This window comes from Streptomyces aurantiacus, assembly GCF_027107535.1.
GTDB lineage: Bacteria > Actinomycetota > Actinomycetes > Streptomycetales > Streptomycetaceae > Streptomyces.
The window spans coordinates 4,337,717-5,260,462 of sequence record NZ_CP114283.1 but is presented as its reverse complement, the minus strand read 5'-3'; the positions used below and the strand labels follow the sequence as shown (position 1 = coordinate 5,260,462).

772 protein-coding genes and 104 pseudogenes (2 of these 876 only partly in view) are annotated in these 922,746 nt (G+C 69.0%); 435 read left to right on the top strand and 441 right to left on the bottom strand.

What is annotated here, in order from left to right; genetic code table 11:
* The 14 genes from O1Q96_RS25435 to O1Q96_RS44630 form a co-directional block, all read left to right on the top strand.
* Positions 1–603, top strand: partial view of an ABC transporter ATP-binding protein gene (locus O1Q96_RS25435; RefSeq protein WP_269250353.1) — the 3' portion only. The gene continues 540 nt to the left of window position 1, outside the view; only the last 603 of its 1,143 coding nucleotides appear in the window; its start codon lies off the left edge, out of view; the stop codon is at positions 601–603.
* A gap of 1 nt (position 604) precedes the next feature.
* Positions 605–1,546, top strand: a complete 942-nt coding sequence (locus tag O1Q96_RS25430) for an ABC transporter permease (RefSeq protein ID WP_269250352.1) — start codon at positions 605–607, stop codon at positions 1,544–1,546.
* Positions 1,543–2,409: an ABC transporter permease gene (locus O1Q96_RS25425; RefSeq protein ID WP_269250351.1), complete on the top strand. Its 867-nt coding sequence runs from the start codon at positions 1,543–1,545 to the stop codon at positions 2,407–2,409. The genes O1Q96_RS25430 and O1Q96_RS25425 overlap by 4 nt, the downstream gene beginning before the upstream one ends.
* Positions 2,406–3,815, top strand: a complete 1,410-nt coding sequence (locus O1Q96_RS25420; RefSeq protein WP_269250350.1) for an aminotransferase class III-fold pyridoxal phosphate-dependent enzyme — start codon at positions 2,406–2,408, stop codon at positions 3,813–3,815. Before O1Q96_RS25425 ends, O1Q96_RS25420 begins: the two co-directional genes overlap by 4 nt.
* 23 nt (positions 3,816–3,838) lie before the next feature.
* A complete protein-coding gene (locus O1Q96_RS25415) occupies positions 3,839–4,792 on the top strand; it encodes a succinylglutamate desuccinylase/aspartoacylase family protein (RefSeq protein ID WP_269250349.1) in 954 nt (317 codons plus the stop codon).
* Positions 4,789–6,243 (top strand): aldehyde dehydrogenase family protein, encoded by a 1,455-nt coding sequence (locus O1Q96_RS25410; RefSeq protein WP_269250348.1) that lies wholly within the window; start codon positions 4,789–4,791, stop codon positions 6,241–6,243. Before O1Q96_RS25415 ends, O1Q96_RS25410 begins: the two co-directional genes overlap by 4 nt.
* On the top strand, positions 6,240–7,178 hold the full coding sequence (locus O1Q96_RS25405; protein ID WP_269250347.1) for an aldo/keto reductase: 939 nt from the start codon (positions 6,240–6,242) through the stop codon (positions 7,176–7,178). Before O1Q96_RS25410 ends, O1Q96_RS25405 begins: the two co-directional genes overlap by 4 nt.
* Positions 7,179–7,233: 55 nt before the next feature.
* Positions 7,234–7,899 carry a haloacid dehalogenase type II gene (locus O1Q96_RS25400; RefSeq protein WP_269250346.1) on the top strand — a complete coding sequence of 222 codons (666 nt, stop codon included), beginning with the start codon at positions 7,234–7,236 and terminating at the stop codon, positions 7,897–7,899.
* A gap of 46 nt (positions 7,900–7,945) precedes the next feature.
* A complete protein-coding gene (locus tag O1Q96_RS25395; RefSeq protein WP_269250345.1) occupies positions 7,946–9,229 on the top strand; it encodes an NAD(P)/FAD-dependent oxidoreductase in 1,284 nt (427 codons plus the stop codon).
* Positions 9,230–9,383: 154 nt separating this feature from the next.
* A complete protein-coding gene (aspA, locus tag O1Q96_RS25390) occupies positions 9,384–10,793 on the top strand; it encodes an aspartate ammonia-lyase (RefSeq protein WP_269250344.1) in 1,410 nt (469 codons plus the stop codon).
* A 107-nt stretch (positions 10,794–10,900) separates the two neighbouring features.
* Complete coding sequence (locus O1Q96_RS25385) at positions 10,901–11,254, top strand: cupin domain-containing protein (protein WP_269250343.1); 354 nt, start codon at positions 10,901–10,903, stop codon at positions 11,252–11,254.
* Positions 11,255–11,524: 270 nt separating this feature from the next.
* Positions 11,525–11,677 (top strand): transposase, encoded by a 153-nt coding sequence (locus tag O1Q96_RS44640; RefSeq protein WP_419586944.1) that lies wholly within the window; start codon positions 11,525–11,527, stop codon positions 11,675–11,677.
* A gap of 1 nt (position 11,678) precedes the next feature.
* Positions 11,679–11,843, top strand: coding sequence for a hypothetical protein (locus O1Q96_RS44635; RefSeq protein WP_419586943.1), 165 nt, complete (start codon positions 11,679–11,681; stop codon positions 11,841–11,843).
* Complete coding sequence (locus O1Q96_RS44630; RefSeq protein ID WP_419587068.1) at positions 11,768–12,262, top strand: transposase; 495 nt, start codon at positions 11,768–11,770, stop codon at positions 12,260–12,262. Before O1Q96_RS44635 ends, O1Q96_RS44630 begins: the two co-directional genes overlap by 76 nt.
* 47 nt (positions 12,263–12,309) lie before the next feature.
* On the opposite strand, the gene O1Q96_RS25375 is transcribed toward O1Q96_RS44630, so the two are convergent.
* Both O1Q96_RS25375 and O1Q96_RS25370 read right to left on the bottom strand, forming a co-directional pair.
* Entirely contained in the window at positions 12,310–13,431 is a 1,122-nt protein-coding gene (locus tag O1Q96_RS25375) for an IS630 family transposase (RefSeq protein ID WP_269250241.1), read from the bottom strand.
* A 34-nt stretch (positions 13,432–13,465) separates the two neighbouring features.
* A complete protein-coding gene (locus tag O1Q96_RS25370) occupies positions 13,466–14,431 on the bottom strand; it encodes an NAD(P)-dependent alcohol dehydrogenase (RefSeq protein ID WP_269250342.1) in 966 nt (321 codons plus the stop codon).
* A gap of 108 nt (positions 14,432–14,539) precedes the next feature.
* Between O1Q96_RS25370 and O1Q96_RS25365 the strand changes: the two genes are divergently transcribed.
* Together O1Q96_RS25365 and O1Q96_RS25360 are read left to right on the top strand one after the other, a co-directional pair.
* Complete coding sequence (locus O1Q96_RS25365) at positions 14,540–15,220, top strand: TetR/AcrR family transcriptional regulator (RefSeq protein ID WP_269250341.1); 681 nt, start codon at positions 14,540–14,542, stop codon at positions 15,218–15,220.
* Between the two features lie 113 nt (positions 15,221–15,333).
* Positions 15,334–15,783 carry a nuclear transport factor 2 family protein gene (locus tag O1Q96_RS25360; protein ID WP_269250340.1) on the top strand — a complete coding sequence of 150 codons (450 nt, stop codon included), beginning with the start codon at positions 15,334–15,336 and terminating at the stop codon, positions 15,781–15,783.
* A 22-nt stretch (positions 15,784–15,805) separates the two neighbouring features.
* Here the strand turns inward: O1Q96_RS25360 and O1Q96_RS25355 are convergent.
* Positions 15,806–16,664 (bottom strand): annotated as a pseudogene (locus O1Q96_RS25355) (IS5 family transposase).
* 42 nt (positions 16,665–16,706) lie between these two features.
* Positions 16,707–16,934, bottom strand: a pseudogene (locus O1Q96_RS25350) (transposase); the annotation flags it as partial.
* A gap of 297 nt (positions 16,935–17,231) precedes the next feature.
* Between O1Q96_RS25350 and O1Q96_RS25345 the strand changes: the two are divergent.
* On the top strand, positions 17,232–17,468 hold the full coding sequence (locus O1Q96_RS25345) for a hypothetical protein (protein ID WP_269250339.1): 237 nt from the start codon (positions 17,232–17,234) through the stop codon (positions 17,466–17,468).
* 75 nt (positions 17,469–17,543) lie between these two features.
* Here the strand turns inward: O1Q96_RS25345 and O1Q96_RS25340 are convergent.
* Positions 17,544–18,794 (bottom strand): annotated as a pseudogene (locus tag O1Q96_RS25340) (IS701 family transposase).
* A 166-nt stretch (positions 18,795–18,960) separates the two neighbouring features.
* Between O1Q96_RS25340 and O1Q96_RS25335 the strand changes: the two are divergent.
* Positions 18,961–19,365, top strand: a complete 405-nt coding sequence (locus tag O1Q96_RS25335) for a type II toxin-antitoxin system PemK/MazF family toxin (RefSeq protein WP_269250338.1) — start codon at positions 18,961–18,963, stop codon at positions 19,363–19,365.
* Between the two features lie 107 nt (positions 19,366–19,472).
* On the opposite strand, the gene O1Q96_RS25330 is transcribed toward O1Q96_RS25335, so the two are convergent.
* Entirely contained in the window at positions 19,473–20,063 is a 591-nt protein-coding gene (locus O1Q96_RS25330; RefSeq protein ID WP_269250287.1) for a transposase, read from the bottom strand.
* Positions 20,060–20,575, bottom strand: a complete 516-nt coding sequence (locus O1Q96_RS25325; protein ID WP_419586938.1) for a winged helix-turn-helix domain-containing protein — start codon at positions 20,573–20,575, stop codon at positions 20,060–20,062. The genes O1Q96_RS25330 and O1Q96_RS25325 overlap by 4 nt, the downstream gene beginning before the upstream one ends.
* A gap of 173 nt (positions 20,576–20,748) precedes the next feature.
* Between O1Q96_RS25325 and O1Q96_RS25320 the strand changes: the two genes are divergently transcribed.
* Complete coding sequence (locus tag O1Q96_RS25320; protein WP_269250337.1) at positions 20,749–21,090, top strand: DUF5713 family protein; 342 nt, start codon at positions 20,749–20,751, stop codon at positions 21,088–21,090.
* 26 nt (positions 21,091–21,116) lie between these two features.
* Here O1Q96_RS25320 and O1Q96_RS25315 read toward each other — a convergent pair.
* Positions 21,117–21,991 (bottom strand): IS5 family transposase gene (locus O1Q96_RS25315; protein WP_419586942.1). Its coding sequence is split into 2 segments (ribosomal slippage): positions 21,117–21,599 and positions 21,602–21,991, totalling 873 coding nucleotides; the frame shifts between segments, so codons are not numbered across the junction.
* Positions 21,992–22,116: 125 nt separating this feature from the next.
* Complete coding sequence (locus O1Q96_RS25310) at positions 22,117–22,530, bottom strand: ANTAR domain-containing protein (protein ID WP_269250336.1); 414 nt, start codon at positions 22,528–22,530, stop codon at positions 22,117–22,119.
* 140 nt (positions 22,531–22,670) lie between these two features.
* On the opposite strand from O1Q96_RS25310, the gene O1Q96_RS25305 reads away from it, so the two are divergent.
* From O1Q96_RS25305 to O1Q96_RS25290, 4 genes and pseudogenes are all read left to right on the top strand, one after another.
* Entirely contained in the window at positions 22,671–23,126 is a 456-nt protein-coding gene (locus tag O1Q96_RS25305) for a hypothetical protein (protein ID WP_269250335.1), read from the top strand.
* Positions 23,127–23,218: 92 nt separating this feature from the next.
* Positions 23,219–23,751 (top strand): annotated as a pseudogene (locus tag O1Q96_RS25300) (ATP-binding protein); the annotation flags it as partial.
* Between the two features lie 428 nt (positions 23,752–24,179).
* Positions 24,180–25,019, top strand: coding sequence for a class II glutamine amidotransferase (locus tag O1Q96_RS25295; protein WP_269250334.1), 840 nt, complete (start codon positions 24,180–24,182; stop codon positions 25,017–25,019).
* Between the two features lie 136 nt (positions 25,020–25,155).
* On the top strand, positions 25,156–25,641 hold the full coding sequence (locus O1Q96_RS25290; RefSeq protein ID WP_269250333.1) for a hypothetical protein: 486 nt from the start codon (positions 25,156–25,158) through the stop codon (positions 25,639–25,641).
* Here O1Q96_RS25290 and O1Q96_RS25285 read toward each other — a convergent pair.
* Positions 25,634–26,142, bottom strand: a pseudogene (locus tag O1Q96_RS25285) (transposase); the annotation flags it as partial. The gene O1Q96_RS25290 and the pseudogene O1Q96_RS25285 overlap by 8 nt on opposite strands.
* 16 nt (positions 26,143–26,158) lie before the next feature.
* On the opposite strand from O1Q96_RS25285, the pseudogene O1Q96_RS25280 reads away from it, so the two are divergent.
* From O1Q96_RS25280 to O1Q96_RS25270, 3 genes and pseudogenes are all read left to right on the top strand, one after another.
* Positions 26,159–26,431, top strand: a pseudogene (locus tag O1Q96_RS25280) (hypothetical protein); the annotation flags it as partial.
* Between the two features lie 305 nt (positions 26,432–26,736).
* Positions 26,737–27,183 carry a hypothetical protein gene (locus O1Q96_RS25275; protein WP_269250332.1) on the top strand — a complete coding sequence of 149 codons (447 nt, stop codon included), beginning with the start codon at positions 26,737–26,739 and terminating at the stop codon, positions 27,181–27,183.
* Positions 27,184–27,314: 131 nt separating this feature from the next.
* Positions 27,315–27,881: a DUF2252 family protein gene (locus O1Q96_RS25270; RefSeq protein WP_331276064.1), complete on the top strand. Its 567-nt coding sequence runs from the start codon at positions 27,315–27,317 to the stop codon at positions 27,879–27,881.
* A 328-nt stretch (positions 27,882–28,209) separates the two neighbouring features.
* Here O1Q96_RS25270 and O1Q96_RS25265 read toward each other — a convergent pair whose 3' ends face one another.
* Both O1Q96_RS25265 and O1Q96_RS25260 read right to left on the bottom strand, forming a co-directional pair.
* Entirely contained in the window at positions 28,210–28,866 is a 657-nt protein-coding gene (locus tag O1Q96_RS25265) for a response regulator (protein ID WP_269250331.1), read from the bottom strand.
* Positions 28,863–31,268, bottom strand: coding sequence for a sensor histidine kinase (locus O1Q96_RS25260; protein ID WP_269250330.1), 2,406 nt, complete (start codon positions 31,266–31,268; stop codon positions 28,863–28,865). The genes O1Q96_RS25265 and O1Q96_RS25260 overlap by 4 nt, the downstream gene beginning before the upstream one ends.
* Positions 31,269–31,565: 297 nt before the next feature.
* Between O1Q96_RS25260 and O1Q96_RS25255 the strand changes: the two genes are divergently transcribed.
* The 4 genes and pseudogenes from O1Q96_RS25255 (at position 31,566) to O1Q96_RS25240 (ending at position 34,078) form a co-directional block, all read left to right on the top strand.
* Positions 31,566–32,018 (top strand): peptidoglycan-binding domain-containing protein, encoded by a 453-nt coding sequence (locus O1Q96_RS25255; RefSeq protein WP_269250329.1) that lies wholly within the window; start codon positions 31,566–31,568, stop codon positions 32,016–32,018.
* A 697-nt stretch (positions 32,019–32,715) separates the two neighbouring features.
* Positions 32,716–33,024 carry a hypothetical protein gene (locus tag O1Q96_RS25250; RefSeq protein WP_269250328.1) on the top strand — a complete coding sequence of 103 codons (309 nt, stop codon included), beginning with the start codon at positions 32,716–32,718 and terminating at the stop codon, positions 33,022–33,024.
* 113 nt (positions 33,025–33,137) lie between these two features.
* Positions 33,138–33,536: pseudogene (locus tag O1Q96_RS25245) on the top strand (YihY/virulence factor BrkB family protein); the annotation flags it as partial.
* On the top strand, positions 33,533–34,078 hold the full coding sequence (locus O1Q96_RS25240) for a phosphatase PAP2 family protein (protein ID WP_269250327.1): 546 nt from the start codon (positions 33,533–33,535) through the stop codon (positions 34,076–34,078). The pseudogene O1Q96_RS25245 and the gene O1Q96_RS25240, both read left to right, overlap by 4 nt.
* A gap of 276 nt (positions 34,079–34,354) precedes the next feature.
* Here the strand turns inward: O1Q96_RS25240 and O1Q96_RS25235 are convergent, their stop codons facing one another.
* Both O1Q96_RS25235 and O1Q96_RS25230 read right to left on the bottom strand, forming a co-directional pair.
* Positions 34,355–34,594, bottom strand: coding sequence for an XRE family transcriptional regulator (locus O1Q96_RS25235; RefSeq protein ID WP_269250049.1), 240 nt, complete (start codon positions 34,592–34,594; stop codon positions 34,355–34,357).
* Positions 34,595–34,913: 319 nt separating this feature from the next.
* On the bottom strand, positions 34,914–35,531 hold the full coding sequence (locus tag O1Q96_RS25230; protein ID WP_269250326.1) for a TetR/AcrR family transcriptional regulator: 618 nt from the start codon (positions 35,529–35,531) through the stop codon (positions 34,914–34,916).
* Positions 35,532–35,615: 84 nt separating this feature from the next.
* On the opposite strand from O1Q96_RS25230, the gene O1Q96_RS25225 reads away from it, so the two are divergent.
* The 7 genes from O1Q96_RS25225 to O1Q96_RS25195 all read left to right on the top strand — a co-directional run bounded on the left by O1Q96_RS25225 (position 35,616) and on the right by O1Q96_RS25195 (position 41,036).
* Positions 35,616–36,389: an SDR family oxidoreductase gene (locus O1Q96_RS25225; RefSeq protein WP_269250325.1), complete on the top strand. Its 774-nt coding sequence runs from the start codon at positions 35,616–35,618 to the stop codon at positions 36,387–36,389.
* A gap of 109 nt (positions 36,390–36,498) precedes the next feature.
* Positions 36,499–36,741 carry a helix-turn-helix domain-containing protein gene (locus O1Q96_RS25220; RefSeq protein WP_269250324.1) on the top strand — a complete coding sequence of 81 codons (243 nt, stop codon included), beginning with the start codon at positions 36,499–36,501 and terminating at the stop codon, positions 36,739–36,741.
* Positions 36,742–36,889: 148 nt separating this feature from the next.
* Positions 36,890–37,147 (top strand): hypothetical protein, encoded by a 258-nt coding sequence (locus tag O1Q96_RS25215; protein WP_269250323.1) that lies wholly within the window; start codon positions 36,890–36,892, stop codon positions 37,145–37,147.
* Between the two features lie 348 nt (positions 37,148–37,495).
* Positions 37,496–38,023 carry a peptidoglycan-binding domain-containing protein gene (locus tag O1Q96_RS25210; RefSeq protein ID WP_269250322.1) on the top strand — a complete coding sequence of 176 codons (528 nt, stop codon included), beginning with the start codon at positions 37,496–37,498 and terminating at the stop codon, positions 38,021–38,023.
* Positions 38,024–38,343: 320 nt separating this feature from the next.
* Positions 38,344–39,024 (top strand): hypothetical protein, encoded by a 681-nt coding sequence (locus tag O1Q96_RS25205; RefSeq protein WP_269250321.1) that lies wholly within the window; start codon positions 38,344–38,346, stop codon positions 39,022–39,024.
* 255 nt (positions 39,025–39,279) lie between these two features.
* Positions 39,280–39,495, top strand: a complete 216-nt coding sequence (locus O1Q96_RS25200; RefSeq protein WP_269250320.1) for a hypothetical protein — start codon at positions 39,280–39,282, stop codon at positions 39,493–39,495.
* Positions 39,496–40,790: 1,295 nt separating this feature from the next.
* Positions 40,791–41,036 (top strand): DUF5133 domain-containing protein, encoded by a 246-nt coding sequence (locus O1Q96_RS25195; protein ID WP_269250319.1) that lies wholly within the window; start codon positions 40,791–40,793, stop codon positions 41,034–41,036.
* A 475-nt stretch (positions 41,037–41,511) separates the two neighbouring features.
* Here O1Q96_RS25195 and O1Q96_RS25190 read toward each other — a convergent pair whose 3' ends face one another.
* The gene (locus tag O1Q96_RS25190) at positions 41,512–42,513 is read right to left on the bottom strand and encodes a DMT family transporter (protein WP_419587067.1); all 1,002 of its coding nucleotides are present in this window, start codon (positions 42,511–42,513) and stop codon (positions 41,512–41,514) included.
* A 132-nt stretch (positions 42,514–42,645) separates the two neighbouring features.
* Between O1Q96_RS25190 and O1Q96_RS25185 the strand changes: the two genes are divergently transcribed.
* Entirely contained in the window at positions 42,646–43,572 is a 927-nt protein-coding gene (locus O1Q96_RS25185) for a LysR family transcriptional regulator (protein ID WP_269250317.1), read from the top strand.
* A gap of 421 nt (positions 43,573–43,993) precedes the next feature.
* Here O1Q96_RS25185 and O1Q96_RS25175 read toward each other — a convergent pair whose 3' ends face one another.
* The 4 genes and pseudogenes from O1Q96_RS25175 to O1Q96_RS25160 all read right to left on the bottom strand — a co-directional run.
* Entirely contained in the window at positions 43,994–44,896 is a 903-nt protein-coding gene (locus O1Q96_RS25175; protein WP_269250316.1) for an MBL fold metallo-hydrolase, read from the bottom strand.
* Positions 44,897–45,154: 258 nt separating this feature from the next.
* Entirely contained in the window at positions 45,155–46,276 is a 1,122-nt protein-coding gene (locus O1Q96_RS25170) for an IS630 family transposase (RefSeq protein ID WP_269246408.1), read from the bottom strand.
* A gap of 104 nt (positions 46,277–46,380) precedes the next feature.
* Entirely contained in the window at positions 46,381–46,560 is a 180-nt protein-coding gene (locus O1Q96_RS25165; RefSeq protein ID WP_269253979.1) for a hypothetical protein, read from the bottom strand.
* Positions 46,561–46,693: 133 nt separating this feature from the next.
* A pseudogene (locus O1Q96_RS25160) lies at positions 46,694–47,041 on the bottom strand (MFS transporter); the annotation flags it as partial.
* Between the two features lie 225 nt (positions 47,042–47,266).
* Here O1Q96_RS25160 and O1Q96_RS25155 point away from each other — a divergent pair.
* The 5 genes and pseudogenes from O1Q96_RS25155 to O1Q96_RS25130 all read left to right on the top strand — a co-directional run.
* Positions 47,267–47,886: pseudogene (locus tag O1Q96_RS25155) on the top strand (amidase family protein); the annotation flags it as partial.
* A 165-nt stretch (positions 47,887–48,051) separates the two neighbouring features.
* Positions 48,052–48,630 carry a TetR/AcrR family transcriptional regulator gene (locus O1Q96_RS25150; protein ID WP_269250315.1) on the top strand — a complete coding sequence of 193 codons (579 nt, stop codon included), beginning with the start codon at positions 48,052–48,054 and terminating at the stop codon, positions 48,628–48,630.
* Positions 48,631–49,249: 619 nt separating this feature from the next.
* Positions 49,250–51,433 (top strand): ISKra4 family transposase, encoded by a 2,184-nt coding sequence (locus O1Q96_RS44305; RefSeq protein ID WP_331276063.1) that lies wholly within the window; start codon positions 49,250–49,252, stop codon positions 51,431–51,433.
* Between the two features lie 140 nt (positions 51,434–51,573).
* A complete protein-coding gene (locus O1Q96_RS25135; RefSeq protein ID WP_269253713.1) occupies positions 51,574–52,017 on the top strand; it encodes a DUF6313 family protein in 444 nt (147 codons plus the stop codon).
* Between the two features lie 273 nt (positions 52,018–52,290).
* Positions 52,291–52,626 carry a transposase gene (locus tag O1Q96_RS25130; RefSeq protein ID WP_419586941.1) on the top strand — a complete coding sequence of 112 codons (336 nt, stop codon included), beginning with the start codon at positions 52,291–52,293 and terminating at the stop codon, positions 52,624–52,626.
* Here the strand turns inward: O1Q96_RS25130 and O1Q96_RS25125 are convergent.
* The gene (locus tag O1Q96_RS25125) at positions 52,586–52,795 is read right to left on the bottom strand and encodes a hypothetical protein (RefSeq protein WP_269250314.1); all 210 of its coding nucleotides are present in this window, start codon (positions 52,793–52,795) and stop codon (positions 52,586–52,588) included. The genes O1Q96_RS25130 and O1Q96_RS25125 overlap by 41 nt on opposite strands.
* A 146-nt stretch (positions 52,796–52,941) precedes the next feature.
* Between O1Q96_RS25125 and O1Q96_RS25120 the strand changes: the two genes are divergently transcribed.
* Both O1Q96_RS25120 and O1Q96_RS25115 read left to right on the top strand, forming a co-directional pair.
* Complete coding sequence (locus O1Q96_RS25120; protein ID WP_269250313.1) at positions 52,942–54,192, top strand: IS256 family transposase; 1,251 nt, start codon at positions 52,942–52,944, stop codon at positions 54,190–54,192.
* On the top strand, positions 54,189–54,689 hold the full coding sequence (locus O1Q96_RS25115; RefSeq protein WP_269250312.1) for a hypothetical protein: 501 nt from the start codon (positions 54,189–54,191) through the stop codon (positions 54,687–54,689). Before O1Q96_RS25120 ends, O1Q96_RS25115 begins: the two co-directional genes overlap by 4 nt.
* 212 nt (positions 54,690–54,901) lie before the next feature.
* Here O1Q96_RS25115 and O1Q96_RS25110 read toward each other — a convergent pair.
* Positions 54,902–55,072 (bottom strand): annotated as a pseudogene (locus O1Q96_RS25110) (IS30 family transposase); the annotation flags it as partial.
* Between the two features lie 67 nt (positions 55,073–55,139).
* Here O1Q96_RS25110 and O1Q96_RS25105 point away from each other — a divergent pair.
* Positions 55,140–55,553 (top strand): aromatic-ring hydroxylase C-terminal domain-containing protein, encoded by a 414-nt coding sequence (locus tag O1Q96_RS25105; protein WP_269250311.1) that lies wholly within the window; start codon positions 55,140–55,142, stop codon positions 55,551–55,553.
* Positions 55,554–55,595: 42 nt separating this feature from the next.
* Positions 55,596–57,746: an MMPL family transporter gene (locus tag O1Q96_RS25100; protein ID WP_269250310.1), complete on the top strand. Its 2,151-nt coding sequence runs from the start codon at positions 55,596–55,598 to the stop codon at positions 57,744–57,746.
* Positions 57,747–57,952: 206 nt separating this feature from the next.
* On the opposite strand, the gene O1Q96_RS25095 is transcribed toward O1Q96_RS25100, so the two are convergent.
* Entirely contained in the window at positions 57,953–59,404 is a 1,452-nt protein-coding gene (locus O1Q96_RS25095) for a sensor histidine kinase (protein WP_269250309.1), read from the bottom strand.
* A complete protein-coding gene (locus O1Q96_RS25090; RefSeq protein WP_269250308.1) occupies positions 59,401–60,093 on the bottom strand; it encodes a response regulator transcription factor in 693 nt (230 codons plus the stop codon). Before O1Q96_RS25090 ends, O1Q96_RS25095 begins: the two co-directional genes overlap by 4 nt.
* Positions 60,094–60,301: 208 nt before the next feature.
* On the opposite strand from O1Q96_RS25090, the pseudogene O1Q96_RS25085 reads away from it, so the two are divergent.
* The 4 genes and pseudogenes from O1Q96_RS25085 (at position 60,302) to O1Q96_RS25070 (ending at position 63,179) form a co-directional block, all read left to right on the top strand.
* Positions 60,302–61,132 (top strand): annotated as a pseudogene (locus tag O1Q96_RS25085) (IS5 family transposase).
* A 315-nt stretch (positions 61,133–61,447) separates the two neighbouring features.
* Complete coding sequence (locus O1Q96_RS25080; RefSeq protein ID WP_269250307.1) at positions 61,448–61,738, top strand: hypothetical protein; 291 nt, start codon at positions 61,448–61,450, stop codon at positions 61,736–61,738.
* A gap of 239 nt (positions 61,739–61,977) precedes the next feature.
* Positions 61,978–62,694 carry an adenylate kinase gene (locus O1Q96_RS25075; protein ID WP_269250306.1) on the top strand — a complete coding sequence of 239 codons (717 nt, stop codon included), beginning with the start codon at positions 61,978–61,980 and terminating at the stop codon, positions 62,692–62,694.
* Positions 62,695–62,843: 149 nt separating this feature from the next.
* A complete protein-coding gene (locus O1Q96_RS25070; RefSeq protein WP_269250305.1) occupies positions 62,844–63,179 on the top strand; it encodes a hypothetical protein in 336 nt (111 codons plus the stop codon).
* Positions 63,180–63,291: 112 nt separating this feature from the next.
* Here O1Q96_RS25070 and O1Q96_RS25065 read toward each other — a convergent pair whose 3' ends face one another.
* Entirely contained in the window at positions 63,292–64,251 is a 960-nt protein-coding gene (locus tag O1Q96_RS25065; RefSeq protein ID WP_269250304.1) for an AraC family transcriptional regulator, read from the bottom strand.
* An 82-nt stretch (positions 64,252–64,333) separates the two neighbouring features.
* Between O1Q96_RS25065 and O1Q96_RS25060 the strand changes: the two genes are divergently transcribed.
* Complete coding sequence (locus O1Q96_RS25060) at positions 64,334–65,170, top strand: NmrA family NAD(P)-binding protein (protein WP_269250303.1); 837 nt, start codon at positions 64,334–64,336, stop codon at positions 65,168–65,170.
* Here O1Q96_RS25060 and O1Q96_RS44625 read toward each other — a convergent pair.
* From O1Q96_RS44625 to O1Q96_RS25025, 8 genes and pseudogenes are all read right to left on the bottom strand, one after another.
* Complete coding sequence (locus O1Q96_RS44625; RefSeq protein WP_419586940.1) at positions 65,147–65,518, bottom strand: DUF6192 family protein; 372 nt, start codon at positions 65,516–65,518, stop codon at positions 65,147–65,149. The genes O1Q96_RS25060 and O1Q96_RS44625 overlap by 24 nt on opposite strands.
* A gap of 107 nt (positions 65,519–65,625) precedes the next feature.
* Entirely contained in the window at positions 65,626–66,228 is a 603-nt protein-coding gene (locus O1Q96_RS25045) for an FAD-binding oxidoreductase (RefSeq protein WP_269250302.1), read from the bottom strand.
* A complete protein-coding gene (locus O1Q96_RS25040) occupies positions 66,225–67,448 on the bottom strand; it encodes an IS110 family RNA-guided transposase (RefSeq protein WP_483409982.1) in 1,224 nt (407 codons plus the stop codon). The genes O1Q96_RS25045 and O1Q96_RS25040 overlap by 4 nt, the downstream gene beginning before the upstream one ends.
* 186 nt (positions 67,449–67,634) lie before the next feature.
* Positions 67,635–67,991 carry an FAD-binding oxidoreductase gene (locus O1Q96_RS44760; RefSeq protein WP_425329917.1) on the bottom strand — a complete coding sequence of 119 codons (357 nt, stop codon included), beginning with the start codon at positions 67,989–67,991 and terminating at the stop codon, positions 67,635–67,637.
* 27 nt (positions 67,992–68,018) lie between these two features.
* Positions 68,019–68,120 (bottom strand): annotated as a pseudogene (locus O1Q96_RS44755) (FAD-binding oxidoreductase); the annotation flags it as partial.
* Positions 68,104–68,532: an FAD-binding oxidoreductase gene (locus O1Q96_RS44750; protein WP_425329916.1), complete on the bottom strand. Its 429-nt coding sequence runs from the start codon at positions 68,530–68,532 to the stop codon at positions 68,104–68,106. The gene O1Q96_RS44750 and the pseudogene O1Q96_RS44755, both read right to left, overlap by 17 nt.
* A gap of 59 nt (positions 68,533–68,591) precedes the next feature.
* Complete coding sequence (locus O1Q96_RS25030; protein WP_269250301.1) at positions 68,592–69,446, bottom strand: alpha/beta hydrolase; 855 nt, start codon at positions 69,444–69,446, stop codon at positions 68,592–68,594.
* Entirely contained in the window at positions 69,443–70,669 is a 1,227-nt protein-coding gene (locus O1Q96_RS25025; RefSeq protein WP_269250300.1) for a metal-dependent hydrolase family protein, read from the bottom strand. Before O1Q96_RS25025 ends, O1Q96_RS25030 begins: the two co-directional genes overlap by 4 nt.
* Before the next feature lie 45 nt (positions 70,670–70,714).
* Between O1Q96_RS25025 and O1Q96_RS25020 the strand changes: the two genes are divergently transcribed.
* Positions 70,715–71,317 (top strand): TetR/AcrR family transcriptional regulator, encoded by a 603-nt coding sequence (locus O1Q96_RS25020; RefSeq protein WP_269250299.1) that lies wholly within the window; start codon positions 70,715–70,717, stop codon positions 71,315–71,317.
* A gap of 194 nt (positions 71,318–71,511) precedes the next feature.
* Entirely contained in the window at positions 71,512–72,822 is a 1,311-nt protein-coding gene (locus O1Q96_RS25015; protein ID WP_269250298.1) for an NAD(P)/FAD-dependent oxidoreductase, read from the top strand.
* Between the two features lie 43 nt (positions 72,823–72,865).
* On the opposite strand, the pseudogene O1Q96_RS44300 reads toward O1Q96_RS25015, so the two are convergent.
* Positions 72,866–73,039: pseudogene (locus tag O1Q96_RS44300) on the bottom strand (SDR family NAD(P)-dependent oxidoreductase); the annotation flags it as partial.
* A 103-nt stretch (positions 73,040–73,142) separates the two neighbouring features.
* On the opposite strand from O1Q96_RS44300, the gene O1Q96_RS25005 reads away from it, so the two are divergent.
* On the top strand, positions 73,143–73,580 hold the full coding sequence (locus O1Q96_RS25005; protein ID WP_269250296.1) for a VOC family protein: 438 nt from the start codon (positions 73,143–73,145) through the stop codon (positions 73,578–73,580).
* 48 nt (positions 73,581–73,628) lie between these two features.
* On the opposite strand, the pseudogene O1Q96_RS25000 reads toward O1Q96_RS25005, so the two are convergent.
* Positions 73,629–74,688: pseudogene (locus tag O1Q96_RS25000) on the bottom strand (IS110 family RNA-guided transposase).
* A gap of 228 nt (positions 74,689–74,916) precedes the next feature.
* Positions 74,917–75,108: pseudogene (locus O1Q96_RS24995) on the bottom strand (SDR family NAD(P)-dependent oxidoreductase); the annotation flags it as partial.
* Positions 75,109–75,626: 518 nt separating this feature from the next.
* On the opposite strand from O1Q96_RS24995, the pseudogene O1Q96_RS24990 reads away from it, so the two are divergent.
* Both O1Q96_RS24990 and O1Q96_RS24985 read left to right on the top strand, forming a co-directional pair.
* Positions 75,627–76,618: pseudogene (locus tag O1Q96_RS24990) on the top strand (ISL3 family transposase); the annotation flags it as partial.
* 305 nt (positions 76,619–76,923) lie between these two features.
* Positions 76,924–77,122, top strand: a pseudogene (locus O1Q96_RS24985) (LLM class flavin-dependent oxidoreductase); the annotation flags it as partial.
* 185 nt (positions 77,123–77,307) lie between these two features.
* Here O1Q96_RS24985 and O1Q96_RS24980 read toward each other — a convergent pair.
* Genes O1Q96_RS24980 through O1Q96_RS24970 form a run of 3 tightly spaced genes read right to left on the bottom strand, consistent with a single transcriptional unit; the run spans position 77,308 to position 80,740 of the window.
* Positions 77,308–77,631: an SCO4225 family membrane protein gene (locus tag O1Q96_RS24980; RefSeq protein ID WP_269250295.1), complete on the bottom strand. Its 324-nt coding sequence runs from the start codon at positions 77,629–77,631 to the stop codon at positions 77,308–77,310.
* A 44-nt stretch (positions 77,632–77,675) separates the two neighbouring features.
* Positions 77,676–78,356: a response regulator gene (locus tag O1Q96_RS24975; protein ID WP_269250294.1), complete on the bottom strand. Its 681-nt coding sequence runs from the start codon at positions 78,354–78,356 to the stop codon at positions 77,676–77,678.
* Positions 78,353–80,740 carry a sensor histidine kinase gene (locus tag O1Q96_RS24970; protein ID WP_269250293.1) on the bottom strand — a complete coding sequence of 796 codons (2,388 nt, stop codon included), beginning with the start codon at positions 80,738–80,740 and terminating at the stop codon, positions 78,353–78,355. The genes O1Q96_RS24975 and O1Q96_RS24970 overlap by 4 nt, the downstream gene beginning before the upstream one ends.
* A 286-nt stretch (positions 80,741–81,026) precedes the next feature.
* Between O1Q96_RS24970 and O1Q96_RS24965 the strand changes: the two genes are divergently transcribed.
* Positions 81,027–81,476: a DUF5707 domain-containing protein gene (locus O1Q96_RS24965; RefSeq protein ID WP_269250292.1), complete on the top strand. Its 450-nt coding sequence runs from the start codon at positions 81,027–81,029 to the stop codon at positions 81,474–81,476.
* Between the two features lie 70 nt (positions 81,477–81,546).
* On the opposite strand, the gene O1Q96_RS44620 is transcribed toward O1Q96_RS24965, so the two are convergent.
* A complete protein-coding gene (locus O1Q96_RS44620) occupies positions 81,547–81,834 on the bottom strand; it encodes a DUF6313 family protein (RefSeq protein ID WP_419586939.1) in 288 nt (95 codons plus the stop codon).
* Between the two features lie 49 nt (positions 81,835–81,883).
* Here O1Q96_RS44620 and O1Q96_RS44615 point away from each other — a divergent pair.
* The 6 genes and pseudogenes from O1Q96_RS44615 to O1Q96_RS24940 form a co-directional block, all read left to right on the top strand.
* Positions 81,884–82,237 (top strand): annotated as a pseudogene (locus tag O1Q96_RS44615) (DUF2716 domain-containing protein); the annotation flags it as partial.
* A 368-nt stretch (positions 82,238–82,605) separates the two neighbouring features.
* Entirely contained in the window at positions 82,606–83,046 is a 441-nt protein-coding gene (locus O1Q96_RS24960; protein WP_269250291.1) for an ALF repeat-containing protein, read from the top strand.
* Positions 83,047–83,273: 227 nt separating this feature from the next.
* A complete protein-coding gene (locus O1Q96_RS24955) occupies positions 83,274–84,050 on the top strand; it encodes a hypothetical protein (protein WP_269250290.1) in 777 nt (258 codons plus the stop codon).
* A 285-nt stretch (positions 84,051–84,335) separates the two neighbouring features.
* A pseudogene (locus O1Q96_RS24950) lies at positions 84,336–85,493 on the top strand (IS1380 family transposase); the annotation flags it as partial.
* A 444-nt stretch (positions 85,494–85,937) separates the two neighbouring features.
* Positions 85,938–87,179: an IS110 family RNA-guided transposase gene (locus O1Q96_RS24945; RefSeq protein WP_419587066.1), complete on the top strand. Its 1,242-nt coding sequence runs from the start codon at positions 85,938–85,940 to the stop codon at positions 87,177–87,179.
* Between the two features lie 9 nt (positions 87,180–87,188).
* Positions 87,189–87,377 (top strand): annotated as a pseudogene (locus O1Q96_RS24940) (transposase); the annotation flags it as partial.
* Between the two features lie 130 nt (positions 87,378–87,507).
* Here O1Q96_RS24940 and O1Q96_RS24935 read toward each other — a convergent pair.
* Positions 87,508–88,245, bottom strand: coding sequence for a dienelactone hydrolase family protein (locus tag O1Q96_RS24935; RefSeq protein ID WP_269250289.1), 738 nt, complete (start codon positions 88,243–88,245; stop codon positions 87,508–87,510).
* Positions 88,246–88,290: 45 nt separating this feature from the next.
* Here O1Q96_RS24935 and O1Q96_RS24930 point away from each other — a divergent pair.
* Positions 88,291–89,118, top strand: a pseudogene (locus O1Q96_RS24930) (RNA-guided endonuclease InsQ/TnpB family protein); the annotation flags it as partial.
* A gap of 475 nt (positions 89,119–89,593) precedes the next feature.
* Here O1Q96_RS24930 and O1Q96_RS24925 read toward each other — a convergent pair.
* The 5 genes from O1Q96_RS24925 to O1Q96_RS24905 form a co-directional block, all read right to left on the bottom strand.
* Positions 89,594–90,718: a hypothetical protein gene (locus O1Q96_RS24925; RefSeq protein ID WP_269250288.1), complete on the bottom strand. Its 1,125-nt coding sequence runs from the start codon at positions 90,716–90,718 to the stop codon at positions 89,594–89,596.
* 67 nt (positions 90,719–90,785) lie between these two features.
* Positions 90,786–91,376, bottom strand: coding sequence for a transposase (locus tag O1Q96_RS24920; protein WP_269250287.1), 591 nt, complete (start codon positions 91,374–91,376; stop codon positions 90,786–90,788).
* Positions 91,373–91,888 (bottom strand): winged helix-turn-helix domain-containing protein, encoded by a 516-nt coding sequence (locus tag O1Q96_RS24915; protein WP_419586938.1) that lies wholly within the window; start codon positions 91,886–91,888, stop codon positions 91,373–91,375. Before O1Q96_RS24915 ends, O1Q96_RS24920 begins: the two co-directional genes overlap by 4 nt.
* Positions 91,889–92,577: 689 nt before the next feature.
* Positions 92,578–95,268, bottom strand: a complete 2,691-nt coding sequence (locus O1Q96_RS24910) for an NPCBM/NEW2 domain-containing protein (RefSeq protein WP_269250285.1) — start codon at positions 95,266–95,268, stop codon at positions 92,578–92,580.
* A 324-nt stretch (positions 95,269–95,592) separates the two neighbouring features.
* On the bottom strand, positions 95,593–96,276 hold the full coding sequence (locus tag O1Q96_RS24905) for a TetR/AcrR family transcriptional regulator (protein ID WP_269250284.1): 684 nt from the start codon (positions 96,274–96,276) through the stop codon (positions 95,593–95,595).
* A gap of 93 nt (positions 96,277–96,369) precedes the next feature.
* Here O1Q96_RS24905 and O1Q96_RS24900 point away from each other — a divergent pair, with 93 nt between their 5' ends.
* A complete protein-coding gene (locus O1Q96_RS24900; RefSeq protein ID WP_269250283.1) occupies positions 96,370–97,089 on the top strand; it encodes an NAD(P)-dependent oxidoreductase in 720 nt (239 codons plus the stop codon).
* A gap of 293 nt (positions 97,090–97,382) precedes the next feature.
* On the opposite strand, the gene O1Q96_RS24895 is transcribed toward O1Q96_RS24900, so the two are convergent.
* The 4 genes and pseudogenes from O1Q96_RS24895 to O1Q96_RS24880 form a co-directional block, all read right to left on the bottom strand.
* Entirely contained in the window at positions 97,383–98,558 is a 1,176-nt protein-coding gene (locus O1Q96_RS24895; protein ID WP_269250282.1) for a hypothetical protein, read from the bottom strand.
* A gap of 118 nt (positions 98,559–98,676) precedes the next feature.
* Positions 98,677–99,255, bottom strand: a pseudogene (locus O1Q96_RS24890) (transposase); the annotation flags it as partial.
* Between the two features lie 540 nt (positions 99,256–99,795).
* On the bottom strand, positions 99,796–100,623 hold the full coding sequence (locus O1Q96_RS24885; protein WP_269250281.1) for an IS5 family transposase: 828 nt from the start codon (positions 100,621–100,623) through the stop codon (positions 99,796–99,798).
* A 478-nt stretch (positions 100,624–101,101) separates the two neighbouring features.
* Positions 101,102–101,578, bottom strand: coding sequence for a MarR family winged helix-turn-helix transcriptional regulator (locus O1Q96_RS24880; protein ID WP_269250280.1), 477 nt, complete (start codon positions 101,576–101,578; stop codon positions 101,102–101,104).
* A gap of 87 nt (positions 101,579–101,665) precedes the next feature.
* Between O1Q96_RS24880 and O1Q96_RS24875 the strand changes: the two genes are divergently transcribed.
* From O1Q96_RS24875 to O1Q96_RS24860, 4 genes are all read left to right on the top strand, one after another.
* Entirely contained in the window at positions 101,666–102,556 is an 891-nt protein-coding gene (locus O1Q96_RS24875) for an alpha/beta fold hydrolase (RefSeq protein WP_269250279.1), read from the top strand.
* A 938-nt stretch (positions 102,557–103,494) separates the two neighbouring features.
* Entirely contained in the window at positions 103,495–104,826 is a 1,332-nt protein-coding gene (locus tag O1Q96_RS24870; protein WP_269250278.1) for an MFS transporter, read from the top strand.
* Between the two features lie 118 nt (positions 104,827–104,944).
* A complete protein-coding gene (locus tag O1Q96_RS24865; protein ID WP_269253978.1) occupies positions 104,945–105,868 on the top strand; it encodes a hypothetical protein in 924 nt (307 codons plus the stop codon).
* On the top strand, positions 105,750–106,079 hold the full coding sequence (locus O1Q96_RS24860) for a peptidase inhibitor family I36 protein (RefSeq protein ID WP_269253712.1): 330 nt from the start codon (positions 105,750–105,752) through the stop codon (positions 106,077–106,079). Before O1Q96_RS24865 ends, O1Q96_RS24860 begins: the two co-directional genes overlap by 119 nt.
* Positions 106,080–106,208: 129 nt before the next feature.
* On the opposite strand, the gene O1Q96_RS24855 is transcribed toward O1Q96_RS24860, so the two are convergent.
* From O1Q96_RS24855 to uppS, 7 genes and pseudogenes are all read right to left on the bottom strand, one after another.
* Positions 106,209–106,577, bottom strand: coding sequence for a hypothetical protein (locus tag O1Q96_RS24855; protein ID WP_269250277.1), 369 nt, complete (start codon positions 106,575–106,577; stop codon positions 106,209–106,211).
* Positions 106,578–106,930: 353 nt separating this feature from the next.
* Positions 106,931–107,830: an SAM-dependent methyltransferase gene (locus tag O1Q96_RS24850; protein WP_269250276.1), complete on the bottom strand. Its 900-nt coding sequence runs from the start codon at positions 107,828–107,830 to the stop codon at positions 106,931–106,933.
* A 43-nt stretch (positions 107,831–107,873) separates the two neighbouring features.
* A complete protein-coding gene (locus O1Q96_RS24845; RefSeq protein ID WP_269250275.1) occupies positions 107,874–108,905 on the bottom strand; it encodes a polyprenyl synthetase family protein in 1,032 nt (343 codons plus the stop codon).
* Between the two features lie 329 nt (positions 108,906–109,234).
* Entirely contained in the window at positions 109,235–110,104 is an 870-nt protein-coding gene (locus O1Q96_RS24840) for an ABC transporter permease (RefSeq protein WP_269250274.1), read from the bottom strand.
* Positions 110,101–110,706, bottom strand: a complete 606-nt coding sequence (locus O1Q96_RS24835; protein ID WP_269250273.1) for an ABC transporter ATP-binding protein — start codon at positions 110,704–110,706, stop codon at positions 110,101–110,103. Before O1Q96_RS24835 ends, O1Q96_RS24840 begins: the two co-directional genes overlap by 4 nt.
* A gap of 642 nt (positions 110,707–111,348) precedes the next feature.
* Positions 111,349–111,516: pseudogene (locus O1Q96_RS24830) on the bottom strand (dihydrofolate reductase family protein); the annotation flags it as partial.
* A 25-nt stretch (positions 111,517–111,541) separates the two neighbouring features.
* Positions 111,542–112,270, bottom strand: a complete 729-nt coding sequence (uppS, locus tag O1Q96_RS24825; protein WP_269250272.1) for a polyprenyl diphosphate synthase — start codon at positions 112,268–112,270, stop codon at positions 111,542–111,544.
* A 907-nt stretch (positions 112,271–113,177) separates the two neighbouring features.
* On the opposite strand from uppS, the gene O1Q96_RS44610 reads away from it, so the two are divergent.
* From O1Q96_RS44610 to O1Q96_RS24810, 3 genes are all read left to right on the top strand, one after another.
* The gene (locus O1Q96_RS44610; RefSeq protein ID WP_419587065.1) at positions 113,178–113,405 is read left to right on the top strand and encodes an ATP-binding cassette domain-containing protein; all 228 of its coding nucleotides are present in this window, start codon (positions 113,178–113,180) and stop codon (positions 113,403–113,405) included.
* The gene (locus tag O1Q96_RS24815) at positions 113,405–114,211 is read left to right on the top strand and encodes a thioesterase II family protein (protein ID WP_269250271.1); all 807 of its coding nucleotides are present in this window, start codon (positions 113,405–113,407) and stop codon (positions 114,209–114,211) included. Before O1Q96_RS44610 ends, O1Q96_RS24815 begins: the two co-directional genes overlap by 1 nt.
* Before the next feature lie 227 nt (positions 114,212–114,438).
* Positions 114,439–121,050, top strand: a complete 6,612-nt coding sequence (locus tag O1Q96_RS24810) for a type I polyketide synthase (protein WP_269250270.1) — start codon at positions 114,439–114,441, stop codon at positions 121,048–121,050.
* Between the two features lie 257 nt (positions 121,051–121,307).
* Here the strand turns inward: O1Q96_RS24810 and O1Q96_RS24805 are convergent, their stop codons facing one another.
* Complete coding sequence (locus O1Q96_RS24805) at positions 121,308–122,222, bottom strand: transposase (protein ID WP_269250269.1); 915 nt, start codon at positions 122,220–122,222, stop codon at positions 121,308–121,310.
* A gap of 79 nt (positions 122,223–122,301) precedes the next feature.
* Positions 122,302–123,110 (bottom strand): IS5 family transposase gene (locus O1Q96_RS24800; RefSeq protein WP_269250268.1). Its coding sequence is split into 2 segments (ribosomal slippage): positions 122,302–122,760 and positions 122,763–123,110, totalling 807 coding nucleotides; the frame shifts between segments, so codons are not numbered across the junction.
* Between the two features lie 106 nt (positions 123,111–123,216).
* Between O1Q96_RS24800 and O1Q96_RS44605 the strand changes: the two genes are divergently transcribed.
* A protein-coding gene (locus O1Q96_RS44605) for an IS630 family transposase (protein WP_419586901.1) occupies positions 123,217–124,301 on the top strand; the annotation gives its coding sequence in 2 pieces (ribosomal slippage) (positions 123,217–123,742 and positions 123,742–124,301; 1,086 coding nt in all).
* Positions 124,302–124,449: 148 nt separating this feature from the next.
* A complete protein-coding gene (locus O1Q96_RS24785) occupies positions 124,450–124,578 on the top strand; it encodes a hypothetical protein (protein WP_269250267.1) in 129 nt (42 codons plus the stop codon).
* Between the two features lie 114 nt (positions 124,579–124,692).
* On the opposite strand, the gene O1Q96_RS24780 is transcribed toward O1Q96_RS24785, so the two are convergent.
* Both O1Q96_RS24780 and O1Q96_RS24775 read right to left on the bottom strand, forming a co-directional pair.
* Positions 124,693–125,082: a hypothetical protein gene (locus O1Q96_RS24780; protein WP_269250266.1), complete on the bottom strand. Its 390-nt coding sequence runs from the start codon at positions 125,080–125,082 to the stop codon at positions 124,693–124,695.
* Between the two features lie 150 nt (positions 125,083–125,232).
* Positions 125,233–125,394, bottom strand: a complete 162-nt coding sequence (locus tag O1Q96_RS24775; protein WP_269250265.1) for a hypothetical protein — start codon at positions 125,392–125,394, stop codon at positions 125,233–125,235.
* 207 nt (positions 125,395–125,601) lie between these two features.
* Here O1Q96_RS24775 and O1Q96_RS44295 point away from each other — a divergent pair.
* Positions 125,602–125,805, top strand: a pseudogene (locus O1Q96_RS44295) (NF041680 family putative transposase); the annotation flags it as partial.
* A 193-nt stretch (positions 125,806–125,998) separates the two neighbouring features.
* Here the strand turns inward: O1Q96_RS44295 and O1Q96_RS24770 are convergent.
* Positions 125,999–126,772 (bottom strand): ABC transporter permease, encoded by a 774-nt coding sequence (locus O1Q96_RS24770; RefSeq protein ID WP_269250264.1) that lies wholly within the window; start codon positions 126,770–126,772, stop codon positions 125,999–126,001.
* Positions 126,773–127,181: 409 nt separating this feature from the next.
* Here O1Q96_RS24770 and O1Q96_RS24765 point away from each other — a divergent pair.
* Together O1Q96_RS24765 and O1Q96_RS24760 are read left to right on the top strand one after the other, a co-directional pair.
* A pseudogene (locus tag O1Q96_RS24765) lies at positions 127,182–127,274 on the top strand (helix-turn-helix domain-containing protein); the annotation flags it as partial.
* A 30-nt stretch (positions 127,275–127,304) separates the two neighbouring features.
* The gene (locus tag O1Q96_RS24760; RefSeq protein WP_269253711.1) at positions 127,305–128,063 is read left to right on the top strand and encodes a helix-turn-helix transcriptional regulator; all 759 of its coding nucleotides are present in this window, start codon (positions 127,305–127,307) and stop codon (positions 128,061–128,063) included.
* Positions 128,064–128,392: 329 nt separating this feature from the next.
* Here the strand turns inward: O1Q96_RS24760 and O1Q96_RS24755 are convergent, their stop codons facing one another.
* Together O1Q96_RS24755 and O1Q96_RS24750 are read right to left on the bottom strand one after the other, a co-directional pair.
* Entirely contained in the window at positions 128,393–129,037 is a 645-nt protein-coding gene (locus O1Q96_RS24755) for a hypothetical protein (protein ID WP_269250263.1), read from the bottom strand.
* A 217-nt stretch (positions 129,038–129,254) separates the two neighbouring features.
* Positions 129,255–129,434, bottom strand: coding sequence for a hypothetical protein (locus O1Q96_RS24750; RefSeq protein ID WP_269250262.1), 180 nt, complete (start codon positions 129,432–129,434; stop codon positions 129,255–129,257).
* A gap of 102 nt (positions 129,435–129,536) precedes the next feature.
* On the opposite strand from O1Q96_RS24750, the gene O1Q96_RS24745 reads away from it, so the two are divergent.
* The 3 genes from O1Q96_RS24745 to O1Q96_RS24735 all read left to right on the top strand — a co-directional run bounded on the left by O1Q96_RS24745 (position 129,537) and on the right by O1Q96_RS24735 (position 132,190).
* Complete coding sequence (locus tag O1Q96_RS24745) at positions 129,537–129,803, top strand: hypothetical protein (RefSeq protein ID WP_269250261.1); 267 nt, start codon at positions 129,537–129,539, stop codon at positions 129,801–129,803.
* A gap of 75 nt (positions 129,804–129,878) precedes the next feature.
* Positions 129,879–131,000 (top strand): IS630 family transposase, encoded by a 1,122-nt coding sequence (locus O1Q96_RS24740; protein WP_269246408.1) that lies wholly within the window; start codon positions 129,879–129,881, stop codon positions 130,998–131,000.
* A gap of 68 nt (positions 131,001–131,068) precedes the next feature.
* On the top strand, positions 131,069–132,190 hold the full coding sequence (locus O1Q96_RS24735) for an IS630 family transposase (protein WP_269250241.1): 1,122 nt from the start codon (positions 131,069–131,071) through the stop codon (positions 132,188–132,190).
* 172 nt (positions 132,191–132,362) lie between these two features.
* On the opposite strand, the gene O1Q96_RS24730 is transcribed toward O1Q96_RS24735, so the two are convergent.
* Positions 132,363–133,316 carry a Ppx/GppA phosphatase family protein gene (locus O1Q96_RS24730; RefSeq protein ID WP_269250260.1) on the bottom strand — a complete coding sequence of 318 codons (954 nt, stop codon included), beginning with the start codon at positions 133,314–133,316 and terminating at the stop codon, positions 132,363–132,365.
* Between the two features lie 394 nt (positions 133,317–133,710).
* Between O1Q96_RS24730 and O1Q96_RS24725 the strand changes: the two genes are divergently transcribed.
* The 4 genes and pseudogenes from O1Q96_RS24725 to O1Q96_RS24710 all read left to right on the top strand — a co-directional run.
* A protein-coding gene (locus O1Q96_RS24725) for an IS5 family transposase (protein ID WP_419586937.1) occupies positions 133,711–134,642 on the top strand; the annotation gives its coding sequence in 2 pieces (ribosomal slippage) (positions 133,711–134,092 and positions 134,092–134,642; 933 coding nt in all).
* Positions 134,643–134,761: 119 nt separating this feature from the next.
* Positions 134,762–135,334 (top strand): transcriptional regulator, encoded by a 573-nt coding sequence (locus O1Q96_RS24720; protein WP_269250259.1) that lies wholly within the window; start codon positions 134,762–134,764, stop codon positions 135,332–135,334.
* Positions 135,335–135,419: 85 nt separating this feature from the next.
* A complete protein-coding gene (locus O1Q96_RS24715; protein WP_269250258.1) occupies positions 135,420–136,058 on the top strand; it encodes a hypothetical protein in 639 nt (212 codons plus the stop codon).
* Positions 136,059–136,352: 294 nt separating this feature from the next.
* A pseudogene (locus O1Q96_RS24710) lies at positions 136,353–136,480 on the top strand (aldo/keto reductase); the annotation flags it as partial.
* 132 nt (positions 136,481–136,612) lie between these two features.
* Here O1Q96_RS24710 and O1Q96_RS24705 read toward each other — a convergent pair.
* From O1Q96_RS24705 to O1Q96_RS24685, 5 genes are all read right to left on the bottom strand, one after another.
* The gene (locus tag O1Q96_RS24705; RefSeq protein ID WP_269250257.1) at positions 136,613–137,617 is read right to left on the bottom strand and encodes a ThuA domain-containing protein; all 1,005 of its coding nucleotides are present in this window, start codon (positions 137,615–137,617) and stop codon (positions 136,613–136,615) included.
* A 14-nt stretch (positions 137,618–137,631) separates the two neighbouring features.
* On the bottom strand, positions 137,632–139,803 hold the full coding sequence (locus O1Q96_RS24700) for an outer membrane protein assembly factor BamB family protein (RefSeq protein WP_269250256.1): 2,172 nt from the start codon (positions 139,801–139,803) through the stop codon (positions 137,632–137,634).
* A 153-nt stretch (positions 139,804–139,956) separates the two neighbouring features.
* Positions 139,957–140,778, bottom strand: coding sequence for a citryl-CoA lyase (locus tag O1Q96_RS24695; protein ID WP_269250255.1), 822 nt, complete (start codon positions 140,776–140,778; stop codon positions 139,957–139,959).
* Complete coding sequence (locus O1Q96_RS24690) at positions 140,775–141,977, bottom strand: CaiB/BaiF CoA transferase family protein (protein WP_269250254.1); 1,203 nt, start codon at positions 141,975–141,977, stop codon at positions 140,775–140,777. Before O1Q96_RS24690 ends, O1Q96_RS24695 begins: the two co-directional genes overlap by 4 nt.
* Positions 141,978–142,059: 82 nt before the next feature.
* A complete protein-coding gene (locus O1Q96_RS24685; protein ID WP_269250253.1) occupies positions 142,060–142,842 on the bottom strand; it encodes an IclR family transcriptional regulator in 783 nt (260 codons plus the stop codon).
* Between the two features lie 129 nt (positions 142,843–142,971).
* Between O1Q96_RS24685 and O1Q96_RS24680 the strand changes: the two genes are divergently transcribed.
* The 7 genes and pseudogenes from O1Q96_RS24680 to O1Q96_RS24650 all read left to right on the top strand — a co-directional run.
* Positions 142,972–144,537 carry an aldehyde dehydrogenase family protein gene (locus tag O1Q96_RS24680; protein ID WP_269250252.1) on the top strand — a complete coding sequence of 522 codons (1,566 nt, stop codon included), beginning with the start codon at positions 142,972–142,974 and terminating at the stop codon, positions 144,535–144,537.
* The gene (locus O1Q96_RS24675; RefSeq protein WP_269250251.1) at positions 144,534–146,288 is read left to right on the top strand and encodes a thiamine pyrophosphate-binding protein; all 1,755 of its coding nucleotides are present in this window, start codon (positions 144,534–144,536) and stop codon (positions 146,286–146,288) included. The genes O1Q96_RS24680 and O1Q96_RS24675 overlap by 4 nt, the downstream gene beginning before the upstream one ends.
* A gap of 41 nt (positions 146,289–146,329) precedes the next feature.
* Complete coding sequence (locus O1Q96_RS24670) at positions 146,330–147,499, top strand: ABC transporter substrate-binding protein (RefSeq protein ID WP_269250250.1); 1,170 nt, start codon at positions 146,330–146,332, stop codon at positions 147,497–147,499.
* Between the two features lie 17 nt (positions 147,500–147,516).
* Entirely contained in the window at positions 147,517–148,386 is an 870-nt protein-coding gene (locus tag O1Q96_RS24665) for a branched-chain amino acid ABC transporter permease (RefSeq protein ID WP_269250249.1), read from the top strand.
* Positions 148,383–150,305, top strand: coding sequence for a branched-chain amino acid ABC transporter ATP-binding protein/permease (locus O1Q96_RS24660; protein WP_269250248.1), 1,923 nt, complete (start codon positions 148,383–148,385; stop codon positions 150,303–150,305). Before O1Q96_RS24665 ends, O1Q96_RS24660 begins: the two co-directional genes overlap by 4 nt.
* Positions 150,302–151,060 carry an ABC transporter ATP-binding protein gene (locus O1Q96_RS24655; protein ID WP_269250247.1) on the top strand — a complete coding sequence of 253 codons (759 nt, stop codon included), beginning with the start codon at positions 150,302–150,304 and terminating at the stop codon, positions 151,058–151,060. The genes O1Q96_RS24660 and O1Q96_RS24655 overlap by 4 nt, the downstream gene beginning before the upstream one ends.
* Before the next feature lie 24 nt (positions 151,061–151,084).
* A pseudogene (locus O1Q96_RS24650) lies at positions 151,085–151,879 on the top strand (shikimate dehydrogenase); the annotation flags it as partial.
* Here the strand turns inward: O1Q96_RS24650 and O1Q96_RS24645 are convergent.
* Entirely contained in the window at positions 151,771–153,642 is a 1,872-nt protein-coding gene (locus tag O1Q96_RS24645) for an ISAzo13 family transposase (RefSeq protein ID WP_269250246.1), read from the bottom strand. The pseudogene O1Q96_RS24650 and the gene O1Q96_RS24645 overlap by 109 nt on opposite strands.
* 387 nt (positions 153,643–154,029) lie before the next feature.
* Complete coding sequence (locus tag O1Q96_RS24640) at positions 154,030–154,872, bottom strand: helix-turn-helix transcriptional regulator (RefSeq protein ID WP_269253710.1); 843 nt, start codon at positions 154,870–154,872, stop codon at positions 154,030–154,032.
* 152 nt (positions 154,873–155,024) lie between these two features.
* On the opposite strand from O1Q96_RS24640, the gene O1Q96_RS24635 reads away from it, so the two are divergent.
* The 5 genes from O1Q96_RS24635 (at position 155,025) to O1Q96_RS24615 (ending at position 159,391) form a co-directional block, all read left to right on the top strand.
* Entirely contained in the window at positions 155,025–155,984 is a 960-nt protein-coding gene (locus tag O1Q96_RS24635; protein ID WP_269250245.1) for an NADP-dependent oxidoreductase, read from the top strand.
* Positions 155,985–156,066: 82 nt separating this feature from the next.
* Positions 156,067–156,846, top strand: a complete 780-nt coding sequence (locus tag O1Q96_RS24630) for a tyrosine-type recombinase/integrase (RefSeq protein ID WP_331276109.1) — start codon at positions 156,067–156,069, stop codon at positions 156,844–156,846.
* Positions 156,847–157,848: 1,002 nt separating this feature from the next.
* Positions 157,849–158,250: a hypothetical protein gene (locus O1Q96_RS24625; protein ID WP_269250244.1), complete on the top strand. Its 402-nt coding sequence runs from the start codon at positions 157,849–157,851 to the stop codon at positions 158,248–158,250.
* Positions 158,251–158,793 carry a sigma-70 family RNA polymerase sigma factor gene (locus tag O1Q96_RS24620; RefSeq protein ID WP_269250243.1) on the top strand — a complete coding sequence of 181 codons (543 nt, stop codon included), beginning with the start codon at positions 158,251–158,253 and terminating at the stop codon, positions 158,791–158,793. It abuts the gene before it with no gap.
* The gene (locus O1Q96_RS24615) at positions 158,780–159,391 is read left to right on the top strand and encodes a hypothetical protein (RefSeq protein ID WP_269250242.1); all 612 of its coding nucleotides are present in this window, start codon (positions 158,780–158,782) and stop codon (positions 159,389–159,391) included. The genes O1Q96_RS24620 and O1Q96_RS24615 overlap by 14 nt, the downstream gene beginning before the upstream one ends.
* On the opposite strand, the gene O1Q96_RS24610 is transcribed toward O1Q96_RS24615, so the two are convergent.
* Positions 159,388–160,509 (bottom strand): IS630 family transposase, encoded by a 1,122-nt coding sequence (locus tag O1Q96_RS24610; RefSeq protein ID WP_269250241.1) that lies wholly within the window; start codon positions 160,507–160,509, stop codon positions 159,388–159,390. The genes O1Q96_RS24615 and O1Q96_RS24610 overlap by 4 nt on opposite strands.
* Positions 160,510–160,578: 69 nt before the next feature.
* Positions 160,579–161,652, bottom strand: a pseudogene (locus tag O1Q96_RS44600) (IS630 family transposase).
* A 137-nt stretch (positions 161,653–161,789) separates the two neighbouring features.
* Here O1Q96_RS44600 and O1Q96_RS24595 point away from each other — a divergent pair.
* A pseudogene (locus O1Q96_RS24595) lies at positions 161,790–162,791 on the top strand (IS5 family transposase).
* 194 nt (positions 162,792–162,985) lie between these two features.
* Here O1Q96_RS24595 and O1Q96_RS24590 read toward each other — a convergent pair.
* Entirely contained in the window at positions 162,986–163,696 is a 711-nt protein-coding gene (locus O1Q96_RS24590; protein ID WP_095850112.1) for an SDR family oxidoreductase, read from the bottom strand.
* 117 nt (positions 163,697–163,813) lie between these two features.
* Between O1Q96_RS24590 and O1Q96_RS24585 the strand changes: the two genes are divergently transcribed.
* Positions 163,814–164,182, top strand: coding sequence for a MerR family transcriptional regulator (locus O1Q96_RS24585; RefSeq protein ID WP_269253707.1), 369 nt, complete (start codon positions 163,814–163,816; stop codon positions 164,180–164,182).
* A 70-nt stretch (positions 164,183–164,252) separates the two neighbouring features.
* On the opposite strand, the pseudogene O1Q96_RS24580 reads toward O1Q96_RS24585, so the two are convergent.
* Positions 164,253–165,095 (bottom strand): annotated as a pseudogene (locus tag O1Q96_RS24580) (IS5 family transposase).
* A gap of 907 nt (positions 165,096–166,002) precedes the next feature.
* Between O1Q96_RS24580 and O1Q96_RS24575 the strand changes: the two are divergent.
* The 3 genes and pseudogenes from O1Q96_RS24575 to istB (O1Q96_RS24565) form a co-directional block, all read left to right on the top strand.
* A pseudogene (locus tag O1Q96_RS24575) lies at positions 166,003–166,305 on the top strand (type 1 glutamine amidotransferase family protein); the annotation flags it as partial.
* A gap of 379 nt (positions 166,306–166,684) precedes the next feature.
* On the top strand, positions 166,685–168,037 hold the full coding sequence (gene istA, locus O1Q96_RS24570) for an IS21 family transposase (protein ID WP_483409981.1): 1,353 nt from the start codon (positions 166,685–166,687) through the stop codon (positions 168,035–168,037).
* Positions 168,034–168,802 (top strand): annotated as a pseudogene (istB, locus tag O1Q96_RS24565) (IS21-like element helper ATPase IstB). Before istA (O1Q96_RS24570) ends, istB (O1Q96_RS24565) begins: the two are co-directional and overlap by 4 nt.
* Positions 168,803–168,834: 32 nt before the next feature.
* Here the strand turns inward: istB (O1Q96_RS24565) and O1Q96_RS24560 are convergent.
* The 4 genes from O1Q96_RS24560 to O1Q96_RS24545 all read right to left on the bottom strand — a co-directional run bounded on the left by O1Q96_RS24560 (position 168,835) and on the right by O1Q96_RS24545 (position 172,193).
* Complete coding sequence (locus O1Q96_RS24560) at positions 168,835–169,209, bottom strand: hypothetical protein (protein ID WP_269253706.1); 375 nt, start codon at positions 169,207–169,209, stop codon at positions 168,835–168,837.
* A gap of 413 nt (positions 169,210–169,622) precedes the next feature.
* On the bottom strand, positions 169,623–170,009 hold the full coding sequence (locus O1Q96_RS24555; RefSeq protein WP_269250239.1) for an ATP dependent DNA ligase: 387 nt from the start codon (positions 170,007–170,009) through the stop codon (positions 169,623–169,625).
* Positions 170,010–170,145: 136 nt separating this feature from the next.
* The gene (locus O1Q96_RS24550; protein WP_269250238.1) at positions 170,146–171,033 is read right to left on the bottom strand and encodes a GNAT family N-acetyltransferase; all 888 of its coding nucleotides are present in this window, start codon (positions 171,031–171,033) and stop codon (positions 170,146–170,148) included.
* A 50-nt stretch (positions 171,034–171,083) separates the two neighbouring features.
* Complete coding sequence (locus O1Q96_RS24545; RefSeq protein ID WP_269250237.1) at positions 171,084–172,193, bottom strand: hypothetical protein; 1,110 nt, start codon at positions 172,191–172,193, stop codon at positions 171,084–171,086.
* Between the two features lie 853 nt (positions 172,194–173,046).
* Here O1Q96_RS24545 and O1Q96_RS24540 point away from each other — a divergent pair.
* Complete coding sequence (locus tag O1Q96_RS24540) at positions 173,047–173,835, top strand: LLM class oxidoreductase (RefSeq protein WP_269250236.1); 789 nt, start codon at positions 173,047–173,049, stop codon at positions 173,833–173,835.
* Between the two features lie 17 nt (positions 173,836–173,852).
* Here the strand turns inward: O1Q96_RS24540 and O1Q96_RS24535 are convergent, their stop codons facing one another.
* On the bottom strand, positions 173,853–174,869 hold the full coding sequence (locus tag O1Q96_RS24535; protein ID WP_269250235.1) for a DNA-directed RNA polymerase subunit alpha: 1,017 nt from the start codon (positions 174,867–174,869) through the stop codon (positions 173,853–173,855).
* 425 nt (positions 174,870–175,294) lie between these two features.
* Here O1Q96_RS24535 and O1Q96_RS24530 point away from each other — a divergent pair, with 425 nt between their 5' ends.
* The 6 genes from O1Q96_RS24530 to O1Q96_RS24505 all read left to right on the top strand — a co-directional run bounded on the left by O1Q96_RS24530 (position 175,295) and on the right by O1Q96_RS24505 (position 179,958).
* Positions 175,295–175,513, top strand: a complete 219-nt coding sequence (locus O1Q96_RS24530; protein ID WP_269250234.1) for a hypothetical protein — start codon at positions 175,295–175,297, stop codon at positions 175,511–175,513.
* 176 nt (positions 175,514–175,689) lie between these two features.
* A complete protein-coding gene (locus O1Q96_RS24525) occupies positions 175,690–177,177 on the top strand; it encodes an FG-GAP and VCBS repeat-containing protein (protein ID WP_269250233.1) in 1,488 nt (495 codons plus the stop codon).
* A gap of 317 nt (positions 177,178–177,494) precedes the next feature.
* Positions 177,495–178,349 (top strand): IS5 family transposase, encoded by an 855-nt coding sequence (locus O1Q96_RS24520; RefSeq protein ID WP_269250169.1) that lies wholly within the window; start codon positions 177,495–177,497, stop codon positions 178,347–178,349.
* On the top strand, positions 178,346–178,744 hold the full coding sequence (locus O1Q96_RS24515) for a hypothetical protein (RefSeq protein ID WP_269250168.1): 399 nt from the start codon (positions 178,346–178,348) through the stop codon (positions 178,742–178,744). Before O1Q96_RS24520 ends, O1Q96_RS24515 begins: the two co-directional genes overlap by 4 nt.
* A 184-nt stretch (positions 178,745–178,928) precedes the next feature.
* Positions 178,929–179,126: a hypothetical protein gene (locus O1Q96_RS24510; protein WP_269250232.1), complete on the top strand. Its 198-nt coding sequence runs from the start codon at positions 178,929–178,931 to the stop codon at positions 179,124–179,126.
* Between the two features lie 304 nt (positions 179,127–179,430).
* A complete protein-coding gene (locus tag O1Q96_RS24505) occupies positions 179,431–179,958 on the top strand; it encodes a hypothetical protein (RefSeq protein ID WP_269250231.1) in 528 nt (175 codons plus the stop codon).
* Positions 179,959–180,059: 101 nt separating this feature from the next.
* On the opposite strand, the gene O1Q96_RS24500 is transcribed toward O1Q96_RS24505, so the two are convergent.
* The 3 genes and pseudogenes from O1Q96_RS24500 to O1Q96_RS24490 form a co-directional block, all read right to left on the bottom strand.
* A complete protein-coding gene (locus O1Q96_RS24500; protein WP_269250230.1) occupies positions 180,060–180,581 on the bottom strand; it encodes a hypothetical protein in 522 nt (173 codons plus the stop codon).
* 1,143 nt (positions 180,582–181,724) lie between these two features.
* A complete protein-coding gene (locus O1Q96_RS24495) occupies positions 181,725–181,949 on the bottom strand; it encodes a hypothetical protein (RefSeq protein WP_269253705.1) in 225 nt (74 codons plus the stop codon).
* 112 nt (positions 181,950–182,061) lie between these two features.
* Positions 182,062–182,400: pseudogene (locus tag O1Q96_RS24490) on the bottom strand (hypothetical protein); the annotation flags it as partial.
* Positions 182,401–182,580: 180 nt separating this feature from the next.
* Here O1Q96_RS24490 and O1Q96_RS24485 point away from each other — a divergent pair.
* Positions 182,581–182,898, top strand: a complete 318-nt coding sequence (locus O1Q96_RS24485; protein WP_269250229.1) for a hypothetical protein — start codon at positions 182,581–182,583, stop codon at positions 182,896–182,898.
* 663 nt (positions 182,899–183,561) lie between these two features.
* On the opposite strand, the gene O1Q96_RS24480 is transcribed toward O1Q96_RS24485, so the two are convergent.
* The 3 genes and pseudogenes from O1Q96_RS24480 to O1Q96_RS24470 form a co-directional block, all read right to left on the bottom strand.
* A complete protein-coding gene (locus O1Q96_RS24480) occupies positions 183,562–184,131 on the bottom strand; it encodes a hypothetical protein (protein WP_269250228.1) in 570 nt (189 codons plus the stop codon).
* A gap of 1,586 nt (positions 184,132–185,717) precedes the next feature.
* Positions 185,718–188,396, bottom strand: coding sequence for a DUF6185 family protein (locus O1Q96_RS24475; protein ID WP_269250227.1), 2,679 nt, complete (start codon positions 188,394–188,396; stop codon positions 185,718–185,720).
* 182 nt (positions 188,397–188,578) lie between these two features.
* Positions 188,579–188,752, bottom strand: a pseudogene (locus O1Q96_RS24470) (transposase); the annotation flags it as partial.
* A 126-nt stretch (positions 188,753–188,878) separates the two neighbouring features.
* On the opposite strand from O1Q96_RS24470, the gene O1Q96_RS24465 reads away from it, so the two are divergent.
* Together O1Q96_RS24465 and O1Q96_RS24460 are read left to right on the top strand one after the other, a co-directional pair.
* A complete protein-coding gene (locus O1Q96_RS24465) occupies positions 188,879–189,001 on the top strand; it encodes a hypothetical protein (RefSeq protein ID WP_269250226.1) in 123 nt (40 codons plus the stop codon).
* A gap of 296 nt (positions 189,002–189,297) precedes the next feature.
* Positions 189,298–189,483, top strand: a complete 186-nt coding sequence (locus O1Q96_RS24460) for a hypothetical protein (RefSeq protein WP_269250225.1) — start codon at positions 189,298–189,300, stop codon at positions 189,481–189,483.
* 165 nt (positions 189,484–189,648) lie between these two features.
* Here the strand turns inward: O1Q96_RS24460 and O1Q96_RS24455 are convergent, their stop codons facing one another.
* Positions 189,649–190,683 carry a DUF4238 domain-containing protein gene (locus tag O1Q96_RS24455; RefSeq protein WP_269250224.1) on the bottom strand — a complete coding sequence of 345 codons (1,035 nt, stop codon included), beginning with the start codon at positions 190,681–190,683 and terminating at the stop codon, positions 189,649–189,651.
* Positions 190,684–190,694: 11 nt separating this feature from the next.
* Positions 190,695–192,068 carry a nuclease-related domain-containing protein gene (locus O1Q96_RS24450; protein WP_269250223.1) on the bottom strand — a complete coding sequence of 458 codons (1,374 nt, stop codon included), beginning with the start codon at positions 192,066–192,068 and terminating at the stop codon, positions 190,695–190,697.
* A gap of 375 nt (positions 192,069–192,443) precedes the next feature.
* On the opposite strand from O1Q96_RS24450, the gene O1Q96_RS24445 reads away from it, so the two are divergent.
* Positions 192,444–192,773 (top strand): hypothetical protein, encoded by a 330-nt coding sequence (locus O1Q96_RS24445; protein WP_269250222.1) that lies wholly within the window; start codon positions 192,444–192,446, stop codon positions 192,771–192,773.
* A 7-nt stretch (positions 192,774–192,780) separates the two neighbouring features.
* On the opposite strand, the gene O1Q96_RS24440 is transcribed toward O1Q96_RS24445, so the two are convergent.
* Complete coding sequence (locus O1Q96_RS24440) at positions 192,781–193,038, bottom strand: hypothetical protein (RefSeq protein ID WP_269250221.1); 258 nt, start codon at positions 193,036–193,038, stop codon at positions 192,781–192,783.
* A 262-nt stretch (positions 193,039–193,300) separates the two neighbouring features.
* Here O1Q96_RS24440 and O1Q96_RS24435 point away from each other — a divergent pair, with 262 nt between their 5' ends.
* Positions 193,301–195,118, top strand: coding sequence for a tetratricopeptide repeat protein (locus O1Q96_RS24435; protein WP_269250220.1), 1,818 nt, complete (start codon positions 193,301–193,303; stop codon positions 195,116–195,118).
* Positions 195,119–195,275: 157 nt separating this feature from the next.
* Here O1Q96_RS24435 and O1Q96_RS24430 read toward each other — a convergent pair whose 3' ends face one another.
* Positions 195,276–196,145 (bottom strand): IS5 family transposase, encoded by an 870-nt coding sequence (locus tag O1Q96_RS24430; protein ID WP_269249893.1) that lies wholly within the window; start codon positions 196,143–196,145, stop codon positions 195,276–195,278.
* 563 nt (positions 196,146–196,708) lie between these two features.
* On the opposite strand from O1Q96_RS24430, the gene O1Q96_RS24425 reads away from it, so the two are divergent.
* Positions 196,709–197,485: an SDR family NAD(P)-dependent oxidoreductase gene (locus tag O1Q96_RS24425; protein WP_331276061.1), complete on the top strand. Its 777-nt coding sequence runs from the start codon at positions 196,709–196,711 to the stop codon at positions 197,483–197,485.
* A gap of 308 nt (positions 197,486–197,793) precedes the next feature.
* On the opposite strand, the pseudogene O1Q96_RS24420 reads toward O1Q96_RS24425, so the two are convergent.
* From O1Q96_RS24420 to O1Q96_RS24385, 8 genes and pseudogenes are all read right to left on the bottom strand, one after another.
* Positions 197,794–198,189: pseudogene (locus O1Q96_RS24420) on the bottom strand (transposase); the annotation flags it as partial.
* 17 nt (positions 198,190–198,206) lie between these two features.
* Positions 198,207–198,617: an IS110 family transposase gene (locus O1Q96_RS24415; RefSeq protein ID WP_269250219.1), complete on the bottom strand. Its 411-nt coding sequence runs from the start codon at positions 198,615–198,617 to the stop codon at positions 198,207–198,209.
* Between the two features lie 263 nt (positions 198,618–198,880).
* Positions 198,881–199,507: pseudogene (locus tag O1Q96_RS44595) on the bottom strand (IS110 family transposase); the annotation flags it as partial.
* A gap of 51 nt (positions 199,508–199,558) precedes the next feature.
* A pseudogene (locus tag O1Q96_RS24405) lies at positions 199,559–199,899 on the bottom strand (transposase); the annotation flags it as partial.
* 119 nt (positions 199,900–200,018) lie between these two features.
* A complete protein-coding gene (locus tag O1Q96_RS24400; protein ID WP_269250218.1) occupies positions 200,019–200,447 on the bottom strand; it encodes a RacP protein in 429 nt (142 codons plus the stop codon).
* Between the two features lie 3 nt (positions 200,448–200,450).
* Positions 200,451–201,461, bottom strand: a complete 1,011-nt coding sequence (locus tag O1Q96_RS24395) for a DUF6192 family protein (protein ID WP_269250217.1) — start codon at positions 201,459–201,461, stop codon at positions 200,451–200,453.
* A gap of 540 nt (positions 201,462–202,001) precedes the next feature.
* Positions 202,002–203,465 carry an NF041680 family putative transposase gene (locus O1Q96_RS24390; protein ID WP_269250216.1) on the bottom strand — a complete coding sequence of 488 codons (1,464 nt, stop codon included), beginning with the start codon at positions 203,463–203,465 and terminating at the stop codon, positions 202,002–202,004.
* A gap of 135 nt (positions 203,466–203,600) precedes the next feature.
* Positions 203,601–203,945, bottom strand: coding sequence for a hypothetical protein (locus O1Q96_RS24385; RefSeq protein WP_269250215.1), 345 nt, complete (start codon positions 203,943–203,945; stop codon positions 203,601–203,603).
* Positions 203,946–204,150: 205 nt separating this feature from the next.
* Here O1Q96_RS24385 and O1Q96_RS24380 point away from each other — a divergent pair, with 205 nt between their 5' ends.
* Positions 204,151–204,696 (top strand): hypothetical protein, encoded by a 546-nt coding sequence (locus tag O1Q96_RS24380; protein WP_269250214.1) that lies wholly within the window; start codon positions 204,151–204,153, stop codon positions 204,694–204,696.
* Here the strand turns inward: O1Q96_RS24380 and O1Q96_RS24375 are convergent.
* The gene (locus tag O1Q96_RS24375; protein WP_269250213.1) at positions 204,644–205,438 is read right to left on the bottom strand and encodes an IS5 family transposase; all 795 of its coding nucleotides are present in this window, start codon (positions 205,436–205,438) and stop codon (positions 204,644–204,646) included. The two genes, O1Q96_RS24380 and O1Q96_RS24375, sit on opposite strands and share 53 nt — an antisense overlap.
* Positions 205,439–205,898: 460 nt before the next feature.
* Here O1Q96_RS24375 and O1Q96_RS24370 point away from each other — a divergent pair, with 460 nt between their 5' ends.
* Positions 205,899–206,558 (top strand): transposase, encoded by a 660-nt coding sequence (locus O1Q96_RS24370; RefSeq protein WP_269250212.1) that lies wholly within the window; start codon positions 205,899–205,901, stop codon positions 206,556–206,558.
* A 214-nt stretch (positions 206,559–206,772) separates the two neighbouring features.
* On the opposite strand, the gene O1Q96_RS24365 is transcribed toward O1Q96_RS24370, so the two are convergent.
* Genes O1Q96_RS24365 through O1Q96_RS24350 form a run of 4 tightly spaced genes read right to left on the bottom strand, consistent with a single transcriptional unit; the run spans position 206,773 to position 211,184 of the window.
* Positions 206,773–208,104, bottom strand: a complete 1,332-nt coding sequence (locus O1Q96_RS24365; protein WP_269250211.1) for a hypothetical protein — start codon at positions 208,102–208,104, stop codon at positions 206,773–206,775.
* A gap of 39 nt (positions 208,105–208,143) precedes the next feature.
* Complete coding sequence (locus O1Q96_RS24360; protein ID WP_269250189.1) at positions 208,144–209,055, bottom strand: IS3 family transposase; 912 nt, start codon at positions 209,053–209,055, stop codon at positions 208,144–208,146.
* Positions 209,052–209,381, bottom strand: coding sequence for a transposase (locus tag O1Q96_RS24355; protein WP_269250188.1), 330 nt, complete (start codon positions 209,379–209,381; stop codon positions 209,052–209,054). Before O1Q96_RS24355 ends, O1Q96_RS24360 begins: the two co-directional genes overlap by 4 nt.
* Before the next feature lie 21 nt (positions 209,382–209,402).
* Entirely contained in the window at positions 209,403–211,184 is a 1,782-nt protein-coding gene (locus O1Q96_RS24350) for an ATP-binding protein (RefSeq protein WP_269250210.1), read from the bottom strand.
* A gap of 40 nt (positions 211,185–211,224) precedes the next feature.
* Here O1Q96_RS24350 and O1Q96_RS24345 point away from each other — a divergent pair, with 40 nt between their 5' ends.
* Positions 211,225–212,346 carry an IS630 family transposase gene (locus O1Q96_RS24345; protein WP_269250209.1) on the top strand — a complete coding sequence of 374 codons (1,122 nt, stop codon included), beginning with the start codon at positions 211,225–211,227 and terminating at the stop codon, positions 212,344–212,346.
* 30 nt (positions 212,347–212,376) lie between these two features.
* Here the strand turns inward: O1Q96_RS24345 and O1Q96_RS24340 are convergent, their stop codons facing one another.
* Positions 212,377–213,498 (bottom strand): IS630 family transposase, encoded by a 1,122-nt coding sequence (locus O1Q96_RS24340; RefSeq protein ID WP_269246408.1) that lies wholly within the window; start codon positions 213,496–213,498, stop codon positions 212,377–212,379.
* A 355-nt stretch (positions 213,499–213,853) separates the two neighbouring features.
* On the opposite strand from O1Q96_RS24340, the gene O1Q96_RS24335 reads away from it, so the two are divergent.
* Together O1Q96_RS24335 and O1Q96_RS24330 are read left to right on the top strand one after the other, a co-directional pair.
* Entirely contained in the window at positions 213,854–214,351 is a 498-nt protein-coding gene (locus tag O1Q96_RS24335) for a hypothetical protein (RefSeq protein ID WP_269250208.1), read from the top strand.
* Positions 214,352–214,397: 46 nt separating this feature from the next.
* A complete protein-coding gene (locus O1Q96_RS24330) occupies positions 214,398–215,168 on the top strand; it encodes a dienelactone hydrolase family protein (protein WP_269250207.1) in 771 nt (256 codons plus the stop codon).
* Positions 215,169–215,493: 325 nt separating this feature from the next.
* On the opposite strand, the gene O1Q96_RS24325 is transcribed toward O1Q96_RS24330, so the two are convergent.
* A complete protein-coding gene (locus tag O1Q96_RS24325) occupies positions 215,494–215,841 on the bottom strand; it encodes a hypothetical protein (RefSeq protein WP_269250206.1) in 348 nt (115 codons plus the stop codon).
* Here O1Q96_RS24325 and O1Q96_RS24320 point away from each other — a divergent pair.
* Both O1Q96_RS24320 and O1Q96_RS24315 read left to right on the top strand, forming a co-directional pair.
* Positions 215,783–216,991 (top strand): annotated as a pseudogene (locus O1Q96_RS24320) (transposase); the annotation flags it as partial. The gene O1Q96_RS24325 and the pseudogene O1Q96_RS24320 overlap by 59 nt on opposite strands.
* A complete protein-coding gene (locus O1Q96_RS24315) occupies positions 216,988–217,677 on the top strand; it encodes a VOC family protein (RefSeq protein ID WP_269250205.1) in 690 nt (229 codons plus the stop codon). The pseudogene O1Q96_RS24320 and the gene O1Q96_RS24315, both read left to right, overlap by 4 nt.
* 170 nt (positions 217,678–217,847) lie before the next feature.
* Here O1Q96_RS24315 and O1Q96_RS24310 read toward each other — a convergent pair whose 3' ends face one another.
* From O1Q96_RS24310 to O1Q96_RS24295, 4 genes are all read right to left on the bottom strand, one after another.
* Positions 217,848–218,786 carry an NADP-dependent oxidoreductase gene (locus O1Q96_RS24310; RefSeq protein ID WP_269250204.1) on the bottom strand — a complete coding sequence of 313 codons (939 nt, stop codon included), beginning with the start codon at positions 218,784–218,786 and terminating at the stop codon, positions 217,848–217,850.
* Between the two features lie 491 nt (positions 218,787–219,277).
* The gene (locus tag O1Q96_RS24305; protein WP_269250203.1) at positions 219,278–219,652 is read right to left on the bottom strand and encodes a hypothetical protein; all 375 of its coding nucleotides are present in this window, start codon (positions 219,650–219,652) and stop codon (positions 219,278–219,280) included.
* A gap of 321 nt (positions 219,653–219,973) precedes the next feature.
* Positions 219,974–221,410 carry an IS1380 family transposase gene (locus O1Q96_RS24300; RefSeq protein WP_419587064.1) on the bottom strand — a complete coding sequence of 479 codons (1,437 nt, stop codon included), beginning with the start codon at positions 221,408–221,410 and terminating at the stop codon, positions 219,974–219,976.
* Between the two features lie 159 nt (positions 221,411–221,569).
* Positions 221,570–222,340, bottom strand: coding sequence for a transposase (locus tag O1Q96_RS24295; protein WP_269253703.1), 771 nt, complete (start codon positions 222,338–222,340; stop codon positions 221,570–221,572).
* A gap of 136 nt (positions 222,341–222,476) precedes the next feature.
* Between O1Q96_RS24295 and O1Q96_RS24290 the strand changes: the two genes are divergently transcribed.
* Positions 222,477–222,980 carry a hypothetical protein gene (locus tag O1Q96_RS24290; protein ID WP_269250201.1) on the top strand — a complete coding sequence of 168 codons (504 nt, stop codon included), beginning with the start codon at positions 222,477–222,479 and terminating at the stop codon, positions 222,978–222,980.
* A gap of 35 nt (positions 222,981–223,015) precedes the next feature.
* Here O1Q96_RS24290 and O1Q96_RS24285 read toward each other — a convergent pair.
* Positions 223,016–223,821, bottom strand: a pseudogene (locus O1Q96_RS24285) (transposase family protein).
* 210 nt (positions 223,822–224,031) lie between these two features.
* On the opposite strand from O1Q96_RS24285, the gene O1Q96_RS24280 reads away from it, so the two are divergent.
* Positions 224,032–224,451 (top strand): FKBP-type peptidyl-prolyl cis-trans isomerase, encoded by a 420-nt coding sequence (locus tag O1Q96_RS24280; protein ID WP_269250200.1) that lies wholly within the window; start codon positions 224,032–224,034, stop codon positions 224,449–224,451.
* A 115-nt stretch (positions 224,452–224,566) separates the two neighbouring features.
* On the opposite strand, the gene O1Q96_RS24275 is transcribed toward O1Q96_RS24280, so the two are convergent.
* Positions 224,567–227,752, bottom strand: a complete 3,186-nt coding sequence (locus O1Q96_RS24275; RefSeq protein WP_269253702.1) for an NACHT and WD40 repeat domain-containing protein — start codon at positions 227,750–227,752, stop codon at positions 224,567–224,569.
* Positions 227,753–228,678: 926 nt separating this feature from the next.
* Between O1Q96_RS24275 and O1Q96_RS24270 the strand changes: the two genes are divergently transcribed.
* A complete protein-coding gene (locus O1Q96_RS24270) occupies positions 228,679–229,299 on the top strand; it encodes a neutral zinc metallopeptidase (RefSeq protein ID WP_269250199.1) in 621 nt (206 codons plus the stop codon).
* A 254-nt stretch (positions 229,300–229,553) separates the two neighbouring features.
* Positions 229,554–230,771, top strand: a complete 1,218-nt coding sequence (locus O1Q96_RS24265; RefSeq protein ID WP_269253677.1) for an IS110 family RNA-guided transposase — start codon at positions 229,554–229,556, stop codon at positions 230,769–230,771.
* A 566-nt stretch (positions 230,772–231,337) separates the two neighbouring features.
* On the opposite strand, the gene O1Q96_RS24260 is transcribed toward O1Q96_RS24265, so the two are convergent.
* Positions 231,338–231,871 carry a hypothetical protein gene (locus tag O1Q96_RS24260; RefSeq protein WP_269250198.1) on the bottom strand — a complete coding sequence of 178 codons (534 nt, stop codon included), beginning with the start codon at positions 231,869–231,871 and terminating at the stop codon, positions 231,338–231,340.
* 560 nt (positions 231,872–232,431) lie between these two features.
* Here O1Q96_RS24260 and O1Q96_RS24255 point away from each other — a divergent pair.
* From O1Q96_RS24255 to O1Q96_RS24235, 4 genes and pseudogenes are all read left to right on the top strand, one after another.
* Positions 232,432–233,472, top strand: a pseudogene (locus O1Q96_RS24255) (ISAs1 family transposase); the annotation flags it as partial.
* 452 nt (positions 233,473–233,924) lie between these two features.
* Positions 233,925–234,590 (top strand): class I SAM-dependent DNA methyltransferase, encoded by a 666-nt coding sequence (locus O1Q96_RS24250; RefSeq protein WP_269250196.1) that lies wholly within the window; start codon positions 233,925–233,927, stop codon positions 234,588–234,590.
* A gap of 175 nt (positions 234,591–234,765) precedes the next feature.
* Positions 234,766–234,876 carry a ParA family protein gene (locus O1Q96_RS24240; RefSeq protein WP_269250195.1) on the top strand — a complete coding sequence of 37 codons (111 nt, stop codon included), beginning with the start codon at positions 234,766–234,768 and terminating at the stop codon, positions 234,874–234,876.
* A gap of 190 nt (positions 234,877–235,066) precedes the next feature.
* A pseudogene (locus O1Q96_RS24235) lies at positions 235,067–235,295 on the top strand (transposase); the annotation flags it as partial.
* 58 nt (positions 235,296–235,353) lie between these two features.
* Here O1Q96_RS24235 and O1Q96_RS24230 read toward each other — a convergent pair.
* A complete protein-coding gene (locus O1Q96_RS24230) occupies positions 235,354–235,518 on the bottom strand; it encodes a hypothetical protein (protein WP_269250194.1) in 165 nt (54 codons plus the stop codon).
* A gap of 353 nt (positions 235,519–235,871) precedes the next feature.
* Between O1Q96_RS24230 and O1Q96_RS24225 the strand changes: the two genes are divergently transcribed.
* Complete coding sequence (locus tag O1Q96_RS24225) at positions 235,872–239,681, top strand: HEAT repeat domain-containing protein (RefSeq protein ID WP_269250193.1); 3,810 nt, start codon at positions 235,872–235,874, stop codon at positions 239,679–239,681.
* A gap of 322 nt (positions 239,682–240,003) precedes the next feature.
* Here the strand turns inward: O1Q96_RS24225 and O1Q96_RS24220 are convergent, their stop codons facing one another.
* On the bottom strand, positions 240,004–241,365 hold the full coding sequence (locus tag O1Q96_RS24220) for a hypothetical protein (protein ID WP_269250192.1): 1,362 nt from the start codon (positions 241,363–241,365) through the stop codon (positions 240,004–240,006).
* A gap of 589 nt (positions 241,366–241,954) precedes the next feature.
* On the opposite strand from O1Q96_RS24220, the gene O1Q96_RS24215 reads away from it, so the two are divergent.
* The gene (locus tag O1Q96_RS24215) at positions 241,955–242,242 is read left to right on the top strand and encodes a hypothetical protein (RefSeq protein ID WP_269250191.1); all 288 of its coding nucleotides are present in this window, start codon (positions 241,955–241,957) and stop codon (positions 242,240–242,242) included.
* A gap of 168 nt (positions 242,243–242,410) precedes the next feature.
* Positions 242,411–243,046 (top strand): hypothetical protein, encoded by a 636-nt coding sequence (locus O1Q96_RS24210; protein ID WP_269250190.1) that lies wholly within the window; start codon positions 242,411–242,413, stop codon positions 243,044–243,046.
* Between the two features lie 202 nt (positions 243,047–243,248).
* On the opposite strand, the gene O1Q96_RS24205 is transcribed toward O1Q96_RS24210, so the two are convergent.
* The 4 genes from O1Q96_RS24205 to O1Q96_RS24190 form a co-directional block, all read right to left on the bottom strand.
* Positions 243,249–246,572 (bottom strand): RHS repeat-associated core domain-containing protein, encoded by a 3,324-nt coding sequence (locus O1Q96_RS24205; RefSeq protein ID WP_269253701.1) that lies wholly within the window; start codon positions 246,570–246,572, stop codon positions 243,249–243,251.
* 1,329 nt (positions 246,573–247,901) lie between these two features.
* Positions 247,902–248,813, bottom strand: coding sequence for an IS3 family transposase (locus O1Q96_RS24200; protein ID WP_269250189.1), 912 nt, complete (start codon positions 248,811–248,813; stop codon positions 247,902–247,904).
* Positions 248,810–249,139: a transposase gene (locus O1Q96_RS24195; RefSeq protein ID WP_269250188.1), complete on the bottom strand. Its 330-nt coding sequence runs from the start codon at positions 249,137–249,139 to the stop codon at positions 248,810–248,812. The genes O1Q96_RS24200 and O1Q96_RS24195 overlap by 4 nt, the downstream gene beginning before the upstream one ends.
* A gap of 274 nt (positions 249,140–249,413) precedes the next feature.
* A complete protein-coding gene (locus tag O1Q96_RS24190) occupies positions 249,414–250,067 on the bottom strand; it encodes a hypothetical protein (RefSeq protein ID WP_269250187.1) in 654 nt (217 codons plus the stop codon).
* A gap of 106 nt (positions 250,068–250,173) precedes the next feature.
* Between O1Q96_RS24190 and O1Q96_RS24185 the strand changes: the two are divergent.
* Together O1Q96_RS24185 and O1Q96_RS24180 are read left to right on the top strand one after the other, a co-directional pair.
* Positions 250,174–250,944: pseudogene (locus tag O1Q96_RS24185) on the top strand (transposase).
* Between the two features lie 174 nt (positions 250,945–251,118).
* Positions 251,119–251,853, top strand: a complete 735-nt coding sequence (locus O1Q96_RS24180; RefSeq protein WP_269250186.1) for an SAVMC3_10250 family protein — start codon at positions 251,119–251,121, stop codon at positions 251,851–251,853.
* 312 nt (positions 251,854–252,165) lie between these two features.
* On the opposite strand, the gene O1Q96_RS24175 is transcribed toward O1Q96_RS24180, so the two are convergent.
* Positions 252,166–252,393 (bottom strand): hypothetical protein, encoded by a 228-nt coding sequence (locus O1Q96_RS24175; RefSeq protein ID WP_269250185.1) that lies wholly within the window; start codon positions 252,391–252,393, stop codon positions 252,166–252,168.
* Between the two features lie 523 nt (positions 252,394–252,916).
* On the opposite strand from O1Q96_RS24175, the gene O1Q96_RS24170 reads away from it, so the two are divergent.
* Positions 252,917–253,087, top strand: coding sequence for a hypothetical protein (locus tag O1Q96_RS24170; protein WP_269250184.1), 171 nt, complete (start codon positions 252,917–252,919; stop codon positions 253,085–253,087).
* A 335-nt stretch (positions 253,088–253,422) separates the two neighbouring features.
* Here the strand turns inward: O1Q96_RS24170 and O1Q96_RS24165 are convergent, their stop codons facing one another.
* From O1Q96_RS24165 to O1Q96_RS24150, 4 genes are read right to left on the bottom strand one after another with little or no spacing between them, the layout of a single operon-like run.
* The gene (locus O1Q96_RS24165) at positions 253,423–257,124 is read right to left on the bottom strand and encodes an SAV_2336 N-terminal domain-related protein (RefSeq protein ID WP_269250183.1); all 3,702 of its coding nucleotides are present in this window, start codon (positions 257,122–257,124) and stop codon (positions 253,423–253,425) included.
* A gap of 2 nt (positions 257,125–257,126) precedes the next feature.
* Positions 257,127–258,116: an AAA family ATPase gene (locus tag O1Q96_RS24160; RefSeq protein WP_269250182.1), complete on the bottom strand. Its 990-nt coding sequence runs from the start codon at positions 258,114–258,116 to the stop codon at positions 257,127–257,129.
* Positions 258,113–260,371 carry a VMAP-C domain-containing protein gene (locus O1Q96_RS24155; RefSeq protein ID WP_269250181.1) on the bottom strand — a complete coding sequence of 753 codons (2,259 nt, stop codon included), beginning with the start codon at positions 260,369–260,371 and terminating at the stop codon, positions 258,113–258,115. The genes O1Q96_RS24160 and O1Q96_RS24155 overlap by 4 nt, the downstream gene beginning before the upstream one ends.
* Complete coding sequence (locus tag O1Q96_RS24150) at positions 260,355–260,807, bottom strand: CU044_2847 family protein (RefSeq protein WP_269250180.1); 453 nt, start codon at positions 260,805–260,807, stop codon at positions 260,355–260,357. Before O1Q96_RS24150 ends, O1Q96_RS24155 begins: the two co-directional genes overlap by 17 nt.
* 343 nt (positions 260,808–261,150) lie before the next feature.
* Between O1Q96_RS24150 and O1Q96_RS24145 the strand changes: the two are divergent.
* The 8 genes and pseudogenes from O1Q96_RS24145 to O1Q96_RS24115 all read left to right on the top strand — a co-directional run.
* Positions 261,151–262,700 (top strand): annotated as a pseudogene (locus tag O1Q96_RS24145) (helix-turn-helix domain-containing protein).
* Positions 262,701–262,802: 102 nt separating this feature from the next.
* Positions 262,803–263,375 (top strand): transcriptional regulator, encoded by a 573-nt coding sequence (locus O1Q96_RS24140; RefSeq protein ID WP_269250179.1) that lies wholly within the window; start codon positions 262,803–262,805, stop codon positions 263,373–263,375.
* A 486-nt stretch (positions 263,376–263,861) separates the two neighbouring features.
* Complete coding sequence (locus tag O1Q96_RS24135; protein WP_269250178.1) at positions 263,862–265,226, top strand: ATP-dependent nuclease; 1,365 nt, start codon at positions 263,862–263,864, stop codon at positions 265,224–265,226.
* A 557-nt stretch (positions 265,227–265,783) separates the two neighbouring features.
* Entirely contained in the window at positions 265,784–266,407 is a 624-nt protein-coding gene (locus tag O1Q96_RS24130; RefSeq protein ID WP_269250177.1) for an RNA polymerase sigma factor, read from the top strand.
* Complete coding sequence (locus tag O1Q96_RS24125; RefSeq protein WP_269246324.1) at positions 266,404–267,072, top strand: hypothetical protein; 669 nt, start codon at positions 266,404–266,406, stop codon at positions 267,070–267,072. The genes O1Q96_RS24130 and O1Q96_RS24125 overlap by 4 nt, the downstream gene beginning before the upstream one ends.
* 335 nt (positions 267,073–267,407) lie before the next feature.
* A pseudogene (locus O1Q96_RS44590) lies at positions 267,408–267,598 on the top strand (transcriptional regulator); the annotation flags it as partial.
* 112 nt (positions 267,599–267,710) lie between these two features.
* On the top strand, positions 267,711–268,460 hold the full coding sequence (locus tag O1Q96_RS24120; protein WP_269250176.1) for a transposase: 750 nt from the start codon (positions 267,711–267,713) through the stop codon (positions 268,458–268,460).
* A pseudogene (locus tag O1Q96_RS24115) lies at positions 268,451–268,636 on the top strand (helix-turn-helix domain-containing protein); the annotation flags it as partial. The gene O1Q96_RS24120 and the pseudogene O1Q96_RS24115, both read left to right, overlap by 10 nt.
* Positions 268,637–268,643: 7 nt before the next feature.
* Here the strand turns inward: O1Q96_RS24115 and O1Q96_RS24110 are convergent.
* A complete protein-coding gene (locus O1Q96_RS24110) occupies positions 268,644–269,132 on the bottom strand; it encodes an RICIN domain-containing protein (protein ID WP_269250175.1) in 489 nt (162 codons plus the stop codon).
* 216 nt (positions 269,133–269,348) lie between these two features.
* Here O1Q96_RS24110 and O1Q96_RS24105 point away from each other — a divergent pair.
* A pseudogene (locus tag O1Q96_RS24105) lies at positions 269,349–269,594 on the top strand (transposase family protein); the annotation flags it as partial.
* A gap of 98 nt (positions 269,595–269,692) precedes the next feature.
* Here O1Q96_RS24105 and O1Q96_RS24100 read toward each other — a convergent pair.
* Complete coding sequence (locus O1Q96_RS24100; protein WP_269250174.1) at positions 269,693–270,001, bottom strand: DUF4145 domain-containing protein; 309 nt, start codon at positions 269,999–270,001, stop codon at positions 269,693–269,695.
* On the bottom strand, positions 269,979–270,422 hold the full coding sequence (locus O1Q96_RS24095; protein WP_269250173.1) for a hypothetical protein: 444 nt from the start codon (positions 270,420–270,422) through the stop codon (positions 269,979–269,981). The genes O1Q96_RS24100 and O1Q96_RS24095 overlap by 23 nt, the downstream gene beginning before the upstream one ends.
* A gap of 17 nt (positions 270,423–270,439) precedes the next feature.
* Between O1Q96_RS24095 and O1Q96_RS24090 the strand changes: the two genes are divergently transcribed.
* Entirely contained in the window at positions 270,440–270,670 is a 231-nt protein-coding gene (locus tag O1Q96_RS24090) for a hypothetical protein (protein ID WP_269250172.1), read from the top strand.
* A gap of 47 nt (positions 270,671–270,717) precedes the next feature.
* On the top strand, positions 270,718–271,665 hold the full coding sequence (locus O1Q96_RS24085) for an AraC family transcriptional regulator (protein WP_269250171.1): 948 nt from the start codon (positions 270,718–270,720) through the stop codon (positions 271,663–271,665).
* Here O1Q96_RS24085 and O1Q96_RS24080 read toward each other — a convergent pair.
* Positions 271,635–272,009 carry a hypothetical protein gene (locus tag O1Q96_RS24080; RefSeq protein ID WP_269250170.1) on the bottom strand — a complete coding sequence of 125 codons (375 nt, stop codon included), beginning with the start codon at positions 272,007–272,009 and terminating at the stop codon, positions 271,635–271,637. The genes O1Q96_RS24085 and O1Q96_RS24080 overlap by 31 nt on opposite strands.
* A 516-nt stretch (positions 272,010–272,525) precedes the next feature.
* On the opposite strand from O1Q96_RS24080, the gene O1Q96_RS24075 reads away from it, so the two are divergent.
* Together O1Q96_RS24075 and O1Q96_RS24070 are read left to right on the top strand one after the other, a co-directional pair.
* Entirely contained in the window at positions 272,526–273,380 is an 855-nt protein-coding gene (locus tag O1Q96_RS24075; RefSeq protein WP_269250169.1) for an IS5 family transposase, read from the top strand.
* On the top strand, positions 273,377–273,775 hold the full coding sequence (locus tag O1Q96_RS24070) for a hypothetical protein (protein WP_269250168.1): 399 nt from the start codon (positions 273,377–273,379) through the stop codon (positions 273,773–273,775). Before O1Q96_RS24075 ends, O1Q96_RS24070 begins: the two co-directional genes overlap by 4 nt.
* A 32-nt stretch (positions 273,776–273,807) precedes the next feature.
* Here O1Q96_RS24070 and O1Q96_RS24065 read toward each other — a convergent pair.
* Positions 273,808–274,383: pseudogene (locus O1Q96_RS24065) on the bottom strand (transposase); the annotation flags it as partial.
* Between the two features lie 425 nt (positions 274,384–274,808).
* Here O1Q96_RS24065 and O1Q96_RS24060 point away from each other — a divergent pair.
* Entirely contained in the window at positions 274,809–275,678 is an 870-nt protein-coding gene (locus tag O1Q96_RS24060) for an IS5 family transposase (RefSeq protein WP_269249893.1), read from the top strand.
* Positions 275,679–276,212: 534 nt separating this feature from the next.
* Here the strand turns inward: O1Q96_RS24060 and O1Q96_RS24055 are convergent.
* The 5 genes from O1Q96_RS24055 to O1Q96_RS24035 all read right to left on the bottom strand — a co-directional run bounded on the left by O1Q96_RS24055 (position 276,213) and on the right by O1Q96_RS24035 (position 282,041).
* A complete protein-coding gene (locus tag O1Q96_RS24055; protein ID WP_269250167.1) occupies positions 276,213–278,426 on the bottom strand; it encodes an MMPL family transporter in 2,214 nt (737 codons plus the stop codon).
* Between the two features lie 381 nt (positions 278,427–278,807).
* Positions 278,808–278,933: a hypothetical protein gene (locus O1Q96_RS24050; RefSeq protein WP_269250166.1), complete on the bottom strand. Its 126-nt coding sequence runs from the start codon at positions 278,931–278,933 to the stop codon at positions 278,808–278,810.
* Between the two features lie 370 nt (positions 278,934–279,303).
* The gene (locus tag O1Q96_RS24045) at positions 279,304–280,209 is read right to left on the bottom strand and encodes a LysR family transcriptional regulator (RefSeq protein WP_269250165.1); all 906 of its coding nucleotides are present in this window, start codon (positions 280,207–280,209) and stop codon (positions 279,304–279,306) included.
* A gap of 79 nt (positions 280,210–280,288) precedes the next feature.
* Positions 280,289–281,224, bottom strand: a complete 936-nt coding sequence (locus O1Q96_RS24040; protein WP_269250164.1) for a dihydrodipicolinate synthase family protein — start codon at positions 281,222–281,224, stop codon at positions 280,289–280,291.
* A 31-nt stretch (positions 281,225–281,255) separates the two neighbouring features.
* A complete protein-coding gene (locus tag O1Q96_RS24035; RefSeq protein ID WP_269250163.1) occupies positions 281,256–282,041 on the bottom strand; it encodes an SDR family oxidoreductase in 786 nt (261 codons plus the stop codon).
* A gap of 238 nt (positions 282,042–282,279) precedes the next feature.
* Between O1Q96_RS24035 and O1Q96_RS24030 the strand changes: the two genes are divergently transcribed.
* The 3 genes from O1Q96_RS24030 to O1Q96_RS24020 all read left to right on the top strand — a co-directional run bounded on the left by O1Q96_RS24030 (position 282,280) and on the right by O1Q96_RS24020 (position 286,095).
* A complete protein-coding gene (locus O1Q96_RS24030; protein ID WP_269250162.1) occupies positions 282,280–283,377 on the top strand; it encodes a zinc-dependent alcohol dehydrogenase in 1,098 nt (365 codons plus the stop codon).
* Entirely contained in the window at positions 283,374–284,552 is a 1,179-nt protein-coding gene (locus O1Q96_RS24025) for a DUF3500 domain-containing protein (protein WP_269250161.1), read from the top strand. Before O1Q96_RS24030 ends, O1Q96_RS24025 begins: the two co-directional genes overlap by 4 nt.
* 229 nt (positions 284,553–284,781) lie before the next feature.
* Positions 284,782–286,095 carry an MFS transporter gene (locus tag O1Q96_RS24020; RefSeq protein WP_269250160.1) on the top strand — a complete coding sequence of 438 codons (1,314 nt, stop codon included), beginning with the start codon at positions 284,782–284,784 and terminating at the stop codon, positions 286,093–286,095.
* 593 nt (positions 286,096–286,688) lie between these two features.
* Here O1Q96_RS24020 and O1Q96_RS44585 read toward each other — a convergent pair.
* The 3 genes and pseudogenes from O1Q96_RS44585 to O1Q96_RS24005 all read right to left on the bottom strand — a co-directional run.
* A pseudogene (locus tag O1Q96_RS44585) lies at positions 286,689–287,066 on the bottom strand (LysR family transcriptional regulator substrate-binding protein); the annotation flags it as partial.
* Positions 287,067–287,190: 124 nt separating this feature from the next.
* A pseudogene (locus O1Q96_RS44580) lies at positions 287,191–287,310 on the bottom strand (LysR family transcriptional regulator); the annotation flags it as partial.
* A gap of 191 nt (positions 287,311–287,501) precedes the next feature.
* Positions 287,502–288,797 carry a YhgE/Pip domain-containing protein gene (locus O1Q96_RS24005; protein ID WP_269250159.1) on the bottom strand — a complete coding sequence of 432 codons (1,296 nt, stop codon included), beginning with the start codon at positions 288,795–288,797 and terminating at the stop codon, positions 287,502–287,504.
* 326 nt (positions 288,798–289,123) lie between these two features.
* Between O1Q96_RS24005 and O1Q96_RS24000 the strand changes: the two genes are divergently transcribed.
* Positions 289,124–289,789, top strand: coding sequence for a TetR/AcrR family transcriptional regulator (locus O1Q96_RS24000; protein ID WP_269250158.1), 666 nt, complete (start codon positions 289,124–289,126; stop codon positions 289,787–289,789).
* Positions 289,790–289,881: 92 nt separating this feature from the next.
* On the opposite strand, the pseudogene O1Q96_RS44575 reads toward O1Q96_RS24000, so the two are convergent.
* From O1Q96_RS44575 to O1Q96_RS23940, 14 genes and pseudogenes are all read right to left on the bottom strand, one after another.
* Positions 289,882–290,034, bottom strand: a pseudogene (locus O1Q96_RS44575) (hypothetical protein); the annotation flags it as partial.
* Positions 290,028–290,264 (bottom strand): annotated as a pseudogene (locus O1Q96_RS44570) (alpha/beta hydrolase fold domain-containing protein); the annotation flags it as partial. The pseudogenes O1Q96_RS44570 and O1Q96_RS44575, both read right to left, overlap by 7 nt.
* Before the next feature lie 194 nt (positions 290,265–290,458).
* On the bottom strand, positions 290,459–291,304 hold the full coding sequence (locus O1Q96_RS23995; protein ID WP_269250157.1) for an amidohydrolase family protein: 846 nt from the start codon (positions 291,302–291,304) through the stop codon (positions 290,459–290,461).
* A gap of 11 nt (positions 291,305–291,315) precedes the next feature.
* The gene (locus O1Q96_RS23990; protein WP_269250156.1) at positions 291,316–292,494 is read right to left on the bottom strand and encodes an alpha/beta hydrolase; all 1,179 of its coding nucleotides are present in this window, start codon (positions 292,492–292,494) and stop codon (positions 291,316–291,318) included.
* Positions 292,495–292,715: 221 nt separating this feature from the next.
* Positions 292,716–293,447: a zinc-binding alcohol dehydrogenase family protein gene (locus O1Q96_RS23985; protein ID WP_269250155.1), complete on the bottom strand. Its 732-nt coding sequence runs from the start codon at positions 293,445–293,447 to the stop codon at positions 292,716–292,718.
* A gap of 85 nt (positions 293,448–293,532) precedes the next feature.
* Complete coding sequence (locus O1Q96_RS23980; protein WP_269250154.1) at positions 293,533–294,201, bottom strand: TMEM175 family protein; 669 nt, start codon at positions 294,199–294,201, stop codon at positions 293,533–293,535.
* Between the two features lie 75 nt (positions 294,202–294,276).
* Positions 294,277–295,779 (bottom strand): FAD-dependent monooxygenase, encoded by a 1,503-nt coding sequence (locus O1Q96_RS23975; RefSeq protein ID WP_269250153.1) that lies wholly within the window; start codon positions 295,777–295,779, stop codon positions 294,277–294,279.
* A gap of 249 nt (positions 295,780–296,028) precedes the next feature.
* Positions 296,029–296,826 (bottom strand): TetR/AcrR family transcriptional regulator, encoded by a 798-nt coding sequence (locus O1Q96_RS23970; protein WP_269250152.1) that lies wholly within the window; start codon positions 296,824–296,826, stop codon positions 296,029–296,031.
* A gap of 139 nt (positions 296,827–296,965) precedes the next feature.
* Positions 296,966–297,559, bottom strand: a complete 594-nt coding sequence (locus O1Q96_RS23965) for a TetR/AcrR family transcriptional regulator (RefSeq protein WP_269250151.1) — start codon at positions 297,557–297,559, stop codon at positions 296,966–296,968.
* A gap of 226 nt (positions 297,560–297,785) precedes the next feature.
* A complete protein-coding gene (locus tag O1Q96_RS23960) occupies positions 297,786–299,114 on the bottom strand; it encodes an amidohydrolase family protein (protein ID WP_269250150.1) in 1,329 nt (442 codons plus the stop codon).
* A gap of 1,345 nt (positions 299,115–300,459) precedes the next feature.
* On the bottom strand, positions 300,460–301,410 hold the full coding sequence (locus O1Q96_RS23955; protein WP_269250149.1) for a TIGR03619 family F420-dependent LLM class oxidoreductase: 951 nt from the start codon (positions 301,408–301,410) through the stop codon (positions 300,460–300,462).
* Between the two features lie 366 nt (positions 301,411–301,776).
* Positions 301,777–301,851: pseudogene (locus O1Q96_RS23950) on the bottom strand (methionine adenosyltransferase domain-containing protein); the annotation flags it as partial.
* 180 nt (positions 301,852–302,031) lie between these two features.
* On the bottom strand, positions 302,032–303,096 hold the full coding sequence (locus tag O1Q96_RS23945; protein ID WP_269250148.1) for a tetratricopeptide repeat protein: 1,065 nt from the start codon (positions 303,094–303,096) through the stop codon (positions 302,032–302,034).
* Positions 303,093–304,265 (bottom strand): DUF4331 family protein, encoded by a 1,173-nt coding sequence (locus tag O1Q96_RS23940; RefSeq protein WP_269250147.1) that lies wholly within the window; start codon positions 304,263–304,265, stop codon positions 303,093–303,095. The genes O1Q96_RS23945 and O1Q96_RS23940 overlap by 4 nt, the downstream gene beginning before the upstream one ends.
* Positions 304,266–304,563: 298 nt before the next feature.
* Between O1Q96_RS23940 and O1Q96_RS23935 the strand changes: the two genes are divergently transcribed.
* Together O1Q96_RS23935 and O1Q96_RS23930 are read left to right on the top strand one after the other, a co-directional pair.
* Positions 304,564–305,172: a hypothetical protein gene (locus O1Q96_RS23935; protein ID WP_269250146.1), complete on the top strand. Its 609-nt coding sequence runs from the start codon at positions 304,564–304,566 to the stop codon at positions 305,170–305,172.
* An 11-nt stretch (positions 305,173–305,183) separates the two neighbouring features.
* Positions 305,184–306,518, top strand: coding sequence for a Dyp-type peroxidase (locus tag O1Q96_RS23930; RefSeq protein ID WP_269250145.1), 1,335 nt, complete (start codon positions 305,184–305,186; stop codon positions 306,516–306,518).
* 199 nt (positions 306,519–306,717) lie between these two features.
* On the opposite strand, the gene O1Q96_RS23925 is transcribed toward O1Q96_RS23930, so the two are convergent.
* Genes O1Q96_RS23925 through O1Q96_RS23905 form a run of 5 tightly spaced genes read right to left on the bottom strand, consistent with a single transcriptional unit; the run spans position 306,718 to position 312,804 of the window.
* Entirely contained in the window at positions 306,718–307,068 is a 351-nt protein-coding gene (locus O1Q96_RS23925; protein ID WP_269250144.1) for a DoxX family protein, read from the bottom strand.
* Positions 307,065–309,062 (bottom strand): acetoacetate--CoA ligase, encoded by a 1,998-nt coding sequence (locus O1Q96_RS23920; RefSeq protein WP_269250143.1) that lies wholly within the window; start codon positions 309,060–309,062, stop codon positions 307,065–307,067. Before O1Q96_RS23920 ends, O1Q96_RS23925 begins: the two co-directional genes overlap by 4 nt.
* On the bottom strand, positions 309,059–310,690 hold the full coding sequence (gene mhpA, locus O1Q96_RS23915; protein WP_269250142.1) for a bifunctional 3-(3-hydroxy-phenyl)propionate/3-hydroxycinnamic acid hydroxylase MhpA: 1,632 nt from the start codon (positions 310,688–310,690) through the stop codon (positions 309,059–309,061). Before mhpA ends, O1Q96_RS23920 begins: the two co-directional genes overlap by 4 nt.
* 33 nt (positions 310,691–310,723) lie before the next feature.
* Complete coding sequence (locus tag O1Q96_RS23910) at positions 310,724–311,662, bottom strand: fumarylacetoacetate hydrolase family protein (protein WP_269250141.1); 939 nt, start codon at positions 311,660–311,662, stop codon at positions 310,724–310,726.
* On the bottom strand, positions 311,659–312,804 hold the full coding sequence (locus O1Q96_RS23905) for a VOC family protein (protein ID WP_269250140.1): 1,146 nt from the start codon (positions 312,802–312,804) through the stop codon (positions 311,659–311,661). The genes O1Q96_RS23910 and O1Q96_RS23905 overlap by 4 nt, the downstream gene beginning before the upstream one ends.
* Positions 312,805–312,940: 136 nt before the next feature.
* On the opposite strand from O1Q96_RS23905, the gene O1Q96_RS23900 reads away from it, so the two are divergent.
* Complete coding sequence (locus tag O1Q96_RS23900) at positions 312,941–313,576, top strand: TetR/AcrR family transcriptional regulator (RefSeq protein WP_269250139.1); 636 nt, start codon at positions 312,941–312,943, stop codon at positions 313,574–313,576.
* Positions 313,577–313,625: 49 nt separating this feature from the next.
* On the opposite strand, the gene O1Q96_RS23895 is transcribed toward O1Q96_RS23900, so the two are convergent.
* A complete protein-coding gene (locus O1Q96_RS23895) occupies positions 313,626–315,248 on the bottom strand; it encodes an MFS transporter (RefSeq protein WP_269250138.1) in 1,623 nt (540 codons plus the stop codon).
* A gap of 120 nt (positions 315,249–315,368) precedes the next feature.
* On the opposite strand from O1Q96_RS23895, the gene O1Q96_RS23890 reads away from it, so the two are divergent.
* Together O1Q96_RS23890 and O1Q96_RS23885 are read left to right on the top strand one after the other, a co-directional pair.
* Positions 315,369–316,034, top strand: coding sequence for a TetR/AcrR family transcriptional regulator (locus O1Q96_RS23890; RefSeq protein WP_269250137.1), 666 nt, complete (start codon positions 315,369–315,371; stop codon positions 316,032–316,034).
* 20 nt (positions 316,035–316,054) lie between these two features.
* Positions 316,055–316,846, top strand: coding sequence for an LmeA family phospholipid-binding protein (locus O1Q96_RS23885; protein WP_269250136.1), 792 nt, complete (start codon positions 316,055–316,057; stop codon positions 316,844–316,846).
* A 6-nt stretch (positions 316,847–316,852) separates the two neighbouring features.
* Here O1Q96_RS23885 and O1Q96_RS23880 read toward each other — a convergent pair whose 3' ends face one another.
* The 5 genes from O1Q96_RS23880 to O1Q96_RS23860 all read right to left on the bottom strand — a co-directional run bounded on the left by O1Q96_RS23880 (position 316,853) and on the right by O1Q96_RS23860 (position 320,586).
* The gene (locus O1Q96_RS23880; RefSeq protein ID WP_269250135.1) at positions 316,853–317,500 is read right to left on the bottom strand and encodes a TetR/AcrR family transcriptional regulator; all 648 of its coding nucleotides are present in this window, start codon (positions 317,498–317,500) and stop codon (positions 316,853–316,855) included.
* A gap of 100 nt (positions 317,501–317,600) precedes the next feature.
* Positions 317,601–318,152 (bottom strand): thiamine pyrophosphate-dependent enzyme, encoded by a 552-nt coding sequence (locus O1Q96_RS23875; RefSeq protein ID WP_269250134.1) that lies wholly within the window; start codon positions 318,150–318,152, stop codon positions 317,601–317,603.
* 245 nt (positions 318,153–318,397) lie between these two features.
* Positions 318,398–318,592, bottom strand: a complete 195-nt coding sequence (locus O1Q96_RS23870; protein ID WP_269250133.1) for a hypothetical protein — start codon at positions 318,590–318,592, stop codon at positions 318,398–318,400.
* A 516-nt stretch (positions 318,593–319,108) separates the two neighbouring features.
* Positions 319,109–319,741: a hypothetical protein gene (locus O1Q96_RS23865; protein ID WP_269250132.1), complete on the bottom strand. Its 633-nt coding sequence runs from the start codon at positions 319,739–319,741 to the stop codon at positions 319,109–319,111.
* A 440-nt stretch (positions 319,742–320,181) separates the two neighbouring features.
* On the bottom strand, positions 320,182–320,586 hold the full coding sequence (locus O1Q96_RS23860) for a hypothetical protein (RefSeq protein ID WP_269250131.1): 405 nt from the start codon (positions 320,584–320,586) through the stop codon (positions 320,182–320,184).
* 65 nt (positions 320,587–320,651) lie between these two features.
* Between O1Q96_RS23860 and O1Q96_RS23855 the strand changes: the two genes are divergently transcribed.
* Positions 320,652–320,873, top strand: a complete 222-nt coding sequence (locus O1Q96_RS23855; protein ID WP_269246466.1) for a hypothetical protein — start codon at positions 320,652–320,654, stop codon at positions 320,871–320,873.
* Entirely contained in the window at positions 320,873–321,247 is a 375-nt protein-coding gene (locus tag O1Q96_RS23850; RefSeq protein WP_269246467.1) for a fic family toxin-antitoxin system, toxin component, read from the top strand. The genes O1Q96_RS23855 and O1Q96_RS23850 overlap by 1 nt, the downstream gene beginning before the upstream one ends.
* A 217-nt stretch (positions 321,248–321,464) precedes the next feature.
* Here the strand turns inward: O1Q96_RS23850 and O1Q96_RS23845 are convergent, their stop codons facing one another.
* The 3 genes from O1Q96_RS23845 to O1Q96_RS23835 form a co-directional block, all read right to left on the bottom strand.
* Positions 321,465–322,082, bottom strand: coding sequence for a hypothetical protein (locus O1Q96_RS23845; protein ID WP_269246468.1), 618 nt, complete (start codon positions 322,080–322,082; stop codon positions 321,465–321,467).
* A 1-nt stretch (position 322,083) separates the two neighbouring features.
* Positions 322,084–322,620 (bottom strand): RNA polymerase sigma factor, encoded by a 537-nt coding sequence (locus O1Q96_RS23840; protein WP_269246469.1) that lies wholly within the window; start codon positions 322,618–322,620, stop codon positions 322,084–322,086.
* A 221-nt stretch (positions 322,621–322,841) separates the two neighbouring features.
* Positions 322,842–323,312 (bottom strand): hypothetical protein, encoded by a 471-nt coding sequence (locus O1Q96_RS23835; protein ID WP_269250130.1) that lies wholly within the window; start codon positions 323,310–323,312, stop codon positions 322,842–322,844.
* Positions 323,313–323,834: 522 nt separating this feature from the next.
* Here O1Q96_RS23835 and O1Q96_RS23830 point away from each other — a divergent pair.
* The 6 genes from O1Q96_RS23830 (at position 323,835) to O1Q96_RS23805 (ending at position 332,653) form a co-directional block, all read left to right on the top strand.
* Positions 323,835–324,842: a LacI family DNA-binding transcriptional regulator gene (locus O1Q96_RS23830; RefSeq protein WP_269250129.1), complete on the top strand. Its 1,008-nt coding sequence runs from the start codon at positions 323,835–323,837 to the stop codon at positions 324,840–324,842.
* 560 nt (positions 324,843–325,402) lie between these two features.
* On the top strand, positions 325,403–326,701 hold the full coding sequence (locus O1Q96_RS23825) for an extracellular solute-binding protein (RefSeq protein WP_269250128.1): 1,299 nt from the start codon (positions 325,403–325,405) through the stop codon (positions 326,699–326,701).
* A 33-nt stretch (positions 326,702–326,734) separates the two neighbouring features.
* Positions 326,735–327,721: a carbohydrate ABC transporter permease gene (locus O1Q96_RS23820; protein WP_419586936.1), complete on the top strand. Its 987-nt coding sequence runs from the start codon at positions 326,735–326,737 to the stop codon at positions 327,719–327,721.
* A gap of 6 nt (positions 327,722–327,727) precedes the next feature.
* The gene (locus O1Q96_RS23815; RefSeq protein ID WP_269250126.1) at positions 327,728–328,615 is read left to right on the top strand and encodes a carbohydrate ABC transporter permease; all 888 of its coding nucleotides are present in this window, start codon (positions 327,728–327,730) and stop codon (positions 328,613–328,615) included.
* Positions 328,616–328,801: 186 nt separating this feature from the next.
* Complete coding sequence (locus O1Q96_RS23810; protein WP_269253699.1) at positions 328,802–331,099, top strand: glycoside hydrolase family 3 N-terminal domain-containing protein; 2,298 nt, start codon at positions 328,802–328,804, stop codon at positions 331,097–331,099.
* Between the two features lie 69 nt (positions 331,100–331,168).
* Positions 331,169–332,653: a glycoside hydrolase family 32 protein gene (locus O1Q96_RS23805; protein ID WP_269250125.1), complete on the top strand. Its 1,485-nt coding sequence runs from the start codon at positions 331,169–331,171 to the stop codon at positions 332,651–332,653.
* 535 nt (positions 332,654–333,188) lie between these two features.
* On the opposite strand, the gene O1Q96_RS23800 is transcribed toward O1Q96_RS23805, so the two are convergent.
* The 3 genes from O1Q96_RS23800 to O1Q96_RS23790 all read right to left on the bottom strand — a co-directional run bounded on the left by O1Q96_RS23800 (position 333,189) and on the right by O1Q96_RS23790 (position 335,822).
* Positions 333,189–333,671 carry a lamin tail domain-containing protein gene (locus O1Q96_RS23800; protein WP_269250124.1) on the bottom strand — a complete coding sequence of 161 codons (483 nt, stop codon included), beginning with the start codon at positions 333,669–333,671 and terminating at the stop codon, positions 333,189–333,191.
* Positions 333,672–334,497: 826 nt separating this feature from the next.
* Positions 334,498–334,872, bottom strand: a complete 375-nt coding sequence (locus tag O1Q96_RS23795) for a DUF6233 domain-containing protein (RefSeq protein ID WP_269250123.1) — start codon at positions 334,870–334,872, stop codon at positions 334,498–334,500.
* A gap of 155 nt (positions 334,873–335,027) precedes the next feature.
* On the bottom strand, positions 335,028–335,822 hold the full coding sequence (locus tag O1Q96_RS23790) for a hypothetical protein (RefSeq protein ID WP_269250122.1): 795 nt from the start codon (positions 335,820–335,822) through the stop codon (positions 335,028–335,030).
* 363 nt (positions 335,823–336,185) lie between these two features.
* Between O1Q96_RS23790 and O1Q96_RS23785 the strand changes: the two genes are divergently transcribed.
* Complete coding sequence (locus tag O1Q96_RS23785; protein WP_269250121.1) at positions 336,186–337,208, top strand: DNA polymerase Y family protein; 1,023 nt, start codon at positions 336,186–336,188, stop codon at positions 337,206–337,208.
* A 32-nt stretch (positions 337,209–337,240) separates the two neighbouring features.
* Positions 337,241–337,690: a DUF6292 family protein gene (locus O1Q96_RS23780; RefSeq protein WP_269250120.1), complete on the top strand. Its 450-nt coding sequence runs from the start codon at positions 337,241–337,243 to the stop codon at positions 337,688–337,690.
* Between the two features lie 50 nt (positions 337,691–337,740).
* On the opposite strand, the gene O1Q96_RS23775 is transcribed toward O1Q96_RS23780, so the two are convergent.
* The gene (locus O1Q96_RS23775; RefSeq protein WP_269250119.1) at positions 337,741–338,136 is read right to left on the bottom strand and encodes a COG1361 family protein; all 396 of its coding nucleotides are present in this window, start codon (positions 338,134–338,136) and stop codon (positions 337,741–337,743) included.
* A 547-nt stretch (positions 338,137–338,683) separates the two neighbouring features.
* On the opposite strand from O1Q96_RS23775, the gene O1Q96_RS23770 reads away from it, so the two are divergent.
* The gene (locus tag O1Q96_RS23770; RefSeq protein WP_269250118.1) at positions 338,684–339,466 is read left to right on the top strand and encodes a replication-relaxation family protein; all 783 of its coding nucleotides are present in this window, start codon (positions 338,684–338,686) and stop codon (positions 339,464–339,466) included.
* A 66-nt stretch (positions 339,467–339,532) separates the two neighbouring features.
* On the opposite strand, the gene O1Q96_RS23765 is transcribed toward O1Q96_RS23770, so the two are convergent.
* Positions 339,533–340,096 (bottom strand): cysteine hydrolase family protein, encoded by a 564-nt coding sequence (locus O1Q96_RS23765; protein WP_269250117.1) that lies wholly within the window; start codon positions 340,094–340,096, stop codon positions 339,533–339,535.
* Between the two features lie 914 nt (positions 340,097–341,010).
* On the opposite strand from O1Q96_RS23765, the gene O1Q96_RS23760 reads away from it, so the two are divergent.
* On the top strand, positions 341,011–341,460 hold the full coding sequence (locus O1Q96_RS23760) for a DUF6300 family protein (protein ID WP_269250116.1): 450 nt from the start codon (positions 341,011–341,013) through the stop codon (positions 341,458–341,460).
* Between the two features lie 290 nt (positions 341,461–341,750).
* On the opposite strand, the gene O1Q96_RS23755 is transcribed toward O1Q96_RS23760, so the two are convergent.
* Positions 341,751–341,900: a hypothetical protein gene (locus tag O1Q96_RS23755; RefSeq protein WP_269246489.1), complete on the bottom strand. Its 150-nt coding sequence runs from the start codon at positions 341,898–341,900 to the stop codon at positions 341,751–341,753.
* A 326-nt stretch (positions 341,901–342,226) separates the two neighbouring features.
* Complete coding sequence (locus tag O1Q96_RS23750) at positions 342,227–342,520, bottom strand: hypothetical protein (protein WP_269250115.1); 294 nt, start codon at positions 342,518–342,520, stop codon at positions 342,227–342,229.
* A gap of 1,114 nt (positions 342,521–343,634) precedes the next feature.
* Here O1Q96_RS23750 and O1Q96_RS23745 point away from each other — a divergent pair.
* Positions 343,635–343,856 (top strand): hypothetical protein, encoded by a 222-nt coding sequence (locus O1Q96_RS23745; RefSeq protein ID WP_269250114.1) that lies wholly within the window; start codon positions 343,635–343,637, stop codon positions 343,854–343,856.
* Positions 343,857–343,865: 9 nt separating this feature from the next.
* Here the strand turns inward: O1Q96_RS23745 and O1Q96_RS23740 are convergent, their stop codons facing one another.
* From O1Q96_RS23740 to O1Q96_RS23730, 3 genes are read right to left on the bottom strand one after another with little or no spacing between them, the layout of a single operon-like run.
* Positions 343,866–344,183: a WhiB family transcriptional regulator gene (locus O1Q96_RS23740; protein WP_269250113.1), complete on the bottom strand. Its 318-nt coding sequence runs from the start codon at positions 344,181–344,183 to the stop codon at positions 343,866–343,868.
* A 60-nt stretch (positions 344,184–344,243) separates the two neighbouring features.
* The gene (locus O1Q96_RS23735; protein ID WP_269250112.1) at positions 344,244–344,525 is read right to left on the bottom strand and encodes a hypothetical protein; all 282 of its coding nucleotides are present in this window, start codon (positions 344,523–344,525) and stop codon (positions 344,244–344,246) included.
* Positions 344,522–345,226, bottom strand: a complete 705-nt coding sequence (locus O1Q96_RS23730; RefSeq protein WP_269250111.1) for a GGDEF domain-containing protein — start codon at positions 345,224–345,226, stop codon at positions 344,522–344,524. The genes O1Q96_RS23735 and O1Q96_RS23730 overlap by 4 nt, the downstream gene beginning before the upstream one ends.
* 233 nt (positions 345,227–345,459) lie before the next feature.
* Between O1Q96_RS23730 and O1Q96_RS23725 the strand changes: the two genes are divergently transcribed.
* Positions 345,460–346,259, top strand: a protein-coding gene (locus O1Q96_RS23725) for an IS5 family transposase (protein ID WP_269253698.1) whose coding sequence is annotated in 2 segments (ribosomal slippage) — positions 345,460–345,808 and positions 345,808–346,259 — 801 coding nt in all. Because the reading frame shifts where the segments join, the coding sequence is not laid out codon by codon here.
* Between the two features lie 23 nt (positions 346,260–346,282).
* Here O1Q96_RS23725 and O1Q96_RS23720 read toward each other — a convergent pair.
* The 9 genes from O1Q96_RS23720 to O1Q96_RS23675 form a co-directional block, all read right to left on the bottom strand.
* Complete coding sequence (locus O1Q96_RS23720; RefSeq protein WP_269250110.1) at positions 346,283–346,924, bottom strand: hypothetical protein; 642 nt, start codon at positions 346,922–346,924, stop codon at positions 346,283–346,285.
* Positions 346,921–348,072: a C40 family peptidase gene (locus O1Q96_RS23715; RefSeq protein WP_269250109.1), complete on the bottom strand. Its 1,152-nt coding sequence runs from the start codon at positions 348,070–348,072 to the stop codon at positions 346,921–346,923. Before O1Q96_RS23715 ends, O1Q96_RS23720 begins: the two co-directional genes overlap by 4 nt.
* Positions 348,069–350,735, bottom strand: coding sequence for a hypothetical protein (locus O1Q96_RS23710; RefSeq protein WP_269250108.1), 2,667 nt, complete (start codon positions 350,733–350,735; stop codon positions 348,069–348,071). Before O1Q96_RS23710 ends, O1Q96_RS23715 begins: the two co-directional genes overlap by 4 nt.
* A complete protein-coding gene (locus tag O1Q96_RS23705) occupies positions 350,736–351,143 on the bottom strand; it encodes a hypothetical protein (protein WP_269250107.1) in 408 nt (135 codons plus the stop codon).
* The gene (locus O1Q96_RS23700) at positions 351,140–353,806 is read right to left on the bottom strand and encodes an ATP-binding protein (RefSeq protein ID WP_269250106.1); all 2,667 of its coding nucleotides are present in this window, start codon (positions 353,804–353,806) and stop codon (positions 351,140–351,142) included. Before O1Q96_RS23700 ends, O1Q96_RS23705 begins: the two co-directional genes overlap by 4 nt.
* Positions 353,803–354,357 (bottom strand): hypothetical protein, encoded by a 555-nt coding sequence (locus O1Q96_RS23695; protein WP_269250105.1) that lies wholly within the window; start codon positions 354,355–354,357, stop codon positions 353,803–353,805. The genes O1Q96_RS23700 and O1Q96_RS23695 overlap by 4 nt, the downstream gene beginning before the upstream one ends.
* Complete coding sequence (locus O1Q96_RS23690; RefSeq protein ID WP_269250104.1) at positions 354,354–354,695, bottom strand: hypothetical protein; 342 nt, start codon at positions 354,693–354,695, stop codon at positions 354,354–354,356. Before O1Q96_RS23690 ends, O1Q96_RS23695 begins: the two co-directional genes overlap by 4 nt.
* On the bottom strand, positions 354,692–355,624 hold the full coding sequence (locus tag O1Q96_RS23685; protein WP_269250103.1) for a conjugal transfer protein: 933 nt from the start codon (positions 355,622–355,624) through the stop codon (positions 354,692–354,694). The genes O1Q96_RS23690 and O1Q96_RS23685 overlap by 4 nt, the downstream gene beginning before the upstream one ends.
* Before the next feature lie 842 nt (positions 355,625–356,466).
* Positions 356,467–357,033, bottom strand: a complete 567-nt coding sequence (locus tag O1Q96_RS23675; protein ID WP_269250102.1) for a DUF4240 domain-containing protein — start codon at positions 357,031–357,033, stop codon at positions 356,467–356,469.
* A gap of 103 nt (positions 357,034–357,136) precedes the next feature.
* On the opposite strand from O1Q96_RS23675, the gene O1Q96_RS44565 reads away from it, so the two are divergent.
* Positions 357,137–357,658: a hypothetical protein gene (locus O1Q96_RS44565; RefSeq protein WP_385292849.1), complete on the top strand. Its 522-nt coding sequence runs from the start codon at positions 357,137–357,139 to the stop codon at positions 357,656–357,658.
* Between the two features lie 10 nt (positions 357,659–357,668).
* Here the strand turns inward: O1Q96_RS44565 and O1Q96_RS44560 are convergent.
* The 3 genes and pseudogenes from O1Q96_RS44560 to O1Q96_RS23665 all read right to left on the bottom strand — a co-directional run.
* Positions 357,669–357,803 (bottom strand): annotated as a pseudogene (locus O1Q96_RS44560) (IS5 family transposase); the annotation flags it as partial.
* 64 nt (positions 357,804–357,867) lie between these two features.
* Positions 357,868–358,230, bottom strand: a pseudogene (locus O1Q96_RS44555) (transposase); the annotation flags it as partial.
* A gap of 64 nt (positions 358,231–358,294) precedes the next feature.
* A complete protein-coding gene (locus O1Q96_RS23665) occupies positions 358,295–358,786 on the bottom strand; it encodes a hypothetical protein (RefSeq protein ID WP_269250100.1) in 492 nt (163 codons plus the stop codon).
* Positions 358,787–359,364: 578 nt separating this feature from the next.
* Between O1Q96_RS23665 and O1Q96_RS23660 the strand changes: the two genes are divergently transcribed.
* The 3 genes and pseudogenes from O1Q96_RS23660 to O1Q96_RS44745 form a co-directional block, all read left to right on the top strand.
* The gene (locus O1Q96_RS23660) at positions 359,365–360,810 is read left to right on the top strand and encodes a hypothetical protein (RefSeq protein WP_269250099.1); all 1,446 of its coding nucleotides are present in this window, start codon (positions 359,365–359,367) and stop codon (positions 360,808–360,810) included.
* A 158-nt stretch (positions 360,811–360,968) separates the two neighbouring features.
* Positions 360,969–362,267: a hypothetical protein gene (locus tag O1Q96_RS23655; RefSeq protein WP_269250098.1), complete on the top strand. Its 1,299-nt coding sequence runs from the start codon at positions 360,969–360,971 to the stop codon at positions 362,265–362,267.
* A 797-nt stretch (positions 362,268–363,064) separates the two neighbouring features.
* A pseudogene (locus O1Q96_RS44745) lies at positions 363,065–363,405 on the top strand (ISL3 family transposase); the annotation flags it as partial.
* A 505-nt stretch (positions 363,406–363,910) separates the two neighbouring features.
* On the opposite strand, the gene O1Q96_RS23645 reads toward O1Q96_RS44745, so the two are convergent.
* The 5 genes and pseudogenes from O1Q96_RS23645 to O1Q96_RS23625 all read right to left on the bottom strand — a co-directional run bounded on the left by O1Q96_RS23645 (position 363,911) and on the right by O1Q96_RS23625 (position 369,316).
* Positions 363,911–364,954, bottom strand: a complete 1,044-nt coding sequence (locus tag O1Q96_RS23645; protein ID WP_269250096.1) for an alpha/beta fold hydrolase — start codon at positions 364,952–364,954, stop codon at positions 363,911–363,913.
* A gap of 665 nt (positions 364,955–365,619) precedes the next feature.
* Positions 365,620–365,887, bottom strand: a pseudogene (locus O1Q96_RS23640) (transposase); the annotation flags it as partial.
* An 87-nt stretch (positions 365,888–365,974) separates the two neighbouring features.
* The gene (locus O1Q96_RS23635; protein ID WP_269250095.1) at positions 365,975–366,664 is read right to left on the bottom strand and encodes a hypothetical protein; all 690 of its coding nucleotides are present in this window, start codon (positions 366,662–366,664) and stop codon (positions 365,975–365,977) included.
* Positions 366,665–366,674: 10 nt separating this feature from the next.
* Positions 366,675–368,708 (bottom strand): glycoside hydrolase domain-containing protein, encoded by a 2,034-nt coding sequence (locus tag O1Q96_RS23630; RefSeq protein WP_269250094.1) that lies wholly within the window; start codon positions 368,706–368,708, stop codon positions 366,675–366,677.
* 173 nt (positions 368,709–368,881) lie between these two features.
* Positions 368,882–369,316 carry a hypothetical protein gene (locus O1Q96_RS23625; protein WP_269250093.1) on the bottom strand — a complete coding sequence of 145 codons (435 nt, stop codon included), beginning with the start codon at positions 369,314–369,316 and terminating at the stop codon, positions 368,882–368,884.
* Positions 369,317–369,692: 376 nt separating this feature from the next.
* On the opposite strand from O1Q96_RS23625, the gene O1Q96_RS23620 reads away from it, so the two are divergent.
* Together O1Q96_RS23620 and O1Q96_RS23615 are read left to right on the top strand one after the other, a co-directional pair.
* Positions 369,693–370,127 (top strand): hypothetical protein, encoded by a 435-nt coding sequence (locus tag O1Q96_RS23620; RefSeq protein ID WP_269250092.1) that lies wholly within the window; start codon positions 369,693–369,695, stop codon positions 370,125–370,127.
* Positions 370,128–370,408: 281 nt separating this feature from the next.
* A complete protein-coding gene (locus tag O1Q96_RS23615) occupies positions 370,409–371,002 on the top strand; it encodes a peptidase inhibitor family I36 protein (RefSeq protein WP_269250091.1) in 594 nt (197 codons plus the stop codon).
* 189 nt (positions 371,003–371,191) lie between these two features.
* Here O1Q96_RS23615 and O1Q96_RS23610 read toward each other — a convergent pair whose 3' ends face one another.
* From O1Q96_RS23610 to O1Q96_RS23600, 3 genes are all read right to left on the bottom strand, one after another.
* Positions 371,192–371,551, bottom strand: coding sequence for a hypothetical protein (locus O1Q96_RS23610; RefSeq protein WP_269250090.1), 360 nt, complete (start codon positions 371,549–371,551; stop codon positions 371,192–371,194).
* A gap of 197 nt (positions 371,552–371,748) precedes the next feature.
* Entirely contained in the window at positions 371,749–372,216 is a 468-nt protein-coding gene (locus tag O1Q96_RS23605; protein ID WP_269250089.1) for a hypothetical protein, read from the bottom strand.
* Between the two features lie 325 nt (positions 372,217–372,541).
* Entirely contained in the window at positions 372,542–372,706 is a 165-nt protein-coding gene (locus tag O1Q96_RS23600; RefSeq protein ID WP_269250088.1) for a hypothetical protein, read from the bottom strand.
* Positions 372,707–372,778: 72 nt separating this feature from the next.
* Between O1Q96_RS23600 and O1Q96_RS23595 the strand changes: the two are divergent.
* Positions 372,779–372,895 (top strand): annotated as a pseudogene (locus O1Q96_RS23595) (IS5/IS1182 family transposase); the annotation flags it as partial.
* Positions 372,896–372,982: 87 nt separating this feature from the next.
* Positions 372,983–373,579, top strand: a complete 597-nt coding sequence (locus O1Q96_RS23590) for a hypothetical protein (RefSeq protein ID WP_269246440.1) — start codon at positions 372,983–372,985, stop codon at positions 373,577–373,579.
* A gap of 11 nt (positions 373,580–373,590) precedes the next feature.
* Here O1Q96_RS23590 and O1Q96_RS23585 read toward each other — a convergent pair whose 3' ends face one another.
* The gene (locus O1Q96_RS23585) at positions 373,591–373,818 is read right to left on the bottom strand and encodes a hypothetical protein (protein WP_269250087.1); all 228 of its coding nucleotides are present in this window, start codon (positions 373,816–373,818) and stop codon (positions 373,591–373,593) included.
* A 138-nt stretch (positions 373,819–373,956) separates the two neighbouring features.
* Between O1Q96_RS23585 and O1Q96_RS23580 the strand changes: the two genes are divergently transcribed.
* The 3 genes from O1Q96_RS23580 (at position 373,957) to O1Q96_RS23570 (ending at position 376,767) form a co-directional block, all read left to right on the top strand.
* A complete protein-coding gene (locus tag O1Q96_RS23580) occupies positions 373,957–375,510 on the top strand; it encodes a site-specific integrase (protein ID WP_269250086.1) in 1,554 nt (517 codons plus the stop codon).
* A gap of 227 nt (positions 375,511–375,737) precedes the next feature.
* Complete coding sequence (locus O1Q96_RS44280) at positions 375,738–376,010, top strand: hypothetical protein (protein ID WP_331276060.1); 273 nt, start codon at positions 375,738–375,740, stop codon at positions 376,008–376,010.
* 553 nt (positions 376,011–376,563) lie between these two features.
* Positions 376,564–376,767 (top strand): cold-shock protein, encoded by a 204-nt coding sequence (locus tag O1Q96_RS23570; protein ID WP_269250085.1) that lies wholly within the window; start codon positions 376,564–376,566, stop codon positions 376,765–376,767.
* Between the two features lie 217 nt (positions 376,768–376,984).
* Here O1Q96_RS23570 and O1Q96_RS23565 read toward each other — a convergent pair whose 3' ends face one another.
* The 7 genes and pseudogenes from O1Q96_RS23565 to O1Q96_RS23535 form a co-directional block, all read right to left on the bottom strand.
* A complete protein-coding gene (locus O1Q96_RS23565; protein WP_269250084.1) occupies positions 376,985–378,544 on the bottom strand; it encodes an MFS transporter in 1,560 nt (519 codons plus the stop codon).
* 8 nt (positions 378,545–378,552) lie between these two features.
* Positions 378,553–379,341 (bottom strand): thioesterase II family protein, encoded by a 789-nt coding sequence (locus O1Q96_RS23560; protein WP_269250083.1) that lies wholly within the window; start codon positions 379,339–379,341, stop codon positions 378,553–378,555.
* Positions 379,342–379,408: 67 nt separating this feature from the next.
* Complete coding sequence (locus tag O1Q96_RS23555) at positions 379,409–386,938, bottom strand: type I polyketide synthase (RefSeq protein ID WP_269250082.1); 7,530 nt, start codon at positions 386,936–386,938, stop codon at positions 379,409–379,411.
* Positions 386,939–387,566: 628 nt separating this feature from the next.
* Entirely contained in the window at positions 387,567–388,295 is a 729-nt protein-coding gene (locus O1Q96_RS23550; protein ID WP_269253976.1) for a hypothetical protein, read from the bottom strand.
* 331 nt (positions 388,296–388,626) lie between these two features.
* A pseudogene (locus O1Q96_RS23545) lies at positions 388,627–389,232 on the bottom strand (transposase); the annotation flags it as partial.
* Between the two features lie 67 nt (positions 389,233–389,299).
* Positions 389,300–389,473: pseudogene (locus tag O1Q96_RS23540) on the bottom strand (IS5/IS1182 family transposase); the annotation flags it as partial.
* Between the two features lie 232 nt (positions 389,474–389,705).
* Positions 389,706–390,398 (bottom strand): TetR/AcrR family transcriptional regulator, encoded by a 693-nt coding sequence (locus O1Q96_RS23535; RefSeq protein ID WP_269250081.1) that lies wholly within the window; start codon positions 390,396–390,398, stop codon positions 389,706–389,708.
* Positions 390,399–390,546: 148 nt separating this feature from the next.
* Between O1Q96_RS23535 and O1Q96_RS23530 the strand changes: the two genes are divergently transcribed.
* The 3 genes from O1Q96_RS23530 to O1Q96_RS23520 are packed head-to-tail and all read left to right on the top strand — an operon-like array spanning position 390,547 to position 391,969.
* Positions 390,547–391,218 (top strand): SDR family NAD(P)-dependent oxidoreductase, encoded by a 672-nt coding sequence (locus O1Q96_RS23530; protein ID WP_269250080.1) that lies wholly within the window; start codon positions 390,547–390,549, stop codon positions 391,216–391,218.
* A 44-nt stretch (positions 391,219–391,262) separates the two neighbouring features.
* The gene (locus tag O1Q96_RS23525; RefSeq protein WP_269250079.1) at positions 391,263–391,718 is read left to right on the top strand and encodes a PNPOx family protein; all 456 of its coding nucleotides are present in this window, start codon (positions 391,263–391,265) and stop codon (positions 391,716–391,718) included.
* A gap of 14 nt (positions 391,719–391,732) precedes the next feature.
* Entirely contained in the window at positions 391,733–391,969 is a 237-nt protein-coding gene (locus O1Q96_RS23520; protein ID WP_269250078.1) for a hypothetical protein, read from the top strand.
* A gap of 57 nt (positions 391,970–392,026) precedes the next feature.
* Here the strand turns inward: O1Q96_RS23520 and O1Q96_RS23515 are convergent.
* The 3 genes and pseudogenes from O1Q96_RS23515 to O1Q96_RS23500 all read right to left on the bottom strand — a co-directional run.
* Positions 392,027–392,377: pseudogene (locus O1Q96_RS23515) on the bottom strand (transposase); the annotation flags it as partial.
* Positions 392,378–392,403: 26 nt separating this feature from the next.
* A protein-coding gene (locus O1Q96_RS23510) for an IS5 family transposase (protein ID WP_269253698.1) occupies positions 392,404–393,203 on the bottom strand; the annotation gives its coding sequence in 2 pieces (ribosomal slippage) (positions 392,404–392,855 and positions 392,855–393,203; 801 coding nt in all).
* Between the two features lie 259 nt (positions 393,204–393,462).
* Positions 393,463–393,870, bottom strand: coding sequence for a transposase (locus O1Q96_RS23500; RefSeq protein WP_269250077.1), 408 nt, complete (start codon positions 393,868–393,870; stop codon positions 393,463–393,465).
* A gap of 120 nt (positions 393,871–393,990) precedes the next feature.
* On the opposite strand from O1Q96_RS23500, the gene O1Q96_RS23495 reads away from it, so the two are divergent.
* From O1Q96_RS23495 to O1Q96_RS23485, 3 genes are all read left to right on the top strand, one after another.
* On the top strand, positions 393,991–395,682 hold the full coding sequence (locus O1Q96_RS23495) for an ISAzo13 family transposase (RefSeq protein WP_269250076.1): 1,692 nt from the start codon (positions 393,991–393,993) through the stop codon (positions 395,680–395,682).
* Between the two features lie 464 nt (positions 395,683–396,146).
* Positions 396,147–397,181: an ArsR/SmtB family transcription factor gene (locus O1Q96_RS23490; protein ID WP_269250075.1), complete on the top strand. Its 1,035-nt coding sequence runs from the start codon at positions 396,147–396,149 to the stop codon at positions 397,179–397,181.
* Positions 397,182–397,331: 150 nt separating this feature from the next.
* Positions 397,332–397,736, top strand: a complete 405-nt coding sequence (locus O1Q96_RS23485) for a hypothetical protein (RefSeq protein WP_269250074.1) — start codon at positions 397,332–397,334, stop codon at positions 397,734–397,736.
* Positions 397,737–398,614: 878 nt separating this feature from the next.
* Here the strand turns inward: O1Q96_RS23485 and O1Q96_RS23480 are convergent.
* Both O1Q96_RS23480 and O1Q96_RS23475 read right to left on the bottom strand, forming a co-directional pair.
* Positions 398,615–398,782, bottom strand: a complete 168-nt coding sequence (locus O1Q96_RS23480) for a DUF5131 family protein (RefSeq protein ID WP_269250073.1) — start codon at positions 398,780–398,782, stop codon at positions 398,615–398,617.
* Positions 398,775–399,014: a hypothetical protein gene (locus tag O1Q96_RS23475; RefSeq protein ID WP_331276059.1), complete on the bottom strand. Its 240-nt coding sequence runs from the start codon at positions 399,012–399,014 to the stop codon at positions 398,775–398,777. Before O1Q96_RS23475 ends, O1Q96_RS23480 begins: the two co-directional genes overlap by 8 nt.
* A gap of 81 nt (positions 399,015–399,095) precedes the next feature.
* On the opposite strand from O1Q96_RS23475, the gene O1Q96_RS23470 reads away from it, so the two are divergent.
* Entirely contained in the window at positions 399,096–399,323 is a 228-nt protein-coding gene (locus tag O1Q96_RS23470) for a hypothetical protein (RefSeq protein WP_269250072.1), read from the top strand.
* Between the two features lie 18 nt (positions 399,324–399,341).
* Here O1Q96_RS23470 and O1Q96_RS23465 read toward each other — a convergent pair whose 3' ends face one another.
* Both O1Q96_RS23465 and O1Q96_RS23460 read right to left on the bottom strand, forming a co-directional pair.
* The gene (locus tag O1Q96_RS23465) at positions 399,342–400,583 is read right to left on the bottom strand and encodes an IS110 family RNA-guided transposase (protein WP_269250071.1); all 1,242 of its coding nucleotides are present in this window, start codon (positions 400,581–400,583) and stop codon (positions 399,342–399,344) included.
* A gap of 572 nt (positions 400,584–401,155) precedes the next feature.
* Positions 401,156–401,314, bottom strand: coding sequence for a hypothetical protein (locus O1Q96_RS23460; RefSeq protein WP_269250070.1), 159 nt, complete (start codon positions 401,312–401,314; stop codon positions 401,156–401,158).
* Positions 401,315–402,205: 891 nt separating this feature from the next.
* Between O1Q96_RS23460 and O1Q96_RS23455 the strand changes: the two genes are divergently transcribed.
* Positions 402,206–402,676, top strand: coding sequence for a peptidoglycan-binding domain-containing protein (locus tag O1Q96_RS23455; protein WP_269250069.1), 471 nt, complete (start codon positions 402,206–402,208; stop codon positions 402,674–402,676).
* A 159-nt stretch (positions 402,677–402,835) separates the two neighbouring features.
* On the opposite strand, the gene O1Q96_RS23450 is transcribed toward O1Q96_RS23455, so the two are convergent.
* Positions 402,836–403,186, bottom strand: coding sequence for a hypothetical protein (locus tag O1Q96_RS23450; protein ID WP_269250068.1), 351 nt, complete (start codon positions 403,184–403,186; stop codon positions 402,836–402,838).
* A gap of 232 nt (positions 403,187–403,418) precedes the next feature.
* On the opposite strand from O1Q96_RS23450, the gene O1Q96_RS23445 reads away from it, so the two are divergent.
* Positions 403,419–404,174, top strand: coding sequence for a class I SAM-dependent methyltransferase (locus O1Q96_RS23445; RefSeq protein WP_269253697.1), 756 nt, complete (start codon positions 403,419–403,421; stop codon positions 404,172–404,174).
* A gap of 74 nt (positions 404,175–404,248) precedes the next feature.
* Here O1Q96_RS23445 and O1Q96_RS23440 read toward each other — a convergent pair whose 3' ends face one another.
* From O1Q96_RS23440 to O1Q96_RS23420, 5 genes are all read right to left on the bottom strand, one after another.
* Positions 404,249–404,503 (bottom strand): hypothetical protein, encoded by a 255-nt coding sequence (locus O1Q96_RS23440; RefSeq protein WP_269250067.1) that lies wholly within the window; start codon positions 404,501–404,503, stop codon positions 404,249–404,251.
* A gap of 112 nt (positions 404,504–404,615) precedes the next feature.
* Complete coding sequence (locus O1Q96_RS23435; RefSeq protein WP_419586935.1) at positions 404,616–407,999, bottom strand: S8 family peptidase; 3,384 nt, start codon at positions 407,997–407,999, stop codon at positions 404,616–404,618.
* A gap of 157 nt (positions 408,000–408,156) precedes the next feature.
* Positions 408,157–409,182 carry an ABC transporter gene (locus O1Q96_RS23430; RefSeq protein ID WP_269250065.1) on the bottom strand — a complete coding sequence of 342 codons (1,026 nt, stop codon included), beginning with the start codon at positions 409,180–409,182 and terminating at the stop codon, positions 408,157–408,159.
* The gene (locus O1Q96_RS23425) at positions 409,179–410,120 is read right to left on the bottom strand and encodes an ABC transporter ATP-binding protein (RefSeq protein WP_419587063.1); all 942 of its coding nucleotides are present in this window, start codon (positions 410,118–410,120) and stop codon (positions 409,179–409,181) included. Before O1Q96_RS23425 ends, O1Q96_RS23430 begins: the two co-directional genes overlap by 4 nt.
* The gene (locus O1Q96_RS23420) at positions 410,120–410,533 is read right to left on the bottom strand and encodes a GntR family transcriptional regulator (protein ID WP_269250063.1); all 414 of its coding nucleotides are present in this window, start codon (positions 410,531–410,533) and stop codon (positions 410,120–410,122) included. Before O1Q96_RS23420 ends, O1Q96_RS23425 begins: the two co-directional genes overlap by 1 nt.
* Before the next feature lie 242 nt (positions 410,534–410,775).
* On the opposite strand from O1Q96_RS23420, the pseudogene O1Q96_RS23415 reads away from it, so the two are divergent.
* Positions 410,776–410,922 (top strand): annotated as a pseudogene (locus O1Q96_RS23415) (IS5/IS1182 family transposase); the annotation flags it as partial.
* A 246-nt stretch (positions 410,923–411,168) separates the two neighbouring features.
* Here O1Q96_RS23415 and O1Q96_RS23405 read toward each other — a convergent pair.
* Complete coding sequence (locus O1Q96_RS23405; protein ID WP_269250062.1) at positions 411,169–411,459, bottom strand: integrase core domain-containing protein; 291 nt, start codon at positions 411,457–411,459, stop codon at positions 411,169–411,171.
* 576 nt (positions 411,460–412,035) lie between these two features.
* Between O1Q96_RS23405 and O1Q96_RS23400 the strand changes: the two genes are divergently transcribed.
* Positions 412,036–412,410: a hypothetical protein gene (locus O1Q96_RS23400; protein ID WP_269250061.1), complete on the top strand. Its 375-nt coding sequence runs from the start codon at positions 412,036–412,038 to the stop codon at positions 412,408–412,410.
* Between the two features lie 630 nt (positions 412,411–413,040).
* Positions 413,041–413,823 (top strand): YihY/virulence factor BrkB family protein, encoded by a 783-nt coding sequence (locus tag O1Q96_RS23395; protein ID WP_269250060.1) that lies wholly within the window; start codon positions 413,041–413,043, stop codon positions 413,821–413,823.
* A gap of 87 nt (positions 413,824–413,910) precedes the next feature.
* Here O1Q96_RS23395 and O1Q96_RS23390 read toward each other — a convergent pair whose 3' ends face one another.
* Positions 413,911–414,234, bottom strand: a complete 324-nt coding sequence (locus O1Q96_RS23390; protein WP_269250059.1) for a hypothetical protein — start codon at positions 414,232–414,234, stop codon at positions 413,911–413,913.
* A gap of 129 nt (positions 414,235–414,363) precedes the next feature.
* Positions 414,364–414,831: a hypothetical protein gene (locus O1Q96_RS23385; protein ID WP_269250058.1), complete on the bottom strand. Its 468-nt coding sequence runs from the start codon at positions 414,829–414,831 to the stop codon at positions 414,364–414,366.
* Positions 414,832–415,125: 294 nt separating this feature from the next.
* Between O1Q96_RS23385 and O1Q96_RS23380 the strand changes: the two genes are divergently transcribed.
* From O1Q96_RS23380 to O1Q96_RS23365, 4 genes are all read left to right on the top strand, one after another.
* Positions 415,126–415,692 carry a VanZ family protein gene (locus O1Q96_RS23380; RefSeq protein ID WP_269250057.1) on the top strand — a complete coding sequence of 189 codons (567 nt, stop codon included), beginning with the start codon at positions 415,126–415,128 and terminating at the stop codon, positions 415,690–415,692.
* A 210-nt stretch (positions 415,693–415,902) separates the two neighbouring features.
* Positions 415,903–416,697 carry a site-specific integrase gene (locus O1Q96_RS23375; RefSeq protein ID WP_269250056.1) on the top strand — a complete coding sequence of 265 codons (795 nt, stop codon included), beginning with the start codon at positions 415,903–415,905 and terminating at the stop codon, positions 416,695–416,697.
* A gap of 39 nt (positions 416,698–416,736) precedes the next feature.
* Positions 416,737–417,318, top strand: a complete 582-nt coding sequence (locus O1Q96_RS23370) for an SMI1/KNR4 family protein (RefSeq protein WP_269250055.1) — start codon at positions 416,737–416,739, stop codon at positions 417,316–417,318.
* 458 nt (positions 417,319–417,776) lie between these two features.
* Positions 417,777–417,944 (top strand): hypothetical protein, encoded by a 168-nt coding sequence (locus tag O1Q96_RS23365; RefSeq protein ID WP_269250054.1) that lies wholly within the window; start codon positions 417,777–417,779, stop codon positions 417,942–417,944.
* 79 nt (positions 417,945–418,023) lie between these two features.
* Here the strand turns inward: O1Q96_RS23365 and O1Q96_RS23360 are convergent.
* Positions 418,024–418,272: pseudogene (locus tag O1Q96_RS23360) on the bottom strand (ATP-binding protein); the annotation flags it as partial.
* A gap of 127 nt (positions 418,273–418,399) precedes the next feature.
* On the opposite strand from O1Q96_RS23360, the gene O1Q96_RS23355 reads away from it, so the two are divergent.
* A complete protein-coding gene (locus O1Q96_RS23355; RefSeq protein WP_269250053.1) occupies positions 418,400–419,050 on the top strand; it encodes a transposase in 651 nt (216 codons plus the stop codon).
* Here O1Q96_RS23355 and O1Q96_RS23350 read toward each other — a convergent pair.
* The 3 genes and pseudogenes from O1Q96_RS23350 to O1Q96_RS23340 all read right to left on the bottom strand — a co-directional run.
* Positions 419,044–419,204, bottom strand: a pseudogene (locus O1Q96_RS23350) (ATP-binding protein); the annotation flags it as partial. The gene O1Q96_RS23355 and the pseudogene O1Q96_RS23350 sit on opposite strands and share 7 nt — an antisense overlap.
* 13 nt (positions 419,205–419,217) lie before the next feature.
* Positions 419,218–419,601: a hypothetical protein gene (locus O1Q96_RS23345; protein WP_269250052.1), complete on the bottom strand. Its 384-nt coding sequence runs from the start codon at positions 419,599–419,601 to the stop codon at positions 419,218–419,220.
* Between the two features lie 489 nt (positions 419,602–420,090).
* Positions 420,091–420,378, bottom strand: a pseudogene (locus O1Q96_RS23340) (TerC family protein); the annotation flags it as partial.
* Between the two features lie 963 nt (positions 420,379–421,341).
* On the opposite strand from O1Q96_RS23340, the gene O1Q96_RS23335 reads away from it, so the two are divergent.
* Together O1Q96_RS23335 and O1Q96_RS23330 are read left to right on the top strand one after the other, a co-directional pair.
* Entirely contained in the window at positions 421,342–421,923 is a 582-nt protein-coding gene (locus O1Q96_RS23335; RefSeq protein ID WP_269250051.1) for a carbonic anhydrase, read from the top strand.
* A 14-nt stretch (positions 421,924–421,937) separates the two neighbouring features.
* Positions 421,938–423,419, top strand: a complete 1,482-nt coding sequence (locus tag O1Q96_RS23330) for a SulP family inorganic anion transporter (RefSeq protein ID WP_269250050.1) — start codon at positions 421,938–421,940, stop codon at positions 423,417–423,419.
* 431 nt (positions 423,420–423,850) lie between these two features.
* Here O1Q96_RS23330 and O1Q96_RS23325 read toward each other — a convergent pair whose 3' ends face one another.
* Complete coding sequence (locus O1Q96_RS23325; protein ID WP_269250049.1) at positions 423,851–424,090, bottom strand: XRE family transcriptional regulator; 240 nt, start codon at positions 424,088–424,090, stop codon at positions 423,851–423,853.
* A 1,001-nt stretch (positions 424,091–425,091) separates the two neighbouring features.
* Here O1Q96_RS23325 and O1Q96_RS44550 point away from each other — a divergent pair.
* The gene (locus O1Q96_RS44550; RefSeq protein WP_419587062.1) at positions 425,092–425,622 is read left to right on the top strand and encodes a hypothetical protein; all 531 of its coding nucleotides are present in this window, start codon (positions 425,092–425,094) and stop codon (positions 425,620–425,622) included.
* A gap of 127 nt (positions 425,623–425,749) precedes the next feature.
* Here the strand turns inward: O1Q96_RS44550 and O1Q96_RS23315 are convergent, their stop codons facing one another.
* The 5 genes from O1Q96_RS23315 to O1Q96_RS23295 all read right to left on the bottom strand — a co-directional run bounded on the left by O1Q96_RS23315 (position 425,750) and on the right by O1Q96_RS23295 (position 430,856).
* Positions 425,750–426,850: a PDR/VanB family oxidoreductase gene (locus O1Q96_RS23315; RefSeq protein WP_269250048.1), complete on the bottom strand. Its 1,101-nt coding sequence runs from the start codon at positions 426,848–426,850 to the stop codon at positions 425,750–425,752.
* A gap of 23 nt (positions 426,851–426,873) precedes the next feature.
* Positions 426,874–427,785, bottom strand: coding sequence for a metal-dependent hydrolase (locus tag O1Q96_RS23310; RefSeq protein ID WP_269250047.1), 912 nt, complete (start codon positions 427,783–427,785; stop codon positions 426,874–426,876).
* An 89-nt stretch (positions 427,786–427,874) separates the two neighbouring features.
* Positions 427,875–428,807, bottom strand: coding sequence for an alpha/beta fold hydrolase (locus O1Q96_RS23305; RefSeq protein ID WP_269250046.1), 933 nt, complete (start codon positions 428,805–428,807; stop codon positions 427,875–427,877).
* Positions 428,804–429,940, bottom strand: coding sequence for an MBL fold metallo-hydrolase (locus O1Q96_RS23300; RefSeq protein WP_269250045.1), 1,137 nt, complete (start codon positions 429,938–429,940; stop codon positions 428,804–428,806). Before O1Q96_RS23300 ends, O1Q96_RS23305 begins: the two co-directional genes overlap by 4 nt.
* A gap of 4 nt (positions 429,941–429,944) precedes the next feature.
* Positions 429,945–430,856: an SDR family oxidoreductase gene (locus O1Q96_RS23295; protein ID WP_269250044.1), complete on the bottom strand. Its 912-nt coding sequence runs from the start codon at positions 430,854–430,856 to the stop codon at positions 429,945–429,947.
* Between the two features lie 152 nt (positions 430,857–431,008).
* Between O1Q96_RS23295 and O1Q96_RS23290 the strand changes: the two genes are divergently transcribed.
* Entirely contained in the window at positions 431,009–431,650 is a 642-nt protein-coding gene (locus O1Q96_RS23290) for a TetR/AcrR family transcriptional regulator (RefSeq protein WP_269250043.1), read from the top strand.
* Between the two features lie 688 nt (positions 431,651–432,338).
* Here O1Q96_RS23290 and O1Q96_RS23285 read toward each other — a convergent pair.
* A complete protein-coding gene (locus O1Q96_RS23285) occupies positions 432,339–432,968 on the bottom strand; it encodes a TetR/AcrR family transcriptional regulator (protein WP_269250042.1) in 630 nt (209 codons plus the stop codon).
* A 311-nt stretch (positions 432,969–433,279) separates the two neighbouring features.
* Here O1Q96_RS23285 and O1Q96_RS23280 point away from each other — a divergent pair, with 311 nt between their 5' ends.
* From O1Q96_RS23280 to O1Q96_RS23265, 4 genes are all read left to right on the top strand, one after another.
* The gene (locus O1Q96_RS23280) at positions 433,280–435,418 is read left to right on the top strand and encodes an MMPL family transporter (RefSeq protein ID WP_269250041.1); all 2,139 of its coding nucleotides are present in this window, start codon (positions 433,280–433,282) and stop codon (positions 435,416–435,418) included.
* 496 nt (positions 435,419–435,914) lie between these two features.
* Positions 435,915–436,583 (top strand): lipoyl(octanoyl) transferase LipB, encoded by a 669-nt coding sequence (gene lipB, locus O1Q96_RS23275; protein WP_269250040.1) that lies wholly within the window; start codon positions 435,915–435,917, stop codon positions 436,581–436,583.
* Positions 436,584–437,415: 832 nt separating this feature from the next.
* Positions 437,416–438,714 carry an SNG1 family protein gene (locus tag O1Q96_RS23270; protein WP_269250039.1) on the top strand — a complete coding sequence of 433 codons (1,299 nt, stop codon included), beginning with the start codon at positions 437,416–437,418 and terminating at the stop codon, positions 438,712–438,714.
* A gap of 232 nt (positions 438,715–438,946) precedes the next feature.
* The gene (locus O1Q96_RS23265; protein ID WP_269250038.1) at positions 438,947–439,516 is read left to right on the top strand and encodes a TetR/AcrR family transcriptional regulator; all 570 of its coding nucleotides are present in this window, start codon (positions 438,947–438,949) and stop codon (positions 439,514–439,516) included.
* 498 nt (positions 439,517–440,014) lie between these two features.
* Here O1Q96_RS23265 and O1Q96_RS44275 read toward each other — a convergent pair.
* Positions 440,015–440,131: pseudogene (locus O1Q96_RS44275) on the bottom strand (TetR family transcriptional regulator); the annotation flags it as partial.
* A gap of 310 nt (positions 440,132–440,441) precedes the next feature.
* Here O1Q96_RS44275 and O1Q96_RS23255 point away from each other — a divergent pair.
* The 6 genes and pseudogenes from O1Q96_RS23255 to O1Q96_RS23230 all read left to right on the top strand — a co-directional run.
* Positions 440,442–441,257 (top strand): oxidoreductase, encoded by an 816-nt coding sequence (locus O1Q96_RS23255; RefSeq protein ID WP_269253696.1) that lies wholly within the window; start codon positions 440,442–440,444, stop codon positions 441,255–441,257.
* Between the two features lie 67 nt (positions 441,258–441,324).
* Positions 441,325–443,055, top strand: coding sequence for a CocE/NonD family hydrolase (locus O1Q96_RS23250; RefSeq protein ID WP_269250037.1), 1,731 nt, complete (start codon positions 441,325–441,327; stop codon positions 443,053–443,055).
* Positions 443,056–443,825: 770 nt separating this feature from the next.
* Positions 443,826–444,527, top strand: coding sequence for an SDR family oxidoreductase (locus O1Q96_RS23245; protein ID WP_269250036.1), 702 nt, complete (start codon positions 443,826–443,828; stop codon positions 444,525–444,527).
* 274 nt (positions 444,528–444,801) lie between these two features.
* Positions 444,802–445,032 (top strand): hypothetical protein, encoded by a 231-nt coding sequence (locus O1Q96_RS23240; protein ID WP_269250035.1) that lies wholly within the window; start codon positions 444,802–444,804, stop codon positions 445,030–445,032.
* A 206-nt stretch (positions 445,033–445,238) separates the two neighbouring features.
* Positions 445,239–446,213: an NmrA family NAD(P)-binding protein gene (locus tag O1Q96_RS23235; RefSeq protein ID WP_269250034.1), complete on the top strand. Its 975-nt coding sequence runs from the start codon at positions 445,239–445,241 to the stop codon at positions 446,211–446,213.
* Positions 446,214–446,291: 78 nt separating this feature from the next.
* Positions 446,292–446,408: pseudogene (locus O1Q96_RS23230) on the top strand (helix-turn-helix domain-containing protein); the annotation flags it as partial.
* A 7-nt stretch (positions 446,409–446,415) separates the two neighbouring features.
* Here O1Q96_RS23230 and O1Q96_RS23225 read toward each other — a convergent pair.
* From O1Q96_RS23225 to O1Q96_RS23195, 7 genes are all read right to left on the bottom strand, one after another.
* A complete protein-coding gene (locus O1Q96_RS23225) occupies positions 446,416–446,904 on the bottom strand; it encodes an RICIN domain-containing protein (RefSeq protein WP_269250033.1) in 489 nt (162 codons plus the stop codon).
* A gap of 218 nt (positions 446,905–447,122) precedes the next feature.
* A complete protein-coding gene (locus tag O1Q96_RS23220; RefSeq protein ID WP_269253975.1) occupies positions 447,123–447,263 on the bottom strand; it encodes a hypothetical protein in 141 nt (46 codons plus the stop codon).
* Position 447,264: 1 nt separating this feature from the next.
* Entirely contained in the window at positions 447,265–447,474 is a 210-nt protein-coding gene (locus O1Q96_RS23215; RefSeq protein WP_269250032.1) for a hypothetical protein, read from the bottom strand.
* 393 nt (positions 447,475–447,867) lie between these two features.
* Positions 447,868–448,284, bottom strand: coding sequence for a hypothetical protein (locus tag O1Q96_RS23210; protein WP_269250031.1), 417 nt, complete (start codon positions 448,282–448,284; stop codon positions 447,868–447,870).
* Entirely contained in the window at positions 448,281–448,901 is a 621-nt protein-coding gene (locus tag O1Q96_RS23205; RefSeq protein ID WP_269253695.1) for a hypothetical protein, read from the bottom strand. The genes O1Q96_RS23210 and O1Q96_RS23205 overlap by 4 nt, the downstream gene beginning before the upstream one ends.
* Before the next feature lie 576 nt (positions 448,902–449,477).
* Positions 449,478–449,876 (bottom strand): PIN domain-containing protein, encoded by a 399-nt coding sequence (locus O1Q96_RS23200; RefSeq protein ID WP_269250030.1) that lies wholly within the window; start codon positions 449,874–449,876, stop codon positions 449,478–449,480.
* Positions 449,876–450,151, bottom strand: a complete 276-nt coding sequence (locus O1Q96_RS23195; protein WP_269250029.1) for a hypothetical protein — start codon at positions 450,149–450,151, stop codon at positions 449,876–449,878. The genes O1Q96_RS23200 and O1Q96_RS23195 overlap by 1 nt, the downstream gene beginning before the upstream one ends.
* 156 nt (positions 450,152–450,307) lie before the next feature.
* Here O1Q96_RS23195 and O1Q96_RS23190 point away from each other — a divergent pair, with 156 nt between their 5' ends.
* Both O1Q96_RS23190 and O1Q96_RS23185 read left to right on the top strand, forming a co-directional pair.
* On the top strand, positions 450,308–450,502 hold the full coding sequence (locus O1Q96_RS23190) for a hypothetical protein (RefSeq protein WP_269250028.1): 195 nt from the start codon (positions 450,308–450,310) through the stop codon (positions 450,500–450,502).
* A gap of 388 nt (positions 450,503–450,890) precedes the next feature.
* Positions 450,891–451,391 (top strand): GNAT family N-acetyltransferase, encoded by a 501-nt coding sequence (locus O1Q96_RS23185; RefSeq protein ID WP_269250027.1) that lies wholly within the window; start codon positions 450,891–450,893, stop codon positions 451,389–451,391.
* A 51-nt stretch (positions 451,392–451,442) separates the two neighbouring features.
* Here O1Q96_RS23185 and O1Q96_RS44740 read toward each other — a convergent pair.
* A pseudogene (locus O1Q96_RS44740) lies at positions 451,443–452,263 on the bottom strand (IS30 family transposase); the annotation flags it as partial.
* Positions 452,264–452,559: 296 nt separating this feature from the next.
* Here O1Q96_RS44740 and O1Q96_RS23170 point away from each other — a divergent pair.
* The gene (locus tag O1Q96_RS23170; protein WP_269250025.1) at positions 452,560–453,714 is read left to right on the top strand and encodes an oxygenase MpaB family protein; all 1,155 of its coding nucleotides are present in this window, start codon (positions 452,560–452,562) and stop codon (positions 453,712–453,714) included.
* A 189-nt stretch (positions 453,715–453,903) separates the two neighbouring features.
* Here the strand turns inward: O1Q96_RS23170 and O1Q96_RS23165 are convergent.
* The 6 genes and pseudogenes from O1Q96_RS23165 to O1Q96_RS23140 form a co-directional block, all read right to left on the bottom strand.
* Positions 453,904–454,083, bottom strand: a pseudogene (locus O1Q96_RS23165) (IS110 family transposase); the annotation flags it as partial.
* Between the two features lie 89 nt (positions 454,084–454,172).
* Positions 454,173–455,756 carry a multicopper oxidase family protein gene (locus O1Q96_RS23160; RefSeq protein WP_269249896.1) on the bottom strand — a complete coding sequence of 528 codons (1,584 nt, stop codon included), beginning with the start codon at positions 455,754–455,756 and terminating at the stop codon, positions 454,173–454,175.
* Positions 455,753–456,181 carry a hypothetical protein gene (locus O1Q96_RS23155; RefSeq protein ID WP_269249897.1) on the bottom strand — a complete coding sequence of 143 codons (429 nt, stop codon included), beginning with the start codon at positions 456,179–456,181 and terminating at the stop codon, positions 455,753–455,755. The genes O1Q96_RS23160 and O1Q96_RS23155 overlap by 4 nt, the downstream gene beginning before the upstream one ends.
* A gap of 1,076 nt (positions 456,182–457,257) precedes the next feature.
* Positions 457,258–458,256: a class I SAM-dependent methyltransferase gene (locus tag O1Q96_RS23150; protein ID WP_269249898.1), complete on the bottom strand. Its 999-nt coding sequence runs from the start codon at positions 458,254–458,256 to the stop codon at positions 457,258–457,260.
* Between the two features lie 13 nt (positions 458,257–458,269).
* Positions 458,270–459,370 (bottom strand): type III polyketide synthase, encoded by a 1,101-nt coding sequence (locus O1Q96_RS23145; RefSeq protein WP_269249899.1) that lies wholly within the window; start codon positions 459,368–459,370, stop codon positions 458,270–458,272.
* Between the two features lie 135 nt (positions 459,371–459,505).
* Complete coding sequence (locus O1Q96_RS23140; RefSeq protein ID WP_269249900.1) at positions 459,506–459,958, bottom strand: MarR family winged helix-turn-helix transcriptional regulator; 453 nt, start codon at positions 459,956–459,958, stop codon at positions 459,506–459,508.
* Positions 459,959–460,095: 137 nt separating this feature from the next.
* Here O1Q96_RS23140 and O1Q96_RS23135 point away from each other — a divergent pair, with 137 nt between their 5' ends.
* The gene (locus O1Q96_RS23135; protein ID WP_269249901.1) at positions 460,096–461,565 is read left to right on the top strand and encodes an FAD-binding oxidoreductase; all 1,470 of its coding nucleotides are present in this window, start codon (positions 460,096–460,098) and stop codon (positions 461,563–461,565) included.
* A gap of 32 nt (positions 461,566–461,597) precedes the next feature.
* Here O1Q96_RS23135 and O1Q96_RS23130 read toward each other — a convergent pair whose 3' ends face one another.
* Positions 461,598–462,854, bottom strand: coding sequence for a cytochrome P450 family protein (locus O1Q96_RS23130; protein ID WP_269249902.1), 1,257 nt, complete (start codon positions 462,852–462,854; stop codon positions 461,598–461,600).
* A gap of 247 nt (positions 462,855–463,101) precedes the next feature.
* Here O1Q96_RS23130 and O1Q96_RS23125 point away from each other — a divergent pair, with 247 nt between their 5' ends.
* The 5 genes from O1Q96_RS23125 to O1Q96_RS23105 all read left to right on the top strand — a co-directional run bounded on the left by O1Q96_RS23125 (position 463,102) and on the right by O1Q96_RS23105 (position 470,437).
* Complete coding sequence (locus O1Q96_RS23125) at positions 463,102–466,485, top strand: Helicase associated domain protein (RefSeq protein ID WP_269250024.1); 3,384 nt, start codon at positions 463,102–463,104, stop codon at positions 466,483–466,485.
* Positions 466,486–466,713: 228 nt separating this feature from the next.
* The gene (locus O1Q96_RS23120; RefSeq protein WP_269250023.1) at positions 466,714–467,163 is read left to right on the top strand and encodes a hypothetical protein; all 450 of its coding nucleotides are present in this window, start codon (positions 466,714–466,716) and stop codon (positions 467,161–467,163) included.
* Between the two features lie 9 nt (positions 467,164–467,172).
* Complete coding sequence (locus O1Q96_RS23115) at positions 467,173–469,308, top strand: tetratricopeptide repeat protein (RefSeq protein ID WP_269250022.1); 2,136 nt, start codon at positions 467,173–467,175, stop codon at positions 469,306–469,308.
* Positions 469,309–469,624: 316 nt separating this feature from the next.
* Positions 469,625–469,774 carry a hypothetical protein gene (locus tag O1Q96_RS23110; protein ID WP_269250021.1) on the top strand — a complete coding sequence of 50 codons (150 nt, stop codon included), beginning with the start codon at positions 469,625–469,627 and terminating at the stop codon, positions 469,772–469,774.
* A 300-nt stretch (positions 469,775–470,074) separates the two neighbouring features.
* Positions 470,075–470,437 carry a cold-shock protein gene (locus O1Q96_RS23105; RefSeq protein WP_269253694.1) on the top strand — a complete coding sequence of 121 codons (363 nt, stop codon included), beginning with the start codon at positions 470,075–470,077 and terminating at the stop codon, positions 470,435–470,437.
* 100 nt (positions 470,438–470,537) lie between these two features.
* Here the strand turns inward: O1Q96_RS23105 and O1Q96_RS23100 are convergent, their stop codons facing one another.
* Positions 470,538–470,858 (bottom strand): hypothetical protein, encoded by a 321-nt coding sequence (locus O1Q96_RS23100; RefSeq protein ID WP_269250020.1) that lies wholly within the window; start codon positions 470,856–470,858, stop codon positions 470,538–470,540.
* Between the two features lie 770 nt (positions 470,859–471,628).
* Positions 471,629–472,507, bottom strand: a complete 879-nt coding sequence (locus tag O1Q96_RS23095) for a replication-relaxation family protein (protein ID WP_269250019.1) — start codon at positions 472,505–472,507, stop codon at positions 471,629–471,631.
* 95 nt (positions 472,508–472,602) lie between these two features.
* On the opposite strand from O1Q96_RS23095, the gene O1Q96_RS23090 reads away from it, so the two are divergent.
* A complete protein-coding gene (locus O1Q96_RS23090; RefSeq protein ID WP_269250018.1) occupies positions 472,603–472,815 on the top strand; it encodes a hypothetical protein in 213 nt (70 codons plus the stop codon).
* 195 nt (positions 472,816–473,010) lie between these two features.
* Here O1Q96_RS23090 and O1Q96_RS23085 read toward each other — a convergent pair whose 3' ends face one another.
* Positions 473,011–473,541 carry an RICIN domain-containing protein gene (locus tag O1Q96_RS23085; protein WP_269250017.1) on the bottom strand — a complete coding sequence of 177 codons (531 nt, stop codon included), beginning with the start codon at positions 473,539–473,541 and terminating at the stop codon, positions 473,011–473,013.
* Positions 473,542–474,436: 895 nt separating this feature from the next.
* On the opposite strand from O1Q96_RS23085, the gene O1Q96_RS23080 reads away from it, so the two are divergent.
* Together O1Q96_RS23080 and O1Q96_RS23075 are read left to right on the top strand one after the other, a co-directional pair.
* Positions 474,437–475,330, top strand: a complete 894-nt coding sequence (locus tag O1Q96_RS23080) for a replication-relaxation family protein (protein ID WP_269250016.1) — start codon at positions 474,437–474,439, stop codon at positions 475,328–475,330.
* Positions 475,331–475,556: 226 nt separating this feature from the next.
* Positions 475,557–477,632: an NACHT domain-containing protein gene (locus O1Q96_RS23075; RefSeq protein WP_269250015.1), complete on the top strand. Its 2,076-nt coding sequence runs from the start codon at positions 475,557–475,559 to the stop codon at positions 477,630–477,632.
* 273 nt (positions 477,633–477,905) lie between these two features.
* Here the strand turns inward: O1Q96_RS23075 and O1Q96_RS23070 are convergent, their stop codons facing one another.
* A complete protein-coding gene (locus tag O1Q96_RS23070) occupies positions 477,906–478,355 on the bottom strand; it encodes a DUF6292 family protein (RefSeq protein ID WP_269250014.1) in 450 nt (149 codons plus the stop codon).
* Between the two features lie 31 nt (positions 478,356–478,386).
* Positions 478,387–478,740 carry a DinB/UmuC family translesion DNA polymerase gene (locus O1Q96_RS23065; RefSeq protein ID WP_331276058.1) on the bottom strand — a complete coding sequence of 118 codons (354 nt, stop codon included), beginning with the start codon at positions 478,738–478,740 and terminating at the stop codon, positions 478,387–478,389.
* 445 nt (positions 478,741–479,185) lie between these two features.
* Here O1Q96_RS23065 and O1Q96_RS23060 point away from each other — a divergent pair, with 445 nt between their 5' ends.
* The 4 genes from O1Q96_RS23060 (at position 479,186) to O1Q96_RS23045 (ending at position 483,303) form a co-directional block, all read left to right on the top strand.
* Positions 479,186–480,790, top strand: coding sequence for a CocE/NonD family hydrolase (locus tag O1Q96_RS23060; RefSeq protein ID WP_269250013.1), 1,605 nt, complete (start codon positions 479,186–479,188; stop codon positions 480,788–480,790).
* Between the two features lie 144 nt (positions 480,791–480,934).
* Entirely contained in the window at positions 480,935–482,131 is a 1,197-nt protein-coding gene (locus tag O1Q96_RS23055; protein WP_269250012.1) for a macrolide family glycosyltransferase, read from the top strand.
* Between the two features lie 315 nt (positions 482,132–482,446).
* Positions 482,447–482,884 (top strand): acyl-CoA thioesterase, encoded by a 438-nt coding sequence (locus O1Q96_RS23050; RefSeq protein WP_269250011.1) that lies wholly within the window; start codon positions 482,447–482,449, stop codon positions 482,882–482,884.
* Between the two features lie 191 nt (positions 482,885–483,075).
* Positions 483,076–483,303: an STAS domain-containing protein gene (locus tag O1Q96_RS23045; RefSeq protein ID WP_331276057.1), complete on the top strand. Its 228-nt coding sequence runs from the start codon at positions 483,076–483,078 to the stop codon at positions 483,301–483,303.
* 264 nt (positions 483,304–483,567) lie between these two features.
* Here the strand turns inward: O1Q96_RS23045 and istB (O1Q96_RS23040) are convergent, their stop codons facing one another.
* From istB (O1Q96_RS23040) to O1Q96_RS23030, 3 genes are all read right to left on the bottom strand, one after another.
* Positions 483,568–484,341, bottom strand: a complete 774-nt coding sequence (gene istB, locus O1Q96_RS23040) for an IS21-like element helper ATPase IstB (protein WP_269246479.1) — start codon at positions 484,339–484,341, stop codon at positions 483,568–483,570.
* Positions 484,341–485,936, bottom strand: a complete 1,596-nt coding sequence (istA, locus tag O1Q96_RS23035; RefSeq protein WP_269246480.1) for an IS21 family transposase — start codon at positions 485,934–485,936, stop codon at positions 484,341–484,343. Before istA (O1Q96_RS23035) ends, istB (O1Q96_RS23040) begins: the two co-directional genes overlap by 1 nt.
* A gap of 1,969 nt (positions 485,937–487,905) precedes the next feature.
* On the bottom strand, positions 487,906–488,835 hold the full coding sequence (locus O1Q96_RS23030; RefSeq protein WP_269250010.1) for an NADP-dependent oxidoreductase: 930 nt from the start codon (positions 488,833–488,835) through the stop codon (positions 487,906–487,908).
* 90 nt (positions 488,836–488,925) lie between these two features.
* Between O1Q96_RS23030 and O1Q96_RS23025 the strand changes: the two genes are divergently transcribed.
* The 3 genes and pseudogenes from O1Q96_RS23025 to O1Q96_RS23015 all read left to right on the top strand — a co-directional run.
* On the top strand, positions 488,926–489,861 hold the full coding sequence (locus O1Q96_RS23025; protein ID WP_269250009.1) for an AraC family transcriptional regulator: 936 nt from the start codon (positions 488,926–488,928) through the stop codon (positions 489,859–489,861).
* Positions 489,862–490,277: 416 nt separating this feature from the next.
* Complete coding sequence (locus O1Q96_RS23020) at positions 490,278–490,886, top strand: hypothetical protein (protein ID WP_269250008.1); 609 nt, start codon at positions 490,278–490,280, stop codon at positions 490,884–490,886.
* 560 nt (positions 490,887–491,446) lie between these two features.
* Positions 491,447–491,710: pseudogene (locus O1Q96_RS23015) on the top strand (transposase); the annotation flags it as partial.
* A gap of 2 nt (positions 491,711–491,712) precedes the next feature.
* Here O1Q96_RS23015 and O1Q96_RS23010 read toward each other — a convergent pair.
* From O1Q96_RS23010 to O1Q96_RS22990, 5 genes and pseudogenes are all read right to left on the bottom strand, one after another.
* Positions 491,713–491,868: a hypothetical protein gene (locus tag O1Q96_RS23010; RefSeq protein WP_269250007.1), complete on the bottom strand. Its 156-nt coding sequence runs from the start codon at positions 491,866–491,868 to the stop codon at positions 491,713–491,715.
* Positions 491,869–492,847: 979 nt separating this feature from the next.
* Positions 492,848–493,468 carry a cytochrome P450 gene (locus O1Q96_RS23005; RefSeq protein WP_269253693.1) on the bottom strand — a complete coding sequence of 207 codons (621 nt, stop codon included), beginning with the start codon at positions 493,466–493,468 and terminating at the stop codon, positions 492,848–492,850.
* A pseudogene (locus O1Q96_RS23000) lies at positions 493,422–494,084 on the bottom strand (cytochrome P450); the annotation flags it as partial. The pseudogene O1Q96_RS23000 and the gene O1Q96_RS23005, both read right to left, overlap by 47 nt.
* A gap of 608 nt (positions 494,085–494,692) precedes the next feature.
* Positions 494,693–495,595: an NAD-dependent epimerase/dehydratase family protein gene (locus O1Q96_RS22995; protein WP_269250006.1), complete on the bottom strand. Its 903-nt coding sequence runs from the start codon at positions 495,593–495,595 to the stop codon at positions 494,693–494,695.
* 34 nt (positions 495,596–495,629) lie between these two features.
* Positions 495,630–496,499: an alpha/beta fold hydrolase gene (locus O1Q96_RS22990; protein WP_269250005.1), complete on the bottom strand. Its 870-nt coding sequence runs from the start codon at positions 496,497–496,499 to the stop codon at positions 495,630–495,632.
* 73 nt (positions 496,500–496,572) lie between these two features.
* Here O1Q96_RS22990 and O1Q96_RS22985 point away from each other — a divergent pair, with 73 nt between their 5' ends.
* The 6 genes from O1Q96_RS22985 (at position 496,573) to O1Q96_RS22960 (ending at position 500,054) form a co-directional block, all read left to right on the top strand.
* The gene (locus O1Q96_RS22985; protein ID WP_269250004.1) at positions 496,573–497,061 is read left to right on the top strand and encodes a MarR family winged helix-turn-helix transcriptional regulator; all 489 of its coding nucleotides are present in this window, start codon (positions 496,573–496,575) and stop codon (positions 497,059–497,061) included.
* Positions 497,062–497,200: 139 nt separating this feature from the next.
* Entirely contained in the window at positions 497,201–497,374 is a 174-nt protein-coding gene (locus O1Q96_RS22980) for a hypothetical protein (RefSeq protein WP_269250003.1), read from the top strand.
* 115 nt (positions 497,375–497,489) lie between these two features.
* Positions 497,490–498,062, top strand: coding sequence for a transcriptional regulator (locus tag O1Q96_RS22975; protein WP_269250002.1), 573 nt, complete (start codon positions 497,490–497,492; stop codon positions 498,060–498,062).
* A 92-nt stretch (positions 498,063–498,154) separates the two neighbouring features.
* On the top strand, positions 498,155–498,700 hold the full coding sequence (locus O1Q96_RS22970) for a GNAT family N-acetyltransferase (RefSeq protein ID WP_269250001.1): 546 nt from the start codon (positions 498,155–498,157) through the stop codon (positions 498,698–498,700).
* 42 nt (positions 498,701–498,742) lie between these two features.
* Positions 498,743–498,979 carry a hypothetical protein gene (locus O1Q96_RS22965; protein WP_269250000.1) on the top strand — a complete coding sequence of 79 codons (237 nt, stop codon included), beginning with the start codon at positions 498,743–498,745 and terminating at the stop codon, positions 498,977–498,979.
* A gap of 253 nt (positions 498,980–499,232) precedes the next feature.
* Complete coding sequence (locus tag O1Q96_RS22960; protein WP_269249999.1) at positions 499,233–500,054, top strand: AfsR/SARP family transcriptional regulator; 822 nt, start codon at positions 499,233–499,235, stop codon at positions 500,052–500,054.
* 66 nt (positions 500,055–500,120) lie between these two features.
* On the opposite strand, the gene cimA is transcribed toward O1Q96_RS22960, so the two are convergent.
* Positions 500,121–501,752 carry a citramalate synthase gene (gene cimA, locus O1Q96_RS22955; RefSeq protein ID WP_269249998.1) on the bottom strand — a complete coding sequence of 544 codons (1,632 nt, stop codon included), beginning with the start codon at positions 501,750–501,752 and terminating at the stop codon, positions 500,121–500,123.
* Positions 501,753–502,220: 468 nt separating this feature from the next.
* Complete coding sequence (locus O1Q96_RS22950) at positions 502,221–502,955, bottom strand: TetR/AcrR family transcriptional regulator (RefSeq protein ID WP_269249997.1); 735 nt, start codon at positions 502,953–502,955, stop codon at positions 502,221–502,223.
* Positions 502,956–503,250: 295 nt separating this feature from the next.
* Between O1Q96_RS22950 and O1Q96_RS22945 the strand changes: the two genes are divergently transcribed.
* The 3 genes from O1Q96_RS22945 to O1Q96_RS22935 all read left to right on the top strand — a co-directional run bounded on the left by O1Q96_RS22945 (position 503,251) and on the right by O1Q96_RS22935 (position 506,477).
* Positions 503,251–503,967: a 4'-phosphopantetheinyl transferase family protein gene (locus tag O1Q96_RS22945; RefSeq protein WP_269249996.1), complete on the top strand. Its 717-nt coding sequence runs from the start codon at positions 503,251–503,253 to the stop codon at positions 503,965–503,967.
* Between the two features lie 396 nt (positions 503,968–504,363).
* Positions 504,364–505,815, top strand: coding sequence for a serine hydrolase domain-containing protein (locus O1Q96_RS22940; RefSeq protein ID WP_269249995.1), 1,452 nt, complete (start codon positions 504,364–504,366; stop codon positions 505,813–505,815).
* Positions 505,816–505,925: 110 nt separating this feature from the next.
* On the top strand, positions 505,926–506,477 hold the full coding sequence (locus tag O1Q96_RS22935; RefSeq protein ID WP_269249994.1) for a GNAT family N-acetyltransferase: 552 nt from the start codon (positions 505,926–505,928) through the stop codon (positions 506,475–506,477).
* A 99-nt stretch (positions 506,478–506,576) separates the two neighbouring features.
* On the opposite strand, the gene O1Q96_RS22930 is transcribed toward O1Q96_RS22935, so the two are convergent.
* The 19 genes from O1Q96_RS22930 to O1Q96_RS22840 all read right to left on the bottom strand — a co-directional run bounded on the left by O1Q96_RS22930 (position 506,577) and on the right by O1Q96_RS22840 (position 549,542).
* A complete protein-coding gene (locus tag O1Q96_RS22930; RefSeq protein WP_269249993.1) occupies positions 506,577–507,269 on the bottom strand; it encodes an RDD family protein in 693 nt (230 codons plus the stop codon).
* Between the two features lie 164 nt (positions 507,270–507,433).
* A complete protein-coding gene (locus tag O1Q96_RS22925; RefSeq protein WP_269249992.1) occupies positions 507,434–508,978 on the bottom strand; it encodes an MFS transporter in 1,545 nt (514 codons plus the stop codon).
* Between the two features lie 147 nt (positions 508,979–509,125).
* Positions 509,126–510,313, bottom strand: coding sequence for an acetylornithine transaminase (locus tag O1Q96_RS22920; RefSeq protein ID WP_269249991.1), 1,188 nt, complete (start codon positions 510,311–510,313; stop codon positions 509,126–509,128).
* A complete protein-coding gene (gene argB / locus O1Q96_RS22915; protein ID WP_269253692.1) occupies positions 510,310–511,251 on the bottom strand; it encodes an acetylglutamate kinase in 942 nt (313 codons plus the stop codon). Before argB ends, O1Q96_RS22920 begins: the two co-directional genes overlap by 4 nt.
* A 5-nt stretch (positions 511,252–511,256) precedes the next feature.
* Entirely contained in the window at positions 511,257–512,408 is a 1,152-nt protein-coding gene (gene argJ, locus O1Q96_RS22910) for a bifunctional glutamate N-acetyltransferase/amino-acid acetyltransferase ArgJ (RefSeq protein ID WP_269249990.1), read from the bottom strand.
* An 88-nt stretch (positions 512,409–512,496) separates the two neighbouring features.
* The gene (gene argC / locus O1Q96_RS22905) at positions 512,497–513,525 is read right to left on the bottom strand and encodes an N-acetyl-gamma-glutamyl-phosphate reductase (RefSeq protein ID WP_269253691.1); all 1,029 of its coding nucleotides are present in this window, start codon (positions 513,523–513,525) and stop codon (positions 512,497–512,499) included.
* Between the two features lie 212 nt (positions 513,526–513,737).
* Positions 513,738–514,229, bottom strand: coding sequence for an ATP-binding protein (locus O1Q96_RS22900; protein WP_269249989.1), 492 nt, complete (start codon positions 514,227–514,229; stop codon positions 513,738–513,740).
* A 450-nt stretch (positions 514,230–514,679) separates the two neighbouring features.
* Complete coding sequence (locus tag O1Q96_RS22895; RefSeq protein ID WP_269249988.1) at positions 514,680–515,930, bottom strand: cytochrome P450 family protein; 1,251 nt, start codon at positions 515,928–515,930, stop codon at positions 514,680–514,682.
* A 374-nt stretch (positions 515,931–516,304) separates the two neighbouring features.
* Complete coding sequence (gene ddaH, locus O1Q96_RS22890; RefSeq protein WP_269249987.1) at positions 516,305–517,132, bottom strand: dimethylargininase; 828 nt, start codon at positions 517,130–517,132, stop codon at positions 516,305–516,307.
* 152 nt (positions 517,133–517,284) lie between these two features.
* The gene (locus O1Q96_RS22885) at positions 517,285–517,512 is read right to left on the bottom strand and encodes an MbtH family protein (protein ID WP_217454655.1); all 228 of its coding nucleotides are present in this window, start codon (positions 517,510–517,512) and stop codon (positions 517,285–517,287) included.
* Between the two features lie 39 nt (positions 517,513–517,551).
* On the bottom strand, positions 517,552–518,868 hold the full coding sequence (locus O1Q96_RS22880; protein WP_269249986.1) for a lysine N(6)-hydroxylase/L-ornithine N(5)-oxygenase family protein: 1,317 nt from the start codon (positions 518,866–518,868) through the stop codon (positions 517,552–517,554).
* A 192-nt stretch (positions 518,869–519,060) separates the two neighbouring features.
* Positions 519,061–519,738 (bottom strand): FMN-binding negative transcriptional regulator, encoded by a 678-nt coding sequence (locus tag O1Q96_RS22875; RefSeq protein WP_269249985.1) that lies wholly within the window; start codon positions 519,736–519,738, stop codon positions 519,061–519,063.
* A gap of 55 nt (positions 519,739–519,793) precedes the next feature.
* Positions 519,794–536,152 carry an amino acid adenylation domain-containing protein gene (locus tag O1Q96_RS22870; protein WP_269249984.1) on the bottom strand — a complete coding sequence of 5,453 codons (16,359 nt, stop codon included), beginning with the start codon at positions 536,150–536,152 and terminating at the stop codon, positions 519,794–519,796.
* A 16-nt stretch (positions 536,153–536,168) separates the two neighbouring features.
* Positions 536,169–541,769, bottom strand: a complete 5,601-nt coding sequence (locus tag O1Q96_RS22865) for a non-ribosomal peptide synthetase (protein ID WP_269249983.1) — start codon at positions 541,767–541,769, stop codon at positions 536,169–536,171.
* Entirely contained in the window at positions 541,766–543,196 is a 1,431-nt protein-coding gene (locus tag O1Q96_RS22860) for a serine hydroxymethyltransferase (protein WP_269249982.1), read from the bottom strand. Before O1Q96_RS22860 ends, O1Q96_RS22865 begins: the two co-directional genes overlap by 4 nt.
* A gap of 316 nt (positions 543,197–543,512) precedes the next feature.
* On the bottom strand, positions 543,513–547,370 hold the full coding sequence (locus O1Q96_RS22855) for a non-ribosomal peptide synthetase (protein WP_269249981.1): 3,858 nt from the start codon (positions 547,368–547,370) through the stop codon (positions 543,513–543,515).
* Positions 547,367–548,149: a thioesterase II family protein gene (locus O1Q96_RS22850; RefSeq protein ID WP_269249980.1), complete on the bottom strand. Its 783-nt coding sequence runs from the start codon at positions 548,147–548,149 to the stop codon at positions 547,367–547,369. Before O1Q96_RS22850 ends, O1Q96_RS22855 begins: the two co-directional genes overlap by 4 nt.
* A 3-nt stretch (positions 548,150–548,152) precedes the next feature.
* Entirely contained in the window at positions 548,153–548,329 is a 177-nt protein-coding gene (locus tag O1Q96_RS22845; protein WP_269249979.1) for a hypothetical protein, read from the bottom strand.
* A gap of 199 nt (positions 548,330–548,528) precedes the next feature.
* Positions 548,529–549,542 (bottom strand): ParB/RepB/Spo0J family partition protein, encoded by a 1,014-nt coding sequence (locus O1Q96_RS22840; protein WP_269249978.1) that lies wholly within the window; start codon positions 549,540–549,542, stop codon positions 548,529–548,531.
* Between the two features lie 951 nt (positions 549,543–550,493).
* Here O1Q96_RS22840 and O1Q96_RS22835 point away from each other — a divergent pair.
* Positions 550,494–551,141, top strand: a complete 648-nt coding sequence (locus O1Q96_RS22835; RefSeq protein ID WP_269249977.1) for a ScbR family autoregulator-binding transcription factor — start codon at positions 550,494–550,496, stop codon at positions 551,139–551,141.
* Positions 551,142–551,404: 263 nt separating this feature from the next.
* Here O1Q96_RS22835 and O1Q96_RS22830 read toward each other — a convergent pair whose 3' ends face one another.
* A complete protein-coding gene (locus tag O1Q96_RS22830) occupies positions 551,405–552,067 on the bottom strand; it encodes a ScbR family autoregulator-binding transcription factor (RefSeq protein ID WP_269249976.1) in 663 nt (220 codons plus the stop codon).
* Between the two features lie 310 nt (positions 552,068–552,377).
* Here O1Q96_RS22830 and O1Q96_RS22825 point away from each other — a divergent pair, with 310 nt between their 5' ends.
* On the top strand, positions 552,378–553,880 hold the full coding sequence (locus tag O1Q96_RS22825) for an FAD-dependent monooxygenase (RefSeq protein ID WP_269249975.1): 1,503 nt from the start codon (positions 552,378–552,380) through the stop codon (positions 553,878–553,880).
* 43 nt (positions 553,881–553,923) lie between these two features.
* On the opposite strand, the gene O1Q96_RS22820 is transcribed toward O1Q96_RS22825, so the two are convergent.
* Positions 553,924–554,598 (bottom strand): ScbR family autoregulator-binding transcription factor, encoded by a 675-nt coding sequence (locus tag O1Q96_RS22820; protein WP_269249974.1) that lies wholly within the window; start codon positions 554,596–554,598, stop codon positions 553,924–553,926.
* A 164-nt stretch (positions 554,599–554,762) separates the two neighbouring features.
* On the opposite strand from O1Q96_RS22820, the gene O1Q96_RS22815 reads away from it, so the two are divergent.
* Positions 554,763–555,623, top strand: coding sequence for an NAD(P)H-binding protein (locus O1Q96_RS22815; RefSeq protein WP_269249973.1), 861 nt, complete (start codon positions 554,763–554,765; stop codon positions 555,621–555,623).
* An 18-nt stretch (positions 555,624–555,641) separates the two neighbouring features.
* On the opposite strand, the gene O1Q96_RS22810 is transcribed toward O1Q96_RS22815, so the two are convergent.
* Together O1Q96_RS22810 and O1Q96_RS22805 are read right to left on the bottom strand one after the other, a co-directional pair.
* Positions 555,642–556,640: a ScbA/BarX family gamma-butyrolactone biosynthesis protein gene (locus O1Q96_RS22810; protein ID WP_269249972.1), complete on the bottom strand. Its 999-nt coding sequence runs from the start codon at positions 556,638–556,640 to the stop codon at positions 555,642–555,644.
* Between the two features lie 1,364 nt (positions 556,641–558,004).
* Positions 558,005–558,397 carry an ATP-binding protein gene (locus tag O1Q96_RS22805; RefSeq protein ID WP_269249971.1) on the bottom strand — a complete coding sequence of 131 codons (393 nt, stop codon included), beginning with the start codon at positions 558,395–558,397 and terminating at the stop codon, positions 558,005–558,007.
* Between the two features lie 223 nt (positions 558,398–558,620).
* On the opposite strand from O1Q96_RS22805, the gene O1Q96_RS22800 reads away from it, so the two are divergent.
* The 5 genes from O1Q96_RS22800 (at position 558,621) to O1Q96_RS22780 (ending at position 561,804) form a co-directional block, all read left to right on the top strand.
* Positions 558,621–558,986: an STAS domain-containing protein gene (locus tag O1Q96_RS22800; protein WP_269249970.1), complete on the top strand. Its 366-nt coding sequence runs from the start codon at positions 558,621–558,623 to the stop codon at positions 558,984–558,986.
* 179 nt (positions 558,987–559,165) lie between these two features.
* Positions 559,166–560,356, top strand: a complete 1,191-nt coding sequence (locus O1Q96_RS22795; protein WP_269249969.1) for a PP2C family protein-serine/threonine phosphatase — start codon at positions 559,166–559,168, stop codon at positions 560,354–560,356.
* 60 nt (positions 560,357–560,416) lie between these two features.
* Positions 560,417–560,560: a hypothetical protein gene (locus tag O1Q96_RS22790; protein ID WP_269249968.1), complete on the top strand. Its 144-nt coding sequence runs from the start codon at positions 560,417–560,419 to the stop codon at positions 560,558–560,560.
* A 292-nt stretch (positions 560,561–560,852) separates the two neighbouring features.
* A complete protein-coding gene (locus O1Q96_RS22785; RefSeq protein ID WP_269249967.1) occupies positions 560,853–561,068 on the top strand; it encodes a DUF6243 family protein in 216 nt (71 codons plus the stop codon).
* 430 nt (positions 561,069–561,498) lie between these two features.
* Entirely contained in the window at positions 561,499–561,804 is a 306-nt protein-coding gene (locus O1Q96_RS22780) for a hypothetical protein (RefSeq protein WP_269249966.1), read from the top strand.
* 344 nt (positions 561,805–562,148) lie between these two features.
* Here O1Q96_RS22780 and O1Q96_RS22775 read toward each other — a convergent pair whose 3' ends face one another.
* On the bottom strand, positions 562,149–562,472 hold the full coding sequence (locus O1Q96_RS22775; RefSeq protein WP_269249965.1) for a helix-turn-helix domain-containing protein: 324 nt from the start codon (positions 562,470–562,472) through the stop codon (positions 562,149–562,151).
* A 1,037-nt stretch (positions 562,473–563,509) separates the two neighbouring features.
* Between O1Q96_RS22775 and O1Q96_RS22770 the strand changes: the two genes are divergently transcribed.
* The 4 genes from O1Q96_RS22770 to O1Q96_RS22755 all read left to right on the top strand — a co-directional run bounded on the left by O1Q96_RS22770 (position 563,510) and on the right by O1Q96_RS22755 (position 567,262).
* Entirely contained in the window at positions 563,510–564,415 is a 906-nt protein-coding gene (locus O1Q96_RS22770; RefSeq protein ID WP_269253690.1) for an NADP-dependent oxidoreductase, read from the top strand.
* Between the two features lie 82 nt (positions 564,416–564,497).
* Positions 564,498–565,559: an alkene reductase gene (locus O1Q96_RS22765; protein ID WP_269249964.1), complete on the top strand. Its 1,062-nt coding sequence runs from the start codon at positions 564,498–564,500 to the stop codon at positions 565,557–565,559.
* Positions 565,560–565,570: 11 nt separating this feature from the next.
* Entirely contained in the window at positions 565,571–566,050 is a 480-nt protein-coding gene (locus tag O1Q96_RS22760; protein WP_269249963.1) for a MarR family winged helix-turn-helix transcriptional regulator, read from the top strand.
* A gap of 291 nt (positions 566,051–566,341) precedes the next feature.
* Positions 566,342–567,262 (top strand): SDR family oxidoreductase, encoded by a 921-nt coding sequence (locus tag O1Q96_RS22755; RefSeq protein ID WP_269249962.1) that lies wholly within the window; start codon positions 566,342–566,344, stop codon positions 567,260–567,262.
* Between the two features lie 2 nt (positions 567,263–567,264).
* Here O1Q96_RS22755 and O1Q96_RS22750 read toward each other — a convergent pair.
* The 3 genes and pseudogenes from O1Q96_RS22750 to O1Q96_RS22740 all read right to left on the bottom strand — a co-directional run.
* A pseudogene (locus tag O1Q96_RS22750) lies at positions 567,265–567,360 on the bottom strand (transcriptional regulator); the annotation flags it as partial.
* Positions 567,361–567,457: 97 nt separating this feature from the next.
* Positions 567,458–569,005, bottom strand: coding sequence for a helix-turn-helix domain-containing protein (locus tag O1Q96_RS22745; protein ID WP_269249961.1), 1,548 nt, complete (start codon positions 569,003–569,005; stop codon positions 567,458–567,460).
* Positions 569,005–569,313 carry a helix-turn-helix domain-containing protein gene (locus O1Q96_RS22740; RefSeq protein ID WP_269249960.1) on the bottom strand — a complete coding sequence of 103 codons (309 nt, stop codon included), beginning with the start codon at positions 569,311–569,313 and terminating at the stop codon, positions 569,005–569,007. Before O1Q96_RS22740 ends, O1Q96_RS22745 begins: the two co-directional genes overlap by 1 nt.
* A gap of 215 nt (positions 569,314–569,528) precedes the next feature.
* On the opposite strand from O1Q96_RS22740, the gene O1Q96_RS22735 reads away from it, so the two are divergent.
* The 15 genes from O1Q96_RS22735 to O1Q96_RS22665 all read left to right on the top strand — a co-directional run bounded on the left by O1Q96_RS22735 (position 569,529) and on the right by O1Q96_RS22665 (position 587,211).
* The gene (locus O1Q96_RS22735) at positions 569,529–570,062 is read left to right on the top strand and encodes a DUF6879 family protein (RefSeq protein WP_269249959.1); all 534 of its coding nucleotides are present in this window, start codon (positions 569,529–569,531) and stop codon (positions 570,060–570,062) included.
* A 181-nt stretch (positions 570,063–570,243) separates the two neighbouring features.
* Positions 570,244–572,124 carry an AfsR/SARP family transcriptional regulator gene (locus tag O1Q96_RS22730; protein ID WP_269249958.1) on the top strand — a complete coding sequence of 627 codons (1,881 nt, stop codon included), beginning with the start codon at positions 570,244–570,246 and terminating at the stop codon, positions 572,122–572,124.
* Between the two features lie 120 nt (positions 572,125–572,244).
* The gene (locus tag O1Q96_RS22725) at positions 572,245–573,882 is read left to right on the top strand and encodes an acyl-CoA carboxylase subunit beta (protein WP_269249957.1); all 1,638 of its coding nucleotides are present in this window, start codon (positions 572,245–572,247) and stop codon (positions 573,880–573,882) included.
* Complete coding sequence (locus O1Q96_RS22720) at positions 573,879–574,118, top strand: acyl-CoA carboxylase subunit epsilon (RefSeq protein WP_269249956.1); 240 nt, start codon at positions 573,879–573,881, stop codon at positions 574,116–574,118. The genes O1Q96_RS22725 and O1Q96_RS22720 overlap by 4 nt, the downstream gene beginning before the upstream one ends.
* Positions 574,115–575,119, top strand: coding sequence for an ACP S-malonyltransferase (fabD, locus tag O1Q96_RS22715; protein WP_269249955.1), 1,005 nt, complete (start codon positions 574,115–574,117; stop codon positions 575,117–575,119). Before O1Q96_RS22720 ends, fabD begins: the two co-directional genes overlap by 4 nt.
* Positions 575,120–575,190: 71 nt before the next feature.
* A complete protein-coding gene (locus O1Q96_RS22710) occupies positions 575,191–575,604 on the top strand; it encodes an acyl carrier protein (protein WP_269249954.1) in 414 nt (137 codons plus the stop codon).
* Between the two features lie 58 nt (positions 575,605–575,662).
* Entirely contained in the window at positions 575,663–576,085 is a 423-nt protein-coding gene (gene acpS, locus O1Q96_RS22705) for a holo-ACP synthase (RefSeq protein WP_269249953.1), read from the top strand.
* Positions 576,086–576,110: 25 nt separating this feature from the next.
* Positions 576,111–577,382 carry a beta-ketoacyl-[acyl-carrier-protein] synthase family protein gene (locus O1Q96_RS22700; RefSeq protein ID WP_269249952.1) on the top strand — a complete coding sequence of 424 codons (1,272 nt, stop codon included), beginning with the start codon at positions 576,111–576,113 and terminating at the stop codon, positions 577,380–577,382.
* A gap of 29 nt (positions 577,383–577,411) precedes the next feature.
* On the top strand, positions 577,412–578,713 hold the full coding sequence (locus O1Q96_RS22695; RefSeq protein ID WP_269249951.1) for a beta-ketoacyl-[acyl-carrier-protein] synthase family protein: 1,302 nt from the start codon (positions 577,412–577,414) through the stop codon (positions 578,711–578,713).
* A 38-nt stretch (positions 578,714–578,751) separates the two neighbouring features.
* Positions 578,752–581,118 carry a beta-ketoacyl-[acyl-carrier-protein] synthase family protein gene (locus tag O1Q96_RS22690; protein WP_269249950.1) on the top strand — a complete coding sequence of 789 codons (2,367 nt, stop codon included), beginning with the start codon at positions 578,752–578,754 and terminating at the stop codon, positions 581,116–581,118.
* Entirely contained in the window at positions 581,115–582,209 is a 1,095-nt protein-coding gene (locus O1Q96_RS22685) for a 3-oxoacyl-ACP synthase III family protein (RefSeq protein ID WP_269249949.1), read from the top strand. The genes O1Q96_RS22690 and O1Q96_RS22685 overlap by 4 nt, the downstream gene beginning before the upstream one ends.
* Before the next feature lie 99 nt (positions 582,210–582,308).
* Positions 582,309–583,304, top strand: coding sequence for an aldo/keto reductase (locus O1Q96_RS22680; RefSeq protein ID WP_269253689.1), 996 nt, complete (start codon positions 582,309–582,311; stop codon positions 583,302–583,304).
* Positions 583,305–583,359: 55 nt separating this feature from the next.
* Entirely contained in the window at positions 583,360–584,565 is a 1,206-nt protein-coding gene (locus O1Q96_RS22675; RefSeq protein ID WP_269249948.1) for an FAD-dependent monooxygenase, read from the top strand.
* Positions 584,566–584,604: 39 nt separating this feature from the next.
* Positions 584,605–585,483 (top strand): ester cyclase, encoded by an 879-nt coding sequence (locus O1Q96_RS22670; protein WP_269249947.1) that lies wholly within the window; start codon positions 584,605–584,607, stop codon positions 585,481–585,483.
* A gap of 528 nt (positions 585,484–586,011) precedes the next feature.
* On the top strand, positions 586,012–587,211 hold the full coding sequence (locus tag O1Q96_RS22665) for an acyltransferase family protein (protein ID WP_269249946.1): 1,200 nt from the start codon (positions 586,012–586,014) through the stop codon (positions 587,209–587,211).
* A 274-nt stretch (positions 587,212–587,485) separates the two neighbouring features.
* Here O1Q96_RS22665 and O1Q96_RS22660 read toward each other — a convergent pair whose 3' ends face one another.
* From O1Q96_RS22660 to O1Q96_RS22625, 8 genes are all read right to left on the bottom strand, one after another.
* Positions 587,486–588,394, bottom strand: a complete 909-nt coding sequence (locus O1Q96_RS22660) for a glycosyltransferase (RefSeq protein WP_269249945.1) — start codon at positions 588,392–588,394, stop codon at positions 587,486–587,488.
* A gap of 18 nt (positions 588,395–588,412) precedes the next feature.
* The gene (locus O1Q96_RS22655; RefSeq protein ID WP_269249944.1) at positions 588,413–589,225 is read right to left on the bottom strand and encodes an AfsR/SARP family transcriptional regulator; all 813 of its coding nucleotides are present in this window, start codon (positions 589,223–589,225) and stop codon (positions 588,413–588,415) included.
* Between the two features lie 222 nt (positions 589,226–589,447).
* Positions 589,448–590,071, bottom strand: a complete 624-nt coding sequence (locus O1Q96_RS22650; RefSeq protein WP_269249943.1) for a dTDP-4-dehydrorhamnose 3,5-epimerase family protein — start codon at positions 590,069–590,071, stop codon at positions 589,448–589,450.
* Positions 590,072–590,641: 570 nt separating this feature from the next.
* Positions 590,642–591,628: an aldo/keto reductase gene (locus O1Q96_RS22645; RefSeq protein ID WP_269249942.1), complete on the bottom strand. Its 987-nt coding sequence runs from the start codon at positions 591,626–591,628 to the stop codon at positions 590,642–590,644.
* Between the two features lie 47 nt (positions 591,629–591,675).
* Entirely contained in the window at positions 591,676–592,680 is a 1,005-nt protein-coding gene (locus tag O1Q96_RS22640) for an NAD-dependent epimerase/dehydratase family protein (RefSeq protein WP_269249941.1), read from the bottom strand.
* Complete coding sequence (locus tag O1Q96_RS22635; RefSeq protein WP_269249940.1) at positions 592,677–592,982, bottom strand: hypothetical protein; 306 nt, start codon at positions 592,980–592,982, stop codon at positions 592,677–592,679. The genes O1Q96_RS22640 and O1Q96_RS22635 overlap by 4 nt, the downstream gene beginning before the upstream one ends.
* 85 nt (positions 592,983–593,067) lie before the next feature.
* Positions 593,068–594,456: an NDP-hexose 2,3-dehydratase family protein gene (locus O1Q96_RS22630; RefSeq protein WP_269249939.1), complete on the bottom strand. Its 1,389-nt coding sequence runs from the start codon at positions 594,454–594,456 to the stop codon at positions 593,068–593,070.
* 56 nt (positions 594,457–594,512) lie between these two features.
* On the bottom strand, positions 594,513–594,983 hold the full coding sequence (locus tag O1Q96_RS22625) for a nuclear transport factor 2 family protein (RefSeq protein ID WP_269249938.1): 471 nt from the start codon (positions 594,981–594,983) through the stop codon (positions 594,513–594,515).
* Positions 594,984–595,175: 192 nt separating this feature from the next.
* Between O1Q96_RS22625 and O1Q96_RS22620 the strand changes: the two genes are divergently transcribed.
* The gene (locus O1Q96_RS22620; RefSeq protein ID WP_269249937.1) at positions 595,176–595,595 is read left to right on the top strand and encodes an ester cyclase; all 420 of its coding nucleotides are present in this window, start codon (positions 595,176–595,178) and stop codon (positions 595,593–595,595) included.
* A 145-nt stretch (positions 595,596–595,740) separates the two neighbouring features.
* On the opposite strand, the gene O1Q96_RS22615 is transcribed toward O1Q96_RS22620, so the two are convergent.
* Positions 595,741–596,910: a glycosyltransferase gene (locus tag O1Q96_RS22615; protein WP_269249936.1), complete on the bottom strand. Its 1,170-nt coding sequence runs from the start codon at positions 596,908–596,910 to the stop codon at positions 595,741–595,743.
* Between the two features lie 111 nt (positions 596,911–597,021).
* Positions 597,022–598,506: a DHA2 family efflux MFS transporter permease subunit gene (locus tag O1Q96_RS22610; RefSeq protein WP_419586934.1), complete on the bottom strand. Its 1,485-nt coding sequence runs from the start codon at positions 598,504–598,506 to the stop codon at positions 597,022–597,024.
* A 625-nt stretch (positions 598,507–599,131) separates the two neighbouring features.
* Here O1Q96_RS22610 and O1Q96_RS22605 point away from each other — a divergent pair.
* The 7 genes from O1Q96_RS22605 to O1Q96_RS22575 all read left to right on the top strand — a co-directional run bounded on the left by O1Q96_RS22605 (position 599,132) and on the right by O1Q96_RS22575 (position 606,307).
* Positions 599,132–599,269 (top strand): hypothetical protein, encoded by a 138-nt coding sequence (locus O1Q96_RS22605; RefSeq protein ID WP_269249935.1) that lies wholly within the window; start codon positions 599,132–599,134, stop codon positions 599,267–599,269.
* A 1-nt stretch (position 599,270) separates the two neighbouring features.
* Positions 599,271–600,167: a glucose-1-phosphate thymidylyltransferase RfbA gene (gene rfbA, locus O1Q96_RS22600; RefSeq protein ID WP_269249934.1), complete on the top strand. Its 897-nt coding sequence runs from the start codon at positions 599,271–599,273 to the stop codon at positions 600,165–600,167.
* 103 nt (positions 600,168–600,270) lie between these two features.
* The gene (rfbB, locus tag O1Q96_RS22595) at positions 600,271–601,281 is read left to right on the top strand and encodes a dTDP-glucose 4,6-dehydratase (RefSeq protein WP_269249933.1); all 1,011 of its coding nucleotides are present in this window, start codon (positions 600,271–600,273) and stop codon (positions 601,279–601,281) included.
* Positions 601,282–601,390: 109 nt separating this feature from the next.
* Positions 601,391–601,651 carry a hypothetical protein gene (locus O1Q96_RS22590; RefSeq protein WP_269249932.1) on the top strand — a complete coding sequence of 87 codons (261 nt, stop codon included), beginning with the start codon at positions 601,391–601,393 and terminating at the stop codon, positions 601,649–601,651.
* Positions 601,648–603,939: a TOMM precursor leader peptide-binding protein gene (locus tag O1Q96_RS22585; RefSeq protein ID WP_419586933.1), complete on the top strand. Its 2,292-nt coding sequence runs from the start codon at positions 601,648–601,650 to the stop codon at positions 603,937–603,939. The genes O1Q96_RS22590 and O1Q96_RS22585 overlap by 4 nt, the downstream gene beginning before the upstream one ends.
* Positions 603,940–604,406: 467 nt before the next feature.
* Positions 604,407–605,549 (top strand): sensor histidine kinase, encoded by a 1,143-nt coding sequence (locus tag O1Q96_RS22580; RefSeq protein ID WP_269249930.1) that lies wholly within the window; start codon positions 604,407–604,409, stop codon positions 605,547–605,549.
* A gap of 149 nt (positions 605,550–605,698) precedes the next feature.
* Positions 605,699–606,307 (top strand): response regulator transcription factor, encoded by a 609-nt coding sequence (locus tag O1Q96_RS22575; protein WP_269249929.1) that lies wholly within the window; start codon positions 605,699–605,701, stop codon positions 606,305–606,307.
* 5 nt (positions 606,308–606,312) lie between these two features.
* Here O1Q96_RS22575 and O1Q96_RS22570 read toward each other — a convergent pair whose 3' ends face one another.
* The gene (locus O1Q96_RS22570) at positions 606,313–606,945 is read right to left on the bottom strand and encodes an NADH oxidase (RefSeq protein ID WP_269249928.1); all 633 of its coding nucleotides are present in this window, start codon (positions 606,943–606,945) and stop codon (positions 606,313–606,315) included.
* A gap of 140 nt (positions 606,946–607,085) precedes the next feature.
* A complete protein-coding gene (locus O1Q96_RS22565; RefSeq protein WP_269249927.1) occupies positions 607,086–608,345 on the bottom strand; it encodes an MFS transporter in 1,260 nt (419 codons plus the stop codon).
* Positions 608,346–608,451: 106 nt separating this feature from the next.
* Here O1Q96_RS22565 and O1Q96_RS22560 point away from each other — a divergent pair, with 106 nt between their 5' ends.
* A complete protein-coding gene (locus O1Q96_RS22560; protein ID WP_269249926.1) occupies positions 608,452–608,904 on the top strand; it encodes an SAM-dependent methyltransferase in 453 nt (150 codons plus the stop codon).
* Between the two features lie 20 nt (positions 608,905–608,924).
* On the opposite strand, the gene O1Q96_RS22555 is transcribed toward O1Q96_RS22560, so the two are convergent.
* From O1Q96_RS22555 to O1Q96_RS22515, 9 genes are all read right to left on the bottom strand, one after another.
* A complete protein-coding gene (locus O1Q96_RS22555) occupies positions 608,925–610,409 on the bottom strand; it encodes an FAD-dependent monooxygenase (protein ID WP_269249925.1) in 1,485 nt (494 codons plus the stop codon).
* Positions 610,406–610,939 (bottom strand): truncated hemoglobin, encoded by a 534-nt coding sequence (locus tag O1Q96_RS22550; protein ID WP_269249924.1) that lies wholly within the window; start codon positions 610,937–610,939, stop codon positions 610,406–610,408. Before O1Q96_RS22550 ends, O1Q96_RS22555 begins: the two co-directional genes overlap by 4 nt.
* A 39-nt stretch (positions 610,940–610,978) precedes the next feature.
* Positions 610,979–612,070, bottom strand: coding sequence for a GNAT family N-acetyltransferase (locus O1Q96_RS22545; protein ID WP_269249923.1), 1,092 nt, complete (start codon positions 612,068–612,070; stop codon positions 610,979–610,981).
* 85 nt (positions 612,071–612,155) lie between these two features.
* Complete coding sequence (locus O1Q96_RS22540; RefSeq protein ID WP_269249922.1) at positions 612,156–612,482, bottom strand: hypothetical protein; 327 nt, start codon at positions 612,480–612,482, stop codon at positions 612,156–612,158.
* Between the two features lie 179 nt (positions 612,483–612,661).
* Positions 612,662–613,429, bottom strand: a complete 768-nt coding sequence (locus O1Q96_RS22535; RefSeq protein WP_269249921.1) for a helix-turn-helix domain-containing protein — start codon at positions 613,427–613,429, stop codon at positions 612,662–612,664.
* 238 nt (positions 613,430–613,667) lie between these two features.
* Positions 613,668–614,399, bottom strand: a complete 732-nt coding sequence (locus tag O1Q96_RS22530) for a PIG-L deacetylase family protein (protein WP_269249920.1) — start codon at positions 614,397–614,399, stop codon at positions 613,668–613,670.
* A gap of 586 nt (positions 614,400–614,985) precedes the next feature.
* Positions 614,986–615,246, bottom strand: coding sequence for a hypothetical protein (locus tag O1Q96_RS22525; RefSeq protein ID WP_269249919.1), 261 nt, complete (start codon positions 615,244–615,246; stop codon positions 614,986–614,988).
* A 139-nt stretch (positions 615,247–615,385) separates the two neighbouring features.
* A complete protein-coding gene (locus O1Q96_RS22520) occupies positions 615,386–616,330 on the bottom strand; it encodes an alpha/beta hydrolase (protein WP_269249918.1) in 945 nt (314 codons plus the stop codon).
* An 81-nt stretch (positions 616,331–616,411) separates the two neighbouring features.
* Entirely contained in the window at positions 616,412–616,882 is a 471-nt protein-coding gene (locus tag O1Q96_RS22515; protein ID WP_269249917.1) for a nuclear transport factor 2 family protein, read from the bottom strand.
* A 307-nt stretch (positions 616,883–617,189) separates the two neighbouring features.
* Here O1Q96_RS22515 and O1Q96_RS22510 point away from each other — a divergent pair, with 307 nt between their 5' ends.
* From O1Q96_RS22510 to pheA, 8 genes are read left to right on the top strand one after another with little or no spacing between them, the layout of a single operon-like run.
* Positions 617,190–618,794, top strand: coding sequence for an AMP-binding protein (locus tag O1Q96_RS22510; RefSeq protein ID WP_269249916.1), 1,605 nt, complete (start codon positions 617,190–617,192; stop codon positions 618,792–618,794).
* Positions 618,795–618,803: 9 nt separating this feature from the next.
* A complete protein-coding gene (locus O1Q96_RS22505; RefSeq protein WP_269249915.1) occupies positions 618,804–620,357 on the top strand; it encodes a phenylalanine aminomutase (D-beta-phenylalanine forming) in 1,554 nt (517 codons plus the stop codon).
* 8 nt (positions 620,358–620,365) lie between these two features.
* Complete coding sequence (locus tag O1Q96_RS22500; RefSeq protein ID WP_269249914.1) at positions 620,366–620,773, top strand: 3-hydroxyacyl-ACP dehydratase FabZ family protein; 408 nt, start codon at positions 620,366–620,368, stop codon at positions 620,771–620,773.
* 40 nt (positions 620,774–620,813) lie between these two features.
* Positions 620,814–621,263, top strand: coding sequence for a 3-hydroxyacyl-ACP dehydratase FabZ family protein (locus tag O1Q96_RS22495; protein WP_269249913.1), 450 nt, complete (start codon positions 620,814–620,816; stop codon positions 621,261–621,263).
* Positions 621,260–621,505 carry an acyl carrier protein gene (locus O1Q96_RS22490; protein WP_269249912.1) on the top strand — a complete coding sequence of 82 codons (246 nt, stop codon included), beginning with the start codon at positions 621,260–621,262 and terminating at the stop codon, positions 621,503–621,505. The genes O1Q96_RS22495 and O1Q96_RS22490 overlap by 4 nt, the downstream gene beginning before the upstream one ends.
* Positions 621,506–621,550: 45 nt before the next feature.
* A complete protein-coding gene (gene aroH / locus O1Q96_RS22485) occupies positions 621,551–621,991 on the top strand; it encodes a chorismate mutase (protein WP_269249911.1) in 441 nt (146 codons plus the stop codon).
* A gap of 2 nt (positions 621,992–621,993) precedes the next feature.
* Positions 621,994–623,214 carry a 3-deoxy-7-phosphoheptulonate synthase gene (locus O1Q96_RS22480; protein WP_269249910.1) on the top strand — a complete coding sequence of 407 codons (1,221 nt, stop codon included), beginning with the start codon at positions 621,994–621,996 and terminating at the stop codon, positions 623,212–623,214.
* 27 nt (positions 623,215–623,241) lie between these two features.
* A complete protein-coding gene (pheA, locus tag O1Q96_RS22475) occupies positions 623,242–624,090 on the top strand; it encodes a prephenate dehydratase (protein WP_269249909.1) in 849 nt (282 codons plus the stop codon).
* An 87-nt stretch (positions 624,091–624,177) separates the two neighbouring features.
* Here the strand turns inward: pheA and O1Q96_RS22470 are convergent, their stop codons facing one another.
* The 3 genes from O1Q96_RS22470 to O1Q96_RS22460 form a co-directional block, all read right to left on the bottom strand.
* Positions 624,178–625,305 (bottom strand): FAD-dependent monooxygenase, encoded by a 1,128-nt coding sequence (locus O1Q96_RS22470; RefSeq protein WP_269249908.1) that lies wholly within the window; start codon positions 625,303–625,305, stop codon positions 624,178–624,180.
* A gap of 201 nt (positions 625,306–625,506) precedes the next feature.
* The gene (locus O1Q96_RS22465; protein ID WP_269249907.1) at positions 625,507–626,571 is read right to left on the bottom strand and encodes a methyltransferase; all 1,065 of its coding nucleotides are present in this window, start codon (positions 626,569–626,571) and stop codon (positions 625,507–625,509) included.
* Positions 626,568–628,688: an ATP-binding protein gene (locus O1Q96_RS22460; protein WP_269249906.1), complete on the bottom strand. Its 2,121-nt coding sequence runs from the start codon at positions 628,686–628,688 to the stop codon at positions 626,568–626,570. The genes O1Q96_RS22465 and O1Q96_RS22460 overlap by 4 nt, the downstream gene beginning before the upstream one ends.
* 294 nt (positions 628,689–628,982) lie before the next feature.
* On the opposite strand from O1Q96_RS22460, the gene O1Q96_RS22455 reads away from it, so the two are divergent.
* Together O1Q96_RS22455 and O1Q96_RS22450 are read left to right on the top strand one after the other, a co-directional pair.
* Positions 628,983–629,915 carry an NADP-dependent oxidoreductase gene (locus O1Q96_RS22455; RefSeq protein ID WP_269249905.1) on the top strand — a complete coding sequence of 311 codons (933 nt, stop codon included), beginning with the start codon at positions 628,983–628,985 and terminating at the stop codon, positions 629,913–629,915.
* 50 nt (positions 629,916–629,965) lie between these two features.
* On the top strand, positions 629,966–630,646 hold the full coding sequence (locus O1Q96_RS22450) for an O-methyltransferase (RefSeq protein WP_269249904.1): 681 nt from the start codon (positions 629,966–629,968) through the stop codon (positions 630,644–630,646).
* Positions 630,647–630,755: 109 nt separating this feature from the next.
* Here O1Q96_RS22450 and O1Q96_RS22445 read toward each other — a convergent pair whose 3' ends face one another.
* Positions 630,756–632,231, bottom strand: coding sequence for a condensation domain-containing protein (locus O1Q96_RS22445; RefSeq protein ID WP_269249903.1), 1,476 nt, complete (start codon positions 632,229–632,231; stop codon positions 630,756–630,758).
* A 247-nt stretch (positions 632,232–632,478) separates the two neighbouring features.
* Between O1Q96_RS22445 and O1Q96_RS22440 the strand changes: the two genes are divergently transcribed.
* Positions 632,479–633,735, top strand: coding sequence for a cytochrome P450 family protein (locus tag O1Q96_RS22440; protein WP_269249902.1), 1,257 nt, complete (start codon positions 632,479–632,481; stop codon positions 633,733–633,735).
* A gap of 32 nt (positions 633,736–633,767) precedes the next feature.
* Here the strand turns inward: O1Q96_RS22440 and O1Q96_RS22435 are convergent, their stop codons facing one another.
* Positions 633,768–635,237 carry an FAD-binding oxidoreductase gene (locus tag O1Q96_RS22435; protein WP_269249901.1) on the bottom strand — a complete coding sequence of 490 codons (1,470 nt, stop codon included), beginning with the start codon at positions 635,235–635,237 and terminating at the stop codon, positions 633,768–633,770.
* Positions 635,238–635,374: 137 nt separating this feature from the next.
* Between O1Q96_RS22435 and O1Q96_RS22430 the strand changes: the two genes are divergently transcribed.
* The 6 genes from O1Q96_RS22430 (at position 635,375) to O1Q96_RS22405 (ending at position 641,875) form a co-directional block, all read left to right on the top strand.
* A complete protein-coding gene (locus O1Q96_RS22430) occupies positions 635,375–635,827 on the top strand; it encodes a MarR family winged helix-turn-helix transcriptional regulator (protein ID WP_269249900.1) in 453 nt (150 codons plus the stop codon).
* Positions 635,828–635,962: 135 nt separating this feature from the next.
* Entirely contained in the window at positions 635,963–637,063 is a 1,101-nt protein-coding gene (locus O1Q96_RS22425; protein WP_269249899.1) for a type III polyketide synthase, read from the top strand.
* Between the two features lie 13 nt (positions 637,064–637,076).
* A complete protein-coding gene (locus O1Q96_RS22420) occupies positions 637,077–638,075 on the top strand; it encodes a class I SAM-dependent methyltransferase (RefSeq protein WP_269249898.1) in 999 nt (332 codons plus the stop codon).
* 1,076 nt (positions 638,076–639,151) lie between these two features.
* Positions 639,152–639,580, top strand: a complete 429-nt coding sequence (locus O1Q96_RS22415; RefSeq protein WP_269249897.1) for a hypothetical protein — start codon at positions 639,152–639,154, stop codon at positions 639,578–639,580.
* Positions 639,577–641,160 (top strand): multicopper oxidase family protein, encoded by a 1,584-nt coding sequence (locus O1Q96_RS22410; RefSeq protein WP_269249896.1) that lies wholly within the window; start codon positions 639,577–639,579, stop codon positions 641,158–641,160. Before O1Q96_RS22415 ends, O1Q96_RS22410 begins: the two co-directional genes overlap by 4 nt.
* A gap of 391 nt (positions 641,161–641,551) precedes the next feature.
* Positions 641,552–641,875, top strand: coding sequence for a DUF6896 domain-containing protein (locus O1Q96_RS22405; protein ID WP_269249895.1), 324 nt, complete (start codon positions 641,552–641,554; stop codon positions 641,873–641,875).
* Between the two features lie 5 nt (positions 641,876–641,880).
* Here O1Q96_RS22405 and O1Q96_RS22400 read toward each other — a convergent pair.
* Positions 641,881–642,688: pseudogene (locus tag O1Q96_RS22400) on the bottom strand (IS5 family transposase).
* Positions 642,689–642,974: 286 nt separating this feature from the next.
* Between O1Q96_RS22400 and O1Q96_RS22395 the strand changes: the two are divergent.
* Positions 642,975–643,802, top strand: coding sequence for an IS5 family transposase (locus O1Q96_RS22395; RefSeq protein WP_269249894.1), 828 nt, complete (start codon positions 642,975–642,977; stop codon positions 643,800–643,802).
* A 282-nt stretch (positions 643,803–644,084) separates the two neighbouring features.
* Positions 644,085–644,954, top strand: coding sequence for an IS5 family transposase (locus O1Q96_RS22390; RefSeq protein ID WP_269249893.1), 870 nt, complete (start codon positions 644,085–644,087; stop codon positions 644,952–644,954).
* Between the two features lie 621 nt (positions 644,955–645,575).
* Here the strand turns inward: O1Q96_RS22390 and O1Q96_RS22385 are convergent.
* Together O1Q96_RS22385 and O1Q96_RS22380 are read right to left on the bottom strand one after the other, a co-directional pair.
* Complete coding sequence (locus tag O1Q96_RS22385) at positions 645,576–645,941, bottom strand: hypothetical protein (protein ID WP_269249892.1); 366 nt, start codon at positions 645,939–645,941, stop codon at positions 645,576–645,578.
* A complete protein-coding gene (locus tag O1Q96_RS22380) occupies positions 645,938–646,201 on the bottom strand; it encodes a hypothetical protein (protein WP_269249891.1) in 264 nt (87 codons plus the stop codon). The genes O1Q96_RS22385 and O1Q96_RS22380 overlap by 4 nt, the downstream gene beginning before the upstream one ends.
* Positions 646,202–646,376: 175 nt before the next feature.
* On the opposite strand from O1Q96_RS22380, the gene O1Q96_RS22375 reads away from it, so the two are divergent.
* Positions 646,377–646,631, top strand: a complete 255-nt coding sequence (locus O1Q96_RS22375) for a hypothetical protein (protein WP_269253974.1) — start codon at positions 646,377–646,379, stop codon at positions 646,629–646,631.
* A 166-nt stretch (positions 646,632–646,797) separates the two neighbouring features.
* Here the strand turns inward: O1Q96_RS22375 and O1Q96_RS22370 are convergent.
* From O1Q96_RS22370 to O1Q96_RS22360, 3 genes and pseudogenes are all read right to left on the bottom strand, one after another.
* Positions 646,798–647,244, bottom strand: a pseudogene (locus O1Q96_RS22370) (MarR family transcriptional regulator); the annotation flags it as partial.
* 675 nt (positions 647,245–647,919) lie between these two features.
* Positions 647,920–648,945: a Gfo/Idh/MocA family oxidoreductase gene (locus O1Q96_RS22365; RefSeq protein ID WP_269249890.1), complete on the bottom strand. Its 1,026-nt coding sequence runs from the start codon at positions 648,943–648,945 to the stop codon at positions 647,920–647,922.
* Positions 648,946–648,995: 50 nt separating this feature from the next.
* Positions 648,996–649,778: a TIM barrel protein gene (locus O1Q96_RS22360; protein ID WP_269253687.1), complete on the bottom strand. Its 783-nt coding sequence runs from the start codon at positions 649,776–649,778 to the stop codon at positions 648,996–648,998.
* 182 nt (positions 649,779–649,960) lie between these two features.
* Between O1Q96_RS22360 and O1Q96_RS22355 the strand changes: the two genes are divergently transcribed.
* Positions 649,961–650,986, top strand: coding sequence for a LacI family DNA-binding transcriptional regulator (locus tag O1Q96_RS22355; protein ID WP_269249889.1), 1,026 nt, complete (start codon positions 649,961–649,963; stop codon positions 650,984–650,986).
* 145 nt (positions 650,987–651,131) lie between these two features.
* On the opposite strand, the pseudogene O1Q96_RS22350 reads toward O1Q96_RS22355, so the two are convergent.
* A pseudogene (locus tag O1Q96_RS22350) lies at positions 651,132–652,000 on the bottom strand (IS5 family transposase).
* 464 nt (positions 652,001–652,464) lie between these two features.
* Between O1Q96_RS22350 and O1Q96_RS22345 the strand changes: the two are divergent.
* Entirely contained in the window at positions 652,465–653,334 is an 870-nt protein-coding gene (locus O1Q96_RS22345) for an IS5 family transposase (protein ID WP_269249888.1), read from the top strand.
* Positions 653,335–653,436: 102 nt separating this feature from the next.
* Here O1Q96_RS22345 and O1Q96_RS22340 read toward each other — a convergent pair whose 3' ends face one another.
* Positions 653,437–653,958, bottom strand: coding sequence for a hypothetical protein (locus tag O1Q96_RS22340; RefSeq protein WP_269249887.1), 522 nt, complete (start codon positions 653,956–653,958; stop codon positions 653,437–653,439).
* A gap of 18 nt (positions 653,959–653,976) precedes the next feature.
* Between O1Q96_RS22340 and O1Q96_RS22335 the strand changes: the two genes are divergently transcribed.
* The gene (locus O1Q96_RS22335) at positions 653,977–654,504 is read left to right on the top strand and encodes a hypothetical protein (RefSeq protein WP_269249886.1); all 528 of its coding nucleotides are present in this window, start codon (positions 653,977–653,979) and stop codon (positions 654,502–654,504) included.
* Between the two features lie 39 nt (positions 654,505–654,543).
* On the opposite strand, the gene O1Q96_RS44545 is transcribed toward O1Q96_RS22335, so the two are convergent.
* From O1Q96_RS44545 to O1Q96_RS22325, 3 genes are all read right to left on the bottom strand, one after another.
* On the bottom strand, positions 654,544–654,666 hold the full coding sequence (locus O1Q96_RS44545; protein WP_419586932.1) for a DUF7660 family protein: 123 nt from the start codon (positions 654,664–654,666) through the stop codon (positions 654,544–654,546).
* A 234-nt stretch (positions 654,667–654,900) separates the two neighbouring features.
* Positions 654,901–655,284: a hypothetical protein gene (locus tag O1Q96_RS22330; RefSeq protein ID WP_269249885.1), complete on the bottom strand. Its 384-nt coding sequence runs from the start codon at positions 655,282–655,284 to the stop codon at positions 654,901–654,903.
* Between the two features lie 273 nt (positions 655,285–655,557).
* Positions 655,558–656,400 carry a DUF6461 domain-containing protein gene (locus O1Q96_RS22325; protein WP_269249884.1) on the bottom strand — a complete coding sequence of 281 codons (843 nt, stop codon included), beginning with the start codon at positions 656,398–656,400 and terminating at the stop codon, positions 655,558–655,560.
* 345 nt (positions 656,401–656,745) lie between these two features.
* On the opposite strand from O1Q96_RS22325, the pseudogene O1Q96_RS44540 reads away from it, so the two are divergent.
* Together O1Q96_RS44540 and murJ are read left to right on the top strand one after the other, a co-directional pair.
* A pseudogene (locus tag O1Q96_RS44540) lies at positions 656,746–657,829 on the top strand (IS630 family transposase).
* Positions 657,830–658,065: 236 nt separating this feature from the next.
* Positions 658,066–659,748 carry a murein biosynthesis integral membrane protein MurJ gene (murJ, locus tag O1Q96_RS22310; RefSeq protein ID WP_269249883.1) on the top strand — a complete coding sequence of 561 codons (1,683 nt, stop codon included), beginning with the start codon at positions 658,066–658,068 and terminating at the stop codon, positions 659,746–659,748.
* Between the two features lie 230 nt (positions 659,749–659,978).
* Here the strand turns inward: murJ and O1Q96_RS22305 are convergent, their stop codons facing one another.
* The 4 genes from O1Q96_RS22305 to O1Q96_RS22290 all read right to left on the bottom strand — a co-directional run bounded on the left by O1Q96_RS22305 (position 659,979) and on the right by O1Q96_RS22290 (position 662,997).
* Complete coding sequence (locus tag O1Q96_RS22305) at positions 659,979–660,524, bottom strand: hypothetical protein (protein WP_269249882.1); 546 nt, start codon at positions 660,522–660,524, stop codon at positions 659,979–659,981.
* 270 nt (positions 660,525–660,794) lie between these two features.
* A complete protein-coding gene (locus tag O1Q96_RS22300; RefSeq protein ID WP_269249881.1) occupies positions 660,795–661,619 on the bottom strand; it encodes a hypothetical protein in 825 nt (274 codons plus the stop codon).
* On the bottom strand, positions 661,619–662,158 hold the full coding sequence (locus O1Q96_RS22295) for a SigE family RNA polymerase sigma factor (protein ID WP_269249880.1): 540 nt from the start codon (positions 662,156–662,158) through the stop codon (positions 661,619–661,621). The genes O1Q96_RS22300 and O1Q96_RS22295 overlap by 1 nt, the downstream gene beginning before the upstream one ends.
* A gap of 536 nt (positions 662,159–662,694) precedes the next feature.
* Positions 662,695–662,997 carry a hypothetical protein gene (locus O1Q96_RS22290; protein ID WP_269249879.1) on the bottom strand — a complete coding sequence of 101 codons (303 nt, stop codon included), beginning with the start codon at positions 662,995–662,997 and terminating at the stop codon, positions 662,695–662,697.
* A gap of 1,185 nt (positions 662,998–664,182) precedes the next feature.
* Here O1Q96_RS22290 and O1Q96_RS22285 point away from each other — a divergent pair.
* The gene (locus O1Q96_RS22285) at positions 664,183–664,623 is read left to right on the top strand and encodes a peptidoglycan-binding domain-containing protein (protein ID WP_269249878.1); all 441 of its coding nucleotides are present in this window, start codon (positions 664,183–664,185) and stop codon (positions 664,621–664,623) included.
* A 182-nt stretch (positions 664,624–664,805) separates the two neighbouring features.
* Positions 664,806–665,258, top strand: coding sequence for a peptidoglycan-binding domain-containing protein (locus O1Q96_RS22280; RefSeq protein ID WP_269249877.1), 453 nt, complete (start codon positions 664,806–664,808; stop codon positions 665,256–665,258).
* Between the two features lie 58 nt (positions 665,259–665,316).
* Here O1Q96_RS22280 and O1Q96_RS22275 read toward each other — a convergent pair.
* From O1Q96_RS22275 to O1Q96_RS22250, 5 genes and pseudogenes are all read right to left on the bottom strand, one after another.
* A pseudogene (locus tag O1Q96_RS22275) lies at positions 665,317–665,560 on the bottom strand (DALR anticodon-binding domain-containing protein); the annotation flags it as partial.
* 177 nt (positions 665,561–665,737) lie between these two features.
* Positions 665,738–665,968, bottom strand: coding sequence for a hypothetical protein (locus O1Q96_RS22270; RefSeq protein WP_269249876.1), 231 nt, complete (start codon positions 665,966–665,968; stop codon positions 665,738–665,740).
* Positions 665,969–666,273: 305 nt separating this feature from the next.
* The gene (locus O1Q96_RS22260) at positions 666,274–667,497 is read right to left on the bottom strand and encodes a helix-turn-helix domain-containing protein (RefSeq protein WP_269249875.1); all 1,224 of its coding nucleotides are present in this window, start codon (positions 667,495–667,497) and stop codon (positions 666,274–666,276) included.
* Between the two features lie 155 nt (positions 667,498–667,652).
* Positions 667,653–668,655 (bottom strand): annotated as a pseudogene (locus O1Q96_RS22255) (IS5 family transposase).
* Positions 668,656–668,727: 72 nt separating this feature from the next.
* Positions 668,728–669,518, bottom strand: a pseudogene (locus tag O1Q96_RS22250) (PaaX family transcriptional regulator).
* A gap of 86 nt (positions 669,519–669,604) precedes the next feature.
* On the opposite strand from O1Q96_RS22250, the gene O1Q96_RS22245 reads away from it, so the two are divergent.
* The 3 genes from O1Q96_RS22245 (at position 669,605) to O1Q96_RS22235 (ending at position 672,501) form a co-directional block, all read left to right on the top strand.
* Positions 669,605–669,910, top strand: coding sequence for a hypothetical protein (locus tag O1Q96_RS22245; protein WP_269249874.1), 306 nt, complete (start codon positions 669,605–669,607; stop codon positions 669,908–669,910).
* A 423-nt stretch (positions 669,911–670,333) separates the two neighbouring features.
* On the top strand, positions 670,334–672,004 hold the full coding sequence (locus O1Q96_RS22240) for a RecQ family ATP-dependent DNA helicase (RefSeq protein ID WP_419587061.1): 1,671 nt from the start codon (positions 670,334–670,336) through the stop codon (positions 672,002–672,004).
* Between the two features lie 296 nt (positions 672,005–672,300).
* The gene (locus O1Q96_RS22235) at positions 672,301–672,501 is read left to right on the top strand and encodes a hypothetical protein (protein ID WP_269249872.1); all 201 of its coding nucleotides are present in this window, start codon (positions 672,301–672,303) and stop codon (positions 672,499–672,501) included.
* 352 nt (positions 672,502–672,853) lie between these two features.
* Here O1Q96_RS22235 and O1Q96_RS22230 read toward each other — a convergent pair.
* Positions 672,854–673,066 (bottom strand): annotated as a pseudogene (locus tag O1Q96_RS22230) (restriction endonuclease); the annotation flags it as partial.
* A 261-nt stretch (positions 673,067–673,327) separates the two neighbouring features.
* Between O1Q96_RS22230 and O1Q96_RS44535 the strand changes: the two are divergent.
* From O1Q96_RS44535 to O1Q96_RS22220, 3 genes and pseudogenes are all read left to right on the top strand, one after another.
* The gene (locus O1Q96_RS44535; protein ID WP_419586931.1) at positions 673,328–673,627 is read left to right on the top strand and encodes a transposase; all 300 of its coding nucleotides are present in this window, start codon (positions 673,328–673,330) and stop codon (positions 673,625–673,627) included.
* 137 nt (positions 673,628–673,764) lie between these two features.
* Complete coding sequence (locus O1Q96_RS22225) at positions 673,765–674,589, top strand: DUF6236 family protein (RefSeq protein ID WP_419587060.1); 825 nt, start codon at positions 673,765–673,767, stop codon at positions 674,587–674,589.
* Positions 674,559–675,381, top strand: a pseudogene (locus O1Q96_RS22220) (transposase); the annotation flags it as partial. The gene O1Q96_RS22225 and the pseudogene O1Q96_RS22220, both read left to right, overlap by 31 nt.
* A 122-nt stretch (positions 675,382–675,503) precedes the next feature.
* Here the strand turns inward: O1Q96_RS22220 and O1Q96_RS22210 are convergent.
* Positions 675,504–676,991, bottom strand: a complete 1,488-nt coding sequence (locus O1Q96_RS22210; protein ID WP_269249869.1) for an FG-GAP and VCBS repeat-containing protein — start codon at positions 676,989–676,991, stop codon at positions 675,504–675,506.
* Positions 676,992–677,361: 370 nt separating this feature from the next.
* On the opposite strand from O1Q96_RS22210, the pseudogene O1Q96_RS44530 reads away from it, so the two are divergent.
* Positions 677,362–677,852: pseudogene (locus O1Q96_RS44530) on the top strand (transposase family protein); the annotation flags it as partial.
* An 895-nt stretch (positions 677,853–678,747) separates the two neighbouring features.
* Here O1Q96_RS44530 and O1Q96_RS22195 read toward each other — a convergent pair.
* Both O1Q96_RS22195 and O1Q96_RS22190 read right to left on the bottom strand, forming a co-directional pair.
* A complete protein-coding gene (locus O1Q96_RS22195) occupies positions 678,748–679,194 on the bottom strand; it encodes a hypothetical protein (protein ID WP_269249866.1) in 447 nt (148 codons plus the stop codon).
* 858 nt (positions 679,195–680,052) lie between these two features.
* Positions 680,053–681,078 carry a recombinase family protein gene (locus O1Q96_RS22190; RefSeq protein ID WP_269249865.1) on the bottom strand — a complete coding sequence of 342 codons (1,026 nt, stop codon included), beginning with the start codon at positions 681,076–681,078 and terminating at the stop codon, positions 680,053–680,055.
* An 82-nt stretch (positions 681,079–681,160) separates the two neighbouring features.
* On the opposite strand from O1Q96_RS22190, the gene O1Q96_RS22185 reads away from it, so the two are divergent.
* Positions 681,161–681,706: a pyridoxamine 5'-phosphate oxidase family protein gene (locus tag O1Q96_RS22185; protein ID WP_269249864.1), complete on the top strand. Its 546-nt coding sequence runs from the start codon at positions 681,161–681,163 to the stop codon at positions 681,704–681,706.
* Positions 681,707–681,796: 90 nt separating this feature from the next.
* Here the strand turns inward: O1Q96_RS22185 and O1Q96_RS22180 are convergent.
* Positions 681,797–681,919 (bottom strand): annotated as a pseudogene (locus O1Q96_RS22180) (sigma factor-like helix-turn-helix DNA-binding protein); the annotation flags it as partial.
* 430 nt (positions 681,920–682,349) lie between these two features.
* On the opposite strand from O1Q96_RS22180, the gene O1Q96_RS22175 reads away from it, so the two are divergent.
* A complete protein-coding gene (locus tag O1Q96_RS22175) occupies positions 682,350–682,823 on the top strand; it encodes a MarR family winged helix-turn-helix transcriptional regulator (protein WP_269249863.1) in 474 nt (157 codons plus the stop codon).
* Positions 682,820–683,701 (top strand): SDR family NAD(P)-dependent oxidoreductase, encoded by an 882-nt coding sequence (locus O1Q96_RS22170; RefSeq protein ID WP_269249862.1) that lies wholly within the window; start codon positions 682,820–682,822, stop codon positions 683,699–683,701. The genes O1Q96_RS22175 and O1Q96_RS22170 overlap by 4 nt, the downstream gene beginning before the upstream one ends.
* A 21-nt stretch (positions 683,702–683,722) precedes the next feature.
* Here O1Q96_RS22170 and O1Q96_RS22165 read toward each other — a convergent pair whose 3' ends face one another.
* Entirely contained in the window at positions 683,723–683,908 is a 186-nt protein-coding gene (locus O1Q96_RS22165; RefSeq protein WP_269249861.1) for a hypothetical protein, read from the bottom strand.
* Positions 683,909–683,973: 65 nt separating this feature from the next.
* Here O1Q96_RS22165 and O1Q96_RS22160 point away from each other — a divergent pair, with 65 nt between their 5' ends.
* The 3 genes from O1Q96_RS22160 to O1Q96_RS22150 all read left to right on the top strand — a co-directional run bounded on the left by O1Q96_RS22160 (position 683,974) and on the right by O1Q96_RS22150 (position 686,397).
* Entirely contained in the window at positions 683,974–684,135 is a 162-nt protein-coding gene (locus O1Q96_RS22160) for a hypothetical protein (RefSeq protein WP_269249860.1), read from the top strand.
* 98 nt (positions 684,136–684,233) lie between these two features.
* Entirely contained in the window at positions 684,234–684,569 is a 336-nt protein-coding gene (locus O1Q96_RS22155) for a transposase (protein ID WP_419586930.1), read from the top strand.
* A gap of 244 nt (positions 684,570–684,813) precedes the next feature.
* Positions 684,814–686,397 (top strand): hypothetical protein, encoded by a 1,584-nt coding sequence (locus tag O1Q96_RS22150; RefSeq protein ID WP_269249859.1) that lies wholly within the window; start codon positions 684,814–684,816, stop codon positions 686,395–686,397.
* A gap of 226 nt (positions 686,398–686,623) precedes the next feature.
* On the opposite strand, the gene O1Q96_RS22145 is transcribed toward O1Q96_RS22150, so the two are convergent.
* From O1Q96_RS22145 to O1Q96_RS44260, 5 genes are all read right to left on the bottom strand, one after another.
* Complete coding sequence (locus O1Q96_RS22145) at positions 686,624–687,061, bottom strand: SRPBCC family protein (protein ID WP_269249858.1); 438 nt, start codon at positions 687,059–687,061, stop codon at positions 686,624–686,626.
* Positions 687,062–687,065: 4 nt separating this feature from the next.
* Positions 687,066–687,413 carry an ArsR/SmtB family transcription factor gene (locus O1Q96_RS22140; protein ID WP_269249857.1) on the bottom strand — a complete coding sequence of 116 codons (348 nt, stop codon included), beginning with the start codon at positions 687,411–687,413 and terminating at the stop codon, positions 687,066–687,068.
* A 54-nt stretch (positions 687,414–687,467) separates the two neighbouring features.
* Entirely contained in the window at positions 687,468–687,746 is a 279-nt protein-coding gene (locus O1Q96_RS22135; RefSeq protein WP_269249856.1) for a hypothetical protein, read from the bottom strand.
* Between the two features lie 459 nt (positions 687,747–688,205).
* Positions 688,206–689,027: a winged helix-turn-helix domain-containing protein gene (locus O1Q96_RS22130; protein WP_269249855.1), complete on the bottom strand. Its 822-nt coding sequence runs from the start codon at positions 689,025–689,027 to the stop codon at positions 688,206–688,208.
* Positions 689,028–689,114: 87 nt separating this feature from the next.
* On the bottom strand, positions 689,115–689,711 hold the full coding sequence (locus tag O1Q96_RS44260) for a hypothetical protein (RefSeq protein ID WP_331276107.1): 597 nt from the start codon (positions 689,709–689,711) through the stop codon (positions 689,115–689,117).
* Between the two features lie 457 nt (positions 689,712–690,168).
* Here O1Q96_RS44260 and O1Q96_RS22120 point away from each other — a divergent pair, with 457 nt between their 5' ends.
* Complete coding sequence (locus tag O1Q96_RS22120; protein WP_269253686.1) at positions 690,169–690,681, top strand: hypothetical protein; 513 nt, start codon at positions 690,169–690,171, stop codon at positions 690,679–690,681.
* A 318-nt stretch (positions 690,682–690,999) separates the two neighbouring features.
* Here the strand turns inward: O1Q96_RS22120 and O1Q96_RS22115 are convergent, their stop codons facing one another.
* Both O1Q96_RS22115 and O1Q96_RS22110 read right to left on the bottom strand, forming a co-directional pair.
* Positions 691,000–691,158 (bottom strand): helix-turn-helix domain-containing protein, encoded by a 159-nt coding sequence (locus O1Q96_RS22115; protein ID WP_269249854.1) that lies wholly within the window; start codon positions 691,156–691,158, stop codon positions 691,000–691,002.
* A gap of 310 nt (positions 691,159–691,468) precedes the next feature.
* A complete protein-coding gene (locus O1Q96_RS22110; RefSeq protein ID WP_419586929.1) occupies positions 691,469–691,873 on the bottom strand; it encodes an ATP-binding protein in 405 nt (134 codons plus the stop codon).
* Between O1Q96_RS22110 and O1Q96_RS22105 the strand changes: the two are divergent.
* A pseudogene (locus O1Q96_RS22105) lies at positions 691,790–692,053 on the top strand (transposase family protein); the annotation flags it as partial. The gene O1Q96_RS22110 and the pseudogene O1Q96_RS22105 sit on opposite strands and share 84 nt — an antisense overlap.
* A gap of 24 nt (positions 692,054–692,077) precedes the next feature.
* Here the strand turns inward: O1Q96_RS22105 and O1Q96_RS22100 are convergent.
* Positions 692,078–692,464, bottom strand: coding sequence for a GntR family transcriptional regulator (locus tag O1Q96_RS22100; RefSeq protein ID WP_269249853.1), 387 nt, complete (start codon positions 692,462–692,464; stop codon positions 692,078–692,080).
* Positions 692,457–693,251 (bottom strand): hypothetical protein, encoded by a 795-nt coding sequence (locus O1Q96_RS22095; RefSeq protein ID WP_269249852.1) that lies wholly within the window; start codon positions 693,249–693,251, stop codon positions 692,457–692,459. Before O1Q96_RS22095 ends, O1Q96_RS22100 begins: the two co-directional genes overlap by 8 nt.
* A 402-nt stretch (positions 693,252–693,653) precedes the next feature.
* On the opposite strand from O1Q96_RS22095, the pseudogene O1Q96_RS22090 reads away from it, so the two are divergent.
* The 4 genes and pseudogenes from O1Q96_RS22090 to O1Q96_RS22075 all read left to right on the top strand — a co-directional run.
* Positions 693,654–693,908 (top strand): annotated as a pseudogene (locus O1Q96_RS22090) (IS630 family transposase); the annotation flags it as partial.
* Positions 693,909–694,038: 130 nt separating this feature from the next.
* Positions 694,039–694,782, top strand: a complete 744-nt coding sequence (locus O1Q96_RS22085; protein ID WP_269249851.1) for a DUF1963 domain-containing protein — start codon at positions 694,039–694,041, stop codon at positions 694,780–694,782.
* 163 nt (positions 694,783–694,945) lie between these two features.
* Positions 694,946–695,800: an IS5 family transposase gene (locus tag O1Q96_RS22080; RefSeq protein ID WP_269249850.1), complete on the top strand. Its 855-nt coding sequence runs from the start codon at positions 694,946–694,948 to the stop codon at positions 695,798–695,800.
* A complete protein-coding gene (locus O1Q96_RS22075) occupies positions 695,797–696,195 on the top strand; it encodes a hypothetical protein (RefSeq protein ID WP_269249849.1) in 399 nt (132 codons plus the stop codon). Before O1Q96_RS22080 ends, O1Q96_RS22075 begins: the two co-directional genes overlap by 4 nt.
* 285 nt (positions 696,196–696,480) lie before the next feature.
* Here the strand turns inward: O1Q96_RS22075 and O1Q96_RS22070 are convergent, their stop codons facing one another.
* Positions 696,481–696,975, bottom strand: a complete 495-nt coding sequence (locus O1Q96_RS22070; RefSeq protein ID WP_269249848.1) for an HIT family protein — start codon at positions 696,973–696,975, stop codon at positions 696,481–696,483.
* A gap of 253 nt (positions 696,976–697,228) precedes the next feature.
* Here O1Q96_RS22070 and O1Q96_RS22065 point away from each other — a divergent pair, with 253 nt between their 5' ends.
* The 5 genes and pseudogenes from O1Q96_RS22065 to O1Q96_RS22045 all read left to right on the top strand — a co-directional run bounded on the left by O1Q96_RS22065 (position 697,229) and on the right by O1Q96_RS22045 (position 701,326).
* Positions 697,229–698,134 carry a hypothetical protein gene (locus O1Q96_RS22065; protein WP_269249847.1) on the top strand — a complete coding sequence of 302 codons (906 nt, stop codon included), beginning with the start codon at positions 697,229–697,231 and terminating at the stop codon, positions 698,132–698,134.
* 393 nt (positions 698,135–698,527) lie between these two features.
* Positions 698,528–698,944, top strand: a complete 417-nt coding sequence (locus O1Q96_RS22060) for a hypothetical protein (RefSeq protein ID WP_269249846.1) — start codon at positions 698,528–698,530, stop codon at positions 698,942–698,944.
* 141 nt (positions 698,945–699,085) lie between these two features.
* Positions 699,086–699,559: pseudogene (locus O1Q96_RS22055) on the top strand (hypothetical protein).
* Positions 699,560–699,903: 344 nt separating this feature from the next.
* Positions 699,904–700,401: a Pycsar system effector family protein gene (locus O1Q96_RS44255; protein ID WP_331276106.1), complete on the top strand. Its 498-nt coding sequence runs from the start codon at positions 699,904–699,906 to the stop codon at positions 700,399–700,401.
* A 388-nt stretch (positions 700,402–700,789) separates the two neighbouring features.
* Positions 700,790–701,326, top strand: a complete 537-nt coding sequence (locus O1Q96_RS22045; protein WP_269249845.1) for a DUF4240 domain-containing protein — start codon at positions 700,790–700,792, stop codon at positions 701,324–701,326.
* Positions 701,327–701,885: 559 nt separating this feature from the next.
* On the opposite strand, the gene O1Q96_RS22040 is transcribed toward O1Q96_RS22045, so the two are convergent.
* Entirely contained in the window at positions 701,886–703,091 is a 1,206-nt protein-coding gene (locus O1Q96_RS22040) for a DUF418 domain-containing protein (protein ID WP_269249844.1), read from the bottom strand.
* Between the two features lie 123 nt (positions 703,092–703,214).
* On the opposite strand from O1Q96_RS22040, the gene istA (O1Q96_RS22035) reads away from it, so the two are divergent.
* From istA (O1Q96_RS22035) to O1Q96_RS22020, 4 genes are all read left to right on the top strand, one after another.
* The gene (istA, locus tag O1Q96_RS22035) at positions 703,215–704,495 is read left to right on the top strand and encodes an IS21 family transposase (protein ID WP_269249843.1); all 1,281 of its coding nucleotides are present in this window, start codon (positions 703,215–703,217) and stop codon (positions 704,493–704,495) included.
* Complete coding sequence (gene istB, locus O1Q96_RS22030) at positions 704,495–705,313, top strand: IS21-like element helper ATPase IstB (RefSeq protein WP_269249842.1); 819 nt, start codon at positions 704,495–704,497, stop codon at positions 705,311–705,313. The genes istA (O1Q96_RS22035) and istB (O1Q96_RS22030) overlap by 1 nt, the downstream gene beginning before the upstream one ends.
* A 256-nt stretch (positions 705,314–705,569) precedes the next feature.
* On the top strand, positions 705,570–706,238 hold the full coding sequence (locus tag O1Q96_RS22025) for a response regulator (protein ID WP_269253683.1): 669 nt from the start codon (positions 705,570–705,572) through the stop codon (positions 706,236–706,238).
* The gene (locus O1Q96_RS22020) at positions 706,235–707,353 is read left to right on the top strand and encodes a sensor histidine kinase (RefSeq protein WP_269249841.1); all 1,119 of its coding nucleotides are present in this window, start codon (positions 706,235–706,237) and stop codon (positions 707,351–707,353) included. Before O1Q96_RS22025 ends, O1Q96_RS22020 begins: the two co-directional genes overlap by 4 nt.
* Positions 707,354–708,007: 654 nt before the next feature.
* On the opposite strand, the pseudogene O1Q96_RS22010 reads toward O1Q96_RS22020, so the two are convergent.
* A pseudogene (locus O1Q96_RS22010) lies at positions 708,008–708,779 on the bottom strand (ferredoxin reductase domain-containing protein); the annotation flags it as partial.
* A 16-nt stretch (positions 708,780–708,795) separates the two neighbouring features.
* On the opposite strand from O1Q96_RS22010, the pseudogene O1Q96_RS22000 reads away from it, so the two are divergent.
* A pseudogene (locus O1Q96_RS22000) lies at positions 708,796–709,853 on the top strand (transposase).
* Between the two features lie 338 nt (positions 709,854–710,191).
* On the opposite strand, the gene O1Q96_RS21995 reads toward O1Q96_RS22000, so the two are convergent.
* From O1Q96_RS21995 to O1Q96_RS21985, 3 genes are all read right to left on the bottom strand, one after another.
* The gene (locus tag O1Q96_RS21995; RefSeq protein WP_269253682.1) at positions 710,192–710,938 is read right to left on the bottom strand and encodes an SDR family oxidoreductase; all 747 of its coding nucleotides are present in this window, start codon (positions 710,936–710,938) and stop codon (positions 710,192–710,194) included.
* 68 nt (positions 710,939–711,006) lie between these two features.
* The gene (locus tag O1Q96_RS21990) at positions 711,007–712,077 is read right to left on the bottom strand and encodes an aldo/keto reductase (RefSeq protein ID WP_269249838.1); all 1,071 of its coding nucleotides are present in this window, start codon (positions 712,075–712,077) and stop codon (positions 711,007–711,009) included.
* Positions 712,078–712,146: 69 nt separating this feature from the next.
* Complete coding sequence (locus tag O1Q96_RS21985) at positions 712,147–712,872, bottom strand: SDR family oxidoreductase (RefSeq protein ID WP_269249837.1); 726 nt, start codon at positions 712,870–712,872, stop codon at positions 712,147–712,149.
* A 136-nt stretch (positions 712,873–713,008) separates the two neighbouring features.
* Here O1Q96_RS21985 and O1Q96_RS21980 point away from each other — a divergent pair, with 136 nt between their 5' ends.
* Entirely contained in the window at positions 713,009–713,572 is a 564-nt protein-coding gene (locus O1Q96_RS21980; RefSeq protein WP_269249836.1) for a TetR/AcrR family transcriptional regulator, read from the top strand.
* Between the two features lie 207 nt (positions 713,573–713,779).
* On the opposite strand, the gene O1Q96_RS21975 is transcribed toward O1Q96_RS21980, so the two are convergent.
* Entirely contained in the window at positions 713,780–714,367 is a 588-nt protein-coding gene (locus tag O1Q96_RS21975) for a site-specific integrase (protein ID WP_269249835.1), read from the bottom strand.
* Positions 714,368–714,476: 109 nt separating this feature from the next.
* Between O1Q96_RS21975 and O1Q96_RS21970 the strand changes: the two genes are divergently transcribed.
* Positions 714,477–715,568: a hypothetical protein gene (locus O1Q96_RS21970; RefSeq protein WP_269249834.1), complete on the top strand. Its 1,092-nt coding sequence runs from the start codon at positions 714,477–714,479 to the stop codon at positions 715,566–715,568.
* A gap of 99 nt (positions 715,569–715,667) precedes the next feature.
* Here the strand turns inward: O1Q96_RS21970 and O1Q96_RS21965 are convergent, their stop codons facing one another.
* Positions 715,668–716,204: a dihydrofolate reductase family protein gene (locus O1Q96_RS21965; RefSeq protein WP_269249833.1), complete on the bottom strand. Its 537-nt coding sequence runs from the start codon at positions 716,202–716,204 to the stop codon at positions 715,668–715,670.
* Between the two features lie 46 nt (positions 716,205–716,250).
* On the opposite strand from O1Q96_RS21965, the gene O1Q96_RS21960 reads away from it, so the two are divergent.
* Positions 716,251–716,889: a hypothetical protein gene (locus tag O1Q96_RS21960; protein WP_269249832.1), complete on the top strand. Its 639-nt coding sequence runs from the start codon at positions 716,251–716,253 to the stop codon at positions 716,887–716,889.
* Positions 716,890–717,088: 199 nt separating this feature from the next.
* Here the strand turns inward: O1Q96_RS21960 and O1Q96_RS21955 are convergent, their stop codons facing one another.
* Positions 717,089–717,961, bottom strand: a complete 873-nt coding sequence (locus tag O1Q96_RS21955) for a class I SAM-dependent methyltransferase (RefSeq protein ID WP_269249831.1) — start codon at positions 717,959–717,961, stop codon at positions 717,089–717,091.
* A 128-nt stretch (positions 717,962–718,089) separates the two neighbouring features.
* The gene (locus O1Q96_RS21950) at positions 718,090–718,695 is read right to left on the bottom strand and encodes an XRE family transcriptional regulator (protein ID WP_269249830.1); all 606 of its coding nucleotides are present in this window, start codon (positions 718,693–718,695) and stop codon (positions 718,090–718,092) included.
* An 88-nt stretch (positions 718,696–718,783) separates the two neighbouring features.
* On the opposite strand from O1Q96_RS21950, the pseudogene O1Q96_RS44775 reads away from it, so the two are divergent.
* Positions 718,784–718,966, top strand: a pseudogene (locus tag O1Q96_RS44775) (FAD-binding protein); the annotation flags it as partial.
* A gap of 423 nt (positions 718,967–719,389) precedes the next feature.
* The gene (locus O1Q96_RS21940; RefSeq protein WP_269249828.1) at positions 719,390–720,982 is read left to right on the top strand and encodes an MFS transporter; all 1,593 of its coding nucleotides are present in this window, start codon (positions 719,390–719,392) and stop codon (positions 720,980–720,982) included.
* Between the two features lie 1,027 nt (positions 720,983–722,009).
* Here the strand turns inward: O1Q96_RS21940 and O1Q96_RS21935 are convergent.
* On the bottom strand, positions 722,010–722,651 hold the full coding sequence (locus O1Q96_RS21935; RefSeq protein ID WP_269249827.1) for a TetR/AcrR family transcriptional regulator: 642 nt from the start codon (positions 722,649–722,651) through the stop codon (positions 722,010–722,012).
* A 122-nt stretch (positions 722,652–722,773) separates the two neighbouring features.
* Between O1Q96_RS21935 and O1Q96_RS21930 the strand changes: the two genes are divergently transcribed.
* The 3 genes and pseudogenes from O1Q96_RS21930 to O1Q96_RS21920 form a co-directional block, all read left to right on the top strand.
* Entirely contained in the window at positions 722,774–723,178 is a 405-nt protein-coding gene (locus O1Q96_RS21930; protein ID WP_269249826.1) for a Dabb family protein, read from the top strand.
* Positions 723,179–723,206: 28 nt separating this feature from the next.
* Positions 723,207–724,109, top strand: a complete 903-nt coding sequence (locus tag O1Q96_RS21925; protein ID WP_269249825.1) for an SDR family oxidoreductase — start codon at positions 723,207–723,209, stop codon at positions 724,107–724,109.
* A 533-nt stretch (positions 724,110–724,642) separates the two neighbouring features.
* Positions 724,643–724,804 (top strand): annotated as a pseudogene (locus tag O1Q96_RS21920) (transposase); the annotation flags it as partial.
* Positions 724,805–724,915: 111 nt separating this feature from the next.
* Here the strand turns inward: O1Q96_RS21920 and O1Q96_RS21915 are convergent.
* The 3 genes from O1Q96_RS21915 to O1Q96_RS21905 form a co-directional block, all read right to left on the bottom strand.
* A complete protein-coding gene (locus O1Q96_RS21915) occupies positions 724,916–726,634 on the bottom strand; it encodes an acyl-CoA dehydrogenase family protein (RefSeq protein WP_269249824.1) in 1,719 nt (572 codons plus the stop codon).
* Positions 726,635–726,719: 85 nt separating this feature from the next.
* Positions 726,720–727,286, bottom strand: a complete 567-nt coding sequence (locus tag O1Q96_RS21910) for a PadR family transcriptional regulator (RefSeq protein ID WP_269249823.1) — start codon at positions 727,284–727,286, stop codon at positions 726,720–726,722.
* A 306-nt stretch (positions 727,287–727,592) separates the two neighbouring features.
* Positions 727,593–729,158: a long-chain-fatty-acid--CoA ligase gene (locus O1Q96_RS21905; protein WP_269249822.1), complete on the bottom strand. Its 1,566-nt coding sequence runs from the start codon at positions 729,156–729,158 to the stop codon at positions 727,593–727,595.
* A gap of 177 nt (positions 729,159–729,335) precedes the next feature.
* Here O1Q96_RS21905 and hemA point away from each other — a divergent pair, with 177 nt between their 5' ends.
* A complete protein-coding gene (gene hemA, locus O1Q96_RS21900) occupies positions 729,336–730,553 on the top strand; it encodes a 5-aminolevulinate synthase (protein ID WP_269249821.1) in 1,218 nt (405 codons plus the stop codon).
* 105 nt (positions 730,554–730,658) lie between these two features.
* Here hemA and O1Q96_RS21895 read toward each other — a convergent pair whose 3' ends face one another.
* Together O1Q96_RS21895 and O1Q96_RS21890 are read right to left on the bottom strand one after the other, a co-directional pair.
* On the bottom strand, positions 730,659–732,380 hold the full coding sequence (locus O1Q96_RS21895; RefSeq protein WP_269249820.1) for an ATP-binding cassette domain-containing protein: 1,722 nt from the start codon (positions 732,378–732,380) through the stop codon (positions 730,659–730,661).
* Between the two features lie 12 nt (positions 732,381–732,392).
* Entirely contained in the window at positions 732,393–734,120 is a 1,728-nt protein-coding gene (locus tag O1Q96_RS21890) for an ABC transporter ATP-binding protein (RefSeq protein WP_269249819.1), read from the bottom strand.
* Positions 734,121–734,530: 410 nt separating this feature from the next.
* Here O1Q96_RS21890 and O1Q96_RS21885 point away from each other — a divergent pair, with 410 nt between their 5' ends.
* Genes O1Q96_RS21885 through O1Q96_RS21855 form a run of 7 tightly spaced genes read left to right on the top strand, consistent with a single transcriptional unit; the run spans position 734,531 to position 744,629 of the window.
* A complete protein-coding gene (locus O1Q96_RS21885) occupies positions 734,531–735,553 on the top strand; it encodes an NAD-dependent epimerase/dehydratase family protein (protein WP_269249818.1) in 1,023 nt (340 codons plus the stop codon).
* 17 nt (positions 735,554–735,570) lie between these two features.
* The gene (gene asnB / locus O1Q96_RS21880) at positions 735,571–737,511 is read left to right on the top strand and encodes an asparagine synthase (glutamine-hydrolyzing) (protein WP_269249817.1); all 1,941 of its coding nucleotides are present in this window, start codon (positions 735,571–735,573) and stop codon (positions 737,509–737,511) included.
* Positions 737,501–738,712 (top strand): glycosyltransferase family protein, encoded by a 1,212-nt coding sequence (locus tag O1Q96_RS21875; RefSeq protein ID WP_269249816.1) that lies wholly within the window; start codon positions 737,501–737,503, stop codon positions 738,710–738,712. The genes asnB and O1Q96_RS21875 overlap by 11 nt, the downstream gene beginning before the upstream one ends.
* Positions 738,709–740,217 (top strand): asparagine synthetase B family protein, encoded by a 1,509-nt coding sequence (locus tag O1Q96_RS21870; RefSeq protein WP_269249815.1) that lies wholly within the window; start codon positions 738,709–738,711, stop codon positions 740,215–740,217. Before O1Q96_RS21875 ends, O1Q96_RS21870 begins: the two co-directional genes overlap by 4 nt.
* Positions 740,218–740,264: 47 nt before the next feature.
* On the top strand, positions 740,265–741,782 hold the full coding sequence (locus O1Q96_RS21865; RefSeq protein ID WP_269249814.1) for a B12-binding domain-containing radical SAM protein: 1,518 nt from the start codon (positions 740,265–740,267) through the stop codon (positions 741,780–741,782).
* The gene (locus O1Q96_RS21860) at positions 741,772–743,037 is read left to right on the top strand and encodes a glycosyltransferase family protein (RefSeq protein WP_269249813.1); all 1,266 of its coding nucleotides are present in this window, start codon (positions 741,772–741,774) and stop codon (positions 743,035–743,037) included. Before O1Q96_RS21865 ends, O1Q96_RS21860 begins: the two co-directional genes overlap by 11 nt.
* Positions 743,037–744,629: a carbamoyltransferase C-terminal domain-containing protein gene (locus O1Q96_RS21855; RefSeq protein WP_269249812.1), complete on the top strand. Its 1,593-nt coding sequence runs from the start codon at positions 743,037–743,039 to the stop codon at positions 744,627–744,629. Before O1Q96_RS21860 ends, O1Q96_RS21855 begins: the two co-directional genes overlap by 1 nt.
* A 15-nt stretch (positions 744,630–744,644) precedes the next feature.
* Here the strand turns inward: O1Q96_RS21855 and O1Q96_RS21850 are convergent, their stop codons facing one another.
* The 5 genes from O1Q96_RS21850 to O1Q96_RS21830 form a co-directional block, all read right to left on the bottom strand.
* Complete coding sequence (locus tag O1Q96_RS21850) at positions 744,645–745,463, bottom strand: Moenomycin biosynthesis protein MoeN5 (RefSeq protein ID WP_269249811.1); 819 nt, start codon at positions 745,461–745,463, stop codon at positions 744,645–744,647.
* Positions 745,460–746,275, bottom strand: a complete 816-nt coding sequence (locus O1Q96_RS21845) for a geranylgeranylglyceryl/heptaprenylglyceryl phosphate synthase (protein WP_269249810.1) — start codon at positions 746,273–746,275, stop codon at positions 745,460–745,462. The genes O1Q96_RS21850 and O1Q96_RS21845 overlap by 4 nt, the downstream gene beginning before the upstream one ends.
* A 43-nt stretch (positions 746,276–746,318) precedes the next feature.
* Positions 746,319–747,203 carry a prenyltransferase/squalene oxidase repeat-containing protein gene (locus O1Q96_RS21840; protein WP_269249809.1) on the bottom strand — a complete coding sequence of 295 codons (885 nt, stop codon included), beginning with the start codon at positions 747,201–747,203 and terminating at the stop codon, positions 746,319–746,321.
* 353 nt (positions 747,204–747,556) lie between these two features.
* On the bottom strand, positions 747,557–748,237 hold the full coding sequence (locus O1Q96_RS21835) for an ABC transporter permease (RefSeq protein WP_269249808.1): 681 nt from the start codon (positions 748,235–748,237) through the stop codon (positions 747,557–747,559).
* Positions 748,234–748,908 (bottom strand): ABC transporter ATP-binding protein, encoded by a 675-nt coding sequence (locus O1Q96_RS21830; RefSeq protein ID WP_269249807.1) that lies wholly within the window; start codon positions 748,906–748,908, stop codon positions 748,234–748,236. Before O1Q96_RS21830 ends, O1Q96_RS21835 begins: the two co-directional genes overlap by 4 nt.
* 459 nt (positions 748,909–749,367) lie before the next feature.
* Here O1Q96_RS21830 and O1Q96_RS21825 point away from each other — a divergent pair, with 459 nt between their 5' ends.
* The 3 genes from O1Q96_RS21825 to O1Q96_RS21815 all read left to right on the top strand — a co-directional run bounded on the left by O1Q96_RS21825 (position 749,368) and on the right by O1Q96_RS21815 (position 752,889).
* Positions 749,368–750,522 carry a glycosyltransferase family 2 protein gene (locus O1Q96_RS21825; protein ID WP_269249806.1) on the top strand — a complete coding sequence of 385 codons (1,155 nt, stop codon included), beginning with the start codon at positions 749,368–749,370 and terminating at the stop codon, positions 750,520–750,522.
* 84 nt (positions 750,523–750,606) lie between these two features.
* A complete protein-coding gene (locus O1Q96_RS21820; protein WP_269249805.1) occupies positions 750,607–751,425 on the top strand; it encodes a glycosyltransferase family 2 protein in 819 nt (272 codons plus the stop codon).
* Positions 751,426–751,437: 12 nt separating this feature from the next.
* Positions 751,438–752,889 carry a glycosyltransferase family 2 protein gene (locus tag O1Q96_RS21815; RefSeq protein WP_269249804.1) on the top strand — a complete coding sequence of 484 codons (1,452 nt, stop codon included), beginning with the start codon at positions 751,438–751,440 and terminating at the stop codon, positions 752,887–752,889.
* Between the two features lie 36 nt (positions 752,890–752,925).
* Here O1Q96_RS21815 and O1Q96_RS21810 read toward each other — a convergent pair.
* The 4 genes and pseudogenes from O1Q96_RS21810 to ku all read right to left on the bottom strand — a co-directional run.
* Positions 752,926–753,177 (bottom strand): annotated as a pseudogene (locus O1Q96_RS21810) (LLM class F420-dependent oxidoreductase); the annotation flags it as partial.
* A 185-nt stretch (positions 753,178–753,362) separates the two neighbouring features.
* On the bottom strand, positions 753,363–753,653 hold the full coding sequence (locus O1Q96_RS21805) for an SDR family oxidoreductase (RefSeq protein WP_269249803.1): 291 nt from the start codon (positions 753,651–753,653) through the stop codon (positions 753,363–753,365).
* An 89-nt stretch (positions 753,654–753,742) separates the two neighbouring features.
* On the bottom strand, positions 753,743–754,489 hold the full coding sequence (locus tag O1Q96_RS21800; protein ID WP_269249802.1) for an MFS transporter: 747 nt from the start codon (positions 754,487–754,489) through the stop codon (positions 753,743–753,745).
* Positions 754,490–754,539: 50 nt separating this feature from the next.
* Positions 754,540–755,007: pseudogene (gene ku, locus O1Q96_RS21795) on the bottom strand (non-homologous end joining protein Ku); the annotation flags it as partial.
* 142 nt (positions 755,008–755,149) lie between these two features.
* Here ku and O1Q96_RS21790 point away from each other — a divergent pair.
* Complete coding sequence (locus O1Q96_RS21790; RefSeq protein WP_269249801.1) at positions 755,150–755,422, top strand: hypothetical protein; 273 nt, start codon at positions 755,150–755,152, stop codon at positions 755,420–755,422.
* Positions 755,423–755,689: 267 nt separating this feature from the next.
* On the opposite strand, the gene O1Q96_RS21785 is transcribed toward O1Q96_RS21790, so the two are convergent.
* Positions 755,690–756,127 carry a site-specific integrase gene (locus O1Q96_RS21785; RefSeq protein WP_269249800.1) on the bottom strand — a complete coding sequence of 146 codons (438 nt, stop codon included), beginning with the start codon at positions 756,125–756,127 and terminating at the stop codon, positions 755,690–755,692.
* Positions 756,128–756,599: 472 nt separating this feature from the next.
* Between O1Q96_RS21785 and O1Q96_RS21780 the strand changes: the two genes are divergently transcribed.
* Entirely contained in the window at positions 756,600–756,932 is a 333-nt protein-coding gene (locus tag O1Q96_RS21780) for a hypothetical protein (protein WP_269249799.1), read from the top strand.
* A gap of 68 nt (positions 756,933–757,000) precedes the next feature.
* On the opposite strand, the gene O1Q96_RS21775 is transcribed toward O1Q96_RS21780, so the two are convergent.
* Positions 757,001–758,482 (bottom strand): aldehyde dehydrogenase family protein, encoded by a 1,482-nt coding sequence (locus tag O1Q96_RS21775; protein ID WP_269249798.1) that lies wholly within the window; start codon positions 758,480–758,482, stop codon positions 757,001–757,003.
* Positions 758,483–758,702: 220 nt separating this feature from the next.
* On the opposite strand from O1Q96_RS21775, the gene O1Q96_RS21770 reads away from it, so the two are divergent.
* Complete coding sequence (locus O1Q96_RS21770) at positions 758,703–759,494, top strand: IclR family transcriptional regulator domain-containing protein (protein WP_269249797.1); 792 nt, start codon at positions 758,703–758,705, stop codon at positions 759,492–759,494.
* A gap of 53 nt (positions 759,495–759,547) precedes the next feature.
* Here the strand turns inward: O1Q96_RS21770 and O1Q96_RS21765 are convergent, their stop codons facing one another.
* The 3 genes from O1Q96_RS21765 to O1Q96_RS21755 form a co-directional block, all read right to left on the bottom strand.
* Positions 759,548–760,459, bottom strand: coding sequence for an SDR family NAD(P)-dependent oxidoreductase (locus O1Q96_RS21765; RefSeq protein WP_269249796.1), 912 nt, complete (start codon positions 760,457–760,459; stop codon positions 759,548–759,550).
* Between the two features lie 143 nt (positions 760,460–760,602).
* Positions 760,603–761,241 carry a response regulator gene (locus tag O1Q96_RS21760; protein ID WP_269253681.1) on the bottom strand — a complete coding sequence of 213 codons (639 nt, stop codon included), beginning with the start codon at positions 761,239–761,241 and terminating at the stop codon, positions 760,603–760,605.
* A complete protein-coding gene (locus O1Q96_RS21755; protein WP_269249795.1) occupies positions 761,238–762,893 on the bottom strand; it encodes a sensor histidine kinase in 1,656 nt (551 codons plus the stop codon). The genes O1Q96_RS21760 and O1Q96_RS21755 overlap by 4 nt, the downstream gene beginning before the upstream one ends.
* A gap of 369 nt (positions 762,894–763,262) precedes the next feature.
* On the opposite strand from O1Q96_RS21755, the gene O1Q96_RS21750 reads away from it, so the two are divergent.
* The 10 genes from O1Q96_RS21750 to O1Q96_RS21700 all read left to right on the top strand — a co-directional run bounded on the left by O1Q96_RS21750 (position 763,263) and on the right by O1Q96_RS21700 (position 770,939).
* A complete protein-coding gene (locus O1Q96_RS21750; protein WP_269249794.1) occupies positions 763,263–764,903 on the top strand; it encodes an AMP-binding protein in 1,641 nt (546 codons plus the stop codon).
* Positions 764,904–765,169: 266 nt separating this feature from the next.
* Complete coding sequence (locus O1Q96_RS21740) at positions 765,170–765,334, top strand: hypothetical protein (RefSeq protein WP_269253973.1); 165 nt, start codon at positions 765,170–765,172, stop codon at positions 765,332–765,334.
* Positions 765,335–765,471: 137 nt separating this feature from the next.
* The gene (locus tag O1Q96_RS21735; RefSeq protein WP_269249793.1) at positions 765,472–765,669 is read left to right on the top strand and encodes a hypothetical protein; all 198 of its coding nucleotides are present in this window, start codon (positions 765,472–765,474) and stop codon (positions 765,667–765,669) included.
* A 141-nt stretch (positions 765,670–765,810) separates the two neighbouring features.
* A complete protein-coding gene (locus O1Q96_RS21730; RefSeq protein WP_419586928.1) occupies positions 765,811–766,848 on the top strand; it encodes a PDR/VanB family oxidoreductase in 1,038 nt (345 codons plus the stop codon).
* A gap of 60 nt (positions 766,849–766,908) precedes the next feature.
* Positions 766,909–767,955 carry an aromatic ring-hydroxylating oxygenase subunit alpha gene (locus O1Q96_RS21725; RefSeq protein WP_269249792.1) on the top strand — a complete coding sequence of 349 codons (1,047 nt, stop codon included), beginning with the start codon at positions 766,909–766,911 and terminating at the stop codon, positions 767,953–767,955.
* Positions 767,952–768,668: an alpha/beta fold hydrolase gene (locus O1Q96_RS21720; protein ID WP_269249791.1), complete on the top strand. Its 717-nt coding sequence runs from the start codon at positions 767,952–767,954 to the stop codon at positions 768,666–768,668. The genes O1Q96_RS21725 and O1Q96_RS21720 overlap by 4 nt, the downstream gene beginning before the upstream one ends.
* Before the next feature lie 4 nt (positions 768,669–768,672).
* Positions 768,673–768,969, top strand: coding sequence for a muconolactone Delta-isomerase family protein (locus O1Q96_RS21715; RefSeq protein ID WP_269249790.1), 297 nt, complete (start codon positions 768,673–768,675; stop codon positions 768,967–768,969).
* The gene (locus O1Q96_RS21710) at positions 768,966–769,709 is read left to right on the top strand and encodes an SDR family NAD(P)-dependent oxidoreductase (protein ID WP_269249789.1); all 744 of its coding nucleotides are present in this window, start codon (positions 768,966–768,968) and stop codon (positions 769,707–769,709) included. The genes O1Q96_RS21715 and O1Q96_RS21710 overlap by 4 nt, the downstream gene beginning before the upstream one ends.
* Before the next feature lie 32 nt (positions 769,710–769,741).
* Positions 769,742–770,098 (top strand): protocatechuate 4,5-dioxygenase subunit alpha, encoded by a 357-nt coding sequence (ligA, locus tag O1Q96_RS21705; RefSeq protein WP_269249788.1) that lies wholly within the window; start codon positions 769,742–769,744, stop codon positions 770,096–770,098.
* A 1-nt stretch (position 770,099) separates the two neighbouring features.
* Positions 770,100–770,939, top strand: coding sequence for a class III extradiol dioxygenase subunit beta (locus O1Q96_RS21700; RefSeq protein ID WP_269253679.1), 840 nt, complete (start codon positions 770,100–770,102; stop codon positions 770,937–770,939).
* Positions 770,940–771,098: 159 nt separating this feature from the next.
* Here the strand turns inward: O1Q96_RS21700 and O1Q96_RS21695 are convergent, their stop codons facing one another.
* Complete coding sequence (locus tag O1Q96_RS21695) at positions 771,099–771,674, bottom strand: TetR/AcrR family transcriptional regulator (RefSeq protein WP_269249787.1); 576 nt, start codon at positions 771,672–771,674, stop codon at positions 771,099–771,101.
* Between the two features lie 104 nt (positions 771,675–771,778).
* Between O1Q96_RS21695 and O1Q96_RS21690 the strand changes: the two genes are divergently transcribed.
* From O1Q96_RS21690 to O1Q96_RS21655, 8 genes are all read left to right on the top strand, one after another.
* Complete coding sequence (locus tag O1Q96_RS21690) at positions 771,779–772,744, top strand: SDR family NAD(P)-dependent oxidoreductase (RefSeq protein ID WP_269249786.1); 966 nt, start codon at positions 771,779–771,781, stop codon at positions 772,742–772,744.
* 124 nt (positions 772,745–772,868) lie between these two features.
* On the top strand, positions 772,869–773,573 hold the full coding sequence (locus O1Q96_RS21685; RefSeq protein ID WP_269249785.1) for a YceI family protein: 705 nt from the start codon (positions 772,869–772,871) through the stop codon (positions 773,571–773,573).
* 93 nt (positions 773,574–773,666) lie between these two features.
* The gene (locus O1Q96_RS21680; protein WP_269249784.1) at positions 773,667–774,653 is read left to right on the top strand and encodes a nuclear transport factor 2 family protein; all 987 of its coding nucleotides are present in this window, start codon (positions 773,667–773,669) and stop codon (positions 774,651–774,653) included.
* Positions 774,654–774,900: 247 nt separating this feature from the next.
* A complete protein-coding gene (locus O1Q96_RS21675; RefSeq protein WP_269249783.1) occupies positions 774,901–775,782 on the top strand; it encodes a dioxygenase family protein in 882 nt (293 codons plus the stop codon).
* Positions 775,779–776,297 (top strand): DoxX family protein, encoded by a 519-nt coding sequence (locus O1Q96_RS21670; protein WP_269249782.1) that lies wholly within the window; start codon positions 775,779–775,781, stop codon positions 776,295–776,297. Before O1Q96_RS21675 ends, O1Q96_RS21670 begins: the two co-directional genes overlap by 4 nt.
* A gap of 4 nt (positions 776,298–776,301) precedes the next feature.
* Entirely contained in the window at positions 776,302–777,777 is a 1,476-nt protein-coding gene (locus O1Q96_RS21665) for an amidohydrolase family protein (protein WP_269249781.1), read from the top strand.
* Between the two features lie 3 nt (positions 777,778–777,780).
* Positions 777,781–778,959, top strand: coding sequence for a CaiB/BaiF CoA transferase family protein (locus O1Q96_RS21660; RefSeq protein WP_269249780.1), 1,179 nt, complete (start codon positions 777,781–777,783; stop codon positions 778,957–778,959).
* Positions 778,952–779,767, top strand: a complete 816-nt coding sequence (locus O1Q96_RS21655) for a citryl-CoA lyase (protein ID WP_269249779.1) — start codon at positions 778,952–778,954, stop codon at positions 779,765–779,767. Before O1Q96_RS21660 ends, O1Q96_RS21655 begins: the two co-directional genes overlap by 8 nt.
* On the opposite strand, the gene O1Q96_RS44525 is transcribed toward O1Q96_RS21655, so the two are convergent.
* The 3 genes and pseudogenes from O1Q96_RS44525 to O1Q96_RS21645 form a co-directional block, all read right to left on the bottom strand.
* Positions 779,768–779,935, bottom strand: a complete 168-nt coding sequence (locus tag O1Q96_RS44525; protein ID WP_419587059.1) for a helix-turn-helix domain-containing protein — start codon at positions 779,933–779,935, stop codon at positions 779,768–779,770.
* Positions 779,936–780,156: 221 nt separating this feature from the next.
* Positions 780,157–780,612: pseudogene (locus O1Q96_RS21650) on the bottom strand (cupin domain-containing protein); the annotation flags it as partial.
* Between the two features lie 224 nt (positions 780,613–780,836).
* The gene (locus tag O1Q96_RS21645) at positions 780,837–781,625 is read right to left on the bottom strand and encodes a tetratricopeptide repeat protein (RefSeq protein ID WP_269253678.1); all 789 of its coding nucleotides are present in this window, start codon (positions 781,623–781,625) and stop codon (positions 780,837–780,839) included.
* A 177-nt stretch (positions 781,626–781,802) separates the two neighbouring features.
* On the opposite strand from O1Q96_RS21645, the gene O1Q96_RS21640 reads away from it, so the two are divergent.
* The 4 genes from O1Q96_RS21640 (at position 781,803) to O1Q96_RS44250 (ending at position 786,776) form a co-directional block, all read left to right on the top strand.
* Entirely contained in the window at positions 781,803–782,675 is an 873-nt protein-coding gene (locus O1Q96_RS21640; RefSeq protein ID WP_269249778.1) for an LLM class F420-dependent oxidoreductase, read from the top strand.
* A 994-nt stretch (positions 782,676–783,669) separates the two neighbouring features.
* Complete coding sequence (locus tag O1Q96_RS21635) at positions 783,670–784,341, top strand: lytic polysaccharide monooxygenase auxiliary activity family 9 protein (protein WP_419586927.1); 672 nt, start codon at positions 783,670–783,672, stop codon at positions 784,339–784,341.
* Between the two features lie 161 nt (positions 784,342–784,502).
* On the top strand, positions 784,503–786,068 hold the full coding sequence (locus O1Q96_RS21630; RefSeq protein ID WP_269249776.1) for a PQQ-dependent sugar dehydrogenase: 1,566 nt from the start codon (positions 784,503–784,505) through the stop codon (positions 786,066–786,068).
* Between the two features lie 492 nt (positions 786,069–786,560).
* Positions 786,561–786,776, top strand: coding sequence for a hypothetical protein (locus tag O1Q96_RS44250; protein ID WP_331276055.1), 216 nt, complete (start codon positions 786,561–786,563; stop codon positions 786,774–786,776).
* Positions 786,777–786,782: 6 nt separating this feature from the next.
* On the opposite strand, the gene O1Q96_RS21620 is transcribed toward O1Q96_RS44250, so the two are convergent.
* The 3 genes from O1Q96_RS21620 to O1Q96_RS21610 all read right to left on the bottom strand — a co-directional run bounded on the left by O1Q96_RS21620 (position 786,783) and on the right by O1Q96_RS21610 (position 790,279).
* Positions 786,783–788,258, bottom strand: a complete 1,476-nt coding sequence (locus O1Q96_RS21620; RefSeq protein ID WP_269249775.1) for a sensor histidine kinase — start codon at positions 788,256–788,258, stop codon at positions 786,783–786,785.
* Positions 788,245–788,925: a response regulator transcription factor gene (locus O1Q96_RS21615; RefSeq protein WP_269249774.1), complete on the bottom strand. Its 681-nt coding sequence runs from the start codon at positions 788,923–788,925 to the stop codon at positions 788,245–788,247. Before O1Q96_RS21615 ends, O1Q96_RS21620 begins: the two co-directional genes overlap by 14 nt.
* A gap of 136 nt (positions 788,926–789,061) precedes the next feature.
* On the bottom strand, positions 789,062–790,279 hold the full coding sequence (locus O1Q96_RS21610) for an IS110 family RNA-guided transposase (RefSeq protein ID WP_269253677.1): 1,218 nt from the start codon (positions 790,277–790,279) through the stop codon (positions 789,062–789,064).
* A 264-nt stretch (positions 790,280–790,543) separates the two neighbouring features.
* Between O1Q96_RS21610 and O1Q96_RS21605 the strand changes: the two genes are divergently transcribed.
* Positions 790,544–792,079 (top strand): glycosyltransferase family 39 protein, encoded by a 1,536-nt coding sequence (locus O1Q96_RS21605; RefSeq protein WP_269249773.1) that lies wholly within the window; start codon positions 790,544–790,546, stop codon positions 792,077–792,079.
* Positions 792,080–792,300: 221 nt separating this feature from the next.
* Here the strand turns inward: O1Q96_RS21605 and O1Q96_RS21600 are convergent.
* A pseudogene (locus O1Q96_RS21600) lies at positions 792,301–792,609 on the bottom strand (helix-turn-helix domain-containing protein); the annotation flags it as partial.
* Between the two features lie 151 nt (positions 792,610–792,760).
* Positions 792,761–793,408: an RNA 2',3'-cyclic phosphodiesterase gene (thpR, locus tag O1Q96_RS21595; RefSeq protein ID WP_269249772.1), complete on the bottom strand. Its 648-nt coding sequence runs from the start codon at positions 793,406–793,408 to the stop codon at positions 792,761–792,763.
* Positions 793,409–793,410: 2 nt separating this feature from the next.
* Here thpR and O1Q96_RS44520 point away from each other — a divergent pair, with 2 nt between their 5' ends.
* The 4 genes from O1Q96_RS44520 to O1Q96_RS21580 all read left to right on the top strand — a co-directional run bounded on the left by O1Q96_RS44520 (position 793,411) and on the right by O1Q96_RS21580 (position 796,607).
* Entirely contained in the window at positions 793,411–793,791 is a 381-nt protein-coding gene (locus O1Q96_RS44520) for a helix-turn-helix domain-containing protein (RefSeq protein WP_419586926.1), read from the top strand.
* A gap of 20 nt (positions 793,792–793,811) precedes the next feature.
* The gene (locus O1Q96_RS21590; protein ID WP_269249771.1) at positions 793,812–794,396 is read left to right on the top strand and encodes a TetR/AcrR family transcriptional regulator; all 585 of its coding nucleotides are present in this window, start codon (positions 793,812–793,814) and stop codon (positions 794,394–794,396) included.
* Positions 794,397–794,476: 80 nt separating this feature from the next.
* On the top strand, positions 794,477–795,823 hold the full coding sequence (locus O1Q96_RS21585; RefSeq protein WP_269249770.1) for an MFS transporter: 1,347 nt from the start codon (positions 794,477–794,479) through the stop codon (positions 795,821–795,823).
* 25 nt (positions 795,824–795,848) lie between these two features.
* Entirely contained in the window at positions 795,849–796,607 is a 759-nt protein-coding gene (locus O1Q96_RS21580) for an SDR family NAD(P)-dependent oxidoreductase (protein WP_269249769.1), read from the top strand.
* Between the two features lie 171 nt (positions 796,608–796,778).
* Here the strand turns inward: O1Q96_RS21580 and O1Q96_RS21575 are convergent, their stop codons facing one another.
* Complete coding sequence (locus O1Q96_RS21575; RefSeq protein WP_269249768.1) at positions 796,779–797,531, bottom strand: TetR/AcrR family transcriptional regulator C-terminal domain-containing protein; 753 nt, start codon at positions 797,529–797,531, stop codon at positions 796,779–796,781.
* Between the two features lie 131 nt (positions 797,532–797,662).
* Between O1Q96_RS21575 and O1Q96_RS21570 the strand changes: the two genes are divergently transcribed.
* From O1Q96_RS21570 to O1Q96_RS21560, 3 genes and pseudogenes are all read left to right on the top strand, one after another.
* Positions 797,663–798,622: an ABC transporter ATP-binding protein gene (locus O1Q96_RS21570; protein ID WP_269249767.1), complete on the top strand. Its 960-nt coding sequence runs from the start codon at positions 797,663–797,665 to the stop codon at positions 798,620–798,622.
* Positions 798,615–799,358: an ABC transporter permease gene (locus tag O1Q96_RS21565; protein ID WP_269249766.1), complete on the top strand. Its 744-nt coding sequence runs from the start codon at positions 798,615–798,617 to the stop codon at positions 799,356–799,358. Before O1Q96_RS21570 ends, O1Q96_RS21565 begins: the two co-directional genes overlap by 8 nt.
* 38 nt (positions 799,359–799,396) lie before the next feature.
* Positions 799,397–799,804: pseudogene (locus O1Q96_RS21560) on the top strand (transposase); the annotation flags it as partial.
* Here the strand turns inward: O1Q96_RS21560 and O1Q96_RS21555 are convergent.
* The 3 genes and pseudogenes from O1Q96_RS21555 to O1Q96_RS21550 all read right to left on the bottom strand — a co-directional run.
* Positions 799,738–799,953 (bottom strand): annotated as a pseudogene (locus O1Q96_RS21555) (hypothetical protein); the annotation flags it as partial. The pseudogenes O1Q96_RS21560 and O1Q96_RS21555 sit on opposite strands and share 67 nt — an antisense overlap.
* A gap of 48 nt (positions 799,954–800,001) precedes the next feature.
* Positions 800,002–800,145: an AbfB domain-containing protein gene (locus O1Q96_RS44515; protein WP_419587058.1), complete on the bottom strand. Its 144-nt coding sequence runs from the start codon at positions 800,143–800,145 to the stop codon at positions 800,002–800,004.
* A gap of 319 nt (positions 800,146–800,464) precedes the next feature.
* Positions 800,465–802,807: an MMPL family transporter gene (locus tag O1Q96_RS21550; protein ID WP_269249765.1), complete on the bottom strand. Its 2,343-nt coding sequence runs from the start codon at positions 802,805–802,807 to the stop codon at positions 800,465–800,467.
* A 154-nt stretch (positions 802,808–802,961) separates the two neighbouring features.
* Here O1Q96_RS21550 and O1Q96_RS21545 point away from each other — a divergent pair, with 154 nt between their 5' ends.
* From O1Q96_RS21545 to O1Q96_RS21525, 5 genes and pseudogenes are all read left to right on the top strand, one after another.
* Positions 802,962–803,609: a TetR/AcrR family transcriptional regulator gene (locus O1Q96_RS21545; protein ID WP_269249764.1), complete on the top strand. Its 648-nt coding sequence runs from the start codon at positions 802,962–802,964 to the stop codon at positions 803,607–803,609.
* 707 nt (positions 803,610–804,316) lie between these two features.
* Positions 804,317–804,964 (top strand): NADPH-dependent F420 reductase, encoded by a 648-nt coding sequence (locus tag O1Q96_RS21540; protein WP_269249763.1) that lies wholly within the window; start codon positions 804,317–804,319, stop codon positions 804,962–804,964.
* A pseudogene (locus O1Q96_RS21535) lies at positions 804,952–805,077 on the top strand (transposase); the annotation flags it as partial. The gene O1Q96_RS21540 and the pseudogene O1Q96_RS21535, both read left to right, overlap by 13 nt.
* A gap of 192 nt (positions 805,078–805,269) precedes the next feature.
* Positions 805,270–805,761, top strand: a complete 492-nt coding sequence (locus O1Q96_RS21530; RefSeq protein WP_269249762.1) for an STAS domain-containing protein — start codon at positions 805,270–805,272, stop codon at positions 805,759–805,761.
* A 197-nt stretch (positions 805,762–805,958) separates the two neighbouring features.
* Positions 805,959–806,068, top strand: a pseudogene (locus tag O1Q96_RS21525) (IS21-like element helper ATPase IstB); the annotation flags it as partial.
* Between the two features lie 119 nt (positions 806,069–806,187).
* Here O1Q96_RS21525 and O1Q96_RS21520 read toward each other — a convergent pair.
* The 5 genes from O1Q96_RS21520 to O1Q96_RS21500 all read right to left on the bottom strand — a co-directional run bounded on the left by O1Q96_RS21520 (position 806,188) and on the right by O1Q96_RS21500 (position 810,396).
* Entirely contained in the window at positions 806,188–806,853 is a 666-nt protein-coding gene (locus tag O1Q96_RS21520; protein WP_269249761.1) for a maleylpyruvate isomerase family mycothiol-dependent enzyme, read from the bottom strand.
* A 794-nt stretch (positions 806,854–807,647) separates the two neighbouring features.
* Complete coding sequence (locus O1Q96_RS21515; protein WP_269249760.1) at positions 807,648–807,791, bottom strand: hypothetical protein; 144 nt, start codon at positions 807,789–807,791, stop codon at positions 807,648–807,650.
* Entirely contained in the window at positions 807,784–809,292 is a 1,509-nt protein-coding gene (locus O1Q96_RS21510) for a S1 RNA-binding domain-containing protein (RefSeq protein ID WP_269249759.1), read from the bottom strand. The genes O1Q96_RS21515 and O1Q96_RS21510 overlap by 8 nt, the downstream gene beginning before the upstream one ends.
* A 1-nt stretch (position 809,293) precedes the next feature.
* Complete coding sequence (locus O1Q96_RS44735) at positions 809,294–809,734, bottom strand: recombinase family protein (protein ID WP_269249758.1); 441 nt, start codon at positions 809,732–809,734, stop codon at positions 809,294–809,296.
* Positions 809,731–810,396: a TetR/AcrR family transcriptional regulator gene (locus O1Q96_RS21500; protein WP_269249757.1), complete on the bottom strand. Its 666-nt coding sequence runs from the start codon at positions 810,394–810,396 to the stop codon at positions 809,731–809,733. The genes O1Q96_RS44735 and O1Q96_RS21500 overlap by 4 nt, the downstream gene beginning before the upstream one ends.
* 84 nt (positions 810,397–810,480) lie before the next feature.
* On the opposite strand from O1Q96_RS21500, the gene O1Q96_RS21495 reads away from it, so the two are divergent.
* Positions 810,481–811,218: an SDR family NAD(P)-dependent oxidoreductase gene (locus tag O1Q96_RS21495; RefSeq protein WP_269249756.1), complete on the top strand. Its 738-nt coding sequence runs from the start codon at positions 810,481–810,483 to the stop codon at positions 811,216–811,218.
* A gap of 31 nt (positions 811,219–811,249) precedes the next feature.
* Positions 811,250–811,486, top strand: a pseudogene (locus O1Q96_RS21490) (mycothiol transferase); the annotation flags it as partial.
* Between the two features lie 150 nt (positions 811,487–811,636).
* On the opposite strand, the gene O1Q96_RS21485 reads toward O1Q96_RS21490, so the two are convergent.
* Positions 811,637–812,332 (bottom strand): hypothetical protein, encoded by a 696-nt coding sequence (locus O1Q96_RS21485; protein WP_269249755.1) that lies wholly within the window; start codon positions 812,330–812,332, stop codon positions 811,637–811,639.
* Positions 812,333–812,413: 81 nt separating this feature from the next.
* Here O1Q96_RS21485 and O1Q96_RS21480 point away from each other — a divergent pair, with 81 nt between their 5' ends.
* Positions 812,414–812,941, top strand: coding sequence for a DinB family protein (locus O1Q96_RS21480; protein WP_269249754.1), 528 nt, complete (start codon positions 812,414–812,416; stop codon positions 812,939–812,941).
* 18 nt (positions 812,942–812,959) lie between these two features.
* Here the strand turns inward: O1Q96_RS21480 and O1Q96_RS21475 are convergent.
* Positions 812,960–813,258: pseudogene (locus tag O1Q96_RS21475) on the bottom strand (transposase); the annotation flags it as partial.
* A 177-nt stretch (positions 813,259–813,435) separates the two neighbouring features.
* Between O1Q96_RS21475 and O1Q96_RS21470 the strand changes: the two are divergent.
* Positions 813,436–813,945: a hypothetical protein gene (locus tag O1Q96_RS21470; protein ID WP_269249753.1), complete on the top strand. Its 510-nt coding sequence runs from the start codon at positions 813,436–813,438 to the stop codon at positions 813,943–813,945.
* Between the two features lie 391 nt (positions 813,946–814,336).
* A complete protein-coding gene (locus tag O1Q96_RS21465; protein ID WP_269249752.1) occupies positions 814,337–814,657 on the top strand; it encodes a hypothetical protein in 321 nt (106 codons plus the stop codon).
* Positions 814,658–814,720: 63 nt separating this feature from the next.
* Here O1Q96_RS21465 and O1Q96_RS21460 read toward each other — a convergent pair whose 3' ends face one another.
* Positions 814,721–815,530 carry a leucine-rich repeat domain-containing protein gene (locus O1Q96_RS21460; protein ID WP_269249751.1) on the bottom strand — a complete coding sequence of 270 codons (810 nt, stop codon included), beginning with the start codon at positions 815,528–815,530 and terminating at the stop codon, positions 814,721–814,723.
* 149 nt (positions 815,531–815,679) lie between these two features.
* Here O1Q96_RS21460 and O1Q96_RS21455 point away from each other — a divergent pair, with 149 nt between their 5' ends.
* Positions 815,680–816,138 (top strand): hypothetical protein, encoded by a 459-nt coding sequence (locus O1Q96_RS21455; protein ID WP_269249750.1) that lies wholly within the window; start codon positions 815,680–815,682, stop codon positions 816,136–816,138.
* 192 nt (positions 816,139–816,330) lie between these two features.
* Here the strand turns inward: O1Q96_RS21455 and O1Q96_RS44245 are convergent.
* Positions 816,331–816,653: pseudogene (locus O1Q96_RS44245) on the bottom strand (transposase family protein); the annotation flags it as partial.
* A gap of 26 nt (positions 816,654–816,679) precedes the next feature.
* Positions 816,680–817,546, bottom strand: coding sequence for an alpha/beta fold hydrolase (locus O1Q96_RS21450; protein ID WP_269249749.1), 867 nt, complete (start codon positions 817,544–817,546; stop codon positions 816,680–816,682).
* 106 nt (positions 817,547–817,652) lie between these two features.
* On the opposite strand from O1Q96_RS21450, the gene O1Q96_RS21445 reads away from it, so the two are divergent.
* From O1Q96_RS21445 to O1Q96_RS21430, 4 genes are all read left to right on the top strand, one after another.
* On the top strand, positions 817,653–818,132 hold the full coding sequence (locus O1Q96_RS21445) for a CGNR zinc finger domain-containing protein (protein WP_269249748.1): 480 nt from the start codon (positions 817,653–817,655) through the stop codon (positions 818,130–818,132).
* Between the two features lie 26 nt (positions 818,133–818,158).
* Positions 818,159–818,551, top strand: coding sequence for a DUF6233 domain-containing protein (locus O1Q96_RS21440; RefSeq protein ID WP_269249747.1), 393 nt, complete (start codon positions 818,159–818,161; stop codon positions 818,549–818,551).
* Between the two features lie 368 nt (positions 818,552–818,919).
* A complete protein-coding gene (locus tag O1Q96_RS21435; protein WP_269249746.1) occupies positions 818,920–819,900 on the top strand; it encodes a GNAT family N-acetyltransferase in 981 nt (326 codons plus the stop codon).
* Positions 819,901–820,211: 311 nt separating this feature from the next.
* The gene (locus O1Q96_RS21430) at positions 820,212–820,721 is read left to right on the top strand and encodes an SUKH-4 family immunity protein (protein ID WP_269249745.1); all 510 of its coding nucleotides are present in this window, start codon (positions 820,212–820,214) and stop codon (positions 820,719–820,721) included.
* A 15-nt stretch (positions 820,722–820,736) separates the two neighbouring features.
* Here the strand turns inward: O1Q96_RS21430 and O1Q96_RS21425 are convergent.
* The 10 genes and pseudogenes from O1Q96_RS21425 to eccD all read right to left on the bottom strand — a co-directional run bounded on the left by O1Q96_RS21425 (position 820,737) and on the right by eccD (position 850,197).
* Positions 820,737–821,618: pseudogene (locus O1Q96_RS21425) on the bottom strand (IS5 family transposase).
* A gap of 70 nt (positions 821,619–821,688) precedes the next feature.
* The gene (locus O1Q96_RS21420) at positions 821,689–840,909 is read right to left on the bottom strand and encodes a lonely Cys domain-containing protein (RefSeq protein ID WP_269249744.1); all 19,221 of its coding nucleotides are present in this window, start codon (positions 840,907–840,909) and stop codon (positions 821,689–821,691) included.
* Between the two features lies 1 nt (position 840,910).
* Complete coding sequence (locus tag O1Q96_RS21415) at positions 840,911–841,255, bottom strand: hypothetical protein (protein WP_269249743.1); 345 nt, start codon at positions 841,253–841,255, stop codon at positions 840,911–840,913.
* Positions 841,256–841,257: 2 nt separating this feature from the next.
* Positions 841,258–841,755 carry a YbaB/EbfC family nucleoid-associated protein gene (locus tag O1Q96_RS21410; protein WP_269249742.1) on the bottom strand — a complete coding sequence of 166 codons (498 nt, stop codon included), beginning with the start codon at positions 841,753–841,755 and terminating at the stop codon, positions 841,258–841,260.
* Between the two features lie 43 nt (positions 841,756–841,798).
* The gene (locus O1Q96_RS21405) at positions 841,799–845,371 is read right to left on the bottom strand and encodes an AAWKG family protein (protein WP_269249741.1); all 3,573 of its coding nucleotides are present in this window, start codon (positions 845,369–845,371) and stop codon (positions 841,799–841,801) included.
* Positions 845,372–845,426: 55 nt separating this feature from the next.
* Positions 845,427–845,879 (bottom strand): type VII secretion system-associated protein, encoded by a 453-nt coding sequence (locus O1Q96_RS21400; protein ID WP_269249740.1) that lies wholly within the window; start codon positions 845,877–845,879, stop codon positions 845,427–845,429.
* A gap of 205 nt (positions 845,880–846,084) precedes the next feature.
* Positions 846,085–846,405, bottom strand: a complete 321-nt coding sequence (locus O1Q96_RS21395) for a WXG100 family type VII secretion target (RefSeq protein WP_269249739.1) — start codon at positions 846,403–846,405, stop codon at positions 846,085–846,087.
* Between the two features lie 141 nt (positions 846,406–846,546).
* Positions 846,547–846,918: a hypothetical protein gene (locus tag O1Q96_RS21390; RefSeq protein WP_331276054.1), complete on the bottom strand. Its 372-nt coding sequence runs from the start codon at positions 846,916–846,918 to the stop codon at positions 846,547–846,549.
* 384 nt (positions 846,919–847,302) lie between these two features.
* Positions 847,303–848,781, bottom strand: coding sequence for a type VII secretion protein EccB (gene eccB, locus O1Q96_RS21385; RefSeq protein WP_269249737.1), 1,479 nt, complete (start codon positions 848,779–848,781; stop codon positions 847,303–847,305).
* Between the two features lie 18 nt (positions 848,782–848,799).
* Positions 848,800–850,197 carry a type VII secretion integral membrane protein EccD gene (eccD, locus tag O1Q96_RS21380; protein ID WP_269249736.1) on the bottom strand — a complete coding sequence of 466 codons (1,398 nt, stop codon included), beginning with the start codon at positions 850,195–850,197 and terminating at the stop codon, positions 848,800–848,802.
* A 348-nt stretch (positions 850,198–850,545) separates the two neighbouring features.
* Between eccD and eccCa the strand changes: the two genes are divergently transcribed.
* Positions 850,546–854,529, top strand: coding sequence for a type VII secretion protein EccCa (gene eccCa, locus O1Q96_RS21375; protein WP_269253676.1), 3,984 nt, complete (start codon positions 850,546–850,548; stop codon positions 854,527–854,529).
* A 239-nt stretch (positions 854,530–854,768) separates the two neighbouring features.
* Here eccCa and O1Q96_RS21370 read toward each other — a convergent pair whose 3' ends face one another.
* Positions 854,769–856,016, bottom strand: a complete 1,248-nt coding sequence (locus O1Q96_RS21370) for a S8 family serine peptidase (protein ID WP_269249735.1) — start codon at positions 856,014–856,016, stop codon at positions 854,769–854,771.
* A gap of 122 nt (positions 856,017–856,138) precedes the next feature.
* On the opposite strand from O1Q96_RS21370, the gene O1Q96_RS21365 reads away from it, so the two are divergent.
* Complete coding sequence (locus O1Q96_RS21365) at positions 856,139–859,474, top strand: right-handed parallel beta-helix repeat-containing protein (RefSeq protein ID WP_269249734.1); 3,336 nt, start codon at positions 856,139–856,141, stop codon at positions 859,472–859,474.
* Positions 859,475–859,567: 93 nt separating this feature from the next.
* Here O1Q96_RS21365 and O1Q96_RS21360 read toward each other — a convergent pair whose 3' ends face one another.
* The 4 genes from O1Q96_RS21360 to O1Q96_RS21345 all read right to left on the bottom strand — a co-directional run bounded on the left by O1Q96_RS21360 (position 859,568) and on the right by O1Q96_RS21345 (position 865,927).
* The gene (locus O1Q96_RS21360; protein ID WP_269249733.1) at positions 859,568–860,716 is read right to left on the bottom strand and encodes a hypothetical protein; all 1,149 of its coding nucleotides are present in this window, start codon (positions 860,714–860,716) and stop codon (positions 859,568–859,570) included.
* Between the two features lie 250 nt (positions 860,717–860,966).
* The gene (locus O1Q96_RS21355) at positions 860,967–864,074 is read right to left on the bottom strand and encodes a hypothetical protein (RefSeq protein WP_269249732.1); all 3,108 of its coding nucleotides are present in this window, start codon (positions 864,072–864,074) and stop codon (positions 860,967–860,969) included.
* Positions 864,071–864,805 (bottom strand): type VII secretion system-associated protein, encoded by a 735-nt coding sequence (locus tag O1Q96_RS21350; RefSeq protein ID WP_269249731.1) that lies wholly within the window; start codon positions 864,803–864,805, stop codon positions 864,071–864,073. Before O1Q96_RS21350 ends, O1Q96_RS21355 begins: the two co-directional genes overlap by 4 nt.
* Positions 864,806–864,883: 78 nt before the next feature.
* The gene (locus O1Q96_RS21345; RefSeq protein WP_269249730.1) at positions 864,884–865,927 is read right to left on the bottom strand and encodes a sugar-binding transcriptional regulator; all 1,044 of its coding nucleotides are present in this window, start codon (positions 865,925–865,927) and stop codon (positions 864,884–864,886) included.
* A 397-nt stretch (positions 865,928–866,324) separates the two neighbouring features.
* On the opposite strand from O1Q96_RS21345, the gene O1Q96_RS21340 reads away from it, so the two are divergent.
* The 8 genes and pseudogenes from O1Q96_RS21340 to O1Q96_RS21305 all read left to right on the top strand — a co-directional run bounded on the left by O1Q96_RS21340 (position 866,325) and on the right by O1Q96_RS21305 (position 877,495).
* On the top strand, positions 866,325–869,135 hold the full coding sequence (locus O1Q96_RS21340) for an AAA family ATPase (protein ID WP_269249729.1): 2,811 nt from the start codon (positions 866,325–866,327) through the stop codon (positions 869,133–869,135).
* Positions 869,136–869,397: 262 nt separating this feature from the next.
* Positions 869,398–870,402: pseudogene (locus O1Q96_RS21335) on the top strand (TerC family protein); the annotation flags it as partial.
* A 931-nt stretch (positions 870,403–871,333) separates the two neighbouring features.
* Positions 871,334–871,867, top strand: a complete 534-nt coding sequence (locus tag O1Q96_RS21330; RefSeq protein WP_419586925.1) for an NUDIX domain-containing protein — start codon at positions 871,334–871,336, stop codon at positions 871,865–871,867.
* Between the two features lie 271 nt (positions 871,868–872,138).
* Positions 872,139–872,945 (top strand): S1 family peptidase, encoded by an 807-nt coding sequence (locus tag O1Q96_RS21325; RefSeq protein WP_269249728.1) that lies wholly within the window; start codon positions 872,139–872,141, stop codon positions 872,943–872,945.
* 332 nt (positions 872,946–873,277) lie between these two features.
* On the top strand, positions 873,278–874,078 hold the full coding sequence (gene cseB / locus O1Q96_RS21320; RefSeq protein WP_269249727.1) for a two-component system response regulator CseB: 801 nt from the start codon (positions 873,278–873,280) through the stop codon (positions 874,076–874,078).
* Between the two features lie 4 nt (positions 874,079–874,082).
* On the top strand, positions 874,083–875,330 hold the full coding sequence (locus tag O1Q96_RS21315; RefSeq protein ID WP_419587057.1) for an ATP-binding protein: 1,248 nt from the start codon (positions 874,083–874,085) through the stop codon (positions 875,328–875,330).
* Positions 875,331–875,469: 139 nt separating this feature from the next.
* Positions 875,470–876,495, top strand: a complete 1,026-nt coding sequence (locus tag O1Q96_RS21310) for a D-alanyl-D-alanine carboxypeptidase family protein (protein WP_269249726.1) — start codon at positions 875,470–875,472, stop codon at positions 876,493–876,495.
* A 97-nt stretch (positions 876,496–876,592) separates the two neighbouring features.
* On the top strand, positions 876,593–877,495 hold the full coding sequence (locus O1Q96_RS21305; RefSeq protein ID WP_419587056.1) for an endonuclease/exonuclease/phosphatase family protein: 903 nt from the start codon (positions 876,593–876,595) through the stop codon (positions 877,493–877,495).
* Between the two features lie 263 nt (positions 877,496–877,758).
* Here the strand turns inward: O1Q96_RS21305 and O1Q96_RS21300 are convergent, their stop codons facing one another.
* From O1Q96_RS21300 to O1Q96_RS44500, 5 genes are all read right to left on the bottom strand, one after another.
* Entirely contained in the window at positions 877,759–878,496 is a 738-nt protein-coding gene (locus O1Q96_RS21300) for an NADPH-dependent F420 reductase (RefSeq protein WP_269249725.1), read from the bottom strand.
* A gap of 105 nt (positions 878,497–878,601) precedes the next feature.
* Positions 878,602–879,195: a TetR/AcrR family transcriptional regulator gene (locus O1Q96_RS21295; protein WP_269249724.1), complete on the bottom strand. Its 594-nt coding sequence runs from the start codon at positions 879,193–879,195 to the stop codon at positions 878,602–878,604.
* A gap of 247 nt (positions 879,196–879,442) precedes the next feature.
* A complete protein-coding gene (locus tag O1Q96_RS21290; protein ID WP_269249723.1) occupies positions 879,443–880,282 on the bottom strand; it encodes a helix-turn-helix transcriptional regulator in 840 nt (279 codons plus the stop codon).
* A 481-nt stretch (positions 880,283–880,763) separates the two neighbouring features.
* A complete protein-coding gene (locus O1Q96_RS21285) occupies positions 880,764–881,513 on the bottom strand; it encodes an SDR family oxidoreductase (protein ID WP_269249722.1) in 750 nt (249 codons plus the stop codon).
* Positions 881,514–881,874: 361 nt separating this feature from the next.
* Positions 881,875–882,246: a hypothetical protein gene (locus O1Q96_RS44500; protein WP_419587055.1), complete on the bottom strand. Its 372-nt coding sequence runs from the start codon at positions 882,244–882,246 to the stop codon at positions 881,875–881,877.
* Between O1Q96_RS44500 and O1Q96_RS21275 the strand changes: the two genes are divergently transcribed.
* On the top strand, positions 882,143–882,379 hold the full coding sequence (locus tag O1Q96_RS21275; protein ID WP_269249720.1) for a hypothetical protein: 237 nt from the start codon (positions 882,143–882,145) through the stop codon (positions 882,377–882,379). The genes O1Q96_RS44500 and O1Q96_RS21275 overlap by 104 nt on opposite strands.
* A gap of 197 nt (positions 882,380–882,576) precedes the next feature.
* Here O1Q96_RS21275 and O1Q96_RS21265 read toward each other — a convergent pair whose 3' ends face one another.
* The 4 genes and pseudogenes from O1Q96_RS21265 to O1Q96_RS21245 form a co-directional block, all read right to left on the bottom strand.
* A complete protein-coding gene (locus O1Q96_RS21265) occupies positions 882,577–882,963 on the bottom strand; it encodes a cupin domain-containing protein (RefSeq protein WP_269253671.1) in 387 nt (128 codons plus the stop codon).
* Between the two features lie 214 nt (positions 882,964–883,177).
* Positions 883,178–884,238 (bottom strand): annotated as a pseudogene (locus O1Q96_RS21255) (ArsO family NAD(P)H-dependent flavin-containing monooxygenase).
* Positions 884,235–885,335, bottom strand: coding sequence for an ACR3 family arsenite efflux transporter (gene arsB, locus O1Q96_RS21250; protein ID WP_269249719.1), 1,101 nt, complete (start codon positions 885,333–885,335; stop codon positions 884,235–884,237). Before arsB ends, O1Q96_RS21255 begins: the two are co-directional and overlap by 4 nt.
* Positions 885,332–885,640: an ArsR/SmtB family transcription factor gene (locus O1Q96_RS21245; protein WP_269249718.1), complete on the bottom strand. Its 309-nt coding sequence runs from the start codon at positions 885,638–885,640 to the stop codon at positions 885,332–885,334. Before O1Q96_RS21245 ends, arsB begins: the two co-directional genes overlap by 4 nt.
* Before the next feature lie 74 nt (positions 885,641–885,714).
* Between O1Q96_RS21245 and O1Q96_RS21240 the strand changes: the two genes are divergently transcribed.
* The 3 genes from O1Q96_RS21240 to trxB are packed head-to-tail and all read left to right on the top strand — an operon-like array spanning position 885,715 to position 887,431.
* Complete coding sequence (locus O1Q96_RS21240; RefSeq protein WP_269249717.1) at positions 885,715–886,008, top strand: hypothetical protein; 294 nt, start codon at positions 885,715–885,717, stop codon at positions 886,006–886,008.
* Between the two features lie 17 nt (positions 886,009–886,025).
* The gene (locus tag O1Q96_RS21235) at positions 886,026–886,445 is read left to right on the top strand and encodes an arsenate reductase ArsC (RefSeq protein ID WP_269249716.1); all 420 of its coding nucleotides are present in this window, start codon (positions 886,026–886,028) and stop codon (positions 886,443–886,445) included.
* 5 nt (positions 886,446–886,450) lie between these two features.
* Positions 886,451–887,431, top strand: a complete 981-nt coding sequence (gene trxB, locus O1Q96_RS21230) for a thioredoxin-disulfide reductase (protein ID WP_269253670.1) — start codon at positions 886,451–886,453, stop codon at positions 887,429–887,431.
* Between the two features lie 54 nt (positions 887,432–887,485).
* Here the strand turns inward: trxB and O1Q96_RS21225 are convergent, their stop codons facing one another.
* From O1Q96_RS21225 to O1Q96_RS21215, 3 genes are all read right to left on the bottom strand, one after another.
* Positions 887,486–888,724 carry a PP2C family protein-serine/threonine phosphatase gene (locus O1Q96_RS21225; RefSeq protein ID WP_269253669.1) on the bottom strand — a complete coding sequence of 413 codons (1,239 nt, stop codon included), beginning with the start codon at positions 888,722–888,724 and terminating at the stop codon, positions 887,486–887,488.
* Between the two features lie 200 nt (positions 888,725–888,924).
* Positions 888,925–889,716: a PAQR family membrane homeostasis protein TrhA gene (gene trhA, locus O1Q96_RS21220; protein WP_269249715.1), complete on the bottom strand. Its 792-nt coding sequence runs from the start codon at positions 889,714–889,716 to the stop codon at positions 888,925–888,927.
* Positions 889,717–889,752: 36 nt separating this feature from the next.
* Complete coding sequence (locus O1Q96_RS21215; RefSeq protein ID WP_269249714.1) at positions 889,753–890,085, bottom strand: MerR family transcriptional regulator; 333 nt, start codon at positions 890,083–890,085, stop codon at positions 889,753–889,755.
* A gap of 984 nt (positions 890,086–891,069) precedes the next feature.
* On the opposite strand from O1Q96_RS21215, the gene O1Q96_RS21210 reads away from it, so the two are divergent.
* Both O1Q96_RS21210 and O1Q96_RS44240 read left to right on the top strand, forming a co-directional pair.
* The gene (locus O1Q96_RS21210; RefSeq protein ID WP_269249713.1) at positions 891,070–891,543 is read left to right on the top strand and encodes an ATP-binding protein; all 474 of its coding nucleotides are present in this window, start codon (positions 891,070–891,072) and stop codon (positions 891,541–891,543) included.
* Between the two features lie 105 nt (positions 891,544–891,648).
* A pseudogene (locus tag O1Q96_RS44240) lies at positions 891,649–891,774 on the top strand (IS5 family transposase); the annotation flags it as partial.
* 26 nt (positions 891,775–891,800) lie between these two features.
* On the opposite strand, the gene O1Q96_RS21205 reads toward O1Q96_RS44240, so the two are convergent.
* Positions 891,801–893,015, bottom strand: coding sequence for an acyl-CoA dehydrogenase family protein (locus tag O1Q96_RS21205; protein ID WP_269253668.1), 1,215 nt, complete (start codon positions 893,013–893,015; stop codon positions 891,801–891,803).
* Between the two features lie 119 nt (positions 893,016–893,134).
* Here O1Q96_RS21205 and O1Q96_RS21200 point away from each other — a divergent pair, with 119 nt between their 5' ends.
* The 7 genes from O1Q96_RS21200 to O1Q96_RS21170 all read left to right on the top strand — a co-directional run bounded on the left by O1Q96_RS21200 (position 893,135) and on the right by O1Q96_RS21170 (position 900,792).
* Positions 893,135–893,971, top strand: a complete 837-nt coding sequence (locus O1Q96_RS21200) for an enoyl-CoA hydratase/isomerase family protein (RefSeq protein WP_269249712.1) — start codon at positions 893,135–893,137, stop codon at positions 893,969–893,971.
* Positions 893,972–894,065: 94 nt separating this feature from the next.
* Positions 894,066–894,698: a hypothetical protein gene (locus O1Q96_RS21195; RefSeq protein WP_269249711.1), complete on the top strand. Its 633-nt coding sequence runs from the start codon at positions 894,066–894,068 to the stop codon at positions 894,696–894,698.
* Positions 894,695–897,334 (top strand): putative PEP-binding protein, encoded by a 2,640-nt coding sequence (locus O1Q96_RS21190; protein ID WP_269249710.1) that lies wholly within the window; start codon positions 894,695–894,697, stop codon positions 897,332–897,334. Before O1Q96_RS21195 ends, O1Q96_RS21190 begins: the two co-directional genes overlap by 4 nt.
* Entirely contained in the window at positions 897,331–898,449 is a 1,119-nt protein-coding gene (locus O1Q96_RS21185; RefSeq protein WP_269249709.1) for an acyl-CoA dehydrogenase family protein, read from the top strand. Before O1Q96_RS21190 ends, O1Q96_RS21185 begins: the two co-directional genes overlap by 4 nt.
* Positions 898,450–898,469: 20 nt before the next feature.
* Positions 898,470–898,919, top strand: coding sequence for a Zn-ribbon domain-containing OB-fold protein (locus O1Q96_RS21180; protein ID WP_269249708.1), 450 nt, complete (start codon positions 898,470–898,472; stop codon positions 898,917–898,919).
* Complete coding sequence (locus O1Q96_RS21175; protein WP_269249707.1) at positions 898,916–900,070, top strand: thiolase family protein; 1,155 nt, start codon at positions 898,916–898,918, stop codon at positions 900,068–900,070. Before O1Q96_RS21180 ends, O1Q96_RS21175 begins: the two co-directional genes overlap by 4 nt.
* A gap of 17 nt (positions 900,071–900,087) precedes the next feature.
* Complete coding sequence (locus O1Q96_RS21170) at positions 900,088–900,792, top strand: SDR family NAD(P)-dependent oxidoreductase (protein ID WP_269249706.1); 705 nt, start codon at positions 900,088–900,090, stop codon at positions 900,790–900,792.
* A gap of 6 nt (positions 900,793–900,798) precedes the next feature.
* On the opposite strand, the gene O1Q96_RS21165 is transcribed toward O1Q96_RS21170, so the two are convergent.
* A complete protein-coding gene (locus tag O1Q96_RS21165; RefSeq protein WP_269249705.1) occupies positions 900,799–901,473 on the bottom strand; it encodes a TetR/AcrR family transcriptional regulator in 675 nt (224 codons plus the stop codon).
* A 140-nt stretch (positions 901,474–901,613) separates the two neighbouring features.
* On the opposite strand from O1Q96_RS21165, the gene O1Q96_RS21160 reads away from it, so the two are divergent.
* Entirely contained in the window at positions 901,614–902,219 is a 606-nt protein-coding gene (locus O1Q96_RS21160) for a TetR/AcrR family transcriptional regulator (protein ID WP_269249704.1), read from the top strand.
* 8 nt (positions 902,220–902,227) lie between these two features.
* Here the strand turns inward: O1Q96_RS21160 and O1Q96_RS21155 are convergent, their stop codons facing one another.
* From O1Q96_RS21155 to O1Q96_RS21140, 4 genes are all read right to left on the bottom strand, one after another.
* Complete coding sequence (locus O1Q96_RS21155) at positions 902,228–903,664, bottom strand: 2-oxo acid dehydrogenase subunit E2 (protein WP_269249703.1); 1,437 nt, start codon at positions 903,662–903,664, stop codon at positions 902,228–902,230.
* Positions 903,661–904,674 (bottom strand): alpha-ketoacid dehydrogenase subunit beta, encoded by a 1,014-nt coding sequence (locus O1Q96_RS21150; RefSeq protein WP_269249702.1) that lies wholly within the window; start codon positions 904,672–904,674, stop codon positions 903,661–903,663. Before O1Q96_RS21150 ends, O1Q96_RS21155 begins: the two co-directional genes overlap by 4 nt.
* Before the next feature lie 5 nt (positions 904,675–904,679).
* Positions 904,680–905,684, bottom strand: coding sequence for a thiamine pyrophosphate-dependent dehydrogenase E1 component subunit alpha (locus O1Q96_RS21145; RefSeq protein ID WP_269249701.1), 1,005 nt, complete (start codon positions 905,682–905,684; stop codon positions 904,680–904,682).
* A gap of 96 nt (positions 905,685–905,780) precedes the next feature.
* A complete protein-coding gene (locus O1Q96_RS21140; protein ID WP_269249700.1) occupies positions 905,781–906,236 on the bottom strand; it encodes a VOC family protein in 456 nt (151 codons plus the stop codon).
* Between the two features lie 155 nt (positions 906,237–906,391).
* On the opposite strand from O1Q96_RS21140, the gene O1Q96_RS21135 reads away from it, so the two are divergent.
* The 4 genes from O1Q96_RS21135 to O1Q96_RS21120 all read left to right on the top strand — a co-directional run bounded on the left by O1Q96_RS21135 (position 906,392) and on the right by O1Q96_RS21120 (position 910,695).
* Complete coding sequence (locus tag O1Q96_RS21135) at positions 906,392–907,699, top strand: aromatic ring-hydroxylating oxygenase subunit alpha (RefSeq protein WP_269249699.1); 1,308 nt, start codon at positions 906,392–906,394, stop codon at positions 907,697–907,699.
* Positions 907,696–908,520 carry an SDR family NAD(P)-dependent oxidoreductase gene (locus tag O1Q96_RS21130; RefSeq protein WP_269249698.1) on the top strand — a complete coding sequence of 275 codons (825 nt, stop codon included), beginning with the start codon at positions 907,696–907,698 and terminating at the stop codon, positions 908,518–908,520. The genes O1Q96_RS21135 and O1Q96_RS21130 overlap by 4 nt, the downstream gene beginning before the upstream one ends.
* Before the next feature lie 52 nt (positions 908,521–908,572).
* Positions 908,573–910,309 (top strand): PEP-utilizing enzyme, encoded by a 1,737-nt coding sequence (locus O1Q96_RS21125; RefSeq protein ID WP_269249697.1) that lies wholly within the window; start codon positions 908,573–908,575, stop codon positions 910,307–910,309.
* Between the two features lie 71 nt (positions 910,310–910,380).
* Complete coding sequence (locus O1Q96_RS21120; RefSeq protein WP_269249696.1) at positions 910,381–910,695, top strand: putative quinol monooxygenase; 315 nt, start codon at positions 910,381–910,383, stop codon at positions 910,693–910,695.
* A 56-nt stretch (positions 910,696–910,751) separates the two neighbouring features.
* Here O1Q96_RS21120 and O1Q96_RS21115 read toward each other — a convergent pair whose 3' ends face one another.
* The 4 genes from O1Q96_RS21115 to O1Q96_RS21100 are packed head-to-tail and all read right to left on the bottom strand — an operon-like array spanning position 910,752 to position 913,731.
* Complete coding sequence (locus tag O1Q96_RS21115) at positions 910,752–911,783, bottom strand: NADP-dependent oxidoreductase (protein ID WP_269249695.1); 1,032 nt, start codon at positions 911,781–911,783, stop codon at positions 910,752–910,754.
* A 4-nt stretch (positions 911,784–911,787) separates the two neighbouring features.
* Positions 911,788–912,003: a transposase gene (locus tag O1Q96_RS21110; protein ID WP_269249694.1), complete on the bottom strand. Its 216-nt coding sequence runs from the start codon at positions 912,001–912,003 to the stop codon at positions 911,788–911,790.
* Between the two features lie 7 nt (positions 912,004–912,010).
* Complete coding sequence (locus tag O1Q96_RS21105) at positions 912,011–912,337, bottom strand: 2Fe-2S iron-sulfur cluster binding domain-containing protein (protein ID WP_269249693.1); 327 nt, start codon at positions 912,335–912,337, stop codon at positions 912,011–912,013.
* Positions 912,322–913,731: an aromatic ring-hydroxylating oxygenase subunit alpha gene (locus O1Q96_RS21100; RefSeq protein ID WP_269249692.1), complete on the bottom strand. Its 1,410-nt coding sequence runs from the start codon at positions 913,729–913,731 to the stop codon at positions 912,322–912,324. The genes O1Q96_RS21105 and O1Q96_RS21100 overlap by 16 nt, the downstream gene beginning before the upstream one ends.
* A gap of 366 nt (positions 913,732–914,097) precedes the next feature.
* Here O1Q96_RS21100 and O1Q96_RS21095 point away from each other — a divergent pair, with 366 nt between their 5' ends.
* The 4 genes from O1Q96_RS21095 to O1Q96_RS21080 are packed head-to-tail and all read left to right on the top strand — an operon-like array spanning position 914,098 to position 918,949.
* Positions 914,098–915,240 carry a sugar ABC transporter substrate-binding protein gene (locus tag O1Q96_RS21095; protein WP_269249691.1) on the top strand — a complete coding sequence of 381 codons (1,143 nt, stop codon included), beginning with the start codon at positions 914,098–914,100 and terminating at the stop codon, positions 915,238–915,240.
* Positions 915,225–916,757: a sugar ABC transporter ATP-binding protein gene (locus O1Q96_RS21090; RefSeq protein ID WP_269249690.1), complete on the top strand. Its 1,533-nt coding sequence runs from the start codon at positions 915,225–915,227 to the stop codon at positions 916,755–916,757. Before O1Q96_RS21095 ends, O1Q96_RS21090 begins: the two co-directional genes overlap by 16 nt.
* Before the next feature lie 51 nt (positions 916,758–916,808).
* Entirely contained in the window at positions 916,809–917,909 is a 1,101-nt protein-coding gene (locus tag O1Q96_RS21085; protein ID WP_269249689.1) for an ABC transporter permease, read from the top strand.
* Positions 917,906–918,949 (top strand): NAD(P)-dependent alcohol dehydrogenase, encoded by a 1,044-nt coding sequence (locus O1Q96_RS21080; protein WP_269249688.1) that lies wholly within the window; start codon positions 917,906–917,908, stop codon positions 918,947–918,949. The genes O1Q96_RS21085 and O1Q96_RS21080 overlap by 4 nt, the downstream gene beginning before the upstream one ends.
* Positions 918,950–918,985: 36 nt before the next feature.
* On the opposite strand, the gene O1Q96_RS21075 is transcribed toward O1Q96_RS21080, so the two are convergent.
* The 3 genes from O1Q96_RS21075 to O1Q96_RS21065 form a co-directional block, all read right to left on the bottom strand.
* A complete protein-coding gene (locus O1Q96_RS21075) occupies positions 918,986–919,783 on the bottom strand; it encodes a ThuA domain-containing protein (RefSeq protein ID WP_269249687.1) in 798 nt (265 codons plus the stop codon).
* A 3-nt stretch (positions 919,784–919,786) separates the two neighbouring features.
* A complete protein-coding gene (locus O1Q96_RS21070; RefSeq protein WP_269249686.1) occupies positions 919,787–920,551 on the bottom strand; it encodes an SDR family NAD(P)-dependent oxidoreductase in 765 nt (254 codons plus the stop codon).
* Between the two features lie 82 nt (positions 920,552–920,633).
* Complete coding sequence (locus tag O1Q96_RS21065) at positions 920,634–921,872, bottom strand: acyl-CoA dehydrogenase family protein (protein WP_269249685.1); 1,239 nt, start codon at positions 921,870–921,872, stop codon at positions 920,634–920,636.
* Positions 921,873–922,078: 206 nt separating this feature from the next.
* On the opposite strand from O1Q96_RS21065, the gene O1Q96_RS21060 reads away from it, so the two are divergent.
* Positions 922,079–922,746, top strand: the start of a protein-coding gene (locus O1Q96_RS21060; protein WP_269249684.1) for an AMP-binding protein. The gene runs 871 nt beyond the window's last position; 668 of the gene's 1,539 nt are visible here — the first part of the coding sequence; the start codon lies at positions 922,079–922,081; the stop codon falls past the right edge of the window.

Below are 922,746 nucleotides of genomic sequence, written 5' to 3'. Positions count from 1 at the left end.
GACGAGCCGCTCGGCGCCCTGGACAAGAAGCTGCGCGACCAGCTGCAGACCGAGATCAAACGTATCCAGCAGGAACTCGGCCTCACCGTCATCTATGTGACGCACGATCAGGAGGAGGCGCTGGTCCTGTCCGACCGGATCGCGGTGATGCGGGACGGGCGCATCGACCAGTTCGACACCCCGCGTGAGCTCTTCGAGCGCCCGCGTACCCCGTTCGTCGCCGACTTCCTCGGCGCGGCCAACTTCCTGCCCGGCACCGTCCAGCAGCAGACGTCCGAGCGCATCGTCGTGAAGCTCGACACCGGAGGCCTGCTCAAGGCCCGCCCGCAGACGGGAGTCGAGGGAGCCAGGGTACGGGCCGCGGTGCAGCCCGGCCGGCTCCGGCTCTGTACGCCGGGCGACGGGTTCTGCATCGGGACCGTCGACACGGTCACCTATGTCGGCACCCTCGTCCGCGTCACCGTCCGCCCCGCGGGCGACGCCGACACCGGCCTCGTACGGCTGGAAATCCCGGCCGGACAGGCCCCGGTCGTCGGCGAACAGGTCAGCCTGACCGCCCACCCCGACGACGTCAGCGTGTTCGCGGTGGAAGGAGGCGGGTGACATGGCCGGATCCGTTCTCGCCCCCGCGCCCCCGGCTCCGGGCCCCGCGACCACCGCCGCCCGCACGGGACGGCTGCACCGGCTGCGCCGCGCGCTGTCCGAGCGCCGCACGCGCTTCGGGCTGCTGAACGCCGCACCCGTCGTCATCTACCTGCTGGTGCTGTTCGTCTACCCCATCTTCAGCACCCTGCTCCTCAGCCTCAAGGGGGAGGAGGGGGGATGGACGCTGCACTGGTACGCGGACGCACTCCAGGGCTCCAACCTGGACGTCCTCTTCACCACCCTGCGGATCTCCGCCGAGACCTCGCTGCTCAGCCTGGTCATCGGGTTCCTGCTGGCCGCCGCCGTCTCCCGGCTCAAGCCACTGTGGGCCGGCCTGGTGATGATCATCGTCGTCGTGCCGCACTTCATCAGCGCGCTGGTGCGCACCTACGGCTGGATCATCCTGCTCGGTGAACACGGCGTGGTGAACAACGCCCTGACGGACCTGAAGGTCCCCGGCGCTCCCTTCCAGATGCTCTACAACGAGATAGGCGTGGTCATCGGCACCACCTCGGTGATGCTGCCGTACACCGTGCTGCTGCTGTACGCGGTGATGCGCGGCATCGACCGCAGGCTGCCGGCCGCCGCGGCCAGCATGGGCGCGGGACGGCTGACGATCTTCCGCCGGGTCTACCTGCCGATGGTCGCTCCCGGCCTGGTCAACGCGGGCATCCTGAGCTTCATCCTCTGCCTCGGCTACTACCTGACCCCCGCCCTCATGGGTGGTCCGAAGCAGACCATGGTCGCCTCGCTCATCAGTGAGCAGGTGATGAAGCAGAACCAGTGGAACGGCGCTGCCGCGCTCGGCATCATCCTGCTCCTCCTCACCTTCGGAGGCCTGCTCCTGCTGCGGCTGATCAAGGCCGCGAGCGAGGCCGCGAAGAATCGAGGTATCTCATGATCGCGTTGCGCTCGACACTGGCCGGGCGGATCTTCCTGACCGTCGCCTCCACGGTGATCCTGCTGTTCCTCGCCCTGCCCATCGTCCTCATCGTCGTCACCTCCTTCGGCAAGGACGCCTTCGGCGCCTTCCCGCCGGACTCCTGGACGCTGGGCTGGTACAAGGTGCTGTTCGCCGACGGCAGCAAGTGGCCGGCCGCGCTGTCGCTGAGCGCCCTGATCGCCTCACTGACCACCGTGTTCTCGCTCCTCCTGGGCATCACGGCGGCCACGGCACTGGTCCGTAGCAACCTGCCGCTGCGCTCGGCGGTGTACGGACTGGTCCTCGCCCCGCTGGTGATCCCCCAAGTGGTCATCGCCCTCGGCCTGTTCCTGCTCTTCGAGCCGGCCGCCATGCTCGGCAGCCCGATCGCCATCGCCCTCGGCCACACCGTGCTCGCCTCACCGATCGCCGTGATGATCCTCATGGCCACACTGAAGGGCATCGACGAACGGCTGGAGGACGCGGCGGCCAGCATGGGCGCTAACCGGCTCACCGTCGCCCGGCGCATCACGCTCCCCCTGGCCATGCCCGGCATGATCGCCGCCGCGATCTTCTCCTTCATCACCAGCTTCGACGAGTTCTTCATCTCGCAGTTCCTGTCCTCGGTGGACACCACGACCCTGCCCGTCCAGGTGTTCAACGTCCTCCAGTTCGATGTCGACCCGTCCGTGACGGCCATCAGCGCGGTGCTCATCGCGATCGCCGTCCTGGCCCTCGTCCTGGTCGCCGCCGTGCGCCGACTCGGCGGTGGCGGAAAGCAGGACGGTCTGCTGCCGACGGAGCCCGGGGTGGGCCTGTCCACCGGGAGTGAGACCTCATGACCACCAGCACCAGCACCAGCACCAGCACCCGCACCCCGACCGGTGAACTGTCCGCCACCGCGGCCAGACACCTGCTGCTCAACATGACCCCCAACGGCTCGCTCGGCCCGGAAGGCGAGAACCTCCTCGTCATCCGGCGGGGCGAGGGCCCGTACATCGTCGACGCCGACGGCAGGCGCTACATCGACGGCCTGTCCGGGCTGTACTGCTGCCAGCTCGGCTACTCCTACGGCCCCGAGTTCGCCGAGGCGGCCGAGAAGCAACTGCGCGAGCTGTGCTACAGCCCGCTGTGGACCTCCTCCGCGCACCCGACGGCGATCGAACTCGCCGAGCGGCTGTCCCGGATCGCCCCCGTCGGCATCGAGCACACCTTCTTCTCCAGCGGCGGCGCCGAAGCCGTCGAGACCGCCTGGAAGATCGCCCGCCGCTACCACGCGCTGCGCGGCGAACCGGGCCGCACCAAGGCCATCGCCCGGCGCGGCGCCTACCACGGGCTGACCATCGGCACCCTCTCCCTCACCGACGACCCCGGCCTGACGGAGCCGTACGGCCCGCCGGCGATCCACACCCGGTTCGTGGCCAACACCAACCGCTTCGGTCTCGCACCGGAATACGCGGACGACGGCCTGTACACGGCCCGGCTGCTCGCCGAGCTGGAGGCCGCGATCCTGGCCGAGGGCCCGGAGACCGTCGCCATGCTCATCGCCGAGCCGGTGCAGAACCGGGGCGGCTGCATCACCCCGCCCCAGGGTTACTGGCAGGGTCTGCGGGCGCTGGCCGACCGGTACGGCTTCCTGCTCGTCGCCGATGAGGTCATCACGGCCTTCGGCCGGCTCGGGGAGTGGTTCGGCGGGGACCGCTACGGCGCCCGCCCGGACATGGTCACCGTCGCTAAGGGCATCACCGCCGGTTACGCCCCCATGGGGGCAACTCTGGTCAGCCAGGGTGTCGTCGAGGTCATCAACCGGCCCGGCGCGGTCCTCAACCACGGCTACACCTTCGCCGGGCACCCGCTGAGCGCGGCCATCGCCCTGCGCAGCCTGGAGATCATGGAGCGGGACCGGATCCTGGAGAACGTCCGTGACCTCCAAGGCCACTTGGCGGGCCGCATGTCATCCCTCGCGGACCTGCCGATCGTCGGCGACGTCCGGGGAGCCGGGTTCTTCTACGCCTGCGAACTCGTCGGCGACCACGAGGACGGCGGCTTCGGCGACGCCGCCCGCGCCGACCTGATCGTCGACCTGATCCCGCGCCGGCTGCGCGAGGCCGGCCTCCTCGCCCGCGTCTACAACCGGTCCGCGCCACTGGTCCAGATCGCACCCCCGCTGATCAGCGACCGGGCCCTTCTCGACCGTATCGCCGACATCCTCGCAGAGACCCTCGCCGAGGCGTCCGCCCGCATCTGATCCATGTTTCGGAAAGGAACGACATGTACTCCATCGGTCCGCTGACCGTCGCCCCCGGCGAGCGCGCCCAAGGCCTCATCCCGGTCGGCACCAGCAGCTACGGTGTCGAACTCGGCATCCCACTGATCGTCGTCAACGGCGCGCAGGACGGCCCGGTCCTGTGTGTGGACGCCGGCGTGCACGGCGACGAGTACGACGGCCAGGAAGCCGTCCGCCGCGTGGTCGCCGAGATCGACCCGGCCACCCTGCGCGGCACGCTCGTCGCCATCCCCTGCATGAACACCCCGGCCTTCGAGGCGGCGGCCCGCACCAGCGGCCTGGACCACCTCAACCTCAACCGCATCTTCCCCGGTGACGCGGACGGCTCGTACTCGCTGCGCCTGGCCGCCACCTTCGTCGAGCAGGTCGTCCCGGCCATCGACGCCCTGGTCGACCTGCACACCGGCGGCACGTTCGGCGAGATCGCCCCGCTGGTCATCCTTCAGGGCGGCTACGAGGAACTGGCGACGGAGATGGCCCTCGCGGCCGGCCACGAGCTGGTCTGGAAGGGCGGCAAGTGGGGCGGCACGGTGCGCCATCCCACCCTCGCGGCGGGCAAGCCCGCCATCACCATCGAGGTCGGCGGCGGCACCTACCGCGAGGAGAACGTCACCCTGCACATGCACTCCATCCGCAACATCCTCCGGCAGCTCAGCATGATCGACGGTGCGGCGGAGTTGCGGGACACCTACACCACGGTCTCCGGCACTTTCGCCCGCTCCGACGCCGGCGGCTTCTTCGTCGGCCACGCCGAGCCGGGGGACACCTGCAAGGAAGGCGACCTGATCGCCCACATCGTCGACCACTACGGCAACACGCTGGAGGAGGTCCTCGCCCCGCAGGACGGCATCGTGCTCTGGGTCCGCCGGATCCGTACCGTCCGCCCCGGCGACGAGGTCGTGATCTTCGGCGAGGTGCAGGGAGAGATCCGGCCATGAGCAGCGACGCTCAGATGCTCCTCATCGACGGCAAACAGGTACCCGCCGCCGACGGGCGCACCTTCACCGTCCTCGACCCCTCGGACGGCACAGCCATCGCGCAGGTAGCCCATGCAGGCGCGGCGGACGTCGACCAGGCGGTGGCGGCGGCCCGGGCAGCCTTCACGGCACCGGAGTGGGCCCGTATGCGCGCCGCCGACCGGGGCCGCATCCTCTACCGGATCGCGGAGGCCATCCGCTACCAGGGCGAACGGCTGGCCCGCCTGGAGAGCCACGACGTCGGCAAGCCGCTCCGCCAGGCCAAGGCCGATGTCGAGGCCGCCGCCCGGTACTTCGAGTTCTACGCGGGCGTCGCCGACAAGCTCGGCGGCACGACGATCCCTCTCGGGCCCGGCCTGATCGACTACACCGTCCGCGAGCCGATCGGTGTCTCCGGCCAGATCATCCCGTTCAACTACCCGCTGCAGAACACCGCGAGGGGCTCCGCTCCGGCGCTGGCGGCAGGGTGCACCGTGGTGCTCAAGCCGTCGCCGGAGGCACCGCTCACGCCGCTGGAGATCGGCAGGATCGCCCTGGAGTGCGGTCTGCCGCCGGGCGTTCTGAACGTCGTCCCCGGTGATGGGGAGACGGGTGCGGCTCTCGCCGGGCACCCCGGGATCGACCAGGTCACCTTCACCGGCTCGGTGCCGACGGGCATCAAGGTCGCCCAGGCCGCCGCAGCCAACGTGGTGCCCTCCGTCACCGAGCTGGGTGGCAAGTCCCCGGTCGTCGTCTTCGCCGACGCCGACTTCGACCTGGCGCTGAGCGCCGTCGCGGCCTCCGCCTTCGGCAACGCAGGCCAGACCTGCTCGGCGGGCACCCGGCTGCTGCTCCAGCGGGGTGCCGAGGAGTTCCTCGACAAGCTGGTCGCCCACGCCGCCTCCCTGCGCGTCGGCCCGGGGCTCACCGACCCGGACGTCGGCCCGCTGGTCGCCGCCCGGCAGCGTGACCGGGTGCTGGGCTACCTGGACCTGGCCCGCCAGGAGGGCGCCGTGGCGCGGGCCGGCGGCGGTGCACCGTCCGACCCGGCCCTGGCCGACGGCTACTACGTCGAGCCGACCGTGCTCACCAGCCTGACCAACGACGCCCGTTGCGCCCGCGAGGAGATCTTCGGCCCCGTCGTCACCGTCATCGAGTTCGACGACGCCGACGAGGCCCTCGACATCGCCAACGACAGCCCGTACGGCCTCGCGTCCTACGTCTGGACCCGCGACATCGACAAGGCGATGCGGCTCGCCGAGGGCATCCGGGCCGGCCAGGTCTACGTCAACGCCACCGGCGTCGGCACCGGCGTCGAGCTCCCGTTCGGCGGCTACAAGCACAGCGGTTGGGGCCGGGAGAAGGGCCTCGCGGCCCTCGACAGCTACACGCAGACCAAGAACGTCTGCATCGGATTCGGGAGGCGGTCATGAGATATCGCACGCTGGGCGAGCGCGGCCCGACCGTCTCCGTGGTCGGTGTCGGCGGCAACAACTTCGGCTCCCGTCTGGACGAGGACGGCACGAAGGCGGTCGTCCACGCGGCCCTGGACGCCGGAATCACCCTCTTCGACACCGCCGACATGTACGGCGGCTTCGGCGAGAGCGACAGCGGGCGCGGTGACGGCGAACGGCTCCTCGGTGCCGCTCTCAAGGGGCACCGCGACGAGGTCGTCCTGGCCACCAAGTTCGGCATGGAGATGGGTCAGGAGGCCGACCTCTACGGTCGGCGGGGAGCCCGTCCCTACATCCGGTACGCCGTCGAGGCCTCGCTGCGCCGCCTGGGCACCGAACGGATCGATCTGTACCAGTACCACGAGCCGGACGGCGTCACCCCGCTGGAGGAGACCGTCGCCGCGCTCCGCGAACTGGTCGACGAGGGCAAGATCGGCCACATCGGCTGTTCCAACCTGCCGGCCGAGCAGCTCACCGATGCCTTCGTGTCCACCCAGGCCCGCTACCACCTGCTCGACCGCGCTGTGGAGAAGGACCTGGTCCCCGCCTGCGTCAGCCACGGCGTCGGCCTCCTGCCGTACTACCCGCTGGCCAACGGCCTGCTCAGCGGCAAGTACCGGCGCGGTGAGCGGCCCCCGCCCGGCAGCCGGCTGTCCTGGCGGCAGGGCTGGCTCACCGACGCGGCCCTCGACAGGGCCGAGGCGCTCACCACGTACGGCGCCGAACGAGGACTCACCCTCCTCCAGGTCGCCGTGGGCGCACTGGCCGCGCTCCCCGCCGTCGGCTCCGTCATCTGCGGTGCCATGACCCCCGAACAGGTCACCGCCAATGCGGCGGCGGCCGACTGGATCCCCGACGCGGCCGACCTGGCCGCACTCGACGTGATCGTCACCCCCGGCGAACGCGTCGTCTGAAGCCCCCACCTCACCCCTGGAAAATCCGGAATCCCGCGAGACTGAGGCGAAAACCATGCGAGAGATCGTCACCTTCGACGCCTATGCGACCCTGATCAACTTCGAGCTCGGCCCCACGACCCTGAAGGTCCTCGAAGACCGGCTGGACCTGGACAACCTGGACGTCGACGAGTTCCTCGACGACTTCCGCGTCATGCGCTTCCAGGCCGTCCTGGAGACCTACCGCCCGTACCACGAGATCCTGCACTCCAGCCTGCGCAACGCCATGCGCCTGCACGGCCTGGAGTACCGCGAGTCCGACGGTGACGCCCTCGTCGAGGCCGTCCCCACTTTCGGTCCCTTCCCGGAGGTCCCGGACGCGCTGCGCGCACTGAAGACCAAGTACGAGATCGCCATCATCTCCAACACCGACGACAACATGATCGCGCGTAACGTGGAGAACATCGGCGTCGAGTTCGACCACGTCATCACCGCCCAGCAGGCCGGCGCCTACAAGCCGGACCGCCAGACCTTCGAGTACGCCTTCAAGACCATGGGCGTCGAACCGTCGCAGGTCATCCACACCGCCCAGGGCTGGGAGTACGACCACATCCCGACCCGCGACCTCGGCCTGAAGCGCCGGGTGTGGATCAACCGCTACGGCCGCCCCGGCAGCGCCGACTATCAGCCGTACGACGAGCTGCGGGACCTGTCGGGCCTGCCGAAGCTGCTCGGCTGCTGACCGACGTCGCAACGGAAACGGACCGAGAACACAGAGGACGCACGCCATGAAGCAGATCCCCTACTGGCTGGACACAGCCCCCGCCTTCCCCGACCGTTCCGGAAAGGACCTGCCCGACGAGGCGGACGTGGTGGTGATCGGCGGCGGTCTCACCGGCCTGTCCACCGCCTATCACGCCGCCCGCAAGGGCGCCCGGGTCGTCCTGGTGGAGAAGGACAAGGTGGGCTCGGGCGCCTCCGGGCGCAACGGCAGCATGTGCACCCAGGGCATCACCATCAGCCCCGCCGAGGCGCGCAAGCGCTATGGGCAGGAGCGGGCCCGTGAGTTGTACGACGCCTTCCGCGAGGCGGTCGACGTCGTCGAGGAGCTCACCCGCACCGAGAACATCGACTGCGACTTCAACCGCTCCGGGCGCCTGGGAGCGGTCTGTAAGCCCGGGCACTTCGACGGCCTGCGAGCCAAGCAGCGCGACCTGGCCGACAACTTCGGTCACGAGACGGTCGTCCTGAGCAAGAGCGAACTGCGGGCCGAGCTCGGCACGGACTACTACCACGGTGCCCTGCTCGACCCGCTCAGCGCGGGCCTGCATGTGGGCAAGTTCGTCGGCGGTCTGGCACACGCCGCCGAGGGTGCCGGCGCCGAGATCCACGAGCGCAACGCCGCCACCGGCCTCACCCGCCTGTCCGGCGGCGGCTTCCTGGTGGAGACCATGAACGGCACCATTCGTGCCAAGCAGGTCATGGCGGCGACGGACGCCTACACCGACAAGTCGATGCCGTGGTTCCGCAAGCGGCTGATCAACGTCGGCAGCTTCATCATCGTCACCGAGCCGCTGGGGGAGGCGCGCGCCAAGGAGCTCATCCCCAATGGCCGCCTGCTGGTCGCCCACAAGAACGTCGGCCACTACGTCCGCCTCACCCCGGACAACCGCCTCGCATTCGGCGGCCGCGCCCGCTTCGCTCCCTCCAACCCGGCCTCCGACGTCAAGAGCGGTGACATCCTCAAGCGGGAGATGACGGAGATCTTCCCGCAGCTGGCCGGGACGCGGATCGACTACGTCTGGGGCGGCATGGTTAGTTTCTCCTGGGACCGCGTTCCGCACGCGGGCGACGTCGACGGCCTGTACTACTCCATGGGTTACTGCGGCCACGGCGTCCAGATGGCCACGTACATGGGCCGGGCCGTGGCCGAGATGATGGACGGCAAGCCGGACGCCAACCCCCTGCGCGGCTTCGGGTTCCCGAAGGTGCCCGTCCCCTTCTACAACGGCACCCCCTGGTTCCTGCCGTTCGGCGGCGCCTACTACAAGGCCAAGGACAAGCTGCTCTGAGCCGATGGCGATACCGATGCCGACGGCGTCGAAACCGCGGGGACCTCCCCAGCACGGGTCCTGGGACGTCCCCGCGGCCTTCCGGTCTCGCGGCCTGTTGCCGCACCCACTCACGTCCACGCCTGAACCGCATCGAGAAAGGGACCGCTCCGGAATGACCGCTGTCACCCGCAGTGAACACGATCTGCTCGGCGACCGGGACGTTCCCGTGGACGCGTACTGGGGTGTTCACACGCTGCGCGCCACGGAGAACTTCCCCATCTCGGGCATGACCATCTCCGCCTACCCGCACCTGATCGACGCGCTCGCCGCGGTCAAGGAGGCCGCCGCCCTCGCCAACGAGGAGCTCGGCCTGCTGGAGCCGAGGAAGGCCGCCGCGATCGTCGAAGCCTGCCGGGAGATACGCGAGGGTAAGCTGCACGACCAGTTCGTCGTCGACGTCATCCAGGGCGGAGCCGGCACCTCGACGAACATGAACGCCAACGAGGTCGTCGCCAACAGGGCGCTGGAGCTGCTGGGCCACGAAAAGGGCCAGTACCAGTACGTGCACCCCAACGAGGACGTCAACCTCGGCCAGTCCACCAACGACGTCTACCCGACCGCCGTCAAGGTCGCGACGGTCTTCGCGGTGCACGGGCTGCTCAAGGCGATGGCCAGACTGCAGGATTCCTTCGCCGGTAAGGCCGTCGAGTTCCGCGAGGTCCTGAAGATGGGCCGTACACAGTTGCAGGACGCGGTTCCGATGACGCTCGGCCAGGAGTTCTCCGCATACGCCGTCATGATTGACGAGGACCGCCACCGTCTTGCCGAGGCAGTCGAGCTGATCCATGAGATCAACCTGGGTGCCACGGCGATCGGCACCGGGCTCAACGCGCCCGCCGGATATGCCGAGTCGGCCCGCCGCCACCTCTCCGAGATCACCGGACTGCCGCTGGTCACGGCCGCGAACCTGGTCGAGGCCACCCAGGACTGCGGCGCGTTCGTGCAGATGTCCGGCGTGCTGAAGCGGGTCGCCGTCAAGCTCTCCAAGAGCTGCAACGACCTGCGCCTGCTGTCCTCCGGGCCGCGCGCGGGCCTCGGCGAGATCAACCTGCCACCGGTGCAGGCCGGTTCGTCCATCATGCCCGGCAAGGTCAACCCGGTGATCCCCGAGGTCGTCAACCAGGTCGCCTTCGAGGTCATCGGTAACGATGTCACCATCACCATGGCCGCCGAGGCCGGACAGCTCCAGCTCAACGCCTTCGAGCCGGTCATCCTGCACTCCCTGTCGGAGTCCATCACCCACCTGCGCGCCGCCTGCCTCACCCTCGCCGAACGCTGCGTGGACGGCATCACCGCCAACACCGAGGCGCTGCGCGCGAGGGTGGAGAACTCCATCGGCCTGGTCACCGCCCTCAACCCGCACATCGGCTACACCGCGGCCACCGACATCGCCAAAGAGGCCCTCGCCAGCGGCCGGGGCGTCGCCGAACTCGTCCTGGAGAAGGGCCTGTTGCCGGCCGAGACCCTCGCCGACCTGCTGCGCCCCGAGGTCGTGGCCGGCCGGAGCAGTGCCCTGACCTGACATGCCCGGCGTACCGGCCCGGCGGGCAAACAGGCGGTTTCGTCGGGGTGGTGATCCGTGACCGGCGCCGCGGCTACCAACCTCCCAAGCTCAAGAACGGAAATGGCATGTCCCTTCTGAAGACCATCGACACCCGTCCCTCCTCCGCTCCGGACGAGTCCGCCCCGCTCCCGGAACGCCTGATCTCCGGCAACCCCGCCTTCAAGACCTGGGCCCAGGACGTCGCCCGCGGGGAGACGATCCGTACGGGCGTCTGGGAAGCGACGCCCGGCGAGACGCGCTCGATCAAGGGCGAGACCTTCGAGTTCTGCCACATCCTCTCCGGCATCGTGGAACTCACGCCGGAAGGCGGCGAACCGGCGGTCTACAAGGCAGGCGACAGCTTTGTCATGAAGCCGGGCTTCGTCGGTGTCTGGAAGACCATTGAAACCGTGCGCAAGGTCTACGTGATCGTGACGTGATGCTGATGCCGCGCGGCTCGGCCGTAGCCCGCCCGGTTCGATGCGGCGGGGCCGGAAACGGAGCGAACCTACTCAGCCACCGCGCTGGCCCCCGCCCCTGCACGGCAGTCGGCGGTGAGGCCAGGTCAGTGTGATGCCGTTCAGCTTGCCGGCTTTTGCATCGCCGCGGACGGGCACCTCGACAACTGCGTCTGTCAACGGAACCACCCGAGCATGCCCGTTGATCAAGCTGCCGCACCGTGAAACTCCAGGTCCCCGACAGAATCAAGCTTGGGGCGTGGTGATCTGACGAATGGACAGTGGGCCCGGCTTGAGCCGTTCTTGCCGCAGGGCATCAAGCCGGGCCGTCCGCCGGTGTGGACGCGACGGCTGCTGATGGACGGCATCCGGCGGCGGACCCATACCGGGTGCTCCCTGGCGTGATGTGCCCCAACGCTACGGGCCCTGGCATCGGGCCTACGACCTGTTCCGGCGCTGGCAGCGCGATGGCACCTGGGTCAGGATCGTCACTATCTGCAAAAGGAGCCGTCCGGCGGCATTGCCGTCGAGCCGGCCGACCACGGTCTCGGACGTTCCCGAGGCGGCCTGACCATCAAGATCCACCTTGCCGTCGAGCAGGGGCAGAAGCCGCTGAGCGTCGTGATCACAGCCGGTCAGCGGGGCGACTCGCCGCATTCGAGCCGGTCCTGGAAGCCATCCGGGTGCCTCGCCTTGGTCCGGGCAGGCCGCAGGCGGCCGGACCGGGTGCGGGCCGACAAGGCGTACGACTCCCGTCGCAACCGGGCCTACCTGCGCAGAAGCGGGATCAAGGCGACCATCCCGGTCCCCACCGACCGCGTCCGCAACCGCCAGAAGCTCGGTGCCCGAGGCGGTCGCCGCCGAAGTTCGACAAAACCGACTACCGCGAGCGGCATGCCGTCGAGTGCGGGATCAACCGCCTCAAGCGCCACCGGGCCCTGGCCACGAGATACGACAAGCTCGCCGTCCGCTACGAGGCCACCGTGCTGATCGCAGTCCTCAACAAGTGGTTGTGACCAGCACCTGCCCAGCAAACCCTAGTGTCCTGCGCCAGAGATCCGTCGGCAGAAGCGGGCGAGGGAGTCGAGGATCTCTTCGGCTGTCTTGGTCCAGATGAACGGCTTGGGGTCTTCGTTCCAGTCCTTGACCCAGGCCCGGATGTCGGCTTCCAGGGCCTGGATGTTCTTGTGTGCGCCGCGGCGGATCATCTGGTGGGCCAGGTAGCCGAACCACCGCTCGACCTGGTTGATCCAGGAGGAGCCGGTCGGGGTGAAGTGCAGCTCGAACCGCGGGTGTTTGGCCAGCCAGGCTTTGATCGCAGGGGTCTTGTGGGTGCCGTAGTTGTCCACGATCAGATGGACCTGCAGGTGTGCGGGCACCTCTTTGTCGATCCGGATCAGGAACTTCTTGAACTCCGCGGCCCGGTGCCGGCGGTGCAGGGCAGTGATGACCTCACCCGTGGCGACGTCGAACGCGGCGAACAAGGTGGTCAGGCCGTTGCGGACGTAGTCGTGGGTGCGCCGCTCGGGCATGCCCGGCATTATCGGCAGCACCGGCTGGGACCGGTCCAGGGCCTGGATCTGCGACTTCTCGTCCACCGAGAGCACCACCGCACCCTCAGGAGGGTTGAAGTACAGGCCCACGACGTCGTAGACCTTCTCCACGAACAGCGGGTCCGTCGACAGCTTGAAGGTGTCCGCCAGATGCGGCCTGAGCTGGAACTGCCGCCAGATCCGGCCCACGGTCGACTTCGACAGGCCGCTGTGCTGGGCCATCGATTTCCTGGACCAGTGGGTGGCGTTCTTCGGCAGCTGTTCCAGCGTGGTGACCACCACCGCCTCCACCTGATCGACGCTGATGGTGGGCGGCCGGCCCGGCCTGGGCTCGTCGACCAGCCCGTCCAGCCGCTCGGCGAGAAAGCGCCGCCGCCACTTGCGGACCGTGTCCGCGGCCACCCGAAGCTCCCGGGCGACCACGACGATCGGCGGTACTTCCGGCCCCGCACACGCCAGGACAATCCGCGCTCGCAGGGCCAGGGCCTGGGCCGATGTCGCCCGACGCGTCCACCGCTCCAGCTCCGCCCGCTCCTCCGCGGACAGCAGCAACGGCTCCAACTTGGGGCCCCGACGAGGAACTGACGCACCAGCAGTAGAAGTCACACACCAACTAACGATCAACTACTGGCGCAGGACACTAGTCGACCCTGACCACGTACTTGCCCTGCACCCCGCCAGCCTCCAGCGCCCGGTGTGCCGCCGCTGTCTCTTCCAGCGGGAAGACCGTGTCCACCGCCGACCGCAGCTTCCCCTCCGTCACCTGGCGGGCGAGGTCGTCGAAGAGCGCACGTTCGGGGTTGCCGCTGAAGAAGCGCACCCGGCCGCGTCCGTGGACGGCGCTGGCCGCGATGTAGCCCAGCGAGGCGGCGGGCCGCGTCAGGTCGAAGGCGATGGTGACCATGCGTCCGCCGGGCTTCAGCATCCGCCGTACGGTACGCAGGTCGGTGCCCGCCGTGTCGAGGACCACGTCGAACAGTCCCAGTTCCGCAGGGGACACGGTCCGGTGGTCGACGGCGTGGTGGGCACCGAGCGTACGGACGAAGTCGAGGTTGGCAGCGCGGGCCAGGGCCGTGACCTCGGCGCCGTACGCCTGTCCGAGCTGGACGGCGGCGTTGCCGACGCCGCCCGCCGCGCCCCGTACGAGCAGCCGTTCGCCGGGGCGCAGTGCGGCCTTGTCGCGGAGGGCAGTGACGGCCGTGGTGGCCACCGGCAGCGCGGCGGCGGCCACGAGGTCCAGCCCGTCCGGGACCCGGCCGAGCCGCTCGGGCCGTACCGTCACGTACTCGGCAGCGCTGCCGAATCCGGAGCTGCGGCCCAGGACACCCCACACCTGGTCGCCGACCGCTACGCCGGTCGCGCCGGTGCCGAGTGCGGCGATCTCGCCAGTGAAGTCCAGCCCGATGCGCTGCGGGAACCTCCGGCCGGTGAGGAGGCGGGCCCGACCGGAACGGGCCGCCAGTTCGCCGCCGTTCACGCTGAACGCGCGCACGCGCACGAGGACTTCGCCGGGTGCCGGTCCGGGACGTGGCACCCGGCCCACATACAGCACCTCGGGGCCGCCGAAGCGGTCGAACAGTACGGCTTTCATCGTGCGGTCGTCCATTGTTGCGTTCTCACCTTCGCCACCAGTGGCCGTGCGGGGGATCGTGGCGCTGAGCGTAGGCTGGCAACTGGACGAGATCGTCCACTTGACCGGAGGTGAGAGACAGCGGTGGGGGAATCCTCTCGGATCGCGGGGCAGGACAGTCTGCGGGCGGACGCCCAGCGCAACCGGCGGCGCATCCTCTCGGCTGCCCGCGTGGTCTTCGCCGAGCACGGCATCGACGCGCCCATGGCGACCGTGGCCCGACGGGCGGGGGTCGGCGTGGCGACGCTGTACCGGCGTTTCCCGACGCGGGACGCCCTGGTGCGGGCCGCGTTCGCGCAGCAGATGGACACCTGTGCTCGGGCGCTCACCGAGGCGCTGGCCGACCCCGATCCATGGCACGGCTTTCAGCGGCTGGTCGAGACGGTCTGCGAACTGCAACGGGAGGAACGGGGCTTCCCGGCCGCGTTCGTCGCGGCCTTTCCGGACAGCACGCGAGAACACGCGCGGGTACGGGAACAGGCCGAGCGGGACTTCATGACCCTGGTCCGCAGGGCTCAGGCGGCGGGCGCGCTGCGGGCCGACTTCCACCCCTCCGACTTTGCCGTGGCCCTGTTGTCCCACTGCGGTCTGGTCACCGCACTGCCGGGTGACCGTGCGGCGTCCCGGCGTCTGGTGGCGTACTTGCTCCAGTCGTTCCGCGCCGAGGCGGCCCACGGAGCGCTGCCGGCGCCGAGCGCACTGTCGCTGCGCAGTCTTCCGCTCGCGGCCGACGGCTCCCAGGGACAGCGGCCCTCCAGAGCCTGATACGAAGCGGCGCCTGCCGCGTGGTCGGGCGTGTTGCGGAAGTGCCGACCGCGCGGCACAACGATGTCTGATTGCCGCCAGCAAGGTCCTGCTGTGGTGCTCATGCTGGCGGCATGACGATGTCATCCACTACGGAGTCAGCAACAGTTCTCACCGCCATGTACGCGGCTGAGGCGGAGTACCTGGCGGCGGGAGGCCCTGGCGAGGCTTCGTTCGACCTGCTCGCTCCCTTCTTTGCGCCGGATGTCGAACTGCATCAAGCAGATGCTCTGCCCTATGGAGGCATTTGGCGTGAGCACAAGGGCATGACGCAGTTCTTCCTCATGATGGGAGAGGTGTGGGAGTCGTTCGACATGGTGGAGCAGGAGTTCCTTGCCACCGGTGAGACTGCAGTCGTGCTCACACAGGTCCGTGCTCGCGCTCGCGCGACCGGCCGTGAACTCAGCTTCCCGATTCTGCAAGCGATCACGGTCAAGAACGGTCGGATCACCGAGGTCCGTGCGTTCTACTGGGACACGCGGGCTATCGCCGACGCCTGCGCCGTGCCGAAACCGACAGCCTGAGGTCGACGGCAGAACCCACTGGTCACAACCACTCGTTGAGGACTGCCACCAACACGGTCGCCTCGTAACGGACGGCAAGCTTGTCGTATCTCGTGGCCAGGGCCCGGTGGCGCTTGAGGCGGTTGATCCCGCATTCGACCGCGTGGCGCTCGCGGTAGTCGGTCTTGTCGAACTTCGGCGGCCGACCACCGCGGGGGCCGAGTTTCCGGCGGTTGCGGACTCGGTCCGCCGGGACGGGAATGGTCGCCTTGATCCCGCGTCTTCGCAGGTAGGCGCGGTTGCGGTGGGAGTCGTACGACTTGTCGGCCCGCACACGGTCCGGTCGCTTACGGGCTCGACCCGGACCGATCCGTGGCACCCGGATCGCGTCCGGGACCGACTCGAACTGCGGAGAGTCGCCTCGCTGCCCGGCCGTAATCAGCACCGACAGAGGCTTCTGCCCCTGCTCGACGGCGAGGTGGATCTTGGTCGTCAGACCGCCTCGGGAGCGTCCGAGGCCGTGGTTGGCCGGCTCGACGGCAATGCCGCCGGGCGGCTCCTTTTGCAGATCCCCCTTTTCGCCGCCCCGGCCGCGTGCTGGTGGGCCCGGCAGACGGTGGAGTCTACGTTCACGTCCCAGGTGATCAGGCCCTTCGCGTCCGCCTCGGCCTGGAGCTGGGTGACGATCCTGGCCCAGGTGCCATCCCGCTGCCAGCGGCGGAACAGGTCATAGGCCCGGTCCCAGGGCCCGTAGCGTTCCGGTGCGTCGCGCCAGGGGCCCCCGTCCGGGTCCGCCACCGTATGCCGTCTATCAGCTGCCGCCGCGTCCAGACCGGCGGACGGCCCGGCTTGCTGCCCTGTGGCAACAACGGCTCAAGCCGGGCCCACTGGCCATTCGTCAGATCACCACGTCACACAGAGCATGATCATCAACGACCAAGATCGCGCTCCCACGTTCCGTCGGCCGACCACAGCCGGTGGCGCTCGTAGACGGTCTTCCACGGTCCGTACCGATCGGGCAGGTCACGCCAGCGCACACCGGTCCGCACCCGATGCAAGATCCCGTCGATCACCTGCCGATGGTTTCGCCACCGGCCACAGCGCCTGTTGCTGACCGGCAGGAACGGCCGCAGCCGTTCCCACTCGGTATCCGTCAGATCACCCCGTCCCATGTCCGGACCAACGGCCAAGACTGGTGGTAGGCACATGGCCGCCCGAAAAATCCCAGGAACCTCCCGGCAGCAGTCGCTCGAATGAGCTTCTTGCCCTGGGGATGCGAAGATCAGCGGATGGTACGCGCAGGCGAGTTCTTCCTTGCAAGGGACGATGAGTCCGCCCTGCGGGTGGGCCCCCGTAGAAGTCACGACTTCCCGGCCGTGCCGTGCGACGGCATCTACCCGGATGACGCGGTTCTGAGGTGGGAAGCTCAGCTGACGGGGGCCGAGAGCGCACTCCGAGATGTGGTGCCCATGGCCAACGACGGATTCACCGTCTTTGCTGTCCCGGAGCCACTGTGCGCGGCGCTGGCCGCTGCGGAAAGTGACCGGATCCGAGCCACAGCTCTCGTGTGGGCCGAGGCCGTCTCCGAACCGGACGATGAGATCTCGCTGGACAACGCGGTGGACCTCCTTGAACGAGTGTCAGCCCTGGCAAGCAGTCGTGTGGAGAAGCGCCTCGACCTGTACTGCTGGTACTTCGCGCCCTGATCGCTCCGCATCGACAGCATCGCGATGGTGATCGGCCGGACAGCTCCCACTACTTCCAGCCGTAGATCGTGATCTTCATGCTTGAGTGGCTTGTCGCCGGGTAGTGGCTGGTCTGGGATCGGGCTTGGTGGAGGCGTCGCCAGACGGACCAGCGAAGCCGTGGACAGGGTCAAAGGCGCGTTGGATGACGAGCGTGATGAACAGTCGTTGGATCTCGTTGCAGGTGAGCGGTATCAGCTCGTCGGGTGAGGGATGACGGTCGTGTTCGTTCGCGCGGACGACGGCGAGGATGGCGTGCGCAAGCATGGCCGGGGTGACCGAGCGGGACCAACGGGTAGCGCCGGACCTGGTGCTCGTCCAAGGCCGCCAAGCCTGTGCCGGACTGGAAGAACTCCTCGACCCGCCACCTTGATCCAGCGACGCGCACCAGGGTGGTCAGCGGCACTGCGGCCGGCGAGTAGCAGCGGGTAAGTACGCGAGTTCGCCGGTCCTGCGGTTGCGGTGCATCAGCAACTGCCGGCTCCCGGGCGGGGGGTCGGTGAGGTCGATGACGGCCCAGTCGTAGAAGCGGTTGCCCTTGGCTCCGAGCCCTGCGGACAGCTTCTGCCAGGCCCTCTTGGGCACCTTCCCGGCCAGCGTGTCGGCCGCGGAACTTCCCGGCGCCTGTGGTGACTTCGTGCGAGCAGGCCACCGCTAGGACGTAGCCGGTGCCGCGTTCCTCCAGCGTGGCGCGCAGCCTCGGGTTGCCGCCGTAGACCTCGTCTCCCGCGACCCATGCGGCCTGGTGGCCGGCGTTGAGGAATCGGGTGACCTTGTGGGCGGCCAGCTCTGGCTTGGTCGCGAACTCCGTCTTGTCGCCCAGGCCGGCGGCCCGGCAGCGGTCGGGGTCGGGGTTCGGGGTCGGAGGTCCAGGAACGCGGAGCAATAAGGTTCCCGGTCGATCGCCGCGTGCCCTCGCGGGGTCGGGTAGGCGAGGTACACGGCTACCTGGCTGTTCTCGACGCGTCCGGCGGTGCCGGTGTACTGGCGCTGGACACCGACAGTGTCGGTGCCCTTCTTCACGTTGCCGGTCTCGTCGACCACCAGCACCGCCTCGTCGTCGTGCAGATGCTCCACCACGCAGTCACCCACGTCGTCGCGGACCTGGTCGGCGTCCCACTTTGCCTGCCCGAGCAGGTGCTGCATGCCGTCCGGGGTCCTGTCCCCGGCCCACTCGGCGATGGTCCAGCAGTTCTTGCGCGGCAGGTCCGACAGCAGGCCGAGTACCAACTTCCGGGCCCGGCGCCGGGATTCGACCAGTGTGAAGCGTCCCGCCATCCGGCTCATCAGGTCCACGAACGCCTCCTGCCAGTGGGCAGGGTTTACGCTGTGACCTGCGGCCACCGCATGATCTTCAGTCTTCACACACCGATGATCAAGGGTGGCCGCACCCGTCTCCACAGCGCGTCAGGGTCGCGCAGCGTCTGCCTGCCGTCCTGTGTCTGGAGGACTTGTGCAACGTGGCGAAGTCTGGTGGGTCCAGTTCGACGAGCGGAGGTTGGTCGTACTGCTGTCGGGAGACGACACGTCCGGGATCCGGGTGATGCAGGTCGTCGCTCCGGCGGGCGTCGACATCAGCGGTCTGGGCATCGAAGTGATGGTGGGCGCCGGTGAAGGACTGCCGTTCGAAGGCGTGCTGCGGCTCGCGTTCCCGCGTCCAGGCTTCACCCCTTGCACGTGGCTGACCACTGTGTCCCGGGATGAGCTGATAGAGCGGGCGGCCGTCCTGTCCTCGGCGAAGCTCAGCGAGATTGACCATGCCCTCCGACTCGCTGAACAGGCGCACGAGCAGACCCCGGCGACGACCGCGAAGCTCAGCGAGATAAGGGACGCCCTCCGTTTCGGTGAACTCGGGTAGGGGAAGAAGGAGCCGACGCCCGTGACGGCGTGGGCGATCTCGGGCGAGATGATCCACGCTGGCCTCGGCGCCCCTCACCATCGAGATCACGATCTACGGCTGGAGTACTACTGATCTTTTCGTAAGTTCGGTGGGTGTGGTGGGCCGATGGTCAGGCCGGTATGGGCCAGGAATGACCATGGCAGTCGGGGGTTGGCGTTGATGCGGTGGATGCCTTGCTCGGTGGCGTCGGCGACATCGGCGAGGTGGTCGCCGGCGAGGTTGGCGAGTTCACGTTTCTTGAGCGAGGACCACAGCAGTTCCACCGGGTTCAGCTCGGGAGCGTAGGCGGGTAATCGTTCCAGGGTGAGCCAGTCCTGTTCGGCGACCCAGGCTCGCATCGCCCGGCTCCAGTGGGCGGACAGGCCGTCCCAGACCAGGACCACCCGCTCGCCGCGGTAGAACACCTTCATCTGCTGCAGGACCTCGATGCGTCCGGTGGTGTCGTAGCTGCCGGGCTTGAGGTGGAAGCACAGGCGAGCCCCGCGATCGGGATCGGTGGAGTGGTAGCCCAAGGCCCCGGCCATCGACGCGCGCTTCCAGTTCAGGCGGTGCCGCAGGAGCGGAGTTCGCCCTCGGGGGGCGTAGGTGCGGCGGATCTGCGGGAGCAGAGAGACGCCTGATTCGTCGAGGAAGACGATCCAGGCACGTGTGTTCACTGCCCCTTTTTGATGCGCGGCCACTCGTGCGCGATCCACCGGGCGATCTCCGCATCGTCCCGCTCGACCGCCCGCCGCTCGGGCCGTTGCAGGCTCCATCCGAGCCGACCCGTCAGCAGCCGCCACACCGATGTCCTCGACAACACCACCCCCGTTGCCCGGGTGACGACCGCGCCGACTCGCTCCAAAGTCCACAGGTCGGCCTCGAAACCATGAGCCTGGGCACCTTGCTCCAACGCGGCCCGGACCATCTCGACCTGGGCGTCGTTCAGCTTGGGTGGGCGTCCGGTAGCTGCCCGTCGCCGCAGGGCCGAAGCACCGCCTTGCTCCCACACACGCCGCCAACGCCGCACACTCTCGGCACACACCCCTACCGCCCTCGCGATCTCCGCATTCGAAACGCTGTCCTCGAACAACTCGACTGCCCGAACACGACGTGCCTCCGCCAACTGAGGCCGCGACAACGGAGGAAGGGAGGAGCCGACAACCGAAAGGGAAGGTTGATAAGCCACCCCGACAGCCTCCCACCCACACAGCCACCCCACCCACCGAACTTACGAAAAGATCAGTAGGGCCTGTTGCGAAAGTGCTGGTCACGAGCGGCCTGGCGTACGTGGGCGGCGTCGTTGTCAGTGGTGTCGTGCATGATCGGCGCGTCAGTTCTTCTATGGGATGGGGAAGCGCCATGCCGATCACAAACCAGCAGGTAGCAGGGCACGCGTTTCTGCGGCAGATGTATGCGGATTCATACTTCCCCGATCACGTCGTCGACCGGGGCAGGGCAATCCTGCTGCGGCTGTGCGAGCGGATTGAGGCTGAGCAACCGTCGGATCTAGAGGCCATGTATGCGCTTTCCCAAGCCGCAACGGAGGAATTCAACCTTCTGGAGGCGGAGTTCGACGCAGCCGGGAGTGAGATCGAGACGGTTGCGCGCGAGGTGATCGCTGAGGACTTCGGGTTTGTCGCGTCGGCATACGGGTTCACGGACGCGGATGTAGAGGAGCTGATCGCCACCCGGGACTGGTGAGCGACGATCGGAAGGCCATCTGCCGGTCAAAGCCATTCGTTGAGGGCTGCGATCAGCACGGTCGCCTCGTAGCGAACGGCGAGCTTGTCGTATCTCGTGGCGACCGCGCGGTGGCGCTTTAGGCGGTTGATGCCGCATTCCACCGCGTGGCGCTCCTTGTAATCGACCTTGTCGAACTTCGGCGGACAGCCGCCGCGAGAGCCGAGCTTCTTGCGGTTGCGGTCCTGGTCAGCCTTCTCAGGGATGGTGCAGCCGATGCCGCGTCTGCGCAGGTAGGCGCGGTTCCCGCGGGAGCCGTACGCCTTATCGGCGCGGACCTTGTCCGGCCGGGTTCGCGGCCGGCCTCGACCGATGCGGGGCACCCGGATGCCCTCCAGGACCGGCTGGAACTGCGGACTGTCGTGCCGCTGGCCAGCGGTGACAAGCAGCGACAGCGGCTTTTGCCCCTGCTCGACCGCCAGGTGCAGCTTGGTGGTCAGCCCGCCGCGCGAGCGTCCGAGGCCGTGATCGTCGGGCTCGGTGTCGACGCCGCCGGGAGGCTCCTTCTGCAGCGCCCCTTTTTACGCGCCCCGGCGGCGTGCTGGTGGGCCCGGGCGATCGTGGAGTCCACGCTGACGTCCCACGTGATCAAGCCCTTCACGTCGGCCTCGGCCTGCAACTGCTCGAAGATCCGCTTCCAGGTACCGTCGCGCTGCCCGCGCCGGAACAGGTCGTAGGCCCGGTCCCACGGCCCATACCGCTCCGGCATGTCGCGCCACGGGGCACCGGTTCTGGTCCGCCACCGTATGCCGGCTATCAACTGCCGCCGGGTCCACACCGGCGGACGGCCGGGCTTTTTACCCAGCGGCAGCAACGGCTCAAGCCGGGCCCACTGGTCGTTCGTCAGATCACCACGCTCCATGGCAGGTGATCATTCACGAGCAAGATCCACTTTCGCAACAGGCCCTAGGTGCGCAGCCACGACGGCTGGCCCACGGTCTCCGTGCCCCACGATTGTCCCTCTGTCCCGCCTGGATGCCCGTTGGTTCATTCGCGTCGTCGGGCGGCCAGTGCGGGTGCCAGATGGTGTTGCAGCTTTGCGGGGAGTGGTTCCTGACGGGCTGTCGCGGCTACCAGTGCTTCGGCCACCTGGTGCAGTTTGGTGTTGCTGTGCTGGGAGACCGTCACCAACATCTCCCAGGCGTCGTCGGGGCTGCAGGAGCAGGCCGTCATCAGGATGCCGCGTGCCATGTCGATGGTGGGACGGTTCTTCATCGCCTTTCTGAGCTGCTGGGCTTCCCTGCGCCACCGCTCCGCGTCCTTGGCGTCCTCGGCCGGGGTGGCGGGGGCGGCGTCGTCGTTGGGGCGTGAGCGGTGGAAGCCGTGGCAGGCGCTGGCGTTCGCCGCAGCGCCTGCTCCGGAGCGGCCACGCGGGGGACCGGTATGTCGGGAGGGTCGCATAGTCCACGCCTGCCCTTGCCGCCGGTCCCGCACACGCGCCGTGGACTGGCCTCAGCATGCGGTGGCGGGGAGAGGACCTGGCACTTCAGTCGTAGACCGTGAACATGATGCAAGAGGTCGTCGGCCGGTAGCCTGCCGATGTGGCTGAGCCTTGGGATGAGCAGCAGTTGGTCGCAGACGGCTTCGAGCGCGCGTACGCCGTCTTGGACTGGTACGACGGGCCGCGTCAAGGAGTCGCGGTCATCAATGGTGTCCCGCACTACTTCGAGGGCTGGGACGCCAACATGGCCGCGCGCGACGAGTACTTCGTCTGGCCCGCCAGCGAGGCGGCAGTGGCGATGGAGCGCGAGCAGAGGGCAATCTACGTCAGGTACGAGGTTTCTGAGGCAGGGATGGACGAGCATCCGGCGAACGGATGGGTCGATGCCCGCTACGACGAACTGGACGTGCTCCTCGCGCCGCACCGTCAGGTGCCGGACGATGCTCGTCGGTATGTGGGTGAGGTGCGGTTGGACGACGGAGTCCGCTACCGGCCCGACGGGGGAGACGTCTGGCTGCGGTGGCGCCCGAGCAGTGAGGCATCCGTTGATCACTAGGGTCCAACTTCCAAGCCCCCGGGAGCTGCTTCCGGCAAGCTGATGAGCACGCATCTACGTGCTGTTCCGTGCCTTCTCGTAGGTGACCATTCCTCCGCATTGCCAGGTTCCCGCGCGAGAAGTCACTGCGGGCCTTCGACTACGACGCGAATCCCCACATCGACGCCGCGACCATCAACACCCTCGCCACCTGCGAATGGGTCCGCAAGGGCCACCCGCTCTGCCTGATCGGAGACTCGGGCACGGGCAAGTCCCATCTGCTCATTGCGCTGGGTGTCGAGGCCGCGATGAAGGGATACCGGGTGAAGTACGTCCTGGCGACCGAGCTGGTCAACGAGCTGGTCGAGGCTGCCGACGAGAAGCAGCTGGCCAAGACCATCGCCCGCTACGGGCGCATCGATCTTCTATGCATTGATGAACTGGGCTGTATGGAGCTCGACCGTCGGGGCCTGAACTGCTCTTCCAGGTTCTGACGGAGCGTGAGGAAAGGAATTCTGTGGCGATTGCTTCGAACGAGTCGTTCGGCGGGTGGACGAAGACGTTCACCGATCCCAGGCTCTGCGCGGCCATGGTCGACCGCATCAGCTTCGGCGGCAACATCATCGAGACCGGCACCGCCGCCTGATTCTTTGCTAAGCGGGTCGTGGGACCAGGGTGCTGCCCGGTCCGTCCGAGGTTGCAACAGGGAACTGCGACTGAGCCCCGCGTTGTACGGCTGTGCTGGGCAGACACCCCAGTACCTGCACTGCAAGCGTGCGTGATTGCACTCTGCGCTTTCCGCGATGGCCGTCCGATCCGTGCTCGCATGGCGATGCGTGGCGAGGAAGGCGAAAATGGGATGGCCAGATAGGAGATACCCGATCAGCGGGCACGGCCCTCGCCCTCAGCGCGGGGATGGCGGCAACCCATCCCCAGCGCCGACGAAGCAGACCCGGCGGGGAGCGTTTGCGTAGCAGGTAGTGACCGGAGAGTCGATGAAAACTGCGGAAACCGCGTGCGGGACGTCAACGTATTTCCGCGTGTGGCAGGTACAGGTAGGACAGGTGGTCGCTCATGTGCCGATGGCTTGCATACTCGGGAACGCCCGTGCTGCTCGACACCATCCTCTACAAACCGGCCCACTCGCTGATCGATCAGAGCCTCCACTCGAGACTGGGTGCCGAGACGACGAACGGCGACGGTTTCGGCGTCGGGTGGTACCCGGAGGAAAGCATCGACACCCCGGCCCTACTCAGGGACATCGGCCCCGCCTGGAACAACCGCAACCTGAGGGAGATCGCGGATCATGTCCGCTCCCCGTTGTTCTTCGCCCACATACGGGCGTCGACCGGCACGGCGGTGCAGCAGACGAATTGTCACCCGTTTCGGCACGGCCGTTGGATGTGGATGCATAACGGTGCCATCACAGGTTTCCACGCCATGCGCCGCGAGCTGTCACTGCTTGTCGACCCTGAGCTGTACTCCGACATCGAAGGAACGACGGACTCGGAGGTGATGTTCTACCTGGCGCTCACCTTCGGCCTGGACCAGGATCCGCCGGGCGCCGTGGCCCGGATGGTGGGAGTGGTGGAGCGCAGCGGCCGCGAGCACGGTGTGGAGTTCCCGCTCCAGATGACGATCGCCGTGACTGACGGCGAACGCGTATGGGCCTTCCGCTACTCGAGCCAGGGCGCTTCCCGGTCATTGTTCTACAGCACTCGCGTGGACGCGCTGCGCAAGCTGCACCCCGATATGGCGTTCCTGCAGGAAGTGTCCGACGAGACCCGCCTCATTGTGTCCGAACCTCTCGGTGATCTGCCTGGTGCCTGGAACGAGGTACCCGAGAGCAGCTATGGCGTCGTACATGCAGGCGGATCCGACGAGCTGTATCCCTTCGCCCCAGAACCGGCCTGACACGTCGGCTGTCTCGCACAGTCGTGGCACTTCCAGGGGGCTGCGGACGACGACGGGGGTGCCCCGATGTCTTTGGATGTCTTTGGTCGAGGGAAACGGGGGTGCGTTGGCTGTGGGGGCCGGGAAGCATGGCAGGGTGGCTGATCTGCTGTGGGATGACGTGCGCTGCTTCTTCGACCTGGACTTGATGGGGGCGCTGCCGGACGTGCGTGTCTCGGATACCTCGGTGGAGGGCTGGCAGGCGGTCCTCGATCTTGTCGCGGAGAAGGGCTGGAAGTGCCAGTACTCCGAGGGAGAGACGGTGTTTCCGGTGCCCCGGGCGGAGGCCGTGCTGTCCCGTCCGGGGGATGCCGAGTGCGCGGACCTGCGGGTCTGGCTGTCCGCCGATGTGTTGGCGATCTTCCGCTTTCATGCCCACGATGAAATCGACTTCGACGTCGACCTGCGGGAGTTGCAGGGTCAGGAGCGACTTGATGTGTTCTGCGGCTTCCTTCGGGAGATTGGGCGGCGACTGGGCAAGCTGGTGCTGATGGATGCGGAGGGTGATTACGGCCATCCAGTGCTCGGCTTCGACGTCGAGGCCGATCGAGTCGTTCTCCTCGCGGACCCGCAGGTCAGGTGACTGAGGCCGGCTGCTGCGGTTCGTAGAAGGTTCCGTCGCGGAGCATCGCGAAAAGGACGTCGGCTCGGCGTCTGGCGAGGCGGAGCAGGGCCTGGGTGTGGTGCTTGCCCTGGCGATCTTCTTGTCGTAGTAGGCCCGGGACGCGGCGTCACCGAGCGCCGCGAAGGCCGATAGGAAGAAGGCCCGCTTGAGCTGCTTGTTCCCTTTCCGGGAAGGCTGTTCGCCGCGGATCGAGGAGCCTGAGCTCCGGGTTGCCGGGGCGAGGCCGGCGTAGGCGGCGAGGTGGCCGGCGGTCGGGAAGGAGCTGCCGTCGCCGACCTCGATCAGGATCCTGGCTGAGGTCCTGACGCCGATGCCCGGCATGGACGTCAGGACCTTCGAAAGGTGAGCCTCCAGGAGTTCCTCGATCCGCGCGGCCAGCAGCCTGCGCTGTTCAAGGACCGCCGTCAGCGAGCGGGCCAGGCTCGGCACGATCAGAGCGGCCGCCTCGGTCCCGGGAACGTAGCGGTGCCGCTGGCTTCCCTTCGTCGACTTCGGCGACGTCCTACTCCAAGAACGCCTCGATGGAATCCACTGAAAGACCGGGCCGCTGGTGGACTACGCAGGCGGCCGTCCTTTCGCCTGGGTGGACGACGAGCAGAGTGAGCTGGATCAGACGAACGTGACCGCCCACCATCAAGGGCCCGGACTCCTGCACCACGTCAACCCGCGGATCGGCCTACGGGAGAACGACTTCCACACGATCTCCGACTTCGCCAGTTCCCTGGCCACCTCACGAACCACCGGCTGAGCACCTCGCCAGCTCTTCAGGTTGCTCCGTACTCGTGAGCCGAAGGACGGAAGTCGTCACCAGGGGAGCCAGTAGATCCGGTGTACAGGACCGGTTGAAGCGGCCTGGTTGTCACAAGCAAGGCACGCGGCTTGTCACACATGCTCATTCGGCAGCCCTTCTGTCACCAGAAGCGAAGATCGACAGCCTCGGGCTTCCCGGGACGACATGCGGCGTCACTTCACCACAACCGCGTCCTGCTCCTGTGCGTCCTACTACTGAGCGTCGGCAGAAGTCGGCTACCCCGGGGGATCGGGACGCGAGGCATGCAGAAGTACGCAATTATCCAGCACATCACACGGTTCTTCTGGCCCCCGCGTGGTGCGAGACGGCAGCCGCCCACGTTCGCCCGGCAACTGGTGGGGCTCTGGCTGTTCGCGCTTGCTTTCGGGGCCGGGCTCACTGCGATCGGCTGGGACGACGAGTTCGGCATGGGACTGCTGCTCCTCTTTTATGGCGACATCATCGACGGGGTGCGGTACCGCTGGACGGCCACACTGGCTGCGGTATCAGTCCTGTTGGCTGCCAGCCGGCTCACAAGAGCCGTTCTGCCCGGCTCCCTCGACGGTGCCTGGGCGCAGAGCGTTGGCTCCGCTGTCGGTGTCACGCTCGGGTTGGCAGTGAGCGCCGCGATCACACGGCTTCCGGAACGCCGATCACATCGGCCCGCCGGGGGACACGACTCCGGGATCAGCGGTCAAGACTCTCCGTAAGGGGAGAGGGGCCGCCCACCTCGGTGACAACAAGCTCGCCTTTGTGACACCTATCGCGCTTCAGCTCAGCTCGGAGCCAAGATCTTTGCGGGACAGCCCTGAGGAGGTGGCGTCATGGCTGGCCAGGTCAGTTGGGAGCTTCCCGAGGAACGGGCGGCGCGGGGCCGAGCGACGCGGGCGGACGGTCCACGTTCGCTGGACGTGAAAACGGCTACATGGATGCCGAACGCGCCTCCGTCGTGCGGGCGACCGTACGGTCCTACCGCGAGCGGATGCGCCACTTCGCCGGTCCTGGCAACCTCGCCGTCTGGTACACCCAGGTCGACATGGAGACGCTGCAGGCACGGGCGGACCGGAATCTGGGAGCGCGGGGCCGCGAGCGTACCCGGCGGACCATGGCCAAGGCCCGCAGCCGCGACAGCCTCCAGGCAAGCGGAAAGCTCACACAGACAGCTGGCGGCCGGCGCAGGATCGTCCCCGACCCGCCCCTGATCGTGCCGTTGGGGAGCCTGCTGCCGGGCGTCGACCGCGACGATCTGGAGGAACAGCTGCGTGAGCTGATCGAGCGCTACAGCCACAGCCTGCAGTCCGACCGCCGCCATCTGCTGCGGCAGTACCGGCTCGTGGACATGGCCCGCAAAGTCGTCGGGGTCGGCAGCGTCGGCACCCGCTGCTGGATCATCCTGCCCGCCCGGTAGCGGCAGAATTGCCACGTCCCTGCGAAGAGCGGGTTCTGGTGTGCACCGAGCACCACCGGGGCTTGTATACGAGATCAGCAGAGGTTCAAAGAGGGGTTCGTACAGCTCCGGCTGCTCCATCGCGGCGAGGTTGCCGCTCCGGTCGACCTCCGACTCGTGAGCTCGTTCCAACCAGACGGCAGGCACGAGGAGTTGAGCGGTAGCCTGTGGCGCCCGACATGGCGAAGCGCAGACCCGCGAGAGGAACGGGACAAAGGGCGGTGAAACAGGGATGGAGGCGATCGGCAGGGAGCGGCGAGAGGTCAGGTTCTCCGTCCCCTTGCCCCGCTCAGAGGTCACCCACGTCGACCAGCCCGTCCTGGATGGCGCGGGCCACCAGGCTTGCCTTGGTCCGCGCGGGGCGGCCGACGTTCGCGTACTTGATCCGCACCCGGTCCAGGTACGAGTTGACCGTCCGTACGGAGATGCCGAGACGCTGTGCGACCAACTCCTTCGACTCCGACTGGAACCACTCGATGAGCACATCCTCCTCGCGCGTGGACAGCTGGGGGCGGTCGGCGCGGGTGTTCGTTCCCAGCGCGCCGGCCAGTGCGGGCGGCATGTAGGGCCGGTCATCCGCTGCCGCCAACGTCGCCTCGACCAGGTGCTGTCGGCCCTCGCTCTTGGTCAGAAAGGTCGCGGCTCCCAGGTCCAGACAGCTGAGCGCTGTCTTCTCGTCATCCCGCATCGAGTAGACGACGACCTGCCGTCCGGCGTCGACGAGTCTTCGGAGGCTGCCGAAGGCGGGACCGCCCTCGCCCAGTTGCAGGTCCAGGGTGACGACATCGGCCGTGCTGCCCGGTGGGCTCCAGGCTTCCTGTACGGAGCCGCTGGCCGCGACCACGGTGATGGGCCGCCTCGATGCGGCATACCACGCCTCTACGCCCGCGAGGATGGCGGGATGGTCGTCGACGACGACCACGCTGACCGGTGCGTTGTCACTCATGCCAGGTCAACTCCGGAGGCCGCCGGTTTTCTCCAGCCAGCCTCTACCCACACACTTCCGCCGCGCGTCGTTCGCACCACGGTCACCTCAGGGTCCGTGGCACGGCCGTGGGCTCGAGAGGCCTCTCCCGTGCCCTGGACGTCGGCGCAGCCCTCGCTGATTACGCTCACACGTACCGCGCGGGGGGTCCACACGACGGTGACCCGCGAGGTCGAGCGGGTATGGCCCAGAATCACCGCCACCGGGTCGACCAACTCCCTGCGTACCTCCACAGGCACCTCACCCGGCCGGCCTCGTACGGCCAGGCTCACCGTCACCCCCTGCTGCTCGGCCACCTCGACACATGCCCGCAACTCGTTCAGCAGCGGGTCCGAGACGGCATCGCCCTCGGCGAACAGGCGGCGCATACGGGTGGCTTCCACGCCGCACCGCAGCCTGACCTCCTGGTCGTGCGGGCTCAGCACACCGTGGCCGAGGCCCACGAGCAGCGGCACCGTCGTCGCCGTCAGGGCCCGGTAGCGCTCCTTGTGATCACGCTGCATGTCCTCGTGGATGCGTTCCCGGGTGCGCAGTTCTTCCTCCCGTGCTGCAGCGGTCCCCGCTGCCGGCGCCGTACCGTGAAGCAGGCGCGTCACCAGTAGACCGACGGAGAGTTGGAAGCCGCAGGCGGATATCGTGGAGATCCCCATGACGGCCGACTCGGCGGCGGTGGGCGCCCCCGACAACAACACAGCAGTCGCGTTGAGTCCCATATGCGCCCCAAGAAACGCCGCGTACACCCTGACCCGCAGGTCTGCCAGCAAGAACAGCGCATGCCAGCCGACCACTCCGAACGCCCAGTCCGCCGGACCTGTCGACTGCCCCGGCGGGAGCGTGAACGCGCATACCGCCGAAGCTGCCAGCACCGAGCCCAGGCTCCACCCGCGCACCCTTGGCGGGATCTGCCGGCCACGCAGCAGATAGGCGCCCCCGGCCACCGCAACGGCGGCGAGGCAGACGAAGGCGGCTGTCTGTGCCCACGCAGGGCGGTACACGTCCTGGTGGACCATGAGCCGGCGCAGCGAGATGGTGAACTGCCACACCAGGCTGATCAGCAGTACGGCCAGTTGAGCCCCGTAGAGGAGCTGCCCGCGGATGAGGCGGACGGCAGCGCTGTGCTGCGCCTGGACGCGGGGCGGGCGCGGTATGCCGCCAGTCACCTGCGCTCCGTCCCCTGCCTGTGACTCCCCGGCCCGGCCGTGCCAGCGCCACTGCACGCGGGTCCCGGTGCCCGGACGGGAGGTAACGGAAGCCGAGCCTCCGACCGTGTGCATCCTGCCGATGATGGAACCGGAGATGCCGCGGCGCCGGGCGGGGACGGACTGCGGGTCGAAGCCGCGTCCCGCGTCGGACAGTTCGACGACGACGCCGTCCTCCTCTGCCCGCGCCCTGAGTTCCGCTTCCCGCACCCCGGCATGGCGTGCCACATTGGTGACGGCCTCCCGGACCCCGTTGAATATCGCAAGCCCAGGGCCGGACGGAGTCACGAGCGGGCCCTCGATGTACGTCTTGAGCTGCACCCTGGCCGGTCCCTCACCCTCGGGCACGCAGCTGAGAAGCGCCGCGAGGTCGACGCTTCCCGTCTCGAATCCGGGCATGGCGGACAACGCCTCCAGATCCTGTCTGGCCCGCGGCGGCAGCCACGACCAGTCCCGGCCGTCGCCCTGGGAGACCATCAGCAGTGTCGCGCTCGCCGTATCGTGCAGGGTCGCCAGGTACTCGCGCTCGGTCGCCCTCCGCGCGGCCGCGACGGCTGCCTCGCGGCGCGACGCCGCCCTGGCCGCGGCCGACCGGTCGGCCGCCCTGGCCCGCGCGCGAACCATGAGGAAAGCAGCCCGCGACAGGCCCGCCTGGACGAACATGCGCACCAGGGGAACTACGTCGGGGCTGTGCCCAGGCGAGGAGAGGACGTCTCCCAGCACGCAGACGACAGTCCCCAACGCGGCCAGGCCAAACCCGGCCACAGGGCGCGTCGCCCACTCGTACTGGAAAGCGACGACGCAGATGCCGACAATCGCCTCCACCATCACATCCGCGCCCTCGCCACCGAGCACCGGCTGAAACAGCCCCGTCAGCACCACCACGGCCGCGTCCAACGTCCACAGCAGGGCCAACGGGAGCGGGCGGCGCAGCGCGTAAAGGCGCACACCGCAGGCCAGGACAGCGGGCACCAGCAGAGACATCGCCAGAGGAATCTCCGCCACATCCGCCAACACCACGCCCAGCGCACCGCAGAGGCAGACCACGCTGGACCGGAGCCACACCCCGTACCGCTCGAGGGTCAGGATCAACAGACGCTCACTGGACCTGGGGCCGTCTATCGGCTCAGCGGCCCCGTTCTCCTCGTATCCCCCATGCCGCATAGAGACAAGGGTAGTAGCGGCAGCCGAGCTCAAAGGTCACGGCTGTGAACGAGAGGCGGTCTCGTCCGCTTCCTTGCGCGTATTCCGGTGTGCGCGGCGGCCGTTCCTTGTGGGGCGAACGACCGGCACACTCAGCGACCGGGCCGGGCTACTGTGCCCGTCGTACGGGGCCGACACCGGCAGGGGCATCCCGCATCAAGCCACTGATCTCATGAGTTCACGCTGCTTCGCCGCACGCGCACTCCCGTCCTGCAGGAACTCGGGCAATCCGTCCGACAATTGGAAGGTGGAGCAGAATTGATCAAGATCCGAAGCAGGCGCGCCAAGTCGGCCACGGCCGCGGGGGCCCTCCTGGCCGGCCTCCTCGGCGGCGTTCTCGCCGGCGCGCCGTCTGCGACCGCCGCTGCGGCTGACTCCCCTTGCAGCTACGGGGCTTACCTTTACAACAAAGTCACAAACCCCACCTCGTACAAATATGTCCCCTACGCCACCGGCGATGGGTCCAAGTGCTGGCTGGACTGGGGGATGAGCAACACGGCAGTCCGCGCCCTCCAGAAGAACCTCAATTCCTGCTACGGATACAGGCTGGCAACGGATGGGGACTTCGGAGACCTCACCGAGTCGGCGCTCATCTCCGTTCAGAAGAAGGTGGGTGTCAGGGCGGACGGCGACTACGGCCCCAATACGCGGGATGCGATGGCGTGGGCGAACTACAGCATGGAAACCGGAGCACGGATCAGCTGCAACTGACGAACAGCCGATCCACCACCCGGTCCCCGGCGTGGACATTCGGAACTGTCTCGGCGTGCGCGCCGCCGGCCCGCTGGGCGTGCGCCGCGCACCGTCGAGCTCCACCATCCGCCGCCTCCTGACCCTCGTATGCCCCGGCGGGCTTGCCGGCCTGCTCGGATGCGGCCCCGCGGGCAGCCGGCATCTGGCCGTGGACGGCAAGGCCGCCCGCGGCTCACGCACGGACACAGGCCCGGCCGCCCACCTGCTCTCCGCTGTCCTGGAAGGCCAACGCACCGTCAGCCAGCTACGGGTGCAGGACAAGACCATCGGGGTCACCGGCTTAACGAGCGCTGGGAGCCGACCACCGGCTGGCTGTTCATCGCCATCGCCATCGCCATTGGCGTCGCCGCGACCATCTGATTGGTTCACGGCAGCCCCGCAAGGGGTCAGCTCCTGAGCGGCCCCGCACAGCCGGGTGTCCGGGTCCTGCGCGGCGTCCAGAGCGGGCTCGACGTTCGAGCCGCGGCGCGCACTGCCGTGCTTTCTCGCAGTCCGGCGCATGCAGAACGCCCCGGTCCTCCCCACGCCGGGTGCCGGCCCCCACCACCCGGCGATGGCGTGTGAGGGTTTCTTGGCCCAGCGGTGACGTTGACGGTGCGATACCGGGGCAGATGAACCCGGCACGGTCCATGCGGGTGTCCGGCAGGAGGAGCCAGTGGCCGGTCATGAGGTCTATGCCGCCAGCGCATTGTCGGTGGTGGCCGCGGTACTGCTCGCGCGATGGTGCATGGCGGGCCGAAGTGGCAGGCCGCGCACTGCTGCTGTATCCCGCCGCGCCTCGCCCTGGACGGCGCTGAGACAGGTTCGGCGCACGGGACCCGCCGCGGCTCAAGTCGAGCAACGCCTGCCGGCGGACGCGCCATGCGCTCAGCAGGCGGTGCAGGAGGCCGAAAACCTGGTTCACGGCTACTGGAGCCAGATCGGTCCCCTCTACCTGTCCAAGCGCGATCACCATCAGCGCTGAGCCGGTCGGGCAGCGCCAGCTGGTACGGGGGTAGGTCAGGTACTGAGAGCTTGACGGAGGGTTTCGCGGCAGTCGATGACGGCGTCGACGCCGACGATCTGCAGGAGACGCCACTGTACTGGGCGGCACCGAACGTGAAGGGCCGCAGTTTCAAGTGGGTCACCCCGGGCAGTGTCCTGGCTCTGCTGATCTGGATGATCGCCTCGGCCGGGTTTGCGTTCTACGTGGCGAACTTCGCCTTCTACGACAAGGCCTACGGCACCCTCGCGGGTGTGATCATCTTCCTGGTGTGGTGGATCAGCAACATCGCGATCCTGCTCGGTCCGGAATGCGACTTGGAGCTGGCCCGCCAGCGCGCAGCAGCGGGCGGCCTGCCTGAAGACGAAGAGCCATATGTCCCGCGTCGCGACACCCGTAAGTGGAGCGAGGGAGACCGCCATCGCCTCGAAAGAAGTAGTTACCACACACTGCCGCGTTATGTGCTGCTCAGATGGGGAACGCGCAGTTCATGACAGTGCTGGCGGATCTTCGTGAGGGTGATGAACGGTTGACGCGGTGGGTGGCGTCGTGGCCGTCGAACTGCGTACGGCGGGTGCTGCCGGCGGTGGAGGAGACGGCCGAGCACACCAAGCTGTGGTGGGGCGCCGCCGCAGTCATGTCCACCGTGGGGTGGCGGGGGCGCAGGGCTGCGGCCGCGGGTGTGGCGAGCATGGCGGTGGCGGAGTTGGTGTCCAACGGTGTCCTGAAGCAGGTGTGGAGCCGGCGGCGGCCGCCGAAGGAGTGGATCTCCCATGAGGAGGTCCATGACCGGCCCGACTCGTCGTCGTTTCCTTCGGGACACACCGCGGCGGGGGTGGCGTTCAGCGCCGCGGTGGCGGGTGTGTGGCCGTGGGCGGGCGCGGTGTGTGCGGTGCCGGCCGTCCTGGTGGCCGTCGAACGTGTGCACACCGGTGCCCACTACCCTTCCGACGTCGTCGGCGGCGCCGTCGTCGGCTTGGCCGCGGTCGCCCTGGTCCACCGCGCTCCCCGTCTGGCAGCGCGCCTGCTGCGGTGACGGGCCCGAAACCACCCAACGCTGCAGGTCCGCTAGATGGGGCAGCCGCAACTGGGTACCCGGAGGGACGTGCACTGGTCAACCAGCGCGGCCTGCACGGCAGTCCCACTGTGACGCCGAACCACCTCTATGCCCGTCAATGAGTATCCGGTTCAGCCGCTCCCTCGGCGAGCGAGCCCTCACCACCGTGACCATCAGACGAAGAAGCCACGATCCACTTGATCCCTGGACCAAGGCCCGCGCCGCCGCCTGACACGCCCGCATGCCGGGGCAGGTTCAAGGTGTCGGCGCCGCCTGGGGAGTACGGGCGGCATCAAGGACCTCAGGAAGGGGGAGGGCCAGGGCGGCGGCGAGTTCGGCCAGCTCCTCCTGCGTGGGATGGACGGGGCCGCGGGCACCGTCCTGGGCGAAGACACGAATGCGGGGGGTGCGGATACCGGTCCGCGCGGCGAGGGCCTGCGCGTTCAGGTGACGACGGCGCATCGCCTGCTGCAGCAACTCTGAAAGGTCAGCCATCTGCTTCTCCTGCCCGGGCCCGACGTTTTCATCCGCTTCGGGTCACCGACGCGGCACGGGCGGCCACCGACCAGAACCGTGCGTTGGCGGTCCACCTGCCATCCGTGGAGTCACGTCCACGACGCCGCGACATCCGCGTCGTGAGCCAGCCGATCTGCGGTCGGCGCACGAGCCCGTTTCTACGTAAGTGGTCCGTTCCGGAAGTCCTTCGGGGGTTGACGTGAGGTGAGCGGGTGGGTGCGATGGCCAGGTTCCAGGTCGGTTGGCGAATCTGAGCAGACTGGCTGGTCAGGCTGGTCGCGACCTTGGTGCGGGTTGGTCAGCTCCGCACTACAGGCCATGCGGCCAACGCCAGTTCTGAGACTTCGCTCAGCTCGGCGGCCGCAGCCCCGTCCCGAGCGCGTTGTGACATGCCCTGGATGACCGCGGCAAAGTACGAGGCCATGGCGCGGGGGTTGGCCTCCGCGGGCAGCTCGCCTGTCTGCTGCGCTGTCCGCAGGCGGGTTTCGAATACGGCCAGGTTCTCATTGCGCAGAGTGCGGAGAAATGCCGCGATTTCGGCGTCCTGCGGGGTGACGTTGGTGGCCGCGCTGATGGTCAGGCAGCCGGCCGGATGGGAAGGGTCGGGATAGATGACCGCTGCCTCACGCAGGATGCGGGCGAAGGCCCCGTAGGCCGTGGGCTCCTCCTGTAGGGCCACGCCCATGAAGGCACCGGCGGGCGAGCGCCCATAGCTGTGCACCACTTCCCTGAACAGGGTTTCCTTGTCCCCGAAGGCCGCATACAAACTGCCGGGCCTGATGCCCATTGCCGCGGTCAGCTCGCCGATGGAGGTGGCCTCGTAACCGCGCTCCCAGAACAGCCAGGTGGCCGCTGTCAGGGCCGCGGCACGGTCGAACGCGCGCGGCCGCCCTCGCTTCGCACTCGTTTCACTCACACCTCATTCTAGAGCGCTCACTCAAGAAGGCGTGCTACCTTTTTTCTTGAGTGATCGCTCAACAATGGAAGGTGGTCAACCGCCATGGGTGCACGCACACTTGAAGGCAAGGTCGCGCTGGTAACCGGCGGCAGTCGAGGCATAGGCCGGGCCATCGCAAAACGGCTCGGCCGCGACGGCGCCACTGTCGCCGTCGCCTACGCCCGCGACGAGACGGCAGCGAACGAGGTCGTCGCGCGCATCCGGAAGGACGGCGGCTCGGCGTTCGCGCTGCGGGCGGAACTGGGTCGGCACGGCGACGCGGCATCCCTGTGGGCCGCCTTCGATGCTCACGCCGGCGAGTACGTGTCGGACGGGGCCGTCGACATCATCGTCAACAACGCCGGCATCGGCCGCAGCCCGGATCTGGCCTCGCTGACCGAGGAAGGCTTCGACGAGGTCTTCGCCGTGAACGTCCGCGCGCCGTTCTTCATCGTCCAGGAGGGACTGAAGCGGCTACGCGATCAAGGGCGGATCATCAACATCTCCAGCGGTGTGGTCCGCCTTGCCATGCCGGAGATCATCGCCTACGGCGCCACCAAGGGCGCCCTGGACACCTTCACCCTCAACCTCGCCAAAGAACTGGGCAACCGGGGCATCACGGCGAACTCGGTGGCGCCTGGAATCATCGACACGGAAGCCCACGCGAGCTGGCTGCGCGGCAATCCTGAGGCCGAAGCCCACGTGGCTTCCCTGGCCGCGCTGGGCCGGGTCGGGCAACCGGAAGACGTGGCCGACATCGTGGCCTTCCTCGCCTCGGACGACGCGCGCTGGGTGACCGGCAGGGTCATCGACGCGACAGGCGGCGCCGGACTGTGAGCCTTCCACCCTCGCGCCCAAGTACGCCCCGGCGGCTTCCGCCCGAGGGGGCCGCAGGTGCGGCGGTGCGGACTGTCGTGATCCTTTCCGTCTGATCGGCCCGCCCGTCATGCCTCGTGTCTCCAACGCGCGTATCGCCCGCGAGACCGGACTGCACCTCGACACCGTGCGCCGCTGGCGCAACCAATGCGCGAGGGCTGGCCTGCCCGGGCTCAAGGACCGTGAACGCAGCGGCCGTCCGACCTCGTTCACCCCGCTGCAGGCCACCGAGGTCAAGACGCTGGCCTGCCGGCTGCCCGCCGAGACAGAGGTGCCGATCTTGCGCTGGAGCTGCCCGGAACTGGCCCGATAGGCTGTCGCCCCCGTATCGCCCCGGCCCTGTCGGCCTCCACCGTGCGCCGCTGGCTCGCCGAAGACCCGATCAAGCTTTGGCAGCACCGCTCCTGGACCTTCATCACCGACCCGCACTTCCGCACCAGGGCCGCGCTCCGAACGCGATCATGGTCTACACCCCCGTGCACGCCCCCTGGACCAACCAGGTGGAGATCTTCTTCTCCGTCGTCCAGCGCAAGGTCGTCCAACCCAACGACTTCACCGACCTGAACCAGTCCGCGACCGGCTTCGAGCATTCGAAGACCGCTACAACGCCACAGCACAGCCGTTCCAGTGGGAGTTCACCACCTTCGACCTGGACGATCTGCCGGCCAGGCTCGACCGGCACACCACCGAAGTCGAGCTCCACAAGGTCGCGGCTGTAACCCAGAGGCGGTCTCGACCGCCGCCTTACCCGTATTCCGGTATGCGCGGCGGCCGTACCTTGTGGGGCAAACGACCGGCACACTCAGCGACCGGGCCGGGCTACTGTGCCCGTCGTACGGGGCTGACACCGGCCATGGCGGTCGCGCATGACCTCACCCGCAGGGCGACCCTCGCCTGATGCGGCGTCGACTTGAGGCGGTGCACGACTGACAACGTTCCCTGCACGGACGACAAAGGCCGAAGCCCACTACGACCCTAAGGTTCCTGGGCGAGGTCAGAGAAAGGTAGCTGTTCGGCAGGCGTGGACGCGCATAGATCAGACTCGCTGTTGAAAGGAACCAATAGGCATGCGCAAGGCAGGTAAAAGCAAGGCACTTCTCGCGACGGGGACCATGATGGCGGCCCTGCTGGGAGGAGTGATCACCGCTGCTCCGGCCAACGCAGCAGCCCCGGTGTTCGCCAGCGGGTCCGCTGCGGCCGCGGCGAGCCCGTGCGGCGAGACGACGATCAGGTCGCGCACCGACAACACTTTGATCATCGTCCCCAGGATTCGGGGCGGGATCTCGACCTGCTACGTGCAGCAGGGCATGAGCGGCGACTATGTCTACGCCCTGCAGATAAACGTCCTCGTCTGCTACTCGGGGACGCCCGCCGCAACCTATATCAAGAACAGTGGCGGCGCTGACGGCGTCTACGGCACCGGCACCCGAGAGGCGTTCAAGTGGATCCAGAAAAACGTGTGGGGCCTCACTGGGAGCAACGTCGACGGCGTCTACGGCCCCTACGCCCGCGACCACATGCTCTTTGCGGTGTGGTGGCACACGAACCTCAACCCCACCACCACCACAGGCAGGTGCTCCAGATACAAGGTGTGATGGGCCTCCGCGGAGCCTACAGCACGGTTCCCCAGACCACCGTCCAGGGTGCCGATTGCCTGTCCTCGTCCACCCGCCGTTCTGGGCGGAGTGCCTGTCGAACCAGGCGGGCAGCCTCTATCAACCACTCCAAGGTGTCGGGAGCTGTCTGGTGGTCGTGTGGATTCGGTGCGGTCAGGCCTCGGGGTGCGTGGCCGCGTGACTGCACCTGACACCCGAACTGGCAGCTGGCCCTCCCGCACGGCGGGGTTATCCGTTGGGTGGCGGGTGAGACAGACCGGGCCAGCCTGGGCACGCGACTACCACTTGGAGCACGTCGGATGAGCAGCAACGTACTGACCATGTACGGCGGGCCGAGACGAGTCGACGGCCAGGGCCAGGCGAAGGTGGCGGACATGGTCAGCTTCTCCGACGGGTCGGGGCCGGCGCCGTCGGCCGTGTACGTGGAGCGCGAACTGCCGCCGGGAGGCACGTCCGCGTACCTTGCGGCCCGGGGCGGCGGGGCCCGTTCCTTCGCCCTGTGGGCCGACGATCAACGCCGGGAGCGGGTGGCCACCGTGGTGACTCTCTCGGCCGGCGGCGGCGTCGCGAGGTTTCAGGTGCTCGGCACGCACGGCGAGGTCATCGGCACGCTCATGCGCGAGAAGGCGCTCCGCGCCAGGGGTCTGCGCACCCGCTGGACCGTGCACCAGCCCGGCGGCCCCGAAGCGGTGGGCTTCAAGGGGAGGATCGTATGGTGGTGGATGTGGTGGCTCTTGCTGCCCCTGATGGTGATGGTCCTCGTGATCAGTGTCTTCGACAGCGTCCCTGGCAACGAGGGCGGCTTCGCACGCGCACCCCGGCGCATCCGGTGGCGCGCGAACGGGCAGGTCCCGCTGGAGTTCAGGTCCAAGGGCGACAAACTGCACGTACACGCACCTGGTGTGGACTGGCGGCTCGGAGCCGCGCTGATCGCCCTCCTGCGCAGCTTCAACCCCGGCGCGTGGGACTCGGTGAAGTAGTGACCTGGGAGACGACGCTCCGACGCGGTGCGTGCTGTGGCGGCGGAAGTTGGCGGTTCGGGGCCGCGCACCGTAGAACTGGGCCTCATGTCTGATCAGTGGCCAGCCCAGCGCCCGGCGCCAGGGCCCTTGCCCGGTCCGCCCGGCGGGTACGGGCCGGCGCGGTTCCAGGAGGTCAGTGCCGGGTACCGGCGTTGGGCCGGCGTCCTGCTCTGGCTCGCGATCGCCGTCGCGGGTCTCATGGTGGTCGCTTTCGTGGCCAGCATCGTCCTCCTGGTGAAGGCAGACGCGGACGTGGACAACGCCGCCTACGGTTATATTGCGATCTTCCTCTGGTTCGGGATCACCGCCGCGATCCCGGTGCTGCTGGCGCTCGGTATCCCCGCAATCGTCATGACGCGGCGTGTACGGCAGCAGGAGCGGCTGGGCCACGATGCTGTGTACCGAGGATTCAAAGTCGGCGAACAGTAGTCGAGCGGGCCACATGGCCGCCAATCCGGCGATGGTCCCCGCGGCGCCAAGCGCCGATCCCCAGGAGAAGAGCCCGCTGGAGTCGATGCGGTTGACGGGGTCGCCCGCGGCGTAGAGGTGGGGGTTCTGTTCCTGGCCGGAGGGGTCGGGCGCGGCGCGCTCCCGCGCCCACGTACTGCCCTGCACGTCCCGATCCGGGCTGTAGGCCAGCCAGCCCTGACCGTCCATCACGGCGCTGCGGCGGCGCCATTCGGCATGCCACGCCACCCACTGCTCGGCGAGGTCCTCCGGATCACCTTCGTACGGACTGCGGCCACCAGGGAAGTCCGGCTGCTGGCGGGTCTCCCGCTCCCGCCGCTCCACTTCCGCGACCTGCCCGCGACCTGCTCCACGCTCAGCCCCTCGCCCTGCCGCCGGACCGCAGCCCGGGCCACATCAGCAGCACTCCACATCACGCACTGCCCTCCTGCGCCGCCCACTCCGGACCGAGGCCGGCCAACTGCCCACGACGCTCCAGGCTCAACTTCCCGACCCTCCTGCGGGTGTTGTCCAGGAACGCCCCGAACTGATCGGCTCACCGTCCACCACTTCCAGGTCTTTGCGTGCGAGGCGTAGGTGGCTTCGCGTGCGTGGAATCGGGGGGCGGCGAGGTTGGTGTTCCACCGTTCATTCTCCGACCGCCGCACCGGCCCGACCGGCTCGCCCTCAGCCGCGGGTTCGATGCCGGGGTTCTCCGGCAGGTACTGCTGCGCGGATCAGCTTGTCCCACCCCACCCACTGCCCGGTGATCCACGCCCCCAGGTCCTCGCCCTGGACGATGACCGCGCCGGGCCCGGCAGGCAGACCGGCTCCGGCCTTCTGTTTCGTTTGCGTGCGGCGGCTGTTGGGTCGGAAACGGGAAAGTACCTTCCTGACCTGGGGCGATGTACCTTCCACGCGGCATCGCCGGAGGCGCGTCCGGCGGGAAAGCTGCGGTCACCGCTGGGCATCGGTATGTGATGACCAACGATCCCGTAGTGGCTGCTGAGCAGGGAGTGCGAGGCCGCCCAGCAGACGGCGGTCGGGGTGCACGATGCCGCTCACCTCGACCGCCGACGCAGTCGCACTGCTGTGAGAGGTGGGGCAGACGCGAAAGAACTTGAGCACGATGGCATAGACCTTTCGCTACGGGGCACTTGACGGTCTGCTTGGCGCTGTCCGGCGGTGAGCGCAGCGTTGGATGTCATGGGTACAGCCAGTTCCCCGCGGTGCGGCCAGCCGTCCTGCGGGACAGGCTCTGAGGGAGAGGTATCAGCATGATCTGCCCGGCGGAGAAGGAGCTACGCGCCGTGCTGGCCCGGTTTGCTCAGGCACGCATCGAACACGATGTGCGCCCAACCGGCCGCACCAGCCGGGCTCTCGAGGACTCCACGTACACGCTGTGCGTGACGACCGGAACCCGTACAGCCGAGCAGGCACTGCCTGCAGCAGATGCTCTGCTTGAGCAGTACAAGGCGGGCCGTGCGAGCCTTTCTCGACAAGACGAGACGCTGGCCGCGTAGGGGCAGCGCGCTGCCACAAGGCTCCATGGGCGCTGCTACGTTCGCTGGATTGCGAGTTGGTCCAGGCCGAAGCTGGCCGCGCCATATCGCGGTCACGTCGTGCTCGGCTTCGTCCACGTGGCCGAGTACGTCTGGAGCGAGCGCAGGGCGTACTTCTACCTGGCCGACGAGCAGGCGTGCTGCCGGTAGGGCTCGATCATCGGGTGGGCGTCGGGGTCACGGGTGGAGCCGAGAATGACGAGGGCGTGCTCGAGGAGGGGCGGTCATCGTGTGGAGGCACGGCGCTAGCTAGTCCGGCGACCAGGCGAAGCGGCAACCCCACCCCCGACCAGGCCCACAACCGACCAGCATCGTTCGATCATGCAGCAACCGAGTTCCTGGCGGAACCCGTGACGGTCTGTCCGGCCGGTCAGTGGTTGGCGGCGCGGTCTTGTGTCGATCGGCGGCAGGCCGACCACAGCCGGGGCACCGGAGATCATTCCGCGTTCTCCAGAACCGCGCGGCGGGAGGCCGGGGCGTCGGCGGCCATGTCCTCGGCGGCCGCGGCCGTGCCCTCCATCGTTCCCTCGGCCGGAGCGACGGCCGGGGCCGTCGCTCCGTTCCGCCGCGTCATCCCGACACCCATGAGGACCACGGCCATGCCCAGCACCATCCGGACGCTCAGGTCCTCGCCCAGGGCGGCGGCACCGAGGAGAACGGAGACCACGGGCAGCAGATAGCCGACCACCGCGGCGTTGGTGGCCCCCTCGTCGTTGATGATCCGGCAGGTGAGGTGGAACGTCGCTGCCGTGCAGAAGACACTGAGGACGACGGCCGCGATCAGGACCGTCGGGCCGGGATCGACCGACTCCAGGCCGCCGATCGGCATCGCGACGGCGGTCAGCCCGCTCGCGGCGATGAGCTGGGCGGCGGAGAGCGAGATGGTGGGGGTGCCCTTGCGTACCAGGGTGCGACCCATGTAGGTGAACGCGACGGCGTAGCTGGCGGCCGCGCCCAGGATGGCGAGAGCCCCCCAGCCGCCGGCACCGGACGACTGCCAGGGCGCGAGGATGACGATCGTGCCGACGAAGCCGAGCAGGAGGCCTGCCAGGCGAACCGGGCGCAGTCCGCGTTCCGAGCCGAGGGCGAGACCGAGAGCGATCGACCAGAGCGGGGTCGTGGCGTTCAGGACTCCTGCGAGGCCGGAGTCGACAGTCTGCTGGCCCAGGCTGAACAGCGCGAAGGGAAGCGCGTTGCAGAAGAAGGCCGCGACGACGATGTGCCGCCAGACGGTGATCCCCTGCGGCATGCGCCGGCCCGTCGCGTAGCAGGCGACGGTGAGCACGAGTGCCCCGAGGGCGCAGCGGACGAACGTGACCTGGAGCGGGGAGAGCCCGCGCAACGCCAGTTCGATCCAGAGGAAGGTCGAGCCCCACAGAAGGGCGAGAACGGCCACCCGTACGCCGCCCTGCAAACTCCGTGTACTGCTCTTCACGATGCTTTCCTCCTTCGGTCGACATGAGCCTCGGTCTGCGCCCCACGCCCTGCGCTCTCCCGGGCCTTTGACGATGCCTCAGACAAACTTTGAGGACAAGCGAATGATTCTGCACAGTTTGTTAAGCTGTACTACATGCTTGATGTGAGACGGCTTCAAGTCCTGCGTGCGGTGGTCACCAGCGGCACGGTGACCGCTGCCGCGGCCCACCTCGGCTACACGCCGTCTGCCGTCAGTCAGCAGGTGGCGGCGCTGGAGAAACAGGCCGGCACCGCGCTGCTCGAGCGGGTCGGCCGCGGGGTCCGGCCCACCGCCGCCGGTCTGCTGCTCACCGAGCACGCGGCCCTGATCAGCTCGGCGGTCGCCCAGGCGGAGACCGCCCTCGCCGACCTGCGCGCCGGACGCATCGGCAGCCTGTCGGTCCGTTACTTCGCCACGGCGGGCTCCACCCTGGTGGCCCCCGCCCTGGCCCGGCTCCGCGCGGAGCATCCCGGCGTCCGTGTCGACCTCGAACTCGCCCACCCGGATGACCCGTTCCAGGAGGTGGTACAGGGCCGGGCCGACCTGGCCGTGGTAGTCCAGGCGAAAGACCGCGTCCGCGACGGTTTTCGGCTCGTCCACCTGCTCGACGACCCGTACGACGCCGTACTGCCCCTCGGACACCCACTCGCGGACAAAGAAATTGTCGACCTGAACGAGCTGGCCGGCGAGCAGTGGGTCGGCAGCGAGCCGCCCGGACCCTGCCTGGAACCGGTGATCGACTCCTGTGCGGCGGCCGGCTTCAGCCCCGACTTCGTCATCCGGAGCGAGGACTACGCCACCGCGCAGGGCTTCGTCGCGGCCGGCCTCGGTGTCGGTCTGATGCCGAGGCTGGGACTGCGCAGCCGGCATCCGGGCGTCGTCGTACGTCCGGTCCGCAATCCCGAACCGGTCCGGGTGATCTCGGCGGTCGCGCGGGAGATCGCCCTCGACCAGCCCGCCCTGCGCGGCCTGCTGACGGCACTGCGGGACGCCGCGGCCGCCGACCGGCCCGGCGGACTCGACAGGCCCGCAGTCAACTGACCGCGGTCCGGGCGGCTCGGGCCGGCGGCAGGGGGCATGTCAGGCGGAACCGGCTGAGGGCTTCCGGGCCGTCGTCACGCGCTACGAGAAACGCGCATACATCTACCTCGGCACCGTCACCCTCACAGCCCTCATAATCTGGCTCCACACATGATCTAAGAAAAAGTCCCTGGCTATGGAGAGATCGGCGCCCTCGTGGCGGGGACCGATTTGGCCAAGGCCGACAAGGTGCTGTGGGCCCGCAATGGGAATGCCCTGTTCCGCTGCAGTGGTCCGCAGGTCTTCTGTATGTCTCATTCAGGGGACCCCCTCGCTGCCTCACGATCTTGTCCCTGGCGTGTCCGACCTTGGCGGCGCATTCGAGAGGAGTGGCCCTGGTGGTGTCCGAGGGTGCTGTGACCGAGAGGGCGTGGCAACGGCATCAGGAGGCGGGGACGGGCTCCAGCCGGTAGGCGTCTGCGTGGGCGAGGACGTGGCCGGCGGTGGGTGGTGCGAAGTGGGTGCCGAGGAGGAGGGTGTCGGTGCCGGCGAGGGAGCCGAGCAGCTCGCGGCGGGTGGTCTCGGACTGTAGCGGGTCGATGTCGACGCAGGCGCCGATGGCGGGGTGGGCGAGCTGGACGGGGTGGTGGACGCAGTCGCCGGAGATCAGTGCCGTCTTTCCCTGGCTGGTCAGTTCGACGGCGACGTGGCCGGGGGTGTGGCCGGGTGTCGGGATCATGCGCAGGCCGGGGGAGATCTCGGCCCCCGTGTGCGGGACGTCGACCGTGCTCAGCAGGCCCGCCTGTTCGACGGGGATGACGGAGTCGCGGAACATCTGTTCGCGTGCCTCCTCCATGTCGTATGTGGTCCAGAACTCCCGCTCGGCGCGGGAGGTGAGGTAGCGGGCGTTGGGGAAGGTGGGGACCCATTCGCCGTTCACCTGCCGTGTGTTCCAGCCGACGTGATCGGCGTGCAGGTGGGTGAGAATCACCAGGTCGACGGAGTCCGGGGGGAAACCGGCGGCGGTGAGGCGCTCCAGGAAGCCGGTGCGCAGGTTGTGCCAGGCCGGGTTGGCCCGCTCCTTGCCGTTGCCGATCCCGGTGTCGACGAGAACGCGCAGCCCGTTCACGAGGAACGCGAAGCTGTGGCTGTCGATGTGCAGAATCCCGTCCTGGCCGGCGAAGTGGGGGTGCAGCCAGTCCTGGGCGGTCACCACCTCAGGGGTGGCGTCGGGCAGCAGCCAGGGCCCGGTCGCGGGCGGCAGGGCGGCCTCGTCGATGCGGTGGACGGTGACGCCGCCCACGGTCCAGGAGGGGATGGGGGCGGTGGCGGGGGAGGTGTGCATTGTGTGTCGTTTCCCTTGTTCTCTTCAGCGGAAGCGGTCGGTTGTTCTCTTCCGTGGGAGCGGTCGGCTTCGGGGCGGGGCGGGCCGCTCCGCGTCGTGACGCGGTGAGTGCCGCCAGGGCGAGGAGAGCGGCGGTGATGGCGTAGGCGTGTGAGGTGGCCCCCAGCCCGTAGTGCTGGGTGGCGGCGCCCGCGGCGACAGCGGGCAGGCTCATGGAGAGGTAGCTAGTGCTCTGACCGCATTGGTTCGCCGGGTCGTTCAGGCCGCAGCGGCGAGGGGGCGTCCGCCCCAGCGGATGTTCTTCTCGCTGCGGATGCGGGCGCGTTCCTTACGTTCGGCGGTCAGGACGTCGCGGTGGCGGGCGTTGGCGTTGCGCCAGCGCAGGTAGGCGTGCAGGGCGCGGGTCTGGACGGTGTGGTTGGGGTGGTGGGAGTTGGCGATGGTGAACTGCCTCAGCGGTCCGAAGTGGGCCTCGATCGGGTTGGCCCACGAGGCGTAGGTCGGGGTGAAGCACAGTTCGACCTTGTGTTTCCTGGCCCAGCGGCGGATGTCGGTGCCCTTGTGGGCGGACAGGTTGTCCAGGATCACGTAGATGGGGGCGCCGTCGGGCCGGGCGGCGCGGATCGATTTCAGCGCGGCCAGCGTGTTCGCGGCGCCCTTCTTGCGGTGGTTGACGCCCCACAGGGTGTCGTCGCCGACCGAGTAGCAGCCGTGGAAGTAGCGGACTCCGTGGGTGCGGTGGTAGGTGGCGGGCAGCCGGTCGGGGCGTTTGCGTTCTGCCCAGCCCGAGCCCGCGGTGGGCCGGATCCCGAGCGGGCCGAATTCGTCGAAGGCGAAGACCCGGTCTGGGAATCGGTCGAGGACCTCTTCGATCCGGTCCAGCTTCGTCTCGCGGTCCGGGTCGGGGGACTCCTTCCACGTCTTGGTGCGCTGGAAGGTGACACCGCGTCGGGCGAGCAGGCCGCGTAAGGTCTCGCGGCCGATCCGGATGACCCGACCGTGGATTTTCCGCAGGTAGCCGACGAGTTTGCGCAGTGACCAGCGGGTGAAGGGCTGACCGAGCTTGGTCGGGCGGGTGGTGGCCGTCGCCACGACGAAGTCCTCGTCGTCAGGGCTGAGTCGGCGGGGACGGCCTCCCGCCCACTGAGGGTCCAGGCAGGCCAGGCCGATCTCGTTGAAGCGGTGGATCACGTCGCGGACGGTGTCCTCGTCGGCCTGGACCAGCTGGGCGATCACCGGCACCCGGTTCCCGCCGGCCGAGGCCAGCAGCATCATCGCCCGCCGGTAACGCACCGAACTGGTGCTGCCCCGACGCACGATCTGCTGCAGCTTCTGCCCCTCCTGGTCGGTCAGTCTGCGCACACGGACAGGCTCAGCCACCGCACCTCCAGCGATCGGATCGGACGTCACCGCCCATCCAACCGCCACGATCACCAACCCGGCGAACCAACGCGGTCACAGCACTAGAGGTAGCTGAGGACGTACTAGGCGGCCAGTGTCGCGGCGCGGTCCCGCTCGTCGAGCGAGGCGAGGAGCATACGCAGCGCCCCCTGGGAAACGGCGCCGAAGGCGATGCCGGCCAGCACCGCGCCGCTGTAGACGGTGACGGTGGGGGCGGGGGCGAAACGGACGAGCAGGGTGGAGGCGAGCACGCCGGTGGCCATGCCGGCGACCGGGGTGACGCTGCTGGCCAGGGCGGACCGGCCCGGGCGCCGGGGGGTTTTCCAGGTCGAGGAGTGCCGCACCCGCGGCGCTGGTGGCCGCTCCTTGCAGGACCCGGGCGATGGTCAGGGAGCCCGCGCCGTCCGCTGAGGCCAGGAGGACCATGGAGGCGGCCGCCATGAGCAGGGCGCCTGCCAGGACGGGGCGTCGCCCCACGTGGTCTGAGAGCGCTCCGGCGGTGAGCAGGGCCAGCAACAGGGCCAGGGCGTACGCGCTGAAGACCACGGTGACGGCGAGGGCGGAGAGGCCCCACCGGTCCTGGTAGAGAGGGTAGAGCGGGGTCGGAGCGCTGGATGCGGCCAGGAGGGCCGTGAGTATCGACACGTCGAGGGCGAAAGAAGCCGTACGCCTCTTCGTAGGGGCGCGGGCGGACCGATGGGCGCCGTGCGCGGGTGCGTCGGCCACCGCGGGTGCGTCGGACATGGCGCCGGGCATGGGACCCCTTCCTTAAATGCAATGAATTTGCGTTAAGGAACCGTAGAGCGTGCAGCCGGGTTAACGCAAACCGTTGGCTTTAGTGGGGACGCTTCGCCGCCACGCCCCTGATTGGGAGAAGCCACGTGCCCTCCGCTGAGCTCACGCCGCCTGAGGTCGCCCGCTGGGCCGGGACACCCCCGCCGTTGACACCGGCCGGAACGGGAGCCGGGCCTGGCGGGCGGGCGCGTCAGGGTGCCGCGCAGTTGCCGCCTCGACCATGTCGACGCGGGTGGAGACCACCGTCCGCCGGGGCGTCGCGCAGCTGGAGACGCTCGGCGCCTGTCTCATCGAGATCGACATTCCGATGCCCCGGTACATCGAGGCCACCCAGTGGGGGCTGATGGTGCCGGAGGTCACCGCCTACCACGAGGGCACGCCGCGTACAGTCCCCGAGCTGGTACCAGGCGGACGTCTGCATCCTCCTGGAGGCTGGCGAACCGATGGGTGCGGGCGACTATCTGCGTGCTCAGCGTTCCCCGACGCTCATGCAGGAGGAATGGGGCCGCATTCTGGAGAAGGTCGACGTGATCGGCGCCCAGGCGGTCCCGATGACCGCGGTGAAGGCCGGTCAGAAAAGCGTCACCTGGTCCGACGGCTCGACCGAGGCCGTCTCCGACGCCTGCGTGAGTCTGTCCTCCCCGGCCGGCATCGCCGGAGTGCCCGCTCCGTCCGTCCCGGTGGGCCACGACACGGCGGGCATGCCGATCGGTATGCAGCTGTTGGGGCGGCCCTTCGGCGAGCGGCAGCTGCTGTGGGTGGGCCACGCCTACGAGCGGACGCAGTCCGCCTGATCGCTCGCGCCGGCCGTCTGAGAGCGGTGTGCGGGCCGGACGGTTCCGGCCCGGCCCATATGCCGTTCGGCTCCGGTCGGGATCAGGACCGGATGCCCGCAGCGAGGGGGGCCTGGCGCGGCCGTACTCCTCCTAAACGCAATAACCGTGCTTTAAGGTGAAGTCATGAGTCGCAAGCCGATGGTGCGCCCCGGCGGGCGCAGCGCACGGGTTCAGGCTTCGGTGCACACCGCTGTCCGCGAGATCCTGTCGGAGCGGGGCCGCGACGCGGTGACCGTCCCGCTGGTCGCCCGGCGCGCCGGAGTCACCCCCTCGACGATCTACCGCCGCTGGGGCGACCTTCAGGAGCTGCTGTCGGACGTCGCGGTGGAGCGCCTGCGGCCCGACACCGCGCCGGAGAGCCACGGCGACCTGCTGTCCGACCTGACGGCTTGGGCCGAACAGTTCCTCGACGAGATGTCGTCCCCCTCCGGCCGCGCCTACATCCGTGACGCTCTGCTCGGCGACCCGGACGGCAGCAACGCCGGTCAGTGTTCGGCCTACGCGGCCGAACAGGTCGACGTCATGCTCGCCCGCGCGATCGGCCGCGAGGAGAACACTCCCGACGTCGAGACGGCGATGGACCGCGTGGTTGCCCCCATGATGTACCGCATCCTCTTCCGCCCGGCCGGACTCGACGCCGCGTACGCCCGTCGGCTCGTGACCGAGCTCCTCGACACGGGCGAAGAACACCCCCTCCCATGATCCAGATTCCTCGCGGCCCGCGCAGGAGGATCGCCCGCATTCACTGTTGCTCATGCCCGCGGGCTATCGCAGCTCGGGCGAGGCGAGGGCCCCGGGCGGCGATAGCCCGGTTGCGTTTCGAGCCCAGCCGGAAGGTCGGCAGCCGCCGCTCCAGCTCCTGGAGTCATCGATACGCCGTCGCGCGGCCCGGCAGCTTCACCTCGCCCTCGCCCTCGCCGTAGCGGGCAACGAGACGCGGTCTGTGCCGCGCTGGGCTTGTCGCCGGGCAAGAGCAAGGTGGAAAGGATTCCGGTCGAAGCAGAAACGGCTGGTCGAGCGGGGCTGGCTGGCGGAGCAGGGGCCGGGACTGTTCACGCCGGGCCGCATCCTGGCGACGGACGGGGATGCGCTGGTGCAGACGGAAAGCTCCGCCGTGCGCGGCCGCGCCGGTGCGGGGTCGGGCTCTCGTCCCTAGCGTCGTTGGTGCCAACCAAAACGAAAGCCGCAAAGCGATAGCCCGATGACTGGAGCGTATGCGGCTGCCGCGGTGGCTGACCCATTTGCCCGAGCCGCTTCTTTCCTCACTTGTCTCATCGATTCCCTCTCCCGTCCCGATGCACTGTTCCTGCCCCATGACCAGGTGGAGCATGATGCGGAGAACGGGGCGAGGGAACTGGCGCGTCTGCTCCTGCAGGGCCACCTGGACCTGCGTGCCCGCCAGGAAGAAGCACACCTGACGGCCCTGGAGGCCGGCGGCCGGGCCGCACTCGCCGCGGGCCGCACCCGTCTGGAGAAGCACCACCGCCGTCAACTGGCCATCGTGGTCGGGACGGCGACCATCAGCCGGTGCGCGCTGCGCGCCCCGAAGCAACCCAACTACTACCCGGCCGATGCGGTGTTGGGGCTCCCGGGTGGGCGTCACAGCCTGGGCCTGCGCCGGCTGGCGGTGCTGGAGGCCGTCCGCGACTCCGCCGACCAGGCGGTCGGACGCCACTGCGGGACACGTCCACTGGGCAAACGCCAGGCCGAACAGCTGGTGCGTGCGACCGCGGTGGACATCGCCGCCTTTTATGCCGCCCGCACCCCTCCTCCCACAGCCCACACGACGCTGCTGGTGCTCAGCGTCGACGGCAAGGGGATCGTGATGCTCCCCGGCCATCTGCGGGAGGCGACGCGCAAGGCCGCCGAGCGTGCGACCCGCACCTTCCGCACCCGTCTGTCCGCCGGGGAGAAGACGGGTCGCAAGCGGATGGCAACCCTGGCGGTGGTGCATGACGCGGACCCGGCGCCGCCCCGGCCGCATGACATCATCGCCCCGCCCGGCGGCCGCGCCACGGGCCGCATCCCGAGAAAGGGGCCAAAGGCCCGCGCGAAGTGGCTCACCGCTTCCGTCGAACACGACGCGGACCAGGTGATTGCCGCCGCGTTCGACGAGGCAGAAGCCCGTGACCCGCAGCACCAGCGATGCTGGGTGGTGCTGGTCGACGGCGCTGCCCACCAGCTGGAGCTGATCCAGAAGGAAGCCGACCGTCGGGCGGTCACGATCCATATCGTCCTTGACATCGTGCACGTCATCGAGAAGCTGTGGGCGAGCGCACGGTGTTTCCACACCGCCACCGATCCCGCCGCCGAGACCTGGATCGGCTTCAAAGCCGCCAGGATCCTGGTCGGCGATGCCTCGGGCGCCGTCCGTGACCTGCGCAGCGAAGCCGCACTCGGCCACCTCACCGACGAACAACGCGCCACGATCGACAAGACCTGCCACTACCTGGAGTACAACGCCGCCTTCGTGCACTACGACCAGGCCCTCGAAGCCGGCCGACCCACCGCCAGCGGCATCGTCGAAGGAGCCGCACGCCACCTGGTGGCCGACCGCCTCGACATCACCGGCAGCAGATGGAGCGTTCCCGGCGCCGAAGTCGTTCTCACCCTCCGTGCCCTCATCAGCAACGGCGACTTCCCGCAATATTGGATCTTCCCCACCCCGACCAGCACCACTACGAACTCAGAGCCTGACCCTCAAGGTCACTTCAGAAGAGCCGCACCCGAACAGGATTGTCCCGTGGCTGGAGGAGAACGCCCCGGACATCGGTGGGGCCAGGTGATGATCCATCCTGCCCGTCCCGGCCACCCGTTCCAGTCACCCGTTCCAGGGCGCCAGTGTTTCTGCTGGTCAGTGCCCGTTCCAGCGTTCCAGCGTCCCAACATGATCGCTTCTTGTGGCGGGCGGAACAGATCACGGAACAAGCTGTGGCCGTCCAAGCAGTCCGCTGGACGACCCACTTCCGCACCATGGAGATCTCCGATGCGTTCGCGACTTGCCGCCCGCTCCACCCGACTCGCCCTCGCCGTGGCCGCCGCGGCTGCCCTGGCTGCCACCGTAACCCCGGCCGCCACCGCCGACAGCGCAAGCACCGCCGCGCGGGCCTGCGCCACCAACGACCTGACCTTCGAGATCACCTCGAAGACGCAGGCAGGTGGCTACCTCCTCGTCACCGCCAAGGCCAAGTCCGGCATCACCTGCTACCTGGAGGGCGTCTTCCCCTCCGCGTCCTTCGGCTCCGCCGCCGACACCGAGCTGCGGCCCGCCGAGCACAGCGTCAGCGACGACGTCGTCCTCTCCGGCTCCTCCGCCGCCTACGCCGGCATCAACCCCAAGTCCACCAACAACGAGAACGGCAGGCTGTTCGAGAAGCTCCACCTCTCCGTCACAGGCGACGAGGACAACTTCGTCACCCTCGACCTCCCCCACACCGTCCAGGTCGACCGCCCCCTCGCCACCAACTGGCACGCCGACCCCGCCGACGCCGTCCCCTACAGCTGACCCCCGCGACGGACGCCTCCACGGCGCCCGTCGACAACCGCGTCGCCCGCCCCCTGCCCTGGCGGCGGGCGACAGACGGCTGACCAAGGAGCTTCCGTCCGGCGGAAGTCCACTCGCCGGGATGGAGGCTCCTCTTCGTCCTGAACGGTGCGCGTCTTGGCTGGGCAGCCGCGTACGAGGTCCTGACCGGTATCACCTCACCAGCCAAGGCCGACCCACAACGGATGACGTGGCCGTTGTCCCTGGCAGGCTGGGCCGCAATCCCCGCCCTCATCGGCGGCACCGTCGGCTACCTCATCACCGTTCAGATCCAAACGCACCAAGCCCGCGAGTTCCTCCGCTACGACCGGGCGCTCGCCCGGGGCTGGCCGATCGGCAGCGGCGTGATCGAGGCCGCGGCCAGGCATCTGGTCTCCGACCGCCTCGCGATCACCGGAAGCCGCTGGAGCGTCCCCGGAGCCGAAGCCCTCCTCCAACTCCGCGCGATCATCAGCAACGGCGACTTCACCGCCTACTGGCGCTGTCACGTGCGTCAGGAACACACACGTCTCTATCCCCGCCTCGACCAGGCGATTACCGCCTGACGGCCTGAACGATCTCACTGCAGGAGAGCCACACCCTTGTCCTTTTGTCTGCCTCGGGTCCATGCCGTACGGAGGAATCCGCGATGGCCTGCGGCCAGCTCTGCTGGTCAGTTTGCTTGTGTGCGGGTGTTGTTGAAGCGGACGCCGGCACCCCAGCCTTCCCGGGCGGTGGTCAGGCACCACTGGCACAGGGGCAGGCCGCCGCTGCCGTATTGGTGGGTGTTGCGCTGGCAGCCGGAGCAGGGTCCAACCAGGCTGCCGGAGCAGGTGAAGGTGGACGGATCCGGCTCACTGATCGGCGGCGACTACACCGGATCCCTCGTCGACTGGGCGAAGGAGAAACTCCAGCTCACCCTGCAGATCGTCAAGCGCAGCGATGACATGACCGGGTTCGTGGTGCTGCCCAGACGGTGGGTGGTGGAGCGAACTCTGGGGTGGCTGTTGCGCACGAGGCGTCTGGCCCGGGACTACGAGACGCTGCCCGCCAGCAGCGAGGCGTTCATCCCCTTCTCGGCGAGCATGCTCATGGCCCGCCGCCTGGCCCGCATCACTGCCGCCGACCAGACGATCAGGACGCCGCGTCAGGAGCGGACGACACTCGCGGCATGAACCGGCCCGACGGCGAGAGGGCCAGCCAGCCCCGCTCGACCAGCCGCTTCGCCTTCGACCGCACCCCCTCGATTGTCGCCGGCACCGGCTCGAGCCCGCGCCGGGCCGTCATCTCCTTCGCCATCAACTCCGCCCCGCCATCGGGGAGTTCGGCTTCCAGTAGCTCCACGAGCTGCCGGTAGTCCGGCGCGGAGCAATGCTCAGGACTTGTGGATCAGCACTGGGAAGGGACGCGGAGGGCGTACCTTCCCGAATGATCCTGTGATGGTCACCGAGTAGGCCCGCGTTCGCAGCGCGGGTCGGGAAGGCACGCCCGTGCTCAGCGTAGTGAACGCCGACGGCTCCACCGAGTCCGGCTCCCTGATCGACGAGATCGTCCGCGAGGGCGCGCGGCGGATGCTCGCCGCCGCACTGGAGGCCGAAGTCAACCAGTACATAGCCGAGTTGGCCGCTGAGACGGATGAGGCCGGGCGCCGCCTGGTGGTCCGCAACGGCCACCACCTGTCCCGCACCGTGACCACCGCCGCAGGCGCCGTCGAGGTCACGTCCCCGCGCGTGAACGACAAGCGGGTGGACGCGGCCACCGGCGAGCGGATGCGGTTCTCCTCGAAGATCCTGCCGCCGTGGTGCCGCAAGTCGCCCAAGGTCAGTGAGGTGCTGCCGCTGCTCTACCTGCACGGGCTGTCCTCGGGGGACTTCGTGCCCGCGCTGGAGCAGTTCCTCGGCTCGGCGGCGGGGCTGTCGCCGGCCACCGTGACCCGGCTGGCGAAGCAGTGGAGCGACGACCACGCCGCCTTCCAGCAGCGCGGCCTCACCGAGTCCGACTACGTGTACGTGTGGGCGGACGGGGTGCACCCCAAGGTCCGGCTCGGGCAGGCGCACTCCTGCGTCCTGGTGCTGATGGGTGTGCGCCTGGACGGCACCAAGGAACTGATCGCACTGGCCGAGGGGCTGCGCGAGTCCACCGAATCGTGGGCCGACCTGCTGCGCGACTGCCGCCGACGCGGCATGCGCGATCCCGAACTGGTCGTCGGCGACGGCGCGATGGGCCTGTGGAAGGCACTCACGGAAGTGTTCCCGGCTGCCCGCCACCAGCGGTGCTGGGTCCACAAGGCCCGCAATGTCACGAACGCCCTGCCGAAGTCCGCACAACCGGGCGCGACGAAGGCGATGCAGGAGATCTGCAACGCCGAGGACCGCGGCCACGCCGAGAAGGCGATCGAGGCGTTCGCGAAAACCTACGGCGCCAAGTGGCCCAAGGCCGTCGCGAAGATCACCGACGACGCCGAGGAACTGCTGGCGTTCTACGACTTCCCGGCCGAGCACTGGATCCACCTGCGGACCACGAATCCGATCGAGTCGACCTTCTCCACCGTCAAACTCCGCACCAAGGTCACTCGCGGCGCCGGCAGCCCGGCCGCGGCCCTCGCGATGGTGTTCAAGCTCGTCGAGTCCGCCCAGGCCCGCTGGCGCGCGGTCACCGGCGCCCATCTCGTCGCCCTCGTCCGCGCGGGCGCCACGTTCGAAAACGGCGTCTTGGTCGAGCGACAGGAGCAGGCCGCATGAATTACCACAACGCTCCGCAGGAGGAACCGGCCGAGCACCTCCGCTTCGCGGCCTACCTGAGCGAGCTGGAGCAGGTCTCTGACGCCGACGAGGCCGACCTGGTCAGTGAAGTCCTCACTGATCCGGACCAGACGATGGCCCAGTCCGCCGTCCTGCGGCACCTGGACCGCCGGGCCACCGACATCCATCCCGTCCCTGCCTACGAGCCATGGGCCGAGTGGATGACCCAGGTCACCGCCCGCCATCCGTTCCTGGCCCGTCGCCTGCAGGAATGGTCTCTCTTCCGCGCCATCACGCTCGGGCAGCCCTGGCGCCGCGACGCCTTGCTCGAGTCCTCCGACTGGCTCCAACTCAAAACCGCCGCCGGTCCGAACACCGAGGCCATTGAGGTCCTCGTCGAGCACGGTCGCACCAAGCGGATTCGCAACACGGCCAAAATCAACCTCACGCAATCGAGCCCGCGCTCTACCGCAAGTCAACCCATCCACAAGTCTTGACTATTGCTCGCGACTGGGTGCGGACAAGACCCGTGGGCTGTCCGTCGTGAGTGAGGAAGCCGCTCTCGGAGACGCTGAGCCGCTGCCCCAACGAGCCGGTCACCATCACCCTGGCCCGGTAACGACAACCCTGGGGGCGTGCCGGATGAAAGCCCCGGCTGGACGAGGGAGAGGCGGCTTCTAGGGATCGTCGCAACACGTGGTCGTGTTGATCAGGCCGCGAGCAGTTTAAGCAGGCGCTCGGCTGAGGTTTCCCAGCCGAGCGTTTTGCGTGGGCGTCTGTTGAGTTGGGCGGCGACGGCCTCGAGGTGCTCGCGGGTAGGGACGGACATGTTGGTGCCCTTGGGGAAGTACTGCCGGAGCAGTCCGTTGACGCTTCTATGTCAAAGGGCGAGCTGGTGTTGGGTGATGTGATGCTGCCAGGACGACGCCCGCCGGTACGTCGCCGACATGGACGTCCGGTACGACCTGGGCGACGACCACCGGCTCCTCGGCACCCTGTGCCCGGACATGAAGTTGACGCTGGAGCGGCCCGACCCGGACATCGTGACCGCGGTGACCCGGTCGGCGGAGCTGCTGCGTGAGGGTCGTGGGCTCCTGCTCGACCTCGTCGACCGCGCGGAGGTCCGCGACGCCGCGGCCGCGTGGACCGGACGGGTCAACACCGTCACTGCCCGCACGGACCGGGTGGACGTCGACGCGTTGCTCATCCGGCCCGACGGCTGTGTCGCCTGGGCCCTGGGCCTTGCTTACCGGGCAGGACCTCGACGCCACCACGCTGGTGCGTGCGCTGGGCACACGGTTCGGCCCACCGGCCTGAGCACCGTACTAACAGTCGTCTCAGGTTCGCTCGGTAGGAAGTAGGCATCCAGATAAGCGATGCAACCCGTATGTAGGAGGCTAGTGATGGCAGTCAACGCAGCGCCGTCCGGGAAAGCGCCGGCCGGTCGGTTGGCAGGCCGGTGGGTGCCATGGTTGGTGATTGGCTTGTGGCTGGTGCTGGCGGCGGGCATGGTGCCGCTGAGCGGAAAGTTGAGCTCGGTCACCACCGACAGCGCCGTGGACACCCTGCCGGCCAGTGCCGAGTCCACCAAGGTGGCGGTGCTGGACGACAGTCTCCCCGGCGGTGACAACAACACGTTCGTCTTCGTGTACCACCGCGCCGGCGGCATGACCGACGCCGACCGCGCGACGGTCGAGCGCCACTACAACACCCTTGCCAAGCGGTACCCGCCGAAAGCGACGGCGGCGGCCGGCGAGGACGACGAGGGCTCACCGACGAGCCCCTCCACCGACCGCAAGGCGATGATGTTCACCCTCGAGGTGAGCACGACCTACGGCGCACCGGAGGACATCGTCGGCCCGTTGCGAGACACCGCGAAGGACCGTCCCTCCGGCCTGGAACTCGACGTGACCGGCCCGGGCGCGATCGACGGCGACATGGATGCCGTGTTCGACGGCATCGACGTGCAGGTCCTCCTCACCACCATCGTCGTCGTCACGGTCCTGCTCATCCTCACCTACCGCAGCCCGGTGTTGTGGATCATCCCGCTGGTGGCCGTCGGCGCGGCCGCGCTGACCTCGATGGGGACCGTCTACCTGCTCGTCAAGGGCTTCGGCATCGTGGTCAACGACCAGAACTCGGCGCTGCTGACGATCCTGGTATTCGGCGTCGGCACGGACTACGCGCTGTTGCTCATCGCTCGATATCGGGAGGCGCTGCACCACCATGAAAACGTCCGGGTCGCTATGGTCCACGCGCTACGCGGCGCGGCGCCGGCCATCGTCGCGTCCGCGGCCACCGTGGTCGCCGGCCTGCTCTGTCTGCTCGTCGCGGACCTGAACAGCACCAGCGGGTTGGGCCCGATCGGTGCGGCCGGCATCCTGTGCGCGCTGGTGGCCATGCTGACGCTGTTCCCGGCGGTGCTCGTGGTGCTCGGCAGGCGGATCTTCTGGCCGGCCGTTCCGCGGTTCAGTACGGCCGTGGAGGAGAAGCCGGGGCTGTGGGGACGGCTCGGCACCGCCATCAGCCGCCGCCGGTGGGTGGCGACGCTCGGCTCGCTCGGAGTCCTCGGCGTGCTCGCCCTCGGGCTGGCGGGCAACACCGGCGCCCTGCGGGAGCAGGACCAGTTCCTGTCCGCGCCGGAGTCGGTCTCCGGCTTCACCGTTCTCCGCCAGCACTTCCCGGAGCTCGGTGGCCAGCCGATGACGATCTTCACGCGGCCGGCGCACCAGGAGCGGGTGCTCGACATCGTCAAGGACACTCGCGGTGTGGCCCTGGCCATCCCGGAGCAGACCAGCGGCGGCTGGGCCAACATCTCCGTGTTCCCGAAGGACGCGCCGGACACCGTCGCAGAGTACGACACGATCAAGCGGGTGCGCACCGCCGTGCACGCGGTGAGCGGGGCGGAGGCGATCGTCGGCGGGCCGAGTGCGGAGAACCTCGACACCGAGGTGACCACCAAGCGCGACGAGAAGCTGGTGATCCCGCTGGTGCTCGCCGTCGTCCTGATCGTCCTCGGGCTGCTGCTGCGCGCGATCCTGGCCCCGCTGGTCCTGATGGCCACCGTGATCGTCTCATTCGCCGCAGCCTTCGGCGGCAGCGTGTTCGTCTTCGACACGATCCTCGGGTTCAAGGGCATCGACTATTCGGTGCCGCTGCTGGCATTCCTGTTCCTGGTGGCGCTCGGCGTCGACTACAACATCTTCCTGGCCAGCCGGGCCCGGGAGGAGACCGTGCGTCTCGGCACCAGAGAGGGCATGCTCAAAGCCCTCTCGGCCACCGGCGGCGTCATCACCTCGGCAGGCCTGGTCCTGGCGGCCACGTTCGCGGTCCTCGCCACACTTCCGCTGGTGATGCTGATCGAGGTCGGGTTCCTGGTCGCTTTCGGCGTGCTGCTCGACGCCCTGCTGGTGCGGTCGGTCCTGGTGCCTGCCCTCACCCTGCTGATCGGCCGGCGGATCTGGTGGCCGAGCCGGCTGTCCCGTCCAACGGCGGAGCTGCCGGACGGTCAACAGCCGCTCGCCGACGACGAGGAGCCCGCGCTGCAACGGTGAGCACGGCGGCACTGACGAGATCCGGGACGGGGCCTCAAGCCCGTCCCGGATTTTTTTCATGGGCCCGACGGTCGCCGCCCTCTGGTCCTGCGCCACGCGCCGGGGCTGGAGTCGGCGCATCACGGTGTCCTGCCCCGACGGTGAGCCGCGCGAGGCCATGCCCGAGGGCCGCCGTCCCTTGTCCTGCGCCGCGCCGCCGGGGCGGGTCAGCGCACCGCGGTGTCCTCCCCGGCGGTGAGCCGCGCGATCGGGGCAGGCGGGGCCGCGGCCGGAAGGTCGACCCGAAGCAGCGCGCCACCGCGTGCGGAGCGGGCGACGGTGGCCCGGCCGCCGTGGGCGTCGACGACCCGCTGCACGATCGACAGCCCCAGACCGGATCCCGGCAACGCCCGGGCGCTGTCGGCACGGTAGAACCGGTCGAACACCCGCGGTACGTCGGCGGCGTCGATGCCCGGCCCGGCGTCGTCGACCTCGAGCACCGCCGACGCGCCCTCGGCCCGGAGCCGGACCTGGACCGGCTGGTCCGCGGGGGACCACTTGCCGGCGTTGTCGATGAGGTTGAGCACCGCCCGCTCGAGCGCAGCGGGACGCCCGCTCACCCACACAGAGGTCACGTCGAGCGCGACCTCGATGTCGGGCATGCGGGAACGCGCCCGGGTCGCGGCGGCCACCACCACGTCGGCGAGGTCGAGCACCTCGGTGCTCTCGTCGCTGACGTCACCGCGCGCCAGGTCGGTCAGTTCGGCGGCAAGGGTGCTCAATTCGGCCACCTGGGCGCCGAGATCGTTGAGCAGCCGGGTCCGGCTCTCCGCCGGCAGCGCGCTGTCCAGGGTGCCGCGCCGATCGAGCCGCATCAGCAGCTCGACGTTGAGGCGCAGGCTGGTGAGCGGGGTCTTGAGCTCGTGGGCGGCGTCCTCGGCGAGCAGCCGCTGGGCCCGCCGGGAGTCCCGGAGCGCGGCGAGCATGTCGTTGATCGACTGGATCAGCCGCCGGATCTCCCCACCGCCCTCATCCGGGATGTCGGCGTCGAGATCCCGGGTGTGCGCGACACGTACCGCGGCGGCGGTCAGCCGGTCGATCGGTGCCAGCCCGGTCCGCGCCACGGTCCGCCCGACAAGGGCGCCGCCGACCACGCAGAGCAGCCCGATCAGCAGCATGCCCAACCCGAACCGGTTGATCGGGCTGTCGTCGACGACGCGGGCCACCTGGACCGCGCCGTCGCCCGCCCGCAGCGTGTAGATGAGGTAGCCGTCGTCGTCGCTGTCGTTCGACTCCATCAGGTCGGCCGACGCGCCCTGCGCCACACGCCCGGCGTGCTCGCTGACCGGGGGCAGCGCGGGTTGGCCGGCCGGCGTCCGGATCGAGCCGTCGGGCAGGACGACCCGCACCAGCCGACCGGATCCGGGATACGGCGGTAGCTGGACCTGCGCCAGACCGGCGCGCTCCGCGTTCGTCGCCAGGACGCGGGAGTCGGCGCGTAGCTGATTCTCGGCGGAGTCCTGCAGCTCCCAGTCCAGTAGCTCGCTGGCCACCTGGAAGGCCGCGAACACGCTGACCGCGATGGCCGTCGCCGCGATCACCGTCAGCCTGGCCCGCAGGGACCGCCGGCGCCACCATCGGGTCAGCCGGCGCGGCTCCCGGCCGACGGGCCTGCTCACGGAGGAGTCTCCCGCAACGTGTATCCCAGGCCGCGCAGCGTGTAGATCAATCGCGGCTCACCCTCGGCCTCCATCTTGCGGCGCAGGTAACTCACGTATACCTGGAGGTTGTTGGCGGTGGAACTCATGCCGAAGCCCCAGATCGCCTCGAACAGCGCGTCGCGGGTCAAGACCCGGGTCGCGTTGCACACGAGGACCTGCAGGAGGGAGAACTCGGTCCGGGTCAGGCGCAGCGGCCGCTCGCCCCGCCACGCCTCGAACCTGTCGGGATCGAGCCGGACGTCGGCGAACGACAGGATCTGCGACTCCCCGTCGGTCGGCGTGCGCCGGCGCAGCAGGGCCCGTACCCGGGCCAGCAACTCCTCGGTGGCGAACGGCTTGGGCAGGTAGTCGTCGGCGCCCGCGTCCAGCCCCGCGACCCGGTCGGAGACCTGGTCACGGGCGGTCAGCATCAGCACCGGCAGATCCCGACCCGCGGCCCGCAACCGCCGGCAGGTCTCCAACCCGCCGAGGCGGGGCATCATCACGTCGAGGAGCAGCAGATCCAGCGTGTCACCGCTGGCCCCACCGACTCCGTCGAGCACGGCGAGACCGTTGGCGACGGTGCTGGTGTCGTAACCCTCGACCTGGAGCACCCGCTCCAGCGACTCACGGATGGCCACGTCATCATCCGCGATCATGATCCGCACGCCGGCCCGCCCCCTTCCAGTCGATGTTTTTGCCGCTCATTGTCCCCGATCAACCTGAGGCCAGTATTAGAGCGTCGCTGAGGACCGCGCTCTTACGGATACCTAGGGGGGAGGAATGAGAGTAGACAGGAGTTTTGTCGTCGCCTGAGCGTGTGGCGGTGCGGCATCCCGGTCGGTTGGCGGCCATGGGCATGTTGGGCTGGGCAGCGTGAGCGAGCGCAAGCCCTACAAGACCCATCTGTCCCACGAGCAGTGGTCGCTGGGCGAGCCGGTGATCGCTGCGTGGAAGGCCGCGCATCCCTCGGCCAGCGGCCATCGGGGCCGGTACGAGATGCGGGAGATCGTCAACGCGCTGCTCTAGCAGGGTCGGACCGGTTGTCAGTGGGAGCTGCTCCCGCACGACTCTCCGCCGCCCGGCGCGGTGAAGTGCTACTTCTGCACCTGGCGTGACGACGGCATCGATCAGACCATTCACGATCTGCTGCGTTGACAGGTGCGGGAAATGGCGCGTCGGAAGGCGGACCCGAGCCTGGTGGTGCTCGACGCCCAGAGGGTGCACGCGGCGGCCGGAGTGCCCGCTGAGTCGACGGGGCGTGATGCGGCAAATGAGGTACCGGGCCGCAGGCGCGGCCTGGCCGTTGACGTTTTGGGGTTGGTGATCGCGGTGGTCGAGGTGCCCGCGTCGGCGCACGAGAACGCCGTCGGGATCGCGCTGCTGGACAAGGCCGCCGCCGACACCGACGCCGTGGAGAAGGCCCTGATCGACCAGGGCTTCAGGAACGCCGTCGTCGCGCACGGGGAGAAGGTGGGCATCGGGGTGGAGGTCGTGGAGCGCAATCCCGCGCAGACCGGGTTCGTTCCCCAGGCCAAGCGGTGGGTCGTGGAACGCGCCTATGGGATCTTGATGCTGCACCGCAGGCTGGTGCGCGACTACGAGCATCTGCCCCGCAGTTCGGAGTCGCGGGTGTACTGGGCGATGACCGCGGTGATACTGCGTCGGCTGACCGGGGCGACCACACCGGTCTGGCGCACCGCATGACCGGTGCGGAGCTGACGCTCGGCGCGGCTGGAGGAGCGGGAACGCGAGATCACTGCGCAGGCCGAGACGATGCGGGAACAGGTCGCGCGGCGCTGTCACGTTGTTGGGTGGGTAGGTGTCTGATGGTGATGACGAGCCCCGGTCGCGCCGAAGCCGTCCTTCGGGCCGTGGACGAGCCAGCGCCGGTGATCCGCCGTGGCGGCCTCCTCATGCGCTCCAGGCGCCCAGCGAGCCCTCATTCGCCGGGCACCGTCAGCGCCCGCAGCTGGCAACACCAACCACCGCCAGCCCGCGCGGTGCTCCTAGGATGCCTGGATGCCGAAGCCGTTACGGATGAGTCGCCGCACGTGGGTTGCCGCGTGGGCGGTGCTATGCGCGGCCGCCATAGCCGCCACCGCCGCACTCAACGCCTCCCCGGCGCCTGACCCGCAGCCCGAGAAGCCCGTCAGCGCCGAGTGCGCCGAGTACATCGCGGACATCGAGACGCAACTGGCCAAAGCCAAGCAGGAAGGCAATGACGACGGCGTGTTGTCCTTCACGCGAACCCCGGTCGGCGCGTACGACTGCAGCGACGAAATCATGGACCACTTCAGCGCCGACCCGTGAGCCGTGTCAAAGGACTCGCCGCGATAGCGAGGCTGATCTGCGCCGGTGCCGTGACGGTCATCGCCCTGAGCGCTGGGCCGGACCGGAGGAACATCAGCCTTAACGCGGCGATGTCCCATGGTGTCGCCATCCTCACCGCCAGGGGGTGGCCTACCGGATGAACGATGATATCGATGCGCGGCGATCGTGTGTCCCAGAGGCGACTTGATGGCCACGCATGACGAAGGGACACTTCATCGATGCGCATCCTCCTGATCGGGCCGCCCGGAGCTGGCAAGGGCACGCAGGCAGTGCGCCTTGCCGCGCATCTGTCGATCCAGCACATTTCCACAGGTGACCTGTTCCGTGAGCACATCGACCAGGGCACCGAGCTCGGGCACAACGCCCACACGCACATACGCGCCGGCCTTCTGGCGCCGGACGAGGTCACCATCGGGGTGGTCAAAGAGCGCCTTGCCCGTCGGGACACCGAGGGCGGATTCCTGCTGGACGGCTTCCCCCGCAATCTTGCCCAGGCGGAGGCGCTGGACGGCATCCTGGCCGACTCGAAGTCGAGACTGGACGCCGTGCTAGACCTGGAGATTCCCGAGGCCCAGGTGGTCAGGCGGATCGCTGGACGACGGTTGTGCCGTCAGGACCGCGAACACATTTTCCATGTCGACTACAGCCCGCCTGAAGTGGCAGGAGCCTGTGACGTCTGCGGTGGTGAGCTGTACCAGCGCGATGACGACCGCGAGACAACCGTTCGTAAACGACTGGAGGTCTATCGCAGCGAGACGGCGCCGGTCGTGGACCACTACCAAGCTCAGGGCCTGGTGACCACGATCTCGGCCCTCGGCCAGGTCCAGGAAATCCTGGACCGCGCGCTGGTCGCGATCGGCCAGGCCAGGTCGATGCCTCCGGCGCGTCGAGTTGTTGACCCCTCCGCGGGGAAGGCGCGGGGCTGCCGTCCCTGACTGCCGCTGCCGAGGACTGCAAGCTCCGCCCGCCCGGGCTCCTGGATCCCGGCCTGCTGCCGCACTGGCCCTATGCCCAGGCCGTCACCGACCAGGCCCTCACCGACCAGGCCCTCACCGACCAGGGCATTCCGCCGGGCACCGTCCGCGTGGAACGCACCGGTTGTGCCTACAACGAGCTCATGTATCTGGTGCTGGCCTGGGATGCGTCCCGCCGCGTCGGCCCGGGCGGCCTCCGGCTCACCTGGCGGGAAGACACCGGCTGGTCCCACACCCTGCTCCGCACCGGGGGAGAGGCGGCGCTCCCGCTCGGTCCGCTCACCGCCCTGCACCGCGTGTACGCGACACCCGAGGCCGTCACGGACGTCGCTGACACGCTGGTGTCCCGGCGCTTCCGTAGCTACGACAGGGCATGGCACGGCGAGTGGGAACGTGCGCAGGAGGTGCGCACCGCGATCGGCGTTTTCCGGGAGCCGGTCAGCTGATCGGCGTGGCGGCCCTGTGCTGTGTCTGGCCGGTTGCCGGTGCCGGGTCGTGTCGAGGGTGGAGGGGGTTCAGCTGACTTCGCTGGACCGGGGCGGCTGGCTGGGCCGGGAGTCAGCCGGCGGCCGTGCCCGTGCGGTGGTCGCTCGGGCTGATGCCCCGTTCCTTCTTGAACGCGGTACTGAGGGCGAAAGCGTTGGAGAAGCCGACACGGGCGGCCACCGCGCCGATCGTTGTGCCGGGCTCGCGCAGCAGGTCGGCGGCCAGAGCGATCCGCTGCTGGCGCAGGTAGGTCATCGGGGGCTGGCCCAGCAGTTCGGTAAAGCGTCGGGCCAGGGCGGCCCGGGAGGCTCCCGTCCTGGCGGCCAGCGTTTCGACTGTCCACGGGTGGGCGGGGTCGGCATGCAGCAGTCGCAGCGCTGTTCCGACCACCGGGTCGCTGTGGGCGCGGTACCAGCCGGGCACCGGGGCGCCGAGGCGTGTGAACCACGCGCGCAGCGCGGTGATGAGCATCAGGTCCAGCATCCGGTCCAGCAGGACCTGCTGGCCCGGGGCTTTGCGGGTGGCGTTCTCGAGCGCCTGGGAGCTGGTGGGGCAGTCGTTCTGCCCTGCCTGGACGGCTGCGAGCGGCGGAAGCGCCGCACGCAGGCGGCCGGGTATACCACCGGCCGTGGTGTACAAGCCGTTGACCAGCACGGTGCCCTCCGGCTGGGCCGTACCCCACCCCTCCACCCCGTGCGGGACAGACACCTCCCCACCGCTTACGGACGTGCAGCGGCCTCCTGGCCCGACGACCACGTCGGGTTCGGTGGCCGGGTCGTCCGCGATCACATAGGGTGCGCCGCCGCTGAGCACCGCGACATCTCCTGCACCGAGCCGTACCGGCTCGCCTCCCTGAGGAATCACCCAGGCAGCGCCGCGCAGGAGCGCGGTCAGGGCCATCGGTGAGCCGTCCTCGAAACGCAGCGCCCATGCCCCTGAGAGGGAGGAGCGGCTGATGATCGCCCCGGTGGTCCGCACGCTGTTCAGCAGGTCCGTCAGGGGGTCTCCGCTGCCCGGAGTCAGGAGGTCCATGCTGGTCAGCGTAGACGAATGCGTATGGACGCGAGAGCGCTCGCCATGGCTGTGGCCGCGGGTGGCTGGTTGGCTCGGTGACATGAGTGACAAGACGATTCTGGTGACGGGCGGTACGGGCAAGACCGGCCGCCGAGTGCTGCGGCTACTCGAAGAGCGGGGCGTGACGGCACGGGCAGCGTCCCGTACCGGTGCGGTGCGCTTCGACTGGGCGGACCGCACCACCTGGGAACCGGCGCTACAGGGGGCGACCGGCGTGTATCTGGTCGCCCCGGACCTCGGCAGCCTCGAGGCAGCCCGGGACATCGCCGCGTTCACCCGGCAGGCCGCCGAGGCCGGAGTCCGCCGCGCCGTGCTGCTGTCCGTGCCCGGGAACGGGGGCCTGGACCAGGAACATGTCCTGGCCGCCGAGCGGGCGCTGGGCGACGCGGGCCTGGAATGGACGGTGCTGCGGCTGCGCTGGTTCTTCCAGAACTTCAGCGAGGACTTCCTGCTCGATCCCGTCCTGAGCGACGAAGTGCGCCTGCCGGCCGGGGACGGCCAAGACGCGTTCATCGACGCCCAGGACATTGCCGAGGTAGCGGTCGCCGCCCTGACCGAGGACGGACACACCGGGCAGCACTACGAACTGACCGGCCCCCGCCTGATGTCCTTCGCAGACACAGTCGAAGAGATCGCGAAGGCCACCGGCCGCACCATCCGCTACGTGCCCGTCGACCCGCAGACCTACGCGGACGAACAACGCGCACAGGGCGTGCCCGAGGAATGGATACACATGCTGACCAGCGCGTACGAACCACTGCGCTCGGGCAATCTCGCCTCATTCACCAACGACGTGGAGCGCGTGCTCGGCCGGCCGGCCCGGGACTTCTCCCACTACGCCCGTGACATCGCCTCACAGGGCACCTGGACTGTCTGACCGCTTCTGAGCCGGCGCGGACCGCGCGACCCGCTGGTGACCATCCCGCGTGAACTCTTCCACCGGCCGGACCTTGTCCTGGTCGGGGACCTTGGCTGCCACCGTCGGACACTTGAGGAAGTCGGTGGTCACCGCCGCAGCGATGTCCTCGTCCCGGGCCAAGGTGTGGATCGAGGTGATCTTCCTCTGCGGAGAGGCCGGGCCTTCGACCTGCCGCCCGACCCGCCGGTTTCTGAGGGCCCTGCGTTCCGCCGCCCTGCGGCCGCACTCTCGAGGGCGGGCGGCTGGTGCCGGATGAGTGGGGGGAACCGTTCCAGCGGGTCGTGCCCGAGGCGCCTTCGCGATCACAGGGCGGTGGTCGGCGTCGACATGGCGATCGGGAGGTGCTCGCTCTGCAACCGCAGACACGCCTTATGCGATGGCCCTGAAGCTGGAGCCCGTACTTGGCCAAGGGATCATGCAGGCCCGAAAACTTTGCCGGGATTGAGAATCCCGGCCGGGTCGAGAGCGCGCTTCACCGCGCGATGCATCTCCAGGACGGCCGGGCCGAGTTCACGGGTGAGACCGGGCCGCTTGAGCAGTCCCACACCGTGCTCACCAGTCACCGTGCCGCCCAATTCAAGGGCGTCCGCGATGATGTCGTCGAACGCCGCACGGGCCCGGACCTGAGCCGCCGCGTCACCGTGTTCCGTCACAAGCAGCGGATGCAGGTTGCCGTCGCCGACGTGTGCGATGTTGGCGATGGTGATCCGGTGCCTCTCCGCGGTCCGGTCGATGCGGGCCAGCATCTCCGCCACCGCTCCGATGGGCACACAGACGTCCTCCGTGAGGACCGGCCCCAGCCGCTCGAGCGCAGGGAAGGCCAGCCGGCGGGCCGCGAAGAGCATCTCGGCCTCTTCCTCTGTGTCCGACCGGTCCGCCCAAGTCGAGCCGGCCCCGCGGAAGCAGTCGACCAGCCGGCGGGCGCCCTCCTCGGCGGCGCGGCCATCATCGTCGAAACGGGCCAGGAGGACCACGTCCGCCTCGGCTGAAAGACATCCCAGGAGCGTAGATGTCAACTCGTAGCCAGTTCCGCGTGATGCGACCAGGCGGTTGCCTCGTCGTAGAGGGTGCCGGTTTTGAGGCACCCGTGGAGGATGCCGACGAGGCGGTTGGCGACTTGGCGCAAGGCGGCGTTGTGGCCGGCGCCGCGGGCGCGTTGTCGCTGGTAGTAGGCGTAGGCGTTGGGCGAGTAGCGCAAGGTGCCGAATGCCTGAGTGAGCAGGGCATCGATGAGCCGGTCGTTGTGGACGTAGCGCGCCAGGGCGACCTTCTTCTTGCCGGAGGCGCGGGTGATCGGGGAGGTGCCGGCGTAGTTCTTGCGGGCCTTGGCGCTGGCGTAGCGGTCGGGGTCGTCGCCGAATTCTGCGAGCACCCGGGCACCGAGGACGACTCCCATTCCGGGCTGGGACAGGAGGATCTCAGCGGCCGGGTGCCGGCCAAAATGCGCCTCGACCTGCCCTTGCAGGGTCTTGATTTGGGTATTCAGCGTGGCCAGGACCGCTATGAGCGCGGTGATGGACGCGGCGTAGGCGGCGGCTACTTCCTCGGGCTGGCCGAGGTGTTGCTCACGCAGCGCCCCCTGGATGGCCTTCGCCTTGGCGGTCACGTTCTTTCGGTGGGCGCGCTTGAGTGCGGCACTGATCTGCCCCGCCGTGAGCTTCGCAGCCTGGGCGGGAGTAGGCGCCTTGCCGAGCAGTTCCAGGGTGTCGGCGGCGTCCAGGTCCTCGAAGGCGGCCAGTGCTGCGGGGAAGTAGTCGCGCAATGCGTGCCGCAGTCGTTGAGTGTGCCGGGTGCGCTCCCAGATCAGCGTCTTGTGGGTGCGGGTGACCACCTTGACCGCTTCGGCCTGGGCGCTGTCCCCGGCAACGGGCCGCAGCTCGTGGCTGTGGGTACGGACCATGTCGGCCAGCACATGCGCATCGCCCGGATCGCTCTTGGCCCCCGACACCGCAAGCCGGTCACGGAACCGGGCGGCCTGCAGCGGGTTGACGGCCAGCACCGTATACCCGGCCGTGACCAGGGCACGTACCCACGGACCACGGTCGGTTTCGATCCCCACAACGACCTCGGCCGTATCGGCGCCCTCTCCCACCGCTTCACCCACCAACGCGTGCAGCCGGCTCATCCCGGCCACCCCTTCGGGCAACCGCGCCTTAGCCAGCCGCCGCCCGGCCGAGTCCATCAGCTCGATGTCGTGGTGGTCTTCGGCCCAGTCATCCCCGACGAACAGTCGCAATGGTCCTCCCGCACTCCGGTACCGATCAACTGCAGCAGCCTGCCGGAGAACTATCAGCGACCTAATCAAGCAGTGCTCACGCCGAGGTGCGGCAGGCACGACATCCCAGTAGCGATCAACTCTCCGGGCCGAACGGCAGGGGCACGGTCTTTCAGCAGGACTCGAAAGTCCAAGCCCAATGAGTGCTCACCCACCGTCGGCTACCACCCGGAGTCTGCCGCACGGCCGACTCCCCGAACTGATTAGGCCCATGTTCTTCCAGGCATCGACCGCGCGCAGACAGTGCCGGTCGACGAGTTCCAGCGCGGCCGGCCGCAGCCCGGCGGCAGCCGTCGCACGCATCGCGTCACCGGCCTGCCCTACGCTGTCGAAGTAGCCGACGACGGTCACGCCGACCGGAGGCAGGCGTCGCAGCCGGACCGTGATCTCGGTGACGACACCAAGAGTGCCCTCGGCACCCACCATGAGGCCCACAAGGTCGTGGCCGGCGACCCCCTTCGACGTACGGCGTCCGAGCCGGACCACCTCGCCCGTGCCGGTCACGACCTCCAAACCGAGGACATAGTCGCGTGTGACGCCGTACTTGACGCAACACACTCCGCCAGCGTTCGTCGCGACATTTCCACCAATGGTCGACCAGGGCGAACTAGCGGGGTCAGGCGGGTACCACAAGGCCGAGCGCCGCTACATGGGCGCGGAGGTCGTCGTTGACCACACCGGGCTGTACGACGGCGAGGTGCTCCAGCTCGTCGACCTCCAGCACCCGATCCATGCCGTCCAGCGCGAGGATCACGCTTCCTTCGACGGCATTGGCGCCCCCCGACAGTCTGGTACCGGCGCCGCGTGCAACCAACGGGACTCCTTGCTCCAGGCACGCACGCACCACGGCCTGGACCTCGTCGGTGCTCTTGGCGCGCACGAGGGCCACCGCTCGGCCAACAGGCGCCCACACCGTCTGGTCGTGCGAGAGACCGGCGACGATGTCCGGATCAGTCACCACCCGGCCGGCGGGCAGCCGTCGACTGAGCACTTCGGCGATACCCACGGCAGGGGGCGTCGTGCTGACGAAGTCACGCTCGGCCACCCGCACGCCTCCAGAGAAGTCGACTCACATGGGACGGAAGACGAGCCGCGGCGTCCGGCTCACTGGGCACGGCAGGTCCTGAGGTAGCTGAGGAACGATGCCTGCAGCCCGGTCACGTGCGTTTCGTGCATGAGTGCGCTGGTGACGGATCCGCCGCGTGAGGTGAGACGGTGAAGGAACGTGGCCGTGTTCTTCGTGAGGTTCTGGTAGACCGCCAGGTCTCCGAGGATCTCCTGCTCGTTGAAGGTCACGTGCAGCTTGGTGTCGGGCAGGGTGTCACCCATGGCTTCGAGCCGAGCGAAGACCTGACTGTCCGCATTGACAATGCCGGGGCTGCCCGCGCCGATGCTCTCGAAGAAGGTGCTCTTCGTGAGCCAGGCGTAGAGACTGAAGAGTCCGCCGTAGGAGTAGCCGAAGAGGCCGTGACCGCTCGGGGCTGTGCCGTAGTCGCGTTCGATCCGCGGGTGCAGGTCGTCGGTGAGGAAGTTCAGGAACATGTCCCCGCGGCTGTTGCTCAATTCAGCGAGGTAGGCGTCGGCTTGCTCGCGAGTCGTCACCCCCCTTTCGACCTCCATTTCCACCGCATCGATGAACTCCTTCGCGATGGGTTCACCGGGCGGCACGAGGTCGCGGTTGCGCAACCGCTCCCAGTGCTCTGCTTCCTCGCCCGCGTACCCCACGCTGACTTGGACGTAGGGCTGAATCGACTGCATGGGGTCCAGTTGCGTGATGATGAGCGGGGCGGTCATGCCCACGGCCCAGTTGCCATCGAGCACGTACACGGCAGGCGCCGGCGCTGCGGCAGGGTCGTAGTGCGGTGGTGTGGTGACCCAGACACCGTAGTCGTGCCCACCGCTGGAGCGCATCTCGAAGTAGTTGGTGTGGGGGAGGCAGCCCTGCCACATGGTGCTCATCTGAGGTCCTTTACGATCTGGCCGGCCTGGATGACGAGGACGGCGTTGGTGGGGTCGGAGAACAGTTTTGGGTCTTCGAGCGGATTGCCGTTCCACAGAACGAGGTCTGCCTGCGCGCCGGGAGTGATGACACCCACCTGGCCGGACAGGCCGAGGATCTCGGCGTTGGTCCGGGTCGCCGCCACGAGCGCTTCCATCGGCGTCTCGAGGGCTGCGCGCAGGCTGAGTTCCTTGCAGCGACGGTCCTGGGCCGGACCGATGAGATCGGAACCCAGCCCGATCCGTACTCCGGCGTGCTTGGCGACAGCGAGCGCATGCGTCATCTGCTCGCGTGCGCCCTTGGCCCGGTCGCGGGTCGACTCGCCGAGACCGGCTCCGGCGGTGTCGTGCAGCAGCTGCTCGACGACAGCGAACGTGGGCACGAGGGCAACCTCGCGAGCGGCCATCAGGGCCGCTGTGGATTCGTCGAGGCCAGTGCCGTGCTCGACACAGCGCACCCCGGCCTCGACCGCATTGCGTATGCCCTCGTTGTTGTGGGCGTGGACGGTCACATAGGTGTTCCGTGCCGCAGCTTCTTGAACTGCGACAGCGATCTCTTCGACGGTGAACTGGGTGTCGCTCAGTTGATCATGTCCGCTCACCACTCCGCCGGTCACGCAGAGCTTGAGGAAGGAGGCTCCGCGACGGAACGCTTCGCGGACGTTGTGCCGCAGCTCGTCCGCGTTGCCCGCCATCATCGACAGGGCGCACAGGCCCGGGATGTGGTGGCTGCTCCACAGCTCGGTGGGTTCCCATGCGGCTCCGTAGTAGCCGTGCCCGCCGATCTGGCACTGAACAGGTCCGCACGACAGGACACGCGGCCCTCTGACCTTGCCCTTCGCGATGGCGGTGACGAGACCGCCGTCGATTCCGCCGGTGTCGCGAACGGTGGTGAAGCCGGCGTCGAGTGTCGCACCGGCTGTGGCGAAGATGTCCGCCGCGATCTCGGCGGCGCTGATCTGAAACGAGAAGTGCGGCTGGATCGGGCTCGACAGGCCCAGGTGGACGTGAGCGTCGATCAGGCCGGGCGTCATCGTCAATCCCTCGGCATCGAGACGCTCGCCGTGCGCGCTGGAGGCGCCGAGTCGGGTGATACGGCCGTTCTCGATCGTGAGATCGAGGCTGCTGGGGTCGCGCCCTGATCCGTCGATGACCATCGCGCCGACCACATGAGCAGGTCCCATCGTCGATCCTCCGCCGTTGCATCCGTCTTTTCCAATGGATAAACTGTGGGAGTGATCCTGTCAACCTCCCAACGCAACGGCAGCGCGCGCGAACGACTCCTGGCACGGCTTCTCGACGCCTTTGGTGAGGCCCTTCCCCCGCCGGAGATGTCGCTCCGTGAGATCGCCGCCCGAATCGAGACCAGCCACGCCCTGTTGCGCTACCACTTCGGGTCGCTCGCGGGCGTCTTGGCCGCCATGCTCACGGCTCAGCGCTCCCGTGACAACGAGGTACTTCTGGAGGCCGCCCAGCAGGGCACTTTCGACGATTTCGTCGTGGCGATCTGGCGTACTTACACCCGGTCGGAGCAGCTGTCGCGTGTCCGCGGCTTCTTCCACGTCGTCGGACTGGCCGTGTACCGCCCCGAGGACTTCCGTGAGTTTGTGGAGTCGATCGACGACCTGACCGCGATGCTGTCCTCACTCGCGGAACGCGAAGGGCTCGACGCGAAGGAAGCGCGGGAGGTGGCCAGCGTCACCATTGCCGCGATTCGCGGCCTCCTCCTGCAGGAAGTCCTCACTCCCGGAACCCGCTCGGAGGACGCGGTCACCTTGATCCTGCGCATGAGCGAGGGCCGATCCGCTCCACCATCACGTCCGGAACGTTGAGCGGCCCTCGGCCCTCATCGCTGAGCATCGGCGCACACAAGCGACAACGGTGGGGTACGGCGACGGAAAGTGGCGACAACAGTCGCCGGAGCATGGCCTCTTACCTGTGCAATGTGCGGACAACGGGTGGCGCGGCGACCCGCCGCGCCACCACAGGAACCGTCTGGTCCGGCAAGAAGAAAGTGGGTTGAAGCATGCCTGAGAGCACAGACGTAGTCGTCGTCGGGGCGGGGGTCATCGGATCGTCCATCGCTCTCGAACTGGCGCGGAGCGGCCTGCGGGTGGTCGTGGTCGACAAGTTCGGCGGCGCAGGCAACGGGTCCACCAGCGCCACGAGCGCCGTGGTCCGCTTCACCTATTCCACGATCGCGGGCGTCAATGCTGCTTGGGAGTCCCGTCACTGCTGGGAAGCATGGCGCGACCATCTCCAAGCTCCCGCCGGTGAACCCCTCGCAGCGTTCAACCGATGCGGCGTCACCATGCTGGACGTGGACTTCGCACCCTGCGGCATGTTCACGCGCCACTTCGACAAGGTCGGTGTCCCGTACGAGAAATGGGATGCACCAGAGCTGTCCAAGCGGTTGCCCGCCGTGGACACCGGCCGGTACTTCCCACCCCGCCCCGTGGATGACGACGAGTTCTTCGCCGACGCGTCCGCTCGGCTCGGCGCTCTCCACACACCCGACGGGGGCTTCATCGACGACCCGCAACTCGCCGCGCACAACCTTGCTACGGCGGCCCAGCGGCACGGAGCCGCCTTCCGGTGGAAGACCCCCGTCACCGCGGTGACGCAGCGCGGGGGACGCGTGCGCGGGGTGCGCCTCAAGGATGGAACCGAACTGTCCGCCGGGGTGGTCGTCAACGCGGCCGGCCCATGGTCGGGACAGCTGAACCGGCTCGCCGAAGTGGGCGGCGACTTCACCGTCGGTCTGCGGCCGCTGCGCCAGGAGGTGCACCACGTAGCGGCCCCCGCCGGCTACCACGACGTCGGCGGCGACCGTCAGGCACCGGTGCTGGCCGACTTGGACCTCGGCACATATTTACGGCCCGAGGGCAGCAAGTTCCTGCTCGTCGGCGGCACGGAACCCGAGTGCGACCCGCTGGAATGGCTCGACGATCCGGACGACGGGAGCCCTCTTCCGACCGTGTCGCAGTTCAGGACGCAGGTGACGCGGGCGGCTCGCCGACTGCCCGGTCTGCGCGTTCCCAACAAGCCCCGGGGCGTGGCAGGCGTATACGACGTGACCGACGACTGGACCCCCGTATACGACCGGACCGAACTTGCCGGCTTCTACGTGGCCATCGGCACCAGCGGCAATCAGTTCAAGAACGCCCCTCTGGTGGGCCGCCTCATGACTACCCTGATCCACGGTGTCGAAGGCGGTCACGACCACGACCGGAGTGCGCTCACGCACACCTGCGAACACACCGGCCAGACCATCGACCTCGGTGCGTTCTCACGCCGACGTCGGCCGGCCGCATCCACGGGCACAGTCCTCGGCTGACGCCGGGCCGCCGGGGCCGGGCCGCCGGGGCCGGTCCGGTGTGGTCGACGACCGTGTCCCAGGCCTCGTCTGGGAACGTCGCCAGCGGCTCGTCCCACAGGGCGCCCGCGTTGTTGACGAGGATGTCGAGACGCTCCGAGTCGGCGGTGACGAGGTCGGACAGTCGCCGACACTCGTCGTGGCGGGACAGGTCGGCGGGGATGGCCCGCACCTCACCGATTCCCAATGCCGTTCGTCAAGCCGCGGCGCACGCTTGAGGTAGCGGGCAGGAGGTGTCGGAGGTGCACGGTACAGTCCGTTCATCCGACTGGGGAGGGCTCATGGCGACCAAGTGGAGCTTGACGATCGACTGCGCGTACCCGGCGAAACTGGCCGCGTTCTGGGCGCTGGCGTTGGGCTACGAGGAGAAGCCCGCGCCCGCAGGGTTCGGGAGCTGGGAGGAGTGGTTCGCGCATCATGAGGTTCCGGAGGACGAGTGGGATGACGGGGCGTACCTCTCAGATCCGGACGGCGTGGGCCCCACCTTGTCCTTCCTGAAGGTGCCGGAGCCGAAGGTGGCGAAGAACCGGCTGCATTTCGACGTGCAAGTTGGTGGCGGCCGTGAAACCCCGTGGGAGGTGCGCTGGCCGCGCGTGGTCGAGGCGGTGGAGCGGTTGACCGCTGCGGGCGCGACCGTGGTCCGCGAGGACGAGTTGCAGGGCAGGCCGGATCACGTGGTGATGGCAGACCCGGAAGGTAATGAGTTTTGCCTGGTCTGACGGGGTCGGTCAGGCCAACTGGCCGCGCGCAGCGTGTCGCGTCCCTTCCTATGCGGCAGCCCTTGCCGGCGGAGCTGGCTCGTAGCGCCGTCCGTCGCGCAGAAGGGCCCAGAGGACGTTGACGCGGCGGCGAGCGAGAGCCAGGACGGCCTGGGTATGGCGCTTGCCCTCGGCACGTTTGCGATCGTAGAAGCGCCGGGATTCCTCGCAGTGGCGGATGCTGAACAACGCCGAGGTGTAGAAGACGCGTTGGAGGCGGCGGTTGTATCGCTGCGGGCGGCGCAGGTTCCCGCTCAGTTTCCCGGAATCGCGGGGCACCGGGGCGACGCCGCCGAAGCCGGCGAGGCGGTCGGCGGTGCCGAACGCCGTCATGTCGCCGCCGGTGGCTGCCAGGAACTCGGCGCCGAGGATGACGCCCAGGCCGGGCATGCTGGTGATCACCTCGAAGGTGTGGTGGTCGCGAAACCGGGCCTCGATGGCCTTGTCGAGCTCGGCGACGTGCTGGTTGAGGCTCATCACTTCCTTCGCCAGCGTGTGTACCAACGTGGCGGCCAGCTTCTCGCCGGGCAGGCTCGTGTGCTGCCGTTCGGCGGCCTGGACAGCGGTTTCGGCGAGCCGGTCGGGGCGGACGACGTGGCGGTTGCGCAGCCAGGTCTCCAGCCGCTTGACGCCGATCCGGCGAATAGCCGCGGGGGTCTGATAGCCGGTCAGCAGGGTGAGCGGGCCGGTGTTGGTGAGGTCCAGGGCCCGCTCCAGGCCGGGGAAGATGCCAGTGAACTGGGCACGGAGGCGGTTGACGGTGCGGGTGCGGTCGGCGATCAGGTCCATGCGGCGGCCTGTGAGGATCTTGAGATCGATGACGGTGTCGTCGCCGACCCGCAGCGGATGCAGATCGCGGCGGACGCGGACCTGGTCGGCGATGACGGCGGCGTCCTTCGCGTCGGTCTTGCCCTCGCCGCGGTAGCTCTCGGAAGCGCGGCTCCGCCGTCGGCCAGGTCGATGCCCCAGGTCACCTCGTCCCCCAGGGCAGCCGGCGGCCGCTCTCGTCGATCGCGACGCAGTGATGGTGGGCTTTGCCTGCGTCGATGCCAGCCCAGATCGCGGCCATGTGGTGCCTCCGTGCGGTGGTGTTGCTGGTGTCTCCCACGGACGACCTCGCTGTCGATTCCCTACGTAGCGATCATTCGCAATTCCTAATTGGCAGCCGAGTCGTCGTGGGGCGTCGGGCGGCCAATCGATGGAAGCCACAAGTGGCAGAAGTTTGAAAGCCACACCCGACGCCCCTGGGTGGACGAACCATACGAAGGGCTCACCACGTCCCGCAGAACAACGTAGGGAATTTTGACAGCTGTTCCTGCGCCTGAGCACACGCTGCTGCATTACGTGAGCTGATGACGACGCGGGCGCCTGCCTGGAGAAGGCCACGCGCGATCATCATGCCGATGCCTCTGGTGCCACCGGTGACGAGCGCGCGCTTTCCACACAGATCGAAAAGCTCTGCATGCGTTGTGAATTGGTTGTCTACCACTTGCCGTCTTTCTCGTTGGTCGTGCGGGATGACGCGTCGACGCGTCGGGTGTTCGGTTCAGCTGTCTCGACGCTATGGCCTTGGAATGCACTCCAAGCAAGCGGATCAGGTAAGAAATCGGCAGGGTGCTCCCGCGGGGCGGCGGCCGCACCCGCCTCGGACCGTTGGCTGGTCGCCCAGATCGGGCGGGCCATGTTCACCACGCCGGTCCGAGAGTCCGTTTCTGTTCGGCGGTGTGTCGTTCCAGGCAGTGGCATCAGGCCCGGCGGGTGCGAGCGAGAGTGGCGGCCCTGCGGGAAGGCCGGAGTGGACACCACGGTCATCGCGCTCTGGCTTCGACGACCAGGTCGACATGGTCTTTCCCATGCTGAGTATCAGATGCCGAGGTCGAACACGCCCCACGCAGTGAACGGCTCGGCCTGGACGTAGATCCTGCTTCCCCGACCGACAACCCGCCGGCGGCCGGGAACAGGGCCAACGGGCAGAGTGACCACGCCGACGCCCGTCGGCTCGACGGATCGCGTCATACCGCTCTGCGTACCCTGTTGCGCATCCCGCTGCCCGCAGCGCGGACGCCTCGCGTGATCGGCGTCGACGACCTCGCTCTGCGCCGCCGCCACCGCTGTGCCACCGTGATCATCGACGCTGAGACCCACGAGCGGATCGCCGTGCTGCCCGACCGCACGGCCGACACCCTGGAAGCGTGGCTGCGCGAACATCCGGGCGTCGAGGTCGTGTGCCGTGACGGATCGGCGACCTACGCCGAGGCCATCCGCCGCGCTCTGCCCCGTGCGACGCAGGTCGGTGATCGGTGGCGTTTGTGGAAGAACCTGTGTGAAGCCGCCCTCGGCGAGGTGAAGACGCACAGCACCTGCTGGGCCACCGTCCTGGACGCACCTATTTACGACGGGCCCCGTGCCCAGACCACCCTGGAACGCCGACACCAGATCCACGACCTGCTCGACCAGGGCGTGGGCCTGCTCCAATGCGTCCGCCGTCTTCAACTGCCCCTGAACACCGTCAAACGCTACGCCCGCGCCGATCGGCCCGAGCGGATGCTCCGCGTCCCCAAATACCGCGCGAGCACCTGCGCAAACGCCGGGCCGAAGACCCCGCCGTCCCGGTCAAGCACCTCTTCGAGGAGATCAAAGACCAAGGTTTCACCGACTGCCTCGACCTCTTGCACACGTACATCAGCCAAGGCCGCGCGGACGCCGACCGCAGCCGCATCTCCCCGCGCAGGCCCGCCCGCATGCTCATCACCGTGCCCGACAACCTCAAGGCCGAACGTCAGCACCTACTGGACCGGCTCATCGTGGCCAGCCCCGAGCTGACCCAACTCGCCCTCTGTATCGCGGACTTCGCCCGGCTCCTGAAGCCTCACCCAGACAATGCCGACGCGCTCGAGCTCTGGAGGACCCAGGTCCGCACTGCCGATCTGCCGCACCTGCTTGCCTTCACCCGAGGGCTGGAGCGAGACCTCGACGCCGTGATCGCCGCGTTCACACTCCGCTCAAGGCGATCACGACTGCGGCAAACGTCAACGACGTCACCCAGACCCTCGCCCTGGTCGACGGCATCCCGCCCGTTGCAGGCCGCCCCCGGCCGTCCCCGCAGACGCCCCGAGGCCCTGCTCGGCGACAAGGGCGCACCGAACTCCACGGCGCCTTCGTATCCCTGGCCTGCAGCCTCATCTGCTGGAGACGTCTCAAAAGGCCCGAAGCGTGACGGTTCAGAAGGGCGGCGGTCGGCGTCCAGTGACTCGGTGTATCCCAGGGCCCACCGTCCGGAAAAGGACACTCGCAGATCGCCTCCAGGTCTGCTGAGGGCGCCATTCCGTTCCTCACCCCGGCGGAGGCCCCCGCCCACACCTGGAGCGACGCGGACCACGAACTGGTTGCCGGCCGCGTTGACACCCAGTTCGTCGGCTTTTCGGGAGCGCCTCGCCGACCAGCTCGAACAGCTTCAAGAGGTCACCGGCGCGGACGAGTTGATCGTCACCACCAACACATACCCGACCGTGTCGGTGAGATTTCAGAGTAACTCGAGTACGAGTGCAATTGCCTATCGCGGAGCCCATCGCCATCGTGGGAATGTCATGCCGGTTTACGGGAGGGATCGAATCTCCGCAGGACTACTGGGACTGTTGTCAGCCCCGGCCCAGCCGGCCCTCAGCCTCCGGACAGGCTTGTCGGAGTCCTATCGGTCCGGGTGACCGCCGCGGCGCAGCGCGCGGGTGCACCAGCTGATGATCGCGGCGTTGACCGCTGCCCCGACAGCGATGGCGGTGAAGAACACGACGCTGTTGGCCGGCAACATGAGGAATGCGAGGCTGGCGGGAGCGGTGGCAAGGAACGGGATGACGCCGGCCATGGACGCGTCCGTGGTTTCTCTGGCGGTCACCACCAGTGCCCATACGAGCAGGACGGCGCAGACGCCGAGGTAGACGAGGGCGGCGACGCCGACGTGGGCGAGCAGCCGGCGGGGGAGGGGTCGGCCGGAATCGGTATCGGTGCCGGTCATGGGGTTGGACTCCGTGGTTGCGTATGGACGGTCGGTCGCGGTGGTCAGAGGTGGGTGCCGGGCGGGTTCGGGCGGGCGAGGCCGAGGTCGTACGCGAGGATCGTCGCCTGTACGCGGTCGCGCAGGCCGAGCTTGCGGAGCAGGGCGTTCACGTGGGACTTCACGGTGCCTACGGTGATGCCGAGTTGCTCGGCGATCTCCGTGTTGGTGAGTCCGGCCGCGATCAGGGTGAGGACGCCCCGCTGGCTGCCGGTCAGGCTGTCCAGTTCGGGGGCGCTCCCGGCCGGGGCCGCGGCGGGTGGTCCGGACGCGTAGTGGCTGATGAGGCGGCGGGTCGCGGACGGGGCGAGTACGCTCTCGCCGGCCGCCACCTCGCGGATGCCCTGCAGTAGTTGGGAGGGGTGTACGTCCTTGAGGAGGAAGCCCGAGGCGCCGGCGCGCAGCGCGTCGAAGACGTACGCGTCGAGGTCGAAGGTGGTGAGGACGAGGACCCGGGGCGCGCTTTGGCGTCCGGTGATGATGCGGGTGGCGGCGATGCCGTCGAGCACAGGCATGCGTACGTCCATGACGACCACGTCGGGAGCCAGTCCTTCGGCGAGGCGCACCGCGACGGCGCCGTCGGCGGCCTCGCCGACGACCGTCATGTCCTCCTCGGCGTCGATCACGGCGGCGAAGCCCGCCCGTACGATGCCCTGGTCGTCGACGACCAGCACGTTGAGGCTCATTGATGTCTCTCCTCGTTGTCCGGTGCGACGGCGAGTGGCAGCCGGAGGCTGACCGTCCCCTGCGGTCCGGTGGTCAGGGTGCCGCCGAGCGTCACGACCCGCGTGGTCAGCCGCTGGCGCACGGCGGAGTCGGCGGCGCGGGGCACCCCGGTGGCCGTGAGCGTCAACATAGCGCCGTCCGAGTCGAATTCGAGCATCGCAGGCTCTTCGCCGCCGGCCGTGAGTACCGTCTCGGCGGCGTGGTAGGCGGCCAGGTCGACGGCGGTGGGCAGCCGTTCCGGTACGCGGTCGGTCAGCCGTATCTCGATGTCGCGGCCGGTGGCGCGGAGTTGGTGGGCGAGCAGGTCGAGCGCCTGGAGGGTGGGCTGCGGCCGTAGTTCGTGCCCTGTCTCGCCCTCCCGGACGGTGTCGAGCAGGGTGCGCATCGCGGCCAGGGCCTCGCGGGCGCGGCTCGCTGTCGCGTCGAGTCGGCCTGCCTCCGCCTCGGTGACCATGTCGGCGGTGCGGGCCAGAACCGTGGTTTCGAGGCCGGCGGCGATGCGGCGGCGCTCGGTCCAGGCGTCGCGGACGGCCTCCTCGGTCCAGGTGGCGAGCCGTTCGTCGTGGGCGCGGAGGTCGGCTTGCCGGCGCCGGGTGCGCAGGTGTCTGGTCAGGTGAGCCGCGGTGCCTGCCAGGGCTGCGCCGACCGTGGTTGCGGCGATGACCATCCAGAGGGGAGCAGCCGTGCCTCGGTCCAGAACCGCGATGGTGGCGGTCGCGGCGTGCACCAGCACTGTGAGCAGAACGGTCGTGACGTGGCCGTCGGCCGGTGGAGGCTGGTCGCTCCCCGGCCCATGGGGGACCACTCTCTCGGCGAAGCCGTCTTTCGATACGGCTCCGCGCCCCTTTCGTGGCGTCGCGGTTCGGGTCGGTTCCATCGCGAGGGCCGCGCACGTGGCGAACAGGCTCAGCGCGGGCGGGAGGAGGACGGGCCCGCTGTAGTTCCCCGCCTCCATCGCCACCGGCCACAACAGTGCCAGCCCCAGCAGCATCCCGTACGCCGTCCGCGGCGCCTTCCGCAGCCACAGCAGGGCCACCGCCTGGCCCGCCGCCAGCAGGGCGAAGAAGGCGCCCGCGGATACCTGCGACGCGCTCGACGTGTCCTCGGCCCTGACGGCCAGCGCGGGGAGCAGTGGCTGCAGGACCAGGCCCGCCGCCACCACTACCTGCGCCACGCGGTAGGCCCTCGGTACCGACGGCTCCACCGCCGTGGCCGTCCGGCCCGGCAGTTCCGCCCGTACCTCCCAACCGCCCTCCGCCGTCGGGCCGCTGTGCACCGTGCCGCCCGCCTCCCGTGCCCGGGAGCGCAGGAAGCCCTGCCCGCGGCCGCCGCCGAGACCCGCACCGTGCGCCACCGCACCGGCAGGCGGGGGCGTGCTCGTCACCACGACGTCGGTGCGGGTGTCGCCGTACCGGCACAACACCCTCGTATGCGCGCCGGGGGCATACCGTGCCACGTTGGTCAGCGCCTCGCGCACGATGCCGTACGCCGCCTCCGCGACGGCGCCGTCCGGCAGGGAGTCGATCTCGCAGTCCACCTGCTGGTCCAGGTGACGGAACCCGGCGACGAGGTCGAGCAGCCGTTCCTCCGGTGGCGGCACATCCCCGCGGGAGGGCGCCGGCGCTCGTACCGCGCCGAGCGCGCGGGTGACCTCGCGGCCGGTCCCGACCGCGAACTCCAGTGCCTGATCGGCCAGTTCGGGACGGCGGTCGCGCAACCCGAGGGCCGCACCCGCCGTGACCACCACAGCCGTCAGATGGTGGGCGCTGACGTCGTGCAACTCCCGTTCCATACGGCGCCGTTCAACCGCAGGCAGCCGATGGCGCTCGGACTCGGCCCGCTGCAGCCTGCGCTCGGCATTTCGCCGGGCGCGACGGGTCCGCCGTACGAGCAGGCCGGCGCCGCACACGGCGGCGTACAGCACAGCGGTCAGGACGAGGTCGAGCCCGTCGCGGTCGTCGAGCCCGTGCAGCCTGTTGCCCAGCAGGAGCTGGTGGACGGCAAGCGCCACCACGCACAGCACGGCGGTGAAGGCATCGCGTTCGCTCGCCACGGTGAACAGAGCCAGCGCGACACCCGCGGTCCCCAGCACCGCCATCGCCTCGGCGGGCAGCGGCCCGGTACCCAGCATGCAGGCGGCGGCGACCACGACGAGGGCGGCCACCGGGCGAGTTCGGCGCAGAGCGAGCGCGGCCGTCACCACTGCGGCGACCAGGGCCGCCACGAGAAGGGAGGCCGGGGTGGGGGCCGGGACGGCCCCGCGCACCAGTGACGCCCCGGGCCACACCACGGCCTGGACGCAGATCAGCAGGACCGGGAACAGCCGGTCGTCGGTTCGATTCATAGCGGATCAAGGCTATGGCCCCAGGTGAGCGGCCCGACTCCGGCTGGAGGCGGATTCCGGTCTCTTACCTGGGTTGCAGAGTCTCTACCTGTGGTTCGACGCGCCAATCGTCCCGCAGCGCGAGGACGGCGCCATGCCCCCGGCCCTAGTGTCGATCACATCGAGAACGCGGTCGGCCACCGCTGCTACGACCACTTCCAAGACCGGCTCCACCAGCGGCTCTTCCACGGTCGTCCGCGTATCCAGCCCGACATTCCAGACTCCAACGAATTCAAGGGGATCTCCCATGTCCAAGCGCATTCTCCTCTCGTCGCTCATCGGTGCCGTCGCCCTCGGCGGAGTGGCCGCCGGCGGCCTCGCCCTGGCCTCGGCACCCACGGAGCCGACCCTGGAGCACAGCTCGGCTCGCTACACGGCTCCGTCCGACGGCAGCGCGGGCTCGCTCGTCTACACCGTGGACGTGAGCGACGACTCGGGCATCCGGGGCCTCAAGGTCGTTGTCTGGCCCGCGAGTTCGAAACTCGACCCGACCGAGGCGGAGCTTCGCGCGGTGGAAAGCGCCAAGTGCCGGAGCACCTCGGACGAGACCACCCGCTGCACCTACACACTCAAGGTCACGAAGCGGGAGGCGGCCGACCTGGCCAAGGGCACCTGGTACGTCTCGGCACTGGCGACGGCCAAGGACGGGGACACGACGTCCGTTCCCCGCGCCGCCACGTTCGACGTCACACGCTGACACGCCGGTCGAACGCCCCGGGGCGGACCTCGTCGATCTGGCAGTGCGCGGTAAGGAGCCGGCGGCACGATCAGTGAGCGTCCAGCCGGGGCGGGGCGCAGTGGGCGCTGCCGTGAGGGCCGCTTCTTCGCGGGGCTGGGGTGCGGACAGGGTGGTCGGCCCGGCTTCCAGGGCGCCGGTAGCCGACGGTGCCGCCGATGAACGCGGGGATTGCGGCCCAGCCTGCCAGGGACGACGGCCACGTCATCCGTTGTGGGTCGGCCTTGGCTGGTGAGGTAATACCGGTCAGGACCTCATACGCGGCTGCCCAGCCGTGACGCGCACCGTTCAGGACGAAAAGGAGCCTCCACCCCGGCAAGTGGACTTCCGCCGGACGGAAGCTCCTTGGTCAACCCCGTGTCGCGCGTCTCCAGACGGCCGTCGAAGGCGGCCTGCGTGCTTGTGTCCGCCCCGGTGAGCAGCTCTACTCGGTCGACTGGTGGCACCAGGGCTACCGCTTCGGCCCGGCCCGTGTCGGGGGCTCCGGCGGGCCGACGTGGCCGGGCGCCGCTTGTTGGGAGGGTGATTACTACATGCTCCTCACCCGCGACCTGCGCATGGGTACCTTCTGGCACCGGTGGGAGGAGTCCTTGTGCGTCCGGTGCCGAGCTTCTTGCCGAGGTCGAGCACGACCTCACGGCCATCCTCGGCACGGTGATGCGTCGTGGGGCCGCAACACCGGCACCGTCTGGACATTCGAATCGAGCGGCGACGCTGTCTGAAGGGCTGCACGACGACACCGGGACAGTCCGGAGCCTCCATCAGACCCGGAGCGGTTCACCCCCGGTGCGCCCCGGTCCCGGCAGACAAGCCGAACCCCGTCGCGCACCACCACGCGCTCGGACCACACCACGAGCGCCCTGAGGAATCGTCTCGCCCCGGTCATGCCCCGACAGTCGCGAGCCGTGCTCAAGGCCGTCCTTCTCGAAAGCGCGCCGCGGATGAAACACCGGCCACGTCCGCGGCGACGGTGTCCTGCGACCGCAGCGGGGCAACTGCCACTGTCAGACCCAGGTGGCAGCATCACCGAAGTGAACGCCCTGAGGTGTCCTCAACTCACCTCCGTAGGAAACGAAGAGGAGCATTCCCCTTGCGACTGCATCGCGTAGCGCCCGGCATCGCCGCGGGCATCCTGGCCCCGGCCCTCCTGCTCGCCACCCCGTCCTTCGCCGCCACAGCGGCACCGACCGCGGTGACGGTGGCCGTGGTGTCCTCGTCCGCGGACGAGCCGGACGCCGACGACCTGAGGGTGGCCATAGTCCGGATCCTCGCCGACCCGGACAGCGGCCGGCGTGTGACACGAGAAGCCAACGCCCTCCTGGACGCCAATGATCCCCACGCGATGCGCGCCTGGCTGGAGACCGGTTACCGGATCGCCCAGGCCGAGGACGACCGCGTCTCCATCGCCCGCATCCTCGCCGACCCGTCCATCAGCCCGGCCCTGCGCGCGGCAGCCAACGCCGCCCTCGACGACAACACACCCGAAGCACTGCGCCACTTCCTGCAAGTCGGCAGGTACCAGGTCGCCTGACCGGCACGACGCCGCATCACAGTGCGTCGCCTGGGTGGCACCCCCTGCCGCACGCCCGGTCGCCGGAACGCCGAGAATCCGGGCGAGGCCGCCTGCACCTCTGTGTGCCGGCGGCCCCGCCCGGCAGGCCCTGTGCCGGCTCGGCGCCCTCCGCAGAGCTCTGTGGTCTCGCCGCCCGGTGCAGCATGGACAACTGACACCTCCGACAGCAGAAGGCACATTCTTCGATGACCACACAACCCCTGCGCACCGAGCGCAGCGGTCGGCAGACCGCTTCCGTCGTGACCGACCTGCCGTTCAAGCCTCAGCTCGTCAAAGCGGTGTTCAGGGACGTGACCTCGTTGCACGTCTCCCGGTCGGCCGCGTGGGCCGCCGCGTCGGTGACGCGGACCTTGCTGACGGAGATCATCGACGGCGCGAGAAGCGCGGCGGCCGAGGAGGCCAGGAAGAGGCTGATTCCCAAGGACCTCATCTCGGCGATCGACCGGAACGTCGAGGTGGAGGTGGGATCGGCGTGGTACCTGCACAGCCCGACCTTCCACGGCCTGATGGGCGAGGTGCGCAACGCCGATGGTGCGCTCGTGTCTCTTCGTGAGCGCCGCGGGGCGCGTACCCCAAGTGACGTGGCTGGCGCCCACCGATTCGAGGCCGGGGTGAGAAGGCTGCTGGGGAGCCGGGGGGTGAGGGCGGTCCCGGCGATGGTCCGCGACCTGGACGGAATCGCAAGCGTGTTCCTGACGGCCCTGGCCCGGGACGCAGCCAAGGTCGTCCGCGAGGGCGGGGTCAAGCGGTTCGGGACGGTCAGTCTGGTGGTGCCGGGCGAGCCAGCCCCGGCCCCGCTGCTCAAGGACCCCCTTCTCGCCCTGTCCACCCGCCGCGGGGATGGGCGGACTGTTGGCGGAGACGACGTCCTGGCTGCCGTCACGATGCAGCTGTTCGGCGATCTCAGACAACGCGCCATCACCGAGGCAGCCGAGATGACACGGAACACGTCGGCCAACTGATCGGGCCCGCCCCTGCGCTCTGCCCACTGCGCACGGTTCCCACGTGTGCGCGGCTTCCGGAATCTGCCGCCCTCATTCGGCTCCGGTCGGCTCGCGAGAACGGGCTCGTCGCATGGGCGCGGACGGCCGGCCGCAGGCACCCCACGGGGAAGACCTCCCTTAGCCTCGGGCTTTCACGAGGGGTGTCGTCCGGCAGGTGATCGAGAAAGCAGAAAGTGCCCCTGAGCTGCAACGGTAGGACTTGCTGAGGGTCCCGTACGTAGTAGCGGAAGAGGCACTTCCCAGGTGAAGAAGAGTAGCGGGTGCTACCCGCGTGTCCGTGTCGAGAGAGGCGGTCGCGGGGTGGTTGCCCAGGCCGACTCGGTGCTGCTGATCGAGACAGTCCGCAAGTCCGGCCTGGATACCGCGATATCGGCGGCACTGGCGCCGTGGCGCCAGCGGCGGGCCGTGCACGATCCGGGCAAGATCCTGCTGGACGTGGCCCTGGCCGTCGCACTCGGCGGCGACTGTCTGGCCGACGTCGGCTTGCTGCGGGCGGAGTCGGCTGTGTTCGGCCCGGTGGCCTCCGACCCGACGGTCTCCCGTCTCGTCGACGCGCTCGCCGCCTCCGGTCCGAAAGCTATTGCGGCAATCCAGGGCGCACGTTCCCAAGTGCGTCAGCGGGTCTGGGAGCTGGCCGGGGCGAGAAGTCCCGCCGCCGACGGCCAGGTGATCGTGGACATCGACGGGGTGCTGGTGCTCGCGCACTCCGAGAAGCAGGACGCCACTCCGACCTGGAAGAAGACCTTCGGCCTTCATCTGCGCGTCGCGTTCGTCGACCACAGCCAGGACGGTTCCGGGGAACCAGTGGCCGCCCTCCTGCGGCCCGGCAACGCGGGCTCCAACACCGCCGCCGACCAGATCGAAACTACCCAACTTGCCCTGGCTCAACTGCCCAAACGCCTGCGGCGGGGACGGCAGACACTGATCCGCACCGACTTCGCCGGCGGCACCCATGCCTTCCTCGACTGGCTCTCCCGGCGTGGGCGATGGCTGTCGTATTCCGTCGGAATGACCATCACCGACGCCATCCACCAGGCCGTACTGAAGATCCCGAAGAAGGCGTGGACGCCGGCCTACGATGCGGGCGGCACCGAGCGGCCCGGCGCCTGGGTCGCGGAGATCACCGACATGCCCGACCTGAGCACCTGGCCCACGGGCATGCGGCTGATCGTCCGTAAGGAACGCCCGCACCCCGGTGCCCAGTTGCGCTTCACCGACATCGACGGCAACCGGCTCACCTGCTTCGCGACCAGCACGAAAGGCGGCCAGCTCGCCAGCCTGGAACTGCGTCACGGCAGACGGGCCCGCTGCGAAGACCGCATCCGCGCCGCCCGCGCCACCGGCTTGCGCAACCTAATGGGGCATGAAGCGGTGCATCGCCGTCCGTTACTCGAACTGCTGAGTTCCGTACGGAGAATGCGAAGCCCGCTTCACGACGGGGTCGACGACTATGCGCAACCTGGCGTCTGACGCCTCGGGGCAGACGGTCGGGATCCACGTGGTGTGGTGGCGACGGTCGGGATCAGGGAAGCCGCATTGGTAGCCCGGAGCTGAGACTCCTGTGACAAGAGTCGGCCCCTGGTGCCGTCCGGAGCCACCGCGTTACATCCGGTCGGATGAATCGGATAGTTGTCGTTGGTGGTTTGAGCCGCTCGTGAGGATCACCTCTCGCAGTTCCTGGAGCCCCGAGCTCCCGCACAGACCGAGGGCCTTACGAGTAGCTGGGGTCATGAACGGCTAATCGGATGCCGGGCCTTCGAGCCCTTCCATTAGGGAGACGCGTGCCCCTGCGCGGCTGTGACCAGCAGCAACGCGAGACCTGACCCAGAGGACGTGAACAACAGCATGAGAGCGTTCGGTGGCATCGACTGGGCCAGCGACCATCACGACGTCGCCCTCGTCAACCAGGACGGAGCCCTACTGGCCAAAGCCCGCATCAGCGACGACCTCACGGGCCTGCAACAGCTGCTCGACCTGCTCACCGAACACGGTGACAACGAGAAGACACCGATTCCCGTGGCCATCGAGACCTCCCGCGGCCTCTTGGTGGCCTGCCTGCGCGCAACGAAGCGCCCTGTCTACGCGATCAACCCGATGGCCGCCGCCCGCTATCGCGAACGGCACGCGGTCACCCGCAAGAAGTCCGACCAACTCGACGCGATGGTCCTGGCGAACGTCCTGCGCACGGACACCGCAGCCCACCGCCCGTTGCCGGAAGACTCCGAGCTCGTCCAGGCCATCGCCGTGTTGGCCCGGGCTCAGCAGGACGCAGTCTGGGACCGAACACAGGCCGGCAACAAGCTCCGCTCCCATCTGCGTGAGTACTTCCCAGCCTTCTTGACTGCCACCCAGCCGCTGCGGGACGGACTGTGTTCGCCGATCGCTCGCACCATTTTGGCCGCAGCTCCGACCCCGGCCCGGGCGGCTGCTCTCACCCGAGCCCAGCTGCGATCTCTGATCAAGAAGGCCGGGCGCAAACGCAGCATCGAGGCCGAAACCGAGCGGCTCCATGCCTCCCTGCACGCCCCGCAGATGCACCAACTCCCGTTGGTCGAAGAGGCAATGGGACTCCAGACGGTGACCTTACTGCGCAAGCTGGAGGCTGCCTGCACCAGCGCGGACGAGCTCGCCGAAGCTGCGGTGGAGACTTTTGAGAAGCACCCCGACGCCGAGATCATTACCAGCTTTCCAGGGCTCGGCGCACTCACCGGCGCCCGGGTGCTTGCCGAAATCGGCGACGACCGATCCCGCTTCGCCGACGCCAAGGCCCTGAAGGCATACGCCGGGGCCGCACCAGTCACACGAGCGTCCGGCAAGAGCGTCGCGGTCATGGCTCGCCGGGTCAAGAACCAGCGCCTGGCCTCAGTCGGCTACGTATGGGCATTCTCCGCCCTGACCGCCTCACCCGGCGCCAAGGCCCACTATGACCGGCGACGCAACGACGGAGATCGCCACACCGCGGCCCAGCGCAACCTTTTCAACCGCATGATCGGCTGCCTCCACCACTGCCTCACCAAACGCATCCACTACGACGAAGCGACCGCCTTCCCCGCCTCAGCGGACCAACAACTCTCCGCTGCCGCTTGACAGATCAACGGCATCGGATGTCTGCCCCTGCACGACACCGCCCAGAACCGGATCTGGCTGGAGATCGTCTCGCTCGCGCTCGACCTCCTCGCCTGGATGCCGAAGCTCGCACTGACCGGCGAGGCCCGACGCCGGGAACCCCAGAAGCTGCGCCTGCGGCTGTTCTCCGCCGCCGCCCAGCTGGAGAGCGGGAGTCGTATCGTCCGGCGCTGCCATCTGACAGGTCGTCCTCTCTGCCTTGGGAACCTGCAGTTTTGAGGCATGCCAGGCAGCCTTGACTACTTTGCACAGTGGGGCAGCGATAGGAGACACAGGCTGTCTGCCTGGGTCATGTCCTCAGAGCCTCCGTCACGGGCAGGCACTCGGCGAGCAGGTCGACGACGTCGCGCCAGGCTCGCTGTGCGTGCTGTGGGTGGTAGCCGACGCCGGGGACCGTGGGGTGGTCGACCGGCGGGTGGTGGAAGGCGTGCAAGGCGCCGCCGTAGACCGCGAGGCGCCAGTCGACGCCTGCGGCCTGCATCTCGGCGGTGAACGCGTTCCGTTGCGCGGGCGGCATGATCGGGTCTTCCGACCCGACCCCGGCCCACACCGGGCAGCGGATGCGCGCCGCCTCGCCCGGCCGACCCGTGGTAGTTGCATTGACTGTCCCGATCGCGCGCAGGTTGACGCCGTCGCGCCCGAGTTCCAGCGCGATGGCGCCCCCGGTGCCGTAGCCGACGGCGGCGATCCGGTCGGGGTCGGTCCGCGGTTCGATGCGCAGCACGTCGAGCGCCGCATGGCCGATCCCCCGCATCCGGTCGGGATCAGCGAGCAGCGGCAGGCAACGGGCCAGCATCTCCTCGGGGGCGCCCAAATAGCGCCCGCCGTGAAGGTCGAAGGCCAGCGCTATATATCCCAGTTCGGCGAGAGCATCGGCCCGGCGGCGCTCGACGTCGCTGAGCCCCATGCCCTCTGGCCCGAGCAGCACTGCGGGCCGGAGGTCGACACCGGCCGGGAGCGCGAGGTGCCCGATCATCGTCAGACCGTCGGCCGGGTACTCGACCGTACGCGTAGTAATCGTCGTCATGAGACTGGACTGTAGTGATCGTCGAGCCCGATCCGGCCGGTGTTCTGCCGCTGGCAGAGCAGCGCGGGAATCCCCCTGAAATACGGCGAGGGCTCACAAGAGCCGTCGCACCGGCCGGTGGTCGGCAGGGTCAAGACCGTGTCCGTCAAGCGCGAGGGCAAGCGCTGGTACGTAGTGCTCACTGCCGGGCAGGCACAGCCCGAGCCGCTGCCCAGGACGGGCAGCGTGGCCGGCGTCGACATGGGCATAGCCACCTTCCTCGCCGATTCCAACGGCGAGTTCGTTCCCAACCCGCGTCACGGGCGCAAGGCCGCCGCGAAGCTGGAAGCCGCACAGCAAGCCCTCGCCAGGTTCCCGCGAGTCCGGCGCGACGAGCGGACCGCCAACCACCGCCGTGCCGTCCGGAACGTTGCCGACCTGCACCGCAAGGTCCGCCGTCAGCGGCTCGACCACGCACACAAGACCGCCTCGGGCCTGGTCCGCGAACACGATGTCGCGTACGAAGACCTCAAGATCCGCAACATGGTCCAGGCCCCCAAGCCGAAGCCCGACCCCGAACAGCCGGGCGCGTTCCTGCCGAACGGGGCCGCCGCGAAAGCCGGACTCAACCACTCGATCTCGGATGCCGGATGGGGGGTGTTCCTGACGATCCTGCACGCCAAGGCTGAAAGCGCCGGACGGGAAGTGATCGCCGCGGACCCCCGCAACACCTCCCGGACCTGTCCCGAATGCGGGCACGTCTCAGCGGAGAACCGGCCCACCCAGGAGAAGTTCCACTGCGTCTCGTGCGGCCACTCGGCGCACGCGGACACGGTGGGCGCCCTGAACGTTCTACGGGCCGGGCTGGTCCGTCGCGACGCCAACCCGGCATAGCGAGAAGCCCCCGCGTTCACGCGGGGGAGGAGTCACAACTGTGGAGACAGACTCTCTGGCAGCGAGGTGTCCTTCGCACGCGGGCGTTCTCCGGCCAGGACCCGGCCGAAGGGCTCCCGTCGGCCCTCGACGATGCGGTGCGCTGGACGTATGCCGCGCAGTGGGTGGGCACGATGCTCCGTTGGGACCTGGCCGGCGACGAGGCCGGACTGGCCGTCTTGGCGGGAGGTGGCTCTTGGGTTTCCGCCTGAGTCCGTGACGTACGAGTCGGCCGCATGGTGCCCAGGCGCAGACCGGCCGAAGCCACAGCTGGACGGGGGAGATCAGCTGCGGCTGTGTGCGGCGGGTCGTGGAGATTGGTCGCCTCTCGGCGAAGAGCTCCCTGCTGCTTCAGCTGGACCGACTGTCCCGAGTGTCGGAGGAGCTCTGAGGATCCTTCCTGGCGCGCTCCGGTACTTCGCTCTGGCGGGGACGATCATGGGGTGCCCTTGGTGAACAAGGTTCGTTCGAGCGCGGATCGGATGGAGCTGGAGGCGCTGTCGCTGGCCGGGGTGAGGGCGAGTGCGGCCGTCATGAGCAGGAGGACGCGAACGCCTCCGCCGGTGGCGCTGTCCACTCCGGGTAGCAGCGGGATGACCACAGCGAACGCCACGAGGACGAGGCTGGAGCCAGTACGGCGCACGAGCCGGGCGGCCCGGGACGTCGGCGGCTCGGCCGCACTGTGCTGCATGAGGGCCGCCAGGTCACCCGCTGCGAGGGCGAGGACACCCAAACGCAGTGAGGCCGTGATGGCGTCGTACTCCTGGGCAGTGCGCACCTGAACGATTGCGCGGTCGTGGCGTCGGATCAGTTCTGCCAGAGCTGCGTGGAACTGTCTCGCCTGGCGCCTTGCCGCGACTTCCGTGATTGAGGTTCTGCGTCGAATGGCTGAGGTGTCGTTGGCGGCTTCGGTTGCGACCGCAAGTCGAGCCCTGACCATCTTGATGTTTCGCGGGTTCCACCACTGGGCCCGCCCTTGGAAACACGCGGATGTGGCAGCCGTGAGTTCGACCAGTACAGCGTCGAGGGGACGGGGCCGTTGAGGTTGCCGATATCTGCGACTGAGGAGTTCTTGCACTATGCGGATCCAGCGGCCCACTTGTAGGCCCAGGATCGCACCGAACAGCCCTGCCGCAGCAGTGAGCAACTGCTGGCCCGGCGGGGCGGACAGCGCGGTCTCAATGGTCAGCCACAAGGCTGCAGCAGCGACGGCGCCAGTGGCTAGCACCATTCCCGGTACGAACCAGTAGGCAATCTGCGGGTGTGTGACGCGCCAGAGCAAGCCTCGGAGGCCGAGTCGACGGAAGAGAGAAACGATCTCACGCAGGTCGTTGCGGGCAACGAGGAGGGCGCTGAGGCAGATGGCGGCCCAGGTCGCTGTGGGAAAGAGCCACCACGGCGCGCGGACGGATCCGCCGGTGCCCGTCGCGAACACTGCGGCTACCACACCGGCAGTGGCAGTTGCAGCCGCCATGCCGACTGCTGTGACAACGGTGGCTACGTAGTTGGTCACGAACTGCAGGCTGACCGGGTAGCGGTTGCGGATCCAGGCGTGCAGCACAGCCGACTGGACCCTGCGGCGTTCTCCGTCGTCGAGATCGGGAAACGCCTGGGCATACCGGCGGGTCCTACTGATCTTTTCGTAAGTTCGGTGGGTGTGGTGGGCCGATGGTCAGGCCGGTATGGGCCAGGAATGACCATGGCAGTCGGGGGTTGGCGTTGATGCGGTGGATGCCTTGCTCGGTGGCGTCGGCGACATCGGCGAGGTGGTCGCCGGCGAGGTTGGCGAGTTCACGTTTCTTGAGCGAGGACCACAGCAGTTCCACCGGGTTCAGCTCGGGAGCGTAGGCGGGTAATCGTTCCAGGGTGAGCCAGTCCTGTTCGGCGACCCAGGCTCGCATCGCCCGGCTCCAGTGGGCGGACAGGCCGTCCCAGACCAGGACCACCCGCTCGCCGCGGTAGAACACCTTCATCTGCTGCAGGACCTCGATGCGTCCGGTGGTGTCGTAGCTGCCGGGCTTGAGGTGGAAGCACAGGCGAGCCCCGCGATCGGGATCGGTGGAGTGGTAGCCCAAGGCCCCGGCCATCGACGCGCGCTTCCAGTTCAGGCGGTGCCGCAGGAGCGGAGTTCGCCCTCGGGGGGCGTAGGTGCGGCGGATCTGCGGGAGCAGAGAGACGCCTGATTCGTCGAGGAAGACGATCCAGGCACGTGTGTTCACTGCCCCTTTTTGATGCGCGGCCACTCGTGCGCGATCCACCGGGCGATCTCCGCATCGTCCCGCTCGACCGCCCGCCGCTCGGGCCGTTGCAGGCTCCATCCGAGCCGACCCGTCAGCAGCCGCCACACCGATGTCCTCGACAACACCACCCCCGTTGCCCGGGTGACGACCGCGCCGACTCGCTCCAAAGTCCACAGGTCGGCCTCGAAACCATGAGCCTGGGCACCTTGCTCCAACGCGGCCCGGACCATCTCGACCTGGGCGTCGTTCAGCTTGGGTGGGCGTCCGGTAGCTGCCCGTCGCCGCAGGGCCGAAGCACCGCCTTGCTCCCACACACGCCGCCAACGCCGCACACTCTCGGCACACACCCCTACCGCCCTCGCGATCTCCGCATTCGAAACGCTGTCCTCGAACAACTCGACTGCCCGAACACGACGTGCCTCCGCCAACTGAGGCCGCGACAACGGAGGAAGGGAGGAGCCGACAACCGAAAGGGAAGGTTGATAAGCCACCCCGACAGCCTCCCACCCACACAGCCACCCCACCCACCGAACTTACGAAAAGATCAGTAGAAGCGACATTCCGCAACCACGTTGCCTCGCGGTGGAGGAGTTCGTCGTTGCTCATGAGTCGCATGCGGCTGAGTCTCCCCAGAGCGAGGCCGCCACAAGCTTGCTGAACGGCCTGGCACCGAACAACGCGCGCAGCCCCGAAACAAGCGAACCGTTGGTTGCTTGATGCACCGCCGGGCAGGAAAGTCGTTGGTACTGCGCTCGCTGACCGCGACCCAGTCTCGCCGACCCGGAACTTGACCAGGTCGCGGCAGCGGCCATGTCCGCATGGTCAGGCAGTGCTGCGACCCCGTGGCGATGATCGTGAACTGCGCCGTGGCCAGTGCCCGTTACGACGCAGCCTGCTGCGTACCCACGTCCTCGCGGTTCCGCCCCTCCTCGATCATTTGGACCGCATCGGTGCCTCTGCCTCGGAGAGCGTGCACCGTTCGGACTCATCGACCTCTTCAACGGCCGATCTGTCAGTCGAACTCGCCCGGCCCAGCAGTTCCACGGGACGGTCGGCCAGGAGGGCGGCCAGACCAAAGAGCCATGGCCCCGCTGCCGGCACGGCCGCCGGGCGTACGTGCCGGCCCGCCACCCGGGGCGGGCCGGCACACTGCCTTTCCTGACGTGCGCCGGGCGCCCGCCTACGCTGTCAGGCGCGCGTCCGCCCAGTCGGCGTGGTCGTGGTCGACACCGTCGCCGCCGTCCGTAACGCGCAGGGTCAGCTTCCGGACGCCGGTGACGTCCACCTCGACGGTGCGGGCCGCGTCAGCGCCGGAGAGCACGCCGGTGGTGGCCACGGAGGCGCCGTCAGCGAAGACCTCGAAGGCCACGCTGCCCCTGCCGCCGACTTCATCGTCCACGCCCACGACGGCGGTGAACGTCCGGTAGGCGCCGCCGAGTTCGACGACGACCTCTCCGTCGGCGTGCATCCCGATCCCCTTGTCGTAGGTGGTGCCCCGGATGCTCAGGAACCCGCCGTCCAGGGCGGCCTGTTCACCGTTGGACAGGTCTCGTTCGACCGGCCCCCAGCCGTTGCGTTCGGACGCGAACGGGAGGTTGCTGACGTGATCGACGTCCGGGGGCGACACGAACACCCGCACCGTGCGCTCGACCCGGAGCACACCGGCGCCCGGCCGGCCCGGTGAGCGGTACTCGGCGGACACGACCACGTCATGACCGCCCACCCGAGCGTCCTGTGGCACGCTGACGGTCCACTTGCCCGACAGGTCGCCTCCCGTGGGCAGTTCGTCGGCCCGGAGGTCGTCGCCCTTCACCTTCCAGCCTTCGGGGGCGTCCAGGGACAGCGAGACATCCGTGGCCGGCCCGGACTGCTCGAGCGCCAACCGTCCGGAGACGTCGACGGACGCGCCCGTGTCCACTTCGGCCCGGGCCGGGTCCACCGTCAGCGAGGTCAGCGGCAGACGGGTCACAGGCCGGTCGCAGGTCCGCCGTCCCTCGGTGGCCCGGCATACGAGTGCGGCGAAGCCGCCGTGTTCCGCGGTCGGCACACGCAGGGTGTCGCGGCGGGTGACGATCCGCCGCTCACGGACCAGCCCGTCGTCACCGTCCCGCACGACCTCCACCAACCAGCGTCCGCCTCCGAGGAAGTCCAGGGACACGTCCTGGGTCTCGGCCGGCCCCGCACTGACACCTCCGAGGAACCAGCGGTCGTCATGGCGACGGGCGAACGTCGCGCCTTCCCCAGGCCGGCCGGACAGCAGTCGCGACTCGTCCCACACGGCGGGGACCTGCTCCAGGAACCGTTCGAGTTCCGGGCGGTCCTGATAGGCGCGTATCGACCCGGCGAAGTGCTGGAGGCCGGACTCGAAGACCACGGACAGACCGAGCTCCGCGGCGTCGGAGATGGTGCGGTTGCCGAACTGGAAGGCCATCGGGGTGTAGTCCATCGAGCCGACGACGTTGCGGGTGAAGGGCAGGGTGGCCACCCCGGATGCGGGGACGGTGCCGTACTCGGCGCCGTAAACTGCCTCCAGCGTCATCACGTGCGGCCAGGTCCGCTGGATGCCTTTGGGCAGCGTCGCCCCGTGGAAGTTGACGAGCAGCTTCTCGCGTGCGGTGTCCCGCAGGATGTCGTCGTACCAGCGGAACCGTTCCTGTGAGTCGGAGTCCATGAAGTCGATCTTCAGTCCGGCCGCGCCCCACTTCTTCACGCGGGGCAGGAACTCGGCCCGTTCCGCCGCCGTGTCCAGGTCGGTCCAGTGCACCCACAGCAGCACGCCCACGCCCCGCTGACGGGCGTAGTCGATCAACTGGGGCATCCAGTTCGTGGTTTTCCAGCCGTCGTCGACGAGGGTGTACGGCCAGCCGTGCGCCGCGCTGTAGTCGACGAAGCGCTGCTGGGTGGCGAGGCTGCGCTGGGCGGGGGCGAAGCCGTCCAGCCAGGACCAGGCGACCTTGCCGGGCCGGATCCAGGAGGTGTCCTCGATACGGGAGGCCGGTGCGAGATCGTCGACCAGGGTGGACTCGGTGATGGTGGCGAGGTCACCGAGGACGGCGGCCCGCCAGGGCGTGGCGAGCGGCCCGGTGGAGGCGACTGCGGCGCCGTCGGCCAGCCGGACGTCGTAGCGACCGCTGCCCTTCTCGTGTACCAGGTGGCTCGCGGCGTAGCGCCCGTCGACGTCGGACTCGGTGAGCAGGGCGTACGTGTCGCCGACCTGGAAGAGGGAGGGGTAGGCGTAGGAGCCGCTGACGGCGTCGGCCGCGGTGGCGGGTTTGTAGACGCCCTCGTAGTTGGGCGTGTACGGGGAGAGCCAGGCGCGTGCGGCGTCGGGGAGCCGGAACGCGGACGCTTCGCGCTCAACGGTGACCTCGCCCTTGCCGGACAGCAGGTAGCGGTAGGCGATGCCGTCGTCGGCCACCCGGACGAGCAGGTCGAGCCGGGCCCCGCCTTCGCCGGTGAACGAGAACCGGGTCTCGGTCATCCGAGCGGTGCGGCGCAGCTGCTTGCCCGTGGTCATGGTGTAGCGCTCGGCCACCTGCCGGGTGCTGCTGGAGGTGAAGGTGAGGCCCGAGGTGAGGCCGGCGTCGTCGGTGACGATGCCTATCGGAGCGGGTTCAAGCACCGTGGTGATGCCGTTTCGGGCGGCCAGGGTCAGTGCCCCGTTGGTGGCATCGAGACGGACGACGGCACTGATGCCACCCTGTCGGCTGCCGGGCTGGTGCACGGTCCAGCTCCCTGCGTCACGGTCGGCGGCGTGCGCCGGTGCGGCGAGGGTGCCTAGGGCAAGCAGAGCGCTGAGCAGCAGGGTGAGACAGGCGGGAATCAGGGTCTGGTGCGATCCGCCTGGCGACGTGCGTGGGGATCTGAGCACGTGGATCCTCCATCCGAGATCGTTGACATCGTTGTCGCCTCAGAAGTCCGTGACATCCCTTCCCTGCCGCCACATCTTCAACCGCCCGCGCTTACACGGCGATTGACCCTCCAGTGTCCGCGCCGAAGATCCGTCGGCAGAAGCGGGCGAGGGAGTCGAGGATCTCTTCTGCTGTCTTGGCCCGGATGAGCGGCTTGGGGTCTTCGTTCCGTCTTTGACCCAGGCCTGGATGCCGGCTTCGAGGGCTTGGAAGTTCTTCGGGCCCCGAGGAACTGACGCACAGCAGTGGAAGTAACACACCGACTAACGATCAACTACTGGCGCCTAGTTGCCCGCCGTCTCGTCCGGGTGGAGGGCGTCGAGGATGAGGGTGAGGCCGAAGACGAACTCGTCGGCGTAGTCGTAGCCGGGCTTGAGTACGTGCTCGGTGGCCAGCTCGGTCAGGTGGGGATAGGCGTCGGCGGGCATCTCGCGCAGGATGGCGCCCGCAACCTCGTCCAACTCCGCCGAGCCTGTGAAGGGCAGGCTCAGCTCCTGGAGCACGAAGCCGTACAGGTAACTGTCGATCAGTGAGAGGGCGTGCGCGGTCATCGGGAGGGAGAACCCTCCGGCGCGCCACGCCCCGATGACGGCGTCGTGGTGGCGCAGGGTCGCCGGGCCGGGCTGGGAGCGGGAGTCCATCAGGCCGATGGCCCACGGGTGGCGCCGGAGGGCGGCACGGGCGGAGACCGCGCGGTGCCGCATGGCGCTTTTCCAGTCCGTGTCGCGCGGCGGCAGGTCGATCTCGCCGAACACTGCGTCCACCATGCCGTCGAGGATGTCCTCCCTGCCCGCCACATGGTGATAGAGCGACATCGCCTCGACTCCCAGCGGTTCGGCAATGGCCCGCATGGTGAGCGCGGCCGACCCCTTCTCGTCCGCCACCGCCACCGCCGTACGAATCACGCGCTCGCGACTGAGTGGTGTGCGCGCCGACGCCCTGCGTCGGCTCTTGCCTCCCTCGCTCATCCGCCCCTCCATTCCGCTCCCCTTGACCGCCTTACAGCATAAGGCTACCTTGCCTTACAACATAAGGTAGGCCGGTCGGTGAAGGGCTGCGACATGAGCACGGATCGTGCGAAGAAGGTCTGCATCGTCGGAGCTTCGGGGAAGCTCGGGCAGTACATGGTCGGGCACGCACTGGAACGCGGCTACGAGGTGGTCGGCGTGTGCCGGGAGGACAGCGTGCCGAAGCTGGCCGCGTTCGAAGGCCGGATGACCGTCGTCCCCGGCCCCACGAACGACCCGGAGGTGATCCGGCGGGCGGTCGCCGGGTGCGACGGGGTGTTGACGGTGCTGGCGCCCTGGGGGGTGCAGCAGTACGCGTCGGGCACGGCCCAGGCGGTGCTCGACCACGCACGGCCGGGCGCACGCCTGGTCTTCTCCTGCGGATGGCATATCACGCGTGACGGCAAGGACAAGTACTCCCGGATGTTCATCATGGGCGTCCGGATCGCCGCCGTGCTGGCCAAGCTCGTCCGCGCCGTCGAGATCGACGACCAAGTGGAGGCGTGCCGACGGGTGTTCGCCAGCGACACCCGGTGGACCGTTGTGCGCGGCAGCACTCTCAAGGAGGGCGAAAGCCAGGGCCTGCCCGTATGGAGCCGGCACGTGGGCGACCCGGTACTGGCCAGCAACCTGACGCGCCGGGTGGACTTCGCGCTGTTCATGGTGGAAGCGCTCACCAATGACACCCTCGTCCAGGAGGCCCCGGCAATCGTCGGCTGCCGAACCCCCAGCGCCCTCGCTCACTCCGCCGGCCACCACGACCGCGCTCAATAGCGTGCTCCAAGCGCATCGCCGTGACTCTGTTGTGATGTCGAGCGGGAAGTGGAGCTCGCGCGGCCGGTGGATCAGCCGGGAGCGCTGTGGGGGGCGAGAGCGGACCGGTGAAGCACGTCGGTTCCGATCCTCGGCTGCCCGCCGAGAATCGGCCGCGACGGTCATGGACGAACAGGCCGCCGGGACCGCGCATGCGTACGTCCGCCGTCGTGGTCGCGGCTGCTGCGCTCGCGGAAGGGCCGGGCGTCTCGCAGCGCTGCTTGGCGGGAGGAGCTTCTCCTTGCTTGTCGGGGTCATCGAAGCGGCCGCCCTTCCCGCTCGCGTTCAAGCCTCGACTGTTTCCTGGTCGCCTCCCGGGCCTTGTCCCGGAAGTAGATCGCCTCCTTGTGCGTGATCGGCGCGTCGTGGAGGTTGTGCGAGCCCCGCAGGAAGTTCTCCGTACGGTCGGCGATGGAGTACGCCAGCGCCTGCTCGACTACCGCGCTGGTCTGGCGCACCTCGCCCAGCTCGTCGCGCAGCTTGCGCAGCAACCCGTCCCGCTCGCGTTCAGCGGCCTCGATGTTCGCCAGGCGTGCCACCACGCTGCCCAGCAGCGGGTCGCGGGAGTGGAACAGCTCGACGGCGCGCCCGGTGGCAGGATCGGCATCAAGGTGCAGGTCGAGCTGCGCCAGCAGGAACGCCGACACCAGCGTGCCCTGGCTCAGCCTCTGGCTGAACTCGCGCGCGGCGCTGTCGCTCACGCCCAGCTCACGGACCGCGGCTGCTCGCGGCTGCTCCCGCAGCGCGTTCATGATGCTCTCGGGCAGCGCCTTGATGTGCGGCTGGCTCTGCACACCGGCGAGCCGGAAGCCCGACTGGGGGAGCGTGGCGGTCTCGGCTGTGCTGCCCGATCCACCCTTCGATGCCGCACTCTGCACGGCGTCCTGATGGTCGGTGAGCTGGAGCGAGCCGGGCGTTACATGCACGGATTCATCCGGTGTGGCGACGCCGCCGTGAGAAGTGACTTCCGCCGCGGCAGCGTCCTCGACGTCTGGCTGTGCCCCGGGAGCCGGAACAACTTCAGCCATAGGGCCTGCCGGCGCACCGCCCGGGAGCGCCCCGGCAGCTCCTCGCTGTCCACCGCCGTCACCACCACCACCATGCTGGTTGGATCCGCCGGTCCGCTCGGAGTCGCCGGCGTCGGGCTCGTAGTCCGGCTCCAGATCCAGGCGATCCTCTTCGGCGTCCACGTCGGGATCAGCCTGCAGACTTTCCACCTCGGGTTGAGAGTCGACGTCGCCGGCCTCATCAAGCAGCGCCTCCGGCTCGGGCGTTGCCACCTCAGGCCCAGGCTGTGCCGCCTGGGCCTGGACGCGCTTGAGCTCCTCGCTCCCGCCGCGCCGGTAGGCGTCGAGGAAGGATGTGTCCACCTCGATCACTTCGGCGGTGGGTGTGGCCGCTTCCAGCATCTCTGCGAAGTCCCGGCTCATCCGAGCTCACCGTCCTCGTCATCCAGGACGTAGTTGTCGCCGCGGGTGAGCCCGATGAGGGAGTCGAAGCCTGTGGTGACGACGCGTTCGAGGTTCACCGAGGTCTTCGCCAGCTGGCCGGGTCCCCGGCCTGCCACTGGCCCGCGATGATGAGCCGCTCCACGACTCCTCGGAGCTGGTCAGCGGTGATCGCGGTCGCGTCGTCCGCCGGGCCGAGCCGGACCGCGTCCAGGATCGCGGTCCAGGACGCGGCGCCCGGCTCCAGCACGGCCACGAAGGAGCAGGGCCAGCCCGGAATGAACTGCGACGCCGTCTTCGCGCGGCCGTAGACGTGGCAGAACAGCCGCTCCGCTGAGCATGGTGCATCCGAACGAAGCCACGGCGACACGTCGACCGCCAGGACCAGGCGCCCGCCGTCGAAGTGCGGCAGCGACAACCCGGCCAGCACTGTCCGCAGCCGGTCGACGTCGGGCCGGCCGTGGTTCAGGCCGCCGTACATCGCTCCGTGCCCACGACGATGCTCGGGCAGCAGCGTCAAGTCCACCGGGGACTTCACCGCACCGTCCGCACACAGCACCGCGTCCACCAGCTCGAACAACTCGTCGCGTCGAGCAGTCAGACACTCGTAGAACTCACCTCGGAAGGCTGACGCTTCCGCGAACGCTTCCCTCCGGACAGCAACAGGCAGCAGACTCACCCCCACGGCCTTCGTCGTGGTCGCGTGCACCTTGGTCGGAGCACATGATCAGACGAAGGCCGTTCCTGCGTCCGGTGATTGTCGGGCTTACGATCAAGTTCGACGGCCGTTCGAGGCCCACATGGGGGTGCGATGTCAGAGATCGCTCAGTGGCTCAAGGACTGGCATGCCGCACATGAACACGAGCTTCGCTCTCGTGGGATCAGCTCTGCGGTGAAGCGGCCCGTCCCAGGAACCCCGTCCCGAGGGCGGCCGAAGGCCACGGCGGTGAGCCTCAGACTGGAATCAGACGAGCGCACGGGGATGGCGTTCCTCTGGGAATCGGGTGCCACTTCACTGCTCTTCATCGACTCCGGAACCGAGAACACCTGGCAGGACAAACCGGTGCTCACCTCCGAGAACGACCTGCCACAGATCCTGGCGCCCCTCGTGAAGCTAGTCGAAGCAGCTACCGACGGTAGTTAAAGAACAAGGTAAGCGGCTGTTTGTAAAAGAGTGTTTTGTCCTGGGGGAGTGTTTGGTTCGACGTCAGGTGTCGCGTCAGTTCAGGGTGGATTCGCGGGTCAGTCGTCTGCTTATGGGGTCGATCATCGCGAGGCGGATTATGGCTTCGGAGCGGTGCGGGTGGGTCTCGTAGTCGCGGGCGAGGCGGCGGTGGTGCATGAGCCAGCCGAAGGTTGGCTCGGCGACCCAGCGCCTCGGGATCACCTTGAAACCCTTTGCGGCAGGATCTCGGCGGACGACTTCGACGTCGATGCCCGGGCGGGCGCCGTGGTCGATGGCCTTGGTGTGGTAGCCGGAGTCGGTCCAGGCCTTTGTGACCTGCGGGTTCGCGGTGGCGATCCGGGACAGCAGGTGGATGCCGCCGGCGTTGTCCGAGACGCTGGCGGCGGTGGCCCGGACGGCCAGGAGCAGGCCGAGAGTGCCGACGCCGATGTGGCGTTTGCGGCCTGCGATCTTCTTCCCTGCGTCGATGCCCTGACCGGTGGCCGGCGCGTTCGGGGAGGTCTTGACCCTCTGGGTGTCGAGCACGCAGGCGCTGGGCTCGGCGTCCCGGCCTTCGGCCTGTGGCACCAACTGGCGCAGGACGCCGTTGAGCTGGTCGAGGAGGCCGTCCTTCTGCCATGCGGCGAGGTACCCGTAGACGGTCTCCCACGGCGCGAAGTCGTGCGGCAGATAGCGCCATGGGATCCCGGTCCGGTCGGCATACGGGATGGCGTCCATGATCCGGCGCAGGTCATGCTGGGGCGGGTGCCCGATGTCCGGGCCCTTGCCCCTGCGCTCGGCTCGCCGGGCTGTCAGGGCGGGCCCGGTCAACTCCCAGCAGGCATCGGACAGATCGCTGGGATACGGGCGCTGTCGCGTCATGTTGCGTTGGTACCGTCGCGAGCAGCCTGTCCCCAGGGCGCAAACGGCGTCATGCGGGGGAGCTTTGGGATCAGACAGGAGCGAACTGCCTGAAACGGCCCGCCCGATGACACCCTTCGCCACATACACCCCATGATGCGCCAGGGCCCCAGCAGTCCCAGACCGACGCACCACTGAAGTATCACCAAACACACCCACCGGGACAAAACACTCTTTAAGCACTTGTTTGGGCCCCACCCGGCGGGGTTGTTCTGTCCCCACCCTTGATCATTTCCAGGTTACCTTGGCCCACCTCCGGCTACGGGTTGCGTGCGTCGAGACACGCCGAGTCACTGGCGGTGGTGGGCGGTGCGGTCTGGAATGTGGGAGTCTCGGCCCCGCCGATGTCTCCGGCGGCCCCGAAAGCGGCCCCGAAAGCGGCGCCGAAAGCGGCGCCGAAAGCGGCGCCGACCGGCCGACCGCGACCCTCGGCTGACCGCTAGCGCAGTTCCTGTCCCGCCGCCCAGCCCGGAGCGTCGAGGTTGATGGGCGAGTCGCCGACGAATTGGGCGAGCTGGGTTTCCAGCTCGGCGAGTTCGGCGGCGCCCAGACGCACTTCCCAGCGGGCCCGCACCTCGTCGAAGATCGCCGTGCTCTCGGTGATCAGCCCGATCCCGTGATCGGTGATCCGGATGTTCTTGCGGCGGATGTCGGCGGGGTCGGTCTCGGTGGTGACGTACCCGCGTTCGACGAGCGCGGCGATCGTCTTCGCCGCGGCCTGCTTGGTGATGGCGAGTCTGCGGGCCAAGTCCGAGGCGCTGTCGGCGCCGGCTCGGATGGCCCGGATCGCGTACTCGTGCGACGGCCGGGCACCGGGGTACCCCCGGGTCGCCAGCTCCCGGACCACTTCGTCCACCAGATTGCGATAGCTGCCCAGGAGCAGCAGGGCGAGATCGGCGCCGGATCGTGAGGACATGACCACAGTCTAGATCTTCCCTTGACGTGGACAACCAGGTTGACCAACACTGGAGTCAACCTGGTTGTCTATCTTGGGAGTCATCGCATGACCAGCTCTTTCGTGACCGCCTCGCCCGCCGTGGCGGGCGTCACGCACCACACCGCCGAGGTCAACGGCACCACGTTGCACTACGTCTCGGCGGGCGACACCGGCTCCCCGATCCTGCTGGTGCACGGGTGGCCGGAGTCCTGGTGGGCCTTCCGCGACGTCATCCCGCTGCTCGCCGCCACCCACCGGGTGTTCGCCGTCGACCTGCGCGGCTTCGGCGACTCCGGCATCGCCGACGGCGACCACGACTTGGCCACCATGGCGGAGGACCTGCACCGGCTGGTCGCCCACCTCGGCGTCGGGCCCGTGCACGTGACCTGCCAGGACATCAGCGGCGGGCCGGTCTTCGCGTTCGCGGCCACGCACCCCGGCGACGTCCTCAGCTTCACCGGCGTCGAGACCACCCTTCCGGGGTACGGCTGGGAGGTGCTGGCCGACGTGAGGAACGGCGGCTCCTGGCACGTGGGATTCCTGGCCGCCCCGGGAATTCCGGAGCTGTTCCTGGCCGGCCGCGAGCGAGTGATGCTCGACTGGGCCGTCTCGGTGATGACGATGGTGCCGGGCGGGGTCACCGAGGCCGACCGCGACGAGTTCGCCCGCACCTACGCGCGGCCGGGCGGCTGGCGCGGCACCGAGGGGCTCTACCGTTCCTCCCTGACCGGCGGCGACCGGATGCGGGAACTGGCCGAGTCGCGGCCGCTGACCGTTCCCGTGCTCGCCGTCGACGGCATCAACGCCCCCTACACCGAGCGGACAATGCGCCAGGTCGCCGGCGACGTCACCGCGGTCACGATTCCGGACGTCGGGCATTTCGTCGCGCAGGAGGCGCCCGCCGCCTTCGCCACGGCGGTCGGCGACTTCGTCGACCGCGTCGACCGGAGCCGCTGAACGGCCGAGTCCCTGCACCGCCACCCTCCGTGCCCTCTCCGGCCTGCCGCTGATGCGGCCTCGAGCCGGGGCAGCGCCGTTGCCTCCCGGATTCGTGCTGCGGAGGTGGGCAACTCCCGCGCCGACACCGCGTGTTTCAACCGCGGATACGCCGTCCGCTCGATCGACGCCACGAAACCACCACCCGACCATCAACCGGACAAAAGCCCCCGCGTGGCGACGGCTCTGACGAACATCAATGCGACAGGAAAATCCCCAGCTCAGCGCGATGCATCACTGCCCTACGGCAGGTTTCCGGCGTACTCCGGTCGGACCTGCTCTTCGGCCTGCTCTTTCTACTTCTCGCGCAGCTACGTGAGCTGATGCGGCAGATCGGCCGCACTATCGACGAGGGGCATGACCTGCGCGGTTCGGGGGACGACGAGCCCTCCGACAAGTAGCAAGACAGAAGGCCCCGCTCCTCGGCTACCGAAGGGAGGGGCCTTCTCCGTACCCAGGCGGCCCACGCCGTCTAGATCAACTGCCTAGCGTTGATTTTTCGCTGAAAGCTACGGACGGTCCGACGGCCTGGTGGGGCCAAAAGAACCTGGAACAACCGTCCCCGACCCACCCCACCCTGGGGCCAAATCACGTTGCCCGAGTGGGGCCAGAACTACCTGCTCAAAACAGTGCTGTTGGTGTCTGCCGGCCGCGGTGTGGGCTCCGGCGCCTGCGGCGCGTCTGACCTCACCGTCCGGGCCTCCCGATGAGCAAGGTGGGGATGAGGGCGGGCCGTCGACGGGGGAGCGCTGGCGAGGGGCCGCCCCGGGCAGGGCTACTGCGGGAGCGTGGGTTCCGGTTGTACTGGAGCGCGCAGAGCGTGTCGCTGGTGGTGACGAGATCTCGTTCTTGGCGGTGCCGCTGGCCGCCGTGCTGTTGCTGGAGCGGGTGCGGCCGAGATGGGGTGGCTGACGGCGGCGGAACTGCTGCCCTCGTTGCTGCTGCCGATCCCCGGCGGGGCGTGGGCAGACCGGCAGACAAACCGGCGCAGGGCGATGATCGTCGCGGACATCGGGCGGTTCGCCGCGATCGCCTCCGTAGCGCTGGCCTATGCGTGCGGCGCGCTGACGATGACTCACCTGTATGCGGCGGCGTTCGCCGTCGGGGTGCTCACCGTGCGGTTCCGGGTCTGCAATCACCACGTGTACGCATCCGTGGTCGCCGCCGACAGGTACGTGGACGGCAACGCGCTGCTCACCGGGAGCAGATCGGTGGCTGCGGTCGCCGGACCAGGCGGGGGCGGAGCGCTCGTTCAGGCACTGTCGGCGCCGATCACCCTGCTGATGGACGCCATCACCTACCTGGTGTCGGCGATGTGCCTGGGACGCATCAGGGCGCAGGAAGCGCCGCCCGCACCCCGTGGTGAGGGCGGGCTCGCGGACGGGCTGCGCTGGGTGACGGCGAACCGCACCCCGGCCCTGCTGCTGGCAGGGGTCGCCATGCTGAGCCTGTGCCAAACCCTCACGACAACGCTGTTCGTGCTGTACGGAACCACCGAGCTGGGACTCACCCCCGCGGCGATAGGAACGGTCTTCGCTGTATTCGGGGTCGGCGGCCTGGCCGGCGCCTACGCCGCGCCGCGCGTCGTGCGGCGGATCGGCATCGGCCCGGCACCGTTGGTGATCGGGGCGCTGGCCGCCGCGCACCTCGGCGCCGGCTGCGGGGTCGCGGTCCTGGACATCTCCGCCAACAGCTACCTGATCGCCGTCATCCCGCCCACCCTGCGTTCCCGCGTGATGGGCGTGGTGCAGACCGCCAACTTCGGAGTGCGCCCGACCGGCGCGGTGCTGGCCGGCACGCTGGGCACCGTGCTCGGCCTGCGGCCTACTCTGTGGATCGGTACGGCGTTTGCCGTGTTGAGCGTGCTGTGGGTCGCTGCATCCGGGCTACCGCGCATCCGGAAACTGCCCGAAAATGCCACGCAGCATAGAGAAGGGCAGGAGGAAGCGGGGGGTTTGACTCTGTGGCCGCATAGCTCTCAACGAGTTCCAGGTGTCGCCCCCGGGCGTGCGGGTGCTGGCCGGGGTGAAGCGGCTGCCGGCGCTGGCGCGGCGGCGGGTGAGGACAAGCCGCTGCTGCCGCGCGAGGTCGACGACAAGCTGGTGCCGGCCTGGATGAACACCGTCCTCCAGCAGACCCGGGACGTGCGGTCGGGCACGTACCAGTGGCACGTGGCTTTATCCGTGATGACTACGCCTTTCGTCAGTGTGGCCAGGGCGCTTGGGGTGTGACCTTCGGCCGCGGCGCTCGTTCACCGGCAGTGTGGAAGATCATCACCGTGGTAGCGCGGGGCACGCGCGTCTCAACGGCGTCGCTGGCGGAACGGTTGACTGCCAGGTCGGCTGAACCATGCGACTGATCCGCGCCGTCTGTATCGCGGCCATGGCCCTGCTGGTGACGAGCTGCGCCGATCATCCGACCGCATCCCCACATCGTGAGATCCCGGCCAGCGGACAGGCCCAGGACGACCTCATCAAGTCCGCGCAGCTTGCACTCGTCGCCCGCTGTCTTTCAGGGCAGGGGCTGGGCGTGCCGTCCCTACGGCAACGCCCGAAGTCTGCCACCGCCGAGGACAAGCAGGTCCAAGCCGCCCATTTCGGCACTGACCCCCGCGAGCTGTCCCTCACCCTACCCACTGGGTACACGGTCACCGCCAACACGGATGGCTGCCTCGCCAACGCGCAGCGCGTCCTCTACGGCAATGAGAAGCGGTGGTTCGAGGCCGAGGTGGTCGTCAATAACCTGCGGGCGGAAGCGCAGGTCCGGATGGCGACCGACCCCGATCACCGCGCCGCGATGGCCCGCTGGAAACGCTGCGCGGGACACCTGTCCGGAACGCGCCCGGACCAGCCGGATCCGGCCGTCGCCAACCGCTGCAACCGCGAGAGCGGCCTGGCGGAGGTTGAATCCCGCCTGGAGCCCACCCTGCTGGCTAAGGTGCGCACCGAGCGGCGCGAGCATCTGACCGCTTACCGACAGCTGCGCACAACCGCCCTACGGCGCGCCGCCAACCTCCACCCCGCCTCAACGGCTCCCCAGGTGCCCAGGCGGAGAACCGCCCCGACCACCGATCTGAAACCGACCGAACCGAAAGGGCACCCCCCTCATGACCCTGCAGCGCATCATCACGTCCGCCGCCGCGGCGCTCCTCGCTTTGACCGGAGCCCTGACGGTCTCCACTCCGGCCGGCGCAGCCGACTGCCCCAGCGGACACTTCTGCGCCTGGACGGAAGCCAACTACGACGGTCAGCGCGCCAACTGGCACGGCGATGACGGCTGGTGGGAGAGCTTTATTGAAAGCGAGGACTCCTCGTGGGCCAATCACGGCATTTCGGGTCCGGGTGTTAAGGACCACGTCAAGGTGTACTCCCGGTCACACCTTGGCGGCCACATGACGATCTGTCTGGCCCCGGGGCAGGAGGTTGGCTACAACGGAGCTGCGAACGACGGCGGAAGCTCCCACGAGTGGTCGATGAGCTGCTGAATCGAGTGCATGTCGGCAAGGACGACTCGTCGGCCGGGGTCCCCATGCGGGTGATCACCCCGGGCGACGGTCCCGGCCATTGAGCCCGCGCCCAAGCGTGGACTCGTAAGGCTTGACCGCGACAGGCACTCAGCGCGGGGATGGAAAGCGCGGGACGTCGGCGGGGGTGAGGTCGGGGCGTGGGCGGTGCCAGCGTTCGGCAGTGTCGCGGGCGATGTCGACGCCGACCTCCATGACCAGTTCGGGTCGGACCAGGGCGACGTCCAGCGTTTCCCGCGTGCCCCACCCTGCGCTGAATGACCAGCCCGTCCACGGGTGGCCGGAGTCTGCTGGCGTGAGCAGAGGGGCGATGGTGCGGCCGGGAGCCTGGGGGAGGGTGGTGGTGCGGCCGGTGTACTGGAAGCGTCCGGCGTTGTCGTATCTGCCGAGCAGCAGCGTGCGCGGGGCCGTCGGTGGTCCGGTGACCGCGCCGACGATGGCCTCGGTCGTCTCCCGCACCTTTTACGTCAACCAGCCTCTGACCGAGGGCCGGTACGGGTTGTCGAGCCTCTTGAAGACCACGCCTTCCAGACCGACCGCAGTCCAGGACGCCAGCCACTCGCGCACGACATCCGGGGTGGTGGTCGACGGACACAGTGCCCACGGTGGCGCCGCAGCCGACCGGGCGGTGGGGGCCGCGTCGCACCGCTCCGCGGCGTCCCGGGCTGAGACGCCCCAAGCCCCCGGCCGGGTACACGGCACGGTCGCGCCGCACCACCGGCCGGGCTGCCGCGGTGAGGGCCCGTGCACCTCGCGCGAGGTGCCGCCCCCGCGATGTATCGGGCGCTGGTGAACACGCCGTCAACAGGCTGTCATCCGTCCGCGCGCACGGCGACGTTCTCAGAAGCGGCCTCGCTGATACGGTCCGCGGTGATGACGATGTAGTTCATCTGGCCCTGGCGGTAGGCGTCCAGGAAGTGGGGTTCGACGCCGGTGGCGAGTTCGGAGGCGCTGCGCAGTTCCCAGTATGGAATCGCCTCGGTGGTGAGGTCGGTGACCTGCTTGGGGACGAGGCCGGCGTTCAACAGGGCGCGCAGGTAGGCGGAGCGGCGGTGGATGTGGCACACGTAGTGGCGGTCGATCGCATCGGCGTCGGGGTGGACGTCCGTGGCGGTGTCGTCGCGGCACCAGGTGACCAGGACGTAGCGGCCTGCGGGTTTGAGGAGGCGGGCGAACTCGCCGAATGCCTCGTCGAGGTCGACGTACATGGTCGTCTCGTTGGATACGACGTAGTCGAAGGTCTGGTCGGCGAAGGGGGTGGCGACCATGTTCGCCTCGGTGAACTGGACGCGGTCCTGGTAGCCGTGGCGTACGCCCAGCTGGCGGGAGAAGTCGAGGTGGTGACCGCAGAAGTTCACGCCGTCCATGAGGCAGCCGAACCGGCGGTGGAGGAGGAAAGAGGTCCCTCCGCGGCCTGAGCCCGCGTCCATGATCCGTGCGTCGGCTGGTACCTCGCCGAGGGCGTCCAGGATCAAGGAGACCTGATCGTTCTCCATGCGGTGCATCTCGGCCAGGATGAGTTTCTCCCTAACGTCCAGGGGGGCCTGGAGCACGGAGGGGTCGAAACCGCCCACTCCGTAGTGGTGATGGTAGAGGCCGTCCTCAGCTCCCAGCCGCAGGTTGATGGGGTCGTTGGTCTTGTCGCTCCAGTGACGGTGAAGATCGCGCTCGTAAGAGGTACGGACTGTCGGGGTGTCCAGCGCCTGTTCCACGCATGTTCCAATCGGTGGGTCCGGTGATGGCGGCGGTGCAGTGTCAGCCGCGGGTGACGATGAAGCGGAACAGGCGCCGCATGGCCTCGTCGGCGGCCGGGTGCAGAACTGCGCGGTCGAGATGGGACAGCGATTCGGCGAGGTGGCGGTTGGACAGGGCGGCTGCGCCCGATCTCCCGCCGGCTTTCTCGATAAGGGCGGCGAGCTCGTGCGGCTCGGGCCACAACTCGCGGTCTCTGACCGCATGGGCCAGCGCTTGGGCGTGCGGGCCCCCCGAGTGAAGTGCTGCGATCATAGGCAGGGTGGGTTTGCGTTCACGCAGGTCGCCCATCGGAGGCTTACCGGTCACCGCCGGGTCCGCCCAGATGTCCTCGATGTCGTTGGCGGCCTGCCAGGCAATCCCCAAATGGTGGCCCGCAAACCGGAGTTCGGTGACCGTTTCCTTGCCGGCGCCGCCCAGAGCAGCTCCGATACCCAGGGCGCATTCCAGCAGCGCACTGGTTTTCCCGGCCGCCATCGCTGTGTACTCCTCCAGCCCGATGCCCGCGACCTCCCGGCTGGCGAGGTGCAGTTCCCCGCCCTGGCCGTTGACCAGAGCCGAGGATGCGTCGCCCAGCAGGCCGAGAGTGTCCGGGCGGCCCACTGCCTGAAGGCACCGGTTGGCCGCGACCCACAAGGCGTCCCCGGCCAGCAATGCCCACGCAATGCCGTAGACCGCCCAGACCGCAGGGCGGCCCCTGCGCATCTCGTCACCGTCCATCACGTCGTCATGCATCATCGTCGAGTTGTGGACCAGCTCCATCGCGGCAGCTCCCTCCAGCACCGGGGCGCTGTTGTCGCCGTATGCGGCAGCCGACAACAGCACCAGTGCGGATCTGAGCGCCTTACCCTGAGGAGGCTTGTCCACGGCAGAGCCGTCCTGCTGCGACCAGCCGAAGTGGTAGCCGCAGATGCGTCGAAGCTCGGGGTGCATGTCGGCGACCGTCCGGTTTAGGACCGGGCGCACCAACTCCTGCGCGCAGGCCAGTAGATCCGGAACGGGCGCAGCGATGAGTTCCTGTGTGGTCACGCGCATGCCGGTTCCCCCTCGCCCGGCCACGGGATGTGCCCGGCAGGCCGCGGCAGCTCGGTGCCGGCAGGGCCTGGTCGGGCCGGAGGGGGGCAGCTGGCCGGTTGGGAACGACGTGGCGCTATGCAGACCGTCATTCGAGTCCTCTCGTTGAAACGGCAGGTGAACGGGCAGGGCGTAGACCGCGGGATCGGGCTGGCGCGTGTGCAGCGGCACAGCCGGTAGGCCACCCGCAGGGCGGGGTCCTCGCCCATCAGTTGTGCCACGCGTGTGTGGCCGTGTGGAGAGGGCCGGAGAGTGGGCTGCGGTTGCGTGCGCATCTCGGGACGTGGACCTCAAGGCGCTTCCGTGTCGGACAGCGAAGTCGATGGCGCGGCAGATCGGCGCGGCGTGGGAAGGGAGAGGCCGCCGTTTGTCGGCTCGGCCTCAGCGGGCTTTGGGTTGGCGGGCAGGGTGCTGCGGGTGCTACGGCGAAAGCCCACCAGGGCGATCAGGGCCGCTCCCGCGAACCAGGCGAGCTGGATGGCCAGATGACGCGGCACCGGGTTGGTGGAGAATCCCGCTGCCGTGCTGGCCTGCATGGAGCCGTAGGAGGGGAGGTAGCGCGTGAGCGGGTGGTTGGCCCCGGAGCTGGTGACCGGGTTCTGCAGCCCGAGGTCGACGATGCTGGTCATCACGATGGCGAACATGCCCTCGACTTCCCGGTGCAGCACCGAGCCGAAGCCGACGCCGAGGGCGCCGTAGGTGAGTCCCGCGCTGAACAGCGCGGCGGCGAGCAGCAGCGGCTGCCGGGGTGTCCAGGCCAGGCAGGTGACCGCGGTGGCGTAGGCGGCTACCGCAGCCGAGATCAGAACCAGTGCGGTGACCTTGGCCAGGACGAGGTGGGCGCGGGGATAGCCGGCCATCGCCAGCCGGCGGTCGAAGCTGTTGCCGGAGAAGGCGGCGGCGAACATCATGAAACCGGTGATCAGGGTGATGGCGTTGAGGGCGCCGCTGATCTCCGTCAGCTCGTTGCCATGGGGCGCCAGCGTCTCCCCGGTGGCGCGCAGCCGCATGGGGGCTGGGGTGTCGGGCATCGCCAGGTAGGCGAGAGTCGTCCACAGGGGGACGAACAGGGTCACGAGGACCATGGCGAACCGGTTGCGGCCGTGCTCGATCAGCGAGAAGCCGGTGGCGAGAGCGAACCGGGTCCAGTGAAACCTCACGCAGTCACCGCCCGGTCCGGACGGAGTACCCCGCCGTCCAGACGCCACAACTCGTCCAGGCGCTCGGTGTCGTACGCCAGATGGGAGACGATCAGGACAGAGCGTCCCGCATCACGCAGCCGCGCGGCGAGATCCCAGAAACGCTGGTAGGTGTCCCAGTCGAACCCCTGGTACGGCTCGTCCAGAAGAAGCACCTGGGGATCGTGCATCAGCGCCAGCGTCACGTTCAGCTTTTGCCGCGTCCCGCCGCTGAGCACCCCGGCCCGCTCATCGGCGTAACCGGCGAACCCCAGCACGTCCATGACCTGCTCGGCATACCGCAGATCTGCCAGACAATAGGCCCTCTGGAAGAACCTCAAGTGCTGCCGGACAGTCAGTGCGTCGTTGAGGATCACGTGCTGAGGGCAGTAACCGAACCGGCCACCATGACGGACCGTGCCGCGGGAGGGCCGCAACTCGCCGGAAAGGATCTTCAGCAGAGTTGATTTACCGGCGCCGTTCTCTCCGACGACCCCACACAGTGTCCCTGCCCGAAGCCACAGATCAACGCCCCGCAAAACCACACGCCGACGGTAGGAATGATGCACATCCCTGACCTCCACGCCCGCCCCCCATACAACCGGACTAACCACGACCAAGATTCCAACGATCATGGCGTGGAGAAGATACGGCCCTCATGCCAACGGGCGGCCAGTCGCTGTCGCACATGACCACTCCGGTCAACGCGCCAACGTGACGAAGGCGGGGCGTCACCACATCTGCTGCCAGTGCAGCGATGGAGCGACCCACAGACGGCACGCGGCGGTACCTGCCACGATGGCCGGGCTCGGTGCGCAGAACCAACCAACGAGAGGAAGCCCCTGGTCAGAGCGCGACGGCTCATCGGGACGCCGAGGACGACGCCACCGACCAGCAGCCCGCCGCCGATGGCCTGGTCGCCGTTGTCCGGTGCGGCCTTGAGTCCATCAACCCGTATCTGCAGACCGACAGCGGCCACCCCGACAGGGGATCTCGTGCTGGTGGAGGATTTCCGTCTATCGGGGCAGCTTCGCGGTTGCGTTCGGGGTGGGCCGCGTTTATGTACCGCATCGCGGTATGAGAGGAGACGCCGAATAGGCGCATCAAGTGAAGCGGGTCGTCGACGTGAACCCAGCTTGTGCGGGGCGTACTCCGTCGCCGAGTCCGCCACCGTCTCGCCGTCGGCCCTTTGCCAGCTCCTTTTCCACGCGGAGGTAGACGACTCCCTAGCGGAAGGTGTGGGTCTCGACGAGTTCGAGATCCACCCGGCACTCGTGCTGGGGGAAGAACGGAATGCCACCACCGGCCGGGCAGACCTTGACCCGGTACTCGTCGATCAGACCCAACGCGGCCGCCTCGGCGGCGAGATGCGCGCCGCCGATCGCGATGTTGCCTCACGAGATCATTTCGTTGAGAAGATCAGGGAGTAGTAAGTCGGTTGAAAGGCTGGTCTTGAGGCGTATGGATGACTGTCCCATATCGGCGCTGGCGGCTGTGGTAGACAGCCACGGCCTCAGCCAGGTGATTGGCCCGGAAGTCGGGCCACAGGGTTTCGGGAAAGTACATTTCGGCATAGGCCATCTGCCAAAGCAGGAAATTGGAAAGCCGGTGCTCTCCCGAGGTCCGGATGAGCAGGTCCACGTCTGGCAGATCGGGGTACTGCATGTGCCGGGCGAGGCATTCCTCGGATACCTCGGCTGCCTTGGTGTCGGCGTCCATCAGCGCACGGACCGCATGGACGAGAGCGCTGCGTCCCCCATGGTTGAAGGCCATGGTGAAGGTCATGTCGGTGTTGTCGGCCGTCAGTTGTTCGTAGTGAGTGATTTGTTCACGGACGCAGTCCGGGACGCGGGCATCGAGTGCACCCAGGTAGCGCACCCGGACTCCCATGCGGTGCCAATGCTGGCCGTTGTTGACGAGGATGCGCTGGTTGAAGCGCATCAGATAGTCGACCTCCGCCTGGGGGCGCTGCCAGTTCTCGGTGGAGAAGGCGAACAGGGTCAGCCACTGGATCCCCATATCGCGTGCGCCTCTGACCGCGGAGACGACCGCAGCTTCGCCCGCGGAGTGTCCCTCGGTCCGCTCCAGTGAGCGCTGTTCCGCCCAGCGGCCGTTGCCATCCATGATGCAGGCCACATGCACAGGCATCGGCTCCTTTCCTGTTGGGATGTCATCCCTGCCCGAACTAGGCATCTCACCGTGGTCCTGGTGAGCGCGGTCGTACGCGGCCGACGGCCGAGAAGACCGCGACTGTGGAACCGAGTCGAGAGTCATGGCGTTCTCCTGGAGTTCTGAGCGGCGCGCGAGGCGGGGGACCGCCTTCAGTGGAAGGACCGAAGACCGTGATGCCGCCTCAAAGGGATGGGCGCAGCGCTAGTTCCTGCAACGAGGGGGAGGGCCGCTGAGACACGTGGCTGCCGACACGACGAGGGACAATCCGTCAAATGCGCTAATCCGACACTCGGACTGAGCGGCGACCCGATTCCTTGGTCAACCAGCCGCCCCTGGCGTCGTCGCACGTTTCGGTGACCAGGAGGCTATGCAACAACCGGTCACTGTCATCGGGCAGGCGCCACGTCCGGGGCAGGGTGGTGCATGGCTGGACCGGCCCTGTCCGTCGAGTGGATCCCCGGCGATCAGCGGCCTGCAGGGCGACTTCGTGCCTGCCCTCGTATGGCCGGCATCGTTTGAGAGGCGGTGGGGGCGCGGGCAAGGGTCGCCGTTGCTGACCAGATGGAGCCTCGTGAGGTCAGCCCCAACTGTCGCAGCATGTAATTATTTCCGTGCTCTCTGTATCCGTTCGTCGTGTTCAGCCGCCTCGGCGTTCTGGGCACCGCCCTGAGTGTTTCCACCCGTCATGGATCAGGGCTTCGGCTGTGACACGGCAAGCACGGGCGCAGGAACGGCAGTCCGCCGCAGATTACGGCGGGGCCTGTCGAGGAAGGGGGAGAAGAATGAGGGCGAGCGGCCCTGTGTTGAGCATGCGGGACGTACGTAAGGGTTGCCGGCGTCGGCGGGTCTGCAAGGCGTGACCCTGGACCTTCCGCCGGGGCAGATGGTGGGAGTCGTAGGAGAAAACGGGGCAGGCAAGAGCACTCTGCTGCGCATCCTGATTGGTGACCTTATCCATGGATGGCGGTTCGGAGAGGGCCGTCGGCGGGCGCCAAGCCCGGCTTCTTATTCGTTGCCAAGAGCCAGCGGTATTGCCTTCTTGGGCCTTGCAGCCGGCATTTCTGGCCTCGGTCCGCTGGCACACACAACATCTGGCAGAAAGAGCACGTGATGGGAATTGCCAAGCTGCCGTCCGACGGAACCGAGCACAGCTCGGCCAGCCGCTGGTTGATTCCACTGGCCTCCCGCCCATCAGCGTCTGTGCGCGCCTACCTCTTCCCACCACCTGGAACGGGCGCATCCTTCTACCTTCCGCTGGCGGAGGAGCTGCCCACGTTCATGGAGCCGGTGGCTTTGCAGGCGCCCGGTCGCGAAGAACGCAGCGCTGAACCGCGGGTGAGGCACTATTCCAAACTGGTGGACGCCACTACCGAGGCAATGAGTGCTGCGGGCAGCTCGAAGCCCAGCGTGTTCCTCGGATACTGCGCCAGTGGGATCTGGGCTTTCGAGACCGGGCGGGCACTCGTCAATATGGGGGCTCAGGGGCCACTCCTGCTCGGTGTGTGCGCTGCTCCCGCTCCCGGCGAGGCCGCCAAATACACACGGTATATGGCACGTCCGGACAGGGCAGTCCGCGCGCTCCTTCAGGAACAAGCCCTGACACCAGACATGCGTGAACTCGCAACCCAAGCCATCTACCGGGACCTCATTACAGCGCTGTCCTACCGGTACAGCCCTGGGGCTCAAGTGACCTGTCCTGTTTCCCTCTTCTCGGGGGAAGAAGACGCCATCATCCCTCGCAACCTGGTACGCCGCTGGGACGCATACACCAGCTCGCGCGTCATCGCGGACCGGGCGTACGCCGGTGGACACGTGTTCTTGCGCGAACACTGGGGCACCGTGGCACAGCACTTTTCCTCGGACGTCAAAGCAGTCCTGGCTTCCCAACCGGAGGAGCCGTCTTCCCCCCTCACGTGATGACACCAGGAGGAGGGTCACCAAGAGTGACCAAGGCACTGATATGACTGCAGCTCCCGCACACAACCGCGACGGTGTTTGCCGTTTCGGCTTGCCCAGACTGATCGTTGGCCTGCGTGGGGGCAGCACCCGGGCGGCGTGCCCGGGCGGGCCCTGGCTCGTAACAGCCGTTGTGAAAGCTAACCCCGGTCTGCTTGTTCGTGAGCACGGAAAGGGAGTTCCTATCCATGGAGGGGCAGTACGCCGCCCCGGAACAAGCGGTTGCCGTCCTCGGCATGAGCGGACGGTTTCCGGGAGCGCCGGGAGTACCCGAACTGTGGGACCTGTTGGTGGCCGGCCGGGACGGCGTCACGGAAGCCTCTGCCGAACGGCCCTGGCTGCGCGAGCTGTACGCCGCAGAACCGGGTGTACCGGGGAAGCTGCCCACGGTACGCGGCGGATTCCTTCCCGGCCTTGATCTGTTCGACGCGGGCTTCTTCGGTATTTCCCCACGCGAGGCCCGGCGCATGGATCCCCAGCAGAGGCTGTTGCTCGAGACATCCGTCGAGGCTGCCGAAGACGCCGCGGTCCCGGTGCGGGAACTGAGCCGGGCTCGCACCGGCGTTTTCCTCGGCGCCTTCGGCAACGACTACTGGTTGCGGCAGATCGGGGACCTGGAGACCCTGGATCTGCTCGCTATGCAAGGCGGGACCCACAGTGCTCTCCATGGCCGTATCGCGTACGCCCTGAACCTACGAGGGCCGGCCATGACGATCGACACCGCGTGCTCGTCGTCGCTGGTATCTGTGCACGCCGCCTGCCAGTCCCTACGGCTGGGCGAGTGCGACTACGCCCTGGCAGGCGGCAGCCACGTCCTGCTCGCCCCGTACGGCTCGGTACCCCTGGCGCGGGCCGGAGCGATCGGCCCGGACGGCCGCTGCAAGTTCGGCGACGCGTCGGCCAACGGGTACGTCCAGTCGGAGGCGGTCGGTATGCTGCTGCTCAAGCCCCTCGCACGGGCGTTGGCCGACGGTGACCGGGTACGAGCGGTGATCCTCGGAGGGGCCCTGGGCAGCAGCGGTTTCACCGGCCAGGGGATGATCGCGCCGTCCGTGCGCAGCCAGGAGGAAACCCTGCGCCTGGCCTACGAGTTCGCCGGCGTCGACCCCCGTGACGCCCGGTTCGTCGAAGCCCACGGCACCGGCACCGTCGTGGGCGACCCTGTGGAACTGCAAGCCCTGGCTCGGGTTCTGGGCCCGCGGGACGGCGACCGTGAGCGATGCCTGGTGGGGTCCGTGAAGACGAACATCGGCCATCCCGAGGCGGCCGCCGGGGTCGTCGGCGTCATCAAGACCGTGCTGTGCCTGGAGCACCGGCTCGTGCCCGGGGACACACGACTGGCCACTGCAAACCCGGCCGTCGACTGGGAAGCCGCTCCCCTGTGCCTTCCCCGCCGGCCCACCGCGCTGGCGGACGACGAGCGCCCCCTCGTGGCAGGCGTGACGTCCATCGGAGCTTCGGGTGTGGCAGCCCACCTGGTCCTGTCGGCCGCACCCGGCCGTCGAGGGGCCGTGCCGAGGCCGCGGCCCGGTGCGGGCCCGTCCCTGTTGCCCCTTTCTGCCCGCTCGAGCCCCGCCCTGCGGGAACTGGCCGAACGCTATGTGCACTTGCTGACGTCAGACCCCGCCCCCTGCCTGGCAGACGTGTGCGCATCCGCCGCCACCGGCCGCGACCACCACGAACACCGGCTGGCGGTGTCCGCCACAACGCCCGCCTCCCTGGCTGACACACTGCGCGCCCACCTGGCGGGCCAGGAGCGGCGGGAGGTGTCGACGTCGAACGGTGCGGTGTGGTCCACGCCGCGCGTGGTGTTCGTGCTCCCCGGTCAAGGCTCACAGTGGGCGGGTATGGGGCGCCGGCTCCTGGGCCGCGAGGCCGTCTTCACCGACACGGTGGAGCGCTGCGACGCCGTCATCCGTATACACGGTGGCTGGTCGTTGTGCGACGTCCTGCGGAACGATGACGACACCTGGCTGCAGCAGACCTCCATCATCCAGCCCGCGTTGTGGGCCATGGGGGTGTCCCTGGCCGCCCTGTGGCGTTCCTGGGGCATCGAACCCGACGCCGTCCTGGGACACAGCCAGGGCGAGATCGCCGCCGCACAGGTAGCCGGTGCCCTCACGTTGGAAGAAGCCGGACGCGTGAGCTGCCTGCGTGCCGGCCTCATCGACACACTTGCCCAGCCCGGTGCCCTGTGCTGGACGGAGGTGCCGCCCAGTAAGGTCGCCGGTTTCCTGGAGGAGCTGGGTGTGGCGGCCTCGGTCGCCGTGAAGGAGAGTCCCACCTCGAGCGTGCTCGCGGGCACCCCGCAGGCAATCGACCGCATCGAGGAGGGCTGCGAGCAACAGGGAATTTCCTGCCTGCGCGTACCGGTCCACTACGCCGCGCACAGCCCCAGTGTCGACCCGGTGCGAGACCCTCTGAGGCGGCAGCTTGCCGATCTGCGTCCCCGCGAGACGAGCGTGCCTTTCCTGTCCACCGTTACCGGATCAGTGGTGCCGGGCACGACCCTGAACGGCGACTACTGGTGGCGAAACTTGCGCGACCCGGTACTGCTGGACAGCGCCGTGCGCAGCCTGCTGGCCGGTGAACGACGTACCGTGTTCCTCCAGGTTTCTCCGCACCCCGTACTCACCCCAGCCCTGGGCCGCGGTGGTGCCCTGGCGCTGGAGTCGCTGCGCCGCGACCAGGACGAGCTGGCCTCCCTCCACCGCACGCTGGGCGCCCTGTATGCCGCCGGCTGCGACCCGAACTGGCGGCAGGTCCTCGGCAAGCCCGCAGCCCCTGTGTCCCTGCCGGGCTACCCGTGGCAGCGCTTCTCGTACTGGCAACAGGCTCGTGCCTTCCCCTGGCCCCCCATTCAGTCCGCCACCACGAAGGTGTTCGCAGTGACCGACGCCCCTGCCTCTGCCCCGCCACCCCCGAAAACCTTGCACCCTGTCCTCATGAGTGAAGAGGAGGGGACTGGCGCTCGGTCGTGGAGCGGCGTGCTCGACAGGGAGCAGCACGCCTACCTGCTCGACCACCGCATCGCGGAGCGACCCGTGGTCCCTGGTGCTTTCTACCTCGAATGCGCTCTCGCGGCCGTCAGGGAGGAAGGCTTGGGCAACGAGTTGCGGGACGTCACCTTTGAGGAGTTGCTGCTGCTCGACGACCGTCAGCCATGGAACTTGCGGGTACGCGTCCAGTCCAGCGCCGAGGACGCCCGGTGCCTCAGCGTCACCAGCTGCCGCGATGAGGCCGCCGCCTGGCAGCACCACGTGACCCTCCACGTTGCCCGCGACACCTCGCTGCCCCCCTCGCCCGTCAACCTGGATCACGTGCGTGAGCGTTGCCCGGACTGGCAGGCTGGCGAGCACTTCTACCAAGAGCGCGCCATGGAGGGCAACGACTGGCGGGGGCCGTTCCGCTGCGTGGCCGAGATCCACCGTGGGGCAGGAGAAGCACTGGTTCGCCTGCGGCCGGTGGCACGCAGTGGCCATCTCATCCACCCCGGAGCGCTCGACGGCTGCTTGCAGGCAGCGCTCGCCGCGGCCGAGTCCGACGGCTCCACTGAGCACGGGTTCGTGCTGACGGCGGTGGACCGCCTGCGGCTGTACCGTGAGCCGGAGGCGGAGGAGTTGTGGGTGCACGCCTCCAGGCAGAAGCCAGACACAGCGGACGGTATTCGTGTCGATCTCGTGGTGGCGGACCGGCACGGCACGGTCATCGCCGAAATCCAGGGCGTGCGGGGAAAGCGCCTTACGCCCGTCCCGCCTCATCCGCCGGCCGCGCCCCTAGTCGACCCGATGCTTGAGGTGTGCTGGCGGCCGCTGCCGCCACCTGCACCGTCCCGCCAGGGCGGCAACTGGCTGCTGCTGTCCGGAGGTTCAGCCCTCGACCAGCCCTTGCACGCCGCGCTGATCGCTCATGGCGGCACCGTCCACACTGTCAGGCCCGGCGTTGGCTACCGGGTTCACGGCCCCGGCCGTTTCCGCGTGAACCTCGCCTCGGCCGACGACCTGGCGCGCCTGCTCAAGGACATCACCCGTGACGCGCCCCTGACCGGCGTGGTGCACCTGGGTGCTCTGGCTGGGGCCACCGGGTCGGATGCCTCTCCGCGCGAGGTGCAGTGGGTCACGACAGATCTGTGCGCCAGTCTGCTACCGGTCTCCCGCGCCCTGGCCGAGTTGCCGTCCTCGCCGCCTCCGACACTGTTTGTGATCACCCGTGGCGCCCAGGCGGCCCTGGCCGACGACTCGCTGCCCGCCCCGTGGCAGGCAGCTCTGTGGCCGTTGACGCGTGTCCTGCAGCTCGAGACACCACGCTCGCCTTCCGTCCTCATCGACCTAGACGCCCGCGCACCGGAACTTCGTGGACCCCGTGAACTGTGTGAAGAGGCCGACCAACTGGCCCTCCACCTGTACGCCGCGGGCGACGAGGACCGCATCGCCCTGCGCGGGGGGAGTGCCCACGTTCCGCGGCTGACAGCCTTGCCACAACGCCTGGCGGCGCACCCATTCGGGGTCACCCTCGCCACCACCGGTGGTATCGGAGGCATCAGACTCACCCGCGCGAAGGACAATCCCCCGCCGGGGCCGGGCCAGATCGCCATCCAGGTCACGCACACCGCGTTGAACTACCGAGACGTGCTGCTCGCCGTGGGCATGGTGGCCGGCCAGCAAGAAGCACTCACGGGGTGTGAATGCGCAGGCACTGTGGTGGCCGTGGGAGAGGGCGTCACCGAGTTCGCTGTCGGCGACGAGGTCTGTGCCCTCACGTTCGCGCCGCCGGCCTCCTACACCATCACCCTGGCCGCCTACACCGTCGCACGGCCCCACCAGCTCACACCAGCCGAGGCGGCCTCCGTTCCCGTCGCCTACGTATCGGCCTACCGCGCCCTGATCGACCTCGCACGCCTCCAGCCAGGCCAGAAGGTCCTCATCCACTCAGCGAGTGGCGGCATGGGAATGGCCGCCATGGAGATCGCCCGCTGGTGCGGCGCCAGGGTCTTCGCCACAGCAGGCACCCAGGCCAAGCGTGACCTGCTGCTGCGGATGGGCGCCGAGAAGGTCGCCGACTCCCGTTCCACAGACTTCGCCCGCCAACTGCGCGACGCGGACGGCACAGGCGTCGACATCATCCTGAACACCCTCAAGGGAGCGGACGCCCGGCAGGCCAACTTCGACCTTCTGGCCCCCTTCGGTCACTACGTGGAGGCCGCCTGCAACGAAATGCACGACGGGCAACCGTTTCCCGCCCGCCTCTTCGAACCTGGGCGCTCCTACCACGCCATGAATCTGGCTGCGCTGCACGAGCACGACCCCGGCGCCCTGGGCACCACCCTGCAGTCGGTCATCGATCTACTTTCCCGCGGCGAGCTGGCACCCCTACCCGTCAAGGTCTTCGAGGCTGAGCAGGTTGCGCAGGCCATGAGCCTGATGGCGCGGGCCGAGCACACCGGCAAGCTGGCCCTCCACTTTCCCCCGCCCGGACAGCCCCGCCCGCAGCTACGCCCCGACGCCACCTACCTCGTCGTCGGCGGGCTGAGCGGCATCGGCGGACTGTTCACCGAGTGGCTGGCCGACAACGGGGCACGGCACCTGCTCGTCACCGGCCGCACCAACCTGTCCACAGCACCCCCCACCGACCCCCGTGCGCAACGGATGGCCCGCCTCACCCAGCGACCAGACCTTGATGTGCAGTACGCGGCCGTCGACGTGGCCGACGAGCCCGCCATGACCGCACTGCTGCACGAGCGCGCCCGTCAGGGCCTGCCGAAAGTCGCCGGTGTGGCCCACAGCGCCCTCGCGCTCGAACCCACGCCGCTGCGGGACACCACCAAGGCGGACATCGAGCGGACGCTGCGCCCCAAAGTCGCGGGCGGCTGGACCCTCCACCGCCTCTTCCCAGGCGACGACCTGGACTTCTTCGTCCTGTTCTCCTCAGCCGTATCGCCTCTCAGCGGCATGCGCCTGAGCAGCCAGCTCGGCGCCTACGCCGCCGCGAACGCCTTTCTCGACGCACTCGGCGCCCACCGACGCGCGGCAGGAGCCCCCACCACGGTCGTGAACTGGGGCTACTGGTCCGAGACCGGTATGGCGCACAGGCTCAGCGAACGCGACGGCCGATCCGTGCTGCCCGCCGGCATCCTGCCCATCACCCCGGCGCAGGCGCCGGAGCTGTTCACCGCCGTGCTCGCGGCGGACAACAACCTTTGCTGCATCCCGGCCGACTGGCACACTTACGCCTCCTCCTCACCACAGGACGCCACCGATCCCCTCCTGAAGGAACTTCTCGACGCCACCAGCCAGCCGCCCCCGCCCGGCCCAGCAGACCACCCCCGTCCTGCCACCAGCACCTCCTTTCACGCCACCACCGACACGGCGAGCGCCACTGCCAACACGGTCCTGGAGTCGGCACGAACACCGAATCGGCCAAGTCTGATCCCTCCCACCCGCACTCCCATGCGCATGCCTACGGTGTCCCCGTCCCCCACCACGGACAGCACACCTGGACAGCGCGACGGGACACCACCGGAATCCGACCCCGCGTACACCGCACCCGCGCTGGAGCGCTGGCTGACAGAACAGGTCGCTCTCGTCCTGGACATGCCCGTCAACCAGGTGGACCCGACACAGCCCGTCAACCGCCTGGGCATCGATTCTCTCCTGGCCGCCGAACTCACCACCCGCCTGCGACGCGAACACAGCTGCGAGATCACAGTGCCCCACCTCCTCAAAGCCGCCAGCCTGCGCACCCTCGCAGCCGAACTCCTCACCACCACCACGCTCCCGAAGGACGAGCGCGGGAGGTGCTGAGTGGTGTCGGACCCCACGCCCGTGACTTGGCGTCCGAATGGAGTCCCTCGCGGGTTTCGTCGAGGTGGTCCAGGCCGGTGAGGACGAAGCGGTTCCGGCCTCCTTGTTGTTCGATCTGCACGGCGGGGTTGGCGGCAGGCTGCTGGCGAACTTGCGGTGGGCTCGAGCCGTCGGTCCATCTTGCCAGGATGGCGTCGGGCCTACGAGTTGGTGCGTGATAGCGGGTGAGGCGTGTTTGGCCTGGGCGTGGCTCGTTTTCAGGCGGTGATGGTGCGGTCGGAGACGAGGTTGGCGATGGCGCGGTAGGTGTCGGGCAGGCGGTCGCGTCGGTGGGTCCAGCGCAGTAGTTGCTTCCGGCGTTTGTGGTCGGCCAGGGCGTGTTCGACGGTGATGCGGTCGGAGGAGTGCCAGTGGCGGTCACGTTCCCACTGTTCGACTCTGCTGGGCGGTGCTCCCGGCCGCGGTTTTCTCGGCGGGGTGATCGCTTGCCCGCGGTGGTCGCGGCTCAGGCCGAGACAGCCGTCGTCCAAGAGGACCTCGACGTCGGGGAAATGCTGGAAGCAGACGGCGATGCCTTCGTTGCGGGCGGCCGTGGCGTCGTGCATACGCCCAGGCCGCAGGGCGTCGGTCCATAGCATGCGGCCCCGCCGGTCGGCGATGACGGTGGCCTTCATGGTGTTCTGTTTCTTCTTGCCCGAGACGAACGCGCGTCGTCCGCCGCGGCCGGCCGGTGGCCTGCGGACCTGGATCTCGGTGGCATCCAGCCGCAGCTCGATGCCCTCGGTTTGGGCGTAGGCGAACACATCCGTCAGCGTCCGAAGTCGCAGGCCGGGGCGGTCGGGGACTGCGCATCCCCGCGCGGCCAGGAGCGGTCGTGTCTCTGCGATCGCGCGGGTGATGGTGGAGCGGTCGACGCCGAACAGCAGGCCCGGCCCCGCATGCGGTAAGTCGTGCCGTATGTGGATCAGAGTGGCCACCAGCCGGTCGACGAAGACCAGCTGGTGGCGGGCGCCGGCGCCTTCGGCCCGCTTGCGGATTCCGCCTCGCGCAGCATGACGGTGGCCCTCCAGCCCGGCCTGCCACGGCGCCGCCAACTCCTCGACCAAGCGCGCGAGATGATGCTGCGAGATCCCCGTGAACAGCGGATGCGCCAGCACCGCCCGATTGATCATGATCGCCACAGTCGGATCATGCCACCGGTCAGATACGACGCCTCACCTGCTATCACGCACCAACTCGTAAGGCGTCATTTCAGTTGGTGAGTCGACGGTGGCATATCAGGGTTGCGGCGATGGCTGTGAAGGCGAGGAAGTGTTCTGGCTTGCGCTCGTAGCGGCGGTGGAGTCGTCGGCAGCCCGATAGCCAGGACACCGTCCGTTCCACGACCCAGCGATGCCGGCCCAGCCGTTGCGAGAACTCGATGCCCCTGCGGGCGATGCGGTGCTGGATGCCTCGGGAAGACAGCCAACGCCGCAGGTGCTGATAGTCGTAGCCCTTGTCTCCACGGAGTTTGCCGGGCCGTCGGCGTCGGCGGCCGCGACGTGAGCGGATGGGCGGGATGCCGCGCACCAGCGGGATGAGGGCCTGGCTGTCATGGAGGTTCGCGGCGGAGATGCCGATCGACAGCGACAGGCCGCGGCGGTCGACGATGAGGTGGATTTTCGATCCCAACTTGCCGCGGTCGGTCGGATTCGGTCCCGTCAGCTGCCCCCTTTGAGGGCGCGGACACTGACCGAGTCCACGGCGAATCGTGACCAGTCCAATCCCCCCTGAGCACCGAGTTCGTTGAGGATGACGCGGTGCAGGCGAGCCCACACACGCTGCTGAGTCCAGCGCGCGAAACGTCGGTAGACGGTGGGCCAGGCCGGCCCGAACACCGGCGGCAACTGCCGCCAGGAACAGCCCGACGTGGCCACGAACACGATCGCGGTCAGGCATTCACGGTCCCCGGCCCGCCGACGGCCCCCGCCCTGCGGACGCACCACCACCGTCTCCGGCACCACCCGCCGAAACAGCTCCCACAACTCATCCGAGACCAGATGCTCAGCAAGACTTGTCATACCAACACAACGACTCCCCTCGTCAAAGGAAACGTCGTCTACTGACCATTACGGCGTGGTGTCGTTGAGGGCTGACGGTGTGTGATCGTCGCGGTATGCCTGTTGTGTGAGATATCCGCAGGGTGGTGGGCTGACGCCTGAACGGCAGGGGTTTCGCGAGCGGATCCGGCTGGAGGCCGCGGAGCTGTTCGCTGCGGGTGCCTCCAATGCCGAGGTCGCCAAGGACTTACGGGTGAGTGTGCGCTCGGTGCAGCGCTGGCGCCGGGCCTGGCACGACGCAGGCGCCGAGGGGCTGCGCTCTGCCGGGCCGGTGTCACGGCCCAAGCTGAGCGAGGCCCTGTTCACCGTGCTCGAGCAGGAACTCGCCAAGGGGCCGGTCGCGCACGGCTGGCCGGACCAGACGTGGACGCTGACGCGCATCAAGACGCTGATCGGGCGCCGGTTCCACAAGAGCATGACGCTGTCGGCGATCGCACGGATGCTGCACCGGCACGGCTTCAGCCACCAGGTCCCGGCCCGCCGGGCGGTCGAGCGCGACGAGGAGGCCGTGGCGGGCTGGGTGAAGGAGACCTGGCCGCAGGTGGAAGGTCCGTGGCGGCGCTTGGGGCCTGGCTGTGCTTCGAAGACGAAGCCGGCTTCTCGATGACGCCGCCGACCGTCCGCACCTGGGCCAGGCGCGGGCACACACCCGTCATCCGGGTGAAGGGACGCTCCCAGCGCCGCTTCTCTCTCGCCGCTCTGGCCTGCTACAAGCAGGGCGAACGCTCACGGCTGATCTACCGTCCCAAACGGCACGTCGATCACAAGCGCGGCGGCAGACGCAGTTTCACCTGGACCGACTACCGCGACCTGCTCATCGCCGCGCACCAGCAGCTCGGTGCACCCATTGTGCTCGTGTGGGACAACCTCAACGTCCATAAGGACCGCCGACTACGGGAGTTCATCGACGCCCGCGACTGGATCACCTGCTACTTCCTGCCGGCCTACGCACCCGACCTCAACCCCGTCGAGGGCATCTGGTCCCTGCTGCGCCGCAGCAGCCAGGCCAACACCGCCTTCACCGACCCCGACCACCTCATCAGCACGCTCCGACGCGGTCTGCGCCAGATCCAGTACCGCAGCAACCTCATCAACGGATGCCTCGCCGAAACCGGCCTCACCTTGACGACACCACGGCGACAACGTCAGTAAAGGGGGTTGTCCGTGGGCCGGTAGGGGCGGGGCGCCTGAGAGACGAGCGGAGCCGCGTTACCGCGGCCTGCCCGTTGTCCTCCCGGTTGGCCTGCCTCTTGTCGTACTCGATGTCGTACCTCATGACGTACCCGTTGTGCTCCGGGGAGTGGGTCGAGTCGACAGGCTGTCGGCTGTCCGGATCACTCCGGAGACCGGGCTCCGCTACACCCGCTTCTTCCACCCCGACCCCACGGACAGCGACGACGTATCCGGCTGCAACATGGAGACGTCGTGACCGACCACCACGCTCACCTGCTCGCCGCCGTCGTCGAGCTCGGCGGTGAGCTGGAGCTCCCAGCTACCCGTAACGGGCGCTTCAGGGGCGCGGCCATCCCAGAAGACTGCGCGGTCAGCGCCGGCCGCCGCCGACGCGGCGGTCGTCGGCCAGTGCGGTAAGGGGGCCGAACTCGCGGGCAAGCTGGTTCCACGTCAGAACCTCGCCACAGCGGGCCGGGAAGTCCTTCGGGTTGAACTCGGGCATGGTCCAGGTGCCAGTGCCCCGGTCCCGCAGCCACAGGTCCCCGTCACCGTCGACCACAGTCGGCGGGACCGGTACGGGCTCGGCCTGATCGGTGGGCTCCCAGGTGACCCGGCCCGGGTGGGAAACGCGGCGCAGCTCGGTGGTGGCCAGCCGCGCGGCCAAGTCACGGGTGGACTCTTCGGCGTCCTTGACCGACGCGAGTCGGAATGCGTCGTCAAGTACGGGCAGGGCTGGATTCTTGCTGCGCTTTGAACTCATACGCTGACTACCTCCGGTGGGGGGCGTCACATCCGTTATGGCACCCCGTAGAGGAACACGGTATCCGAGGCGGGAGCCGGGCCGGCTACGACCACTGTCCAGGTGGAGGCGCTGGCACACCGGGCGGTGGGCTAGGCACTGTTTCTCGGATCATGTGCGGAGCCCTCTCATGAGGGCTGCGAGGGGCGGCCGACGGAAGTCGGCGCCCTTCTCGACCGGCGTCAGCCGGCGCCCACCCGCCTGGGCGGGTACGGGAGCGTCGGAAGCGGGCTCGGAGAAGGCGGGCAGCGAGAGCGGTCGACGGTCGGTCATGATCCCTACTAGTCTCCCAGGTCCGGCCCTGCGGGTAAGGCCAGGCCGCTATCAGCGGTGATAGTGCTCTGGCCCTGGCCAGCAGGGCCAGGCTGGTTGTTTCAGCTCACCAGAACAGAGCGGTTAAGCCACTGCTACCGCCGGTGAACCGGGACCGCCGAGGCCGGGCGGCACACTGCGCGGGTGACCACGACCCCCGCCTGAACCGGGTTCAGAAACCTCCACGCTCAGACCCCGACGCCAGCGCGTGCGCCCAAACCCTCCCGACCTGGCCCCGGCCGCCCACTCGGTTCAAGAAACAGCCGTTCGGCAACCCGTCACGACGTGGGACGGGTCCTCGCAACCGGCGAGGCGTACACCAGACCCGCCCATCACGAGAAGGGCACCAAGCCCCGCCGACTGGATAAATGACAAGCTAATGGCACCGGACCCGCGATGGCCGCGACATTTGCCCCGCCTGCTGGATGCCAGTAAGCGCCGAATAGCGCATGGCAGGCCGTCTCCTCACCCCCGACACAACTGACAGGGTGAAGCCCTGACAGCACGGCGACATCGGTGCTGACGAGGATCGGCAGGTGGCTTTAAGGGGGCGTCCGGCCCTCGCTCACACGTCCCGGCGTCGCACCACGAGCACCGCGATGGCCACCGCAGCGGTGGCCCACGCGCCGTACACGATCCACGCCTCGGTGACTGTCAGCGGATACTTGCCCAGGTCGTGCGCCCGCTCCGGGTTCGTCACCAGCCGCTCCCAGGCGCTGAGCGGCATGGCGTTGCCGACCTCCTTGACCCAGCGGAAGCGCTCGCCCTGGAAGAGCGCCGGTACCAGCAACAGCAGGGCAATGACCGTGACGACGGAGCCCGCGGCGTGCCGGACGGCCGCACCCACCGCCATACCGACCAGCGCACACAGCGGTGCGAGAAGAGCGGCTGCGGCCACGGCGCGCAGTGCGCCCGGGTCGCCCAGCGACAGGCCGCCATAATCACGCAGCAGCATCTGGGTGACGCCGAAGGAGGTGCCGGAGACGAGCGTGCCGAGTGTCAGCATGACCACCGACACCACGGTCATCTTGGCGGCGATCACCGCCTGCCGGTCGGGGACGGCGGCGAAGGTCGTACGGATCAGCCCAGTTGAGTACTCGGCGAAGATCGCGATCGCGCCAACTGTGGCAGCGATGATCATGAACAGTTGCCAGGCGGGATCGACGAACGCCGTGGTGAGCGGATCGAATAGGAACTCAGGGCGGTCCGGAATCCCCGGCCTCTCCGACGGCCGCTGTGTCTGATGCGCCAGCCGGTCCGCGTTGGACGCGGCGGAGTTCACATTGATGCCGATCACGGTCAGCGCGCCGACGCCGAGCACCCAGTAAGTGGATCGCATCGACTGCCCGCAGCCGCCGCCGTGCTGCTGCTGCCCCTGGTACTGTGTCGGCCGCTGCCCGCCCTGGTGCTGCTGCTCACTGCCTCCTTCTCGGCGACCGTGGGGGTGGACTCGGTGATGGCCGCAGGGCAGGGCGTGATGGGCAGCAGGCCGCCCGCGCAGACGCAGGCGTGGCAGATCGCGTATCTGCAGGCCGTGCTCACCGATCTCACCGTCGGATGGATCGCCGCCACCCGGTCGAGGCTGACAGCGGCCGTCGCCGCCCTGGTGGCGCTCGCAGTACAGATCGGGGGCGCCAGTTACTACCGGGATGGCTCCTCGTCGTTCCTCGCCGCCTCGGCCTTCCTGGCGCTGATGATGGTCACCGCCTGGACGGTCGGCTACTCGGTCCGCGAACGCCGAGCTCGCCGGCCGGCTCGATGTGAGCACGAGGACTGTGCGCGCCGACATCGGCAAGCTGCGGTCGCTCGGCTATCCCGTGGACGCGCGCCCCGGTGTCGCGGGCGGGTACCGGCTGGCCGCCGGCGCGGCGATGCCCCCGCTGCTGCTCGACGACGACGAGGCCGTCGCCGTCGCGGTCGGATTGGGTGCGGTCGCGACCCAGAGGCTTGGCGTCGAAGAGACATCGCTCACCGCGCTCGCGAAGCTGGAGCAAGTGCTGCCCTCGCGCCTGCGGCGGCGTGTCGAGGCGGTGCGCGAGGCGACGAGCGTCGTTCCAGGGGCTGAACCGCCGCTCGATCTCTCGGCTCTCGGCGTGGTCGCCGCCGCGATCCGCGGCCACGAACGGCTCCGGTTCGGATACACGAAGGCCGGGGGCAGCGAAGGGGCCCGCCACACCGAACCGCAACGGCTGGTGAGCTGGGGGCCGCTCTGGTACCTGCTCGCGTGGGATCTCGACCGTGACGACTGGCGGGTCTTCCGTGTCGACCGCATGGTTCCGCGCGCACCGACGGGTGCGCGTTTCCAGCCGCGCATGATTCCTGAGGACGATGCCGTCAAGTATGTCGTCGGACGCGTCAGCAGGGCGGCCTGGAAGTACCGCGCCCGGATACTCGTGCATGCTCCCGCCGCCACGGTCGCCGCGAAGATCCTCCTCCCGGTCGAGATCCAGGTGGTCGACGAGTCCACGTGCCATGTCGAGCTGGGTTCCGACGACCCAGACCGGCTCGCGCTGTGGATGACACAGCTCGACGTCGACATCGAGGTGATCGACGGAGACGAGCTCGCGGTGGCGTTCGATCGCCTCGCGGCGAGGTTCCGCCGCGCGGCGGGTGGCGCATCCACGACGTGAATCTCGGCTGGGGGTCATTCGACGATGTCGTCGAGAAGCCGCCGCGGGAGTTGTCCCGCTACGAGCGGCCCGGGTCGCCAGCCTCGCCCTGCAGAAAGCGATCAGCGCCGCTCTCACTGCCCCGCCCGCCGTACGGGACGAAGCTCCTGCCGCCACCGCTCCGGTAGCGTCCGGCAGCATGCTTCGGTGCTGCCTTTGCCAAGTACCGATATCGGAGACCGGTTTGGGGCTGCAGGCCCGCAGAGGCGACCACGGTTTGAGTGCCGTCCGCTCGGCAGTGGGGGTGTGGCCGGCACCTCGATGGTGGTGTGCGACGAACGTCTTGACGGTCAGGCAGTGTCCGGGTCTGTCTGTTCCGCCGGGGCGGCGGGCGCGGGTTCGCTGATCGTGTAGTAGACGGAACTGCCCTGCTTGGTGCGCTGGACCTGGCTTTTGGCGACGAGGTTTTCGAGGGTGGTGCGTACGACGGTGGTCTTGATGGCTCGGTCGGGATGGGCCTGGCCGAGTGTGGTGGCGATTTCCGCCGCGGAGCGGGGTTCTCCCTGATCGGCGAGGTGGCGGCGGACGAGCTCGACGAGCGTGGACCCGGTCGCCTTCCCGGCTGTCTCCTTGGGCGCGGCTGCGGGCTTCTTGGGAACTGGTTTCTTGGCTGCCTTGCCGTCCTGCGCGGCGGGGGTCTTCTTCGCCCGTGTCCGTTTGCCCGCACCGGGCTTGGTGTCGGTCTTCTGCCGCGGTACGGAGGGCGCTTCGGTTTCCTGGGGGGTGGGCTGTATGGCCGGGGCCGAGGTGCCGAGCGCCTGTTGCATGTTGGTCAGCACGGTGTGGTCGTGTTGCAAGGTGCGCAGTTGGTCCTGCAGCGCATCGATGTCCGCAGTGATGCGTTCCTGTTCCTTGGTATTGCGCTCAAGGTCGCTGGTCACCTGGGCGACGTACTGTGATGTCAATTCGGTGGTGGAGGTGTGGGTGTCCGGCATGGTGCTGGCCTTTCCTCGGGGCGCGGCCGCGGGCTGAAGGATCCTGCAGAGCAGGCGCCTGGGCGCCGAGGTGCTCCCGTAGGCGTCGGTGGAGCTATGGGTGGGCCGCGACTGCTGTGGGTCGTTGCTGTGTAGCGATAGTACGGACAGGCGGAGTCGATTGTGTCTCTCGGGTGATGCCTTGCGCTCAGTCGCAACTGTCATCCGTGGATCGCAATCAGTGCGTTTCATGCTCACCGGGCCGGGCTGCGGTGTGCTGTTGGGGGATGTGCCAGAGGATCTCGTCGGTTTCGCGGCCGTGCTGCCAGGTGGCCAGTGTGTGTGATGCGGTCAGCCGGTCGAGGAGTTCGGCAGTCTGGTGGGGTGCGTATCCGCACAGGCGGGCGAGTACCTCCATGTCGGTGCTGTCATCCCGCCCCGCTGTCCACCCTGCGTCTTGACGTACCCCACGAGCTCGAGCAGCTGGTCCTGGAGCTCCTCGACAAGAACCCGAGCGCAGGTGCTCTGCAGCGACGACCGCATCGCCCAACACCGCCGCTTCGGATGGGCCCTGTTCTACGAACACCACGTCGCCACCGGCGACGACGCCCTGGGCGCAGAACAGACGATCCTTCGCCAGTTGCGCGCTGCCGGGCACGGCCTCTTCTTCACCGCGGCGCAACTCTCCAACGGCTGGACCGAGACCTTCGACGCGGGGCAAGTGAGTGCCACCGATCTGCAAGATGCGATCCGAAACGGACACCAGGCCGTGCAGCTAGTGCTGTGACCGCGTTGGTTCGCCGGGTTGGTGATCGTGGCGGTTGGATGGGCGGTGACGTCCGATCCGATCGCTGGAGGTGCGGTGGCTGAGCCTGTCCGTGTGCGCAGACTGACCGACCAGGAGGGGCAGAAGCTGCAGCAGATCGTGCGTCGGGGCAGCACCAGTTCGGTGCGTTACCGGCGGGCGATGATGCTGCTGGCCTCGGCCGGCGGGAACCGGGTGCCGGTGATCGCCCAGCTGGTCCAGGCCGACGAGGACACCGTCCGCGACGTGATCCACCGCTTCAACGAGATCGGCCTGGCCTGCCTGGACCCTCAGTGGGCGGGAGGCCGTCCCCGCCGACTCAGCCCTGACGACGAGGACTTCGTCGTGGCGACGGCCACCACCCGCCCGACCAAGCTCGGTCAGCCCTTCACCCGCTGGTCACTGCGCAAACTCGTCGGCTACCTGCGGAAAATCCACGGTCGGGTCATCCGGATCGGCCGCGAGACCTTACGCGGCCTGCTCGCCCGACGCGGTGTCACCTTCCAGCGCACCAAGACGTGGAAGGAGTCCCCCGACCCGGACCGCGAGACGAAGCTGGACCGGATCGAAGAGGTCCTCGACCGATTCCCAGACCGGGTCTTCGCCTTCGACGAATTCGGCCCGCTCGGGATCCGGCCCACCGCGGGCTCGGGCTGGGCAGAACGCAAACGCCCCGACCGGCTGCCCGCCACCTACCACCGCACCCACGGAGTCCGCTACTTCCACGGCTGCTACTCGGTCGGCGACGACACCCTGTGGGGCGTCAACCACCGCAAGAAGGGCGCCGCGAACACGCTGGCCGCGCTGAAATCGATCCGCGCCGCCCGGCCCGACGGCGCCCCCATCTACGTGATCCTGGACAACCTGTCCGCCCACAAGGGCACCGACATCCGCCGCTGGGCCAGGAAACACAAGGTCGAACTGTGCTTCACCCCGACCTACGCCTCGTGGGCCAACCCGATCGAGGCCCACTTCGGACCGCTGAGGCAGTTCACCATCGCCAACTCCCACCACCCCAACCACACCGTCCAGACCCGCGCCCTGCACGCCTACCTGCGCTGGCGCAACGCCAACGCCCGCCACCGCGACGTCCTGACCGCCGAACGTAAGGAACGCGCCCGCATCCGCAGCGAGAAGAACATCCGCTGGGGCGGACGCCCCCTCGCCGCTGCGGCCTGAACGACCCGGCGAACCAATGCGGTCAGAGCACTAGTGTCCTGCGCCAGTAGTTGATCGTTAGTTGGTGTGTGACTTCTACTGCTGGTGCGTCAGTTCCTCGTCGGGGCCCCAAGTTGGAGCCGTTGCTGCTGTCCGCGGAGGAGCGGGCGGAGCTGGAGCGGTGGACGCGTCGGGCGACATCGGCCCAGGCCCTGGCCCTGCGAGCGCGGATTGTCCTGGCGTGTGCGGGGCCGGAAGTACCGCCGATCGTCGTGGTCGCCCGGGAGCTTCGGGTGGCCGCGGACACGGTCCGCAAGTGGCGGCGGCGCTTTCTCGCCGAGCGGCTGGACGGGCTGGTCGACGAGCCCAGGCCGGGCCGGCCGCCCACCATCAGCGTCGATCAGGTGGAGGCGGTGGTGGTCACCACGCTGGAACAGCTGCCGAAGAACGCCACCCACTGGTCCAGGAAATCGATGGCCCAGCACAGCGGCCTGTCGAAGTCGACCGTGGGCCGGATCTGGCGGCAGTTCCAGCTCAGGCCGCATCTGGCGGACACCTTCAAGCTGTCGACGGACCCGCTGTTCGTGGAGAAGGTCTACGACGTCGTGGGCCTGTACTTCAACCCTCCTGAGGGTGCGGTGGTGCTCTCGGTGGACGAGAAGTCGCAGATCCAGGCCCTGGACCGGTCCCAGCCGGTGCTGCCGATAATGCCGGGCATGCCCGAGCGGCGCACCCACGACTACGTCCGCAACGGCCTGACCACCTTGTTCGCCGCGTTCGACGTCGCCACGGGTGAGGTCATCACTGCCCTGCACCGCCGGCACCGGGCCGCGGAGTTCAAGAAGTTCCTGATCCGGATCGACAAAGAGGTGCCCGCACACCTGCAGGTCCATCTGATCGTGGACAACTACGGCACCCACAAGACCCCTGCGATCAAAGCCTGGCTGGCCAAACACCCGCGGTTCGAGCTGCACTTCACCCCGACCGGCTCCTCCTGGATCAACCAGGTCGAGCGGTGGTTCGGCTACCTGGCCCACCAGATGATCCGCCGCGGCGCACACAAGAACATCCAGGCCCTGGAAGCCGACATCCGGGCCTGGGTCAAGGACTGGAACGAAGACCCCAAGCCGTTCATCTGGACCAAGACAGCCGAAGAGATCCTCGACTCCCTCGCCCGCTTCTGCCGACGGATCTCTGGCGCAGGACACTAGCGACAGCCGTGCCAGTGACCAGTAGGCGAGGGAGGATGTGCGGCCGTCGCAGCCTCGCGTTGCGCATCGAGCGTGAGGTCAAGCAGTGGGGCGGCCGATGAGCCGGGCGGAGGTCAAGAAGAGCGCTTCAGCCGAACTTGGGAAGGCATTCGGGAGGTCAGGTCTTTTGTGCTCAGCCGACGCGGCGGGGGTGTCCGGCGGGGGTGGGAGCCACGCCGAGGTGTTCGAGCAGCAGACCTTCCCGGGTGGACCAGGGGCAGATCTCGATGCTCTTGGCCCCGCAGGCCTCCATGAGGGACTGGGCGATCAGGGCTCCGGCCAGGGACTGCTCGGCGCGGTGCCGGGAGATGCCCGGCAGGTTGGCACGGTGGGACGGTGCCGCGTCGGCCAGCAGGGAGACTGCCGTGCGCAGTTGGGGCAGCGTCAGCCGCCGTCTTGTACGCGGTGTCCTGCTCTGGGCGGCGGCAAGCCGGGCGAGTTGCTCGAAGGTCTTGGAGCAGGCCAGCACCCGCACTCCCGGCCCGGCCTGCGGGAGGCCGGGGACGGCCTCCAGGGACTCGCAGAGGTGCTGCAGGACCACTGCGCGGCGGCGTCGGGACGGCGCGGTGCCACCGGGAAGCCAGTCCCGGGTGATCCTGCGGGCACCCAGGGGCAGCGAGTGGACGATGCGAGGCTGGCCTCCGGTACCGGAGGCGATCTCCACGGTACCGCCGCCGATGTCCAGCACCAGCAACTGCCCGGCCGTCGGTCCGGCCCACTGGCGGGCGGCCACGTAGGCGAGCCGCGCCTCCTCCTCGCCGGTCAGCACGCGCAGGCGGGTGCCGGTGGTGCGGGCCACGCGTGCGATGACCTCGTCACGGTTGGGCGCGTCCCGGATGACGGAGGTCGCGAACGCGAACACTTCAGGTCCACGCAGATGCGGATCGGCAGAGATGGCCTCGGCCACAGCCCGCTCGACACTCTTCATACCGACCTCGTCCAACCGGCCCTTGCGGTCGAGGGTCTCGTGCAGTCTCAGCCGCACCTTGCGGGAGAACACCGGCTCCAGCACCGTCCCCGGACGCCGCCGCACCACCGTCAGCAGAGCACTGTGACACCCGACATCGAGCACCCCTGCCTGCCGCATCCCATCGCCTCCCCTTGGCCTTTGCGCTCGACCTGACCGGTTCCTTCTCCCATCCTCCGACACCCGCCGATGACAGCACGACGGGGATTCCGGGCCAGCACGTAAGCGTATCGTCACCACCCGTGCACCCTCCGCCCCGGCCCACAGTGCTGGAGCGGAGATAGGTGAGCTCCGAAATGAAGAGCAGGGGCGCACCGCCGTCATCGGGGCGTCAGCCGCCACGCGCACGCCTCAGGGGGCAGGCGCTGTCCCGTGACTGCGGGGACTTCCCACGACTGCTTCGCAGGATGCCCCCGCCGCGTCGACTACGCGGAAGGGCACCGCCCACGTCAGGGCTAGGCACTGTTTCTCGGATCTCCTGACGTGTGTGGGGTGTTGGGGTCAGGCTGGCTGTATGGGCCGTGGGGATCTGACGAATGCGGAGTGGGATCGGCTGGAGTCGTTCTTACCTTCTGGTGGTGCGCGTGGGGGTCGGTGGAGTGATCACCGGCGGGTCATCAACGGGGTGCTGTACCGGGTGCGGACGGGTGTGCAGTGGCGGGACCTGCCGGAGCGGTTCGGGCCGTGGGAGACGGTCTATAAACGGCATCGCCGCTGGTCGGCTGATGGAACGTGGAAGATGCTTCTGTCTCGTATCCAGGCCGCCGAGGACGCTGCGGGCCAGATCGACTGGGACGTATCGGTGGACTCGACAGCGGTGCGGGCCCATCAGCATGCCGCCGGTGCGAGGAAGGCGGCCCCGGCCTCGGTCGTTCAAAAGGGGGCAGGCCGGAGGACGAACCAGGTCGGTCCAGTACTACGGAAGTTGGCTGTCCGGCTGGAGGAGGTGGTCAGATCGGCGAATGCCTGGGGCGTTCCCGCGGAGGGTTCACCACCAAGGTGCACCTCGTCGCCGACGGACGCTGTCGGCCCATCGCCTTCGTCCTGACTCCCGGGCACTACGGTGACGGCCCCCAGTTCGAGCGCGTGCTGGAGCAGATCACCGTGCCCCGCGCCGGGGTCGGGCGGCCTCGCACCCGCCCTGACCATGTCCTGGCGGACAAGGCCTACACATCCCGGAAGATCCGCCGTTACCTGCGGCGACGCGGAATCCGGCACACCATCCCGGAACGTCTCGACCAGCAAAGACACCGGCACAATCGAGGTTCCCGAGGGGGCCGGCCCACCGGGTGCGACAGTGAGCGCTACAAGAAACGCAACACCGTCGAACGTGCCATCAACCGGCTGAAGGGCTTCCGCTCGGTCGCCACCCGCTACGACAAACGCGCCTACATCTACCTCGGCACCATCACCCTCGCAGCCCTCATGATCTGGCTCCGCACATGATCCGAGAAACAGGGCCTAGCGCCGTCTACCGGTCCCGTCGTCAAACTTCCCCGTCGGGACCGGTAGACGGCGCTCACGGCCCCGTACAGTGATCTACCACCCTGGATTCGGAAGAGACCATGCCTGAGCGGAACATCGAGTTCGGCAAGTACGGCGCCCACGGCGTCAAAGGCCACCAGGCCGTCGCCCGCCAGCTGGACGCCCTCGCTGGCTACATCGCCACCCCGGTCACCGCCCGCCGCGGCCTGCAGGCCCGCCTCAACTACCTCACCCGCAGCGCCCACGCCCTCAATGCCGCCCGCGCAGCCGGCCTCAGCGTCACCGCCCGCACCCTGCGTGCCTGGCAAGCCGGCACCCGCACCCCCTCCCGCAAGAACCTCGCAGCGATCGAGCAGGCCTACCGCACCGTGCGGCGCGAGAACGTCGCCCGTTACCTCCTCGCCCGCCTCAACCGCGACGGCCGCGGCACCCGCGTGGAGATCCACCCGCTCAACCAGTGCCAGGCGGAGCGTCCCCGCCAGCGCGCGGTGGAGTTCCGCACGATGAACGTCCGACGGTGGGAGCACATCGTCGCCGCCTGGGCAGCCGACGACGAGCAGGAGCTGGACGAAGCCTGGATTGATCAGGTCGTCGACCTCGGCTCGCAGTGGGGCCAGTACGAGTACGTCACCAACATCGGCTTCGCCGCGTAGCGTTCCCGTCTTCTTGCTCCGCCCGCGAGTGCACAGCTACCCTTTCGGCCCACATATGCGCGTTTGCATCCTCTACGGTGCACCGATGGACACTGAGATACCGCTCGTCGACGGTCAACTGCCCTCGCTTGAACTGCCGGCGGTCGACGAGGTCCTGGCCGCCGCGCTGTGCGCGCTGTGCGCGCAGGGCGAGGCGGGTGTACGGGCGCTGGGCCTGCTGCGGGACACGGCCCGGATCCTGGCCGGCACCGAGCTGGAGCGGCCGGCGGAAGTCGCGGAGTCGTGCCTGCGCGGTGCGGCAGACGCTCTGCTGAGCCTGCCGGGCGCCCCAATCACGGTGGGCCTCAAGTCGGCGGCCGCCGCGCTGCTGGACGCGGTGGACACCCTGGACGTCCCGCTGGCCACGCCACCGCCCGCGCCTGCGTCCAGGGAGCCTGTCGGCGGCGCCAGCCTGGACGACGTGGTGTCGGCCAGGCGGTCAGCAGCCGCCGACCGGGCACCGGCCCCGGTCCGGGCCACCGGCGTGGCCGGTGCCGCGTCGGCGCCTCCCGCCGGCGCGCTTGTTGCGGGACTGGCCGACGAGCCGCCCGCTGACCAGGCGGTCGCGGGGCGCGCCCGCCGACGGGGTGCAGCGGGTGCGGGAAGCGGCGGAGGTGCTGCGCGGACAGCTGCGGTTGCACATCGCGCTCGGGGTGACCGCGTGGGAGAGCCGTCTAGAAGGTAATGGGGCAGCCCCGCAAAATGCCGCTACGCCCCAGCCACGACTCGACCTGGGCTTCGGCTCCCCGGACCTCCGCGCCGCGCATCGCGAGCCCTTCCCCGATGGCGACCCCGGACAGGACGCCGCGTAGTCCGGCTCGGTGGCACCCAGTCCGCTCATCGCATACGTCGTGACCGGAAGGTCCGCCTTGCGGAGCAGCGGCAGGGGCACCGAAATGGAACTGGACCGGTTCCTGCGCGCGCGTCGTACCCGGACCAGTCCCAGCCAGGTCGGTCTCCGCGAGGTGATCGAGGCGAGCTGCCCGCGATGGAGTTGAACCTCACCGCAGACGACCTCGCCGAGATCGAGAAGGCGGTGCCGCCGGGGCGGCGCGCGGCGATCGATACCCGTCCGCGTTCATGGCCGGCCTCGGCGTCGGCAACTGAGTCCGCACACCCGTCAATACTCCGAAGAGGTCAGTAACGGACCTCGATGCCGAACCAGAGGATCAGCAAGGAAACGAGGGCGATGATCGGCACGCTGGTCCTCACGATCACTTGGCCCGCCGGTGGAGCGGTTCAGCTTGCCCTGCAGAACGGGGTCCTGCCCATGGCGGACTCGATGCCGCCGAGGATCAGGTTCTGGAACTGTTCGGCACCGGGGAAGGAGCCGTCGGTCGAGAAGGCTTCGGCGTCATGGCCGAGGGTGGTGAGCCAGGCACGTCCGCCGTCGTAGTACTGGCACCAGGCGACCGGGTGGTGCCTGCTGTGTCCGGGGTGGCCCTGGTTGCCCGTGACGCCCTCCTTGAGCGTGGACTCGTCGACGGAGGCCAGGACGCGGACCTTCGAAGGGGCCGGGACGAGGTTGTACCACTCGTCGGTGAAGTCCCAACGGGCCGGAAGATCCGAGGTGGAGGAGTCGCGGCGGTTCTGCATGACGACCGTGCCGCGCTGGTCGGGCCCGTGGTCGTAGAAGTTCGCGCCACCCAACAGGCCCTCGTACCAAGGCCAGTTGTACTCCGTGCCGAAGGCGTTGTGGATCCCGACGAAGCCTCCGCCGCCGCGGACGTACTGGCGCAGGGAAGTTTGCGCGGCATCGTCGAGAGTGTCGCGGCTGGTGGAGTAGAAGACGACCGCGTTGTACCGGAAGAGCCGTGAGGGGGAGGAGAGCTGGGTGACGTCCTCGGTCCAGTCGACGGTGAAACCGTTCTTCGTGCCCATCCTGACCAGCGCGTTCTGTACGACGTTGGTGTCGGCGAGCGTCGGGTTGAGCCCGGCGCCGAGTGTGGGGCCGAGGTTCGCGTGGCGGGGTCCCGCGGTCCGCGTGTAGAGGAGCACCCGGTAGCCGTCGGCGGCCGGGGAGAAGTTGCGCCAGTCGTGGTAGCACTTGGCGCTGGTGCCGCGGCAGACCCCGTAGTCGGGGTCGCCGAGCTCCAGGGATCCGGCTCCGGTGGGTCGGCCTTCGCCTCGCGCGGAAGCCTGGTGCTGGAGGCCGAAGAAGGCGGCCAGGGCGATGAGGAGCGTGGCACTGACCGCGGCCACGACGGACACCGTCGTACGTGCTGAACCTGCTCTGGACGTCATGACGGCCGGTCCTCTCACTGGACGACGATCTTGCCGGTGGACTGGGGGAAGACCGGGTCGTTGTAGAAGTACTCGCCGGGCTTGCCGAAGGTGTACGTGTACGACTGGCCCGGCATCAGCAGCCCGGTGTCGAACTCCGCGTCGAAGAAGGCCACCGCACCGTGTGCCTGCTGGTTGTCGGCGGGGTTGGTGAAGGTGACTGTGGTGCCGGCCGGGACTGTCAGGTGCTGGGGTGCCATGGCGTTCTGGGCGACCGTGTTCTCGGTGGCGCCGGGTGCGCCCGTGGCGGTGCTCCAGACGCGGCCGAGGGTGACTGTGTTGCGTGCCGTCGCACCGGTCACGGCAGCGGTACGGATCTGGTTGCGGCGGGACGGCGGGGTGGGCGCGGGAGCCTGCTTGACCTTGCCGCCGAGTTTGAACGCCCAGAGGTGGTCGCCCCGCGGGATGTCGGGGAAGGGGAGTCCGTTGCCTCCGGCGAACACGGCGATGTACTGCTCGCCGTCGATCTCGTACGAGACCGGGACGGTGTTGACCCCGGCGCCGCACTGCCAGGTCCACAGGGTCTTGCCGTCGGTGTCGTCCATCGCTTCGAGGACGCCGTCCGGTCGGCCCTGGAGGAGTACCCGGCCCGCGGTGGTGAGGATGCCGTTGCCGTGGGCCAGCGACCAGGGGCCCTCCTTGCGCCAGGCGACCGTGTTGGTGCGGGGATCCACCGCGACCAGCCCGCCGCCGAACAGCTCACCGAGGGGCCGGGCCGTGTTGACGCGGCCGCCGCGGGTGTTGGAGTAGGAGGAGTTGACGAGGCCGTACCCGACGTAGACGCATCCGGTCCTGGGACTGAAGGAGGGGAAGCCCCAGTCGGCTCCGCCGCCCGCGCCCGGGAAGAGGATGGTGGCCCGGTCCCAGAAGACCTCGTACAGGCCGCCGGTCGGGTAGAAGGGTACGGGCCGGGTCGTCTTGTCGAGCTCCGGAAACGGGGACACGAACGGCTCGCCGCCGGGGAAGGGCTGGGTGGGCGAGGTCTTCTGCAGGGCGTGCTGCGGGACCGGCCGCTCCTCCATGCCGTGGACGGCCTCGCCGGTGCGGCGGTCGAGGATGTAGTACCAGCAGGTCTTCGAGCCGTAGACGACGACCTTGCGCTTCCTGCCGTCGATGAGGAGGTCGGCGAGCACCGGCGCCATGACGTTGTCGGCGTCCCAGATGTCGTGGTGGACCGACTGGAAGTGCCAGCGCCGCTTGCCGGTCTTGGCGTCGATGGCGACGATCGAGTTGGCGAAGAGGTTGTCGCCGCCGCGCGAGGAGCCGTCCGTGCGGGGGTAGGGGTTGCCGAACGTCCAGTAGACCAGGCCGAGTTCGGGGTCGACGGCCGGGTGGATCCAGGGGACCGCGCCGCCGGTCTTCCAGGAGTCGCCCTCCCAGGTGTCGTGCCCGAAGTCCCCGGGTCCGGGCGGGCCCCAGAAGGTCCACACGACGTCGCCGGTCCTGGCGTCGAGCGCGTATCCGCGGCCGCGCGCCCCGGCGGTCGAGCCCTCGGTGCCGATGTAGACCAGGCCGTCCCAGTGCACGACCGCGCCTGCCAGTCCGCCGCTGTTGCCGCCGCACTGGCCGCTGTCGTTGTCGCAGCCGTCGTCGCCACCGTTGTCGTCGACGATCAGCGGCTTCTGCCAGACGATCGCCCCGGTCTTCCGGTCGAGGGCGTAGACGATGTTGGCGCCCGAGATGGTGAAGATCTTGCCTTCGGCGACGGCGACGCCGCGCATGTTCGTGGTCTCGGTGCCGAGGTTCGTCTTCCAGATCACCTCGCCGGTCCTGCCGTTGACGGCGAAGACGTTCTGCTGGGTGGTCTCGACGTACAGCACACCGTCCTGCACGACGATCGTGCACTGCTGGTACGCGCTGGTGGAGCCGCCCTCCAGGTTGATGTGCCAGGCCCCGCCGAGCCTCTTGATGTTCTGCGGGGTGATGTCCCGGAGCGTGGAGTGGTTCTGGTTGCCGTAGTTGCCGCCCGCCTTGGGCCAGTCGGCGCCGGTGGTGCCGAGGGCGGCGGACTGCGGGGGTACCGGGAGCGCGAGGCCCGGGGACGCGTTCGGGGCGTCTTTCGAGGCCGCTTCGGCTGTGGGTGCCAGGGAGGAGACGGTGGCCGCGCTGCCCGCCGCGGCTGTCAGGAGGAAGGAGCGTCTTTCCATCGTTCAGTTCCCTCGATTCGATCAAGGTCCGCTAGATGGTTCATGCAATCCACAGAATGGGTTCGCATGATGGGAGGTCACGTTAGGGACGGCTGTGCATCCATGACAAGACGCGCGACAGGGGATTTTCGACTGATGAAGGGCAACCACGCACTACGGACGCGCTGTTGGTGCCACCAGGTGGACCGGCACCATGGAGGGCGGCATGGGGCTCTTGTTGCGGCGCCCCTGCCCGGTCTCCTCCCACGCGTGCGCCAGGATGCCGACACTGCGGCTGAGCACGAAGAGGCCGCGGGCCAGCGGTGCGGCGAAGCCCAGTTCGGCGTAGATGACAGCGGTGGCGCCGTCGATGTTCATGGGCACGGGCTTCCGTCCCTCGCGCCCCCGGTTGAGATGCGCCTCCACGGCACGGGACGCCCGCAGGTGAGCACCCTCCACCAGACCGTCCGCCACAGCCCGGTCCACCAGGGCGAGCAGCGGGTCGCGGCGCGGGTCGCGGGGGTGGAATCGGTGGCCGAAGCCGGGCAGATAGCGCGACCGGTCCCGCCACTCGCCGACGACCTCCGACACGACGAGGTCGAACTCCCGGCCCTGGTCGTGCCGTTCGGTGATCTCACTCAACAGTTGCACGCACTGCTGACCTGCGCCGCCGTGCACGTCGCCGAGCATGTTCACCCCGGTGGCCACGGCGCTGTTGAGCCCCACCCCGCAGGTGGCGGCCATCCGGGCGGCGGCGATCGAGGGCGCCTGCGGTCCGTGGTCGACACCTGCCACGAGGGCCGCTTCCAGGAGCCCGGCCTGCTCGGGACGGGGAAGTTCGCCGCGGAGCATCAGCCAGATCGTCTCGACGAAGGTCGCGTGGCCGATCAGATCCTGTACCGGGTGTTCGCGCAGTTCGATGATGCCGGGTTCGACCCGGCTGACGGCGGTGGCCCACCACTGTGCGACCAGGCCGTCCTGCGGCCCGGCCGTCATGACGCCCGCGCCTCGGCGGCATGGCGGTGCGCCCGCCAGCGTGCGATCAGCCGCTCCCGCTCCTCGCCGTGCTGGTCGAGCAGCGGAGGCGGGGCTTGAGGCGACAGGGGTTCGCCGTCCACCAGTACGCCGTTGCCGCTGACCCTCAGCGTGCGGCCGGAGCCGTCCGGATAGGGCAGATCGGTGAAGAATCCGCGGTGCGCCAGTTGTTCCAGCTCCACGGCCTCGGGGACCGTCAGGACGCGGGCCGCCGGGACCCCGGCCGCGGACAGCGTCGCCTCCCACTCCAGAGCGGTCTTCCGGCGCAGTGCCGCGTTCAGCTCGGTGTTGAGCTCCGCACGGTGCCGTTTGCGTGCCTCGCGCTCGGAGAACCGCGGGTCGTCGATCAGGTGGGGCAGCCCGGCGAGACGGCAGAGTGTGACGAACTGCTCCTGCCGGTTGGCCGCGATGTTCAGTCCTCCGTCGGCGGTCTCGAAGGTCCCGGACGGGGCCGCGGTGGCGTTCTGGTCGCCCATCGGTTCCGGATCCACCCCGCTGACCAGGTAGTTGGAGACGGCCCAGCCCATCGCGGAGAGGGAGACCTCCAGCATGGAGACGTCCAGCCGGGCCCCTTCCCCGGTCCTCTCCCGCCCGACCAGGGCCGCGCTGATCGCGAGGGCCGCGCCGAGACCACCGAGCGAGTCGCACACGGGGAAGCCCACCCTGAGCGGGGCGGTGTCGGTGGTGCCGGTGATGCTCATCATCCCCGACAGGCCCTGGATGATCTGGTCGTAGGCGGGAGCGGCGCTCATCGGTCCCGACTGCCCGAAGCCGGTGATCGCACAGCTGACCAGGCGCGGATTGAGCTCGTACAACCGGTCGGCGCCGTATCCCATCCGGGTCAGTACCCCGGCGCGGAAGTTCTCCAGCAGGACGTCCGCGCCGCGCACCAGTTCCTCGAAGTCGGCCCGGTCGCCGGGGTCCTTGAGATCGAGTACGAGTGATTTCTTGCCGGCGTTCTGGGCGAGGAACGACGCGCCGATACCGGCCCGGTTCAGCTCCGGGTCAGGTCCCAGACTCCGCGCGAGATCGCCCCTGCCCGGCTGTTCGATCTTGACGACCTCGGCGCCGAGGAGCATGAGGTGGTAACTGCAGTACGGTCCTGCGAGCACATTGGTGAGATCGAGTACGCGGATTCCTGAGAGCGGTCGTTCGGGCATGCACCGGCTCCTTCTGCGGTTCCTGCGGCTTCTGTGCTTCCTGGAGTTTCCTGCGGCGGTTACGCCGGTTTCTGTGCTGTGGTCATTTGGTCGGGCTGAGCGGGTGGTCGAAGCCCTGCTCCGACATCTGCCGGGCGACTTCGGTGAGCGCGGCGGCGAACCGATCGACGGCGGACTCGGGGAAGCGGTGGCTGGGTCCGCTGAGCGAGAGCGAGGCGACGACGGCCCCGCTGCGGCCGACGACGGGTACGGCAACGGCCGTCAGACCTTCGTCGCGCTCGCCCCGGCTGACCGCGAAGCCACGCTCCGCCGCCAGGTCCGCCCACACCCGCAACTGCCTGGCATGCCCCTCGCCGTGCGGGGAGCCCACGGCGATCCGGTGCAGCAGGCTGTCGGGAGCCGTACGCAACAGAATTTTGGACGAGGCGCCCGCCCACAGCGGGAGTTCGTCGCCTACCCGCACTACATGGCGCAGCGGCTGCGGGCTCTCCTGCTGGGCCACGCAGACACGGGACAGACCGCGCAGCATGAAGAGGTTGACCGTCTCCTGCTGCTCCTCGGCCAGCTCACGCATCAACTTGCGGGTCTCGCGGGGCAGTTCCCAGCTGGTGTGCGCGAGATGCGCCCAGCGCCACAGGCCGGGACCCGCGGTGTAGCCGGCCGGGGTGTCCCAGAGCAGACCGCACTGTTCGAGGGTCTGCACCAGGCGGACCACCGTGGTCTTGGCCAGGCCGGTGGCGTCGACGATCTCCCTCAGCGTGACCGTCGGCTGATCCTCGGTCAGCAGCCCCAGGATGTCCAGAGCCCTGCGCACACTGCGCACCCCGGTCGCCTCGGCCGCCCGCTCATGGTCGGTCTCGCTCACGCGCCTTCTCCCTCCGCTTCGAAACTTCCTCGAACGGCCCTCTTGCCACCGCGAGTTGGCGCCCGTACGTTACACGCCGACCCACAGAGCAGTCCACCAGTACCACTTAGCGGTTTCCTGGGAGATCTCATGCTCGATTCCCTTCTCAAGGTCGACGTGGACACGACGGTGGCGGAAGTGCCGCCGTTTGTCGCCGGCCAATGGGGTGGCGACGGTCCCTCGGTGGATCGAACAGGCCCGTACCTGCGCCGAGTTGTCAGTCGGACGATCACCGCGAGCGGGGAGGAGATCTCCCGCGCCCTCGCCTACGCCCGTTCCTCGGCCCGCACGGTGGCCGGGCTCGCCCCCGCTCTGCGCGCGGACATCCTGGACCGAGCATCCCGCGGCGCCTCGACCCACCGCGAGGGGCTGGCCCGCCTCCTCGCCCTGGAGTTGGGCAAACCGCTCAAGGACGGGCTGGGTGAGATCGACCGGGTCGCGGACACCTTCGCGGTCTGCGCGTCGGAGGCGCGCCACATCGGCGGCGAGACCCTGCCCGTCGCAGGCTGGCAACGCGGCGTCGGCAACACCGCCTTCACCTATCGCGCACCGGCCGGGGTGGCCCTCGCCATCACTCCCTTCAACGCACCCGCGAACCTCCTCGCGCACAAACTCGGTGCCTCCTTCGCCGCGGGCAACACCACTCTCGTCAAGGCTCCGCCCCAGGCACCGGCCGCCACCGCCGCGATCGTGGCCCTGCTCCTGGAGTCGGGGATGCCCCCGCAGGCGGTGCAGTTGCTGCACGGTGGCGCCGAGGTGGGCGCGCTGCTGTGCGCGGCCGACGAGGTGGCCGTCATCAGCTTCACCGGCAGCGCGGCGACCGGCCGGGCCGTCGCCCGCGCGGCCGGGGCCAAGCGCCTGGTCCTCGAACTGGGCGGGAACGCCGCCACGATCGTCTGTGAGGACGCCGACATCGGCCAGGCCGCGAAGGAGTGCGCCCGCACCGGCTACAGCAACTCCGGCCAGAGCTGCATCTCCGTCCAGCGCGTCTACGTCCACCGATCCCGCTACGACACCTTCCTCGACGCGTTCACCGCCGCCGTCGACACCCTGAAGGTCGGCGACCCGCTCGACCCGGCCACCGACGTGGGCGCGATGGTCGACGAGGAGGCCGCCGAACGCGTGGTGCGCTGGTCGGCCGAGGCCGCCGGGTCCGGCGGCCGGGTGCTGCGCGGCGGCACCCGTAACGGCGCCACCGCCGCTCCCACCGTCGTGGCGGACCCGGCGCCGGACTCCTCGGTCGTGGTCCACGAGGTCTTCGGAGCGCTGGTCGCCGTGCTCCCGTACGACGACTTCGGCGCGGTCATCGACGCCTGCAACACCAGCCGCTACGGCTTGCAAGCGGGCCTCTTCACCCGCGACATGGGCCGCATCATCACCGCCTGGCGCGAGCTGGAGACCGGCGCACTGATCGCCGGCGGCAGTTCCAACTACCGCCTCGATCATGTCCCCTTCGGCGGGGTCAAGGAATCCGGATTCGGCCGTGAGACACCCCGCTCGATGATCGACGACTACACGGTCGTCAAGACCCTCATGCTCCGTGGCCTGTCCGTCTGGGGCGACACGACTTCCTTCGATACGACCAGCATCGAGGCAGCCGCCATGGATACGACCTCCACCGATACGACCTCCACCGACGGGGAGACCGACGCATGACCGTGACCGCCGCCGAAGCCCTGGTCGGCCAGCTGGAGTCGTACGGAGTCGAGTACGTCTTCGGCACCTGCGGCCACACCAATATCGCCCTGCTGGACGCGCTCGGCCCCAGCCCGATCGAGTTCGTGATCGCCCGCCATGAGCAGGCCGCCGCGCACGCCGCCGACGGCTACGCACGAGCCTCCGGCAAGCCTGGCATCCTGCTCACCCATGTCGGCCCCGGCATGATGAACGCCGTCACCGGAGTGGCCACCGCCGCCCTCGACTCGATCCCGCTGATCGTCATCTCCGGCGACATCCCCTCCTACTACGCCGGCCGCCACCCGCACCAGGAGGTCAACCTCCACGCGGACGCCGACCAGACCTCCATCTACCGGCCCTTCACCAAGCGCGCCTGGAACGTCCACCGCGTCCAGGACCTGGCCCGCACGACGGAACGGGCGTTCTGGACCGCGACCTCCGGGCGGCCGGGGGCCGTGCTCGTCAACGTACCCATGGACCTGTTCAACCGGCAGGTCGAGGAGTACGCCGGTGGGTACCCGTTGCCCGGCGGCGCCACGCTCCCCGCACTCGGCCGGGCGACCGCCGAGCGCATCGCACAGACGCTGCTGAACGCCGAACGCCCGCTGATCTACTTCGGCGGCGGACTGCGTGCACCGGCCGCCCGCCAAGCCCTGTTGGCGCTCGCCGAGCATCTCGACATCCCGCTCGCGCACTCCTTGATGGGTAAGGGCATCCTGCCCGACAGCCACCCGCTGCTGCTCGGCATGCCCGGCTTCTGGGGCCTGGACACCATCCACGAGTACACCAAGGGCGCCGACGTGGTCCTCGCGCTGGCCACCCGGTTCGCGGAGACCGACTCCAGCTCGTGGGACCCGGCGTACACCTGGACCTTCGGTGACAGGGACAGCCCGCCCAGCAAGCTCGTCCAGATCGACATCGACCCCGCCGAGATCGGCCGCAACTACCCCGTCGAGATCGGTGCCGTCGCGGACGTCGGCGACGCGGTACGGGCCATCGGCGCCGCCGCACGGTCCACCAGGCCCGAGCCCTTCGTGCGAGAGGGCCTGCGCGAGACCATCGCCACCGCCCGCCGGACCGTCTTCGACACCGCCCGCGAGGACGGCCGCAGCGACAACTTCCCGCTGCGGCCCCAGCGCATCCTCGCCGACCTGCGCGAGGCGCTGCCCGACGACGCCGTGCTCGTCACCGACGTCGGCTGGAACAAGAACGGCGTCGCCCAGTGCTACGAACTCCCCGAAGGCGGGCGCTTCATCACCCCCGGCGGAGCCTCGACCATGGGCTTCGGCCCGGCCGCCGCGGTCGGCGTGCAGATGGCCCAGCCGGACCGCGTGGTGGTCGCACTGATCGGCGACGGCGGGATGAGCGCCCAGCTGCCCGCCGTACCGATGGCCGTCGAACAGGGCCTGCCCGTCATCTTCGTGGTGATGAACAACCGGGCCCACGGCACCATCGCCGACCTCCAGGCCTCGTCGTTCGGCCGGTCCTACGGCTGCGAGTTCACGGACGCCGAAGGACGGCCCTACAGCCCGGACTTCGCGGCCTTCGGCCAGTCCTGCGGGGCCGACGGATACACCATTGCCGCCCCCGCCGGCCTCTCCAAGGCCCTCGCCGACGCGATCGCGCGGCGCAGGCCCGCCGTCATCGACGTACCGATGGTCAACGAACCCGTGCCGACACCGGGCCACTGGAACATCAAGGACATCTACCGCGGGTCCTTCGTCGACTGACATCCCCACGCCTTCCCGTCCGCTCACAACGAGGTGACCACATGACCCGCAGCATCACCCCGCGACCACGCACGACCACCCGAGCCGCCGTCTGCACCGCCGCCGCGATGGTCGCCGCCCTCACCGCTTGTAGCGCTCCCGGCGAATCGGCCGACGACACCAAGGCGTCGTCCGGACCCATCAAGGTAGCCGTCGTCAACGCGCAGAGCGGGCAGCTCAGTTCGCTGGGCGACTGGGAGTACAAGGGCGCCAAGCTCGCCGTCGACGAGTGGAACAAGAAGGGTGGCGTCGACGGCCGCAAGATCCAGCTGAAGCTCTTCGACGACCAGGGCGACCCGACCACCGGCACCAACCTCGCCCGCAGGCTGGTCAGTGACAAGTACGTCGCCATGATCGGCACGGCGGAGAGCGCGGTGACCATCGCCATGGGGCCGGTGCTCCAACAGGCCAAGATTCCTAACATCACCTCCGGCCAGTCCGACGGCCTGGTCGCGCTGAAGAGCCCGTACCTCTTCCTGAACGGACCGACCAGCACCACCTACGACTCGACGCTCGCCCAGCACTTGGTGAAGGACAAGGGCTACAAGAAGATCGCCATGATCACGAACAACGGTTCCTTCGGGAAGGGCGAGCACGACGCGTTCCTCAAGGCCGTGAAGGGGCTCGGGGTGGACCCGTCCACCGACCAGGTGGTCACCACCGACCAGAAGGAGTTCAGCGCGGCACTGACGAAGATCAGGTCCACGAAGCCCGAGGTCATCTTCATCGGCTCGGAGGAGGTCGAGGCCGGACTGATCGTCAAGCAGGCCCGGGACCTGGGCATCACCGCCCCCTTCGCGGGCGCGGCGCCACAGGGCACCCCCGTCTTCATCGACACCGCGGGCAAGACCGCCGCCGAAGGCACCATCGTCAGCTCGCCCTATCTCAGCAACGACGTCAGCGACGCCTCGAAGAAGTTCGCCGCCGCGTACGAGGCCGCCTACGGCAAGGAGGCGGAACTGCACGGGGCCAAGGCCTACGACGGGGCGAACATCCTGCTGACCGCGCTGAAGACCAGCAAGGGCGCGACCGGCGAGGAGCTCGCGGACGCGATCCGCGACACCCGGTACAAGGGTCTGCTCGGTGACTTCCAGTTCGACGAGACGGGAGTCGGCATCACCAAGACGACCATCGGCGTCATCCGCGACGGCAAACTCGTCGCGCAGCAGTAGGCACCGGGAGCGCTGACGTGCAAGAGACACTGCAGACACTCGTCGGAGGCCTGAGTCTCGGGGCGGTCTACGCCCTGGTCGCCATGGGGTTCTCCCTGGTCTACCGCACCATGGGCCTGGTCAACTTCGCCCACGCCGACATCGCCATGATCGGCGCCTACGCGGCCTCCACCTTCTACCTGACCTCCAAGCTGCCCTTCGCCGTGGCCATGGTCGTGGCCATCGCGGTCACCGCCGCGATCGGCCTGGTCATCGAGCGGGTGCTGCGGCCGCTGGAGAACAAGGACTTCGACCTGATGTTGATCGGCACGATCGGCTTCGGCATCGTCCTGCAGGCCGTCGCCATCCTGATCTGGGGCACCACCGGACGGGCGGTCAGCTCGCCCGTCCGGTCCGCCCCGCTCGACCTGTTCGGAGTGCGTGTGCGCACGTACGACCTGCTGGTGATGGCCGTCGCCGCCTTCGCCGTGCTCGGCCTCGCCTGGTTCCTCGCCCGCACCAAGCGTGGCGCGGCCATGCAGGCCGTCGCCATGGACCACGAGGCGGCCACCGCCGTCGGCATCAACGTCGGCCGCAGCAACGCCCTCGCCTTCTCCATCGGCGCGGGCCTCGCCGCCCTGGCCGGCGGTCTCGTCGGACCGATGCTGTACGTCGACGCGTCGCTCGGCGGCGCACTCGGTATCAAGGGCTTCGCCGCCGCGATGCTCGGCGGCTTCGGGTCCATCCCCGGAGCGGTCGTCGGCGGACTCGCGATCGGCGTCCTCGACTCCTACGCGGCCGGCCACTTCCAGGGCTACTCGGTGCTCGTGACCTTCCTGGTCTTCACCGCCGCCATCATGATCCGCCCGATGGGCGTCTTCGGGGAGAGGACGGTGAGCCGCGCGTGAAGTTCCGTACCGGAGGGCTTCCAGCCACCCGTATCGGGGTGCTCTCAGCCGCCGCGGTGGCCGCCTGGCTGCTGCCGTACGGCCTGGGCAGCTACTCCATCCATGTCGTCAACATCGCGATCATCTATGCCCTGTTGGCCATCGGCATGGGCCTGGCCATGGGCGTCTCCGGGCAGATCAACCTCGCCCAGGTCGCGTTCTTCGGCGTCGGCGCCTACACACTCGCCATCCTGACCACCGACTCCGGGTACGGGTTCTGGGCGGCGGCGGTCATCGCCGTACTCGCGACCGTGGCGACGGGCCTGTTCGTCGGTATACCCGCCCTGCGGATGCAGTCCCACTACCTGGGGATCGTCACCCTCGGCCTGGCACTCGGCTTCATCAACTGGATCACCAACGCCTCGATCACCGGCGGCGCCGACGGCATCTCCGGAATCCCACTGCCCACCCTGCCCGGCATCGACCTGTCCAGCGAATACCTCTACTACTACCTGGAGTTGGTGGTCTGCGCGGTCGGCCTCGGCTTCGGGCTCTTCGTCGTCCGTACGTCCCTGGGACGACGGCTGCGCGCGATGCGCGACGACTCCCTGGCCGCGGGCGCGATGGGCGCGGAGATCCCGCTGCTGCGGATGACCGCGTTCCTCCTCGCCAGCCTGTACGGGGGACTGGCCGGAGTGCTGTACGCGGGCCTCATCCGCTACGTCGCCCCAGAGACCTTCTCCATCGGCAACATGTTCATCCTGCTCGCCATGGTCATCATCGGCGGCCGGCGTTCCCTCGTCGGCTGTGTGGTCGGCGCGGTCGGACTGACCCTCATCCGCGAGTGGCTCTCCGACTTCTCGACGTACGCACAGCTCGGATACGGCGTGGTGGTCGTCCTCATGGTCGTCTTCGCGCCGACCGGGCTCGCCGGAATCCCCTCCCGCGTAAGGGAGTTCGCGAACCGGCGACGACGGAGTCACGCCGAGGACCGTGCCCGGCTGCGCCCCTTCCAGCCGTACGAGGCCGTCGAGACGCCCGACGCCGCCGACGAGCCTCTGCTCGAAATCCGGTCCGTCACCAAGGACTTCCGCGGACTGCGCGCCCTGGACGACGTGTCCCTCACGGTCCGGCCCGGCGAGATCCGCGGCATCGTAGGGCCCAACGGTTCCGGCAAGACCACCCTGTTCAATGTCATCAGCGGCTTCTACCGGGCCACTTCAGGGCAGGTGCGGTTCGGCGGCCGCGCCACCACCGCCGCCCGTCCGTACGCGCTCTCCCTCCTCGGCGTAGCCCGCACCTTCCAGAACCTGCGTCTGTTCGGCCAGTTGACCGTCCGGGAGAACATCCTCGTCGCGCTCGACCGCACCAGGACGTACACCATCTGGCAGTACGCGGTGTGGCAGCCCGGTGTCGTACGTCGCGAGCGGCAGCTGCGCCGCCAGGCCCAGGAACTCCTGGAGCGTTTCGGGCTCGCCGACTTCGCCGAGGTCGCGCCCGGTTCCCTCCCCTACGGCATCCAGCGGCGCATCGAGATCGCCCGTGCCATGGCCTCCCGGCCCCGGCTGCTGCTCCTCGACGAACCGGCCGCCGGACTGAACGGAGAAGAGGTGCAGCAGCTCGCCCGCATCGTGCGCTCCATCCGTGACAGCGGCACCACGGTCGTCCTCATCGAGCACAACATGGGCCTGGTCATGTCGCTGTGTGAGCGCGTCACGGTGCTCTCCAGCGGTGGGGTCATCGCGGAGGGCACGCCCGCCGAGGTGGTCGCCGCTCCCGAGGTGATCGAGGCGTATCTCGGGGACTCCGCGATGGCCGACGTTCCGCGACCGGAGCCGGCACCGTCCCAGGCTCCCGCGGGTCCGCCCCAGGCATCTGCGGCTCCGGCCCAGGACCCTGCTTCGGACCAGGCACCTGATTCGAAGGAGGCAACCCGGTGAGGACGACCCCCTTCCGGCGCCCGGCCGCCCCCACAACCAGCACCCTGGCCACGCTCGCCGTCGACGACCTGTCCGTGCACTACGGCGGGGTCCGCGCGGTCAGTTCGATCAGCTTCAGCGTGGAGCCCGGGGCGTCGGTGGGCATCATCGGCGCCAACGGCGCGGGCAAGACCTCCACCCTCAAAGCCCTGATGGGACTGGTACCGCGCGGCGGCGGACGCATCACACTGGGCGAGCGCGACCTGACCCGCGTACGGGCCCGCGACATGGTGCGGCACGGTATCGGCTACGTACCGGAGGGTCGGCACGTGTTCCCCGGCCTGACCGTGGAGAAGAACCTGCTGCTTGGCGCGTACGCCCGCCGTTGGGACGCCGACACCCGGGCCACGCTGGCCGAGGTGCACGAACTCTTCCCGGTACTGGGCGAGATGGGCCAGCGGCTGGCCGGCGCGCTCTCCGGCGGGCAGCAGCAGATGCTCTCCATCGGCCGCGCCCTGATGGCCAGGCCGCGCATCCTGCTGCTCGACGAACCGTCCATGGGGCTCTCGCCCAAGCTCGTCGGCGAGATCCTGAGCGCGCTGAAACGGCTGCGCGAGGAGGGGATGAGCCTGCTCCTCGTGGAGCAGAACGCCACACTCACCTTCGGCGCGACGAGCCACTGCCTGGTCATGGAGAACGGCAGCGTCGCCATGACCGGAACCTCCGAGGAACTCAGCCGGGACGTCCGGGTGCGCCAGATCTACCTCGGGCTGTGAACGGCTCAGGAAGGGAGCGCTGCGATGGACCAGGACACGTATCTCGTCGGCCTGATCGGCTCCGGCATAGGCACGTCGCTCAGCCCCGCACTCCACGAACGCGAGGCGGACCGGCACGGCCTGCGCTACCTCTACCGCCTGATCGACCTCGACACCCTCGGCACCGCCCCCGAGAAGGTGGGTGAACTGCTGGACGCCGCCCAGGACACGGGCTTCACCGGCCTCAACATCACCCACCCCTGCAAGCAGCTCGTCATCGATCACCTAGATGCCCTCTCCGAGCAGGCCGAGGCGGTCGGTGCGGTCAACACCGTCGTCTTCGGGGAGGGGCGGGCGACCGGCCACAACACGGATGTCACCGGGTTCGGGGCCTCGTTCGCCCGCTCACTGCCCGAGGCCGGCCTGGAGCGGGTGGTGCTGCTCGGCGCCGGAGGAGCCGGGGCGGCCGTCGCCCACGCCATGCTGGCCCGCGGCGCCGGACACCTCACGGTCGTAGACCGGCTGCCCCAACGCGCAGCCGGTCTCGCGGCCTCGCTGAATCGGCACTACAGCGCAGGGCATGCGTCCGCGGAAACGCCGGACTGTCTCCCCGCACTGCTGGGCCGTGCGGACGGTCTGCTGCACGCCACGCCCACCGGAATGGCCGCACACCCCGGCCTGCCCGTTCCGGCCGAACTGCTGCACCCCCGACTCTGGGTGGCCGACGTCGTCTACCGGCCGCTGGAAACCGCGCTGCTGCGCACCGCCCGCGAACGGGGCTGCACCGTCCTCGACGGTCTCGGCATGGTCGTCTTGCAGGCCGCGGACGCCTTTCGGCTGTTCACCGGCCGAGAGCCGGACAGCGCACGGATGCTTGCCGATGCCGACGAGCTTGCCCACGCGGCCGAAGCCGAAACGACGTGAGCCGACTCGACCGAAAGCGACTCGACCGAAGGCGACCGAAGGAGTACCGCAGCGTCCACACCCTGTGGTGGCCCGGCGAGCCCGGCAGTTGAGGGGTGGATCGCGTGATCGTGCTCGGCCAGTAGCGAGCGTGCTTCCTGGACGGCCCGTGTGAGAGTGCTTCCGGTGACGCCAAAGAGCTGGGCGAGCAGGTCGTGGGTGCCGATCTTGCGGAGGCAGAGCACGGTGGCGAGGATCCGGTCTGCGTCGGAGAGCTTGTCCTTGGCACCCGCACCTCGCCGCCGTCGGCGCTCGTGGCGGAATTGCTCGCGTTGTTCCGCGAGCGCCGGGATCAACGCATCGACCAGCGCGTCGGGTTCGGCAATGGTCATGCCGGTCAGCTCCGGGTCGCGGAGAGCTTGGGTGTCAACGCCGTCCGGGGGCGCGGCCGGGTGGGCGGTTGTGGCGGTGGTTGCTGCGGATTCCGTCTCATGGTGTGGGGCCGGGCAAGGACCAGCAGGACGGAGCGTGTAGTTCCAGGCGCCATGGAAGCGGTGCCGGCTCATTGCCAGTGCATCGATCTCGGCGTCGGTGACCTTCACACCGGTGTCGTAGGTGCCGGTGTCGAGTTCAGCTTCGATTGTCAGACCGGTGCGGGTCGTGGTCGCCGCGATGCTGTCCACGATGACTTCATGGCTGATCAGCGCTCTGCCGCGCCAGTTCATGGAGATGTGGGAGAACAGTCGGTGCCTGATCTTGTTCCACTTCGAGGTCCCGGGCGGTAGGTGACAGACAGTGATCTCCATGCCAGTTCCGGAGGCGAGAGCGGCCAGTTCACTCTTCCAGGCCCGGGTGCGGTAGCCATTGGAGCCGCCCGCGTCCGCGGTGATCAGAAGACGGGTGGCGTGCGGGTAGTCGTAACGGCCGCGGGCCTGCCACCAGCGGCGGATCGAAGCGACAGCGAATTCGGCGGTGTCGTGGTCGGTGCCGACACTGACCCAGCCGGTGTTCGCCGCAAGGTCGTAGATGCCGTATGGGATCGCCTTGCCCGGTCCCTGTCGGTCCAGGAAGTCATGCGTTTTGACCAGCACTGGTTCGCCCGTCGGCCGCCACTCGCGCCCGGCGTTCTTGTAGTCGCCGACCAGCTCCTTCTTCTTGGTGTCCACGCTGATCACCGGATCCCCGGCACCGATGTGTTCCTTGGCCCGGTCGTTGATATAGCGGAACTGGGCATCACGGTCAGGGTGCTGTGCGCCCTCGACGGTCTTTGCGTTGGCTTGCAGGCTGAAGCCCTCCTCCCGGAGCAGGTCCCCGACCGTGTCCGCGCTCACCTTGTGCCCCTGGCAAGTGAGTTCGGCGGCAAGCTTCCTCGTCGACCTGGTTGTCCAGCGCAGCGGCGATATCGGATCCCCGCGTATGTCCGGCTCGACCAGTGCGAGCAGAGCCGGCCGCAGCCCCGGGTCTACCTCGGCAGCCTTCTTGCGCCCGCCGCCAGGACGGCGAACCCGCCCCAGCGGTCCCTCGCACGCCTCCAACTCATCCGCGCCCTTGCGAACCGTGGTCTCGCTGACCTGAGCCGCCTGCGCGACCGCCCGGGCCTCGGCTCCCATCAGCAGCCGACGCTGCCGCTCGTCCAGATGCGGGAACAACACCCCAAACTTGACGGCCAGTTGGTTACGAGTCGCGTCAGGGATGCCCATACCCGGTGAACGAGCCCGGATGCGGGAAGCAACAGCTTGATTCTCTGCGAGCCCTTAGGTGGCATACTGCCCGCGGTCAGATCACGCTTCACCGTCACGCGCTCCGCCACAAGTCTGACGCCCCATCAGGTGGGCTGGTCCGATGCGACTGCCGGGCTGGCCGACGGAACGAGCGACGCGCTTCGAACAAGGACGTTGCAGACCGGCTGGAGGGACTGTCAAACGAGTGGCACTGTCTCAGATTCGGTGGTGACGGAGAGTGCCGGTTCATCGTTGGCGTGACGTGCGGAATGTCAACGAGCCTGTAGATGTGGTGTTTTCGATAAGCGGATTGAGGCGCATCGCTCCAAGCGCGGACTGACCCGCAGGATGGGTCACCGTGGCGGGTCAGGGCGTGCTCAGCAGGTCGGCGAGCCGTTGGAGCCGTTCGGCGTCGGGGCTGTCTTCGGCGGCGGTGCACACCATGAGCGCGGGGCCTGGGTTGCCCGGTATGGGGTAGGCGTCCCAGTCCAGGTTCAGTTCCCCGACCTGGGGATGGTTGAGGCGCATCTGGCCGCGGGTGGGTTCCTCCACGTCGTGGAGGGCCCACAGGGCCGCGAACTCATCGCTGCGGACGGTTAGTGCACCCACCAACTCCACCGCGCGCGGGTGGCCGGGAGCGGCGGCGACCTGGGTCCGCAGCATCCCGATCAACTCGGAGACGGTGGCCGCCCGGTTCGGGCAAGTCCGGTCGGCCTGGGGGTGCAGGAAAAGTGCCAGCAGGTTCCGCTCCTTCTGCGGCTGTCGGGCGAACTCGCCCAGCAGGGCACCGCCGAGCGGGTTCCAGGCCAGCACGTCCAGGAAACGGCCGACGACCAGAGCGGGCGAGGCCATCGTGTGCAGCAGCCTCAGCGTGGTGTCCGGCACATCCTCCGGCTCGTACGAGCGGGGCAGGCGGGCGGGCGTACGCGCGGCGGTAGCGAGGCTGTGCAGGTGCCGGGACTCCTCGGCGGAGAAGTTCAGCGCGCGCGCGAGGGCGTCCAGAACCTGCTCGGAGGGCCGGACGTCGCGTCCCTGTTCCATGCGCTGGTAGTAGTCCGAACTCACCCCCGCCAGCAGAGCCAGTTCCTCCCGCCGTAGTCCGGCGACGCGCCGTCTCGGGCCGGGCTCCAGCCCAACGTCCTGTGGCCGGAGCCGAGTTCGGCGGGTGCGCAGGAAGTCGGCGAGTTCGCGCCGGGGATCGTCACTCATGGGATGGGGGGAGTCGGTCACGACTCCAGTATGCCGCCGGCGTGGCCCGCGAGGGTGGGTCTGCCAGACCCAGGAAAAGGAGAACGACCGTGATTTCGCTTGTGGGGTCCAGCATCAGATCCACCACAGCCGGCTATGGAAGGAACAGCGACATGAAGGCCGTTCAGATCACGGGTTTCGGCAGGGCGGACGTCCTGCGGGTCAACGATGTCGAGCGCCCCGCGCCCGGTGCGGGTGAGGTGCTGGTGTCGGTCGAGGCATCCAGTGTGAACGGGCACGATGTGATCGTCCGCTCGGGAGAGTTGAAGATGGTGTCGGGACGCCGCTTCCCGATCGGCGTGGGGCTGGACTTCGCGGGTGTCGTCGCCGGGACCGGCGCCGGTGTGGAGGGCTACCGGGTCGGGGACCGTGTGTGGGGCATGGTGCATCCCCGCCGGCGGCACTCCGTCGCTGGGGCGGCCGAGTACGTCGTGGTCTCCACGGAACGGGTCGCGCACGCCCCGGCGGACCTTTCGTCGGTCGAGGCGGCAGCCCTGGTGGTCGCCGGTTCTACAGCGCTGATCGCGCTGCGCGACAGTGTGCACCTCGCGGACGGGGAACGGGTCCTGGTGCGGGGCGCGGCCGGCGGAGTCGGCACGGCCGCGGTGCAGTTGGCACACGCCATGGGCGGTCACGTCACCGCGCTGGCCCGCGATCGCCACGCCGAGCTCCTGACCGACCTCGGCGCCGACGAGGTCCTGGACTACCGCTCAACCGTCTCGGAGCAGATCGGGCCGTTCGACGTCATCGTCGACACCGTCGGCACGGAATTGCACTGCTACCGAAGCCGGTTGGGCAAGGGTGGCCGGATGGTCACCGTCGGACTGTCCCCGTCGGCGCTGGCCGCGATCGCCGCATCCAGCGTGCACGGCACCCGCCGCATCCGCACCTTCAGTGCCAACCCCGAAACCCCCCTGCTGCGCGACCTGGCCGGCCATGTCACGTCGGGTGCGCTGCGCCCGGTGATCGACAGTGTGTACCCGCTCGCGGACATCGCCGCCGCGCACCAGGCATTCGAGCGCGGCGGCGTCGTGGGCAAGCACGTGGTGACAGTGCCGCGCAGCTCCCTCTGACGGAGTCCGGTCAGCGGGGCGGTACGCAGGTCGACGCCACTCTCATGGGCGGCGGTCGTGAGCCGGGCCGCCACGTGGAGCAATCGCTGCCAGCCGGTCGGTTTCGGGCAGCGGCGATCGACGGCACCGGCCCGAACACGGATGGATCCTCACCGACGGCGGCTGGAACAAGCAGCGCACCGGCCTCTACCGGCCCAAGGTCCCCAAGCGGATCCCGCGCCGCATCCCCGACGAGAAGTACACCGAGGTCTTCGCCGGTCTCCGCTCGCACCGTGACCGCGCCCTCCTGGCCTTCTGGGTCGCCACCGGCGCCCGCGCCGAGGAACTGCTCACCGCCAAGCAGGGCGATGCAGTCGTCGGCCAGCAGACCATCGGCGTGATCCGCAAGGGCACACCCGCCTACCAGGAACTCCCCTCCACTCCCGACGCGTTCGTCTGGCTGCGGCCTTACCAGGAAGAAGCCTGGAACAAAGGCGTCCCCCGCCGCCGCGCGCAGCCGCTGTGGTGGACCCTGCGCCGCCCTTGGCGGCCATTGGAGTACGACGCGGCCCGCATGATGTTCAACCGCGCCAACAAGCTCCCGGGCGCCAACTGGACTCTTCACGACCTGCGGCACACCGCAACGTTCTTGATGCTCGACGATTCGAACATGCCGCCGGTCTACGTCCAGCACATCCTCGGCCACAAGCATCTATCCACCCTGGACATCTACAACCGGCCCACCAGGGACGACGTGATCTCGGCAGGGCTCGCACACCACGCCCGCCAGGAGCACAAGCGCAACAACCCGCCTCCGGCCCCGCCCACGCCGGCCTACAACCGCGACTCCCTCGACGTCCTCTTCGGCGGGAGCCCCGGGTGACAACTACCACCGTCCCGCTCATCACCCCGCCGGCCCTGACCGCGAGGAGCCTGGCTGGCAGCGAGATCGATGCCCAGATGCAGAGGTTTCCGCCACGCAGCCCGGGAACCGACTGGGCCACTACCCGGCTTTCCCGCGAGGAGGTTCTCCACAGGCTGGAGCGGCCGCCGTTCAAGAACGGCAAGGACTCCACCCACCAGATGCGGATGGTCGGTGCGCGCCTGCTGCTGCGATGGCTGGAGACCTTCGAGGGGAAGACCTGGCAGCAGCGCTGGAACGCCAGCCCGGGCTCCGCCACCTCGGTCGGCTGGACCGAGGCCCCCCTTGCCTGGGGGGTTGCCCACGGAAGGAAGCCACAGAAGGCAGGGCTCGGTTCTGGGCTGCTGGCTCTGGTCTGCGCTGATGTCATCCGTCCCAGCATGCTGTGGCTCGCGAGCAGCCTCTCCCCCCACCTGCGCGAGGCTATCGAAGCTGCCCGCGATCCCAGGGGATTTGCCGAACCGCGTGACGCACGCATGCCCGGACAGCCGGACCCGCGGCGCACTTCGAAGGCACTCAAGGCCGCGGCCCGCGTCCTCGGGGCGAAGGGTGGCGGCATCGACGACATCGTGGTCGGCGATGTCCTTGAACTGCTGTTGGCGGCCACGGGGACCTCCACGAGCCACACGCGACTCGCCTACGCCCTGCTTCAAAGCCGCGGCCAGTTTCCCCCCGACGCGCCCAAGACACTGCGGTACATCGAGATGCGTGCCGGACAGGTGAGCCCGGCCCAGCTCGTCGACCGGTTCGACGTGAAGTGCAAGCCGATCCGCGACCTGCTCGTCAGCTACCTGACCGATCCGGGGCTGCGATGGGTCAGTCACGGTTCGATAACGAAGGCCCGCGGAGTGTGCGCCGCGTGGGGGCCCAGGCGTGGGGGTGGTGGAACGGCGGTCGGGCTCGCCCAGCGAGTGAGGCCCTCGGACCTTCTCTCCCCTACGAATACGAACGTGAGGATGGACCATGCAGCACCGCAAGTTGGGATTCGCCGCTGTCGGCGTCGCCGCCGCGGGCCTGTGCGCCGCGTTGGCCACGACGGCGCTCGCTTCGTCCGACCACGGAACCACAGCGCAGAACGTCAAGCACTCGCAGACCGTGGTCAAGGAGGCCGCGAAACCGAAGGCGGCCTCCCACGTCAAGATCAAGGACCAGCCGTCCGCGTCCGAGCGCAACCGGCAACTCCTGAAGATCCAGAGGGAGATCAAGGTGACGACCGGCCGCCCGACCAAGGCTCAGGCCGCCGAAGCCGACAAGTTGGTCGGGCAGTTGAAGGCGCAGGGCAAGGCCACCGCCGCGCAACTGGCGTGGCTGGCGCTGACTCCCGCTGAGAAGCGCGTGGAGGCGGCACCGGTGAACACGAACTGAGTGGAGCATGACAGTGACGGTGACCGAGGACAGCAGGCCGGTGTGACGGACTTCGAGGAGTTCTACCAGTCGGCGTACGCGCGGCTGGTCGGTCAGCTGTTCTCGGTCACCGGCAGTCTCGAACAGGCCGAGGACGTCGTACAGGAAGCGTTCATCCGGGCCCTGGACCGCTGGCCCCGGATCCAGGCCTACGACGTGCCCGAGCTGTGGGTGCGCCGGGTGGCGATCAACCTCGCGGTCAGCGAGATCCGCCGGTTACGCCGGCGTGCCGCGGCTCTGCTGCGCCTGGGTGCCCAGCGCCCGCTGCCCCACCTCACGCCGCAGACCGTCGAGGTCGCCGAGATGCTGCGCCATGTTCCGGTGAACCAGCGCCCGGTGCTGTTGCTGCACGACGTACTGGATCTGCCGATCGAGCAGGTCGCCGAGCAACTGGGCCTGCCGGTGAGCACCGTGCGCGGCAGACTCGCCCGAGCCCGCGCGAACCTGGCCCGCCGTTTCGCCGCCGATCCGGAAGGAGCTCTGTCCCACCATGGCCGACCCTGAACACGGACTTCGCCGACTCGTCGAGGAGGGCACGCGGGCCGCCCGGCAGCCGCCCCTCGCGGACCTACGGCGCAGGGCCCGGCGCCGCCGCACATTCCGCGAGGTCGCGACGGTCACAGCCGTGGCCGCCGCGGTGCTTGCAGCCTTCCCCCTGGTCGCCTGGGAACGTTCCGGAACCAGCACACCCGGTCCGACGGCGCCCCACACCCCCCAGCCCACGGTGACCGGCCCCGCCAAGCCTCTGCTCGCCTCGCCGTCCGAGACCGTGCCGGGCGGCACGATCACGCTGACCGGAACGCACTGCGCCCCCGGGAAGTCGGTGACCGTCGGGATCCGCTGGGACCGCGGCGCGAAGCTGAACCTCTCCATGGAAGAACAGAAAAAGTCACCGGGGCAACCGCAACCAACCGCCACGGCCGCCGGGACATACGAGCTGTCCTCGGTCAGTGCACTCGCGACCGGGTCCTTCGAGGCCAGAGTCAAAATCCCGACCACCCCCGCGGTCAACAAGCCCACGCTGTGGGCCCGTTGCCAGACTGCAGCCCCGTCCCACCAACTCACCCAGAACGTCTCGATCGTCGTCCGCAGCGCCTACTAGTGTCCTGCGCCAGAGATCCGTCGGCAGAAGCGGGCGAGGGAGTCGAGGATCTCTTCGGCTGTCTTGGTCCAGATGAACGGCTTGGGGTCTTCGTTCCAGTCCTTGACCCAGGCCCGGATGTCGGCTTCCAGGGCCTGGATGTTCTTGTGTGCGCCGCGGCGGATCATCTGGTGGGCCAGGTAGCCGAACCACCGCTCGACCTGGTTGATCCAGGAGGAGCCGGTCGGGGTGAAGTGCAGCTCGAACCGCGGGTGTTTGGCCAGCCAGGCTTTGATCGCAGGGGTCTTGTGGGTGCCGTAGTTGTCCACGATCAGATGGACCTGCAGGTGTGCGGGCACCTCTTTGTCGATCCGGATCAGGAACTTCTTGAACTCCGCGGCCCGGTGCCGGCGGTGCAGGGCAGTGATGACCTCACCCGTGGCGACGTCGAACGCGGCGAACAAGGTGGTCAGGCCGTTGCGGACGTAGTCGTGGGTGCGCCGCTCGGGCATGCCCGGCATTATCGGCAGCACCGGCTGGGACCGGTCCAGGGCCTGGATCTGCGACTTCTCGTCCACCGAGAGCACCACCGCACCCTCAGGAGGGTTGAAGTACAGGCCCACGACGTCGTAGACCTTCTCCACGAACAGCGGGTCCGTCGACAGCTTGAAGGTGTCCGCCAGATGCGGCCTGAGCTGGAACTGCCGCCAGATCCGGCCCACGGTCGACTTCGACAGGCCGCTGTGCTGGGCCATCGATTTCCTGGACCAGTGGGTGGCGTTCTTCGGCAGCTGTTCCAGCGTGGTGACCACCACCGCCTCCACCTGATCGACGCTGATGGTGGGCGGCCGGCCCGGCCTGGGCTCGTCGACCAGCCCGTCCAGCCGCTCGGCGAGAAAGCGCCGCCGCCACTTGCGGACCGTGTCCGCGGCCACCCGAAGCTCCCGGGCGACCACGACGATCGGCGGTACTTCCGGCCCCGCACACGCCAGGACAATCCGCGCTCGCAGGGCCAGGGCCTGGGCCGATGTCGCCCGACGCGTCCACCGCTCCAGCTCCGCCCGCTCCTCCGCGGACAGCAGCAACGGCTCCAACTTGGGGCCCCGACGAGGAACTGACGCACCAGCAGTAGAAGTCACACACCAACTAACGATCAACTACTGGCGCAGGACACTAGTAGGACTCCGTTACTGAGCTCGCCGGATTGTTTACGGGCACTGAGTGAGGGTGAGTCCGGTGCCGGCGAGGCAGCCGTCGATGAGGTCGGGTCGGAGTTGGATATGACGCAGGCCCCGGCGCAGGGTGCGTTCGAGATGCTCGTCGTCGGTGAAGGCGGTGTTGGCCAGCGGGCCGCGCCGTAACAGCGACCAGATGCCCTCCACCGGATTCAAGTCCGGTGCATAGAAGGGTAGTTGCACGATGGTGAGCCAGTCATGTGCGGCCGCGTACTCACACATCCCGGCGGCCCGGTGGACGTTGAGATTGTCCCAGATCAAGACGATGGGGGCGCCGAGCTGGATGTGGGCGCGGACGACCAGGTCGCGGTAGTCACGCCAGGAGAAGCTGTCACGTCCTGTGCCCCTGTGCTTGCGGTGGCGGTGCGGCCGGTAGATCAGCCGGGATGCCTCGCCCGGCCGGTAACAGCACATGGCGGCGATCGACCAGCGGCGCCAGGACCGGCCCCGCACCCGCACCACGGGCGTATACCCACGACGGCCCCAGGTGCGGGCTCGTGGCGGCGTCATCGAGAACCCTGCCTCGTCCTCGAAGACGACAAAGGCCCCGAGCGCCGCCGCAGTCATTCCGCCTGCGGCCACACGTCCTTCTTCCACAGTTCGACCGCATGCTCGTCGCGCTCCATGGCCCTGCGCGCGGGAGACTGCCAGGACCAGCCTTGGCGGTGCAGCAGCAGCCATACCGCCGCCATCGAGCAGTCGATCCGGAGCCTGAAGGCGATCACGGCTCTGATCCGTGCCAGAGTCCACCGCTGGTCCTCCCAGCCGTGCTCGGCGGGTCCCAGAGCCAGCTCCTTCTCCAACTCGGCGAACTGGCCGTCGGACAAGCCTGGGCAACTTCGGCGGCCCTGCGGTGGCGAGAGCATCCATCCCGCCCTCCCGCCATGCACGCCGCCAGCGTTCCACCGACCGCTCGCTCACCCGCAGATCCTTCGCGATCACCGCGGTCTTATCGCCGCGTGTGAACCGTTCGCCCGCCTCGTACCGGATCCGCGCACGAAACTGTCGCCGCTCGGCGGTCAATCCGCCGCCCTGCGTGTACCGCATACCACCGGCCTACCGCAGGGATCAGCACCCGACAACAACCCGAAGAGATCAGTAACCGAACTAGGGAGCGTATTGGGTCGTGATCAATCTGCGAGTTTTGCCTGCGTGGCGGGGCCTGGACGGGTACACCTTCTTGGGTGACTCGCGTGCAACTGACTGATTCAGAGTGGGAGTTCATCGAGCCGTATCTGTCGATCGGCGAGTACGGCCCGTACCCCGAGCGGCTGAGGCAACAGTTCGAGGGCGTGATCTGGCGGTTCAAAACGGGCGGGCAGTGGCGGGAGATGCCGACGGAGTTCGGCGCCTGGTCGACCGTCCACAACCGCTTCCGGCAGTGGCGTGACGCCGGAGTCTTCGAAGCCCTGATAGAGGGCGTGATCGCACAGGCCGCGAAGCGGGCGAGGTGGACCTGTCTCTGGTCAGCATCGACTCCACCACCGCGCGGGCCCATCACGATGCGGTCGGCATGCACCTGGACGAGGACGTCCTCACCGCTCTGGAGAAGGCTACCGCCGAGGCGGAGAAGGCCAGGTCAAAGGGGCGACCGCGACGAACAAACCGGGCAGCGGACAGAAAGCAACCCTCAGCGGGAAGAGCGACGACGCATCCGGCGACGGCGCGAACTCCGGCTGAGGCCGCCCTCCTCGGACGCTCCAGGGGCGGGGCAGACCAGCAAGATCCATGTTGCCGGCGACCGGAAGTGCCGCCCGCTGGCCTTCATCCTGACCGCGGGGCAGGCCGCTGACAGTCCGCAGTTCATCCCGGTACTGAAGAAGATACGGGTCTGCAGGCCAGTCGGCCGTCCTCGCGCCCGGCCCGACGCGGTCGACGGTGACAAGGCATACTCGTCCCGCGGCAACCGCGCCCACCTGCGCAAACGCCGCATCAAGGCGGTCATCCCGGAGAAGAAGGACCAGGCCGCCAACCGGAAGAACAAGGGCAGCAAGGGCGGCAGGCCCGTCAGCCACGACGCCGACCTCTACAAAGAGCGGAACACCGTCGAGCGTCCGATCAACAAGTTGAAAGCCTGGCGAGGCATCGCCACCCGCTGCGACAAGACCCCCGACAGCTACCTCGCCGGCCTCCACCTGCGTGCCTCGATGATCTGGCTCAGAGAACTCACCCGGACCACCTGGTGATCGAACCACATACGCTCCCTAAGAAAGCCCGGCGGTAGGCGTCACTTGAGTCTTCTGGTGGTGGGTAGGTGTCCCAGCGGTAGGCGCGGCGGACGCGCGTGCGGAGCGTGACGAGTACGCATGGCCGCGCCCGGCTGATCCGTAGATCCTCGAACGTCGGCTGAAGCCTGGCTGGGCGGGCGGCTGCTGAAGGGTCAGGCGGCGGGAACCGCCTGCGGATAGAGCACGCTCGGGTCGGCGGACAGGGCCGCCTTGAGCTGGACGCAGTTGTTGTCGGCGAGGATCTCCATCTTCCCGGCCTCGATACCGTCGAGGGCGGCGCGCACGACATCGGCGGGGTCGTTCTTCTCCACGTCCCACCCGGCCATCATGTCGGTGTCGGTGCTGGCCAGGTGCAGGCCCGTCACCGCGGTTCCCTGGCCCGCGAGTTCGAGGCGGATGCCGTTGGTGAGGCTCCACGCCGCCGCCTTCGACGCGCTGTAGGCGTTGGCCCCGTCGTAGGCGAGCCAGGACATCGCCGACAGGACGTTGAGGATGGCCCCACCGCCGTTGGCGGCCAGGACGGGAGTGAACGCCCGGACCACGTTGAGGGTGCCGAAGTAGTTGGTGTCCATCTCCAGCCGGATCTTCTCGGGGTCCCCGGTGACGAGGTTCTGCTGGGTGAAGACACCGGCATTGTTGATCAAGAGGGTGACGTCCGAGGCCGCGCCCGCCGCGGCGGCGACCGAAGCCGGATCGGTGATGTCGAGCCGCAGTACCTCCACACCGGGGAGGTCGACGAGGTGGGGGGTGCGTGCGGTCGCGTAGACCTTGGTGGCACCCCGGTGCAGGAGCTGTTGGGCGAAGTGCCTGCCGATGCCGCGGTTGGCGCCGGTGACGAGGGCGACGGAACCGGTGATCTTCATGGAGAGTCTCCTGGCAGTGGTGAGGTGATTCCTGTCCGGGCTGTTCACGGGCTACGCTAGAACCTGACGTTGACGTCAGAGGCAAGGAATGTGATCCAGGTCATGGAGGGGGCGTTGATGCGCATCGGTGAGCTGGCCACAAGGGTGGGCGTGAGCGTGCGGGCACTGCGCTACTACGAAGAGCAGGACCTGCTGGCCTCGGTGCGCAGCCCCAGCGGCCAGCGGCAGTACCCGGACAGCGCGGTCGACCGCGTCCAGCTGATTCAGCAGCTGTACTCCGCAGGGCTGCCGAGCAGGGCGATCCTGGAACTGCTGCCGTGCGTCGAGACCGGTGACGTGACCCCCGCGCTGCTCGACCGGCTGTCGGCCGAGCGGGACCGCATCGATACGCAGGTCAGCACCTTGGTGAAAACCCGGGACCGGCTCGATGCCATCATCACCACAGCCTCCACAGCCAGGAGCGCGGGCCGGCCCTGCCCTCGTTGAGCAGCGCGCCTTCCCCAGGCGTGCGGCAGTGCTTGTCCGCCCGACGCAGACGGACGCTCGTCAGCAGGCGTCACTTGAGTCTCTTGGTGGTGGGCCGTCCGTCCCAGCGGTAGAGCGGGGTCGCGCGGCGGATGAGCATGCGGAGCGTGACGATTGCGGCGGACAGGTAGAGGTAGAAGTCCACAGCGCACTGGCGCTTCTCGGTGCAGCGGCGGAGCTTGCCGAAGCCGTTCATTCATGCGTGGCTCCGCTCCACGATCCACCTCTTGCCGGCCTGGATCGGTGCGGGCACGCCCTTGCGGGCGATCTCGCCGGTGAAGCCCAGTTCCTCGAGCGCGGCTCGGGTCTTGTCACTGTCGTAGCCCCGGTCCAAGGTGACGTTGACCTGCTCGGGAAACATGCCGATCTGCTTCTTCGCGGCCTCCAGGGTGGGCACGAGCAGCGGGGAGTCATGACGGTTGGCCCCGGCCGAGACGAGACCGATCGGGACGCCGCGGGCTTCGGTGGGCACTGAGCGCTTCAGGCCCTGCTTGCCCCGGTCGACCGGGGAGCGTCCGGCTCTCTCGCCGCCGCAGGGAGCCTTGGTGATGCACCCGTCGACGGACAGCTCATGGAGTTGCAGGCCGATCGTGCGGTCGTACGCCTGCACGGCCAGCCCGTGGACCTGCTCGGCCATGCCCAGCTGTGACCAGTACTTGACGCGGCGTCGGATGGTGCGGTCGGAGCACTGGCGGTCGGCGATCCGCTCGTATCCGGAGCCGTGCACCAGGGCGGCGATGACGCGCTCGAAGACAATCCGGTCCGGGATGCGCGGGTTGTGGCAGCCGAGCGGATGGGTCTCGACATGCTCGGGCAGCAGCGCTGCGAACTGGTCCCACAGGGGTTCGAGCAGGCATGATGGCAGGACAGGCACGAGCCCTCCGGTAATCACTGAGCGTCAAGAACTCCATGACTACCCAGGTTCGTGCCTGTCTTGCCTCCGGGTCGTCACACGGCCATTCGCCACACCTACCGCCGGGCTCTCTTAGGCGACAGCTTCTCCGGCACTGCTCTGGGCGTCGACCAAGACCTCGTCCGACTGGCCCAGCCTGAAAACCACCGCCGACTGGACCGCGCACGTCAAGGCTCCGGGACTGACGGTGGGGCCGTCGGCATAGCCAATCGGGGAAGAAGACAGGTAGCAGCAGCATGTGATGCACTGACGACCATCGGTGTTCGGGCGCCCCGGCACATCCACCCATCGGGGTGAGCAGTGCTCGGCTACGGACTCGATCCGCGTGGGTGGCAACGGGGCGTCGGCCCGGGCCTCATCGCTACTTCAGTGCCTGTATGCCACGGGATGGGCGGTGAGGCAGGCGCGTCCGTAGTGCAGGACCCATCCGTCGCGGGTCGTATGGCTGATGGAGTCGGCCAGTCCGATGACAGGGTCGGTGAGAGCGGCCTGGAGGTCTTCGGGGTGGGGGGCGGAGTCCCAGTGGAGGGTGCAATGGGCGCCGTCGACGGAGTTGAGTGTCGGGTGGGTGGCCCTCCATGCTGTCGTTCACCTTCGGCGGCGCGTCAGCACCGCGGCCGAAGCGCCTTTCAGGCGAATCGAGTTCAGGGAAATGGGGCGATGCCCAGGAAGCAGGGGTGGATCGTTGTTGCAGGGCTTCGGCGTTGTTGAACGGAGCTGGGTTTTGTGGCGGTCTGTCAGCTTGGTGATACCCCAAAACGTGGCAGGCACGGCACGGGCCTTCAAGATCATGGAGTTCTCTACGCCCCGTGATCCGAGTGGAAGACCGTGCCTGCCGACGCATCATCGCTGATCCCATCTGCCCTTGATGGTGCTCGCCCGGCTCGGGTTGCTGGAGGGCATGCCGGCTTGCACGGACATGAAGAGCCGAGCCTTTGTCGAAGGCTGCGGCGTCACCGTGCTGGACGCGCCGTTCCACGCCGAGGGGAACATCGCTACGGCGGGCGGTTGCCTGGCGTCCCAGTATCTCGCCACGTGGGTGATCACCCGAATGCTCGGGGAGGACGCCGCACGCGCCGTCATCGACTACGTGGCTCCGGTCGGCGAAAATCAGGAGACTGTCGAGCGGGCCATGCGTGCCGTCCACGCGGGCGTGGTTGCACTGCGCTGACGCCTCGCAGTCAGCATTTCGGGCCGCTTGCAATCACGACGACGACTTCTTGAGCGCATTGAGGGCGTGGCGTTGTCTGAGGTATGCGTGAGCCGTGGACGCGGCGAAACAAGCGGAGGGCCAGGACCTGCTGTCCCCTCTGGTTGCCCGTCAGCTTGATTTCCTCTGCATTGTTTCGGCGAAGGCCAGCTGTCGGCGTACACGTGAACGTCCCCAGCCTCGTACGGATGAAAAGGGACAGTTGCTGATGCGGTGAGACCCGGTGCTCGGCACTCTGCGGCTTGGCCGATATGGGCGACGGAGGGGGCTGGCAGTGGTCTTGGATCCGCAGCGTTGGCTGGATCTTCGGCGCTTTCGCGGTTTGCTGGAGTCCGGGGCGATGAGCCTGTCGGAGATCGCGCGGGAGGCCGGGCTGGACCGCAAGACGGTCCGCAAGTACCTGTCGGCGCCGGGGCCGGCGACACCTCCGCGGCGGTCGCCGAGCGGGCGGTCGCGGGCCAGGGTGATCGACGAGTTCGGGCCTCTGATCGACTCGATGCTCCGGGCCGAGGTCCTGATGAAGGCCGCGGTCATCCACGAGCGGCTGGCCCAGGAGTACGGCTTCACCGGGAACTATCAGCGGGTCAAGCTCTACGTCCAGACGGCCCGGCCGAGGATCGCCGAGGAACTCGGCATCACGCCCAAGGAACTGGCGGGGATGCACCGCCGGTTCGAGGTGATCCCGGGCGCCCAGGCCCAAGTGGACTGGGGCGATGAGGGCAAGATCCTCGCCCACATGGGCATCGCGAAGGTCTACTCCTTCCACATGACGCTCTCGTACTCCCGCGACCCGTTCTGCTGCTTCACCACCAGCCAGGACCTGCAGACCTTCTTCGACTGCCACCGCCGGGCGTTCGCCCACTTCGGCGGGGCGCCGATGACGATCGTCTACGACCGGACCAAGACCGTCGTCCGCCGCCACGTCGCTCCTGGTGAGGCGGTCCCGCTGCATCCGGAAGCGGTCGGCTTCGCCGGCCACTACGACTTCGACATCGACGTCCTGGCCGCCTACCGGCCGCAGGGCAAAGGCCGGGTCGAGCGACAAGTGCTGATCGTCCGCGACCACGTTCTGTCCGGCCGGTCGTTCTCCTCCGTCGACGAGATGGACGCCGCGTTCACCGCCTGGGTGCCGCAGAGGCGGGCCCAGATCCACAAGACCCACCGAGAGGTCATCGCGGAGCGGGCGGCGAGAGACCACGCGGCTCTCAAACCGCTGCCGCCGACCCCGTATCTGGTGGCCGAGCGGCAGCTGCGGCACGTCGGCAAGGACTGCCTGGTCGCCTTCGACGGCAACCTCTACTCCGTGCCGGCCCGCCGAGTCCGCGCTCGCCAGCTGGTCGAGATCCGGGCAACAAAGTCCCAAGTCATGCTGCATGTCACCCTCGCCGACGCCCACGGCAGCACGCTGCTGGCAGCCCATCCCCGGGCCATCGGACGCGGTGCACGTGTCGTCGACGAGACGCACTGGGACGGCCTGCCCACTGGCAAGGGCCGCCGGACCACCACCGGCGACGTCCCGGTCCAGCCTCGTCAAGAGCGGCCGCGGGGCGAGGAGACCGGCCCGTTGCAGGCCCTGCTGAACAGGGCCGCAGCCACCCGAATCGAGGTCGGACGCCGACCGTTGTCGGTCTATGACGAGCTAACCGGCACCCGTCCCTTCACCACCCATCGAGCGACGGAGGAATCGTCTTGAGCGAGCTCACCGGCAACCGCATCCGCACCACGGCCGGCAAACTCGGCCTGCCCCACCTCGCGGAAACCATCAACGAGTTCACCCGCCGGGCTGACGAGGCCAAGATGGGCTACCTCGACTTCCTCGACCTGGTCCTCTCCGAAGAACTGGCCGTCCGCGACGACCGCCGCTTCCGCCAGGGCCTGCGACTCCCGGCTACCGCACCACAAGACGCTCGATGAATACGACTTCTCGTTCCAGCCCGACCTCGACCCGCGCAAGGTCAAGGACCTCGCCGCCCTCTCGTTCGTCGAGGCGAAGGCGAACACCGCTCTCCTGGGTCCGCCGGGGGTGGGCAAGACACATATCGCCGTCGCTCTCGCCGTCGCGGCCTGCCGGGCCGGCTACTCGGTCTACTTCACCAGCCTCGACGACATGGTCCGCAACCTCAAAGCCGCCGAAGCCGCCGGGCGCCTGGCCAACAAGCTCGGCACCTACCTACGGCCGGGCGTCCTCGTCGTCGACGAGGTGGGCTACGAGATCCTCGAACGCGGAGAAGCGAACCTGGTCTTCCAGGTCATCTCGAAGCGGTATGAAAAGGGCTCGATCATCCTGACCTCGAACAAGACCTTCAGTGAATGGGGACAGGTGTTCGGTGATGAGGTCCTCGCCACCGCCATCCTCGACCGCCTCCTCCACCACTGCGACGTGATCTCCATCAACGGACCCAGCTACCGGCTCAAGAACCGGCTCAAGGCCATCGAACGGGACACAGACGTGGCCTGACAGGCCGCGTCGGCTCGGCGGCCGGGGCGCGATCAGTCGTCTTCGAGTCGCTGGAAGACCGTGGAAAACTCGTCGTTCTCGATCAGTCCGGCGATCACCTGGGTCATGCTGTCGATGCCGGGATCCCGGACGATCAGGCCGTCCGATACCCAGAAGTAGCGGCCGCCGAGAGCCTCGTCGGTTCCTGCCCAGGTCTGCGTCAAGCGTTCGACCTCAGCCACCGTGAAGACGGTCGCACTCCACCGGGAGCCGTCCTTGAGGTCCACGAAGACATCGACGTTGCACACCAAGTCCAAGTCCTCACCTGAGCTGGGCAGGAACGAGGCCTCGAAGACCTCCGCGCGAACCCGGTACCACGGCCCGTCCCAACCTCGGTTGACCGATCCAGGCGATGCGCTGTGACTCATCATGCGAGTGTCTCCGTCCGGCCTGACGATCTCAACCAGGTTCCTCAGCCGTGCTCCTGCCCGCGACATAGCTGGGGACGTTCATCCGTACGCGACTGGGGAGCTTAGGTCGTACGCCGACACCAGCCCTTGCAGGGCGAGTCGTTGCGTTTCGTATCGACCTTCGGTCGTGGCCTCCACGTCGAACCCGTGCGCGACCTGCGGTGGGTAGCCGATGAGTTCGAGCCCCCTCACAGCAGCATCGCTGTCGGCACGGGCAGGGCGGTGTTGGCAAGAGCACCGTGGCCGCGGACCTTGCCGGTCACTCCGCGGAAGCCGGGCTCCGCACCCTCCTCATCTGTGTGACGGGCCAGGACGACGACCTCGGCATCAAGCGCTTCGGCCGCGGCAGGGAAAGGGTAGGGCGGTGGCGCTCATCCGGGGCTGTTGAAGAGTGTGACGTCGGTGGGGGAGAGGTCGGGGCGGGCGCGGTGCCAGCGGGCGGGGTGGCGCCAGCGGCCGGAGGCATCGCGGGCGACATCGACGCCGACTTCCACGACCAGGTCGGGCCGGACCAGGGCGACGTCCAGTGGCTCTCGGCTGCCCCATCCGGCGCTGAATGACCAGCCTGTCCACGGGTGACCGGAGTCTGCCGGAGCGAGCAGAGCGGCGATGGTGCGACCGGCCGTCTGGGGGAGGGTGGTGGTGCGGCCGGTGTACTGGAGGCGTGCGGCACTGTTGTATCTGCCGAGCAGCAGCGAGCGCACAGCTGTCGGCGGGCCGGTGACAGCGCCGACGATGGCCTCGGTCGTCTCCCGCACCTACTGGCGAAGAGGCAGTATTCGATTCATGCAAGATGCACGCAGCGGTCCGCGGCAGATGGTGCGCACAGCCCGCCGTATCGCCGATGGGGGAGTTACTGGCGAGCCTTCCTAGGCCGTTGCCCGGGGGCGCCCGTCATTCGGCCTCTGGTGCGCCGTAGGAGAACCTGTGTCCGGCGAAGTCGGCGAGATGGACGTAGCCGATGCGCTGGTAGAGGGCGTTGCTCGTGGGGTTGTCCGGGTCTGTGAACAGGACGACGTCCGTCGCCCCTGCGGCCTGTGCGGCCCTGCTCGCCTCGACCGTCACAGCTCCGGCGTAGCCGCGGCCGCGGAGGTGGGCCGGGGTATAGACGGGATCCACCCGGACCATGCCGCCGACGACCGAGGTCGAGGCCGCCATCGAGACGGGGACGCCCTCCGGGGTCTCCCAGAACATGAAGTGCCTGTCGCCGAAACGCGAGTCCTCCCAGGATCCGGCGTCGATCAAGTCGATGGAACGCTGCTCCCCGACGTCGACGCAGAACTCACGGCACCAGCGCACGATTTGGGCACGGTCCTTACTACCCGTGAGGCGGCCCTCGCCCTCCGGGCGCTGCGGCGGTGGGATGAGCGTGCCGAGACGGTAGAGATGCGTCTTCCAGAAAGGTACCGACGCCGCGCCCGTCTGCTTCTGCCATGACTCGGAGAAGGCGCCAGCGGTGTCGTGCTCCGCGATGACATGAGCGGGTGAGTGCCCCAGGCCGGCCAGGTGCGCAGCGAGGGTGTCGGTCTGCTCGGCAGAGAGCGGAGTGAGGCCCAGGCGTCCGAGCGGGGTGAGATAGAAGATCGCGCGAACCTCACCCTGTGACTCTAGTCGGCCGAAAACGGCGGCTTCGTCGTCGGACTCGGCCGCCCTGTGTGTCCGCAGCTTCTCGATGTCCGTCAGCGGCGTGTTGTGCAGAGCAGCGCGCGAGCGCAGGAAGTGCCCAGCTCGGGCAAGGAAGGCGTCGACGTCCTGGGTGAGGTGCCAGTCATCCGGATGCATGCTTCATGTTCCCGGACGACCTCGACTCGGGGCCGCTCCTTCAACTCCTTTCAGCCACGTCCCATTCCTCTCATTTGGTGCGGGCGCGGGCGAGTCGCGGCCAAGTAGTCGGACCAGTTCTCGCCGGCCAAGGCTGCGAAGCGTTCCGCGGTTCTCGGCTGGATGCCGATCAAGTCGGAGAGCACGACGGGTGGCAGGTCGTCGAGCGCTTGCATCATGGCCGTGTTCCGGGCTGCGCGGGCGGGCAGGCCGTAGCGCTTGAGTTTGTCGGACAGTCCCGCAGGGTTGCGGGGACGCCCGGGGGCTCGGCCCGGCAGCAGGTACTTGGTGGCTTCGTTGCCGTGCGGGAATCCGTCTTCGAGGTGGTCGTCGATGAAACGGGCGAGCTTCGGTGGCAGGACGACGGGGTGGCGGATGATCGTCAGGTAGGTGTGATCCGCGTCGTGGTGGAGGTGGTCGGTGGTGAGTTCGACGATGCGGGTCAGAGGGAGGGCGTAGAGGCGGATGAGGGCTGCGGCGATGCGAACGTCCGACGGAAGCGTGGGGTCATTCAGGCACCGGCGTAGTTCCTCGTAGTGGTCTTCTTCGATCTGGAACTGGCCTGGGAGCTGGGAGGGCGGGTGTTCGATGGGCAGGCTGGCCCGGGTGAGGTGGCGGGCGCCAGCCCAGCGGATGAAAGGGATGGAGCGGGCTCGCAGGGTGGGCCTGGAGATTGCCCAGATGTCCAGGTCTTCCTGGGTGAGGCTCTGGAGGGTGTGTTGCTGGGTGTCCAGCCAGGTGAGGAAGTCGATGGCGGCGCGGATGATGTGCCATTCGGCGAACGGGCGGATCAGGGTCGCCTGATGTCCTGGCAGCTTGGCCAGCGTGCGGGCCGTCCAGTTGATCAGTAGGGCGAGGTTCTCATCGCGTGGCGGAAGTAGGCCTGCAGTGGTGAGCAGGCTGCGAACGTAGGTGGTGGCGTGTCCTTGGGACAGCGCGTCCAAGGCCGAGTGGTTGAGCTCGTCGGGTGCCGCTACCAGCTGGCCCAAAAGGCGCGCGGCGGGGCTTCGGCGCAGCCAGGCCAGGACGGGGTAGGGGTTGGGAGCATCGGTGAGTACCTCAGCGAGCGGCTGCAGGGACGCATCGAGGGCGGTTCCGTCGGGTGAGAGCAGGCTGGTCACTTTGGCGTGCAGTGTGCAACGTGGACAACGACGTCCCGGCAGGAGGTCAGCCGGCTCGTGGCAGGACGAGCAGCAGTCGGGCCGCTCGTCGGGGAAGGAGCACGCCTTGCAGATCCGGCCGCCGTCGGGAGTGCGGCCCACGAGAATGCGCTGTCGGCCGCAGGTCGTGCACGGTTCCGGCTGGGACAGAGCAATCCGATAGCACAGGGGCAGACGGGCCCTACCGGCCAGAACACGCCCACGCTCCGCTCCTGCCCGCACAGCGCGCACGGGTGCAACTGCTGCTTGCGGGCCTCGCGTGGGACGCACGCATCGCAGTGGAACGGTCCGTTGCCGCGGTCGATGTGGTGGCCGCGGCGGATGCGCCCGCAGACGGTGCAGAGGTTCTCCGGTCGTACATAGCAGCGGTAGCAGATGTCGGGAGTCCCGCCTGTGGCCCGCACCCTGATGGGCGCGACCTGCTCACAGATGCCGCACCGGCGCGGAGGGCTCGTATAGCAGGTCCCGCAGATGGGCCCATCGGCAGTCAGCGCGTTCGCCCTCCGTCGGCGGCCGCAGCGGCAGCATGACTGGAGTTTCTTGGGAGCGCAGGTCTGGCACAGGTAGGTGCCGTCGGGCAGGTGCCGGGTGGGGATCATCATCCGGCGGCAGGTGCCGCACCATCGAGGACGCCCAGGCTCAGCGCCAGGCCTTGCGGGACGCCGTCAAGCGCGCCGGACGCGACCCGGACGAGGTGAAGATGCTCGCCGGCTTCATGCCGACCATCGCCCCCTCCCGCCAGGCGGACCTTTAGCGGCGCCGCTTCCTGGACGAGGTCGTCGACCTGAACCAACGCGTCCGCTACCTCGGCGCTATGATCGGCCTCCCGCTCGGCCCCGGCCAACTCGACGAGCCGCTGATCGCGGACCAGCTCGCCGACGCCATGCCCAGCCCGCACGACCCGCGCGCCGCCCGCGCCCTCGAAGTGGCCCGGGAAGGCTGGACCCTGCGCGACGTGCTCGCCCACGGCGTTATCGACTACCACCCGGTGGTCGCCGGCACCACCGCCGACGTCGCCGACCACATGCAGCAGTGGTTCGAGGCAGGGGCCTGCGACGGCTTCTCCATCGCCATCGACAGCTACCACGACGGCTTCGACTCCTTCGTCGACCAGGTCGTCCCGCTCCTGCAGGAACGCGGCCTGTTCCACGACGACTACGAAGGCTCCACCCGCTCCGGGCCCCGTGGCGAGCGGCCGCGCCGCCACGGCGGCGTTCTCACCCTCGCCAAGCCCGACACTTGGCACACCCCCGACCTCACCACCTCCACCGCAACCACGCGCTACGGCATCGCCGAGGCAACCTCCTGGGACCGGATGCACCCCAGACTCACCCACCGCGGCCCCTGGCTGGAGCACGCCCACGAGGAATTACCCATCCTCCACGGCACGTTGATCCGGCTGAAGGCCGAGCACCTGCCGGGCGACCGCGACCCGATACCCGTCTGGCTGTGGTCCTCGGCAGACAGTGCCACATCTGCGGACATCGACCGCTGGTGGCAGTCGCTCCTGCGGCTGCGCGTGGGCGCGGAGCCGGCCGAGGTCGCTCAGCCGGGTGGACAGCGTGGAGGTTCTCCTGTCCCCGTACGCGAAGTCTCTCTATGACTGGCGCTGCGCAGGGCTCAGTATTGCTCGGTCTCCACGAAACCCGCGTCCGCGTCGTCGTCCGCACCGAGGGCGGCGGCGGTCGGGTTGAATCCGGGCGGGGCGTCCTTGAGGCCGAGGCCCATGCCGGCGAGCTTTTCCTTGACCTCGTCGATGGACTTCGCACCGAAGTTGCGGATGTCCATCAGGTCGGCCTCGGAGCGGGCCAGGAGCTCACCCACGGAGTGGACGCCTTCGCGCTTGAGGCAGTTGTAGGAGCGGACGGTGAGGTCGAGCTCCTCGATCGGCAGGGCGAGGTCGGCGGCGAGGGCAGAGTCCGCGGGGGACGGGCCCATGTCGATGCCCTCGGCGTCGATGTTGAGCTCGCGGGCGAGCCCGAACAGCTCGACCAGGGTCTTGCCGGCCGACGCCATGGCGTCACGGGGACGCATGGCCTGCTTGGTCTCGACGTCGACGATCAGTTTGTCGAAGTCGGTGCGCTGCTCGACACGAGTCGCCTCGACCTTGTACGTGACCTTGAGAACCGGCGAGTAGATCGAGTCGACGGGGATGCGCCCGATCTCCTGGCCGACCTGCTTGTTCTGCACGGCGGAGACGTAGCCGCGACCGCGCTCGACGGTCAGCTCCATCTCCAGCTTGCCCTTGCCGTTGAGCGTGGCGAGGACGAGGTCGGGGTTGTGGACCTCGACACCGGCCGGGGGCGCGATGTCGGCGGCGGTGACCAGGCCCGGGCCCTGCTTGCGCAGGTACATCACGACCGGCTCGTCCTGCTCGCTGCTCACGACGAGTTGCTTGATGTTGAGGATCAGGTCGGTGACGTCCTCCTTGACGCCCGGCACGGTGGTGAACTCGTGCAGGACCCCGTCGATGCGGATGGACGTGACCGCCGCACCCGGGATCGAGGACAGGAGCGTACGGCGCAGGGAGTTGCCGAGGGTGTAACCGAAGCCCGGCTCCAGCGGCTCGATGACGAACCGGGAGCGGAATTCGTCGACGACCTCTTCGGTCAGGGACGGACGCTGAGCAATAAGCACGTGGTGTTGCCTCCAGTGGTTTGGCGCCCGCTATGTGACACCGTGGACACCACGAAGGGTACGGGCGGTACGGGCGATCCGGTCTCAGCAACGGCCGACCCGTCCGTCTCCCCAACTCAGCGGGGGCTTCGGGCTTCCCTTCCGAGGACGGCCAGGCGGGCGTACGGGGCCGTTCGCGACGGCAGGGTTACTTGCCGACACGAGGGCCGGCGCTGGCGGCGTGTCGTGGGTTGCGACGCTGTGCCGTGATTGGCGGGAGCAGTGGCTTCGGCTTTCCGTCGCACTGCGCCGTTTCGACGAAACCGGAGTGCTTGATTGCCCCTGCCCCAACGGGGCGGAAAATACGCGAGCCCGCGAGGGACGCGGCACCCACGTACGAGTGCCTTCACGCCTGCGGGGATGCGCTCTTCGAGCTCACGGACGACGTGGTACTGAGTAAGGAGGGGCAGGCGAAGACGCTGGTCGAGCCTTCGCTGACGGTCGGCGCCAGCGTGGGTGCGGGCCCTGTACGCGGCACTGGACCGGGACTGGGCGGAGTCGGCGCGGGTGCACCGCGCGCCGACCGCGGACGTGAGCAGCCGGCCCCGCAGGGCAACCGGAACCCGTTCATCGACCACCCCGAGTGGGTCGAGGCGATCTGGTAGACCGACGGTGACACGCGCTGAACTCCCTGTGACAGAAAGGGAGTTCAGCGTCACACCTGTCCCCTCGGTTACGAATCCATGACATCGGGGCGTACAACTGGGGGCGCCCGGACCGAGTCGTACTCACTGAACGCGGGATTCCGCGGGCAGAACCGACCGACTCGAAAGGCTCATGTATGTCCCGAGCACACCGCCGAACTCGTACCGCGCTCACCGCACCCCTGGCAGCCGCGGTGCTGGTCGCCGGAGGATTCGGCGCCATGGCTCTCACCTCAGCCCCGGCGCTGGCGGCCACCGGGTCCGCGGACGCGCAGGACGACTTCAACGGCGACGGATACGCCGACCTGGTCGTGTCGGCCCCGGACGCCACGATCTCCAGCCAGGCCAAGGCGGGCTACGTGGCCGTCACGTACGGCTCCGCCAGTGGGGTCTCCGCCGCCGACAAGAAGCTCATCAGCCGCTCCACCAGCGGCGTTCCCGGCTCCGCCACCGCGAACCAGCGCTTCGGGACCAACTTCACCAAGGGCGACCTGGACGGCGACGGCTTCAGCGACCTGGTGATCTCGGGCGGCGTTCCCGGCTCCGTCATCCTCTGGGGCTCCGCCTCCGGACTCACCGGCGGCACGGCCATACCCGGGTACGGGCAGTCACCCACCGTCGGCGACTTCGACGGCGACGGCAAGACGGACCTCGCCCTGTTCGAGCAGGTGTCCTCCTTCGGCGACGAAGCCCCCAGCAGCGCCGCCGCCGTGTGGAAGGGCCCGATCTCGCGGACCGGCACGCCCACAGCCGTCCTGCCCGTCCTGGACAAGTCCCTGTGGTGGGGCTACGACGCCGACGACGCCTCCTGCGCCACCAACGGCGGCTGCGAGGAGGACGCCGACTCCATCAGCGGCCCCTACACCTCCACCGAGACCGGTGACGTCAACGGTGACGGCAAGGACGACATCGTCGTCTGGGAGTACAAGGGCGACGGCGTCTACGGCAACCGCCTGCTCCTCGGTGGCGGCAGCACGGGCTTCAGGAGCGGCTGGGTCCCCGGTGAGGCCGCCGGCAACAGGACGGGCACCGGCGTCGGGGACGTCAATAACGACGGCTTCGACGACGTCGTGGTCGGCAACGACTGGGGCAGCGGCACCGTCAAGGTCGCTCTCGGTTCGGCCACCGGCCTGTCCTCGGACCGCGTCCAGACCTTCAATCAGGACAGCCCCGGGTTCCCCGGAGTCGAGGAAGAGGAGGACGAGATCGGCGCGTCGGTCTCGGTCGCGGACGTCACGGGTGACGGCTACGCCGACATCGCGCTCGGCATCCCGGGCGAGGACATCGGCGACATCTACGACGCCGGCTCGATCGCCCTGGTCCCCGGCAGCGCCTCCGGCGCCACGGGCGCCGGAACGAAGACCTTCCATCAGGACACCGCCGGTATCCCCGGAGTCGCCGAGAACAGCGACGAGTTCGGTGTGAGCACCGCTCTCCTGGACCTCAACGGCGACGGCCACGCCGACCTCGCAGCCGGTTCCACGGCCGAGAACGAGCAGAACGGCGCGGTCTGGGTGCTGAACGGCACGGCGAGCGGCCTCACCGCCACGTCATCGTTTGCGTTCGGCGCCGGTGACCTCGGCGCGCCCGCCACGCGTGTGCACTTCGGCGCGTTCCTGCGCTGACCGATCGATCCACAGCACTGCGGTGGGGCGGCCTCGTGCCGCCCCACCGCCATGTCCGGCCGAGAAAGGGTCTGTCAAACGAGCGGCCCTGTCTCACATTCGGTGGTGACGGAGCGTGCCGCCTATCCGAGGAGGATGCGGTGGCGAAGAAGGGTGAAGCCTGCTCGTTCGTGCATCTGGCGCGCGATCCGCTTGGTCTTGGTGTTGACGCCCTCAGTGGACGTTAAGTCCGATCTTCCTCGGTTCGTGATCGCTCGATCGTGGTACTGATCGTCGGGCAGGCCACCTGCTGGGCATGTCCATGCTGAGATGCGGGCATGGAGCGAGAGCCGTACCTCAGCGACTTATCGGACGAGCAGTGGGCGTTGATCGAACCGATGATCACGGCCTGGAAGCAGGACCGGGTGGCCCGGTCGGCGACCGGAGATCCCGGGTCCTGCGACCTGCGGGAGGTCGTGAACGCGATCTTCTATCAGAACCGGACGGGCTGTCAGTGGCGCTATCTGCCCCACGACTTGCCGTCCTGGTCTGCGGTGTTCTACTACTTCGGCCTGTGGCGTGAGGACGGGCTCGACCAGCGGATTCAGGAGCTCCTGCGCTGCCAGGTACGGGAGAAAGCGAAGCGATTAGAGGACCCGTCCCTCGTGATCATCGACACCCAGTCCGTACGCGCGGCCGCGGGTGTCCCGAAGACCACGACGGGACTGGACGCCAACAAGAAGGTCTCGGGCCGCAAGCGGGGACTGGCCGTGGACGTTCTGGGGCTGGTCATCGGCGTCGTGGTGCTGGCCGCCTCTGCCCACGGCAACGCCGCCGGGACCGCCCTGCTCGACCAGGTCGCCGACCGCTGCGGGAACCGGCTGGAGAAGGCCCTGGTGGACCAGGGCTTCAAGGACCAAGTCATCATCCACGGGGCCCTATTGGACATCGACGTCGAGGTCGTCCGCCGCAACCCCGAAGACCAGGGCAAAGGGTTCGTCCCGCAGCCGAAAAGGTGGATCGTGGAGCAGGTCAACGGCACGCTGATGCTGCACCGCCGCCTGGCCCGCGAGTACGACCACCGCCCCGAAACCTCCACCTCGCGTGTCTACTGGGCCTCCATCGCGAACATGACCCGCCGCCTCACCACACCGAGTCCAACCTGGCGCGACACCCTCGAGCTGGCCGCGTGAACATCACCGAGCTCCTGGCCAGCCTCCAGGCCCAGCACGACGAGACCGGGGACCGGGCCCGTGAACTACGCGACCAGATCGAGCACTTGGCCACCGCCCTGACCGAGACCGAAGCGCGACTCGCGGAGCTGACCACCACCCAGAAGGTCATCGCCGAACTCGCACCGGCTGGAAACGAACCCGAACCGCCCGAGACGAACACCGCCTACCAGGCCATCGTGAACGCCTTCAACCAGCACCCCGACCAGGAGTTCCGGGCCCGTGAGCTGCACGAACTCCTCGGCATGCCCACCGACGAGGCATCGGTCAACGTCACCCGTGCTCGTCTCGGACGCCTCGTCCGCCAAGGCTTCCTCACCCAGCCCGGACGAGGCCGCTACCAGAAACGGACTTAACGTCCACTGAGTGCGCGGAGATCGCGTTGTGGAACAAGGGAGCACGGCTACCCTGCGGCTCTGGCCAGGCCAACCCCAATGAGCCCCAAACGTCGGTGGGCCTCAGCAAGACCACACGTGTCTCACGTTGGTGGTCGGCTGAGGTCTGACACTCGGTCCGATCACCGGAAAGGTGTTCGGACCGTTGAACTTCTCTCTCGGTATCAAAGTGCTGATGGTCACTATTTGTGCCCTGCTCTCCGCACTCATCGGCATCGGGGCTGGCTGGATGAGCCATACGCCCGGTGCCCGCAAGCGCGACGCCGTCCTCTTCGGGGGCGGCGCCTTCGGGGGCTCGCTGACACTGGCCGTGCTCGTGCTGGCGGCCATCGGAGTGCTGTGAACGCGTCGGAGCCCCGGAGACCACCTTGGCTCTCCGGGGCTCCGACGCGTTCACCGGCCGGGCAGCGGCAACAGACGAGTTTCCGCTGGCGATGACAGCCACCCGGGTCGGCAGGACGCTCAGCAGAAAGCCCGTGGAGACCGGCCGTTGAGCGCGGCCGACCTCGCGCCGGCAGGCGGCACTGCGCAGAGTGCCCCGCAATCGTGAGTGCGGGGCCAGCCATCGGATTCCGGTCCGCGCCCGAACGGCCGGTACCGGGCGGGACAGCAAGTGACCCATCACCTGCGGCGTCGTTGAGTGGATCATGAAAAAACTCGCGTCCGCTCTCGGCGGACTGGTCGTCCTCTCCGGTCTCCTCGGCTTCACCGCCGGGTCCCCCGCGACCGCCAAGGCCGTCGACCCCAACTGCGCCGTCGTCGACGGCTACAGCGACGGCCGGTACTCCCACGTCGGAGGCACCATGTGCATCACCGGCACGGGCTGGAAGCACGGCGAACTGGATGTCACGTGCACCGTCAAAACCATCGGCTGGCAGAACGCCCCCAAGTGCAGCGTCCTGGGCCGCTTCGCCGTGCTGAAGGACGGGAAACCGCTGCCCAAGTACGCGGCCGATCCTTTCTGCAGGCCGGGTCGCCCCTGCCAGCCAGGGAGGCTCTTTGCCGGCAGCTCCTCCACCGCGACGATCAGCCTCGCCAACACGTTCACCTTCTCCTGCGAAGGAACCGGGAACTACACCTTCCGGCTCACCAACCTGAGCTTCTCCATGGACGGCAAGAAACACCGGCAGGTTTCCATCCCCGGCCCGATCGAGGCCAGCAAGCAGATGTGCTGACCCAGGACAGCCGTTGCACGACAGCGCGGCCAGCTCGCGCCATAAAGCGGCGAGCCCCACGGTGTGCCGCACTCGCCAGCTCACGAGTGCGGCACAGTCCGTCAGCGCGGGGTGAAGGCGTCGACCGTCAGGGCACCGTCGTCGTCCACGCGGACCCGGTCGACGAGCTGAGCGAGGACCTGCTCCGGCTCAAGGCCGGTGCGGGCGGCAATCACGCGCAGCCGACGGCTCACCTCGCCAGACAGCCACACCTTCGCCTTCAGCTCATCCCGGGCGTCCTGCCGCTCCCTCTGCCACGCGGCACGACGGGCGAGAGCACCCTCCCGCTGCGCGTCGCGCTCCCGCGCCCACGCGCTGCCCTGCACGTCCCGCTCCGGGCTGTAGATCAGCCAGCCCTGACCGTCCATCAGCGCGGCCACGCGGCGCCATTCGGCATGCCGCGCCACCCACTGCTCGGCGAGGTCCTCCGGATCGCCGTCGTACGGGCCACGCTCGCTGGCGGGGGAGTCCAGATGCTGGCGGGTCTCCCGCTCCCGCCGCTCGGCTTCCGCGACCTTGACCGCGACCTGCGCCGCGCTCAGCCCTTCGCCCTTGGCGCCGGACCGTAGCCCGGGCCACATCATCGGCACTCCACATCACGCGCTCCCCCCTCCTGTGCCGCCCACTCCAGACCGAAGCCGGCTAACTGCGCACGACGCAATGACGCGGCCCACCAAGTAGCAGCTCACTGGAACTGCACAACACCCAGCTATCCCGTCCTCGATCGCCTGCAGGTTGCTCAGGAACTGTTCCGCGGTGGTGGCCAGGCGACAGCGAGCATGATGCAAAGCTGGCCGCAGTCGATCAGGATTATCCCCAAACTATTCTGATAGGCGCCTCAGCCAGTTTATTCGAACGAGCTCCGGCAAAATAGACGAGCCAAGGACCCTTTTGGGATTTTCTTGGATCTCCAACAATGTATCCTTTAAAATCATTGCTCTTCCCATAACAAAGCCAGTTTCCGGACCTACCCATGATCGTGCTTGCCGCTCCACCAACTCGAATGCACTGCATGAACACCTCAGGAGAATCCGGATCCTGCACTTCCAATCCCCACGGCAGGACCCAATCCGGAACCTTATGAACAAGAGATTCGACAGGAGTTGATAGGCCGATAAGAGTAATCCCCTTTCTCCACGGACTGTCCGGGCACCCGACAAGCCGGTCGTTGTAGCCTGCCCGCCAGCACGGATCGAAAATATTCTGCTTTCCTCCATGGCCGCTGCATCGCAAGGCAGAAGGATCGGTACTCACTACAGATCTCCAGCAGGTTCCGTTAACCAAACACTTCTCAACCTTAAATCCCTTGCTGAGCTCTCCGGTTACTTGAAAGGGTTGCAAGTAACGAATTTCAGTCTCTTTGACAATCGGCGGATCTTCACCCGAGAATACCGCAGACGCAATATGATCAGCAGCGCCAGTAGTGAACACGGTTACTGCTGCTGCTAGAGCGGTTGATAAGATAGCTGTGAGCCAGATTATTGCCTGAGACTGACGGGGTGGGTGCTGCCTCACCTGAAGCCTTGACCGGCGATTCATACGGCTAAGGATGACGTAATATCCAACCCTGGCGCAGCAGGATTGGACAATGAGGTCTCGGTCGAGTTTGTGGATTCTTTGACTCCGGAAGAGCTATTTTTGCTGTCGCCGGTCGGTGAATCTGCACAGGGCCGTGATTCTGACCTGGGGTTGTGCATTTTGGGTGAGCGGGTTTTTGGCTGGGTGTCTCACTGAACTTGCGCAGGGTTGGGAAGGCCCGGCCGTCTGACCCGCGGGGTTTCTGGCTCCGGGGTGGCTGTGCAGGTTGGTTGAGTGCTGCGCAGTTTCAGTGATCCCCGGTAGGTGGTGGGGTGGGGTGGGGTGGGGTTGGTGTCGAGCCAGGTGGTGGGGATGAGTTTTTCGCCGCCGCGCCAGTTGTTGCGGACGGAGTCCTGGTACCAGGGGTGTGGCAGGTCGGCGTGGTCGCTGACGATGATCTGGAAGCCGGGGGAGAGTTCGGTGACGACCTAGGTGGTAGCCGACGTGGTTCTTGCCACTGCCGATGCGGAGCAGTTCGGTGATGCCGTTCGGGGTGTCGGTGCTGACGGTGATCCTCTTCAGGTTCAGGCGGACCAGGCCGTCGCCGTGCTCGAGTCTCAGGAATTTGGCGTGGCTGTTTATCTTGCCGCTGATGTAGCCGAGGCTGTGGGCGAGCTTGTCGTCGATGGCTTCGCTGTCGAGCTGCTCTTCGAGTTCTTGAACACGTTGCTCCGCGATGTCGACGTCGGCTTGCAGACGCTGGAGGTGCCCACGGCCGGTTGTGGTGCTGATATGGCCCAGGTAGGAGCTGATCCGGCCGCGGGACGCCGCGCATCCTCCGGTGGCCAGATCATCCAGCAGCTGGCCCAGGCCATGCCCGCCCATTTCGTCGTCTTCGACATCCCTCAGGTCGGGGCTGCGTGTCCACTCGTTCGAGTTGAAGTGCTGCATATCCTGTTCGGCTCCTCTTGCTCGGCGCTTAGCGTCGTGCCGGTAGCGACCAGGACAGAGGCGCCCGACGGGAAGACCGCTGTCACTGCATCTGAGTGGATGGACCGGACTGCGATGGCGAGGGCACTGGACATGACAGCCGCATCGGAACTGGCGGTGCTGCGGGCTCTGGAGCGAGCGGGAAAGCGCAAAGTTCCACGCTCCGAGCGAGGCAGGTTAAACGACGTCCTGCCGTGGGAGGTCTACACCCACCGACCCCCGGTGGACCCCAGCGATCTCGACAAGGCGCTTACCAATGCCTGGGATCTCCCCGCAGCAGTGGGGTTCTCGGAAGAGCTCATCTCTGCTCTGGACGCTTACGCCCGAACTCTCCTCGCCTCCGGCCACGCGTTCAACCGAGATGATCTGCAGCGAGTTCTGGCACGCCTCTGACCGTGTGCGCCGGACGGGTCGGGCATGAGCCGCTGGGTTCGAAAGCTCCGTCGTGGTCGGCGCATCCTCCCGAATATTCGCACAGTGCCGGCTTGCACCAGCGGCTTCCCGGGACGTCCGTCCCGGGAAGCCGCTGGTGCAAGTGCTCGTCTTCACACCGGTGAGTTCCCCAGTCCAGAAGCCCGTGGGCGCGGTCGACTAAAAGCTCCCCATGATTGAGGGTGTACGGGAGCGCTGCCACCTCCGGATCGGCCTTGATGATCGCGAGAGCGGACCCGGCAGCACATCGCGGGTCACTTCGGCTTAGACACGCGCCGGCGCCATGCTCGTACAACGGCCCCGGAAGCCCCGATCACGGCGGCCGCGACAAGGTTCGCGGGCAGCTCCGCCACAAGTCCGTGGAGCGCGTTGGTCACCAGCTGGCTCACCACCAGGTACTGCGCAGCTGCGGTGTGGATGCCCGGGAGGTCAGCTGTCGAGGGCTTGGATGAGGGTGGGGTGGCAGTCGATGAGCTGGTCGTGGCCGACGATGGCCAGGACCCGCTGGACGGCTTCCCGGGCGCCGGCGATGCGCAGCCATCGCGGAGGCGATCGCCGAGGTGACCGCCCTGCTCACGCCCGGCGACGCCCGGCGCTGAGCTGGCCGCCGGTTGGGCGGGGCTGCTACTCCCGGTCCTCGGCACGCTCGCGGGCCTCGACCACATCGGGGTGGTCCTCGCCGAGGAGTTCGCCGGCCAGCCTGGCGATGTAGTCCCAGTGGTTGGCGACGGTGTTCTTCGAGGACACGGTCTTCTCCATGCGCTCGGCCTTCTGGTACTGGTCGGCGAGGTGTAGGTAGGCGTTGCCCGTCTTCCTGAGCGCCTGGACCCGCAGGCTGGGCGGCGGATCGGCCTCCGCCCTCGCGGCCTTCTCCCACAGGTCGAGGAAACGCCTGGTGGTCGCGTCCAAGTCCATCTTGCGGCCGGTGGGTGCGCGCTCTACGAGCAGGGCGATCAGCCGCTGCATCGTCTCGGAGTCCGGCAGCCGGGACTCCGACAGCACGTAGCTCATCGTGCTGGTGCTCAGGTAGCCGGACTCGGTCGTCTGCCCCGAGCTCTTGGAGATCTTGGAAAGGCTGGGGCGTCCCACCGACATGTGCAGGTCGTGAAGGCCGTAGATGAGATCCCTCAGCGGGCCGACGTCGATCTGAGGCTTCTTCAGAATGCCCGGCCGCCCCATCGCTTCACTCTCCATTCAGTGTCCAGAACTGTCCAGGACTCTACAGGGCTACTGGGCTGGCGGCCGACCCTGCGCGACCGGTGTCCGAGGGCTGGAGGTGCCCAGCCAGCACTGGCTCGGGGCCCCACGACCAGATGGAGAGTCCTTCCAGGGCACCCGCCGGGTGCCAGAGAAGGAGGTTGATCCCGTGCATGACCTGATGGTTGTCGCAGCTCATGGGCTTGTGGCCGAGCTTTCCGCGGACCTTGTCGCGGCTGCCGTGATCGGGGTCTTCGGGGCCGTTGTGCGGGCGTGGCGTCGGCGCGCGTCCAAGTCGAAGTGACCTGTGGTGTGCTGCCGGTCCCAGACCGGCAGCACACCGCATCTCTGCCAATCCGCTACCGGCACTCACGATGCCCTCGGTGGTGGCGACCTGGGGGCGTCGATCGCTTCCGGCACGGCGGTCGCGACGTTTCTTGCGCTGCCGCTTGCCTCTGGGTTCGGCCAGCCGCCAGCGGCCCCCGCTACACCGCCGGCAATCCCCACTTCGGTGACGCCCATCCGGTACGCGAACCATCGCGTTGACCCCGACTGACCTCAACAACGGCTTTCGTGACGATGAGCAGCAGCGGCGCGTCCAGAAGGTCAGCCGGACGTGTACGGGAAAGCTAGGGGGCCCGGTCCTTGAGCGCGGCCGGGCCGCGTGCCGACAGGCGACCTGTCAGCGGCGGTGTCCCGTCTCCGCAAGGGACTGCCGGCGTGGGACACCGTCTCTTCACACCGCCAGTTCTCCCACAAGCGCGGCGTCAAGCCCAAGGAATAGCCGCACCCCCAGTGTTCCCGGCAGTCCGACAGGCTGCCGAGAACACTGCTGTCCGCTGTACCAACGCCTACCAGCGCATGCCGAGCTCATCAGCCCGAGCTGGCGGGCGATCGTGCGCAGGCCGATGTCTTGGTCGAGTAGGGCGTGGACAGTCGTGTGCTGTTCCCGCGGTGGAGCGGTCGCGGCAGATCACCTCGATGCCGGGGCAGCCGTCGCCGACAGAGGGCGCCGCCGAGGGCCACGAGCGCGCCCACGGCCACCAGTGTCCTTGGTACGGGGACAGCGGGGTGTGCCAGGAAGTGATGAGGCCTTGGTGCCGGCGGTTGCCGGGGCGCAGGAGACGGACCTGGTCGGCGCTGGCGGCGTTGTCGGCCACGATGAGCAGACGTTGTCCTTGGTCGGCCCGGTCTTCCAGCACGGACCGGTACAACGCTGCCCGTTCCTCGGCCGCTGCAGGAATGTCGGCCGGGTCGATGCCGAGGGCCCGCAGGAGCGCCCCCAGAGTCTGACCTGTAGAGATCCCCAGCCGTGAAGGCTGGGGATCTCTTGCGTCGCGAGTCGCCTCAGGTGTCCTCGCGGGATAGACACGGGCGATGCCGGGGCCCGACCTGCAGAACCGCCCGCCGCTTGGGGCAGCAGCACGGGGACTTCGTCCGTACCACCGTTTGTTGCAACGTCTGGCGTGCGACTGGCCGGATGCGGCGGGTGGGGAGCTGGCCACGCACCAGTGCTCAGGTCGACGACGGAGGCCGACACGCGGTATGCGACGGCTATGCTCTCGCCGCTCGTATCCAGATCGCTAGGGAGAGTCGGGCGGCGTCTCGCTCAGGGACGGTACGGCGTCGGGCTCTGCGAAGAACTGCCAGATCGTGATGATGGCGATGATCTGGCCGATGAGATAGGCCACCTGCAGGGAGTAGTACCGCATCTGATAGATGGACAGGAGTAGCCCGAAGCGGCTCTGCCAGTAACGCCGCTCGCCCCGAAACGTGTCGAGGTCGAGCGCGATCGAGGTGACTGTGAGGACGAACAGCATTGTCGAGATTTGGAGCGCCAGGTTGGTCGCACCCTCGTTGGTGAACCAGCCGATTACCCCGTCGAGTGCGGCAGGCGCAGCGAATGCGACGGCGACAGGAATCGCTTTGCTCGCTCCTCGGCGGCCAGGTAGCACGCGCCACAGGGCGCCTAAGAGGAAGCCTGCTGCGGCGAACGTGGCCGTCCAGGAAATGAGTGTGGCTGTGAGGCCGGGCAGGCCGATCAGATCCGTGAGTGTGTTTTGCCATGCTTCGCCCCGAACCCACTCGGCCCATGTGTTGAGAGCGGCTGCCAGCGATCCTGGCAGCAGAGCGAAGCGAGTGCCGCGCACGCCGTTGCCCCACCAGTCGTCCCGTGGGCCGAGGGCCAAGGCCGCGTCCACCACGGACACGTTGGTTGGCAACCGTTCGGGAGCGGCTCCCGGGATGCTGATCAGGTCCCAGTCGTGGAGCTTCTCCAATTTACGTTCCAGGGCAGCTCGTTCGGGCGGTGCGTCGCCGAAAAGCCCTTGGTCCAGGCGGCGCAGCTCGGCATGAATTTCGCGGTACGAGCGGGCCTTGGCCAGCAGTTTGTCGCGGGCTGAGGGGCCCACGGCCGTGGCTAAGGGCTGTTGGGAGATCTCGAAAGGTTGAGCCAGCACGGACCGATGGGCGAGGAGAGCCGTCATTTCGTACAGGGCGAGCATGTACAGAGGGATCCAGAGGGAGTCGAGCAGGGCTATGCCGAGGTGATTCTGGACGTCCAGACCAATCATGAGCGGGAAGAACGCGAGGAACAGGAGGCGGTCCGCCGGATCGTCGAGCGGTGACAGGGAGACAAAGGTGCGCCATGTTCCCAAGACGGCCACCACGGCCACGCCGGTGAGCAGCCAGCCGTGGTAGCCGATGATCCAGCTATCCACGTAAGTGACCGACCACATCGCCTCCCAGAGGAAGTCCGCCCGGTGGTCCGCCCCGTATTCGGGACTCACCGGATCGGTCAGCCAAGTGGCCCGCTGCCAGTTGCGCTCCTCCGTTACCGCGAAGCACACGGCCATGAGCACTGTGACCACGAGTACCGTCGGCAGGAGCGTTCGAACGGTCAGCTTCCGATCCAGGCCAGGATGACGGCGGCTCTTCGGCAGAAGCTGTCCGTCGGTAGCCAGACGCCAGGCGACAGCCACGATGGCGAGCAGGAGCAAGGCCACGAGGCAGAAAGAGCCGGCGATTTGCAGGGCAAGTCCCATCTCCAGCGAGCCGTAGTGACTCTCCGATATGAGATAGCTCGTCGGGGGCTCAACGACCGTCCACATCAGGACCGCAGCCGCCAGTGACAGGAGTGACAGCACCACGGCCGTCCAGCGGATCTGCGACGAGGGACGGGCGAAACCGAGCAATATGACGACGCAGACCAGGGCAAGGCCATACCTGATGGCAAGCTGTTGGTCGAAGAAGAGGAATAGTCCCGCCTGTCGCACCGACTCTTCGATCACACCGTCCGATTGGGCAAGCAGGTAGATGGGGATCGTGGCCAGGGCCCACAGCCTTAAGTTGCCTAGACTGCGCCGCTGGGCGTTGGTAGGCGTGCCGACACGGCCGCGGTAGCGCCGATACGCCGTCAGGAGTAGGGCGGACGTTGCCCCGGCCCAGAGCATCGAGCCCAGGAGGTCCAGTGCCAAGGCGGGCAGTTGACCTCCCTGTGCGGCCCAGGAACGCTGCCATGACGGCCGTGTCGTGACAGTCACGGAAAGCTCTTCGGGCGTTTCCGCCACCGCGGGATCCCTCGCGAACAGAGGCAAAGCCGCGAGGGCAGGGGTGCCAGTGATCTGCAGGACGAGTCCTGTCTCCCGCACCTGTCTCATCCAGCCAGGCCGCCACACCAGGGCAGTCGCGCCGTCGCCCGTCTTCGGTTCCGGTTCCGCTCGCTGAGCTCCGGGCCTTCCTGGATCGACAGTGACCTTTTCCCACAAGGCATTGTGCAGGGCAGCGGGCACCATAAGTTTCACAGACCATTGGTCCCTAGCAACTGGCGCTATTCGCCAAACCCCCACATCGATTTCGAAGCCGTTGTCGACCCAGCCATATGCCTTATAGACGACCTTGACCCGGCCGCCCTGCGACGTCACCGACGGGTGCTCGGCCCGCCACTCCGACCAGCGTTCATCATCGACCTCGTCATCAAGCCCTTGCTGCGTACCTCTGCTGAGGCAGGACATGGCGCTGATGTATCGGCGGCTATTCTCGCTGAGAAGCAGGTCGTGTGCGAGCGGCCAGGTCTCGGGGACGTCGACTGCGAACTCGCTGACGACCTTTGTGTAGGTGCGGTCGTCGTGTTCCAACCGCACCGACGCGGTCACCTTGGCTTTGGCGAGCTCGGTGCTCTCGCATTCGTGGGCCGCCGACGGCTCCGCTGCTTGCGCAATCTCGGGCGAGACCAGCCCGAATAACAGGAAAAGCGCGGTCAATACCGTAGACGCGAATGCATGACTCCTCAATGAACCTGCCCCCTCAGGACTTCGTACAGCACATCATGACGGATTTCCCTGGCCTGCCAAGACAGGCGACCCACGACTCTCGTCCAAACTGGTATTCCGACTCCCAGGGAACCGACGCCAGACGAGATCAGGGCGTACCTGACGGGATGGAGTCCCGAGCCGAATCCCAGCTTCAGCGGCAGGAGTTGCCAGGCTATGTCGTTGTGGAGCACGTACAGAATGCCCTGTAGACACAGCCGGTCCGCCACCGGCTGCGGGCCCGGCGACTTCTCCGGCCAGGGTGGCAGCAGCGGTTCGATCAGCGCCCACAAGTCGTCGTCCACGATCCACGGCCGAGTACTCACACCATCCCGAACGGCCGAATCGTCACATCGGTCACGCCCGATCAGGGCACTCCAACAAGATCCTGTTATGAGCTCTACAAGCTCGACGCCCTCGCCCAAGTCAGCGGCATGACCCCCTCCGGCATCCGCACCGCCTACAGCAGCAGCGAGATCGACACCGTCGCCCGCGAGATCGGTCGCCAGCCCGACAGTCGCCGCGCCCGCCCTCCGGCCGCACCGGACCGCTCATGACCGAGCGCCCCAGCGCCGACGCGCCGTCGTGTACGTGTCTGCCGCCGTGGCCCACGCTGACTGCTGTCATCGAGGGCACGGTCTACCTGGCAGTGCCCGCCCGCGCCCACACCCCGGCCTCCGCGCTCTACCTAGCCCGCTGCACCGTATGCGACGCCCCCTACACCCGGCCATGGAAACGGCTGACGCCGGATACGCATGCGGCCTGACCTGTCTGCCTGCCCAGGCCGCCTTCGTGCCGGTAGGGCGTGCGCACGTATCGTAGGGCGATCACCCGAACGAAGGCGGAGCGCACCGTGTTTCAGGAGACCCCGATCTACAGCCGGCTCGTTGCCGAGCGCGGGGACATCCCCCAGCAGGTCCGCGGGGAGGCTGAGCGCGTACGCCGTGACCTGGAGCAGGTCATGCGGTCCCCTGTCGCGTCCGGGTTGTTCGCCCGCCTGAATCTCCCTGACCGCATCACCCCTCCCACCGCCCGGTGAGCACCGGCCGCAGGGATGGTCGTTGCGCAACTCGGTGACCCGTGGCGCCGGCCGGTGCCACCGGCTGGTGCGCGGACAAGGAGGTGTCTCTCGGGCTCGGATTCGGGTGCGAGGATGCGGCTGATGCTGTGCCGCCACGCGGAACCCTGCGGTGTCTCGTCCCACTCAGGCGCCTGGCGTCGAGAGCGGGGGCTGCTCACGGCTGAGCTGTTCCAAAAGGGTACGCAGCTCGCTACGGCGGATCTCGGGATGGGCCGGTTCAGGGCCAGGCGGATGCTGCGCAGGGAGCGCTGACAGCCGCGGCGCACGGACCTCCAGCGGGGCAGCGCTGAGCTGCAGGCGGGCGGGCCAGGGCATGGACGGTGGCCGGTAGACGGCTTTCTGGCACCAGGCCGAAGCCCCCGCGTTCGCCTTGGCGGCGATTTTGCGGGTGAGGCCCTGGTGCACGCGGTGGTGCGTGCGGGGTGTGGAGATCAGCAGACAGGTCGGTGACAGCGGTGCGAAGACCTCGATCGTTTCGGGCAGCAGCGGGGGAGTGAGGCCGAAGGTGCCGTCCTTGCGGCGCAGGGCCACTGCGCTGTCGGACAGCACCAGCAACGGCTCCGACGAGCGCAGCAGTACCAGGCGACGGCCCGGTGCGGCCAGCAGGTCGCGGGTGCGCTCGAAGGCGCGGATGGAGGCCCGCAGAGCCGAGCGCGGGTCACCGATCACCGAAGGGTCAGGAGCCGTCCGCAGGGCTGTCCAGAACACTTCCATCCGCTGCGCCTGCGACAGCGGACGCTCCAGCCGTTCCTCGCAGTACTCAACCGCTTCCATCGCCCACAGGGCCGGGAACAGATGCCGGCCGACCTGTTCGTCGAAGGACCTGAACGCCTGGGTGCGCACCACCTGCCAGGCCAGCGCGTCCAGCGCCAGCGCGTGCTGTGCCTGCGGCAGCGGCCACTGCCCCTGTCGCGCGGCGCGCAGGACCGGCGCACACGGGCCGTCGACGTGCTGGTCCAGGTAGGTCTCCAGCGCCACGCGCTGCTCGCCCTCGGCGAGAGGATCGGTGTTGAAGTGCCGGACCACGGCCGCGCGCCGTACGGGCGTGCGGTGCTCCGCGCCGCCGCGCCACCGTCCGAGCACATGCCCGTCCTCGGCGAAGGCCCGCAGCCAGTACTTCGGCACCAGATGGTGCTCCTTGGACGTGTTTGCCCCCACCCCGCCCCCTCCTACCGCACCGGATCGGCGGATTCACACAGCACGGCTTCGGCCGCGGCGTGGCGCCAGGGGTAACTGTCCCATCCGGCGTCGAGGACGGCGTTACGCCTGTGCGTGCGGCCTGGCAGCGCCTCGCGCAGGGCATAGGTGGAACGCTGGGCATCGTCGGCCCGCTCCAGCAGGAGCCGCCCGACGGGGGCATCGGTGATGGTGACCAGGTTTTCCAGTTCGCTGATGCTGCACACCGTCACCGGCACGGTGGTGGCCGGCAACTGCGGGCGCTGCACCGGGGCGTTGACGACGTGGAACGGCTCCATCGTCACGATCAGCCCGTGCACGGGCCGGTCGGTGGGCACCTTCGCGAACTCCTTCTGCCCGCCGGCGATCAGCGCGGCGGTGTGGTCGATCTGCTCGAAGGCGTGGCCGAGCATGCGCCGCACCTCGTCGATGCGCCGCTCGTTGGCCAGGCGCAGATGCACGGTGGGCCGCACGGACTTCACCTCCACCAACAGCACCAGCTCCTCGGTGACGACGATCCAGTCGACACTGAGCGCCCTGCCGTTGCTGCGGCTGTAGACGACCTCCGACCAGACCGTCGCATCGGGCAGCAGCTCCAGCTGCCGGCCGACATAGGCCTCGAACAGATCACCCAGATCCTCAGCGAAGGCGTTACCGAAGCGGGTAACGCCTGTGTAGTAGATGCCCAGCGGGCTCGCCTTCGCCGGGATCAACTGGCTGACCGGCGCGAGGAAACCCGGACCGTACCCCTTCACCAGAGGCGTGCCGCGCAGCGGGTTGTACTCGTAGCGGCGCAGCAGCGGATCCTTGCTCCTGCGGGCCCGCTCGTTGACCTGCCGGAAAGCAGCCGTATCGGTCACGAAATGCTTCTCGGTCACCGACACGATCGTCTCGGCCGGGACCTCCGCGCAGATCCGCTGCGCGCCGGGCGTCGTGAGCGAGTTGGGGTCGAAGCGGCCGCCGCAGCTGAGCGCTGATGCCCACAGCAACTGGGCGATGCCGACGTACTGCGACAGGCTCGCCCCCAGCAGTTCCTCCTCCCAGCCCGGACGCAGACACCGCGCCTGGCGCGTCCCCGCCGTCTGCGTGAGCATCGCCGCAGCACGCGCCAGATCCTGGAACACCGGCTCCTGGTAGGTCATCTGCTCCCCGGAAGCACGCAGCAGCCACCGGCCCAGAGCGTCCTCGTCGGTGTCGCGGAGGAAGTGGTCCTCCAGCCGCACGTACATGTCCAAGATCCGCAGCAGATCCGCATCGTCGGCATCCTTGCGGTACTCGTTGCCGCAGGCCAGCGACACCCGGGCGGCATCGGCCAGCGCCCACGGCGTGTACTTCAGCGACGGGCTCTGCAGCCACGACGACTCCAACGCGTAGGTCGCCGACGCCTGCGCGATCAGCGGCAGCAGGGCACTGGGCCGGTGGCGTCGCACCCGCGCCACATAGTCCCGGTCCCGTACCGCCCGACTCCCCGAATCCCACGTCATGCACCAAAGGATCTCTTGTCCGCCCCGGAGCTGTCTTGCCCATTACATCCCGGCCCCAAGGACCAGCACCGGAGCCCGCCGACCGCCACGACCAGCAGCCCGACGGTGCTCCGCGCCGGGGCCGGAAAACCGGTGCGTGGCCGCCCTGTTGCCGTGTGATGATCCTGCCGGCGCGCCAGTCGTGTGAGCACACCCTTGGGGGAAGCAATGAGACTGTTCTCAGCTGGGCGCCCGGTACGTCTCAGATCCGGCGCCGCGGTGGCGGTGTCGGCCGGGTTACTGGCCGCCGGCCTTGCCGCGCCCGCCTTCGCCGCCAACAAGGCGCCACAGACCGATCAGTTGTGGATCAACCCGCCGTACGAGCAGACGCTGCCGCTCGGCGCCGACGGCGGACAGCCGCAGTCCCGCACCCTGGACATCGGCATCTACCACGACAACGACAACTTCACGGTGACTGACGGCAAGCTGCCGCTGATCACCGCGCCCGGGGTGCGCCCGGTCGCCGACGAGGAGGGCGTGGGGCTGGTGAACGGGGTGGAGAAGTTCGCGGGCGCGGTGTCGTCGTCTCCATGTCCGCATCCGTGCTGAGACACTGCTAGCGCTCGGCTCGCCGCTCTGTCCGGCGAGTGGCCCTCTCCAGCCGCCTGCGATCGCGGCGTTCAGCTTTCCACTGGCGGTGCTCGATACGGTTCTTCTGCATCTTGACCGCGTCGGCGGACTTCCCCGGATGCGCTGCTCGGATCAGCTTGGCCGCCGCGCCAGCCAGGAGCACGACAGCGGCCAGGACGACGACAAACGCCACGATCCACTGCGGGGCGTCGGAGGCCAGAAGGTCGAGAACCAGGCCGCTCATAGTGCAGTACCCGGGCGCCGGGCTCCGCGGTGGGGCTTGGGGTTCAACGCAAGTCTCCTTACTGCGCCGACGGATTGCTTGCTGACCGCTGTGGCTCCAACTGGTGGAAGCGGCCTTCCCTCTATCTGGCCAGAGCTGCAACGGCGGGAGCAGAAACCAGGACGGCAGAACGGCCGTCCTGGACACATACACGGTTCGGACAGAAGGCGTTGAGATTCGCCCGGCTGTCCAGGACGATGTCCTGGACAGGAAAGGAAGACGCGTGGAGGACTCTGCCCCCGAAGACTCGTGGCTGCGCTTTCGCGAAGACCTCCAGAACCTGTGGAAGGCGGCGGGCTCCCCCTCGTCGCGCGTGCTGGCGGAGGAAATGCTTCAGTCAGGGCTCCAGCCCACGCTCTCGAGTTCGACCATTCATAGCTACCTGTCGACCCACAACAACCGCCGGGTCGGAAGCGACACTGGTTCACTCGAGCGGCTCGTCGACGCTCTGTTGCAGCGCGCTGCCGAGAGCGAGCCCACCGAGGCCGTCCCGTGGCAGGACACCGCAGCCTGGCAACGCCGGTGGGAAGCCCTGCGTGACCGCCCCTACGCCAGGGAGAAGAGCGAGCAAACGTCCTCGGCGCACGTCAGCCTCCTGGGCTGGGACGGCGTCGCCGACAACACGATCCTGGCGGACCAGGGAACAGAGACCCCATGGCTGGGGCACCGCAGACTGGCCCGACTTGCCGACATGGTCGAAGGGTGCGGCCAGGTGGGCATGCCGGAGGCCGCTTGGCAGCTCGCCAAGGAACTGGAGCACAGCGCCGACCGTCTCCTGCCAGCCGGCTCCGTCGGCGTGCTGGCCAGCCGCCACATCGCCGCCTACTGGGCAGGCGAGGCAGGCCAGCCGCCTGTGGCCCGGGCGAAGACCGAAGAAATCCTGCGCGCATGCATCGCCGTCGTGGGGCCCAGCCACGCCCTCACCCATCTGGCCGAGCTCCGGCTCGCCCACTGGACCGCACGTTGCGGCGACCGGCAAGAAGCCCTGCGGCTGTACAGGGAAATCAGCAACAGACAGGCGAACGGCCGAACCGCCCTGCTGGCCCGCCTGGCACGAGCACGCCTCGACATGGACGCGGCCGAATCGGCCACGCGAATGCGCAGTCTCCTACCCGACCTGGAACGGGAGTTCGGCGAACGGCACCCCGTCGCGCTGACCGCCCGGCACAGCGTCGTCCGCGCCGACCTCAACGCCGGACACATCGTCGAAGCGCAACGCGCGCTCCCGGAACTCCGCGACACCTTCGTCGAAGCCTTCGGCGACGAGCACGCCCTCACGCTTAGGCTCAGGACGACCGAAGCCGGCTGCGCACACACCGCTGGCCGCGACGAAGCACGCAGCATGGCGGCGACCGCCCACGACGACGCCATCCGCGTACTGGGCCCGGACCATCCCCACACCCTGCACGCGGGCAACGTGCACGCCATCACACTTGCCATTGCTGAGCCACAGACAGCCCAAGAGCTGTGGACATCACTGCTCCAAGCCGCGACACAGTCCCTGGGTGACGCCGACCCACTTGTCCTGACCCTCCACCACAACCTGGCGATCACCACGCAGCACCTCGGTGACCCGGCCATGGCGCGCTCCGTCTTCGAGCGCATCCTGCAAGAGCAGTCCGACGTGCTGGGAGCCGAGGCTCCGGACACCTTGCGGACGGGGCTGAACCTGGCCCTGGCGATACTTGAGACAGACGGCATCGAAACCAGCCTCCCGACATTCCACAGGATCCACCATGTGCAGAAGCGCGTTCTAGGGCCCGCACACCCGGAGACTGCTACCTCCCGCGCTCTCATCGCGGTGGGCGAGTATGTGGTCGACGGCAGCCTGGCCGGGCGAACCCGACTGGCTGATGAACTGCGCAACCTCGAAGAGCTTCTCGGCGCGGGGCACTCTGTCACACGCCAAGTCCAGCAGGTGTTGGACGGACCCAACGTCAAATCAGGTAGGCGCGGTGACGACTGGAACAGTGGGCAGTTGAGGCGTCAGCTTTCGGCATACAGCGGTGCCGGTGGCAGGGGCGAGGAGGAAGAGGAGTAATCGCTGTGGCGTAGTCGTCGCTAGCCGCGTATCCCATCTCACCGACCCGACAACGTCGTACGGATATAGGGCTGGGCCGTCGGCCAAGCGTCAGGACGGCACTGGAAAGCCATCGACGATGTGCGCCCTCGTTGAGAGGTCGTTTTCTTCCAGTGTTTTATCCCGGAATCAGATGTTTGGTCTGCGGTGTCGGGTCGCGCCAGGAGATGGTGTTCTCGCCGGTGAGGCGGCGGGCCATCAGGTCGGTCATGGCGAGATGGATCATGGCTTCGGAGCGGGCGGGAAGGGTTTCGTAGTCGCGGGCCAGGCGGCGGTGGAGCATGAGCCATCCGTAGGTCCGCTCGACCGCCCACCGCTTCGGGATCGGGGTGAAACCCCTGGTCCCGGGTGTGCGGGCGGTGATTTCCATGTCGATGCCGAGGGTGGCGGCGTGCTCGACGAGGTGCTGGCGGTAGCCGCCGTCGACCCACACCTTGCGGATGCCGGGATGGCCGGCGGCAACCTGGTCGAGGAGCTGAGTGCCGGCCACGGAGTCCTGGACACTGGCCGCGGTGACCAGCACCGCCAGCAGCAGGCCGAGCGTGTCGGTCACGATGCTCCGCTTCCGGCCCACGATCTTCTTGCCGGCGTCGATGCCCTGGCTGGAGGCGTGAACGCTGGAGGAGGTCTTGACGCTCTGAGCGTCGATCACACAGGCCGACGGCTCGGACTCCCGTCCTTCCTTCTGTCGCAACAGCTGCCTGAGCAGACCGTTGAGCTGGGCGAACACACCTTCCTGCTGCCACTTCGTGAAGTAGCCGTAGACCGTGTTCCAGTGCGGGAAGTCGTGCGGGAGGCAGCGCCACTGAACCCCGGTCCGGTCCACATACAAGATCGCGTCCATGATGTCGCGCAGATCATGCTCGGGCGGCCGGCCGAAGTCCAGGGCCCTGCCGCGGCGCTCGAAGCGCCAGGCGGACAACACCGGCTCGACCAACCCCCAGCGGGCATCGGACAGATCACTCGGATACGGACGTCGCGCAGACATGCTTCCGGCATACCGCTCCGGACCAAGTGCGCCCAGGCGCACATCGGTGACGGCAGAAGCACGCAGAAGAACCGGGCGTCCTGGGATGAGACAGGAACAAGCCTCATCCCGCACCGCCCGTCACCCCATCCGATTCACAGGCCCCAATCACTCCCGCTGCCCCTTCCGCACCACAGTCCCACGCCCTGGGAACCGGTTTATATATGAGCAGTACGGATGAAAACGACCTCTGAGTGCCTGTTTTCGATCCCCGGTATGCGTTGGGTTCAGCTCGGTATTCGAACAGGAGTGAGGGAGTGCGGGGTCGGTGTGGCCCACAGCGGGTCGTGGCAGGGCTGTCGGCTGCTGAAGGGCTGGGTGGCCTCGGTTGGGTAGCGACCGTCACCGTCTGAATGATCACTCCTGATGCACACGCCGCGTGGTCGTTGGCTCTGGGTGCGGCCCGACGTGGTTCGCCTCACCCCAGTGGAGCCGTTGCCTTCTGCCGTATCTACTATCGCTGGAAAGGTGATCGCGGTGTCTGCTGTCGCGACGGCCTCCTGAACATGTGAGAGAGGAACTTGATGATGGGCGAGCGGGCGGGGACTTCCCCTTCGGGTGGGTCATGGGCGTTGGTGACTGGTTCGACCAGCGGGATCGGTCGTGCTACGGCGGTCGGCTTGGCGCAGGACGGGTACTCGGTCATCGTCACAGGTCGGGATCAAGATCGAGCTGCCGAGACCCGTCGATCCGTGGAGTCTGTGGGTGGCCGTGCGATTGATCTAATAGCCGATCTTTCTGATCCCGCGTCGGTGCGCAAGCTGGTTGAACAAGTACGGGAGGCCATCGACGGTCCTCTTGATGTGCTGGTGCACAACGCCGGTGGCGGGGGCTTCGCGCCGACCGAGTCCACTCCGGAAGAGATGTTCGACGCCGCATTCAACATCCACGCCAAAGCACCGTTTATCCTGACGGGGGCCTTCGCCCCGGCCATGGCCGAACGTGGCATGGGAGCCATCATCAACGTCGGGAGCCTGAGCACCTCAATGGCCGCTGCCGGCACCGCCGCCTTCCAGGCATCGAAGGCGGCTTTGTCCATGCTGACCAAGTCGTGGACTGCGGAGTACGGTCCCAGAGGCGTCCGGATCAACTCCGTCGATCCTGGCTTCATCCTCACTCCGGTGAACGAGGGCATCCGCGACATGTACGGCACCTACCTCGCTTCGCTGCCTGCCGGGCGTGGCGGGGACGCCGAGGAAGTCGCGCACGTGATCCGGTTTTTGGTGTCGCCCAAGGCGTCGTACGTCAATGGAGCAACACTGACCGTGGACGGCGGGAAAAACGCAGTGGTCGTCATGTGAAGCACCAGCGACGATGCCGAGATGTCCCGGAGCACGTGGCCACCCTCAGTACCTGCTGCTGAGCGGTCATGACATGAAGGGTGGCGTTTCGGTGTTTGCCCAGCTCAGAATTCGGACGGAGGCGGCTTGGGCTGCTCCGGTGACGACATCAGCGGTTCCGCTGACGGCCCTTCGGTGGCGATGAGAGATTCGGCCCAGGCCCGAGGAACCGGGCGGCTTCTGGGTGGTGGTGGTGACCGCCACCGCCGTTTCGATCAGTCCCGTTGCGCTTCGCGAGAGTCCGGCTGACCGGTTCTGCGAGAGCTTCTGCGGGTGATTCGCCTGGTCATGAGTGTGATCGCGGCCCAGGTGATGAGCGATTCCGAGTGCTGGACGAGCCGTTCGTAGTCCCGTGCGTGTCTGCGGGCATGCATGATCCAGGCGTGTGAGCGCTCGACGACCCAGCGCCGGGGCAGAACGACGAACCCAGGGACGTTCTTCGGTCGGCTGACGGTCTTGATCGTCAGATCCAGGTAGGTCTTGGCCCATGTCACGAGCTGTCCGGCATAGGCGGAGTCGGCCCAGACGATGGTGATTTCGGGGTGCATCAGCCGCAGACGGAACAGGACTTCCTTGGCCGCGTTGCGGTCGGTCATGTCGGCCGGGGTGACCATGACGAACAGCGGCAGGCCCTTGGTGTCGACGACCAGGCGCCGCTTGCGGCCGAGGCTGCTATATCGCGTCAAGCCGCTTGGAGGAGATCGTCGGGGAGTATTGCGGTGATGCGGTCGGCGCGTTCGAGGAGCTTGAAGAGCTGCCGACAGACGGCGCGCTTGAGACAACGCTGCGCGTCACGCGGGCTCTTTCCCTCGGCGACTCTGCGTGCGACATACGCCTTGGTGCCGGGGTCGCAACGCGTACGTACCAACGTGATGGTGTGCAAGGCCCGGTTGAGCTGCCGGTCTCCGCTGCGGTTGAGCCGGTGGCGGTTGGTGAGCCCGGAGGAAGCGGGGATCGGAGAGACGCCGGCGAAGGAGGCAAAGGCTGCCTCGGAGCGGAACCGGCCTGGATGCGACCAGCTGACGAGCACCTGGGCCGCAGTGATGGGCCCCACGCCGCGCAGGTCCAGAAGTTCGGGGGCGAGCTGGCGCACGAGACCACGAGGATCTCCGCCTCAAGGTCTTTGGCCTCGGCCTGGAGAACTTGGACGCGCTGGGCAGTGGACCGTAGTGCCCGAGCCGTCATGCGGTGCTCGATGTCGTGGACTGGGCGGTCTCGAAGTTGAGCACAGCGGGTGATCTGGGCCGGGCGCTTGAGCCTGCGCAGCTCCGCGCGGAGATCGTCTGGTGCTGACACGATCATGGCCTTGAGCTGGTTGATCGCAGCGGTCGAGGCGAGGACTGCACCGTTGCGGGCTGCCAGAAGGACGCGCAGGGCCTCTCGCTCGCCTCGTAGGCGGGGCTGGATCAGATGCTCGGCGGTGAGAGCTTCCTTGGCCGCGCGGATGGCGTCCAGCATGTCGGTCTTGCGTCCGCCGCGGATGGCGGGCCGCTTGGGGCGGCAGACCTCGACTACGCGTTCACCAGCTTGGTCGAGGAAGGCGGCCAGGCCAGCCCCGTAGCTGCCGATACCCTCCAGAGCCCAGCACCGGCGGCCAGGGACGTTCTTGCGGGCGAAGTCCAGCAGGCGCCGGTAGCCTCGGGCGTTGGCGGGGGCATCGGTAGTTTCCAGGACGGCACCGATGGGGCTGACAGCTGCTGCGGCGAGGGTGTCTCGGTGAGTGTCGACGCCGATGACGCCGTCGACTTGTTCTGCGAGCATGGTCACGCGGTTGTTCCCTCCAAGACGAACGGCCGTGGTCGGCGTCGGCCTGGGTGGAGTCACCGCGTGGCGGAACTGTGATGAGTCACGCCGTGATACGGCGGACAAGCTGCTGATCAAGCCAACGGGTGGGCCAGGCCGACGCCCATGCCCGGCAGACATCTCGGCCGAACGGCAGCCCCTGGCGGGGCGCCAGTTGATTTTCGAGTCATGCCGGATCATGAACGTCGAGCCTGGCAGCAACCCAACCCGGGCCGCACAGGAATTCTCACAGTTGATCTTCTTGCCAGCGTCGTAGCCGCGGGAGTCCTTGCCGACGGTGTCGGCGGCCTTGATCGATTGGGAGTCGATGACGGTGGCAACCGCCCCGGGAGCCCGGCCCATCTCGCGGCGGATCCGCTTGCGGAGCTGGTCACGGATCTGGCCGACGATGCCGCAGGCGGCCCAGCGGGCCATGAACCCGTAACACGTGCGCCAGGGCGGGAAGTCCTTGGGCAGGGCCCGCCACTTGCAGCCGGTGTCCACGACATAGCGGATCGCGCCACAATCTCCCGGCGGGGATGCTTCTCGGGACGGCCGCCTGCCTTCGTTTCGCAGGCCGGTGTCGGCAACATGGACTCGATCAGGGCCCATTCGTCGTCCCAGGTGTCGGAGGGATAGCAGCGTCGCCGCGGCAACGTTTCCTCCCTCAAGGACGGGGCGGGGCCGGCCGCTTCGCGGCCGGCCCCGCCGGTCAGGCATCGGTGAAGTCGGCGATCACGTCGAGCGTGGACTCGACCGAGCTGAGCTGGGTGTTGAGGTGTTTGATCCAACGGCCCCTGGGCTGGAGGGCGGCGTGGGGGGCGACCGTCCCGGTGATGAACCGGCGGATCTCGGTGAGCTTCCCGCGGATGACCGCGACCTCGTATGCCTGGAGCTCAGCGGGGTCCGCGCAGAACTTGTATCCGTCCTTCCTGGCCCAGATCAAGGGCGGCCAGCCGCGTTCGGTGATGGTGTCCCGCAGACAGGCCAGGCCGGAGCGGGTCTGATGGGGCGAGAGTTCACTGGATCTGACCAGCTGGCTGAAGGTCAGACCGGCCGGGCGGGCCTCGAAGAGCACGAACCGGACGGTGTCGGCGTGTCGCTGGGCGGCGGGCGATCTGCGCTCGGAAGCGCGAGGCATCACCTACTCGCTTTGCAGCAGTTTGGCCAGCTCGCCGTCGACGTCGACCTTGCCGGTGTCGACCGCGGTCTCGATCCAGTCCAGCGTCGCCCTCACCCGGGCGACGTTCTCATGAACGATGGTGCGTTCGTCCTCACCGAGCTGGCGGTCGCGCAGGCCGGGGACGACGCGGCCAGCCGCCGCGACGAAGGAGTGGCAGGCGGTGACCAGGTCCAGGAACTCCACCGACCGGTCGATGTTGCGGATCGCCGGAGCGACAGGGCTGGTCTCCTCGAAGTGCTCGCGGGCCTGCCGACCCCGCTCGACCTGGGCATGGTTGACCTGGTGACGGGCGGTGTCGTCCGACATCGCCCGGAAGGCGACGTCCGGCCTGCGAAGCAGGCTGGTCGCGGCGATGGTCGCCACCGACTCGTCGCGGGTGAACTCCTCCACGACCCGGACCTTCTCCTGCTCGGGCACTTTCGCCGCGACCGTCGGCCGCTTGAGGAAGTCCGTGGTCGCCGCCGCGGCGACGTCCTCGTCACGGGCCAGGGTGTGAATCGCGGTGAGCTTCTCCTGCGAGGTGACGGGCTTGACGACCTGCCGGCCGACCCGCCGGTTGGCCTCGTCCGGTGTCCACCGGCTCTTGCCCTCGGGCGGGGTGAGGATCGTGGCCCACCGTTCCTCGTCGTCGACGATGGACGCCATAATCTTGTGAACGGTGAACGACACCCCCGACACCCGGCGGTCCTTCGGCCACCTCGACGCTGCCCACCGGGCCGTCCTCACCGTCGAGTACGACAGTCCGATGTCCTCGGCGAGGCGGAACAGGGAGTCCTTGACCGTGAACAGCTCGTCGCCTTGCTCCTGGCCGCCGGCCTCGCGCATCGGCTCGACTTCGAGTGCGTGGTCACCGATCGTGAACTGGATGCGGCTGGAAGTCTCGACCAGTTTCCGCAGCTCAGCCACAATCGCCGCATAGCGGTTCGCGCTGACGCTGCCGACCTTGTCGGCGGACTCGATCTCTTCCGGCATGGCTTCCACCACCCACCGCGGACCGGTGCACGGCCAAGCGGCCGTGGCGAGACCCGGCTCGCTTCCCGACCGAGAGTCGGACCGAAAATACGACGATCACAACGAACGACCGCAACTGACCAGGTTCTGAACGGAGTTGGGATTCGGATGCGTTCGCGATGCGGTCACTGTGACCGTTCGGCGAACGTTTCCTTCCGAGCCCTCCAGGCCCTAGTGACGCATCGCCGCGAGCAGTAGACCGCGTTCGAACGGCGGTCCACCCCCGTCACCCAAATCACTCCGCACTCGGGGCACTCGGCCCTGCCGGCACCACTCAACTCCGCGGCCACCCGCTTGCGCAACCGGCGGTCCCGGCGCCACTGCCTGGAACGACATGCTGCCGAGCAGTACACGGCAGTAGGCCGTGCGTCCGGCCGCAACCGTCCACCGCAGCCCTCACACACTCGTTCCCCGGCCTCCTCGGCATCCTTGGACACCCAGCCAGCCTAGGTCCCAAAACTACTCAAACCGGGGATCGAAAACAGGCACTGATCTTGTTTTTTATGGTTTGCGAGCTTTGAGTTGATTACGTTCGGCGATGCTTTCAGGGCGTCTGGTCGATTTGCCCACGTCGTAGCGGGTGGCCGGTCGTTGGTTCTTCGAGCCGATTGGGCGTCCTGGGCCTGGAGTTGAGGGTTTGGGCGCACGGGCCGGGCTGTGCAGGTGAGGGCGGAGGTTCCTGAACCCTCGGCGGACGCGGGCCGGGGTGAGTCGAGCGGGTTCGGCCCGTTTCTCCCAAGGACGGCGGAGATCGGCTGCGGCCTCGCGGGTGAGCCTCAGCTGGGTATGCGCTGCGATCACGAGCCACGTCCACCGGTCCGCGGCCTCGGGGCTGCGGAGCCTGGGGCGGGTCCAGCCGAGCGTCTGCTTTACGAAACGGAAAGTGTGTTCAAGGTCGAAGCGCCTCAAGAACGCTTGCCAGCGCAGGTCGACTTCTTCGCTGGTCATGCCGGTCTTGGAGGACCACAGCCAGACGGGCAGTGGGTCGCCGCCGCCGGGCAGATGGTCCACCGTCAGGCGGATCAGGGTGCCCTCGATGATGGGGAGTTCGCCGTCGTGGTCGATCCACGCGGAGCGGGTGGTGAGCCGGGGGTGGATACGGTCCCAGGCCATCGCCTGGGCGGTGCCATAGCGGTCGGTGACCTGCACGGTCTCCGCGTCGGGCTCGCCCCACGTGTCCGGTTTGGCGAAGCGGAACTCCTTGCCGTGCTTCGGCGGCCGCCCGCCCTGGGGGTAGGCCAGGGCGTACTCCAGTTGCGTAGGTGTCGGACGGCGCATGACCCGGTCCGAGCGCATCCGTCCGAGCACCTCGATGGGCAGGCCGGTAAGGAGGTAGGCCATGCGCGGGGCGTCGTAGCCGGCGTCGAACACGACCAGGATGTCCGGGTCGCCGTCCTCCCACTGGCCCTGGCCGATCAAGTCGTTCACGACGCGGCGGACCTGCCGGGCGGTGACCTCGGCGACGTCGTCGTGGGGGCCGAGACGGATGGCGTCCAGCAGTTGGCACCACGAGGTGCGGCCCGTCTCCAGCGCGGCGACGAACGAGTATGGCCAGCCGGGGATGAACTGGTCACTGGAGCGGCCCGAGCGTCCGTAGACGTGGCAGAACAGGCGGTCCGGGCTGGTCGGCGCGTCCGGACGCAGCCACGGCGAGACATCGACCGCCAGTACCAGGCGCCCGTCGGCGGCCTTCGGCTGCGGCAGCACGGCCAGTGCCTTACGCAGCCTGTCCGCATCGATGCAGCCCTGGTTGAGCGCGTCGTACAACGCGCCGTGCCCACGCCGGTGCTCGGCCAGCAACGTCAAATCGACCGGCGAGGTCACCGGGCCGTCCTCACAGAGCATCGCGTCGCAGAGCTCGAACAGCGTGTCAGCGCGCCGGGTCAGACATCCGTAGAAGTCCTCCCGAAAGTGGGAGGTGAAGTCGAATGCCTCGTCCCGGCCATCGTGGTGCAGCAGACTCATTCCCCACGGCCTTCGCTGGTCAAGTGCCTTCTTGGTCGGAGCACAGGATCAGACGGAGGCCGTGTTCACGTCCCCGGAATCCCCGTACGAGCGATCACGTTCGGGGCATCGTTCGGTCAGCCGGAGTCAATGAGATCAAGCGTTCTCTTCGGGCCCAACGTGGCGAAGGACTGTCTCGTGCTCGCCTGCGGCGACGAGCCCGTCGATGACCTTGACCATCGACGGCACACCCGCGTCGCGCACGATGAGGCCATCCCAGCACCACCAGTAGTCGCCCTCTGGTTCGCCAGCCTGCCGCTGACGGTCCATGATCCGGTGCACCTCGTCGAGAGTGAACACGGTTCCAGACCACCGATCGCCGTCATCACGGATGACCCACAGGTCCACATTGCAGACCTCGTCAAGGTCCTCTCCGGCACCGGGCACGAAGCAGATCTCGTATCCGTCACGTCTGACTCGGTAGAAGGGGCCGTCCCACATGCTCGCTCCGTAGCGCTCTGTCCCACGCCGCCTTCATCAACAAGCCTGACGGCCGACCAGTACACCACGCACCCCTTGAGGGCGCAGCAGGTTAAAAGACAAGCTCAGAAGCCGTCTCTCAATCGAACTTGATCGTGTGATTCCTGCTGGTCAGGCATGGTCTCGCTCGGGGTGAGGGAGGCATGCGGCGTCTTGTGTCGGCTGGATGGTCGAGGGGTGCGCGGTGGCGTCGGTGCTGGGAATGCTGGAGGAGCGCGAGGCGGCTGCCCGGGTGCGGGTGGAGGGCCTGCGGGAGGAAGTCGCGCGGCTGGCTGGGGTGTTGGAGGCCGCGGAGATCGAGCTGGACCGGAGGGTGATCGCGAGGGAGGAACTGGTCGAGGCCCTGATGGTCTCTGCGGCCGGGTCGACTGCCGTGACCGAGGCCGGGGCGGAGCGGGAAGCCGCGTCCTCACCCGTGCCGGGCTCGACGGTGCCGCCCTGGCGGGACGGGTTGCCACAGACGGTTCTGGCACCGGACTATCAGCGGCTCCTGGGCGTGCTGGAGGAGGGGCGGTCAGCGGGCAGGGGGCCGCTGAAGGCCAGGGAGATCGCGGTGGAACTGGGCTTGGAGACGACACCGGCGAAGGTCGAGGGAGTGCGCTCGAAGGCCAGGCGCCTGGCGGAGCGCGGGTGGCTGGTGCTGGAGTCGTCGGGGGCGTTCAGCGCCGGTCGGCGGCCGGTGGCCGTGCCAGACGCCGGCCCATCCGCGTGATCATCGACCATCGGATCATCGCTTCGCTGGTGGCAGGCAGGGTTTCGTAATCCCTCGCCAGACGGCGGGAGTTCATCAGCCAGGCGAATGTGCGCTCGGCCACCCAACGCCTGGGGAGCACCACGAATCCCTTGATGTCGTCGGTGCGCTTGACGATCTGCAAAGTGAGGGCGAGTGTCTGCCGGCACCAGTCGACCAGGTCGCCTGTGTAGCCGCCGTCGGCCCAGACAAGACAGATGTCTCGACGCAGGCGGCGCAGCCGGGTCAGCAGGCCCGCCGCAACCTCCCGGTCGCCGATGTTCGCGGCGGTGACCGCGACGACCAGCAGCAGACCGAGCGTATCGGTCACGATGTGCCGTTTGCGGCCCGGCACCTTCTTCCCGCCGTCGTAGCCGCGTGAGGCGGCCGGCACCGTTGCGGCGGCCCGCACCGACTGGGCGTCGATGATCCCCGCCGTGGGCTCGGCCTGACGGCCCTCGCGCTCACGCACCTGTCCGCGCAGCCGGTCATGGAACTCGGCGATCAGCCCGTGCTCACGCCAGCGGCGGAAGAACGCGTAGACCCGGCCCCAATCGGGGAAGTCCGCGGGCATCGCCCGCCAGGAGATCCCGCCCGCGACCAGGTAGCGGACCGCGTCCAGCAGCTGGCGGTGGCAGTAGCCCTCGGGCCGTCCGCCCCGCCCGTTCAACCAGGCCGGGACCGGCAGCAACGGCCGCACGGCCGCCCACTCCGCGTCCGTCATGTCCGACGGATACCGGCGCACCCGATCGGGATGATCGGCCGCATTCCCGTACACGTGCGCGAGGCAATCGCACGATCGGGAACCCGAGTTGAGAACTACGGGCGTGAGCGCGTACAACTGCGACAACAGGGCCTCCTGGTACTGCTCGGTTCGGTTCGCACCTCCGAGCTACCAAGGGGCCCTGCCCTCATGCACCGACCGTCAGAAGACCACCCCAGCGAGAAGCCTGTTCGACTCGCACGTTCCATGAACGGTTGAGATACGGCTTCTGAAGGTAGTGCCTGATCAAGGGGGGTGGCCGTTGATGAGGCGTGAGCATCAGAAGCGAAGATCCGGCGGGCGCGGATCGGATCTATGCAGCCCTGGTTGCGTTGGGGGCCGAGCCGGTCCTTGATCCCAGCAGGCGGCCGTCCGTGACCTGCTCAGCCAGAACATCGCACTGCGCGTTATCGCCCGGCAGTTGGGCCTGGCCCGCAACACCGTCCGCCGCCTTGCTCACTCAGCGACTGCGGATGAACTCCTCATCGGGCAGTGGACGGGCCGCACGAGCATCCTCGATCCTTACAAGCCTTACCTGCACCAACGGTGGCGCGAGGGCCCTTTCTCGGCCCGCCGCCTGTTCGAGGAGCTCTGCGAGCGCGGATACGAAGGTGGCAAGAGCGTCGTCAAGGAGTACGTGCGAAAACTCCGCGAAGCCTGCCCCCACGACGATCCGCCCCGCAGGAATCCCTCGGTGCGGGACGTGACCAGCTGGATCACCCGCCACCCCGACCGCCTCAACGACGACCAGGCCCAGCAACTCAAAGCCGTCCTGGACCACTGCCCGGAGCTGGAGCAGACCGCCCAACACACCCGGGCATTCGCCGAGTTGATGAACAACCGGCAAGGCCAACACCTCGGCCAGTGGATCGACCGCGTCCAGGCCGACAACCTGCCCGCCCTGCACAGCTTCGTCAGCGGTCTCGGCCCGGACCTCGACGCCGTCGTCGCCGGACTCAGCCTGCCCTACAGCTCCGGCGCCGTCGAAGGCCACAACAGCAAGATCAAAATGCTGAAACGCCATATGTTCGGCCGCGCCAACTTCGACCTCCTGCGCAAACGGGTCCTCCTCGCGGCATGAGGCCGTTCATGATCGCGGGTTCGGTGACCCTCCGTGGCTCCGGCACTGAAAGTGATCCAGAACCAGCGTTCGGCCGTCGTCGAGATCCGAGTACCGATTCGTGTAATTGCTTCCCACCTGGCACTGCTTCCTCTGGGCTTTCACGTCCCAGTCTCCAGGTGTCCACGGTCAAGGGGAAGCTTCAACACGAGCAGCGGGAACCAGCCCATGGCCGTCACTGGCACATGTCGAACAGCGTTTGAGCACGCGCTGCCTCATCGAAACTGGCGGACTGATCGCCCAGCGCGGCCAGTGCGCTTGCGGCAATGGTGCGGGCTGAGGCCTCGTACAGCGGCATTTCCGCAGCGCTGAACGCCGCTGCGGCCTCGAGCCCCGCACGTGCAGCGTCCGCGTTGTCCTGGGGCAATGCGACCTCGGCGTGAGCCAACAGCACGAGACCGTGCACAGCTCCAGGCTGGTCGGGCGTCACGGCACAGGCTGCCTGACGCACCCACATCTGCGCCGCTTCGATGTCTCCCTGAGCGAGTTTGGCCTGGGCCAGGGTACGAAACCACAACGGCCGTTCGGGTGCCTCAAGGAGGGGCAGTTCAGGGCCGCCTCCGCCGTCCAGCACGGTTCGCACGCACGCTGCCGGATCCCCGCACAGCAGCTGGGCCTGGCCGAGTATCCCGGTGACCACCATCCCCCGTGCCAGCGGCTCTTCCCGCCGCGAGGCGACCGCCTCCTCACAGATCTTCAGCGCAGCGGGGAAATCCCCCCGCCACATGGAGACTGCGGCGTCCACAGCCATCGCCAGCGCACGGGGTTCGCTGGTGCCTAGCAACAGGGCTGCCTCCGCGGCGTCGTCGGCATACGCGGCCGCGTCGCTGAGGTTTCCCAGTCCCAGGTGAGCGAATGCCGTCGCGGTGAGCAGGTCGGTCAGGAGGTAGTTCTGTCCTGTACGGCGCACCAGGGCCAGGCCGCGGCCGAGGTGGCCGAGAGCCGCCTTGTGACGGCGCTGAAGGATCTCTGACCAGCCGACCAGCATCAGGGCGTCGAGGTACTCCATTAGGCGCCGGTCCTCGGTGTCGTCGAGAGCGGTCACCGCAGCATCGAGGCATCTCACTCCCTCAGTTGTCTCCCCGGCTGAGATGTGCGCCAGGGCAAGCACCGCACGGACCCCTGCCACTTGCATGGGTTCACCCGCTCGCCGTGCGGACAGCAGGGCGCGCCGACCCCAGGTGACAGCCAGCGAGAAGTCGCCCTTGCGTAGCTCGGCGGCAGCGACCTGGATCTCAAGTGCCGTGGCCTCCGCCGCTGAGAGTCTGGCGTTTTGCGCCAGTTCACGTCGCAGAACGGCGGTTGCCGCCTCGAACCTGCCCAGGAGTCGCTCCATCACCGCAAGGGAGACGATCGCCTGCGTGCGTCGTGGATGCGGCGGGACAAGCGCCGACGAAGCGAGTTCGCGCAATACGTCGCGGCTGTCTCGCAGGCGTCCGGCCGTTCCCAACGCGGTCGCCTCCTTCAGCCGTAGTTCCGCTCGGCGCGCATCCTTGGCGGGAAGCAAGCGCAGGGTCTGTCAATCCCCTCGGACTGTGGAGATCTTCTAAGCGGCCAGCTCCAAGGCGGAGTTGGCTCGGTGGTCGTGTTCGTAGTCGATCGGGCTCCGGTAACCGCACACGCTGTGTAGCCGACGGGTGTTGTAGAAGCCGGTGATCCAGGTCGCGATCCTGATCCGGGCCTCGGTGCGGGTGGCGAAGGTGTGCCGGTGGACGTACTCGACCTTGAGTACGCTGTTGAACGCCTCGCTGACGGCGTTGTCGAAACATGACCCGACCCGGCCCATGGACTGCGTCACGCCCAGACGCCGGCAGGCCCGGCGGAAGCGCCGGGACACATATTCGCTGCCCCTGTCGCTGTGGAAGATGACGCCCTTGACGTCGCCGCCACGGGTGGCCGCGGCCATGTTCAAGGACGCAACGACGAGTTCAGCGTCGTGACGTGCACCCATCGCGTAGCCGAGCAGGCGGCGCGAGAACAGGTCGATGACGGTGGCCAGATACAGCTTGCTCTCACCAGTGGCGATCTCTGTCATGTCGCCGCACCACACCTGGTCTGGAGCGTCGGCGGTGAAGTCGCGGCGGACAAAGTCCGCGAACGCGGGCCGTTTGCCGGGGCGGGTCAGCCCGCCCCGTCGACGGATCTTCCGTCCGGCCAGGCCGAGTTCGGCCATGAGATGCGCGACGGTGTTCACTGAGACGCGCCAGCCGGCGCGGATCAGGAGGAGCCAGACCTTCGGAGAACCGTAGGTGCCGCCGGAGTTCTCGAAGATCTGTCGGATCGCGTCGGCCAGCTGTCCTCGCCGCACTTCACGAGCGGTGGTGGGCTTGTCGCGCCACTTGTAGAACCAGGACTCCGACACTCCCAGAACCCGGCAGGCCAGGCGGTGCGGGACGTGGTGCTCGGTCCTCTGGTTACCGATGAACGCGGCCAGGGCGGCCGGGTCCGTTTCGGTCACTTCACCCAGAGGACCATGCATCGCTTGAGGACATCACGCTCCATCTCCAGCTCGCGGATCCGCTTGTTCTTCTCCGCCGCATCCCGCCGCAGCCGCTCCAGCTCGGCCCGCTCGGCTTCGCGCAGCCGCCCGCCCGGTGCGGGCTCGGCAGGATGGTCGGACGACGCCGACCCATTGCGCCGCCACCGCGACACCCAGCTGTGCAGCGTGCCGGAATGCACACCGAGCTCCTCGGCGACCTCCGGGATCGGCCTGCCCGTCTCGATCACAATGCGTACAGCACCCTCACGAAACTCAGGCGTGTACGTCCGTTGCTTGGACCCCATGAACCTCAACTTCCCCTGCAATCACGGACTCCACGCTACGAGGGGAGGGACAGTCTCGCGTGTCCAGTGCGCGCTTATCGCCGGCGCACTGGACATCAGATCGTCGGCTGCCTGGGTGAGCAGCGCGACAGCGCGCTCGTCCCCGGCACGCGCCGAGCGCACAACGTGCGGCGCCTGGACGACTGGCGATGCTCCACGTCGTTCCAGGCCGGCTGCGGCGCGAGCGTGCGCCCCGAGCCGCCAGCCTGCTCCCATTCCCTCGTATACGGCCTTCCGCACGAGCGGATGGCGGAACTCGAATTGCCGGATGGCGCTCGCTGGGCGGATCAGATCTCGGCGGGTCAGCTCGTCCAGCGCGGCGAACATGTCGCTCTCGTCCACTTGGGCGACCACGGCTGTCATTTCCGCGTCGAAGGGATCGTCGAGGACGGCTGCCGCGCGCGCGACGATGCGAGCACCTGCCGACAGGTCCTCCAGTTCGTCCAGCAGTGCGGCACGCGCGGACAACGGCAACTGGTCGTCGGTCAGCTCCTCGTCGCCCGTGCGGTGGAGCAGTGCCTGCAGATAGAAGGGGTTGCCTGCGGTCGCCTCGTACAGTTGTCGACATCTCAGGCGGCTGACCTTTGAACCACACAGTTCTGCGGCCGCGGGCGCTGACAGCGGACCGAGCTCGACCCTGGTCAGGTGACCGACGGCGTCGGCCTTCACCAGGGCCGAGGCCAACCTTGGCGGTGCCTGCCGGGGGCGGTAACCGAGCGCAAGTGTCACCGCCCTGCGTGGCGGACGCCGCATCAAGTACTCGATGAGTTCGATGCTGCTCTCGTCCGCCCAGTGCACGTCGTCCAGAATCAACACTAGCCTGAAACCAGGGTGTACCTCCTCCAGCAGCTCTTGCACAGCTCTGTGCCGGCGGAAGCGCTCGGCAGGCAACGAAGGCTCAGTCCCGTGGTGGTCGGCCATCAATGCATACAAGGAGCCCTGCGACTCCCGTCCATCGGCTCCGTGCAGCCGTGGATAGTCGGGATCCACCGCTGGCAGAGCGCCGTCCAAGGCGTCGATGAAGAGACCGTATGGGATTTGGCTGATCTCGGCGCCACGGCCGACCAGCACGACCGCGCCGCTGTGCGCGGCAAGCTCACCGAATTCGGCGAGCAGCCTGGTCTTGCCCATGCCTGGCTCCCCCACGATTTCCACCACTCGCGGAGCCTGGGTGCTCTGGTCGTCGAGTACGGCTCGGAGAATGGATACCTCTTCAACGCGTCCCACTAGGCTTTGCGGCCGCTCCACGCGGTAGGCCGTTATCCCTGGCTGTGGTGCACGCCGCTCGGCCGGACGGGCAAGCGTGAGCCGGGCGTCGGCGGTGAGGATGTCCTGGTGGAGCTGCTGCAACGCGGCCCCGGGGTCCATACCGAGCTCCTCTGCCAACCGCTGCCGGGTCCGGTGGTACAGGTCGAGGGCATCGGCGGGCCGGCCGCTGCGGTAGAGGGCGAGAACGAGCTGGCCGGCAAGCCGTTCGTCCAGCGGATGCGCCTCTGTCAGAGCAGTAAGCTCGCTCACCACGCGCCGGTGCTGCCCCAAACTCAGCCGGATGTCAGCCATGTCCGACTGCGCGGCCAGACGTTCGGCATCCAGCAGGTCGCGCTGGGCGTTGAACCACGGGGTGTCCGCCCCTGTGAAGGCTTCCCCCCGCCACAACCCCAGCGCTGCCTCCCACAACGCCACAGCCTGCTCTTCCGCGTGTACTTGGCGCGCGCGGTCCACCAGGCTGCGAAACTGGTTCACGTCCAGCGACGCCGCTTCCACCGCTAGTGTCCTGCGCCAGTAGTTGATCGTTAGTTGGTGTGTGACTTCTACTGCTGGTGCGTCAGTTCCTCGTCGGGGCCCCAAGTTGGAGCCGTTGCTGCTGTCCGCGGAGGAGCGGGCGGAGCTGGAGCGGTGGACGCGTCGGGCGACATCGGCCCAGGCCCTGGCCCTGCGAGCGCGGATTGTCCTGGCGTGTGCGGGGCCGGAAGTACCGCCGATCGTCGTGGTCGCCCGGGAGCTTCGGGTGGCCGCGGACACGGTCCGCAAGTGGCGGCGGCGCTTTCTCGCCGAGCGGCTGGACGGGCTGGTCGACGAGCCCAGGCCGGGCCGGCCGCCCACCATCAGCGTCGATCAGGTGGAGGCGGTGGTGGTCACCACGCTGGAACAGCTGCCGAAGAACGCCACCCACTGGTCCAGGAAATCGATGGCCCAGCACAGCGGCCTGTCGAAGTCGACCGTGGGCCGGATCTGGCGGCAGTTCCAGCTCAGGCCGCATCTGGCGGACACCTTCAAGCTGTCGACGGACCCGCTGTTCGTGGAGAAGGTCTACGACGTCGTGGGCCTGTACTTCAACCCTCCTGAGGGTGCGGAGGTGCTCTCGGTGGACGAGAAGTCGCAGATCCAGGCCCTGGACCGGTCCCAGCCGGTGCTGCCGATAATGCCGGGCATGCCCGAGCGGCGCACCCACGACTACGTCCGCAACGGCCTGACCACCTTGTTCGCCGCGTTCGACGTCGCCACGGGTGAGGTCATCACTGCCCTGCACCGCCGGCACCGGGCCGCGGAGTTCAAGAAGTTCCTGATCCGGATCGACAAAGAGGTGCCCGCACACCTGCAGGTCCATCTGATCGTGGACAACTACGGCACCCACAAGACCCCTGCGATCAAAGCCTGGCTGGCCAAACACCCGCGGTTCGAGCTGCACTTCACCCCGACCGGCTCCTCCTGGATCAACCAGGTCGAGCGGTGGTTCGGCTACCTGGCCCACCAGATGATCCGCCGCGGCGCACACAAGAACATCCAGGCCCTGGAAGCCGACATCCGGGCCTGGGTCAAGGACTGGAACGAAGACCCCAAGCCGTTCATCTGGACCAAGACAGCCGAAGAGATCCTCGACTCCCTCGCCCGCTTCTGCCGACGGATCTCTGGCGCAGGACACTAGTGCTCTGACCGCATTGGTTCGCCGGGTCGTTCAGGCCGCAGCGGCGAGGGGGCGTCCGCCCCAGCGGATGTTCTTCTCGCTGCGGATGCGGGCGCGTTCCTTACGTTCGGCGGTCAGGACGTCGCGGTGGCGGGCGTTGGCGTTGCGCCAGCGCAGGTAGGCGTGCAGGGCGCGGGTCTGGACGGTGTGGTTGGGGTGGTGGGAGTTGGCGATGGTGAACTGCCTCAGCGGTCCGAAGTGGGCCTCGATCGGGTTGGCCCACGAGGCGTAGGTCGGGGTGAAGCACAGTTCGACCTTGTGTTTCCTGGCCCAGCGGCGGATGTCGGTGCCCTTGTGGGCGGACAGGTTGTCCAGGATCACGTAGATGGGGGCGCCGTCGGGCCGGGCGGCGCGGATCGATTTCAGCGCGGCCAGCGTGTTCGCGGCGCCCTTCTTGCGGTGGTTGACGCCCCACAGGGTGTCGTCGCCGACCGAGTAGCAGCCGTGGAAGTAGCGGACTCCGTGGGTGCGGTGGTAGGTGGCGGGCAGCCGGTCGGGGCGTTTGCGTTCTGCCCAGCCCGAGCCCGCGGTGGGCCGGATCCCGAGCGGGCCGAATTCGTCGAAGGCGAAGACCCGGTCTGGGAATCGGTCGAGGACCTCTTCGATCCGGTCCAGCTTCGTCTCGCGGTCCGGGTCGGGGGACTCCTTCCACGTCTTGGTGCGCTGGAAGGTGACACCGCGTCGGGCGAGCAGGCCGCGTAAGGTCTCGCGGCCGATCCGGATGACCCGACCGTGGATTTTCCGCAGGTAGCCGACGAGTTTGCGCAGTGACCAGCGGGTGAAGGGCTGACCGAGCTTGGTCGGGCGGGTGGTGGCCGTCGCCACGACGAAGTCCTCGTCGTCAGGGCTGAGTCGGCGGGGACGGCCTCCCGCCCACTGAGGGTCCAGGCAGGCCAGGCCGATCTCGTTGAAGCGGTGGATCACGTCGCGGACGGTGTCCTCGTCGGCCTGGACCAGCTGGGCGATCACCGGCACCCGGTTCCCGCCGGCCGAGGCCAGCAGCATCATCGCCCGCCGGTAACGCACCGAACTGGTGCTGCCCCGACGCACGATCTGCTGCAGCTTCTGCCCCTCCTGGTCGGTCAGTCTGCGCACACGGACAGGCTCAGCCACCGCACCTCCAGCGATCGGATCGGACGTCACCGCCCATCCAACCGCCACGATCACCAACCCGGCGAACCAACGCGGTCACAGCACTAGATGGGGGCTCTTCCCCCATGCCCCCGGCAGCAGGTGCACGGCACCCTCTTCTCAGCAGGTGGGGGGACAGGGCATGTCCGGGGGAGGGGGACATGCCCTGCTGCTGTTCTTTCTTCGATGGGGGATCCCAATGTCTTCAAGGTCTTCGATCCTGGTCACCGCCGGGCTTCTGGCTGTGGTCCTGTCCGGATGCTCGTCGCTCACGGGAAGCCCGGGAGGGGGTGCCGGCACGTCGCCGTCGACGGGTTCGGCAGCCGAGGGGCCGGACGTGCCGGCGTTCGCCCTGGATCTGGAGCGCGTGTGCACGGACGGGCTCGGCTACGCGGGGATGCCCGCCTACGACCGTACGAAGAAGACCGTGCATCCGGCGATGCTGATGAACAACCCCGGCGACAGCTGGTCACAGTTCGAGCCGCCCTCCGGCGACTTCCCCAGGGGCTGGATCCTCGGCTACACGGACAAGCCCGCCGAAGCCGAGCTGGTCGTCTGCGTCGAACGCACCAAGGCGACCCCGACCGGCAAGGTGTGCGACATGGAGACCGATGACGACAAGCCGCTGAAGATACGCACGTACAACACCTCCTACCGGCTGAGCGTGGTCGAGTCGCGGACGGGCGAAGAACTGTACGAGCACACCGGTGAGGCCAAGTCCGACGAGTGCCCGGTGTACATCTTCACCTCAGAGGGCGAGGACAAGGACAAGTACTACAACGAAGTGCGGCCCAAGGACTACCGCAAGCGCGTCCAGCCCTTCATCGCACCGTAGGCCTCACTCCGGCCACCCCCGCCCCAGACCTCCCCTGGAGGAGAGTTTGTCCGCCACGACCACCACCGCCGTCGATCTGAGCGGGCTCAGCGCCGCCCGCGGTGGCTCCCGTCGGCTCACCGGCCATCTCACCCGGCCCATCGGGCCGGGACCCTGGCCCGGTGTCGTCGTGATCCATGAGGCGCTGGGCCTCAATGACGTGATGCACCGCCAGGCAGAGCGGCTGGCGAGAGCCGGGTACCTCGTCGTCATGCCCGACCTGTTCACCGACGGAGGGGCCGTACGCTGCCTGGTGCCGACCTTCCGGGCCGCCCTGTCCGGACGCGGCCGGGCCTTCCATGACATCGAGGCTGCCCGCACCCACCTCGCCCGGGATCCCGACTGCACCGGGCGGATCGGCGTCATCGGCTTCTGCATGGGCGGTTCCTTCGCCCTCCTCGCCGTGGGCGGCGGCGACTATGCCGCCGCCGCCGTCAACTACGGCCGCCTGCCCAGGCATGTCGAACAGGCGCTCACCGGTTCCTGCCCCGTCGTCGCAAGTTACGGGGCCCGTGACCGTACGCTGAAGGGCGCGGCCTCCGGTCTGGAGGCGTCGCTCGACCGGCTCGGCGTCGTCCACGACGTCAAGGAGTATCCGGAGGCCGGGCACTCCTTCCTGAACGACGCCGAGGTCGGGCCACGCGCGCTGCGTCCGCTGATGCGTGTCGCCGGAATCAGGCCGCACCCGGAGTCCGCCGTCGACGCGTGGCGACGCATCGACGATTTCTTCGCCACGCATCTCAACGGGGACGGCATCGACGGGGCGTTGGGCACGTGAGGAGCAGGGGCCGTGCGCGTGCTCTTTGCTTTCAGGGGGCCGGGGCCGTGACACATGCGGCTCCGCCGCGTGGACGCGAGCAACCACAACCCGCCCGCGGACAACTCACGACTCCCGGTGATGGAGACGTCCCCCTGCCTGCCGCGATTCCGGTGAGTGTCCCGTCTAGGCGGCCCTGGAGATATCCCAACCCCATCCCGCGGCTGCCACTACAGTAACTGCGGCAGGAAGCGGGCTTCGGATTTGCCGTCACAGATCGAGGGAGGCCCCGTCATGACGAGACCTTCCTCATTCCTGATGGCCTTTCGTGGCCTAGTTTGAGGTGTCATCCGGCGTGGCCAGGAGGCGCGTAGGTAATGCCGGCGTCTCCGGCAGAGGTCGCGGCGAGGGCCACGACCTTCCAGATCGTGGCGGGAACTCCAGCACGAGGGCCGTCGTAGGCGTGGTTGAGGAGATCCACGGTCAATCCCACGGACTTGCCGTCCGGCCCCGTGGCCGAGAACTTGACCTCCTGCGCTGTCCACGGTGCCTCCTCGACAGAGGCGAACTGCACCAGGGCGTGGTGCGGTGTGAAGTCCTGGCCGTCCAGGGCGAGGGTGAGACTGCCCAGCTGCAGGTCGAGGCCGACGTCGATGGTCGCGCTGCTGGTCTCGGAGGCGTGCAACATCGGCATGACGCCGGTCATCAACCCGGGCTCCGAGGCACTGACCCGATCCCGGCTGGTCCACGTCGACCAGTACTACCTGCGCAGCGACACCATCGCTATGGCCAACGCTGCCCTCATTAAGGCCCAGGCCCGGGTGCCGATCGTGCAGTTCTGGGGCAAGGGACTACTGGCCTCCGTCGACGGCCTGCGCTTCGTCGTGCCCACGCGGACGATCAACGCCGCACCCTCGCCGAAGTACTTCGCGAAGAAGAAGGGCATCACCTGGCTGAACGCGATCAATGACCAGGTGATCGGTATCGGGCAGATGGTGGTGCCCGGCACGCCGCGTGACTCCCTGTTCATCCTGGACGCGCTGCTGAACCTGGACGGCGGGGTGAAGCCGGAGATGGTCGCCACCGACAACGCCTCCTACTCCGACATGGTGTTCGGCATCTTCAAGATGCTCGGCTACCGGTTCTCCCCGCGCTTCAAGGATCTGGAGGACCAGCGGTTCTGGAAGGCCCAGATGCCCGGCGCCGAGAACACGGGCGGGTACGGGCCGCTGGAGGCCATCGCCCGCAACAAGGTGAACGTGAAGAAGGTGATCACGCACCGGCCGGACATGCTGCGGGTGGCCGGCTCCCTGGTCACCAACCAGGTCAGGGCGTACAACCTGCTGCGGATGTTCGGCCGTGAGGGCCACCCGACCCCGCTGGGGCAGGCGTTCGCCGAGTACGGGCGGATCGCCAAGACCCTGCACCTGCTCGCCGTCGTCGACCCCATGAACGACACCTACCGGCGGCAGATGCACAAGCAGCTCACCGTCCAGGAGTCCCGCCACAAGCTTGCCCGCGAGATCTGCCACGGCAAGAAGGGCACCATCCACCAGGCATACCGGGACGGGATGGAGGATCAGTTGGGCTCGCTGAAACTCGTCCTGAACGCGGTCGTTCTCTGGACGACTCGCTACATCGACGCCGCGGTCGCCCAGCTCCGCGCCGAGGGCCACGAGATCCGCGACGAGGACGTGGCGCGGCTCTCCCCGCTCAAGCACAAGAATCTGAACATCCTGGGCCGCTACAGCTTCACCGCCACCCAGCCGGTCGACGGCCTGCGCCCGCTGCGCGATCCGGAAGCCGTCGATCTCGACGACGATGACGACGGCCAGGACGAGTGAGCCCGGTATGGGGGGCGGCTTCGGCAACGCAGACCGAAGCCGCGCAGGAGTTCGACACGGCCGCGTTCTCAACCCCGACCACCGACGACGATCCGGCCGCCGGCCTGGACCTGCACGGCACCGGACGGCTTGCCCTACGCCAGATCGACGCACTCGCCGCCGACATCGATGCGGACCCGGCGACCTCCGGGTTCCGCGGGTTCGTCCTGTCCTTCATCGTCACTCAGCCCAGCGAGGTCAAGGCGCTCCTGGACGATGCCACCGCGGGTGGGGCGAGGGTCGTCAAGCCGGCGAAGAAGCAGCCCTTCGGTGAGTTCACCGCCGTCTACCAGGCACCCGACGGGGCGGTGTGGAAGCTGGCCGCGGCCACCAATAAGGACACCGGGCCGGCGAGCAGGCCGCCGAAGCCGACCGAGACCGCCAGCTATGTCGGCGTCACCAAGCCCAAGGCGTCCAAGACTTTCTACGAAGCAATCGGCATGAGCGCCGACCGCGACTACAGCGACAAGTTCATCGACTTCACCATCACCGACGGCGTCTGCCGCCTCGGCCTGCTGCCCCGCAAGGCCCTTGCCAAGGACACCGGCGTCGACGAGCACGGCGACGGCTTCTCCGCGGTCCTCCTCACCCACACCACCGCCTCCCGCGAAGAGATCGACCCGCTCCTGTCTGCTGCCGCCGCCTGAGACCACCCACGCGACCGCGGTCATGCAGCCGCCCCGCCTGGCCTTTCCTGCTCAAAATGCTTGCGCAGGTAGTCGACGCCGTCGAAATCTGCCGCGCGGACAACCCCGTGATCTCCTGCACCTGCTGCGGCGTGAGGCTTTCGCCAGGGCAAACGCTGCCTGATGCGGTGCTAAGGCACGAGGACGATCTTTCCCTGTACCCGGCCGGTTTCGCTGAGCTCGTGGGCCTTCGCGCACTCGGTGAGCGGGAAAGTCTCGGAGATCGTGGGGCGTACGCCGTGGGTGTCGACGAGTTCGGCGAAGGCGGTCAGCACGGCGGGGGTCGGATCCAGGAAGAACTCCACGAACCGCATGCCGAGTTCGGCGGCGCGTGCCGTCACCTCGGTGCGGTCCACGCCGACGCCGACGACGTCGACCAGAATGCCGCCTGGCTTAAGGGTGGGCAGCGAGCGCGGGCCGTAATCGTTGCTGATGGTGTCCAGCACCGCGTCGATGCCGCGCAGGGCCGAAAAGTCTTCCACCGTATAGTCAATCAGCTCGTCGGCGCCGAGTCCGCGCAGGTAGTCGTGCTTGGCGGCTCGGGCCGTGCCGATAACGTACGCGCCCCGGGCCTTGGCGATCTGTACGCCGAGGTGGCCAACCCCGCCGGCCGCGCCGTGGATCAGCACTCGCTGGCCGGGCTGTACGTCGGAGAGGGTGACCAGGGCCTGGTAGGCGGTGAAGCCGGAGATCGGCAGGGCGGCGGCGGCGACGTGGTCGAGGGTGCGCGGCTTGGGCGCGATTCGATCCTCGGGGACCACCACGTGGTCGGCGTGGCTGCCGTGTGGCGGGACGGTCCAGCCGTAAACTTCCTCGCCCACCGCGAAGCGGGTGACGGCCTCGCCGACGGCCTCCACCGTGCCGCTGAACTCGTGGCCGAGCACGAACGGCGGCGGGCCGAAGAAGTCCACCTTGCCGATGCGGACCTTCCAGTCCGCGGGGTTCATACCGGTGGCCCGTACCCGGACCAGGACCTCGCCGGGGCCCGGCGAGGGCACGGGTATCTCGGCGAGCTCCAGCACGTCGGAGCTGCCGATGGCCTGCTGTGTGATCACCCGTGTCGTCGTCATGCAGATCATTCTGAGCCCGATGATCAGGGGAGGAAAGCGGTTTCACCCCTAGCCGAATGAGTCCCCACCGTTCGTCTGCCTCTGAGACAGCCAGGACCCCAAGTAGCCGCGGCACCGCTCAACGAGCCTGCCAACCCGAACCACCAGCCTGCCCACCAACTGTCATGAGCGGCGCAGACACAGGCACTTAGCGCTAATGGCTGTTCCGTTGGTCCCCAAGGCCGTAGTCGACGTCTCGGCTCGGCGGACGGTGGTGAGGAGATCTCAGCCACTGCTGCTGGACGGGACGTCGGGACGGCCACCGGTCCCGAGGGTACGTCGTGGGGCCGGGGCCGACGACGGCTGAGCCGCGAGCACCCCTCTGGCCCGTAGCTCGCCAACATCGGGCATCCCGATGCCGGGAAGAGAATCGAGCAGGTCGGCCTGGGCCGCGCGGATACTGTGCGCGGTCTGGGGGCCAGCACCAAGTGCGCGGCGAGAGGTCACGCTGGTCATCGTAGAGGCGATGTGATCCAGGTCAGGTACTCCTGGCGGACGTAGGGGCGGCTGCCGCCGGCGCTGTCCCACTCGTCCGCGAACGGCGGGTGCTTGCCCACGCTCGTGCCGTGGGCATCGTCGAACTCGCGCAACAGCCAGGCGTCCGACTGCGCGCCGCCCTGCAGAAGGGTGTCGACGGTCGCCGCGAGGGCGCGGCGGTCTGACAGTGCTGCCCGGCGTAGCCAGTACTCCCGGTTACCCCGCCACTCGGTGGTGTCCATCAGGTCCTCGACGGCGGCCGCCTCTTCCTCGACGGGCGGGGCCTGGCGGTAGGCGTCCAGCGGCAGGGGCGCGTCGTAGACCTCGGCGGGCAGGGGCACGTACTCCACGGCGGGCACCTCCAGATCGTTGTGTGCGGCGGCCTCCTGTCGCCGGAACTCGTCAGTGCGGGAGGATCGGCCGACCGATGTGTCGGTGCTCGACGTCCACGCCGATCCCGCCGGCCCGCAGGTACGAGGCCATCTCCTCGGCTATGGCAACCGACCTTTTCCGGACTAGCCTCGCTGTTTCGGTTGGGGTGATGAGACGTCGCTGATCGTCAACTGTCGGGGGTGGGTGAGTGTTTTCGCTGCTCGGGCATGGCGGAGTCCCAGCGCGGTGGCCGGGTTCTCCAAGGTCTTTCGGGTCGTGGACGGGCAGGGGTTTGCCGGTCATCCGGCGGGACGGGGCAGGGCGGCGAGGCGGTGGAAGGCCGTGGCGAGTTCGTGTCTCCAGGGCCAGGTCGCCGATATCCGTAGGTGTAGGCGTCGACCGCCGCGGGTGAGGCGGGCTGCAACGTGCAGCAGCCGGTAGCGGAGCTTCTTCGGCTCGGCAGCCGCGAGTTCACCGTCCAGCAGCAGGACACGCATCCATGCCAGCAGATCGAACGCTGTGAGGCTGAGTTCGAGCCAGGCGGCATTGACGTTGAAGTCGCGCGAGGGGAAGCGGCCAAAGCCGGTGGTCTTGCCGCACCGGATGTGGTCCTCGACGCGTGCATGGCCGCGGTGACGGACCTCCAGGAACTGGGCGGAGCCACCACCGGGGGAAGGGGTGTCGGTGAGGAACACCTGATGCCGCAGGCCCTCGTCCTGGTCGAACAGGGACAACTGGGCTCCGGGGTGCGGCCGTTCCCGGCGCACGATGATGCGGGTGCCGACCGGATAGCCGTCCAGGTCGACCATGCCGGTCAGCTCGGCGACCTCCGCCCCGGAACGTACTGTCCCGTCCTGGTTCAGGGCAGGATGCCAGAGACGGTCCGGCATGGCCCGGACAGCGCGTCGGACCGGCTCGGTGATGGCGTATCCGACCGAGAAGAAGGTACGGATTCCTCGTTTGCGCAGGTCGCGGACGTGAGCGAGGAAGGCTTTTGCCGATCCGGCGCCGTCGGTGCGGATGAGGATGTCGGTGCCGTGCCGGTGGGCGTCGGGGATCTGCCCGAGCGCCTGGTCGAGCACCGTGATGTGGTCGCTCGCGGTGTTGGCGCCGGCATTCCCGGGCCGCAGCCGGCCGGACAGTGCCTCGCCGGTGTTGGCGAGGAAGCACAGCAGCGGGTGGAACCCGAATCCGCCCTTGTAGGTCGGTGCGGCCTGCGCTTTCTCTGAGTGGCAGGCGATCAGCGTGGCATCGAGATCCAGGACCAGACCGGGCAGCAAGCGCCCCGCGGTGCGGACTGCGGGTATGCCCTCACCGTGTTCGGCGGCCTGCAGCCAGGCGACTTCCCGGGCCTGGGCACGAGCAGAGGACAGCGGGGCAAGGGCAGTCTCGTCGACGTCGGCGAGCAGCCGCCAGGCCGTCGGTGTCGATGCGATCGGGCCGAACACCCCTGCCTGGTCCCGTAGTACGGCCAGGTCCGCGATGGCCTCACCGCCGTCGGCGAGCATCACGGCCAGGTCGGTGGCGATCCGGCCGGGGTCATGGCCGGTCCCACGCGGCCGAAGCGGCCTGAGCGCGGCGGAGTACGCGGCGGTCAACCCGGTGGCATCGGCGAGATCCGCCAGCAGCCGTGCCCCGACATGACCGACCACCCCCGAACCATCAGCGCTGACATCGATCTTGGGACGCAACCCGATACCCTGCACGTAGAAAGTGCCCTCCGCCTGGACCGACAGAACCCCTCAGCAAGGTTCATCGTCCCAGGTCAGGAAGGCACTTTCGTATTTCCGCCGCAACAGCCGCCGTATCCAAGCGAAACAGCGAGGCTAAGGCTTGTCCCGTAAAGGATCTTCGGGCGGGTGCGGGCGAGGCCGGCCGGTGTTCGGTCCGCTTGTCTATCCGGCGATGGTGAGGTTGTGCAGGCGAGCGATGCCGCTCATCGCGTGGTGTACGCCGTCGCCCTTCAATCGGCAGTCGCGAAGGATCTTCCAGGTTTTCATCCGGGCGAAGGCGTGCTCGACGCGGGCCCGGACCTGGCGGTGGGAGGCGTTGTGCTCTTCCTTCCAGGCGGGCAGTTCGTGCTGCCCGCGTTCGCGACGGTGCGGGATGACCAGACCGGTGCCCCGGTAGCCGCCGTCGGCGACCACAGTGGTGCGGCCGACGGTGGCTTTCGCGCCGGACAGGTCCCATGCCTTGCAGTCATTACGGTTGCCGGGCACGGGCCGGCCGACCACCACGACGAGACGGGTGTCGGCGTCGATGACGACCTGGTGATTCGTGGAGTATCGGTAGTTTTTCGACTGCTCGGCCACCGTGTGGTCGCGTGTGGGGACCAGGGTTCCGTCCACGATGAGCACAGTGTTCCTGCGGAACCGCTTGCGCGGCCTGAGCGCGAGCAGGGGGCCGAGGTGTCTGATGACGCGGTCGGCCGCGGACTTCGATACCCCAAAGAGCGGGGCAAGCTGGCGCAGCGTCAAGTTCGTGCGCCAGTAAGCCGTAACCAGCAACACCCGATCCTCCAGCGGCAGCCCCCACGGCCGACCCCGCCGCACCTCATCGGCCCCCTCACGGCGCAGCGCGGTCACCAGCTTGCCGAAGCAGCGCGGGCTCAGCCCGGTGAACGGGGCTATCCAGGACGGGGCCGAGGCAGTGATCACTCCAGTCACAGCAAGATCATCGCGCCAAAGCCGGGGCCTGTTGCACCAGCCGGTCACGAACCGCCTGGCCGGGGCCCCACCCATAGCTGCACCATGCTTAAAGCACCGCCGGGCCGGTATACGAGGATCTGATGAGGAGCAGGGCGTGGGAAGTCTGCTGAGGAGCGTCTCCGGGGTCCGCTGGGGAGAACTGCGCGATGCGACGGGGGCTGCGGCTGGTGCTATTCCCCCTCTGCTGTCCCGGATCGCATATGGGGATGAGGACACGGCCCGCATCGCCATCGATGACCTGGGCGATGCCATCTGTTCGCTGGGGTTCGTCGTTGGCGAGGCGACAGCTCCCACGGTCCCGTTCCTTCTCGAACTGGCCGGGTCCCCTCACGAGGCCTGCAAGGCCGAGTTGTTAGACCTGCTGGGAAGTATCTGCCGGACCGACCAGTGGCACTCCGCCGCTGCGGCGACCCGGGACCGCACACACGACGCGAGCTACTGGCAGCAAACCGGCTGGGAGGCAGCCGCAAGGACAGCCGTGTACGCAGGCCGGTCAGTCATCGAGGGTGTCGCCTCCTCCGTACGGCCAGAGGAAGCGACACCTGCTCGGAAGTTGTTGCAAATGATGGACGACACCCCGCCGTTCCCGGAGCTATGAGCGGTCATTGCGGGACAACCCTTAGTGAGCCTCCTTCATCCTCTGTATCCGCAGATCAGGAGGGTGTGGACAGCAGCGACGATGCGTCCGATGCGGTTGGTCGAGCATCGGGCTCGGCGAAGTAGGCGCCAGGTTTTCAGCTGTGCGAAGGTGCGTTCGCCTGGGGCGCGTAGTCGGGCGTGGTCCCGGTTGTACTGCTGGTAGTGCTCGGGCAGTTCGTGGTGGTGGTAATAGGGGGTGCGGACGGTGGCGTCGGCGCCGTGGTAGGCGCGGTCCGCCAGGGCGAGGATCTGTCGCGTGTGGCAGCTTTCGATTACGCCGTGAGCACGGGCGGCGGTCAGGTCGTGAGTGCGTCCGGGCAGGGCCCGCGAGAACCACAGGGGTGTGCCGTCGGGTGCGGCAACGACCTGCACGTTCATGCCGTGCTTCTTGTGCTTCTGGGAGTAGTACGGCTCGTCCGCCGCGACCCGGTCGGTGGGGATCAGAGTGCCGTCCAGGATCACGAAGTCGTCCTCGCCACGGCCGGTCAGGGCCTCGCGCAGGCCTGGCGCCCAGGCGGCGAGGACGTCGACCGTCTCGTCCACGTACCGCCAGGCCGTCGCTTCGGAGACGCCGAACCCTGCGCTGAGCTGAGCGAGCGTCTCGTTCTTGCGCAGGTGGGCAGGGGCGAGCTGTGCCTGACGGAAGCAGCTCAACTTGCGCGAGCGAGTGCGGCGTTCACACCTTCGGGCGTAGATGAGCCATGAGACATGCTCGACCAGCTCGTGCCGGACATCGAGCGTGGAAGGATACGGAACCAACGAGGCCCCCCGGCCGTCGGCGTGTTGAGTGAGATCACCACACCAACGACGAGGGGCCTCGCCACGTCACCGCCCCTGACCAGCCTGGTTCACCCGACAGCCCAGGATGAAAGAAGCTCAGTAGGGCTTGGTCAGCCTCACTCGGGGGTGGCGTGTGGGCATTGCCGGTAGCGTGATCGTCTGCCGCATGGAGGGTCCATGTGTCCGGCCGGCCCGTGCGAGGGATTCCGGTGGCGAGCGATGGGACCGTGATGAGCGAACTGACGAAGCCCAGAATCGAGGTTCCGGAGGGTGGTGCGCCGACCGAGCTGACGATCCGGGACCTCGTGGTCGGGGATGGAGCTGAGGCACAGCCGGGGCGGGTCGTCCGGGTTCACTATGTGGGTGTCACGTTCGCGTCCGGTAGAGAGTTCGACTCTTCCTGGGAGGAGGACCGTCCATTCAAGTTCGCCGTGGGCGGTGGCAGGGCCATCAAAGGCTGGGACCGGGGTGTGAGGGGAATGAAGGTCGGCGGCCGACGCGAGATCATCGTTCCCCCGCGTCTCGGCTACGGCAGGCAGTCGCCGTCTCCCTTGATCCCGGCGGGCTCGGCACTGATCTTCGTCGTGGACCTGCTTTCGGTCGTGGGCGGGCCCACCGGAGCGAGCCCTGGCTCGACCGGCTCGGCCTGAGCCTGGCGCCTCTGAGGAACACGGGACACCCCGTCGCTGCCATGTACTTGTTGCCAGGGGACTCGCGGGCCGTCACGAGAGCTCTTGGAACGGACCGAGACCCGTTCAGGTCGGCCTAGGGTCCGACAGCCCAGAAACGTGTGGTGCCCTCGGCCGTCGCGGCGAGTGTGCTCCCGTCCTCACTGAGTGCCAGATGGTAGATGTCCGCAACGTGGCCGGTGAGGTCCGCGACCTTCGTGCCTCGGCTGGTCCCTGAAACGATGCCGGTATCCCACACATGTACCTCGTTGTCGCCACTGGCTGCCAGACGAGTACCGTCGCCGCTCAACGTGATCAGTGAAAAGTGATCCTTCAGATCGACACGGGACTGCCGCGGCCCGTCGATGGTGGGGACGCCACCCGCGTCGACGGCATTCCCGAGGTCCCACCACCTGACGACGACATCGCGGGGTGTCGATTCGGCTGCGCTCAACGCGGTCAGCCGTGTGCCGTCCTCGTTCAGCCTGAGGCGCGTGGTGAAGTCGGTGCCGTCCAGCGGCGCCATGGCCACAGGAGCGTCTTCAGCCACATCCCAGACCAGTACGCACTGTCTGCCCGCGAAGGCCACGCGCGTGCCATCACCGCTGAGGGCGATGGATTGGTCCATGCGGTAGTCACAGCAGCGATTCCGAGAGCAGTAGTCGTGCACGGGAACAGGCTTCGGATTGTCGAGTCGCTCGCCGGTGTCCGCATCCCACACGTGTAGGTCGCCTTCGCCTGAATAGAAGGCCATGATGGGGCCAGTAGCCGTCTCAGCAAGGCCCCAAGGCCGCTCTGTCGGTCGCACTTGTGGGTTGTGGCTTCGCAATCCGGCCCGGGTCCCCGTCTCGGTGTTCCATGGGGTCACTTTTCCCCCCGCTACGGTGAGCAGGGTCGAGCCGTCCGGGCTCAACACCATGTCGTCGATGTCACCGGTGATGGAAGTCGCCTGCGAGGTGTCGCTGGGCAGTGCCGTGCTCAACGTCAGGCACAGTGCCGCGATGACTCCGGCGACCGTTCCGGCCAGACGACGGCGCTGCCGGTTGCCGACGGTCGGATCGAGCGGCTGCCGGTCCTCGGCAAGTGAACGGCTTGCGAGCCTTTCCTGCAGACGGACGTGCCTGAACTGGTAGGTGCCACCGGACTGGCGCAGCAGTTGCCGTTGCCTTGCGTCGGCAAGGAATCGCATCAGATGCCAGGGAAGCCGGCGCTGCGCGCCGAGAACCAGGCGCGTCAGCAGGAACCGGGGCCAGGCCCTGGTCAGCAGGATGAGTAAGGCGAGGACAACTCCGGCTCCGCATACGGAGACCGTTACGAGCAGGCCACCACCCACGTCCTCGGATCTCAGGCCGGCGACGGTCTCGGCGATGAGCGGCTCGTTGGACCAGCCTGTGGCCAGCGCTACGATCACGAGGTCCGCCAACAGGACGATCGCCAGTAGGGGCAACGCAGAGAGGGACAGGACCGTTCCGGCACAAAGCGCCGCGGTCAGGGACGACTTGCGGTCCTGGACGAGGAAGTCCGACGGATCGGCCCGGACCGATCGCTCGGGGGGCGCGTCGAGCCAGTTGTGCGCGGCCAGCGCCAGGCCGATCGACGAAGCGAGAGACAGCAGGAACGAGAGCGCGCCGAGGTAGTTCCGCACGACGGGAGCGGTCCACCCTGACTCGATCGAGACGGCGACGGCCACTGCGGCCATCGAAGGCAGGGCAGGGATCGCGGTCAGCGCGAGTCCCGTGGCATAGCCGCGGCGCAGTCGGGCCAGAGATCCCCGTACGGCGAACGACAGCCGCCCGGGGGATCGGTCGGGCGCTGCGAACCAGATGAACATCGCCAGGACGGCGAACCCACCTCCCGTACCGGCACCGGCGCTTAGGACGTCATCGGTCGTGGTTCCGGGCATCAGGGCGGCGAGGGCGCAGACCACGAGCATGACGAGTATCCCGAGACCGATACCGATGGCGGGTCCGGCCCAGCGGGACAACAGACGGCCGCTCATCAGCCACCAGGTGATGTCGCGTTCGCGGTGCTGGTGCAGATATCTCGCCAGATACGTGAGCCAGCGCTCGGCCTGGGCGGCCTGCACCCGCCAGTCCGGATCGGCGGTGGCCAGGTCACCCGGCACCTGGCGGGGCGCGTAGGCCGCGAGGACAACCCGGTCGACGAGGTGGTCCTCCACCTCGTGTCGGCTGTTGTAGCTCAAAAGACCGGCCGGCGCCTCGGAACAGTGCTGGTAGACGGTGCGGGCCAGGGAGAGCATCAGCGGAGTGGACAATGCCATGGACACAGCGCTGTCGGGTTCCGACTCCAGTCGCTCGTAGACCTCGCTCCAGTCGGCCGTCTCCGGCCAATCGACGGCATTCAGATAAGCGTGGGCGTCCGCTGCAGGAACCGGCCGGACCTCGACCACCGGAGCGCGGCGCAGGACCGGCGCGCCGCCCGCGATCACGTCCTCGTACTCAGCCGACCGGCAGGTCACGACGACACCGCGCCCGTCGCCACAAGCAAGGTTGATGCCGCGGACCGCGCTGCGGCGCGCGGACTCGGGCATCTCGTCCAGGCCGTCCAGCACCGGCAGCAGCAGGCGTCGGTCGAGCAGACGGCGCGGGATTTCGGGACGGCTGTTGTAGTAGGCCGTGGCGAGCGACTGCACAATCCAGTCGTCCAGCGACTCGCTCACCGGATCCCAGCTCGAGACCGACAACAGAACGGGCACCGTGGCGCCGCTCTCGCGGCTTTTCAGAAGGCCGAGAACGAGCATGACGGCCAGCACTGTCTTGCCCGCTCCAGGCTCGCCGAGTACCACAAGACGTCCGCTGGGGATCTGCCGGTACCCGTCGCCCAGCCGACGGGTCGCCTCGTCGAATCCGCCGTGGAGACGGCCTGCGAGGGCCTGACTTCGCATCCTGGTGCCGCTGGAGCCCGCGATGGCGTCCGGGGTATCCACAACCGATCGCTCGGTCGCGGACCACGCCAGTGGGATCACCGACGGGTCACGCAGTCTGCGCGCCCCCACCTCGTCGTCCCACTGGCTCTGGAGCGTCTCGGCAAGAGTATCGACCAGGTCTCCCTCACGCGCCGGAGGCTGCGACTGCATGAAAGGAACAAGCGCAAGCGCAAGCCCCGCAACGGAGACGGCCAATCCGGCCACACCAGTTATCTGACCTGCGGCATCAGTACTGGAAATGCCAATCCAGGCAAACATCCCCAGAGACATCACACCCAGCAGAACGAGCAGCAGTTTACCCACGCGCTGTCGCAGCACGTGTTGAGGAAGGCGCATCACTCCGCGGATTCTGACGGTCCTGCAGGCCGACATGTGCCGTTATGAGAAAGGTACGCCACATGATCACGGGGTTTCGCCGAAACCGCCTCGCCCGAGGGAGCGAAATGCTAAGTCCCCGGCATCGCCTGAGCATGATCGCTTGCTTCCGCTGCTCCTGGCCTGGCGCCACGCACGGCATGAGCGTGCCGACGATCTTCGTGCCTGGCTGGATGCGCGGCCGCGGAGAACGGCCGGAGGCGTACGTGAGGACGTCGCCCCTGGACGGAGCAGCCGGTGCCGGAAACCACGACGCCATCACCACAGCCGCGTTGGTTCCCAATCCTTCCGCACTCGAATTGTCCCACGCCATGGTCCTACCCTGAGGATCTGGCGTGCCGGGCCAGCTCGGTGACAAGGCAATGGGTCCACTCGGCCATGGGGTTACATAGTCGTCCTCCGGCCTGATCGCGGGTGGGATCCTGTTCAAAGCGAAGGCTCCGGATGCGCACAGGCTTGCTCTCTGGTCTCCTGGGTTACGTACCTCTTGCAGGCCAGCACGGGCGCGACGACGTCATTCGCTCGGGCGATCATGAACTCCTTCACCGGAACAAGCGGCGTCCGGCACACGACCTGCTGATCGTCCGGAATGCACGACTCGCAGGGGAGTCCTCATGCTGAGATTGCACTCTCGCTCGGCCGCTCTGGCAGTACCCGCCATCGCCATGGTCGTGCTCGGAGCGTGTGGTTCTAGCGCCGCCTCCGCCTCACGTTACGACACCAGCTCTCCATTGTCTTCTGACAGTGACGGACCGCGGCTGTGTTCGATTTCGGATACCAGAGATGGGAGCTGTAATGGGCCGCAACGCATTGGTGTCGGCGCTATTGGTCCGGTAGTCACCCAGGCCAACATACCGACCTTTACCGGGCAGCCGGGCACCGTCACCATGCGGGGCTACCTGACGACGGTTCTCAATAACGTAGCAGCTTTTTGGAGCCGGGCCTACCGATCGGCTGGTATTCACGACGACGCCGGAGCCGCGGCCACTTCGAAAGTGAGCTATGTACTCATGGAGCCTGGCAAGACGGCGCCCGGATGCGGCGGTGGCACCACGAATCCGTCTACGTTGAGCTATTGCCCGGGCGACGACACGATTCGTCTCTCGATTCAGGCCATTTTGGCCGACTGGCTGGGGCAGCAGCTACCCGGCGAGGAGTCACCTCCTCCCGCGACCGGCGAGTGGAGTGCTATCTACACAGTGGCACACGAGTACGCTCACAACGTCCAAGAGGAGCTGGGCGTATGGTCCGACATGACGGTTAGGCAGGTGGAGCTTGAGGCAGACTGCCTGGCCGGCGTATACATGAAGGGTTCCCTCGACCTCACTGCTGATATCAAGCGGCAGGAATTTCTGCAGGTTGTCAAGAACGCTAGCCATTCCGGCGACTTCGATTTCAGGAATCCTCAGCACCACGGCACCCCGCAGGAGCGGGTCAACGCCGTTATTCTGGGCTTGACGACAGCCAATCCGGCCCAGTGCCAGCAGCAGTACGAGCCGGCCCACTGAGCCTAATCAGTTCGGGGAGTCGGCCGTGCGGCAGACTCCGGGTGGTAGCCGACGGTGGGTGAGCACTCATTGGGCTTGGACTTTCGAGTCCTGCTGAAAGACCGTGCCCCTGCCGTTCGGCCCGGAGAGTTGATCGCTACTGGGATGTCGTGCCTGCCGCACCTCGGCGTGAGCACTGCTTGATTAGGTCGCTGATAGTTCTCCGGCAGGCTGCTGCAGTTGATCGGTACCGGAGTGCGGGAGGACCATTGCGACTGTTCGTCGGGGATGACTGGGCCGAAGACCACCACGACATCGAGCTGATGGACTCGGCCGGGCGGCGGCTGGCTAAGGCGCGGTTGCCCGAAGGGGTGGCCGGGATGAGCCGGCTGCACGCGTTGGTGGGTGAAGCGGTGGGAGAGGGCGCCGATACGGCCGAGGTCGTTGTGGGGATCGAAACCGACCGTGGTCCGTGGGTACGTGCCCTGGTCACGGCCGGGTATACGGTGCTGGCCGTCAACCCGCTGCAGGCCGCCCGGTTCCGTGACCGGCTTGCGGTGTCGGGGGCCAAGAGCGATCCGGGCGATGCGCATGTGCTGGCCGACATGGTCCGTACCCACAGCCACGAGCTGCGGCCCGTTGCCGGGGACAGCGCCCAGGCCGAAGCGGTCAAGGTGGTCACCCGCACCCACAAGACGCTGATCTGGGAGCGCACCCGGCACACTCAACGACTGCGGCACGCATTGCGCGACTACTTCCCCGCAGCACTGGCCGCCTTCGAGGACCTGGACGCCGCCGACACCCTGGAACTGCTCGGCAAGGCGCCTACTCCCGCCCAGGCTGCGAAGCTCACGGCGGGGCAGATCAGTGCCGCACTCAAGCGCGCCCACCGAAAGAACGTGACCGCCAAGGCGAAGGCCATCCAGGGGGCGCTGCGTGAGCAACACCTCGGCCAGCCCGAGGAAGTAGCCGCCGCCTACGCCGCGTCCATCACCGCGCTCATAGCGGTCCTGGCCACGCTGAATACCCAAATCAAGACCCTGCAAGGGCAGGTCGAGGCGCATTTTGGCCGGCACCCGGCCGCTGAGATCCTCCTGTCCCAGCCCGGAATGGGAGTCGTCCTCGGTGCCCGGGTGCTCGCAGAATTCGGCGACGACCCCGACCGCTACGCCAGCGCCAAGGCCCGCAAGAACTACGCCGGCACCTCCCCGATCACCCGCGCCTCCGGCAAGAAGAAGGTCGCCCTGGCGCGCTACGTCCACAACGACCGGCTCATCGATGCCCTGCTCACTCAGGCATTCGGCACCTTGCGCTACTCGCCCAACGCCTACGCCTACTACCAGCGACAACGCGCCCGCGGCGCCGGCCACAACGCCGCCTTGCGCCAAGTCGCCAACCGCCTCGTCGGCATCCTCCACGGGTGCCTCAAAACCGGCACCCTCTACGACGAGGCAACCGCCTGGTCGCATCACGCGGAACTGGCTACGAGTTGACATCTACGCTCCTGGGATGTCTTTCAGTATGGCCGCTCCAGGGTGAGGACGGCGGCAGAGATTGACGACATTCGATCCAAGCTGCAGCGGGACCACGAACAGTCCGCCACGACTTGAGCCGCGCGATGCCACGTTCGACCGATGCCCGGGCTGGCGGCATAGCCGTTGGGCCACGGGTGACGGGCATCCCGATGTGGGATTAGGCGCACAAAGGGGCCACCGAGAGCCCGGGCCAGGCGTCGGCTGCGGCCGGGTTCGACGGCCGGAACCTGCGGGAGCAGCTCGCCGAGGCGATCACCCGATCCGTTGGCGGGCGTCGTTGATGGCGCGGTCGGCCCTAGGCCGCGTAGCGGCGTGCAGCAGAAAGAACCACTCGGTCCTCGGACGGCGAAGAAGTATCCACCGCCGACCGGAAAACAGCAGCCGCTTGGTCACCTCTTGACGGCGGGCCTGCCCGGAACTATCCCCATGACCAGGCACCCAGTCTCGCCCTGCTGACACCCACCCAATGCCACCAGCGCGCCCTCTCACAGGTGCCGACGTTGGACTTACTGACGCAGAAAATCTCACTTATCCCCGCAATTAAAGGGAGTGTAGGCGCGGAGAGCTTCATCAACCGGAACCTGATGAGGCCCATCGAATTTATCCGTGCTTAAATATGCACGATACTTACTTGAAGTTGAACCAGAGGAAGTTTGCGATATCTTTCGCATTCCCCCACCCTTCTCCCGTTCCCATTCTTTCGCATTGGCATCACGAAAAGCGAGAAAGTAGTCATCAATGAAAGCAGCCTCGATTAGAACATTCTCCCCTCCACTCGTGGCATAGATCCCTTTTGCCTTTATTTCAACTTTCGAGCATGGGGGAATTGCGTCTGCCACTCCAAGTACTGCTACTTTCAATTCCTTGTCAGCACCTCCAGGATAGCCGTTAATAATCAACCCTACTGTCACATCTTTGATTGGGTCGAATGATCGATTGACAACAACAAGTTTCTGCGTCCCTCCACTGAACACAACCCATGCATTCGTCAGGGCCGCCTGAGATCGATCCTCTTGAATATCCTGATTTTTGGACTGAGCCAGCTGATCTCGCGCCACTTCCTGCGATATATACGTCGCCCAAGCGCTGAATATGAGCCCTGTGGCCGCGGCTGCGGCTGCCGTTATCGCAGCCACTTTTTCCCAGTTCGCTATCCGCAAGGAAAGTCCAAATAGCGACCTGTTGAGTGGCCTAGGCGCTGCACTCTGGCTCGCGTCGGGAGCCCCGTTTGGCCTGGATACTTGTGGTGCGGTTGAGCCGGAAGGTGCCTGTTCACCTGAGCGAGATGTGTGTGCCATATATAGAGCTGCCCCGCGCTGGACCGGTTTTCTCTAAAGACGTTCACGATAGACTTTTGGTTTCCCATAAGAAAAGTCGAATGTTTGTGCTAAATGGGTTACTCATCCTGGCCCATGCGAGGGCCTGAAGTGCTGCCCTGACGGGTGAACCACCAGAGAACGTCGCGCCGCTGAGTTCATGCTGCCGTTGATGGTGACGCCGGTGAGGTCAGGGCTTCGGCGTAGTCGCGTGACGCCCGGTTCGTGATGTTCTGTCAGCTCGGCGATGCCCTGGAACATGACAGGCACGGCTTCCAAGATCATGGAGTTCTCTACGCCCCGTGATTCGAGTGGAAGACCGTGCCTGCCGACGCATCATCGCTGATCCCGCCTGCCCTGACCAGCTCCGCGAGTATCCCGAGGTCGTGTCCGACGAGGTCCCGCGCCTGCTGGATCGGCTGGCCGAGGTGCCCGACCCGAGAGACCCACGCGGCGTACGGCACGCTCTGGTCGCCGTGCTCGCGCTGACCGCTTGCGCGGTTCTGGCGGGGGCGACCTCTGTGCTGGCCGTCAGCGAGTGGATCGCCGACGCCCCGCCGCACATCCTTCAACGCCTGGACATACGCCTCGACCCGCTGTTCCCGAAGCGGTTCCTGCCTGCGGAAACGACGGTCCGGCGGCTACTGGCCCGCATCGACGGCGACGCGCTGGACCGGGCGGTCGGACGCTGGCTCGCCGACCGCCGCCCCAAGGCGACCGGGCTGCGCGGCCTCGCAGTGGACGGCAAGAGCCTGCGCGGCGCGGCCAAAGCGAAGGGCCGCAAGATCCACCTGCTCGCCGCACTCGAGCACACCACCGGCCTGGTCCTGGCCCAGCTGGACGTCGGCGAGAAGACGAACGAGATCACCTGCTTCAAGCCGCTGCTGGACACTGTCGCCGACCTGGCAGAAACCGTCGTCACCAGCGACGCGATGCACACCCAGCGCGAGCACGCCGACTACCTCCTCGGCCGGGGCGCCCACTACATCGTGATCGTCAAGGGCAACCAGAAGAAGCTGCGCCAGCAGCTCAAGTCCCTTCCCTGGAAGGACATCCCGCTTCAGGGACGCACCCGGGGCATCGGCCACGGCCGCTCGGAGATCCGCCGGATCAAGGCCGCCACCGTCAACAGCCTCCTCTTCCCCGGCGCCCGCCAGGCCGTCCAGATCAAGCGCCGGCGCACCGACCGCAAGACCGGCAAGACCACCGTCAAAACGGTCTACGCCGTCACCAGCCTGACCGCCGAGCAGGCCACCGCGGCCCAGCTCGCCGAACTCGTCCGCGACCACTGGAAGATCGAGACCCTGCACCACGTCCGCGACACCACCTTCGCCGAGGACGCCTCCCAGCTGCGGACCGGCAACGCGCCCCGCGCGATGGCCACCTGGCGCAACCTCGCCATCGGAGCCCTTCGCACGGCCGGAGTGAAGAACATCGCGGCCGGCCTCCGCCGCAACGCCCGCGACCCTCGCCGCCCCCTCGCTCTCCTCGGCCTCGGATGATCACGAACCGGACGTCATGCGACTACGCCGAAGCCCTGCCGGACCGCAGCCTTCAGCTCCACCGGTCCGACATATTGGTAACTCCGCCCCCGCGCATTCACATCAGCCAACCTAGAGCACTTCCGACTCACGCCCTAGACGGCACTGCGCTCGACTGAAGTCATGGAGGGGATGGTTTGTTGTCCGCGGACAACAAACCATCCCGCCCATGGTGCTGCGGGCTCTTCTCACCTGGACGCTGTCCCGTCTCGTTTGGAGGTCGTCTCGTTGGGTCTGTTGCGTAGCCTGCGGGCGTGGAAATCGAAACGAACGCCCACCGCTGGTTGGAAGACACACGGACGTCCTATGACACCGTCGCCGCGAGCTATGCGGACCAGGTGCGCAACCTCCGGGACGAAGCACCCGAGGAGCGTGCGGTCCTGGCGATGTTCGCCGACCTGGTGAGTTTCCGCGGCGGGGGGCCGGTCGTAGACGTGGGATGTGGGCCGGGGCGGATTACGGCTCACTTGCGCCAGCTGGGCGTGGACGCGTACGGGATCGACCTATCGCCCGGGATGATTGAGGTAGCCCGTGGTGACCACCCCGGTCTGCGGTTCGAACTCGGCTCTATGACGGACCTCGACCTCAGCGATGGCTCGATGGCCGGCCTGGTCGCCTGGTACTCGCTGATACACATCCCCGACACACAGATCGGCACGGTCTTCGAGAACTTCCATCGAGTGCTGCAGCCAGGCGGATCGCTGCTCCTGAGCTTTCATCTCGGGGACGCTTCGAAGGTGAAGACGGAGGGCTATGGCGGCTACCCGATGAGGGTCCACGTCCATATTTGCCAGCACAGCCAGATGATTGGCTGGCTCAACGAGGCTGGCTTCACCGTCGAAGAACGCAGGACGCTCACGTCGGCCGAGAGCACCCTCGGGGGAATCCTCCTCGCGTTCCGTCAGCCTGACGCTCAGTGAGGTCCCTCATCTGGCAAGCCGCCGGTAGCAGATGAGAGCGGCGGCGATGCCTGCGCAGGCGAGGAAGTGTTCGGCCTTGCGCTTGTAGCGCCGGGGCAGACGGCGGCATCCAGCAAGCCAGGCCACCGTCCGCTCCACGGTTCGACAATGTCGTCTGAGTCGCTGGGAGGTTTCCATGCCCTTGCGAGCGAGGCGCGGCGTCGGCAAGACGTCGGTTTCCGCTGGCGTCGCCCAGGCGCTGGCCGAGTCCGGACACCGCACGCTCCTTATCGACTTCGACCCGTAAGGGTCTGGTCCCTGTGACGGTGGGGTTGGTTTGTTGTCCGCGGACGACAAGCTCACCGTCACAGGGACCAGAGCACGCGCTTTCGGATTAGGAGCAAAGATGGCGTCCCTTCTCGTGGGGCAGCCGGTCAAGCTGGCGGAACTTCCAGCTCACGGCTCGAATCGCCCTCGCCGACGCCCTGTTGAGGCTCACTGAGACGGGAACCAGCGGCGATCGCCGGGCGCTCCGCCTGGACCTGGAGATCCCCACGGTCCGCACCGCAGCTTCTTCCCGTCCCTGCTCGAACGCCGACGCCGCATCGACCAAGCTCTCCACGCCGTCGTCAGGGAGGCGTACGTGCACCGGGTGTCCACCCACAGTGTGGATGACCTGGTCGACTGGGCGGGGACAGCGAGATCTCCAAGTCCGCGGTTTCACGTCACGGCCCTGTAGCCCGTGGCAGGACGGGGCTCGTTCACAGCAGGCTGATCGTTCGGGTCAGTGGTGCTGTAGCCACCAGTGCAGAACGGCGACGGCGGCGGTTCCGGTGGAGCTTGCCAGGCCGATGAGTGCGTGGTGGCCGAGCTGACGCCACAGGGAGCAGGGCGTTTCGGTGGCGGCGTGGGCGGGCCGGTCTTCCGGCTGGGGAGCAGGTTGTGTCATGGCAGGTCCTGTGGTTGAGGAGTGAGGTGGATGCCGGGCCCGGCTTGACCACAGGTTGCTTCCGGGTGGGTGCGGTTGTCCGAAGATGCGGGCGGAGCGGGCGAGTTGGGCTTTACGCTGCTGGCCCGAGCTGGTGAATGCGGGTGCCCGCCGCAGTCGTCCCGGGCAGGGCGGGCACAGCGGGCAGGCTGGGGGGGACTGTGGCAGTAGCGGGAGACGACAGCGCGGGGCCGAAGCGTCTGGCGTTGCTTGTCCGGCTGAGGGAGTTGCGAGAGCGGGCACAACAGGCCCGAAAGGACGCACGGCTGGCTGGAAGCCTGAATGCACTGGAGCGCGCTGTACGGTCCACCGGTGTGGCGGGCACGGAAATGTTCTCGGGCCAGCGCGTCAGTGAATGGGCGCCACCGGTCAACCGTATGGACAAGTTCGTGGTACCAGGCGACGACGATGTGCTGTTGGCCGTAGTGGCGGTGTGGTCCTCATGGGCCGGCGAACCGGCCCTGCTGCCCGACGGCCGAATGAGTGGCCGCTGGGCGAAGCCGGCGCGGGCGGCCTGGGGGCCACTCCTGGAAGCCGCACGCCAGGAGCGGAATAGCCGGCAGTCTTCGCGTGCCGAAGACGTTGCCGTCGAGGCAGCGGTGGCGGCATACGCGCAGCGGGTACGTGAAGCGTTCGGCAACCTGGACCTTGAGGTGCTGACCCCGCTGTCGGAGCAGGGCGAGCAGACACCGGTCGGACTGCGCGAGGTCTTTGTCGTACCGGGAGTTCGGGGCGACCCCCCGCCGGTGGAACTGCCGCGGGAATTGGTACGCCGCCTGGAAGAGGCCGGGGAACTGCCGCCGGACGAGGACCTGCCGGACGGGGCCGCCGAAGCCCTGCAACGTCTACGACAGTCGTATCAGGCCCAACCGGTCGAGGATGCACTGGAGCTGCTGGCACGTTCCGAGAACAGGCACGTCGTACTGCTGGGCGATCCGGGGGCGGGAAAATCCACCCTGGCCCGCTATCTCGCTCTCACCCTGACCGCTGGTCCCGTAGACACAGGCCCTCTGGCAGGGCTCTCGGGAATCGTGCCGTTGGTGGTAGAACTGCGCCGCTACGGAGCAGCCCTTGGCGGGCGGGATCCCAAATTCGAAGAGTTCCTGGCCGACATGCACGACAACTGGGGGCTGTGTGTCCCGGAACAGGTCCTCAAGCAGCTGCTCGAACAGGGCCGGGCATGGGTCATCTTCGACGGCCTGGACGAGCTGTTCGATCCTGCCATGCGTGAGGATGTCGCTCAGCGCATCGCAGGCTTCGCACGACGCTGGCCACGCGCACGGATCCTGGTGTCCTCACGTGTCGTGGGCTACCGGCGAGGCGCACTGCAGGGCGCCGGCTTCAGCCACCACATGCTCCAAGACCTGGACAATGATCGGATCAGGACCTTCGCACAGCGCTGGTACAGGTGCTCGTGCGCGGCCGATAAGGGAGAAGCCACGCGCCTGACGGCCCGGCTGACGGATGCCGTGCACGACTCACGGCCGGTACGGGAACTGGCCGGCAATCCCCTCCTGCTCACCATCCTGGCGATCATCGGGCGACGCCAAGCCCTTCCGAGAGACCGACGCGGTGTCTACGAACACGCGGTAACGGTACTGGTGTCCCACTGGGATCAGACAGCCAAGAACCTGCAGGCACCACTGACCGGCGACGTGTCAGAAGTACTGGATGCATTGGGCCCGCGCGAGCGCACCCGCATCCTTGAAGTAGTCGCCCAGGCCATGCAGGGCGGCGCGGCAGGCATCGCCGGCAACTACATCCACGGTCCCGATCTCGAAGAACTCATCGCAGGGCACTTGGCCCTCGAGCACGGCCTGCCACAGCTGACCGCCGCAGGAGCAGCCCGGGCCATGGTCGACCAGCTACGCGAGCGGAACTTTATCCTGGCGCGCTACGGCGGCCAGGTGTACGGATTTGTACACCGAACCTTCCTCGAATACCTGGCCGCAACCGACATCGCCCGCCGGTTCAAAGACGACCGGGACTGGACCCCCGACGAGTTCACCGAACAGATCGTCGCCGCCCGGGCAGGCGACTCGGCCTGGCACGAAGTCCTTCTGCTGCTCATCGGCCAACTGGGACAACGTGACGCCGCAGCAGCCATCGACCGCATCCTCGCCCGTCCGACCCAAAGTGTTCGCGAACAGGCGGACTCGGCAGTGCTCGCACTGCGTGCCCTGGCCGAAGCGGCCTCCATCGGCACCCTCCATGATCAGAGCATTGCCGCCATCAACGCCTCGATCAGCGTCCTCCGCTCCCGCATGGACCAGACTGCAACGTCATGGCTGACCGATGCGTTGCCCGCTCTGGCATCCTTCGGCCGCTATTGGCCAGGCCGGACTCACTACCTCCGTTGGTTTCACCTCATCGGACAATTCGCCCGAGTAAGCATCGAGCCCACGCAATTGGCTTGCGCGCTGCTGGAGAACGACCTTCAGCATTCACTCCGTCTTGCATACCTTGTACACCACCCAGCCGACCGCACTGTCGCACTCAAACACTTGGACAAGCGCTGGACTGATGCCCCGGAGACCCGGACAGCCGTAATGGCCGCCGCCACCCACACCGAACCCTATGTCCGCAGCACCGCACTGGAAGCACTAGCGGAGCGGTGGGCCGACCTCCCGGAGACCCGGACAGCCGTAATGGCCGCCGCCACCGACACCGAACCCGATGTCCGCCGCGCCGCATTGCGCATGCTGGGGGAGCGGTGGGCCGACCTCCCGGAGACCCGGACAGCCGTAATGGCCGCCGCCACCGACACCGACACCACTGTCCGCCGCGCCGCATTGCGCATGCTGGGGGAGCGGTGGGGCGACCTCCCGGAGACCCGGACAGCCGTAATGGCCGCCGCCACCGACACCGAACCCGATGTCCGCCGCGCCGCATTGCGCATGCTGGGGGAGCGGTGGGGCGACCTCCCGGAGACCCGGACAGCCGTAATGGCCGCCGCCACCGACACCGAACCCGATGTCCGCCGCGCCGCATTGCGCATGCTGGGGGAGCGGTGGGGCGACCTCCCGGAGACCCGGACAGCCGTAATGGCCGCCGCCACCGACACCGACACCGCTGTCCGCAGCACCGCACTGGAAGTACTAGCGGAGCGATGGGCCGACCTCCCGGAGACCCGGACAGCCGTAATGGCCGCCGCCACCGACACCGAACCCGATGTCCGCAGCACCGCATTGCACATGCTGGGGGAGCGGTGGGCCGACCTCCCGGAGACCCGGACAGCCGTAATGGCCGCCGCCACCCACACCGAACCCGATGTCCGCAGCACCGCACTGGAAGTACTAGCGGAGCGATGGGCCGACCTCCCGGAGACCCGGACAGCCGTAATGGCCGCCGCCACCGACACCGAACCCTATGTCCGCAGCACCGCACTGGAAGTACTAGCGGAGCGGTGGGCCGACCTCCCGGAGACCCGGACAGCCGTAATGGCCGCCGCCACCGACACCGAACCCGATGTCCGCCGCGCCGCATTGCGCATGCTGGGGGAGCGGTGGGCCGACCTCCCGGAGACCCGGACAGCCGTAATGGCCGCCGCCACCGACACCGACACCACTGTCCGCCGCGCCGCACTGGAAGTACTAGCGGAGCGGTGGGCCGACCTCCCGGAGACCCGGACAGCCGTAATGGCCGCCGCCACCGACACCGAACCCGATGTCCGCAGCACCGCACTGGAAGTACTAGCGGAGCGGTGGGCCGACCTCCCGGAGACCCGGACAGCCGTAATGGCCGCCGCCACCGACACCGAACCCGATGTCCGCAGCAAGGCCTTGGAGGTACTCGGGCAGCGGTGGCCAGATCGCACCGAGGCTCAGACTCTGCTCGCGGCTGCCGCCGCCAGCGTAGAGCTCGATGAGGCTGTACGCGTATTCGCTCTTGCCACCTGCACGCTGCACGTTCCTGGCTGGGAAGACGGATCTCAACTGCATCAGGCCGCGGTGACGGACCCGAGCAGTCGGGCACGAGAGCGTGTCCTTCGCATTCTCGCGTTGGAGTGGCCCAATGAAGATCGAACAATCCTCACACTACGTACCGTTGCCAGAAAGGATGAGGACGAAGGTGTAAGGAATACGGCAGCCTCCCTATTGGGGATTCTGGCTGCTGCGACGTGAATATGGCTTCCAGGGCTCCGGGTTGCGTAGGGCGGCGAGCAGCTCGCGGAGCTGGTGGGCAGCGGCCTGGTCCAGGCCGAACACCGCTCGACCGGTTCGTCGGGGAACGAGCACCCCTTGCACAGGGGGCTTCCCTCGGCCGCCTGACCGATCAGGATGCGCTGTCAGTAGAGGCAGTTACGAAAGGTTCCTCCCACGTGGAGCAGAGGGGCCTTGACCCAAGGCCCCTCTGCAAAGCACAAAGGCGCGTACCCCTGAGAGTTCGCAAGGGGTACGCGCCTTCCTGGGCTGGTCGTGCGGGGCGTGTGCTCAGGTACGTGGTTCAGTTGGAGGCCGGCGGGAGGGCACGCTCGAGGAAGTCGAGCAGTGTCTGGCGGGGGAGCTTGCTGTCCAGTCCGAGGGCGGTGCGGATGGACTGGGCGCTCACGTCGCGTGGGGTGTCCATGCGGCGTTCAGCGTCGCCGATGATCTCGCCGATGAGGTGGTGGGCGGTGCGTGGGTGGTGGCGGATGAGCCAGTCGAGCATGTTCACCACCGGTGTCGTGATGCCGTAGAAGACCGGCTCGGTATCGCTGGTGGCTTCGTCGAGTTCCTTGCCGTAGGCGAACTCGTCAAGGAATGCGTGCCGGACGGTGGCCGCCAGGTCGTGCTGGTTGATGATGCTGTCGGTGTCGGTGGCTACGCCGAGGGCAAGGTCGTCGGCAATCTCATGCACTGCGCTCTCCGTGCGAAAGCGCAGTGCCCACCGCTTGCGCCAGTCAGGCCGCTCCCACAGCGCGCTCAGGAACCTCCGGGCCAGCCGCTGGCGGAGCTCGGACAGGCCGATCGACAGATCACTGTCACCGGAGTTGAGTTTCGCGGCCGCGCTCTCGGGTGAGCGGTCGCGTTCTTCTGCCCAGTCGTCGGCCACCGGGCGGGCCCACAGGCTGCGGCCGTTAATCGTGACCTGGGGTGAGGGAACATCACGCTGATCGCGGGCGATGTAGGCGCGCAGGGTGGAGGCTGCGATCCCGCCGATCTTCGCCATTTCCGGCACACCGATGAGCTGGTCGGCGGCGAGCTCTGGTGCAGACAGCCGCACTACACACCGCTCAAGTGGTAGCCCGCCTGAGCCCCGGCGAGAGGCCCACAGGGCCAGGTGATCGTTCCACAGGTCGGGGGGTGGGGCCTCGATGTCGAAGTTGGCGACCTTGAGCAGGCGGCCGCCGTTGGGGTGGGCGTTGTCGTCGAGCAGGTCGGCGGCCGTGAGGGTGACGGCCGCTTTGACGGGCCGGCGGTCGAAGTGCTCGCTGGGGGCGTCCCACACCTGGTCGGGCCGGTACCAGGTGGTGCCGTCCCACCAGTAGCCGCCCTGCCGGAACAGAAGTTGAGGACCCCACCAGCTGCTGTGCCATGAGGAGGCCTCGTTGTCAGGGACCAGTAGCACAGTCCGGCCGTGCTCGGGGTGGTTGCGGACAACCCAGGCAAGGTCCTGGCGGACCGGGTCGGTCGTGAAAGCAATCCATGAGCCCTTGGTGCTGGAAATCCGGTCCCAGCGCCCCCAGGTGCCTCCTTCTTCGTGGCGTCCGATGGCCTCGATCGCAGCGGGGTCGTCGACCGGAATGTGGGCGTCGTCGACGAAGGGCAAGCCTGGGACCGGGTGGTCAGTGCGCAGGCCGTTGGCGACCGGCTGAAGACGATGCATAGTGCTGCACTCCTTTAAGCTTGGCTGCTGTAGATGGCTACAGCACAGCAAATGCCCAACGTACAGCGCGGTCAAACCAGCGGGACCAAGAAGAGGGAAGCAGGACGCCGATCTCCTGCGATCCCGGAAGCAGCCCTGCCCTGATCCGGCGGATCCGCAAGCAGGGCGAGACGACCCGGAACGCAGAACCGCAACATCGACGGCGGCGGACCATAGCTGTCGCCCAGACGCCCGGTAAAAGGACGCCAAGTAGCTATGGACACCTCCCTCTTGCTTCTGCTGAGCTGAAGCAAGAGGGAGGCCAACGATGCCAACCAGGTGCCGTTGGCTCCAGGAGCAGTGGGCGCGGGGGCACATGTCAGAAGCTGTAGAACGTGATGCCGGAAGCTGGTCCATCAAGCGGATTATCAGCACGTATTCACCGGAGCCCGTTCTCGCTCCTTGGTACGTCAGGGCCTATCACCGTGCACGTCGGCCACTCAGGCGACTGATTCTCCGTATCCGGGTAGGGCTTCCCGGACAGTTACAGGAGGCTGGACCGGACCGCTGGTTTGTCGTGATCACGGCCACGTGGGTAGCCGCCCCTTTCGTGCAGAACCTCGCATCCCAGGCAGCGGCCTCCACATACCGCGCCTTCTGCAACATGATCGAGTCCGTCTTCTCAGGGCGCCACAACGTCGAAGGCAAGTGGGATGTACTGGTTCTGCGCACCGACGACGGGCAACTGAGCGTGGAGATACCCGGAGGCCTTCCGGAATCCGCCCACATCGCCTTGATTCGCGACTTCAACGATCTCGTTGCTGACGGCCGCAACGACGCATCGATCCAAATCTCTTGGGACGCACGGCAAGAACAGTGGATGAGAACCCACTGGTGACATGCCTGCTGTCACGGGAGCCTCTCTGGTCTCGGCGCCCTACAGATGCTCGCGCGCCCTGCACGTACGACAGGCCCCGGTACCACCCGCAACCGCTGCCTTCCGCGCCTTGTCTTCAGTGTCATGACAGCCAATCGAAGGCCGCGACCCACCCCGAATGATCGGGAGTTGCGGCTGTGGAAGGTCGGTCGGGCACTGACCTGGGCCTTCGCCGCTGCTGTCCTCGCCTCCGGCGGCATCTTCTACGGGCTGGTAGTGCTGCTCGATTTCAAGGAGATCGACACCACCGCCAAGCTCGATAGCAAGACGCTCTTCGACCTGGTGAAACTCTCCTTTGGGGTGGTCGCCGGAGCCGGCGCTCTGGTCGCCCTGGTCGTCGCCTACCGTCGTCAGCGCGTCGACGAGGCCGGCGCCCACCGTGAAGCCACTCGCCTGCACGCCGAACGCTTCTCCCAAGCAGTCGACAAACTCGGATCGGACTCGCCCGCAGTCCGGCTCGGCGGCGTCCATGCCTTGGCCGGCCTCGCCGATGACGCCCCCACCCAAGACCTACGCCAGACCTGCATCGATGTCCTGTGCGCCTATCTCCAGCTCCCCTTCACACCTGACCCCGGCAACAGCGACCCGGCGCACCAGGAAAGACACCACCGCTATCTGGCCCTTCGCAAAGTCCGGCACACGATCCTGCGCCTCATCAGCGACCACTACCGACGCCCCATGGGAATCGCCTGCCGCTGCGCGATCCATGTGATTGGTGCCGCCATGGCCGGCCTCGTCCGCAAGAGTCACCACGGAGCCGAATGAGCCCCGCGAGGGATTCCCGCTAATCAATGACTGGCCCGCCGGGTGGTGAACCCAGCGGGCCACACTATGACTTACTTGTTCCTCCCTCGAACAATGAAGAAGATGCCGATCGAAAGCCCTACCACGAGAACGGCGATCCCCAGCCCCGTCGGCAAGCTTGCGAACCCTGATCTAGCGAGAATCACAACCCGCTCCTTCCACGCTAGGTGACAATTCCAGCGGCAGCGCCCATGCCCCAGTAGCCCACTCCGATGGACCTGTCGAGCGTTTTTCCGGCGCCCAGCAGCTTGGAGGCGACGCCGACCTTGCCGCCCACGAAGCCGACTACGCCAGCCATTGCGATCTTCGATCCGCTCTCCCCGTTTGCTGCGGCGCCAGCCATCTCCAGCCCGGCCGAGGCCACCGCAAGGCCACCTGCCACGAGGGCACCACCAGGGATGAATACTGAAGCCAGACCCAAAGCCGTGCCTGCCAATCCCAGCCCGTCACCCAGGCTGAGGAGCCCTGAAGGGTCGATGCGGTTGACGGGATCGCCTTCGGCGTAGAGGTAGGGGTTCTTCTCCTGGCCGGAGGGGTCGTGTTGGGTGAAGCGGCCGATGTTGGGGTCGTAGTAGCGGGCGCCGAGGTGGTACATGCCGGTGGGGTCCTGGTGGCCGCCGGCGAAGCGGTAGGGCTGGGAGACGCCGGTCTTCTCGGTGATGGTGCGGTTCACGCCGCGGGGGCTGTAGGCGTAGCTGTTGACCTTGGTGCCGGTGTCGTCGGCGAGTGCGACGACGGAGCCGAGGGCGTCGGTGAGGTAGTAGTACGCCTTGCCGTCACGGGTCATGGAGTTCAGGGTGCCCGCCGGTTCACGGACAAATCCTGTGTCGACACCGCCAGTTGTCTCGGCCGCGAGGCCGATGGGGCCGGGGTGGTAGTAGGTGTCGCCCAGGCGGTGGCGTTCGCTGGAGTCGGTGGAGCCGTACTCGCCGGCGTAGGTCTTGCCGCCGACCGTGAGGGAGGTGAGCTGGGAGAAGTCCGACCACTTCTCACCGGTGCGGGTGCCTTCGGGGGTGGAGGCGCCGGCGAGTTCGTTGCCTTCCTTGTCGTAGGACCAGTTGGCGGTGGAGTTGTCCTTGGCGGTGATCTGCTGGGCGTCGTTGTAGGTGTAGGTGGTGCCGCGGGGGCAGCCGGGTTCGACGCCCTGTGAGGTGAGGTTGCCGGCGAGGTCGTAGCAGTACTGCCAGGAGGAGTTGAGTGTGGTGCCCTTCTCCTCCTTGGCGTAGGAGAAGCGGCCCTCGGTGTCGTAGCTGTAGGTGGTCTTCATCCCGGAGACGGCGTCGGTGGAGGTGCGGATCTTCGTTCCGTCCTTGCCCGCGGTGCCGTACTTGTAGGTGTAGGCGAGGCTGACGAGGGTGCCCTTGGGCGAGGTGGTCTTGATCGCCTTGGGGCGCCCGGACTCGTCCAGGTCGATGGCCTGCACCGTATCGCCGGGGTAGGTGGTCTTCTTGCGGATGTCGTTGTTGTTGTACTCGTACGTCGTGGTGCGGCCGGCCTGGTCCTTGAGGGACTTGAGGTTGTTGGCGGCGTCGTAGGTGTAGTCGATGGTGCCGGTGGGGTCCTTGAACGTGTCGACGTTCCCGGCCGCCGTGTAGGTCAGGACGGTCTGGGAGCCGTCCTGGAGGGTGCGGACCGTCTCGCGGGAGAGCGGGTCGAAGTCGTACTTGACCGTGCCGATGTCGTCGTCACGCTGCTTGAGGTTGCCGTCGCCGTCGTAGAAGTAGGAGACGGTGGTGTTGGTCGTGGAGACCTGCTTGACGCGGTCGCGGTTGTCGTAGGTGTAGACGCTCTTGATGCCGCGGCCGTCGGTGGTGGTCTCGGTCCGGCCCAGTGCGTCGTAGGTGTAGGTGGTGGCGGCGAGCGGGGCGGGCGGGGTGGCCTTCTTCAGGTTGCCCTGTTCGTCGTACTCGAAGGCGGTGCTCACCGACTTCGTCGCCGTCATCTTCGTGGTGGCCTTGCAGCGCTGGCCCTCGAAGCCGCCGCAGGTGGGGGCGCTCTTGTTGTACTCGAAGGTCTGGTTGCCGCCGCCGGTGCCCTCGGTGGCCACCGAGGTGGTGTTGCCGGCGGTGTCGTACTTCATGGTGGTCTTTTGATCGTTGGCGTCCGTCGCCGTGTTGGGCAGCTCGATGCCCGCGATGTTCTGGTATCCGGCCGTCGACTGCGCCCCGGTGGGCAGTTTGGCGGAGGTGGGGTTGCTCTTGGCGTCCCATCCGTACTCGGTGACTTCGCCGACGCCGCCGGGGCCGCCCACGCCTGCGGCGTCGGTGGCGGTGGCAACATTGTTGTTCGCGTCGTAGGTGCGCGAGCGCGAGTGGTTGAGGGGGTCGGTAACCTTGGAGACCTTGCCCTTGGCGTCGTGCACGTACTTGGTGGCGTGGGATTCGGGATCGGTGACGGTGGTGGTACCCGCCGCGAGCGGGTCGTCGGCGGTGTAGGCGTAGCGGTAGGTGGGGCCGGTGTGGCCCGTGCCGTTGAACTCGGTGGCGCGGAGCATGCTGGTGACGCGGTTGGCTCCGTCGTAGGTGAAGACGGTGACGCGGCCCTCAGGGGTGGTGATCTTCGTCAGTCGTCGGGAGGAGTCGTAGTCGAAGGCGGTCGGCTTGCCCTCGGTGTCAGTGGTTTTGGCCAGGTCGCCGGCGGGGTTGAGATCGAAGACGGCGGTACGGCCGGTGTGGTCCTTGGCCTGCCACTGCGAGGCGTTCGTCTTCAGCAGGTCGACCCAGCGGCCGGAGCGGGTCTCGGTGACCTTGAAACCCTTGTGCTCGGCGCCCTCGTCGTGCTGGTCGACGGTGATGACGCCCTTGTTCTTGTCCGTGATCTTCGTCAGGGTGCCGTGCTCGTTGTAGGTGTCCTTCGAGCCGGACTTGCGGTCGGTGAGGGTGAACGTACCGTCCGCATTCGCCTTCAGGTCCTTGCGGTACCCGGCCGGTGTCTTGTAGGTGCCGTCGGCATTCTTCGTGAACGTCCACGACGCACCGGTCGAGTCGTAGAGCACGAACTCGGCTGCGCCGATCTGCGCGTAGCGCTCATAGGTCTGCCACCAGCGCTGGGAGACCTTGCCCCACGGGGCGTCGAGCGAGTTGTACGTGCGGGCCAGCGTGATGCTCTGGCCCACGCCGGCGACGTCGAAGTCGGTACCGGCCAGCAGGAGGTTTCCGGTGGAGTAGTTGACGCTCGCGACCAGGGAGTCGGTGATCCGGAAGTCGGAGCTCTGATGCCAGGGCACCTTGCCCTGACCCTCGGGCACATACGCGGCCAGCGCTGCCTCGTCCGCCCGGGCAGCAGCGCCACCCGAACGCTGGGCGCCGGACGGGGTGGTAGCACGCTGCTCCTGCAACTCGCGCCACTCGGAGCGCTCCGGGGAGAGCTCGGCCTCGGCGACCGGAGCGGCCGGCTTCGTCTCGCCGATCTTCACCTCCGGAATCTTCGCCGCCGGACCGCCGCGGCCCCATGCGGAGACCGGCTGCGGATCGGCGGGGTCGGCCATCGGCTCGGCGAAGGCCGGGACCGCGGTCGCGGCCAGCGACAGCACGGCCAGCGCGGCCACCAGCCCGCGTCTCGCCCGTAAATGGGCATGGCGTTGCACATGGGAATGCGGCATTTTCCCCCCAGGGAAAGTAGGCACCAGCAACCCCACTGGTCACTGGCCGCGCACAGCATCCACCACACAGCGACCGATCGCACGGCCGTACCCCGAAAATTTGTTCCCATGCTAAGGAAGTGACAACCAGTACCAGCCCTTGCCTAATCCGCACAAAACGACCGGCCTGTGGGTGGTCATGAGCCATCCGGAATACCCACAACCGACCCCCGGGCGTAACCGCTGCAGAACAGCCGAACATCTGGGTGAATCGAAGCGGGAACCGGACGGACCACAGAGAGACGTCGGAGCAGCGGAACGACCGCGATATCCAGCCAGACACGTAGCTATTCAGCGGGGTTGGGTCCGGTGCAGGTTTGGGTGACAGGTTCGGTCACGCAGCCTGGAGGGCAAGCCAGTTCAGATGTCATCCGATCGTGCACCAGACCCGTCCGTTCATCCGTACTCGGTGGTGCACGTTCGCCACGTGTACGCCGACACTTCGGCAATCAGCGATACCCGGGTTGAGCCCCGATGACGACAGTGACCCGTGCCCCGGCATCTCCGCCGGGGCACGGGTCACTGTCGTCATCGGGGCCCGACAGAGAGTTTGCTTGCAGTTGACCTTCACCTTGGGGCAGCCCACAGTACGAGTGGGCCAGGCGACGTGCTCAGCAAGGAGGAGCGCGCGGCAGCCCTTCCGTGGACGCCACCCGCACCGGCTACTGCGGTCACATCCCTGGATCGTGCGATCAGCTCGCTCAAAAGGCGGGTCTACCCAGCTCTGGCTCGGCTACGATGCGGGCCGCCCGGGATGCCGACGCGGCGACAGCGAGCACAAGCAATACTGAACAAACAGGCAGCTCAGCGCGTCCTGGATTCGCCGCCAGCGGCAGCAGAGAGCGCCTGAACGCCATGCCGGGGGTCAGGATTTCTGGCCCAAGGTCATCTGAAAATGAGGCATCTAGCCAGCGTTTATTGGCGGCCTGTCACAGTAAGTACAGATATAGGCGAGTGTCTGCGTCGACTCATGGGCGGGGATCGCCATACGGCAGACGTAGCAGGGCACCGCCTCGGGCGCGATCCTGTTGCCACGACGGCTGTCCCCAGGCGACGGTTGCACATCTCCCAAGTTGGTCCGCAACGACTCACGTTCCTTCGCTGGCTCCACCTTCTTCGCTTCTGCCCTTTTGCGGATCCGCTCAGCTGTCAATCCCCTCGGACTGTGGAGATCTTCTAAGCGGCCAGCTCCAAGGCGGAGTTGGCTCGGTGGTCGTGTTCGTAGTCGATCGGGCTCCGGTAACCGCACACGCTGTGTAGCCGACGGGTGTTGTAGAAGCCGGTGATCCAGGTCGCGATCCTGATCCGGGCCTCGGTGCGGGTGGCGAAGGTGTGCCGGTGGACGTACTCGACCTTGAGTACGCTGTTGAACGCCTCGCTGACGGCGTTGTCGAAACATGACCCGACCCGGCCCATGGACTGCGTCACGCCCAGACGCCGGCAGGCCCGGCGGAAGCGCCGGGACACATATTCGCTGCCCCTGTCGCTGTGGAAGATGACGCCCTTGACGTCGCCGCCACGGGTGGCCGCGGCCATGTTCAAGGACGCAACGACGAGTTCAGCGTCGTGACGTGCACCCATCGCGTAGCCGAGCAGGCGGCGCGAGAACAGGTCGATGACGGTGGCCAGATACAGCTTGCTCTCACCAGTGGCGATCTCTGTCATGTCGCCGCACCACACCTGGTCTGGAGCGTCGGCGGTGAAGTCGCGGCGGACAAAGTCCGCGAACGCGGGCCGTTTGCCGGGGCGGGTCAGCCCGCCCCGTCGACGGATCTTCCGTCCGGCCAGGCCGAGTTCGGCCATGAGATGCGCGACGGTGTTCACTGAGACGCGCCAGCCGGCGCGGATCAGGAGGAGCCAGACCTTCGGAGAACCGTAGGTGCCGCCGGAGTTCTCGAAGATCTGTCGGATCGCGTCGGCCAGCTGTCCTCGCCGCACTTCACGAGCGGTGGTGGGCTTGTCGCGCCACTTGTAGAACCAGGACTCCGACACTCCCAGAACCCGGCAGGCCAGGCGGTGCGGGACGTGGTGCTCGGTCCTCTGGTTACCGATGAACGCGGCCAGGGCGGCCGGGTCCGTTTCGGTCACTTCACCCAGAGGACCATGCATCGCTTGAGGACATCACGCTCCATCTCCAGCTCGCGGATCCGCTTGTTCTTCTCCGCCGCATCCCGCCGCAGCCGCTCCAGCTCGGCCCGCTCGGCTTCGCGCAGCCGCCCGCCCGGTGCGGGCTCGGCAGGATGGTCGGACGACGCCGACCCATTGCGCCGCCACCGCGACACCCAGCTGTGCAGCGTGCCGGAATGCACACCGAGCTCCTCGGCGACCTCCGGGATCGGCCTGCCCGTCTCGATCACAATGCGTACAGCACCCTCACGAAACTCAGGCGTGTACGTCCGTTGCTTGGACCCCATGAACCTCAACTTCCCCTGCAATCACGGACTCCACGCTACGAGGGGAGGGACACAAGCGGACAGCCCTTCAGAAGGCACCAACATCGTCGTGGTAGAGCACGCATCCGTGCTTGCTGTGGTTGCAGTCGGCACACCGAGAAGTTCGAACACTCCGACACAGACGATCCCGAATCACCACACGGTCCTGAGAGCCTGGCTGGTCGGCCCTACGCCTCGTCCGGCAAGAACTCCGGTTAAAGGCTGTCCCGTAACGGCCGAGGTGTGACAGCCGGGTTCAGACTGCGTCGTGGTCTGCTGCGGCGGCCCAGCGACGGATGCGCTGGTCGGGATGGGCCCGGGCGGATGCGAGGGTGCTTTCAAGTAGTTCGTGCAGGTGTGGCGGGTATGCCGCGCGGGAGGTAGGCAGGCTCAGCAGGACACGGTGGCGCATCCGTAGATCGGTGGTCTCGGCGAACACCTGCATTGAGGCTTCCAGCCAGGCGTCCTTGATGTCTTGAGACTCGTCCAGAGCGGGATCACGTACCCCAGCTGGTCCGTACGCTGGGGACCGGTCTGCGTGCAAAGGCACGTGGGCGCAGTACCAGGCCCGCACGGCACCCCCTCGCTCAGCATCCGCGCCGATCCGTAGGTAGTCGACCAGTGCTGCCATCACACGGCGACGTCCGAACGCGTAGACCGCCGGCTCGACGAACCAGCGGCAGAAGCTGGGGTCTGGGTCGTACACGGCTGCCGCCATCAACGGGGCGAACAACTCCTCAGGCAGAAATGCACGTTCGAGCAGCGGCTTACGCACCGCATGGGCGAGGTGGCGGGCATGCCGGTCGTCCGGCTTCACGGCGGCGTCTTCGACACCCAGCAGCCGAGCCACCTCCGTCGCGCACGTCAGAAATGAACGCGGTTCTATGCTGCTCTGTTCGTCTTCGGCCACGACAGTATTCTGGACGGGTCACGTCAGCAGGCACAGCACCGTTGGGCGCTGCCCCTTGCGCGGAAGGCACTCGTTCGGCCGCGTCCCGGGGTGGAACGATCATGGCGTGTCTGGTGTGATCACGGCGTCGAGGCCGTCTTGGATAGCTCCCTTCAGCGGACTGAGCCCGCGTAGCTTTAGCAAGCTGGTGGCCGTGATACGGCACGAGCAGGCCATCGATCTGCATCGCGGTCGCCCGTGGAGCCTGTCGCTTGAGGACCGCATCTTGCTGGTCACGGCGTACTGGCGCACGAACTTGACGATGCGGCAGCTTGCCCTGTTGTTCGGGATCTCCAAGTCGTCCGCGGACCGGATCATTGACCACCTCGGGCCGATGCTTCGCGCTCCAGCCGCGGAAGCGGTTCCGTAAGGACACCGTGCTCATCGTGGATGGAACCCTGGTGCCTACCCGCGACCACACAGTTGCCGAGCAGTCGAAGAACTATCGGTACTCCACTGCCCATCAGGTGGTCATCGACGCCGATACCCGCCGCGTCGTCGTGGTTGGCCAGCCGCTGCCCGGCAACCGCCACGATTCACGAGGGTGGGAGGAGTCCGGTGCCAAAGCCGCCGTCGGCAACACGATGACGATTGCCGACGGCGGCTATCAGGGCACCGGTCTGGTCATTCCACACCGTCGGCGCAAGGGTGAAGAGCTCCCGTCCTGGAAGGAGGAGCACCACCGCTCCCACAAGCAGGTCCGTGCCCGAGTCGAGCACACCTTCGCCCGTATGAAGACCTGGAAGATCCTCCGTGACTGCCGGCTCAAAGGAGAGGGTGTCTCCACCATGCCATCCTCGGCGTTGCTCGCTTGTACAACCTCACCCTCGTTGGATAGATGCGCTCGCCGGCGGCTATGTCCCACCCGTTTGAAGATCACTTACGGGAAAAACCTTAGTACTTGTCACTTCTTCGTCTACGAGGCGCACCCATAGCCAGTAGATACTGAGTGAGGTCCAGTGGGCAGAGCCTTGCAGCGGCATGCCTCCACCAGGACGGGAGGACTACCGTGATGTTCCGGCGCAAGCAAAATCGTGGCGTTCATGACTTGTTGTATCTGTCCGAGACCAAGATGCAGCACCTGATGCCCCAACTGCCTGGACGTGTTCGCAAGCGCCTCGGCTTGTCAGCTGGTCTCAATGTGGGGGTTCTGTCTGTTTCAGCCACGTTGGAAAGTGCGGGTACATCCCCGCCCATCACTGCCCTCAACGCGGTGATCAGAATGATCGAGCGTCAGCACGGTCGGCGTGGTCTTCTAGATCCGGATTTACGGGAAGGCGACTGGATTCGGTTCTCTACTCCGTTCCGATACGCCGATACGCACTCGGGCAAGGATGTTGATCCTGATGCTGTAGGTGGCCTTGTTTTCTTCGCATCGGAGTCACGGCAACTGCTCCTGATCGGTTCTGCATCGCACATCGTGGACCAGCGTCCGCCCGAAGAAACGCCACGTCGGACGCTCGCGCTCCTCTACGTAAACTCGCTACTCCGCTACGCAGCAACCTTGCGGAAGCAGCCAGACAGGGCAGCAACAGGGGATGTGCCTGCTGTGCTGGAGGACTTGTACTCTGACGCCGGCCGCGTCATGGAGCAGGTAGGCATAGTGCATAACGTGCTGCAAATCGAGGGACTACCTCTCATGACGCTGGCAGGGTATGCCCGGGTACTTGTGCTAGACGACAACCCGCCTTCCTCCCGAAGCGTTCTAGCCACGCCGCTGTATGTCGAGTACGCGTCCCGGGGATGAGAGCCGGTAGGGCTCCGCACATGCGCTCCCATAGTCCGGTCAACATGTCAGTGGCGGCCGTACAGCAGTTCACCAGGAGCTGGACAGGGCGGCCGACCGCCTCACTGCTCGCCTCGATCGTGAAGGAACTGACGACGCCTTCGAATCCAGCACGAGTCGTAGGGGTCAGAAATTTCTGACCTCCCGGCAGCGCCACCGGCGGCCCGCCCCGATCTCTATGCCTCGAGCCCTGCTCCCCCGATACGTAGGGGGAGCAGGGCTCGAGTCGTGGAGAGGAAGGCAGGGGGATCCTCCCCGCCCAACAGATCGCTGTCACCAAATGAGGGTGCACAGGACTGGGATGCTGCCGCCGGCACTGGTCATCCCGGCGATGACAGCAACTGCCACGGGGATGCCGGTAAGCGCGGTCAGGCCGCCAATGACAAGGCCAATGACGACTGCGGTGAGCAGGACGACGGCAGTGCGCAGGGGCACGAAGGCTTCCTGGCCGGAAGCTGGGCCGCTCGGGGTGGGCGGCTGCGGGTTCTGAGTGGCGGTCATGCTTCGATTTTGGGGGCCTTCCGGGCTGTGACCTGCATGGATCGAACGAAACCGGCGAAGGCCGCCGGTAAGGCAACAGCGCTGTACAACCGTGATGGTCGGCTGAACACGAGGCGACGGCTCTATCTGTGCAGGGCTGTTCAGTCAAGTTCGGTGCCGTTCGGCCGCAGGGTCTCTAGCCTCTGAACACACGGCACCGTGGGGGGGCGGCGAACATGGCAGACCAGCACCGCAGGTGACGCAGGCACCTACGAAGGCAGGTTGCAGGAGCAGGCGGACCACCTGATCCAGCTGCGCGTGGAACGAGGCAACCCGTCCCTTCGCGTGATCGAGGAACGCGCTCGGAAACTGTTCTCCCAGGAGAAAGCGTCGTTGCCGATCTCGACACAGAGCGCTGCTTTCGGCGCCAGGTACGTGGGTCTGGACAAACTGATGTGGCTCGTGCGAACCCTGATGTCCTGGGACGAGTACGGCCAGGACTGCCCCCCTCCCGGTCACAGAGCAGCCGAGCTGGACCCGTGCCGTGCTCGACCTCGACCACGCCCCCGCGCCGTGGTTGCTCGGCGACGCCGCCCTCGCCAGCTCCTACAACACGGCCTACGAGCGCGTGTACCCCGGCGCGCTGACCGAACTGGGCATACCCGCCACCGCCTTGACCGGCCGCAAAGCCTGGGAGCAGTGGCTGTACGGCTGACGACCACCAGCAGCGCAGCATGGGCCATCGGCGTACGCCTGTGCCTGGTTGCGATAGTGGGGGAACCACGAAGTGCGGATCCTGGGGTGACGGAATACGCCCGAGATGTCAGCGGGCGGCTGTTGCCGCGGATTCTGACCTCTCACAGCGAAGGTGAGTGATCGGCCTTCTCGTCAATAGTTCAGCGCACTGGTCAGAGAGGTGTGCCGCGCGGTGGGAGAGGCGCGGTACCGATATCAGGCATACGGGTGAGTGAGGGAGCGTGCGGGACGCGGCGTTAGCGTCTCGGTGTGGTAGCGGCTGCCGGGCCGATCCCCGTGACTCGTCCCGTGGCGTCAGCGACCGCGGCGCCGCCCGAAGGGCCGTGCGGAGTCCAGGGCCGCGCCGACCGTACGGCCGAGCTCGTCGAACGCGCGCCGTGTGGCCTCGTCGAGTCGGGCGTGGTCGACCAGCCCACCGCGGTGCAAGGCGGCGTCGTACGGGATCGCGCGCACATTTCCGGCCCAGCGGCCGAACAGCTCGGCCGCGCCAGGGACATCGCCGCCCGCAGCCGACCCGTCGACGTCCGACAAGGCGACAGTCGCGGTGCGCGCGAGCTGCTCGTAGCCGTGCCCGGACAGCCAGTCCAACTGGCCCTGAACTGGGCCGAGATGCACCTGCCGCACGGTCGCGGTGACGACCACGTGGTCGACATCACCCAGCAGGCCGCGAAGGCTCTCCTCCGGTGGCAGAAAGGTGCCGGCGGCATCCACCACCACCGTGCCGAAGGACCTGAGCCAGTCGACCCGCCGACGGCAGGTCCACGTGTCGCGACGCAACGCGCCGTCGGCGGGCACGAGTCCGTACAGGAAGTGCGCGCCACGGGAATCGGCGAGCGTGACCCAGCTCTCGGGGTAGAGCGGTGCCTGTCCGGCGCCGGCGGAGAAACGGGCCGTGACGGTCGTGGCATCGGGGTCGCGCAGGCGGTATCCGACGACGCCCAGCCGTCGGTCCACCGGAAGCATGACGACGGGGTGTCGCGCGCCACGGGCTGCGCTCGACCGCGCCGCGAGCGCGGACGCGAGCTGTACAGCGACGGTGCTGCGCCCCGAGCCCTGATGAGGGCTGATGACGACGACGCAATGTCCCATCGGGCCATCAAGGCGGGGCTGGAGCACCATCGGTACGGGGGTGCGCGTCCATCGCCCGCGCCAGCGCGGGGGAGAGGCGTCCCCAGGCAGCCGCAGCCACTTCCCGTGGTCGCCCGCGTCCCGGAGCGCCGGTTCGACGGCGGGCGCTTGCCTCGGCGTCACGGGGATCTGCGCGCCGACCGGTTCCCAGCGGCCAGAGCCCTGCGGCGGCGTCCGCAGGTGCACCGCGTCGCCAATCAGCCGCAGCGCGGAAGGGGGGAGACAGTCGCGGAGCGCGGCGAAATCCGTGTTCTGACGCGGCAATCGGTCGCGCAGCAGCGCGAGGACGCCAACGGCCGTGGGCGCGGTGCCCGCCGGGCCGCGCAGACACCGCGCCAGCGTGGCCTGGACTGCGGCATCCACCGGCCGCGAGGACAAGGCCACGTACCAGGCGTCCTCGTTGAGGTCCTCCAGCGTGTCGGAGTTCCAGTCATACTGGGGCGCGGGCCACTCGCCACCGAGCGTCGCGTGGACTAGGATCGCCGCCAGCGCCCTGAGGTCGTCCGCGGGCTGCGCCGGAGTCGCGCGCGCGTGCGGCGGCCGTCCGTCGATGGTCGCACGATGCCAGCCGGTGATGACGGGGTTGTCGCCGGTGAGCAGAATGCGCCGCGGCGACAGACGCCCGTGGACGACGCCGACACGGTGACTGTGCGCCAGCGCCGAGGCGAGGCGCTGGCCGAGGCTGAGAGTGGCCTCGACGCCGAGCGGGCCGGTTTCGACGCCGACCTGGGCCAGATGCGGCACCCGGCCTCCGGCGGACGTGGTGACCGGCGAGACGACTGTCCAGGGTTGGGCGGTGTCCGCCTCGTGGTCGAAGAGGACCGGCAGGCAGACGTGGTCGAACCTGCCGAGCGCGGCCGCCTCCACGAGCACCAAATCGCTCGAGACGTCGGCGGCACCCTCCACGTAGGGGTTGCCGCGGCGCACGGCAGCCGCGTCGCCGTCCGGGCTGCGCCCGAGATACACGCTGGTCGGCCCCGAGCCCGCCGCTCCCAGCAGGCGGTATCCGCCGACGGTCTCGGGGTCCCGGACTTGGAGCCGCTGCCAGGTGAACCCGGACCTCGGCTTGGTCGAGTACCCGACGTACGGCGCGTGGGGATAGGCAAGCCGCGATGTTCTACGGGGTTCTTCCTCCGGCACGGGCGGCGGCTCGTCCCAGTCGTGCCCCTCGGTGTCTGTCAGGCCGAGCCGCTGCAGCAGGGCCGAACCGAGCCAGGCGAAGTTCTGCGCGTGCTCCGGCAGCAGGTCGGTGCCGTCCGAACGGTTCAGCCAGGCCGTGAACTCGGGTGACTGACCCATCAGTTCACCGATGAGTGCCGACACCTGGCGGGCCGTCTCAACGACTTCGGCGGTCGGTACCGCGTCCAGCAGGATGTCGCAGGCCTCCTCGGTGAAGGAGAAGACGCGCTGGCTGTGCCGGAAGCTCCTGGTTCCCGCCGGCGCGGCGCCGCCGGGCAACGTCTGCTCGGCTGGCTGCATAAGCCCGCCGAGGAATACCTCCGACAGATGCGCCGTCGTAGCGCTCCACGGAACGGCCTCGGCGACCAGCCGCATGACTGGCACGGTGAGGGGGGCGATCGCGGCGAGATGGGCGGCCAGCCGGTACGCCTCAGGGGACGCCGTCCGGCGGAACTGGCGTACCGCTTGGTCACTGGAGATCGCGTCCGGTGCGTCGTCACGCTCCCGGTCCGGGCGGGGGTCCCACAGGGGCACTGCGGCGCTCGTGCCGCCGACAACGGTCATCCGCGCCCAGGCGGCCAGCTCACGCGGTGCCGGTTCGAGGACTGGGACGGCGATGCCGGTGAACGGGCTGATCTCGGGCGGCAGCAGCGGATCTCTGATCCGCCACTCGCCGTTCGCGGCGCCCGGCTGCGGGACGTGCACCGACCAGCGCCGTACGGGGAGCGCCGAGCCCCGCCACATCCTCGCGGGGAGGGCGTGGACGACCGCGGTGGGGCCGCGGGAGGCCCAACGGGCGAGCTGGGCCTCCATCGCTCCCGTACGCCAGCCGGGGCTGGCGCCGTCCGAGATGACGACCGTCATGGTGCGCCCGGACGGATCGTCGACGACCGCGGGCGGTACCAGGCTCCGTGACGCCCCGAAGGGCTGTGGCGACAGCATCGGCATCCGTCCGTCCCCCAGCCTTAGGCCCCAGACGCGGATCTGCCGGAAGGCCCCCAACCGCGCGAAGAGCGCGTGCAGTTCGGTGCACAGCTCCTGCCACAGGAGCATCGATCCACTGTCGTCGACGACGAGTGCCAGATCCAGCCAGCGCTCCCGTTCGGGACGCGTGACGACATCCAGCAGACCGGTGTGGGCGATCCGATCGGCCGTGGCGGCCTCGTCGATCTCTTGTCGGCGCGGGTTAGGGCGGTAGCGCTTCAGCGGGCGCAGCGCCCGGGCCGTCACCAGCAGGCCCGACAGGGAGCGCGGGTGCGAGACTCGAAGTGCGAGAGCTCTGGGGGGTTCAGGCGCGGCCGGTGCCTCGGGCAACTCCCCTTCGCCTTCGTCATCACCTTCGTCATCGGCATCGGCCCGAGGGGCGGTGTCGCCGGGTGGCGTGTCGCTGTCGTAGGCGTCGTCGGTCTCGGCGTCCGCCTCGGGCTGTTCGGCTGCCGCATGGAGTTCGGACGGCGCCTCCTCCTCGTGCGGCGACGGCGGCAGCACCGCCCCGGGCGCGGTCTCCGCCCCCGTGTCCTCTGAGGGCGGGGCGCCGTCCCCGCTCTCCCGCAGGAGCGCCAGCGCGAGCGCGAGCGGCGCGTTCTCCCCTTCGGGGACGCGCTGCGCGAGCCACAGCACCTCGGCCAGCTCCACCGCGGTCGTCTGCTCGCTCAGGTGCTGGAGAATGCGCAGGACCCGCTCCGGCATCCCTACACCGATCCGCCCAGTTGGTGGAGCACGGCTTCGAGCAGCCCATTGGCGTCGAGATCCACGCCGCCGAGGCGAAGATGTGCCGCGTTGAGCAACTGATCGGTCGCCAATTCCCCGGGAGCGCGGCGTGCCAGGAACAGTCGGATTAGGTCGTCCACCCGCGACACCGCGTCGGGACCGAGGTGGGCTGCGACGATGGCGCGCAGCCGACGTTCGTCGGGGTCGGGCAGGTCGAGCCGCAGGCAGCGCCGCAGGAACGCGGGCGGGAACTCGCGTTCACCATTGCTGGTGATCACCACGACGGGGAACTCACGGCACCGGACGAGGCCGCCCACCACGACATGCGGGTCGGTTCCGTGGGCGGTGTGCACCGATGCCTGGTTCTGCCCGGCCGGCAGCCGGGAGAGTTCGGGGATCTCGAACTCTCCTTCCTCGAAGACGGTCAGCAGATCGTTGGGCAGGTCGACGTCGCCCTTGTCGAGTTCGTCGATGAGCAGCACCCGGGGATGCTCACCCGGTACGAGGGCGGTGCCGAGCGGGCCGAGCCGGATGAACTGACCGATGTCCGGTGGCTGCGCGCCCTGGTCCTGGCTCAGGCTGGTCTCCCGCAGACGTCCCACCGCGTCGTACTGGTATAGCGACTCGGCCAGCGTAGACCGGCTGTTCACCGGCCAGCGCATCACTTTGCCGAGCCCCATCTCGTGCGCGATGGCGTACGCGAGCGAGGACTTCCCCGTACCGGGATGCCCGGTCACCAGCAGCGGGCGACGCAGATGCAGCGCGGCGTTGACCACGTCGATCTGCGGCTGGTCGATGAGATACGGACGGTGTGGGTCGGCAGGCGCCGCGCCGGACTGCCGCTCGTCGAGGCCGAAGCGGCGCCAGGGGGGCGGCTCGGGCAGCACGAGTTGCCGCACCTGGCCATCGCCCCGGAAGAGGCGCCAGTCGTCGGCCGGCGCGGAACGCCCCGTGTCGGTCACTTCGGTCATGGGGCACTCTCCTCAACGGTGGGATCGATCCACAGGGCCCGTGGCGGCGGGCGGGACGCGTCGTCCCACACCAAGGCGGGGGCGAGGACACCCGCCCCGTCCCGCTCGGCGAGCGCGCGGGCCCGGTGCTGCCGCACACGGTGCGGCAGGCTGCGCACCGCACCGTTGAGCAGCAGCGCCGTGAGCTGGTCGCCGGGGGCGGCCTGCCGGTCCCAGACGACCACAGGAACGCCCAGCACTAGGCATGCGGCCCGCAGCTCGGCCCGGTGCTGCGGCGGGCAGTCGATGACGACGCGGGCCGCGGCGAGGTCGGCCTTGAGCAGCCCGTACACCTGACGGGACGTCGTGTGCCGGTGATCGATGCGCAGCAATCCGCCGCGGTCGATGGCGGCCCAGCGCGACCGCCAGTTCTGCAGGGAGTCCGGCGCCCGGTTGCGCGCTTCGGGGCAGCGGACGACTACGGCGTACTCCGCGCCCAGGACGACCGGAACCTCGTAGGGCGCTGCCTCGTTCTCCCACTGGTCGACGGCGACGTCCAAGTCCTCCGGGTCGAGCAGGACTTCGACGACCGGAAGCGCGGCGGCAGGTGGGGCCGACGCCGTCTCGCGGACGAGCACATGGTGCAGCAGGCCGACGATCTCCGCAGGAACGCGCGGTACGTCGTCGGCCACCACCTGCCGCTCGGTGCCGCTGCTTCCGGTACCGGGGTCGTACCAGGCCGCACAGCGGTATGTCCCGCCCGAGCAGCGGGTGAGCTGGACAGTCAGCCGCGGGCTGGGCGGCTCGATGCGCTCGCGCCGCCGCCGCGCCCAGTCGGCGCCGTCGTCCCGGCGCTCGCCCAGCGCCTCCCGTCCCACCCCGAGCCGGTGGGCGACCTGCTCGGACCACTTCCAGAATTCCCGCGTCTGCTTGGACGTACAGGTGGCGGCCAGGTACTCCACTGCACGCAGCAGCGCCGGCACCCGTGGTGACCAGTCGGGCACGGGCGCGCTGTCCCCCCAGTACTCCTCGAGTGCCTCGATCAACTGCTCCGCGCCGCCAGCGGTCGCGGGGTCCGCGGTGCCGGGGCCGAACCGTCCGTGCGGCGAGTCCGCGGGGACGAGCGGTTCGTCGAAGAGCGTGGTGTGTGGAAGGGCCTCGCGAGCTGCTTCCGGGAAGCGCGCCCGGAGGTCCTTGGTCAGCAGGTCCAACAGCCATGCGTGCTCACGGACGGACAACAGGCCGGGCACGAGGGCGGCCCGCCCGAAGGCCAGCAGCTTTTGGGCATCCTGCCGGTTGTCGGCGGGCAGGCTCTCAATCAGCGTGGCGATGCCCCGGTGGCGGGTGAGGAGGATGTCCACGATGTCGTCCACAGAGGGGGTGGCCTCGGTGATGTCCAGATCCAGCTCCTCGGCGAGCCGTCGGCCCTGCGCCATGCGTTTGCCGGGGTCGGCGAGCAGCCCCGCGACCAGGGCGGTGAGACTGTGCCGAGTGGCGGGATCCACCGCGGCGAGCAGCCGTCCGCCGGGCGGGGCGGCCGAGGGCTCGGCCGCCGGTGGGTGCGTACCGGCGTGCAGTTCGGCATGGATAGCCTGCCAGGGCAGGACGATGGTTCTGCGGATCACCTGGGCGGTTCCGAACCCGCCGGGGGGCGGTTCCATGATGCCTAGGACGATGCCGACCGCGGCCTCGTGGTCCTCGCACCACAGCGGGCCACCGCTGTAGCCCGGGCCGATGGCCGCTCCGCGCAGCTCGGAGTCGACAAAGCCGAGCGACTCGTCGCAGAACTGCACGGAGCCGTCGGCGTAAGTGAACAGTTGGCCGCCCGCGTACCACGCCCGCACTTCCTGGCCGCGGGCCATTTTCGCCCAGTCCATCGGCCGTGCGAATTCCGGTGCCTCACCCTCCAGTTCCAGCAGTGCGAGGTCGCCGTACCATGTGGCGTCCCCGGTCCGCGCGGGCTGGGGCGCAGCCGTGCCCGGGGCCGTACGGCGAGCGGGTATCCAAGCGGTGGTGCGGGAGGCGAGCGGGGCACACGGTCCCTTGGCGGGGAAGGACACCTCGACCTGTGCGCCCGCGGGCTCGTCCTGCGTGAACCAGTCCCGGCCGAGGGCCTCGTTGACTACATGGGAGCAGGTGAGAACGCGCCCCTCACCGAGGTAGACACCGCTGCCGACGACCCCGCCGGGGGTGGCACCGAGCACGCAGACCAGGGAGGGGCGGGCCCCCGCGTCCGCCGTGCGCAGCCACCGCCGCCCTCTACCCAGCACGGACACCGGTCGGGGATCCGGCGGCCGAGTCCCCGACCGCGACAGCCGGGACCGGCGCGACCGGCGGCGACAGATGCCAGTTCGCGGTGATCGTCATGGTGGCCTCGCCGGCGGCGCCGACCACGCCGAGCTTCAGATCCTGGCTGACGCGCAGTCCGAAGCTGACGGACAGTTCGTCGGGGGCGTCCGGCACGGTGGCGACAGTGTCGTGCACGCGCTGCAGCAGGGGCACCAGCGGGGCCAGCAGTGCGCCGAGCGCGCCTTCGGTGGCGGCCATCACCCGCCCGCCCCTCGCCACTGGGCGGGACGTGCCGAACCCCGGCACCGCCCCGTCGCCATCGGTCTCGCTCTCCGCGCCCGCGAGGGTCGGGGGAAGGGGAGCGAAGACCTGAAGAGCGAGCAACGTCCCGTCATCGAAGGTGAATTCGACGAAGTCAGTCATCCTAACAGTCTGCCCCAAAAGCCCCCGGCGCAGTGGGCAGTCAGCGAGATCCGGGGCCGATGTCAGCCCTCGTCCGACTCCAAGTTCGGCCCGCTCGCTTGTGGCTTGGCTCTGGCCATGCTCGACCACTGCAGGAACTCGACCTTGTCGCGGTGATGCCGTGGCGGGCGAGCAGGCAGCGTATTGGGCAGCACTCGGCATGGACGGATGGGGGTGTCCGTCCGCAAACGTGCTTTACCTGCCCCACGAGCCGGACCCGGCCCGCTCCGGGCCATTGACCCCGTCGCGTGCCCGGCCGCCCCGCCCCTACCGCACGCGCGGTGACTGCGGACGGAGGAGTGTGATGGCGGACTTCGACGCGATCGACGCCCTGATCGCCGGAGCCAGGCAGGAGGTTCTGCTGCCGCCCGCCGAGGAGCGGCGCTCCCTGCGCGAGGCGCTGCACCTCTCCCGCGCCCAGCTCGCTCAGGCCTTGGGGGTGAGTGCGTCGGCGGTGGGGGGCTGGGAGTCTGGCCGGGAGCCGAGCGGTGAGGTACGGGAGACGTACGCGTACTTCCTCGAGGGAGCCCGCACCAAACTGGACGCCCCTTCGGCCGCCGCGGAAGCACCTGCCGACCACCCCGGCCCGGGCGACAACGGCCCGGCGGAAGCGGACCAGACCGTCGACATGGACGACGCCGACGTCGACGTTCTGGCCGTGCCTCAGCCGTGTGTGCTGTGCGGGCAGCCGGCCCGGCACCAAGTCGAAGGAATCCCGCAGCACCTGGACCTGGCCGAGTGCGGCACCAGCGTCCCCGTACCCGCGCAGCCGGAGAAGCCCGCGCCCCGCACAGCCTCACGGCAGCCGGTGCCCGCCGGGAAGCCGGGCCGGGCGGCGTCCAGCGTGAAGGTTGTTCCCGTCGGCCGCCGGGTGCAGGCGGCCTCCGACACCCCGGACCTCATCGGCTCCGCAGTGGCGGCCGCGCTCGCCGAGCACGCCGGCGATGTCGAAGCAGCGACGGCCGCGCTCATCAAGCGGGCGATCCCGGACGCGATGGCGTTGCTGGATCACACCCGCAAGGGTGGCCGCTACGACGTGGTCGCGCATCCGTGGCTGCCGGACATCCTGCGCAAGCAGACCGCGCGCGGTGCCGACCAGGTCTGGGAGGCCCGCCCGAAGTGGAGCCGGCCGGAGCTCCCCGCGGGCGAGCACGAGATCACGGCGCTGGACATCAACGGCGCCTACCTGTCCGCCCTGAAGACGCACCTGCCGCTCGGCCAGCTCGAACACACCACCGGCAACCATCACGACCGCCGCCGTGCCGGCCTGCACCTGATCACCCCGCCCGTGTGGGAGCACGAGGCGGTGCTGCCGAACCCGGTCGGCAACCGCGACGAGCCGGGCCCCCTGTGGGTCACCGAACCCACCTTGCGCCTGCTGCTGCGCCTGTCCGGCCCGAAGTACGGGCTGTGCGACCCGCCCGAGATCCACGAGTCCTGGACGTCGGGGGCGACCGAGGGGCTGCTGGAGAAGTTCCGCATCCTGCTGAAGGACGCCCGGGACCGGGCGATCGGCGAGGACGACACGGTCACCTGGAGTACGTGAAGGCGATGTACTCCAAGTTCGTCTCGACACTGGGGGAGTCGAACTACAACCGGGAGCTCTACCGCACCGACTGGATGCATCTGATCCGCTCGCAGGCGTTCGCGAACCTGTGGTGGAAAGCTCACCGCGCCTACGACCACGGCCTGATGGTCGTCCGCGCGATGGGCACCGACGAACTGCACGTCACCGGCGACTGGCACGCGGTGTTCCCCGAAGGCCGCGGCGTCACCGAAGTGAAGGTCAAAGACACCTACACCGTCGGCACCGGCGACAGCACAGCCAACGAGACCCCTGAGAGCGCCTCCTAGCGTCGATCACCCGCCCCGGCGTCAATTCCCTCGCCGGGACGGGAGAACGGTGCTCACCGGCCCGTACAGTGATCCACCAACCCGAGGGATTCGGAAGAGACCATGCCTGAGCGGAACATCGAGTTCGGCAAGTACGGCGCCCACGGCATCAAAGGCCACGAAGCCGTCGCCCGCCAGCTGGACGCCCTCGCCGGCTACATCGCCACCCCGGTTACCGTGCGGCGAGGCCTGCTCGCCCGGCTGCACTACCTCACCCGCAGCACCCACGCCCGCGCTGCGGCCCGCGCGGCCGGACTGACCGTCACCGACCGCACCCTGCGCGCCTGGACAGCCGGCACCCGCACACCCTCCCGCAAAAACCTCGCAGCAATCGAGCAGGCCTACCGGACCGTGCGGCGCGAGAACGTCGCCCGCTACCTCATCGCCCGCCTCAACCGCGACGGCCGCGGCACCCGCGTAGAAGTCCACCCCGTCAACCAGTCCAGGGTCGACCGGCCCCGCCAGCGCGCGGTGGAGTTCCGCACCATGAACGTCCGCCGCTGGGACCGCATCGTCGCCGCATGGGCGGCTGGTAACGATCAGGAGCTGGACGAGGCATGGGTGGACCAGGTCGTCGATCTGGGCTCCCAGTGGGGCCAGTACGAGTACGTCACCAACGTCGGCTTCGCCGCATGACGTCCAGGCTTTCCTCACGCTCCGCAACAGCCTCGCTTCTGGATTTGACTAGACAATGAGCAGTGGCTGCGATGACCTCAACACCGAAGGAGTTGCCACATCAAATCTAGCGATCAAAATACGGAAACAGGTCCCGCTTCCTTCACCTTTTCCCTGAATCGGCTCATGCTGACCTCTGGTGATGAGGTTGTGTTTCCACCTGCCGGAGTCACGGTTATCACAGGTCCAAACAACTGCGGGAAGTCGACCCTACTTCGGCAACTCTCGGCGCATTTGCGTCACGGTGCGACAGCCAGGGGGACGGAGCCTACAACGCATCTAGTCCATGAAGTGGATACTTCGGTGACAGGTACACCCAATAGCGTTTGGTCCTGGCTCGAAAAGCATGCCCATGTTTCATCGAGAGGACACGGAGAAAAGCTCGCTAAGCGGCCGGGAGCCGAAGTCACTCGGGGTCAGTTAAACGGTGAATTCGATATGCAAGGAATGAGGGGCCTTACCGATTTCGTTGCATTCTACGGCGACGCGTGGACGCGTATCGGGTACGTTCAGCCTGCCGAGATGCGAAACACGTTCACAGATCCACCTGAAACTCCTTTCCACGTACTCCAAGACAGAGAAGACCTTCTCGAAGAGTTGTGTACCATTTGCGAGAGGATTTTCAATACCAGGCTTACCCTAGACAGGTTGAGCCGGGCTATCAATCTCCGTGTCGGTGAAACCGGCATTCCAGCACCATCGATTGACCACATCAGCAGCGAATACCGCGAGCGCTTGGCGAAACTTCCACCGCTGATGGAACAAGGCGACGGAATGAAAAGCCTTATCGGGCTTCTCGTACCGATCGTGACCTCCTCGCATCAGCTCGTCATCCTCGACGAGCCGGAAGCCTTCCTGCACCCGCCACAGGCCGGGGCGCTCGGGCGGATCCTCGGCGAGCAGGCACGCTCCAAGAACCTTCAGGTCATCATTGCCACCCACGACAAGAACCTCTTGGCCGGCGTCCTGGAGTCCTCCGCGGACATCAACATCGTCAGGCTCACCAGACCCAATATGGGGCCGACGCGAGCCCATCAGCTGCCTACCCAAGCTTTGCGCGATATCTGGCAGGACCCCGTACTCAAATACACCAACATCCTTGACGGCCTCTTTCACAGGCTCGTCGTTTTGGCTGAGGGCGAGGCAGACTGCAGATTCTACGCCGCAGCACTTTCCGAGCGCGAGGAAGCTGGAACGACGGAGTCATTTCCCGCCAGCGAGGTACTGTTTGTTCCGTCAGGAGGGAAAGCAAATCTAAAGAAGCTCACCTCGGTCTTGAAAGCTGTGCAAGTTCCTGTGGTTGCATCACCTGATCTAGACGTGCTCAACAATCGGGAAACATTGAAGTCTCTCGTCAAAGCATTCGGCGGAGACTGGCACAGGCTAGAAATCCTATACAACACGGCAGTTAGCCGATTTAGGCAGCCCCCAGACAGAGTAAACATTGGGACAGTCCTTGCTGCCCTCAAAGGATCCGCCGAAGGTCGCGAGGGCGAACAGTTTACCGCCGCAGTGCGACGCGAGTTCACAGAGCAGATGCGACTCAAAGGGAATCCATGGGAAGACCTCAAGAACTATGGAACCCGAGCTTTTAGAGGCCAAAGCGCAAAAGCAGCAGAGGAACTTCTGGCAGCGCTGGATGAAATCGGCATCGTTACAGTCAGGGTTGGCGAGCTAGAGCATTTCGCCCCGACGCTTGATGTTTCGAAAGGACCCGAATGGCTGCCCGCAGCACTTTCAAGCGGAGCCCATAGAGGGCGAGACGTACAGGATCACATCAGCCGCTTGACTCTTAGAAGTTTCCCAGAATAGGCGTACTTGCCGCTCAGCTAAAGACGCCGCGCCCGAGGATCGTTCTCGGGTCGCCTCCCGATACAGCCGGTGCGGCGGCGCCTGCACCCTCCCCCTCCGGGGCGTGGGTGAACCGCCGCTGTCCTGGAGGCCGAAGACATCCGGCCGAAACAGGGGAGGGCTGGCATCCGGAGACCGTTCGTCGGATGGCCGCCGGGCGGGTGAACCGGAGCCGGCCGTCTGACGTGCTCTGTTGGCCTCGCCCGCACGGGGATTGGTCACCTACCGGCGGGGTGGTGTGGCGGGGGTTGGGGGCGTGTGGGGTGGTGGGTGCGCCGGGTGGGGCGGGTGTGTGACGTAGAACACGGTGGCTAGCGCTGCTTGTTGAAGGTTGCACAGTGCTGCCGCGTGGGAACCGTCAGTGATTTTCTGCGGGGCGCATGAGTGTTCCGGCCTCTAAATCACTTAGGTAGAGGTCAGGCCGAACGGCCTGTCGGCGCAGGCGAGTTGGCGCCGGGTCCCTGCTGAACCCCCACGAGAGGATCTTCGCTCATGTCCCCTGTCCATGGGAGGCACGTGTGAGGTACGACGACGCTCCGAACGGCGCCCAGCCTGAGGAGTACGGCGCCGGGCTGTCGCAGTCCATGTACGTGCCGCTGGAACTGCCCCTGGACTTCGAGGCCTTCTACCTCGGCCACCAGGAGCCCTTCCACGCCTACGCGGAAGTCCACTTCGGCACCCGCGCCGCGGCCGAAGAGGTCATACACGAGGTCTTCCTGGAGATCCACGCCGGCTGGACGCAGCTGCTGAGCGCGGGCAACCTCGAGCAGGGCGCATGGGCGATCGTCCGCCGGGCCGTCCACGACCGCCTGGAACTGGAGGGGCGGGCGCCGGCCTTCGTCATCAACGGCCCCATCGCCCAGGCGCTGAACAAGGCGCTGACCACGGCCCGGGAAAAGCTGCAGAAGATGGAGTCCAGCAGCGGCCTGTACGAGGCGATCGCCGAACTGCCCGACCGGCAGTTCGAAGTGATCGTGCTACGCCACGTCCTGGGCTACTCCACCGCCAAAGTCGCCTGGTACATCGGGATCGACGAACGCACCGTCGGCCACCACCTGCGCCGCGCCAAGGAACGCCTGCGCCTGCGGCTGGGCCTGCCCGCCGTCGACCGGAAGAAGCCCAAGAAGGGAGAAGGATCATGACCACCATCGACACCCTGCTGGCCGAGGCCCGCATCCCGGTCTCCGCACCGCGGCGCTTCGACGTCGCCGCCGGCCTGCGCCGGCTGGCAGCCGACGCCTCCCGCCGCACCCCCACCACCGAAGTCACCCGCTCCGCCCAGGCCGCCCAGCGCCTGGGTGTGGTCTGCCGGTGGGTTCTCAACGAGCCCGACGCCGCAACCCACGTCGCGAAGATCGCCGAAGGCCCGGACTGCGGAGCGCTGACCGAGGACGAGCTGGACGTCGAGGGCGCCCTGGTCTTCGCCTGCCTGCTCTACCTGACCGGACACCAGGAGTCCGCGCAGTTCTGGTGGCAGCTCGCCGCCGGCGCCGGCAGCCGCGCCGCCGCCTACTGCCTGCACCTGCACCACCTCGCCCTCGGAGAATCGAGGCGGGCCTGGCACTGGTTCCATCAGCTCACCCACTCCATGGCCGACACCACCCCGCCCGACCAGGCGTTCCTCACCGGCCTGGAACTTTTCGCCCGCTACGTACGCACCAACGGCTCACGCGCCCTCGCACCCAGCGACCGCCTGGAGAGCGAGGTCGACCGGCTCGCCGCGCGCACACCCGGCGCGTCCGTCATCGTCGCCCGGCCCGACCGGCAACTGGTCGCCAGCCTGCGGGAATTCGGCGCGGAACGCTGACCCGCCCGGCCCCGGACACAGAAGAGGGGGAGTCCTGCCCTGGCCACCGGTTCCAAGGCCCCGGCCAGGCGGACTTTCCACCACGACACTGCCCAGAAAGGCACGTCCTGTCATGCACCCTAGCCAGCACCCGCCTGCCGCGGGGATGAAACCGCGCAGCCCGGCCATGCACTGGATTGTCCGCCGCCGGCGGACTGCGCTGGCCCACATGTGGCGCGGCGCCTGCTACGGCATCGGCACCGGTCTGATCGGCCTCGGCTTCCTATGGGCCGAGCGACTCCTGTGACCACGGACCGCGTGTGATCACCGGCGGTGGCTGCCATGCAAGGGCCACCGGAGAGGGCCTGCGCGTGGAGATCCCCCGGTCAACCAGTCGCGCGTCGCCCGGCCCCATCAGCGTGCAATGGAGTTCCGCACGATGAACATCCGCCGGTGGGACCGCATCCACGCGCGTGGGGAGGCCGGCGACGACCAGGAGCTGGATGACGCATGGGTGGACCAGGTCGTCGACCTCGGATCCCAGTGAGCTCTTTCACCTGGCCATCGATCGAGTGACGGGCAGCGGGCCGCAACGCACAGGGCTCCCGTGCCGTTGAGGGAGGTGTTCGAAGTCTCAACTCATCGGCACAGGAGCCCTGTTGGTTCCCCATCCTGCCGTACTCGACCTCCCGCACGCGTTGGTCGAGTGGCTGACCATGCTTATCGTCACCCGCGAGGGTGACCGTCGCTGCAAGCTTCCGCCGCACCAACGTGCCCTGGTCGCTCTGATGTACCTGCGTAAGCACGAGTCGTTGGCCCAGATTGCCGTCGCCTTCGGGGTCTCGGTCGGCACCGTCCACGCCTACGTGCACAGGGCCGTGGATCGCCTCGCTGAGCGGGCGCCCGGACTGCTGAAGGTATTGCGGGAGCACAACCCCGATTTCGTCCTGCTGGACGGGACCCTTGCCGAGTGCGACCGCATCGGGGACGGCACTGCGGACTACTCGGCCAAGCATTGCCGCCATGGCGTCAACGTCCAGGTCGTCACCGACCGCACCGGAGACATCCTGTGGATCTCACCGGCCCTGCCGGGCCGGGCCCACGACCTGACCGCCGCCCGCACCCACAAAATCATCCGGATCTGTGAGCGCCAGGGCGTCCCGATCCTCGCCGATCGTGCCTACCAAGGCGCCGGACCGTGGGTGACCACCGGGCTCAAACGCCCACCCGGCGGCGAACTCACAGCGACACAACGGACCGTCAACCGCACACTCGCCACCACACGCGCGCCCGTCGAGCGAGGCATCGCCCGTTTGAAGTCCTGGCGAATCTTCCGCCGATCCCGCTGCAGCCCGAATCGAATGACGTCAATCGCCAAGGCCGTCCTCACCCTTGAGCGGCACCGCTGAAAGAGTTCACTGATCGTCGGCCTGTCCGGGCAGCGGTGGCGGCCGACCTCGGCGTTCACCGCCACACCCTGCGCTACCGCATGCGCTGAGTCGCGAAGGTCCTGGGCCGCTCCCTGGACGCCTCGGACGTTCGGATGGAGCTGCGGCCGGCGTCGACGACCATGGCTGCGGCCTGAGGGCGGATCAGCTCCACTGCTGGTCCTGGTTGGTGGTGCAGGTCCACAGGATCGGCTCGACGCCGCTGGCAGTTTGGGAGTTGGGAACGGCGAGGCACCAGTCGCCGTACGGGTGACGCAGGCGGCCGATACTGTCGTGGATCCAGAGGAATTCGGAGCCGGAACCGCAGGTGTACTGGAAGGTCACGATGCCCTTGTCGTTGGCGGCGCCGAGGCACTTGCCGGTTGCCTTGTTGACGAGCCAGACCTCTTCGTCCCCCTGGTCCTTGTCACGCAGCTCCCAGCGCTGATCGGCGTTGTCGGTGCACGACCACTGGACGGCCGCGACGCCGTTGCCGTCGTCGGAGCCGGGAATGGCCAGGCACTTGCCGGTCCCGTCGTTGCGCAACTCCTCGTACGTGACGGCCTGGGCCGGTGACGGCGAGAGGAACATGAGGGAACCGAGCGCAAGTGCCACGGCACCGGCTCTTCGTGCCGCCTTCAGGACAAGGGTCATGGCTGTCTCCAGGGTCAGGGGTTCGAGACGCGGCCTGCGGAAAATCTTGACCAGCGTAAGGAAGGGGCCCCTGGGGTGTCGTGCGCAACGAGTGCACAGGTTGTTGTCTCTGTGTCTCCTCAAGCCCGTGTCTGCCACGGGCGGCCGGCATGAACGGCAGCCGTCCCCGGCCTCGCGATCCCGTACGACCGCCAGGCCCTCGCCGCAGCCACCCGGCTCCTCGCCGACCGTGCCTATATGGGCGCCGGCCCATGGGTGACGACGGCCCTCAGACGCCCGCCGGGCCGCGGGCTCACACCCACCCAACAGACTGTCAACCGTGCGCTGTCCGCAGCACGGGCACCGGTCGAGCGCGGCATCGCACGCCTGAAGGCATAGCTCATCTTCCGCAGAGCCTGGTGTAGCCCGAATCGAATGACGTCAATCGCCGCCGCCGTCCTCACCCTGGAGCGGCAACGCTGAAAAGGCTCAGTGGGGCCAATACGAATACGTCACCAACGTGGGATTTGCCGCCTGGCACCAAGGGTGACGAACCGCTGTTGGGGGTGTTGCTCCAATGCCTAGCCGTTTTGTTTGGCGGCCTCGTGGCGCTTCTTTCGTGACTCCGCCATGCGGCGGCGCTGCGCGGGCTGGACGTATAGGAGTACCGCTGCTTCGGCAACCAGCTCAGCGATGTCGGCCAGTTCGTCGGCGGAGTAGCCGACGCCGTGGTGCACGCTGTCGTTTCCGACGATGCGGGTTTCGTCGAGAGCGGTGATGACATCGGGGGGCAGGCCTTTGGCCGCGAGTTCCTGAATTTTGCCGTGCAGGTTGTGGTGGGTGGCGCCCTGGTCCTTGCACAGCTCTTCAACGGCCGAGCGATACCCCACGCCGGCGAGCCGCGGTGCGCCGGCGTTCTCTGCCCGGGAAGCTTCTTCGTACGCGCTGCGAATTCGCTCTGGTACGTGCTGGAGGAAGGCCGCGTGGCGGGGGAGCGGGCCAGAGCACCAGCCGCGTCAGCTCTTCGATGTCAACGCCCGCGCCCCAGCTGTTGCGCTTGCACTGGATGACTTCGAGGATCGAGCGACCGCACAGCTGACAGATCCAGCACTCCTGCTGCGTCCACTCGAGGAGGGGATGAATGGGCAGGGCACCCTTGCCCTCTCCAAAGTCACTCCACTCGTACTCGCGGCTTTCTGGAGAGATCATGCGCTGGTCGACCAGGTCCATGATTGTTCCGGTTGCGCAGTCCGGGTAGGGGCACACGGCTCGACGCTGTTGGAGCGACGTCAACGTCTCCTGATCAGTCATCACAGCACTGTAGAGAGATGGTTGTATTCATCGCACTGGGTTTGCTCCGCTGGGTGACGGGTCCGATGGTCAGCCTGGGGCGTTGTGGCCGTGCCGGTGACGGTGCGCGAGCCCCGGGCGCTCTTGCCGTCCACCGCGAGGGTCCCGGCCCCGGCCGGATCGGTGCCGAGCAGGTCGGCGAGCCCGCCCGGGCCGCGGCCGGGAACGGGGTGGCCGGAAGCGGTCTGGCCACCCCGCCCGCCCGCTGACATCATCTGCCGCCGGTGCGCACGTCCTGCGTTCGAGGAGGCCGCGGATGGGATCGGTACGTCGGCGGGCCGTGCCCGCGCTGCGCCCGTACGTGCTCGGCTACACGGGATTCCACACCGCCTTCCCCGAGCCCCGCCGCCGGCTGGAGCTGCCCAACGGCACCTTCACCCTCGTACTGTCCTTCGCCGACGGCCTCCACGTCACCGGCACCGACGGGCTGCTGCGCCCCGCTCCCGCCGCGATGATCAGCGGACTGCACACCGGCCCCGTCACCGGGGTGCACCGCGGCGAGGTGCACGGCCTGGAGGTCAACCTCACGCCGACCGGGGCCTACCGGCTCCTCGGCCTGCCGATGCGGTACTTCCGCGACGTCTACCTCGACCTCGCCGACGTGCTCGGACCGTGCTGGCCGCGGCTCACCGACCGGTTGCGCGAACTCCCCGGCTGGGAGGCCCGGTTCGCACTGCTCGACCAGGCCCTGGCCGCCCTTTTCGAGGCCGGCCGGCAACAGCTCTCGCCCGAGGTCGGCCACGCCCTGTCCCTGCTGCGCGGCGCCGGACCCTCGCTGGCCGAGGCCACCGCGGAGACCGGGTGGAGCGCCCGCAACCTGCGGGCCCGCTTCCAGGAGGAGGTCGGCCTGTCACCGAAGGGCGTCGCCCGGGTGTACCGGCTTCAGCGGGCGCTGCTCGCGCTGTCCGGCGGGACACCCGCCGCCGGGACCGCCGCCCTGTGCGGCTACCACGACCAGGCCCACCTCAGCCGCGACATCAAGGCGATGACCGGGCTGAGCCCCTCCGCGCTGCTCAGGCTGCGCGCAGGGGCCCTGCCCGGCTCCCCGCTCGACCGGCTGCCGGGCCGGATCACCAGTGTCCTGCTCCCCGGCCGGCCGACCCCCGCGGGGCCGGCCGGGGAGCGGCGGGCGGACGGTACCGCCGTACCGCCCGCCGCTGACGGCTGCCTCGGTCAGCAGAAGCTCCAGGTGCCGCTGTCGTAGTTGAGGTTGTCCGAAGACATGTAGCCCTTGTCCTCGGTGCCGGCGACGCGGCCGTAGAACCACAGCACGCCCGAGTCCGGGTTGACCGCGCCGCACCACACGTAGAAGACGGTGCCGCCGCTCACCGAACGGACGTTGCCGCAGACCGAGCCGATGCCCTTCTTCAGGTTGTAGGTGCCCTTCAGCGTCGTCTTCAGGCTGGAGTTGTTCGGCTTGTTCGAGGACCAGCAGGTCGCGGTCGGGGCCGCCTGCGCCGAGGTCGCGGCGAGGCCGGACACGGCGGTGAGCAGGGTGGTGGCCGCGAGGACGACGCCGGCCTTGCGCTTGATGCCCTGGAAAGCCATGGAGACTCCTTCGTCGGAGGAATGGAAGGCTCCGACGATGGCAACGGCACGCGTGCCCGGTCTTGTAGAAACCGGCAGCCCGGCCGCAATGGCCGAGAACCGCCGGGCCCGGGGGCCTCGGCGGTTCAGGTGGTGCGGGACGGGGAAGGGGCGTCAGCCGGCCTGGCCCGTCGGCCCGGCCGCGGGCCTGGTCGTGACGGGAGACGTCGCTGTCGAGTCTCACCACACCAGTGCCGGGCAGCTTGGTAGCTGGCCATCGAGCCAGCAACAACAGGGAGGGCCAGGAAGCGGTGCGGCAGTGCTCCTGTCCACCGCTGAACGCTGGCGACCTCGTTTCAGTTGAAGTGAAGTCAGGGGGCGGTACCCACGGCACCAACATGCCGTACGTGCCTGAACAACCAGCAGATATCTGTCAGTGGACGTTAAGTCCGATCTTCCTCGGTTCGTGATCGCTCGATCGTGGTACTGATCGTCGGGCAGGCCACCTGCTGGGCATGTCCATGCTGAGATGCGGGCATGGAGCGAGAGCCGTACCTCAGCGACTTATCGGACGAGCAGTGGGCGTTGATCGAACCGATGATCACGGCCTGGAAGCAGGACCGGGTGGCCCGGTCGGCGACCGGAGATCCCGGGTCCTGCGACCTGCGGGAGGTCGTGAACGCGATCTTCTATCAGAACCGGACGGGCTGTCAGTGGCGCTATCTGCCCCACGACTTGCCGTCCTGGTCTGCGGTGTTCTACTACTTCGGCCTGTGGCGTGAGGACGGGCTCGACCAGCGGATTCAGGAGCTCCTGCGCTGCCAGGTACGGGAGAAAGCGAAGCGATTAGAGGACCCGTCCCTCGTGATCATCGACACCCAGTCCGTACGCGCGGCCGCGGGTGTCCCGAAGACCACGACGGGACTGGACGCCAACAAGAAGGTCTCGGGCCGCAAGCGGGGACTGGCCGTGGACGTTCTGGGGCTGGTCATCGGCGTCGTGGTGCTGGCCGCCTCTGCCCACGGCAACGCCGCCGGGACCGCCCTGCTCGACCAGGTCGCCGACCGCTGCGGGAACCGGCTGGAGAAGGCCCTGGTGGACCAGGGCTTCAAGGACCAAGTCATCATCCACGGGGCCCTATTGGACATCGACGTCGAGGTCGTCCGCCGCAACCCCGAAGACCAGGGCAAAGGGTTCGTCCCGCAGCCGAAAAGGTGGATCGTGGAGCAGGTCAACGGCACGCTGATGCTGCACCGCCGCCTGGCCCGCGAGTACGACCACCGCCCCGAAACCTCCACCTCGCGTGTCTACTGGGCCTCCATCGCGAACATGACCCGCCGCCTCACCACACCGAGTCCAACCTGGCGCGACACCCTCGAGCTGGCCGCGTGAACATCACCGAGCTCCTGGCCAGCCTCCAGGCCCAGCACGACGAGACCGGGGACCGGGCCCGTGAACTACGCGACCAGATCGAGCACTTGGCCACCGCCCTGACCGAGACCGAAGCGCGACTCGCGGAGCTGACCACCACCCAGAAGGTCATCGCCGAACTCGCACCGGCTGGAAACGAACCCGAACCGCCCGAGACGAACACCGCCTACCAGGCCATCGTGAACGCCTTCAACCAGCACCCCGACCAGGAGTTCCGGGCCCGTGAGCTGCACGAACTCCTCGGCATGCCCACCGACGAGGCATCGGTCAACGTCACCCGTGCTCGTCTCGGACGCCTCGTCCGCCAAGGCTTCCTCACCCAGCCCGGACGAGGCCGCTACCAGAAACGGACTTAACGTCCACTCAGAGGTCGTTTTCTTCCAGTGTTTTATCCCGGAATCAGATGTTTGGTCTGCGGTGTCGGGTCGCGCCAGGAGATGGTGTTCTCGCCGGTGAGGCGGCGGGCCATCAGGTCGGTCATGGCGAGATGGATCATGGCTTCGGAGCGGGCGGGAAGGGTTTCGTAGTCGCGGGCCAGGCGGCGGTGGAGCATGAGCCATCCGTAGGTCCGCTCGACCGCCCACCGCTTCGGGATCGGGGTGAAACCCCTGGTCCCGGGCGTGCGGGCGGTGATTTCCATGTCGATGCCGAGGGTGGCGGCGTGCTCGACGAGGTGCTGGCGGTAGCCGCCGTCGACCCACACCTTGCGGATGCCGGGATGGCCGGCGGCAACCTGGTCGAGGAGCTGAGTGCCGGCCACGGAGTCCTGGACACTGGCCGCGGTGACCAGCACCGCCAGCAGCAGGCCGAGCGTGTCGGTCACGATGCTCCGCTTCCGGCCCACGATCTTCTTGCCGGCGTCGATGCCCTGGCTGGAGGCGTGAACGCTGGAGGAGGTCTTGACGCTCTGAGCGTCGATCACACAGGCCGACGGCTCGGACTCCCGTCCTTGCAGCGGCCGGAGCCTCTGCGACCGGGGCGGCCAGCCCGCCTGAGCCACCCACACGGCGCCGAAGAAGTTCAACCCGCTGGGAGTTGGTCGAGCCGGTGTTGTCCGCCTGGCGCTTCGACGCCGTCGAACACGGCCCGGCGGTCGGCGACATCCAACGGAAGCGGGACCGGTCTATATATGAGCAGTACGGATGAAAACGACCTCTCAGAGGTCGTTTTCATCCGTACTGCTCATATATAAACCGGTTCCCAGGGCGTGGGACTGTGGTGCGGAAGGGGCAGCGGGAGTGATTGGGGCCTGTGAATCGGATGGGGTGACGGGCGGTGCGGGATGAGGCTTGTTCCTGTCTCATCCCAGGACGCCCGGTTCTTCTGCGTGCTTCTGCCGTCACCGATGTGCGCCTGGGCGCACTTGGTCCGGAGCGGTATGCCGGAAGCATGTCTGCGCGACGTCCGTATCCGAGTGATCTGTCCGATGCCCGCTGGGGGTTGGTCGAGCCGGTGTTGTCCGCCTGGCGCTTCGAGCGCCGCGGCAGGGCCCTGGACTTCGGCCGGCCGCCCGAGCATGATCTGCGCGACATCATGGACGCGATCTTGTATGTGGACCGGACCGGGGTTCAGTGGCGCTGCCTCCCGCACGACTTCCCGCACTGGAACACGGTCTACGGCTACTTCACGAAGTGGCAGCAGGAAGGTGTGTTCGCCCAGCTCAACGGTCTGCTCAGGCAGCTGTTGCGACAGAAGGAAGGACGGGAGTCCGAGCCGTCGGCCTGTGTGATCGACGCTCAGAGCGTCAAGACCTCCTCCAGCGTTCACGCCTCCAGCCAGGGCATCGACGCCGGCAAGAAGATCGTGGGCCGAAAGCGGAGCATCGTGACCGACACGCTCGGCCTGCTGCTGGCGGTGCTGGTCACCGCGGCCAGTGTCCAGGACTCCGTGGCCGGCACTCAGCTCCTCGACCAGGTTGCCGCCGGCCATCCCGGCATCCGCAAGGTGTGGGTCGACGGCGGCTACCGCCAGCACCTCGTCGAGCACGCCGCCACCCTCGGCATCGACATGGAAATCACCGCCCGCACGCCCGGGACCAGGGGTTTCACCCCGATCCCGAAGCGGTGGGCGGTCGAGCGGACCTACGGATGGCTCATGCTCCACCGCCGCCTGGCCCGCGACTACGAAACCCTTCCCGCCCGCTCCGAAGCCATGATCCATCTCGCCATGACCGACCTGATGGCCCGCCGCCTCACCGGCGAGAACACCATCTCCTGGCGCGACCCGACACCGCAGACCAAACATCTGATTCCGGGATAAAACACTGGAAGAAAACGACCTCTCAGTGCGTGTTCGAGCTCTGCCGCCCTTGCCCGACCCGCAGTCGCCGCAGCCAACCGCTTGGTTTGAGGACCGTCTCGTAGACGGCCCGGAGTGTCGTCCGGGCGGACGGAACGCCCTCGCGTGGAGGTCGTGATTGAGTCCGTGGTGACCAAGCGGCTGGGTGCTCTGCCTGTCGCTGCCGAGTTTTCTGCGTCGGCTGGACGTCGCGGGGATCGTCGACGGGCTGCGGCCACCGGATTCGCGGGCGGACCTGACGCACGGCCAGGTCATCGAGGTACTGGTGGCGAACCGGCTGACCGCTCCCGCGCCGCTGTTCCGAGTCGGGGACTGGGCGTACTCGTGTGAGGCCGTCAAGGGTCTTGGTGGAGGCCGATGCGTGTCCCGGCTGGTGCATCGATGCATCTCATCGGTGTCTTGCTCGGGGCTTCGGCGATCAGCGGCGTTGTCGCGTCCGGCCGGTGGCAGTGAAACGTCTCCTCAGGGACACCACCGGAACTCGAAGATGGCTGTTCATCGTGGGATGGGCTCACTGTGGTGGGGTTCCTTGCCTGTGGCGCCGATCGCGTCGGGGGCGTCGAGGTTCTCGCCTTCGACGTCGAGGTGCGGCAGGACCCGGTCGAGGCGGCGGGGCAGCCACCAGGCGCGGTCGCCGAGGAGGGCCAGCACCGCGGGTACGAGGGTCATGCGGACCAGGAAGGCATCGATCAGGACACCGAAGGCCAGCGCGAACGCGATCGGCATGATGTCGATGTCGTGAGAGAAGAGGAAGCTGATGAACACCGAGATCATGATGACCGCGGCCGACGTCACCACCCGGGCCGCGTTGCGCGCGCCCACGATGATGGCTGCCCGGGCGTCGTGTCGGTGGACATAGTCCTCGCGTATGGCGGACACGAGGAAGACCTCGTAGTCCATGGCGAGGCCGAAGAGCACGGCCATGACGATGATGGGCACGAAGCTTGCCACGGGACCCTGGCTCGGCACACCGAGCAGGCCGGACAGCCAGCCCCACTGGAAGACCGCCACGGTGGCACCGAAGGCCGCGCCGAGGGACAGCAGGAATCCCACGGTCGCCTTGACGGGGATGGCGATGGACCGGAACGCGACCATCAGGAGCAGCAGGGAGAGGCCGATCACGACGATCGCGAAGGGCACCAGCGCGCCGCCGAGCTTGGACGAGACGTCGATACTGACGGCGGTCAGCCCTGTCACCGCCACGTAGCTGCCGTGCGCCCGGGCGATGGGCTGCATCTTCGTACGCAGCTGGGAGACCAGATCGCTGGTCTCCTGGGTGCGCGGTCCGGTGGTGGGAATGACCTGGATGCGGGCCGCCTTCTTGCTCTCGGCCACATCGACGCCACTCGTATCCGCAATGCCCTCGGTGTCGTTCAGCTTGTTCTCGACGGCGGTGGCCGTGGACTGGATGGTGGCCGGGTCGTCGTCCTCGATGAGGATGACCAGGGGACCGTTCGCGCCGGGGCCGAAGGCGTCGCTGATGATGTCGTAGGCCTGGCGGCTGGACGTTGTGGTGGCGTTGGAGCCCTCGTCGGTGAGGGCGAGCTTGAGTTGCATGGCGGGAATCGCCAGGGCGATGAGGGCGACTGTGCCCAGGATCAGGTTGCGCAGGGGGTGGCGCAGTACTCCCTGTGTCCAGCGCACACCCAGGGTGGCCGTGACGCTGCTGCGGCCGGCTTGCCGGGCGGCGCGTGAACGGGGCTTGGGGATAAGCCGGTGCCCCGCCATGCTCATCAGGGCGGGCAGCAGAGTGAGTGCCATAAGGACGGCGACCGAGACTGAGCCGGCGGACGCGAGTCCCATCGAGGTCAGCATCGGGACGCCCGCGACGGACAGGCCCGCCAGGGCGATGACGACAGTGGCGCCGGCGAAGACGACGGCGCTGCCGGCGGTCGCGGTGGCCTTGGCGATGGACTTCCGGACGGGAGTGCCGTCGGCGAGCTGGGCGCGGTGGCGGGAGACGATGAACAAGGCGTAGTCGATGCCGACAGCCAGGCCCAGCATGATCGCCAAGGTCGGGGCGTTGTCGGACACGTTGAACGCCGACGCCAGCCCCATCATGGCGACCATCGTGCCGACGACGCCGAGTATGGCGGTGATCAGCGGGAGGCCGGCGGCGAGCAGCGAGCCGAACGTGATTACCAGGGCGGCCAGTGCGACCCCGAGGCCGATCATCTCGGTAGGACCGAAGGGCGACGTTTGCGGAGCATAGGCTTCACCGCCGTACACGGTCTTGAGGCCTGCCCCTCGTGCCTCGGCCCCCGCGTTCTTGACGGCCTCGAGCGTCGCTTGGGGCGCATCGCCGTCCAACTCGGAGTCGAAGAGGATTGGGGCGACCGCGGTGCGTTCGTCCTTGGAGACCTCGCCGCCCTCGGCCGGACTACTGACCCCGATCACCCCGTCCACGCGACTGGTCGCGTCTAGGCTGCTTGCGAGGGACTTCTGCAGCCCGGGCTCGGTCAGCCTGTGGCCGGACGGCGCCTGAAAGACGATTTGGCCACCCGTGCCGGCCGGTTCCGGCCAGTGCCGGTCCATCTTGGTCAGCGCCACTTCGGCAGATGAACCGGGGATGGAATTGCTGTCCTGAAACGTGCCTGCGAACGAGATGCCCAAGCCGGCCACTGCGCCGAGGGTGAGCAGCCATCCGATCAACATCGTGCGCCACCGTTCGGCCCCGAAAGTGCCCAGCCGATAGAGGAGCGTTGCCATATCTGTTTCTTCCGGTAGGAGTGGGATTGGCGTCCTGCCTACGGTGAACCTGACGGGTTCCTGGCGGACGCAAGCGGGCGCCAGGAGCGGTCGAGACCCTCCACCGCAACGCTGGATCCGTCACGCAGATACTAACGGATACGGTGATGCCGAAAAGCTCCTCTGGAGACATCTGAGCAATCGACGTGGTTGAGGGGGCATCCTCGGCGATGCTGCCGGGTGGGTGTTGGCGCCCGAGGTGAACGCCACGAACGCGACCGCGCCGGCCAGCGGGTACGAGCTCTCGGGCAGCGTCCCGACCAGGAACGTCGGCACCGGGTAGTCCAATTCGCCGTACGCGGCGAAGGCGGTGAAGCCCGTGAGTACGGCGGCGAGGAATATTCAACGCCCGTGCCGGGGCACGGCGATGCGTTGGGGCCGGTACGGTGCGGCCTCGATACCGGCACCTTTGCGGTTGCGGGTGAGCGCGACCAGGGCGGTCGGGAGCAGCAGGGCGAACGACGGCATAGGGCAACCGCATCGGGTCCGGGGCGTACTCCGCGAGTAGCCCCGCGGCCGACGCCGCACGCATTCCCGCGGCCGTTGACCTGGTGAGGGCCGGATTCGGCTGCGCCTACCTGAATGCCTCACGAATGTCCGACCCCGCGTGCCGGCATCCCCGCCCTCCGCCCGGTGCGCCCGGGCGGAGCTTCGAGGGGTCGCTCATCACCTCCGCCAGTGCCGCTGCCCGAGCTTTCATCGATCTCGGCCGGCCGGCCGCGCCGCCCAGCCCGATAGCTGAGGCCTCCTGGGCGTCTCGTCAATAGCCTTACTTCTACCGAGGACATCGTCGCCGCAGTGCTCACGGCGCTCGGTACCGCCGCCCTGCCTTGGGGCATCAGCAGCGGATGGCACCCTCGGGCAGGTCTCCCTCGGCGATCAGCGGCAGCGCAACAGTGGTGAGCATGTCCCGATAGCGTTCCGCGAGCTGTGAGGGCTGCTTTCTGCTGTACGCCACGAGCTCCCGGTAGAACCCGGGGCCGATTCTCCGTGCGTGCCTGGCCCACCCCAGTGGTACCGCGTTCTCGGGTGCCAGCGTCATTCCGATGCCCTCGACCGCGAACAGGAGCGCCGCCGACACCTGGCCCGTACGGGCGACGGCGCGTGGCGTGAATTCGAGATGTGCTGCCACCCGGTCCACGACCTCGCTCATGCCCTGTTCCGGCTCGTAGAGCACCCAGTCGGCACCGGCCAGCTCAGCGGCCTCGGCAACCTCCTCCGCCTCGTGCCCGACTGGACCGATCACCACCATCTCCTCATAGCCGAGCGACACAACCGGCCCCTCCCACGGGGACGGTCGTGGCCCTACGGCGATGTCGCCCTGACCGCTGCGGACGGCGTCCTCCAAGGCGCGACGGTGTGAGAAGTCATGCAGGCGCAGGACTGTGGAGGGGAACAGGGAGTGCCAACGTGCGGCGGACGACGGCAGGACGCCCGACGCCACGGATCTCACCGTCAGCACGTGGACGTCGCCCTTGCGGCCCTCGACCACCTGGCGGACGGAGTCCTGGGCGTCCTGAACGGCCTGGAGGGCGCGTTGGGCCTGCGACAGGAAGACCCGGCCGGCGGGGGTCAACGTGATGCCATGGCGGCCGCGTTCGAGTAGATCCGCCCCAAGCTCCTTCTCAAGAGCGCCGATCTGCTGGGACAGCGAGGGCTGCGTGACATACAGCCGGACAGCGGCTCCGCTGAAGGAACCGGCGTCACAGATGGCAATGAAGTACTCCAGCTGACGCAGCTGCATGCGATCAAGTTACTCCTTGCTCATCAGGGCTTTGGCCTGCCGCTCAGCCCTTCCGGCTGAGGTGACTGGTCCGGACTCGTCAGGACGCGAGAGTGACCCTGCTGTCCTTGCGCGCCAGCCGTGTCAGCAGGTAGTCGACCTCGGCGCGGGCCGTGGCGGACAGACCGGCCCCGGGCCTGCGCTGTGCATCGGACGTCAGCAGACCCCGCTGCTTCATCACGTATTTGCGCACGGCCAGACCGATGCCCGGCTGCTGCTCATATCGCAGCAGAGGCAGGTGGGCGTCGAAGACATCATGGGCGGTGTCACGGTCGCCGGCTGCCGTGTGACGGACCACGTCCACGAGCAGTTCCGGTACGCAGTATCCCGTCATGGCGCCGTCCGCTCCACGCTCCGTCTCGAAGTCGAGGAAGAGGCCGCCGTTTCCGCACAGCACCGACAGACGCGGCATCTCACCGGCGGCCGCCATCTGCCGCAGGCTGCTGATCTTCTCCAGGCCCGGCCAGTCCTCGTGCTTGAGCATGACGCACCCGGGGAGGGCGTTCGCGATCCGGGCGATGACGGACGGGGACATCTCCACGGAGAACGACAGTGGATAGTCCTGGATCACGAAAGGCACTTCCTCGCCGATGGCTGCGGAAGCTCCCTCGTAGTACGCCACGATCCGGTCATCGGTCCGCAGCGTGTTGGACGGTGCGATCATGACACCGGACGCGCCGGCGGACATGACCTCCGTGGACAGCGCACGCATGGCGGCATAGCCGGGCGCCGACACTCCCACGACGATCGACAGGTCGGTTCGCTTGAGTACGTGCCTGACGATGCGCACGCTCTCGTCGTGGGACAGCTTGGGGGCCTCGCCCATCTGACCGAGCAGGGTCAGGCCGGTGACGCCAACAGATGCGTAGAACTCCGTGAGCCGGCTGAGCGAGTCGAAATCAATGGCCCCCTCATCGTCGAACGGAGTCGGCGCGATAGCGAAAACACCCTCGGTCGTACGAGTCAGCAGTGCCATGCCGCAACTTTCTTTGGTCAGCTGTTCAGGTTCAGATGCTGGAAATGAGGCCGCCGTCGGCCCGGACGACAGAGCCGGTGATATAGGCGGCCTGAACGCTCGCCAAGAAGGCCACCGTGGACGCGTACTCACGCGGCTCGCCGTAACGCCCCATGGGAATCGACGCGATGCTTTCTGCGGATGCCTGCTCCGCAGTCTTTCCTTCCCGCTCGGCTTTCGACCGGTCCAGAAACTGCACCCGCTCCGTGCGGATCCGGCCGGGCACTGTCACGTTGCAGGTAACTCCGTCGGCCGCGATCTCCCGTGCCAATGTCTTAGACCAGCCGAGGAGCGCGGCCCGAAGCGTATTCGAGAGCCCCAGGTTGGGAATGGGGGCAATCACGCCGGAGCTGGTACTGGTGATGATCCGGCCCCAGCCGCGGCTCCTCATCGACGGTGCCACCCTGTCGGTGATCGCCATCACCGACAGCACCATGGACTGGAAGTGGCTCAACCAGACCTCGTGGCCCTGACCCAGCACGGATGAGGGCGGAGGCCCGCCGGTGTTGTTGACGAGAATGTCGACCGGGCCCAGGGAATCCTCAACGAGCGCGACATTCGTGTCGATCTCGCTCAGATCGCTGAGATCCCATTCCAAAGCCAACGCCTTACCGCCAGCACTCTTCACTGCCTCTGCGCGCCTCTGTGCGGCCTGTAGATCGATATCGGCAATGGCGATGTCGGCACCCTCTTCCGCGAGGACCTGCGCGACAGCGCCGCCGATACCCCCACCTCCGCCCAATACCAGCGCGGTTTTTCCGGAAATTCCCAGATCCACGGTTTTACTCCCTCAAGGCGCCCAGACCACCGGCAATACGGCGAGTCACAATATCCCGACGACTCTGACACACCATGTAAACCGTTACCAATAGGGATCCACCCCGCGCCCTATAGGCAACCCCTATGCGACACCCGTAGGACAGGCGCCATGAGTGTGGCAAAGATGGTTCCGGGGCGCGAACGTCCCGTTCCCCCAGGTGATGCGTGGCGTCATGGCCCGCAGTTGGAGACTCGATATGTCCTTGCCGGAAACCATGCAGGCGGCAGTGCTGGGCGAGCCCGGCGTCATCAGAACGACCACGCTGCCCCTGCCCCCAGTGGGTCCGGAAGACGTCCTGGTGCACGTCCGTAGAGCGTCCTTGTGCGGCACGGACCTCAAGGTCCGCAGTCGCCACTTCTTCCCGGACGGCGGACCGGCCCCCGATGTGTTCGTCCCGGGTCACGAGTACGCGGGTGTCGTCGCGGCTGTCGGGGACACCGTCGACGAGTTCCGCGTCGGCGACCGAGTCGTCACCGAAGCGCACCGCGGCTGCATGCGCTGTGCCAACTGCCTGGCCGGGGGCTACACCGACTGCCTCAACTACGGTCACCGGGACAAGGGGCACCGTGTGCAGGGGATGACCGTGAACGGGGGATTCGCCGAGTACGCGGTCAACCATGTCTCCACCCTTCACAGGCTTCCGGACTCGGTCGACTTCGACGCCGCTGTTGTCCTCACGACGGTGGGCACGGTCATGCACGCCTTCGACACACTCGACTCCCTGCTGGTCGGCGCGAGCGTCGCCGTGATCGGGCCGGGCCCGATAGGACTGCTCGCCACCCAGGTCGCCCGCGAGCTCGGCGCTCGGACGGTCGCGCTGATCGGTACACGCGACGCCCGCCTGGAGATCGGCAAGTCATTCGGCGCGGACCTCGTGCTCAATTCCCGGAACGAAGACGCCGTCGCCGCGGTCCGCGAAGCGACGCAGGGCACGGGCGCCGACATCGTCCTGGAATGCTCGGGCGCTCCCAGCGCGGTGGACGACGCCCTCCGCATGAGCAAGCGAGCGGGCAAGGTCGTGCTCGTGGGCTTCTTCGAGGAGCCGGTGCGCGCCGATCTCAACCACGCCGTGATGAACGGCATCTCGATCGAGACGGTCCGCGGTGAGGGCACCGGCTCGCTGGCCCGCGCGGTCTCCCTCGCGGCCCGCGGACGTCTGCGTACCGCTGAACTGATCACGCACCACTTCCCTCTGCAGGGTGTCGGCGAAGCCTTCGACACATATGCCGAACGTCGGGGCAACGCCATCAAAGTCATGCTGGACGTGTCCGAGGACGGGGGAGCGCGCCAGTGACGAACGACGGCCGCAACGCCCGGACGCCGACCGCCTCCGCACCTGGACGCGAGGGGGCGGCAGCGGCCATGGCGACAGCCGCCGCCACCTGGCTCGGCACGTTGAGCCGGGAACAACTGCGCTTCGCCCTGTTCGACTCGCCGCTCGACCCCGAAGCGGAGGCGGAGAGGCTGCGGTGGTTCTACACGCCGACCAATCACGGCGGACTGGCCATCCGGGAGCAGAGCGCCTACCAGCAGAGCCTGGCCATGCAGTTGGTGGCGACCGGGTTGTCCGAGGCCGGATACGCCACGGTCGCCACGGTGATGGGTCTGGAGAACATCCTGGACCAGGTGGAAGGATGGCGGGTCGACTGGGGCCGGGAGCGCGGGCGCGATCCGGGCCTGTACTGGCTGAGGGTTTTCGGCCGACCCGGTGACCCGGTCTGGGCCTGGCGGTTCGGGGGCCACCACATCTCCTTGAACAACCTGATCGTCGCGAACAGGCTCATCTCGACGACGCCCTGCTTCATCGGCGCGGACCCGGCGAAGACCGCGTTGCTGGGAGGCACTCTGAGCCCCTTGGGCGGGGCCGAGGACCAGGCGCGGCTACTGGCAAGGACGCTGAACTCACGACAGTTCCGGCAGGCTCTGCTGCACCCGTCAGCGGTGTCCGACATCGTTTCCGGCAACAGGCCGCGGGTCCGTGCCGACGACACCATGATGCACATGCAGGACCTGTGGCGGGACCGGTTCGCGGATCCTGCTCTGGCACGGCTTGTCGACGACATCGACCGCCGGGCGGAGGAAGGCAGCGGGTACACCGAGGACGACCATGCGCGCCTGGCGATCACCGTCCCACCCCAGGGCGTCAGCGCACGCGATCTGGACGAAGGGCAGCGCGACGGACTGCGTCAACTGCTCGCCATGTACACGGGCCGAACCCCGGAGGCCCTTGCCGGGGCTTATGACGCCCGCTTCGCCGCCGACGGCGTCCTCGACGAAGTCCACTTCAGCTGGGCGGGCAGCTTGACCGCCGGTGAGCCGCACTACTACCGGGTGCAGGGTCCCAGTGTCCTGATCGAGTACGACAACACCCAACGGCATGCCAACCACGCACATTCGGTATGGCGCGACCTGACGTCCGACTTCGGGCTGGACGTCCTGGCCGAACACCGAGCAGCCACCGCCCACTGACCCGCCGGCGACCAACCGGACGATCCCCATCCGGCGCGGCCTGCGCCGCGCCGGATGGAAGGCGGGAACGACAGCCGACGCGTAAGCCCACCCTCAGCACGCGAGAGAACCGTTTCCGGCTCGCACGTTCCCCTTGTCGAGCCGCACCCTCATCACCCGGCCGAGATGCATACGGATACGCTGCATCCAATATTACGGCTACAAGGTATCCATATGCAGGGAGCCGCAGATGGAAGACCACGTCAGAGGATCGTCAGGTGCGAGCCCCGGCCGCGCCCAGCAGCCCGGAACAGTACAGCCATGCGACGACCAGGCCCCGAGCCCCGAGAGTTCCTCTCCGCAGAACCTGATGCTGTCGATCGGGCTGACCCAGCTCGGTATCACCACCATCTTCGGCGCGGTGCCCTCGGTCCTGCTCGCCCTGCAGGTCGAGTCCCTGGCGGGCGACGACGACAAAGCCGGCGTGCTGAGCGTGCTCACCTTGCTGGGGGCAATCGGCGCGCTCGTCGCCCAACCACTGGCCGGCTCGCTGTCCGACCGGACCCGCACCCGCGTCGGCAGTCGTACCCCCTGGGTGCTGGGCGCCACCGCGATTGCCGCTCCGATCCTCTGGAGCATGGGGCTGGTCGAGTCACTGCCGGCACTCGGCATTCTCTACGTTCTCTCCGAGATCGTGCTCAGTACGGCACAGGGACCCCTCGGTGCGACCTTGCCCGACCGGGTCTCCACGCAGCTGCGAGGCCGGTTCAGCGCCGCCCTCGGGCTCGGGATCATGCTCGGCGCTGTGCTGGGACGAGTACTCGGCTCCGTCCTTTCGGACCACATGTTCCTCGCGTACGCGGTCGTCGGATGCGTTCCGGTGGCGCTGGCCACCCTCCGCGTCCTCGTCTCACCCGATCCGGACAACCGAAACCAGCCACGACCAGCTCGGTCGACCGCGAGAGTCTCGCTGTCGTCGTACTGGATCAGCCCCAGGGAACATCCGGACTTCTGGTGGGCATTCTCCAGCCGCCTCCTCACCTACACCGGCTTCTTCGTCGTTGAGGGCTACTCGCTCTACCTCCTCAGTGACTACGTCGGACTGGGGGACGACGCAGTCGACATGGTCCCGCTCGCCGCCGTCATTGCCGTAGTGGCCATCTGCGTCTCGACCCTGCCCGCAGGACTCCTGTCCGACCGGATCGGCCGACGCAAGATCTTCGTGGTGGGGTCCTCGATCGTCATGGGAGTCGCCTACTTGATTCCCCTCCTGGAATCCGGCCTGCGGGGATACCTTGCGATGACCTTCATCGCCGGCCTCGCCTTCGGTTGCTACGAGGCCGTCGACGCGGCGCTGATGACGCAGGTCCTGCCACGTTCCATGTCCTACGCCAAGGACCTCGGCATCGTGAACATCGCATCCGTCCTGCCCCAGATGCTCGCACCGGCAATCGCCGGGATCATCGTCACCGTGACGGGCTCCTACGCGCCGATCTTCCCCGTGGGAGCAGGGCTGGCGGCTATCGGCGGTCTCACCGTACTGCGTGTGAAGGCGGTCAATTAGCCTCGCCGTTGCGGCTGAGGTGACTTGGCGGCGCTGAAGCGGCTTGTGGGCAGGCCAGTCCGGTGCCCGGGCGTAGCGGAGTGCATGACTGAGAGCTTCCCCCGATCAGGTCGGCGAGCCCGCCCGGGCAGACCACGTTCAGGAAGTGGCGCATGGTCGCCACCCTCGGCGCGACGCGGACGCCGAATACCGTGGCCACGCGAGCACCGAGCCGGGCGAGGGCCGTCTTGGATGTCCTGTCAATGGCGCCATCACTGGTGTCTTCCACGAGGAGATCGTCGCCGCAGTGCTCACCGAGCACCTGATCGCCGCCCTGCCCGGGGCATCAGCGGCGGACGGCATCCTCAGGCAGGTCTCCCTCGGCGATCAGCGGCAGCTCAAGAGAGCTGATCATGTCCCGATAGCGTTCCGCGAGCTGCGAGGGCTGCTTTCTGCTGTACGCCACGAGCTCCCGGTAGAACCCGGGGCCGATTCTCCGTGCGTGCCTGGCCCACCCCAGGGGTACCGCGTTGTCCGGTGCCATCGTCATTCCGAGGCCCTCGACCGCGAACAGGAGAGCCGCCGACACCTGTCCTGTTACGCGCAACGGCACGCGGCGTGAACCCGAGATGTGCTGCCACCCGGTCCACCACCTCACTCATGCCCTGTTCCGGCTCGTAGAGCACCCAGTCGGCACCGGCCAGCTCGGCAACCTCCCCCGCTCCGTGCCCGACTGGACCGATCACCACCATCTCCTCATAGCCGAGTGACACAACAGGTCCCTCCCATGAGGACGGCCATGGCCCTACAGCGATGTCACCCTGCCCGCTCCGTACGGCGTCTTCCAAGTCACGGCGGTGCGAAAAGTCGTGCAGACGCAGGACTGTTGAAGGGAACAAGGAGTGCCAGCGTGCCGCGGACGACGGCAGGATGCCCGATGCCACGGATCTCACAGTCAGCACGTGGACGTCGCCCTTTCGGCCCTCGACCACATGGCGAACCGAGTCCTGAGCGTCCTGGACGGCGCATTGGGGCCTGAAGCAGAAAGATTCGGCGGGCGGGGGTCAGCGTGATGCCATGACGACCGCGTTCCAGCAGATTCGCCCCGAGTTCCTTCTCAAGTGCGCGGATCTGCTGGGACAGCGAGGGCTGCGCGACATACAGCCGCACAGCGGCTCCACTGAAGGAGCCGGCCTCGCAGATGGCAATGAAGTACTCCAGCTGACGCAGCTGCATGCGATCGAGTTGCTCCTGCCTCATCACGATGTTGACCCGCCGCTCGCCCATCCGGTTGCGTGGGCCGGTCTTGCGGCTTCGGCCTGGCGGCCTTGCGGAACACCGAGCACGTGCGGCCCGCTGTAGGACCGGTCGGTCGGGCCGTCTCAAGCGGAAGCATGTGACGGAGTCCGCGTCAGCGAGGTTGGCGGTCATGCCTGCGTGTGGCGCCTGACCAGGCCCTTGCGGTCGTAGGAGCGGGTGCCGAGGAAGCCGACGAGGAGGCCGAGAACGAGGGCGGCGACTGAGGCGATCACGGCGTGGCCCAGGCCCGCGTCCCACGTGGCTCCGAAGTACAGAACCGAGCGGGTGCCGAGGTAGATCTGGTGCATTGGTTCGAATGAGGCGAGGAATCGGAGGAAGGAGGGGCTGGCCTCGAGCGGCATCGTGCCTCCCGAACTGGGAATCGACAGCACGATGAACAAGAAGAGGTTGACCACCATGCCCAGGCTGCCCAGCAGCGCGAGGATCGACTGCACGACCACTGCGACGGCGGTGATCGCCAGCACACTGAGCATCCACAGCGTCCATGGGTGCTCCAGGGGCATCCCGGCCCACGAGGCCACCCCCAGATAGACCGTGCTGACGACCACCGCGAGGCCGGCCATGAGGGCCCACTTCATCGCGAGGGTGGCCACGCGGCTGTATCCCGAGCCGGCCTCCTGCAGGTAGACCGGCCCCCTCTCCGTCGGGATGAAGCCGAGGTGAGCGTCGACGAAGTTGCTGGCGATCAGCGAACCGGTGAAGCCGGCCAGTACGAGGAGGAGGGCGTAGTACATCGCCGACATACCGTTGCCCGTGCCGTCCGGAACGCTCTGGAAGGGCGCGACCTGGACGTCGATGGGCGCGGAGAGGACGAGGCGCGCGGTCCCCGGCAGGCTTCGATCGGGAGACGCGCCGGTGGCCTTGGACGAAGTCACGGACGTGATGAGCTGCTCGCCCACCGTCTGGTTGGCCTGTGTCAGTGCCCGGTCGGCGAACGAGGTGACGATGGGCGCGCTGGAAGCGTTCGCGAGCTGGTTGGTGTAGACGGTGATCTGGGGCCGTTCGATGGCGCCGACGGACGTCGCGTCCGCGGTGAGCGTCGTCAGCTTCTTGCTGAGGTCGCCGGGCAGGACGATGGCGCCGTAGATCTTTGCCTCACGCATTTCCCCCTTCGCCTCGGCGAGGCTGAGCATGCGCAGGTCGAACTTGTCGCCGTCGGTGTTCTTGCGCAGATTCTCGACTATCTGTCCGCCGACGTCGATGTGCTGACCCGATGAGGCGGTGGCCCCGGTATCGGCGTTGACGATCGCGATCGGGAAGTCGTCGATGTCGTCGGATGAGCTGACCATCCCTCCCAGGTACATCGCGGCCAGCACCCCCATGACGATGGTGACGACTATCGAGGGGGTGAGCCACATGCGGGAGCCCAGCCTGCTTCTTGCGGAGTCCGTGTCCTGCGTCATCGCCTCTTGCCTCTCCAGTGAATATTATGGTTACGTGGTAGCCATAATGAAGTCTTGGTCTCATGGCGTCAAACGTGAGGGCAGTTGCGCGAGGGGCGAGGACGTGCGGTGTCGGTGCCTGATGCCCCTGCGAGAAGGCATCCGTCGTGCAGCTGTCGAAAACGGATACGATAAGGCCGAAAATCCTGTCCTGGATACGTGCCGACAGTGGAACTGGCTGAGAGGGTGACCGCGTCATGGCTTCGGAGGCCCAGCCGGTTCCGGGAAGTCCCGCTTGGTGGGCGAGCCGGACACCCGCCCCTGCGTACCGCCGTGGGCGCCCCCCGATGGACGTCGGCCGGATCGTCGACACGGCCCTGAAGCTCATCGATGAAGTCGGGATCCAGGCGCTGACCCTACGGATGCTCGCCGACGCCTTGGACTCGGGCACGGCGACGCTCTACCGGCACTTCAACGGCAAGGACGAACTTCTCGCTCTCGTCGCCGACAGAATCCTGGGCGAAGTCCACGTGCCGTCCGAGGAGTTGGACGACCTGTCCTGGCGGGAAGCCGTGACCGTCGCGGCGGAGGCCTTCTACGGCACCCTGTGCCGGCATCCCCACGCGCTGTCTTTGCTGGCGGCCCAGGTTCCCGTCGGTCCCAACGGTCTCCGAGGCAGGGAACGGCTCATCACCCTGTTCCTTAGCCATGGGTTCCCAGTCGGTTTGGCCGCGCGGGCCTTCACGGCCATCGGACACTACGTGATCGGCTTCGCCATCCAGCAGCACGGCCCCGGGACGCCACACCTCGAGGACCAGCTGCAGCTGCGGGACTACTACAACTCGCTTGACCCGACCGACTATCCGGCCACGATGGCGGCGGCCGACGAGTTGACCTCCGTACCGCTGCACGAGGAGTTCCGGTTCGGCCTGGACCTGCTCCTCGACGGGCTGGAGAAGGCCAGGCTCAACTCGTCGCAGGATCCTGAAGAAGGCACAAGGGCAGCCGGATAGCCGCTCTCGGGCGCCGAACTCGGTGTTGCGCAAACCGTCATCGGCGGGGCTTTGCCGTCGAGCGGTTCGTCGACGGCGGGGTACATGCCCGGTTCGATGTGTAGCTCGCACGCGACGCCCGCGTCGCGCAGATGGCGGGCATATGTGACGGCTGAGGCATGGCAGGGGTCGATGTCGCCCACAATGATCCAGGCAGGCAAAGTCCGGGTATAGACCCTTCGGCCGCGCGCCTCGGCGCACAGCACGGGTGGCAGTCGAGCATCGGATGGAGCAGCGTTCGGAAGCCGACCGGGACAGTCGTGTCGTACGCGCGTCGGGCCACCGTGGCGGCCGACCCTCCGCCGCCGCTTTGACAGCCGTCGGCGGTGTGGGCGGGATCAACTCCGAGGCGGGAGGCGTTGTCGTACGCCTGGCGCAGCGCGCGGTAGCAGTCATCGGGGGCCGCGGGGCAGGGGTTGCGGGTGCGAGACGGTATTCGACGTTGACTACGAGTGCATCGAGCTCTTCAGCGATGCGATTGCTGTGGGAACCCTTCGCGCCGGCGATCGGGGCGTCGAGCCGTGAACCGCCGCCGCACCCATGACGCGACTGCGAAGCCGCGCCACGAGCCCGGGACGCATGGATCCGGTCTCCATGGACGGTCCTGAGCGGCTTCTGCTCGGGCGAGTTTCAGATGCACTCCTCCGAGCCCTGCCGGCGCGCGGGTCCGCAGCGCCAGCCGATCCAGTCGGCCACGGCGCGGCCCATGACCAGCTCCAGGTCGCGGCCCTTCAGCCAGGGCAGCTCCTCGGTGAACATCGTCACCGCCTCGCGCCATGAGCAAGGGAGACGCGTGATGTCCGTGCCCCAGAACATCCGCTCGGCGCCGTATGCGTCGAAGACCTGCCGCAGTACGCCGTGGGTGCTGGCGAACGGGTACGGGTCCGTCGCCATGCTCGGTACGCCCGTCGCCTTGACCGCGACATTGGGGTGGCGTGCGAGGGCGAGCAGGGCGCCGAGGTGTGCGGCCGCGTCGGGCAGCTTTTCGAAGGGGTTGATCGCGAGGTGGTCGATCATGAGGCGCATCTGCGGGTACCGTGCGGCGATGTCGCCGATGGCGGGCAGGTACGGGGGCATCACCATGAGCCCCATGGCGATGCCGCGCCGGTCGGCGGCCGCCCACAGCCAGTCGAGCCCGCCCGACGCGAGCTTTTCTCCCATCTCGGGCGCCGCCAGCATGAAGCGCAGGCCCAGCATGCCGGGTTTATCGAGCCAGGCATCGACGAGGGACTCGTCCGCAGTCTCGTCGAGAGGGAACCAGCCGAGGGTCGCGAACCGCTCAGGATGGCGCTTCGCCGCCTCGACCGCGTAGTCGTTCGCGTCGGCGTCCCAGATCGCCGGACAGTTGACGGCGCGGTTCACGCCTGCCTCGTCCATGTCACGCAGGGCGGTGTCGACGGTGTACGGCGCGCGCCAGTGGTGCGGCGGCGCGCTCTCGCCGGCCCAGAGGTGGATCTGTGCGTCGATGATCTGCACGGGGCTTCCTCTCAGTTCGCGATCGCGGGGCTCGGCCGGCCGCACAGGCGCGCCCTCGTCCAGTCGGCGACGAGGGCGTCGCGGTCGTGCTTGTGGTTGTAGACGCAGTGGTTGCCGTCGGAGAAGACCACCATTTGCGTGTCGTCCGTGGGGGCACCCTTCAGGAGGATGTCCGCGAGGTCGTTCGAGACCATAGGGTCCTTGCCGCCCTGCACGACCAGTAGCGGATAGCCGGCGTTGGGCCCGTCGGCGAGCGGGGTGACGGTCCTCCACACCTCCATCGCCCGGTCCGTGTCCTCCGTTCCGCAGGCGGCCACCATCTTCGAGAAGAAGGTCCCCATGGTCGGCGGCACGAGCCACGGGGCGTGGATGCCGCCGTTGTCGACGCACGCCCGGATCCGGGTGTCCTGTGCCGCGACAGCCATGGCGACGCTGCCGCCCATGCTGTTGCCGATGAAGCCGACCGGGCGGCCCGGCGAGCGCTCGGCGAGGAAGTCGACGGCTCGCCGGTAGGCGTCACGCCAGTGCGCCGTGAGGTAGTGATCGTGGGTGAGCCGCGTTTCGCCCTGCCCCGGCCCGTCGAGCATCAGTGCGTCGATGCCGCGCGCCGCGAGCGCCTCGCCGAGGCTGTCGAAATCCATGGCCCAGCCCTCGACGCCCCCGATGACGACGGCCGAGGCGACCGCGGTGTCGCACGCGGGGATCAGCCACCCCGTCAAGGGACCGCGGTCGGTTTTGACTGTGACGCGCTCGCGGTCGGCGCTCAGTGCAGCGGCCTGCGCGTAGACCTCCGCGGCCTGCGCGAAGATCTGCCGGCGCTCCGCGGTGTCGGACAGCATCATCACCTGACTCATGCGGAGCAGGGCAGACGCCCGCCGCAGGTACCCGATCCGGGTGGGCCTCCCGCCGACCTCCTCGGCGCCCGCGACGCGACGCAGGCACACCTCCGCGAGCTCCGTGGCGGCCGAGCGCCAGTCCTGCCCCTCGACCACGCGGGCACGCACCTCGACGGCGTCCGCGTAGTCGACGCCGTAGCCGGTCATGCGCTCCAGCGAGAACTGGCGCAGCGCGGCCTGCGATTCGACGGAGAGCTTCGATGTGGCTTCCTCCGTCTCCGTGCGGCTGCCGACGAAGTCGAGGGTCACGACCGGTGCCGGGCGGTCCTCGGCGACCTCCTGGTGTGCTGACATTCCTGAAGCTCCTCCTGTTCGGGTCTGACACATGGCGGTACGCCCAGCCGCTGTCCGGCGAGCTGCAGCAGCGTGGGATGCGCCTGTAACAGCCGTCGCAGGGAAAGGTGCAGCGTTGGAAGGCGGCTGGTCCAGAATTACCGGCAACCGCAATTTCGATTACAACGTATCCGTAATGACATGCCGACGCAACGGGCACCGGACGCAAAGTCCGGTGCGGGTCAGGGCACCAAGACGATCCGGTCGGACATGCCGGCGGTCGCGGTCCAGACGTGCTCGACCTCCGCAAGGGGTATGGCGCGCGCTCGGACGTCGAAATCGCCATGCGTGACGGCGGATACGAGCTTGGGGAGCTCCTTGACGAAGTCGCGGCCGGGGACTGATCCGATGCCGGAGCCGACGATCTGCAGTCGTGTTGAGCGCAGCGCAGCGCCGCGGAGGGGATCGGTGCCGTTGGGCCGGCGACCGAGCCGATCTCGAGCCAGGTCAGTGGTGCAGAACCGTTTCGCGACCTGGATGGCCATCCGGCCGGCGTTTCCGGTCGCACCCAGAATGAGGACGCGTTGCCGACGCCCGAAGTCGATGCGCCGGCGCAGCGCGACCCACGAGGACATCACGGGGTTCATCGCCGCCGCGATCTGGACCGGATCGATTCCGTCCGGGAGGACGACGCTGCGCTGGAGGTCGATCACGGTGCGCTCGGCCATGGTGCCGAGGACGGTGTCGTCCAGGACGGTGTATCGGATACGGCCCTTCGGGTCGCGTACGACGCCGTCGATGCCGGGGACGAGCGGGAGTTCGTCGGTGCTGGTGTCGGGCGAGCCGGATGCCTGGGAGCGAACACGCGGGTGGAGGCCGGCCGCGACGACCTCGTCGCCACCACGGGCGACCGGCTCGGGGTAATCGCAGTACTGCGGGGGAGCATCGAACGAAGTAACGACCGCTGCGTGCACGACAACAATCTCCAGTAGTCAGAGCCTCGGTTTACCGAGGAAGGGACTGCTTCTCGACAACGGCGCCCGGTGCCGATGCCGTTGTTCAGGGACGCGCACTGCTTGATGGCTGATCGCGGTCCGGATGTGCCCCTGGGTGGGTGGCCCACCGGGTGGCCAGCGCGGAGAGCGCGAAGACCGCGGCCCAGCTGTACTTGGCGCCGCTCAGACTGACGAAGGCGAGCGGGATCGACAGCAGAAAGGCGACTGTCGGGAACGTCAGGAACAGCTGGAAACGCCGCATGGTTTCGGGCACGGCATGCGGCCGCAGCAGGCTGCGGGCCCGACAGTGGCGGAGCGAGTTGATCAGGGCAAGCCCGGTGCCCCCGACGACGCCGGCGTACAGGACGGCGCTGAGTCGGTAGGGGCTGTCCTCGATGAGGACCTTCGTTGCGAAGGGAACAAGGATGATCCCCAGCAGCCACACGAAGTTCAGCCACAACAGCCGAGGGCTGAACCCGCCGATGCGACCGAACAGCCACTTGTGCGCCACCCAGTACGCGGCGATCACCGCGAAGCTCAGCAGGAACATCGCATAGTCCGGGAGATGCTCCCGGAACGCTCGCCACACCTCGGCATCGCTTGCCCCGCGAGGCACGGGCAGCTCCAGCGCCAGGAGGGTCAGGGCGATGGCGACGACCGCGTCACTGAAGAAGACCAGCCGCTCGTTGTCGACTACGGCGGGGCCGTCGGTGGTCTCACTCGCCTGGGTCATGTCCGATTCCTGGTCTCGTCGAGTGGGTTCAGGCGGGTTGCGCGTCGAGCAACGCGCACCGCGCCGGGACGGCTGTCACCTCGGGGTGAACGCCTCGGCTGCGGTGGCGAAGGAGGCCGCCCAGTCGCTCGTGATGATGCCGCCGATGTATCCGTCGGGCCGGATCAGAATCAACGCGTCGCCGTCGACGCCGTAGATGCCGGCCAGTTGGCCGGTGGCGTCGGTGATGTGGCCACTGTCGATTCCGCGCCCGCCGCGGATGGCGTAGCGGCGCAGTTCGGCACCCTCGGAAGGCCACGTCAGGTGAGGCAGCGCCTCGGTGGCGTTGAGGCCGAACGCCAGCACGGTGAAATGCGGTCCCCGGAAGACCTCGAACAGGCGGCTGGTGCCGGGCGCGGTGCACGGCGCGTCCGGTGCCCGGTCGCCCACCCGCAGGGTCTTGGTGGCCGGAGCGTCGGCGGGGGCGAGAGGACCGCAGTGGTAGGAGAGCGAGAGCTGCCGCTCCTCGTCGCCGCGCTTCAGGCCGGAGACACGGTGCTTGCTGAGGCTCTGGTAGAGCTCGCTGGACTTGCCGAGGACGCCTGCGGCGATCGGGAGCCGTTCGGCCTCGTAGCTGTCGAGCAGGCTGTCCGGCGCGCCGAAGATCGCCTGGCCGAGCTTCCAGCCCAGGTTGTACGCGTCCTGCACACCGGTGTTGAGGCCCTGTGCGCCGGCCGGGGTGTGCACGTGGGCGGCGTCGCCCGCCAGGAAGACCCGGCCCACGCGATAGTGCTCGACGAGTCGGACGTTGGGCCGGAACGCCGAAGTCCAGCTGATGTCACGGAGCTTGAGGCCGGTGAGCGCGTGGAACCTGTCGGCCAGGGCGGCATGGTCCAGGTTCGGGGTGTCGCCCGGCTTCAGCCGGATCATCACCTGGAACTGATCGGAGTGCGGCAGGGGGCATGCTCCTGCGGAGGCCCGGGGCCACATGTGCCACCGGTCGCGGGACAGCCCGTCGATCGTGCAGTCGATGATGAGGGTCTTGTCGGAGTCGTCGGTATCCCCGACGAAGCCGAGACCGGTGGCCGCCCGGACGGCACTCGCGCCGCCGTCGGCACCGACTAGGTACTTGCTGCGCACCAGCTCGCCGGTGGAGAGCTTCGCCGTGACACCCTCGGAGTCCTGCTCGAAGCCTTCCAGGGCGACGCCGTACTCGATGGTCAGTCCCTGGCGTTCGAGCTGGCGGTGCAGGATGGCGTCGGTACGGTGCTGCGGCAGCAGAAGAATGTTCGGGTAGGGGACGTCCGGGGTCGGCTTGTTCCGCTGCTGCATCTTCCACGGCGCCGTGACGGGCCCGAGGTGGAGACCCGCGAGCGGATAGGGTCCGCCCTCCGCGTGCGCCTCCTGAAGCACGCCGAAATCCTCGAACACTTCCTGGGTGCGGGGCTGGATGCCCTTGGCGCGGGAGCCCTCGAAGGCGTGCGGCGCCTTGTCGACGACACGGACGCGAAGACCGCGCCGCAGCAGGTCGGCCGCGAGGGTGGAGCCGCTGGGGCCGCCCCCGGCGACGAGGACGTCGATGTCGTGGGGTTCTGTCATGGTGATCGACCTCAATTGCTTGTCTCGAACAGAGCGGCGAGCGGCCGCGCTGCGCTGTGGGGGCCTTCGAACTGGACCATGTGTCCGCGCTCGGCGGCGGGTGGCAGTCGCTTGGACGGAGTAATTCCCGGACGGCGTCGGGGGTTCTGCTACCTCTCGCCTCTCGCATATTGGCTACGGCGTAGCCATCTATTTCGGATACAACGTAGCCGTTTATTGGAGGGGAGGCAAGTTGTGAGACCTGGCCTGTCACGCGGCCGGTTCGTTCTCCTCCGGGCTTCGCGGGATGCGTACGGGCGGGTGCCTGCCGGGCCCCACCGAGCCTTGAGGCTCTTCACGAGCGGCCAGTTCCAGGCCATCGAGGAGTAGGCCCAGGCCGAACCAGAATTCCTCGTGCAGTGGCACGGAGGTCAGCTCGTCGGCGCTCGCCGTCGTCGCCGGGTAGATGGCGGGGTCGAGTGAGCGGTAGTACCCCCGCAACTGCGCTTGGTCCTCGGGGCTTGGTGTTCCGAGATCGTGCTGTCGGAGGGCGAAGCCGATCACGTAGTGGCCGATGGCGGTGAACGCGCGGGCGGCCAGGGGGACCGAGAATCCGTGCCGCAGGAGCAGCCCTCCGAGCCATTCTCTGGCGCGGAGGCCGTTGGGGCCGACGGGGACCTGGGCGGCGAGCAATGGGAGCGCGTTGGGGTGCCGACGAAGGGTGTCGTGAAAGGCGTCTGCGGCGACAGCCACGGCTTCCCGCCAGGGCAGGCCTTCCAGTTCCTCGGGCGCGACGCGCACTTCGCCCAGGATTCTCTCTGCCACGAGAGCGAGTAGCTCGTCCTTGCTGTTGAAACGACGGTAGAGCGTCGCCGTGCCCGATCCGAGGATCTCGGCGAGAGCGCGGAGGGTCAGTGCCCGGATCCCCATGTCATCGATGAGCTTCAGGGCCGTGTCGACGATCCGGCCGACGTCCGTCTGCGGACGGCCGTGCGGACGTGTAAGTTCGGGTGCCCGGCTCGCCCACCAGGCGGGACTGCCCGGAATGGGCTGAGCCTGCGAAGTCATGCAGCCGTCCCCCTCGAATGACTGATCTCTGGACTCGTGTGCTCGGGAGGCTCAAGTTCGGGGCCGACCGGCGGCCAGGATCGGGCCGTCGCGCGCGCCCGACTGTCCGTGGCTCGGGGCGCGATTGCGTCAGCGATGCTCATGAACGAGTTGGCAGTCGGCTTTGGAAGCCGTCGAGGATCGCTCCGAGACCGAAGGCCAGATTCAGATGCACGTCCTGGCCGGTCGACGCGAGGGGCTCGCCGTCCTTGCACGCGGCGCGCTCTGTCGACGCGGCTTTGGATGCCGAGTCGAGAGCGGTGCCGAGCACGAAGGTGAGCACGGTTCTCGTGGCTTGTTCCGCTTCGCTTCCGGTGAATCCAGCGGCTTTGTACTCGGAGAGCAGATGGTCGTCGTGGTGGGTTCTGGCGGGGCCCCGCGGGGAGCGGAGGGGCATGGTCCGTACGAGCCAAGCGTGCTGCAGGAGCATCGCGTACAGATCGTTCGCCATGGTCGTCGCTGCCGTCCGCCACCCTACGTCTTCAGGGTCGGGCAGCGGCATGTCTCTCCAGACCGCGTCGGTGGCCAGGAGCAGGATTTCCTCCTTGCCCTCGACGTGCCAATAGACCGCTGCCCCGGTCGCACCGAGACGGCTGCCGAGTCGCCGCATGCTCAGGCCGTCGACTCCCTCGCTGTCCAGCAGCGCGATGGCGGCCTGGACGATCTGCTCCCGGCTCAGCGCGTTGCGTGGCATGCAAGTCTTCCTCTCGGGGCGACGGGGCACCCGTGGTCACCTGGGGGAGTGATACCGAGACGGTTCTGGCAGAGAGTGCGCAGCGGCGTCGGCGGGATGGTGCCCGGCATCGGCATCGGCATCGGCATCGGCACGGTGAAGGCGAACGGCACCGGCCGCAACGCGGCCGCACCCGAGCCCTGCGGCACTGGATACGCGTTTCGTGAGGAAGTGTGTGCCATTCGCGTCAGGACTCCGGGATGCCAGGCGCACCGAGTGTGCGCAGAAGCCGCTCGCCGGATTCCAGCAGCTTGCCCCTGACCTCTTGGAGATCTGCACCGAGCAGGGAATGAGCGCGCTTGCGCCAGCAACCGGCGATCATCACGGCCTCGATGTTGGCAATGTCGGCGTGCAACGCCGCAGCGATCGGGTCGTGAGCAGGCCAGAGGTTCAACGCGCGAGTGTCGATGACGACGAGGTCGGCCTGCATGCCCCGCTCGATCCTGCCGACCTGGTCGGCCAACCCCAGTGCTCTGGCCCCTTCGAGCGTCGCCCATGACAACGCCTGCTTGCCGGTGACCGATGCCTTCTGAGAATCCGCACCGGTCGATTGCCGATGATGCTCGTGGTCGAGGGCACGTTGATGGGCCAGAGCGATGCGCGCGGCGGTGAGGATGTGCCCCGGTGCGACGCTCTCGACATCGGTGCCGAGCGAGGGTGCCGCACCGAGCCGCAGCAGTGGCCCGGTGAGGGGCGTGCCATGGCCTTGACCGAGTTCGTTCTCGGGCGTGATGGAGAAGGTGACATCGGCCTCGACCAGCGACTTGAGCCACTCGTCGGTTAGACCCGCACCGTGCACGACATTGGTGCGGGACCCGAGCAGGCCGGCGGTGCGCACGGCGTCCCATGCGGCCGTGGGCTCGCCGCCGCTGTGATGCATGGACACGACGATGCCGCGCTCATTGGCGGCACTGAAATCGGCCACCGCGACGTCGAGAGTCGAGTACTGAGGCCCTTGGGCGGCCATCCCGAGCGTGAGCAGGGGATGCCTGCGGACGGGGCCGTCCAGCAGCCTGTCGATCTCGGGCAGCGGGTGGGCGACATCGGGCGCCCGATAAGGTGTGCCATGCAGGAAGACGGCGCGTATCCCGGATTCCAGCAGCCCTTCGATCGCTGCATCGGCATGCTCGGGCGTCCGGTTGTTGTGACACCAGTCGCCGACCGTGGTGGTACCGCAGTTGATCTGGTTCAGCGCGCCGGCGAGATTGCCGATGAGCATGTCGTCGGGACTGTAGTGCCCGGCGAGCCCACCGTGCAGGTGGGTGAGATATTCGAGCAGGGTCCAGTCGGCGCCCACGCACCGCAGCCCCGTCTGCCAGGTGTGCAGATGTGCGTTGACCAAGCCGGGCATGACGATACGCCCGGAAAAGTCGATGCTGTCGGCGTCGGGCGCGTCAAGGCCATAGCCCATGTCGGCGATGCGGTCGTTGTCGACAAGTATGTCGATGTGCTCGGCATCGGGGTGGCCGGGCGCCAGGGTGATTACCCGTGCCCCACGCAACAGTGTGCGACTCATGCAACTGCCTCCCCATACGAGGAGGGGCGACTCATCGCGGACATGTTGAAGCTCCTTGCCAGTGGCGTCGTTGCCTGATTGGCGGCTCGGGTCAGGGTGCCGCTTCCTTACGTGAAGCCGTGCGGCTGAACGGGAGGGGGCAGACCGGAAGACCCTAACGGGTACAGTGTTGCCATTAATCAGGGCTCGCGTCAATGCGGCGGCGGAGCTGCGGGGGGCTGTGACGAGCGGCGTCGTGGCGCACCGGCCATGCGTGGCCGACTGCTGCCCGGCAGGGCGTCGCCGATGACCGCGCCGGTAGCCACGAGTTTGGCCGAGCGTGCGCGGCCGGGGTGCCCTTCGCCTGAGTGGCGATGGATGGCGGTTACGGGCAGTACGCCACCGTGCGGCATTGGCTGAGCGGCCGGGGCTGGGTACGTGCTCGCGGTGCCCTGCGGTCTGCTCGTTGACCGAAGTCAGGGCTGACACCGCGGTGGGACAGCGGCGCGTCAAACGCGCGGACGACCTGCTGCCACGCGTGAGCGAGGGCCGCTGGGAGCGGCGAAGCTGTGGCGAGGGATCCAAGGGCTGGCGGTTCTACGAGTGGGCCCTGTTCACCGTTCACGTCAAGGACGAGGCAGCCCGCCGGGGGTTTCGTTCACGAGTTGCTGATCCGCCGCTCGGTCAATGACCCGGGTGAGGTGACCTACTTCCTTACCCGCTTACCCGCTTACTCGCTTACCCGCCGACACCGCCATCACAACGATGCTTTCCACGGCAGGCCTGTGCTGGAAGTTCGAGGAGAACAACGAACGGGAAAACACCTGGTCGGACTCGACCAGTACCAGGTTGGCACCGCACCTGGACCCCCCTGGTATCACCAGGTCACTGCCTGCCTGTTCGCCCACGCCTTCCTCGTCCTGCGCAGCCTGGACATCTCCCGCACTCATCAGCTTCAGGAGGCCACAGGCGAGCAGCCGTTGGAGGCGGGCTGGGGAAAAGCCCCGGCGGCGACAGTGACCGCACCACCTGACTCGGCCCCGGCTGACTCACCCTGATCACCGTCACCGAAGTCCAACGCCTCCTCGCCACCCTCGTCCTGCGCGTCGACCACGGGCGTCGGCGCACGCTGCGCTGGTTCCTCTGGCGCCTGGTCCACAAGATCCGAGCCCAACTCAGCCACTTCCGCCGCCGCGGCGACTCGCTCCCCGACCACCTGCGACGACTGGACCCGAGCCCTCCCCGCCATCCACCAGCCCTCGTAAGATCCGCAGTTGTAGTACATGCTGGGGCAATCAGCTCATGCGTCGCCCGGCCGTTGGTCTCCTCCGGCAGGGCTTCGAAGGGGCGGCGCCGGGTCGCGCGGCTACGGAAGCGATCGGGTCATGAGTCGGTGGAGGTCTTGGGTGAACGCCGGGATCTCCTCGACGGTCTCGACGAACTGGGCGGGGTTCACCACGAACGTCCGGAAGCCCTGGGCGAGTTGAAGCTCGAGGATCTCTGTGGAGTCAGTCAGTTTGGCGGACCGGTCACCAGGGGAAAGCGCTGGAAGAATGCCAGTGACCAGTTCCAACTCGTCGCGGCTACGACCGGCCGAGGCGAGGGCCGCATCCAGCCGGGACCAGTCGTCGTCGATCACGTAGTACTCAGGAAAGAACCCTGACCCGCAGCGTACGATCCGGTCGAGGGCACGCTTGTGCAGGCTGCTGCCTCCGAACCACATCGGGGGGCCGCCAGGGCGGGTTGGCGCGGGTTGACACCACACGTTCTCGAACGAGAACGAGTCGGACTTGAAGCTGGCGGGTTGCTCGCCCCACAATGCCTGCCAGGCCCCGATGGCGTCATCGAGGACCCGGCCTCGGGACTTGAACGGTACGCCGCACGCTTCGGATTCCTCAGGCTGCCAGCTCACGGACGGCATGACCACCAGACGGCCCCCGCTCAGCATGTCGAGCGACGCCAGTTGCTTGGCCATCACCACCGGGTGCCGCAAGGCACCAAGGAGGGCCGCAGCCACGAGGCGAACCCGGCTCGTGGCCCCGGCAATCGCCGCCAAGGTCGTCGGACCCTCAAGTTGGGGGTTGTCCGGGCGCTGGTGCCACGGCGACATGAATGCCCGTGCGTTTTCGGGGAGCCCGTCGCGTGCGGCATGCGGTCCCATGGCGATGTGCTCGCCGACGATCACGTCGTCGATGCCGTTGTCCTCTGCCATGCGGGCGACATCGATGGTTCGGGCAAGGTCGTTCCTGTCGAGCACGGCATTCAGTTCTGAGAGCAGGAACGCGATGCGTACCGCACTTGAAGTCGTTCGAGTCACACGTATCTCCACGAATCTCGAGAGGGTGGCTGCTGATGTGCTCTGGCCAGGCCGGGACTCCGCGGAAGCGAGACTTGAGCCTCGCCTGAATACCCAATGAGCCTTGTTCAACCTGAATTCGCTGGTCTTGGGCTGGCGCGGGTGGTGATGGCGAGAGCCACAGGCGTGTGGGCTATCGGCGTGGCTTCCTTTCGCTGAACTGTGGCGGCGCTGTACGTAAGAGCGGAGCCTTCGGCGAACCGGCAGCCGGTCGCTCTGAACGTGGGGTAGTAGCTGATTCCACGTCACCCAGCCGCACCCTCGCTTGGTCCGGTGGTCCAAGAAGGAGGCCGAGGATTGTGCCCGCGGCTCTCACTGGCAGAAGGCGCCGCCGTGGCGGGCCGTGCCGCCGTAGGTGTCGATGATGATCTTGCGGCCGGTGAGGTCGGCGTCGCCCATCGGGCGCGGGCGGCCACCGCCTGGTGCGCGACGGCCACGAGTCCGCCCTCGGTGAGCAGCTCGGTGGCCGCCGGCATCATGGCCTCGCGACTGCGCACCGGACGCGGGTCGGCTCGCTCCTCCGGCATACGGCACCGTTCGGTGAGACGACTTGGCTCGCGTGTTTTCCGTGGTTGCCGCTTCCTACGGCGTGTGGTGTGCCGGCTGGTTGCTTGCCGCGCGGGCTCGCTGGACCAGGGCGTACGAGCGGGTCGTCTGGCGCATGACCAGGGTCTGCAGCGCCAGTTGGATTCCTCGGTCGACGTTCGATCCCACCATGAGCCAGAAGTCGGCGGCGTGGTCGGCGTACGCCTCGGGGTGCCGCAGCACCAGTTCGTCGTAGCGCTCGGCCGCACGGTCCCGCCACTGCTGGGCCTCCTGGTATCGGCCCGCGACCCGGAGGACGAGCGCGAGATGGGAGGAGTACTCGGGATCGTCGCTCGTCTCCACGAGGGGGCGCAGGTGGGCGACGGCGGCCTCGGGGTCTCCCAGGAGGAGGTCGACCTCGGCGAGGTGGCCGGTCGCGGGGGCGTAGCCCGGCACCCGGCGCCGGGCCGCCTCGAACCACGCCCGGGCCGCGGGCAGGTCGCCCTCGCGCATCCACATCACACCGCGCCGGAAGTCCAGTTGGGCGAGGGGGAAGGGCGAGACACCCCGGTAGCTGCGCCGCGCCTCGCCGAACACCTGCTCCGCCTCGGCGGTCTCGTGCCGTTCCGCCTGGAGGACGGCCAGGGCACTCAGCATCGTGAAGTCCGACTGGTGAGGGGCCGCTTTCCTGAGCAGGAGCTGGGCTTCGGCGTAGCAGCCGACCGCCTGCAGAATCGCGGCCCGTTCCCCGTCCAGAGTGGCCTGTGCCGCGCCTGCTCGACCCGCTGCGTCGAGGTCGGTCATGGCCTCGGCGAAGCGGTGCAGGGTCGCCCGCGTGCGGGCACGCGCCAGCAGGGCGATGCTGTCCCCGGGCGCTTCGCACACCAGCCGTTCGGCGAGCTGCGCGGCATGTTCGTAGTCGGCGACGCGACCCAGGAGGTGGCCGCGCAGGGCGAGCAGGTCGACCAGGACCGCCTGCTGTGCGACGGCGAAGAGGGTGGTGGAATCCGCCCGTTGTCCTTGTGTCGCCAGGCTGTCGATCTGGGCCGACAGATTCACCAGAGCTATGGTGCCGTTCGTCGTGACCGGCTCGTGGTCGTCCCGGACAGGCCGGCTCGTCATGCTTCTGCCCCCGGCTCCGGCGGCGCCGACAGCGCGGCGAACACGGTCATGAGGTCCGGCGGGGTCGGGTTGGGAGCCGCCAGGTAGGGGAACTGGTGCGTGGCCGGCCGGGTTGCGCTATCGACGCCGTCACTGATGCGGGGTCCGTCGATGCCGTTGACGAGAAGCGTGTAGATGGTGTCCACGATGTCGTCGTTGGGTGCCCGGCCGCCGCACGTCGCGTGTTCGCGTCCGGCGAGCAGGGCGGTCTCGATCTCGAAGCAGCTGTCCTCGGAGAACGGCTTCGAGACGTCGACGACGAGGAAGTCGGCCAGGAGCAGCTCGGTCAGGGGGTGTGTGCCCTGATCGTCCGGCGGCCAGACGGCCTCACCGTCGAGGCGGTCGAAGAAGGCCAGGTTGGCGTTGAACCGCGCCCGGTAGGCCCCGGCGTAGTCCTGCCGTACGGCGAAGGCGTCCTCCTCGTTGTAGAGGTCGCGGATTTCGATGTCGCTGTTGACTGGGTCGAACTTCTTGCTGGCGAGGACGACGTTCTTGATCTCCGGTCGGCCCATGCGCTCCAGCCGGACCGGGCGTCCGCCGGAGGTCACTGTCTCACCCACGACGCCGAACAGGGGGCTGCTGTCCGGGCCGAACACCGCCTGGGTGTCGACCTCGATGACGATGCTCAGAACGTTCATACCCTGGAGGGTGTTGACCGCGTCGGGCTGGAAGGCCAGTTTCTCCGTGGCGTCGGTGGCCAGGACGCCCGTGAGGTTGATGAAGAACGGGTCGAGCCGTGGTCCGGCGAAGATCCTCAGCCCTTCTGCCTCGGTGGGAGTCTCGTCGCCGACACGGAAGAGGACGTGTTCGCCGTTCGGCGCCGTGCAGGTGCCGATCTGTACCGGCTCGTCGCTGCCGGGGACCTGGCCGGGGACGGCGAAGGTGAAGTCGAAGGCGTACTCGGTGCCGCCGACGGTGAAGGCGGCCCCCTCGGCCGCCTGTGCGACCGGTCGGACCCGCAGGCGGTAGGTGATCGCGTCGGAGAACAGTGCCGTGGGGGCGGCGGCCGGGAACGCGTCGAGGACGATCACCAGTCGGCCGGGCCGGTCCGGGCTGGGGAAGGCGAATATGTCGGTGATGTCGGACGCGGGATCGAAGAGGATGCGCGGTCCGGAGAAGTGATCCGCCATCGGGAACTCCTTGGGGTGAGAGGCCGCAGGACCCGCTTGTGAGACGGGATGACTCACAGTCGGAGGCCGTGCGATTGATCGCGAGTGGGCGCGTTGACAAACCGTACCAGCAAACTGATGATGTAATCAGTTATGCGAAGATGCTCAGAAGGTGGGCATCGCTACACCTCGCGCCGCTTCGAAAAGCCCCGATTGCGGCGTTATGTAAAAATTTCCATGATCGCATCGGCTCGGTTCAGTCCAGCCGTTGCGCAGCGCCCGCCAGCACGGCGGGAGCCTGACCCCAAGGAGCGGTGCCATGAGTGAGAAAGATCTGCACGCGAGATTCCAGAAGCTGCCCGAGTCCGTCCGTGAGAAGGTCGATACGGCGTTGGCGGACGCAAAGATCGCGCTGAAGCTCCGTGTCGCCGAGGTGCTGGCCGACAAGGAGGAGGCGGCCGAGCACGCTGTCACGACCGCCGGGCGGGTCGGCGCCAAGAGCGGCGAGGTCTCCGAGCTGACGACGATCCTGCCGCTGAAGCCGAACGGTGCCGAGCGGCTGCGGAAGTTCTTCAAGCTGGTGAGCGGAAACCTGGTCGGCGCCGGTCAGGTCGGCACGCTGCACAACATGCGGTTCGTGTTCCTCGACAACGACACGAAGCTGCTGTTCGCGACCGCGTTCGACGGTGAGTGGGACCCGTACATCGACGACTTCGCCACCAAGATCCCCGAGTTCATGGACTATCTGTTCAGCAACGTCGAGGGCTGGCCCGGCATCACCTCGCCCGACGTGAAGGACTTCATCGTCAAGTACCAGATCCCGGCGGAGGCGTGGTTCGTCGCTCACCCCGGGCTCACCGTGGCGGAAGGCCACCGGCTCAAGCGGCAGGACGCCGCGCTGCAGAACTTCCTGACCGAGCTCAACTGAGGCGCCGCACCATGCCCTCCCCTTTCCGGCGCCTGCGCCGATCTCCCACCCTGGATCTCGACGACATCCAGGCGACCTTGCTGCGGGCGCGGCCCGAGCCCTACTTCGGCACGCACGCGATCCTGGAGATCACCGAGCCGGCCGCGGGCAGGGAACTGCTGCGCCGGTTGGCGCCGCGGGTGACCTCGGCGGCCCGCTGGGACGAACCACAGCCGTCCTGGCTGGCTCTCACCCTCAGCTACCAGGGACTGGTGGCGCTGGGCGTGCCGGAGGAGTCGTTGGCCTCCTTCCCGGCCAACTTCCGTGCCGGGATGGCCGCCCGTGCCGAGCGGTTGCGTGACACCGGCCTGAACGCGCCGGAGCGCTGGGAGTACCCGTTCGGGAGTCCGCGGGTGCACGTCGCTGTCAGTGTCTACGCCGCGAGTGAGGACGACTGGCGCCGTGAAGTCGCGGCGTACGAGAAGGAGTTGGGCGACGTGCCCGGTGTGCGGCTGCTGTCGCACCAGGACTTCGCGGCCGATGGTTTCAACGTGTTCGGCTACCGGGACGGGTTCAGCCAGCCGGTGGTCGAGGGCAGTGGCGCCGAGCCGCTGCCGGGTGACGGCAGGCCGATCAAGGCCGGCGAGTTCATTCTCGGCTACCCGAGCGAGACCGGTCTTCCGCTGCCCGTGCCGGCTCCGGACGTCCTTGGCCGCAACGGCACGTACGTCGTCTTCCGCAAGTACCACTCCCACGTCGCAGCCTTCAACACGTTCCTGCACGACAACGCCCGCACCGAGGCCGAACGCGAGCTGCTGGCCGCGAAGTTGGTGGGCCGCTGGCGCAGCGGTGCCCCGCTGGCCCTGGCCCCGGAGCGCGACGTCCCCGCCATCGGCGAGGACCCGAACCGGATCAACGACTTCGACTACGCCGCCGACCCGCGCGGGCTGCGGACCCCGCTGGGCTCCCACATCCGCCGGATGAACCCGCGCGACACGAAGCTGACGGTCCTCAGTGACGTCAACATCCGCCGGATCATTCGCCGCGGCACCTCTTACGGTCACCCGCTGCCCACGGACCGGCTCAAGGACGACGGCCAGGCCCGAGGTCTGGACTTCATCGCTCTCGGGGCCCGTGCGATCGACAACGTCGAATTCCTGCAGAGCGAGTGGGTCGGCTCCGGCAACTTCGTGGGCCTCGGCAAGGAGAAGGACCCGATGATCTCGTTGCAGGACAAGGGCGCGTACTTCACCGTGCCCGGGACCCCGCCCCACCGGGTGCAGGGCATTCAGTCCTTCAACACCCTGCTCGGCGGCGAGTACTTCTTCATGCCGAGCCTGTCCGCCATCCGCTGGCTGAGCACCTGACCCGAACCCTTCGCGGAGGCACCTGTGACCTCGTGCGTCCGTTACCGGAGACCGGGCTCCTGTGCCGCCACCGTCTCAACGGGGTCGAGCCGCAGGAGTCGTCCGGCATCAAGGGGCTTCCCGCCCTGACCCTGGGACTACCTCGGGCCACCCCGCCCTGACTCGGCGGGGTGGCCTTTCGGGTGCCGGGACGCTGAGGTCAAGCGGCGACCGACAGACAGGTATACGCCACTGCCGCCAGGGCCAGAACGGCGGCGGGCACGGCCCGTACGGGCGGGTCGCCGTGACGCAGATGAACCACAGCCGCCGCGGCCATCAGCAGGGCGAGTCCTGTCGCAGCGGCCACGCCGAGGGGAACCCAGGCCAGGCCCGCCAGCAACCCGGCGCCCCCGGCAACCTCCAGTGCGCCGACGACGCGGTAGAGGCCCGGTGACCTACCGAGGTGGGCTGCCGCCTGCCGCATGACCGGTAGAGCGGCGATCTTCGCCACTCCCAGCGGCAGGAAGACCAGGGCCAGCACGACGGCGGTGATGATCTGCGCCGTTCTCACGCCTCGGCGCCCCTTCGACTGCGACGGTCGGCTCCCAGACGGGCGTAGTAGTCGACGAGTCCCGGGGCGTCCACTGCGGCCGGATCGAGGACCTGCTCGGCGGGCGCGCCCTGGAGGAGTCGCTTCACCGGGACTTCGAGTTTCTTGCCGGTCCGAGTGTGAGGGATGGCCGGCACTTCGAGGATCTCGTCGGGGACATGGCGCGGTGAGGCGCCGGTGCGGATCGCCTCCCTGATCTTCTCGCGCAGGACGTCGTCCAACGTGGCCCCGGCCGCCGGGACCACGAAGAGAGGCATCCAGTAGCCGCCGTCGGCTTCCTCCGCGCCGATGACCAGCGCCTCGGTGATCTCCGGCAGGCGCTCGACGACGTCATGGATGTCGGCGCTGCCGAGGCGTACGCCGTTGCGGTTGAGGGTGGAGTCGGAGCGGCCGTGGACGATCAACGAGCCGTGGGAGGTGTGGGTGACCCAGTCACCGTGCCGCCAAACGCCGGGGTATGGGGCGAAGTAGGCCTCGCGGTAGCGGCTTCCGTCGGGGTCGTTCCAGAAGTAGAGCGGCATGGAAGGCATGGGACGGGTGACGACCAGCTCGCCGACCCGGTCCACCACCGGGTATCCCTCGGCGTCGTAGGCGGCCAGGGCGACCCCGAGGTGAGGGACGGACAGCTCGCCCGCCCAGACGGGGGTGGTGGGGGCGCTGCCGGCGAAGCCGGAGACGACGTCCGTGCCGCCGGTGATGGAGGCCAACAGGACGCGGTCGCCGACGTGGTCGCGGACCCAGGGGTAAGCCGAGGCGGGCAGCGCGGAGCCGGTGCAGCCGATGACGCGGATCGACGACAGGTCGTGGATGGACGGGTCGATGCCGAACTTGGCCATGCCCAGGAGGTATTGAGGGCTGGTGCCGAAGAGCGTGACGCGGTGGCGGGCGGCCAGTTCCCACAGGACGTCGGGGTGGGTGAGCGGGGCCGGGCTGCCGTCGTACGTGCACGTGGCGGCGCCTGTCAGCAGCGTCGAGGCGACCAGGTTCCACATCATCCAGTGGGTGGTGGTGTACCAGAGGAGGCGGTCGCCGGGGCGCAGGTCGGAATGTAGGCCCAAAGTCTTCAGGTGCTCCAGCAGGACGCCGCCGTGGCCGTGCACGATGCCCTTGGGCAGGCCGGTGGTGCCGGACGAGAAGACGACCCACAGCGGGTGGTCGAACGGTACGGCGGTACAGGTGAGTTCTTCCGTGCGGGTGGAGGCGTCCTCCCATGGGACGACCAGCGACGGATAGTTCCGCGTGGGCCACGGCAGGCCCACATGGCCCACGAGTAGGGTTGCCTTCAATGTCGGAAGGGCATGGGCGAGGTCGAGTGCGGCGTCGCGGCGGTCGTGCGTGGTGCCGTTGAAGAGGTAGCCGTCGGCGGCGATCAGGACGGTCGGTTCCAGCTGGGCGAAACGGTCGGCGGCAGCCTTGGGGGCGTAGTCCTGGCCGCACACCGACCAGACGGCGCCCAGACTCGCGGCGGCGAGAAAGGCGACGATCGCGTGCGGGGTGTTGGGGAGGTATCCGACGACCCGGTCGCCCGCCCCTACGCCCAGGTCGCGCAAGGTGGCGGCGACGGAGGCGACCTGGGAACGCAGTCGCTTCCCGGTCACCTCGTACCCGGAACCGGTCTCATTGAGAGCGACGATCGCCACGTCGTCGTCCGCGAGGTTGCGCAGAGCGTGGTGGGCGTAGTTGAGGGTGGCGCCGGGGAACCAGCGGGCGCCGGGCATCCTGTCCTCGGCCAGCACCTGTTCGTACGGTGTCTCCGAGTCGATGTCGAAGTACTCCCACACGGCACCCCAGAAGCCCTCCAGGTCGGTGACCGACCAGCGGTGCAGGGCGGCGTAGTCGGCGTCGGCCTCCACGCCCCGGTGCCGGGCCGCCCAGCGGGCGAAGTCCATCATGCGGCTGGCGGCCGCCGTCTCCGGGTCAGGCGTGAAGAAGGGGGGCGGGTACGGTGTGTTCATCGCGTCGTGCTCCTCAACAGGGCCTTCTCAACAATCCGTTGGGAAGGAAAGGGGCTTCGTGTGGTGTGCAGCAGGGATGCCCAGTCGGCCGTACCCGTGAAGTCGCGACCGCCGGACGGGACGACGTCCATCACGACGCGATCCGGCCGCAGCAGCACGGCGTCCGCCCGCCCCTCGCGCAGCCAGTCGGTGAGACGGCCGTCGTCGCCGAGGTCGGCCGCGGAGAGAACCCGGGCACCAAGGCCGTCGGCGACCGCCTTCAGCGAGGGGGCGAGCGGTACGGCGGTCAGTACGGCGAAGGAGTCGCCGAGTATCTCGTCGAGGCGGGCGCGCCGTCCGTCGACGCTCACCCAGGGCTGCGGGCACAAGCCGCCTGCGAGACCGCGTCCGCCGAGGCGCAGACGGCGTCGTACGAGCGGCCCGGCGGTCAGTGCCGGGCTGAGGCCATTGGCAACCGCAGTGGTCAGGCCGGGGATACGAACGGCCGCGCTCAGGGCACCGCGGCGGATGGCCGCGGCGCCGTCCTGGCCACCGGTCATGGCCCAGCCCGTTGCGACCGCGAGCCGGATCACATGGCGGGCGTGCGGCTTGCGTTCGCTTTCGTACGTCTCCAACATGCGCTCGTCCGCACCCTGTTGGAGGACACGCGCGAGCTTCCAGGTCAGGTTGTAGGCATCGCGCAGGCCCGAGCACAGCCCCTGGCCGATGAACGGCGGGGTGAGGTGCGCGGCGTCGCCGAGGAGGAAGACGCGCCCCCGACGCCAGCGGTCGGCGATGCGGGCCCGGAAGGTGTACTGCGCCTGCCGCACCAGCTCGAAGCCGGCGCCGGGCACGAGATCCACCCACGGAGCGACCAGCTCCCTCACTCGCTCGTGATCCGGTTCCGAGTCGTCCTGGAGGCGGAACTCCCAGCGGTAGCGGTCCTCGCCGATGCGCATGAACGTCGCCGGCCGCTGCGGATCACAGATCTGTTCGACACCTTCCCAGCAGCGGACCGGGAGGCTGGTGCGCACGTCGATGACCGTCCAGCGTTCCTCGAAGTGCAGGTCCTCCCAGGCGGCGCCGATGGCGTCGCGGGTAGCGCTGCCTGCGCCGTCGCAGCCGAGGACGGCGTCCGCCCGCACCAGGTGTTCGCCCTCGTTGTCGCGGTAGGTCACCCGGACCGGACCGTCGCCGTCCTGTTCGACGCCGACGACCTCAACGCCGCCGCGCAGCTCGGACTCCGGGGCGCGGGCCAGGGCGTCGCGCAGCACCCGTTCCAGTTCGGGTTGGTCGAACATGCTGGTCTGCGGGAAGCCGTGCGCTCCCTGAGCGGCCCGCGGGAAGTCGGCCATCACGCGGTGCCGGGCGTCCAGCAGCCGCAGCCCCCGTGCCGGGCGGGCGATCGCGGCGAACTCCTCTTCGACTCCTGCCGCCTGGAGGATGCGGCGGACCTCGTCGTCGGTGGCGACGGCACGTGGAAGGGGGTAGAGGTCGTGGTGACGTTCGAGGACGACGGTCCTCACACCCCGCTGGGCGAGTAGGAGGGCGGCGGTCACGCCCACGGGCCCGGCTCCGACAATCACCACGGGTACGTGTTCCGGCCCGGGCACGGCCTCCCGTGGTCCGGCGGCTTGGTCGACGGTCATGTGCGGCTCACTTCGGGTCTCAGTTCGCGTCGGTCATGTCGCGTCGGTCACGGGGGTGCGCTGCTCACCGAGATCGATGCGCCCGTCCGGCGTGGCGATGGTGGCGGTCACGACGTCGCCGGCGTGCAGGTAGTGCGGGTTGCGGGCCTGGCTCTTGAAGAACGCCTTCCACTTCGCGGCGGGCGGCAGCAGCGCGCCGATCTTCTCGATGGCCTTGGGCGGGGCCTTCAGTGCGGTGCCGCCGGGGGTGCCGGTCAGCAGCAGGTCGCCGGGGTCGAGGGTCTGGAAGCGGGCCAGCAGGGTCAGCGCCTGTGCCGGGCGGACGATCATGTCGGCGAGGGTGCGGTCCTGACGCAGGTCGCCGTTGACGGACAGCTTCAGCCTCAGGTCGAGGAGGTGGGCGAAGTCATCCGGCTCCAGCAGGGAGAGGTACGGGCCGGTCGGAGTGAAGGTCGGATACGACTTGCTCTCGTAGAACTGGGTCTTGGTCAGCTGTACGTCGCGGGCGCTGACGTCGTTGGTGACGACGAGCCCGGCGACGTACGAGGGCAGGTCCTGCTCGGTGACAACGGCGCCTACGGGCAGGGTCGCGCCCATGACCAGGCCGAGCTCGACCTCGTAGTCGAGGAACTTCACGTGGCCCGGCCGGACGACCGTGTCGTGCGCGCCGCTGACCGAGCCGGACGCCTTGCGGAAGAAGGTGGGCGGGATCTCGCCGGTGAATCCCGAATCGCGGGCGTGGCTGCGGTAGTTGACCATCTGGGCGACCACCCGGCAGGGCGTGGTGACCGGGGAGAGCGCGACCAGGTCGGCGACGGGTGTGCCCGGCTCGCCCGAGGTCGCGGCCTCGCGTACGGCGTTGCGGTCGGCGAGCAGTTCGGCGGTGGTGACGGCCTTGGTGTCGACGGGGATGGCGCGGTCGTCGAGGACGGCCCACCAGCCGTCGGCTGTGCGCAGGACGTTGGTACTCATGAGTTCGTCGCTTTCAGCAGGCCCAGGAGCCGGGCGGGGTCGAGTTCGTTGTCACCGCGGAGGGCATGCAGCACCTCACGGACCTTGGCGGGAGACGGATTGGCGCCGAGGAAGTCCCGGGTGGCCGGCGGCCCCCATTGCGCGAGGCCGCTCGCCGACATGGGGGACCAGCCGGGTTCGAGGTCGCTGGAGAAGAGGTCGCCGTCGGCGAAGTGCTCCAGCATGAAGTGGTCCGGATCGCGCCAGTAGTCGAAGAGCTGGCTGCCCAGGATGTGCCGGCCGATGCCCCAGCTGCGCCGGTAGCCGCGCTCGGCCAGGTACTCCCCGCCCGCCGCGATCGAGTCGAGGTCGGTGACCTGGTAGGCGGAGTGGACGTATCCCGTCCCCGGCCCCAGATGCATCGCCAGCGTGTGGTGGTCCACCGCGACGCCTCCCTGGTCGCAGCGGATGAACGCCATGACCGGGCCGCGCTCCCGCTGACCGTCCAGGAAGTGGAAATCGCTGACGATCATGCCGAGGGTGTCGAGGTACCAGGCCAGGGCCCGCGCGAACACTCGCGTCTCCAGGACCACATGCCCCAGGCGCTGGACACGGGACGGCTCACGCGGCGGGCGCTGCGTGACGTTCCTACGACGGTGATCTGTCCCGAAGTTGAGAAGAAGTGGCCGCTGTTCGGGCAGCGGGGGCAGTTCCTCCGCATGGTGCTCGACCCGCACCGGGAGGCCGGAGGGGTCGAGCAGGTCGACCACCTTGCCGCCGCCGGGCGCGTCCGCGTCTCGCACGGCGGAGCCGGTGGCGCGGGCGAGCCGGTCCAGGTCGGCACGCTCGGCCGCGCGGAACGCCGGGCCGATGAAACGGGACGTACGGCCGCGCCGGATCACCATGCAGGGCGAGCCGGCGAAGGTGCCCCGCAGCCACAGCGCGCGCTCACTGCGGGCAACGATCCCGAAACCGAAGTCACGTGCGAAGACCTCCGCGCGGTCCAGATCGGGCTTCTCGAACTCCAGCCAGGCCAGGTCAGCCACCTTGATCAGGGGATTGCGGGAGCGCCCGGGGTGCTCGCCGCGCAGGGCCCCCTGCTCGCTGTGGAGGTCCTGGTGGGCTGTTTTGGCGTCGGTCTCGTCGACGTGTGTTTGGGACACGGTGTCCTCCGGGTAACATCGCTGTAATGATGGAATCATCAGCTCTGAGAAAGTCATCGTCAAGGGCTTAGTCCGGTTAAAATGATGAATCCATCAGAAATGCGATCGCCATCGGCTCCGTTGTTAGACTCATCGCATGCCGACCTCAGCCCCGCCCAGCAACCGCTTCGAACGACGCCGCGCCGAGACCCGCCAATCGCTCGTCCGCGCGGCCCGGCAGATCCTGGCCGAAACCGGAGACACCAGCGCGAGCATCCAGGCGATCGCGGAGCGCGCGGACGTGGGTTTCGGCACCTTCTACAACCACTTCGAGTCGAAGGCGGAACTGTTCGACACAGCGGTGGTGGACGCGCTGGAGGAGTTCGGCCAGGCGATAGACGAGCGACTGCAGGGGACCGGTGATCCGGCCGAACTCGTCGCGGCCGGCCTGCGGCTCAGCGTGCGGATGGTCGACTCCCACCCGGAACTCATGCAGGTACTGCGCCACCGCGGACTCGCCCACATCCACTCCGACCGGGGGCTGGCACCCCGAGCCCTGCGCGACCTGGAACGCGGCGTCGCCACGGGCCGGTTCGTCGCCGTCGATCCGACCGTCGCCCTGTCCGCGCTGGGCGGATCCCTGCTGTCCCTGGTCGAGCTGAGGTTCGCCCGCCCCGAGCTCGACGCCGACGAGGCGGCCGCCAACCTGGCGGAGATGGTGCTGCGCATGCTGGGGATTCCCCCGGACGACGCCCGCGATATCGCCCGCCACCCCCTGCCCGATCTGGACTGACCGGGGCTGCCGGTTTGGCCGGATCGGGCAGGAGGTGACGGGCCGGGATTCAGCGGGCGCCGGTGTAGCTCTCTTCCGTGGCGTCCGCTCCTTCTGCCGCCGAACCCTCCGACCGACGCTTCCCCGAGCGGGAGCGGCCGGGCAGGACTGCCAGGACGATCAGGGTCCCGGCGGCCATGATGATCCCGCCGACCATGCTGGTCTGGGCGACACTGTGGGCGAATGCCTGATGGACGGCGTCGACGAGGGCCTGGGCCTGCTGTGGTCCGGCGGCCGGGTCCTTCGCCATCTGCTCGGCGACGGCCAGGCCGCCGCCCACCGAGTCTTTGGCGGTGTCGAGGGCCGCGGCCGGCAGCTGCCCGCCGACCAGGTCGGTCAGCTCGTCCCGGTAGCTCGTGGCGAGGAGTGAGCCGAGGACCGCGATGCCGAGGGAGGCGCCGAGTTCCAGCGCGGTGTCGTTGGCGCCGCCGCCGACGCCCAGCTCGGCCTCGGGGAAGGAGTCCATGATGGCGTCCGTGGCCGGAGCCGCGCTCAGGCCGATCGCGAAACCGAGCATCATCATCGGCGCCAGGAAGTCGGTGTACGTCGAGCCCTTGTCGACCTGTGTGAGCAGGAGGACCGCTGCGGTACCGACCACCATGCCGGCGATGACCGACGCCTTCATGCCGGCCAGAAGGGTCAGCCGGCTGGTGAGAGCGGCACCGACGAAGACCGCGCCGGCCAGCGGCAGCAGCCGTACGCCGGTCTCCAGCGCGCCGTAGCCCAGGACGAACTGCAGGAACTGGGTGGCGTAGTAGATCGCGCCGAACGTACCGAAGAAGAAGAACAGCACCGCGAGCATCGACCCGCTGAAGGGCCGCAGCCGGAACTTGCGCACGTCCAGCATGGGGCGCGGGTGCCGCAGCTCCCACCACACGAAGGCCACCAGGCCTACGCCGGCGACCACGGCCGCCGTGACGGGCCCTGCACCCCAGCCGAAGTGCGGTCCCTCGATGGCCGCGTAGACGAGGCAGCCGACGGAGACGATGGAGAGCAGGCCGCCCACGTAGTCGATCCGGCCCATGTCCTTGGCCTTGGACGGCGGTATGAGGAAGAGCGCACCGACGATGGCGGCGACGACGATCGGGACGTTGATCAGGAAGGTCGAGCCCCAGGCGTGGTCCTCCAGCAGCCAGCCGGCGACCAGGGGGCCGACGGCGATCGCGAGGCCCGAGGTGGCCGACCAAGCGGTGATGGCGCGGGCCCGCTCGCCTCGCGGGAAGGTGGCGACCAGCAAGGACAGCGTGGCCGGCATCACCACGGCGGCGCCGACGCCCATGACGACCCGGGCCACGATCACCAGTCCGGTCTCGTCGACCAGGCTGCCCATCACCGCACCAGCGCCGAAGATCACCAGACCGGCGATCAGGGCGCCACGTCGGCTGTATTTGTCGCCGATCGCGCCTAGGACGAGCATCAGCGCGGCGTACGGGACGGTGTAGCCGTCGATGACCCACTGCAGATCACTGCTGCTCAGGTTCAGATCCCGGGTCATGTCGGGGGCGGCCACCATCAGCGACGTGTTCGCCATGACCACGATCAACAGGCTCAGGCACAGCACCAGCAGGGCCCACCAGCGCCGTGAGTACGGCCCGGTCATTTTCTCGACAGGGGTCTGTGCGAGGAGAGGCATCGGAAGCTCCTAGGGGACGAGTTAATTGCCCATCGATGTGCAGGCTAGTTTGTTGCCCGTCGATGTGCAAATATCTCGAAGACCGCTACCCGCCCCGAGGCCCCGCACCGAGGTGCCGACATGACCAGCCCCCCAGCACCGCACGGAGCACGTCTCCACAGGCCGCGCGCCACGAGGACCCGCATCCTCGAAGCGGCCCGCCAGGTGCTGGGTCAGGACCCCGACAGCAGCCTCGGCGCCATCGCCGAGGCCGCCGGGGTGGCACGGCGTACCGTCTACGGCCACTTCGCTGGCCGGGCCGCGCTGATCGAGGGACTCACCGCCGACGCCGCGGAGGCGGTGCGGCTCGCGATCGCCACCACCCGCACCCCGCAGCCGCACCCGGACCCGGCAACCGCCCTGGCACACTTCGTCCTGACCCTGTGGCCGGTCGGTGACCGCTACCGAACCCTGATCCGACTCGCCCCTCAGGACCTTGGGACGCAGCGAGTGAGTGCGCTGCTCGCCCCGGCCCGCGACACCGTGGCCGCGATCCTCGCCCGCGGCCAGCGCCAGGGCGTCTTCCACACCAGCGTGCCGCCCGGCCCGCTCAGCAGAGCCCTCGAAGCACTCCTGCTGGCCCTGCTCGACAGCGTCAACTCAGGGATCTGGGCCGACGACGGCACGAGCGCCGCCACCGCGGCGCTGATCGCCGTGGGCGTCGACAGAGGGGTCGCGGCATCGACGGTCCGCCGACTCGCCCGGCACACCGTGAGACACGCCCCCCATCTGCAACGACTGCGATGACTGAGATATGAGGAGTACGTATGCACCAGCCCCAGACCGGGTACGGCGACACGGTCGTGGACCGGACGTACCACCAGCCCTACCGGCCAAGCGCGCACCCGGAACTTTCGCGCCCCGCGGTCGTCGCCGGTGCCGTCCTGCTCGCGCTGGTCCTCGTCGCCTTCGCGGTCATGGTCGACCGGGTGGCGGCGGCGCGGGTGGAGGCACGTACGGCCGAGGCGTTCCAGGATGGGATGGACACTCCTCAGCCGCCCGCGGTTCACGTGCGCGGCTTTCCCGTCCTGAACCAGCTGGCCGCAGGCACCCTGCGCCACGTCGACATCACGGCGCACGACATACCGGCCCAGGGGGCCGAGCGCCCACTACCGGTGAGCGAACTCACCCTCCGCCTCGACGACTTGCGGAGGTCGGGCAGCGGCAGTGAGGCACGTGCCCGCTCGGCGGAGGCAATCGCTGACCTGTCGTACTCGGATGTCTCGAAGGCCCTCGGCGTGGAGGTCTCCCAAGGCACCCGTTCCGGCCAGGTGACGGTGGCTGTCCAGCTGCCTTTCGGCAACGAGGTCACCGTGACGACGGGTGTCTCGGCGGCATCCGGAAACCGCATCGCCTTCAAGGACTTCAGTGTCGCAGGCAGTGCGCTGCCGGCCGCCGGGGAAGAGCTGCTCAACAAGGCCTTCGACGAGCCGATCCAGCTGCGGAACATCCCCGCGGGTCTGCACCTGCGCACGCTCACCACCACGGCGACTGGCCTCAGCGCTCGTTTCTCGGGCCGCTCGGTCACTTTCCAACCGGACCATGCGGGTGACGTCTGAACCAGCTCAGGCGTCGGCGGCAGGATTCGCGCCCACCGTCGTGGCAACGTCGTCCACCACGGCACTCGCCCGCTTCTCCGGCACCCCGGCCGCGATCAGCGTGGCGACGGCGATCCTGGTCCCGTCGTCCTCCCACGCCCCGGTGTTGACACCCTCCAGCAGGGCGATGGTCAGAGCTTCCAAGCCTGCACTGAGTACGGCCGGCGGCACATTCGTGTGAAAGACACCGTCCCGCTGTCCCTCCTCCAGGATGGCCGTGACCGAGGCGCGGGCGGGAGCGAGGATCTCGGCCACCCTGTCCATGCGCAGATCCCGGCGAGCCAACGCGAGCAGCATCCGGTATCGGTCTCCCACGGGCCACATCGAGATCACGAAACGCGCGAGTGCGCGCTCAGCCGGTTCCTCCTGCTTCACTCCGCCCGCCACCGCACCCCGCAACGCCTCGGACGCCTCCTCGGCAAGAGCCTCCAGCAAGGCGGCCCGCCCGGGAAAGTGACCGAACAGGGTCCGGCGTACGACACCGGAGGCCCGCGCGAGCTCCTCCAGGGTGATGTCCGGATTCCGTCCGAGTTCCTGGCGGGCGGTGGCCAGGATGCGCGCCCGATTCGACCGCGAATTGCTTCTCATCGGCTCGCGGGCCACGGGCTTGCTCAAGACAACAACCTCATCGGATCAGTACGGGCGACGTCGGAGGACGAACAGCACATCCATTCTGGCATGGTGGCACGGGCCCGTTCCGGCGACTGAGCCTGCGTCACCGGCCCGGCACGTCATGGGCGGCCACCTCGACGCCGACCTGTCGTCTCCGCTCGTGTCGCCTCCTCCGGCGGCGTGGGGTGCTGGGCGAACGGCCGCCACATTCGTGTCCAGAGCGACGTGAGTTCCTCAGCGGCGTCCTGGGCCGACTCGATGCCAACGCCTCGTGGTCGTGGCCGCCCAGATTGCGCAGCGCCCGCAGAAGGTCTTCGTCTGGAACATCGGTGAGGAGCGACCGGATCAGGTCCGCTTCCTCTCCGGTGCCGGGCAGGAGCTTGCGCAGGTCGGCGGCGGAGAGGCGGAGCAGACGCTGGTACTCCGGGTTCGTCATCGCGTTGATCCGGCCGCGCAGGGCGCTGCCGCCGGGGCGGGCGAACAGATCCTGCAGGCACGTGCCGTACTTGACGGTGATGACCTGCCAGCCGGCGGCGGCGAACATGCCCTGGAGCCGGTGGGCGGCGATGCCGGGTACCACGCGGTCGAGGGACTGGCGGTTGAGATCCACGATCCACACGACCTCACCCAGTCCGGCGACCATGGGGTCGACCACGGCCTCCTAGCAGGCACCCTCGTCGAGCTCGGCATCCCCGATCAGCGAGTACTGGCGTCCACTGCCAGCCCCGCCGACCGCCCGTCGACGTAGCGGCGTGCCAGCGCGCCGACGAAGCTGCTGCCCGCGGCCCTGAAGCGTTGGGCGGAACAACGGATCGGCCCCGTCGTGTCCGTCCGGGACGCCTCGCACAGCTGGGACCGCTCCCGGGTGTGGGACCTGGAGGGCGGGAGCGGGGTGCACCGCTACACCGGTTGGCTGATCTCCGGGATGGGCATGGGGTCAGCTGCCTGGGTGAGGTACTGCACGGTGACCGGCCGACGCGAGGGGAAGGACTCGTTCCCGCCCACCTCCTGCACCGCCGCGATGACCTCACCCGCCACCAGGGGACGGGTCGTGATGTGCCACCACCCGAGGTAGGGGGCGGCCGTGCCCACCACTTCCGTTCCGTTGGCGAAAATCCGAACCGTAGCCCCGGCAACCACACCGCTGACGGCGACTGCCCGCGCGCAATCGCTGATGACCCCCTCAATGACCGGAGGGGACAAAGCTTCTGTCTGCGCCATCACGGGCCTCCAGAGACGGGCGAAGCTGCTGCTGCAAGAAGGCTGGGATCAGTAGGCAGACGCGAGGACCCAGCCACCAGCTTCCGTCGCATGCCCCGCGTCGGCACATCGGGCTGCGCCGTTGGGAGGAGCGGGCATCCGACTGCACGCAGAGGGCGGTGGACGCTGCGTGACCGAGGTCGCCGCCTCGGTGCTGACCGGGACCTGGCCTGATGCGCTGGCACACGAGCGATGGCTCTCCACGGCCTTCGGAGGCGAGAAAAGCGGCTCATACCGGCGTCTGGTTGCCCTGAGGAGCCCCGGGGCCGGCCACGCGGGTGTTGGCTCCGTTCGCGCGGGGCGCACCGCGGCGCCCAGGTCGGCCAGAGGATCGGACTGTCCCCGCGCAGGCTACTCGTCGGACGGTAGCGCGCCAACGGCTGCCAGGAGCGCACGCGCCACCAGTGCGGCGTCGCTCTCCGGCAGTCCGGCCGCAGGGCGTCCGATGACGCTCGTCCCGAAGTCGAGGACCCTGCTCACTTCGCGCGCGGCGAGTTCGGCCTTGGGCTCGACGGTGCGCAGCCGCGGCCAGGGATCCGCCGCTTCGCGGTGCCGGTCGGTGCGCGTCAGCCACTGGGTGACCAGCGCTTCGGCGTGCAGCGAACTCACCGCCCGGGCACCCAGCCGCCCCAGAAGATACGCCTGCCAACCGGCGGGCAGGCCACCGGCGCTGCGGCCGAGCAATCCGCCAAGACGGCAGACCGCAAGCAGCGGCGCGAGATCGACTTCCCGCGCGCGCTGTCGTACGAGGCCCTCGGGCGAGCAGAGCCAGGCAGCGGCGGCAGCGGCGGCGGTCGCCTTGTCTCGGGGAGAGGTGTCGTGGTCGCTCTCGGCCCTGCCCAGCGCGTGCAGGACCCGCAGGGTGGCGTCGACGCTCCCGCCTGGCGGATTTGTGCCCGACAGTCCCTGTTCGTAGCTCTGTTGGTAATCGTGGAAACGGCTGGGCACGAGGTCCGGCACTGGTTGCCGTGTGCCGAAGGCCACGTCGGGCAGATGGTGGTGTCGCAGGGAGCGTGCTAGCCACTTGGGTACGTCCAGGACCGTGAGCCTGCTGCCGGGTTCGACCAGGGAGACGGTACGTAGTCCATCGACGTGTGCCGCGTGGCTGACCCCGGCCTGCAGGGAGTCCCCACCGCTTTCGCCGCGGCCATTACCCTCGCTGCCGCCGTGACCGCGGCCATCACCGCCCTGCTCACCTGAATCCCTGCATCCCAAGCCTGGCAACCTGCCCGTTTCCCGCACCGCAGACTTCGGTCCAGGTCCAGGCCGCCCGCGCGGATCTGGAGGCATTCGAAGACCTGATGTTCCAGGTGCTGGAAGCCCGGGGGCTGCCCACGGACAACTCATCGTCGCGGCCAAGCAGCGCGAGCCCCTCCTCAAGACTGGATGACCGTGCTGTTGGGCTCCCTTGCCCTCGAGGGCTGCTACTTGGTGCTGTTCCTGCTCACCCCCAGATCTTCGAGTTCGGAGAGGTGAAACTCGGCCTCGCGCTGGGCGATGACCTTGCCCTTGTCGTTCAGCGCTCCAGCGGTTCGGCGAGCTGCCGCTGGGGCACCTTCTCCAGCGCCACCAGCACCTCGTACGCTCGGGCCGACGTCCGCGCGAGCTCGGCGGCACCATCCGCTATGTCCGCAGTGGTGGCGCGCGGCGTAGAGGCCCTTGGCCCAAGCCTTGAGGTAGCTGGCGCTGTAGCCCAGGTCAAGGAGGTGGGAGGCCGCCGTGCGGGAGAACCGCTCCGGCTTGACCCGCTCGTCGACGGGAATGTTGATCCCTACCGCCCACCACTCCAGCAGTTGCCTGAGCCCCTGAAGCAGTCCTCGCGGACTCATTCCTCCTGGCAGACCGCTCCGCCCATCCCTCCCCGCCGGGGACCGGGTCCGGCTACCGTGGGGGCATGGCGAAGGAGATCCGTATCAAGGTCGACGACGAGACGTTCGAAGAGCTGCGCCGTCGCGCCGCTGACGACCATGAGGAACCAGATCAGTACGCGAGCCGGCGGCTGACCGACGACCTTGCGCGAACCCGGTTCCTTGAGGGAGCGAAGGCCTTCGTCGAGGAGCACGGGCAGGCCTTCGCCGACCGCTTCGGGACCGGTCCCAGCAGCCACGCCGCCTGATGCCGCCTGTTGTGGTCATCGATGAGCGATGGCTGCTGGATATCGCGCAGAACCTCGTGCCCGGCGATCCCGATGTGACCGACTACGGGGCGCTGGCCGCCGCCGTCGCCCGCCACCGGCACGAGGTCATGGGAACCCTGGTCTACCCAGCCGCACACCACCGAGCTGCTGCGATCCTGCACGCTCTCGCACGGCTTCCTGCCCTTGAGCACTCGAACGAACTCTTCGCGGCTCAGGCCGCCTACGCCTATCTCCACGCCAGCGGCATCCAGGTCAAGGTCGGCAGCCAGGAGGCGATCACGCTGGTCGTCGAGGTCGTCGAGGGCCGCTGCGACGTCCGCCAGGTCGCGGAAGCGCTGAAGAGCTGGGGCTGATGTGCCCGACCATCCCAAGAAGCACCACTTCGTTCCCCAGTTCCTGCTGCGACGGTTCACCGATCCGGCGGAGCGGCTGGTCGTTCACCGGGTCATGGTGCAGAAGCAGTACCAGGCCAGCGTGATCAACGTCGGGCACACGCTGTACCGACCTCTACCTCGCTGGGCCCATCGCACCACAGCCGGTTCCAGGTCAACGTTCCGTGCGCCCCGTGCTCTACTCGTCTCGATTGCGCCAGAAGGCAGGGCACTCCGTCTTTGCTGCCGCGGGTAGATCCTTGACGATCCGGCTGCGGGCGGCTGCCAGGGTCCGTGATGTCCCGGCGCCGTCGACCCGGAAGGTCTCGGACGGCTCGTCGGGACGGTCCATGACAACCACCAGCAGGTGTTCCCCCGTCGAGTAAGCAGGCTCGCCCTTCCACTTGCCGCTCATGGTGGTGAACTGGATCTGTCGCTGAGAGCCCTGCTTCGGCTTGATCCAGTCCGTGACGGTGAGCGTGACTTTCACGGCGTCGGCCTGTTCGGGGTGCTCCTTTATCGCCGCGATGTCTCCTTCGACGATCTTCGGCGAGCAGGCAATCCGTTCCACCTCGGTCAGAGCCTGTCCCTGATCCTGCCGGGAACCGGCAGAACCATCATCAGCAAGCCCGTACGCCAGGAGAACCAGGCCGACGGCCGCGGCAGCGACCAACGCGCCGGCAATCGTGCCGGGACGCTTCATCCAGACGCGGCGCGGACCCTGAGCAGAGTCGCTCTCTCCCTCTTCGGCCGCTTCACCGATCATGCCGAGGGCCAGCCGCAGCTGGTCCTCCTCCGGGCCGGTCAACGGGGTCATGTCAGATCGCCTCCACCTGGCGCAGCCGCGCCCGCATTGCGGCCTGAGCCGCGTGCAAGCGGCTCTTGACGGTTCCTTCAGGGACGTCCAGGAGTTGCGCGATCTCACGGATGGGCAGATCCGCGTAGTAGCGCAGCACCAGGACCTGCCGGTGGGCCGGGAGCATCGATTCCAGTTCGTCCGCCACCGCCAGGGCGAGCAGGCGCTGTTCCTCGGAATGCTCCACAGGCGGCTGGGACCAGCGCTCGGCCAGGCGCCGACGCAGCCCGGCGTCTCTGCTCTGTGAGCGATGCCAGTCACTGGCTACACGGGAGGCGACAACAGTGAGCCAGGCCAGGGGATCGCGCACCTTCGGTCGCGTCGGGTCGGCCTGTTCCTCAAGCAGCTTGAGCCTGACGCGCTGCACACCGTCGTCCAGCGCATCCCATGGCACGCCGCCCAGCGCCAGCACCGCGCGCACGCGCCTGACCTCGGCCGGATCGACCAAGGCCGGCTGATCGTCCTCACCGGGCCGTCGTGCGCCACGCCCTCTGGCCATGTACAGGTCCTTCCTCGTTTCCTTAATGACGGGGCAGTCATGGGAAACGTTCGTCCGAGCCGGGAATCGTCCGCGGCGAGTGTTCAGCCGCCGCTACAGCGACGGCCGGTCTGAGGCAGAGTCCGTGTGAGTGCTCCCCGGTTCTCGGTGGAGGCCCGCGCCCATCAGCCGGAGGGACCGTGGCGTGGCAGCCGACGGTCCCGTTCCGCTGAGTGGTCGGGTCAGGTGCAGGTGTCTGCTGTCGGCTCCTGTGCGAACTGCCTGGACTCGTCCGGTTCGGCGGCCATGAGTGCGGAGGCGAGATGCGCCGTGTCCTTGCCGGCCATCTCGTCCTTCAGGCCGATGTTGGGGCCGCCCTCGTCCAGGACCTGGCGTGCCTGTTCTGCGGTACGCTCCCGGCCCTCCAACTCGCCTTCGCCGATCCTGTTGTTGTCATACGGGACGGTGGATCCGGCACCCAGACCGCGCCATCGGCCGCCCTCGGGGGAGCAGGGGTCTTCTTCCCACACGATGGCGACGGTGTAACTGTGACCCGCCTGGATCCGAGGGCTGTCAGCCTTGGCCACCTTGACGCGGTTGTTGATGTCACCGTCGGTGAACTGCCAGCCCATGGAGGGACGGACCCAGGTGCTCGGTGCCGCTTTCGGCGCGTCGGCACGCGACCAGACAACCTGGTCGATCCTCAGCGTCACGGCCCGGCCGATGAGTCCTTCGCCGCGGTCGAGTTCCGACTGCGCCGGCGGGGTCTCCTTCTCCGCGGTGGCAGTGACCGCTACGACATGGTCGGCGTAGGTGACCCAGTCGGACGCCGTGCGGCTGGGCAGGTTGTCGGCGCCGTGGGCGATGATGATCCGGTCCTGCCGTCCGCGCGGCGTATCGGCAGCGGCAATCGCGGACCAGTCGATGGAGACCGCCGCGGTGACGACGGAAACTGCTCCTGCGAGAGGTGATCTTTTTTACCGCAGCGCGTTGCGTGCGAGGCCGTCCGACCTGCTCGGGGTGACGGCGTGCCGGTCGCGGGTCGGAAATTCTTTGTTTCCGAGTTGGGTCCAGTGTGTTGACCGGTGGGACATCTCGGTGCTTCAATCCCGGAACCGGTACCGAAACCGGTTCCGGGATCGCTTTCGGTACCGGTTCCGCGAGTCTTTGTACGATCGGTCCTTCGGTGCGGGAGGACTGTCTTCCGCCGTTGTATGGAGGGAGGGGAGAGTGGCATGGGAATAACGATCGCTGACGTGGCCGCGCGGGCGGGAGTCAGCAAGACGACGGTCTCGCGGGTGCTGAACGGCAAAGGCGAGATCCACGAGAACACCGTCTTGAAGGTCCGCAAGGCGATCTCGGAGCTCGGCTATGTGCCGAGCGCCGGGGCTGTAGGGCTTGCCCGCGGCACGACACAGATGATCGGCATGCTGGTCCCTGATCTGGCCTGGGTCTGGTCCGGCATCGTGCAGGCGGTCGTCGACACGCTGGAGAACGAGGGCTTCGGACTGCGCATGCTGACCTGGAACCGCGGTGAGGAGTCACTGCGCAGGCTGGGCCTGCAGGTCGCTGCCAAGTCGTTCGACGGTCTGCTCGTGCTCGAGCCTGAGGGGGCCCTGGGATACATCACGGAACTGCACGAAGCGGGGCTGCCGGTGGTGCTGATCGACGACCGCTTCCAGCGGCCTGGATTCCCCTACGTGGCCACCACCAACCGGGAGGGGGGCGAGCAGGCCGCACGGCACCTGCTGGAAATCGGGCGCCGTCGTCCGCTGGTGGTGACCGGTCCCGAGGCGTACGGCTGCACCCGGGAACGGCTGGGCGGCTTCGTGGAAGTCTATGCGCAGGCCGGGATCGAACTCGACCAGCGCCGCATCATCTGCGGCGACTTCCAGTTCGAAAACAGCCGGAGCGCGGTCGCGCAAGCTCTCGCGGACGGCGTGGAGTTCGACGCGGTCTTCGGGCACAACGACCCCTCGGCGGCCGGCGTGCTCGCCGCGTTGCACGGCGCCGGCCTTGAGATTCCACGGGATGTCGCCGTGGTGGGCTTCGACGACGTCGAGCTGGCGTCGTACACCTATCCGGCACTGACCACCATCCGCCAGCCGATGTGGGAGATGGGTGAGGCGGCGGCGCGTCTGCTCCTGGACCACGTGCGCGGATCGCCGGAGGCCGCCCCCTCGCGCACCATTCCGACCAGCCTCGTGATCCGTGGATCGTCGTTTCAGCCGAACCTAAACTGACGCGACGTCATCGCGCGGCCACCGATCCCCGGACGGCCAAGGGCTTAGTCCGCCCTCTGGCCTGGTCAGGGCTGCCGGCCGCACCCGGTGGACGTATGAGTCGCCACCGTTCCTGAACCGTCCGTCTCCGCCGCCCATTCCAGCCCCGCAGGCGGGGACGGACCCCAGTTGGCCGTGGAACGACCAACACCGGCCCTCGGGCGGGCCGGTAGGTCGTTCAGGTCCAGCTGAAGCCGCTGCACACGTCGGCCCGATCGGCCTGCCCGCGTGCCGGACGGCTTCACCGCCATCCACGCGAACCCAGGATCACGCGTCACCGCCGAGGTGCACGTGCTCGCCCGCCGTTTCCGATCCGGGACACCGAACGGTACGCCTGGCACACCCAGCCCGGCCGCTACCCGCTCCGCGTCGGACGCTGCAGCCGTGATCTGCGCCTGACCGTCGGCGACACCGCCGGCCCCAGGTCTGTGACCCGTGACCTGGCCCTGCCGGTCCCCCCGACCGTTCTCGTCTTCTGCCCCCCGAGTCCTGTACCGCTCAACGGCAAAAGGAGCCGCACGATGCGTACCACCTCTCGTCACACTGTCAGAACCGTCCAGGCCCTGTCCGTCACCATCACAGCAGCCTTGCTGGCCACCGGCTGTGGCCGCAGCGCGGACTCCGGTCCCGGCAAGGACGCTCCTGCGAAGATCGGCAGCGGCAAGGCCAAGGGAACTGTGGTCATGTGGTCCATGGGTGACACCGACCCCGCCCTGAAGAACCTGGCCAAGAAGTTCGAGCAGGAGAACCCGGACGCCCACGTCAAGATCACTCCCGTCCCGTGGGCCTCCGCCCACGACAAGCTGACCACCGCGATCGCCGGTGGCAACACACCGGACATGTCCGTGATCGGCACCACCTGGATGGCCGAGATGGCCGCGATGAACGGCTTCCAGGCCACCCCGGCATCGATCAAGTCGTCGGACTTCTACCCCGGCCAGTGGGACACCACCAAGTACAAGGACACGTCCTACGGTGTGCCGTTCATCGCGAACACCATGGTGGTCTACTACCGCACCGATCTGACCGAGAAGGCCGGCATCAAGGGCGCCCCGGCCACGGACTGGGACGGGTACCTGAAGGACCTGAAGGCCATCCAGGCCACCGCCGGCAAGCAGAATCCCAAGCTGCGCTACTCAACCGGGTGGAACATCGGCTTCAACTCCTGGATCTTCTGGCTGCCGCTGGTCTGGCAGCAGGGCGGTGACATCTACGACGCCAAGACCGGGAAGTTCACCTTCGACTCGCCCGAGGTCGCCAAGGCGCTGGAGTACTACGCGAGCATCCCCCAGCAGGGCCTGGCACCGACCGACAAGACGGAAAGCATGCCGGCGTTCCAGGCCGGCCAGATCGCCACCTACCAGGAGGGGCCGGGGGTCGGCGGCAGCCTCCACAACGACACCCCGAAGCTGGACGGCACGTGGAAGACCGCGCCGCTGCCGTACTCCAAGCAGCCCGCCGGGTTCGCCGGCGGCAGCGACCTGGCGGTGTTCAAGGACGCCAAGAACGCCGACGCGGCTTGGAAGTTCGCCCAGTTCCTCACCGAACCGGCCAACCTCGCGGCCTATGCCAAGGCCACCGGCAACGTTCCGCCCTCGCCCACCGCGTGGGACGAGGCGAAGCTGAGTAACGACGAGAATATGAAGGCGTTCGCCGAGCAGCTCAAGGTCAGCAAGGCGCCGCCCGCCATCGGGACCTGGCAGCAGATCGCTGACGCAGTCGACTCCCAGCTGGAGAGGCTGTCCCTCGGCAAGGCCACGGTGGCTCAGGTGCAGCAGGCGCTGCAGTCCAAGGCCACCTCCATCGGCACCGGCCGCTGAGCGCCGCGGCGTGAGCACCCCTCGTAGGGACGGATGACATCCATGTTCACGAAAACGCCTCCCGGGCGGGGCGACACCCACGAGCCGAGCACCGCAGGGCCGCAGCGAAGTGCCGCTCGCCGGCTCTTCGCGCTCCGGAGCACGGCGCGCGGCAGGCAGGCCCGGGCCGCCTGGGTCCTCGCCGCCCCCTTCCTCGCCCTGTTCCTGGCCTTCATGCTGCTGCCGGTCGTCTGGTCGCTGCTGATGAGCCTGACCGACACCCAGAGCGCCGACCTGCGTACCCCGCTGAATGTGTCGTTCACCGGCTTCGACAACTACGTGCGGCTCTTCCAGGACGAGCAGTTCGTTCACGCCCTGCGCAACACCGCCGTGTTCGTCGTGGTGGGTCTGCCTCTGACGCTTGCGGCCGGGCTCGCCGCGGCGGTCGCCCTCGACCGCGGCATCCGCCGCTTCCGGGCCGTCTTCCGGGTCGGCTTCTACCTCCCGGTCATCACCAGCATCGTGGCCATCGCCGTGGTCTGGAAGACGCTCTTGGACCCACAGGCGGGACTGGTGAACACCGTCCTGGGCTGGTTCGGGATCGATGGCCCCGCCTGGCTGGCCGACACCCGCTTCGCGCTGCCCGTCATGATCCTCATGGCCGTGTGGCGCAACCTCGGCACCGTCATGATCATCATGCTGGCCGGACTGCAGTCCGTGCCCCACTCCCTGATGGAGGCCGCCGAACTCGACGGCGCCGGGGCCTGGCAGCGCTTCTGGCGGGTCAGCTTCCCGCTGCTGCGCCCCGCCCTGCTGCTCACGGCTGTGACCACCGGCATCGGCTATTTGCAGTTCTTCGACGAACCGTTCGTCATGACCCAGGGCGGACCGCTGGACTCCACCCTCTCGGCCACGATGTACGCCTACGACCAGTTCGGCAACGGCAACTACGACGTGGCCTCGGCCGCCGGCTACGTCATTTTCGTCCTCATCGTCGCGCTGACCGTCCTGCAGTTCCGGGTACTGCGAGACAAGGACTGATACCCCATGAGTACCCTCTCCACCCTGCGAACAGCACCATCCGACGCGGACCGGGCTCTGCGGCGCCGCCACATCCGGCAGACCTGGGGCCAGCCCTGGCTGTACGTACCACTCGCCGGCGCTCTCCTGTTGATGGTCGCGCCGTTCTTGTGGATGCTCTCCGGTTCCTTCAAACCCGAGGCCGACATCCGCGCCGTGCCGCCCGTGCTGATCCCCACCGCACCCACGACCGCCAACTTCCACGAACTGTTCAGCAGGCTCGACTTCACGAGCATGTTCGCCAACTCCGTGACCGTGGCCCTCGCAGTCACCGCGGGGAACCTGATCTTCTGCTCGATGCTCGGCTACGCCCTGGCCAAGCTGGAGTTCCGCGGACAGCGCGCCGTATTCATGCTGGTCATCGGGACTCTCATGGTCCCCGGCCTGGTCACCTTCGTACCGCTGTACGTGCTGGTGGCCAACATGAATCTGACCGGTTCCCTGCTCGGGCTGATCCTGCCCTTCCTGGCCACCCCGTTCGGGGTGTTCCTGATGCGGCAGTTCATCTCCTCCCTGCCCGACGAGCTGATCGACGCCGCCCGCGTCGACGGCTGCCGCGAACTGGCCATCTTCTGGAAGATCATCCTGCCGCTGACCAAACCCGCCCTCGCCACCCTCGGGATCATCACCTTCCTGGGCTCCTGGAACAACTTCCTGTGGCCGCTGGTCGTGGCCCAGAACGAAAGCCAGTACACCCTCCCCGTCGGTCTCGCCCTGGCCAGCGGCGGACAGGACTTCACTCGCTACGGCATCCTCCTCGCCGGCAGCGTCGTCGTCCTGCTCCCGGTGATGATCGTCTTCCTCCTCTTCCAGCGCCAATTCGTCGCCGGCATCGCCACCACCGGCCTGAAGTGACACCCCGGCGTCCGCCTCGCTGCCCTGTGCCGTTACCGGTCCCGACCGGGCGGCGGGCGGACAGCCCGCGAGCCCCGCCGCGCCAGTCCGAGCGCCACCACGGCCGCCGGCAGCGTCCTTGCGACGAAGCGCTCGAAGCCGCCAACCAACTCTCGACCTGTGACGACTCATCTCTTGGAGAACAACGTGGGACAGCCGGTCCGCTCTGCGGCGTACCTGGATCCGGAATCATCCGTGGAAGCGAGGATCGAGGACCTGCTCTCCCGGATGACCCTGCCGGAGAAGGTCGGGCAGTTGCTGATGCTCGACGCACAGCACGGGGACCTCGTGGACATCCTGTCGGCCAAGCTGGCCGGGTCCGTTCTGCATGTGACTCCCGAACGAATGCCCGAGGCCATGGAAATGGCCCAGCGGACACGGCTCGGCATCCCGCTGCTCACAGCCGACGACGCCATCCACGGCCACTCGTTCTGGCCGGGCGCGACCATCTTCCCGACTCAGCTGGCCATGGCCTGCACCTGGGACCCCGCTCTGCTCCACCGGGTGGCCCGCGCGTCCGCGACCGAAATCGCGACGACCGGAATCCACGGGACGTTCTCCCCCGTCCTGTGCATCACCCGGGACCTGCGCTGGGGCCGGATCAACGAGACGTTCGGCGAGGACCCGTTCCTGATCGGCGAACTCGGCGCGGCAATGGTGCGCGGCTACCAGGGGGAGGGCCTCAGCGACCCGACAGCCGTGCTGGCGTACGCCAAGCACTTCGCGGGTTACTCCGAAACCCTGGGCGGGCGCGACGCGAGCGAAGCCGATCTCAGCCCACGCAAACTGCGCTCATGGTTCCTGCCCCCCTTCGAGCAAGCCGTTCGGGCCGGCTGCCGCGGCGTCATGCTCGGCTACCAGTCGATCGACGGTGTGCCCATCACCGCGAATCAGTGGCTGATCAACGACGTACTCAAGGGTGAGTGGGGCTTCACCGGCACGCTGGTGACCGACTGGGACAACGTCGGCCGGATGGTCTACGACCAGCGCACCTGCGCCGACCACGCCGAGGCGGCGGCGGTCGCCGTCAACTCCGGAAACGACCTCATCATGGCCACGCCGCAGTTCTTCGAGGGCGCGCAGGAGGCGGTCGCCCGCGGCCTGGTCGAGGAAAAGCAGATCGATGACGCGGTACGGCGGGTCCTGCGGCTGAAGTTCGAGCTCGGGCTCTTCGAGGACCCCCGCGCCCCCGACCCCGAGCGGCAGGCGCAGGTGATCGGCTGCCGCGAACACGCCGACCTCAACCTGGAGACCGCCCGGCGCTCCCTGGTGCTGCTGCGCAACGAGGGGATCCTGCCCCTCGAAGGCGGGCTGACCCCGGACACAACCGGCCGCGCCGCGAGCCAGGGCACACCGCGGACGATCGCGGTCATCGGCCCCAACGCCGACAGCCCGCAAGCCATGCTCGGCGACTGGGCAGGCGCCACCGGCCAGGTCCCGTGGATGCCCGACGGACATCCACGCGAGACGGTGGAGACGGTGCTCGACGGCCTGCGCGCCGTCGTACCCGCCGACTGGACCATCACGCACGCCCTCGGAGCCGACATAGCAAGCCCCGACTCCAACTCCGAGTGGTCCCTCGGGCCCGACGGTCAACCACAGCCGCCCGTTTTCACCCCCGCCCCGGTCGACCAGGCACAACTCCGGGAAGCCACGGCTGCCGCAGAGGCCGCCGACTACGCCGTGGTGGTCGTAGGGGACACCATCGACCTCACCGGCGAGGTGCGCTCCACGGCCACGCTCGACCTCCAAGGAAGCCAGATCGCACTGCTGAACGCGGTCGCCGCCACCGGCACACCCATGATCGTCGTACTGATCCAGTCCAAGCCGAGCACCCTCCCCGACTCGGCACTGAACGCGGCAGCACTCATCGAGGCGTTCAACCCGGGCATGCGCGGTGGCCGCGCCCTCGCCGAACTCCTCCTCGGACTCACCGAACCCAGCGGCCGGCTCCCGGTCTCCTTCGCACGCCACGTCGGACAGCAACCGGTCTTCTACAACCAGGTGCGCGGCCAGCACGGCAACCGATACGCGGATCTCACCCAGGACCCCCTGTTCGCGTTCGGCGAGGGCCTCACCTACACCACCGTCACCTACTCCGACCTCGTCGTGCACGACCCGGACGTCCCTGCCGACGGCACCGTCGACGCCACGGTGCGCCTCACCAACAGCGGGGACCGTCCGGCCCTGGAAACGGTCCAGGCGTACATCAGCGACCTGACCACCAGTGTCACCTGGGCCGAGCAGGAGCTGAAGGGTTTCACCCAGGTCGAGGTCCCTGCCGGCGAAAGCCTGGAGGTCAACATCAGCATTCCTGCCTCGGGGTGCTCACTCGTCACGGCCGACAACCGGCGCGTGGTCGAACCAGGTGAGTTCGCCCTCCGTGTCGGCCCCAGCTCACGGCGGGAGCAGCAGCTGAGCGCGGGGTTCCGTATCCGGGCCTGAGGACCACCGTCCAGCGCCCCTCGGCACCGCTGGGCGGTGCCCCTGTCTGACATACCGAAAGGCATACGTGTGTCCACCACGCCCGCACCCCTCGATCCGCACTACCCCGTCGTGCACCTGCGCCCGCCCCGTAACTGGATCAACGACCCCAACGGGCTGGTCTTCCACGACGGCCACTACCACGTCTTCTACCAGTACAACCCGCACGGAGCGATCCACGCGAACATCCACTGGGCCCACTTCCGCAGCCCCGACCTGCTGACCTGGGAGCCACTGCCGATCGCCCTGTCCCCGACCCCCGGTGGCGTGGACGCCGACGGCTGCTTCTCCGGCAACGCCGTCTCCGACGGCGACCGCCTCGTCGCCTTCTACTCCGCGCACCGCGAGGACCGCTCGCCCCAGCACCAGCCCGTCACCTGCGCCGTCTCTCACGACGACGGCCGGACCTTCAGCCCGCGCGCAGAACTGCTCATCCCCGAGCTGCCCGAGGACTGCACCATGTACCGCGACCCGTACGTCTGGCAGGACGGCGACGGCTGGCGGATGCTGGTCGGCGCCGCCCTCGCGGACGGCCGCGCCGCAGCCCTCCTGTACGACTCGCCCGACCTGGAGACCTGGACCTACCGGGGGCCCTTCGCGTCCCGCGAGAAGGAGCCGATCAATGGCACCAGCCGGAACACCGGCGAGGGCTGGGAATGCCCCCAGTACCTCCCCGCAGCCTCGGGACCCGGCGCCCTCATCCTCAGTGCCTGGAACCTCGACGACGGCCCCCAGTGCGTCGAGGCCCTCATAGGTGAGGAACACGGCGACGTCTTCGAAGCCGGCCCGGCCGTGCTCGTCGACCACGGCCCCGACTGCTACGCACCCGCCCTGCTGCGCGCGCCGGGCAATCGGTGGCTGCTGTGGGGCTGGGCGTGGGAAGCCCGCGACGAAGCCTGGGCCGTCGCAGACGGATGGGCCGGCGTCCTCACCCTGCCCCGCGAAATCCACGTCGACGACGAGGGCATGCTGCGCCAGCAGCCAGCCGCCGAACTGCTCGCCCTGCGCGGCGAGCACATCATCCACACCGCGGGTGCGACGCACGGCCCGCAGCCGGTGGCCCTCGGCAGCGTGAGCCGCGCCTTCGACCTGACGGCCCGTCTGGAGCCGACCGGCATCGCCGGTCTGCGGCTGCTCACCACCCCTGACGGCTCCGAGTACCTCGAGATCCGCCTCGATGCCGATGCGGGCGAACTGGTCGTCGACCGTGACCATGCCTCACTGGACCCCCGAGCCCGCGGCGGCTCCTACCGGTTGCCCTGCCCTACCGGTCAGCCGGTCGAGCTGCACGTGGTCGTCGACCACTCCATCGCCGAAATCTTCCTGACCACCACCGGCCAGGTCCTCACCTTGCGCTTCTACCCAACAGGGCAGGGTGCGTGGCGACTTCAGGCCCAGGCCCACAGCACGCCCGGTACGCGCCTCAGCTACGCGATCGACGTGTGGGAGCTGCACCCGCTCGTGATCAAGGAGCCGAGCACCGGCGTCACAGCGCTGGCGCCAACGTCGCCGTAGGGGCTGGCCCTGCCCCCGATACTCCCTCTTACTGGCGGGCGCCAGAGCCTTCGCCAGTCCAGTGCGGGGCTTCGGCCCCGCCGCAGGAAAACCTCCCCAGATGACACCTGTTCACGGACTGGTGCCCTGGGCCACGGGTCTGGACTCCCCTGCCCGGACGCTCAAATTGCCGTCAGAGTGCGCCTTCGGAGGCGGTGCCGCAGCCCCAGAGTTCGGCCACGATCGTGAGACTGAACGGCTGGCCACGGGGTGCGAGACCTCAGGGAGCCGCAGGTCACGTCTGCGCCGCCGGACACGGGAAGTGAGTCCCTACATCAGCGTACGAGCGGCTGCCCGTACTGGCACGCGCACCTGCTGCATCCCGTGGCTAGCCCTGGGGAGGATTGAGCTCCCGCATCCAGCCTGCAGGCTGTAGAGGTACTGGCGCAGGCGAGCGGCGTCCCGGGGCGCTGGGTGGAGCCGCCTGGGACGCCGCTGGGGGTCAAACCTGTGCCGAGGGCTTCTACTTCATGGCTGTGCCTTGGTGGGGGTGGGGTCAGCGGCGGTGGTTGCCGCCGCCGTGGTGGCGGCCCCAGGACTGGTCGTCGATGCGGCGGCCGTTGTCGTTGCGCAGGGTGGCGGTGTCGGAGCGGTTGTCCCACACGTAGCGGCGGCGGTCCTGGTAGACGTGGCCGTCGTGGTCACGGCCATTGCCGGTGTGGACACGCACGGTCTCGTGACCGCCGAGGCGGTAGTGGCTGAAGGTGTAGGTGCGGCCGTCCTCGTCCGCGAGGGTCCAGCCGTTGAGGTTGACGCTGCGGCGGCCGGTGTTGGTGATGTCGACCCACTCCTTGTTGAGGGAGCGGTTGGAGCCGTTGTCGAAGCCGGGGGAGTCGTACTGCACGTCGCTGATCTCGACGCGGGAGCGCCGGTCCTGCTGGCTGCTGTCCGCGGAAGCGGGCAGGGCGAACGCGCCGAGGGCTGCGCCGGCGGCGAGGACGGTGGCGGCGATACGGGTGGAGCGTGACGACATGGACATCACCCAACTGTGCGAGTCCCGGTGGTCGGCCCTGACCGGCCACCGGGGATGATGTTGCGTTCCCGGCGAGTGCCGAGGACCCACAGCTTGGCCCCGGCCCGCCCGGCCCGGCGGGTGTCCCGCTTGGTGTTGCCGTATGCGGACATTTCCGTGACTGTCGGATGCGGTCCCCACCCAACCGGGCAGACGAGCAGCGGCAGTTCGGTGTCCCATGCACCCACAGCCGAAGATCGCCGTGGAAGCGGTTTCCAGCTCTCCCCACGCCCCTGCCGCACTCCCCGCGCGCGGTGACCGCCGGGCTCGCATAGCCGTAACAGGCCTCAGACCTGCAGATTCGCTTCACTGTTCCAGAACGCCGGAACTGTTCGAGCGGATCGGCGCCGGAGCGGGGCTGTGCCTGCTGCAGGCCGCACCGGGCGCGCTCCCCGCGTCCGCGGCGCGCCGGCCCCTGACGGCGAAAGCCGCGCCGCCCTCGTCCTTCCATCTGCCTCCGGTCCATGCCGTACGGAGGAATCGAGAAATCCGGGATGGCCTGCGGCCAGCTCTGCCGGTCAGCTCGCCCCGGTGCGGGTGTTGTTGAAGCGGATGCCGGTGCCCCAGTTTTCGCGGGCGGTGGTCAGGCACACTGGCACAGAGGCAGGCCTCCGCTGCCGTATTTGTGGGTGTTGCGCTGGCAGCCGGAGCAGGGTCCGACCAGGCTGCCGGAGCAGGTGAAGGTGGAGGGGTCCGGCTCGCTGATCGGGGGTGGGAAAGTGCTGGTCATCGAAGGCGTCCTGTTCCGGGGGAGGGGGGCGGGGACTGCAATGAGCGAGGCTGTGCGAGTGGGTCAGTGCGCCGTACCGGCGAGGGCCGGGCGGGTGGGTAAGTCGAGGATGTCCAGGGCGGTGTCGGGCTGGCAGTGGCTGCACGCCTGCACTCCTGTCGCGAGGAGCCGGCGGGCCTCGTCACGGTTCACCGGGCGGCGTCGTTTGCCCGCGGCGTAGCAGCCGCCCGCATGGACCTCGATGGGTGGGCGTCCGTCGCCGATGCCGAGTTCGACGAACCACGCCGGCTCCGCGGGCCGTCTCTGCCGCCCGCGTTCCTGCTCGGCTTCCCGCTGCTGGACGGTGGCGATCTTGTCGTCGATGCGCTGCAGCCACATCGCATGCCGGACCCGTAGTGCGTGCAGTCGTCCCAGGTCAGGGGGCAGATCATCCAACATGTTCCATCCCGGGGCCGATCGCTGCGGAGATGTGACTTCCAGAGACAGATGGCCAGTGACGGCGGGAAGGCTGCTGGTGAGCGGCCTGTGCTCAAGGATGGTTGGCCACTGCGGCCTCGACTTCGTCGCGGAGTCGGGGCCAGGCGCACTTGTCGTCACGCACCCCGGGCGGCACTCGGCCGCTGGTGCTGGTGGAGCAGCCAGGCCGTGCACGCCACGACCGGTACAGCAACGGTGGGCACAACCCACGACGGGCTGCCGAGCCACACAGCAGGCAACCCCACGGCAGCACAGGTGATCACCGTGGTGATGATCAGCGGTTTGCCGTACGGGTGCCAGGGAAAGGGCTCGCGGCCAAGGGGTCTGGTCATTCGCACCGTACCGAACCCAAGCCCCATGGCCGCTAGGAGACCTAGGAACGTGCCGATGGCGACTGTCATCTGGGGCTCGTCGCGGGGTTCTTCGGAGGTACCCTGCCGAACACCTTCCTTGCTGACCGTCATGACGTCGCCGCGCCAGACGGTGCCTGTGACCTGGTCTCCCGGCCGAAGTTGCTCCAACAGCGGCCCCGGATCACCGAAGGCCACGACCCCGTTCCAGAAGGGCGTGCCAGACAAGGCCGCCTTGTAGCTGCCGCTTCTGCTCTGCTTGATCTGCGTGCTCTCGACGGTGAAAGAGACCGTACGCAGGCAGTCCTCCCGCACTTCCGCCGTCGCGTGGGCGGGGCACGCTTCGGCCGCGACGTAGTCCTGGTGCCGCTTGGTGTCGGAGGGCAGCCACGCGGTGAACACGAGATAGCAGCCCAGTGCCGGGATCAGGGACAACATGATCAGCGCCGCGCCCACGAGCCGCGGCCGGCCCGGAGACCGCCGGGCCGGTTGGTCAGCGCGCGGCGCAGGCAGCGACGGCCCGTCCATCCCGCGGGTGGTGTCCGTGCTCGGCACTGTCATCACTCGCCTCTCCTGGCCGATCCGAAAGGCCCCTCCGCCGAAGTGGCGCTCCAGACCCGTCGCCATAGCTTCGTCCAGCCAGAAGCAGGCAGACAACGAGGACCTCAGGCAACCTGCGTTCGCTCTTCATTTCCGCACCTGGGCAATCGCCGTGGCCCGCTCCCGGCCGTGCAAGCCCCCGGCTCTGGACGTCGGTGCGTCAGCCTGACGGCCGCACTGGTCACTGAGACCCCGAACCGGGCCTGGGTGGCCAAGTAGCGCTGCCAGTGGCCATCTATCGCTGCGAGTCACAGCTGCGCAGACCGCACCACTCGCGTGTTCGAATTCTTGTTCGATACGGTGAGTGTAGTGGAGGTGGGTGCCATGGAGGCGCAAGCGCAGACGCGGGTCTCGGGGGAAGTGCGGGTGTCGAGTGTGATGCATGTGCGCTGTGCGGACCGGGTCCCGGAGGACGTCTTCCGGCAGGTCCTGGAACAGTGCGCGGAGCTCTCCCCGACCGTCCAGGCCCTGCCACCGTCCGCAGCCCTGGTCGAACTCAAGGGCGCCCTGCGCTACCACGGCACCGACGCCCGACGGCTGGGAGAAGTCCTGCGGGTACGCACACTCTCCCGCCTCGGGACCGACGTACGCGTCGGGATCGGCCCCAGCATCACGGTGGCGGCCACCGCCTCCGGCCAGATCGACGCCCCCGGCGGTGTCCTCGCCGTCGACCCCGACCGGGTCGTCGACTGGCTCGGGCCGCTGCCCGTCGAAGCCCTGCACGGCATCGGCCCGAAACAGGCGTCGGCGCTGCGGGAGTACGGCGTGCACTGCGTCGGCCTGCTCGCCACCGTCCCGCCGGCCACCGTGCAGCGGCTGCTCGGCGGCAAAGCCGGACGGCTGGCCGCCGACCGGGCCCGCGGCATCGACCCCCGCCCCGTCGCCCCACGAGCCCTGCCCGCTTCCATGAGCGTGCGGTACGTCTTCGTGCAGCAGACCCTGGACGGGGCGCTGGTCCGTGGCGCGCTGCTGGATCTGGTCGTGCAGCGCGGGGTGCAGCTGCGTGGCCGCGGCCAGGTCGCGCGCGGCCTGACGCTGTCCTTGCGGTTTGCTGGCGGGACGTCGTGGGAGAAGTCGCGCCGTCTGCCGGAGGCCTCCGCGCACGACGACGACCTGCGCACTCTGGCCTACCGGCTGATCGATGCCGCGGGTCTGCAGCGTGGCCGCCTGACCGGACTCGCCCTGCGCGGCGACGACCTCACTGATGCCGACCGGGTCGCTGAGCAGATCAGTCTCGACCAGGCGCGGGAGGACCGGCTGGTCGCGGAAGCGGTCAGCGACCGCATCCGGCGGAAGTTCGGGCCCGATGCGATCGGTCCGGCCGCAGCGCTGCTGCGCGCCTCCTGACCCCGTTGACCTGATCCGTTGTGGAGGCGCGAGTGCTGCTCAACCCGCCAGGGCTCCTGCGCCCCGGCCTGCTGCCGCACTGGCCCTACGCCCGAGCCGTCGACCAGGCCCTCACCGACCGCGGCATCGCGCCGGGCACCGTCCGGGTGGAGCGCACCGGCCGGGCCTACGGCGAGCTCATGTATTTGGTGCTGGCCTGGGATGTGTCCCGCTGCGCCGGGCCGGGCGGCCTCCGGCTGACCTGGCGGGAAGACACCGGCTGGTCCCACACCCTGCTCCGCGCTGGGGGAGGCGGAGCGATCCCGCGTGGCCCGCTCACTGCCCTGCACCGGGTGTACGGGACCCCGGAAGCCGTCACCGATGTGGCCGAAGCTCTGATTTCCCGGCGTTTTCGCGGCTACGACACGGAATGGCATGAGGAGTGGGGCGGTGCGCACGAGGTGCGCACCGCGATCAACATCTTCCGGGAGCCGGTCGGCTGATCGGCGTGGCGGGCCTGTGCTGTGTCTGGCCGGTCGCCGGTGCCGGGTGGTCAGGAGGCGGCCGACTCCCAGGTCACCCGTCCGCTGATCCGCGCCGGGCCGGATGTGTTCTCTGGGAGGTCGGCCCCGAGGCTGCCTTCCACTCGTTCTCCGGGGGCGAGGGTGCCGTAGCCGCAGCGGATGGTCTCGCCGCTGGGTGTGCACTGCTGGGGCAGCGAGGTGACGGGCAGGCTGGGTGTGATCTTGTGTGTCATGACGACGTTGTGGGCACTCTGGTCGCCGGTGTTGGTCACCGTCCACTGCCAGGTGACGTGGTCTCCTTCCTCGGAGAGTTCCGGTGCTGAGTAGGCGTACTCGATGCTTCCGGCTGCCAGCGCATGGGGTGCGTTGACCATGGCGGAGCCGGCGAGGGCAGTGGCCGAGAGGGCGAGCATCCTGGATCGCATGAGGTCCTGTTTCATCAAAGGAAGGGGGTGCATCGGAGTCGATGCGGCGGCTTTCTAACCCCTGAAGTGATGTGGGAGAAACGAGGTTCCACCAGTTCGGGCACCCGCTCTGGCAGCCGCCCGCGAGGGGAGCGGCCGGCTCCGGCACGCAGATCCTGTGACGGATACGTCCGGCGCACCTGCCACCTTGCCCACTGCACGCTCCGCGCCCGTACCGGCTGTCGGGCAAGCCTCCAATTCCCCTACCGATCTCCCTACCGTTCCCCCTACCAACTCCCCTACCGGCACCCGTAGTAGGCTGCGCATGCTTTGCGCAGGTCAGACCCCTTGACCAGCCCCGACCACGAACCCCGACAACCCTCTTCTCTCTCCTTTGCCTGTACCTGCTTGCTGGGGGATGGATTGTCTGTGGCAGGTGGCAGGGTGGGCGCGTCGTGATCAGAGGCTTGGGGCGGCGCGTGTGGGTTGCGGCCCGGCGCGGCCGGTCCGCCGTGCGGCGCCTGGCGGGCGCCGCGATCAGGGTGAGACGGGGAAGGAGCGGTGTGGGGTGGGCGGTTCGAAGGCGTACCCGTACGGATCGACATCGGCGGTGCGCGGGCACGTCCTGGCCACGCTCGGGGTGCTGAAGGTGGCGAGCGCCGATCAGATCCACCGGCTGATGGCCGCGGGCCATAAGGACAACAAGGCGTTCCGTAACGCCCTGCTGGATCTGGCCCGGTACGGCATCACCGTTTCGGAGGGCAGCAGCCGGGACGGCAACAAGCTGTGGTCGCTGACACCGCTGGGTCTGGACGCGGCCGCGGAAGTCCTCGGCAGGCCGGCGGACCAGATGGGCGGCACCGCCCGCGGCGCGGCCCGCTCAGGAGCTCCGCACGCCATGGCGGTCAACGAGACCATCATCGCGATCACCCGCACTCCCGCCGCCCCGACCCGGCCCGTGCCCCGGCAGCGGACCGAATCCGCCGTGCCGTCGGCGGCCGTGGAAGCAGACGCGATGGGGCCGCAGGGGATTGGCACGGTCGGCTCCTGGTCGACGGAGGCCTCGCTGAATCTGCCCAGCAGCAGAGGCACCCGCACCGCCGTCCGCGCGGATGCCGTGTTGCAGGCCCCGGAGGCCGGCCTGCCGGTGCTGTTCGTCGAGGTCGACAACTGCACCGAATCCCCCGAGGTGCTGGCCGCGAAGTTCGAGAAGTACCGCACCTACTTCCGCCTCTGCGCGGCCATCGTCGACCGGCTCACCTTCGGCGGCAACCTGATCCAGACCGGCACCGACTCCTACCGCCTGGCCCTCACCCAAGCCCGGGCAGCAGCACAGAACGCCGCTGGCTGACCTCCCCCGGCCGGCGGGAGGCGATGCCGTCTTGCCCCGAACGCGAGGGTCCTTGACGGCCTCCCGCTATTGCGGTGCGAGCGCTTTGAGCCAGTCCTCGACGGCGACGACATCTGCCCACTGCGGGAACAGCTTTTCGGTGAGCATCCGGTGCACCTCGGGGTCGGTGTCGAGGCAGCCATCCGCCAGGACGGTGAGACCGAAGTCCAGGTCGATGGCGTGCCACAGAGTGGACAGCACTACAGCGCTGGTGGCGATGCCAGTGAGAACAAGGCTGTCGACATCTCGAGCCCTGAGTACCAAGTCGAGGTCGCTGCCCGAGAACGCGCTCCCCCGCCTCTTGGTGACCACCACGTCGCCCTGCTGCGGCGCAACGTCGTCATGAATCGCGGTGCCAGGGGCGCCCTCGGTGAACAGGCCGGCCCGCACGGCGTTTGTCATCACCCTGTTGCGAGGGCTGACTTCCGGACCGCCCGGCCGTAACCCCATCACCACGTAGATCACGGGGATGCCGGCAGCCCGGGCACCGTCGATCGCGCTGCGCAAGCGCGGCAGATATCCGGAACCGTCGTCGGCGATGGCCACGACGTCCCGTTGGACGTCCATCACCAGAAGTGCGCTGTTCGCCATGCTTGCCGTCCCTTCTCCGTTGCGAAACAGGAGCAAGTCTGGTGGATCAACCGAGCCTCGGTGGAGGTTTCGGAGATCCTCATCAGCGTCGCGCCGCAGTGCGCCCATGACCGGTGTCGGTTCTCATCGACATTTTCTTGCCCTGTGATCACCAAGTGCTGTCCAAACTCGGTGATAGGCGGTGTCGTCCGTCAGTTACGAAGCCACGTATCGGCCCGGAAGGGCTGAAGAACCGGATGAACACCGTTCTCCAGCTGTCCCGGCAGGTGTGGTCGGGCACCTACCAGTGGCACGGCGCCTACGGGGCGGGGGAGGCGGGACGGCTACTACGATCACGCGGACGCGGTCCCCGTCCTGTTCACCACCCTGGAGCGCCTCCAGACCAACGGCCCGCACGGCGCGGTGTGGAGACGCTGCGGACACGGCCAGTTCGAGACCCTCCCCGACGCCCTCGCCAACCCCCAGGACCACGACGCCTGGGCTGTCCGTGAGGAAGCGCGGCGCCGGGAACGCGACGCGGAGCGCGAAGAGCGGCAGCGGGCCCGGGCAGTCCAGCGTGAAGGCTGGGCACAGGAACCCGGCAACCCAGTACCTGAGCCGGAACCGGAGCCGTGTGAGCGCTGCGGACTCCCGATCACCGGCCAGCAGGGCCACCTCTACGACCACGCGCCACCGGAAGACGGCCGCCACTGCCCCACCTGCCGCACCGACCTCCGACAACAGCCCATGACGCTGCGCCAGGCCCTCTTCGGGAAGCGCCCCGGCACCCGGTAACGGATCATCACCCGGCCAAGCGGAAGGTGCGTAGGCCTTTGCGGATGTAGGCGCCCGTCCGTTCACACCCCTTGACGCTGATCAAGAGGCGGGCGGATCGTGGCCATTCGTGCAGTCCACCCCGAAAGCAGGGGGCTTGTATGAAGACGTTCTCCTGGCGCTATCTGGTGTACGCCGACGGGTCGTTCTCCCGGATGAGCAACATCGACGGCAGTCTCGACGACTACACCGACGTCGACCTCGCCCACATGGATGCCATGCGCAGCAGGGGCGCCGAAGACGAAAGGGAGAAGCCAGCGCGGCGGCCGTGTTCGCGCTGCGGGGGCGACCTCGTGCTGCACTGGCATGGCCCGTGGGGGACCGGGGTGTGGATGGAACTGTGTCCGGCCTGCGACGCCGACCGGCCCGTCGCCCGCGCGTTCATCCGCTGGCACCGCGACCCCGACCGCGATCCCGCAATCCTGCAGGAGCTGTTCGAGGACTGGGAGACCGAGACCATGCACGCCGAGGGCTGGTCCCGCGCCGCCGAACCCAAGGCGCCGCCCGCCCCGCCGGTACATCCCCGTCTCGTACCGCGCGGGGAAGGCTGATCCGCGATTCATGCAGGAGCCCGGGACCGAGCGGGGTCCGGGCTCCTGCACCGCACACCGCCGGGGGGAGTCGGCGCGCTGGACCTGCCCAACGACGTCCGCACCTCAGGGATGCGCAGGGCGTGGCGTCAATGGCGGCTGCTGTTCTTCCGCTGGGCAGGACCCCGGCCGAATAGACAGCCCGAGGGGAGGCGGCCGGTGCGGGGTTAGGCAGTCAGCCTCGCAGGGCCCTCTGCCCCAAGGGGTTGCGGCGGAGGGCCCGCCCCTTTGACCGGTGCGAGGGGGGCTGTTCAGCGTTTCGTGAGGGCGGCCAGGTAGACCCGCACCAGCTCCGCGCCCGCCGTGCACCGTCCGGTTCCTCTCGGGCACTCGTGGCACGTGCGCAGGTGTTCCACGTACGTGTCGTAGCTGCGCTGGGCATCGGGTGTCATGGTGTGCATTCGTGCCTCCCCGCGACACGCGCCACCGGCGCGCTTGCTTGCCGACTGTCTCCAGCCAAACCCGAGCATATGGCGCGAGGAGCGCGTCTGTACCCCACTGCATGACGACGATGGATGACGAATGGGGCCCGTGCCGGTTCCGTCAACGCGGCACGGACCCCGGTGGCGAACCTACCCGCCTCCCGACCGGGGCACCCCCGCGGTTCGGGGTGCGGTGTCCACGCGTGTGGGTGGCGACAGTCGGCGGGCTCGACGGGGCGTTCGGCAGAAAGCGGGAGCGGGTGAGCCGCAACTTCCTAGCGCTGTCCCGCAACTGGTCCGGCTGGTTAGCCGTGGATGCTTTGGTCCACGGACTGCCCGCCGAAAGTTCCTGTCACGGTGTTCGAGTTCCCATCGCCTGAAAACTGCTGGTTGCTACCCGCGGACACGTTGTCGTTTTGGCTGTTGTCCTCATTGGCGTTGCCGTTGCCGAGAACGCCCACTGCGTCGATGGCTCCCGTTGTCTGGGTGAGTTCCTCTCCGGTACCGGGGTCGGGGTCCGCCACCGCATTAGTTCCGGACAGGACGAAAGCGGCCCCGGCAAGAGCGAGACCAACAGCTACACGCTTCATGTTGTTCATGCCAGGCAAACAATCTTGAGTCCGTCCGAGTTACGTCCACCACGGAGTTCCGGGACGGTCTTTTGGCGAGGGCGCCTGGCGTTCTGGACTCACCTTGGCGGCCCGGCCAGGTTCACCGTTGTGGTGAGGACAGTCGGCGGGCTCGGCGGGACGCTCGGCAGAAAGCCAATGAGTAACCGCCCGTGCGAGCGGCGGCCGGGCCCGTGCCGTCCGGCGGCGCACGGCGACGATGCCCCCGCACCCGCCCCTACCAATATCGGCACGGGACCCCGGGGCCTGCCATCCCGGGGTCCCTCTGTGCGCAATTCGTTGACCATGCGCCCTCAATGACCGGCCGGACCCGGAGACCCGCCCGAACGCGTCCTCAGTCGGCATCGACTACCGGCTGCAACCCACGACGCTGCGCCAGGCCCTGTTCGGGAAGCGCCCGCACGGGCCGCGGGCCGGTAGCGGCTGAGCCCGCTATCCGATGGTCGCAGCGAGTGTTCGCCGGTCGGTGCGCCGACTCCGGGAGCAGTCGCCGGGCAGGGACGCCGGGTGTCAGGGGCGGGTGTCCACAATGAGGGCCACGGTCGCCGCGAGGATCGTGACCGCGGCCATGACGACCAGCACCGTTCTCACCCCCCTCACGTGTCGACCTGCGCAGGACACGGGGGCCGGCCCCGGCAAGATGCTCCAGGACACGGGCGAACACTTGCCCTCTGCCGGCATCCGGCGGGCTTGGGCGTCCGTCTCCCGCAACTGCACGCACCACGCACAAATGTCCTCTGCATGGCCGGCACTCCGGGCGCCGGGACCCGGATCGAAACAGTCACCGAAGGCTTCCATAGCTGCTCAACGACCGACTCCCGGCAAACAGCCGGAGCCTCACCCATTTGCCCCGGCCTCCCTGTTCAGCCGGACTTATCGCAGGAGCCTGAGCACGTCGTCGCCTCCCCAAAAGGGAAGCCGTCTACCCGAGGGCATGGCGCCCGGCTGCCGTCTGCTGGTCACACGAGGTGATCAGCCGCCGATGACGCCAGCGGTGTGACGTCGGGCCGCAGTCGCAACCGAAACCGGTCTCGCGGAGCTCTGGACCGGTAGTTGCCCGCACGCCACCCGCTGGGAGACAGAGATGACCCCCTGGAGCAACGAGAACCACACTTCCTGCGCCTACGCCGACCCCTACGCCGTTCCGGACCTCCCTGAGAGCACCTGGCCGACGCCCGTCCATGCCGGTGACGACCTGGACTACTTCCTGCCGCCGCCCAACCCCGCCGAACGCCTCAACTCCGCCACCGCCACCGCCACCGCCACCGCGGTCTTCGGCGTCCAGGTCTCGGTCAGACGGCTGTAGCCGTCGTAGTTAGCGGTCAAGGACGGCCTGCTGCTGGCGGCCGATCTCAGCCGCGAGGTCCTCGCTCAGCGAGATGGTCGCGGCCCACACGCCGGTCGGCGTCAAGGCTGGGTTGGCGAGCGCCCACTTGAGGCAGTCGGCGGCGATCGGGCAGCCGCGGCACGCACTGCGGGCGCGCTCGATACGGTCCCGGTCCGTCTTGCTGCTGGTCTGGCCGTGTTCGTGGACGAACAGGGCCGGGTCTGTGCGGCAGGCCAGGACCGTGGTGGTGTGGGGGAAGGGAATCCGAGGGTCGGCTTCGGGGGCCGGAGCGTGTGTGGTGCGCATGGATGAGCCCTCCTTGCGGAGTGATCGAAACGGGGGAGAGTGCAGGGGGACGCCGTGCCGTCAGGCGTGGTCGATCGAGGCTTTGCCGTGCTTGGGCTGGACGTCGGAGGCGAACCGGCCCTGCCGCGCCTTCGCCGGATTCGTGGCGATCCAGCTCTCAGCGCAGGTCTTGTGGACGGGCTCGCTGCGGTGGGAGCGCATCGGCGTCGGCTTCGTACACAGCACGCATGGCAGGTCCTGCCAGCGGTCGAAGTGGCGGCCGTCCCGCCAGTCCAGGAGGTCGCCGGGAGCCGGGATCAGGCCCGGCTCCCACACCGGCGCCTTGCGGGCCCGGCCGGTCATGCGACGGGCAGGTGGGTACCGGGGCGGCCGGGCCGGCGGCCGTGGACCGCGGGCGTGTAGGCGTCCTGCCTGGTCGCCACATATCCGGGCGGCTGCTGGCCGGTCTTGACCCGGTACATCGCCACGTCCGCACCCCGCAGGATCCGCGAGGCACCGGCCCCGTCCGGCAGGTCGGATGCGCGGGCGATACCAATGGACGCCGCCGGGCGCAGGATCTGCCCCTCGAGGTCGCGCAGCGGCTGCCCGTCGTGGTCGACGGGCTGTGCCAGCAGCTCGCGCAGCGCGAGGACCTCGCGGACCGCCGCGGCGCGCGGCAGCAGCAGAGCGACGCCGAACTCGTCACGACCCAGACGCGCGGCGAGCCCGCCACGGCGGGCGGCGGCCCAGGCGCTCAGGCGACGGCCGGTCGTGGCGATCAGGGCGTCACCGGCGGCATGCCCAAGGGTGTCGTTGACGGTTTTCAGGCCGTCGGCGTCGGCGACCAGGACGTGCACGTCCTTACGGCGGGCGCGGGCCAGCCGGTCGATGCGGTCCATGAGGATGTCGCGGCCGGGCAGGCCGGTGAGCGGGTCGTGGCGGGCGGTGTGCAGCTGGCGGCGTACGCGGACGTCGTCCGCGAGGACCGCCAGGGCGAGCGGCACGGCGGCCGCGGTGATGACGAGTGTGCGGGACGGCAGCCGTAAGGCGCCGGATCCGGGCATGATGGTCTCCGTTCTCGCCCCTTTGTGGGCGGGCATGAGAGAGGCGCACCCCGGCTGTCCAGGCGTAGGGGTGCGCCTCTTGCTTTTGATCTTTCGTTTCCGGCCTGACCTGCGGTCGGGCATGCTGGATGGTGCGTCCGACTTGTGACGGGGACGGGAGCATCCCCGGGGCGGCCGTTCCTGCCTCTTAGACGTCATCTCATTTGGGTGACTAGACTTGTGGCGTGTCAAAGATCGTTGAGCGGCTGGTGCCGGACGAGTTGTGGGAGCTGTTCCAGCAGGTGGTGCCCGAGGCGCCGTCGCGGCCTCAGGGTGGTGGCCGGCGTCGGCACGGCGACCGTGAAGTGCTGGCCGCGATCGTCTTCGTGGCGACCTCGGGCTGCACGTGGCAGCAGGTGCCGACCGCCTCGTTCGGCCCGTCCGGCGCGACGGCCCATCGACGCTTCACCGAGTGGACGAAGGCCCGTGTGTGGGCCAAACTCCACCGCCTGGTCCTCGATGAACTCGGATCCCGCGGCGAGCTGGACTGGTCCCGGTGTGCGATCGACTCGGTCAACATGCGGGCCCTGAAAAGGGGGAGCTGACAGGCCCGAATCCTGTAGACCGGGGCAAGTACGGGTCAAAGATCCACTTGATCACGGAGCGGACCGGACTGCCCCTGTCCATCGGCATCTCGGGCGCCAACACGCACGACAGCCAGGCATTGATCCCGCTGGTGAAGGGCATACCGCCGATCCGCTCCCGCCGGGGACCCCGGCGACGCAGACCCCACAAACTCCACGCTGACAAGGGCTACGACTACAACCACCTGCGACGATGGTTATCCAGCCGAGGAATCCGGCACCGCATCGCCCGCAGAGGTATCGAGTCCTCGGCCCGCCTGGGCGCCCACCGCTGGACCGTGGAGCGCACGATGTCCTGGCTCGCCGGATGCCGACGCCTACACCGCCGCTACGAACGCAAAGCCGAGCACTTCCTCGCCTTCACCAGCATCGCCTGCACCCTGATCTGCTACCGCAGACTCGCCAAATGAGATGACTTCTAAGGCATGTTCCGTCAGATGTGAGGCCGTGGAGTCCACGTCGGCTCTCCCTTCTTGAGGGTGCGGGTGAAGAACAGATCGGTGATACGGAGGTCGGTGTAGGTACCGCCGCGGTCCGTGCCGGCCCACACCAGATGGACCACCGCTTTGTCCGGACTGCCGTCGCGGCGGGCAATCGCGGCCTGGATACGGAAGCGAACGGTGGCGAATGCCGGGGCCACCGCCTGGTCCGTGACGGGGAAGATACCCGGCCACTTCGTCCGGCCGACTCCGGTGGCGTCCGCCCGCAGCAGCGCCCGGCCGGCGGTGAGCAACTGCCGCTCGTCGGCGGCGCGAAGGTCCGATGGCCAGGCTGCCTCCAGCGACTGCTGGACAGCCCGGTCGCCGGCCGCGCCTTCGCCGTGCGGCGGCAGAGCGGACTCGAGGACCGACGGGGCCGGCGCGGCGGGCGCGGTGGAAACAGACGCAGCGGCGGTTGACGCGCCGTCGGGAGGCTTGGAGGCCGTGGAGGCCTGATGCGCAGTTCCGGGGGACGACGTCTCGGGGGCCGCTGGCTCCTGGCTGCGCGGTACGACCAGCAAGGCGATGCCCGCGACGGCGAGGAGGACGGCAGCCGCGATCAGCAGCCATGGTGATCGCGCCGGAGGAGTGGTCACAGCAGCCTCGCTCCCCCCGCGAAGCCGGACATGGTGTTCACGCCGTCCAGCCGCACCACCGCCCCAGGTCTGGGGGCGTTGACCATCTGCCCGCTGCCCAGGTAGATGCCCACGTGATAGATCGTCGCGTCGCGTCCGGGAGCGGTGGCATAGAAGACGAGGTCACCGGGCTTGAGCGCGCGCGTGCCGAGGCTGGCCGGGATCCGCTGGCCGACACCGGCTTGGGCAGACGCGACGCGCGGCAGGCTGATGCCGGCCTTCGCGTACGCGTACTGGGTCAGCCCTGAGCAGTCGAAGCCCTTGATCCCCGTGCCGCTCTTTCCGCTCGGCGAGCAGCAGAACCCAGTCGACTTGCCGTTCGCGTTGCCGCCTCCCCATGAGTAGGGCACACCGCGCTGGGAGAGCGCCGCCTCGATGACGGTGCGAACCCTGCCCGTGACGTTCTTCAGATCCGGATCCTTGGCGGCCGCCGTGTACTGGTCGATCCACCCGAGCACGTTGGCGACGTACTCACCTGACTGGTTGTACTGCCAGATCGCGGCTTTGAGCTGGGCGCGCTTGGTCAGGTCGCGGCCGTTGCCGCACAGGTAGATCGCGGCGCCGAGCGCGGCGTCGTCGGCGTTGTGCGGGTCGGCGCTCTGGTCGCCGCCTGCGTCCTTCCCGACGCCCTCCCAGGTGGAGGGCAGGAACTGGAAGGGGCCGACAGCGCGCTCGCCTTGAGAGGTGCCGTCCCACTTGCCGCCGTCGGTGTCCGGGAAGACGGTGGTGTTGCCACCCGCTCCGGAACCGTTGAGGAGCACCCCGTAGATCTTCGGGCGGATGTCTCCGCCTGCGGCGATGTTGCGGCCCACCGCGTGGTTCGACTCGACCTTGGCGATCCCGGCCAGGATCGGCCAGCGCATGCCCTGGCACTTGGGCACATGCTTCCCGACCTGCTGGCCGGCCTTCTTGTACGCGGCCAGCATCCGGGCCGGGATGTCCGCCGCACTGCCGCCCTCTGCGATCCCGCTGTCATCCTGCGCACCCGTCCTCAACGCGACGTACGCACTGATCGCGTTCCCCACGGGCGCAGCGCAGCACACGGCGGCGAACAGCAGCATCACCACCACACAGCCCCACTTGGCCGCCCGGCCACGACGGCGCCTCACTCGCCACCACCACCGTCGCGGGTGCCGTCCGTACCGTCCGTCGGACGCGGCCGCGGCCTCGCACCGTCGTCGTGCCCCCGGTCGAATGCATCGCGGAGCCGACGACGCACCTCAGAGGGAGCGTTTGTCAGCCGCCGTGGGGGAGCGGACGGCGTCGGCGCCGAGCGCCGCGTACCGGGGGAGCCCGGCCGTGTCGTCGTGCTACCGGTAGGCAGGCGGCGGCTGCGGAAGGCTATGTCGCCTCTGTCGTCGTTGTGGTCGCGCATCACCTGGGCCGTGTGCCGCCCCACGTCGCCCCAGGCCCGCCGGTCTTCGCGCATGGTGTTGCGCCACACCTGAACCTGCTGGCGGGCGTCCTGGGTGTAGCGCGAGCCGCTCCGCCCGGCCCGGCGCACGTTGGCCGGCAGGCCGGCCGTCGTTCCGTAGGCGGCCCGGGCGCCTCGGTTGAGGATGCGGTAGCCGCGGAAGCGGACCATGCGGTTGTGGGCTCGCGTGGACAGCAGGGTGCGGTCGGTGTCCTGGTCGTGCAGCACCTCACCGGTGTTGCGGTCGACGACCTGGCCCTCCTCATCACGGTAGCGGTCCCGCGGGCCACCGCGCCGCAGAAGGCCGCCCTCACCCTCGCCCTCACCGCCGCCCACGGCGCCGTCCTCACCATCGGTGCCGGTGGGCTTTTGCCACTTGGCCAGTTGCTCCTTGTCCGGTCGCCTGCCGATCAGCAGCCAGTGCGCACTCCTTGCGCCGAGCCGCGCGCCGATCCCGGCACCGGCCGCTGCGGCGGTCAGCGGGGCGAGGCCTCGCCTGGCCTCCGCAGTGGCATCGGCGAAGATCTGCCCGGTGTCGACGGGCATGCCCGAGCCGTCGAGGAAGGAGGAGAGGGCGCCCGTCAGCCGATGCCGGGTGCCCAGCAGCCCGTACCGGCCGCCACCGCCTCCGGTGAAGGCGCGCAGTCCGCCGCCGTATCCGCCCATGGCTGCCGGGGAGTTCATGGCGAGTGCGGCGCCGAGTTCGGAGGTGTCGCCGGGCATGTGGGTGCCGCCGATCTTGGCGTACCGCATCCGCATGGCCATGCGACGGCCGAAGGATGTGATGCCCGTCAGCAGCCGGCGGTGCCCGGCCGCGCCCGCGATGGCCAGCACGTCGATCAGGAGGATCCGCTCGACCATCAGATCCGGTCCATCGGTGATCGTGGCGTCGACGGCAATGCCGAAGAACGGTACGAACGCGCAGATGCCGACCATGGCGAGGATCGCGATGCCCCAGATCGACAGCCACTTCCACACCGTCTGCCGTGGAGGCCCGGGCAGCATGGCCGCGACGAACGCAACGCCGCCGACGGCTGCGGCCGCGGCGCAGATGCCCTGGGTGCCGAGCAGGACGATCGCGGCCGACAGCAGCATGCCGCAGACGAACAGCGCGGCGATCAGCATCAGGAAGGCGCCGCCGAGCCGCCACCAGGTGGGCTGTTCCGCGTACGTGGCGCACGCCTTGCCGACATCGCCGGCCTTCTTCAGGTCATCGAGGAACGCCTGGAACTCGCGGTCCTCCTCGCTGACCACCGCATTCGCCGAGTCCAGCAACTCACCACCAGGGGTGAGTTCCGGCAGGCCGTCCACACCGCTGCCCGGGTCATCCTCGCGCTCGCAGTACTTCTTGGCATCGCCATGGACCAGGTCGCAGGGACCCTCATCCTCTTTGTCTGCAGTGTCGGCCTCGCATACCCTCCTGGCTTGCCCGTCGAGCAGGTCGCAGTTGTTCTTGCCATCGTCCTCATCGGCGTTGTCCTTGGAGGCCCGGTAGCCGCCGGTGACCCATTTCAGGTGGACGGCGTAGGCCTTACGGTCGGACCCTTTGGCCGGGTCGAGGATGCGCCCGTACTGCAGCAGCATGTAGGGCTTGACGATCATCGCGTTGGTGACCGCGTCCTGGAGCGGGCGGGCCACGTCTTTCGCCGACACCGGCTTCGCGGCCTCAAGCTCCTCGCACTTGATCTCCTGCATGCCGGCCATGCCGGCGCACGGACTGAGGCCGGCGAGTTTGCCGCCCCAGTCATAGGAGTTGACGCTCTCCTGGGCAACCTCGGCGGCCACCTGCTGGGTCTGCCCCAGCGGTCCGTTCTCGGTCAGCAGGTAGTCGGGGCGGACGAAGGCGGACGCGGCGAACGCCGCGATCAGCAGGGTCAGGAAGATCTCACCGAGACCGCGGCCGACCCGGCCGCGCACCATGATGAACCCCGTGAAAACGAAACTCCAGGCCAGCAGCAACCCTTTGAGACCGAGGGTGTCGACGACCACGTTGTTGTAGGCGTCGGCGACCCTCTGGGCCGGGTCGGTGAGGATCTTCAGCAGCGGGAACCGGAAGGCGACCTCAATGGCCCAGCCCGCCAGCCCGACCAGGAGCCGGATGAGGGTGAACAGACCGGACAGGGCGAAGGCGAGGGACTGCGTCTTGAAGCTGACAATGGAGCCGCCCTCGGCGTTCAGCTCGTAGCCGTTGATCGCCACCCCCTCGGAGGAGGTGATGTTCAGCGGTGCGAGAAGATCACCGGTCTCACTGCTGCTGCTCGCCGCGTACACGACCTGGCTGTTGACCAGGACGAAGACACCGCAGAACAGGACGACGACACCGGCCGAGCGGAACGTCGCGCGGTCGGGACGCCACATTCAGCGCCGCCCGCATCCGGCTGCGCCCCGGCGCCGCCACACGACGACGGCAGCCAGCCCGGCAGCGGGCGCAACGACCATCCATGCCGTGCATGCGCCGTCGCGGCGAGACTCGCCCGCGGAGGACGCGGGGGAGCCGGTGCCGCGCTCGCAGTACTTCTGGGCCGGCCCCGCAACCAGATCGCACGGATCCTGGTGAGCGGAGCCGGAGCCGGAGCCGGAGCCTGAGGGGGAGAGGGAGGGAGAGTCGGCGGCGAAGGCCCGCCCGGTGCGCGGCCACCACGACTCCGGCACGCCTGCCCCCACCACCAGGGCGAGCAGGGCGGCCGGCAGGGCTATCACGAGCAGGGCGCTCGCCACGGCGGCGATGCGCCGGCAACGGGACGAGGAGAAGGAAGACGTGGTCATGAGACGTGCTCCTTCGGCCGTGCCGCGTCGGGACCGCCGGAGGCACGCGCGGCCGTACGGCGGCCGGGCGTGGTGGTGATGGAGGCGGTGATGCGCTCGATGCGGGGGATGACGGCTTTGACCCGGCCGGTGTTCTGCCGCGGGCAGGCCAGCAGGAACTCGCCCTCGCGGCCCTTCCGTCCGACGGGGGACAGGCCGGTGGTCACCAGCCGCAGCAGCTCCGGGTCGTCCGGGTCGAGGCCGACGAACTCCAGACCGCGGCGGGCACGCTCACGGTCCGCGGTACGGGCGAGCGCCCGGTAGGCCATCAGCCCGCGGTCGGGGCCAAGTTCCTCGGCGTCGTGGGAGGCAGCGAGCAGGCCGGCGCCGTGCTTGCGGCCGTCGTGGAGGATCTCGTGGACCAGCGCGGTTCCCTCGGCCGACGAGGTGAGCCAGTACAGCTCGTCCGCGACCACCGCGGTGAACCGGGCGGGGTCCTCGAACGCCGTCTGCCGGGCGATCGCCGCGATCAGATAGAGCACCGCGCGCCCGATCAGCGCTTCCAGCGGCTGCTGGTGCAGGATCTCCGGATTGCCGAACGCGGCCTTGGGCGGCAGCTTCAGACCGGCCGTCGTGATGACGATCATGTCGGAGGTGCTGGAGGCATCCAGCCGCACCGGCGGCAGAGCGGGGTCGAACACCATCGCCGCCAGGGAGTTGGTGGCGACGACGCGGATGAGGCCGGCGAGGGTGGCGGCCGCATCCTGCCGCTTGCCCACCTCGCGCGTGGCCATCTCCTCCAGGACCTGAAGCACCCGGCGCATGGACGGCCGGTCGCCGGCGGCGGCCTGCTCGACGGCGTGGTGCAGGACCTCGCCATTTGTACTCATCGGGCCGATGCCGAGCTGAAGGGTCAGGTAGGACAGGGCGTAGTGGCGGCCCTCGGGCCCGTCGAACATCCGCAGCGGGTCGATAGACACCTCGGCCTGGGCGGCGTCGATGATCTGGACGCGCCCCTTGGCAGCGGTACGGGCGAAGGCGGCCCATTCGCGCACCGGGGTGCGGTCGATGCAGATCGCGCAGCCGCCGCGCGCCCACACCGCTTCGGATATCAGTTTCTGCAGGACGCTCTTCCCGGCTCCCAGGTCACCGACGATGCCCAGGGAGGCGCTGGCGTCGTGCTTCGGCGCGTCCGCCACGTTGATCATGACGGGGCGGGTGGTGCCGCAGTCCAGATCGAGGCCGAGGAACATGCCGTTGGGGTCTCCGACCTCCCCGGTGGTGAAGGCGCCGCCCAGGGCCCAGTCCTCGGAGACCTGATGCTGGGTGAACTCCCGCACCACGCCGGGCCGTGCGGTGCCCGGCAGCCCGAGCAGGAACAGGGCCTCCTGAAGGCCGGCCGGGCGCACGGCCCGGTAGTCGGCGCCGCCGAGCAGGGCAGCCAGGGCCCGGGCGCGGGCGTCGCAGACCGCGGCGGTCGGCCCCCACACCGTCAGTACAGTCACCGACTGCACCTCGACCTCCACGCTGGTGCGCGACAGACGGGCGTCCAGCTCGCCCAGGTCGCGGGCTGCCTCCGTCAGCGAGGTCGGCATGCCGGTGGGGCGGGCGTCGTACTGGTCGGCCTGGTCGACGAGTTCGTTCCGCTTGCGCCGCACCTGATCCCGCGCCTTCTCCGCGGGCACCAGGGCGAGGTCGACGGTGTAGTCGACGGGAAAATCGAGCGTCTCCAGCTGCGCGAACAGGTCGGCGGCATCCGCGCTGACCGAGGGCGGGCACTCGGCTAGCGCCAGCTGCGCCTGGTAGCCGGTGCCGACGTCGGACTCGATCTGCAGCCACCGCCTGCGCAGCGGAGAGGCAGTCTTGAGCCGCCACCAGGCCCCGCGCCCCGACCGCGTGAGCCGGTCGGCGCTCTTGAGGTCGCCGACGTCGTCGAGGTCCGGGTCGATGCCGCCCTCCTGGAGGCGGGCCTGCCCGAGATCGGCGTAGCTGGGGGAGTGCAGCACCCCCGCGCGCACCCGCCCGCCGTACAGCTCGCTGCTCTCGGCTTCGGCCAGCAGCGGCTCCTCCAGACCCCGGTGCAGCGCGTGCTGGATCATCCACACGATCTCCGCCGGGCGCGCGGGGCGGAACGCGATGCCGCCGGCGAGTGCGGCCTCCACCCGGGAGGCCTGCTCCTGGTATGCGGTCACCTCCCGCCGGGCCACCGGCGCCGGCCGCATGCCCAGCGACGGGGCGAACTCTGCCCACACCGCACCGAACTGAGCAGTCACCTGCAGGCCGGCGCCATCAGCGGACAGCGGGACGGCCAGCCACAGCGTGCGGCGGTGCATCTCCTGCCCGTCCAGCAGATCCAGCGTGGCCTCGACGTTCTCCACCCACGGGTGCACCTGCCCCGGCGCCTCGGCGGGCTCGATGCCCTCGATCATGCGCAGCGCGACCTCTCCCGGATCGACCCGGGCGCACCAGCCGAACAGCCGCGGCGCCCCCGACAGCGACCGCACCAGATGCGTGATCTTTGCGAGCTCCTCCTCCCGTACGGCGGCCGGCACGTAGGTGCCCTGCACGGTCTCCTCCGTGCGGCCTTGCGCGTCGGGACCCGGGTGCAGCCGGTAGACGGCCCACACGCTGCCCGACGTCGACCACACCAGATGCCCGGCGATGTGACGGATCGGCACCCTCATCGCGCACCCCCCTGTCCGGCGCGCGCGAGCAGCTGCTGCACACCCGACACCGGCCGCACCGGCTCCGGGCCGGGCGCCGCCATGCGAGGGCCCGACGGTGACCGTGCAGGTTCAGGGTGTGGCGTGCGCGCGGCGGACGTCTTCGTCTGCGGAGTTGCGGCGACCGGCACGGCCCCTTCGATGACGAAGCCGCCGATCACCGGGCGGGCGGCGTGGTCGCGTGCCGCTCGGCCGCCGATCCGGCCTCCGCGCGGCTGCCAGCACCGCAGCAGCCAGCCCAGGGCCGCAGGCAGCGGGGCACGGCCTCCGATCTTCTGACGGCGCACGGCCCAAATGGCCAGCAGCCAGGCGGCGATGGGGACCGGCCCCATCCACGACCACCACGGAATCGTCTTGACCAGCAGGAAGCCGCCGGCGACAGCGAGGAGGATCTGCGCGGGCGTGAACGGGCCGAGCGGGATGCGCCAGTCGGCCACCTTGCCCAGCACCCAGGGGTGACGGCGGGCAGCGGTGTAGAAGCGGCCCATCCGCACGGATGCGGCGGCGCTCACAGCCAGCCTCCGACATCTGAGGAGGGTTCGCGGCCGGCCGCGGGCCCACCCTGGACGATGCCGGGGACGGCGGGCGCGCCCTTGGACGGGTTCTTGACCTCGTCCTCGAACATGCTGGCCAGGTCGTTGCGGGAGTTGTACAGGCCGAGCGCGATCACCATCAGGATCAGTGCGCCGATCCCGGCCTTCAACGAGAACTTTTGGATCATGATCACGACGACGAGCACGAGCAGCCCGGCCTGCAGGCCCTTGGTCGCCCACCCCATGAACATGTCGATCCAGCTGTCGCCGAGTTCGTCCAACTCCCCGGCGAGCATCAGGTTCTGCGCGGTGTTCACCGGTCACCTCCCGCCTGGGCGGTGGTGCCGGTCTGGAGTGCGGTGATCTCCCAGCGTCCTGAGCGGGCTGTGAGGGTCAGTTCGTACGCCAGCGGCCACCGCCCGGCACGGTCGCGGGCCTCCACCTGAACCATCGCCCGCACCCGGGTCCCGTCCGCCGGGACGGACTCGGCGGCCGCGGCCTCTTCGACGGAGAGGACCTGCTGGACGGTGACCGACTCGTACGGGGCGGGAGAGACAGGCGACAGCTGAACCCCGGGAGAGAGGTAGCGGTCGACTTCACCGGCCCCGGTCAGATACGCGGCGAAGAACTCCCCAGCCGCGGACGACAGATCACCGGTGGTCGGGACGGTCACCGTGTAGGGCGAGGGCACTTCCCCGGCGCGTGACGGGCCGGCCACCACCCCAGGGGCACCGGACACGGTGAACGAGGCGCCATCCGCGTCGGCGACGACCGGCACCGCGAAGTAGCGCAACCGTCCGTCGGCGTACTGCGCAGCCAGCGTCACCGACCACGCCTGGCCGGACTGCTGCGCACTGCGCACCGCCACGACCGACTCCGGCCCGAGCTGCGCACCCGACGCATCGGGAAGATCGACGTCCGGGCCCATCGACTGCGCAAGCCGGGCCTGCGCACTGCTCTCACCGCCCGCACGGCTGCGCAACCACGCGCTGAGGAACAGCGTGGCGTACCCGGACGGGTTGGCCGACACGGTCGTCTTCACGGTGGTCGGCTTCGTCGCGGGGGCGGCACGGACCACGGTCGCCGGGGTGGCGACGGCGACGGCCAGGGCGAGGGGACCGGCCGCCACGGCGGCCCACACGCCCAGGCGGCCCAGGTGGACCCGGCGCCGCATCTGCTGCAGCCGGGCGTCCACAGCTGTCGGAGGAGCAGCCTGCCCCTCCCGTGACTGCTTGGCACGAGACATTCCGAACTCCCAGGTCAGAGCGAGTTGTTGCTTCTGACCCGAGGGAACGGGCCGCCCCCGACCCGACCACCGACCACGAAGGCCCGACCACGGTCACGAAGAGGACACAAAGGCCGTGGTCGGGTCTGTGGTCGGCCCGACCACAGACCCGACCACGACATTTCGCACCGCGCGGAGTCCGCTTCGACACGCGGACCTCACGGTGATCGGGGCGGCCGGCACAGCGGTGCGCACGCCCGGGAAGGCCTGCGGGCGAGCGGCACCTCGCCTCCCGAACCGGGCAACTACGCAACCAGAACTCCGGCTGCGCAGCCGGAAGCTGAGGGAGCCCCGTACGGCTGCGCACTCACACGCCCATGCCGATTGCGCACGACGCTCGGCCCGGTGCGCAGCACCCCGCGCACGGCTGCGCAGTCGGCAGCGCGCACCGATTGCGCAACTCGGACCAGACCGCCGTTCAGCGCCGGCCGCGCGGTGTGAGCAACGGGCCAGGCCGCCGCCACGCGAGGCGCGGTACAAGAAACGCAATACCGTCGAACGGGCGATCAACAAGCGCAAGCAGGCCCGCGCGGTGGCCACTCGCTACGACAGACGTCGCTACGTCTACCCCGGCACCACCACCGTCGCCGCCCTGACCATCTGGCTCCGCGCCTGATGGGTTTGGGGAAGTTCTAGCTTGAGTTTTAACCTCAGACCAGCCTCTGGTGTTCGTTGTGGGCGCATTGCTCCTGATGAGCGACGGCTCAACGTGCCGTGGACCAGGGTCGGTTGGAGTTCTGAAACACCGGCCGACGTGGCGCCCATCCCGTGGGGGTTCCGGAACCTGCGGGCCCCTGGGTGAGTCAGCCTGATCCAGAACCGAGATGGAGCGCAGCCAGCCGAGGCAGATGCCGACGCATCTGCTGGGCATCGCCGAAGTCGAACGACTCGCCCATGCCCTCGCTGTCCTCCTCTTCGGTCGTGGCGCGAGCGTCGGTATAGGCCTTCCAGGCCTCCCAGAAGGCGTCTGTGTCACCGGTCAGCCGCTTATACGCGATGGACGATACGAAGTTGAAGTCTTCATCGAAGATGACGTCCTGGTCCCTGGAGGCTGCCGCGGTACGCACGGCAGGATGCCCGGCGAGGGCGTCCGGGCAGGCAGCCGCCCGTTCATACCACTCGCGTCCGAGCGCCACCAGACCCGCCGTGAAGTCGCTGAACCGGTCATCGGAGCAGCCCCCGCCGATGAGGTAGGCGGCCGCCCATACGTCCCAGCGGTAGACCGCGTCGCGCAGACGGGAGAAGCGGCTCTCGAAGGCGAGGATCTCTTCCGCGGGCAGGGCCGACAGATGGTCGGCGACGGCGACGTCGAGCGGCTTGTCACTGTCCTTAGCAGCATCGAGCACGCGCCAGAACGCTTCGGTGTCCATGGCGGGCAGTCTGCCAGGGCGCTACGAAAGCCTCCTCTGCACGGGCCCTGCAGGTTAAAACTCAAGCTAGGGCGTGTGTCGGAAGTGCTCTAGGTTGGCTGATGTGAGTACGAGGGGGCGGAGTTACCGATATGTCGGACCGGTGGAGCTGAAGGTTGCGGTCCGGCCTGGCAGCGACGGGTGCCGGATCAGCTCGGCAGCAGAATTCGACGACTGGACCGCTGGGCGATCGGCGGCGGAGCTGACCGAGCCGTTCACGTTCGTGGTTGGCACGGACGGTGTGCTCCGGCTGGCGCCGCGTCGGAGCGAGCACGTGGCCTGTGCCGGCGGAGCCATGGTTTTGAGTGCCGGCGAGATCAGCTTCATGCGCGAGGCAGACCGGTGGACCGTGAGCGAGGTCAGCAACCAGTCCACCGGCTACTGCCCCGACATCGGCTCCTGGTCGGAAGTTGCTCGTGCTCTGGACGACGTAGGGCTAGAACGGCCGTCCGGGTTCACCCACGAGGTGGTGTTCCGCCGGTGCCTCGGCTGCCAGGAGCACAACATTGTGCGCGAGGACGACTTCGTCTGCGTCTTCTGCGGCAGCGATCTGCCGCAGGCGTGGAACGTGGATCCCGCCGGGTGATGGCCGAGGGTCACAGCCACTCGTTGATGGCTGCGATGAGGGCGGTCGCCTCGTCGCGGACCGCGAGCTTGTTGTATCGCGTGGCGACCGCTCGGTGTCTCTTGAGACGGTTGATCCCGCACTCGACCGCGTGACGCTCGCGGTTCGACCGGGTCGCTGCTCGAGCGGGCCTTGGACGCGGGAGCACCCGCGCGCTGGGTCGCGGACGACGAGTACACGAGATAAACGGTAACCTGGGCGTTCTCGACTCGGCCGGCCGTGCCGGTGTACTGACGCTGGACGCCGACGGTCGCGGTGCCCTTCTTTAAATCCCCCGTCTCGTTGACCAGGAGCACCGCCTCGGTGTTGCGCAGGTGCTCGACCACGTAGGCGCGTATGTCGTCACGAATCGCGTCGGCGTCCCATTTCGCCCGGTGGAGCAGGTGCTGCATGCCGTCCGGAGTGGCATCGCCCGCGTGCTCGGCCAGGGTCCAGCAGTTCCTCCTCGACAGGTCCGACAGCAGCTCGGAGACCAACCGCCGCACCCGGCGACGGGGTTCAACTCGGGAGAACCGGCAGGCGATCCGGCTCATCAGCCCTTCGAATGCCTCCTGCCAGTGGGCAGGCACTACGCCGGCTTCCGAGGCCGCCGTGTGATCATTGGTTCTCCCCACAACACCCCATGATCAACGGCGGCCTAGGACGCCACCGAAGCCAGTAGTCGGGCCCCTCGACCCGGTAGCGAACGTCGACACCGGCAACGAACCGCAGCTCACACACGAGCCGACGGGCGCCGTCCGGCGCCAAGCGGTGCGGCGCCAACAGCAGCTCCAGCTCGTCATAGCGGGCGTCGACCCCGCCGTGGGCCGGGTGGCTCTCCTGTCCGACCTCGCCCGCCTGCTGGCGCTCATAGAACCTGGCGTAGATCGCCCACTGCTCGCGCTCCAGCTCCGCCACCGCCTCGCTTGCGGGCCAGACCCGGTACTCATCGACTTCATGGCTGTGGTCGTAGACGAGCATCTCGAAGTAATGAGGCTTCCCGTCGATGTCAGCAAGGCCGGCCCACGGTTCGCCGTTCCAATCCGACTCGACGTACACACGCTCGAAGCCGTCCGCGATCAACTGCTCCTCACCCCAGATCTCAGCCACCCAGGCAGGCTACCGGCGAGCAGCCTCCGTATCCATGATCACGATCTACGGCTGGAGTAATACCGGGCCGGACACGGAGAAGCCCCTGCGGATGCGGCAGGGGCTTGCGTCGAAGCCAAGAGATCAGAACCCGGGACAGTCATTCAATGCTTGGCCGCATCGCCTCATCAGGTGATGAGCCGGCGGTACACGGGCTTGAGGCCGCACGCCGACACTGCCTCGCAACGGCCCGCGGCCGTCATCCACATCTCAGGGCGCCGTCTGCGAGGTGACGTACGCCGGACGGAACAAGGGAGACGACGCCGAGTGCCGTGACGAGCCCCGCGCCGTCCGCGAAGCAACTGCCCGACCCGTGGTCGGCCCGACCACGCCCCCGACCACGGCAGTTCAGTGCGCATGTTGCCGGATCGTGATCGATGGTCGGGGGTTGTGGACGCAGTCCTGGTCGGCGTCGGCGGGTGAGCTGCCTCCATGGATCCCACGCGCGTCCCCTCAACCGTCGGCACCACCCGTCTCGCTTCCGCGAACGGCGTGGGCTGCCCCGGCTGCCGCGCGCACAGGGCACTCACGGACGCGCGATGACCGGAGGCCGGATCCGCCGAGGCTCGATGGCTGGCGACCAGTTCACCCAGATCGCCAACAGCCTGTTCCGCGACAGCCGTCTCTCCTACAAGGCGAAAGGAATCTTCGGATTCATCAGCACGCACGAGGACGGCTGGCAGGTGACCGTCGCCGGGCTCGTCCGCTCCGGGCCCGACGGACGGGACGCAGTGCGCACCGGGCTGCAAGAACTGGAGACTCACGGCTATCTGATCCGCGAACGTCTCCGCCGTACGACCGGCACCCTCGGCGAGATCGTCTACTCCATCACCGATCAACCCACCTTCGTCGACGCCTTGATGGCGGACGCCGCCACGGCGCTCCCCGTGCCGACGGAGCGCATGGAAGGCCGCGGCGACTACGGCATGGGGATCCGCCGAGGCGTGATGGCCGGCGACCAGTTCACCCAGATCGCCAACAGCCTGCTCCGCGACAGCCGCATGTCCTTCAGGGCGAAGGGGCTGTTCGGACTGATCAGCACCCACCGCGAAGGCTGGCACATGACGGTCGCGGACCTGGCCCGCCGCGGCCGCGAAGGCGTCGACGCGGTGACGACCGGGCTGAACGAGCTTGAGCGCTACGGATTCCTGCAGCGGGACCGCGACCGCAACCCGGACGGCACCCTCGGCTCAGCCACGTACTTCATCACCGACCTGCCCAGCCTGCAAAACGCCAGGTCACAACCAGAGTCGGGAAATCCAGGACTGGATAACCCTACGTTGGCTGACCGCCCCACAAAGAACACCATCAGTAAGAAGACCAACAAGCAGAACAACAGATCCCTCCCTCCGTGCGCCCGCGGCGAAGCCGCGCGGACACCCGCCCGGCCGGACCAGACAGGCGCGCCCCCGGCAGATGACATGCATCCGGGTATCCGGCTGCTGCTGGAGATCGGGGCGAGCCGACCTGAACTGCTGCTGACCGGGAAGCCGCTGACCGATCAGGGCCGCGTCGTGACGGTGATGATGGACGCCGGCTGGAGCCCCGAACAGCTGCGCCACGTCATCACCGACCGGCCCCTGCCACACCCGGTGCGCACCACGGTAGGAGCGATCATCGCCGCCCGACTGAGGGCGGCCCAGGCCTACCCGCCGCCCGCCACAGTGGCAGATCACCGGGCGCCTTCGCCGGACGACGAGCCCCTCGCCCCGTCGACAACCGAGTCGTCCTCGACGACGGCTTCCGCCGCCCGCACGGTGAGCGCGGCCCTGACCTACCGGGCGCTCGTCGAATGCGCGGGCTGCGGCAGGCCCGGCACCGCCCCCGGCGAAGACCTCTGCCCGGCCTGCCTCGACTGGCCGCTGTGCCGCACCTGCCCCGGGCCGACTCCCCGCCGCGCCCACCCCGACGGCGACGGCCGCTGCGCCACCTGCACCTCCGCCCTGGCCGCCATAACCGACCTTCTGGAAGGGAGCACTTCGTGATGGACACCCTCCACACACCACCCCGGACGGCACCCCAGCAACGTCTCCGTCCCTTCGCCCGCGATCCCAAGCGGTGGGAGGACGAACGATCGCGCGCGCTGCAGGCCGGTCATGTCCGCCGCGACACCGCGTGTACCGGAACGTGTGAGCCCGTACTCGTGCACGAGCGCACCGGGTGGGGGTGGCTGGCCTGGACCGTGCCCGGTGACGGCACCCTGCCCGAGCTCCCTCTGCAGATCGGGGTACTCACCCCGGACGCGACGCTGACCCAGCGGCTGGCCGTGCGCTGGCTGACCCGGCGTCCCGCCAGACGCATCGCCTTGGCCCCCGCGAGCTCCGCATCCCTGCGGCTCTCCGCGGTCGCCATGGGATTCATCAGCCTCGTCGCCGCACTGTTCGCCCTCGGCCGCGGCATCCCCGGCGACCTCGTGCTGCCCGGGATGCTGCTCGCCCCGTTGCTCGCAGAGCACCTGCCCGACCGGCTCGACGACCGGGCCGGCGAACACGTCCGCAGCGTCGAAGGAGACGCCGCCTGCCAGTACCTGCAACGCCTCGCGGTCCTGCACACCTCCCTCGTCCAGGCCGCCGCCGGCAGCGACCGCTACGAACTGCGCCGCTCGGCCGAGACAGGCCAGCACCTGCTATGGGACGCCGCAGGCCTCCTCCAGAGCCAGGACACCCGCTCGGCCTCGGCTCAACTGATCGACCGCGAGCGGCTGATGGTCCAGCTCGCCGACCAAGTCGCCCAGACCCTGGAGGGCACCCGCACCAAGGCCCGTTCCGGCACGGAGAACCAGCCCAGCGGCCAGGAAGGCCCGTTGGGCCCGTACCCGCCGGGCTTCGAACTGGCGGCACGGCCAGCACCTCGACGCGAACCCGGCGCTTCACCGCTGAAGGGATACCGCCCCATGACCCAGGACCAGCCCGCCGACGACGTCCACACCAGGGACGTCTATCTGCTCTTCGCACACGAGCCGTACTACCTCGGTGACGGCTCCCAAGAGATCAACACCGTCGTGGTAGCCGCAGCCTCCCTGCTCCACCCCCAGGTACGACAGCCCGACGGAGCTCAGATCCACAACCGCCTCACCCAGGGACGCAAGCCAGGCGAGATCATCCCGCTCTCTACCCTCACCCACGAACTGGGCGGCGGCGCCGACTGGCCGACGGTCGGCGACTGGGAGACCGTCACCACCGACCTCGTGCAACTCGTCCGCGCAGGGGAGTGCGACGCCCTCAGCCTCGGCCTCCCCGAGATCGCACGCGCCCTCATCATCAGCGGCCCGCACAACCACGTGCGAGCCTTCGACGCCGCGGCCAACCAAGTCATCACCTACGGACCCCAGGAGCGCGCCACCGTTCTGGCCGAGGTCGACATGTTCCTGGCCGGCCTCGTAGCCGAGCAGGACCTCTGGCCGGGCGATGGCCTGGTGCCCACACTGTTCCAGCAGGCGTAAGACCACCAATCCCATGGAGCGGCAACGGCCGTTGACCGTGAGGTCCGTTGTCAGAGCCGGCCCCTGTGCCGGCCGCCGCCGTCCCGTGCCACCGGCACCCTCTAGGAGACGCTGACCATGTTGCCCACCACCGGGCCCGAGGCGTCCTTCACGGTCGTGCTCCTCACCCTGCCTGTGATCAGCGCCTTGCATTTGCTGATCCCACGGTGCTTCAGGACGCGATCCGAACAGGAGGTGTGGGGCCGCCACATGCGTGCGCTCGCCATCGCCTGGCCGGTCCTGCTGCTCGGTACTCTGACAATGCCCGCACTGTCCGGCAGGGTGCGGGCCGAACTGGGCATGGGCAGCATGTTCCTCTCCCTGGTACCTGTGGATCTGTGCCGCCGTCGCGGCGTCTTTCGTCACGGCCGCAGCAGTGGAATCAGTTCGCGCGGCACGCGCGGAGGCACAGCTCCGGCCCGTGGCCGAGGAACTTCTCCAGGGTGGCTTCGTTCACTTTGAGCGGCAGCGTTTGTCGATGAGTTTCGGTTCTGGCTCGCCTTCCGTGATGCCCGCACGCTGAGTAACAGCTGGCGCTCGGATGGGGCTCCGGGAAGTTGTTGCGCGAAATGACCAGGGCCGATCTTGGTGTGGTCGACAGTTGCGGTCCGGGGTCTTCGTGTGCTCGGCGAACGTACGCCGAGCAGATGCCGGGACTGAACCCGAGGCACAACAGCTGGACCGAGCCGTTGCGTGCGACTCTCGCCGCGGATGACATGGGCCTTCGGGTGTCCACCAGTCGCAGCGCCGTGTTGCGGCTGCTCGGCGCGTTGCCCGAACCGGAAGTCCCGTCCCCGCGTGTGGTTGGTGTCGATGAGTACGCCACACGTAGAGGACGGGTCTACGGAACGGTGCTGGTCGATGTCGAAACCCGTCGGCTGGTGGACCGCTGCCTTACCGGGAGGCCTCAAGCATGGCTGCATGGTTGGCGAAGCGACCTGGGGTCGAGGTCGTTTGCCGGGACCGCGCGCCGTTCTTCGCTGAAGGCGCCACGGCCGGGGCCCCCCAGGCTGTCCAGGTCGCTGACAGGAGGCATTTGTGGAACAACCTTGGCGAGGCCGCTGAGCGGGCTGTCGCCCGTCACCGCCAGTGTCTGCGCGTCCTGGTCCCCGATCGAGAGGAGAAAGCTCGATCCAGCCTGAGGAGAAGATGGACTGTCCATGGCGGAGCGACCGGTTCGCCAACCGTATCCGGGCCAGGCACGCCACCGTCCAGGCGCTGCCATCCCGGCTCCGCGATCTACGTGGCTACCAGGGACATCAACCTCCAGAGGAAGCTCACCGCGGTCGGGTTGCCGTTCATCGGGGCCCTTTGATCGAGCTCGCACTTGACCGGTCATCGGGGAGTACTGGCGGACCTGGTGGTCCCGGTTTTGGACGACGGGGACCACGAGATCCGGGTGGACGGCGGGATCAGCGCCGGGTCAGCGTTGCTGGATCCACCAGATGATCTACCCGGTCACGCTCGCGCCCAGGGCGCCGGCGCTGCCGTGAACGATGCCGTGGCCCGTCGTTCGGGCGAGGGCGCGCAGGCGGCGGACTCCACCTCGCCGGTGCCTTGGCGGCCTGGGCACCCCGCGGTTCGCGGTCGAGGGCTCGGCTGTTCTATGGAACCGGGCTGATGTCGCCGTTGGTATTCATGTCGAAGATGCCCTGCATCTTGCCGTCGACCTTCAGGTGCTTGAGCCAGTGCTTCGAAAGGCTGTGCACGTTCTTGTGCTGCATCTCCCACACCAGCGAATGCCCGGCGCAGTCCAGCTTGACCATCAGCTTGTGGTTGCCGGCGATGGCGTTGTAGAGCGCGGGGACCGAGAAGTTGAATTCCGGATCCTCGCTCGACGTGTTCACCTGCCTGTCGTACTCCCCGTACGCGATGAGGACCGGCACGCTGCCGCCGAGGACGCCACCCTGCCCCGCGGTGGTCTTGTTCCAACCCCACCGGACGAAGTTTCGGATGCGATTGCGCCCTTCACCGACTGGCCCCCACGTGCTGCCCACCGGATCGCTTGCCATGATCGCGTCCCACACCTTGTCGCGCATCTCATCTTCGCGCTGGCCCGCGCAGTGCACCTCGCTGCCCCACCCGTCCCAGGTTCCCCCCTTCGTGCTCACAAACGTCGGGAAGCCGGGCTGCGGCAGCGGGTCGGGGACGTTCGACGTGCCCTCGGGCGGGAAGATCGGCGCCAGCAGGAACAGGCTCGACACCTTGCCCGGGTTCTTGACCGCGTACGGCCCCATTGTGAACGCGGCCGCGGACCAGCCGATGAAGGCGACCTTCTTCACCCCGCGCTCGCGGATGATCCAGTCCACGACGGCGTTCAGGTCGTCCCGGTCGCTGTGCGAGTTGGTCAGCTGGAACGGATAGTTCGGCGGGCCCGGCGTGAAACCCGGAGGTCTCGGCTTCAGAAGATGCTGCTGGGCGGGGTTGACGTTGCGAGGGTCGTCCATCTTCGGCCGCGGCGACAGCCCTGAGCCCTGGAGATCCATCATGAAGACGTCGTAACCGGCCTTCGCCAGCGCATCGGCCCAGCTGTACGACTTGAAATCGAGATCAAAGCCCGCGAGTACCGGAACGCTCCGGCCGTGGAGCATCAGGACGGCCGTGCGCTCGTCGAGGTGGCCGAGGGTCGTGCCGTCGCGCTCCCGCACGAAAAGTTCGACGTGCTCGTCCCTATTCGCGGGGACGGTGGACTTGTGGGGTACCCGGTGGTCTTTCACGGTGACGGGCATGAGGATCCGTTCTATGAGCTCGGCCGGGGCGTCGTTGCCCGCCCAGACCACGCTCGACGCGCGGGACCGTCCGCGCCACAGCAGGGGGCCAGTCGTGTGACGTGCACTTTCTCCGTGCCGGCGGCGGCCTACTCCTGCTCGTCGTCCAACGGCGACAGCCACAGCGCCACCCCGTCGGCGGTCAGCTCGCCCGCCAGCCCGCCAGCCCGCCAGCCCCGTCGGCCCGGCGTGCCGCTCAGCGACCACCCGCACGATCCGCCTCGGCGTGTTCTCCACTCCATCGGCCGCCCGTTGCGGGAGGTGAGCAGCGGCCTGGAGGCGAGCGCCGATGCGGCTGCTCTACGAACGCCATTTGGCGCGTCGGCCAGGCTCGCACTGGACCGCGTGCTCCGGGACGGATCAGAAATGACGACCGGCTGGGTCGACAGCGCCGACGCCGACCAACGGCGCCAGGAAGTTCGAAAGATCCGCCAGACACTCGAAACGCCCACTGATCACTAATCGTGACCGGTTCACGGAGAGCGAGCCAGAACCACTTCTCATGAATAAAGAGGTCGTTTTCTCTCGATGTTCTATCCAGTAATCTACCGTTTACCCTCTGGTGTCGGGTCGCGCCAGGAGACGGTGGCCTCACCGGTGAGGCGGCGGGCCATCAGGTCGGTCATGGCGAGGGTGGATCATGGCTTCGGAGCGGGCGGGCAGGGTCTCGTAGTCACGGGCGAGACGTCGGTGGAGCATCAGCCAGCCATAGGTTCGTTCGACGGCCCACCGCTTCGGGATCGGGGGGAATCCCCTGGTCCCAGGGGTGCGGGCGGTGATTTCCATGTCGATGCCGAGGATGGCTGCGCGCTCTGAGCAGGCACGAAGCCCCAGGCCCCCTCCGGGGGAAGGGCCCTGGGGCAGGTGCCGACGCGGTGGCTCACCCGACCGGCGTGCTGTTCAGCCGGCCGTGACCGGTCGGAGCCGCCGCGCCTTCACACGACGTCCGGGCGCCGCCGGGTCGGCCACGGTGCCGGCTGTCTGGGCCCGGAACTCCCGGTGCCTGCTGGTGTCCAGCTTCTCGGCGACCCTGGCCAGGGCCCTGGCTTCGGGGCGGACCGCGATGTGGAAGTGCGACGCCTTCGCCGGTTTCAGGTCGCCACCCCAAGCGACTGTGCCCTCGCAGTCGACGAGGATGTCCCTCACGATCGCCTCATGATGCGGCCACAGCCGCTCGCTGCCCCCCAAGGGATAGGCCCTGGGGTGAAGGGCGATGGCGGTGCCGGAGAGGTAGTTCGACTCGAAGGCGGCGCTGACGGTACGGCGGGTGGTGTGGGCGGTGATGCCACCGCCCTCTCCCGTGTCGATGCCGGCGATCTCGTAGTGCCAGCGGCGCGCGATGTGCAGGAGGATCACGGCGGCGTCACCCTTGTGCAGGGACACGGACCGGGTGGTCCCTTCAATGTGGTGGACCGCGACGGCGACGGGGTCGATCCGCCAGCCGTTGGAGGAGGACTTGCGGGTCCACTCGGCCGGGCCCGTGGGGTCGTCGGCGGCGTTCGCGGCGGCGGCTGGGAGCACGGTGCCCTGCGCGACGACCAGAACCCCGGCGCCCGCGGCGGCGTTCAGAAGACTGCGTCTGGAGATCATGGGGGATTCCTCACTCACCGGTCACGAGGGCGGACACGCCGGGGTCGCTGCCCAGGCGCCATATGTTGTGGTCAAGTCCCCAGCCCGCCTGGAAGTCGTACTCCTTGATCTGGTTGAACGACCAGTTCTCCGGCAGCGGGTAGCCGAGGTTCCCGGAGAATCCCCAGGACATGCCCGAGACGAACGACCAGGTCGCCCCGACCTCCTTGGAGACGCGGATGCACACGTTCCGGGAGCCGTAGACGCCGAAGGTGTACCGTTTTTCGAAGTCGGCGAGGCCGTCCCGGACGCCCCTGAAGTACCCCAGCACGTGGCTGTCGATCTCCTCGTCCGTGGCGTCGTAGTCGATCGCGAAGTAGATGCAGGTGCTGGGGCCGATGCGATGCTCGACGGCCTTCCGGTGGGCCCTCGCTCCCTGGTCCCGTCCCTTGACGTAGGTGAAGTTCTCAAGCTGCGTGCCGTTGTACTGGAAGATCGGGAAGAACCGCAGGCCGGCGTTGAGGATCGTCTGCGGCTCACCCGGCTTGAGCGCCTTGCCCAGGTAGTACGGGTCGCCCGGGCTGAGATGCTCGTCGAGGAACCGGCCGACGATCTCGTAGCCGTTCGCCTTGAGCAGCCGGCCGCGTTCCGCGGTGATCTCGGTGATGCCGTCGCAGCCGGCCGCGTCCCGCGAGGTGTCGCCGGACGACACGAGGAGCTGGGCCCACGTCGTGTAGTCATTGCGGCCCGTGACGGGGAGCTGAGAGAAACGCTGGAAGTTCTGTACCCACCCCAGATGGGTGCCGGTCTGGGTGTCGATCCCGATATCCGCCGCCAGATACTTTGTCGCACCTTGCGATGTATAGGTGGGTGAGTTGAAGTAGCACGCGGCGCGGAAGAGATAGCGCAGGTCGCCGGTGAGAGTGGTGGAGCCCTTGCCCTTCAGAGCGGTTTGGGTGCCGGGCCCGAAGTACCCGTTGATGGAGCTGAGGGCGATGCCGGTCTCGTACTGGATGGCCATCATCAGGCCCTGCTGGACATCGCGCGAGTAGACGCCGTCACAGGGCACGAGACCCATCGCGGGAATGCGGATACTTGCGACATAGCGGGAGTTGAGTCGCTGCTGGATGCTGCGGATGACGTCGTCCCCGCCCTGCACCTTGCGGAACTGGTCCATGCGCATCAGGGCTCTGACGACGTGCGGCCACAAGGCCCGGCGCTGTCCCAGATCGGCGTACGGCAGGCCGATGTCACCGTAGAGCTGGGCGAGGGCGTCCTCAGAGTCTCCTGTCCAGCGGTCGAGGTCGGTCGACGTCCAGTAACCCTTGGCCCACAGCGCGCCGTTGTAGATCCTGATCAGGTTCTTGTTGCCGTCCTCGCCCGGGAGTAGCCCGCGGTTCTTGACGGCGTTGAAGGTCCCGGGACCGAAGTTCTGAACGGTGGGCGATATGCCGAGTTCATGCTGGAGTCCCTGCGTGAGCGACAGCACCGTGGGCCATCCGGTGTACCCGGTGTCCGAACAGGCGACGTATCCGGACGCCGTGGCGTAGGCCTCATTGACCCATTTCTGCGTCCGGTACACATAGATATCGGCTGGGCCCCGCCACGATACCGAAGGGTCGATCGTCGATCCCGGCCGCGCGTACATGTGAAGGTTTCCGGGGCATTCCGTGCCCCACCCGAAGGAATGCGGAAGGATTTTTTCGCCGGCCGGCCGGGTGCGCAGGCTTCGCAGATGCTGGATGAGGTCCCTGATCGAGCGCAGCATGGCCTCGCTGGCCAGATTGCCGGAGCGGATCAATCCCAGGATCGAGTAGAACCCTGCGTTGCGGCCTATTTTCTCGTTGTCGAGCTCGATTTCTCCGCCGCCGTTGGCCTCACCACGCTCGTACCCCCGCCCCATGTAGATATGACCGTGCTGGCAGACGACGAAGTTGTAGGCGATGTCGCCGAAATCCTCCAAAAGGTGGCCCAAGTAGACGTTGGCGATTTCATTGCGGCAGTCCTCTTCCGTCACCAGGTTGCCGGCGTTCCCTGAACCGAGGTAGTGAATGAACACCCCCATCCTGCCCGACCAGGGATCAGTGGTGTTCGCGATGGGTTCTGACGAGGCATGTGCTCTTGATACGAGGGGTGTGTACTGTCCCCAGGTGGCGCGGTTGTTGATGGTGACTGACATCGTTCCTCATCTCGCGGCGGTTGGTCTGTCCTGCGTTCGCCCGTGCGGAGCCGCAGCCGTCAGCCCCGGCAATTCGGCACGCCGTCAATCCAGTTGGTCTGGTTCTTGATGTAGTAGCTGGCCATCCAGCCGCGTGTGCCGTTCTCGGTCATGACCCACACCCAGTACGGGTTGCCGCCGACGGTCAGTCCGCCCTCCTGCTGGCAGTACACCCACACCACCTTGGGCGCGCTCACCGTCGCCACGATCCGGTCGCAGTAGAACGGCCCCGGGTACAGCTGGCAAAACTCGCCGCCGTCACGGACATTGACGCCCGAGGCCCAAACGCCGTAGTGGTCGATGCCGTGCCCGTCCGCCTGTGCGGTGCCCGGCGCGGCAAGCAGGGCCGCGGCCGTGACGACCGCGGTACCGGCGACGGTGGCAAGTCTCCTGAGGAGAGCGGCTGTCCGGCCGCGGGCGGACGTGGGCAGGACGGAGCCCGGCATCTTCAACATGGTGATTCCCTTCAGTGACGAGCAATACGGGAGGCCCGCCTGCTGGACGCCGCACACGCTTCGCAGCCGCTGCCGAGCCTTGGAACCCACATGTGGCGGCTCCCCCTGACGGATGACAGGGTTGAGCGGGCGACTCCCGGGGCCACGATGGTGAGCACCGGGGGTACCCCCGGTGCGCGCGTCGAAGAGGACGCGGCACACACGGGCACCTCATGTGGTTGCCCTCAGGGTGTCCCGAGTCCCGGCCGCCCGGCGACCACTTTCGGTCTCGTCCGAAGCAGGACGGAGGGGCAGGACCTCGTTGCGTCTGTCACCGCTGTGAGCGGCACGAGCGAGTGTGGGCGATGGCAGCCGGTCACAACAGGGGGTTCTGCCTGTGCTGCACGTCCACTTCGCCGCGGAGGATCTGAGTCGTGTCCGGCTCGCCGCGGAGCCCGATCCTGCCTGGGAGCTGCTCCTGAGCCTTCACGCCCTTGGCGGCTCACCGGACCACATCGTCTTCGGTCGCTGGCGGGCCGAGGCGCTGGCGGCGCTCGATCTCTCGACCCGCCCGCTGCTCCAACTCGCCCCGCCGCGTGGATATTCGCCCGACTTCCTCACCTCATCCACAGCGGCCGGGGCAACGGACGCGGAGTCCGTCGTGGAGGCCGTGATGAGCACCAGTCGCACCCGACTACGCCGCGAACTCAAGTTGCTGGCTGCCCAGGATCGCCCCGATGACGGCGGAGGCGAGCTCTCGCCCACCGAGTGCGCCGCGCTCCTGCCCCGGCTGGCGGCGATCGTGGATCAGTGGCAGAACGAGGCTGGTTGACGGGGGTGCATCTCCACCCCGGTGCCACGGTCGGCGCGGTTGAGGCGGGCGGCCGAGTCTTGCGGATCAGCGGACCTGGGCAACGGCGGCGGCTACGAAGGCATTGAGGGCGTTCCGCAGATCTTGCTCGCGTTGGGCCGCGGATTGGGCCGACGGCGACGCACCGAGTGACCAGTGATTCGGCCGTGCCCGAAACGCCTGGTGCCGGTCGGGGGATGCCACGGACCCTGAGGGTGTCGTCAGGAGCGACGGTTCCCGCCCGCGCCCAGAGGAGAGAACGCATGAATCCACTGCACTTGCCAAAGTCGTTGAACATGCGCTGTGCCTCGCTCGCACTCGGACTGGTAGCCGCGTCCGTGTTCACGACGGCGCTGGCCTCGCCGTCGATCGCCGCGCCGGCGCAGACCGCCTCGTCCGCTCAGACGGCGGACGCCAGGATGGAGCGGGAGATCGCGGGCGTTCTTCGGCACAACGAGGGCGCCGAGCGGGTGGGGAAGGACCGGGTGCGGCTGGAGCGGGGTGTGGAGATGACCGTCCTGCCGTCCACCCGCGCGGCCGCCGGTATGAGCGACTGCCGGGCCGGTTACGCCTGTGTGTGGCAGTACAGCAGCTACACCGGCTACCGCCTGGACTTCTACTACTACGGCTCCTACGACCTCTCCAACTACACCGTGTCCGACGGCTCCAACTGGCGGGACAAGGTCAGCTCCTTCTTCAACAACCAGACCGGGGGCGCCTGGATGGTCGGCAAGGACTGGGTCAGCTCCGGCGGCAGCAGCCAACTGGCGTGGATCTTCGGCGGGCCGGGCGCGCATGCCCAGGCCCAGCTGTACGAAGCCGACAACCGAGCCGATGTGATCCAGCTGTATCCGTAGCCCAGAACCTGAAGACGCGGCGCGGCACCGGCGCGGTGCCGCGCCGCTGTCCGTCCGCCTTGGCCACGCCATGGCAAGGCCGACGGGCTCTCGGAGCTGGGGGTGCCTGTGCGAATCGCCGACCGGGCTCGAACCATCGCTGGACGTAGGTCACACCACGTCCGTCGGCTGGTCGCGAGAGCGCCCGCGTTAGGAGGCCGGAAGCTGTCCGAGCTGTCGGCCTCGGTCTGCTTCTGCCGCCGCGAGCGCCGCCAGTTCGCCGGCCTCGGTGAAACACGGCCCATTCCAGCATTCCGGGGCGGCGATCACTTGCCCGCGCACCTCGGTCCCGAGCCGCTGCGCTGCCACGTACAGGCGCTGCAGGACCGTGAGCGCCCGGACATCGAGCGCGCCTCTGTACGTCCACCACGTCCGCGAGGTGGGGTGGAACGCGGCGACGGAACGCAGCAGTTGACGCTGCTCTTCGAAGGCGGCCGGGTCGGCGGGGGCTGCGGCGGCGGTGACCTCCAGGAGCCACCGGGGAGTGTTGAGGTGAGGGGTCGACGTCATGCTGCGGACCGTACCGCCGGGCACTGACAATGCTTCGCAGCGACGGTTTCGTTGGGGATGCTGTAGCGCCGGTGGACCGTGGTGACGCTGGATCGCCAGGCTACGAGGCCCTTCTCTCGGCTGTCAGGAAGGAAGGAAGGGGCATCCCTGCTGTTCAGCGATCCGGCTGGAGCCGGGGGCGCGGGCTGCCTTGCGGATCAGCGGAGCTGGACAGAGGCAGCGGCTACGAAAGCGTTGAGGGCGTTCTGCAGTTCTTGCTCGCGTTCGGCCAGCTCGGTTTTTGTCGCTGCCCGGCGGATTGGACCGATGGCGTGCAGGGCCGACGTGGCGAGAGTGATGAGCATGGCGTCTTCAGTGAGTAGCCGGACTCGGAACTGAGCGTTCTCTGCGTCAGCGCCAAGTTTGTCGCATTCGGTGAAGGCGCGTCGTGTCTCGGAGCTGTCGGCGTCGGCCTGCTGGAGAAACCAGAGGGCGACGATCCCTTGCTTGAGTGCGGTAACAGTTCCAGCGTAGGCGCTGTAGGCCGTCAGACGTTCCTGGCGAAGCTGGAGGGCGCGGGCGAAAGCCTCTCCTTGCAGGCTGGAACGGCGCTGGAAGGTGAAGGTGATAATGGATCCCAGCAGGGTTCCAGCGACAGCGATCAAGCTGGCCAGCACGACCTCCATGTCGGCATCTCACCACGCACGCGCGCGTCCGAACACCCCCAGGCCCATGTAGCGGTAACGTGGTGGTACCACGCTGAGGTCAGAGTGCCCCGACCGAGTCTTTGCATCAGTTGATCAGCGTGTCTGCGGCGGCTGGGGTCTGCCGATGTACGGCAGCGACTGCCAGGGCGCTCGACCTGAGTCCTGGACACGGAACATGTGGATATCGGGCATCTGAGGTAGGGTGCCCCGGTTTTATGGTCGGGGCACCGTGGCAGGGTGATTCTGCGTCAGATGGCGCGTGCGGATGCTGTTGTCCTGCCTTGTTCCGACGACGTCGCAGTGCTCAGTGCCAGGTGCGGCATACGGCGATGACGGAGTCGTACAGGACGACGAGACCGGTGAGGCCCAGGGCGATGGGGGCATCGCTGTGGGGCAGGACGTGGGTGAAGTAGAGGCTGCTGGTGGTGGCGATGGCGGGCAGGGCGAGGGTTCCAACCGCCTTTCGCATCCTGTGGATCTTTTTGTAGAGCCGCTGGCGGACGGCGCGGGGTGGGATGAGGCTCCAGGCCGGGCTCGGCCCGCCTGGCTGGCCGGCTACCGAAGGCTCCACCGCCGCTACGAACGCAAGGCCGAACACTTTCTCGCCTTTGTCGGCATAGCCGCGACCCTGATCGGCCACCGCCGACTGATCCGGTGAACCAATCGATCGGGATCAACAGTCGGCCAGCACCGGTGGTGTCAGTGACGGCTCGTAGGGTGCGCTGGTATTCGACGAGGAGGTTCCATGGGCTTTTCCGGTCATCTGGTCTTTGCGCGCAGCGAGCGCCCCCTGCTGGAAGCACCCCTGTTCGGCAGCACCGGTCCAGGGCTGAGGGACAACGTGTACGCGTGGCAGCCGCGACCAGGCGGCTGGCAGACCCTGCAATTGGAGCAAGGCATCTGGGAGGACGAGCACCTGCCCACCTTGGTCGAATGGACCGGCGCGCCGGCCTGCGTCGCTGATGTCTCCGACAGCAGCATCGCCCTCGTGACCGGCCTCAACACCGGTGGGCACCGCTGGCAGGCATGGCTCAACCTGGAAAACGCCGCTGCTCTCCTCGTCGAGGACCCCGAGGACGTAGACGACGTGAGCCTGTGGATAGCCACCCCGGAGTTCGAAGAAGCCATCGGACGCAAGCGCGCAGAGCTCGATGCGGAGGTGCCGGCCGACGCCGAAGGTGCTCTTGCGTGGGCTACAGCAGCTGGTGTCCAGACCACGGCGCAGCAGTCCCGGATCGAGGAACTGCTACGTGCACGGGAGACCTTCGTAGAGGAGCTGTTCGACGCGCTGCTGGATGAACTGGGCTTCCCTAAAGCCGCCCAGTCCTCATCACAGCCATAAGAAACGATGTCCTATCGCGGCCTCGACGGTTCGGCCGGTAGATTCGGCAGAGCCTTGGCATTTTTAGCGGCGGCTGCCGCGACGGTCGCCAGGTCTTCGCCCGAGAAGCCGGCACGTCTCAGCACCGCCAGAGATTTGTTCGTCGCCAGCGTGCACAACGCCAGCTCTGCCGCCTCCTGCTTACCGGCTCCCGCTGCCAGCAACGCCTGCTCCAGCATCGCCCGCAAACCGTCGATCATGGCGCGGACCACCTGCGGGGATGGTCCCGTGTGCCGGAATTTGGTGCGGGTGCAGCGGCTCCTGCTCCCCGCTACGTGCCGGCCTTCCGTCCGTGGGGGCGACGCACGGCGTACTCCGTCGCGGGAATGGTCCGTCGGATGGGCAACACGACACCGCCGCTGAGCAACGACGTCTTCCAACCGCTCGTCGCGGCGGCCCTGTACGTGGTGGAGGTGCTGGCGCCGCACGTCAGGGAGCTGCAGCAGCAGTTGCAGGAGATGGTGCCGAACCGCCCGGGCCGCAACAACCGGGAGCGTCCGGACTGGAGGGTCGAGGTCCTGCAGGCCATCGACCGCCACGTACAGGAGGGCGATCCGTTCGATGTCGCCCTCGATCACGTCGTAGCCGAGCCGCTGGCGGACGGCTGGGATCCGGACGATCCGCTGCTCCGGGTGAACCTGATCTCCCTCGCCCACGAGAGTGGACGGCGCGCCTTCCACTACACGTGGCTACCCACGCTGCGCGGCCACCTGGAGAAGGCCGTCAGGGAAGTGGGCCTGTCCAAACGCTGGGGCCGGACAGCCGCCCTGGTGGATCGAGCGGACGGACGGGGCAGTATCCCCTGGACCCTGCCGATGAACACCACCGAGGCCCGACTGCAGCTCTCCCGGGCCCGCACCGCCTGCCTTATCGCGCTCGCTGCACTGACCGGAATGCGGAAGAGCGAACTGGCTGAGCTGACCCTCGACTGCCGCCTGCCTCCCGAACAGCTCGGCGAGGGCCGCGGCCGCTACCGTCTGAAGGGCAAGGTCATCAAGGGCCGGAAGCTGGGTGGTGAATACGATCAGTGGGTGACCATCAAGCAGGCGTATGATACCGCCGAGGTCGCCGCCTCGCTCGCTGACCGGGTGAAGAACGACGGTCACCTGTTCAAGTCGCTCTCCTTCTTCACCCCGTACGAATGGTTCCTGACTCGGGTCAATGGCCCAAAGGGCCGTCGGCTTGGGCTGGCGCCGATCCCCGAGGTGCCGGTCAGTCTGCGGATGCTACGGAGAACCCTCGCGGTGGAAATGGCGCACCGGCCCGGTGGTCTGCTGGCCGCCAAGATCCATCTCAAGCACATTTCCGTGGTCACCACGGAGGGCTATGCGGACTGCCCCGGTGGGGCCCAATCGGTGCTGATGGCCGAGTTCGGCCAAGAGGAGCGGGAGCACAAGGTGCGCGTCGCCCTCGACGCTTTCCACGACTACCGGAACGGTATCCGGCCTGCGGGGCCTGGCGCCAGCGACCTCCTGGACTTCTTCGCGTTCGTCGACGAACAGCTGGATTCCTCAGGGGCGCCGAACATCAAGCGCAGCGACCAGGAGGTGACGAACCTGCTCGCCAAGCGGGCCAAGTCCCTGCACCTGGGGCCGGTGAACTACTGCTGGTTCCTCGATCCGTCCAAGGCGCTGTGCCTCAAGCTCGCAGGGGCCCACGCCCGTGGGGCGACAGAGCCCTTGATCGGCATGTGCGATTCAGCGCGGTGTCCCCAGGCCACTCACCATGCCGGGCACCGCCCGGTGTGGGCGGCCAGCGCCGAAAGCAAGAAGGTCTTCATCGCCACCATCGGACGCGCACGGCGGACGGAAAGGACCCGGCTGAGTACGGAACTCGCCCGCGATGAACGGGTGCTGGCCGAGATCGACGCCCTCTGCGGAACGGGGGCATGACGTGGCCCGCATCAGCGACGAGACCCGGCGGAACAACGAGACGGCCATCCGGCACGTCATGGAACGGCTCCTTGCCGGTGACGTTCCCTCGGGCGGCAAGTGCGACATCAAAACCCTCGCGACCCAGGCCAGGGTCGCCCCGCACCGGCTTCTATCCCAAGAAGAACCGCGACGGCTCGCCGCGGTCTGGCCCCTACCAACACCTGGCGGAGGAGTTCGAACGCCGGTTGACCGAGCTTGGGGAAACGGGCGTGATTCCGGACCCGCGGGCTGCACAGATCGAGCGCCTCAGGGAACAGGTATCCGGACTGAAGGAACGCCTCGCCGCGTGTGACGCGCAGATCGATGGGCTCACCGACTTCAGGGAGCGGGCTCTGTCGCAGATCGCCGCCCAGCGGATGGAGATCGAGCGGCTTCGCGATGTCTTGGCCACGCCGTCGAATGTTCGTGCTCTGCCGAACAGTTCAGGTGCGAACGCACCGTACGGATCGGGCAGCTGAGCGCAAAAGGGCGAGGAGTCCGGCAGCCTGCGCGAGGTACCGCGGTCTCCCGGTACCCGCCGCTCACGCACGTTGCCCGGGACTCTGAAGCGTCCCGGGCAACGTCGTCCACACCTTCGGGCTCCGGCCACGCCCATGATCGCCGCGACCACCCTGATGCCGAAGCCGGCCGCCACCCCGCTAGGCATACGAAGAGTGTGAGATATGCGCCAAAATCCGGGCACTCCCGTCAGAAGGCTGCCCGGCGCCCGGGCCAGGGCGACGCAACGCGGTGGTCCGCCTGCCGGTGGAGGTGCCACGTCAAAGCCGTCCTGCCGCCCAAGCCAGTCCGGTCTGCTTCGCCGGGACGCGTGCCCCGGCGGATGAGTGTTCTTGTGGTGCGAGCAGGACAGTGCGTGTAGCGTCTGCGGTAGCTGTCATGGTTCGAAGTACCGGTCGCCCGTGAGCACACCTTCACGGGCGATTTTCGTTGTTCACCAGTCTGAGGACCAGGGCGATCACCTCCGGTTCCCCGCACGGTGCGGGACCGATTTCGAGTCCCCTTGGAGGACACATGGCCAGCGGCATCGTTAAGTGGTTCAACGCCGAAAAGGGTTTCGGCTTCATCGAGCAGGACGGCGGCGGTCCGGACGTCTTCGCCCACTACTCGAACATCTCCGCCCAGGGCTTCCGCGAGCTTCAGGAAGGCCAGAAGGTGAACTTCGATGTCACCCAGGGCCAAAAGGGCCCCCAGGCGGAGAACATCACCCCCGCCTGACGTACGCCTCTTCAGCTGGCGCCGCCGCCTCATTGGCACTCGTCCTGTGAAAAGCCCGGCCGGGCCGTTACTACCGGCCGGGCTTTTCTATGGCTCGTATCTCCGCGGACGGCGGGCCGTCTGGGTGAGCGGTCATTTCAGGTTCCTGCGGGCGGACAGTTGATCGCCCTGTCCGGTATTGCTTTTCGTCCCCTGGATGGAGACGGCGAGCTGAACCTCACAGATTGTTCAAGGCTGCCGGTTGGGCGGGGGCAGCTGGTTGGGGGTGCAGGTGTGTGGGGCGGGTGGGCAGCCAGTAGGCAGCTGCTGCGGCAGTGAGGAGGGTGACTAGTCCGGCGAGGAGGGCGGTGGCTGTGAGTCCTTCGGTGAAGGACTCACGGGCTGCTGTGAGGAGGTGCTCGCGTGTGGGACTTGGCAGGCGGGGCGCGAGGGTATGCGGGGCGAGGACGTTTTCGGTGGCGGCCCGGGCGAGCTGCGCGGGCATGTCGGTACCGGTGAGCCGGTCGCTGAGCCGGTCGCTGTAGAGGGTGGCCAGGAGGGACCCCTGTACGGCCACGCCCAGGGCGGATCCGACTTGGCGCGTGGCGTCGTTGATGGCTGAGCCGAGGCCGGCCTGTTCGCCGGGGGTGGCGCCCATGACCGTTTCCGTTGCCGCTGCGACGGTCAGTCCGGCTCCTGCGCCGGCGACGGCCTGGAAGGCGATCAGATGACCGTAGCCGGAGGTGGCGCTTGTGGTCGCCAGAATGGCGAACGAGGCTGTGGTGATGAGCAAGCCTGTGACGATCGGCAGGCGGTTTCCCCACCGGGCTCCGAGCGGCAGGGCAGCAGCCGCTCCCAGTACGAGCCCGGCAGGGAGCGGGAGGGTCCGGACCCCGGCCTGCCAGGGGGTGTAGCCCAGTACGCCTTGCAGGTAGAGGGTGACGACGAACAGCGCTCCGAAGCAGGCGAAGGACATCAGTGCCAGTGCCGCGGCACCCATGCTGATCGATGGGATACGCAGCAGGGGGATGGGAAGCATCGGGAACCGGGCGTGGTGCTGGCGCACGATGAAGCCTGTGAGCAGGAGGGCTGCTGCGCCGAAGGCGGTCAGGACGGGCGTGCTGGTCCAGCCGTGGGTGGGGCTTTCGATGAACGCCCAGACGAGTGTGAGGAGGCCGGCGGCGGACAGGACGATGCTGGGCCAGTCGATGGGGGTGTGCGGTGCGCGCGACTCCGGTACGAGGATCAGGGCGAGCGTGATGGCGATGGCCGCGACGGGCAGGTTGATCCAGAATGCGGCGCGCCAGGAGAAGTGTTCGACGAGCCAGCCGCCGAGTACTGGTCCGGTCAATCCCCCGACGCCGATCACTGCCGTCCACAGGGCGATCGCACGGCGCCGTAGCTCGGGCTCGGGGAAGAGCTGGTGGATGATGGACAGCGTGGCGGGCATGAGCAGGGCGGCGCCGGCTCCCATGGCTCCCCGGGCCGCGATGACTTGCTCCGGTTCCTGCGCGAGGGCTCCGAGGAGTGAGGCCGTGGCGCACAGCAGGAGTCCGGTGGTGAAAGCCCGGCGGCGTCCGATGCGGTCGGTCAGTGAGCCGGTGGCCAGCACGCATCCGCCGAGGACGAGGGCGTAGCCGTCGATGATCCATTGGATCTGTGACATCGAGGGCTGGAGATCGGTGTGGAGGTCGGGGACGGCGACGTTCAGGACGGTCAGGTCGATGGCGAGAAGGAACAGGCCCAGGCACACGGTGAGTGTCGCCGCCCAGCGGCGAACCTCGCTCGTGCGTGTCACCTCAATGTTCATGGTGTCGCCACGGCGTAGCGGGCGGCGGCGTGCAGGTCCTTGCACAGCCGGTCGGTCAGGGCGCGGATCTGTTGGTCGGGGTAGCTGTGGGCGCCGGGGAAGAGCCGTGGGGAAACGGGCTGAGTGGTGAGGTCGCCCCAGGTACGCAGTCGTTCCATGGGAGCGATCGGATCGTCCTGGCCGCCGTACACGGCGACGGGGAGGTCCAGCAGCGGTTCGGGCTGGTGTCGGTACTGCAGGGCGAGAAGCAGGTCCGCGAGGATCGGGGTGTAGGCGGCGGCGAGGATCTGGGGTTCGTTCAGGAGTTCGTCGGGGATGGGGCCAAGGAGCCTGGCGGCGCCTTGCCTTCCGTCCAGCAGGACCGCGGACAGTGCGGTGACGAAGGCGTCCAGATGGGGTGCGGGCAGGGCGGAGAGTGCGAGCAGCACGGGCGTGCGGTGGCGGGCACGGACCAGGGCGCGCGTGGTCTCGTAGGCGAGCAGGGCGCCGAGGCTGTGGCCGAACAGTGCGAACGGCCGGTCGTCGTCGCTCTGGTGGATCAGGTCTGCGAGGACCGTGGTGGTGTGGTGAGGGTCCGTTAGGGATGCCTGGTCGGCGAGAGCGCCGCGGCCGGGCAGCCGGATGGCCCACAGGTCTACGGATTCGGGCAGATGCTCTGCCCAGGGGCGGTAGAAGCTGGGGCCGCAGCCTGCGGGCGGCAGGCACAGCAGTCGCAGTGCGGCGGCGGGCCGATCGGTGAGCGAGGCCAGGGAAGGCTGCCCGGGGTGGGCACGGTGCGATGTCACGGTTGTGTGTCCGTTCAGGAGGAGCGGGCCCGGGGCCGCACCGGGTCGGTGCAGCCCCGGGGGGAGTTCAGTTGCTGGTGTGGGTGCGGTTGCCCAGGCGGGCCAGGACGCGCAGTGCGAGGTCGCTCAAATGGCCGGCCCCGGTCAGCTCCACCACGGGCAGGTCGCATCCGATGCTCTTGCTGATCGCGCTGGCCAGCTCAACGGCCATCAGTGAGTCGACGCCGAGCAGGTCCAGCCGGCGGGAGCGGTCGATGCGCTCGGGGGTCGTCTGCAGGACGACGGCCAGGAGTTCGGCGAGTTTGTCTTCAACCAGGCGCACGGTCTCGGCGGGGCTGGTGGCGGCCAGCGTGTCCCGCCACTGGTCGGCGGTGTCGATGTCGCGCCGGCCCTGAAGGAGACTGGCCGTGCGGGGGGCGGTCAGGGTGGGCATCACGTGTTGCTGGAGCCTGTCCCAGTCAAAGAAGCCGACGGCCGCGGTGGCCGCCTCGGGGTGGCTCAGCAGCTCGTCCAGGCGGATGAGGGCGTCGGCGGCGGTGAGATGCCCGAGGCCGATCGCCGTCATCTCCTCGGAGCGGCCGGTGCGGTGGACGTATCCGGTGTCGGTGATGGCTCCCCACTGGACGGCAAGGGCGGGAAGACCTGCGTTTCGGCGGGCCCGGACCAGTCCCTCCAGGACGAGGTTGCCCGCGACGTAGGCCGCCTGCCCGATGTTGCCTGCCAGGGCGGCCGCCGAGCTGTAGACGACGAAGAAGTCCGGTGAGCGCTCGCGGGTGAGAGCGTCCAGGAGCAGGCCGCCGGTCATCTTGGGTGCGAGGACCGCGCGCAGGCGGTCGTCGCTCAGCTCGGCCAGGGGTGCGTCATCGAGGACCATGGCGGCGTGGATGATGCCCGCCAGCCGGCGCCCGGAGGTGTCGACGTCGTCCAGCACGCGGCGTAGTGCGGCTTCGTCACTGATGTCCGCCGCATGGACGGCCGCGTGGGTGCCGCAGCTGCGCAGGTGGGTCAGAAGCTGGGCGGCTTCCGGTGCGTTCTCGCCGCGGCGGCTGAGCAGGGTGAGATGGCGCGCCCCCCGGGCGGCCAGGTGGCGTGCGGTCGCGGCGCCGAATCCGCTGAGGCCGCCGGTGATGAGATAGGTGGCGTCAGGGTCCAGTACCGGCCGGTCGGCAGGGCGGCGTACGGGTACGTCGCCGTCGAAGGTGACCACGATCTTGCCGGTGTGCCGGGAGTGCTGGAGGTTGGTGAACGCCTCGTCGATGCGGTGGGCGGGGTAGCCGCGGTAGGGCAGCGCCGTGTAGTCACCGGCGTGTACGGCCTTGGTGAGGGTGCTCAGGTGCTGGTCCATCAGGGGCGAGGGCCCGCTCATCATGGGGGAGAGATCAACCCCGAAGAAGGTCAGGTTGTGCAGGAAGGGGGCCAGTGGCAGCGAGCTGTCCTGGAGGAAGTCCCGCTTGCCGAGTTCGAGGAACCTGCCGTGGGGCTTGAGCAGGCCCACACTGCGTACCAGGGCTTCCCCGGCGAGCGAGTTGAGGACCACGTCGACGCCCGCTCCGCCGGTGAGGTCTTTGACCTGCTCGGCGAAGTCGAGTCGGCGTGAGTCCAGCACGTGTTCGACGCCCAGCAGACGCAGCAGGTCACGCTTGGCCGGTGTGCCGGCGGTCGCGATGACCCGGGCTCCGGTGCGGCGCGCGTACTGCAGGGCGGCCAGACCGACCCCGCCGGCGGCTCCATGGACCAGGAGCGTCTCGCCGGGAGCCAGGCGGGCCAGGTGGTTCAGGCTGTGGTGCACCGTGGCGAAAGCCACGGGCAGGGTGCTGGCAGCGGCGAAACACATCTCCGCCGGCAGCGGCATGACCCTGTCGGCACGCGCGAGCGCATACGCACCGAAGCAGCCTCGTGCCAGCCCCGCCACGCGGTCGCCGACGGCGACGTGGGTGACGCCGGGTCCCACGGCACTGACCACTCCGGCACATTCGAGGCCGACGTCCGCGGTGTGCGGCATCCGGCTGGAGGCAATGGCCGGGACACGGCCTGTGGCGATCATGATGTCGCGATAGTTCAGGGCAGCCGCCGCGACAGCGATCACGATCTCGCCGGCATGCGGTGTGGGCACCTCGGCGGGCCGCCAGGCCAACCGGTAGTGGAGGCCGGGGTCGTCCATGGTGAGGGTGTAGCTGCTGGAGGCGCTCCCGGTCACCGGCGGGGACAGGGGGCGCACAACAGTGGCGAACCGGCCAGCGGGGGTGAGCAGTACCTCGTCCTCCTCCGGCCGGGCCAGCAACTCCCTCACCACGCGGTCAGCGAGCTCCTTGTGCTGCCCTTCACCGCGCGCACCCGTGAGGGCGATCCTGCGGACCGTCAGTTCCGGGTGCTCGTTCGCCAGAGTGCGCGCTCCTCCCCACGCGCCGCCATGCTCCGCCGCGGGTGGCGCGGATACGGCGGTCTGGGAACTGGTGGCGATCAGCCACACGGTCAGGTCACGGGTGTCGGTGCGCTGCTTGCAGGCGGCGCTGAGGGCCCGGAAGACCGCGAGGTGGCGTACCGCTGCGTCGGTCGCTTCGGCCGGTGACGCGGCGGTGACTTCCTCAGTGAACAGAACCAGGTCGGTCGGTGGCTGCTCCGCGCACAGCAGACCCTTCCACGACGCGGTGGTGTCGTCGACAGACGTCGTCCGGACGGCAGCGGAGGGTGCGCGGTCGTGCAGGGCGGCCACCACCGAGCTCTGTGCCGGGCCGGGGTCCTGTCGTTTGCCGGGCAGGGAGCCCACGAGCCACCGGCGGCCGGGGACCGCTTCGGTGCGGGGCGCTGCGGCGGGGGCGTGGGAGCGAGGACGCCGGGCGGTGAGGAGGACGGAGTGGTCGCTCAGCGCGAACGACGCGGTCTCTCCCGTCTGGGCGGTGCCGGTGAACCCGCACTCGTGCAGGAAGTCCTTCCAACGGTCGTGTGCCAGCAGCGGCCCGTCGGGCCGCAGCTCGCGGTCGGTCGCTGACCAGAACGTGTCCAGCAGCCCGAAGACCGGTGCGAGAGCTTCGTGACTGTGGCTCTCCACTGCCAGCAGGTGTCCGCCGTCGGCCAGCAGATCCGCGACGCGGCGCAGCGTGGCAGCGAGGTCGGTCGTGGCGTGCAGGACGTTGGAGGCCACCACAAGGTCGAAGGAGGAAAGGGCGAATCCCTGTTCTACGGGGTCCGATTCGAGGTCCAGGACCCGGTAGTCGACGAAGTCGTACGCGGCGAAGCGGTTCTTGGCCTGGGGGAAGAAGGCGGAGGAGATGTCGGTGAAGGTGTAGTGGGCACGCTCGCGCGGCAGGTGGGGCAGCATGGCGGCTGTGGTGGCGCCGGTGCCCGCGCCGACTTCCAGGATGCGCAGCGGGCGGTCCTGCGGCCAGCGGGCGATGGTGCTCGCCATCAGCGTCGCTGCGAGCCGGCCGTGGTAGGCCAGGATGGGTGCGCCGTCATAGAAGCGGTTGGCCATGGAATCCGCATCGGAGAACAGCAGTTCCAGGGGGTCGCTCTGCCCTCGAAGGACGCGCGCGAGGTGTTGTCCGCATGCCCCGTAGGCCAGCGCCGTCGCGGCCTCACCGGGGAAGTCGCCGAACAGCGCGGCGAACAGCGGCTCCGGGGTGGGCTCCTTCGCCAGGCGCCAGCGGCCCGGTCCCTCACTTCGCAGCACCCCGTGCTCGGTCGCCGTGCCCAGGAGGGTACGCAGGAGCTGGGTGTACTTGACATCCGCGCCAGCCGCGATGAGCGCCTCCACCGTCACTGCCTGGGCGCCGGGGAGCAGTTCGCGTACTGCGGCGCCGGCGAAGTGCCCGGTCATCTCCATGACCTTCGTGCGGAACCGGTCGTAGGGACTCGCCGTCCACGTTGCGGTGAGGGTGGCCATCTCCTGCGCGCAGGCGGCGAAGACATCCGCCGGTGCGGGCAACGGCGCCGGCCGTGCGGTCTCTCCCGCAAGGGGGGCGGCGCGCAGGACTTCGGTCAGTTGCTGGGGCCGGGTCCTGCCGCCCGCCTCGAAGCGGCGCAGACGGCAGCCCAGCAGTTCCAGGGCGACCGTTCCGTCGGCGTCGCTGACAGTGATGTCCCAGACGGCTTCCTGCGGGGTGACCAGCCGGGCCCGCACGTGAACAAGCCCCTTTTCCGGCATCGGGTGCCAGCAGCGCACCGTCTCGATTCCCGAGGGCAGATAGGGGCACGAGTCGTCGTTGACGGCCGCGAGCAGGGGCATACCCGCCTGCAGGGCACCGTCGAGAACAGTCGGGTGGGCCTGGTGGCCGGGGGCCGCTTCCATCGTTGCCGCGTACTCCGCGAGAATCTCCTGCGCTCCGGTATGCAAGGCGGTCAGCGGCCGAAAAGCGGGGCCGTAGGGCAGACCGGCGCGTGCACAGGCGGCGTAGTGCTCCTGGGGGGACAGCAGGCCGGTCAACCGGGAGCGGATGTCGCCGAAGGCGAGGGCCGGCGGCTGGTCGCGCAGCAGACGCCGCACGCGTCCGCTGGCGTGTTCGCTCCAGTCCTGCTGCCCGCCGCTGCGGCTGCTCACAGCGAAGGCACCATCAGAGTCCAGGCTTGCTGAAAGGGCAACGTCCATGTCCGGGTCGTCGAACGGCAGCGTCAGGGCCCTGTCGAAGGTCAGGCCCATGATCTCGGCGGGTGCGTCGAACACCTCCAAGCCGGCGGCCAGTGCCATATCGGTGTAGGCCGCCGCCGGCCACACGACAGCGCCTTGGACGGTGTGGTCGGCCATCCACGCCAGGGCATCGGGATTGATCTGCTGGCGCCACGCCGGGTGTGCGACCGGTTGGCGAGCCCCCAGGAGCGGCTGCCGCACCGGGGTGGACGGCTGCTGCCCGGACTCCTCCAGCCACCAGTCCGGGTGGCCGTTCCAGTGCCGTTCGCGCTGCCACGGATAGGCCGGCAGGGCCGTCACCGCTCCCCGCTGCGGGAAGAAGACCTTCCAGTCGACCTGCGCGCCGACGGCCAGCAGACGGGTGAGCGCCGCATCCAGGGCCGTCGGGCCGGGCTGGACGCGAGACAGCGTCGCAACGACGGCGACGCTGTGCGCGCTGTCTGCCGCCACACGACGCAGGTATCCGCTGAGCACGGGGTGCGGGCCCACTTCCACCAGCACGTCGCACTGCAATTCTTCGTCGACCAGCACGCCGGCGGCTTCAGCGAAGAGGACCGGCTCGCGCACATTGCGCCACCAATACGCCGCATCCAGCTCCGTGCCCTGAACCGAACGCCCCGTCACGGTGGAGATCAGCGGGATACGGCACTTGTCCGGACGCAGGCCGGCCAGCGCCTCGGCCAGCGGCTCCTGGATGCCGTCCATCGCGGGGGTGTGGAAGGCGTAGTCCAGACCCAGGTCACGGAAGAAGACGCCCTCCGCATCCAGCTGGGCACCGAGCGCTTCCAACGCCTCTGCCTCGCCCGCGATCGTCACATCCTGATCCGAGTTGACCGCGGCAACCACCAAGCGCTCGGCGTACCCGTTGTCGGCAAGCAGCCGCCGCGCCGCCTCCGCACCGAGACCTGCCGCCGCCATCCGGCCCGCGCCCACCGTCGCCGCCTGGGCGCGGCTGCGTTCGGCAACCACCCGGCACGCCTGCGACCGACTCAGCGCCCCCGCACAATAGGCTGCCGCGACCTCGCCCACGCTGTGCCCCATGGCCGCGACCGGCTCGATCCCGCGCGCGGCGAGCGCTGCCACCACACCAACCTGCACGGCGAACAGCAGGGGCTGCGTCACCTCGGTCCGCTCCCAGCGCCGGGGATCCGACGGCGCCGCAAGCTCCGCCCGCACCGACCAGCCCAGCAAAGGCGCCAACTCGCGATCCACCGCCGCCACCTCGGCAGCGAAGGCCGCGTCCCCGCTCAGCAACTCGGCCCCCATTCCCACCCACTGGGCACCGTTTCCGTTGAAGACGAACGCCACGCGACCACACGCGACCGCTTCCTCCACGGCGACTGCCGCAGCCGGCCTGCCCGAAGCGGCAGAGCGCAACGCGGCCGCCGCATCGAGGGCGCCGTCGGCTAGTACGGCGATGCGCTGCTCCCGCCCAGCCCTCCGGCGGCTGGCGGTGAAGGCGTCATCGTAGAAACGCCGGCCGGCGCCCTCGGCATGCTGCTGCGCCTGGCCTTCGAAGTGAGCGGCCCAGTCCTGCGCGGCGTCCGTGAGCGCCCGGGAGGTACGGGCGGAGACCACCACCGGCAGACGGGCTCCCTGCCCGACCGTCTTTTGGCCCGACGCCTGGGCGGGGGCGGGGGGCGCGGCCAGGACGACATGGGCGTTGGCGCCGCCGAAGCCGAAGGAGTTGACCCCCACCACCCTCTTACCGGTCTCGGGCAACGGCCGCGCTTCCACAACGGGTTCCAGCCCCAGAGCGGCGAAATCGATCGCGGGGTTCTGCGGCACACCGTGCAGCGTCGGCGGAATCCTGCCCTCCCGCAGCACCAGCAGCCCCTTGAGCAGACCCGCCACCCCAGCGGCGGACTCCATATGCCCGATGTTGGACTTCACCGATCCCACCAGCAGCGGACCGCCGGTCCGGCCGGCGCCCAGTGCCCGCCCCAGGGCCTCGCACTCGACCGGGTCGCCCGCTTGAGTCCCCGTGCCGTGCGCCTCCACGTACGCCACATCACTCGGCCTGACACCCGCGCTCGCATACACACGCTCCAGCAACGCCGCCTGTGAACGGGCACTGGGCAATGCCAGACCAGCAGTCCGGCCATCAGCATTGATGCCGCTCGCAAGGATCAACGCATGCATCCGGTCCCCGTCCGCCAGGGCCGCGGACAACGGCTTCAGGAGCAGCACCCCCGCACCTTCCGAGCGCACATACCCGTCCGCCGACGCCGAGAACGGCCGGCACCGCCCTGTCGGCGACAGCATCGAGGCACCCGAGAAACCCGCGAAACCCGCCGGGCTCAGCAAAACGTTTACTCCGCCGGCGATCGCCAGCGGGCTTCGGCCCGTACGCAGCGCCTCGCACGCCTGGTGCACCGCGGTCAGAGCCGAAGAGCAGGCGGTATCCACCGCGTTCGAGGGCCCCTGGAAGTCGAACACGTACGACAGGCGGTTGGCGGTATTGCAGGCTGCCGAACCCCCCATGGTGTACGGGTTGTACGAGCGCAACCGCCGCGCCTGCAGATCGGAGTAGTCGTGAGAGGAGACCCCGATCACCACGGCTGTGTCGCTGCCGGCCAGCGACGCCGGGTCGATCGCGGCATCGTCGAACGCCTCGACCGCGCACTCCAGCAGGAGCCGCTGCTGAGGATCGATACGGGTGGCTTCCTTGGGAGCGATACCGAAGTAGCCGGCGTCGAACGACGCCACATCATCGAGAAACCCGCCCGCGGCTGTGTAGGACTTGCCCGCCCGCCCGGCGCCGGCTGTGACGAAGGCCCCGGTGTCGAACCGATCAGCGGGAACCTCCCCCACCAGATCCCGTTCCCCTTCAAGGGCTGCCCACAGACCGTCCAAGGTCCGAATCCGACCCGGAAGGCACAGGCCGACGCCCACCACAGCCACCGCGTCTCCCGGCAGACCACCGGACACCGAGCCTGGAAGCGGCTCGGCAGCTTGAATTTCCACAGTCACGGCAAAGCTCCAGAAGGTAAGCAGCAGAGGACTGACCTCCGCTAAAACAAGCGGGGCCGCCCGGTTAACGGCCCACAGCCGCACAAGTCGCGCTTGATCGACGATCTTGTGTAAATGGCTTTGAGTACCTGCGCCTGAGCGCGCGTTGCCGTAGGAGTGGGCCGGGGCCGGGGACTGTGAAACGTTCGTTTGACAGACTCCCCGGCAGGCCCTCGGCGACCCGTAATGGCGATCAGCTCCAGAGCCTCGTGACCTGCGGGAAGAGAGCATCAAGAACGCGGCCTCCTCGGCGCTGGTCACCTTCGGGGTGCGGTCGCCTTCCTTGTTCTCGCGCGGGTAGTGCGCGTCGTCAAGGACCGGGGTGCCGGCCGATCCGCGCTCGTGGCGGGGCGCGGACTCGCGGGCCCGTCACGGTACGCGCGCCGGGTGCCGTGGCGGGGGTGGTCGTGGTCCTCGCCGTAGATCCGGCCCGCGCAGCAACTCCTCATTCCTGTCCACGCGTCCCAGCCACCCAGTCGCCACCGACAAGAGCGGGCTTGCCCAGGGTCACCCCGGGCTTGCCCACGCTGTCGGGGTCCCGGCCGGGTGGCCGGTCGACGTCTACTCGCGCCGACCCCACACCCGTGGCTCAGGCTTCGACGGCGCACACGGCGTAGACGCTGCCGGTCGTGCTGGCAGCCTCCGCCTTCACCGTCCAGGACCTGGGGCCGGACGGGTAGCTGGCAGGTACGGCCCCATTGGTGGTGAAGCCGCCACCCAAGACGTTGGCGAGCGGATTCGGGCAGGTCACGGTCGCCTGACCGTCGACGAGGGGCGCGGACCGCACGGTGGTCGTCAGCGAGGTGAGACCGCACACCGCATAAGCGGTGCCGGGGGCGTCGGCCTTGACGGCCCAGGACCGGCTGCCGGAGGGATAGCTTTGGGTAACGTCCGCCGCGGACTGCGAGTCGTCAGCCCGGAAGCCGCCACTCAGCGCCCGGGCCAGGACGTTGGGGCAGGTGACCGTGGTCGCCACCCCCGGACTCGCGGGCGCGGAGCGGATAGTGACCGTCAGGTCTCCCAGCGCGCAGATCGCGTACGCGGTACCGGACGGCTCGAACTCGGTGGGCGCGTCGACCGTCCAGGACCTGGCAGCGGAGGGATAGCTGACCGACGCCTCGTTGCTGCTGGCGACATCGAAGCCCCCGCCCACCACCCGCGCCAGACTGTTCGGGCACGTCACGGAGGTGCCGCCGGTCGTCAACGATGCGCTTCTGATGGTGATGGTCGGAGCCGCGGGCGCCGCGGTCGCGGTGGTGAAGCTGAGCGTGGTCGCGGCGACAACAGCCAGCGCCAGCGGAAACGGAGTACGTCGCATGGAATCCTCTTTCAGGCGCCCGGACGACCGGTGCACACAGGGGAACTCGCGCAAAGCAGTGAAAGCAGAGCAGGACATACGACTGGGTCCTCAGCAGGCGCCTCGCCCTCCACGACGAGTTCATCCAGCCGAGCCCGGCCGCACACGGTCTGCCCCACACCAGGCGGCAGTGACACCCAGGCACATCACCTGGGTCATCACCCCGCCAACGATCTCCACCGCACCAGGACACTGCCGCGCAGCGGGTGACGGGGCTTGCCAGCCACAGCGGCACCGTGACCCGCAGGAAACGACACGACCTGCGGCGGACACGGCGAGTGCGACAACAAACCTCCTGCTCCGGGCTGAGATGCGTCTGGCCGCGTCGCCGGCGGTGCGGGATGAGCAGGCCGGTGCCCTGGTAACCGCCGTCGGCGATGACCGGCGCTCCGCGGCAGACCTGGTCGACACCCGACTCCGTGAACGCCCGGCAGTCGTTGCGGTTACCGGGCAGTGGGAGGCCGATCGCCACCACCAAGCGACTGTTGGCGTCGATGACGACCTGCAGGTTCGTCGAGTACCGATAATTCTTGCTGGACGCGGCCACGCTGCGGTCACGGGTGGGCACCAGGGTGCCGTCAACGATGTAGACGGTGTCCTTGCGCGGCCGGCGCGCGGGAGACATGGCCAGCAGGGGTGCGAGATGATCGAGGATGCGGTCAGCCGCGGACTTCGAGACCCCAAACAACGGCGCTACCTGCCGCAACGTCAAGTTCGTGCGCCAGTACGTCGCCACCAGCAGCACCCGATTCTCAAGCGACAGCCGCCACGGACGGCCGCGCTGAACGTCACCACCACGACGCCGCACCAACACCATCAGCCTGGCGAACTGCGCCTCGGACAGTCCCGAGAACGGCTCGATCCACTTCGGATCATCCGCTGAAAACACCCCACCCATGCCCAGCCAACGCACCAACCACCACACCAGTTACGGGACAACCTCTAGGGGGTGTTCTGAGTTGAGATCACGAGAGGGCTTGAAGGCTGCGTAACCAGAGGATGGACCCGCGCAGGTGGAGTCCTGCGGCATAGCTCTCGGGTGTCTTGTCGTAGGGGGTGGCCAGCCCCCGCCATTCCTTGAACTTGTTGATGGCGCGCTCGACTGTGTTGCGGTCTTTGTAGAGCGTGGCGTCGTGGCTGCTTTACCTGCTGCATGTCAGCAGCGAGGACCCGGACGTGGTCTGGATGTGGTCTGGATGTGCGAATGCTTCGCCGACGAGGCGGCCTTCGAGCGCGCCGTGTCGCTGGTGCCCGCGGAGGTCACCAAACGTCTCCACGAACTCTGCATCGCAGGGACGGAGGCGTACCGGCTCGGCCTGGTCGCCGGGAAGGGGCTCCCGCGGCGCCTTGAGACAACGCGCGTCCCGACGGTCAGGCGCCGCAGGCCCCGTTTCCGCCGAGGCTGATCATGGCGCGGTACAGCTGCTCCTCGGTGAGCGGCGGCGCCGGTAGCGGGTGGGCGCGGTCGGTTCGGAAGCCGTCGAGCAGAAGGTAAAGGTGGCGGCGCCAGGCGTCCGGGGCGATGGCGTGGGTGGCCTCGGTGACGCGGCTGTGCGACCAGATGACGAAGGCAAGGTCCTCGGGGGTGAGGTCGGGGCGCAGGCTGCCCTGCTCCTGCGCACGCTCGACGATGTGTACACCGAGTTCGCGGATGCGGGTCTGGGCACCCGCCAGGCAGGCGCTCTCCGGCAACCGTATGGAGGCCAGGTCGTTGAACCCCCGGTCCTGTGACTGGAGTTCGCACATGGTCTCCAGGAAGTGGCACAGCCCCGCCCAGGCGTCATCCATGGTGACGGCCTTCTCGGCGGCCTCCCGCCAAACGGCCAGCTTTTCGGCGAAGGTTGCCTGCACCAGGTCCAGTCGGGTGGGGAAGTGCCGGTACAGCGTGCCGATGGCCACCCCGGCCCGCTTGGCCACCTGCTCCAGGGGTGCCTCCATGCCCTGCTCGGCGAAGCAGGAGCGGGCCGCGGTGAGCAGGGCCTCGCGATTGCGCTGCGCGTCGCGCCGCAGGGGGCGGACAGGTGCCGGGCTCCCGGCGGAGGCGGACGGAGGGTCGATGGCCATGTCACTCAGCCTACCAACCGGAGGGGTGCCTCATATTATCTGCTACGCTCCAGAACATGAGGCTGCCCTCGACTTTCAGTCCTGACCGCTGTCGTGGCGGGAAGTGCGCCTCATCCATTCAGGCCGTCCGACCACAGGAGCACCACCCATGCCCGTCATCGCCGTCATCGGGGCAGGCCCCGGCCTGGGCCTGTCCATCGCCCGCCGCTTCGGAAGGGAGGGTTTCCAGGTCGCCCTGCTCTCCCGGACCCAGGACAAGCTCGACGCGCTCGCCGCGCAGCTTGCCGAGGAGGGCATCGAGGCCGCAGGCTTCGCCGCGGACGTGACGCGTCCCGACTCGCTGCAGTCGGCGCTCGCCGCGGTCGCCGACCGGTTCGGGGCCGTCGACGTACTGGAGTACTCGCCCGCCGACCCCACTTTCGCTGGCGCCGCCTCTGTCGACGCCACGGCGCAGGACCTCCACAAGCAGCTCGACTACTACCTGTACGGAGCGGTTGCCGCGGTCCGTCAGGTGCTGCCCGCCATGCTCGAACGCGGCAGTGGCACGCTGCTGTTCTCCACGGGCGCCTCCTCGGTTCGGCCGATGGGCGGCGCGTTCGGCAGCGTCGGCGTCGCGGCGGCGGCCCTGCGCAATTACGCCATGGCCCTGGGCGTCGACCTCGCCGAGCGCGGGGTGCACGTCGCGCACGTGGCGATCGGGGTGTTCATCGGCAGCGGTCCCGGCACCGAGCCCGAGACCATCGCCGAGCACTACTGGGACGCGTACACCAAGCGCGACCAGGCCGAGATCGTCCACACCGTCCCCGGCGGCATCTGGTGAGCACCTCCGGCACGCCCGCGGCGAACACGGCCAGGCCACCCTTGGTGAAGTTCTTCCGAGCCGCCAACAAGGTCGTACGGCCGCTGCTCGCCTCCCGCTTCCACAAGCCGCTGAGCGGGCGCCTGATGCTGCTCACGTACAAGGGGCACAGGACGGGTCGCGAATTCACGGTCCCCATCGGCTACTTCGACTGGGATCCCGGCACGGTGCTCGCCATGTCATCCCAGCTCGGCTGGATCCCCAGCATGCGCGAAGGGTCCGCCGTCCGGCTGCGCATCCGGGGCCAGGACCACGGCGCCGTCCCGACGGTCGTCGAGGACCCTGAGGAAGTCGCCGCCCTGCTGGGTGAGTTCGGCCGGCGCAAAGGGGCCAAGGCCGCCAAGGGCCTGATGCTCGGCCTCCCAGGCGACCGGCAGCCCACCGACAACGAGCTACGCACGGCCGCCGCGAAGACCCGCATCGTCCACTTCCGGATGGAGCCCGAGCGGCCGGGCCGGTAGCACTCGACCGGCTGATGCGGTCGACGGAGACCCTTCTCGCCCGCAAGCACTCCAACCATGAGCGCCAGGAGCGGATCATCACCGAGGCCCTGGCCGACCGCTGGCCGGACCCTGAACGGCAGCAGGCACTCCGGCTGGTCGCCATGGCCGGAGTCGGCACAAAGATCTGGAGCAGCCTGGAACGCCATGGGTCGCTGGCCGACCATCTGGACGAGACGTTCGCGGCCGTGCAATCCGAGTTGACCCGGTGACTCGACTGCGCCGGACTCGCGGCTCGCACTCCGGCTAGGGCCTGTCCGACGTTGAGGTCACGGGAGGGCTGGAAGGCTGCGTAACCAGAGGATGGACCCGCGCAGGTGGAGTCCTGCGGCATAGCTCTCGGGTGTCTTGTCGTAGCGGGTGGCCAGCCCTCGCCATTCCTTGAACTTGTTGATGGCGCGCTCGACTGTGTTGCGGTCTTTGTAGAGCGTGGCGTCGTGGCTGACCGGGCGGCCGCCGGAGTGTCCTTTCTTCTTGCGGTTGGCGGCCTGGTCGGCCTTCTCCGGGATCACCGCCTTGATGTTGCGTCTGCGCAGATGGGCGCGGTTGGCGCGGGAGGAGTACGCCTTGTCTCCGGCGACCGCGTCCGGCCGGCTCCTGGGGCGGCCGACCGGGACACGCACCTTGATCTTGTTAAGAAGTCATCTCATTTGGCGAGTCTGCGGTAGCAGATCAGGGTGCAGGCGATGCTGGTGAAGGCGAGGAAGTGCTCGGCTTTGCGTTCGTAGCGGCGGTGTAGGCGTCGGCATCCGGCGAGCCAGGACATCGTGCGCTCCACGGTCCAGCGGTGGGCGCCCAGGCGGGCCGAGGACTCGATACCTCTGCGGGCGATGCGGTGCCGGATTCCTCGGCTGGATAACCATCGTCGCAGGTGGTTGTAGTCGTAGCCCTTGTCAGCGTGGAGTTTGTGGGGTCTGCGTCGCCGGGGTCCCCGGCGGGAGCGGATCGGCGGTATGCCCTTCACCAGCGGGATCAATGCCTGGCTGTCGTGCGTGTTGGCGCCCGAGATGCCGATGGACAGGGGCAGTCCGGTCCGCTCCGTGATCAAGTGGATCTTTGACCCGTACTTGCCCCGGTCTACAGGATTCGGGCCTGTCAGCTCCCCCTTTTCAGGGCCCGCATGTTGACCGAGTCGATCGCACACCGGGACCAGTCCAGCTCGCCGCGGGATCCGAGTTCATCGAGGACCAGGCGGTGGAGTTTGGCCCACACACGGGCCTTCGTCCACTCGGTGAAGCGTCGATGGGCCGTCGCGCCGGACGGGCCGAACGAGGCGGTCGGCACCTGCTGCCACGTGCAGCCCGAGGTCGCCACGAAGACGATCGCGGCCAGCACTTCACGGTCGCCGTGCCGACGCCGGCCACCACCCTGAGGCCGCGACGGCGCCTCGGGCACCACCTGCTGGAACAGCTCCCACAACTCGTCCGGCACCAGCCGCTCAACGATCTTTGACACGCCACAAGTCTAGTCACCCAAATGAGATGACGTCTAAGGACCGGAATGAAGCGCGGGCTGTCCGCGGCCTGCCCGGGGGTGAGGATGATGGACAGCGGGCGGCAGCGCCGCTCGACGGCGAGGTGGACCTTGCTGGTGAGTCCGCCCCGGGAGCGGCCCAGTTCGGCGGCCCGCAGTCGGGCTCTGCGGCGTCGGCGCACGGCGCGGCGCTGTTCCCGCTCGCGGTTCTCCCTGTCCGCGGCCCCCTCGCCTACGGGATCGTTTTGCCCCTTTGCTGCAGCCCCTTTTCCTCCGCCACGGCCTTCTCCAGGTCCTCCGGTTCGACTACCATGCCCGCTGCGTGGTGATGCGCGCGGGCAACGGTCGAGTCCACACTGACCAGGCTCAGATCGACATCGTCGCGGGCCCCCGCCTCGGCGATCATCGCTTCCATGAGGGTTTGGAAGACTTCGTCACGCGCCCACATCCGGAACCGGTCGTAGATCGTCGACCAGGAGCCGTAGCTCTCCGGCACATCCCGCCAGGGACTGCCGGTACGGAACCGCCACATCACCGCGTTGAAGTAGCTGCGCAGGTCAGGGATCGGTCCGAACGACCCCAGCGGGAGGTGCGGCTCGATCAACTCCCACTCGGCATCAGTCAGATCACCACGAGTCACGCCACCGGTCTACCGCAGCCAGCACCCTCCTGAAGCGGGAATGATCGATTCCGTGATCTCAACTTAGGGCGTGCAGATCATTAACTCGTGGCTTTCTGCTCGGTGGTTCGTTGGTCTGGCATGAGCGGGTTGGATGGGCAACGGGCCGTGCTGGCAGCCAAGTTCGAGGCGATTTTGCCGCACCTCGACGAGCGGCAGCGTCGCTTGTTGATAAGGGCGGAGGCCCAGTCCCTCGGCCACGGCGGGATCAGAGCGGTCGCCCGTGCCGCCGGTGTTCGCGAGGCCACTGTGTCTGTCGGAGTGCGGGAACTCGACTCCGGCCAGGCTCCGTTGGGACGTATCCGTCGGCCCGGCGCCGGCCGTAAACGCGTCGTCGACCGGAACCCTGCCGTTCGGGAGGCACTCCTTGCGCTGGTCGAGCCCGACGTCCGCGGAGATCCCATGTCGCCGCTGCGCTGGACCACCAAATCCACCCGCAAGCTCGCCGAGCAACTGACTCGGCAAGGCCACAGGATCTGTGCGGATACGGTGGGCGACCTCCTGCGCGAGGAGGGCTTCAGCCTGCAGAGCAACGCCAAGACCATGGAAGGCAAACAGCACCCCGACCGGGACGCACAGTTCCACTACCTCAACGAACAGGCCCGCGACCACCAGGACAGCGGGGCTCCGGTCATCAGCGTGGACACCAAGAAGAAGGAACTGGTCGGCCCGTTCAAGAACAACGGCCGTGAATGGGAGCCGAGAGGCGAGCCGGTGCGGGTCGACACCCACGACTTTCCCGACCGCGAGCTGGGCAGAGCGGTGCCCTACGGCATCTACGACGTCGCGGCGAACACCGGCTGGGTCAACGTGGGCACCGACCACGACACCGCCGCGTTCGCCGTCGAGTCGATCCGCCGCTGGTGGAACGGTGCCGGCCGGGCCGCCTATCCGACGGCCGGCCGACTGCTGATCACCGCCGATGCGGGCGGCTCCAACGGCTATCGCACCCGCACCTGGAAGACCGAACTCGCCCGGTTCGCCGTCGAGGCCGGCCTGACGATCACTGTCTGCCACCTGCCTCCGGGCACGTCGAAGTGGAACCGGATCGAGCACCGGCTGTTCTCCCACATCACCATGAACTGGCGCGGCAGGCCCCTGACCAGCCACGAAGTCATCGTCGAAAGCATCGCGGCGACCACCACTAAAACCGGCCTGACCGTGCATGCCGAACTCGACACCAACGCCTACCCCACCGGCATCCAGGTCAGCGACGACGATATCGCCGCCCTGCCGATCACCCGGCACCGCTTCCACGGCGACTGGAACTACACCCTCCACCCCCGGCACCCGCTGGACGCGACGCCGGACAACAGCACCTCAGACCAGGCCCCGGCGACCAGACCGCCCCGCCTCACGCAGCACGCGCTGCAGGACCCAGAACTGACCGGCATGACCCGCCAACAGCTCAGCGAACTCATCGACGCGCTCACTCCTGCGCTGGAGGTTCAACGCGAGCAAGTGCTCCGCACACGTCGCGGTCACGAGCGCTTGGTCGCCCCTGGCACTGGTGCCAAAGCCAAGCTCACCCCAGCCGACCGGATCCTGGCCACCGTGCTCCACCTGCGCAAACTCGCGACCATGGACCTCCTCGGGCAGCTCTTCGGCGTCACCGCCATGACCATCAGCCGAGCGAAACAGGAAGTCCGCCCACTCCTGGAAGCACACGGCCACCACATCAACGCCTCAACCGCCCGCTTCCGCACACCAGCCGACATCGCGACCTTCCTCGTTTCCGCCCCCACTCGAAGCAAGGTCAAAAAGACGAGTTAATGATCTGCACGCCCTTACTGGTGGTTTCAGAATGAGCCGCATGCGGCTGCTGTTGTTCCTGGACAGTGAAGCCAGTCGCTCTGTCATCCAATCCAGGCGTTTGACACCGAAGCTAGGCGTCGCGCCCTCGCGTCGCTTCTACCGGCCGGTCACCTACCGTCTGCTGCTGGCCTGCCGGCTCGGCCCCACTTCCGGTGCCGGCCGAAGAACCGGTTCCCGTCCTCAACCTCGAACCACGGGTACCGCTGGTCCCGCCCACAGAATTGTCCGAGCGGCAGTCAGGCCGGTGTCGAATCCGCCGAAATAGACCGAGATGTCGGCGACGATCCGAGTCACGTCCTGGCAGATCCGACCCGCCCCCTGAACCGGTTCACGGGCGCGCATGCGCAGTCAGCAATCCGGGCGCGTTCTAGGCCAATGCGGGATCGGACGCGGTGAGTTGGGGGCATGCTGGTGGTGCGCTCATGCGCTCTGCTTCGGTGGCAGGAGGCCGGCCGGTGTTACGCATTCACTTCACGGCGCAAGACCTCGCCCGGACACGGGTGGCCGCAACGATCGGCGTCGCAGCGGAGGTCTATTACAGCCTGGAGCTGCTGGGAGCGAACCGGGAACTTCCTCACTTCCGCACGTGGCGGTCAGCGGTCGCGGGCCGGATGGGAGCGGACACGCACCCCCTGACGTCCCTGGTCCCGGTGCGCGGCCCGGGGCTTGATCTGCTGGCCTTGATGGGCGATGTGCCCTCTGTGGACCACGCCGTGGACAACCTGCTGCATGCCCCGGTGTCCCGGCTGCGACGCGAGTTCGAGGGTCTCGACTTCCACCCCGGACACCTGCCATGGGCAAGGCGGGTGTGCGAGGGCGACCGCGACGCGCGCCGGGAGCTCGCCGATGCCGTGCGCGCCTGCCATCGGCTGACCGTGGAGCCCTACTGGGATCGAGGTCGGTCCGAACTGGTCGCGCTGTCCACTCGTTGCGCGAACCTGGTGTTGGAGGGAGGCATCGATCTGCTGCTGCGTTCGATCTGCGCACCACTGGTCCGCTGGCGTCCACCGGTGCTCGAAGCTCCCTATCCGCGCCGAGTTGAGGTGCGTCTCCAGGGAAGGGGACTGATCATCACGCCCACGGTATTCGCCAAGCACCCGGTGAGCTTGCTGTGGGACCCGCTCGATAGTGCCCAGCCACCCCGACTGAGCGTGCCGGCTCTCCGTGGGCCCCTGATAGATACCGGTCGGGCGGAAGCGGACGGCTCCGCCATACGGAACCTGGGGTCTCTGCTCGGCCGCACGCGAGCCGCCGCTCTACAGGTGACAGCAGAAGGCTGCACGACGAGCGAACTGGCCCGCCGCCTCAGAGTCACGGCGGCAGCGGCCAGTCAGCACGCGACCGTGCTGCGAAACACCGACCTCATCACCACCAGCCGCCGAGGCGGGTCCGTGCTGCACCACATCACCCCTCTCGGGCTGGCCCTGCTGCGGACCGGCGCCCTGACGGAACCGTGAGGCCCCCGAGGGCACCGCGGCGTCAGACTGGGCGCGAGACCCGCGCCTGCCGCTCCGGCTCCCTTTAAGCCGTGACTTAAGAGGTAGGCCACAGGTGGCCGACCCATCCAGGATGTGAAGCCGCAACCGGCTCACCCCTCTGGAGATCGCATGAAGACTCACCTCGCCGCCGCCGTCGGTTCCGTCGTGCTGACCGCGGGCACCCTGCTGGGCGCTCCCGCCGCCAGCGCGCAAACCGCCGCCTATCCGACCAGCCCTTTCTACGTTGATGATGGACAGGGCAGCTACGCCCGCGGAACCCTGACCTGGTACAACCGATCGGTCGGCGTCGTTGGAACACTCCGGGCCGTCGACTGCCGCAGGGCGTGGTTCGGCGCGTACGGTGCCTCTGGCAAGCAGCTCGATACCAAGGGCACCGGCACGAAGTGCAACACTACGTATCCGCTCAAGACCGGACTCCTTGCGGATGTGCCCGGGGGTGCCACGTATGTCATCGTCTGTATTGACGATGAGTACGCGAAGCCCATCGACTGTGTGCAGGTCGACCGGCCCTGACCATCCGACCGCCGGAAAGTGACGCTGCCGCACCAGCTTCCGGGGCGGAACCACACCCGACGCCCGGGAAGCTCATCTCGCCGCCGCCGGGGCTCTCTCGTGCCAGGATCTCGCGGGCGTGCTCGGGGACGGCCTCCTGGACGGCGCCGGCCATCGACCGGGCGCCGTGCGCCATGGCTGCGCGGCGCCAGGTCCCCTTCCGGGCCGCGGCGCGCTTCGCACGAGCTCGGTACTCGCGTGCCGCGTTGACTCCGACGGTCACCTCGACTGCCTCGTGCAGCAGCAGCAGCCGTCCGGCGGCCTGCGCCTGGGACCCGGTGTCCCTGCGCCTGGTGCCAGCTCCGAGAAGCCTCCACAGCCGTCACCGGGGCGAGCAGGAAGCCCAGCGCGCCGGCCGTGTCGTTGCGGCCGACCGACGACACGTAACGAGACAGAACCTGCGTCGACTCCCGGTACAGTTCGCGCGCCTGCCCCTCCATCTGCCGCGCTGCCGGGGCCCGGGACGCCCGCTCGAACTCGTACGCGGCCTGCCGCATCTGGCTGCGCACCAGATACGGGGAAACGACGGCGGCCACCACGATCAGGTCACCGAGCGCGGCCACGTCCCCGGCGCTCTGGTGCAATCTCTTCGGGGTTCCGCCCGGCGCCGGAACGCCGCACGACCCCCCGGCCGCCCGGCACCAGCCCCACCCACTCACCTCAAGATTATTCGCGACCCCCGCCCCTCTGTGGAGGGTCGGGGGGTGTGTGGCGGAGCCCTCTGCGTCACTACCGGCGGCGGACGCCCGGCCGGAACGCCGCACCCCCGACCTGTTGTGCCGGAACGACGGGGCGGGGATGCAGGGTGACGTGTCGTTGGGTCGACACCACGGCGCCGGTCAGCCGCCGTGGTCCTCGCCGGCCTCGACGTGGTGGCCCGGGATGCCGCGCCAGCGTTCGGCGAAGGTGGCCGCGTAGCAATGGGTACATCCGTCGGAGAGCTTCGTACAGCCTGTGACCGGATTCCAGGTGCTGTCGGTCCACTCGATGCCGGTGGTGTCAGCCACAGCTGGCCTCCTCGTCGCGTGTGGGGTAGGTGTAGCGGATGGGCTTGCCGAGGCTGCGGGCGTATTCGATCTCGCGGGCCGTACTGTCGCCGATGTAGCCGCCGGGGTTGACGATGAGGACTTCGTCAGCGAGGTCGATCTTCCGCAGGTGCAGGTCGTCCAGGACCTGCTTGAGCCGGTCGGCCCGGGCCGTGTCCGACCACAGCGGGTGGTCCTGCTTGAGACGCCTCACGGCCTCAAGCCGTCAAGCAGGTGGCGGCGATGTCTGTGTAGCTTTGCTGCCTGTTCGATTGCGGGCGCAAGGGGAGTTTCGGTGGATGTGGTGCGCATCATGGAGTCGCTGGCCGAGCAGGGGGTCACGGTGCTCTTGAAGGCAGACGCTGAGCGCATGCGCGAGGGCATGAAGCCATGGACATTCGTCGCGAGCGGAGCCCCGTTCCACGAGGACCTGCTCGTGCGTACGGACGCGGTTTCCGTCGAAGCGTGCCTGGACACCTGCGTGCCCCGGCTACGCGAGTTCGGCCTGGTCATCCCAGAGTGAGGGCTCAGGCTTCCGCGGCTATGCGGCGGCCGGTTCGAGTCCTTCCGACGGGGACGGGAAAGCCAGTGCCTCGTCATAGCGCTGCCCGTGCTGGAGACAGTGATACATCTGGCCGACCATGCGGTTGAACAAGTTCCGCAAGGCGGAGGCGTGCCAGTCACCGTGCTTGTCGCGTCGTCGCCGGTAGTGGACCTTGGCTCCGGGCGAGGCGGTCAGAGCTGCGAAGGCCCACAAATAGCCGGCGTGGTTGAGTCGATCGTTCTTCACACGCCGCCGGGTGACGCTCGACTTCTTGCCCGAGGCCCTGGTAATCGGCGAGGAGCCCGCATAGGCCTTCAGGCCGCGGGCGTCCGCGAAGCGCGTGTGGTCGTCCCCGATCTCGGCCAGCACCCGGGCGCCCAGCTGGACACCGAGCCCCGGGAAGCTGAGGAGGATGTCAGCGTCCGGGTGCTGAGGGAAGGCCTCCTCCACCGCCTTGGCCAGGTCGTCAGCGGCGGTGCAGGCGGCTTCCAGCTGGCCCAGGAGCGCCAGCATCTGCTTGCCGAGTGCGTCCTCGACCACGGGCAGATGTCGGGCCCAGTTGCGTCGTAGCGCTTCGCGGAGCCGCTCGGTGTCGGCCTCGATTCCGCGCTGGCGGCCGGACCGCTTAAGGGCAGCCGTGATCTGTGCGCGGGTCAGCCGCGCGGCTTTGGCGGGGGTGGGCGCCAGCTTGAGGAGTTCGCGGGCCTCGGGACGGCACAGACCGTTGGCCCAGACTGCGAAGGCGTCCAGGGCAGCGGGGTAGTACTCGCGCAGCAAGGACCGGAGCTGGTTGGACATCTGCTGCCGGTTCCAGGTCGCGTCCTGCTGTGCCCGGGCCAAGACGGCGATGGCGCGGGCAAGGCCGGAGTCGTCGGGCAGCGGCCGGTGGGCGTGCATGTCGGTCCGCAGGACGTTCGCCAGGACCAGGGCATCGCCGGGATCGGACTTCTTGCCAGAAACGGAGTGCCGGTCGCGGTAGCGGGCGGCGGCCATCGGGTTGATGGCGAAGACCCGCCGCTTGCCGGTTCGCAGCACGGCGACGAGCAGGCCGCGGCTGGTCTCGATCGCAACCGGGATGGGAGTCTCCTCGGTGTCGCCGTACTCGGCGAGCAGGTCCAGCAGGATTCTGTAGCCGGCCGGGTCGTCGGTGATGTGTCGTTTGGCGAGTAACTGGCCGGTGTCGTCGACCAGTGCGACGTCGTGGGTCTTCTCCGCCCAGTCGATTCCGCAGTAAATCAAAGTTGTTCCCTCCCTGAAGTGCGTGTGTTTGCACTGGTCACGAGCGCATGCGGGCCACTCGGCTCCCTAATTCCAGGCCTCGACCACGAGGGTCGGACCGACGCCTCACTAGCCGTGTTCGTGGCACCAGCGCACCGCGCGGGCCTCGGTCTATGCGAGAGCTCAGCTGGCTCGCCTGCAATGAGAAGTCACCGTGCGGTGGGCTCGTCCCACCAACACCAACGAGGGATCAAGGCGGCGGGTGTTGACGCGCGACAGCCCGGGCGTCGCCAGTCTGTGGAAAGGCGTCAGGACCCGATCCAGCGCAGGCATCCGCCCGGAACCGACGGCCGCCAACACCACACCGTCTGGTGGTGGTCGCGAAGACACCGAGTGCCACCAGCCTCAAACGAGGCATCCATGCCAGTTGCAGCCCAGGCATCCACCCGGTGTCCGCGCGACCGCCACCACCACGAGCACCAGAACATTGCATCCGTCTATCCGGAGGCCTTCATCAGCCGGAGTGGCAGAAGATGTCACAGTCCCAGGACTCGAACAGGCCCAGCAGAACCCTCTGGATAATGCTGGATCCGTTAACAACGAATTAGGTTGCAGCCGGGTGCGAGGACGATCCGGCCGGCCGCCGTCTCGTAGGCATTGGCTTCGTTGAGCTGCTCCCAGTACCGGGTCGATCCGCACAGGACGACGATCGGCGGGCGGGAGACGGTGGTGTGGGCGGTCTGGTGACGCATGGGTCCCTTCCTGGGCATGGTGAAGCCCCGGGGCGGCCGCTCAGTACGGGCCGTCCCGGGGCGGGGTGAGTTGAGGTCAGACGGTGGCGGGGGTACGGGTGGCGGCCCGGCAGGCGGTGAGGTCCACGCGCCGGGCCCATTCCCGGGTTGCGTGGGCGGGCGGGGTGCCGCGCAGGGCCTCGCTGTAGAGCCGGCGGTCGCGGCGGTCGTCGCGGGAGTCGCTCTGGCGCGCGGTGCCGTAGGCGACGGCAGCGAGCTGCTGCCAGACGTCGGGGGAGTGCTGGGCTCGGCAGCGTGTGCACAGCAGTTGGCCGATGACCGGGTCGTCGCTGATGGTGCAGTCTTCGTGGCAGGGAAGTCGGGCAGGCAGTGGCAGGCGAAGCGGGCGTCGTCACGGCCGACGGGCCAGGTGCGGCCGCGGTTCAGATTGAGGGGGTAGGTCGGCGCGGGGGGCCACTGGTGGCCGCGGCAGCGGTGGTAGCGGCCCCATCCGGTGCGGCCGGGACCGTGGGCCCCGTTCGTGGACCGGGAGGGCTTTGCGCAGGCGGGGCATTCGGACTGGACGGCGACGTCCTCGTGGGCGAGCCATTCGATGTTGATGAGTGTCGCGGGCTGCGCGTGTTCGGTGTCGGCGGGCGACCCTCGCCTGATGCGGCGTCAACTTGAGGCGCTGCACGACTGACAAAGTTCTCTGCACGGACGACACAGTCCGAAGCCCACGATGACCCTAAGGTCCCTGGACGAGACCAGAGAGAGGGGCGTGGCACACCCGCATCACGAGCCTTGTCCAGGCCATCCCCTGCCTGCATCACGCCAGCTCAGACCAAGGATGGAAAGGCTCACTGCGCGCCTGTCGCCAGGGCCAACTCCCCATCCACGAGAGGAATTTCCATGAGTATGCGCTCGATCCGACGAGTCAAGGGCGTTATGACAATCGGCGCCCTCACCGCCAGCCTCCTTGGAGGCACCGCAGTCTTCGCTCCCCCAGCTGCTGCTGCCTATGCCGGGCACTGCAATATCAATCAGGTGACATCGGTCGGTGTCACCCCCGGCTACTCCATCACTCGGCCGGCCTACATCAGTGAAGGCAGCAACAGCAGAACGGCCAACTGCTGGATGGACTACGGAAGCAGCGGAAATGGCGTGGAATGGCTCCAATTCACGCTCAACTCCTGCTATGGGTTCAACCTCGCGACGGACGGCGACTTCGGGTCGAACACTCGCAGTGCCCTTGCGTCCGCCCAGCAGCAGGAGAGCATCACCGCTGACGGCATATACGGCACTCAAAGTCGTCAGTACTTGAAGTTTCCGCGATACCGGGAAATCAATGGTGACCGCAGCGGCTGCGAGTCGGTCAACTGACGCGTAGGAACATGGGGAGCCGGCCCCTTGCCGATCCCGGAGTGTGCGGGCGGGATGGTGCTGTGAGGCGGCCGGAGCCGGTGTCGACGGCCGCCCCACAGACATGGCTGTACTGCCCCGGCCCGACGGAGCGAAGCCGGGGCACGGGTGTGGTGTTGGTCAGCCGGAGAGACGGGCGGGCACGCAGACGGCGAGCCCTGTCCGGCGGCGACCGTTCAGACGTTGGTGTTCGTGCGGGCCATGATGTCGGCGAGGTGCAGCAGCGCCGCCGTGGATGGCCGTCGCGATCGCCTCGACCCCGGCGTCGTTGAGGCCATCGACGTTGAGACCCAGCTTGGAACGGCGAGTCGCGTACGGTTCCCGAGGTTGCGGCCACGCCGAACTCAGCGCATTCTGAACAGTCCGCCAGCCCACCCGGTACTTGCGCTCCAGAGCCCGGTTCGACATGCCCTCGCGAGCGTCACGCCGCAGCGCGGCATACAACTCGACCTTCGACTGACCAGGCGGCATCGGCGGTGCTCCTTCACTGAGCACATTCACCTTGCCACCGCAACCCCGCGAGTGACACTACTTCTCACGGACAACTTCCCAGCTAACCAGCCGGTGACATCCACTCAGACGGACAACTGACAACCCACAAACACCGTCAGAGCCATCCTTGCGAAAACCATTGGTGCCCGGCTTGCTCCGCTGATGGGCTGACGTCCTACCGTGAGTCTGCCGCGTGACGGAGGTAGTGGTTGTGACAGGCTATGACGTGCTTGCCGAGGTGTACGAATGGCTCATCTCGGATGCAAAGTTGCCTCCAGCCGAGTTCGCTGCGTCGTTCGACGACGTCCTCAAGCTCCTGCCGTCGAACGCTCACGTCCTCGACTGTTCGTGCGGAACCGGACAGTTGGCGGTTGGCCTCGCCGGTCGTGGCATGCAGGTTGTCGCAACTGACGCCAGCGAGGCGATGGTTCGTCGGACTGCAGAGTTGTCTGAGGAGTTCGGGGCATCCGTCCGGGCCGTACGGGCGAACTGGGAAGAGTTGCCCGTCCATTTCCAGGACAACACGTTCGACATGGTGTTCTGCGTTGGCAACTCGCTTCACCATGCCGCGGGCGCGACAGGCAGGGGTGCTGCTCTGGAGTCGATGTCACGGCTTCTGCGCCCCGGCGGGCGCTTGGTACTCACATCCCGCACTTGGGAACTCGTGAGGGCCAGAGGTTCCCGGCTGGAGATCAGTGACCGACTCGTCCGCCGGAACGGTCGCGATGCCGTCGTGGTCTACCGCTGGGAGATTGCGCCGCATTGGGAGGAGGAGCACCACATCGAGATTGCGATTGCGCAAGTTGATGCGACCGGGTTGGTTCTTGTCCGCTCGGAACTGCTGTCCTGCTGGCCCTACCGGTACGAGGAACTCGAAGTCGAGCTGCACCGGGTCGGACTCCAAACGGAACTGAGCACGTTCGATCTTGAGGCCGAGAACTACATGGTGGTCGCGAGCAAGGTATAAACACCGGACTCTCAGTCCCTGGCCGGACCGCGCGGTTGCTCGCAGGACGCTTGCGCCCTCTCATCGGTGCGGGTTCAAGTGGTCAACGCCTCGGACGAGGAGTGCTCGTCGATCAGACGGCGGTAGATCCGGGGTGACGGTGTGGCGCTGTTCCTGGTCGCGTCCAGATCAATGAGCAGGATCTCGTCGATCAGCAGCGTGAACGGATCCAGCTTCGACGGCCGCGCCGAAGCGGTTGTCGTGCGTGGCTGCGGCCAAGCCGAGGTCAGGGCCTTGTTGACCGTGCTCCAGGTGACGCCGTACTTGCACTGCGACGCCCGGTTCGACATGCCATCGCGGGAGTCACGCCGCAGCGCGGCGTACTGTTTCCCGCACCGGGCCGCCGAGCATGCTCGGCGGCCCGGTGTCGTGTCGGGTGGTGGTCCGTGAGGGACGCCTCCCCTACTTGGTTATGCGGTAGGCGCCGTAGACGGTCTGGTTCAGGGTGTTGCCGTCGGTGTCGGTGAGGGTGGCACGCAGTGAGACCGTGCCGGGCTTGGCCGGGCTGCGAAGCTTGAGGTGCTTGCCGTCCACGGCACTGGTCTTCTTCCAGGTTTTGCCGTCGTCGTAGGAGACGTCGAAGGCGAGCTTGCGCAGCGAGGCGATCTCGGTGGCCGCGCCCTGGAGGGTGAAGGGCACGGTGAGGGTCGTCCTGGCCTTGGCGGTACTGGCCATCGACAACTTCGGAGCGTAGCGGACGACCGTCAGCGGCAGCCGCTCGGACGTGTCACCGGCGACATGGGCCGAGGCGAAGGTCCAGGTCGCGGCGACCCGGGTGCTGACCGCGAACTGCGCCGGGGCGCGGGAGACGTCCACGTCGAGCTTGTAGGTGCGCCGGCCGGCGGGGACGGTGTGTGACTCGCCGTTCAGCGGTTCGTCTGCGGCGAAGATCTTCTCGCCGTCGGCGTGGAGCGAGCTGCTGGCCTTCGTGTAGGCGGAGGTCCCCAGGTTGCCGCCGCCGTCGGAGAACAGCGGCAGGTACGCCGAGAAGGTGTCGCCGGCGCGGAGCGCGCCCGGCTGGTCGAAGCCGTGCGCGAGCGGACCCGAGGGGAGGGACGGGCCGAAGACGCCGATGTTGAAGCGCCGGGTGTAGTTTCTGCCCGCCGCATACGCCCTGGGCGCGCTGCCCTGGGTGTTTTCCCACGTCGGGTCGCCTTCTTCGTCGGGGGCGCCGAGCTGGCTGACCTGGTAGAACCACTTGATGCCGTTGGGCAGTACGTAGTCGGTGCCGGTCAGCGGCAGACGGCCCGGCGTCTGGAAGAGGTTGAAGTAGCCGCCGGGCATCAGCGGCGCGGCCCAGATGGTCGCCGTCTTGCCCTTGACCGGCGTCCCGACGACGACCTTGACCTCGGTGAGCTGCGAGCGCTTGACGTTCTTGGTGAAGCCGGACAGGTCGCCCGTACGGTTCCAGGCCAGCCGGTAGTTGACGGCCTTGTGGGTCCAGATGCCGTGGTACATCGCGGACGCCTCGGCGGCCGGCACCGGGGCGCCGAGCTGTCCGACGCGCATGTCGGCGAAGGAGGGGGCGTCGTACACAGACGTGTACGGCTTGTTGTTGACGTCGATGCGGAAGAAGAACATCGCGCCCGCGGGCTTGGCCGCGCCGTCCGGCACGGTGACCTTGACGGGTTTCGTCTTCCGGGCGTCCATGACCAGGGTCGTGTCCTTGGTCAGTGCGAACTTCGGGTGCAGCAGCACGGACCGTCCGGCGCTGCCGGTGAAGAACCTTCCTTCCAGGGCGTAACGGCCTTTCGGCAGACGGATGGTGACCTCGCCGTCCCTCTTGTCGGAGGCATCCGTCCAGATGTCGTTGTCCAGGCCGTAGATACCCGTCTCGGCGTCGTCGGGGACCTTGCCCTCGAGGTCGAGGTGCTTGATGGTCAGGTCGTACGACTCGACCTCGCGGACGACGCCGAGGGAGGTGCGCGCGGTGGTGGTGCCGTCGGCGGTGGTGGCGGTCACCGAGCCGCCGAAGCTGCCGTCGGCCGTTTCCGCACGGGTGTCGGCGGTCACGGTGGCGGTCGCCTCCCCGCCCGCCGGGACGGCGAGCTGCTGCGGCGAGACGGTGAACAGGTCCTCGGCCGCGGGCTTTCCGTCATCGCCGTAGGCCTCGGTAGCCAGGTCGAGGGTGACCGGCCCGGTACCCGCGTTGCGGTACGTGACGTCCTTGGTGACCGGCTGGTCGTCGGTGTGGGGGAACTCCTGTGTCCCGAAGCCCAGCGAGGTCGGGCTGCTTGTGAGCTGCTGGGCGACAGCGGCGTCGACGTCCACCCGGCCGGTGCCCTGCGTGTACGCGGAGGTGGCGGCGGCCGGCTTCGCGGAGGCGGTGAGGGCGGCCTTGATCCGCGCGCCGGTCCAGTCCGGGTGCTGCTGGGCCAGGATCGCGGCGGCGCCCGCCACATGCGGGGTCGCCATCGACGTACCGCTCATGGAGACATAGCCGTCGGCGGCGGGTTCGCCCATGAAGCCCTCGGCGGCCTTGGCGGCGGCGATGTCAACGCCCGGCGCGGTGAGGTCGGGCTTGAGAGAGCCGTCGGCCGTGGGACCGCGGCTGGAGAAGTCGGCGATGGCGTCCTGCCGGTCGACCGCGCCGACGGTGAGCGCGGATGCGGCGCTGCCGGGGGTGCCGATGGTGCCCTCGTCGGGACCGTCGTTGCCGGCGGCTATCACGAACAGGGCGCCTGAACTTGCCGACAGGTCGTTGACGGCCTGTTCCACGGGGTCGATGCCGGGGCGGTCCTCCCCGCCCAGGCTCATGTTGACGACCTCGGCGCCCTGCGCGACAGCCCACTGCATACCGGCGATGACACCGGAGTCGTCGCCCGAGCCCTCGTCGTCGAGCACCTTGCCGACCAGGAGCTGGGCGCCGGGTGCAACCCCCGCGTACTTGGTGCCCGCGGGAGACGCGGCCCCCGAGCCCACGATTGTCGAGGCCACGTGCGTGCCGTGGCCCGCGTGGTCGACCGTGTCCGCGGCGGCGGAGAAGTTCTTCTCCGCGTCGATACGGTCCTTCAGGTCCGGATGCGTCGCGTCGATGCCGGTGTCGAGCACGGCGACCTTGACGCCCTTGCCGTCGTACCCCGCCGAGTGGGCCGCGGGCGCGCCGATCTGCGGCACGCTCCGGTCCAGGCTCGCCTTCACCTTGCCGTCCAGCCAGATCTTCCTGACCGTCGCGGAGCCGGTGCCACTGGTGAGCGTCTCCCACAGCGCGGAGCCCTCGGACTTACGGGCGCGTACGGCGTCGCCGTTGATGCTCGGCAGATCCCGGCGGACGGTCGCGCCCGAACTCCGGAACGTACTTGCCGATAGGGACGTGCCCTTGTCGTACGTGACGATCAGCGGCACGTCGGAGCGGCGGGCGTCGTCGTAGCGCCCGCCGACCAGACGCTTCACGTCGAACAGCCGCCGGTCCACCCTGCCGTTCGCGATCAGCGGCTCGGCGTCGCGCGGCACGACATACGCGTGACCGGCGGCCTGCTGGATGCGGAAGCCGATCCCCTTGCGGCCCTCGGCGGCCACCACACCGGTGACCTTGCCCTTGGCGTCCAGGGCCACCTTGTCGCCGGTCACGAGCGTGACCGTCCTGGCGGGGGCGGGGAGGGGGCTTTCGACGGGGGCGGCCTGGGCGCCGCCGGACGTGCTCACCAGCAGTCCGGCGCCGAGCGCCGCCGCGAGAGCGGCGGCCAGCGGGACGGTGGTGACCGCTCGTTTCCTGTGCTTGTGCGACTTCAACTCGTGCCTTTCAACATGGTTCATGGCGATGTGCTCGCCGGCTCGGGGCAGCATCAGGGCGCGGCGGAGCGACACCTGGCCGCTCGGCCGCGTACTGGGAAAAGGACTGCGAGGAGAACCGGGAGGAGGACCGCGAGGGGATCGGGCCGGACGACGAGCCCGGCCGGACAACGGCGCTCGGACAGCGGCGCTCGGTCAGCGGCGCTCGGGGTCAGACGAGGCGCTTGCGGCCCCAGAGGATGACGAACGCCGCGATGCCGGCGGTCAGGGCCAGCAGGATCGAGGCGCCGAGCCACTGCATGGAGGACATCTGGGAGATCGGGATGTACTCGACCGCCCAGCCGACGACCTGTGCCTTGTCCATGCACGCGTCGGCGGCCTTCTCCGTCGCCTCGTTGCAGCTGCCCCAGCCGATGAGGTCGCCGGAGGCGGTGAGGTAGGACTGATCCACGACATGGGCGCCGGCGGGCAGGTCCGGGAAGGCGCCGTCCCCGACGCCCTTGTCGGTGGTGAGGGTCACGATGTTTCCGAGGGACATCCGGAAGTACGACCAGACCAGCTGCACGGCGACCGCGAAGCCCAGGGTGACGACCATGGACAGCAGGGTCCGGCGCAGCAGCATGCCGATCGCGACGCCGCCGACGACGCTGAGCAGGGTGAGGGCCACCGGCACGGGCCCGCTGCTGTCGAAGGCGGCCCCGGACCAGTCCAGGACGGACGACGACGACTTGACCGGTGACCACCACCAGGTGAACGCGGCGGAGACCGCCGTGGTGCACACCGCGACCAGGAGCAGGGTCGTCCCGAGCTTGGTGCCGAGCCAGCGGACGCGGCTGGCGGACTGTGTGGTGACGAGCTTGGCGGTGCCGTTCTCCAGGTCCGCGGCGAGCAGGGGTGCCCCCACGAAGACCCCGATCAGGACGGGCGCGAACCCGATCAGCTGAGAGGCCGCGCTGAGCGGCTTCTGGTGGCCGAACTTCTCCTCCCAGCCGGCTTTCAAACCGTCGATGGAGCCGTATCCGTCGAGGTACATCATCATCTGCTGGCGTTGGTAGATCATCACGGCGACGGTGACCGCGGCGGCGGCCAGCAGGGTCCAGTAGGCGGCCCGGTGCTGGCGCCAGACGAGCCAGTTCATGCCGCCGAGCCGCAGGCCGCGTACCCGGCCGGCTTCGGCGGGAGCGGTTCCGGCGGGTGCCGGGCCGCCGGTGCTGCCGGTGCGGGTCAGGGTGCTCATGCCGCCACCGCCTGCGGGGCGACGTAGGAGCTGGGACTGATCAGGGGCGGTGCCTCGGGGGAGCGCAGGTAGGCGAGCAGAAGTTCCTCCAGGTTCGGGGTGCTCGCCTGCCAGGGACCGGCGAGCGGCCCGTCGGGGCGGACCAGCGAGGTGAACTGCCGTCCGCTGAGGCGGGTTTCGACCACGGTGTGGTACGCGAGCTCCGGGGGCGTGTGCCCGTCGGCATGGGCGCCGGTGAGCAGGGCGTGGGACGTGCGGAGTTCGTCGACCTCACCGGCCAGGCGCAGCCCGCCGCCCGCGATGACCAGCAGGTAGTCGCAGGTGTTCTCCAGTTCGGCGAGCATGTGGGTGGACATCAGCACGGTGGTGCCGTGCTCGGCGGCCTCGGCCAGCAGGGTGCTCATCAGCTCGTGGCGCACCAGCGGGTCGAGGTCGGACATCGGCTCGTCGAGGAGCAGCAGGTCGGGACGCTTGCCGAACGCGACGGCGAACGCCACCCGGGTGCGCTGGCCGCCGGAGAGGGTGCCGATCTTCGCCTCGAACGGCACGTTGCCCGCGCGGACGACGTTCTCGGCGGCCCGCTGGTCCCAGCCGGGGTTCAGTTCGCGGCCCAGACGCAGGGTCTCGGCGACGGTGAAGCGCCGGAACAGCGGCTTCTCCTGGGCGAGGAAGGCAGTACGCCGGCCTGCCGCCGCGGACTCCGGGGCCGCCCCGAACACCCGCAGGGAACCGGTCGTCGGCTCCAGCAGGTTGGCGGCGATGGCCATCAGCGTGGTCTTGCCCGCACCGTTGGGGCCCACCAGGCCGCAGATCCGCCCGGCAGGCAGCCGGAAGGAGCAGTCCCGCAGCGCCCAGCCCCGGCGGTACCTTTTGCCGACCCCGCGGGCCTCTATCGCGGACTCCTCGGCCGAATAGCCGTGGCCCGCCTCGTGGTTCATCATCCGTGCCCCCCGTTCCCTGCGGCCGCCCCGGTCTCGGCGTACCGCTCCTCCATCACCGACGTGACCAGCGCCGTCACGTCCTCCTGCTCCAGACCCGCCTCGTGGGCCCGGTCCATCCACGCCTCCAGCTCACCCCGCAGCGGCGAGTCCGCCCCCGCCTGGGGACTGGCCAGCGACAGACGGACGAAGGTCCCCAGGCCCGGCCGCAGCTCCACCAGGCCCTCACGGTCCAGCTCGCGGTACGCCTTGAGCGTGGTGTTCGGATTGACCGCGGCGGTCGCCGCGACCTCCTTGGCCGTCGGCAGCTGGTCCCCGGGCACGAGTACGCCCAGACGCAGCGCCTGCTTGGTCTGCTGAACGATCTGCTGGTAGGCGGCGACCCCGCTGCGCCTGTCGATCCGGAATTCCATCGTCCATCACCACCCTTTAGCTAATGAACTAGCTGACTAGTGGACTGATGATGGAGCACGGATCGCGTACCTGTCAAAGACCCCAGGTCGCCGGCCGGGGCTCCCGCGCTCCGATCGAGGGAAGGGGCGACGGTGAGAGGTTCAGGCGTGAACGCCTTGACCTGCATCAAAGTTGAGGTTCTGCGTTTCCCGTATGGATGCCACGAACGCCACGAACCCCGCTCTTCCCGCCCACGACACCGACGAGTCTGAGCCCCGTGGACCGGGGCACGCCCAGTTCCAATACGCACATCCTGTCGGACGCGAACGGGCTGCCCCTCCTCTTCGGCATCTCAGTCGGCAACACCCACGACAGCGAAGACCTCAACCCCATGATCGCCGGTCACCAAATGATTCCCAATAAGGTTGTCAAGCCTGGCCGGTGAGGTGCTGCGAGCATTTCAGCCCAGTGAGGCAGGGGGCGAGGGTGCGGTGATCTCAAAGGTGCGGCCATCGCGTATGAGAGCCCATATGGCGTTCAGGCGTCGTCGTACAAGGGCGATGACCGCTTGCTTGTGGTTTTTGCCTTCGGCCCTCTTTCGCTCGTAGAACGCCTTGAGCTGAACCGGGTTTCGTAGAGGCCGATCTTGTGTGCTTCAGGCGGCGTTCGGTGTCGCCTGGGAACGGTAGCGCTGGGCCTCGAATTCCTCGGGTGGGAGGTAGTCGAGGGCGGAGTGGAGCCGTTCGGTGTTGTACCAGCCGACCCACTGGACGACGGCTCGTTCGACCTGGCCAGCGTCCCGCCAGGGCCCGTGGTGCTCGATCAGCTCGGCCTCGAAGGAGCCGTTCAGGGCCTCGGCCATGGCGTTGTCATACGAATCCGCGACGGAGCCGACCGAGGCTGCGGCGCCCACGTCCCTCAGCCGCTCGCTGTAGCGGATCGACACATACTGCTCATGTTCAAGGTGCGATGTCCACGCGTGTGGGCAGCGACAGCCGACGGGTTGGCGGGACGCTCGGCAGAAAGCCCAGTGAGGGGTCCGGTCGTGTGAGCGCGGCCGGGCCCGCGCCGTCCGGCGGCGCACAGCGACGATGCCCCCGCACCCGCCCCTACCAAGCACGGGACCCCGGGACCTGCAATGACATCCCGGGGCCCCTCTTCCGCGAGGTCCTGAGCGTGCGGCGTGCGCGTCATCCCGGTCACCCCGTCCTTGGGCCACGCGGGACTACGGAGGACTTCATCTTTCCCTCTTCCTGGCGCGGGCACTCAGCATTTGACTGAACTTCCCATTCATCCCAACGAGCGCCCTGCATAAGGATGTTGGGGAGCTCTCAGCGCCCGGGTGCCACGACTGCGGGTGCCGGTTCGCGTGAGCGAGGCGTGGCGGGCCGTTCGCGTCGGCGGGCGCCCCGGGCCGATCGGCTGGTACTGGAGAGGAGTTACGCTGGCTGAGGAACTTGAGCGCCAGGCGGACCGACTGGAGAAGGCGGGGATCCGGCTCGAGTGCTGGGGACACGAGTCGGTGAGTGAGCGGCTGCGGTACTTGCCCGAGATCGTCGACGACTTCTTCGACCGCTTCTGGGTGGCCGAGTTCTGCGGTCCCGAGGCCGCACAGGCTCTGGCGGGCCGTCTGCCTGGCCAGGACGTGGTGGCATTGCGCCCGGGCCTGCGCAGCCTGTACCGGGCGTCCTTCGCCCTTCAGGACACAGGGGCGGTCCTGATGGCTCCGGCCGTGTCCGCGCACCCGCCGAGACCGCTTGAGCACGTCCTGCTGGACATCACCGACAGCACCCTACTCAATCCGCTCCCGTCCGCTCTGCGCGTGCTGATCACCCAACAGCTCACACGGCGAAGCATCGACACCGACACCGTGACCAGTCTGCTCAAGGAATGGTGACACGACACCTCAAGTACAGTCCGCCGGGCCGCCGCGACAACACTGGCCCGGGCCCTCGCCATCACTCCCGTCACGGCGTCCGGCACCAACGGCGCGACACCGGAAGCCACCACAGCACACCCCAACTGGCAGCAGGCACGCGAGAGGCTGCGCCCATCAGGCTCGCAGGGGGATCAACCGATCGGTCTCTTCCCACTGATCATCGCGTCGATCATGCTCGGCACCAGTAACTGTTCTACTTGCTTATCATCGGCGTGATCGCGTTTGTCACCGACTTCCTCATCCTCGGTCTGCTCTTGGGGCGCAGGAGCAACGGCAAGCGCCGTGTTCGGTAACCCCTACCAGGCCTGCACGAGAGGGCGATGCGGCTCACCGTGCCCCAGTCCGTAATGTTGGTCAGCGGCGCATCGGAGAACCTACGTACAAGAGCGGTGGACCTTGGGTACGAGTGGAAGGCAGCACGGTGAGCAATTCGCCGACACCTGCGCTGAAGCCGGACGGTGCCGACTGCACCCCATCGGTCAGCTCTGGAGCACCGTCTCCTGCATACCGTCTGCTGCCACGACGTATGCGCGCGGCCTGCCCGGTCGGCATGACATCGGCACCGCGCTGCGGCGGACACCGGCATCGGTGTGGAACGACAATCTGACAGACTGCGCCGCCGCGCTCACTTATTACGCGGTGCTCGCGCTTTTCCCCACCCTTCTGGTCACGGTTTCGCTGATCGGGATCGCCGGCGCCTCGGCCACTGAGAACCTCATCAGCAATGTGATCGCTGTGGTACCGGCCGAGTCCCGGCCGGTAATGCACAGCACGCTCAGGAGCATGGCCGACCAGCGTACAGCTGCCTGGGTTCTGGCGGTCTTCGGCACGATCGGCGCTCTGTGGTCTTCCTCCAGCTACCTGGGAGTTTTCCGCCGAGCCCTGCACGCCATGCACGGCGTCGAGGACCTCCGGCCCGCATGGAGGACCGCACCGCGACTGGTGATCACCGCTCTGGTATTGCTGGCGCTCCTGGTCACCAGTGCCCTGGTGCTCATCCTGACCGCCGAAGTGGCCCCCGTCCTCGGCCAGCTGGTGGGCATGGACAGCATGGCCGGTACCGCGTGGAACGTACTGAAGTGGCCACTGCTGCTGGGCCTGGTCGCCGTCCTGGTGCTGGTGTTGTTCCGCTCGGGACCGGCCCAGACGCGCGGCGTGCGGCAACGACTTCTGGGCGACGCTCTGGCCATAGTTCTGTGGCTCGCCGCCTCCGCCGGCTTCGCTCTCTATGCTTCGCAGGTCGGCTCCTACAATCGGCTGTACGGCTCCCTCGCCGGGATCGTCGTCTTCCTGGTGTGGGTCTGGCTGTCCAACCTCGCCCTGCTCGTCGGGGCCCAGTTCAACGCCGAACTAGCCAAGATCCACCGCTGATAAGAACTTGCGCCGCTGGTGGCAAGGAGGTTGAGCGAGTTCTCGGGCTGCTGTAGGCGGCGGGGCCGGTCTTGGAGATAAGTCCGTTTACGGCGCATCTGTCGAGCTGTCGAGCTGTCGGTGCATCGTGCCGAGGGTGATGTCGCCGAGGCGGCGGGCGAGGTCGAGGGTGTGCCACTGGCGGTCGGGTTCTGCATGAAGGACGTCCAGGACGCGCTGTCGGCGCCGGTCGGCGGCCGGTGTGTGCCGTATTCGGCCCGACCAGCACCCGCATCCCGGGCAGGCCGCCCGCCTGACGGTCGTGCGGGCCTCGCCCCGGACACTCGTGTCGGTCACCTCGACCGACTCTACGAGCACGCCCTCCACCGAGGAGAACAGCAACTCATCCAGTTGCGGCCGTACTTCGTTCATGGCGCAGCACTGTCGACCACACCGCATTCCGGCCAGGCGTTTTTCGGGCGACTTCAACCGCCGCCACACGAGGGCCGACAGCCACGCTGCGTACGTGACCACAAGAAGTGGACCAGAGTCCGTTGAGAGCTATGCAGCCATGATGCGGGGGCGCCGGTGCGGGAGGAGCCCGGCGAGGACCCGGTTGCCGATGACGCCGGTGGTGCGGTTGCCCAGGGCGCCGGGCTTGATGACGTCGGCGGCCTGGACCACGAGGTCGCGGGCGGTCTGTATGGCTATGGTGAAGCCGCAGCGGTCCGGGTCGGTGCCCGGCCGGGACTCGGCGGCCTCCGCCATCACGGTCCGAAGTGCCTGGTAGAGGGCGAGTAGGGCCCACATCTCCTGCTCGACCCCCATCGGGTCGCCTGAACGCAGGACCCGGCCGTCTGTGATCGTGCGACGCAGAGCAAAATACGCCGACTCGTGCTCCCACCGCTGGTGGCAAAGGACAACGAGGGCCAGGGCGGGGTAACGGCGAGCATCGGTCAGCGTCGTGACCAGCCGGTAGGAGTTGGTGAACGAGCAGTCGTCATAGGCCACAGTGATCTGCGCTTCCACGACGCGTACCGGGACCGTCGGATGCCGTCGCCAACAGCAAGGACTAAAACAAGCCGGGCATCGCGCCAGCGAACCCGGCCATGACACAATCAAAACTGATCCGTGGTCAATGTCCGCCACGATCGCTGAGGTACCCGACGACGCGCTGTTGCGTCCCATGCTCGCCCACCATCTCCTGGGCGAGCCGACTGTACGGACACCTACGGTCCTTTCGTGAACCGCCGCCCAGCGCGTCGCTCCACAGATCGGGTATCGGCACGTCCAAGCAAACTACCCCCTGGCTGGGAGCTCGTAATGGCGCGGATAGTCCTGCGTGACAAGACCGCTAAGGATACTGGGGAGTGGGTTCCCGGAAAACCTCCCCTGTCTACGTTCGGTCGGGTGCTGGCCATGATGCTGGCCTTCGCGGGGACGGTCGTATTTGCGGTGGTTCTGGCCCGGCTGACTCTGGAACCCTCGGCAGCATCCGTGCCGCTGACGCACAATAACCTGCGCCCTGGTGACTCCATCCGTGCCTACCTCGCGCAGCCCATGGCCCCTGACACTGTCAAGCAGCTCGGCGGCAATATCGTGATGGGGATACCGTTCGGTGTGCTGTTGCCGGTACTGGTACCCCGAACGCGAGGACTGGTCCGCGTAGCGGCGGCCACCGCCCTCGTGATGATCCTCGTCGAACTCGTCCAAGGCGCCCTCATTACCGGGCGCGCCTTCGACGTCGACGATGTACTGCTCAACACCACGGGTGCCCTCATGGGTTACCTGCTGATCGGCCGCCGGATGGGTCTCGCAGTGCATCCCCGACGCCGCCACTGGTGGCACCGGTTCACCAAACGCCAGCTGACTGCTGAAGACCCGACATAGGTGCGCCGAGCCCCCTGTTCCGCCGCCCCTCGCCGGGCGCACCATGGAGTGTGATGCTCAGGCCCGGCCCCGGGGGTGGGGGGGCGACCGCGGGATCCTCGGCTGGCTCGCTCCTCGAAACGGCTCCCCACCTGTTCGCTGGCCGGGTGCCTGCTGCGCCCAGCGGCGGCTCAGCAGCATAGGCCCGGAGATCCGTGAAGAGGCCCTGGTGTGGATCAACATCCTGCGACATGGCGGCCCACGTCGCCGTCCCCGCTCACCGTCCGCAGCCAGGTCACCTTTGTGATCCCGTTCCTCCGCGCCTGCTCGGAGCACTACCGCACTCTCCGCCAGGTCACCCGCGCCGACCTCATCGACTGGCTCGCCCGGTGTGCCTCGCCTCACAACGAAGCCGTCGCGCTTCGCGGCATGTTCAAGACCCTCAAGGCCCAGAGGCTTCTGTTCACCAACCCCGCCCGCGGTCTGAGCTTAGGCACCAGACCCAGCTCGGTTCCCAAGCCGATGAGCCCAGCGGCGATCGAAACCATAGTCGCGGCCGCAGACACCGACCCTGCGCTGAAGCTGTTGATCGCGCTCGTCGGAATCCACGCGCTCTACCCACACCACGCCAGAGCGCTGCGCCTGGCAGCCCTCGACTTCACCGGCAGCCGGCTCGTGACGGACGACGTTGACCACCCCCTCGACGACTTCACCCGCCGGGCCGCCTCCGACTATCTCCACCTGCGGCGCACACGCTGGCCGCATTCCCGCAACCCTCACCTGTTCATCAGCGCGCAGACCGCGCACACCCACGCCTCGATCACCAACGGCTGGATACAACTCGTGCTGCGGGACCTGCCCGCCACCGCACAGCAACTACGCGAAGACCGACTCGAAGAGGCAGCGGCCACCGGCGCCGACCCGCTGCACCTTTGCGCGCTGTTCAACATCAGTGCGGAGACCAGGCTGCGCTACACCCGGCCCTTCCATCCCGGCCCTGACCAAGACCTGGAGGCACACCAGTGACCGGCGAGCGCCCCGTCTGCGGCAACGAAGGAGTGGAACATGTCGGTTGAAGAGTCCTGGGAGAAGATCGAACAGTGGATAGTCCGGCATGCACCGGACGAGCCTCATTTGCCAGGGCCGTGCACTCCCTCGGACATCCAACAGCTTCATGATCAGCTCGGGGTACGCCTACCGGAGGACGTGGAACGTTCCCTGCTCCGCCACGACGGCTCCGGCACCACCACGATCATCCCTCCCGGCTTCACGCTGCTCAGCACCGAAGACGTTCTTAAGAAGCGCGCATCATGGCTACGTTTCGCCACGACGGACGACTGCAACCTGAGCGAAACCGATAAACCCTTCATCGTGCCCATAGCCGCTCTGAGCGTGAGCATGATCCTTGTTGACACCAGAACGGGAAAGCTGGGCTGGCGGGACATCGAGAGCCCCTACTCATCCGACGCAGAACTTCCCGGGGAAACTTTGTCATCGGTTCTCGATTTCGTCGGGAACCTACTCGCCTCGCCGAGCCCTTGGATCGCCATACTGCCGGGTGATGAAGAGTGGGAGGCCACGGACGCCCATCCGGACTTTCCCCGAACGTTGATGTGGACGGAGGACGAGATGCCCACGCCCCAATGAGCCTTTCCCAGTAATGGGTCGAAGCGTCGAGTGATCGTTTAGCCTCGGCATTTCATGACGGCTCATTGGTGCAACTGACGGGCAGTTTCGGCGTGTTGGGCTGACGGTGGGCAGTGTCAGGGTCCGCACTCGGTCGACGTCCCACGACCACCTCCAAGACCGAGTCCTGGAGACAGTCTGCTCCAGAAGTAGCGGTGGGCGCAGTACCGTCGATCTTGGTCGACTCCATCAGGTACTCCGCTGCGTGCCAGGGATGCGGCGCCGAAGCCGAGTGGTGCGGTGTCCAGGCGCTGGTGGGCGAGGAACTGCGGTGGGATGTTGAGTCGACGTGTCCGGCCTGCGGGTTTGCCCTGGCTGTTTGTGGTGCTGATCTGCCGGAGGAACTGCGGGGCCGACTGCTCTCCGAGCACGGGCGGGCAAGGTTGCAGGTAGCCCCGCCGACGAGGAACGCCGCCATCATGCGGGTGCTGCGGGCGGAACTCGGCATCGGCTTGGACGGCGCCCGGGCCGTACTGGAGCAGATCCTGGCCGGGCAGTACGCAGGGACTATGCCCGAGATGGAGCTCCTGGCCCGGAAGCTGCGGGCATCAGGTATCGAAGCGGCCGCTTCACGGGCGGTGGATTGAGTGAGCCTGCCGGGCGGAGCGACTGGGGTCCGCGAGGACGGCCGGCCCCATGCGGCAGGCCGTCGAGTAGTGGCAGGGATCAGCCGGCCTTGACTGCCTGCTCGGCGCGGGCTCGGGTGCTGGCGAGGCGGTATGAGTCGGTGCCGGTTTCGATGATGGTGCCGTTGAAGGTGAGGCAGTCGACGATGGCCGCGCAAAGGCGGGTTCGGTGAAGGTCTTGGTCCAGCCGCCGAAGGACTCGTTGGAGGCGATGGCGACGCTGTTCTTCTCCTCGCGTTCGGTCAGGACCTGGAAGAGGAACCCGACCGCCGCGGCGGTCGGGTTCCATGAGCGTTTTCAACGGGACCACTGATCGGGTGATGGCGGCCGGGTCGAGGTGAAGACCGCAACGCACAAGGCTCCCGTGCCGTTGAGGGAGGTGTTCGACGTCTCAACCCACTGGCACAGGAGTCCTGTTGGTTCCCTATCCTGCCGCACTCGACCTCCCGCATGCCCTGGTCGAGTGGGTCACGATGCTCATCGTCATCCGTGAGGGTGACCGGCGGTGCAAACTCCCGCCGCACCGGCGTGCCCTGGTCGCTCTGGTGTACCTGCGCCGTCACGACGCCCTCGCCCGGATCGCGGCTGGCTTCGGGATATCCGTCGGCACCGTCCATGCGCATGTCACCGCTGTCACCGGTCTGCTCGCCGACCGTGCGCCGGGCCTGCTCAAGACTTTGCGCGAGCGTGATCCGGACTTCGTCCTGCTGGACGGAACCCTCGCCGAATGTGACCGCGTCGGCGACAGCCGAGCCGACTACTCGGCCAAGCACCGCCGGCACGGCGTGAACGTCCAGGTCGTCACCGACCCCGCGGGCGAGGTGCTGTGGATCTCTCCCGCGCTGCCGGGCCGCACCCACGACCTGACTGCGGCCCGCGCCCACCGCATCATCCGAATCTGCGAGCGTCAGGGCGTCCCGATCCTCGCCGACCGCGCCTACCAGGGCGCCGGCCCCTGGGTCACCACTGGACACAAACGGCCGCCGGGCGGCGAGCTCACCCCCATCAGCCCGAACCGCATGACCGTCATCGCCAAAGCTGTCCTCACCCTGGAGAGACAACGCTGAAAACGCTCCATGTAGCCGAGCTCGTCGATGCACAAAAGATCAACGCACCCGTAGCGGGCGATCGTCTTGGTCAGCTGCTTCTCGTCGGCGGCCTCGACGAGCCGTTCACCAGCTTCGTCGCCAGCACGTACTTGACCCGGTAGCCGGCCATCGCAGGTGAACCAGAGTCACCCGCTGCGCCAGGACTCCAGACGCTGTGCGACAGCGCGCAGGTCGACTTCCTGTGCGCGGACGGCCTGGGCGAGTTCGTACAGTTCGTCGTCCTTGGCCTGGAGAGGCTGGCGGGAGAGATGCATGTACTGGCTGGCGCAGGCCCATCCGATGACGAGGTTGTAGTCGGTGAAGGGGCGCAGCAGCAGTGCGGTGTGCAGGAAGGTCGCGGCCCGGGAAGCGGGCTCCTCGTAGTAGAGGACGCCGCGCTCGCGCTCGAAGGCGTGTCGGTCGGCCATGAACCCCAGCGCGCCCCAGTCCGCGATGGGCACGTTCAGCGGGGAGATCGCCGACTGGATCTGCAGGACCCAGCCGACATCGACGCGGATGATCGAGCTCACCGCTGTCCCACAGGGAAGCGAGCCTCAATGCCAGGCAGTACCCGGGTCGCTTCCGCAACGGCACCTTCTACGAAGGCGAGTCGGTCAGCCTCCTCCACCGTCACATCATGTACGTGCTGCTTCAGACTCCGACCCGTCAGAGCCGCCCGATCACGCAGCCGCGCCATCTCTTCTTCGCTGAATTCCACATTGAGTGCAGGCATAGACCCAAGGTACCCCGTCAGGTACCAAATGAGGTACCTGTTGCCGTAAGGCGACAGGAGGGGAGGCGGCGGCCAGCGGCATCGGCGCCGTCGTCGTCGTGACGGTGATGGCTGGTGGTCGCGGAGCTGGCGGCCGGATCGGTCGTATCGTGCGCGCCTACTTCACCTCGGGGAGCTGAGGCTGTCGCGGGGCGCCCCGAGAAGGCCGTAGCCGCACTGCCCCGGCATGGGGAAGCTCGGGCCGTCTCGAAGGCCGGGGCGTCGCCCGCCTGGCCTGCGGTGACGCGGGGGTGATCTTACGGAGCATCCGTACGGCGAAGCTCTTGCCCGGGTCGAAGCTCTCCTGCTCGTCCTTGAGGAGTTTGTAGGTGCTGTGGAAGAGGACTGCCGCGAAGGCGAACAGCACCGCGGTGAATCGGATGACCAGGCCCACGCCGAGGGAGAGGAAGCTACCGCGGAAGACAAGCGCGCCGATGACGCCGAAGATCAGCATGCGGTGCTGGTAGGTGCGGGGCACCTTGAAGTACGCGATGATCACCGCGAAGACGAAGAGGTTGTCCACCGACAGGCTCTTCACGATCGCGTCGTCGCGGAAGCGGTGCAGGCAAAGGTGCTCGCGGCCGTTCCACGCGTAGTGGGCGATGGCGACCCTGGCGCTGTGTGCCGGGGGTATCCGCAGCAGCTTTGGCCGCGACCTGGCAGTCGGCGATCTCGATCGCTTCCGCGGTGGGCAGCGGCATTTCCCGCCGCTCCTCATGGGCGCGTCATGAGGGGAGGGTTTGGTGGATTTCGTGCGGTCTGCCGATCTCGCCCCGGGAGGCTTCGCGGTCCTCGAGCTCGCGTATCTTGCGGACGCGGTGTTGGTCCCCGGGTGGCGAACTGCAGCACAGCGAGGGCTGGTTCTCGCCACCCATGACGCTCTTTCGGGCTCTCTTTCGGGTCGAAACGTTCAGTTAACCCTGCAAATGATTTTGCAGGGTTATTGTGTTTCTTGGCTGATCATTGACCAAGCGTTGGCGTGTTCTAGAGGCCGCGAACTGCCTGGAAGGAGGCTCATGTTTCGAGGTATGCCGGTTCTGGCCGTGATGTCGGCCCTCGCCGCCGTCCTGCTCGGACTCAAAGTTTTCGCGCTCACGGCATCGTTCGCAGTCGCACATACAGCCCGTCACGTCTTGGCCAAGGGTCAGCCCGGATGTGAGCCCTCAGGGAAGGCGCTGCGTGACAAGATCGCCATCTTCCGGGACGCGGCCCACCACGGCGGCCCGACCAGTGCCCTGTACACCCGCGGCCGGCACCGCACTGCCGCCGACTCGGCACTCGACGCACCCGGACGTCCACACCTGCGGCATGGCGCTTCGGCGGCGGGTGAACAGGGGCAGGGCACACCCGGTACCGTGCACCGTCGCGCATCGAGAGCCTCGACGACCCACTGCCCGGCGGTACTTGAGATGTGCCGCTGCTGAGCAGCAGAGCAGTCCCCACCTGTCCTGTAAGCCAGACGCGCCCCCCACGACGCGCCAGGAGGAATCACCACACCATGCAGCCCCTCATCGACAACGCCCGTACGTTCGGACAGCGCCCTGAGGAGTTCGCCGGCCTCGCCGAAGGCCAGTCGCCCGAGGTCCTGTTCATCACCTGCGCCGACTCCCGGGTCGTACCGGCCTTGATCACCGGCGCCCGCCCCGGCCAGCTCTTCGAATTGCGCACCGCGGGCAACATCGTCCCCCCGTACGCATCCGACCATCCCACCAGCGAGGCGGCAACCATCGAGTACGCCGTCGAGGTGCTCGGCGTCCGCGACGTCGTGGTCTGCGGCCACTCCCACTGCGGCGCCGTGGGCGCCGTCGTGCGCGGCGAGGACCTCAACGCCGTTCCGGCCGTGCGCGACTGGCTCGCGCACGCCGCCGACGAGCCCAAGTGCTCCGACCCCAGCGATCCGACGGTCTCCGAGGCCGTGCAGAACCACGTCCTGACGCAGCTGCTGCGGCTGCGCTCCTATCCCTGCATCGACAGGCGGCTACAGGCGGACCAACTTCGGTTGCACGGCTGGTACTACGAGGTGCACACCGGGGCTGTGCGCGAATACCGCGTGGAGACCGACACGTTCCAGACGCTGTGAGAGGGCTTGTGGCCATGGCGTCGAAGTTCCCTTACTTCAGGCAGGACTTTGCTGCCTCCATCGTCGTCTTCCTGGTCGCCATCCCCCTGTGCGTTGGCGTTGCGGTCGCCTCCGGTGTCCCCGCAGAGCTGGGCCTGATCACCGGCATCGTGGGCGGCCTGGTCACCGGCTTTCTGCCCGGCAGCCGTCTGCAGGTATCGGGGCCGGCCGCGGGCCTGACGGTCCTGGTCTTCGAGGCGGTCAGGGAGTTCGGAGTCGCCGCCCTCGGCGTGATCGTGCTGATGGCCGGACTGCTCCAGCTCGCCATGGGCTTCCTCAAGGTGGGCCGCTGGTTCCGGGCGATATCCGTCTCCGTCGTCGAGGGCATGCTCTGCGGAATCGGGCTGGTGATCATCGCCGGGCAGATCTACGTGGCGGCGGGTCTGCAGGCCCCGGAGACCGGCATCGGCAAGATCACCGGTCTGCCAGGGGCGTTCACCGACGCGCTCGGCAACTCCAAGGCGCTCGCCTCGCTCGCGATCGGCGCAGGCGCCATCGCCATCATCATGCTGTGGAAGAAGTTGCCGAAGAAGGCACAGGCCATGCCCGGCGCCCTCGCTGCGGTACTGCTGGCCACCCTCGCTTCGCTCGCCTTCAGCCTGCCAGTCGCCACCGTCGAGGTGGAGGGCCTGCTCGGCGCCGTCCAGCCGCCTGGCAGCGACGCCTTCGGTGAGCTCGCTGGTCCGGCCATCTGGGGCACGATCATCGCGTTCGCGCTGATCGCCTCCGCCGAGTCGCTGTTCAGCGCAGCCGCGGTGGACCGGCTGCACGACGGTCCGCGCACCCAATACGACAAGGAGATGATTGCCCAGGGTGCGGGCAACACCGTGTGCGGTCTGCTGGGTGCGCTGCCGATGACCGCGGTGATCGTGCGCAGCTCCGCCAACGTCGACGCGGGCGCGAAGACCAAGGCGTCGCGTGTACTGCACGGCCTGTGGCTGCTGCTGTTCGCAGCCGCGCTGCCCTCCGCGCTGGCGCTGATCCCTCTGCCCGCCCTCGCCGGCATTCTGATGAACGTGGGCTGGAAACTGATCCCGTTCCGCCAGCTCGCCGGGCTGTGGCGGGGCCACAAAGGTGAAGCGTTGATTCTGCTGGTCACGGCCGTTTCGATCGTCGCCGTGAGCATGTTCGAGGGCGTACTCATCGGTCTGGCCCTGGCGGTGATCAAGACCGCTTGGGAGGCATCACATCTGAAGACGGAGGTCATAGACAAGGGCGCCGGGCCGATCCAGGTGTACCTGTCAGGAAATGCGACGTTCCTGCGACTGCCGAAGATACTCGACAGCCTGGAGGCCCTTCCGCAGGACCGGCCGATCGAAGTGGACCTGTCCGGCCTGCACCACCTCGACCACGCCTGCCGCACGGCCCTGGAGAACTGGGCCCAGCGGCACAGCGCACCCGACATCGAACCGGTGAAGGTCAAGACCGTGGAACCGGTGCGGGCCACCGCACTGTAGAGACCTATCCGTAGAGCTGCCGCCCGGACGGATGCTCGGTCCTGAGCCTCCGCCTGGGCGACTCCTCGCAGCAGCATGAGCCAGTGCCCCGACAGCGGCGCAGCGAGCGCAATGTTCGCTGGCGACACCTACGACTGCTCCCTCGACCAGAACGCCTGCACCTGTCGATCACCGACGCCATGGGCCACGACACGAACTCCGCGCTGCTGGCCACCCTGCTGGCGGACGATACCGACGCGCTGACAGACACGCACTCACATTCCGACGGTGCGCCGCATCCCCAGCGGCCCGTCAATGAGTATCCGGTTCAGCCGCTCCCTCGGCGAGCGAGCCCTCACCACCGTGACCATCAGACGAAGAAGCCACGATCCACTTGATCCCTGGACCAAGGCCCGCGCCGCCGCCTGACACGCCCGCATGCCGGGGCAGGTTCAAGGTGTCGGCGCCGCCTGGGGAGTACGGGCGGCATCAAGGACCTCAGGAAGGGGGAGGGCCAGGGCGGCGGCGAGTTCGGCCAGCTCCTCCTGCGTGGGATGGACGGGGCCGCGGGCACCGTCCTGGGCGAAGACACGAATGCGGGGGGTGCGGATACCGGTCCGCGCGGCGAGGGCCTGCGCGTTCAGGTGACGACGGCGCATCGCCTGCTGCAGCAACTCTGAAAGGTCAGCCATCTGTTTCTCCTGCCCGGGCCCGACGTTTTCATCCGCTTCGGGTCACCGACGCGGCATCCGCAGCACCACCGACAAAGAGCCATGGCTCCCCGACCACTTCTAATGGAGACCGCAATCGACGCCGAGCAGCTACACACCGCTGCGCCCACGCAGACGATCCTCCGGTCAGGAGTCGGAAGGGCCGCCCGTCGGAGCCGTTCGTACGCAGTTCGGCACCGGGTATGAAACACCCGAAGGCGTGAGGAGGCAGTGACTTGTGCCGCGATCGCATCTGGTGCTGCGTGCCGGCGCGTAGCGGACGGTGCTGGTGGGCCCGGCGGATGCGGTGGAGCAGATATCAATGGGTGCAGGGGATGAGGAACTTGCGCTGGGGGAGCGGTGCCTGGGCCAGAAGAGCGTCCGCCCAGCGGGGCAGGGCCTCCAATCGGTCGTCCCGCGGCGGCAGCACCGCGGCGACGACGAGATGTCGCGGATGTAGCGAGTGGTCGGCATGTTGGGTAGATCGTCGAGTTGTTGGTGGGAGATCTCTTCATCGGAAGTGGCTAGAGGGCGTCTGAAAGGCCGGTCAGCGGGCACGTTCCCTGGTAGCGGGGCGGTGGCGCACTTTCGGGGCCTGGGGTGTGCGGGCTGCGTTCCCGGTACTCGACTGATCTGTCCGATCCGGAGTGGGAGATCCTCTGTCCGCTGGTTGCGGCGGTCAAGCCCGGTGGTCGGTCGGCGATACACGCGCGGCGGGAGATCCTGAACGCGTTGGCGTACGGCTGCGGGCGGCTGTGCCTGGAGATTGTTGCCGCATGACCTGCCGCCGTGGCAGACCGTCTATCACTACTGGCGGTGATGGCAGCAAGAAGGTGTGGGGGAGCGGATGTTGACGGCTCTGCGCGAACGCGACCGGGTGCAGCTCGGCCGTGATCCCACTCCCAGCGCGGCCGAGTGGACAGTCAGAGCGTGAGGGCCAGTGAACGCGGTGGTCTGCACGGGTACGACGGCGGCAAGAAGGTATCAGCGGCATCAAGCGCCACCTGCTCGTCGATACATGCGGCACCGTCCTGGCCGCTTGTGTGAGCCCGGCGAGCGTCGGCGATCGTGGTGGCGCCGCGGTGCTGTTCTCCCAGGCTGCCGATGCTTTTCCGCGACTTCGGCGCGTGTGGGCGGACCCGGGGTACCCTCGGTGCCGACTTCCATGCCTGGGCCCGGGAAGCCACCGGCATCACCGTGCAGGTCGTGCAGCGCCGCGACGGAGGATTCCGCTCGGCCTGGGCGAAGGTAGGGACACCGCCTCCGGCCGTGCCCCTCTTCGCAGTGGTCTCGCGACGTTGGGTGGTAGAGCGGACCATCGCCTGGCTGGGACGGTGCCGCGCCTGTCGAAGGACTTTGAGTACCTGAGCGTGTGTTCAGAGAACGCCATCTACCTCACCATGGCCATGCTCCTCGCGCGGCGCCTCGCAAGACCAGCCCGCTGGCAGGCTTTTCAGACGTCCTCTAGTTTGTATTTGCGCAGTGTCGTTAGGTGTTCACGTCTGGGCGCCTGACGGCAGTAGTTGAGGGCGACGTCGGCCGACGGGTGTGGCGCACAGGGGTGGTTCGCCGCTTTCGTCGTCCCTCTGATGATTTTGGAGCGGCTACGGAGGGCGTGGCCGACGAGCGCGCGGCTCTCGCTCACAGCTCCAGCACCAACCGCTCACCTTCCAGTGCGCGCGAGACGCAGGGCAGCATGGCGCCGGCCGCACGTTCGGTGGCGGTGAGCCGGCGGTCACGGTGATCGACACGGCCATGGGCCACCCGTACCCGGCACGTGCCGCAGAACCCCTGGCGGCAGGAGAACGGCAGGTCCGGCAGGGCCTCTTGGAGAACATCCAGGGCGGAGCGGTCGTACGGCACTGACAGAACCCGTCCGGTGTCGCCCAGCTGAAGTTCGAAGGGACGGCCGTCCGTGATCGGGGCCGGGGCGAAACGCTCGAAGTGCAGGGCTGACGCGCGGCTGCCACCGAAGGCGCGCCGAACGCCGTCGATCATGGGCGCGGGCCCGCAGCAGTACACCGCGCCCTCCGCCGGGCCCAAGCTCAACAGATCGGCTGCTTCGGGCACGCCGGACTCGTCGTCAGGACGGATGGAGACCTGGCCAGGTGCTGCGGCCGCGAGTTCGGCCAGCTCTGCCGCGAAGGGCATCGAGCCGCGGCTGCGTCCGGTGTGTACGAGCCTCCAGCCCAGTCCGCGTCGGGCGGCTTCCCGGGCCATCGGCAGGATCGGGGTGATTCCGATGCCGCCCGCGATGAGCAGGACGAAGGGTTCGGCGGCGAAGGGGAAGGCGTTCCGGGGCGCGGTGACGGCGACCCGCTCACCATCTCCGAGGGTGTCGTGCACCTCGGCCGAACCGCCTGCGCCATCGGCGATGCGGCGCACCGCGATGCGGTACCGGTGCCGGTCGGCGGGGTCGCCGCACAGGGAGTACTGCCGCTTGCGGCCGGAGGGCAGGCGCAGTTCGATGTGGGCGCCGGGCTGCCAGGGCGGGAGTGTTCCCCCGTCGGGTGCTGCCAGCCGCAGGGAGACGACATCCTCGGTCTCTTGGTGCCTGGCGGCGACCACCAGTTCCCGGATCACGGGCATCCCGGTGGCCTGCGGGCGCCTGGGAGGAGTGCCGCGCCGCGCGAGGCGCGTGACCGCGTTGTCGCTGAAAGCCGCCAGCTTCTGCATGAAGGAGTCGCTGCGCGGTCTGCCGTACAGGTCCGGCGGCCGGGTGAGAGGTGTGCTGATGTCCATGGGAGGCCTCACTGGTTGCCGGGTCATCGGGCAGCCGCTCGGGCGGCGGGGGACGCCGCCAGGTAGGCGACCGCCTGCTGGGTCGAGCCCTCCTGGGTCGGGTGGTAGCCGGGGCGGAAGTAGCGCAGCACCGAGCGGGTGAACGAGACCGGTGGCGGCAGCAGGTCCTTGCGGGCGGCGGCCAGATAGTCGCGGAAGCGGACCTTGACCCGGTCGTCGAGTTCGGGGTCGGCGCTCATCAGGAAGCGGACTCCGCGGACCCACAGCCGGGTCAGCACCGGCGCGGTGACGAGCATGCCGGCCATTCGGCGCCGGTACCGGGGATCGAGGTGCACCAGCAGGTCGAACGCGACCGAGCGGTGTTCGACCTCCTCCGCGCCGTGCCAGCGGAACAGATCGAGCATCGCGGGGTCCGCGCCGGCCTGGTCCAAGTGCCCGTTACTGAGGATCCAGTGACCCATGTACGCGGTGAAGTGCTCGAACGCCGCGATGAGGGCGAGCCGTTGGAGGAGGTGCGCGTGTGTGGCGGCCGGCGTCAGCTCCGGCCGGTCTCCGAGCACCCTTCGGAAGATCCATTCGGACTGCAGGGTGTACGGAGCCGGGTCCAGCCCCTTGGCTAGCAGGTGCTCCAGGACCTCCTGGTGCGCCTCGGCGTGCATCGCTTCCTGGCCGATGAAGCCGCGTACGTCCTCGCGCAGCCGGTCATCGGTGATCAGTGGCAGTGCCTGCTCGAAGGTGCGCACGAACCAGCGTTCGAGTTCGGGGAGCATGAGGTGGAGCACATCGAAGGTGTGGGTCGCGAAGGGCTCACCCGGCAGCCAGTGCAGCGGGGTGGTGCCCCAGTCGAAGGTGACGTCCCGGGGCTGCAGCACCAGGTCGTGGTGGTCGATGGGCTCGGACGGACCCTCCGGGTGGGCATGTGCGGCTCGGAACATGACAGGTTCCTCCTCCGTCAGCGGTCGGTGTGTGCGGAAGGGCGGTCAGGCAGTCGTCCAGTACTGCCGCCTGTTGGCCTGTTGGGCTGTCAGATCGGGTGCACGGTGTGGTCCGGACTGCGGCGGGAGCCGTCTTCGACGCGGTGGGCGAATTCCGCGATCCGGGACGCGACCTCCTCGGGGTGGCTGAGCTGTACCCAGTGCCCGGCGTCGATCGGGCGCCGTTGTATCAGGCGCGTCCAGTGCTCCACTCCGTACGAAAGCACCGGGGTGACGCAGAAGTCGCGGGTGGGGATGATGAGTTGAACCGGGACGGTGGTCGGCCGGTCCCGGGGACGCAGCAGGCGGGGCAGCATGTTGGCGCGGTACAGCGCGATGCCCGTCACGGCGTCGCGGGCCAGCGTCGGCGCGGGGTAGGGGGTGTGCCCGGGCATGCCTTGGGATCCGGTGAGGAAGGCGCGCCAGCGGTGTCCCAGTGCTCTCCAGGTCAGGGCGGGCAGGAGAGGGAACTGGAAGTAGGCGATGTACCAGGACCGTGCGGCCTGCCGCAGCAGCTTCGGCAGATCCGGATGGCGCGGCCGAAGGCGAGCCCGGATGAGGTGGCCGACGTGGTCCAGGCAGGGTCCGGAGATGGAGGTGAACGAGGCGATCCGCCCGGCCAGGCGGGTGCCGGTGACCGACTCCCAGGAGTGGATCGATCCCCAGTCGTGTCCGACCAGGTGCACCGGGCGGTCGGGGCTCATGGCGTCGAGAACCGCCTCCAGGTCGGCTTCCAGGCGGGACAGACGATAGGCGCGCAGACCCCTGGGCCGGTGGGAGGCACCGGCTCCCCGCACGTCGAAGGCGGTCACGTGGAAGCGGGCGGCCAGGCGCTCGGCGACCGGGCGCCACACGGCGCTGGTGTCCGGATAGCCGTGGACCAGCACCACCGCAGGAGCCGTGGACGCTCCCCATTGATAGGCGGCCAACTCCACACCGTCCGCGCCGTCCACGGCGATCCGGCGGGCGGCCGGGCCGGTCACCGGCCACCGCCGGCAGGGGTCAACTCGCCGTAGTTCAGGCCGCCGTGGAAGAAGCTGGGCAGCACCGGCCAGTGCCGTTTGAAGCGCGCCAGCTCCGAGGAGGGCAGGATCTGCAGCCAGCGCGGATCGCGCCGACTCGGGTCGGCGAGGGTCTTCTCCTTGACCATGGAGTCGTACTGGTCGAGGGAGTCCTCCAGGGTATTGGCGTTGGGCACCACCTCATGGCCGTAGAACGCGGCGTGGCGGCGCACCCCGGGGATGCGGGAGAGCTCGGGCTGCCAGTTGTCGGCCGAGATGCCGTTCTCGGAGGAGACCCACACCCCGTCGGGGGTGTTCAGCACCAGCGAGTGGTTGCCGTCCGTATGGCCGGGGGTCCACAGCAGGCTGACGCCGACGCCGAGTTCGACATCGCCGTCGAAGGCGGTGACGCGCTCGTCCGGTACCCCGTCCATGCCTCCGTCGACGTACCAGGCCCACTGCATCGGATGCATCGATTCGAAGGTCCCCAGCTCCCTGCGGTGCACCAGCAGCCGGGCGCGCGGGAACAGCGCTTCGCGGGGCGCCCGTTCGCCGGGAATGGTGCTGGTACTTCCCATGATCATGCGCACGTCCTGGACGTGCAGGTGGTCGAAGCTGACGAAGTCCACGTCTTCGGGTCGCAGACCGCAGGAGGGCAGGACGGTGTTCGGGTCCTGGTAGAAGCGGGCGAAGACGTGCTCGGTGAGAAAATCCCCCGCCAGCCGCTTGAGCTGGGCATAGAACGGCGCTTGAGCCGTTCCGGCGGCGACGGTCGGCTCCCACACCAGTGTTTTCGGCTCACCGTCGAAGCCGTCGAACTGCACGACGAGCATCCGGTTGACGATGCTCACGAACGGGTTGACGGCGAGCGCGGCACCGTGGAAACCGAACCGGGTCGGGTACGGGGCGGCGGCGATGTCGAAACTGCGGACGGCGTGGATGCGGCCCTGCTGGACGAACCGCTCACGGTAGGCGGCCGCGGCGCTGCGCACGGCGCGCAGCCGGTCGCCGCGGGGCCATACGTCGTGGACACCTTCGAATTCGGGGATGGGACGCGGAGCGGAGGCGTCCTGCGCCTTCTCCGCGCTGGGCGCCGGCTTGGGCGTGGTGGTCACGGGCTCAACTTTCGGGATGGCGGGCGGTCCGGGTGCGCTGTTCGTAGGCCGCGCGGACCGACCGGTCGGACAGGGCGGCGAGCTGGTTGGGGACAAGGAGGTGATGCAGGGCGTCGCGGGCACGGCCCGGCAGCACCGCGGCCAGCCGGGTCAGGGCGGCCACCTGGCGGGGAACGAAGACCTCGAACCGAGGGCGCAGCACGACGTCGAGCACCGCGTCAGCCACCTGATCTGTCGTCAGGCGCCGGGTGGGTCCGGTGGCGGTGCCCACGGCCAGCTCGGTGTCCACGACGCCGGGCATCACCAGGGACACGTGTACGCCGGTGCCGCGCAGTTCGGCGCGGACGGCTGTGCTGTAGCCGTGGAGGGCGTGCTTCGTGGCCGCGTAGGTCGCCTCGCCGGGCGGGGCGACCTTGCTGGCGGCGGAGGCGATGTTCACCACGTGGCCGTGACCGCGTTTCCGCATCCGCGGGATTACGAGTTTCATCCCACGCAGTACGCCGTGGACGTTGACGTCGAACTGGCGCAGGGCAGTTGCCTCGGGTTCCTCCTCGAAGGGGCCCACCCACATGATTCCGGCGTTGTTGATCAGTACGTCGATCGGCCCCAGCCGGGTCTCGACGGTGCGCAGGAAGTCCTCGAAGGAAGGTGTGTCGGTGACATCGAGAGACAGTCCGAGCAGTCGGCTACCGGGACGCGCGCCGATGGCATCAGCCGTCTCGACGGCGAGCTTCGCGTCGAGGTCGCCGATCGCCACGGCGGCTCCGGCCGCGGCGAGCCGGGCTGCGACGGCACGTCCGATTCCGCGGCCCGCCCCGGTGACCGCGATCACTCGGCCGGTCAGCGGTCGTGTGCGGGGGAGCCTGTCGCGGTCTCTTCGGCTGGACGCGTACGGGTATTTGGGCGGTGCTGCCACGGTCGAGCCCCTTTCTTGCTCTGAGCATGAGCGGAACGCCGAGCGGCAAGCGGACCTCACGCGTGTCTGACACGATGCCATGTCAGATGAACTGACAAGCTAGAGTGTCAGTTCGGAGCACACCGGTGTCAACACCTCTGCGAAGGGGAGAAATGACCGGCACACAGACCGCCGGGCGGCGCTACGGCGGACGCGACGCGGCGCAACGACAGCAGGAGCGCCGCACCCGCCTCATCCAGGCGGGCCTCGACCTGTTCGGCACGGCCGGCTACGCCTCGGTATCCGTCAAGCAGGTGTGCGCGCATGCCGGACTGACCGAGCGCTACTTCTACGAGTCGTTCCGCGACCGCGAAGACCTACTCGCCGGGGTCTACAACGAGCTGATCGCTACGATCACAGCCGAAACCGCGCAGGCCGCAGCCGCTGCCGCACCCGACGTCGACGCCCAACTGCGCGCCGGCCTCGAGGTGTTCATCCGCACACTCGCCGGCGACGCCCGCAAGGCCCGCCTGGTGCTCATCGAGGTCGTGGGCGCCAGCCCCCGCCTCGAAGTGCGTCGCCGTGAGGTCCTGCACGAATTCGCCGCACTGATCGCCGCCGTCGTCACACCGCCTCCTGGCCCGCAAGCCTCCTCCAACCGGCTCTCCATGACCACGATGAGCCTGGTCGGCGGAGTCAACGAACTCCTGGTGGACTGGACACTCGGCCACCAGAACGCCACCGTCGAAGAACTGATCGACCTGTGCTACACCCTGTTCATCGCGGCCTACCGAGCCATCAGCGATCAGCCCTGATCGCGCAGGCCTGGATTCGTTCAGGAGCTTCTGCACCGGAATTGCAGCCCGCGCCCCCTGCTCAGCGGTCCGGCGCACTCGCACTCGGCGGCCGTGTTTTCGATCAGGCAGGCTGACGGGAAACGTTGCGCAATGAACACAGGTGCGGGGCACCTGCCGATTGCCGGACGGATTCCGTACGCATCATCCACCCGGAAGCGACGCAAGGCGATCGGACTGAGCGGCCGCGAACCAGTGACGGCAGTGTTGCGTCGCGGGAGCTGATCGCGCTCACCGACGGCAAGGGTCGACTGCTGTGGGCTCGGCAGCCCGCCCCGGACGTACCTCGGAGATCACGGCCTGCCGTCATGACCGGCTCACCGTCAGGCTGCGGGCGGCCTCGGAGCCATCGCCGACCTGGGATTCATCGGGCTCGACGACAGCGGTCCCGACGCCGATCCGGCGGTGATCACCGGCTAAAAGGCCGCCCGGAACCGGCCGCTGACGCGCGGGAGAAGCTGTCCAACAAGGCCCTTGCCGCAGTACGGGCGCCGGTCGAGCCCGGCTTCGCCCACCTGAAGAACCGGCGCGTATCGGGCAGAACATTGTCCCCGTACGACTTGACGCCCTCAACGCGCTGGCACCCGAGTCGGAGGCATGGTTCGAGCTGAACCGTACGTTCAGGCTCGGAGCGGTCCCGGATCCGGACTCACGGCACGTCCGCGAACCCCTGAACCTTCCCCTCGCTCACTCGCCACCCCGCTACCAGTACCCCCAGGGCCCGCTCATAGCAGTCGGCGACCGCGAGCCCGGGCGGCTCGTTCCCTGACAGCACCAGGGACACCAGGCCATGGGCCGTTCCCCAGACCGACAGCGCGATGACCTCCGGGACGGACTCCGAACTGAACTGCCCTGCCTGCTGTCCGCGCCGCACGGCGTCGACGAGGGGCCGGTAGGTCTCGATGGCCTCACGCGGCCTCTCCGACTCGGACGGGCACTGGACGCTGCGGTCGGAGAAGAGGATCGCGTAGAGATGCGGGTTGGCGATGGCGTATTCGCGATAGACGAGCCCAAGTCGGATCACGTCGCCTGCCGGGTCGTCCGTGGGACGGATGGCTGCCAGGCGTGCGGCGAAGAGCCTCGCCGCCTCCTCGTACAGGCTGCTGAGCAGACCTGCCTTGTTGCCGAACAGCGAGTAGACCGCCGTGGTCGAGGTCTTCACGTCCGCAGCGAGCTGTCGCAGGCTCAGCGCGGCAGTGCCGCGGTCGAAGACTGTGGCGGCCGCGCGGTGCAGGAGCCGGAGCCGGAGTGCTTCGTCATGTGTCTTGAGCCTGGCCATGGCGCCATCATATTGCAACGCCGTTACGAATGCTTCTCGGTAGCGCTTGGGCTTGTTGCCGCCCGCTCCGCGCCGCACCGGGACCTGCCGTTTTCGAAACGGTCTACTCACACATATCACCAGGTCAGGGCAGCAAGGGTCGACCCTCCTTCAAGTGAGAGCTGTGCAACAGTGTTGCGTCGAGCAATAAAAACACTGTTACGGTTCGTTCGGCGCCGACCTTCGGACAGTCCTGCGCGGCGCTGGTTGACGATCTAGGAGAAGTCATGTTTGAGGGGTTTGGGCGTCTGCTCCACCGCAGGCGAAAGCCGGTGCTGATACTGACTGTGCTGTTCGCCGTCCTGTCCGGGGCCTACGGCGCTGGAGTCTTCGGCTCCCTGACACCGCTCGGCTTCCAGGACCCCGGCTCGGACAGCGTGCGCGCGGCCCACATCGCCGAGAAGGCGTTCCCTCAGCGGACACCCGACGCGGTGATCGTCTACCGCGACAAGGACCGCACCGTCGACGACCCGTCGTTCCAGCAGGCGGTCGTCAAACAGTTGGAGTCCCTGCCGAAGTCGGAGGTGACCGGCTACCTGGACTTCTGGACGACCAGGATGCCGGCGCAGGTCAGCCACGACCGGCACGCCACCTACGTCGCCCTGAACCTCCACGGCAGCAGCGAAAAGGCCAAGGAGGACGCGTACGAGGCGGTCAAGGACAAGATTGCGGCACCCGGCCTCCAGACTCTGCAGGGCGGCACGGTGCCCACAGGCCACCAGGCCAGTGAGAAGATCGAACACGACCTGAGAACCGCGGAAATCATCTCGGCCCCCGTGCTCTTCCTGCTCCTGCTGGTCGTGTTCGGCGGTCTGACCGCGGCCTTCCTCCCGCTGCTCGTCGGCGGGCTCTCCATCCTCGGGTCAATGGCCGTTTTGCGGACCATCGCCAACATCACCGACGTGTCCGTGTTCTCCATGAGTCTGGTCACCATCCTGGGTCTCGCGGTCGCCATCGACTACGGCCTGCTGATCGTCAGCCGCTACCGTGAGGAACTGGCGGCCGGCTACACCGGCGAAGCGGCGATCGGGCGCACCCTCGCCACGGCCGGACGCACCGTGATGGTTTCCGGCACCACGGTCGCGGCGGCGCTGGCCGGCCTGGCCCTCTTCCCGTCGACTTTCCTGAAGTCGATGTCGTACGGCGGTGTGGCAGCGGTCGTGCTGGCGGTGCTCTTCTCACTGGTCGCGCTGCCCGCGCTGCTCGCCGTGATGGGACCGAAGGTCAATGCCTTCCCGCTGCGCCTGAAGAAGGCAGGGCGGCCGACGGCGGCGGGCGAGGGTGCCTGGTACCGGTTCGGGCAGGGCCTGATGCGGCGGCGGTGGGTCGTGGTGGTGGGCGCGGTGGGCTTGCTGCTGACGCTCGCCCTGCCGTTCTCCAAGATCGAGTTCGGTTCCATCAACGCGCAGCAGCTGCCGAGCAGCTCCGAGGGCCGCCAGGTCTTCAACGCCATGGAGCACGACTTCGACGGCGACGCGGTGAAGTCCATCGACTCGCTGCTCGTGCTGAAGTCCGACGGGACCTCGAAGGACCAGGGCGCGGCGCTGAAGGCGTACGCCGAGCGGCTCGGCGCCACCGAGGGCGCCACGAGCGCCCGGATCACCGGAGTCGAGGGCACCACGGCCCGGGTGTCGGTCACCTACGACGGCAATCCCATCTCGACCCAGGCGCGCGACCTGGTGAACCGGCTCAAGGAGGTCCCCGAACCGCCGGGCGCCCGGGCGTACTTCGGCGGCGAGTCGGCGGTGTACGACGACACCCTGGACGCACTGGGCGAGACCCTGCCGTGGATGCTGCTCTACATCGCGGTGATGACGTACCTCCTGCTGTTCCTCGCGTTCGGCTCGGTGCTGCTGCCGCTGAAGGCCATCGCGATGAACATGCTGTCGCTGACCGCGACCTTCGGCGTCCTGGTCTGGATCTTCCAGGACGGCCATCTGCACCACCTGCTCGGCTTCGACCCGACGGGCAACATCGAGCCCAACATGCCGATCATGCTGTTCGCGCTGATCTTCGGACTCTCCATGGACTACGAAGTGTTCCTGGTGTCCCGGATGCGGGAGCAGTACGACAAGCAGAGCGACAGCACGGAGGCCGTGGCGACCGGGCTGCAGTCCATCGGCCGCCTGGTCGTGAGTGCGGCGCTGCTGATGTGCGTGCCGCTCGCGGCGATCGGGATGAGCGATGTGCTGACCATCAAGCTCTTCGGCGTCGGCATGGTGTTCGCGGTCCTGGCGGACGTGCTGGTGGTGCGCATCCTGCTGGGAACGGCCGTCATGAGACTGCTGGGCAGAGCGGCCTGGTGGGCTCCGGGCCCGCTCGCCCGCTTCTACGACCGGTTCGGCATCAAGGAGACCGACATGCCGGCCGACGACTCCGCCGACGAGCGGGTCCCCGTCGCCACGGGCTGAACCCTCCCGAGAGGCCGAAGTGCCTTCACGTGGAGCGCCCGGTTCCACCTCCACGCTCCGGGGCGACGACATCACCATGTACGTCGAAAGCCTGACGGCACCCTCTCGAGCATCGAAAACCTTCCCGCACCACCCGCCGTCCGCCTGCACCTCACCCCGGACACCGTTCCGGAGTGGCTCTACGACACGGTCGGGAAGCTCGACCTCAAGCTCCAACTCGGCCTGGACGACGCCGACATCGACCAGGCGGACAGACAGGCGGAAAAAAACTCGCCATCCTGGGGATCTACGGGTACGGAACGCCACGCTGAAGCCGGTCCCAGCGGCTGTGGCTGGTCGTGGTCATGGGGGACGAGACCTGGCCGCGGGGCTGTGTCGCGCGCACGGTGGTCTGCTGGTGCGGCGGTGAGTGCCGCGGCCGTGGTCTCTTCGTCGGGGGCGGGTTTTCGCAGGCGCGGCGCGAGGCGACGTCGCCTCAAACGGCACAGGAGTGGTAATGCAGCCAGGGGAGATGGAGCGGGTCGATCTGGGTGAGGTGCCGTATGAGGTCGCGCAGGCCGACATGGCCGGTTGGGTGGCCGAGCGGAAGCAGGGGCGTACTGGGGATCGGCTGTTTCTGCTCACCCACCCACCCGTGATCACCTGCACGGCGCGGACACCGGCCGACCAACTGCCGGAACCGGCTTCACCGATCAGCCTGGTCGAAGTCGACCGGGGAGGTCACGCCACCTATCACGGGCCAGGGCAGCTGATCGGGTATCTCGTGCTGAACGTACGCGAGCTGGGACCGCGCGGCTTGATACGACGGATCGAACACGCCCTGATCCGTGCGCTGGGATCACTCGGATTCGACGCGATACGCCGGGACACACCCCGAGGCGCCGAGAGCCTGGTCGGCGTGTGGACCCCCGACCACCGCAAAATCGCCTCCATCGGCATGCGCATCAGCGGCGGCGTCACCAGCCACGGATTCGCGCTCAACGTCGACCCGGATCTCGACGTCTACACCACGTTCACGGCCTGCGCCCTGCCCGGTGTCCGGATGACCTCGTTGGCTCAACTCGCTGCCGAACTCGGCCGGCCCACGCCCACGGAGGAGCAGGTGAGGGATGTCGTAGCCGACGCCGTAACAGCCGAGCTTGCGCCAACGCGCACACCCTCCTGAGCCGGGGCGGGCGCTTGCGTGGCGGCCGCCGTTCGCTTCCAGTCCCCGCTTCCCGCGGACCGTCGGCCACGGGCCGAATCGGCCCGGCAATTCCCGCTACTGACGCCACCGGAGAACCGGCCGTGAACTTGGCTCCGCACGGAATCGGTGTCGATCGAGCGGGTAGAGCACGGCATCGGCTTCATCCGGGCCCAGCAGATCGAGGTCATCAATCCGGAACCGGCAGGTCGCCGGGAGTCGGCAATGGCGACTGCCGGGTCGTGTCCCGCTTCATGGTGTAAGCGACCTTGCTCGGCGCGTTCCGGTAAGCCGCGCGTCGGCCACCCCATGGGACACGGCTGCCGGCCCGCTAAGCGGCTGACCTGCCGTCAGCGCCATCCGCGGTCCCGAGCCGCGCCGATGCGGCGATGACCTGCGGATTCCGGCGCCTTGATCCGCTACACCACCTGGCGGGACACCACCGCCTGCTGGGCGGGACGGCCCCGATGGGCGTGTTCGGCGCGACGGACCTGGACCGCTTGCGTGACCTGAAGCGAGCCGCTCACTCGCGGCTCGAAGCGACCAGATGCCAGGGATGGCGCCGGCAAGCGGCTTCCTGGCGCTGCTGGGATATGGGACCGCGCCTCGACTTGGAATTTGTAAACTGATCGGTTTACGATGGCTCTGAAACCGACCGGTTTCATCAGTCGGAGTCCGGCGGGAGTGCTCGATGTCCGGTTCCACGTCGACGGCCGTGTGTGCCGGGAATGAACGTTCCGAGGGTCGCCGGACCGCAATGAAGCTGTCCGCCCTTCTCCGGATATGAGTGTGTCGTCCGAAACCGGAGTAAGTCATGAGTGGGATTCACCCGTTCCGCGTTCTGCGTGCCAAACCCCTGTGGATCGCCAACGGCGTCATCACGGGCGTCCTCGCGCTGCTGTTCACCGTGTTCTATGTCGGGGCCAACATCGATCCCGTCGGCCACATGAAGAATCTGCCCGTCGGCCTGGTCAACGCCGACGAGGGGGCCGCTGTCGGCGGCAAGCAGGTCAACCTGGGGGCTCGGATCACAGAGTCGATCAAGAAGTCCACCGCGAGCGAGGGCAAGATCGACTGGAAGGTGATGGACGAGAAGGAGATGAAGGAGGAACTCGGCAAGGGCAAGCTGTACGGCGCGCTCGTCGTCCCCGCCGACTTCACCTCCGCCACCACCGCACTCACCGGCGCCGTGACCACCGGGGCCCAGGCCCGGCCGACGCTGACGGTGCTGACCAACCAGTCCGCCGGCAGTGTGGGCTCCGGTCTGGCCCGGACTGCGACGACGCAGGCGGCCGAAAGCGCCTCGCTCGAGGTGGGCAAGGAACTGACCGCCCAGGGCGGGGCCAGGCAGGCGGAACTGCCCGCCGCGGCACGCATCCTCCTGGCCGACCCGGCCGCCGTCGCGGTCCAGGATGGCCATCCCCTCGACTCGCACAGCGGCCTGGGCCTGACCGCGTTCTACTACGCGCTCGTCCTGGTGGTCTGCGGCATGCTCTCCGCCAACGTCATCAGCGGCCAGGTGGATCATGCCCTCGGCTACACCCACAACGACATGGGCCCGCTGCGCCTGCACCGCCCGCTGATCCGGGCGACGCGGGTGCAGACCCTCGCCGTCAGCAGCACTCTCATGGCCGGGCTGTCGCTGCTGATGGGGAGCCTGGTCATGGTGGGCGCGGTCGGCCTCATGGGGATGTACGCCTCCCATCTGCCGCTGCTGTGGCTGTACTCGGTGTGCGCCATCGCGGTCTCCGGGATCGGCGCGCTCACCCTCCTCGCTGTCTTCGGCACGCCCGGCATGCTGGTGGTCACGCTGGTCTTCATCGGGATGGCGGTGCCGACGGCCAACGCCACCACGCCGCTTCAGGCGCTGCCCGGCTTCTACCGCTTCCTGGCGGAGTTCGAGCCGCTGCGGCAGATCGTCGGCGGCATCCGCTCGATCCTCTACTACGATGCCCAGGCCGACGCCGGCCTGGCCCGGGGCTGGGTGATGATGGCCGTCGGCCTTGTGGCAGCCGCCCTCTTCGGTTTCGGCGTGACCAGCTGGTACGACCGCAAGGGGTTGCATCGCATCCCCGCTGAGACGGAGCCCGCGAAGACCGCTGCCCCGGCGTAGTAGAAGGCGGCTCACCCAGGACGGGGTCATTACTCGGAGTGGCCCCGGTGTGCGTCGCCCCCGTGGGGACGAGAGGCGCGCGCACCATCAGGGCTCGGCGGCGGTCTTTCCCCCAAGGCCGTCGCCGAGCCTCTGAGCGCCCTGCAGGCGTCCGCGGACGGCGAGCGTCTCCCCGACACCCCGTGGAAACCGATCGGTGTCCATTTCGTTCGATTCGAGTTAACCTCGCGGTATGACTACCGAAGTGAAGCAAAGTCCCCGGGAGCGGCTGCTGGAGGCCGCGGCCACGCTCACCTACCGCGACGGCGTCGGCATCGGCGTCGAGGCTCTGTGCAAGGCGGCGGGGGTGTCGAAGCGCTCCATGTACCAGCTGTTCGAGAGCAAGGACGAACTGCTGGCGGCGAGCCTGAAGGAGCGTGCCGCTGCCTTCGTGGCGAGGGCCCTGCCCCCAACGGATGACGGCCGTTCCCCCCGCGAGCGGATCCTGTACGTCTTCGAGCGGGTGGAGTCGCAGGCGGTTGCGCCCGACTTCCAAGGCTGCCGGTACCTGGCTGTGCAGATCGAGCTCAAGGACCAGACCCACCCCGCGAGCCGGGTGGCCCACCAGATCAAAGCGAACCTGACGTCCTTTTTCCGTTCCGAGGCCGAACAGGGTGGAGCAAACGATCCCGACCTGCTGGCCCGGCAGCTCATCCTGGTATTCGACGGCGCCAGCGCCCGCGCGGGAATCCAGGCCGACAACCTGGCCGGGCTCATCGCGCCCACGGTGGTCACCCTGCTCGATGCGGCAGACATGCGCTGATCCGCCCCGTCTTCGAGCAGGGTCGGCGACCGAAGTGCTCTTTCGGGTTGATGCCCGACTCCGCAGCCGGAGTAGCGCCCAGGGCCTCACGCCCCTGCTTCCCGGCAATCGGAGGGAAACCCGATGGCCGTAAGAGTGTTGCCGAGCATGCCGCAAGAAGCTCGTGGTCGCGTGGACATTGGCACCCAGCGACAGGTGCACGCCTTCCCGCGATCTCATCCAGCCGGCCCGGACGCGTTCGCCCGTCCGGCCGTCGCCCTCTGCCTCGGCGGCCGCGACGACGGCGTATCCCTGCATCTGCATCAGGAGCGATTCGGGGCGCGCCGAGATCAGCCGCGCGTACATGCCCGCCAATGCGCCCAGAGCCTGCTCGCTGCCCTCCATCCCCTCGGCCGCCCGGTCGAAGGCCATGCGGGTGTCTTCCCTGCTCCGCGCCAAGGCGGCGACGAAGATCGCCTTTTTGCCCCGGAAGAACCGGAAGAGGTGTGGCTGCGTGACGCCGACGAGTTGCGCGATCGCCTCGGTGGAGGTGCCGTAGCAGCCCTTGAGCGCGAACTCGGCGATCGCTGCGCGGACGACGCTTTCGCGCCTCGCCTGCGCATTGAGCCTGGCCATGTGGCCATGCCGTCGTTGTGGCAGGCGCCCGTCGGTTTGCGTCTGCCGGCAGGGCGCCTGACCGGGCTCCGGTCCGCAGGGCCCTTGTCGCGGCCGACCGCCATGAGCCGGGCTCCTGTCTGTCGCACGTCATAAACAGCGCCCCGACCCACCTTGGGCGAGACGCCGCAGCCGCCGCGCAGCCCGATCCGCCTCAGCGCGCAGACGGTGGCGCGGCCCGCATCGGGTCGACGCTTGAGCTTGCGCTTGGAAACCGATCAGTTTACGGTGAATGGAAACTGATCAGTTTCTGACGAGTAAGGCATCCATGATGACGACGAACCAGCCGCTGGCGCTCGTGACGGGAGCGTCATCCGGCATCGGGAAGGAAACCGCGCTCGCCCTGGTCGCAGCCGGATTCAACGTAGTCGGCACAAGCCGTGACACCTCACGCGTCTCCCCGCTCGACGGCGTGACGTTCCTCGGGCTCGACGTCGCCAGTGGCGCCTCGGTCTCCGCAGCGGTCCAGGAGGCGAGCGAGCGGTTCGGGCGGATCGACGTCCTGGTCAACAACGCCGGCGTCGGCTCGATGGGTGCGGCCGAGGAAACCTCCGTCGAGCAAGCCCAGGGCGTCTTCGACACCAACGTCTTCGGGGTCATGCGCATGGTGAACGAGGTCCTGCCGCACATGCGCGCCCAGCGACGCGGGCGCATCATCAACATCTCGTCCGTTCTCGGGTTCCTGCCCCAGCCCTACATGGCCGCCTACGCCGCCTCCAAGCACGCGATCGAGGGCTACACCGAGTCCCTGGACCACGAGGTCCGTGACCACGGCGTCCGGGCGCTCATCGTCGAACCCGCCTACACCAGGACCGGATTCGAGGCCAACAGCGCGAAGCCCGACACCCCCCTGCACGCCTACGCGAACCAGCGGCTCACCATCGACCGCGTGATGGCGGACGCGATCAGGGACGGTGACGCCCCCGCCGTCGTCGCCAAGGCGATCGTCGCGGCGGCGACCGACGCCAAACCGAAGCAGCGCTACACCGCCGGGCCCCTGGCCGGACGTGCGCGCATACTGCGCCGCTTCGCTCCCGCCAGGGTCTTCGACAAGCAGATCCGCAAGATGAACCAGTTGGCCGGCTGACGCCCGCCCGCACTCAAGTACCCCGCAGGCAAAAGACGTTCAGACGTAAGACGTAACGGAGCGGCACATGGCGGAGATACAGATCGGGTTCGACGTTCCGGCAGAGATGCGTGACGGCACGGTGCTGCGCGCGGATGTCTACCGGCCCGGCGGTACGGGGCCGTGGCCGGTGCTGTTGGCCCGGCTGCCGTACGGCAAGCAGACCCCGATGATGGGCGTCGTACTCGATCCGCTGGCGGCGGCGAGGCACGGTTTCCTGGTGGTCCTGCAGGACACCCGTGGCCGGTTCGCCTCCAAGGGTGAGTGGGAGCCGTTCACGTATGAGGAGAGCGACGGCTACGACACCGTACGGTGGGCCGCCGCGCTGACCGGCTCGAACGGCTCCGTCGGCATGATTGGTGGCAGCTACTTCGGCAACACGCAGTGGATGGCGGCGTTGTCGAAGCCGCCGGAGCTGAAGGCCATCGCGCCGATGATCACCTGGTCCGACCCGGACGACGGGCTGTGGACGCGTGGCGGTGCGATCGAGCTCGGCCTCAGCGTGCCCTGGTCGCTCCTGCAGGGGGCCGACACCCTGATGCGCCGTCACTCCACCGACCTCGACGGGCTCGTGAACGGCATCACCGGGCTCGTGCAGGATTTCGACGGCTTGGCGAGCGGTGGTTACGGGGAGCTGCCCGCAGGGCGGTTTCCCGCGTTCGCCCGGCACGACCTGCCCGAGCTGGGTTATGAGCGGTCCCGGCGCGAGCCCGAGTGGGCGGCGTCATGCACTGTCGCGGGCCGGCACGGCGAGGTCGAGCTGCCCACCTTCCAGGTCGGCGGCTGGTTCGACGTCTTCAGCCAGGGCACGCTCGACAACTTCGCCGCGATGCGCCGCGCCGGCCATTCCGCCACGCTGGTCATGGGCCCGTGGACCCACACCAACTGGCGGCACGTGGTCGGTGACGTCAACTTCGGGTTCGGCGCGCACTCCGACTACATGGGCATGCGCGGACGCGTGCACGACATGCAGTACGACTGGTTCCACCGCACCCTCGGCGAAGGCGGCGAAGGCGGCGAAGGCGGCGAAGGCGGCGACGGTGGAGCTGTGGAGCCGGACACGGGCACGGTGCTGCTGTTCGTCATGGGTATCAACCAGTGGCGCGAGGAGACGGAATGGCCCCTGTCGCGGGCCGCGGACACGGACTTCCACCTGCGCGCGGACGGACGCCTGACGCAGGAGCCGCCGTCCGCCGCCGAGCAGGCCGAGGAGTTCACCTACGACCCCCTGGACCCGGTGCCGACCACCGGCGGCGCGATTCTCATGGGTGGCGGGCTCCTGAACGCCGACGAGTTCCGTCCCGGGCCGCTCGACCAGGCGGCTGTGGAGGCGCGCGAGGACGTCCTGGTCTTCACCACCGAACCGCTCACCGAGGACGTCGAGGTGACCGGCCGGGTCCGGGCCGTGCTCTTCGCCGCCACGGACGGACCCTCGACCGACTGGGTGGCACGCCTGTGCGACGTCGACGAGTCGGGCGTCTCCCGCAACGTGGCCGACGGCATCGTGCGGGTGCGTGCGGCGACACCGGGCGAGGCGGCTGAGCACGTCGTGGACCTGTGGTCGACCAGTATCGCCTTCAAAGCGGGTCACCGGATACGGGTCCAGGTCACCTCCAGCAACTTCCCCCGCTGGGACCGCAACCTCAACACTGGCGAACCCGAGGAGAGCGCGACCACGGCCCGAGTGGCCCGCCAGCGCGTCTTCCACGACCCCGCCCGCCCCTCCCGCATCGTCCTGCCGGTGATTCCGGTTCCATAAGAAGCACCGGAGATGCACGCGGCGGACATGAGCGACTCCATCTCGCACAGGGTGATCCTCAGCACTATGTCCGTCGAGCCGCCACAGTCGTGGGATTGACCGTCATCCACCGGCCGCATCCGTTTCCCTCCCAACGCACCAGCGACCGGGTCGCCTTTGCATGCGGCGTCGAGGCGACCGGCGCGGTGCCGCGGCGGCGACAGGTGACACAGGGAGGGCCGGATCGGGGGCCGGATCATCCCACGACTCTGGTGCGTGGGCTCCAGTTCAGGCAGGGTGGGTGACCCGTCTGTACGGCGCCGCGCGCCGGCTCCCGCGGACTGGGCCGCCCCTCGTCGCGACGTCGCGTCGCGACAAAGGCCGTCGGGGCCGTCGGGCCTGTTCCCTGTCGTCGCGCGCCTCGCCGACCCGCCCGCCGTACTTGGTCACCGACCCCAGGCCAGACTCGCAAGGGTGCGCGGCCGAGCACGTCGGCGACACCGAGCCGTGCGACACGCCACTCCTCACGTCACTCCGCTGAACTCCGCCCGAGGTCCAGCCAGGCCACGTCGATCACTGCCGACGGACTCGCGGCTTTCACCGGCCTGAGCCCGTCGAGTACGGACTTCGCAGATGGACATGAAGCCAGCCAGCCCCTGAAGCCTGAACTCTGTCCGACTCCACCTCGACCCCGCGTGCCGTGGGCATCCGCGCTCCACCCGACTTGCATCACGAAACCGATCGGTTTACGGTGGTGAAACCGATCGGTTTTCATCTTTGTGGAGGCAGTCATGACAGCAATCAAGGGCGCCAGCGTCTTCGTCACCGGAGGCAGCCGTGGCATCGGCAAGATGCTGGTCGAGGAGCTCTACGTGCGCGGGGCCGGCAAGGTCTACGCCACGGCCCGTGACCCGCGCACGGTGACTCACCCCGATGCCGTCCCGCTGGCGCTCGAGGCCACCGACCCGGCATCCGTGGCGGCCGCAGCCGAGCAGGCCCAGGACGTCACCATCCTGATCAACAACGCCGGCGCCTCCGTCCGCGCTTCGTACCTCAACTCCCCGATGGAGGACGTGCGTCGGGATCTGGAGACCAACTTCTACGGGCCGCTGCTGGTCACCCGGGCCTTCGTGCCGGTCATCGAGCGCAACGGCGGGGGCCACATCCTCAACGCCCACTCCGTCCTGTCCTGGCTTGCCGACGGCACGCCCTACGGCGCCTCCAAGGCCGCCCTGTGGTCGCAGACCAACTCCCTGCGCCTGGAGCTTCAGCCTCGCGGCATCGCGGTGACCGGGCTCCACATGGCCTACGTGGACACTGAAATGACCTCGGGTCTCGACGCACCCAAGGCCGACCCCCGCGACATCGCCGTGGCCGCACTCGACGGCATCGAGGCCGGAGCACACGAGGTGCTGGCCGACGACACCACCCGCTGGGTCAAGTCCCAGCTGTCCTCCGACCTGGAAGCCATGTACGCCCAGCTGAAGAAGTGACACCACCCGCGTTGTCCAGAGAGCCCCGTGTGGACAGCTCGCCCACCCACCGCTTCGCCGGTGCCAGCGGGTTCCGGCTGCACATCGCCGAACACGGGCAGGGCCGCTGGTCCTCCTGCTGCACGGCCGGCCGGAGAGACTGGTGCTCCTGGCGTCACCGGTTCCGGTCGCTGGGGTCGGCCGGGTACCGGGTCGTCGCTCCCGACCAGCGCGGCGACGCCGGGAGTCACCCGCTCTCCCGGCGTCGCCGACGGACGACGACATTCCGGCGTACGTGCAGGACTTCGTCCTGCACGACGGGCGGGCGTTCACCGGAGTCTTCGACGGGTGCCGGAACATCGAACGCTACAACGAACTGCTCGCACCCTTCCGGGGTCTCGGGATCGACGGTCCTGCGCTGTATGTGGTGGGAGCCCGCGACCTGGTCACCGCGCTGCGTCCCCCGGACCGGGGCACCTCGCTGAGCGAGATTTCCGTGGCCAGGGCGGGTCGGGCAACCCGCTGACCGCTGCCGCGCCTCAACTGCAGGACCCGGCGGTGCTGCCGGGTTGCGGGCACTGGACACAGCAGGAGCGTCCCGCCGAGGTCAACGCCGCACTCCTCGACTTCCCTCAACCGCATCGACGACTCCGCGTCCCGATGACGTCACGCGGCACCCGCCTCGTGGCTTTCTCAACAACTGGCTCCCCCCACAAGACAGAGGACACCTTGATGCCCGATCGCAACCCCATCCTGATCACCGGTGCCGCCGGCGAAGTCGGCGGTGTGAGCCGGACGATGGTCGACATGCTGCTCGAACAAGGGCACCCGGTGCGCGCGTTCGTGCGCCAGGACGACGAACGCGCGCATGCGCTCCGTCAGGCCGGGGCCGAGGTCTTCATCGGTGACCTGCTCACCATCGCCGAAGTGAGCGCCGCGCTGAAGGGCGTCCGCCGCATCTACTTCAGCATGAGCCTGTCGCCGTACTACACCGACGCCGTCAGCCTGATGGCCGCCGCGGCACGGGCCCAGGGCGACATCGAGGTCTTCGTCAACATTTCCGAGTACGAGCAGTCGTTCATGACGTTCGACAAGATGACCGCGCCGGAGGAAGAGCGGCGTGCGTGGCTCGGCGGACTCGTGGCCAACTGGTCGCCGCAGCAACGCGCCCATTGGGTCGCCGAGCAGGTGCTGGACTGGTCCGGCCTCCCGACCGTCAACATCCGGGCGGCCATGTTCGTCGAGAACCCCCTGATGACCTGGCTGGCGCTGGAGCCGCTGAGCAGGGGTGAACTGCGCCTGCCCTTCGGTGACCATCGGCTCGCGCCCATCGCGGGCTACGACGTGGCGGAGCTGTGCGTGAAGATCCTGGCCGACCCGGAGCCGCATATCTCGAAGTCCTACGACCTCAACGGCCCGGAGCTGAAGGACATGCACGAGTTCGCGGAGGACTACGCGGCCGTTCTGGGACGCGAGGTCACGTACGTTCCCGAAGAGGTAGAAACCTGGAACGAGACCTACGTGGACACCGCCCTGGCCGCGCTCCCGCACACCGCGGAGCACCTGAAGACCCTGACCCGGCTGATGGGCGGCGGTGGCTACCGCGGAGCCACCGACCTGTTGGAAAGCCTGCTCGGACGCCCGCCGAAGACCGTGCGGTGGGCCCTGGCGAACCACCCGCGCATCCGGAAGCTGGCGTCTGCCTGAACCGCTGAGCGAACCGGCCCACCTCTCCATGCAGTTCGTCGGACCGCAGGGCCAAGACGGCTGACCGAGGACGGGCAGCGCCGCACCCTGCGCTACCGCATGCGCTGCGTCGAGGAGATCCTGGGCCGCTCCCTGGACGACCCGGACGTACGGATGGAGCTGTGGCCGGCGTTGAGGGCCACGGCTGCGGCCTGAGACCGGATCAGCTCCACTGCTGGTCCTCGCTGAGGGTGCAGGTCCACAGGATCGGCTTGACGCCGCTGGCGGTGTCGGAGCGGGGAACGGCGAGGCACCAGTCGCCGTACGGGTGACGCAGGCGGCCAATGCTGTCGTAGATCCAGAGGAATTCGGAGGAGTTCAAACCTTCGCAGGAGTACTGGACGGTCGTGACGCCCTTGTCGTTGCTGGCGGCGAGGCATTTGCCGGTTGCCTTGTTGACGAGCCAGACCTTGCCGTCCCCCTTGTTACGCAGCTCCCAGCGCTGATCGTCGTTGTCGTTGCACGTCCACTGGACGGCCGCGACGCCGTTGCTGTCGTCGGAGCCGGGAATGGCCAGGCACTTGAGGGTCTCGTCGTTGCGCAACTCCACGTACGTAGCGGCCTGGGCCGGTGTCGGCGACAGGAAGATGAGGGAACCGAGCGCGAGTGCCACGGCGGTAGCTCTTCGCGCCGCCTTCAGGACAAGGGGCATGGGCGTCTCCTTGGTCAGGGAGTCGAGATGCGGCGTGCGGAATAGTCTTGACCAGTATGAGGAGCGGGCCCCTGGGGTGTCGTGTGCAACGAGTGCACAGGTTGTTCACTCTGCGTCTCCTCAGGCCCGTGTCGCCGCGCGGGCAGCCGACGTGAAAGGCTTCCGGCCGGCCCCGACCAGATCTGTGGTTGGGGACAGCAACGGGGTGTTCCGGTCGGTCAGCCGTCCCCTCTCCCGGCAAGTCCCGCCGCCTCGGGCATGGCCAGTTCGAGGCGGGCCGGGTCGGTCGGCATACCGGGGACGTCCGGCGGGACCGGCCAGCGGACGGCGCGCTCCGGCGGCAACTCGAGAGCCCGCACGTCAAGTCACCGTCATCAGCGACGCGCCCGAGCTCGGCGGCCACGAGGTCATCGCGCGCTGGGCAACGTCCGAGGAACCGCAGGCCCGCAAGGCGGCCCAGAAGGAGCGCGAGGCCTCGCTCACGGCGGATCTCGCCCGCCAGGAGGCGAGGAAGCGCGCCAGGCGCTTGAGGTCGCCGGGCAGTCCGGCCTGTACGGCGATCAGCACCACGAATGAGCGATCATGAACCGAGGGAGAAGGGACTTAACGCTCTCCTGAGGGGCCGAAACCTGTATGTCAGCTGATGGCTGTGGTGGTCCTGCGCGCGGGGTTCGCCGTGGTGTACAGGCTTTGGCTTCCCGAGCGTTCACCGAGCCGCATCCAATTGCTAGCCCACAGTCCAGTGTGGGTCAGGCATGCCGTCATCGCTCATGTGCACCCGCTGCCATATCTCCTTCCAGCCCTACGGGAGCTCCGGCGCGAGCCTGTGCCGCTGCCCGCACGGACAGGGCGACGGCGCCCATGCACACTCACGGCGCAGCTCGACCCAGCCGTGTCCGGTCGAGTCCGGCTCCAGCGGTCCCTCGTCCCCGCAAGCCGGGCACCCGGGCAGATCTGCGCCGTTCAGAAGCGCGTTCTGTCGCCGGACGTGCTCGGACAGTCGCAGCGACGGGTGGCGAAACGGTCTTCGAACCAGGCACGGTCCGTGCTCTCCCACCAGCTCCGCAGCCACCACGGCCGAAGGTTCGTTACGGCCCGCCGCCCGGCCTGCTTCTCCGCCCGACGCTGCACGGCGTACTCCTCTGTCCGCACGAGCCATAGCACCCGTGCTTCGTGCAGTTCCTCCACCGCCCGCGTCAGCGCGTCCGGGTCCGCCTCCAGCCGTCGGGGGATCGCGGCGCTGAGCGTGAGGTGGTGGTATGTCGCCCGCAGGCCGGAGGGAGCAAAAACGGTGAGGCAGGTGCGCAGCGCGCTGTGCTGCCGGTGGAGGGGGAGCCGGGCGTCGTGCACGCGCGCCCGGTGGGTCAGGAAGCCGGTCACTTTGTGAGCTCTAGGTCCAGTGCCCGGGCCAAGGCGGCCGTGACGGCGGCGGCGTGTGTCGGCAGGTGGTGTTCGGCCCAGGTTCCGGCGAGGCTGAGGAAGTCCTGCAAGTCCTGTTGGGCACCGGTGACGAGCGTGCGCACCTGGTCCACCGGTAGCTCGATCCCCGGGCTGCCGTCCGTTGCGTGGGCGTCGAGAGTCAGCCGGACGGTGTCGCCGACTCGTTCGGCCACCGAGAAGGGATCGTGGCCGAAGTAGGAGCAGCCGGTGCCGTCTAGCATCTCCCGCCACTCCCGCCAGGTCTCCAGGCCGTTGCAGCAGCCCGGCTCGACGAAGACGGTGCCGGTGGCTATGTCGGTCACCTGGAACCCGCCGGCGGCGAACAGGTCGGGCATGGTGAGCAGCCCGTGCAGGAACGTGCCGAGCGGGTCGGTCGGGCAGGGCCCGTGTTCGTCCTCCGGCTCGAAGTTGTTGCAGTCGGCGATCCGCATAACCGCCGTGCCGACCTCCGCCGGAGTCAGCTCCCCGTCCAGCACGAGGTAGCCGTACGACTCGTGCTCGCCAACCGGCCAGAGCGCGAAGTCGTCGGCAGCGAAAATCTCCAGAACGGGTTGCATCACAATCACACAGGGATGATGCCGGGCCCGCTGCCACACCGCCACGGGCTTTAGCTGCGGCGTCGGGCTCGGCGTGTGCCCGCTACCTGGGCAGTTTCGCGGTGCGCTGCAGCTCGGGACCCAGCCGCGCAGGCGTTCCTTGGTAGGTGTCCCTCAGCCCGAGCGAGAAGAAGTCTCCCTCTAGCTAGGGTTTCGGAGTCTTCCGGCAGCGGGGTCCTGGCCGGTGCTGTCATGCCGAACCGGCCGATCTTGGCCGCGCCGATCTCCCTGACTTCACCGCGTGGATCGACACAGAGCAGTGGAACGTCGTCTTGAAGCTGTAGTCATTTCAGTTGTCCCGAACCAGGAAGGCCTGCCCCGGCACGGGGGAGGCCGGCCGCCCGCGGACAGGCAGGACAGTGAACTGCACGGTTCCTCCGGAGAACACCTCGGTCGACGGCCGGGCACATCAGAAAAGAGAACGCAACCGCTCCACTCGAGCGGTGCGCCTCCCGCTGAAGGGCGCCGGGCCTTGCGTGCTCAAAGGGCCAGGTCCGTGACGGCGCGGGCGGGCTGGAAGAGCATCCAAGCGCCGGGCTACTGGCCGGGGTGAACAGCCTGGACGCCGGTGCCCGCGTACGCCTTGGGCGTCAGCGTGAGCAGAAACCGCCCAGCCGGATGGGCGGCTGAGGGCCTGGAAGCGTGGATGGCGTGGACGGCGGCCCAGGAGTGCCCGAAGCGCAGCAGTTCGGTGGCGGTGACCGCGGCATCAGTGTCGAACGCCTCGATCCGGATGAACCGCAGCCCCTTGATGTAACTGAGCAGGCCGGGCCGCTCGGCGTCACCGGCCGTCAGGGACAGCACCGGCGCGTACAGGCTGCCAAGTCCGCCGGAGGCCTGGACATAGAACGCGGCGACAGCTTCGTTGAACGGGTCCTTCGGGTCGTACAGAGCGGCAGCGGTGGTGTGGTCCAAAACGACCGCGATCGCCGCCACTACGCGGCCGTCTGCGAGCCGTGCTGCGCCCCGCCCAGACGCTCCAGCAGCGCGCGGGCCTTCGCCTCCGCCTCCGGACTCGGCGCACTGCCGAGGGCGGAGGCCAGCTCGGCGCGGGCCAGCTCGGCACGCTCGGCGTATTCGGCCTGCGTCGGCGTGCCCTGCGCCAGCTCCTCGACCAGGCTGCGGATGGTCGTGCCGTGCTCGGCCGCCAACCGCGCCAGCCGGTCCCGCGCGGCCGCGCTCACCTTGATGCTCGTCTCGTCTGCTGCCATATACCGACTCTACCGCATTCCTCTACTGTCGGTAGAGGGGTGTGCCCGGAAACAAGATCACCAACAGAGTCACGGCATTGGGTCTAGGTACGCTTTCGTAGCCGGTCGTGTGCCGGCCTTCAGCGGGCACGGCCCGCGAGGAACCAGGGGGAGTAGATGACCAGCACGAACGATTCACGCACGGCAACGCCCGTGCCCGCCCGCACGTCGGGCAAGCCCGCCGCCCTCTTCAGTGACGAGGCATCCGCCGTGATGAGGCCTGCGCCCCGCCCGACCCGGCTCATGGCGCGGCCGCTGGATACCCTGACCTGGCAGGAGCCCTCCGCCCTGGAGGCGGAGGACGACCTGTAGTGAGCTGCTCCTGCCGACGGCCCGATCGCCTCTCGCGCCTGTGGTGGTGCGATCTCGTACAGGTCGACCGCCACCTGGACGGGGTTCGGGGCTTGCGGCAGTGAAGACCCGCAGAGCAGTCACGCAATGCGCGCTGACTTGCCGAAACTCAGCTGCCTTCGGTGAGGATCCCGCGCGGATTCCCAATGATCCTGGTCAACCAGGAGTCATAGGGTGCGGCCTATGGATTCGTTGATCACTGCTGTCCGCGAACCTGCTGACCTGAAGGTAGGGCGCCGCCGCTGGGGGCCCTCGGTGGCGGTCCGGCGTCGCGGAGGTTTGCCAGGTGCGGGTCTGTCAAACGAGTGGCTCAGGCTGAGCCTGGCTTGTGTCGTGTGATGCTGACGTTATGACTGATCAACGCGAGGTCTCCATCGTCCGCTGGCCAGGCCGGACTCTTTCCGTCGAGGACGGGCTGGCCGCGTTGCTGGCGGCCTACCATCTGCGGACGGAGGCCGAGAAGGGTGAGGTCGTTGCTGATGTGGACGGGCTGCCAGAACGCTACCGGACGGAAATCTCGGACCCGCGGATCGCGTTCGTCGACGATGTCGTGCTGGTGGCTCTGAGCGGGAGTGTCGCGGTGGGCTGTCTGGTGGTGACCGCCCCCGCCGACGGGCGGTTGGAGATCAAGAGGCTCTGGACGGACCCGGCATTCCGGGGCCGGGGCGTTGCGTCGGGCCTGCTCGATGCTGCGCTCGCGCATGTTGCGGAAAGCGGCGTAGACACCGTGCGGCTGTCGGTGTGGAAATGGCGGACTGGGGCCATCGCTCTGTACGAACGATTCGGCTTCACCATCACCGAGTCATGGGACGACCGGGATCAACTGGTCTGCATGGAACGTGCCGTGTGAGTGGCACAGCCACTCGTTTGACAGTCCCGTGCGTTGCCGTGCTTGGGTGACGGTCGTGCGCTCGACGAGGGTGCCGACCGCGGAGCCCTGGCCGCGTCCGATGATGAGATCTCCCTCCCAATGCCCGGGCAGCGCTCTGTCGTTGACTTCAGAGGGACGCTCGTGGATGAGCGTCATGTTTTTGATCTTGTTGACTGCGGGGACGCCCCGCCGCTGCCTTTTGCGGCGAGTGCGGCCGGTGCGGAGTTGGCGTCGCGGCGGCCGAGGAGGCCGGCGAACAGGGCGCGGTAGATCGTCTCCGGGCAGGCCCGCATCGCCGTGTCGTGAGCATGTTCGCGGGCGAGGTAGCGGGCGATCTGCTGTGGCGACCACTTTTCCGTGAGCTTCTCGCGCACCAGTGTCCGCAGCGGCTCACCTGCCCGGATCTTCTCTTTCTTGGGGCGGTGGCGCCGCAGCAGGGCCTGGTTGTGGGCCCACCAGGGGTGGTAGCGGCCGTCCGGCTTCGCGTTGCGCTTGATTTCGCGGTAGACGGTCTGAAAGCTCTTGCCGATCAACGCGCGATTTCCTTGACGGTCTGTTTGGACACCTCGGCCTCAAAGACCTCGGCCAGGTGGGCGGCGATCTCGCCGTGCGTAAGCTCCTTCGCGGACAACGACAGAACCATCTCGTCGACCCCGGTCAGCCGGCGCTGCCGCTTCTTGATGATCTGCGGCTCGAACGTGCCGACGCGTCACGCGGGACCTTGATCTCGACCGGCCCGACGTCGGTCAGCACGGTCTTGGCCCGGCCCCGTTGCGGGAGTTGCCACTGCCCCGGCCGGCTGAGTCGTGCTTCTCATAGCCGAGGTGATCAGTGATCTCACCTTCCAGGGCGAACTTCAGTTCTTGGCGCGGTTCCTTGCGTGCTTGATGCTTGCCAGGCGGGTGAGTCGGGCGCATATGACGGATCCCTGTGCGCTCCCGTATGCGCGGATACGCCCCTGAGGAACACGAAAGGGGCATCGCGGGGTGCGGTCGGCTCGGGGAGGATCTGTGGTGGTGATCTTGACCTGTCCGGTGGCGGTGAGTTCCGCCTCAGGGGGATACAGGTGCCAGGCCTGCTGCTGTTCTGTGCTGGGACGTGGTGGGCGGATCCCTTCACCTGACCGAATGACGAAGGAGCCCTATTCATGGCATTGACGACCGCCAACGTGGCAGCCGAGCTGGAGGCTGCGAGCAAGGTGGGTGACCCGGCGGCCGACATGCTGGTGTCCGACCTGATCGACAACGGGGAAGTCGACGGAGTCAACCAGCTGTTCCGCACCATCAGCACCTTGGGCCCCGGCCAGGACCTCTCCCAACTGCCCGAGCGTCTCGCGCAGTTCCTGCACGAGGCGCAGGCCCCGCCGCCGGACTGGAGCGAGGCCGATACCGCAGCGGCGGAGGGTTTCTTCGGGCATCACCACGGTGAGGCGTCCATGCTTCAGGGCACCGTCGGGCTGATCGGCACCTACCTCTCGCCCACCGGCGCCTACACCCTGCGCTCCACGGGCCGCCTGGGCGGAGCGAACGGACCGGGCCGCCGGCTGTCGCAGTCCTCCCGCCTGTTCCTCGGTATGGGCAAGTCCGGTGCCCTGCGCGACGGCACGCTCGCCGCGACCGTCACCAAGGTCCGCCTGGTGCACGCCTCGGTGCGGCAGTTGCACAAGAAGAGTGGCGAGTGGGACTACGCCACCTGGGGCGAGCCGGTCTCCCAGAAGTACACCACCGGCGCCGCCTGCATCTTCAGCACCCAGATCCTGCAGGGGATGAAAAGGCTAGGCCTGCACGTCTCCGCGGACGACGCCCATGGGTTCATCTGCGCCTGGCACTACATCGACCACTATCTCGGCACCCTGGAGAAGTGGCTGCTGCCCAAGAACTCCGACGAGGTGGAAAGCCTGTGGAACCAGGAGCGGGACAAGGAGTGGAAGAAGACCGACGACGGTGTGTTCATGACCGCCCAGGCCGTCAAGTTCTACCGCGACCTGCTCAAGCCCGGTGTCAGTGACGCCTACCTCGCTCTGACGCGGGTGGCGCTCACCGACAAGTACGCCGACATGGCCGGCCTGCCCCGCAGCCCCCTTGACCTCGCAGGTCAGCCCCTGGCCGCCGGCCACGGCGTCGTCAGCAACACAGCCGGTGGCCTGTTCGGCGGCGCGGCGAAGAAGACCGTCGGCGTCAACCCGTACAAGGACGTCATCGGTGTGGCTTCCAAGGCGTTCAATGAGATCGAGAACTACGCCCTCACGCACGGACAGGACGACCAGCCTCAGATGCATCAGGAACTGCATGACGGCCGCTGATGCGGCAGTAGTTTGATGTCTGACCCCTCCGTGCTGCACACGCCGGACCAGACCGAGGCGATAGACGCAGACGGTGGGTCGAAGCGGGGAGCCGAGGGCGCGAGTCCACCGTCAGAGCCGGTGATGTGTGGCGGGTGTCGGTAGGGCCGGGCCGTAGCCTGCCGCCGGGGGGTGCCTCTATGTCTTTCGTCAAGCGAGGCGTGGGGTTCGGGGTTCGTAGAAGGTGCCGTCGCGGAGCATCGCGAACAGCACGTTGATCCGTTGTCGGGCCAGGCGGAGAAGCGCCTGCGTGTGGGTCTTCCCTCGGGCCCGGCATTTGTCGTAGTAGGTGCGGGAGGCGGGATCGTGCAGGGCGGCGAAAGCGGAAGCCCTGGGTGTGGTTTGGGGGTGTCGGGTGTTGGGTCGTCTCCGTTCGGCAGGGTTTCTCGGGCTTGTCTGGGTGGTGGGGGTGGGTGGGGTTAGTGGGTGGTGAAGTCGGCCATCATGGCCATGTCTTCGTGTTCGAGGTTGTGGCAGTGGATCATGTAGGTGCCGGGGTAGTGGGTGAAGTGGGTGGTTATTTCGACGGCTTCGGCGGGGTGGAGGTTGATGGTGTCTTTCCAGCCGTGGTCGAAGGTTCCGGGGGTGTGGTTGTTGCGGGTCAGGACCTGGAAGTGGTTGAGGTGGAGGTGGATGGGGTGGTGGAAGTTGGTGGTGAACCGCCAGATTTCTATTTGGCCGAGTTGGGGGCGGGCCAGTGTGTGTCCTGGTTTGTATTCTTTGCCGTTGATGGTCCAGCCTGTGGTGGAGCCGCGGAAGTGGAAGTCGCGGGTGATGGTGGCCCGGCTTGGGTCGAGGCGGGGTATGTCGCTGAGTCGGTGGGGGACTCTGGTGTCGTCGTGGGGGGAGCCGGAGCCGGTGTCGAAGCGCATGATCTGGGCTGTGGGGCCGTCTGCGTTGCGGTTGAGGAGGCGTACTTGGGTGCCGGGGCGGTAGCGGGAGAAGTCGATGATGATGTCGAAGCGTTCGCCGGGGGCGATGTCCAGGGTGTCGTGGGGGCGGGGGGTGTTGAGGAGTCCGCCGTCGCTGCCGATCTGGAGGAGGCCGCCGCCGCCTGGGGGCTGGGGGTCGAGTTGCAGTGTGTACAGGCGGGCGTTGGAGGCGTTGAGGAGGCGTAGCCGGTAGCGCAGCCGTTGGGTGTGGTGCACGGGCCAGGGGGCGCCGTTGACGAGGATGACGTCGCCCAGGACGCCGTTCATGTAGGTGTCGGTGACGCCTGGGGTGTGCAGCTGGGGGTCCAGGGCGGGGTAGCGGAATGATCCGTCGGCGGCGAACGAGCGGTCTGTGATCATGAGGGGGATGTCCCGGTCGCCGCGGGGCAGTTCCAGTTGTTCTTCTTCGTCGTCGTGGATGAGGTGGAATCCGGCGAGTCCCATCCAGACGGCGGTGCCGGTGTAGCTCATGCGGTGGTCGTGGTACCAGAGGGTCGCGGCGCGCTGGTCGAGGGGGTAGGTGTAGGTGCGGGTTCCTTCGGTGAGGTCCATGGGGTGGTGGCCCATGGATGAGCCGTGGGGTCCGCCGTTCATGTCCTGGTGGACGCGGTGGGCGTCGTAGGAGCCGTCGGCGGGCAGGATCAGGGAGGTGGGGTAGCCGTCGCTGGCTGCCGGGGTGTGGCCGCCGTGCAGGTGGACCACGGCGGGGCGGTCGAGTTCGTTGCGGTGGCGTACGACGGTGCGGCGTCCCGAGCGGGAGACGATGGTCGGTCCGGGGAAGGTGCCTGCGTAGGTCCATGCCGGGGTGCGCAGTCCGGGCAGGATCTCCAGTTCGGTGTGTTGCTGGGTGATGTCGTAGTGGTCTGTGGTGCCGCTGGTCGATGTGGGGGCCAGCACGCGGGGGATCGGCAGGGGGGTGCGGAAGGGGGCCGGCAGTTCGGTCTGGCTGGGGAGCACGGTGCCGGGGCGGCCCTCGCGTGCGTAGCGGCTCAGTGCCGGCCAGCCGGCCGCGGTCAGGGCGCCGGCGCCGAGCATCGCCCCGCCGGCGCCCAGCAGGGTGCGCCGCCTCATGTGGCCGGCTCCGGCTGGGGGGTCTGGTCCGGGGTGCGGACGGCGGCCGGGGCCCGGGCGGGCAGGGGGGTGGTCATCACGCGGTGGGAGAGCACCGCGACGGCGGAGACGAGGATGACGCCGAGCAGGACGTGCAGGGCGACGCTGCGGGCGAGTCCGAGGGCGATCTGGGCCACGAGTGCCAGCAGCACGACGACCGAGGCGGGGAACACCGCGGCGGGTCCGCCGCGGCGGCGCACGAAGAACGCGGCGACGGCCATCAGGAGGGCGGCCACTGTGATGACACGGCCGAGTGTTCCGTGCATCGCCAGCATGTCGAAATGGCCGCCGAGAAAGCCTCCGGCCAGGGCGACCTGAACGAGCATCAGAATCGACTGGAATGCCGCGGTGATGCGCAAGGACAGCAGAGCGGGGCGCAAGGACATACCGCTGATCCAACCCGGATGCCCGGCGGCCTGCAACCCGGATCCGGCCTTTTGGCAGGGCAGTTGAGCGATCCTCAAGTGACCCTCGAACGGGCAGGGACGATAAAGCCATCGGGTGGGGTGGAGATCGAGCCACAGGTTCTCTTCGGGCTGTGTGGTGTGCTGTCCGCCCGGTGCGGGACGCGTCTCATGCCCGCCGGCCCCGCCCTCCCTTTTTTCTTCTTTTTTGGGGGGAGGTGTTGCGCGGGCGGTGTTCATCTTTGACGCAGTTGGTCGGCCGGGAAGGTCCGCCGTCGCTGACGGCTGCGGATTGCGGCCGGCATGTTTCCCGTTCACCGGAAAACGGGCCGGCTGTTTCCCCCCGTTGGCGAAAAGGGGCCTTTCCCGCCCGCCCGGCCGGTAGGGCACGGCCGGGCGGGCGGCGTCGATGGCTCCGCATGGTGTCCTGCCGTCGCTGACACGGGCGCACCGCAGGGCACGGGTACGGGTGCTGACGCACCGGCGGGTACGGGCGCGGGTGCGGCGGATGCGGGCGCACCGCCGGGCACGGGTACGGGTGCTGACGCACCGGCGGGTGCTGACGCACCGGCGGGTGCGGGCGCACCGGCGGGCGGGTGCTGACGCACCGTCGGGTGCGGGTGCGGGTGCGGGTGCGGGTGTCCTGGTGTGGCCGTGCCGGGAGGGCCGTGCCCGGGCTTGAGCGCCGCGTTGCCCGGGTGCTCTGCGGGAGGGTCCTCACGCGCCGGCCGGGCGCCCGGGAGTGGGGTTCCCGCAGGCAGGGGCGCCGCGGGGGTGGGGTTCTCGCCGGCAGGGGGTCCGGGTGCATCAGGGGAGGGCGGCGGTGGCGGGGGCGCAGGAGCGTTTCGAGAGGGCGCCGGTGCCACCGTCTCGGAAAGGGCGCCGTCGCTGTCGCTGTGGGGGTGTGGGGGAGCGCGGTGGTGGTGGCGGGGTTCGCGGCGGCCGGTGACGGCGGCACCCGCGGCACCCGCGGCGGCGGCGGGCTGGGCGGTGGCCGGGTTGCTGTGGCGGGTTGGGCGGTGGTGGTGGGTTGGGTGGTCTGGTTCTTCGGGGGGTGGTCAGCGGGCGATGACGAGTGTGGCGGGGGAGGGGGTGGGGTGGAAGGAGATGGTTTCGAAGCCGGCTTCGGTCAGCCAGGCGGTGTAGTCGGCGCGGCGCCATGTTCCGCCGTTGTTGCTTTTGAGGAGCATTTCCGAGGCGAACAGGAGGGGGAAGGCGGGGCCGCTGCGGTCGTCCTCGACGATGTAGTCGCATACGACGAGGGTGCCGCCGGGGGTGAGGGCGTTGCGGAGTTTGGTGAAGACGGCTGTGTTGTCTTGGGGTCCTTCCTGGTGGGCGACGTGGGAGTAGACGGCCACGTCGTAGGCGGCGGTGTCGAGCGGGACGGTGTGGAAGTCACCGTCCAGGCTCGTGAACCGGTCGGTGAGGCCGTGCTGGGCGAGCAGGCGGCGGGCGATGGCGTTGATGGGCTGCCAGTCGAGCTGTGTGGCGCGGGCGGCGGGGTTGAGGCGCAGCCACAGGGAGGAGAAGATGCCTGATCCGCCGCCCACGTCGAGGATCGAGAGGTGGGTGCGTCCGGCCAGGTCCAGGAGGCCGGCGGCGGTGTGTGCGGCGGTGACCGACAGGCCGGCGATGGCGGTGACGACGTTTTCCCAGTGGGGGTTGTCGGCGACCTCCACCATCGGGGCGGTCTGCGGGCCTCCGGCGGCGAACACGCCGAGGCGGCCTGCGAGTTTGTCCATTTCGGCGAGTTTGAGCTGGGCGAAGCCGCTGATGTCGGTGGGCTGTCCGTGGACCAGGTACAGCGCGGCTTCGGGGGTGTTGCGGTAGGTGCCGTCGCTTGTGGTGAGCAGTCCCAGGCCGACGAGCCCGTCGAGGAGGGTCTGCATGCCGCGTTCGGCCAGGCCGGTCTTCTCGGCCAGCGGGCCGGCACGGTCCAGGCCGCCGTGGATGAGGGTGAACAGCGCGTGCCCGGTGGCCACGCCGAGGAGGCCGGTGGCCCAGTAGCCGCTGGCGATCTCCAGGATCCGGTGGGGGGAAGGCAGGGTGCCCGTCATCGTGTTCTTCTCCTCACAGGGTTGCCGGCACGGCCTGCCGGCGCAGGTCCGCGGTGATCGCGGGCGCTTCGGTGCGCCAGCTGCCGACGGCCATCTCGGCGGTGATGCCGGGGCCGAAACCCGCGATCACTCCGGTGGCGTGCTCGGTCATCGTGTCTTCCTCGAACTGCCTGCGCAGCGCGTCGAAGACGACGGCGCTGGCGATGTTCCCGTATTCGGTGAGCGTCGCCCAGCTGTGCCGGAACATGTGGAGGTCGACGCCCAGGAAGGTGCTCAGGTCGGCGAGGATGCGCGGGCCGCCGGCGTGGATGATGTAGAAGTCCAGGGCGCCGATGTCCCAGCCGTGGCTCATCGCGAGGTCCCGCAGGACCGGTGCGAGCGGCTCCATGGTGCCGGGCACCCGGCGGTCCAGCTGGAAGTGGAAGCCGGTGGACCGCACGGCGTAGGAGATCCAGTCCTCGGTGTGGGGGATGATGTACGAGGCGTTGCGCTCCAGCCGCACGCCGGTGCCGCCGCTGCCGCGCACCACGGCGGCCGCGACCGCGTCGCCGAACAGCCCGTCGGACAGCAGGGAGCCGATGTTGTCGTCGCCGGGCTGGTAGCACAGTGAGCACAGTTCGCAGGAGACGATCAGCACGTTGCTCTGCGGGTAGGCGGTGCAGAAGTCGTGGGCCCGGTTGACCGCGGCGCCGCCGGCGGCGCAGCCCAGCTGGGCGATGGGTATCTGCCGGGTGTCGGTGCGGAACCCCATGTTGTTGATCAGCCATGCCGTCATCGACGGCATCAGGAACCCGGTGCAGGACACGAAGATGATCGCGTCGATGTCCCGGGCGGTCAGCCGGGCGTTCGCCAGGGCCCGTTCGATGACTGGCGGGCATCTCTTCTTGGATTCGGCCTCGAATATCCGGTTGCGTTCCTCGAGGCCGGGATGGCGGAGCGTCTTCTCGATCGGCTGGACGATGTGCCGTTTCTTCACACCGGTGTTCTGGATCAGCCTGAGTGCCAGCGGCAGCTGCGGCTTCCCGGCGTGGGTTTTCTCGGCGAACTTCAGGGTTTCTTCAAGGGTGATGACGTATTCCGGCACATCCACCGCCGGTTTGCATAGCGTTGGCATATCCGTGAAGTCCACCTTCTGAGGAGTCGGCTGGGAGTTCGACACCTCGATACTCTGACGCACCGCGCTTGAGGGGCACTTGGAGCGGACTCGGGTTCCTTTGGTGCCGGAGAGGGAAGTGTCATGTGCGGGTGGCTATTCGTCCTGGCGCGCGATAATCTCTTCCAATGCCCGCCGCAGCAGGGCGATCTGGTCCTGTCCGAGGTAATGGGCCCACATCCGTTCGATGTCCCCGAGAATCCGGGCGCCGGCCAGCTGGCCCTGCGCTCCCCGTTCCGTCAGCCGGATGATCTTCGCCCGGCGGTCGCCCGGGTCCGCTGTCCGCTCGACATAGCCCAGCCGCTCGAGTTCGTCGACCACTTCACCGATCGCCTGCTTGCTGAACCCGGAGCGTTCGGCGAGCGCGGTCAGCCGTGAGCCCTCGGGGCCCACGAACCGGAAGACGGAGCCGTGCCGGAACCTGATCCCTTCGAACCCCTCCTCGTCGAGGCGCCGGTGGAGCTGCTCGACGGTGAGGTCCTTGGCCTGCGTGAGCAGGGTGGGCAGCGGAACCCGGCGCTCGCCCGGCTCCCCGGATGGTGTGGTCATCTCGGGCCACCTTTCTGGCACAGCCAATGTCGTCAGGGTGCTTGACTAAAAAGTAGTACGGTTGCTTGACTAACTCTAGCGGGGCCGGCGACCCGGCCGCGAGACACGATGCGACACCGGTCAGGAAGGGAACAGTCATGAGCAGTTCGGGCCAGGAGAACACCCAGGTCACCCGCAACACCCAGACCGCGCAGGACGCGCAGGGCGCGCAGGATGCGGGTTTCGGCGCCGAGGCGCTCGAAGCCTTAGGCCGGCGGGTGCGGGGGCCGGTGCTGACGCCCCGGGACGAGAGGTACGACGCGGAACGGGCCGGGGCGCAGACCGCGCGCTCGCACCGGCCCTCGCTGCTGGTGGGTGCGACCGGTCCCGCCGATGTGCAGGCGGCGGTGGAGTTCGCCGGCCGGCACGGCCTCGCGGTGGCGGTCCAGGGCACCGGCCATGCGCTGGGGGCCGTCGCCGGCGAGGGCGGCGTGCTCATCAACACCTCCCGGATGACCGGCGTGCGGGTGGACGCCGGGGCGGGCACCGCGTGGGTCGCCGCCGGGGTGAGCTGGGACCGGGTGATCCACGAGGCGGCGCCGGCCGGGCTGGCCCCGCTGGCGGGCTCGGCCCCGTCGGTCGGCGTGGTGTCGTACACCCTGGGCGGCGGCCTGGGACTGCTGTCGAGGCGCTACGGGTACGCCGCCGACCGGGTGCGGAGCATCGATGTCGTCACGGCGGACGGCCGGCTGCGGCACGTCACCGCGACGTCGGAGCCCGACCTGTTCTGGGCGCTGCGCGGCGGCCGGGACAACTTCGGCGTGGTCACCGGCCTCGAGATCGACCTCATGCCGGTTCCGGCGCTCTACGGCGGGGGACTGTTCTTCGACTTCGCGTCGGCCCGCGAGGTCCTCGAGAGGTATGTGCAGTGGTCGGCCGGCATGCCGGACGAGATGACCTCCTCCGTCGCGGTGATCTCCTTCCCCGACCTGCCGGTGCTGCCGCCGCCGCTGCGCGGCCGGCACGTCCTGCACGTGCGCATCGCCTACGCGGCGGACGACCTCGGCGCCGGCAAGGATCTGGTGGCGCCGCTGCGGGCGCTGAACCCCTTCAACGACACCGTCCGTGAACTGTCCTGCGCCGAGGTCGGCACCGTCCACAACGACCCGACCGCGGCGGGCACCTTCGAGTCCGGCACCGCCATGCTGGGCGCACTCGACGCCGGCGCGGTGGGGGCCCTGCTGGACCACATGGGACCGCACACGCCGGTGCCCCACGTCGTCGAACTGCGGCACCTGGGCGGACGGCTCGCGCGCCCGGCCGACGTCCCGAACGCGGTCGGCAACCGCGACGCGCACTACCTGCTGAGCGTGGTCTCGCGGCTGGAGCGCGCCCCCATCACCGACATCCGGCCCGCGCACGAGCGTCTTCTCACGGCCATCGGGCCCTGGAGCACCGGAGGCCGGGCCCTGACCTTCCTCAACGGCGAGCGGGACGCCCAGCACGTGCGCTCCGCGTACGAGCCCGAGGACTACCGGCGCCTCACCGAGATCAAGGCCGCCTACGACCCGCAGAACCTCTTCCGGCTCAACCACAACATCCCGCCGGCCGCCCCCGGGCAAGGCTAGGACAGGCCCCGCCCCGCCCGGGGGGAGGGGCGTCAGCGCTTCTGGGGGCCCAGGTGCACGGGCAGGCCGGTGACGGAGTTGGAGAACAGGGAGGGGACCGGGGACAGCTCCAAGGGGTCCACGGCGAGCCGCAGTTCGGGATAGCGGGCGAACAGCGCAGGCAGCGCGGCCATCGCCTCGGCCCGGGCCAGGCCCGGGCCGATGCACACGTGCGGTCCGGTGCCGAACGCCAGATGCCGCTTGACCGGCCGCGTGATGTCGAACCGGCCGGCGCTCTCGCCGTACTGCTTGGGATCACGGTTGACACCGCTCCACGGAGCGAGGATGGCGTCCCCCCGGGGAATGGTGACGCCGGCCACCGTGATGTCCTCGGTCGGGAAACGGGCCGGGAAGTTGCCCACGGGGGAGTCCCAGCGCAGGGTCTCCTCGATGACCTGGCTCCAGAGGGCGGGGCCGCCCTCGCGGACCATCGCCAGCTGCTCGGGGTGGGTCAGCAGCGCCCGGGTGGCGTTGACGATCAGACTGATCGAGGTCTCATGGCCCGCGCCGATCAGTGTCCACAGGGTGTCCTCGAGTTCCTCGCTGGTGAAGGCGTCGTCGGCATCCTCGTTGAGGGCGAGCAGCGCGCTGGTCAGGTCGTCGGCGGGCTCGGCGCGGCGCATGGCGAACAGCCGCTGGAACAGTTCGTGCCGCTCCTGCCCGGTGGCGCGGAACTGCTCGGCGGTCGTGTCGGCGCGGATGACGGTGCTGATGAGCTCACGCAAGCGTGACCACCACGCCTCGGGTATGCCGATGAGCTCGCAGATCACCTGCATGGGGAACGGGTAGGCGTAGTGCCGCCGCAGATCGACCGTGCCGTCCGCCGCGGCCCGGCGCGGCAGGTCGTCCAGCATGGCGGCCACGATCCGGTCGATCCGCGGCCCCATGCTCTCGACCCGGCTCCGGGTGAAGGTGCGGGTCAGCGGGCGGCGCAGCCGCCGGTGCTCCGCACCGTCGCGGGCCATCATGTTGTTCAGGCGGATCATGCCGAGCAGCGGCCAGTCGTCGGGGATCTCCCCGCGGCGCAGCGCCTCCCAGTTGCGCCAGTCCCGCCCCACCCTCGGGTCGGCGGCCAGCTCGGCGAGCAGCGCGTAATCGGTGACCACCCACATCCGCACACCACCGGGCAGCACGGCACGGACCACCGGACCCAGGGCGCGCATCCGCGCTGCCTCCCCATGGCGGTCGGTGCCCGACGGGTCGATGGAAAAGAGCGCGGAAGAATTCTGGCTGAGCGTCGTCAGGGTCATGGTGACATTCCTTCAGGCTGACTTGAGTCCGGCTCGAGAATGGCAGCACGATCCTCTTGAGAACGACTGAGAACTGACCACACAGCCCACTTGGGAACGACTGGGAACGGACCATAATGCGCAGGTCAATTACCTGCACGAGGTAGGGCACGGAAATACTCGACCGGCACTCGATCACGCATTGCTAGCCTCCCTCGACCATCCGGTACGGCACCGGACCCGCGAATGGCGATGGGGAGTGTCCGCTATGAACGCATCGAGCGCCCTGACGGAGAACGGCACCGGCGGGCGCGCCGCCACGTCGCGCGCCCTGAGCCCGGGGGAGCGCTGGTACTGGATCATCGACCAGCTCTCCACGCTCAACGTCTGCGCCCGCGTACGCATCGAGGGGGAGCTCTCGGCACCGGTGCTGCGCACCGCACTGGGCGCGCTGCAGGACCGCCATCCGCTCCTGCGCACGGCCATAGCGCAAAACCCGCCGCGCACACCCGGCGGCGGGCCCCGGTTCGTGCCGGTGGACCTGCCGATCCCGCTGCGCGAGGTACGCGTGGCCGGCGCCGGCGACGCGCACTGGACGCGCGAGGTGGACGGCCGGGAACTGACGGACCCCATCGACTGGCGGTCGGGACCGCTGGCCCGCGCCGTCCTCATCAGCGCACCGGACCAGACCCACGACCTCATCCTCACCGTCCCGCACTGCATCGCGGACGGGACGACCGCACTCTCCCTGCTGCGCCAGTGGGTGCGGCTCGCGGCCGCGCCGCCCCCGTCAGGCCGCAGAGCCGCGCCGCACGGCCCCCTGCCGCAGCCGTTCGAGGCCCTCTTCCCGGAGCGCTTCCGCCCGGGGGCGAATGCGCCGGCCGGCCCGCAGACGGCCGACGGGGCGAACCCCGGGGCGAACCCGGGGGCGGACTCCGGGGCGGGCTCCGGGGCGAACCCGGGGGCGGCCGGCGGGGTGGGCTCCGGGGCGGCCGGCGGGGCAGAGCCCCCGGCGGCCGCGGACGCGGACGCGGTGGGCCGGCTCGAGCCGGAGCGCTTCGTGCCCTTCGCCCAGCGCCGGACCCGGATGCTGCACCGGTCCCTCGGCAGCGACGTCCTGGAAGGTCTCGCGCTCGCCTGCAAACGGGAAGGAGCCACCCTGCACGGTGTGCTGGCCGCGGCGCTGGCCTGTGCCGTGGCCCGCGACGCCGAAGCCCGGCCCTTGGCGCGCTTCGCGGTCGGCTCCCCGGTCGCCCTGCGGGACGAGCTGCGGCGCCCGGTGTCCGAGGACGAAGCCGGCTGCTTCGTATCGGCGCTGCACTGCGAGGTGCGCTATCAGCCCGAGGACCTGTGGTCGATGGCCCGCTTCATCAACGACGACCTGGCCGCCCGCAAGGAACTTCAGGGGCTGCCGTGCACGACCGACCCTGACGAGTTGGTCGCGTGGATGTCGGGGCTGGAGACGGTCACGGTGTTCGCCACGTACGCGTCGGTCGGACTCGGTATCCTCCAGCGCGCGCATGCGGCTGGTCTTGGGGTGTGGAGCCTGATGGTCGTGGATGAGGCGCACCGTACGAGTGGGGATGGTCTGAAGCCGTGGGCGGCAGTGCACGACCAGGCGCAGCTCCCCGCGGAGCGCCGGCTCTACATGACGGCTACCGCCAGGGTGTGGGAGGCGGAGGGTGAGCGGCCGCGGTTGGTGGCGTCGATGGAGGACGGTTCACCGGTGTTCGGTCCGGTGGCGTACAAGCTGACGCTGTCTGAGGCGATCGGTCGGGGCATCGTGGCGCCCTACCAGGTGCTGTGTCTCGACATCCGTGACCCCGACCTGTATGCGGCGCTGGCCACGGAGGCCACCGGTTCCGACGCTGTGCGTGGGGCGCGGCTGGCGGCTGTGCAGACGGGTCTGCTGCGCGCGGCGGTTGAGGAGCGGTTCCGTCGGGTGCTGTCGTTCCACAGCCGGGTGAGTGAGGCGGAGGCCATGGCGGCGTCGGTGCCGGCGGTCGCGGCCCGGCTCGCCGAGGACGGCCCCGACACCTACCCGCCCGCACGCCAGGTGTGGGCGGACTGGCTGTACGGCGAACACGCACCCGGACACCGCCGGACCGTGCTCGATGAATTCGCCTCCGACTTTCTCGGGGGACCCGAATTCGATGGTCAGAATATGCGTGCTGAATTGCGTGTTCTTTCTTCAGTTCGTATTCTCGGGGAAGGTGTCGATACCGCCGAATGCGACGCCGTGCTTTTCGCGGATGCACGCGGCTCAATGGTGGACATCGTGCAGATGGTCGGGCGCGCTCTGCGATTGAACCCGGACCACGGAAAACTCGCCACACTGATCGTCCCGGTATTCCTCGGGCCGGGTGAGGATCCGAATGAGTTGCTCACTTCCGACGCTTATTCGATCTTGGGGAAGATCCTTGGCGCCTTGCGGGCGCACGACTCGGAGACGATCGACGCTCTCGCGGACCCTCGTCTGCGCAACAGCCGACCGGCCGTCGATGGCGACCGCGGCGAGGAGGAGCTGCCGGACGGCGAGGACGACGGCCAGGGCGACGCCAGCCCGGAGGCGCAGCGGCTCTCGGAGCGGGCGGCGGGGGTGCTGCGGTTCAGCGAGGAACGCGACCCGGCCGCGCTCACGCAGTTCGTGCAGCTGCGCGTCATCGACCCCGAGGGGGCGTACTGGCGGCGTGGCATCGAGGCCGCGACCCGGTGGCTGCGCGAGACCGGTAGCGCGGAGCTGCGGGTGGCGTTCACGTACGTCACGCCGGAGGGGTGGGGGTCGGTCGGTTCGCATCCGCTGGGGGTCTGGGTGGCGGATCAGCGCCGGTACTACACGGCCGGGACCTTGGAGGCCTCGCGGGTGGCGGAGTTGGAGCGGCTGGGGATGGTGTGGTCGGTGCACGCCTCCGCGTGGGACGCCGGCCTCGAGGTCGCCCGTTCCTATGCGGCCGTCCACGGGCACTTCCTCCCGCCCGCCAACGCGGTGTGGGGCAGCGGCGGTACCGGGGGCGGTGCTGGCTCGATGGCTATCGGGGTGTGGGCCAAGAACCAGCGCGCCGCGGCCCGCAAGGCAGCGGAGAACGCCGCACGGCGTGAGGCCGGGGAAACGGGCGTCTCGTATGCCGGGGAGCTGTCGACGAGCCGTCAGGAGGCTCTGGCGGAGATTGATCCAGGGTGGTGCCCGGCCTGGAAGATCGCGTGGCAACGCAACTACCGGTTGGCGCTCGCGCACGTGAAGGCCGGCGGCAGCCTGCCCTCCGGGCCTGGCGAGGTCATCGTCCAGGGCGAGGACCTCGGAGCCTGGATCGCCGGGCAGCGGGCGGGGTGGGACAAGCTGATGCCCGCACAGCAGTACCTGCTGGAGACCCTCGGCATCGAACCGCTTGCGGAAGGCGAGACGGTCGAGCCGGTACGGCGGTCACAGGATGAACGGTGGAACACCAACCTCGCCGCCGCCCGCCAGTTCCACGCACGCGAAGGACACCTGCGGCCCGCCCGCAAGCACGTCGAAAACGTGAACGGCGAAGAGATCAAGCTCGGGGCGTTCCTCGACAACATCCGGCGCCGGGCCGCCAAGCTCAGCCCGGAACGGCGTGCGCAGTTGGTCGGCCTCGGGCTGGAGTGGGCGGCCAAGGAGGGGCGCGCGTGATGTGAAGGCGGGGGAGGTCGCGCGTGCGACGGTCCGGCGGCAGAGTGTGGGGCTGTGCGTGGAGCAGATCGTAGGCAAGGTTGCGGGAGCGGCGCCCTGGGGGCCAAGCAACTTGGTGGGGCCGAATGGCATCGCCATAGCCGCAAAGCAGGTTGCGGGCGTGACGTTCCTGCAGTGGGTGAAGGCTCTACGGTGGTATGACGACAGGCTTTTCACCGGGGGTGGGTCATGGAGCCGGTATCGGCTGCATTGTTGCTGGCGTTGGCGACGGGCGCGGCGGGGGCTGCGGGTGGGCAGTCCTGGCAGGGTTTGGTCGCGTTGGTGCGGCGGTGGCGGGGACAAGAGAGTCCGTCGGGTGTGGTGGAGCCTGTGTCGGCTGAGGCGGAGCTGACGTCTTTGGAGCAGGATCCTGCCGATGAGCGGCGGGCACAGATCTTGTCGGTCGCGTTGGCGGCGCGGGCCGGGAGGGACGCGGGTTTTGCCGCTGCGCTGGAGGCGTGGCACCGGCAGGCGCAGCAGGTGGTGCCGAATACCGGAGCGGGCAGCGTCTCCACCAACATTTCCGGCGGTAGTCAGGGCAATGTGGTCACGGCCCGCGACGTGACTGGCGGGCTGCACTTCGGCCTGCCGGCGAGCCCGCCTTCACCGCCTGAGCGGCCCGGCGGGTCCGGGAGCTGAGGGCCGGTCATGGCTGTGGAGCCGTCTGGTGACGGTGATGTCCACGCCGAGGTGTCCGGGGGCCGACAGGACGTGGTCGTCACTGCGCGGGACATCACAGGACCGGTGACGATCACCACGGCCGGGGTGCGGGTGCCCGGATATCTGCAGGACCCGCGGCGCTGGCCGCTGGTGAAGACCTGGGACGCCCTGACGGCCGGGGCGCATCGGGCGCGGCCCGACGACGCCGGTGACGCGGTGCCGCCGTATGTGGCCCGGGACGTCGACATGATGCTGCAGACACGGCTCGCCCAGGCTGCGCAGCGGGGCGGGCTGGTGCTGGTGGTCGGGGAGTCCACGGCGGGCAAGACCCGTGCCGTCCATCAGGCGGTGCGCCGGTGCCAGGCGCTGGACGGCTATCGGGTGCTGGCTCCTGACACCGGGCCGGATCTGGTGATCGCGGTGGACGTGGTGGCCACCACCTTGGTGCGGTGCGTGGTGTGGCTGGATGACCTGGAGCGGTTCCTGAGCCCTGACGGGCTGGAGCCGGGGGTGCTGGCCGAACTGGTGCGGCTGCAGACACCAGTGCTGGCCACCATGCAGCTGCGCCACTACGACACCTTCTACCCCCACACCGCCGAGACCCGCCCGGAAGGCCCGGCCGGGCCGCAGACGGCCGCAGTCGGGACGGGCGCCCGGGTGCTCAAGCAGACCGAGCCTTTGTACCTGGAGCGCCGCTGGAGCACCGAAGAGCTGGCACGCGCGAAGGACTGCGACGACTCACGGATCATCGACGCCGTCACCCACCACGGCCCCTACGGGGTCGCCGAATACCTCGCCGCCGGCCCCGCCCTGCTCACCGAATGGCGCCACGCCGCCCGTCCCGGCGGCCATCCCCGCGGCGCCGCCCTGGTCGCCGCCGCCGTCGATCTCACCCGCACCGGACTGCGCCCGCCCTACCCCACCTCCCTGCTCACCACCCTCCACCAGCACTACCTGCCCGACGGCCACCTGCTGCGCCCCGAACCACTCGACCAGGCCCTGGCCTGGACCCAGCGCCTGCGCTACGGCGCCACCAGCCTGCTCCTGCCCACCAGCAACCCCGACACCTGGAACGTCTTCGACTACCTCCCCGACCACACCACCACCCCCGTCACACAACAGGCATGGCAGACCGCCCTGGACCACGCTGCCGATGAAGACGAACGCTTCACCATCGGCGTCCACGCCTTCGACCGCGCACCCCACATCGCCGAAGCCGCCTGGCGCCCCCTCGCCCCACACAGCCCCGGCGCCGCGTTCAACCTCGGCATTCTGCTCAGCGACGCCGGGCGGGTGGAAGAGGCCGAGCAGCTGTACCGCCAGGCCATGAACGCCGGGCACACCGACTCCGCGTTCAACCTCGGCAACCTGCTTGCTGACGCCGGGCGGGTGGAAGAGGCTGAGCAGCTGTACCGCCAGGCCGTGGATGCCGGGCACACCAACGCCGCGAACAACCTCGGCATTCTGCTCACCCGGGCCGGGCGGGTGGAAGAGGCTGAGCAGCTGTACCGCCAGGCCAGTATCGCCGGGAACACCGACGCCGCGTACAACCTCGGCAAACTGCTCGCCGACGCCGGCCGGGTGGAAGAGGCTGAGCAGCTGTACCGCTACGCCAGTATCGCCGGGAACACCAACGCCGCGAACAACCTCGGCATCCTGCTCAGCGACGCGCGGATGGAAGAAGCCGAGAAGCTGTTCCGCCACGCCATGAACGCCGGGCACACCGACGCCGCGAACAACCTCGGCATTCTGCTCACCCGGGTCGGGCGGGTGGAAGAAGCCGAGCAGGCGTACCGCCAGGCCGTGGATGCCGGGAACACCAACGCCGCGTACAACCTCGGCAAACTGCTCGCCGACGCCGGCCGGGACGAAGAAGCCGAGAAGCTGTACCGCCAAGCCATGAACACCGGGGACACAGACGCCGCGAACAACCTCGGCAACCTGCTCGCCCGGGCCGGGCGGGTGGAAGAGGCCGAGCAGGCGTACCGCCGGGCCGTGGATGCCGGGAACACAGACGCCGCGAACAACCTCGGCAACCTGCTCGCCCGGGCCGGGCGGGACGAAGAAGCCGAGCAGGCGTACCGCCAAGCCACAGACGCCGGAAACACCAGGTCAGGGACCTGACTACCGGCGCTTGTGACTGGTGGCACGCTTTCTTAACTCACCCTCAACGACCGGGCTCCCGGTTGGCTTTCTGCCGAGCGTCCCGCCAGATCCGGCTACTGCCATCACTCACACATGGAGCTCCGGCCCGTGGACTCTGGTGGGCGTCGGATAGGTTCGGCGCGGGGTCCGTGCCGCGTTGACGGAACCGGCACGGGCCCCTCCTTCGTCGTCATGCAGTGGGGTACAGACGCGCTCCTCGCGCCATATGCTCGGGTTTGACTGGCGACCGTCGGCAAGCAAGCGCGCCGGTGGCGCGGGTCGCGGGGAGGCACGAATGCACACCATGACACCCGCTGCCCAGCGCAGCTACGACACGTATGTGGAACACCTGCGCGCGTGCCACGAGTGCCCGAGAGGGACCGGGCGGTGCACGGCGGGCGCGGAGCTGGTCCGGGTCTACCTGGCCGCCCTCAAGAAGCGCTGAACAGCCCCCTCGCACCAGTCAATGGGGCGGGTCCCCAGTCCTCGAACAGCTCTTGCAGGCTCGCGGGATCACGGTCGGGGTCACCATGCCAGCCGGCCTTGCCCGGCGCCCGAGCGTGGAGGCCCCGCCGACGCGCAACAAGAGGACGGCGCCCCGATCCCCCGAGGCACGCCCACCCCGCCCCCGCCCCTCCCTCCTGAGGGCGGCCGGAAGGTCGGCCAGCGGCGGCTGCTTGGGGTGGTGAAGCCTGGTCGGGCGCGGGGTGTCTGCCTCGCGCGCCAGGACCCGCGCCGGTTGTCGGTGATCATGCGCGGGCAGATTCTGGAGGCTTCCATCCGGTGGCGCCAAGAGCTGGGGGTGCCTGTGCCGAGCGGTGTGGTGAAGTGGTTCGATGCCGGACGGGGTGTGGGTGCCATCACTCAGGACGGCGGTGGCTGGGAGGCTGTCGCCCACCGGTCGGCGGTGCACGGTGACGCGGACCGCGTGCTGGTTCCGGGCCACCGGGTGTATTTCGACGTCACCCAGGACGCCGATGGCATCCGGGCCGACGGCATCCATCCGACCCGGCTGGACTGTCCGCCCGCTGAACGGCCGCAGCATGGTCAGCTCGTCTGGATAGTGCCGCCTGGACTGCCCCCACGTCCTGTGCCCGTCGGCGGGTGAGAATGTGACCGGGCCGGGACAGGAATCGGGCCGGTCACCACCCGATGCAGCGCGTTGCGCACGGTCGCAAGTCCCCGGGTCCCCGGGTCCCTCCTCGGGTTCACAGGGTGTGGTGCAGCCAGCGCTGGAGGACGGTGCTGACGTCTGCCGGCAGGGCGCTGAGCTGGTCGATGACCGCGCGGTCTTCCGGCATCGGGGGGATACCGGCGGCGGTGAGCGTCGCATTCAGGGCAAGCCGCCGTTCATCACGTGGGTCGAGGATTGAGTGGAGGCGTTCGGCGGGGTGGGGCGGCGGCAGGAAGTAGTCCAGGTCGTCATCGGATTGGACGGGCGTCGGCCAGGTGCTCTCAGGGAGGTCCGGAACGGCGTAGGGGTCGGCGTACGCGCAGGAACTGAGGCTTTCGTTGCTCCAGGGGGTCATCTCTGTCTCCCAGCGGGTGGCGTGCGGACAACTAACGGTCCAGAGCTCCGCGAGACGGGTTTCGGTTGCGACTGCGGCCCGACGTCACACCGCTGGCGTCATCGGCGGCTGATCACCTCGTGTGACCAGCAGACAGCGGCCGGGCGCCGTGCCCCCGGGCTGGACGGGCTTCCCTTCTGGGGAGACGAAGGCGTGCCGGGCTCTTGCGATAGGCGCGGCTGAACAGGGAGGCCGGGGCAAACGGGTGAGGCTCCGGCCGTTGGCCGGGCATCGGTCGTTGAGCAGCCATGGGAGCCTTCGGTGACTGTTCCGATCCGAGTCCCGGTACCCGGAGTGCCGGCCATGCAGAGGACACCTGCGCGTGGTGCGTGCAACTGCGGGAGACCGACGCCCAAGCCCGGCAGATGCCGGCAGAGGGCAAGCATTCGCCCGCGCCCTGGAGAGTCCAGCCCGGGCCGGCCCCCGCGTCCCGCGCAGGACGGCGCGTGAGGGCGGTGAGAACGGTGCTGGTCGTCATGGCCGCGGTCACCATCATCGCTGCGACCGTGTCGGCAGTCCTGGACACCCGCCCCTGACACCCCGCGTTCCTGCCCGCCGGCTGCCCCCGGAGTTGTCGGCGCACCGACCGCTCACTCAAAGGAGCGGACCCTCCGCAACACACCGGCGCAGAGGGCCCCACGAGGCTGACTGCTTAACCCCGTGCCGGCCGGGTCCCCGCCTTCCGGGCTGCCTATGCAACTTGGTCCCCGCCCACGGGCCGTGATGGTCCGTTACCGGTTGCCCGGGCGCTTTCCGAAGAGGGCCTGGCGCAGCGTCATGGGTTGCTGTCGGAGGTCGGTGCGGCAGGTGGGGCAGTGGCGACCGTCTTCCGGTGGCGCATCGTCGTAGAGGTGGCCCTGCTGGCCGGTGATCGCAAGTCCGCAGCGTTCGCACGGCTCCGGCTCGGGTGCGGGCGCGGGGTTGGGTTGCTGTGCCCAGCGCTCGCGTTCCGCTGCCCAGGCCTGCTGCCGCTCTTCGCGCTCCGCGTCGCGTTGCCGGCGGCGTACTTCCTCACGGACAGCCCACGCTTCGTGGTCCTGAGGGTTGGCGAGGGCGTCGGGGAGGGTCTCCCACTGGCCGTGTCCGCAGCGTCTCCATACCGCGCCGTGCGGGCCGCCGGTCTGGAGGCGCTCGAGGGTGGTGAACAGGACGGGGATCGCGTCCGCGTGGTCGTAGTAGCCGTCACGTTCTTCGCCCGCCCCGTAGGTGCCGTGCCACTGGTAGGTGCCCGACCACACCTGCCGGGACAGCTGGAGAACGGTGTTCATCCGGTTCTTCAACGCTTCCGGGCCCATGCGGGTGCCGGGGTTGAACACCACGGCGACGGGCGGGTGGCCATCCCTGCCCGTCGCCGCGTACCGGGAGCGCCACACCGGGACCTCAAGCCCCTGTGCGGTCTTGGTCTTGAGGCGGAAGTAGGTGCGGTATTTCTCGAACTTCGCGGCCAGTACCTCGGGGGATTCGGTGCAGTTGTCGACCTCGACGAACAGCACCGGCAGGCCGGCCTCCGGCGCCTGCAACACGGCATCCGCGCGGACGGCGGTGCGGGTGCCTCTGCTGCTGGGCAGATTCAGCGGGACCTCCGTCGGCCACGACCTCACCCAGCTCATCCCCCGCGCCCCGGAACCCGTCGCCTGCGCGTCAACGTCCACCGGTGGCAGGGCGGGCCCGGTGTCTTTGAAGCGGTGTGATCGTTACGGCAGTCATGAATACGACTAAGCGCGCAATCGCCGCCGTCATCCTGACGGGCGCTGCTCTCTCGGCTCCCACTCAGGCTTACGCCGCCGACGCACTGGCCGCACCCGTGCCCGTGGCCGGGCCGCTCGTGGGAGGGATCCTCGACCCACTCCTGGGTGGCCTGGCAGACCCCGCGACCATGCTGAACACGCTCCTGCCGAACGGAGTCCTCGGCGGCTGACAAGCCCAGCGGACCCCCTTGACCACCTGCCGGTCAAGGGGGGGGCGGTCAAGGGGTCACGGCCCTGGAATCAGGATCGCCCGTCGGCAATTCCTGGTCGCAGCCACAGGTGAAAGGGCTGCACTGCCGGCTGAACCAGATGGTGTCGACCATCGGCACGTCCTGCATCTGGTCGGCCAAGCGCCACAGGACCGGTCAGGACCCTGAGGGCGCTGTGCCCACGCGCACTTCGAACAGCTGGGACTGGGGGATGGTGTCGCAGGTGTCGTTCGACAGGAATCCGTTCTCCTGGAGGTCGAGACAGCCGGACCACGGCTCGGTGCCGAAGTTGCCCCCCGTCGCCTTCAGGAAATGGTCGTTCTTGATCTGCTGGGTCTTGGAGTCATAGGCAAACGAGTTATTTCGCGCGGGCGCCTCCGGCCAGGCACATACGGCCCCATCGAACTCCGAGTACAACCTGTCGTGGCTCAGGCATTTGCCGGTGGCGGGGTTGCGCAGCTGAGCGGTGCCGTCGGAGTTGTGGATCGGTTCCCATCGCTGCGCCGCGCTGACAGGGGAGGACGAGCACGGGGCGGCGATGACCCACTGGCCTTCGCCTCCCCTGTTTCCCATGATGGGGGTGGCGTCCATCTGGAGGCATTTGCCTGCGTGCGTGGGGTCGAGGCTGGCGATCTGGTAGAAGGGCCCTGGCTTCGGCCAGTCCGCGGACGCCTGGGCTGCGCTCATAGACAGGAGGCTCGCGGCTGCTCCCAGGATGAGCACACTTCGCAGGCCACGTCGCTTACCACTCTGTCGCACGGTGACTCCTTATTCGGTGGAACGGCGCACTGCGCGGTCGCACCGCGCAGGCCAAGCCGGTGTCTTGCCCGCTGTTCAACGCCGCGGGGCGCCGGAGGGCACTTGCAGGTGGGAGACGCTTGCCCGGGCGCTTCCCGAACAGGGTCTGGCGCAGCGTCAGGGGCTGCCGCTGGAGGTTGGTCCGGCAGTCGGGGTGGTGGCGGCCGTCTTCCGGCAGTGCGTTGGTGCAGACGATGCCCTGCCGACCGGTGATCGGCCCTTTGCAGCGTTCCGCACGACTCCGATTCGGGCTCCGGTGCGGGCTGGCGGATGTTCGCCGCGGTACGGGAGACGCACAGCGAATGATCAACGATGCGTCAGCAGGCGCGTGCTGCGCCCCGGCCCACCGTCCGTCCCCTTCCCGCGCCGGCCTTGCCCGGCGCCCGAGCGCGGAGGCCCCGCCGACGCGCAACACAGAGCCGGCGCCCCGATCCCCCGAGGCACGCCCACCCCGTCCCCACCCTTCCCTTTCCTTCTTCTTCTGTCTGGTGGGGGTGTGGGGGTGTGCAGAGGGGGATGTCGGGCTGGCGACCACGGTCTGGTAGGGGTGGTGAGCTGCGGATATGCCGTCAGGCGCTGGAGGGGCGCGGACTGTTGTGGGTGGGGTTGTCGGCGGGGTGGTGGGTGGGGTTGTGGGCCTGGTCGGGGGCGGTGTTGTCGCTTCGTGACCGTGGTCGGGCCGCGGTGGTCGGGATGGTGGTCGGGGCCGGCTGCTGCGCTGGCAGGAGACGCGGCACCCGGCAGAAGGGGGGTGCTGCTGTGGGCCGACAGCGGAGGTACGGCGATGGTGAACGTGGATGCGGGTGGTGGGGACCGGCTGGCATTGGCGGTGCTGGCGCAGTACCGGATGGCGACAACGGAGCAGCTGCATCTGCTGATCGCGCCCGGGGTGCGGATCGAGCAGACACGCCGCCGCCTGGCCAAACTGCGTCTGGAAGGTCTGGTGGACCGGGTCACGCTTGCGCAGGCCGGCCGGACGCGCGTCTGGTTCGTCACCGAGTACGGAGCGCAGGTGGCCGCGCAGTTGCCCGAACTGCGCGACTGGCAGGCACCACGCCTGGCGTCAGACAGGACAGCCGTGCGGCTGAAGACGGGACACGGGCTGACCGTGACGGAGGTCGGGCTGGCGTTCGTACAGGACGCCCGGCGCCGCGGCGAAGTGTGCCGACCCTTGGACTGGATTCCCGAGGTCTACCACCCCCTCGGCAGCGGGGAGGCGGTGATCCCGGATGCGTTGCTCTACTACCGCCAAGGCCAGGGTGAGGAGTGGTCGATGCTGCGGGCGTTCGTCGAGGTCGACCGGGCGACTATGGGGCCTGAGCGCCTGGCCGCGAAGATCGGCGCTTACGCCCGGCTGCACAGTTACGTGCCCGTACCGGTCGCACGGCCCCGGCAACCGTTCATGGAACCGCCGGAGGAGCCCTGGCGGCGACGCTATCCGGTGTTCCCGCGGCTGCTGTTCATCCTGGACAACACCGGCCCGACAGGCATCCAAAACCGTGCCCAGGCCCTGCGCGCAGCGGCCCGGGATACGGGTGTGGCGGGCTTTCTGCGCGCGGTTCCGGTCCTGGTCGCGGCGATGGCCGACCTGCTGCGCGACGGGCCTGCAGCGCCCGTGTGGCGGCCGGTGCAGGACCTGAGCCGGCACGTGAGCTGGATGCACTCCCGGGATACCTGACCACGGCCCCGACCACGTCTTCTTCACCCCCGACCACAGACCAGACCATGCAGGTCACGGCCCTGCGCTTGGAGCTGTCCTGAGTCCAGGTCCAACGGCAGCGGGCCCGGAATAGGGAGCTTGAGGAGGAGCTCGGGGAGCCGTCACCGTCACCGGTCCCGCCGTAGTTCGTCACGAGTAGGAGAATTCGGCTCCGGCGGAGAGGGGAGGTGGACATGATCGGGGGATGGTCGGACTCGGGGGACGTCGCCGGCGGCGCAACTGGCAACTGACCGACACTCTGTGCGCGGTGGTGGTCCTTGCGTGCGCGGTCTACGCGGTCTGGCAGATTTCCCATGGTGGTCTTGAACCGTCCGACACCGCGGGCGTACTGGGCCTCTTGCTGGCCGCGGCCGGACTCGCGGCCGCGATCAGGGCACTGCGTAAACCAGTGGAGGGCAACGACGCGGAACGCGCCCGCGTGCTGGCCGCGACCCTGGCCGGCCTGGTCGAGGAGGGGGAGGGTGCGGTGTGGCGGCAGTTGCTGGGCGACGACATCCGCCGTATCAACCTCACCTATCTCCTGCACCCGGCCGCGGTCCGTCCGGCGCTGGCCCCACCGGCCGGACGCCTGGCGGCTGGCGGCCCGGGTTCAGGCCCGGCGACCGTGCCCGACATCGTCACCTACTACCGCGCCACCCGCCCCGCACGGCTCGTCGTCACCGGCGCGCCGGGGGCCGGCAAGACCGTGCTGGCCCTGGAACTCCTGCTGGCCCTCATCGACGGTCGCGCCGAGGACGATCCGGTCCCGGTGCGTATCCCACTATCCCGGTGGGACACCGAACGCCAGTCCCTGCCCGATCTTCTGCGTCAGCGGCTGGTCGAGGCGTACGACTGGCCCGCGGACCTGGTCGCCCTTCTGGTCCGCCACCACTTAGTGCTGCCGGTCCTGGACGGCTTGGACGAGATGGACCCCCCGCGTGCCGACGGCTCCCCCGATCCCGCCGCACCCCGTGCGACCGCTGTCATCCACGCCCTCAACATTCACCAGCAAGGCCGGGACGCCGGTCCCCTCATCCTGACCTGCCGCACCCGCCACTACGACGCCCTCGCCCCCGAGATCACCGTCCTGGACGCCGCCCGCATCGCCGTCGACCCCGTCGCCACCGACGACGCATGGACCTACTTGGCCGACCGCGCCCTCGACACCGCCCGCTGGGAGCCTCTGCTCGACCACCTGGCCGCCCAACCTGGTGGCGTTCTCGTGGCCGGGCTGTCCACCCCCTGGCGGCTCTGTCTGACCGCCACCGTCTACCACGACGACGGCAACCCCGCCGAACTCCTCGCCCTCCCGGACGCCAACACGCTGGACCGGCACCTCCTGGCCCGCTTCATCCCCGCCGCCACCCGCACCGCCCCCAACCCCCGCGGCTACACCGCCGAAGACGTCCACCGCTGGCTCCACCACCTCACCACCCACCTCGACCCCACAGGCACCCTCCACCCCACAGCCCCCGCAGGCGCCGAAGCCACTGACCTTGTCCTGCACGAACTGTGGCCCCTCGCCGGACGCACGCGCGTCCGTGCGACCGACGCCCTCCTCACCACGCTCCTCGTTCTCACCACCTTCGTCCCAGCTTGGGTAATTGCATCCCAAGTACCGGTGTGGATCATGGTCCTGCTAATGGCCGCCCTGAGCGGAGCGGTTGCCACCAAGTCGGGCACCACCCCCAGGAGGCTGCATAACCCGTTCACTACCGTTGAAAGGCGCAGCAATCTCGTATCCGGGCTCGGGACCGGGCTCGGGTTCGGGCTCATGGGCGGGATCGTGTTCGGGCTCGAGTACGAACCCACGACCGGGCTCGGGGCCGGGATCGCGTTCGGGCTCACAATCGGGCCCGCGATGGGGCTGATGGCCGGATTCATGCGGCAGCCGGGTGCGCTTCTCGAAGCTCGGGACGTCATCAGGGACGACTCCTTGGCAGGGCTCATGATCGGGCTAGCGACCGGAATCGCCTTCGGGCTCGCCTTTGGGCTCGCCTTCGGGCTCGCGACCGGAATCGCGTTCGGGCTCACCTTCGGGCTCGCGATCCCGCTCACGATCGCACTTGCGACCGGGCTGGCGGTCGGTGCACCCGTTTCACGACGGTATGCGGTTTTCCTGCTCTGCTCACGCCACCATCTACCGTTCCGGCTCGGCCTGTTCCTGGACTGGGCCGTCACCGCAGGACTCATGCGCTACAGCGGACCCGCCTACCAATACCGCCACCGCGAACTCCAACACTGGCTCCGCCAACACCCCCACCCCCCAACCAGCCCCTAACAGGTCAGAGCACCCTGACGCGCCCGGTCCGCAGCCCACACACGCCGCACCAGCCCTCTGATCACGACGTGCCCACCCTGCCGCCTCCCAAGACAATCCATCCCCCACAAGCAGGTACAGGCAAAGAGGAGAGAAAGGGTTGTCGGGCGTGGCCGCCGCGCCATGGGCTGTATAAAGTTCGGGCCCGGGTCCGTGCCGCGTTGACGGAACCGGCACGGGCCCACCACCTCAGCCCAAAAGCCTTCCCGCGCGCAACGCGGCGGGCGACGCCGGTCAGCCGACCGGCTCCCGGAAGGCGTCGATCGCGGTGCGCACCTCGTGCGCACGCTCCCACTCACCGTGCCATTCCGTCTCGTAGCCGCGAAAGCGCCGGGACACCAGCGCATCAGCCACATCCGCCACGGCTTCGGGTGCCGCGTACACGCGGTGCAAGACCGTGAGCGGACCGCGCGGAATCGCCGCCTCGCCGCCGGTGCGGAGCAGGGTGTGGGACCAGCCGGTGTCTTCCCTCCAGGTGAGCCGCAGGCCGCCCGGGCCGGCGCAGCGGGACACGTCCCAGGCCAGCACCAGGTACATGAGCTCGCCGTAGGCCCGGCCGGTGCGTTCCACGCGGACGGTGCCTGGCGGGATGGCGCGGTCGGTGAGGGCCTGGTCGACATCCTGGGCGTAGGGCCAGTGCGGCAGCAGGCCGGGGCGCAGGAGCCCTGGCGGGTTGAGCAGCACTCGCGCCTCCACAACGGATCAGGTCGACAGGTCAGGAGGCGCGCAGCAGCGCGGCGGCCGGGCCGATCACATCGGGCCCGAACTTCTTGCGGATGCGGTCACTGACCGCTTCCGCGACCAGCCGGTCCTCACGGGCCTGGTCGAGGCTGATCTGCTCAGCGACCTGGTCGGCGTCAGTGAGGTCGTCGCCGCGCAGGGCGAGTCCGGTCAGGCGGCCACACTGGAGACCAGCGGCGTCGATCAGCCGGTAGGCCATCGTGCGCAGGTCGTCATCGTGCGCGGAGGCCTCCGGCAGACGACGCGTCTTCTCCCACGACGTCCCGCCCACGAACCGCAGGACCAGCGTCAAGCCGCGCGCGACCTGGCCGCGGCCGCGCAGCCGCACTCCGAGCTCCTTGCCCGGCGTAGAGGCCCCGCCGACGCGCAACGGGTAAGCGTGCCGCTTTGATCCCCCGAGGCGCGCCGGTGGTGTCCCGCCAGGTGGTGTAGCGGATCAAGGCGCCGGAATCCGCAGGTCATCGCCGCATCGGCGCGGCTCGGGACCGCGGATGGCGCTGACGGCAGGTCAGCCGCTTAGCGGGCCGGCAGCCGTGTCCCATGGGGTGGCCGACGCGCGGCTTACCGGAACGCGCCGAGCAAGGTCGCTTACACCATGAAGCGGGACACGACCGGCGCGCCCGTCACCCGTCCCGGGCGTGACAGACCTGGGGCGGCGTCGTTGGAGGGGAGGGCTTGGTCGTGTTGGCCTTGGGAGACGTCTCGCGCGTGGTCTTACGCAGAAAGCCGCTCCTCCGTCGGACAAGAAGGGTGGTCACCACCGTGGTGGCTCCATGAGCGGTGTGCGGAAAACGGTGTGGCGGGGCACGGTCTCCGTGGCGTTGTTGGCTTCGGTACTGGCGGGTCAGGGGAGCTTTGCGTCAGTGGCGGAGTCCGCCGGCGGGGAAGCGGCAGGCGATGCTTCGCGGGACCCGGCTTCTGCGTCGAGCCAGTCGGTCGTGATGCGTGACGGCACGCGTATCGCCGCCACTGTCTACACCCCGGCGGGGGCCGGGCCCCATCCGCTAATTGTCATGCCGGGTGCGTGGTGGACCATGCCGCAGGACGTGCTATTCGACGAGAAGAAGGAGCTGGCGGAAGCAGGTTATGTGGTCGTTTCCTACGATCCTCGAGGGTTGCGGCGTTCGGGCGGGGAAATCGACATGGCCGGGCCGTCGGACGTCGCGGATGTCTCGGAGATGATCACTTGGGCGCTCGGTCATACGCCTGCGGACGGGCGGCGTGTAGGGCTGTACTCCTCCTCGTACGGGGCGGCGGTGACTTTGAACGCGGCGGCCCATGACCCGCGCGTGGTGGCTGTTGCGGCTCTGTGCCCTTGGACCGACCTGTTCGATTCGTTCGTGCGCAACGGCACGCATACGGGGACGATCGCGACCTACCAGGCCGTGCTGGGGTCGCTCAACGGCCGGATGAGCCCTCAGACGCGCCAGGCATTCGCACGGTTGACGAGCAACCAAGACACCGAAGCTGTGCGGGCCTGGGCGAAAGAGCGGTCGCCCCGTACCTTCGCCGCGCAGCTCAATGCGCGCCGCACGCCGGTGTTCATGGCCGGAGAGTGGAGCGACCCTCTGGTGCCGGCTGGTCAGACAGGCCGGTTTCTGGACCAGTTGACCGGCCCCAGACAGCTGTGGATGAACCCGGGCGGTCATGGGGATTCCAGTTCACGCGAAGCCGCACTGCTGCAACCGAAGGCTGCCATCCGCGAACATGCCCGGCGCTGGCTCGACCGGTTCCTCCTCGGCCGCCCCAACGGCGTGGACCTCCTCGCGCCGTTGATGGTGCGGCCCCGCAACAACGATCGGGTGGAGACCTATCCGAGCTGGTCGCGCCTGGAGCGGTCCCCCTCGCAGGTGCCGTTGCGGGCAGAGGGGACCTCAGGGGAGGCCAGCGTGCGCCTGCTCGCCGGCCTGGATTCACCCGCCGACTCAGGACTCTTCCCCGTCGCCGGCCTGGCCGACTCGGTCGGTCTGGCGCCCACCACCGCGCTTCCCCTGCTCGCCGCACCGCTCGCGGCCGTGTGGCGCAGCGAACCGCTGGAGGTCCCGTGGGGGTTGCGGGGCTCGCCCGTCGTGCGCACCCGCCTGACATCCACGACGTCTCGGGGCACATTCGTGGCCCACCTCTACGACGTGGACCCGCTGGGTGTGGCGCGGCTGATCAGCCATACCCCGTACAGCTTCACGGGCGCGACACCCGGCACCCGTTTCGCAGCCGAGGTGCCGCTGCCCGCCGCGGCGTGGAACGTCCCCCGCGGGCACCGCCTGGCGCTCGTCTTCGACGGCAGCGACCACCGCTACACGGGCGGCGGCCCGATCGGCTCAACTCTCACGTTCTCCGGGGCCGACACCCGCCTGAGCGTTCCCGTCCGTTCCGTATGAAGTCGGCGGTCCGCCCAGGGCTCGTGATCACAAAAGGGTGATCACACCGGGGCGGGGGTGTCCTGGCGGCGGCCGCCGCGTTAGAGAGGGCACGGTCTCGATCTTGGGCGGCGGCTTTGCCGCGCCGTGAAGTCTGGAGTTGTCATGCTGAGTGTTCCGTTGGGCGATGCGGAGCAAGTACGCCATGTAGCAGTGTTCAACGTGGCTATGCCAGGGCATGTCATTCCGACGCTGGCCGTCGTGCGCGAACTGGTGAGACGCGGTCACCGGGTGAGTTACGCAGTGACCGCGCAGTTCGCCGACGACGTACGGGCGGTGGGAGCGACCCCTGTTCTTTACGAGGCACCCGATGCAGGGGAGGCGCCCGAGGACATGGTCGTGGGGGTGACCGGGGCAGTCATCGTCAACGTGGCCGCGCTGCCACAGCTGGAAACCGCGTTCGGTGCCGACGTGCCGGATGTGGTCCTCTCGGATGTGTACGCCTGGGCGGGCCCGCTGCTCGCAGCTCGCTGGGGGGTGCCCGCCGTCCAGCTGGCTCCGACGCACATTCCCTACGATGGGGTGGTACAGGATTTCTACGGGCTGGACGACATCGCCCAGATCCCCGGCTTCCCCGAACTCGCAGAAGCGCTGGAGGAATTCGGTGTGCCGGGAGGAGTCCACGCGCTGACGCTGGCGCCGCCGAAAACGATTGCGTTCTTCCCACGCTCCTTCCAGCGGCGTCCGGAGACAGTGAAGGCGGGCGAGGCGCACTGGGTGGGCCCGGCGATCTGCGACCGGTCCTTCCAGGGCCGCTGGCAGAAGCCGGAGAACGACAAGCCGGTGCTGTACATTTCGCTGGGCTCTCAGTTCAACCGGCACCCGGAGTTCTACCGGTCGTGCATCGAGGCATTCGATGGACTGGGGTGGCACGTGGTGATGAGTGTGGGTTCCGACGTGGCCGCCACCGGGCTCGGCTTGGTGGGAGACGGGTTCGAGGTGCACGCGTGTGTGCCGCAACTCGATGTGCTGGCCGCCGCGTCGGTGTTCGTCACACACGGCGGCATGGGCAGCCTCATGGAAGCCTTTTCTCTTGGGGTACCCGTCGTCGTGGTACCGCAGATGGCCGAGCAGAGGGTCAACGCCAGCCAGGTCGAGGAGCTGGGCGCGGGACGCCATCTCCCCCGGGAACAGGCAACGCCCGAGACGCTGCGCGCCGCGGTCCAGGCGGTCATCGACGACCGGCAGGTAGCCGCCGCGGTGGCGAGGCTGCGCCGGGACATCAGCGCGGCCGGCGGCGCGGCAGCCGCGGCAGACGTCGTAGAGAAGACCCTGGCCGATACACCCACGACTACCCACTGACCTGATCGCCGCCACATCTGCGCCGCTGGGCCGCACCCAGCGGCCTTGAGGCAGCCAGCAAGCCGTCTTACGATCACGAGCTGCCCGAGGGCACGTCCCAGAAGGCATCCAGCCCTCCGGACGATGCCCGTCGACCCAGACGGTCTCGTGTACCGAACCGGAGTCAAGCGGCAGCCGAGAGCGTGCCGTCGTCCGCGCAACCTCGTTGGGGCTCTCCCCCAGCTTCCTGTGCGGCTACGCACCAGAGCCGTCATGGTCAATGACATTCACAACCATCTCGATCCCTCTGCAGGACCTTCTCGGAGCAGGACACCAATGGAATCCTTCAAGACCCGTCGGCGCATCAGGATGAGCGACGCCGACATCTACGGCAATGTGCACAACCTGTCGATGATCCGGTACGCCGAGGACACCGCCGTCGAATTGGCGCGGAAGCTTCAGCAAGAACACGGCATCCAGAGCTACTGGGGTGTCGCAGACATTCAGGCCAGCTTCACATCGCCGCTGCCCTGGACGACAGCCGACGTCGGACTGTCCCTGCAAGCCGAAAGGGTCGGCCGGGCCAGCCTGACACTCCTCACCCAGATCACTTCCGAACACGGCACGCACGCCACCGTCCGATCGCGCGTCATCCGTTTCGACGCCACCGGCAACCGCGCCGCCATCAGCCCGGAAGAACGCGCCCACTACTCCCGCTACCTGACATCAAGCGGCCAATCCGCAGGCAAGGTTCTCGCGCAGTCCCGGACCTGAGGAGACCTGCCCGTCGTCTCTCAGGGGAGGACGGAGGCATCGGGTTCAGCGGTGGATTGGGTAGTGCCGCCATCTGCGGGACGGCGGCAGCCGTCCCGCTCTCCCTGACCCCGCGGTTTTCCCTGGCCGCGCGTTCTGTCTGGGCCCGACGCGAGCGGCGGCCTCGATGGCCGCTGCATGGCAACAGCGCTGTGCGCGACACTGCCACCGCGGACGGTGGCAAACCTCAACGGCGTGCCTTCATCGACTCCAGCGGCATCAACACCTTCCTCATCGCCTACCAGGCCGCGAGCAGCGCTCAGGGATGGCTGCGCATCGCCAGTGCCCAGGAAGCCGTCCTGGGGGTCCTGCAGATCGTCGGCCTCGACAAGGTCATCCCCTGCCGCCCCACCATCGAACAGGCCCTGACCGCCGGTTAGCCGAGCGGTCGCCGAAAGACGTCGATCGCGGTGCGCACCTCCTGCGCACGCTCCCACTCGCCATGCCATTGCGTCTTGTAGCCGCGGAGGCGCCGACACCAGCGCATCGGCCACGTCGGTGACAGCCTCGGGTGTCGCGTACACGCGGTGCAGGGCGGTGAGCGGGCCGCGGGAGCGCCGCCCCATCCCCAGCCCGGTGTGGACGTTCGCGATATTCCCCCGCCAAAAGTTTGCGTAATTCCCCCACCCCTCGCCTGATCGGGGTCACTTGACCGGGGCCTTGCCGGGCTTGTCGGTGGGGTTTTTGGGGCGCTTGTTCGGCCGGTAGCTGGGGCCGTTCATGATGACTTGGTGGCTGGTGTTGATGAGCCGGTCCAGGAGGGACTCGGCGACGACGGGGTTGGGGAAGAGCGGATACCAGTCGCTGGGCGCCCGGTTGCTCGTGATGATCAGGGACCGGCCCTGCCGCTCGGAGACGAGTTCGTAGAGGTCGTCGGCCTGGGCCGCGCCGAGCTGGCGCATGGCGAAGTCGTCGAGGATGAGCACGTCGGGACGTACCAACTCGCGCAGGCGTTTGTCCCAGGTGCGGTCCGCGTGGCCGCCGGCCAGTTCGGCGAGGATCCGGCTGGTCTTGGCGAAGCGGACGTGGGCGCCCTGGCGGACCGCGAGGTGCCCGAGGGCCTGGGCGACGTGCGTCTTGCCGACCCCGACGGGACCGAACAAAATGACCGACTCGCCCGCGTGCAGCCAGCGCAGGGCGCCGAGGTCGCGGATCTGGGCCGCGGGCAGCTTCGAGGAGGCGGTGAAGTCGAACTCCTCGAGGGTGACCTGCTGCTCGAACTTCGCCCGGTGCAGGCGCCGTTGGAAGGCGACGGTCTCGCGGCGGGTGATCTCGTCCTGGCAGAGGACCTGGAGGAAGTCGAGGTGGCCGAGCTCGCCGCCGTGGGCCTGGGCGAGGCGGGCATCAAGGGTTTCCAGCATTCCCGAGAGCCGCAGCGACTTCAGCGACTCGCGCAGGGCGGTGTCCATCACGCTCATCAGATGCTTCCCTCAGCTTCGCCGTGGACCTGGTCGTCGCGGAGCCCGTCCGCCGTGTCGGGGGGTGTCGCGGAGGCGAACAGCCGCTTCGGTCCGTGGAGGAAAGCCGCGGCTCCCGCATCGCCGCTGGTCTCGGGCTCGGGATCGGTCTCGGTGCCGGCGATCAGGATGCCCTTGATGGTGCGGTAGGACGGGTCGCCGACCGTGATCGCTCTCGCGCAGGCGGCCTCCAGCCGCGTGTCGCCGTACTTCTTGCGCAGTCCGAGAACTCCCTGGGCGGCGCGGAGCCGGTAGAGCGCGTTGACCTCCAGCAGCTGGTCGACGACCTCGCGGCAGGCGTCGCCGAGCTCGGACGCCTGGGTGCGGCACCAGATCGGTGTCTTCATCTGGAAGGCGATCTTCTCCGGCGGGTAGTCGCTTCTGTCGGTGCGTTTGCCCTGCTCAAGTGCCGCGTGAGTCTTGACCAGTTCACCGTCGAGGAAGACCTGGACCATCGTGGCGGTGGAGCGGACATCGACCCTTCGGCCGATCAGTTTCCAGGGCACCGAGTAGAGGGTGCGGCCGACCTTGATGTGGATGTCCGGGCCGACCGTCGCGGTCGACCAGCGGGCCAGCACGAACGGGGTGGGCGGCAGCGGCAGCAGCGTCTCCGCCTCCAGGGCCCCGAAGACCGCCATCGGGGTGGCCCCGCCCAGCGGCCGGCATGGCCGCTGGCCTGCGACGTTCTGGGCCCAGGTGACGGCCTCGGCCTGCATGTGCTCGATCGAGATGAACTCCCGCCCGCGCCAGAACGAGTCCCGGATGTAGGGCATGGGCCGCTCCACCCTGGGCTTGTCCTTCGGCTTCAGGGCGCGAGCCGGGTCCACCAACGCCCCGTAGTGGGTGGCGAGTTCGGCATACGCCTTGTTGATTTTCGGGTCGTAGAGATCGGGCTTGTCGACGCCGGTCTTCAGGTTGTCCGGTACGAGCCGGCGCGGGACGCCGCCGAAGTAGCGGAAGGCCGCGACGTGAGCTTCGGTCCAGGAGTGCTGGTGGAGGTTGAGGACGGGGCGGACGAACATGTGCCGCGAGCACGGCAGGACCATCACGAAGGCCCAGATCCGGTGCCGTTTGCCGGTGCGCGGGTTGATCCACTGACCCAGGAAGCCGTAGTCGATCTGGGCCTCCTCGCCCGGCTCGATGTCCTCGCGCAGGACGGTGACCTGCGACCTTTTCACGTCGTCGGGCAGCGTGGCGTGCACCCAGCGGCGGAACGCGGAGATCGACACCTGAAGCTTGTGCTCGTCCCGCAGCCGTTGATGGATCGTGGTGACCGTCACCTCACCCAGCAGGCCCTCGATGTAGTCGCGGTGCCGATCGATCTCCGCCCAAGTGATCTGCCGCAGACGGGAGTTGGTCAGCTCAGGGAACCACTCCTTGATCAGCTTGGCCCAGTCGGCCTCGCCCATCGGCGGCCCGCCCGGAGTGATCCCGGCCGCCTCCGCCGGCGTCAGGTACTTGCGGATCGTCTTGCGGTCCACCCCCAGCGACGCGGCCAGCTCACGCTTCGAGCGGCCTGCGTACCAGTGGACGTAGATCTCGGTGACATCGACCACGACGAACGTTCTCCTCGCCATCCGGGCTGCCCATCGGCCTTGCGAACCACAGGCCGAGAGCCGCCCCGAGCACCTCCGCGATGCCCCGGTCCCTCGATCCCGAACTCCGCCGTACCCATGGCCAATTAGGAGAATTCGGTATGGGGAATAACGAAGTGCTCAAACCACCCAACATGGGGAAAATCGCGATCGTCGACACCCGGAGCAGGGTGTGGGACCAGCCGGTGTCTTCTCGCCAGGTGAGCCGGAGGCCGCCCGGGCCGGCGCAGCGGGACACATCCCAGGCCAGCACCAGATACATGAGCTCGTTGTAGGCACAACCGGTGCGTTCCACGCGGACGGTGCCCGGCGGAATGCCGCGGTCGGTGAACGCATGGTCGACGGCCTCGGCGTAGGGCCAGTGCGGCAGCAAGGCTGGGTCCAGGAGTCCCGGCGGGTTGAGCAGCAATGGTGCGTCAGCAGGCGCGTGCTGCGCGCCTCGGCCCGCCGTCCGCCCCCCTTCCCGCGCCGGCCTTGCCCGGTGCGCAGCGCGGAGGCCCCGCCGACGCGCAACAAGAGGACGGCGCCCCGATCCCCCGAGGCACGCCCACCCGTCCCCGCCCTTCCCTTTCCTTCTTCTTGTCTGGCGGGGGCGTGGGGATGTGCAGAGGGGGATGTCGGGCCGGCGAACACGGCCGGCTGGTCGGTGTCCCGATGGACGATGAGCAGCAGGACGGGCCGCGTCGTGCCGGCACGGTGGTGGGGGTGGCCCGTTGGGGGGCGGGGGGTGGAGGCGTTTCCGCGGGCGGCCCACCAGCCGCTGGCTGACATGCCTCACGCAAGAGACACAACTCCTGTGCAACCAGGCCGCTACCTCGCGCGTATGAACCAGTGACCGCTCAAGCGGCACCGGATTCCCGGCAAACGCAGGAGGAAACGACATGCGCAAAGCCCTGCTCGGCTTGTTCGTAGCCCTGGCGGCAGTGCTCGCGGCAGCACCGCTCACCAGCGCCGACCACACCGCAACCGTCGCCTGCTGCGGCCCCATACCGAAGTAGCGGGTTCCCACAACCCCTGTGCAACCAGGCCGCCACTGCGCGTGAATGAATCGGTGACCGCTCCACACCGCACAGGATTCCGTCAAACACCGGAGGACAGGCAATGCGCAAAACCGTACTCGGCTTGTTCCTAGCACTCACGGCTGTACTCGCAGCAGTACCGCTCGCCAGCGCCGACCAGACCCAGACCATCGCCTGCTGCGGCGGCATGCCCGGCCACCCGTAAAGGGCCATCGACAGCAGAAGCGCTGGATCAGTTTTCCCCTCACGACAAGGAGAAGACCGTGCGCAAAGCCGTACTCGGCTTGCTCGTAGCACTCGCGGCAGTGCTCGCAGTGACACCGCTCGCCGGCGCCGACCAGACCGAAACTGTCGCCTGCTGTGGCATGCCGCCCGGCCAGACGTAAAAGGCACTTACCGCTAGCTTGATGGTGTATCAAGGCCCGTCAGCATGCGCTCGCTGGCGGGCCTTTCTCCTCGTTGGGAACGGTGACCGACGGAAGTGACTGCACCTGATCACACGGTGCGTCATCCGGCCCAGCCCACTTCACGGCCAGGGATCAGGTCACCTGCTGAGCCGCGGGCCCTGCGAGGGGATGGTCAGCGGCGGTCGTTCAGCAGGGGACCCGGTGGGACGCTTCGGCAGCCGCCTGAGGTGTCGTCGTGCGGGGACAGGCCGTGGATGGGCCGGAGTTCCCCGAGGACCACATGAGTACCTCTTCCGTGTCGAGGACGATGCCGGTGTAGCCGCGGCCACAGGTGCACGGCACGATCCCCGTCTTCGGGACCGCCCTGCTGGTCGGCATCGCAGTCGTAGCTGTCGGCGTACCCGCCAACATGCTCAACCAGGTACACGGGAACGTGCCTACCGACGGGAACGTGCCTACCGGAGGGGTGCGTGGGAGCTGAAGAGCACGTTCGGCCGCCCAGGCTCAAGGGATGATGATGACCTTGCCTCGGGTCCGGCCGGCCTCACTGAGGCGGTGGACGTCTGCGAGGTCGGTCAGCGGGCGCGACTCGCTGACGTCGATGGCGACCGCACCCGCCTCGACGAGTTCCACCAGCGCCGCCAGATGCGCTACATCGTTTCGGGCGACGATGTGCATCGCAGTGACCCCGGCATCGGCAGGTGACTTGACCGGGGTCGCGATCGAGACAATACGCCCGCCCGGCCGGACCAGAGGCGCCAGAGCCGCGGCGTCCGGTGGGCTCAGCGGGACCAGATTGAGCAGAGTGTCCACAGGGCCGTCGAGCGACGCGCCCACCGGCCCTGCGGTGTAGTCGATCACTCGGTCCGCGCCCTGCCTCCGGACCACCTCGGTGCTTCGAGCACCGGCCGTAGCGATCACCTCGGCTCCGGCATACTTCGCAAGCTGCGTCACGAAGCCGCCGATGCCACCGCCCGCACCGTTGACCAGCACCCGCTGACCAGCGGCCACCTTGCCATGCTCGAAGACCGCCTGCCATGCCGTCAGGCCGGCCAGGGGAAGAGCCGCAGCGTTCGCGAGAGGGACAGCGTCCGGCACCGCGACCAGCACGGCGACGGGCGCCCGTACGTATTCCGCGGCCCCTCCGCTGTCGAGCCACCCCATGACCCGGTCGCCGACGGCGAATCCCTGCGCCCCCGGGCCGATCTCGGCCACGGTGCCGGCGACGTCCCAGCCGAGCGTGTACGGCAGGTCCACGGGAAGGAACGCCTGCAGCATCCCGGCGCGCAACGCGGCCTCGGTGGGATTGAACGAGGTCGCGGCGACACGGACGAGTACTTCTCCGAAGGCGGGTCGAGGGCGCGGAACGGTGTCGTAGCGGATCACGGACGCATCGCCGAATTCATGGATACGCGCGGTCTTCATCATCGTCATGCCGCGAATCTACGACCGCACGCAAGAGACGATCCATGCGCCAGAGCGCCCAGTTCATACGCGAACGTCTCGCACGCGTACGCTCACCGTATGGATGTACTCAGCGACGTGGTCGCGGTGACGCGCACTGGCCGCTCCCGCTCGGCGCACGTGCGGTGGCATGCCCCGTGGAGACAGGAGTTCGCCTCCGTCCCAGGGTCGGCGGGCTTCCAGGTGGTCCTGCAGGGTTCCTGCTGGCTGCTGCCTTCGGAGACGGAGCCCGTCCAACTGGGCGCGGGCGACGTGGTGTTCCTTCCCCACGGCAGCGGCCACACCCTGGCGGACAGCCCCAGAACCCCGGTGACGGCCCCTGCCTGCGGTCCCGCCGACCACCAACTGTCCGGCACCTACGTCTCCGACAGCGTCGACTGGAGCGGAGAGGACGGCCCGGTCACCGTAGTGCTCTGCGGGGCCTACCAACTCGACCTGTCCCGCACCCACCCGCTGTTGCTGACCCTCCCGGATCTGATCCACCTCCCGGCACAAGCAGGCCGCCATCCGGAGTTGAGTGCGGCCGTCGAGCTACTGGCCGCAGAGGTGGAGAACGCGCGTCTGGGCACGGACGCAGCCGTCCCCGCGCTGCTGGACGTGCTGCTGCTCTACATCCTGCGCATCTGGTTCAACGGACAGTCCTCCCTGGGCAACACCACCGGATGGGCTGCCGCACTCAACGACCGCCCGGTCACCGCCGCCCTCCACGCCATCCACCGAGACCCGGCTTCGCCGTGGACCGTGGCGAAACTCGCGGCAGAAGCCGGGCTCTCCCGGGCTCCGTTCGCCAGGCGCTTCGCCCTGCTCATCGGTCAACCACCCCTCAGCTACCTGACCTGGTGGCGGATGACCACGGCGGCGCACCTGCTGCGGACATCAGACGCACCCTTGAGATCCATCGCCACCCAAGTGGGCTACACATCCGAGTTCGCCTTCGCCAACGCGTTCAAACGAACGCACGGAACGGCACCCGGAACGTACCGACGGAGGAACTGAATCCGGTACGGCAACCCGGGCACGTTCAGCTGTACGTGCCTGGGGACATGCAGGTGTACGCCGACAGTAGCCCTCCTCCACGTTCTGCTCGGACGGCAGTGAAAGGCGGCTGCCGCACCAAGAGGAAATGCCTCTTCTCCCCCGTGCTCTGTCGGCATCGGCCGGGGTGGCGTGGCAGGTGGCTGCGGCGTGGCCGCATCCCGGTAGGGGCGGGTGTAGCGGGTGGCGGCGTGGTAGGTGAGGCCGAACAGTTCGCAGATGATGCGGGTGTCTCCGTTTGCCTGGGCCTCGTCGATGATGCGGTCGTCGCGCAGGAGGTGGCTGGAGGCGGGGTAGTGGCGGTAGAGCCAGGGCCGGCTGACGGGTGTGGTGGACAGGGCGGTGCGGCTGGTGACGAAGAAGTGAGGGTTGGCGGTGTGCGGCCGGCGCTGGCACCGGTGGGTGAGATAGACGGCCAGGCGTACGCGTACCGGCTCGGCCAGGCGGATGGTGCGGCCCGGCAGGGACAGGTGGCCGGCGCAAGGGGTGCCGGGACCGGCGCCACGGACGCCGACTTCTTCCCTGGGGCGACCCCTGCCGGCCCGTGCAGCGCAGAACCCCGTCTCCGGTCCCGGCCCTACGGGTTTCGCTGGCGCTTGCCGAAGAGCGTCTGGCGCGGCAAGGAGGTCGTCGCCCTCGCCCCACGCGCCGGAGAGCGGTCCACCGTACCGCTGGCACGGCTGTGCATCCGGGTCCGGGCCCTGCGGGGAATCGTGTTCCCGTTCGTCTTCCTCCTGCCAGGCTGCCCGTATCCGTTCGAGTTCTTCCCGCGACTGAAGTCGTTCGGCTTCCAACCGGGCATCATGCTCCCGGCGGCGTTCGTCGTCGCGGCGCCACCACATCTCGATGTCGTCGGGGTTGGCGAGGGCGTCGGTGAAGGTCTGCCACTGGCGGTGGCCGCACAGCCGCCACACCGCCCCGAGCGGCCTGTCGTCTTGCAGGCGGGGCAGGGTCGTGAAAACAGCAGCGGGATGGCGTCGCTGTAGTCGCGGTACCCGTCGTCCGGATCCCCCGACAGGCCGCCCATGCGCTCCCAGCTGCCGGACCGGAACTCCCGGGTGAGATCCAGGACGCGGTTCATACGGTTCTTCAACGCCTGCTCACCAGTACGGATACCCGGGTTGAACACCACGGCCACCGGCGGATACTCCTCCGGAAGGTCGGCGGGAACAGGGTGCGCCACACCGGGAGTTCACGGCCCTGGTGGTCTTTGGTCTTCTGGCGGAAGAAGCGGCGGTAGCGGTCGACTTCGCCACCGGAACGTCCGTGGACTCCGTGCAGTTGTCCACTCGAACAGCGGCACCGGCACCCCGGCTTCGGGCGCATGCAGAACGGCGTCCGTCTGGACGGTGGCCCGGTTACGGCCGCTGCTGGGCAACGCCATCGCCACCTCCGTCGACCAGGAGCTCACCGAACCCACCCCGGCCGGTGCGGCAGGCGCGGCCGGAGGTTCCGTACCAGCGGTGGGGATGGCAACGGCTGCTGTCTCCGCAGCCGGCCGGGTGGTGGTGCGGCGCACCGAGCGGGCGGGTGCGTGGCTCCAGCCGGCAGGGCAGTGGAGGCAGCGGGGATGTCGCCGTCCACCGTCCGCGACGGCACCGGCTTCACCATCCCCGCCCGCCTGGCCTCCTACGCCAGCCTCGCCCCGACCGCGAAGTCATCCGAGGCATCGAGCCACGGCGAACACGCACCCAGAGGCGGCAACCGGCAGCTCAAACGCGCGATCCTCAGTTCCTCACGACGTTGGCTCTCCAACGAGGAGGAAGCCAAGGACAGTCACTCGTCGCAGCGTTTTGGTGAGGCGCCCTGACCTCAGAAGAAGTGCTTGCGTCCACCGACCGCGCGGCCGGTCGCACCCAGGATCCACAGGATGGCGCCCACCAGAATGAGGATGCCGCCGATCGTTGTCAGCAGCCCTATGCCGACAAGCAAGCCGATGATCAGCAGAATAAGGCCAAGAATGATCATTTCAAGTTCCTGTCGTCAGGTCCGACTCAGACGCGTGTGCGTATGAGCTTCACAACGGCCTAAATTCCCCTCGACCGGTAGGTCCCGGCTCCGAATTGCACCAGGACCTCGGTGCGATAGCCCTTGTGCCCGGCGACACGGTATCCACGCACATCCTCGAAAAATTGTTAGGCGCTGTTTCTCGGATCTGCTGACGTGCGTGCGGTGTTGGGGTCAGGGTGGCAGCGCAGCACCAGGTTGGCGCCTGCATCGAGTCGTCGAACAGCGCCCGCTCCGCACGGTCAGCCGGGTACGGCAGCTCGCTGGTCCCCTCGCTGGGCGCTGCTGGCGCCGCCGAAGGCGTGTGTGGCGGCCTCAGCCAGGCCAAGTCTCAGGCTCTGGGTGTCCGTGCTGATCCGGGCGGGATACCGCGTCGGATCGCGGGGATCGGCGCAGCTGGCTCCGTACTCAGTGCGTGCCTGCCGATACTCGAAAGCGCGGCGGGTGCTGCGCACGTGGGAGGTCGACCGGGAATCCCGTCACAGGGTCCGGCGACCCGCTGTGGAGACGTCGGCTGGGGGGGGTGATTCCTCTCGACGCAATTAGCGAGGTTCAGCCTCGCCGAGGTTCAAGGTGAGCTGAATCCCCACCCAGCGCCTGTGGCGGTCCAGGGATCGAAGCGCCCCGCACATCCGCTCCACGACCAGCCGCGACGCGCGACAATTCGATGCGGTGGTCAACACAGCCCCGTTCCAGGCTCGTTGCGAGTCGATCCCGGGCAGCGGTGACGGTCGTGGTCAGAGCCTGTCGGCGGACCGCCCTCACCCGACACGCTCTGCGTTGGCTCCGCCGCGTCCCTGCCGAGGAACGGAAAAGGCCCTCCACTACCTCGTCGTCGCACTGTTCGTATGCGGAGGTACTGAAGGCGCCCTTTCCGCTCACCCACCGACGGCGAGAACTGGTGGTTCACGCCATCGCCCATCTGGTCAGCCCGCTCGTTCTAATGCACGGCAGCCGATCTGCGCTCCTGCACGGTCATCAGCATCTTTCCGGGGCGCACAGTGGCCCGTGCCACCGGGCGCACCGTCTGGCCGGGGGCCAGCGTGAAGCGCACCGTCCGCAGAATCGTGGCCAGGGCGGTGATCAGCTCGGTGGTTGCGAACCGGTCACCGATGCACCGGTGTTTGCCCGCACCCCACGGCAGAAGAGCTCCTGGCGGGAGTTCCTGAGCTCCGTCCGGCCAGCGGTCGGGGTCGAACCGCAGCGGCGAGGGATAGAGGTCCGGGTCGCGGTGCAGGGCGTGCTGGCAGTAGGCCAGGTTCGTACCGGCCGGCAGCGTCCACGGCCCGAGCTTGGTCTCCGTGAGGGTGCGGCGGGTCAGGATCCAGCCCGTGACATGCAGCCGCAGTACCTCCTTGATCACCCGGTCCAGGGTCGGCAGCCGGCCGATGTCCGCGAAGGTCACCGGCCGGTCGCCCAGCACCTGCTCCAGCTCTATCCAGCACCTCGGTTTCGATGTCGGGATGCCGAGCCAGCTCGTAGAGCACCCAGGCCAGTACCGAGCCTGTGTTCTCGGTGCCGGCCAACGCGAGCGTGAGCACCTCGGAACAGATCTGCTCATCCGTCAGCGGGCGGCCGGTTTTCTCGTCCTGCACGGTGAGCATCACGGAGAGCATGTCGCCGGTGTCGTGGCTGGTGGAGCGCAGGCCCGCGACAGCCTCGGAGACAGTGCTCCAGATGGCGGTCCGGGCCCTGTCGAAGCGGCGGTTGAGCGGGAGCGGCAGATGCTTGGCCCAGCCTGGCATCATGATCCGCAGCCCGACGCTGTCCATCACCGCGGCCAGGTTCTGGCGTAGTTGCCGGAAGGCGGCGGCGTCGAGGCTGTCGGAGAACACCGTTTTGGTGAGCATGGTCAGCGACAGCTGGACCATGCTCTCGCGGACGTCGATGCGCTGACCCGGGGTCCAGCTGTCGAGTGCGGCTTCCGTCTCGGTGCGCATGATGTCGACGTACCGGCCCAGCTTGGGGCGCGCGAAAGCGGGTTGCATCTGGCGACGCTTGGCGCTGTGCACGTCTCCGGCGACGGTGACCACGGAGGTGCCCAGGAGTACGCGCATCTCGTCGAAGAACGAACCCTTGTCGAGGGTGTCCGCGATCGGGGTGGTGAGCATCGCGCGGATCAGGGCGGGGTCCTGGACGACCAGTGTGGGGGTGCCTGGCTGGAGTGTGATCTCCACCAGGGGGCCGTAGCGCTGACGGAGCGAGGCGATGAAGGGGAGGGGCCAGGGAAGAGCCGAATGAAGTGGCCGAACAGCGGGAGTTATCCCGCCGCCCGGGGTATGGGGGGAGGCTCTACAGGCACAGTTGTCCCTTCTCGATGAGCAGCGCCTGAATGCCTTCCCGTCAACGGCACCCGGTCAATCTCGCCCCCTGATGTCCTGCGCGCCACGCGACGAGGTATCGGCAGCAGGACGGCCAGGCAGGGAAGCCAGGTGCTCGGCCGTGCCGGGCCGGGCGCGATCGGCTTCGACCAACGCGCACGCCGGGCCAGGACGACCGCCCTGGCCGAGAGCGGGATGAGGTTCGATGCCGGCGGCCACGAGACGTGGGCTCCGGTCTCGATCGCCACGGCCGCCCGGTTCCAGCAGCAGATCGGTTGTCCAGGTCAGCGGCAGGGTGTCGGCGCCGGCGTAGCAGTCCGTCCGGCCGATGTGGTGACCCGATGGCGGATTTGGCGGCAGGGCGGCGTGGCGCGTGCACTGGGGGCGTGGAGGGGTGACGGCTGTCTTGTTGTGGCTTCGCGGGTGACCGAAGCCGCCGGCCCGGTGCGGCGTCAGGCGCCGGTCTAGGCGGACTGGGCGGTCCTCCATGCACGGTAGTGGAGAGCGGGGCTGTCGGTGAAGGAGGTGTGCCGGGGGGTCCAGCCGAGCAGGCGGTGGGCCTTGGCGCTGGTGACGAGTTCGTCCTGGTCGGCGGCCATCTGCATCATGCCCCCGGCCTCGGCGCTCACCTGGGTGATCTCGCCGGTGTAGCCGGCAGCCCGTACGGCTGCATGCTGCATGTCCAGGGCGGTCAGCCGCTGGTCGTCGGCGATGACGAAGGTCTCCCCGTCGACGGCGGCGGGGTTGTCGAGGATGCGGACGTAGGCGTCGGCGAGGTCGTCGACGTGGACCCAGCTCCACCGCTTGGCGGCGTCACCGTAGAAGACCGGGCTGCCCGCTTCGGCGGCGGCGAACCACTGACCGGTCATGGAGGTGCTCGCCGGCCCGCCGTACATGAACCCGGGGCGGACCACGGTGTGGGCGAGGCCGGAGGCGGCCAGTTCCTTTTCCAGGCCGAAGCGGAAACCGATGGGGCTCTCGGGGTTGCCGGGGGTGTTCTCGTCCATGAGGGACAGGCCGGTGCGGCCGTAGCTGGAGATGCCGGTGGTGAACACCAGGTGCCGGCGGCGGCCGTCGCGCTCCTGTGCGGCGAGCAGTTCGGCGAACAGGCGCTGGTCGCCGCCGACGGGGTCGCTCATGTCCATGAGGAGATGGACGACGGCGTCGGTGCCTTCAAGGTGTTCGCGCCAGGTCTCGGGCTTGGAGAAGTCCCCCTCGACGGGGGTGACCTCGTTGACCGTGAGGTCCCGGGCCGCGGGGGCGGTGGTGTCGCGGGCCAGGCCCAGGACGGTGTGCCCGGCGCGGGTCAGGGCGGTGGAGACGCGGCGGCCGGCGTAGCCGGTGGCGCCGATGACGAGGATCTGCATGAGAGGTGCTCCGTGTGCTGGGCGGCGCCGCGTCTCAGGCGGCGGGGGCGGTGGTGAAGAAGCGGGTCAGCCGGTCGGCCGTCCACGCCGGGTTGTCGGCGGCGAAGGTGTGAGCGGCGTCGGGGACGGTGTCCGCGCGGACGTCGTCAGCGGCGGCGTGCGCGCCCTCCAGCAGGACGCTCTGGGGCAGGCCGTGCTCGCCGTTCAGGACGAGGACGGGCATCATCAGACGGCCGTCCGCGCGGGCGGCCCGGCCGTCCTGGACGAGGGTGGCGTAGTGCTCGAACCCGCCGCGCATCGCGTCGGGACGCGTGTAGGCGCGCAGCAGGTCGGCGCGGTCCGCCTCGGTGATGCCGCCGCGGGTCATCACCGTCCAGAAGCCGGACAGATACTGCTCCTCCTTGCCCGCGGTGAGCATGGCGGCCAGCTCGCTCTGGGCGTGGAAGCCGAAGTGCCAGGAGCCCCCGGTGGCGGGGTTCATGTGCTCCTCCAGGCCGTAGCCGGGAAGGAACGCCTCGCTGAGCACCAGCCGCTCCACGTCGTCGGGATGATGCTGGGCCCAGGCGTGAGCGGTCACCGTGCCGACATCGGTACCGACCACGTACGCGCGGTCGTGGCCCAGGTGCCTGAGCAGGTGATGGAGGTCTTCGGCCTCCTCCCGCTTGGTCCAGTGGCCGTCCGGTATCCGGGAGTCGCCGGAACCGCGCAGGTCGGGGGCGATGACCGTGAAGCCCCGGGCCGCGAGCAGCGGCATCAGAGCCCGCCACTCGATCCAGCTGAACGGCCAGCCGTGAATGAGGACGACCACGGGCCCGGACCCGCCGGCGACGTAGTGGATGCCGACACCGTTGACGTCGGCGACAGCGTGCTGGAAACCGTCCGGTGCAGGTGCTTGGGAAGTCATGCAGCCCCCCTTAATTTGCTTGCTTCAGCAACAATCACACTAGTTGCTTGCCCAGTCAAATACAGTGGTCCGCATGGACTCCATCCCGCCCGAAGACGATCAGCTGAACGCCGACGAACTGCTGCTGTGGCAGAGCCTGGGGCGTCTGGTGCACTCCCTGCCGCGCCTGCTGGAGGAGGACATGGGCCGCACCGGCGTGACCATGACCGAGTTCGCCGTCCTGCTGCTGCTGAGCGAGGCACCCGACCACCGCATGCGCATGTCCGCCCTCGCGACCGCCTCCGGCCTGACCCCCTCACGCATCACGAGGATCATCGACGGCCTGTCCCGCCACGACATGGTGCGCAAGGAACGCCACAGCCAGGACGCCCGCGGCAGCGAAGCCGTCCTCACCGACACCGGCCTGCACGCCATGCGAACGGCTCAACCCGCCCACCTCGCCAGCGCCCGGCGCCGGGTTCTCGACCACATCCCGGCCGACCTCCTGCCGGGCATCGCCGAAACACTGGCCCGCCTCGCCGACACCCAGCAGCGGCAACGCCCTTCCGATCCCACCCCCTGACCGCGCGAGACACCTGCGGATCGCACGATGGCGTCTTCTCACGCGCGTTCCTGCCGCTCGTCCGTCGTCGTCCTCGGCCAGGTCGGGCGCGTCGGGGTCGCGCAGCGGGCGCAGGGCGCCGGCAGCGGGGGTGGAGGCGGTGAAGGCCCGCCCGGAATGGACGCGCCCCGAACTGCCCAACGGCCGGCACGAAGTGACCGCCCTCGACATCAACGGCGCCTACCTGTCCGCGCTCAAGACCCACCTGCCGCTCGGCCAGCTCGAACACACACACCACCGGCACCCACCCGGACACCACCACACAGCCCCCTGAAGACGCCTCCTCACACCGATCACCATGCCCCGGCGTCGAAATTCCCCCACCGGGACGGGAGATCGGCGCTCACAGCCCCGTACAGTGATCCAGCACCCTGGATTCGGAAGAGACCATGCCTGAGCGGAACATCGAGTTCGGCAAGTACGGCGCCCACGGCATCAGAGGCCACGAAGCCGTCGCCCGGCAACTGGACGCCCTCGCCGGCTACATCACCACCCCCATCACGGCCCGGCGAGGCCTCCAGGCCCGCCTGCACTACCTCACCCGCACCGCCCACGCCCGCGAAGCTGCCCGCGCGGCCGGACTGACCGTCACCGACCGCACCCTGCGCGCCTGGCAGGCCGGCACCCGCACACCCTCCCGCACAAACCTCGCACGCATCGAGCAGGCGTACCGCACGGTGCGGCGCGTGAACGTGGCCCGCTATCTGACCGCCCGCCTCAACAAAGAGGGCCGCGGCACCCGGGTGGAGATCCACCCGGTCAACCAGTCCCGGGTCGACCGGCCGCGTCAGCGCGCCGTCGAGTTCCGCACCATGAACGTCCGCAACTGGGACCGCATCGTCGACGCATGGGCAGCCGGCGACGGCCAAGAGCTGGATAACGCGTGGATCGACCAGGTCGTCGACCTCGGCTCCCAGTGGGGACAGTACGAGTACGTCACCACCATCGGATTCGCCGCCTGAGCCCATCGACGGGCGCTTCGTCACCGCCGAAACCGATTGAGCGTGCGATCCCGGCCGTGGTACCACTTCGTGATTCGTAAGATGATCACGAGATGCACAAGGGGTCGGTGAACATGGCGCTCGGAGAACTGGTGAAACTGCGGGCGATGGGCCCCGCAGACGCCGACGCACTGTGGCGCTGGAACCACGACCCCGAGGTCATGCGGTGGATGGACGACACGTATGCCCAGCCGGTGGAGCGCGTCCGCACGTGGCTGGAGGAGCGTCCCCGCAACACCTATGGCGACTTGCTCCTTGGCATTGAGGCACTGACCGACGGCCAGCTCATCGGCCTGGTCATGCTGCACGACGCGGACCCGGAGAAGGGCATCGCGAAACTCGATATCTACCTGGGCGAGAAGGCATACTGGGGCCGCGGATACGCCACCGATGCGGTGCGGACGATCTGCCGCTACGGCTTCGAGGACATGCGCCTCCACAAGATAACGCTGACCGTGGTCACCGAGAACGACGCCGCGCGCAGGGTCTACGAAAAGGTCGGCTTCGTGGAGGAGGGCCGTCTTCGGCAGGTCTTCCGCCGTGACGGCAAGTGGTACGACATGTTCACGATGGGGCTGCTGGAGGGCGAGCTCTGCTGAGCCCCGGTTCAGAAGTGGATCAAGATCTGCGATGATCCGCTCGTGGGGCGCGGGGACTTGACGGACGAGCAGTGGGCCAGACTGGAGCCGTCAATGCCGGTGGGCAAGAAGCCGGGGCGGCCGCCGGCTTGGTCCAAGGGGCAACTGGTCCTGTCCACCGAGGTGGTCGAGCAGGCCGGCGTGACCTGGCTCAGTCCCCCCATGGCCTCGGCGAGCGAGCAGGTCTCCGGCGGTGGGCCGCTCGGCACCATTGACCGAGACGCCCCTGCTGACGTGTAGTCACGGACACTCGATGCGGTTCCGAAAGCTTCCCCTCCCGCTGCGTCTCCTGCCCCGGTGCCTCCGGAAGGAAAGTCGACGTCGGTCCTCGCGCATGCATGTGCGTCCGGCGAACCCAAAAACGGGGCATCCGGTTTGATATTGACAAACCGGCATGGCCGTTTTTTACTGGGAGTCTACGAGGGCCTGACTTGCCGGCCCCGGACGGCTGGACACATGTCTCATCGGGCTGACACGAACAGGGGAAAACCGCGTGGACATCGATGCATTGGGCGTGTTGGCCGTCAGCGAGAACGGTGTGTCGGTCACGCCGTCCGCACCGAAGCCGCGGCAGGTTCTCGCGATGCTGGCCCTGCACGCCGACCAGGTCGTCTCCGTGCCCTCGCTGTTCGAGGAACTGTGGGGAGAAGAGCCGCCGAGAAGCGCGCGCACGACACTGCAGACCTACGTACTGCAGTTGCGGGAAGCCATCGCCGGGGCGCTGACGCATGACGCGCCCGGCAGTTCGCCGCGTACGGCCAAGGACGTCCTCGTCACCACGTCGGGCGGCTACCTGCTCCGGACATCGGGCGGCGCCAGTGACGTCCGGCGGTTCGAGACCCTGGCCGGTCTCGGATACCGGGCCATGGAGGCCGGCGACTTTCCGCAGGCGGCCCGTCAGTTGAGGGACGCCCTCGCGTTGTGGAAGGGGCCCGCGCTCGCCGACGTCCAGCCCGGCCCCTGGCTGGAGATGCAGGTCCGGCAGCTGGAGGAGAGCCGGCTGTGCGCCCTGTCCCAGCGGCTCGAAGCGGACCTGCGGCTCGGACGCCATCGCGAACTGCTCGCCGAACTGACCGTCCTGGTCAGCCGGTATCGCACCCATGAGAGTCTGTGCGGCCAGTTCATGACGGCGCTCCACCGTTCGGGCCGCCGCAGCGAGGCCCTGGACGCGTTCCATCGGCTGCGCCGCGCCCTGGTACGGGACTTCGGCATCGAGCCCTCTGCCGCTCTCAAGCGGCTGCAGCAGTCGATCCTGCTGACGAGGCCCGAGCCGGTCGGCGCTCTCCACGGCAAAGAGCTGAGCCGCGTCAGCTGAGTGCTTCCGAGGGACAACTGCGCCGCGGTCAGCGGGGCCGGACGCGATGCGCGCCCGGCCCCGCCGTCACTCGGTCGGACGGACGCCCGCGCGGAGCAGACCATAGGTGTAGGCGTCCTCAAGAGCCTGCCCCGAGGCGGCGATGACGTTGTCGCCGACTCCGACGGTGGACCATTCGCCGGTCGCGTCGGCGGTGGAGATCAGGACCCGGGCGGCGGAGGTGGTGCCGTGGGCCTGCTCCAGGATGCGGACTCTGTAGTCCACCAATTCCAGTTTGGCGAGTTCCGGGTAGGTGTGTTCCAGCCCGGCACGCAGCGCCCGGTCGAGCGCGTTGACGGGGCCGGTGCCTTCGGCCGTGGTGATGAAGCGTTCGCCTCTGGTCCGCAGCTTCACCGTCGCTTCGTTGCTGTCGACGCCGTCCGGCCGCTGCTCCGCGATGATGCGCCACGACTCGATACGGAAGTAGCGCTGCGGCCCCTCCTGCGCCTCGTCGCGCAGGAGGAGTTCGAATGACGCGTCGGCGGCCTCGTAGGTGTAGCCGCGCAGTTCCTGTGCCTTGACCCGCGCCACCACCCGTCCCACGAGGTCGGGGTCGTCGCCGAGACCGACTCCGAGTTCCTTCGCCTTGAGCTGGATGGAGGCGCGGCCGGCCATGTCGGAGACGAGCATGCGCATGTGATTGCCGACCAGCGTGGGGTCGATGTGCTGGTAGAGGTCCGGGTCGACCTTGATGGCGGAGGCGTGCAGGCCTGCCTTGTGGGCGAAGGCGGAGACGCCGACATACGGCTGGTGGGTCGAGGGAGCGAGGTTCACGATCTCGGCGATGCTGTTCGAGATACGGGTCATCGCCTCCAGCGCGCCGGGCGGCAGCACGCGCATGTCGTACTTGAGCTCGAGGGCGGCGGCGACCGGGAAGAGGTTGGCGTTGCCGACCCGCTCGCCGTATCCGTTGGCGGTGCACTGGACATGTGTGGCGCCCGCGTCCACGGCGGCGAGGGTGTTGGCAATCGCGCAGCCGGTGTCGTCCTGTGCGTGGATCCCGAGCCGGGCGCCCGTCCCGGCCAGGACCGTGGTGACGGCGGCCTGGATCTGGGCGGGGAGCATGCCGCCGTTGGTGTCGCACAGCACCACCACATCGGCGCCGGCGTCCCAGGCCGCGCGGACGACGGCTGTCGCGTACCGGGGGTTGGCCGCGTGGCCGTCGAAGAAGTGCTCGCAGTCGACGAACACCCTGCGGCCCGCGGACCGCAGGTGGGAGACGGTGTCGCGGATCATCTCCAGGTTCTCGTCGAGCGTGGTGCGCAGGGCGAGTTCCACATGCCGGTCGTGGGCCTTGGCGACCAGTGTGATCACCGGGGCGCCGGAGTCGAGCAGCGCCTGGACCTGTGGGTCCGCGTCGGCTCGGCCTCCTGGCCTGCGGGTCGCTCCGAACGCCACGAGCTGTGCGTGCCGGAAGTCGATCTCCGCCTTGGCGCGGGCGAAGAACTCGGTGTCGCGCGGATTGGCACCGGGCCAGCCGCCCTCCACGAATCCGACGCCGAAGTCGTCCAGATGACGGGCGATGGCCAGCTTGTCCCTGACCGTGAGGTTGATGCCTTCACGCTGGGCGCCGTCGCGCAGGGTGGTGTCGAAGACGTGGAAGCCGTCGTTCGTCCCGGGTGCGGCTGAGCCATGAGGTGAGCCGGCCGTCTCGTTCATACGGACCGGACTCCGGTCGCGGCGTTGCGCGGGCGGGGTGGAGGTGTGCTGCCGGACCGTGCCGGCGGGCGGAGAGCGCTGCTGGCCATCTGCGGTGCGGGAAGCTCTGGCACTTCCATGGTGACCTCCTCGTCGTCGGGCTGTCTCTGTGCCTGGCGTTCGGCACGGTACCCGCCCCTCGGAAGCCAACAGGGTTTTCTCGAGCGGGTGTTGAGCGTTCCTCGACTGCTCGGCGCGGGCGGTGCCGGCGAGGGCGGCAACGGCAGCGCGGAGGCAGCCCCCGGAGGCTGCCGGCGGGGGCTGTGGGGCGGCGGAATCGCGGGCGGACGGTTGCCGCTTCGGGTGCGGTGGCCGGGGCACGCGAGCCGGGCACGGTCCGCACGAGGGTCCGCACGAGGGCCCGGGTGCGGGAGCGGAGTGGCGGCGGAGGGGCCGTTTGCGGTGCGGCGGGTCTCCCCGGCCGGACCGTCAGGCCCCTCGGTGGTGGGCGAGACGGGCCTCCAGCCCGTCGAGCGTGCGCTGCAGTCCGTAGTCGAAGGTGTCGCTGCGGACCTGGTGCGGGTCCTTTCCGCGCTGGGCGGCGTGGCCCTCCATCAGGCGCGGGTGGTCGCGGGCCGCTTCCTCCAGGGCCGGGCCCAGGCTGTCCACCCACTCGCGTTCGGTGCTGCCGCTGCGGGCGATCATCGACAGGTACGCGGCCTCGCTGGTGGCGACGCCGATGACGTAGGCGATGACGGTGCTCATGGCCTTGTCGGTCTCGCTCGAGGGGAAGCCGGCCGTCTCGAAGACCGCGAGCATCTGGTCGGACATCCTCATCACGTTGGGTCCGAGGTGGGACAGGCCGACCTGGCCGAGCACCGAGGCGATCCAGGGGTGCTGCAGGACCATGGCTCGCAGGCTGTCGGCCGCGCCCGCCGCAGCGGCCCGCCACTGGGACTGGTGCTCCGCGACGGGGACGTGGAGTTCGCCGTACACCTCGTCGACGACCAGCTCGATGAGCTCGTCCTTGTTCGCGACATGCCGGTAGAGCGAGGTGGCTCCGGCGTTGAGCCTGTTGCCGAGACTGCGCATGCTGAGGGCTTCGATGCCCTCCGCGTCCAGGAGCTGCACGGCCTCTGTCACGATGCGCTCGCGGGTCAGATACTCACGCTGGCGGCGCGGGCGGGTCCATACGGAAGGAATCGGCTGCTGTTCGGCCCGCATCGGTCCTCACCCTCTCGTCGTACCGGCAGCGTATTCCACGGTGTTCGCAATGAGGAACGCCGTACGCATCGTCGGGTGCATCCTACGTCGATCACCCGTGCTGATCCTGAGTGCCGGGCCGCGGGTGTCCGCCGGCCGGGAGAAGAGCGCGAGCGCCCGGCCTGACGCATACGAGCACACGGCCTGCGCCCCGGGCAATCGGAGGGGCGGCCCGGCCCGCACCCGGCCCCGGGCGCCGGCGGTGGCCGGGACTGGACACCTGACGTCGCGGCCCCGTCCCGCATAGCCTGCGCGGATGACGACCCACGCAGCGACGCGCCGCCCCCGTGAGCTGCGGTCCCACGACACCGCGGCCCCGTCGGACCTGCCCGGGACCGGAGAGGCACCGCACCTGTGGCTCGTGCGGACAGCCGAGTTCCGGACACGGGCACGGCAGCAGGCCGCTGCCGTTCTGGACCGGTCGGAACAGGAACGCGCGGACCGCTTCCGGCTCCCCGCCGACCGCGACACCTACCTCTCCGCCCATGTGGGCCTGCGCCTCCTGCTCGGCGCGTACCTCCGTACGCACCCCGCGAAGGTGGCACTGACACGTCTGCCCTGTCCGCTGTGCCCCGAGCCGCACGGCCGGCCGGCGGTCGAGGGGAACCCGGTGCACTTCTCCCTTTCACACAGCGACGGCCTGGGACTGCTGGCCTTCGCGGCCTCCCCCGTGGGCGTCGACATCGAGCAGGTCCCGCCCCCGGAGGTCGCGGAGGAGGTGGGCCGGGCGCTGCACCCGCGGGAGCGGGACGAACTGCGCGGATACCCGCCACCGGAGCGCCCGCGGGTCTTCGCCCGGACATGGGCACGCAAGGAGGCCTACCTCAAAGGGCTCGGCACAGGCCTGGGCCGCGACGCGGCGCTGGACTACGTAGGCACTGCGGCCGCCCCCGCCGCCCTGCCGGGGTGGACGATCAGCGACGTCGAAGTGGACGCGAGCCGCACCGCCGCCGCGGTGGCCGTGCGCAGCTGACTCCCCCACACGCCGAACTCCGCACCCCGCACTCCGGCCAGGACCGGACCGGCGCTCCCGGTGAGGCCGGACCGGTCGGTTCCGGAGCGCCCGTTTGAGCACCTTCCGCTCGCCCCGGCGGCACTTTACGATCAAGATCACGGCTTCTGAATGAGACCGTCCGGTTCAGTATGCGATCGCGTGGAGCGGGAGCCGGGGCTCGACGCCTCGCTTCCCGGCACGGCCACGAGACCTGAGACCGGATGCCGTTCCGGGGCGGGACGGACAGCGGTCCCGCCCCGGAACGGGCGGGCACGGAGCCGTGCGCCAACACCATGCACCATTGCGTACAACATTTTCTCATGCGTACAGTGTTCGCGTACTGAGAATGCCATCCGCATTACTGAGGGAGACGTTATGCCGAAGGACCTGAGCTGGGACGCACAGGGCAACTGGGCGGCCTCGGGCGACTGGGGGTCCAAGGACTCCCAGGGCCGCAAGCTGTACCTGGCCGACTGGCAGGCGCGGCTCGACCGGCTCCGCGTGGCACACCACGTGCCGGGCGCCACGCTGGCCGTCCTCACCGGCGGAGAGACCTACGAGCTGGCGAGCGGAGTCCTGCACCGCGGCACCGGTGTGGACGCGACGCCCGATTCGGTCTTCCAGCTCGGATCCCTCGCGAAGATCTACACGGCCACCCTCATCATGCAGCTCGTGGACTCCGGCGCACTGGACCTGGACGCCCCGGTCAAGGACGTACTGCCGGACTTCGCCGTCGCGGACGAGGAAGCCACCCGCACCATCACCACACGCCAGCTGCTCTCTCACACCAGCGGACTGACCTGCGACTTCACCTACGACTCGGGGCGCGGCGACGACTGCCTGGCCCGGTACGTCGAGGCCGCGAAAGACGTCGGCCTGGACTGCCCCCCGGGCACCGCGGTCTCCTACAGCAGCCTCGGCTACAACGTGCTCGGCCGCATCGTCGAGGTACTCACGGGACAGACCTGGGACGAAGCGCTCAAGGAGCGGCTCCTGCAGCCGCTCGGCCTCACCGGCACGATGACGCTCCCCGAGGAGGCGCTGGCGCACCGGGCCGCGATGGGGCACCTGGGCGAGCTCGGGCAGGACCCGGATCCCGCTCCCGCCTGGGACCTCATGCCGCGTTCCGCCGGCCCCTACGGCCGGGTGCTCGCCACGGCCGGCGACGTGGCCCGCCTGGTCAAGATGCATCTGGAAGGGGGGAAGACCGCGGAGGGCGTGCGCGTGCTGAGTCCGCAGAGCATCGCCGCCATGCAGCGACGCGAGGTGGACGTCCCCGACAAGTGGACGGTCAGTGCCGACGGCTGGGGGCTCGGCTGGACGCTGTACGACTGGTCCGGCACGCCGGGTTTCGGGCACGACGGCGCGTCGATCGGTCAGTACGGCTTCCTGCGGGTGGTCCCCTCGGCGGGCGTCGCACTCGTCCTGCTCACCAACGGCGGCGACGCCAGGCAGCTCTACGCGCAGCTCTTCGACGAGCTCCTGGGCGAACTCGCCGGCGTGCGGATGCCCGCCCCCTTCGGGCCGCCCGCCCAGCTCCCGGCGGTGGACCTCGCGCCGCTGTGCGGCACGTACAGGCGTGAGGGCGTCGTCATCACCATCGCCGAGCACGACGGCACCGCGCACCTGGTGTACGAGTTCGTCGACGGCATGAAGGACTTCTCGCCCCCGCTGGAGATGGACCTCGTCCCCGTCTCCCCCACGGTGTTCGCCGGTCCTGGCAGCGGCGCCTACAGCGCCGACTGGATGCCTGTCGTCTTCTCGACCCTGGCGGACGGCACGGCCTGCGTGTACATCGGGATGCGGGCCGCTCCGAAGGTGGCCTGACCCTCCACGGCACAGGGGCCGGGGCTTGTCCGCCCCGGCCCCTGTGCCGTCCCAGGTGTACGGGTCTGCACACCTGGCCCCGCACGCACCCCGGCGGGCAGGATTGGGGAATGACCAGTCTCGCCACCAGACTCCCCACGTTGCGTCAGTACTCCTGGCCCGGCGATGTCCCTGCCTCGCTGCACCACGCCCTGACAGAGTGCTGGATCGAGGTCACCAACGCGGGTGGCGCCGCCGGCTTCCACGTACCGCGGATCGACGCGCGGCAGGCCGCGCCGGCTGTCGACCGGATCGTCGGACGTCTGAACCCGGTGACCAGCCGCCTCGTGACCGCGTGGCTGGACGGGGAGATCGTGGGCTGGCTGAACCTCAGGCGCGACCCCTCGGAACTGATCGCGCACTGGGGCACCCTGCACCACGTGCAGACGCGCCTGTCGGTTCGCGGCCGCGGTGTCGGGTCCGCCCTGATGCGTGAGGCCCACCGGGTCGCCCGGGACGAGATGGGCCTGGAGCAGCTGCATCTGACGGCCCGTGGAGGCCGGAGCCTGGAGGACTTCTACGGGCGCCTGGGATGGTACGAGGTGGGCCGCTGGCCCGCCGCCTTCCGGCTGGGACCCGGCAACGACCAGGACCAGATCCTCATGGTCCTCACGCCGCTGTGAGTCCGGTGGAAGCGGCGTGCGACCCGGCCGTTTTGGACACTTGAAAACCGTTGAGCCGGCCCGCGTGCAGCGGGCCGGCTCATTTTGTGGAACGCCGCTTCACCCGGTCGGGACCCGGTGGGGCGGCGTTGTCCGTGCACCGGCCGCGTAGGCCGTGCTGTCCCCGGGAAAGGGTTCGTCCGGCGGTGCCTGCCCCCGGATGACGGAGGTGCCGGCCAGCCGGTCGGCGAGGGAACGGCCGGAGGGCGAGAGCGCCGACAGGGCGTTGAACCAGAAGGCGGCGACCGCCAGCAGCCAGACCGCGAAGGACGCGAGGAAGGCACCCGCGGTCAGCAGGCAGCAGGCCAGGGAGAAGCACGCCACGTCGGTGATGGTGGTCGCCGCCGCCCGCAGGGCGGCAGAGCCCGCGCGGTGCGGGGTGACGCGCAGTCCCAGCAGCCTCTTGCCCAGGGTGCGTCCGCCGAAGGTCAGCAGGACCCAGTGGTAGAGGAACGTGCCTGCGGTCAGGAGGGCGAAGGACTGGATGACGATGACCGCCGTCCGGTCCCACAGCTCCCGCCCGAACTGCTGGATCGGGTCCAGGGCCTTGTCGTCCAGGGTGAGCAGGTCCCATCCGCCCGGCATCGTCAGGTCGGGCAGTTCGGTGAAGGTCTCGGCGATGCGCTGGGCGGCGAACACGCCGAGCAGGTAGGCACCGATAAGGACGAGAGCGAAGTCGATGGACCACGCGAGGACGCGGCGGACCGTGGAGGGCCGGCCGGTGAGGCGTGACGTGCTGTAGGGATGGGTCATGGTCTCCCCAAGGCAGGATGCGGACAGGTGGTGGGAGGCGGCGTCCGTCCGCCGCCCGCGCCCGTACGGCAAAACCCGCGCCCGTACGGCGAAAGCGGCGGTCGCGACCCCTCAGGTGCTGGCTGGGGACCCGCGATCGCCGCTCTCCGGTGGTGTCCTCCGGATCAGTGGGTGGTCAGGATCTGCTCCGGACTGGCGCCCTTCGTCTCGTCGCCCGGTACGGGCGCGGTCTTCGTCTCCCCGCCCTGATCGGGCGTGTCCTTGCGTGCGCGCATGAGGAAGAAGGCCAGGACCGCGGCTCCCACGACTCCGGCGGCGCCCGCGAGGAAGCTCGCGGACATACCGTCGGTGAAGGCCTCGTTGACGAACTTCAGCAGGCCGGGGTCCGCATCGGCGGCGGCGAGTGCCTCACCGATCGAGTGGCGGGCCGCCTCCGGGGCGTCGGCCGGCATGTTGCGGGTGAACGTGCTGGTCAGAACGGCTCCCAGGATGGCGACGCCGAGCGCGGCACCGGCCTGCTGAATGGTGTCGTTCAGTGCGCTGCCGACACCCGCGTGCTCCTCGGGAACGGCGCCCATCATGGCCGCCATCGCTGCGGGCATCGCCAGGCCGCTGCCCGCGCCCATCAGGCACATCGCGCCGGCCAGGACGCCCCAGCCGTCACCGACGGACAGGGTCGACAGCAGGGCGAAGCCGGAGGCGATGACCAGCAGGCCCAGGACCGCCATGAACCGGGTTCCGGTCTTGGCGATCAGGGAGGCTCCGAGCGCGTTGAACACGAGCGTGGCCACAGCCAGCGGGGTGAAGGCCAGCCCCGTCTCGGTGGGGGTGTAGCCGAGCACGAACTGCAGGTACTGGGTGAGGACGAGCATCAGGCCGCCGTTGGCCAGCGTCAGCAGGACGAGCGAGAAGCTGGCGCCGGTGAAGACCCGGTCGCGGAACAGGGCGAGCGGGACCATCGGGGAGGGGTGGCGCTTCTCCCAGACGGCGAAGCCCACGACCGCGACCACGGTGATCGCGAGCGACACCTGCGTGCCGGTGTGGCTGAGGCCGCCCTTGGGAAGCTCGTTGATCGTCCACACCAGGGCGCTCATGCCGAGGATCGACAGCACCATGCCGACCGGATCGGCCTTGCGCCAGGGGCCCTTGGACTCCGGCATCAGGACCATGGCCGCCACGATGGCGAGTGCGGCGATGGGGACGTTGATGAGGAAGACGACTCCCCACCAGTAGTGGGCGAGCAGGGCGCCGCCCAGGACCGGGCCGCCGACCAGGCCGACCATGGCCACCGCGCTCCAGACCGCGATCGCCTTGGGCCGCTCGGCCTCGTCGAAGACCGTGATCAGGATCGACAGGGTGCTCGGCATCACCAGCGCGCCGCCGACGCCCATCAGGACACGGCCGAGGATCAGCTGCTCCGGGGTGGCGGCGACCATGCCGATGAGGGAGGCCGCACCGAAGATCGCAAGGCCGATGATCATCACCTTGCGCCTGCCGAACTTGTCGGACAGGCTTCCCGCGGTCAGCAGGAGTCCGGCGAAGACCAGCATGTAGGACTCGAGGACCCACTGGATGTCCTGGGCGCTCGCCTTCAGGTCCTCGGTGATCGTCGGTACCGCGACGGTGAGCACCATGTTGTCGATCACCAGCACGAGCGTGCTGAGGCACAGCACGACCAGGATGAGCCAGCGCCGTGGGTGACGTTCCATCAATCCAACCTTTCGAACGGTGTGAGCCCGACGGCCGGAGCCGACAGGGAGGTGGGGCTGCGCTCACATTATCAAACCATCGTCGCGGTTTTTTCTAGTCGTTTTCCGGTCTCACTTGACGCACTGACGGGGCCACACACCCGGCACTTAGGGGCAAACAGCGGCAAGTACGCCCGGAATCCGGTCGAGGAACATACCGACGTCCTGGTCCGAGAGGATCAGTGGCGGAGCCAGCCGGATGACACTGGGCGTGGCAGCGTTCACCAGAAGTCCCGCTTCCTGGGCCGCCTGCTGGAGCTGGGGCGCGACGTCCTCGCTCAGCACGACACCCAGGAGGAGGCCGGCTCCCCGCACCTGCCGGATCAGGGGATGGCCCAGGTCCTCGATGCCGCGCCGCAGCCGCTCGCCCGTCCGCTTGACCTGCTCGAGCAGTCCGCCGTCGGCGATGGTCGCCAGCACGGCGAGGGCGCCGGCGCAGACCACCGGGTTTCCGCTGAACGTCGAGCCGTGGGTGCCGGGAGCGAGAAGGTCCGCCGCCTCGCCGAACGCGAGAGCCGCTCCGATGGGCAGGCCGCCCCCCAGCCCCTTGGCCAGCGTGACGACATCGGCCTCGACGCCTTCCGCCTGGGCCGCGAACCAGTGGCCGGTGCGCCCGATCCCCGTCTGCACCTCGTCGAGGACCAGCAGGGTCCCGGTCGCGGCCGTGATGGCGCGTGCCGCGGCGAGGTATCCGGGGGGCGGGGTCACCACACCCGCCTCGCCCTGGAGGGGTTCGAGGATCACCAGGGCTGTCTCCTCGGTGACGGCGGCGCGCAACGCCGCGGTGTCTCCGTAGGGGACGAAGGTGACGTCACCGGGCAGGGGGTGGAACGGGGCGCGTTTGGAGGGCTGGCCGGTCAGGGAGAGGGCGCCCATGGTGCGGCCGTGGAAACCTCCGTGGGCGGCGACCATGTGGGTGCGCCCGGTGAGCCGGCCGATCTTGAAGGCGGCCTCGTTGGCCTCGGCCCCGGAGTTGGCGAAGTACACGCGGCCCGTGCGGCCGCTCAGGTCCAGAAGCCGTTCGGCGAGCGCCACGGTCGGTTCCGCGATGAAGAAGTTGGAGACGTGCCCCAGCGCCCCGATCTGGTACGACACGGCCTGCACCACGGCGGGATGGGCGTGGCCCAGGGAGTTGACCGCGATGCCGCCGAGCAGGTCGAGGTACTCCCGGCCTTCGGCGTCCCACACCCGCGTGCCCTGTCCGCGGACGAGAGGAAGACGCGGGGTGCCGAAGTTGTCCATCATCGCGCCCTGCCACCGGCGGGTGAGGCCGGCGTTGCCGTCGTGGCCGTTCACGCGGCCGCGCCCTCGTCCGCCGGGTCGGGCACGACCATCGTGCCGATGCCCTCGTTGGTGAAGATCTCCAGCAGGACCGAGTGCCGTACCCGGCCGTCGATCACCCTGGCGCTGCGCACGCCGTTGCTGACGGCGTGGAGGCAGCCCTTCATCTTGGGGATCATGCCGCTGGCCAGCTCGGGCAGAAGGGCCTCCAGTTCCGCCGCGGTGAGGCGGGATATGACGTCCTCGCTGTGGGGCCAGTCCCGGTAGAGCCCCTCGACGTCCGTGAGGATCATCAGGACTTCCGCGTCGAGCGCCGCCGCCAGGCCGGCCGCGGCGGTGTCGGCGTTGACGTTGTAGACGCCGCCGTCGCTGTCGTCGGTACTGCGCGCGATCGAGGAGATGACGGGGATGCGGCCGTTGTCCAGGAGCGCCTGGACGACACCGGGGTCGATGCCGGTGATGTCGCCGACGCGGCCGATGTCCACGCGTTCGCCGTCGATCTCGGCGTAGGCCCGGCCGGCGGTCATCAGGCGGGCGTCCTCGCCGGTCATGCCGACGGCATGCGGCCCGTGCCGGTTGAGCAGGCCGACCAGTTCCCTCTGGACCTGTCCGGCCAGCACCATGCGCACCACGTCCATGGTTTCGTCGGTGGTCACCCGCAGCCCCGCGGTGAAGTGGGACTCGAGCCCGAGCCGGTCCAGCTGCTTGTTGATCTGCGGGCCGCCGCCGTGCACCACGACGGGTCTGAGGCCCGCGTGGTGCAGGAAGAGGATGTCTTCGGCGAAGGCGGCCTTGAGCTTGTCGTCGACCATGGCGTTGCCGCCGAACTTGATGACGACGGTCTTGCCCCGGTGGCGTGCGAGCCACGGCAGTGCCTCGACGAGGGCGTCGGCCTTGGGAAGCGCCGTGTGCTTGCGCGCGGCGGCCATCCCGGTGGGAGTGAGGGGGGTCATCACGGTCATGAGGAGTACTCACTGTTCTCGTGGACGTACTCGGCGGTGAGGTCATTGGCCCAGATCACGGCGGAGGCGGAGCCGGCTGCGAGGTCGACGGTGATGACGACCTCCCGGCCGCGCATGTCGACCTTGGCCCGGTCCTCCCCGATGGAGCCGTTCCGGCAGACCCGGACGCCGTTGATGGCGACGTCCAGTTGGTCGGGATCGAAGGCGGCCCGTGTCGTGCCGACGGCGGACAGGACACGGCCCCAGTTGGCGTCCTCGCCGTGGACGGCGCACTTGAGAAGGTTGTTCCGGGCGACGGCCCGGCCCACCTCGACCGCGTCCGCCTCACTGCCGGCGTGCACGATCTCGATGCGGATGTCCTTGCTGGAGCCTTCGGCGTCGCCGATGAGCTGGCGGGCGAGGTCCTCGCAGACGCCGCGGACGGCCTCCGCGAACTCGTCGTCGTCCGGGACGACCCCCGCGGCCCCCGAGGCGAGCAGGAACACGCTGTCGTTCGTCGACATGCAGCCGTCGGAGTCGACACGGTCGAAGGTCAGGCGGGTGGCGTCACGCAGGACCGAGTCCAGCCGCGGCGCGTCGATGACGGCGTCGGTGGTGAGGACGACGAGCATCGTGGCCAGCCCGGGGGCCAGCATGCCCGCCCCCTTGGCCATGCCGCCGACGGTCCAGCCGGGTCCGTCGTACAGGCTGGTCTTGTGCACGGTGTCGGTGGTCTTGATCGCGACGGCGGCCTTCTCGCCGCCCTGCGCGGACAGTTCCCGCACCGCCCGCTCGACACCGGGCAGCAGCTTGTCCATGGGCAGGGGCACTCCGATCAGCCCGGTGGAGGCGACCGCCACCTCGTGAGCGGGAACGCCCAGGGCGCGGGAGGCCGTCTCCACCGTGGCGAGGGTGTCCTGGTAGCCCTGCGGGCCGGTGCAGGCGTTGGCGCCACCGGAGTTCAGGACGACCGCGGAGACCTGCCCTGCTTCGAGGACCTGTTGTGACCATCTGACGGGAGCGGCTCTGACCCGGTTGGAGGTGAAGACGGCCGCGGCGTCGCGGCGTGGCCCGTTGTTGACCACGAGGGCCACATCCGGGCTGCCGTCGGCCTTGAGGCCGGCGGCCGTCCCGGCCGCCGTGAATCCCTGTGCTGCTGTGACGCTCACTGCATCTCCTCGTTCGCTTCTCCGTCCGCGCGGTACAAAAGCGCGGCGCTCGTCGTGTGCTGCGGCGGCCAGGCCGTACGTGCGTCGTTCACGGTGAGACCCCGATGGTGGAAAGCCCGGTCGTTTCGGGAAGCCCGAGGGCGATGTTCATGCTCTGGACCGCGCCGCCGGCCGTCCCCTTGGTGAGGTTGTCGATCGCGCTGATCGCGATGAGCCGCTGTGCGCTCTCGTCGAGAGCGACCTGCACCTGGGCGGTGTTGGACCCGTACACCGATGCCGTCGCCGGCCACTGCCCCTCGGGCAGCAGGCGGACGAACGGCTCCTGGGCGTACGCCTTGTCGTACGCGGCGCGTACGTCGTCGGCGGTGACTTTGGCCCTGGCCCGGGCGCTGCAGGTGGCGAGGATGCCGCGGGCCATCGGGGCGAGGGTCGGGGTGAAGGAGACGGTGACGCGCTCCCCCGCCGCCGCGCTGAGATTCTGGATCATCTCGGGTGTGTGCCGGTGGCCGCCGCCGACACCGTAGGGGCTCATCGAGCCCATCACCTCGCTGCCCAGGAGGCTGGTCTTGAGCGTCCTGCCCGCGCCGGAGGTGCCGGAGGCGGCGGTGATCACCGCGTCGGTGTCGGCGAGGCCGGCGGCGTAGGCGGGAAACAGTGCCAGGGACACGGCGGTCGGATAGCAGCCCGGTACGGCGATGCGGGTGGCGCCCTTCAGGGCGGTGCGGTGGCCGGGCAGTTCGGGCAGGCCGTAGGGCCAGGTCCCGGCGTGCGGCGAGCCGTAGAACCGCTCCCAGTCGGCGGCGTCGGCCAGCCGGAAGTCCGCGCCCATGTCCACCACCAGGACGTCCTCGTCCAGTTGCTCGGCGACAGCGGCCGACCGGCCGTGCGGCAGGGCGAGGAAGACGACGTCGTGGCCGCGCAGCACCTCGGTGGTGGTGGGTTCCAGGAGCCGGTCGGCCAGCGGGCTCAGATGCGGCTGGAGCCCGCCGAGTCTCTGGCCGGCGTTGGTGTTGCCGGTGAGCGCGCCGATCTCCACCGCGGGATGTCCCAGCAGCAGGCGCAGCACCTCACCGCCCGCGTATCCGCTCGCTCCTGCCACTGCAGCCCGCACTGTCATGTTCCCCTCCTGGTCGGCGACGGCATGAATCTCCATCAGGCGGGAGCCACCCACAACCCGATAGGTCATGGGCATGACAATTCAATAGAGGGTCTGCGTCCGATTCTCCGGCCACTCCCCCGTGACCTGCGCGTTCGACGACTTGCGCCCGCTACCCCCTGCGGCCGGAACCCGCGATCCCGGCCCGACGGGACATCCCCGAACACCCCCGCTCACCCGGGCGTCCCCCCTCCGAAGAGGGCCTCGATGCGGTCGAACCCCTCCGCCCGAAGACCGGGAGTGGCATCGAGGGCCTGGACGTACTGCGCACGCACGGCCTCCTCGGCGAGCTGGAGGAACGGGGGACGCCGTGCGTTGCGGTCCAGACACAGACGCAGCGGAGTGGTCATGACCAACGCCACCGCGGGGACGTCGTACCGCTCGGCGATCGCGAGCAGCTTGGTGCGCAACGCGACATCGGTGTGGTCGGCGTCCACGACCGTCGTCAGACGACGCGCCAGGCGGCTCTCGACCACGGTGCCCAGCGCGTACACGGCTTCCTCGGTCGCGTCCTGGTCCAGCACGTCCTCGCTGACGAGTTCACGGAAGGTGTCCAGTTCCAGAACACTCTCGGGCGGCCAGGTGGCGGCCGTGGTGCTCTTGCCGCTGCCTGCTGCCCCCAGCAGCACGACGAGGACCGGGGAGGGGAAAACAGTGTCGGGCACAGCGTCTCCTTGCGGATGCGGGACCGCGCGTCCGGGGCGTCGCACGGCAGACCTCCCCCGGTCGCCGGCATCCCCTGTCGCGAACGATGCGGCGACCGGCGCCGCTGCGAGCGGGCGACGGTGCCGGGACGGCATGTCCTGCGGCGAGGTAACAGGATCCGGGCGGGCGCCCGAACCGGCGTCAGCAAGGTTGTACCGCAATGTCCCTGGGAACCGCAGTGGCCAACTCCCGCGGCCGACGCGCCTGGCGAGAACTCGATCCCGCCCCCGCTGTGCCGTCACCGGGCAGACGGTCACCCTCTCCCCGTGGCGCGGCGGCGGCGCCCGGCCCCGCCCGGCCGTGCCCGCGCTCTCCGCCCGCACGAGCCCGGCCCTCCTACGGGCACGGCCGAAGGCGCCCTGACGAGTGGAGCTGTCAGGGCGCCTCGGTGTCCGGCCGTGGTGGACGCGTCAGAAACTCACCGGCAGTCCGCGCAGGTGGCGGCCCTCCCCCGGCAGGTCGAAGTACTCCAGGTCCTCGCGTGCGACGCCCAGCGTCAGGGCCGGATGCCGGATGAGCAGCTGGTCGAGCGCGACCTCGGCCTCCAGGCGGGCCAGCGCCGCGCCTATGCAGTAGTGGGCGCTGTGGCCGAACGCCACGTGCCCCACCCCGCGGCCCAGCTCCCGGGTGATGTCGAGACGCTCGGGTGCCTGGTACTCGTCGGGGTCGAAGTTCGCCGCGAGCAGGGCGCTCGTCACCGCCTCCCCCTTGCGTACCGGCATCCCGGCGAACTCCAGGTCCTGCGTCGCGTACAGCGGGGCGCCCATCGGCACCGGCGAGGTGAACCGCAGCAGCTCCGGTACGGCGCGCTCGAGGAGTTCCGGCCGGTCGCGGAGCAGTGCCAGCTGGTCGGGGTGGTCGAGGAGCGCGAGCACGGCGCTCGCGATGAACAGCGCGGGCGGCGTGATGCCGGTGTTGATCAGGAGAAGGATCAGGGCGACCATCTCCGTCTCGGTCAGGCCGTCGGGGTCGTCCTTCCCGGAGATGATCCAGCCGGAGACGAGGTCGTCGGTGGGCTGGGCCGTGCGCCGGGCGATCAGGTCCTTGGAGTGATCGACCATGTTCCGCAGGGCCGGGATGACGAGTTCGATGTCCCCGGAGGCGTACTCGCGGATCCAGGTACGCATCTGGGGCACGTCCGGTTCGTCGATCCCGATGAGCGCGCAGATGACGGTCGACGCGAGCGGATAGCCGACGTCCTCCAGGAGTTCGGCCTCCTTCTTCTCGGCGAGGGGTGCGACCAGTTCCGCCGTGATCTGTTCCAGGCGCGGGCGCAGCTTGCTGATGCGGCGGGCGGTGAACGACTTGGTGACCAGGTTCCGCAGCCGGCTGTGCTCGGGGCCGTCGACGAGCACCATGATGCCCAGGTAGTCGCGGTACTCCATGGGCAGCCCGTACGCCTCGATCATCTGCTCGGCGATGCTGGGCCCGTCCTGGGCAAGGCCGGGAACCTTGTCCTGGTCCCGGACGAAGCGCGTGTCGCTCAGTACGGCCTTGGCGTCCTCGTAGCGGGTGATGAGCCAGACCGGCGTCTCGATGTCGGGGAGGGTCACGCGGACGAGCGGGGCCTGGCGCCGCAGTTGGGTGTAGCCGCGCACGGGATCACTGACGAGTTCCGAGGTCAGAGCGAAGGTCTCGGTCTCCTGCGACGTGATGGTCATGGTGCTCTCCTTCGGACGCGGGCCGCGTCGTACTGGTCGTTCGGGGCGGGTGGGGCCTTCGTGCCGGGAGGACGTGTGCGGACCGGCCGGGTTCAGCGCGCGAAGCGGCCAAGGCGGCTTCGGTCGGATCCATGAGCGTCAGCGTGCTGGGGAGGGGGCTGGCCCACAAGTGCCGTCAGTCGCACTCCGTTTGCGGGCGTACGGCTCTGATCAGGCACAACCGTGTTCGACGGGGTGTGCGGGGTCCGGATTTTGCACAGTTGAACAGGCCCGGTGCCCGGACATGCCAGTGCGTGTCCGCACCGGGGTGGTGGTGCGGACACGCACGCGTGGGGTCGCATGAGGGTGGTGTCCCCCCCACGTCTGCCGTCTCGTCAGAAACGCAGTTCCTGGGTGCAGCACTTCACACTGCCGCCGCCTTTGAGCAGCTCGGAGAGGTCCGTGCCGTGCGTCCGGAAACCGCGCTCCCGCAGTTGTCCGGCAAGTTTCTGGGCCGCCTCGGGAAGCATGACGTTCAGGCCGTCGCTGACGGCGTTGAGGCCGAGGACGTCCGCGTCCTCCTGGTCGACGAGCAGGGCGTCGGGGAAGAGCCGGGCCAGTAGGGCGCGGCTGCCGGCGCTGAAGGCCTGCGGGTAGTACATGACCTCGTCACCGTCGAGGACGCACAGCGCGGTGTCGAGATGGTAGAAGCGGGGGTCGACCAGTTCAAGGCTGATCACGGGGCGGCCGAAGAACTCCTGGGCCTCCTGGTGTCCTTCAGGGGTGCACCTGAAGCCGCGTCCGGCGAGGATCCAGCTGTCGGTGACGGCGAAGTCTCCCTCGCCCTCGTTGACATACAGGGGGTCGTGGATCTCGGTGAAGCCGTTCGCGCGGAACCAGGCCCGGTGGGCAGGGGCCTCGGCGGCCCGTTCGGTGTGGAGGAACTTGGCGCCGAGCACCTTGCCGTCCACGACGGTTGCGCCGTTCGCCGAGAAGACCATGTCGGGCAGTCCCGGCACCGGGTTGACGAGGTCCACCCGGTGGCCCAGGGACTTGTAGAGGTAGTAGAGCGACTCCCACTGCAGGAGAGCCAGACCGGCGTCCACCGGCTTGTCCGGATTCATCCAGGGGTTGATGGCGTAGCTGACCTCGAAGTGGTCGGGCCGGCACATCAGGTAGTGGCGTCGGGTGGCCTTGCGAGCGTGCACCGATACGGAAGTCATGTCATCTCCGGGGTGGGGTGATCAAGTACTGGCGTAGGGGTGCACACGTGCTGTGGGCACACTCCGGGGTGGGAGGGGCGCCGGGCCGGGCCCGTCCGGACGTCACTGGCCGGTACGGGTCCGTGCTCGGCGTCTCCCTTCCTCAGCTGCGGTCAGACGCGGACGGTGTCGCGGTCCATGGCGTCACGCAGGCTCTTGGGCCGCATGTCGGTCCAGTGCTGGTCTATGTATCCCAGGCACTGCGGGCGGCCTTCCTCTCCGTACGCGACTTTCCAGCCGGCGGGGACCTCGGTGAACGTGGGCCAGAGCGAGTACTGCTCCTCATCGTTCACCAGGACGTAGAACCGGCCTTCGGCGTCGTCGAACGGGTTGGTGCTCATGGGCAACTCCAAATTCTTCGGAATCTCTGCGGCATGTGTTCACACCGCGCTGTACTGCCGGGTCCTCCTCCTCTCGGCGATCGAGTCGGCGATCTCGCCGCTCCTGATGGCGATGTTCGACAGCAGGGAGGAGGCCAGGCCGTGGGTGTGCTCGGTGCCGCCCTGGAGGTAGACACCGCAGGACACGTCCCCGGTGGTGGCCAGCCGGTAGTCCCGCTCGACGCGGAGCCGGCCCTCCTCGTCGCGCACGCAGTGGGCTTCCAGGTCGCCCAGCAGCTCGCTGGGTTCCATGGAGTCGTAGCCGGTGGCGCAGATCAGCACGTCCACGTCCACCTGGAAGGTCCCGTTGTTGCGGACCGAGTGCATCGTGAGACGGACGTCGTCGTCGGTCTGCTTCACGCTGTCGACACGGGAGAGGTTGAGGAACTCGAGGCGGGGGGTGCCGCGCACTTCGTCGTCGTAGGCGCGCTGGTGGAGGTCCCTGATCACCTCGGCGTCCACCACCCCGTAGTTGGTGTTCTTGTGGTAGCGCCAGAAGGAGTCCTTCGAGCGCTGGCTGCCGTGGTAGTAGTCGTCCACTGCCTCGGCGTCGAAGATGCGGTTGGCGAAGGGGGTGTCGTCGGCGATCGAGTAGCCGTAGGACGGCATGATCGCGGAGACCGTCGCGTCCGGGAGCGCGTCGTAGACGAACCGGGCTATCTCGGCGGCGCTCTGGCCGGCCCCGACGACGGCGACCCTCTTGACCGAGGCCTGGTCCAGCTTTCGGAATTTCTCAAGGAATTCCGAGCTGTGCCATATTCGTTCGTCCCGGGTGATTCCCGTGGGCATCTTGGGGACGAGCCCCGTGGAGACGACGATGTTGCGGGCTTTGACCAGGCGGGTTCCGCCCTGGGGCTTGTTGTCCCGTATCTCGACCTCCACATGGTCGACGGGCCTGTCCCCGTCGGCCGGGGGAAGCCTGACGGACAGGACCTCGGAGCTGTAGGTGACGCGGTCCGAGAAGCTCGACTCGGCCCACTCCAGGTAGTCGTGGAATTCCTCCCGGGTGGGGAAGAACTCCTGGTTGTTGACGAACTGGGCCAGCCTGCCGGCGGCGTGCAGGTACGAGATGAAGCTGAACCGGGAAGCCGGGTTCCGGAAGGTCGACAGGTCTTTGAGGAAGGAGATCTGCATCCTCGCCGACGGAAGCAGCATGTTGCGGTGCCAGCCGAGGGCCGGCTGCCGCTCGAAGAATGCCGCCGATATCGGCTCGCCGGACTCGTTGCTCTCGTGCTCCTCAAGGGCTACGGCCAGTGAGAGGTTGGACGGACCGAAGCCGATACCGACGACCTCGTGAACTTCATCCAGGTTTCCCATTTCAATTCTCCCGCCGGTGGTGGTTTTGGAAAGCTACTGCGCGAAATGCGGACCGGTCAACATTCTTTTCGAGAATTCTTGAGCGGTCTTTTCGAGCGGTCTTTTTTCGACGTGCGTGAATTGTCGAGCGGTATTCCAGCGCGATGGAACGGCAGGTGACGGGCGCGGCCGATTCGGCGCGCGGCTCGCCCCTCAGACCGCGAGCGGGCAGCCGGGTGCCGGAAGCCCGGCCATCAGGCGGGCCGCCTCCTGGTGCCTGCTGGAGTCGGTGTGCGCGAAGGACTCACGGACGCGTTCGCGGACGTGGGGGTCCTGTTCCTGGCTGAGTTTGAACATGCCCTCCGCGCCGCTCACGTCGATCCGGAAACCGCCCACGGCCGGCAGGATCTTGCGGAAGTAGTCCTGGGAATCGGACATGTCCCAGGCGTTGCCGAAGTCGGTCTCGAAGGCACGCACCGTGGACCTGACCACCTCCAGCGTCTCCTCGCCGGCCTGTTCGTGCTCGATCTTGTTGAGCACGCCGTGCACATGCACGGCAGTGAAGTTCCACGTCGGTGCGGCCGGGACCGTCTGATACACCGTCGGTGAGACGTAGGCGTGCGGGCCGGTGAAGGTGAGCAGCACCCGGGCGCCGTCCTCCAGGGCCTTCCAGTGCGGATTCGCCCGGTTCATATGGCCGAGCAGACGGGCCCCGGAGAGGTCTGAGGACCACTCCTCGGTCATCGTGGGGTCCTGGATGACCGGGAGGTGCGTGGCGTAGGGGCCCACGTCCTGGGGGCCGTTGGAGACCATCAGCGCCAGCGGATTGCCTCGCAGGAGGTCCACCATCCACGCGGCGGACGGCTGGCGGTAGGGAGAAGGAACAAACATCGGGAAGCACATCCTTCGATGCGGGGTCGGTCGTGACGCCGGCGCCGGGCGCCTTTCAGGACGCGTCGAGCTCGCGGGCGATGGCCGCGGTGACGGCGGGCGCGTGCTCCGGCGTGCAGATCTCGTGGTGGGTGCTGGGGATGTCGTGCACTCGCAGCGTTCCGGTGATGTGCGACTTCCACTGGTCCATGTACGGCGCTTCGGGATTCAGCGTCGCGTTGAAGAACAGGGCGTCGCCCTCATAAACGGGCTGTTCGAACCGCTTCAGCATGTCGACGTTGTTGACCACGACGGCGGAGGCGATGTCGAGCAGTCGCTTCTCGTCCGAGTCGGCGAGGTCGCCGATGTGGTCTCCCAGCAGGCCGCGTACCTGCGCCAGTTCGAGGTCCTCGTTGCCGGCGAAGTGCCCGCTGGGTGCGGAGTCCAGCAGTCCGAGCAGTGCGATGTCGTGGCCTCGGTGCTGCAGTTCCGCGGCTATCGCGTGGGCGACGATGCCGCCGAAGGACCAGCCGACCAGATGGTAGGGGCCTTCCTTCTGATAAGAGAATATCTGCTCGATATACTCGCCGACCAGAGTTTCCAGGCAATCGGGGAGCGCAGTTCTGCCGTCCAGTCCGCGCGCCTGAATTCCGTAGGAAGGCCGGTCCGCGGGCAGCATTCCGGCGAAATTCAGATACGGCCAGGCCAGCCCGCCCGCCAGGTGAATCCACCACAGCGGCTCCTTGTCCCCGCCGGCCTTGATGGGGAGCACCCGCGCGAAGGGGTCGGCGTTTTCCGGTGCGTCGTCGGCCGCCTGCACGCACAGGGCGAGTTCGGCGACGGTGGGGGCCTGGAACACCGCCCGCATGGGCAGCGCGGTGTCCAGCCGGGCACGGATGCGGTTGTTGAGCCGGGTCGCCAGGAGTGAATGCCCGCCCAGGGTGAAGAAGTTGTCGTCGATGCCGACCCGCTCCAGGCCCAGGATGTCGGCGAACAGCTCCGCCAGGGCCTCTTCGGTCCCTGTGCGGGGCGCCCGGTACTCCTGCCCGGCGAACTCCGGTGCGGGCAGGGCGGCCCGGTCGAGCTTCCCGTTGGGAGTCAGCGGAAGCCGGTCGAGGACCATGAAGGCGGCGGGGACCATGAAGGCCGGCAGCTTCTCGGTGGCGAAAGCGCGCAGTTCGTCGGTGTCGAGGGCATCGGGGCCGGCGGCCACGACATAGCCCACGAGCTGCTTGCCGGTTCCGCGGCCCTCCAGGGCGATGACGGCTGCCTGGGCGATGCCCGGATGGGCGACGAGAGCCGCCTCGACCTCGCCGGGTTCGATGCGGAACCCCCGGATCTTGACCTGGGCGTCGCCGCGGCCCACGTACTCCAGCTGGCCGTTGTCGTTCCAGCGGGCCAGGTCGCCCGTGCGGTACATCCGTTCGCCCGCGGATCCGTAGGGGCCGGCGACGAACCGCTCGGCGGTCAGGTCGGCCCGGCCGCGGTAGCCGCGCCCGACGTCACCGGCGATGTACAGCTCGCCGACCACGCCGACCTGGACCGGTGCGAGACCGGGGCCCAGGACGTAGGCACGTACGTGCCCCAGGGGCGAACCGATCGGGGCGCTGCCCGAGCCGTCCCACTCCTCGCCGTCAGGGACGGTGAAGGTGGTGGCGTAGAAGGATTCGCTCTGCCCGTAGGCGTTGATCATCTTCACGCCGGGGAAGGCCTGACGGATCTGGTTGACCAGCCCGGCCGGCAGTGCCTCGCCGGCGAACACCAGGGTGTCGACGTGCGTCCGGTCGGCGAGCTGGTCGACCAGTTCGGCGAAGACCGAGGGGACGGTGCTGATGACGTTGCCGTCCCACCGGTCGCGCTCGCTCAGGGCGAGGACGTCCCGGACGATCTCGACGATGCCGCCGGTGCACAGGGTGGTGAAGATCTCGAAGGCGGAGACGTCGAAGTTGACCGAGGTGCCGGCCAGCATGCGCCGGCCCGGCGCGGCCCCGATGCGGGTGGCCAGGCGCAGGACGCCGTTGACGACGTTGCTGTGGGTGATGGCGACGCCCTTGGGGGCGCCGGTGGAGCCGGAGGTGTACATCACGTACGCGAGATGCTGCGGGCGCAGGTCCACGGCTCGTGTCCCCTCCCCTGTTCCCGGTCCCGGATCCGTGGTGATGTCCAGGTCGTCCAGGCGCAGCAGCGGCAGGTCCGTGTCGGGCAGTACGGGCACGGTGCCGGTGTCGGTGAGGATCAGCTGGGGGGCCGCCTCGGTGAGGATGTACTCCAGCCGGTGGCTGGGGTACTTGGGGTCGATGGGCAGGTAGGCGCCGCCGGCCTTGAGGACCGCGAGGAGGCCGGCCACCAGGTCGGTCGAGCGGGGCAGCGCCACCGCCACCACCGTTTCGGGTCCCACTCCCCGGGCGGTGAGCAGGCGGGCGAGCCGCTCGGCCCGGGCGTCGAGTTCCCGGTAGGTGAGTGAGTCGCCGTCGCAGACCACTGCCTCGGCGTCCGGTGTGGCCGCCACCTGCTGGGCGAACAGCTCGGGGAGGGTGACCTGCGGGGTCGGTGTGTCGACGTGGTTGAACTGGTGGAGCAGCCGGTCGCGCTCGGCGGCTTCCAGGACCTCGACCTGTCCGATGTGCCGGGTGGGGTCGTCGGCCAGTTGACGCAGGATGCGCTGCAGGCTGCCCGCCAGGGACTCCACCGTGGCGCGGTCGAAGACGCTTTCCTTGTACTGGAGCTGGAGCCGCAGGTAGGGGTCGGCGTCGGCCATCAGCGTCAGCGGGTAGTGGGTGCCGGAGAAGGGGCGGATGCCGGTGAAGGAGATGCCGCCCGCCGAGTTGGCGTCGCTGAGGCCTTCCTGGTCCACGGGGTAGGACTCGAAGACGACGAGGGTGTCGAACAGGGTGCTCAGGCCCGTGGTCCGGTGGATCTCCGCCAGGCCGTAGTGGTGGTGGTCCAGGAGCGCCGCCTGCCGCTTCTGCAGGCTCTGCAGCATCTGGGCAAGGGTGTCTCCGGGGCTGTACCGGGCACGCACGGGCAGCGTGTTGATGAACAGTCCGACCATGGAGTCGACGTCGGTGACCGTCGGCGGCCGTCCTGAGACGGTCGCGCCGAAGAGCACGTCCTGACGGCCGGTCAGTTCGCCGACGAGGACCGCCCAGGCCCCCTGGAGCAGGGTGTTGACGGTGATACCGAGCTCGGAGGCGCGGCGGTTGAGCCGGCGGGCCTCGTCCATGGCCAGGACCACGTCGACCTGTCCGGCGGCCGAGTCGTCCACGTCGTCGCCCCGCCGGGTGGTGACGGGGGCCACGAGCGTGGGCTCGTCCACGCCGTCGAGTTCAGCGGCCCAGGCCCGGGCGGTCTCGTCGTGGTCCTGCTGGGACAGCCAGACGAGGAAGTCCCGGTAGCCGCGGGTCCTGGGCAGGACCGAGCCGTCGCCGGCCGATCCGTACAGGCGCAGCAGGTCGGTCATGACGATCGGGAAGGACCAGCCGTCGAACAGGGCGTGGTGTGCGGTGAGAACGAGTTCGGACTTCTCCGGGCCCATGGTGAGCAGTGCGAAGCGCAGCAGCGGGGGCCGGAGGGGGTCGAAGTGCTGGTGGTGGTCCTCGGCGAGGAACCTTTCGAAGGCCGCTGTGCGCTCGTCCTCGGGCAGGTGGCTGAGGTCGATCTCCTGCCAGGGCACGTCGATGCCGTCGACGACGACCTGTACCTGGTTGCCGTCACTGTCGTCGACGAAGGCGGTCCGCAGGTTGGCGTAGCGGTCGAGCATGGCCTGGGCGGCCGCCCGCATGCGGGCGGAGTCGATGGGTCCGCCGATGTGGAAGGCGATCTGCATCTGGTAGGCGTCGATGGCGTCGTCGTCGTTGAGCCGGGACTGGAAGAGCAGTCCGGACTGCAGCGCGGTCAGGGGCCAGGCGTCGGCCAGGCCGGGGTAGTTGCTCTCCCAGATTTCGATGTCCTGCTGGGTGACCTTCACCAGGGGCAGGTCGGAGGGGGTGAGTCCGCCGGCGGCCGCGTCGGCGGTGTGCCGGGTGAGGGCGTGCAGCGCCTGGCACCACAGATCGGCCAGTTCCTGGACCTCGGCGCGGCTGAGGAGGCCGGTGGGGAATCCGATGACCGCGTCGAGTTGTGCGCCCAGGTCGGTGTCGATGACCGCGGAATTGATCTCGACGCTCGACATGGCGGGCATGTCGGCGTCCAGGTCTGCGGCCAGGTCCAGGTCGGTGACCTGGGTGAAGCCGAGGCCGCGGAGGTTCTCGGGCATGTCCGCGGAGGAGAAACGGCCCAGGTAGTTGAAGCCGATCTGCCCGGTGGAATGCTGGGCCAGTTCCGCCCCGGTCTCCTCGTTGAGGTAGCGCAGCAGACCGAAACCGAGGCCCTTGTCGGGCACGGCCAGCAACTGCTCCTTGACCGCCTTGATCACACCGCCCGCGGCCGGACCGCCCGCGAACGCCTCGTCGAGATCGAACCCGGCCGTCTCCAGGCGCACCGGGAACATGCTGGTGAACCAGCCCACCGTGCTCGAGAGGTCCGCACCCGGCACCACCTCCTGCTCACGGCCGTGTCCCTCCAGCTTGATCAGCGTGGAGGACTCCTCGATCCCCCGTCCACGGCGCCACTTCGCCACCGCCAGAGCCAACGCCGCCAGCAGCCCGTCGTTGACCCCGCCGTGGAACGCCGCCGGAACACGCGTCAGCAACGCCTCCGTCACCGCGACGGGCAGCCGGACGGTGAACTGCTCCTGGGTGGAGAGCAGGTCGACGCTCGGGTCGAGGGGCCGGCTGCCCAGGAGGGGATCGGAACCCTCCAGGACGGAGCGCCACAGTTCCATCTCTGCGGTCCGTGCCGGGCTGCGGGCCTCGTCGAGCAGGGCATGTGTCCAACGCCGTACGGAGGTGCCGGTCGCCGGAAGCTGCGGGGTGCGTCCGTCGCGGACCTGCTGCCAGGCCTCGGCGAGATCGGGCAGCAGGATGCGCCAGGAGACACCGTCCACCACCAGGTGGTGCAGCACGATCAGCAGCCGGCCCGGAACCGCCCCATCCGTGGGATCGAACCAGACGAACTGCGCCACCACACCCGCGGCCGTGTCCAGACGCCCCGTCGCGGCATTCAGCTCGGCATCGGCCAGCTGCTGCCAGTCCTCGTCCCACACACCGTCACACACGACCCGGTGGATCAGCGCGGAAGCGTCGGCCGACCCCTTGGGCGCGATCTCGATGGCACCCCCGTCCTCCAGCGAGAGCCGGGAGCGCAGGATGTCGTGACGGTCCAGGACCGCGTCCAGCGTCGCCGCCAGAGCACCACCCTCGATCCCCAGCGGCAGGTCGAGGGCGAGGGACATGGAGAAGCGGTCGTAGCCGCCGCCCAGTTCCGTCATGTACTTGACGATCGGCAGCAGGGGGACGTCGCCGACGCCGCCGCCCTCGAGTTCCGCCAGGACCACCGTGGTTCCGGTACTGCGGGCCACCAGGGCCAGTTCGGCCACGGTGCGCTGCTCGAAGATCTGCCGCGGACTGACCTCGACGCCCTGGGCGCGGGCCCGGGTGACGACCTGGATGGAGCGGATGGAGTCGCCGCCGACGGCGAAGAAGTCGTCGTCGACACCGACCCGGTCCAGACCCAGGACATCGGCGTAGACATCGGCGAGGACCTTCTCCTGCGGCGTGCGCGGCGCCCGGTAGGCGCCGCCGGTGAACTCCGGCTCGGGCAGGGCCTTGTGGTCGAGCTTGCCGTTGGGCATCAGCGGCAGACGGTCCAGGACGACGAACGCGGAGGGGACCATGAACTCGGGCAGACGCTGGCCGAGGAAGGCACGCAGGTCGCGGGACGACACCCCGGCAGTGAGGTCGTAGTCCGTCTCGCCGACGCTCTGCGCGCTCTCCGGCAGGTCGGCGCCGGCCGGTACGACGTACCCCACCAGCTGCTTGGCGCCGGACGTGCCGGTGGCCTCACGGACGACCACCGCCGCCTGGGCCACACCGGGATGGGCGACCATCGCGGACTCGACCTCGCCGGGCTCGATGCGGAAGCCGCGGACCTTGACCTGGGTGTCGGCACGGCCGACGTACTCCAGCTCACCCTGGCTGTTCCAGCGGGCCAGGTCCCCGGTGCGGTACATCCGCGACCCGGGCTCGCCGTAGGGGTCGGCGACGAACCGCTCGGCCGTCAGGTCCGGCCGGCCGAGATACCCGCGGCCGACGTTCCCGCCGACGTACAGCTCGCCCACCACCCCGACCGGGGCCGGCTGGAGGGCCGGTCCCAGGACGTAGGTACGCATGTTGCCCAGCGGCCGGCCGATCGGCGCGCTGCCGTTCCCTTCCCACTCGGCCTCTTCGTGCACGGCGAAGACGGTGGCGTAGTAGGACTCGGTCTGCCCGTAGGCGTTGATGATCCGGATGTCCGGCCGTGCCTCGCGCAGACGGGCGACGAGGGCGGCGGGCAGGGCTTCGCCGGCGAAGACCACCGTGTCCATGTCGGTGCGGCCGGTGATGGTGTCGAGGAGTTCGGCGAAGGCGGACGGCACGGTCGAGACGATGTGCCCGGGCCAGCTGTCGCGTTCACCCAGGACCAGGACGTCACGGACGACCTCGATCGTCCCGCCGTGGCAGAGGTTGGTGAAGATCTCGAAGACCGACACATCGAAGTTGACCGACGTACCGGCCAGTGCCGTACGCCCCGGACCTGCGTCGATCAGTCCGGCCAGCTGCGTGACGCCGTTGACGACGTTGCGGTGGGTGACCGCGACGCCCTTGGGGGTGCCGCTGGATCCCGAGGTGTACATGACGTACGCCAGCTGGTCCGGCCGCAGGGGCGCGGTGCGGTCCCGGCCTGTCAGGTCCTCGCATCCCTGCGCTCCGCCGACGGCCGAGTCGAGGTCGATGTCGTCGATGAACAGGGACGGGACGTCCGTGTCCGGCAGCACGGAGAGGGTGGCGGTGTCGGTCAGCACCATCTGCGGTGCGGCCTCGGAGAGGATGTGGGCCAGGCGGTGGCTGGGGTACTTCGGGTCGATCGGCAGATACGCCGCCCCCGACTTGAGCACCGCCAGCATGCCCACCACCAGATCCGCGGACCGCGGCAGCGACAGCGCCACCACCGACTCGGGACCCGCCCCCCGCTCCACCAGCACTCGCGCCAGACGATTCGCCCGAGCATTCACCTGCCCGTACGTCAGCTCCGTGTCCTCGAACACCACCGCCACCGCGTCCGGACTCTGCGCGACCTGACGCTCGAACAGCCCGGGAAGGGTGTACGCCGGTATCGGCAGGGAGGTCTGGTTGTGCCCGTTCAGGACCAGCTCACGCTCAGCGGCGTCGAGGGCGTCGGCCAGACCGACCGGGGCGCCCGGGTTCGCGACCAGCTGGCCCAGCACCCTGAGGAACCGGACGGCGAGGTCTTCGGCCGTGGAGTGGTCGAAGAGGTCGGTGGCGTACTCGATGAGGCCCTGGGCCTCGCGCCCGGCGGGTGTGGTGACCTCGGTGAGATTGAAGAAGAGGTCGAACTTCGCGGTGCCGGTGATCACGGGGACGAAGTCCACGCGCAGGCCGGGCAGGTCGAAGTCGGCCTGGGCGAAGTTCTGCCAGGCGAACATCACCTGGAACAGCGGGTGGTAGGCGGTGGAGCGGTCGGGGTTGAGGAGTTCCACCAGCCGCTCGAAGGGGGCGTCCTGGTTGCCGTACGCACCCAGCGCCTTCTCCTTGACCTGCGCGACCAGCTCGTCGAACGTCGGGTTGCCGGCGAGTTCGGCCCGCAGCACCCAGGTGTTGACGAAGAACCCGATCAGATCGTCCAGGGCGTCGTCGGTGCGGCCGGCGATCGGGGCGCCGATCGGGATGTCGTCCCCGGTGCCCATCTGGTGCAGCAGGACGGCGAGCACCGACTGCATCACCATCGAGACCGTCACATCGCGGTCACGGGCCAGCTCCTCGACCCCGCTGAACAGGCCGGGCTCCACGGTGAACTCCGTCATGCCGCCACGGTGACTGGCCTTCGGCGGCCGCGGCCGGTCAGCGGGAAGCTGAAGCGGCTGCGGGATGCCGGCCAGCTCGTCCCGCCAGTAGGCGCACTGCTGGGCGAGCACACTTGCCGGGTCCGAGTCCTCGCCCAGCAGCTCACGCTGCCAGACCGCGTAGTCGACGTACTGGACGGGCAGGGGCGCGAAGTGCGGCTCGCGTCCGTCGCGGCGGGCTCCGTAGGCGGCGGAGACCTCACGGATCAGCGGGGCCATCGACTCGCCGTCGCCGGCGATGTGATGGATCACCAGCGACAGGATGTGCTCCTGCTCACCGGTGCGCAGGATGCGGGCCCGCACCGGAATCTCCCGGTCCAGCGCGAACGTGTATTCGGCGGTCTCGGCGAGCGCGGCTTCCAGCCGGTCGGCGGCCACCTCGACCACCGGGACGTCGAGCAGCGCCGCGGCCGGGGGAACGATCCGCTGGAAGGGGATGCCTTCGGCATCCTCGACGAACACGGTGCGCAGGCTCTCGTGCCGGGCCACCACGTCACCGAGGGCCGCTGCCAGGGCGGCGGCGTCCAGTTCGCCGGTGAGCTTCAGGTTGAGGGGGATGTTGTAGGTCGCCGAGGGGCCTTCGAACTTGTCGATGAACCACAGGCGGCGCTGCGCGAACGACAGCGGGATCAGCTCGGGCCGGGAGGAGAGCCTGGTGAGCGCCGGGCGGACCGCCACGCCCGCAGAGAGGTGGGTGGTGAGTTCGGCGACCGTCGGCGCGGAGAAGACCGTCTTGATCGGGAGTTCCGCGCCCAGGACGGTGCGGACCCGGCTGATCAGGCGGGTGGCGAGCAGTGAGTGTCCGCCCAGGGTGAAGAAGTTGTCGTCGATCCCGACCCGCTCGACGCCGAGGACCTCGGCGAACAGCGCGGCCAAGGACTGCTCGGCCGCCGTGCGCGGGGCCCGGTAGGCGCCGGCGGTGAACTCCGGCTCGGGCAGCGCGGCCCGGTCGAGCTTCCCGTTGGGCATCAGCGGGAGGCGGTCGAGGATCATGAAGACGGCCGGGACCATGAAGTCCGGGAGCCGGGCGGCCACTTCCTCGCGCAGCTCTTCGGCGCTGACGCCGCCGGCCTCGGTGGGTACGACGTAGGCGACGAGCCGCTTGCCCGCGTCGTTGCCGGCCGCGGCCCGGGCGAGGACCACCGCCTGCTTGACGCCGGGGTGCGCGGCGGTGGCGGCCTCGACCTCACCGGGCTCCACACGGAAGCCGCGGACCTTGACCTGGGTGTCGTCGCGGCCGACGTACTCCAGCTCGCCCTGGCTGTTCCAGCGGGCCAGGTCGCCGGTGCGGTACATCCGCGATCCGGGCTCGCCGTAGGGGTCGGCGACGAACCGCTCGGCCGTCAGGTCCGGCCGGCCGCGGTAGCCGCGGCCGACGTTCCCGCCGATGTAGAGCTCTCCCGTGACGCCTGCGGGGACCGGCTGCAGTCCGGGGCTCAGGACGTAGGCGCGCATGTTGCCCAGAGGTGCGCCGATCGGTACGGCGCCCAGCGACCGGGGGGTTCCGGAGGGGGTGAAGGTGGTGGCGTAGAACGACTCGGTCTGTCCGTAGGCGTTGATGATGCGGACGCCGGGGAAGGCCTGGCGGGCGCGGTTGACCAGGTCGGCGGGAAGGGCTTCACCGGCGAAGACCAGGACGTCCACCTGTGTGTGGCCGGCGATCTGGTCGAGGAGTTCGGCGAAGGCCGAGGGCACGGTGGAGATGACGTTGCCGTGCCAGCCCGCGCGCTCGCCCAGGACCAGGATGTCCCGGACCACTTCGACACTTCCGCCGGTGCACAGGGTGGTGAAGATCTCGAAGGCGGAGACGTCGAAGTTGACGGAGGTCCCGGCGAGCGCCCTGCGGCCCGGCCCGGCGTCGATCTCCCGGGCGAGCTGGGTGACGCCGTTGACGACGTTGTGGTGGGTGATGGCGACGCCCTTGGGGGCGCCGGTGGAGCCGGAGGTGTACATCACGTACGCCAGGTGCTGCGGCTGCAGGGTGGTGGAGCGCTCGGCGTCCGAGAGGTCCCCGATGCCGGCGGGAGCGTCATGGTCGGCGTTGTCGAGGTCGACGTCGTCGAGGTGCAGCACCGGGGTGTCGCCGGCGGGCAGCACGCTGACGGTGTCGTGGTCGGTGAGGATCAGCTGCGGAGCGGCCTCGGTGAGGATGTACTCCAGCCGGTGGCTGGGGTATTTGGGGTCGATGGGCAGGTAGGCGCCGCCGGCCTTGAGAACGGCCAGGAGTCCGATGACGAGTTCCGCGGAGCGGGGCAGTGACAGGGCCACCACTGTCTCGGGGCCCACGCCCAGGGCGGTCAGTTCCCGTGCCAGCCTGTTCGCCCGTGCGTTCACCTGGGCGTACGTCAGCTCCGTGTCCTCGAAGACCACGGCCACCGCGTCCGGGCTCTGGGCGGCCTGAGCCTCGAAGAGGGCGGGGACGGTGAGCGGGGAGGCCGGCGTGCGGGTGTCGTTGAACTGCTCCAGCAGGCGTACGCGCTCGGCGGGCTCCAGGATGTCGATGCGGCCCACGGGAAGCGACGGATCGGCGATCAGCTGGCGCAGGACCCGTACGAATCGCGCGGCCATGATGTCGACGCTCTCGCGGTCCAGGACGTGCTCCTGGTACTGGAGCTGGAGCCGCAGGTGCGGGTCGGCGTCCGCCATGACGGTCAGCGGGTAGTGGGTGCCGGTGGAGGGGCGGATGCCGGTGAAGGCGATGCCGGCCGCGGAGTTGGCGTCGCTGAGCCCGTCCCGGTCGACCGGGTAGGACTCGAAGACGACCAGGGTGTCGAACAGGGTTGTGAGACCGGTGGCCTGGTGGATCTCGGTGAGGCCGTAGTGGTGGTGGTCGAGGAGGGCTGCCTGCCGGTTCTGCAGACCGCGCAGTACGTCGGCGAGGGTGTCGGCCGGGGCGTACTGGACGCGGACCGGGAGGGTGTTGATGAACATGCCGACGATGGAGTCGACGTCGGTGACCGCGGGCGGCCGGCCGGAGACGGTGGCCCCGAACACGACGTCCTGCCGGCCGGTCAGCCGGCCGAGCAGCACCGCCCAGGTTCCCTGGACGAGGGTGTTGACGGTCACGCCGAGCTCGGAGGCGCGCCGGTTCAGTTCCCGGACCTCGTCGAGCGGCAGCGCGAGCTCGACGTGCCCGATCCCGGAGCTGCCTTCCTGCTCGGTGCCGCCGGGCACGAGCAGGGTCGGCTCCTCGACCCCCGCGAACTCGTGTGCCCAGGCGCGGGCCGTCTCCTCGTGGTCCTGTCGCGAGAGGTGGACCAGGAAGTCCTTGAAGCCGCGGACCCGGGGCAGGACGGAGGCGTCGCCGGCCGATCCGTACAGGCGCAGGATGTCCTGCATGAGGATCGGCAGGGACCAGCCGTCGAACAGGACGTGGTTGGCGGTCAGGACGAGTTCGGAGCTGTCCGTTTCCGTCCTGACCAGGGTGAGCCGCAGCATCGGCGGAGCGGCTGGATCGAAGCTGCGGCCGTGGTCCTCGGCCAGGAACGCGTCGAGGGCTTCCTTGCGGGCCTGCTCGTCGAGGTGGCGCAGGTCGATCTCGGCCCACGGCACCTGGACGCCGTCGACGACGACCTGTACCTGGTTGCCGTCACTGTCGTCGACGAAGGCGGTCCGCAGGTTGGCGTGCCGGTCGAGCATGGCCTGGCCGGCGGTCCGCATGCGGGCGGGGTCGACCTTGCCCTCGATGTGGAACGCCATCTGCATCTGATAGGCGTCCCACGAGTCGTCGTTCAGCATGGTGTGGAACAGGAGCCCGGACTGCAGCGGGGTCAGCGGCCAGACGTCCGAGACGCCGGGGTAGTGGTGCTCCCAGGTCTCGATGTCCTGCTGGGTGACCTTGACCAGGGGCAGGTCGGAGGGGGTGAGTCCGCCGACGGCGGGATCTGCGGTGTGCCGCACGAGCGCGTCCAGGGCGGCGAACCACAGCTCGATCAGTTCCTGGACGTCCTGGGGGGTGAACAGTCCGGTGGGGAATCCGGCCGAGACGTCGAACTGGGCGCCGAGGTCGGTGTCGATGACCATGGAGTTGAGTTCCAGGGCGGACATCGCCGGCATGTCGGCGTCCAGGGGCGCGGCCATCTCGCAGATCTGGGTGAAGCCGAGGCCGCGGAGGTTTTCGGGCATGTCCGCGGAGGAGAAGCGGCCCAGGTAGTTGAAGCCGATCTGCCCGGTGGAATGCTGGGCCAGTTCCGCCCCGGTCTCCTCGTTGAGGTAGCGCAGCAGACCGAAGCCGAGGCCCTTGTCGGGCACGGCCAGCAACTGCTCCTTGACCGCCTTGATCACACCGCCCGCGGCCGGACCGCCCGCGAACGCCTCGTCGAGATCGAACCCGGCCGTCTCCAGGCGCACCGGGAACATGCTGGTGAACCAGCCCACCGTGCTCGAGAGGTCCGCACCCGGCACCACCTCCTGCTCACGGCCGTGGCCTTCCAGCTTGATCAGCGTGGAGGACTCCTCGATGCCCCGCCCACGGCGCCATTTCGCCACCGCCAGAGCCAGCGCCGCCAGCAGCCCGTCGTTGACCCCGCCGTGGAACGCCGCCGGAACCCGCGTCAGCAACGCCTCCGTCACCGCGACGGGCAGGCGCATCTGCAGGTGTTCGAGAGCGGAGCGGGTGTCGACGGCCGGGTCGAGGGGCCGGCTGCCCAGGAGGGGGTCGGGCCCTTCCAGGACGGAGCGCCACAGTTCCATTTCTGCGGTCCGTGCGGGGCTGCGGGCCTCGTCGAGCAGGGCGTGTGTCCAGCGGCGTACGGAGGTGCCGGTCGCGGGAAGCTGCGGGGTGCGTCCGTCGCGGACCTGCTGCCAGGCCTCGGCGAGATCGGGCAGCAGGATGCGCCAGGAGACACCGTCCACCACCAGGTGGTGCAGCACGATCAGCAGCCGGCCCGGGACCGCCCCGTCGGTGGGGTCGAACCAGACGAACTGGGCCACCACACCGGCGGCCGTGTCCAGACGGCCCGTCGCGGCGTCCAGTTCGGCGTCGGCCTGCTGCTGCCAGTCCTCGTCCCACACACCGTCACACGCGATCCGGTGGATCAGCGCGGCGGCGTCGGCCGAGCCCTTGGGTGCGATCTCGATGGCACCCCCGTCCTCCAGGGAGAGCCGGGAGCGCAGGATGTCGTGACGGTCCAGGACCGCGTCCAGCGTCGCCGCCAGAGCACCCTCATCGATCCCCAGGGGCAGTTCGGCCAGCATCGACATGGAGAAGCGGTCGTAGCCGCCGCCGAGTTCGCGCATGTACGCGGCGATGGGCAGGAGCGGGACGGAGCCGGTGCCGCCGCCCTCGAACTCCTCGAGGACGGGGCCCTTTCCTGCGTCGCTCGAGGCGACCTCGGCCAGTGCGGAGACGGTCCGGCACTCGAAGATCTGCCGGGGGGTGACCTCCAGGCCCTGGGCGCGGGCCCGGGAGACGACCTGGATGGAGCGGATGGAGTCGCCGCCGACGGCGAAGAAGTCGTCGTCGACACCGACCCGGTCCAGGCCCAGGACCTCGGCGTAGATGCCGGCCAGGGTCTTCTCCGGTGCGGTGGTGGGTGCGCGGTAGGTGCCGCCGGTGAACTCCGGCTCGGGCAGGGCCTTGTGGTCGAGCTTGCCGTTGGGCATCAGCGGCAGTCGGTCGAGGACGACGAACGCGGAGGGGACCATGAAGTCGGGCAGGTGCTGCGAGGCGTGGGCGCGCAGTTCGGCCGCCTCGATGCCGGAGCGGAAGTCGTGGCTGTCGTTGTCGCTGGTGAAGGCGGGAACGACATAGCCGACCAGCTGCTTGGCGCCGGAGCTGCCCGCGCTCTCCCGGGCGATCACCGCGGCCTGGCCGACGGCCGGATGGGCGGTCAGGGCCGCCTCGACCTCGCCGGGTTCGATGCGGAAGCCGCGGACCTTGACCTGGGTGTCGGCGCGGCCGACGTACTCCAGTTCGCCCTGGCTGTTCCAGCGGGCCAGGTCGCCGGTGCGGTACATCCGTGACCCGGGCGGGCCGAAGAAGTCGGGGTGGAAGCGTTCGGCGGTCAGGTCCGGGCGGCCCCGGTAGCCGCGGGCCACGTCTCCGGCTATGTAGAGCTCTCCCGCGACGCCGGGTACGACGGGGCGCAGGCCGGGGCTGAGCACGTAGGCGCGCATGTTGCCCAGCGGCCGCCCGATGGGGACGTTGCCGGTGCCTTCCCAGGCGTGGTCGGCGGCGATGGTGAACGTGGTGGCGTAGAAGGATTCGGTCTGGCCGTAGGCGTTGACGACGCGGACCCCGGGGAAGGCCTCGCGCACTCGGGTGACGAGGGCGGCGGGCAGGGCTTCGCCGGCGAAGACCAGGGTGTCGATGGTGGTGCGGCCGGTGATGGTGTCGAGGAGTTCGGCGAAGGCGGAGGGGACGGTGGAGACGATGTGCCCGTGCCAGCTGTCGCGTTCGCCGAGGACCAGGACGTCACGGACGATCTCGATCGTCCCGCCGTGGCAGAGGTTGGTGAAGATCTCGAAGACCGACACGTCGAAGTTGACCGACGTTCCGGCGAGCGCGGTGCGTCCCGGGCCTGCGTCGATGCGCTTCGCCAGGTGGGTGATGCCGTTGACGACGTTGCGGTGGGTGATGGCGACGCCCTTGGGGGTGCCACTGGATCCCGAGGTGTACATGACGTACGCCAGCCGGCCGGGGTGCGGCGAACTGTCGACGCCGGTGTGGTCGTCGTCGTTGTCCAGGTCGATGCCGTCCAGACGGACCCGGGGGGTGTCGGTGTCGGGGAGCACGGACTCGGTTGCGGTGTCCGTGAGGATGAGCTGCGGTGCGGCCTCGGAGAGGATGTGGGCCAGGCGGTGGCTGGGGTACTTCGGGTCGATCGGCAGATACGCCGCCCCCGACTTGAGCACCGCCAGCATGCCCACCACCAGATCCGCCGACCGCGGCAGCGACAGCGCCACCACCGACTCCGGACCCGCCCCCCGCTCCACCAGCACCCGCGCCAGACGATTCGCCCGAGCATTCACCTGGGCGTACGTCAGCTCCGTGTCCTCGAACACCACCGCCACCGCGTCCGGGCTCTGGGCGACCTGACGCTCGAACAGCCCGTCGATCGTGGCGTCGGGCACGTCGGTGGTGGTGGCGTTGGCCTCCGTGAGGATCCGGCGCTCGGCCGGCTCCAGAAGGTCGAGGTGCCTGACCGGCGCCAAGGGATCGGCCACCAGGGCGCGCAGGACACCTACGAAGCGGGCTCCGATGGAGTCGGCCGTCTCCTGGTCGAAGAGATCGGTGGCGTATTCGATGGTGCCGCGCGCTCCGTCGTTCTCGTCGGGTGCGACGTTGAACTCCAGGTCGAACTTGGAGGTCTTGGTGCCCAGTTGTTCGAAGTCGAGCCGGGTCGTCAGTCCCGGCAGGTCGACCTCGGCGCGGGTGATGTTCTGCCAGGCGAAGAAGACCTGGAAGAGCGGGTTGTAGGCGGTGGAGCGCTCCGGGCTGAGCTCGTCGACGAGCATCTCGAAGGGGGCGTCCTGGTTGTCGTACGCGCCGAGTGCCTTGTCCTTCACCTGCTCCAGGACGTCGCCGAAGGTGGGGTTGCCGGGCAGCTGGACCCGCAGCACCCAGGTGTTGACGAAGAACCCGATCAGGTCGTTGAGGTCCTCGTCCACCCGGCCGGCGATCGGGGCGCCGATCGGGATGTCGTCGCCGCCGCCGAGGTGGTGCAGCAGCACGGCGAGCACCGACTGCAGGACCATCGAGACGCTCAGACCGCGCTCCTGGGCCAGCCGTTCCACGGCGGCCTGGAGCTCGGGCTCGATGCGGAACTCCGCGTGGCCGCCCTCACGGCTGGCCACCGGGGGGCGGGGCCGGTCCAGGGGCAGGCTCAGCGGCTGGTCCATGCCGGCCAGCTGCTCACGCCAGTGGGCGAGCTGTCCGTACAGGATGGACTCGGGGTCCTTCTCGTCGCCGAGCAGGTCGCGCTGCCACAGCGTGTAGTCGGAGTACTGGACCTGCAGTTCGTCCCAGCCGGGCGTGTGGCCGGCGCGGCGGGCGGTGTAGGCGGTCGACAGGTCGCGCAGCAGCGGGACCGCCGACTCCCCGTCCGCCGCGATGTGGTGGAACAGCAGGACCAGTACGTGTGCGTCGGGGGCGTGCCGCAGGAGGCAGGCCCGGATGGGGATCTCCGCGTACAGGTCGAACGCGTAGGAGATCGCTTCCTCGATGGTGTGGTCCACCTCGTCCGGTGACACCGGCACGACCGGTACTTCGAGGACCACCTCGTCGAGGGGCAGGATCCGCTGGTAGGGGACTCCTGCCTCCTCGAAGAGGACGGTTCGCAGGACCTCGTGCCGGGCGATCACGTCGCGGATCGCCGCTGTGAGTGCGTTGGTGTCCAGGTCGCCGGTGAGGTGCAGGGCCAGGGGCACGTTGTAGGTCGCCGAGGCCCCCTCGAAGCGGTCGAGGAACCACAGGCGGCGCTGTGCATAGGACAAGGGGATCACTTTGGGTCTACTCCTTGGTCATCTTGCGTAGACGGGGCCGGCTCTTCGTGGCACTGATGGCCTGGACTTGACCCGAAAGCTCCGCAATTGTCGAATACTGGAAAATCGTCCGGATCGATGTCTCGATTCCGAGGGACCTGCGCATCCGGCCGATCAGCCGGGTCGCCTTCAGCGAGTTGCCGCCGAGGCTGAAGAAGCTGTCGTCGATCCCGACCCGCTCGACGCCGAGGACCTCGGCGAACAGCGCGCACAGCGCCTCTTCCTGCGGGGTGCGGCCGGCGCGGTAGCCCTCGCCGGCGCCTTGGTCACCGGGCTCGGGAAGGGCCTGGTGGTCCACGCCGCCCTCGGCTGTCGAGGGAAGCTCCGCGAGGAAGACGAAGGTGGTCGGCACCATGTGATCCGGCAGGCGTCGGCCGAGGAACTCCCGCAGTTCTGCGGCGTCGGTGGTCTCGTTCCGCAGCGGGGCGACGTAGGCGAGGAGCTGCTGGTCGTCACCGTCTGCGGCGGTGACCACCGCCGCCTGGGACACCGAGGGGTGGGCGGCCAGGGCTGCCTCGACGTCCTCGGTACGGAACTGATGACCTCGGATCCGGGCCGGCGGACCGCTTCGGCCCACGTACTCCAGGGCGCCCTGGCTGTTCCAGCGGGCCAGGTCCCCGGTGCGGTACATCCGCGATCCGGGCGGGCCGAAGGGGTCGGCGACGAAGTGCTGGGAGGTCAGTCCGGCCTGGCCCTGGTAGCCCCGGGCGACCTCGCCCGCGACATACAGCTCGCCGGTGACGCCGGGCGGCAGCAACTGCAGTGCGGGACTGAGGACATAGGCGCGCATGGCACCGAGGACGGAGCCGAGCGGACTGGCCCCTTCGCCGTGCCATCCCTCGGCGGCGGCGAGCGCGGTGGCGCGTACGGTCTCGGTCGGCCCGTAGGCGTTGACCACCCGCACTCCCGGGATCCGCTTGCGGACCCGCTGTACGAACGATCCAAGCAGCACATCGCCGGTGAAGACAACTGTTCGGGCCTGGATCGCGGCGGTGGACCGGTTGAGCGCCGAGGCCAGGAGCGGTGCGGCCGTGCTGATCACATCGCCGGTCCAGCCCTTCGTGGCGAGGGCGCCGAGGTCCTGGGCCAGCTCGACGCCGGCCCCCGAGCACACCGCGCCCAGGAGTTCGAAGACGGCGGTGTCGGCGTGGTGCGAGGTCGCCAGTACCGTCGCGCCGGGTGTGATGCCCGCCGCGGTGGCGAATCGCCGCACCCCGTCGGCCAGGGCCCGGTGGCTGAGAGCCACTCCGCCCGGTGCCAGGGGCCCGTAGCGCACACACGCGAGGTTGCCGTGCCGCACGGGGGCGTTGCGGTCCCCGTCGACGGGGTCGGTGTCCGGGCCCCGGGTGCGGTCCATGTCCTCCAGGTGCACGAGCGGGATGTCGGTGAGGGCGAGTTCCGGTGCGGCGTCGGGCGAGGCGAGGATCAGCTCGGGGGCTGCCTGGGCGAGGACCGTGTCCCGCCGTGCGGGACTCTGATCGGGGCTCAGCAGGGCGTAGCCGGCACCTGTCTTCAGGGTGGCGAGCAGGGCGATCGCCAGCTCCGCGGAGCGTGGCAGGGCGAGCCCCACCACTGTTTCCGGGCCCGCCCCCAGTTGGATCAGGGCGTGGGCCAGGCGGTTGGCGCGCGTGTTCAGTTCCGCGAAGGTCAGGGACGTGTCGCCGGAGGTCACCGCGGTCGTGCCGGGGGTGGCGGCCGCGTGCTGCTCGAACTGGGCGGCAGCCGTCTGCTGTTCGTGCGGGCCGCCCGGGCTGTCCTGCGTCCCGTCGAGGGCCGGGGCCCCGGCGGCGAGCAGGTGCGCGCGCTCGGTGTCCACGAGCAGATCGATGCCGCCGACCAGGCCGTGGCCGGCACTGCCGGCCAGTTGGCCCAGGATCGACCTGAACCGGCCGGCGATGTCCCTGGCGGCGTCCTCGTCGAACAGGTGCGGCTGGTACTGGAGGGTCAGCCGGCTGTCCTCGACGATCAGCGCCAGGGGGTAGTTCGCACCGCCGACCGACCGGAGGCCGGTGATCTCGAATCCGGCCGCCGAGGCTGCCTCCAGGTGGCCCGCGGGATCCGACGGGTAGGACTGGAAGGCCACGATGGTGTCGAAGAGGGCGTCCAGGCCCGCGGCCTGGTGGATGTCGGTCAGGCTGTGGTGGTGGTGGTCCAGGAGCGCAATCTGCCGGCTCTGAAGGTCTGTCAGGAACGCCGGGAGCGTGCTGCCCGGCCGGCACTGGGCCCGTACCGGCAGGGTGTTGATGAAGAGTCCGACCATCGTCTCCACGCCGGGGAGCGTGCCGGGCCGACCCGATACGGCGGCGCCGAAGACCACGTCCTGGCGGCCGGTCAGCGCGGAGAGCAGGATCGCCCAGGCGCCCTGGACCAGGGTGTTGACCGTGATGCCGAGATCGGCTCCGCGTCCGGCGAGTGCGTGCGACTCCTCCGGCGTCAGGGTGAGCCTCACTTCGCCGACGGCGGAGAGCGGCTCGCCGGAGCCGGCGCCGGCGGCGGGTGCCACGATCGTCGCGCCGTCCAGGCCGTCGAGTTCGTCGGCCCAGGCCCGGGCGCTCTCCTCCCCGTCCTGCCGCGCCAGCCAGGCCAGGAAGTCCCGGTAACTGCGCACCGGCTCCAGCGCGTGGGCGTCCTCGCCGGCGGCGTAGAGACGGAGCAGGTCCTCGGCGATGAGCTGTTCCGACCATCCGTCGATCAGTACGTGATGGGCGGTGAGGACCAGCTCGTGCCTCTCGGGGCTGAACCTGATCAGGGTCAGACGCAGCAGCGGCGGGGTGGCGAGGTCGAAACGGGCGCCCTGGTCCTCGGTCAGGAACCGTGCGAACGCGTCGTCCTGGTCGGCGTCGGCCAGATCGCTGAGGTCGATCTCCCGCCAGGGCAGTTCGACACCGTCCGACACCACCTGGACGAGGTCGCCGGAGGCGTCGGGGACGAAGGCTGCCGTGAGGTTGGCGTACCGGTCCAGGAACGACTGGCCCACGGCCCGCATCCGGGCGGCGTCGACCGGTCCGCTCAGGTGGTAGACGGTCTGCAGGTGGTAGGTGTCGGAGCCGGCGTCGGCCAGCATCGACTCGAAGAGCATGCCGGACTGCATCGGGGTCAGCGGCCATACGTCCGTCAGCCGCGGGTAGCGCCGGCGCAGGCTCTCGGCGTCGTCGGCGCCCAGGACGAGCAGGGGCGCCGACGGGGTGTCCTCCTCGGTGTCCGCGGCGTCCTCGGCGGCTTCCGCGACGAGGGCGACGGTGCGCAGCTGCAGGATGAGGCGGGGGGTGACCGCAAGGCCCCGGGTCCTGGCCCGGGTGACGGCCTGGATGGCGCGGATGCTGTCGCCGCCCAGGGCGACGAAGTCGTCGTCGATCCCGATCCGCTCGACGCGCAGTACATCGGCGAAGACCTCGGCCAGGGCCTCTTCCCTGGGGGTGCGCGGTGCCCGGTAGTCGGCACCGGACAGGTCGGGCTCCGGCAGGGCCTTGCGGTCGACCTTGCCGTTGGGGGTCAGGGGCAGCCGGTCCAGGGGCACGATCACCTTGGGGACCATGTACTCGGGGAGCCGGTCCGCGGCGAGCCGGTGCAGTGCCTTAAGGTCGGCGCCCTCGCTGTCCTCCACGACGACGTAGGCGACGAGTTGACTGCGGTGGGCCACGACGGCGCTCTGCTGAACCGTCGGATGCGAGCGCAGCACTGCCTCGATCTCGCCGAGTTCCACCCGCAGCCCGTTGAGCTTGACCTGGAAGTCCTTGCGGCCCAGCAGCTCGATCAGGCCGTCCTCGCCGAAGCGGGCCATGTCGCCGGTGCGGTAGATGCGGTCGGACACTCCCGCGTGCGACCACTCCAGGAACCGCTCGGCGGTGCGCTCGGGCTGGTCGAGGTATCCGCGGGCGACGCCCGTGCCGGCCAGGTACAGCTCCCCCGGCACGCCCGGCGGGACGGGCTGGAAGGCGTCGTCGAGGATGTACGTGCGCTGATTGGCCATCGGACGGCCGTAGGGAATGCTCGCCCAGTCCGGGTCCGCCTCCACGACCTCGTAGATCGTGGAGTGGATGGACGCCTCGGTCGCGCCGCCGAGGGTGAACAGGCGCATCCCCGGGGCGACCTCGCGGACCCGGCCGGGCAGGGGCACGGGGATCCAGTCGCCGCCCAGCATCGCCGCCCGCAGCTGGTGCAGCGGCTCCGCGCCGCTCTGCTCCAGGTGGTCGACGAGCAGATCGAGGAGAGCCGGGGCGGAGTTCCAGACGGTGACGCCGTGTTCGACCAGGAGCTCGGTCCAGTACGCGGGGTCCTTGGCGCGTCCCGCGGAGGGGATGATCACGGTGCCGCCGGCGGCGGTGATGCCGAGGTACTCGTAGACGGACAGGTCGAAGCTGGGGGACGACAGTGACAGGACGCTGTCGCCCGGTCCTGCCTTGAAGCGGGAGTTGAGGTCGGCGATGTTGTTGACCACGCCGCGGTGGTGCAGCGCGATCGGCTTGGGCGCCCCGGTGGATCCGGAGGTGTGGATGACGTAGCAGAGGTGGTCGGGCGTCGTGACGGGGACCGGGTTGTGCGCGGGGTGCTCCGACAGGTCGGTGCCGCCGGGGCCGAGCAGGACCAGGGGGGTTCCGTTGCCGGCGGACGCGGGCAGCCGAGAGGCGAGTTCCGCGCGGCTCACGGTGACGGCGCAGGTGGTGCCGTCGACCATGGCGGCGATCCGCTGGGCCGGGTAGTCGGGGTCGAGCGGCACGTACGCGCCGCCCGCCTTGAGGATGCCGAGCATCGCGATGAGCAGTTCGGGCGAACGCTCCAGGCACAGTCCGACGCGGGAGTCCGGCCCGATGCCCAGGGAGCGCAGGTGATGGGCGAGGCGGTTGGCCGCCGTGTTGACCTCGCCGTAGGTGAACCGTGCGTCCTCGTGAACGGCCGCGGTCGCGTCGGGCCGGCGTTCGGCGTGGGCTTCGAACGCCTCGTGGAGGAAGCTCTGGTCCGTCAGCGGGGTTTCGGTCCGGTTCCAGTCGACGAGCATGTGCTGCAGTTCGGCGTCGGTGAGCAGGCGCAGGTGGGCGAGCGGCACATCCGGCCGGGACAGCGCGTCCAGGAGGAGGGTGCGGTAGTGGGTGAGGATCCTGCGTGCGGTCGCCGGGTCGAAGAGGGTGGGGTCGTAGTGGATTTCGGCGAGGCCGTCGCGGACGACGAGCCGCAGTTCGTACATGGCCGGGCTCTGTGCGGGCTGTGCCGGGTCGGCGAAGACGAGCGCCAGGGGGACGGTGTCCGCGGCGGGCCGGGGCCCGGTGGTCAGGGCGCCGGCCACTTCCCGCAGGGTCCGGGTGCCGTTGATCCGCAGCTGTACGTGTGTGGTGCCGGAGTCGTCGGTGCGGTCGTATCCGATGCCGTCCTGACCGGTGTAGCGGTGGAGCAGGGCGGCGAAGGCAGCCGCCTGCGCGGCCTGCCGGTCGAGTCCGGGGACCGTGGCGTACGCGTCGAGGCCGGTGGTTTCGACGGCGGAGCACCGGGCCGGCATGCCCGGGCGTCGTGGGCGGTCCGTGGGCAGCAGGACCGGCGGGTGGGCCGGGCCGGCATCGTGTGCGGCGTGGTTCACTGTCCGGCTCCGATCAGGGCGGCGGGGGTGCGGTTCCCGGTTTCGAGGACCAGCGGGTATCGGGCGCACAGGTCCGTGACGTCCGCGCGGATGCGCAGGACCCGGGCGGGGTCGATCAGGTACTCGGTGTCGCTCAGGGGGGTGGTGGAGGCGATCACGGTGTGCAGCAGGTGGGCGCACTCCCGCATCTGCTCGGGGCCCATCCCCCGCTGGGCGAGGATGTTGCTGCCGAGCCGCAGGCCGCTGGTGACCAGGGGCGGCTTGGTGTCGCCGGGGATGCGGTTGCGGTTGGCGAGGATCCCGCAGTCCTCCAGGGCGCGTTCCGCGACGACTCCGGTCAGTCCGCGGTCGATGATGTCCAGCAGGACCATGTGGTTGTCGGTGCCGCCGGTCAGGATGCGGTAGCCGAGCGCGGCCAGCTCCGCGGCGAGGGCGGCGGCGTTCTCCACGATCAGGCGGGTGGTCTCCTTGAACTCCGGGGCGGCGGCGATCGAGAAGGCTCGTGCCTTGGCCGCGATCGTGGCGGGGCTGGGCGTGCCCTGTGACTGCGGGAAGACCGCCCGCTGCATGAGGCGGGACAGCGGTGTGCGGCCGTCGGGTCCGGGGGCCCGGTGGTCCTTGCCGCTGAGGATGAGGCCGCCGCGGGGGCCGCCGAGCTGCTTGTAGGTGCTGGTCGTGGTGATGTGGGCGGCGTCGATGGGGCTGGGGTGTTCTCCGGTGGCCACCAGGCCCGCGATGTGGGAGATGTCGGCGAGCAGGTAGGCGCCCACCGAATCGGCGATGGCCCGGAACCGGTCGAAGTCGACCGTGCGGGGGTAGGCGCTGGCCCCGGCGATGAGGACGCCCGGCCGGTGGCGCTGGGCGAGTTCGGCGACCTGCGCGAAGTCGATGCGGCCCAAGCGGTCCAGGCCGTAGTGCACGGCGTTGAAGTGACGCCCGGTCACCGAGGCCGGCGACCCGTGGGTGAGGTGACCGCCGGCGTCGAGGTCGAGGCCCAGGAGGGTACCGCCCGGCGGGATGAGCGCGGTGAGCACGGCCAGGTTGGCCGAGGAGCAGGAGTGCGGCTGGACGTTCGCGTAGCGGGCTCCGAACAGGTCCTTGGCCCGCTCGATGGCCAGCAGCTCGACCTCGTCGAACCGGGCGGCGCCGGGGTGGTAGCGGGCGGCCGGGTAGCCCTCGGCGGTGACGTTGGACAGTGCCGCGCCGCCGGCGGCGAGGACGGAGGGGGCGGCGACACTCGCCGAGGCGATCATCGCCAGCGTGGTGTCCTGGTGACGCACCTCGGCGTCCAGCAGCCCGGCGAGCTCGGGGTCGGCGCGGTGCAGCGACTCCATGCCGGCCGACAGGTGCCTGGCCTGCTCTCCGCCTACGCGCTGGGCGTCCTGACGGGGGGACGGTGTCCGCCCTGCGTGCCACTGACCGGCCATTTCCTTTGCCTCGTCTCTCGTTCGGTACTGCCCGGAAGGTGCGAATTCTTTTTTCGGAACTTTGCCGCCGAGCGAGTCTTTGTCCGATCCCGGCAGGAACAGCGGAATTAGGAATGACTCTAACTTCGCCCTCGCGTTCGGGACAATGATGTTCGGACTGAGCAGTCGAACACCACGAAAAGCGCCCTCCCCCGTCGGTGACGAAAGGGGAGGGCGCTTTCCTGGAGGAATTCATTCCGGCGCGGAAAAGGAATTGCGTCGTCATGAATAGGGGGACGTCCGGGAATGGTGTCCCGCCCCGGACGGCCTTGCGGGGTCAGCCGGCGGCTACGGGTTCGGCCGGGCCGACGAGGTCGAGTGCGTGGGCCAGGCCCGCGACCGTGGGGTTCTCGTACAGCTGGTTGGCCGTCAGCCGGACGCCCAGTTCCTCGTCGATGCGTGCGAGCAGCCGCGTGGCCCGCAGGGAGTTGCCGCCCAGGTCGAAGAACGAGTCGTCGCGGCCGACGGTGCTCTGGCCGAGGACGTCCTCCCAGATCGCGGCGATCTGGCGCTCCGCGTCCGAGGCGGGCGCCTGGTACGTCCGGCGGGTGCCGGGCCGCTTGGGTGCCGCGTCCAGGAGCAGCTGGGTGGTGTCCACGGCGCCGGCGGCGTCCACCGGGATGCGGGTGACCTCGATCAGACGCACCGGGACGGGGAAGTCACGCAGGACGGGCTCGATGGCAGCGTGCACGGCCTCCGCGTCCGTGCTGTCCGCGGTGAAGGCCACCAGGACTTCCCTGGCGCTCAGTTCGTCGGTGGCGAGTTCGGCGAGGATCGCCGGGTTCTCCAGGTCCAGGCCGATCAGGAGGTAGTGCTGGGGCATGGACGTGGCCGCCAGGAAGGCCCGCAGTCCGTCGTCGGGGTCGATGGCACGAAATCCGCGCCGGCCGGCGAGGGCCGCCGACTGTCCTCGGTTCATGCCGACGTCGTTCCACATGCTCCAGGCCAGGCACTGCACATCGCGTCCGCGCTCGTGGCGCCAGTGGTCGGCGAAGCCCACCAGGAAGGTGTTGGCGGCGGAGTAGGCGCCGAAGGAGCGGCCGCCGAACTCCCCGTTGACCGACCCGAAGAGCACGAGGGAGGCCTTCGGCCGGCTCTCCAGGACGGCGGCGATGGCCAGGGTGCCGGCCACCTTCGCTGCGTACTGCGCGGTGAAGGTGTCCTGGGACTCCTTCGCCAGGGTGTGCCGTTCCAGGTCCTTCCACTGGCCGCTGACATCGGCCGCCGCCAGGTGCAGCACACCGTCGAGGGGGCGGCCCCAGCGGGTTTCGGCCTCGGTCACCGCCGCGGCGAGGGCGGTGCGGTCGGCGACATCGGCCTGCACGTAGGCCAGTTCGCCCAGAGCGGCCAGTTCGGCCAGGGCGTCCGCCTTCTCCCCCGTGGGCGCCGAGCGTCCCACGAGCAGCAGGCGTGCGCCGTAGGCGGCCAGGAGGTATCCGGCGATGTCGTGGCCGATGCCGCCGAGCCCGCCGGTGACCAGGTAGAGGCCGCCGGGGACGATCGCGGAGGGGCCGTCCGTCTCCGCCTCGGGCACCGGTCGCAGGCGGGGCTGCCAGCGCAGGCCCTCGCGTGCGGCCACCACCCCGGTGTGGGAGCGGTCGGCCAGTTCGGCGGCGACGGCGGCCGCCCACTTGTCCCGGTCCGCCGGCAGGTCGAGCTGGCGGACGGTGAGGTGGGAGAGCTCGGTGGCGGCGGTGCGCACCATCCCGGGCAGTGCGCAGACGCCGAGGTCGATCCTGTCCCAGGGGCGTACGTGCACCGCGCCGGTGGTGAGCAGGAGCAGCAGCGGGCGGGCGGCGCCTGGCCAGGTCGCGCCGTCCAGGGCCGCCGTCAGGGAGGTCAGCCGGCTGGTGATCTCGTGGAGCCTGGCGCTGTGGTCGGGCCGTTCGCCGCCTTCGGTCGGGAATCCGGCGAGTACGACCGTGGAGATGGCGCCGTACCGGGCGGTGACCTCGGCCAGCACCCGGCTGATCTGGGAGCTGTCGTGTGGTGCGACGCGGAAGGTGACGGGGCTTTCCTGGGCGAAGTCCTCTCCCTGGCGGACCAGGACCGTTCGTCCCCGGTCGAGTCCCAGGAGCGGGAGGTCGCCGGGCTCGGCGAAGACGAGCCGGACGCCGTCGGTGGCGCTGTGGCCGGCGGCGTCCTCCAGGCGTGACCACTGGCGGCGGAAGAAGGCGGTGTCCGGCCGGCCGGACGCCTCTTCCTCCTGTCCGGTCCGGTCGGCGAACCGGCCTGCCTTCAGGTCGGCGACGAGCGCGCCGCGCTGGATCTTCCCGCTGGCGGTCTTGGGGAATTCGGCCGAGGTGACGGGTACGAGGAGGTCGGGCGCCAGGCCAGCCTCCCGGCCGAGCCCGGTCCTGATGTTCTGGAGGGTGCGGGTGAGCGAGTCGGTGTCCCACCGGGTGGGGACGAAGAAGACGACGAGGCGGTCCGAGCCCTCCCCCGGCTCGCGTACGCCTGCCGCCGCCGAGTAGGTGACACGGACGCCCTCGGCCTCTTCGACGATGCTTTCCAGCTCGTGGGCCACGTAGTTGGCGCCGCGGACCACGATCTGGTCCTTCTTGCGTCCGGCGATCACGAGCTGGCCGTCGTGGACGAAGGCGAGGTCGCCGGTGCGGAACCAGCCCTCGGGGTCGAAGGCGGCCTGGTTGGCCTCGGCGTTGCCGTGGTAGCCGCGCATCATCGTCACGCCGCGGATCTGCAGTTCGCCGATCCGGTCCTCGGGCAGGACGGCTCCGGCGGCGTCGACGATCCGGACCGTCACTCCTGGAAGGGGTGCTCCGACCGTGGAGAAGGACACCGCGTCCTTGCCGCCGGCCTCGTCGGAAAAGCGCAGGTCCCCGTCGAAGGAGGAGGGGGCGACGACGACGGTGCCGGCGGTGCGGTCCTCGCGGCTCTGCGTGGAGTAGGTGACGCCGGAGCAGGTCTCCGACATGCCCCAGGCGGGCGCCATGGCGTCGGCGGGCAGGCCGTGCGGCTTGAGCAGTTCGAGGAAGCGATGGCTGTTCGCCGCGATGACGGGCTCGCCGCCGTTGGCGAACTCGCGGACGCGGGAGAGGTCCCACTGCCCCTGGGCGACCTGGTCGGCGTACTCGTGGAAGAGGTTGAAGGCGAAGTTGGGGGCCCACGTGTTGGTCGCCCCGTAGCGGTCCAGCAGGTCCAGCCACATCAGGGGGTTGCCGAGGAAGTCGTCGATCTTCCCGTTGACGTGGAGGCTGCGCAGGAACACGTCCCGGATGTTGTAGAAGACCATCGTCACGTGGTCCAGCGGCATCCAGATGACGCTGACGTCGTCGCTGGTGTAGCCGCGGCCCTGGATGACCGACCAGCTGCGGGCGGCGACGGAGGCGTTGGTGTGCTGGACGCACTTGGGGACGCCGGTGCTGCCGGAGGTGAGCAGGTTGATCACGGGGGTGTCGGGCCCGGAGGCGTACCAGTCCGCGTCGGGAGCGTGCCGGGCCAGTGTCTCGACCTCCAGGACGCGCACGGTCGACTCGTTCCAGAGACTGCGCACCTCCCGCAGGGCGGGCGCGGTGGCGGCGTCGGTGAGCACGGTGGGCTTGTCCAGCAGGTCCCAGGCGTTGCGCAGCTTGCGGTTGGTCTCGTTGTGCGCGGTGTAGGTCGTGGCCACGGCGACCGGAGTGGGGACGAACCCGCCGAGTACGCAGGCCCAGAACGCGGTCATGTAGGTGCGGTGGTCCTCGAACTGGAACAGTGCCGCGTCACCCGGCTCCAGTCCGGCGGCCCGCAGGCCCGCAAGGACGTGCTCGGCTTCCGTGAGGAGCTCGGCATAGCTCTGGAACTGCGGCTCGCGGCCGGTGCGGACGTAGACGGTGCCCTTGTCGGGCGCCTGCGCCGCCGCCTGGCGCAGTGCCTCCTGGAGCGTGCCGGCGCCGCCCGGGGGGACGTGGAGGTCACCGCCGTACAGCTGGGAGGCGGGCCGGTGGACGCGGGGCTCGGCGAGGGCCGGCTCGGCGGGCGGGGCGGGGGCGGGTGCGGCCGGGTCGAGTTCCGCAGTGACCGCCCGTGCGCCCTGCCGGACCACGGCAACGGCCTGCTGGACGCCGGGCACCGCCCGTACGGCGGCTGCTATCTCCTCGATGAGGCGCGGCTCCAGGGGTCCTGAGGTGCTCATGAAACGCTCCCTGCCTTCTCGGGCTGCAGCAGTGCCTGACTGATGTCGTGGATCAGCTCGGCCGGGTCGTGGAGAAAGTAGAAGTGGCCTCCGGGGTAGAGCCGTGTGGTGAAGGCGCCGTCGGTCTGCTCGCGCCAGCCGTCGAGCGTGTCGAGTGGCGCGCGGGGGTCGGAGGCTCCGCTCAGGACGGTGATGGGGCTCTTCAGCCGGGGGCCGGACCCGATGCGGTGCTGCTCCCACAGGTCGAAGTCGGCTCGCAGGGTGGGCAGGAGGGCGTCCATGACGTCCTGGTCCTCGGCGATCTCGGGTTCGATGCCGCCCAGGCGGACCACTTCGGCGGCCAGGTCGTCATCGGTGAGGTCGCGCAGCTGCTTGACCCGGCCGGCGGTTCCCGGGGCGGACTGGGCGGAGAGGAAGAGCCCGCTGGGCTGGGGGCCTCCTTTCGCCTGCAGGGCTCGCGCGAGTTCGAAGGCGAGAACGGCGCCTCCGGAGTGGCCGAAGAAGGAGAACGGCCCGTCCATGACGGGGCGCAGGGCCTGGGTCAGCAGTTTGACCAGCGGTCCCACCGCCGTGACGGGGGGTTCGGCGATGCGGTTCTGGCGCCCGGGAAGCTGCACGGCGGCGAGTTCGATCTCCGGGGGGAGCAGTGCCGCCCACTCGGCGTAGGCACCCGCTCCGGCCCCTGCGTGCGGGAAGCAGATCAGGCGGTGGCGGTGGTCGCCCCGCCTGGCGCGCCAGATGTAGGGGGTCTCGGCGATGAGTTCGGGAATACCGGTCACGGCTCACACCCCGCCGTCGATGTGAGTTCGGCTCTGCGCCGGGAAATTCAGGTCCGGCGTGCAACGCGAATGTGTTCGCACTGCTCCTCCAATAATGTCGGTCATGAATTCAGAAATTTTCGTGCCGGCAGCGTGCTGTGCGGAGTTCACCGGGATTTTCTCCGTAATCGGATCGACCATCTGGTGAGCCTTTTCCGGCAGAGCCCGACGATGCTTGTCCGTCCGCCGGGCGGGCCGGAATTTTGTGGCGGTGCGTGATGCCGGCCGCTTTCTTGTGCTCCGGCTTTCTTCGCCTGGCTGGTCTGCATTCGGGGCGTTGCCGGGGGCAGGCGGGCCGGGGTGGCTGCGCCTGTGGAGGGAAGGAGAGGCAGCGGTGGTGTCACGGGCACCGCATCTCGAGTTCGTGAGCCAGACGCAGCCAGTGCTCGGCGCAGCGGCGGGCGGCCTGTGCCAGCGTTCCGGCGCGGTGTCCGGGGACACTCTGGGCCAGGCGGCTCCACTTCGCCTCGTCACCGATGGCATGCAGGCTCAGCAGGTGGAGGAGGGTCCGGCCGGACTCCGTGCGCAGCGAGGGGTCCTTGCTCATGTTGGGCAGCATCAGGCTGATGGCCGCGGCGGAGGTCCGGATGGCGGCACGGCTGCCGGCCGGCCGGGGCGTGGTGGCCGGCGAGGTCTGGGAGGGGACGGTCCGGGGCCGGGGAGCCACCGGGTCCTGTCCCAGCCGGATGCGGTCGCGTACGTCCTTGGCGGTGGCGGTGGCGATACCGGCGCGCTGGGCGATCTCGCGCAGGGAGGCGTCGGGGTGGTCGGCGATGATCCGGCTGGCCCGCAGTCGCCCTTCGGCGGCGTGCAGCGGCCTGACCCGGCCGTCGCGCCCCATTCTGGTGTTCGACTGTTCGCCTTGGGGGGTTGAACGGCGCCGGATGGCCGCGACGGTGCCGGCGGCGAGGCCGGTGTTGGCGGCGATGCGGCGGTCCGACCACTGCGGCCGGTCGGTGACGATCCGTGCCGCTGCGGCTGTGCGGTCGGCCAGGGTGAGGGGAAGGCCGTGGGAGACGTTCAGCTTGACGGCCAGGGCGAAGACGTCCGCCGGCTCTCCGTCGAAGAACTCCACCTCGACTTCCTTGTCCCCGCGCAGCTGGGCTCCGCGCAGGCGGTGCATGCCGTCGATGACGCGCATCGTGGGCCGGTGCACGAGGATCGGCGGCAACGGGGCGTCCAGCTCGGAGAGCAGCCGCACGTGGTCGTCGTCCTCGCCGTTGACCCGCGGCGAGTCCGAGGGCAGGAGCTCACTGACGGCGACGGTGGCCCGCAGGCCGGACGGACGCTCGGCGGGTTCGACGGCGGTCGCGGGGCTCTGGGCGCTGTCGACGACAGCGAGCTGCGTGCTCATAGCCATGCCTCCCGCGGTGTCGGCGTGCGGCCGGCGGCGGTTCGCACGGCGCACCGGCAGGGGCGGGCCGGTCCCCCGGCGGCGGGCCTGCTCGCGATGGCGGCGGTGCGGGTGTCCAGGTCCTTCATGGCGTGCTGGTTCCTCCCCCGTGGTTGTGCGGGTCCCTGTGGGTGCCGGGTGTGTTCGCCGCGCCGGGCGGCGGACGGATGGACCGAGGTGCGCCCGGTGCGGCACGGGAGCGCTGAACAAGGCGGTGCGCTCGAGGAGTTCTCTTCACCGGGTGTGTGGGTGCGGGCGGTGGCGCCGGCGCATCCATACGGCGGGTTGTGGGTCCGGTGCGGGTGCTCGAACGCCTCTGCCGGCGTCGATCCGTTCATCGCGTGCCACTTGACACGCAACTGCTGCAGGTGCACCGCGGCTCCCCTCGACGGTCGCAACAACCTTGGATTGAAAAATACCAGTGTGCGGGTTTTTTATCGACCCCTAGCGCAGTCTTGGAGATTTTCGGCTGCGACGGGGGATCAAACAGAACGCTCCCGCACTTGCACCGCGGGGGATTTTCGGCGCAAGTACGGGAGCTCGCCCTGGTCGGGTAGAACAGGTAAAACACCTGCTCAGGCTGCCTGCCTGCCAAGAAAGGAAGCCTCTCCGAGCCGCTGCTTGCGCACGCTGGGAGCTGCCGGAGCCGACGTACCGCCGACCCCTTCGACCGGGAACGACCTCATGAAATCATACCGCTGCGTCGGTTTCAATCCCTTGGTCGACATCTCCTTGGCGCCGCGAGCGCCGCAGGACCCTCACCCCATATGCGCGCTTCGTCCGTTCGTTGCACCCTCCTGCCCCGCCCCCTCGCGGGCAGGCGGAGCGCACGCGGACCGCCGAAGCACATTAGAAACCGCTATGCTGGTTTCATAAAGCTCAAGGTGCCGCCCTCCTACTCAAGGAGCACCAGTGACCAAACAGGAACGTGCCGTTCGCACACGCGACTCACTCATCCGCTCCGCGGCTGAGGCGTTCGAGCGGCACGGATACGTTCAGGCGAAGCTGGCCGACATCAGTGCCAGCGCCGGCGTCAGCCCGGGCGCACTGCACTTCCACTTCGAGAACAAGGCGGCGATGGCCTCCACCGTCGAGGCCTCGGCCGGTGTGAGTCTGCGCCGGGAGGCCTGGCTCGCCCAGCGCCCGGGCATGAACGCACTGCAGCGCCTGACGGACACCTCGCACGCCCTGGCCGGCCGGATGCGACGGGATGTCGTGGCACGCGCCGGCTTCAAACTGAGCTACGAGGCCCCGCAGCACACCAGCCCGACGCTCCATCAGGAGTGGCGTGTGTGTGTGCGGCAGCTGCTGGCGGAGGCCTTCGAGGAGGCACTCCTGGCCGAAGGGGCCGAGCACCCCGATGTCGCCAACACCGTCGTCGCGGCGACCACGGGCTTCGAGCTTCTCGGGCGCGAGGACCCCGCCTGGTTCTCCGCCGAGGCGCTGACCGCCTTCTGGGGGCTCATCCTGCCGTGCATCGCCCGCCCCGAGGCCCTCGCGGCACTTGAGCCGGCCGGCTCGGCGGCACGCTCCGGCGAAGCCCGCTCCCCCATCGGGTGAGCCTGCCCCGGTGCCCCGTGCCGTCTGCGGCTCGGATGCACCGGGGCTCCCCGGGCCGCCGGGCCGGCCCGCCTCCGGTGTGCCGCGTCGGCCGCCGTCGGTACGGCGGGTGCCGGCGCACGGGCGGACCTGCCCGGCCGGCTGCACACTCAGGCGGCACGCCGCATGTCACCGGCTGACGCGGTGCGTCCGTGCGCGCGACGGGGGTGCCGGCGAGCCGGGGTTTCCCGCCCCGCCGCAGGCCGCGCCGCCGGGCAGGAGCCTCAGCCGCGTCCGGCGGCCGTCCCGGTCGTCCCGGTCGTCCCGGTCGTCCCGGTCGTCACGAGCTTTCCCATGACGCCGCCCGCCACGAGGCCGGGCAGCAACAGCTCCCACAGGCGGGTGACGGTGCCGGCCGCATGCCGGGACCCGTTCCGTCCCCCCAGGGCGCCGAGGCCCAGCGTGGTGGCCACCAGGGTGCCCACCACTGCCTGTGCGGGAATTCCCGGGGCCACCGTGCCCTCCCCGGCAGCCTGGTGAAGTGTCTCCTCCACCCACGCCTTCCAGTGGCGGCGAGGGCCGGCGGCCGAGGCGCCGCTCGCCTGGACACTGCGGGCCACGCTGAAGCCGACCCGCAGTACCGGGTCGTCACCGAAACCCCGGACCAGTTCGTGGGTGGCATCGATGAGGAGCTGCAGAGAACCGCCGGGAAGCAGGCCCGCGTTGCGCCCGGTGATCCCGGCGAGCCGGTGGTCGGCCGACGCCCCGACGGCGTCAGCCAGTGACGCCTTGCTGGGGAAGTGGAAGTGAAGGGCCCCGTTGCTCACTCCGGCACGTGAACTGATCGTGGACAAGGACGCGAGCGGGTAGCCGTGCCGGTCGAAGACCTCGGCGGCGGAGGCGATCAGAGCGGCGCGCGTGCGCAGCGCGCGGTCCTGCTGGGGCATCTCAGCTCCACTGTTCCGGATGTGCGGGGCAGGACAAAGGGGCGCGGCCGGTACCGCCGCGCGTCCCTCCCCACAGATTAACAAACCGCACGCACGGTTTCCTGTGTCTCCTGGTCCTCGCGGCACCTTTTGCCGCGTCACGGGGCGCCGGTTGCGAGAGAGCCGTCAAGGCTTCACAACTCCCCCACGAAGTCCGTTGTGTTCGGGTATGTTTCGAACGACTGTCGGACGTGCCGCTGACCGGGCGGACGGGTGTGCGCTGCGAGGCGAATCCGTGACAGCGCAGGCCAGGGGAGACGAGGAGTCCCGGATGGTACGTCCGATACCTACGGACGTGGTCGTGGTCGGCGGAGGACCGGTCGGCATGCTGCTCGCTGCCGAACTGGCTCAATGCGACGTGACCGTGGTGGTCCTGGAGGGCGAGGCCGGTACGTCGACGCGGCCCAAGGCCACCACTCTGCACGCCCGTACGACGCAGACACTCGCCCGACGGGGATACCTGCCCGCCCCCGAGTTCTCCCCCGCGGCGGGCACCGTCAGCAGTCCGTTCCACTTCGCGGGCCTTCCGGGGCTGCACATCACCGCGCCCGCGGCCGAACCCGAACCGGTCCTGAAGCGGGCTCAAGCCGATCTCGAGCGGCTCTTCGAGGACCGGGCACGCGCGTACGGTGCGCAGGTGCTGCGCGAGCACCGCATGGTCGAGCTGGCACAGCGGCCGGACGGTGTACGGGTGGTGGCCGAAGGGCCGCAGGGGCGCACGGAGTTCGACGCGGCCTTCGCGGTCGGCGCCGACGGCGCGCGGGGCACGGTGCGCGAACTGGCCGGCATCCGCTGCGACACGCACGCCCCCACCGTCTCCGCCATGATGGGTCTCGTACGGCTGGACGACCCGGACTCCCTCAGCGGCGGGTGGCACCGCACCGCGCACGGATGGGTCGTGGCCAAGGAGGCCGCGGACGGTGGGATGCACGTCCGGACGGTCAACTTCACGCGGACGCACGCCGATCGGGGCAAGCCCCTGTCCCTGGACGAACTGCGCGAGGAGACGTCGCAGATCATGGGCCGGGAGATCGGGATGAGCGCGCCGAGGTGGCTGAGCCGGTTCAGCGACTACGCGCGGCTGGCTCACACCTACCGCAAGGATCGCGTCCTGCTGGCCGGAGACGCGGCGCACCTGCATTTCCCCATCGGGGGGCAGGGCCTGAGCACCGGGATCCTCGACGCCCTGAACCTGGGCTGGAAGCTGGCGGCCACCGTGCGTGGCGCGGCCGGCGAGAGCCTGCTGGACTCCTACGACACCGAGCGCCGGCCCGCGGCCGAGCGCGTCATCGAGAACGTCCGGGCGCAGGTGTCCCTGATGCACCCGGAGGTCCGGCTCGATTCGCTGCGGAATCTGTTCAGCGGGCTGCTCGCCAAGGACCCCGGCGGTTCCCACCTCGGCGCGATGATCAGCGCCCAGGACACCGTGCTGCCGGCGCGTTCGGCCGCTCCCTCGGCGTGGGAGGGGAAGTTCCTGCAGAACATCGCCCTGACCACGCAGTCGGGACCGACCGATGTGATCCGTCTGCTGCAAGAGGGACGGATGCTGCTCCTGCTCTTCGGCACCGATACCTGCGAACAGCACGAGAAGGCCGCGCAGGCGTGGAGCCGGTCGGTGCGGACCGTACGAGCCGAGCCGGTGGCGGTGGTCCCGTGCGCCGCACTGCTCGTACGCCCCGACGGCTATATCGCCTGGGCTTCCGACGGCGCGGGCCTGGAAGCGACCCTGGCCCTGTATCTGAGCGACGAGAGTGCCGTACGCCCCGTGGGGTGACCTGCCCGCCGCGGGAGCGGGCCGGCCGGGGCGACGTCCGTCATCAGCTCGCGGCAGCGACTATCTTGGGGGGCTCCTCCACCGTCGGGGTCCCTCCCGCCTCCCGGTACACCTGGGCTCCGCGGCCGGGGGAAAGATCCAGGGTGGCGAGCACGGACGACAGCACGACGTTGGGCAGGACGTGCCGCAGCAGTCCGGAGATCCGGTGGTTCAGGTCCTGGTAACCGCTGATCGTCTGCGACATGGCCTGGACGCCCGCGAAGGAACCCACCAGGACGTCGGCCGTCTCGGTGGGGACCACATGGGGCAGCAGTTCTCCGTCGGCCTCCTGCAGGAGACCGAGGACGATCTCGCTCCAGCGCAGGAAGGGGCCGCTGCGGTCGAGTTCGGTCGCCTGCTGGTCCAGTGACAGGCGCACACCTGCTCTGACCATCGGGTCCGTCTGCAGGCGATAGGCCTGCAGGGCGACTGTGTCGACGATCTCCTGCACCTTGGTGTTGCGGGTGGGGACCACAAGACGCTGGTCCTGTTCCGCGAGTACGCCCTGTGCCAGGTGATCCTTGGACTGGAAGTGGAAGTACAGGGCCCCCTTCGTCACGTTGGCGGTGGCGAGGATCTCAGTGATGGTGGCGGCCTGGTATCCACGCTTCTCGAACACCGTCGCTGCTGCCGCCAGGATGGTCTGGCGGGTGCGAATCGCCCGGTCCTGCTTGACCACTGTTTCCCTCCATTCTCAGAGTCACTGGGCCATGCGACCCAACACAAAAAAACCGTCGAGTATGTATCTTACACCGGGACGGGGTCCGCAGCCCGGTCAATCGACGACTTTTCTACGACGACCATGGCGCCGGACTCCTGGCAGTCCGCGCCGAAGGGGGACAGATGATCCTGGTGACGGGAACCACGGGCACGGTGGGACGGCTGGTGCTCGAGCAGTTGCCCGCCCACTGCACGGTGCGCGCCCTGGCCAGGGATCCTTCCCGGGTGACCCTCGCGCGTGCGGGCCTGGAGACGGTACGCGGGGACTACGGCGACCCGGCCGGCCTGCGCCGGGCGCTCACCGGTGTGCGCCGCGCCCTGCTGGTGACCAGCAGGGTGGCAGGGGACGACGACGCCGCCTTCCTCGACGCGGCACGCGAAGCCGGCGTGCAGCACGTGGTCAAGCTTTCGGCCGCCGCCGTCACCGACACCGGCGCACAGGACGCCATCACCCGCTGGCAGCGGGCCTGCGAATCAGCGCTGACCTCCTCGGCGCTCGACTGGACGCTGCTGCGCCCCCGCTCCTTCATGTCCAACGCCCTGTCGTGGGCCCCCTCGGTCCGCGGGGAAAATCTGGTGCGCGCGCTGTACGGCCACAGCCCCAACGCCTGCGTCGACCCCCGGGACATCGCCGAGGTGGCCGTGCGCGCACTCACCGAGGACGGCCACACGGGCCGGGCCTACACCCTGACCGGGCCGCATCCGCTCACCGCCGCGGAACAGACCCGGCAGCTGGCCGAGGCACTCGGCCGGCCGTTGCGGTTCGAGGAACTGACGCCGCATCAGGCACGCGAGGCACTGCTGCGGCGCCATCCCGAGACGGTGGTGGAAGCCCTGCTGGACAGTGCGCTGCGGCAGCGGGCCGGGGCCAAGGCGCAGGTACTGGACACCGTGCTGACGGTGACGGGCCGGGCGCCCAGGCCGTTCCGCGTGTGGGCGCGAGATCACGCACAGTCCTTCGGTCCGAAAGCCGCAGCGCCGTGAGAGGTGCCCCTGCACCGGTCAGGCGGCGACGCTGCAGGCAGCGACAGTGGTACTGAAGAGAGGTTCGCCGTTCTGCCGGCCGGTCACCAGCACCAGGCCCTCGTCCGAGCCGGTGGGCACGGCCTGCGCCTCGATGAAGCAGGGGCTGTCGAGCTCGGCGTACCGCTGGAACTCGCTGACGATCCGGGTGGGCAGCAGGAAGGCCCCGGCCGACGCCATGGGCTTGAGTACGGCGATGGTGGCCTGCCGGGCGGCCTCGATGAGCACCATGCCGGGAACGTGGTCCACCGGGTGGTCGAACAGTATGGGGTGGCGGCTGTCCACTCTCAGCTGCCAGCGGTGCGTCTCGCCCAGCGGGGACAGCACGACGTCCATGGGCGACATGCGGCCCACGCTCTGCGGCGAGACCGGTGCCGTGAGCCGGAGCGCGGGGCGTTCGGCGGACAGCCGGCCCGCCCGGACCCGCCGGTAGACCTCGGGACCGACACAGGTGTAGGTGGCTCCACCCACGGCCACCACGTGACCGTCACGACGGACGACCACCTCGTAGGAGGCACCCGCGTGACCCTGGCGGCGCTGCTTGACGTCGGTGAAATCGACTTCGAGTTCCAGGGAGGCGGGGACGCCCTCCAGGCCGAGGTACTGCGGCTCCACGGCTACGTGGAGGTCGCGCATCAGGAACTGGTGGCCGAGAGGAACATCGAACTCTGCATGCGCCAATAGAGAACCAACCTGGCGGATTGTTTCTGTGGCCATGAGCGGGTCGTAATGGGTGCCGTTGGCCAGAGTGAAGAAGCTGTGCGCCCGCGGCCACTGGGCGGTGACCGCAAAACGGGCGTCGCCGCGCCGCTCCCAGCCGGTGAGAAGGACCTCCGCGACGGCCGCCCGGTGCACGAGCTCCTTGGGCACTGTGGAGGTGAGAGAGCCGTAGCGGGTCAGGGCGGGCGCGGTTCCCCCGCCCTCCCGCGAAGACCGAACGGTCGGTGCTTCGTACCGGAACGTGTCCAACGCTGACATGTATCCCCCAGGATCGCGTCTGAACGTGCACGGGACGATGCGCATCTCCGCCCAACCGAAGATACATACCAACCGGTTTCATTTCTAGACGTTACTGGCCGGTACGCGGGACGGGAAGTGGAATTACATTCTCCACTCGTGCCGTCACACCAGCGGACCACCAGCGCGCCTCGAGCCTGGCTCCGGATAGTGGCACGTCGCCGGCCGAGGCGGACAGTACATCCCGTTGCCGAGTGCGAGTGCCAGGAGATTCCCGGTATCGGGCATCAGGGCCGCCACGGCCGTGAACAGTGCGGGCCGGCCCGTCTGCCCGCGCCCACTCCTCGCGCAGAGCCCGGGCGGAGCCCGGCCGGCTGCCTCCGCCCCTCACACCGGTCCGCCAGACACCACCGGCGCGGTCCCGGCCGAGAGAACGAAGCCACCGCCCAGCCCGCAGCAGACAACAGACCGCTCCGCCCGCTTACGGGCAGACACCCAAGAGATCCGCGATGAGGGCCATGCCTGCAGCAGCACCACCACGCGGTCGAGCGGAACCCACCCGTCACCGCCGCCGCACCACACCCTCAAATGCCTTGTCGTCCCAGCCTTCTTGGCGTTTCCTTGACAGGGCAGATGACATGCATGCTCGACAAACAAAACGGGTAGGCGTTATTTTCTATTCGCGGTGAGGAACCAGACCACACCAAGACGCCGCAGCCGGGCCACAGGACTCTTTTGCCTGCCAAGCACGTCCTGTGAGCTCAGCGCCGATTGCGCAGTAGATCCAGCACGCCCCGGGGGGACGGCATGCTCGCTACCAGGTTCCGATCTACGCCCTTAGCCGGCCGCTGCCCGCTGAAGCGGCGTCAGGTCCCGTGCGCGGCCCGTCCCGGCCCGAAGACGCGGACAGGGATCCGCCGCGCCCCCCACCGACATCGCAGGTCCCCGGCCGGGGCGCCGCCTCTCCACGCCCGCCACGGGACCTCACTCGCACACCTGATCTCCGGCACGGTCCGGCTTCCCCGCACGAGCCGGCCACGCGCCTGCTCCGCACACCGGCGCGAATGCGGCTCTCCCCCGGCGCGATCCGGACCACCGCAGCCCCTGCGCGGATGACGCGACCCATTCCGTATCCGGGTCGCTTCAGTCGCTGAACGGACCACGCGATGCCCGTTGACCTGCCGTTTTCCACAAGCGACCCAGCAGACCGAGCAGTTGCCGACATCAGCCCCGCCCGGCTTCGTACCCCTGTGGACACCGCGTTGTGGTGTGCGGAACACAACTGGCCCGTCCACCCGTTGGCTCCCGGCCGCAAGACACCCGCAGCCAACTTCAAAGCGCGGGCTGCTGCTGAGGGCGGCGTCCGTCGCCGTTTCCCGCCGGGATCATTCCTGCAGGGCGATGCGGGCGGTGATGCGTTTGCCGGCCGGCTCCCGCTGGATCTCCAGACTTTCAGTGACGGCCGTGACGATCTCCAGGCCGTGCTGCCCGACCCGGCCCGCATCAGCGGTCCGGGCCACCGGCAGGACGGGATCGCTGTCCTGGACGACGACTTCCACCGCGGAGTCGCAGATGCGCAGTTCCATGTGCGTCGGGCCGGGAGCATACCGACGGGCGTTGGTGACCAGCTCGCTGACCACGAGCTGGGTCAGGTCCTTCGCGCGTGCGGACACCCGCAGGCCGTACTCGGCCTGGACGCGGGTGAGGAAGCCCACCGCGCGGTGGCGCGCCTGGGCTATGACGGGCCCTTCCCCGTCCAGGGCGACAGCGTCGTGCATCGGGCCGCGACTGCTCGCCCCGTTGTCTTCACCTTCGCCTTCGGGAACTTTCACTGGCTCCGCCTCTTCCCACGTTCACACGCTGCGGGTACCCCGCACCATCCCCGCAAGTCCCCTGAGCAGCGGCTACGTGCGAACGGTTATTCGCCGTACTATCGGGGCAGTCCGGTGCTTATCGTGTCGGAGCCCGAGACACCCTTCAGCGAGCGCAATCGAGGAAACGGTGACAGAGACCCACGGAGCAGGCCAGTCCGGTCAGTTGGCGATCGGCCGCACCACCGCCGACGGCGTCCGGGTGATCACTCTGCACGGCGAGATCGACCGCACCGTCAAGGACGTACTCGCCGAGGCGCTGCTGCCTCCTGAGAGCGTGGCATCGCCACGGATGGTGGCGGACCTCAGTGGTGTGACGTTCATGGACTCCAGCGGCATCAACGTCTTCCTCGCCGCGCATCAGGCTGCGAGTGACGCTCAGGGATGGCTGCGCATCGCCGGCGCGCAGGGAGCCGTCCTGCGGATTCTGCGGGTCGTCGGCCTGGACACGGTGATCTCCTTCCATCCCAGCGTCGAGCAGGCCCTGACCGCCTGAACTTCTTCGTGCTCTCCCGGGGCCCGGCGCGCTGCTCCACAGGGCCGTTCCCCTGGAATCGGTGTTCTGGCAGCGCATTTCGAGCCCATCGAAAAGTGTGATCGCGGCTCTCGCCGACGCGTACTGTCATGCCGACAAAAGCGGGCGGGAGAACTCACCCCTCGGAGAGGCTCAAGCGGATGCGTGATCGGATCGGACTGGCGGAGGTGCTGGCGGCGGCGGAGGACGCCGCGCCGGTGCGTTCGCTGGATGTCGTCGCGGACAACCTGCGTGAGCGGTTCGGCGCGCGGTACGTGTCGTTCCTGTTCGTCGACGTCGTCGGCCGGCGCCTGCTGCGGGTGAGCGAGAAAGCGGCCGCCTACCACGAGCACCATCCCGATCAGGTCCCTCTCGCGGGCAGCAGCGTCTATGACGAGGTTCTGCGCACCCAGAAGCTCGTCCAGGCACCGGAGGGCGCACAGGGGCTGCGGGTGCTCGCGCCGGTCACCAACCGCGGCGACGCCATAGGCGTCCTGGAACTGTTCCTCACCCAGGTCACCGAGGACGTGCTGGAGCAGGTGGAGGAGGCGGCGCACGCGCTGGCGTACATCATCGTCACCGACCGCCGCTTCACCGACCTCTACCACTGGGGCAACCGCACCACCACGGTCAGTCTGGCCGCGGAGATCCAGCGCCAGCTCCTGCCCTCGGCCCCCTCCTGCGAAGCCCCCGAATTCGATCTCGCCGGAGCCCTGGTGCCGGCCTCCGACATCGCCGGCGACACCTACGACTACGCCCTCGACCAGGACACCCTGCACCTGTCCGTCACCGACGCCATGGGCCACGACGTCGACGCCTCCCTCATAGCGACCCTCCTGGTCAACGCCTCCCGCGGCGCCCGCCGCGCCGGAACAGATCTGGCCGAACAGGCCCGCCAGACCCACCAGGCCCTCCTCGACCACGGCCGGCGCACCTTCGCCACCGGCCAGCTGCTGCGCATCGCCCTGGACGGCACCAGCGCCCAGCTCGTCAACGCCGGCCACCCCTGGCCCCTGCGCCTGCGCCACGGCAAGGCCGAACAACTCCACCTGGCCGTGAACCTGCCCTTCGGTGTTGCCTGGCAGGGCTCCTACACGGTGCAGGATCTCGACCTGCGCCCCGGTGACCGTCTCTTGCTCTTCACCGACGGCATGCAGGAACGCGAAGCAGACTCCGTCGACCTGCCCGGCATCCTCAGTGCTACCGCCGCCGAGCACCCCCGCGAGGTCGTGCGCACGCTGGTCGGCGCCGTCACCGACGCCAACCATGGCGGACCGCCCAGAGACGACGCCACCGTCCTGTGCCTGGACTGGCACGGCCCCCACTCCAGCAACCGCCACGCCGGCACCTGAGCCGACGCCTGCCCGGCGCACCACCGCGAGCTGGAGTCGCCGGCCGGTCAGCCTCGGCCGTTGCCGGAGAGCATCGATCGCCACGCGCACTTCGGTCGCCTGGGCGTCGTCGTGAGCACGGTCGGCTACGGCCGGCTCGGCATGGTCGAAGAGCTGGCCGACGCCCAGGTCGCGACACTGACTGCGCCCGCGGCGGCCCGGTAGCGCCCGTCTGGTCCTGCCCCGGGCGGGCGGGGACCGCCGGCGGGTGTTGGCGGTGCTGAGGTTCCCGGAAGGAATCGGCCGGCCCCGGGCGCTCGCCGAGGGCCCGGTCGCCGCGGGGGAACCGAAAAGGCTGGTGTGCGGGGCCGACGGAACCGGGTAACGTCTTTGTCATGTTCTTCCAGACGCCGATTCACGGGTGAGAGCGTGATGGGCCCCTGCTGACGTCCTTCGACGTGGCCGCCCGTCCCCCACCGATGAGTCCGTAGATCACTTCACATTACCGGGAGAACCCGTGACCGTAAGCAAGAACATCAACAACCCTGTGGGCATGGGCGGCGGGCAGCGCAAGAAGCTGTCCCGCGCCGAACGGCAGAACAACGGTCCGCACCGCAACCTCGACCGCCAGGGTGCAGCCGACCGGAAGGCGGAGCTGGTGCGCAAGATGCGTGAGAAGGCAGGCGCGGCAGAGGGCGCCGGGCAGGCGGGCGACGACACCGCGCAGGGCTGACACACCGCCGCCGCAGGGCGGCACCGCACAGGGCAGGGACCGGACCGCGACGCGCGGTCCGGTCCCTGCTGCCGTACCGGGGCTCTGCTGCCGTACCGGGCGCGGCCGGTCCCGCTCAGCTCGCGGCCGGCCGCCCTTCGTCGCAGCCGGCAATCCGGGGCGGCGCGGATTCGGCGGCCCCTGTCACCGCCACCGCCCGGAGCTGCACCAGCGGCTCAGCGCGTCTCCGTGCCCGGCCGGGCGACACCGCAGCCGGCCGGCCTGCCCCGCCGCGTTCGGCCGCGACGGAACCAGGGTTGTCGTGCACATGGCGCGACATGCTGTTTATCCTGCCGGACAGGGGCACTCGTGGGACACGGCGTCGATCTTGACGCGCTCCTCACACGACACGGAGCGCCCCGGTGCTCCCCACATGCAAAGGTGCCTGCTCATGAGCGCTGTGAACCCGGTCGGCAACACGAGTCCTCACACGAGCACCGATGCGGCCGCTCACCGGCCGCGCCGGCTGTCCACCGAGACGAAGGCCGCCTTCAAGACCACCGAATTCTTCACCTACATCGCTGCGGTCGTCGCGGTACTGGTCGCTTCCATGGTCGTGGGCGACGACGAAGGCCACGCCGACTACTTCCGCGCCGACAAAGCGTGGCTGTACATCGTGATCCTCACGGTCGGCTACATGATCAGCCGAGGCCTGGCCAAGTCCGGCAGCCGCGACCCCTACGACGACTCCCACTGAGCAGCCGCCCTCACAGGGTGCGCCGTTCACGCAGCTCCCGGACGGACCCAGCGGCGAAATGAACTGACCGTACGGAGCCTGGCGGCAGGCGGAACTGTGCCGGTGCCGGCGGATGCGCCCCGATGTCTGCAGCGGATCCTTCAGGAGACCGGGACGGACCAGGTACTGCGGATCTGTGACACCGTCACCGGCGCAGAAGCCGTCTTCTGCGGATGAGCCGCACCACGGGTGGCGGTGGCGGCCACCGCCGCCACGCTGATTCGATACCGCCGCACCCCGCGGGATACCGGTATCCCGCCGCCTCAGCGCGAGTCCGGCAGGGCAGGCAGCTCAGGCCGCGCCGGCTACTGCGGTACGCGCGCTGTGCGGTGGTTTTCGGCGTTGATGCGCTGGGCTTCCTCGAGCTGGTCTTCGAGGATGACGATGCGGCAGGCGGCCTCGACGGGAGTGCCGTGGTCGACGAGTTCCCGGGCTCGGGCCGCGATACGCAGCTGGTAGCGGGAGTAGCGGCGGTGGCCGCCCTCGGAGCGCAGTGGGGTGATGAGGCGGGCTTCTCCGATGGCGCGCAGGAAGCCGGGGGTGGTGCCGAGTATTTCGGCGGCCCGGCCCATCGTGTAGGCGGGGTAGTCGTCGTCGTCGAGACGGCCGAATGAATCGTCTGCTGTCATCTCACCTCTCTGTACAACAGGCTGAGGGGCCTTGGTGCCGTACGGCACCAAGGCCCCGAAGGAACTGCTTCACCATCTGCCGGCCTCAGTGCTGCGCCGGCCTTCTGTTTCCGCTGACCCGACTGAGATGCGGTCGGGGGTGCGGGGATCGCGGTTGCTGGACCGGAGACCACCTCACTATCGATGTCCTGCGGTACCCGGGCTCAAATCGTCCGCCCGGGCGATCCTGATGGCGCGAAGCTCCTCCGTTCTTCCCTCTTGAACAACCATTTCCAACGGGGACTGCGAACTGCTGATACTGCGTACTGCTGATACTGCCGGTGATGCTGTTACTGCTGGTGATGCGAACTGCTGGCGGCCTGTGACAGCGCCGCGCTTCGGCAGCCAGCCCCGTCGCCCGTCCTGCGTCTGCTCTGGCTTAGAACCCCACTGCCGAACTTCCCGGTGCGCGCGTCCGCAGCCGACGCCTTCACCGAGGTGCTGCTCTGCTACTGCACTGCTGGATCCTGCGAACTGCACTTGCGGGTAGTGCTCCCGCGGTCCTGCTCACGGCGGCCCCTGATCACTGCGGGCCGCCCGGTCCGGCTGTCAGTCCCGTCGCCGTCCTGCAACCGCTCTGGCTTCGGAACTCCACCGCCGCACCGTCCTGCGAACTACGTACTACTGACCGGCAGTTCGTCTCTGCCGGGCTTGCTCGATCTCGGCTACGAGAGAAACCATAACCATGCAGCCGCTCAATGTCTACTCTGACCAACATAGATTTTCGTGCGTTCGACGGTGGGTTTACCGCCTTCGAACGGCGACAGGAGCAGACCCCCCAGCCGTCACTGCCGGGGCACGGGCATCAGGCCGGCGCGACCGGGCGCGGGCGAAGAGACGCGGGGTCGCCGTGAGCCGGGCCTGAGGGGCCTCTCCAGGGAGCCGGGGCGGCTGCCCGCACCCTCACGTCCGACATTACTTGGCTAGCCACACGATTACTGCTACCTTAATTATGTGGCCAGCCACCTTTTTGGCGGCCGGAGGGATTTGAAGCCATGATGAAAGCAATCGTTTTCGACCACTTTGGCGGCACGGACGTGCTGCACGAGGCGGACGTCGAGGTCCCGCAGCCCGGCCCCGGCCAGGTCCGGATCCGTGTGAAGGCCGCCGGGCTGAACGCGCTGGACGGCAAGATCCGCGCCGGGATGCTGGAGGCCGTCCGCCCGACCGTCTTCCCCGCCGTCCCCGGTGGCGAACTCGCCGGCGTGGTGGACGCCCTGGGTGAGGGCGTGCGGAATGTGCAGGTGGGTGACGAGGTGCTGGGCTGGTCGGACACCGGCTCGTACGCCCAGTACGCGCTGGCCACCACCGTGGCCCCCAAGCCCGCCGGCCTCGACTGGCAGCACGCGGTCGCGCTGCCGGTGGCCGGCGAGACGGCCGAGCGGGTCCTGAACCTGCTGGGGGTGGCCGCCGGGGAGACCGTGCTGATGCACGGCGCGTCCGGAGCGGTGGGCACCCTGGCGGTGCAGCTCGCCACGGCCCGCGGAGCACGCGTGATCGCCACCGCGGGCCCCTCCAACCAGGACTACCTCACCTCGCTCGGCGCCACCGCGACCGTGTACGGCGAGGGCCTGGTCGAGCGGGTGCGGGCGCTGGCCCCCGACGGCGTGGACGCGGTGTTCGACCTGGCCGGGAAGGGCGCCCTGGAGGACTCCATCACCCTGCGGGGCGGCACCGGGCGCATCGTCACCATCGCCGACTTCGGTGCACGGCAGCTGGGCATCACCTTCTCCCAGGGCTCCCAGGAACGCTCCACCGCCCGCTTGGCCGCCCTGGCCCAGGACGCCGCGGCCGGCAAGCTCCTCACCACCGTCACCGCCTACCCGCTCGACCAGGCGGCCAAGGCCCAGCAGGTCAGCGACGCCGGGCACGTGCGGGGCAAGCTCGTCCTGAGCGTCGGCTGAGCACGCCCTCCCACCGCCTCCCCACGACCACCCCCTGCCTTTACGGTGACCGGCCGGTCACCGCCCTGTCGAAGGACCCCTCATGCTGGATTCCCTGTGGACGCCGACCACTCTTGGCAACATCTCTCTGCCGCACCGCCTGGTCATGGCCCCCATGACCCGTGACCGCTCCACGCCTGAAGGCATACCGACCGAGCTGAACGCCGAGTACTACGCCCAGCGGGCCTCGCACGCGCTCGTCATCACCGAGGGAACCCAGCCCTCCGCCGACGGCCAGGGCTACCTCCTGACCCCCGGCATCCACAACGACGAGCAGATCGCCGGGTGGCGCAAGGTCACCGACGCCGTGCACGCGGCCGACGGCCGGATCGTCATCCAGCTGATGCACACCGGACGCATCGCCCACCCCGACAACACCCCCCACGGCCGCCCGCCGGTCGCCCCCTCCGCGATCCGGCCGCAGGGCGTGATGTTCACCGCGTCCGGGCCCCAGGAGATGCCGACCCCCCGTGCGCTGTCGGCGCAGGAGGTCGCGGCGACCGTCGACGACTTCCGGCGCGCCGCAGCGGCTGCCGTCGCGGCAGGCGCCGACGGCGTGGAGATCCACGGCGCCAACGGCTACCTGGTGCACCAGTTCCTGTCCGACAACACCAATCAGCGCACCGATGGCTACGGCGGCTCGATCGAGGGCCGCATCCGTTTCGCCGTCGAGGTCGCCGCCGCGGTGGCCGACGAGATCGGCGCCGAGCGCACCGGTATCCGTATCTCCCCCGCGAACCCCTACAACGACATCGCAGAGTCCGACACGGCCGAGCTGTATCCGGCGCTCCTGGACGCCCTGCGCCCCCTGGACCTGGCCTACCTCCACGTGATGCACGCCGGCGACGAGGCCCTCCTCGACACCCTGCGCGCGCAGTGGCCGGCCACGCTGATCCTCAACCGGGGCGGCACCGACCTGCCCGCCCGCGCCAAGGACGTCGCCAACGGCACGGCCGACCTCGTCTCCGTCGGCGCCCTCGCGCTCGCCAACCCCGACCTGGTCGAGCGGCTCCGCGCCGGCGCACCCCTGAACACCCCCGACCCGGCCACCTTCTACGGCGGCGGAGCGGCCGGCTACACCGACTACCCCACCCACACACGCTGAGGAACCGAACCATGCCCACCCCCGAACCCCGCATCCCCACGACCGCCGGCGGCGGACCGATGAGCTACGCGATCTTCCAGCTCGCCCGCACCCACCGCGCCTACGCCGCCACCCTGCTGCGCGAGATGGACCTGCATCCCGGACAGGAACTGCTGCTGATGCACCTTCTCGACCGGGACGGCCAGTCCCAGTCCGAGCTGCTCGAATGCCTCGGCGTGGACCACTCCACCATCTCCAAGGCGCTACGCCGCATGCAGGACGCCGGCCTGGTCGTCCGCGAGCCCGCCGCACATGACCGGCGCGTCATGGTGGTCCACCTCACCGACAAGGGGCGTGCCATGCGCGAGCCCATCGCGGCCCTGTGGCAGGCCCTGGAGGAGACCTCCGCTCGGAATCTGTCGGACCAGCAGGCGCAGTCCTTCGTGGAGACCGCGTACGCCATCACCGAGGCGATCAGCGGCCGCGCGCTGCCGGAAGAAGAGTCCGGGTGACTTGCCGGTGTGCACCCCTGCCCGCGTACGCCGCACCACAGATGGAAAAGGGGCACGCGCACGGGGGTGCACGCCGTCGCGCATGCGGCGACCGCCTCCAGGCCGGCGTGGCGCCCATCCCGTCCCGGTTGCCTTCGGACGCGGCACGTTCCGGCGGCGAGGCGCACTGCGGATCCGCCCCCACGGCCCGCCTCCATGGGCCCGCCCGGCACGTAGACGCCTGTGTCTGAGCCGCCCCCGCCCCGCTCACCAAGCCCCTCGCTGATGACCTGACGGAAAGTGACAACCCCCATGCCTGCCACCGGCTCAACCACCCTCCCGGTCCTCGTCGTCGGGGCGACCGGCTCCCTGGGGAGCAAGGTCGTCGACGAACTCCTCAAACGCGGCAAGACCGTCCGCGCCCTGGTGAGGCCGGCCAGCGACGCCGGCCGGCTCGAAAGCCGGGGCGTTCAGATCGCCCGCGGCGACATGCTCGACGTCGACTCGCTCGTCGCCGCCATGAACGGCGCCGACGCCGTCGTCACCACCGCCGCCGGCTACACCCGCGGCGGCAAGAACGCCAACGACATCGACACCATCGGCAACGCCAACCTCGCCGAGGCCGCCCACCGCACCGGCATCCGGCGGTTCGTCCTGACCAGCATCCTCACCAGCGACCAGACGCCCGATGTCCCGCACTTCTGGCACAAGAAGCTCGCCGAGGACAAGCTCGAACAGCTCGGCGTCCCGTTCGTCGCCCTGCGCCCGGGGGCGTTCCTCGACCAGGTCGCGAGCATGGCGGGCGACCCGGTCGGCAAGGGCCGCATGGTGTGGATCGGCCAGGCCACCGTCCCGCTGACCTTCGTCCACACCTCCGATCTCGCGGCGTACCTGGCAGCCGCGGTCGACGCCGAGGCCGAGCCCGGCGAACGGATCGACATCGGCTGGGACCGTCCGGTCAGCATGCGGGAGGTGGCCGAGGTGATGGGCAGCCGCGCCGGAAAGAAGATCAAGGTGTGGGCCGTCCCGTCCGCCGTCGCCCGCGCCGCAGGAGCCGTCACCGTCCGCTTCATGCCCCTGATCAAGGACCTGGCCGCGATGTTCCGCTGGTTCGAGACCGGACGCTACGTCGCCGACCCCCGCCGCCAGGAGCAGCTGTTCGGCCCCGCCCCCACGGCCGAGGAGGCCCTCGCCCGGTACACCGACGAGCTGCGCACCGCACAGCACCGGTGACGGTAGCCGGCGAGGGCGTCCAGCTGGCGGGCGGCGGCTTCGTGGCCTTTGAGGCCGTGGGCGCCGTACTTGCCGAAGTCGATGCTCCGCTCGGGCATCGTCTCTTCCAGTTCTCGGTGTGATCGCTGTAGGGCTTGTGCGGGCCGATCCCATGTCCTGGCGTGGGTATGTGACACCCGGGACAGGTGGACGGCGTCAGGAAGCGCCGTCAGAGGGCTCAGCGGTTGCGCTGGGGCCGGCGCTGACGGTGTAGGTGTCTTTGACCTTCACTTCGGTGACGCCGCGGCCTTCGGGGAACACCGCGTGCCAGTCGCCGGTGACGTGGAGTTCGTCGGTGCCCATCGCGCGGACCACCATCAGGCCCTCGTCGTAGGCACGGTGGGCCTTCCACCACAGGTTCGCGAAGGCCTGGGAGCGGATGAGGTGCATCCAGTCGGTGCGGTAGAGCTCCCGGTTGTAGTTCGACTCCCCCAGCGTGGACACGAACTTGGAGTACATCGCCTTCACGTACTCCAGGGTGACCGTGTCGTCCTCGGCGATGGCCCGGTCCCGGGCGTCCTTCAGTGCGATGCGGAACTTCTCCAGCAGGCCCTCGGTCGCCCCGGACGTCCAGGACTCGTGGATCTCGGGCGGGTCGCACAGGCCGTGCTTCGGGCCGGACAGGCGCAGCAGGAGGCGCAGGGTGGGCTCGGTGACCCACAGGGGGCCCGGCTCGTCGCGGTTGCCGACCGGGTTCGGCAGCACCGCCTCGTGCTCCCACACGGGCGGGGTGATCAGGTGCAGGCCGGCGCGGCGGCGGTCGTGGTGGTTGCCGGTGGTGTGTTCGAGCTGGCCGAGCGGCAGGTGGGTCTTCAGGGCGGACAGGTAGGCGCCGTTGATGTCGAGGGCGGTCACCTCGTGCCGGCCGGTGGGCAGTTCGGGGCGCGTCCATTTCGGGCGGGCCTCCCAGACGTGGTCGGCGCCGCGGGCACTTTGCTTGCGCAGGATGTCGGGCAGCCACGGGTGGGCGACGACGTCGTAGCGGCCGCCCTTGCGGGTGTGGTCCAGCAAAGCCATCGCGTCCGGGATCGCCCGCTTCACCAACGCGGCTGTCGCGGCTTCGACGTCGCCGGCGTGGTCGGCGAGCGCGGCCGCGACCGCGGCGCCGATCAGGTCCGGAGTCTCGGAGGCCGCCTGCGCCCGGCGGCCCACCGGCACCACCTTCACACCGGACACCCTGCCCGGCTTCACGGCAGGGAGCGGCTTCTCGGCGGGCGGCGGTTGCTGTGGCCCGGCCAGGGGTGCGGGCTCCGGCGGCTGCGCGGGGCCGGCCGTGCCGCACTCGGCAGGGTCCAGGTGCTGCGGGAATCCCTCCACCTGGTGCCGGGCGGGCTGCCCGCACAGCACACACGGCTGCGGGTCGGCCAGGACGTCGTCGTCACCGTCGACGGCGTGGGGGCCGGCGCTCTGCCCGGCGTCCGCCGGCTCGCCGTCCCCGAGCTCACTGCCGGCGGCCGCGTCGGCGGCCAGCTTCGCGCGGGCTCCCTCGAGGAAGTACGCGTACTTCTCCCGTACTTCACCAGCGGGGTCCCGTCCGGACTCCCAGCCCCCGACCGTGGACGGGCCGACCCCCAGAGCCTGCGCGAGCTGGGCCCGCGAGAGATGCAGCCCTTCACGCAGTGAGCGCCGCTCGGCTGCGGGCGGCAGCGGGACTTCCTTCTTGGCCGCGGCGAGCAGCGCGTCGATCGCCCCGAAGTCCGTCATCACGCTCCCCCGTCCGCGCCCGCGGAGCGGACACCGGTGATCGGGCGGCCGGGCACGCGACGGCGTTCCTCGGGGAGGGCTTCGGCGGCCCGGGTCGGACCGGCCACCAGATCGTGCACGGAGATGCCGTAGTGCGCGGCGACCGCGTCACAGTCGGACAGGCTCCACGCGGCGGTCCCGGACTGACGCCGGCTCACCTGCGCCTGACTCACACCCAGCGCGGCCGCGAGGTCGGTCTGCGACTCGCCCGTCGCGTGCAGCAGCGTGGCAACAGCTGACCGCACCAGCCCTTCAAGAGCCATACTCATAAAGCTCATTCTATCACGCTTGACGCATTGAAAATGCGTCAAACGCATACCTCTGGTCCGGTGAGCGCGCAGGGCCGTGCGGCTGCTGCCGGAGCGGTCCTCGAGCCCGGTTCTAGGCCGGAGCGCTCAACTGGGGGGCAAGGCCTGGAATCGGCTCCACACAGTCGTTCGACGACTCAGCCGGGGCCTGATCTGTTCTCGGATTGGAGATTCGCATGTCGAGCAACTTCCCGGCCTTCGCCGAACTGATCGCGCAGTCCAAGCACTCCGCCGTGCACCTGGAGATGCGTGACATCTACACCCCCAAGGGCCCGGTCTTCGTCGACTGGCAAAAGGGCCTCCCGATCGAGTACGACCGGCACACCGACTGGGTCGAGCTGGTGCAGGAAGCGGTCAAGCGCGGCATCGACTGGCGGCGCGCGCGGATCGTGTCCGAGCCGGTGACCGACTTCATCCAGTACGAGTGGGAGACCACCACGATCGTCAACGTGCCCGCCGGCGAGAAGGTGCGCTGGCTGCCGCGGCAGCGGGCCTCGGAACTGCTGCTGCCGGGCAACGACTTCTGGGTGTTCGACGACACGCTGCTGCGCTGGACGAACTTCCACGGCGACGGCTCCTGGGGCCCGCACGAGTTCTCCGAGGACCCCAAGCTGATCCGCCGGTGCAAGGAGGCGTTCGAGGCGGTCTGGGAACGCGCCGTCGACCACGCCGACTACACCCCGCAGCGCAAGGAGCCGGCGGCCCTCTGAGTCCGCCGCCCCGCCCGAAGCCCGATACGCAGCATCCGTCACCCGCCACCGTGGAGTCGCTCGCGGGGCGGGTGACGCGCGTTGTCCGCCGGCCGGGGCCGGTGCGGCAGAGCGGAAATCAAGGGGCGCTGCACCGGGCGGAGTTAGTTTCCGGACACTGAAGGGATACGGGTGATCTTCGATGGAGCTCCGGATACTGGGATCGATAGAACTCTGGACGGGCAGCGCTCTGGCCGATCTCGGCCCCGCACGGCAACGCAGCATCCTCGGCATCCTGCTGGTCGATCCGGAACGGCCGGTGCCGCTGGAGTCCCTTGTCGACCGGGTGTGGGGCGACCGGCCGCCCGCGGGGGTCCGCAACGTCGTGCACACCTACATCACCCGGTTGCGCCGGGCGCTGGCCTTCGCTTCGGCCGGGCTGCCCGAGCCGGTCGGTCTGGTCCGGACCCCGGCCGGCTATCAGGTTTCGGCCGATCCCGGCACGGTGGACCTGGTGCGGTTTCGCCGGCTGCTCAAGAGCGCCCAGCACGAGGGCCTCGGCGACCAGGAGCGCAGCATGCTGCTGCAGCAGGCGCTGCACATGTGGCGGGGTGACGCACTCGGCGGTATGCAGAGCGACTGGGCGGCCCGGCTGAGGGAGACGCTGCGGCAGCTGCACCACGAGGCGCTCAGTCAGTGGGCGGACGCCGAGATCCGTCTGGAGCGTCCCGGCGCCGTCCTCTCGGAGCTGCGCGCGGCGCTGCTGACCGATCCGCTCTCCGAGCAGCTGTGCGAGCGTCTGATGCTCGCGCTCTACCTGGAGGGGCGCAGCGTCGATGCCCTGGAGTACTACCAGTCGATGCGCCGGCTGATCGCCAAGGAGCTCGGCACGGATCCGTCGCGGCGGCTGCAGCGGCTGTACGAGACGATCCTGCGGGGGGAGGCGGCCGATCCCGTGCCGCTGCCCGAGCGCGGCGGCGACCCGCAGGGCGCCGTCACGCACGGCGTCGGCTCGTTCCAGGTTGTGGCCCGCCCCCAGCCCACTCCGCAGATGCTCCCGCTCGACCTGCCCGACTTCACGGGGCGTGAACGGGAACTCGAGGTGATCCAGCGGACCCTGACCCAGCCCACCGGCTCGCAGCCGCCGGCGGCCGTGCTGGTGGGCGGCGGCGGTGTCGGCAAGACGGCACTGGCCGTGCGCCTGGGGCACCGGCTGCAGTCCGCTTTTCCCGACGGGCAGTTGTACGCGGCGCTGCGGGGCAACGGTGCCCGGCCGGCGGACCCGCACGCGGTGCTGGGCCGGCTGCTGCGGGTGCTGGGTACGGATCCCGACCGGCTTCCGGCCGACCCGGATGAGCGTGCCGAGGTGTACCGGCTGGCGCTGGCCGGGCGCCATCTGCTGCTCACCCTGGACGACGCGGTCGATGACGAGCAGGTGCAGCCGCTGCTGCCGGGCAGTGCGGACACCGCGGTGCTGATCACCAGCAGGGTCCGGCTCAGTGCGCCGCTCGGCGCCCGTGTGCTGCAGCTGCCGGATCTGCCGCACGGTCACAGTGTGCGGCTGCTGGCGCGGTTGCTGGGCCCCGAGCGGGTCAACCGGGAGCCGGTCGCGGCGGCCGCGATCGCACGGTACTGCGGGGGTCTGCCTCTTGCCCTGCGTGCCGCGGCCGCACGGCTCAACACCCGTCCCCACTGGTCGCTGGGCCGCTATGCGGAGCGGCTCAGTGACGAGGGCCGGCGGCTGGACGAGCTGGCGCACAGTTCGCTGAGTGTGCGGGCCAGTTTCACGGCGTCGTACAACGCGCTGCCCGAGGATGCCCGTGAGGCGCTTCGCTGTCTGGCCCATCTGCCGGTGCCCGAGTTCGACGCCCATCTGGCCTGCCCGGTGCTCGGCAAGGACTTCGCCACCGTCGAGGACGCCTGTGAGCAGCTGGTGGAGGCCCACTTCCTGAGTGTGGCCGAGCCCGCGGCGGCGGACCTGCCCACCCGCTACCGGCTGGACGGCCTGCAGCGCAGTTTCGCCCAGGAGCTGGACTCGGGCCGGGCGGGCGCCCTGGAGGAAGCCGTCCGTCTGTCCATCTAGCGCAGCCCACCTGGGGATACACCCGCGGTCAAGACGCACTCCAGTCCCGCGCCCATCCCGGTGGCGGAGAGTCATTTCCGAAGCCACCTACGCGACAGGGCAGGAAGGAGTGGGACCGCAATGACGCCTCCGGACACTCCCCAGGCCGTACTGCCGGACTTCGGCAGGACCGACACGGAACCGCGGCCACCGACACCGGTGCGCGCATCCACGATGACCGAACTGGCCGACGATCTCACCATCCGCAGGGCGCAGGCCCACTTCGGGCACGACCCGGAAGCCGATGCCCGCCATCTCTCCAAGGGCAAGCTGCTGGCCCGCCAGCGCATCGAGGCGCTGATCGACCCGGGCACGTTCACCGAGCTGGGGCTGTTCGCCGAGCACCGGGCGGTGGGCTTCGGCATGGAGGACTCGCATCCCGAGGGCGACGGGGTGATCACGGGCTGGGGCGAGGTCGACGGCCGTACGGTCTTCGTGTTCGCTCACGACGCCCGGATCCGCGGCGGCGCGCTGGGCGCGACGTTCGCCGCGAAGATCCACCAGCTGCTCGACTTCGCCGACTCCGTCGGTGCCCCGGTCATCGGCCTCAACGACGGCGGCGGTGCACGGATCCAGGAGGGCATCGATGCCCTGGCCGGCTTCGGCAAGCTCTTCGCCCGTAACGTCCGGGCCTCGGGTGTGGTGCCGCAGATCAGTGTCGTGCTCGGCTCCTGCGCGGGCGGCGCCGTCTACTCGCCGGCGCTGACCGACTTCACGTTCATGGTCGAGGGCATGGCCAACATGTTCATCACCGGGCCCGACGTGGTGCACGCGGTGACCGGTGAGAAGGTCACGCACGAGGAGCTCGGCGGCGCGTACACCCACGGCACCCGCACCGGTGTGGCGAGTTTCGTGGCCCCGGACGAGGAGTCCTGCTTCGAGGGCATCCGGGAACTGCTCTCCTATCTGCCGTCGAACAACGCCGAGACGGCGCCGTACACCCGGCCCCTGGACGATCCGAACCGGCGCTGTGAGGAACTGCTGCGGGTGGTGCCGGTCGACGACCGGACGCCGTACGACATCAGAACGGTCATCGGTCACATCGTCGACGACGGCAACTACCTGGAGATCCAGGAGAGCTGGGCGCCGAACATCGTGTGTGCCCTGGCCCGCCTGGACGGCCACACGGTCGGTGTGGTGGGCAATCAGCCCGCCGCCATGGCGGGGGTGCTGGACATCGACTCCTCGGAGAAGGCCGCCCGGTTCGTGCGCACCTGCGACGCGTTCAACATCCCGCTCGTGACGCTGGTCGACGTGCCGGGGTTCATGCCCGGCACCGACCAGGAGCACAACGCGATCATCCGGCGCGGCGCGAAGCTCCTGTACGCGTACTGCGAGGCGACCGTGCCGCGGGTGCAGGTGATCCTGCGCAAGGCGTTCGGCGGCGCGTACATCGTCATGGACTCCAAGTCGATCGGCTCCGACCTGTCGTTCGCCTGGCCGTCCAACCAGACGGCCGTGATGGGCGCCGACGGCGCGGCCAACATCATCTTCCGCCGGCAGCTGAGCACGGCGGCGGAGCCGGAGAAGCTGCGCCGGGAGCTGGTCGCCGAATACACCGAGCAGCTGATGAACCCCTTCGTCGCCGCGCAGCGCGGACACGTCGACGACGTCATCGACCCGGCGGACACCCGGCGGGTGCTGATCAAGTCCCTGGACATGCTGCGCACCAAGCGGTCCCGGCAGCCCGTCCGCAAGCACGGCAACGAGCCGCTGTGAGCGCGCCGGAGGCCGTCTCGCTGAGGGTGCTGCGGGGCAACCCCACGCCGGAGGAACTGGCGGGGCTGGTGGCCGTGTTCGCCGCGTTGCGCGGCAACGCCGGCGAGCCGGATCCGCCGCCCGCCAGGGGCCGCTGGGGCCGGCCGGCCGACTGGCACCCCCCGCAGCCCGACGCACCGGACGCGGCCGGCTGGCAGCGCACCCCCGCACCGACCCACGAAAGGAGTACCCGATGACCGGTTGGACCGGACCCGGCAGCGTCGCTGCGACGACCGGCTGCCTGGCCATGTTCCCCGGGCAGGGGTCGCAGCGGCCCGGCATGGCCCGGCACCTCCTCGACACCTATCCCCTGGCCCGGCGGCTGTTCGACCGGGCCGACGAGATCCTGGGTCTGCCGCTGTCGCGGATCTGTGTGAGCGGCAGTGCCCAGGAGCTCGGCCGTACCGAGATCACCCAGCCCGCGATCGCCGCCACCAGCCTCGCCGTGTGGGAAGTGCTGCGGTCCGCCGGCTACCGGCCGGCGGCGGCCGCGGGCCACAGCCTGGGTGAGTACCCGGCGCTGGTGGCCGCCGGGGTGCTGTCCCTGGAGTCGGCCCTGCAACTGGTGCGGCTGCGCGGGGCGCTGATGGGCGAGGTGGCCCGCGAGGTGCCCGGCGCGATGGCGGCCGTACTGGGCCTGCCCGCGGCCCAGGTGCTGGCCGCCTGCGGCAGCGCCGAGGGCCTGGGGCTGGGTCTGGTGCAGGTCGCGAACTACAACGAGCCGCTGCAGACGGTCATCTCGGGGCACGCGTACGCCGTCGAGGTGGCCGGCAAGGCGGCGCTGGCCGCCGGCGCCGACCAGGTGGTGCCGCTGGACGTGGGGGCGCCCTTCCACTGCTCGCTGATGGCGCCGGTGGTGGAGGAGTTCACCGAGGCGCTCGCCGCCCACGCGTTCGCCGACCCCGTGCTGCCGGTGATCAGTTCGGTCTCCGGCGCTCATGTCCGCTCGGGCGAGGAGGCCAGGCAACTGCTGCGGCGTCAGCTCACCGGACCCGTCCGCTGGGTCGAGGTGCTGCACACGGCCGCCCGGCGCCCGGTGGACGCGTACACCGAGATCGGCCCCGGCCGGGTGCTGAGCGGGCTCGCCCGCCGCACCCTCGGTCAGGCCCGCACCCGCTCCACCGGAGACCCGCGCCGGCTCACGGCGCTGCACGCCGAAGTGACCCCGGAGAGGCGGCAGGAGCCGGTGGCGTCGTGACACCGCAGCAACCGCCGACCGCACCACCCGCTCTGTCCATCTCCAGCAATTCCACGAAGGGTAAAGGACACATGTCGTACGACGGTAAAGGCTTCGGCACCATCGTCCAGGAAGCGGTCGCCGACGCGCTCGGCATAGATGTCGAGGAGGCCGTGCCCGAGGCCACGCTGCTGGGCGATCTGGACGCCGAGTCCATCGACCTGCTGGACGTCCTGTTCCGCATCGAGAAGGCGGCGGACGTGAAGATCAAGGTGTCGGACATCGCCGAGCTGCTCCAGGGCGGGATACCCGACGAGGAGTTCGCCGACGCTGACGACATCATCAACGAGGTCGGGCTGGCCCAGCTGAAGAAGTCGCTGCCGCAGATCGACGTGCAGGCACTGGCCGGCAAGCTCACGGCGGACGAGGTGCTGTCCCTGTTCACCGTGCAGAACCTGACGGATCTGGTGACCGAGCGTGCCGCCCTCGCCGCGGCCGCGGCGTGAGCGGGGCGCGGGGCGGTCACCGGACGGCCCCGCGCCGCCGCTGCGGGTGCGGACCGGCATGGATCTGGCCGAGGTCTCTCGCGTAGAGGAGCTGATGATCTCCCAACCAGAGCTGCGGGAGCGGGTGTTCACCGCTCGCGAGCTGGCCTACTGCTACCGGCGCAAGCGGGTCGGTGAGCACCTCGCCGGCCGGTGGGCCGCCAAGGAGGCCGTGCTGAAAAGCCTCGGGACCGGCATGGGCCCGCGCATGGAGTGGACGGACGTCGAGGTCGTCAACGACCGCGCCGGACGGCCCCACGTGCGGCTGTACGGCGAGGTCGAAGCGGTTGCCCAGTCCCTCGGCATGTACTACATCGACCTCTCCCTGAGCCACAGCGGAGGTCTTGCCGTCGCACACGCCGTCATGGTGTGCCAGTCCGCGGCGCCGCACACCGCACCAGCCGCCGCCACACACAACGACCGAAGGAGACGAACGGCATGAGGCCTGACGAGACGGAGGCGCCGCGATGAGCCGCAGGGTGGTCGTCACCGGGGTGGGCGCCGTCACGCCGCTGGGCAACGACGCGCCGAGCACGTGGCAGGCACTGGCCGCAGGGCGCAGCGGAGTCGGCCGGCTGACGACGATCGACACCACCGGTTTCGACGTGACGATCGCCGGTGAGGTCAAGGGCTTTAGGCTCGACGACGCGGTCCCCGGCTCGGTCGGCCTGCGCCATCTGCTGCGGCCGGGCACCTTCGGTGTGGGCGCGGCGTGGGAGGCGCTGCGCGACGCGGGGGTGGACAAGAAGACGTACGACGGCGCGGACATGGGTGTGGCCATGGGCGCGTGTGTGGACCGGCCGGACCTGCAGTGGCTGGTGGATGTCGGGGCGCTGCGCGAGCGGACCGGCCGGGACGACGCGTTCTCCGTCTACGCGCCCTCCGACGCTCTGGCCTACAGCCAGAACATCGCCTCCGCAGCGATGGCCCGGATGCTGGATGCGACCGGCCCGATGCTGGGTGTGTCCACCGCCTGCTCGGCCTCCGGGCACGCTGTCGGGGAGGCCTTCCGCAGCCTGCAGGAGGGCGATGCCACGCTGATGCTCGCGGGCGGCTACGACTCGCTGACGACGTGGCTCGATGTGCTGTGCTTCGGCCTGCTGGGGGCGCTGACGAAGGACTACAACGACGCTCCGCAGCAAGCCAGCCGGCCCTTCGACGACAAGCGCTCCGGGTTCGTCCTCGGGGAGGGCGGTGTCGTCCTCGTCCTGGAGGAGCTGGAGGCGGCCCGGGACCGCGGGGCGCACATTCTCGCCGAACTCCTGGGGTACGGCACCAGCCTGAACGCCTGGCGGATGACCGACTCGCCGCCGGACGGCAGCGGTGCCATCGAGTCCATCGAGGCGTCGATCGCGGATGCCGGCCTCGAGCCGGCCGACATCGACTACGTCGTGGCGCACGGCACCAGCACCCCGGGCAACGACCTGTCGGAGACCACCGCGATCAAGAAGGTGTTCGGTGACGCCGCGGACCGGCTGCTGATCAGCTCGCCGAAGTCGATGACCGGTCATCTCACCGCGGCGTCCGCGGCGTTGAGCCTGTTCACCGCGATCGGTGCGATCAACCACGGCGTCGTGCCGCCGACCATCAACCAGGAGACGCCCGACCGCCGGCTCGGCCTCGACTTCGTGCCGAACACGGCACGCAGGCAGGAGGTACGGCACGCCCTCGTCAACGCCTTCGCCTTCGGCGGCACCAACGTCGGGCTGGTCGTGGGCCGCTACGAGGAGAAGCGATGACGACCCGACAGCGACACGCAGGAGCGCCGATGAGCGGCACCGGACGCCAGGTCGTCGTCAGTGGCATCGGCCTGCTGACCGCGCTGGGCGAAGGCCCCGAGGCCAACTGGAAGGCGCTGGTGGCCGGCGAGTGCGGGATCGGCCCGATCCGGGCCTACGACCCGCAGCCGCTGCAGACCCGGCTCGGCGGCGAGATCGCCGACTTCGACGCCACCCGGTTCGCCACCAGGCGCCAGCTGCGCACCGTCAACCGCGGGGACCGCCTCGCGCTGGCCGCCGCCCGGCTCGCCCTCGACGACGCGGGCCTGCCGCACAACCAGGCCGGCGGCGACGAACTCGGCCACCGGGCCGGCCTGTATCTCGGCGGCAACAAGTCGCTGGGCCGCATGGAGCAGCTCATCGACGAGCTGAAGGTCATCCGCCGCCCGGACGGCACCGCCGACATGGAACACCTCGCCCGGCGCGGCGACGTCATCATGCCGCCCTTGTTCTTCGTCGAAGGGCTGCCGGCCGGCGCGGTGTTCAACATCTCGCAGACCTACGGCATCCGGGGTTCCAGCACCTTCTTCGCGGGCTACGCGGACGCGGGTGCCACCGCGATCGGCCGGGCCATGCGTGCGGTGCGCCGCGGGGACGCGGACGTGGCGATCGCGGGCGGCTACGACGACGCCACCAGCTGGTGGTCGATGACGCTGCTGGACCGGCTGGGCATCCTGAGCACCCGTAACGACCGGGGACAGGGGGCCTACCGGCCCTACGACCGGGACCGCAGCGGCGGGCTGCCCGGCGAAGGGGCCGCGCTGCTGGTGCTGGAGGAGAAGCAGGCGGCACTGCGGCGCGGCGCCCGCATCTATGCCGAGGTGACCGGCTACGGCGCCGGCCACGACGCCCGGACGCCGCCGGCGGCGGACCCCGAGGGCCGCGGTCTGGCCCGGGCGGTGCGGCGCTCGCTCGAGGACGCCCGGCTGGCCGCCGGCGACCTCGGCTACATCGCCTCGGACGGCTCCGGGACCCGTCTGGGGGACGCCGGTGAGGCCGTCGCCCTGCGTACCGCGCTGGGTACGGCCGCCCGGTCGGTGCCGGTCAGCACGCCCAAGCCGCAGACCGGCCACCTGGTGGGCGGCGGCGGTGCGCTGAACGCCGCCGTGGCCGCGCTGGCCCTGCACCACGGTGTGGTGCCCGCGACGCTCAACCTCGACAACCCCGACCCGGTGTGCGCCCTGGACCATGTCCGCGGCAGTGCCCGGGAGTCCAGGCCCTCGCATGCGATGGCGCTGGCCCGGGGCATCGAGGGGCAGGCCGTGGCGCTGACCCTGGCCAGGCCCGTGTGAGCGGCCGAGCAGCCCCGTCCACAGAAGGAAGCAGAGGCATGACTGACGTTCCTGATCCGGCCGTCGGCGTCGTGATCGCCGCAGTGGGTGCGATCACCCCGCACGGCGGTTCGGCCGAGGCCCTGTGGGAGGGGGTGCGCGCGGGACAGGTGGCGATCGCGCCCGTGCGCCGCCTGCCCATGGACCAGTACCAGACGAGCGTGGGCGGCGAGGTCACCGAACCCTGCAAGCCGGGTTACGACTACGCGCCGGGCTCCGACACCCGTGATCTGTCCCTCGACTTCGCGCTGACCGCCGCCGAGGAGGCCATGGCCTCCTCCGGGCTCCGGGTCGGCGCGGACATCCCGGCCGAGCGCTGGGGCGTCGCGTACGCCACCTGCCACGCCGGCTGGCGCAGTGCCGAACTGGCCCTGCGCCAGGTGCAGGAGGGCCACGCGCCCGACTGGCACCGCTACACCTACGTGCCGCCGCACGCCGGCGCGGAGGTGCTGTCGGCGGCCTTCGGCCTCAAGGGCCCGGCACTGAGCGTCAACACCGCCTGTGCCTCCAGCGCGCATGCGCTCGCCCACGCCCTGGAGGTGATCCGGTCGGGGGCGGCCGACGCGATGCTCGTCGGCGGCAGTGATGCCTTCACCGAGTCGGCGTTCGCCGGGTTCAGCAGCCTGTGGTCGCTCTCCCCGGAACCGGCCGCCCCCTACTCCAAGGACCGGTGCGGTCTGTCCCTGGGCGAGGGCAGCGGGATGCTCCTGCTGCTGTCGCGGCAGACGGCCGAGCGCACCGGTGCGCCGGTCATCGCCGAGCTGCTCGGCTACGGCCTGTCCGCCGACGGCTACCACCCGACGGCGCCGCACCCCGAGGGTGAGGGAGCGGCCCGGGCGATCCGTGCGGCCCTTGCCTCCTCGGGACTGGTCCCCGACGACATCCGGTACGTCAACGGGCACGGCACCGGCACTCCGAAGAACGACTCCGCGGAGAGCAACGCGGTGCGTGCCGCGCTCGGCGCGGCGGCCGAGAGGACCGCCCTGTCCAGCACCAAGTCGATGATCGGCCATCTGCTCGGCGCGGCCGGTGCGGTGGAGGGCATCGTCACGGTGCTGGCCCTGCGCGACCAGGTGGCGCCGCCGACCGCGACCTGTGCCGGTCTTGATCCGCAGTGCGGTCTCGACCCGGTGGCGGGGACGGGCCGCCCGATGGTCCTCGACACCGCGCTGTCCAACAACTTCGGGTTCGCCGGTGCCAACGCCACCCTCGCCTTCGCCCGCCCCGGCGGGCCCGGAGCGCCGGCGTCGGGGATCGGCCCGGACGAGATCGTGGTGACCGGGTTCGGCGTGATCACCTCGGCCGGCGAGGGGGCCGAGGCGCTCTGGGACGCCTATGCGGGCGGGCGCCGGCAGGGGGTGGCAGAAGACGGACTGCGCCTGGCCCGGGCGGAGTTCGACCGCTCGGCCGCCGGCACCGCACGGGAGCGCCGGCGGATGGACAAGGTCTCCCAGCTCGCCGTCGCCTCCTGCCGGGCCGCCCTGGCCGCCGCGGGGGCGGACGGCGACGAGGCTGCGGTGGCCGCGACCGGGGTGGTGCTCGGCACCGGGATCGGGCCGATGGAGAGCAGCGAACGCTTCACCGTCCCGGTGCTGTCGGAGGGCGCACGGGCCGCGAACCCGGGCGTGTTCCCGAACACCGTGTTCAACGGCGCGGCCGGCCATGTCGCGATGGCTCTGGGCACCAAGGGGCCGACGTCGACGCTGACTTCGGGGCACGCGGCGGGTGCTGCCGCGCTGGGTGTCGCGTACGACATGCTGCGTGCCGGGCGTGCCGAGCGGCTGCTGGTGCCGGCGGTGGAGGCGTTCTCGCCGGCCGTGCTGGAGGCGTACCGCAGCATCCCGCTGTTCGGTTCGGCGGCCGGGCGCCGGTACACGCTCGCCGAGGCCGGTATCGCGCTGGTCCTTGAGCGCCGCTCCAGTGCGCAGCGGCGCGGCGCCCCCATCCACGCCGTGGTCCTGGGGCATGCGAGCGCGTCGGACGCCTGCGGCATCGGCCGCTGGGACCCGTCCGGTGACGGCGTGGAGCGGGCGATGCGCGCGGCCCTGGACCGTACCGGGCTCCGGCCGCACGACATCTCTGCCCTCTGGGCGAACGCGGCGGGTCTGGCTGCCGCCGACCGTCCCGAACAGGCCGCCGCGGAGCGGGTGTTCGATCTGGACCGGGTGCGGTTCGAGACTCCCAAGCGGGTGCTCGGCGAGCCGATCGGCGCGGGTGCCCACCTGTCGGCGGTCCTGGCCGTCGGCGCCTGGCGGCAGGCCGGGACCCGCCGCCCGGTCCTGATCAACAGCTCGTCCCTCGGCGGCACCCACACCTCGCTCGTCCTGTCCCCCGCCCCCCTGCCCGTAACGGAGTCCGGCCGATGACCACCGCGTACGACGTGAAGATCCTGTCCACCGGCGCCTATGTGCCCGGCGAGCCGCTGGACAACGCCACGCTGGAGAAGTTCGTCGGGCCGGTGCCGGACGACATCCTCGAGGGCATCCAGGTCAAGACCCGGTACTGGATGATCGACCCGGTCACGGGCGAGCACCGCATCAACAACAGCCGGATGGCCGAGCGTGCCTCCCGCCAGGCCCTGGAACGGGCCGGGGTGGAGCCCGGCGAGCTCGACCTGATCGTGGTGTGCACGGCGACGCCGGAGTACACCCTGCCCAATGTCGCCACCACCCTGCAGCACTATTTGGGGCTGGAGAGCGTGGCCGCGATCGAGATCCGCGGGGCCTGCGCGGGCTGGGTGCAGGCGCTGGACCTGGCCCGGCGGCAGCTGTCCGACGGGACGGCGCGCACCGCCCTCGTGGTGGGCAGCGAGGCCGGATCGCCGGTGCTGGCACCGCACTTCCTGGGCAAGGACCCGGAGCGCGTGCGGATGCGGGACCGGCTGACGCTGTACACGTTCGGTGACGGGGCGGGGGCCGTGGTGATGCGGGCCGAGCCCGCAGAGGCGTCAGCGGACAACTTCGCCTTCGTCAACGCGTGCGTGGGGGGCCTGCGCAAGCCCGGCATGGAGATCATCGGGGGCGGTACGGACGTGCCGCAGGCGGAGCAGCTGCGCCGGCGCCAGCTGATCCAGATGAAGATCGACGTGGCCGGCACGACCACGTTCGGGCCGCAGGTGTTCGTCCGGGCGATCCAGGAGATGGCCCGCAAGGACGGCCGGGCGCTCGGGGAGTTCGACGCGATCGTGCTGCCGGAGGGCAACGCCGACTACTTCGCCGACGAGTTCGGGGCCGCCGGGCTGTCCGCCGAGGACATCCAGGCGCTCGAGGGGCGGATCGTGGAGAACCTGGCCGAGGTGGGAGCCACCGGTTCGGCCGCGGTGCCGCTGTCGCTGGACGCGGGCTGGACCTCGGGGCGCATCCGGCCCGGCGACCGGATCGTGCTGCTCGGCATCGAGGCCAGCCGGTACGTCTACACCGGCCTGTCGCTGACCTGGCAGGCACCGCCGCCGGCCTGAACACCCCCTGCTCCACCACGTCATCTCGCGTGTTCTTTGTTCATCTCATCTCGAGTCGCCTCGTGGACGAGGCGCAGCTTCTGGAGGCATCACGTGGCAATCAAGCACCGCACGCTGGGGACGCCCGGACTGGACGTCCCGGCCCAGGGCCTGGGCTGCATGGGCATGACGTTCGGCTACGGCGATGCGGACGAGACCGAGGCGCTGGCCACCATCGACCGGGCACTGGAGCTCGGTGTCACTTTGCTGGACACCGCCGACATGTACGGCCCGCACACCAACGAGGAGCTGATCGGCCGTGCCGTCGCCGGGCGCCGCGACCAGGTGGTCCTCGCCTCCAAGGTGGGCAACGAGATCGGCCCCGACGGCCGGCTGACGTGGCGGGTCAACGGCCGCCCCGACTACATCCGCCGGTCGATCGAGGGCACCCTGCGCCGTCTGGGCACCGACCACCTCGACCTCTACTACCTGCACCGGGTCGACCCCGACGTCCCCGTGGAGGAGAGCTTCGGCGCGCTCGCCGAACTCGTCGAGGCCGGGCTCGTGAAGCACCTGGGGATCTCCGAAGCCGGGCCGGCGACCATCCGGCGTGCTCACGCGGTGCATCCGCTGACCGCCGTACAGACCGAGTACTCGCTGTTCACCCGGGACGTCGAGGTCAACGGCGTGCTGGAGACCGTGCGGGAGCTGGGTATCGGATTCGTGGCCTACAGCCCGCTCGGCCGCGGGTTTTTGACCGGCACGATCCGCGACACCTCCGACATTCCCGAGGGCCTCGACTTCCGGCGCATCGCCCCGCGTTTCAAGGACGAGAACATCCGCCGGAACCTGCCCGTCGTCGACCAGCTCAGCAATCTCGCCGCCGCGGCCGACACCACCGTCGTGCGGCTCGCGCTCGCCTGGGTGCTCTCCCGCGGCGAGGACGTCGTCGCCATCCCCGGCACCAAGCGGCGCACCTACCTCGAGGAGAACGTCTCCGCGGCCGGCCTCGAGCTGTCCCCCGACGTCCTGGCGGCGATCGACACCATCGCCCCGTACGGCATCACCGCCGGAAACCGCTATCCCGACGCGGAGATGGCCTCGCTGACCCGCTGACCCGCCTCCCTCGCCTCCTTCTGCGTCATCCGTTCCGATCCCCCGGGAGAAAGACATGTCCGCCCCAACGCCTCGCCCCATACGCCGCGTTCTCATCGCCGGCGGCGGGATCGGCGGCATCGCCACCGCCCTGGCCCTGCAGCAGCAGGGCATCGACGCCGTCGTCTTCGAACGCGCGCCCGCCCTGCGCGACGGCGGCGCCGGACTGCACATCTGGACCAACGGCATGCTCGCCCTGGCCCATCTGGGCGTCGCCGACCAGGTCGCCGCGATCGCCCCCGCCCAGTCCGAGTGCCACTTCGCGACCTCGACCGGCCGGCCCATCGGCATGTGGCCGGTGGGCCAGTTCGTCGAGCGCTACGGGCAGCCCACGGTCGCCATCGGCCGCTCGGACCTGCACGGCATCCTGCGTGACGCCGTGCGCGCGCCCGTCGTCACCGACGCCGAGGTCACCGGCTACACCGAACACCTCGACGGGGTGAGCCTCCACTTCGCCGACGGCACCTCCGAGGACGGCGACCTGCTGATCGGCGCCGACGGCGTCCGCTCCGCCGTCCGCGCCCAGCTGCTCGGCCCCCAGCCTCCCGACTACACCGGCTACATCGCCTGGCGCGGCCACGCCGAGATGAGCCCCGGCCAGTTCCCGCCCGGCACCTTCAAGGCCCTGTTCGGGCCGGGGACCCGCTTCACGTACTACGACATCGCCCCCGGCGTCATGCACTGGATGAGCGTCGCCGACGGCCCCGCCGGCGGCCGCGACGAGGGCACGCCCGAGCAGACCCTGGACATGCTGCGCGCCCGGCACGCCGGCTGGAGCGGCCCGGTGCGGCAGATCCTGGACGCCACCGTGCCGGAGAGCATCCTGCGCGGCGACGTCTGGGACCGCAAACCCGACGCCGTCTGGGGACGGGGCCGGGTCACCCTCCTGGGCGACGCCGCGCACGCCATGAGCTTCAACATCGGGCAGGGCGCCTGCCAGGCCATCGAGGACGGCCTCGTCCTGGCCGGACACCTCGTCTCGCCCGGTGTCACCGTCCACCAGGCCCTGCGCGCCTACGAGGCCGAGCGCCAGGAGCGCACCCGCCCCATGCAGCTGCTGGCCCACCGCATCGGTGTGCTCGGCTCCCTGCACAACCCGGCCGCCGTCTGGCTGCGCGACCGGGTGATGGGACTCACCTGGAACAAGACCTTCCAGTCCACCGAACGTGACCACGTCGCCTACGGCACGCGGTGGAACTCCGCCGCCGCCACCGCAGCCTGAAATGCGCCCGTACCCGCCCACGACGAGAGGACTGCTGTTGTGACCACTGCGGCCACCACCAACCTGGCGCGAACACTGTGGGAAAGCGCCGAGGAACGAAACAAGGCGACCATCCGGCGCGTCTTCACCGAGTTCGTCAACCAGGGCGACGCCTCGGTCGTGGACGAGCTCTACCGCCCGGACATCGTCGACCACGCGGGCCTGCCCGGCGCGCCCGAGGGCGCCGAGGGCGTGAAGTACACCATCGCCGGGCTGCGTGAGGCGTTCCCCGACTTCCACGTCACCATCGAGGACATCAGCGCCCACGAAGACCTGGTCGTCATCCACAACACCTGGCGCGGCACCCACCGGGGCGAACTGCTCGGCATCGCGCCCACCGGCCGTTCGTTCCTGTCCGTCGGCATCGTCATCTGGCGCTTCGACGAGGAGGGCAGGATCGCCGAACGCTTCGAGCACGGCGTGTCGTCCAACATGTTCGCCGCGCTCGGCATGCGCATGCTGGCGCCGCGCAAGGGCCGCCGGCCCACCGTGGAAGGGACCCGGTCCGTGACCCGGACCGTGCCGCTCAGGCCCGGCAAGCCGCTGGCCTGGCACCGGCTCACCGCCGAGCTGCAGGGGCCGCGCCGGCGCGAGTACGAGGCGTCCCGGCGACGGCTGGGCATCACCAGCGAGGTGCTGCGCATCGACCCGCGGCCCGACCAGGACCACGTGATCGTGCACTTCGAGACCGCGGACCCGGAGCGGACCAGGAAGCGCTGGACGGAGTCGCAGCACCCCTTCGACCAGTGGCTGCGCGAGCAGATCCTCGACATCCACGGCGAGGACCCCTGGGCCGGGACCACCCCCTACGAGTCGGCCGGTCACGCCTGGACGGCGCCGCCGCGGCTCACCCCGGACCGGCCGGACGGATCCCGCTGACCGGTGCACCGTCTGCCGACCCGCGTTCGAGCCGCTTTCCAGGCCCGGTCGGCAGACTGGGGTCCTCCCCCGGCCGCCCAGCGGGATCCCGCTCACCGCACGGGCGCCGCACGCCGGCCGGGGAACCCGCCCGCAGGGGCGTCCAGACCGACGGGCCCGCGCCGTGAATTCCCCCGGCGGCACGGGCCCGTCCCCTTTTTCCCGCTCCTTTTCCCGCTTCGCTTTCCCGCTCCGCTTCCGCCGGCCTCGTGCCGCTCTCCCGTGCCGGGGCCCCCTTCCCCGGCGGTCACACGGCCGGGGCCGTACGGGTGCGGCCCGGCGCCGGCCGGACCGGTTCAGCCCGTCAACAACCCTCGAGTGAGCCACGACCGGGTGACTGTACAAAGAGGCTGCTGCTCCCGTTCGAGGAGCAGCACCCGACGACAGGCGTGAACGTCCCGCCGAGTCACCCCGTCCGCTCGACAGCGCCGGCCTCGCCCCCCTGAAGGACCAGATCGATGCCGGACCTCACCCGAGAATGGAAGTCCCATGGCCACTGACCAAGTACTGTCCGGCTCCCCGCCGGCCGGAAAAAGCAGTCCGGGTGCCGCTCAGGCCGCCGAGCCGAAGCGTGCCCCGATCTCCCGGCTGCCGTCCCTGACCGGCCTGCGGTTCCTCGCCGCACTGTCCGTGTTCGTCTACCACGCCTCCATCCCGATACCGTCGCTGCGGCTGCTGGCCGACGACCGTACCGAGTTCCAGCTGTTCCGCTGGTTCGACCCGGCCGGCGGGCTCGGGGTGTCGTTCTTCTTCGTGCTCAGCGGCTTCGTCCTGACCTGGTCGGCGCGGGACAAGGACACCACGACGGGGTTCTGGCGGCGCAGGTTCGTCAAGGTCTACCCGAACTACGTCATCGCCTGGGTCCTTGCGATGGTGCTGTTCGCCAGTGACTTCACCTCCACCCGGATCGCCATCACCAACCTCTTCATGGTCCAGGTGTGGACGCCCGAGTACTACACCAACTTCAGTGTGGACCCGCCGAGTTGGTCGCTGGGCGTGGAGGCGGTCTTCTACCTGAGCTTCCCGCTGCTGCTGGCCGTCCTGCGGCGCATCGACCCCCGCCACCTGAAGTACTGGATCACCGGGGCGATCGCCGCGGTGTGGGCCACCCCGGCGCTGGCGTACGCGGCGTTCCCCAAGACCCCGCTGGTGCCCAGCGGCCAGGACCTCCCCGCCACCGCGTACTGGTTCAACTATGTGCTGCCCCCGGTCCGCATGGTCGACTTCGCCCTCGGCATCCTGGTCGCCCTCGCGGTCAAGCACGGGCGCTGGCGCAACATCGGCATGATCCCGTCGTTCGTGCTGCTGGCCGGCGGGTACTGGCTCACCTACCACGTGCCCGCCCTCTACGGGCAGCGCGCCACCATGATCATCCCGATCGTGCTGCTGATCGCGGCCGCGGCGACCGCGGACATCGAGGGCCGCTTCACCCTGTTCCGCAACCGCACGATGATCTGGCTGGGCGAGATCTCCTTCGCCTTCTACCTGCTGCACTACATCGTGCTGGCCTGGCTGCGCAAGCAACTCGGCACGGAGATGTACTCCAACACGGTGGGCATCTCCCTGCTGGTCGGCGCGGCCGTCGGCACGGTGGTGCTGTCCTGGCTGCTCCACCGGCTGGTCGAGGTCCCGCTCGTACGCCGGTTCAGCCGCTCGCGGCGCACGGCACGTGCGAAGGCGGACGCCTGAGCACCTGTCAGACACCGGGCCGGCACAGAGCCGGCCGGGCACCACGACCACGGCGGCGCGCCACTCCCGAGGAGCGGCGCGCCGCCGCTGTCGAAGAACAGCCTCGGACGCGGCCTCCTGCAGCGACGGTCCTGGCGGCGGCGCTGATGAAGCGGCGCCGGCCGGTGCACGGGGCCGCGGAGCCGGCCGCCGTCACCCCACACGTTGCCCCGGGCGCCGGCCGGACGGTCACACGGCCGGCACCAGTCCCCCTGCTCCCCCGCATTCCTCCGCGTCAGCGCACCAGGGCCTCGATACCCGGGACGAGTTCGGCGGGCGGTGGCATACGGGCGATGGCCTGGCCCAGTTGCGCGGCCGCGGGCAGCACACGGCCCCCGTTGACCAGCTCGGCGATGTGGAAACGCAGCCGCAGCATGCTGGGGGTGCCCGCCAGTTCGTCGCCGGTCAGGCAGCGGCCGATGCCCGCCTGCTCCAGGCGCTTGCCCGCCCGCTGCTCCGCCTCCCCCGCCGGCAGCACCAGCTGGGAGACTCCGAACCGGGCGGCCGCGTACACGATCCCTTCGTCCCCGCCGTGCACGACGACGACGCTGCCCTGCAGCACCACGCTCCAGGGGTGGTCGTCGCCTGTCAGTACGAGGAGTTGCAGGCCCAGGCTTTCGACACCCTCGGCGACACGGCGGAAGAGCTGTGCGCGGCGCCGGTCCTCGGGCCGGTTCCCGGTCGGCACCCCGGTGATACAGACGCGCGGAATCAGCGACAGCTCGGTGAGCCAGGGCTCCGGCTGTCCGGGCAGTTCGTAGGCGTCGCAGCGCACGGGCCAGGCGCCGGGCTCCGGCCGTTCCCGCAGCAGCGGCGGGCAGGGGTCGATCCAGACGGCCGGCAGCGGCGACAACGGCGGGTGCGCATAGGGAAGATAGCCGACGGTCGGCACCCCGGACTCGGCCGCCATGGCAGCGGAGTCGGGGCACAGCGGATCATGGATCACCAGGTCGGGCCGCCAGGCCCGGCTGAACTGCCTCGGAGCGGCCAGCACCGGGACGAGGCCGGCCCGGACCACACGGTGGCGGGCCCGGGCCGGACAGGAGAAACGGACCTCGTGCCCGGCCGCCTGCAGTTCCCTCGCGAGCAGCACCAGGCGCAGTGCCGCCGACATGCCGAGGCCCGCCGAGAAGAGCACACGCACAGCTGCCTCCCTGGACAGTCACCTGGCGAAGCGGTCCAGCACCCGCCCCGTCCCGGCGTCGGCGTCCAGTGCCGGATCGCTTCCGAGCACCGCCCGCTGCAGATACTGCAGCCGCTGTGACGGCTCGATGCCCAGCTCCTCCACGAGACGGGTCCGCAGATTCTGGAAGACATCGAGCGACGCGGAGGGGCGCCCTGCCCGGTAGAAGGCCACCATGGACTGGGCGTGCAGGCCCTCGTGCAGCGGGTGCCGGGCGGTGAGCGTGGTGAGCTCGGTGAGCAGTTCGGCGTGACGGCCGAGCCGGAGCTCGACGTCGATGCGCCGCTCCAGCAGACCAAGACGGCTCTCCTCCAGCCGCATCGCCTCGATCGCGAGCAGCGGCCCGGTGCGTACGTCGACCAGGGCCGGGCCCCGCCACAGGCCGAGGGCCTCCCTGAACAGGTCCGCGGCCTGCTGGTGCTCACCGCGGTCGAAGGCGCGCTGGCCGAGGGCGGACAGCCGGTCGTGCTCGTGCGCGTCGATGCTGCCCGGCTCGGTGTGCAGGAGATAGCCCCCGTGCCGGGTCAGCAGCAGTTCCTTGGAGCCGCCGGGCTCTCCGTCCAGCGCCTTCTCCATGCAGCGCCGGAGCTGGAGGATGTAGGTCTGCAGCGTGGTGAGCGCGCTGCGCGGCGGGGCGTCACCCCAGATCTCCTCCATCAGTGCGGAAACCGGCAGCACCTGGTTCGCGTAGATGGCAAGCAGTGCCAGGATCTGCCGCGGCTTCGCCGCTGTGGGCAGGATCGGAACGCCCTTCAGCTCGGCGTCCAACGACCCCAGAACGAAGACTCGCATGCGGCCCCCCTTTGTCTCTTCATCGGACCTCGAACCTCCCACGCGGCCGCCTCACGCGGACAGTGCGTCGCTCCCGCTCCTGCGGGTGTCTTTGTCCTGCTCAGGGCGTGACCGATTCATAAAACGCGCTGTCCCGGACACGACCGAGGCCCCGCGCGCCGTCACGCTCACGCGGGGCCTGTGGTCCGGCCGGAAGGGGAGGAGAGCCGGACCCGTGGTGGTTCAGTCGCCGGTGAGCGCGAGGTGGCCGTACAGCGCGAGGCAGTCCTCGTACGCCGGCAGGAGTCCTTTCGCCAGCGCCTCCGCCGCGGTGGGCGCGGCCAGGTCCCCGTCGGACATCACCGGGGCCTCGGTGAGCCCCCACGGCAGGGCCAGCGCGGGGTCGAGCGCGCTGACCGTGTAGCCGACGCCGGGCGTGTGGGGCCGGGAGCTGTGACAGGCCACCACCGTGTCGTCCTCGAGCGCGAGCCAGGCGTGGCCGAGGCCCTCGGAGACGAACACCCTGGAGGCGTTGCGGTGGTCCAGCCAGACCATCTCGTGCCGGCCGTACTGCGGGGACCCGACACGCAGGTCCACCACGACGTGCACGGTGGAGCCCCGCACGCAGTCGAACAGCCGGGCACGGCCGTCCTCGCCGGCCGTGCCGTGGATGCCGCGCAGGACCAGCCGTTGCGCGACGGACAGGCCGCTGTACCGGATCGCGAAGGGCCGTCCGATCACGTTCTCGACGTCGTCCTGACGGAACGTCTCGTAGCGGACCACGACCTCGTCCCCAACGGGCCGGGGCGAAAGCAGGAACGCGCCCGGCAGAGCGAGTTCGCTGACTTCCAGGCTGCTGGGTTCCATGCCCGCAAAGGTAGCCTCCGCTGCTCAAGACCTGCTGGAGGAGGCGATGAGGGGGCAGGGGGGCCGTGGCCGCGATACCTCGCGCGCGCCCGCGCGCTCCTGCGGAGGAGCCCGGCTCCTCCGCAGGCGCAAGCGGAAGCGGAACGTGGTCGTGGTCGTGGTCGTGGAGGTGAGTCGTGGAGGTGACCGGCGGTGTACCCGGGCACGGAGACTTCGCAGGGAGCCGCCCTCGGGGGTGGGCGGCAGGCTTCCGGCAGACGCACTGCACGCACTGCACGCACTGCACGCACTGAGCAAGGTGCCCGGGGGGGTGCTCACTCGCCTCGCCGGGGTGCGGGCGAGGCGAACTGGCCGAGCGGTCCCCGCCGTTGGCGGACGGCGGCGTACGGACGGCGAGATCGCCCACGGGGCCGGACGGCGCTTCCCGCTGCTCACCGCGGACGCAGAGGCCGCCCACCGCGCGGTGGCCCACGGGGCCCGGCCCGGCGGCCGCACGAGGTCGTCCATGTTCAGCTGGTGCCCGTGCCCGGCGGGCGGCCCGCACCCCTTTTCTGCGTCCGGTGCTTCGGGTCAGGTCAACCAGCAGTCGGGGGCGGGGCCGCCTCGGCCGACCGGCGGGAAGAGTACGTCGAGTTCGCTCAGCACGGACTGCGGCAGTTCACATGCCAGAGCTTCGAGTGCGCCCTCGATGTGCTGCTCCGTCCGGGGCCCGATCACCACACCCGTCACACCGGGGCGGGACAGCGTCCAGGCCATGCCGACCACCGCCGGGTCCAGGCCGTGCTCGGCGCAGAGTTTCTCGTAGGCCTCGATGGTGTCGCGCTGGGCGTCCAGGGCCTCCAGCGCACGGCCTTGGGCGGACTTGACGGCGGAGTTGGTCTGCATCTTGCGGAGCACGCCGCCGAGCAGGCCGCCGTGCAGCGGTGACCAGACGAAGAGCCCCAGACCGTACGCCTGGGCCGCGGGAATCACCTCGAGCTCCGTATAGCGGGTGACCAGGTTGTAGACGCACTGCTCCGTGACCAGGCCCAGGCTGTTCCTGCGCTGCGCGGCCGCCTGCGCGGCCGCGATGTCCCAGCCGGCGAAGTTGGACGAACCGACGTAGCGCACCTTGCCCTGGGCGACCAGGAGGTCCATGGCCTGCCAGACCTCGTCCCAGCCCACGGACCGGTCGAGGTGGTGCATCTGGTACACGTCGATCCAGTCCGTGCCCAGCCGCCTCAGCGATGCCTCGCAGGAGGCGACGATGTTGCGGGCCGACAGGCCGCGGTCGTTGACGCCCTCGCTCATCGGGTCGCCGACCTTGGTGGTCAGGACGACCTCGTCGCGGCGGGCGGGGCTCTTGCCGAGCCATCGGCCGATGACCTCTTCGGTGTGGCCCTTGTGGACGCGCCAGCCGTAGATGTTGGCGGTGTCGACCAGATTGATGCCCCGCTCCAGGGCATGGTCCATGAGGCGGTGCGCCTCCGGCTCCTCCACCCGGCCCCCGAAGTTGACGGTGCCGAGGGCCAGCCTGCTGACCCGCAGACCGGTACGGCCCAGCTGTGTGTAGATCACGCGTCCTTCTCCTCCTTCAGGGATGAATGCTCAACGCGACGACAGGCTCAGGACACCTCGGCCTCCCGGCCGCTGGAGCAGAACTCCGTCGTCAGGCGCAGGCCCTCCTCGAGGGACACCTGCGGTGTCCAGCCGGTGGCGGCCCGGAAGGCGGAGGAGTCGACGGTCACGCTCCGGAAGTCGCTGACCTCGGCGTACTGCGGCGGCTCCACGGAGACCACCGGCACCGGTTCCTTGCCCGTCTGCTGGGCGACCAGCGCGGAGACCGTGGTGAACACGTCCCCGAGCGGGGCCCCCTGGCCCGTGCCGATCAGCCAGCGCTTTCCCGCGAGCGCCTCCATGCAGCCGGTGGCGGCCCAGAAGGCGCGGGCGACATCGTCGACGTGGAGCAGGTCCCGGCGGACCGTTCCGTCGTGCCACATGGTCAGGGGCTCGCCGGCCACCGCGCGGCGCGTCATCGTGGAGACGATGCCCTTGTCCCGGGCGGTGGACCCGGCGCTGTAGCCGTACAGGGTGGTCAGGCGCAGGCAGGCGCCACGCACCGTTCCCGCGGTGTCGGCCGCCAGCAGCAGTTGCTCCGCCTGGAGTTTCAGCCGTTCGTAATACCCCTTCGGCCGGTCGGGTTCGGTGCCGTCCAGGACTTCCTTGTCCGACGAGCCGGCCGCCGTGACCGATCCGGTGAACAGGACGGCCGGGGGTGCCTGGGAACCGGCTCGGTCGCCGAGGGCGTCCAGCAGGTCCTGCATCAGGCCCACGTGGACGCGTTCGGCGCCCGGGTCGCCGTCGGCTATGCGCCAGGTGGATGCCCCGGCGATGTACGCCAGTGCGTGGATGACCACGTCGGCGCCGGCGACGGCGACGGCCATCTGGCCGGGCTCGGTCAGATCCGCGCGGAGCACCTCGATCTCGGCGCGGGCGTCCTCGGGGACCGGGCACTTCCGGCGGGAGACGGCCCGTATCCGGACCGGGTGCCGTGCCAGTTCGCGGAACACGGCGGATCCGACGAAGCCTGCGGCGCCCAGCACCACGATCAGCGGGGGGTTCACGGTCACAGCGCTGCCTCCAGCATCCGGGCGGGGTTCAGTTCGGGGAGCAGGCCACCGGCCAGGGTGATTGCTTTCACGCCCGTACCTCCATGAGTTCGTGTGGTCCGTACACCGTGGTTGTGGGGTGCCGGTTCGGTCGGCCGGTGCTCGGTGCGCCGTTCGTCGTGGCTGGCCGGCTGAGGCGGCGGTTCCGCTGCTGTTTCGTCCAGCGCGGCGGCCGCGTGCACGGCGGCTGTGAAGGGCCGCTGCGGTGTCCGGGGCCTCGCGCCGGGTGCAGCCGGCGCCGGTTCGGCCGGCTGGTTCCGCAAGGGGCCGGTCTCCTCCCGGGCTGCGGGTGGTGTGGGAATCCGGCCGGGTTGGCCGCGCGTTGCTCGGTGCCTCACCCGCCGGTGGTCAGAGAAGACATGCGGCCAGGCTCCGGGCCTCGACGTTGACGTGGTATCCGAACCGGGTCAGGTGGTTGAGCTGGCCGAGGGTCATCCACCGGTAGTTGTCCGGGGCGTCGATGGTGTGGTCCTCGGGGAGTTCGACGACCAGGTGGCGCGTGTCCGCCTGGGAGAAGCGGCCGCCGTCCTCCGACTGGATGGCGTCCAGCCGGGTCCAGGACGCGGGGGCGTCGAGGTACTGCGTCAGCGGCGGGAAGTCCTGCGGGCCGCGGTGGTAGCCCGGGGAGAACTGCACGGTGGGGCCGAGCTCGAGACGGTCCGTCAGGCCGGGCTGGACCGTGGCCTGGAGCAGGAACTGCAGTACCCCGGCCCGCCGCTGGCAGATCAGGGCCACGGCGTTTCCGGGACGGGGCTCGAGCATGGGCTGCCACCAGGTGCCGACCTCCCGGCTGGTGGCCCGGACCGACATGCCGATGATGTCGAAGATGCGTCCGTCGCGGTGGCGGATGCTGTCGTCGTCACAGATCCATTCGTCCATGTCCCGCAGGCTGGTCCGCCTGACGTCCAGGCTGAACTTCGCCTTCTGGTCGAAGAGCCACGTCAGCGCACCGGAGAGGTCGGCCGCCGAACACGGCGCTTGATGCGACGTCAGGAGTTCGGCGTGGAAGGTGTCCGGCTGCTGCGCATAGGACAGCCGGTCGCCCCCGGCAGCGCCGTAGGCTATGCCGGACAGCACGGTACGGGCATTCATGTTGACGCGGTTGCCCAGCATGAGCTGGTGGCGCACCTGGCCCAGGGTGAGCCAGGTGAAGTCCTCCTCGACCGGTACGTCCTCGTCCTCCGGCACCTCGACGATCATGTTCCGGTTTCTCTTGTACAGATACCAGTAGCCGTGCTCGGACAGGAGCTGGTCGAACAGGACACGTCGGCGGGTGCCCTCCAGGAAGTACTCCAGATACGGGGTGGCTCTGCCGCCGTGGACGCGCTGGTAGTTGCTCTGCGTGGCCTGGACGGTCGCCGCGTACTGGACGAAGGCGGTGTTCCCCGGCTCCATCTTCGCCTGCATGAGGAAATGGAGGACTCCGTCGAACCGCTTGACGATGATCCCCAGGATGCCGACCTCCGGCTGGACGATGATCGGCTGGGACCATTGCGGCACCGGTCCGAAGTCCGTCCGTACCGAGAGCCCTTCCACCGTGAAGAACTTGCCGTCCGCGCGGCTGAGCCGGTCCTCGTGGTGCCAGTTCGGGAGAGCGGCCAGCGGTACCCGTTCGACCTCGTAGGAGGCGGACGCCTCCCGTTCCTCGAGGAAGGCGCTCGGGTCGGGGGTCAGCGGGGACTTCGACACCATCGCCGACGCCAGGAAGTCGTCGGCGCCGTTCACCTCGGGCTGCATCCTGCTACGTCCTTTCAACTGCACGGGCCCTGACGGGCGGGCCGGCTTGGCGGGGGTCAGGCGAGCTGACGGGCGAAGGTGGCCATGTCGAAGTAGAGCGTCTTGTCGATCAGCACGTCGCCGTCGAAGTGGAAGAAGATCGCCACGGGGGCGTCGACGGTCTTGCCGCGGTTGGGGATGCCCCGCCAGTCGGCCTCCTGCCTGGCACGGAACTGCGCCTCCACGATCACGGCCGTCGGCGTGTGGTGGGCGTGGAAGAGGCTGTGGTCGGCGACCGGGAACGTCTTCTGCAGTGCGGCGAAGTAGCCCTCCTTGATGGCCTCTTCACCGGTCAGCGGGGACTCCTCGAACGGTATGACCCGGTACACGCCGCCCCGCGGGAAGGTCGCGATCACCGCGTCGATGTCCCCGGCGCCCTCGGCGACGGTGTGCTCGATGACGACCGCCTCGCGCCGCTTGCGCAACTCCTCGTCGGGCTGGGGCAGGTGAGCGCCGGGCAGAGTGAACTCGCGCTCCTCGGTGGCCATGGCGGCTCCTTGAGACAGTGGCTGGTTCGGTTCGGAAGGTGACGCTAGGCCGCTCCCCTCGCCTGTCCCTCGCGCTGCGCTGGAGCGCACGGGTGCGCGCCGTGCCCGGGCACCTGCTCCAGGGGGATTCGACCGCGGGTGGCGATGCTTCGACTTCATCGTTGTTCTCCCACCCCGCTTAGAGAGGCCGGTATGTCGAGGAATCACCACGCTCTCGTCCGGAGCTTCGTGGACATGATCAACAGCCATGACATCGGCACCATGCCGGAGCACACGGCGTCCGGACACATCGACCACAACCCCGGGGTGGCCGACGGCATCGAGGCCAACCAGGCTTTCTGGGTCCAGGTGTTCACCGCCTTCCCCGACCTGAAGGCCGTGCTGCACGACGTCATCGCCGAGGGGGACCGGGTGGCCGCCCGCCTGGAGTACACCGCGACCCACCAGGGCACGTTCCTCGGGATACCGGCGACCGGCCGGCCGGTGAACTTCCAGTCCATCGACATCTGGAGGGTGGAGGACGGGCTGCTCGCCGAGCACTGGGACCAGCTGAACATGGACGACCTCTTCCGGCAGCTGGGGGCCGACCCGGCGGCGCTCGCGCAGTCCTGAGCGAGCCGGGCCGCCGTCCGCCGCACCTTCGGGCGAAGGCGCACACCCGCGGCCGCACAGCCTGACCGCCCCCCACACGCACACACACGCACGGTGCCCCGCGCTCGCCGAGGAGCGCGGGGCACCGTGCGTGTGGGGGGGGCGGTCAGGCGATGAACTCGGGGAACCGCGCGACCGTGTCGGCCGGCCCGGGCAGGGCGGCGATGTCGCGGGCCACCCTGCGGGCCGCCTCCTGGTGTGCGGCGTCGGTCAGCAGGATGCGCATCTCGGCCTCCACCGCCTTGGCGGACACCTCCTCGCCGAGCAGCTGGCGGCCCGCTCCCGTCTCGCTCACCGCGGGCGCGTTGGCGAAGCCGTCGCTCTCCGCCGGCAGGATCAGCTGGGGCAGTCCCGCGGCCAGCGAGGCCAGCGTGGTGCCGTGGCCGCCGTGGTGGACGATGGCGGTGGCGTGCCGCAGTGCCTCGGGCTGCGGCACCCAGGACAGCGCGGTGACCCGGTCCGGCAGTTCACCCAGCTCGGCCGGGTCCACCAGATCGCTCGTCGCGACGAGGATCCGTACGTCCAGCGGCAGCAGGCCCTCGATCGCGGTGCGCAGCCGCTGCGCGGAGCCGACCACGGTGCCGAAGCTCAGATAGACCAGCGGGCCCTCCCCCTGGGTGACGCTCGCGGGCAGCTCGCCCGGCTTGCTGAAGGAGGCGGGCCGCTGCGGTATCACCTGGACACCCGAGGCCAGGAACTCCTGGTCCTGCACGGCCGGAGGGCAGATTTCGATGTACGGGTTGCCCAGGGTCGGGCCATGGCCGATCTTGCCGGCCACTCCCAGGTCGCTCGCCGTGGCGAACAGTTCCTTCCCGATCAGCGCGTTGGACGTGACCCGGCCGATGCCGTGGCAGACGGCGGGCACGCCCGCCGCCGCGGCCGCGAAGCCGGCGCCCGGATTGAACGACTCGTAGACGACCAGATCCGGCCCGACGGACTCCAGGACAGGGGTGAGATCCGCGAACACAGTGCGCGGCAGCACCGAGCCGAACGCCTTCACCGCCAGGTCCGCCAGCACCTCGGGCGGGATGTCACTGGCCTGTACGGCACCGCCGTTGGCCTCCAGGAAGGCCTGGCCGCCGGCCGCCTCGATGAACGCCTCGGGGACGGTGAGCCCGCTGGTGACCGGCCGCAGCTGCTCCTTCTCGAGGATCGGGTGGAACTGCTCGCTGGTGGCGAACCAGACCTCGTGGCCGGCCTCGAGTGCTGCCTGGGCGAGCGGAACGAGGGGGAATATGTGTCCGTAGTTTCCGAGGCTTGCGAAGAGAACCTTCATGTCGGGCGCGGCCTTTCTGCCGGTGACGTAATGACGGATGACGTGAGGGGGAAAGTCCCGCGGCCCCACGCGAGAGGGTCGGGTGGGGCCGCGGGCCGGCCTGCGAAGGGGTCAGCGGGTGGCCGTCGGGGCCGGTTCGGCGGCCTGTGGGGCCGGTTCGGCGTGCTCCGGTGCGGCGCTGTGCTGCTCTGCTGCGGCGGGCCGGGTGGCGAAGAGCATCACGATCGCGGCGAGTGCCACGGCCGCCGCGCCGACCCACAGGGCGGGCACGAAGCCGTCGATGAAGTCCTGGCCCGATGCGTAGCCGCCGTTGTGGGTGAAGACGCTGGCCAGGGCGGCCACGCCGAGCGCGGCGCCCAGTTCCCGGGTGGCCGAGGTCGCGCCGGAGGCGATGCCCTGCTCGGAGACCTCGACGGAGCTCATCGTCAGGTTGAGGAGCGGGGCGAAGAAGCAGGCGATGCCCACGCCGCCCAGGAGGTAGCCGGGCAGCTGCTGTACGTAGGAGACGTCCGGGCTCATCACCAGTGCCCAGTAGGCGAACCCGGCGGCGAGCAGCGCCAGGCCGAAGGCCACCACGGGCCGGCCGCCGATCCGGTCCGACAGGATGCCGGCGAAGGGCGCGACCAGGAGCGGCATCGCCGTCCACGCCAGCATCCGCACGCCGGCCTCCGTCGGCGAGAGGTGCTGGATGGTCTGCATGAACTGCGTGATGAGGAAGACCACGCCGAACATACCGACGGACATCAGCAGGCCGCCGGCGTTGACGGCGCTGAAGGCCCGGTTGCGGAACATGCCCATGGGCAGCATCGGCGCGCTGGTGCGCCGCTCCCACTGGACGAACGCGGCGACCAGCACGGCGCCGGCCACCAGGGAGCCCACGACCTGCGGGTCGCCCCAGCCGCCGTGGCCGTTGGCCCGGACCAGGCCGAAGACGAGGCCGAGGATGCCGAGGCTGACCAGGAAGGTGCCCGGCAGGTCCAGGCGGTTGTTGGGTCCGCGGCTCTCGGCCAGGCCGCGATAGGCGATGGGGGCGAGCAGCAGGCCCACCGGCACGTTGATCCAGAAGATCCACTGCCAGGACACGTGTTCCACCACGACGCCGCCCACCAGGGGGCCGCCCGCCACGGCGAGTCCGTTGAGCGCACCGTAGATGCCCAGGGCGGCGCCCCGCTTCGCGGCGGGCACGGCCTGGGTGAGCAGGGTGAGGGAGAGCGGCATGACGATGGCGGCACCGGCGCCCTGTACGGCGCGGGCGGCGATCAGTTCGCCGATGCCCGGTGCCATGGCGGCCGCGGCCGAGGCCGCGGTGAACAGCAGCAGGCCGGCGATGAACATCCGGCGGCGCCCGAAGCGGTCACCGAGGGCGGCACCGAACATCATCAGCACGGCGAACGTCAGTGTGTAGGCGTTCACCGTCCATTCCAGCTGTTCCAGGCTGCCCCCGAGCTTCTCCCTGATCGTGGGGAGCGCGGTGACGACCACCAGGTTGTCGAGGCCCGCCATGAAGGCGGTCAAGCCCGTGATCAGCGTGGCCATGCCCGGGGACTTCGCTGCCCCGGCCGCCCCGCCGCCGGCGGCGACTTTGTCAGTACTCATTCAGGGATTTCCTTCCGACTTCACCATGGGGGGCAACGGTTTGCGTCGCGCGGTCGGTGACGAAGCGCCGATCCGAAGCGGACGGCGCAAGACATCGCGCCGACGCTAGGCCGCCGGGCTCAAGCACCGGTCGAGCCGCCGTCCACGCCGTGCGGGCCCCGGCCGCCTCCACCGCTTCTCCGCCCGCGCCCGATCGGACCGCAGCACCATCTGGCGAGCCGGACGCGGGCAGGCCCCAAAGGCCTGCTGCGCCCCTGGTGCCCCCGCGTCCCGGCGTACCGCATCCACCCGCTGTGGGAGGCACCGCCATGACAACGGAACCGACCGGCCGGCCGCTTGGGGCCGCGCGCGGCGCCACCGGCTTGGTGGGCTCGGCCCTGCCGGACGGCGTGGCGCGCTCAAACCGAGGCGGCCGCCGCCGGCCCCACCGGCCGGGACGCGCCGGTCTGCGCCGTCCAGGAGGCGGCGGGGGTGCTCCGCACGCTGCGGTGCCAGGGCCGAGCCGTGCGGCGAGCGGGGTGATGCGCGGCGTGGCGGTGGCCGCCCTCAGCCACGTACCGCAGGACCGCTGACCCCCCGCCCCCGCGCCCGCAGGAGCGAGGCGACGACACACGAAGGAAGGCGCATGACCACCTACATACGGGACTACTCGCCCGATCGTCACAGCGAGCGCGAGGACCGGTCCGACGCCGTCGAGAGGGAGTTCGCCGCATGTCGCGGCGGGACGGGCATCCGGTTCGAGCGGCAGCGGAAGGAGCGTTGAGATGAAGGGCATCATCCTCGCCGGCGGCAGCGGTACCCGGCTGCGGCCGCTGACCGGCGCGCTGTCCAAGCAGATCCTGCCGGTCTACGACAAACCCATGATCTACTACCCGCTGTCCGTGCTGATGCTGGCCGGGGTCCGGGACATCCTGCTGATCTCGTCCAAGGACCACTCGGACAGCTTCCGCACCCTGTTGGGCGACGGCTCCCGGCTCGGCCTGCACATCGAGTACGCCGAGCAGGACGAGCCGCGCGGCATCGCCGAGGCCCTGGTCATCGGCGCCGACTTCATCGAGGACGACCAGGTCGCGCTGGTGCTGGGCGACAACATCTTCCACGGGCCGCGGTTCTCGGTGCTCCTGGACGACGCGGTGCGCCGGCTCGACGGCGCCGCGCTGTTCGGCTACCGGGTGCGCGATCCGCACCGGTACGGGATCGGGGAGATCGACGCCGACGGCCGGCTGCTGTCGCTGGAGGAGAAGCCCCGCACCCCGCGCTCCAACCTCGCGGTGACCGGGCTGTACCTCTACGACTCCGACGTGGTCGGGATCGCCAAGAACCTCTCCCCCTCGGCGCGGGGCGAGCTGGAGATCACCGACGTCAACCTGGCCTACCTGGCGCAGGGCCGGGCCCGGCTCACCGAGCTCGGCCGCGGCTTCGCCTGGCTGGACATGGGCACCCACGACTCGCTGCTGCAGGCGGCGCAGTACGTCCAGCTGGTCGAGCAGCGGCAGGGCGAGTGGATCGCCTGCGTCGAGGAGGTGGCCCTCAACCGCGGCCTCATCACCGCCGAACAGTGCCTGCGTCTGGGCGAGGAGATGGCGGGCACCGACTACGGCGCCTACGTCACCGAGGTCGCAGCCCGCCACCGCCCGGCACTGACCGCCCGCGTCGCCTGAGTGAGGAGACCCGTTCCATGCTTGTGATCCGAACTGCCGCCCCGGACGGTGCCACGGCTGTCACCGGGCCGATGAACCGGTACCCCGGCGCCGGGACCATGTCATGACCACCCGTGTTCTGGTGACCGGCGGCGCCGGGTTCATCGGCTCGCACTACGTCCGTACGGTGCTCGGCCCCGGCGGACCCGGCGATGTCTCGATCACCGTGCTGGACAAGCTGACGTACGCGGGCAACCTGGCCAACCTCGACGAGGTCCGGGCGCACCCGCGTTTCTCCTTCGTGCAGGGCGACATCTGCGACCCCGGTCTGGTCGGCAAACTGATGGCCGAGCACGACCAGGTGGTGCACTTCGCCGCCGAGTCGCATGTCGACCGCTCGATCGACGGCGGCGCCGAGTTCGTGTGCACGAACGTGGTCGGTACGCACACACTCGTCGACGCGGCGCACCGGGCCGGCATCAGGGTTTTCGTGCACATCTCCACCGACGAGGTGTACGGCTCGATCGACGAGGGCTCCTGGCCCGAGAGCCACCCGCTGCAGCCCAACTCGCCGTACTCGTCGTCGAAGGCCTCGAGCGACCTGATCGCGCTGTCGTACCACCGCACCCACGGCCTGGACGTCCGGGTCACCCGCTGTTCGAACAACTACGGCCACCACCACTTCCCCGAGAAGCTCATCCCGCTGTTCGTGACGAACCTCCTCGACGGCGGGACGGTCCCGCTGTACGGCGACGGCCGCAACGTCCGCGACTGGCTGCACATCGACGACCACGTGCAGGGCATCGAACTGGTCCGCACCAAGGGCCGGGCGGGGGAGATCTACAACATCGGAGGCGGCACCGAGCTGTCCAACGAGGAGCTCACCGCCATGCTGCTCGCGGCGTGCGGCGCGACCTGGGACAGCGTCGTCCGGGTCGAGGACCGCAAGGGCCACGACCGGCGTTATGCCGTCGACTGCACGAAAATCCGGGAGGAGTTGGGGTACACACCTCGCAGGAGCTTCGCGGAGGGGCTGGCGGAAACCGTCCAGTGGTACCGCGACCACCGCCGGTGGTGGGAACCGCTCAGGGCGGCGGCGGCTGCGGAGGTGGGGCCTCCGCCTCCGGTTGAGTGAGAACTTCACCTGCCGCCGATGAAGCGGACACTGTCCGTGACATCCCCCCCTCGCGAAGAATTCCGGCCATTGGAGCACCAGCCGACCACATCAGTGAGGACCTTCTCCGATGAGCCACGCCAGTGCCACCCGCGTCGCCCGCTCGGTGCACATCACCGAGGCAGCTCCCGCACGTCCCCTCCTCGTGGTCGAGCACCTTGACCACAAGGTCAGTTCCACCGTGCTGTTCTGCCTCTGCACGGGTCCCTCCCCCGCGCCGCCGAACGCCGCCGCGTTCACCCTCTGCGCAGGCCCGCCCCCCGCGAACCTCGTCCCCGCCACGGCCCCCCTGGCCGTCGAGGGTGATGCAGTCGCGGGGGCCTGGATATGACCTCTGAGTCGTTTGTCCCCGGGGGACCCGCGCCGGCCTCTTTGCAGGACGGCTCGGCCCTCGTGGGCTTCAGGCACCACCTGCGCCCGGCGACCGTCCCGGGCGAGGCGACCTATCTGGTCTCCCGCCAGGGCGTGACCACCCTGCACGGCCTGCTCGCCGATGTGCTGGTGCCGCTGCTCGACGGCACCCAGTCACTCGCCGAGATCCTGCACGCCGCCTCGCCCGCCCTCACCACCGAGGAGGCCGAGGACGGGCTGCGCCTGCTCAGCGAAGCCGGGCTGCTGCGCTTTCGCAATCCCGCCCTGGCGGCGGCGAGCACCGACCCCATCGCCGAGGCGTACTGGGACCTGGCCGGCCTGGACGGCGCCCGGGCCGCGGCGGGCCTGACCGGCTCCCGGCTGCGGATCCTGCCGCTCACCGGCGTCGACGCCACACCCGTGCTCGCGGCCAGTGTGGAGTCCGGTCTGCGGGTGACCGACTCGGACACGGACCTCACGCTGGTCCTGTGCGACGACTACCTCTCCCCCGAGCTGGAGCGGGTGGACGCCGAACACCGGGCGGCGGGCAGGCCGTGGCTGCTCACCCGGCTGTGCGGCTACGAACCCTGGATCGGCCCGTTCTTCCGGCCGGACGAGGGACCGTGCTGGTCGTGCCTGGCCTACCGGCTGGAGCAGCACCGCGGGTACGAGGGGCCGCTCCAGCAGGCCCTGGGCCTGGACCGGCCGCTCGTGCGGCCGATCGCTTCGCTTTCGGCCGGACGCGTCATGGCCACCCAGAGCGCGGTCCTGGAGGCCGCCAAGTGGCTGGCCGGGCTGCGCTACGCCGACCAGGGCTCCGTCCGCACGGTCGACACCCTCAACCTCCGCACCCGCGTGCACCCCGTGTCCCGGATCCCCCAGTGCTCCTCCTGCGGCGAACCCGGCCTGACCAGCCGGCGCGTCCTCGCACCGTTCGTCCCGAGGTCGCGGACCAAGGCCGGGCACGGCGGCGACCACCGGGCCCTGAGCCCCGACCAGCTGCTCAAGCGCCACGCGCACCTGGTGAGCCCGATCACCGGCATCGTGCCGATCCTCGAACCCTCCCCCGGAGCACCGGAGTTCGCCACCACCTACGTGTCGGGGCACAACCTGGCGATGCGGGACCGCGGTCCGGCCGGACTGCGCTCGCAGAGCGGCGGCAAGGGCCTGACCGACACCGACGCCCGCACCAGCGCCCTGTGCGAGGCGGTGGAGCGCTACTGCGGCACCCGGCACGGCGACGAACCGGTCGTGGTGGACACCCTGCACGCCCTCGGCGATCAGGCGCTGCACCCCAACTCCTGCCAGCTGTACGCGGATGCGCAGTTCCGCGAACGGGACCGCTGGAACCGCTCGGGCTCGCCCTTCCACCATGTGCCCGAACCCTTCGACGAGAGGCGGCCGGTGGAGTGGACCCCCGTGTGGTCCCTGACCGAGCAGCGCCAGCGGCTGCTGCCCACCTCGATGCTCTACTTCTCCACCACTGCCGGTTCGCCCGGGCCCTACGCCGACTCCAACGGCAACGCGGCGGGCAGCAGCCCTGAGGACGCCCTGCTGCAGGGGTTCCTCGAACTGGTGGAACGGGACGCCGTCGCCCTGTGGTGGTACAACCGCACCCGGCAGCCCGCCATCGACCTGGACTCCTTCCACGAGCCGTACATAGGACGGCTGCGCGAGGGATACCGGAAACTGGGCCGGGACCTGTGGGCGCTCGACCTCACATCGGACCTCGGCATTCCCGCGGTCGTGGCACTGTCCCGGCGTACCGGGGGCCCCACCGAGGACATCGTCTTCGGCTTCGGCGCCCACTTCGACCCGGCCGTCGCGCTGCGCCGTGCGCTCACCGAGACGGGGCAGCTGCTGCCGGCCGTGAGCCGGGACCGCCCCGGCGGCGGATACGGCATCACGGACGCTCTCCCGGTCCGCTGGTGGCGGCAGGCGACCCTCGCCAACCAGCCGTATCTGGCGCCGGACCCGGCCGCCCGGCCACGGACTCCCGGCCACTGGAACTACGTCGTGCGCAACGATCTCCTCGACGACGTCAAGGCCATCACCGGCCTCGTCGCCGCCAAGGGCCTGGAGCTCCTGGCCCTCGACCAGACCCGCCCGGACGTGGGCATGCCGGTGGTCAAGGTGATAGTGCCGGGACTGCGGCACTTCTGGGCCCGGTACGCGCCCGGCAGGCTGTTCGACATACCTGTCACACTCGGCCGCCTCTCCCACCCCACCCCCTACGAGCAGCTCAACCCCGTCCCGCTGTTCGTCTGACCCCCCTGCGCGGCACGCACCGCTTCGGGCAGGGCAGGCCGGCCGCTCTGCCCGAAGCACACCGGCGGTGAAACCCACCACCGGTGCGGCGACCGCCGGCACCACACACATCCGGCACGAGGATGCCGCTCCGCAGGGGCCGGGGCGCCCGGGCAGATCCAGCCAGGCGGCTTGCTCCGGCACCTTCCACAGCCGCCCCGTCGACCGCCTGACGACGGGCCGCACAAGCTGTCCCGCAGCACGGTCCGACCCCCTCCAGACCAGCATCGACGCCACCGTCAAGGCGATGCCGCAGCGATGTGCCCGGTTCCGTGGATGACCACCCAACACCAGCCAACCTGCATAGAATGAGGGCCACTTGTTCGAACTGGCATCGAGACCCGAGGGGAGCTGGGCGACGAGAGATGGACTTCACCAGTCCGAACAGATCCCCATCACGTGCCAGCCAATCGCAGGACTACGGGAGCGTGGCCACCAGAACAGCCCGGGGCATTCTGCTGGCCGCGCTCATCTGTTATCTGGGCATCACTTTCCTCAACATTCTGTCCGTGTCGCTCGACGCATACGATCTGACCCGCGCCCTGGTCTGTCTGACGCTGGTGTTCGGACTGCAACTCGTGCACTCGGCACCCGGCATCTCCACCGCACCGATGCGCACCAAGCTCCTCACTCTGGCCGCCCAAGGTGTCCTCTCCTTCCTGCCGCTGATCTGGTTCGGAGTGTTCTGGGGCGCCATGGCCGGCTTCTTCGCCGGCTCCCTGCTGCTTCTCCTGCCGGCCGCGGCAGGCTGGACCCTGTACGGGCTGACGGCGCTCAGCATGGTCATCCCCGCCGTGCTGGACGACCGGGGTGTCATCGACGCGGTGTACCTGGCCCAGACGACCGCGCTCACGGGGCTCGTCGTGTACGGCCTGAGCCGTCTGACCAGCCTGGTCGACCAGTTGCACCGGGCCCGCACCGACCTGGCGCGGCTGGCGGTCAGCAACGAGCAGTTACGTTTCTCCAGGGACCTGCACGACCTGCTCGGGTACAGCCTCTCCGCCGTGTCCCTGAAGAACGAGCTGATCCGCCGCCTCATCCCGACCAATCCGCACCGGGCCTGCGAAGAGGTCGACGAGGTGCTTGTCATCTCCCGCCAGGCGCTGGCCGATGTGCGCCGGGTCGCCAGCGGGTACCGGGAGATGTCCCTCAGTTCCGAACTCGCCTCCGCCGAATCGGTGCTGGCCGCCGCCGACGTCTCGGTCACCGTCGACACCCAGGACGCCATCGAGCACCTGGGGGTGCTGACGTCCACCGTGCTGGCCACGGTGCTGCGCGAGGGCGTCACCAACCTGCTGCGGCACTCCAAGGCCTCGTGCTGCTGGATCTCCGCCCGGATCGAGGGCGATGCCGTGTGTCTGTCGATCGTCAACGACGGCCTGATACTCGGCTCTCATCTGCGCTCGCCGAGCAACGGCAGCGGGCTGGGCAACCTGGAACGACGACTGGAGGACATCGGCGGCCGGCTGATCACACAACGTCTTCCCGACGCGTCCGACACGGGGCTCTTCCGGCTCTCGGCCGAGGCACCGGTCAAGGAGCACGGTCCGGCACCCCGCACACACGAGTGACCACGGACAAACAGCAGCCGCCGGGCGGACAGACAACGTAGCGTGAACAACCTTGGCACCAGCTCTCCCGTTGACGACCTTCCAACGGGCAGAGTGCTGGGCAGGATTCAACAAGATTCTTGTACGGGAGAGAGCGGTGGACGGCGACGATGATTCGGATCCTCCTTGCCGAAGACATGCACATGGTCCGCGGCGCACTGGTTGCTCTGCTCAATCTGGAGGACGACCTGGACGTGGTCGCCGAGATCGAGCGCGGCGACCAGATCCTGAGCCAGGCACGCGAGCACCGGCCGGACGTGGCCATCATCGACATCGACCTGCCCGGCCTGGACGGACTCAGCGCGGCCGAACTCCTGCATGAGCGGCTCCCCGAGTGCCGGACCCTGATCCTCACCAGCCTCGGCCGCCCCGGCACGCTGCGCCGGGCGATGTCCGCGCACGTCTCGGGTTTCCTCCTCAAGGACGCACCGCCCAGCGATCTCGCCCAGGCCGTCCGCCGGGTCGTCACCGGCCAGCGGGTGATCGACCCCCAACTGGCCCTGGCCGCCTGGGGCGGCAGCGAGAGCCCGCTGACCATCCGTGAGGCGGAGGTGCTGAAGATGGCCGCGCAGGGCCTGGAACCACAGGAGATGGCCGCGCAGCTCCACCTGTCACCGGGCACCGTGCGCAACTACCTCACCACGGTCGTGACCAAGCTGAACGCACGGAACCGGGTCGATGCCATCCGCATCGCCCGCGAGTCGGGCTGGCTGCTGTGAGGCGGTCAGCTCGCGGCCACCGTCATGCCGGCTCCCGCCAGGTGACCGAGGATCGCCAGGGTCAACTCGGCGGGCAGCGGGGCCACTTCGACCACCGCGTCCGGTGTTGTGGGCCAGGCCAGTAAAGACACCACCCACATCGCCTCGGGGCGGTGGATCTGCACCCGGTGGTCCAGGGCGCGGCCCTCCAGCAGGAAGGCGTTCTCCTGCACCGTGATCGTCACGTTGGGCCGCAGCTGCACCCTGCGCTGCGACGGCACCCGGACCAGGGCGAAGCGGGCGCTGCGGCCCGCCGGGACCACCGACAGCACCGGCCCCTTGAGGTCTTCCAGGGACAGGGTGCGGATCACCAGGTGGGAGATCTCCCGCAGCACCGACAGCACCAGTGTGTAGCTGTCCTGTCCGGCGGCCGGTTCGTCCTTCGGCTGCTGCAGCAGGTTCGCGAGCCGGATGGGACCCAGTTCCATCCGGTGCAGCGCCTCGGCCACCACGCTCGTGGGAGCCTCGATCCGCTCGGTGCCCTGCGGACCGCTGAGCACCAGTGCCTGGCCCTCCTCGTCCCACCCGACCGCCGTGTCCTCGCGCAGGGACCACAGGTGGTGCAGGCGCAGGGGGGAGTCTTCTGGGGGGGGAATCACGAGCAGTAGACCTCCTCGGGCTGTTGGAGCCGCCCCGGCCTAAAGGCCGGCTCCTCCCCCGCGGAACGCGTGCGCCTCCAGTATGACTGCGCGTGCAGCGTTTTCGGCAGCGAAGGACTCATACCGAAAGCATGAGGAAATCATGGGGCCTTCACCGCCCCGGCGGGAACGCCGGCTGTCTCCCGCTGCGGCAGCCGGGTCCGTTCCGCCCAGCGGACGGCGGGACCGCCGGCGGCCAGAACGCCGAGGAACAGGGCGCCGATCAGCAGCCAGCCGAGGCCGCCGAGCCGGTCGGGCACCACGGTGACCAGGGCCGGCCCGGCGATCAGCGCGAGGGCGTCACCGGTCGCGAAGGCGCCCCCGTACTGTCCCTGCGCGTTCGCGGGCGCCAGCTCGTAGCGCAGCCCCCATCGGGCGGCCTCCCCCCAGATCTCGCCCAGGGTGAAGAGCACCGCGACGGCCAGGAGGACGGCGGCGGCCGCCCAGGCGGGCATCCACCCGGTCAGGGCGGTGACCGCACAGGCGACGGCCAACACCACAGCGGTGACCCGCTGAAGCCGTGCCGCCCCCCGCACGGTGTCCGCGTCGCGTGCCATCCGCACCTGCAGGAACACCACCATCAGCGTGTTGACCAGCATGATCCATGCCGCCAGCGCACGCGGGGCGTCGGTGTGCACCACCAGCCAGAGCGGCAGTCCCACCGCCAGGGCGATCGGCCCGATCCTGACGATCCCCGAGACCTGGGCGACCACCAGATAGGGGACGTCGCGCACCGCGCCGCGCGGCCGCTCGCCCCGGGGTTCGCGCACCGTGCCCGGGACCTTGGGCAGCCGCATGTACAGCGCGGCCACCAGCATCATGGCCAGGGCATTGCCCCAGAACAGGCAGAGGTAGGCGGTCTTCGCATCGGCGGCGATGACCAGGCCGGCCGCCAGCGAGGCCAGCGAGAAGCCGCCGTTGAACACACTGCGCATGTACGCCGAGAGCCGGACCCGGCCCTCCCTGCCCATCACCGCCGACACCAGGGCGCCCCGGGCGATGTGGCCGCTCTGTTCGGCCAGGCCCAGGGCCACGGCCATCGCCAGGTAGGCCGCGAAGGAATCCACGAAGGCCGCAGCGAACAGCGCCGCCGCCTTCCCCAGGGCGAACACCGCGGTGGTGCCCCGCGGCCCGAACCGGTCGGCGAGGTGCCCGGTCGGTACCCCCAGCGCCAGGGCCAGGACTCCGGCGAGCGACATGCCCAGGCCCACCTGTCCCGGTGACAGCCCCACGACATGAACGAAGTACACGGCGCCGCCGGTGACATAGAGGCCGTTGCCGAGGCTGGCCACGGCGGTGCACAGGACCAGCAGCCGGCCGGCACCAGGTTCGGGAAGCAGGCGGGACAACGCACGGGCCATGGTGGGCACCTCACTCGGTGGGGGCGGTTGACGCTACGGCGGGCGGGCGGACATGCTGCGTGGGCTGAGGACGACCTCAACCCACTGGACGGGAAGCGGGCAGGCAATGAATCCGATCAGCCCGATCGGGGTGGTACGCGGCGGGCGCCGGCAGGTGCACGAGGACGCGTGGGGGGCGGTGGTCTCGCGGATCGAACTGGATGCGGCCGTGTTCGAGGCGTCGGCGACCTGTGGTCTCGAGGACTACTCCCACATCGAGGTGATCTTCGCGTTCCATCTGGCGACACGGACCTGCACGGGGGCCCAGCATCCCCGGGGCAACACCGACTGGCCGCTGCGCGGCATCCTGGCGCAGCGCGCCCCCAACCGGCCCAACCATCTCGGGGTGTCCGTGTGCACTCTGGCGGCCGTCGAGGGGCTGACGCTCACCGTGCACGGCCTCGATGCCGTCGACGGTACGCCGGTGCTCGACGTCAAGCCGTATCTGCCCGAGTTCGCCCCGCGCGGTGAGGTGCGGGGTCCGGCCTGGTCCAGTGAGCTGATGCGCGCCTACTTCTGAGCCGGCCGGGCGGCCGCGGCTCATGGCACGGCCACCAGGTCCGTACGCGCGGAGGCGATCAGGGTGTTGGCCTCGTCGCGGGGCAGTTCCTCGTCGACCAGCAGCGCGACCGGGAGCGCCGTCGCGCTGCGGATCCGCGCGGCGGCCGCGCACCTGGTCACCCGGCCGCCCTCCGGCCGGGCCCGCACCGCGAGGAAGTCGATCCCCGGCAGCGCCCGGTCGGGGGCCCGGTCGACGAGCAGTCCCACCGCCCGGGTGCCGTCCGCGCCGTGCAGCACACACCGGCCGTCGCTGCGCTCGACCTTGACCTGCCGGTGGTCCAGGCGCACCCGGCCCACGGTCAGCGGCACGTCGAGGGGTTCCGCGTCGGTGGGATGGCCGGCCAGCCGCGCCACGGTGCGTGCGACGAACTCCGGGTCCCTCTCCCGCAGCCGGCTGTAGGTGTTCAGCGCCCGGCGGCTGCGCAGCGCGAACACCGTCTGGTGTCCTTCCAGCCGCCCGCCGCGGCACAGCTGCTCGAACCAGGCGGTGCTCTCCGCCGCTTCCGTCTGTGCCTGCTCGGCGACCGGCCGGCGGATGCTCTCGTACGCGGCCACCGCCTGGAGCGGATCGTCGTGTGCGGCGATACATCGGGCGAGACACAGGGCGTCGTCGATGGCCAGGGCGGTGCCCGAGCCGGTGGAGAAGTGAACCGTGTGGGCGGCGTCCCCGGCCAGCACCGTCCGCCCGTCGGCCCAGTGGCGGTTGACGACGGTACGAAACGGCTGCCAGCGGGCGGTGCGGGCTTTGAGGGGTGCGCCGCGCAGCTCGCTGGAGAACAGTGCGGCGAGCTTCAGTTCCGCCTCGGCGGCCGGCAGGTCGAGCAGGCCCAGGGCGGACAGGGTGTCCGGGTCGGCCTCGATGATGAAGGTGCTCTCGTCGGCCGCATGCGGATAGGCGTGCACCACCAGGGGGCCCGGTCCCAGGTCCTTGAGGAGGAAACACGGTTCGAGGACGGAGGGGGTGCTCATCCACAGGTAGCGGGTGCGGCCCGCGGAGACGGAGGTGGCGAACCGGCCGGCCCGCCGGCGGCGCAGTTCGCTGCCCGCACCGTCGGCCAGCACCACCAGGTCCGCCTGCTGCGGCAGGTCCGTGACGGTGCCTTCGATCAGCCGGACCTGGGCGGTGCGCGCGGCCAGTTCGCGGACCTGCGCGTGGAAGACCTGCCGGGAGATCCCCGACATGCCGAAGGCGCCGGACTCGATGCGTTCGCCGTCGATCACCGTGACCGTCTTGTCCCATGCGGCGTAGGCGGACTCCGGCAGTTTCAGTGTGTCGGGGTGGTCGGCCCGCAGGCGCCCGGCGAACTCGTCGCTCAGCACGATGCCGGCCCCCGGTCCCCGGTCGTTGCGGTCGTAGAGGTCGATGGCCGTATCGGGCAGCAGCCGGGCCAGCTCCAGTGCGCAGAAGGCTCCGGCGGGGCCTGCGCCCACCACGGCCACCGAGCGGACGGGAGGGCCGCTCATGCCGGGGTCCCGTCCCAGTGGAACCGCTCACCGCGGGCCAGTGCGGCGCCCCGGGACACCGCGGTCATCTCACCGCTGGCTATCTTCATGATGGTGAGGAACTCGGTGAAGTGCGGTTCGGGTGCGTCGAGTCGGGTGCCCGCCTCCTTCATCAGCGCGAGCCAGCGCAGCCGTTGCTCGCGGGAGATGAGGAAGTGCGCGTGCGCCTGGTGCATTTTCGGGTCCCAGGCCGCGCTCAGGTCGTTCTCGCCGTAGATCCGGCAGAAGTGTTCGTTCAGCCGTGCGGCGTGACGGCTCCAGTCGGGGACGGCGAAGAGGGGGGACAGCAGCTCGTCCTGCGCGACGAGCTCGTAGAAGCCGGTGGTGAGCGCCTGGAAGAACGCGGCGCCGCCGATGCCGGTCCAGAAGTCGGAGACCTTCCGGTCGACTTGGGCGGCGCTCATCCGCTCGCCGGACTGCAGGCCCTGGTCGGCGACAAGGAGTACCTTCCCGTCGTGCCGGGGGGCCGGGGTGGTCGAGTCGCGCGACATGGGCATGCTCCTTGAGCCGGTCGGTCGGGTTCTGTCGGATCAGCCGAGCACCAGGCCCGCGGCGGCCAGGGTGCTGACGGTGCAGCCGCGCAGCCGCTTGGCCTGCACGGTCCCCAGCCCGTAGGAGATCGTGGTGATCCCCTGGCCGGGGGCCAGTTCGGCAGGGCGGTAGAACATCGTGGCGAAGTACGTGAACGAGGCGTCGGGGTGCTCGTAGTCGGTGCCGCTCATCAGCGCGGTCCACTGGTCGCCGTCGCGCACCAGCATCGTGAAGGAGAGCAGGGCGCCTTGCCGGCGGGCCTCGACGATCCAGACGTTCTCGGGACCGAAGTGCTCGCGCAGGTGCCGGAACGAGGCCGCCTCGCGCTGTGCGTCGGGGACGGCGCCGTACTTGGTCATCAGCTGGGCCCGCAGCGGGAGCAGTTCGGGTTCCTCGTCGCGGATCGGGCGTTCGCTGACCGTGATTCCGCGGGCTGCGATCTCGCGCAGCTCGCGCCGCACGGTGAAGCGCTGGTTGCGCCGCAGTCCGGCGATGTAGCCGTCCAGGTCGTCCCAGGTGACGTCCATGTCGCTGCGGTCCACCATGGGCACCACGTCGAAGCCCGCGGTGCGCAGCACGTCCAGGAACTCGGGGTGGTCGGGGCGCAGGAACAGTGCCGAGACACTGCGTATCCCCTGCTCACGGCACCAGTCGAGCAGGGTGTCCAGGTACTCCCCCAGCAGCCGCGGGTCGCGGGCGCCCGGGCCGACCGGCGCCGACTCGTAGTTGGGTCCCATCAGAAGACAGGTCGGGAACAGTGTGCCGGTGGAGCGGCCCTTCCACGGGTGCGGTCCGTCGGCGGCCACGCCGTCCGCGGCCGAGCCGCCCGACAGCACCCGCTGCGGGTCGAAGCGCACATGTCCGGTGGGGGCCTGCATCACGCCGCCGACCAGGGCCACTTGTTCTCCCTGGGGGCCCGGCAGAGCGAAGGTGCGGACGCCGCCGGGGATTCTGCCCTCGGCGAGCGAGATCCAGCGCCGGCGCAGGGTGACCGGTGCCCTGCCGGCCCAGCTGTCCCAGCTCTGGGGGATGTCGGTGCGCACCAGCAGCCCGGCGGTGTCCAGCGCTGGTGCGGGGCGGTATGTCGTCACGGCAACTCCCTTGGGGACATGAACGAAGCCCGTCCGGCCCGGCAGTGCACGCGGCTACCGGGCCGAAGGGGCTGTCGGACGATCGTCAGGCCGCCTGCCGTTCCCTCACTCGGTCCCAGACCGGTGCCGCCTGGTCCCACACGGAGAGGTTCTCCCCGGCCCGGTCCCACACCGACAGGTTGTCCCCGGCCTGGTCCCACACGGACAGGTCCTCGCCGGCCCGGTCCCACACGGACAGGTTCTCCCCGGCGCGGTCCCACACCGACAGGTTCTCCCCGGCGCGGTCCCACACCGACAGGTCCTCGCCGGCCCGGTCCCACACAGAGAGGTTGTCCCCGGCGCGGTCCCACACGGACAGGTCCTTGCCGGACTCGTCGGCCGACTCCACTCGGATTGCCCTGACTTCGCGCATGCGATATCCCTTCGGAAGGTTCACAGAAGGCGATCCGTCGGACCGCCGAGACGCGGCCCTCACCGCGCTCAGCAAAGAGCGTTGCAGCCTGAGTCACGACCTGTCTTCTCCCTAATTGCTAACCTTCCCAAGGAGTGTGGAGAACCCGTCCTTGAAATCCGGTTGAAGCCGCGAGAAAACTACTTGAACCCGCTCGACAACCGCTTGAATCCGGGCTGAGGAGCCCTCTCGGTGAGCATCTCGAAACCGGGAGGCGCGAACAGGACGGGCGGGGTGGACCAGACCTGCGGACACAGCACCAGTTCCACCTCGGAGCTGATGTACGGGTCGATGTGCAGGGGTCCCAGCGTGGCCGTCAGCAGAATGGTCCCCAGCGGCTGTTCCCGCGCCGCGAGCATCGTCGCGTGCAGGTAGCAGATCCCCCGCGGCACCTGCTGCAGCGCGAAGGGGCCGAGGTCCTCCACCGTGGTCCAGCTGGAGGGACGCCCCTGGAGTATGGGGCCGCCGAAGGAACCGATGTAGATCGGGGAGAGGGGTTTCGCCCCGGCCCGGACCACACCGCGCAGCCGGCAGCGCGTCCGGCCGGCCGGCCCCTGGGCCGAGGAGCGCGCGGTGAACTCGCCCTCGCCCCGGCTCAGCTGCCGGTACTGAGTGGGCGGGATTCCCACCGATTCGGTGAAGCGGCTGGTGAAGCTTCCGGTGCTGTCGTATCCGACCATGGAGGATATGGCGGCCACAGCGAGATCGGAATTCTGCAGGAGGCGCTTCGCTTCACTGATGCGCACCGCGCTGAGAAAGCGCCCCGGGGTCACTCCGGTAACCTGTCTGAACACGCGCAGGAGATGGAATTTGCTCACCAGGACCGCGCAGGAGATGTCGTCGAGGCTGAGCGGTTCCGCGTATCGCTCCCGGATGATCCGTACGGCCTGTTCCACAGCATGCTGCACACGCATCTCCTGAACAGCCGAATGAAAAAGAAGGGGGGCCGCGCGCCCGGCCCCGACATCACTCGGTCGATCGGTGAAGAAGGCGGCCGGCCGCACGCCTTGAGGGTCCGAGGCGGTCCCGGAGCGCTCAGGCCCGACGGCGGACACACAGGGCACCCCGGGCCTCGCGGGCCGGGGCGTCCGGGTCGCCTGTCAGGTGCGCAAGCGGCGCACCGGCCGGGTCGCCGGCGGGGCCGGGTCAGACGCCGATGATCTCGAACGGCATGGTCGGCACGTTGTGGAAGCGCTCCCCGAAGCGCGTGAGCTTGGTGGTGAGGTAGCCGGCCGAGTCGGACATCGGGTTGTCCGGCGGCAGCGACTCCAGATAGCCGGCGTGCGCGGCGAGCGCCTCGATGCCGGCGGCGATGCCGTCGGTGCAGTCGACGGCGTGCCCGGAGTCCGGGGAACCGCCGACCGCAAGACAGCGCACGCCGGACCACGGCGGGAAGCCCTCGTCGAGGAGTTCGGGGAAGATCCAGGGGTTGCCGGCGTCGCTTGCCGCGTCGAGCAGGGCGACGCCGACGTTGCGGTGGTCGGGGGTGTTCCAGTCTCCGCTGCGCCACCGGTCGTAGAAGTTGATGGTGACCAGGATGTCCGGGCGGTGCTTGCGGATCGACCGCGCGATGTCACGGCGCAGCGGCAAGCCGTACTCGATGATGCCGTCGGGGTGGCCGAGGAAGTCCACGTCCCGCACCCCGACCGCGGCCGCGGCCCGCACCTGCTCCTCGGCGCGCAGCTCACCGGTGGTGTCCGGGTCCATGGTGGCGATCCCGGCTTCGCCGCGGCTGGCGATGGCGTAGGCGACGAACTTGCCCTGCGCGGTCCATTCGGCGACCGCGCAGGCGGGCCCGTACTCCAGGTCGTCGGGGTGCGCGACGACGCACAGCGCTCGCTGCCAGTCGTCCGGCATCGGTTCGTACGGCTTGGTCATGTTGCCTCTCCCGGGGTGCACGTCGGCCGAGTCGTGGTCTGCGCGGCGAATTGCGGGCACTTTGCACCTCGCCCTGGCCCGGCTGTCCTGCTCCGCTGCCGCCGGGCACACCGGCCGCCGCGCCGCTTCGGGTCCTTGGGACCCACCGTGAAGCACCGGGATGGGCGTGGGACTGGAGCATGTCTTGAGCGGCGGTGTACCGGCAGGTCGGCGCCCTTGCACGGAGGGCTGCACGAAGGGGGCTAAGCCTTTGCGTCCGCCGCCGGGCGGGTGCCATGTGTTCGCGTCCGGCGGTGGAGGGCGTTGTCCGCTCCTGGCGCCGGCTGAAGTGCATCGAGGGCTCGTCGTGTGCGGGTGCGGGGTGCACACCGCCGGTGCTCTGGAGCCGCCGTGAGGGCCGGTGCGCCGCGGCAGGCCCGGTGGGCGCCGGGCTCCGTGCGCGCCCGGCTGTGGTTGCGGCTGCCGGGCGGCGGCAGGCCGGTCGCCGCCACCGGGCGCGTGCCGGCATCGGTCACGATCTGCGGGCGGGCCGAGAGCCGGGATCGGGCGCGCCGGAGGCGGCCACGGGGTGAATCGCGGGCGGGCCTCAGGGGGCGCCGATGATGCCGTCGGTGTTTCCCTGCGCGGCCGCCCGTGCCGGCGGGATCGCCGGCACGGGCGTCAGATATCGGGGATGCGGTCGGCTGCGGGCTCCGGGGTTCAGGGCGGCGGCGCCCTCTGCCGCGACGTCAGGTGTGTACGCCGGCAGGCCGCGCCGCACGTCAGCGCCCCGGCACCGGGCCAACGCCAGCAGCGCGGCCCTGCACCGCCTGCCCGGGTCCGGCCGGACGGCTGTCCTGCGGGGCATGGGGCCACCGCTGGCCGGCCGGCCTTGTCCTGTGCGGTGTGTTCGGCGGCCGCGCAGGCGGGCCCGTACTCCAGGTCGCCGGGATGCACGACGACGCACAGCGCGCTGCCGGTGGTCCGGCATCGGTGGGCGGGCTGGGTCAGCGTGCCGCTGTGCTGGTCGTGTTCCGGCTGCGGGCAGGCACGCCGGCCGGGTCGTCCTCGGCGGATTGCAGGCACTCCTCGAAGAAGGCGAGTGCGCGCAGGTGGTAGGAGCGGGCGGCCCGGCCGAGGCTGATGTTGTGGCCCGAGCCGGGCTGGCGCTCGACCCGGACGAGGGGTGCTGTACTCAGCCGGGAGGTCAGGTCGGCGATGTCCGGCTCCTGGTGCAGCCACCAGGCCTCGTGCTCGGCGAACGTCAGGCGCAGCGGGATGCTGATCCGTGGTGCCAGGGCGTCGAACATCTGCGGCCACAGGGCCACCTCGGCGGCCTCGCGGGCGGGGATGGGGGCGACCAGGGCCTCGGCCGCGCGGAAGGTGCCTGACGGGTAGAGCCCCAGCGGGCCCCAGTTGCGCTCCCACTCCAGGTGGCGGCGCAGGCGCCGGTGCTCGGCGGGTTCGAGGCCGTAGCGGTGGCCGACGCCGGAGGCGTCCAGGGCGAGCAGGCCGGGGGTGTGCGCGGCGGTGGTCAGGGCGAGTTTGCCGCCGTAGGAGTGTGCCAGCAGCAGGAACCCCTGCCCGACGGTGTGCCGTTCGGCGAAGGCGTCGAGCGCCCCGGCCAGGACGGCGGACTGCTCGTCGAGGGTCAGGCCGGCGGGCGCCTGTGCGGCGGAGTGGCCGTAGCCGGGCCGGTCCAGGGCCAGCACCGTGAAACCGAGTTGGGCGCCCAGCGTGAGCAGGGACAGGTCGGCGTGGGCCTGGCCGTCGAAGTAGCCGGCCCGCATGCCGCCGCCGTGCACGGCGACGACGGTCGCCCGGGGCGGCCGGTCGGGCGGCTCGGCCAGCAGGCCGGACAGGGTCAGGCCCGCGACGTCGAGGAGGAGCGGGCGCACCCCGGCCGAGTGGGTGGACGGCGGTGCTGTGCGCTCCGGCCTGGGCACGCTCATGGGTGGTGGTCCTTGTCGGTCGGCGGTGGGCTGAGCCGGCTGCCGGGGTGCCCGGGATCCGTGCGCCCCGGCACTGCGGGCTCAGGCGAGCTGACGGGCGAAGGTGGCCATGTCGAAGTAGAGGGTCTCGTCGATCAGGACATCGCCGTCGAAGTGGAAGAAGACGGCCACGGGGGCCTCGACGGTCTTGCCGCGGTTGGGTATGCCGCGCCAGTCCGCCTCCTGCTTGGCGCGCATCTGCGCCTCCAGGATGACCGCTGTCGGCGTGTGGTGGACGTGGAACAGGTCGTGCTCGGGGTGGGGGAAGGCCTTCTGCAGTTCGGCGAAGTAGCCCTGCTTGATGGCCTGTTCACCGATGAAGGGGCTCTCCTCGTAGGCCATGACGCGGTAGACGCCGCCGCGCGGGAACGTGGCGAGGACCCCGTCGATGTCCCAGGCGGACTCGGCGATGGTGTGTTCCGCGACGACCGCCTCGCGCTTCTTGCGCAGTTCGGCGTCGGGCTGGGGAAGATCCGCGCCAGGCAGCTTGAACTCGTGCTCATCGGTGGACATGCAGGCTCCTTGAGACATCGGCTGGTCGGTTCGCAAGGTGACGCTAGGCCGCTTTCCTCGCCTGTCCCTCGCAGCCCGCTGGAGCGCGCACCGCCGGGCGGCCGGCCGGCCCGGGGGCACCAAGGCTCCGTTCCCCTCGTGCAGCGGTCCGTTCAAGGGCGCCGACCTGCCGGTACACCGCCGGTCAAGACCCGCTCCAGTCTCACGCCCATCCCGGTGTCCCACGGTGGGTGCCAAGGCCCCCAAGGCGACACGGCACTGCCGGCGGATCCGCTCGCCGCCGCACTCAACGGACAAGGGAGACGCTATGGAACGCCCGCATCCTTCGGGGGACAACCTCTATCGGCTGCTCATGGGGCCCGCGGCCGTCTCGCCGGACAAGCCCGCGGTGGTGGAGGCGGACGCGGAGGGGGTTCTCCAGGAGATCTCCTACCGCCGCCTGGACCAACTGGCCCAGGAGTACGCGGCCGTCCTGGACGGCCTCGGTCTCGATGTGGGTGACCGCGTGGTGATCGAGGCGGACACCTCGGCGGCGTCGGTGGCCATGCTGCTCGCCTGCTCCCTGCTGGGCCTGCCGTTCGTGACGGTGAGCCCGCAGACTCCGGACACCCGCCTGCTGTCGATCGTGCGTTCGGTCGAACCCGCGCTCCATGCGCGGGCCGAGGGCCTGGCGCGCAGGGAGCTGGTGGAGGCGCAGGGCAGCGCGCGCTTCGGGCCGGGCGGCCTGGTGGTGGAGCGCCCGCCGGCGCGCCGGGTGCGGCGGCGGCGGAGCGTGCTCGCCACCGACACCGCGTACATCGTGTTCACCTCCGGGTCGACGGGCCGTCCCAAGGGTGTGGTGATGAGCCACCGGGCGATCGTGACGTTCCTGCGCGCGATGCTGCAGGACGCTCTGGCCGGACCCGACGACCGGGTGGCCAGCACCTCACCGCTGCAGTTCGACTTCGCGCTGTTCGGGATCGGTGTGGCCCTCAGCAGCGGCGCCACCCTCGTCCCGGTCCGGCGGGAGGATCTCTCCTCGCCGCGGCGCATGATCGGTTTCCTGCGCGATGCCGGGGTCACCCAGGTGCACGGCGTTCCGTCGCTGTGGCGTCCGGTCCTGCGTCACGACGCGGACCTGCTCAAGGAGTTGGAGCGGCTGCGCTCGGTCGTCTTCGCGGGAGAGGAGTTCCCCCTCCCCGAGCTTCGCCGGCTGCAGGAGATGCTTCCCGGCGCCCGTGTCGTCAACGGCTACGGGGCGACGGAGTCGATGGCCGCCTCGTTCACCGACGTGCCCCGTCCGCTGCCGGCCGGGCAGGAGCGGCTGTCGATCGGTCACGCCCACGCCGGCGCGGAGATGACCCTCGTGGACGAGCGGGGCGACGTGGTCACCCGGCCGGGCCTGGTCGGGGAGATCTACCTGCGCAGCCCGGCGCTGTTCACCGGCTACTGGAACGACCCCGAGGCCACGGCCGCGGTGCTGGTGCCCGACCCGGTCGAGCCGCGGCACGGGCACAAGGTGCTGCGCACCGGCGACCTGGCCCGTCTGGGCCCGGAGGGTGATCTGTGCTTCGTGGGCCGCTCCGACTACCAGGTGCAGATCCACGGGAACCGGGTGGAGCTGGGCGAGATCGAGGGCACCTTGACCCGGCTGCCCGGCGTGACGGCGGCCGCGGCCGCCCTGGTGCCGCGTGCGGGGGACCACGTGCTGATGGCGGCCGTCGTCCTGGACGGCGCCGGAGCGGATCTCGACGTCGGTGCGGCCCTCGCGTTCTGCGCGCGGGAGCTGCCCGCCTACATGGTGCCCCGGTCGATCCGCGCCGTGCCGGAGCTTGACCTGACCGAGAACGGCAAGGTCGACCGCGCCTTGCTCACGCAGAAGCTGGCCTCCCCCCGGGGGACATCGGATGTACGACACGCTACGAACGCTTAGGAGCCACACGTGACTTACACCTTGTCCATCGGCCGGCGGGTGCGGCTGGCCGACGTCGCGTCGACCGCGGTCTGTGCCGACTCCGTGGCCATCGACGACACCGTCCGCGCCCGCGTACAGGCCTCCCGGCAGACACTGGAGAAATTCGTCGCGGAGGAACGGGTCATCTACGGCGTCAACACCAGCATGGGCGGCTTCGTCAACTATCTGGTGCCGGTGACCATGGCCCGCCAGCTCCAGGAGAACCTGCTCAACGCCGTGGCGACCAACGTGGGTGAGCATCTCGACGACACCACGGTCCGCGCGATCATGACGTCCCGCATCGTGTCCCTGTCCCGCGGCAACTCGGCGATCTCCCTGACCAACCTGGACAAGCTGATCGCGGTACGCAACTCGGGTGTCGTGCCGTGCGTGCCGGAGAAGGGGTCGCTGGGCACCAGCGGCGACCTCGGGCCGCTGGCCGCGATCGCCCTGGTGTGCATAGGCCAGGGGAAGGCGCGGCTGGACGGTGAGGTCCTTGCGGGTGCCGAGGCGCTGCGCCGGGCCGGCATCGAGCCGATGGAGCTCAGTTTCAAGGAGGGCCTGGCGCTGATCAACGGCACCTCCGGCATGGTGGGTCTGGGCAGTCTCACCATCACGCGGGCCCGACGGCTGCTGCAGTCGTACCTGCTGGTCTCGGCGCTGTCGGTGGAAGGCCTGGCCGGCAAGACCAAGCCGTTCGACCCGCGGGTCCACGCGCTCAAGCCGCACAAGGGCCAGCAGGCGGTCGCCGAGTTCTTGTGGGAGACGCTGGCCGACTCCACTCTGGCGGTCGACGAGCTCGACACCGAGCACCTTCTGTCGGGTGAGATGGGGGACACCGCGAAGGCGGGATCGCAGTCCATCGAGGACGCCTACTCGATCCGGTGCACCCCGCAGATCCTGGGGCCGGTCGTGGACAGTCTCGCCTCGATCGAGCAGGTCGTCGAGGACGAGCTCAACTCGTCCAACGACAACCCGCTGATCGACCCCGACGAGGCCGAGGTGTTCCACAACGGGCATTTCCACGGGCAGTACGTGGCCATGGCGATGGACCATCTGGCGATCGCGCTGACGACGCTGATGAACCTGTCCAACCGCCGCATCGACCGGTATCTCGACAAGAGCAACAGCGAGGGGCTTCCGGCGTTTTTGTGCCAGGAGAACCCGGGCCTGCGGCTGGGTCTGATGGGCGGCCAGTTCATGACCGCCTCACTGACCGCGGAGACCAGGGCGAAGTCCATGCCCATCTCCATCCAGTCGCTGAGTTCGACCGGCGACTTCCAGGACATCGTCTCCTTCGGTTTCGTCGCGGCCCGGCGCGCCAGGGAGGTGCTGGACAACGTCGCGTACGTGGTCGCCTTCGAGCTGCTGTGTGCCTGCCAGGCCGTCGACATCCGGGGCACGGACGGTCTGTCGCCGGCGACCCGGCGGCTCTACGAGCAGACGCGTGAGCTGGTCCCCTACCTCGACCACGACGTGACGATCACCGATTACGTGGAAACGCTCGCGCAGCGCCTGCTCGCCGAGCCGGGCCTGGGCTGAGGAGCGCCGTGCCTGCCTCGTCCCGGACCGCGACGGTGTTCGACGCGCTGCACCGACCGCCGCAGAGCGTGCGGACCCCCGAGGGCCTTCGCGTCACGGTGCGGCTGCCCGTGGAGCGGGCCGCCGCGCAGATGGCCGGCCACTATCCGGGCTTCCCGATCCTGCCGGGGGTCCTTTTGATCGAGGGGGTGCGCCAGGCAGCCGGTTGTGCCCTCGGCGGCGAGCTTCGGCTGTGCCGTATCGACCGTGCGCGTTTCGCCCGCCCGTTGTTTGCGGGCGACGAACTGGAGCTGTCCCTGCTGGTGACGTCCGAACCGGACAGCCGGGTCACGGTCCGCGCCCGGGGGACACGTGCCGATGGCCTGATGGCGGCGGAGCTGTCCCTCACGCTCGAAGCGGTGGTGGCCGGTGCTTGACCACAGCCAGGTGCGCGATCGGCTCCGCCAGCGCCCTCCCATGCTCCTGCTCGACACGGTGCGCACGTTCTCACCGCCCCACTCGCTCGTCGCCACCAAGGCGATCACCGGTGGGGAGGACTGCTACCGGCACCTGGCGGACGGAACCGGCATCGGCGGTTTCGCCTATCCGTCGGTGCTCCTGCTCGAATCGTTCGGCCAGGCCGTCTCCCTGCTGTGGTCGCTCGCCGGGCTCGGCCCGCCGGACGAGGTCCCGCTGATGGTCGGCATCCGCGACCTGCACTACGCCGCGCCGGCCGTGCCCGGCGATGTCCTGGAACACCATGTACAGCTCAGCCACCATTCCGGCGCGGTCGGTGAGTTCACCGGACAGACGCAGGCAGCCGGCCGGACGGTCCTCACCGTGGGCTCGATCCTCGTCGTCTCGCGCCCTTCCGCAAGCCTGCTCCCCACCCCACCGGCACCGCATCCAGTGAAGGACGGCAGATGAACGACACCGACCACCCGATCTCAACGGTCCGCGCGATCGTCGCGGAGATCCTGGCACTGGGTCCGCACGAGATCGACGACAGCGCGGACCTCTTCGACCACTACCTGGCCGACTCGCTCAACCTCATCGAGATCGTCGCGCGGGTGGAGAAGCAGTTCCAGGTGGTACTGCCCCTGGACGGGCTGCCGCAGGCGCGCTCCATCTCCGCCCTGTGCGGCCTGCTGACCGGGCAGAGGGCCTGATCACCTGGCCGCACCCGGCCCTTTCGCAGACCCAGGAGCCAGCCAGTGACGACCCCGACCAGCCAGGCGAGCGGACCCGGCGCGCTCACCGTGCGTGCCGTGCGCGGTGCCGCCCAGGTCGCCTCCGACGACCCCGCCCTCATCGAACAGGCCACCAGTGAACTCCTCGGCGAGATCCTGCGGCGCAACGGCCTGGGCGATGCGGACCTGATCAGCATCGTCTTCACCACCACCCACGACCTGCGCTCCGCCTTCCCGGCGGCCGCGGCCAGGAAGCTGGGCCTGACCGATGTACCGCTGTTGTGCACCGCCGAGATCGCGGTCCCGGGCTCCCTGCACCGCGTCATCCGGATTCTGGCGCATGTGCACAGCAGGCGGCCCCGCGACGCCATGCACCACGTCTATCTCGGCGGGGCGGCGGCGCTGCGCCCCGACCTGAGTGCCCCGACCCCGGGAACCGACTTCCCTCTGCCCCAAGGAGCCTGATCATGTCCGCGGCATCATCCGTTCGTGACCGCGATCTGCGGCCGCCGGCAGCCCTCGGCGTCGGCCCGGGCCGGCTCGTCGCTGAGGAACAGCAACCCGTGTGGGCCGACCCGCAGCGCGCGTCCGCCGTGCGGGCCGAACTCGCGGCCCGGCCGGGCCTGGTGGGCTGGGAGGAGGTGCAGATGCTGCGCATGCTGATGGCCGAGGCGGCCGGCGGCACCTACCAGATCATCCAGGCCGGGGACTGCGCGGAGGACCCCGCCGAGTGCGGAGGGCAGGCGGTGAACCGCAAGATCGGCCTGATCGACGCGCTGGCGGGCGTCATGAAGATCAACACCGGCCGGCCGGTCATCCGGATCGGCCGCATCGCCGGCCAGTTCGCCAAGCCCCGCAGCTCCCCCACCGAGGTCGTCGACGGGCGCGAACTGCCCGTCTACCGCGGCCATCTGGTCAACGGCCCCGCCGCCACCCTGGAGGAGCGCCGCGCCGACCCCGACCGCATGCTCGCCTGCTACGCGGCCGCGGACCGGGCCACCACCTTGCTGCGTCAGCGCACCGGTGCCTGGATGCCGCCGACCGGAGCGCCCGTGTGGACCAGCCATGAGGCGCTGGTCCTGGACTACGAACGGCCGCTGCTGCGCCGCGCGATGGGCGGCCAGAGCTACCTGTCCTCCACCCACCTGCCCTGGATCGGGGAACGGACCCGCCATCCGCAGGGCTCCCACGTCGGGCTGCTCGCCACGGTCGCCAACCCCGTGGCCTGCAAGGTCGGCCCCACCATGACACCCGCGGAGCTGACCGTGCTGTGCGCCCGGCTCGATCCGAACAGGGAGCCCGGCCGTCTCACACTGATCGCCCGGATGGGCGTCGCCCAGGTCGCCGCGCGCCTGCCGGCGCTGGTCACGGCCGTCCGCGAGGCCGGGCATCCGGTGTCCTGGCTGTGCGACCCGATGCACGGCAACACGACCAAGACCGCCACCGGCCTCAAGACCCGGTCGGTGCACACCGTCATCGAAGAGATCGTGGCCTTCCAGCAGGCCGTCGCCAAAGCCGGCGGCGTCGCGTCCGGCCTCCACCTCGAGACCACGCCGGACGACGTCACGGAATGCGTCTGGAGCACGTCCCAGTCCGCCGACGTCGGCCGGCACTACACCACGCTGTGCGACCCGCGGCTCAACCCCCGACAGGCCATCGCCGTGGCCGGCGCCTGGAGCGCCGTCTGACCGGTCGAGCCCGGAAGGTAACTTGTGATGTCCATCGCCTATTTGGGCCCGCCCGGCTCGTTCACCGAAGCAGCTCTGCACGGGCTCTACATCCCGCACCACAACGCGGTGCCCTATCCCACGGTCCGCCAGGCCCTCGACGCGGTGCGCCGCGCGGAGACCACCGCCGCTGTCATCCCCTGGGAGAACTCGGTCGAGGGTGCCGTCACGGAGTCCGTCGACGCGCTCGTCGCCGGACGCAACCTGTCCATCGTCGGCGAGACGCTGCTGCGTGTGGAGTTCGCGCTCGCCGTTCCCCCGGCCGGCACCCTCGGCTCCATCCGGCAGGTCCTGACGCATCCCATCGCGCACGCCCAGTGCCGCACCTGGCTCGACGACCACCTGCCGCGGGCCGATGTGGTCACCACGTCCTCCACCGCACACGCCGCCCGGGAGGTCGGCACCACCGGCGCACCCGGTCTCGCCGCCATCGCCGCCCCCAACACCCTCGAGCGCTACGGCCTCAAGATCGTCGCCTGCGACATCGGCGACCGGCAGGACGCGGTGACCCGCTTCGTCAAGGTCGCCCCGCCCACCGTCGGTTCCCTGCCCACCGGCGCCGACCGCACCAGCATGGTCGTGCCGCTGGCCGACAAGATGCAGCAGCTGCACGCCGTACTGGAGGAGTTCACCCGCGCCTGCGTGCCGCTGACAGCGGTGCTGTCCCGGCCCGGCGGCTCCCGCCTGGGCACCTACTTCTTCCTCCTCGAATGCGAGGGGCACGTGGACGACCCCGAGGTCGGCCTCGTCGTCGCCACCCTCGCCCGGCGCCACGCCGTCCACGTCCTGGGCAGCTACCCCCGTGCCGATCTCAGCCGGCTGGCACTGTCGACGTAGATCCGCGGTGTGTGCGCAGGCCGGTTCGGCGGTGTTCCTCAGCCGGTCTGACCGGGGGCTCCGGGCCGGCCGGCCCGGAGCCCCCGGTCAGACCGGCTCCATGAGCCGGGCCAGTGCGCGCTCCACGACGGCTGTCTGCATCTGCGGCGGCGCCTGCTCCTGTTCGAGCCTGCCGATCTCGATGGAGCTGTCGACCACGAACCGGCACCGCTGCTCATGCCGTGCGCTGAAGGCCCCGAACGCCGCGGGCACCGTGCCGTGCCGGGTGAGTTCCTCGGCCAGCACCAGGGCGTCCTCGACCGCGATCCCGGCGCCGGAGGCCAGCTGGGGCGTCGTGGGGTGGGCGGCGTCACCGATCAGGATGACGCGCCCGCGGTGCCACGGTCCGGGCAGCCTGAACGACTCCAGCGGGCGGAACGCGATCTCGGTGTCCGCGCGTATCGACTCCCGGAAGGTGCGCAGGTGTCCGCCGTAGGGCTTCAGCAGGGCGGCCAGGGCGCCCGGCAGCTCGTGCGGCGTACGGAGCCTGCGCGGCGTGCGCTCCACCGCGAACAGGTACATCGTCGTCGCCGAGACCGGTGTCCAGCCGACCTTGACCGGCCCGCCCAGGAAGTAGTGCCGGCGCTCGACGTCCGGCGGCCGCGGTACGAACATGCGCCACACGCTCTGGCCCGTGTACTGCGGTTGCGGTGCGTCGGGCAGGAGCTGACGGCGGGTGCGCGAGTAGATTCCGTCCGCTCCGACCACCAGGGTGTAGCGGCCCGTGGTGGTGTCGCTGAAGGTGACGTCGACGCCGGTGGCGTCCTGGGTGAACTGTGCGACGGACAGGCCGAAGCGCGGGCGGACACCGCCGGCGAGGACCTGCGCGGAGAGGATCGTGTAGAGCTCCGGCCGGCCTATCCCGCCGGAGCCGCCCACCTGGGCCTGGGCCGGCATCGGTGTGGGGATGTCCCGCAGGTGGGTGCCGTCGACCGCGCACACCCGGATGCCCTCGCCGACGTAGCCGCGCGCGGCGACCTCGTCGTACACCCCGAGCTGCCGCAGCGCCCGCAGCGTCGGGCCGGTGATCGTCAGACCCGCGCCGGTCACCGTCCAGCGGGGTTCGATGTCGATCAGGTCGACCGCGGCCCCGGTGCGCCGCAGGGTGATGGCGGCCGCCATGCCGGCGATCCCGGCACCGATGATCAGCACTCGTTCCGCCTGCTGCGACGTCATCGTGATCCTCCGGATCGTTCACGTGGGACGGCTCGGGTGCGGACCGGGGCCGGTGGACCGCGGGTCCGCGTGGGCAGACGCGGGAGGCGGGATCCTGGCGCAGCAGCGCGTCGGGGAGGGTGTCACTGATCTGGCCGGCGATCTTGCCGGGGTGCGCCCCGGTCACGGATTGCGGGGTGAACGGGCGGCGGGACATGTCCCTCAGCCGTGCTTCGTGGCGCTCAGGATGCCCTGCAGCGGGAGTGCGTCCGGCGGCAGCTGGGCCGGGTCCTGGGCTGTCTGCCTGGTGACGGTGAACCCCGCCTCTTCCAGCCAGCTCCGGAACGTCGACATCTTCTGGGGTCCGCCCTGGCCGGTGGCGCAGCCGAGGAAGAAGGACGGGTAGTAGTCGACGCTCCAGGAGTCCTTGATGTTCTCGGCGTAGATCGGCACCAGGAGATGCACCTGCCCGCCCGCCTTCAGCGACGTGTGGACGCGGCCCAGGATCCTGAGCACATCCTCCTTGTCGAACATGTTCAGGAAATGTTTGATCAGTACGACGTCGAACCCCTCGGGGACGCCCTGGAACACGTCTCCGCCGATGAACGCGGACTTGTCGTCCACGCCGTTCTCCCGGAAGTTGCGCAGGCATTCCTCCCGCTTGTCCGGCAGATCGAAGGTGGTCACCCGCAGTCCGGGCGAGTCCTTGAACTTGTGGGTGTGGATCGCGCCGAGGCCGGTGTGGCCCGCCAGGTCGAGCACCTGCGAGCCGGCCGGGATGTCGATGTGGTCGAAGAACCAGGGGTCGATCCGGTCGGTGACCGAGTCCATCAGCTTCGACCAGGGTTCGCGCAGGTCCGCGTGCAGGGCCATCGCGCCGTACAGGTCGCCGTCGAATCCGTAGAGTTCCTTCAGTCCCACGGGGGTGCCGGTGCGCACGCTGTCGGTGAGGTAGTAGAGCTGCCGCAGGGTGGTGGCCTTGATCTTGCCCATGAAGGCCAGGACCCGGTCGAGGTCGGTGTCGGCCACGTCGGCCAGTGCGTCGAGGCGGTACCCGCCGGAGGTCTCCTCGTGGGCGACGAAGCCCTCCTTGAGCGGCAGATACAGGAGCTGTTGCACGGCGTCCGGCCTGGCACCGACCACGTCGCCGAGCTCGGCCGCGGTCAGGCCGGGTTTCTCGCGGAGCGCGTCGATGATGCCGAGTTCGAAGCAGGACAGCAGGTTCATGAACCGTGCGGGTCCCACCATGTACTCGCGGAATCGGGCGAGCGTGGCTTGTGCGGTCATGGAGCAATCCCTTCGAGTCGTGCAGTGTCGGCGCCCTGTCGCGGCTGCGGTCCGGCAGCGCCGGCCAGGGGACGTGGTGGGGGCTGGCCGGCGGGCCGGCCCGGTACCCAGGCACGGCCGGCCGCCGCTGCGATCTGCAGACGCAGACGGTCCCGGCGCATGCGTCCCGTGGCCGCGTACAGTGCGTCCGCCACGAGGGCGTCGGTGAAGCAGAACCAGCCCAGTCGTTGCTCGTCCTCGGTGATCAGGCCTGCCGCGATGGCGTGGTCGAGGGCCGCGAGCGCCGTGTCGAGCCCGATCGACGCCGCATCGGCGACGACCTCGGCATCGAAGTGCCGGCCGGCGGCGGCGGCCACGGCCAGCAGCTCGGCGGCGGGCCGGCGCAGCCGTTCGACGCGGCGCAGGACCACCTCGCGGACCGGGGCCGGCACCGTGGGGGAAGTGTCCGGGCGCTGCCCGCACGCCAGCACTCTGATCATCTCGCGCAGGAGGAGCGGGTTGCCCTGGGAGCGGGCGCACAGTTCTTCGGCTGCCCGGCTGCTGACGTCGCGTCCGGTGAGGGCGCCGGCCAGGGCCCGGGTGTCCCGGGGGGTGAGCCCCGCCAGCTCCATCCGCGTCGGGTGCACGCCCGGCGCCGTCAGGGCCGGTGCCAGGGCCGGTGCCCCGTCCGGGCGGTGGGAGGCGATCACAAGGAGCCGGCTGGAGGCCATGGACCGGGTCAGGCGGGCCAGCATCCGCAGGGAGGCCGGGTCGGCGCGGTGCAGGTGGTCGAGCATCACCACCAGCGCTCCGCTCCTGGACAGGCCGGTCAGGTGGCGGGCGATCGCGTCGATGAGCCGGGGGCCGGCCGGCGGCTGCGGGCCGTTCGCCGGCCGCCGGGCGGCTGCGTTCAGCAGTTCGGTCACCGGGCGCGGCGGGGGGCGGTGGGGGAAGGCGGCATCGGCCGCCCGCAGTACCGGCTCCCACAGCGAGAGCGGCAGTACGGCGAGGTCCTCGGGGCAGGTGCCCCGAAGGACCGGCACACCGGAGCGCTCGGCGAACCGCCGCAGCAGGCTGGTCTTTCCGGCCCCCGGCTCCCCGGACACCGTCACCACCTGTCCCCGGCCGGCCTCCGCGGCGGCCAGGGCCTCGGTCAGCTGCCGGATCGCGGCTTCACGGCCGACGAAGACCTCCCCGGCGCCTCCGGCCGCCGGCGCTGTCGTGGCGGCCGACCGGAGCGGGAGCAAAGGCGCGGCCGCGGCGGCTGCGGGCTGTGTCCGGCAGGCCGCTGCCGGCCGCGCCGCAGGAACCGGCTCGGGCCGCGCCGCAGGGGCCGGTGCCGGCTGCGCCGCGGGGGCGGGTGCCGGCTGCCAGCCCAGAGCCGGGTCCTGGTGCAGGATCTGCTGCCTCATGTGCCGCAACCGCGGTGAGGGGTCGACCCCCAGTTCCTCGGACAGACGCCGCTGGATGCTCCGCAGCACTTCCAGGGCGTCGGCCTGCCGGCCTGCCCGGTACAAGGACAGGCTCAGCAGTTCGCAGCCGTACTCGCGCAAGGGGTGGGCCGTGAGGAAGGCGCTCAGTTCGGCGCCGGCCACTTCGTGGGCGCCCAGGGCCAGCAGCGCCGCGCACCGCATCTCGACGACGGACAGCCGCAGTTCCTCGAGCCGCGCCACCTCCGGCACGACGCACGGGACGTGGCCCGCCTCCGTGTAGGCCTGTCCTCGCCACAGCGTCAGCCCCGCGTCGAACGCGTGCAGCGCCCGGTGCGGGTCGTCACGGTCCCGCGCCTGCCGTCCCGCCTCGGCGTGGGCGACGAAGGTGTGCGCATCGACCTCGGCGGTGCCGGCGTCCAGCAGGTAGCCCTGGGCGCAGGTCCGCAGGATTCTCGCCGGTGTTCTCGGCGCCCGGCCCGGCTCCAGGACCTTGCGCAGTTTGGCCACGTACGCCTGCAGCGAGGTCATCGCCGAGGGGGGCGGGCTCCCCTGCCACAGTGCCTCCACGATGACGTCGGTCGTCACCGGCCGGCCGGCCTGGCTCACCAGCAGGGCCAGGAGGGTGCGCTGTTTGGGCGCCCCCACATCCACCGGCCGCCCGCAGACGATGGCTTCCACCGGGCCGAGGGCATGGAATTCCGTCATGGTGCGGCGATCGGTTTCGACCACCATTGTGTCCGCCATGACGAGCCCTTCCGGATAGCCGAATACCGACGTTAGGGATGCCGGTTCAAAACTCCCTTGAGCGGCCGTGGAATTGGGCTCGAATTCCGCTAACGGATCTGGTCCGCGCCGTGATTCAAATGCTCTACTGACGGAGGAGTGCTCAGCGCCGCAGCGGGCGCACGGATTGCGCCGCCGCATCTTCCGGCCGGCCGGCGCCCTTTGCCCTGCCGGCGAGTTGCTCGCGTCCGAAGTGATGACGAAGAGAGGCTGATCATGAAGGCAGTACGTTTCCACTCCTACGGCGACCCCGACGTCCTGGTCCACGAAGACGCGGACCGCCCCCGGGCCGGTGCGGGCCAGGTCGTGCTGCAGGTCGCCGGCGCGGCGTCGAACCCGGTCGACTCCTCGATCCGTGCGGGCTATGTCCGGGAGGTGTTCGCGCTGGCTCTGCCGCACGTGCCGTGCTACGACGTCGCCGGGGTCATCACCGAGGCCGGCGAGGGGGTGAGCGACTGGAGCGTGGGCGACGCGGTGGTGGCCTGGCTGCCGATCGCCGGGCCCGGCGCTGCCGCCGAGTACGCGGTGGCACCCGCCGAGACGCTGACGGCCGCTCCGCGCACGGTGGAACTGGCCGACGCCGCGGCGCTGCCGTCCGTCGCACTGACCGCCTGGCAGGCCCTGTTCGAGCACGCCGGCCTGCAGGCGGGCCAGAGCGTTCTCGTCAACGGCGCGGGCGGCGCGGTGGGCGGATACGCCGTGCAGCTCGCGGCTCAGGCCGGAGCGACGGTGACCGCGACCGCCGGCGCCGGCAGCGCTGACCGCATCCGGTCCTACGGCGCCCAGCGGATCATCGACTACACCGCCACCCCGCTCCAGGAGGCGGTGGCCGGTGAGCAGTTCGACCTGGTGCTCAACCTGGTGTTCCTCGGCCCGCAGGAGCTCGCGCGGCTGGTGGACCTGGTCGTCGACGGCGGCGCCTTCGCCAACACCATTCCCCCGGGCCTGACGCAGACCGGGCGCGGGGTACGGAACCTGCAGGTCTTCGGGCGCAGCGACGCCGGCCAACTCGCCGAGCTGGTCGCCCGGGTGGACGCCGGTGAGCTGAAGATCCATGTGGCGCAGCGCCGGCCGCTGGCGGAACTGCGCGCTGTGCAGGAGGAGTTCCTCGCCGGGAAGCTGACCGGCAAGACCGTCCTGATCCCCTGACCCGGCGGCTCGGCCAAGCGCCGCAGCCACAAACAAGGAGCATTGTGCCCATGTCTTCGACGTTGGAATCGGACGCTGTCGCAGCAACCCTGAACCGGCTGCTGGCAGCCGAGGACAAGCAGGACCTGGCGGCCGAATGGGCCGCGGCCGGCATAGATCTGACCGGTGAGTTCCCTGCCCGGATGAGCGCCGCCGACATGGCGGAACGCACCAAGGACATCATCATGTCCGTGTCCAGGAAGGGCGGGGAACTGCTCTACCTCCTCACCCGGGCGATCAAGGCACAGACCGTCGTCGAGTTCGGCACCTCCTTCGGGATCTCGACTCTGTATCTGGCCGCCGCGGTGCGCGACAACGGCGGCCGTCAGGTGATCACGACCGAGCTGCAGCAGGACAAGGCACGCGAGGCGACGAAGAACTTCGCCGCCGCCGGGCTCGGCGATCTCGTCGACCTGCGGGTCGGTGACGCGCGCCAGACGCTGCGGGACCTGCCCGGGCAGGTCGACCTGCTGCTCCTCGACGGGTGGCTCGACCTGCGGCTGCCGGTCCTGCGGGTCGTGGAGCCCCGCCTGCGGCCGGGCGCGCTGGTGGTGATCGACGACGTCGACCTCGACATCGGCCGCGGCGTCTACGAGGAGTTCCGCGACTACATCGGCGACCCGGCCAACGGGTATCTCTCCGTCACTGTCCCCGTCCACCAGGGAGTGCAGATCGCCCTCAAGACCGGCTGATCCGCGCAGGTCCGACGCGGCGGGCAGGCACGAGAGGAGAGCGAGCCGGCCGCGGCCACCGGATTTCCCCGGGTGGCCGCGGCCGGCTCACTCCCGTGCCGTGCTCGTGCTACTGCGACGCGGCGAGCACCGTCGTGATGCTGTCGTCGACGATGCGCTGGGCGCGCTCCCGGGACACCGCGCCGTCGATATGGGTGAAGTTCCACGACAGCCGGCCGTGGCTGGTGCTCACCGAGGAGCCGAAGTAGCCGACCACGGAGATCCCTCCCACGAACTGCGCCCCGGACAGCTGCCAGGTGCCGAGTCCGGCCGGGAACTCGAAGCGTCCGATGTTGGACACGAAGAAGTTGAAGGGCCCGTGCTCCTCGATGTACCGGATGAAGGGCTCGCTGTCGGCGACAGCGGCCGGCCCCTGGGCGGCGAGCAGGCTGAACACCCCGTACTGCTCGCCGAGTTCCTTGCGGGCGGCCAGGTCGTCGTTGATGAAGCGGGCCATCGACCACAGGTCCTCGGGCTGATAGCGCACCTCGCAGTGCAGCGCCGATACGAAGCAGCCGGCTTCGTCCTCGGACACCGGGCGCCGCAGCTCGTCCCGCAGGGCGACCGGGGAGCCGACCGCGAAGCGCGCCAAGGGCCGGGCTTCGGCGTCGCGGGCCACGGCACAGGCCAGCGCCGCGGCCAGCACACCGTGCAGGGTGGCTCCTTCCCGTTTGCAGGCGAGCGCGAGACCTTCCAGGACGTCGCTGCCGAGGGACCGGTGCAGCATCCGGGTCCGGCGCTGGGCGAAGGGCACGAAGCGCTCCGGCTCGAGCCGGCCCACCGCGTCCGCGTCCGCGGCCGCCGGGGGCTCTGCCCCGCCGGCCGCCCCGGAGCCCACCCCGCCGGCCGCCCCCGGGTTCGCCCCGGAGCCCGCCCCGGAGTCCGCCCCCGGGTTCGCCCCGGGGTTCGCCCCGTCGGCCGTCTGCGGGCCGGCCGGCGCATTCGCCCCCGGGCGGAAGCGCTCCGGGAAGAGGGCCTCGAACGGCTGCGGCAGGGGGCCGTGCGGCGCGGCTCTGCGGCCTGACGGGGGCGGCGCGGCCGCGAGCCGCACCCACTGGCGCAGCAGGGAGAGTGCGGTCGTCCCGTCCGCGATGCAGTGCGGGACGGTGAGGATGAGGTCGTGGGTCTGGTCCGGTGCGCTGATGAGGACGGCGCGGGCCAGCGGTCCCGACCGCCAGTCGATGGGGTCCGTCAGTTCCCGGCCGTCCACCTCGCGCGTCCAGTGCGCGTCGCCGGCGCCGGCCACGCGTACCTCGCGCAGCGGGATCGGCAGGTCCACCGGCACGAACCGGGGCCCGCCGCCGGGTGTGCGCGGCGGGTTTTGCGCTATGGCCGTGCGCAGGAGCGGATGGCGGTCCTGCAGCGCGCCCAGTGCGGTGCGCAGCACCGGTGCCGAGAGCTCCCCCTCGATGCGTACGCGGGCGCAGACGTTGAGCGTGGAGAGCTGGTCGATGATCCAGTACCAGCGCTCCCCCGGGCTCAGGGCGCGCGACGTGGCGGCGCGCCCGCCGGTGCCGTTCTCCGTCAGGGCGCTCGATGCGTTCATAGCGGACACTCCCCATCGCCATTCGCGGGTCCGGTGCCGTACCGGATGGTCGAGGGAGGCTAGCAATGCGTGATCGAGTGCCGGTCGAGTATTTCCGTGCCCTACCTCGTGCAGGTAATTGACCTGCGCATTATGGTCCGTTCCCAGTCGTTCCCAAGTGGGCTGTGTGGTCAGTTCTCAGTCGTTCTCAAGAGGATCGTGCTGCCATTCTCGAGCCGGACTCAAGTCAGCCTGAAGGAATGTCACCATGACCCTGACGACGCTCAGCCAGAATTCTTCCGCGCTCTTTTCCATCGACCCGTCGGGCACCGACCGCCATGGGGAGGCAGCGCGGATGCGCGCCCTGGGTCCGGTGGTCCGTGCCGTGCTGCCCGGTGGTGTGCGGATGTGGGTGGTCACCGATTACGCGCTGCTCGCCGAGCTGGCCGCCGACCCGAGGGTGGGGCGGGACTGGCGCAACTGGGAGGCGCTGCGCCGCGGGGAGATCCCCGACGACTGGCCGCTGCTCGGCATGATCCGCCTGAACAACATGATGGCCCGCGACGGTGCGGAGCACCGGCGGCTGCGCCGCCCGCTGACCCGCACCTTCACCCGGAGCCGGGTCGAGAGCATGGGGCCGCGGATCGACCGGATCGTGGCCGCCATGCTGGACGACCTGCCGCGCCGGGCCGCGGCGGACGGCACGGTCGATCTGCGGCGGCACTACGCCTACCCGTTCCCCATGCAGGTGATCTGCGAGCTCATCGGCATACCCGAGGCGTGGTGGTCACGCTTGCGTGAGCTCATCAGCACCGTCATCCGCGCCGACACGACCGCCGAGCAGTTCCGCGCCACCGGGCAGGAGCGGCACGAACTGTTCCAGCGGCTGTTCGCCATGCGCCGCGCCGAGCCCGCCGACGACCTGACCAGCGCGCTGCTCGCCCTCAACGAGGATGCCGACGACGCCTTCACCAGCGAGGAACTCGAGGACACCCTGTGGACACTGATCGGCGCGGGCCATGAGACCTCGATCAGTCTGATCGTCAACGCCACCCGGGCGCTGCTGACCCACCCCGAGCAGCTGGCGATGGTCCGCGAGGGCGGCCCCGCCCTCTGGAGCCAGGTCATCGAGGAGACCCTGCGCTGGGACTCCCCCGTGGGCAACTTCCCGGCCCGTTTCCCGACCGAGGACATCACGGTGGCCGGCGTCACCATTCCCCGGGGGGACGCCATCCTCGCTCCGTGGAGCGGTGTCAACCGTGATCCCAAGCAGTACGGCGAGAGCGCCGGCCGGTTCGACATCACGCGGCCGGTCAAGCGGCATCTGGCGTTCGGCACCGGACCGCACGTGTGCATCGGCCCGGGCCTGGCCCGGGCCGAGGCGATGGCCGCGCTGCCTGCGCTGTTCGCCCGCTATCCCGAACTGCGGCTCGCCGTGGACCCCTTGGAGCTGTCCCCGGTCCCCTCCCTGTTCTCCAACTCCGTCACCGGCCTGCCCGTGCACCTGGGCCCCCAGAAGCGCTGACGCCCCTCCCCCCGGGCGGGGCGGGGCCTGTCCTAGCCTTGCCCGGGGGCGGCCGGCGGGATGTTGTGGTTGAGCCGGAAGAGGTTCTGCGGGTCGTAGGCGGCCTTGATCTCGGTGAGGCGCCGGTAGTCCTCGGGCTCGTACGCGGAGCGCACGTGCTGGGCGTCCCGCTCGCCGTTGAGGAAGGTCAGGGCCCGGCCTCCGGTGCTCCAGGGCCCGATGGCCGTGAGAAGACGCTCGTGCGCGGGCCGGATGTCGGTGATGGGGGCGCGCTCCAGCCGCGAGACCACGCTCAGCAGGTAGTGCGCGTCGCGGTTGCCGACCGCGTTCGGGACGTCGGCCGGGCGCGCGAGCCGTCCGCCCAGGTGCCGCAGTTCGACGACGTGGGGCACCGGCGTGTGCGGTCCCATGTGGTCCAGCAGGGCCCCCACCGCGCCGGCGTCGAGTGCGCCCAGCATGGCGGTGCCGGACTCGAAGGTGCCCGCCGCGGTCGGGTCGTTGTGGACGGTGCCGACCTCGGCGCAGGACAGTTCACGGACGGTGTCGTTGAAGGGGTTCAGCGCCCGCAGCGGCGCCACCAGATCCTTGCCGGCGCCGAGGTCGTCCGCCGCGTAGGCGATGCGCACGTGCAGGACGTGCCGGCCGCGCAGCGGCGGCGGCAGCACCGGCAGGTCGGGGAAGGAGATCACCGCGACGGAGGAGGTCATCTCGTCCGGCATGCCGGCCGACCACTGCACATACCTCTCGAGGACCTCGCGGGCCGACGCGAAGTCGAAGAACAGTCCCCCGCCGTAGAGCGCCGGAACCGGCATGAGGTCGATCTCGAGGCCGGTGACCACGCCGAAGTTGTCCCGGCCGCCGCGCAGCGCCCAGAACAGGTCGGGCTCCGACGTCGCGGTGACGTGCCGCAGCCGGCCGTCCGCCGTGACGACATCGATGCTCCGCACCCGGTCGGCGGCGTACCCGTAGCGCCTCGACAGCAGTCCCAGGCCGCCGCCCAGGGTGTACGACACCACGCCGACCGACGGGGCCGAGCCCGCCAGCGGGGCCAGCCCGGCCGGCGCCGCCTCGTGGATCACCCGGTCCCAGCTCACCCCGGCGGCGACCCACGCGGTGCCCGCCCCGGCGTCCACCCGCACGCCGGTCATCCGGGAGGTGTTGATGAGCACGCCGCCCTCGCCGGCGACGGCCCCCAGCGCATGGCCGGTGCCCTGGACCGCCACCGCGAGGCCGTGCCGGCCGGCGAACTCCACCGCCGCCTGCACATCGGCGGGACCGGTCGCACCCACCAGCAGCGAGGGCCGGTGCGAGCGCGCGGTCTGCGCCCCGGCCCGTTCCGCGTCGTACCTCTCGTCCCGGGGCGTCAGCACCGGCCCCCGCACCCGCCGGCCTAAGGCTTCGAGCGCCTCGGCGCCGAAACCCGCATCCTGCGCGCCCTGCGCGTCCTGCGCGGTCTGGGTGTTGCGGGTGACCTGGGTGTTCTCCTGGCCCGAACTGCTCATGACTGTTCCCTTCCTGACCGGTGTCGCATCGTGTCTCGCGGCCGGGTCGCCGGCCCCGCTAGAGTTAGTCAAGCAACCGTACTACTTTTTAGTCAAGCACCCTGACGACATTGGCTGTGCCAGAAAGGTGGCCCGAGATGACCACACCATCCGGGGAGCCGGGCGAGCGCCGGGTTCCGCTGCCCACCCTGCTCACGCAGGCCAAGGACCTCACCGTCGAGCAGCTCCACCGGCGCCTCGACGAGGAGGGGTTCGAAGGGATCAGGTTCCGGCACGGCTCCGTCTTCCGGTTCGTGGGCCCCGAGGGCTCACGGCTGACCGCGCTCGCCGAACGCTCCGGGTTCAGCAAGCAGGCGATCGGTGAAGTGGTCGACGAACTCGAGCGGCTGGGCTATGTCGAGCGGACAGCGGACCCGGGCGACCGCCGGGCGAAGATCATCCGGCTGACGGAACGGGGAGCGCAGGGCCAGCTGGCCGGCGCCCGGATTCTCGGGGACATCGAACGGATGTGGGCCCATTACCTCGGACAGGACCAGATCGCCCTGCTGCGGCGGGCATTGGAAGAGATTATCGCGCGCCAGGACGAATAGCCACCCGCACATGACACTTCCCTCTCCGGCACCAAAGGAACCCGAGTCCGCTCCAAGTGCCCCTCAAGCGCGGTGCGTCAGAGTATCGAGGTGTCGAACTCCCAGCCGACTCCTCAGAAGGTGGACTTCACGGATATGCCAACGCTATGCAAACCGGCGGTGGATGTGCCGGAATACGTCATCACCCTTGAAGAAACCCTGAAGTTCGCCGAGAAAACCCACGCCGGGAAGCCGCAGCTGCCGCTGGCACTCAGGCTGATCCAGAACACCGGTGTGAAGAAACGGCACATCGTCCAGCCGATCGAGAAGACGCTCCGCCATCCCGGCCTCGAGGAACGCAACCGGATATTCGAGGCCGAATCCAAGAAGAGATGCCCGCCAGTCATCGAACGGGCCCTGGCGAACGCCCGGCTGACCGCCCGGGACATCGACGCGATCATCTTCGTGTCCTGCACCGGGTTCCTGATGCCGTCGATGACGGCATGGCTGATCAACAACATGGGGTTCCGCACCGACACCCGGCAGATACCCATCGCCCAGCTGGGCTGCGCCGCCGGCGGCGCCGCGGTCAACCGGGCCCACGACTTCTGCACCGCCTACCCGCAGAGCAACGTGCTGATCGTCTCCTGCGAACTGTGCTCACTGTGCTACCAGCCCGGCGACGACAACATCGGCTCCCTGCTGTCCGACGGGCTGTTCGGCGACGCGGTCGCGGCCGCCGTGGTGCGCGGCAGCGGCGGCACCGGCGTGCGGCTGGAGCGCAACGCCTCGTACATCATCCCCCACACCGAGGACTGGATCTCCTACGCCGTGCGGTCCACCGGCTTCCACTTCCAGCTGGACCGCCGGGTGCCCGGCACCATGGAGCCGCTCGCACCGGTCCTGCGGGACCTCGCGATGAGCCACGGCTGGGACATCGGCGCCCTGGACTTCTACATCATCCACGCCGGCGGCCCGCGCATCCTCGCCGACCTGAGCACCTTCCTGGGCGTCGACCTCCACATGTTCCGGCACAGCTGGGCGACGCTCACCGAATACGGGAACATCGCCAGCGCCGTCGTCTTCGACGCGCTGCGCAGGCAGTTCGAGGAAGACACGATGACCGAGCACGCCACCGGAGTGATCGCGGGTTTCGGCCCCGGCATCACCGCCGAGATGGCCGTCGGCAGCTGGCGCACCGAAGCGCCCGCGATCACCGCGGACCTGCGCCGGCAGGCCGTGCCGGCAACCCTGTGAGGAGAAGAACACGATGACGGGCACCCTGCCTTCCCCCCACCGGATCCTGGAGATCGCCAGCGGCTACTGGGCCACCGGCCTCCTCGGCGTGGCCACCGGGCACGCGCTGTTCACCCTCATCCACGGCGGCCTGGACCGTGCCGGCCCGCTGGCCGAGAAGACCGGCCTGGCCGAACGCGGCATGCAGACCCTCCTCGACGGGCTCGTCGGCCTGGGACTGCTCACCACAAGCGACGGCACCTACCGCAACACCCCCGAAGCCGCGCTGTACCTGGTCCACGGACAGCCCACCGACATCAGCGGCTTCGCCCAGCTCAAACTCGCCGAAATGGACAAACTCGCAGGCCGCCTCGGCGTGTTCGCCGCCGGAGGCCCGCAGACCGCCCCGATGGTGGAGGTCGCCGACAACCCCCACTGGGAAAACGTCGTCACCGCCATCGCCGGCCTGTCGGTCACCGCCGCACACACCGCCGCCGGCCTCCTGGACCTGGCCGGACGCACCCACCTCTCGATCCTCGACGTGGGCGGCGGATCAGGCATCTTCTCCTCCCTGTGGCTGCGCCTCAACCCCGCCGCCCGCGCCACACAGCTCGACTGGCAGCCCATCAACGCCATCGCCCGCCGCCTGCTCGCCCAGCACGGCCTCACCGACCGGTTCACGAGCCTGGACGGTGACTTCCACACCGTCCCGCTCGACACCGCCGCCTACGACGTGGCCGTCTACTCCCACGTCGCCCACCAGGAAGGACCCCAAGACAACACAGCCGTCTTCACCAAACTCCGCAACGCCCTCACCCCCGGCGGCACCCTCGTCGTATGCGACTACATCGTCGAGGACGACCGCAGCGGCCCCGCCTTCCCCCTCCTGTTCGCCTCGGAAATGCTCCTCAAAAGCAACAACGGCGGAACATGGCGCCGCGCCGACTACACCGCCTGGCTGACCGAAGCCGGCTTCGAAACCATCTCCTTCCACCCCACCCCCTCCCCCGCCACACTCGTCATCGCCCGCTGACCACCCCCCGAAGAACCAGACCACCCAACCCACCACCACCGCCCAACCCGCCACAGCAACCCGGCCACCGCCCAGCCCGCCGCCGCCGCGGGTGCCGCGGGTGCCGCCGTCACCGGCCGCCGCGAACCCCGCCACCACCACCGCGCTCCCCCACACCCCCACAGCGACAGCGACGGCGCCCTTTCCGAGACGGTGGCACCGGCGCCCTCTCGAAACGCTCCTGCGCCCCCGCCACCGCCGCCCTCCCCTGATGCACCCGGACCCCCTGCCGGCGAGAACCCCACCCCCGCGGCGCCCCTGCCTGCGGGAACCCCACTCCCGGGCGCCCGGCCGGCGCGTGAGGACCCTCCCGCAGAGCACCCGGGCAACGCGGCGCTCAAGCCCGGGCACGGCCCTCCCGGCACGGCCACACCAGGACACCCGCACCCGCACCCGCACCCGCACCCGACGGTGCGTCAGCACCCGCCCGCCGGTGCGCCCGCACCCGCCGGTGCGTCAGCACCCGCCGGTGCGTCAGCACCCGTACCCGTGCCCGGCGGTGCGCCCGCATCCGCCGCACCCGCGCCCGTACCCGCCGGTGCGTCAGCACCCGTACCCGTGCCCTGCGGTGCGCCCGTGTCAGCGACGGCAGGACACCATGCGGAGCCATCGACGCCGCCCGCCCGGCCGTGCCCTACCGGCCGGGCGGGCGGGAAAGGCCCCTTTTCGCCAACGGGGGGAAACAGCCGGCCCGTTTTCCGGTGAACGGGAAACATGCCGGCCGCAATCCGCAGCCGTCAGCGACGGCGGACCTTCCCGGCCGACCAACTGCGTCAAAGATGAACACCGCCCGCGCAACACCTCCCCCCAAAAAAGAAGAAAAAAGGGAGGGCGGGGCCGGCGGGCATGAGACGCGTCCCGCACCGGGCGGACAGCACACCACACAGCCCGAAGAGAACCTGTGGCTCGATCTCCACCCCACCCGATGGCTTTATCGTCCCTGCCCGTTCGAGGGTCACTTGAGGATCGCTCAACTGCCCTGCCAAAAGGCCGGATCCGGGTTGCAGGCCGCCGGGCATCCGGGTTGGATCAGCGGTATGTCCTTGCGCCCCGCTCTGCTGTCCTTGCGCATCACCGCGGCATTCCAGTCGATTCTGATGCTCGTTCAGGTCGCCCTGGCCGGAGGCTTTCTCGGCGGCCATTTCGACATGCTGGCGATGCACGGAACACTCGGCCGTGTCATCACAGTGGCCGCCCTCCTGATGGCCGTCGCCGCGTTCTTCGTGCGCCGCCGCGGCGGACCCGCCGCGGTGTTCCCCGCCTCGGTCGTCGTGCTGCTGGCACTCGTGGCCCAGATCGCCCTCGGACTCGCCCGCAGCGTCGCCCTGCACGTCCTGCTCGGCGTCATCCTCGTCTCCGCCGTCGCGGTGCTCTCCCACCGCGTGATGACCACCCCCCTGCCCGCCCGGGCCCCGGCCGCCGTCCGCACCCCGGACCAGACCCCCCAGCCGGAGCCGGCCACATGAGGCGGCGCACCCTGCTGGGCGCCGGCGGGGCGATGCTCGGCGCCGGCGCCCTGACCGCGGCCGGCTGGCCGGCACTGAGCCGCTACGCACGCGAGGGCCGCCCCGGCACCGTGCTCCCCAGCCAGACCGAACTGCCGGCCCCCTTCCGCACCCCCCTGCCGATCCCCCGCGTGCTGGCCCCCACATCGACCAGCGGCACCACAGACCACTACGACATCACCCAGCAACACACCGAACTGGAGATCCTGCCCGGACTGCGCACCCCGGCATGGACCTACGCAGGCACCTTCCCCGGACCGACCATCGTCTCCCGCTCGGGACGCCGCACCGTCGTACGCCACCGCAACGAACTCGACCGCCCCGCCGTGGTCCACCTGCACGGCGGCCACACCCCGGCAGCCAGCGACGGCTACCCCACCTCCCTGATCCTGCCCGCCGACGGCTCCTACGACGCCCACCGCGTCCACCAGGACATGAACGGCGGACCCCACGGCTCATCCATGGGCCACCACCCCATGGACCTCACCGAAGGAACCCGCACCTACACCTACCCCCTCGACCAGCGCGCCGCGACCCTCTGGTACCACGACCACCGCATGAGCTACACCGGCACCGCCGTCTGGATGGGACTCGCCGGATTCCACCTCATCCACGACGACGAAGAAGAACAACTGGAACTGCCCCGCGGCGACCGGGACATCCCCCTCATGATCACAGACCGCTCGTTCGCCGCCGACGGATCATTCCGCTACCCCGCCCTGGACCCCCAGCTGCACACCCCAGGCGTCACCGACACCTACATGAACGGCGTCCTGGGCGACGTCATCCTCGTCAACGGCGCCCCCTGGCCCGTGCACCACACCCAACGGCTGCGCTACCGGCTACGCCTCCTCAACGCCTCCAACGCCCGCCTGTACACACTGCAACTCGACCCCCAGCCCCCAGGCGGCGGCGGCCTCCTCCAGATCGGCAGCGACGGCGGACTCCTCAACACCCCCCGCCCCCACGACACCCTGGACATCGCCCCCGGCGAACGCTTCGACATCATCATCGACTTCTCCCGCTACCGCCCCGGCACCCAAGTACGCCTCCTCAACCGCAACGCAGACGGCCCCACAGCCCAGATCATGCGCTTCGACACCGGCTCCGGCTCCCCCCACGACGACACCAGAGTCCCCCACCGACTCAGCGACATACCCCGCCTCGACCCAAGCCGGGCCACCATCACCCGCGACTTCCACTTCCGCGGCTCCACCACAGGCTGGACCATCAACGGCAAAGAATACAAACCAGGACACACACTGGCCCGCCCCCAACTCGGCCAAATAGAAATCTGGCGGTTCACCACCAACTTCCACCACCCCATCCACCTCCACCTCAACCACTTCCAGGTCCTGACCCGCAACAACCACACCCCCGGAACCTTCGACCACGGCTGGAAAGACACCATCAACCTCCACCCCGCCGAAGCCGTCGAAATAACCACCCACTTCACCCACTACCCCGGCACCTACATGATCCACTGCCACAACCTCGAACACGAAGACATGGCCATGATGGCCGACTTCACCACCCACTAACCCCACCCACCCCCACCACCCCCACACACACCCAGACAAGCCCAGGAAACCCTGAGCGATGCCGTCAAGACGAGGCCCGCTCCGGGGCGGGCCTCTTCAGCCGCGGATGTCGCGGTACAGCGGCGCAACCGCACCTCAGTCCCCCACCCCGGCCCTGTCCATGGCCTCCGCCAGAGAGCGCAGGGTCGCAATACCCTCTTCGACATGTTCCGGGAAGACCATGGCCAAGAGGACGGTCACCCCGGCTCCGGCATATACCTGGAACCGGTCCGCAATACACCCAGGAGAACCCAGCAAAGCCGTGCGACCGAGGAACCCCTAAGGCACAGCCCCGGCAGCCGCACACACCCGCACGCAACCCCCCGTCCCCATACAGCCTTCGGACCCGAGGGTGGCGATCCCCTCGCTTGAGCGGCTGGTGGACGTCGTTGGCCTGGCCCGTTCGCGCCGGATCAGCCGGAGTGATCACATCGGCACCTACTTCTACAAGGTCCACGGGGCAGGGTGCCTCTTCGTCGGCGACAACGGCACTGAGGTCGATTTGGACTTCGCAGCCGACGGGAGTGAGGTCTTCGACCTCTGGCGGCTGCGCGGGTACGGGCTGAGCCTGCCGGAGCCTCTTGACGTCACGGATCAGGACCTGCGGTCCGCAGTGCAGTCGCTGCAACCGCTTCTGACCGAGGTGCGGCCGGGGTGGTACAGCGTAGCCAACTGATCGTTTCAGGATGAGGTTCGTAGGCGGCGGAGACATATGAGGCTGCAGGCCAGTTCGAGCAGGCCCTGGTGGAGATCGGCGCGTCGCTCGTAGCGGGTGCGGAGTCGTTTGAACTGGTGCAGCCAGGCGAAGGCGCGCTCGACCACCCAGCGCACCTTGCCCAGTCCGGAGCCGTGGACGACGCCGCGCCGGGCGATCAGGGGTTTGATGCCGCGCTGGCGCAGCAGGCGGCGGTACTTGTCGAAGTCATAGCCCCGGTCGGCGTACAGACGCCGGGGTTTGCGGCGGGGCGTCCCCGAAGTCCCTGAACCGGTGGGATGGCGTCCAGCAGGGGCAGGAGCTGGGTGACGTCGTGCCGGTTGCCGCCGGTGAGCGTGGCGGCGAGCGGGGTTCCGTGACGGTCGACGACCAGGTGGTGCTTCGAGCCGGGGCGGGCACGGTCGACGGGTGAAGGGCCGGTGTGATCCCCCCTTTGAGGGCCCGGACGTGCGACCCGTCGACGGAGCAGTCATCCAGGTCCAGCAGGCCGGCGCGGCGAAGCTCGGTCAGCAGGACAGCGTGCAAACGCGGCCACACACCCGCCTCGGTCCAGTCCCGCAGCCGGCGCCAGGCCGTCACCCCGGAGCAGCCCACCCTCTCCGCGGGGACATCACGCCATGCGACACCCGTCCGCAGCACGTACATCACGCCGGCGAGTGCCACTCGGTCGGGAACGCGCAACCGTCCCGGATGCCGACGGCGGCGCTCGGGAGCAGGCGGCAGCAGCGGGGCCACCCGCTCCCACAGGTCGTCAGGAACAAGATCGGCACGCATCCCCGACACCATGCCCACCAAGATCGTCGGGCACACGACCCGCAGCTCGACTCATTCTGAAATGATCAGTAAAAGAGTGTTTGTCCCGGTGGGTGTGTTTGGTGATACTTCAGTGGTGCGTCGGTCTGGGACTGCTGGAGCCCTGGCGCATCATGGGGTGTATGTGGCGAAGGGTGTCATCGGGCGGGCCGTTTCAGGCAGTTCGCTCCTGTCTGATCCCAAAGCTCCCCCGCATGACGCCGTTTGCGCCCTGGGGACAGGCTGCTCGCGACGGTACCAACGCAACATGACGCGACAGCGCCCGTATCCCAGCGATCTGTCCGATGCCCGCTGGGAGTTGACCGGGCCCGCCCTGACAGCCCGGCGAGCCGAGCGCAGGGGCAAGGGCCCGGACATCGGGCACCCGCCCCAGCATGACCTGCGCCGGATCATGGACGCCATCCCGTATGCCGACCGGACCGGGATCCCATGGCGCTATCTGCCGCACGACTTCGCGCCGTGGGAGACCGTCTACGGGTACCTCGCCGCATGGCAGAAGGACGGCCTCTTCGACCAGCTCAACGGCGTCCTGCGCCAGTTGGTGCCACAGGCCGAAGGCCGGGACGCCGAGCCCAGCGCCTGCGTGCTCGACACCCAGAGGGTCAAGACCTCCCCGAACGCGCCGGCCACCGGTCAGGGCATCGACGCAGGGAAGAAGATCGCAGGCCGCAAACGCCACATCGGCGTCGGCACTCTCGGCCTGCTCCTGGCCGTCCGGGCCACCGCCGCCAGCGTCTCGGACAACGCCGGCGGCATCCACCTGCTGTCCCGGATCGCCACCGCGAACCCGCAGGTCACAAAGGCCTGGACCGACTCCGGCTACCACACCAAGGCCATCGACCACGGCGCCCGCCCGGGCATCGACGCCGAAGTCGTCCGCCGAGATCCTGCCGCAAAGGGTTTCAAGGTGATCCCGAGGCGCTGGGTCGCCGAGCCGACCTTCGGCTGGCTCATGCACCACCGCCGCCTCGCCCGCGACTACGAGACCCACCCGCACCGCTCCGAAGCCATAATCCGCCTCGCGATGATCGACCCCATAAGCAGACGACTGACCCGCGAATCCACCCTGAACTGACGCGACACCTGACGTCGAACCAAACACTCCCCCAGGACGAAACACTCTTTAAGAGGTCGTTTTCATCCGTACTGCTTATATATAAACCGGTTCCCAGGGCGTGGGACTGTGGTGCGGAAGGGGCAGCGGGAGTGATTGGGGCCTGTGAATCGGATGGGGTGACGGGCGGTGCGGGATGAGGCTTGTTCCTGTCTCATCCCAGGACGCCCGGTTCTTCTGCGTGCTTCTGCCGTCACCGATGTGCGCCTGGGCGCACTTGGTCCGGAGCGGTATGCCGGAAGCATGTCTGCGCGACGTCCGTATCCGAGTGATCTGTCCGATGCCCGCTGGGGGTTGGTCGAGCCGGTGTTGTCCGCCTGGCGCTTCGAGCGCCGCGGCAGGGCCCTGGACTTCGGCCGGCCGCCCGAGCATGATCTGCGCGACATCATGGACGCGATCTTGTATGTGGACCGGACCGGGGTTCAGTGGCGCTGCCTCCCGCACGACTTCCCGCACTGGAACACGGTCTACGGCTACTTCACGAAGTGGCAGCAGGAAGGTGTGTTCGCCCAGCTCAACGGTCTGCTCAGGCAGCTGTTGCGACAGAAGGAAGGACGGGAGTCCGAGCCGTCGGCCTGTGTGATCGACGCTCAGAGCGTCAAGACCTCCTCCAGCGTTCACGCCTCCAGCCAGGGCATCGACGCCGGCAAGAAGATCGTGGGCCGAAAGCGGAGCATCGTGACCGACACGCTCGGCCTGCTGCTGGCGGTGCTGGTCACCGCGGCCAGTGTCCAGGACTCCGTGGCCGGCACTCAGCTCCTCGACCAGGTTGCCGCCGGCCATCCCGGCATCCGCAAGGTGTGGGTCGACGGCGGCTACCGCCAGCACCTCGTCGAGCACGCCGCCACCCTCGGCATCGACATGGAAATCACCGCCCGCACACCCGGGACCAGGGGTTTCACCCCGATCCCGAAGCGGTGGGCGGTCGAGCGGACCTACGGATGGCTCATGCTCCACCGCCGCCTGGCCCGCGACTACGAAACCCTTCCCGCCCGCTCCGAAGCCATGATCCATCTCGCCATGACCGACCTGATGGCCCGCCGCCTCACCGGCGAGAACACCATCTCCTGGCGCGACCCGACACCGCAGACCAAACATCTGATTCCGGGATAAAACACTGGAAGAAAACGACCTCTAAGTGCTCTGCGCCAGTACCTACCTCGATCGGTATCTGCCTGGAGTGCCACGACGGCACCCCGGACCACCTGAGCTCCTACGTGCACGAGTCACGCCACGACCTGACGGCGTGAACCACCATGCCCAGCCTCTGGCAATTCCCCGTCCTGCTCCGGACCCCGGCACGCGCTACAGCACGGCGCCCGAAGCAGGAGCGGCGGACCGGACAGCCCGGCCCCGCACACCCCTGGAAGGAGCTCCACATGCCCGACACCCTGACCCCGACCGCACCGCCCCTATGGGGCGGACTCCCCGCTGGCGCAGCTGCTCGACAGGGCGCAGACCGGTCGGCGTACCCACCGCCGACCAACAGGCCCAGGACACTGTCACAGCCGCCGCGCACCACGTGCACACCGCCTAACCGGACACGTTCGGCACGGTTCTGGAAGTGACGGACTGGCACGGCTGCCCGGCTCCGCAGACCGCCGCCGGCCATGACGGCCCTGCTGAGCCTGCTGGGCCTGGCAGAACACCTCACTGTTCCGACTGGACCGACCGCCGCTCGCTGACGACCCGGAATCCTGACACGGCACGGCACGGTGGGAAGGGCCTGCTGGATCAGCTCGTCCAGGTCTTGATCTGAGCGGCGACCTCCCGCACCGGGAGCCCGTCCCGGGCCGCGCGCGCCAAGGGAAGAACAGTGTCCAAACCGGGGCTCACCGCGAGGCCGCACGCCGAGAGGTAGGCCGCAGCCACTGTGGCGGCGAACAGCAGATTCCTCACCTCCAGGCTGGGGTTCCTCGCAAGCTCGCACAACAGCGCCGCGGCCTTGTGATGTGGTTCGGGATAAACCTCACGGTCCAGGACCTCCGCGCGATGACGCGCTTCCGCTGCCACCGGTACGCCGTAGTCGACGACCTGGGGATCGCCCGGGATCTGCTGCGCCACCGCCAGGATCCAGGCGAGATCGACACGGAGATTCACGCGGCGTCCCTCGGCGCGCTCTCCGTCAGTCCCTCCGGAAGACCGGGGTACCGGTCCTCACCGACCTCCGCCTCGAACGCGTCCGCGTACCCGGCCAGGAACGTCGTAGCGCCGGCCATGAAGGCGGCACGTGTCTGGTCCACATCGGCCTTGATCAAGTCGGCAACGTATCCCTGCAGGCTCAGACCCCGGCGCTTGGCCCGGTCCTCGGCAGCCGCCTTGACAGCGTCGTCCAGCCTGATGTTCGTCTGCTTCGCCATACCCACCACTATAGCTAGCCAGCGGTATCAGCGACTAGCGAACGGACGGACGGGGACCTACCTGCCGCGCCGGCAGTCCTGGCGGCACCCCGACCTCTCCCCCGCCGACGTCACACTCTCCAAACAGCCCCGGACAACCACCGCCCCCACCCTGCGCGGGCGGCCACAATGAGGCATGGCAGTCAGTCGGCAGTCCTCTTTGCCCGGGTCGGACGTGGCGGAGGATCTTGCGCTCCACCAGGAAAAGGTCCGGCGGCGTCTGCCCACCACCCTGGAAGACCTGCACGGGCCGCTGACCGGCATGATCGAGCTGCCCGTGCATGTGGCGTGGTCGGGTATGACCGCCTACGACCTCGACAAGCCGCGCCAGCGCACGGGGCTCTACCGCACCGTCCTGCATGAAGGCCTGCGCGAGGACCTGCCCCTCTAGGTGGTCGCCCCATCCATGGGATCCCTCCGATCTCGTCGTCGGGCTCCACATACAGTGCGGTCAAGAGGGTCTCGAGGTCTGCCGTCACCGACAGATCATTGAGGTCCTCGCTTCTTCTGCGGCACGGGACTTCGGGTGCTCGAAGGGCCTCGCTGTGCGGCAACGGCTCGTGCACGTTCAGCAGAAAGCGCTGGATTGTTGCCAGCTCCACGTCGGAGTGGGTCCGCGTGGCAGCAACGACCTCCGTGATCAGTGGTCCGAAGAACGACTGTCCGAGGGTGACTGCCCGTTCATCAACCTCGAGCAGCACACGGCGTCGGTCACGGCTGTCGCGTGTGCGCTGCACGTGGCCGAGCCTCTCGAGCCGGTCGACAAGGGCCGTGGTGCCCGCGGAGTTCAGGCCGAGCTACCGCCCGAGCCAGCCGGGCGTCGCGGGCGTGTGCGCCCGAGCGGCATCCAGCAGGCAGATCAGGGCACGCAGGTCGGTCGGGTGCAGGTTGCTGCATTGCGCGAACTGGGCTCCGCGCAAGTCGAGTTCGATGGTGATGGCTCGCTGAGCGAAACCATCACTTCTCCCTACATGACGAAACCTGCCCCGACGCCCATTCCCCAGCAAGAGAGGTTGACGCCTCGGCTCATCGTTTTGGATGCCTTCAGCAAATCTGCGGCCACGCCGACCTTTCCACCGACGAGCAACCGCATGCTTGGCCAGCTCCACCACCCTCTCAAGAACCACCGCCTGTTCGACGAACACACCGCCTTCCCCACCACGCTGGCCGTCGCCGCTTGACGGTTTGGCGCCGTGAGTTGTCTGCCGTGGTCGGGGCTGTGGTCGAGGTCATGGTCGGGGTAGCGGCCCATCGGCAACAGGGTGGCGTACACGCTCACTCGGATGGCGCACGGCCCGGGTGGAAGGCATCGACTGTGATGTGGACCTTGCCGGAGCCGATGCTCACCGAAACAGTGCGCAGCCCTGCTCTGCCGCCGCGGCCGGCCGCGGAGCCGAAGTTACGGACAGGGTTTGTCATTGTCCGTTGTTCATGGCCATGTCAGGACCATGAAGGGCGGCTGGCCCACTCGCACCGATCGCCGCACCCGTCGGTGTCGGTGGACTGATCGCCTCCGTCGTTGCCCTGTCCGTCGGCTCATCCCTCTTCAGACGTCTACTAGTCACCGACACCCCCGCCGCACTCGAGCAGCGGGGGTGTCGCATGTTGGACTGACCTGGCCGTCACCCCGTACTTGTCACACGGCGCTGGGGTCCGCGCTGCGGCCGAAGACCCGTGCTTCACAGGTCTTGGAGCTTGTCGACGCGGACGGGACCGCCGGTGGTGACGGACTGGACGGCGGCGAGGGCGATGGCCAGGGCAGCGCGTGCGTCCTCGCCGGTGGCGGAGGGGGTGCGCTCGGTGCGGACGCTGTCGGTGAAGTCGGCGAGTTCGGCCACATAGGCGTCGTGGAAGAGGTGCTGGTCGTAGGTGACGCACTCGGCGGCGACGCCGTCCGGGCCGTATGCGGTCAGGTGGGTGCGGCGGACGTCGCCCATGGTGAGCATCCCGGCCGCGCCGAGGACCTCGGCGCGTACGTCGTAGCCGTAGACGGCCTGGAAGCTGGCCTCCGCGGTGGCGAGGGCGCCGTTGTCGAAGCGGACGGTGACGACGGCGGTGTCGAGCAGGCCGCGGTCCTTGAAGTCGGGGCGGATCAGGGCGTCCGCCATGGCGAAGACCTCGACGGGTTCGGCACCGGGATTGAGGTGGCGCAGGACGTCGAAGTCATGGATGAGGGTCTCCAGGAAGATCGTCCACGGCGGTATGCGGGCCGGGTCGGCCAGAGCGGGGTCGCGGGTGAGCGAGCGCAACAGCTGCGGTGTGCCGATGGCGCCGGCGGCGATCTTCTCGTGGGCGGCCCTGAAGCCCGCGTCGTAGCGGCGGTTGAAGCCCACCTGGAGGAGCACGCCCGCATCCGCGGCGGCCGCGATGGCGCGGTCGGCCTCGGCGAGGGTGACCGCCATCGGCTTCTCGCAGTAGACCGCCTTGCCCGCTTTGGCGGCCGCCTCGACCAGGTCGGCGTGGGTACGGGCCGGGGTGGCGATCACCACCGCGTCGATGTGCGGGTCGGCGAGCAGTTCACCGATGTCCGTGTAGGCGGTGGAGCAGCCGAGCCGGTCGCCCAGGCTCCGCGCGGCGCCCGGGGTGGGGTCGGCGATGGCGACGAGCCGGACGCCCGGGAGGCGGTGGGCGAGGGTCTCGGCGTGGAACGAACCCATCCGTCCGGCGCCGAGGAGGCCGACGGCGAGAGGCTGCTGGGTGGTCATGCGGGTGCTCCGTACGTCGTCGTCAGGGTAGGTACAGGCAGTGGAAACAGTCAGACGGTGAAGGCGGAGCGGAAGCGCTCCAAAGCGAGCTCGCTGTCGCCGGAGGCCCACGCCTCCATCGCCACCGTGCCCTCGTAGCCGAGGCCCACCAGGGCGCGGGCGACGGCGGGGTAGTTGATCTCCCCGGTTCCGGGTTCGCGGCGGCCGGGGACGTCGGCCACCTGGATCTCGCCGATCAGGCCCAGGGCATGGGCCCTGCGGACCAGCTCGATCAGATTCCCCTCGCCGATCTGGGCGTGGTAGAGGTCCAGATTCATCCGCAGCCCGGGCCGGTCCACGGCCGCGACCAGGGCCAGGGTGTCGGCGGCCGTCGCGAACGGCACCCCGGGGTGGTCGACGGCGGTGTTGAGGTTCTCCAGGGTGAAGACGACCCCGGCGCTCTCGCCCAGCTCGGCGAGGCGGGTGAGCGTGCGGTGGGCGGCGATCCACATCTCACCGGTGACCTCACCGCTCACCGGCACCACCGGCAGGCCCTGGCCATCCAGTCCGGTGCCGTGCAGGTTCAGGCGAGGGCAGCCCAGTTGCTCGGCCGCCTTGAGTGACTCCTCGGCGGTGCTCAGGAGTTCGGCCGCACCCTCCTCGTCGGTCAGACTGCCGCGGATGTAACCGGTCATGGAGGAGAAGTTGGCCGGGGTCCGGGCCAGAGCGGCAAGGTCGTGCCGGGTCCAGTCCCAGATCTCGACCTGGAAACCGGCATCGTGGATGCGCCGTGCCCGCTCGTCGATCGGCAGTTCCAGGAAGACCATCTCGGCGCAGGCCGCCAGTGTGTACATCGCCACGTACCTCTCTCCGCGACTTCGGGCTAGAACGTTCAAGGAACTAGAACGTTCTAGAACTCCGTGGAGCAGCAGTACGCCAGCTGCTGCCCTCCCCTGTCAAGGCTCCGGTGGCGTGCGAAAGCTAGAACGTTCTATAGTCGACTCTGCAGGAGACGACCCCGACCAGGGAGGACAGGTTGCCGGCGACCCCAGCGGTCCCCAACGGAAAGCGACCGACGCTCGCCGACGTGGCGTCGCGGGCAGGGGTGTCCACAGCGCTGGTCTCCATCGTGATGCGCGGCGCGAAAGGGGCCGGCCAGGCCACCCGCGAGCGCGTCCTTCAGGCCGCGCGGGAGATCGGTTACCGACCCGACGCCCGGGCCCGGCTGCTCCGCAGCCACCGCTCCCATCTGCTCGGGGTGCAGTTCGGCCTCCAGCATCCGTTCCACTCCGACCTGGTGGAGGGCATCTACGCGGCGGCCGAACCGGCCGGGTACCAGATCGCGCTGAGTGCCGTGGCCGCCGGACGCGGCGAGCAGCGCGCCGTCGAGACACTGCTCGACGACCGCTGCGAGGCGCTGATCCTGCTCGGCCCGCAGGCCCCCGCCGCGCGGCTGGCGGAACTCGCCGGGCAACTGCCGGTCGTCTCCGTGGCCCGCCGGCTGCGGCCGTCCGTCCCGGGCCTGGAGGTCGTACGGACCGCCGACGACGAGGGAGCCGGCCAGGCGGTGGACCACCTCGTCGCTCTGGGCCACCGCGACATCGCCCACATCGACGGCGGCCGGGCACCGGGCGCAGCCGACCGGCGCCGCGGCTACCGCACCGCCATGAACCGCCACGGCCTGGGCGAACTCATCCGCATTCTCCCCGGCGGTCTCACTGAGGAGGAAGGCGCCGAGGCCGCCCGAACCCTGTCGGCCACCCGTCCGCGCCCCACCGCCGTACTGGCCTTCAACGACCGCTGCGCGACCGGCGTACTCGACCTCTTCCTCCGCTCCGGCGTCGCGGTCCCCGGCGACATCTCCGTCGTCGGGTTCGACGACAGCCATCTGGCCCGCCTGGCCCACATCGACCTCACCACCGTCGGACAGGACATCGCACGCCTCGCCGGGCTCGCCGTAAGCCGGGCCGTCGCACGCCTGGAGGGTGCGGAGATCCCCGCCGGGGAACAAGTCATCACCCCCCGTCTCGTCGTCCGGGGAACGTCCGCCCCGCCCCCCTGAAGGCAGATCCCGGGCGTGCGCGGCCTGTGTGTTCCACGGCGACGACGCCGACCACACCGAGAAAGTACCGGTTCGGCCCGACGGTCGTCCCTGCCGTCGGTGGGCCGGGTGCTCCAGATCTGAGAGGTCGTTTCATCCTGTTGTTTCATCCCTGGATGCGGCTTTGATGCGCTGGTGTCGGGTCTCGCCAGGAGATGGTGTTCTCGCCGGTGAGGCGGCGGGCCATCAGGTCGGTCATCGCGAGGTGGATCATGGCTTCGGAGCGGTGTGGGTGGGTTTCGTAGTCGCGGGCCAGGCGGCGGTGGAGCATCAGCCAGCCGTAGGTCCGCTCCACTGCCCACCGTTTCGGGATGGGAGTGAATCCCTTGACCCCTGGGGCGCGTTGGACGATTTCGAGGTCGATGCCGAGGGTAGCTGCGTGCTCGACGAAGTGCTTGCGATAGCCGCCGTCAACCCAGACCTTGTGCAGGCCGGGGTGGTCGGCGGCAGCTTGTTCCAGGAGGGTGCGGCCGGCCGTGGAGTCCTGGACGCCGGCCGCGGTGACCAGACCGCCAGCAGCAGGCCGAGGGTGTCGGTGATGATGCTGCGCTTGCGGCCTGCGATCTTTTTGCCCGCGTCGATACCCTGACTGCGCGAGGGGGCACTGGTGGTGGTCTTGACGCTCTGTGCGTCGATCACGCCGGCGGACGGGGTGGCTTGGCGGCCTTCCTGCCGGCGGACCAACTCCCTCAAGAGGCCGTTGAGCTGGACGAAGACACCGTCCTTTTGCCACCTGGCGAAGTAGCCGTAGACGCTCTGATGGGGCGGGAAGTCGTGCGGGAGGTAGGCCCACTGCACGCCGGTGCGGTCCACGTACGGGATCGCGTTCATGATCTCGCGCAGGTCATGCCTTGGCGGCCGGCCGAAGTCCAGGGCCCGGCCGCGGCGTTCGAGGCGCCAGGCGGACAGCACCGGCTCGATCAACTCCCAGCGGGCATCGGACAGATCACTTGGATACGTACGACGTTCCGTCATGACCTGGGCATACCGCCGCCCGGGGGCGTGCGCCCAGGCGTGCATCCTGCCGCGTCGAAGCACGGGACAGACCTGGGCGTCCTGGAATGAGACAGGCACGCGCAGACCGCCACCCCGTCCGTCACACCACCAGCCTCACCAAAAGGAACCGCCACCACGGACTCACCAGCAGCACACCAAGAGGCAGAACAAACCTGCCTGGAGCGCCGCACTCAAGATGAAAACAACCTCTGAGAGGTCGTTTTCATCCGTACTGCTCATATATAAACCGGTTCCCAGGGCGTGGGACTGTGGTGCGGAAGGGGCAGCGGGAGTGATTGGGGCCTGTGAATCGGATGGGGTGACGGGCGGTGCGGGATGAGGCTTGTTCCTGTCTCATCCCAGGACGCCCGGTTCTTCTGCGTGCTTCCGCCGTCACCGATGTGCGCCTGGGCGCACTTGGTCCGGAGCGGTATGCCGGAAGCATGTCTGCGCGACGTCCGTATCCGAGTGATCTGTCCGATGCCCGCTGGGGGTTGGTCGAGCCGGTGTTGTCCGCCTGGCGCTTCGAGCGCCGCGGCAGGGCCCTGGACTTCGGCCGGCCGCCCGAGCATGATCTGCGCGACATCATGGACGCGATCTTGTATGTGGACCGGACCGGGGTTCAGTGGCGCTGCCTCCCGCACGACTTCCCGCACTGGAACACGGTCTACGGCTACTTCACGAAGTGGCAGCAGGAAGGTGTGTTCGCCCAGCTCAACGGTCTGCTCAGGCAGCTGTCGCGACAGAAGGAAGGACGGGAGTCCGAGCCGTCGGCCTGTGTGATCGACGCTCAGAGCGTCAAGACCTCCTCCAGCGTTCACGCCTCCAGCCAGGGCATCGACGCCGGCAAGAAGATCGTGGGCCGAAAGCGGAGCATCGTGACCGACACGCTCGGCCTGCTGCTGGCGGTGCTGGTCACCGCGGCCAGTGTCCAGGACTCCGTGGCCGGCACTCAGCTCCTCGACCAGGTTGCCGCCGGCCATCCCGGCATCCGCAAGGTGTGGGTCGACGGCGGCTACCGCCAGCACCTCGTCGAGCACGCCGCCACCCTCGGCATCGACATGGAAATCACCGCCCGCACACCCGGGACCAGGGGTTTCACCCCGATCCCGAAGCGGTGGGCGGTCGAGCGGACCTACGGATGGCTCATGCTCCACCGCCGCCTGGCCCGCGACTACGAAACCCTTCCCGCCCGCTCCGAAGCCATGATCCATCTCGCCATGACCGACCTGATGGCCCGCCGCCTCACCGGCGAGAACACCATCTCCTGGCGCGACCCGACACCGCAGACCAAACATCTGATTCCGGGATAAAACACTGGAAGAAAACGACCTCTGAGTCGGCCGACCGCATCGCCGATGCTGCGGAGCAGGATCCGGAAAGCCCGACCGCCATGTCAGGGTTCGATGAGCGGGCTAATGCGGCGGCGGACCGCAACGACGGCCCGGGTACGGATGACGGCTGGGATGACGACGACTGATCAGCAGCCCAGCGGGGCAACCGCCGGAACGCTGATGCAGTCCGGCGTACGGTCGTCGTGTCAGGGACAGGCCGTGGGTGGGCCGGAGCTCCGCGAGGACCTCCAGCAGGACCTCTTCCGTGTCGAGGACGATGTCGGTGTAGCCGTGCCCGCAGGTGCACGGCACGATCAGCGTCAGCACGTCACTCGCGCCGTCGGCCTCCGTGGTGCGCAGCGTGTGGTGCAGCCACGCCACCGCGCTCGGCTCGAACGAGCCGGCGCCGGTGCCGGTGTTCTGCAGGGCGGGGTGGCCCTGCCAGTCCAGCGCGTCGACCACCGCGGCGAGGGTGTCCGGGTACGTGGTGCGCGGCGGTGGTGACGGCGTCCTCGCGCTGCTCGTCGGCGTCGGGTGCGCCGACGAGCAGCGCCATGTCGAGCAGTCGGTGCCGGCGGGTATGGTCCGGCTGCGATCAAGCATTGAGTTTGGGGAGGGGCTTTGAGAGCAAAGACGGGTCTGCTCGTGTACGCCGAAAACGACGTGCCGGACCAGTTGCAGCGGGTGCGGCCAGCGCACCTGGCACGGACGACTGGCCAGAGCAGGGTCCACCGTCGCTTCGTGGCGGTTGTTTCGGTCCGCGCACGGATCATCGCAGTAGCGGCCACATCCGTGCTGGCTGCAGGCTGCGGCATGCTGGACGATCCGGTCAAGGACCGCTGGGAGGCTAGAACCGAGTTTTCAAGTTGTGGCGCGGTGAGCTTGGCTCAGGGTGAGGAGATACAGAAGCAGGCGATGCGGGAAATCGTCTGCCTCCGACGAGCCCTCAAGAATGGCGAGAGCGCAGAACTGAAGATCACGTATCCCACCGTGGAGGGTGACCCGATTCGCGAGTACTACCGCCTGACGCCGCAGAGCAGACTTGAGGTCTACACCGACAGCACGGATGACCGCTACTCGGACCAGAAGTGGTCGTTTGCTGAGTGCTACACCCCTGAATGGTTGACTGAGATTTCCTGCGATCAATGAGTGAGCTCGGCTGAAATCGGGCACGTCGGGGGCACGGCCTCACTCGTAGATCCGGGCGGCAACCAGGGCGCGAGCGAAGAACGTCCAGTCGCCTCGTGGCGGTAGATTCTGCCCCTGGTTGCCGTACCACCCGGGCGCAGACTGCGACTCTATGGCGCCCACGCGTGGGTGATCACGAGTTCTACACCCGACAACGTCACCCGGTGCCCAATCCAGGCTTTGAGGTCTGACCTCATCCTTATCAGGTCGATCACGGGTAGCTGACGGCCTCTATCAACTCGCTTGCAGCCTCGAATGATCGTCCGCCTGGAGCCGCGGCTGACCGCTGATGTCCGCGTTTGTTGGTGTCAGCCGTTGGTGTCAGGTGTTGTGGCACCTCTCGACAGATCGACCCAGTCAGCTTTCGCCGTGGCCGGATGCCGTGAGATCCACCCATATCCACGGCTCGTGGTGCCACGTACGCACTTCGCCTATGACGAGGTCAATGGCCATCCCCACAGGCGGCAGCTCCTGGGCGAGTCGCTTCACTCCAGGCTCGCACTTACGGCGAATCAGGTCCATTGAGGCGCCCACGGGTTCGTAGTCGTCGAGTTGAGCCATGAGGCCCCATGGCTCGTGACCGGTGATCGTTGCTTGGACGACGTCGCCCTGACGAAGCTCGCTGAGGGGACGCCTCGACTCATCTGCCATGGCGGCATCATCCCTCCTCAACTCACCACTCAACCCCGCTCCCATCCCGTCCGCCGTCGACCCACACAACGTGGAGCGGGCGTGGTTCATGGCGTCCAGGGTGCGCCAGCGGGGAGTCCGCCGCGTAACGGCGTGCGGTCAGGGTGTCGGGCATGTGGAGCTCCCTCCCAGAAGGGCGTGCCGGGCCGGGCTGTCCGGTCCTGCGCCCCGTCCCGCACCGGCCACCGGAGGCGGGGTGCAGGGTGGGACACGGGGCCGTCAGACCAGTGCGCCGAGCGCGGCCAGGAGCAGCAGGGCCAGGGCGGTCAGGATCAGGTTCCAGGGGCGGCAAGTGCACCGGCGCATCCTCCACGCGCCCGCTCGCTACTCACCCGTCTCGTACTCCGAACGATCCATGGCCGACGGCTCGTTGTAGGTGATCACGACCGGCGCGTTTGCCTCCGCCCGTGCGCGGTCCGACGCCGTCGCGATCTCCTCGTAGGCCCATTCCCTGTGCAGGCGCTCCCCCTGGGCATCGGTGATGTCGATGACAACGCCGGTCCATTCCTCGGCGGGCTGTTCGGGGACGAGTCCCAGTTCGTACGTAGCGTCTTGGAGGAGGGATTCGGTGACGCGTATGCCGGTGAGTCTCTCGGCCAGAGCGAGGACCGCCGCCTTCACGTCGACGTCCGGGGCGCTCTCGTCGTGCTCTCCCTCGGGAGTCAGAGGGAAGCCGACTTCCCGCAGCAGGGGGACCAGTTCATCGGGCGTGTTGCCGTCGCGCGACGAGGGACCCTCGAACGTCGTACGGAGCTCACCGTCCTCGAACCAGTGGAAGAGGTGGATGGGCTTGCCGCCGTTGGTCGAGTGGGCCACTACCCGGCCGCCCTTCGACAGCGTCTCCACGCACGCGCCCGCGATTCCCAGGCCACCGTCGAAACCGAGGACGAGTGTCCAGGCGCCGTTCTCACCCGGAGTGCTGAAGGCGCCCGCGACGTAGGACTCGTCCCAGTAGTCGTAGTCCACCTCGGCGCGGTGGGCCTCGTCCGCCTCGATCAGCACGGCCGTTCCCTCCCCGGTGCCGCGCGGTTCCGCCCCCATCACGCGCAGCACCTCGCGCGGGGTCCGCGCCCGTATCAGTGTCAGGGTGTATCCGCTCTCCATCGCGTGGCGGAAGAGCGGCGAGGTGCGGATCCAGGCGTAGTCGTGCGCGGTCACCAAGTTCATACGGCGCAGTGTGCCTGATGCCCCTGACAACGCCCGGTGCAAGCCGGTTCTTTCAGCTGGATCTGGTCCTCGGATCGCGCCGAGCCCGTGTTAGCAACATGATCTTGTTACGAGCTCACAGACTCGATGCTTGGTTCGGAGAACAGGCTGGACTTGCCGTCGGTGCGGGCGATCTCGCTGCCGACCGCGGCGCAGGCCACATCCAGGTTGTGATCCGTGTGGGCGCTGGAAGCGAGGGGATGGTCACAGCGGGCAGTGCCATAGCGGCTCTCCGTAAGTTGTTACTGACCTTTCCGTTCAGTTGTCGGGGCTGACATTGCTAGATCCCTGCGGTACGCCGTGGCCATGAGATATGCGCAAGGCGGTGGTCTCACCGCGCGGGGTCAGGCCGCGAGGGAACGGGTGCGCATGCTGGCCGTCGATGGCTTTGCGCGGGGCGAGAAGAACACGGTGATCGCGAACGAACTGAGGGTCAGCATCCGGTCGGTGGAGCGGTGGCGCCGCTCCTGGCGCGAGGGAGGGCGGAGGCCCTGCGTCCTTCGGGGCCGGCAAAACGGCCGAAGATCGGCGACAGTGACTTCGCCGTGCTCGAGCCGCTGTTACTGACAGGCGCGATGGCTCAGGGCTGGACGGATGAGCGGTGGACGCTGTCACGGGTGCAACTGCTGATTGCGGATCACCTGGGGGTGTCGTTGTCGATCCGCGGAGTGTGGGAGTTGCTGCGGCGGCACGGCTGGTCGTGTCAGCAGCCTGCGCGCCGGGCGATCGAGCGGGACGAAGCGGCGGTGGCCGGATGGGTGAAGGAGACCTGGCCCCGGGCAAAGCCACCGCGGCGGCGCTCAGGGCATGGCTGGTCTTCGAGGACGAAGCCGCCGTCTCGATGACGTCGCACCGCTCCCGCACCTGGGCGCCGAAAGGCAGCACACCCGTGGTCCGGTTCAACGGCGCCTCCCGTGGTCGCATCTCGATGGCTGCGCTGGTGTGCTTCAAGTCCGGCGAACGCAGCCGCTTGATCTACCGTCCCCGCATCCAAGGCCATCACCGAGGCGCTCATCGAGGCTTCACCTGGCAGGACTACCGTGATCTTCTCGTGCGGGCGCACCTTCAGCTCGGCGGTCCCGTCGTGGTGATCTGGGACAACTTGAATGTTCATCGCTGCAGTCGATTACGTGAATACGCGGCAGACCATGACTGGCTCACCATCGTTCAGCTGCCCAGCTATGCACCCGACCTCAATCCCGTCGAGGGCATCTGGTCGTTGCTCCGGCGCAGCACTACCGCCAACGTCGTCTTCCGCGACCGCGACCACCTCGTCCGAGCCGTCCGCAGCGGCCTGCGCCGCATCCAACGACGTGCCGACCTCATCGAGGGTTGCCTCGCCGAAACCGGCCTTTCACTCAACACGACAACTGAACGGAAAGGTCAGTAGGCGGCGAGGCGGCGGGCGGGGCGGCGGGCCGGGACGGTGTAGGTGCCGGGGGTGGCCGGGATTCCGTCGTGACATTCCAGGCAGGTGCCGAGGGTGCGCAGCGGTACCGGCGCAGAGCACTTGTTCCGTGGCTGTCGTATTCCTGTGGCCACGGTCACGGTCGGGGGACGTTCGCTGAACTCTGCGGCGAGACAGACGAATTGGGGCCGGGGAACCTTGGGGCATAGGTTGACGGAATGGTGGAGGGGGCGAACTCCGCGGCGCAGACCATGCCGCAGGAGCAGCAGACAAGGGGGCGGCATGCCGCCCGGCGGAAGAAGGACAAGGGCGGACTGGCTCGTTCGTCCTTGCTGATGGCAGTTGGCACGGTGGTGTCACGGGCGACGGGACTGATCCGCCAAGTGCTGCAGGCCGCAGCGCTGGGAACGGGCTTGCTGGCCAGTACCTACAACACGGCGAACACCGTCCCAACGAGCCTGTACACGCTGCTGATCGGCGGCGCGCTCAACGCCGTGCTGGTGCCGCAGCTGGTCCGGGCCAGGACAACACAGCCCGATGGCGGACGCGCTTACGAGCAGCGCTTGGTCACGCTCGTGGTCTGTGTACTGGGTGTGGGCACGGCGCTGGCGGTGTGGGCGGCGCCGCAGATCGTGGGCCTGTACATGCGGGACACCCCGGACAGTCACGAGGCGTTCGAGCTGACGGTGACGTTCGCGCGGTTCCTGTTGCCGCAGATCTTCTTCTATGGGCTGTTCAGCATCTACGGGCAGGTGTTGAACGCTCGCGAGAAGTTCGGGGCGATGATGTGGACCCCTGTGCTGAACAACGTGGTGCTGGTCGGCATGTTCGCCGCCTATCTGGGGCTGATGGCGGTGCCCGACCGGGTGGAGGACATCACCGCCGACCAGGTGCAATTGCTGGGGATCGGGACGACGGCAGGAATCGCCGTGCAGGCCCTGGCGCTGATCCCTTTCGCGCGGGCGGCCGGTTTCCGCTTCCGCCCGCGGTTCGACTGGCGGGGTACCGGCCTGGGCAAGAGCGTCCACGCGGCGAAGTGGACGCTCTTGTTCGTCCTGGCCAACCAGGTTGCCCTGACGGTGGTCACGAATTACGCCAATGCCGCCGACCAGGAGCTGCCGCAGGCCGGCGCGGGCTATTCGGCCTACACCTACGCGCAGACCATCTGGATGCTGCCGCAGTCGATCGTGACGGTGTCCCTGGTCACGGCCCTACTGCCGCGCATGAGCCGGGCCGTCGCCGAGGGGCGCAACCCGGATCTGCGCGCGGACCTGTCCCGGGTGCTGCGGATCAGCGGCGTGGTCATCGTGCCCGCCGCGTTCCTCTTCCTCGCTCTGGGGCCGCAGATCTCGTCGCTGCTATTTGCCCACGGGGCGGCGGACGCCGCCTCGGCCCGCCCGCTGGGGTACATGCTGCAGGCATTCGGACTCGGGCTCATCCCGTTCTCCGCCCAGTACATGCTGTTGCGCGGCTTCTACGCCTTCGAAGACACGCGCACGCCGTTCTTCATGGCGGCTTGGATCGCGGGCGTGAACATCGCCCTGGCCACCGCGTGTCATTTGCTGCTGCCCGCCCGCTGGGCGGCCGTCGGCATGGCCGGCGCCTACACCCTCTCCTACGTTGCCGGCCTCGCACTCACCGCGCATCTGCTGCGCAAGAGGCTTGGGAGCCGCATCGACGACGGCGACCTGCGCCGCACCTACGCAAAACTGTTCTGCGCCGCGGGCCCGGCTGCAGGGCTGGGCTGGACTGCAGCGCGTGCGTGTGCGGTCCTCGGAAGTGGAACGTGGCCTACGGCCGTCGCACTGGCTACCGGGGCGCTGGCGACAGCCTTGGGGTACCTCCTTCTCGCCCGGCTGATGAAGGTCAACGAGTTACGTCGCCTGCCCGGGATGCGCTGAGTCCAGGCAGACGAAGCGAGGAAGCGTGCTTCAGGGACGGTCCTGCGCGCGGCTGGTGACGACTGCTCGCGGCGGTTCAAGCAGGGGCCGCCCACCGCATCGGGATGCCGCGCTGGGTGCGTCGGTCGGCCTGCTTGTCCCGGTTCGAGCGTCACCACGGTGGCCGCGTCCATGATCGTCTGCTCGGGCCCGGCGTCCGGCGCGGGCCCGCTTCCCTTGGCGCCCTTGCCTCACCGCACATGCAGGACGCCGCAGGGGCCGGCCTGGGGATACCAGTCCCCCACCTGCAGGCGGACGGTCTCGTTGATGCGCAGGCCCACGCGCCGCCACAACGACGCCGCCACGTAGTCCCGGGCCCCGGTCAGGAACGCTGTTCCCCGCAGACCGGGCAGGCCGGAGCGCCAGCCGGTGAACAGGGCCTCGACCTCCCCGGCCGACGGCGGGACCCGCACGTGCACCCGGGCCAGCAGGCGGGGCTGGTTGAACTCGTCGACCGGCTGGACCAGCGGCCGGCCGGTGATCTCCTCGACGTCGTGTGCGTGGCGCACCTGCAGGAACCCGTAGAAGCGGGCAACGGTGTGCGCCATCTGAGCGCGGGTCTGCGTTCTGGCACCGCGGGCCCGGGCCGCCGCCAGCCAGCCGTCCACGTCCGCGGGCGTGACCGCCCACACCGGGCCCTGCGCGAACGCCAGCAGCTCGTGCACCCAGGCACGCTGCTGGGCCACCCACCGGTCCGTCGCACCGCGGCCGCCCAACGCCAGCACGAACTCGTCCACCTACCGGACCCCGCCCGCCTGCCCCTCAGCGCTCATCCCCCCACCCTGCGCCGCAACCACCGCCAATCCAGAGGGATGTTCACCAATGCCGAAGAACCGACCACTTCACTGACCAGCAGGCCACCATCCTGACCAGCAGTGACAGACCACGCCCATCCTCCGCCTTTCAGGTAGAGGCAATGCGGGAGGCGCGGCAGCAGGGGTGGTTGTGACCCTGCTGCCGCGGCGGGGGTTGTGACCCCTGCCGCCGCCCTGCCCGCATCGCTCACCTCACCCCGTGACCTCCGCCTTCTCGTAGTTCACTCCGTCCGGTCCCAGGCACACGAACCAGTCCTTCTGGGAGCCGTCCACCTCGCGGATCAGGTTCTTGAAGTCGCCGGCCCCCGCAGCGGCCCGTTCCACCCGGGTCTTCGCGCCGTCGCCCCAGGTGCAGGTGACCTCCTGGACGGTCCGGGCGACCTGACCGATCACCAGGCGCTGCGGGGCGTCGACCCGGTCGGTGTCCAACGGCCTCGAGTACACCTCGAGATTCTTGTCCGAGACCAGGCCGTCCTTGCTGAATAGTCTCAGGATCACCGTCGACGACTTGCCCTCCACGGTCAGGTGCACGAAGAACCAGCTCTCGCCCACCAGGTCCGAGGCCTTCTCCACCTTGACCGGCTCCTCCCCGTACAGGGCCATCTCGGCGAGCTGGGCGCGTGCCTTCGCCGTGGTCTTCGGCGCGGTCCAGACGGCGGCGTCGACCTTCCACTTCCTGCCGTGGTCCGTGCCCCTGGCCAGAGTCGTCACCCGCCGTTCGGGACTCTGCTTCGCCGTCCCCGCCGAGGGCCGCGCGGCCACCTGCCCCGCCTCGTGCCCGCCGCCCGTGCCTCCCGCCAGCGCCAGTGTCGTCCCCGTGGACCCCGCGATCACCGCCGCGGCCGCGGCGGCCACCGCCCAGCGGCGCGTCTTGCGGCGCCTCCCTCCCCGTAGCACCGCCTGATAGGGGGCCGAGCCGACCTCGACCTCGTCCGCCGCGTCCGCCAGCAGGAGGGCGATGTCCGTGTGCGCCTCGTCGTACGTCATGTCGTGGTTCGCCTCCCTGTCCCCGCTCATCACTTCCGCCCTCCGTTCGTGAGTGCCTCGGCCAGTCCAGGCAGGGCGCGGAGTTTCGCGATCCCCCGCGCCGTGTTGCTTTTCACCGTGCCAACGCTGCATCCCATGGCCTCCGCCGCCTGCGCCTCGCTCAGGTCCTCCCAGTACCGCAGGACCACCGCCTCCCGCTGTCGCGCGGGCAGTGCGGCGAGCACCGTCAGCAGCGCGCCGCGGTCGTCCGCCCGCGCGATGCGGTCGTCGGCGTCGGGCAGCTCGTGGGTGAGGCCCGAGTAGTCCTTCGGCGCCAGGAACTCCTTGAGGCGTCTGCGGTGCCTGCGGGCGTGCGCGTTGATCATCACGCGCCGTACGTACGCGTCGGGATCGTCGGCCACGCCGACCCTGCGCCAGGCCGCATAGGCCCGTTCGAGCGTCGACTGGACCAGGTCCTCCGCGGCATGCTGCTCCCCCGTGAGCAGGAAAGCCGTGCGCAGCAACCGTGGCCAGCGGCCGACGACGAAGCTCTGGAACTCCGCGTCCCGAGCCTCTTTCCGATCCAACATGGTCACCTCCTAGATGGTTGAAGGAGTCCATGAGGATCGGATTTCGTTGCACCGCCGCGCGGAGGATTTTTTTCGAGCCTCGGGCCCGGAGATTGTGCGGCAGGCCCGCGCGGCCGTGGCCTCACGCCTGCCGCACCGGCACCTTCCGCGGCAGCAACAGCATCTGTCAATCCCCTGGTTCCGTAGAGACTTTGGTTACTGGAGTGCGTTCGCATCATCCGCCGCAGCATCCCGTCCCAGCTCGGAGTGACCACCGCCAGGCTCACCCGCTCCTACAGGGAGGCCGGACGGGAGGCACGCAGCCGCCTCCTTCCGGCCCGCCGCGGCCGGAACTGCCCGCGTGCGATCAAGAAGCCGAATCGATGGCCGGTGCTCAGGACCCGTGCCAGACGCAACATGGTGCAGCCCGGCCGCTGGGCCCACAACCCGACCTCGATGCCGAAGAGCAGCCGCCGGGCGGGACGACCGGCGTTCAAGGAAACGTAAGCCTTGCCACCGCTGCCATCGGCCTGCCTGACTCCCGTAGACGCCTCAGTTCAATTGCCGCGCTTGAACCTGTTGAGGTCGCAGACGTCTGGATCACCCCGGTACTCATAGAGGCGAGGGACCTGCCGGCTTCCGTCGACATACAGCCCCGTGCCGTAGTAACCACCCTCCTCCGAACTGTTCCAGTAGTCACTGATCCTGTGGAACGTCAGCGAGATGGGGTAATCGACGCTGTCAGTGTTGGTCAGTTCCCACGTCCCGTTGCCGTCTCTCAGCTCTGGTGGGCCCTCGGCACCCTCAAGGTCCGTCGACCACCCCGTCGTCGTGAACGTTCCATCACCCTTGAGGGTCACGGAACGGTCTGCTGCATCTCGATAGGTGCCGACCAGATCCCGACTGGCCATTCCGTCCGGCTGTTGGCCCTCCCCTGGGCAAGGTGAGTATCTGGCGAAGCACCCTGTCGTGGTCGAGATAGCGGCCAGAGTCAGTGCCCCCACAAGGCTGCCGAGCCTTCGGTTCATGTTCCCCCCTGCAGCGTCGAGAATGTCCTGAGGCTGTACCGGAGCGGCAGGTACAAGCCGCTGGACTGCAAGTTGTCCCGTACTACCCGCTCCATCATCGCCGTAGCGGCCGCCAGCACCGTGCGCGGGCCGGTTGAGGCGACTTCTCACTCCTCGTGGTTAAGGCAGCTGCATTGGCCGGCGAAGGCCCCTGGTACCACGCAGCCCGACCACTTCCCGGATGCTGTCGCAACCTCAGGGCCCGTCACGGCTTCTGCCCTGACGGTCTGGGGCGTCGGTGACCTGCAGGTGAGCTGCAACCAGCAGGAGACCTCTGGGATTGCCGGCCCTGCAGGTGAGAGGAGAGAAGACACTCTCGCCTTCACTCCTGTCACGATTCCCACCGTGCAGCCCGCTCTGCTTCTCCCCAGCCAGGCCGTTGTCGAGTCTTGCGGATCACCGGACCTGGAGCCACGGATCTGACGGACCCGTAGGGCGCTTCTCGTGGTCCCAGCGGTAGCGGCAGTCGAGCTCAACAGGTCGCGGCTGTAAACCAGAGGTGGTCTCGACCGTCGCCTTGCCTGTATTCCGGTGTGTGCGGCGGCCGTTCCTTGTGGGTCAAACGACCGGCACACTCCGCGACCGGGCCGGGCTACTGTGCCCGTCGTACGTGGCTGACACCGGCCATGGCGGCCGCGCATGACCTCACGTGCAGGGCGACCCTCGCCTGACGCGGCGTCAACTTTAGACAGTGCACGACTGACAAAGTTCCCTGCATGGACGACAAAGGCCGAAGCGCACGATGACCCTAAAGTCCATGGGCGAGGCCAGGGAAAGGGAGGCACATGCGCGCCATTTCGCGCGGGCTGCAGGTTCTACTTACGGCTACTTGGATGACCGTCGCGACGCTCTCGTTTTTGCCGTCGCCGCCGGTTCCCTCGTCCGCCGCCAGGGGCCTGCCGACCGCTGCGTGAGCCTTTGGTCGCATGTACAGGCAAGATCTCAAATCGTCCACTTCTGTGCAGTTATGGGGGATTCGTGAGGAAGTTCAGTAAGAAGATCAAGACGCTCGCCGTGGCGGGAAGCCTCGCCGCGAGCGTGCTCGGCGGCGCCGTCGCTACGGCCCCCGCCGCGAACGCCGCCGTGCAGGGACACTGCAACAGCACTGCTACCCCCAGTTGGCCCGGCGGGTACATGGTTATGCCCGCCACCCATTGGAAGGGGAGCGTCCTGTGCTGGATGGACTACGGCAGCACGGGCGGGGGCGTGTGGGCGCTGCAGCGTGACCTCCAGCAATGCTACGGGGCCAAGATCAAAGTCGACGAGGTCTTCGGCAGGGACACCCGCACTGCGCTGATAGCCGCGCAGAAGAAGGAGGGCATCACGGCAGACGGCCTGTACGGGGAGCAGAGCGCCATGCACCTCAAGCACCAGCTCGTGATAAACGGGGAGATCGCTGGCTGCGGTTCGCGCCGATAGCAGGCCGCGAACCTCTCAAGTAGCCCGAGGGGTCGATTCAGCAGGTCAGCGTCTGGGACCTCCCGGGATGACGCCACTTCTGCGTCAGCTGCGGCCGGACATCGCGCCGAAGCCGCAGTCTCGTTGCGGAGCCGGCCTGTGCGGTCGGTTCCGTTCATCGCACGTCAACGGAGGGGAACAGCATGCGAGCTCTCACGAAGGCACTCGTCAGTGTCACCACCGCCGTCGGGATCGCCGTCGGCGGCCTGGCCACCGCGGGCACGGCCATGGCGGCTCCCGCGCCGACCCAGCAGCAGACGACGAGCGCCGAGACCGTCGCACCGCTCGCGGTGGTCAACCTCGGCCTGAGCAAGGAACAGGCCAAGAACCTCCAGCGCATTCTGAAGAGGGACTGGCGCTACACCGGCGAGATCGACGGGCTGCTCGGCACCGGGAGCTGGAAGGCGATGCAGCGCTACCTCGTGCTGTTCGGCTACCCGTCGAACGAGATCGACGGAAAGGTCGGACCCAACACGATCACGGCGTTGCAGAGCATGCTGAAGCAGCACTATCGCTACACCGGCGAGATTGACGGAATCGCCGGATCGGGGACCAAGGCCGCGTTCAAGCGGTTCGCCAACGACATGGCCTCCTAGGAACACACCGCGGCCCGTCCTTCCCGTGGGAGAGGACGGGCCGCGGTTGCGTTGGATCTCAGAGGCGCTCGGGCGTTCTGATGCCCAGCAGGGCCATCCCCTGGTGCAGCGTGCAGGCCGCGACATCGCGCAGGAACAGGCGGTTGTCCACCTGCTCGGGCGTCTCGGCCTTCAGGATCGGGCACTTGTCGTAGAAGGACGTGCACAGCGACGCACCTGGTACAGGTACGCCCCGCCAGCTTGTGCGGGGTGTACTCCTTCGCCGCGTCCGATAGGCCGCCAACTGCGGGTCTCGCTGCATCTGGGGAGCAGTCGCATCATCCGAGCCGACGTCCAGGATGGCTAGAGCCTGTCCCGCTTCTACGCCTGAGCCCAGTCGTCGAACGTCCGTCCCATCCCCGTCCCAGCACGGAGGCCGAGCCCCAGCTCAAGCCGTCGAGGCCGTCCCGTCGTCCCACGACGAGTCGTTTCCTTGCTGGTCATCGGTGTGTCCTGCCAGCGTCGAGCCCGTTCGACACCAGCAGTTCCACCGAACGAAGGGGAAAGTGAATGCGACCGAACGTCCTCAAGAGGTCGATCGTCAGCGTCACCGCCGTCATAGGCCTGGCGGCCGGGACCCTGGCCGGCGCGGGCACGAGCTTCGCGGCGCCCGCGCCGGCCTCGAAGGCGGCGGTGAGTTCCGAGGCCGTCTCCGTGCTCGCGGTGAACAACTTTGGCCTGAGTGCCGCGCAGGCCAAGAACATCCAGCGCTGGCTGGCGGACAGCTGGAACTACAACGACAGAATCGACGGGGAGCTGGGCACCAACAGCTGGAAGGCGTTCCAGCGCTGCCTGGAGAAGCACTGGAAGTACAAGGACACGATCGACGGAGACCCTGGCGCCAACACGATCAAGGCGCTGCAGCGCCTGCTGCAGTACTACTGGGACTACACGGGCTCGATCGACGGAATCGCCGGAGACGGGACCAGGGCCGCGTTCAAGCGGATGGCCGACGGCCACGCCGGTCGGCATCCCGTCAGCGCTCCGTGGCAGAGGCGGTCGTCGAAGGTGCGGTCGTCGAAGGGACCGCCGAGGGAGTCGGACGCAGGGACCGCGCGCAGTGCGGCCAGTCGTGGAAGCCGCGCTTCTGGCTCCACAGACGCTTGGCGGCCCGGATGTTCCATTCGGGATCCAGCGCCTTGCGCGGTGTACCGCCTAGTTCACGCAGCCGCTTGTCGGAGATCTGGAACAGCCCCCAGTTCCGTGAACCGTCCGTGTTCGGCAGGATGTGCAGGGGGTCCAGGAACGACTGGCAGTCGGCGATGGAGACGGCGTCGTCCGGTGCCTCGGTGAACACCTGCCGGATGCGCTCGCGGACCTTCTCCGGCGACCAGGTGTCCATGCGTACCCGCGACTCGTACAGGGCCTTCTTCGTCGGGGTGCCGACGACCCCGTTCGGGGTGATGTCCGCGAACACCTGGAACGCCGTCACCCGGCGCAGTGTCTCGGGGCCGAAGGAGCTGTCCACACCGATCTCGGCGCCGCGGCGCTCGAGTTGCCGCTGCACCTCGCGTACGCACTTGTCCTGTTGGCCCATGCTCACGACGGGCTTGCAGCCCGTCGCGAACAGCAGCCGCCCGTCCTGCCGCGCGCCCGCCGTCCCGCTGGGGGATTCGGTGCGCGAGGAGATCGCGGACACTCCCCAGGCCGTGAGGGCGAGCACGACGGCGGTGACCACGGCGGTGACGGCGGTACGCCTCCCGCGGCGGCTCAGCGACGGCCGTCGTCCCGCCTGCGAGGACGACGGCGTCTCCGTGGCCTCCGTGGCCTCCGTGGCCTCCGTGGCCTCCGTGGCCTCCACGACTAATGAGGGCGCCATCGGGCCCGCCAGGGTTTCTCGGGTCTCCACCACCGGCGGGGCTCCCCCGGGCTCGGGAGCCTCCTGAAGCTCCGAGGTGGCCTCCGTCGCTTCCGCCGCCTTCCCCGCCTCCGCCGGTACGGCTCGGTCCCCCCGCTCCGTGTCGGCCAGGGCCCAGAGCCGGTGCAGTTCACGCAGTTCGGCGGGCATCGCCCCGCAGACGGTGGCGATGCGGTGCGCGGTGCCGTAGTTCTGTGGGACCGATGAGCCCGTGCAGTAGCGGTGAAGGCTGGAGCGGCTGATACCGGTCTTCTGCGCGAGGGCCTCGTAGCTGTAGTCGGCCCTCTCCCGCAAAGCGCGCAGCCGAGAGGCGAACCGCTCGGCATCTCCGTATCGCACCATGATGATCCCCCCTGATATGAGAGCACCCTGGTTGTCGTCCCGACGACGTCCCAGGGGTCCGGTGTTGTCCCCAGGCCGGGACGCGGTCGGCATCCTAGTACCGCAACGGTTTTCGACGTGACTGTTGCAGTGCTAGGGCCTGTGTGACGTTGTGATCAGCCAGTTGCCTCCAGCAGGTCGTTGATCCAGATCATTGAGGCACGGAGGTGGAGGCCGGCGAGGTAGCTCTCGGGCGACTTGTCGTATCGAGTGGCGATGCCCCGCCAGGCCTTCAGCTTGTTGATGAGCCGCTCGACCGTGTTCCGCTCCTGGTAAAGATCACTGTCGTGGCACGTGGGGCGGCCGCCTCGGCGCCCCTTCTTCTTCCGGTTGGCGGCCTGGTCCTTCTTCTCCGGAATGACTGCCTTGATGCCGCGTTTCCTGAGGTAAGAGCGGTTGGCGCGGGACGAGTAGGCCTTGTCCGCGGCGACAGCGCCGGGCCGGGTTCGAGGCCGGCCGACAGGCAGACGGACCCGAATCCTCTGCAACACGGGACGAACTGCGGGCTGTCACCGGCCTGTCCTGCGGTCAGCACGAGGGACAGCGGACGGCACCTGCGGTCCGCGGCGAGATGAATCTTGCTCGTCAGTCCGCCACGGGATCTGCCGAGCAGGGCCTGGTTCAGCCGGAACTTGCGCCGTCGCCTGATGCGCCGTCGCTCTTCCTGCTCGGGGCCGTCCCCGCCGTCCTGCCCGTTCTGTCCCGGCGGGTCGCCCTTTTTTGCCGGGTCCGCTCCTGTTCGGCGGCGGCTTCCTCAAGGGCATCCATGACGTCCTTGCCGAGGTGCATCCCGGCTGCGTCGTGGTGGGCGCGGGCCGTAGTGGAGTCCACGCTGACCAGGGACAAGTCCGTCTGTCCCCGGCGAGCAGCCTCCGCGATCATGCCTTCCAGAAGAGCGGAGAAGACTCCGGCGTCCCGCCAGACGCGAAAGCGCCCGTAGACCGTCGGCCACGGTCCGAACTCGGAGGGCATCTCGCGCCACTGGGCGCTGGACCGAAACCGCCAGATCACCCCCTCGAACTGCTCCCGCAGCCGCTCGGGGTACGGACCGTACTCGCCTATCGGCAGATACGGCTCGATGAACTCCCACTGCTCGTCGGTGAGTTGCGTACGTGTCACACCCAGCGTCCTACCAGGTCCCGTCCCCGCACGGGACCAGAACCCGAGAATGATCACGACCTCACACAGGCCCTAGGAGCCCGGCCGCACGGGCACCAGGTCGAGAAGTCGTTCCGCCGACTCCCGCGCGAGCGGGGTCAGGCGGTCGTAGACCGTTCGGAACGTCTTCTCGGCCTGTTCGGCGGGCCAGTCGTCGGGCAGGTGCTTGACCGGTAGCCGGGGGTCCTGGCGGATGACCTGGAGCCACTGGGTCGACAGGCACAGGCGCAGCGCGAGGGCCTCGTCGGGCTCGGGTGTCGTCGTCTCCCAGTGCTGCCAGCCGCGCACGAACGCCTCGTAGCGCGCGGCCAGTTCGCCGAGTTCCCAGGTCTCCTCGATCATCGCACCGATGTCCATGCCCGCGTCCGCGTGGGCCCGGAAGACCTTCACATGGGCGGACAGAGCGAGCTCGGCCACCAGCGTGGACACGTCGACCTCGCCGAGCGCGATCCACAGTCCGCCGAACAGCGGGCCGAAGCCGGTCCAGGTCAACTGCGCGCGCAGGTCGTGCCGTTGGCGCTGCCAGGACTCGGGCAGTGAGAAGCCGAGCAGCGTCCAGGTGCCGTCCCAGTGGCGGTTGACCGCCCTGCCTCCCAGATCCGCTGCTCGCCGTCCCGCAGCACGGCCTCCAAGCGCTCGGTCAGCCCGAAGGACATGCGCCGGCCCTCGCGCTGCCGTCGCAGCAGGCCGCGGCCCACCATGCGGGTCAGCGTCGAGCGGGGCGCGTGTTCGCCGACGCCCGCGCGCCCGAAGACGTCGATGACGCTTCCGGAGTACACGCAGACGTCACGGCCGAGCACCCGGTCGCCCAGGAACGACAGCATGAGGGACTGGGGTCGCAGCGCCTCGTCAGTGGTCACCGTGGTCACCCGGCCACCTGACCCGCGACAGCCTGGAGGGCAGCGAGTTCGTGGACCACTACACGGACGCGCTCGCGGAGGTCATCAAAGCCAAGCGGGAAGGGCACGCACTTCCCGCGGCTGCGGAAGTTGAGGCGCCGGCCGGGCAGGTCGTCGACCTCATGTCCGCACTGGAGGCGACCGTGCAGAAGGCGCGGGCCTCCCGCGGCAAAGACGGCGACGCCGACGTCCACGAACTGCCCGCGAAGAAGAAGACCACGGCCAAGAAGACAGCGAAGAAGGCAACCGTCAAGAAGACCACCGCGAGGAAGAGTGCGGCGCAGAAGTCGGCGGCGAAGCCGAAACGCAGCGCGTGATCCGCCCCGAGGAGAGGGCCGGATGATGATGCCACGGCAACACGCTGACCAAGATCATCTCGACGAGATCCACTTCCGATGGACCTTAGAGCAGAACAAGGGGGTCTCCGGCGCGCACCTGTCCTGGCGACACGACCGTGGCAAGCCCATCCAACCGCATGTCGTGCGCCTTCGTGATGGCCCGCAATACCAGAGGGGAGTGGGGGAGGTCCTGCTGAGCCTCGTTGGTCATCACGCATCGCTCACTCGATCGCACGAAAGCCCCTCAAGGCAGTCGTGACGCTCGCGGGCCTGCCGCGACCGTGCCGTCGCAGTCCGAGCCTGGCGATCGGACTGCTTCGAGCCGGGGCGGGCACTAGACCCACCACCGCCCGTCCGGTTCCGCCCCGGTCGCGCGCAACCGCTTCGGGAGTCCCTTTGCCGATCAGCCTGTTCGTCGCCCGCCGTCTCCGCAGAGCCGCACGGGTGGCCTTCGGATGGGACGAGTTGCGTCCCGGCCAGCTCACCGCGATGAAAGCGGTCATGCGCCGCAGGGACGCCATGGTGGTGATGCCGACCGGCTCGGGCAAGTCGGCGGTGTACCAGGTGCCGGGCATGCTGCTCCCCGGTCCGACGCTCGTCGTGTCACCGTTGATCGCTCTCCAGCGGGACCAGATCGCCGGACTGCTGCGGAACAGCGGCCAGACCGCCGTCGCCGTCAACTCGTCGATGTCCAGGGCCCAGAACGAGCAGGCATGGGAGAGCGCGAGCGACGGAACGGCCCGGTTTCTCTTCCTCGCCCCGGAACAGCTCGCCAAGCAGGACGTGCTGGAGCGGCTGGCCGCGCTGAGACCGTCCCTCTTCGTCGTGGACGAGGCGCAGTGCGTGTCCTCCTGGGGCCACGACTTCCGGCCGGACTACCTCAGGCTCCGCCAGGCCGCCGAGAGCATCGGGCGCCCTCCCATCCTCGCCCTCACCGCCAGCGCCGCCGCACCGGTGCGAGCCGACATCGTCGAGCAGCTCGGCATGCGCAAGGCCCACGAGGTGGTGGCCGGGTTCGACCGGCCCAACATCCGCCTGGAGGTCACTCACTTCCTGGACAACGCGGCCAAGCGGCGCGCCGTGGTGGAGCGAGCTGCGGCCGAGCCCAAGCCGGGCATCGTCTACGTCTCCACCCGCAAGGACGCCGAGGCGTACGCCGCCGAGCTCGGCGAACTCGGCCTGAGCGCCGCCGCCTACCACGCGGGCAACCGGTCGGCCGACCGCAGCGCGGTCCACGACCGCTTTCTCGGCGGCGAGTTGGACGTGGTGGTGGCCACCTCGGCATTCGGCATGGGCATCGACAAGCCCGACGTACGGTTCGTACTGCACGCCGCGGTGCCCGGGTCCCTCGACGCCTACTACCAGGAGATAGGCCGGGCAGGCCGGGACGGCGAGCCGTCCCGAGCCATCCTGCACTACCGCGTCGAGGACCTGGGCCTGCAGAAGTTCTTCTCCACCGGCCGCCCAGACGCGGACACCATCGCCGACGTCGCCCGCCTCGTACGGGACCGTGCGACCCCCGTGACACCGACGGAACTCCAGGAAGAGACCGGCCTGTCCGCCAGCCGGCTGACCGCCGTCCTCAACCTCCTGGAGAGTGCCGGAGCCCTCACCACGGAACGCGGAAAGGTGGCCCCGGTCCACGGGGCCGATGCGGAGGAAACCGCCACGCGGGCCGTGGAGTTGAGCAACGCGCACGAGAGCATGGAGCGCTCCCGGGTCGACATGATGCGCGGCCTGGCCGAGACCACCGGCTGCCGACGGCGTTTCCTGCTCGGCTACTTCGGCGAGCGCCTCAACTCCCCCTGCGGCAACTGCGACCGATGCGAACAGCGGCCCACCGGCACCGCCGCCAGCGCCGTCCCCGGCCCGTCCCGCCCCCGCACCGCCTCACCCACGCGCCACGACCACCCGTTTCCGCCCGGCACCGCGGTCCACCACCCGCAGTGGGGTGACGGCGAGGTCCTCACCGAGGAGGAGAACCGGATCACCGTCCTGTTCGCCTCAGTCGGCTACCGAACCCTGTCACTGCCGGTGATCCTGGAGAAGAACCTGCTCACAGCCGCTTCCTAGACGGAGGCCCGGTCCATGCCGCGAAGGGCTTCGGGCATCCCGTTCCCGCAGAGGCTGGCGGTGACCGGGTAATCGCCGAAGGGCCCGTACCCGGCACGACAAGAGAGAACATGCTGAACAGTGGGCTTGATCCGCTTTGACGGACATCCGAGAGCAGGGATTCCGCACCGGGAGGATGTCCATCAAAGCGGATCAAGCCCACTGAACGTCATGACCGATCGCAGCGACAACTTCACGAGCGGGCGGAAGCTGAACCCGAAGCAGGCCGTGAAGGTCATCGAGCGAGGGAGTCCGTGATGGAGAACGCCACCGAGCCGCGGAGGCCGCTCGCGCCCTATGTGGCCATGGCTGAGCTCCTCGTGTCCGAACGGATCGACGCACTGGAGTTCGAGTCGAGGTTCTGGTCCGAGTTCCGCGGTCTGCAGGACATCTCCGACAAGGACTTCGTTGCGCTGAACGAATCTTCTACGTCGTTGAAGACTTCGTGGCGGATGTGACCGCGCAGGATCCCGGAGACGTGACGGAGGCCGAACTGCTGGCCGGAGCGAGGGCCTTCCTCAACGCCTGTCAGGGGCGATGAAAGCCGCGGCAGTCTGAGCAAGCGGGCCCGCCGACGACTTGAACCAGTCATCGCCGGGGGCCCACCTCTGATACGGCCCTCGCCGGATCCGTCCCGCACGATGATCAGGAGCGCCCTGCTGCAACGGGAAGTCGACGAGGCCGGCGCCTTCTGGGAATGGACCAGGCGCCGGCCTTCGTGCTGCGCCGCTGTGACGTGCTGGAGCCACCCGTTCCCAACGTGCAAGTGCGGTCTCAGCCTTTGGCGGCATCCTCCAGCTCAGCCTCGGTTCAGCTCAAGGGAGTTGACCTCCGAGGAGGCGGAACGGCCCGCAGCAGTTCCCACAGAGGACAGGAGCCGGCCGCCCACACACCAAGCATCTGCCGGTCGACCAGGTGCAACCGCTGCTGCTTGGCGAAGTCCCGGCCGGGCTGCGAGATGCGGCCGTTGGTCACCATCACCACGACGTCCGCCCCGTGCACCGGCCTGGCCGTGCCGTTGAGCCAACACTGCTCCTGACCTGCAGTATCTCAACAGCTGGCCCGGCTCGGCTCGGGTACCCGCACGCCGTATCGCATCGATCAACTGTCGTCGGGATCCGCGGTCGACATTCCGCTGGCTCAAATGATCTTGAGTGGTGGATCATGGCTGGGTGATACGTCGCCATGAACTGTCGGATGCCGAGTGGGAGCTCGTCCGGCCGCTCCTGCCCGGGTCGTTGCGGGGCCGGAAGCGGCTGAACGACCGGATTGTGCTCGGGGATCGTGTGGAAGTTCCGGACCGGCACCGCGTGGCGGGACGTGCCCGAGCGGTACGGTCCGCGGCACACGCTGCACACCCGCTTCCGCCGCTGCGCCCTGGACGGCAGCTTCGAGCGGATGCTACGTGCCGCCCAGGCACAGGCACATGCAGCCGGGGACATCGACTGGCTGCTGGGCAGTGGTGGGGCTGGAGGCCATCGGGCATTTTCCTCGGCGTCCGGCACGGGAGAAGCAATGAGTCCATCCTGGCGTACGGACAGGGTCCGGCGCGGTGCGGATCCGCGCACCGCACCGGGACGGTGAGGGCAGGCGGATGCTGTGGTTTCCGCGCTCGCTGATCTTTCGGCATCGGGCGGCCACCAGATTCCCGACGGCCTTGCGCCGCCGCGGCCGAACGGCCAACCGTGGACGTCGTCTTGGCCGTGTGGTTCCGGGGGCTCATGGTGCCGGGATCAACTACGGTTTCCTGGCGGGCTGCCGAGGGGGCGGTCGTCGGTCAGGAGTTGTCATGCTGCCGCAGGTGGGGCTGTACTACCCCGTTCATCCACTTCCGTAACGAGCGGTGGCTGAAGACCGCTGCGCTGTACTGGCGGGAGCTGGCGCGCGTCGTGCCGCAGGGCTACCGCCTGGCGGACTCGCGGACCTGCCGTGTGCCGTGCGAGGAACTCGGCTTCATCACGCCGGTGGACCCGGCGCAGACCGCCCGGCAGGTGGCACCCCTGTTCCTCAACGTCGTTGCCCGTCACGGCGAGGCCCTGCGCGCCGCCGGATACGCAGTGTCGCCGGCGTGGGACGACTGGGACCGCCGCGCGAGGGATCCCTTCAAACCGGAGCCGCCGCTCGCACTGGGACACGCGACGAGGCACACCCACAGCGGGCTGCCCGCGCGTGCGGGCGTTGCCGCCTCCTACGAGAAGGAGTTCACCCCCGAGCTGCGCGCGGTGCTCATGGAGTCTGGATTGGCAGCCGATGTGCGGCGCAGGCCTGGACTGCGAGAGCGGCAGTCCCTCGCGTACGGGCGCTGGATGGCAATGGACGCCCGACTGGCCTGGGTCTACAAGTGCGCGTTCGTCGAGGTCCTCGCGCGCCAGGGCCGGTACACGCCCACGACGGACCAGCAGGATGCGAACCTGGCGTCGGACGGCTGGGATACGGACCGCATTGCCCAGAGCCTGCTCGACGCTCCGGACGTGGCAGCGGCCGCTGGGCCGGATGACCTCACCGATGCGGTGGGAACCTGTGTGACGCTGCCCTCGGCGAGGTGAAGGCACCCAGCACCTGCTGGGCCACCGTACTGGACGCGCCTATTTATGACGGTCCCCGCGCCCAGACCACCCTGGAACGCCGGCACCAGGTCCACGGTCTGCTCGACCAGGGCGTGGGTCTGCTCGAATGCGCCCGCCGCCTGCAACTGGCCGTGAACACCGTCAAACGCTACGCCCGAGCAGACCGGCCAGAGCGGATGCTCCGCGTCCCCAAGTACCGAGCCGGCCTGGTCGACCCCTACCACGAGCACCTGCGAAAACGCCGGGCCGAGGACCCTGGCGTCCCCGTCCTGCACCTCTTCGAGGAAATCAAAGCCCTGGGCTTCACGGGCTGCCTGAACCTCCTGCACAAGTGCATCAACCAAGGCCGCGCGGACGCCGACCGCAGCCATTTCTCCCCGCGCCGGCTCGCCCGGATGCTGCTGACCAGGCCCGACAACCTCAAGGCCGAGCAACACGAGCTCCTGGCCAAGCTGACTGCCGCCTGCCCCGAGATTATCCAACTGGCCGTAGCTATCAGGGACTTCGCCCCGCTCCTTGCACCTCACGCCGGCCATGCCGACGCACTCTCACATTGGATCGTCCAGGTCCGCGGCGCCGACCTGCCCCACCTGCATGCCTTCGCCCGACCGAGGTCTAGAACGAGACCGCGACGCCGTTGACGCCGCCCTCACGCTTCCGTACTGCAACGGCCCCACTGAGGGCGTCAACACCAAGACCAAGCGGATCGCGCGCCAGATGCACGGACGAGCAGGCTTCACCCGTCTTCGCCACCGCATCCTCCTCGGATAGGCGGCACGCTCCGTCACCACCGAATGTGAGACAGGGCCGCTCGTTTGACAGACCCTTTCTCGGCCGGACATGGCGGTGGGGCGGCACGCGGCCGCCCCACCGCAGTGCTGTGGATCGATCGGTCAGCGCAGGAACGCGCCGAAGTGCACACGCGTGGCGGGCGCGCCGAGGTCACCGGCGCCGAACGCAAACGATGACGTGGCGGTGAGGCCGCTCGCCGTGCCGTTCAGCACCCAGACCGCGCCGTTCTGCTCGTTCTCGGCCGTGGAACCGGCTGCGAGGTCGGCGTGGCCGTCGCCGTTGAGGTCCAGGAGAGCGGTGCTCACACCGAACTCGTCGCTGTTCTCGGCGACTCCGGGGATACCGGCGGTGTCCTGATGGAAGGTCTTGGTTCCGGCGCCCGTGGCGCCGGAGGCGCTGCCGGGGACCAGGGCGATCGAGCCGGCGTCGTAGATGTCGCCGATGTCCTCGCCCGGGATGCCGAGCGCGATGTCGGCGTAGCCGTCACCCGTGACGTCCGCGACCGAGACCGACGCGCCGATCTCGTCCTCCTCTTCCTCGACTCCGGGGAACCCGGGGCTGTCCTGATTGAAGGTCTGGACGCGGTCCGAGGACAGGCCGGTGGCCGAACCGAGAGCGACCTTGACGGTGCCGCTGCCCCAGTCGTTGCCGACCACGACGTCGTCGAAGCCGTCGTTATTGACGTCCCCGACGCCGGTGCCCGTCCTGTTGCCGGCGGCCTCACCGGGGACCCAGCCGCTCCTGAAGCCCGTGCTGCCGCCACCGAGGAGCAGGCGGTTGCCGTAGACGCCGTCGCCCTTGTACTCCCAGACGACGATGTCGTCCTTGCCGTCACCGTTGACGTCACCGGTCTCGGTGGAGGTGTAGGGGCCGCTGATGGAGTCGGCGTCCTCCTCGCAGCCGCCGTTGGTGGCGCAGGAGGCGTCGTCGGCGTCGTAGCCCCACCACAGGGACTTGTCCAGGACGGGCAGGACGGCTGTGGGCGTGCCGGTCCGCGAGATCGGGCCCTTCCACACGGCGGCGGCGCTGCTGGGGGCTTCGTCGCCGAAGGAGGACACCTGCTCGAACAGGGCGAGGTCCGTCTTGCCGTCGCCGTCGAAGTCACCGGCGGTGGGTGACTGCCCGTACCTGGGTATGGCCGTGCCGCCGGTGAGTCCGGAGGCGGAGCCCCAGAGGATGACGGAGCCGGGAACGCCGCCCGAGATGACCAGGTCGCTGAAGCCGTCGCCGTCCAGGTCGCCCTTGGTGAAGTTGGTCCCGAAGCGCTGGTTGGCGGTGGCGGAGCCGGGAACGCCGCTGGTGGAGCGGCTGATGAGCTTCTTGTTGCCGGCGGAGACCCCACTGGCGGAGCCGTACGTGACGGCCACGTAGCCCGCCTTGGCCTGGCTGGAGATCGTGGCGTCGGGTGCCGACACGACCAGGTCGGCGTATCCGTCGCCGTTGAAGTCGTCCTGCGCGTCCGCGGACCCGGTGGCCGCCAGCGCCGGGGCTGAGGTGAGAGCCATGGCGCCGAATCCTCCGGCGACCAGCACCGCGGCTGCCAGGGGTGCGGTGAGCGCGGTACGAGTTCGGCGGTGTGCTCGGGACATACATGAGCCTTTCGAGTCGGTCGGTTCTGCCCGCGGAATCCCGCGTTCAGTGACTTCGACTCGGTCCGGGCGCCCCCAGTTGTACGCCCCGATGTCATGGATTCGTAACCGAGGAGACGGGTGTGGCGCTGAACTCCCTTTGTGTCACAGGGAGTTCAGCGCGTGTCACCGTCGGTCTACCAGATCGCCTCGACCCACTCGGGGTGGTCGATGAACGGGTTCCGGTTGCCCTGGTAGTTGTCGTGCTCGACAGCAAAGCGGGACTTGTGGAGCGCCCGGTGCCATGGGAGTGGCACGCCGGGTGCGGGAAGCGGCCCGAAGAAGCGGCTCGATCGAAAGACGAGACCGCGCTTCGGGCCGACTTCACCACCCTCAGCATCCGCTGGACGCGACGGCGGCCAACAACCCGTCAGGCCGGGCCGCAGCGAACAGGGCGCCCACGCTCACGCAGCATGCGCTGCAGGACCCTGAACTGACCGGCATGACCCGCCAGCAGTTCAGCGACCTCATCGACGCACTGACTCCCACGCTGGAGGTCCACTGACCGGCATGACCCGCCAGCAGTTCAGCGACCTCATCGACGCACTGACTCCCACGCTGGAGGTCCAACGCGAGCAAGTGCTCCGCACGCGCCGCGGTCACGAGCGCATGGTCGCCCTCGGCACAGATGCCAAAGCCAAGCTCACCCCAGCCGACCGGGTCCTGGCCACCGTGCTCCACCTACGCAAACTCGCCACCATGGACCTCCTCGGGCAACTCTTCGGCGTCACCGCCATGACCATCACCATCTCCACCCATGCAACCCCTCCGTTAACTCTGACTGCAGGGGCCGGTGGTCGTAGCAGCAGGCTTCATCTGCGTCTGCAGCACCGCAATGCTGCCTGGCGAGATACTGATGGGCCTTCGCGCGTATCAGTTGCGCTCCTCGGCGTTCCCAGGTGAGGCCAGCCCGATCAGTGAACGTCAGGGATCGAACGTCCTTCACATAGCCGAGGAGCGGAGCCAACTCCCTATTTGCCTGGGGATTGACGACCCGATACTCCAAATCTCCAGGCCGGTACGTCACTGCGGTACATGGGCCCATATCGCCGATCCTCATGTACAGGACATCGTTGGGGCTGGCGCCTTCTCCTCGGAACCGTCGCCAGACGGCGTACACCGGATCTGCGGAGCGATTGGCTACGTCGATCTGTTGGTTCTTCCTGTCCTCGCACGGGGGGTACGCATCCCGCAGCATGGAGTCCGGGGGAACGGTCGGGCTCACACAGTTACTCCCATACCACTGTCCCCAGTACCAGACGCGTGCTGCCTGCTCGCGACTCTCGTTTTCGGCTTCCTCCCGTGACTGTTCAAGCTGGTCGCGGGCTGTCGCTGCGCCGTAATAGGCGGCGATGCCGGTGAGGACGAGACCGCCGACAGCAGCCACCGCACCGAGTACCGCTCCGAAATGCAGCCAGGGGATGCGACGCCGCCAACGGGGAGTTAGCGCACGCCTACGGACGCTGCGCGGGCGCGGGCTCCGTCGAGCAAGGCGTATGCGGCTCTGCCGTGGCACATGGTTCGGCATCGCTCTCCTCCCCCAGATCTGTATGTGCGCAGACCCTGCCACGGGCTTGCGCGGCTGCGCGGATGTTTGCCGATCCTGCGTCCGTACGCCGATGCGGCGCGCACGGGCGTTCGGAAGTGCGGAGACGGGCCACCGGGCAGACGGGGATCCGACCACCCCCTTGATCAGGCACTACCTTCAGACAGGCACTCACCTGGGACTGAACTTCAGGATGATCACCCCGTCGTCCGTTCGGTCGAAATCGACGTGGATGTCTCCGGTCTCGACCTCCCCGGTTCCGCCGACCCAGCCCCTGAGCGGGGACGGCTGGTCGTCGGTGGCCGAGAACTCGACCCTGCTGTCCGTGATCCCATCCACCGTGAACGTGTCGGTCACGTACTTGGGCGCGAACCGAATCGTGTCCCCCTCCCTGACCTCGACCTCACAGGCGCGATCCAGGCAGGCGTCGAAGTCCCGTCCGTCCTGCGCCTCCTGGAGTGTCGGGGGCGGAGTCGCGGTCGGTGCCAGCGTGAGCGATGCGGAGCGAGACGGCGGGCTTTGGCTCTTGCCGGTCGGGGGCGCGTCCCTCTCCGATTCGTCGCCATCACCGCACCCCACGAGCACCAGCGCGAGGGCCGGCCCGAGCACCCCGAACACCACGCGACGGCAGGCGGCGGATTCTTCGAACATGGTTGTCTTCCGTCCCAGTAGCGGTCCAACTGATGTCTCGCTGACGAGGAAACCCTGATACAGGTTGCCCGGGACCGATCCCGGGCAACACTCTGTGCACTACCCGGTGAAGACGAACGGCCCGTCAACAGCAGGAGCGAGGCATCGCAGTTCGGGAGGGGTCCCGGCGGTACTCGCAGATGATGAGCCGACAGTCACCGAGGTGGAGGGTGGAAAAGGGAGGTCCGCTGTGACGCCAGTGCAAGTTGATTGGCTGTCCCTGCTGCTCGGTCCCATCGGCATCGTCGCGTTGGTGGTTGCCTTTTCCGCAAGGCGTTCGGCATCTAAGACGGGCGAGCCGATGCCTGGTTGGGGGAAGGTTGCCCAGGGCGTGGCGATTACCCTCGTAGTGTCCGTGGCTTTCATGAACGTGGCTTGGGGCAGTCAGTAAGTGGACTGTCGACGGAACGTTCGGCTGACGCAGGACTCAGTCATGTGCGCCGGGTGCACGGTGAGCGCCGATGGAGGCGACGACCGCGTGATGAGGAGAACGCGGTGTACGAGTACGGAGACGTTCGACCGACGATGACCCGGCGCGGGGACCGTCCTCGCTGTGCCGGCAGGCGGAATGCGGCAGTCGCGCTCATCGGCCTCGTCCTGTTGCTCTCCAACCGTCGGCTGCCGAGTGACGATCACGAGCGCTCTGCGTCGGCGCCGTCGGACGCCGCATCGCCCCTCACAGCGGCGGACCTTCGCGCTCGTCTCCTGGACTCGGCAGAGGCGGGAGAGGCGGGAGAGGCCCTGTTCTCGTATAGCTACGGGGAACGGACATGTAGCGTTGAGTGACTACACGGGGCTACGATCACGCTGCTGAAGGGCCACGAAGTCGGCGTGTGCCGTCTCGACTGCTTCTGGGTACGCCTGGGTCTTCTCGTGCTCGGCGAGCGCCCGGTAGATGCTTGCGACCGAGGGGTTCTGTCCCTTGCGCTTGCCGGTGGGGATAGTCAGGTCGGGCTGAATCTGCTCGACGGACTCGCCGCCCGCGCGGCGCCGCAGGACGGTGTGCAGCATGTCGTCGGTGATGACCGGGGGCCGGCCGCCGTACTTGCCTTTTCGGGCCGCGGTCTCCAGCCCTTCCAGGGTCGATTCGCGGATGTTCTCCCGCTCCGTCTCCGCCATCGCGGCGAAGAAGCCGAACAGCAGCTTGCCGGGGCCGGTGGGGTCGTAGATGCCGGGCAGCGGCCCGGCGAGCAGCTCCAGCACCAGGCCGTGCTCGGTCAGATGGTCCGCGAGGGCGGTGAGCTCTGCCGCGTCCCGTCCGAGTCTCTTCATCTCGAACACGGTGAAGATGACCCGGCAGTGCGGGGCATGGGCTTTGACATCCCGGGCGGTCCTCAGCGCCTCCTCGAACTGCGGTCGGACCTTGATCCGGGTACTGATCTTCTCGCTGAAGATCTTGTCTCTGCTGATGCCGTGCTTGGCGAGCGCGTCCAGCTGGGAGTCGAGCTCCTGGCTGAGGTGCGAGCAACGGGCGTACCCGATGCGGATGCCCGCGCTCGGCAGACTGGGATCGACGGCCGCGGGAACCGACTTGCCGGGACGCCAGGGCTGCCCTGGTCCTCGGTTGGCCGGGGTCGGCACCCGCAGTTCTTTCGCCAGCTTCGGGACCTTGGTGAAGCGGCCGGTGTGGTAGGCGCTCGTGACTGCCCCGCTGCGCGAGCGGCACGGCGAGCCGGGGGCGGCCTTGCACTTCGGGCACGGACGGTGCTCGACGAGGTCGGCTTCGGACTCAGCTCGGTGTGACTGTGCGCCGTAGGTGGCGGATGAGCGCTCTACTTGGCGGAACTGACCGGTGCTGTTCCTCGTGCTCATTGATCTCTGCCAGGAGCCGGGCCTGAGCGCCGCCGGGCCGGACTGCGTAGCCTTCGTTGCAAGAAGTGGAAAGGAGTTCCGCATGACGCCGAAGCAGCCCAAGACCGAGCTCGACGCCCGCTACAGCTCCGCGCTCAACCCGCGCCCGGGCGCGGAGAACGTCACTGCCACCGACTGGGCCGAGGCCCAACGCCGGCTGCGCGCCTCCGAGGTCTTCTGGATCACCACGGTCCGGCCGGACGGCCGGCTGCACGTCACGCCGCTGATCGCCGCCTGGCACGACGGGGCGCTGCACTTCAGCACCGGGCTGGGTGAGCAGAAGGCGAAGAACCTGGCCGGCAATGCCCACTGCGCACTCACCACAGGGCACTACTCACTCTCCGAGGGCCTCGACATCGTGATCGAGGGCATGGCGGAGCGGGTGACGGATCCGGCGCGGCAGGACGAGGTCATCGCCGCGTTCGAGGCGCAGTACGGGGACCACATCACCTCGCCGGAGGGGATCTTCTACGGCTTCGGCGACAGCATCCGCAAGGGCAACGACCTGCTGTTCGCGGTGGCACCCGGCACGGCGTACGGCTTCGGGCACGACGGCCAGGTGTTCAGCCACACCCGCTACACCTTCTAGCGGGCCTGCGCACAAGGAAGCCGCCGACCGCCAGGCGGAAGGCGTGCTGGGGGCTGTTTGTGAGGGGCGGGGCACAAGCCCCGCCCGGGGTTACGCCGCGGACTCGAAGCCCGTATCGCGGGCGAGCTTCTTCAGCTCGACCAGCGCGTGCTTCTCAATCTGGCGGATGCGCTCGCGCGTCAGGCCGTGCTGCTTGCCGACCTCCGTGAGCGTGGACGAAAGGGTCTGAAGAGGTGGTTCCTTTTCAGGCCCTTTACGCTGCGCGTCCCGCCAACTACAACTCTCAGTTCCGCCAAGCAGAGCGCTCATCCGCCACCTACGGCGCACAGTCACACTCGGGCGGAAGGTTCTTGAGGGGCCGTCATGGACCCTGATTTTCGCACAACGCAAGTCTCAGAACCCTTCTCCTGCCACCTTTGCGTGCGAACGGGTTCTGAGAGTCGATCCGCTTCCCTGCGGCCCCCGTCCGGCCATTTTTGATCTTGCTCGGGCAAAGGATCGTTTTTAGGGGTCGGGCCACTGCATCCAGCCGTCGGCAGGGCGGGGCGGCTTAAGCGTCACGGCGGACCAGCCCGCCACACTGGAGGGGCCCACGTAGTACATGGATTTTCCAATGATTGGATTATCCATATACTGTGTGGTCATGGATGATCGGCAGCTGACCGAAGAGCTTCACGACTACCTGGTCGCAATTCGCACCCAGGTGCATACCGAGCTCAGAGACCTGGCCCGGGAAGCGGGGCTGACTGACACTCAGACCGATGCGCTGTGGAGGCTGAGCCGCGGGCGGGAGATGACCGCGCGCCGTCTGGCCGACCTCTTGCAGTGCGACGCCTCAACCGCCACGTCGATGATTGACCGGCTGGAGAAGCGCGGCCTGGTCCGCCGAGTGCCCCACCCCACCGACCGCCGCGCGAAAGTCATCCAGCTCACCCCCGAGGGATGCGCGCTGCGCGATCGCGTCATCCAGCACACCACCGAGCACTCACCCTTCGCCCGCCTTGACCACGAGAGCAGGCTGCGCCTGCACACGCTTCTCCGCGAAGTGATCGACGGCCCCTGCCCGACAGGTGAGGCCGCCAGCATCAAGGACACTGTGAAAGAGGAGCAGCAATGAGCAGCGGGATCGCGGTCATCACGGGCGGAGCCTCGGGCCTGGGCCTGGTGGCGGCACGCCACCTGGTCAAGGCCGGTCAGAATGTCGTCCTCGTCGGCCGGGACGCGACGCGCACCCGGGCTGCCGCCGACAGCCTGCGCGGCCTGGCCCCTGCGGGCAGTGACGCGGCACCGCCGCGGACGTACACCGCTGACCTGGAACAGTGGTCGCAGGTAAAGGCACTGGCAGCGAAACTGGCCGCCGACAGACACCCGGTGGACGTCCTCATCAACAACGCAGGAGCGGCGTTCCCCCGGTACGAGCAGACGCCGGACGGCGTGGAACGCACCTACGCGCTCAATCACCACGCCCCGTTCCTACTCACCCACGCCCTTCTGACCGAGGGAGTACTCACGCTCGAAGCGCGGATCATCAACATGTCCTCGTTCGTGGAAAAGCGTGGCAGGCTCGATGCCACCGATCCGGATGTCGCGGGAACATCGTGGAGCAAGCGCTTCTACAACCAGATCAACGTCTACGCGACGAGCAAACTCGTCAGCCTCCTGGCCGCGCGAGAACTCGCACACCGCCTGCCTGACGGCATGAGCCTGTACAACGCCAATCCCGGCATGGTCAAGGGCACAGGGATGAACAGCAACGCCGGCGGTCTGATGCGGCTGACCGCCCCGCTGTTCCGCCCGTTCGCCATCACCCCGGACGAAGGTGTGCAGACCCCAGTCTGGCTCGCCAGCGCCTCGCCCGCACCGCGCCCCAGCGGCGGCTTCTTCAGCGAGTCCCAGCCGGACACCCCTTCGCGCCTGGCCCTGAACGACACTCTCGCCCGGACCGTCTACACCAAAACCGCAGCCCTCCTCGGAGTGGAGCCCCTCACGAGGTAGGGCCGGCCCGGAGCCCGAGTCTCATGCCGGGGCTGGGGCTGCCTCGTCCTGCGGGGTGCGCGGACCGGGCACCGTGGCCCGGATGGACAGGTCCAGATCGAGGCGGCTGTTCATGTCCAGCTCGAACCGGCCGTACGGATTCACATGGGTCCAGAACAGCGGCGACAGCGCCCGGCGGTCCGCGTCGGTGAGCTTGTCCACAGACACAGCGCGAGGGCGCCCTCGCCCGTCGCGCTGCCTGGCAGGGGGAGCGGCTGGATGCGGGTGATGAGTTGACGGCGCAGGTGTGGCTGTCTGCTGATGTGAGCCGTCGGCTGCGCGCGACGGCCGCCCGCACTGGCCTTGAGCCGGAGCAGGTTCTTGCCCAGCTCGCCGACCGGGTCCGTATGGACGACGACGGCGTCCTGGCGGTCGACGCCTTCGCCCCGCGCTGACCGGGCGCCCTTCGTGTAAGGGCGAGGGTGGTCTCGGCTGCACCCGCGGTTCGCGGTGCAGCCGGGACCGGGCAGACCCCGCATACCCCAGTTGGACTTTGGACAGAGATCACGCATGCCCATCACCGGACAGCCGCGCGGCCGACAAGGCATACAGCAACGGCCCGTGCCGTGAATATCTGCGCCGCCGGGGCATCCGTCACGCGATCCCGGAGAAGAGCGACAGCCAGGCTGCCCGCCTGCGTAAAGGCGCACGTGGCGGGCGAGCGCATGGCTTCGACGAAGGCCGCTACAAGAAGCGCAACACTGTCGAGCGGGCAATCAACAAGCTCAAGCAATTCCGAGCGGTAGCCACGCGCTACGACCAACGCGGGCACGTCTTCCTTGGCACCATCGCCGCAGCAACCATCATCCTCATATGGCTTCGCCAATGAGCTTGAGTTTTACCCTCGGTAACTATGGTTCGGCACCGACCAGGCCCACGTGAGGTGAACTCTGCAGTTCGCATGGCATGCAGCCCATCCGCGTCGGACTCTCGGGAGCCCGCCTCGCCAGCGCGCGACCGTCTGGACGGGACCCCAGGCGGCGCTACCCAACGCTCGGCCCGTCGCTGTGCACGGCGGATAAGGTCGTGGACCACGTCTTCACGAGGCGGTTGACACCTTGGGGGTACAAGGCATGCCTACGCCTGACCGGATCTGGGCGGACGCCGATCTCCCCACTCGTCGGCTCGCCGGGCTGGCTCTCAACCCGTCCGTGACGGAGAGCGTCCTCCTGCGGCTGCTCTCCGACGCTCCGCTTGCCGTACGGATGGTGCTGTGCCGGGACCGGATCCTGCCCGACGCCGTCGTCGACGCGGTGATCGAGCACCCCGACACCTACACCCGCAGCTTCTTCGCCCGTAACCCCCATGTCGATCCGGCCCAGCGAGTTCGACTGCTGGACGATCCCGAGTGGTTCGTCCGCGCCCACCTCGCCGAGGGACCGCAGGTGGCCGCCCCTGCCCAGCCCAGGCCCCTGCCCGACGAGGCCGTCGTCCACATGATCAGCACGTATGACGACGAACTCCTGGGCGGTCTCCTTTACCAGCAGATCTCCACCAGGCTGGGCCGATCCATGCCCACACATCCGATCTCGAAGGTCCGCCGTTGGGGGGTCGGCAGGTGGGCATCGCTGTCCGCAGACATGCGGGCCGCACTGCTCACAGATCCCGACGACGGCGTCCGGGAGACGGCGCAGCGGCACGCGCGCCATCAGGATCCGGCGTGGGTGGAGAGCGCGCTCCCTGACCAACCGAGTCACGGCCGTACCGACATACTGCTCCACCACGCCCTCAGCAGAGCTGTGGTGGACGACGTCCTCGCCAGGCCCGTCGGCAAGGAGGACAAGGCGATGATCGCCGTCAACCCCACCCTCCCTCCCGACGCAGTGGTCCTCCTGGCCGCCGACCCGGTTCCGCGGATACGGGGCCTGATCGCGCACCGCGCAGACCTCGGCCCCGCCGAGCGCCGCGCACTCGTCGCCGATCCAGACCCGCACGTGCGCACGAACATTGCGTACCGCGCGGACCTGGGACCGGCCGAGCTCCACGCGCTCACGACGGACCCCCACCCCGGCGTCCGGCTGGCCGTATCCCTCCACCCCACGTTGAGCGAGGAGGAACGGGCCCGGATCGACTACCAGGTCCCCATGGACCATTACTTCGTCTTCCACCCTGCGCCCGAGGTGCCCCGGGATCCCAAGACCGTCCGCGGAAACGCACTCTCCAACCACCCACTCCTGCGCCGACAGGCAGCCAGAAACCACCTGCTGCCACCGGACCTCGTCGCACGCCTGGCCGCCGACGACGACCTCGGCGTACGCGTCCTGCTGGCCCAGAACCATCCAGACGCCCCCGCGCCACTTCTGCTGCGCAGCTTCCTCGAGTACACCGGCCCCGAGCGCAGCCACCTCACCACCCGGCCGAACTTCCCGACCAACGGACTGGCCGCCTTCGCCGACCACGAGGACCCCGAGGTCCGGGCCTTGGCCGCACGCGACCCCGAAACTGAACCAACAGCCGTGGAACGGCTCACCCAAGACCCGGAACATGCCGTGAGGGCTGCGGCGACGCGCCACCCGAACCTTCCGCAGTCCCGGCTGGCAGTACTCCTCGACGACGAGGAGCTGGCCCACGATGCGGCTGCGAACCCGGCGCTGGACTTGGACACGATCCGCCGCCTGTTGAATACCGACGGCCGGCAGGTAAGGCCGCCGGCATAGCGAAAGCTCCCGGTTGCCCCTGCGCCTTGCGAGGAACGAGTTGTGAAACACCGACGCAACGAGGCTTTACTCCGCCGGTGTTCCGAAACCGTATGCCGCTCATGGAGAGGGGCGATCGCAGGCGCTGCTCACGTGGGAGTGTCGATCGTTTCGTGGCAGGCAACGCCGCGAAGAAGGTGAAAACTCAAGCTGAACGGCCGGGCGGCGGCTCCGCTGTTTCGGGCGGTCATCCAGCTGTGTCGAGCTGCGTCGCGAGCTGATCCAGCGACGACTCCCAGCCTCCGGAGGCACTGTCGGCGATCGCGGGATCGGCCATGACGTGGGTGAACACCAGGAGACAGCCGGCCCCTTCGTCGCGCAGCTCGAACCTGAGATGATCGTCGAACTCCCTCTCCTTACCGTCCGGGTCGTGCTCGTCGAAGGCGAACAGCCGCGGCGGGTCGAAGTCGGTGATGGTGGCCGAGTAGATCGTGCCCTCGCCGTCGTCGAAGGTCATGCGACCGCCGGTCCTGGGCTCCAGCCCCGTCACCCGAAACGGATACCACTGGCTCAGCTGCTGGGGATCGGTGACCGCCAGCCAGACCTTGTCGCGGCTGTGCTTCAGATGACGTTCGAACTGCAGGGCAGGCCGGCCGTCGAAGGGGGTGACATTGGTCGCGCTCATGACTTCACGGCTCCTCGGTTGAGCGACGCGGCTGTTCCTCGGGGGCGTCGGGCATCGTTTCCAGGTGTCGTTCCAATGCGTCCAGGCGTTCGGTCCACAGTCGGCGATACGGTGCGAGCCAGGCGTCGAGATCGGCCAACGGCTCCGGGCGGAGCTCGTACCAGCGGCGCTGCGCTTCCGGTCGGACCGTGACCAGCCCGGCCTCACGCAGCACCCGGAGATGCTTGGACACCCGCGGCTGACTCATCCCCAGTTCGTGGGCGACCTCCCCCACCAGTCGGGGGCGGCCGAGGAGCAGCCCGAGTATCCGTCGCCGTGTGGGATCGGCCAGCACTTCGAACGGCAGGGACACACCTTGACCATACTTCGTCAGTTATATAACGGCAACGGCATGAACGACTTCGGTTCAGCTGACCGCCGTGCGGGCTCCGCCCACCCGAACATGATCGGGCGGGCAGGCCCTCCACAGCTTCTGTCCCTGCCGGGTGGAGTCCTCCGAGAGGGCCAGCCCGTGGCGCGCGAGATCGAGGGAGGCGTTGCGCACCGCCTTGTTGTCCTGGTGGCCCGGGCACATCAGCTGCCGTACCTGGTCGGCTGTTGCCACCCTCAGCACCCCGAGTGCCGTCAGCACGTGGCCGCGGACCGCTGCTGTGGATCCGTACGGATACGCCTTCGAACCACCCACCGCCCGCCCCTCTTCCCGCTGCTCCGGACACCCCGCACCCTGCCGCCCACCACCGAAACCGCGCCCACAACCGAAGGACCGGAAGAGCCGGAAGAGACCGGGGGCAGGGTTTCGGGGCTGCCTGGTCGGGCCGACCACACGGCCTGACCTGCGCAGACCGTACGCGGCGTACTACGGGGTCCGGTAGGGGGATCGGTAAGGGCTTGGAGGTCTGCGCGCACGTGCGCAGCCGGCCGTGCCGGTCAGTCGGCGAGACCGCAGGCAAGCGCATGGTGGCGTCGACGCTGCTTGCCGATGACGCGGCAGGAGACACGGCCACAGCCGGCCCGCAGGGCTGATGGGGACAGGACGCCCCGCGGGCAGAGACTGCCGTCGATGACGATGGTGGCTGGTGCACCGCGGGTGCCTTTGATCCCGCCCTACCCTGGCCACCGAGGCACGCCGAGCGGCTCCACAGCCTCACTCAGCCAGGTGCTCCCAGTGGGAGTTGAACCAGGCCTGCTGCGCCTTCACCCACGCGGACTCCGCGTCGTCTGCTTCGTCGTTTGCACTGAAGTACGTTCCGCCGGCGCCGACGCTGAGGACGTCGAGTGCATCGACCTCCTCAACGCCCAGCGGAATGCGTCGCTTCCCCACCTTGTACATGCTCTGGAAGAGTTCCGTCCCGTTGAGCAGGTACAGCTTGAACATCGGCGCCACCGGAACGTACTTGACCGCGAAGTCGAGCTCCCGGACCGGGCCGTTGGCGCGCAGGTTCTGGAGGGTGTCCTCCAGAGAGGACAGGCACCGGACGGAGATCTTCCGCAGGCGCTCCACCACGCGCACGTCACCGGGGTCGGTGTTGTTGCGCGGGAAGGGGAGCAGCAGCTCCTCGGCGGGCAGCATGATGCGCAGCTTGATGCTCCCCGGCTTTGGAGCTGTCCCCGTCAGAATGCGCTCCGCCTGGAGGCGAAAGTGGATGTCGAGCGATTCGGACGTGAGGCAGTACACGTCAAGCTCCACCTCATCCTGCTGCAGGGCCCGTTCGATGAACCATCCCAGCTCCGCCGTCCGCATCCGCGAGACACCGCCGGCGGGGGACGTGGCCGGGGCCTCCCTGATCACCTTCGAACCGCTGCCTTGACGTGACGCGATCCAGCCCTCCCGCTCGAGCTCCCAGAAAGCCTTCTGCACGGTGACCCGGGAAACCCCGAACGCCTCGGCTAGCTCGCGTTGCACCGGCAGATTGCTGCCGAACGGGTAGACCTGGGCAAGCAGTCGGGCGCGCAGCTCCGTCACCACACGCTGAGTCGCTCCGCCACGGTCACCGCTCGGGTCGTCGGACATGGTGATGGGTACCTCCAGGGTTGACGCTGCTCGCGTGTTCATTCATCGAGGTCGGCGTTGCGAGCGGCCCGCACGGCGTCCGGGCTGTGTCGGTGAGGGGGTGAGGGCTTCCTGAAGCTGAACCCGGAACGCTAGCGGCACTGAATGAGTCGGGGACGGCTTTATCTGTGAGGCCTGATGTTCGATGCTTCCACCGCGCGCTGACCGGCTGCCCCGCACTCGCGCACGGATGAGTCCGGGGCAGCATGCGCAACGCTCGCCTGACTGCGCGGCCCGGTCGGCGGCCACGCGTCCGGCTTTGCCGCCGAGCAGGCGCTGGACGGTGGCCGGCGGAATGGCGGCGAGCAGGCCGACGCAGTGCACGCCGTACTCCCGCAACGCCGCCGCCTGCTTCGGGCCGATGCCGTGCAGGGCTTCGACGGGCAGCGGCCCGAGCCAGTCGGCGACCTGGTCGGGGTCGACGGCGAGGACACCGCCGGGGGCGGTGATCTGGCCGGAGGCAGTTGCCGCCACCGTGATGGTGGGGCCGATCCCGACGCGTACGTCGGTCCCGAGACGGGAGAGCGTGCGTACCCGCAGCACCTCCCCCAGCCGTCGGGCATCGGTGCCGTAGTAGCGCAGCGCGCCCTTCAGCTCCACCAAGGCTGCGGACGGTGGCAGGGTCTGCGCGGTCGGGAGAGCTCCGCGCACTGTTCCAGGAGCTGCCGGAAGACGTCCTCCGGGATCCGGTCCGCACAGCGCACATGCATCACACTCGACACCCGCCGTTTCTCCGAGACCCGCGTCTGCGCTTGCGCCGCCATGGCACCCACCTCCACTACACGCACCGTATAGAACTAGTATTCGAACCCGCGAGTGACGCGGTCCGCTCAGCCGAATGTGACCGGCCAGCACAGTTGGCGAACGGCCACTGTTTTTTGCGAGAGACCGCTCTGCCTCCTGGACGCTACTGAGAGTGAGAGCGAACTCGGAGTTCTCTCACCCGGATCACTGCGGCTGAGACAGTTGGCACTTTGATCACTGGGGCGGTACTTCTACTGGGCAAAAAGCGCTGCACGGCCATCGGCCGTCCAGATGAGGGGTGCGGATCGTGAGGATGCATGGTGAGCGGGAGTGCTGGGAACTGCTGCCTGGGCTCGGTGTTGGGCCGCTGCGGTTCGGGATGAGTCAGGCCGAGGTCGCGGAGGCCCTCCAGGTTGCCGGGCCGCACCAGCGGGCGGGTGGCCCGTACACGCAGGAAGACTTCGCCGCCGGAGTGAAGGTCTTCTACGACGAGGGCAAGCTGGCATGCGTGGCGATGGACGCCGTCACAGGCCCGCAGGTCTTCCTGGCGGGCTTTGCCTTGGCAGGTCGTGATCCCGAGGAGGCGTATCAGTACCTCCTCGATCACGCTGCCGAGCACGGCAACTGTCTGGCATACACCCCCGATGAGTCCCTTGCCCTGACTGATCTGGGGCTGCTTTTGCGGGTCCAGCAGATCGGAGACGTGCTGCTGTCGCGCCCACTCTTCGTGATGGAGGAGTGGTTGGAGTCCGAGTACTACTGCGCCCGCGGCCACCTGCCGCTCGAAGGAGCCCCGGTTACGCACGGACGTATCGAAGGTCTGTAGGAGATGCTTGCGGTGAGGAGAGGGCGCGGGCTGGCGGGCAATCTGCCACTCGAACGGGTGGCATTCGTTCCATGGTGATAGGTGCAGCAGCCGGAGCTGGTGTCGTTGCCGTATGGGCACGCGAACCGACCCAGAGACTCGGTCGGATACGTGCCATCTCGGCACGCCGATCAACTCGTTCACGGGTGACGTGGCCTTCCGGCCGCAGCTGGTCCTCGATGGGCGCTGGCCACGCAGGTGGTCAACCACTTGGCTGTTCGGCGGAGATCAGGTTGCTTGGCCCGTACGCGATCTGGAATCCGTACCAGTGCTGACCCCTCAGCCGGTTCGGCGCTCCACCCACCGCTCGCTCACCCGCAGGTCCTTCGCGATGGCCGCATTTCTCTCGCCCTGCTCGAACCGTTCGCCGGCCTCGAACCGGATCTGTTCCCTGAACTGCCGCCGCTTGTCAACGCTCTCGCGAAACTGAACACCCACCAGTCCCGCAAAGTTGACCCCCTTCGGGGTCGTGCCACTTGTTCGAGGCAGTGCCGTCGGCCAGGCACTATTGGCGAATGGAAGACGATCTCCCGACCGTGACGGTGGCGTGCGGATGCCATCGTGTTGTTCGACTGGCTGATGAGCACGGATCTCGACTCGGTGCCGGTCACCCACCCGGCTCAGTAACAGGCCTTGGCCGATTTGCTGTCACGGCTGGAGTGGGCCGCGGACACCGATGTGACCGGGTCGACCACGGAGGAGATCGCCGCAGCTCAGCAGGAAGTGGCCCGAGACATGGGCTGGTAGTTCAGCCGAGCTGAGTCCGGTTCTCCTTCGCCAGCAACTCGCGTCGCTGGCGGGTCCGGTAGGAGTCTCCGGCTAGGGTGAGGACCTCGGCGTGGTGGACCAGTCGGTCGATCATCGCGGCGGCGACGATATCGTCGGAGAAGGTCTCTCCCCACCGCCCGAAGGGCAGGTTCGCGGCGTCCTGGTCGAACGGGATGTATCCGACCTCATCGATAATGATCAACTTGTAGCGGCGGATCTTCTTCAGCTCGGCCTCAAGCCGCCCGGCCTGGTGGGCTCCTGCGAGGCGGGCGATCCAGTTGCTGGCGGTGTCGAACAGGACCGCGGTGTCCCCACCATCGCCGATGGCGGCTACCAGGGCACCGGGCTGCTCATTCCGCACCGAAAATCTCGTGGTCAAGAGCATCTGAGTCCCGTGCAGGAAGCGGAGAACTCGGTCCACCGTCGCGCTCGGGCACGCGTCGAGCACGCCTTGTCCCGGCTGAAGAACTGGAAGAATCTGCGGGACTGCCGGCTCAAGGGCGACGGGGTCCACCAAGCCGCACTCGGCATCGCCCGCCTCCACAACATGGCCCTCACGGGATAACTCAAACCCCATACGGGACAACCTCTAGGCACGGTCCGGGCCCAGGGCGTCGCGGACGGCGGTCAGAATGGCCTCGGTGTCGGCGCCCAGGGCGCGGGCGGACGAAGTGAAGCCACGGGCGAGAGCGGCGAGTTGGACAGTGTGCGGGCGGGTCGGGCCGGGTGGCGGCGCCGCTACCCGGGTGCCCGCGCCCCGACGGGTGCGGATCAGCTCGCCGGCCTCTAGCTCACGGTAGGCGCGGGCGACGGTGCCCGGTGCCAGCCCGAGGTCCGCGGCCAACTGGCGCACGGTCGGCAGCCGGTCGCCCTCGGCCAGCCGCCCGGTGACGATCAGCGCGGCGAGCTGCGCGCGGATCTGCTCGTACGGCGGGACCTGGCTGGTGGTGTCGACACGGACGGCGGCCTCACTCATCGTCGTAGGACCCCTCTGCCGCCGCCTCGTCGGCGACGGCCCGCGGTGCCACCACTGAGACCAGAGACCAGACGGCGGTGACCAGGTTCAGCAGGGCCAGCGGGTAGAACACCCAGAAGGTGAGCACGCCCAGCGCGCCGCCACAGCCCGTCTCCGTCAGCGCGAGGGAGACCATCAGCACGGCGTACAGCTGCTGGCTGGACACCAACAGGCCCCAGGCGCCGGTGACCGCCCACGCACGGTCGCGGCGCTGCTGCTCCTCACCCGGACCGTGGGCGATGCGGCGCAGGGCCCAGACGCAGGTGGGGGTGGCTATGGCGAGCGCGCCGAACATCGGGAGGGTGTAGTACAGGCCGGGCCAGGGGCCGGCGGTCGCCCGCATCCCGTTGCAGGTGAGGGTGAGGACCTTTCCCGTGCTGAAGATGCGGTCGGGGTCGACGGAGGCCGTGGCGGCCGTGATCACCAGCAGGACGACGAGGGAGAGCCCTTGGAGTGCGATCAGGGGACCCATGTGTGGCGGCACATGGTCTCTAACCAGGCGTGGTGCGAGACTCGCGGTGCGTACCGTCTCCTGGGGGCGCAAGGTCAGGGCGTCGGCGAGCAGGACACCCGCCACCGCGCACAGGCCGAAGGCCGTGAGGCAGAACACGACGCGCTGCTCGAACTCGACGTCTCCCAGCGTGGACAGCGCCTGCGCGACCACGAGGCCGATGGCCAGACCGGACCAGCGGGCGTAGTGGTCGGCGTGGTCGAGCAACCGGTACTGGGGCGGGGCGGTGTCGAGCATGCGAAGATCCCCCCGGATCATCTTGTATCAAGCGGTGAGTACAAGATGCCGCGGCCGGGGATCTTGTGTCAAACGTTCGGTACAAGGCGGTGCGAGGGGAAGGCAGGTTCCGGAGCAGGTGGTTCCCGTGCCACGACGGGAGAGCGGCCGGCGGACGGGGAGGCAGTCGGTTCGACGGGGAGGCGGTCCACGGTGGATCAACTGGTATTGGGCAGAAAACAGCAGCTACTCCACGTCGCGATGCCTGAACTTTCTCGGCAGCCTCCACAATGACAACCTGGTGCGGGCCGCGGGATCCAGATGGAGGGCCGAAAAGACGTTCCAGTCCGGAAAGGGCCCGGCCGACCGGGACGAGCATCAACTCCGCCGCTACACGTCCTGATCCCGCTGAGTCACCCTCGCAACGTCCATAAGGACCGCCGACTGCGGGAGTTCATCGACACCCGCGACTACGCACCCGACCTCAACCCCGTCGAGGGCATCTGGTCCCTGCTGCGCCGCAGCAGCCAGGCCAGCACCGCCTTCACCGACCCCGACCACCTCATCAGCACGCTCCGACACGGTCTCCGCCAGATCCAGTACCGCAGCAACCTCATCAACGGATGCCTCGCCGAAACCGGCCTCACCTTGACGACATCACGGCGACAACGTCAGTAGACGGGGCCGCATGGCGACACCAAAACCTTGACCCGGCCGCCAACTCACTCACACCCTCGCACGGTTGGTCCGCCCGTTGCTCCGCAGGGACCGCCGGGGTGTGTCAGACCGTTGAGGCAGACTCTGGCCCATGAACGCACTTGACGAGTACCGCGCGGCGGCCCGCAAGCGAGACGTGCCCGAGCACCTTCTCGACCGGGCGCTGCGCCTCGCCCGCCCGCGCTTGGAACTGCGGTCGATGGACGACGCCGACGATCCCGTCGTCGGCCAGTACGGAGGCCGTCCCCAGCTTCCCCCGGACGTTGAATGGTCCGGCTTCCCGGCCTTCATCGCATCGGTCGACTGCGCCGCGGTCCCGGTCGGCGACCTGGACATCCAATTGCCGCAGGACGGGCAGCTGCTGTTCTTCGCCAACAACAGTGAACCGAGCGACGATCCCGGGCCCGAGGAAGGCCGGGTGCTCTACGTCCCGGCCGGAACGGCAACGACGGAACGGGCCCCCTCCGAAGAGAACGCGTCCTACACCTACGAGCAATACCCGCTCCGAGGCCGGCTGGACTGGTTCGTGCCCGACACCGACAACACCGTCGCGGACCAGGACACCGTGCGTCTCATCGACCCGTACCTGCTGGATTACATGGACGAGACCATGAACGGCGAACTCACCCTGGGCGGATACGCCAACCCGATACAGTATGACCCGGCCCCCTGGCCCGCCACCGGCGACGATGCACTCATCCTGCTGGCACGCGCCGACTACCACTTCGTAGACACCCCCTCTTTCAGCTGCGCCACGTCGTGGTTGATCCACCCTCGGGACCTGGCCGGGAGGAACTTCGAAAACGTGCGGCTCGACTTCCAGGCATACATGTGACACCGCCGCACGACGCTCACCTCCGCATGGAGTTCGCGGAGCACAATCAGGGAGCGCACTCAGTGGACGTTAAGTCCGATCTTCCTCGGTTCGTGATCGCTCGATCGAGGTACTGATCGTCGGGCAGGCCATCCGCTGGGCATGTGCATGCTGAGATGTGGGCATGGAGCGAGAGCCGTACCCCAGCGACTTAGCGGACGAGCAGTGGGCGTTGATCGAGCCGATGATCACGGCCTGGAAACAGGACCGGGTGGCACGGTCAGCGGCCGGAGATCCCGGATCCTGCGATCTGCGGGAGGTCGTGAACGCGATCTTCTACCAGAACCGGACGGGCTGCCAGTGGCGCTACCTGCCCCATGACCTGCCAGCCTGGTCGGCGGTGTTCTACTACTTCGGCCTGTGGCGCCAGGACGGCCTTGACCAGCGGATTCAGGAACTCCTGCGCTGCCAGGTACGGGAGAAGGCCCGGCGATTAGAGGACCCGTCCCTCGTGATCCTCGATACCCAGTCCGTGCGCGCGGCCGCGGGTGTCCCGAAGGCCACGACGGGACTGGACGCCAACAAGAAGGTGTCGGGCCGCAAGCGGGGACTGGCCGTCGACGTTCTGGGGCTGATCATCGGCGGCGTCGTGCTGGCCGCATCCGCCCACGACAACACGGCCGGCACCGCCCTGCTCGACCAGGCCGCCGAGCGGTGCGGGATGCGTCTGGAGAAGGCTCTGGTGGACCTGGGCTTCAAGGACGAAGTCCTCATCCATGGCGCGTTGTTGGACATCGACGTCGAAGTCGTCCGCCGCAACCCGGCCAACCAGGGCAAAGGCTTCGTCCCGCAACCGAAGAGGTGGATCGTGGAGCAGGTCAACGGCACGTTGATGCTGCACCGCAGACTGGCCCGCGAGTACGATCACCGGCCCGACACGTCCGCCTCGCGCGTCCACTGGGCCTCGATCGCGAACATGACCCGCCGCCTCACCACGCCGAGTCCAGCCTGGCGCGACACCCTCGGACTGGCCGCGTGAACGTCATCGAGCTCCTGGCCGACCTCCAGGCCCAGCACGACAAGACCGCAGCCCGTGCCGACGAACTGCGTGACCAGATCCATCACTTGACCGCCGCCCTGACCGAGACCGAAGCGCGACTCGCGAACCTGGTCACCACCCGGAAGGTCATCGCCGAACTGGCACCGGCTTCAGGCCAGCCCGCACCGTCCGAGACGAACACCGCCTACCAGGCCATCGCGAACACCTTCAACCAGCATCCCGATCAAGAGTTCCGAGCCCGTGAGCTGCACGAACGCCTCGGCATGCCCACCGACGAGGCATCCGTCAACATCACCCGCAGCCGCCTCGGACGCCTCACCCGCCAAGGCTTCCTCACTCAACCCGGACGAGGCCGCTACCAGAAGCGGACTTAACGTCCACTGAAGAGGGGGTGGTCAGCGGCGGTCGTTCGGCAGGGTACCCAGTTGGACGCTTCGGCAGTCGCCTGACGTGTCGTCGTGCGGCCCGCGATGCGGCCCCTCAGGCCCTCAAACGTCTCCTGCCGGCGGGCAGGGTCTGCGCTGTGACCTGCGACCATCGCATGATCCTTTGTCTTCACACACAGATGATCAACTGTGGCCGCATCCCTGTGCGACCGGTTTCGACCAGCAAGGCCCGTCAGGTGTACGGCCGATCTGGCAACAGCCGGACGCCGCCGGTCATCCCGGCTTGAGCTCGTCCCGGGCGATGACCGCCTCACGCAGGCCTGCGGCCATCGCAGCCGCCCGGTCCGGCGGCAGCGCCAGGACACCATTCTCCGTCATCAGAGCGTGGAACTGCTGCTCAGGGTAGGGGACGCCGGGCGGCAGAGCGGCGATGTGCCAGTGCAGATGCGCATTGCCCTGCTGGCTGCCGAGCGAGTAGAGGTATGTGCGCTCCGGCTCGCAGACGGCCTCGACGGCGAGGGCGATCTCCCGGACGAACATCATCATCCGGCTGTAGGCCGCCTCGTCCAGGTCGCGCACGACGTGCTCGACGTGCGCCTTCGGTGCGACCAGAACCTTGCCCGGCACCGTGGGCCACCTGTCCAGGAACGCTACGTGATCGCCATCCTCAAAAACCGTCTCGTGCCGGTAGTCCGGATTCCCGGCCAGGAACGCACAAACGAAGCACGGGCCGCTCCGAGTCCGCTCCACATACGCCTCAAGGTCCATTGGCCGTCGGTCCGTTGACACCTGAGCACCCCTCCGTAGTGGCGAATCAGTCTCCCGCAGGCCCACGACACCCACCGGCTCGAATGAGCGCCAACAGTCTGGCAACACTCCTCGCCGACGCCAGACCCTGCTGCCAAGGAACGATCACGCTGCGGACAGAACCGGTCCACCTGCGCAGCCTTGCGTACAACGCCTCTGCGCGGTGTCGGCGATCCGTCAACATGCAGGCCAGAGCTGAGCTGGCAGGAGAGGCATGACCACGAGCAACAACGGCGAAAGCGACAGCGCGGATCCCGAATCGGATTCCACAGACCACGCTTGGCAGGAACGTGCCACGCAACAACTCCGTCGGGTCCGAGGGTACGCGACCTCGGGCCTCAGCAGGTTCCGATCCGCCCTCGCCAGCAATGGATTCATCGGCGGCGTCGCGGTGGGCCTCATCTTTCTCCTGCTGCCCCTTCTGCAGGAATCCGTGACGGAAAGTCGCGCTCCTCTGTTGCACGCGAGCGCGCAGGTGCCTTGGGATCTGGACGAGGACGGCGCTACCTGGGTGTTTACCAAAAAACTTCAAAACGAGCAGGTAAGGAAGATTCAGTCAGCCGGGCTGGCATACGATAAGCTGGCCCTTATCGCCCAATCCTATGGCGGAGTACGTGTGAGTGAGGGCGGATTCGCCCTCCGCGTACGGGTCGTGCTCCGCGGAGCACGGAGTGAGCCCACCCTCATCGAAGGGATGGAGGCAAAGCAGGTCAGGTGCAGACCCGCACCCACGGGGGCACTGGTGCGCGGCCCTCTTCAAGGCGGTGGGCCGGTCAAGATTCTGCGTGTCGATTTGGACGCGGGCGACCATAAGGCCCGAGCGGTCCGCATGAACGGTTCGTTCGACCGCCGACCGTATTTCACCACACACTTCCACGAGCTCGCGAAGGGTGAATCAATCGTCTATGAAGTACGAGCCGTGACGCGTAGGCAATGCACTTGGAAATTGGCCGTCCAAGTGAGAATCGGAGAAACGGCAGACAGCGTCGAAGTAGATGATTCTGGTGCGCCTTTCGTTGCCAGCAGCATCATCTACAACCGGAGCACGCCCTACAAAACATGCCTCGCGTCGGACAACGAAACGGGGTACATGGTTGACGAGGCCGCTTGCCAAGAGTGATTGGCTCCGTAAATGCCTCACAGACCTTCGACTACTGAGCCCTTGCCTGCCTCGGCCGGAAAACAAGGGACGCGTATTGTCGAGGAAGCCATGCCCACCGGAAACATCCCCAGCAGTGACCCCGCCCCAGCGCGATTTCATGCCCGCCGCTCAACCAACCGTCAATGAGTTCGCCGCATTCATGCCTGCAGGCGAAGCTCCTGGCGTAAAACGTGCACGTCGGCCGCGCAGCGCAGACGATGGGATCTCAAGCACGTGCGTCCAAGAGGGGCCATGAGCGCCGACTACCCGCCACCACCAGATGCTCCGCCCGGATCGCCTAGACCGCCGGCGTCCAGGCGGCGCCCTCTCCTGCTCGCCGCGCTTGCGGGTGTCGTCATCGGAGGGGGTGCCGTGGGCGCCGTGTGGGGCTTCGCCGGCGGCCAGGACACCGCCAACAGTCCAGAGAGCGCGAGCAGCAGTACCACGCTCGCTGCCGAGACCGAGCCCAGCACTTTCACTCTCACTGACACCTTCGAACTCACCAAGGACGCGGTCGGCAACGGCCTGGGCGGATGCAAGGGTAGCGGTGGCTTCGACGATATCGCGGAAGGTACGGCCGTCACCGTGTACGACGCGGCTGGCACGGTCATCGCCACCGGGCACCTTGGTGTCTCGACGCTGAGCTCCGGGACATGCACGTTCGATGTCGCCGTCGAGGGAGTTCCCAAAGGCAAGGAGTTCTACAAGGTGGAGATCTCTCACCGGGGGACGGTGCAGTTGTCAGCTGATGATGCCGAGGCTGGCCTGTTCGGCGCATCGTTGGGATGAGCCGACTGCACCAGTCTGACGGTCATTGAGCCGTTTCCAAGCTGGCGGTTCTGACCGCGAGTTGGACAGTCTTGCGCAACGACGAAGCTCCCGGGAGACGGGTTCTCGACCAGGATCACTCGTGTCCGCCAGGAGCTTCACGTGCTTGTCCGCCCGTCCTCGATATATCTGTCCAACCGCATTTTGCGGTTCCTGACGGTACAACTGACCGTGCGTCGTATGGAGATCAGGACGCGGTGGCAACGTCTCTCCGCTGCACGTCAGGCTCTGCTCGCCCTGGCTCATCTGTGGTACGCACACACCTAGGCTCAGCTCGCCGCCGGGTCCGGCATCGGGATCGCGACCGTCTACCGCCACACGATCAACGAAACCCTCGCCGATACGGGACTCAGATGCTGGTCCGACAAGGCGTACCAAGGCGCCGGCGACCTTGTCCGGGTGCCGTTTCGAGGCCGCCGTCCCACGCGACACCACCCACGCCAAGATCCACTGCGTCGGAGAGCAGGCGATGGCCCCCTCAAGGGCCGGCGCCTCCTGCGGAAACTCCGCTGCAGCACCAACCGCATCACTGACGCCGTGAAAGCCCTCCTGGTCCTTCACCATGCATCAGCGTGACGTTGGCAAACGCTGAGTGCGCGGAGCCGTGCGCCGCTACGTCAGTACGCACATGGATGGGATCAGTCTCAGTCGGACGGTGGCTGCTCGACCCTGCCGCCTGTATTCGGCAACTGCACGTAGTTCTCAGCGCCGGAGGGAAGTACAAAAGGGCAAGCTGCCGAGCAGGCATTGACCAAGAGAGGCAAGACTTCGGTGGCCACCCTCAGCGAGATCCACACCTGGTGGAGCCCACCCTGCTCGATCGGCCGATCGCAGACACTGCACCCGCGGATGGCAGTGGTCCCCCAGCGCCGGGCATCGAGCCGTGCCAAGTCGAGATCAGCAACTGAGTCCCTCCAGCGCTGAAGCCGGGGGAAAGGAGGACGGAGCTTGTAGTTTGCCGCTTCCAAGGTGGGCAGACGACCGGGTTCGTCGTCCTGCCAGTCCCGGAATTTACGAACCCGCGCGTTACCGCCCGCGCCGACGGCGAGTCCAGCCTGCTGTGCGCGTTCACCGGCGCCGTCCCCGCCGGGCCCACCTCCCTCGCCGACCACCAACTGCCCGCCGCCACGCAAGCCTTCGGCGCAGCTAACGTTCTCGTCCTGGCCACCGCTTCCGTGCTGCTTCTCCTGGTCATGCGGCCCCAGCTTGCGCGATGGCGACTGGCCTCGTTTCCGTACTTGGCATACCTGGCGGAAGCCGAGATCCGTGAGCGCATGCTCGGCGACAGCAGGGCAGCCCGCGTTCGGGTCCTGTCCCAGATCGCCCTCGGCAAGTACTGCCGTCTCCGGCGTGCGGGCGACCTGATCCTGGCAGCCCTGGCTCTGCTCCTCCTGGCCGCGATCGGCGCCCTGGTCTGACGGTCCTACGACTCGCCCCACACCGCCCTGCACACCCCAGTCCGCCCGTACACCCCCAACTCGGCTGGGCTACCTGATGGACCTCGCCTTCCAAGGAGGTTGAATCCGGTCAGCCTCCAAGGCCACCTGCGGAAGACCGGTGTCCCACCGCAACGTGGCAGGATCTCCGCGATCCGCCAACTCGTCTTCCAGGCCCCAGCCCTCACCATCGCGAAGGCGCTCGGCCACCACGACGAGACAGCCACCCGCCTGGTCACCGAAGCTGGAGGACCTGGAGCCGATACGCCCCTGGCGACCACACATGCTGAGGGGGGCGGCTTGCTTGCTCTGGCGAGCCAACCTCCTGGGGCCGGCATGATGTCAGTACCAGGTGGCATGCTCTGCCGCCATGAACAAAGAGCAGTTCTGGCAGCTCATCGAGGCAGCCCGCAACCAGGTGTCCAACCTGAACGACGGAGAAGTCGTCGCCCGCCGGGCAGCCTCGCAACTGGCCACGCACCCGGCCGAGGAGATCGTCGCCGCTCAGCAGGTGTTGTGGGACCTGATGGCCGACTCCTATACGAATCCTCTGTGGGCTGCTGCCTACGTGATCAACGGCGGATGCTCCGACGACGGCTTCGACTACTTCCGCGGCTGGCTGATCGCTCAGGGACGCGAGGTCTTCGAGCGCATAGTTGCCGACCCCGATGCCCTGTCAGAAGTGCCCATCGTGCGAGCTGCAGCGGCCGACGGAGTTGATCTCGATTGTGAGGAGACGCTGAGCATCGTCTGGAACGCACACGTCATGGCGACCGGCAAGCAACTCCCGGACGACGCATTCACCATCCGATACCCGGAGCTGGACACCACCTGGGACTTCGACTTCGACGACCGAGGCGAAATGACTCGCCACCTGCCACGCTTGGCAGCTCTCTACCTGGAGTAAGCGGCGAATCGCGATCACGAGACACCCAGCGGAGGCGAGACTTCCCGGTGATCACTGTCCGTCACGCCCTGAGGATAAGAATCGGTTTCCGCTGACGAATACGCGACACCTCAACATGCGAGCCCCCAGTCCCGAGACCGCAGAGCCCCGCGGGTTCGCGGAAACTGCAGCCTGCTCAGTGGGAACTCTCGGGTCAGTCTGTGTGCATCAGCTCAAGGCATCCGTGGGTTCGGTGGGAACTTGGGCAATCGGAGTGGCGAGCCGTGTCAGCAGCAGTTGCAGTCGGGCTAGCAGCCGCAGGCGTCCGCCTCTACGGCGGACGAGATGGCCGGCGCACAGCAACTCTTGCCTTGCCAGGCGTCGAGGCCTTCCTTGATGACGATGGGGGGGGTAAGTGATGTCGGAGCTTTTCTACTCTTGTCAGTCTGTTCCCATCCTTGTGTCCCGAACGCGTCCCGAACGCCGCATCACCAGCCCGGGTGATCGAGGCCGCTCGCTGATGGTCGACCACCGCGGAATCGCAGTTCTTGCTGGCGAGGTCGCGCTTCCTCGATGCGTCTCATTGAATACGACGGGCGATCTCGGTCGCCCTGCCCATCAGCCATTCGAGCGGCCCTCGTTGGAAGAAGCGGGACCAGATGGTGGCGAGGACGGTGACGGACGCGATGAAGCCGAGCAGGATGTACAGGGGCGAGGCGCTCTGGCCGTCGGTGTTCAGGAGCCAGATGGCGATGATGTGGTAGACGTACGCCGTCAGTGACATCGAGCCGACCGCGATGACGGGCCCCGCCAGGCGGCGCAGCCGGGGGAAGGCGTCCATGGCGGCCAGGCACGCGGTGATCACGAGGATCGCCACGCCGGTGGCGGCCACGATGGACAGGGTCGCCTCGCTGTGCGGGGCGGCGGCCAGCATCCCGGCGGGGGTGTCGCCGAAGATGCCGATGCTGTCGGGCGATACAGACGCCATGGATGACATGCCCGATCCTTGTTCGGCTTTCCGGACGGCTTCGGCGGCACCGGGTACAAGACGCACCGCCAGCCAGGAGCCGCCGTAGCCGGTGACGGCGAGGGCGACACCGGTGAGGGCGAGGCGTATGCGTACGGCGGTGGCGGCCAGGTCGCAGCGGGCGACAGCCATACCGGCGATGACGAACGGGACCCAGGTCAGGGCCGGATAGCCGCCGGTGAAGAACAGCGAGACGGGGCCGTCGGCCTGGCCGTAGGAGAGGAATACGCGGCCGCCGACCACCGGCTTCAGCGCGTACAGCAGCTGCGGGCCCACCAGGGCCCAGCCCACCGCGATCAGCGCCAGCGGCTTGGCGCCCAGCCGGTACAGCGGCAGCACGAGCAGGAAGAACAGGCCGTAGAAGGCGAGGATCGGCACGACCGGGGTGCCGGTCATGGTCAGGGCGGTGCCCAGGGCAATCAGGATCCCGGCCCGGATGATCACCTTGGCGACGGCCTGGCGGCCGGCCAGGCCGGTCTTGGGTGTGCGGCGCCCGGTGATGAGGGCGACCGCGAAGCCGGCCAGGACGGCGAACAGGGCGGAGGAGCGGCCCTGCGCCAGCTCCATCAGGAAGCCGATGACACCGTCCTGGCCCGGGGCGGGACCCACATGGACCGCATACATGCCGAAGACGGCCAGGCCCCTGGCCAGGTCCAGCCCAACCAGCCGGCCCACGCCGGGCGCGCCCGGCGTGGGCACACCGCGCTCGTGTTCAGGGGATGGTGCGTCGGTCGGCGGGGAGTCTGCGCGCTGTGTCATGTCTCTCAGGCTGGAGACCGTGTCGGCGACGGGTGAATCGTGACCCTCTGACGGCGGATCAAAACTGACCCACTTCGTGGTCTTCTGACCAACCTGATCTTGATCGAAGGTCAGGAGAAGAGGGTGATTTCCGTGGAGGACTGGGCAGAGATCCGCAGGCTGCACCGGGCCGAGCAGATGCCGATCAGGGCGATCGCCCGGCAGCTGGGCATCTCGAAGAACACCGTGAAGCGGGCCCTGGCCACGAACCGGCCGCCGGTCTACTCCCGGCCGGCGAAGGGCTCGGCGGTCGACGCGGTCGAGCCGCAGATCCGGGAACTGCTGAAGCAGACCCCGACGATGCCGGCGACCGTGATCGCCGAGCGGATCGGCTGGGACCGTGGCATGACCGTCCTCAAAGAACGCGTACGCGAGCTGCGGCCCGCCTATCTGCCCGTCGACCCGGTCTCACGCACCACCTATCAGCCCGGCGAGCTGGCCCAGTGCGACCTGTGGTTCCCGCCCGTCGACATCCCGCTCGGATACGGGCAGTCCGGCCACCCGCCGGTGCTCGTGATGGTGTCCGGCTACTCGCGGATCATCGCGGCGCGGATGCTGCCCACCCGCACCACCGGCGACCTGATCGACGGCCACTGGAAGCTGCTGACCGGCTGGAACGCGGTCCCGAGGATGCTGGTCTGGGACAACGAGGCCGGCATCGGCCGCGGCAAGGTGACCGGCGACTTCGCCGCGTTCGCGGGCCTGCTCGCCACCCGGATCTACCTCTGCCGACCCCGCGATCCAGAAGCGAAAGGGCTGGTGGAGCGGGCCAACGGTTACCTGGAGACCAGCTTCCTGCCCGGCCGCACCTTCACCGGCCCCGACGACTTCAACACCCAGCTGACCACCTGGCTGGCCATCGCCAACCGGCGCCAGCACCGCACCCTCGGCGCCCGCCCCGTCGACCGGTGGGAAGCCGACCGGGCCCAGATGCTCGCCCTGCCGCCGGTCGACCCGCCGCGCTGGTGGCGCTTCGCCACCCGCATCGGCCGCGACCACTACATCCGCGTCGACACCTGCGACTACTCCGTGCACCCCCTCGCCATCGGCAAGAAAGTCCAGGTCCGCACCGACACCGACGAAGTCGTCGTGACCCTCGCTCCCGGCGGGGCCGAGGTCGCCCGCCACCCGCGGTGCTGGGCCAAGCAGCAGACCATCACCGACCCGGTCCATGCCCGCGCCGCCGCCGTTCTGCGCGGCGACTACCGCCACCACCAAGCCTCCCAGGCCCAGGCCGCCCGCCGGCACAACGCTGCCACCGCAAGTGATCTCGTCGAGGTCGAACAACGCCAACTCGACTCCTACGACCGCATGTTCACCCTCATCGAGGGCGGCGGCCAGGCCGATGATCCGGAGGTCTCCTGATGCCCGCCACCACCAGGACCACCGCCCCGGCGGGGCCCCGCACCGGCCGCCAGACCGCCGCCGACCTGTCCTTCCTGGCCCGGGCGATGAAGGCCCCGGCCCTGCTGGACGCCGCCGAACGCCTGGCCGAACGCGCCCTGAAGGAGACCTGGACACACACCGAGTTCCTCGTCGCCTGCCTCCAGCGGGAGGTCTCCGCCCGCGAGTCCCACGGCGGCGAGGCCCGCATCCGCACCGCCCGCTTCCCCGCGATCAAGACGATCGAGGAACTCGACATCACCCATCTGCGCGGCATAACGCGCCAACAACTCGCGCATCTGGGCACGTTGGACTTCATCACCGGCAAGGAGAACGCCGTTTTTCTGGGACCTCCGGGGACCGGGAAGACACACCTGGCAATCGGACTCGCGGTCCGCGCCTGCCAGGCCGGCCACCGGGTCGCGTTCGCCACCGCCGCCGAATGGGTCGACCGCCTGGCCGCCGCCCACCATGGCGGACACCTCCAGGCCGAGCTCACCAAACTGTCCCGCTATCCGCTGATCGTGATCGACGAGGTCGGCTACATCCCCTTCGAATCCGAGGCCGCGAACCTGTTCTTCCAGCTGATCTCGAACCGATACGAAAGAGCGAGTGTGATCGTCACGAGCAACAAACCCTTCGGACGCTGGGGCGAGGTCTTCGGCGACGAGACCGTGGCCGCCGCCATGATCGACCGCCTCGTCCACCACGCCGAGGTCCACTCCCTCAAAGGCGACTCCTACCGCATGCGCGGACGCCAACTCGGACGCGTCCCCACCGCCACACACGACACCGACTGAACACCGGCAATCAGACCCGGTGGGTCAGAACTCGACCGCCCACACCGGGTCAGGATTCAACCGCCGCCGACAGACCGGACGTGCCGCGGAGTATCCGGCAGAAGGCTGCCGTGCCCCTGCCGACTGGAGGGTGATACCCCGCCGGGCGGCTGGAGCTGGCATCCGAGATGCTGCAGGTACGTTCCGCGGCTTTAGGGTCGAGGCGGTATGAGCCGGGCGGTAGGGACGAAGGTGAGGCGGAGCGCGCGTGAATCGGGTGGTGCGGGTGGTGGTGGACGACGAGGCTTTGGTGCGGTCGGGTTTCGGGCTCATCCTGGGCGCGGCCGAGGACATCGAGGTCGTCGCGACCGCGAGCGGTGGCGACGCCGTGGAGACCGTCCGCCGGGAGCGGCCCGACGTGGTCTTGCTGGACATCCGGATGCCGGACGTCGACGGCCTCACCGTCCTGCGCGAGCTGCGGATGATGCCGGACGCTCCCGTGGTGGCGATGCTGACCACGTTCGACGCCGACGAGTACATCCTGACCGCGCTGCACTCCGGGGCAGCCGGTTTCCTGCTCAAGGACACCGAGCCGGAGCAGCTCGCCCAGCTGGTGCGCACCCTGGCCGCGGGCGGCGTGGTGCTCTCCCCCAAGGCTTCGCGGACCCTGCTGCACAGCCACCCCCGCGCCGAGGCCGCCGTCGACGAGGAGGCGGCCCGCGTCCGGCTCCTTACCGCCCGTGAGCGGGACGTCCTCGCCCTGGTGGCGGAGGGTCTGTCGAACGTCAACATCGGGGCGCGCATCCACCTGGGAGCCGGCACCGTGAAGGATCACGTCAGCGCGATCTTCACGAAGCTGCGGGTGACCAGCCGGGTGCAGGCCGCGCTGCTGGCGCAGCGGGCAGGGCTGCTCGACGAGCGCCCGCAGCCGGAAGCCACACTATGAATCGCGCACGTGCCCTGTGGGAGCGGGTGCCCGCGCCGGTCGTCGACCTCGTCCTGGTGGCGGTGGCAGCCGTGGACCTGTGGTTGACCCTGTGGGACGACACGCGACTCGGTGTCGCGCTGGCCGCGCTTGGCTGTGCCGCGCTGGCCTTCCGGCGCAGGTTCCCGCTCGTCGTTTTCCTGCTCACCCTGCCGATCGCGACGACTCAGCCGGTCGCCGTCGCTCCGCTTGTGGCGCTGTTCACCCTGGCCGAACGTTCCCGCAGCCGAACTCTCCTCGCGGGGTGCGTCGCCCTGGTCGCGGTCGCGAGCAGTGTTCCGTGGCCCCTGGCCAGTTTCGCCGAGGTCGGCCGGACCATGACGCTGATCGACTTCGTGTACAGCCTGGCCACCGCGGTCGCCCCGGTCCTCTTCGGACAACTCCTTCAGGCGCACCGAGACTTGGCGCGGCGGCTGACCGAGATCGAGGAGGCCAGGGAACACGAGCGGGCCCTGCACGCCCAGGCCGTACTCGCCCGCGAACGCGCCCAACTGGCCCGCGAGATGCACGACGTGGTCTCCCACCAGGTCAGCCTGATCGCCGTACAGGCCGGAGCCATGCAGGTAGCCGCCCAGGACCCGAACGCCAGAAAGGCCGCCCGCACGATCCGTTTGCTGAGCGTCACCACACTCGACGAACTGCGCACCATGGTCACGCTGCTGCGCGCATCCGGCGGCCACGCCACGGAGCTGACGCCTCAGCCCACCCTGGCCGACCTGCACAAACTCGTGGAATCCAGCGGCACTCACGCACAGCTGGAAGGTGAACTCCCGCCCACCGTGGGCACACCGGCCCAACGGGCCCTCTACCGTACGGTCCAGGAGGCGCTGACCAACGTCCGCAAGCACGCCCCCGGCGCAACCGCCCGCGTCGAGCTGTGGCAGGACGGCGACCACCTCGGAGTGACCGTCGCCAACACCCCGCCCACACGTCCCTCCTTGTCCCTGCCAGGATCACATCACGGTCTGGTCGGCCTGCGGGAACGGGCCGACATCCTCCACGGCACCCTGGAGGCGGGCCCGACCACGGAGGGCGGCTACCAGGTGCGGCTGCGGATTCCCCTCAGCACGGACTGACCGACCAAAACCGCATGCCGGCACGTCGGCTGCGCCGGCTCACCGGCCCGCCGCTTGGGCTCCGTGCCCGAGCTGCTGATCAAGCCAACGCGGTGGGCCAGGCCGACGCCGACGTCCGGCAGACAACCCGGGTGTCGGCGCGATGTGATCGCCCAGCGTGGCGCCGAGGCGGGGACCTGATGCTGCAGCCCCGGCCGAAAGCGAGAGGCAGCTGGCTGGAGGGATCGGTCGCCGACGCCTCCGCCGGCGTCATCGCCCGGGCTTTCGACCAGCCGCGTACCGCGATCCGGGCACCGCAGGCCGTGGGCGGTACTGGTCGACGGCGCTCCGCACCAGCTGGACGATCCAGGACGAAGCCGCCCGCAGCGAAGACCTCGCAACGACTGGGATGTCACCCAACGACTCGGATGTCACCGCTGGACCGTCGAACGCACCATGGTCCGGCTCGCCGGATGCCGATGTCTGCACGGCCACTACGAACGCAAGGCCGATCACTTCCTGGCCTTCACCAGCCTCGCCTGCACCCTGATCTGCTACCGCGGACTCGCCAAGTGAGATGGCCTCTCAGGGAACCGCGCCACGAACACGTTGGACGTCCGTGGCGGATTGATCGGGGATCCGGTGCGGTGGACGCTGCCCCGGGCCGCGGGGCGGTCAGCCGGCCCAGACGTCCTCCACGTAGTGACCGGACTCGGCCAGGGCGGCCAGGCAGGCGGTGGCCTCTTCAGCGCCGGCTCCGGTGCGGTCCCGGTAGATCACCATGAACGCCTCACGCACGGCGGGGGCCATGCGGCGGCCGTCACCGCAGACGTAGACACAGTCCGCCGGCTTCCAGCGCCGCCCAGACCTCGTCGCTCTCCTTGGCGATGCGGTCCTGGACAAAGCGGGCACCGTCTTCGGGGGCGCAGGCGAAGGTGGGTCGCATACTGACGGCTCCGCCGGCCTCGGCCGCCTCGAACTCCTCGCGGTGGAGGTAATCGACGTCGGGGTGATCGCAGCCGAAGTAGCACAGCAGCGTGCCGGTCGACTTGACGTGGTGACGGTCCAGGACGGCCCCGCGGAAGGGTGCCAGTCCGGTGCCCGCGCTGATCAGGGTCACCGGCACGGAGTCGTCCTCGGGCAGGCGGAAGGCCTCGCTGCAGGGCAGCACCCGGGCCTGGACGGTGTCGCCGGCTGTCACGGTCTGCAGGTAGTGCGAGCCGATGCCGCGGAAGGTGCCCTCGCCGCCCCGGTGGGGCGCAGCGAGCAGCGACACCATCAGGTCGACCTCACCGGGTGCCGCCTCGGCGGAGGAGGAGATCGAGTAGTTGCGCGGGCGCAGCACCCCCAGCAGTTCCAGGAAGACCTCGAAGGGCAGCTCGCAGGCCCGGTAGCGCTCCAGCAGGTCCAGGACGCTGCGTCCGGCGGCGGTCACCTGCTCGCAGAAGGCGACGCTGCGGCGGGTGCGGCACCTGTTCGTCAACCGGACCAACATACGCGCGGCCCTGCGCAAGCTGGTGAACGCCACCTTCGCTGCCCGGGACGAGATGTGGTGGGGCACCGGTACTGCGTGCGCCTCCGACAGCCGCAAGTTCGGCGTCTGGTCCTCGAACCTGATGACCGAGTGGCACCAACGCTACCGCGGCCCCGGGGTGATGATCTACTGGCACGTCGAGCGGAAGTCGGTCTGCATCCACTCCAGCTCAAGAGCTGTTCGGCCTCCGAAGTCGCCTCGATGATCGAGGGCGTGCTGCGGCACTGCACCGACATGGACGTCGACCGGCAGTACACCGACACCCACGGCGCCTCCATCGTCGGCTTCGCCTTCGCTCACACGATCGACTTCAAGCTGATGCCGAGGCTGAAGAACATCGGCTCCGCGGAGCTGTACCGGCCGGCCGCCGGGCAGGACGAGAAGTGGCCGAACCTCGCACCGGTGCTGTCCACCAAGACGATCAACTGGGAACTGATCGCCCAGCAGTACGACCAGATCGTGAAGTACACCACCGCGCTGCACCTGGGCACCGCCGAAGCCGAGCAGGACCTGCGCCGCTTCACCCGCGGCGGCCCCAAGCACCCCACCTACCAGGCCATCGAAGAACTCGGGCGGGCCGTGCGGACCGCGTTCGTCTGCGACTACCTCGCCGACGTCGAAGTGCGCCAGGAGATCCACGAAGGGCTCCAGGTCGTGGAGAACTGGAACTCCGCGAACAAGGACCTCTTCTACGGCAAGGACGGCGACCTGGCCGGCGCGGACAAGGAGTTCCAGGAGGTCAGCATGCTCGCGCTGCACCTGCTCCAGTCCGCTCTGGTCCACGTCAACACGCTGCTGATGCAGCAGGTCCTCGCCGATCCGAAGTGGGCCGACACCCTCACTGACGCGGACCGGCGAGCGCTCTCCCCCGCTGTTCTGGACCCATGTGAATCCCTACGGCCGGTTCGAGCTGGACATGAACAGACGCCTCGACCTGGACCTGACCGCCCGGGACGCCGTGCCCAGGCCGCGCGCCCCCGAGGGTAGACCGGCGGCCCTGGGGTGAGGAGCTGGGGCTCCGATCGCCTACGAACAGCATCTGGTCACCAGCACCCTCGCCGCATAACGGCACAAACAGGTGTCCACTTCACGGGGGAAGGTTCAGTCGGCGTGTCTTCATGGGCCGCGACAACCTCCTGGTGCGAGCATCTTGACGCCGTCGCCGCCGAACTCGATGGCCGCCCACGCAAAACGCTCGGCTGGGAAACCCCAGCCGAGCGCCTGCAAAACTGCTCGCGGCCTGCTCGACACGACCACGTATTGCAGCGCCCCCTGAAAGCGCCGTGGTAGCGGGCCTTACGCCCGTGGCGGGACGGCAGACGAGCTCAGAGCTGGGTTTCGCCGCCATCCACGGCCAGCTCGATGCCGGTGGTGTACGTGGCATCGAAGGCGAGGAATGCGGCCGCCTTGGCGAACTCTTCGACGGTGCCGTAGCGCTTCATGGGGTTGCTCGCGGTCCGCTCCGCCCTGAACTGGTCAGCGGCCTCCTTGGACAAGTTCATCGTTTCCAGAATCCCCGAGTCGATGGGACCCGGGCTGATCGCATTGACACGGATTCCCCGCGGAAGCAGCTCGCGGGAGAAGGAGCGGGCCATCGAGCGCAGCGCCGCCTTGCCGGCCGCATAGACGCTGGTGTCCACCATGCCGATGACGTTCGCGATCGAGGTGGTGAGGACGATGCCGGCGTTCGCGCTCAGCAGCGGAGCGAGCTTCTGCACAGTGAAGAAGGCGCCCTTGACGTTGATCGCGAACAGCTCGTCGTACACGTCCTCGGTCGTCGACTCGAGGGGCGTGAGGGGTGAGATGCCGGCGTTGACGAACAAAGCCTCGATCGAGCCGAGCTCGCTCTTCACACGGCCGGCGAGCACATCCAGGTCGGACAGTGAGGCCACGTCCGCCCGGACGGCCACGGCGTTCTCGCCGAGCCGCTCGCGTGCCGCGTCGAGCTTGGCCTGAGAACGGCCGGTGATCACCACGCGGGCTCCGCCTTGCACCAGCAGCTCCGCCAGCGCGAGCCCCATGCCGCTGCTGCCACCCGTGATCACCACATTCTTGTCGCTGTACTCACCCATACCGAGATTGCTCCGTTCCATCGCCAAGTCATGTCGATATATCTGGATGTCGCTGTTCATGAAGCGAATCAGCCGAGGGCTTCGATCTTCATGTCGCCTGTGGTGACCGTGCGGATGTGATCGCTGGCGAGCAGGTCGTGCGGATTGCCGAGGTCGATGGCGCTGACCTCGTCGAGGCGGGCCAGCTGGGAAGGAGTGAGGTCGACCTGCAGGGCACCCAGGTTGTCCTCCAGTTGCGCGATGGTGCGGGCGCCGATGACGGGTGCCGTCACACCCGGGGCGTTCAGGGTCCAGGCCAGTGCGACCTGGGCGGGTGTGCGGCCCAGCTCCGAGGCCACCTCCTTCACCGCATCGGCAATGGCAAGGTTGCGGTCGGTGACCCATCCCAGGGCGACGTTGAGGCTCTTGCGGTTGCCGGCGGTTTCGCCGACAACGGAGCCCGCCGGGTTCTGGTCCTCCCGGCTGTACTTGCCGGTGAGCACCCCGCCGCCCAACGGGGAGAAGGGGACCACGCCGAGTCCCATCTCGCGTGCCATCGGGATCAGGTCACGCTCCGCGGTGCGCCCGATGAGGCTGTACTCGGTCTCCAGTGCGACCAGTGGCGACCAGCCGCGCAGGTCGGCGATCGCCTGCATGCGCGACACCTGCCAGGCCGGGGCGCTGGAGATCGCCACGTACAGCACTTTGCCCTGCCTCACCAGGTCGTCCAGGCCCCGCAGGATCTCCTCCACCGGCGTCCTGAAGTCCCATACGTTCACGTAGAGCAGATCGATGTAGTCGGTGTTCAGCTGCCGCAGACTGGCTTCCACCGACGCCAGCATGCTCTTGCGGTGGGTACCCCCGGAATTCGGGTCACCGGGCTGACGCAGCGTCGAGTACTTCGTCGCCAGCACGATCTTGTCGCGGTTGGTGCAGGCGAATTCGCCGAGCAGTCGCTCGGAGCTGCCGTTGGTGTAGGTGCTGGCGGTGTCGAAGAAGTTGCCGCCGAGCTCGGTGTAGCGGTCGAAGAGCTTGCGCGCCTCGTCGCGCTCGGCGCCCCAGCCCCACTCGGTGCCGAAGGTCGCCGTGCCCAGCGCCAGCGGTGAGACCCGGAGTCCGGAACGGCCCAGCAGCCGATAGGTGTCGAGAGTGAGTGCCATCGTGTTCTCCTGTGAGGTGCGGTTCGTGGCGTTCGAGAGGTGCGGATTGGTGGTCGACTCGCCCGGGTTTCAGGCACCGAGCCCGTAGCCGCCGGCCACGGTGATGTCCTGGCCGGTGATGTAGCCGGCGGCGTCCGAGGCGAGGAAGGCGACTGCTTCCGCGACCTCCTGGCTGGATCCGAAGCGCTCGAAGGGGATCTTCGAGCGCATGGCGTCCCGGCCGCTCTCGGACACCCCCAGCTTGTTGAGCAGCGGGGTGTCGGTGGCCCCGGGGCTCACGGCGTTGACGCGAATCCTGCGCGGGGCCAGTTCCAGCGCGAGCGAGGGCAGCATGGCCAGCAGCGCGCCGCGTGTCGCCGCCCCCACCGTGGCGCCAGGGGTGCCGCGACGGGATCCGATGCCGACGGTCAGCACGATCGAGCCGCCGTCGTTCATGAGGGGAAGGGCCTTTTGGAGGGTGAAGTACTGGCCCTTGAAGTTGAGGTCGGCGTGCTCGTCGAACGATTCCTCCGTCACCTCGGCAACCGGTGCCGGACGGAAGATCCCGGCGTTGAGGAAGAGCAGGTCCAGCGATCCGAACCGCGCGGACACCGCCGACATCAGGGCGTCGGTGTCGGAGAGCACGCGCCCGTCGGATCGGACGACGAGCACGTCGCCGGGGAGTTCGGACCGCGCCCGCGCGAGGGACTCGGGATTCTGTCCGGTGACCGCGACCTGGTAGCCGCGGGCGTGCAGCAGCTCGGCCGTCGCTCTGCCGATCCCGGTCGTCCCCCCGGTGATGAGAGCTGTAGGCATGGCAACCTTTCGTCGCTGAAGGGATGGGTGAGACCACCCATAATCGGGGACCTCCCCGTTTGCCTCACCGTACACTTAACCGGGGACATCCCCGAATCACTCCCGAGCTCATCCGACACTCACGATCGCGAAGGTCATGACACCTCCACGCAGCACCCTGCGCGCCGACGCGCAGCGCAACCGCGAGCAGCTGATCGCTACAGCCGCCGAAGCCTTCGCGTCCGGACGCGCGATCTCGCTGGACGCGATCGCCAAACGCGCGGGAGTGGGGAACGCCACCCTGTACCGGCACTTCCCCACCAGAGAGGATCTGGTCGAAGAGGTCTACCGGGACCAGATCCGGCCCTTGCGCGAAGATGCGCGCACCCTGCTGGCCACCGCGCCGCCCGCGCAGGCCCTCCGCGCGTGGATGCTCCGATTCGCCGACTGGGCCGGTGAACGACGCGGCATCTGCGAGGCCCTGGTCGCCATGAGCGCTTCCGGCCGCTTCGGCACCGGACCGGTCTGCGACGAGGTCCAGCAGGTCCTGGCGATGGTGCTCGAGGCCGGCGCCACAGCAGGAGAACTGCGCAGCGACATCGACCCGGTCGAGGTAGGCGGCATCCTCGCCGGTTTGCTCTCCGTGGCCGGCGCACCCGAGCAGCGCCCCCAGCTGAACCGAATGCTGGACATCGTCGTCGACGGACTCAGGCCCCGCTAAGCGCGATACGCCGGCGGTTCGGCGAGGCGTCGGCCTATGCCGGACGGCATGGCTGCGGCCGCGGCGGTCGTGGTACCCCAGACCTTGGTGAGGACCGTCGGGATGGTTGCCTACGTTCGGCTCTTTCCCCGCCTCGCGACAGCGCCCGAACGGCTCGTCAGGTGTTCCTGCCGTTGCCGCCCAAGGGGGTAGTTGATCTTGGAGGCGTCAGCGCTTCCGGCGGGCGGCGGGGTCGCGTTCGGCGACGTGTCGGGCGACTGCGTCGACGCCGGGGCGGGCGGAGCGTTCCAGGGAGCGGACGGATGCGTGGCGGGAGCGGGCCAGCAGCGTCGGGGTGGAGGTGCCGCCCTCAGCGTCGTGTGTCAGGGCACTGTGGCGTAGCCGATGGAGCGTCCAGCCGTTCAGGTCCTCGATGTCCTCGGGCGAGGCGAGAGGGTTGGCCAGTAGTCGGGTGTTCTCCTCGAAGATTTCCTCGGCCCGGCGATAGGAGAGCCGGGTCCGGCCGGTCTCGGAGCACACGTCCAGCGCGGGTGTTCCGGCCGGGGCCTTGCGGTCGGTGAGGAACAGCGGGCCGCGGGTGCGACGGGCGATCAGTCGGGGCAGGAGCTGGGCCGGTGCCGGACTGCCAGTGAATCCACTCGATCGCCCCGCCCTGGCGGTGATCCTGCCGCGCTTGTCCTGCGGATATAGGTCCTCCACGTTCAGGCACAGCACCTCATCGGCGCGGGCCGCCGACTCGTAGAGCATCTTCCAGAACGTCTGAAGACCGAGACCATCTACCTGACCGAACTCCATAGTGCTGGGATCTTCTTCTGGTCCGCCTGCTGACTCAGGGAACCTGTCTGGTGTCAGCTGACGGGGATCAGTACCCGCATTGTCAGCGGCTGCTGGCAGCATCACCGCTATGAACGCCACGTTTGCCACCCCGCCGCGGCCGTTCGACGTCACCGCGCTCTTCCCTCAACTGGCCCCGCTGGCGCGGACGGCGACTCGGCTGCACCCGCGGACGAGGACGCCGACCGTGCACGACAGCTCCGTCGGCGGGCCGCTCCTGTGGCCCGTCGACGAGCCGTGGCCGTACTGCGAAGAACCGCACGACAGGCATGCGGCGCTCAGGATCAACTCCCCGGACGACATCCGGCTCCAGCGCCGCGTCCTCGCCGCAGCGGCCGAGCGCCTTCACCGCGGCCCCGTGGCACCCGTGGCACCCGAGCGGACCCCCGCGGAGCAGGAGACCCTGGATCTGATCAGGGCGGGCCGCCCATGGTTCGAAGGCCCGATCCCTCTCGTGTCCGTCGCCCAGTTGTACGCCCGCGACATTCCTTTCCCCTGCCCGCCCGACGCGGACCTGCTCCAAGTCCTGTGGTGCCCCTTCGACCACGAGATGGCCCACCCGAAGACCGCCCTCGTCTGGCGGTCCTCCGCCACTGTCACCGACGTCCTCGACGCACGGCCCGAGCCGCCGATCGTCCAGGACGGCTGGTACCTCCCGGAGCCGTGCCTGTTCTCACCGGAGCAGGTCACCGAGTTTCCCAACCCCCTGGAGCTGGACAAGGAGCTTCGGGACCAGCTGGACGACATGAGCCGCTGGGAGACGATCGACCCCGCGCAGTACAACGCGTACGCGGACGATCCGGGCGAGCTCTACCTGAACAACCTTTGCACCGCCCCCGGCTGGAAGACGGGCGGCTGGACCCGCTGGAGCCCCACCGACCCCGTCGACCGCGCCTGCCCGGAAAGATCCGAACCGCTCCGGGTCTGGCGGAGGCTCGGGAGTGCCCCGAGTCAGGTGGAGTCGAGTCACTTGGTTTCACGCTACCGGTGGCGTGCGGAGTTCGTACTCCACCGGACTGAGCATGCCCAGTGCAGGCGGCAACCGTGTCCGCACCGGCCAGTACGGGATCTGTGCCTTCAACCGCACAGAACCGCAGGTGGTCCTCGACCGCCCGCCCGTACGCGTCGATCGTGTCGCGAGCCTGACCGATGTTCGCCATGAACTGCAGTCGCCGTCGGGCCAGTTGATGTTCAGCGAGAGTGGGGAAACTTGCCCCACGGGACGGGGGCCATGGCAGCAGGCCAGTAGTTGCGACCGTGCCTACTTGCGCACGTGGAAGCGCAGCATGGTGACCCCGCCGGACTGGACGTTGCTGAACGGTTCCAGGTCGATCCGGTCGAGGCCCGGCGGCGCGAAGCGGACGCCGTCGCCGAGCAGCACCGGCAGCACGTACACCAGGATCTCGTCGACGAGGCCGCGCTGCAGGCACTGGGCGGCCACGTCGGCGCCGAGGATCTCCAGGTTCTCGTCGCCGGCGGCGCGGCGTGCCGTGGCCACGGCTTCCTCGATGTCGCAGGTGAGGAAGGTGACGTTGGGGTCCGGCTCGTCGGGCGGGCGGTGGGTGAGGACGAACTGCGCCCCGCCGTCGTAGTCGGTGTTCTCGTCGGACATGCGCTTGCCGACCTCGTACGTGCCCCGGCCGATGAGCATGGCACCCGTGGCCGCCATGACCTCCGGGAACGTCGCCGACGTCATGTGCTCGAAGACCCAGTCCATCGTGTGACCGGGACCCGCGATGAACCCATCGAGGGACATCACCCTGTTCACGACCACTTTGCCGGTGCTCGCATCCGTCATGCGTCTTCTCCAAGCAGGTCGAGGGCCGGGATCGCATCATAGGTCGGTGAGCAACATCTTCTCCGGCGGTAGCCACGACCTGTACCTGTCCAATGGCGCCACCGCGGTGTTCATCGACGTGCTGATGCCGGCCGTGTCCGACCTCGCCTTCGAGGACTGGGACTTCCGCTTCGCGGCGCGGCTGACCCTGCAGGACCAGAACGTCATGGGGCGCGGTGCCGTCGGGTTCGACCTGGCGGAGTTCGACTGGGGTGCGACGGAGCGGGAACGCGCCCGCGCGAAGGACTTCGTGCTGCGTGCCACAGCGCTCGCGGCGAGCGGACATCGCTGGAGCGGGCTGGGCTACCACCCGCCCCGCGTGGATGACTACCTGCACCGCTTCACGACCATGGTGGAGTCCTGCACCCCGTCCGCCGACAGCGCGCCGCACGCGACTTGCCCGGCCCGGACGAGGCCGCGATGGCCTCGTGCGTGCGCCACTACGTCCTCAGCGCGCTCCCGCTCCGGGACGGCTGCTTCCTCTGCAATCGGCCGAACCACCAGCCCGGCTCGATTCCCCATAAGGCGGGCCCTGCCCGCCGACTATCCGCCCTGGCAGACCGTACTACCGCTTCGCCCGCTGGCACCGGCTGGACGTCGTGGCGTCATACCGCATGTGCGGCTTGATCGGGCGTCAGCTGCATGAGGTCACGCTCTCAGAAGCGCTTCGCAGAACACCCGGGTTTTGACAGGAGTTCTGCAAATGGCGACCTGCGGAAACGTGGTCGCTCAGAGCCTGTTCTCAGAACTCTCGCATCTGGTTATTTGTGAGCGCCCTTGCGTCATGCGGACGTGGCGGCCTGCTTCCGCGTGACCGCGCCGGACGTGGCACCCCGTGCTGGGGGTCAGGCGCGGCGGGCGGCCCAGACGGTGCGTTCGGTGCGTACCGTCAGGTCGTCGCGGCGCAGGATGCTGTGCGGGCGGGTGGTGTCGAGGAGTCGGTCGAGCGCGGTGAGGTCCTCGGGGGAGAGCCTGTCGGCGATGACGCTGCGGATGCGCTGCAGGACGCCGAGGGCGTAGCGGCCGATCGCTTCGCTGCGGTCGCCCTCGATGTCCACGGCGATGGTGCGTTCATCCTCGACGGTGAAGCCGGCGGCGGTCAGCATCGGGCCCCAGTCGGCGCCGCGGTGGGGCATGTGCTCGGCTTGGCGGCGGTCGGCTGCGGCGTGGACGCGCTCTTCCAGACCGGGCCGGTCCGTGGGGGCATTCTCGGGCAGGAAGCGGGGGTGGCCGGCCAGTTCGACGACGGCGAACAGGCCGTTGGGTGCGAGCGTGTCGTGGACGGTGCGCAGCGCGCGCTCGGGGTGGGCCATGTGGTGCATCGATGCCGATGCCCAGATCAGGTCGGGCGAGCCGAGGTCGGGCCAGGCGTCGTCGTCGAGGTCGGCCTGCACGGTGCGTACGCGTTCCTCGACGCCGCGGGTGCACGCCTTGGTGCACAGGCGCTGAAGGTGTTCGGCGGACGTGTCGACGGCGGTGACGTGCGCGTCGGGGAAGCGGTCGAGGAGGGCGAAGGTGCCCGCGCCCGTGCCGCAGCCGAGGTCCACGATGTGGCCGGGGGCGGTCTTCAGTGGCAGCGACGCGGTGATGGAGGCGGTGTGCTCGGCGAGGACCTCGGCGTCCAGGTCGAGGATCTCCGCCTGGCCGCTGGTGGCCTGCTCGTGGTGGTGGCCGTGCGAAACGCCGTGGTGGCGGGTGTGCGGGTGTGCTTGGTCCATGCTCTTCACCCTAGGTCGACTATGCGTCAGAGGCGTGCTGTCTCCCTATTTGCGCAAGGCGATGGCCGTAGGTGCTGCCTGACGCGCAAAAGGGCACCGCTGCGGAGGTCGTCGTGTGTCTCGCGCCGTCATTCGGGAGGGCCTTGAGCGTCGCTGCCGTCGCCGTCGTCGCGCTGGTGGCCGCGGCGGGCGTCACGGTCGAAGAGGCCCAGGATCTCGCAGGGTCCGCCCTCGGTGCCGATCGCGTGCGGCATCATCGTGGGGAACTCGGCGGCCTGGTTGGTCTCGATGCGGATGCGGCGCTGGCCGAGCATGAGGATCGCGGTGCCGGACAGTACGACGAGCCACTCGCGCCCCGGGTGGGCGCGCATGCGGGCGGGGTTGTCGGGCGGGGGGTCGGTCAGGCGCTGGCGCACCACGCTCATGCCGGGGTCGGCCTTCAGGGTCCAGCGCATCCGCCCGTAGGTGCTGTCGACCGTCGGGCTGGTGATGACGTCGTCGGTGGCGGTCTCCACGAGCTGGTCCAGCGTGGTGTCCAGGGCGCGGGCGAGGGTGACCAGCTGGTCCAGCGCGAGGCGGCGCTGGCCGTTTTCGATACGGCTCAGCGAGGACTGGCTGAGGTGGGAGCGGGTGGCCAGCTCTTCCAGTGACAAGCCCTGCGCCACCCGCAGGGCGCGGATGCGTTTGCGTACGAGGCTGTCCAGCTCTCCACTTTCTTGCGTCATGGGCAACATTGTATGCCTTCGGTGCAATGCGGGGTTAGCGTCGCGTGCAGATGGTCCGCAGTGTCTGGGGCCACGCACGATGAGGGAGCAGGAGGACATGGCTGTGACGACTTCTCCGTACGCGATCGACGCACTGCCTGGTGGGACCGTCGACGCGGTAGTGATCGGCGGGGGCGCCGCGGGGCTGAACGGAGCGTTGATGCTGGCCCGCTCCCGCCGCTCGGGCGTCGCGATCGCCAGCGGCTCCCCGCGCAACGCGCCGACCTCGGCCATGCACGGTTTTACGACCGGCGGCCAGGTCGTGGGCCGCCGCGTCCTCGCGGTCGCCACACAGATGCAGGCCCGCACCGAAGGCCTGGACGCGCTGAAGCTGCCCATGGAGGACCTGCCCGACAACATGGGCCGCCGCTTCGCCTCCGGCATGGCCGGCACCACCGAGGTGCCGGGCGTGTGGGTGGCCGGCACCGCCACCGACCTTGCCGCCCAGGTCGACGCCTCCGCCGCGGCCGGCTCCCTGGCCGGCGCCCACATCAACGCCGTGCTGGCCACCGCGGACCCCGACGCCGCGCTCGCCGCAGCACAGGGTGAGACGCCCGCCCCCTGACATCCCCTCAGGCCCCGGCCGACCGCCCGCCCCACCCCGTTCACCCGCCGACCGGCCCTGCCCGGCGCCACCTCGGCATGCCCATTTTGTGAGGAATCCATGAGCACACACCAGCCCCCACAAGCCACACCGGCCAGAGACGAAGGCAGCCCGGACGCGCGTCAGCTGCGGACGATCCTGATCGCCGTCTCCCTCGCGCTGATGTCGGTCATCGCCTCGGTGTCCGGGCTGAACGTCGCGCAGACCCACATGGCCGTGGAGTTCGGCGCCTCGCAGAACACAATCCTGTGGATCATCAACGTCTACACCCTCGCCCTGGCCGCCCTGCTGCTGCCGCTCGGCGCAATCGGAGACCGCCTGGGCCGCAAGCCCATGCTCCTCGCCGGACTGGGCGTCTTCGGCGTCGCCACCGTCGTCTCGGCCCTGGCCCCGACGGCGGAGGTGATGATCGCCGCACGCGTCGCCAGCGGGATCGGCGCCGCGATGATCATGCCGATCACCCTTGCCGTCATCACCTCCACCTTCCCCGAGGAACAGCGCGGCAAGGCGATCGGCGTATGGACCGGCGTCGCCGGCGGCGGCGGCATCCTGGGTATGTTCCTCTCCGCCCTCCTCGTCGACGTCGCCACCTGGCGCTGGCTGTTCGCTCTGCCGGTAGCCCTGATCCTCGCGGCCCTGGCCATGACGGCGAAGTCGGTTCCCAACTCCCGCGAGACCTCGGCCCACCGCTTCGACACCGCCGGCGCGCTGCTCTCCACCCTCGCCGTGACCGGCCTCATCTTCGTCCTGCAAGAAGGTCCCGAACGCGGCTGGACCGCCCCCGTCACTCTGATCAGCCTCGCCGTCGGTCTCCTCGCGGCCATCGGCTTCGTGGCCTGGGAGCTGCACCGCCGCGACAGCGCACTGCTGGACGTACGGCTGTTCCGCGAGCGCGGCCTGAGCGGCGGCTCGATCACACTGCTGGTGGTCTTCGGTGTCCAGGCGGGCATCGGCGTGGTCCTCTTCCCGTTCTTCCAGGCCGTGCTCGGCTGGTCCGGGCTGCTGTCCACGGCCGCCATGATGCCCATGGCCGTCATGATGATGGCCACCTCCGGCTTGGCCCCCAAGCTCGCCGCGGGCATCGGTTCCCGCTCCACCATGGCGGCAGGCATCACGCTGGCCGGACTCGGTCTCGTACTCATGGCCCTGCTCGTCTCCGTCAAGGGCGGCTACGTGTCCATCCTGCCCGGACTGCTCGCCATGGGGCTGGGCATGGGCCTGTCGATGACCCCGTCCACCACCGCCATCACGGCGTCCCTGCCGCGCGCCAAGCAGGGCGTGGCCTCTGCCCTGAACGACGTCACCCGCGAGTTCGGCACCGCACTCGGCGTCGCTCTGCTCGGCGCGCTGCTGGCCAACGGCTACCGCGGCGCCATCGACAACCGGCTGCACGGCATCCCCCAAGGAACCGCGGACACCGCGCGCGACGGCGTTGCCAACGCAGTCGAAGCGGCCGGCAACGCCGGCCCGCACGCCCAGGACCTGCTCCACGCAGCCCAGCAGTCCTTCGTCGACGGCTGGCAGCAATCCATGTGGGCAGGCGCCGCCGTCATGGGCGCCCTCCTCGTCTACATCGTCTTCCGCGGCCCCAAGAACACAACACCTGCGGTCACCGCCGAGGCAGAAACCGCCGAGGCCCTCGCCGCCCGCTGACCGCACAAGAGCCAGACGCGCACCAGACACACCGCTCCGTGTACATCGCGTGCGCCGGCGCACGATCGGCCGACCGGATCCCAGCCCGGCCCGGCCCGGCTGATCGTGCGCCGAATTCGTGACCCGGGCCATGACATGCAGCCACCAACGGCTCCCCGACCTCGGTGATCCGTGCCTTCAATTGGCGTCTGCACGGACCGTGTTCATGCTCGTCCCCGGTGGGCTCGACGTCCCCCTGGCCCTGATACGGCACAGTTCCCGCTGGAAAAACGAGAAAGGAAGGACCGACATGTTGACCATCGGGCCGATCGGCGGCATGAGCTGGGAGCCGAGCGCGGAGTACTACCGCCTGCTCAACGTGCCAAGTACGAGTCGATGGTATGGCGGCCCAGTCCGCGCACCAGCGTGTCAGGCGCGGGAGGTCCGCATCGTCAAAAGCGTTGCGGCGGGTCGCGCCCTGGGGATAGTTCTCATGCATGGTGATGCGATCACGGCGCTTGGAAGATCTGTTCGGAGCGCGGCTGGATGACTTGAGCTACCAAGACGTCAAGGGTCTGGCGGGAAACAGGACGTCCTTCGCTACCCCAGGCGCGGTGGCAGCCAGACCGATTGGCTCACCGAAACCGTGGTGGCCACTACGGTAGCCAGTTGAGCAGGCGAGAGACCTGGACGCCCGTCACGCGGGTACCAGTCGGCGAAGTCCTCGTCCTGCCACAGCCCGTCGAGGCGGTCTCTCACTCATATCGCCGTCGTACCGCCCGGGTTGCTCGCCCGCGTGACCTGCGCAGTCAGAGGCGGGACCTGCTCACCGGAACGTGGGCGGAGGACAACGGGCACCTCGACCGCTGCATCGGTCATCGGAACTACCCGAGCATGCCCGTTGGCCCGCTGCCCCACCGCGAAACTCCAAGATCCCCGACAGAGTCAAGCCAGGAGGACCGCGGCATCCTCATCGTCTTCGACGCCGGTTACGACGCCCCGCGCACGGCCCAAAGCAACGGTCACTCTCGCATCGTTCCTGCTCTGGTCAAGATCCGCTTGAAGACGGACCCCAGTTGCTCGCCGGCCGACCGCTCGCCGGCGTCTCGGTTCGCCACCCGAGGAGGATCGCGCGCAGCGCCTGTTCGGCGAGGTGGCGGGCGCGATCGTCGCCGACGCTGCCGAGGTGACTGAGCGACGCGATGCCGTACAGCGTGCCCCAGAGGATCTCGCAAGCCTGGTCGAAATCGGCCAGCACCACGTCGTGTGCAGCCGACCAGGAGCTGAGCAGCTCCTTGAGGACGTCGATGACCGGTTCCGCGACGCGTCGGCGTTCGTCCGCGTCGACCATCGGGTCGTTCATGACCTGGAAGAGGTGGGGGTGCTCGCCTGCGAACCGGACGTAGTGCGACGCAATGCGCGTCATGCGCCGGTCCGTATCGGGCTCCTGCGCGGCTTGGCGGAACTCCGTCAGCATCAGGTGGTGACCGTACGCGACCAGCTCCAGAACCAGCGCGTCCTTGTTGGCGAAGTGCTGGTAGACGACGGGCGCGGAATATTCGACGTCGGCGGCGATGCGCCGGATCGTCAGAGCCGCGATGCCCTCGGTCTCGAGGACGTGCAGCGCGGCCTCGATGATCCGCTCCCGGGTGTTCGCCCGTTCGCGGGCCCGTCTTGTGCTGGTCGGCATGGTCTGTCACTTCGCTTCGATGGTGTTCCCGAACACTAGTCACCGTCTTGACCGCGTCGGCGATGCGCGCCATATTTAACGCCGTTAGGAAATCTAACAACGTTAGGAACGAGTAGTAAGTCATGATTTACCACATCAACAGAGTCACGATGAAGGCCACTGCGACGCCTCAGCAGATCGAGGGGGTGCTGGAGAGCTGGCGCAATCAGGGCCGGTCGAACCCCGCCATCAAGTCCTTCGTCGTCGGCCGCGACCACGGCGGCGACTACACGTACGGCGCGGTGTTCGTCGTCGAACATCTCGACGGGCTCTTCGCCTACCTGACGCACCCGACCACCTACCAGACCGACCACCTCGGGCTGCACCTGCTCGAACGGCTGGAGATCTTCGACGTCAGTGACGACGACGACCCTGACCTGAACGACAAGATCCAGGAACTGCACCGGCGCCGCAACGAGCTCAACCCGCAGATCGCCGGCATGCTCGCCGACGTGCCCACCTATACCGGCTCCGGCGTGGACGACTGACCGATACCCCGGAGAAGGAGAAACCGTCATGGCCAAGCACGTCATCATCGGTGCCGGTTCCATCGGTACCAACGTCGCTCGTCTGCTCGCCGAGCGCGGCGAGAGCGTCCGGATCGTCACCCGCAGCGGCTCCGGCCCCGAGCACCAGCTGGTCGACCGGATCGCCGCGGACGCGTCCGACCCGTCCCGCCTGACCGAGCTGTCCCGCGGCGCGGAAGTGATCTACCACTGCGCCAATCCACCCTCATACACGGTGTGGGAGCGCCTGTTGCCGCCCCTGCAGACGGCGGCCATCACCGCCGCCAAGGCGAACGACGCCGTCCTCGCGCTGACCGGCAGCCTTTACGCCTACGGTCCGCAGCCCGGTGGCCGGATGAACGAACACACCCCCATGGCCGCCACCGGGCACAAGGGCCGCCTGCGCAGACGCATGTGGGAACAGGCCCTCGCCGGGGGGATCCGCACCGTCGAGGTCCGCGGCTCCGACTACATCGGCAAGGACGCCAACGGTATCTACTCCCTGCTCATCAAGTCGGCCCTGCAGAAGGGAAAAGCGGCCTGGATCACCGGCCACCTGGACATGCCGCACACCTTCACCTTCAACGGCGACATGGCACAGGCCCTCATCACGCTGGCCTCGGAAGAACGCGCGTGGGGCCGACCCTGGCACGTGCCGTCCGCGCCGGCCGTCACCATTCGCGAGCTGGCGCGGCGCTACGCCGTCGCGGCGGGCCGGCCACCGGTCAAACTAATCCAGATACCACGCTCCGTGACGCGTACGGCCGGGTTGATCGTGCCGATCGCCCGCGAGATGGCCGAGATGGATTACCAGTGGTACGCGCCGTTCCACATGGACGCGACGGAGACCGCCGAGACCTTCGGCCTGACCGACACCGACCTCGACACGGCCGTCCGCAACGAGGTCAGCTGAACTCCCCCGCCACGCCTGCACGTCGACGGCAGGTCCGCCGACACCGTGAACGTTCGTGATCACGACACTGGCTCCGCTCTGTCGGGGGTCTTGGAGTTGCCGCGGCCAGCTGCCCAGGGTCCGCCAGGACTTCAGCCGGGGTATCGCGCGCTGGTCGAGGTGGTTCTGAAAGGCAGTTGATCGGCGGGGCGTGGGTGTTTCCTCCGGCGGCAGTCCGCTGAGGCGCTCGATGTCGACGGCGATGGCCGTCAGGACGTGCTGGATGTGCGCTTTCCCCTGTCTCGGTAGCGGCAGTGCCGTATGCCACGTCCGTGGGCGAACTCGTTGACCCTGCCCTCCACTCCGGCGTGGACCGCATAGCGGGCGTTCCACTCGGACGTCTGTTGCTCGGTGTGGACGCGGAGTTGCAGGTCGCGGACCTCTCGCGGGGAAAGCCCACGGTGCGGGCGTTGTCGGCGGTGGTGGTGCACTGGGTGCGGGCCGGACAGGGGCGGCACTGGCTCTTGGTGCACCTGGCCACGATCAGCGGCGCCGACTGCTCTCTGCGGGGGCTGATGCCGGACGGGCGGCGTAAGGCGATCCAGCCGATGGCGGAGCGGCTGCCGGACGGCAACCAGCCGAACCTGCAGCAGTTCGTGAACCAGTCGACCTGGAATCCGCTGCCGGTGCGGCGGTGGATCGCGCAGCGGATGGTGCTACGCACCGCGGCCCTCCGCGCGGTAAGTCGCGCAGAGGGCCACGATACGAGCTTCACTGCTCCCGGGAACCCTGACCGTCACCTGTCGACGAGCCCCCTGGGCAGGCTGTCACTCCGCCATCTCGTACGCCCCGGACAGCGCCTCCACACGTTCCCAGACGCGCCCCGAACGCGCCTCGTCGACGACGGGACGCCGGATGGCACCCAGCGCCCAGCTCTGCTGATCGGCAGTGGAGGAGTCCTTGCCGTGCAGTTCGACGGCGAAGCCGGAGAAGTCGCGGACCAGGACGGAGAACAGTTCGTCGAGCACATCCTCGTCGAGGTCCGTCAGACGGGCCTGTTCCAGGATCAGTTGGCCGTGAACCACCAGCGCGAACAGCTGGCCGACGGCGAGAAGAAGATCGAGGTCGCGGCTCTGTTCCTCGTCGGGGGCTGCGGAGGCGACGAACTCGCAGAGGGCGTCGGCCTGCTCCCGGAAGCGGGCGACGTTCGGCACCCCGGCGTATGCGTCGTAGGCGGGGCGCCAGTCGTGGAAGCGCACGGAGCCAAGGCCGCGGGCCGGTCCCTGCTCGAAGAGGAACGTGTCGTCCGCCGCGTCGAGGCGAGTCGGCACGGCTGCGAACTCGGCCGGGTGCAGGAGGTGGTTGCGCATGAACTTGAGGATCAGCGCGAGGTTGACGTGGACCGTGCCCTCGAGCTTGGGAAGACCCCGGATCTCGACGGCGGCCTGTGCGAAGTAGGTGTCCTTCTCGAAGCCCTTGGCGGCGATCACATCCCACATCAGGTCGATGACCTTCTCACCCTCCGTGGTCACCTTCATCTTCGTCATCGGGTTGAACAGCAGATAGCGGCGGTCTTCCGAAGAGGCAGAGCGGAAGTAGTCGACAGCCCGGTCGCTGAACAACTTCATGCCGACGAGGCGGACGTACGCATCGGCCAGCTCGCGGCGCACGTGCGGGAAGGCCGTGACGGGGCGGCCGTACAGGATCCGGTTGTGCGCGTGGGTGACCGCCTCGTACATCGCGTGCTCACAGATGCCGATCGAGGCAGTGCAGAGATTGAACTTGCCGACGTTGACGGTGTTGAGGGCGGCGTCGAAGGCCGCGCGGCCCGTGTGCAGGACGTCGTCCGGGCCCACCGGGTAGTCCTCGAGGCGGAACTCGCTGACGTACTTCGAGGAGTCAACGACGTTCTTGACGAGGTGATAGGCCGGGTGGCGGCTGTCGGCGGCGAAGAAGACGTAGCCGTCCGGCCCTTCGATGTCGGTGCGTCGGCCGAAGACCGAGACCATCCCGGCGGCATTGCCGTTGCCGATGTAGTACTTGGAGCCCGTCGCCCTGAAGCCGCCGTTGCTGTCGGTCGTCAGCAGCATGTCGGTGGAGTAGATGTCGGCGCCATGGGTCTTCTCGGAGAGAGCGAAGGCGAACACCTCACCCTGGGCGAGAAGTTCGGCCGCGCGGGTACGAGCTGCTGGGTTGTCGCTCTGCCAAACCGGTCCGAGGCCGAGGATGGTCACCTGCCACGCGTACCAGTAGTCGAGGCCGTAGAAGCCGAAAATCTCGTTGAGAGCGGCGATCCGGGCCGTGTCCCAGCGCTGGCCCTTGTTCCCGGCGGCGGACACGGGGGTGAGGAAGGTGGCGAACAGCCCTTCCTTGGCTGCGAACGCGAGAAAGTCGGCCAGCCAGGCGCGGGAACGGTAGTCCTCGATGAGCCTGCGCTTCCCGCGCTCTTCGAACCAGTCGACCGTGGCACGCAGCAACCTGCGGGTCTCGATGTCGAAGTGCGCCGGGTCGTACGTACGGGGGTTGAAGAGGAGGGGGTCGGCCATGGAGGTCCGCCTTCCGAGGGTTGAGGGTTGAGGGTGGAGGGTGCCGGAGTGAAGTTCGAGAAGCGCGGGCGGCAGGGCCGGCACGTCAGGCGTGCGGGTGGGGCGTGCCGAGTCGGCGGAGTGTGGCAAGTACGTCGTCGAGCCAGGCAATCGTCATCCGCTCGTATGCGATACCACCCCGCAGCACGACATGCTGCAGCTCCTGACCGGCGTCGAGCGGGACGGGGGCCGCCGGGCCGGTGAAGTCCCGCAGCTCGCCGGCCACATAGTGCGCGAGTCGCTCGCCGTGCACCTGGCGGTGCCGTTCGACCTCACGGATGAGCACGGACGGGTCGTCGAAGGCCGCACCGCGGATCTTCACCGCGAGGTCGTGCCGCATGCTCTCGGGTTGGATCGATTCGTGCAGCCACTGAGAGAGGGCGGCGCGGCCTGGGCCTACGACGGAGTACTCCTTCTTGTCCGGCCGGCTCTGCTGCGACAGCGCACGAACAGCGAGCAGGCCCTCGCTCTCCATACGCTTGAGAACGCGGTAGATCTGCTGGTGCGTGGCAGTCCAGAAGTATCCGATGGACCGCTCGAACCGCCGGGCCAGCTCATAGCCGGAGCCCGGCTTCTCCAACAGGGAAACGAGGATCGCGTGCTCGAGCGCCATACCTCGATCCTGCTATGCAACTCGTTGCATAGCCAGTGGCGCTGCCCAGGTGAGACAGGGCTCACTCACACCCAGCGCGAGCACGCCGACTACCTCCCGGGGCCGCGGTACCCACTGAGGTTGCACTGCCGCCGGAACTCCTGCCGAAGGGCATCCACGAGGCTGAGCAGGTAAGTGGCCGTCTGGCGGGTTGTGACCGCGGTTGCGTGACAGATCGGCTCAACACCATCTCTTCGTATCCCACCGCCCGTTCGGACAGTTCGGGATGACGGTCGCTCAACGGACAGCGAAGGCGGCCGCACACACTCAGGTTGTTTCGCCCGTCGCCGGTCCGATCAGGGCGACGAGTTCCCGTTTGAGGACCTTCCCACTCGGGCCCAGGGGGAGGGTGGCGGCGAACTCCACGCGGCGCGGGTACTTGTAGGAGGCGATGCGCCGACGGCTCCAGGCGATGATGTCCTCCGCGAGGGACGCGTCCGTCGCGGCGCCGGGGCGAGGGACGATCACCGCGCATATCTCCTGGCCGTAGCGGGCGTCCGGGATCCCGATCACTGCGGCCTGGGCAACGGACGGGTGGCGGGACAGGACCTCCTCGACCTCGCGCGGGTACACGTTGTACCCGCCGCGCACGATCATGTCCTTCTTGCGGTCGACAATCGTCAGATAGCCCTCGGCGTCCTTCACTCCGAGGTCGCCCGAACGGAACCAGCCGTCCACGAGCGCGGCTTCGGTGGCCGCGGGGTCGTCGAGGTAGCCGATCATGACGTTGTGGCCGCGGACCACGATCTCGCCGACCTCGCCCGGCGCGAGCAGGACGATCCGGTCCTCCGTACCAGCCCGGGCTATCTCCGCCTCCACGCCCCGGATCGGCTTGCCCACGGTGCCCGGCCGCCGGGGCCACGCCCTCTGGTTGTAGGCGACGCAGGGGGACGTCTCGGTCAGGCCGTAGCCCTCGTAGACGGGGCAGCCGAAGGTCGTCTCGAAGTCCTGGAGCACCCGGACCGGCAGCGCCGAGCCCCCGGAGTACGCCCGGGCGAGCGGCGGACGGCGGCCGTCCCGGGCCGCGGCCTCCAGCAGCGCGATGTACATCGTCGGCACGCCCATGAGAACCGTGCAGCCCTCGCGCACCATCAGGTCGAGCGCCCCGTCCGGTGTGAAGCGGGACATCAGGACGAGGGTCGCGCCGGCGCGGAAGCACGTCCCCATGCCGCAGACCTGGCCGAAGGTGTGGAAGAGGGGCAGGCAGCCCAGGAGGACATCGTCGGTGTGCATGACGAAGGGCGAGAGCATCGTCGTGTCGATGTTCAGGACCAGATTGAGGTGGCTGAGCATGACGCCCTTGGGGCGGCCCGTGGTACCCGAGGTGTAGAGGATCAGCGCGATGTCGTCCGGCGCGCAGGGCACCGGGGCCTCGACCGGCACGGCCCGAGCGGCGAGCTTGTCCAGTGCCGTCCCGCTGCCGTCGTCGTCCGCCTCCACCGTCAGCAGCGGCACGTCCGCGCGCGTCGCCGCCCGCTCCCCCTCCCCGAGGAGGGACCCCGCGCACAGCACGGCCCGGGCCCCCGAGTGCCGGAGGATGTACGCGATCTCCTCCGCCTTCAGCAGCGCGTTCACCGGTACGACGGTCGCGCCGAGAGCGAGGACACCGAAGTACGCCGCCGGGAAGGCCGGTGTGTTGGGCAGCAGCAGCGCGACCCGGGCACCGGGGCCGATACCTCGGTCGCGCAGCGCCGCCGCGTACCGGCGCGCGGTCAGCCAGAGGTCGCCGTACGAGATGCGCTGATGGCCGGCCACCAGCGCCGTGTGGTCGGGGCAGCGCGTCGCGGAGTCCGCAAGCACATCCGCCGCTGAGAGCGTGGCACCTCCCCTCATCGGCTCGGTCCGCGCATTCCGGCACGGCCGGAAAAAGCCTTGTGAATCAGCGAGATGGAGATTTCACATTCGGTCATCGATACTCCGCTTTCGTGCGAAGGCACACTGTGCAGGGACCGCAAGGCATCCTACGATGAGGCGCCCCGGAGGGAAAGCGACAGAGAGCGAGTATGAGACATGTCCGAGTACATGGATTTCTTCGCGCGCCTTGGGCAGGAGACATCCGAGCGGAAAAGGGAGTTTCTGGAGCTCGGCCGTATCGCGGGCCGCTTCCCGGTGGCCGATACGGCACACCATGGCGAGATCTCGATCTGGTGCAGCAACGACTACTTAGGTATGGGCCAGCACCCGGACGTTCTGGCGGCGATGAAGCGCGCCGTCGACGAATGCGGGGCCGGCTCCGGCGGTTCGCGCAACATAGGCGGGACGAACCACTATCACGTCGCATTGGAGGCGGAACTTGCCGCGCTGCATGGAAAGGAGGACGCGGTGTTGTTCACCTCCGGGTATTCGGCCAACGAGGGCGCGCTCTCCGTGCTCGCCGGCCGCATCGATGACTGTGCCGTGTTCTCCGACCAGTTGAACCACGCGTCCATCATCGACGGTTTGCGGCACAGCGGCGCCGAAAAGCTCATCTACCGGCACAACGACTGCGCGCATCTCGAGAAACTGCTGTCCGGTGTGGATCCGCAGCGGCCCAAACTCGTCGTGACGGAGTCCGTGCACTCGATGCGCGGTGACATCGCGCCACTCGCGGAGATCGCCGACATCGCCAAGCGGTACGGGGCGGTGACGTTCGTGGACGAGGTGCACGCCGTCGGCATGTACGGTCCCGAGGGCGCCGGCATCGCGGCGCAGGAGGGCCTCGCCCCCGCGTTCACCGTGGTCATGGGGACGCTGGCCAAGGGCTTCGGGATGACTGGCGGCTATGTCGCCGGGCCCCTCGTCCTGATGGACGCGGTCCGTACCTTCGCCCGCTCGTTCATCTTCACCACGGCACTGCCGCCCGCGGTGGCGGCCGGCGCGCTCGCCGCCGTACGGCATCTGCGCGGCTCCACGCGGGAACGCGAGCGGCTCACGGCCAACGCCGCCCTGATGCACGGCCTGTTGCGGGACAGGGGCATTCCCTTCCTGTCCGATCAGACCCACATCGTATCGGTCCTCGTCGGCGAGGACCGCCTCTGCAAGACGATGTCGGCGCTGCTGCTGGAGCGGCACGGCGCCTATGTTCAGGCCATCAACGCGCCGAGCGTGCCGACGGGCGAGGAGATCCTCCGGGTCGCCCCCTCCGCCGTTCACGAGGCGGTCGACGTCCGCCGGTTCGTCGACTGGCTGGACGGGATCTGGACCGAACTCGGCGCGTCGCGCGGAGACACCCCGGTGGCCGCACCGTAGGCGTGCCGGGCCCCGCGACGCTTGTGTGATCCGCCGGACCGGACCAGGTGTGTGGTCCGGAGACGTCGGTGAGTTGTCCGGAGACGTCGTCGACGGTCGACACGCCTAGTCCGCCTGCGAAGACATGCGGCGCATCTCCGCGGACTCGGCCAGCACCTCCTCCCAGGTCCCCGCCGCGTCCACGCGCCCGTCCTTCAGGACCACCACCCGGGCCGCCGCGCGCAGCAGCGCGGGCCGGTGCGACACCGCGAGGACGGTGACCGAGCCGTCCAGCAGCCGGCTCCACAGGAGTTGCTCGGTCGCGGGGTCCAGGGCGCTGGACACGTCGTCCAGGACCAGGAGTTCGGGGCGTCGGGCCAGCATCCGGGCGATCGCCGTCCGCTGGAGCTGGCCGCCGGACAGCCTGAGGCCCCGCGGGCCCACGACGGTGTCGGCACCGTCCTGCATGGCCGCCACGTCGGGCGCCAGGACCGCGGTGTGCGCGACGTCCTCGAAGATCCTCCCGTCGTCGCCAAGGCCCAGCAGGACGTTGTCGCGCAGCGATCCGCTGAACAGGCGCGGGTCCTGGGGGGTGTAGCCGCAGCGCGGAGGCACCAGGAAGTTCGCGGGATCGGCGATCGGTTCCCCGTTCCACAGCACGGTGCCGCGCTCGTGCGGCAGCAGTCCCAGGACGGCCCGTATGAGCGTCGACTTGCCCGAACCGACGCCGCCGGTGACCACGGTGACGGAGTGGCGTACGACGGTCAGGTCGACGTCCTCGATACCGCGCTCCGAGCCGGGGTGCCGTGCGGTCAGCCCGCGGACGGTCAACTCCCTTAGCTCGGGCGCCCGTTCAGGCACAGGCGCCGGTTCCTCAGCCGGCGTCCGGGGTCCTCTCCCGAGGAAGTCCGCGATCCGGCCGAGCGCCACCGAGACCCTCTGCAGTCGCACCGAGAGGATCCCGATCGAGGCCAGCGCCTCGGCGAGGATCTGCAGATAGAAGGTGAACAGCGCCAGGTCCCCGACGCTGAACGTCCCGTTGTGTGCCCGCCCCGCCGTCAGCAGCAGTACGACGCCGATTCCGAGGGGTGCCGCGTTACCGATCACGGTCCGCTGCACGCCCGCGAACAGTTCCTCGCGCACCGCCGCCTTCGCCCGGGCGGCGTTCAACCGGTCGATGTGCGCCGCCACATGGTCCTCGGCGGCGGCCGCCTGCACCGCCTTCACTGCCCCGACCGCTTCCCGCAGGGCGCCCGCGACCTCGGCCGACGCGCTACGGGTGGCGCGCCGGTAGCGGAGGAAGCGGCCGTGGACCGCCGCCGTGACCACCGCGACCAGGACCAGCAGTGCCAGCAGCGCGCTCGTGACCACCGCGTCGATCCGCATCATGACGGTGACGGAGGCGAAGACGAACAGCCAGTGCGCGAGGTTGGTGGGCGCCCAGGCCACGAAGAAGCCTGTCTCGTCGACGTCCTCGCCCACCACCCGCAGCCCCTCCCCCGGGGTGGTACGGGCCGCGGCTCCCCGTCCGCGCAGGGCGGAGCCCAGCAGTTCCCGCCGCAGCCGGGCCGTCGTACCGTACTGGACCCGTGGCTCCAGCCGGTTGATCATCACGCCGAACTGCAGGCACAGCCGTGCCCCCTCGATCGCGGCCACCCAGGCGATGAGCAGCCAGACCCCGCCGCCGGCGCCGATCTGGTCGAACAGCCGCTGGAACAGCAGCCCCACCGCCAGCGTCCCGGCCCTCAACAGCACCCACAGCCCGGTCAGCGACCAGTAAGCGCCCGCCGAACCGCGCAGCACGGCCCCGAGCCGCCGGAACGTGCCCCGTGCGTCGATGTCGGCCACCCTCCCGCCCCGTCAGCCGGCGCGTAGCAGTTCGTGGAAGCGCGAGGTCGGGTCGGCGGCGAGCACGGTCTGCTCCCCGTGCTCGACCACCGTCCCCGCGTCGAGGACGAGAATGCGGTCCACGTGGCGCAGCGCGTGCGGCCGGTGCTGGACAACGACGGCGGTCCGCCCTTCAAGCAGCCGCTCCATCGCGGGCATGAGCAGCCGCTCGGTGTGCGGGTCCAGCCGGGCCGTCGGCTCGTCCATCAGGACCACGGCCGGGTCCCGCAGGAACACCCGGGCCAGCGCGAGAAGTTGCTCCTCCCCCGCGGACATCCCTCGCGCTCCTGTGCCCAGCACGGTGTCCAGACCGTCGGGCAGTTCGCGCCACCAGTCGGTGAGCCCGGCCAAGTCCAGCGCGGCGCACACCCGGCGATCGTCGACGCGGTGGTCGAAGAAGGTGAGGTTGTCGCGGAGCGTGGCGTGGAAGACCTGCACCTCCTGGGTGACCAGGGCGACCCTGCTGCGCAGTGCCCGGGTGTCGAGTCCGGCCACGTCCTGGCCGCCGACGCTGACGCCGCCGCTCACAGGGTGGTGCAGTCCGAACAGCAGCCGTACGACGGTCGATTTGCCGCTTCCGGTACGGCCGACGATGCCGAGCCGTTCCCCGGGCCGCAGCCGGAAGGAGACGTCACGCAGCACCGGTTCACCGGGGTCGTACCAGAAGGACACGCGGTCGAGTCGGGCGCCCAGGGGGCCCGCGGGCAGGTGGCGGGAGCGGGTGCGCCCGACGTCGTCCTCCTGGCGCAGCAGTTCCTGGAGGCGCTGCACGCTGACCGCGGCCCCTTCCAGGTCGTGGAAGCGGGTGGTGACGGCCAGCAGCGGGCGGCGCAGCAGCATGGCGTACGACAGACAGGCGAAGGCCGTGCCGGTGGAGAGCTGTCCGCGGCCGTGCAGCCACACGCTGACGGCCAGGGCGAGGACCACGCTGGCGGTGGACAGTCCCTGGACCGTGGCGGGCCAGCGCACGGAGACCCGCGCCGCGCGGCGCGCCTTCCGGTACAGGTCGGCCTGCCGGGTTTCCAGGGCCCGCAGGGTGTGGGCGGAGGCTCCGTTGGTTCTCAGGTCCTCGGCGCCTGCGAGGCGTTCCTCCAGGAAGCCCAGGAGTTCCGCGGACGCGGTCTGCCGGGCGGCGACGAAGGGCATGGCCTTCCCCACAAGTCGGCGCAGTAGCAGGAGGGTTCCCAGGGCGAACGGCGCGAAGACCAGGGCCAGTCGCCAGTCGAGCTGGAAGAGTGCGCCGAGGATTCCGACGACCAGCAGCATCTGGGCGAGAACTTCCAGGACCAGCGCGGACATCACCGCGGCGAGTCTGGTGACGTCGCCGTCGACGCGATCGACGAGTTCGCCGGGCGGGTACCGCTGGTAGAAGCGGGAGGGCCGGCGCAGACAGTGGGTCACCAGGTCGGCGCGCAGCCGGTTGGTGGTGCGCCAGGCGAGCCGCGCGGCCACGGCGTCGCAGCCGATGGTCACCACGAGCAGCCCGAGGGCCGCCGCCAGGTACCAGGCGGCGACCGCGAGCAGCAGGTCGGAGGGGCTCCGGGACAGCGTGTGGTCGATGAACCGGCGCAGCATCTGGGGTGCCACCAGCTGGAGCCCGATGCCCAGCGGGACGAGCACCGCGAGGAGGAGGACGGACGGCCGTTCCCCGCGCAGATAGCGGAACAGTACGGAGAGCTGCCGTAACGGACTGCCTGCCAACGCGTTCCTCTCCGAGTGCCGGGCGGCGGAAGGCCTCAGCATAAAGTCCGTTCCCGGGCGTTGGGAATGACGCGCACATCGGTGAACTCGCCATAGGGCGTCGCTGCGCCGGGGCCGGGAATGAGCCGCCCACATGCGGAATGTGATCCGCCGCTTAATGTCGGTTAACGCCGTCCTGGACGCCGTTGCCGCCGATTCATCTCGCTGTTAGACTCCACGGGTCTTCTGGGCAATTCGCCTTGCACGCCGTCGTGCGTACTACCCATTCTCGGCCATGTTCTGCCGGCACCCGCGTACGTCCGGGTCGGCCGAGTTCGCGCACCCGCAATTGGACCGACGTCCGGAGACAGCACCAGCACGGAGCACCGCCTTGAACGACCGGATGTCAACGGAACCAAGGGGGATTCTCAATGTCGGCTGACGTGCACAACGGGGTCGAATCCGCGGGAAAAGCAGTGGTCACCGGTGCCGCGGGTTTCATCGGATCCCATCTCGTCGAGGCATTGCGGCGCAGCGGCACAAACGTGGTGGGCATCGACCGGAAATCCAGTTGGGCCACCGGTGAAATCCCGCCGTCCGCCGAGCTGGGATCCCTCCACGCGATCCGTGCCGACCTCGTCTCCGCGGATCTGTCGGCCTGTCTGGAAAATGCCGCCACGGTCTTCCACTTAGCTGCATTGCCGGGTGTGCGCCCGTCCTGGACACAATTCCCGGAGTATCTCCACTGCAACGTATTGGCCACCCAACGCCTCATGGACGCCTGTGTCCGGGCCAACGTGCCTCGCGTGGTCATGGCCTCGTCCTCAAGCGTGTACGGCGGCGCGGAGGGCACCATGAGCGAGGACGACCTCCCTCGCCCGCTGTCCCCCTACGGGGTCACCAAACTCGCCGCGGAACGGCTCGCCCTCGCCTTCGCGGCCCGCCGCGACGCCGACCTGTCGGTGAGCGCCCTGCGGTTCTTCACCGTCTACGGCCCCGGCCAGCGCCCGGACATGTTCATCGGTCGGGTCATCCGCGCCACCCTGGAGAGCAAACCGATCGAGGTCTACGGCGACGGCACCCAGATCCGCGACTTCGTCCACGTGTCGGACATCGTGCGCGCGCTGATGCTCGCCGCGACGACAGCCGACAAGGGCAGCAACGTCCTGAACATTGGCACGGGACGTGTCGCGTCGATGAACGAAGTCCTGGCCCTGACCGGCGAGTTGACGGGCAGGACGCCCGAGGCGCGGTACGGTCCGGCGCGCATCGGCGACGTACGGGCCACGACGGCCGACGTCGGGCGGGCGCGGCACCGCCTCGGCTTCACCGCACGGACGGATCTGCGCGCCGGGCTGGCCACCCAGATCGAGTGGGTCAGGCAGTCGCTCGCCCGGACCCCGCCGCACGAAACCGCCTCGTCCGCCCAGATGGCCCCCACCCACCGGTCGTAGGCGGCATGTGCGGCTTCGTGGGATTCAGCGACCTCAGCGGTGGCCAGGAGGCCGCCCGCGCCACGGCGGACCGGATGCTGGCCGCGGTGGCCCACCGCGGCCCCGACGGCAGCAACTGGTGCCACCACCGGGGCGTGACCTTCGCGCACTGTGCCCTGACCTTCGTCGACCCCGTCCGGGGCCGGCAGCCGTTCGTCTCCGCGAGCGGTGCCACCGCGCTCGTCCTCAACGGGGAGATCTACAACCACGAGGAGCTCCGCCGCGAACTGCGGGCCGCAGGGGTCCGGTTGCGCACGGCCGGCGACACCGAGGTGCTCGTGGAGCTGTACGAGCGGCAGGGCATGAAGGTACTGGAGCGGGTGCGCGGCATGTACGCCTTCGTGCTGCACGATGCGCGCACCGCGACGACCGTGCTGGCCCGCGACCCGATGGGCAAGAAGCCGCTCTACTACACGCCTGTCCCCGGCGGGATCGCCTTCGCCTCCGAGCTCACCGCGCTGCTGCGCCATCCCGACGCGCCGTGCACCCCGGACATCCGGGCCCTCGCCGGCTATCTGACGCTCCAGGCGTTCTGCGCGCCCGGATCGGCAGTGACGGACGTGCACAAGGTCCGCCCCGGCAGCTACCTGGAGCACTCCGGCGGCCGGCTGCGCGAAGTGGAGTTCTGGCGGCCGCGGTTGGCGACGGGCGCTGGGACTCCGGGCGGGCGGGAGGCCGCCGCACGCTTCGAGGAGCTGTTCCGGGCCGCGGTCGCCCGCCGGGTCATGAGCACGGAGAGCCGGCTCGGGGTGCTGCTGAGCGGGGGCCTCGACTCCAGCGCGGTGGCCGCCGTCGCCCAGCAACTCTCCCCGCAGCGACCGGTGTTGACCTTCAGCGCGGGATTCGAGCAGCCCGACTTCGACGAGAGCGCCCACGCCCGCTCGGTCGCCCGGCACCTCGGTACCGAGCATCACGTCGTCCGTATCGGCGGACGCGAACTCGCCGACGTGGTGGAGTCGGAGTACGCCCGGGCCGACGAACCCCTCGCCGACCCCTCCCTGCTGCCCACCCGCATCGTCTGCCGGACGGCTCGGCAGCACGTCCGCGGGGTGCTCACCGGGGACGGCGCCGACGAACTGCTCCTCGGCTACCGGTACTTCCAGGCCGAGCGGGCGATCGAGATCCTGCTGCGGCTGATGCCGGCTCCCCGGCTGGAAGCCCTGGTGCGAACCCTCGTCCGCAAGCTGCCCGCCCGGTCCGGCAATCTGCCCGCCGCCGCGGCCCTCGGCCTGCTGGCGCGCGGGCTGCGCGCGGCACCCGAGCACCGCTTCTACCTGTCCACTGCCCCCTTCGGCCCGGCCGAACTGCCCGGCCTGCTGCGCCCGGACGCCCACGCGGCCCTGGCCGGGCACGACCCCTTCGCCGAGGTGTCCCGGCTCCTGGACGGCCAGCCGGGCCTCACCGGCGTGCAGCGCAGCCAACTCGCCGTCGTCGCCCACTTCCTGCGCGACGTGATCCTCACCAAGACCGACCGCGGCGGTATGCGCAGCGCCCTCGAACTGCGCTCCCCCTTCCTCGACCTGGACCTCGTCGAGTACGGCAACGCACTGCCCACCGCGCTGAAACTGCGCCGCTTCACCGGCAAGTACCTGTTGCGCCGGGTCGCTGCCGACTGGCTGCCGACGGACATCGTGCGGCGCACCAAGCTCGGCTTCCGCGCCCCGCTGGCCGCCCTGCTGCGGAATGAGTTGCGCCCCCTGCTCCTTGACACCCTCTCCGCATCCGCGCTGGACCGCGGGGGGCTGTTCGACGCCCGTGCCGTGCGGCTGCTGACCGACGACCACCTCAGTGGCCGCCGCGACACCTCGCGCAAGTTGTGGGCACTCCTGACCTACCAGCTCTGGTACCAGGCACTGCCCACGCACACCCCGTCCCCTGCATGCCTCGACCTCACCGAGGAGCCCCACCGTGCGCCCTGACCGTCCGCACATACAGGTGCTGTCGCCCCGGACCTGGGGGGAGTTCGGCAACTACCTCGCCGCCACCCGGTTCTCCCGGGTGCTGCGCGGCGCCGTCGACGCGGAAGTGACCCTGCTGGAAGCAGAACCGATACTCCCCTGGCTCGGCGAGGCCGGTGCCGAGATCCGCACGATCTCGCTGGAAAGCCCGGACGCGACCGTCCGCACCCAGCGCTACATGGCCCTGATGGCCCGTCTCCAGGAACGTTTCCCCTCCGGTTTCGAGACCGACCCCACCTCGCAGCAGATCACCGAACTGGCGCCGCTCACCAAGCACTTGCGCTCCACCGCGCCGGACGTGGTGGTCGGCACGAAGGGCTTCGTGGCACGGCTGTGCGTGGCCGCCGTACGGCTGGCGGGACTGCACACCCGGGTGGTCAGCCATGTCACCAACCCGGGGCTCCTCCAGCTGCCGCTGCACCGAAGTCCGCATCCCGACCTGACGCTGGTGGGTTTCTCCTGGGCGAAGGACCACCTCCTCGCGCAGACGGGCGGCGATCCGGACCGGGTGCAGGTGGTGGGACCGCTGGTCGCCCAGCACGATCTGCGCGACTTCATGACCAGCGAGTCCGCCGCTCCAGCGGCCGGCCCCTGGGGCGGGGACGCCGACTCCGGCCGCCCCCGGCTGATCGTCTTCTGCAACCGCGGCGGAGATGTCTACCTGGAGCTGGTGCACCACATCGCCGCACACCATCCGGACACCGACCTGGTGTTCGTCGGCTACGACGATCCCGATCTCGCCCGCCGCGCCGCCGCCGGCGCCCGGCGGCTCACGCACTGGCGGTTCCACAGCCGGCTCACCCAGGCCGAGTACTTCGACTACATCGACCGCGCGTCCAGGTCGCCGTACGGGCTGCTCGTCTCGAAGGCGGGCCCCAACACCACGCTCGAGGCGGCCTACTTCGGGATTCCGGTGCTCATGCTGGAGTCGGGGCTACCGATGGAGCGATGGGTGCCGGGGCTGATCCACGAGAACCATCTCGGCCGGGCCTGTGCCGCGCCCGACGAACTGTTCCACACCGTCGACGACTGGCTGACCCACCCGTCGGCGATCGAGGAGCACAAGAAGGCCGCGATCGGCTTCGCCGAGTCCGTGCTCGACCAGGAGGCGGTGGCCCGCCGGATCGGGGCCGCCGTACGGCCCCTGCTGGACGACCGGTGAAACCCTGCATCCGGCTCGTCGCCACGCCCGACGGGGTCCGGGCCGAGGGCGACAAGGAGGCACGGCTCGGACACGCCCTCGGCGGGGATCCCCTGGCCGAGGGGCCGCCGCCCGAGGGCGTCTTCGCCGCCTGGGAGTGGGACGGCGAACGCCTCCTCGTCCGCAACGACCGGTACGGCATGCACCCGCTGTACTACCGCGCCGACCCCGGCTCCCTGACGCTCTCCCCCGATCCTCTTGCCCTGCTCCTGTCCGGCGAGAGCGCCGAACTCGACGACGACGCACTGGCCGTCTTCATCCGGCTGGGCTTCTTCCTCGGTGAGGACACCGCCTTCGCCGCGATCCGCGCGCTGCCCCCCGCCGCCACGCTGACCTGGACGCCCGACGGGCCCGGCATCCGTTCGCCCGCGCTCCCCGTGCCGGGTCCCGCGGCCCTCACCCGGGCCGATGCCGTGGACGGCTTCGTCGAGTTGTTCCGCGCCGCCGTGGCCCGTCGGCTGCCCGCGGAGCCGCACGTCCTTCCGCTGAGCGGTGGCCGGGACTCCCGGCACATCCTGCTGGAGCTCTGCCGTCAGGGCGCCCCGCCGCGGCTGTGCGTCAGCGGCGCCAAGTTCCCGCCCGACCCGGGTGCCGACGCCCGCGTCGCCGCCCACCTCGCCGGACGCCTCGGCCTGCCGCACCACACCGTCGCCCGGCCGCGCTCGCAGTTCCGCGCGGAACGCACCGCCAACCCGGCACAGGGCATGGGCACCCTGGACGGCGCCTGGGCCCTGTCCCTGCTGGCCTTCCTGCGCCGCCACAGCGGGCTCTGGTACGACGGGATCGGCGGTGGCGAGCTCGCGCAGAACCCCAGCATCGCGCTGATCAGGAAGAACCCGTACGACGTGACGGACCTGCCGGGGCTCGCGGACCGGCTGCTGGCCGCCGGCCGCACCGGAGCACACGTCGAGCACCTCCTGGGCCCCCGGACCCACATCCTGTGGAGCCGGGAAAGGGCCCGCGCCCGGCTCGTGCGAGAACTGGCCCGGCACGCCGACGCCGCCTTCCCGCTCGGCTCGTTCTTCTTCTGGAACCGGACCCGGCGGTCCATCGCCCTCGCCCCCTTCACGCTGGGCGACGACCACGCGGTGATCCACACCCCCTACCTCGACCACGCGCTCGTCGACCACCTCGCCTCGGTGCCGCACCACTTCCTGATCGACGGCACCTTCCACGACCAGGCGCTGCACAAGGCGTTCCCGGAACACGCCGGCCTGGGCTTCGCCTCGGCCGTTCCGCAGCGCCACGGGCTGGTCCTGGTCGGACACCGGCTGGCGTACCTCACCCGGCTGCTCGGCCACACCCTGCACAGCGAACGGGACTGGTGGTCCAGCCGCGACCGGATCCTGCAACAGCTGCTGGCCGCGGGCCGCGGCCCGGGGGCGCCGCAGCGTGTCAGCCGACTCCAGCCGCTGGCCCTCTACCTGCTCCAGCTGGAGTCCCTCGCGGCCGGGAGAACCGCCTGAGTCCGGACGTCAACACCGCCCGAACGACCCCAGAAGGAGGGGACATCATGCGGAAGACACTGCCCGTCATCAGTACCGGTGCGGCGGCGGGGACCGCGTCGGGCGGCTGCTCGACGGCCGTCACCAACGCACCGGCCCGCCCGGAACTGCCGCGCTGGCGCAAGCGCAACCTGCGGATCGCGCTGGTCCGCCACCACGACCTGTGCCTCAACACCCGTCAGATCACCCAGATCCAGAAGCGGGCCGGCGTCCTGCCGCACCTCGGACTGGGCTACATTCACACCGCGCTGAAGTCGGCCGGCTTCCACAACGTCATCCAGGTCGACACCCCCGCCCTGGGCCTGGACAGCGAGGGACTGCGCAAACTGCTCGCCGACTTCGAACCGGACCTGGTCGGCGTCAGCACCACCACGCCCGGCCTGCCCGGCGCCGTCGAGGCCTGCCAGGCGGCCAAGAGCACCGGCGCCAAGGTCATCCTCGGCGGCCCGCACAGTGAGGTCTACTCGCACGAGAACCTCTTCCACGACTGCATCGACTACGTCGGCGTCGGCGAAGGCATCACGATCATGCCGGAGCTGGCCGAAGCCATGGAGCAGGGCGACAAACCGGAGGGCATCCGCGGCCTGGTGACCCGCGAACACGACGGCGGCGCCGCGCCCATGGTGAACCTGGAGGAGGTCGGCTGGCCCTCCCGCGACGGCCTGCCGATGAACAGCTACTACTCGATCATGGCTCCCCGGCCGTTCGCGACGATGATCTCCAGCCGGGGCTGCCCCTTCAAGTGCAGCTTCTGCTTCAAGCAGGCAGTCGACAAGAAGTCGATGTACCGCTCCCCCGAGGATGTCGTCGGGGAGATGACGGAGCTGAAGGACCGGTGGGGGGTGAAGGAGATCATGTTCTACGACGACGTGTTCACCCTGCACCGCGGCCGGGTCCGGGAGATCTGCGCGCTGATCGGCGAACAGGGTCTGAAGGTGCGCTGGGAGGCGCCGACCCGCGTGGACCTGGTGCCGGAACCGCTGCTGGAGGCGATGGCCGGGGCGGGCTGCGTACGACTGCGGTTCGGCATTGAGCACGGCGATTCGGAGATCCTCAAGCGGATGCGCAAGGAGAGCGACATCGAGAAGATCGAACGGGCCGTCACCTCCGCGCACGAGGCGGGCATCAAGGGCTTCGGCTACTTCATCGTCGGCTGGCTCGGCGAGACCCGGGAGCAGTTCCGCGCCACCATCGACCTCGCCTGCCGCATCCCGCTGGACTACGCGAGCTTCTACACCGCGACCCCGCTGCCAGGCACTCCGCTGCACACCGAGTCCGTGGCCGCGGGGCAGATACCCGCCGACTACTGGGACCGGTTCGTGCAGGGCGAGTTCGACGCGCGGATCGGCTATCTGGTGCCCGACGCCCAGCGCCGCGCCCAGGCCGCCTACCGCGCGTTCTTCCTGCGCCGCTCCATGGCGAAGCCGCTGCTGTCCCACATGGCCTCGACCGGCCAGTGGCGCAACACCCTGGACGGTCTGCGCAGCCTGGCCCGGTCGACCTCCAACACCGACCGTGACTTCTGAGACCGCCCGCCCGGCCGCGTCCGTGCGACCGGGCCCTCCCGTCCGCCTCAACGCGCCGCTGCCGGCCCTCGGCCGGCAGCGGCGCGGCGAACCGTTCCTGACCCACCACGTCCGCAAGACCATGGCGCGCGGCTTCCGCCCGCCGCCGTCCTGGTCGGTACCCGTGCGGTACGTCCTGCCCGACGGGCCGTCGGGCGGATCGCCCCTGCTCTCCCGTGCCCGGGCCGCCGCCGACGCCCTGGCCACCGGCTCCCCCGCCCTCGCCCTGATCGCCCCGACCTACGTGTCCCGCGGCACCCTCGCCGAGCATACGGAGCGCCTCGACGCCCTGCTGGACCGCGTCGCCGAGCTGGCCGAGGACCAGCCGGACGCCCCCACTGTCCTGTTCGTGGGCATGCAGTGGTCCTCGGCCGAGGAGGAGGACGAGTCCGTACGGCGGCTGCGGGCGCTGCTGCTCCGGGCCCGCACCCGGCTGCCACAGCTGCCCGTGTGCGGCCTCTCCCTGCCCGGCCCCGGCAAGCCCCGCACGCTCAACGCCGCGATCGAGGTGGCCGAACTGCTCGGCTGCGCGGGCGTCGGCTGGGTCGACGACGACGTGACCCTCGACCCGGGCTGTCTGTCGCGGCTGTGGCGGGACTTCCTGGCGGCCGGCTGCCGGGGCGCGGTGGGCGCCACCAAGATCCCGCACACCAAGGAGTTCGCCACCTCCCGCCTGCTGGCCCGCGCCAAGGCGATCGCGGCGCCCGCGACCAACTACCCGCACGGCTGCTGCATCCTGGTGGCCACGGACGTCCTGTCCGGCGGCATGCCCGGCCGTTACGTCTCGGACGACGGATACGTCTGCTTCCGGCTCCTCGATCCCGCCCTGCCGGATCCACTCGCCCAGCTGCGCCTCGTACCGGACGCACGCTGCCACTACTACGTCGCCGGTCCCGCGGGCGAGACCCGCCGCAGGATCCGCAGGCTCCTCCTCAGCCACCTCGTCGACCTCGCCGACTGGCCCCTGCCCGTGGTCCGGCACTACTTCCGCGACATCCTGTTCGCCGGGCTGTGGCCGCTGACCGGATTCGACGGCGCCGACGGACGGCGGCGCGGCATCCAGAAGGCGATGATCAAGTGGCTCTACTTCGCCTGGTTCGCGGGGGTGGGGACGGAGCTGTACCTGCGCGGGCTGACCGGCCGGCCACTGCGCGCCGTCGAGTGGGCCGCATATTCGGCCGTCCACACCCTCACACCCGCTGACCAGGAGCGCTGATGAAGGTACTGTCTCTCCATTCCGCCGGTCACGACACCGGCGTCGGCTACTTCGAGGACGGGCGGCTGGTCTTCGCCATCGAGACCGAACGGCTCACCCGCGTCAAGCACGACCACCGTTCAGACATCGCGCTGCAGCACGTGCTGTCCCAGGAGTGCGTGGACACCGACGGGATCGACCTGGTGGCGGTCAGCACCCCGGTCCGCAGCGCCCTGCTGCAGATTCCGGACCTGGACCACGCGATGGAACGGATCAACGCCGGCGCGCCGCACCACCGGACCACCTGCGACCTGCTCGGCCGGCGTGTGGACTGCGTGGTCGTCACGCACGAGGTCTCGCACGCCGCGCTCGCCGCCCACTACGCGGGGCACGAGGACGGCACCCTCGTGCTGGTCAACGAGGGCCGCGGACAGCTCACCCGCAGCTCCCTGTTCCGGGTCGAGGAGGACCGCCTGGAGTGGATCGCGAAGGACCCGCTGCCCTGGTACGGCAACGGCTTCGGCTGGACCGCGATCGGCCACCTCCTGGGCTTCGGCAAGAGCCCCAGCGTCGCAGGCAAGGTGATGGCGCTCGGCGGCTACGGGCAGCCGGACGCCCGCATACGCGAGCAGTTGCAGGCGGTGGATCCCCGGGTGATGCACGATCTGGAACTGGCTGAGCGGGTACGCGCCGAACTCGCCGAACGCCCCGAGTTCCACCCCGAGTTCGAGACAGCGGCACACGTCGTCGCCACCTTCCAGCAACTGTTCACCGAAGCCGTGCACGCCGTGCTCGATCGACACGTCACCCGCACCGCCACGGGGGTGGGGCCCATCGCCCTCGGCGGCGGCTGTGCGCTGAACATCGTCGCCAACTCGGAGCTGCGCGCGGCCTTCGGCCGCGATATCGCCGTCCCGCCGGCCTGCGGCGACGCGGGGCACCTGGCGGGCGCCGGCATCTACGCCCTCACCTACGTGCTGGGCCAGCGGCCCGAACCGCTCAGCGTGTACGGCAACGGCACCGGCGAGCCCCGCACCGACGTCCTGGCCACCCTGGACACGTCAGGGCTGAAGGCCGTTCCGTACGACGCCCACGCGGTCGCCCGGCTGCTCGCGGACGGCGGTGTCGTGGCCCTGACGGAGGGGGCGGCCGAGCTCGGGCCGCGGGCGCTCGGGCATCGCTCGCTGCTGGGCAACCCGGCCGCGTCCGGGATGCGCAAGCGGCTGAGCGAGAAGCTCAAGCAGCGGGAGTGGTACCGCCCGCTGGGAGCCGTGATGCGCGACGAGCGTTTTGCCGAGCTCTACCCGGCCGACCGGCCGTCGCCGTACATGCTCTTCGAGTACCAGTTGCCGGAAGGCACCGCCCCGGAGGCCCGGCACATCAACGGGACCTGCCGGATCCAGACCCTGGGTGCCGACCAGCCGCGGCTGCACGGGCTGCTCGCCTCCTTCGAGGCGCAGACCGGTGTCCCGGCCCTGATCAACACCTCGCTCAACGGCCCCGGCCGTGCCATCGCACACACCGCCCGGCACGTGCTGGACGACTTCGCGCACAGCGACGTCGACCTGTTCGTCTTCGACGACGTGATGGCCTACCGGAGCGAGCCCCGGTAGGCCATCGGCCGACGGTCAGTGCACGAGGTGCCGCGGCAGCAGCCGGTCCAGTACGTCGTCGGTGTAGAGGCCGACGACGGGGACCAGCCCCGAGGAGGCCGGCTGCTCCCGGACCGCGTCGAGCGCCTGGGCGCGCAATCGCTCCAGCAGTTGCTCGACGTCCCGTGCGGGCACGGCCCCGGTCCGCATCAGATGACCGAGGTTTCCCTCCCGCTCGCCATTGCGGTCGTAGTCCGTCAGGTCGTCGGCGATCGTGATGATCGTGCCGAACGCCTCGGCGAACCGCCGCGCGGGGTCGACGGACCTCTCCTGCCGACCACAGATCGCGGAGAGGGAGCCGTAGCAGCCGAGGAAGGTGGCGCCGTAGGTGCTGGCGTTGGCGCACCACTCGTCGAGGTTCTCCGCGCGGTGGCTCTTGGTGCGTATCTGGCCGGTGCAGACCTTGGTGAAGTCGTGCTCGAGCACGTCGGTCACGGCGCGTGCGTCCGCGGCGAGCGCGCACATCTCGTGCAGCGCCGTCAGGTGCAGGTGCAGGCACAGACAGGCGAGTTCGACGCGGTCGAGCCCGGTGTCATCGTCCATGAGGTCGTCGAGCAGCTTCATGGCCACGATGTCCATGGCCAGCGCCCGGGCCACCGCGGTGCGCCGCCCCGGTTCGGTGACCCACTCGGTGAGGAAGTGCGGCACTCTCAGGTACAGGCGCAACGCCGCGGTATGGGCCACAAGTTCGGGGGAGCCGCCGTTGCGGGCGACGAAGTCGGTGACGTGGTCGCGGTTCGCGGACTCGGTGACCAGCATGGACGCGGTGTAGGCCTCGGGCAGTACCGCGGTCACGGCCGGTCCGCCGTGATCTCGGCGAGCGTCGACCGCCAGTCGACGTGTTCCAGCGCCCCGGCGAAGCCCACGTAGTCGGCGCCCGCCTCCAGGTACGCGGTGACGTGCTCCCGTCGGCGGACGTTGCCGCTGACGAAGAGGATCTGGTCGGGATGGAGCTGACGCCGGAAATGGCTCACCACGTCGACGGGGACCTGGGCGTAGCGGGAGTACAGGTACACCATGTGGAAGCCGAAGCTACGGGTGACCGCTATGTACCGGTCGATCTGTTCGGAGCTCGTGGTGGCCACCGGCACCGTGCCGAGCAGGTCCCCCGTCTTGTGGTCCTCGCCGAAGGTGAGGGCGACGGTGAGCAGGAGTTCGGGCCAGTCCTCGCGGTCGAGCCGGCCGGGCAGGTTGACCAGGGTCTCCAGGTAGCTCTTCCACACGTAGTAGTCGTCGCGTGAGCCGAGCAGCGCGGGCAGGATGACGGCGTCGGCGCCGCGGGCCAGCGGAAAGCCGAAACCTTTCCGCGGCGGGAAGTGCAGCAGCACCGGCAGCGAGCTGGCCTCTTTGATCGCCGCCACGTACGGGTCCATGCGGGACTCGAACGACTCGTAGTCGGTGCTGGCGAGGATGAGGGCGGGACAGCCGAGGTCGTCGAGGATCTTCGCCTTCTCCACGGCCTCGGTCTGAGACACCTTGAACGGGTCGATGATGTGGACGGGCCCCCGCTCGTGGCCCCGCAGCCTCCCGAGGACAGCTCCAGGTCCCAACAGGGGTGGTACGGCCGGGACTTCCGTGCGCTGGACCAACTGCGGTGACGTGTTCACCAGCGTTCCCCCTCGTTGTCCGGTCGTGGCGCGTTGCGCGCCGTCATGCGCGGTCCGCGCGGCTCGGCGCGGCCGTCGCCGAGGACACCGCCGCGGTGCTCGTCCTGGCCAGCGCGGCCACGACGGACGCTGTGGTGTAGAGCGCTTTCGTGTCCAGGACGACGGATCCCAGCGCGGCCTTGCCGCGCCGTCCGCGTTCCCAGTGCTCACGTGCGTCGGGGTCGAACTCCATGGGGCCGGGCACCCGGCACCATGCAGACGGCCGCCAACTGCCGTCCTTCTCCTGGGAGTCGACCAGGTAGGAGACCGCCCGGCGGACGGCGTCACGTCCATCCGGCAGCTCGCCGGCCAGCACGGCACGCACGGCGAAGGCGGTGGCGAAGGCGGAGCCCTCCGGCTCCCACTCGGTACGCACGGCACCGTCCGCACCGATCCTGGCCGCGGCCCAGCGGGCGGCTGCCCGCGCCTCGGGACCGTCCCCGGCCGGGCGGCCGACGGTGAGCGCCTCGGCCGCCAGCGCCGTGGGGTACTCGCGATCCGGCCACCAGTAGGCGGGCCACGACCCGTCCGGTCGCTGGATTTCACGGAGTCTGGCCAACAGCCGCTCGTGAACGGACAGGTGGAGCAGCCCGGCGGCGGCCGAGGTCACACACACGTGACTGGCGTACCAGGCGTCCCAACGGGGGGCCACCCGGTCCAGGAAGGGCGCGGCGATCTGCGGCAGATAGCTGGAGATGCCGCCGTCCTCCTGAAGGTGCGCCGCGACGAAGCGGTAGCCCTCGTCCGCACGGAGGTCGTCCTCGGCTCCCAGCGCCTCGGCCAGCCGCAGTACCCAGGAAGTGATGTCGGCGTCACCGGGAACCTGGGGGCAGTAGCCCCAGCCGTCGGACGGGCCACGGGCCTGTTTCAGCAGCTCCCAGGCGGACACCGCCGCCAATTGCCCGGGGCCGTCGGGCAATTCCGCGAGTGAGGCACCGACAAAGGCAGTGGCCCAGAACTGGCCTGGGCCACGGACTTCGTAGTCGTTCCACCAACCGTCCGCATCACGTGCGGTCCGGAGGAATTCCGTTGCCCTCGAAAGGGCTTGTTCGGCTGATTCGCCGAGGGGTAATCGCTGTGCACCGTTCACGAATCTCTCCTTTCTGGGGAGAGGCGACGAGCCGGGCCACCGTACCGACGCGTGGGCACGCACCGGCAGGACGATTCCCCAACCCTACACGCGTTCGTATCGGCGAGACAGAGTCACTTTCCCCCGGCCCGCCGCACGGACTCGCGGCGGATTCACACGAATTGCATGTGGGTACGCCGCCGCAATCGCACCGACATGACGCCGCCGCTCGCCAGAACCAGCAGCGCGGTCACCACGACGGCATGCGTCGCGCCCGAGACGAGGGAACCGCTGCCGGCGCCGTCGACGGCGTACGTGATGATCTCCCGGGTCGACCAGAAGGGCAGCACCTTGGCGACATCCTTGGCCGGGTCGATCACCATCTGGGCGCCGATGACGGAGATCAGCAGCAGGGTGCCCTCCAGGTCCCGGGGCACGGCGAGGCCGAGCAGCAGCCCGAGCGGGACCGCCACCAGCGTGGTCAACGCCAGTTCCAGGGCGACCGCCTGCGGGTTCGCCACGTCCTGGTCCACGATCACGACCACGGCGTACAGCGCGGAGATCAGCAGCCCGGCGGTGAGGAGGGCGACCATGCGGCCCAGGTACAGATGCCGGGGCCGGAAGCCGGACAGGGTGAGCCGGGACTCGATCTCCCGGCCGCCGACGGCCGAGAAGAGGGCGGCGGTGCTCACCGCGAACCCCACGCCGAGACTGGCGAACCGGATTGCCTGGCCGGGCTGGTCGTGCCGGCCGAGGTAAAACACCAGCGGCACGAGGAGGAGCAGGCTCAGCACTCCGCGCCGGCGCAGCAGTTCGCGCAGTGTCATCTCGGCCATGCGCAGGGTCCGCGTCATCGGCCCGCCTCCTGTTCCCTGGGGCTGAGGTCCAGCACGTGGTCCACCTGGTCGAGCTGGTTGAGCATGTGGGTCACGACGACGATCGCCTTGCCCTGGTCGCGCCAGCCCCAGACGTTCTGCCAGAAGTCCACGTAGGACCCCCGGTCGAAGCCCTGGTAGGGCTCGTCGAGCAGCAGGACGTCCGGGTCGCCGAGGGCGGAGAGGACGACGTTGAGCTTCTGCCGGGTGCCGCCCGACAGGTCCTTGGCCAGGGTGCTGCGGGACACCGACCAGTCGAGCTTGGAGGCGAGTTCGCGCCCTCGGCGGTCGGCGTCCCGGCCGCCCATGCCACGTCCCGTACCGAACAGCGTGAAGTGCTCGCGCGGCGTGAGGAAGCCCATGACGCCGGCGTTCTGCGGGCAGTATCCGAGGCGTCCGGAGATGGTCACCCGGCCCGAGTCCGGGGCGAGCAGCCCGGCGCAGATCTTGAGCATGCTGGACTTGCCGGCTCCGTTGCTGCCCACGATCGCCGCGACCTCGCCCGCGCGCACGACGAGGTCGACGCCGTTCAGGACGCGGCGGCGGCCATAACTCTTCACGATCCCGTGCGCGTGCAGCAGGACGTCCCGCCCGGACGACGGCCCGGACGTCCCGCCCAACTGCTGTTCCGCACGTGCGGAATACCTCATGTGTGACACCTTCTTCCTCCGCCGCCCGCGACGAATGGCGCGGAATGCTGTGCCGTCAGCCTGCCACAGAGCGGCGAGCGGGCCGCACACACCACCGACACACAGGGTGGATCGGAAAAATTCGGCCGACCGTTTTCGGCCGTTTCCCGGATGCCGTCCGAGGGGAACTCCGCGCGACGGCAGCGGAATTCGGCCAGGACACCATCCGATTCCCACACGTCTGCCCGGATGATTCACCGAACCGGCGCAACCAGAACGCGGTCATTTCGGCCATCGCCCCGGAACAGGACGGGCGTCTTGTGATCACTTCAAGGCGCCAGTTAGAGTACGCCCCGTCGAAATCAGTACACTCCGCGCATTGCGCGGCGCGCACGTCGACAGTGAATTCCCCTTCGTCCGCGGATATCTGACGAGGGGCCGGAACGGGTGGTGCACGGGTCGGCCGGCGAAGGGACGCGGATGCTCGGGGGCACCGGAAGCGGGCGCACGTGGTGGCAACGCGCCGTGGCCCGCGGATTCGACCCCCTGCCCCCACCACACGCCCCGGTGACCCTGGTCAGGTCGGGAGAGGTCCAGCAGGACTCGGCGGGCCTGGACACCGGACTGCCCTCCGGTGGACTCGGGGTGCTGCTGCCCACGTACGTGGCGCGCTGCGACCTGGCAGCCCACGAGACCGCGCTCCGTCATCTCCTCGACGCTCTCGCCGACGTACGGGACACCCGTCCCGGACTCCCGCTGACGATCTGGCTGGGCATGCAGTACGGCCCCGGAGAGCAGGCGGAGGCCGTCGACCGGCTGCGCAGGCTGACCAGGGCCTCCGCCGTACCCGTCGTCGGGTTCGCGCTGCCGGGCCGGGGGAAACTCCGGACGGTCAACACGGCGCTCGGGCTGTCCCGGCGGCTCGGCCACACCGGCTGGCTGTGGACCGACGACGACGTCGAGTTCGGCCCCGGCTGTCTCGCCCGGCTCGTCGACCGCTTCCACGAACGCGGCGGCGCCGGCGCGGTCGGCGCCCATCTCGTGGCCCTGCCCCGTGCGTCGGCCGCGTCGCGGACGATGGACCGAATTTCCGGCGTCACCGTGCCGCCGGGCTCCTACCCTGCGGCGGCCTGCATGCTCGTCGCGGCCGACGTCGTCGCCGACGGCATACCGGCCCGCCGGCTCGCCGACGACGGCTACGTGCTCTTCGAACTCCTCGACCCCGACGCGGCCGACCCGCTGCACGACCTCGAAGTACTGCCGGACGCCCGGGGCAGCTTCTACCGGGTCACCCGGACCCACGACACGCTGCGCCGACTGCGTCGCTCCCTCTACAGCCATGTGACCTGCACGGCCGACTACCCGTGGGCGACCGCGCGGACGTACCTCACCGGCACCCTGTTCCACGGCCTGTGGCCGCTCGCCGCATGGGACGGCAGCGGCGGCCCGGTACGGGGACTGAAGCGCTGGACCGTCAAGGCCGTACACCTGGCCTGGTTCTGCTCGGTCGCCGTGAGCCTCGCCATACGTGGCGCGGTGGGCCGCCCGCTGCGGCACGTGCCGTGGGGCGACGACGGCGACTTCATGAGCCCGGCCGCCGGGGGGCGGCCCGCGGCGGCACGCACCGGACGCTGACACGGGACGGCCGCCCGGCACGGCGGCCGTCCGCACGCCGACACAGGCGGCTGCCCGCTGCGGCGGCCCCGGAAGGGAGACGCCGTGCGGACATCGGCACACAAGGAGGCAGCGGTCACCGTCGTCCTGCCTCACTACGACTGCGCGGACTACCTGGGCGTGGCAGCGGCCTCGGTCCTCGCCCAGGACCGGACCGACCTCCACCTGGTCGTGGTCGACGACTGCTCCCCCGACGAGACATGGACGGCCGCACTGCGTCCGCACGCCGACGACCCGCGTCTGACCGTGCTGCGCACCTCCGAGAACGTCGGCCATCTGCGCATCAAGAACAAGGTCCTTGAGCGCGTGGACACCCCGTACATCGCCTTCCAGGACGCCGACGACATCAGCCTGCCGGGTCGGCTGCGCCATCAACTCGCCCTGCTGGAACGGAACAAGGCCGACCTGGTGGGCTGCGCCTACGAGTACATCGACGCCGCGGGCGACAGTACGGGCCGCCGCCGGATGCCCCGCAACGGCAACCTGTGGATGCGCCTGGGCCGTTCGACGGTGGTGCTGCACCCGTCGTCGGTCGTGCGCCGCGAGGTGCTGGAGCGGCTCGGCGGCTTCGACGGCACGGTCCGGCTGGGCGCGGACACCGACTTCCACCTCCGGGCGGCCCGGCTGTACCGGCTGCGCAGTGTGCGCCACGTCCTGTACCGCTACCGGATCTGGCCCCAGTCGCTGACCCAGGCGCCCGAGACGGGCTTCGGGTCGGCGGAACGCCGATCCTACACACGGGCCATGAACGACCAGGAACGCCGCCGCCGCGAGGCGACGACCCGCGCGGAGCTGCTGCCCCTGCTGGTCGCGCCGCCCAACGACATCGACTTCACGCTGGACCCGGTCGCGGTGGGCGGGTGACGGGTGACCGACATGGAAGCACCCCTGCCCGAGATCGCCGTGGTCGTCGCGGCGCCCGAGGGCGAGTGGGAACCCGCGGTGCGCAGCCTGCTGCGTCAGTCCCTCCTGCCGCCCGCCGCGATCACGGTGGTCACCCCGGCGGACCCGCCGCCGGACCCACAGCTGCACTTCATGCGCTGCCCGTCCGAAACCGCCGCCGAGGGGTGTGTCGAGGCCGCACGCGCCGCCCGGACTCCCTACGTCGCCTTCCTCCACGGTCGCGACGAGGCCCTCCCGGACTTGCTGCACCACCTGGCCCGGGCGGCCCAAGACGATGCAGGCCTCGTCCAGTGCGGCACGCTCCGGCTGCGGGCCGACGCACTGGTCGAGGGCATCACCCTGGCGCCCGGTCTCGACGGTGCCGCGTACGCCGTACGACGCGATCTGCTGCACACGAGAGATCATCGGGCAGCGTGGGTCATGGTGCCGCGACTGCTGGTGCGGCGCCGGACCGACGACACCGCGGCCACCGCGTCCGCCGCCCTGGCCGCGGGGACCTGCCTCATCCGGGACACCCGCCTCACCCCCTCCACCCACGCACCCTCCACGGACGTGTCCGTACACAGAGGGGCCCCGGACCTCGTCTCCGTCGTGATCCCCGTCCGCGACGGCGCGCTCACGCTCCCGGCACAGCTGCGTGCGCTCGCGTCCCAGACCTACACCGCCCCGTGGGAAGTCCTCGTCGTCGACAACGGCTCGACCGACTCGACGCGCGAGGTGGCGGAGAAGGCGCGCCCCGACCTGCCCGGCCTGCGGATCGTCGACGCCCACGAGCGCCCCGGCGAGAGCTACGCCCGCAACCGCGGAATCGCCGCCGCCCGCGGTGACTTCATCGCCTTCTGCGACGCGGACGACGTCGCCGACCCCGGCTGGCTCGCCGCGCTGGCCGCGGCCGCCCCGGACGCCGACCTCATCGGCGGCAGCCTGGACAGCAGTGTGCTGAGCCCCATGTACGCCGACGAGCAGCCGGCGCCGATGACCGAGCAGACGGACTTCCTGCCCTTCGCGCGAGGTGCCAACTGCGCCGCCTGGAAAGACGTGTTGACGACGATCGGCGGCTGGGACGAGAGCTTCCGGGGCGGCGGCGAGGACATGGACCTGTCCTGGCGGGCCCACCTGTGCGGCTACCGGGTCGGCTATGCGCACGACGCCCGCATGCACTACCGGCTGCGCGCGGAACTCTCCGGCCTGGCCCGGCAGAAGTGGAACTACGGCAGGTCCGGCGCCCGGCTGTACGCCGCCTACCGTCACGCCGGCTTCGAGCGCCGCGACAACCGGACGGTCCTCATGAACTGGTCCTGGCTGCTCCTGCACACCTCCGACCTCGCCCGCTCCCCGAGCCTGCGCCGCCGCTGGATCCGCTACGGCGCCCGGCTCTCCGGCTTCCTGGCCGGCAGCACGGAACGGGGCGTCAGATACCTCTGACGCCCGCGCGCCACCGTGCTCCCCGCCCGACCACGGCAGCTGCGACTGCACCTGGGGCGCGATCAGCTCCAGGTGCTCCAGATGGGGCGAGGTCGAGGATCCGGAGGTAAATGCGCCGGGAGCCGATCTCTGCACAGCGGCCGGTCTGCTCGACATCCTCGTCCGGGGTACCGGCCAGACTGTTGGTCTTCAGCTCCTCGAACCGGCGGCCGATCGCGGCGGCGCACGGCGGGCCACCTTCTGGTCGTCCTTGCCGACGCGAACGACGAGGGCGTTGGAGCAGGTGATCTCGTCGGCCTTGCGGCCCGTTGGTTGCACAATCCCGTGCGCGGCGGGGGCGGGTACGGGCATGGGAGGGTGCGTGGCCCCGGGTCAGCCGGGGGCGGCACGGCTGAGGCGCTCCCAGGACCGGTGCAGATCCGCTTGGTCCTGGTCCATCTGCAAGACGTGATCGAAGGACTGACTGCCGACGATCAGCCGTCGGGGCGAGTCCGGCAGTGCAGCCAGTTCCATGATGACCGGAGCAGCGGTGCCCGGCTCCGGGGGACGCCGTCGCCCCACATCGCCTCCATCTCGGTGCGCAGGGGCTGATACTGCGCCCAAGGTTCGGTGGTCGTGGTGCCGGCGGTGAACAGGCCGGTGTTGTAGCCGCCCATCTGCACGATGGTGACCTTGCTGCCGGACCCCTCGGCCACTATCGCCAGTGCCTCGCCGACCGAGTCGAGTGCGGCCTTGCCTGCCCCGTAGAAACCGACGGTGGCCATGCCACCGCCGCTGCCCAATCCGCCAGTGGACGGCATACCCGTCCAAGGCTGCACGACAAGCCACGAGGCGTGGTCCGGTCAGTTCTCGATCAACGCCCTGCGGGGAATGCTGCGCGCCGGCCGAAGCCGACCATGACGAGCGCCATGAGTGTGAGAGCGATCATCGCGGCTGGAAGAACCGGTGCGCCCACGCCATCGACGACCACAGCCCCCACAGCACCACCCGCAAAGATCGCCATGTTGAAGGATGTCGTCAGCATCGCGTTCGCCGCATCGGCGTTCTCGCCCGCGGCCTCCCCCAGGGCCGTCTGCAGCTGCGTCGCCGAGCCGCCGAACGCGAGGCCCCACAGGACGATCGCGAGCAGCACGAGCACAGTGGACTGCTGCGCGGCGGCAAGAAACGCTGCGGCGACGATGAACAGAGTCACGCTCGCCAGGGTGAGCCTGCGAAGTGCGCGGTCGATGAACACGCCGGTGATCCAGATGCCGCCGAGCGCAGCGACGCCGAAGACGAGAAGTGTGACGTCGGGCCGGAGAGCTAGACGCATCTGCTGCAGATAGGAAGCGATGTATGTGTAGAGCAGGTTGTGCGCGAGCATCCAGACGAATACGACGGCGAGGATGGTCGCCACGCCGGGAATGCCCACCACTCGGCTGAGCGGAGCGCGTGTCTGCGCCGACTGCCCCCGAGCGTCGGGCACGAGGAACTTCGCGAAGACCATGACGATGACGCTGAGCAGTGACATCGCGGCGAAGGACCAGCGGCCCCCGACCGTCGAGCCCAGCCAGGCGCCAAGGGGGGTTCCGACGGACAGCGCGACGGGGGTTCCGGTCATGGCGATGGCAAGGGCACGCCCGGCGTGCTCCGGTGCGGCGATACGTCGCCGCGCACCCGGAGCAGGCCCAGGCGCTCCCGTCCCGACCACGCGAACTTGGCGACCGCCACCTTCGACGACCGCTCCAGCGCCTTCCGCAGCAGCACATACGGCTTCGCGGCGACAGGGCTCGACGCCTCCAGGTAGTAGCCGTCGCCGATCCGGATCGGATCGATGCTGTCCAGCGGCACGAAAGCGGCGATCTCGATGGCCTTCGCCGTCGGCAGCGGCAACGCGGCCAGCTCATCATCCGACACCGGGATCACCTGATCCTTGGACAGCTCGAACCCTTTACCGATCTCGTCCTGGGTGACCTCGCGGTCCTCCAGGTCGCAATACTTCCGCACTCGCGCCCGGCCCATGTCCTCCAGGTGGTACTGGTGGAAGCGGATGCTGTGGTCCTCGGTCGCGGCAGTTACGCGTATAGGGATCGTGACCAGGCCGAACGAGATGGCTCCGGTCCAGATGGCGTAGGGCAAGGCAAACCTCCGCGACGAGCCCCGAGGGCATCAGCCTACGGACGGTTCGAGTGTGCGGCATGTCGGCAGGTCTACACCGGTTAGCTATTCCGTTTCAGGGCACTTCGTCATGGTATGTCCCACTAGCGAACGGAGCACCATCATGGTCATCAAGAAGATGCACGACATGGGCATCCGCAGCGAACACGCCTACATGGCGGCCCTCGGCAGCATCGGCCTCTCCATCGCCAGCTGGGTGGGCAGCCTCAAGATGGAGCCCGTCGGCGGTCTCGCCCGCGCCGACCGGTGGGGAATCTTCGTCGGCCAGTGGGCGCCCACCTTCTTCGGCCTCGGCGTCGCCCTCTCCCACTACGAGCAGCACGACGGCACCCTCACCGCGACCGTCCACGAGCTGCGGGAACAGAAGGCCGGCTGACACGCGCGAGCGCCCGCCTCGGCAACGGGGGTGGTGACGAGGCGGGCGTGCGGTCAGTCAGGCATGGAGGGCTGACAAACGGGACAGGATGCGCCTACCGTGATCAAGCGGCCACCTGGGTTCGCAACCACCCTTCGGGGCGGGGTCCTTCGGGACGCTCGGTGGCCGCACCTGCCGTAGGAGGGGACATGAGCGACACCGCCTGGGGATGAGCACGCACAGCGGAACGCCCTCGCGGAACAAGGGGCCACGGGGGCGTTCGCATGCTCAGAGTCCGATGTCCTCGCTAGCGGCGTCGGTCCACTTGTCGGCTTCGCGGATGTAGCCCCAGAAGGCGGGGCTGTTGTCGGCGTGGCCAGACTGGGCGCGGATCTTCTCTTCACGCCTTCCGGCCTTGCGGCTCGTGGTGATGAACCCGGCCCGCACCGAGTGGCCGGTCAACCGGACAGCGAGTCCGGCTCGTTCGGCGTTGCGGGCGATGATTTCTCGGACGGCTTCGGGTGAGAGTGCGCGGTCGCCGAGGTGGCCCCAGACGTCGATGGGGAGGAAGGCGGGTCCGATGGTGAGGGGGAGGAAAATCTCCCCGCCGCAAGCGTTGCCAGCGGTGACCAGCCATCGCAGCCAAGGCGCGCGGTTCCCGTCGGCTACACGGTCATGGCCGACCGCAAGACCCAAAGGCTGGCTCAAGGAGTTTTCGCTGCCCAACGGCTGGGGCCGGAGGGAGTCGCGATCGGTTCCGCGCCGTACGCGTACTTTGGATCGATCGCCACCGGCGGCGTATACCGGGTGAACCTCACGGACGGCAAGGGCAAGGTGGTCCACCGCGGCCTGGGACGCATGACGGTCGGGCTGAAGGTCGACTCCTGGGGCGGCTGCTCCTGGCGGGCGGCAGCAGTGGTGAACTGCGGGTCGTCGAAGCCCACAGTGGTGCGCTGCTCGCCAACCACGGGGTCGCCGGAGAGAACAGTTTCGTCAACGACGTCCTGCTCACCCGCGACGCCGCCTGGTTCACCGAGTCGTTCAGCGCACAGCTCTTCAAGCTGCCGCTGGGCAGGCAGGGCCGCTTCGGCGCCCCGGAGAGCCTTACGCTGAGCGGTGACTGGGTGCAGTCCGGTTTCACGTCCAACGGCATCTCACTCACCCCGACGGCAGCGCCCTGCTCGTCACCAACGCGGCCGTGGACGGCGGTTCGCTGATGCGCGTCAGCCCCCGCACCGGCGGAGCCCGCAAGGTAGACCTGGGTGACACCACACTGCCCAGCGGCGACGGGCTCGTACTCGTCGGCCGCACCCTCTACGTCGTCCAGCCCAACCCCAACCAGGTGGACGTGATCCGGCTCAACCGGTCGGGTACGTGGGGCACCGCGATCGGGGTGATCAGGGACGACCGCTTCGACCTGCCCACCACTGCCGCCGCCTACCAGGGTCGGCTGTACCTCCCCAACTCCCGCTTCCCCTTGGACCGGGATGAGAACACCCCTTACAACGCGATGTCCGTGCCGTTGGTGTGACGCACGGCCGGAGCACGGCCGGCCCCTGTCCGCTCGAAGCGGGCGGGGTCCAGCCGTGCTCGCAGTTTCTATCCGTGCGTCGTGATGGTGTGCGCTTCGGTGAAGGAGAGCAGGCCGTCCGGGCCCATCTCGCGTCCGATGCCGCTCTGGCGGAAGCCGCCGAAGGGGGCTCGGTCGTCGCACGCAACGGCGTTGGCGTGGTTGATCCAGGTGGTGCCGGTGCGCAGCCGTTCCGCGAGGCCCGCCGCGCGGGCGGGGTCGGCGCTCCAGACCGAGGAGCACAGTCCCGACCAGTCGTTGTTGACCTGGTCCAGTACGGAGTCCACGTCGTCGAAGGGCAGGATCGGCAAGGCGGGGCCGAACTGTTCCTCGGTGACGATTCTCAGGCCCGGGTCGGGATCGAGGACGAGGGCGGGGCGCAGGAAGTGGCCTGTGGAGGTGGCGGCACCGGAGGCCAGGGTGCCCCGTTCGCGTATCTCGGCTCCGGCTCCGGCCGCCTGGGCGAGCATGGCGGCCACCTTGTCCCGTTGGGCGGCGCTGTTGAGAGGGCCCATGGTCGAGGCAGGATCGTCTCCGGGCCCCACACGCTGGGTGTCAAGGGCGGAAGAGAGCTCGTCGACGAGTTCGTCGTAGCGGGAGCGGTGGACGTACACCCGCTTGACGGCCATGCAGACCTGGCCGCTCGTCAGGAAGGAGCCCTGGACGAGCCGTCCGATGTGCTCCTGGTCCAGTACGGCGTCGTCGAGGACGATCGCGGGGTCGTTGCCGCCGAGTTCGAGCGTCACCGAGGCGAGGTTCTGTGCGGCGGCGGCCATGATGTGCTTGCCGGCGTCCGTGCTGCCGGTGAAGACGATCTTCCGAACACGAGGGTCGGTGAGCAGCGGGGCGACGGCGTCGTTGCTGCCCGTCACGACGTTCAGCACCCCGGCCGGGAGCCCTGCGGCGAACAGCTCCAGCGTGCGCACCATGGCCAGCGGCACGGTGGGCGGGGGCTTGACCACGGCTGTGTTCCCGGCGAGCAGCGCGTACGGCAGGCTCGCGCCGAGGATGGCGATCGGCCAGTTGAACGGCACGATGACGGTGACCACGCCCATGGGGAGGCGGTGGATGTGCGAGGTCAGCGGCGGGCCTTCGAGGCGCCGTACCTGGTCGAGGGAGTCGGCGAGATCGATCGCCGCCCGCGTGCGCGCGACGAAGACGCCCATCTCTATCTGGCTCTCGAAGGAGATCTTGCCGTTCTCGCGGGTCATCAAGGCCGCCCGCTCGGCCTCGCTTCCCTCGAGCAGGGTGAGCGCCTCACTGATGATCTCCGCTCGCCGACGGGCGGGCATCGCGGCCCAGGCGGGGAACGCGGCATCCGCGGCCGCGACCGCCGCGCGGGCTTGCTCAGGGGTCGCCGCGGCTGCGTGGCCGACGACCAGGTCGGGGGCGGCGGGGTTGTGGACGGCCGTCCACTCCTCGGTCTCGACTGTCTTGCCGTCGATGATCAGTCCGGTGCGGACGGGCGCCGCCCCGGTCTCCTGCGGTGCTGTATGGATTCTTTCGGACATGCGACTCTCCAGGAAAGATCAAGAAGCGCGAGAAAGAAGGGCTTGAGACGCCTGGCGGACGATCATCCGTATGGCGGACATGGTGAGGTCAGGGTCACTTTGGACAATTGGCCGTGTCAACCCCTCGGATGCGGAAGCCTCGCAGGCACAGCTGTCCGTATCACGGACACACGTTAGGCTGACCGGTCAGAGACCATGCCGACCGCCGCCGAGGAGCCACGTGCCACGCCACGGAACAGGACCGGATTTCATCGAGGCACTGGCGCGGGGGCTGGAAGTCATTGCCGCGTTCCGGCCGGGGCACCCGCGGATGTCACTGGCTCAGGTCGCCGGTGCCACCGGGCTCGCCAGGCCGACCGCCCGCAGGATTCTGCTGACCCTGGAGGAACTCGGCTATGTCCGCTCGTGCGAGACAGGGTTCGCTCTGACCCCGAGGGTGCTCGAACTCGGGGTCGCCTACGTACGCTCCATGGGCTTGTGGGAGATCGCGCGGCCCCAGATGGAGCGGCTGGTGGAGCGGACCGGCGAGTCGTGCTCCGTGGCTCAGCTGGACGGATCGGACATCATCTATGTGGCCCGGGTGGCCGTCCCGAAGCTGGTGACCCTGTCGGTGCAGATCGGAACGCGGTTTCCGGCACTGCAGACCTCCCTGGGAAAGGTACTGCTGGCGGCCCTGCCGGCCGATGAGCTGGAAGGGGTGCTCGCCGAACCCTCACGCTCGGGGCTGACGCCGTGCTGGCAGCCCAGCCCCGGCGAACGCGACGCGGTCCTGCGCGAGGTGCGGGCACGTGGGTGGGCACTGACGGACCAACATCTGGCGCCCGGCATTCGGTCGGTCGCGGCCCCGTTGCGTGACGGGTACGGCCAGGTCATCGCGGCGCTCAACGTCAACTGCCACGCGGCCGAGACATCGGTCGAGCGACTTGTCGAGGAGCATCTACCGCTGCTGTTGCAGACCGCGGGAGACATCAGCGCGGATTTCGCCCGCGTCGCCGCCGTGCCGCAGACCTGAGCAGCCACTGCCCCGGCACGGACCTGAGGGCCGTATGAGGGGCCGCGTGCGCGTCACGCCTCCTCAAAGGCTTCCAGATCGAGGGGTGTGGGCCTGAAGTCCTGGAGTCGGTCCGCGTGGGCGCCTGAGAAGAGTTCCGCGACCGATCCGGCGGTCCAGCCGTCCTGCCGGAACCGCTCCTCGACCTCACCGGGGTGCGTCCACAGGGCGATCCGGTCGCCTCCCGCCGCGATGGCCTGTCCGGTGACGTGGGCCGACTCCTTGGACGCGAGATACACGATCACCGGTGCCACGTCTTCCGGCGATCCCAGCCCCTGCCGCCGGATGGCGTCGGGAACGGGCTCCCCGGCATCGACCTTCGCCACGAGGTCACCGAGCCGGGGCATGGTCGCCACCATGCGGGTCAGCGCGGTCGGCACGATGGCGTTGACGGTGACATCGATCTTCGCGAGCTCGAGCGCCCAGGTGCGCGTCATCGCGACGATCGCGCCCTTGGACGCCGAGTACGCGGTCTGGCCGAAGCTGGCGCGCTGCCCAGCCGGTGATCCCACCAGGATGAGCCGGCCGCCCTCGCCCTGTTCGCGGAAGCGGGCCGCCGCCGCGCGGCCGCAGGTGAACGTACCGCGCAGATGGCTGTTGACGACGAGGTCGAAGTCGTCATCGGTGGTGTTGCGCAGGGTCCGGTCGCGCAGCGCACCGGCGTTGGTGACCATCACGTCCAGTCGGCCGAACTCGTCGACCGCGCGCCGCACCAGCGCGTCGGCGAACTCGGAACCTCCGACCGCACCGACATGGGCGACGGCCGTTCCGCCCGCGTCCGTGATCAGGTCGACCGTCTCCGTGGCCACATCGGCGTCGAGGTCGTTCACGACGACGGCGGCACCCGCCGCGGCCATCCCGCGAGCATAGGCACGCCCCAGGCCTCGGCCCGAACCTGTGACAATGGCGACTTTGCCGTCGAGCATGCTGTCCTCCTGAACTGGGGGCGATAGGGCGACTCCCCTGAGCGTAGGAACCCCTGAGCCCGTGAGGATCCCGCTGATGACGGCATCTGCGGCCGACCTGTGTCCCGGCCGGTCCGGGACATCCGTCGCGGTCGGCAGGGCGGTCAGCCCTTCGGGGGCACCAGTCCTTGCCGCACCGCGAGCAACGCGGCCTGGGTCCGGGAGGTGAGCCGGAGTTTGCGCAGGACGTTGCTCACGTGGGTGCGGGCGGTGCGCTCGCTGATCACCAACTCGTCGGCGATCTGCTGGTTCGACCGTCCTTCGGCGACCAGGACAAGGACGTCGCGTTCCCGGCTGGTGAGCGAGGCGAGCCCGGTCGGCGGCGAAACGATCTCCTGGGTGAGTCCCCTGGCCACCGCGGGGTCGAGGAAGACCTCGCCCCGGGCGGCCGCGCGGATTGCGGCGACCACCTCACTTGCGTCGGCGTCCTTGAGCAGGTAGCCGGCAGCTCCCTGGGCGAGTGCCGCGTGGACGCGTTCCATCTCTCCGAAGCTGGTGAGGACCACGAGTCGGAGACCGGGGTGGCGCTGCTTGATCTCTCCGATCGCGGTCACCCCGTCCATCTTGGGCATGAGCAGGTCAATCAAGACGACGTCCGGCAACTCCCGGTGGGCGGCCATCGCGTCGAGCCGGGTGAGTGTCTCCTGGCCGTCGGCGGCCTCCGCGGCCACTTCCATGTCGTCCAGGACCTCGAGGTAGGCACGGATTCCGCGGCGTACGACGGCGTGGTCGTCGACGATCAGGACCCGGACCGGGCGGGGTTCTCCGCTTCTCGGAGCGAAACCGCCGACGGGATGCTCCGTGCTCCCTCCGAGTCCGGGGGCGACTCCGGCACTCGTACCGGAAGGGGTATGACGACCCGTACGGTCGTGCCGCTCCTCCCCTCGGATCTGATCCTCATGGTGCCGCCCCATCGCTCTGTCCTTTCCCGCATGGTCGTCAGTCCGTAGCCGTGATGTCCGGTGGCACCTGTCGCCTCGCCGTCCTCGTTCTCCGGTGCGGCCCGTCGCCCGCCGGATTCCGCGATTCCGCGTCCGTCGTCGCGGATGACGGCGGTCAGTGTGTGGTCCTGTACGGCGAGGCGGATGGTGACGGTGGTGGCTTCCGCGTGCTTGACCACGTTGTGGATGGCTTCCGCGACGATCCGGTACATGTCCTCGGCCAGTTCCGGTTCGACCGTGTCCACCTGTTGTCCGAACTCCAGCCGGATGCTGAGGCCCGTCCGGTTCTCGGTGCTTTTGACAAGCGTGGTCACCGCGTCCTCAAGGCCGAGCCGGAGGGAGGAGGAGGCTGGACGCAGTTCGTGCACCATGGCCCGGAGGTCGGCGAGGACGGTTCGCGAGAGAGTCCCGACTTCGTCCGCGAAGGCGCGGACCGCTTCCGCCGACACCGCTTCGCCCCGCGCGCCCAGCACCCCGGCGGCGTTGGCCTGCATACCGATGGAGAACACCTGCTGGACGATCGAGTCGTGCAGGTCGCGGGCGAGGCGCTGACGCTCGTTGCGACGGGCGCCCTCGCGCTCACGCTGGAGCAGCGTGGCGTAGTCGACGGCGAGGGCAGCGTGTTCCGCCATGGCGGCGAGGAACTCCAGTGTCCGGCTACCGATCTCCTGCCCGGGGGCGAAGTAGGCGTTCAGTACCCCTTCGGGACGACCGCGCGCCATCAACGGCACGCTGACGAAGGAGTCCCAGTTCAGCTCGCCGAGGTAGCCGTGCAGCGGTTCCCAGGCCGGGTCCTCGCGGATCTGGGCCCACCGGTGCGGGACGACGATCGGCTTGCGTTCCTTCAGGGCGTCCAGCATGGACAGCCGGGCGCCCCGGTCACGGCACTCCAGCAGACGGTCGAGGAACGAGTCCCAGTGGCGCAGTCCCGCGGAGCCCATCAGCCGCAGTTCCCGGCCGGTGCTGTCGAGGCTGAGGATCTGCACGCCGGCCAGGCCGTCCGCCTGGACGATCTGCTGGGCCACGGCGTCCAGGGTCGAGCCGAGCGAACTCTCCGAGGCCAGAGCGATCGACGTCCGGGCGATCGCCGCGATCCTGCGCTGCCGGTGCCATTCGTCGGTGACGTCGCGGAACGACACCACGGTGAGCTTCGGGTCGGCCGGCAGACTGCGGGCCCGGTAGGCGAATTCACGTCGGGGTCCGCGGGCGGGCTCCCAGTGGGCCACCTGCTCGTCCGACCGGAGCTCCAGCAGCCCCGCGCGGCACTCGGCGGCTCCCTCCACAAGGGTGAACGGGGACGGCGCACCGATGAGGTCGCCCTCTGCGTCCGCCCGAAGCAGCGCGGCCGCCGCCGGGTTCAGCCGTACGAACCGGCCCACGCAGTCCAGAACGGCGAGGCCGTCCGGCGCGACGGCGACGATGTCGTCCCACCCCACGAGCGGCGACGTGGACATGACCGATCTCCCTCAACATCGACGAAGAACCCGCCCCGCAGATTTGCTGTGCGACGGGGACGCGTTCGAAACCGCGGGCCTGCGTCGTACGCGTCGGCCGGTTTGGGGACGAAGGCGACTTGCGCCCGGCCACAGCATCGTAGCCCGGCGTATTCGAGGTGGTCCTACGTCATTCGACCTGTTCGTCGGCAGGTCGAAGCGCCGAGCCGCTTCAGTCATTGCTCGCGTTCCCCGCGAGGAGGCCGCCTGCCTAAGTTGAGAGGACGCCCCGCGGATCGTTACTCCCCCGAATGGATCCGCGGGGTCCCACGAGCCGCCTGCTCGGCCGTGCGCTCCGCGCAAGCCATCGAGGACGAGGAGGTCCGAGACGTGAACGTGTCCATCGGCACGGTCTGGGAGGCGGTCTGCCGCGCGCTGCCCGATGCCGTCGCCATCACGGAGCCCGGTCGTGAGACCACGTACCGGGAGTTCGACGAGCGCGCGTCACGGCTGGCCGCCGCACTGGAATCGGCCGGAGTGGGCGAGGGAGACACCGTGGCCTGCTACCTGCACAACGGGGCCACCTACCTGGAGACGGTCTTCGCCGCCTTCAAGCTCGGTGCCGTACCGGTGAACGCCAACTACCGCTACACCGGCAAGGAACTTTCCGAGCTCCTGACCGACGCCGACGCCGCCGCGGTCGTCTTCAGCGGCTCCCTGGCCGACCGCGTCACGCATGCCGCGAAGCATGTGCGCACGCTGAAGCTGCTGGTGAGAGTGGGCGAGCCGCCCGCCGACGGTCCGGGCGGGCCCGCGGTGCCCGAACTGGAGGAGCTACTGACCGCGCACGCGCCGCGCGAGCCTCAGCGACGGCCCGGAACGGACCAGCTGTTCATGTACACCGGCGGGACCACGGGCAAGCCGAAGGGCGTCATATGGCAGCTGAGCGACCTGCTGCGCGCCCACGTCGTCCCGTTCTACCACCCGCTCGGAGTCACCGAACTCCCCGCAAGCCTCGACGAGGCCGTGGCCATCGCTGTCAAGGCACGCCACGAAGGCCGCGCGCCGACCACGATGCCCGTCGTACCCCTGATGCACGCCACCGGGCTGTTCAACACCATGGGCGCCCTGATGACAGGAGGCCGGGCGGTCACCGCACGAGCGGGCGGCCTCGACCCGGAACATGTCTGGCACATGATCGCCGAGCAGCGGGTCGATACGGCCATCATCGCGGGCAACGCCGTGTGCCGCCCGCTCGTCGACGAACTCCTGCGGGCTGAGAAAGCCGGGACGCCGCACGACCTGCGCTCGTTGCGCAGGATGATCAGCTCCGGCACCGCGCTCAGCGATCCGCTCAAGAGGGCACTGCACGAACGTGCCGACGTCACCATCACCGAAGCCATCGCATCGAGCGAAGGGGGCCCTTTCGCCTTCGCGGTCACCTCCTCGGTAGAGGATCTGCCCTCGCGGTTCCACCCCGTTCCGGCGACGCGGGTGATCGGCTCCGATGACCGCTTTCTCGAACCAGGCAGCGACGAGACGGGCGTCCTCGCCTATTGCGGGCCCATGCCGCTCGGCTACTACAAGGACACCGAGAAGAGCGCGAAGGCGTACCGCACCATCGAGGGGGTCCGGTACGCGATCCCCGGCGACCTGGCTCGACTTGAGGCCGACGGCGCGATCCGGTTCCTCGGACGTGGTTCGGGCGTGATCAACACGGGTGGGGAGAAGGTGCACCCGCAGGAGGTGGAGAACGTACTGCTGGGGCATCCCGAGGTGACGGACTGTGCCGTCGTCGGCGTCCCCGACGAGACCTGGGGCGAGCGTGTGGCGGCCGTCGTGGCAGTCCAGCCGGGCGGTACCGTCACCGGTGACGAACTGCGCGACCTGGTCCGGCAGAGTCTCGCCGGGTACAAGGTGCCGCGTTCCATCGTCCTGACGGACAGGCTGCCGCGGACCCCGACCGGCAAGCTCGAGACCGCCTGGGCCAGGAAGACGGCGCAGGAAGCCGACTCGGGCGACGGAATGTGACCGTGGCGTCTGCCTCAGCTCGCGCGGTGCCGCCGGCAGCCGGAGTGCCGACCTGACGCCGACTCGGCCGGCGCCGAACCGTTCGCAGAGGTCCGCCTCGACCAGGCGCTGTCGCGGCACGTACGCACCGCGCAGCAGCGCGTCCCGGATCGCACCGGTGACGTCGGTTTCCAAAGGAATGCTCACGGTGCTCAGTCGCCCTCCACAACACAGGGCACGGCACTTCGCACCAGGCCGGTCACCCCACTCGATCCCAAGGAGTCCTGATGACCTCCCACACCTCCACTCCGTCCGAAGGCGCGCTGCTGGTGATCAGCGCGCATGCGGGGGACTTCGTCTGGCGGGCCGGCGGCGCCATAGCCCTCTCGCACGGAACCATGGGAGAGGCGTACGTGCGGCTCTACCCGCAGACGACGGGTGTTCTGGCGTGACGGCACAGGGCGGGACGGGTGTCCGTGGGGTTACGCACATCTGGGTTCCCTTCCGGGACACATCCCTTTACGTGCAGTTCGCGGACGAACCCGACGGAGCGAACGGAACGGCCCCGACGGACGACCGCCGGAGCCTGTTGGCCGATGCAGTCGCCGAGGACGCGCTGACACGCGACGACCGCTACGGCGTACCGATGTGGCGCACCGACGTCAGACGGCTGCACGCCGTCGTGGAAACCCTCTGGAACGAGGACGACCGCCAGGTACGGATCCACCTCGACCAGGCTCCGCAGCCCGACGAGCGTGCCGGGACGCCCGGCCCGCGCGACGGATGACGTAGTCGGGGCCACGACCATGCGCCGCCCCGATCCGGTCATTCGAGCGATGACCTGGGCGTTCTCCGGTGGCTAGCGTCGATCGTGGCGCCGCCGACCGCGGCCGGAGCGATCCCTGCCGACCGTACCGAGGAGACGAACGTGACGAGCCCCCCAACCGCCGCCCCGGACACGCACACCCTCGGTTCCGCCGAGGCCGGAACGCCCTCCGCGGCCCGGCGCGGCACCGAGTTCGAAGGCACCGCCACCGTAGTGGCCCGCCAGACGGTGGCGGACGGTGTCGTGTCGCTGGAACTCGCAGCGAGCTGCGGCGAACCGCTGCCGCCCTGGCGGCCGGGAGCACACATCGACGTCGTCCTGCCCACGGGCGTCATCCGGCAGTACTCGCTCTGCGGTCCGGTGAAAGACACGGCCCGCTGGCGCGTGGCGGTGCTCCGAGAGCCCGACGGACGCGGCGGATCGCAGTGGATCCACGACCACCTCGTGGAGGGCGGCGAACTCCGGGTGCGCGGCCCGCGCAACAACTTCCCCTTGCGGCCGGCGGCCCGGTACCTGTTCGTCGGCGGCGGGATCGGCATCACCCCCCTGCTCCCGATGATCGCCGAGGCCGAGGCTGCGGGGGCCGAGTGGTCCCTGCTCTACGGGGGCCGCACGCGCGCGTCCATGGCGTTCCTGCCCGAGCTGGAGGGCTACGGCGAGCGCGTGACCGTACGTCCGCAGGACCAGTACGGTCTGCTCGACCTCACCGGTCACCTCGGCGATCCCGACCGGTCCGCCCTGGTCTACTGCTGCGGCCCCGCGGGGCTCATCGACGCGGTCGAGGCACACTGCGCCGGCTGGCCGACCGGAGCGCTGAACGTCGAGCGGTTCGCCGCGGCGGACGTGCGACAGCCGGCGGGCGATGAGGCCGAGCAGCCCATAGAGGTGGAACTGCGGGCGTCCGGGACGACGCTGACCGTGCCGCCCGGGCTGTCGGTCCTCAAGGCCGTGGAGCAGGCGGGCGTACCTGTCCTGTCGTCCTGCGAGGAAGGCATCTGCGGCTCGTGCGAGACCTCCGTCCTGGAGGGCGAGGTCGACCACCGCGACTCACTGCTCACCGACGACGAGCGGGCAGCGAACGACACGATGCTGATCTGCGTCTCCCGCGCTCGGGGCCGACGCCTCGTCCTGGATCTCTGATACTTCGTCAATTCGACAGGCGGACTGCCCTGTTGGGCCGACGTCAAAGGAAGGACCGCCATGACACTGACACAGCACGTGCGCAACGGCTGGTACCTGGGGGCCTGGTCCGACGAGATCGGCCGAACCCTCAAGCAGCGCTGGATCACCGACCTCCCGGTCTGCTTCTACCGGCTGCCCGACCAGACCGTCACGGCCGTCGAGGACCGCTGCCCCCACCGCAAGTACCCGCTGTCGCTGGGCCACCTCGACGACGACGGAACCCTCCAGTGCGACTACCACGGCTACCGCTTCGACGGGCAGGGCGTGTGTGTCGGGGTCGCCGAGCAGGCCGACAAGCCCAAGGCGGCACTGCGTCGCTTCCCCCTGGTCGAGCGGGACGGCGCCGTATGGATCTGGCCCGGGGACCCCGAACTGGCCGACGAGGGCCTCCTGCCCGACACCTCGTGGCTGAACGACCCGAACTGGACCCATGTGCACGGGGTCGTCCCACTGAAGGCCCGGCATCTGCTGCTCCTGGAGAACCTGCTCGACCTCACCCACGAAACGTTCCTGCACCCGACCAGCATCGGAAACGCCGCCGTCGCCGCGACCCCGATCGACGTGACGGTGGACGGCGACCGGGTCGGCTTCAGCCGCCGCATGACCGGCATCGAGGCGCCGCCGTTCTACGAGAAGTCCTGCGGACTGACCTCTCCGGTGGACCGCTGGCAGGACGGCGACTTCTACCCGCCGGGCATCTTCGTCCTCAACATCCGCGTCGCGGCCACCGGCACCGAGGAGCCGGACGGCTTCCACATGAAGGTGCTGTACGGGATGACCCCGGGACGCGGCAACGAAACGCACGACTTCTACGCGCTCGGCCGCGACTACCTCATCGACGACCAGGAGCTCACGAGGTTCCAGCACGAGCAGCAACTGGCCGTGATGCAGGAGGACGTCGACGCCCTGGAGGCGCAGGAGATCATGTACGCCACCGACCCGGGCGGCACCGCCGAGTCCAGCATCAAGTCCGACCTCGCCGCACTGCGCGGACGCCGGGCGGTGGCGAAGATGCTCACCCGCGAACAGCAGGCCGGCACCGCGCGACCCCGGGCGTCCGCATGAGCGGCCGCCACGTCTTCGTACTGCTGCACGGAGCCTGGCACGGCGGCTGGGTGTGGCAGCGTGTCGCCCCGCTGCTGCGCGCGGCCGGACACGAGGTGCACACCCCCACGTTGACCGGGGTGAGTGACCGCGCCCATCTGCTGAACCCGCAGATCGGACTCGGCACGCACGTCGAGGACGCGGTGGCGCTGATAGAGGCCCACGACGCCCGGGATGTGGTGCTCGTCGGCCACAGTTACGCGGGCCAGGTCGTCACCGGCGTCGCGGACCGGATCCCGGACCGGCTTGCGAAGCGGGTCCACCTCGACGCCTTCGTCGGCGACGACGGTGACGCGGCGATCGATCTGCTGCCCGAGCGCATCGCCGGGCACTACCGGGAGTCCGTGGCCGGGCCCGGGTTCGGCTGGCTCATCCCGGTGCGCTCGCTGAGCGTGCTCGGCGTCGAGGACCAGGCGGACCTCGACTGGCTCGGCCCGCGGCTGACCCCGCACCCGTGGCTGGCCTACACCGAGCCGCTGCGGCTGACTGGCAAGGCCGACCAGGTCCCCGGTGTCTTCGTCGAGTGCACCGACTGGATGCGGGTGTTCACCCCACACGCCGAGCGCGCCGCCGCCCGCGGCTGGCCGGTCCACGAGATCGCCACCGGACACGAAGCGATGGTCACCGCCCCCGGCCGACTCGCCGAACTGCTGCTGGAGATCGCGGCAGCCTGACCCCGTGAAGGACATCCCCGTGGAATTCCTCGTCCGCACCGAGAACACCTTGCCCCCGGACACCCCCGACGACGTACGCGAGGAGCTGCGCAAGGGCGAGCGCGAACGGGCCATGCAGCTCAGGGAGGCCGGCATCCTCAAGCGGCTGTGGCGGGTGCCTGGCCGCAACGCGACCATCGGCCTGTACGAGGCGGCCGACCCGGCACAGCTGCACGACGCACTGGTCTCCCTGCCGATGTGGAAGTGGATGGACATCACCGTCGAGGCACTCGCCACCCATCCGCAGGAGAGAGCCCGATGACCGGCCCGGTGAACCCCAGCCCCCGGGTCGCCGTGGTCACGGGCGCCGCCGGCGGCCTGGGGCTCGCCATCGCCCGCAGACTGGCCGGGGACGGTTTCACGGTCGCCGCCCTCGACCTCGACGAACCCGACGACACCAGCTCGATCGCGGGCGGCCGGGCCTGGCGTTGCGACGTCGGGGACCCGGCCGCGACCCGCCGGACCGTATCCGAGATCGCCGACGCGTACGGCGGGGTCGACGTCCTCGTCAACAACGCCGGCCTGCTCTCCGACCGGGCGCCGCTGCTGGAGACGACCCCGGAGGAGATGCACCGCTTCTTCGCCGTCAACGCCGTCGGCCCGCTGCTCATGGTGCAGGCGTGCGTGCCCTGGCTGCGCGGCAGCCCGCACCGCGGGCGGGTGGTCAATGTCGCGTCCCGCACCTTCTTCACGGGGTCTCCGGGCCAGATCGCCTACGTCGCGAGCAAGGGCGCGCTCATCGGGATGACCCGGGTGATGGCACGCGAACTGGGCGAGCACCGGATCACGGTCAACGCGGTGGCGCCCGCGCAGGTGGCCACCCCGGGCACCCGGGCGCACTCCGGCGACGAGGTGTTCGCCGCGACCATGAGCCGGCAGGCGATCAAGGAGTTCGTCACCCCGGAACAGTTCGCGGGGCTGGTCTCCTATCTCGTCTCACCGAGCGCGTCCATGGTCACCGGCCAGACGCTCGTCTGCGACGGCGGCGGGCTCCTGCACTGACCGTCATCAACACCGGAGAGGAGAAGAACAGCATGTCCAGCACCACACCCCGGGTCCCCGGCACCTATGTCTTCGACGCCGCGGAGAACCGCCGCGGCCGAGCGTTGAACCGGCTCTGCGGTTCCTTCAAGGACGCCGAGAACCGGGAGAGGTTCAAAGCCGACGAAGCCGCGTACTGCGAGAAGTTCGGGCTCACGGCCGAGCAGCAGGACGCCGTTCTGCGGCGGGACTGGAACCGGCTGATGGAGCTGGGCGGTTCCATCTTCTACGTCTTCAAGCTCGCCATGGTCGACCAGAAGTCCATGCAGTACCTCGGCGGGGTGTTCACCGGCATGACCACCGAGGAGTTCACGCAGGCGCTCAAAGCGGGAGGACGGAGCTTTGGCTGAGGTGACATGGGGTCTGGCGACCTCGCACGTGCCGTCGATCGGTGCGGCCATGGACCACGGGAAGACGCAAGACCCGTACTGGAAAAGGCTGTTCGACGGATACACGCCGGCGCGGGAGTGGATGGCCCGGCACACCCCCGACGTCGCGGTGGTCATCTACAACGACCACGCCAACGCCGTCGACATGAGCGCCACCCCGACCTTCGCGCTCGGCACGGCGGAGTCGTACCAGGTGGCCGACGAAGGATGGGGCAGCCGCCCGGTGCCCACGGTCACGGGCGCCCCCGAGTTCTCCGACCACCTCGTCAAGAGCCTGATCGACGCCTCCTTCGACCTGACCGTCTACCAGGAACTCGACGTCGACCACGGCCTGACCGTTCCACTGTCGGTCTACTGCCCCGACCCCGGCGAACGCTGGCCCTGCGCGGTGGTCCCCCTCCTGGTCAACGTCATCCAGTACCCGCAGCCGACCGCCGCGCGGTGCCTGGCCCTCGGCCGCGCGCTCGGCGAGGCCATCCGCTCCTTCCCCGAGGACCTCAAGGTCGCCGTCTTCGGAACCGGCGGCATGTCCCACCAGCTCGCCGGCGCCCGCGCGGGACTGATCAACCAGGACTTCGACCGGATGTTCCTCGACGCGATCGAGCACGACCCCGAGAAATTGGCCGCGCTGACGCGCGAGGAGTACATCCGCGAGGCCGGCTCCGAGGGCATCGAGCTGATCATGTGGCTGATCATGCGCGGCGCGCTGGGACCCCGGATCCGCCGTGTGTACGAGGCCTACCACGTACCGGCGTCCAACACGGCGGCCGGGATGGTGCTGTTCGAGAACCTGAGGCGGTGATACGCCGTCAGCCCAGCTCGGCCGATGCCCGTGCCGCTCGGGTGATGTGGCACCCAGCCCCGTGGTGCTGTCGTGGTGTATCTCTCTGAGTCGGTGTGGACCGCCGCAGGCGTGCCGTCAGGCGAGGCCGAGCGCGGACGCCTTCCCCGCCCGGACGCATCAGCCGGAGCGATAGCGGAGCCCGTCGAGCAGGAGGTCGAGCATGCGGCCCGCGCGGTCGCGCAGCCCCTTGTCGCTCGTGATCAGCAGGACACCCCCGAGACTGAACCCGACATCGAGCGGGTCCACGTCCGAGCGCAGAACTCCCACTTCGGCCCCGGCGTGCAGCAGTGTGCTGATGGCCGTGCTGATCCGGTCGAGACTCTCGGCGAACGGATCCTCGTCGCCGGAGGCGATGACGGCCTTCAGTGCGTCCGCCATGCCCTGCTTGGTGGCCAGGTAGTCGATGAACAGGTCCATCCACCTCCGCATGGCCTGGTCGGGCGGGAGTTGTGCGAGCAGTTCCGTGACGCTGTCGCAGACCCGGGCGAGTTCGTTGCGGTAGGCGGCCTCGAGCAGGGCCTCCCGGGTCGGGAAGTGCCGGTAGAGCGTGCCGATTCCCACGCCGGCGTCCTTGGCGATGGCCTCGAGGGACGCGTCGGTGCCGGTCTCGGAGAACGCGCGTCCCGCGGCTTCGAGCAGGCGTTCCCGGTTGCGTCGCGCGTCAGCACGCAGTCCGCGTGGGGTGGCGGTCACAGTCTTCCTTCCTTCTGGACAATCGGAGGCCCCTCCGCTTAGGGTCTGGAAGCAATCGGAGGCACCTCCGTTTTCGAGAATAGCAAACAGGGAGCATGGCGAGAATGGCCACGAGGACAGGCATCACCACTCCGTTCACCAGCCGGTCCACGGCTGCCGACGTCATCGCGGGCATCGACCTCACGGGCCGCCGCGCTGTCGTCACCGGGGCGGCGTCCGGCATCGGCGTGGAGACCGCCCGAGCGCTGGCCGGCGCCGGCGCGGAGGTCACGCTGGCCGTGCGGGACACCGCCACCGGCGATCGCATCGCGAAGGATATCCGGGCCGCCACCGGCTCCGAAGGCGTACGGGTAGCCGCCCTGGACCTGACCGATCCGGCGTCCGTCCGCGCGTTCACCGCCACCTGGCAGGGCCCGCTGCACATCCTCGTCAACAACGCCGGTGTCATGGCCGCCCCGGAGAGCCGCACACCCCAGGGCTGGGAGTTGCAGTTCGCCACCAACCACCTGGGGCACTTCGCCCTGGCCACCGGGCTGCACGAGGCACTCGCGGCGGCCGGCGGCGCCCGGGTGGCGTCGGTGAGTTCCAGCGGGCACCTGTTCTCACCCGTCGTCTTCGACGACCTCCACTTCACCGAGCGGCCTTACGATCCGTGGCTGGCGTACGGCCAGTCCAAGACCGCAAACGTGTTGTTCGCGGTCGAGGCCGGCCGGCGATGGGCCGCCGACGGGATCACGGTCAATGCGCTGATGCCCGGAGGGATCCAGACCAACCTGGGACGCTACATGGACGACGCCCGGATGGGCCTGTTCATGGCCCACCTGCGAGCCCTCCTCGGCGAAGGAACACCCTTGCCCGAGATGTCCTTCAAATCGGTCGAACAGGGCGCCGCGACCTCCGTCCTGCTGGCCACCTCACCCTTGCTCGACGGCATCAGCGGCCGGTACTTCGAGGACTGCAACGAGGCACCACTGCACCAGCCGGGCACCAACACCGGGGTCGCGCCGCACGCCCTGGATCCGGAGGCGGCCGAGCGACTCTGGCAGGTCTCCGAGCAACTCCTGGACTGACCTCATCCCGCTCGCCGCCCACGACTGAGCCCGCGCCCGTCCGTAGCGACCCCTCACACCCCAGGGCGACCCGCGATCCAATACTTGAAACTTCAGTTGAATCACGAAACATATGGGGGACACCATGGCAGGCAGCATCCGCAGGCACTGGAAGCGCTGGCTCATCGCCGGTGTGGCCACCGTCGCCGTGCTTTGCACGGCGGGCCCCTACATCTACATCAACTACGTCCAGGAGAAGCCACCAGCGGCCCTCTCGCTCGACGACCAGCCAGGCTCGGACTCCTCCGCCAGTTCCTCGGGTTCCGGAGATGTCGAGGGTGCCTGGCGGGTGGGCAGCGGTTCGCAGGCCGGTTACCGGGTCGACGAAGTCCTCTTCGGCCAGAACGTCACGGCGCTGGGCCGTGCCGAAAAGGTCACCGGAGAGCTGGAGATCGAAGGCAACCGGGCGGTCAGCGGATCCTTCACCTCCGACCTTGCTTCGGTGAAGAGCGACTCCGACCAGCGCGACGGCCAGTTCCGCGGCCGGGTCATGAACACCGAGCGCTACCCGGAGGCCACCTTCGAGCTCACCGAGCCCGTCGACTTCGGTTCTGCTCCGGCGGTGGGCGAGCAGATCAGCGCCAAAGCCTCAGGTGAGCTGACCGTCCACGGTGAGACCAACTCGGTCTCCTTCGAGCTCGACGCCCAGCGCACCGCCGACGGCTTCCGGGTCAACGGTTCCATTCCGGTCACCTTCGCCGACTACGGCATCGAGGCACCCAACTTCGGCGGGATCGCGGTGGAGGACGAGGGAAACATCGAGTTCCTCCTCGCCTTCGACCGCGCCTGAGCCCACACGGGCGCCTTTGCTCTTTACTCCCGACCTCCCACCAAACACCCGCCGACGCGTTCACCGCCGTCCGCACAGCATTGGAGAACCCCCATGTCGAACAGCACCAGCCGGCTGCCCCGCAAGGCCGTAGCCACCCTCCTGGCTGCGGCGACCGTAGGAGCTGTGGCCGGCTTCGCACCTGCCGCCACGGCCACTGTCTCCGCCTCCGCGCCGTCCCACAGCGGCCCGGGCCTCGGCCTCGACGCCCCGTACACGAGCCCCGCCACGCAGCAGCGCAACAAGCGCGTCGCCGTCCACGTCCTCACCCAGCTCTTCGAGGAGGGCAACCTCGAGGTCGCCGACCGGTACATCCGCGAGGACTACATCCAGCACAACCCCGCCGCGCCCAACGGCCGGGAAGCGATCAAGAACTTCATCCGCGACTGGACCGCGCGCTTCCCGGACCACCAGTACAACGTGAAGCGGGTCCTCGCCCAGGGCAACCTGGTCCTGGTGCACTCCAACCCCGTCTACGAGCCCGGCACCCGTGGCACGGCCGTGGTCGACATCTTCCGATTCGACCCCAGGAGCGGCATGATCGCCGAGCACTGGGACACGGTCCAGGACGTGCCGGCGACCAGCGTCAACGGCAACGACATGTTCGGCACGGTCAGCAACCCGCACACGAACCAGCCCAGCGGCCCGCGCTGGAGCACAGCGCTCAGCGAGAAGATCGCCACCGGTTACTTCGACACCCTCCTCGTCGACAAGAACCCCGACGCCGTCAGGTACCTCGCGCCGGAGTACTACCAGCACAACCCGACCATCCCCAGCGGCTCGGCCGGCCTGCGTGAGCAGTTCACCAATTTCTTCCGCCAGTTCCCGAACCTGATCGTGGAGCGCAAGCGCGTCATCGCCGACAAGGACTACGTCGCCATCCACGCGCACTACCGCCTCAGTCCCGAGGACCGGGGACAGTCGGTCGTGGACATCTTCCGGGTCAAGAAGCAGAAGAATGGCGAGCTCAAGATCATCGAGCACTGGGACGCCGTACAGGACGTCCCGGCCACCTCCGCCAACGACAACACGATGTTCTGACCTCTCCGGATTCTCGCGATCTCTCGCGGTCCCTCGCGGCCCCTCGCGGCCCCTGGGCCCGTCACCGGCCGGTCACGGGCCACGCATATCCGAGATGCAGACAGCAGTCCGATCGACCCCAACCCGAGCCTGGCTTCAATGCAGCCATCCAAGGGCTTGATTTACGAGTCAACCATGCGCCAGTGTGACCGCTGTACGGACTGATGTCCGCACAGCGGTCGGGCCGGAACGAATCGAGGAGGATTCCATGGCCTTCGTGACGGAGGACAACCTCAGCGACCTGGCGGTGAAGCGGTGGGCCACGGCGCACTCTCCCCGGCTCGCCGAGCTGATGACAGCGTTGGTGCGGCACCTCCACGCGTACGCCCGCGAGGTCGGACTGACGGAGGAGGAGTGGGCGGCTGCCGTCGAATGGCTCACAGCGACCGGCCGGATCAGTGACGACAAGCGTCAGGAGTTCATCCTCGCCTCCGACGTCCTGGGTCTGAGCACGCTCGTCGTCCAGCTGAACCATCACTTCTCGGCGGACGCCACTCCGGCGACGGTGCTCGGTCCGTTCCACATCGACGGCTCTCCGACGGCCGGTTTCGGAGCCGACATGTCGGACGGCATTCCGGGCACGCCGCTGTTCATCATCGGCCGGGTCCTCGACCTCGACGGCACGCCTCTGCCCGACATCGTCCTGGACGTATGGCAGGCCGACACCGACGGCGCCTACGAGGCGCAGCTGCCGGACATCGACGAGGCCCGGCTGCGCGCGCTGTACCGGACGCGGGCGGACGGCACGTACTGCGTGCGCACCATCGCGCCACGCGGCTACGCGATTCCGATGGACGGTCCGGTCGGTGACCTGATCGGCAGGACCGACATCAGCCACTTCCGTCCCGCGCACATCCACTTCCTGATCGACCACCCCGGCCACGAGAAGCTCATCACCCATCTGTTCCGGGAGGGTTCCGAATTCCTCGACACCGATGTCGTGTTCGGCACGAAGGACGAGCTGATCGTGCGCTTTACCGAGGAACCGGCAGGCCCCTCCCCTGACGGCGGCACCATCGACGAGCCGTACCTGCGCGCCGAGTTCGATTTCGTGCTGCAGCCCCGGACGACGGACGAGCCGCAGCCGTGAATCTCGGGCTGCTCCTGCTGCGGCTGCTGCTCGCCGCGCTGCTGTTCGGCCACGGCACCCAGAAACTGTTCGGCTGGTTCGGCGGTGCCGGGCGGGCCGGGACCGCCGCCGTCTTCGACCAGTGGGGCTTCGTGCCCGGCCGGCGGATGGTGCTCGTCGCCGGGGCGGCCGAACTCGCCGGAGCGGTCTCGGTCGCTGCCGGGCTGCTGACTCCCGGCGGCTGCGCGGTGATCGTCGGCACCATGGCGGTCGCGGCGGCGGCGACCGCGCCGAACGGCTTCTGGGCCCAGAAGGGCGGCTGCGAAGTGCCCTTCTCCTACGGCGCGGTGGCAGCGGTCCTCGCCTTCACCGGCCCCGGCGCCTGGTCACTCGACCACGCCCGCGGGCTGACGGAACTCGACGGCTACGCATGGGGATGCGCGGCACTGGCCCTCGGCCTGGCCGCCGCGGCCGTACCACTGACCGCCCGCTCCCGTGTTCTGCGGTCCCGGACCACAGACTCCACAACGAGGTGACCACGTGACGATCGAACAACCACGCAGCGAGGACTTCGCCTTCGGACGTCCCGTCCTGTTCCGCAACGCGACCGTCCTGTCCATGGACCCCGCGATCGGCCTGCTCGACCGCGGCGACGTGCTGGTCCGCGGCGAACGGATCGAGCAGGTCGGAAGGGACCTTCAGGCACCCGACGACGCCGTGGTGGTGGACTGCGCCGGCGGCATCCTCATGCCCGGCATGGTCGACACCCACCGGCACATGTGGCAGACCGCGCTGCGCGGACTCGGCGCCGACTGGACCCTGTCGCAGTACTTCGTCTTCTACTACCTCACCTGGGGCAAGATCTTCCGTCCCGAGGACATCCACGCCGGCAACCTGCTGTCCGGCATCGAGGCGCTCGACGCGGGTGTGACCACCACGGTGGACTGGTCGCACGGGCTGCAGACGCCCGAGCACGGGGACGCGGCCGTCGAATCGCTGCGCGCGGTGCCGGGCCGCTTCGTGCTGGCCTACGGCAACCTGCTCGGCGCTCCCTGGGAGTGGGCCCGCTCGAAGGAGTTCCGGTCCTTCGTCGACCGCCACTTCTCCGGGCGGGACGACATGCTGGGCCTGCAGCTCGCCTTCGACGTCACCGGTGACGCCGCCTTCCCCGAGAAGGCGGCGTTCGAGGCGGCCCGCGAGCTCGGGTTGCCGGTCACCACCCACGCGGGTGTGTGGGGCGCGACGAACGACAACGGCATACGTCTGATGTGGGACCACGGGTTCATGACGCCGGACGTCACGTACGTACATTCCGCGACGCTCAGCGAGGACTCGTACCACCGGATCGCCGCCTCGGGCGGCACGGTCTCGGTGTCGGCGGAGAGCGAGCACAACGCCGGCCAGGGCTACCCTCCCACCTGGCGGCTGAGGCGCCACGGCATCCCCGTGTCGCTGTCGATGGACACCAGCGTGTGGTTCAGCGCCGATCTGTTCTCGGCGATGCGCGCCACCCTGTCGGCCGACCGCACGCGCGAGCACATGGCGGCCCACGCGGCCGGGGAGACGGTGGTGCACCACAGCCTGCGGGCCCGGGACGTCGTGGAGTGGGCCACGATCGGCGGCGCCGGAGTGCTCGGTCTCAGCGACACCATCGGCTCGTTGACGCCGGGCAAGAAGGCCGACCTCGTCCTGCTCAAGAACGACCGGTCCCCGGCGATGTACCCGATCCTGCACCCCTACGGGCACGTGGTCTACCAGGCCACCCGCGCCGACGTGCACACCGTGCTGGTCAACGGAACCGTGGTGAAGTACGCGCACGAACTGGTCGGCGTCGACCTGGAGCGGGCCCGCACCGCCGTCGCCGCGACCGTGGACTACGCGCGGACCACCATGGGCGAGGACGCGTGGCGGGAGGCCGTGGAGCCGGAGATCCCGACAACCGAGGTGATCTCCAACCCGTACACCTACAGCGAGTACCGCGGCGAAGGCGTCGCCGTGCAGAACGAGGGGGCGTAGCCCATGAGCAGCGGTTCAGGCGGCTCACGCGGACCGCTCGACGGGCTGCTGGTGGCGGACTTCTCCCGCATCCTCGCCGGTCCGTACGCGACGATGTTGCTCGCCGATCTCGGGGCCGACGTGGTGAAGGTCGAGGGTCCTCAAGGGGACGACACCCGCACGTGGACGCCGCCGGCGCGCGACGGTGTGTCGACCTACTACCTGGGGATCAACCGCGGGAAGCGGTCGCTCGCGCTCGACTTCCGCGACGAGGCGGACGCGCGGCTCGCGAGGGAGCTCGCCCGGCGCGCCGACGTGGTGATCGAGAACTTCAAGCCGGGCGGACTGGCACGGTACGGCCTCGACCACGCCTCGGTGAGCGCCGGAAACCCGGGCGTGGTGTACGCGTCGATCAGCGGTTTCGGAGCCGGACCCGGCCGGAACGTACCCGGCTACGACCTGATGGTGCAGGCGATCTCCGGGCTGATGAGTCTGACCGGTGATCCGGACGGGCCGCCGTACCGGGCGGGGATCTCGGTCTTCGACGTGATGGCGGGCAACCACGCCACCATCGGTATCCTCGCCGCCCTCCGCCACCGCGACGCGACCGGCCGGGGCCAGCTCGTCGAGGTGAATTTGCTGTCGTCGGCGCTGACCGGGCTGGTCAACCACAGCTCCTCCTACGTCGCCGGCGACACCGTGCCCTATCGGATGGGCAACGCGCATCCCAGCGTCTTCCCCTACGAACCGTTGCCGACGGCCGACCAGGACCTGATCGTCACCGCGGCCAACGACGGGCAGTTCCGCAAGCTGTGCGAAGTACTCGGGATCCCCGAGACCGCCGACGATCCCCGCTTCCGGCACAACGCCGACCGCACCGAGCGACGGGAGGAACTCCGGCCCCTCCTGCTCGAACGGCTGAAGACGAGGACCGCCCTGGAGTGGTTCGAGCTGCTCGTCGACGCCGGGGTCCCCTGCGGGCCGATCAACACCATCGACGGCGGATTCGCGATGGCCGAACGCTTCGGACTCGACCCGGTCGTCGAGGTCGGCGAGGGAGACCGGGCCGTACCCACGACACGGCACCCGATCCGCTTCTCCGAGACGCCCGCCGCCTACCGCCTGCCCCCGCCCGAGTTGGACGAGCACGGGACCGAACTGCGCAAGTGGCTGCAGGACTTGCTGGGGGACGACCATGCCTGAGTACCCGACCGCCCTCGGTGCGTCCTCCCTGGACAAGATCACCCTGCTCGGCCAGGACCTCGCGGCCGATGTGATGGGCGAGGTGGGCTTCGGCGAGCTGGCGTTCTGGCTCGCCGCACAGCGCCGACCCACCCCCGGGGAGACACGGGTGTTCGAGGCCGTGCTCGCCGCTCTGGCCGACCACGGCTTCACCCCGACCGCGATCACGACCAGGCTGACGTACCTGTCGGCGCCCGACTCGGTCCAGGGCGCCCTCGCCGCCGGGCTCCTGGGCGGCGGCTCACGCTTCCTCGGCGTGACCGAGGACTGCGGCAGGTTCCTCCACGACGCCCTGTCGACAGCTCGGGGTGGCCCCCCGACCGACGAGGCAGGCTGGGACGAACTCGCCCTCGCCTCCGTGCGCTCGGCACGAGCGGAGGGCAGGGTGATCCCCGGTCTCGGGCACCACGTACACAAAAAGGGCGACCCCCGCACACCGCGGCTGTTCCACATCGCCGCCGAGGAAGAGCTGGTCGGTCCGCACCTGTCGCTCTTCGCAGCCATCGGCCGAATCCACCCTCACGTTCTGGGCAAAACACTGCCGCTGAACGGCGCCGGCGTCTGCGGCGCCGCGCTCGCCGACCTCGGCCTCCCGCTGGAACTACTGCGCGCCTTCGCCCTGCTCGCCCGCACGGCCGGACTCATCGGTCAGCTCGCCGAGGAGATCCGCAACCCCGTCGCGAACGACATCTTCCTCTCGGTGGACCTCAACAACCGCGCCGTACCGCCGCACCCTGCCGACCGAGGCGAAGCTTCAGCAAGCGGCTGATCAGGACGGCACTGATGCCGTACGACGGTCGTGGCCGGGCGCGATGCCCTGTTCCCGGGAGAACGCCCGCGAGAAGGCGAACTCGGACCGATATCCGACGGCTTGCGCGATGTCGCCGACCGGATTGTCGGTGTCGCGCAGGAGGCGGGCGGCCAGGTCGATCCGCACGCGAGAGCGGTAGGCCAGGGGGTGTGGCCCACCACCTCCTTGAACTGGCGAGCGAAAGCCGGGCGGGACATCGTGACGGCGCGGGCCAGGCTCTCCACCGTCCAGTCGCGGTGCGGCTCTTCGTGCATCAATGACAGGGCGGTTCCGATGCGCGGGTCGCGCAGGGCGGTCAGCCAGGACGGTCCCGTCTCGGTGGCGGTGTCGGCCCGTTCGATCCAGGCGCGGATCGCGAGCACGAAGAGCACCTCGGTCAGACGGGTGGTTACTGCCCGGGAGCCGGGCTGCCCGCCCGCCGTCTCGGTGGCGAGGATCCGGAAGACATCCTGTAACCGGGGGTCGGCACTCATGCCGGGCACATGGATGACCTCCGGCAGCGCCGACAGCACCGGATGCCCGTCGGTATTGCCGGCGTAGTTGGAACTTGCCGCACACCACCGCACGACGGGCCCGGCCCCGCCGAGGTCGACCACGCCCTCCCCGCCCGGCGGGTGAGCGGCCTCCAACTCCGCGTACGGGAGGGCCTCTTCGTCGGGGGCCCCGAGCAGCCGGTGCGGCGTGCCGCGCGGCAACAGCACCACGTCCCCGGACACCAGCTGCACCGGTGGCGCCTCGGCGGTCCGCAGCCAGCAGACGCCCTCGGCGATGACATGGAACCCCGCAAAGCCCAGCCGGTCCACGGCACAGCCCCGACCGGATGATGAGTTCAGTGGGTGGTGCTGGAGGCGCCGACTCGCCCGCAGGGTGGTGGCCGACGCCGGAACGGTGCCCGGGAAGTGCTGGACCGCGATCGTGTTCGTGGCCACGTCACCGAATGAGATGACCCCTTTGCCCGGCGCGTTGCGATAGCTGGATGAGCTGCCCAGGGAGCGCCTGCGATTCGCCCCGAGCGGGGGCGCTGCTCTTACGGTCGAGTGCCGTCGATGTGCTCGAGCAGCGTTCGGGCTTCAACGGTGCGGCGGTGGTCCGGGCCGAAGGAGGCCAGGCAGGCATCATGAGCGGCTGCAGCCTGGCGACGGGCATCGGGAGCGCGCCGCAACCCCAACAGGGCAGTAGCAAAGGCCAGTTCGACGGCGCCTGTATCTGGATGGCGCTGGTAATCGGGCAGAGCGCGGTACAGCTTGTCGGCCCCCTGCGCCTCGATGAGGGCCTCTTCGTGGCGAGCCTGGCCGTTGAGGCTGCGAGCCAGGCCGAGTCGCAGGACGAGGGACGCCCGGTCACGTACGCGACGGGCGGCCAGGGCCTCGCGGGCGAGTGCTTCAGCCTCCTGGTGGCGCCCCTGCGCATTGAGGGCGAATACCAGCCCATTGCGGGCGGCCGCTGCCAGGAGTGACATTTCCGGGCCGGTACCGCGGCCCGCGGCCTCGGCGACGGCCGCACATTCTGCCTCGCACTCGGCGTGCTGACCGAGCGAGGTCATCTGCTGGGCGCGGTCCGAGCGCAGCTTCAGGGTCAACCAGTGATCGGCTCCAAATATCCTGCTGAAGGCAGGCAGCGCTTCGTCGTAGGTGGCGAGTGCCTCGGCGTGACGGCCTTGGGCGCCCGTCGCGAGCGCGGCGATGTTCAGCGCCACAGCTGCGTACTCGTCGTCGCGCGGCCGCGATCGGGCCACGGCACGGGATTCGGCCTCCGCCTCGGCGTAACGCCCGGCTTCGTAAAGGGCTTTGGCCTCCGCCACAGGCGTCCCCGTCATTCGTTGGGCGTCGCTTCGGCCACGCCGCCGTAGAAATCTCATGACCGGGAGCATACGGATGCTGCGCAGGCTGCTCGCCGAAGAGGCAAGGAGATAGTCGGCAGCCCAAGACGGCGCAGGACGGCCCTGCGCGACCTCCGGAAGAGCGCGCGTCGCCTGCTACCGATGACGGAAGACATGAAACTAGGTATTGCCATGTTCCCCGCGGACTTCGCCGTCCGCCCCGACGAACTCGCCCGTGCGGTCGAGGACCGCGGCTTCGAGTCGCTGTTCCTTCCCGAGCACACCCACATGCCCGCCACCGAACGCACGCGCGCCGAGGTGGGGGAACTGCCCGCGCACTTCTCCCACACCCACGATCTGTTCGTCGCTCTCACCTATGCCGCGGCCGCCACCCGGTCCCTGCTGGTGGGCACCGGCATCTGTCTGGTGCCCCAGCGCGACCCGATCGTCACCGCCAAAGCGGTGGCCAGCCTGGACGCCCTGTCGGGCGGACGTGTGCTGTTCGGGGTGGGCGCCGGATGGATCAGCGAGGAGATCGCCCAACACGGCACCGATCCGGGGCGCCGCTGGAGTGTCACGGCCGAGCGGGTGAAGGCGATGCGCTGGATCTGGGGGCACGACGTCGCCGAGTTCCACGGCGAGCACGTGCGCTTCGGACCCCTGTGGTCCTGGCCCAAGCCCCACCGGCCGTCCGGCCCGCCGGTACTGGTGGGCGGTTCCCTTCCCTTTGTGGCGAGCCGGGTGCTCGACTTCGGGGACGAGTGGATGCCGCACGCCGGCATGCCCGTAGCCGAACTGGCCGCGCGCATCGCGAAGTTGCGTGCCGCGGGACGCGCGGACGGACGCGCCGATGACGTGCCGGTGACCGTCTTCGGGGCCGAGCCGGAGCCCGCGCACCTGGCAGAGTTGCGGGACATCGGCGTGAACCGGGCGGTGCGCTACGCACCCCCGGCCGACCCCGAGGCCGTGCACCGTTTCCTGGACCAGGTGGCTCCGCTGACCGCCGCGTTCTCCAACTGGCCGAACACCACGAGACAGTCAACTTGACCCGGTCCTGAGGACCGGGCTTGGAGGTAGTGCCCAATTGGCTGCTGGGGTGGACTCCTCCGTCCAGTCACCCCGCTATGGGGGGGGCAGGGACGCGTGACTCATGCCCCGCATTCCACACGCTCCCGCCACGGTTGGCGATGAAGTCGTACGGCAGAGATCGCAGTGGAATGTCTTCGCCGAGATAGACCACCGCAGCCGTGCCCTGACAGCCGTTGCCTCCCGGCGGCGCGGTATCGCGGACTCTGCCATCCTGCGGGCCGGTCTTGTAGGAGGCGACATCGATGAGCGTGTACCGGTACTCGTAGCGTGCTGGGGCGACAGCAGTCGCCTCCCTCGCCTTCTCGATAGCAACCCAGTAATGGGCGAGCTTCACCCTGACTGCCTCGCACGGTTACCCCGCCCGCTTCGAGAGCGCCTCCCCTACTCGGCGGACCCACAGTACGAGCCGGATGAACAGGCCCACCAGCAAATCGATGATCTCCGTCGGCCAACCTGGACACAGAGCGGCGCCTGTTCCTCGACGTCGCAGTCCGCACTGCAGAAGGACGCGACAGCGTCGTTCCACCGGTTCGCGCCGTCTCGTCCCTGGCCGAGTTCCGCTGTCGACCTGGTCCAGGCGGACCCACGAGCGCAGCACTTCGGGCGAACCGATCCCCAGCTTGCTCGTGGCCGCATTCATCGCGGCCCGCTCGGTGGCGTGGTCCGACCGCACCTCGGCGACCACACGGACCGCACGCTTGCGTAGCTCAGGGAGTTAGAGGAGGGGCGTGCCACGACGCAACCCCCTCAGCGAATCGACCCTCCGTTCGAATCGGAACGTTTCAAACAAGCCTCGCCCGAGAGTCACGATCGCGCCGCACGGATCCAAAGTGGCGCAAACAAACGTTGCCGCTCCGTTTCGAGACGCGCAGCCTGGAGGCGCGGGAGCGCTCCCATCTCGTCGACACCCGCACCGGAATCAGACATTCCCCCCACCGAGGAGAAGAGAATCATGGATTGTCATGCGCATGCCCCACGCATGCGGAGCCGACTGACGCTCGTTCTGACCGCCTTCGTCGCCGCGCTGCTCAGCGTCATTCCCTGGAGCGGAACGGCCGTCGCCCACGGCTCGGTCATCGACCCGGCCTCCCGCAACTACGGCTGCTGGCTGCGCTGGGGCAGTGACTTCCAGAACCCCGCCATGGCCCAGCAGGACCCTATGTGCTGGCAGGCCTGGCAAGCCGACCCCAACGGCATGTGGAACTGGAACGGCCTTTACCGCAACGGCTCCGGCGGTAACTTCCAGGCCGCCGTCCCGAACGGCCAGTTGTGCAGCGGAGGGCGGACCGAGGGCGGCCGCTACAACGCGCTCGACGCCGTGGGCCCGTGGAAGACCACGGACATCAACGCCAACTTCAGCGTCAATCTGTACGACCAGGCCAGCCACGGCGCCGACTACTTCCTGGTCTACGTCACCCGGCAGGGCTTCGATCCCACCACTCAGCCCTTGACCTGGAACGACCTGCAGCTGGTGGCACGCACCGGCCGGTACGCGCCCAGCCAGAACTACTCGATCCCCGTGAGCACGTCCGGCTACAGCGGTCGCCATGTCGTCTACACGATCTGGCAGGCGTCGCACATGGACCAGACCTACTTCCTGTGCAGTGACGTGAACTTCCGCTGACCCGGCGGGTCGGCGGAGCGTCCCGCCGGACACGGCACACCGTCCGGCGGGACGGCGTCCGTCGGCCCACGGACCGGTCGCGCCGGCCGCGGTCCGGCCGCGCAGCCGCCACGCCGCACCAGCACCACCGCCGCGCAAGCGACCTCGTCCCTGGAGCCGACATGTCCCCACGCCGCTGGCCCGGGCCAGTTCTGCTGGCCCTCCTGCTGACCGCTCTCACCGCCCTGCCCGCCACCGCGGCCCCCGACCACGCAGCGGGTCCCCCCACCTCGACGCACACACCTGCGCACCGGACGGGAGCGCGGGAGGCCGCACCGGCCGCACCCCTGCCCTCGCTCAGCGCCACCACGACCCAGGTCGCTTCCGGACTGCGCAGGCCCACCGCGCTCGTCGCCCCGGACGACGGCTCGGGCCGGCTGTTCATCACCGAGAAGTCCGGCACCGTCCGCGTCTACCACCCGGACACCGGCCTGGAGCGCACGCCGCTGCTGGACATCACCGCGTCGGTCGACGAATCGGGCAACGAACGCGGGCTGCTCGGCATCGCCCTCGCACCCGACTTCGCCGACAGCCAGGAGGTGTACCTGGCGTACACGGCACCGCCTGCCGGAGCCGTCACGCTCGCCCGCTACCGCCTCGACGACAAGCGCCTGGAGGTCCTGCTCGCCCAGGAGCACGCCGAGTTCAGCAACCACAACGGCGGCCAGCTCGCGTTCGGCCCAGACGGCAACCTGTACTGGAGCATCGGTGACGGCGGAGGCTCCGCGGACCCTCTGCGCGCCGGGCAGCGGCTGGACACCCTGCTGGGCAAGATCCTGCGGATCGACGTCAGCCGCGCCTGCGGACCTCTCCTCTACTGCGTCCCCGACGACAACCCCTTCGTGGACACCCCCGGCGCCCGTGCGGAGATCTGGCTGTACGGCCTGCGCAACCCGTGGCGGTTCTCCTTCGACAGCGCCGACGGCTCGCTGTGGATCGGCGACGTCGGCCAGGGCCGGTGGGAGGAGGTCGACCACCTTGCACCCGGCCGAGGGGGCGCGAACCTCGGCTGGTCCTGTTACGAGGGACTGGAGAGGTTCGCCGGCGGCACCTGTCCTCCCGGTGAGGAGTACACCGAGCCGGTCTTCACCTACTCCCCGTACACCGGTGGCTGCTCGGTCATCGGGGGTCATGTGTATCGCGGCCGGGAGTACGCCGGTCTGGTGGGCGGCACGTACATCGCCACCGACTACTGCTCCTCCACCGTATGGGCGCTGCGCCCCGACGGCACGGGCGGCTACGAACAGGCCGAGATCGGGGAGATGCCCACCCAGGTGACGTCGATCGGAACGACGGCGGAGGGCGAGTTCTACGTGGTCAACGACCTGCCGGGCGGCCTGCACAGGGTGTCGTTCGCGCGGGAGGAGCCGACCTGCCGGGTTGAGCGGACTGTACGCGCCTGGGGCACCGGCACGACGGTCGACCTCACCCTCACCAACACGGGCGGCGCCCCGGTGAACGGCTGGACGCTCGAGTTCCCGCTGGCCCTCGGGCAGACCGTCGTCTCCGACTGGAACACCGACCTGGTCCAGGGCAGCAACACGATCGCGGCTGCCGACGCCGGGCACAACGCCACGATCGCCGCAGGCGCGAGCGTCACCCTCGGCTATCTCGCCGAGCACACCGGCGACGCCTCACCACCGCCACGGTTCACCCTCAACGGGGACGCCTGCGCCGTCGGCCGCTGAACCGCCGTACGCGCGACGGGAGCGCCCCGGGAGATCGGGCGCACCCCCGAAACGGGGAGCACTCCCGGTCTGCTGACAGCCCTCGCACACACGGTGTTCCCGCGCGCCACGGGCGGGAACACCGTGCACTGCAGAGCCATGCGACACGTCACTGCGCCGCGCACAGGACCGACAAGGCCACAGGCAGCGAGAGAGCCGAACAGATGGGCCCTGCGAGCCGGAGGCCGACGTCTGAACCGGCGCTCTGGTCAGTCCGCACGGTGACCGCCCGTGGCACGCCACCGCACACAACTCCGCCGGCTTCCCTCGTCCAGCCGCCGGGGCTGCTCTGTCTGCTCACCCGACGCCGCCACTCCCGCCTCGGACAACGCAGCCCCATCGCCTACGAGATAACACTCCGCACAACATCGACTACCTTGGCCCAGGCCGCATAGCCCGTGTCCAAGATTCCGAATCAGGGCCCAAGGCCGGGTAGTAACGTTCGGGTAGCCCTTGCTGGAGATCAGCGCCTGGATGCAGCGGCGTCGCAGCTCACCGCGCACAGCCTTCGAGCCGTACGCCTTGTCGCGGGTCGTCGGCGGTGCGCGCCCCCGGAAGGTCCACTTGATCGTCGACCGGCACTCGGCCCACCGTTCGAAGAGCGTCCGGGCTTGGCTCGCCGACCACAAGGACGAGATCGAGTCCTGTTTCCACGGGCTGCCGCGGTGAAGCGCGTCATTCCTCGGCCGGCTCGGGGGCTCGGGGAACGCGTAGCTGGAAGCATGCTCCGAGGGTCCGGGGGGTGAGGGTGAGGGCGCCTTTGTGGCGGTGGGCCAGGTCGCGGGCGATGGCGAGGCCCAGGCCGGTGCCGCCGTGGTCGCGGGCGCGGGCGTCGTCGAGCCGGACGAAGCGTTCGAAGATGCGCTCGGCGTCCTCGGTGGGCACGCCCGGTCCGTCGTCGTGCACCGTGAGGACGACCCAGGCGTCCTGGTTCCGGACGGTGATCTGGATGCGGTGTGCGGCGTGGCGGGCGGCGTTGTCGATGAGGTTGCGCAGCAGCCGTTCGTATTCGTCGGGGTTTCCGTCTACGTGTGCGGGGGCGGTGCTGTCGCAGGTGAGGGTCAACGGTCCTTCGGTGAGGGGGTATTGCTCGGTCAGCCGGGAGGCGAGGGCTGTCAGGTCGACGGTTTCGGGGTCGGCTGTGGGGGTGCGGGTGTCGAGGCGGGCAAGGAGCAGCAGGTCTTCGGCGAGGGCTTGGAGGCGGCGGGTCTGTCGTGCGGCGGTGGTGGCCGCGGCGGGCCAGTCGGTGCGTTCCGGGTAGGCGAGCGCGACTTCCAGGCTGGCCAGCAGTGTGGTGAGGGGGCTGCGCAGTTCGTGAGCGGCGTCCGCGACGAAGCGGCGTTGCTGGGCGGCGGCGTCGTCGAGGCGCTGGAGGGTGGTGTTGATGGTGGTGGCCAGGGCGGTGATCTCGTGTCCCGTGGCGGGGACGGTGACACGTTCGCGAGGGTCGCTCGCGGTGACCGAGGCGGTGAGGACACGGATGGCTTCGATCGGCCGCAGCGCGATCCGGACGGCGAAGTAGGCGGCGGCGGCGATCAGTACGAGGCCGACGAGCCCGGCCCGCAGCAGCAGGCGGTCGGTGGTCTCGGTGATTGCCTCGGCTGTGTGCGGGAGCACCACCACGTAGACCCGCAGCGTGGCGTCGGCGGCGACGCCCAGAGCGGCGACTTCGTCACTGCTGAGTTCATCGGCGCTGATATCGGCGAACAGGACCGTGTAGGTCCTGCCGGCCATGTCGAATCTGTCCCTTGAGTTGGAGTCGCGCACCGGTATGCGGAGGGGAAGGATCGTCAGGCTTCCGGGCTGCCTGGCCTCCGATGGGGCGGGCAGCACATGGCGAGTGCCGGGATCGAAGTCGTCCATGCCTCCGCCGAAGGCGACAGCGGTGCGTCGGCCGGTCGCGACGACCTCGTACGGCAGCACGGTGCCTCTGCGAGCGGGAACCACACCCTCGTTCAGCTGATCGACAAGAGCCCAGAGCTGTTGCTCGGCTTGTCCTTCGGCGATCTGCGTGCCCTGGCGGTAGACGTCGTGGTGCAGCCACCAGCCGATGGCGACCAGGATGACAGCGGCGGCCGAGGCGGCGGCCAGGGCCGTGCGGGATCGTACCGAACGCGGCCACCAGCGGCGTCGCGGCTCAGTCGCGTTCACGGTCGTCCACCAGACGGTAGCCGGTGCCCCGTACGGTCTGCAGGGACAGTCGGCCGAACGCGGAGTCCACCTTCTTGCGCAGTGCGCTGACGCGCGCCTCCACCAGGTTGGGATCCAGTGCCTCGTCGGGCCACGCGTGATAGAGCAGATCCGCTTTGGAGACCGCCTGGCCCGCCCGGCGGGCCAGCAGCTCCAGCACCGCGAACTCCCTGGGCGTGAGTTCCACCCGGGCCCCGGCCCGGCGGCAGACCCGGCCGGCGACATCCAACGAGAGGTCGCCCACGGCAAGGACGGGCGGTGCGACCGTGGCGGCTCGTCTGACCAGGGCCCGCAGCCGTGCGACGAGCACCATGTAGGAGAAGGGTTTGGCCAGGTAGTCGTCGGCCCCCGTGTCCAGTGCCTCTGCCTGGTCCCACTCCCCGTCCTTGGCGGTGAGGACCAGGATGGGGGTCGCGTTGCCCTCCCGGCGCAGCTGGGCGCAGACCTTGTAGCCGTTGAGTCCGGGCAGCATCAAGTCCAGTACGACAAGGGCGTATTCGCCGGTCCGGGCCATCCACAGTCCCTGCCGGCCGTCATGGGCGAGGTCGACGCTGTAGCCCTCGGCGGTCAGACCGGTATGCAGGGTGTGGGCAAGGTCCACCTCGTCTTCGACCACCAGGATGCGCATGCGGTGCAGCTTCGCACAGCACCGGGCCGCCTTCCTGATCGGCCGGTCAGGTTGGATCAGCATCCGGTCAACAAGGTCCGGGCACGCTGGCGGCGTTTCTTCGCCACTGCTGAAAGACATCCCAGGAGCGTAGATGTCAACTCGTAGCCAGTTCCGCGTGATGCGACCAGGCGGTTGCCTCGTCGTAGAGGGTGCCGGTTTTGAGGCACCCGTGGAGGATGCCGACGAGGCGGTTGGCGACTTGGCGCAAGGCGGCGTTGTGGCCGGCGCCGCGGGCGCGTTGTCGCTGGTAGTAGGCGTAGGCGTTGGGCGAGTAGCGCAAGGTGCCGAATGCCTGAGTGAGCAGGGCATCGATGAGCCGGTCGTTGTGGACGTAGCGCGCCAGGGCGACCTTCTTCTTGCCGGAGGCGCGGGTGATCGGGGAGGTGCCGGCGTAGTTCTTGCGGGCCTTGGCGCTGGCGTAGCGGTCGGGGTCGTCGCCGAATTCTGCGAGCACCCGGGCACCGAGGACGACTCCCATTCCGGGCTGGGACAGGAGGATCTCAGCGGCCGGGTGCCGGCCAAAATGCGCCTCGACCTGCCCTTGCAGGGTCTTGATTTGGGTATTCAGCGTGGCCAGGACCGCTATGAGCGCGGTGATGGACGCGGCGTAGGCGGCGGCTACTTCCTCGGGCTGGCCGAGGTGTTGCTCACGCAGCGCCCCCTGGATGGCCTTCGCCTTGGCGGTCACGTTCTTTCGGTGGGCGCGCTTGAGTGCGGCACTGATCTGCCCCGCCGTGAGCTTCGCAGCCTGGGCGGGAGTAGGCGCCTTGCCGAGCAGTTCCAGGGTGTCGGCGGCGTCCAGGTCCTCGAAGGCGGCCAGTGCTGCGGGGAAGTAGTCGCGCAATGCGTGCCGCAGTCGTTGAGTGTGCCGGGTGCGCTCCCAGATCAGCGTCTTGTGGGTGCGGGTGACCACCTTGACCGCTTCGGCCTGGGCGCTGTCCCCGGCAACGGGCCGCAGCTCGTGGCTGTGGGTACGGACCATGTCGGCCAGCACATGCGCATCGCCCGGATCGCTCTTGGCCCCCGACACCGCAAGCCGGTCACGGAACCGGGCGGCCTGCAGCGGGTTGACGGCCAGCACCGTATACCCGGCCGTGACCAGGGCACGTACCCACGGACCACGGTCGGTTTCGATCCCCACAACGACCTCGGCCGTATCGGCGCCCTCTCCCACCGCTTCACCCACCAACGCGTGCAGCCGGCTCATCCCGGCCACCCCTTCGGGCAACCGCGCCTTAGCCAGCCGCCGCCCGGCCGAGTCCATCAGCTCGATGTCGTGGTGGTCTTCGGCCCAGTCATCCCCGACGAACAGTCGCAATGGTCCTCCCGCACTCCGGTACCGATCAACTGCAGCAGCCTGCCGGAGAACTATCAGCGACCTAATCAAGCAGTGCTCACGCCGAGGTGCGGCAGGCACGACATCCCAGTAGCGATCAACTCTCCGGGCCGAACGGCAGGGGCACGGTCTTTCAGCAGGACTCGAAAGTCCAAGCCCAATGAGTGCTCACCCACCGTCGGCTACCACCCGGAGTCTGCCGCACGGCCGACTCCCCGAACTGATTAGGCCCTGTCGCCGATGTCCGTTGATGAACGTGTCCCCGCCGTCGCCAGGACGGTTTCCCCTCCCGTACCCGCCCGTCGACGATCACCGGGCCCGGCCCAGGCCGTTGTCGTCATCGCGCCCTTGGCGCTGACCATCGCTCTGGGGCTCTGGGGTATCCGCAGGCAGGGCACCATGTGGGGGGACGAGTCCGTCACCTATCAGCTCGCGCACCGCGATCTTTCGCAGATATGGCTCACCGCCCAGCACATTGATCTGGTCCATGCCCTCTACTACGCCGTGATGCACGAGATCTTCGGTCTCTTCGGCACAGGGCTGCTGACGTTGCGGCTGCCTTCTGTGCTGGCGATGTCCGCGGCGGCGAGCGGAGTCGGGCTTCTGGCGCTGCGCCTGGCGGGACCCCGTGCCGGGCTGCTGGCCGGGCTGGTGTTTCCGCTCCTTCCCCAGGTACAGAAGTTCGCGCAGGAAGGCCGCTCGTATGCCATGGTCTGTGCCCTGGTCACCTGGGCCACCTATGCGCTCGTGGTCAGCGTCCCGCATCGCGCCCGGTGGCGGTGGGCGGTCTATGGCTCCACGATGCTGCTGGCCTGTCTGCTCCATGAGTTCGCTGTCCTCGTCCTGGTTGCACACGGCGTCACACTGGTTGTCTCCCGTGTTTCACGACCGGTGCTGAGGGCGTGGGGTGTGGCTGCCGCGGGCGTTGTGGCCGGGCTGTTGCCGCTGGCGATCTACAGTGCGGGGCAGTCGGAGCAGGTGTCCTGGATCGGCGGACCGGTGCGGCCTGGATATTTCCTGGTCGTGGCGGTCATGGGCGTGGTGTGTGCCCTGGCGCCCCTGGGGGTGAGGGGGCCCGTTCGGCTTTCCGTGCTGGCTGTGCCGATTCTTGTGCTTCCGGGCCTTTTGCTGCTGATCGCCTCACTGGTCAAGCCCCTTTTCGTCGACCGGTATGTGCTTTTCAGCAATATCGGAATCGCCTTGCTGCTGGGCGCCTGGATGGATCACTTCCTCCGGCGGCAGCGGTCTTCCCGCTACGCGTGGATCGCGGCGGTTGCCGTACTGGCCGCGCTCGTCCAGCCGAGTTTTTCGCTGAGGACGCCTCAGAGCCGGAGCAATGACGTCACCGCCATCGGTGCCGCCGTACGCAAGGAAGGCCGTCCCGGCGACGGGCTGCTCTATCTCGCCGGCCAGCACCGGATCTTGACTGCGGCCAACCCCGGGGACACCCGTTTCCTGACGGATCTGGCCCTGGCGCAGGATCCCGTTTCGTCGAACACGCTGGCAGGTGTCGAGCTTCCCGCCCAGGAAATAGCGGCACGCATGCTGGAGTTCGACCGGATCGTCGTGGTCCGCGCGGTGGGTGTGCAGTCGTCGACCAACTCGCAGGAGGAAGCGAAAACAAGCACCCTGCGGCGCCACTTCCGTGCGTACGGAACAACCCATGTCAACGGGGCGCGTGTCAGCGTCTATGTCCGGGACCTCGACCCGTCTCCGAAGGCCGATCCTGGCACTGTCTCGACCCGGAAGCCACGGACTGAGTTGCCACCAACTTGAAGTCGCAGGTCAAAGACCTGGTGTGATCGGTCCTCGGGGTACACGTGCTGGTCGTGGGCGGGAGTCCGCGGAGAGGATCATTCGTCAGCGGTCGACTTCAAGGTTGGTCAGTACGAGCAGAACACGCAGAAGTTGGGTGGCGCGGGCGGGATCGGTTCGAAGTTTGGTGAGGATCCGCCAGTTCTTGAGGTGCCGTCGGAGTTCTGCTGGGCCCTGCGTACCCGGCTCACCTTGAGTGAACGAATTTGCGCATCAAGCGCGGCCACATGCGCGTCAGCAACCTCGGCGACCGTGGTGCGGCCACTCACGACGCGGACCACGTCATCGAGACCGAACCCCAGCTCCCGCAGGGTCCGCACCAGGTCGACCCGGGCCACGGCCTCGGCCTCGTACAGCCGGTAACCGCCCGCGGAACGGGCCACAGGCGGCACTGCCCCCTCGTCCGACCAGAAGCGCAAAGTACGCACTGCAAGGTTGGTGCGGCGCGCGAGCTGGCCAATGGTGAGCAGGTCGGGGTTCTCCTCATCCATGCGGAGATCCTCAACCCTCCACCGGCAGGAGACGCAAGCGTGACCGGCAAGGGCGCGGCATTGACCCCGTTACATCAGCTATGCGCGGGTCGCCCCGAGCCAGCGCAGGGAAGGCATCCCTGGCACCAGGCACGCCCTCGCCGCGTAGACCCTAGAACCAGGCGCTGTTTCTCGGATCTCCTGACGTGAGTTGTGACGGTTTCGGGTCGGGATGCCATGGCCCAGTGGCCAGGGTCCATGCGTCGATGTCCTGATAGCGCCGCGGGCCTGGGTGGCCGCTTACCGTGCTGCCGACCAGGTGGAGACGTTCGGTCTGCCAAGGGCGTCCGGTGAAGCCGTCGAGGCAGGCGGCCGCCGCCGGTACGGACGCGTTGTCGTAGCGGCGAGCGCGGGCCAGCGTGAGGTGAGGACGCAGCGGACGTTCGACGAAGGCGATGTCGCAGTCCCTGATCCGCGCCCGCACTGCTTCGCCCAGCTCGTGCAGTTCGTCGAGATCGCCCTCGATGCCACTCCACAGCACTCGCTCGTCGAAGTGTCCGCCACCGAGGAGTACCAGTTCGAGAGAGGGGCGGGCAGCCGCCAGGTCTGCGAGGGGCGAACGAAGCCGGTGGACGGCCTGCACAGGCAGCTCGCCCAGGAACGCCAGGGTGATGTGCCAGTCCTCGATGCGGTTCCAGCGCAGCTCGGGATAGGCGGCGTAGGCCGGGCTCAGCGCGTGCGCCAGCTCCTTCTTCGCATGGTCGGGCGGCGCGAGGGCGATAAACGCGTGCTGGGTGGCGGTCTGGGGCGGCTCGGTCACGGATGTCTTCCTACCTCATGCGCTCGCGGGGCCGAAGCCTGACCCTCCGCTGCGCACCCCTGGTCGCCATCCCGGTGGCAAGATGTTCTTCAACATCCTGGCCACCTGCGCTGTTCGAAGTCGATCTGTTGCGGATGAAAACTCGCGAGGACATGGCCGTCGGCCGTTCCAAGGGCAAGCTCCACGGCAAGCCGCCAAAACTCTCCGCCCGTCGGCAGGCCCACCTCATCAAGCAGCATGCCACCGGCGAGCACACCAACGCCGACCTCGCCGAACTATTCTCCGTATCTCGCGCGACGGTGTACCGGGTCCTGGAAGCGCGTGGGAAATTGGGAGCCCTCACGACCCGGCCACGGTGTCAGATATTTGACCGACCGTTCTAGATACGCCTATGGTCTTCGACGTGGCCAGGACCAAGGAATTCGATCCGGACGCCGCGCTGCAGTCGGCCCTTGAGCTGTTCTGGCGGCGCGGCTACGAAGCTACGTCAATGACGGACCTCGTCGAGCACCTCGGCATCGGCCGCGCGAGCATATACGCGACCTTCGGCAGCAAGCACGAGCTGTATCTGAAGGCCATGGACCGGTACGCCGAGACGCGCGACCCGGCTCTCCTCGCCGAGTTGTCCCAGCCGGGCCCCGCACTGCCTGCGGTGCGGGCGGTGGTGCGCCGCTTCGCCACAGAGGCCGCCTCCCCGGAAGCCCGGCTGAACGGCTGCTTCGTCACCAATACCGCGGCCGAACTGGCCCCGCACGACCCTGCGGCGGCCCGTCGGGTCGAGATCAGCTGGGAGCACGTCGAGACCCTGCTGCACTCCGCGCTCGTACGGGCCCAGGCTCAGGGCGAGCTGCCCGAGGGCCGCGATCCGCGCGCACTGGCCCGCATGCTGCTCGTCCTGCTGCAGGGTGTACGGATCGTCGGCAAGGCGTCGAACGATCCCGCCCGGGTGCGGGACGCGGCCGAACAGGCCCTAGCCCTGCTGGACTGACTCACACCCACCGGGAACCACCGGGCTCGCTTCCGCATGCCCAAATAATGAACCGATCGGTCAAATATCAGGGGGAAGGCATGACCGCCACTGGCGCTGCCCGCGTCGCCACTATGCAGCAGCGACGCGCCTTCGTCCTCCTCGGTAGCGTCCAGGCCACGCTGATCTTCACACTCGCCGCGCTCGCCATACCGCTGCCCCTCATCGGGCGCGAATTCGACCTGCAGCGCGCCGACTTGATCCTGCTCAGCGCTGCCTACGGACTGACCTTCACCGGACTGCTGCTCTTTGGCGGTCGCCTCGCGGACCGCTACGGCGGGCGGCGCGCACTCACCGCAGGCCTCGTCCTCTTCGCCGCCGCCTCGGCCGCCGCTCCGCTCACCACCGGCATCGGGACACTGCTCGCAGCGCGCTTCGCGCAGGGCGCGGGGGCGGCTCTGATCGCACCCGCCGCCATGGCCGTGCTGCGCGCCGCCTTCCCCTCCCCCACCGCATACGGCAGGGCGATGGCCACCTGGGGCGGGCTCTCGATACTCGGCGCGACCGCGGGCAATCTGCTCTCCGGCGTCATCTCAGCGCTGCTGTCTTGGCGTTGGACCTTCGCCGTGCCACTCGTGGTGGCCCTCGCAGCCCTCGCCCTCACGCCCCGGCTGCTGCCGGACACCATGCCGAGCCGGGGCAGGACTCTCGACCTGCCGGGTGCTCTGCTCGCCACCGCCGGGGTCACCCTCGCCAGTTACGGGCTCGTCGTCACCGATACCCGCCCCTGGTCGTCGGTCGGCGTGCTCGTGCCGCTGCTCTGCGGAACCGCGCTGCTGGCCGCGTTCTGGTACGCCGAGCGCCGCGCCGTCGACCCGCTGCTGCCGCCCCGCTTCCTGCTCGACCGGCGGCGGGGCCTCGCTCTCGCGGCCATCGCACTGAGCGCTTGCGGAACCGCGATGACTTTCGTGGTTCTCTCCCTCCACCTCCAGCAGGCGCGCGACTGGTCACAGCTGCAGACCTCGGCGGCGTTCGTACCGTTCGCTGTTGCACTGATCGCCGCGGGCCGCGCGGCAGGACCGCTCATCGGCCGGTACGGGGCCCGAACCGTCACAGCCGCCGGGCTCGGCACCGGCGCGGCCGGGCTCGCCCTCCTCGCGCTCACCGGGATCGACGCACACATCTCATACGGGTATGGACTGCTGCCGGGCCTGGTGCTGCTGCCGGCCGGCACGGCGGCCTCCTTCGCGGGAGCCGCCGTGCTCGCCACCGAACGCGTGCCGCAACAGCAGACCGGGCTCGCGGGCGGCGTGCTGAACACCGCGATGGAATTCGGCCCGACCGTCCTGTTCGCGATCCTGCTCACGCTCGGCAGCGATACCTCGTCCCTGGCCGCAACAGGGGCCGCTCTCGCCGCCGTCGCCCTCCTGAACCACCGCACCAAATAGTCCACCACTCAAGGGAGCCACCGAAATGAACCGCTTCACCGGCAAGACCGTCCTCGTCACCGGCGCAGGCTCCGGCCTCGGCCGCGCAATCGCGCTCGCATTCGCAGCCGAGGACGCATCCGTGGTCGCCGCCGGGCGCACCGCGGCCACACTGAACGAGACGGTCGGCCTCATCGAGGCCGCAGGCGGCACGGCCACCACCGTCACCGCCGATGTCACCGACTCCGGCCAGCTCCAGAACCTGGTACACGAGAGCGTTACCCGCTTCGGCGGACTGGACATCGCGGTCAACAACGCCGGGATACTCCGCGGCACCGTAGCCGTCGGAGAGGTGAGCGAGGAGGACTGGGACGCGGTGCTGCGGACCAATGTCACCGGCGTCTGGCTGGCCATGAAGCACGAGATCGCCCACATGAAGGACAACGGTGGCGGCGCCATCGTCAATATCTCCTCCAACCTGGGCGCACACCTGCGGATCCCGAACGTTGCCGCCTACATCACCTCCAAGGCAGCGGTCTCTGCGCTGACCCGTGCCGCCGCTCTCGACCACATCCACCAGGGCATCCGCATCAACGCGGTCAGTCCCGGCGCCTCCGCCGCTCCCATGTCGCTGCGGCCCGGCGAGACCGAGGCCGACCGTGCCGAGCGAGTGAAGACAGAAAACCCGCTCGGCCGGGTCGCGGAGGCAGAAGAAGTGGCAGCCGCGGTGCTCTACCTCGCCTCGCCCGCGGCCGGCGCGGTGGTCGGCGCCGACCTGGTCATCGACAGTGGATCCTCGGCCTGACGGTTCGTAGGCTTCGGCGACACCCTTCCCCGGCAAGGAACTCCGCCATGACGGGCTGGAACGCGAGGGCCGGGTGCCGCCTTGACGACCTGTCTGACACGTGAGGACGAGCCTGCCAGGCGACGTGCCGTGCGTCGGCCGGGGAGCGGATGGTGATCCGGAAGAAACGCCCTACCCGCGCCGCGCGATCAGCGCCGCCACCCCGTCGAGCACGACCCCGAGTCCGAACTCGAAGTCCGCGTCCGGCTCGTCCGCCTGGTCCAGGGCATCGGATTCGAGGACGCGTGTGACGGCCGGGTGGCGTTCGGGGTCGGTAAGGGCGGCGAGGGTGCGCTGGTAGCGGCGCAGCACCTCGTCGGGGGCGTGGCCTCTCGCCGTGTACGCGGCATCCAGGTCTGACATCAGCGTCGCCTCGTTGCGCACATAGCCGCTGACCAGCATGATCACGCCGAGTTTCGTGCCCTCGTCGAGCCCGGTGCCGTCGAGGGTCTCGAGGCCGTACTCCATCCACGCCACCGACTTCGGGCTTGCGGGCGGCCCGGAGACAGGGATCCGCAGGAGCCATAGGTTCTCGTGGAAGAACGCGCGCTGTGCCCGGGCCCACCGGGTCAGCCCCGCGCGCCACCCGGCCCCCTCGGGCATCGGTTCGGGGGGCGCGGGCGTGACCGCCTCCTGCATCAGGACGTAGAGCTCGTCCTTTGCGCCGACGTACCGGTAGAGCGACATCGGCGAGACGGCGAGCTCCTTGGCGACGCGCCCCATCGACACCGCCCCGATGCCCTCGGCAGCCGCGGCGCCCACTGCCGCGGCCACGATGCGGTCCAGGCTGAGCCCCGGCTTTGGCCCTTTCGAGGGGCGGGCCCTGAAACCCCAGGCCGTCGCGAGGCTCACGGGTAGGCCGGTGTCCTCGTCCGCTGCCGCCATCCGCGTTGCCTCCCTCTGCGTCCCGGGACCGTTTCTCGGGCCTCCGGCTTGACGCACATCATAGTTCTGCGTAACCCTTACACGATAACGCGTAAGGGATACGCAGTAAGCAGTCATGGAGAGGCGAGGCCATGCCCGACGCACCCGCCATCGAGGCCATCGGCCTGCGCAAGACCTACGGCAAGGTGGAGGTTCTGCGCGGTCTCGACCTGGCGGTGCCGCGCGGCACCGTACACGCCCTGCTCGGCCCGAACGGCGCGGGCAAGACCACCACCGTCCGCATCCTGGCCACGCTCACCGAGGCCGACGCGGGCACCGCCAGGGTCGCAGGGCACGACCTGCGCACCGAGCGGGCCCGGGCCCGCCGCGCGATCAGCCTCACCGGCCAGTTCGCGGCGCTCGACGAGATGCAGACCGGTGCGGAGAACCTGCGGATGATGGCCCGGCTCACCCGCACCCACGCCGGTGCCCGCACCTCCCGCGCAGCCGCACGCACCCGGGCCGCCGAACTCCTCGACCGCTTCGACCTCGCCGACGCCGCCGGCCGCCTGGTCAAGACGTACTCGGGAGGCATGCGACGGCGCCTCGACCTGGCCGCGTCCCTGGCGGGCCAACCCGAAGTGATCTTCCTGGACGAGCCGACCGCGGGCCTCGACCCGCGCAGCCGCCAGGAGCTGTGGAGCGTGGTGCGCGAACTGTCGGCGCGGGGCACGACGGTCTTCCTGACCACCCAGTACCTGGAGGAGGCCGACCGGTTGGCGGACCGTATCGCCGTGCTCCACGGCGGCGAACTGGTCGCCGAGGGCACCTCCGAGGAACTGAAGCGGCGCGTCGCGGGCCAGCGCCTCGACATCGTCCTGACCGACCCGGTCGCCTATCTGCGCCTGGTGTCACAGGCGGTGTACAGCGAGCCCGAGACCCGCACCCTGGGCTTCTTCACCGACGGCGGTGCGCCCCAGGTGCGGACGCTGCTCGACGCGTTGGACCCCGACAGCACGCTCATCGAACGGTTCTCGCTGCACACGGCCACCCTCGACGACGTCTTCCTGACCCTCACGAAGCCCGCACACCAGGAGCCCAGCCATGTCTGACGCACTCATCATGACCGGCCGCTCCATCCGGCTCAGCCGCCGCAACGTCGACGCCCTGATGACGGCCATGGCGCTTCCGGTGATGCTGCTCCTGATCTTCGTGTACTTCCTCGGCGGAGCCATCGACACCGGTACGGAATACGTCACTTACGTCGTCCCCGGCGTCCTGCTGCTGTGCGCCGGCTTCGGTTCGGCCAGCACCGCCGTGACCGTCACCGAGGACCTCAAGGGCGGCATCATCGACCGCTTCCGGTCCCTCGACATCGGCGGCATCCCCATCCTGGCGGGCCACGTCCTCGCCTCCACGGCCCGGAACCTGATCGCCACCGCCCTGGTCTTCGCGCTCGCCTTCGCGATCGGCTTCCGCCCCTCGGCCGGCCCGGGCGGCTGGCTCGCCGCGATCGGCCTCCTGGCCACCTACATCGCGGCGCTCTCCTGGCTGTCCGCCGCAGTGGGCCTGCTCGTCAAGTCCCCCGAGGCAGCCGGGGGTTTCACCTTCTTCGTGAGCTTCCTGCCTTACCCGAGCAGCGCCTTCGTGCCGACCGACACCATGCCCTCGTGGCTCCAGGGCTTCGCCGCCCACCAGCCCGTCACCCATGTCACCGAGGCGGTACGCGGACTGCTGCTCGGGCAGCCGGTGGGCTCGACGGGGTGGGTGGCGCTCGCCTGGTGCACGGGCATCCTCGCCGCCTCGGTGGCCGCTTCGGGAGCGCTGTTCAAGCGGCGTACGGCTTAGATCGTGTCCTACGTGGTGAGGCGGTGGTGGCTCCGCGCATGGGGCGGGGTACGTGGAGTTGGATTGTTCCGGACGGGCTGTGGGAGATCGCGCAACCGCTGATCCCGCCCTCGAGAGTGCGGCCGCACGGCGGCGGAACCCAGGACACCCCTGATGAGACGCTGTTCGCGGCGATCGTCTACGTCCTGGTAAGCGGCTGCGCCTGGCGCCAACTGCCGCCCTGTTTCGGCATATCGAAGTCGACGGCTCACCGCCGGTTCCGGATCTGGTCCAGGGCCGGTGTCTGGGGCCGCCTCCACGAGGCCGTGCTGCACCACCTCGACGACGCCGGCCTCATCGACGTCACCCGCGTCGTCCTCGACACCGCCCACGTCAGGGCTCAAAAGAAAGGGGGCGACCACACAGGTCCGAGCCCCGAGGACCGGGGCAAGCCGCGTTCCAAGTTGTGGGGGTGACGCTCGTGGCGTGGGCTGAGTCGTCGATAGCCGGACAGCCAGGACATCGTCCGCTCGATGACCCAGCGGCGTCGCCCTAATCGTTCGCTGGACTCGATCCCGTTGCGGGCGATGCGCACGCCGATGCGGCCTCGCTGCCGCCAACTGCTGCTACAAGCGACTCGTCCCTCACCACGTAGGACACGGTCTCAGTGACCGACGCGGAACGTGGCGTCCTCGCGCTCCGCTGCTGTGAAGATGGGGGCGACGCGCAGGGTGTGATCGGCGTGCCGAATGTGGTGGTCCAGGAAGTTGTACGCACGGAACAGCGACCAGGCGGAGTCTCCAGTCAGGCTGCCCGGTAGAACGTGGCGTCCTGGTCGAACGCGGTGGTGCCGTCGGCGGTGTCCAGTCTCAGGTGGTGTTTGTGGTTCCGCAGCGCGTGATGCTCACCATCTGGGTCGCGAAGACCTCCGAACAGGCCGACCAGCCGACACGGGCGGCGGGGTGGCGGGGTGGCGGGGTGGCGGGGTGGCGACCGCATTCTCGTCGCGGTCGCTTCGCGCACCCCGTGCGGTGCGCGAAGCGACGCGGACGGCACCTTGCACCGGCACCGCGGCCGTCGGCCGCGGGTTCGGCGTTGTCTGCAGGCACATGTTCGCCGACGGCGCGTCAGGGCTTGTGCGTGGTGGCGTGCTGGTGGGGAGCGGCAGGATGGGGAAGCGGGATCTTTTGCGCGAGCTTGTCGCCTTCGACGTCCAGGTCAGGCAGGAGGCGGTCCAGCCACCCGGGAATCCACCACGCCTTCTCCCGAGCAAGTGCCATGGTGGCCGGAATGAACGTCATGCGGATGACAAACGCGTCGATGAGGATGCCCACCGCCAGCGCGAATCCCGCCTGTTTGATCATGGGCTGGGCGTTGAAGATGAATCCGGCGAAGACCGAGACCATGATCGTGGCTGCTGCGACCACGACGGCGCTGGCCCGGGCGAAGCCGGAGACCGTCGCGTCGATCGGATCGGCGCCGTGCATGCGGGCTTCGCGCATCGAGGTCACCAGGAAGACCTGGTAGTCCATGGCCAGTCCGTAGAGCACGCCGGTGACGATGATGGGCAGCAGGCTCATCACGGGTGCGCTCGCGTCGAGTCCGAACAGCGCCTGCAACCAGCCCCATTGGAAGACGGCCGTGGTGATGCCGAAGGTGGCGGCGATGCTGAGCAGGAAGCCGAGGGTGGCCATCACCGGGACGAGTACGGAGCGGAAGACCAGGAGCAGGACGATCAGCGAGAGTCCGAGAACGGTGGCCACGTAGAGGGGCAAGACGTCCGCGAGGCGGTCGGACACGTCGATCGCGAGGGCGGTGAAGCCGGTGATGCCGAGGGTGACGCCATGGGTTTCGCGGATCTCCCGGCTCTTGTCCCGCACGGAGGTGACGAGGTCCTTGGTGCCGTCGTCGTTCGGCCCCTCGCCAGGGATGAGGCTGAGGACAGCTACGGTGCCGGCGGAGTTCGTACCTGCCAGAGAGACCGATGTGACGCCTTCGGTGTCCTTCAGGTCGGAGACGACTGCGGCGAGGGCCGTGGGTGGGAGCGGTTGCCCGCTGTCGGAGGAGCGGGCGACGACCATGAGGGGGCCGTTGTAGCCGGGGCCGAAGCTTTCACTGACCTCCTCGTAGCTCTGGCGCTGCGCGGTGTCGGGGTTGTAGCTGGCGCCGGACGGCAGGCCCATCCGCATATCGAGGGCAGGGAGAGCCAGAACCAGGGGGATCAGGAACGCCGCCGTGAGAGCGGGGTACTTGTGGCGGACCAGGCGTGATCCCCAGCGGGTGGCCCGTGTCCGTGCGGCGGCGGAGGCCTGCTGCTGCGCCGTGCGTCGGGTCCTGGGCGAGCAGATGCGCTCCTTGACCAGGCCCAGGAGCGCCGGCAGCAGGGTCAGGGCGAGCAGGACGGTGATGGCGATCGTGGCCGCGGCGGCGAGGGCCATGGTGCTGAGCAGCGTGATACCGACCACCAACAGTCCTGCCAGGGCGATGATGACGGTGCTGCCGGCGAAGAAGACCGCGCTCCCGGCGGTGCCGATGGCGCGACCGGTCGCCTCGTGCGCGTCCAGGCCGCCGTCCAGAATCAGCCGCCGTTGCCGGTTGACGATGAACAGGGCGTAGTCAATGCCGACGGCGAGCCCCAGCATCAGGGCCAGTACGGCGGTGAGCGAGTGGATCTCGAAGACGGTGGAGAGAGTGAAAGCGCCGCCGACGCCCACCGTGACACCGACCAGAGCGATGACCAGGGGCAGGCCCGCCGCCACGACCGACCCCAGGGTGACCAGCAGGACGATGGCCGCCACCACGACGCCGACGATCTCACCGACGCCCACGATCTCCGGTATCTCCAGCATCGCCGCCGACGGCAGCACGTCGAGGCGGCCGTGTTCAGCCTGCCGCTTCGCGGCCTGGACGGTGCTGTCGATCGTGCCGGAGGGCAGCTCATAGGTCTGCTCGTCGAACTGGAACTGCATCAGGGCGGTGGAGCCGTCCGACGAGACCACAACCCCGGGCACCGGTCGTCCGTCCTGCAGCAGCGGCGCCGGCGCCTTGGCTCCCGTCGGCTGCCCGGCGGCCTCGGCCACCGCCGCCTGGGCCCGCATCAGCGGACTCTTCTCACCCTTCGACAGTTCCTCGGCGAGGATCTCGCGCGCGTCGATGACGTGGGCGTGGCGGTAGACCGCGTCCACCGCGGCTATCAGGGCGGCGCGGCTGCTCTCGCCGTCGACCCGGGCCCCGTCCTGCGCGCGGAACACCAGCATGCCCTGCCCGCCGGACGCCTCGGGAAGGGACTTCGCCAGATCGTCGATGATCTCCTGGGCGGGGGTGCCGTCGATGCGCACCTCGTTGCTCAACTTGACGGGATTGACCACGAGCAGCGCCACCACGGCGGACATCACCGCCAACCAGCCGGTGATCACATACCAGGGCCTGGCGTAGGCGAAATGCCCCAGCCGATACAGCAGCACAGACACACGCTTTCCCTTCTCCGGCGCACCCCGACGGGCACGCGCATCCGAACGAAGTGAGATGGTACTACCAAAGCGATAGTCAACTATCAAAGCGGTAGACGGCTATTATCGCGCGGGCGATTGAGTAGTCTGCGATGTAGAAACTGGAGGGTCAGAGATGCCGAACGCCGCACCGCGCACACCCCGGCTCCGCAGGGTTGACGCCCGCTCCAGCGCGGAGCGCATCATCGCGGCCGGACGCAACGTCCTCGGCACAGGTGAGGGCTCCCTGGAGCAGATCGCGACCGAGGCGGGCGTGGGCATCGCCACGCTCTACCGGCACTTCCCTAACCGGGAGGCCCTTGTCCGGGCGGTCCTCGACGACATCCTCGAGACCGACCTCCTTCCGCTGATCACCGACGCCACGGCCTCCAGCCACCCGCGCCAGTCCCTCCTGGACATCGCCACCCGGCTACTCGACCTGATCACCGAGGAGCGGGGACTGGTCACCTTCGTCGGCAACTTCGCCGACGTCGCCGTGGATGCCCTCCGGCGCTTGAGTGACTCCCTTCGTCCTCTCTTGGAGCACGGCCAGGCGCAGGGGGAGATCCGCACCGACCTCACGGCGGACGACATTCCGCGCTTCCTCGTCATGGGCGTCGCCGGCCTCGCCCTCCCCGGCACCACGCCTGGCACGCGCGCACGCTTCATGGCCCTGCTCTTCGATGCGCTCAACCCCGCCAGCGCGTCCCCCCTCCCGTCGGCACACACGGATACGGAAGGTGACGACCTCCGCACCGCGATCAGCAGCGTCGTCCGAGACTGAGCTCGGCTCTGTCGGGGATCTTGGATTTTGCCGGTGCGCCTGCATGATCAGCGTGCTCGCGGCTGCTTCGAAGACCGATGCAGTTGTCGAGGTGTCTGTTGTCGCTCCGTCCCCGTCCCGGTGAGCAAGTCCCGTCTCTGACCGCGCAGATCGCACGGGCGAGCAACCCGGGCGGTACGACGGCGATGCGGGTGAGAGACCGCCTCAACGGGCTGTAATGCGACGAGGACTTCACCGACTGGTACCCGGGAGTTGGGAGTTGGTAGGGAGAGCGGTGGGCGGGATGGGAGGTCTGCGCACACGTGCGCAGCCGACCGTGCCGGTCAGCCGGCCGGTTGGTGGAAAGCGTCGATCGCGGTGCGCACCTCGTGCGCACACTGCCACTCGCCGCGCCATTGCGTGGTGTAGGAGCGGAACTGCCGGGACACCAGGACGTCGGCCACGTCCGTGACGACATCGGGTGTCGCGTATCCGCGGTGCAGGCCGGTGAGCGGACCGCGCGGGATGGCGGGCCGGCCCCCGGCTCCGAGTTGTCGTCACAGTGGCACGCCCACATCAGGAGCGAGGCGAGGATGACGGCTGCCCGGTAGGACTCGGCGGTCTTGTCGTACCGAGTGGCAAGCGACCACAGGACTACGTCTTTGGTGCCGGTCCACCCGGGCCCGAGGTCCGATCCGCAGCGCCCCGACAACAGCTAGCGTCGCACCATGCGCTTAGGACTACTTGGCACCGGCAACGTCGCCCGAGCACTGGCCCATGGCTGGAGCGCCGCAGGACACGACGTGCTCCTCGGTTCACGTCAGCCCAAGGAACGGACAGACCTCGGTCTCCCCGTGGCAAGCCTGAACGAGACAGCCGCCCACGCGGAGGTACTCGTCAACGCCACCCCGGGTACTGTCTCCGTGGAACTGCTGCACTCCATCGGAGCACCGGCGCTGGCCGGCACTCTGCTGATCGATGTCGGGGTCGGCCTCTCCGAGGACTTCACAGAGCTCTCGCACCCCAACAGCAGCCTGGGTGAAAAGATCCAGGAAGCCTTCCCCCTGACCCCCGTCGTCAAGACGCTGTGCACCATGGACTCCACCGTGATGACCGCCCCGGACGGTCTCGATGGCCCGAGCACCGTCTTCCTCTCCGGCGACGACGCCGAAGCCAAACGGACCACCGGCCGACTGCTCACCGACCTCGGCTGGCCCCCGTCATCCCAGCTGGACATCGGCGGCATCACCACCGCACGCGGGCAGGAGCACTTCGCCCTGCTCTTCATGGGCATCGCGGGCGGCCTGGGTGCTCACACGTTCAACATCAACGTGGTCACCCGCCCTTCTGCACAGGGTCACGGCGCAACGCCGTAGAACGCTGCTTCAACCGCTTGAAGCAGCGGCGCGGTATCGCCACTCGCTACGACAAGGCCGCCGAGTCCTACCGGGCAGCCGTCACCCTCGCATCGCTCCTGATGTGGGCGTGACACTGTGACGACAACTCCCAGCAGGGTGTGTGACCAGCCGGTGTCTTCCCTCCAGGTGAGCCGGATGCCGCCCGGTCCGGCGCAGCGGGACACGTCCCAGGCGAGCACCAGGTACGTGAGCTCGCCGCACATGCGGCCGGTGCGTTCCACGCGGACGGTGCCCGGCGGGATGCCCCGGTCGGTGATTAGCGAATGACGGCCTGGTTCATCGCCGGAGAAGCGCGCTTCGCTGAGGCCAGGAACACCCTGGCCTCAGCGCGCGATGATGAGGAGCCAGATGTCTGTCTGGGATCTCTGGCGTTTGAGCTACTCAGTGTCGACGGGGACCATCCCGATCAAGCTGCCAAGGCCGCCTGTTTCGCCGTTCTGGGAGTCCTCAGGGGGCGGGTTGAGCTCCCCGTGCGCGGCGAGATCGACCTGACCGTCAAGGACATGCTCGCCGAGGCGATGCGGTCCTCGGGCGGCGTGATGCCGCCGCGGGTGGTGGCGGACTTCAGGCGGGTGACGTTCATGGACTCCAGCGGTATCAGCGTCTTCCTCACCGCTCACCAAGCCGCGAGTGACGCTGAGGGCCGGCTGCGCATCGCCGGCTCCCAGGAAGCCTTCCCGCGGGTCCTGCAGATCATCGGCCTTGATCAGCTCATCCCCTGCTATCCCACCGTCGAGCAGGCCCTGACCGCCTGATCCTGTGCACAGGGTGAGTAGACGGCCGTGGCGTCTGGGTGACCGCTTTGGAGAGCTGTGGACGCGGAGTAGTGGCGCAGGGAAGCCCTGCAGCTCAGAAGGGGTTACTCAGCCGTCCCACCATCGACTTGGCGCGACATTCTGATGACGGCCTGCTCCTGCGGTCCCGACGACGCCTGGGAGATGTTGGTGACGGTCTCCCAGCTGAGCTGCTGTTCCAATGCTGACCGAACGGGAGGAAAAGAACAGCGTCGCCATCGCCTCCAACGAAAGTTTTGGAGGGTGGACCAAAACGATCTTTTATCCACCACCGCGGGCTGACCTGCCGAATTCCCATCCCTCACCCGACGATGACCATTCACGTCGGGTCAGCCCCGGACCACGTCGGCCCTGGTCCGGGGCCGAGCTGGATGCCTCGACATCGTGTCAGGCTGTCACGCAACGGCTGCGGAGGAGTTCCACACCGTCGCCTTCGAGATCGTCGCAGTACGTTGCGCGGCCGGTCATAGCCATTACCAGGGCCAAGGTGCGGCCGGACACGAGAAATCCGGAACCGGTTGTGAACGGACCGTCATCCGCTACAAGTCCGAGGCCACCGATACGTCCCTTGGCAACGACCACGAGGTCTGAGCCCTGGTAGTACTCGGCCGTCTGTGTGACGACCTTGATCGGATAGTCGCGGCGGATGCCCAGCGCGCGCCGGATGTCTTCTCCGTGCACGATCGTCTCCCCCAGCATGGCGATGGCAGGCAAGGGAGGCTTGGTCGTGCTCGGGACGACGCGCCGGAAACGTTCAAGGGTCTCGCTCGGGGTCTTGCCGAGTTGCTCGGCCAGCCGCATGGCCACCTGCTTGTCGAAGTCGAACCGGCAACGGATCACACCCGCCAGCCAGCTCACGGTGTTGAGGCTCGCGCCTGCGGTCAGGTGCGCCAGCACCTCACGCACCGTCAAACCAGTGCAGAGCGACGGTGTTGCCCACTGCTCGTCCGTCAGTTCTGCGAGATCGGCCGCCAGCGCTGCCCGCTCGGTGTGGATCAAGGGCCAGAACCCGTTCTCGCGCTTGCGGTCTGCTGTCAGCGCCGGATCGTTCATACGGGCTGGACTCCTGTCAGGGATCGTGATCTGCGTTGCTTCCGGCCCGAACAGTGGACGTTCGGCAGATGCGTTTCCGAAGGAGACTCTCGCCCTGGAACAAAGTCATCGCCAGTGAGCGATCTTTTCTCCGGCGCCTGCCCCAGATCCCACGCGCACCGACAACTCCCGCATTTGGTACACCAAGCTGTCCAGCGGCTGCCCGGCGTTGCTGGCTTTCAACGATATTTTGGAGCCGTCTGATCGCTAAGCGGTACCCGAACCCATCGACGAGCGTTGCCCCTCCCGCTTACGCAACCACCCAGCACAACAACACCAAACTGCATGAGGTGGCCGAAGCGCTGGTGGCAGCGACGGCCCGCCAGGAGCCGCTGCCTGAGAAGCTGCAGCAGCATCTGGCACCCGCGCTGGCCGCCCGGTGACGGAGATGGCTGTACGCAGTCAGGGCGTCGCCGCGTCTCGCCCGTTGAGGCGAACCCTGAACGGGGCCGGCGCCGCGGCCGAGCCGGCCGCTTCTCCCAAACCGCAGTCAGTTGCCCATGGTGAAGTCTCCTGATCGGTCTTGCTGCAGGCGGATGGAGTGGTTCAGCAGGTCGAGCGCATCGGGAGTGCCGCCGCCGAACTCGTCTCGAATCCTCTGCAGGGCTTGAATCCTGCGCCCCTCAAGATCAGGTAGTCGATCCGCGACCAGCGCAGGCCTGTACTGTCGGTGGGTTGCTTCAGGGCATCGATCTCGGCTCGCAGCTGAGCGACTGCGGCGACGATCTCCTCGTCGGACGCGATGCTCAGGAAAGTCAGTCCTTCGGGTCCCGGATCAGGATTCCGAGTTCTCGACAGAGCCGCGCGCGCAGATCGAGGAGCTCGCGCCGAATCGCGTCGTGCTGCGCGAGCGCCTCGTCCAACTCGGCCTGCATCGGACTCGTCTCGTCGTCAGGCATGCGGCTGCTTCTCTGTGCTGGAGGCAAGGGCCTGGACACGCGACAGGGCAATGCGGCGGTGAGTGAGATCGACATCGATGATCTTTACGGTGAGGGTGTCACCGACCTCGATGGCGTCTTCGGACGAAGCATCCAATTCGCTGGTGTGTACCAGCAGCCCTTCGAAGCCGTCCTGTCGGTCTTCGATGCGCACGAAGGCGCCGAACGGCACGATCTTGGTGACCGGCCCGGTCACCACCTGTCCTATTCGCTGCGCTACCTGCGGCCACGGGTCTTCCTGCATTGCTCGGAGCGACAGCGGTAGCCGTTCCCGGATCATGTCGACGTCGAGGACTTCGGCTGTGATCTCCTGGCCGACGCTGACGACGTCGGACGGGTGGTTGCACGGACGCCAGGACATCTCCGGAATATTGATCATCGCGGTGAAGCCGCCGATGTCCACGAAGGTGACCCCGAAGCCGGCGATGGTTTGCACCGTGCCGGTGACGATCTGGCCGCGCTGCAGGGTCTTCAGGAAGGCCCAGTCACGGTCGCTGGGCGTCGGCTCGGTCTGCCAGCGAGCGCGGAGAACACCGTCGCTGTCGGGCAGCACAGCGGTGTAAAGCGGGAGATCTTCACCGGCATACATGGATACGACGCCGGCAGCACGCGCGCTGGCGAGCTGGGAGGTCACTGCCTCGAACTGGGTCTCGTCCACGACCGTGCTCGTGATCTGCCCGTCCTCGTCCTCCCAGACGATCTCCACCAGGCCTTCGTCTGGCAGCGCGGCCACGGCCTTGTCGACATCGGTGAGCAGGTCCGGCCAAATAGCCAACTGTGCGCGTGGGGCCAGCTGGGAGCGCACGGTCTCGATGTTGTCGCGGGTCAGGCGGTGCCACCGGGAGGCGTTGCCAGCGAAGACCTCCTCCAGGAACACCGCGCGGTGGGCGCTGACGGTCCAGTGCAGGCGGGCCCAGAAGTCAGCGTCGGCCGGGCGCTGTACGTGCTGTGGGTCATCGGGGGCGAAGTCGTAGGGCGATGTGTCCAGGCGTTCCGGGAACAGCCCGAACGAGCGGGTGCGGGCCAGCGCCGCTTCGCAGGGCCGGCTGCTGCCCACGTAGAGGTACTGGTCCCAGCCGACGTGCACCGCGAATGATCCCTCCGCCTCCAGGCGGCACCAGGCGCCGTTGTCGCGGAGCATGGCCCGAACGAGTTCCAGGCCGACGGCGATCGGCACCAGCGCACCGTCGTGAAACCCGGCGAGGCCGGCAGGGAACAGGTCGGCCAGACCGTAGCCGTCGACCGGTGGCTCCAGGCCGAAGTGGACGAAGCCTCCGATCTGGGGTTCGCGGATGGCCAGCTGGTCGATGCCGGTTTCCTCGGCGAGGACGGCAACGGCCTGCAGATAGGCAGCTTCGACCGGTCCGTGGTCGCTGGTCGCGGGCTTGGCGCCGGTGTAGTGGCCGTGCCGATCGCGGTCGGCGGGGTCGTACTTGGTGACCCGGTAGACGTATGGCAGCACGTCACAGCCCGCCGGAGGTCGAAGGCGCCGCTGCATTCTGGTGGCGTTCGAGGACGTGGTAGTCGGTGGCGCGGCTGACGGAGAAGAGCTCGACGAGGTCAGCGATGGTGTGCTCGCCGGACTGGTGCTGCTGAACCATGTGGGTCTGCTGGCAGGTGGTGATTTTGGGCTGCTTCCCGCTGAGTTTGCCCTTGGCCCGCGCCACTGCCGTCCCTTCGCGGGTGCGCATGCGCAGGAGGTCGACCTCGAACTCGGCGAAGGTGGCCAGGATGTTGAAGACATCTTCCCATCGGGTCGGCGGGGTCGTAGAGAGTGCCGCCGAGCGAGAGCTTGACGCCGCGGGCGGCGAGGGAGTCGCCGATGTCGCGGGCGTCGGGTACCAAGCGTGCGAGGCGGTCGAGCTTCGGGACGACTGACGACTGGGCACTGTCCGGCGGATCATGTGGCCGTGTTGGCACCACGTTCGTTTTTTCGGGCCGGACTGCGCCCGGTTGCGAGGCGTTCCTGCCCCTCAGGCATGGGCAGGACTGCCAGTGCGGTATCTGCAATATTCCGCAGCGTCTCCGGGGCCAGGCCGGCCTTGCCTACCGCCTCGATACCGCGGACCACCGTCAGCAGCAGTGCCGCCAACCGCTCCGGATCCGCAGCGCTATCGATGTCGCCGTGGCGCTGGGCTGCGCTGATCTCCGTCCGCAGCAGGGTCAGCAGTGCCGTCATGGTCTCGGCCGACCGTCCAGCGACCGTCGGATCGTGCTGGGCCAGTTCCGCCGCGCCCTTGGCCAACAGGCACCCGCGGCGCTCGGTGTCGGAGGCCGTGTTCTCCGCCATGAGGTGCACGTATCCCGACAGCCGGACCAAGGCCTCTGCGTCCGGGCCACCTGCCAGCCGTCCTTCGGCCACCTCAACGACTGCGGTGCACCAGTCGCCGAACACACGGTGGAACAGCTTGCCCTTGTCGCCGAATGCGCCGTACAGGCTGCCCTTGCCCAGGCCGGTCGCCTGGGCGATGTCGTCCATCCGGGTTCCTGCATAGCCGGTCGCCCAGAACTGTTCCCGGGCCCGCTCCAGGACTTGGCGTTCGTCGAATGCGCGTGGTCTCGGCATGGTCTCAGCCTATCCATTCTTGACTCGACCGTCCATTACTGCCTAGGTTATGGACGATCCGTTCCACAACTGAAGGAGTTCGACATGCCAGGCGTGCTGCAGGAGAAGGTGGCCGTGATCACCGGAGGGACCAGCGGGATCGGGCTGGCCATCGCCCACCGCTTCGTCCGGGAGGGCGCACGGGTCTTCGTGACCGGCCGCGACATCGACCGCCTCGAAGCGGCAGTCAAGGAGATGGGTCCTGCGGCCACCGGCGTACGATCCGACGTCTCGGTCCTGGCCGACCTGGACGCGCTCTACGCGCGAGTCCGCGAGGAGGCCGGACGCATCGACGTGCTGGTGGCCAACGCGGGAATCGTCGCGGACGCCGCGCTCGGCGCCCACACCGAGGCGAACGTCGACCTGACACTCGCCGTCAACGTCAAGGGCCCACTGTTCACCGTCCAGAAGGCGCTTCCGCTGCTGGCGGAGAACGCCTCCATCCTGGTCATCGGCTCAAGCAACAGCGTGCGCCCCAATGAGCACCTCGAGGTCTACAGCGCCTCGAAGGCAGCGTTGAGCAACCTCGTTCACAACTGGGCCCGGCAATCGCGAGAGCGTCGATTCCGGGTCAACGTCCTCAGCCCGGGACCCACGCGGACCCCTGCCCTGCTGCGCGCCGCGGGGCCGGACGTCGACCGGTTCGCCGAGGCCGTCGTGCCACTGGGGCGGCTGGCCGACGCCGAGGAAATCGCCGAGGCCGCCCTCTTCCTGGCTTCGGCCGCCTCGTCGTTCGTCACCGGCGCCGAACTCTTCGTCGACGGCGGCTACACCCGGGCCTGAACGACGGCCGGTGGTGCGCATCCGGTTTCTCGAAGCGCTGGGGCGCACTCCCGGCCGCGCGTGTGCGTCGCACGAGGCCCAGTACGCTCGAAGCAACGAGATCGTGGCCGCGGCCGCTTCGGATGACGTCGGCCGCCACCCCGACTGTCGCTCCGGCAACGCCGACCTCCGCTGGGTGCTCATCCATCTCGTCGAGGAGACCGGACGGCACGCGGGGCACGCGCACATCGTGAGGGAACTGCCTGACGGGGCGAAGGGGTACCACTAGGGAGCGTATGTGGTTGCGATCACCAGGTGGTCCGGGTGAGTTCTCTGAGCCAGATCATCGAGGCGCGCAGGTGGAGACCGGCGAGGTGGGCTGCGACGGCGCCGTCCCCAAGTCCCTGTCCCGCACGGGGCCGCCGTCGCCCGTGCCTTCCTAGATCGTGCCGCTCCACGCCCGGCGGTTCTCCCGTCGGCGCACATGGCCGCGCCAGCCCGCGAGCAGCGTCATGCCCGTCCATGCGGCGACTCCCGTGACGAGGCCGCCGAGCCTGCCTTCGGGGTCGACGTCCACGGCGTCCTCCAGCGGGACGGCGCCTTCCGGGTCGCGGAGGATCTCGATGCGGTCGCCCACCCGGTAACCGGGGTTGCTCCCCCGGTACTCGAGGGTCTCGTCGAGTTCACCGCCCGGCCCGACCAGTGTGAACCGGTGGTTCTTGCTCGCCGTTCCCGCCGCGCTGTCCGCGGTGATCGTGACGGTCTCGCGGACGCCACGTCGGTCGAGCGCCGCCTCGGGGGCGTACTGGACGGACCCGACGAGAATGAAGAGTGCGGGGACCACGGAGAGGACGGCGAGCCACCACGCCCTGTGGAGCAGCCGCAGCACGATCACGAAGACCAGGCAGCCGAGCACGCCCGCCGCGATCGGGATGAAGTCCATGCCCAGCGTGACATAGGCGAGTCCGGTGTTGCCGGCGGCGATCCCCCAGGCGACCAGCAGCACCCAGAGCGTGGCGAGTACGGACGCCCCGGCGCTCCTTCCCGTGCGCTGCCCACCTGGAGCGGGCACTCCGGCCCCGGCCGCGTACCCGACGCCGCCCGCCACGGGCGCGTTCATCCTCTGATCGCTCATCCGCGCAGCATACGAGGCGGCCGGAACGCCGTACCACGTGGCCCGGGACCGGTGTCAGTGGCGTGTGCCAAGGTGCCGTACATGACGACCACACCCGACGGACGCCCGGTCCCGCCCGCGCACGCCGACGAACGCACCATGCTGACGGCCTGGTTGGACTTCCACCGGTCCACTTTGGCGCTGAAGTGCGCGGGCCTCGACGACACGCAGGCGCGCAGGACGGCCGTAGCGCCCTCGTCCATGACGATGATCGGCCTAATCCAGCATCTGGCGGAGATCGAGCGGAACTGGTTCAGCCGCGTGTTCGCCGGCGAGGACGTGGCGCTGCTGTTCGGGGACCACGGCGGGTTCGGATTCACCCTCGACCCGGACCGGACCCTCAAGGAGGCGCTGGCGACCTGGCAGACGGAGGTGGAACGCAGCCGTGAGCTGATCGCCGACGCTCCGCTCGACGCCCCCGGCAGGCTGTCGGAGGAGAACGCCGCCGTCCTCGGCGAGGACAGTGTGTCCCTGCGCTGGATCCTGATCCACATGATCGAGGAGTACGCCCGTCACAACGGTCACGCGGACCTGATACGCGAAGCCGTCGACGGCGTCACGGGCGCCTAGGGAGCGTATGTGGTTCGATCACCAGGTGGTCCGGGTGAGTTCTCTGAGCCAGATCATCGAGGCGCGCAGGGGGGGCCGGTGAGGTAGCTGTCGGGGGTCTTGTCGTAGCGGGTGGCGATGCCTCGCCAGGCTTTCAACTTGTTGATCAGACGCTCGACGGTGTTCCGCTCTTTGTAGAGGTCGGCGTCGTGGCTGACGGGCCTGCCGCCCTTGCTGCCCTTGTTCTTCCGGTTGGCGGCCTGGTCCTTCTTCTCCGGGATGACCGCCTTGATGCAGCGTTTGCGCAGGTGGGCGCGGTTGCCGCGGGACGAGTATGCCCAATGGGAGCCGAAGGTCGGTACTGAACCCCGTTCTTGGGTGATGGCCTCGCCGTCCTTCGGGGGCGCGGAGCGAGCCTTTGAGCATGCCAACGAACCAAGGCTGCGGCAGTCACAAGATCCGCCGGACACGGCCTAGCCTGACGGTCCCTGCTCGCTCGATGGTGAGGAGAGTAAGTGCCCACTCTGATCAACGCTGTTGACGTCCGTCCGCGCGTGTCCTATAGGACCATCCAGATCGGCCCCATCCTCTTCGAACAAGCGCCGGCGGTGGACGACATTGTTCAGATCCCCGGGGAGGGTTGGAGTCTTACCTCCAGCGACAACGATTTTTACCCTTTGGTGCGTTTGGAGGTGTGGGACGGGCCCGCTCCTCAACCATCAGGCTCTTGGGAGTATGAACGGGCTTTCCATTCTCCGATGGCAGATCACCTCGCGGTGGTCGACTTGAGTGGCGTCTGCTACGGCGAAATCCCGCTGCGGCCGGGGCGCTATCATCTGCGTTTGCTCTGCCGAGGGCGAGATCATGTTGAGGCTTTGCTGACTCTCGATCCCTTCCCTCCTGACGGGCCGCACGAGGATCCCCTTGAGGTGTGGGTTGTTCAGATTTGGCCTAGTGCTGACTGGGGAGCCGCATCTCAACCGACCTTGGAACGTGTGGATCGAACGGAGTTCCTGGACAGCTGATCTTCCGGACCAGCACTCGGACTTCCTCGCACGTGACCGGCTTCGGAATCGCTTCGAGTTACTCGATGGGCCTGTCGATCTCCTCTTCGCGGATCCTAGTTCGACCGACTGACAATCCTCCGTCAGCGCGCCACGGCCCTGTCCGCAGGCATCCGTCTGGGCACGTGGCCGTGATCTGGTCGCTTTCGCCCAGCTCGGGCCGGACGGAACCTCTGATCCACCGCGTCCACCGGACCGCTCCGAGAGAGGCCGGACCGCTGGAAGTCCGCGCTGAGCGCGTGCAGTTCAGCGCGACGGGCGAGCATGAGTGCCTCCAGCTGCCGCAGGGCGGTGTCCAGGAGCCAGACCCCGCGGCCGAACTCTGGTGGCGGATAGCGGCAACCGTGCCAGGTTGCCGAAGGACCAGCGCCCCGGCGGCTTGCGCCGCCATGGGACAGAGATCCTGTTCGCAGCCTTCTTCGCGGTAGCCGCTGCCGTGGGGTACGAGATTGTCAAGGAGCAAGTGCACGGCCACGGCGACCGCTTCGTGTGGGAAAGCCCGGAGAGCATCATCCAGGATCACTGTTCACGCCACCGCATCAGGACCGTTGCAACCTTGTTTCCTAGACGTCAGCCCAAGATCTGGCACCTCGATGAGCAGACGAGAACTGTCCCTGCGTGGGTGTCCTTTGACAGTGAAGTTGGTCGTCTTGGTCGCGCTGACCTGCCATGACTAAGTTGGTTGGCAGAAGGTCACGTGAGATGGGCCGCGGTGTCGACGGTCACGTGGGCTGGGTCAGTCCCAGTCGGACGCCGGCCGATCGACTCGGCCGCCTGTGTGCGCTGTGGGGATGTAGTCCTTCGCACCGTCGGGCAGTTCGGCGACGCATGCCGACGAGCAGGCGCTGACCAGCAGAGGAAGCACGTCGGTGGCCACGCGTAGCGAGATCCATACCTGATGGAATCCCCTCTGTGCGACCGGATGGTTGCAGACACTGCAGCGATGGATGGCGGTGATGCCCCGTCGCCAGGGATCCAGGTTCTCCAGATCGAGGTCCGCCACGGAGTCCTGGGCAGGCTGAAGCCTTGGGAAGGGTGGCCGCAGCTTCTCGTTGCCGAACAGCGCGCGCGTGCTCACTGTGCTGCGGGTCAGCCTCTGGCACCGGGTGATCTCGTAGGGGAACCAGTGAAGTCGGTATGAGGTGTATGGGGTGAACTCCTCCAGACTGGTCATGGATCCGATCTCGGGCGGGATGCGAACCAAGTTGCTGCCGTAGAGCACCAGGTGCTTGACCGCCGTCAGCCTGGCGATACTCGGCGGCAGGGTGATGACCTGCCGCCGCTCTTCCGGGCTCAGCTCGGTGAGGGGGCGGAACTCTTCGCGCCCGTCGGCGGCGGCCTCATCGACCAGCTCCAGCAGGTGTTGCCAGCCCGGGGCAGAAATGTCCTGCCGTTGGGTGTGGAATCCGACGCGGGCTCGCGGGCGTGGCCTGGACTGGTCGAAGCACGAGCACGCGTCCTGGCGGGGCCCCAGCCGTTCCGGGGCTGGATCTGATGTGTCGCCCCAGCGGTTCACGTAGAGCTTCGTTTCTTCCCCATCCGTCATGGCACCAAGATATGGAGGCTGCTGAGGGCCGCTTCAGCGACTATTGTCCCGTCTCACTGAATCTTGACCGATCTCACTGAGCTTTGACCGGGTCCGCAGCTGAGCAGAATCCTAGGATCGGAAGCGGTCCCTCGCGAAGGATGTGCTCCATGTACGACACCTTCCGCTACCGCTATCTCCACGCCGGCATGGGCCTGGCCGCAGATCTACGCGCCGACGCGTACGAGACGGACGACGCCCCACCCCTGACCGGCCTCCTCATCAACCGCTCGCTGTATCTGCAGCTCCCCGCGGACCGGGCCCCGTACTGGCTGGATGCGGCCTGGCTTGCTTTCGGTGCTTCCCTGCACGCCGAGAAGTTGGCCGACGGCCGGGCCCTGATCCTCGACGTCGGCGCGATCACGTACCCCGGCGCCGACTACCGTTCGGAGGTCGCTGCTCTTGCTCTCGACGGCTGGATCCACCGCCGCTTCGGGCTCGCCCCCTGCGGTGCCTCAGTGACGTACGACCGGCCTTCCCACCGTTTCGCCTTCACCTGGCCGGGCCCGGTCGCCCCCTTTGCCGACGAGTTTCCGCCACCGTGCTCCGCGCGAGTGGCCAGCCACTGACGGCTGTTCCCCGGTGTTCGACGTACGCGGCGGTGCCGTAACAGGGCCAGACCTCCGCTTCCACGATGACGCCCATGATCAGCCCGGCTTCGTTTTGCCGCTGCCCGCCGATGCCGGGCCTCGAGGGCCCAGCCCTCTGCTCAGCTGCGAACCCGGTCAAAGTTCAGTGAGATCGGCCAAGGTTCAGCTAGACAGGACCAGCCAGCCGTAGGTCCGCTCCACCGCCCACAGTTTCGGGATGGGGGTGAATCCCCTGGTCCCTGGGATGTGTTGGACGATTTCGAGATCGATGCCGAGGGTAGCTGAGCGCTCGACCAGGTGTTTGCGGTAACCGCTGTTGACCCAGACCTGCGCGGGCTGGGGTGGTCGGCGGCAGCTTGTTCCAGGAGGGTGCGGTCGGCCGTGGAGTCCTGGACGCCGGCCGCGGTGACCAGCACCGCCGGCAGCAGGCCGAGGATGTCGGTGCTGATGCTTCGCTTGCGGCCTGCGATGTTTTCGCCCGCGGCGATGCCCTGGCTTCACACGGGGACAAAGCGACCTCTTATCCCAGCACCCGCCCGAGGAAGCCGCGCAGGTAACCCGCGACGACGTCCAGGTGGCTCTCCAGCAGGAAGTGACCGCCATTGACCAGGTGCACCTCCGCGTCCTTGGCGTCGCGGGCGAAGGCTTGCGCGCCGGCCGGGCCGAAGATTTCGTCGTTGCGGCCCCACACGGCGAGCACCGGGACCTCGCTGGTGCGTAGGAATTCGTGGAGCAGCGGGTAGAGCGGGCGGTTGTTCGGATAGTCGCGGAACAGCGCCAGCTGGACCTCGTCGTTGCCCTCGCGGGAGACGAGGGCGAAGTCGTGCTGCCAGGTGTCCGGGTTGACCAGGCTCGGGTCGGGCACGCCGTGCACGTACTGCCAGCGGATGGCGTCTACGCCCAGTGCGGCGCGGACGGCGGGTTCGGTGTCGGGTCCGGGGTTCGCCCCGTAGGCCCACACCTCGGTCCAGAACGACTCGACGAAACCGTCCTCGTAGCCGTTGCCGTTCTGGGTGACGAGGGCGGATATCCGCTCGGGGTGCTTGAGTGCGAGGCGCCATCCGATGGGTGCGCCGTAGTCCTGGACGTAGAGGGCGTAGCGGTCCAGACCCAGTTGGTCGAGCAGTCCGGAGGTGAGTTCGGCGAGTGCGTCGAAGGTGTAGGCGAACTCCCCTACGACGGGGGCGTCGGAGTGGCCGAAGCCGAGGTGGTCCGGCGCGATGACGTGGTAGTCGTCGGCCAGCAGCGGGATGAGTTCGCGGAACATGAACGAGCTGGTTGGGAAGCCGTGCAGCAGGACGATCGCGGGGGCGTCAGCGGGGCCGGCTTCGCGATAGAAGATCTCATGGCCGTCGACGGTGGCGGTCCGGTGGTGCACCGAGCTCATTTCTAACCCCTTAAAATCTTTTATCTGGTTAGTCCATCGTCATGCAAGCACGGAATGAGCTAACCTGTCAAATGACTCGATCCGGTTAGAGGGAGCGTGGCATCCGATGGACAGGTTGCTGGAGCTGCTCAACAGCAGGCCACTGGTCAACGGCGAGGAACAGGACGCGCTCGGCAACCCGGCCGAAGGCAGACGCTGGGCGCGGGAGCACGGCGGTGAAGGCAGCCTCGCGGAACTGGCGCTGCTGCGCGAGACGCGGGACATCCTGCGGGACATGGTGCGCGGAGATGGCTCGCCCGCCGCGTTGAGCCCGCTGCTCGAAGGGGTCCACCAGATCCCGGAGATCACTGCGGATGGTCTTCAGTGGATGATCAAGACTCCCCCGCATGCCCGGCTGGCCGTCGAGATGGTTCTCGCGTGGGCCGCCACCGAGCAGCAACTGCCCGGTCGGCTACGCCCCTGCGCCAACGACGAGTGCCGGCTGTTCCTGCTCGACCGCAGCCGCGCCAACCGTGCCCGCTGGTGCTCGATGGCCGTCTGCGGCAACCGCGAAAAAGCACGTCGCCACTACGAACGCACCCGCTGACCCGTCCCCCACGCGCCGTAGGCGGCTTGCGTACTCACAAACGGTTCCTTTGCCGTCACGACCCTGACCTGGGGCGACTGCTCGCACTACGGGTCTGGCACGCCATGTGGCTGCAGCGCATCGACGACAAGATCGCCGCCCTGCAGCAGCGGAAAGCCGAGCAGGGACGCGGGCGACAGAGACGGTTCGCAGAGCCGGAGTGGTTCGTCGCACGCGGCATCCGCGACGGACGCCCGCCCGCCGAGGTCCATGCGGGCTGCTGCTACGCCGCGGGCAGACGACGACGTCCGGTGAGCCGTGATGAGGCCCGCCGGCTCCTCGCGACAGGAGTACGGGCGTGCAGCCACTGCCGGCCCGACACAGTCCTGGACATCCTCGACGTACCCATCCGGCCGGCCCTCGCCGCCACAACGCGCTGACCGGGCCCCTGTACCCCCTGGCCTCGTTTTCTGCGATTCCCCGCGATCCCCCGCCCTCGCCCTCGCCATCGCCTGGAACAGGACATCCCTGATGACCAGCAGTGCGTTCCCGCCGCCGATCAGTGAACCGGACAGCACCCGTCGGCTGACTCCCCGTCCCGGGCAGGGGGTGGCCTTCCTGGGCCTCGGTACCCGTAGTAGCCGTTGTTCGACCGGTCGGTGTTCGGCCTGGCGACTGCAGCAGTTCCCGGCGGACAGGCAAGGCGGACCGGCCGGGTCCTCGGTCCCTGGGCGTCGGTGGACCTCTCGCCTCGCCTGCGGCGCACGCCCGTGGTGCGATGAAACAGGGGGTCGGGAAGGAGAGAGCGATGATCCCACCGGCAGGGGAGCACAAGAGTGGCACGAGCCCTGTGTCGGTCCGCCCGCTGGGTGAGGCGGACCTGGATCGGGCCGACGAGATCTTCAGGGTCGCCTTCGGGACGTTCCTCGGGGCTCCCGAGCCAAAGACGTTCTTCGGGACCGCCGACTACGTCCGCACTCGCTGGGCGGCCGATCCACATGCGGCCTTCGCAGCTACGGTCGAGGGCGAAGTCGCCGGATCGAACTTCGCCGTCAACTGGGGCAGCGTCGGGTACTTCGGCCCGCTGACCGTGCGTCCGGACCTGTGGGACCAGGGCGTCGGCAGGCGCCTCATGGAGCCGGTCATGGACTGCTTCGACACCTGGGACAACCGCCACCTGGGCCTGTTCACCTTCTCGCACAGTCCGAAGCACCTTGAGCTCTACCGCCGGTACGGTTTCTGGCCCCGGTTCCTCACAGCGATCATGAAGAAGCAGGTGGCAGGCAGTGCCGCAGTCCCCGGCCGAGTGCTGTACGGCGAGCTGCCCGACGCCGAGCAGCCCGACGCCCTGAGTCTCTGTCGCGCGCTGACCGGGGCCGTGTACGAGGGCCTGAGCCTGGAACGCGAGATCGTGGCCACGCACGCGCAGGGGCTCGGTGACACCATCCTGCTCCAGGGCGCCGGCTCCGATCTCGATGGCCTGGCCGTCTGCCACTGCGGAGCCGGGTCGGAGGCCGGCGATGACGTGTGCTTCGTCAAGTTCGGAGCCGTACGCCCCGGCCCGGAGGCCGCCAACCGGTTCGAACGACTGCTTGGCGCGTGCGAGCAGCTGGCCGCCGAGCGCGGACTGGGTCAACTGGACGCCGGGATGAACCTCGGCCGCCCGGATGCCTACCGCCGAATGGTCGACCGCGGATTCCGCACCTGGTTGCAGGGCGTCACCATGCACAGACCCAACGAACCCGGCTACAGCCACCCCGAGGCCTACGTGATCGACGACTGGCGCTGAGACCCCGCCACACACGGCCCGCGAGGAAGGCCCGGTACTGCCCGAACCCGTGAACGTTCCGCGTCGGCGCCGACGGCCAGACACCTCCCGGACCGCTGCCGCAGTGCTGTTCCTGCTCATGTACAGAGCCATCGGAGAACTTCCCCGGTCACCGGCACGTCGTGCCCCGCATGGGGCCGATCAACGACACATGTCACCGCACCATACGGGCGTCTTGCCCAGCCCTCCACAAGATCCGCCTAGGTCCTGTCCGATAGGTCGTCTACGCGGTCTGAGAGGATCGGATGGACGGATCGAGTAGGGAGTGCCGGTTGCCGAGCACGCTGTGGCTGCCATATGACGCGAGTTCTCTCACGCGCCTGGGTGTGGGCGGCGAGGCGGTGTCTGAGCTGGTCGATCGAGGGTTGCCGGCCGACTGCAATCGCATGTTCGTGCGGGACTCGGGCCGGGAGCTGGATGTCCGCGCCCTTCCGCCGGGTCGGGCTGCGTTCCTCGGTGCGTTCGAGGACGGCGTCAACACGTACTGGCTGCTGATCGACAGCGGTGAAGTGTGGATGGTCCGTGGCTATGAAGGCGATGGGGATCAGCAGTACGGGCTGGTCAGCTCGTCGGTTGCGGGTCTGCAGAACGTCCTGACAGTGTGGGAGGCGTTCGCCTGCTCGGGGAAGAGCGATGCGGACGACGACTACGAAGACTTCGTCGAAGACGTGATTGAGCGGGCCCGGCAGAGCGATCCGAGGGTGTTCGAGGATGAAGAAACCTGGTGGTCACGCGTTTTCGAGGAAGTCGAGCTCGGCGTCCTGGTCCCGGAAGACCGATAGGCGAGGACGCGGTGGTCACGGGCGGAGCCACAGTCGGATTGCCGCGACCGTGACCGTCCCGTGGAAGACGTAGGCTCTCTTGTCGTAGCGGGTGGCGACCGCGCGGAACGTCTTGAGCCGGTTGATGGTGCGCTCGACCTCATTGCGGCGCCGGTAGACCGTTGTGTCGAAGCCGGTGGGTCGGCCGCCCTTACTGCCCCGGCGTTGGCGGCTGGCTCGCTGGTCCCTGGGTTCAGGGATCGTGTGCTTGATCTGTCGGCGCCGCAGGTATCGGCGGTTTCGGCGGGATGAATACGCTTTATCTCCCCCGACGTGGTCTGGTCGGGTGCGTGGGCGTCCGCTGCCCGGCCTTGGCACTTTGACCTGTTCGAGCACAGGTATGAACTACGGGGCGTCACCCCACTGTCCGGGCGTGATGACGAAAGCCATCGGGCGACGGCCGCCCTCGCTGGCCAGGTGGATTTTGCAGTTCAACCCTCCCCGGGAGCGGCCCAGGCCCTCGTCGGAACGGTGCCTCACCGGGCGACTGCGCCGGCCCGGAATTCGTGGCGCGCGGGTGAGGGCGCCGGCTGCGTGCTGGTGTGCTCGGCAGGACGTCGAATCGACGCTCACCATGCTCCAGTCGATCCGGCCCTCTGCATCCGCGTCGGCTTGGACGGCCCGAAGGATCTTCTCCCATGTGCCGTCCGCCGACCATCTGCGATGACGATCGTGAACCGTCTTCCACTTGCCGAACTGAGGCGGCAGATCCCGCCAGGGCAGGCCGGTCCGCTGCCGGAACAGAATTCCGTTGATCACCCGACGGTGGCACTGCCAACGCCCGCCCCGACCGCGGTTACGCGGCAGATGCCGCTCCAGCCGCATCCACTCGTCATCTGAAAGATCACCTCGCCCCACACGGACCGAAACGATCCAGCGCAAGGCGAGTCACAGGACCCATCGGACACGCCCTAGCCCCCAAGAGCCATCAGAAACGGCCTAGTTCTGGTCCGAGGTTGCGCCGGAGCTGGGCGGCGAGTTGCGCGACCGTCCGCAGGTCCGTCCGTCCCGCTGCCAGGTGGTCGGCGATCTGCCGCACCGCGTCGCGGAATTCCTCCCCCGCGTACCGGGAATCCGCCAGTACGTCGTGCGGTTCGTGCGGCAGAACCAGTCCGACGGCCGCCTTCCATGCTTTGGCGGCGTCCACGTCCGTGCCCCCGGTCGAGATCGCGCTCTGGAAGTCCGTGAACGCCGACCGCCAGATCCGCCGCGACACCGCCGCCGCGACGGCGTCGAGCACGTCGGGCCACGGGCCGGGGCGGGTCAGCAGCAGCCGCACCTGGTCGAGCGGTGCCAGCCCGCTGCCACGTACGCCTCCGCCTAGTTGCACCTCGACGTCCATTCCGGGGGTCATCGCGACGCCCGCCGCCCTCAGATCGGCCGGGCTCGCGAGGGCGGCACGGTCGACCCTCGGCGGATTCCCTGGCAGATCGTCCGTCGTCACCTGCCTCGCAACCCACTGGCGTTGGGCGTCGTCACGGGGGACGACGGGTACGTGCTCCACGTCGAGGTCGAGGTCGAGGTCGAGGTCGAGGTCGAGGTCGACGGAGCCGCGTCGCGGGGCCGGGTCGTACGCACTGTCGTCCGGGCCGACGAGTCCCACCAGGGCCTCTGCCGGGTCCGGGTTCGGCTCGGGGCTCGTGTCCGGGGCAGGGGCCGGCTTCGAGTGCGCCTGCACGGTCCGGCCCGTGGCCTCCTCGCTGATGGTGGCGTCCGTGCCGCTGCTGTCGACGCTGCTGCTGTACCGCTCGCCTCCCGCCCTCGTGATTCCGTCGCGGCCCAGCCGTGGCGGGCGCCGTTCACCGATATCCCCACCGGTCCAGGTGGACTTGAAGCCGACAGGCGCCCGGGGTGGAGTGTCGCCTCGGTTCGTGACGACACCGGGGGCGGATCCGACGAGCGAGCTGACGGTGGCGGTGGCTGAAGTGGACTCGGCGGGCTGGTCGGGCTGGTCGGGCTGGTCGGGCTGGTCGGGCAACTCAGGCGGACGTATCTGTGACCAGTGCGTCGCGTTGAACATCTGCGAGGTCATGAGGAGAACGGTCTCGTTCGACGTCGGACGCTCGACGAGTCGGAGTGGGTGTTCCGGCACCCAGACGGTCCGGGCGGTCCCGGTCCGGGCCGCGAGTGACGTGGCCAGGTCGACGGTCCCGGAATCCACGCCGACGGGGACGATCGCGACGTCCAGACCCAGTTCCGCCAGGGTGGTGTCGTAGGAGAGCAGTTCGGAGATCTCCGCGTAGGGCACCGAGCGGGTGGTCCTGTCCGGCCAGGGCATCTCCACCTGTCCGGGGGTCGTGCCCTTCATGTCCAGCACGTATCCGCCGGGACGGGACGACCTTCCGAATCCCCTCTTGGACCAGGGTGCGGAGGACGGCCGGGCGCCCAGCAGCTCGCCGCTGGGTGACGTCTCGTAGCCGTCCGCCCAGAGGGGAAGCCTCAAGGGCTTCCCTGTCCAACGGCGCCCGGCCTTCCGGCCCTCCGCGGAGATGATTTGAGTGGTGTCGCTCAGCGCCCCGTGACGTTGGAGGTCGGTCGCGGCGAGCACCGTTGGATCGTAGGCGTTGCGGCCGAGGGCCGCCGTCATGGCCGCCAACTGCAGCAGGTTCGCCCGCAGAACCTCGTCCTGCGGATTCTCACCGTTGGCCAGATGGAGCACCTTCGTCGTCAGGGCGTCGGGGTCGGGATGGTTCTCCACGCTTTCCACGGCCTTGACCGTGGCCCACAGCGCGTTCTGCCGGTCGTCCGCGGTGATCTGAGTCGAGTCGATCAGCCTCAGAACTCGGCGGACCCACCGGTCCGGATCGCCCTTTTCGATCAGTTCGCGGGCCCGGTCCACGGAGGGCAGCGCAAGGAAGTCCGGCAAGGTGGACGGCTGACCTGTGGACTGCCGGTCGGCGGACAGCCGTGCCGACGCCGCTTCCAGCATCGTCCGTACGTCGGCGGGGTCCAGCGATGCCGGCCGGGTACCGGGGGCGGTCGTCAGGCCGTGGTGTCCGCGCGTGACCCGGTCGAGCAGATCGAGCGTCAGTTCCCCGTACCCACGCAGCTTCTCGTCCCTGCGGCGCATGACCTCCAAGGCGCCGATACCGCGCAGCAACCCCTGGTACGTGCCGACCGGGTCGTCCTTGTCGCTCTCCACATCGACGCCGAACGTGATCCGGAGGGCCCGGACCAGCCTCAGCGTCGTGTACCTGGCCATGGCCGGGGTGAAGTCCGAGGACGTCTCCAGGCCGGCCTGCTCGGCCAGGGTGTCGAGTTCGTCCGGGGTCGGCTCGGGGCGCAGTTTCTCCATGTACACCGGGTCGTTCACCGGCGTGGTGGTGATCCCGTGGTGCAGTAGTTCGCCGCCCTTTTCAACAGTCGTGTGCACCCTGCTGGGGGCGTAGACGTCGCGCCTCGTCGTATTGGAGACGCCCTGGGCCGCCGACAGGACGGCGAGCGGATCAGTGACGAACGGGCGACTCCATATTTCAGGGGCGGCGTCGTTCCCCTCCCGCTCGCTTCCCCAGCAGGACAGGAACACGATGGGCGTGTTCGGGTCGAGTTGTTGCATGCTCGGGCGCCGTCGGAGAAGGTGGCCGGTCTCAGGTCCACGAACCAGAACCTCGCTCTCCAGCTCGTCTTCCACCAGGATGGTCTGCCCCGGCAGACCGTGGCCGACATAGAAGTACGGTTTCAGGCCCTTCCACGGCACCGGTCGGGGAGGTCCGATCTGTTTACCGGTGACCGGGTCGTAGCTGTACCACTCCGTCGACCGGATCATCGCTTGGAGATACGACTCACGCTGCATCTGATCGGCGCCGCTCAACACGGCACGGCCGACGGGCCATCCCGCGACGGTGAGGGTGAAACTCCTGATCGCCTCGTCCTGGAGCGTTCTTCCGTCGCTCGTCCGCAGAACGCCTTCCCCGGGCCCGGTCCGCTCGGGGTCCGACCCCAGATCGTCCGGCTTGCTGCCGATCCACTCGCCCGTCGCCGCGACTTCCAGATCCAGGTTGTCGGTCACCTCGATGCGGTGCCGGCCGGTGTCCTGGTTCGGCTTCATGCCGACCTCACCGCTGTGCGACCACAGCGTTTTGCGCACCCGGGCCGCGGCCCTGCGCGGCAGGTCCAGCCCCTGGGCGCCGGCCTTCGGCGAGACGAGCACCACCCGGGTGGCGTCATCACGACCGGTCAGGTCTTCGTCCAAGGCCAGCAGTTCGGCGAACTCCTGCGACGACAGCCTCCACCGCTTGCTGCGATCCGGCAGGGCCAGAATGACGCTCCGGTGGTCGCCGCCCTTCGTCCCGATCACATACGGATGGGGCGCACTCGGATCCTGTGCCCACAGCGCCGGCCGGGGTTCACGCTTCTCGCCCGCGTTGTCGTACGAGGACGCGTCCACATCCTGGACAGGCCGGCCCGTCCAGTTCCGCCCCGCCGGGGTGCCGTCCTGCGCGGTCAGGCGAGTGGCGTCGGACAACAGGCCCTGCTTGCCCAGGTAGTACGAACTCAACGCCGCCCGGCTCGTCGCTCTCCCGGCCGCCATCGACTCGTCCACCAGCTCGTACAGCGTGCGCGCTTGGTCCGACAGGTCGTCGACGTCGAAGCGGATGGTTTCCGGAGCGGGGTCGTCGGGCGCGTGAGACGCACCCGGCGGTCCATCGGCGACGTCGCGGACACCGCCGACGTCAGTGCCGTCGGAGTCGGAGTCGAAGTCGGCCACAGAGCTTTCAGGCTCCTCGTCCGACACCACCTCCTCGTCGGGATCAATGGCTCCCTCGGATTCGTCGTCCGACACCACTTCCTCGTCGGGATCAATGGACCCGTCGGACTCGTTGTCGGACACCACCTCGTCCGGATCTATGGACCCCTCGGATTCGCTGTCCCGCTCAACTGCGTCCGAAATCGTGGAGCCGTCGGACTCGTTGTCCGGTTCAGGGTCGTCTTCGACGTCGTCCGCAAGGTCGTCGTTCAGGTGCAGGATGTCCTGGGCGAGCGCGTCCAGGTCGGCAGCAGACTTCTCCGGACCGAAAGACCCCGGACTCAGCTCTTCGAGCCGGGCGGCGGCGGCCGACAGGGGTGACCGGTCGACCGTGATCGCTGCCTGTTGTCGCGCAGCCCGTCCGGCGGCGCCGTCGATCGGGCCGACGGCACTGATGTCCCGGCCGCCGCTCTCCGTGGTGATCGGGAAGTCCTCGGCCCGGACCGGGCCGCCCCGTACCTCCCGGACGTCGCGCACAGCACGCTCGTTGAGCTCCAGCTGATGCCGGATCTCGTCGAGGAGGAGGTCCCGCACGGCGTCCGCCCGTTGCCGGCCGACCGTCTCCGCGTCCTCCACCGCGCCGCCGAACAACGCGAAGCGCTGACCGTTGCTGTAGCCGGTGATCGTGATACGGGGGATGCGGAGGCCGGCCCTTAGGTCGCTCAGGCCGGACATCACGATCTGCTCGGCCAGCTCTGCGATCCGCCGGCGCTGGATCGGATCGGTATTGGTCCGGTCCGCGTCGTGTTCGGCCTCGGGGACGCGGGTCGACGGGTCCGGCTCAGGCGCTGCGGGTGCCTCCGGTGCAGGCGGCGGTACGGACACCAAGGGGGCCGTCGGTGGAGCCGGAGGTTCAGTCGGTGGGATCGGGGGCGGTGGCGGCAGCAGAGGTGCCGGGACGGGCGCGGCCGTCTTCACCTGGTCGGGCCGGACGACGACACCCAGTCGGTCGCTGAACAGGGCCGCCACATTGGCCAGCCAGGCGGCGGCTTCCGCGGGGTCCAGGCCCGGCCGCACCGACTCGCTCATGTAGCGGCCCGACTTGTCGTTCACCACCCAGGAGTTCAGCTCTGCGTTCCAGCGGAACTCGCCGGACACCCGGCTGCGCCCCGGCAGCGTCCGACCGGCCTTCGCGGGATCAGCGCCCGCGGGATCAGGCTCGACGAAACCGGCTGCGATGCCCGTGTGGCCCAGCCCGTCCATCGCCTGGCGCAGCGACTCCGCCGTCAGATCGGGATCGTTCTCCCGCATGCCCGCCAGCAACGCGTCGAACTGCTCCTCCGTGACGATCCCGCTCAGTTGCTCCGTGCCCACGATCACCCGCCCGTCATCGGTGACCGTGTACAGCCACACCGCGTCCCGGTTCCCGGTGATCAATAGGTTCGGGTCCACCTCGTCCAGCGGAACCCACAGAGGGTTCAGCCGTATGTCGCCCTTCTGGTCCTTTTCCTCGTCCTTGATGCGCTTCGGGAGGACCGAGTTGCCGAACCCGTCGCGGGGTGCGGCGTCGCTGCCGTCGTAGTGGTTGACGCCGTTGTAGTAGACCTCCGTCTGCCGCAGGGCGTTGTCGGGCCCCGCACGGCTGACCCGTCGGGTGCCTGACGGGAGCGCCTGCACCACATCGACCCGTGTGTTGAACGCGTGCGCCAGAAGAGGCAGGAAGATCTCTCCCGCCGCTGTCCCCCAGCGCTGCTCCCAGTTGAGGACGGCTTCCAGGAGCGTGGGCAGTTCCTGGTCGTCCAGCGGCGCGGCGCTCTCCGAGTAGACGGTTTGGAGCAGGCGGCCCAGGGCGCCGTCATCGAGGTCGTCGGGCGTCGGCAGCAGACCGTGTTCCTGGAGGTACTCGAACATCTGGCGCGGACTCAGGTCCTCGGCGTACGCCTCCTGCACGGCCCGGGCGTCCCGCGCGGAGATGCTCGGGTCCGGGGCTGCGGTTTCCGATGCCACGCGCGCGGCCACGTACCGTCGCTGCAGTTCGGTGGGGTCGAGTGCCTCCGGTACGGGGATGTGCTGGACGCCGTGGTGGGCGAGTTGGGCGAGTCTCTCGGCCCGGTTCATTCCCGTGACGCGTGTCCCGAACGCATCGGCGACCGTCTGCCGGAACTGGCCGACGATCTGCGGATGCAGCCGGCCCTCGCTGCGCACTACGTAGTCCTCCACGAAGGACCGCATGGCCTGGAGCACCACATGCGGTGGGCCGGTCGGGAGCTTGCCGGTCCTGGAGCGGATCGTGGCCTGGCGGCGCAGTTCATCGCGTACCGCAGCGGGATCTTCGAGCCAGAGGTAGGCCTCGGGGTCGGTGGTGGCGAGGCTGCTCAGCCGGTTTCGGAGGTGCGTGGGGTCGCCTGCCATGAAGGAGTAGAGGAGGCACTCACCTGTGGCGGGCACGCGTACGCGGTGGCCCCTCGCACGGACGCTGTCGGTCGTCGACGGCTCGGCGTTCCTGTCGTCCGAGCCCTTCTCGACGCCACTCTTCTCGACGCTGTCCTTCTCAACGCTGCCCTTCTCAACGCCGACCTTGTTGTCAGAGCCCTTTTCCTCCGAGCTTTCCTCCGAGCCCTTGTCTTCCGAGTTCTGCTCTTCCGAGCCCTTCTTGTCGTCCGTAGGTTGCGTATCCGTCGGATCCGTCTGATCCGTTAGATCCGTCAGCGGTGTCCGGCCGGTCGGCAGTGCCAGCTGGTAGTGGCGATCGTCAAGGCTCAGCACCACATGCGCGCCGGGGCGCCCGGAATTCTCGACGAGCCCTTGAAGGTTGCCTTCTCCCCTCGGGTTCTCGGGAGTGAAGTCCTGGAAGCCACCGTCGCTCCGGACCACCGTGACGCGTACGCCGAAGGTCCGGGCGGCGAGCAGCGGGAGCAGGTCCGCCGCGGAGTGGTCCCAGCCGGTCTCGGACGCGGCGTCGCCCTGCCGGAGGAGTTGCGTGATCGCCAGCTCGGCCCGTGTCGCGGGGCTCAGGCTGACGGCGTGCGGGATGAGACCGTCGAGGGCGTCGAACTCGCGGCGGGCCGGCGTGTCCGTGCCGAGGTCCAGGCCCGCCGCGGCTGTCTCGTCCGCGCTGAAAGTGTCGGTGTGGTCGGGGGCGACGGCGGCCAGGAGGTCCTCGTCGGCGTGGTCGGTGAGCCAGGAGGCCATTTTCCGGCGCAGTTCGGACATCGCCCGCGGATCGTCGAGGTCGATGCCTTCCGCGGCCAGCAGCCCCGGGGAGGCGTGTTCCAGGCCGAGGGCGAGCGCGCGGAGGAACGCGTCACCGTCCCTCGGCACGTCGTGCAGCGTGTACGTCGCCCGCGCCGAGGTCGCAGACGGCACAGTCTGCACAGGCGACGCGGGTGACGCGGGAGCCGTCAGCACGGTGTCCGCCCCCGTACCCGTCCTGGTGTAGCGGGGCGGCGCCGGGGACGACGGCTTGGGTGCCCTCGGCGGGGCCTGGTAGGTCACCGCGGGCGGCTCGGCGAGGCCGTCCAGCTGCTCCCGGCCCTCCTCGGTGGCCGCGAGCCGGTGCCAGCGGGTGAGTTGGTCCGTCCCGGCCCGTACCCGGTGGTATTCCGCCGCGGCCTTCTCCGCCGCGGCCCTCAGTTCGTCCAGCTCGGCGCGCCGGGTGTCGAAGGCGTCGCGTGCCGTGTTCCGGCGTGCGGTGGCGTCGTCGAACTTCTGGCCGGGCGCTCGCGCGGACAGCAGGGCAGTGTCGAGCCGCTCGTCGTCTTCGGCCTTCTCCCTACGCGCGGTGTCGAGCCGTAGATCGGCCGTCTTCCGCACTTGGTCGGCAGCCGCGGTCGCTTCGGCCAAGCGGGCCCGGACGGCGTCCTGTTCGTCCCGCAGGAGCTGCGCCCAGCCCTCGTGTTCGGGTTCGGCGCCGTCCTCGTTCTCGGCGAACGCGTCGGCTTCGGCCTGCGCGGCGGCCACCCTCGCGTCCGCGAGACCGTGGTCCCGGCGCGCGTCGTTCTCGGCCTGCCGCAGGGCCGTGTCCGCGGCGTCGGCCTCAGCCTGGGCGAGGTCGACCGGGCGCGCCGCGGCGCGGGCGATCCCGGCGGCCTGGTCGAGGGCGGCCTGCGCGGCGTCGAGGTCCCTGCGCAGGTGACCGGAGGCCCGCCGCTTCTTCCAGTAGGCCTTGTCGGCCTCGACCCACGCCTTGCTCGCGCTGCCGACCGCGTCCCACGCCTTCTTGACGCCCTCGGGGAAGTTCACGTCGCTGATGAGCTTCAGCTTGCGGGCGACGTCCTCCCGGATCCAGGCGACGACGTACGCCTTGGACTCCATCGCCTGCGGCCCCGGCCTGGCCTTGCCGAAGGTCCCGCTGCGGACCTTGTTCGCGAGTTTCGAGTCCACGATGTTCCGGTGCACGTCACCGACGCTCAGCCAGGTGTTCGGGACGGCGAACAGGAAGGACCGGTCGGTCCTGGGCTTGAGGTTGCGCGAGGTCAGGTGGTCGTCCCCGACCGGCATCCCGTCGCCGTCGAGGTCGTTGGGGCCGGGACCGAAGAGTCCGATCTGGTTGAGGCCCGCGTTGGCGGGCGAGTCGTACAGGAAGGCGCCGCCGAAGCTCCCGCTCTGGGTGTGCTCACCGGACGAGGACGTGCCTGCGTTCTCCCCGTACCGTTTGAGCACCTCCAGCTTCTTGCCGTCGGCGACTGTCAGCAGCAGTGCGCGGCTGAAGTCGGGTGTCGAGCGCAGGCTCAGCTGTCCGGTGTCGGTGCCGATGAAGGACTTCTCGGTCAGCCCCACCACCTGGTAGCCGTCCGGCTCGGTGGTGCGCGGGTAGAACGAGGTGACCGCCATGGTGCTGGTGCCGTCCTCCAGCGCCTGCGCCGAACCGGTGCCCAGCCGGGTCAGACCGGTTTCTCTGCTCTTGCGGAGGAGTTCGGTGAGGGCGGCCGCGTCGGCGGCGGCGTCGGAACCGTTTTCGGCACCGTTCTTGGCGTCGTCCTTGGCCTTGAGGGCGTGGGAGGAGTAGCCCGTGTCGTACGCCTGCAGGAGGAGGAGGTCGTTCGCGACGCGGATGTTCTGGATGCCTACGATCCCGCGGGGGTGCATACCGTTCTCGGGGAAGGTGAACGGCTTCGTCACGCCCTCCCCGTCCCGGATCAGGAGCTCCTCGCCCGCCTTGCGCACCTCGGGAAGAGGCACCCTCCGGGGCGGAGCGGCCAGGGCGGGATCGGCCGCCGGATCGGGCGCGGGCAGCAGCGTTCCATGCGCCGGCTCCGACCGAGCCGGCTCCATCAGACTGAGCGGCACGTGCTCGCGCAGCTCACCGACGTCGTCCTCCTCGACGATGCGCAGCCGACCCCGGAAGCGGTCCAGCGCCGTGGCCTTCCCGTGCTGCGAATTCCTCGTCGGGCCCTTCCCCGACTTGCCGCCGGAGTCGGCCGGAACGCCGGTGTCGGGGGTGTTGTCCGCTTCCAGAGTGATCCGCATCCGGTACGGGGTGACGGTCTCCGCATGGGGTTCGGTGGACGCCGCCCGGTAGATCGTGACGGTGGTGACCGCGTGGCTCGACGCGACCGTCTGCCGGTGTGATCCGCTCTCGGTGTACGACGGTCCGGCGCCCGGGACAGTCGCGTTGCCGGTGTACACCATCTGGCTGGTCAGGAGCCCCACGTCCGCCCCGGACGAGTACTCCGAGTTCGTCTGGGAGGTCTCGATGGCCCGCCGGTTCTCCTCCAGCTCCGCGCTGTGGTCGAGCCCGTCGAACGTGGGCGTCCCGGGGATCAGTTCGACCCGTACCCGCACCCGCCTGCTGCCGATCCGTACGCTGTCCCAGCCCCAGCCTCCGGCGGTGACCATCGTCGACGGGCCGGTGGTTGTCATCTCCCCCTTGAGGGCCCGCGTGGCACGGGCCGTCACCAGTTGCCGGATCCTCTCCCGGCTCTCGTCGTCGAGTCCCAGCTCCCCGATGCGCCGGTCGAACGCGAGCAGCACCTCGGTGGGATCGAGCGCGTTCACCGCGTAGGTGCCGAAGGCGGCGTCACGCAGCCAGGGTTGCGGCGTCCACTGCTGCCGCGTGTAGCGGGGGACCTCACCCATGCCGTCGTCGAGCAGCCCCAGCCGGTGTGCGCTCTTCTCCGGCAGATGCCCCAGCAGACCGCCCGGGCTCGTCAGCTCTGTGCCCGCCGCTCCGGCGAGCGAGCGCGGTACGAGGGCACTGCCCGCTGCGGCTGTCCCGATCCGGCCCGTCCCCAGCCGGCTGGAGGTCAGCGCGAACCAGTGATCCACGTCGGCGGCCACCAGCACCTGGTGGGTGAAGCCCTTGCGGTTCGTGTCCGCGACGACCGTCCGTACGACGCTGACACTGTGCGCGCGGGACGTCGAGAAAGGGTTGGCGACGATTCCGTACGTACCCATGATCCCGTGTCCGGGGTTCTGGGCGACGGCATAGACGAGCTGACCGCCGAAGACGAGGCTGGTGCTGTTGCTGGTCTTGCCGGCGGCCTGCCGGGTGCCGCCGAGCGTCATCTCGGTGTCCATGGACATCGACGGCGTGAGGGCGTGCAGGTCCCCGACCGTCGTCGCGTACCGATAGGTTCCCCACAGCTCGCCGAACGGCCCCTTGCCGAGCAGGCCGCTGCCCACCAGGCCGAGCGGCCCCGAGCTCTGGTCGAAGCTCGCCGCCAGGTACTGGGGAGTGAAGGTACGGACAATCGCCTCCCGGGTGGGGGCGCCCTCCTTCACCAGTTGCCAGGCGCTGCCCGACGCCGTCTTCAGGACCCGGTCCACCTCCGCGGTCAGCGTGGGCGACAGAACCATGTTCACGATCACGAACGGGTGCTGCTGGAACTCCTTGAACTGCTGTGTCCCGCGCTCGGCGAGCCGTCGGGCGGGCTGTCCCTTTCCGGCACCCGCGGGCAGTACGAGGCTGCCCTTCGCCAGCGCGAGGGCCCGCTCGGTGTTCATGGGCGTGGGAGCGGGCTCGTCGGACAGGTAGGGGTTGAGCGCCCCGTCCGCGTACGGGTCCGCGGCGGGGGCGTGCTGTACGGGGACACCGATGAGCACCTGTCCGGTCACCGGACCGCCGCCCGGCAGGGGGCCCGGCGTCGTCCGCCGGCCGAAGAGCACGTTCACCGGCTCGTCCAGGACCAGCAGTCCCGGCAGCCCGAGGCCGACGCCGCGGATCAGACCGCGGGGTCGCCAGTATCCGCTCAGGGTCGCGGTGAGACCGATGTCGAAGCGGTACAGATGAGTGGGCTGGTTGCTCACCGACATCGGCTCGTTGGTGACCGTCGAACCGAAGGAGATCTCCGACTCCCGCTGCCATCCCTTGCGGCCGCCCAGGGTCAGCCCGAGTACGTTGTGGCGGAGTCCGGCGCCGTCGACGGCGTTGTCGCGTCCCGAGAGCGTCCCTTCGAAGCCCAGGTCCACGCCTCGCTTCGAACTCATCTGACCGTCGAGCCGGTCTATGCCCTGTGCGCTGAAGCGCATTCCCTCGTGGACGTCCTTGCCCTCGTACCGCCGCCCGGTCAGCGTCCCGTACACCCGCAGCGTGTAGTAGGTCTGTCCGACGGCGTCGGGGTCCGTGAGTCTGATCGGCAGGCCGACCGTGGTCAGCGCCTCCAGGTTCGCGGTGATGTTCTGCTGCGACAGCACACCCAGGATCTGCAGGGTGTTCTGGAGCGCGATCCGGTACTTGACGGGATCCCCCCACTGGGGCGGCATGGGCAGGCTCCGGGCCGCGTCGAGCACCTCGTCCGGTTTGCGCGCGAGCACATCGTTGAAGCGGGCGCGCCAGCTCTTCGGCAGGTTCGGCGGCAGCAGCTGGTCGAGTGGCACCACCAGCCCTTGCCGTCGCTGCGCGATGCCCTTCACCACGCCGTCGGCGAACTCGTCCAGCAGGGTGCGGCCCACGCCGTCCGCCGCGTCCGGTGTGACCCGGGTGCGCAGCCCGTCGTCGAAGGTGAACTCCTTCACCCGGTGCATGCCCAGGGTCCGCGGGCGGTCCACGGTCAGATAGGCCGGTGCGAAGGGCGGGGCGACGCCGTTGCGCAGCGCGAGCCGGGTCCCGTCGTCCCATCCGGCCAGCCGGCGCGCCTCGGCACTGGTCATCCGGTCCAGGCTCCAGGTGAGGAACCGCGTCGGCGGCGCGTTGTCGCCGGCCTGCCGCACCCGTACCGACTTCACCACCAGGTAGAGGGCGGTCTTGGGGCCCTTCACCTGTCCGGCCGACTTGAGGGTGCCTGCCCCGCCGAGTCCGGCCGACCAGGTCCTGGCGTACGAGTACTGGGCGGTCGGCCCGGCCTGGAGCCGTAGGCCGAAGAGGGCCGTGCCGGGGTCGAAGAAGTTGAAGGCCGGTCCGGCGACGGCTTGCATCAGCAGGCTCTTGCCCTCTGCCCGACTCCGCTCGCTGCGGACCGTCGATGTGTTGATGTCCCGCATCTCGGCCTGGTCGGTCTCTCCGACGAGCATCGCGGTCTGCGGAATCAGTTCCTCCACCACGAAGACGCCCAGCGGTGACTTCTTGTCGTCGTCGGCGAACAGCGGCGGGGTGGTGATGCGGCCGCGCGCCATCGTGCCGCCGTGCCGCTGGAAGCTGTCGCCCGAGAAGAAGGTGTCCAGCTCGGTGTAGGCCGTGCTCCCGGGCAGTACGCCGATCCGTCCGGCCGCCCAGTCCCGGATCGCCGCGACGGGGCCGAATCCCTCGATCCGGACGAAGCGGTACTGGGAGTTCCGGTCCAGGTCGATCGACCGGGGGATGCGGCCCGGCTTCGGCATCTTCAGCACGCTGTCGGGCAGCCGGACGAGGAGCCCCTTGTGGATACCGAAGGCGAACTGGGCGGGCGCGGCGGAGCCGGTGTTGGTGGTGCTTGCGCTGGTGCCGGTACCTGTACTGGCGCCGGAGCCTGTACTGGTGTTGGTGCTGGCGTTGGTGACGACCCGACCGGTGGCGTCCGTGACGCGCACCTCGTAATAGATGTCGTCCAGGAACGACCGTGATTCGTCGAGCGTCCGGGTCTCCATCTGGTTCATGCGCTGGTCCGACAGCGTGTAGCCGACCTTGTTGATGAAGCCGAACCGCAGGGAGAGTCGGCCGAAGCCGCCGAAAACCGCGGTGCCCGCCGGGCCGATCGGACCGCCGAGGCCGTACTGGGAGTTGGCCTGCATGTTCTTGGTCAGCCCGAACGTCGCGGCGCCCCTGTGCATGCTGTCGATCTTGGTGGCGTCACCGAGGCCGTCGCTGTACGGGGACCAGTTGCTGTAGTGCCTCGCTCCGACCCACAGGACACGGACTTCTCCGGCCTCGTTGACGTACGGGAAGGGGCGGCCGTCTCCGTCCGCCAGCGTCTTCGGCTTGTCCCGGAGCGTCTGCCGGAGGTCGGTCAGCAGCTGAGTGTCGCCCTTGGCGGGCCTGGTCTCCCGCCCGCGCCGCAGTTCGCGGTCGATCGTGTCCAGCGCGTCGTCGATGCCCCGCAGGACGACCGTGCTCTGGCCGAAGGTGCTGGGATTGGCGAGGAGTTCTTCGACTTCGGCGGCGGTCAGCTCGGGGGGCAGGAGCGACGGGAGGTCGTCGACGTACCCGGGCATCCGCCTGCCGTCCTCGAAACCGACCGGGGTTCGGCGCTTGGGCGGGGGCGCCATGGAGTGGTCGAGACGCGGGCTGTCCGGAGGGGGCGGGTCCGACTCGGTGGGCTTCGCAACGGTGGGCTTCGGGACGAGGGCCACCGTCAGGTCCGGGTCGGTGATCGCGTCCGTGGTCGGGGCTGTGATCGCGTCCGTGGTCGGGTCAATGGTCGCGTCCGTGGTCGGGGCTGTGATCGCGTCCCCGAAGGTGACGGCTTCTGTTCCGGCGGTGTTGCTCGTCGAAGCGGCGGTGGCCGGCGCGAGGAGATCACGCGGCCGCACCACTCCCCAGTCGGCGCCCGCGACACCTCCCGGCACCGTGGGGAGCAACGCTGGGACGTACGGCTTCGACGGTCCCACCTTGCCCAGCCCCGCGCTGCCTCGTGAAGCCCAGACTCCGCGGCCGGTCGCGGCACTGATGACGGCTCGCGGATCGGCGCCCGGGACATTGGCAGTCACTGGCACCGCAGACGTGGTCGAGGATCCCGCCGTCGGCGTCGGCACCGCCTTCGAGACGGTCAGTACGACATCGACGTCCAGCCGGTGGTCGGACAGCACCGGGTCCCGCGACAGCAGCTCCGCAACCTCGTCGTACGGCACCCGGTGCCGGGAGCCGTCGGGCAGGGTCATGAGCATGTGGTCGGCCCCTCCCCCGGCCCACACCATGTACGGCTCGGGCCGGTTCGGAGCCTTCCAGGGGGTGCGCTCCGCTCCCACGGGCCGGATGCCGCCGCCCGGCTGCGGTGCGGTGACGATGACCCGGCTCGTGTCCACCTTCACGTTCACGTCCGGCTCGGACTGTGCCCACTGCCGGCCCGTCGGCTCGCCGTTGACGTCCAGGAGCTGGGTCTGCGGAGACAGGGCTCCGAACAGTTCGAGATGGAACGCGGCCAGCTCCGTCGGGCTGTCCACATCGCGTCCCGCGGCCGCGGCCTGCGCGACCAGTCGCAAGAGGTCCGCGCGCCGGACCGGGTCCGGCTGGTCCAGGTGCAGGACCTTGGCCGTGAGGGCGTCGGGGTCGGAGGTCCGGCTCTCCCATTCCAGGGCCTTGGCCGTCGCCCAGAACAGCCGTGACCGCTCGGGCTCCCCCACCGTCGGCGAGTCTCCGTCCAGGCGCAGAACGGAGACGGCCTGGGCGTCCAGGTCGGCAAGGCCGCTCAGCCGTTGCGCCGTGGCGACGACCTGAGGTAGCGCCACGAAGTCGCTGAGCGCGGTGCCGGGACTGGTGTGCGCGGATTCGGCGGCCACGAGCAGCAGGTCACGGTAGGCCTCAGGGGTCGGGGCCGAGCCCGGGTCGCCGTCCGCCACGCCCTGCCGCCGCTGCCGGTCCGCGCGGGCGGCGCGTGCGAACAGGTCCATGGTGAACGGGCCGAAGCCGTCGAACGAGGGATCGGTTGCGCGCATCATGTCCAGCTCACCGATGCCACGGAGCAGATCCGCGTAACCGGCCTCGTCCTCGACAGCCACGCCCAGTGACAGGCGCAGAGCACGGACGAGGCGCAGCGTACGCGTCCGGGTCTCGGGCCGGACCGGTCCGGGGCCGGTGTGCAGCCCGGCCGCGCGGGCACGGTCGTCCAGCGTGTCACCGGCGGGTTCCGGCCGGAACTTCACCCACTGGCCGCGTCGGCCCTGCGCGTCGGTCATCAAGACGTGCACCCATCCCCGGCCCGGCAACTGCTGGAGGCCGACGGTGCGGGTGCCGCCGTAGACGGTGCGTTCAGTCACGTTGGACGTCCGCTGACCGTCACTGATGACGGCCAGCGGGTCAGGGACGAAGGCGTCACGAGCGTCCCGGCGGGCGCGGGTCGTACCTTCGGGGGCCGCGTCCCAGCATGCCTCCATCAACACGCCGTGGTTCGGGGGGAGTTCGGCCAGACTGGGACGCCGCTTCAGCAGTCCGCCGACTTCCTTGCTCCGGGCGACCTTGACCGCGGTTTCCCCGTTCCCCTCTTTGGCCTCGGTCGGCAGATGCGTCTGCCCCGGCCAGGAGTGCGCTGCGAAGACGTACACCGGCTTTCCGGCGAACGGAACGGGCTTGTCGTCCTTGGTCCAGACCCCGGTGGCGGGGTTCCTGTGCCAGAGCTCCGTCGCCTCCGTCGCGTGCCGGAGGGCCTCCATCTTCGACGGGGCCTCGGCGTCGTCGAACACGCCCCGGCCGATCGGGCCGCTCTCGGTGACGATGGTGTGGGACAGCACCTCGCGTTCCCAGGCCGGAGCGTCCTCGCCGCCATCGGGGCCGTTGGGGTCGAGGACCTGGCCGGGAGCGCTGCGAACCCAGTCGGCGCGCGGCAGGCCACCGCCGGACGACAGGGAGACGGTGTACGGCAGGGACGGGTCATCCTGCGGAGCCAGGTCCACACCGCCGTTGGCCGACCAGGTGTCCCTGCCGATCCGGTCGGCCGTCCGGCGTGGCAGGTCCAGGCCCCTGGCGCCCGCTCCGGGAATCAGCAGGACGACCGGGACGTCCGCGGGGAGGCTCGCCAGCGCCGGATCGAGGGCCAACAGTTCGGCGAACACGTCGATCGGCACCTCGCGCGGGGCGCCGTCGTAGCCCCGTACCTCGACGTGCTTGTGCGTGCCCGACGCGACCACCACGTACGGCCGCGGGCCACCGGGCCGGTGCCAGGGAGCCGTACGGACGTCGGTGCGCACGATCGTGTCGTCGAGGTCGTCGGCATCGGCATCGGCATTGTTGTCGGGTTGCTGGACGGATCTCCCGACCGTCGTCGCGTCCAGGTCCGGGATCACCGTGTCCGTCCAGTTGCGGCCCCGGACCGCACCGCTCTCGGTGGTCATGGCACGGGAACGGGACAGCACACCGCGGAGCTGGAGGTGGAAGGCGGCGAGCGCGGCCAGGCTGCCCGCGGACTCCACCGCCGCGTCCATCGCCACCCGGAACAGCTCGCTGCGCTGGGCACCGGTCACCGGCGCGGCACGGTCCAGCCCCAGCACGCTGCGGGTCACGGCGTCCAGGTCGAGCGGGCCGTCCCGCAGACCTCGGTCGAGTTGCCGCAGCCGATCGACACGGGCGATGGCCTCTTGGAGGCCGGGGTAGATGTGATGGGACACGATGTCGGTCCCGAAGACGCCCGTCAGCAGCTGGTGGTGATGCTGGATCTCCTCGGGGGTGAAGGGCTGCGGCTCGGGCGACTCGTCCGAGTCGGCCATCGACTCATCGACCGATGCCGCGTCGTCGGCGTCCTCCCAGTCCATGATCATGTCGATCGAGTCGGTGGAACCGGGCGAGGATGAACTGCTGACGGGGATATCGGCCGGCGCCGGCGCGCTGAAGTACGCACCCTCGGGAACGTCCAGTGGCAGTTCCCTCACGTCGGCGGGGGTGTCGGGGACTGCGTCGGGGCTGCGCGGCGCGTCCACGGACACTGTCGGTGCAGGGGGGTGACCGGACGAACTGGTCGGCAGGGGTTCGGACTCGGTCCGCACGGTTCGGTACGGCCGTTCATGCTGGGCCGCTGTCTCGCCCTCGGGCGTGGTGGCCGGGGTTGTGGTCCGCTGCTGGGCGCCCGCTTCGGTACGGGGTGTCGCGGGGGCCGACGCGAGGTCCGGCGGCGTGAGGGGGGTCGACGGATGCAAGGAGGTGTCGGCCGGGGCCGACGTCTCCGGGACGAGGTTCGGTTCCGTCGGAGCGTTGGTGACGGCGTCGGCGTTGACGTCGGCGTGGGCGTTGGCGTCGATGTCCGCGTCGGTGCGGGTGCCGGTGCCGGCCTGCTCCGCCGTGCCAGGCGTTACCGCCTTGCCGCCGTGCGGCGCTGTCGTCTGGGCCGGGTAGGTGCCGTTGGCGGTCGAGTGCTTGGCCGTCGGCGTGCTGGGGTCCGTCGACTGGTGGGCGGCAGGTGGTACGGCCGGTGTGACGTTCGGTGCGGCGGGCGGGATACCTGGCGTGACTGTCGGCGCGTCCGCCCGAGAAGACGAGTCCGTGTCCGGATTCGTATCCGGATTCGCACCCGTATCCGCGTCCGCGTCCGCGTCGGTGTCCGCGTCCTGGTCGAGCAGTGCTTCGGAGTCGCCGTCAGGCGTCCGTTGCCGTACGGACTCGTCGGGGCCGGAAAGGGCACTGTTGCCCCCCGTCCGGCCCGCAGGAGCCTCGGCGCTCTCCGGATCGTCGACAAGGTTCTCGTCCGAGAGGGAACTGTCGGCGTCCGTACTGTCGGCATCCGTGTAGTCGGAGACTGGTGTCGACGTCGGTCCGGCCGTCGGGGTGAACGACGGTGTCCCGGGGGCGGACGTGCCCACAGTGGGGATGTTCGGCAGCGTGTCGGCGGGTGAGTCGTTCCCGGCGGGCGGTGCTTCGTAGAAGTTGAGCGTGTCGAAGACGGACTCACCGTTCGCGTCGCGGGTCGTGGGAGGCGTGTTCCGGGCGACGACGCCTTCCGGATCGGCGTAGAGCCCGTCGTCGCCGTCGAGGTAGGAGGGGGACACGGAGTATGGCGGCTTGGACGTACCGTTCACTCCCACGGGTCCGCCGGTCACCGCCCCTCCGGCCTCCGGCCCCGGGTACACGGGGGTGAACCCGTCGGTCGGACCCTGCTGCCCGAACCCGTCGATGCCGTCATAGTCCGAGACGGACGAGGCATCGCTGACGCTGTCGAAGACCGACGAATCTCTGTTGGCAAATCTGACGTCACTCGTATCGCTGACGGAGTCGACATCGCCGAAGTCGCCGGCGTCGCTGACATCAGGCACGAACGACGTCGTGCCCCCCTCGCCGATGCCGATGCCACCGGTATAGGGGAGGGGAGAGTTGGTGGAATCCGGTACGTCATAGGGGTCGTTGTAGACGTCATTGTAGAAGCCGTCGTCGGACACCGTGTGGGGACGAATCACGTTGCCGTGGCCACCGGCGCCGGTCGTGACGTCATTGATGTCGTCGACGTCGTTGACGCCGTTCAGGTCGAAGTCATGGTTCTGGAAGAAATTCTGGTTCAGCCACTTGCCGCCGAACTCGGCGATATCCGAGGCACCCTCGAAGATGAGCCCGCTGGTGCCGGCGCTCAGGAAGGTCCCGGGGTCGAGCTTGAACGTGCCTTCGAAGAAGAGCGTGGTGAACGCCTCCGCGAAGGTCTCGGCCTGCCCTTCGTTGATGAAGGCGAGCGGAAGCTCCGCCACCTCCTTCCAGACCGGGCTGTCCTTGAAGATCTTGTTCACGAACGGCTTGGTGAACTGGGAGAAAACGCCACCGAAGAGCCCGGCCAGCGCCCCCGCCGCCGCCGACTGCGCGATGTCCATCCAGTCGAAGTCATTGCGGCGGCGGTCCGGGTCGTCCGGCGCGGTCATCGAGATGACCTGCGCCATGAACGTGACGAAAGCCTCCTGGATCGCTTCGAACACCGCCGAGAGCGGGGTCGGGATCGTGCGTGAGATCCGCTGGAGAATCAGCAGGATGGAGAGCGCGGTGCGCGACTTCGCCGCGGCTATCTCAACCAGCGACGTACCGCCGGTGAAGATGGAGAGTATGGCGATCAGCGCGAGTTCGATGTTCATCAGGATGAACTCGATGAGGACCTGGTACTTGCCCTCCGAGAGCTTCATCGACCGGTCTACCTGACGGGAGCCGATGTCCCGTAGCTCGGTGGCGAACTTCGCGAGGTGGTTCTCTCCGGAGTCGTCGACGAAGAGCTTCACCGCGGCGACGAATTCCCTGGCGATCTGCGGTGGAAGCGAATTTCCCGCGTTCTCGACCGCTCCCTTCATCGCGTCGGACAGCGCGTCGATGTCGTCCGCCAACCGGTTGTAGGCACCACGGCTGTCGAAGCCGCGGTCCTCGTTACCGGTGGCGACGTTCGCGCCTACCCAGACCTCGATGAACTCCCGCAGAGCGGGCGGGAAAATGATCGCCATGCTAGCGCCGGTCCTCGCTCTCCGCGCCCTGGCCCTCTATGTCGTCCATTGCCTGGATCTGCGGACGCTGGACGTGGTCGGCCTCCTGGTTGACCACGTCCACCAGGGCCAGAAAGCCGCCGGTGATGGCGGCGACCGTATCTGTCACCCCCTGCTTCTCGGCGCGGCACTGAGGACCAACGGCGTCGGCGAAGTCGTCACCCCCCTCCTCACCCCACCAGCCCGAGGTCATCTGCCAGTTGTCCTCGAACCGGGGCCCCAGTTCCTCGGAGCCTCTCGCGGCGTCGTCGATGTGCTTGGAACTGGCCCGGATGTTGTAGACGTTCGCCGAGTACCTACTGGGCATCGCTACTCACCTTTCTGTCGCTTGTTCTCCGTGCCGCGGGCGGTGGGGGCGCCGGGTTCCTCTTCGTCCTCGTGGATCTCGTCACGGAGCCGGCTCATCGGCGTCGGCCCCTTCTCCACCGAGGTCTCGGCGAGCAGCGAACCGAAGATCGAGCTCCAGTCGACCCCCATCCGCTCCGGGGCCAGACCGCGGGAAGTCATCCTGGTGAGCGGGTCGAGCGTGGCGACGACCCGGCGGGCCATCTCGGCACGGGCCGCGTTCGCCGCTTCCAGTACCGAGGCGGCGAGCTGCGAGGCCGCCATGGAGCGGTACTTGCCGTCGAGGAACTCCAGGCTCGTCAGTTCCCCCTTGGCACCGACCGCCACCCGCACCGATCTGTCCGCCGAGCGCGCGGTCACCGACGCCGCGTTCAGCTCGACCTGTGCCTGAGCCACCGCTTCTTCGGTCGCCTTGAGGTGGGCCATCGCCTTGGCGACACGGTCGTCGATCGACTCACTCAATTCGGTCTCCTCACTGAACCTGCCGAACTCACTGGAGAATTGGTCATCGCCCGAGGGCTTGCGGTGCGCCGCCCTCGTCGGTGCCCCAGACGTCCTCGTCCTCCGCCAGCCAGGTGGTCCGCTCGCGGTCGTTGCTCTCCGTCTGCTGTCCGGACCCGCCCGCCCCGGGCATGCCTCCCATCGGCGGCATGAAGGGCGTGTTGCTGCTGCTGGTCTGCGTGGACCTCGGGACGACGCGGTGTTCCTCGTCCTCGACGGTCGTCGCGGTACCGGCCGCCCGGCCGGAGCGGCCGACACCGGGCTCGATGACGTTGCGGACCCGTTCGCCGGACGATCCCGATCCCGACTCGCCGGCGCCCCGCATCATCGGCATCATCGGCGCCCCCGAACCGCCCCCAGTCGTACCGTCGGAGGCGCCGGTCAGGGCACCGCTGCCCTGCGGGCGGCCCAGCGCGGACGACAGATCGTCCTGGTTGTAGAGGTTGTCGCTGAACACGGAGGAATACGCCGAGCCCGCGGAACCGGCGGAGCCCCCGACGCCCGGCTGCCCGAACGACGAGAGATCGGGCGGCTGCGGCAGATCGGCGACGCGCTGGCGGATCAGCTCGTCGATGTCCTTCTCGCCGGCTCCGATCCGGTCGTACTCGGCCTGGATGTCCCCCATGCGCTGGTCGTACTCGGACTTGGCATCCTTCCGCGCCTGCTCCGCGTCCGTACGCGCCTGTTCGCGGTCCTGCTGGGCGGCGGCCTTCTCCTCGTTGTAGGCGTCCTTGGCCTCCGCCTCGGCCCTGTCGGCCTGCTGGATTGCGTCCCGTTCGGCGGCGTCGATGTCGGCGATCCGGCGGTCGTACTCCTCGCGGGCCGTCTGCTCGTCGGTGCCGCCCGCCACCTCGCGGTCGTACTCCCGCCGTGCTTCCGCGCGTTCCTGTTCCGCCTGCTGCTGGGCCTGCTCCCGGTCTTCCCGGGCCTCGGCCTTCTGCTGCTCGTACTCCTGTCGCGCCTGTGTCTCCTGGCGGTCGGCCTGCTGCTCCGCGTCCGCGCGCTCCTGCCGGGCCTCGGACTTCTGCTGGTCGTAGTCGGCCTGCGCGTCGGCCTTGGCCTGCTCCGCCTCGAGCCGCGCCTGCTGCTTCTCCGTTACGGCCTCTTGCCGGGCCTGCTCCTGCTGGCGCTCCGCCTCGGCCTTCGCGTCGGTCTGCTCCGACTTCGCGGCTTCCTTCTCCTCGGTGGCTGCCGCCTGGGCTGCCTCCTTCTCCCGCTGGGCCTCGGCCTTGGCGGCTTCCTGCTCCTGCTTCGCCGCCGCCTTCTCCTCGGCCTGCTCCGCCTTCGCCGCTTCCTTCTCCTGCTCGGCGTCCGCCTTGGCGGCTTCCTGCTCCTGCTTCGCCGCCGCCTTCTCCTCGGCCTGCTCCGCCTTCGCCGCTTCCTTCTCCTGCTCGGCCTCGGCCTTGGCCGCCTCCTGCTCCTGCTTCGCCGCCGCCTTCTCCTCGGCCTGCTCCGCCTTCGCCGCTTCCTTCTCCTGCTCGGCCTCGGCCTTGGCCGCCTCCTGCTCCTGCTTCGCCGCCGCCTTCTCCTCGGCCTGCTCCGCCTTCGCCGCTTCCTTCTCCTGCTCGGCCTCGGCCTTGGCCGCCTCCTGCTCCTGCTTCGCCGCCGCCTTCTCCTCGGCCTGCTCCGCCTTGGCGGCGTCCTTCTCCTTCTTGGCGTCGGCCCGTTGCTGGTCCGCCTGGGCGACGGCGAACGCCTGCTGCTGTGCTGCCTGCTGCTTAGCTTCTTCCTGGGCCTGCTTGGCTTCGGCCCGGTCCTGCTCGTTCTGTGCCTTGGCCTCCTCCTTCTCCTTCTCGGCGTCCGCCTTGGCGGCTTCCTGTTCCTGCTTCGCGGCGGCCTTCTCCTGCTCCTGCTCGGCCTTGGCCGCTTCCTTCTCCTGCTGTGCCTCCTGCTTCTCCTTCTCCTGTTCGGCCTTCGCTTCGGCCTTCTCCTTCTCGGCCTCCTGCTTCTGCTTCTCCTGCTCCGCCTTGGCTTCTGTCTTTTCCTGCTCCTGCTCGGCCTTCGCCTCGTCCTTCTCCTTCCTCGCCTCTTCCTTCTCCTTCTCCCGCTCTGCCTTGGCCTCCGCCTTCTCCTTCTCGGCCAGAGCCTTGGCCTCGTCCTTCTCCTTCCTCGCCTCTTCCTTCTCCTTCTCCCGCTCTGCCTTGGCCTCCGCCTTCTCCTTCTCGGCCAGAGCCTTGGCCTCGTCCTTCTCCTTCCTCGCCTCCTGCTTCTCCTTCTCCCGTTCCGCCTTGGCCTCCGCCTTCTCCTTCTCGGCCAGAGCCTTGGCCTCCGCCGCGGCTTTCGCGGCGTCCTTCTTCTCCTTGTCTGCCTCCTCCGCCGCGGCTATCTCCGCGAGTCCCCGCTTGTCCTTGTCGGTGATGCTGGTGTCAAAAGCGTTCTGTGCCAGAGCGAACGCATCAGAGATAGCAACAATGGCATCGGCAGCCGCCGCGCCGAGGAATTTCTGGGCGGACTCCTCCCACCGACGCACGGCTTCTTCGCCGATCGCCTTCCACGTCGTCATGAGACCGGGGTCCCCGTAGGACTTGCCGTCGATATGAATGTCACCGGAGAAGCCGGGCAGCGCGACGAGCGTCAAAGCGCTGGATTCTGAAAAATAGGAGATTTCAATGTCCGACTTGTCGAACATCGTGTCGAACAGGCCCAGTCTTGCGTTCTGCAGCATGTCGTAGAGCCAACGCTGCGGATTACTCTCGGGCCGCCACGCGTTGTACGCCTGCGCCAGGTACTGCGCCTGGGTGTGGAGCACGTTCTGGGCCTGGGCCAGAGCGCGCGCGGGAGCGGAGGTCACCGTCGTACCGTCGAGGGTTACGTCCGCTCCTGCCTGGCCGTCGCCGTTGATCTGGTCGGCGTATCCCTCGTAGTTCCGTGCCAGTTTGTGGATGAGCCGCTTGAAGATGGCCGCCGACGTGCCGTCCCAGGCATCACTTCCCTCACCGATGTTCTCGGTGTCCCATTTGCCGACGGTGAGGGCGCTGTCCTCGAAGAACTTGACCACCCGGTCGAATGCCTTGGCCGCGTTCGTGAAGGAGGCCAGATCGACGTAGGCACCATCGGCGACGGACACGCCGCGGTTCGAGAAACCATGCGTGCTGTAAGGCCACGTGAGCAACTGATCCAGGGCCGCCTTGTAACCATAGAGGTACTGGACCAGATGGTTGGTGTCCCAGTCGAGTTTGTCCCCCTCCTTGTTCCAGCCTCCCTTGTCCTTCAGCTTGTCGCTCGTCTTCGAGTACCCGGGGATGATGTCGTCCCCGCTCGGCGGAGCGGCCGTGCTCGTCATCAGGAAGGTGATGTGCGCCCGGATCTGGGTCAGCGTGCTGCCCGCCGATCCGTCCTCGCTGTGGTAATACGGAATGGTGTAGTCGGTGTTCTTCGTGTGCCAGCCGCCCGAGCCGACGAATCCCGAGCTGTAGTACTGGCCCACGGTGTCCAGCCGGACGTGCATCATCGGGATGCCGTCGTTCCCCTTCAGATTCTCGAACAACTTGTCCCGCGGCGTCGTCATGACGTAGCCGGTGAGCATCTCGAGCGCGGCTTTCCAGTTGTCATCGTTGTTGTCTTTGGGGTCGGCCATCACCGTGCTCCGCGATGTCGTAGGAGAAAAGAGGGTGCTCGGTCCCGCCTGGGGCCTAATCCTCGTCCGACTCCTCCTCTTCGGGGGCGAGGCTGGAGTCGACGTCCTCGAAGATTTCCATGAACTCGTCGGCGACGATTTTCTCCAGGCTCTGTCCCTGGTTCTTGTTCAGCTTCTCGATCGTTTCCCACAGCGCCGCTTCGAGGTCTTCGAAGAGAACCGTCTGTTCGTCGATGATGCCGTCGAGCTCTGCCGCGGCTTTCTGGATGACCGAGTTCAACGCGTCCCCGCCGACCGCGGACTTTTCGCCGGCCATTCCGCCGAGAATGAGCGGCCTCGCGCTGTCGATCGTAGTGGTGGTCTTCTTGTTCGAGGCGATGGAACTGATGGCGGGCCCGTTGGTCACGTCGTTCTTGGCGATCGCTTCCAGGGTCTGCTGGAACGCCGTGATCTGCTCGTTGATGAACGTCTTCAGGAACTCGCTGTCAAGGACCGTGACTTTGGCCACGTCGTTCCCCGCCTTCTGGAAGAAATGGAGATCTGAGTTGTGCGGTCATGCGTCGGGCGCCGTCGGCCTCAACTGTCGCGGACCGGGGCGGCGTCGCCCGGAACAGCTGAGGCCGACGGCGCCCGGTCGTACTGTCGCCGTTCCCGCCCGGCCTTCCCCATGCCGTCGTGCACGAGGGAAGGCGGGAGACGGCCGTCTCGCGCGGTCAGCGACTGCCGATCCTGATGTCTCCCCACCGCTGCGAGAGGTTCTGCTCGGTGTACCGGTAGTTGGCGGAGATTTCGGTGAGCAGATTGGAATGCATGGCGAGAAGTTCCTTGATCTTCCCGACGGCGGTGTCCCACTTCGCCTGCACGTCGCTGTAGACGTCCCGGTCGTCACCGATCCAGCTGTTCCTGAGCTCGCTGAGCTCCATCTCCAGGTTCGCAATAATGCTCATGATGGATTGCGACTGGGTGACCATGTCATCGGCCGCACCCTCGGCGTGGTTGTAGTCGACATAGATATAGCCGTCCGAAAAGTCCATCAGAATCCTCGATTCGCCGCGAGAACCGCGAGTACGTGGTGTGTGCGGTGACGGTCAGTGGGCGTGACCGTGGCCGCTGAGCGGTGATTCCTTGAGTGCCATGCCGTTCTGACGCGCAGGCGCTGACGGAGCGCCGGACTGTCAGGCGGTGGGGTTGGTGCCGCCGGCGCCGTTCGGACCGGTGTTGAGCCCGTTGAGCTCGTCGAAGACGGCTGTGGAACGCGAATACTCCGTATCGATCGACTCGCTGGAGGAGCCCTGCACCAGGCCGTGTTCCTGGAGCGTGCCGTTGAGTTCGTCGACCATCCGGTCCAGGTTGATCAGGATGGTGTCGACGTGTCCGTCCCACTGCTCCAGCAGTGACTTGAACTTCCCACCGTCCGCGCCTCCGTAATTGGAGGAGAGATTGGTCGCGGTGCCCTGGACATCCTGCTGACACCGCTGAACTCCGGTGAATGCCTGCTCCAGCGCCATGATCCCATTGCGTGTCGCCTGCTCTTCGGACTGCTGCATGGCCATAAGAGAACTCCCTTTCGGCGAAATACACCGACCAGTGGGCCCCACACCACCTGTGGGCAGACAGGTTGGCCCTGCGGTCACACGCCGGTGCGCCGGGACATGGGGTGGCCAGATGCTATGCACGGCCCAAGTTGTTTGGCAATTGCCCTCACTTGGCCGTGGCAACTCGAACTCCCGGCCCTGAACGCTCGAATGAGCATTACTTCGGAATTCATGCCGCTCACCTGAGCGGCGAGATGATCCCGACCGGGCAGACCGGGCATTAACCCCCTCTCACAGCACCGCCGGAGAGCCGACCTGAACATCCGGTGACCGCGGAGAATCCAAAAGTTTCCCTGCCGGAGGAACCGCCGCCACATTGCGACTTGTTCCCTCCCGCTATTCCTTCGGGCACCGAAGTGTCACCCGCGCCTCCCCCGAAGAGGCCGCCTCCGGTGTGAGGTCCGGACCGCTCGGCAACATGGCGAGCATCGGCGCAGGCATGGTCCGTTCCTCGACGCCCTCGTACCCCAGCGCCTTGAGGCCTTCCTCGGACAGCAGCCGGTACTTCACACCCTCGTCCGTCACGAGGTACGTGGTGTCGCCCAGTGCGCTGCCGCTCGCGCTCAACGCCCTGACCAGGGCGCCCTTTCCGGCTCGTACAGCGATGACGTCGACCCTCAGACAGCCCGGTACGACGTCGGGAGCCGGCGGCTGCACGGCCTGGGGCAGCGCGCTCTCCGGCAGTACCGACGCGCCCACGCTGACGCGGCCCTCCGCGGAGTCCACGTCGGCGCACGCGACCGACTCGGCAGGCACCTCGACCGCCTTCGGTGGCTTCTCGGGCAGCTGCGCCGGGTTCACCCGGGATGCCGCGGCCCGCGGAGCCAGATGCTCCGTCAGCGAGTCGGCCCCGAGCGTCGCCACCGTCGCGGCGGCTCCCCCGTAGGCCTTCGCACGGGTCTCCGGATCCCCCAACAGAAGGGCCGCACCGGTGGCCGTGAGCGGTACGAGGCCCTCACGCGTGAGGAGGTGGTACCGGGCGTCGGAACCCGGCACGTCAACGCGGAAGAGCTGGCCGATCCGCGTGCTCCGGCCGCCCAGAGAAGGCCCGTCCGCTCCCCTGCCCGGCACGTCGGAAGGAGACAGATCCGGTCCCAGGGGGAAGGCGTCGAGGAACGCCGCCGAGGCGGGGCGCGGTGTGATGCTGCCGTATCCCAGCGCTTCGGCCGCGTTCGCCCGCTTGTCCAGGCGCAGCCGGCTGCCCTGCCACAACAGATACGCGGTGTCACCGGGACCGGCCACGACCAGCCCGTCCGCCTGTCCCAACTCCCTTCCGCCCGGCACGTCCTGGGGTTCGTCCGTGCCGAGAGCGAGCGTCGTGGTCGTCGTGACGACCCCGGTCGTCCGCTGACGGAGGCCGGAACACACCAGCCAAGGCTTGCTGTCCAGGTCACCGGTGCCCGGCAGCGCTTCGGGGCCGTCCGGGATGCCGATGGGCGCGCCGTGCGGGGTGCCCGCGAGCGAGGAGGTGCCCACCGTCGTGACGCCCAGTCCGCCGCCGGCTATCAGCTGGGCCGACGCGTAGTTGCGCACCGGGCGCAGCCTTCCGTCCAGATACAGGTAGCGCGCGCCCGTCTGCTTGTCGACGATCAGGTTCTCCCCCGAACGCCACGAGTCGTTGCCGCCGGGCTTGATGAGCCCGAAGACGAAGGCTCCGGCGCACACCAGCACCGCGATGATCACCCCTATCGCGGCGCCGCGGTTGGTCCGGCCCAGTGGGCTCTCAGGATCGTCGGGCTCGGCGCGCAGCATGGCCGAGGCCAGCCTTCCCATGACGAAGAGATGCGCCTGTACTTGGTCCCGTTTGCTGTGCATGGTCGCCGTCCTCCCGGATCAGCCGTTGATGCCGCGGAGCAGGCCGTAGACACCCATGGACCAGAGCATCAGTGGCAGCATGCTGATGGCGGCGAGCGAGTGGAGCAGCTCGGCCGCGCGGCCCCAGTAGGGCACGAGCCGCCGCCCCGGCACGGTCCAGGAGGCGATCGTGATCACGGCTGTCAGGCCCATCAGACCGGCTGTCAGGGTCAGTCGGTCCACGGGGTCCAGGGAGCGTGCGGTCACGAACAGGAGCAGGGCCGCGCCCCATGCTCCGGCGGTGGTCAGTGCCAGGCGCTGCAGGACGTTGCCCAGTCCCCTGCTGTGGAGGAGCAGAAGGAGCGACAGGGCCACGACGGTGAGGATCTCGGCGAGGCCCGGCTCGGCCACGAGCGCCGCCAGGCACGGCAGGCAGACCAGGCCGATGGCTCCGTAGAAGGCGGTCATCCAGCCGTCGGCCAGCATGGCGCGGGCTTCGACATCCGAGGACGAGTACGGGTCGATGCCCTGCTGCAACTGCTGGACGTTGGTGGGCAGCGGCGGCATCCGCATGCCGGAGAGCCTGAACGACAGGGAGGGGACGAAGCCGCCGAACAGCACCACCACGACGGCGACGACGCTGGCCGCCTGTTCCGGCGTCAGGTCCAGGGTGATCAGGGTGGCGCCGAGCGCCCCCGCCACGGCGACCGAGGCCGCACCCATGAACAGCGCGGGGTAGACGCCCACCGCCGCCAACGCGAGCACCGCTCCTCCGCCACCGGCTGCCGAGGCGGCCAACAGCCGTGCGCCCAGGACGGCTTCGCCCTCGGCACCGCCCAGTTCCCCGCCGGGCAACAGCCAGCCCGCCAGCGCGAAGTACGGAGCCGCCATGAGGCCGAGCACCGAACCCGCCCCGGAGTCGCCGACGGCGCGGGCGGCCGAGCCCGCCCCGGCGAGCAGGAGCAACCCGACGGCAGCCGCCGCCAACGCCCGTAGCCAACCGGCCGATCCGGGCATGGCCAGCAGTACGAGGCCCAGCGTGAGTGTGGCCGCGGCCAGGCCCCGCAGCAGGCGTCGGCCGGCCTCCGCGTTCCAACCGTGCGGCCGCTGCTGCATGGTGGTGGAAATACCGTCGACCAGGTCGTCGAGGTGGACCTCGGGCAGCGCCTCGGCGCGGGGTCGCAGATAAAGGTCCTCACCGTCCCGCAGACCGAGGGAGTCCAAGGTACTCTCGGGATCGAGCGGCGGGCCGCCGAGGCGTTGGAGCACCCAACCACCGTGTTCCAGGCCGGATTCCTCCAGGTCATCGCCTCCGTAACTGATCACTGTGGGCAGCAGATCGGCAACGGGGACGTCGGAGGGCACGGCCAGGTCGACGGTCCTGGCCGGGGCACGTACGGTGACGCGGCACAGGCTTGCCACCTGAATTTCAGTCATGGGCTTCGGATTCACACTTTCTTGCAGGCCACGGAACTCACGGTGGCTGGAAGGTGGAAACGGCACGCCGGCCGGTTCGCTGAACGTGACGGGAAGTCGAGCGCGGCTCGCGCCGACGAGTTTGACGGTAAGCCCGGCACTTTCGCAACACCACTGAGAATTCAGCGTTCCACGACATCCCTGCGCAAACCCTGCAGCCACTGCGGGACTTCGATTCATTCCCCCCGTGAGACATCTCGCTTTCGCTTCGTCGCCTTCTAGGCGAATCCCACGGAAGCGTCAACCGGACAGCCCCGTGCCGTTGCCACGGAGTTTTTCCGATACCACTGAGGAGGCCATTCGTTGAGCGTGATCCTGTTCCGCAGGCCGGCACGCCGCAAGGGACCGGAATTGCCGTCGGGAGACCTGAGCCTTCAGGAACCGCCGACCCTTCCGGAAGTCGTGCCGGACAGTTCCGCGGTATGGACATACTTGCCGATGGCGCTGATGTCCGTCTCAATGATGCTGATGTTCATGCGGCCGGGAATGAGCAGGTCCAGCGGCGGGTTCATCTATATCGCGCTCGGTGTGATGGTGATCGCGTCCGCGGGGATGATGCTCGGGCAGGTCATGCGCCGCAACAGCGAGCGCAAACAGCGGCTGAAGGGCGAACGCCGCGACTATCTGCGCTATCTGCGGCAGACACGGCGCAAGGTGCGGGCCTCCGTCGTTGATCAGCAACTCGCCCTCGCCTGGCGCCATCCCGAGCCCGACGCGCTGTCCTCCTTCGTGCGCAGCACCCGGCTGTGGGAGCGCAGGCCCTCCGACGAGGACTTCGCGGAGGTCCGCATCGGCATCGGCGACCAGCGTCTGGCGATGAAGCTGACCCCGCTGTCGACCAAGCCCGTCGAGGACCTCGAACCGCTGTCCGCGCACGCGCTGCGCAGCTTCACCAAGGCCTACTCGACCGTGCGCGACCAGCCCATCGCGATCTATCTGCGGGCCTGGTCGAAAGTGCTGTTCCGCGGCGACGAGGAGCGGACACGGGGTCTGGTCCGCGCTCTGCTCGGCCAGTTGGCTGTCTTCCACTCCCCCGACGACCTGTGGATCGCCCTGTGCGTGTCGGACGAGCGGCGGGCGGAGTGGGAGTGGGCGAAGTGGCTCCCGCACAACCTCCACCGGCACGAGGAGGACGGCGCGGGACCGGCCCGGATGATCACCTCGGCCTTCAGTGAGCTGGAGAACCTGCTCGGCGCCGAGTTCCAGGAACGCCCGGGCGCCGACCCCGACGCCGTGCCAGGGCGGGAGGAGCCGTACACGGTCGTCGTGATCGACGGCTGCACCGTGCCCGCGGGTCACCGTTTCGACGGGCACGGCTTTCGCAACGTCGTCGTGCTCGACCTCACGGGGTCGCTCGCCTGGAAGCCGGGGCGCACCACTCTGCGGCTGGAGGTGGACGAGGACAGTGTCGCGTTGGTGCGGACCGACCGCGACCGCAAGGAGCAGTCGACGGCCCTCGGCAGGCCCGACCGGTTCGGGCCGGTGGGAGCGCTGGCACTCGCCCGGCTGCTGGCGCCCTACCGGATGACCATGGGCGGCGACGACTCCAAGCCGTTGGCCAACGACGTCGAGCTCACCACGCTTCTGAACATTCCCGATCTGCACCGGCACGAGCCGGCCACGCTCTGGCAGCGGTACACCGGCAGTGCACGGCTTCGGGTGCCCATCGCGGTCAGCGGCGAGGGCAGGCCCGTGGAACTGGACATCAAGGAGTCCGCGCAGGGCGGCACGGGACCGCACGGCATGCTCATCGGCGCCACCGGATCCGGCAAGAGCGAGCTGCTGCGCACGCTCGTCCTCTCCCTCGCCCTCACCAACTCCTCCGAGACGCTCAACTTCATCCTTGTCGACTTCAAGGGCGGCGCCACCTTCCTCGGCCTCGACGAGCTGCCGCACACATCCGCTGTCATCACCAACCTCGCCGACGAGGTGGCGCTGGTCGCGCGCATGCAGGACGCGCTGCACGGCGAGTTGATACGCCGTCAGGAGCTGCTCCGGGCCGCGGGGAACTACACCTCCGCCCTGGAGTACGAGAAGGCGCGGCAGTCCGGCGTGCCGTTGCAGCCGCTGCCCAGCCTGTTCGTCGTGGTCGACGAGTTCAGTGAACTCCTGTCCGCGCACCGGGACTTCATGGAGCTGTTCGTCATGATCGGGCGGCTCGGCCGCTCGCTCGGGGTGCATCTGCTGCTCGCCTCGCAGCGGCTCGACGAGGGCCGTATGCACCAGCTGGAGAGTCATCTCTCGTACCGGATCGGCCTGCGGACGTTCTCCGCGATGGAGAGCCGCGGTGTGCTGGGCGTGCCGGACGCCTACGAGCTGCCCGCGCAGCCGGGCGCCGGCTTCCTCAAGAGCGGGGTCGACGCGCTGACCCGGTTCCGTGCCGCGTACGTGTCGGGCCCGTACCAGCGGCGCCGCGCCGTCGTCCGAGCGCAGGTGGCACGCCAGGTGGTGCCGTGGACGGCGGAGTGGGTGGTGCCGCGTGCGCCGGCGGACCCGGACCTCACGGGCGAGGGCGGCGAGGAGGAGCCGGAGGCGGAGGGCGCCGACGAGGAGAACGGCGAGACGCTGCTGTCCGTGGCGCTCGACCGGCTGCGCGACTCGGGTCCGCCCGCCCACCAGGTGTGGCTGCCGCCGCTGAGCATGCCGGCGACCCTGGATCAAATCCTGCCTCCGCTCGCGCCCGATCCGCGGTACGGCCTCACCACGGCCGACTGGCCGCTGCGGGGCAAACTCACCGTCCCTGTGGGCATCGTCGACCGGCCCTTCGACCAGCTCCGTGATCTGTTGACGGTGGACCTGTCGGCGGCCGGCGGCCATGTGGCCATCGCGGGCGGCCCGCAGAGCGGAAAGAGCACTCTGCTGCGGACCCTCATCACCGCGCTCGCCCTCACCCACACACCACGCGAGGTGCAGTTCTACTGCCTGGACTTCGGTGGCGGCACACTGGCCGCGCTCGACGGGCTGCCCCATGTGAGCGGGGTCGCGGCCCGCGTGGACACGGAACGGGTGGGCCGGGTGATCGCCGAGGTCAGCACGCTGCTCAGCAAGCGGGAGCGGTTCTTCCTCGAGCATGGCATCGACTCCATGCCCACGTACCGCAAGCGGCGTGCCGCGGGTGAGTTTCCCGACGAACCGCACGGCGACGTCTTCCTGGTCATCGACGGCTGGTCCACCGTGCGGCAGGACTTCGACCGGCACATTCCCACCTTCAACGCGCTGGCTGCCCGCGGACTCAACTACGGCGTCCACTTGTTGATCACCACGGCTCGGTGGGTGGAACTGTCGTCCTCCGTGCGCGACCAGACCGGCACCCGACTGGAACTGCGGATGGGTGACCCGATGGACTCCCAGATCGACTCCCGCAAGGCGGCGTCGATCCCCCGCAGCCCGGGGCGGGGACTGACCTCCGACAAGCTGCACTATCTGTCGGCGCTGCCGCGCGTGGACGGGGTCGAGGACACCGACGACCTCGCTGACGGTGTCGCCGGTCTCGTCGCCGCGATCAGTGAGAACTGGACGGGCCCGGCCGCGCCCCGGGTACGGATGCTGCCGACGAACCTGCCCGTCGGTGAACTGCCCGAGCCGGAGGGCGACCTCGGTCTGCGGATCGCGATCGGTCTGGACGAGAACGAACTCGCCCCGGTGTGGCACGACTTCTCCGAGAACCCCCACATGATCGTGGTGGGAGACACCGAGTGCGGCAAGACGAACCTGCTGCGACTGATCGCCAAGGGCATCACCGAGCGGTACACCCCTGCAGAGGCCCGCATCATGACGGTGGACTACCGGCGTGAGCTGGTGGAGAGCGTTCCCGAGCCGTACCGGCTCGGTCACGCCGTGTCCCTGGACATGCTCAAGGATCTCGTGGACGGGGCGGCCAGGGCGGTCAGGCAGCGGGTCCCGGGAGAGGACATCGCCCCGTCGCGGATGCGGCTGTGCGACTGGTGGCAGGGGCCGCGGCTCTTCATCCTGGTCGACGACTACGACATGGTCGGCAGCAGCGCCATGGCGCAGCCGTTCGCTCCGCTGCTCGACCATCTCGCGCTCGGCCACGAGGTGGGTCTGCATCTGATCGTGGCTCGCTCGTCCGCCGGTGCCGGGCGCGGCCTCAACGAGGCGCTGCTGCGCAGGCTCCAGGAGGTCAACACGCCCGGCCTGCTGATGTCCTGCCCGCCGAGCGAGGGGTATCTCTTCGGCAGTGTGAAGGGGCGGGAGCTGATTCCCGGCCGGGCGGTGCGGATCGCTCGCCGCAAGACCCTGCAGGTTCAGCTCGCGCGGCTGGAGGAGGGCTGATGTCCGGCCTCGCCGTTGAAGGAGTGCTGAGGGGCCGTGATTCGCCGTGGGTGGGTGGGGGCTGGTCGCGCTGTTCCCCGCGCCCCCGCAGGGCGCACGGCGCCCCGCCGGAGGCGCGCGCGGCCGCACTCAACCGGCACGGCACCATCGGCCGCTGTAGGACGGACCGCGGCCCGTCAGGGGCGCGGGGAACTGCGCGACCGGCCACAGGCGACCCGCACAGGACCACCCGCCGTTGCCTACCCCTGCCCGGCGGACGGGGCGGACGCGTCGTCCGCCCCGCGGCCCGGCGGGAGCCAGTTCCGGGCGCGGCCGCGGGGAATCACCACGGCCATTGCGCCCACCAGCAGGACGACCGCCAGCCCACCGGCGGCGATCGCCAGGGCCCGGTTCCGGGGACCGGGATCGGCGGGCTCCGGAAAGTCCGCCGGGACGGGCTTCGCGGCCGCCACCCGCTCGTCCTGGTCCCGGATCACGGACAGGGCGGCGTAGGGGTCGAGCCGGGGCGTGTCCGACGGATAGGCGGTGTCGAGCAGTTGCCGGGACACCTCCGCTGCGGACAACTCGGGCTCGTAGGCCCGTACGAGCGCGGCGGCCCCCGCTGTGCCGGCGGCGGCCAGCGAGGCTCCGGAGCCGATGTAGTGGCCGGGGCCCCGCGGGCCGACGCTGACCATGGAGCTGCCGGGCGCCGACAGGTCGGGCTCATGGGCGGGCGGAGCCTTCTGCTGACGTACGCCGCCGGGCCCGAAGTCCACGACGGACAGCACGCCCGGCGCGGCGGCCGGCCAGTACGGCCCCAGCGGCATCTCACCGCCGGGCCCGAGCTCCTCGCGGGGCACGGCGTCCGGTGCGGCGGGGGCGACGACGAGCGCGTCACGCTCAGCGGCATAGGCGGCGGCCGCGGTGAGCTCCGTCTTCCCGGTGCGCAGGGCGTGGCCGACGTAGACGACCCGTGCGCCCCGGTCGGCCGCTGTGCGTATGCCGAGCGCGACGCGTTCCGCAGTGGGCACGCCGCGGTCGTCGGTTCCGCGCAGGGCGATGATCTCGGCCTCAGGGGCGATGCCCGTGATGCCGCTGCCCTTTTCCGGGGCGGCGGCGATGAGACCCGCCGCGAAGGTGCCGTGCCCCACGCAGTCCTCGCCCGCCCCGTCGACGGCGGTCACCCGCCCGGCCAGGCTGCGGACTGCAGAGGCGACTCCGGTGTCGACCACCGCGACGGTCACGCCGTCCCCCCGGGAGATCCGCTGGGCGCGCGGCAGTCCGAGGGCCGTCTGCGACCACGCCGCCCCGGTGGCCGTCCGGTCCGAGGCCCCGGTGCACGCGCTGTCCTCGCCGAGACGGACGGGCAGCGGAGGCAGCAGCGTCGTGCCCGGGTCGTCGGCGTCGGGCGCGGCCGACGACCCGCCGTAGGCGGCGAAGGCGGGCCCGCACGTCACCAGCAGGACGACGGCAACGCCCGGCACAAGGCTCGCATACCTGCGTTTCATGGCATTTCGCATAAGACGCATGATATGCACATGACATGCTCGAACGCACGCGCAGGGCGCAGCCAACGCCTACAGGCCGCGGCAGAGCCAAAGACGGGTCCACACAAGGAGGTTCGAGGCGCGTGGCACGGCAAATACTCACGGTCTGCCCGGAACGGTCGGACAGCTTCCAGACGATCGGTGAGGCGCTGGCCCAGGCACGCACCGGAGCGGTGATCCGCGTACGCCCCGGGCGCTACCCCGAGAATCTCGACATCAGGAACCGGGTGACGATCGTCGCCGAGGGCGAACCGGGAGCCGTCGAGATCTGCCCCCGCGCCGGCAGCGCCGTCAGCCTCATGGCCGACGCCGTGATGCTCAGCGGGCTCACCCTGCGCGGACGCGACAAGGAGATGGCGGTCGTGGACGTACCGACCGGACAGGCCGCACTCGACGGGTGCTCCGTGACCGGCGCGGGCTGGACGGCCCTACTGGTCCGCGGCAAGGGCTCACTGGCCGCCCGCAACTGTCGGATCAGCAACCCCGGCGGCGCCGGGTTCGTCGACTCCTCGGAGACCGAAAGCGTCATCGAGGACTGCGTGTTCGAGAACTTCGGCACCTCCGCGGTGGTCCTCGGCGAAACCGCGAGACCCCTCGTCCGCGACTGCCGGATACGCGGCGCGCGCGCCAACGGCATCCTCGCGAGCGGTGAGGCCCGCGGCACGGTCGACGGCTGCGACATCTCCGGCACCGACAAGCCCGCCATCGCCCTGGAGGGCCACAGCTCGACCCGCGTCCTGCGGTCCACCGTCCACCACACCTCGGTGGGCCTGCTCGTGACCAGCGTCTCCCGCCCCGAGGTCGAGGAGACCACGTTCGAGTCCATCGCCCAGAGCGCCATCATCATCTCCGGCGGCGCCGACCCGTTTCTGAGCCGCTGCGTCACCCGGCGCACCAAGAACAGCGGCCTGCTCGTCCTCGACCGCTCCCGCGGAACCCTGGAGGGCTGCGAGTTCCACACCTCGACGGAAGCCGCCATCAGAGTCGTCGAGGGCAGTGCGCCGATGCTGCGCGACACGGTGGTGAGCGACTGCGCCGACACCTCCGGAGCGGTGCTGCTGACCGACGACTCCACGGCCGAGTTCGACCGCCTCGACGTACGGGACGCCGCTGGGGTCGGCATCTCCGTACGCTCCTCCGCCAACCCCCTGCTGCGTCGCGCCAGGGTCACCGGAGCCGGCAGCCACGGCATCGCGATCACCGACGACGGGCGCGGCCGCCTGGAACACTGCGAGATCGAGTCGGCGGGCGGCTGCGCACTGAGCATCGACGACGACTCCGACCCGGAAGTCAGTGACACCGTCATGCGTTCCACCGCTCGCTCAGGTGTCGTCATCGGGGAGCGCGGACGAGGGACTTTGCGGGACTGCGAGATCAGCGACAGCGCCGACGCCGGTGTGAGCGTGCACGACGGCGCGGAGGTCGCACTGGACCGGGTCAGGGTCAGCGGCTCGAAGGCCCACGGGATCCAGGTGTCCCGTGGCGGCCGGGCCTCGCTCACCGCCTGCGAGGTCACCGACAGTACGGGCGACGGCATACGAGTCGACAGCGCCGAGCCGGTCCACGTCACACGGTGCGTGGTACGCGACAACCGCGGAGCGGGACTGCGGCAGAGCCGCTCCGGCGACCGGCTCTCGGTCGAATTGCTGACCAGCGCGGACAACGGCCTCGCCGACAGCTGGGGGGAGAACGCCGAGGCGGCGGACGGACACGGAGCCGCGGACGAGTCCGCGAAGGGCACTGAACCGGAGGGCCCGCTGGCCAAGTTGGAGGCACTCATCGGCCTGGACAACGTCAAGCACCAGGTGAGCACGCTCGTCAACCTCAACCAGCTCGCGGAACGCCGCCGCCGGCTCGGCATGCCGGTCCCCTCGATGAGCCGGCATCTCATCTTCGCCGGACCACCCGGCACCGGAAAGACCACCGTGGCCCGGCTGTACGGCAGCATCCTCGCGGACCTGGGCGTACTGCGCAGCGGCCATCTGGTCGAGGTCGCCCGCGCCGACCTGGTCGCCCAGATCATCGGCGGCACGGCCATCAAGACCACCGAAGCCTTCAACAGCGCGCTGGGAGGCGTGCTGTTCATCGACGAGGCCTACACCCTCACCCCCGAGGGAGGCGCCTCCAACGACTTCGGACGCGAGGCCGTCGACACCCTCCTCAAGCTCATGGAGGACCACCGCGACGACGTGGTCGTGGTGGCGGCCGGATACTCCGAGCAGATGGAGTCGTTCCTGTCCGCCAACCCGGGCCTCGCCTCCCGGTTCACCCGCACCATCGCGTTCGACAACTACGCGGTGGACGAGTTGGTGACCATCACCGAGAGCATGTGTCTGCAGCACCAGTTCGAGCTCGGGCCGCTGACCCGGGAAGCACTGGCCGTACGCTTCGAACAGATGACACGCGACGCGTCCTTCGGCAACGGCCGGGCCGCCCGCGCGGTGTTCGAGGACATGGTGGACCGGCAGGCGTTCCGGCTCGCGTCGATGCCGGACCCGGGCGAGAACGATCTGACGCTGCTGCTGCCGCAGGACGTCGGGGACGCCGAGGCGGAGACCGTCGGCGGAACACCGCGCGACGCGGGCGACGCGGCCGACCCGATGGCCGAGCTCGAGGCCATGGTGGGACTCGGGGCCGTCAAACGGGAGGTCGCAGATCTGGTGAGTCTGCTGTCCAACGCGCGGCAGCGGATCTCGGCGGGGCTGCCCTCCCCCAGGATCAGCAACCATCTGGTCTTCACGGGACCACCCGGCACCGGCAAGACCACCGTGGCCCGTCTGTACGCCCAACTCCTGCACTCGCTGGGGGTACTGCCCCGCGCCACGCTGGTGGAGGTGGCCCGGGCCGACCTGGTGGGCCAGTACATCGGGCACACCGCACAACGCACAAAGGAGGTCTTCACCAGTGCGCTGGGGGGCGTGCTGTTCATCGACGAGGCCTACACCCTCACCCCCGAGGGATCCTCCAACGACTTCGGACGCGAGGCCGTCGACACCCTCCTCAAGCTCATGGAGGACCATCGCGACGACGTCGTGGTCATCGTCGCCGGGTACACCGAGGAGATGGAACGCTTCCTGGCATCCAACCCCGGCCTGTCATCCCGGTTCTCCAAACACGTCGGGTTCGAGGACTACAGCACGGAGGAACTGGTCACCATCGTCTCCCGGCACGCCGTCACGTCCGGTTACGAGTGCGGCGCCGACACCCTCGCGGCCCTGCGCACGCATGTGGACGCGATCCCCCGGGACCGTTCCTTCGGCAACGCCCGGCTCGCCCGCCAGTTGCTGGAGACCATGATGACCAGTCAGGCACGTCGGCTGGGCGGGCTTGCCTCGCCCAGCCTCGCCGACCTCACCACCCTGCTCCCCGAGGATCTGCCCACCGGGAACCGTCCCGTGCGGCACCAAGCCACCCTCTGAAGACGGAGAGCACCCGCCGGAGAGTCGCTCTCCGGCGGGCGCTTTCTCACTGTCGGCTTCTCGCTGCCGGTCGGCATCGGCCGGATGACAGCGTCACACGGTGAACTTCACGGCTTCGAGCGCGCGCTCCTTGGTCACGTCCCCGCCGAAGATGTAGTTGTTGGCGGTCTGGGGGTTGTCGCAGCCCAACCCCAGCCATCCTGAGCCGCTGACCTGGGTGTTCTGACAGATGTTGCCGCGATCCTTGCCGACGTTGATGGCGAAGCCGCCCATGTTCGGTGCCGACTGCTTCGCGTTTCCGATGACGAGGTCGGAGCCGTTGCCTACGCCCTTCCAGGGCACCGTCCATCCGGCTCCCTGGAAGAAGGGGCTGGCGTCCACACCATTGGTGTCGGACACGGCGATATTGAGGGCCTTGATGGCGCGGCCCTGCCCCTCCAGGCCTGCCGTGGCGCCGTCGCACACCGGAGCCTGCCAGCCGGTACCTGTCATGTAGGCCCGGTAGCAGATGTGCCGGCCCGGGCTCGCCGTGGCCAGCCGCTGGACGGCGAGCGCCGCGGTGTTCGGCGGGGCCTTGGGAGCCTCCTGCTTCACCTGCCCGGCACCACTGTCCGACTTTTTCTTCTGCTGCTGCTTGGGCGGCGGCTCGGGGGTCGGAACCGGACTCGGCTGCTTGGCCTTGGCCTTCACTTTCGCGGAGGGCTTCGGGCTCGTCGGCTCCGGTGTGGGTTCCGCCGGGGCGTAGTCACCCTTCGGAACGGCCAGTGAATCGTCCCCGAGGACAGTGTCTGACCCCGCCGCGGCCACCTTGTCCTTCTTCTCGGAGTCGTCCGTGGCCCAGATCAGCAGCGGCACGACGAGGAGGACCGCGCCCGCGATGCCCGCCGCCGCGAGCAGCGGCTTCTTCGGGTGCCCGGAGGGCGGTTCGTCCCCACCGCGCGCGTCGCCGGCGCCGGAAGCCTCGCCCGCCGAGGCGGCGGCCTCACCCTCCGGGACGGCGGCAGCCGCGGCCGACACCGTCCGGGTCCGCCCGCTCGTCGCTCCGGCCTCCGGTTCCGAGGTCCGCGCCCGGGAGGCCGCCGCAGCCGACCCCGCCTCCTCCTCTGCCGCGCCGCTCGTGGTGCCCGGCCGCGAGGGCGCGGAGGCGGTTCCACCCGTCGAGGTGTCGGGGCGCGACCGTCCCGTCCCCTCCCCCTCACCCCGCGCCCCGTTGGTGGGCGACGGCGTGGCCGGTGCCAGCATCGCGCCCGGGTCCGCTCCTACGGACCCCAGCGCGACCGCCCTGCGGACGGACGACCCGCCCGCGTCGGCCGACGGATCCGAGCCCCCGGCAGCCGAGGCCCCCCTTGAGGGCCCCGACGCTCCGTCGGGAGCGGGCGGGTTCTGTCGACTTGTCATCATTCTCCTTGGGCTCTGTACGTGGTCTGGTTCGTACGGGATCGGCGGCGACGTCCCTGAGCTGTTCGTGGGCGGCCTTCGAGCGCGCTCACGGCTACTCGCGCTGCCCCACGGGCCCGGTGCAGCGCTCGGGCCAGCTCTGGCCCTCGCCGGTCGCGAACCCTTTGTCGAGCGCCTCTTCGAGCTGCGCGAGCGCCTTGAGATCCAGGCCGCTCAGTTCCTCCGGCCCGTCCATGTAGACGATCGCGTTCCCCGGGATCTCCCGCAGGAGGACCACGGGGCGACCGCTCGTTACGGTCCGCACTCCCAGCACCCGGAAACCGGTGCCCGGCACAAAGACGATCTCGTCGTACGGGGATCCGGCAGGCCGCTCGACAAGTTGACGCACCTTGCGCCCGGTGACGGACCAGATCGCGTAGCGCACGGAGCCGGCGGAGGGCAGCGCCGACGCGCCGGCCACGGCACTGAGGGGCCCGGGCTCCTGGAGCAGGGTGCCCACCCCGGGCTCGGGATCGTCGGCGTCGCCGCTTCGCAGGGCCATACCCCGGTAGGAGGGCAGCCTTCGCAGAGCGGAGGCCAGACATCCGGCGTAGGGCAGGAGGCGCTCCTCGCCCGTGCGCATGTCCCTGATCAGCTCGCTGTGGTGCAACGGCCCCTTCTCGGTGGTGAGATAGGCGTGCGCGGCGATGAGATCGGTTCTCGCCGCCTCCAGTTCACGGCCGCGCAGCGCGGGCATCCGGGTGAGCACTCGGGAGACGGCGGCGGCATGCCGTTCCCACTCCGCCCCGGCGAAGTCACGGAACGCCGCCCGTTCGGCGGCACCGCTGACATGGCCCGGGACGAACGGAAGGGGCAGGGCCGTCGCCGCGGGAGGTGGCGGCGACATCGCGGGCGCCGGGGCGGGCGGTTCTGAACCTGGCTTCGCGGACTCGTCACCCTCGGCACGCGCAGGCCGCGCACCGGCCGGGCTGCCTTCCGCACCGGCTTCCGCACCACCTTCTGGACCGGCTTCTGGATCAGCTTCCGAAGTACTGGGCCCGTGCTCCGGAGCCCTTGCGCCCGCGCTGCCGGTGCTCTCGGTCTCGACCTTGGGCCCGGTCTCGGGCTCGGGCTCGGGCTCGGGCTCGGGCTCGGGCTCGGGCTCGGGCTCGGGCTCGGGCTCGGGCTCGGGCTCGGGCTCAATCTCGGGCTCTCCGCCCGGGCCGGGGCCGTCCGATCCGCGGCCTCCGGCGCTGCCGGACCCGCCCTCCGACGACGTACGCGTGAGGGCACCGGCGGCCGGTCCAGGGTCGGCTTCCCCGCCGCCTCCCGCACCACCGGCTCCGGCCCCGACTCGCCCGTGCCCCGCACCACCGGACACGTACGCCGGCTCTCCCGCGACCGCACCAGTGCCAGTACCCGTGCCGGAGCCGGAGCCGGGGCCGACGACAGTTACGGCACCGGTGGCAGTTGCAGTGGCAGTGGCGGAGAGGTCCATCGACGCCGCACCGATGCTCCCGGCGGGGACCGATACCGCCTCCGAGGCGTCCGTCGCCGGTGCCCGGGAGGAAACCGGTACGGGCGGCACCGCGGGGCGTGGGACACGCTCGTCCGCCCCCGTCACGGCGGCCGGTCCGGCGGCCGCGTTCTGCCCACCGGACTCCCCCTCCCGACGAGGTACCACCGGCCCGGCGAGAGCAGGTGCACTGCGTGGCAGCTGAGTGCCCGTCGTCCGGCCCGGGGGCGCCGTGATGGCGGTCGCCGGCACGGGCCCACGGGCCGTGGGCGGGCGCGAGGCTCTTCTGGCGGTGACATAGCGGATGGCCACGACACCGTGTTCGGCGGCCAGCCGACGCAGTTCGCCCTCTCCCATGGTGAGCCGACCGCGCACCAACAAGGTCGCCCTTGCCCCGGCCTCGGTTTCGAGGCCGACCAAGAGCCTGGCCAGCGCGGGCAGCAGCGAGTCGTCCAACGGCTGTCCCGGCGCACCCAGTTCGATGACGCAGGCGTCCGGGTCAACGGCCGTCCCCGCCAACGGCGGTCGTGGGCCGTCCCGTTCCCACAGCGCGAGTCCGGACCGGGTCACCGCGGCCTGCCAGCGGTCCGTCAGCCGTACGGTCCCAGGTGCGCTGCCGCCGGGGATCCAGGCGGGCGGATGGCTCTCCACCAGCCGCGGGGCGAACACCCTTCCCTCCGTGTCGGCGGGCCGGCAGGCCACGGACGACACGAACGGCCGCCAGCCCGGTTTCCCGTCCGTGCCCACCAGCGTCGGCCGGGGAACCGCTCCGGGCGGCGCGTGGTCGTCGAGCAGAGGCAGACCCGTGAGGACCTCCACCTCGCTGCCCAGCAGGTCGGACACCGACTGGCCGAGCCACAGCAGGTCACGGCGGCCCCCCGGCGCGAGCCGGACACGGGACCTCTGCGCCACGGGCAGCGCCGCCAGCACGGCGGCCACCTCCTCGGCGGCGACGTCCTCCGCCTGCGGGGCGCCGACCAGCACAGTGGGACGTTCGGAGTCGACCGGCACCGCGAAGCACAGGTCGTCGAGGCGCGGCCCGGGGGCCTCGGCCGGACGCATCAGCACGCCCGCCGGTATCTGGTCCACCACACAACCGCCCGTCGTACGCGAGGGCACACGGCCCAGCGCCTCCTGCCAGGCGGGTTCCGGGGCACGCGGGCCCAGTTTCCGAGGCGCCTCGCCGGGCTTGAAGCGCCACCATCCGCGTGCCTGCGGGGCCCCGTGGACGAACAGCGCGCCCCCGGGGGTGATCAGTACGGCTCCGTCCGGAGCGATGACCTCCAGCTGCCAGGCGTCGGCGATCCTGCGGGCCACACAGGGCCGGCCCGGCTGATCGTCCCCCGCGCCGGACATGACGAGTCGTACCCGGCGCGTGCCCTTCGCGCGCAGGGAGTCCAGCAGAGCACCCAGCCGGGCCCAGAGGTCGCCGTCCGGTGCTCCGCCGACATCGGCGGAGCCGACCATCACGGTGACGATGCCTTCGTCGACGCCGAGGGCATGGGCCACTTCCTCGAGGGTCGCCAAGGGGAAGGAGTCGTCGTCGACCGAGCGCACCAGCAGAACTCCGTCGATCTCCTCGACTGGCAGGCCACCTCCAACGCCCTGGGGCCCGGTACCGCTGGGGTCGACGCCCGGTCCGCGCGTGCCGCGCCGCGTACCACGCCCGCCCCGCCGGCCGGGGAGGGCGGATGACCAACGGCTCACGTGTCCGTCCTCCGTGCCCGACGGTTGTCCTCGGTCGTGCCCGTCGCGGCGTCGGCCGTCCAGTCACCGGACGCGACGGGGACGGCCGGGGCGGTGTCGCCGCTGACGGTGGGAACGGGGCGCCCCGGCAGGCCGTCCCGGACCGCGTCACGCATGGCATCGCGCACGGCGTCGAGTTCCAGCGTCATGCTGACCGGCCCGGAAGGGTTGATATAGAGCGCGTGACCGTCGGGGATCCGCGGCACGAGGTCGGCAACTCTGGTCAGCTCGAAGGCCAGACGCCCGGCGGTGTGCAGGAAGACCGGCGAGGTGAACAGCGGGACGGCCGGGGTGCCGTCCGGGGTGACGGCGCACAGCGGGCCGCCCTCGGGACTGGTCAGAACGGCCACCTCACGACCGAGGAGCGCCTCCGTCACCGCCTCGCCCGGACCGTAGCCGGTCACGGCGAGCTGAACGGCCCTGTCCACCTCGTCCGCCGGCGCGGGCCAGCCGAGCGCGCCCGGCGACGGCCGGTAGTCCGGGTTGTCCTGCCACTCCTCGATCTCACCGTCGAGCCCCGACCGCCACCGGCCGACCATGACCCACTCAGGGGGCTCCCCCTCCCCGGACCACATCGGGTCCACCACTCCCAGCCAGTGGTCCGGCGCCCGTCGGCCCGCCTCCCGGATCTCATCCGGAACGGACAGGAGCTCCCCGTCCGCACCGGCCTTCTCGGTGCTCTGCTGGGTCATCGCTGTCCTCATTCGGTGGTTCGGGGCGGCGGCTCGGAAGCGGCCGGGACGAAGAACGGAGGCGTGGCGCACGGCGTCTCAGGTCACCGTTTCCGCCACGTACGCGGTCTGCGTCCGCGGGGTGTCGTCCGGTCCGTCGGACCAGAGGAGCCGACGGGCGGTCGTCGAGTCCATGACGACACCGGTGAGAAGTCCGGACTTCAGGACGGCGAGCAGCGCCTCGGCACTCCGCATGCCGCCCGCGAGACCGATCAGCGCCGGAACGTCACGGAGCTGGTCGGCGCTCAGGGAGATGATGCGAGCGTCGAGTCCGGTGGGAAGCACCCGGCCGGCCGCGTCGAAGAGGTGACCCGCCACTTCCGCGCACGCACCCAACGCCCGGTATCCGTCACGCTCCTGCTCCGACAGGGCTTCGTACACCCTCGCGGGCGTGGCGTCCCACGCCTCGATGCCGACGACGGCCTTCGTCACGCGGCCGAACTGGTTCAGCGTCTCGGCGGTGGCCGGATGGCTTCTGAAGAGGGCGGCCGTCGGCGCGTCCGGCAGGATGAAGGGCGTGTGGAGGGGGAAGGCCCGGCCTCCACCGGCCGCCGCGGTACGGCGGACAGCGGCGACCGCGGTGTCGTTGGCGAGGTCCGGCCCGTGCACTCCCGTCAACTGGACCACCTGGCAGGAAGGCAGCCTCCCCACCGCCTCGCTGAGCGCCTCCACCGGACGGCTGCCGTCCAGTCCGAGGACGTCGCCCTCCTCCGTGATCTCCGAGATCAACTGCGCGGCCGCCGCTCCGAGCCAGCGGCCGACCTGGCGCTGGTCCGCCGGGGCCACTGGACCGCCCTCGCTCCGGGTCAGGTTGACCACGACGCAGTACCTGAGTCCGAAGCGTTCGGCCAGGGCTCGTCCGAGCGGAACGTCGATCTCCGCCGGGACGGTGATGTCGATGCGCACGATGTCGTGGGCCACGGCGGCGTCGAGGAGGCGGGCCACCTTGAAGCGGCTGATGCCGAACTCCTTGGCGATGTCGACCTTCGACTGGTTCTCGAGGTAGAAGCGTCTGGCGACCGAAGCAGCGAGAAGCTTGTCGACCGGTGCGGGAGGAGCCTCTTCCGCACGGTGCTCACCCATGGCGTCCCCGTGCGGCCTCATCAGCCGGTCCCCGTCGGACCGATCGGGAACTCGTGGAGCGCGCAAGGGGTTCTCTCCTGTTCGGCGCGCGGACGGGGCGTGCTGTCGGCCGACAACCCGCCACTCCTTGCATGCGAGTTGAACGGCACGGTCGCGTGTTCATCCGGGGTGGGGACCGCCACCGGACTCCGGTGTCCTGATTTCGCGGTGCCGAGAGGCGTGCTCCGGATCGAACTGCCCAACCGTTTCCCCGCTGTCCATCTGCGTGCCATTCCCGTGGTGTTAGTAGCCAGAGGGCCAGAACCACACTCCTGTGCCCGGTGTGGTTCGAACAACGTGGAGCACCACGAGACGCACCACGAAATCAGCCGTGCGACGGCTGGAACGAGAGGCAGCGATGTCCGGAGCGGGACCGCTTCACGAACGCCGGGAAGCCATGGAGCTGGTGACCTCGGAGGTCGAGCGCGCCCGCGTCGGCACCGGCCGCCTGGTGCTGCTCAGAGGTGCGTCGGGCACGGGCCGCACCGCTCTTCTGGAGGCGGTCACCGACCACGCGTCGACGCACGGCATGCGAGTGCTGCGGGCCCGCTGTTCGCCGGACACCTCCACCGTGCCGTTCGACACCGTCCTCCAACTGCTCGGTTCCGAACCGGAGTTCGAGCAGGCCACGGACGAGGCCCCCTACGGAGCCCCGGACAGCCGGAGTCGTCCCGCCCGGCTGTGGCAGCTGCTGCTGTCCTATGGGGCCGGGGCCCCGCTTCTGGTGGCCGTGGACGATGTCCACTGCGCCGACGACCTTTCGCGCCGCTGGCTGGTCGAGGCCGCCCGGCGGATCGACCGGCTGCCGATACTGATGGTGGTGACCGAGCGGAGCCAGTACGACATCGACTCGCCGTCGCCCAGCCTGGCCCACTCGCTCTCGCCCGCCCTCGTACGGCCCCACACGCTCGCCCCGCTGAGCGCGAACGCCGCGGCGGAGCTGGTCCGTTCGGTCCACGGCGGCGCTCCACAGGAGTGGGTGGACGACTGTGTGCGGGCCGCAGCGGGCAGTCCCCTGCTGTTAGGGGCCCTGCTGGACGACCTCCGGACGGACTGCTCGGTCGGTGCTCCCACACCGCCGGTGCCGAACACCTGCGCCGCCCTGTATCCCGGCTCCTATCCGGCCGCGGTCGCCTGGTGGCTGGACAGTGCCGGGTCCGCGACCACCGAAGTGGCCCGTGCGCTCGCCGCGTTGGACGCCGCCGGGGCCGGCGGCCCTGAAGACGGCTTCGACGACGGTTTCGAGGTCGGCCGTGCCGAGCTGCTGGCCGAGATGGCCGGCGCCGATCCTTCCCGGGTGTCGGGCTGGCTCACCGCCATGACCCGCCTCGGGCTCCTGCGCCCGGCTCCCGACGGGCGGCCCCGCTACGCCCATCCGCTGCTGCGCGACGCGGTGTTGAGCGGCTGGACGAGTGCCCGACGGCAGGCGGCACACCGGACGGCGGCCGAGGCGATGCTGCGCCGCGGCGACCGCGCCGAAGCGGTGGCCGTGCAGTTGTTGCGGACCGGCCCGGTCGGCGAGGAGTGGGCGATCGACGTCCTCCTCGACGCGGCGGCCCTGACGGTCCAGAACGGCCGCGGCAGGGACGCCATGGCGTTCCTGCGCCGCGCCCTCGACGAGCCGATGCCGGCCGCCCGCCGAGCCCTGGTCCTCACCGAGTTGGGCTCCCTGGAGTACATCACCGTCCGGTCGACGGCCGGTATCCCCCGGCTCACCGAGGCCCTGCGGCTGCCGGGTCCGCCGCAGGGCCGGGTGCTTACGGCAGTCGCGCTGGGCACAGCACTGGCCCGGCAGGGCGACGCCCGTTCGGCGGTCGGCGTGCTCCGCGACCTGGACGAGCACCTGGGCGACCATCCGGGCCTGGTCCGAACGGTGCAGACCGCCTCCGCGGCGCTGTCGGACCACGATCCGGGGGTGCGGCAGGAGGTGTACCGCTGGCTCCGGGCGACCGCCGAGCGGTCACCGGAGTCGGTCGGCACGGCCGGACAGGCGCTGCTGGTGCGGTACGAGTCGACGGCCGGCCTGACCTCGGCGGCCTCCGCGATGCGCCGGATCCGCGCCCTGCTGGCCCAGCCGGCCGACCCGCTCGCGGAGGCCTTCCTGCTGGGCACGGCCGCCGCCGTCGCCCAGTGGGCCGACCGGCTCGACGAGGCGGAACGGCTCGTCGAGCGGGGACTGGCCGGACAGCGCATCTCCCTGCTGCACCCGATGCACATGGCACTGCTGAACGTACGGACCGACATCGCCGCCGCGCGCGGCGCATACGCGGAGCTGCTCGCCGACTCGGATGTGTGGCGGCTCGCCGGGACCCGGCAGGGCCCGGCCAACGCACAGGCCCAGGCTCTCGTAGCGCTGGTGAAGACCGGTCGTACGGACGAGGCCGTCCGGCGCGCGGACAGCCTCGAACCGCGGAACCCGCACGACTCCTGGGAGTTGAACCGCTTCCTGTACGCCCGCGGTGTGCTGCACGCCGCCGCGGGGGATCCGGCGGGCGCGCTCGACGACTTCCTGGAGTGCGGGCGCCGTCAGTCGTCGCGGGACGTGACGAGCCCGGTCGTCACCCCCTGGCGGACCGCCGCGGCGGAGTGCCATCTGGCGCTCGGCCGGCCTCGCGAAGCCCTCGACCTGGCGCAGGAGGAACTCCGGCTGGCCATGGTGTGGAACACTCCTCGGCTCGTGGGCCGGGCCCTGCGGGTTCTCGGCACGGCGACCGGCGGCAACCGCGGCCTGGACCTCGCGGACCGAGCCGTACAGGTACTGCGGGACGCCACGGTCGACGTGGAGCTCATTCCAGCTCTCGTCGCACAGGGGCGCCTGCTCACCGCGGCCAAAGAGCGGCCCCGGGCCCGTACCGCCTTACGGGAGGCCGCCGAGCGTGCCGAACGACTGGGCGCACTCCGGATGCGGGACGTGGCCGAAGCGGCCCTGCACGAGGGCGGCGCCCGCCGCACCGCGCGGGCACTCACGGGGGCGGGCGCACTCACCGGCAGCGAACGCCGGATAGCCTCCCTCGCGGCCGACGGTCGCACGAACACCGAGATAGCGGAGCTGCTGCACCTCGCCCGCCGCACTGTCGAGAGCCACCTGACCAGCGCCTACCGCAAACTCGGCATCAGCCGCCGAGCGGAACTCACCACAGCCCTGGCGGGCCGGTCGACCCGCCTCTAGCAGCCAGGGCATTTCCTCGGTCCCGGTCGCCTCGGGCCGGGCAGTCCTCACCCGCCGACCGACGCAGGATGCGGTGCAAGCCCCGGGCGCCATCCCGGCGAGCTCATTGCCTGTCGCATCCCCGCTTCAGAAGGCACGTGGGAACCTCTGCGTCTCCGTACCGTCCGGCCTCACCCGCTCCGCATGCTCGCGGCGGCGCAATGCCGGACACTCCTGTATAGGGGCCGGCGTATTTCGCGCGGGCCATGGTGAGGTGTTCGGCGTGCTTGAGGTGCCGCTCTGGCTGTGGGGGGCGTTCGCCGCGACGGTCGTCGTGTCGCTGGCGGTGGACCTGCTGTCCCACCGCACCGCGCACGTCATCGGCTTCAAGGAGGCAGCCGCCTGGAGCGGGCTGTGGGTGAGCCTCGCCCTGATCTTCGGCGCGGTCGTCTTCCTCGTTCTCGGCACGACGGCCGGCACCGAGTACACGACAGCCTGGCTGCTGGAGAAGAGCCTGTCGGTGGACAACCTCTTCGTCTTCGCGGTGATCTTCGCGTACTTCAAGGTGCCCCGGGCCTACCAGCACCGCGTGCTGTTCTTCGGCGTCATCGGCGCGCTTGTCTTCCGCGGGATCTTCCTCTCCCTCGGCGTGGCCGTGGTCAGCCGATTCACCGCGGTGCTGTTCGCCTTCGCGGCGGTCCTCTTCTACAGCACCTACAAGCTCCTCAAGGACGAGCAGGAGAGCTTCGACCCGGGCAAGAGCTTCGCCGTACGGATGCTCCGTAAGATCATCCCGGTGCGGGACGAGTATGCCGGGGCGAAGTTCTTCGTCAAAGAGGCCGGCAAACGGATGGCGACCCCGCTGCTCGCGGTGGTCGCTGCGATCGAGGCCGCCGACCTGATCTTCGCCGTCGACAGTGTCCCGGCCGTCCTCGCGGTCAGCGACGACGCCTTCATCGTCTACACCAGCAACGCGTTCGCCATCCTCGGCCTGCGGGCCCTCTACTTCATGCTCGCCGGCCTCCTGGACCGCTTCCACTACCTGAACAGGGGGCTCGCGATCATCCTGGCGTTCATCGGCGTCAAGCTCATCTTCCAGGCATCCCACAAGTTGATCAGCCCCGGCATCCCGGAAATCCCCTCGCCGATCAGCCTCGCAGTCATTGTCTGCGTCCTGGCGGGCTCCGTGGTGCTCAGCCTCAGAAGGCCCGCTCCGGCAGACGCCCAGGAACAGGCCGACGAACAGGCAGACGCCTCCGAGACCAATGAGCAGCCCGGCTCACCACCTGTGATGGATGGCCCTGAGTCCTCAACCGGTTCAGCACGCCGGGACGCTGAATCCCGCTCGCGCTCGGGGCGGCGAGGAAGCAGTGCACTTCCCGACGGGCCAATACGGGCATATCGTAAAAATATGGTCAAAATGAAGCGCAAGCCTGAAGCGTACGCGTGTCCGACCTGCAGGCGGTCCGTGCCGCCTGTAGCCCACCGCCACAAGACCCTCGGCGTGTTCGTTCCCGTGTGGGGCCCGGGCGCATGTCAAAACCGCGAGTGTCCCGACTTCCGGTTGGACCCCAGCCACAAGCACTCCGCGGACCGGTGACGAAACCGACAGCACGACGATGCACTGCCGGTGGGTCGGGCAACCCGAGCTGGCCCGCACGTCAAGCCGCCGGGGAGCTGGAGCTGCCCCTCCATGACGCACCTCGACAAGGTCCACCCGGCGACAGGCCGCGGGCTGTCCCTGGCCGTCCCCGGGTTGCGGCATCGGCGACGGCCCGGGACCGGGCCGGAGCTGCCGCCACGCCCTGCCCTGCGGCCGGGGCGGGAGGTGCCCCCGGCCGGGCACCCGAGCGGGTCGCGCCCCCGGGCTGTACCGCCCATCTGGTCCGTCCGCCTGCCCAGGGCTTCCGCGGCCGCGTCCAGGCCGTGGGGTGTCAGCGACCAGAGCTTGTTCCCGCCCCGGATATGGCCCTCCGAGACCGTGATGCCGTACCGATCCAGCGGTGTCGCCCGGCACCGCACAGCGGACCGGCCGCGCCGGGCCGCACCCCACACCAGCGCGTCGCCTACATCCGTGTGTGCCTGAGCACGATGGGTGTCGCATGTGCACGACAACCGCCGTCATCCGCGTCCGGCCTCCTGGTGCAGGTGCTCTCGGGACGACCTCCACGGGTCTCCGAGGAGCGGCGTTGTCTGTGGGCTCTGCCAGGGTGTGCGTCGTGGACGAACTGGTGGAGCGTGTCGACGATCAAGATCGTGTGCTGGGGGTGGTGGTCAGCCGTCGGCAGGCCGTCCGGGAGGGATTGCTGCACCGGGTCGCCGTGACGGTGTGTCGTGATGAGCGTGGGCGGATCCTCGTTCACCGGCGGTCGGAGCAGCTGTCGCGCTTCCCCGGGCTCTACGAGGTCGTGGTCGGTGGCGCCGTGGATGTCGGTGAGTCCTATGAACAGGCCGCTGCACGGGAGATGGCTGAAGAGCTGGGCATTCGTGTGCTGCCGCGTTTGCTGTTCACGTTCATCAACCGCAGCGGTTCGAGTCCTCACTGGCTCGGCGTGCACGAAGCCGTGGTGCCGGACGCCGTGGCCGCCGATGCTGATGAAGTCGCCTGGCATGGCTGGCTGACCGAGCCGGAGCTGCGGTCGGCCCTGCTGGAGTGGCGCTTCACGCCCGACAGCCACGAAGCCTTCAGCCGGTATCTCGCGTTCGGTCAGCGTTCCCTACGAGGAGAAGGGCACGCCAGCGAGCCGAGCTGACGGACTCCTTGAAAAGGTCCGAAGCCCGCCGCTGCATGGGCCGTGAACTCCTCTCCAAGGCCGCCGACCCCAACTCCCCCTGGAATACACCCTCGTGACTTCCCTCGCGCTGCTACACAGCCGAGCGGAGGCCGCGATCGGCCCGATACGGGACGGAGGCCTGCCGGAGAAATGACGGACTCATAATCCTCACCGGAAGGGGCGGCCGGGCGTCGGCCACCCCAAGAGTCCGCTGGGGCCGCGCCCGGTGGCAGACGGAAGTGAGTCCACCTTGCGCAAGTCAGTGAGCCGACGGGCGGTCACCTCCCTCGCGGGGGTCTGCGCGTTGGGAACCGTGTTCGCCGTGGCCCCCGTCGCTTCGGCGATCGTCGGTGGAGTGCCGGTACCGGACGGCGAGCGGCCCTTCGTCGTACAGATCGAGCAACAGGGCGACGACGGGACCTGGTCGCACTACTGCGGTGGAGCACTCGTCCACAGCCGCGTTGTCTCCACGGCGGCGCACTGCGCCAGGTTCGCCGAGCAGGGCATGGTCAAGATCCGGCTGGTCCTGGGGCGGACCGACTCGAGCACGCCCGGCGGAACAGTGGTGACCGGCGACCGCTTCTCCGTCTACAGCCACCCCGACTTCGACACCGCGACCAACACGGACCTGGGGCTCATCGTGCTCGACAGCTCGGTCGACCAGCCTCGCGCGGCCCTGCCACCGCTGGGAACGCAGCTGCGGCCGGGGCGTCTCGTACGCGCCGCCGGTTGGGGACGTACCGATCTCGACGATCCGAACAAGCCGTCCCGTATGCACGAAGTGAAGTTGCCCGTCAACAAGTTCGACACGGAGGGCGGTGCCTGGGACAAGGAGTTCATCTGCGCGGGCACCGCCGAATCCCGGGTCGGCCCGGGGGACAGTGGGGGACCGCTGTTCGATACGAAGGCTTCCGGCAAAGCGGTCGTGTACGGGCTCGTGACCGGCGACACGAACACCTGCACCGGGCTCTTCACGAACCTGGCCGACCCCACCATCTGGAAGCCGTTCCGCGACCAACTCGCCTCTCATGGGCTCGGGCACGTCATCCCGGACTGAACCACACCGGTGGCGTACTGGGTCAAGGCGCTCCCTTCGCGGGCGGCTTCACTCGGATTCGATTCGACCCAATGGATCGATGCTCTCCGACAGGGACTCATGCGCTGCCGACCAGCCGTCTTCCTCAATGCCGCGTGCTTGGCGAAGGCAGGTCCAGGTGACCTGCTGGATCAGGGCTACACGCTCGAGGCTTTCGTCTGTTGCCTCCCGGACCTCGTGGCCCGCGATCCCGCCGCGAGATCGCCGATACGTGGCTGATACACGGTTGAGCCTGGGTGGAGGCACGGTTCTGGCAGGGTGAGAGCCCCCGAACCTACCTCCGGACGGAAAAGATGCCCGCTTCAGCAGCTGACGGGGGCGCGCCCGCGCCCGCGCCCGCGCCCGTGACGATCCTGCTCGTCGAGGACGACGCGGTGATCCGCAGATCCGTCACGATGGCGCTGGAGCGCTACGGCTACCGCGTCACCGCTGCCGCCGACGGCCTGACCGGACTCGAACTGTTCCGGGAGGGCCGGCACGACCTGCTGTTGCTGGACGTGATGCTGCCCAACCTCGACGGCATCGGGCTGTGCCGCCGGATCCGGGAGACCAGCGTGGATCCCGTCCTGATGATGTCAGCGCGCGGCGACGCCCTGGATGTCGTCTCCGGCCTGGAGGCAGGGGCCGACGACTACGTGGTCAAGCCCGTCGACACCGCCGTGCTGGTGGCCCGGATCCGTTCGCTGCTGCGGCGGGCCACATTCACTCCGGCCCCCGGCCCGGCGGCCGGGCAAGTGGCCGATCGTCCGGGCCTGTCGGACCAGCCGGACGCGCCGGACCGGTCGGGGAGGCCCGGCCGCGACCGGCACGCTCGGCTCGTCTTCGGCGACCTGGTCATCGACACGGGCGGCCTGGAGGTGTTCAGGGCCGGTGAACCGGTCGCGCTGGCCCCCACCGAACTGCGGCTGCTGCTGGAGTTCACCGCGAACCCGGGCATCGTGCTGGACCGGCAGACCCTGCTGCGCGACGTGTGGGACTACGGCTGGGACGGCGACAGCCGCGTGGTCGACCTGTGCGTGCAGCGCCTGCGGAAGAAGATCGGGGCCGAGCGGATCGAGACCGTCCGCGGCTTCGGCTACAAGCTGCGGCGCTGACGTGGTGCGCGCGCTGCCGCACTGGCGTTCGCTGCGCTGGAAGATCGCGCTGCTCGTCACCATGGCGTGCTGTGCCATCGCGGTGACCGTCGGGCTGCTGGTCCACCGCAGCACCCTGGAACGGTCGATGAACGACGGTGCGGCCAAGGCCCTGACCCAGTTGTCCGACGCTGTGGAGGACTACGAGCGGGACGGCGTCCCGCCCGACGGTCTGGTCGTCTCGCCCGGGGAGATGCCCGACGAACTCCTGCGCCGCCTCCAGGACCGGCAGGGCAGGGCGGTCGGCTCCGCCACCTGGTACGACGGCGACGGCCCCGGCGACCACCCCTCGATGTGGGCCGTTCGGACCCTCCGTGGCGCTCCCGTGGCGGTGAACACCGACATGACCTCCGACCTGCTCACCCGCCGGGCGCTGGACCGGCACATGTGGAAGTACTCCCTGGCGGCGCTGGCGGTCGTCGTACCGCTGTCGGCGCTCGCCGCCGAGTTGCCGAACCGGAGGCTGCGCCGGGTGGCGCGGACCGTCCGCCGGATCGCCGGGGGCGACCTGGCCGCCAGGACCGCGGCCGGTGGCCGGGGCGGTGACGAGATCACCGAGATCTCGGCCACCGTCGACTCGATGGCCGACAGTCTGCGCGAACGTCTGCTGACCGAGCAGCGCTTCACCGCCGATGTCGCCCATGAGTTGCGTACGCCACTCATGGGCTTGGTGACCGCGAGCGGGCTGCTTCCCGAGGGTGAGACCACCGACCTGGTGCGTGACCGGGTGGGGGTGCTGCGGACGCTGGTGGAGGAACTGCTGGAGATCTCCCGGCTCGACGCGGGCGCCGAGCGGGCCGAACTCAGGCCCGTACCGCTCGCCGAGATGGTCGGAGAGTCCGTGGCCCGCACCGCTCTGGACACGCGGTTCACCGCCACCGGTGCCCTGTCGGCGGAGACCGATCCGCGCCGGCTCGACCGGATCGTCGCCAACCTCGTCGTCAACGCCCACCGGCACGGCCGCACGCCCGTCGAGGTCGAGGTGGCCGGGACGACCGTGACCGTACGGGACCACGGCCCGGGCTTCCCGGCGGAGCTGCTCGCGGACGGCCCGCAGCGATTTCGCACGGGTGCGTCGGAGCGCGGCCACGGGCACGGCCTCGGACTGACCATCGCGCTGGGACAGGCCCGGGTCATCGGGGCGTCGCTGGAGTTCGCGAACGCTCCCGATGGCGGGGCGCTCGCCACCCTCCGGCTGCCGCCCGCTGGCTGACGCCGAACGGCCGATACCGAACGGATGCCCGGCCGAGCGGTGGCCGATCCGTGGCCGGAGCCGAGCGGAGATCCGCCCCGCGGAGGGTGGTCGACGTGCGTGAACGCCACGCACCCGCCCCCTTGGAGGTGTCCCTCCCATGTCACCGGTTCCCTTTTCCGGAGAGCCCGGCGCAGGCCGGGCCCAGTTCTCATGGTCCACCGGCTCATGGCTCCCGCCCCGCCGGCACGACCGGTCCGGGCGGCGCTTCACGGCCGGCCTCGCCGCGGGCGCCACCGCACTGGTCACCCTGGCGGTCCTCGCCGTCGCCGTACCCACCTCCGGCAACAGCCCGGAAACCGGAGCGGGTTCGCTGCCGTGGCCGGCGGAGGGGCAGACGAGCGTGGTGGTCGAGGGCCTCGGCTCCCACGGTGACCTCGGTACGCGGGGCGAGCGGACACCGGTGCCGATCGCCAGCGTCACCAAGGTGATGACCGCCTACGTGATCCTCCGCGACCGTCCGCTGCGCGCGGGCGAGGACGGCCCCCTCGTCACCGTCGACCGGACCGCGGCGAACGAGTCCGTCTCGGGCGTGGAGTCGAGCGTGCCGGTCAGGGAGGGTATGCGGCTGAGTGAACGACAGCTGCTGGAACTGCTGTTGATCCCCTCCGGCAACAACATCGCCCGGCTGCTGGCCCGCTGGAACGCCGGCTCGCAGGAGGCCTTCGTCACGAAGATGAACCGGGCCGCCCGTGACCTGGGCATGCGCCACACCACCTACACCGGCGCCAGCGGCATCGAACCCACGACCACCAGCACCTCGGCCGACCAGCTGAGGCTGGCCCGCCGGGTCATGCGCGACAAGGTGTTCCGGACCATCGTCGCCATGCCCAGCACCACCGTGCCCGGTGTCCCCGGGACGATCCGCAACACCAACACCCTGCTCGGCACGGCGAGCGTGATCGGCCTCAAGACCGGCTCCAGCACTCCCGCCGGCGGCGCCCTGATGTGGGCGGCCACCGCGTCCGACAAGGACGGCCGGGACCGGCTGATCCTCGGAGTGGTGCTGCACCAGCGCGCCGGCACCGACCCCCGGCAGGGGCTGCGGGCCGCTCTCGCCACGAGCCACGCGCTGATCGAGGGCGTACGTCGATGGCTGTCGACGACCTCGCCCGGAACACGGTGAGACGGCAGTGACACACTCCCTCGACACCGCGCCCGCCCGGCCCGAACCCGATTCCATCCGCCCGCGGAACGAGGACACCGGCGACCGGCGTCCGCCGATGGTCCTCGGCTCGCTCGCGGTCCTGGCCACGCTGGTGATGCTGGGCCATGCCCTCGTCCCGAACCGGGTCGGCCGTATCGGCAGCCTCGTCGAGACCTTCCTGCCCTGGACGGGGCTGGCGGTGCCGCTGCTGCTCCTGTGCGCGCTGGCTCGCCGGTCCAGGGCCGCCGTGTCCGTGGCCGTGCTGCTGCCGGCCGTCGTCTGGTGCTCGCTCTTCGGCGGGACACTCGTCGACAAACGAGAGGACGGCGGCAACCTGACCGTCGTGACGCACAACGTCAACGAACACAATCCGCGGCCGGTGCGCACCGCCCGTGCACTGGCCGACTCCGGCGCGGACGTGGTGGCTCTCGAAGAGCTGGGCGGCCCGTCGACCGCGGCGTACGAGAGAACGCTGGCCGGCATCTACCCGTACCACTCCGTGCAGGGCACGGTCGGTCTGTGGAGCAGCTATCCGGTCGCCGACGCCCGTGCGGTCGACATCGCGCCCTGGCCACGTGCCCTGCGCGCCACCGTCCGCACGCCCGAGGGACCGGTCGCGGTCTTCGTCGTCCATCTGATGTCCGTCCGCTTCACCGCCGGCTCGGGGTTCACCTCGGACGCACGTGACGCGGCCGCGCGGCGACTCGCCGCCGCCGTGCACGCCGAGCCGCTCCCCCGCACGATCCTCGTGGGCGACCTGAACGGCACGACCGACGACCGGGCGTTTTCCGGGCTCACCTCCCAACTGCGGTCCGCGCAGGCTGAGTCGGGCGCGGGGTTCGGTGCCAGTTGGCCGGCCTCGTTCCCGGTGGCCCGGATCGACCACATCCTCGTACGCGGTGTGGAGCCGCGGTCCGCCTGGACCCTCCCGGCCACCGGCAGCGACCACCTGCCGGTGGCGGCGTCGGTGCGGGTGTGAGCGCGGGCTTCCGGAACGGCTAACTTGATCCCCTGGCGCTGGCTGCCCTGCGCGCTCGCGCTCCGAGCGCGCAAAGCAGCCCTCCGCTCCCGCCTCTCTCAACGGAATGTGCCCAGCGTCCCTCACCCCCTGAAGCGCCATAACCTGCGCAAAGGCTCGGCAGCTCTGGATAAGTGCACCCTGCCCATCCACGCCGGAGTCGAATTCGACACCCGAGCCCTGGCGCCCTGCCCGCCGTACGAGGGACGCTGAGCAACGACCTCTCAGCGGTGGGCGGCACGGTTCATCTCGACGATGTCGTCGACGGTGGGATTGGCGCCGAGGCCGGCGAAGCGTTCCGGGAGGCTGTCGCGGACGGCCGCGTCCTTGTCGCGGTCGGCCGCGGCCAGGGCCGTCGGCAGCTCATCGAGGGTCAGTTCGGTGCAGTAGGCGGGGCTGTTGGGCTGCTGACGCCAGGAGTCGGCCAGTGTGCCGGCGTCGTAGGGGTCGAAGCCGGTGTCGTCCACCAGGCTCATGGCCACCTTCCGCGCCTCCTCGGAGTCGCCGGCGACGGGGATGGCGAGGCGGCCGGGCGTTCCGGCCGGGGCGCCCTTGGTCCGCTGGGTTTCGGCCAGCGCGGCGTTCCACGCCTTGACCACGGGGCGGCCGAGCAGCTGGGCAGTGTACACGCTCTCCACCTGGCCGTTGTCCACCGCCTCGATCGGCTCGCTGAGCATGCCGGGGTAGTAGTTCGAGGTGTCGATGACCACCGTCTCGTCGGGCACCGACGCGAGCAGGTCCGCCAGCTGGCCCGCCACCCCGAACGGGATCGACAGGATGATGACGTCCCGGCCCTGGACGGCGTCGGAGAGGACCGCCGCGCGGGCCCCGGACTCCAGCACGTCTGCCCGGACGGCCTCGGGGCCGCGGGCGTCGGCCACCTGGACGTCGTGACCGGCCGTGCTGAGCTTGGCAGCGAGGTTCCCGCCGATGGCGCCAGCGCCTATGACAGTAATTTTCATGATTTGTTCCTTAGGAGGTTGTGCCGCCCCTGGGGGCAGCACGATGTGATGGATGGATGGTGGTGCCGCCTGGCGTTGCGGGGGCGGAGCGGGGTGCCGCGCGGTTTACGCCTGGGTGTCCTGCTCGCGGTAGCCGCTCGCGATGAGCGTGCGGAGCCGGTCGAGCGACTCCTCCTCGGTACCGGTGCCCTTGATCCAGGCAACGGAACAGGCCGCGAGGAACAGGTCGTGCCCCCGCACCGACGCGCGCACGCGCCCCGCGAGCTGGGCGGCTCGCACGTACTGATCGGTGGCGGAGATGAGGATGTCGCAGGGAATCGTGAGCGGGTTGTCCGGCTCCTGCGCCCGGGCCGCAGCCATGAGCGGGTCCGGCAGCCCACTGAAGGCGCTGAAGTACTCTTCCATCGCCCGCAGCCACTGCTCCAGCGCTTCGGCCGGGTCGCCGAGCTGATCGATGTCCGCCTGGCGGGCCACCAGTTCTTCGGAGCGCGTCTGCAGCACGGCCGCCAGCAGCGACTCCCGGGTGGGGAAGTGCCGGTACAGGGTGCCGGGCCCGACGCCCGCCTCCTTGGCCACCGCCTCGAGGGAGGTGCCGACCCCGTGCTGCAGGAAGTGACGCTGCGCGGTCTCCAGAAGGGAAGCGCGGTTGCGCTGGACGTCCGCGCGGGGCTTGCGTCCCCGCTGTTCACCGACGCTCATGCACCCTCCTGCCTGCCGTGATCCTGCGGTCACATCAAAACGGATGCCGCCTCCGTATGCTTTCGAGAGTAAAACGGAGGCAGCGTCCGGTCAAACCGGTGGCCAGAGCGAAGAGCCCGGGCATCGCAGGGAGCCGACATATTTGGCCGCAACTCGCAGGGCACAAGCCGTGCGGGCTGCACCATCCCAGGCTGCCCTTGTGCGGCCCCTCCCGCGCCGAGCCCGGCCCGGTCCCCGGGCCAGGACATCAGGGGGCGAGCTGCTGGTGCCCGATGACGGAGAGCAGTCCCAGCTTGCTGTGGCTCTCCGTGCCGGGGCGAGTGGTCAGGACCACCAGAGTCTGGGCGCGGTTCTCGGTGAACAGGACCTGGGCGTCGACGTCGATGCGGCCGAGTTCGGGATGGAGGATGGTCTTGCAGTCCTCGTAGCGTCGGGCGACCTCCTGAAGTTCCCACATGCGGACGAACTCAGGGCTGTACTCCTGGAGTTCGGCGAGGATCCGGGCGGCTCGCGGGGTGTCGCTGCCGGCTGTGAGCGCGGCCCGCAGACGTGCTGCCTGGGCGCGGCCGTGGCGCTCGCGGCTCTCCTCGGGAACCATCAGACGTTCGGCCGGGTCCATGAACCAGCGGTAGTAGGCACTGCGGGCCAGGCCGGTGTGGCGGGTCTGGTCGCCGAGCAGCGCGACGGCCAAGGGGTTCATCGCGAGGGTGTCGACCAGATCGGTCTGCACCAGGGCCGGCGAGTCGTCCAGGCGGTCCAGGACCCGCATCAGCGTCGGGCTGACATGCTCCGAGCGCAGGAAGCGGGCCGGGGCGTTGTGGCCGATGAGCACGAAGAGATGGTCGCGTTCGTCCAGGGTCAGCCGCAGCGCCCTGGCGAGCGCTTCGGTGATCTGGACGGAGGGCTGCGGAGCACGCCGCTGTTCCAGCCGGGCGTAGTAGTCGGTGGACATGCCGGCGAGCTGCGCGACCTCTTCGCGGCGCAGCCCCTGGGTACGCCGGCGCGCCCCCTCGACCAGCCCGACGTCGCGGGGCCGCAGCGCCTCACGCCGGTGGCGCAGGAACTCCGCCAGTTCCTTTCTGTCCATGCCCCCATCCTCGCCGGGTCCCGCCCGGCTATCCAGAGACCGCCGATCCATGGCTGAGCCCGCCTCTCCCACCTCCGCGAAGCCGCCCGCACGGCCGACGCCGAAAGCGCTCCCGGCGAGACGACCCGGTGATCACTCGACCTGCATGAATCGCTGGGCAATTCGCCGACTGTCGCCGGTGTGCCGCAGGCCCTCGGCGGGGAAGACAGCCTGCGAGGACGGTTCGGTCGACGACGCCCGACGCTTGGACCTGCCCCGGGCCTCGTCGCCCCGGCCCACCCGACACGACGATGTTCGTCGTGTGACGGGCGCTCGCGGGTCTCTCGCTCCGGTCCGACGATCGAGGTGCAGCCGCAGACGCTTCCTTACCGTTCCGCGTCCTCGGTGAGGACCACTCCGAGTCGGTCCTCGCATTCGCCCGTGATGCGATCCCACAGGGCCCGCCCGCTTGCTCTTGTTCCGCGTCGGTCCCTATAGGTCGTCAGCTGCCGCTGATCATGGCGAGGACGTCGTCGTAGGAGCCGTTGGCCTGCGCGTCGCGGATGAACCTGGCGCGCTCGACGACAAGCTCTGTCGCGTCGGGCTTCGCACGCAGCAGATCGAGGGTCTCGGTGAGGAAGTCGTCCAACGGCATGGATTGGTCGCTGTCCTGCTGGCCCAGCAGGGTCGTGCGCACGCCGGGCGGGACGACCTCGATCACCTGAACGCCTGCTTCAGCACCACCGACCTGGATGCGCAGGCTCTCGGAGAAGGAGTGCAGCGCGGCCTTGGTCGCGCTGTAGGTCGGGGTGCTCTGATACGGGACGAACGCCAGCGCCGAGGTGACGTTCATGACGACCGCGTCGTCCTTGCCCACCAGCAGCGGCAGGAAGGCGTACGTCATCCGGATCGTGCCGAGCAGGTTGACGGTGACGTGGTCCTCGGCGACCGGGAGTCCGGCCGGGTCGAGGAGGCTCTCCCGGAGCATGATGCCGGCGTTGTTGACCAGGACGTTCAGCCGCGGGTGGCTCGCCGCCACGGTCTCACGGGCCCGGGCGATCGAGTCGGGGTCCGCGACATCGAGGACGAGCGTGTCGATGCCCGGGTGCTCGGCCGTGATCTCGTCGAGGAGTTCCTTGCGCCGGCCGGCGACGACCACCTTGTTGCCGGCCTCGTGCAGACGCAGGGCCAGACCGAGTCCGATGCCCGAGGTGCCGCCGGTGATCAAAATCGTGTTGCCGGTCATCTTCATGGGGGGTCTTGCTCCTTCGGTACGGCGGGCCGGTGAGCGCCCGCGGCCTCGACCGTAAGAGCGCCCGCGCGAGGGCGGGAGAGGAAGGTTTATCCATGGATCGGCGGTCTCTGCCTCGTGAAGCGGCCCCGCCCAGCGGATCCGGTGTCGTGGGCGGTGGAGGTGGCGGCGATGGTGACGCCGGTGCCGAGACGGTCGGCGTCGGATGAGACGACGTCGAGGGCGGTGACCGAACCGCCCAGCCCTTCCGTCGTGGACGTCAGCTAATGACCGCGTTGCCTGCCGCCGGACTTCGAGCCGGATGGTCACCGCGTAGGAGACGCTGGCGTGCGAGACGCTGGGCGTGCTCACGGAAGGGTCCTCATCTGTCCTGCCGCACGGCGGCCTGGAGGATGCCGCCGGTGGGCGACGGATATGCCCCCGCGAGGTGACCGCACTCGACGGGCACGGCTACTTGTCGGCGCCGACCTTGGCGGCGTCCGACTCGGCCTGCGGCGGCATGGTGGTGCGGGAGTGCAGGACCTTCGGGTTTGTTCGGTGTCGAAGTCGTTCTCCCACGATCACGATCGTGGCGACGGCGTTGCCGAAAACGTTGATGAACAACGCGGCCCTCCTTGAGGATGCGGTCGATGCCGACGATCAGCGAGAGGGCGGCGAGCGGGATGTGGCCGACCGCCGTGACGGTGCCGGCGCGGACGATGAACGCGCCGCCCGCAATCGCGGAGGTGCCCATGCTGGTGAGCAGCATGACGCCGACCATGATCAGCTGCCTGCCGACCTCCGGCTTCGGTGTCGCTCCGCTGGGCAGGTTCGCCGCCGGCGACGACGAAGTGCATGAGGACCAGGGCCAGCACCGCGTCGCCTGAAGCCAGGCTCCCGCGGCGGCCGGCCGCAGCATTTCGACCCGGCCGACTACCGCGAGCGCCACGCGGTCGAGTGCGGGATCAGCCGCCTCGAGAGACACCGCGCCGTCGCCACGCGCTACGACAAGCTCGCGGTCCGCTACGAGGCGACCGTCCATATTGCTGCCCTCAACGAGTGGCTGTGACCATCTCTCCCAGTGTCAGGTCTGTTGGGCCTCGCCCTTTTCTGTCACCGCATAGCCTGGCGTGGACGGCCACCGAACAGTCAGCACCACCGACTCTTCCTCCGCGAACCATGAGTGATCGACTCCGTGCCCCCACACGACGTAGTCACCCTGTTCCTGCAGAAGTACGCTGCGGCCGGGCAGTTCGACGCGAAAGCGGCCGCTGATGAGGACCAGGAGCGCTGTGCGTTTCTCGCCTCTCACCCACTGCGATCGCTCATCGGCACAGGGGTGGACACCCCATTTGATCTCTACGGACTCGCTGTGGCGCGGATCGCCGACGTCCTTGAAGTGGCCGAGGAGCCATCCTCGGTCCAGTGCCGCATCCTTGCCCGCGTTGCCCACGTACACGCTGTCATTCACGTGACCGAACGCTAGCAACCGGTCTCGTACTCGCTGTCGGCGCTTTCGACACACGCCCACCGCGGCGGCATCGCCAAGGCCGTGCCCGGTCTCGGGTTCGTCGGGATGGAGTTCCAGCGCAGCTTCTCCTCCGAGACCCTGCGCGGGGTCGGCCGCGACGCTGGCCACGTCCTGTCGCGGCTGCGCCGCCAGGCCGCACAACGGGCGTCTCCGGTCAGGACAGGAGGGCTGCGATTTGCGCGGCGGCCTCTCGGGCCGGGCGTCCGACGCCGATCAGGGTGGCCGAAGCGGGGCCGGTCCAGTCGCCGTAGCCGAGCAGGTGCAGCCGCGGTTCGCCGAGGGCACGCGTGCCCTCGGTGGCGATGTGCCCGCGGGCCCCGCACAGGCCCAGCGGGGCCAGGTGGGACAGGGCGGGCCGAAAGCCCGTGCACCAGATCACCGCGTCCGCGTAAGCCGAGGTCCCGTCGGTCCACTGCACCCCGTCGCGGGTGAGGCGCTCGAACATCGGCTGGGCCTTCAGCAGTCCGGCGTCCCGGGCGGCGCGGACGGAGGCACGGCGACGATGTCGCCGAGCGAGGCCACACCGCCGGTGTCGGCCGTGCCGGCGTCCAGGGCGCGGCGGCGGGTGGTCGCGGCGTCGAACAATGCGCGGCCGTCGATGTCGTCGGCCAGGTAGCGGGGCGGGCGCTGGGTGACCCAGGTCAGGTCGACGCCGTCGTGAGCGGCGAGGTCGGCAGCGATCTGTGCGCCGGAGTTCCCACCGCCCACGACCACGACACGCTGGCCGATGAAGTCGGCCGGGCGCTGGTAGCCGGTGGTGTGCACCTGGCGGCCGGCGAACACCTCCCGGCCGGGGACGGCGGGCAGGAAGGGGCGCCACCATGTGCCGGTCGCCGAAACCACAGTTCTGGTCGTCCAGACACCTGCATCTGTCTCCACCCGAAGTCGCCCGGCGTCGGGCCGTACGGCGCTCACCCGGACCGGGCGTTGCACGGGCAGGTCGTAGCGCTGCTCGTAGTCGGCCAGGTAGTCGACGACGTGAGAGGCCTTCGGGTACTCCTGGCCCGCCTGGGCGGGCATGAGCCGGCCGGGCAGCGAGGAGAACGCGGCCGGGGAGAACAGGTGCAGGGAGTCCCAGGTGTGCCGCCAGGCCCCGCCCGGCGCGGCCTGGGCGTCGAGGATGACGAAGTCGAGCTTCTTGCGGCGCAGGTGGTAGCCGGCGGCGAGCCCGGCCTGCCCGCCGCCGATCACCACCACATCCGCCGTGCGCGTCACGGGGCCGTCGTCAGGGCTCCGGCGCTGAACTTCTTGCGCCAGGCCAGGGCCACGTAGACCAGGCCGATCAGCACCGGGACCTCGATGAGCGGGCCGACGACGCCGGACAGGGCCTGGCCGGAGGTGACGCCGAAGGTGGCGATGGCCACCGCGATGGCGAGCTCGAAGTTGTTGCCGGCCGCTGTGAACGCCAGCGTCGCCGTGCGGTCGTAGGCGAGACCGAGGCCCTTGCCCAGCAGGAAGGTGCCGAAGAACATCACCGCGAAGTACACCAGCAGCGGCAGCGCGATCCGTACGACGTCCAGCGGCTGCGAGGTGATCGTCTTTCCCTGGAGGGCGAAGAGGATGACGATCGTGAACAGCAGCCCGTACAGCGCCCACGGCCCGATCTTCGGCAGGAACGTGGACTCGTACTTCTCGCGGCCCATCTTCCGCTCACCGATCCGGCGGGTGAGGAACCCGGCCAGGAGCGGGACGCCGAGGAAGATGACGACGTTCAGGGCGATCTTCCACATGGAGATGTCGAGGTGCTCGCCGTCGCCCAGGCCGAGCCAGCCGGGCAGCAGGTCCAGGTACAGCCAGCCCAGCAGACCGAATGCGATCACCTGGAACACCGAGTTGAGGGCCACCAGGACGGCGGCGGCCTCACGGTCGCCGCACGCGAGGTCGTTCCAGATGATGACCATGGCAATGCAGCGGGCCAGGCCGACGATGATCAGGCCGGTGCGGTACTCGGGCAGGTCCGGCAGGAAGATCCAGGCCAGCGCGAACATGACCGCGGGGCCGACGATCCAGTTGATGACGAGGGACGAGATCATCAGCTTGCGGTCACCGGTGACGGCGTCCAGCTTGTCGTAGCGGACCTTGGCCAGGACCGGATACATCATGATCAGCAGGCCGACGGCGATCGGCAGGGAGATGCCCCCGATCTCGACCTTGGCGAGGGCGTCGTTCAAGCCGGGGATGGCGCGGCCAAGTCCCAGGCCGAGCGCCATGGCCAGCAGGATCCAGACAGCGAGGAAGCGGTCGAGCGTCGACAACTTCGCGACGACCGAGGAGTCCCCGTCAGTGGTCGCGGGTGCTTCGGTGGGGGTCACGGACAGGCCCTCTTGTTCTCGGCAGCGGTACGGGCGGAGGCGGCCAGCGCGGCGAACTGCTCGGACAACCCGCCCAGGACGTCGGGCTTGAGCTTGAAGTAGGTGAACCGGCCGCACGGCTCGGTCTCCACCAGCCCGGCCTCACGCAGCACCTTCATATGGTTGGACAGGTTGGTCTGCTTGGCTCCGGTCTCCTCGACCAGGTGCGTCATGCAGAGCGTCTCGCGCGCCAGCAGGGTCACTATTTTCAGGCGGAGCGGATCACCCAACACCCGGATCACATCAGGATCGACTGAAGTCAGCATGCCCTGATACTGTCACATCATCACGTGCTGACACCAGCGCGGGCTGACTTATTGGACGCGTCGAAGGAGTCCCCGTGTCCACCTCGTCCCCACCCCTCCTGCCCGACCGGCGCCTGGCCGCCGGAGTCGCCCGCCTCGCCACCCGGCCCGCCGCCCGCTTCTCCGCCGAGACCGTCCAGGCGCTGCTCACCGACTCCTACAGCCTCCCGGCCTCCACCGCGCAGATACGCACGCACCTGGTCGTGCCGGCCGAACGCTTCACCGCGGAACGCCTTGACGCCCTCGCCCACGTCCAGGGCGCCCCCGGCAGCGGGCTGCCGCGCGTGCTGTTCGCTGCTGTCCTCCCTGACCGCCTGAACCGCCGCTGATCCTGAAGGAAGAACCCATGTCCACCGCCCCGCTCGCCTCCGTGCTCTTCGTCTGCGTCCACAACGCCGGCCGCTCCCAGATGGCCGCCGGATTCCTGAACCATCTCGCGGGTGACCGGATCGAGGTCCGCTCCGCCGGCTCGATCCCGGGCGACCAGGTCAACCCGGCCGCCGTCGAGGCGATGAGGGAAGTCGGCGTCGACATCGCCGAGGCCAAGCCCAAGATCCTCACCACCGAGGCCGTCCAGGCATCCGACTACGTCATCACCATGGGCTGCGGCGACGCCTGCCCGATCTTCCCCGGCAAGAAGTACCTGGACTGGGCCCTCGAGGACCCGGCCGGCAAGGGCGTCGAGTCGGTGCGCCCCATCCGCGACGAGATCAAGACCCGCATCGAGATCCTGATCGCCGAGATCGACGCCAAGCAGGAGGCGTGAGCGGTGTGAGCGGCACGACCACCGACGGTGTGCGGGACGTCATTGTCATCGGCTCCGGCCCCGCCGGATACACCGCCGCCCTCTACACCGCCCGAGCGGAGCTCAAGCCGCTCGTCTTCGGCGGCGCGATCTTCGTCGGCGGGGCGCTGACCACGACGACCGAGGTCGAGAACTTCCCCGGCTTCCCCGAGGGCATCGACGGCCCGGTCCTCATGGAGAACATGCGGGCCCAGGCGATGCGCTTCGGCGCGGAGATGGTCGATGACGACATCGTCGAAGTGGACCTGACCGGGGACATCAAGACCGTCACCGACACGGCCGGCACCGTGCACCGGGCGAAGGCCGTCATCGTCGCCACCGGGTCCGGCTACCGCAAGCTCGGTCTGCCCAAGGAGGACGAGCTCTCCGGGCGGGGCGTGTCCTGGTGCGCGACGTGCGACGGGTTCTTCTTCCGTGACCGCGACATCGTCGTGGTCGGCGGCGGCGACACCGCGATGGAGGAGGCCACCTTCCTCACCCGCTTCGCCCGCTCCGTGACCGTCGTGCACCGCCGCTCCGCCCTGCGCGCCTCCCAGGTCATGCAAAACCGCGCCTTCGCCGACGACAAGATCTCCTTCGCCTTCGACAGTGAGATCGCCGAGATCAAGGAGCAGGACGGCAAGCTCGCCGGCGTCGTGCTGCGCGACGTGTTCACCGGCGCTACCCGCGACCTGGACGTGACGGGCCTGTTCATCGCGATCGGGCACGACCCGCGGACCGAACTGTTCAAGGGCCAGCTGGACCTGGACGAACAGGGCTACCTGACCGTCGACGCGCCCTCAACGCGTACCGACCTGCCCGGCGTCTTCGCCGCCGGTGACGTCGTCGACCACACCTACCGCCAGGCCATCACCGCCGCCGCCAGCGGCTGCCAGGCCGCCCTGGACGCCGAACGCCACCTCGCGGCACTGGGCGACGAACACTCCCTCGCCCCGGTCCCCGCGTAAGGCGCAGCGAGGGCCTCCCGCTGCTCGTCCGGGCTCGCCACCAAACGCCCAGGATCATCGCCCCGGAGTGGTCTGTCCCGTCCTTGACGGTTGGGAGGCGTCGGTGAGGTCGGCGCCGGTGGCGGCGTCCCGCTGGGAGTGGTTGGTGCCGTGCCAGTCCAGGCACATGACGGTGGCGTCGTCCTGCAGGTGGCCGTCGTTGGCGTCGACGATCGCCGCGATGAGAGTGCGGGCGGCCTCGCGGGGATGCAGCGCGCGGGTGCGCTCGATCAGGTCGGACAGATCGAGGTCGCCTGCGTTGTGCTCCAGCATGCCGTCGGTCAGCATCACCAGCCGGTCGCCCGGACGCAGGTCCAGCGACTGGACCCGGTAGGTATGAGGGGTGTCGAAGCCGAACGGCATATCGACCGTCGGAGTGATCTCCCGCACCTGGCCGTCCCGCATCCGCAGCGGCCAGGGGTGCCCGGCGTTGACGAACTCGGTCTTGCCGTCGAGCAGGCTGATACGCAGGAGCTGGCCGGTGACGTAGCCCTTGTGGCCGTGCTCGCGCATGGCCTGGTCTGCCTGGCGGGCCTGCTCGGCGAGATCGGCACCGGCCCGCCGGGCCCGGCGCAGGGCGCCCACCGCGAGGGTGGCCAGCAGCGCGGCCTCGACATCGTGCCCCATGGCATCGGTGACGGAGAGCTGGACGGTGTCCCGGCCGATCGCGTAGTCGAAGGTGTCACCCCCGACGTGGTCGGCCGGCTCCAGCGACCCGGCCACCGCGAACTGCGCCGCCTCGCACGCCAGCGACGCCGGGAGCAGCCGGTGCTGGATCTCCGCGGCCAGACTCAGCGGCTTGGTCCGGCGTCCCCACTGGTACACGTCGGTGAAGGACCGGTTCGCGATGACGAGATACGCCAGCGCGTGCGCGGTCTCGCCGATCTCCCGCATCACCTCCGCGTCCGGCGCTGTGGGCAGGAACAGTTCGAGGAGCCCGATGGCGTCCCCGCGGTTGGTCACCGGGGCGACGATGCGCACCGGCGCGCTCTCACCCTTGTCCTCCACGCCCGGCCGCTGGGTACGGATCACATCGTCGTACAGGGTGCCCCGCAGCGTGATGCGCCGGGCGGGTTCATCGATATCAACGCTGCCCGCCGCCCCCAGCCGTACGACCGAACTGCCGGTGAAGTCGGTGATCAGGAACGACACCGACACGGCCCCGAGGCGCTCCTTGAGCATGCGCGCGACCACGTCGAGCGACTCCACGGGCGCCGCGGCCTCCGCCGCCTCCAGCGTCCCCGCCAAAGTCATCTCCCGGCCCCGGCCGCTCTCGTCCCCGGCAGGACGAGAGACTCGCCCGCCGTTCGGCCCTCCTACAGTCACAGCGACTCCTTCATTGCTCGATGACGCTCAGGACTTCGCCGGAAGACGCGGAAGACCTGTTCCGATCCCGGTACCCGGACAGGTCACACTTCACCACCGGCCCACCTTGTGCCCGCTACGTAACACCGTCAGGTGGCTGCGAGGAGGATGGCGGTGTAGTGCGCGGTGAAGGCGGCGATGGTCAGGGCGTGGAAGACCTCGTGGAAGCCGAACCAGGCCGGTGAGGGGTCCGGGCGCTTGAGCCCGTAGACCACGGCTCCCGCGGTGTAGAGCAGACCACCGGCTATGACGAGGGCAACGACGCCGGCGCCGCCGGCGTGCGCGAAGTCGGGCAGATTGAAGACGGCCACCCAGCCCAACGCGATGTAACACGGGGTGTAGAGCCACCGGGGAGCCCCGATCCACAAGATGCGGAAGGCGATCCCGGCCAGCGCGCCAGCCCACACCACCGCCAGCAGCACCCTCTGACGGCCTTCGGGCAGCAGCAGTACCGCCAACGGTGTGTACGTGCCGGCAATGATCAGGAAGATGTTCGCGTGGTCCAGCCGCCGCAGAACCGCCTCACCGCGCGGACCCCACGTCCCGCGGTGGTAGACCGCGCTGGTGCCGAACAGCAGGCAGGCCGACACCGCGTACACCGCGCAGGCCGCCACAGCCGCGCCCGTGCGCGAAACGGCGATCAGGACGATGCCCCCGGCCAACGCGAGGGGGAACACCCCGGCGTGCAGCCAGCCCCGCAGCATCGGCTTCAGCGCGGTCGCGGCGCGCTCCACCCCGGCTTCCAGGTCGGCGGCTGCCTGCCCGGCAGCCGACCGGCCAACCGCGCCTGCACGGGCATCAGTCGAGGGGGTTCGCGGGCTGCCGGGACGGGGCTCCGGCTCCCGTCCCCGCACGGGCGACTGGGCATCTTCGGCGATCATGCGCTCATATTCTTGAATTCGGCGGAAGAGGGCGGGTCAGACGCCGGCCGGGTGCGGGGTTGCGGTGCGGCGGTGTTCGGCGTTGATGCGCTGGGCTTCCTCGAGCTGGTCTTCGAGGATGATGATGCGGCAGGCGGCCTCGATGGGGGTGCCCTGGTCGACGAGTTCCCGGGCCCGTGCGGCGATGCGCAGCTGGTAGCGGGAGTAGCGGCGGTGGCCGCCCGCGGAGCGCAGCGGAGTGATCAGGCGGTGTTCGCCGATGGCGCGCAGGAAGCCCTGCGTAGTGCCGAGCATCTCAGCGGCCCGGCCCATGGTGTAGGCGGGGTAGTCGTCATCGTCGAGACGGCCGAAGGAATCGTCTGCTGTCATCTGACCTCTCTGTGGCACGCGTGGAGGGCCCTGGCGCCGTACGGCGCCAGGGCCCGAAGGAACTGCTACACCATCTGCCGGCCCTGTTACTGCGCCGGCCTTCTGTCACCGCACGCCCGACCGAACTGCTGCCGGGAATGCTGGGATCGCGGTTGCTCGACCGGAGACCACCTCACTATCGATGTCCTGCGGTACCCGGACTCAACAAGCCGCCCGGGCGATCCTGATGGCGCCCACTTCCTCCGTTCATTCCCTCAATGCTGGTACTGCTCCTGCGCACTGCTGGTGATGCGAACTGCTGGCGGCCTGTGACAGCGCCGCGCTTCGGCAGCCAGCCCCGTCGCCCGTCCTGCATCTGCTCTGGCTTGGAACCCCACTGCCGAACCTCCCGGTGCGCGCGTCCGCAGCCGACGCCTTCACCGAGGTACCGCTCACTGACTGCACTGCTGGGTACTGCGAACTTCACTTGCGGGTACTGCCACTGCGGTACTGCTGACGGCGGCCCCTGATCACTGCGGGCCACCCGGTCCGGTCGTCAGTCCCGTCACCGTCCTGCAACCCTGGCTCCGGAACTCCACCACCGCACCGTCTTGCGCACTGCAACTACGTACTGCCGCCAGGCAGTTCGTGTCTGCCAGGCCTTGCTGTCTCTCTGATCTACGAGAGAAACCATAACCACATCACCACCCAATGTCTACTCCGGCCAACACAGGTTTTCTGAGTGTCCGACGGGGAGGCAGTCGGCCGTCGAGCAGCGACAAGGGCACCGGACGGGGTCCGCCCAGGCCGAGGAAGGCTCCTGCGGTACACCGTCCGTACCACCGCCCTTGCCCGGACGGCCAGCTCATCGGTTGCCGGGGCCACTCTCCCCGGCGCGGTCATCCATGAGCGACTCGTACAACCGTGATGCGAGGTTGTGCGTGGGGTCGGATTTCGGGGGTATCTGAACGCCCTTAGCCGGATTGCTCAGAACAAGGTGGCGGTATGGGGCCAGTGGTGCACGAAGACGAGGGTCAGTCGCTGGCCAGCCGTCCCCTACGGTCCGCAGTCGCCCTGGAGGACGGGGAGCGGATCGGTGTGGCCCGGGTTGCGGCCCGCCGTTTTATGACCGAGGTCCAGGCAGTCCACGGGATACCGGTGTCAGAGCGGGCGATGGGCCTGGCGGAGCTGGTGGTCAGCGAGCTGGTGACCAACGCGCACAAGTACGCGCCCGGCCCTTGCCTGCTGGATCTGGAGGTCAACGGCGGCGCCGTGGAAATCAGCGTCTGGGACGGCAATCCTGCCCTGCCGGTGCCGCAGGAAGCCGATCCGAACCGGATCGGCAAGCACGGCCTGGAGATCGTGATGGCCGTGTGCCGCAGCTTCGAGATCCGCCGCGAGCCGGTGGGCAAGCGCGTCAAAGCCGCGATCGTGCTGGCCGACGATCCCGGCGGGCACCCGGCAGGCCGGCTGATGTGACCGGCCCGGTCACCGGGCTGCTTCTCCACCTCCGGTACTGCACCTCAGTGCCCTGATGCCGCGGCATGGGCGCGGCGGCCCCTCTCCGATGCGCACTGGGAACCGATCCGGACCACGCTCACCACCTGACGGGCCGAGCGCAGAGGCAAGGGTCTCGACATCGGTCGCCCGCCTGAGCATGGCGTGCGCCGCATCATGGACACCAGCCTCCACGTCGACCGCACCGGCCTTGCCGTGGCCGCGTCCGGCGGCCGTCATCAGCCGTCGGCCACACCCGTGCGCGGCTGCCGATAGGGCCTTACCGCGCGGCGCGCTATGGCGAAACGGTGCGTCTCCGAGGGGCCGTCGTAGATACGGAACGGTCTTACCTCCCTGTACAAGCGGGCCAGCGGCGCGTCGGCGGCCGAGATGCCGAGCGCTCCGCAGATCTGCACCGCGCGGTCGACCACTCGGTTCACCGCCTCCGCCACGAAGGTCTTGGACACCGACGTGAGCTGCGAGGCGGCCGAGCCGGTGTCCAACTCCCAGGCGGTACGCAGGATCAGGGCGCGGCTCGCCTCGATGTCGATCTCCGAGTCGGCCAGCATCTGCTGGACCATGCCAAGGTCTCCCAGTGCCGAGCCGAATGCCATCCGGCTGCCCGCCCGCTCCAGCGCGACGTCCTGGGCGCGGCGGGCAGCTCCCAGCCAGCGCATGCAGTGGGTCATCCGGGCGGGACCGAGCCGGACCTGAGCGCCTTCGAAGCCGCGGTCCACGGCGCCGAGCACCTGCTCCTCCCCCACCACGCACTCCTCGAAGACGATCTCGCTGTGTCCGGCGAAGAGCGACTCGTCGAGGGTCTCGATGTCCCGGACGATGCGCATGCCGGGAGTGCCGGCGTCGACCAGGAACATGGTGGCGCCGCCCGGGTCGCCGGGGTTGCCGGAGGTCCGGGCCATGACGATGGCGAAGCCGGCTCCGTTGGCGCCGGTGATGAACCACTTGCGCCCGTCGATACGCCAGCCGCCGGGAACCCGGGTCGCGGTGGTCCGCAGGGAGCGGGGATCGGCACCCGCCCCCGGAGCCGGTTCGGTCATGGCGAAGCAGGACCGTGTCCCGCCCGCGGCCAGCGGGCGCAGATACGTCTGCTTCTGCTCTTCGGTGGCCACCTTGTCCAGCAGGTGCATGTTGCCCTCGTCCGGCGCCGCGCAGTTCAGCGCCAGGGGTCCGAGCAGCGAGTAGCCCGCCGCTTCGAACACCACCGCCTGTCCGCGCAGGTCGAGCCCGTGCCCGCCCCACCGCGTCGGCACATGTGGAGCGAACACACCCGCATCACGGGCGGCCTTCTGCAGGGTTTCCCGCAGTGTCTCGGGGGCGTCGTGCACGGACCCGCCGCACTCGCGCTCGGCCGGAATGACCACCTCGCGCACGAACCCGGCGGTCGATTCAGCGAGTTGGGCGACGGTCGGATCGACATCGAACTGGATGGGCACGGGGCCTCCCGCCGGCAGGCGTACGGGCATCGGCACCCGTCGCATCTAGAAACTGTATAGCGTCTTCAGTATCTTGCCGGAAAGCACCCGGCGACGGGAAGACGACAGGAGAAACGTCCATGAGCCTCTCCGCGAGCGCCGGACCGGTCCGGATCGTCCGCCACCCCGACGGGGTCGTTGAGCTGAGACTGGACGACCCGGGACGGGGCAACGCCCTGGACCTCAGAACGGCCGAAGCACTGCGGGACACAGCTGCCGAGGTAGCCGCGGACCCGGGCGGCGCGGTCCTGCTACGGGCGACGGGCAGCAGCTTCTGCGTAGGTGGTGACCTCCGCGCATTCGCCGGCCGCGGCACGGAGACCGGCTCTTACGTGCACGCCGTGGCGAGCGCCGCGCACACCGCGATACAGGCCCTGTACGACCTACCGGTGCCGATGGTGACCGCCGTGCGCGGCGCGGCCGCGGGCGGCGGGATCGGCCTCGCACTCGTGGGCGACATCGTCCTGGCGGCCAGGTCCGCGCGGTTCCGGCTGGCGTACACGGCGATCGGGCTCACGCCGGACTGCGGGGCCTCCTGGTTCCTGCCGCGCCTCGTGGGCCCCCGTACGGCAACGGACCTGATTCTCACCAACCGGCTCCTGACCGGCGACGACGCCGAACGGTGCGGCTTGGTCTCCCGGGCCGTGGACGACGAGGAACTGGACCACGCGGCACACCGGACCGCGGCCGATCTGGCCGCCGGCGCCACTGGCGCACTGCGCGCCGCGAAGGACCTGCTGCGCGCCGGCGCCGGTGACGAACTGCGGCGCCACCTCGCCGAAGAGGCACGGCTGATCGCCGCCCTGGCGGACAGCCGCGAAGCACAGGACCTCATGGCGTCGTTCCTCACCACTCGGGGCCGCCCGAAGTCGGGCGACAGCCGGACCGAGGCCAGGGAATCGGAAAGTGTTTCTTGAGACCCTCTTCACTAACAGGCCTGCCTGGGCGTAACCTCCGGGCAACACAGAACCGAGGAACCGGTCACCACAGAACCAGGGAAAAGGTGTGGCGATGCAATCTGCTGCCGTGGACCTTCCGGACGCTCCCGACGAGCATCTCACCGATGCCGTCGTCGACCTCGCTCTGCGGGGTATGTGGCGCGGCCGGCCTGAGTCCGAGCACCGTCCGCTGGTCGACGCCGGGCTGGCGATGGTGAAGGGGCCGGTGGTGCTGCCGACCGAGCGTGCCAAGGCCGTCGCCGCGCAGATCCTGCGGGTTCCCGCCGGCTCCGAGCAGGAGGAGCGGATCACCGCGGCGTACGAGGCCTTCCTTCCGATCAACCGGAAGATCCGCGACGTGTGCACGGCATGGCAGTGCCGCCCCGACGGCACCGCCAACGACCACACCGACGACGTCTACGACGCCGGGGTGCGCGAGTCGCTGGAAGACGTGCACGAGGCCATCCAGCCCGTACTGCGCAGGCTGGAGCGGGTGCTCGCGGGCAGCGGACGGTACCAGACGGACCTGGAGAGCGCCCTCGAACGCTTCGACGACGGCGCGCCGGCGTGGCTGGCCTCGCCGCTGTGCGACTCGTACCACACCGTGTGGATGCGGCTGCACCAGGAGCTGCTGCTGGTGCTGGGGATCAGCCGGGCCGAGGACGAGGCTCGTGAAGAGGAACTGGTCACAAGGAGCCGGGGTTGAGCATCACCGACCGCGAGGCGGGCCCGCACGTACAGGCCGAAGCGCTCCGTGCCCGGCCCGAGGCGCCGCTCGCCCCACCCGAGGCCCCCGGCCGGATCCTGGTCCCCTACGGGCAGGGTCGGATCCGGGGGCTCGACGCCGACGAGCTGGGCGCGCACGGAGCGGCGATGGACAGGCTGGTGGCCCTCGGGCTGCCGGTCGTGCCGGGGCTCACCGTGCCCGCAGGCGCCTGCGCCTCGCTGGGTGAACCCGACACCGCCGAAGCCGCCGTGGACCTGGTCGAACAGCTCTCGGGCCGGCGGATCGGCGACGCGGCCCGGCCACTGCTGCTGCGCCTGTCTGCGAGTGCGCCGACCGAGATCGCGGGACTGCCGCCCGACCTGGCCTGTCTCGGCGTGACCTCGGGAAACGTCGGCGACCTGTGCGCCGTCATCGGACGCGCAGAGGCTCTGTACGAGGTGTGGACCACCACCGTACGGATGATCGCCGAGCACGCCCTCGACGTGCCCGGTGCGGAACTCGACGACGCCCTCCTGGACATACCCGAGCCGCGCGCGCGGATCGAGGCGCTGCTCTCCCTGGTGGAACAGCACGGCTCACAGCCTTTCCCCGACGACCCCGCGCAGCAGCTCGCGCTGGCCGCACGGGCCCTCCTCGTCCGGTGGGACTCGCCCCGTGCGAGACGGTCCCGCCGGGCCCAGCGGCTCCCCGCCGAGCTGGCCGTCGCCCTGCACGTGCAGGCCCTGCGCATCGGACCGGCGGACCGCTCGGGCTACGGCACCGCGGTCAGCCGTGACCCCGAGACCGGGCGCCTCTCGCCCCAGGGCTCCTTCTTCCGGGGAGTGCGTCGCAGCGCCCCGCCGCCGCACACCGGTGAACCGCTGGACCGGCTCGCGGGCGGCACCGCCCTGCTGGAGCACTCCTTGCTCACCCTGGAACGTCATCTGCGCGCGCCCGTGTCGGTCGACTTCGAGGTGCGCGACGACGAGATCTCCCTGCTCGCCGCCTCGGCGCAGCTCCGCCCGCCGCTTCGGGCCTCGGTGTGTCTGGCCGCGGACCTGGCCCGGGACGGCGCGATCGGCCGCGAGGAGGGCGTGCGGCGGATCACCCCCGCGCAGGTGCAGGAACTGCTGCACCCCCAACTCCGGCTCACCGGCGGGGAGGAGCTCCTGGTGAAGGGGTTGCCCGCATCGCCGGGGGCCGCGACCGGGGCGGTCGTGCTGTCCAGTGAACGTGCCCTCGAACTGGCCGCGGACGGCGCTCAGGTCGTGCTGGTGGCTGCCGAGACGACTCCGGCGGACGTCCCCGGGATGCTGGCATCCGTCGCCGTGCTGACCGGCAGCGGCGGCATCGCCTCGCACGCCGCCGTGGTGGCACGGGGCGCCGGAAAGCCCGCCGTGTGCGGCGCCGAGGGGCTGCGCGTGGACCCGGCAGCCGGAACGGTCCGCTTCGGGGAGCGGATGGTGCGCGAGGGCGACCCCATCTCGCTGGACGGCCGTACCGGCGCCGTCTACGCGGGGACGCTGAGCGTCAGTGTCGCCGGACCGCCGCCCGAACTGTCCACCCTGTTGGAGTGGGCAGACGACACGCGCCGACTGGGTGTGCGGGTCAACGCCGACACGGCCACCGAGGTGGACACGGCCCTCGCCCTGGGCGCGGAGGGCGTCGGGCTGTGCCGTACGGAGCACCAGTTCCTCGGCGAGCGGCTGCCGCTGATCCGCCGGGTGCTCCTGGCCGCCGACCCGACCGCCCGCGACGAGGCGCTGTCGGCGCTGGAGCGCGCCCAGCACGAGGACTTCACGGCGCTGCTGACCGCCGTGGGGAACCGCCCGGTGACCGTGCGCCTGCTGGACGCCCCGCTGCACGAGTTCCTGCCCGCCCCCGGGCAGGCCCTGGACGCGGCCGAGGAACAGCGGGCGGCCGCGCTGCGCGAGGCGAACCCGATGCTCGGGCTGCGCGGGGTGCGGCTGGCACTGCTGCACGAGCGGCTCTACCCGGCGCAGGCCGAGGCGCTCTTCACCGCCTGGGCCGATGTCGCCGCCACCGGCATCCGGCCGGAGCTGGAGGTGATGATCCCGCTCGTGAGCCTGCCGGAGGAACTGGCCGCCGCGGCCGCGTACGTACGCGGAGCCGCCGACGCGGTCACCGCCCGCACCGGGGTGGAGGTCCCCTACCGGCTCGGCACGATGATCGAGACCCCGCGGGCCGCGCTGCTGGCCGGCGAACTCGCCGAGCACGCCGAGTTCTTCTCTTTCGGCACCAACGACCTCACTCAGCTCACCTATGGATTCTCCCGGGACGACGTCGAGCGCCAGGTGCTCGCCAACTACCAGGAGCGCGGGTTCCTCACCGGCAGCCCGTTCGCCCGGCTCGACCCGCACGGGGTGGGTGTGCTGATCGCCCTGGCGGCCGAGCGGGCACGGGAGGTGCGGCCCGGCATCAAGCTGGGCGTGTGCGGTGAACACGGCGGGGACCCCGAGTCGATCGCGTTCTGCGACGACCTCGGTCTCGACTACGTCTCCTGTTCCGCGCACCGCGTACCGGTGGCCCGGATGGCAGCCGCGCACAGTGCCCTGCGACAGAGTCGCGACGAGAGCAGAGGCGCGCGGCGTGACGAGAGCGGGAGCGCACGATGACGAGCACCGTGACCGACGGCTCGGCCCTGTCGGACAGTGAGCTGGAGGACCTGCGCGAGACCGTTCGGTCGGTGTGCGCGGACGCCGGCGGCACCGCCGCGGTACGCCGGCTGTCCGAAAAGGCCCCCGGCATCGACGCCGACCTGTGGGACGCCCTCGGCCGACAGGTCGGCCTCGCGGCCCTCGGCCTGCCCGAGTCGGCGGGAGGCATCGGCGGCCTCGCCGAGACAACCGTCGTCTGCGAGGAGTTGGGCAGGACCCTGGCACCGGTACCGCTGCTGTCCTCCACCGTCCTGGCCGGACAGGTGCTGGCCGGCTGCGGTACGGCCGACAAGGCGCTGGCCAGGCTGGCCGAGGGCACTCTGCACGCCCTGGCGGTGGCAGCGCCCGACGGGACCTGGCGGGCCGACGCGGTGCCGGTGGCCGTCTCCTGGCAGGGCAGCGTCCCGCTGCTGGACGGCACCGCGCCGTTCGTCCTCGACGGCGCCGACGCCGAGGCGCTGGTGGTGGCCGCGGCCGGGACCGACGGCGTGGACCTCTTCCTGGCCGACCCGCGCGAGTCGGGGGTGACGGTGCGCCAGGTGCCCACCCTGGACCTCAGCCGGGGCCAGGCGGTGGTCACCTTCTCTGCTGCCCGGGCCCGGCCACTGACAGCCCGCGGCAAGGGGGCGGACATCGTCTCCCGCGCCCTGGACGTGGCCCTGGTGGCACTGGCCGCCGAGCAACTGGGCGGAGCCCAGGCCGCCTTGGACATGACGGTGGCCCATGTGCGCGACCGTACCCAGTTCGGCAGGGCGATCGGCGGCTTCCAGGCGGTCAAGCACGCCTGCGCCGACATGCTGCTCCAGGTCGAGGCCGCACGGTCGGCCGTGGTGCGCGCGGTCCGGGCGGACGGCTCGCCGCAGGCGCTGGCCGAGGCCGCGGCGGTGGCCCAGGCCTGGTGCGGCGAGGCGTTCGTCTCCGTCGCCACCGAGTGCGTGCAGCTCCACGGCGGCATGGGCTTCACCTGGGAACACGACGCGCATCTGTACTTCCGGCGCGCCCAGTCCGACGCGGTCCTGCTGGGCGGCGCCGCACACCATCGGGAACGGCTGGCCGGGCTGCTCGCCTGGTGACGTGGAAGGAGGGACAAAACATGACCACCAGGCTCATCGACGAGTCGTTGTTCGAGAACCGGGAGTTCGACAACGAGGGTTCCGAAGACGGGAATCCACCACGTCTCGCGGGCGCCCGCTGCTCCGGATGCGACACCGTCGTCTTCCCCCGACAGGACTCCTGCCCCCGGTGTCCGGACGGGTTGATGTCCGGTCACGTACTTCCGGTGAGCGGGCGCGTGTGGTCGTGGACGCTCCAGGCGTTCCCGCCCAAGCCGCCGTACCGGCCGCCGTCCGATGGCTACCGGCCCTACCACGTGGGCTATGTCGACCTCGGTGAGGTGCTGGTCGAAGCGCGCCTCGCGGTGCCCCGCGCGCAGATCCGGATCGGTCTGCCGGTCCGGCTCACCACGGTGCCCGCATACCAGGACGACGACGGAACAGAGGTACTGACCTTCGCGTTCCGCCCGCAGCGGGACGGGGAGCGATGAGCCGGCCCGACGACGTGTACGTGGTCGGATGCGGGATGCACCCCTTCGGCCGCGACGAGAGCGTCACCGGCATGGACATGGCCGAGCGTGCGATACGCGAGGCGCTGGCCGACGCCGGTGTCACCTGGGAGGAGATCGGCTACGCGGCCGGCGGCTCCGACGTGTCCGGCAAGCCCGACACGCTGGTGGGGCGACTGGGCCTGACCGGCGTGCCGTTCGTCAATGTGCAGAACGGCTGCGCGACCGGTGCCTCCACCGTGCTCGCGGTGGCCAACGCGCTGCGCGCGGGCGAGGCCTCCCTGGGACTGGCCGTGGGGTTCGACAAGCACGAGCGCGGCGCGTTCCACGTCTCCGCCGCCCGCTACGGCCTGGGCGACTGGTACGCCGAGACCGGCATGATGCTCACGACCCAGTTCTTCGCGCTGAAGACCCAGCGGTACCTGTACGAGCACAGGATCTCGGAGCGGGCCCTCGCGATGGTCTCCGCGCGAGCCTTCCGCAACGGCTCGCACCACCCCCTGGCCTGGCGGCGCAAGCCGCTGACGGAGCAGGAGATCCTCGACTCCGCCGAGGTCAGTCCCCCGCTCACCCAGTACATGTTCTGCTCGCCCGGACAGGGCGCGGCGGCCTTGGTGCTGGCGCTCGGCGACCGTGCGTTCGACCTGTGCGAACGACCGGTCAAACTGGCGTCGTTGGCCTTCCGGACCCGGCGGTTCGGTTCCTTCGAGGTGTTCTCGCCCTGGCTGCCGCCGGGACCGCACCACAGCCCCAGCGTCGACGCCGCGGAGGCGGCGTTCCGCACGGCGGGGGTGCGGCCCGCCGATGTACAGGTCGCCCAGCTCCAGGACACCGACAGCGGCTCGGAGCTGATCCACCTGGCGGAGACCGGACTGTGCGGCCATGGCGAGCAGGAAGAGCTGCTGGCCGCCGGGGCCACCGATCCCACGGGCCGGATACCGGTCAACACCGACGGCGGCTGTCTGGCCGGCGGGGAGCCCGTGGGCGCCTCCGGGCTGCGCCAGTTCCACGAGGTCGTACGACAGTTGCAGGGCCGGGCGGCCGGTCTGCAGGTGCCAGGCACTCCCCACGTGGGCTTCACCCATGTGTACGGAGCACCCGGTATCAGCGCCTGCTCGGTCCTGACGGTATGAGAGGCGACGGGCAGGCCATGGGGCACGGTGACAGAACCGCGCTGGTGACCGGCGGGGCACGCGGAATCGGTTTGGAGATCGGCCGACAGCTCGCGGACCGGGGACTGCGCGTCCTGGTCGGGGCGCGAAAACTGGAGGCCGCGGAGGAAGCGTGCCGCGCCATCGGCCCGGCGGCACTGCCGCTGGCCCTGGACGTGACCTCCGCGACGAGCGTCGGCGAAGCGGTCCAAAAGGCACGGGAGCTGACCGGCGGGATCGACGTCCTGGTGAACAACGCGGGAGTGTCCCTGGACGGGGAACTGCGGCCCCCGTACCTCGACGAGGGCATCCTGCGCGCGACCCTGGACACGAACCTCACCGGCGCCTGGCGCATGGCGGAGGCCGTCGTCCCGGGCATGGTGGAAGCCGGTTACGGCCGGGTCGTGAACGTCACCAGCTCGTACGGTTCACTGGCGCTGATGGACTCCGGTCGGCATCCCGCCTACCGGATGTCCAAGGCGGCACTCAACGCCCTGACCCGTATGCTCGCGGCCGAGCTGGCCGGCACGGGCGTCCTGGTCAACGCCGCCGACCCCGGCTGGACCCGCAGCGGCATGGGCGGGTCGTCCGCCCCGCGCGGGCCGGCGGAGGGTGCGGACACCCCGGTCTGGCTGGCGACCCTTCCCCAGGGGGACGAGACGACGGGCGGGCTGTTCGCCGATCGCATGCCACTGCCCTGGTGAACCACCTCAAGTCCGTGACGTGGCAGGCTTCACCGGCTCCGTCGGCTTCTGTTCGGCGGCGACGATGCGCAGCGCCAGCTCCCTGACCGCCTCCAGCACGGACCGGGAGGGCAGCTGGGACAGCGGTCCCCCCTCCGCCCGCAGCGCGGTGACGAGCATGGTCGTACTGATCAGCGTGCGGACCGCGAGCGCCTGTGCCGCGTGCCGGGCCTTGGCCGCCCGGGGGCCGCGCGTGGTGCCCTCGGGCAGATAGTCGTAGCCACGCTGGATGTGCCGCTGCTCGAACTCGTCCCGCAGCAACTTGACGTTGCCGTTGGCGGAGGCGACCTGGACTTGGTACAGCCGGGCCTCCTCCGGGTTCTGCTCCACCCATGCCCACACGGCGTCGATGACGCGGACCAGGCCCTCCGCGTCACCCGGTTCGGACTCCGGCCGAGCTGCCTCCACGACCGCGTTCAGCTGGTCGAAGACCCGGCGCATGGCGAGCTCGAGCAGCTCTTCCTTGCCGTCGAAGTGGTAGTAGACGGCCGTGGGGACGACCTGTGCCTCGTCGGCGATGTCCTGGATGCTGGTTTCCGCGAAGCCGTTGCGGCCGAACACCCGCACGGCGGCGGTGATGATGTGCTGCCGCCGCGAGGGTCGGTGGGCGGGCTGCTTGCCGTTCTTCGTGGTGGCCATCATGCTCCCTGCCAACTGGCGTGAACCCTCGTCCGTGGGCCCTGCGTACTGACCATTGTATCGAGTAACTCCGACCGATCGTCCGCATAATTCCTGCTGCACATTGGTCTCCGGGGAACCTGGATCCCGGCATACTTGACAGCATGACAACATCCGGAACCCGCGCCGCTCACCGTCCCTCGCGCAAGCAGTGGGTGATCGAGGCAGCTACGGAGTTGTTCGCCACCCAGTCGCCGGACGAGGTGACGGTGGCCGACATCGCCGCGCGTGCGGAGATGACCTCGGCGGCGGTGTACTACCACTTCTCCTCCAAGGACCAGGTCCTGGCGGAGGCCATGCGGGCGTTCGCCGCCGCGCTGCGCGAGCAGCTGCAGGCGATCACCGAAGCCCATGAGCCCGGCTCGGACATCGGAGCAGCAGTCACCACGCTGCTGTCCTGGCTGGGGGAACAACGGTCCGCCGCCTCCGTGTTCTTCGTGTCGTCGGCCGGTATGAGCCACGACGCGGAGGCACTGCGCCAGGAGAGCCGTACGCAGTTGCTGGAGGAGCTGGTGCGGTTGATCCGCAAGGCGCGTGGGTCCGTCTCCGACGCCGAGGCGGCGGTGATCGGCCTGGGCCTGCTGGCGCTGCTGGAGACAGCCGCGATCTCACAGGTCCGGGGTGACGACGTCTACCGGTCGCTGGGGCACCGCTCCTTCGTCCGCGAGGTCGGCGAGCTCGCGGAGCGGATCGCCGACCCGGCCACCTAGGCCACTGGTCACACCAGCAGGCGGAGCGGCTTGCTCAGCAGTTCACCGACCGTGCGCAGATATTCGGCGGCGGGTGCCCCGTCGACGGCACGGTGGTCGAAGGTGAGGCTCAGGGTCAGCACCCGCGTCCGCAGCGGCCGGTCGTCCACCCACTCGACGCCGTCCCTGAGTCTCCCCACCCCGAGGATCGCGACATTGCCGGGGTTGATCACGGGCGTGAAGAAGTCGACGCCGTATCCGCCGAGCGAGGTGACGGTGAAGGTGGCCCCTTCCAACTGGGTGGGAGAGATCCGACCCTCGCGCGCGGCCTCGGCCAGGGCCCTCGACCGGCGGGCGATCTCGGGCAGCGGCAGCGCCACCGCGTCCTCGATCACGGGCACCATGAGGCCGCCCGGGACGGCCACCGCGAAGCCCAGGTGGATGCCGTCGAGCAGATGGACGCCGTCCTCGCGCACCGTCGCGTTGAGCAGGGGGTGCTCGCGCAGGGCCAGGGCAGCGGCCTTCAGCAGGAAGTCGTTGAGACTGGGCACCGGCAGTTCGCTGTCGGCCCACTCCTCCTTGAGCCGGCCCCGCAGGGACACCACGGCGTCCATCCGCACCTCGTAGCCGTGCGTCAGCTGTGCCATCTCCTGGAGGCTGGCGTGCATCCTGCGGGCGATGGTGCCGCGCATCCCGGTGAGCGGGAGGACGTCGCCGGGCTGAGGGGCCGCGTTACGGCGAACAGGAGCCGGGGCGAGGGCGTCGAGGTCGGACCGGCGGATCCGGCCGCCGGGCCCGGTGCCGTTCACCGCCGAGAGGTCGATGCCCCTCTCCTTCGCCAGCTTGCGGACCAGCGGCGAGTAGGGGGTGTCACCTGCGGGAAGCGGCGCGAGGAGGTCGCCGGGGAGGGCCGCGAGGAACTCCTCCACGTCCTCGGAGACGATCCGGCGGCCGGGCCCCGTGCCGCGTACGGCGGTGAGGTCGACGTCGGCGGCCACGGCGACGCGCCGGGCGTTCGGCGAGGACAGAAGCCGGTCACCGGTGCCGTTGACGGAGGGCGCGGCGGCTCCGGCCTCGGGGACCGCACCGGTGCCGGTCAGGGCCGGCAGGGCTCCCGTACCCGCACCGCCGCTGTCCAGGGCAGGCACGTCGGTGGCCACACCGGAGCTGGACCCGGACCCGGCGGGCATCGGCGTACCCCCCGGGTCCGGTGGCTGCTCGCCCTCGGCCAGCAGCCAGCCGATGAGGGCCCCGGCGGGCACGGTGGCCCCCGCCGGAACCACGGGGTGGAACAGTCCCCCGGCCTCCGCCTCGACGTCCACGTCGACCTTGTCGGTGGCCAGCCGGAGCAGCGCGTCGCCCTCCGCGACGGCCGCGCCGGTGGACACCAGCCATTCGTCGATCGTGCCTTCCTGCATGGTCAGGCCGATCTTCGGCAGCAGAACCTCGACCGCCACGTCGGTCACGACCTTTCGAGGAGACGCCGGCAGCCCTGGGCGATACGGGCGCGATCGGGTACGTACGCCTTCTCCAGGACCGGGGAGAAGGGCACCGGGGAGAAGGGGGCGCCGATGCGCAGGACCGGCGCGTCCAGGTAGTCGAAGACCACGTCCTGGATCTGGGCGGCTATCTCCGCGCCGAGCCCGCCGAAGGTGACGGCCTCGTGCACCACGAGGACCCGGTTGGTGCGGCGGACGGAGGCGAACATCGTCTCGGTGTCCAGGGGTTGCGCGGTGCGGGGGTCGATCACCTCGACCTCCACCCCCTCGGCGGCGAGTTCGTCGGCCGCCGCGAGTGCCTCCCCGACCATGCGGCCGAGGGCGATCACGGTGACGTCGGAGCCCTGCCGTGCGGTGTGCGCCTGCCCCAGCGGGATGGCGTAGATCTCCTCGGGCACCTCGCTGGTGCTGCCGAGCAGGACCTTGTTGAGCATGATGACGACCGGGTTGTCGTCCCGGATGGCGGAGACGGTCAGGCCCTTGGCGGTGTAGGCGTCGCAGGGCATCACCACCTTGAGGCCCGGCACGTGGGCCAGCCAGGCCTCCAGGCTCTGGCTGTGCTGTGCCGCGGCGCCGAGACCCGCGCCGGAGGCGGTGGTGATGGTGAGCGGCACGGACAGCGCGCCGCCGAACATGTACTTCATCTTGGCGGCCTGGTTGACGATCTGGTCGAGGCAGACGCCGATGAAGTCCATGAACATCAGGTCGACGACGGGACGCAGTCCCCGGGCGGCGGCCCCCACACCGAGACCGACCAGGGCGGCTTCGGAGATCGGGGTGTCGATCATGCGGCGGGGGCCGAACTCGTCGAGCAGGTTGTCGAACATGCGGAAGACGCCGCCGTAGCCGGCCACGTCCTCGCCGGCGACGAAGACGTTCTCGTCCTCGCGCATGGCCTGCGCGAGACCCTCGTTGAAGGCCTTGACGTAGGTGAGTTTGCGCGTGGCGACGGCCGGCGCTTCGGTGATCGTGGTCATGGCGGTCATCCCGAGTAGACGTTGAGCAGCAGGTCGGCGGGGTCGGGCAGCGGGCTCGCCTCGGCGTACGCGATGGCTTCGGCGATCTCGTCGCGCGTGCGCTGCCATACGTCGTCCAGCTCCGCACGGGTCGCGGTGCCGTCGGCGACGACCCGGGCCTCGATCAGGTCGATGGGGTCGCGGGTCTTCCACTCGGCGACCTCCTCGTCCGAGCGGTAGGGGTGCCGCAGTCCCTTGACGCCCTGGTGGTCGAAGAAGCGGTAGGTCTTGGCCTCGATCATCATCGGACCCTCGCCGCGTCGGGCCCGTTCGACGGCTTCGGCGGCGGCGCGGTGGACGGCGACCGCGTCCATGCCGTCGACGATCACGCTGGGCATGCCGTAGGCGGCGGCCCGGTCGGCGACATCGGTGAGCAGCATGTGCCCGGACTGCGGGGTGAACTCCGCATAGCCGTTGTTCTCGCAGACGAAGACCACGGGCAGGCCGAGGATCGCGGCCATGTTGGCGCCCTCGTGCCAGGCACCGATGTTGGTGGCGCCGTCACCGAAGAAGGTCACGGCGACGCTGTCCTCGCCCTTGTAGCGGGCGGCGAAGGCGGCGCCCACGGCGATGGGGACGCCGGCGCCGACGATGCCGTTGGCGCCGAGCATGCCGCGGCTGAGGTCGTTGATGTGCATGCTCCCGCCGCGGCCGAGGCACGCGCCGGTGACCCGGCCGTACAGCTCGGCGTACATCTCGCGGAAGCCGACGCCCTTGGCCACGGCGTGTCCGTGGCCGCGGTGGGTGGAGGTGATCTGGTCGTCGTCGCGCAGGGCTGCCATCACGCCGGCGGCCACGGCTTCCTGACCGACGTAGAGGTGCAGGAAGCCGGGCAGTTTGCCCGCCTCCATGAGTTTGCCCGCCTCGGTCTCGAACAGCCGGATGCGCACCATGCGCTCGTGCAGGTCCCTGATGACCTGCGCGCTGACCTGCGGGGATTTCTTCGACGCCGTTGACGCTCGTTGAGCCATCGTCCGCCCCTTCGTCCGAGGGAGGTTGCCAAGCAATCGGACTTACTTTTGCTGGTCTACAGTAACCAACTGAGGGCACCTTACTGAACAGTGTCTCTAATTACTATGCCCCGGCTGCGGGTTGTCGGTCCGCGCGTCCACCAACTCCACGACGTTGCCCTCCGGATCGGCCCAGAAGCTGATGCGCCGGCCGCGCGCCCGGACGACGACCGGGTCCGAAAGGGGCCGGGCACCCGCGGCCTTCAGTGCCGCCACCACGGGGTCCATGTCGTCGAAGTGGAAGGTGAGGTACGACAGCCCCGGACGTCCGGCCGGTGAGGGCGCCGCATGCGCCGCTACCGGCGCCGACCGGGGAAGGATCAACTTGACACACCCCCCGGAGGGCACCCCCAGCCAGACGACCACCAGTTCGCCGCCGAGCCCGGCCGGACCGCCGATGGAATCCGGTACGCGCGAACGGCGCTCGGCATGACAGCCGATGGCGGCGCAGTAGAAGCGCTCCATCAGTGCCAGGTCCCGCACCACCACACCCACTTCGAACGGCCGGGTCATGACCATCACACCCACCCCCACGGGACACCGAGCGGCGACTTCGACACTTTCTATTGACAGAGCACACTAAGTCCTGTTGTCGTTTCGGACACAACCCAGCTGTCGCATTCATGAGCCGGTCACCGGCTCGCGGCTGGGAGGATTGTGAGGACATCGTGGTCCAGACCAGTTCGCCGGAGATTCGGGAGACAGGCGCCGAGCGCAGGTCACCGGCCTCGGCTCCATCGGCCCCCGCCACCCCCGAATACTCGTCGTGGATCAGCCAGGACCGGTCCACCGACGCCGCGTCCCTGACGATGCGGCGGGAGGCGGCCGAACTCGTCGAGCGGGTGATGAAGCACTACCGCGACAACACCACGCACGAGGCGGACGGCCAGCGGACGGAACCGGTCGCCAACTACCTGGACGCCGACCGCTGGCGGCGCGAGATGGACGCCGTCCACCGCAGCGTTCCCCTGCCGCTCGCCATGTCCAGCGAGCTTCCCGGGCCGAACACGTACAAGGCGATCGACGTGCTCGGCATCCCCGTGCTGATCACCCGCGACCGGCAGGGCACCGTGCACGCGATGATCAACGCCTGCCGGCACCGAGGGGCCAAGCTCCTCGAACCCGGCTGCGGGGTGTCGAAGCGGCTCACCTGCCCCTACCACTCCTGGTCGTACGACCTGGCCGGCGAGCTGCGGGGCGTGTACGCGGAGAAGACCTTCGGCGAGGTTCCGCGCGAGGGCCGCAGCCTCGTCCGGCTCCCGGCCGGGGAGCGCGCGGGGATCGTCTTCGTCTCGCTTGACCCGGCGGCCGAGCCCGACCTGGACGGCTGGCTGGGCGACCTGCTGCCACTGCTGGAGGGCCTGCGGCTGGCGGAGTGCCACCACTACTCCACCGGCGAGCTGACCAGTCCCAACTGGAAGGTCACCCTCGACGGCTATCTGGAGACGTACCACTTCGCCTCGCTGCACCCGAAGACGGTGTTCGAGACGAACCTCTCCAACATGATGGCCCACGACACCTGGGGCCCCCACCAGCGCATCGCACCGGCCCTGCGCCCCATCGCGCAGGCGGTCGACCTGCCGCCGGACCAGCGCGATCCCGGGGACTGTGTCGGCCCCATCTACTGGCTCTTCCCGGGCCTCGCGATCGCCGGCGGCTGGCGCCAGAAGATCGCCGTGTCCCTGGTGCTCCCCCGGACGGCGACCGAGTCGGTGACCCAGCAGATCATCCTGCTGCGGGAACCGGCGGTCACCGAGGAGGAACGCCAGACCGCCGACCGGTTCGGCGAGTGGTTCCACGAGGTGGTCCGCGACGAGGACTACGCGACCACCTACGGAGTCCAGCAGGGTCTGAAGGCCCTGGCCGGGACCGACTTCGTCTTCGGACGCAACGAGCCCGGACTCCAGCACTTCCACCGCACCATTCATCAGCACCTGGACAGAGGCGCCACAGCAGCCCCCAGAGCCACCAGGTGAACAACCAACAAGACTCGCGGGAGAACACCATGGTGGCTACGGGCAGCCTCGACGGACGTGTCGCGGTGATCACGGGCAGCACGCGCAGCATCGGCCGCGCCATCGCCGAGGCCTTTTTGGCCGACGGCGCGACGGTCGTGGTCAGCGGCCGTTCGGAGGTCAAGGGCAAGCAGGCCCTGGAAGAGATGGGCGCCGGGGACCGGGCCGTCTTCCACCCCTGCGACGCCAACAGTCAGCAGGACATCGAAGGACTCGCCGACTTCGCCGCCGAGCGCTTCGGCAGACTCGACATCTGGGTCAACAACGTCGGCGGCAGCTCCGGCTTCGCCCCCATCCACCAGCTCAGCGACGAGGCGTGGCACAACGCCCTCAACCTGAACGTCAACGGCTACTTCTACGGCACCCGCCGGGCGCTGCCGAAGATGCTGGAAGGCGGCTGGGGCCGCATCATCAACATCTCGTCGGTGGAGGGCAAGCAGGCCAACAAGCCCGCGATCAGCCACTACATCACCAACAAGCACGCCATCCACGGCCTGACCAAGGCGACCGCCTTCGAGTACGGCACCCAGGGCATCACCTGCAACGCCATCTGCCCCGGCGCCGTAGACACCGACCTCATGCGGGCCGCGGGTCCCGCCGCGGCGGAGGCCGAGGGCATCTCGTACGAGGAGTGGCTGGGCCGGTTCGCCGAGCATGCCGCCACCAAGGAGATCACCACCGTGGAGCAGGTCGCGGCGGTCGCCTCGCTGCTCGCGAGCGACGCGGGGGCGGGTATCACCGGCACGCTGATCAGCGTCGACGGCGGAACAGCGCAGTGGTAGGCGAAGGACGGGCAGGGGCAGGCACGGGTACGGACAGCGGGAGACCTCGGTCATGAAGAGCTGGATCACGGACTGGCAGCGCAGTGAGCGGCTGCCGCACTACACCCGGGCCAACGCGGGCGAGACCCTGCCGGAACCCGCCAGCCCGCTGGGCTGGACCCTCGTCTGGGGGCGGGGCCTGCAGGGCTGGCGCCACGGCTTCGTCGGGTTCGGCATCTACCGCGAGGAGGAGGTGGCCGGGCCCCGACCGCCGTTCGTCGGCATGTTCGGCGGCCACTTCTACCTCAACCTGTCCCACATGCGGCTGTTCGGCATCCGTATGGGCCAGACAGCGGACCAGATCGACGCGGCCTTCGTCGGACAGCGCTCCGACACGCCGGTGTACGTGGCACACCCGGACGACCAGGACGAGGAGCTGACCGCCAAGGCGGGCGGGACGCTCCAGCGGATGCTCGGCCAGGCCGGCTTCCCGGAAGCCGACGCCGACCGGGAACGGCTGCGCGCCCTGCGCCGCTCACGCCCCGACCTGACACAGCTGTCCGACGCCGCACTGGTGGCGCACGCACGGTCGTTGCTGGACGAGGTGGAGACGACCTTCCAGCGGCACGTCGAGTCATCGCTGCCCGCGTCCGTCGGACCGGCGATCCTCGGTCCGCTGTGCGCGAGCGTGGACCGCCCCGGCGCCATGCTCGACCTGATCGGCGGTCTCGGCGACGTCGACTCCGCCTCTCCCTCGACCGGCCTGTGGACCCTGTCCCGGCAGGTGGCGGCCTCGGCCGAGCTGAGCGCGCTGTTCGACCGGGGTTCGGCCGCGGTCGAACAGGCGCTCGACGGAGCGAGCGGCGATGTGAAGGCGTTCCGTGACTCCTTCGAGGAATTCCTGGCGGAGTCCGGCGATCGCGGCCCCAACGAGTGGGACATCCACGCCCTGTCCTGGGAGGCCTCGCCCGTCCAGGCGCTGGCCCTGGTCGACCGGATCCGGCACAGTCCCGACGACGACTCCCCCGCCGCCCGCCAGGAGCGGCTGGCCGAGGGGCGTGAGCGTACGGCGCGGGAGATCCGGGCCGCGCTGCCCGAGGAGACGCGGCCCGTGTTCGACGCCGGCATGCACGCCTCCCAGGTGTGGATCCCGGCCCGCGAGCGCACCAAGGCGAACTGCGTCACCGTCGTCAACGAGATCCGCATGGCCGTACGGGAACTGGGCCGCCGCGGCGTCGATGCGGGGCTCTTCGACCGGCCCGAGGACGTGATGATGCTCCTGGACACCGAACTCGACGACTATGTCGCCGCCCCGGAGTCCTTCGGCCCTGTGATCGCACAGCGGCTGCAGGAGTACGCGGGCCTGCACGAGCTGGAGCCGCCGTTCTTCGTCGCCGACGACGCGCAGACCGAGATCGACACCTGGCCTCGACGCGCCGAGGAGCGGACGCCGGCGGCCGTCGCTGGTGATGTGCTCGGAGGTGTGGGCGGCAGCCACGGCACGTACACCGGCAAGGTGCGGGTGGTCACCGACCCTGCCTCGTGCGAGGCGCTGGAGCCCGGCGAGGTGCTCGTCGCGCCGATCACGGACGCGGCCTGGACCCCGCTGTTCCTGGTCGCCGGTGCGGCCGTCGTGGATGTGGGCGCGCTCAACAGCCACGCCGTGGTGGTCTGCCGTGAGCTGGGCATCCCGGCCGTCATCTCCGTCGAGAGCGGGACGCGACGGCTGCGGGACGGCATGGTCATCACGGTCGACGGCGACCGGGGCACGGTCACCGTGGACAGTGTCCCCGCGCCGCTCGGCAGCTGAGAACACCGCGGGCCCGTCGCTTCCCTGCACCGGAGCGACGGGCCCGCGGGCACGACCCCGAAAGGACCCCCATGGCTGAGGAAATCATCGTCGCCGGCTGGATGGACTACGCACCCGGCGACCGCGACACCGTGCTGAAGGCCCTCGTCGAGCTGGGCCTACACACCCGCGAGGAGGAATCCGGCTGTCTGGACTACGCGATGACCGCCGACCCCTCCGACGAGCGGCGTATCCGGGTGTTTGAGCACTGGAGCTCCCAGCAGGCCCTCGACGAGCACTTCGCCACCCCGCACATCAAGGACTTCCGGACGGCCGTGACGGGACTGACCCGGGTCGGGGTCTCCCTGACGGCCCACGCCGTGGCCGCGTCGCGCCCCATGCGGTGAACACGCCTCACACGGATAAACGGCGCCCCCACCAGGGGGCGCCGTTTTCAGCACGTTCAGTGGGAGCCCTCCAGCCGGACCAGCATCTTGCCGACGTTGCCGCCGCCCAGCATGGACAGCAGTGCCCCCGCCGCGTTCTCCAGGCCGTCCACGACCGTCTCGCGTGCGGTGATCCGGCCCTCCGCGAGCCAGCCCGCGACCCGCTGCTCGAACTCCGGCCGCAGGTCCTCGTGGTCGCGGACGATGAAGCCGCACAACGTCAGCCGCTTGAGGACCGCCTGGATCAACTGGTTGATGTCCACGGTCCGCCGGTCGCCGCCGAACTGCGACATCATGCCGCACAGGGCGACCCGGCCGCCGGTGCGCAGCGCGTGCAGAGCCGCGGCGAGCTGCTCACCGCCGACGTTGTCGAAGTACACGTCGATGCCGTCGGGCGCCAGCCGGGCCAGCGCGTCACGCACCGGCTCGGCACGGTAGTCGGCGGCCTCGTCGTAGCCGAACTCCTTCACCAGCAGGGCGCACTTGTCCGGGCCTCCGGCGGTCCCGACGACACGGTCCGCGCCGAGCATGCGCGCGAACTGGCCGGCGGCGGTGCCGACGGCCCCGGCCGCCGCCGACACGAGGACGGTGTCGCCCGCACGCATCTCCGCGACGCGGGTCAAGCCCACGTACGCGGTGAACCCGGTCTGGCCGAGCAGCCCCAGCCAGGTGGGCAGCGGGGCGAGTTCCGGGTCGATGCGACCCGCGCCGTCGGCGTCCGCCACATCCAGCACGGCCCGCTCCCGCCAGCCCAGCTGATGCCGTACGTACGTACCTGCCGGCACAGAGGCGCAGCGGCTCTCCTCCACGACACCGAGAGCGCGGCCGTCGAGCGGTGATCCGGGGGCGAAGTTGTGCGTGTAGTGCTTCTCGGTGCTCTCCAGGCGCCCGCGCATGGACGGGTCGACGCTCATGTAGAGGTTGCGCACGAGCAGCTGCCCCTCCCCCAGGGGCGGCAGCGGGCGTTCCTCGACGGCGAAATCACCGGGGAGCGGCTCTCCGTCGGGTCGGCGCACCAGACAGACCACCCGGGTGGTACGGGGCGTCACGGGGTCACTCCTCCGGCTGCCGGGTCGTACGCCGCCTGGCGAGGCGGCCGACCCAGCCGGCCATCTGGAGGTCGGCGTGGCGCAGTTCGCCCGACTGCCACCGGGCCTGGAAGTCGAAGACGCCCTGCGCCCCGGTCCTGGGGTCGGTCACCTCGACCAGTCCGTCCTCGGTGAGCCGGTACACATGCCCGGTCAGTGGATGGATCACTTGCTTGGACATGGGGGTCTCACTCCTGCACTCGGCGGCGCACGCCGCGCTTGGTCACGGTCACAGGGCCCTCGACCCGGAGCCGGCAGGCGAGCCGGGTCAGGCCGTCCACCGGCCTGCGCAGCGACTCGATGCCCTCGCGTTCCAGCGGGCCCACCGGGGAGCAGTTCTCGGTGCCCTCCTCGATCTGGACGAAGCAGGTACGGCAGGTGCCCTTGCCGCCACAGACGGTGGGCCAGCGGTAGCCGAGCCGCTGGGCGGCGGTGAACAGGTCCTCGCCGTCGAGCACGTCGAGCTCGACGCCGGAGGGCCTGACCGCCACCCGGTGGCTCACTTGTTCATCCACTGGTCGAGCGTCCGGTTGAAGTGACGGATGCGGCTCTCCTGGTAGTTGGCCAGGGTGATGCCCGGCTTCCGCATCGCCTTGAGGCCCTCCTGGACGTACGGCAGGTTGTCGCAGTCCTGGTCGAAGACGGGTCCGAGCACGCCGAGTTCGGGAATGTCGGCGAAGAGCATGTCCTCCGGCACCCAGCGGATCTTCGCCGGGGGCGGCATCTCGCCGGGTTGCTTCGGGGACGACATGAAGATGATCTCGGCGGTGCAGGAGTCGGGGTCGAGACCGTTGGGCCGGAACCGGTAGATGATGTTCGACTTGGCGCCGCCCCACGGGTTGAAGTTGGGGAACAGCAAGTAGTTGATGGCATCCAGCAGTTCGGTGTCCGGAGTCTTCGAGAAGTCCTGCTGCGAGGTGACCGCGAGCTGCGCGCGCATCCGCTCCGCGAGGACTTGGCGGGCGGTGCCCCCGGGCGGGATCGCCGGCAGTTCGTCACCCTCCTGCATCACCAGGTCACGGCCCTGGGCGGCGGCGTAGAACGCGCGCGAGTCGTAGAAGGTCTCCAGGACGTCCTCCTCCGTGACGGAGTCCGCCACGTGCGGGCTGGGCGCGCCCTGGATGTTGATCATCCGGGTCCAGTTCGGCTGGTCCGCCATGACGTCGTACTGCGAGTTGGCGTCGGCGAGCCACGGCAGCATCTGCGGGTGCGTGGCGATCACATGGAAGGACTCGATGAACGCGTCCTGTGCGACCTTCCAGTTGCAGGGCAGCACCTTGCCGATGTGCAGCGACTTGTAGCGGTTCTCCAGCGGCCAGATGTAGTAGTCGTCGAAGGTGCCGCGGTAGCTGTCGAAGGACTCGGCGTACGGGTCCATGTTGATGAAGACGAAGCCGCGCCAGGTGGCCACCTGTGCCTCGGGGAGCGCGAACCTCTCCGGGGTGACGTGGGGGAAGTCCCAGGCACAGGGCGGGGTCTGCATCGTGCCGTCGAGGTTCCAGGCGAAGCCGTGGAACGAGCAGCGGAACTCGCTGACGTTGCCGCCGCCGGTGCGCAGTTTGCGACCGCGGTGCAGGCAGACGTTGACGTAGGCGCGGATCTCGTCGGGGGCCGTGCGCACGACGATGAGGGAGTCGTCGCCGATCTCGTAGACCTCGTGGTCGCCGACCTCGGGAATCTCGCTCTCCAGGCAGGCGAACTGCCAGACGCGCCGCCAGACCTGCCGCATCTCGCGTTCGGCCCACTCGCGGGAGGTGAAGCGGGCGGTGTCGATGTCCTCGCTGCCGAGGTAGTCGTTCCGCTCGTACCTCAGAGCGAGGGGAACGGGACGGCTGTCCTGGTCGAGGTAGTCCTGGACGCTGGGCCCGGGGCACCGCGCAGTGGCCGGCTCCGACGTTTCGTCCATCATCTCTCCTCCGGCAGAAACTTTAGAGTGAGTGTAGTTACCAGTTGCGCCATGGAGCAACACTTGCGCCAGTGAACAACTTCTCCACCTTCCGAGGTCACCACGCCATTTCCTTGGGATTCTGGAAGTTATTGCGGCGCCCCTCTCCCCAAGCCCGCTGCGGCATGTCACACTCCGACCCACTTGAGGCTGTAGTGCCTCATAAGTTTCTCGGTCCCGGTACGGTCTCTGCCCGTCCCGGCCCAGCGCCGCGGCGTTTCCGCCCGGGGCACCACGGAATCGATCCGCCTGACCGGAACCGGCCGCCGCGTACGCGGGAGCGACGCGGGTCGCGGCAGTGCAGGCGACACATCTCGGGAGCACTCAACGATGAGTTCCAGACCCCGTCGCGCGGTCCGCCGCGCCCTCACCGCGATCGTCCCCGCCACCGCCCTGCTCGCCCTGGCGGCGTGCGGCAGCGACACCACTCCCGCCGCCGACTCGACGCAGGCGGGGGCGCCCGGCTCCCCCGGTCTGACGGCGGCCCGCGCGGCCCTGCAGAAGTACTCCGAGCGCCCGGCCACGATCTCCGTGACCGAGCCCGTCGGCAAGGCGATCCCCAAGGGCAAGAAGATCGACTTCATCCTCTGCGGCGTCCAGTCCTGCAAGGACCTCGCCGGCTTCTTCACCGAGGCCGCCGAGGAGCTCGGCTGGGAGGTGAAGCAGATCGCCACCCAGGGCACCCCGGAGTCCGTCCAGGCCGCCTATGAACAGGCCCTTCGCGACAAGCCGGACGCCGTCGTCGCCTCCGGCTTTCCCCGTGCCGTCTACGCCAAGCAGCTGGCCCGGCTGAAGGCCGCCGACATCCCCGTCATCCAGTCGAACGCCGACGACGTGCTGGGCGACGGCATCTCCCTGTTGAAGAACGGGCCGGACGACGTCGGCATCCAGGGCGAGATGCTCGCTTCATGGGTGGTGTCGAACAGCGGAGCCAAGGCGAGCACCGTCTACTTCGATCTGCCGGCCTACACGATCCTCAAGCCCGTCAAGGACTCCTTCGCGGCCAAGTACGAGGAATGGTGCGCCGGTTGTGGGCTGGACAACGTCGACGTGCCGATCACCGCGGTGGGCAAGGACATGCCGGACCGCGTGGTGTCGTACCTCCGGTCGCACCCGAAGGTGACCCATGTCGTCTTCTCCCTGGGCCTGCTCAACGTGGGTGTGCCCGCCGCGCTGAAGACCGCCGGCATCACCGGCAAGCACATCGTCGTCAACGTCGGTGACGCGCAGAACTACCAGTACATCCAGAGCGGCCTCACCGACGGCGCGATGGCACTGAACTCCCACGAGACGGCCTGGCTCCAGGCCGACGCGCTGGCCCGGCACTTCACCGGCCTGCCCATGGACGTGGACCAGAAGGCCGCACTGCCCAACATGCTCGTCACCAAGGACAACCTGCCCTCGGCCGACGGCGACTTCCCGATCGTCGAGGACTACCAGAAGCAGTTCAAGGCGCTGTGGGGACTGAGTTGACCGGGCCGGTGCTGCGGGTGGCCGGACTGTCCAAGAGGTTCGGCGGCACCCAGGCACTCAAGGACGTCGATCTCGAGGTCCTGCCCGGCGAGATCCACGCCCTGATCGGACCCAACGGCTCCGGCAAGTCCACCCTCATCAAGATCCTCGCCGGTTACCACCACGCGGAGCCGGGTGCGACGGCCGAACTCGACGGCGAACCCTTCGATCTCGGCCATGTCACTGGCTCCCGCCACGACCGGCTCCGCTTCGTCCACCAGGAGCTGGGGCTGGTGGGCGAGTTGAGCGCCATCGACAACCTCGCACTCAGCCACGGCTTCGCCCGCACGGCCCTGGGCAACATCCGCTGGCCGGAGATGGAGAAGCGGACGAGCGCCCTCGTCGAACGGTTCGGCCTCGGCATCGACGTGCGCCGTCCCCTCTCGGCGGCGACCCCCGTCCAACGCACGGTGGTGGCCATCGCCGCCGCCCTGCAGGGCTGGGAGGGCCGCCGCGGTGTCCTGGTGCTCGACGAGCCCACCGCCGTGCTGCCGCCGGGCGAGGTGGCCCGCCTCTTCGACATCGTGCGGGAGGTCCGCGACGCCGGCGCGGGCGTCCTGTACGTTTCGCACCGGATGGACGAGATCTTCGCGCTCGCCGACCGGGTCACCGTGATCCGCGGCGGACGCCGGATCGCCACCCGCCCGGTCTGCGACCTCACTCCGCGCACGCTGGCGGAACTGATGGCGGGCGAGGAGATGGAGGCCCACCACCGTCCGCCGGCCCCTTCCGGCTCTGCCGACCCCGTGCTGGAGGTCCGCGACCTGTGGGCCGGACCCCTGCGGGGAGTCGGCTTCGACCTGGCCAGGGGCGAACGCCTGGGCATCACCGGCCTGGTCGGCTCCGGACACGAGATCATGCCGTACGCGGTGTGCGGGGCCCATGCCGGGCGGGTGAGCGGCAGGCTGCGGCTGCCGGAACACTCCGGACGGTGGACCGACGCGCGTGACGCCGACACCCTGGGCCTTCCCCTGGTCCCGGCCGACCGGGCGGGCGAGGGAGTGATCGGCGATTTCTCGGTCGGCGAGAACCTCACCCTGCCGCTCCTGAGCCGGCTGCGCACCCACTACGGGCGGCTGCGCCGACGCCGCGAGTCCGCCCTGGCGGAGGACTGGATCCAACGGGTCGGCGTGCGTACGGCCGGCCGCCATCCAGCCGGCGTCAGGATCACCACGCTGAGCGGCGGCAACCAGCAGAAGGTCGTCATGGCCCGTTGTCTGGCGCAGCACCCGCCGGTGCTGGCGCTGTGCGAACCCACGGCGGGCGTGGACATCGCCACCCGCCTGCAGCTGTACGACCTGATAGAGCGTCAGTCCGACGAGGGCATGGGCGTCATCGTGTCCTCCTCCGACACCCAGGACCTGCTCGCTCTGTGCACCCGCGTCCTGGTGGTGCGGGACGGCCGGATCGCACGGGAGATCAGCGGCCGGGACATCACCGAGCCCGCGCTCGTGCACGCCATGGAAGGAACCGAGTGACGTGAGCCTGGAGACAACCGAACGACATGAGCCTGGAAGGAACCGTGCGACATGACGTCCATCCCGACCCGGGCCGCGGAGCTCCCACCGTCCGCACCGGAGAGACCCGCGGTGTCCGTACCGGAGACACTGCGCCGACGGGCGGCGGCCGCCCTGTCGTTCCGCAACATCGGCGCCGTGTACGTGTGGCTGGTCATCGCCGTGCTCTTCTCCGTCTGGGCGCCGGACACCTTCCCGACCACCATCACGGTCAAGCAGGTACTGAACGGCAACGCCGTGGCGGGCCTGGTGGCGCTGAGCGTCGTACCGCCGCTGGCCGCACGGGTCTTCGACCTCTCGATCGCCTACACCATGTCGCTCACCAGCGTGCTGACCGCCTACTTCATGGTCTCCGCCGGGCTCGGGCCCGGCGCGGCCATCGCCCTGGCGATGACCGCCGCGCTGCTGATCGGAGTCGTCAACGGAATCGTGGTGGTGGTCCTGCGCGTCGACTCGTTCATCGCCACCCTGGCCACCGGTGCGCTGATCCAGTCCCTGATCACCATGGTCACCAACGACAGCTCCATCACCGGTGTGCAGCTGCTCGCCAAGCCGTTCGCGAGCATCGCCCAGCTGGACGCGGGCGGCATCACCCTGCCGGTGCTGTATCTGCTGGTCGCCGCCCTCGCCATCTGGTTCGTGCTGGAACACACCGCCACCGGACGCCGGTTGTACGCGACCGGATTCAACGCCGACGCGGCCCGGCTGCAGGGGGTGCGCACCGACCGGCTGCGCTTTCTGACACTGGTGGCCTCCGCACTGCTGTCCGGTCTCGCCGGCGTGGTCTTCGCGTCCTCGGTCGGATCCGGATCGCCTACCGCCGGCACCCCGTATCTGCTGGCCGCGTACGCCGCCGCGTTCGTCGGGGCGACCCAGTTGCGCGCGGGACGTTTCAACGCATGGGGCACGGTACTCGCGGTTCTCCTGCTCGGCACGGGCGTCACAGGACTCGGGCTCGCCACCAGCGCGCAGTGGGCCGCGAGTCTGTTCACCGGCTCGGTCCTGATCGTGGCGCTGGTCCTCACGGGGGGCCGGATCGCCCTGCCCTCCGTTCTGCGCCGCCGGACCGGGACCCGACCGGATTCCACTCCCGGCAAGGAGGTCCGGGGATGAAGGCCCTTCAGTACCGGCGGGTGGGGCACGCCCCCGAGGTCGTGGAGGTTCCGGTGCCCGAACCCGGCCCCGGGCAGGTGCTGTTGAAGGTGACGGCTGCGGGGCTCTGCCACTCCGATCTAGCGGTGATGGGCTGGCCCGAGGAACAGTTCCCCTACGCGCTGCCGATGACACTCGGCCACGAGGGTGTCGGGACGGTGGCGGCCGTGGGCGCCGGTGTCACCACCGTGGCGGAGGGCGAGGCGGTGGCGGTGTACGGCCCGTTGGGCTGCGGAAGCTGCCACAAGTGCGCCGAGGGCAAGGAGAACTGCTGTCCGCACGCCGCCGGCCTCGGCATCCTCCCGCCGGGGCTGGGATCCCCCGGCGCCCTGGCGGAGTACATGCTGGTGGACTCCCCCCGCCATCTGGTTCCGCTGAACGGACTCGACCCTGTGCAGGCGGCGCCGCTCACCGACGCGGGGCTGACGCCGTATCACGCGATCCGCAGGTCGCTGCCGAAGCTGCTGCCCGGCAGCACGGCGGTGGTGATCGGCGTCGGCGGTCTGGGGCATCTCGCCGTGCAGTTGCTGCGCGCCCTGACCCCCGCCCGGGTGGTCGCCCTCGATGTCAGCAAGGAGAAGCTGGAGCTGGCAGCCAAGGTGGGCGCGCACGAGACGCTGCTCTCCGACGGCGAGGCGGCAGCGCGGGTCCGGGAACTCACCGGCGGTACGGGAGCGCAGGTCGTCCTGGACTTCGTCGGAGCCGAGGCGACCGTGACGGTCGCCGCCGGGTCGGTGGCGGTGGAGGGTGATGTCACTGTCGTCGGCCTCGGCGGGGGCACGCTGGCCGTCGGCTTCGGGGGAGGGCTGCCGTTCGAGGTGTCGGCCTCCTTCCCGTACTGGGGAAGCCGGACGGAACTCATGGAGGTCCTGGAACTCGCACGGCAGGGTCTCGTCTCCTCCCACGTCGAGACCTTCACGCTGGACCAGGGGCCCGAGGCGTACGAGCGTCTGCACGCCGGTGAGATCAACGGCCGCGCGGTGGTACTGCCGCACGCCTGAGCCGCGATCCGTGCAGGGCCGGCGCCCGAGCCTCGCTCAGGCGCCGGCCCTCTCCTGTGCCGGATCGCGCACACCCACCGCCCGCTGCACACACCGCCGGAGCACTGTCAGGAACTCCGGCGTCTTCCACGGCCCCACGTCCACGCGCCCGGTGTCGTCCACGCCGAGGTCCTGCATGTCGTAGCGGCCCCGGCAGTGGCCGAGGGTGAAGTAGCAGACCTCGCCGAGGCCGTGCCGCTTGAGATACAGCACCGGTCGGGGCGCGCTGTCGAGGGCCGCCGTGTCGCCCTCGGCGAAACCGCGGCACGGCCCCGTGTACTCGGCGTGCAGCAGCACCTCGAGCTCGCCGTGCAGCTCGCACACGTACAGCTCGTCGGTGACCGTGAACGGCCCGATCCCGGCGACCAGCGGATGGCCGGGCCGGGTCACCCGCACCTCGTACGGCTCGATCGGCGGGTGGGCCAGGAACTGACTGCCGAGCACCTCCGCCAGCTCGCCGAGGAGCCGGGGAGTCGTGAACACCCGCGGTCCGGCACCGGCCGACGGCTCGATCACCGAGTTGGTCCCGTGCAGGGCGAGCCAGCGGCCGCCCCGCGCGACGAACCGTGCCAGTGCGGCCCGCTGCGCCGGACCGGGCCGGACGTCACAGGTGTAGGTGATCAGCAGGTCCGCGTTGTCGAGCGCGGCCGCACAGTCGTAGTCCTGGTGGACCGTGGTGCGCACGCGTGGATGCTCACCGAGCAGTTCCAGCAGCCGCAGCCGCGCGTGGTCGAAGTCGTGCCAGCGGCCGCCGCAGACCAGTACGGCGTCCAGGCGGCCGGCCGGGCCCGCCACGGCTCAGTACTGGACGCGGGTCAGCAGCCCGCCGTCCACCACGAGGTTGACCCCCACGCAGAAGGAGCCGGTCCGCCCGAGCAGGAACGCCACCGCGGAGGCCACGTCCTCCGCCGTGCCGTAGCGGCCGATCGGCAGCTTGGCGAGCACCTCCTCGTACACCTCCGGGCGGCCGGTGCGGATGGTCTCCCAGGCGCCGCCGGGGAAGTCGATCGGGCCGGGCGAGACCGTGTTGACGCGGATGCCCTTCGGCGCGAGGGCGTGCGCGAGGGCCGAGGCGTGCTGGACGACAGCCGCCTTGAGCGCGGAGTACGAGTTCGCTCCGGCCGGGCGCGCGGTGTCGGAGGCGTTGGTGGTGCCGATGGCCACGACGGCGGCCCGGTCGGAGGCCTCCAGGTGGGGAAGGGCCGCCTCCACGAGTCCCGCGAACGGGATCAGGTCGCCGCGCAGGCTGGCTTCCCAGGACTCGGGGCCCTTCACATTGCCTGCCGACACGTTGGACACCAGCAGGTCCAGGCCGCCGAGTTCACCGGCCGCTCGCTCCACGAAGCCCGCCAGGGCGACCGGGTCGGTGACGTCGACCGCTTCCGCGAACACGGTGGCCCCCTCGCCGCGCAGTTCTGCGGCGGCCTTGGCCAGACCTTCCTCGCCGCGGGCACACAGGGCCAGTGCGCAGCCCTCGGCCGCCAGTGTTCCGGCGATCGCCCGGCCGATGCCCCGGCTCGCACCGGTCACCAGCGCCTTCGCGCCTGTCAGTCCCAGATCCATCGCTGTCACTCCTTTGTGATTGCCGAAACGGTTCCCGGTCGCTCCGCTGCCGGGAAGGCCCTGCAAGTGCGAGGAAGATCCCTCAGTTGCCGGGAAGCTGCGAGAAAGGCGCCCGGTCTGCCCGCGGCTCCGGCGGCAGCTTCAACACCCGTTCGCCGATCAGGTTGCGCTGGATCTGATCGGTGCCTCCGGCCAGCCGGTAGCCGGGGGCACCCAGCAGATGCTGTGTCCAGGCGAACGTGCCCGGTTCCCCGGTGTCCGCGCTGATCCGTGCCCCCATCAGCTCGGCGGCGACCTGGCCGGTGCGGGTGAGCAGGTCGGAGGCCATGAGTTTGGTCAGCGACGCCTCCGGGCCCGGCCGGCCGCCGGCGGCACTCGTCCTGGCGACACGGTCGACGGTGGCCGCGCGCAGGGCCGCACGTACGTACAGGTCGGCGAGGCGCTGGCGGACCAGCGGGTCCGTGGTGCGGCCGAGGGAGCGGGCGAGCGCGAGAACGTCCGAGAAGGTGCCGCCCTTGCGGCGGTTGCCGCTGCCGGACGCTGTCCGTTCGAAGGCGAGGGTGGTGGTGGCGACCTCCCAGCCCTGGCCGGGCCGCCCGATCCGGAACCGGTCCGGGACGCGTACGCCGCTGAGGAACACCTCGTTGAAGGATGCGCCGCCGCTCATCTGCCGGATGGGGCGCACCTCCACTCCGGTGGAGTCCATCGGGACCAGGAAGGCGGTGATGCCGGCCTGTTTGACGACGTCCGGGTCGGTGCGGGCGAGCAGCAAGCCATAGTCGGCGAACTGGGCGCCCGACGTCCACACCTTCTGGCCGTCGAGCACCCAGTGGTCTTCGTCCTGCCGGGCGCGGGTACGCAGGGCCGCGAGGTCGGATCCTGCGCCGGGCTCGCTGAAGAGCTGGCAGGCCAGCAGGTCGGTGCGCAGGAACGCGCGTGCGTGGTCGTGGCGCTGCTCCGCCGTGCCGAAGAGGGAGACGGCCATCGCGACCAGGCGCACGGTGACACTGATGAGCTCGGTGGACGGCGGCACTGCGAAGGCGGACTCCTCCTCGGCGAAGGCAGCCACGTGGGCGGCGGTCAGACCCGCGCCGCCCTTGTCCGCGGGGAGGGTCAGCGCCTGGTAGCCGGCGTCGAAGCGGGCCCGCTGGTAGGCGCGGCAGCGCTCGAGCAGCAGACGTTCCTCCTCCTCGGGAAGGTTGTGGAACACGGCGAGGTCGGCGGCCTCGCCGGCGGATTCCGGCACCGGCGCCGGTTCGAGCACGGTGGCCAGCCACTGCCGGACCTGCGTGCGCCATGCGTCCGGATCGGGACGGGACATGGATCCTCCTCGGACACTTACCAGACGGCAGATTCAGTAACGGATACCTGCAAGAAGGCGAGAAGTGCCTCTTCACGGCTGCTGAGAGGCACATGAATGGCTTCCGCTTGAGTCAGAGTGTTCCGTACTTTCTTGATAAACGCTACAGTCTCCGCATTCCCTCTCCCCTCGAATCGGGAGAGGCCCGCGGAGCCGCCGGAGGAGCCATGTCGCTGCTGCCACTCGACCGTCGTGCCCAGGAGACACCCGACGAGCCCGCCCTGGCGGACGACCTGGGTGTGCTGTCCTGGTCCGGCCTCGCCGACCAGGTGGCGCGGGCGGCGGTACGGCTGCTGGAGTTGGCGCCCGGCCCCGACGACCGGGTCGCCGTCCTCGGGGACAACGCGATCCCCACACTGGTGGCCCATCTGGCCGGTCTGCGGGCCGGTGTCGGAACCGTGGCCACCTCCCGCAACCTCACGTCGGCAGAACTCGTCGACCAGATCGTCGACGCGGGTACGACCGCGATCATCGCCGGGCCGGCCGGCGCGGGCGCCGCCCTGGACGCGGCCCGGGAACTGGGCCTGCCGGTCGTGACGCACGGCACCCCGGCGATCGGGCACGCCTTCGACTGGGACCTGTGGCTGGCGGCCGCGCCCACCGGGCGCACCCTCCCGACGGACCGTCCCGCCCGGCCTCCGCTCGTGTATACCTCCGGAACCACCGGACGGGCGCGCGGCACCGAGGTGCGCTGGGTGAGCGGCCCGGTCACGGACAGCTGCGCCTACCTCGCCGCGATGGCCGCCCGGCCCGGTTTCCCGCCGGGGCCTCACCTGGTGTGCGGGCCGCTCCAGCACAACGCGCCGCTGACCTCGCTGCGGCATCTGGCGGCCGG

Bases quoted from the DNA above. Each gene is read 5' to 3' on its own strand.
- O1Q96_RS25430 (WP_269250352.1), top strand. From the start codon at position 605: ATGGCCGGATCCGTTCTCGCCCCCGCGCCCCCGGCTCCGGGCCCCGCG.
- O1Q96_RS25425 (WP_269250351.1), top strand. From the start codon at position 1,543: ATGATCGCGTTGCGCTCGACACTGGCCGGGCGGATCTTCCTGACCGTC.
- O1Q96_RS25420 (WP_269250350.1), top strand. From the start codon at position 2,406: ATGACCACCAGCACCAGCACCAGCACCAGCACCCGCACCCCGACCGGT.
- O1Q96_RS25415 (WP_269250349.1), top strand. From the start codon at position 3,839: ATGTACTCCATCGGTCCGCTGACCGTCGCCCCCGGCGAGCGCGCCCAA.
- O1Q96_RS25410 (WP_269250348.1), top strand. From the start codon at position 4,789: ATGAGCAGCGACGCTCAGATGCTCCTCATCGACGGCAAACAGGTACCC.
- O1Q96_RS25405 (WP_269250347.1), top strand. From the start codon at position 6,240: ATGAGATATCGCACGCTGGGCGAGCGCGGCCCGACCGTCTCCGTGGTC.
- O1Q96_RS25400 (WP_269250346.1), top strand. From the start codon at position 7,234: ATGCGAGAGATCGTCACCTTCGACGCCTATGCGACCCTGATCAACTTC.
- O1Q96_RS25395 (WP_269250345.1), top strand. From the start codon at position 7,946: ATGAAGCAGATCCCCTACTGGCTGGACACAGCCCCCGCCTTCCCCGAC.
- aspA (WP_269250344.1), top strand. From the start codon at position 9,384: ATGACCGCTGTCACCCGCAGTGAACACGATCTGCTCGGCGACCGGGAC.
- O1Q96_RS25385 (WP_269250343.1), top strand. From the start codon at position 10,901: ATGTCCCTTCTGAAGACCATCGACACCCGTCCCTCCTCCGCTCCGGAC.
- O1Q96_RS25370 (WP_269250342.1), bottom strand. From the start codon at position 14,431: ATGGACGACCGCACGATGAAAGCCGTACTGTTCGACCGCTTCGGCGGC.
- O1Q96_RS25360 (WP_269250340.1), top strand. From the start codon at position 15,334: ATGACGATGTCATCCACTACGGAGTCAGCAACAGTTCTCACCGCCATG.
- O1Q96_RS25345 (WP_269250339.1), top strand. From the start codon at position 17,232: ATGGCCAACGACGGATTCACCGTCTTTGCTGTCCCGGAGCCACTGTGC.
- O1Q96_RS25320 (WP_269250337.1), top strand. From the start codon at position 20,749: ATGCCGATCACAAACCAGCAGGTAGCAGGGCACGCGTTTCTGCGGCAG.
- O1Q96_RS25310 (WP_269250336.1), bottom strand. From the start codon at position 22,530: ATGCGACCCTCCCGACATACCGGTCCCCCGCGTGGCCGCTCCGGAGCA.
- O1Q96_RS25295 (WP_269250334.1), top strand. From the start codon at position 24,180: ATGTGCCGATGGCTTGCATACTCGGGAACGCCCGTGCTGCTCGACACC.
- O1Q96_RS25275 (WP_269250332.1), top strand. From the start codon at position 26,737: ATGCAGAAGTACGCAATTATCCAGCACATCACACGGTTCTTCTGGCCC.
- O1Q96_RS25265 (WP_269250331.1), bottom strand. From the start codon at position 28,866: ATGAGTGACAACGCACCGGTCAGCGTGGTCGTCGTCGACGACCATCCC.
- O1Q96_RS25260 (WP_269250330.1), bottom strand. From the start codon at position 31,268: ATGCGGCATGGGGGATACGAGGAGAACGGGGCCGCTGAGCCGATAGAC.
- O1Q96_RS25240 (WP_269250327.1), top strand. From the start codon at position 33,533: ATGACAGTGCTGGCGGATCTTCGTGAGGGTGATGAACGGTTGACGCGG.
- O1Q96_RS25235 (WP_269250049.1), bottom strand. From the start codon at position 34,594: ATGGCTGACCTTTCAGAGTTGCTGCAGCAGGCGATGCGCCGTCGTCAC.
- O1Q96_RS25225 (WP_269250325.1), top strand. From the start codon at position 35,616: ATGGGTGCACGCACACTTGAAGGCAAGGTCGCGCTGGTAACCGGCGGC.
- O1Q96_RS25220 (WP_269250324.1), top strand. From the start codon at position 36,499: ATGCCTCGTGTCTCCAACGCGCGTATCGCCCGCGAGACCGGACTGCAC.
- O1Q96_RS25215 (WP_269250323.1), top strand. From the start codon at position 36,890: ATGGTCTACACCCCCGTGCACGCCCCCTGGACCAACCAGGTGGAGATC.
- O1Q96_RS25210 (WP_269250322.1), top strand. From the start codon at position 37,496: ATGCGCAAGGCAGGTAAAAGCAAGGCACTTCTCGCGACGGGGACCATG.
- O1Q96_RS25205 (WP_269250321.1), top strand. From the start codon at position 38,344: ATGAGCAGCAACGTACTGACCATGTACGGCGGGCCGAGACGAGTCGAC.
- O1Q96_RS25195 (WP_269250319.1), top strand. From the start codon at position 40,791: ATGATCTGCCCGGCGGAGAAGGAGCTACGCGCCGTGCTGGCCCGGTTT.
- O1Q96_RS25185 (WP_269250317.1), top strand. From the start codon at position 42,646: ATGCTTGATGTGAGACGGCTTCAAGTCCTGCGTGCGGTGGTCACCAGC.
- O1Q96_RS25175 (WP_269250316.1), bottom strand. From the start codon at position 44,896: ATGCACACCTCCCCCGCCACCGCCCCCATCCCCTCCTGGACCGTGGGC.
- O1Q96_RS25165 (WP_269253979.1), bottom strand. From the start codon at position 46,560: ATGGCCACCGGCGTGCTCGCCTCCACCCTGCTCGTCCGTTTCGCCCCC.
- O1Q96_RS25150 (WP_269250315.1), top strand. From the start codon at position 48,052: ATGAGTCGCAAGCCGATGGTGCGCCCCGGCGGGCGCAGCGCACGGGTT.
- O1Q96_RS25115 (WP_269250312.1), top strand. From the start codon at position 54,189: ATGAATTACCACAACGCTCCGCAGGAGGAACCGGCCGAGCACCTCCGC.
- O1Q96_RS25105 (WP_269250311.1), top strand. From the start codon at position 55,140: ATGGACGTCCGGTACGACCTGGGCGACGACCACCGGCTCCTCGGCACC.
- O1Q96_RS25100 (WP_269250310.1), top strand. From the start codon at position 55,596: ATGGCAGTCAACGCAGCGCCGTCCGGGAAAGCGCCGGCCGGTCGGTTG.
- O1Q96_RS25080 (WP_269250307.1), top strand. From the start codon at position 61,448: ATGCCGAAGCCGTTACGGATGAGTCGCCGCACGTGGGTTGCCGCGTGG.
- O1Q96_RS25075 (WP_269250306.1), top strand. From the start codon at position 61,978: ATGCGCATCCTCCTGATCGGGCCGCCCGGAGCTGGCAAGGGCACGCAG.
- O1Q96_RS25065 (WP_269250304.1), bottom strand. From the start codon at position 64,251: ATGGACCTCCTGACTCCGGGCAGCGGAGACCCCCTGACGGACCTGCTG.
- O1Q96_RS25060 (WP_269250303.1), top strand. From the start codon at position 64,334: ATGAGTGACAAGACGATTCTGGTGACGGGCGGTACGGGCAAGACCGGC.
- O1Q96_RS25030 (WP_269250301.1), bottom strand. From the start codon at position 69,446: ATGAGCACCATGTGGCAGGGCTGCCTCCCCCACACCAACTACTTCGAG.
- O1Q96_RS25025 (WP_269250300.1), bottom strand. From the start codon at position 70,669: ATGGGACCTGCTCATGTGGTCGGCGCGATGGTCATCGACGGATCAGGG.
- O1Q96_RS25015 (WP_269250298.1), top strand. From the start codon at position 71,512: ATGCCTGAGAGCACAGACGTAGTCGTCGTCGGGGCGGGGGTCATCGGA.
- O1Q96_RS25005 (WP_269250296.1), top strand. From the start codon at position 73,143: ATGGCGACCAAGTGGAGCTTGACGATCGACTGCGCGTACCCGGCGAAA.
- O1Q96_RS24980 (WP_269250295.1), bottom strand. From the start codon at position 77,631: ATGACCGGCACCGATACCGATTCCGGCCGACCCCTCCCCCGCCGGCTG.
- O1Q96_RS24975 (WP_269250294.1), bottom strand. From the start codon at position 78,356: ATGAGCCTCAACGTGCTGGTCGTCGACGACCAGGGCATCGTACGGGCG.
- O1Q96_RS24970 (WP_269250293.1), bottom strand. From the start codon at position 80,740: ATGAATCGAACCGACGACCGGCTGTTCCCGGTCCTGCTGATCTGCGTC.
- O1Q96_RS24965 (WP_269250292.1), top strand. From the start codon at position 81,027: ATGTCCAAGCGCATTCTCCTCTCGTCGCTCATCGGTGCCGTCGCCCTC.
- O1Q96_RS24955 (WP_269250290.1), top strand. From the start codon at position 83,274: ATGACCACACAACCCCTGCGCACCGAGCGCAGCGGTCGGCAGACCGCT.
- O1Q96_RS24945 (WP_419587066.1), top strand. From the start codon at position 85,938: ATGAGAGCGTTCGGTGGCATCGACTGGGCCAGCGACCATCACGACGTC.
- O1Q96_RS24935 (WP_269250289.1), bottom strand. From the start codon at position 88,245: ATGACGACGATTACTACGCGTACGGTCGAGTACCCGGCCGACGGTCTG.
- O1Q96_RS24905 (WP_269250284.1), bottom strand. From the start codon at position 96,276: ATGAGCGAGGGAGGCAAGAGCCGACGCAGGGCGTCGGCGCGCACACCA.
- O1Q96_RS24900 (WP_269250283.1), top strand. From the start codon at position 96,370: ATGAGCACGGATCGTGCGAAGAAGGTCTGCATCGTCGGAGCTTCGGGG.
- O1Q96_RS24895 (WP_269250282.1), bottom strand. From the start codon at position 98,558: ATGAGCCGGGACTTCGCAGAGATGCTGGAAGCGGCCACACCCACCGCC.
- O1Q96_RS24885 (WP_269250281.1), bottom strand. From the start codon at position 100,623: ATGACGCGACAGCGCCCGTATCCCAGCGATCTGTCCGATGCCTGCTGG.
- O1Q96_RS24880 (WP_269250280.1), bottom strand. From the start codon at position 101,578: ATGTCCTCACGATCCGGCGCCGATCTCGCCCTGCTGCTCCTGGGCAGC.
- O1Q96_RS24875 (WP_269250279.1), top strand. From the start codon at position 101,666: ATGACCAGCTCTTTCGTGACCGCCTCGCCCGCCGTGGCGGGCGTCACG.
- O1Q96_RS24870 (WP_269250278.1), top strand. From the start codon at position 103,495: ATGGGGTGGCTGACGGCGGCGGAACTGCTGCCCTCGTTGCTGCTGCCG.
- O1Q96_RS24865 (WP_269253978.1), top strand. From the start codon at position 104,945: ATGCGACTGATCCGCGCCGTCTGTATCGCGGCCATGGCCCTGCTGGTG.
- O1Q96_RS24845 (WP_269250275.1), bottom strand. From the start codon at position 108,905: ATGCGCGTGACCACACAGGAACTCATCGCTGCGCCCGTTCCGGATCTA.
- uppS (WP_269250272.1), bottom strand. From the start codon at position 112,270: ATGCCTGTGCATGTGGCCTGCATCATGGATGGCAACGGCCGCTGGGCG.
- O1Q96_RS44610 (WP_419587065.1), top strand. From the start codon at position 113,178: ATGGTGGGAGTCGTAGGAGAAAACGGGGCAGGCAAGAGCACTCTGCTG.
- O1Q96_RS24815 (WP_269250271.1), top strand. From the start codon at position 113,405: ATGGGAATTGCCAAGCTGCCGTCCGACGGAACCGAGCACAGCTCGGCC.
- O1Q96_RS24810 (WP_269250270.1), top strand. From the start codon at position 114,439: ATGGAGGGGCAGTACGCCGCCCCGGAACAAGCGGTTGCCGTCCTCGGC.
- O1Q96_RS24805 (WP_269250269.1), bottom strand. From the start codon at position 122,222: ATGATCAATCGGGCGGTGCTGGCGCATCCGCTGTTCACGGGGATCTCG.
- O1Q96_RS24780 (WP_269250266.1), bottom strand. From the start codon at position 125,082: ATGAGTTCAAAGCGCAGCAAGAATCCAGCCCTGCCCGTACTTGACGAC.
- O1Q96_RS24775 (WP_269250265.1), bottom strand. From the start codon at position 125,394: ATGACCGACCGTCGACCGCTCTCGCTGCCCGCCTTCTCCGAGCCCGCT.
- O1Q96_RS24770 (WP_269250264.1), bottom strand. From the start codon at position 126,772: ATGCGATCCACTTACTGGGTGCTCGGCGTCGGCGCGCTGACCGTGATC.
- O1Q96_RS24760 (WP_269253711.1), top strand. From the start codon at position 127,305: ATGCCCCCGCTGCTGCTCGACGACGACGAGGCCGTCGCCGTCGCGGTC.
- O1Q96_RS24755 (WP_269250263.1), bottom strand. From the start codon at position 129,037: ATGCCGGACACCCACACCTCCACCACCGAATTGACATCACAGTACGTC.
- O1Q96_RS24750 (WP_269250262.1), bottom strand. From the start codon at position 129,434: ATGGAGGTACTCGCCCGCCTGTGCGGATACGCACCCCACCAGACTGCC.
- O1Q96_RS24730 (WP_269250260.1), bottom strand. From the start codon at position 133,316: ATGCGGCAGGCAGGGGTGCTCGATGTCGGGTGTCACAGTGCTCTGCTG.
- O1Q96_RS24720 (WP_269250259.1), top strand. From the start codon at position 134,762: ATGCCTGAGCGGAACATCGAGTTCGGCAAGTACGGCGCCCACGGCGTC.
- O1Q96_RS24715 (WP_269250258.1), top strand. From the start codon at position 135,420: ATGGACACTGAGATACCGCTCGTCGACGGTCAACTGCCCTCGCTTGAA.
- O1Q96_RS24705 (WP_269250257.1), bottom strand. From the start codon at position 137,617: ATGACGTCCAGAGCAGGTTCAGCACGTACGACGGTGTCCGTCGTGGCC.
- O1Q96_RS24700 (WP_269250256.1), bottom strand. From the start codon at position 139,803: ATGGAAAGACGCTCCTTCCTCCTGACAGCCGCGGCGGGCAGCGCGGCC.
- O1Q96_RS24695 (WP_269250255.1), bottom strand. From the start codon at position 140,778: ATGACGGCCGGGCCGCAGGACGGCCTGGTCGCACAGTGGTGGGCCACC.
- O1Q96_RS24690 (WP_269250254.1), bottom strand. From the start codon at position 141,977: ATGCCCGAACGACCGCTCTCAGGAATCCGCGTACTCGATCTCACCAAT.
- O1Q96_RS24680 (WP_269250252.1), top strand. From the start codon at position 142,972: ATGCTCGATTCCCTTCTCAAGGTCGACGTGGACACGACGGTGGCGGAA.
- O1Q96_RS24675 (WP_269250251.1), top strand. From the start codon at position 144,534: ATGACCGTGACCGCCGCCGAAGCCCTGGTCGGCCAGCTGGAGTCGTAC.
- O1Q96_RS24670 (WP_269250250.1), top strand. From the start codon at position 146,330: ATGACCCGCAGCATCACCCCGCGACCACGCACGACCACCCGAGCCGCC.
- O1Q96_RS24645 (WP_269250246.1), bottom strand. From the start codon at position 153,642: ATGGGCATCCCTGACGCGACTCGTAACCAACTGGCCGTCAAGTTTGGG.
- O1Q96_RS24640 (WP_269253710.1), bottom strand. From the start codon at position 154,872: ATGAGTGACGATCCCCGGCGCGAACTCGCCGACTTCCTGCGCACCCGC.
- O1Q96_RS24635 (WP_269250245.1), top strand. From the start codon at position 155,025: ATGAAGGCCGTTCAGATCACGGGTTTCGGCAGGGCGGACGTCCTGCGG.
- O1Q96_RS24625 (WP_269250244.1), top strand. From the start codon at position 157,849: ATGCAGCACCGCAAGTTGGGATTCGCCGCTGTCGGCGTCGCCGCCGCG.
- O1Q96_RS24615 (WP_269250242.1), top strand. From the start codon at position 158,780: ATGGCCGACCCTGAACACGGACTTCGCCGACTCGTCGAGGAGGGCACG.
- O1Q96_RS24590 (WP_095850112.1), bottom strand. From the start codon at position 163,696: ATGAAGATCACCGGTTCCGTCGCCCTCGTCACCGGCGCCAACCGCGGC.
- O1Q96_RS24585 (WP_269253707.1), top strand. From the start codon at position 163,814: ATGCGCATCGGTGAGCTGGCCACAAGGGTGGGCGTGAGCGTGCGGGCA.
- istA (WP_483409981.1), top strand. From the start codon at position 166,685: ATGAGCCTGTCGGAGATCGCGCGGGAGGCCGGGCTGGACCGCAAGACG.
- O1Q96_RS24560 (WP_269253706.1), bottom strand. From the start codon at position 169,209: ATGAGTCACAGCGCATCGCCTGGATCGGTCAACCGAGGTTGGGACGGG.
- O1Q96_RS24550 (WP_269250238.1), bottom strand. From the start codon at position 171,033: ATGCATCCGGATGACTGGCACCTCACCCAGGACGTCGACGCCTTCCTT.
- O1Q96_RS24540 (WP_269250236.1), top strand. From the start codon at position 173,047: ATGATCGGCCTCCCGCTCGGCCCCGGCCAACTCGACGAGCCGCTGATC.
- O1Q96_RS24525 (WP_269250233.1), top strand. From the start codon at position 175,690: ATGTCCCGAGCACACCGCCGAACTCGTACCGCGCTCACCGCACCCCTG.
- O1Q96_RS24520 (WP_269250169.1), top strand. From the start codon at position 177,495: ATGGAGCGAGAGCCGTACCTCAGCGACTTATCGGACGAGCAGTGGGCG.
- O1Q96_RS24505 (WP_269250231.1), top strand. From the start codon at position 179,431: ATGAAAAAACTCGCGTCCGCTCTCGGCGGACTGGTCGTCCTCTCCGGT.
- O1Q96_RS24500 (WP_269250230.1), bottom strand. From the start codon at position 180,581: ATGATGTGGCCCGGGCTACGGTCCGGCGCCAAGGGCGAAGGGCTGAGC.
- O1Q96_RS24485 (WP_269250229.1), top strand. From the start codon at position 182,581: ATGGCGAGGGCACTGGACATGACAGCCGCATCGGAACTGGCGGTGCTG.
- O1Q96_RS24480 (WP_269250228.1), bottom strand. From the start codon at position 184,131: ATGGAGAGTGAAGCGATGGGGCGGCCGGGCATTCTGAAGAAGCCTCAG.
- O1Q96_RS24465 (WP_269250226.1), top strand. From the start codon at position 188,879: ATGACCCCCTCCGGCATCCGCACCGCCTACAGCAGCAGCGAGATCGAC.
- O1Q96_RS24440 (WP_269250221.1), bottom strand. From the start codon at position 193,038: ATGAGCGGCCTGGTTCTCGACCTTCTGGCCTCCGACGCCCCGCAGTGG.
- O1Q96_RS24430 (WP_269249893.1), bottom strand. From the start codon at position 196,145: ATGTCTGCGCGACGTCCGTATCCGAGTGATCTGTCCGATGCCCGCTGG.
- O1Q96_RS24425 (WP_331276061.1), top strand. From the start codon at position 196,709: ATGATGGGCGAGCGGGCGGGGACTTCCCCTTCGGGTGGGTCATGGGCG.
- O1Q96_RS24400 (WP_269250218.1), bottom strand. From the start codon at position 200,447: ATGCCTCGCGCTTCCGAGCGCAGATCGCCCGCCGCCCAGCGACACGCC.
- O1Q96_RS24395 (WP_269250217.1), bottom strand. From the start codon at position 201,461: ATGCCGGAAGAGATCGAGTCCGCCGACAAGGTCGGCAGCGTCAGCGCG.
- O1Q96_RS24390 (WP_269250216.1), bottom strand. From the start codon at position 203,465: ATGAGTCTGCTGCACCACGATGGCCGGGACGAGGCATTCGACTTCACC.
- O1Q96_RS24385 (WP_269250215.1), bottom strand. From the start codon at position 203,945: ATGTGGGACGGCCCCTTCTACCGAGTCAGACGTGACGGATACGAGATC.
- O1Q96_RS24380 (WP_269250214.1), top strand. From the start codon at position 204,151: ATGGTCGAGGGGTGCGCGGTGGCGTCGGTGCTGGGAATGCTGGAGGAG.
- O1Q96_RS24375 (WP_269250213.1), bottom strand. From the start codon at position 205,438: ATGACGGACGCGGAGTGGGCGGCCGTGCGGCCGTTGCTGCCGGTCCCG.
- O1Q96_RS24355 (WP_269250188.1), bottom strand. From the start codon at position 209,381: ATGGGGTCCAAGCAACGGACGTACACGCCTGAGTTTCGTGAGGGTGCT.
- O1Q96_RS24325 (WP_269250206.1), bottom strand. From the start codon at position 215,841: ATGCCGATGTTGCACGCCTCCGAGACCAGCAGCGCGACCATCGACGTC.
- O1Q96_RS24310 (WP_269250204.1), bottom strand. From the start codon at position 218,786: ATGACGACGACACGGGTGATCACACAGCAGGCCATCGGCAGCTCCGAC.
- O1Q96_RS24280 (WP_269250200.1), top strand. From the start codon at position 224,032: ATGAGCGAACTGACGAAGCCCAGAATCGAGGTTCCGGAGGGTGGTGCG.
- O1Q96_RS24275 (WP_269253702.1), bottom strand. From the start codon at position 227,752: ATGCGCCTTCCTCAACACGTGCTGCGACAGCGCGTGGGTAAACTGCTG.
- O1Q96_RS24270 (WP_269250199.1), top strand. From the start codon at position 228,679: ATGCGGGGCTACCTGACGACGGTTCTCAATAACGTAGCAGCTTTTTGG.
- O1Q96_RS24240 (WP_269250195.1), top strand. From the start codon at position 234,766: ATGCCCTTGCGAGCGAGGCGCGGCGTCGGCAAGACGTCGGTTTCCGCT.
- O1Q96_RS24230 (WP_269250194.1), bottom strand. From the start codon at position 235,518: ATGACACAACCTGCTCCCCAGCCGGAAGACCGGCCCGCCCACGCCGCC.
- O1Q96_RS24220 (WP_269250192.1), bottom strand. From the start codon at position 241,365: ATGCATCGTCTTCAGCCGGTCGCCAACGGCCTGCGCACTGACCACCCG.
- O1Q96_RS24205 (WP_269253701.1), bottom strand. From the start codon at position 246,572: ATGGCCGACCCCGCCGATCCGCAGCCGGTCTCCGCATGGGGCCGCGGC.
- O1Q96_RS24195 (WP_269250188.1), bottom strand. From the start codon at position 249,139: ATGGGGTCCAAGCAACGGACGTACACGCCTGAGTTTCGTGAGGGTGCT.
- O1Q96_RS24180 (WP_269250186.1), top strand. From the start codon at position 251,119: ATGTTCCGGCGCAAGCAAAATCGTGGCGTTCATGACTTGTTGTATCTG.
- O1Q96_RS24175 (WP_269250185.1), bottom strand. From the start codon at position 252,393: ATGACCGCCACTCAGAACCCGCAGCCGCCCACCCCGAGCGGCCCAGCT.
- O1Q96_RS24165 (WP_269250183.1), bottom strand. From the start codon at position 257,124: ATGCCGGAGCGGGTCCTGCGCATTCTCCAGCACCTGAGCGAGCAGACG.
- O1Q96_RS24160 (WP_269250182.1), bottom strand. From the start codon at position 258,116: ATGACCGAAGTGACCGACACGGGGCGTTCCGCGCCGGCCGACGACTGG.
- O1Q96_RS24150 (WP_269250180.1), bottom strand. From the start codon at position 260,807: ATGACTGACTTCGTCGAATTCACCTTCGATGACGGGACGTTGCTCGCT.
- O1Q96_RS24140 (WP_269250179.1), top strand. From the start codon at position 262,803: ATGCCTGAGCGGAACATCGAGTTCGGCAAGTACGGCGCCCACGGCATC.
- O1Q96_RS24135 (WP_269250178.1), top strand. From the start codon at position 263,862: ATGAGGGGCCTTACCGATTTCGTTGCATTCTACGGCGACGCGTGGACG.
- O1Q96_RS24125 (WP_269246324.1), top strand. From the start codon at position 266,404: ATGACCACCATCGACACCCTGCTGGCCGAGGCCCGCATCCCGGTCTCC.
- O1Q96_RS24110 (WP_269250175.1), bottom strand. From the start codon at position 269,132: ATGACCCTTGTCCTGAAGGCGGCACGAAGAGCCGGTGCCGTGGCACTT.
- O1Q96_RS24095 (WP_269250173.1), bottom strand. From the start codon at position 270,422: ATGACTGATCAGGAGACGTTGACGTCGCTCCAACAGCGTCGAGCCGTG.
- O1Q96_RS24090 (WP_269250172.1), top strand. From the start codon at position 270,440: ATGGTTGTATTCATCGCACTGGGTTTGCTCCGCTGGGTGACGGGTCCG.
- O1Q96_RS24085 (WP_269250171.1), top strand. From the start codon at position 270,718: ATGGGATCGGTACGTCGGCGGGCCGTGCCCGCGCTGCGCCCGTACGTG.
- O1Q96_RS24080 (WP_269250170.1), bottom strand. From the start codon at position 272,009: ATGGCTTTCCAGGGCATCAAGCGCAAGGCCGGCGTCGTCCTCGCGGCC.
- O1Q96_RS24075 (WP_269250169.1), top strand. From the start codon at position 272,526: ATGGAGCGAGAGCCGTACCTCAGCGACTTATCGGACGAGCAGTGGGCG.
- O1Q96_RS24060 (WP_269249893.1), top strand. From the start codon at position 274,809: ATGTCTGCGCGACGTCCGTATCCGAGTGATCTGTCCGATGCCCGCTGG.
- O1Q96_RS24055 (WP_269250167.1), bottom strand. From the start codon at position 278,426: ATGGCAACGCTCCTCTATCGGCTGGGCACTTTCGGGGCCGAACGGTGG.
- O1Q96_RS24050 (WP_269250166.1), bottom strand. From the start codon at position 278,933: ATGCCGTCGTTCGCCCTGCTGCTCCCGACCGCCCTGGTCGCGCTCACC.
- O1Q96_RS24045 (WP_269250165.1), bottom strand. From the start codon at position 280,209: ATGCAGCTGCGTCAGCTGGAGTACTTCATTGCCATCTGTGACGCCGGT.
- O1Q96_RS24040 (WP_269250164.1), bottom strand. From the start codon at position 281,224: ATGGCACTGCTGACTCGTACGACCGAGGGTGTTTTCGCTATCGCGCCG.
- O1Q96_RS24030 (WP_269250162.1), top strand. From the start codon at position 282,280: ATGTCCTTGCCGGAAACCATGCAGGCGGCAGTGCTGGGCGAGCCCGGC.
- O1Q96_RS24020 (WP_269250160.1), top strand. From the start codon at position 284,782: ATGGAAGACCACGTCAGAGGATCGTCAGGTGCGAGCCCCGGCCGCGCC.
- O1Q96_RS24005 (WP_269250159.1), bottom strand. From the start codon at position 288,797: ATGACGCAGGACACGGACTCCGCAAGAAGCAGGCTGGGCTCCCGCATG.
- O1Q96_RS24000 (WP_269250158.1), top strand. From the start codon at position 289,124: ATGGACGTCGGCCGGATCGTCGACACGGCCCTGAAGCTCATCGATGAA.
- O1Q96_RS23990 (WP_269250156.1), bottom strand. From the start codon at position 292,494: ATGTCAGCACACCAGGAGGTCGCCGAGGACCGCCCGGCACCGGTCGTG.
- O1Q96_RS23980 (WP_269250154.1), bottom strand. From the start codon at position 294,201: ATGACCCAGGCGAGTGAGACCACCGACGGCCCCGCCGTAGTCGACAAC.
- O1Q96_RS23975 (WP_269250153.1), bottom strand. From the start codon at position 295,779: ATGACAGAACCCCACGACATCGACGTCCTCGTCGCCGGGGGCGGCCCC.
- O1Q96_RS23970 (WP_269250152.1), bottom strand. From the start codon at position 296,826: ATGACTTCGCAGGCTCAGCCCATTCCGGGCAGTCCCGCCTGGTGGGCG.
- O1Q96_RS23965 (WP_269250151.1), bottom strand. From the start codon at position 297,559: ATGCCACGCAACGCGCTGAGCCGGGAGCAGATCGTCCAGGCCGCCATC.
- O1Q96_RS23960 (WP_269250150.1), bottom strand. From the start codon at position 299,114: ATGAGTCGCACACTGTTGCGTGGGGCACGGGTAATCACCCTGGCGCCC.
- O1Q96_RS23945 (WP_269250148.1), bottom strand. From the start codon at position 303,096: ATGACGAGCCGGCCTGTCCGGGACGACCACGAGCCGGTCACGACGAAC.
- O1Q96_RS23940 (WP_269250147.1), bottom strand. From the start codon at position 304,265: ATGGCGGATCACTTCTCCGGACCGCGCATCCTCTTCGATCCCGCGTCC.
- O1Q96_RS23935 (WP_269250146.1), top strand. From the start codon at position 304,564: ATGAGTGAGAAAGATCTGCACGCGAGATTCCAGAAGCTGCCCGAGTCC.
- O1Q96_RS23930 (WP_269250145.1), top strand. From the start codon at position 305,184: ATGCCCTCCCCTTTCCGGCGCCTGCGCCGATCTCCCACCCTGGATCTC.
- O1Q96_RS23920 (WP_269250143.1), bottom strand. From the start codon at position 309,062: ATGAACACACCGTACCCGCCCCCCTTCTTCACGCCTGACCCGGAGACG.
- mhpA (WP_269250142.1), bottom strand. From the start codon at position 310,690: ATGACCGTCGACCAAGCCGCCGGACCACGGGAGGCCGTGCCCGGGCCG.
- O1Q96_RS23910 (WP_269250141.1), bottom strand. From the start codon at position 311,662: ATGAGTACCAACGTCCTGCGCACAGCCGACGGCTGGTGGGCCGTCCTC.
- O1Q96_RS23900 (WP_269250139.1), top strand. From the start codon at position 312,941: ATGCCGACCTCAGCCCCGCCCAGCAACCGCTTCGAACGACGCCGCGCC.
- O1Q96_RS23895 (WP_269250138.1), bottom strand. From the start codon at position 315,248: ATGCCTCTCCTCGCACAGACCCCTGTCGAGAAAATGACCGGGCCGTAC.
- O1Q96_RS23890 (WP_269250137.1), top strand. From the start codon at position 315,369: ATGACCAGCCCCCCAGCACCGCACGGAGCACGTCTCCACAGGCCGCGC.
- O1Q96_RS23885 (WP_269250136.1), top strand. From the start codon at position 316,055: ATGCACCAGCCCCAGACCGGGTACGGCGACACGGTCGTGGACCGGACG.
- O1Q96_RS23860 (WP_269250131.1), bottom strand. From the start codon at position 320,586: ATGAGTCCGCGAGGACTGCTTCAGGGGCTCAGGCAACTGCTGGAGTGG.
- O1Q96_RS23855 (WP_269246466.1), top strand. From the start codon at position 320,652: ATGGCGAAGGAGATCCGTATCAAGGTCGACGACGAGACGTTCGAAGAG.
- O1Q96_RS23850 (WP_269246467.1), top strand. From the start codon at position 320,873: ATGCCGCCTGTTGTGGTCATCGATGAGCGATGGCTGCTGGATATCGCG.
- O1Q96_RS23845 (WP_269246468.1), bottom strand. From the start codon at position 322,082: ATGACCCCGTTGACCGGCCCGGAGGAGGACCAGCTGCGGCTGGCCCTC.
- O1Q96_RS23840 (WP_269246469.1), bottom strand. From the start codon at position 322,620: ATGGCCAGAGGGCGTGGCGCACGACGGCCCGGTGAGGACGATCAGCCG.
- O1Q96_RS23830 (WP_269250129.1), top strand. From the start codon at position 323,835: ATGGGAATAACGATCGCTGACGTGGCCGCGCGGGCGGGAGTCAGCAAG.
- O1Q96_RS23825 (WP_269250128.1), top strand. From the start codon at position 325,403: ATGCGTACCACCTCTCGTCACACTGTCAGAACCGTCCAGGCCCTGTCC.
- O1Q96_RS23820 (WP_419586936.1), top strand. From the start codon at position 326,735: ATGACATCCATGTTCACGAAAACGCCTCCCGGGCGGGGCGACACCCAC.
- O1Q96_RS23815 (WP_269250126.1), top strand. From the start codon at position 327,728: ATGAGTACCCTCTCCACCCTGCGAACAGCACCATCCGACGCGGACCGG.
- O1Q96_RS23800 (WP_269250124.1), bottom strand. From the start codon at position 333,671: ATGTCCATGTCGTCACGCTCCACCCGTATCGCCGCCACCGTCCTCGCC.
- O1Q96_RS23795 (WP_269250123.1), bottom strand. From the start codon at position 334,872: ATGTTGGATGATCTGCCCCCTGACCTGGGACGACTGCACGCACTACGG.
- O1Q96_RS23790 (WP_269250122.1), bottom strand. From the start codon at position 335,822: ATGACAGTGCCGAGCACGGACACCACCCGCGGGATGGACGGGCCGTCG.
- O1Q96_RS23785 (WP_269250121.1), top strand. From the start codon at position 336,186: ATGGAGGCGCAAGCGCAGACGCGGGTCTCGGGGGAAGTGCGGGTGTCG.
- O1Q96_RS23775 (WP_269250119.1), bottom strand. From the start codon at position 338,136: ATGCGATCCAGGATGCTCGCCCTCTCGGCCACTGCCCTCGCCGGCTCC.
- O1Q96_RS23765 (WP_269250117.1), bottom strand. From the start codon at position 340,096: ATGGCGAACAGCGCACTTCTGGTGATGGACGTCCAACGGGACGTCGTG.
- O1Q96_RS23760 (WP_269250116.1), top strand. From the start codon at position 341,011: ATGAAGACGTTCTCCTGGCGCTATCTGGTGTACGCCGACGGGTCGTTC.
- O1Q96_RS23755 (WP_269246489.1), bottom strand. From the start codon at position 341,900: ATGCACACCATGACACCCGATGCCCAGCGCAGCTACGACACGTACGTG.
- O1Q96_RS23750 (WP_269250115.1), bottom strand. From the start codon at position 342,520: ATGAACAACATGAAGCGTGTAGCTGTTGGTCTCGCTCTTGCCGGGGCC.
- O1Q96_RS23745 (WP_269250114.1), top strand. From the start codon at position 343,635: ATGACCCCCTGGAGCAACGAGAACCACACTTCCTGCGCCTACGCCGAC.
- O1Q96_RS23740 (WP_269250113.1), bottom strand. From the start codon at position 344,183: ATGCGCACCACACACGCTCCGGCCCCCGAAGCCGACCCTCGGATTCCC.
- O1Q96_RS23735 (WP_269250112.1), bottom strand. From the start codon at position 344,525: ATGACCGGCCGGGCCCGCAAGGCGCCGGTGTGGGAGCCGGGCCTGATC.
- O1Q96_RS23730 (WP_269250111.1), bottom strand. From the start codon at position 345,226: ATGCCCGGATCCGGCGCCTTACGGCTGCCGTCCCGCACACTCGTCATC.
- O1Q96_RS23710 (WP_269250108.1), bottom strand. From the start codon at position 350,735: ATGTGGCGTCCCGACCGCGCGACGTTCCGCTCGGCCGGTGTCGTCGTC.
- O1Q96_RS23705 (WP_269250107.1), bottom strand. From the start codon at position 351,143: ATGACCACGTCTTCCTTCTCCTCGTCCCGTTGCCGGCGCATCGCCGCC.
- O1Q96_RS23700 (WP_269250106.1), bottom strand. From the start codon at position 353,806: ATGAGGGTGCCGATCCGTCACATCGCCGGGCATCTGGTGTGGTCGACG.
- O1Q96_RS23685 (WP_269250103.1), bottom strand. From the start codon at position 355,624: ATGTCTCGTGCCAAGCAGTCACGGGAGGGGCAGGCTGCTCCTCCGACA.
- O1Q96_RS23675 (WP_269250102.1), bottom strand. From the start codon at position 357,033: ATGGACACCGAAGCGTTCTGGCGCGTGCTCGATGCTGCTAAGGACAGT.
- O1Q96_RS23660 (WP_269250099.1), top strand. From the start codon at position 359,365: ATGACCGGAGGCCGGATCCGCCGAGGCTCGATGGCTGGCGACCAGTTC.
- O1Q96_RS23635 (WP_269250095.1), bottom strand. From the start codon at position 366,664: ATGATCTCCAGACGCAGTCTTCTGAACGCCGCCGCGGGCGCCGGGGTT.
- O1Q96_RS23630 (WP_269250094.1), bottom strand. From the start codon at position 368,708: ATGGGGGTGTTCATTCACTACCTCGGTTCAGGGAACGCCGGCAACCTG.
- O1Q96_RS23625 (WP_269250093.1), bottom strand. From the start codon at position 369,316: ATGTTGAAGATGCCGGGCTCCGTCCTGCCCACGTCCGCCCGCGGCCGG.
- O1Q96_RS23615 (WP_269250091.1), top strand. From the start codon at position 370,409: ATGAATCCACTGCACTTGCCAAAGTCGTTGAACATGCGCTGTGCCTCG.
- O1Q96_RS23610 (WP_269250090.1), bottom strand. From the start codon at position 371,551: ATGACGTCGACCCCTCACCTCAACACTCCCCGGTGGCTCCTGGAGGTC.
- O1Q96_RS23605 (WP_269250089.1), bottom strand. From the start codon at position 372,216: ATGGAGGTCGTGCTGGCCAGCTTGATCGCTGTCGCTGGAACCCTGCTG.
- O1Q96_RS23600 (WP_269250088.1), bottom strand. From the start codon at position 372,706: ATGCGAAAGGCGGTTGGAACCCTCGCCCTGCCCGCCATCGCCACCACC.
- O1Q96_RS23590 (WP_269246440.1), top strand. From the start codon at position 372,983: ATGGGCTTTTCCGGTCATCTGGTCTTTGCGCGCAGCGAGCGCCCCCTG.
- O1Q96_RS23585 (WP_269250087.1), bottom strand. From the start codon at position 373,818: ATGATCGACGGTTTGCGGGCGATGCTGGAGCAGGCGTTGCTGGCAGCG.
- O1Q96_RS23580 (WP_269250086.1), top strand. From the start codon at position 373,957: ATGGGCAACACGACACCGCCGCTGAGCAACGACGTCTTCCAACCGCTC.
- O1Q96_RS23570 (WP_269250085.1), top strand. From the start codon at position 376,564: ATGGCCAGCGGCATCGTTAAGTGGTTCAACGCCGAAAAGGGTTTCGGC.
- O1Q96_RS23550 (WP_269253976.1), bottom strand. From the start codon at position 388,295: ATGCGACGTACTCCGTTTCCGCTGGCGCTGGCTGTTGTCGCCGCGACC.
- O1Q96_RS23535 (WP_269250081.1), bottom strand. From the start codon at position 390,398: ATGGCCATCGACCCTCCGTCCGCCTCCGCCGGGAGCCCGGCACCTGTC.
- O1Q96_RS23530 (WP_269250080.1), top strand. From the start codon at position 390,547: ATGCCCGTCATCGCCGTCATCGGGGCAGGCCCCGGCCTGGGCCTGTCC.
- O1Q96_RS23520 (WP_269250078.1), top strand. From the start codon at position 391,733: ATGCGGTCGACGGAGACCCTTCTCGCCCGCAAGCACTCCAACCATGAG.
- O1Q96_RS23495 (WP_269250076.1), top strand. From the start codon at position 393,991: ATGAGCGGGTTGGATGGGCAACGGGCCGTGCTGGCAGCCAAGTTCGAG.
- O1Q96_RS23490 (WP_269250075.1), top strand. From the start codon at position 396,147: ATGCGCTCTGCTTCGGTGGCAGGAGGCCGGCCGGTGTTACGCATTCAC.
- O1Q96_RS23485 (WP_269250074.1), top strand. From the start codon at position 397,332: ATGAAGACTCACCTCGCCGCCGCCGTCGGTTCCGTCGTGCTGACCGCG.
- O1Q96_RS23460 (WP_269250070.1), bottom strand. From the start codon at position 401,314: ATGCGTCACCAGACCGCCCACACCACCGTCTCCCGCCCGCCGATCGTC.
- O1Q96_RS23455 (WP_269250069.1), top strand. From the start codon at position 402,206: ATGAGTATGCGCTCGATCCGACGAGTCAAGGGCGTTATGACAATCGGC.
- O1Q96_RS23450 (WP_269250068.1), bottom strand. From the start codon at position 403,186: ATGCCGCCTGGTCAGTCGAAGGTCGAGTTGTATGCCGCGCTGCGGCGT.
- O1Q96_RS23440 (WP_269250067.1), bottom strand. From the start codon at position 404,503: ATGTCGAACCGGGCGTCGCAGTGCAAGTACGGCGTCACCTGGAGCACG.
- O1Q96_RS23435 (WP_419586935.1), bottom strand. From the start codon at position 407,999: ATGCTGCCCCGAGCCGGCGAGCACATCGCCATGAACCATGTTGAAAGG.
- O1Q96_RS23430 (WP_269250065.1), bottom strand. From the start codon at position 409,182: ATGAGCACCCTGACCCGCACCGGCAGCACCGGCGGCCCGGCACCCGCC.
- O1Q96_RS23425 (WP_419587063.1), bottom strand. From the start codon at position 410,120: ATGAACCACGAGGCGGGCCACGGCTATTCGGCCGAGGAGTCCGCGATA.
- O1Q96_RS23420 (WP_269250063.1), bottom strand. From the start codon at position 410,533: ATGGAATTCCGGATCGACAGGCGCAGCGGGGTCGCCGCCTACCAGCAG.
- O1Q96_RS23390 (WP_269250059.1), bottom strand. From the start codon at position 414,234: ATGAACGAAGTACGGCCGCAACTGGATGAGTTGCTGTTCTCCTCGGTG.
- O1Q96_RS23380 (WP_269250057.1), top strand. From the start codon at position 415,126: ATGGCGCGGATAGTCCTGCGTGACAAGACCGCTAAGGATACTGGGGAG.
- O1Q96_RS23370 (WP_269250055.1), top strand. From the start codon at position 416,737: ATGTCGGTTGAAGAGTCCTGGGAGAAGATCGAACAGTGGATAGTCCGG.
- O1Q96_RS23365 (WP_269250054.1), top strand. From the start codon at position 417,777: ATGCGGGTGCTGCGGGCGGAACTCGGCATCGGCTTGGACGGCGCCCGG.
- O1Q96_RS23335 (WP_269250051.1), top strand. From the start codon at position 421,342: ATGCAGCCCCTCATCGACAACGCCCGTACGTTCGGACAGCGCCCTGAG.
- O1Q96_RS23330 (WP_269250050.1), top strand. From the start codon at position 421,938: ATGGCGTCGAAGTTCCCTTACTTCAGGCAGGACTTTGCTGCCTCCATC.
- O1Q96_RS23325 (WP_269250049.1), bottom strand. From the start codon at position 424,090: ATGGCTGACCTTTCAGAGTTGCTGCAGCAGGCGATGCGCCGTCGTCAC.
- O1Q96_RS23315 (WP_269250048.1), bottom strand. From the start codon at position 426,850: ATGGACATCAGCACACCTCTCACCCGGCCGCCGGACCTGTACGGCAGA.
- O1Q96_RS23310 (WP_269250047.1), bottom strand. From the start codon at position 427,785: ATGTTCCGAGCCGCACATGCCCACCCGGAGGGTCCGTCCGAGCCCATC.
- O1Q96_RS23290 (WP_269250043.1), top strand. From the start codon at position 431,009: ATGACCGGCACACAGACCGCCGGGCGGCGCTACGGCGGACGCGACGCG.
- O1Q96_RS23285 (WP_269250042.1), bottom strand. From the start codon at position 432,968: ATGGCCAGGCTCAAGACACATGACGAAGCACTCCGGCTCCGGCTCCTG.
- lipB (WP_269250040.1), top strand. From the start codon at position 435,915: ATGCAGCCAGGGGAGATGGAGCGGGTCGATCTGGGTGAGGTGCCGTAT.
- O1Q96_RS23270 (WP_269250039.1), top strand. From the start codon at position 437,416: ATGAGTGGGATTCACCCGTTCCGCGTTCTGCGTGCCAAACCCCTGTGG.
- O1Q96_RS23265 (WP_269250038.1), top strand. From the start codon at position 438,947: ATGACTACCGAAGTGAAGCAAAGTCCCCGGGAGCGGCTGCTGGAGGCC.
- O1Q96_RS23255 (WP_269253696.1), top strand. From the start codon at position 440,442: ATGACGACGAACCAGCCGCTGGCGCTCGTGACGGGAGCGTCATCCGGC.
- O1Q96_RS23250 (WP_269250037.1), top strand. From the start codon at position 441,325: ATGGCGGAGATACAGATCGGGTTCGACGTTCCGGCAGAGATGCGTGAC.
- O1Q96_RS23245 (WP_269250036.1), top strand. From the start codon at position 443,826: ATGACAGCAATCAAGGGCGCCAGCGTCTTCGTCACCGGAGGCAGCCGT.
- O1Q96_RS23235 (WP_269250034.1), top strand. From the start codon at position 445,239: ATGCCCGATCGCAACCCCATCCTGATCACCGGTGCCGCCGGCGAAGTC.
- O1Q96_RS23225 (WP_269250033.1), bottom strand. From the start codon at position 446,904: ATGCCCCTTGTCCTGAAGGCGGCGCGAAGAGCTACCGCCGTGGCACTC.
- O1Q96_RS23205 (WP_269253695.1), bottom strand. From the start codon at position 448,901: ATGCAACCCGTTCTGGAGATTTTCGCTGCCGACGACTTCGCGCTCTGG.
- O1Q96_RS23195 (WP_269250029.1), bottom strand. From the start codon at position 450,151: ATGGCAGCAGACGAGACGAGCATCAAGGTGAGCGCGGCCGCGCGGGAC.
- O1Q96_RS23190 (WP_269250028.1), top strand. From the start codon at position 450,308: ATGACCAGCACGAACGATTCACGCACGGCAACGCCCGTGCCCGCCCGC.
- O1Q96_RS23185 (WP_269250027.1), top strand. From the start codon at position 450,891: ATGACTGATCAACGCGAGGTCTCCATCGTCCGCTGGCCAGGCCGGACT.
- O1Q96_RS23170 (WP_269250025.1), top strand. From the start codon at position 452,560: ATGGCATTGACGACCGCCAACGTGGCAGCCGAGCTGGAGGCTGCGAGC.
- O1Q96_RS23160 (WP_269249896.1), bottom strand. From the start codon at position 455,756: ATGAGGCGGCGCACCCTGCTGGGCGCCGGCGGGGCGATGCTCGGCGCC.
- O1Q96_RS23155 (WP_269249897.1), bottom strand. From the start codon at position 456,181: ATGTCCTTGCGCCCCGCTCTGCTGTCCTTGCGCATCACCGCGGCATTC.
- O1Q96_RS23150 (WP_269249898.1), bottom strand. From the start codon at position 458,256: ATGACGGGCACCCTGCCTTCCCCCCACCGGATCCTGGAGATCGCCAGC.
- O1Q96_RS23145 (WP_269249899.1), bottom strand. From the start codon at position 459,370: ATGCCAACGCTATGCAAACCGGCGGTGGATGTGCCGGAATACGTCATC.
- O1Q96_RS23140 (WP_269249900.1), bottom strand. From the start codon at position 459,958: ATGACCACACCATCCGGGGAGCCGGGCGAGCGCCGGGTTCCGCTGCCC.
- O1Q96_RS23135 (WP_269249901.1), top strand. From the start codon at position 460,096: ATGAGCAGTTCGGGCCAGGAGAACACCCAGGTCACCCGCAACACCCAG.
- O1Q96_RS23130 (WP_269249902.1), bottom strand. From the start codon at position 462,854: ATGACCCTGACGACGCTCAGCCAGAATTCTTCCGCGCTCTTTTCCATC.
- O1Q96_RS23125 (WP_269250024.1), top strand. From the start codon at position 463,102: ATGAACGCATCGAGCGCCCTGACGGAGAACGGCACCGGCGGGCGCGCC.
- O1Q96_RS23120 (WP_269250023.1), top strand. From the start codon at position 466,714: ATGGAGCCGGTATCGGCTGCATTGTTGCTGGCGTTGGCGACGGGCGCG.
- O1Q96_RS23115 (WP_269250022.1), top strand. From the start codon at position 467,173: ATGGCTGTGGAGCCGTCTGGTGACGGTGATGTCCACGCCGAGGTGTCC.
- O1Q96_RS23110 (WP_269250021.1), top strand. From the start codon at position 469,625: ATGCACACCATGACACCCGCTGCCCAGCGCAGCTACGACACGTATGTG.
- O1Q96_RS23100 (WP_269250020.1), bottom strand. From the start codon at position 470,858: ATGACCCCCTGGAGCAACGAAAGCCTCAGTTCCTGCGCGTACGCCGAC.
- O1Q96_RS23095 (WP_269250019.1), bottom strand. From the start codon at position 472,507: ATGAGCTGGGTGAGGTCGTGGCCGACGGAGGTCCCGCTGAATCTGCCC.
- O1Q96_RS23090 (WP_269250018.1), top strand. From the start codon at position 472,603: ATGAATACGACTAAGCGCGCAATCGCCGCCGTCATCCTGACGGGCGCT.
- O1Q96_RS23085 (WP_269250017.1), bottom strand. From the start codon at position 473,541: ATGAGCGCAGCCCAGGCGTCCGCGGACTGGCCGAAGCCAGGGCCCTTC.
- O1Q96_RS23080 (WP_269250016.1), top strand. From the start codon at position 474,437: ATGGTGAACGTGGATGCGGGTGGTGGGGACCGGCTGGCATTGGCGGTG.
- O1Q96_RS23075 (WP_269250015.1), top strand. From the start codon at position 475,557: ATGGTCGGACTCGGGGGACGTCGCCGGCGGCGCAACTGGCAACTGACC.
- O1Q96_RS23060 (WP_269250013.1), top strand. From the start codon at position 479,186: ATGAGCGGTGTGCGGAAAACGGTGTGGCGGGGCACGGTCTCCGTGGCG.
- O1Q96_RS23055 (WP_269250012.1), top strand. From the start codon at position 480,935: ATGCTGAGTGTTCCGTTGGGCGATGCGGAGCAAGTACGCCATGTAGCA.
- O1Q96_RS23050 (WP_269250011.1), top strand. From the start codon at position 482,447: ATGGAATCCTTCAAGACCCGTCGGCGCATCAGGATGAGCGACGCCGAC.
- istB (WP_269246479.1), bottom strand. From the start codon at position 484,341: ATGAGCGTGATGGACACCGCCCTGCGCGAGTCGCTGAAGTCGCTGCGG.
- O1Q96_RS23030 (WP_269250010.1), bottom strand. From the start codon at position 488,835: ATGACGATGATGAAGACCGCGCGTATCCATGAATTCGGCGATGCGTCC.
- O1Q96_RS23025 (WP_269250009.1), top strand. From the start codon at position 488,926: ATGGATGTACTCAGCGACGTGGTCGCGGTGACGCGCACTGGCCGCTCC.
- O1Q96_RS23010 (WP_269250007.1), bottom strand. From the start codon at position 491,868: ATGATCATTCTTGGCCTTATTCTGCTGATCATCGGCTTGCTTGTCGGC.
- O1Q96_RS23005 (WP_269253693.1), bottom strand. From the start codon at position 493,468: ATGAGCAGATCTGTTCCGAGGTGCTCACGCTCGCGTTGGCCGGCACCG.
- O1Q96_RS22995 (WP_269250006.1), bottom strand. From the start codon at position 495,595: ATGCAGATCCTCGTCATCGGCGCCACCGGCTACGCCGGCCGCCGCGTC.
- O1Q96_RS22990 (WP_269250005.1), bottom strand. From the start codon at position 496,499: ATGACTTCCCAAGCACCTGCACCGGACGGTTTCCAGCACGCTGTCGCC.
- O1Q96_RS22985 (WP_269250004.1), top strand. From the start codon at position 496,573: ATGGACTCCATCCCGCCCGAAGACGATCAGCTGAACGCCGACGAACTG.
- O1Q96_RS22975 (WP_269250002.1), top strand. From the start codon at position 497,490: ATGCCTGAGCGGAACATCGAGTTCGGCAAGTACGGCGCCCACGGCATC.
- O1Q96_RS22970 (WP_269250001.1), top strand. From the start codon at position 498,155: ATGCACAAGGGGTCGGTGAACATGGCGCTCGGAGAACTGGTGAAACTG.
- cimA (WP_269249998.1), bottom strand. From the start codon at position 501,752: ATGAACGAGACGGCCGGCTCACCTCATGGCTCAGCCGCACCCGGGACG.
- O1Q96_RS22950 (WP_269249997.1), bottom strand. From the start codon at position 502,955: ATGCGGGCCGAACAGCAGCCGATTCCTTCCGTATGGACCCGCCCGCGC.
- O1Q96_RS22945 (WP_269249996.1), top strand. From the start codon at position 503,251: ATGACGACCCACGCAGCGACGCGCCGCCCCCGTGAGCTGCGGTCCCAC.
- O1Q96_RS22940 (WP_269249995.1), top strand. From the start codon at position 504,364: ATGCCGAAGGACCTGAGCTGGGACGCACAGGGCAACTGGGCGGCCTCG.
- O1Q96_RS22935 (WP_269249994.1), top strand. From the start codon at position 505,926: ATGACCAGTCTCGCCACCAGACTCCCCACGTTGCGTCAGTACTCCTGG.
- O1Q96_RS22930 (WP_269249993.1), bottom strand. From the start codon at position 507,269: ATGACCCATCCCTACAGCACGTCACGCCTCACCGGCCGGCCCTCCACG.
- O1Q96_RS22925 (WP_269249992.1), bottom strand. From the start codon at position 508,978: ATGGAACGTCACCCACGGCGCTGGCTCATCCTGGTCGTGCTGTGCCTC.
- argB (WP_269253692.1), bottom strand. From the start codon at position 511,251: ATGACCCCCCTCACTCCCACCGGGATGGCCGCCGCGCGCAAGCACACG.
- argC (WP_269253691.1), bottom strand. From the start codon at position 513,525: ATGACAGTGCGGGCTGCAGTGGCAGGAGCGAGCGGATACGCGGGCGGT.
- O1Q96_RS22895 (WP_269249988.1), bottom strand. From the start codon at position 515,930: ATGACCATCACGTCGCAGGAGACCGAGACCTTCGCTCTGACCTCGGAA.
- ddaH (WP_269249987.1), bottom strand. From the start codon at position 517,132: ATGACTTCCGTATCGGTGCACGCTCGCAAGGCCACCCGACGCCACTAC.
- O1Q96_RS22885 (WP_217454655.1), bottom strand. From the start codon at position 517,512: ATGAGCACCAACCCGTTCGACGACGCCGAAGGCCGGTTCTACGTCCTG.
- O1Q96_RS22880 (WP_269249986.1), bottom strand. From the start codon at position 518,868: ATGGGAAACCTGGATGAAGTTCACGAGGTCGTCGGTATCGGCTTCGGT.
- O1Q96_RS22875 (WP_269249985.1), bottom strand. From the start codon at position 519,738: ATGTTTGTTCCTTCTCCCTACCGCCAGCCGTCCGCCGCGTGGATGGTG.
- O1Q96_RS22860 (WP_269249982.1), bottom strand. From the start codon at position 543,196: ATGGCCGGTCAGTGGCACGCAGGGCGGACACCGTCCCCCCGTCAGGAC.
- O1Q96_RS22855 (WP_269249981.1), bottom strand. From the start codon at position 547,370: ATGAGCACCTCAGGACCCCTGGAGCCGCGCCTCATCGAGGAGATAGCA.
- O1Q96_RS22845 (WP_269249979.1), bottom strand. From the start codon at position 548,329: ATGGTCGATCCGATTACGGAGAAAATCCCGGTGAACTCCGCACAGCAC.
- O1Q96_RS22840 (WP_269249978.1), bottom strand. From the start codon at position 549,542: ATGAGCACGCAGCTCGCTGTCGTCGACAGCGCCCAGAGCCCCGCGACC.
- O1Q96_RS22830 (WP_269249976.1), bottom strand. From the start codon at position 552,067: ATGCCCCAGCAGGACCGCGCGCTGCGCACGCGCGCCGCTCTGATCGCC.
- O1Q96_RS22825 (WP_269249975.1), top strand. From the start codon at position 552,378: ATGGTACGTCCGATACCTACGGACGTGGTCGTGGTCGGCGGAGGACCG.
- O1Q96_RS22815 (WP_269249973.1), top strand. From the start codon at position 554,763: ATGATCCTGGTGACGGGAACCACGGGCACGGTGGGACGGCTGGTGCTC.
- O1Q96_RS22810 (WP_269249972.1), bottom strand. From the start codon at position 556,640: ATGTCAGCGTTGGACACGTTCCGGTACGAAGCACCGACCGTTCGGTCT.
- O1Q96_RS22805 (WP_269249971.1), bottom strand. From the start codon at position 558,397: ATGCACGACGCTGTCGCCCTGGACGGGGAAGGGCCCGTCATAGCCCAG.
- O1Q96_RS22795 (WP_269249969.1), top strand. From the start codon at position 559,166: ATGCGTGATCGGATCGGACTGGCGGAGGTGCTGGCGGCGGCGGAGGAC.
- O1Q96_RS22780 (WP_269249966.1), top strand. From the start codon at position 561,499: ATGAGCGCTGTGAACCCGGTCGGCAACACGAGTCCTCACACGAGCACC.
- O1Q96_RS22775 (WP_269249965.1), bottom strand. From the start codon at position 562,472: ATGACAGCAGACGATTCATTCGGCCGTCTCGACGACGACGACTACCCC.
- O1Q96_RS22770 (WP_269253690.1), top strand. From the start codon at position 563,510: ATGAAAGCAATCGTTTTCGACCACTTTGGCGGCACGGACGTGCTGCAC.
- O1Q96_RS22765 (WP_269249964.1), top strand. From the start codon at position 564,498: ATGCTGGATTCCCTGTGGACGCCGACCACTCTTGGCAACATCTCTCTG.
- O1Q96_RS22760 (WP_269249963.1), top strand. From the start codon at position 565,571: ATGCCCACCCCCGAACCCCGCATCCCCACGACCGCCGGCGGCGGACCG.
- O1Q96_RS22755 (WP_269249962.1), top strand. From the start codon at position 566,342: ATGCCTGCCACCGGCTCAACCACCCTCCCGGTCCTCGTCGTCGGGGCG.
- O1Q96_RS22745 (WP_269249961.1), bottom strand. From the start codon at position 569,005: ATGACGGACTTCGGGGCGATCGACGCGCTGCTCGCCGCGGCCAAGAAG.
- O1Q96_RS22740 (WP_269249960.1), bottom strand. From the start codon at position 569,313: ATGAGTATGGCTCTTGAAGGGCTGGTGCGGTCAGCTGTTGCCACGCTG.
- O1Q96_RS22735 (WP_269249959.1), top strand. From the start codon at position 569,529: ATGTCGAGCAACTTCCCGGCCTTCGCCGAACTGATCGCGCAGTCCAAG.
- O1Q96_RS22730 (WP_269249958.1), top strand. From the start codon at position 570,244: ATGGAGCTCCGGATACTGGGATCGATAGAACTCTGGACGGGCAGCGCT.
- O1Q96_RS22725 (WP_269249957.1), top strand. From the start codon at position 572,245: ATGACGCCTCCGGACACTCCCCAGGCCGTACTGCCGGACTTCGGCAGG.
- fabD (WP_269249955.1), top strand. From the start codon at position 574,115: ATGACCGGTTGGACCGGACCCGGCAGCGTCGCTGCGACGACCGGCTGC.
- O1Q96_RS22710 (WP_269249954.1), top strand. From the start codon at position 575,191: ATGTCGTACGACGGTAAAGGCTTCGGCACCATCGTCCAGGAAGCGGTC.
- acpS (WP_269249953.1), top strand. From the start codon at position 575,663: ATGGATCTGGCCGAGGTCTCTCGCGTAGAGGAGCTGATGATCTCCCAA.
- O1Q96_RS22700 (WP_269249952.1), top strand. From the start codon at position 576,111: ATGAGCCGCAGGGTGGTCGTCACCGGGGTGGGCGCCGTCACGCCGCTG.
- O1Q96_RS22695 (WP_269249951.1), top strand. From the start codon at position 577,412: ATGAGCGGCACCGGACGCCAGGTCGTCGTCAGTGGCATCGGCCTGCTG.
- O1Q96_RS22690 (WP_269249950.1), top strand. From the start codon at position 578,752: ATGACTGACGTTCCTGATCCGGCCGTCGGCGTCGTGATCGCCGCAGTG.
- O1Q96_RS22685 (WP_269249949.1), top strand. From the start codon at position 581,115: ATGACCACCGCGTACGACGTGAAGATCCTGTCCACCGGCGCCTATGTG.
- O1Q96_RS22675 (WP_269249948.1), top strand. From the start codon at position 583,360: ATGTCCGCCCCAACGCCTCGCCCCATACGCCGCGTTCTCATCGCCGGC.
- O1Q96_RS22665 (WP_269249946.1), top strand. From the start codon at position 586,012: ATGGCCACTGACCAAGTACTGTCCGGCTCCCCGCCGGCCGGAAAAAGC.
- O1Q96_RS22655 (WP_269249944.1), bottom strand. From the start codon at position 589,225: ATGCGAGTCTTCGTTCTGGGGTCGTTGGACGCCGAGCTGAAGGGCGTT.
- O1Q96_RS22650 (WP_269249943.1), bottom strand. From the start codon at position 590,071: ATGGAACCCAGCAGCCTGGAAGTCAGCGAACTCGCTCTGCCGGGCGCG.
- O1Q96_RS22630 (WP_269249939.1), bottom strand. From the start codon at position 594,456: ATGCAGCCCGAGGTGAACGGCGCCGACGACTTCCTGGCGTCGGCGATG.
- O1Q96_RS22625 (WP_269249938.1), bottom strand. From the start codon at position 594,983: ATGGCCACCGAGGAGCGCGAGTTCACTCTGCCCGGCGCTCACCTGCCC.
- O1Q96_RS22620 (WP_269249937.1), top strand. From the start codon at position 595,176: ATGTCGAGGAATCACCACGCTCTCGTCCGGAGCTTCGTGGACATGATC.
- O1Q96_RS22615 (WP_269249936.1), bottom strand. From the start codon at position 596,910: ATGAAGGTTCTCTTCGCAAGCCTCGGAAACTACGGACACATATTCCCC.
- O1Q96_RS22610 (WP_419586934.1), bottom strand. From the start codon at position 598,506: ATGAGTACTGACAAAGTCGCCGCCGGCGGCGGGGCGGCCGGGGCAGCG.
- O1Q96_RS22605 (WP_269249935.1), top strand. From the start codon at position 599,132: ATGACCACCTACATACGGGACTACTCGCCCGATCGTCACAGCGAGCGC.
- rfbA (WP_269249934.1), top strand. From the start codon at position 599,271: ATGAAGGGCATCATCCTCGCCGGCGGCAGCGGTACCCGGCTGCGGCCG.
- rfbB (WP_269249933.1), top strand. From the start codon at position 600,271: ATGACCACCCGTGTTCTGGTGACCGGCGGCGCCGGGTTCATCGGCTCG.
- O1Q96_RS22590 (WP_269249932.1), top strand. From the start codon at position 601,391: ATGAGCCACGCCAGTGCCACCCGCGTCGCCCGCTCGGTGCACATCACC.
- O1Q96_RS22585 (WP_419586933.1), top strand. From the start codon at position 601,648: ATGACCTCTGAGTCGTTTGTCCCCGGGGGACCCGCGCCGGCCTCTTTG.
- O1Q96_RS22575 (WP_269249929.1), top strand. From the start codon at position 605,699: ATGATTCGGATCCTCCTTGCCGAAGACATGCACATGGTCCGCGGCGCA.
- O1Q96_RS22565 (WP_269249927.1), bottom strand. From the start codon at position 608,345: ATGGCCCGTGCGTTGTCCCGCCTGCTTCCCGAACCTGGTGCCGGCCGG.
- O1Q96_RS22560 (WP_269249926.1), top strand. From the start codon at position 608,452: ATGAATCCGATCAGCCCGATCGGGGTGGTACGCGGCGGGCGCCGGCAG.
- O1Q96_RS22555 (WP_269249925.1), bottom strand. From the start codon at position 610,409: ATGAGCGGCCCTCCCGTCCGCTCGGTGGCCGTGGTGGGCGCAGGCCCC.
- O1Q96_RS22550 (WP_269249924.1), bottom strand. From the start codon at position 610,939: ATGTCGCGCGACTCGACCACCCCGGCCCCCCGGCACGACGGGAAGGTA.
- O1Q96_RS22540 (WP_269249922.1), bottom strand. From the start codon at position 612,482: ATGCGCGAAGTCAGGGCAATCCGAGTGGAGTCGGCCGACGAGTCCGGC.
- O1Q96_RS22530 (WP_269249920.1), bottom strand. From the start codon at position 614,399: ATGACCAAGCCGTACGAACCGATGCCGGACGACTGGCAGCGAGCGCTG.
- O1Q96_RS22525 (WP_269249919.1), bottom strand. From the start codon at position 615,246: ATGCCCCGCAGGACAGCCGTCCGGCCGGACCCGGGCAGGCGGTGCAGG.
- O1Q96_RS22520 (WP_269249918.1), bottom strand. From the start codon at position 616,330: ATGAGCGTGCCCAGGCCGGAGCGCACAGCACCGCCGTCCACCCACTCG.
- O1Q96_RS22515 (WP_269249917.1), bottom strand. From the start codon at position 616,882: ATGTCCACCGATGAGCACGAGTTCAAGCTGCCTGGCGCGGATCTTCCC.
- O1Q96_RS22510 (WP_269249916.1), top strand. From the start codon at position 617,190: ATGGAACGCCCGCATCCTTCGGGGGACAACCTCTATCGGCTGCTCATG.
- O1Q96_RS22495 (WP_269249913.1), top strand. From the start codon at position 620,814: ATGCTCCTGCTCGACACGGTGCGCACGTTCTCACCGCCCCACTCGCTC.
- O1Q96_RS22490 (WP_269249912.1), top strand. From the start codon at position 621,260: ATGAACGACACCGACCACCCGATCTCAACGGTCCGCGCGATCGTCGCG.
- O1Q96_RS22480 (WP_269249910.1), top strand. From the start codon at position 621,994: ATGTCCGCGGCATCATCCGTTCGTGACCGCGATCTGCGGCCGCCGGCA.
- pheA (WP_269249909.1), top strand. From the start codon at position 623,242: ATGTCCATCGCCTATTTGGGCCCGCCCGGCTCGTTCACCGAAGCAGCT.
- O1Q96_RS22470 (WP_269249908.1), bottom strand. From the start codon at position 625,305: ATGACGTCGCAGCAGGCGGAACGAGTGCTGATCATCGGTGCCGGGATC.
- O1Q96_RS22465 (WP_269249907.1), bottom strand. From the start codon at position 626,571: ATGACCGCACAAGCCACGCTCGCCCGATTCCGCGAGTACATGGTGGGA.
- O1Q96_RS22460 (WP_269249906.1), bottom strand. From the start codon at position 628,688: ATGACGGAATTCCATGCCCTCGGCCCGGTGGAAGCCATCGTCTGCGGG.
- O1Q96_RS22455 (WP_269249905.1), top strand. From the start codon at position 628,983: ATGAAGGCAGTACGTTTCCACTCCTACGGCGACCCCGACGTCCTGGTC.
- O1Q96_RS22450 (WP_269249904.1), top strand. From the start codon at position 629,966: ATGTCTTCGACGTTGGAATCGGACGCTGTCGCAGCAACCCTGAACCGG.
- O1Q96_RS22445 (WP_269249903.1), bottom strand. From the start codon at position 632,231: ATGAACGCATCGAGCGCCCTGACGGAGAACGGCACCGGCGGGCGCGCC.
- O1Q96_RS22440 (WP_269249902.1), top strand. From the start codon at position 632,479: ATGACCCTGACGACGCTCAGCCAGAATTCTTCCGCGCTCTTTTCCATC.
- O1Q96_RS22435 (WP_269249901.1), bottom strand. From the start codon at position 635,237: ATGAGCAGTTCGGGCCAGGAGAACACCCAGGTCACCCGCAACACCCAG.
- O1Q96_RS22430 (WP_269249900.1), top strand. From the start codon at position 635,375: ATGACCACACCATCCGGGGAGCCGGGCGAGCGCCGGGTTCCGCTGCCC.
- O1Q96_RS22425 (WP_269249899.1), top strand. From the start codon at position 635,963: ATGCCAACGCTATGCAAACCGGCGGTGGATGTGCCGGAATACGTCATC.
- O1Q96_RS22420 (WP_269249898.1), top strand. From the start codon at position 637,077: ATGACGGGCACCCTGCCTTCCCCCCACCGGATCCTGGAGATCGCCAGC.
- O1Q96_RS22415 (WP_269249897.1), top strand. From the start codon at position 639,152: ATGTCCTTGCGCCCCGCTCTGCTGTCCTTGCGCATCACCGCGGCATTC.
- O1Q96_RS22410 (WP_269249896.1), top strand. From the start codon at position 639,577: ATGAGGCGGCGCACCCTGCTGGGCGCCGGCGGGGCGATGCTCGGCGCC.
- O1Q96_RS22395 (WP_269249894.1), top strand. From the start codon at position 642,975: ATGACGCGACAGCGCCCGTATCCCAGCGATCTGTCCGATGCCCGCTGG.
- O1Q96_RS22390 (WP_269249893.1), top strand. From the start codon at position 644,085: ATGTCTGCGCGACGTCCGTATCCGAGTGATCTGTCCGATGCCCGCTGG.
- O1Q96_RS22380 (WP_269249891.1), bottom strand. From the start codon at position 646,201: ATGGCGAAGCAGACGAACATCAGGCTGGACGACGCTGTCAAGGCGGCT.
- O1Q96_RS22375 (WP_269253974.1), top strand. From the start codon at position 646,377: ATGGCAGTCAGTCGGCAGTCCTCTTTGCCCGGGTCGGACGTGGCGGAG.
- O1Q96_RS22365 (WP_269249890.1), bottom strand. From the start codon at position 648,945: ATGACCACCCAGCAGCCTCTCGCCGTCGGCCTCCTCGGCGCCGGACGG.
- O1Q96_RS22360 (WP_269253687.1), bottom strand. From the start codon at position 649,778: ATGTACACACTGGCGGCCTGCGCCGAGATGGTCTTCCTGGAACTGCCG.
- O1Q96_RS22345 (WP_269249888.1), top strand. From the start codon at position 652,465: ATGTCTGCGCGACGTCCGTATCCGAGTGATCTGTCCGATGCCCGCTGG.
- O1Q96_RS22340 (WP_269249887.1), bottom strand. From the start codon at position 653,958: ATGCTTGATCGCAGCCGGACCATACCCGCCGGCACCGACTGCTCGACA.
- O1Q96_RS22330 (WP_269249885.1), bottom strand. From the start codon at position 655,284: ATGAACCACGCCCGCTCCACGTTGTGTGGGTCGACGGCGGACGGGATG.
- O1Q96_RS22325 (WP_269249884.1), bottom strand. From the start codon at position 656,400: ATGAACTTGGTGACCGCGCACGACTACGCCTGGATCCGCACCTCGCCG.
- murJ (WP_269249883.1), top strand. From the start codon at position 658,066: ATGGTGGAGGGGGCGAACTCCGCGGCGCAGACCATGCCGCAGGAGCAG.
- O1Q96_RS22300 (WP_269249881.1), bottom strand. From the start codon at position 661,619: ATGAGCGGGGACAGGGAGGCGAACCACGACATGACGTACGACGAGGCG.
- O1Q96_RS22295 (WP_269249880.1), bottom strand. From the start codon at position 662,158: ATGTTGGATCGGAAAGAGGCTCGGGACGCGGAGTTCCAGAGCTTCGTC.
- O1Q96_RS22280 (WP_269249877.1), top strand. From the start codon at position 664,806: ATGCGAGCTCTCACGAAGGCACTCGTCAGTGTCACCACCGCCGTCGGG.
- O1Q96_RS22260 (WP_269249875.1), bottom strand. From the start codon at position 667,497: ATGGTGCGATACGGAGATGCCGAGCGGTTCGCCTCTCGGCTGCGCGCT.
- O1Q96_RS22235 (WP_269249872.1), top strand. From the start codon at position 672,301: ATGGAGAACGCCACCGAGCCGCGGAGGCCGCTCGCGCCCTATGTGGCC.
- O1Q96_RS22225 (WP_419587060.1), top strand. From the start codon at position 673,765: ATGGTGCCGGGATCAACTACGGTTTCCTGGCGGGCTGCCGAGGGGGCG.
- O1Q96_RS22210 (WP_269249869.1), bottom strand. From the start codon at position 676,991: ATGTCCCGAGCACACCGCCGAACTCGTACCGCGCTCACCGCACCCCTG.
- O1Q96_RS22190 (WP_269249865.1), bottom strand. From the start codon at position 681,078: ATGAGCACGAGGAACAGCACCGGTCAGTTCCGCCAAGTAGAGCGCTCA.
- O1Q96_RS22185 (WP_269249864.1), top strand. From the start codon at position 681,161: ATGACGCCGAAGCAGCCCAAGACCGAGCTCGACGCCCGCTACAGCTCC.
- O1Q96_RS22175 (WP_269249863.1), top strand. From the start codon at position 682,350: ATGGATGATCGGCAGCTGACCGAAGAGCTTCACGACTACCTGGTCGCA.
- O1Q96_RS22170 (WP_269249862.1), top strand. From the start codon at position 682,820: ATGAGCAGCGGGATCGCGGTCATCACGGGCGGAGCCTCGGGCCTGGGC.
- O1Q96_RS22150 (WP_269249859.1), top strand. From the start codon at position 684,814: ATGCCTACGCCTGACCGGATCTGGGCGGACGCCGATCTCCCCACTCGT.
- O1Q96_RS22145 (WP_269249858.1), bottom strand. From the start codon at position 687,061: ATGAGCGCGACCAATGTCACCCCCTTCGACGGCCGGCCTGCCCTGCAG.
- O1Q96_RS22120 (WP_269253686.1), top strand. From the start codon at position 690,169: ATGCATGGTGAGCGGGAGTGCTGGGAACTGCTGCCTGGGCTCGGTGTT.
- O1Q96_RS22110 (WP_419586929.1), bottom strand. From the start codon at position 691,873: ATGCTCTTGACCACGAGATTTTCGGTGCGGAATGAGCAGCCCGGTGCC.
- O1Q96_RS22100 (WP_269249853.1), bottom strand. From the start codon at position 692,464: ATGAGTGAGGCCGCCGTCCGTGTCGACACCACCAGCCAGGTCCCGCCG.
- O1Q96_RS22095 (WP_269249852.1), bottom strand. From the start codon at position 693,251: ATGCTCGACACCGCCCCGCCCCAGTACCGGTTGCTCGACCACGCCGAC.
- O1Q96_RS22085 (WP_269249851.1), top strand. From the start codon at position 694,039: ATGAACGCACTTGACGAGTACCGCGCGGCGGCCCGCAAGCGAGACGTG.
- O1Q96_RS22080 (WP_269249850.1), top strand. From the start codon at position 694,946: ATGGAGCGAGAGCCGTACCCCAGCGACTTAGCGGACGAGCAGTGGGCG.
- O1Q96_RS22070 (WP_269249848.1), bottom strand. From the start codon at position 696,975: ATGGACCTTGAGGCGTATGTGGAGCGGACTCGGAGCGGCCCGTGCTTC.
- O1Q96_RS22065 (WP_269249847.1), top strand. From the start codon at position 697,229: ATGACCACGAGCAACAACGGCGAAAGCGACAGCGCGGATCCCGAATCG.
- O1Q96_RS22045 (WP_269249845.1), top strand. From the start codon at position 700,790: ATGAACAAAGAGCAGTTCTGGCAGCTCATCGAGGCAGCCCGCAACCAG.
- O1Q96_RS22040 (WP_269249844.1), bottom strand. From the start codon at position 703,091: ATGACACAGCGCGCAGACTCCCCGCCGACCGACGCACCATCCCCTGAA.
- istB (WP_269249842.1), top strand. From the start codon at position 704,495: ATGCCCGCCACCACCAGGACCACCGCCCCGGCGGGGCCCCGCACCGGC.
- O1Q96_RS22020 (WP_269249841.1), top strand. From the start codon at position 706,235: ATGAATCGCGCACGTGCCCTGTGGGAGCGGGTGCCCGCGCCGGTCGTC.
- O1Q96_RS21995 (WP_269253682.1), bottom strand. From the start codon at position 710,938: ATGGGTGAGTACAGCGACAAGAATGTGGTGATCACGGGTGGCAGCAGC.
- O1Q96_RS21990 (WP_269249838.1), bottom strand. From the start codon at position 712,077: ATGGCACTCACTCTCGACACCTATCGGCTGCTGGGCCGTTCCGGACTC.
- O1Q96_RS21985 (WP_269249837.1), bottom strand. From the start codon at position 712,872: ATGCCTACAGCTCTCATCACCGGGGGGACGACCGGGATCGGCAGAGCG.
- O1Q96_RS21980 (WP_269249836.1), top strand. From the start codon at position 713,009: ATGACACCTCCACGCAGCACCCTGCGCGCCGACGCGCAGCGCAACCGC.
- O1Q96_RS21975 (WP_269249835.1), bottom strand. From the start codon at position 714,367: ATGGAGTTCGGTCAGGTAGATGGTCTCGGTCTTCAGACGTTCTGGAAG.
- O1Q96_RS21970 (WP_269249834.1), top strand. From the start codon at position 714,477: ATGAACGCCACGTTTGCCACCCCGCCGCGGCCGTTCGACGTCACCGCG.
- O1Q96_RS21965 (WP_269249833.1), bottom strand. From the start codon at position 716,204: ATGACGGATGCGAGCACCGGCAAAGTGGTCGTGAACAGGGTGATGTCC.
- O1Q96_RS21955 (WP_269249831.1), bottom strand. From the start codon at position 717,961: ATGGACCAAGCACACCCGCACACCCGCCACCACGGCGTTTCGCACGGC.
- O1Q96_RS21950 (WP_269249830.1), bottom strand. From the start codon at position 718,695: ATGTTGCCCATGACGCAAGAAAGTGGAGAGCTGGACAGCCTCGTACGC.
- O1Q96_RS21940 (WP_269249828.1), top strand. From the start codon at position 719,390: ATGAGCACACACCAGCCCCCACAAGCCACACCGGCCAGAGACGAAGGC.
- O1Q96_RS21935 (WP_269249827.1), bottom strand. From the start codon at position 722,651: ATGCCGACCAGCACAAGACGGGCCCGCGAACGGGCGAACACCCGGGAG.
- O1Q96_RS21930 (WP_269249826.1), top strand. From the start codon at position 722,774: ATGATTTACCACATCAACAGAGTCACGATGAAGGCCACTGCGACGCCT.
- O1Q96_RS21925 (WP_269249825.1), top strand. From the start codon at position 723,207: ATGGCCAAGCACGTCATCATCGGTGCCGGTTCCATCGGTACCAACGTC.
- O1Q96_RS21915 (WP_269249824.1), bottom strand. From the start codon at position 726,634: ATGGCCGACCCCCTCCTCTTCAACCCCCGTACGTACGACCCGGCGCAC.
- O1Q96_RS21910 (WP_269249823.1), bottom strand. From the start codon at position 727,286: ATGGCGCTCGAGCACGCGATCCTCGTTTCCCTGTTGGAGAAGCCGGGC.
- O1Q96_RS21905 (WP_269249822.1), bottom strand. From the start codon at position 729,158: ATGAGGGGAGGTGCCACGCTCTCAGCGGCGGATGTGCTTGCGGACTCC.
- hemA (WP_269249821.1), top strand. From the start codon at position 729,336: ATGTCCGAGTACATGGATTTCTTCGCGCGCCTTGGGCAGGAGACATCC.
- O1Q96_RS21885 (WP_269249818.1), top strand. From the start codon at position 734,531: ATGTCGGCTGACGTGCACAACGGGGTCGAATCCGCGGGAAAAGCAGTG.
- O1Q96_RS21865 (WP_269249814.1), top strand. From the start codon at position 740,265: ATGCGGAAGACACTGCCCGTCATCAGTACCGGTGCGGCGGCGGGGACC.
- O1Q96_RS21855 (WP_269249812.1), top strand. From the start codon at position 743,037: ATGAAGGTACTGTCTCTCCATTCCGCCGGTCACGACACCGGCGTCGGC.
- O1Q96_RS21835 (WP_269249808.1), bottom strand. From the start codon at position 748,237: ATGACGCGGACCCTGCGCATGGCCGAGATGACACTGCGCGAACTGCTG.
- O1Q96_RS21830 (WP_269249807.1), bottom strand. From the start codon at position 748,908: ATGAGGTATTCCGCACGTGCGGAACAGCAGTTGGGCGGGACGTCCGGG.
- O1Q96_RS21825 (WP_269249806.1), top strand. From the start codon at position 749,368: ATGCTCGGGGGCACCGGAAGCGGGCGCACGTGGTGGCAACGCGCCGTG.
- O1Q96_RS21815 (WP_269249804.1), top strand. From the start codon at position 751,438: ATGGAAGCACCCCTGCCCGAGATCGCCGTGGTCGTCGCGGCGCCCGAG.
- O1Q96_RS21805 (WP_269249803.1), bottom strand. From the start codon at position 753,653: ATGGCCACCGTCGGTTTCTACGGGGCAGGCAAGGCCGCACTCGACTCG.
- O1Q96_RS21800 (WP_269249802.1), bottom strand. From the start codon at position 754,489: ATGACCGGAACCCCCGTCGCGCTGTCCGTCGGAACCCCCCTTGGCGCC.
- O1Q96_RS21790 (WP_269249801.1), top strand. From the start codon at position 755,150: ATGGTCATCAAGAAGATGCACGACATGGGCATCCGCAGCGAACACGCC.
- O1Q96_RS21775 (WP_269249798.1), bottom strand. From the start codon at position 758,482: ATGTCCGAAAGAATCCATACAGCACCGCAGGAGACCGGGGCGGCGCCC.
- O1Q96_RS21765 (WP_269249796.1), bottom strand. From the start codon at position 760,459: ATGCTCGACGGCAAAGTCGCCATTGTCACAGGTTCGGGCCGAGGCCTG.
- O1Q96_RS21755 (WP_269249795.1), bottom strand. From the start codon at position 762,893: ATGTCCACGTCGCCGCTCGTGGGGTGGGACGACATCGTCGCCGTCGCG.
- O1Q96_RS21740 (WP_269253973.1), top strand. From the start codon at position 765,170: ATGACCTCCCACACCTCCACTCCGTCCGAAGGCGCGCTGCTGGTGATC.
- O1Q96_RS21725 (WP_269249792.1), top strand. From the start codon at position 766,909: ATGACACTGACACAGCACGTGCGCAACGGCTGGTACCTGGGGGCCTGG.
- O1Q96_RS21720 (WP_269249791.1), top strand. From the start codon at position 767,952: ATGAGCGGCCGCCACGTCTTCGTACTGCTGCACGGAGCCTGGCACGGC.
- O1Q96_RS21710 (WP_269249789.1), top strand. From the start codon at position 768,966: ATGACCGGCCCGGTGAACCCCAGCCCCCGGGTCGCCGTGGTCACGGGC.
- ligA (WP_269249788.1), top strand. From the start codon at position 769,742: ATGTCCAGCACCACACCCCGGGTCCCCGGCACCTATGTCTTCGACGCC.
- O1Q96_RS21690 (WP_269249786.1), top strand. From the start codon at position 771,779: ATGGCCACGAGGACAGGCATCACCACTCCGTTCACCAGCCGGTCCACG.
- O1Q96_RS21685 (WP_269249785.1), top strand. From the start codon at position 772,869: ATGGCAGGCAGCATCCGCAGGCACTGGAAGCGCTGGCTCATCGCCGGT.
- O1Q96_RS21680 (WP_269249784.1), top strand. From the start codon at position 773,667: ATGTCGAACAGCACCAGCCGGCTGCCCCGCAAGGCCGTAGCCACCCTC.
- O1Q96_RS21675 (WP_269249783.1), top strand. From the start codon at position 774,901: ATGGCCTTCGTGACGGAGGACAACCTCAGCGACCTGGCGGTGAAGCGG.
- O1Q96_RS21660 (WP_269249780.1), top strand. From the start codon at position 777,781: ATGAGCAGCGGTTCAGGCGGCTCACGCGGACCGCTCGACGGGCTGCTG.
- O1Q96_RS21655 (WP_269249779.1), top strand. From the start codon at position 778,952: ATGCCTGAGTACCCGACCGCCCTCGGTGCGTCCTCCCTGGACAAGATC.
- O1Q96_RS21645 (WP_269253678.1), bottom strand. From the start codon at position 781,625: ATGACGGGGACGCCTGTGGCGGAGGCCAAAGCCCTTTACGAAGCCGGG.
- O1Q96_RS21640 (WP_269249778.1), top strand. From the start codon at position 781,803: ATGAAACTAGGTATTGCCATGTTCCCCGCGGACTTCGCCGTCCGCCCC.
- O1Q96_RS21635 (WP_419586927.1), top strand. From the start codon at position 783,670: ATGGATTGTCATGCGCATGCCCCACGCATGCGGAGCCGACTGACGCTC.
- O1Q96_RS21630 (WP_269249776.1), top strand. From the start codon at position 784,503: ATGTCCCCACGCCGCTGGCCCGGGCCAGTTCTGCTGGCCCTCCTGCTG.
- O1Q96_RS21615 (WP_269249774.1), bottom strand. From the start codon at position 788,925: ATGCGCATCCTGGTGGTCGAAGACGAGGTGGACCTTGCCCACACCCTG.
- O1Q96_RS21605 (WP_269249773.1), top strand. From the start codon at position 790,544: ATGTCCGTTGATGAACGTGTCCCCGCCGTCGCCAGGACGGTTTCCCCT.
- O1Q96_RS44520 (WP_419586926.1), top strand. From the start codon at position 793,411: ATGTCTTCCTACCTCATGCGCTCGCGGGGCCGAAGCCTGACCCTCCGC.
- O1Q96_RS21585 (WP_269249770.1), top strand. From the start codon at position 794,477: ATGACCGCCACTGGCGCTGCCCGCGTCGCCACTATGCAGCAGCGACGC.
- O1Q96_RS21580 (WP_269249769.1), top strand. From the start codon at position 795,849: ATGAACCGCTTCACCGGCAAGACCGTCCTCGTCACCGGCGCAGGCTCC.
- O1Q96_RS21575 (WP_269249768.1), bottom strand. From the start codon at position 797,531: ATGGCGGCAGCGGACGAGGACACCGGCCTACCCGTGAGCCTCGCGACG.
- O1Q96_RS21570 (WP_269249767.1), top strand. From the start codon at position 797,663: ATGCCCGACGCACCCGCCATCGAGGCCATCGGCCTGCGCAAGACCTAC.
- O1Q96_RS21565 (WP_269249766.1), top strand. From the start codon at position 798,615: ATGTCTGACGCACTCATCATGACCGGCCGCTCCATCCGGCTCAGCCGC.
- O1Q96_RS21545 (WP_269249764.1), top strand. From the start codon at position 802,962: ATGCCGAACGCCGCACCGCGCACACCCCGGCTCCGCAGGGTTGACGCC.
- O1Q96_RS21540 (WP_269249763.1), top strand. From the start codon at position 804,317: ATGCGCTTAGGACTACTTGGCACCGGCAACGTCGCCCGAGCACTGGCC.
- O1Q96_RS21530 (WP_269249762.1), top strand. From the start codon at position 805,270: ATGACGGCCTGGTTCATCGCCGGAGAAGCGCGCTTCGCTGAGGCCAGG.
- O1Q96_RS21520 (WP_269249761.1), bottom strand. From the start codon at position 806,853: ATGAACGATCCGGCGCTGACAGCAGACCGCAAGCGCGAGAACGGGTTC.
- O1Q96_RS21515 (WP_269249760.1), bottom strand. From the start codon at position 807,791: ATGCCTGACGACGAGACGAGTCCGATGCAGGCCGAGTTGGACGAGGCG.
- O1Q96_RS44735 (WP_269249758.1), bottom strand. From the start codon at position 809,734: ATGATCCGCCGGACAGTGCCCAGTCGTCAGTCGTCCCGAAGCTCGACC.
- O1Q96_RS21500 (WP_269249757.1), bottom strand. From the start codon at position 810,396: ATGCCGAGACCACGCGCATTCGACGAACGCCAAGTCCTGGAGCGGGCC.
- O1Q96_RS21495 (WP_269249756.1), top strand. From the start codon at position 810,481: ATGCCAGGCGTGCTGCAGGAGAAGGTGGCCGTGATCACCGGAGGGACC.
- O1Q96_RS21485 (WP_269249755.1), bottom strand. From the start codon at position 812,332: ATGAGCGATCAGAGGATGAACGCGCCCGTGGCGGGCGGCGTCGGGTAC.
- O1Q96_RS21480 (WP_269249754.1), top strand. From the start codon at position 812,414: ATGACGACCACACCCGACGGACGCCCGGTCCCGCCCGCGCACGCCGAC.
- O1Q96_RS21460 (WP_269249751.1), bottom strand. From the start codon at position 815,530: ATGACGGATGGGGAAGAAACGAAGCTCTACGTGAACCGCTGGGGCGAC.
- O1Q96_RS21455 (WP_269249750.1), top strand. From the start codon at position 815,680: ATGTACGACACCTTCCGCTACCGCTATCTCCACGCCGGCATGGGCCTG.
- O1Q96_RS21450 (WP_269249749.1), bottom strand. From the start codon at position 817,546: ATGAGCTCGGTGCACCACCGGACCGCCACCGTCGACGGCCATGAGATC.
- O1Q96_RS21445 (WP_269249748.1), top strand. From the start codon at position 817,653: ATGGACAGGTTGCTGGAGCTGCTCAACAGCAGGCCACTGGTCAACGGC.
- O1Q96_RS21435 (WP_269249746.1), top strand. From the start codon at position 818,920: ATGATCCCACCGGCAGGGGAGCACAAGAGTGGCACGAGCCCTGTGTCG.
- O1Q96_RS21420 (WP_269249744.1), bottom strand. From the start codon at position 840,909: ATGGCGATCATTTTCCCGCCCGCTCTGCGGGAGTTCATCGAGGTCTGG.
- O1Q96_RS21415 (WP_269249743.1), bottom strand. From the start codon at position 841,255: ATGCCCAGTAGGTACTCGGCGAACGTCTACAACATCCGGGCCAGTTCC.
- O1Q96_RS21405 (WP_269249741.1), bottom strand. From the start codon at position 845,371: ATGGCCGACCCCAAAGACAACAACGATGACAACTGGAAAGCCGCGCTC.
- O1Q96_RS21395 (WP_269249739.1), bottom strand. From the start codon at position 846,405: ATGGACTTTTCGGACGGCTATATCTATGTCGACTACAACCACGCCGAG.
- O1Q96_RS21390 (WP_331276054.1), bottom strand. From the start codon at position 846,918: ATGCAGCAGTCCGAAGAGCAGGCGACACGCAATGGGATCATGGCGCTG.
- eccB (WP_269249737.1), bottom strand. From the start codon at position 848,781: ATGCACAGCAAACGGGACCAAGTACAGGCGCATCTCTTCGTCATGGGA.
- eccD (WP_269249736.1), bottom strand. From the start codon at position 850,197: ATGACTGAAATTCAGGTGGCAAGCCTGTGCCGCGTCACCGTACGTGCC.
- O1Q96_RS21370 (WP_269249735.1), bottom strand. From the start codon at position 856,016: ATGAAACGCAGGTATGCGAGCCTTGTGCCGGGCGTTGCCGTCGTCCTG.
- O1Q96_RS21360 (WP_269249733.1), bottom strand. From the start codon at position 860,716: ATGCTGGCACCGGCCACGCCGTCGCCCACCAACGGGGCGCGGGGTGAG.
- O1Q96_RS21350 (WP_269249731.1), bottom strand. From the start codon at position 864,805: ATGACCCAGCAGAGCACCGAGAAGGCCGGTGCGGACGGGGAGCTCCTG.
- O1Q96_RS21345 (WP_269249730.1), bottom strand. From the start codon at position 865,927: ATGGGTGAGCACCGTGCGGAAGAGGCTCCTCCCGCACCGGTCGACAAG.
- O1Q96_RS21340 (WP_269249729.1), top strand. From the start codon at position 866,325: ATGTCCGGAGCGGGACCGCTTCACGAACGCCGGGAAGCCATGGAGCTG.
- cseB (WP_269249727.1), top strand. From the start codon at position 873,278: ATGCCCGCTTCAGCAGCTGACGGGGGCGCGCCCGCGCCCGCGCCCGCG.
- O1Q96_RS21310 (WP_269249726.1), top strand. From the start codon at position 875,470: ATGTCACCGGTTCCCTTTTCCGGAGAGCCCGGCGCAGGCCGGGCCCAG.
- O1Q96_RS21305 (WP_419587056.1), top strand. From the start codon at position 876,593: ATGGTCCTCGGCTCGCTCGCGGTCCTGGCCACGCTGGTGATGCTGGGC.
- O1Q96_RS21300 (WP_269249725.1), bottom strand. From the start codon at position 878,496: ATGAAAATTACTGTCATAGGCGCTGGCGCCATCGGCGGGAACCTCGCT.
- O1Q96_RS21295 (WP_269249724.1), bottom strand. From the start codon at position 879,195: ATGAGCGTCGGTGAACAGCGGGGACGCAAGCCCCGCGCGGACGTCCAG.
- O1Q96_RS21290 (WP_269249723.1), bottom strand. From the start codon at position 880,282: ATGGACAGAAAGGAACTGGCGGAGTTCCTGCGCCACCGGCGTGAGGCG.
- O1Q96_RS21285 (WP_269249722.1), bottom strand. From the start codon at position 881,513: ATGAAGATGACCGGCAACACGATTTTGATCACCGGCGGCACCTCGGGC.
- O1Q96_RS21275 (WP_269249720.1), top strand. From the start codon at position 882,143: ATGCCGACGATCAGCGAGAGGGCGGCGAGCGGGATGTGGCCGACCGCC.
- O1Q96_RS44500 (WP_419587055.1), bottom strand. From the start codon at position 882,246: ATGGGCACCTCCGCGATTGCGGGCGGCGCGTTCATCGTCCGCGCCGGC.
- O1Q96_RS21245 (WP_269249718.1), bottom strand. From the start codon at position 885,640: ATGCTGACTTCAGTCGATCCTGATGTGATCCGGGTGTTGGGTGATCCG.
- O1Q96_RS21235 (WP_269249716.1), top strand. From the start codon at position 886,026: ATGTCCACCGCCCCGCTCGCCTCCGTGCTCTTCGTCTGCGTCCACAAC.
- O1Q96_RS21225 (WP_269253669.1), bottom strand. From the start codon at position 888,724: ATGACTTTGGCGGGGACGCTGGAGGCGGCGGAGGCCGCGGCGCCCGTG.
- trhA (WP_269249715.1), bottom strand. From the start codon at position 889,716: ATGATCGCCGAAGATGCCCAGTCGCCCGTGCGGGGACGGGAGCCGGAG.
- O1Q96_RS21215 (WP_269249714.1), bottom strand. From the start codon at position 890,085: ATGACAGCAGACGATTCCTTCGGCCGTCTCGACGATGACGACTACCCC.
- O1Q96_RS21210 (WP_269249713.1), top strand. From the start codon at position 891,070: ATGGGGCCAGTGGTGCACGAAGACGAGGGTCAGTCGCTGGCCAGCCGT.
- O1Q96_RS21200 (WP_269249712.1), top strand. From the start codon at position 893,135: ATGAGCCTCTCCGCGAGCGCCGGACCGGTCCGGATCGTCCGCCACCCC.
- O1Q96_RS21195 (WP_269249711.1), top strand. From the start codon at position 894,066: ATGCAATCTGCTGCCGTGGACCTTCCGGACGCTCCCGACGAGCATCTC.
- O1Q96_RS21185 (WP_269249709.1), top strand. From the start codon at position 897,331: ATGACGAGCACCGTGACCGACGGCTCGGCCCTGTCGGACAGTGAGCTG.
- O1Q96_RS21180 (WP_269249708.1), top strand. From the start codon at position 898,470: ATGACCACCAGGCTCATCGACGAGTCGTTGTTCGAGAACCGGGAGTTC.
- O1Q96_RS21175 (WP_269249707.1), top strand. From the start codon at position 898,916: ATGAGCCGGCCCGACGACGTGTACGTGGTCGGATGCGGGATGCACCCC.
- O1Q96_RS21170 (WP_269249706.1), top strand. From the start codon at position 900,088: ATGGGGCACGGTGACAGAACCGCGCTGGTGACCGGCGGGGCACGCGGA.
- O1Q96_RS21165 (WP_269249705.1), bottom strand. From the start codon at position 901,473: ATGATGGCCACCACGAAGAACGGCAAGCAGCCCGCCCACCGACCCTCG.
- O1Q96_RS21160 (WP_269249704.1), top strand. From the start codon at position 901,614: ATGACAACATCCGGAACCCGCGCCGCTCACCGTCCCTCGCGCAAGCAG.
- O1Q96_RS21150 (WP_269249702.1), bottom strand. From the start codon at position 904,674: ATGACCACGATCACCGAAGCGCCGGCCGTCGCCACGCGCAAACTCACC.
- O1Q96_RS21145 (WP_269249701.1), bottom strand. From the start codon at position 905,684: ATGGCTCAACGAGCGTCAACGGCGTCGAAGAAATCCCCGCAGGTCAGC.
- O1Q96_RS21140 (WP_269249700.1), bottom strand. From the start codon at position 906,236: ATGACCCGGCCGTTCGAAGTGGGTGTGGTGGTGCGGGACCTGGCACTG.
- O1Q96_RS21125 (WP_269249697.1), top strand. From the start codon at position 908,573: ATGAAGAGCTGGATCACGGACTGGCAGCGCAGTGAGCGGCTGCCGCAC.
- O1Q96_RS21120 (WP_269249696.1), top strand. From the start codon at position 910,381: ATGGCTGAGGAAATCATCGTCGCCGGCTGGATGGACTACGCACCCGGC.
- O1Q96_RS21110 (WP_269249694.1), bottom strand. From the start codon at position 912,003: ATGTCCAAGCAAGTGATCCATCCACTGACCGGGCATGTGTACCGGCTC.
- O1Q96_RS21100 (WP_269249692.1), bottom strand. From the start codon at position 913,731: ATGATGGACGAAACGTCGGAGCCGGCCACTGCGCGGTGCCCCGGGCCC.
- O1Q96_RS21095 (WP_269249691.1), top strand. From the start codon at position 914,098: ATGAGTTCCAGACCCCGTCGCGCGGTCCGCCGCGCCCTCACCGCGATC.
- O1Q96_RS21085 (WP_269249689.1), top strand. From the start codon at position 916,809: ATGACGTCCATCCCGACCCGGGCCGCGGAGCTCCCACCGTCCGCACCG.
- O1Q96_RS21080 (WP_269249688.1), top strand. From the start codon at position 917,906: ATGAAGGCCCTTCAGTACCGGCGGGTGGGGCACGCCCCCGAGGTCGTG.
- O1Q96_RS21070 (WP_269249686.1), bottom strand. From the start codon at position 920,551: ATGGATCTGGGACTGACAGGCGCGAAGGCGCTGGTGACCGGTGCGAGC.
- O1Q96_RS21065 (WP_269249685.1), bottom strand. From the start codon at position 921,872: ATGTCCCGTCCCGATCCGGACGCATGGCGCACGCAGGTCCGGCAGTGG.